The following is a 922,746-nucleotide window of genomic DNA, read 5'->3' on the forward strand; positions in this document are numbered from 1 at the left end:
AGTACTGGGCTCCGGCCGACCCGGAGACGGTATGCGGCCTGACCACGATGGGGGTAACCCGGACGCTATTCCGCGCCGATCTGCCCCTGAAGAGGATTGTTACGCGGGTCTAACCAACCCGCTACGGCCACCCAGTCAGCGGTCGTCATTTCAGAACACTCCAAGTCCCTCGGAGGCCCACTCCGCCGTTTCCGGCGATCTGCGTATCCGCAATTGCCCTGCTTCTCCCGTCGGGACCGGGAGGCCGAATTATCGGAGTCCATAGTATGTCCTTTTCAAATCGAACCTGCCGGCGCCCTCACTGATTGACGTGGGGAATCACACGGGCTGGATCGCGGTATGAGACCGATCCTGCAAACACAACACTTCCGCTGGTGCCGCGACCGCAAGATCATGCCCCCTAGTCGATAGCGGGATAAAGAGCCTGTTCCGTTCACCGAACCCGTGATGCCGCCGATACGGTTGCCCGGTCCGCCCAGCGAAACTGCCGCTGGTCTAGTGGAATGTGATACCGCCAAAATATATGGGCATGCACGGACAGATAAACCGCTGGGCGCACGAATAGTGCCCTTGGAAAGACCACCGCGGCTGCGGTTCTGCCGCCACTTCACCAACCCGATCCGGCCACTGGAATCCAGTGCGCGGAGCTAGCGCGGGCGACGCCTCTCGGCCTACCGATAGGACGCGACATGAGCTTCAACGCAGATGTTCTCTCGATTGCGCAGCCAATCGGCTATTCCCCTGTATCCGGGGCCGCGCCGCCACTTCCTGCGCCTGCAGAATTGTTCCGAGCCATCTCAGGGCGTTTCATCGGTACGGTACCGCTGGTCACATGGGCACGAGAACTGAGTGATCTTCATGCCGGGCTGGTACGGTTCCGGGAAGCCGCAACCACTATGCCGCCGCAGTTCGATGGCGAACAGGTTCGTGCTCGCATCGATTGCGTCATTGCCGAAATCGATCTATGGGCTGTACACAATGTCCCTCGCGCGCGCGGAGCCCGGAAGAACACGCACTCGTTGGGCGACGTCATAAGCCATATCGCCCGGTCCTACGCCGAGGCCTGGTGGACAGTGTTGCACTCGACGGATGCGGAGATGCGCCACCACGCCTGGGTCCACCTCGGCGAGGCGCGTGAGGGCTATGCAGAGATGGTGGCGGGCATCCAGGCCAGAACTCTGCAACTGCCCCGGGGGAGTCTGCGATGAACTGCCCGATCCGCCCTAGTGTTGAGCGTCGGAGTCGGCAGCCCGCGAGATCTAAGCCGCGCCAAGTTGGTGAGAAAATCCTGCCGACAGGATTCTGAGAATGCGCAGGCGGATTGGGACAAGTTAACCGAGAATCTACACGCCATGCGATCAGAAGAAATCGGTGGCCAAGAGCCCGTTCATCGCTGTCACGCTGTTCGAGTTCACTGCCGATGCCCAGAACGACGAACCGCTGCATCGGGAAGATGTGTCACTCGTCTACGCCGAATTCGAGGAGGAAGCCCGCGCGACCGGTTGCCCGACGAACTCGACCGTACGGCGCGGTACCTGCCCGGATCACGGATTCGGCTCTTGATTGACACCCGGGACGGCCCGGTGACAATGTGATCACTTCGAATCCGTTCCGGTCCAAGGGGGGCGCGCGATGATCACACTCTCGTCCGGAGTGTTGATCAATTGGGAAGAGCTCACCGGCCGGACCGGATTCGTGGTCGACCTGATCAGTTTCCCGGTTTTCAGTGCCGCGGCCGGTTGGCTCACGAACTGGACCGGCGTGCTCATGTTGTTCTGGCCGCTGTTGTTCCGTGGGATCCGCATCCCCGGTCTCGATGTGCTGTATCCCTATCTCCCCCGCCGCGTACAGGTACTGCCGACCTTCTCCGAAGACGGTTCCCGCCTCGGCTTCCAGGGGTTCATCCCGGCTCGGGCCGAGAAGATGGCCAGTATCTGCGTGGACAAGGCGCTGATGCGTATCGGCAGTCCCAAGAACTTCATCGACGAACTGGATCTGGCGGGTATCGCCGACCATGTCGCCGCTCTCGCCGGCAAACAGGTGAAGAGCATCGTGGACGAGGTGATGAACCGGGAGAATCCCGACCTGTGGCAGAACCTGCCGCGACCCATGCGCCAGCTCATCTACCAGCGGGTGGAGCGGGAGCTGCCCGAGCTCACCACCAGGGCGTTCACCTCACTCGGTGACAATGTGGATCAGCTCATCGATATCAAGGGTTTCGTCATCCGGTATCTGCAGGGCAATCCACATATCCTGAAAGACCTCACCACCACCGTCGCGGCCCCGGAGCTGAAGTTCATGGTGCGGGTCGGCCTGCTCGGCGCCCCGTTCGGCCTGCTGCTGGCCCTCTACCTGCGTATTCATCACGACATCCCGGTATGGGGCTGGGTACCGGCCTGGGTGATCGTGCTGCTGGTATCGGCGATCATCGGTGTGGTCGTCAACATCATCGCCATCCGGGTGGTGTTCACTCCCGGTGATCCACAACCGCGGTACAAGTACCTGTGGCGGCAGGCTCTCCTCGCGAAGCGGCAGCCACAGGCGGCGACCGATCTGGCGCATATCCTGGCCTATCAGGTGCTCACACTGCCCAATCTCTCCGACGAACTACTGAACGGGCCGAACGGCGACAAGACCCGGCGGCTGCTCGAACAACTCATCTCCGATGAGATCCATCGTCAGCTCGGGCGGACCACATCCGTGGTGCGGGCGGCCTTCGGACGGCAGCGGTTCGACAACTTGAAGATCGGCGCGGCGGGGGCGGCCGTCGGGCTGGCGCCCTCCCTGGTCGGAGATGCCGATTTCATCCGGGAGCAGGCGGAGAAGATCGACGAGTTCGCGGCCCGCAAACTGCGGCAGCTGACCCCCGGTGAGTTCATGGAGATGTTCTACGCATCGGTCGAACAGGACGCCTGGCTGCTCTATCTCCACGGGGCGGCGCTCGGGCTCCTGGTCGGCGCCACTCACCTGCTGCTCTTCGGCTGGTAGCCGCCGATAAACAAGCACACATGCTTGTATTTCTCCGGATTCGCTGGGATGCTGACAACGCACTGCCGGAGTGCGTAACGGAGATGAGGAACCGATGGCCGATCTGGAGGCGCTACTACGCGATCTAGCCGCGGAGAGCACCGATCTGGAAGATATGGTCGCCGATCTCCCCTCCGGGGATTGGGCGCGCCCCACGCCGGCACCCGGCTGGACCATCGCCCACCAGATCGGTCACCTCGCCTGGACCGACGAGATCGCCGCCCGCGCGGCAGCCGACGCGCGTACCGGCGGAACCGAGTTCGCCGGACTGCTCGCCGAGGCCGCGGACCGGGTCGCCACCTTCGTCGACGACGCCGCGGCCGAAGCCGTCGGCACACCGGTACCGGAACTCCTGACACGGTGGCGGCGCGGACGCGCCACACTCGCCGAGGCTCTGCGCACCGTTCCCCCCGATGCCAAGCTGCCGTGGTTCGGCCCACCGATGCGCCCGGGGTCGATGGCCACCGCGCGGCTCATGGAGACCTGGGCGCACGGCCAGGATATCGCCGATGCGCTCGGTGTCCGTCGCGCACCGACCGACAGATTGCGCTCCATAGCCCATATCGGCGTGCGAACCAGGGATTTCGCCTACACCGTGCGCGGTCTGCCGACCCCCGGTGAGGAGTTCCGGGTGGAACTCACCGCCCCGTCCGGCGGAATCTGGTCCTGGGGGCCGGTGGAAGCGTCACAGCGGGTCACCGGGCCGGCGGTAGATTTCTGCCTGCTCGTCACGCAGCGGCGCCACCGAAAAGATCTGGCGCTACAGGCGGTCGGCGATCGCGCCACCGAATGGCTCACCATCGCACAGGCATTCGCGGGACCGCCGGGCAACGGCCGCGAGCCCGGGCAATTCGGCTGAATCCGGGCCGGCGAGCGTCACACCGGGTTCCCGCGACAAGCCGGACGTCGTTGGCCGGGCGCTACTCACGGCAGTCGGGGCACGGCGCTCGCCGGCGGATGATAGATACCCTCGAGGCCGCCGCCGAAACCTCCGCGGCTCTGCCCCGATGGCTCTACGGGCGGTCCAGTTGTGACAGACATCTCCCGTAAAGGCGGGTGCCAACCGGCCATTCGGCCTCCACCTGCCCTGATACTCTCACGGCACGTTCCGGCATCACGTCACATGCGGTGTGCAACGGCTATCGAAATCTCCACCGGCCTTAAATAAAGCGGAAAACTATAGTATTTTTGCGAGCAGCCGTGGAGGGAGGGCCCGTGGGCTTCATCAGAAACGCAAGCGATGTGACGGCGCCGATCACCGTTGCCTTCGCCTATGCCGACGATCCGCTCACCATCCCGGGTTGGATGGCCGGAGCCGACGAGATCGTCCGGGAGGGCGATCTGGAACGCGGGCTCGGCGCCCGATACGGGATCACCTGCGCGCTAGGCCCCTGGCGGCCCGTAGTGCATTGTGAAATCACCGAACACCGTCAGGACGCGGTACTCGGCTACACCCTCAGCGGTTTGCTCTCCGCCCAGCTGACCCTGCGCTTCGATCCACTCGGTCGCGGCAGTTCGGTGCTCACCTGCGAACTCGACTACCCCGATTCCCGGGGTTTCGCCGCTGTCCTGCGCGAGCGGCCACGCGAAACCGTACTGCGCACCGCGCTACGGCACAGTGCGTCCCGCTTGCGCAGGGCCATCGAGAAATTCCACGGTACCGATCTTGTCGGCCGACTTGCGTAAGGTACTGCCATGATCATCGTGAGTACCGACGGATCGTGCCTGCGTAATCCCGGCGGAGCGATCGGCTGGGCATGGGTCGATCACGCGGGTGGCGCCGAAAGTGGCGGCGCGGCCTCGGGTACCAACCAGATCGCCGAATTGCGCGCTGTCCTCGAGGCCGTCCGGGCCCATCCCGGTTCCGACCCGCTGCTGATCGAAAGCGACTCGCTGTACGCGATCAAATGCGCGTCCGAATGGCTGCCCAACTGGCGCAACAACGGCTGGCGGACCTCCGCCGGCGCCGCGGTGAAGAATGTCGAGCTCATCCGCGAAATCGACCATGCCATCGCGGCCCGCCCCGGGCCGGTTCGGTTCCGCTGGGTGCGCGGCCATGTCGGCAACTATTTCAACGAACAAGCGGACGCCCTGGCCGGCGCCGCCGCCCGTAAAGCCGCGGCCGGCGGAGCCTCCCGGGCCGCGACCACGTACACGACATCCCCCCGAACTCCCGCAGCACCGAGGAAGGCTGCGGAACCGACGGCCGTAGCGGCCGCCGACTACGCGACAACAGCGCAGGCACTCCATCTGTTCTGATTCCGGCCCGGCCGGAATACGAGCGCCCGCGCTGTTGTCGTCGTAATCACCGGAATTTCCGATACCGCCCGAATAGCCTCCGGCGGCGGTGGCTCGACCCGCCGCCGGAGGCGCCCGGGGTCAGTTGCCGGGAGTCGGCGCGGGGGGCTGCCCCTCTTCCGGAGCCGGCGGTGTGGGAGCGGCAGGCGCCGGCGCACCCGCTTCGGCGCCCACACCGGCCAACATGGCCAGATCCCACTTGTTCACGATCCAGCGATCGCCGTCCTTCTCCAGGCCCGCGATCACCGCGATGTCCTGCCGCTTCGGTTCGGGAGTGACGGCGTTCGTCTTCATCAGGCCGATATTGACCAGAACCTTCGCGCTCTTCTCGTCACCGGACTGGAAACCACAACTCGCCTCGTCTACCCAGGACTTCACCTTCGATTCGGTGAGCAACTGGCGCAGGACCTCCCAGTTCTGCTCCAGGGAGGACACCACGTCATCGGTGGCGCCGTCCTTCATGGCGCGCAGGAAACCGTCCAGATCGCCCTGATAGTCGTAGGTATTGGTCGACCGGGCGAAATCACATGCCGCCCTGGCGGACTGATCCTGCGCGGAGAGTTCGCCTCGATTCTGTTGGAACGCACGGAAATACACCGTTCCCGCGGCCACCAGCGCCACCAGCAGCACACCCGCCACGAAGGCGGCCACCACCGGCAGCAGACCGGATTTGCCGTCGGTGCCGGGCGCCGCGGCGGTCTCGTTCTTCGCCATAGCTTCGAGTCCTAACTTCTGTTCGTCTCGCGGCCGGGATTACTGCTGCATCATGGGCGTATCGAAATTCGCGACCAACCAGGTGCCGTCGACCTTCTGCATATCGACATTGGCCGCGACCTTCACCTGTCCCGGACCCTGCTGCTGCGGGGTATCGGCCGTGGTGAACTGCTGGTCGATGACCAGCACCACCCGCGCGTTGTCCCCGGATCCGGATTCGTAACCGCACTGGACTTCGGTGGCGGTCGAGCTGACCTGGGTTTCGGCGAACCGCGTCTTCAGATCGGGGCCGATTTCGGCCACCAGTTTCTTCCACTCGCCGGTCGCCGACCGATCCAGCCGCTGCAGGTACTCGTCGGCCTCGGCACCGGTGTAGGTGGCGAAACTGTTGCCGAAATCGCAGGCGGCCTTGGTGGCCGCGGCACGCCGGTCCAGTTCCTCCTGGCGGTCCCCGGCGAGGAAGAAGAACACCCCCACCGCGGCCAGCGCCACGATCAGCAGCACAGCGGCGCCGATCGACACGGGAAGCGGGAAAAGCGACGACTTCCGCTTCGGCCCCACGTCTTTTCCGGATTCCTCCGCTCCGGCCGCGTCCGCCGAAGCGGATTTGCCCAACCGGACGGTCTCTCCGTCACCCTTCTCGCCGGCTTCCGCGTCTTTCCCGGAGTCCTCCGCGCCGGACTTGCCCAACCGGACGGTCTCCCCGTCACCCTTCTCGCCCGCGTCCGCGTCTTTCCCGGAGCCCTCCGCGCCGGATTTGCCGATCCGGACAGTCGGATCGTCCGCCGCCTCCGCGGCTGTATCCGTATCCCCGGCCGGCGCCGACTGCTCCGCTGCCGCTTTCCCGACCTTCACCGTGGCATCGTCGTCCGCGGATTCCGGGGCCCCCGCCGACTCGGCGGATTCGCCCTCGGCGGACGCCGTGGACTCCTCGTCCGCGGGCCCGGCCGCCGCGGCGGCGATGGGCTCGGTCTTTCCGCTGCTCGCCGCTGCGGATTTATCGTCCGTCCCGGAGGCGGTGTGTTCAGCCGCGGCGTCCGCTGGCACACCAGTGCCTTCCGGCTCCAGGGGGTCGGAGACGGGTTTTTCTGTGGACATCAGTACTGATCACACCTTCCCGGCACAGCTGGCCTGCGCCGTAATCTGCCGGTCAAAAGAGACCGCCGGGTGTGGCGGGCATCTCTGCGAGAGTATGCACCGTCGCACCCGGCGCCGGACGACCGGTCCTCCTACCGCACAGGCGGCAGCGTACGTTCGTTCGGATCCACCCCCGGCGGCATGGTCGCCCCGTTGTTCGGGATGTTCGGTCGCGGCGCGTTGGCGGCGCCGCGGATCTGCTGGCCGGGTCCGGGGTTATCGCAGTAGTTCCACCTCGGCAACGTGCCGTCCTGGATGACCTGGGTTTTCACCGGGGTCGACTGGTACTGGCAGTAAGGCCGGAACCAGATGTCCAAGATGGTGTGGAACTCGTTGTCGTGCGCCGGCACTCCGAGCGCCCCGCCACCCAGTTCGAGAGCCGGGAACAGCGCCGCCAGCGCGGGCGTACGCAACTGCGCTGCCCTGGTCACCGCGACGAAGTTGTTGGCCAGCGCGGTGATCGGATCGCTGGTGGTGTCCAGCGTCGAGGTCACGCTGTCGAACTGGCCCGGGGCCTGATCGAGCACCTTGATCAGTTCGGCGTTGGCCTTGTTGAACTGATCGAACAGCACCCGCGAATTCGCGGTCAGCGTACCCAGGTCCGGCTGGGCCTGGGAGGTCGTGGAAGCGATGGTGCGCAGGTTGGCGATGAGATTCGTGGTCTGCGGCAGCAGCGAATCCATACCCGCCGTGACCAGGCTGACGCCTTCTATGAGCGAACGCAGCTGATCGGGCCCACCGCTGAGCGCGGTATCGAGTTCGTTCAGGATCACCGAGAAATGATCCGGGTTCACCTGTGCGATGAGATCACTGGAATTCTCCAGCACCGCCGATACGGGAACCGGAGTGCTCACCTGTTCCGGATCGAAGGTGATCTCCGAACCGTCGGTCAGGTACGGCCCGTCGTTGCCGGCCGGCCGGAAGTCGATGTACTGCTCACCCGCCCCGGACAGCGCCTGCACCGCGACCTTGGTATCGACCGGGATGTCGAAACGGGAATCGATCTCGGCCTCGGCCTGGATACCCGCGCCGCCGTCGACCAGTTCGAGGTTGCTCACCTCACCCACCCGGTAGCCGCGCAACGTGACATCGTTGCCGGGTTGCAGGCCACCGGAGCGGTCCAGGTTCACGATAACGGTGTAGGTGTTGCGCAGCGGGTTGACGCGCATGACGTTGACCAGCAGATAGGTCCCGCCGATCAGGAGGGCCAGCACGAGTCCGATATTGGAGAGCGCGATCTTGTGCTTGTGCATCACTGGCCTCCCACGCGGTGCTGCACGACCTGGAGGATCTGGATCAGGCTGCCCGCGAAGTCCTGCAAATCGCGCGGATCGTAGAAGTGGCTGGTCCCCGGAGCGGTCAGCAGCGCGATATCGAGGTTGGTGACGTTGACCTGGGCGGCCAGGCTGCTACCGCGGAAGGTGGCCTCCACCGGGCCCCGCAGTTCGTGCAGGATGTCCAGCAGGGCGCCGAAGTTGTCGCCGGTCGCCGCCAGCGCGGCCATCAGATTGCCGAGGTTGTCGAGCGTACCGGCCAGATCACCGCCGGTGGTGGCGGCGTAGTCACCGAGCGCCGCGCTGGTGGTGGAGATCTTGCCGAGCAGATCGCCGAGCGCCCGGTTGTTCTCGGCGATCGCGCCGATCATATCCGGGAGGGTATCGGCGACCTGGCCGAGTTCGGCCCGCCGGTTGTCGAGCGTATCGGCCAGCACGCTGAACTCGCCGAGCACACTGTCCACCCGCGCCGAGTTGGCGTTGATACTGGCGACCACACCGGTGATCTCGTTGATCAGGTGTACCAACTGATCGCTGCGACCACCGACGATGGAATCCAGTTCGGTACCCAGCCGGGTGAGGTGAGCAATACCGCCACCGTTGAACAGCAGCGAAACCGACAGCAGCAGTTCTTCCACCGTGGCACCGGCCGAGGTCTGCTCGATGGTCAGCTTGTCACCGTCTTCGAGCAGCGCCGTGCCCGGCTCCGTGGGCGGTTTGGAGACCGCGACGAACACATCACCGAGCGGGGTCGCCTGGCGTAGTTCGGCCGTGGTGCCGACCGGCAACTCGATATCCTTGCGGATCTCCATATCGACGATGGCCTGGAAGTTCTTGGTCTCGATCCTGGTGACCACACCGACATCGGAACCACCGACCTTCACCTTGGCCTGATCGGGCAGGTTCAGCGCGTTCTCGAACACCGCCTGCAGGGTGAAGGTATCGCCACCGGTGCCGGGCTTCGGCAGCGGAATGTCCTCCACATTCAGCCCGCATCCGGAAGCCAGCACCACCGTGCCGGCCGCCACCAGTGCGGTCACGGTGCGGCGGGCTCGTCGGATCGTTCGCATCATTTCGTCAGTCCCAGCAGTGCGGCGGTGAGTCCGAAATCCGGTCCGAAGTCTTCGGGCCGGCCGGTGCGGCACCCATCGGACTTCATCTGTATCCGTTCACAGAACAAGCTGATGAGCTCGCCGCCGGCGAGATTGGTTCCGATCAGGGCGTGCAGCCGGACGTAACCCTGCTCGTAGTTCATCGAACGGTGGATGTTCTGCAACAGCATCGGCGCGACGTCGACCACCTCGGTGACACCGTGCGAGTTCTGCCGCAACTGGTCGATCACCGTATTCATCCTGGTCAGCGTGTCGGCCAGCTGATCCTGATGCTCGGCGAAGACCGAACTGGTGTTGTTCAGGAAGTCGTAGAGCTGCTGCAGCGTGCCCTGCAGACCCGGGGCCTGCTCGGCCAGCAGCGTGGTCATCTGCGTGGCGTAGTTGCTGAAATCACGAACCGCCTGGTCGTTCTCGGCCAGCATCGTGGTCAGTTCGTTGAGCTTGATGATGATGTTGGAGATGGCGTCCTTGTTGTCGACACCGACCTTCAGCGCGCCGGAGAGCGCGTTGAGCGTATCGCGCAGCTTCTCCCCCTGCCCGTTGAGCATCGGGTACAGCACCCGGCCCGACAGGGGACCGATCCCCTCCTGGCCTTCTTGGGGTTCGAGCGCCTCGGCGAACCTGTCGATGGTCTTGAGCATCGTGTCCAGTTCGACCGGGACATCGGTGCGCTCCAGCGGCAGGTGGTCACCATCCTCCAGCGTTTCCCCTTCGACGTAGCGGGGGGTGAGCTCGATATGCCGGTCGGTGACGATCGAGGGGGAGACCACCACGGCCATGGCGTTCTCGGGTATCTCCACATCACCGTCGATGGTCATATGGACTTCCACGAGATCGCCGTGCGGCACGATCTTGTCGACCTTGCCGACCGGGAGGCCGAGCACGGTGATCGTATTGCCCTCGAACATGCCGGCGATGTTCTCGAAATCGGCGGTGATCTTCATATCGCCACCGACCATGCTGTTCACCGTCGAGCAGCTGCCGAGCGCGAGTACCGACGCTCCGATGACAAGAGCCTGTGCGGCCTTCTTCACGAGGCCCATCTTCTTCGGATTCATCCCTGGCACCCTTCGGCGACTTGGGCGAAGCACAACCAGTTGTCCGGGAAGAGCCAGGGGATACCGACCTCGGCGTAGTTACCGTTACCCCAGGCGTTGGCCAGGTAACGCACCGAGGGCGGCATGATCGACAGCAGCCGGTCCAGGTTGTCCTTGTTCTTCTGCAGGCCGGTGGCCATGGTGTTCAGCTGGTCGAGCGTGGTGCCGAACTGATTGTTGTTCTGCGCGCCGATCGCCTGCAGCTGGGCGGTCAGTGTGGCCACGTTGTCGAGCAGGGTCCGCAGCAGCTGCTGTCGCTCCACGACCCGCGCGGCGATGGCTTCACCCTGGGTGATGATCAGCAGTGCGCTGTTGCGGTTGTCGGCCAGGATGGTGGTCACCCGATCGAGATCCTTGAGCAGCTGCGCGACATCGTCCTTGCGGTTGTCGATCACCTTGGCCAGGGCACCGATGCTGTCCAGCGACTGGGCCACCAGTTCGGGGGAGCCCTGCAGCTGTTCGTTGAACAGGTTCAGCGATTCGGCCAGTTTGCCGGGCTCGAGTTCCTGGAACTCCGGGGTGCCCTTCGAGATCACATCGGCGAGGTCGTAGGGAACCGCGGTGTTGTTCTTCGGGATGCGATCGTCCGGCAGGCCGGAGCCGTCACCCGGTTCCAGATCGACGTAACGAGCGCCCAGCAGGGTGGCCATCTTGATGGCGGCCCGAGCGTCCGGGCCGAGCTTCACGTCATTGCTGACCTGCAGGGTCACCAGGACGTGATCGCCCTCGAGTTCGGTGGCCGATACCCGGCCGACCGGCACCCCCGCGACATCGACCTTGTCACCGACGGTGATCCCCGCCGCTTGGACGAACTCGGCCTTGATCGACTGTTCGCCGATACCGAGGTTGCGGAATCCGCTCGACGCCAGCACCAGCACGCCCACCAGGGCGACACCGATGAGGCCGAGACCGAAATAACGATTGTTGTCGAACCAGGTTTTGAGTTTGGTCATCATGGCCGGCACACCGCCGATTGCGAGTTTCCACCGATCTGAGAGAACAGGCCGCGCGGGAAGAGGACTCCGTAGAGCGATACGTCCAAGCGGCAGATATAGGCGTTGGCGTACGCGCCTTCCGAGGTGAACCGGCCGGCGCCGGCGAGGATCGCGGGCAGATCGACCGCGGCCTGATCCAGTTTGGCGCCATTGGCCAGGAACAGGGTCAGAGCGTCACGTGTCGAATTCTGTACCGCTTCCAGCTTGGGCTGGATATTGCCCACCATGCCGACGAGCGCGGTGGTCGCGTTCGCGATCTGCTCGGTCGAGCCGAGCAGCGACTGCCCCTGCTCGTAGAGGCCGCCGATCAGCGCCCTCGTCTGGGTTATCAGCGTCTCCAATTCGTCCCCTCGTTTGGCGAGACCGGCCATCACCCCGCTGAGGTTGGTGATCACGTCGCTGAGAATGGCGTCACGTCGCTGGAAATCGGTCGCCATGGTGGCGGCCTGGGTGATGAACGAGCTCAGCGAGACCCGGTCACCCTGCAGCGCGAGGATGAAGGTCTCCGAGAGCCGGTTCACCTGCTCGGGTTCGAGCACCTGGAACAGCGGCTGGAATCCGTTGAGCAGCGCCGAGATATCGAAGGAGGGCTCGGTGCGGTCGACGGGGATGGTGCTGTCCTCCGGCAACGGGGACGTATCCCCACCGGAGCCCGGCGCCAGCGCCACATAGCGCTGACCGATCAGGTTCTGGTAGCGCACCAGCGCCTTGGTGTTGCCGAACAGGGTCTGATCGTCCTGGACGATGAAGGTGACCTCGGCATTGGAGTCGTCGGTCAGTTCGATCTTCTCGACCTTGCCGACGCGCACACCCGCCATCCGGACGTCGTCGCCCTCACGCAACCCGAGCACATCGGTGAATACCGCGGAATACGATTTGGTGCCGCCGTCGACCGTACGAGCCAGCGTATTCCACACCAGCACGGTGACCAGCACCGATACCACCGCGAACAGGCCGAACCCGATCAGCGGTTTCCGGACCCCCTTCACGCGGCGGCCTCCTCGGTCACTCGCAAGGTTCCGCCTTCCATGATGGAACTCAACATCAGGTACTCCACCGAGGTCGGCTGCCGGCCGAGCAGTGCCGTGACCGCCGCGTCGCCCTCGTAGGTGATCGGCCGGGCCGCGGGTGCGACACCGTTACCACCGTCCGCCGCCGGTGCCGGGGCGCCGGGTTCCGCGGGCCGAGCCGCCGGAGCCGGGGCTCCGGGCAGACCCGGAAGCTGTGGCAGTCCCTGCGGGAACAGGCCCTCGAGCGGCGTACCGGCGAACGGGTTGTTCGCCTGCGGCGCGGCCGGTGCGGGAGCGCCGACCTGGGTGGTGACGCCCGGAATCTCCGGCAGGCCGGGGATCGGCGGCATCACCGGCAGGCCGTCGGCCGCGGCGAGCCGGCCCGGCTTCAGCTGTTCGGGCAGATACCCCGGATCGGCCACCGCGGGCGCGGTGAAGCAGCTGGGGCCGGCCAGATCGCCGTAGCGCGGGCAGTCGGCGACGGTGTTGGGGTTGAAGGGGGTGAAGGTGAGACCCGCGTTCCATACCATCTGCCGCTGCGGCCCCCAGGTGAACACGGTGTTCAGCTTGCGCGACGATGTGTTCAGGTTGCTGATGGCGTTGGTGATCGACGACGGATTCGCGGCCAGTGCGCCGAAGGTCTGGTTCATACCGACGGTCAGTTCTTTGCCGAGGTTCGGGTTCCGGGCGAACAGGTCGTTCACCTCGTCGACCGTGCCGCTGGCACCGCTGATCAGGTCGATCAGCTGCTCACGGCGATCGGCGATCGTGCTCGCGGTCTGCACCGAGGAGGCCAGGACATCCATCAGTTCGGGCGCCGACTGGTTGAGCGCGGCCACCGAATGGGAGAAATCGTCGAGGAAGACCCCGAGATCCGGGATCGACTCGTCCACCGCGGTCAGCCACCGGTCGACCCGTTCGACGGTGGAGCCGGGCGCCCGCCCGCTCCCGTCGAGCGCGTAGGACAGTGTGCCCAGGACCCGGCCGAACTGGATCGGGTCGATGGCATCGAGAATGTTCTGCACCGTGGTCAGGGTGTCCTGCAGGGCGATGGTGCCGAGGCTGCGGTCCTCCTCGATCACCGCCCCCTCGGTGAGATGGTCCTGGCTGGGCCCGTTGTAGACCAACTCCACCGAGGTGACGGCGAAGAGGTTGCTCGGCACCACGCGAGCGGTGACATTGCCCGGAATACCTTCGGCGAATTCGGGCTTCAGCTCGATGTTCACCTGCTGGAGCTCACCGCGGGCGGCCACCGAGACCTCTTTGACCGCACCCACCAGCACGCCGCGGAACTTCACGTCGGCTTCTTGCGGGAGACCGTCGCCGGTGGTGGTCAGATTCGCCGTGACCTTCACCTTCTCCACGAAATAACCCTGGTAGCGGGCCATCAGGAACGCGAGTACCACCGCGAAGACGGCAAGGCCGCACACGCCCGCTATGAGCAACTGTTTCATCGTGGGCCCGCGCCCACTCGGATCGATGATCATTGCCTACCCCGAGATCCGGATGCCGGGGTTGACACCCCAGATGGCCAAGGTCATGAAGAGGTCCGCGAAGACGACCACGATGATGCACATCTTGATCGCGCGGCCGGCCGCGACGCCCACGCCTTCCGGTCCACCGGATGCGAAGAAGCCGTAGTAGCACTGGATGAATGTGGTGATGGCGACGAAGACGATTGCCTTGAGCAGCGAATACAGCACATCCGTGGGGACCAGGAACTGGTAGAAGTAGTGCTGGTAGGTACCGCTGGCGGTGCCGCCGAGCAACTGCACCGTGACGGAGCAGGAGATATAGGCCATGGCCAGGCCCAGGCAGTACAGCGGCAGAATCGTGATCATCGCGGCGATCATCCGGGTGCTCACCAGGTAGGGCAGCGGACGGATCGCCACCGACTCCAGTGCGTCGATCTCCTCGGAGATGCGCATGGCGCCGAGCTGGGCGGTGAACCGGCACCCGGCTTGGGCGGCGAAGGCCAGGGCGGCGAGCAGCGGACCGAGTTCGCGGGTTGTCGCGAAGGCCGAGATGGCACCGGTGATCGGGCTCAGGCCGAGCAGGTCCAGCGAGGTATGCCCCTGGATGCCCACCGTCATCCCACCGAAGGCGCTCAGGATGAGCACGACGCCGATGGTCCCGCCGCCTACGACGAGGTTGCCGTTACCCCAGGTGACGTCGGACAGCAGCCGCCAGACCTCTTTGGGGTACTGCTTGAAGGCCAGCGGCATGGAGCCGACCGAGCGCAGGAAGAAGAACACCTGATGCCCGAGGCGGGCCAGGAGATCGACCGGCGCGCCGGCTGCTCTGCGCAGTTGCTGCAGTGGTTTGAGCAGCGGGGGCACATAAGTTGCGGACACCGGCTCACACCACCTGTGGGGGGAACAAAGTGTTGTACACCTGGGTGAAGATCACGTTCACTCCGAACAACATCACCGCGGACATGACAACGGCGGTATTCACCGAGTTGGCGACACCGCCCGGACCACCGCGGGTGTTCAATCCGGTATCGCAGGCGATGATTGCCGCGAGCAGACCGAACAACAGCGATTTCACCAGCGCCACGAGCAGGTCGAGGGTTATCGCGAACGAGGCGAAGGTCGAGATATAGGAGCCCGGGGTACCGCCCTGGGCGAAAATATTGAAAATGTAGCCGGTCAGGAATCCGACGAAGACCACGAATCCGCAGAGCAGCACGCTGACGAGCATCGCCGCACCGAGCCGCGGTGCCACGAGCCGGCGCAGCGGGTCGACTCCCATGACCTTCATGGCGTCGATTTCCTCGCGGATGGTCCGGGAGCCGAGATCGGCGCAGATCGCCGAACCGACGGCGCCCGCGATCATCAGCACGGTGACCAGTGGGGCGCCCTGCTGGATGATGCCGAGACCGTTGGCGGCGCCGATGAACGAGGTGGCGCCGACCTGCTGCGCGACGGCTCCGACCTGGATGGATACGATGACGCCGATGGGGATGGCCACCAGCAGAGTGGGGGCGGCGGCGACACTGGCCATGAAGGCACACTGGCGGATGAACTCGTTCAGGGGGAACCGGCCGCGAAAGATGCTGACCACGAGTTCGGTGACGGCCTCGACACCCATCGTCATCTGCCGACCGAGGGTTTCCAACGAACGCCTGGGGTGATCGCGCCAGTAGTCCCGCGTCCACTCGACCGCTCCGCTCACCCGAGAACTTGTTGGTGGACTCTTGGTCGACTGCACTGACTAACCCCTCTCGACGTCGGTTACCTACCCCGACGGCTGGTTTGCTTGAGGCACCTTACTACGTAGTAGTGCGGAACACACCATAGCCGCGTGAGTGCGGTCATAGATGTTCATCACTCCGTGGCGTGACCATCGAGTTATCACACGTGCCTTGGTGTGTATCCCAACGAGACTTCCGCGATTCTGGAAGAACATACATCTGACCGGGGGTTAATGGGGTCGAAAAATTGGGGAAGGGGGGTGAATCGGGGTTTACTTGAATACAGGAAACTTTTCCTCGAAATTGACCCTTTCGCCGCAGTCCGGAGATTCGACTGTTACTCGACCCGCGCCGGGAAATCCGACTCAATTTATAGCATTCGGCTATTCTTCCGTGGGTTATCGTGGCCGGAGTTCGCGCGGTGTCCGCAGTACGCGCCGCCCCGGCCGCATGCACGACCGAGAGGCCCTATTCACCACTGGCACAACAGAACTCACAGTTGAAGGCAACTCGGGGCGCGCGTCGCGGCCATTGCTGCCACGATGAGGTGCCACACATTGATATCGTGCGGCTTCAAGGTCTGGAGGGATATGTTCAGGAAACTCGCCCAGGCGGCCAATGCCGTCTTCGCCGTGGCGCTGGGTGCGGCGCTACTCGGTTCCGGGACGGCCGCCGCCGACCCCGGCCGCCCTGTACTCGGCGGCGGGTCGGGGCTCATCATCTCCTCGGAGTCCGGCCATATGTCCGAGATGGCGATTCAGTGCACGCTCACCACGATCGGCCACGACGGCGCGGGCAGACTGGTGGGGCTCACCGCGGGCCACTGCGGAACCCCTGGGCACGAGGTGTATTCGGAACAGGATCCCGGCGCCGGCGTCCTCGGTCGCTTCGTCTACTCCAACCAGGAGCTCGACTACGCGGTTCTCCAATTCGAGCCCGGCCGGGTCACCCCGGTCAACCGAATCGGCAATGTCAGCATCACCGGTCTCGGGGGCCCGGCACAGTTCCCCGCCATCGTCTGCAAGGAAGGCCGCACCACAGGTAACACCTGTGGTATCGCCTACGGCGACGTCTTCGCGAGCAATATCGAGACCTGGTCGCAGATGTGTGTGATGGAAGGCGACTCCGGCGCGCCGGTAGTCGTCGGATCGACGCTGGTCGGCATGGTGAACGCCTACCTGGCCATCGCCTGCTTCGGGCCCGAGGTGGGAACCAACATGTCGACCATCATGGGCGACGTCAACGGTCGGGGCGGTATCGGTTCGGGCTTCCGGCCCATCTGATCCGACCCCCGGACAGCGGAAGAGCGGGCGCGCTGCGCCCGCTCTTCTCGTTTCGTCCCGAAGCCGGGAACTCAGAGTTCCTCGACGCACACCACGAAGCGGCGTTCGGAGTAGACGTACCCGCTACTACCCGCACCGCAGGAGCTCACATCGTCGGCGTTCTCCTCGATGGCGACCACTTTCACCCCGTCCACGGCACCGGTCTCGGTACATGCGATCCGCTCGGGGCCGGTGATACCGCCGCCCACGTCCATACAACCCCCGACCACCCAGTCGATATCGAGGCACAGGGCCCCCATCTCGATACCGTTGCGGCTCTCGGCGTAGTAGTTGTCGGCATCGCTGACGCATTGCGTGCTCTGCGCCGCCTTGCCGATCACCTTGTAGTTCGACTCGTTGCTGCCACAGGATGCCGCCTCGATGCTGGCGTCGGTAGTGGTCCCGCCGAGGGTTACGCAATCGCCGATCTCGGCGTCGAAGCTGATACCGCCCTCATCGGCCTCGGTGGTGGTAGGCGCGCTCGACGTCGATGTCCGCGTGCTGTCGCCGGGACCGGGGGTACCGGTCACGTCCACGGCGTCCACGGTCCCGGTCTCCATCACGGGTTGCGCCCGGCCCTCGATCGTGGAACTACAGCCGGTCACCGCCAGCGCGGCCACTGCCGCGATTCCGGCAACCGCCACGGTCACTCGAGATGAAGCCCATCCAGACACACACAGTCCTCCCGCCGTGACGCCGAACCCTGCCCCCGCATCGAACCCGAACCACAGCTTTGCCACCGATATCACGCCATGAATACACCATGGCGGCGCGAGCGTCGACTCGGTACCACCGCGACGGGGAACGGTCGCGGTGGGTACGCACGTCGCCGGTGGCCACAGCACGAGAGGAAAGTGACATATCTCATCAACGGGTTTGACGGGGAAATGCCCCTTTTATTCGACACCGGACTCGGCGGAGCAGCACATCCCGGCGAATCCCGCGTCGAACGGCCGATCGGGGCGTACACCACGCCGCAGTGGCGCGACACACTATTGATGCATAACAGCTATGTAACAAAAATGGGGGTTGGTCACAAAGACATCAACGCAGTAGGAAGGAACTCGGAGCGGAGGCGCAGCCGGCGTGGATCGGGCACGAACCTGCACAGGCGCCACGACCCGTCGGGACCGCTCCACAACTCCACGATCGACGTCGCTCCGACGATCTTTCGAGCTCGCGAGCCCACGCGGCCGTGGAGGCGCTCGACAAACTCCGCGAACACTCGCCGGGGTGCTCCGAAGGGACGTACCGGTGGCCACAGGCTCCGCGCGTCCAGAGTCGAATGGACGGACGAACACTTTTATGCATGTCACCACGAACACCGGGTCGCTGCCGACCGGCCGCCGGGGTATGAACCGGCTCCGGCAGGGTGTCCTGTTGACGGCCGCAATCGCCGCTGCCACCACGGTGGCCATCGCGCCCGCCTACGCGCTACCGGGCCTGCCGGAGCTGCCGGCCCTGCCCTCGGGTTCGGCGGCCGGCGCCGTCGAGCCCGCCCCGCCGCAGGCGAACTTCGCGCCTCCGGCGATCAACCCGTCCGAAGGCGAGGAGGTCGGCATCGCGCAGCCGATCATCATCGACTTCAAGGAGCCGGTACAGGACCGGGCCGCCGCCGAGCGCGCCATCAAGATCACCTCCTCGACCGCGGTTCCCGGCCACTTCTACTGGCGTGGTGACAAGCAGGTGCGCTGGCGGCCCGACGAGTTCTGGCCCGGCCGAACCGACGTGGTGGTGGAGGCCGGCGGCAGCCGCAGCGCCTTCCATATCGGCGACGCGGTGATCGCCACCGCCGACGACAACACCAAGACCATCACGGTCACCCGCAACGGTGAAGTCGTCCGCACCATGCCGACCTCGATGGGCAAGCCCGGGCACGAAACCCCCAACGGCACCTACATCGTGGGCGAACAGCGCCGGGAAATGGTGATGGACTCCTCGACCTACGGGGTCCCGATCGACGACCCCGAGGGCTACAAACTGGATGTGGAGTACGCGAGCCGTATCTCCTACAGCGGTATCTTCGTGCACGCGGCGCCCTGGTCGGTCGGTGCGCAGGGTGTGTCGAACACCAGCCACGGCTGCCTGAACGTGAGCACCGAAGACGCCAAATGGTTCTACGAGAACGTGAAGAAGGGCGACGCGGTCATCGTGCAGAACACCGAGGGTGGCGTCCTCAACAGCGCGGACGGCCTGGGCGACTGGAACTGAGCTGTGTTGATCGGCCCCGCCTCCGGCGGGGCGCGGTACGAGGGCTTTGCCCACCGGAATCTTCGGGTGGGCGAAGCCCTCGTCCGCACCGGTCGGTCACCAGATCTTGACGCGTTTTTCCGGCTCCAGGTAGAGGGCGTCCTCGGGAGTGAGCTCGAAGGCTTCGTGGAACGCGTCGATATTGCGGACCACCGCGTTGCAGCGGAACTCCGGCGGTGAATGCGGGTCCACCGCCAGCCGGCGCACCGCTTCCTCGGGGCGCACCTTCGTCCGCCAGACCTGCGCCCAACCGAAGAAGACCCGTTGCAGGCCGGTCAGCCCGTCGAGCACCGGCGGCTCCTGCCCGTCGAGCGAGATCCGGTACGCCTCGAGGGCGATGGAGAGACCACCGAGATCACCGATGTTCTCACCGATGGTGAACTCGCCGTTCACGGTGTGCTCGTCCGGAAGATCGGCGGGAGAGAGCAGATCGTACTGGTCGATCAGCGCCCGGGTGCGCTTACCGAACTCGGCCCGGTCCGCATCGGTCCACCAGTCGACCATATTGCCGTCACCGTCGTACTTCGCGCCCTGATCGTCGAAACCGTGCCCGATCTCATGACCGATCACGGCCCCGATACCGCCGTAGTTGGCGGCGTCGTCGGCATTCATATCGAAGAACGGCGGTTGCAGGATGGCGGCGGGGAAGACGATCTCGTTCATCCCCGGGTTGTAGTAGGCGTTCACCGTCTGCGGGGTCATGAACCATTCGTCACGATCCACCGGACCGCCGATTTTGTTCAGATCACGATCGTGTTCGGCCGCGTAACCGTGCCGGTAGTTGCCGACCAGATCGGCCGGGTCCACCGTGACCGCGGAATAGTCGCGCCAGCGGTCGGGATAGCCGATCTTGGGAGTGAACTTGTCCAGCTTCGCCAGCGCGGCCTGCCGGGTCGCCGGGCTCATCCACTCCAGCTCGGTGATATTGCGGCGGTAGGCCTCGCGCAGATTCTCCACCAAGCGCACCATCGCGGCCTTGGCTTCGGGCGGGAAGTGTTCGGCCACATAGAGTTTGCCGACTGCCTCGCCGAGCAGATCCTGTACCAGCGAAACCCCGCGCTTCCAGCGCTCCCGGTTCTCTTGGGCGCCGGTGAGGGTACGCCCGTAGAAATCGAAGCTCTCCTCGACCAAAGCCTCGGTGAGATAGGGAGCGCGGGCCCGCAGAATGCGCCACTGCGCCCACAGGCGCCAATCCGCCAAGGATTCGGATGCCCAGGCCTGAGCGAAGGTACGCAGGTAATCGGGTTGCCGGACCACCAGTTCCGCCAGCAGTTCGGCGCCACCCGCCGTAACCCCCTCGGCCAGGCCGTCGGCCCACGCCGACCAATCGAATTCCGGGTTCTCCTGGGCCAAACCGGTGAAAGTGGTGAGGTTGTAGCCGAGTTCGGCGTCGCGGCGGCGTACCACATCCCAATGTCCCGCGGCGAGTTTGCGTTCCAGTTCGAAGATCCGGTTGCCCACCGGCTGCTCGGGCAGTGATTCCGCCACCCTGGGGTCCGCGGCGGCCAGCGCGAAAATACGATCGATATGCGCGATATAGCGCTCCCGCACCTCGGCGTACTCGTCGGAGCGGTAATAGGACTCATCGGGCAGACCGATCCCGGACTGGGTCGCGTAGACCAGGTACCGCTGGGAGTTCTTGTCGTCGGTGTCGACGTACACCGCCACCGCACCGGATACGCCCGTGCGCTGCAACCGGCCGATCAGGCCCGCGAACTCGCCCCGGTCGCCGACTCCGGCCACGGCTGCCAGTTCCTCGGCGATCGGGGCCAGACCCGCCGCCTCCACCGCCGCGGTGTCCATGAACGAGGCGTAGAGGTCGGCGATCTTGCGGGCATCGCTGTCGGGTTCACCCTCGGCAGTGCGGATGATCTCCTGCACATCGAGTTCGGCCCGGTCGTAGAGCTTGCGGAAGGCACCGTCCACCGCACGGTCGGCCGGTATCTCGTACTCGGCCAACCATGCGCCGTTGACATGCGTGAACAGATCGTCCTGCACCCGGACAGCCGGGTCGAGATGGGTCAGATCGATACCGGAGGAGCTGGTCAGGTCGGAAGTCACAGAGACCAGTATGCCGGTGCCCGCGGCACCGCCGCCCGATCCACGGCCGGCCGGACCGGTCAGTTGGTGGGTGCCGGCGGGGCGATGGTGACTCCGTACTGATCCTCGAGCCGCTGGTCGAACTCATCCTGGCAGCGGGAGATCTCCGCCTGGTCGCCGGCCGCCCGGCTGACACAATCGACGAAATCCTGACCGCCCGAATCCTGCCAGACGCCCCAGCCGATCACCCCCATGACGATCACGCCGATGATGGCGAGGATGCCCAGGACCAGCCCGATCACCGCCATGATCCCGCCGCCACCGGTGCCGCGGCTCGCTTTCACCAGCGCGATCACACCCAGGATCACGGCCAAGAGACCGAAGAGGATCCCGCCGACGATCGTCCAGAAGGTGAAAACCGCGAGGATGCCCAGGACCAGGGCGGCGATGGCCATACCCTTACGCTTCGGCGATTCCTGCCAGTACTGCGGCGGGCCGCCCGCGGCGCCGGGATACGGGTCGGGCGGGGGGTAACCACCCGGGGGTGGGGGATAGGACATACGTTCCTCCTCAGCTGGGCCGGTCACGACCGTCCCGGTCGCGGCGCCCGCTCTCCATTGTCGATGTTCCCCCCGTCACGGTCGACTCAGCGCACCTAGCCGGCCCCGAGGCGGGCGTGCATCTCCCAGATCAGCACTTCCGCCGGTTCCCGCGCCGTGAGCCGCTGACCACCGGTGAAGGTCAGGCGTACCGCGTCACCCTCGTACAGCGGGCCCACCCCCTCCATATCGACCGCACCCCGCGCGACGAAGACATGGATGTAGGGGGCGTCGGGCAGCTCCGCGACGGATACCGCATCCGGTGCCAGCTTCGCCACGTGCAACGCCGAATGGCTGCTGTGGATGGCGATCGCGGTGCGATCTCGATCTCGCGACATTCCGGACGCGACGGTCACCAGGCCACCCGCGACCAGTTGATCATCGATCTCCAGTTGTTGATAACCGGGTTCGATCCCGGGCTCGTCGGGCAGCACCCACATCTGTACGAAGCGCACCGGCTCGTCGTGTTCGGACCGGCCGGAATCGATACGCCAGGAGTCGTTCTTCTCCGAATGCCGGATTCCGGTGCCGGCGCTCATCCGCTGTGCGAGACCCGGGTAGATCACCCCGCTGTGGCCGAGCGAGTCCTGATGCACCAGGGAGCCCTCCAGCACCCAGGTGACGATCTCCATATCGCGATGCGGATGTGTGTCGAAGCCCTGACCCGGCAGAACGATATCGTCGTTGTTCACCAACAGCAGGCCGTGATGGGTGTTCTCGGGATCGTAGTGTTCGCCGAAGGAGAACGAATGCTTGGAATCGAGCCAGGATATCCGTGTTTTCATACGGTCCCCCGCACGATGGACATCGATATGCGGTGTCGGCAGTGCGGCCATGGCACGCCTCCTTTCCGGCTCGGGCACGGTCACCTTTCCCGCCCGGGAGCACCTCGGTGATCCCCCGACCTCGTCGATTGTCCGTCTCGCGCATTTTACGCGAGCGACTCCGGGATGAACGGCCGGTGAGCAGCGGCAGGCGGTAATAGCGAGACGACGCGCATTCGTCGAAAATGGATGTACCGACCGGGAGGTGGAAGATGCGCCCCGAAGCACTCGCGCGAATCGAGCAACGGCTACGGGCCGGTGCCCGGCGCGACGGCGTCACCGACCTCGTGGTCGGCGTCGCGGTGTTCCGTGAGGGAAAACTGCTGGTCGTGCGCCGGGTACCGGGCGACTACCTCGGTGGAATGTACGAACTCCCGGGCGGCGGGGTGGAGCCCGGAGAATCGCTGACCCAGAGCGTGGTTCGAGAACTCTTCGAGGAAACCGGCCTGGTCGCGCGGGGTATCACCGATTTCCTCGGCTGGTTCGATTACGCCACCCGCACCAAGGCGAAGGTGCGGAAGTTCAGTTTTCTGGCCGAAGCCGAACCCGGGGAGGTAACCCTGGAGCCCGCCGAACACGATGATTACGCCTGGATAGACGCCGCCGGTCTGGGCGGGCTGCCGATGGCCCCCGATATGCGCGAAGCGGTCGACCTGCTGATCACCGAGGAAGAGCGCGGACCGGCCGGCATACACCCCGGTACGGAGGCCGGGTAGCCTCGCGCCGGTGCCCAGCTCTGCGCCCGAACCATCCGCCACGGACCGGACACCCGGTGCAGCCGGGCACAGGCGTCGCTGGTCCGCACTGCGGGCCGCGGTACAGGAGAGCCCCGGTGCTGTCCGGCTGACACTGCTGCGTTTCACCGGCCAGTTCGGTGACGGTATGTTCCAGGCCGCGCTCTCCGGCGCCATTCTCTTCAACCCGGAACGGGAAACCGATCCGGTGGCCGTCGCAGCGGGTTTCGCGGTGCTGCTGCTGCCCTACTCGGTGATCGGACCGTATGCCGGTGCCCTGCTGGACCGCTGGGACCGGCGGCAGGTGCTGTTGGTGGCCAATATGATGCGCGGCCTGCTGATCGTCGCCGTATCACTCGGCCTGCTCGCCGGCGCCGGCGCGAGTTCGCTGTTGCTGCTGGCGCTGGCGGTGGTGGGAATCAGCCGTTTCACGGCCGCCGGCGTATCGGCGGCGCTGCCCCGGGTGCTGGCCCAACACCTGCTGGTACCGGCCAACTCGGTGCTGGCCACCGCCGGTTCGGCCTGCGCGGCGGCCGGTGCGGCCACGGCGGTTGCGGTGATCGGCGCGGTCGGCGCCGGCGATACCGGCTCGGCTGTCGCGGTGGCTGTGAGCGTGGCGGGCTCGGTGGCCGCAGTGGTGCTGGCCGCCGGTTTCCGGCCTCGGGCCCTGGGGCCGGAAACCGGGAACGGCGAGGCGGTGAGCGCGGTCCGCGCCGTACTCACCGGATTGCTGGTGGGCGCTCGAGCGGTACGGCGCTCGGTCGACGTCTCCACCGCCATGATCGGTATCGGCACCCACCGCATCGTTTTCGGCGCGAACACGCTCGTGATGGTGCTGGTCCTGCGCGAGTCGCCCACCGGCGGCGCGATGGTGGACAGCGGTTTGATCGGCTTCGGTGTCGCGATCAGCGCCACGGCGGCCGGGATGCTGGTGGCCGCTCTGCTCGCCCCGCTCCTCATTCCCCGTCTCGGCCGCCCCCGGACCGTCCTGCTCGGGCTCGCCTGCGCGATAGCGGTCCAGCTCACACTGGTGCTGCCCACCGCGCTGGCCCACTCCCCCGAGGCCGTCCACCATGCCCACCGGCTGCTTCTGGCGGGTGCCTTCCTGTTCGGCCTCGCCGGGCAGACGATCAAGCTCACCGGCGATGCCGCCATGCAGATCGATATCACCGACGACCGGCGGGGCCAGGTGTTCGCCCTCCAGGACACGGTCTTCAATATCGCGTTCGTCCTGGCCGTCGCGGTGGCCGCGCTGCTCGTCCCGGCGGACGGGCGGTCGCCTGTGGTAGTGCTGGCCGGAGCCGGATGCTACGGGGCGGGGATCATCGCCCTGTTGTGGAACAACCGCCGGGTGGGCGGCCCTTCCGCCGCGGCCGGCTGATCCAGCCGGTTCGTATTTCCAGCGCAACCACCGTTTCCAGTGAATCCCCGTTATCTCCGGCCCGGATCGATGCGGTTTCCGAACAGCGGTACGTACACCGGATCCGGACAGTTGATTTCCCGGCTCGGGCGGGTCGACAACTACCGGGCCGATCCGGGATCGAATCTTTCGCTCTTCGCGCATTTACCGGAGGAAAGCGATATTCCACATATTCGGAATCGGCGAAAGAAAGTGCGTTCGATGACCCGTGGCGTCGAATTTATTTTACTTCTCGGAGGGTCGGATAAATTGATTTGTCCGCACGCTGTTCCGCTTTCGAACGAATATTCCGCGTTCCGTGACAGGACGGGCGGATGCTCCCGCGCCGGGTTCCCGAACGCCCCGGTACGACAGCGGTGACGGGCGCCGGGTGGCACCCGCCGAATCGCCCGGCTCGGGAACAATGGAGGCAGGACGGAAGGAGGCTGCCATGGGGCTGGACCTGAACAGTGACCTCGGGGAAGGGTTCGGAGCGTGGAGCATGGGGGAGGATGCCACCATGCTCGATATCGTGACCAGCGCGAATATCGCCTGCGGGTTCCATGCCGGTGATCCGTCCATCATGCGGCACACCTGCGCGCTGGCGGTGGCGAAAGGGGTGCGGATCGGAGCGCATATCGGATACCGGGATCTGGCCGGGTTCGGCCGGCGGGCGATGGCCCTCGCCCCCGGCGAACTGCGGGACGAAACCCTGTATCAGATCGGCGCCCTGGACGGTTTCGCCCGCGCCGCGGGCGACCGGGTGCGATATGTGAAACCGCACGGGGCGCTCTATCACGCCGCCGCGGGCGATGCCGCGCTCGCGGAGGCGGTGGTCACGGCCATGCGCGAGTACGACCCCGCGCTCGCCCTGCTCGGACCCGCCGGGACGTATCTGGAGAAGAGCGCGATCACCGCGGGCACCCCGTTCGTGAGCGAGGGTTTCGCCGATCGCGCCTACACCGCGACGGGCGGGCTGGCACCCCGGAATACGCCCGGCGCGGTTCTCGATCCCCAGCAGGCACTCGCCCAGGCGGTGACATTGGCGGAAACCGGTACGGCGCGGATCGCGGGCGGCGGCGGCACCGTTTCGGTGGCCCTGGACAGCCTCTGTGTGCACGGTGATACCCCGGCGGCGGTGCATATGGCTCGGCGAATACGCGCCGCGCTCGAAGACGCCGGTATCGCGGTAGCGTCGTTCACCTGAGCGAGCCGGAACGGGGTGAGATGATTTGGCGCGGACGCCACGAGATCCGGAGCCCTCCGCGCGGCGGGTGCGTGCCGCCGGAGACCGGGCTTTTCTGCTCATCCCGGCGAGCCCGGATCGGGTCACCCACTTGGCGACGGCGTTGACCGTCGGCCGCCCGGCCGGTGTCGCCGACACACTCCCCGCGGCGGAAACGGTTCTGGTGACGCTGGAACCCCGGGCCTCGGCGCCTCGGGTTCAGCGGGAGCTGGAGCGGATCGTCACCGAGGTCGACGCGGCGGTCTCCGGCGATGTTTCCCGTGCAACATTGCCGGAGACAACCGATCCCGTGCGCATTCCGGTGCACTACGACGGGCCCGATCTCGAGGCGGTGGCCGCGGAACTCGGCCTACGCCCGGAAGAGGTCGTCGCCGCGCACACCGGAGTCGTATGGCACTGTGCCTTCGTCGGATTCGCGCCCGGCTTCGGCTACTTGGTCTCGCCGGACCGGCGGCTGACGGTGCCGCGCCGCGCCGCCGCGCGCACCCGGATCCCCGCCGGATCCGTCGGACTCGCGGGCGGGTATTCGGCGGTCTATCCGCGGGAGACACCCGGCGGCTGGCAGCTCATCGGCCGCACCGAACTGGATATGTGGGACGCGGAGCGGGATCCGCCCGCCCTCGTCCGGGCCGGTGTCGGGGTCCGGTTCGTCGACGCGGAGAGCCGGACATGATCGTGATCGAACGGGCCGGCCCGCTGGCGACCGTCCAGGATCTGGGCCGTCCGGGCTGGTTCGACTCGGGAGTCGGGCCGGCGGGTGCCGCCGACCGGGGAGCACTGCGGCTGGCGAACCGGCTGGTCGGCAACCCGGAAGGATTCGCGGCCATCGAAGTCCTGCTCGGCGGGTTGGTACTGCGCGTGGAGAGTCCACTGCTGGTCGCGGTGACCGGCGCTCCCGCACCCGCCACCGTGGACGGCACTCCGGTGGGCCACGCGAGCGTACTGCATCTCGAACCCGGGCAGATACTGCGATTGGGGCTCGCGGGCACGGGTTTACGCAGCTACGTCGGAGTGCGCGGCGGTATCGAGGTGACCCCGGTCCTCGGATCCCGCAGTTACGACACACTTTCCGGCCTCGGCCCGCCGCCACTGCGGGACGGCGATATCGTTCCCATCGGTCCCCCGCCGAGCGGCTGGCCGAACGTAGCGCAGGCACCGCAGGCCGAACCGCCCCCGATAGTGCGGGTCCGCGCCCTGCTCGGACCGCGGGACGACTGGTTCACCGACCCGGCCGCGTTGTTCACGGGCCATTGGACGGTGAGCTCCGATACCGACCGGGTCGGCGCCCGGCTGGATCGTGTGGACGGGCCGCCGCTGCGGCGGGTTTCGTCCGCCGAACTCCCCACCGAGGGCATGGCGCTCGGTTCGGTGCAGGTACCGCCCAGCGGTCAACCGGTGATCTTCCTCGCCGACCATCCGATAACCGGTGGTTACCCGGTCGTCGCGGTGGTCGTGGACGCCGATATCGACCTCATGGCTCAGGCGAGACCCGGTCAGCGGATCAGGTTCCACCGGGTATCCGGGAATTGAATTCGCGACGGTCGCGCGCTCGGCCTCCGCGGTACGAGATGAGCTAGGACACGTTCGTCAGAGCCTCCGGACCAACGGTTCGTATTCCGAGATACTCGACGATGCCCGGCGCGGGATCCGGGAGGCCGTCCACCCGTAGATACCGCAGCGCCGCCGCCTGCCTGATATGAGCCGTGGCGTCGACCAGTGGCGGGTCCGGCTGTCCGTCGACGATACGTATCCCGGTTCCGGGCACGTGCTCGATATTGAAGACATGTGAATCGCCGCGGTCCAGCCGCGCGGCCCCGGGCCGCCAGTCCGCGATGACGATGCCCCGCGAACCAGGCTCCCGGAAAGCCTCCCGGAGTTGGCTGCGCTGGAGCACGGTTGTGAAGCGGCGCCCCCAGGCGACTTCGGTGAGGCTGTGTGGGAAACCCTCTTCGAACGGGAAAGGCAACGGTGTCCCCTGGGCGGATACGTCGTAGCCGCGGCGGCGCAGCTCGTAGGCGGTCGCCACGGCCACACAGTTGTTGCGGCGCCGCGGATCACTCGGGTCGAAATTCGGGTTGACCGCGGTCAGGGCCGCGTCGATCTCCCGGTTGACCCGGTCGGCCGACTGCCCTCGGGGCCGGAGCCAGGAGAAATCCCCGGCGTCCTGGAGGGAAGGGGGGCCGGTCGGCCGGGCGCGTGCCGCAGCCGCTATACGGTCGCCACCGCACCGGGCCTGGTCGTCCAGTACGTCCATTGCCCTGCGCAGATCTTCTCCGGCCTGCCGCATCACGCCGGCCACGGCAGGCGTCTCACCGTGAAGAGCTACCCGCGTCAGATCGTCGGCAGCCCGCCGGAAAGCCGCGATCACGCCGTTCAGCCGTACATCCACCGAAACCGTCCAACAAAGAACCAACCAGTCTCTTTATTATCAGTTTTCTGGTGCCGGCTGTTACCGGACGCGGGCGATCGGTCGCGGGGCCTCCGTCACATCTTCCTCCGCCGGCCCGTGGCGGGAACCCTTCCGGACGGACAGGCAGACCGTATCCACGGCATGCTCGCGGACGAACTCCACGACCGGGCCGGCGAGCCGGTCGGATACCGGGCCGCGCAGCGCATCGAACACCTCAGGCCGGCGGAATCAGACGGGCGTGCATGAGGTACACGTTGTAGGAATCCCACTCCGAGAGCGTGAAATACAGATCCCGCGACGTCGACCACGGATGGATGAACCCGCCGTAGGACTCGGGATAGTCGCTGGTCGACACCAGCCGCACCGGATCACTCCAGGCACCCTGCGGTTCGGCAGCCGTGCGCAGCACGATCTCACCACGCGCGGGATCCAGATAGGCCATCTGCCACTGCCCTGTGCCGGGATCGACACGCACCGAGAGTTCACTGGCCATACCCGTGACGAGAGGCGTCGCCAGATTCTCGGCCGCCGGCGCCCACCAGCCACCCACCCAATACTGGTACGCGGACTCGTTCAGCACCTCGTCCGCCGGTACACGGGCCAGACCGATGGCCCCGATCCGGCCGTTGGGTGTGCCGAACATGTACACGTAGTCGCCGTGCGGCACCATCGTCGCCACCTGGAACCGCCCCAACCCGAAAAAATTCTCCCAGCGGGCGTGCTGATCCTTGACCCAGGTGCTGCCGTTGTCGTCGGAGTAGGCGATACCGCCGTAGTTCGTCCACCACATCCCGGGGACGCGACTCCACCGGTTCACCGACATATAGCTCAGGTACTGCCGGCCACCCAGCGCGAAACCGGAGGTCGGGATGGTGGTGGTCTCCCAGTTCTTGATCTTGCGGCTGCCCAGCAGCTCGGCGGCATGGCAGCGGCTGTCCTGCACCATCGTGTCCAGCCGTAGGCCATCGGACAGATCCCGGTCGGTACTGTAGGCGAGCACATTGCTGCGCCAATCCTGATCCGCACCACCGGCCCCGCCGGGCCTCCAGCCCACACCGAAGGTGTCACCGAAAGCCACGGCGACCTCGCCCGGCCTCGTCTCCCACATCAGACCGAGATCGGTGCCGTCGACCTGCCAGCGCATATCGGTCCGGTTCGGCGAACCGTGCCCGGTGACCTGTTCGACCAACCGCACCGATTCCACCCGCGGCGGGGCGACCGGCGCGACCACCGGACCGGGTTCGACCGGGCGCGCCACATGTGGCGGCGCAGGTTGCGGTTCCGCACCGTCACCGCCGGGCACCGGAATCGGAATGGGCTCTATCTCCGGCCTCAGCTGGATGCGGGGCAGTCGCGGCTGTTCGTTCGAGCCGGAACCCGAACCGCTCCCACTCGCCGAACCGCTGTCCGGTGCGGCCGGGGGTCCGGCCGTACCGGGCGTCGGACCGGCCGGATCCGGGACTTCCGGCACGGGCGTATCGCGGATATCGGGGCACGGGTTACGGCACGGGTCGGCGGGCAGCGGCTCCGGCACTATCCGGGTGTTGTCGTGCGGCGGGTCCGGAACGGGCACCGGCGTCAACTGCGGAACCGGGATCGGGATATCGATCTGCGGTGGAACCGGCGCCTGCGGCAGCGGGGGCGCCGAGGGATCCAGGGCACGTTCGAGCGGATCGAACCCGACCTCGCCACAGCTGTTGACCGGTGGCGGCGCCCACGGATGCGGCGCGGCCGACGCGGGCACCGGCACCGCCGTACAACCGGTGAACACCAACCCGAGGAACACGGCCCCGCAGCGCCTCGGCCGCAATCCTCGCTCCTGACTCACCGCAGTTCACAGTCTCCTGTCGAATGCTGTCGCAGCGATGAACCTACCCGAATGAGAGGGCCGCACCGGGGATTACCGGCCGGGCCGCGTCTCGGATGCGGCGAGCCCGCCCGTGGGCACCCCGCTCCTGGCCACGCCCGGACAACTCCGGATAGTCCGCGCAGGGCCCGGCGCAGTACTCTCAGGAGAGATCATGGCCGCGTACTTCGATCCACGATCGGCTTCCCGGTTCCCCCTGCGGGCGGTCGGTCTCGGGAAACGACTGTTCGAGCAGCCCTGGCTGGAACAGTGGATCAGCTATACCACCGCCTGGATGGAACCGATGGCCGATCTCGGCGCCGGAACCGTCACCGCGCTCCTGCCGGACACCCTGATCACACTGCTCAGCGAAGGGATACTGAGCAGATTCGGCGGGCAGGAAATAAGCGCCACCCTGCTCGGGCATCAGCTGACCGGCACCCTGGACACCCTGAAAGCGCGCCGCCGGGGCGCCCACTTCCAGACGAAAGCGGTACTGCGGGAGCTGCGCTGGGATCAACGGCACATCCACGAGCTCACGGTGATCTCGCATGAGGTCCGGCTCGTACCCGGCGTACCGACCCGAGTCCGCGCGGGCCGGGTGGATATCGAAGGCGTGGTCGGCCTCGACGCCGTAGTGGGCTGGCTCGGCACCCGGCAGCGCGAATGGGAACTCTCGGTCGCCGGCCGAGGACTCGTCCGCGCGGTCCACCGGCGCAAAGGGATCACCGCCGAACTGGACGCGACCGTCACCGACGGCACCCTCCACCTGCATATCCACCGTGCCACCTGGTTCGGGCTACCGGTGCCCCGGCGCCGGCGCACGATGAACCCCATCCCGATAACGGGACTACCCCACGGTGCGCGGATCCGCAGCGCGGTCCGCGACGGCGAACTGGTGCGGTTCCGGATCGAGGTAGGGCCGGTCAGCGGGGCGTTCGATCTGAACCAGATCCGCTCGGCGATTGTCGCCGGCACCACCCTGATCGTGTTCTGACCACGTCACCGCTGCGTCTGCCACCATTCCTTCAACGCCGCCTCGGCCTCGTCCCGGGTGAGCGGCCCGCGATCCAGGCGCAATTCCTTCAGATAGCGCCACGCACGGCCGACATCGGGGCCGGGCCGTAGGCCCAGCAGTTCCATGATCGCGTTACCGTCCAGGTCGGGGCGCACCCGGGCCAGATCCTCCTGCTCCTGCAACCGCGCGATCCGCGCCTCCAGATCGTCGTAGGTCGCACGCAACGCGGCGGCCCGGCGCTTGTTCCGGGTGGTGCAATCGGCGCGCACCAGTTTGTGCAGACGCGGCAGCAGTTCACCGGCATCGGTGACGTAACGGCGAACCGCGGAATCGGTCCACTGGCCGCGGCCGTAACCGTGGAACCGCAGGTGCAGGAACACCAGACGGGCCACATCCTCGGTGAACTGTTTGGGATATTTGAGCGCCCGCATCCGTTTGCGCACCATCTTCGCGCCCACCACCTCGTGATGATGGAAACTGACCCCACCACCCGGCTCGTTGCGCTTGGTATCCGGTTTCCCGATATCGTGCAGCAGCGCCGCCCACCGCAACACCAGGTCCGGGTCGCCCTCTTCCTGGTCGATGGCCTGTTCCAGCACTGTCAGCGAATGCCAATAGACATCCTTGTGCTGGTGATGCTCGTCGATTTCCAGTTTCATCGCCGGTACCTCCGGCAGCACCCGCTGAGCCAAACCCGTTTCACACATCATGTCGATACCGTCGATCGGATAGGCCCCGCCGATGAGTTTGTCCAACTCCACCCGGACCCGCTCCGCGGTGATCCGGTCGATTTCCGGCGCCATCCGGGTGATGGCGGCCCGCACCCGCGGGTGCGCCTCGAAACCGAGTTGGGAAACGAAACGAGCCGCCCGCAACATCCGCAGCGGGTCGTCGTCGAACGAGTCCTCGGGAGCGGCCGGGGTGTCCAACACCCCGGCCAGCAACGCCGCCATACCGTCCAGCGGGTCCACGAATTCCAGCGCGCCGTCCGCCGCGATCTTCACCGCCATGGCGTTCACCGTGAAATCCCGGCGCACGAGATCGTCTTCCAGGGTGTCACCGAAGCTGACCTGCGGATTCCGCGAAACCCGGTCATAGGTGTCGCTGCGGAACGTGGTGATCTCCAACTGCTGGCCGTCCTTGGCCGCGCTCACCGTCCCGAACGCCAGCCCTCCGGTGTCCCACAACTGATCCGCCCAGCCACGCAACAACTCCTGCACCTGCTCCGGACGCGCGTCGGTGGTGAAATCCAAATCGGTACCGAGCCGCCCCAGCACAGCATCTCGCACACTGCCCCCCACCAGATACAACTGGTGACCACGAGCGGCGAACATTTCTCCCAGGGGAGTCAGAACATCGGAAAGCCGGCCCAGCGTGATCGCGGCCGCCGCGAGCAAACGGGTACGGCGATCCAGCACTGCGTCGTCGGACTCGGTCGAAACCACAGCAAAACCATACTGTGCTCATGGCGGCGCCTGCGGCGCCGCGGGTTCGAGCCCCTTCGACGTCGCCTTTCGGCCCTCGGGACTCGCGGCTGCGCCGCATGCGCTTCGCGGGCCGAGAGGCGCCGCGGGCTCAACCCTTCGTGGACCTCGCAAGCCTCGGCGCTGTGTGGTCGCGTCGGATGCGGATCAACCGACCCGAGACACAAGGGGCCCCGGACCCGCCCCGCCGAAGGCGGGGCAAATGAACACAGCCCGCCCCGGCCGGAGGCGGGCGGATAAACACCCCCGGCGCCGCCGAGGGACACTCCTCTAGTATTGCGTAGTGTCTCCGGCCGATCGCGCGAACAGTCGACGCCGCCAGCCCCGGCGCCGTGGTTCGGCCGGCGCTGCGGCGAAACCACGTATGCGTACGGTGCGGGAAACCTCCGCCGGTGGGTTGGTCGTCGACGGTTTGGACGGCCCACCCGACAAGCGGTGCGCGGCACTGATCGGCCGTACCGACCGCCGCGGACGGCTGCTATGGTCGCTGCCCAAAGGACATATCGAAGAGGGCGAGACCTCGGAGCAGACAGCTATCCGGGAGGTCGCCGAGGAAACCGGTATTCAGGGCGTGGTGGTCGCCGAATTGGGCAGTATCGATTACTGGTTCGTCACCGAAGGGCGGCGGGTACACAAAACCGTGCACCATTTTCTGCTGCGCTCGGTCGGTGGTGAACTTTCGGACGCGGATGTAGAGGTCACCCAGGTCGCCTGGGTGCCGCTGCGCGAATTGAACTCCAGGCTCGCCTACGCCGACGAGCGCAGGTTGGCCGAGGTGGCGAACCGCCTGATCGACCGGATGGAGACCGGTAAACGATGACGCGTGGACTGGGTCGGATCATGCTCGTGATCTTGACCATCCTCGGCTCGGTGACGGCGCTGCCCGCGCTGCTCGCATCCCCCGCTCACGCCCAGCCCTCGGAATCGGCCGAGGACAGCTCGGCCCCGCAGTTCCTGAAGTTGTCGCTGGATTCGGTGACCCCGGGGACGGTGACCACCGAGAGCGAGCCGGTCCTGACCGTTACGGGCACGGTCACCAATATCGGTGACCGTGGGGTGGACGAGGTGACGGTCCGGGTGCAGCGCGCCCGCGCGGTGGCCGATCCCAGTGAACTGCGTACGACCTTGACGCTCGATCAGGCGAATTACGATTTCCCCACACCGTTCCAGGACATAGCGGTCCGCCTGGAACCGGGGCAGCGCCAGCAGTTCACCCTGGCCGTGCCGCTGCGCGACAACTCGGGGAGATCGCTGAACATCACCGAACCGGGTGTGTATCCCCTGCTGCTGAATGTCAACGGGACCCCGGATTACGGCGGTCAGGCACGGTTGGACGATGCCCGGTTCCTGCTGCCGGTGCTGGGGCTGCCGGCCGCCGCCGACGGGAGCGGGCCGCCGCTACCCGTGCCCGCCCATCCGCCGGTGGAGACGACGCTGCTGTGGCCGCTGGCCGACCGGCCCCGGATGGTGGCCGGGCAGACCGGTGAACTGGATCGGACGGTCGAACTCACCGATGACGAGCTGGCGGCCTCACTCGGTAAGGGTGGGCGGCTGGACGAGTTGGTCGGGGCCCTGGAGTCGGTGTTCGGCGACGAGCGGGCCGCCGCGGGAGCGTCCTCGGCGGTATGTCTGGCCGTGGACCCCGATCTGCTGCTGACCGTGCAGGCGATGACCGGCGATTACCGGGTGTTGGCGAGCCCGTCCGATCCGGACGGCGCCACCCGCCCGGGTACCGGCACCGAATCCGCCAAACTCTGGCTGGACCGGCTGCGCACCCTCACCTCCTCGATGTGCACGGTGGCACTGCCCTTCGCCCAGGTCGATATCTCGGCCCTGGCGGTGGCCGATGATCCCGCGTTGACCGCCCGCGCGCTGGAGGCACCGGCCGCCATCGTCGACTCGATCCTCGATACCCGGTCGGTTCGCGGTGTGAGCCTGCCGGACGCCAGCAGCCTGGATCCCGCCGCGGCGCAACTACTGCGCACCCATGGTTTCGGCACCGCGGTGCTCGCCGGTAACGCGGTCGCCCCGGAGGGCGGGGCCGGTGATCCGTATGCCACGGTTCCCGATCTGGTGCGGTTGCCCGGTATCACGGATGCGGTCGCCGCACCGGCGCCGCGGGCCGGCGGGGAGTCTCCGGACGCGGTCACCGATACCGAGGTCTCCCCCGAGGGCGGGACCGCCACCGGCGCAGGCCCCGCCGCGCCGGTGGGGGCGGGCAGCGGCGATTCCTCCGCCGATCCCGCGCTGCGGGTGGCGACCTTCGATATCTGGCCCGCCGCGGCGCTGGCCGGGGTCGGTTCCAACCCTCCCACTCCCGCCTATGTGCCCGAACAGGCCCGGTACCCGGTAACCAACGATTCGCGTAGCGCGCGTCTGCAGGACGCGCTCGGTGCCGTGTCCTGGCGGGCGCTGCAGGCTGATCCGTCCCGGCCGCGCTCACAGCTGATCATGCCGCCGCAGCAGTGGGGGGCCAACCGGAACGAGGCCGCCGCGTTGCTGCGACAGTTCGAGTTGCTGGTGAAGAACGATCTGGTGCGGCCGCGGCCGTTCGCCGAGCTGATCGGACAGGAACCCGATCCCGCGCCGTATCAGTTGGCGCCGGTCGCCGGAGCGTCCCTCGAAGCGGTACCGCCGCATTTCGCGGTGCCCGCGCGGGACCAGTCATATCGAATGACCCAGTTGCTCCGGGCGATGGTGGAGGTGCCCGAGAACCGGCCGACACCGCGCGCCTTCCTGGACCCGTTACGTGACGATCTGGTGCGCGCGCTGTCGCTGTCGGACCGGCGCGGGGGGCCCACGGCCCAGGCCGAGGTCTTCGCTGCGCGCCGGATCGAGAAGGTCACCGCGGCGGTGGACGAGATCTACCGTTCGGTGACGGTGCTGCCGCCGGGTGGGGTGTACACACTGGCTTCGGAGTCGAGTCCGCTGCTGCTGGTGGCCCGTAACGATCTACCCGTTTCGGTTCGTATCAGGTTCCGGATCGACGCACCGCCGGAAACCAAGATCACCGATATCGGCGAGCAGCTGCTTCCGCCCCGGGGCACCCGCTCGTTCCAGATCCCCACCGAGGTCAGTGACAGCCGCAAACTCGTGGTGCCCATTTCGCTGTCCACCCCCGACGGTGTTCCGCTCGGCCACGCGACCTCGATCTCGGTGCGTTCGAACGCCTACGGACAGATCCTGGCGATAATCACCGCTTGCGCGGCGACCCTGCTGTTCCTGCTGGCCGGGCGACGGTTGTGGCGCCGGTTCCACGGCAAACGCGACCCCGCCGACAAAGGTATCGATCCGGGAATGCGGCGACGGGTCATCCGGCTGGGCCGGGCCCGGCGCCGGGAGACGGCTGCTACCACGTCCCAGGTGAGCGATGCGGCGGCGACCACCCGCCCGGCGGCCCGGCGGCGGGAACAGGTCTAGCGTCCCCGGTCCGGCTGCCGCGGACGCCACCCGGTGACCAGGGGAGAGTGACCCGTGCCCGTGTCCCGTGGAAGATAGAGAAGTGCGCGCACCGGCCATCCGGATCCGTCCGGGGGCCGGTGCGTGGTCGGGAGCGGCACGGAAAGCGGAGCGAACAGTTCCTCGTCCGGTCCGGACGGCACCGAGAGTGTTCGACTCGACACAGGGGACTACCGGCAAGCGGGGGTCCGGGCGATACAGGAGGCATGATGAGCGACGATGAATCCTCCGCTCATCGGCAACAGCAGCCCGGTCGACAGCCCGACGGTCCACGAGACCGGCGGGCCCCCAGCGCGCCCTGGGAGCGGATGTTCCCCGCTTCCGAGCCGGAGACGGAAATGAGCGCTAACTCCGGCAACATGGACCGGGGTCGCGAACCGTACCGGGAACCGCCACCGCAGCTGCGCCGGCCCGAGCGGCCCGGCGGCCCACCGGGGCGGCCTCTTCCGCCGAATCAGCGCCCGGCATTCCGGCCGGGGCCGCATCCGGGCGAAGACCGCTACGCCGCGGACCGGCAGCCGGGCCCGCAGGCGCCCGGTAACCCACCGGGCGTACGGCCCGCGAACCCGCCGTCGGGCGCGCGCCCAGCGGTTCCTCCGGACCGGCAGCGGCAGCCCGACCCGCGGATCCCCCGCAACCCGAACGGCGCACACCCCGCCAACCCCCCGTCCGGGGCACGCCCGGCAGTGCCACCGCCCGGGCGCTCCGCGCCGCCCTCCCGGCCGCAGCCGGCGGTTCCACCGCCGTCCGCTGGTAACCCGCCGCCGGTTCCCGGCCGGCCACACCCCGGGGGCCGGCCTGTACCGCCCGGCCGCCCCCCGGCGCCCGGCCCGGCCGGGGCCACCCCGCCGCAGCGGCCGCGGCCGGTGAACGACCTACCCCCGGCAGGGCCCGGATCCGAGCCTTTTCCGGCGCAGCGAATGCGCCCGGCGCAGCCACCCGCGGCCGGCCGTCCGATGGATCGTGGCGGCCCGCCCCCCGGCATCGACCGGGCCCCGCATCCGGCACAGTCCCAGCCTCGGGTCCGGCCCGACCGGCCGGCCGAGCAACCGCACGCGCCCGCACCGGCCCGGCCGAACCGGCAGGCGCCGCCCTCGCAACCGCTACGGCAGGTACCGGTGGGCCACGCGCCTCAGCGGCCCGCACCGCCCCGTGGCGGCACACCGGCGGCACCCGAACGGATACCCGCCGCCGCGGTGACGGTCGCGGAGAAACCCGCCGAACCGCAGCGGGAGGGCGAATCCACCGGTGGCCAAGCCAAGCTGCTCAAGGACTCGGGTTCGATCGCGATCGCCACTCTGATCAGCAGGGTGACCGGGTTCGGTAAGCAACTGCTGCTGCTCGCCGTTCTCGGTCCGGCGATCGCCAGTTCGTTCACCTCGGCCAGCCTCATCCCGAACTACATCGCCGAGCTCGTCCTCGGTGCGGTGCTCACCGCCATCGTCGTCCCCACTCTGGTCCGCGCGGAGCAGGAGGATCCGGACGGCGGAGCGGCGTTCATCCGACGCCTGGTCACCGCGGCCTCCGTGGTCCTGGGTACCACCGCGCTCTTGGCGACCGCGGCCGCGCCGATCCTGGCGACACACGTATTCGTCTCCTCCGACGGCAAGGTCGATACCGCGCTCACCACGGCCCTGACCTTCCTGCTGGTTCCCGCCGTCCTCTTCTACGGGCTCTCGGCGCTGTTCACCGCCATACTCAACACCAGAGGCGCGTTCAAACCGGGCGCCTGGGCGCCGGTGCTCAACAATCTGGTGGTCCTGGCCGTCCTCGCCCTCTACGCGCTCACTCCCGGGGAGATCACCCTGGACCCCGTGCGGATGAGCGATCCGAAACTGCTCGTCCTGGGCTGCGGCGTAACCCTCGGTGTGATCGTGCAGGCCGTGAGTCTGCTGCCCGCCATCCGGCGTCAGGGCATCGATCTGCGCCCCCTGTGGGGGCTGGACAGCCGGCTCAAACAGTTCGGCACCATGGCCGCCGCCATCATCCTGTACGTGCTGATCAGCCAGGCCGGCGGAATCTTCGCGAACAATATCTCCTCGCACGCCGACGAAGCCGGTCCCGCGATCTACCAGAACGCCTGGCTGCTGCTCCAGTTGCCGTACGGCGTCATCGGGGTCACCCTGCTCACCGCGATCATGCCCCGGCTGAGCCGTAACGCGGCCAACGACGACACCCCCGCGGTGGTCGACGATCTGTCCGCCGCCACCAGGCTGACCATGATCGCTCTGCTCCCCATCGTCACCTTCCTGACGCTGGCGGGTCCGCAGGTCGGCGATGCGCTGTTCGGGTACGCCCGGTTCGCCGAGGACGCCTCTCGGCTCGGCACCGCGGTCAGCTTCTCGGCGTTCACCCTGATTCCGTACTCTCTGGTACTGATCCACCTGCGGGTGTTCTACGCGCGGGAACAGGCCTGGACACCCACCTGGATCATCCTCGGTATCACCGCGGTGAAGGTGCTTTTCTCGGCGCTGGCGCCGTTCATCGCCGACAGCAGTGAACAGGTCGTCATCGTGCTCGGGGTGGCGACCGGCCTCGGCTTCACCACCGGCGCGGTGATCGGCGGCTACCTGCTGCACCGCAGCCTGGGTGATCTGCGGATGGCCAATGTCGGGCGCACCGTCAGCCGGGTGCTGTTGGCCTCGCTGGCCGGAGGCGCCGTCATGCTCATCGCCGACCGGGTCATGGGTCTGGACCGGCTGACCGAATCGCTCGGTGGGGCCGGCTCCTTCATCCGGGTCGGGATCACCGCCATCGTCATGTTCGCGGTGGCGTTCGGGCTGATGCGTCTGGCCGGTATCCCCGAGGTAGTGGCGATAACCGTCGCCATCTCCCGCCGGCTCGGCATCACCCCGCCGGCGCCGCCGGTCGACCTGGATGTTCCCGCCGAGGACGAATACGCCACCAAGGTCCTGCGCCGCCACGATCCGTACCTGGCGTACTCGGGCTTCGACTCGACCATGGACGCGCAGAGCACAATGGTGCTGCCGGTCATCCGCCCGGACTCGGTTGAGCGCACCGGTGCCGGTCACTTCCCGTACCCTGTTCGGCAGACCAGCACAAGTGGCAGATCCGCCGAAGTTGCGGCATACCAGGGCGAAGGAGGTCCGAGGGTGAGCGACGACGCGGTGGGCGACGTCCCAGCCGCCGATTCTTCCGTGAATCCGGCGAGCGGCCGCCTGTCCACCGATGTTCCCCCGGAGCAGTCGGAGCCGGGCAACCCGCGCATCCAGCGTGGGGACAGGGGACCGTCCGCGCCCGATTCGGCCTATCCGCCGGGCACCGGACCGCAGCCGGATGATCCGGAGGCCGGCTCCCGGGAGGCGCCGCCGGAGGAACCGGACGACTACGTACCGGAGGAACATCACCAGCAGACCGGCGATCCGGTCTACGACACCGGCATGATCCCGGTACCGCCGGTGGTCCAGCCGAGCCGGGCACAGCGCGGTCCCAAACTCATTCCCGGGGCGTCGGTGGCGGGTGGCCGCTACCGGCTGCTGGCCGATCACGGCGGGTCGCGGGGGCTGAAATTCTGGCAGGCGCTCGATATCAAACTCGATCGCGAAGTGGCGTTGACCTTCGTCGACGCCGATCAGAAGGCGGCCGGCAACTCCGGCCAGGACGGCCCGCAGGCCATCCTGTCGCGCACCCTGCGGCTGGGGCGGATCAACTCCCCGGGTCTGGCGCGGGTGCTGGATGTAGTGCGTGGCAGTTCCGGCGGCATCGTGGTCGCCGAATGGACCCCCGGTCGTTCGCTGCGCGAGATGGCCGAGACGGTGCCGTCTCCGATCGGCGCGGCTCGTGCCATCCGGGTACTCGCCTCCGCTACCGAGATGGCGCACCGCAGCGGCGGGGCGCTGTCCATCGACCACCCCGATCGGATCCGGATCAGCGCCTCCGGCGACGCGGTACTGGCCTTCCCCGGCACTCTGGGCGATGCCGACCCGCAGGGCGATGTGCGCGGTCTGGGCGCGATGCTGTACGCCCTGATGACGGCACGCTGGCCACTGCGGGCAGGCGGATCAGGCGGTAACACCACGGTCGGCGGCCTGCACCTGGCCGATTTCGGCCCCGACGGCACACCTGTCGAGCCACGGCAGATCAGGCCCGAGGTCCCGTTCGAGATCTCGGCTGTCGCGGTGCGCGCGCTGGAACCGAACAAAGGTGTCCGCACGGCCGCGACCATCCAGCACGTGCTGGAACAGGCGTCCGTGGTCGATCAGAAGACCGATTTCATCCCGGTCCTGCGTTTGGGCCAGCGCGCCCCGGCTCCGGCCGACGAATCGCTGGCCGATCCGGAGCTGCTCGCCGCCGAACGCGAGAAATCGCAGCGCATGATGTGGATCATGGTGGCGCTGGGCATTCTCACCGCACTGGTCGTCGGCATCGTCATCTGGTGGCTGGTGAGTGTGTTCGCACCGGGCAGTTCCAGTGAACCGCTGAACGAGCAGCGGGTCATCGGTCTCACGACCAGCCGTGCACCCGATACATCCGAGACTCCGGCTTCGGAAGCATCCACAACCGCCGCGGCGGCCGACGGGGTGCCGGTGCCTGTTACCGGAATGACCGTTTTCTCCCCGGAAGGCACCCCGGACGACCCCTCCGGCGCGGCCGCGGCCATGGACGGTGACCCGGCCACCGCATGGAGTACCGACAGCTATTTCCAGCAGTTTCCCGCATTGAAGAAGGGCGTGGGGCTACTCGCCACACTGCCCAGTCCCGCGACGCTCACCAAGATATCGATCACGTCGTCCACCCCGGGGACCTCGGTCGAGATCCGCACCTCACCCACCGAAACCCCCACCCTGGATCAAACCCAGCTGGTCGGTACGGCGGTGCTGGGTGACGGGGTCACCGAGGTGCCGATTCGAACCGATCAGGCGGCCCGTTACGTTCTCGTGTGGGTCACCGGCCTGGGCAATTCCGGCGCGCAGTTCCAGAGCTCGGTCGCCGAGCTCGCCTTCGAGGCGAAGCCCTGACGAACCGGTCCGGCCCGGTGTCAGGGCACGGGAGCGGAACGAGATCGGTTGCCGCAGAATCGATCGCCGGGATATGATCGCGATCCGCGCTCTCGATAGGGGGCCCGGCGGGCTCAGGGGTTTCATCTCGAACGCTGCCGATTCGCGGTGATCATCGGTAACCGCTACCGATAGTCGCTGCGGTTGTGGAGCGCTGTCCAAGGGGTTGGCTATTGTCGTTCGAATCGAATGCGGGGGTCCACGGCGGGGCAGCGCCGACCGGCGCTGCGATGACGAAACCATCCGAATTCGATTCGATCAGCGATACAGAACTGCTGCGGGCCCACGCCAGCGGCGTTCCACACGCCTTCGCCGCACTCGTCCGCCGACACAACAACCACCTCTGGCAGACCGCGGTACGGGTCTCCTACACCCAGGAAGACGCCGCGGATGCCCTCCAGGACGCGCTGCTGTCCGCACATCGCAACGCAGGCTCCTTCCGCGCCGAATCCGGGGTGCGCACCTGGCTGCACCGCATAGTGGTGAACGCCTGCCTGGACAGGATCCGGCGCAACCGGGCCCAGCGAGCCGTCACCCTGCCGCCGGAGGTGTGGCCCGAGATATCGGACAACTCCGACGAATACAGCCGCATCGATATTTCGATCGTGCTCGAACGCGCCTTGTTCGTGCTCCCACCGGAACAGCGGGCGGCGGTGGTCGCCGTGGATGTGGAGGGGTACAGCGTTGCCGACGCAGCGGAAATGCTCGGCGTTCCGGTAGGTACCGTCAAGAGCCGTTGCGCACGCGCCCGCCAGCGTTTGAAAGCCGAACTGGACTCCGTGTACACGGAGGGGAACCAGATGTAGCTGTCCCGCGTCAGTATCCAATGACACATTTTCCTTCTCGAAGCCTATATATCCGAGAAGGCGGAGAGAAACCACCCGGCCGCAGGAATCGGTACCCGAATCAGATGGACGCAGCATTGGAGGTGCGAAGGTCATGAGCCCCGTCCCGCAACCTCCTTTCCCCCCGGAACTGCTCGCGGATCTGCACGCCGGAAATATCGACCCCACGACGAGCACACAGCTGTGGCCCGCGGTACAGCGGGATCCGGAAGCGCGGCGTTACCTGGACTCGCTGGACGAATTGCGCTCGTCTCTGGCCGGTCTGGCGACCGCGGAGCATACGACCCGCCCCATACCCGGCGATATCGCCGCCCGGCTCGACGCGTTCGCCGAATCACTCGGCGCGCCCGCGCAGCAGCGGAGCCTATCGGGCGAAACCGCGTCCGGGGAGGCCACCGGCACACCACCACCGGTATCGCTGGACACGTACCGCCGGCGTAAACGGACAGCCGCCGGCCTCACCGCGGCGGCGGCGTTGATGATCGCGGCCGGTGCCGCGCTCTTCGTCAGCGAATCGAACGAGGTGCAGACCGCGCCCACCGCCGCCCCGCCCCTCACCGAGAGCGCCGAACCGGGCGCCGAACTCGATTCCGCGGTGGCGCTGCGCGCGCTCGGCCGCAACGATGTACGCGGCCGTCTCGCCGACCCGGCCGCGCTCACCGCCTGTGTACGGGCCGCCGGGATCGACCGCCCCGTACTCGGGTCCGCCGATATGCGATTCCGCGGCGACGACGCTGTGCTCATCCTGGTCGGCGGACGTAACGGTGCCCAGATCACCGCGCTGGTGGTGGGCGCCGGCTGCGCGCCGGGCAGACCGGAGGTACTGGCCACCACCGATATCGGCTAGCGCGGTGGCGGCACGAGCGGGAACAAAGCACGTCTACCCTGTTGTTGACCGAAACGTCCCGCAAGCATTCCGGAAGGGCCCCATGAGCACGCCAGTTCGTGACCTGATCATCGTCGGCTCCGGACCGGCCGGCTACACCGCCGCCGTGTACGCCGCCCGTGCCGAGCTCCAGCCCTTGGTGTTCGAGGGCACCCAATTCGGGGGTGCGCTGATGACGACCACCGAAGTGGAGAACTTCCCGGGTTTCCGTGACGGCATCATGGGGCCCGACCTCATGGAACAGATGCGCGAACAGGCCAAACGATTCGGCGCCGATATCCGGACCGAGGACGTGGACGCGATCGATCTGAGCGCACCGGTGAAGAAGGTCACCGTGGGCGAGGATGTCTACGAAGCGCACGCCGTGATCCTCGCCATGGGATCGGCCGCCCGATACTTGAACGTTCCCGGCGAGCAGGCTCTGCTCGGCCGCGGGGTGAGCGCCTGCGCCACCTGCGACGGCTTCTTCTTCAAGGGCCAGGACATCGTGGTGGTCGGCGGTGGCGATTCGGCCATGGAGGAAGCGATCTTCCTCACCAAGTTCGCGGCGAGCGTCACCGTGGTGCACCGCCGTGACGAGTTCCGTGCCTCGCGGATCATGCTCGAACGCGCCAAGGCCAACGAGAAGATCCGGTTCCACACCAACGCCGAGGTCGTCGAGGTGCACGGCGAGAACTCCGTCACCTCCTTGACCCTGCGCGATACCCGGACGGGGGAGACCTCCGAACTCGCCGCCACCGGCCTGTTCGTGGCCATCGGCCACGATCCGCGCAGCGAACTCGTACGCGGCCAGGTCGAACTGGACGCCGAAGGTTATGTCGTGGTGCGTGAACCTGGTACCCAGACCACCGTCGAAGGCGTTTTCGCCGCCGGTGACCTGGTCGACCACACCTACATGCAGGCCGTCACCGCCGCCGGCACCGGCTGCCGCGCCGCGATCGACGCCGAACGCTGGCTCGCCGAGAGAGGCGATATCACCAGCAATACGCTGCCGAATGCCGACCAGCCGGTCGCCGTTCCGGCGGCGAACTGACCCCGGCAGGCCGAGCCCGGAGATCAAGGAGAACAACCATGTCCAAGACCACCAACACGGTCACCGTCACCGATTCCTCCTTCGCAGACGCGGTACTGCAGAGCGAGAAGCCGGTCCTGGTCGATTTCTGGGCCACCTGGTGCGGGCCGTGCAAGATGGTCGCCCCGGTACTGGAAGAAATCGCCGGATCTCACGGTGAGAAGCTCACCGTGGCCAAGCTGGATATCGACGCCAATCCCGATACCGCCCGCGATTACCAGGTGATGAGCGTGCCGACTATGATCCTGTTTGCCGGCGGCAAGCCGGTGAAACAGATCGTCGGAGCCAAGGGTAAGGCCGCTCTCCTGCGAGAGCTCGAGGACGTTATCTGACGTCTCGAATAGGCCATCGAGCCGCCGTCACGCGACGACGCGCCGTACTATGCCCTGACCAAGATTGTCGAATTCCGGTCCGGGTCTGACAGAATCGACCACGCTCCGTCGTGCGAGGGTGTAGGCCATCGCATGAGTGGGTACCCGGGATTGACGGAAGGAAGGGCCCTCACGCATGCACCGACTTCGTCACGGCGACACCGGTCCAGCCGTAGCAGAGGTTCGGAGCACCCTGGCAAGTCTGGGGTTCCTACACGCGCACAACGGTGTGGACACCGAGGGTGCGGGCGAGTACTGGAAAGATACCGAAGCTACTTTCGATTATCAGCTCGATTCCGCGGTGCGCGCCTTCCAGCAGCACCGCGGCCTGCTGGTCGACGGAGAGGTCGGTCCGGCCACCTACCGGGCGCTCAAAGAGGCGTCGTACCGTTTGGGCGCCCGTACGCTCATCTACCAGCTCTCGGCCCCGCTCTACGGCGACGATGTGGCCACGCTCCAGCGCCGTCTCCAAGACCTCGGCTTCTATGTGCACCGGGTGGACGGTTTCTTCGGCCCGCACACCCACGAAGGTCTGACCTCGTTCCAGCGCGAGATCGGATTGTCCGCCGACGGTATCTGTGGCCCGGACACCCTGCGTTCCCTGGAACTGCTCGGCGCCCGGGTCACCGGCGGTAATCCGCACCGGATCGCCGAGGAAGAGGTCGTGCACCGGGCCGGACCGCAGCTCACCGGGAAACGCATCGTCATCGACCCCGGCCTGGGCGGACCCGACCGGGGACGCGCCGTACCGACCGAATTCGGCGAAGTATACGAATCGGAGATCCTCTGGGATCTGGCCAGCCGGCTGGAGGGCCGGATGGCGGCCACCGGTATGGAAACGTTCCTGTCCCGCCCGTGGGGGAGCAATCCCACCGACGCCGAGCGGGCGGAGACCTCCAATGCCTTCGACGCGGATCTGATGATCTCGCTGCGCTGCGCATCCAATTCCAGCCCGATGGCCAACGGGGTCGCCGGATTCTATTTCGGCAACTCGCATGGTTCGGTGTCCATGATCGGCCAGGTACTGGCCGGCTTCATCCAGCGGGAAGTGGTCGCGCGGACATCGCTGCAGGACTGCCGTACCCATCCGCGTACCTGGGATCTGCTGCGCCTCACCAAAATGCCGACCGTGCAGGTGGACATCGGGTACGTCACCAACAAGTACGACGCCTCGGTCCTGGCCGATCCGCGTATGCGCGATGTGATCGCCGAGGCGATCCTCATCTCGGTGAAACGGCTGTATCTACTCGGCCAGGACGATCAGCCCACCGGGACATACACTTTCGCCGAACTGCTGGCCGAGGAACTCGCCGCCGCCGACAGCGGATAGCGCGTTCCCTCGCCCGCGCGACTCGGGTCCCGCACTTCAGAAGGTGAGGACCCGGGTCGGTACGGTCAGGGACGCGGCGGCGAGCAGCTGATCGAGAGCATGTTCGACATCTTCTTTCCAGCCGTGGTCGGAGTCGAGTTCCAGCCGCAGCCGCGGAAAACGATGATGCGGTGCCACCACTTCGAATCCGACTTCTTCCAGGAAGTCGGCGTCGATCATGCAGTTCTCCGGGCTGCAACCCAGACTCGAGCGCCGCGGCCCCCGCTCGGGTGTGCCTATCCGTTCCATCAACCGCATGGTGCCGGACGGCCGATCGGAAAGGGCGATACTCGCCGGGGCCCCTCGCATGCCGAAGGCCTCCAGCGCGCGGACACCGCGCCGGACCAGATCGGTGACCACGGCCTGCACGAGCCGGTAGGCGATATCGCCGTCCATGTCGGGATATTCGGTGCCGAGGGTGGTGAGCAGCACCGCATCGGGACTCACCGGTGAAGTGGGGAAGAGGCCGGCACGTGGTACCACCCGTGGAGGCGCGTACAACGCGCATCCAACGGTTTTGTCCTCGATGGTGGCGAGCTGCCCGCATGAGCCCCATTCGAGCATGACCGTCGAAATCCAGGCTTCCTTCTCGAACACCGGATCGGTGAACTCACAGGAGTCCGCGGCCACCGCGGGATCGATCTCCCAGAAAACGCAGCGGCGGGCATGCGCCGGTAGTCGGCTGATGCCCTCCAGGGTTAGTCCTGTGACGCTGGTCGACACCGCTCTGCTCAGCCTCCAGCTATCCGATTCGTCTACGCTCACGCCGCATCGAGCTCTTCTTGCCAGCAAGAATATGCGATCAAGCGAATCCGCCTCATTTCGCGTCACCATGGTCTTCGGTCCAGGCCCGACGCCACGCAAAGCCATCGGTGAACTACTGTCACGGTGACGTTTCATCTCCAGGGAGAAGGTTGCGCAGTCGACAAGGCGAAATTTCAATTGTTGAGCGAGGTCTGCAGCATCAAATCGACGATCCGTTCCAGATCATCCACCGACCCGAACTCGACTACAATTTTGCCCTTTCGCTTTCCGAGACTCACCGAAACCTGAGTATCGAAAGATGACGACAAGCGATCGGCGACATCCTGTAACCCGGGGGATTGGATCGACGGTCGTTTGGGAACCGGTGGCTTGGCCGGCTCCTGTTCGAGATTCGCAAGCTTGACCGCTTCCTCTGTCGAACGCACCGAAAGCCCCTCGGCGACGATGCGCGCGGCCAGGACTTCTTGAGCGTCGGCCCCACCTTCCAGACCGAGCAGCGCCCGCGCGTGCCCCGCGGACAGCACACCGGCCGCCACCCGTCGCTGCACCGGGATCGGCAGCTTGAGCAACCGGATCATATTGGTCACCACGGGCCGGGAACGCCCGAGACGAGCCGCAAGCTCCTCCTGGGTCACCCCGAATTCTTCCAGCAGCTGCTGATAGGCGGCCGCTTCTTCGAGCGGGTTGAGCTGTACGCGGTGAATATTCTCGAGGAGCGCATCCCGGAGCAGCGCATCATCATTGGTCTCCCGGACGATGGCCGGTATGGTCTCGAGCCCCGCTTCCTGACAGGCTCGCCAGCGGCGCTCACCCATGATGAGCTGATAGCGGTCGCCACCCGGTTCCAGTTCACGGACCACGATCGGCTGCATCAAACCGAACTCGCGGATCGAATGGACGAGTTCGGACAACGCCTCGTCGTCGAAGTACTGACGCGGCTGCTTCGGATTGGGCTCGATCTTGTCCGGCGCGATCTCCCGATAGACAGCATCACCTGCCGGAGTCAGCTCCGCCGCGACTTCCTCGGGTTCGGGTACGCGGTGCAGGTACGGGGCCGCGGGCCGCGGGCCGGGATCCAGACCGATCACCGCATCGGCCGCATCGGTCCCCAGACCGGCCGCGACAGGCGCCGGCCCCGTCGGGATCAATGCCGCCAGACCGCGTCCTAGTCCACCCTTTTTCGCCTGACTCACCGGCCTACCCTTTCCCTTGCCCGCATCTACGACCACGTACGCTCACACCCGATCCATTCACTCCGCGCCGTCCGCCGCGGTCGCGTAACGTGCCGCACCGCGAGCGGCGAGTTCCCGCCCTGCGTCCAAGTAGCTCATGGCGCCGCGGGAACCCGGATCGTAATCCAGCACCGTCATCCCGTAGCCGGGTGCCTCGGAAACTTTCACGCTGCGGGGGATCACCGACCGCAGAACGACATCGCCGAAGTGGCTGCGGACCTCTTCGGCGACCTGATCGGCCAGCTTGGTACGGCCGTCGTACATGGTGAGAACCACCGTCGATACGTGCAACTCCGGATTGAGATGCGATTGCACCAGCCCGATATTCCGGATCAGCTGCCCCACGCCCTCGAGGGCGTAGTACTCACACTGGATGGGGATGAGCACCTCGCGCGCTGCCACCATCGCATTGATGGTGAGCAGACCGAGAGAGGGCGGACAGTCGATCAGGACGTAATCAATGTTGTAACCGGCGATATTGGCGTCTTGGATCGCGCCTTTGAGCCGAGCCTCCCGGGCCACCATGGAAACCAGTTCGATCTCGGCTCCGGCGAGATCGATAGTTGCCGGGATGCAGAGCAGGTTATCGCTGTGCGGGCTCTGCTGGATCGCGTCCTGGACCTTGATCTCGCCGATCAACAGCTCGTAGGTCGACGGAACACCGGAGTGGTGTTCGACGCCCAGCGCGGTGCTGGCATTTCCCTGGGGATCCAAATCGATCACGAGCACCTTCATCCCCTGGTGCGCCAGGGCCGCAGCCAGATTCACCGTAGTGGTGGTCTTACCGACTCCACCCTTCTGGTTGGCCACGGTGATGATGCGTTGCTCACGAGGTTTCGGCACTGCCACCCTTCCTGGATGCATAATCTGGCTCGCACGGTGCGCCTCGGCGGCGATCGGCGTTTCGGTAGGGGAGATATGCCCGTAGGGCGTGCTACCGAATGCTTCCGGGCCGATATTGCTGCCATCCAGCATTCCCGGTACGCGTGATGTTTCCCGTGAAACATTCGCTGAACCGCTCGACATAGACCGCTCCTAACGAGAGAACTGCAAGATCACGTGGCTCGACAGACGCCGGCGTCGTGTCGTCGAAACAATCCGTGCTGGATCGAATCATGATCCACGACCGGGACCGCGGCGTCCGGGCAGACAGGTGCTTCGCTATGCGTGGTCACGCGAAGCTACCTCCTCCGACGCTGACGCTCAGCCGCCAGTCGACCGAGCGGAGCTCCACCGCTGCCACACCAGGATTCGCCCGGCGCACCGACGCTCACGCTCGACGTTCCTTAGCTTGCCAGTCGCGAGCGCGATAAGAAAGCCGAATCGCTGTGACGCGCCCGCGACACGCGTAGTTGTCCGAATTTTCTCGACAATGCGACCTGCTCGCAGCACTGCAGTTGCACGGAGAGTCGATGTTTCACGGGAAACATCGAGGGTCGATGTTTCCCGTGAAACATCGCATCGGCCGAGAACGACCGGTTCGCGTGATTCTTCACCACCGAGAGACACGTCCCGCAGCCCACTGATCACCTCGAGGGAATCCCGCAGCCCGGCGCATCACAGCTCGCTTCACGCAGACCGGACCTCCGCCGCCCACTTCGGCCGGGCCGCCCGTCGGGTCCCCGCACGTCGCCGAAGCCGGGCAACCGAGGATTCGACGCCGCGGGCGCCGCTTGGAGTCATCGAATCTCGCAAGTCCGCGGCCGGCTCACCTCGGCGCCGCAGGAGGGCGCTCGACCGTTCACCTCGAACGGCTTTCGGGCTTCCGGGCTTCCGGGCTTCCGGGCTTCCGGGCTTCCGGGCTTCCGGGCTTCCGGGCTTCCGGGCTTCCGGGCTTCCGGGCTTCCGGGCTTCCGGGCTTCCGGGCTTCCGGGCTTCCGGGCTTCCGGGCTTCCGGGAGGATGATCGGCGACCACCTTGGTGCGAGTCGATGTTTCACGGGAAACATCGACTCACACCCTGCGCGTGTGCACGCGCAGGGTGCTCACGTCTATTTGTGCACGGCGCGGCGACCCACCCGCGCGACGCGTTTCTTCATCTTCTTCGGTGCGCGTTCCGAACGGCGTAAACGTTCGGCCGAGAGCACCACGGTCGGAGTTTCGATCACATCGACTCCGCATTCCAGCACCGCAAAGTTACCGGCGCCCGCCAGTTCGACGTCCGCGCGATCGCGCTCCAATTCCTCGGCCACACTCGCACCCTTGAGAGCGAGCATATGACCGTGATCATGGAGGAGCGGAACCGACCATTCGGCGAGCCTCGCCAACGGGGCGACAGCCCGCGAGGTCACCACATCCGCACCGCCGGCTTCCTGGATCACGCCCGGCTGCTCCGCCCGGCCGCGCACCACCGTGACCTCCAGTCCGGCGGCATCGATGAACTCCTTGAGGAAAACCGTTCGACGCAGCAACGGCTCGACGAGAACGATCCGGAGATCCGGGCGGGCGAGCGCGAGAGGGATGCCGGGTAATCCCGCACCGCTACCGATATCGACCACCGAGGCACCCTCGCCGATCAGTTCACCGACGACCGCGCAGTTCAGGATGTGCCGCTCCCAGAGTCGCGGCACTTCGCGCGGACCGATGAGCCCACGCTCCACCCCCGCGGTCGCCAGTGCGGTCCAGTAATCACGCGCCAAGTTCACGCGCTCACCGAAAACGACCTCCGCTGCCGCCGGCGGCAGCGACTCCGGCGCCGCCGCCCCCGAATCGCCGAGATCTGGTTTCACGTGAAACACCCTTCTATGAGGTCGTGGAAATAAGCGTCCAAGTCTTCTCTTCGCGGTTCGCCGTAGCCAACGCGGCAGTCCGATCGCGCCCGGCCCGGATGAAGAAAGGGCCCGGGGTCTAGGAGACCCGGGCCCTATCCAACCACTGACCACCCGCCCACCGCACGCGGTGGGCGGCCACTCACTCCGGTACGACGACCACCCGGCGGTTCGGTTCCACACCTTCGCTCTCACTGGCGACCCCATCGATCGCCGCGACCGCGTCGTGCACGATCTTCCGCTCGAAGGGGGTCATCGGAGCCAGCTGCTCGGGTGCACCGGTGTCCAGCACACGCTGAGCCGCGGCCGCGCCGAGAGCGCTCAGATCCGCCCGGCGCTTCGCGCGCCAGCCGGCCACATCCAGCATGAGCCGGCTACGAACACCCGTCGCCTGCTGTACCGCCAGCCTGGTGAGTTCCTGCAGCGCGTCGAGCACCTCACCGCTGTGGCCGACGAGCTTCGTCAGATCCTTACCGCCGTCGATGCTGACCACCGCACGGTCGCCCTCCACATCGAGATCGATATCGCCGTCGAAGTCGAGCACATCCAGAAGCTGTTCGAGATAGTCACCGGCGATCTCGCCCTCTTCGATGAGCGCTTCCTCGGCGTCGGTCACCGTGTCGTCAGAGGCTTCTTCCACCACGGTCGTGGATACGGTGGCGTCGCCGCCTTCGGTCTCGAGAGTCATATATTTCCTTTATCCGTTCGTCGGGACTCCAGCCGGTCCGCGGCCGGGATCACGATCACATGGGGATCTGGGGTGTCTCAGCGGCGGCGCTTCTGGTTGGCCCGCCCGCGGTTGCCGGGCCGTTTCTGACCACTCGACCGCCGCTGGCCCGACTGTTTACCGCCGGACTTGCCGTTCGTCTTGGCCGGAGACGTGCCGTTGGCGCCCGCCGTATCATCGGCGCCTGCCTCGACGGCAGCCGGTTCGGTGCGCGAAGGGGCCGGCTTCTTCTTGGTGTCGACCGGCTTCGCACCGGGCTTCGGCGCGTTCTGCGCCTGCTTCTCCAGTTTGGCCTGGCGCTTGGCTTCTTCTTCCTTGGCCATACGACCGAAAACGAGATGCTGCTGCCCGTAGGTCCAGATGTTGTTGGAAACCCAGTAGAGCAGGACGGCGATAGGCAGGAACGGGCCACCGATGAGCACACCGAAGGGGAAGACCCACAGCGCCAGTTTGTTCATCAGCGCGGCCTGTGGGTTGGCCGCCGCCTCCGGGCTCTGCCGGGAGACGGAGGCACGCGCGTTGAAGTGGGTGGCAACCGCGGCGATGATCATGAGCGGGATCGCGACCACGGCGATACTGACCCGGCTCGGGACGCCACCGTAATCGGCGAAGGCGAGCAGCTCGTCGGCGGGAGCGGTGATGAACGCCGATATCGGGGCGCCGAAGATACGCGCGCTGAGGAACGACTGCACATCGTCGACGTTGAAGACGTAGTTCGGCGTATGCGCATTGGTGTAGGGATCCATGCCGAGCTGGCCGAAGCCGTGACCGGTCCGGTTGAACGACCGCAGCACGTGGAACAGACCGAGGAAGACCGGCACCTGAGCCAGGATCGGCAGGCAGCCCATGAGCGGGTTGAAGCCGTGGTCCTTCTGGAGCTTCTGCATCTCCAGCGCCATCTTCTGGCGGTCGTTCTTGTACTTCTTCTGCAGCTCCTTGATCTGCGGCTGCAGCTCCTGCATCTGCTTGGTGGTGCGGACCTGTCTCACAAACGGCCGGTAGAGCACCAAACGCAGCGTGAAGACGAGGAACACCACGGACAGCGCCCAGGACACACCGTTGTCCGCTCCGAAGGCGAAGCCGAAGACCCGGTGCCAGAACCAGAGGATCCAGGACACCGGATAGTAGATGAAATCGAGCACGGCTCTATGCACTCCCGTCGGTAGTGTCACCGATCACCGCGTGCGGTGATCCCTTACAAGCTTCGGTCCGCGGATCGTCGTGGCCGACGCTCGGCCGCCGCTCCGGCACGGGATCCCATCCACCAGGGTGCCAGGGAGCACATTTCGCCAAGCGCACGAGGGTCAGGCCGGAACCGACCACCAGGCCGCGGGTGCGTAGGGCGGTCACCGCGTACTCGCTGCAGGTCGGAGTGAACCGACAGACCGGCATCCGAGTGGGAGAGACGTAGGTCCGGTAGAGCTCGATCAGGAAGATCAGTGAATTCGCGGGCCAGCGCCGGACTGCCGCGGCACGCGAAACGAGGGCGTTCATTGCGAGACGCTCCGAGGGTCGGCCGCTGCGGCCGACCGGATGCCGAGCTTACGCAGGCCGCTGTGCAGTTGGCGGCGCAGCTCGTCGCTGTCGGCGGTGGCGGCGCCGGGAAGTGCGCGAATCACGATATCCACCTCGGGGGAGAGATCCCCGGTCAACCCAGCGCAGATATGACGCAGGCGGCGGGCCACGCGGTGCCGAACGACTGCGGGGCCTACCGCCTTGCTGACGATCAAACCGAAACGCGGACCGCCGTGCCGCACCGGGACATCACGCGCCGCGGCGTCCGGGAGGTCCACCAAAGCGTGCACGACCAGATCTCGTTTTCCGGTGCGCCGACCACGGCGTACCGTCCGGGAGAAATCGGCACGCCGGTGTAGCCGGTACGGCTCAGGAAGCATCCGGGCACCCGGGAGTCGTCCGAGCCGCGTATCCGGCTCGGTTACCGGAGGCGCGGGCCACGGGGTTCGGCGGGCCGGGCATCGGACACCGAATTCGACGAGATATCAGGCGGTGAGGGAGTTGCGGCCCTTACGGCGCCGCGCGGAGACGATGGCGCGACCCGCACGGGTCCGCATCCGGAGACGGAAACCGTGGACCCGCGCCCGACGACGGTTGTTCGGCTGGAACGTCCGCTTGCCCTTGGCCACGGTCAACACTCCTCGAATTGGTGGGCACCCGGCGGCACCCGAAGCTTTCGGTGATCTGATGATGTCGGCTCGGCGCCGAGGTCCTGGGACACGGTCAGCACAGAACGGTCACCGCGCCGAGGGGTGACTGTACGAGGGTACTTACCCAGTTCTACCGGGTCAAACTCGCCCCCGGTACAACGGTGCGGGACGCCACCCGGCCGGGAAACGCGGTGGCGATCATCACCGTACTCCCGTTCGCGTCCCGAGGATCGCAGGTCGGGCGGTTACGTTGCTCCGCGGACCACCGCGCGACCAGAACGGTGATCCGCGGAGACTGTCCACATCTGTGGATAATTGTGTGCAAATACCCTGTGAATGGCATATTCGTAGGGCCTACGTGCCACGCCGCGGCCGGGAAATCGGGGATTCCGGGCAGCGTCCCCCGGGTGCCGTATCCATCGGATGGGGTCGGCTCCGGTGGTGGCGGACGTATGCGGTGTCACTGGGACGAACCAGTACAGTAGACGCACCGCGAGCCCCGGACGTCTGCGCCGAGCAACCGACTCCCGGGGAGGACACTGGATGGACGACGAGCAGAACGTACTGGCCAGAGTATGGCCGGAGGTGGTCGCGGAGTTGACCACCGGTTCGCCCGACGGCGCCATCGGCGCGGTGACCCGAGCTCAGCAGGCCTGGCTCAAGCTGGTCAAACCGTTGATGGTGGTGCAGGGCTTCGCACTGCTCTCCGTACCCTCCTCGCTCGCCCAGGAAGCAATCGAGCGCGATCTGCGCGAACCCATCCTCCGGTCGCTGGGCCGACGGCTCGGACCGCAGGTGGAGGGCCTCGGGGTCCGGATCGCGGCCCCGCTACCCGCCGGTGGTGAGAACGCAACCGCCCGGAACCCCCGGATGACCAGCCGGCCGGAGCCGGCGACCACTCGGCCGGAAGGATTCGGCGCGGGACGCCCGGTGCCGCAGGCCGCCTCCTACCCCCAGGCGGTGCAGGCGGAATCGGTCTGGCGCGCCGACGGTATCCGGGAATCCGACGGTGACGAATATCCGGCACGTGGTTATCCGCGCGAGGCCGGCTATCCGCGAGTGCCGGAAGCTCCGGTCGAGCCCCGGTTTTCCCACACGGAGTTCTCACACGAAGCCGAATTGCCGCTGACCGGCGAGCTGCCGCTCAACCCGGCCCTGCCGCGGGGCCCCGAGTCGGTGGCCGCCGATCCAGGACGACGTCCGACCCTGCCCGAACTACCGCAGAGTGCCGATTTCGTCCGCGAGACCGGGATCGCCAGGGATGCCGAGGGGCCACCCCTGGATACCTACCCGCGGCCCTATCCTCGGGATTACGTGCCCGCTGCCGAGTACGCGCGAGGCCCCGGTTACGAACGTGAACGGGAATACCCGCCATCCGACTACGCCGACAGTTACGGCCCGAGCCGGGCCGATATCGGCGACCCGGTCACCAATGGGCGCGAACGCGGCGCCCCCGCACCACGGGACCCGGGCCCCGAACCGGCTCCGCTCCTCCCACCGCGCCGTCCCGCCCGCGCCGCCCAGGAAACACTTTTCGCCCCCGACCTCCCTCCGGCCGATACGCCGAACCGGGATCCGATCCGCGATACCGACCGTGACAGCCTGCGCGAAAGCGTGCGCGACCCGGGGGTGGATCCGGCACCGGACGGTCAGCTCGAGGACGAGAAAGTAGTGAACGTCCGGGACTCCTGGCCCACGTTCTTCGCGAAAACACCGGAGAGCGGTGAAACCGCCAAATCCTCGGCGAGCCTGAACGCCAAGTACACCTTCGAAACCTTCGTCATCGGGGCGTCCAACCGGTTCGCGCATGCCGCGGCGGTTGCCATCGCGGAGGCTCCGGCACGGGCCTACAACCCGCTCTTCGTCTGGGGCGCTTCCGGGCTCGGTAAAACTCATCTGCTGCACGCGGCCGGTCACTACGCCCAGCGGCTGTTCCCGGGGATGCGGGTCAAGTACGTCTCCACCGAGGAATTCACCAACGACTTCATCAACAGCCTCCGCGACGACCGGAAGGTGGCCTTCAAACGCCGCTACCGGGAGACCGACATCCTGCTCGTCGACGATATCCAGTTCATCGAGGGCAAAGAAGGTATCCAGGAGGAGTTCTTCCATACCTTCAACACCCTGCACAACGCGAACAAGCAGATCGTGGTCTCCTCGGACCGCCCGCCGAAGCAGCTGGCCACCCTCGAAGAACGCCTGCGCACCCGGTTCGAATGGGGTTTGATCACCGACGTACAGCCCCCCGAACTGGAAACGCGGATCGCGATCCTGCGCAAGAAGGCGCGTATGGACCGCCTCGACGTCCCGCACGACGTACTGGAACTCATCGCCAGCCGGGTCGAACGCAATATCCGCGAACTGGAAGGCGCGCTGATCCGGGTGACGGCCTTCGCATCGCTGAACGGCCAGCCCCTGGACCAGTCGGTGGCCGAAGTGGTACTGCGCGACCTGATGCCGGAATCCCAGGATGTGGAGATCACCGCGTCCACGATCATGGGTGTCACCGCCGAGTACTTCAATACCTCCATGGAGGAGCTGACGGGCCCGGGTAAGGCGCGACCGCTCGCCCAGGCCCGGCAGATCGCCATGTACCTGTGCCGCGAGCTCACCGACCTGTCGCTGCCCAAGATCGGACAGGCATTCGGCCGCGACCATACGACCGTCATGTACGCGGAGAAGAAGGTCCGCAAGGAGATGTCGGAGCGCCGCCGGGTGTACGACCAGGTCCAGGAACTCACCGCCCGGATCAAACAGCGCTCCCGGTGATCGTGCGGTCCGCTGCGCAAAGCCGCGGACCGCATCGTGAGGGGGTGTGATGCCGTTCGCGGCACTGCCGGATAGCGCGGCCTGGTGCCATCGCGGCGCGCGGGTGGGTTTCGAAGTGGCCTATTTCCGGCCCGCTGACAGCGGCTACCGGATCGACGGCTGCACCACCGCGGTCGAGGACGGCCTCTCCTGGGTCGTCGAGTACGGCATCACACTGGACGCGGCAGGAGCCACCGCCGCGCCGAGGTCAGCTGCCGAACGGTGGCCGGACGGGCCGTTGTGCCCGCGGCCTATGTTCGTGCCGCCGGCCTTTCCGTCGGACGGCTCGAACAGGCATACCTGCGGGCACCCGATGAAAACGCACACCGGTGCTACGACTACAGCGCACCGGAGTTCGGCTTCTCGTGCCGGTTGGTCTATGACGTATCCGGCCTCGTCCTGAGCTATCCGGGGATCGCCGAGCGGGTCGCCTGAGTCTTCCCGGGAATCGTCCCCGTCCCCCGGGCAGCCCCGTATCTCATCACCGCCGCGTCGGACCGGCCACCACGTCGTAGAAGCGTGTGAAACGCACAGGTATGCGCTCTCGGCGTGTCGGAAGCATCCACAGGTGTGTCGCTAACAGGGTGAAACGCCTCGAGCTGGACTTTTGTGATAACCGGAGCTGTGGATTCCCCAGGTTGTCCACCGCTTTGTCCCCAGGCCACGAGCCGGTCTCGGAGCGAGTTGTCCACACGCTGTTTATCCACAGTATCCACAGGCTGATTCATCCACATCCGCTGAGCTGGGGCGATCCGGTCAGAGGCCTGGGGACAACCTGTGGATTCCTCGAGGATTCCTCGAGGAATCCACAGGTTGTCCACCGATCCGTACACAATGTGCACAACCGGCCCGAATCTGGGGAGGAATCTGGGGACGAGCTGTGTATGCGGTGTGGACAACGAAAACTGTCCACAGCCGTCGCCGATTCATCCTCGAGTTATCCCCGACTCATCCCCAGGCGGACACGCCCTACGAACTGGGAAAACAGGGGAAATCCACAGTTTCCACAGGACCTATTACTACCCCTGTTCTTCATCTAGAAAATTTCTCTTAAAAGCAGGATGTGTGGACAAGTCTCGAGGAACCGCCGGACCGATCCGGGGCCGGACAGAGACAAGGAGAAGAGCGACAGGAACGTCATCGAAGCCGAGAGCCGACGCCGGGACGACACCGCCACGCCGCGTGGTTCGGGGATCGTCGTTTCGGAGGAGCTCTACCGATGGAGCTCTCGCGCACTCCTGCCCGGTCCGTATCCCTCTTCACTCCGGCCGGCCGGACACCGCCGTACTCGGTTGTCCACAGCGATACGAGGGGACGACTGTGGACAGGGGACCGGCGGTTCCTTCGTCACCATCCACAGCTGTTCCCACGCCTCGCCGAACTCTTCCGCGGTGGTGGGATCACGAGGACGGACAGTTGTGGCCGGACTGTCGGTGCCGAGGGCGGAAGGACTATCCTGCACACGGAGGGGCAGCCGAAGCGGTAGCGCGAAACGCGGTACGGTCTAATGTCGGTCGCCTGTGCCAGACCTCCGTGGCCGGCCGGAGCTCCGGCAGCCACAGCGATCGCCGCGCCCCCGGACGGCGGAGTCGGCGCGGCGGGATACACGGGGGCAGTACGGCCGCCGATCCACACTGAACGGGAGAGGACACCTCGGGCGATGGACCTTGCAGGCATGAAGTTTCGGGTCGCGCGTGAGGATTTCGCGGAATCGGTCGCCTGGGTGGCGCGCAGTCTGCCGTCCCGCCCCCCGGTCCCGGTTCTGGGCGGAGTCCTGCTGGTCGCGGACGAGGACGGGTTGACCGTTTCCGGATTCGACTACGAGGTGTCCGCTCAGATGCGGGTCGCCGCGGAGGTCGCCGGGTCCGGCCGGGTACTGGTGTCGGGCAAGTTGTTGGCCGATATCACCAAGGCGTTGTCGAACAAACCGGTGGACGTCTCGGTGGACGGCAGCCGCGTGCTGATCCAGTGCGGCAGTGCGAAGTTCTCGCTGCCGACCATGCCGGTCGAGGATTATCCCCAACTGCCCGAGGTGCCACAGTCCAGCGGCGAGTTGCCGGTGGAGGTGTTCGGTGAGGCGGTCGGTCAGGTGGCCGTCGCGGCCGGCCGCGACGATACGCTGCCCATGCTCACCGGTATCCGGGTCGAGATCGAGGGCCCGCAGGTGGTTCTCGCGGCCACCGACCGGTTCCGGCTCGCGGTACGGCATATCCAGTGGCAGCCGGCGCGGACCGATATCGAGACCGCGGTTCTCATCCCCGCCCGTACCCTGTCCGAGGCCGCGAAGACGCTCGGTGCGGCCGACCGTCCGGTGCAGCTGTCGCTCGGCACCGGAGCCGGTGCCGATGGGCTGCTGGGGATCGTCAACGGTGGCCGCCGGACCACCACACGGTTGCTGGACGCCGAATTCCCCAAGTTCCGCCAGCTACTGCCCAAGGAACACACCTCTATCGCGACGCTCGAGGTCGCGATGCTCACCGAGGCGATCAAACGTGTGGCTCTCGTCGCCGAGCGCGGGGCGCAGGTACGGCTGGAATTCTCCGGAGAGGGCCTGCTGCTGTCGGCGGGAGGTGACGACGCAGGCCGGGCCGAGGAATGGCTGAACGCCGATTTCCGCGGTGAGCCGCTCACCATCGCCTTCAATCCCGGATACCTCATCGACGGGCTGTCCGCACTGCGTTCCGATCGCGTCACCTTCGGCTTCACCACGCCGAGCCGTCCGGCGGTGCTGCTGCCGGCCCGCGAGGAGGAACCGGAGCCGCTCGAATCCGGCGCCTACCCCGCGCTGGAGAGCGATTACATCTACCTGTTGATGCCGGTCCGACTGCCGGGCTGAGCGGGCGTGGTTTCGGAAGCGACCATCCACAGGGAACCCGTACGGCTTACCGGGCTCCTGGTCTCGACCGTGAACCCGCTCGCGTGCGGTGGCGATACTTCCGCAAACCGCCGCTCCGACCTGGGCCGCACCGAGTTATCCACAGCTGTGGATAACTCGGTGGTCGTCTTGCGAACGGTGTGAAGCAGTGCATATCAGGGCTCTGACCTTGCGCGATTTCCGATCTTGGGAGCACGCTGAGATCGAGTTATCCACAGGTCCCAGCGTTTTTCTGGGGGCGAACGGTAACGGCAAGACCAATCTGCTCGAGGCGCTCGGCTATCTGTCCACCCTCGGCTCGCATCGAGTCGCCGCCGATGCTCCGCTGATCCGCACCGGGGCCGACCGGGGCCGGATCGGCGCGAATGTGGTGCACCTGGGCCGGGAACTGCGTATCGATGTGGAGCTGAACCGAGGCGGGGCCAATCGGGCGCAGATCAACCGGTCGCCCGTGCGCCGGCCGCGTGAGATCCTGGGCATCCTGCACACGGTGTTGTTCGCGCCGGAGGATCTTGCCCTGGTGCGCGGCGATCCAGGGGAGCGGCGCCGCTTCCTGGACGACTTGTGTACTGCCCGCCGGCCCGGCCTGGCCGGGGTACGTGCCGATTACGACCGGGTCCTGCGGCAGCGGGCGGCCCTGTTGAAAACCGCCGGCCGCTCCGGCCGCGCGGAGCTCGGCACACTCGATGTGTGGGACGGGCATCTGGCCGGTCACGCCGCGGTGCTGCTCGCGGAGCGCCTGCGCTTGGTGTACGACCTGCATCCGTATCTGAACCGCGCCTATGCCGCGCTCGCTCCGGAGTCCCGCCCGGCCACCATCGGCTACCGCAGCGCGGCACTACCCGGCGAGCTCCTCGATCCGCAGCGCCCGCCCGAGCCCGGCGATACCGCGGTACTGGAGGAAACGCTGCTCCGGGCGGTCGCCGCCACACGAACCAAGGAACTCGAGCGTGGTGTCTGCCTGGTGGGGCCGCACCGGGACGATCTGGAACTGATGCTCGGTGAAACACCTGCCAAGGGTTTCGCCAGCCACGGGGAGTCCTGGTCGTTCGCGCTCGCGCTGCGGCTGGCGGCCTTCGAGCTGCTGCGGGCCGGTGGTACCGAACCGGTCCTGCTGCTCGATGATGTCTTCGCCGAACTCGATCGCCGTCGCCGCACCGCGCTGGCGCGGGTGGCCGGTGAGGCGGAGCAGGTCCTGGTCACCGCCGCCGTGCCCGAGGACGTACCCGCGGAGCTGACCGGAGCCGTGTTACGAGTGACCACGACCGGGGACCCCGAGCATCGTTGCTCCCGTCTCGAACCGGGCCCCTCCGGGACCACACCGCATCCCGCGGACACGCCACCGGAGCCGTTGTGCGGCGAATCACCGGCCCGACGGCCACGCACCGATTCCCATCTTGCGTGAGGGCCGGGGCGTTCGTAGAGTGAGCCGGTACGTCGGCCCGATATCCCATCCGACGTGCGATACAAAGTTATCCACAGCCTGTGGATAACTTGTTCCACCAGGTCGTCGGCCCGCACCCCGGGTAGCGACCGGTTTCGTTCGGCAGCAACCCGCGCAGACAATCGGAAAACGGCCTCTAGCTGGAAAGACGCTCACTGGGGTGGTTGGTTGTCCGTTTCGGGAGCTTCGGTGCCGAGGTGATGTCGTCGGATGTGCACAACCAGAGAAAAACCGGTGGGGGCTGGGGATAACTCACACCGGTGAGTGGAGCCGCGATGACCGACCAGCCCACGACGCCAGGTGGCGCACCCTCCCCGGCGGAGCCGGAGCTCCGTGGAATCGATCTGGCTCGCCGAGCATTGGAAGAGGCCCGCGCGGCGGCGCGGGCAAGCGGCAAATCCATCGGCCAGGGTCGTTCGTCGCCGCGCCGTAGCGGCAGAACCGGAGCCCGTCGCCGCACCGGATGGTCCGGTCCGCGCCCCGACGACCGTGATCCGCAGCAGCTGTCCAAACTCGCCACGTCGATCGCCCGCAGTCGCGGTTGGTCCACCAAGGTCGCGGAGGGCACGGTCTTCGGCCACTGGGCCGGGGTGGTCGGCGAGGATATCGCCGACCACGCCAAGCCGGTGAAACTCGAGAACGGTGTGCTGAGCGTCGCCGCCGAGTCCACGGCCTGGGCCACCCAGTTACGGCTGTTACAGGCGCAGCTGCTGGCGAAGATCGGCGCGGCGGTCGGGCCCGGGGTGGTTCGCTCGTTGCGTATCACGGGACCCACCGCGCCGAGCTGGCGCAAGGGCGAGCGGCATATCCGAGGTCGCGGGCCGCGGGACACCTACGGATAACACGTGGTTTCACGTGGAACGCGCCCGCGTTCGCGGGCACCGGCCCACGGAAACTCTCAGGCCGAATCTGATGGTCTGAAACGCGCGCATCGCGAGGGGACCCGTGCCGGTCCGATTTCCCCCGTCCTCGTTGCCGTCAGGGGTGTCGCAGGTGCACTGTAAGTTGGGCCGCGAAGTAGGATGGAAACGTAAGTCAGCGGCGATACCCTCGGCGCGTTGTGTGCAGCCCTCTGATCCAACCCGGGCCCACGTGCGCTGGCCCACCGCCGTCCCGGGGATCAGCAAGTAAGGAGAGCTACCGACCAGTGGCTGCCAAAGACTCCAAAGCACCAGGTTCGAACGCATCGGAAAAGCAGGACTACGGTGCCTCCTCCATCAAGGTCCTGGAAGGCCTCGAGGCGGTACGGATGCGCCCGGGCATGTACATCGGCTCCACCGGTGAGCGCGGTCTGCACCATCTGATCTGGGAGGTCGTGGACAACTCGGTCGACGAGGCGATGGCCGGCCATGCCACCAAGGTCGAGGTCACCCTCCTCGCCGATGGTGGCGTGCAGGTCGTCGACGACGGTCGTGGTATCCCCACGGGTATGCACGCCCAGGGCATTCCGACCATCGAGGTCGTCATGACCCAGCTGCACGCCGGCGGTAAGTTCGACTCCGATTCGTACGCGGTCTCCGGAGGCCTGCACGGAGTCGGTATCTCCGTGGTCAACGCGCTGTCCAGCCGGCTCGAGGCCGAGGTCGACCATGCCGGCTACCACTGGACCCAGACCTACAAGGACGCGGTTCCGGGGCAGCTGATCCAAGGTGAACCGACAAAAGCCACCGGCACCACCATCCGGTTCTGGGCGGATCCGGCGGTTTTCGAAACCACCACCTACAACTTCGAGACGGTTTCGCGCCGGTTGCAGGAGATGGCCTTCCTGAACAAGGGCCTCACCATCGTCCTCACCGACGAGCGGGTCAGCGATACCGAGGTCACCGACGAGGTGGTCAGCGATACCGCCGAGGCGCCCAAACACGGCGAGGGCGAATCCACCGCCACCGAGCACAAGGTGAAGACCCGCACCTATCACTATCCGGGTGGGCTGGAGGATTTCGTCCGGCATATCAACCGCACCAAGCAGCCGATCCACAATTCGGTGGTCTCGTTCAGCGGTAAGGGCACCGGGCACGAGCTCGAGGTCGCCATGCAGTGGAACTCCGGATACTCCGAGTCGGTGCACACCTTCGCCAACACCATCAACACCCACGAGGGCGGTACGCACGAAGAGGGTTTCCGTGCGGCGCTGACCACCGTGGTCAACCGGTACGCGAAGGACAAGAAGCTTCTCAAGGACAAGGACGGCAACCTCACCGGCGACGATATCCGCGAGGGCTTGGCCGCCATCGTGAGCGTGAAGGTGAGCGAGCCCCAGTTCGAGGGGCAGACCAAGACCAAACTCGGCAATACCGAGGTGAAATCGTTCGTGCAGCGCACCTGTAACGAACATCTGGCGCACTGGTTCGAGGCCAACCCGGCCGATGCCAAGACCATCGTCAACAAGGCGGTGTCCTCGGCGCAGGCCCGGGTCGCCGCCCGTAAGGCGCGCGAGCTGGTCCGGCGCAAGAGCGCGACCGATATCGGTGGTCTGCCCGGCAAGCTGGCCGACTGCCGGTCCAAGGATCCGAGCAAATCCGAGATCTACATCGTCGAGGGCGACTCCGCCGGTGGTTCGGCCAAGTCCGGCCGGGATTCGATGTACCAGGCGATCCTGCCGTTGCGCGGCAAGATCATCAACGTGGAGAAGGCCCGGATCGACAAGGTCCTCAAGAACGCCGAGGTCCAGTCGATCATCACCGCGTTCGGCACCGGTATCCACGACGAGTTCGACCTCAGCAAACTGCGCTACCACAAGATCGTCCTGATGGCCGATGCCGACGTGGACGGCCAGCATATTTCCACCCTGCTGCTGACCCTGCTGTTCCGGTTCATGCGCCCGCTGATCGAGCACGGCCACGTGTTCCTGGCCCAGCCACCGCTGTACAAGCTGAAGTGGCAGCGCACCGAGGCCGAGTTCGCCTATTCCGACCGGGAGCGGGACGGGCTGCTCGAGGCCGGTCTGGCGGCCGGGAAGAAGATCAACAAGGACGACGGTATCCAGCGCTACAAAGGCCTGGGTGAGATGAATCCGAAGGAACTGTGGGAGACCACCATGGACCCCTCGGTCCGCGTACTTCGGCAAGTGACGCTGGACGACGCCGCCGCAGCGGATGAACTGTTCAGCGTCCTGATGGGCGAGGATGTCGCGGCGCGTCGCAGTTTCATCACCCGTAACGCCAAGGACGTCCGCTTCCTCGACGTGTAGGAGCGGTGGTTCGCCCGCAGCGCACCGGCGCGCGGTGATCCACCGTATCCATCAGTACCTAGGAGATTCGCATGACCGATACAACTCTGCCGCCCGAGAGCGCGGGTGACCGGATCGAACCGGTCGATATCCAGCAGGAAATGCAGAACAGCTACATCGATTACGCGATGAGCGTGATCGTGGGCCGCGCGCTGCCCGAGGTCCGGGACGGCCTCAAACCGGTGCACCGCCGCATCCTGTACGCGATGCACGACAACGGGTACCGGCCCGACCGCAGCTACGTGAAGTCCGCGCGTCCGGTCTCCGACACCATGGGTAACTACCACCCGCACGGCGACTCGGCCATCTACGACACCCTGGTCCGGATGGCCCAGCCCTGGGCGATGCGGTACCCGCTGGTCGACGGCCAGGGCAACTTCGGTAGTCGCGGTAACGACGGTGCCGCCGCCATGCGCTACACCGAATGCCGGCTCACCCCGCTGGCCATGGAGCTGCTCCGCGAAATCGACCACGAGACCGTCGATTTCATCCCGAACTACGACGGCAAGACCCAGGAACCGGTGGTCCTGCCCAGCCGTGTGCCGAATATGCTGATGAACGGCAGCAACGGTATCGCGGTCGGTATGGCGACCAATATTCCGCCGCACAACCTCAACGAGCTGGCCGAGGCCATCTACTGGGCGCTGGACAACCACGACGCCGACGAGGAAACCACTCTGGCCGCCTGTATGGAGCGGGTCAAAGGACCGGACTTCCCCACCGCCGGCCTGATCGTCGGCACCCAGGGTATCCACGACGCCTACACCACCGGACGCGGTTCCATCCGGATGCGCGGTGTGGTGGAGATCGAGGAGGACAGCCGCGGCCGCACCACCATCGTCATCACCGAGCTGCCCTACCAGGTCAACACCGACAACTTCATCAACGCGATCGCCGAGCAGGTCAAGGACGGTCGGATCGCCGGTGTGGCCGATATCCACGACGAATCGTCGGACCGGGTGGGCCTGCGCATCGTGGTCACCGTCAAACGGGACGCGATCGCGAAGGTCGTGCTGAACAACCTCTACAAGCACACCCAGCTGCAGACCAGTTTCGGCGCGAATATGCTCTCCATCGTCGAGGGTGTGCCGCGTACCCTGCGGCTGGATCAGATGATCCGGCTGTATGTGAACCATCAGTTGGAAGTCATCATCCGGCGCACCCGCTACCTGCTGCGTAAGGCGGAAGAGCGGGCCCATATCCTGCGCGGCCTGGTCAAGGCGCTGGATATGCTCGACGAGGTCATCTCGCTGATCCGCCGCTCGGCCAATACCGATACCGCGCGCACCGGTCTGATGGATCTACTCGATATCGACGAAATCCAGGCGACCGCTATCCTGGATATGCAGTTGCGGCGCCTGTCCGCGCTGGAGCGGCAGAAGATCGTCGACGAACTGGCCAAGCTCGAAGCCGAAATCGCCGATCTGAAGGACATTCTGGAGAAGCCGGAACGCCAGCGCGCGATCGTCAAGGACGAGCTGGCCGAGATCGTGGAGCGCTACGGGGACGACCGCCGTACCCAGATCGTCTCCGCCGACGGTGATGTCGCCGACGAGGATCTGATCGCCCGCGAGGACGTGGTGGTCACGATTACCGAGACCGGTTATGCCAAGCGCACCAAGACCGATCTCTACCGCAGCCAGAAACGCGGTGGTAAGGGTGTGCAGGGTGCCGGGTTGAAGCAGGACGATATCGTCAAGCACTTCTTCGTGACCTCGACCCACGACTGGTTGTTGTTCTTCACCAACAAGGGTCGTGTCTACCGTGCCAAGGCATACGAATTGCCCGAGGCCAACCGCACCGCGCGCGGTCAGCACGTGGCGAATCTCCTGGCCTTCCAACCGGATGAGAAGATCGCCCAGATCATTCGGATCAAGTCGTACGAGGATGCCTCCTACCTCGTTCTGGCTACCCGGAAGGGCCTGGTCAAGAAGTCGCGCCTCGTCGACTTCGATTCCAATCGCAGCGGTGGCATCGTCGCGGTGAACCTGCGCGACAACGACGAATTGGTCGGCGCCGTACTGTGTTCCGCCGATGACGATCTGCTGCTGGTATCGGCGCAGGGTCAGTCGATCCGCTTCTCCGCCACCGACGAGGCGCTGCGCCCGATGGGTCGCGCCACCTCCGGTGTGCAGGGCATGCGGTTCAATGCCGACGATGCCCTGCTGTCGCTGAATGTGGTCCGCGATGGGACATATCTGCTGGTAGCCACCTCGGGCGGATATGCCAAGCGGACTGCCATCGAGGAATACACCGCCCAGGGGCGCGGCGGAAAAGGTGTATTGACGATCCAGTACGACACCCGGCGTGGCACCCTGGTGGGTGCGCTCATCGTCGACGACGACGACGAACTGTACGCGATCACCTCCAGTGGAGGGGTTATTCGCACCGCCGCCCGGCAGGTCCGTAAGGCCGGTAGGCAAACCAAAGGCGTGCGATTGATGAACCTCGCCGAGGGCGATACCTTGCTTGCGATCGCACGTAACGCCGACGAACCCGAGCAGATCGACGGCGGCGGTTCTCCCGACCAGTAAACCCATATCGGCGGCAAAGAACGGATCCGAGGATTCCCATTGACCACTCCGAAACAGCCGAGCGACGAGCGGCAGCAGACGAACGGTGTGACCGAGCGGGTCACCCCGTCACCGATCCCGCCGCGCCCGATCCAGCGGCCGGGTGATGCCGCGGACAACGAGCAGGCCGGTGGCGGCCAGCCGGGCGGGGCGCCCGCCGGTGGTCTGCAGCCCGAAAAACAGGAGCAGCAAGGCGAATTCACGGCCGAGTCACCCAATGCGCAGGGGGATCGCAATCCTGCGCAGCCCAGCGGCCCGCCCGGTGGCGGGCCGCAGGGTGGTGGTACCGGCGACCAGCAGGGCGGTAACGGTGGCGGCGCGGAAGGGGGCCGCTTCCAGGAGGGCTGGTCCCAGCTACCGCAGCGGGAACCCCAGTCGAATCTGCCGCAGCGGGAGCCTCAGTCGAATCTGCCGCAGCGGGAGCCTCAGTCGAATCTGCCGCAGCGGGAGCCTCAGTCGAATCTGCCGCAGCGGGAGCCTCAGTCGAATCTGTCCCGCCCGGGGCATATGCCTGTCAGCGGGGGACAGCAGCGAGTGGGGTTGAGCGGCGGGGTCACCAACGCCCGCACGACCAGTGATCTGGCGGCCAAGGCGGCGCGTAAAGAAGCGGCCATGGCCAAATCCGTTGGCCTGGACGGGCCCACCCGCAGTATCGCCCGGCCCGAACTGGTGAAGGATATGCCGGATCTGTCCGATATCCGGCATCCGCTGCCCACCGAGCAGCCTCCGCACGTACCGCACGCTCCGCATAATCCGCCGCCCGTGGCGCCGGTTCCGAAGCCGGCCGCCCGAAGCCTGCCGCAGGCGATTCTCGGCGGTGAACCGCTGCGGGCGACCGTGCAGGTTCGCCGGATCGACCCGTGGTCCACGCTGAAGATCACCCTGGTGATCAGCGTCGCCATGTTCTTCGTGTGGATGATCGCGGTCGCGCTGCTGTACATGGTGCTGGCGGGCATGGGCGTCTGGGAACGGCTCAACAGCACCTTCACCGATATGGTGTCGCCGGACAGCGGGTCGGTGGGCCTCATCGACGCCGGTACGGTATTCGGCTATGCCGGGGTGATCGGTTTGATCAATGTCGTGCTGTTCACCGCGCTGGCGACCGTCGGCACGTTCATCTACAACCAGTGCTGCGATATGGTCGGCGGTATCCAGGTCACTCTGGCCGACCCGGACTGAATCACCCGCTCCACGCGGCGGCCGGTGCCCGGTGCGGGTGCCGGCCGCCGGTGTTTTCGGTGGACTTACAGTCCCCTGACCAGCGGTTTTGGTTCTAGGCGATCTGGTCGGGTAATCTCTATCGCGGTTCGGATACGAACCCGCGGGTCTATAGCTCAGGCGGTTAGAGCGCTTCGCTGATAACGAAGAGGTCGGAGGTTCAAGTCCTCCTAGACCCACATTCTCGATATATCGCAACGACCCTCGAGCCGATATGGTTCGAGGGTCGAGTTGTTTTTCCAGCGTATTTCGTAGCATTTGCCGATTCGCTGTCCGGTGCGGGTCACGGGACCGTCCGGAGTTAGGCTTTATCCATGAAATACGTTCTCACCATCGGAATTGTCGCTGCGGTTCTCATCGGGATCAACAAACTGCGCCGGCGTGACGATGCCGATCTCTGGCACGAGGTCACCACGCGCTGATCTCGCCGCGGTCGACGTCCGACATCATTACCGGAATGCCCGGTAGGAGCCGGGTAGCTGTGTGATTCACGGCCGGGCCAGCAGTTCCACCACCGAGTACACCTGCTCGGTGGTGGGCGTCGGTAGATTGTCCCGGCCGTGGATCAGGCCGAGCCCGATGTACACCATGGCACCGGCTCGCAGGGCGGCCTGGTTCTCGTCGAAACCGAGATCGAGCATGGTGTTGCGCAGGGTTTCGAAGACCCGCTGATCGAGGGTGCGTACCGCGGCCGCCACCTTGGGATTGTTCCGCGACCATTCACGTACCGTCGTTTCCACCATCCAATGACGGTGATCGACCAGCATCGCCGCCATCTTCTCGATACGTTCCTCCAGCGGAATCGCCGCGAAGGCGCCCAATTCCCGCACCGCTTCGCTCTGTATCGCGCTCCAGCGGTCCGCCATCGCCGCCGTGAGCTGGTCGATATCGTCGAAATGCCAGTAGAAGCTGCCCTTGGTGACACCGAGTTCCTGGCACAACCGCGGAATGCGGATCGATCCGACACCCTCGCGGGCGAGGAGGCCCAGCGCACCGTCCACCCAATCGTCGTAGGACAGCCGGGTGGAGGATCGGCGGCGACGCTGCTGCGCCTGGGCCTTCTTCGATCTGGGCCTGGTGGGACGCTCGGTGGGCGGGCCGGGGAGCGAAGAGGTCGAATCCGCCGTCATCGGTCCAATGGATCAGAGCTGGGTCTCATACCCCGATGGTAGGGGAGACGGCTCGCGGCCTTGGTGTATTCGGTGTTCGAGGAGCCGGTGCGGAACGGATTCCGGCACTGTCCCGAAACGGGAGTCGCGTTTCGCTCCCATTTTCCATACTTAGCAGTACTGTATGGTCCATACTTTTCGGTATGGCGAGTGGTCGCGGCAGGGTGCCGCGCCGCCGGCATATGGCAGCAGTCGCCGACCTGGTTGTCCGGGCGGGGACCGGCGAGGAGAAATGATGTCGGTACCAACGGTGGACCCGGACGAGAACACGGAACGCGCGACGAGGGGCTGCCCGACCGCCTTCGGTTACTGGAGTGCCCGCGAGAACCCGCGGGTGCGGCGTGCCGAACGACTCGTGCGCCTGCTCACCGGATCCGAACTCTTTCCCACAGACGAACAGGCGCGGGCGCTGTGTGCGGATATGTTCTCGGGAGACCCCGTGGCCGAACGGTTCGTCGCCGAGGTGATGCGTAGCGGGCCCGGCCGCGAGGATGGACGGCAACTGCTCGAAACCGCCCTGCGTGACGGTATCGAGAGTATCCCCGAGCCCCCGGAGGCCATGCGGGCGCTGTTCGCGGAATTCGACACTGTTCCCGACTGGGTCCAGCCCGAACTCGTCGAGCGGGGCGCCGCCGTCTGGCGCCGCTGGGGCACCATGCTCTTCAATTTCGCCGGTGCGGAAACCCTGGAGATGTACACCGAGGCCGCGGTCGCTACCCCGCTGTCGCTGGCGGGTGGCTATGCCGGCGACAGCGCGTTGCGCCGCTTCCTGGAAACCTGCCGCTTCTGGATGGACGTCTCCCGGCCCGGCGCATTGCTGACGCCGGGGTCGGCGGGGCGGGCCACAGCATTGAAGGTCCGGATCATGCACGTTTCGGTGCGGTCGGGGGTGATGCGGCATCCGGAATGGGATATCGAGCGGTGGGGCCTGCCGATCAGCCAGACCTACCAACTGCTGACCCTGATCGCGGGAAGCACCATCCCGGGGCTCGGCCTGTGGGCCCTCGGCTACCAGACCACCCCCGGTGAGTTCCGGGCGCTGCTGCATTTCCAGAAGTACATGGGGTACCTGCTGGGCGTACGCCTGACCTGGCATCCGGAAACGGTGGCCGACACTCTGCGGGTCATGGCGATGACCATGGTGGCCCGGGCCCACGACTCCGGCGCGCAGGGCGCGGAGTTGATCGAGTCGTATCCCGCCGCCTTCGCGCCCCGGCCGGAGCACCGCGGTCTCGCCCGCTTGCGGGCGCACTACAACTATCGGATCAATTCCGCCTATCCGGCTCTGTACATGCTGCCCACCACCCGCCGCAACTACCGGATGCCGGCCGCTTTTCCCTGGATTCTGCTACCGATCGCCCGGATCCCGCTGGTCGCTCTCCTGGAGCTACTGCGCCGCATCCCGCCGCTCGGCCGTGTCCACGAACAGCTCATGCTGTGGCACCGGGAGAACTGGTACCGGGAACAGATGCAGGGCCGGGAGGCCGAGTTCCAGGCGGTCGGCGCACTGCGGCGGTGAGTGCGGTCGCGGTCGGCGGGTACCCTTGTTTGACGGTGTACGTGCCGGAACGCTACTGTTTCGCAGGCGACTTGCGGGCCGGTCCGCATATCCGCTCGGGGCCTTAGCTCAATTGGCAGAGCACTGCCTTTGCAAGGCAGGGGTTAGGGGTTCGATTCCCCTAGGCTCCACTTCCGATCTGCTGGGGGCGGCAGATCGCGTTCAACAGGTGGTCGCGGTGGCGATCGCCCCACTCTTCCAATGGCCGCAATGCTCGGGCCAGGTCCCGGCCGAGCGGCGTAAGCGAATATTCGACCCGAGGCGGGACCTCGGGGTACACCTCCCGGCGCACCACCCCGCTGGCCTCCAGCTGCCGCAGGTTCTCGGTGAGTACCTTCTCGCTCACCCCGTCGAGCGTGCGCCGGATCTGCCCGAACCGCTGTGGGTCCTCGCCGAGCACCCACATGAGATGCATTTTCCATTTGCCGCCGACCACATCGATGGCCAGCGACATACCGCAAATATCGTGATCCGCGTCACGGGCAACGGTCACCGTGTCCTCCTCACCTCGTTACGGACCTCGCGGTAAGCAACCCCACCCGAAAGTGCGTTCTTGTTCGACTCTACCTGCGCGTACCAGCATTGATATCGGCGCCGAACCTTCTGAACCACTACGGAAACGGAAAAGGACACCCCGATGTCTCACCAGAACACCCGGTCGGTCAGCGTTATCGGTTTGGGGCCCATGGGCCAGGCGATGGTCCGCGCTTTCCTCGCGGCCGGCGTCGAGGTCACCGTGTGGAATCGCAGCGCCGCGAAAGCGGAGGCCATGGTGCGCGAGGGTGCGAAACGGGCCCCCACCGTCGCCGAAGCGCTCGACGCCAACGAGGTGATCGTGCTGAGCCTGACCCACTATGCCGCGATGTACGACGTCCTCGGCCGAGCCACCGACCGGCTGACGGGGAAGGTGATCGCCAACCTCTCCTCCGATTCGCCCGAGAATGCCCGAAAGGCGGCGGCCTGGGCGCGTTCCCACGGGGCCCGGTTCCTTTCCGGCGGTTTCATGTCGGTGGGTGATGACATCACCCACCCGGCGTCCTACATCTTCTACAGCGGGCCGCGAGAGGTTTTCGATGCCTGTGCCGAACTACTCCGGCCGTTGAGCCCGCAGGAGTACCTGGGCGCGGACGACGGCCTGGCGCAGGTCTTCTACCAGGCGCTGCTGACCGTGTTCCATCCCTGGATGCTCGCGTACGACCAGGCGCTGGCCGTGATCGCCGGCTCGGGTAACGAGATCGGCCGGTTCCTCCCGTACGCACTGCGTTTCAGCGAGGCGTTCCCCGCCTTCATGACCCAGTACGCGGAGGCCGCCGAGAGCGGGGGATGGGGGGATCTCGCCTCCTTCCGGATGATGGACGCGGGTGCGCAGCACGTCATCGACGCGAGCGAGGAAGCCGGTGTCGATGCCACCCTCTCCCGGACCGCGCAGGGTTTGTGGCGGCGGGCGCTGTCGGCATCCGAAGCGGCCGGGCGGCCGGTGCCGATCTTCGAGCTGCTGCGGTCGGCTGCTGCCTGAGCTCCGAGAAGATGGTGTGCGGGCCCGGGTCGTTCTGCCCGGGCCCGCCCGCGGACCGCGATACCTTCGCTCATGGCGTTTTTCAGCGCGCGGCACAGCTGCCGGAGGTTGCCGGAGCTGGGTCCGGTGATCCGGCTCGGTCGAAAGCCGGGGCGCCCCCTGCGGTCCCGTTTTCTGATTCGCCCCGGGACCGGCAGGGGGTTATACGCGCGTGCCGCCGCTGTCCCCGCGGGTACCGGCCTGGCGCGTTTTCTCGGTGATCGTCGCGGCGTATTCCTGATGATCCACGCCGGGAAGTTGTTCGAGGGTCAGGCTTTCGATATCCCAGCGCGGACGAGCGTCGGCGATGAAACGGATGGCATCGCGAACGAAGCGTTCCGCGAACGGTTTTCCGATATGTGCCGACGGTGTGTAGAGCCGCAGCCAACCCAGGAGATCGGCGGCCGTACCCGCTATACCCGTGGCCGTAACGGGATCGCCGGAGTCGGTGGTGTCCGGTAGGAGCAGGCTGGTGGGAGAGACGCCGAGTGCGACCGCGAGAGCCATCAGATCATCCACGTCGACCCGGCGCTCCCCGCGCTCGATCCGCGACAATCCGAGAACCGGAATGGGCCGGCCCAACTCCTCCAGGCGCCGGGCCAGATCGGCGTAGCCGAGGTTCAGCCGAGTGCGGTATCGAAGGACATTTTCGCGCACGGTATCCCCGGTAGGGCCCAAAGGGTTCTTCTTGATCACCACCTGACCAGGGTTATCTATCGAAATGATGGAGTCAAGAATCGTTTCGATAGAGGCATCTCCGGTGCTGTGGGCGCTCGGGGACGGTCGATTCGATCAAGTTGTTGTCTATCAAAATGATGTAATCAACTATTATTTCGATAGACAACAGGCCATGGCTCACCTCGGGCGGGGTGCGTCGGAAGCCGTCTGTGGGTCCGGCGGGTCGCCGGAGATCCGAGGTTCGCCGCGAACCTCGACGGCATTCGCGTGCACATCGGAGTCGCCCGTGACGGGAGCGGCGCCGAAGCGTAGGTTTGAGGATGTCGACCCTGTTGGAACGAGTGGAGAACCTGTAATGCCCGCTGCCAACGCCGTGCCCGGGAGCGACGGATCGGATTGGAGACGGGGGAGGGTTTTCTGGTTCGACTCGGAAAAAGGGTTCGGCTACATCAAACCCGATGACGGAACCGAACAGGTCTTCGTGGAATACCGGTGCATCGAAACCGACGGCTATCGGACTCTGCACGCGGGTCAGCCGGTGCTGTTCGTCAGCACCGTCCGGCCGCGCGGCCACGAGGCGGTGACGGTGCGGCCCGACAAGGCGGGCGGACCGCACGATATCGCTGTCGGTATCGACCCGCTGTAACCGTCACGGAAGTGCTTCCCGGCTCCTCGGCCGTGGAATCACGGCTTGCGCCGGGAGCATTCGTGTTCGCACGTCGCGCGACGATACGTCGCCGGCCCCGGATCCACAGGACCCGGGGCCGGCGAGAAGTGTGAAAGCGGTATCCGGAGAGATCAGAGTGGCCGGGCGTCGATGACCTTGCGCAGCCGCGCTTTATCGCGTTCGAGCTTGCGGGCTTCGTAGGCGATCGGGAAGTAGCGCAACCGTTCCGGCAGCAGCGGCAGCAGCCGGGCGATGAACCAGCCGAGGATCCGCAGCTTGCGCTCGTCGGAATCGCTCCAGGTGAGACCCAGTTTCCGCCGTGCCGCCTCCGGGGTGGTGCCTACGGTGACGAAGTACTGCATCCGGCCCACCGGGCCGGTTACCGTCCGCCACAGCGGATGAAGGATTCGCGGCAACTGGGTCGGCGGCGCGATGGTCCGGATGACCTTCAGGTAGTCCTGCGCGGTCTGGGTGGCCTCCAGATGGTTCTCCACCTGCTCGGCGAAGAACTTCTCGAAGTCGGCGTAGGTGGCGGGGAGTTCCTTGGGCGGTACCGAGAAGTTCCGCATCAGCTGCAGGGCCTCGCTGTAGTACTCCTCTTTCTCGACCTCGGTGAGCGGCCGCTTGGCGAAGTATTTCGCGTTCTCGGCGAAGGCGAAGGTGCCGGTGTGCAGTACCCAGGCCCAGGGCCCGCTGGAGAGGGCGGTATGGCGTACGCCCTTGGCGTCGGTGGTGTTGAGGGTGGCATGCATCTTGCGCAACCGCTCGGTCTCACCGAGCGATTCCTCGCCCCCGTAGGTCCACATCATCACGGCGGACAGGCTGCGTACCGCGCGACCGACAGGGTCGGTGCGGAAGGTGGAGTGGGCATCCACCACCGCGGAGATGGTGGGCTCCATGGTCTGCAACAGGAATGCCGAGCCCGCGGTGAGGGAGAAAGTGATCAGGCCGGTTTCGTCCCAGGTCCGGGTGCCGGGGCCGAACGGGCGTCGCTCGGCCGGAGCTGGGGTGTCGCTGGCTGCGACGTCGACGGACGCGGTCATGCGGATCTCCCTTGATCTACTGCGTTGATCTGTTGAGACGATGATACTCCAAATATCTCACCATTGCGCTGGTATGCGGGCGCCGTGCGTTCCGCGGGCGCGAGCTGGTGAAGTCGATCGAATCCGAGTGACCTGTGCGACGGTACGGCCGATGGTGACCTGGGCCCGGATATGAGAGCGGGCCTCGGCGAAGGGGGGGAGTTAGCCGAGGCCCGCGTAAGGTCGGCCCGGGGGGGAGGGGCCGACGCGTTCGATCCTACGCGATATCCGTGGTTTGCGTGCACAAGGGGCTCGAGAGTTTCGAACTTTTTCTGGCGCAGGTCACAGGCTTGTGAGCATGCTTTCGTGGTGCCGTCTCCGGCTCGTGCGGATGCTTCGGAGCGGCCCTGCTGGACGCTCGAAACCCTTGCCGTCCATTGTTTTATGCCTTCGAAGAGCTGTCGGTACCGCATGGTCCGGGGCCGGTGCAACACCTGCGAGAGTCGCGACCGGCGAACCTGTCGGACCGTGCTGCCATCATGCCGCTATGCGCCGCGGCCATGAGTACCGGTACCTGCCCTCGGGCCCGCCGATCCGCGTATCGGCGTCCGCCGAGTCGAGTGCTCCGCCGCGCGCGGCTACATGGGCCGCCGGAGCGAGTTCCGGATCGGTGGCCCCGTGTACCGGCTCCCCGGGGCGCGGTCACGTCGGGCAACGGCCTTTCTCATCGCGGGCGGTCTTCGGGGAACCGGATAAATCGGATGAAAACCTCGGTCGCCGAGACGATACTGACTCGATATCGGCCGGTTGCCGAAAGCGCTCCGGGTCGGTGGCATGAGACCGCCGGCGAATACGAACTCGTCCCGACCGCTCCCCGAATCAGGAGAATCATGCCCGACGCAATAGTCGCCGAGGGTCTCGTCAAGAACTACGGCCGAAACGTACGTGCCCTCGACGGACTGGATCTCACGGTGCCTGAGGGCACCGTGACGGCCCTGCTCGGTCCCAACGGGGCCGGTAAGACCACCACCGTGCGGGTGCTGACCACCCTGCTGGTCCCCGATTCGGGCCGGGCGACCGTCGCCGGTATCGATGTGCTCGCCCACCCTCGCGCTCTTCGTTCCCGGATCGGCGCCTCGGGCCAGTACGCGGCGGTCGACGAATACCTCACCGGCTTCGAGAATCTCGAGATGGTCGGCCGGCTCTACCACATGGGCACGCGACGCAGTAAAGAGCGCGCACGGGAGCTGCTGGAGCGCTTCCGGCTCAGCGATGCCGCCGATCGCCCCGTCCGGGGCTACTCCGGCGGTATGCGTCGTCGGCTCGACCTGGCCGGAGCGCTCGTGGCCGATCCTCCCGTGCTGTTCCTGGACGAACCCACCACCGGCCTGGACCCACGCGCCCGACTGGACCTCTGGGACGTTATCGAGGAGTTGGTCGCCGGGGGGACCACCCTGTTGCTCACCACCCAATACATGGAAGAGGCCGACCGACTGGCGGATGCGATCGCCGTGATCGACCGGGGGCAGGTGATCGCTCGGGGGACCGCGGACGAACTGAAAACCCTCGTCGGCGGTGACCGGATCGAACTGACCGTGGATCACGCCGACAATCTCGCGGTGGCACAGCAGGCCCTGGCCGTACTCGCGGACGGCGATATCCATCTGGAACCCGGATTGCGCCGGATGGTGGTACCGGTACGGGACGGCTCCCAGGCATTGGTAACCGCCATCGGCCGACTGACCGACCACGGCGTGAAGATCAACGATATCGGGTTGCGGCGTCCCTCCCTCGACGACGTCTTCCTCACTCTGACCGGCCACGAGGCCGAGATCCCGGTGAACGGTGCGACGGAACCGGAGAGCCGGGATCCCGACTCGACACGGGATCCCACCGGGGCGCCGGAGCCGGCGGACCACCCCGGGCCCGATGGGGTGCGAAAGACGGAAGAACTCGAGGCAATGGAAGGAAGAGACCGATGACCGCGGTGGCAGCGGCCGAGGACATGCGGGAGAACATCGCCTTGGCCGAACGAATTTCCATGGTGGTCAGCGATAGCCTGACCGTTACCAAGCGCAATGTCATCAAGATCAAGCGGGTGCCCGATGTACTGATCTTCAGCACGCTCTCGCCGATCATGTTCGTGCTCTTGTTCGCTTATGTCTTCGGGACCGCGATCGACATACCGGGGCTCGAAGGCGGTTACCGCGAGTTCATCGTCGCGGGCATCTTCGTACAGACCGTGGTGTTCGGCTCCACATTCACCGGTCTCAGCCTCGCCGAGGATATGCAGAAGGGCATCATCGACCGGTTCCGGTCCCTGCCGATGGCCCCGTCCTCGGTACTCGTCGGGCGCACGGTCAGCGACGTGGTGATCAATGTGGTCAGCCTGGTGGTCATGTCACTGACCGGGTTGGTGGTCGGCTGGCGTATCCGGGGGTCGTTGTTCGACGCGATGCTCGCCTATGCCCTGCTGTTGCTGTTCGCCTACGCGATCTCCTGGATCATGGCGGTGGTCGGCCTGATCGTGCGCACCCCGGAGGTGTTCAACAATGCCAGTTTCATGGTGATCTTCCCGCTCACCTTCCTGGCCAACACCTTCGTGCCGATGGACGACCTGCCCACCCCGCTGCGGGTGTTCGCCGAATGGAACCCGGTATCCGCACTCACCCAGGCCACTCGCGAACTGTTCGGCAACACCGCGCCGATCGCCGACGGTTCGACGGCCTGGTCGATGCAGCACCCGGTGGCGGCCACCTTGATCTGGGTGGTGTTGATCCTGGCCGCCTTCGTACCGCTGGCGCTGCGCCAGTACCGCAGGACCGTCAGCCGCTGAGACCGCTCAGCCCTCGGCGTCGGCGGGGGTGCCGGTCTCCGGTGCCGCGCTGCTGTTCCGGGAATACCCGATCCGGGGCGGCGCGGCGGCCGGCTCGGGAGGTTGCGGACGCTTACTACGCGCCAGCCACGCCGCACCGCCCGCCGCCGCCACCCCGGCGACGGCCAGCAAGCGATAGCGGGAACGACCGGATTGACGCGGTGGCCTCGAGCTCATGGTTCAACTCTGGCACAGCGCGCCGGATAACGCAGATCGCCAGCTCAGCGCGTTCTTCCGGGCGTGGAGTGGGTCACCGGCGCGTCACGGCCGCGCGTCGCTCGTGGCACGATGGGCTGGTGAGTACGACACGCCGTACCCGGCAGGCAGCGCGCCGTGAGCTCGTCCGACCACCGACCACACGGGCCATGCGATGAACCCGCAGCAACCTTCGCCGCCGGCCCCGGTATGTGTTCGGCACACCGACCGTCCCACCGGTCTCTCCTGCACCCGGTGTGGCCGACCGGCCTGCCCGGAATGTCTGCGTCCGGCCTCGGTCGGCCAGCACTGCGTCGACTGCTTGCGTGCCGGCCAGCGCGATACCCCGAAGGTGCGGACGGTGTCGGGATCGGTGGCGGGCCGAAGCTCCGTCCCGGTCGTCACCTACACCTTGATCGTCCTCAATGTGCTGGTCTACGCCATCACCGCGGCGCAGTCGGGCAGTGTGATGGAAAACGAGCGCGCTTCCGCGTTGTTCGTCGACTGGGTGATGTATCCGCCGGCGGTCGCCGCCGGTGAGTGGTGGCGGATACTCGGATCGGGATTCCTGCACTACGGGCTGATCCATCTGCTGCTGAACATGTTCGCGCTCTACATCGTGGGCCGGGATATCGAACTGGTCCTCGGCCGGGCCCGCTACTTGGCCGTTTACCTGATCTCGCTGCTCGGTGGATCGGCGGCGGTGATGCTACTGGCCCAGAACAGCCTCACCGCCGGGGCATCGGGCGCGGTGTACGGGTTGTTCGGCGCCATCACGGTGATCCTCATCCGGTTGCGGCAGAATCCGAACAGCATGTTGATCCTGATCGGTATCAACGTCTTCATCAGCTTCTCGTTGCCCGGTATCTCACTCTGGGGGCATCTCGGCGGGCTCGCCGCCGGAACCCTGGCCACCCTCGGCATCCTGTTCCTACCGGCCTGGGCCCGGGTCCGTACGCCGGAAAAGGCGCGGCTGGTGGGTGTGGTCGCGCTCGCGGCTCTGGCCGTGGTGATAGTGGTGCTCACAGCGCTGGCGGCGGTATCGCTGCGCTGAGGAAGCGCTCAGCGAGCGGCCTCGCCGCGCAGGCGCAGTTCCTTGCGCAGGGTTTCGTAGACCTCTTCCGGGCTGGTGCCGAGATCCCAGCGGCCGAAGATGAACAGTCGTTCGTTGCCGAGGTGATCCACATCGATCTCCAACATCGGCGATTTACGTCCCAGCCGCCGGTAGCCGACCACTCGCACGCGCAGTATCCGGCTCCGGCTGTACTCGGTGACACCGGTGAGCGTGCGTAGTACCAGCAGCGGCTCGTCACCGGGTATCACCGCGAGCCTGGGTCGCTGCCGGACGCCCAGTGCGGCCAGTCCGAGCAGCACCACCGCCGCCACCGCGAGCAGGAATTTCCCGGGTGCCTCGGTGGTCGCTACGGCGGCGGCCGCGAGTACCACCCCGCCGATACCGACCGCGATCAGCGCGGGCAACGGGGTTGTCCAGGTCAGGCGTGGTTCCGTGCTTTCGTGCGGCACGCTGTGTCGTCCCCCTCTGTCCAAAGGTTATCCACAGGTTTATCCACAGGTGTGCATTAATTACACCCATGTAAGCCTCGGACCAGCGGAGCTAGCGCCACCGCATCGTCATGATCAGACCCACAACCATCAGCCCGAACCCGATGAGGAAGTTCCAGGCGTTGAGCTCACTCATCCAGCTGATCTGATCGGCCGCGAGGTAGTAGACCAGCAGCCATACCAGCCCGGCCAGCATGAAGCCCAGCATGATGGTGACGTACCACACCGGTGAGGGACCGGCTGCCTTCACCTTCACCGGTGTCCTGCTGGCGGGATTGATCGTGTAGTCGGTCTTCTTCCGGACCTTCGACTTGGGCATGGTGTCCTCGTGTTCAGCGTGCAGGTCGTATTCCCAGGCTATCCCACCAGGTAATCGTTTCGATGCCCAGCGGCCGAACCGCGGACCGGACACGACGGTACGGCCGCCGAGCACGTAATCTTTGTGCATGCGTGTTCTGGTCGTCGACAACTACGACAGCTTCGTGTTCAACCTGGTCCAGTATCTGGGCCAGCTGGGCGTCGAGGCCGTCGTCTGGCGCAACGACGATCCACAACTGGCCGATCCGGCGGCTGTGGCCGGTGAGTTCGACGGCATCCTCATCAGCCCCGGGCCCGGTACGCCGGACCGCGCGGGCGCCAGTATCGACCTCGTCCGGGCGTGTGCCGACCGCACCACCCCGCTACTGGGCGTATGCCTCGGGCATCAGGCCATCGGCGCCGCGTTCGGCGCGACGGTCACCCGGGCTCCCGAACTTCTGCACGGCAAGACCAGCTCGGTATTCCATATCGGGGCCGGGGTCCTGGCCGGGCTACCCGATCCGTTCACGGCCACCCGGTACCACTCGCTCACCGTGCTGGAAACCACGCTGCCGCCGGAGTTCGACGTCATCGGCCGCACCGAGAGCGGGATCGTCATGGCCCTGCGCCATCATGAACTCCCGATTCACGGCGTGCAGTTCCACCCCGAATCCGTACTCACCCAGGGCGGCCACCGGATGCTGGCGAACTGGCTGGAAATTTGTGGGGAACGGCCCGCGGAGGGGCTGGTGGAGATGCTGGAGGCGGAAGTCGCCGCCTTGACGCTGCAGTGACGGTGCTGCCGGGCCGGGCCCGGCAGCACCTCAGGGCGGCCCCAAGGGCAGCACGCCGGTGTTGATGGTCACCATGGTGGAGGAAGGAACCGTTGTTCCCGCGGAGGGCTGCTGGCTGAGCACCTTGCCGGCCTGATCGGAGTTCAGCGTGATCTGAGTGATCTGGCGGACCTGATTGACGCTGCCCTGCCAGCCGCTTTCGCGCAGTTTGTCCACGACCTCCCCCGGGGTGAGACCCACCAGGTTCGGCATGGCCATCCGATCGCTCTGCGCGACCTGGACCGTGATGGTGGAGCCCTTGTCGGCCATGGAGCCGCCGGGCGGGTCGGTGGCGAGCACCTCGCCGCGCGGCCGAGCCGACTGCACCTGTTCGATCACGATCTTGAACCCGGCGCCCTCCAGGTTCGGCTGCGCCACGTCGATCGACTGACCCACCACGTCCAGTACCCGCACCTGCTCCGGACCCGAACCGAGGGTGAGCGTGATCTGGCTGCCCGCGTCCATCTTGATACCGGGCGAGGGGTCCTGACCGATCACCTTGTCCTTGTCCTGAGTGCTGGACGGTTCCCGTTTGACCTCCGGATTCAGTTGCAGACCCACATCGCTGAGCTTCTGCGCGGCCTCCTGCTGACTCATACCGGTGAGCCGAGGGATCGGTACCTGCTGCGGTCCGGTGGATACCTGCAGCGTGATGGTGCTGCCCTCGTCGGCACGGGAACCACCGAGCGGCTGGGTGGCGATGACATTGCCGGCCGCTACCTTGCCGTCGGGCTTCTCCTGGATGGCCACATCGAAACCGAGGGAATCGAGTTGCTGCTCCGCCTCGCCGGCGGAGACGTCCGACAGGTCCGGCACGGCGACCTGATCCGGCCTGCTACCCGGGCCGAGCCACCAGAACAGGCCGAAGGCCACGGCGACCACCGCGACCACGGCCGCCGAGATATAGGCGAGCCGGCGGGAGCCGCCGGAGCCGTGGCCGTAGTCGTCGAGATCTTCGTCGTCGTCCATCCGGTGATAACCCTGGGCAGAGCCCTGGGCCGGGCCGAGCATGGTGGTCCGGTCCTCGTCGGTCATCACCATCGGCGCGCCGGGTTTCTGCCCGCCCAGTACCCGGATGAGATCCGCGCGCATCTCCGCCGCGCTCTGATAGCGGTTGGCGGGATTCTTGGCCATCGCCTCCAGCACGACCGAATCCAGCTCCCGCGGGACTCCTTCGTGGACGAGCGAGGGAAGCCGCGGATCCTCCCGGACGTGCTGATAGGCCACCGCGACCGGAGAGTCGCCGGTGAACGGTGGCTCCCCGGTGAGGATCTCGAACAGGACACAGCCGACGGAGTAGACATCCGAGCGCGCGTCCACTGTCTCGCCACGGGCCTGCTCGGGCGACAGATACTGGGCCGTACCGATAACGGCCGCGGTCGCGGTCATCGGGTTGGCGGCATCGGCGATCGCACGCGCGATACCGAAATCCATCACCTTCACCGCGCCCGCTCGGTTGATCATGATGTTGGCGGGCTTCATATCGCGGTGCACGATTCCGGCCTTGTGACTGAAATCGAGTGCCGCGCAGACATCGGCGACGACCTCCATCGCCCGGCGCGGTGGCAGCGGCCCCTCGTTGCGCACGATATCGCGCAGCGTATCGCCGTCCACGTACTCCATCACGATGAAGGGCAGCGGTCCGCCATCGACCTGGGCTTCACCGGTGTCGTACACCGCGACGATCGCGGGATGGTTCAGCGCCGCCGCGTTCTGCGCTTCTCGTTTGAAGCGCAGGTAGAAGGTGGGGTCGCGGGCCAGATCGGCGCGCAGCACCTTGATCGCCACATCGCGGTTCAGCCGGAGGTCACGTGCCTTGTGGACCTCCGACATTCCGCCGAACCCGATGATCTCGCCCAGCTCGTAGCGAGAGGAGAGATTCTTCGGGGTCGTCATCGCTGTCCTTGCGAATCGTCGTCCGGCCCGCCGAAGGGAGGACGGGTGCCGACGCTGGGGATCTCGGGCAACTCGGGGAATTCGACCGACGGAATCCTACGGCCGGTGGTCGTCGTCTCCTCACTGGCACTCGATTCGGTGGTGCTCGGCTGCGTGGTGGATTCCGGCGTCGTGGTCGGCGATGGCGTCGTCGTCGTGGCGGAGGGCGGCTGGGTGGTCGTGGTGGGGGCCGGTGGCTGGGTGGTGGTGTACTGCTCGGTGGTCGTCCAGACCGGAGGTTCGGTCACCTCGTAGGTGGTGGTGACCGGGGCCGGGGCCGGGCGCGTGGTCTGCACGGTCGAGGAGACCACGGGGGTGGTCCCTTCCGGGTTGGTGTCGCCGCCGAACAACAGCCAGAGCACCGCCCCACCGAGCACCAGCGCGCCGACACCCAGACCGATCATCCATTTCTGGTTCTTGTTGATACCACCGCCGGTCTCGTCGGGGTAATCGGCCGGCTCGGGTTCGCGCACACCGCGGTCCATGGCGGTGGCCGGTCCGGCCATCGCCGCGGGCGGGGTGTTGTACCGCATGGTCGCGCCCTCGTCGAAGCCCGGTTGCGGGGCCGGGATCACGCTGGTGGGCCCGGCCGCCGCCAGGTTGCGCGGGGGCGGTGGCCGGCGACCGGAGCGCACCGCGGCGACCGCGTCGGCGAACTCGCCGCCGTCCGCGTAGCGCTGCGACGGATCCTTGGCCAGGGTGATCTCAACCAGTTCACGGACGTTGGGCGGAAGGTCCGCCGGCATCGGCGGCGGGACCTCACGCACATGCTTCATCGCCACGGTGAGGGCGCCGTCACCGGTGAACGGCCGCTGGCCGGCGAGGGCCTCGTAGCCCACCACACCGAGCGAGTAGACATCACTGGCCGAAGTGGCGTCCTCGCCGACCGCCTGCTCCGGCGCGATGTACTGCGCGGTGCCCATGACCATGCCGGTTTTGGTGACGGGGGAGGCATCGACCGCCTTGGCGATACCGAAGTCGGTGATCTTCACCTGCCCGGTGGGGGTGACCAGGATGTTTCCCGGTTTCACGTCCCGATGCACCACACCCGCCACATGGGCGACCTGCAATGCCCGGCCGGTCTGCTCCAGCAGGTCCAGGCCCTGGGCCACGGACAGCCGCCCGAGCCGGTTCAGCACCGTGTTGAGCGGTTCGCCCTGGACCAGTTCCATCACCAGGTAGGCCGTCTCGCCGCCCTGCGGGTCATAGGTTTCGCCGTAGTCGTAGATACCCGCGATACCGGAGTGGTTCAGTTGCGCGGTGGTCTTGGCCTCGGTGCGGAACCGGTGCCGGAACGTCGGATCCGCCGAGAACTCGGATTTGAGTACCTTGACCGCGACCCGCCGGTCCAGCCGCGTGTCCAGGGCTTCCCAGACCTGGCCCATCCCACCGGTGGCGATAAGTCGCTGCAGCCGGTACCGGTCCGCGATCATCGCGCCGTTGTTCAGCATCGGGTTCCCCGCAGATTCACTCGCACATCCATCTCGTTCAGCGACCTCGCAGACCTGCGTCCAGTACCGCCCGGGCGACCGGCGCGGCGACCGAGCCGCCCGTTGCCGCCAGTGCCCGGTCACCGCCGTTTTCCACGATGACCGCGATAGCGATCTTCGGGTTCTCCGCGGGAGCGAACGCGATGTACCAGGCGTGCGGTGGCGTATTGCGCGGATCGGTACCGTGCTCGGCCGTACCGGTCTTGGAAGCGATCCGATAGGACGATCCGTTGCTGCCCGCGGTGTTCTCCTCGGAGGCGATCATCAGGTCGGTCAGCGTAGACGCTACCTCGGCGCTCACGGCCTGCCCGACCGAGACCGGTTCGGTGGTGGACAACTCGCTCAGATCCGGGCTCTGCAGTTGGTCGACCAGATACGGTTCCATCCGTACTCCACCGTTGGCCACGGTCGCGGCTATCACCGCGTTGTCGAGCGGAGTGAGCGCCACATCACGCTGGCCGATACTGCTCTGGGCGAGTGCGGCGTCGTCCGGGATATTGCCCACTGTGCTCTCGGCGACCGGCAGGGGGATATCCCGGTGCGGCCCGATCCCGAAGGCGGCCGCCTCGTCTTCCAGCGCCGCCGCACCCACATCCACGCCGAGCTCGACGAAGGCGGTGTTGCAGGATCGCCGGAACGCCTCGTGCAGAGTAGCGGTGGGGCCGGAGCCACAGTTGGAGCCGTTGTAGTTCTCCAGCGTCGTACTGGTGCCCGGCAGCGTGATGTTCGGTGCCGCGGTGAACTGGGTCTGCGGGGTGGCGACGCCGTTGGACAGGGCCGCAGCCGTGACGACGACCTTGAAGGTGGAGCCCGGTGGGTAGGTCTGCGAAATCGCCCGGTTGAGCATCGGCTGGCTCTCGTCGCTGCTCAGGTTCTCCCAGGCCTCGGTGCCCTGGGCGCCGTCGTGCCCGGACAGCAGGTTCGGGTCGTAACTGGGCGTGGAGACCATGGTGAGGATCTTGCCGGTACTGGGTTCGAGGGCCACCACCGAGCCGGTGTATCCCTTGCTCGTGAGCTGCTCGTAGGCGACCTGTTGCATAACCGGGTCGATGGTGGTGACGACATTGCCGCCGCGCGGGTCGCGACCGGAGATCAGGTCCACCAGCCGGCTGCCGAACAGTTGGCTGTCGGAACCGTTGAGCACCGGGTCCTCGGCACGTTCGAGTCCGGTGCTGCCGTACTGCATCGAGTAGAAGCCGGTGACCGGCGCATAGGCGGCCGGGTCGGTCGGGTAGACCCGCAGGTACTTGTAGCGGTCGTCGGTGGTGATCGAACTGGCCAGCACGGCACCACCGGCGGAGATCTGACCGCGCTGACGGGAGTATTCGTCGAGCAGCACCCGCGAGTTGCGCGGGTCGGCGCGGTAGTCGTCGGCCTTGATGACCTGGATATAGGTGGCGTTGAGCAGCAGGGCCACGATCATCACCATGACCGCCATGGCCACCCGGCGCAGCGGTGTGTTCATCGCTGACCCCCTTGCCGTCGCGACACCATCACTGTCTGTGCCTCCGCCAACGGCGCCGGTGCCGGTTCGCGGCGCCGGGCCGGGGCCGGCTCCCGGGCCGCGTCGGAAATTTTGATCAGCAGGGCGAGCAGGGCGTAGTTCGCCAACAGCGAGGAGCCGCCGTAGGAGACGAAGGGCGTGGTCAGGCCGGTGAGCGGGATCAGTTTGGTGACGCCGCCGACCACCACGAAGATCTGGATGGCGATGGTGAACGACAATCCGGCCGCGAGCAGTTTGCCGAAACTGTCGCGAATGGCCAGCGCGGTACGCATCCCGCGCAGGATCAGCATCAGGAACAGGATCAGGATCGCGGTCAGCCCGATCAGGCCGAGTTCTTCGCCGATGGTGGTGACGATGAAGTCGGTTTTGGCGAACGGTACCTGCGAGGGCCGGCCGCTGCCCAGGCCGGTGCCCGCCAGGCCCCCGGTGGCGAGGCCGAACAGCGACTGCACGATCTGGTAGCCGGTGTTGTTGTAGTCGTCGAAGGGATGCAGCCAGGTCTCGACCCGTACCCGGACATGCCCGAACAACTGGTAGGCGAATACGAAGCCGAGCGCCAGCAACCCACCGCCGATGAGCAGCCAGCCCACCCGTTCGGTGGCTATGTAGAGCATGACCAGCACGGTGCCGAAGATCAGCAGCGAGGTACCGAGATCCTTCTCGAAGACCAGCACACCGATGCATACGATCCACACCGCGAGGATCGGGCCCAGGTCCCGCGCGCGGGGGAATTCCATGCCGAGGACATGCCGCCCGGCCGCGGTGAACAGCTCCCGCTTGGACACCAGCACCGAGGCGAAGAAGATGATCAGCAGGATTTTGGCGAACTCACCGGGCTGCAGGCTGAAACCCGGCAACCGAATCCAGATCTTGGCGCCGTTGACCTCGGAGAACGCGCTGGGCAACAGGGCCGGTATCGCCAGGGCGACCAAACCGACCAGGCCGAGTGTGTAGGCGTATCGGGCCAGTGTGCGGTAGTCGCGCAGCACCAGCAGGATGGTGACGAACAGCACGATACCGAACGCCGTCCACAGGATCTGCGAGTTGGCGTCGGGGGAGGGGATCTCCCAGGAGTTGTAGGCCGCGGTCTCCTGATCGGCGAGATCGAGGCGGTGGATGAGCACCAGGCCGATCCCGTTGAGCAGGGCCACGATGGGCAGCAACAGCGGGTCGGTATAGGGCGCGAACCGCCGCACCGCCAGGTGCGCTACGGCGAACAGACCCAGGTATGCCAGACCGTACTTCGCGATATCCCAGGTCAGCGATTGTTCTTGGCTCGCTTCCACCAGGAAGAGCGCTGCCGTGGTGATGAAAGCGGCGAACCCCAGCAGCAGTAGCTCGGTATTGCGCCGCGTCGTGGGCGGCGGCGCCGCAGCGAAACCGCCCGGGGGGCTGGGAAAAGCCCCGGCGGACGGTGGTGCCGGTGCGGACATCAGTCCGTCACCCGGCAGTTCTCCCCAGCGATCTGGGGCGCGGCGGGGGTGGTCGGCGCGGGAGCGGTGGTCGTCGGCGCGGGCGGGGCAGGGGTGTCCCCGTTCGGCGCCGGCGCCGGGGCGGGGGCCTGATCGGCCGGCGCGGGCGGCGCATCGGCCGGTGCGGGCGGCGGCACCGGTGCGGGGGTGGTGGTGACCACACCCGGCTGAGCCGCGGAAGCGTTCTTCTTGCACACCGGCAGCAGCTCGCGGTCGGCCAGTACGGCCATCTGCTCCTCGGCCTTGGCGAGGGTGCCGGGTGGCAGACCGCGCTCGACCTGGTCACGTCCGGTCTGCTCGAGGTCGCTGACCTTCAGTTCCCGGCAGCCGACCGGCAGAGCCGCACCACTGTCGACCAGGCTGAGCTCACCCTTGACGGTTACGCAGCCGACCCGGTTCACCTCGTGGATGGAGTAGCCGAGGACGGATCCGGGCAATCCCTGCATGATCACGACGCTGTCGTTGTCCGCGCCCACGTAGTAGTTGGAACGGATCATCTTGTAGCCGACGACCAAACCGATCCCCGTCGCCAGCACCAGCGCCACGGCGAGCAGGACCCAGCGCAGCTTGTGGGATTTCTTCGGCGGCGGCTCGGGTTCCCCCGCCGCGCGGCGGGGGGCCGCGGCCGGCGGGCGCATGGCGGCGGCGCGGCCCGCCGCGGTATTCGGTGGCGGGTTGTCCTCGGCTTCGCCGGAGGCGGCACCCGCGACGATCGGATGGCTCTGGCCGTAATCGAGGTCGATCACATCGGCGACGACGACGGTGACATTGTCCGGGCCACCGCTGCGCAGGGCCAGCTCGATGAGCCGGTCGGCGCATTCGTCGGTGCTACCCTCACGCATGGTGTTCGCGATGGTCTCGTCGCTCACCACATCGGAAAGACCGTCCGAGCACAGCAGGTACCGGTCACCGGCGCGGGCCTCGCGCATGACCAGGGTCGGCTCGATCTCGTTACCGGTGAGCGCGCGCATGATCAGCGACCGCTGCGGGTGGCTGTGTGCCTGCTCCGGTGTGATCCGGCCCTCGTCCACCAGGGATTGGACGAATGTGTCGTCCCGGGTGATCTGCGTCAGTTCGCCGTCCCGCAGGAGGTAGGCACGGGAATCGCCGATATGGACCATGCCGAGCTTCTTGCCCGCGAACAGGATGGCGGTGAGCGTGGTGCCCATACCGTCCAGCTCGGGCTCTTCCTCGACCTGTTCGGCGATCGCGGAGTTGCCGGCGTGGGTGGCGCGGTTCAGCTTGCCCAGCAGATCTTCGCCGGGCTCGTCGTCGTCGAGATGCGCCAGAGCGGCGATCATCAGCTGTGATGCCACTTCACCGGCGGCGTGCCCGCCCATGCCGTCGGCAAGGGCCAGCAGGCGTGCGCCCGCGTAGACGGAATCTTCGTTGTTGGCGCGGACGAGGCCGCGGTCGCTGCGCGCTGCGTAGCGGAGAACAAGTGTCACGATCGGAGCTCGATCACTGTCTTGCCGACCCGGACCGGTGTGCCGAGCGGGACGCGGACTGCGGTGGTGACTTTGGCGCGATCGAGGTAGGTACCGTTCGTCGAGCCGAGGTCTTCGACGTACCAGTCGTCACCGCGTAGGGACAGCCGGGCATGCCGAGTGGAGGCGTAATCATCGGTGAGCACCAGCGTGGAATCGTCCGCACGGCCGATCAGCACCGGTTGGGTACCGAGCGTTATGCGGGTACCGGCGAGAGAACCTTGAGTCACCACAAGATATTTGGCGCCCTTCTGGCCCCGGCGTATGGACGGCAGCACCGTGGAACCACCCGGTCCGCGGTTCTGCAGCCGTATGCCGGAGGCCGCGTAGATATCACTGCGCAGTGTTCGCAGGATTGCCCACACGAACAACCACAGCAGCAGGAGGAACCCGGCACGGGTCAATTGCAGAATCAGTCCCTGCACGGTGCTCCACCTCCTCTTCGACCGTGTGTCGGTGCCGTAGGTGTGGTGCGACCCACCCCACTGCAGTGCTCGTCGCGGCGGCCCGTGGTGCGGTACCGCCCGTGTGTTGGCACATCATAGGACCGTCGGACGAGACCGATCACGATAAGACCGCCCCATTATGCGAGAGCCGCCTCGTGATCCGCACGGCGAGCCTACGGCATCAGACGATACGGATGAGGATCTCGGAGTGCCCGGCACGAATCACGTCACCGTCGGCAAGCTGCCAATCCTGCACCGGAGAGCCGTTCACGAGGGTCCCGTTGGTGGAGCCGAGATCGGAGAGCATCGCGGTCTGCCCGTCCCAGCGCACCTCGATATGGCGTCGGGAGACACCGGTATCGGGCAGCCGGAAATGCGCATCCTGGCCGCGGCCGATGATATTGCTGCCTTCCCGCAGCTGGTAGGTCCGGCCGCTGCCGTCGTCGAGGGCGAGGGTCGCGGAGAAGCCGGGACCGCCGGCGGGTGCGTACCCGGCCGGACCGTAGCCGCCCTGTGCCCCGTAGCCGGCTTGCTGCGGCTGGCCCTGCGGATAGGCCTGCCCCTGTCCCCCCTGCTGGGCATAGCCCTGCTGGTCGTAGCCGCCCTGCTGGTCATAACCCTGGTCGTAGCCGGGCTGGGCGTAGCCCTGGTCGTATCCGGGTTGGGCGTAGCCCTGCTGGTCGTAGCCCTGGTCGTAGCCGGGCTGGGCGTAACCCTGGTCGTAGCCGCCCTGCTGTCCCTGGTAGCCCTGGTCGTATCCGGGTTGGGCGTAGCCCTGCTGGTCGTAGCCCTGGTCGTAGCCGGGCTGGGCGTAACCCTGGTCGTAGCCGCCCTGCTGGGCGTAGCCCTGCTGCCCGCCGTAGCCCTGCTGGTCGTAGCTGGCGCCGCCCTGCTGGTAGTCGTAGCCGTTCTGGTAGTCCTGGCCGCCGCCGTAGGGCGCGCCGGGACCGTAGTCCTCGGGGTACGCGCCGTTCTGCGGCCCGCGTCCCACGGGTCCGGGAGCGTACCCGCGATTACGTGGATCGGACTCCGCGTGCTCACGGCTCGGGTCGTAGCCAGAGTTCTGCGTCATGGGGCCAGCTCCTGGTTGCGGGTTAGCGGGTCGTTGTAGCGGTTCGGGACGATGAGCCGGGGTGGCTCCACGGCCCGCGTCGGGATCGACACGGCCGCTCGTCCTGAACATTCCGGTGTGCAGCGTAGGTGATGCCTCGAAGACCACGTGTACTTCGCCGTACGTCTGCCACCCTTGCTCACGGATGTAATCCTGCAGATGTTTGGCGAAGGCGCGGGTCGTGAGGTCGTGATCGGCGTCGAGCTGCCGGTGGTCCGACGAGTTGATCGTGATCACATAGCTGTTGGGCGCGAGCAGATGCCCACCGCCGAGGTCCTGGACCCTGTCGGCGGCCTCACGCTGCAGCGCTGCCTCGACCTCCTGTGGAACGACGTTCCCGCCGAAGGCTCTGGCGAAGACGTCACCGACGGCGCCCTGTAGGCGGCGTTCGAATCTCGAGACGAACCCCATCCCGGGCCCTCCCTTCGGTGAGTCTCTCCTCATTCTTTACGACGACACGCCAGTACGGCGTGTCGCTCTACGAGCACGTTCTCTGCATGATATCCACGATCGGCTACACCTGTAACTACCGAAACGATGCCGGAGTTCCCGTGAAGGCCGGACGGGGCGGCGAGTCCCGGTCAGCGGGCGCCCGGTAGAGCCGCGACCATACGATTTCGCCTCTCGGTCGTGTCCGTGCTACTGTCTTTTCCGTCGCTCGGGCGAGTGGCGGAATGGCAGACGCGCTGGCTTCAGGTGCCAGTGTCCTTCGGGACGTGGGGGTTCAAGTCCCCCTTCGCCCACTGTGGAGAAGCCGTGGATCGTATTCGATCCACGGCTTCTTCTATTTCTGGAGCACTTCTACCATCCTGTTAGTAGAACGTGTTTCAGTAAGTGGGTCGAAAATCGCTGGAACCCGTTGACTCCTGATGCGAACCTGTTCTAATTCTTGCCATGCGCAGATATGAAGGCCGTCGAGTGCTGGTGACAGGTGCGGGTTCGGGTATCGGCCAGGGCGTGGCCCTGCGGCTGCTGGACGAAGGTGCCCGGCTCGTCGCCGCCGATATCAACGAGGCAGGCCTGGCCGGCACGGTGGAGAAAGCCGGCGATGTCGAGGGCCGGCTCGATACGGTGCGGGTGGACATCGCCGATATCGAATCCGTGCGCGCGGCCGCGGCGGCCGCGGTGGGAAATCTGGGCGGGCTGGATGTGCTCGTCAACTGTGCGGGCATCCTGAAACCCGCCCGCACCCACGAAATGCCTCTGGACGCCTGGAACCGCATCATCACGGTCAATCTCACCGGCACCTTCCTGATGACCCAGGCGGTACTGCCGGCGCTGCTCGAATCCGGTCGCGGAGTAGTGGTGAACCTCTCCTCGACGTCGGCTTTCCAGGCCGCTCCCTATCTCGCGGCGTACGCCGCCTCGAAGGGCGGCGTGGCGTCGTTCACCCATGCGATCGGACTGGAATACGCGAAGCAGGGATTGCGCGCGGTCAATATCGTGCCGGCGGGTATCACCAGCGGTATCACCACCGAATCCATCATGGAGCAGCCCGAGGGGGCCGACGGCAGCCTGTTCGCCCGGCTGACCGGCTGGCTCGACGGGGGCGCGCTGGGGTCTCCGGAGGATATCGCCGGGGTGGTGGCGATGGTGGCTTCCGAGGACGGCCGCTACATCACCGGTACGGAGATCCGCGTCGACGGCGGCGCGCTCATGTGACCTCCGGTTGCGGTAGGGCCGGAGTGGTGGTCGCGGTGCGACCGGTTCTCCGGCCTTTGTCATGTCCCCGGCCTGGCGTGGACGGTGGACCGGGGCGTTCGTGTGTGTGCGGCGCGTAAACCATGCGGAATGCACTCTGTATGCCTGAATGAGACCAAGGTCACACCACTGATTTTCGGTTGCGGCTGTGCTGCTGAGGGTTACCTCAGTAGGTGGCCGGGGTGACCTGTTTCACGCCTCGGTATGTGTTTGGTTAACTGTCTCCGGGTACCACCCTGCGGGGCATTCGGGGGGATGTCCCTGTTTGGAGTCGATAAACAAACTCGGGGTCTCTTTTGCTCTTGGAGCCGTTCCGTAACCTTGCTGATGGCTCGCAAATGTACTGGTCAATGCTGCCGAGGTGGAGTTCACAGCGATTCGGGTACGGGCTCGAGTGAGCGCGTTCCGATTTGCGCGTAACCATGATTACGGATATGGCCATGACCAGTAAAAACCAAATGTACTTGCAAATGAAAGCACCGCTGCAAGGCTGCGTGAGCCTGCTGAAAGTTAGCTGGAAAACCGTTCGATAGGCGATATCCGAAAGTTTGCCGGGTATCTGGTTATACCTGTGACCTCGTCCGCGGAGGGTTGCGTACGGGTAACGATTGTGTAGAGTCGACGGTAACGCTGGCCGCAGCTAGAGCGGCGACTCGCTGCGGCCAGCGGAACTCCAATCGGGGGAATCTCGCAGGTCACCGAATCCACGTTGCTACCGCCTCGCACGGCGAGGTCGATCACTGTGTGCTCGGCGTTGTCTACCGGTTCGATGGGATCCTCGTCCGCTCTCCGGTCACGGTCGCGGTGGCGCGCTCGTCCGCAGCCCGGCGGCCGGCAGTGAAGATGTAGCCGAGGAAGGCTGTCACCGCGAGCAGGCCGCCGAGAATTCGCACCGGAGTAGGTAGAGCGCTCGGTGTGACGAACCCTTCCAGCAGCCCCGCTACCAGCAGAGTCGGTACCAGGCCCAGTGCGATCACGGCCGTGGCCCGACCCTGGTGGGCCACGGCCTCGGCGCGGCTGCGCCTGCCCGGATCGACCAGGGTCCAGCCGAGTTTCAGCCCTGCGCCGCCCGCGATGAAAATGGCTGTCAGCTCCAGCATTCCGTGCGGCAGAATGAATCCGAAGAACGCGTCGAGGCGTCCGGCATCGGCCATCAAACCGGCGGTTACGCCGATATTCAGGGCATTCATGAACAAGAGGTAGAGCACCGGCAGGATGAGCACGCCGAGGAACAGGGCCAGTGCGGATACCCAGGCATTATTGGTCCATACCAATGCGGCGAACGCGTCGTTCGGATGCTCGGTGTAGTAGGTCTCGAAGGTACCGCCCGGCGCGGTCAACGCGCTGGTGTTCTCCTGCAGTCCGAGAATTTCCCGAGCGGAATCATCGGCCGAGACCCAGACGGTCAACCCCGCGGCCATGCCGAGGAAGAGCACTGCCACGGCCAGCCACCACCCGGACGCCCGGTAGACCGCCGCGGGAAAGGCATGGGTGAAGAACCGGCCGACCTCGGTCCAGGTGTTGGTAGAACTACCCACGATCCGGCCACGGGCCCGAGCCAGGGTCGCGCTGAGACCCGCCACCAGTTCCGGTTCCGGACTGTGCGTCTGCAACCGGGCCAGCTGCTGTGAGGTGCGCCGGTACAGCAGAACCAGCTCATCCGCCTCGGCGCCGGTGAGTTTGCGCTGCCGGGACAGAACATTCAACCGAGTCCAGGATTGCCGGTGCCTCGCGCTGTATGCGTCCACGTCCATGGGCTTGTCTCCCGCTCCGCCTGTTCGGGCACCGCGCCGCCGGTATATCCGTGGTACCGGTCGACGGGCTACCGCATACCTGTACCCGGTGAGCCGATCACAGCGGCCTGCCCGCGCCGTCGACTCCGGACCCGAGCCCGGCCGCCATGGAAGAATGCTAAGCGATATGGCTGAATTCACGACGGGCGAAGCAGTGGCTCTCGAGCTGCCCGTCGCCCGGATCCCGACCCGCGCCGCGGCATTCGTGCTCGACCTGATCCTGCAGGCCGTGCTCGGGGGCGGTCTGCTCATCGCGGTCCTGCTGGTGGTCCGGGGAGATGTCGGTAGTCCGTGGTTCACCACCCTCAGCTTGGTTTCGCTGGTCACCGTGCTCGTCGGGTATCCGGTCGCCTGGGAGACCCTGCTGCGCGGCGCCACCCCGGGCAAACTGGCGCTGGGGCTGCGGGTGGTCCGCGCCGACGGTGGGCCGGTGGATTTCCGGCACGCGCTCACCCGCGGGCTGGCCGGCGCCATCGTCGATTTCTGGATGCTGGGGCTCGCCGGGACGATCGCCGTGGTGACGTCGATGTGCTCGCCGAACGCCCGGCGGGTGGGTGATGTGCTGGCGGGCACCGTCGTGGTGCACATCCAGCAGCGGTTGTCGGTTCCCGCGCTGGCCGTACCCCCGGTATGGCTCACCGGCTGGTCGGCGGAGCTCGATCTGGCGGCGCTACCGGAGGATCTGGCGCTCGCGGTGCGCCGGTATCTGACCCGCGTCGGCTCGCTCACCCCGGCCGCACAGTACGAACTCGGCCATGCCCTCGTCGCGGCGGTATGCGCTCGGCTCCGGGTCGCCGCCCCCGCGGGCTATCCGCCGGTTCAGATCCTGGGCAGTGTGATCGCCGAACGCCAGCGTCGTGCGCTGCCCGCGCCCCCGCTGCCGCCGCCCGGTCTCGTCCTGCCGGCGGCGCCCGCCGTACGTCCGGCCTGAATCCGGTACCGGATCGTTCGGACCCGAATGTGCCGGAAACTTCCGATCACAGGGCGCCGGCCCGCTTGAGTTCCAGGTATTCGTCGGCCAGCGCGCCCGGGAGTTCGGCACCGGCAGCCGCGATCACCGCGACTCCCTGCCGCCGCAGCGACTCCTGGAGCACCGCCTGCTCCGCTATGCGTGACTCGGCGGCCGCTGCGCGATAGAGGGATTCCCGATCACCGCGCTCGGCGGCCGCGGCAGCGATATCCGGATCGGTGACCGAGACGATCAGCACCCGATGCCGCTGCGCCAGTACCGGCAGCACCGGTAGCAGGTTCTCGGTCACCGCGGCACCGTCTGGACCGGTGAACCAGACGATCAGGCTCCGCCGCCGGGCCCGCTGGATCGCGGCGCGGACGAAACCGTCGGCATCGGTGTCCACCAATGCCGGTGTGACCCCGGCCAGTGCGTGCATAAGTTTCGGCTGCAGAGCGCGCCCGCTCGCGCTGCGCACCTCGGCGCGCACGCGCCGGTCGTAAGCGAGCAGACCGACCGTATCGCCTCCCGCCGCGGCGAGACCGCCCAGTAGCAGCGCCGCTTCGATCGCTATATCGAGGCGGGTGCCCTCGCCCACCCGGGCCGCACTGATCCGGCCGGTGTCCAACAGCATCAGCACCTGCCGATTGCGTTCCGGCCTCCAGGTGCGAACCAGCACCTCGGTGGCGCGGGCCGTGGCGCGCCAGTCGATCGTGCGGACGTCGTCACCGGGTACGTATTCGCGAAACGAGTCGAACTCGGTGCCCTGTCCGCGTAGTTCGGCCACATTGCGCCCCTCCAGATGGTGCAGTCGCTTCACCTTCGAGGCGAGGAGGCGTTCGCTCCGGAACGGGGGTAGCGCGCGCACTCGGGCGGGTACCGCGCGGCGGAACTGATGGCCCGCCAAACCCAGCGGACCGAATAGGCGCAGGGTCACCGGGCCGGCGATACGGTCGCCGCGCCGCGCGGGCACGAGAGTGGTGCGCAGCCGGACCCGGCTTCCCGGCGCTAGCGCGATCCGGTGCTCTCGGTCGGCCACCCCGGCACTGTCGGGCCAGTCGTCCCAGAGGTAGCCGCGCAGGGCCCGCGGGCCGGTATTGGTCACCGTCAGTTCTATCTCGGTGCCGGTACCCAGCCGCACCACCGCCAGCTCCGGACGCTCCATCGACACATCCTCACCTCGGGCGGCGAGGAAGCGGTCGGCTCCGGCCAGCACGCAGATGAGCGCGGTGGCGGCACCGACTCCGGACCAGGAAGGGAACAGCGCTGTGACCGTTGTCGCCGCCACGAAGGCGACGGTCACCAGCCGACCGGTCACCACCACGGCTTACACCGGGACCGGGACGGACAGCAGCAGCGATGCCATCACCTGTTCCGCGGTGACCCCGTCCAGCTCCGCTTCGGGCCGCAACTGCAGCCGGTGCCGTAGCACGGCCACCGCAACGGTTTTCACATCGTCGGGAGTGACGAAACCGCGCCCGTTGAGCCAGGCCAGGGTGCGGGCCGCGGACAGGAGGGCGGTGGCGCCGCGGGTGGACGCCCCGTGCTGGACTGCCGCCGCCGCGCGGGTGGCCCGGCACAGATCGACGATATAGGCGAGTATCTCCGGGCGGACGGTGACTCCGGCGACAGCGGAACGGGCGGCCGCGATATGGGCGGCCCCGGCCACCGGCCGCAACCCGGCTCCGGCCAGATCGCGTGGGTCGAAACCGCCGGCGTGCCGCTGCAGGATACGGAACTCGTCGTCTCGTTCGGGCAGGTGGATATCCACTTTGAAAAGGAACCGGTCCAGTTGTGCCTCGGGCAGCGGATAGGTGCCCTCCTGTTCGATCGGGTTCTGGGTGGCGACCACGACGAACGGATCGGGCAGCGGCCGCGCGCTCCCGTCCACCGAGACCTGCCGCTCCTCCATCGATTCCAGCAGCGCCGACTGGGTCTTGGGCGGGGTGCGGTTGATCTCGTCGGCGAGCAGGAGGTTGGTGAAGACGGGGCCGTCGCGGAAGGTGAACTCGGCCGAACGCGGATCGTAGATCTGTGATCCGGTGACATCGCCCGGCATCAGATCGGGAGTGAACTGGACCCGGCTGTACTCCAGGTCGAGCGCGGTGGCCAGAGCCCGCACCAGCAGTGTCTTCGCCACGCCCGGGACGCCTTCCAGCAGGACGTGACCGCGGCACAGCAGGGCGAGTACGAGATACATGATCGCGTTGTCGTTGCCCACCACCGCTTTTCCGATCTCGGTGCGCAGCGCGGCGAACGCGGCGGCGGCCTCGGCCGGTGGAGGAGCGGCCGCCCCACCGGGACCGGCCTTACCGATGTCAATGCTGGTCATCCGACCTCCGCTTCGATCCATTCGAGTTGCGCGGCAACTAGTTCCAATGTCGCTGCGTCCGGTACCGGACCGTAGAGCGCGGCGCCGATCGTCTCCGGGGCGGCCCCGATGCGGATGGCGACCGCTGTCACCAGTGCCTCCGGCGAATCGCCGGCGCCCGGACCCGGTACCTGCCGCAGCCGGCGCAGCGTGGCCGCGCGCAGGACACCCGCTACATGGGCGTGATCCCGGGAACGCCGGTAGAGCCCGGCCTGCCCGGCCAGTAGTTCACCGGCCGCCACCTCCACCGGCCGCGGCTCTGCGACCACCGTTCCGCGCCGCCGTGCGCGCCACCAGACCAGCAGGGCCCCGGCGATGAGGAACTGCACACTGCCGAAAGCCAGCCGGGCCGGGGTGCGATCGAAGAAGGAATCGTCCCCGGTGGGCCGGGGAAGGTCGGGATCGTACTCACCGTCCGGCCGGTCGCTCGGGGGCGGATCGATATCCGGGTGGTCCGGGTGCGGCGGTGCCGAGGGCCCCGCACAGCCCTGCAGCATTCCGTACAGCACCAGCAGGACGACGGCCAGGGCGGCCAGGGCGGTCCAGAACCGTGGGTCGCGTATCAGCGCCGGCCATCGCCATGCCGTGCCTCGTGTGCGGTCCCCGCGCCGCTCGGCCTCGATATCGACCGGTTCGGTCTCCGGCGGTGGCGCCGCGGCGGAGAACTGATCGGCCAGGGTCAGGCGGCGGTATTCCGCCTCGGCGGCACGGCGTCCGCCGTAGACGACCTCGTCGAAAGCATCGGCGGCGGGCGGGAGCTCCTCGGAGAGTCCGGCCGGCAGAGCCGCGGCGGCCTCATGGGAGGTTTCGCGGGCGGTGCGGGATCGGCGGACCTCCAGCACCCGGTGCTGTTCCAGACCGCGTAGTACCGCGCGGAAACGTTCCCGTAGTGCGGTATCGAAATCACCCTGCGCGGCCGCCTTTTCGGCGGCGGCGCGATGGACGGCCGCGGCGTCGAGCCGCGGGGGGTCCGGCGCGGCTCGACGCGGCTCGGTCACCGGGGACCTCCCGCCGGTATCCGGATATCCGCCCCTTCGCGCCGGCAGCGCAGGTCGAGATAGCCGACCACTCGGGCAGCGGACTCCACGATCTCGACGAAGGCCCCGAGGAGCAGGGCGGTGGTGGTGAGGAGTACGAGGGTCGCCCAGCGGTGGGTGCCGGTGATATCACTCAGGAACAACACCGAACCCACCAGGGGGGCTACCAGAAGCGCGAAGAGCAGCTGCCGGCAGATCCAGAGGCCGGCCCGCCGCCACCGCAGGTCCCCGGTCAGCAGGCCGGATCGGGCCAGTGCCGCCCGGGCCCCCGTCCCCTCGGCGAACAGTACCGGCACGGCCGCCGACCGGCGGGCCCGTAACCACGCCAGCCAGAGCAGGCAGAAGGGATAGGAGAGCAGGAACCAGGCCAGGCCGCCCGCGAAATCCCACGGGAACAGTATGCCGCTGAGGAACAGCACGCCGGTTCCGATCGCGGTGAACCACAGCTGCGTCAGCACCAGAGGCGCCAGCCGGGTACCGGCGCGCCGGGCGGCCGCGCGCAGGCCGATGGGGGCGCACTCGGTGCGGGCCAGTCCGATGGTCACCGTGACACCACGTAAGAGGAGCCGGATCAGCCAGGCGCAGAGGAGTGCCGCCGACAGCGCGGCGAGCGCGGTTCCCGTGTCGGAGCCATCGGTGAGATGGGATACGAGCCCGACGAAAGCCGCCACCGCCGATGCACCGGTGAGCACCAGCAGCCCGGCGGCGCCCGCCAAGGCGCGGATATCGGCCTGGATCAGTGCGAAAGGCAGGTCGAGCAATTCCCGGAAACTCAGCGGGCGGAGCGGCACCGTCGCTTCCCGGGCTCGGTGTTCCGGATCTACTCCCGCCCCGACGGAACCGGCCGTATCGGCGGCAGGCTGCACGTGGCCGAGTCTAACGAATACGACCCGCACCGGCCCGTGAACGAACTGTGCGCCGGCCCGGTACGGGGCGGCCGAGCCCGACCGGGGGCGCCTGCCCGGCGACCGTTCGTAGTCCGGGAGATCGCGCCACGAAGAACTCTGTGGCGTCCGTGGCGGTCAGCTGCCCGGGGGCAGTTCTCGCGGGTGGTGCCCGTCCGGTAGCGCCGCCGCGTCGGGGCCGGAGAGCACGGCGGGCTCCGCCGGCTCCAGACGTGTGGTGGCCGAAACGATCGCATCGGCGTCGAGCGTGAGCTCGGCGGCCCCGGCCGGGCCTTCTCTCCGAGAACCGGCACGAACCGGGGGTGTGTTCCCGTCGCGGCTGTCCACCGTGACCTTGCGCGCGCGGCGGAGGGTGAAGGTGATCTCCTCGGCCTCGGTGAGTACGTGGCGGGCGATACGCAGGGGCCTGCTGGCGGTATCGACGGCGTTGTCGATGGCCGCCGTGACGAATCCCGGGACCAGCGGCCGGATCAACCGGGCCGCGGTATCGGTGAAGGGGACGGTCCCGATCAGGGGGAGCTCCAACCCCGCGGACGGGCGGGCCGAAGGGTTCTTGTCGAGCGGGACCGGGAGAGCGTCCGCCGGCTCTGCTGCTTCAGGGAGAGCGTTGGGTTCGGGGGAACCGGTGACCTCGATCTCGAGCCCGCCGAGTGCGGCGATCACCCTGGTGCGCTGTCGTTCCCTTTCGATGGCGGTATCGGCTTCGGCGGTCGAGCGGGCGATTGTCAGCTGCTGCTCCGCCTGTACGGCCGCGGTATCGACCCGGATTTCGGCCTCTTTCCGGGCGATGGCGGTCTCGGCGGCCAGCGCGGCCCGGTCCTGAACCGCCGCGGCGGCCCGCCGCCGTTCCTGTGTGGTCTCCCCGCGCCACCACCGCAGGATGAGCGGTAGTAGCGCCAGGAAGGCGAAGACCGTCCAGGTGAGCAGCCGTAGTGCGAGCGCGCCCGGCTGGGCGAGGGTGTGGTCGTGTGCGGCCGACCACCGGGCGCCGAAACCACGATCGCCCTCGGCGGTGGCGGTGGACCGGGCGACCCCCAGGGCGGTCCGGGCATCGGCGACCCGCTGGTCGAGCGGGGCGACCCGCTCCTGGGCGGCGGTGAGCGCGGCGCGCGCGTCCTCGAGCAGTTGGTTCGCGGTCTGTGCTTCCGGACCGCGACCGGGAACCCCGGTGATCTTGGTCTGGGGGCATTCCGGGGTCGGGTTGAATTCGCAACGGGCCACGATCAGGGCACTGTCCATATCGGCGGCCGCCGCGGCGATGGCCCGGCCCAGGGCCGCGCGGTCGGCGCCGGCGCGATCGAGTTCGTCCTGTGCGGTGCGTACGGCGGGTGCCGTCGCGGCGGCGGCCGCCGCGCGCTCGTCGAGAATTCGGTCCACGGTGCCGTCGAAAAGCACCGTGGTGGCGAGTTCGGCCACCACCAGCCCGGCGAGCACGGCCACACCGATGCGGGCGGCGACGGCCCGTATGTTCACCTTCCCAGCGGGCAGATCGAGCCGTGCGGTGGGTTCGGCCCCGGCGAGCGCCCGGCCGAGCAGGCCGGCGAGCAGACCGGCCACGAGCGCGGTGGGTACCACTGCCGCGAGCGGCCAGTCGGCGGCTTTCGATGCGACCGCCGTAACTGCGGCCGTGACCACGGCGAACAGCGCTACGCCCACACCGGTCATCGCATAGCCGGTGCGCTCGTAACCGTCGGCGGTTTCCGGAGGCTGTCCGCCGCCGAGCCGGATGAACATGCCGGTGACGCTCATGGGGCCCATATCCTCTACAGCCGTCGTCTCTCCGTTGTCTCAGCGTGACAGGCCGCCCGCCGGGCATCGAGCTTCGGCGAGCGGGTGTGGGCATCTTCACAGACGCCCCCCGCTGCCCCGTGGGGCGGGGCCGCTCTACGTCCGCTCGGGTCCGAAATCCACGCCGCCGCAGGAGATCCGGCATACGCCAGGAGGCTTGAAAATGTGTCGTAAACCACTCTGAAGTAGGTTTGCTGATCGTGTGCTGAAGGCTGTGAATATAAAAACAGTCCGGACGGTCGGATCATGTTCTGTGCTTGTCACGCCCCTATCACGAACATCTCACCGGCCCCTATCACAGTTAGCCGAAAATGCGTGGGTTTGCCTGTTGCCGTAGGCGGGAATTCATCTTCGATGCAGGTGAGCGCGGGTTCGGCGGATGGGGCGCGACATCGGGAAAAGGCTGCAACCGGTAGATCGCCGCTGTTCGGAGGGCTGGTCCGGCATCGATTCACCCTCGGACGCTGCTTTACACTAGAAAACGCGCATATGTGGAGGAACGAATGAAGAAGCCCAGCTAGATCCGATTCTTAGGGCAGCCTTGGTTGGTTGGGTCTCGGGCCTGGCTTATCGTTTGCTCTTACGCCGCACATACCGATGTCCGGCCGAGGGCACGTTCGGGCGAGACCGATACAAGCCAGCCTAGTGGGCGAAAACCACGCTCCGGGTTCCGAGCGCGTAAGCGTTTCGTTACCAGCGGGTACCTGCGCACAACCGCGGGTGGACAACTTCAGACGTGACTGCACGCCGAACACCATCAGCGCGGCTGGTTTCGGCGAACGTACGGACGCAGTCCTAGCAGGGAGCGTTCGACAGTACCGGCGTTCGACAGGGCGTTCTCGCAAAGGCCGCACCGCGTCGAGGTCGACTTTCTCGAAGGCAGAGGCATGACGCAACTACCTGGCCACAGGTCCCCCGGACCCATCGGGCTCTACGACCCGGCGAACGAACACGACGCCTGCGGTGTCGCGTTCGTCGGTGATATGCACGGCCGCCGCAGCCGTGACATCGTCGACAAGGCCATTACGGCTCTGTTGAATCTGGAGCACCGCGGCGCAGCGGGCGCCGAGCCGAACTCCGGCGACGGCGCGGGCATCCTCATTCAGGTCCCCGACCGCTTCTTCCGGGAAGTGGTCGATTTCGAGCTGCCACCGGAAGGCTCCTACGCCACGGGTATCGCCTTTCTTCCCCAGGCGCGGCGGGAAGCCGCCCGCGCCTGCTACGGCGTCGAGAAGATCGTCAAGGAAGAGGGCCTGACGGTACTCGGCTGGCGCGAGGTACCGATCGACGAATCATCGCTCGGCGCGCTCTCGCGCGACGCCATGCCGCTGTTCCGGCAGGTCTTCATCGGATCGCCGGCCGATTCGGCCGAGCAGCTCTCCGGTATGGACCTGGAGCGGCGCGCCTATGTGATCCGTAAACGGGTCGAGCACGAACTCGGCCGGTCCGGCGCCGGCGAGGGTGCGGTCGGCCGGGAGTCCGTCTACTTCCCCAGCTTGTCCGGGCAGACCTTCGTCTACAAGGGCATGTTCACCACGCCACAGCTGCGTGCCTTCTACCTGGACCTGCAGGACGACCGGGTGGAGAGCGCCCTGGGAATCGTGCACTCCAGGTTCTCCACCAACACTTTCCCGTCCTGGCCGCTGGCGCACCCGTTCCGGCGGGTCGCGCACAACGGTGAGATCAATACCGTCGCCGGTAACGAGAACTGGATGCGGGCCCGCGAGGCGCTGCTGCGTTCGAATATCTTCGGCAAGGATTCGGCCGGTAAGAACCGCCTGGAGAAGATCTTCCCGGTCTGTACTCCGGGTGCCAGTGATACCGCGCGCTTCGACGAGGTGCTGGAACTGCTGCATCTGGGCGGCCGCAGCCTGCCGCACGCGGTGCTGATGATGATTCCCGAAGCCTGGGAACGCAACGAGAACATGGACCCGCAGCGCCGGGCGTTCTACGAGTACCACTCCATGCTGATGGAGCCCTGGGACGGGCCCGCCTCGGTCTGCTTCACCGACGGTACGGTCATCGGCGCCGTCCTGGACCGCAACGGCCTGCGCCCCAGCCGGATCTGGGTCACCGAGGACGGCCTCGTGGTCATGGCCTCCGAGGTCGGTGTACTGGATATAGATCAGTCCAAGGTGGTCCGCAAGATCCGGCTGCAACCGGGCCGGATGTTCCTGGTCGACACCGCGCAGGGCCGGATCGTCGGCGACGAGGAGATCAAATCGCAGCTGGCCGCCGAGCACCCGTACCGGGAATGGCTCGAGGCCGGTATCAAGCACCTGTCCGATCTGCCCGACCGTCCGCATGTGCACATGTCGCACGACCGGGTGCTGATCCGCCAGCAGATCTTCGGGTACACCACCGAGGAACTGAACCTGCTCATCTCGCCGATGGCGAAAACCGGCGCCGAGGCGCTGGGCTCGATGGGTACCGATACCCCGATCGCTGTGCTCTCGGCGCGGCCGCGACTGCTGTTCGACTACTTCTCCCAGCAGTTCGCGCAGGTCACCAACCCGCCGCTGGACGCCATCCGGGAAGAGGTCGTCACCAGTCTGCGCCGTCATATCGGCCCGGAATCCGATCTGCTGAACCCGAGCCCGGAGTCGTGCCGGCAGATCGTGCTCCAGCAGCCGATCATCGACAACGACGAACTGGCCAAGCTGGTTCATATCAACGACGACGGCAGCCAGCCCGGTCTGCGATCGGTGGTCGTGCGCGGGCTGTACGAGGTCGCCGCGGGCGGCGAGGGCCTGCGCCGGGCGCTGGATGCCATCAACACCCAGGTCTCGGCCGCCATCGACGGTGGGGCCCGGATCATCGTGCTGTCCGACCGCGAATCCAACGAGAAGCTCGCGCCGATTCCGTCGCTGCTGCTCACCGCGTCGGTGCATCACCATCTCGTCCGGGAGCGCACCCGCACCATGGTCGGCCTGGTCGTCGAGGCGGGTGACGCCCGCGAAGTGCACCATATGGCGACCCTGGTCGGTTTCGGTGCCGCCGCGATCAACCCGTACATGGCGTTCGAATCGATCGAGGACATGCTCGAGCGCGGTGCGCTGTCCATTCCCGGCAGCACCGGTGATCTGGCGGCCGATTACCGCAAGGCGGTCGCGAACTACAACAAGGCCGCGAGCAAGGGCGTGCTGAAGGTGATGTCCAAGATGGGCATCTCCACGGTGGCCTCCTACAACGGCGCCCAGCTGTTCCAGGTGATCGGCCTGGGGCAGGAACTGGTGGACGAGTACTTCACCGGTCTGCGCTCTCACCTGGGTGGTATCGGCCTGGACGAGATCGCCACCGATGTGGCGGCCCGGCATTCGGTCGCCTTCCTGGAGAACCGCAACGAGCGCGCCCACCGCGAACTCGAGGTCGGTGGGGAATACCAGTGGCGGCGGGAGGGCGAATACCACCTGTTCAACCCGGACACGGTATTCAAACTGCAGCATTCCACCCGCAGCGGCCAGTACTCGATCTTCAAGGAGTACACCAAACTGGTCGACGACCAGTCCGAGCGGCTGGCATCGCTGCGTGGCCTGTTCAAGTTCAAGAAGGGTGCCCGCTCCCCGATCCCGATCGAGGAGGTCGAGCCCGCCACCGAGATCGTCAAACGCTTCTCCACCGGTGCGATGAGTTACGGCTCGATCTCGGCCGAGGCACACGAAACCCTCGCCATCGCGATGAACCGGCTGGGCGGGCGCTCCAACTCGGGCGAGGGCGGCGAATCGCCGGCCCGGTTCGAGCCGGAGGACAACGGCGACTGGCGGCGCAGCGCGATCAAGCAGGTCGCCTCGGGCCGGTTCGGGGTCACCGCGCACTATCTGACCAACTGCACCGATATCCAGATCAAGATGGCTCAGGGCGCCAAGCCCGGTGAAGGCGGTCAGCTGCCCGCGCACAAGGTGTACCCGTGGGTCGCCGAGGTGCGGCACTCCACCCCGGGCGTCGGGCTGATCTCACCTCCCCCGCACCACGACATCTATTCGATCGAGGACCTGGCGCAGCTCATCCACGATCTGAAGAACGCGAATCCGCAGGCGCGGATCCACGTGAAGCTGGTCGCCGAACCCGGCGTCGGCACGGTCGCGGCGGGCGTATCCAAGGCCCACGCCGATGTGGTGCTCATCTCCGGGCACGACGGCGGTACCGGTGCCTCGCCGCTGACCTCGCTCAAGCACGCCGGCGGTCCCTGGGAACTCGGCCTGGCCGAAACCCAGCAGACCTTGCTGCTCAACGGCCTGCGCGACCGGATCGTGGTGCAGGTCGACGGCCAGATGAAGACCGGCCGTGACGTGATGATCGCCGCGCTGCTCGGCGCCGAGGAGTACGGTTTCGCCACCGCTCCGCTGGTGGTGTCCGGCTGCATCATGATGCGCGTCTGCCATCTGGACACCTGCCCGGTGGGTGTGGCCACCCAGAATCCGGTGCTGCGTGATCGCTTCACCGGTAAGCCCGAGTTCGTGGAGAACTTCTTCCTCTTCATTGCCGAAGAGGTCCGGGAACTGCTGGCCGAGCTCGGTTTCCGGACCCTGGACGAGGCCATCGGCCGGGTCGACCTGCTCGATACCGCCAAGGCCAAACAGCATTGGAAGGCGAGCAAGCTGGATCTGTCGCCCATCCTCGACGATGTCGAGACGGCGTTCATGTTCCAGGACCGGCGCCGGACCAAGGAACAGGACCACGGCCTGGACCGGGCGCTGGACAACGAGCTCATCGCACAGAGTCGCGACGCGCTCGAGTTCGGTAAGCCGGTGAAGATCGAAACCAAGATCACGAACGTGAACCGGACGGTCGGCACCATGCTCGGCCATGAGGTGACCAAGCTCTACGGTGGCGCCGGTCTGCCCGACGACACCATCGACATCACCCTCACCGGTTCGGCCGGTAACAGTTTCGGCGCGTTCGTCCCGGCCGGTATCACTCTGCGGGTGCAGGGCGACGCGAACGATTACGTGGGCAAGGGTCTTTCGGGCGGACACCTGGTGGTGCGCCCGGCGCCCAATGCCTCGGCCGATTTCCGGGCCGAGGAGAACATCATCGCGGGCAACGTCATCCTGTTCGGCGCGACCAGCGGCCAGGTGTTCATCAACGGTGTGGTCGGTGAACGGTTCGCGGTGCGCAACTCCGGCGCCACCGCGGTGGTCGAAGGCGTCGGTGATCACGGCTGCGAGTACATGACCGGCGGCCGGGTCGTCATTCTCGGTGAGACGGGACGTAACTTCGGCGCCGGGATGTCCGGTGGTCTGGCGTTCGTCTACGACCCCGACAACACTTTCGCCGGCCGGCTCAACCCCGAGCAGGCGGATGCCATCGAACCGCTGTCAGGTGACGATTTCACCTGGCTGCGTGACATCATCGGCCAGCACCGGGACCAGACCGGTTCCGCGGTGGCCGAACGGATCCTGAGCGACTGGTCGCAGCAGGTGAACCACTTTGTGAAGGTCATGCCGCGCGAGTACAAGAAGGTGCTGCTCGCCATCTCCGAGGCCGAGAAGAGCGGTAAGGACGTCGACGAGGCGATTATGGAGGCCGCACGTGGGTGACGCCCAAGGATTTCTGAAACACACTTCCCGGGAGTTGCCCGCGCGCCGTCCGGTGCCGCTGCGCCTGATGGACTGGAAAGAGGTGTACGAACAGGGTTTCCCGCACGAGACCCTGCAGCGCCAGGCCAGCCGGTGTATGGATTGCGGTATCCCGTTCTGCCACAACGGCTGCCCACTGGGAAACCTGATTCCCGAGTGGAACGACCTGGTGTACAAGGACCGCTGGCGCGAAGGCATCGACCGGCTGCACGCCACGAACAACTTCCCGGAGTTCACCGGGCGGTTGTGCCCGGCGCCGTGTGAGGCGTCCTGTGTCCTCGGGATCAACCAGGACCCGGTGACCATCAAACAGGTCGAGGTCGAGATCATCGAGAACGCTTTCGACGAGGGCTGGGTCACCCCGGTCTATCCGACCCGGCTCACCGGCAAGAAGGTGGCCGTCGTCGGTTCCGGGCCCGCGGGCCTGGCGGCCGCGCAACAGCTCACCCGGGCCGGCCACACCGTGACCGTCTTCGAGCGTGCCGACCGCATCGGTGGTCTCCTGCGCTACGGCATCCCGGAATTCAAGATGGAGAAGCGGTTCATCGACCGCCGGCTGGCCCAGATGGAGGCCGAGGGCACCATCTTCAAGACCGGGGTCGACGTCGGTGTCGACATCACCGCCGAGGAACTGCGGGAGCAGTTCGACGCGGTGGTCCTCGCCGGTGGCGCCACCCAGGCGCGCGACCTGCCGATTCCGGGCCGTGAGCTGGACGGTATCCATCAGGCCATGGAATTCCTGCCCTGGGCCAACCGGGTGCAGCACGGCGATCCGGTGACCGACGAGAACGGCCTGCCGCCGATCCACGCGCACGGTAAGAAGGTCGTCATCATCGGCGGTGGTGATACCGGCGCCGACTGCCTGGGCACCTCGCACCGGCAGGGCGCGGCCAGCGTGCACCAGTTCGAGATCATGCCGCGGCCGCCGGAGGAACGCGCCGGCTCCACTCCGTGGCCGACCTACCCGCTCATGTACCGGGTCTCCTCGGCACATGAGGAAGGTGGCGAGCGGGTGTTCTCGGTCAACACCGAGCGGTTCGTCGGTACGGACGGTCGCGTCACCGGTCTGGAGGCGCACGAGGTCAAGATGGTCAACGGCCGGTTCGAGAAGGTCGAGGGCACCGATTTCACCCTCGAGGCCGATCTGGTACTGCTGGCCATGGGCTTCGTCGGCCCGGACAAGCCGGGGTTGCTCACCGATCTCGGTGTCGGCTACGACCAGCGCGGTAATGTCCAGCGGGACAAGAACTGGGCCACCAATATCCCCGGTGTTTTCGTCGCCGGCGATATGGGGCGCGGTCAGTCCCTGATCGTCTGGGCCATCGCCGAGGGTCGGGCCGCCGCGTCGTCGGTGGACAGGTACCTGGAGGGTGAGACGGCGCTGCCTGCGCCGATCCCGCCGACGGCGGTCGCCCAGCGCTGATCGTCGCACCGGTTCCGGCCGGTGCGGGTCCGTGATCCGGCACCGAATGTGATTCCGGTACGGAACAGAACGAACCAGCGGCGCGGTGTCTCCCGATTCCACGGGAACACCGCGCCGCTGCTGTTTTTCCGGTTACCGAATGCGGGGCGATATGTTTTCCCCCCGGTTCTGGAAGAGAGTCGCGGCGAAACGGATTCCCCCGCTCCCATCGACCCGGGACAGCCGGGGTACGGCGGAATCGGGCGCGGCCGCGGCCGATCACACCCCATCTTTCCGGCGGGACTTCACCGTTTCCGAATTCTGAAAAGCCGGCTGGCGGTGACTCCGTTGCGGCTCTATTGTTATCTCCGGTGTGTCTCGGTACGAGATCGTGATCCGATCGTGTAATTGTGACGCGGGGTTGTTGTTCACCTGTTACACATATCGGTGTCATCGGCCGGGTTCAGCATCTTGGCAACTACATCAACGAGAGCGCCCATCAGGGCCAGGGCTGACTGGAGCAGTATGCAGTTCAAGAGGGTTGCCGCGGCGTTCGGTGCTTGCGCGGCGGTCGCATCCGGATTGGTTTTCGGCGGCTCGGCGGCCCAAGCGGCACCCGGATGCCCGAGCCTCTATGTGGTGGCGATCCCGGGGACCTGGGAAACCGGGCACGAGAAGAAGCCCCAGCCGGGCATGCTGGCCCGGGTGACCAACAACCTGCCGTCCTCGGCGAAGGTCGATTACGTCACCTACGCGGCCACCGCCTTCCCCTGGGAGGGTGATGTCTACGGCGCCTCCAAGCACGAGGCCGTCACCAACGCGCGCGGCATGATCACGAATATGCTCGAGCGCTGCGGCGGCACCCGGGTCGCCCTCGTCGGTTACAGCCAGGGCGCCGACGCCGCAGGTGACCTCGCGGCCGAGATCGGCACCGGCCTCGGCCCGATCGCTCCGGACCGTATCGCGGGTGTCGGATTGATCTCCGACCCGCGCCGTTCGCCCAGCGATATCCAGGTCGGCCCGCCGGCACCCGGCGCGGGCGCCGGTGGACCCCGGGTCGGTGGGTTCGGCTGGGTCAGCGATCGCACCCGCACCATCTGCATTCCCGACGATCTCTACTGCGCCACCGCGCAGGACGATTTCATCACTCGTTTCGCCGGTTTCCTCGCTCAGAGCTCCGATGCCAATCCCGCGAACATCTGGCGGTACCAGCTGGAGGTCGCGGCGATCGTCGGCGATCTGATGTCACACGGTGGCCTGCCCACCCTGCAGGCGCAGCTCTCCGAGGGAGCGAACGAGCAGCGGGTCAAGGATCTCGAGACGTTCTACCGCTCCGAGTCGCACCATTCCTACGGCAGCTACAACGTCGGCGGTGGTCAGACCGCGCTGTCCTGGATGCACAACTGGATCGCGGGCATGGCCTGATCAGCCGGAGACATTACGCGGGAGCAACTCCCAGACGTGTCCGTTCTCGTTCACCGTGGCCGCCGTCCGGCGGCCGGTGCGCGAGAACAGGATCCGAGTGATCGAGCAGTAATCGATCGGGAAGGTCAATGGGCGCGCCAAACCCAGGATGTCCTGGAGCGTCACATTGATCACACCGCCGTGCGCGAAAACCACCACCGTATCCGGTGCGGCGGTGGTCGAAGCGATTTCGGTTATCGCATCGTGTACCCGCTGCCGGAACGCGTCGGCATCGACCTGCTGCGGAAGATGGCCGGCTTTGATCCGGTCGTAGGCGTCGCGGAATTCGGTTTTGGCATCTTCGATCGGAATATAGGACGGTAGTTCACGATCGTATTCGGCCAGGTCGTTCATGATGTCGACCTCCAGGCCCAGTTTCGCCGCCGTGGGGGCGGCGGTTTCCCGGGCCCGGCGCTGGGGGCTGCTGATCACCCGGCTGATCCGGTGCGGCTCCAGCGCCGCCGGTACCCGTTCGGCCTGCCGTATGCCGACCGGCGCGAGTCCGGGGTCCGCGGCTTGTTCCGCGTTCTCTACCCGGAGCGGCTGAGCATGGCGAACGAGTATCAATTGCACGGGTCCACTCTGCCGCATCGGTCCCGGTACCCGGTAGCCGAGGTGGACGGGCGGTGCACCGTCCGGGCCCGGAATACGAAACGGCCCGGCCCGCCGTGGGGGCGGGCCGGGCCGATGTCACGCGATCAGTTTCCGGTGGGCGGGTACGGTGGCTGACCACCCTGCGGCGGGTTCGGGTAATTCGGGTCGGACGGGTAACCGCCTTGCTGTGGGTAGCCCCCTTGCTGGGGGTAGCCGCCTTGCTGGGGGTAGCCGCCTTGCTGGGGGTAGCCGCCTTGCTGGGGGTAGCCACCTTGCTGCGGGTAGCCGCCCTGGGGTGGTTGACCCGGCTGGGGGAACTGACCCGGCGAATTGTTGTTACTGCTCTTCTTCCGCGCGAGCAGAATGACCGCGACGATGATGACAACGACGATGACACAACAGATCGCGCCTACGACGCCGAAACCACCACCCTTGCCTTTACTTTTGCGGCGAGCTTCCAAATCGGCCACGGACGCCAGCACATCGGTATCGGTCCACGCGGACAAATCCACTGTGCTCGCGTGCGCCAACAGGTCCACGTAACTCAAAGTCAAACCCCGTTCCGAGAGAAAGGCCCCTCCTCCCGGGGCCGAAAGTCACTACACCGTACTTCCCCACGCACCGGGTGCGAAACCTTTCCCCGGACGGCGCCGGTCGCACGAACCCGGCGGTGCGACGAGCGGATCCGCCGACACCGGAGATCACCGTGGTTTGACCAACGGGAACGGCTGGGTCTCCCGGATCGTACGCCCGGTCAGCAGCATGATCACCCGGTCCACCCCCAGCCCCAGCCCACCCGTGGGCGGCATGGCGTGCTCCAGCGCACGGAGGAAGTCCTCGTCGAGTTCTTTCGCTGCCGGACCACCACCTGCCGCGATCCGGGTTTGCGTGGCGAGGCGGCGCCGCTGTTCCACGGGATCGGTGAGTTCGCTGCACCCGGTACCCAGTTCGATGCCCCAGGCCACCAGTTTCCAGCGTTCCGCCAGCTCCGGATCGCGGCGGTGCGGGCGAGCCAGCGGCGACACCGAGGCGGGGAGGTCGAGGTAGAACGTGGGCTCCTGGGTGGTTTCGGCGACCAGCCGCTCGTACAACGCGTAGGCGGTGCGGCCGCGATCCCAACCGTGCTGGTAGACGATATCGGCCTTTTCGCACAGTTTCCGCAGCTCGGAAAGCTCGGTGCGGGATGTGACCTCGGTACCGGTCTCCGCGGCGAGAGCCTCGTACATCGATCGCACCCGCCACTGACCGGAAATATCGACCGTCTCGAGTGAGCCGTCCGGGGTCGGCCGCATGGCGACCATGGAACCATTGGCGGCCAGGGCCGCCTGCTGGACGAGCTGCCGGCACAGTGTCATCATCCGCCGGTGATCACTGTGTGCTTCGTAGGCCTGCAACAGTGTGAATTCCGGCAGGTACCGGGCGTCGACCCGGGTGTTGCGGAAGCCGGGGCCGAGTTCGAACACTTTCTCCACACCACCTACGCACAACCGTTTCAGTGACAGTTCCGGTGCGGATCGCAGATAGAGTTCGGTATTCGCGGCATCGAGATGGGTCCGCAGCCCGCGGCCGTCCGCCCCTCCGGCGGTGTGCTGGAGTACCGGTGTGGTGACCTCCAGGAAACCGAAGTCGTGCAGGACATCGCGCAGGGAACGCAGGACCGCGCTGCGCCGGGTCAGTAGTTCGCGGGCGTTGCGATCGGTTATCAGGTCCAGATAGCTGCGCCGCGTCCGGAGGCCGGGATCGCTGAGACCGTGCCATTTATCGGGCAGCGGATGCAGGCATTTTCCGAGCATCCGCCAATCGGCCACCAGTAGGGAGAGTTCGCCGCGCCGGCTGAAGCCGAGCCGGCCGCTGACCGAGAGCAGATCGCCGAGGTCGATGAGTTCGGTGAATTCGGCACAGCGTCGTGTGCCGAGGCGGTCCCGATCGAGCAGGAGCTGGATTTCGCCGCTCCAGTCCCGGATCACGGCGAATACCACTCCGCCGCAATCCCGTAAGCGGAGCAGGCGGCCCGAAACCCGCACCGTGGTGCCACGTGGGACCCTGCGGGCCGCCGCTACGGTATGGGTCGGTGGGAAGGGCAGAGGGTAGGGGTCGATGTTCGCGGCGGTGAGCCGGTCCAGTTTCTCGGTACGTACCCGTACCTGCTCGGGGCGGTGCGTGGGTGCCGGATCGGTCTCCGGGGTCACCTCCGCTCCGGGCTCCCCGATAGCGGGTGGCTCGGGTGCGCGGCGATGACGCCCGGTGTAGGCGAAAGCCGAGACGGCCGTCCCGGAGCCGGGGAGCAGGCCTTCGGCCCGGGCGGCGGCCGCGGCGATACGTGGGAGGTCGCGCGGGGATTCGCACAGGACGAACCTCGGCGCCCACTGTGGCTGGTACCGCGCGTTCGTGCGGTGCAGCTGGTCGAGCTGCCACCACCGCGAAAAAGCCAGCGGTGCGGTGCGCACCCCCGCGACTAGGGCGGTCGTCGCGCCCGGTACGGCGCGGAGGATGCCCGCTCCCGCGGGCGGGCCCGCATACCGGCCGGCGGCTTCGAAGACGGAGCGGAACATGGTGAAATTCAGCGAAACCCGGTGGATGCCCAGCTGTTCGGCGTGCAGGACGAACTCGGTCACGAGCAGGTCGGTGATCTCTTCGGCAGTGGCGGGCTCCCGTCGGATCATCTCCAGTGTCGCTCCGTTCCGTCCCCACGGAACCAGCGAGAGCAGAGCCCGTACCCGTCCCTGCGCGTCGACCGCCTCGGCGAGCAGGCAGTCGCCGTCCTCCCGGTCGCCCAGCCGTCCCAGGGGGAGGGGATAACCGCGTTCCGTCTCGGCGGGCCGCCACTGTTCGGCCCAGACGGCGAGCTGTGCCAATTCGGCGGTGCCGAGCTCGCGGTGCCGACGGATACGGACTGTCACACCCTGTTTGCGGAGCCGGGCGACCGCCTGCCGGACAGTTGCGAGCTCGGGCGCGGCCAGGGAGAAGGTCCGGGGATCGAGTACGGCTTCCGCGCCCGCCGGCCGGGCGGTGAGCCCGGCTCGCCGGTACACCGGGGCGCCGGCCTCACCGGCTCCGATCACCGCGACGGTCCAGCCGAAGCGGCGGGCGTGCTGTTGCCATGCGGTCACCGCCTGCGGCCAGGAATCACGTGCGCCGACAGGGTCGCCGAGGGCCAGGCAGATGCCGTGCTCCACGCGGTAGCTCACGGCTGCCCGCCCATTGGGTGCGAAGACGACCGAGCGATCACGCCGGGTCGTGAGGTAATCGATCGACCCGGCCGGGTCCGGGCCGTCCAGCAGACGCCGCAGCGCGCGGCCGTCGGACTCGGTGAGCGCGTTCTCGGCGCGCTGGGTACGGAGCAGGACGAGTACGGTCGCCGCGACCACGAGCACGCCGAAGAGACCGACCAGGAACTGGGTGAGGAACGGCGGTGCCTCGCCCGGGTCGGGAGTATCGAGAAAGAGGCCGGCGCCGAGCCGGCCGGCGACCCACAGGACTCGGCGGGGGCCTTCGGGTAACGAGCCGGGGAGCGCCTGTACTACGGCACAACCGGCCGCTCCCGCGAGGAGGAGTCCGCCGGCGAGAGTGGTGAGCGCGGGCCGTAGCGTGGCCGGGCGGATGCGGGCGCGCAACTGCGCCCGGCTCATGACGAGGAGCCCGAACAGGGACAGGTGAACGATCAGGGCCACGGCGGCATGCCGATCCTGTTCGCGCACGGCGGTGACCAGGTTCACCGGTATCCAGCCGGCCAGGTAGAGCATCAGCGCCCACCGCGCCGATCGTTTACGCCGGGCCAGTCCCAGAGCCAGCATTCCCATCAGCGCCGCCCACAGCAGGCTGGTGCCGGGCGCGTTCAGGTAGTACTCGTCGAGATGATTTCGCGGCCCGGCCAGCGCCGTGGACAGTGCCGGTACGAAACTCCAGACCAGACAGGCCGCGGCGAGCAGACCCGAAATCAGTGCGGCGAAACGAGGTACGGCCGCGAATCGGCCGGGCTCGTCCCGCCCACCGGATGTTTCGGACGCTCGCGGTTCCTGCGTGGATATCACCGTTCCAGTTTGCCGCTCGATTTCATCGACACTCTGCTGTGTCCCGGCGTGTTAGTCGGGTTGTTCGCCCGAGGTCCGCACGTATTGCTCTGCGCGTGGGCCCGGTTGGCCGATATGGGAAATCGCCACCCGGAGTGGCACGTATGTGACGGCGAGACGCCGGATAGGTGTTTCATTGTCCGGCCGGCCGAGGGTGGCAACCGGGTTTTTCCCGGGCCGGTCGGAATACGCGCCGGCCGGGGGAGTAAGCATGAAACCATGCCGGATCCAATCGATGTGCCGATCGACGATGCCGCCATACGGCTCGGCCAGTTCCTGAAACTGGCCAACCTGATCGAATCGGGGTCGGAGGCCAAAACCGTGATCGCCGCGGGACTGGTGCGGGTGAACGACGAGGTCGAGTTGCGCCGCGGGCGGCAACTCCAGGTGGGGGATGTGGTGGCGCTCGCCGGTCACCTCGCCAGGGTGAGCGCCGCGCCGTCCTGAGTTCCGGCGGTGCCCACCCGGGCGGGGCGGGTCAGGCCTCGGAACGGACCACGATGCCGTCGTGGTCGCTGTAGAGCATATCGCCGGGAGTGAACGTCACCCCGCCGAATTCGACCGCGACGTCCTTTTCGCCCGAACCCGTTTGCGTGCTTTTCCGCGGATTGGTACCCAGAGCCTTGAGCCCGATATCGAGAGTCCGCAGGATGGCCGAATCCCGGACCGCGCCGTTCACCACGACTCCCGCCCAGCCGTTCTCGACGCCGCGGCCGGCGATGATATCGCCCACCAGGGCGGTATGCACACTGGCGCCGCCGTCGACCACCAGCACCCTGCCCGCGCCGGGCTCGCCGAGTGTCTGTTTGACCAGCAGGTTGTCCTGGAAGCAGCGGATCGTGGTGATCCGGCCGGAGAACACCGAGCGGCCGCCGAACTGGATGAACTGGGTGTCGCAACTGCGGATATCGGGACCGATCTCGTCGGCGAGATCCGCGGTGGCCACCTGCTGCGCTGAATCGGTCATTGCTCCGATTGTGCCGGGTGGATCGCGGCAGCGAGCACCCACCCCCCGTTGTGGTTACCCGCGAGTATCACTGGTGGCGATAACGCAGGTTGTACAGCTCTCGATCGTGTTCGGAGCATTTCTGCCGGTCGACGAGATCCGGGTTCAGTCCGTGCTGCACGAGACGGTACCGCCGCCACACGTAGCTCAACGCGATCGTGAAGATGATCAGCGGAACGACCATCATGAGGATCAGGGCGAGTTTGAGGGTCGTGGGGCCCGGGAACAGCAGGATCAGCGCGAAGAACGGGATGATCGGCCCGATGAAGCGGATCAGGTAGCGTTCCATCGCCCCATGGCCGACGAGGTCTCGCAGGACCCATTCGTGTAGCTCCGCGGGTAGTTCGCGGCCCAGATCGTAGGCGATCCGTTGCTTGAAAGTCGGCTTTTCCATAGCTCCAGGCTATGCCTGTGTGATATGCATCACCAGGGCTGGTTTGTGGCGGGCAGCTGCCGGGCTAGACCGATACGGACAGCGATGCCGCCAGCCCGAACACCACCGCCATCGTCGCGACCTCCACGACCGCGCGCCGCAGCGACGCCTCCGCCGGCATCCGGTGCCCGGCTGCCGCCGCGACCCAGCTCCTGCGCCACCACCAGCCCAGCGCCAGCAATACCGCCAGCAGCACCGATTTCGCCACCATGATCCGGCCGTACCCGGTGGTGAAGAACGGGGTGATCCCACCCAGCCGCACCAGACCGTTGAGCAGTCCGGTCGTCGCCACCGCGGCGACCATCGGCAAAGCCACCGCCGAGTACTTCGGTAGCGCGGCGGCCCAGCCGCTCCGGCCGCGTACCACCAGCGCCAAAGCGAGCAGCAGGCCCAGCCAGGCCGCCGCGGCCAAGGCGTGGATACCGGCCAGCGCCGATCCGAACGGTTGCTGGGACATATGCCCGGTGATCGGGCGTAGCGTCACGGCGACCGCCGCGAAGACGAGCACCAGATCCGGTGTGCGCTGCTCCGGCCGCCGGAAGGCGAGCGCGGCGTACCCCGTGACAGCGGCGATACCCAACAGGATCGCCAACCCGATCTGACCGCCGCTGATACGCAGCAGATAGGTGCCGAAATCAGCGGGGCCCAAAGTGAGAACCCCCGAACCCGCCACCTCTCCCGCGGCGAAAACGAGCACACCGAATTCCAGGCAACCCCACAGCCCCGCCGTTATCGCCAGCATGCGCCAGGGCACCTCGACGCGCTCACTCAGCCGCGGCAGGGCGGCCAGTCCCAGCACGGTCGCACCCGCGATATCGGCGGCGGACCGGACCGCCGCCGATGCCGGGATATCGCTCAGCGTCCATGCGACCAGGACCCCGAGCAGACCCGCCGGTATCACCAGGCCGAGCGCGATCCGTCCGTCGGATCGGCTCGGGGCACGGCCCTTCACCGCTGGTTCTTCCCCTTGCCCAGGCCGGAACCGAACAGCGCGAACGCGAGACCGCCGCCGAACAACACGATCGCGCCGACGATGTACACCCACACCGGGATACCGCCCGATCCGTTACCCGAACCCTGCGCGTTCGCCGCCGGTCCCGGTATGCCGTTGCCCGGCGTGCTCAACGTGAAGGTGCGCTCACCGTCCACGACATGGCCGTCCGCCGAGGTGACCCGGTAGGCCATCCGGTACACGCCGGCGGGCCCGAGTTCCCCCACCTCGATACTCAGGTTCCGGCCCTCGACGAGCGGCTCTCCCTTGGACCACAGATTGCCGTCGGGCCCCACCACGGTCATGGCGGGGAAATTCGGCTGCAGCGGTTCGTTGAAGGTGATGGTGGCGCGCGCCGGTCCGGTATCGATGGTGGCGCCGTCGGCCGGATCGCTGCTCACCACCGCGGAATGGGCCGCGGCCGGGCCGGCCGCGAGACCGAGTACGAGACAGAACAGGGCGGTGACCAGCGCGAAGAGGCGTATCGGCCGGGTCGCCGGGCGGTTCATCGCCGGCTCCGGAGCACCACGCCGGCCGCGGCGCCGAGGGCGAGTGCGCCCAGTGCCACACCGATACCACCGAGCAGGCGTGCCGTCGTATCGCCACCCGAAGCGGCATCGTCCTCGGCCGCCACCGAATCGTCGCCGTGGCCGGAGTGGTGGTGTGAACTGTCGCCGTCACCGTCTCCCGTCAGTTCCAGCACCGGGGCGGGATGATCGACGGAATCGTGATCGCCGGTCTGATCCCAGCGCACGACGGTTTTGTCGCTGTAGGTCTGCTCGGCCGGGAAACCGATCGTCTCCGTTTCGGGCAGCGGACCGAGCGAAACGACGAAACGCTGGAATTCACCCGGCCGGATACCCGGGGTCCCCGGGTCGGCGGTCCAGGTGATGGAGGTGACCTCGTCCTCGGCGTTCCGCTCGATCTTCGTGGTCCAGCCGGGAACCGGTTCGGTGCGCGCCGTCGCGATCTCCGGTACGGCGATCCGCACAGCGGTGGTGGCGGCGGTATCCGATTCGGTGGGCACGCTGAAGGTGGCGACGGTGGATCGGCCGGGGGTGGGGTCCGGGGCGGAAACGGTGACGTGCGCGGCGGCCGTACCGGCTCCGGCCAGGACGAAGCCGGTGGCGACCGTGGCGGTCAGACCTCGGCGCAGGGCCGGGGGAAACCCGTGTGACATGGGCTGAAGACTTTCTCTCCGAAGGAAACCAGGGCGTCGATACCGCCGCGCACCGGTGGTGCGCGCGGTCCGCGCGTTGTCTTCGGAGCCCCGTATCGCGGCCGCGTATCGGTTGCGGCGGCATTCGCCCGGTACGCGCCGGGTAAGGGTTCCGGCGGCGTGAGCAGTGCCCGCAGGGCCGCCGACGCCACCCGGTACAGTCGTTCGGCGCCGCTGATCGCCAGTGCGCAGAGTACGACGGCGAGCAGATGGGCGGCGAACATGGCGAGCATCGCCGGTCGCCCGGCGGCGGGATCGGCAAGAGCCGCGGCGCCGGTGGTGTGATGGCCGGTGAGACCACTCAGGGCCCAGTGCCCCGCGATCTGACCGCCCGCGAGGGAGAACAGCAGGGGCCGTACCCGCCCGTGCCCGTTTCCACCGAGGAACGGGCCGGATACGAACCCCGTGACGGCCGCGGCGAGCAGCAGAAGAGCCGCTCCGGCGGAGGAGGGATATCCACCGCCGGTCGCGCCGTGCGCGGCCACGGCCAGCGCGGCGGACGTCGCACCGGCCACACAACCTCGCAGGGGTGCGGTCGCGGTGGACGGGCTGGCAGGCATCGTGTGCTTTCGGTGACGCGGTCGGAGAGCGGGCCGGGCACTGTCCATGGTCGCCGACCCGTCCGGACTCCGCGCGCCCGGCCCCCGTACCGGGGTGGGCCCGGCTTCAGGCGACCCCGAGGCGGGCGAGCACGTCCGCCTCGATGCGGGACAGTTCGGTGCCGATGGAGGCGTGTACCGAACGCCGCCGGGAGGCGGGCATCTGGTCGGCCGTGCGTACGGCCGACGCGAGGGCGTCGAGCCGGCTGTGCGCGCTCGCGACGAACTGCTGCGTGTCCTTTTGCGCGCCGGCGTTCCCATTCGCGATCTTGTCCAGGGCCGCTTCGGTATTGGCGATCCGTGCCTGCAGTTTGCCGCCGTGCCCGGCATAGTCGCCGAGGCGGTCCACCCCCACACCGAGCTGCCGGGCGCGCCGGCTGTCGAGTTCCCCGCGCAGGTAGGTCGCGCCACGATAGGCCAGCGGGGCGAGCACCGGCACCAGCACCCGGGCCACCCCGATGTACTTCTTGATCTGCCCCGGGCCGAACGGGTCCCGTGCGGCGCGGGCGGCCGTCTCGAGCGCGGCCTTCTCCTCGGCCTGCAGGGCGGCGATCTGCGCCTTGGCGACCTTGCGCTGCGAACGGACTTCCGCGCGTTGCCGTTTGCGTTCGTTCTTCGCCCCGAGCTTGGCCTCCAGGGCGGCCTTGTGCTTGAGAGCCTTGGCCTCGGCCCGCCGACTCGGCCGCCGCTTGCGCTTGGTGAACAACCCCATCGAAGGCCCTCCGTAATGCTGGTTCGCTACGGCGATACGACACGGAAAACCGCATCGTCCACCCGTGTCACACGGTCCGCCGACACCCTATCGTTTTCCGGGCGGAACCGGCGACAGACTCCACCCCGACCGCTGGTCGCGTCGATGCGGTGTATCTCTCACCGGGTGATCGGTTCGGTGGCCTGTCAGGGGCAGGGACCATACTGCATGGGTGCAACCGGATAGCGACGACCACGACGAACCCTCCGGCGCCGATCCCGGGCGGCGGGTATTTCCCGTGCTCAACGGCCGGACCACCACCGAAGGCGCCCGGCCGGCGTATCTGGACGCCCGAAGCCTGATCGGTTGCCGGCACCGGCTCGGACTGGACGCCGCCTACCCGGAGCTGCTCGCCGAAGTACGTGAGGACGCGGGGGTGCAGCAGCGGCGGGCCGCCGCGCAGGCACATCGCGAACGGGTGCGCGACACCCTCGTCGCGGCCGACCCCACCGCCTGGGTGGTCATCGATCCGGCGCTACCGGCCGGTGAGCGCGCCGCCGCCACCCTACGCGCCTGCGAAGCGGGCGTCGCCCGGATCTGGGGTGGGCTGCTGCCGCAGGAATCCGATACCGGCCGCCGCGGTGGAGCCGAGATCCTGCTGCGTGACGAACGGGGCGGTTATATCCCGGTGATCGTGGTGAATCACAAGGTAACCGACCCCCGCAGACCCGATCCGGCCGAATTCCATCCGCTGACCTCGGATCTCTACCACTGGCGACCCGAACTCGACCGTGCCCGCAAACTTCGCCAGCAACCGCGCGATCAGCAGCGCCTGGCCCATGTGTACCGGATGCTGGAGCGGCGGGGTCTGGCGCCGTCCACCTCGATCGGGGGGGTCATCGGTTTCCACTTCGACCGGATCCTGGTCCACGATCTGAGCGCCGTGCTCGCCGACTACGACCGTCGTTTCGCCGACCGGATCGCCGTGGTCCGCGGGCAGGTGGCCACCGTGCCCTCGAAGGTTCCCGAATGCCGTCAGTGCATCTGGTGGAACCGGGGCGCCGACGGCGGCTGCCAGACCTGGCTCGACGAACATCGTGATGTGAGCGTGGTGGCGCCGGGCTCCCGGGCCGAGGTGCTGCGCGGGCACGGGGTGCGGACCATCGACGAGCTGGCCGCGTGGACCGGCCCCGAACCCGAGGACTGGCAGCACGGCCCGTTCGAGGAAGCGGTGGTCACCGCGCGGGCCTGGCTGGTGGACGCTCCGCTGGTGCGCCGGTTCGACCAGGTCCGGGTGCATCGGGCCGATATCGAGGTGGATGTCGACCTGGAGAGTTATCAGGAGGACGGCGCCTACCTCTGGGGCACCTTGCTCGACGGGCGCTATCGGGCCTTCGTCACCTGGGATCCACTGCCGACCGAGGACGAGGGCAGGTCTTTCGCCGAGTTCTGGACCTGGCTGATGGAGGTGCGGGCGCGGGCGCTGGCCGCCGGTAAGACCTTTGCCGCCTACTGTTATTCGCGGTCCGCGGAGGACAAATGGCTCTACGAGTCGGCGCGCCGGTTCGCCGGTCGCCCGGGTGTCCCGACCGAGGCGCAGATCACCGCGTTCGTGGACTCCCCGCAGTGGGTGGATATGTTCCAAGCCGTCACCGATCAGTTCATCTGCCCCAGCGGGAAAGGCCTGAAGAAGATCGCGCCCGTCGCCGGTTTCTCCTGGCGCGATCCGGAGGCCGGTGGCGAGGCCTCGATGAGCTGGTATCGCCGCGCGGTCGGCTATGACGCGCCGCCCGACCTCACCCAGCGCACCCGGCTGCTCGAGTACAACGAGGACGATGTGCGCGCCACCGCGGTCCTGCGGGAATGGATGAATCCCCGGGTGCCCGGCGAGCACTGCGCCGAACGCGAGGTTCCCGCGCTCAGCGATTTCGCATACGACCCGGGCACACCGCCCGACCTGCGCACGAGCGCGGCGCAAGCTTGATTACCATGTGTGAGCGTGACTGAGCACGTCGAACAACTCGAGTTCCAGGCCGAAACTCATCAGCTGCTCGAGCTGATGATCCACTCGGTCTACTCCAACAAAGACACGTTCCTGCGGGAGCTGATCTCGAACGCTTCCGACGCGCTGGACAAGCTGCGGCTGGAGTCCTATCGGGACAAAGATCTGCACGTCGATACCGATGACCTGCACATCGAGCTGGAGGTCGACAAGGATCAGCGGATCCTCACCGTCCGGGACAACGGCATCGGTATGTCCCGTGCCGAGGTGGTGGATCTGATCGGCACCCTCGCCAAGTCCGGCACCGCCGAAGTGCGCCGGAAATTGAACGAGGCGAAATCCGAGGCCGCGGCCGGGGAACTGATCGGCCAGTTCGGTATCGGCTTCTACTCGACCTTCATGGTCGCCGACAAAGTGGTGCTCACGACCCGCCGCGCGGGGGAGACCACCGGCACCCGCTGGGAATCGACCGCCGGCTCCAGCACCTACACCATCGAAACCCTCGAAGAGGCTCCGCAGGGGACCGCCGTCACCCTGCACCTGAAGCCGGCCGACCCCGACGACCATCTCTTCGACTACACCCAGGAACACAAACTCCGCGAGATCGTCAAGAAGTACTCCGATTTCATCGCCTGGCCGATCCGGACACAGGTCGAGCGCACGGTCACCGAGGGCGAGGGTGAGGAGAAGGAGGAGAAAACCGTCGTCGAGGAGCAGACGCTCAACTCGATGAAGGCACTCTGGACCCGCCCGCGCAGCGAGGTGTCCGACGAGGAATACCAGGAGTTCTATCGGCACGTCAGCCACGCCTGGGACGAACCGCTCGAGATCATCCCGCTCAAGGCCGAGGGGACATTCGAGTATCAGGCGCTGCTGTTCCTGCCCTCGCAGGCGCCGTTCGACCTGTTCACCCGCGAGCACAAACGCGGTGTGCAGCTCTATGTGAAGCGCGTGTTCATCATGGACAACTGTGAAGAGTTGATGCCCGAGTACCTGCGCTTCGTCAAGGGCGTCGTGGACGCGCAAGATCTCTCGCTCAACGTCTCCCGGGAGATCCTGCAGCAGGACCGGCAGATCCAGATGATTCGCAAACGCCTGGTCAAGAAGGTGCTGAGCAGCGTCAAGGATCTGCAGGGCGCCGAGGACCAGACGAAATACCGCACTTTCTGGCAGGAATTCGGACGAGTGCTCAAGGAGGGTTTGCTCGCCGACTTCGACAACCGGGAAACCATCCTGGAGGTGTCGTCCTTCGCCTCCACGCACTCCGATACCGAAGCGACCACGCTGGCGCAGTACGTGGAACGGATGCCCGAGGGGCAGGACGCCATCTACTACATGACCGGTGAATCCCGGGAGCAGGTGGAGAAGTCGCCGCATCTGGAGGCGTTCCTCGCCAAGGACCGCGAGGTGCTGATCCTCACCGATCCGGTGGACGAGATGTGGGTCGGTTCGGTACCGGAATTCGACGGTAAGCCCTTCCAGTCGATCGCCAAGGGCGAGGTCGATCTGGAGACCGAGGAGGAGAAGAAGGAATCCGAGGCTCTGCGCGAACAGCAGGACAAGGATTTCGCCGAGGTGCTCACCTGGCTCGGGAAAACGCTCGAGGACCACGTCAAGGAGGTCCGGCTCAGTTCACGGCTGACCAGCTCACCGGTCTGCCTGGTGGGTGATGTGTTCGATATGACCCCGATGCTGGAACGGATGTACCGGGCGTCGGGCCAGGAGCTGCCCCAGTTCAAGCGGATCCTGGAACTCAATCCCACCCATCCGCTGGTGACCGGTCTGCGGGACGCCTACGACACCCGCAAGGACGATGCCGACGCGGGTAAGGTTCCCGAGCTCACCGAGACCGCCGAACTCCTGTACGGCACGGCTGTCCTGGCCGAAGGCGGGGAACTGAAGGATCCGGCCAAATTCGCGCAGATCCTCGCCGACCGGTTGACGCGTACCCTCTGAGGGGTGCGGCCGGGCTTCTTTCGTCCGCAGAGCGTCTACGGCAGTAGGCGAGCACGGATGGCGGGCGCCCGGCCGTACGGGCTGAGGTATCGACGAGATCGGATACGACCGTGCTCGAAAACCCACTCGCCGCCGTGGATTCGTGAGATCGAGCGCGCCGTGACAGCGGCCGGTGCGGGCAATGTGGTGGCGCGGGTCGGTGACGGACAGGAGTTGCTCTCCCACTGGATGCGGCGCGGTATCGGCGACCGGGCGAAGGCCGAACGCATCGAAGCCATGCGCTCCTACCTGACCGAGCATTACCGGCCGGGAAGTCCGCTGACCACCACGGCATATCGCGAAGTTCGGGGGCGTGCGGTTCGGGTCGGTCAGGTGGTCATCCGGAACGCCTCGGGCGCAATCGGTTTCGCAAAGGCGTGCCGACCTGCGGTTTGTAACACGTCGAGGGGTGTAGATGATGCATCATCCGGGATACGCGAATCGTGTTCCGGATAGGAGGAGATCGATCATGTCGACCAGCCGTGCGGCGCGCCGTGGATTGCGCCGCACCTCGCTTCGATTCGTGTTGTTCGGCGCGCTGATCGCCGCACCCGCGCTGGTGGTTGTACCGGCATCGGCGGTACCGGGGGCCGGCCCGACCACGACACATTTCGCTCCCGTCTCCGACGACTACGACAAAGACGGCTACGACGTGTTCGGTCGCGACCGCCACGGCTACGACAAAGACGGCTACGACGTGTTCGGTCGCGACCGCCACGGCTACGACAAGGACGGGCTCGACCGCTACGGGCGCGACCGGGCCGGGTACGACCGCCACGGCTACGACCTGTGGGGTTATGACCGCCGGGGTTTCGATCGTGAGGGATATACTCGTTCGGGCTGCCGTGTCGACGGCAACGACCGGGAGTCGGCAGACCGTGCGGTCTGCGATGCGTGGCGGGCGCGTCTGGCCGACCAGCAGCGCCTGCCGACCGGCAGCGCCGGCTGACCCGGATTCGATACGCCGCGCCCGGGGACACGAACGCCCGCCGCCCGGATTTCCGGGGCGGCGGGCGTCCTTGTACGGACCGAAGACTACCGCGGCGCCATGCGCAGCGCGCCGTCCATGCGAATGGTCTCGCCGTTGAGGTAGTCGTGCTCGACGATGTACTGCGAGAGCTGTGCATACTCGTCCGGCCGGCCCAACCGGGACGGGAACGGCACACCGGCCTCGAGGCCCTGCCGGTATTCCTCGGTGACGCCGGCCAACATCGGGGTGTCGATGATGCCGGGGGCGATGGTGTTGACCCGGATACCGAACTGCGCGAGGTCACGCGCGGCCGGCACCGTCATACCGTGCACGCCGCCCTTGGACGCCGAGTATGCGATCTGGCCGATCTGGCCCTCGAATGCCGCCACCGACGCGGTGTTGATGACGACACCGCGCTGTCCGGCCTCGTCCACGGTGTCGGTTTTGGCGATGGCGTCGGCGGCCAGGCGCATCACATTGAAGGTGCCGAGCAGGTTCACGGTGATGACCGTGCGGAACAGCTCGAGATCGTGCGGTCCGTTCTTGGACAGGATGCGCCCGGCCCAGCCGACCCCGGCGCAGTTGACGACGATACGCAGCGGCGTACCCGATTCGACCACCTTGGCGACGGCGGCACCGACTTCCTCGTGGCTGGTGACATCGGCGGCGAGCAGGGTGACCCCGTCGGGCACATTATCGCCGGCGCGCTCGATGGACTGCGGTACGTCGAGCCCGAAGACGGTGGCGCCCAGTTCGGCGAAACGCTTGGCGGTGGCGGCGCCCAGACCGGACGCGCCCCCGGTGACGATGGCGGCGGAACCCGAAATCTCCACGATGGTCCTCTCGTTCGTGACAAGCCAGTTGGCCTAACGTCAATTGCACCCTAACCCCTGGGTGCGCCGAGAGCGTGGACGGTCCCCTTGCGCTTTTCGGTGTTCGAATACTCAGTGTTGTCCGTCGGCCCGCTGGTCCCGGGCCACGACGGGAGGCGCCCAGGTCACAGCTGCTTCGCGGGCCATCCGGCGTACGTGCAGCCACCACAGGGCCACCGCGGCCGCGGTGGGCGCGAGCAGGGCGAGACCGCTCGCCGGGAGCAGGCCGAGCCCGGGGACGACCGTATCGATACCGGTGAGGGTGCCGATGAAGAGGAACAGCAGTCCGGACCCGAATCCGATGGCGCGTTCGGGTACATGTTTGCCCACCAGGATGCCCACGGCGATGGCGAGCGCGTCGGCGGCCACCATGCCGATGGTGGAGCCCAGCCAGACCGCCGCCCAATCGTTGTCGGTGGCCAGCGCGGCGGTGGCGAACATGGTGCGGTCACCGAGTTCGGCCAGGAGGAAAGCCGAGAGGACGACGAGGAAGGGCGCCGCGGTGGCGAAGCGGGGCGCCGCCGGTGCGTCGTCGCGATCATCGGTGACGAGCTCACGCAGGGTCCACAGGCCTACTGCCACGAAGGTGATCGCGGCCACCGCGGCGATAGCCGTGGTGGGGAGCGCGGCGCCGAGGAAATGACCGATCGCGACCGAGAGGACATGTACCGAGGCGGTCGCGGCGGCGATACCGCCGAGAACTACCCACCAGCGATAGCGCAGGGCGAACGTCAGGGCCATGAGCTGGGACTTATCGCCCAGTTCGGCAAGGAAAACTATGCCGATGGCGAGTCCGATGGTGGCGATCACTGAAGAGCTCCCGATCCTCCGGTTCGCCGGCCGGATTCGGGGTCGCCTCCGGCCGACAACGAAATTGCTGTCTGCCGAAGGTCTCGCCCACCGCGTGTTCCGGTTCACCCGACCGGACCCGTCCGCTGGACGGATCAGTATGTCGATCGTGTGATTGGGGGCTACTCCCCTTCGCTGCTGGCAACCCTACCGCAGCATATGGGAAGGAGCAAGAATCGAAGATCGAAATGCCTTTCGGCACAATAAGTTTGGCGTATCTACCCCGAAAGTTGGGTTACCCTCGAGATGGGGGTTGGTGGCCCTGAAGTAACTTTTGGCATCACTGCGGCAAACAGTGCGGGGGTGGGAAGACGCCTGCAGAGAGCAGGTTTCTCCGGTGGCCGAGCGATGGCCGGCCACCGTTCCGAGGCGGCCCACCTTCCGGCCGGGGCGGCGGGATGCGGAGCTGCGGTCAGCCGTTGTCACGCCGCGAAGAGGCGCCGGACTCTCCGCGGCGGCGGTGGTCACCCGGCGGGCTCGACCGTATCGATAGCGCTGTCCGGTGCCGGTACGCCGGTGTCACGCTGCTGTCAGCAGCATGGCCAGCACGGCGGTATCCGGATCGCTGATCGGGTCCAGGCCGACCCGGCTCACCAGGGAGGTGACGGTACCGTCCGCTTCGGCCTCCGCCCAGGCCGCGCGGTGCTCGAGTCCCAGGTGGGGTAGTCCCGGCAGGAGTACACACCCGGACGCGGCGCCGGTGCACTCGGGCAGGGAGGGGTTGGTCTCCGCGGGCGGATGCAGCATGAACAGCGCCGGCGGGGTGTGCTCGGCGAAACGCCCCGGCCGGACTCCGTCTTCGCCGAGTACGGGTCCCTCGGCGATCACCAGGCCCACGGTATCCGGCTCCGGATCATCGGGCAGTTCTTCGCGCACCCCGAAGACGGTCGAGGTGGCCAACAGGCCGGGCATGGAAGCGACGCGCACGGCGAGTACCAGTAGTTGTGACCATTCCTTGGTCGTATCGGGCCAGCGACCGGAGATGACGAAGCCGCGCAGCGCACCACTGGCGTGGAACGGCGTGACACCGATCGGACTGTTGCTGCGCATGATGCCTCCCGTGAGGTACCGGGGGCGGCCTTGCCCGTCCTCGAACTTTCGTGGAAGACGAGGATCGCGCAGAAAGCATCTGGCACACAAGTACCAGTGAGTGCCAACTCGGACGAAACGCATGAGACCCGCGGGCGCCGGGCCCGCGGGTCTCATGAGGGTGCCGGGGCTCAGCCGAAGATGAGGCCCTTGGCCTGGCTGGTCGCCTTGGCGAAACGATCCTGGACGTCGGCCCAGTTGACCACGTTCCAGAAGGCCTTCACATAGTCGGCCTTGACGTTCTTGTACTGCAGGTAGAAGGCATGCTCCCACATATCGACCTGCAGCAGCGGGATGATGCCCAGCGGAACGTTGGCCTGCTGGTCGTACAGCTGGAAGGTCAGCAGCTTCTGGCCCAGGGTGTCGTAGCCGAGCACCGCCCAGCCCGAGCCCTGCAGGCCGTTGGCCGCGGCGGTGAACTGCGCCCGGAACTTGTCGAAGGAGCCGAACTGGTCGTCGATGGCGGCGGCCAGCTCCCCGGTGGGCTTGTCGCCACCGTTGGGGGAGAGGTTCTTCCACCAGATGGAGTGGTTGACGTGGCCACCGAGGTGGAAGGCGAGGTTCTTCTCGTGCAAGAAGATGGCGCCGTGATCACCGGCTTCGCGCGCGGCCTCGAGCTTCTCCAGGGCGGTGTTCACCCCGGCCACGTAGGCGGCGTGATGCTTCGAGTGGTGAATCTCGTTGATCTGCCCGGAGATATGCGGCTCCAGGGCGCCGTAGTCGTAATCCAGATCTGGCAGCGTGTACTCAGCCACGAATGTCCCTTCCTTGTCGGGTCGAGCGCGTCCTGTGCGGGATGCCCCCGACCATTCGTACACCCGATCGGTCCAACTCGCCCCGATGCCCCACCATTCCACATTCGTGGGAACCGGGCCATCCTGGTGCGGCCGCGCGCTGCCGGCCGCGGCCGCCGGTGGGGCCGGTGGTTCGTCTCCACCGGCCGGGGCCGGCTAGAGCGGCGGGGCGATACTCGGATGGCTGGCGCGTGGGTCGCCTTTGGCGTGGGCCGCCCACCACCGTTCCGAGCCGGAGACCAGCTCGGGCAGCGGAATCGGGACTCCGCTGGGGCGATGGGCGGTGACCGTATCGAACCAGACCCGGATATCGAGCTCCCGGGGATCCACGCCTTCCTCCTGGGAGAACTCCAGCACATGCCGGGCGATCCGGTTGTCGATGGCGGTGTCGAAGCTCAGCAGCTCGCTCCACAAAACCCAGCTGCTGTCGTCGGGGTCGATGAACTCCCAGCCGTGTAGCCGGCTACCGCCGAAACTGGTGACCGCGGCGCTCAGCTCCGACAGCTCCAGCGGCAGGATCCGCGGCTCGAGGTCGTCCCATCGCTGCATCCGCAAGGACGCGGCAACTCGCGTTACACCGTGGAAGACGAGACGTACGCGGTGGGCGGCGACACTCGGCACCACGTCGATGGGTGACGTGCTGGAAGTTTGCTCCGCTAGGCTGAGTACCTCGAGGTCCAGTTCGAGCCGCTTGGCTTCGCTGTCCACATTCACTCCGAGGCAGCCGGCCTCCGACAGTGCCTTGTCGAGGCCGGCCGCGTTCAATTCGTCGAGTAACCCCCTGGTCGATGTCATGGGCGCCAGGTTACCGAGATAAGGGCCCGGATCAGGCTGGTTTTACCGTTTTCGACTCGCGTGGAACCGATCGTGGAATCCCCGCGTCCAATTGGATATCGGGCGTCGCGCCGACGCGGGTCCGAACCGGTGGCCGGACGGCCGCTCCGGGACTTTTTGGAGGGGAGTACCGGATCGGCCGTCCGGGTTCACTGTTATCGCAGGTCATCCCACCTACTGCCGGCTATCTGGAATATTCGTGCGCTGAATGATAGCTGGTATCAACATATTTCATTGTGTGTTATGTGCATAACTCATGAAATGTGCGTCCGGTCGCGCGCTGGGGTTCCAGGTGGCCCGGCTCGTCGGGAAAGCCGGTGAATTCATCGCAGCGTCCGGCGTGTCGGCGCCGGTCCTATCCCGCGGCCCGGCCCGCTCCGCCGAGCGGCCTCCGCCGTCCGGTCTCCCGCCGGAGCCGGGCAGCCACCCCGGTGGTTATGGCAGGATCAGAGACGTGACGAGCTTCGGAGTCCCGTCGGTATCGGTCGAGGCCGTACCCGCTGAATTCGACCAGCCGCCCGGGGAGGCGGCCGGTGCCGTCCTGCTCGATGTACGTGAAGACGACGAATGGCAGCTCGGCCACGCGCCCGGGGCTGTACACATACCGCTCTCCGATGTACCGGCGCGCTACGGCGAGCTCGACCCCGATGCCGACCTGTACGTGATCTGCCGCCAGGGCGGTCGCTCGCTCGAGGCCGTGAAGTATCTCGTGAACCTGGGTTATGAAGCGGTGAACGTGGTGGGCGGGATGGTGGCCTGGCAGCAACGGGGTCGTCCGCTGACCGCCGAGGGTGACGAGCCCGCGAAGATCTACTGACGAAGAGCGAGGTGCGCGGTGAGTACTGTGGTGCAGCCCTGTGCCCGCTGCGGTACGCGCTGGGCGGTGCAGGGTTCACCGATGCACTGGTGCCCGCGTTGCCGCGGCGTCCTGCTTTCCCCCGGGCCGATCGATGCTCCGCCGGAGCGGCGTAACTATCGCTGGGTCGCGCGCCGCCCGGGTCGGCCGAGCGGGACCGGGGGTGCCGTCGGCAGCGGCTCCCGCGTTACCGCCACCCCGCACTACGCCGAAATCCCCCGCTGGGGCCTGCGGGATCGGCCCGTATCCGCCCGGGAAGCCGAGCATCCGCGGCCGTTGAGCACGCTGACGCGGTGGGTCCACGCCGCGCTCCTCGCGACGGCCGCGCTGTTCGCCCTGGCCGCCGTGGCCGAACTCGGCCGCTATCTGATCCTGCTGCGTAACCGCACCCGGCTCATCGAACCGCCGCTGCTGTGGTTCTCCGACGCGCTGGTCAACACGGCCGCGCTGTTCGCACTGATCATGGCGCTCGTATCGGCGGTGGCCGCGCTGGGCTGGCTCATCGAGGCGCGCCGGGTGACGTTCGCCGCCGCGGGCCGCCGCGATCCCCGATCGCCACGTCTGCTCGCCCTCGGGTGCTTGATCCCGGTGGTCAACCTGGTCTGGCCCGGGGTTTTCCTCACCGAGGTCGTATCCGGCCGTGCCGATCCCCGGCCGCTGCACGCGGTGCGTATCTGGTGGGCGGTCTGGGTTTTCGGCGGGCTCTTGGCGGTGGCGGCGCTGTTCTGGCGGACCGCCGATTCGCTGCAGGCCAAAGCGGACGGCGTACTGTTCGCCGCGGTGACCGACGCTGTCGCGGCCGGTGTGGCCGTACTCACTCTCTGGGTGATACGGACCGTCGAGGGGCGGGATCTGCGCGGCCGCGAACGCCTGGCCCGCCGTTGGGTGATCGCCGTCGACCCGGCGACCCCGTTGATCGAACCGGTGCATCCGGGACCGGCCGCCGCGGGGCATACCACGGCGGAGACCGAGCCGGCCCGAGGTGGGGCCGATCGAGCACCACAGGAGGTTGGGGCCAAGTGAGCGAGGGCAGTGACCAGTCGGTCCGGGCCGGTCGCGCGCCGTTCGTGGTCGCGCACCGGGGCGCCTCCGCAGCGCGTCCGGAGCACACCCTGGCGGCCTACGAGCTGGCGCTCGAAGAAGGCGCCGACGGCGTGGAATGCGATGTCCGGCTCACACGGGACGGCCATCTGGTCTGCGTGCACGATCGCACCGTGGACCGCACGTCCACGGGCACCGGTCTGGTCAGCGAGCTCACCCTGGCCGAGCTGAAGGAGCTGGATTTCGGCGACGGCACCCCGGCCGGCGTGCTCACCCTGAGCGAACTGATCGAACTGGTTCTGGACTGGCGCAGCCGCCCGACCAAACTCTTCATCGAAACCAAGCATCCGGTGCGGTACGGGTCGCTGGTGGAAAGCAAGGTACTGGCCGAACTGCAGCGGTTCGGTATCGCTACGCCGGCCTCGGCGGCGCATTCCCGTGCCGTGGTGATGTCGTTCGCGGCCACCGCGGTATGGCGGATCCGCCGTGCCGCCCCCCTGCTGCCGACGGTGCTGCTGGGTGAGTCTTCTCGTTATCTGGGGGGAAGCGCGGCGACGACCGTCGGAGCGACAGCCGTCGGCCCCTCGGTGAAAACCTTGCGCGATCACCCGGATCTGGTGGACAAGGCCGCCGCCGCGGGGCGGGCCACGTACTGCTGGACCGTCGACGAGCCCGATGATATGCAGCTGTGCGCGGATCTCGGCGTGAGCTGGGTGGCGACGAATCATCCGGGCCGGGCGAAGGCCGTACTCGCCAATTGCTGAAATATGTGGCCTGCGGCTGATATCGCCGTATGCCGTGTAGTTTGACCTGCCGTGGGTAAGAGCAAACGCAATAGTCCGAAACCCGGTGGCAACCGGGCCCAGCGTCTGGCCGAACGGCGAGCGGCGTTGCAGGAGGCCGAGCAAGCTGTCGCCCGGCCCTTTCAGGGACTGGCCGCCGAATGCGATCTGGTCGCGCTGCGGGAGTTCGTGCCGTCGGCCACCGCTGAACTGAAGCTGGCCGGGGATATCGCCGCCGAGCGCGCGGTGGTGCTGGCCACCGTACTTCCGGGAGCCGTTTCCGCGCTGGTGCGTGCCGGCGAGACACCCACCGGATACGTCGGAATGCAGGTACAGGCGCCCAGTTCGGACCCGGCCGCCGATCTGGCGGCCTCCATCCTGTGGACACAGTCGGCCGAACCGGGGGACTCGCTGGCCGCCGCGCATGCCGCGCCGGGCGGTCCTGAGCTATCGGACGTCCTGGTGGCGGATAGCGCGCTGGAGTTGACCGTGCACCGGGATTTCGACTGGTGGGTGCCCGAAGGGGTGCAGCCGGATCCGCAGATAGCGGCCACCATCGAGCAGGCCAAACAGGCCATCATGCCATCGGAGCGGCTCGATCCGGGGCCCGAGGCGATCGGTGCCGCCTGGTGGGTCGATGCCGGTGAAAAAGCGCATCTGCGCTGGGTGCGACCGGAACCCGAGGACGAGCTGATGCTGGCGCTGGCCCGGTTGCACGCCTCCGGTGGACTGCATCTCGGCGAAGGTTCGCGCTTCGCGGGGTCGTTCCGCACCCATGGCCTGCTGGTGCCTGTCTTCGATCTCGATCCGGAACGGCATGCGAGTGAATGGAGTTCGCCCGCAGTGGAATTCGGTGAGCGTCTGCGTGAGGCGCTGGCGGTGGACACACCGTTGACCCCGGAACAGCGGCGCTCCCGGGACGGGCTCCGGTCCAGGCAGGTCACGCTGCGCTGAATAAGCCGGAATATTTTCCGCGAAACTCTTTTTTCCGACGCCGATCTGGGCTAGGTTCATTGATGTCGCCGCTTCTGGAACCCCCCGGCGACATCACGTCAGCCGACACAACGACCCGGCGCCGGCTGACGTACCGGAGCATCGGCCGCCCGACCTCGGCGCAGTAGGCCGGGACGGCCGATGCTCCCATGATCACCCGGGGGTCACCCCATCCGCCCGGCCCTGGACCGAGGTCCGGCGACGGCGACCCGAAACCGCTATCGGATATGGCCACCCGCCGCGGAAGGCGCACCGGCCGCATATGCCGGATCATCGCTCATCTCGCGCGCGATGAACTCTTCCAGATCGAACAGGTTCGACCCGGCCCGGTCGGCCACGGTCAGGAGGGTGGTCATCTTCGCGACCTCCTCCACCTGTTCCTTCAAGAACCACTGCATGAACTGCTCGCCCAGGTAATCGCCCTCCTCGCGGGCGGTACTGGCCAACTGAACCATCTGATCGGTAACCGTCTTCTCCTGCTCGAGCGCCATGGTGATCGGCTCGCGCGCGTTCTCGAAACGTGATTTCGCCGCGTCGACCCCGGCGATATCGACGCTGATATCCCGGTCCAGGAAGTACTGGACGATCATCATCGCGTGATTGCGCTCCTCGACCGCCTGCGCGTAGAAGCGCTTCGCGAGCTGCGGCAGGTCGGCGTTGTCGTACCAGACCGCGATGGCGATGTACTGGTGCTCGGCATTGAACTCGTGCCGAATCTGATCCTGCAACAGCGCATGGAATTTGCTGCGGGGGCTTTCCGGATGATTGGACATATCTCGAGATTAATGTCGGAAACGCCTTCTGTCATCCAAGTGCAGCCTTATTGAGGCTAGTATTGCCTTATTCGATTAAGGATAGTATTACCTTATCGGGTTCGCCCTGAACCGGCTGTTCTCGGCACCGAGCTGTTCGTCTGCGGAGGTTCTGGATGCAGTTCCCGGGCCACGAACTGCTCGACATCGAACCAGTCGCCACCCGAGCGATCCGCCACACTCAGCAGTGTAGACATGTCGGCAACATTCCGCTGCTGGCATTCGAGTAACCAGCTCATGAATTGCTCACCGAGGAAATCCGACCATTCCCGGGCCATTCGGACAAGCTCGGTGACCTGCTCGGTGATCCTCTGCTCGCGCGCGAGCAGAAAAGCAACTGCGGTATGCGGTGATTCGAAGGTCTGCCTGACCTCTCCCAGGCCGCCGATCGTTATCTCCAACTCGCGGTCGATCAGATATTGCACAATGCGCAACGCGTGACCGCGATGCTGTTCGGAAGTGAGATAACAATATCCCGCCAATTGCGGTAACCGCTGGATATCGAAATACACCGCGGCAGCCAAGTACTGCTGCGAAGCAGTGAGTCCGTGTCGAACCTGGGCGCGCAAGAGGGCGATAAAAGGCTGGGCCAGGTCGTCGTCTTTCATGTAATGAGTTTATGGCCGCGTCCATCGGCGCGCCCGTGGCACGCGGGGTCGAGCCCTTCCGGCGTCGCCTTTCGGCACTCGGGACTCGCGCCTGCGGTGCATGCGCTCCGAGTGCCGGAAGGCGACGCGGGCTCGGTCTTTCGACGGCCTCGCTGGGCTCGACGCAGCGAGGGCGTGGTGATCGCGCGAGCGGACGTGGGGCCGGCCGGGAGGTTGGAGTGGCGGTCCGCCGGGCGCTGCGGATGCGGTACTCATGACGGTCGCTGGTGGTGGGGAGGTCGTGCCCCGTGCGCGGAGGTAGGGCGAGCGGGCCGGGCCGGCCGCTCTACCATCGATATCGACTCGTCACAATATGGACCGCTATGTAACGGCGCTTTGTGTGGTGATCAGCCGGCGCTGCCGGTGCCCGGCAGCAGGCCCGGGAGGCCGGGCAGGGGCAGGTGCGGCAGGGGTGGCAGCAGGCCGGGCTGGGCGGCGGGGATGTGGGGGTTGGGGACGGGGAAGGCGGGCAGTCCGCCGCGGGGGGCGGGGCGGTCGTGGTTCCAGTGCGCGGGGGCGTCGTAGTCGCGGCCGCGGCCCCGGTCGTGGCGGTCGGGGTACTGGTTGTGGCCGCTGTTGAGGTGGTCGTTCCAGCCGTCGTAGTCCTGGCGGTGGTGGTCGCGGTAGCCGTAGTGGCCGTTGTCGTCCCAGCCGAAGCCGCCGTCGTTCCAGGCGTGGCCCTCGCCGTCGTTCCAGCTGCTGCTATCGCCGAAGCTGTGGCCGGAAGCGTCGGCGAGGGCGGTGCCGGCGGTGAGGGTGAGTGGCGCGAGGGCGAGGACGGTGATCGCGGCGATCCGGGCGGCGAGGCGGCGGGTGCGCTGCTGGGGGTTTCGGTTCATCGTGGGTCCTCACTCGGTCACGCACCCGGGGTGGGCGGGGTGGTCGCACTGCTTCGAGCGCCTATCGGAACACTGACTACCGTACCGCTAAACAACGGCACGTTCAATAGGTGAATAGCGAAAGTTGTGTTCACCGTCTCTGCGGCGCCGCCGGATGAGCCGGCTCATGAAGGAGATGAGCCGGTTGAGGAGGCGGGAGGGGAACTCACTTACGAGGGCGAGTAGGTGGGTCGGCCGGTGAAGGTGATGGGGGCCGGGCCGTGAAGGTGACAGGTGTACCGGTCCGTGAAGGACGACGCTGTGTTTATTGGCGGCGCCTGCGGCGCTGCGGGCTCAACCCTTCGTGGCCTCGTAAGCCTCGGTGCTGGGGTTGTGTCGGATGCGGATCACCGGTTTGGCGAGATGGGAGCTGCTGGACACCAGATCGGAGAGAGATCACCGGGCGGGGGCGTATGCGGGTGACTTTTCTGGTGAGGGTGTTTTCGCGGAGGGTGTCCTCGGTGGTTCGGGGCCCGTCTCGGGTCTGGAGCGACGAAGCGAAGGAGCGCAGCGACTGAGCGCAGGAGTGAAGACCCGAGACACAAGGGGGCCCCGAACCCCGCCCCGCCGGAGGCGGGGCAAATGAACACAGCCCGAGACACAAGGGGGCCCCGAACCCCGCCCCGCCGGAGGCGGGGCAAATGAACACAGCCCGAGACACAAGGAGGCCCCGAACCCGCGCGCCGCAGGCGCGCCGATGAACACAGCCAATAATCCCCTCATGGGCGAGAGCTATGTGGTCGAGGAGCGGATGCGGGAACAGCGGATGATCAGATGGGAGATCCTCGTCGTTCTGGGCGTCACGTTCGGACTCAGTGGACTCAACGCGGCGTTGTCATTGCTGGAGAGTGCGCTCGCCCCGGGCGGGGTCGGCGAGCAGACCGTAGCGTTGAATTCTTCGCGGACGACCCGATCCCTGCTCGACCTGCTCTTCCAGCTCCTCGGTGTGCTACGTCTGGCCGCGTGGGCGAGTCTGGCTCTTTACCTGCTCTGGCGTAGCGGTATCGCACCGCGGATGATCGGTCTGGCTCGCGTCAGGCTCCGGCCCGACGGGTGGCACGGCCTCGCCCTGGCCGCGATCATCGGGCTCCCGGGACTGCTGCTGTATCTCGTCGCTCGATCATTGGGTGTGAACGCGACCATCGTGCCCGACGCGCTGGCCGAACACTGGTGGCGGCTGCCGGTCCTGGTACTTTCGGCCTGCGCCAACTCCGCCGCCGAGGAGATCGTGGTGGTGGCGTACCTGCTCACCCGGCTGCGGGCGCTCGGATGGTCGGAGAATTCCGCTCTCGCCGCCTCGGCCCTGCTGCGCGGCAGTTACCACCTCTACCAGGGGCTCGGTGGTGGACTGGGCAACGTGGTCATGGGGGTGATCTTCGGCCGGTATTGGCAGCGTACGGGGCGTTTGTGGCCGCTGGTGATCGCGCATGCCGTGATCGACGCCGTGGCCTACATCGGTTACGGGGTATTGCGAGGACGGGTGTCATGGCTGCCCTGAACAGGGTGCCGGTGGGCCGGCTGTACCGTCGCAAGCGGCTCACCTGCCGCGGGAAACCAGAATTTTGCCGCTAACGAAAACAGCCGCGATGGATAAGTAGAGTTTGATGATGATGAACGGCGACGACCCTCGTATGCGCCGGGTGCCGCCGCGCAGCGGGGGACCCGGCGGAGCAGGCGCGCGCCGCCCCCCGCCGCCGCAAGGCGGTCGCCCGCCGGTCGAACCCCCACAGGTCATTCGCCGTAATGCCGGCCCCGCGCAGCGTGGCCGCCCCACCGAACGCTACGAACCGCCGCGTGCGTGGTCCCGGACTCCCGAAGGCCGGGAAATGCCCCCGGTCCGCCGACCCGCGCCGGACCGTGGCAGGCCGGACCCTCGAACCCACGCTCCGACGCAGCGGCCGGTGCCCTACCGTGGATCTGCTCACGCCCCCACCCAGCGCCCCGTTCCGTATCGGGACGACCGCCGGCGCCCGCCCCCGGGCGGGCAACCCCCGCGCGGGCGTGCGGCGGCGCCCCCGCCGCGCCGACGCCGTCCACGCCACATCGGCCGGTGGATCCTGGCGTTGCTGCTGGTACTGCTGGTGGCGCTCGTCTACGCGGTCGTGAAACTCGACGGCTCGCTCACCCGGATCGATGCCCTCGGCGATTACGAGGACCGGGTGGGGAACACCGCGGGCACGAATTGGCTGCTCGTGGGTTCCGACAGCCGGGCGGGCCTCTCCGAGGAACAGGAGCAGGGCCTGGCCACCGGCGGCGAGGTGGGTGACGCGCGCACCGACACGATCATGCTCGTGCACATCCCGCCCTCCGGCCGTACGACACTGGTGAGCCTGCCGCGTGACTCCTACGTCAGCATCCCCGGATACGGTCAGGACAAGCTGAACGCGTCTTTCGCCTTCGGCGGCGCCCCGCTGCTGACCCAGACTGTGGAGATCGCCACCGGACTCCGTATCGACCACTACGCCGAAATCGGTTTCTCCGGTTTCGCGAGCGTGGTGGACGCGCTGGGTGGGATCGATGTCTGCGTACCGCAAGCCATCGACGACCCGCTCGCCGGCCTCGATATCCCCGCGGGCTGCCAGGAACTGGACGGCCCGCAGGCCCTGGGTTTCGTACGCAGCCGGGCCACCGCCCTCGCCGATATCGACCGGATGAACAACCAGCGGCTGTTCCTGTCGGCCCTACTGGAGAAGGCGACCAGCCCCGCCACTCTGATCAACCCGTTCGCCCTGTGGCCGATGGCCCGGAACACAGCGGGCTCCCTCACCGTCGATTCCGGCGACCACCTCTGGGACCTCGCGCGCCTGGCCTGGGCCCTGCGTGGCGATACCCTGGCCACCTCTGTCCCGGTGGGTGGTTTCACCGATACGGCCAGCGGCAACGTGCTCCTCTGGGCGAAACCCGACGCGAGCCGTTTCTTCGAAGCCCTCGCCAACGGCGATCCGATCCCCGCCGAACTGACCGGCGAATGAGCTGGGTTATTCGGCGTCGGAGCCCCTTTGGTGGCACCTTTCCGCCCTAGAGACTCGCGGCTGCGCCGCATGCGCTCCGAGGGCTGAAGGCGCCGCGGGCTCAACCCTTCGTGGCCTCGTAAGGCTCGGTGCTGGGGTTGTGTCGGATGCGGATCACCGGTTTGGCGAGATGGGAGCTGCTGGACACCAGATCGGAGAGAGATCACCGGGTGGGGGCGTATGCGGGTGACTTTTCTGGTGAGGGTGTCTTCGTGGTGGTGTTTTCGCGGAGGGTGTCCCCGGACCCCGCCCCGCCGGAGGCGGGGCAAATGAACACAGCTCAGTTGCGGCGTAGCCCGTTGAGGAACGGGCATCCGGCCAGAGTTCTGACTGCCCGGCTGAGGGCTTCTACGTTTTCGGCGGGGGTGGCGAACGGGAGTCGGAAGTCGTGGTCGCCGTCGATACTTTCGATGCGTAACGTGAGCCCGTAGCGGTCGATCGCCAAAGGGTGGATACGGCCGTGCCGGAGATGGGCCGGGAGATGACGAGCCAGTTGTGCGACCACATCCGCGTGGTCGGCGTCGAGATGCTGTAGCCAGGCCGATTCCATGCCGCAGAACGGGTCGGGAGTCGCCAGGCGGAGTTCGTCGACGCAGACGGATTCGGCGCCGGAGGAGTCGGCCACCACGGCCGAGTCGAGTACCAGTCGCAGCAGGGTCGTCGTGTGGCCGATATCGAGCAGTGCGGGGTGGGGATGCTGCTCGGCAACCGTCGCTGCCAGGGTTCGTTGTGCCCGGGCCGGTACTCCGCGCACCCAGCCGCGGAGCCAGACCAGGGCCCGGACCGGTTCGCGCAGGGGTAGCGGGGCGTTGTCGGTGAGTTCCAGTACGGCGGGCGCGCCCGCGATCGCCGTACCGGCCGCGTGGGCCGCTGCGCTGTCGTCGGGCACCGCGATCACCACGTCTCCGCATTGCCGCAGGTAGTGCACTGCAACGGGGGTCGGGTCATTGCCGGGCAGGGCGAGGACGGCTTGTTCGGCGTGTGCGCAGGCATTGCGGACCCGTTCGGCGGTGGACGGGGCGGGGGCGGTCGGCGCCATCGGTACCTCCATTGCGGGCGTGCCCGACTTCACAAGCGGTGACTTAGGTTAACCTAAGCTAAGTTAAACTCGAAGACAAAGCAAGGGGACCAGCGTTGGTTCGGTGAAACAGCAGGTAGAACAGCCGATTTCCGGTGGCGAGCGCTCCGCTGCCGTCGGGTCCGGTGCTTGCCCCGGCGGCCCGAGGTCCGCAGCTGGAGGCCTACGATCAGGACGTGGTCGCTGGTGAATCCGAGCCGGTAATGGTCGAACTGACCGTGCCGAAACGTGCGGTCGAACGCGGTCCGGTGGACGAGCTGGTGGTGCCGATCGGGCGGTTCACCGGAAAACGCCTGGTAGATCTTTCTCTCCCCGATGACCGGATCGCCGATGTCCTGGCCCGGGTCGCGCACGAGCCGGATGGTTTCGTGGCGCGTACCGGCGACGGCGATCGTGCTCTCGCGATTCTGGCCGCCACCGCCGCGGCTCTGTGCGGGGACGATATCCGCAGCGCGTTGCGCAGCCCCGACACCGCGTTCTTGGCGGGTCTGTCCAGCGCTGCCGTGGCCGCCGTGCGGGAAGTCCTGCTGGGTATCGAAAGCGAGCGGCCCCGGGAAGTGGAGCAGGCGCTGCGAACTGCCCTCGGCGGCGGGTAGCAGCGCAAGCGCATCCCGGCGGCGCCGAATCGGTCCCGAGCCAGGTATACGACGCTGCAAGCCCTTCCGGAGGATGCACCAGTAGTCTCGTACCTGTGCCGCGTATCGCGTATTTCGGTCCGTCCGGAACCTTCACCGAGATGGCCCTCGCCGAATTCGAGAACTCGGGGTCCTTCGACGGGCCGGTCGAGCGGGTCGCCGCGCCCAGCCAGGCCGCAGCTTTGGATATGGTCCGGGCGGGAGAGGTGGTCGCGGCCGTGGTACCCATCGAGAGCTCGGTGGAGGGCTCGATCTCGGCGACGCTGGATTCGCTGGCGATCGGATCGCGGCTGCAGATCATCGCCGAGACCGAACTGGAAGTGACTTTCACCATCCTGGCTCGGGCGGGAACCGGTATCGCCGACGTGAAATCGCTGGCGGCCTACCCGGTCGCGCTCGCACAGGTACGGCAGTGGGTGGAACGCACCTGGCCCGGAATCAAGATCCACACCTCCGATTCGAACGCGGCCGCCGCGGAGGATGTGCGGGACGGCGTCGCGGATGCCGCGGTATCCACCGCCCTCGCCGGGGAACGGCTCGGGTTGAGCGTACTGGCCTCCGGCGTGGCCGACCACGAACAGGCGGTGACCCGGTTCGTGCTGGTCACCGTGCCGCGAGTGGCGCCCGCGCCCACAGGGGCGGACCGTACCTCCATCGTCCTCGAACTCCCGAATGCGCCGGGTTCGTTGATGCGCGCGTTCGCCGAATTCTCGACCCGCGGTATCGACCTCACCAGAATCGAATCCCGGCCCACTCGTACCGGTATGGGCACCTACCGCTTCTACCTCGACTGTGTCGGCCATATCGAGGATGCCGCCGTGGCCGAGGCACTCAAGGCACTGCACCGCACGGCTCGGATACGTTTCCTCGGCTCTTGGCCGGCCACCTCCGCGACCGGCACTCCGCCGCCGTCGGATGAACAAGCCGCGCTGTGGTTGACCCAGCTACGCAAAGGGGTGGCCGATCTGTGACCGCGAAACTCGTTCTGGTGCGACACGGGGAAACCGAAGGCAATGTCGCCAAGATCCTCGACACCAAACTGCCCGGGCTTCCACTCACCGAACGCGGTGTCGCCCAAGCGAAAACCTTCGGCTCCGGGCTGGTGACCCCGCCTCGGATGCTGTTCCATTCCCGGGCACTGCGGGCTCGGCAGACGGCCGGCTACATCGAGGCCGCCACCGGAGTTCGTGCCACGGCGCTCGATGGCGTCCACGAGGTGCAACTCGGTGATCTCGACGGTTCGAGCAGCGCGGAGGCCCACGAACGGTTTCTGACCACATACCGCTGGTGGCACGAGGGCCGGCTGGCCGAGCCCATCCCCGGAGGCGAATCCGGGCAGGATGTCCTGGATCGTTTCCTTCCCGCCCTCACCGGGCTACGCAGCGAATACCTCGACGGCTCTGCCGACGGAGATGTTCTGCTGGTCACCCATGGTGCCGCCATGCGTCTGGTGGGTAGGGTCCTGGCGGGAGTGGCGCCCCCGTTCACCACGAACAACCACCTGGACAATACCGAAACCATCGAACTGGTTCCGCTGCCGGACGGTGGATGGGAATGCGTGCGTTGGGGTCGTTTCATGCCGCCGTTCGGCGGAAAGGCCGAATCCGGCGCCGACGATCCGATGGGCTGAACGGTATTCCGCGCCCCCTCTCAGGCGAGGCGTGGATTACGCGGGAATTCGGAACGCATGGGCAGCGAATTGATCAGATCCTGCAACGCTGTCCGTAGCCGGGCATTGGTGCCGCTGCTCAGCGAAGACCATTTGGTGCCGTCGTCCGCCACGCTGGCGGTGGCGATGAACCGGCCTGCTCGTGTATTGAACACGGCGATATGGTTCTCCGCGATATCTCGGCTGGCATCGTTGTAGACCACGCCGACGATTTCCGCATGTGATTCGCAGTGCGCCATGGCCGAGGCGATGACCTGGGCGTCCCGGGCGGGATTACCGACCTCGGCGAGCCGGGCCGTCGTGGCGGCCGGGTCCGCGGCGTCGTCGAAGATCGGCACCAACTGTTCGGTCGGCGCGTTCATCCCGGTGAGTTCCAGGGCCTCGGCAGGGCCGAGCGCCGCGATGATCGGCCCGGGCAGATCATCGGTGGCCTCGTCGATCACATAGGAATCCGGCCCGCGCAGGGCCACGGTGACCAGTTCGTCGCCCTTCGCCAGGCACATCCGGCTGACCTGACCCGCCACTATCAGCCGGAGCGCCACCACCCAGTGCGGCCGGTACAGACCGCGCAGGCGGTCCTCCAGTTCGGGGTGGACCTGCTCGCCGTCCAGCAGGTCCCGCTCCGTGAGTGACCGAGCGGCCACCTCCATCGCCGCGTCGTGATCGACCTGATTGTCGTAGCGACCCATCGCGTTCAGTACGACGGGTACCTCGTCGATTTCCAGCTTCTCCAGGAGAAACTGCATTTCGTCGAGCGACAACACCACCGCCGCGAGCATGGAGGGCCCGCGGCCCGCGCCCAGCACCGTCACTTGCCTGCCCGTGGCGGTTCGCCGCCGATCACGCCGTCGGCCAGGTAACGGCCGTCGGTGAAGTGGTCGCCGCGCAGATAGTCGGTCGCGTCGTGTTCCTGATCGTCCTCGCCGTTCGCGCCCCGCGAGTTACCCATCAGCGGAGTGGACGAGGTACCGCTTCCGACCGGACGTACCGGCGCGGTCTCGCCGCGGCTCATCGCGACGGTTTCGGAGGCGGGTGCCGCCGCGGCGGGGGGCGCACCCCAGCCCTCGGGAACCTTGAGGCCGCCGTTGCTCAGCCCCGGTGCCGCCGTACCGGGCGCACCGCCGACGCGAGCCGCCGCGGCGGTTGTCGCCGCGATCGCCCCGGTTACCGCCGCGGGTGCCAGCGGAGCCACGGAAGCCGGCGCGGACGAGGTGGCGGCCGCGGCGAGCGCGTTGGCGCCCAGATTGCCGACGGTGGTGACACCGGTGCTCGCTACCGTGCCGGCGACATTGGCCGCCTGGGTCGCGGCGCTGGCGATGCCCGGGTTCTGTGCGAGCGCGGTCCCGGCCGCGGCCAGCATCTTCACCGGATCGCCGTTCGCTTCCTTCATGGCCTCTTCGGCCGAGGACGGATCCACCTGTCCGGCGCCGTTGGCGATCGGCGGCGGGTTGAAGAACTCACCCGGGGTGAGCACAGTGGCCGTGATGGCTGCCTCGTAGGTCTCCATGGTGAGTGCGGCCCGCAGGTCCAAGGCCGCCTTCGCGGCCTCCGCCGCCTCGGAGGTGCCGTTCAGTACACCGCCCGTGGAATGGGCCGCCACCCGCGCCGCGTTCACCGCCGCGATCTCCGGCAGGCTCGGCATCGCGATGGACGCCACCGTGTAGGCGGTGGCCTGGGACGCGGCCTTGGTGCCGAGGGTCGCGGCCATGGTGCTCTGCTGTTCGGCCCAGCCGGTGAAACCGACGAGCCGCGCCAGCGCCCCGATACCGTTGATGCTCTGCATACCCACCCCGAGCTCTGCCATGATCCGGACCGCGGTAGCGGTGGCATCCACCCACGCGCCGGTGAGCACGCCCCAGGAGGTGGCCGCCGCGGACATCGGGATGGCGTGCGAACCCGCGTTCAGCGCAATCGAATTCCCCTCGGCGAGTCTGGGCAGCCAGAACACCCCGGTGATACCTGCGGTCATGCTTGTTTCTCCCCTTGTGAACTAACTATCTGTGGTGGATCGGCGGTCGGACCGGGGCGGCGTGTTCATCGTGCGCCGGCGCCCGACCGCTCTTCCCGGTGCCATGCGCTAGACGGCGATCGAACCGAACGGTGCGCCGGTGAGCGTGAGCACACCCGCCGAGGCCACGTCCTGGGCCAGGTACTGGGCGAGCTGGGTGCGCAGGATCGCGGCGGTGTGGTGCAGTTCGAGAACGGCCTGGGCCAGCGAGGTCTGGTGGGTGGCGGCGGCCTTGTTCATATGCATCGCGCCGTGCAACGAGGCCTCGTCGGCGCCCGAAGGCGCGACATAGGTGGTGGGTACGGTGGCGGCGGCCACCCCGGCCAGCCGGTCGGCCAGCAGATCCAGCTCGACGGCGGCGGCGAGAATGAGTTCTGGTGTGACGCCGACGTTGCCAATCATGTCCTCGACTCCTTCTTCCGGCGGCTCTTGGGCGGAACCACGAGAATTCCCCCTGCGAGTAGATTGGACGCGATACCCCGCGCGAGCGGTTCCATCGAATCCGAACTTCTTTTCGGCTCGGTCCGGCTACGCGCCCGTGCATCCCCTGCCGGCGCGTTGCGTGGACCAGGCCAAGCTTAACCCCATCCCAACTGATGGAGCCGCTCTTCGTCAATCCCGAAATAGTGCGCTATTTCGTGGATCACGGTGATCCGCACTTCCTCCACGACCTGGTCCTCGTCCTCGCACACCTCCAACAGGGCATCGCGGTAGACGGTGATGGTGTCGGGAAGTGAGCCGCCGTAGTGACTGTCGCGTTCGGTCAGCGCTATGCCGTGGTACAGCCCCAGCAGATGGGGCTCGTCGGGGTTGCGTGGTTCGATCAGCACGACCACGTTGTCGATGGCCCGGGTCAGCTCCGGCGGGATGAGGTCCAGCGCGTCACCGACCAACTCCTCGAATCTGGCCTCGGACATGGAAACCGGCATCGCCGAGCCCGATTACCGTGGCGCGGGACGCGGTTCCGGCTGCGGGGGCAGCGGCGCCGCGCCGGGCAGCGGGGCAGGGGTGGAGCGGCCCGAGTTCGGCGGCGGCACCGGCTCCTGGCCGTTGATCAGCAGCCGGCCACGGGCGGGACCCACGAGTGGTGCGAAACCTTCCTGGTCGGCGCCTTTTCCGACCATGCAGTTGAGTTTCCGGCTACCGGCCAGCCAGCTGCGCGCGTCGATGTAGTCGAAGAACACCGTGAGGGTCTTGTCCCGCAGGACATGCGGGCCGCCGAGGTACTCGTTGGTGGTGCGGCCGCATTCCTCCTCCAGGAACTGGTCCTGATCGTCCTTCGCGGGAGGACCACCGGGGAACCGGGCGGACAGGTCCACGGTGGAGGCGATTTCGACCGCGTGCTCCTGAGAGCAGTCGATCGGATCGGTCGGCAGATTCTGACTGATTCCCAGGCAGACGCCGGCGTCGTAGACCTTGGACTGATCGCCCTCGGCCACCCGGCCGGTCTTGGGCATCGGATTACCGCTGAGCCCGGGAATCTGGAGCCCGCAGCGCAGAATGCGGTCGTTGGAGTTGGTCCAGCCGTCGTTACTGGGGTACATCAGCCCGACCGCGTACTTGCCGCGTGGATCGAACCGTCCGTTCAGATACCGCTGGGTGGCGGGTACACAGTGCTCCTCGCGGAGTTCGGTGAGCCGCAGCGAATCGGGCCAGGGGGCGTTCGGCCCGAACTCCGACCCCGGGTATTCGCTCAGATCGACCGTATCGGTGACCTCGAACAGATGCTCCTCGGCGCAGTCGAGCTCCACCAGATCGGAATGATCGGGCGCGGTCCAGGTGAGGCAGTCGCCGGTGGCCACGGAGGCGAAAACCTTGTCCGCCCCGGCCACCGCGCCGGCCGGGCTGCGCGCCTGCAGATTCGAGTCGTTCTCGAAACCGCTGAGCGCCATGGTGAGCAACGCCGCCACGATCGCGCCCGCGGCCACCGCGAGCAGTGCCCACCGCAGGGTCGGCGCCGTGACGCGCTCGGGGACGGCCTTACCGAGGCGGGCGGCCCGGCCCTCGCCCGGGCCGGGACCGCGGCGTTTGCCGGGCCGGGCGGCCGGACCGTGTGCCGCCGACGATGCCGGACCGGCGGACCGTGCGCGCGGGGAATCGGTCCGGCGACCGCGGCCCAGGCGGGCGGTACGCGAGCGCAACGTCTGGCCGCCACGGGAGCCGGGCCGGTTGGTGTGCTCATTTTGGGTGGACATCGCGATCCATCATGGCAGCGCGGTACCCGAATATGCCACGAACCCGGTCGATCGGTATGGCGTGCCGGTGGAAAAGGGCTGCCGAGGCAGGGTGCGGTGATACTCGGTTGAGCGCGAGAATCCGCGACCATTACGCTGATCAGCCATGATCGACCTCCGACTCCTGCGCGATGATCCCGAGCTGGTCCGCGCTTCGCAGCGAGCCCGGGGCGAGGACCCGGCACTCGTCGACGCGCTGCTCACCGCGGACAGTGCGCGCCGGTCCGCGATCGCGACCGCGGACAAGTTGCGGGCCGAGCACAAGGCCATGGGCAAGCAGGTCGGCAAGGCGAGCAAAGAGGAGCGGCCCGCTCTGCTGGCGCAGGCGCAGGAGATGTCGGTCCGGGTCAAGGAGGCCGAGGCCGCCCAGCACGCCGCCGAGGCGGAATTGCAGGAGGCGCACCGGTCCATCTCGAATATCGTGCAGGAGGGCGCGCCGGCGGGGGGCGAGGACGATTTCGTCCTGCTGGAGACCGTCGGTACCGTGCCCGAATTCGATTTCACCCCGCGTGACCACCTGGAGCTCGGTGAAGCGCTGGGCCTGATCGATATGGAACGCGGAGCCAAGGTATCGGGCTCGCGGTTCTACTTCCTCACCGGTTACGGAGCGCTGCTGCAACTGGGCCTGCTGCAGCTGGCGGCCCAGCGGGCGACGGCCAACGGTTTCACCATGATGATTCCGCCGGTTCTGGTTCGGCCCGAGATCATGGCCGGTACGGGATTCCTCGGGCAGCATTCGGCCGAGGTGTACCACCTGGAGGAGGACGATCTGTACCTGGTCGGTACCTCGGAGGTGCCGCTGGCGGGCTACCACGCCGACGAGATCCTGGATCTGGAGGCCGGGCCCAAACGGTACGCGGGCTGGTCGTCGTGTTTCCGGCGAGAGGCCGGCAGCTACGGCAAGGACACCCGCGGCATCATCCGGGTGCATCAGTTCGACAAGGTCGAGATGTTCGTCTACTGCCGCCCGGAAGACGCCGACGCCGAACATCGACGCCTGCTGGCCTGGGAGCGCGATATGCTCGCCGCCCTCGACGTCCCCTACCGGATCATCGATGTGGCCGCGGGCGATCTGGGCAGCTCGGCGGCTCGCAAATTCGACTGCGAGGCGTGGGTACCCAGCCAGGGTACTTACCGGGAACTCACCTCGACCTCCAACTGCACCACCTTCCAGGCCCGCCGGCTATCGGTTCGTTATCGCGACGAGAACGGTAAACCGCAGATCGCGGCGACTCTCAACGGAACGCTGGCGACCACCCGGTGGCTGGTCGCGCTGTTGGAGAACCATCAGCAGGCCGACGGCTCGGTCCGGGTTCCCGCCGCCCTGGTGCCCTTCGTCGGTACCGAAGTGCTCCGTCCCGTGAGCTGATACGAGGTCGGCCTCGCCCGAATCGGGTCTCGATCCCCAGGTTGGGTCGGCGGTGAGCGACCGCGTTGTTTAGGCTGTTCACCGTGCGAGGAAGCGGGTCTCGCGGCGATACCCGAACGCGGGTACGGGCCGCGTCTGGTGTGGCCACGGCCAGGGTCATGTCCCGGACCACCGGGGCCTTCTACGTCATGGGCGGTGTGCTGGGCCTGCTGGTGACCGCTATCGCACCCACCCGGGTGCTGCACCCGGGCGACGAGGGCAACCGGTTGCTGGTCGGTTCGGCCGCCGCGGTGGCCCTGTTACTGGGGATAAGCCTGCTCGGCTGGGGCCCCCGGATGCCGCATTGGCTCCACCACGGGTATGTCGCTACGGCGACCCTCCTGGTGACCGTCGCCGTCCATTCCTTCCCCAATACCGTCGCGGCGATCACCCTGGCCTCGTTCTACGTCTTCATCGCCTGCGATGCCGCGTTGTTCTTCGCGTGGACGCAGGCCGCCGCCCATATCGCCCTGTGTATGGCGTTGTGCCTGTGGGTGCTGCCCAGCCGGGCCGGGTTGCCGTGGTGGTCCGGGCTCATTCCCGCCGGAATCACCTTCGGGGTGGGCGTGGTGGTCGGCATCCTCACCCGGATGGCATCGGAGGCCGATATCGACACCCTCACCGGACTGTTGAACCGGCGGGGTTTCGACCGGGCTCTCAATACCGCCATCGAACAGGCCGACCGTTCCGGCCAGGCACTCGCGCTGGTGCTGGTGGATCTGGACCGTTTCCAGAAGGTCAACGATCATCTCGGCCATCGGGCCGGGGACGCGGTACTGCAGAAGGTCGCCGATACCTGGGCCGGGCTGCTCGGTCCGGGGCAGCGTCTGGCCCGCTACGGCGGAGATGTGTTCGCGGCGTTGCTGCCGGGGACCACCGAACAGGCCGCCATCCTGCTCACCGAGCAATTGCGGGCGGCGGTGAGTACCGGCTGTTCGGCGGGCGTCACCTCCTGGCAGCCGGGTGAATCGGCGTCGCTGCTGGTCAGCCGGGCCGATGTGGGTCTGTACCGGGCCAAACAGGCCGGTCGCAACCGGACGGTGCTGGAATCGGGTCATCGCACCCCGCTGGCGGTGGAACTGCGGGAAGCCATCGACAACGGCAGTTTGGACGTGCACTATCAGCCGATCGTCAGCCTCGGCGACGGTGGTGACAAGGCGGTCGGCGTGGAGGCGCTGGTGCGCTGGTCCTCCAGCGCACAGCCCGACGTCACCACCGAGGGGTTGATCCGGGTCGCCGAGGAATACGACCTCATCGCCGATCTGGACGAATTGGTGTTGCGCCGGGCCTGCGCCGACGCGGCCAAGCTGCAGGAGACCTTCGCGGCTCTGGAGCTGACGCTGAATGTGAACGTCAGTGGACTGGAGCTGGCCGAAGCGGGATACGCGGACAAGGTCGCGGGGATTCTGGAGAGTACGGGCTGGCCGGCGGAGCAGCTGGTGCTCGAGGTGACCGAAACCGAACTCGCGGCCGAGTCGGATACCGCCATCGCGAATCTGCACACCCTGCGTGACCGTGGTGTACGGATCGCCATCGACGATTTCGGTACCGGTTACTCCTCGCTCAGCCGGCTGGCCACCCTGCCCAGCGACATCATCAAGGTCGACCAGTCCTTCGTGGCCGCCATTCGTTCCGATTCGCCGGCCCCGCCGTTGCTCGGGGTGATAGCTGCGCTGAGTAAATCGCTGGATCTGCAGGTCATCGCCGAGGGGGTGGAAACCGAGCACCAGGCCGCCGTGCTCACCGAACTCGGTTTCGCGCTGGCCCAGGGCTATCACTACAGCGATTCGCACTCGGTGGCCGACCTCATCAACGATATGAACCGGGGGCGGCTCGGCTCCTCCGGTACCCGGGCGCTGGGTGACGCTTCGGCCGACGAGAACGGCTGGGTTCCCCTTTGAGGTGCGCGGATCCGGGACGGCATATCCCGTAACGGGAAAAAACCTTGACCCGGCCCGCCCGGCGGCGGATGCTGAGCGCTGTGCGATTGGTTCTCTACCACCGTTGAGTTGAGCGAACGGGTACCGGCCGGGAGGTGGGAATGCGCGCGCTCGCCCTGCGCGCGATACTTTTCGCCGCCACCGGTGACCTGATTCCGTACTACGCGCTGTACGCGTTGTTCTTCGCCGATCACGGCTTCGGGCCGGGGCAGATTTCGCTTCTGCTCGCGCTCTGGTCGATCACGGCGTTCGTCTGTGAGGTGCCCTCGGGCGCGTGGGCCGATACCGTATCGCGCCGCGGTCTGCTGATCCTGAACGGTGTGCTGATGGGCGCCGGTTTCGTGGCCTGGACCGCCGCCCCCTCCTACGCCGGCTTCGCTCTCGGTTTCGTGCTGTGGGGTGTGGCGAGTTCGCTGCGCTCGGGGACGTTCGAGGCCTTGCTCTACGACGAGCTCGCCGCCCGGGGGGAGGCGCGCGCCTACGCCCGCATCCTGGGTTACACCCGGTCGGCGAGCGAACTCAGCGCGGTGATCGCCATAGTGGCCGCGACTCCGCTGTACGTCTGGGGTGGATACGAGCTCGTCGGCTGGGTCAGCGTCGGGTGCGCGGCCCTGCACGCCGTGCTGGCCTGGAGCCTGCCCGCGGCACCCAGATCGGTTTCGGCCGCCGCGGTCGCCGATCTGGAGGACGATCCCGGAGGACCGGCCACATCCACTGTCGTCGCGCCCCGGCCGCGGCCGCCGGAGGTCGGGACGCCGGTCGAACCGGGAAAGCGGGACGATACCGGATCCGGTGCGTTCCGCGGGTATCTGCGGATGCTGCGCATCGGGGTCGCCGAGGCGGTCCGGGTCCGGGTGGTCCGGCGCGGCGTGGTGCTCGGTGCGCTGCTGTACGGCATCACGGCGTTCGACGAATACTTCGGGCTGGTGGCCGGGGAAGCGGGAGCTGCCACCTCGGTCGTACCCGTGCTGGTGGGGGTGACCGTGCTCGGCTCGCTACTCGGCGCCCTGCTGGCCGGACGTACGGAGACGGTCTCGGCGCGCACCATGGCCCGTGCCCTGGGTGTGGCCGGTTTCCTGTTCGGTGTGGGCGTGGTGGTCGCCGGTCTCGCCGCGCGCTGGCCGGGCGCGGTGTACGTGGCGACCGGGCTGGGATTCACCGCGATCGCCGTGTCCTACGGCATCGTCTACAACGCCGGGATAGTCGCCGAGGCGCGATTGCAGGACGCCATCACCGGGCCTGCCCGGGCCACTGTGATGTCGGTGGTGGGCGTCGGGGAGGAACTGGTCTCGCTGGCGGTTTTCGGGTTCGTCGCCCTGGTGACGCTGTGGCTCTCGATATCCTCGACCGTCGCACTGCTGGGTTTCGGCATTGTCGCCCTGGCCCTGTGCACGCCGTCCTGGCTTCCGCCGCGGCCGGGTCCGGACCCGCCCGAGCCGGAACGCGACGACCAGCGGGCGGCCGAGAGCGCGTAACCGTTCCGGCCGGAGCGGCGAGCTCGTGGCGTCCTGCCCGTATCGCTGCGCGGCCCGGCCGAAAGGGCGGACAGCGGCAGGGTCGGTAGGGTCCCGATCATGGTGTTGCGGCGGTGGGGCCTGTGCTTCGGACTGATGATCGGAGCCGGGGTCGCCGTGCAGGGGCGGATCAACGGGGAGCTGGGTGCGCGCCTGCAGGACGGTGTCGCCGCGGCGGTGGTCAGTTTCGGCAGCGGGTTCCTGCTGCTGCTCATCGCGGTGCTGCTGAGTTCCCGGCTGCGCGACGGCCTGCGGGATGTCCGCGCGGCGCTGGCGGTGGGCACCCTGCGCCGCCGGCAACTGCTGGGCGGGCTGTGCGGGGCGCTGTTCGTGGCGAGTCAATCGCTGACCGTGGCGACTCTCGGGGTCACCGCGTTCACGGTTGCCGTGGTAGCCGGCCAGCTGCTGAGCAGTCTGCTCGTGGACCGGCTCGGGATCGGCCCCGGCGGCCGCAGCCCGATCACCGCCGCCCGGACCGGAGGCGCGCTCCTGGCGGTGGTGGCGGTATTGCTGGCGGGGTCCGGGGGAGCGGCGCCGGACGCGGCGAATACGTCGAGTTGGCTCACCGGTGCCGCCGCGTCGGCGCTGGTGGTGCTACCGGCCCTGGCCGGTATCGGACTGGCCTGGCAGCAGGCATGGAACGGCAGGATCGGTGCGGTCGGTACCCCGTTCGCCGCTACGGTGATCAACTTCGCGGTCGGCCTGGTGGGGTTGGTGATCGTGGAGGCGCTGGTGCTGGCGCGGGTCGGCCCGCCCGCCGAGTTCCCGCGCGAACCCTGGCTCTACCTCGGTGGCGCGATCGGGGTCTTGTTCATCGCGGCGGGGGTATTGGTGGTCCGTTGGGTGGGTGTGCTGCTGATGGGGCTGAGCACGGTGGCGGGCCAGTTGGCGGCCTCGCTGCTCCTGGACCGGCTGCTGCCCACCGGTGCGGAGCTCTCCGTGGTCAAGGTGGTGGGGTGTGTGCTCACACTGGCCGCGGTGGTGATCGCGGCACGATCGACACCGGTGGGACGCCGGGCGGCCCAGAAGTAGCCCCGCGGGTCCGGGTGCTCGCGAATCCGGGCGCCGGATCGGTGGGATCCGGCGCCCGGAAGGTGCGGAGCGACCCCTCAGCGCGTGGGTTCGAAACCACGGAGTCGCAGACTGTTGCCCACCACGAAAACCGAGGAGAACGCCATGGCGGCACCGGCCAGCATCGGGTTGAGCAGACCGGCCATGGCCAGTGGGATCATCGCCACGTTGTAGCCGAAGGCCCAGAACAGGTTGCCCTTGATGGTGCCCAGGGTGCGCCGGGCGAGGCGGATGGCATCGGGTGCGGCGGTGAGATCGCCCCGGACCAGGGTGAGGTCGGCGGCCTCGATGGCGATATCGGTACCGGTGCCGATGGCCAGGCCCAGATCGGCCCGTGCCAGGGCGGCGGCATCGTTGACGCCGTCACCGACCATGGCCACAGTCGCGCCCTCGCGTTGTAGCCGTTCGATCACCGCGACCTTGTCCTGCGGGAGCACCTCGGCGATCACCTCGTCGATCCCCACCTGCCGGGCGATCGCGGTTGCCGCGGCGGTGTTGTCGCCGGTGAGCATGATCGGAGTGAGGCCGAGGTCGCGCAGCCGCGCAACGGCTTCGGCGGAGGTCGGCTTCACGGTGTCCGCGACCACCAGGACACCGCGTACCCGGCCGTCCCAGCCGACCGCCACCGCTGTCCGGCCCTCGGCTTCCGCGGCGCGCATCGCCGCGAGCAGCTCGGGATCCGGGTGCAGTGCGTAGTCGGCGAGCAGCCCCGTCCGGCCGACGATCACGGCGTGCCCGTCGACGATGCCTTCCACCCCGAGGCCGGCGTGGTTGCGGAAACTTTCGACCGGCAGCAGTGCGCCGAGGCGCTCCCGCGCCCCCGCGGCGACGGCCGCGGCGATCGGATGTTCCGAGGAGTCCTCCAGGGAGCCGGCCAGCCGCAGCACCTCCTCGGCGGTCTCGCCGGGCGCGGTGACCACGTCGAGCAGCGCCATCTTGCCGGTGGTCACGGTGCCGGTCTTGTCCAGCACCACGGTGTCCACCTGCCGGGTCGATTCCAATACCTCGGGGCCCTTGATGAGGATTCCGAGCTGGGCGCCGCGGCCCGTACCGACCATCAGCGCCGTCGGGGTCGCCAGGCCGAGCGCACACGGGCAGGCGATGATCAGCACCGCCACCGCGGCCGTGAACGCCGCGGCCACCGAACCTCCGGTGCCGAGCCAGAAACCGAGGGTGGCCACCGCGAGGGCGATCACGATCGGTACGAAAACTCCGGAGATCCGGTCGGCCAGCCGCTGAACCCGGGCCTTACCCGTTTGCGCGTCTTCCACCAGCTGGGCCATCCGGGCGAGCTGGGTGTCGCCGCCCACTCGGGTGGCGCGGACGGTGAGCCGGCCACCCACATTGACGGTGGCGCCGGTGACCGTATCGTCCGGTCCCACCTCCACCGGTACCGATTCGCCGGTCAGCATGGAGACGTCCACCGCCGACACACCGTCGAGTACGACGCCGTCGGTGGCGATCTTCTCACCGGGCCGCACCACGAAACGGTCACCGACGGCGAGCTGCTCGACCGGTATCCGCTGCTCGGTCCAGTCGTCCCCGCCGCCGGTCCGGCGCAGTACCGACACCTCCTTCGCACCGAGTTCGAGAAGCGCGCGCAACGCCGCCCCCGCGCGGCGCTTGGAACGCGCCTCGAAATACCGGCCGGCCAGGATGAAGGTGGTCACCCCGGCCGCGGCTTCGAGGTAGATGCTGCCGGTGCCGTCCATCCGGGCGATGGTGAACTCGAACGGGTGGGTCATCCCCGGGGTTCCGGCCGTACCCCAGAAGAGCGCGTACAGCGACCAGCCGAACGCGGCGAGCGTGCCGAGTGAGACCAATGTGTCCATGGTGGCCGTGGCGTGCCGCAGATTCGTCCACGCGGCCCGGTGGAAGGGCAGCGCCCCCCACACCACGACCGGGGCTGCCAGTGTGAGCGACAGCCACTGCCAATTGGTGAACTGCAGCGCCGGGATCATCGCCATGGCGATCACCGGCACGGTCAGCACCAGCGAGATCAGCAGCCGGGTGCGCAGCGCCGCGGCGGGGTCCGGCGGTTCGGCCTCCTCCGGTTCCGCGGCGGGCGGTTGCGGTAGCACGGCGGTGTACCCGGTCTGTTCGACCACGGTCACCAGGTCGGCCGGGGTGAGCGTGGCGGGATAGTGGACCCGCGCCTTCTCGGTCGCGTAGTTGACCGTCGCGGTGACGCCGTCCAGCCGGTTGAGTTTCCTCTCGATGCGGTTCGCGCAGGAAGCGCAGGTCATCCCGCCGATCACCAGTTCGACCTGTTCGGTCTGTGCCGGGGTCTCGGTCTGCGCGGTATCGCGCGGTGTCCGGGTGGTCATGGTTTCGCTCCGTCGGCTGGTTCTCAGTGGCCGTGTTCGGTGGACTCGGTGGGGGTTTGCGCGGGTGCGGCGATCGCGCGCACCGGCACGGTGAATTCGGCCCGGTGCACCGCCCCGTCGTGCCGGAATTCGAAGAACAGCCGGTAGTCGCCGCTGCCGGGTGCGGTCACCGCGAAGGCGACGCCCGGCCCGGCCGGGGTGGTTCCGTCGCCGGGGTGGCCGGCCGGGTGGACGTGTAGATAGCCGAGGTCGGCGGCACGCAGGGCCACGAGATGACCGTACGCCCCCAGATACGGCTGCAGATCGGTGACCGGCTCGCCCGCGCGGGAAACGGTGAACGTGAGCTCGTCCGAGCGGCCGAGTGTGCCGTTCAGTTCTACGGTGTAGGCGCCTGCGCGCGCTGTGGTGGCGGGTTCGGGCAGCGGCTTCGGGGCGTACCGGCCGGCCACCCGCAGGTCGGTACCGAGGGTATAGGGCTGTCCGTCGGCGGTGACGAAGTCGGCGAAGACCCGGTAGTCGCCGGCGCGCTCGAGGCCGGCCGGTGTGCTCCAGGTGCCGTCCGCGCCGAGCGTGGGATGCAGATGCTGGTAGGCGGCGGTATCGCGGCGCACCAGTATCAGGTGCAGGTCTTTTTCGTGGCTGGTCGTGTACCGCGTCACCGCCTGTCCCGCGGCGTCCTCGATGCGGAAGCGCAGGGTGGCGTCGGGGGCGGCGGTGGTGATCGGTTCGGCCAGAGCCAGCCGGTAGCCACCCGCGGTCTCGGTGAGGCCGGTCGGCTCCGTTTTCCGCTCGGGTTCGCCGGCCGCGGTGTCGGGTGGTGCGGGCTCGCCGTCGGAGGTGCCGACCAGCGCCCCTACGCCGAGGGCGACTCCGAACAGCGCGACGAGTCCCAGTGCGAACCCGGCGAACTTCGTCGACGTACTCATTCGATGCTCCATTCCATCGAGTCGCGGCGGTATCCGCACCGCCACTCTCGGTAGTTACCATACCCCCCTAGGGTAAGCTGTCAACAGCGCTGGTGGATATGGGTAGATGGCTATACATCGACTGCCTCGCGGCACGGAACGGTCACCCCCGGCGCACACCTTTGCCGGGGATCTCGGCCGCCCGCCGTGGCGATCTCGTCGGCTACACCCGCGCCGTCGTCCCGAGCCGGCCGACCCCCGCCGCTCGGTCGTGACCGCGGCCGTATCGGACTCCGGCACGCGAAGTGGTGAGACCACACCGGTGGGCCGTCCGGGCGGGTTACCGCCGGACCGGGACGGCCGTCGATCAGGGCCGCCGCATCCGCCGGCGCGCGTATTCCTCGGCTTCCAGGACCGCCGCCTGCTCCGGGGTGGGAGCGGAGCCGCCCAGCCGGGCCGGTACCCAGGGCCGGCCCGCGGGCATCGGGTACCCCTCCTGGGCCGCGGTCAGCAGTCCGGCCATCCGCTCGCGCAGCGCGGCGGTCACCTCCTCCGCCGAACCCGTGGTGACCAGCGGCTCGCCGATCCGGATATGCACCGGGAAGTTGTGGCGGCCCAACTGTTTCGGAAATCCCTTGGTCCAGATGCGGTGGGCTCCCCAAATGGTCATCGCAACGATCGGAACACCCGCTTCCAGCGCCATCCGGGCCGCTCCCGATTTGAATTCCTTCAATTCGAAGCTGCGGCTGATGGTGGCCTCCGGATAGACGACGACCAGTTCACCCGCCCGCAGCGCCGCCACCGCCCGGCCGAACGATTCCGCGCCCGATGCCCGATCGACACCGATGGCCCGGCAGTGTCTCATCAAGAAACCGACGATGCCGTGTTCGAGTTCGGCCTTCATCATGTATCGCACGTTCCGGCCGGATCGGCGACCCACCACCCCGACCTCCATGAAATCCAGATACGAGGTGTGGTTCACGGCGAGAACGGCGCCACCGGTGCGCGGGACATACTCCTGACCGCGGATATCCAACCGCACACCCTGGACGAAGAGCACCGCGCGCACCAGCCCGGACAGTATGTCGAAAACCGGTTCCCGCGCCATCGCGACTCCTGCTCGCTACCCGCTCCCGATACCTTCCCCGCCCGCGGTGGATCGTGCGCTACACGCCGATGTCGTCACCGGGGTCGGACCGTCTTCCCGCGGCTCGCTGCGCCGCCTCGGCGGCGTCCATGGCATCGGCTTCTTCCAGAGTAGGGGCACTACCGCCGAGGCGGGCGGGAACCCAGTAAGCGCCGGGCTCGTGTACGTAGTTCTCCTGCAACCCGTGCAGCAGCCGCTCCATGGTCGCCTTCAGCTCGGCGGTCAGATCGGCGGCGGGCTCGTACGGCTGGATCGGTTCGCCGACGGCGATGGATATCGGGGTGCCGGTCCGGCCCAGCCGTTTCGGGTGCCCCTTGGTCCATACGCGCTGCGCGCCCCAGATGACGATCGGAACGATTGGTACCCCGGCTTCGAGGGCCATCCGGGCGGCACCGGATTTCAACTCCTTGATCTCGAAACTCCGGCTGATGGTCGCCTCGGGGTAGACGCCCACGAGTTCACCGCGGCGTAGATAGTCGACCGCTGCCTGGTAGGAGTCGGCGCCGGCGGCGCGGTCGACCGGAATATGCTTGAGCGCCCGCATGATCGGGCCCGAGATCTTGTTCTCGAAGACGTCGTGTTTGGCCATGAACCGGATGTAGCGCTTGGGTGTACGCGCCGGCAGGCCCGCGTAGGTGAAGTCCATGTACCCGGTGTGATTGACCGCCAGGACCGCACCACCGGTGGGGGGGATGTTCTCGTCGCCGGTGACGGTGAATTTCAGGCCTTGGAGGAAGAAGACGGTCCGGGCCAGGCCGATGATCGTCCGGTAGACGGGTTCCACAATTCCGCTAGCGTAGTCGCTGCCATGATGATCGGCAGCGCCCGGCCCGCCGTGCGCCCGGTCTCCGGGACGGGGTTCGCCCGGCCGGTGTCGAACAGGCATGTACCGCAGGAAAGGTGATCGTCGAAGTGGAACGCGCCCGCTCCGTCCCGTTGCGCCGAACCGGCAGCGCTGCCGCATCGCGGCGGAGGCGTGAGGTTTCCGCGAACGTGCCGGGCAACGCCCGGACCGGGCGGCGGGGCCGGGTCCGGTCGGTCGCCGCCGGGCTGGCGGCGGCCGGGATGCTGCTGAGCGCGGGGTGCGATTCGGTGTCCGGGATTCCGGGTGACGATCCGGGGCCGGCGCGCTCGGCGCCGGAGCCCGGGACCACCACGGATATCGCCACCCCCGTGAGCCCGCCCGAGCCCGCGCTGCCGCCGGTGCCCGCGGACGCGCCGCCGGTCGGCGCGGTACCGGGGGTGCCCGCGGCCGTACCCGCGCTGCAACGTTTCGCCGCCGACCTGAGTACCGGTGATCTCACCGTTCTGCAGCAGAAGTGCTGGACCATCCCACCGCTCACCGTGCAGAACATGTACGCCGACCCCGATGCCGTCCTGAGCGCTCTCGCCGAGCCGGGAGCGGCCTCGGACGGGATGCTCACCTGGACGGACGGGGTGACCACTGTCACCGTCGAGGAACACCAGGTGTCCTCCGGATACGCCTGTGGCCGCGTGTACTCCGCGGGTGTGGAACCCGGCTACGACGCCGCCGACGCTCGCCACACCGTGCGCCGCTACCTCGCCCGCCTCACCGGCCGGCCTCTCGACCCCGCCGATCAGGAAGCCGATCATCCGCTGATCTGCCCGGCCGAGCCGGCCACCTGGGATCCGGAGGGCAGCGGCGCGCCCGTTTCCGCGCCGCTGGCGAACGATCCGGGTACGCTCACCGGAATCATCGGATTCACCGATCAGCAGATCAGTTCCGAGCAGCTCACGGTCGGTTATATGGCCGTGGACGTACCGGTGACGAATGCCTCCGGGGTCACACAGAACCGGACATTCCTCCTTTTCGAAGGTGACGAGGGCTACTGCATCGGGGATATTTCGGCCTGACCCACTACCCTGGAGGGCCGTAAACGGTCAGGAGGAGCGAGCTCGTGCAGATCACCAGCGTCGGACATGCGGGATTCCATATCCGGACCGCGGCCGGGACCATTCTTTGCGATCCCTGGGTGAACCCCGCGTACTTCGGATCCTGGTTTCCTTTCCCGGACAACACCCAGCTCGACTGGGAGGAACTGGGCAACTGCGATTTCCTCTACGTTTCCCACCTGCACCGCGATCATTTCGACGCCGCGCATCTGGCCGAGTACGTGAACAAGGACGCCACCGTCCTGCTGCCCGACTACCCGGTGCCGGATCTGCGGCGTGAGCTGGAGAAACTCGGTTTCCACAAATTCTTCGAAACCGAGGATTCGGTCAAACACACGGTGACCGGCGCCATGGGCACCGGCGGCGGCGATCCCGCGGCCGAACTGGAGATCATGATCGTCGCGTTGCGTGCTCCCGCGGACGGGCCCATCGGCGATTCCGGACTGGTGGTCTCCGACGGCGAAACCACCTGCTTCAATATGAACGACGCCCGGCCCGTCGATATGGATGTGCTGCACGAGGCCTTCGGCAAGATCGATATCCATCTGCTGCAGTATTCGGGTGCCATCTGGTACCCGATGGTCTATGACATCCCGGCGCGCACGAAATCGAATTTCGGCAAACAGAAGCGGCAGCGCGGAATGGACCGGGCGCGCAGTTATATCGATCAGGTGGGCGCCACCTGGGTTGTTCCCTCGGCCGGCCCGCCGGTTTTCCTCGACGACGAACTGCGCTACCTCAACGACGATCGCGGTGACGAGGGCAATATCTTCCCCGACCAGATGGTCTTCCTCGAACAGATGCGTGAGCACGGTCACGACCGCGGCCTGCTGATGGTGCCGGGGTCGGTGGCCGATGTACGCGGCGCCGAACTCGAGCTCAGCCACCCCTACGATCCGGCCACCATCTGGAGCGACAAGGCCGCCTATATCGAGAAGATGGCGCAGCGCCTGGCACCGGTACTGGTGGCGGAGAAGAAGACCTGGGCGCCCGCCGAAGGGGAGCCGCTGCTCGAACCGCTGCGTGAGCTCTTCGAACCGATCATGGCGCAGAGCGATCTGATCTGCGACGGGATCGGCTACCCGGTGGGTCTGGTCATCGGGGAGGAGACCGTGGTCCTGGACTTCCCGAAGCGGTCGGTGCGTGCCCCGCTCGCGGGTGAGGGCCGGTACCGCTACGGTTTCCGGATCGCGCCGGAACTGGTGCGCACCGTACTGCGCGACCGGGAACCGGACTGGGTGAACACCATTTTCCTGTCCACCCGTTTCCAAGCATGGCGGATCGGCGGCTACAACGAATACCTCTACACCTTCTTCAAATGCCTCACCGACGAGCGCATCGCCTACGCCGACGGCTGGTTCTCCGAGGCGCACGATGATTCGGCCTCGGTAGAGGTGGCCGGCTGGGAGATCCAGCGGCGGTGCCCGCACCTGAAGGCCGACCTGTCGAAATTCGGTGTGGTGGAAGGCAACACGCTGACCTGCAATCTGCACGGCTGGCAGTGGGATCTCGAATCGGGCCGGTGCAAAACCTCCAAGGGGCACGAACTGCGCTCCCGGAAGATCGACGAACCCGCGAGCTGATCCGGAAACCACCGCGCCGCCGAGTGCGATATTCGGCGGCGGTAGAGTCGGCGCATGGCTTCGCGCATCATCCGGGTCGTGACCCGGGCCAGCCCCATGGCAGTAGCTCAGGCCGAACGGGTAGCGGACGGTCTGGCCCGGTTCGGAGCGGAAACCGAACTGGTCAAGGTAACCGCTGCCGGTGACCGCTGGATGGGGGATCTGGCGAAGCTCGGGGGTAAAGGGGCGTTCGTCAAAGAGATCGATGACGCGCTGCTCGAGGATCGAGCCGATCTGGCGGTGCACTGCCTGAAGGACATCCCTGGAGATATCCCGATTCCCGAGGGTATCGCCTTCGCGGGCTTCCCCGCCCGCGACGATGTGCGCGACGCGATCATCACCAAGGACGGCCGGCCACTGGCCGAACAGCCACCCGGGACCGTGGTCGGTACCAGTTCGGTGCGCCGGGCCGCGCAGCTGCGTCTGCACTATCCGGGGCTGGTGATGAAACCGCTGCGCGGGAATATGAACACCCGGCTGCAACGCCTCGAAGACGGGTACTGCGATGTGCTGATCGCGGCGGTAGCCGGGATGCACCGGATCGGTTCCGAAGACCGGATCACCGAGATCCTGCCGATCGAGGTGATGTGCCCGCCGATCGGCGCCGGTGTTCTCACGCTCGCCTGCCGCGCCACCGACGACGAGGTCCGCGAACTGGCCGGGCGCCTCGACCATGCCGAGACCCGCCGGGTGGCCGACGCCGAACGCGCCATGCTGCACGCCCTCCAGGGTCACTGCAATTCGCCGATCGCCGGGGTATGCGTGACCGAACCCACCGGTCGGCTCTCGCTGCGCGGCAAGGTTTTCGACCTCGACGGCACCCGCTGGCTGGACGCCCACCACTGGGGTGTGCCGGAGGATCCGCAGGCGCTGGGGTTCTTCGTCGGCTCCGATCTGCTGCGTCAGGGTGCCCGCGCGCTCATCGACTCCATCCCGCACTGAGAATCGCTGAGATCTCCCACGGGAGACGGTTCGATAAACGGTGGCCTGGAATTCCCGGGGTGTGCGTTCCTGCCATATCGCGGTCAGCGGGGCGTTCGTCAGCTGCACCGAAGCGTTGCGCGCCACAGCGCACAGCATCCACAACCACGGAATGGATACCAGCACCAGCGTTATCCGGCCGGCCAGCGTGCCGAGCAGGACGGCCCCGCAGATCAACCACCGCCGCCGGTGAGGCCGAGGTGTAGACGAGTGCTCCCAATGCCGGGCCGGTGATGGTGGGCAGACTTTCGATGAGGGAGGTCGTACCGTTGACTCGGGTCAGGTCCGCTTCCGGCCGCATCAGGCGAACCGTTGCCGCCATGGTCACCGACAGAACGGCGTTGATGAAACCGGAGAGAGCGACGAGGGCGAGTACCAACGGCAGCCAGGCCGCGGCCCCCTGCCAGGCGACGGTGGCCCAGGCCAGCGATGCGGCGGTGCCCGCGGCGGCGATATTGCCCACGAGCAGTACCCCGCGCCGCGGAAAACGGTCCGAAATCGCTCCCGCCAGCGGGGCCAGGTAGATACCGCTCATTGCGGCGGCAGCCGTGGTCGCGGCCAGGGCCGACGTGCTCTTCGTCGCCGAATACGTGGTCATGGCCAACGCGAACGATCCGGCGCTCGAACCGGCCAGTGACAGCAATTGCCCGCCCCAGAGCGCGGCGAACGTCCGGGCGGAGGTGCCGCCGCCCTCGGTGGTCGTCGTCTCGCGATGGTCGTGCCGCATCCCTACCCCCGATACTCGGCCGATGTCGGCACCGCGAGCGCGGTGACCACTTCCGCTGACTTCGACGCCAACGGTCACGGTGCGGTTCCATCGGGCCGAAATATGCGTGGAACCGCGTACCGTCCCTTCGGATATGCGGTCAGCTCGGGTCCGACCCGCGGATCGCCGACAGCCACACCGCTACCGCCGCCGTGACGCAACAGCATCCGGTGAAAGCGGGCAGTCCGCCGCCCATCACGTACACCCACAGCAACCCGGTGAACGGTGCGGCCACCGCCGGCTGAGCGTCGAGGAGCAGGCGGCGCCGGATTCTCGCCGCCGTCCTCGCCCGTGCGCCGGCGCCGGGATCCGGGCGCGAGGAGTTGTCGAGCAGCCGCCCGGGCGGCTCGTCGCCGCACAGCCGGCCCGCGGGGAGAAGCCGCAGCTCGCGGCCCGCATCCGCCGGTTCGCCGACTGCCGAGCCGGGAGAACGCGGCGGTGAACCCGCCGCGGCGTCTTCCGCTGCGGGGCGGGACTCGCGGACCGTTATACCTCGGCGGCCGAATTCGGCCGTACCCCCGATGAATCCGACCAGTTCGGGGGTGAAGAAGACCGGTAACCAGTGCGTCCTACCGCCGTCTCGCAGTTCCAGCCAGGACCTGCTCCGCAGCCGATGTTCCTGGCGTACACGCCGCACCGCTACCGGGCGGCCGGCGGGGAGCTCGTACGCAACGGTTCCGAACGCCACCGCGAGCTGGTAACCGGTGTAGACCACGATCGCCACCCCCACGACGATCAGCGCGCTGAGCTGGTCCGGATCGGCGAACGGCGCCCACGCGAAGGTTATCGCGAGGGCGCCGGTCGTCACTGCGAGCGGATAGGCCAGGGGATGGCCCGATCCGGAGATCACTTCAGGAAGCCGACTTTCGTGTAGTCGGGCGAGGCCAGACCGAAGGCGCCCCAGTTGGCGACCTCGTCGCGCTGCGCCACCGTGCCCGGCGACTGGGTGAGGGGGAGAGAATGCACCTCTTCGAAGATCATCCGGTCGGCCTGGTTGGCGAGTTCGATCGCCTTCTGCGGATCGAGTTCCGAGATGGTCTGCTCGATCAGGGCGTTGAGTTCCGGCGAACCGATGCGGCCCTTGTTCGACAGCGGCATCTCGGGGTTGTACGCGTAGATCTGCGGCAGGGCGCTGAGCGGGAGCACGCTACCCTGCCAGCTGAACTGGGCGATATCGAAATTGCCCGGATCGATGATGTCGGTGAAGAGTCCTTGGCCGGGGTAGGTTTCGATTTCGAGCTTGACCCCGATCGCGGCCAGGTTCTGCTGCGCGATCTTGGCGGTCTGCACCCAGAGATCCTGCTGGAACATGACGTCGCGCAGAACCAGCGGGCGCCCGTCCTTCATCCGGACGTCTCCGTTCAGCTTCCAGCCGAGTTCATCGAGTTCCCGGGCGGCCTGTTCGGGGTTGTAGGCGACGACACCGGCGTTGTCCTGATACCCCTTCTGGCCCTCCATGTAGATGTGGTTGTTCAGCGGTTTCGGCTCCGCTACGACACCGAGCTGGGTGGCCGAGGCGATGGCCTGGCGATCGATCCCCTTGGCGATCGCGCGCCGCAGCGCCGGATCCTCGAGGATGGACCCCGGGGCACCGTTGAAGGTGAAATGGGAGAAGCGCGGCAGCGGTGTCCGCAGTACCTGGACCCCGGGGGTGTTCCGGGCGGTGGTCACTTCGGCGATTCCGGAGATATCCGAGGAGTCGAGTTCGTTGTTCTGCACGGCGGCGATACGCGCCGGAATATCGAGTGCGCTGTAGGTGACGGTGTCGAGTTTGGGCGTATCTCCCCACCACCGCGGGTTACGGCCGAGAGTGATCCGGTTCTGCGCCCGGTCGATATTCGTGATCAGGAAGGGACCCGCGCTCAGCGGCATACCGCTGCGGTAGAAATCGTCGAACGCCTGCGGCGTGGCGGTGGCGACCTTCGGCAGCAGCAGGCCGAACATGCCCTGCCATTCGGCATAGTGTTTGTCGAACGTGACCACGGCCTGCCGGTCGTCCACGCCCCGCTCCACTTTTTCCACCCGGTCGAAACCGGAGGTGGACGCGATCTGGAAGTTGGGGTCCTTCCCGCTCTGCGCGCGTGCCTGCGAGGCGAGGTCTTCCCAGGTGATCGGTGTCCCGTCGGACCAGACGGCCGCCGGATTGATGGTGTAGGTGACGACCTGCGGATTGGTCTCGGTCAGCTGGATGTCGGTGAAGAATGTTGTATCGACGGACAACTCACCCTTGGCATCGGACCGGAACGGGCTGGGCAGGGTCCAGGACACGACCTCGGAGGTGTCCAGATCGCTGTCTACGTGCAGGGGGTTGAAGGTTTCGGGCATCGAGGAGATCGTCAACCGCAGGTTGCCGCCATCGCGGAGTTCGCTCGGGTCGCGTGGATTGATCTGGTTCTCGGTGCCGATGGCCACGTCTCCGGCATCGGTACTGTTCGCGCTGCACCCGCTCAGCAGTAAGCCGACCGCGGCGAGCGGCACCGCGAGGCGGATACCGACCGATCGAATCCTCATGAGACTTCCTTCCTGCTGGAGTTCGCCACCGAACCCTTACCACGCTCCACGACCGGAACCGGTACCGCTTCGATCAGCGACCTGGTGTAAGCATGCCGGGGCGCGTCGAAGATCTGCTCCGCCGGACCGCATTCGACGATCCGGCCTCGGTACATGACCGCGATATCGTGGGCGAGATTGCGTACCACCGACAGATCGTGGGAGACGAACAGGTACGACAGGCCACGGTCCGCCTGGAGGTCCCGTAGCAGGTTCAGCACACCGGCCTGAATGGAAACATCCAGTGAGGAGACCGGTTCGTCCAGGACCAGCAGTTCGGGGTCCAGCGCCAGCGCCCGGGCGATGCTGATGCGCTGTTTCTGGCCCCCGGAGAAATCGGCGGGATAGCGGTCGGCGTGTTCGGGTCGCAGGCCGACCTGGGTCAGCAGTTCCGGCACCCGGCGGGCGATATCGGCTCTGGAGCGGCCGTCGATGCGCAGTGGCTCGGCAATGGCATCGAATACCGGCAGCCGGGGGTCCAACGAAGCCGTCGGATCCTGGAAAACTATCTGCATCCTGCGCCGTAGCTCACGCTTCTGCGCTTTGGTCAGCCCGCCGGTCTCACGACCGAAGATCTCGATCGTGCCCGCCTGTGGTCGCTCCAGGCCCAGGATCTGTTCCAGCGTGGTGGATTTACCGGACCCGGATTCACCGACCAAGGCCAGGGTACGTCCCGCACGGACCTCGAAACTTATCCCGTCGACGGCCCTGACCTCGCCCTTACGGCGACGGAACACCACTCCGGAGGTGATGGGGAAGGTTTTGACCAGGTCCGATACCTTCAGCACCACATCGGGTTCGGTATCCGGGGCCGCTGCGTGGTCGGGCTCGGAGATATCGCGACGGTAGGCCTCGAACAGCTCCGCGGTACCCACTTCGCCGGTACGGAGGCAGGCGGCGCGATGGCCGGCCGTGGTTTCGGTGAGTGGTGGTTCGGACCGGCGGCACAGTTCGACGGAGACGGGGCAGCGGGGAGCGAAGGAACAACCCGGCGGCAGCGCGTGCATGGCGGGCGGCGCTCCGACGATGGGGATCAGCGGTGTCCGGGCGGGGCCGTCCATCCGGGGTATGGACCCGAGCAGACCGACGGTATAGGGCATCCGGGGTGTGGTGAAGAGTTCCCTGGTGGCCGCGGTCTCCACGATCCGGCCCGCGTACATCACCGCGACCCGGTCGGCGAGGGTGGCGGCGATACCCATGTCGTGGGTGATCATGATGACCCCCGCGCCGGTGATATCGCGCGCCTTGCGCAACAGGTTCAAGATCTGTTTCTGCACCGTCACATCGAGTGCGGTGGTGGGTTCGTCGCAGATGATCAGCGCCGGATCGTTGGCGATCGCCATCGCGATCACCACCCGCTGCCGCATCCCGCCGGAGAATTCGTGCGGAAAAGCCTTCGCCCGCAGCTCGGGGTCGGCGATACCCACGAGGTCGAGTAGTTCGACCGCGCGTTTTCCGGCTTCGGCCTTGCTCATACCGCCGTGCGCCAGCAGAGCTTCGGCTATCTGATCGCCGACCCGGTACACCGGTGTCAGCGCGGACAGCGGGTCCTGGAACACCATGCTCACCGAGCTGCCCCGGAGTGCGGACAGCTGCCGGTCGTCGAGCCCGAGCAGTTCCCGCCCGCGTAACCGGATCGATCCGGTGACCCGCGCCTGATCCGGTAGCAACCCCATGACGGCCAGCGAGGAAACCGACTTACCGGAGCCGGATTCCCCGACGATCGCCAGGACCTCACCGTCGGAAACCGAATAGTCCACCCCGCGTACAGCTTCGACGCGCCCTTCCTCGCTGGGGAAGGACACGCGCAGATCGGAGACCTCGAGCAGGGGCGCGTCCGGGCCGGACACGCTGGAATCCGGACTGTTCGTGACCGGCTGGGCCATCGTCGTGTCTCCCGTCATTTCCGCCGGCCCGCCGCGGGTGCACCGAGCTGTGCCCGCTGTGCCCGCCGGGCCTTCCGGGAGGGCCGCGACCGTGCGCGCGCGGCTCCCGGATCGAAGGCGTCGCGTAATCCGTCACCCACCAGATTCGCGCACAGCACCGTGGTTATCAGCAGCCCGCCGGAGAAGAGGAAGGTCCACGGATAGGTGAGTGCGGTATCGGTGCCGGCGGCGATCAGCGAACCCAGCGAGACATCCGGCGGTTGTACGCCGAACCCCAGGAAGCTCAAACCGGTCTCGGCCATGATGGAGGCGCCGACGGTGAGGGTGGTGTCGATGATGAGAATCGAGGCGATATTCGGCACGATGTGCTGGAGGATCACGGTCGGTGTCGAGGCACCCATGTACCGGGCCGCCCGGACGAATTCGCGGTCGCGCAGGCTCAGGGTCAGGCCACGTACGATCCGCGCACTGATCATCCACCCGAATACCGCGAGCAGGATTATCAGGAGCAGGATCGAGCCGCTGCCTTTGGTGCGGGGCGCGAACAGCGCGATGATGATGAAGCTCGGAACCACCAGCAGCAGGTCGACCAGCCACATGAGGGCGCGGTCGGTCCAGCCGCCCAGCAGCCCCGCGACCGCCCCGACCAATGCGGCGATAGTGGTCGAGATGATGGCCACGCAGAAGCCGATGATCAGTGATTTCTGCAGTCCACGCAGCGTTTGCGCGAGAACATCCTGACCGATCTGGGTGGTACCGAACGGATGCTGCGGGCTGGGCGGCTGCAGCAGCGCCGTGTAGTCGAGGTCCTGATAGTCGTAGGGCAGCAGGGGCGGTAGCGCGAAACCGGCGACGAAGAGCAGGATCAGCAGTGCCGCGCCGATCACTGCCGGCTTGTTGCGCAGAAAACGTTTCCAGACGAGTTTGCGCCGCCCCGATGCCGCGACCTCCGGTGCGCCCTGAACGATTATCTCGGCTTCGGTCATCGCGCCCCCCTATCGGTATCTGTGCGCCCGGCCGGGTGCGGGCGGGTCGGATCGAATCTCATCCCACACGAACCCGAGGATCGAGAAGTGCGTAGACGATGTCGGAGAGCAATCCCGAGATCAGTACCACCAGGCCCGCGAAGACGGTGATCGTCACCACGACATACACATCCTGCGCGTTGATGGAATCCACCAGCCATTCCCCGATCCCGTGCCAGCCGAAGATCTTCTCGGTGAATGTCGCGCCGGTGATCAGTCCACCCAGGCTGTAGGCGAACAGCGTCGCCATGGGGATGAGGGCGGTGCGCAGACCATGTTTGTACAGGGCCCGGCTCCGGGTCAGCCCTTTCGCGCGGGCGGTTCGGATGAAATCGCTCTGCAGCACATCGAGCATGGCATTGCGCTGGTAGCGGCTGTATCCCGCCATTCCGCCGAGAGCCAGTGTCAGCGTCGGGAGCACGAGATGCTGTAGCCGGTCGACCAGCTGCGCGCCGAGGCCTTCGATATGCCCGGCCGAGGTTTCGCCGGTATACAGCAGCACCTGCTGCCCGGCCATCGCGTTGATCTCGAGTGCGCCGTATTTCAGCAGGGTCGCGAGCAGGAAGACCGGGGTGGACAGAACCAGCAACGAGATCACGGTTGTGAAGTAATCGCTGAATCTGTATTGCCTGATCGCGCCCGCCGCGCCGATGAGAACACCCAGGACAGTGCCCACCACCGAGCCGAGAATCAGCAGTCGCAGGCTCACCGCCACCCGCCGCGGGAGCTCCTCGCTCACCGGCTGGCCGGCCAGGGTGGTGCCGAAATCGCCGCGTACGACGCCCGACATCCAGATCAGATAGCGTTGCGGAATCGGATCGTCGAGATGGAGTTGTTCGGCCTTCGCATCGATAACCGCCTGCGGGGGTCGCGGGTTGCGCTGTTCGAGGCTGTCCAGTGGGCGGAAGGTCAGCGAGGCGACGGTGAAGGTCAGGAAGGATGCCAGCAGCAACAGCACGACGTAGTTGAGTGCGCGTCGTAGCAGAAAGCCGGCCATCGTTCCCCTCGCGATCAGGTGTAGCCCCTGATCATAGGGAGCGTTGCCCGGGCATGCGCGATGGACGGCTCGCTGCGTGTTCGCCCGACGACGGGGACGCCCCCGGCGGGCGTGAGGCCACCCAGCAGAATGGAACGGGTGACCGCAACGCTGCAGACCCGACCCAAGCTGGTGGCCTCCGATGTGGACGGCACCCTGATCGACCCCTACGAGCGGGTCACGGAGCGCACCAAGGCCGTGGTCGGGGCGCTGGTCGCCGACGGCGTGCCGTTCGTACTGGCCACCGGTCGCCCGCCGCGCTGGATCGCGCCGGTGGTCGCCGGCCTGGGTTTCGCGCCGCTGTGTGTCTGCGGGAACGGCGCCGTGCTCTACGACGCCGACACCGATCAGGTGCTCGGCACCCATGCGCTGGATGTGGCGACGCTGGGCTGGCTCGCCGATATAGCGGAGAAGGCGCTTCCGGGGTGCGGACTGGCCGCGGAGCGGGTCGGCGCCACCGCCCACGACGCGGCGACCCCGCAATTCGTCAGCTCGCCCCAGTACGAGCACGCCTGGCTGAACCCCGATGACACCGCGGTGGCCCGCGACGAGGTCATCGATTCCCCGGCGATCAAAATGCTGATCCGGCTACCGGGCGCGCGCAGTGGCGATATGGCGGCCACGCTGGCGGCCCATATCGGTGACCGAGCGGATATCACCTGGTCCACCGATCACGGCCTGGTGGAGATCTCCGCCCCCGGTGTCACCAAGGCGCTGGGGTTGCGCACCATCGGTGTCCGGCTCGGGATCGATCCGGCCGAGATGATCGCCTTCGGTGATATGCCCAACGACATTCCGATGCTGCGCATGGTGGGGCACGGGGTGGCCATGGCCCACGCCCACCCGGAGGCCCTGGCCGCGGCCGACGAGATCACCGGGACGAATTCCGAGGACGGGGTGGCGCAGGTGCTGGAACGCTGGTGGCCGCAGGAGCGGAGCGGCTCTCGGTAGTACGGCCGCCGCGAGGCCGGTTCGCCTGCGGCTGTGCGGCGGTACGGGTCGGTGTGCGGGTCCGGATACACGGACGCCCCGCTCCTTGTCGCGGTGAGCGATGTGGAGCGGGGCGTTCGCGGTGTCGTATCAGGCAGCCGGAACCGGTGGCGAGGCGGCGGCTGCTCCGGGTACGGGCGACCGGGCGGGGCCGGCGGCCGGCGGTGGCTCAGGGGCCGGAGGCGGAGGCGCGGAGTTCGGTGCGGATGGGGGCGGGTGCGGTACGGATAGGGGTGGGTGCGGTGCGGAATAGGAGATCGCCGGTCCGGGCGGGGAAGGTGCGGGGATCTCCGGAGATGGGTCCGGTGCCGCGCCCGGTACCGCCGGTGATGCCTCCGGTATCGGAGGGGATGCGTCCGGTGCCGGGGGGAAGCCGTCTGGTACGGAGTGCGGGGCGTCCGAGGCTGCTCGATCGGGTCCGGGTGCCGCCGGAGGAGGGGTCGATTCCGCGATACCGGGTCCCGGTGGGGGAGCTGTGTCGGGAGCCGGGTTCGGAGCGTTCTCCGGTGCGGCCGACATCGCCTCCGCGGGTCCCGGCGCGGGTGCCGGAGCCGCTCCGGGCAGCGGATTCGAAGCCGCTTTGCCCGGTGCCGCACCGCTCTCGAGCTGTTCCTGATGAGTGTCGTTATAGGTTTTCCAGAACGTCGTGACGATATCGGTGGTCTGGTTCAGGACCAGCGAACCGTTCTGGAAATCGGCGCGCATTCCCTCCTCCACCGGATACGGGTTGCTCAGCGGCAGACCGAGCGCGCCCGCGTCGCCGCCGAGTTGCAGGAACCGGTCCAGGATCTTGCCGACCACCTCGTAGGCCCGGCCGTCCGGTGCGGTGTAGACGTAACCGTTCACGAATTTCGCGTACTGCTGGCCCTGTGTCGCCGGCAGCGGTTCCGAGGCGGCTTGGCCGAGGGGGCCGTCGGGTCCACCTTTGGACACCCAGTATTTGGCGATCAGATTCTCGTTGACCATGCTCAGCAGTTTCGAGGTGAGATCGGCCAGTGCCGCCAGATCCGAGCGGCTCGCCTGGCTGCGCGGGGACGGGGCACCGCTCACTTCACCCGAGGCGATGGTGCGGATCCGGTCCATCTGCGCGTATGCCGCGTCGCCCGGGCAGCTGGTGTTACCGACGTCGCGGTGGGCGAAGACGATCGGCAGGTGCACCTCCTCACCCAGCGCGTAGGGCGTGTATTCGGTGCCTTCGGAATACATGGTGGTGTAGCCGAGCGGATCGAGGCCGGCGATCCGCGCACGCCAGCCCACGAATCGGCCGGTGGCCTCGATCGAGGCGTCGGTGGGCCGTTCGACCTGGTAGTCGCCCATGATCGCGACACCGGAGGTGTTCTCGTTGAAACCGCCCGCGTGGGCGCCCTGAACCGGCTGATCGAGGCCGCCGTAGCGGCCTTCGAAGATCTGCCCGTACTTGTCGACCAGCGCGTTGTAGCCCATATCGCACCAGCCGAGGGTTTGCGAATGGTAGGCGTAGATGGCGCGGACGATACCGGCCGATTCCGCCCTGCTGTAGTCGTTGCGGCCCGCGGTGTGGTGGATGGTTATGCCGCCCAGGCCGTTGTCGTAGGTCGGCTCCTGACAGCGGATCGATTCGTCGGCGCCCCACTGGTTACGGGTGATGACCCGGGGTCCGCCTCCGGGCAGGGCGGCGGCGATGTTCTCGAGCTGGTCGTCGACCGCGCCGCGGCCCGGGTCGATCAGGATGGCGGTGAGGTCGGGAGGTGGCTGTTCGCCGCCTGCCGCGGCCGGAGTGGTTTCCGGGCCTCCGCCGGGGTTGCGCCGCGGCTCCCGGGTGACCAGTACCTGCACGGCGGTGGTGTTGCCGACGTAGATCGGGTCGGTTCCCGCGGGGTTGCCGGGCGCCACCCCGTCGGCGCCGTCGATCGGGCTGGCTTCGTACCATCGACCCCAGCTGCCGTCGGACTGTTTGGCGCGGACCATCACCGTGGTGCCGGCCAGATCGGGAGCGGTCAGCGCGACCATGCTGAACGGCTGTTCCCGGCTCAGTTCCTTGACCTGGGCGCCGACCGCGTCGATGAATTCCGGGGGGATCACGCCGGGGGTGAGGGCGGGTGTATCCGCGGACGGTGTCGCGCCGCCGCCGCCGGCGATGAGTCCCGGGGCGGTCGGGAGGTCGGGCAGACCCAGGGCGCGTAGATCGGACAGCCGCAGGTCGGGGAGGTCGAGTCCGGTGAGTTCGCCCAGTGGCAGCAGGGTGTCCGGGGCGTTCCGCAGGGCCAGCTCGGTGAGCTGGGGCGGTACGGCGGTGAGTTCCACTTGCTCGGCCGACTTGTCCGGAACCGAAATTCTCGGCGCGAGGATCGGACCCGCTACCGCAACGATCGCGACAACCGGCAGGACGTAGGAACGCTTCGGTTTGCGGTAGGGCACGAGCTTCTCCAATCAGGGTTGCAACCAGTGATCGGTGAGCAAGTCACACTTGCGTACTCGAGTCTCACGGATCACACTAGCCACATTCGGCACAATCTAAACCTGAGGTTGAGGCTTACCTGATCGCTCGAATGTAACTCCCGGAGCGTGGCCGGTCGAAACGACATGCCGACGTCGTGCCGAGTCAACAACTTCCGGGCAAACGATGGGAGTGTCTGGATGCCGTACCGAAACACCGCCACTCGTTCGAGAGTTCCACTGCGACTGAGGAACCCGCTGGTAAAGCGAGTTCTTCCGCCCTCCGTGGGGGCGCGAAGAACAAGACCCGGTCCGGTGATGGCCTGCGGGGCGACCGCTCTGCTCATCGGCGCGGGACTGCTCGCGCCCCCTGCCGGTGAGGTATACCGGATGGTTGCCGAGGCCGGACCGGGCCACGGTCGGGGCCTGAGCCAGCACGGCGCCCTGCACAACGCGCGCAACGGTCAGAATGCCGACCAGATCCTCGAGTACTACTACCCCGGCGCCGAGAGGGGCACCGTCGGCCCGGCCTCGGTCTCGGTTCGTCTACAGGCTCGTGACGGTGCCGACCTGGCTGTTTACGCCGAGAGCGGGGCGCGGGTGGCCGGCCGGGTACTGCAGCCCGGTGAAGCGGCCCGGTTGACACCGCTGGCGGACGGTGGCGCGCATGTCGTGGTCACCGAAGGCTGTGACGGCGCGGTGCTCTGGGAGACCTCCGTCGCCGACCCGTGGGTCTATCCCCTCGACCCCAACCCGGCCCGCCCGGCCGATCAGCATCTCACCCTCTGTGACGGGGGCGCGTATCGCGGTTCGCTGGGGGTGGCGGCCGAGAACGGGGAAGCGCGCACGGTCAACCGGGTGGATATCCAGGACTATCTGCTCGGAGTGGTCCCGGCGGAGATGCCGGCCGGCTGGTCGGCCGCGGCGCTCGAGGCGCAGGCCGTCGCCTCCCGCTCCTATGCCCTGGCCGAGGCCCGCTGGCCCTACGCCCAGACCTGCGATACCACCGATTGCCAGGTCTACAACGGCACCGAGAAGGAGGATCCGCGCACCACCGCGGCGGTCGAGGCTACGGCGGGCCGAGTGCTGTTACGTGAGGGCCGCATCCTGCGGGCCGAATACTCCGCGGCGCCCGACGGCGGCAGTCCGGCCGATATCCAGGCCTTCGACGTAGGGCCGACGCTCGCCGAACTCACGGTGGTCACGCCCGGACCGGGCGTGCCGCCACCGCACCCGGATATCACGACCGGGCTGCCGGAAACCACGCCGGCCCCGTCCTCCCCTGGCATCCCGCTTTCTCCGGAGGGGTCGAAATCCCGCGCGCCGGAAGGTGCCGTACCCGGATTCGGCGGATCGGTACCGCGCACCCCGGAGGGCAGCCTCCCGGTTCCCGGCGTCGCCCCGGGGGAGACCCCCTCGCCCATCGACACCGCTTATGCGGAGATGGGCGGAGCGCGCAGTGTGGTGGGTCTGCCGGTCACGCCGGAGATGCCGCTGCCGGAGGACGCCGGAAGTTACCGGTTGTACGAGAACGGTGTCATCGTCTACACCCCGGAGCTGGGCACCCAAGTGGTGGATTTCACCACGCTCATGCAGATGGTGCCGGGTCTCGACGAATCCGCGCCGGGCAATGTGGACCCCGGTATGAAGGCGGACGGCGTCGGGCCTGCCGAACCGGGCAGCACGGACGGGGCCGGTGCTGCCGGGACCCCCGCTCCGATCCCGGGGCGGATGGACGCGGGACGAGCCGTGCCGTCGGGCGGGCCGCGGATACGGAACGCCGACCACCCGGCCGCCGCGCCCGGTGCCCCCAAGATTCCCATGAGGGTGGAGGTGGTCGACCTGGCCCCGGCCGGGTAGTGATCCGCCGCGCACGCCTTGACCTTTACGTAGCGTCAACTTGCACGCTGGTGGTACCGACGCGATACGGAAGAGGTGGAGGTCGTGGGCGCGGGAACCCGCAACGGTGAATGGTCCATCCAGGATCTGGCGAAGGCGGCCGGCACCACCAGTCGTACGCTGCGCCACTACGGGCAGCTGGGGCTGTTGCCGCCGAGCCGGATCGGGGCCAACGGGTACCGCTATTACGACGAACACTCGCTGGTCCGCCTGCAGCGGATTCTGCTGCTGCGCGAACTCGGCGTGGGCCTGCCGGTGATCGGCCAGATCCTGGCAGGCGAACGCGATGCGATCACCGCGCTGCGCGCACAGCTGGAACTGCTGCGACAGGAACAGGACCGGATCCACCGCCGCATCGCCTCGGTACACACCACTTTGGACAAGTTGGAAAGAGGTGAACGACTCGTGGCGGCGGAAGTTTTCGAAGAATTCGACCACACGCAGTACAAGGACGAGGTGATCGAACGCTGGGGCACGGAAGCCTACGAGCGCGGCGACCGATGGTGGAGCTCGCTGACCCCCGCGCAGAAGCAGGAATTCCAGCAGACCCAGGCCGATATCGCCGCGGATTTCGGTCGTGCTCGTGCGGCGAGGCTGACTCCCGGGAGCCGGGAGGTGCAGGAGATCACCGCACGGCACTACGAATGGATGTCCGGCGGGTGGCAGGGCCGGCGGCCGGGCGCGAAGGAATTCGCGGGGATCGGCGAAATGTATGTCGCCGACGAACGTTTCGCGGTCAACTACGATCGGCACGGTGCGGGCACAGCGGAGTTGGTCCGGGATGCAATGAAGTACTACGCCGAACACAACCTCGAATGAATACCGATCGGTGATCCGGCGTCCGCACACGAACGAGTATGCGGACGTTCGTGTTTCACAGGGGGTGGAAGTGCGCGGGGCACGACGTGCGGTCCGGAGCGCGGTAGGGTTTCCGAAAATGACGATACAGGGGGAGGTCCCGTGAGTTATCCGTATGGTCAGCCACCGCAGCAGCCGGGTTACCCGGCGCCTGCTCCGTACCCGGGCCCCGGCTATCCCGCTCCCGGCCCGGCGTATCCCGCCGCGGGCCACCCGGCGCCCGGTGGGTACGGATATCAGGCCGCGCCCGGTGGTGGTACCGGAATCACCGCCGGAATTCTCGCGTTGCTCGGTGCCGTCTCCAGCGCGGGCCTGGCCGTGTCGATGTTCTTCCTCGCGGCGGCGACCTCCGAGAGCGCGCTGACCAGCGGTGCCGCTCTCGCCACCGGCGCCCGGCGGCGCAGCAGCAGCTCCAGCAGTAGTGGTAGCGGTACCGATATCGATATCGACTTCGGCATGGAAGGAATCGGCATCGTCTGGGGTATCGTCTACGCCGTTCTGTCGCTGATGCTGCTGACGGGTGGGATCATGCTGCTGCGGCGCAGCAATACCGGGCGGATCCTGGTGATCGTCGGCTGTACCGCGTTCGTGCTCGTCTCGATTTTCGCGCTCGGCGGCAGCATGTTCCTCGGTGGCGCCTTCGCCATCTTGACTCTGGTGCTGGCCGCGATCGGATCGACGAAGCAGTGGATAGACGCGGCGCGTATGCCCGCGGTGGCCGGTGGTTACGGGGCCGCCCCCTACGGATACCGCTGACCCCACGGCAGGTACTCGATATTCTCCCGTTCGCCGGGGCCGGGGATCCTCCCCGCCCCGGCGAACGCATATCCACGGCAGGTTCGGAGCGGGGGCCGCCTCACCAGGTGATATCGCCCACTCCCCGACTCCGACTGGCGCCGGGAAACGCTTCCGATACGCTGGGCACCCGTGACCGCCGCATCGTCTCCGGGTAACTCAGACAACAACGAACAGTTCGACCTGATCGTCGTCGGCTCCGGCTTCTTCGGGCTGACCGTCGCCGAGCGCAGCGCCAATCTATTGGGCAAAAGAGTCCTCGTATTGGATCGCCGCCCGCATATCGGCGGTAACGCCTATTCGGAGCCCGAACCGGAAACCGGTATCGAGGTGCACAAATACGGTGCGCATCTGTTCCACACCTCGAACAAGCGGGTGTGGGACTATGTCACACAGTTCACCGAGTTCACCGGATACCAGCATCGCGTTTTCGCCATGCACAAAGGTCAGGCCTATCAGTTCCCGATGGGGCTGGGCCTGGTCTCGCAATTCTTCGGACGTTATTTCACCCCGGACGAGGCGCGTGCACTGATCGCCGAGCAGGCCTCGGAGATCGAAACCTCCGATGCGCAGAACCTCGAAGAAAAAGCCATCTCGCTGATCGGCCGGCCGCTGTACGAGGCATTCGTCCGCGATTACACCGCCAAGCAGTGGCAGACCGACCCCAAGGAACTGCCCGCCGGCAATATCACCCGGCTCCCGGTCCGCTACACCTTCGACAACCGCTACTTCAACGACACCTACGAGGGGCTGCCCAAGGAGGGGTACACGAAGTGGCTGGAGAACATGGCCGCCAGTGACCTGATCGAGGTCCGGGTGAACACCGACTGGTTCGACGTCCGCGACGAGCTCCGCGCGCGGAACCCCGATGCCCCGGTCGTCTACACCGGCCCGCTGGACCGCTACTTCGACTACGCCGAGGGTGAGCTGGGCTGGCGCACCATCGACTTCGAGACCGAGGTACTGCCCATCGGCGATTACCAGGGCACCTCGGTGATGAACTACAACGACGCCGACCCGCCCTACACCCGGATCATCGAACCCCGCCATTTCCATCCGGAGCGGGACTACCCGGCGGACAAGACGGTCATCATGCGCGAGTACTCGCGTTTCGCCAAGACCGGCGACGAACCGTACTATCCGATCAACACCCCCGAGGACCGAGCGAAGCTGACCGCCTATCGCGCGCTGGCCAAACAGGAGACCGCCACGGCGAAGGTCCTGTTCGGCGGCCGCCTCGGCACCTACCAGTACCTGGACATGCACATGGCCATCGCGAGCGCGCTGAACATGTTCGACAATGTGCTGCGCCCGCATCTGGAGACGGGTGCGCCGCTGGCCGAGGAGAACAACGACGTATGACCTCTGCATCACTGGCGCACAATGTGTCGGCTACCCGCGCGAAATCACTGCTGCAACGGGTGATCCTGCCCCGCCCGGGTGAGCCACTCGATGTGCGGACCCTCTACCTGGAGGAATCGGCGACCAACGCGCGGCGCGCGCATGCCACCACCCGGACCTCGCTCTCGGTGGGCGCGGAATCCGAGGTGTCGTTCTGCACCTATTTCAACGCGCTGCCGGCCAGCTACTGGCGCCGCTGGAGCGTGCTCGACTCGGTGGTGCTGCGGCTGGAACTGGCCGGGCACGGCCGGGTGGACCTGTACCGGTCCAAGGCCGACGGCTCGCGGATCCATGTACAGGGCCGGGAGTTCGCGGTGGCGCCCGGGGCCGAATCGGTTTCGGTCGAGATGGAGGCCGATTTCGCTCCGTTCGAGGACGGCGGCTGGTTGTGGTTCGACATCACCACCGATACCGCGGTCACGCTGGTCTCCGGCGGCTGGTACGCGCCGGTCGAAGCGCCCGGGCAGGGGCGGATCGCGGTCGGTATGCCGACCTTCAACCGCCCCACCGACGCGGTGAAGACGCTGCGGGCCCTCGGGGCCGATCCGCTGGTCCTGCGGCAGATCGATGCCGTGATCATTCCCGACCAGGGCACCCGCAAGGTGGTCGACGAACCCGGTTTCGACGAGGCCGCCGCGGTGCTCGGGGACCGGCTCGCCATCCACGACCAGCCGAATCTCGGCGGATCCGGCGGTTACAGCCGGGTCATGTACGAGGCGTTGAAGACCACCAGCGCCGATTTCATCGTCTACATGGACGACGATATCGAGATCGAACCCGATTCGATCCTGCGCGCGCTGGCCTTCGCCCGTTTCGCGAAATCACCGGTACTGGTGGGCGGGCAGATGCTCAACCTGCAGGAACGCTCCCATCTGCATGTGATGGGCGAGGTCGTGGACCGCAATATCTTCATGTGGTCGGCGGCGCCGAACGTGGAATACGACCACGATTTCGCCAAGTACCCGCTGCGCGACCGGGACAATTCGAAACTTCTGCACCGCCGCATCGATGTCGATTTCAACGGCTGGTGGACGTGTGTGATCCCGCGGCAGGTCGCCGAACAGCTCGGCCAGCCGTTGCCGCTGTTCCTGAAATGGGACGACGCGGAATACGGGCTGCGGGCCCGGGAGGCCGGTTATCCCACGGTCACCCTGCCCGGCGCCGCGGTCTGGCATATGGCGTGGAGCGATAAAGACGACGCCATCGACTGGCAGGCGTACTTCCATCTGCGCAACCGGCTCGTGGTGGCCGCGCTGCACCAGCCGGGCAACGGGCGCGCCATGATCGCCAATACGGTCAAGGCCACCCTCAAGCATCTGCTCTGCCTGGAATATTCGACGGTCGCGATCCAGAATCTCGCCATCCGCGATTTCCTGGCCGGCCCACAGCGGCTTTTCGAACTGCTGCCGAGCGCCCTGGGCGCGGTACACGAACTGCGCAAACAGTATCCGGACGCGGTGATCCTGCCGTCCTCGACCGAACTTCCGCTGGCCAGCGGGATCGGTGTGGGTGCGGTGGGGGAGCCGGCCAACCCGCTGGCCAAGATCGTGCGGCTGGGCAAGGGCCTGCTGCACAATCTGCGCCCGGCCCATGAGGAACACCATGAGCGGCCCCAGTTGAACGTCCCCACGCTGGACGCGCGCTGGTTCCTGCTGTCCCAGGTGGACGGGGTCACCGTCACCACCGCCGATGGACGCGGCGTGGTGTACCGCAAACGCGACCCGCGCCAGGCGTACGGCCTGCTGCGTGAGGCTCTGCGCCTGCGCAAGGAGCTCGCCGAGCGGCTGCCGGAGATGCGGCAGCGGTACCGGGCCGCGCACGCGGAACTCACCGGCACCGCCGCATGGGAGAAGGTCTTCGGTATCGACAGCAGCGAGGAGCAGCGGTGAACGCGATGAACCCGAGCCTGCGGGATCCGGGCGCCGAACGCGCACCGGCCGAGGTCAAGATCATCGAGGCGGTCCAGGGCGCTATCGCGACCCCACCGGTGATCGCCGCGGCGCGGGGTATGTCGCATTTCGGTGAGCACGCGCTCGGCTGGATGGCCGTCGCGGCAATCGGTGCTCTCGCCGACAAACCGCGCCGTCGGCAGTGGGCCGGGGTCGCCGTCGGCGCCGTCGGTGCGCACGCGGCGTCCATCGTGATCAAGCGGATCGTCCGCCGGCCGCGCCCCCATGCGCCATCTGTGCAGGTCAACGTAGGTACACCGAGCAAACTGAGCTTTCCCTCCTCGCACGCGACCTCCACAACCGCGGCGGCGGTGCTGCTCGGAAAATTGACCGGACTACCCTTGCCTGCGGTGCTCGTACCGCCGATGTTGCTGTCCAGGGTCGTTCTCGGGGTTCACTACCCCTCCGATGTGCTCGCCGGTTCCGCGCTCGGCGCCGCGTCCGCCGCCGCCCTGCTCGCCGCCGAAAAGAGACTCGACAGTGACCGCACAAGACGAAAAGGCGCTGCCTGATATGAGTGAAGAGCCCACCGGCGCTGATCTGGCCGAAGCCGAGGTGAAAGGGCCTCCCAAAACGCTGGTCGGTGGCCTGGTCAAGGCAGTCCGTCCGCGGCAGTGGGTGAAGAACGTTCTCGTGCTCGCGGCCCCCATGGCCGCGGGTTCGGTGACCGATCTCGATGTGCTCAGTAGCGTCGGTATCGCCTTCGTGGTGTTCTGTATGGCGGCCTCGGGGATCTACCTGGTCAACGACGCGATGGATGTGGAAGCGGACCGCGCCCATCCGACCAAGCGTTTCCGCCCCATCGCCGCCGGTGTGGTGCCGGTGAATCTGGCCTTCGCCCTGGCGGCGGCGCTGCTGATCGGCTCGCTGGCGCTGTCGTTCGTGGCGGCCTGGCAGCTGGCCGCGACGATGGCGGTGTACATCGGTGTACAGCTGGCGTACTGCTTCGGGCTCAAGCACCAGGTGGTCCTGGACATCTGCATCGTCTCCTCGGGCTTCCTGCTCCGCGCGATCGCCGGTGGAGTGGCCGCGGGGATCCCGCTGTCCCAGTGGTTCCTGCTGATCATGGCGTTCGGTTCGCTGTTCATGGCGGCCGGGAAGCGGTACGCCGAAATGCAATTGGCCATGGCCACCGGAGCCAAAATTCGCAAATCCCTGGAGTACTACACCCCGACCTATCTACGATTCGCCTGGAGCCTGGCCGCCACCGCGGTCGTGGTCTTCTACGGACTGTGGGCATTCGAACAGGGCGCGGCCAAGGACACCGAGTGGTTCGCTCTTTCGATGGTCCCGTTCACCATCGCGATCCTGCGCTACGCCGTGGACGTCGACGGTGGGGAGGCGGGAGAACCGGAAGAGATCGCGTTCAAGGACCGCGTCCTGCAGTTGCTCGCCATAGCGTGGATCGGAGCGGTAGGTGTCGCTGTCTATCTCTTCTGACGAGATCGCGGTAGCGGAAACCGAATACACCGACGAGCGGGCTGCCTCCGGGCAGCCCCGCTCGTCGGTGCGTTCCGCCCGGATCTCGCGTGGGGTGTTCGCCGGTGGCATCGTCGTCACCGTCGCGTTGCTGGCGTTCGGTGGCTGGGAGCGGCGCTGGATCGCCGATGACGGGCTGATCGTGCTGCGCACCGTCCGCAACCTGCTGGCCGGCAACGGACCGGTCTTCAACGCGGGCGAACGGGTGGAAACCAACACCAGTACGGCGTGGACCTACATCGTCTGGTTCTTCAGCTGGCTCACCCAGGCCCGGCTGGAATACGTCGTCTTGGGTGTGGCGCTCACCCTGTCGCTGCTCGCGGTGACATTCGCCATGCTGGGCACCGGCAAGCTGTGGGGTCCGGCGTCGTCTTCGCTGCTGCTGCCCGCCGGGGCGCTCGCCTATATCGCGGTGCCGCCCGCCCGCGACTACGTGACCTCCGGACTGGAGAACTGCCTGGTCATCTGCTGGCTGGGGCTGCTGTGGCTGCTTCTCGTACGCTGGAGCAAGACACAACGTCCACGGGTGCGCGGGTTGCTCGGGCTGGCCTTCCTGGCCGGTCTGGCCCCGCTGATCCGGCCCGAGATGACGGTGGTCGGCGGGCTGGCCCTGCTACTGATCTTCCTGGCCCCGATGCCCGAATCCCGGCTGCGGCCGTGGCTGCTGCGCGGTTTCGTGGTGGCGGTCGCCGGGTTCGTACCACTGGTTTACCAGGTGTGGCGGATGGGCTACTACGGTCTGCCGTATCCGAACACCGCGGTGGCCAAGGACGCCGGTGGGGCCAAATGGGGCCAGGGCTTCACCTATCTCTGGGATCTGGCCGGGCCGTACCACCTGTATGTGCCGCTGGCCGTGCTGCTGGTCGCCGGCCTGGCGGCGGCGCGCGCTCACCGCCTCCACGCGGTGGTCGCGGACCGGGTGACGGATCCGGACGTGAGCCGGCTGCGGCGGGTGCGTGAACGGTTGCGTACGCCCGCCGCCGTGGTCGGCCTGGTGCTGGGTGCCGCGGTGATCCTCACCGTCTACGCCCTGCGGGTCGGTGGCGATTTCATGCACGGCCGGATGCTGCTGCCACAGCTGTTCCTGTTCCTGCTGCCGGTCGCGGTGATTCCGGTACGGCTGCCGGCGCGTGGTTTCGGCGCACTGGCGCGCCGGGAAGCGGTGACCTCCGCGCTCCCGATCGTGGCGCTCGTCGCCACTGTGGTGTGGGCCCTGCTGGCTTCCGGGACCACCGCCATCAAGACCGGAACGAAGATCAACGAGTCCGGGATCGTGGACGAGCGGATCTACTACGTCCTCAATACCGGTCACGACCATCCCATTCGCGCCGAGGACTATCTCGACTACGCGCGGATGCGGCCCATGGTGGAGGCCATCGAGAACTCCCCGAACGGCGGCCTGCTGCTGAACTCTCCGTCGTTCATGTTCTGGTACGTCGCCCCGCCGCCGCAGCCCATCCCGCCGGGTGGCGCCGGGCATACGGTCTACTTCCTCAATCTCGGGATGACCAGTATGAACGTCCCGTTGGATGTCCGGGTCATCGATCCGATGGGCCTGGCCTTCCCGCTGGCGGCGCATACCGACCGGCTCACCGACGGCCGTATCGGTCACGACAAGAGCCTGTACCCCGACTGGGTGATCGTGGAAACCGGCATGGTGGACCGCAAACCGTGGCTGCCCTGGTACATGGACGAGAAATGGGTCGCCCAGGCGCATGTCGCCATGTCGTGCCCGGACACCCACGCGCTCATGCTGTCCTATAAGGACCCGCTGACTTTCGAGCGGTTCGCGCACAATCTGCTGCACGCTCTCGATTTCGCCTCGTATCGCATCGATCGGGTGCCGAAATACGAGATCCAGCGCTGTGGACTGGTGGATCCCATACCGCCGGTGCGCTGAGCGGCCTGTCCGGGTAGTCGCCCGGCGCCCGGGCGTCACCACGCCGGGTTATTGTGCTGGCGTCCGGATCCGGAGAAATTCCGGATCCGGTGTGGGTAGTCGTAATTCGCGGCCGCTGGGTCGCACGACGGAGGGCGGGAAGTAATGCGAGGCGTTATCGGCCGGGGTACCGGGCATCGGCAGCCGCGGCTGCGCGGCTGGATGAAGCGGACGGCACTGCTGTCCATGGCTGTTCTGCTACCGGTCGGCGTCTCGGTCGCCGGGCCGGATGCTCCGGCGTCGGCGGCGTTCGACCCCCGTGGCATCGATTTCTGGGTCGATTCGGAAATGGGCCCGATCAAGTCCCGCGTCTTCCGTGCCGCCGACGGCAACACCGCCCGGGTCGTGTACGCGCTGGACGGTATGCGCGCTCGCGACGACCTGAACGGCTGGGAGATCGATACCGATGTCGCCCGGGAACTGACCACATGGAATATCAACGTGGTCATGCCGGTCGGTGGGCGGTCGAGCTTCTACCGGGATTGGAACGCCCCCAGCAATTTCTTCGGGCTGGGCAGTTCCGGGAGCTCGGGAGAGCTCACCGGATCGGCGGCTGATTCGGGTTCGGGGCTGGCTTCGGGTTCGGGAGCCGGGCCCGGGCGGTCGACCACGTACAAATGGGAAACGTTCCTCACCCGTGATCTGCGCTGGGCGCTGCGGGACCGGCTCGGTTTCAACCCGAACGGCAACGGTGTGTTCGGATTGTCCATGGGTGGCAGCGCCGCGCTGGCCCTGGCCGCGTATCACCCCGATCAGTTCCGCTACGCCGCCTCCTACTCCGGGTATCTGAACGTTTCCGCGCCCGGTATGCGGGAGGCGCTGCGGGTGGCCATGCTGGACGCCGGTGGTTTCAACATCGACGCCATGGCCGCGCCGTGGAGCCCCCAGTGGTTGCGGATGGATCCGTTCGTCTTCGCGCCCCTGCTGCGCGCCCACAACACCCGGCTGTGGGTTTCGGCCGGTAGCGGGCTTCCCGAGGCCGCCGACGGCCTGGACGGGACCACCTTCAACGCCATGGCTCTCGAGGCGCTCGCGCTGGCCAATACCCGGGCATTCCAGGTGCGGATGGCGAGCCTGGGCGCGAACAATGTCACCTACGACTTCCCCGCGGTCGGCGTCCACAACTGGCGCTACTGGGCCACCGAGGTCTATCGCATGATCCCCGACCTCTCCGCCAATATCGGCTGAGACAGCCGGAACCTTCCCTGTCCACCCCGGCCCGGTCCACCTCTGTGGCCGGGCCGCAGGCAGGACGATCCGGCCCGGCCCACCTGACAAAGCACCTGGTCCCGGCACCGAAGCCCGGGCACGCTCACCCCACTCGTCGCACCCGCCCCGCCGTAGGGCGGGCAACCGAGCAATCACGCTTTGCGGGAACGTAGCCGGGAAACGGCCGCCGGGGCGCTCGGCAACGAATTCGCACCACTGGCCCTGGGATCACTGTGACCTGACGCACTATCTGGCAACATGAACTCGCGGGTGCCCGATGGATGTAGCAGGAAGGGGTATGGAGATAACGGCTCCCGTTGCGAGCGGGTGCTGTGGTCTATGTATCCGATATGGGGCCGGTAACGTAGCTCGTGGTTTGCTGTCCGGCTGCCCAGGCGAAAGGTCTAGTCGAATGCGAAGTGAGCGAAGGCCCGGATCGGTGCGACCCCTCGGGTGGGTCCGGCATGCGGCGGCGGGGCTTGCGGTCGCGCTGCTGGCCTCCCTTGCGGTGGCATTGTCCGATGCGGGCGCCCCGGTGCGGGCGGCGCCCAACCCAGCGGGATTCGATTTCGTGGTCGACTCGCCGGAGATGGGCCCGATACGGTCCCGGATCTTCCGTGCGAAGGACGGCAACACCAACCGGGTGGTCTACGCGCTGGACGGTATGCGTGCCCCCGAGACGCACAGCGGCTGGGAGTTCGACACCAATGTCGCGGATGCGCTGACCAGCTGGAACATCAACGTCGTCATGCCTGTCGGTGGAATGTCCAGTTTCTATGCCGACTGGAATGCGCCGAGTTCGTTCTTCGGCCTGCCGCCCACCGGGTCGTCCTCCGGCTCGGGTGCGCTCAACGTCATCTCCGAGGGGCCCGGCAAGAGCTACCGGTACGCCTGGGAAACGTTCATCACCCAGCATCTGCGCTGGGCGCTGCACGAGCGGCTCGGATTCAACCCGTATCGCAACGGCGTATTCGGCCTGTCCATGGGCGGCAGCGGGGCCCTCACCATGGCCGCCTATCATCCCGACCAGTTCAGTTTCGCGGGTTCCTACTCCGGTTACCTGAACATCTCCGCACCGGGTATGCGGGAGGCGCTACGGGCCGCGATGATCGACGCCGGTGGCTACAACGTGGATTCCATGGCGCCGCCGTGGGGGCCGCAGTGGCTGCGGATGGACCCGTTCGTCTTCGCGCCGCGGCTCCGTGACAACAACACCCGGCTGTGGATATCCGCCGGTAGCGCACTGCCCGCCCCGGTCGACGGCTTCAGCGGCAACACCGTCACCGGTATGGCGCTCGAAGCCCTGGCCCTGGTGAATACCCGGGCGTTCCAGGTGCGGATGATGTCGCTGGGCGCGAACAATGTCACTTACTCGTTCCCGGAGGTAGGTATTCACGCCTGGACCTACTGGGAAGCCGAAGTGCACCGGATGCTTCCGGATTTGTCGGCGAATATCGGATAACGGTGGTTCGCGGGGCCCGGATCGCCCCGCGCAACCGCAGCGGTGTGCCCACCCGGCCGAAGCGGCCGGGTGGGCACACCGCTGTCGACAGGAATTCGTTCCGGATGGGTATTCCGTTACGCAACGGCCGGTGGGAGATCACTTTCACTAACGGGGGAATATCCCGGCCCGCCGAGACATCAACGCGCCGGCAAGGTATCGTCACGGGGCGATCACAGCGTTCTCGCGGCGGATTTCGGCCATCCGATCACCACGGCCTTGCCTAGGCTCGATGAGGTCGAATAAGGTCCAGCGAGCACATCTGTGACCAGATCGTTGTAGCGCTGTCGGCCGAAGGTTGGTCGGGACCGGGTCGCCGGCGCCGCCGAGGAGAAACGGGGTGTTGTCCGCGCAGCGGTAGCGAACAACACACAACAGCAGAAAGAGAGCGGAATTCATGCGTTTCGGCAGGGCAGCCGGCCCGAAGAGAAGTGCCGGGCGGTCTCGGGCACCTCGCGGTTGGCGTAACCGGATTCTGGCTGTCGGCGCGGCAGTGCTCGCGCTACCGGTCGCTGCGGGTATCGCGGCCCCGACCGCCGCTGTGGCCTCGCCCACCGGGCCGGTGAAGCGTGGCGCCTACGAGGAACTGATGGTTCCCTCCAGCATGGGCCCCATCAAGGTCCAGGTGCAGTGGGCGGCGCGCGGTGGTAACGCCGGGCTCTATCTGCTCGACGGTCTGCGCGCGCGCGAGGACCGCAACGCCTGGTCGTTCGAGACCAACGCGATGCAGCAGTTCGCCAACGACAACATCTCGCTGATCATGCCGGTCGGCGGCCAGTCCAGCTTCTACACCGACTGGTACTCCCCCAGCAACACCAACGGGCAGAAGTTCACCTACAAGTGGGAGACCTTCCTCACCCAGGAACTGCCCGCCTTCCTCGAGGGCCACGGTGTCTCGCGTACCAACAACGCGATCGCCGGGCTGTCCATGGGTGGCAGCGCTGCCCTGGCCCTGGCCGCCTACCACCGCGACCAGTTCAAATCGGCCGCCTCCTACTCCGGCTACCTGAACATCTCCGCGCCGGGTATGCGCGAAGCCATCCGGATCGCCATGCTGGACGCGGGTAAGTTCAACGTCGACTCCATGGCCGCGCCGTGGAGCCCGCAGTGGCTGCGGATGGACCCGTTCGTGTTCGCTCCGCAGCTGCGTGGCCTGCCGATGTACATTTCGGCCGCCAGCGGCCTGCCGGGCCCGCACGACAACCCGAACTCCGCGATCGGCCTGTTCAACACCTCCAACGCCATGGCGCTGGAAGCGCTTTCGCTGGTGAACACCCGGGCCTTCCAGGCGCGGTTGCGCACCCTGGGCATCCCTGCCCACTTCGACTTCCCGAACGTGGGCACCCACTCGTGGAAGTACTGGGAGAGCCAGCTCTTCGCCTCGCGCAAGATGTTCCTGGACTCCACCGGCGGCTGGTGATCGACGGCACGCCGATCGGTTGCCGCTGAGCCGATAGTCATCGCGAACGGCGCCATCTGCTTCTCATCGAAGCAGGTGGCGCCGTTTGCTTTTCCGGACCCGCTGGTGAACAAGTGGTTTGCTGCCCCGCGCGTCCTCCCGGGCATCCCATCCTCCCAGCGGTACAAACAATGTGTGGCAGGGAACACATACGCAAGTGGCCGGAGAACCGGCAGGTTCCGTAGCCGTGCCCGGCGAAGGCTGGCGGTGTTGACGGCCGCTCTGATATTGCCGTTCGCCGCTGCCCAGATCTCGGCGCCGGCCCAGCCCGCCACTACCGCCGCGGCTTCCGCCGTGATCCGCAATGTGGTCTGGCACTCCGATCGCCATGTCGCGGTGTGGGTCGACTCACCCGCCATGGGTACACCGATTCAGGTGCGGCTGCTGCTGGCCCGGGACTGGAACGCTCAGCCCGACGCGAAGTTTCCCGTCCTCTACATGCTGGACGGTTTACGAGCTCCCGACGACGAGAGCGGCTGGATCAAAGAAGCCGGCGCTGTGGATTTCTTTGCCGACAAGAATGTCATCACGGTGTTGCCGGTCGGCGGCCAATCGAGTTTCTACTCCGATTGGCTCGAACCCGATAACGGTAAGAACTACAAATGGGAGACCTTTCTCACCAAGGAACTGCCCCCGCTGCTGGAGAGCCAGTGGCGTGCCACCTCGACCCGCGGTATCGCCGGATTGTCCATGGGCGGTACGGCGGCAATGTTCCTGGCCGCGCGTAATCCGGAGTTCGTGAAGTACGCCGCCTCGTATTCGGGCTTTCTCACCACTACGAGCACGGGTATGCCACAAGCCATCCGACTCGCCATGGCGGACGCAGGCGGCTTCGATTCGGGCGCCATGTGGGGCCCGCCCGGTAGCCCACAGTGGGAGGAACACGATCCGCTGTTACTCGCCGAACGCCTGAAAGGTAAATCCCTCTATATATCCAGCGGAACGGGGGCTTCCGGCAAACACGACGAGGGCACCGAAATACCCGGGGTGAGCACGAATATGTTCGGGATGGGCCTCGAGACGCTGGCGCTGGTGACCGCGCAGAACTTCGTGAGCAAACTCGACGAACTCGGTATTCCGGCCACAGTGCACTACCGGGCGTCGGGCACGCACACGTGGCCCTATTGGGACTTCGAGATGCGCCAGTCCTGGGCCCAGGCCGCCGAGGCGCTCGGTGTACCCGCCGCGAAACCCGAATGCCGGGTGGGCGGGGAGATCGGCGCGGCCGCCGGAGCGAACGGCTGGCTCGGGGACTGCCTCACCGGCGAATACGAAATTCCCGGCGGGCTGGCCCAGGATTTCCGGCACGGACGTGTGCTGTACTCCCCGGAGAGCGGTGCGCACCCGGTCGCCGGGCGGATCGGCGGAGGCTATCAGGCCGCGGCCGGCCCGAGCAGCGGATTGGGGCTGCCGGTCGGGGGTGAACTGGTCCTACCGGATGGACGTGGGCGCTTTCAGCCGTTCCGGCACGGGTCGATCTACTGGACCCCGGAAACCGGAGCGCAGCTGGTGCGCGGGGCGATCCTGGACGAATGGGGTCGTCAGGGGTACGAGGGCGGACCGGCGGGTTATCCGGTGGGCCCGGAGGTGCGGACCCCGAACCGGGACGGCGCGGTCCAAGCTTTCGAAGGTGGGCCGTTCTACTTCGGTCCTGCCACGGGGGCGCACCGGGTCGGGGGCATGATCCTGGGCAAATACGCGGAGCTCGGCTTCGAGAACAGCCTCCTCGGTTTCCCGGTGGCCGCCGAACTTCCGCTGCGAGACCTCGGACGATTCAGCCGCTTCGAGGGCGGCAGCATCTACTGGAGTCCCCTTTCCGGTGCCTGGGCGGTGCGTGACGGGCCCATTATGGATGCCTGGCGGGATGCCGGTTACGAGAACGGATCTCTCGGTTTTCCGCTCAGCGACGAATTCGCGGTGCCGGGCGGGGTGCAGCAGAATTTCCAGCACGGCTACATCACTGTCCGGGACAATCGAGCCGAGGTGCACGGCGTGTAGGTGGCCGGCGGCCGTGAGATCGCTCATGAGCGGCCGGGCGGTGCCGTCGTGAAGGTGGACGAGCAGCGGAAACGATCTTCCCGCGACCTGCGGCAGGGGAAGAAGCCCCGGTCAACCGCCCTGGATGGCTGCTTTGCGCCGCAGGGTGGGTTACGCGGGCGATCCGGGCCCGGCATACCGGACGATCATGCTCCGGAGGGAAAGCGGAGGAGCGGGGTATGGGGGAATCGGCGACGGCCGGGGGTCTGGTATTACCCTCGGTGGTCGCGGGCCGGGCGAACCAGCCCGGCCGGGACACAACCCGATGGCCAACCCAGCGGTTCGGCGGCCCCGATTCGAGCGGCCGGGAACCCGCGCGCACCGCGCGCCGGAGCACAGGATGGAATATATGTATCGGACCCGAGGCACGTTGCTCGGAGTGGCGGCGGCGGTTGCGGCCGCCGGTCTCCTCGCCGGCTGCGGCGACGACGAATCGACCGCGACCAGCACCCCCACGCTGTCGACTCCGGCCGCGGTGTCGTCCACCAGTCCGGCAGCGGCCCCCGCACCCGAGGGCGATGCTCCGGCGCCGGCCCCCGAGGCCGAGGGCGAGGCACCGGCCCCCGAGGAAGCACCGGCGCCCGAGGCCCCGGCCGAGGAGCCGGAGCGTCCCGCTCCGGTTCCGCCGCAGGAAACCGATACCACCGCGCTCAGTGACAAGGAGCAGACGTTCCTGGACGAACTGGGCAAACAGGGCGTCACACCCTCCAGCCCGGATATCGCGCTGAGCATCGGCAACTACGTCTGCCAGGGTGTCGCGGCCGGTACCCCGGATGCGGGCATGATCACCTTCGTGAACGCGATGGCGGGTTCGGACCCGTCGTTCGACCCGGCGAAGATGCCGGTCGAACAGGCGGGGCAGATCTACCTGAACACCGCCAAATCGTCCTACTGCTAGCGATCGACGGTGAGTAGGGGACCTACCGGCTCCCGCCGGGTCAAACCGGCGGGCTGCCTGAAATTACTGGTGGCGGCGATCTTCGGCGTCGTCCTCGTGGTGCTGCTCTGGTATCTGCTGGCCGGTTGCCTGCGGGAGCCGGAAGGTCCGCCGGGGCCCGAACCGGGGCCGGAGCCGCCCCGCAGCCAGCCCGCGAGCTGCCCGGATGTGCAGATGATCTCGGTGCCGGGAACCTGGGAGTCCAGCAGCACCGACGATCCCTACAACCCGACGGCCAATCCGGCTTCGCTCATGCTGAACGTGAGCAACCCTGTTCGGGAGCAGTTTCCGGACGCGCGGGTGGATGTCTACACCGTCCCCTACGTCGCGCAGTTCTCCAATCCGATAGCGATCCCGCCGGACGGCCAGGTGTCCTACAACGTCAGCCGTAGCGAAGGCCTGCGGCGGACCTACGATTTCCTGGCCGAGCGTCATGAGGGATGCCCGCTCACCACCTATGTCCTGGCCGGGTTCTCGCAGGGCGCGGTGATCGCCGGGGATATCGCCGAGCAGATCGGCAAGGGCAACGGCCCGGTGCCCGCCGATCGGGTACTCGGGGTCGCGCTGATCGCCGACGGCCGGCGCTCCGGCGAGACCGGGCCCGGTCAGCCGATCCAGGTCGGCACCCCGCCCCCCGGTATCGGCGCGGAGGTGGCGCTGGGTGGGCTGAACGTCCCGGGGATCACCATGACCGGCCCGCGGGAAAACGGTTTCGGGGAGATCGCCGACCGGGTGTACACGATCTGTGCCCCCGGCGACCTGATCTGCGACGCTCCGCGCAACGCCCTGAGCCCGGCCAATATCCTCGGCAGTCTCGGTACCCTCGTCCAAGCCGTGGGCAACCCGGTGCACAGCCTGTATCACGGGTACGTGGTCGATTCCGCGGGAACCACCGCCACCCAGTGGGCGGCGAACTGGGCGATCGGCCTGGTCGACAGTGCGCCGGAGCCACCGCATTCGTGACCGGCCCGGTGTGGCCGGGTCGGGGCGGTCTTGTGACAAATCACCGCACTCAGCGTATTCGCGAGGGCACGGCAGGCTGTAAAGTGCGCTGGTGATCGCGCCTCCCGGGCCCTGTCGCCCGACAGGGGCGCGCAATGACTTCCGATATCAGGAGCATGAGTTCATGACAGAAGCCGCCGCACCGGTGGATGAGTTGAGCGCGCTGGGCACGCCGCTGCGCAAGTTCCGCTTCGCCGCCGCCGGTGAAGGGAACAAGCAGGAGGGTGGCGCCCGCAAGTTCATCCAGACGGCGCAGCAGGCCGAGGAATACGGCTACGACACCTTCGTGGTGCCGGACCATCTCGGTGACCAGATCGGTCCGATCGCCGCCCTCGGTGCCCTGACCCAGGCCACCGAGAAGATTCGGCTCGGTACCTCGGTGCTGGCCAACGGATTCCGGCACCCGGTGGTGCTGGCCAAGGATCTGGCCACCATCGATGTGCTGTCGCGGGGCCGGCTCGAGGTCGGTATCGGCGCCGGCTGGAAATCCGACGAATTCGAGGCGGCCGGGATCGACTACGACCGGCCCGGTGTGCGCCTGGCCAAGCTCGACGAAACGCTCACCATCCTCGATGTGCTGCTGCGCGGGCAGGAGTGCACGTTCGAGGGCAAGTACTACCAGGTGCACGGTGTCAAGGGGACCCCACGGCCCCGGCAGGGTCCGCGGCCGCCGCTGTGTACCGGCGGCGGTGGGCCGAGGATGCTGAAGCTGGCGGCCAAACACGCCGACATCATCTCGATCGTGCCGGTCACCACCCCCAACGGTAAGGGCCTGCTCTCCGGGATCACCCTCGAGAAGACGCTCGAGAAGGTGAACCTGATCCGGGAGGCCGCCGGGGACCGGTTCGAACAGATCGAGCTGAACTGGGCGATCACCGCCATCGTCATCACCGACGACCGGGAGAAGACCGCGGAGATGGCGCTGTCGGCCATCGACCGTGGACTGCACCCCGACCTCGAAGTGGACGTGAAACTCTCCGTCGAGGAGATCCTGAATTCGCCGTACGTGGCGATCGGCACGTTCGAGGAGATCGCCGATCAGATGCGGCAGGTACGCCGGCTCACCGGTATGTCCTACGTCGGAATCTTCCCCACGCAGATGGACGCCTTCGCGCCGGTGATCCCCTTGCTCCGGGAGGAGTGAGAAGCTCGTCTCTGTAACATGTCTCTGGTTTGAGAACATCTAGCCTATAGCGGTCACCGCGCAGACCGCACCCCAAAACCCGCAGGGTCGATTCCCGAATGGAGAGCACCCGCGGCGAAAGCGAGTCGGGGCCACACAGTAATAACGGATATCGTGCCGTTGCCGCGTGCGCCTCGGAGGAGAAGGAATGGACGAGACTTTCGACGACTACCTGGACGAGAACGGGAACATCACGATTCCCGATGATCGCACCCTGGTCGACCACGTCGAGATGCACACCCGTAACGACGCGAACACTCTCGCGTACCGCTACATCGACTATTCGCGCGAGCTCGATGGTGAGGTACACGAGCTGACGTGGCAGCAATTCGGGGTCCGGCTGCGCGCGGTGGCCGCCCGACTCCAGCAGGTCACCCAACCCGGTGACCGCGTAGCGGTGCTCGCGCCGCAGGGCCTCGACTATGTGATCTCGTTCTTCGCCGCCATCTACGCGGGCACCATCGCGGTGCCGCTGTTCGATCCCGACGAGCCCGGTCACACCGATCGCCTGCACGCCGTGCTCGGCGACTGCAAGCCCTCGGCCATCCTCACCGCCACCTCGTCGGCGGCCGGGGTGCGTCAGTTCTTCCGTGGGCTGCCCGCGGCGCAGCGGCCGCGCATCATCGCCGTGGACGCCATTCCCGACAGTGTCGGCGAGAGCTGGGTACGCCCGGATATCGCGGTGGACGATATCGCCTACCTGCAGTACACCTCCGGATCCACGCGGACACCCGCCGGTGTGGAGATCACCCACCGCGGTGTCGGCACCAATCTGCTGCAGATGGTCGACGCCATCAACCTCGACTGGAACTCCCGCGGTGTCACCTGGCTGCCGCTGTTCCACGATATGGGCCTGTTGACGGTGATCCTGCCCGCGGTGGGCGGCAAGTTCATCACCATCATGTCGCCTGCTTCGTTCGTACGCCGCCCGTACCGGTGGATCAAGGAGCTGGCCGCCGCCTCCGACGGTGCCGGTACTTTCGCCGCTGCCCCGAACTTCGCGTTCGAGCACGCCGCGGTGCGCGGGTTGCCGAAGAACGGTGAATCGCTGGACCTGTCCAATGTCATCGGCCTGATCAACGGCAGCGAGCCGGTGACCACCTCGTCGATGAAGAAGTTCAACGAGGCCTTCGCGCCCTACGGCCTGCCGAAGACGGCCATCAAGCCGTGCTACGGCATGGCGGAGGCGACCCTGTTCGTCTCGGCGACGAAATCGGAGGACGAGGCCAAGGTCACCTATGTCGACCGCAAGGAGCTCAACGCCGGGCGGATGGTGCGGGTCGATCCGGGTGCCGAGAACGCGGTCGCCCAGGTGAGCTGTGGTTATGTGGCCCGCTCGCAGTGGGCGGTGATCGTGGATCCCGAATCGATCGACGGTGCGCCGCGGGAACAGCCCGATGGGCACGTCGGCGAGATCTGGCTGCACGGCAACAATATGGGCATCGGTTACTGGGGCCGTGAGGAAGAGACCCGGGCGACCTTCCGCAACAAGATCGTCGAACGGCTCCCGGAGGGCAGCCACGCCGAGGGTGCCGCCGCGGACGCCAACTGGATGCGCACCGGCGATTACGGTGTGTACTTCGACGGCGAGCTCTACATCACCGGCCGGGTGAAGGACCTGGTGATCGTGGACGGCCGCAACCACTACCCGCAGGATCTCGAGTTCTCGGCGCAGGAGGCCAGCAACGCGCTGCGTCCCGGATTCGTCGCGGCGTTCTCGGTGCCCGCCAACCAGTTGCCGGCCGAGGTGTTCGCCCAGGGCAGCCATTCGGGTCTGAAGTTCGACGCCGACGACGCCTCCGAGCAGCTGGTCGTGGTGGCCGAGCGCGGCCCGGGTGCCGGTAAGGCCGATCCGCTCCCCATCGCCGACGCGGTGCGGGCCGCGATCTCGCAGCGTCATGGTGTGACGGTGCGGGATCTGCTGCTGGTACCCGCGGGGTCCATCCCGCGCACCTCCAGTGGCAAAATCGCACGCCGCGCGTGCAAGGCCGCCTATATCGAGGGCACCCTGCGCGGCGGTTACACCCAGCAGGCGTTCCCGGACGCCCCCCAGGAGTAGACCGGCCACCAGCCGGTTCACGAGCCCGATCGGGGATACGGGAAGATAGGCGGCTGAGCACAGCGCCGGAGGAGGTAGCGCGGCGTGACCACGGAGGCGCGGCGCCCACCGAGGTACCGCGAAGCCGCCCATCCACATCCCTGCGGTGCGCGGGCTGTCGCCCCGCATCGCACAGAGACAGGTAGCTTGAGGACTGATGGCTGATAACGAGGGCACGTCGCCGGAGACGACCGACAACCTTCCCACTACGGAGGAGCGCGCCGCCGGGACCGGCGCGGCCGGGGAGATGTCGGTCGCGGAACTACGAGAGTGGTTGCGGCGCTGGGTCGCCGATGCCACCGGGCAGCCGATCGAACAGATCACCGTCGATCGGCCCATGGAGGAGTTCGGGCTGGCTTCGCGGGACGCGCTGGCACTCGGCGGTGAGATCGAGGAACTCACCGGCGTGGTGTTGAACGCCACCGTCGTCTACCAGCATCCGACCATCGCCTCGCTGGCCGATGTCATCGTCAACGGCCCGCCGGAGCTCACCGCCGAGGCGCCCGACGACCAGTTCTACACTGCCGGGTTCGCGCCCGGCGAAGCGCACGATATCGCCATCGTCGGGCTTTCGACACGGCTGCCCGGCGCCGGTGACACCCCGGAATCGACCTGGGAATTCCTGATCAACCGCGGTGATGCCATCCGGGATCTGCCCGAGGGGCGCTGGGCGGAATTCCTCTCCGAACCGGAGCTGGCGGCGGCGGTGGCCGAGGGTAATACCCGCGGTGGCTACCTGGACCAGCATGTCGTCACCGATTTCGACGCGGAATTCTTCGCCATGTCGCCGATCGAGGTCGAGCGGATCGACCCGCAGCAGCGGCTGATGATGGAACTGACCTGGGAGGCGCTCGAGCACGCCCGTATCCCGGCCAGTGATCTGCGCGGGGAATCGGTCGGTGTCTACATCGGCACCTCGACCAACGATTTCCAGCTGATCGCCGCGATGGGGCTGGGCGAGACCGACCCCAATGTGCCGGCTTCGGCCGAGGCCTACAAGATCATGGGCAGCTCCAGCAGCATCATCGCCAACCGCGTCTCGTACTTCTACGATTTCCGCGGTCCCTCGGTCGCGGTGGACACCGCCTGCTCCTCGACGCTGGTGGCCGTGCACCAGGCGGTCCAGGCGCTGCGTGCCGGTGATGCCGACGTCGCCCTGGCCGGCGGGGTGAACATGCTGCTCATCCCGATGACCACGCTCGGTTTCGACAAGAACGGCGCGGTGTCCAAGGACGGCCGGATCAAGGCGTTCTCCGCCGACGCCGACGGGATGGTCCGTTCCGAGGGGGCCGGCCTGGTGGTGCTCAAACGGCTCGCCGACGCCGAACGCGACGGCGACCGGATCCTCGCGGTGATCAAGGGTTCGGCGGTGAACAGCGACGGCCGGTCCAACGGCCTGATCGCCCCCAACCCCGATGCCCAGGCCGATGTGCTGCGCCGCGCCTACCGCGACGCCGGGATCGTCCCGTCCACCGTGGATTACATCGAGGCACACGGCACCGGCACCCTGATCGGTGACCCGATCGAGGCGGACGCGCTGGGCCGGGTGGTCGGCGCGGGCCGGGCAGCCGACGCGCCGGCGCTGCTGGGTTCGGCGAAGACCAATTTCGGGCATCTGGAATCCGGGGCCGGCGCCGCCGGCCTGGCCAAGGTGATCCTGGCGTTCCAGCACGATGTGCTGCCGCCGAACATCAATTACGCCGGTCCGAACCCGTATATCCCCTTCGAGCAGGCCCGGCTGAAGGTCGTCGACGAGCCGACCCCGTTCCCGCGCTACAGCGGTACGGCGACCGTGGGTATCTCCGGGTTCGGTTTCGGTGGCACCAACGCGCACCTGGTGGTCCAGGAGTACGTACCGCCGGCGTCGGCCACCGCGGCGGTACCGGCCGGACAACCCGGCGCCGAGACCGCCCCGCTCCCGGACGTGGCGAGCACCGATATCGTCGCCGAGGCCGAAGCCGTCACCGCGGAGGCCGCGCCGGAACCGGAGTGGTCGGCCGACCGCGCCGAACCGCTGCCGGTGATCCTGGCCGTCTCCGCCTATCTGCCCTCGCGTCGTCGCCGCGCCGCCGCGGATCTGGCCGACTGGCTGGAAACCGAAGCGGGGCAGGCGACTCCGCTCGCCGATGTGGCCCGAGCGCTGGCCAAGCGCAGCCATTGGCGTTCGCGCGGTGTGGTGCTGGCCAAGGACCACGCCGAGGCCGTGGCCGGGTTGCGGGCGATCGCGGCGGGTAAGCCCGGTGCGGGTGTGTTCACCGCCGACGCGCCGGCCGCCCACGGGCCCATGTGGGTGATGGCCGGGTTCGGCGCCCAGCACCGCAAAATGGGCAAACAGCTCTACCAGGAGAACGCGATCTTCCGGCGGGCCGTCGACGAGGTCGACGAACTCGTCCAGGACGAGGCCGGGTACTCGGTGCGCGAGATGATCCTGGACGACGCGCAGGACTACGACGTGGGCACCTCCCAGGTCGGTATCTTCACCATCCAGCTCGGTCTCGCGGCGTTGCTGCGGGCGCACGGCGCGGAACCCGCGGCGGTGGTGGGCCACTCCATGGGCGAGGTCGCGGGCGCCTACATCTCCGGCGGGCTCCCGCTGGAGGACGCGGTGCGCACCATCTGCGCGCGTTCGCGTCTGATGGGTGAGGGCGAACAGATGCTCTCCGATGCCGACGTGCGGAATATGGCGCTGGTCGAGATGAGCGCCGAGGATGTCGCCGCGCTGCTGCCGGAATTCCCCGATGTGGAGGTCGCGGTGTATGCCGCGCCGACCAATACCGTGATCGGCGGCCCGGTGGATCAGGTCGCCGCGATCGTGGGCCGGGTCGAGGCCGCCGGTAAGTTCGCCCGGGTCCTGCAGACCAAGGGCGCCGGTCACACCTCCCAGATGGATCCGCTGCTCGGCGAGCTGGCCGCGGAGCTGGCCGGTATCGAACCGGCGAAATTGAAGGTCGGCCTGTACTCCACGGTCGACAAGGACCAGTACTACCCGCCCGGCCACGACCCGGTGCACACCGAGAGCTACTGGGTGAAGAACATGCGCCACAGCGTGTACTTCACCAACGCGGTGAAACTCGCGGTCGAGTCCGGGGTGACAACGTTCCTGGAACTGGCCCCGAATTCGGTGGCGCTGATGCAGGTGCTGGGCACCACCTTCGCCGCCGGGTTGCACGATGCCCAGCTGATCCCGACGCTCAAGCGTAAGGAAGACGAATCGGCGGGAGTGATCGCGGCGCTGGCGCAGCTGTACGTGCACGGGCATACCGTGGACCTGTCCTCGCTGCTGCCGGCCGGGCCCTATGCCGATATCCCGCGCACCGCGTTCGTGCGTAAACCGTACTGGCCCAAGGTGAGTGCTTTCTCCGGCCGGGGCAACACCCGGGTTCCGGGCGCCTCGGTCGCCCTGCCGGACGGCCGGCACGTCTGGGAGGTACAGGCTGCCGCGGTCGCCGAGCTGCCCGCGCTGGTACGTGAGGCCGCGGCTCAGGTACTGACCGATGTGGCTCTCGGCGCGAGTATCGCGCACGCCCCCCTGCCGGCGACCGGCACGCTGACCACCACCCTCACCCCGCATCCGGGTGGGGCTTCGGTACAGGTGCACGCCCGCGAGGGAACGCAGTTCCGTCTGCTGTTCGACGCCGTCGTCACCTCCGGTGCGGCGCTGCCCGTTCCGTCGGAGCAGCCCGCGGCCGCCGCCGAGATCGCCGTGTCCGAAGCCGAGCCGGCGATCGATACGGCGGGATTCGGCGATCGGTGGGATCCGGACAGCGGCCAGACCGTGGAGGAGCGGCTGGCGTTGATCGTCGCCGAATCCATGGGTTACGCGGTCGAGGACCTGCCCATGGAGATCCCGCTCATGGAGCTGGGTCTGGATTCGCTGATGGCCATGCGTATCAAGAACCGGGTCGAGTACGAATTCGATATTCCGCAGCTGCAGGTGTCGGCGGTGCGTGATGCCAGCCTGCACGAGGTCGGCAAGGTGCTGCGCTACGCGATCGAACACCGCGACCAGGTTCAGGAAATGGCCGATAAGCAGGCCAGCGGGGAATCCGGTGCCCTGAGCGTGGACGACGACTTCGTGAACGCCGCCAAGGCGGCCATGGCCACGGGCGCGGATCCGGTTGCCGCTCTCGACCAGGGTTCGGGCCCCTCGGAAACCGCGTCCGCGGAGAAGGAAACCGGCGCGGCGCAGCCCGCGGCGGCCGGTGCCGCGCTCTTCGGCGGCGCGGAAGCCGCCGCGTCCGACGACAACGTCCCGCCGCGTGACGCCGCCGAACGCCTGACCTATGCCGCGTGGGCAACGGTCACCGGGGAATCGCCCGGGGGTATCTTCAACACCCTCCCGATCCTGGACGAGGACACGGCGGAGAAACTGGCGGCCCGGCTCACCGAACGGGTGGGCGCGGAGGTCACCGTCGACGATGTGCTGGATTGCGAAACCATCGAGCAGCTCGCCGATATCGTTCGTACCCTGCAGGACAGCGGTGCCGACGTGGACGGATTCGTGCGTCCGCTCCGGGCCCGGGCAGAGGGCTCGAACGAGCTGCCGGTTTTCGTTTTCCACCCCTCCGGGGGCAATACCCTGGTGTACGAACCGCTGTTGAAGCGGCTGCCCGCCGATACGCCGATGTACGGTTTCGAACGGGTCGAGGGCTCGATCGAGGAGCGCGCCCGGCAGTATCTTCCCGAGCTGCGCAAGATACAGGGAGACGGGCCGTACGTGCTGTACGGCTGGTCGCTCGGCGCGGTACTGGCGATGGCCGTGGCGCAGCAACTGCGGGCCGAGGGCGCCGATGTGCGTCTGCTCGGTTTGATCGATCTCGCCATCCCCAGCGAGCCCGAGGACAACAGCCCGGCCGAACGCGTGCGGCGGATGGAGCGCTATCAGGCTTTCGCGCAGAAGACCTACGGCGTGGACGGCGAGCTGGATGCCGACCAATTGCGTGAACTGGCGGATGCCTCGCCGGAAGAGCAGTTCAAGATGGTCTCCGACCTGATCAAGATGACCGGCGCCAAGATCCCTGGTGGTGTCCTCGAACATCAGCGGACCTCCTGGATCGAGGGCCGCGCCTTGCAGCAGGTGCGGCCGAGCCACTACGACGGCGAGGTCGTCCTCTATCTGGCCGACCGCTATCACGACGGCATCATCGAGCTGGAACCGCGCTTCGCCGATCGGCTGCCCAACGGCGGCTGGGACGAATACCTGCCCGACCTGGAGATCGTCCACATCCCCGGCGACCATCTCCAGATCATCGATGAGCCGCGGATCGGCCGGATCGGCGCCGACCTGACCGCTAAACTCACGCAGATCAGCTCGAGTTCGGCCGGGAAAGGGAGCAAGTGAGCACGACAGCCGAGAAACTCGCCGACCTGCGCAAGCGCCTGGAACTGGCGCAGGAGCCGGCGGGGGAATCCGGTGTCGCGAAACGGGCGCGTAAGGGTATTCCCAGCGCCCGTGATCGGATCAAGATGCTGCTCGACCCGGGGACCTTCGTGGAACTCGGGGCCCTGGTGCGCCGGCCCGGCGATCCGGACGCGCTGTACGGCGACGGTGTGGTGACCGGGCACGGTTTGGTCGACGGCCGGCCGGTCGCCGTGTTCTCCCACGATCAGACCGTGTACGGCGGCTCGGTCGGGGAGATGTTCGGCCGCAAGGTGGCAGCGGTGATGGAGTACGCCGCGAAGGTGGGCTGTCCGCTGGTCGGTATCAACGATTCCGGCGGCGCCCGGGTGCAGGAGGCGGTGTCCTCGCTGGCCTGGTACGCCGAACTGGCCACCCGGCAGGAACTGCTCTCCGGGATGGTGCCGACGGTTTCGCTGATCCTCGGGAAGTGCGCGGGCGGCGCGGTGTACTCGCCGATCAACACCGATGTGGTGGTGGCGACCGAGGCGGCGTACATGTTCGTCACCGGCCCCAAGGTCATTCGTGAGGTCACCGGCGAGGACGTCAGCCTCGAAGAACTCGGCGGCGCCCACAGCCAGGCCCAGTACGGCAATATCCATCATGTGGCCGAGGACGAGCCGGCCGCCTTCGCGTGGGTGCGCGAGTACCTGTCCTATATGCCGACGAGCTGCCAGGAACAGCCGCCGATCGTGAATCCCGGGTTGGAGCCGGAGATCACCGATTCGGACCGGGAGCTGAATTCGATCATCCCGGATTCCGATAACGCCGGTTACGATATGCACGAGGTGCTGCTGCGGATCTTCGACGACGGCGCCTTCCACGAATACGGCGCCGAGGCCGGTCGCAACATCATCACCGGTTTCGCCCGGGTGGACGGTCGCAGTGTGGGTGTGGTGGCCAATCAACCCATGGTGTACGCCGGGGCACTGGATGCTCGCGCCTCGGACAAGGCCTCGCATTTCGTCCGGCTCTGCGACGCCTACGAGATACCGCTGGTCTTCGTGGTCGACACCCCGGGGTTCCTACCGGGTGTGGAGCAGGAGAAGGTCGGCGTCATCAAGCGGGGCGGGCGGTTCTTGTTCGCTTATGTGGAGGCCACCGTACCGAAGGTCACCGTGGTGGTCCGCAAATCCTACGGTGGCGGCTACGCGGTGATGGGTTCCAAGCAGCTGGGCGCCGATATCAATCTGGCCTGGCCCACCGCCCGCATCGCGGTGATGGGTGCGGAGAGCGCGGTGAGCCTGATCGGTGCGGCGCAGATCGCGGCCGCGCCCGAGGATCAGAAAGCGGCCGTGCGCCAGCAGATGATCGATTTCTACAACGCGACCATGGCCACCCCCTGGGTGGCGGCCGAACGCGGGTTCATCGACGCGGTCATCGAACCGGCCCACACCCGGCTCGAGGTGCGCCGGGCGCTGCATCTGTTGCGGGACAAAACGGTGATTCGCAACCCGCGCAAGCACCACCTGCTGCCGCTCTAGTCGTATCGAGGTCCGGGTCGCCGCGATGGCTCTGCCCCGCGGCGACCCGGACCGGCCGGACCGTCTCCGCTCAGCCGGCGATCGACGCGGATTCGATCACGACGTTCTCCACCGGCACGTCCTGGTGCATGCCCTGCGACGAAGTGGAGACAGCCGCGATCTTGTCGACCACCTCGGTACCGTCGGTGACGGTACCGAATACGGCGTAGCCCCAGCCCTGTCCCGCCGGCTGGGTGTGGTTGAGGAAGTCGTTGTCGGCGACATTGATGAAGAACTGCGCGGTCGCCGAATGCGGGTCGTTGGTGCGCGCCATGGCGACCGTGTACTTGTCGTTCTTGAGGCCGTTGGCGGCCTCGTTCTGGATGGGCGCCTGGGTCGGCTTCTGCTGCATCTGGCCGTCGAAGCCGCCGCCCTGGATCATGAAGCCCGGGATCACGCGATGGAAGATCGTGCCGTTGTAGTGTCCGGACTTGACGTATTCGACGAAGTTGCGGACGGTGTCCGGCGCTTTCGCCTCGTCCAGCTGGAGGCCGATGGTTCCGTAGTTCGTCTCGAGATTCACCTTGGTCATGCCCCTACCTTTCCATTACCGCCGCGATACCCCACGCATAAGGGGGTGTTTTCCGGCCGATTGTGCCAGCCGCCCGTCTGTACCCCTTTCGCACGGTTCCTATGCATGTTCCGGTGGATTGATCCGCATTCACGTGGGTACTCGCCGGGGCACCACCGGGCCCTACCGGCCGCACCCAAGTAGCATGCCAGCGTGCCAGAAGTCGCCACCGCAGTACTGACGAAGACGCCGCCGGAGCCGCAACCGGAGGTCGCGCCGAAGGATTACCGCCGCGCGCGCCTCGTCGCGATCATCACCGGCGTACTGGGTGCGGTATTCGCGATCGCCACCCCGTTTCTTCCGGTCACCCAGACCACGGCGGTGCTGAACTGGCCGCAGAACGACAGTCTGGCCAATGTGCAGGCGCCGTTGATGTCGCAGGTGCCCATCGACTTCACCGCGAACATTCCGTGCGCGGCGGTGAACCAGTTGCCACCGCAGGGTGGCATGCTGCTGTCCACCGCGCCCCCGCAGGGCGACCGGGCGGCGCTCGAGGCACTGTTCGTCCGGGTATCGGAGACCTCGGTCGACGTGGTGGACCGCAATGCGGTGGTGGCCACCGCGGACCGCGCGCAGATGGCGAACTGCTCGGCCATCACCATTAGCTCCGACAGCGAACGCACCAGCGCCGCCTTCGTGGGCCTCACCACCGAGGACGGGACGCCGAACACCGGGCAGCTCGTCGGCGATCTGCGTCCACAGGTGGTCGGGGTGTTCACCGATATGGTCGGTGGCGTCCCGGCGGGTCTGAGCGTGGAATCGACGATCGACACCCGATTCAGTTCCAGTCCCACCTGGATCAAGCTGATCGCGATGATCGCGGCCGTGGTGTGCACCCTGCTGTCGCTGGTCGCGCTGGCCCGCCTGGACACCAGTGACGGCCGCGGTCACCGCCGGTTCCTGCCCGCGAACTGGCGGAAACCGACCATGGCCGACGGCGGCGTGATCGGCACCTTGCTCGTCTGGCATTTCCTGGGTGCCAACACCTCCGACGACGGCTACATCCTGAGCATGGTGCGGGTGGCTCCGGACGCCGGGTACATGGCCAACTATTTCCGCTGGTACGGCGTGCCCGAGGCGCCTTTCGGCTGGTACTACTACGTGATCCAGCTGTTCGCGGAGGTCTCCACCGCCAGCCCGTGGGTGCGGTTGCCGGCGCTGGCCTGCGCGATCCTGTGCTGGATGGTGATCAGCCGTGAGGTGGTGCCCCGGCTGGGTAACGGCCTGCGGGGGGCGCGGGGGCGCGCCTGGTTCGGCAGTGTGCCGCTGTGGACCGGCGGTCTGGTGTTCCTGGCGTTCTGGCTGCCCTACGACAACGGTCTGCGGTCGGAGCCCATCGTCGCGCTCGGTGCGCTGCTGACCTGGGTTTCCATCGAACGGGCCATCGCGACCGCGCGGCTGCTGCCCGCCGCGGTGGCGGTGGTGGTCGCGGCGTTCACACTGGCCGCGGCCCCGACCGGGCTGATGTGCGTGGCCGCGCTGCTCGCCGGTATCCGGCCCGTCACCCGCATCATCGTGAAACGGCATCGCGAACACGGGACGGTGGCGCTGCTGGCTCCGCTGGCGGCCGCCGGGTTCCTGGTGCTCACGGTGGTTTTCAGCGACCAGACCTTCGCCGGGATCATGGAGGCGAACCGGGTCCGGCAGCTGACCGGCCCGAACCTGGCCTGGTACGAGGACTACCTGCGCTACTACTACCTGTTCGTGGAGACGGTCGACGGTTCGCTGTCGCGCCGGTTCGCGTTCCTGGCGATGCTGCTGTGCCTGTTCACCACCATGCTGGTACTGCTGCGCCGGCGCCGGGTGCCCGGTATCGCGGCCGCCCCGACCTGGCGGTTGATGGGCGTGGTGTTCGGAACGATCTTCTTCATGATGTTCAACCCCACCAAGTGGACCCACCACTTCGGCGCGTACGCCGGTATCGCGGGTTCGCTGGCGGCGGTGACCGCGGTCGCGGTGTCGGCTTCGGCGCTGCGTGCCCGCAAGAACCGGGCGATCTTCCTGGCCGGACTGATGTTCACCCTGGCGCTGGCCTTCTCCGGGATCAACGGTTACTGGTACGTGTCCAGCTACGGCGTGCCGTGGTTCGACAAGCGGGTGGTACTGGCCGGTTTCCCCTCCAACACCGCGATGCTGATCCTGTTCGGTCTGGCGCTGCTGCTGGTGGGCTGGCACGCGCTGCGTGAGGGCTATGCCGCACCACCGAACTCGCCGCGTACGGCCCGGGGCCGGCGGCTCCGTAAATTCGCCGCTTTCCCGCTCACGGTGGTGGCCGCGGCCATGGTGCTGTTCGAGGTGCTGTCCCTGGCCAAGGGCGCGTACGCGCAGTATCCGGGGTATTCGCTGGCCCGCGGCAATCTCGACGCGCTGGCCGGGAACACCTGCGGGCTGGCCAACGACGTGCTGGTCGAGGCGAACGCCAACGCGGGCCGGCTGAATCCGATCATCGATCCGGCGAATCCGCCCACCGACCCGAACGATCCGCTGGCGGGTGTGGATCCGGTGGGCTTCGACCCCAACGGTGTGCCGGATGATCTGTCGGCCGACGCGGTCGAGGTGAAACCGGGTACCGGCAATACCTCGAACCAGTCGGTGGGCGCGGCCTTCGCCGAGGGACAGAACGCCGGTACCGGCGGCGGCCAGGGCGCCCTGGGCGTGAACGGCAGCACCGTGGCGCTGCCCTTCGGTCTGGATCCGGCCACCACCCCCATCCTGGGCAGCTATCAGGAGGGGGTGCAGCAGCCCGCGTATGTCGCGTCGAGCTGGTACGAGCTGCCGGAGCGTTCCCCGGACCATCCGTTGGTGGTGATCACCGCCGCGGGCCGCATCCTCTCCTACGACGACACGGGCGCCATGCAGTACGGCCAGTCGCTCACCGTCGACTACGGCAAGCGGCAGCCGGACGGGTCCGTCACTCCTCTCGGCACCTACCTGCCGCGCGATATCGGCCCGTTCCCGTCCTGGCGTAACCTGCGGGTGCCGCTGGACGAGATCGACCCGCAGGCCGACGCGGTCCGGATCGTCGCCAACGACCCGATCCTCATCGGCGACCAGTGGCTGGCCTTCACCCCGCCGCGGGTGCCGCGGCTGGAGACGGCCAACGAGTATCTGGGTTCGGAGCAGCCGATCCTGCTCGACTGGGCGGTCGGCCTGCAGTTCCCGTGCCAGCGCCCGTTCCGGCATCGCAACGGTGTGGCGGAGGTGCCGAAGTTCCGTGTCCTGCCGGACCGCCCGCTGGCGGTGAGCTCCACCAACACCTGGCAGGCTCAGGAGTTCGGCGGCCCGCTCGGCTTCTCCCAGATGCTGGCGAAATCCACCACCATCCCGACCTACCTGCGCGACGACTGGGCCCGGGACTGGGGCACGCTGGAACGCTACGACCAGTACTACGACGCGGTTCCGGCCCAGTTGCGGACCGGGACCGCCACCAGGTCGGGTCTGTGGGATCCGGGGATGCTGCGAGTGTTCTGAACAGGCCGGAAATGAGCGGCACCGGCGGACCCGATGTACAATTTCACTCACCTGATCGGGTGATAATGTACAGGAGGTCCGCTGTGTCGCTCACCCATATCGATATCGACGACGAGGAACTGGAGAAAGCCAAGAAGCTCGGTGGGCACAAGACGAAGACAGCCGCCGTCGCCGAAGCCTTGCGTCAGTACAATCAGCGCCTGGACCGCGCCGCCGCGGTCGACTACTACTTCGAGCTCGCGCGCAGCTGGGATATAGAGGGTGCCGAGGCCGCGCATCAGGCAGAGAAAAGAGCCTACGAACAGTGACCGGGTACCTGGTCGACTCTTCGGCCCTGTGGCGCATCCTGCGGGACCGGGCGGTACTGGACCGCTGGCGGGAAACTCTGGCAGATGGTGGCTTCTGTTCGTGCTATCCGCAGCGCAGCGAATTCCTGGCATCGGCACGAAATTTGAAGGAGTACTCGGATTACTGCCGAATGTTCGACACCCTCTACCGAGACGTGGCGGTTCCCAAGTGGGCCGGCCAGTGGATCGGCAAGATCCAGTACCACGCCGCCGAACTGGGCAATCAACGTTGCTTATCCGCAGTGGATCTCCAAGTATGCGCGACCGCAGTGCATCACGGTCTCGTCATCGTGCACGACGACTCCGATTTCGTGACCGCTTCCAGGCTCTCGGTAGAAGTCGAGCAGATCAACGTATACGAGGGCCCCATCGAGCTCGGCGGCTGACGAACACCGGCGCGACCGCCGCTCCGCCGGGACCTTGTCGTCGCGCGCGGCCGCCGGATGCCGCCTGCACTAGGCTGACCGACGCCCAGTAGGTGGATCGAAGCCGGAGGTATGGACGCCGATGACGACGAGTCGCGGCGCGCGGTTTGTGCGTCAGGTCGGGGCCGGAATCGGTGAGGCGGTACTCGCCACGGTGGTCGCCGTGGCGGTGGTCGCCATCGGGCTGACCGCTTTCTCGCTGGTCGACTGGCCCGCGTTCAACTCGTCGAATGTGGTGCGGGCGCTCACCACGGTGGGGCAGGTGGCCGCGGCGGCGCTGGTGGCGGCCTCGATCGCACTGCTGCGCCTGCGGCGGTCCCGGTGGCTCGCGAAAGCTCTTTCCTGGACGGGTATCTCGGCGTTCGTCACGGTCACCCTGGGGATGCCGCTGGCGGCGACCAAGCTGTATCTCTTCGGCGTTTCGGTGGATCAGGAGTTCCGCACCGAATACCTGACCCGGCTCACCGACAGCGCCGCGCTGCGCGATATGACCTACGCGGACCTACCGCCCTTCTACCCGGCCGGCTGGTTCTGGGTGGGCGGGCGTGTCGCGAATGTGCTCGGTATGGACGGCTGGGAGGTTTTCAAGCCGTACGCGATCGGAACCATCGCGGTGGCGGCGGTGGTGGCGCTGGTGCTGTGGACGCAGTTGATCCGCGCGGACTGGGCGGTGGGGGTGACCAGCGCGGTCACCGCCGTGGCGGTGACCTATGCCGCGCCGGAGGCGTATGGCGCGGTGATCGCCATCCTGCTCCCGCCGGTGTTCGTCATGGCCTGGGGGGCGCTGTACCGGCCCGCCGAGCTCGTCCGCGCCGGAACCCGGGCGGATACGCCGGCCGGTGGGCAGGCGGCGGGCGACCCGGATGCCGCCGCACCGGGCGCGGTCGCCGAACGCGGCGTTACGGCCGGGGGCTGGGGAGCGGTCCTGGGCACGGGGTTGTTCCTCGGTGTCGCCGCCGCCTGCTACACCCTGTATTTCGCCTTCGCGGTGTTCACCGTGGTGCTCATGGCGCTGGTCGCGGCCGGGCTGGGGGTGCGGGCACGGTACGCCGCCCGGGCCCCCCGCCGGCTCGCGGCGCATACCGGTGGCCCGCAATCGGTGACCGGTGTGCGACAGGCCGTGGTCGCGCCGCTGATACGCCTGATCGTGATGGGTGTGGTCGCGGCGGTGGTGGCGCTACCGGTTTTCGTGCCGTTCCTGCTGCGCATGCTGGACCGTCCGGCGTTCCCGTCCGGCGGCGCGTTCCACTATCTGCCCGAAGCGGGGTCCGAGCTACCGCTGCCGATGGCGCATTTCTCGCTGCTCGGTGCCCTGTGCCTGGTGGGCACCATCTGGTTGGTGATGCGGGCGAGTTCCTCGCGGCGGGCGCAGTCGCTGGGGCTGGGGGTGGTCGCGGTCTACCTGTGGTCACTGCTGTCGATGCTGGCCACCGTGGCGGGTACCACCCTGCTGTCGTTCCGGCTGGAGCCGGTGCTGCTGGTACTGCTGGCCGCGGCGGGCGGGTTCGGTTTCGTGGAGGGAGCGCGCGCCGTCTATCAGGCACTCAACGAACCGGCGCGGTTCCGCTGGGTGGCCATCGCCCTCGCGACGGTGGGCGCCCTGGCCTACTGCCAGGACATCCCGCAGGTACTGGCCCCCGAGATCACCACGGCCTACACCGATACCGACGGCGACGGAGTACGCGCCGACCGGCGTGATCCCTCGGCCGTCCGGCACTACCGGCATATCGACGACGCCCTGCGGGCACAGACCGGCCGCCCACCGTCGGAGACGGTGCTGCTCACCGGTGACACCACCTTCCTCGCCTACTACCCGTACTTCGGTTTCCAGGGCATGACCTCGCATTACGCGAACCCGCTCGCCGAATACGCCGACCGCTCCGCGGCGATCGAGCGCTGGAGTGAGCTGAGCACACCCGACGAACTCCTCGAGGCGCTGGCCGCCGCGCCCTGGCGGGCCCCGGACGCTTTCCTGTTCCGCCGCAGCGGCGACGATTACACACTGAGGTTGGCGGCAGACGTCTACCCGAACGACCCCAACGTCCGCCGGGACACCGTGTCCTTCCCCGCGGCGCTGTTCGATGACGCGCGCTTCACCATCACCGATATCGGGCCGTTCACGCTGGTCGTGGTGCAGCGCTGAGCGATTTCGCCCGCTGCGCCGAAACCCGTCGGCGGCGGGCTGGCTAGAGTCGAGCCCCGTGCGACCGGACCGATCTCCTCGAGTGTTGAACCGTATCCGCCTACTGGCCCTCGTATCCGGGTTACTCGGGTTCGTCCTGGCGATTCTGGCGCCGCTGCTGCCGGTGCGCCAGGAGCGCACCGTCCTGGAGTGGCCGCAGGCCGGGGCCGTGAGTGTGGAGGCGCCACTGGTGAGTTACCAGCCGTTGCGGCTGGATCTCACGGTGCCGTGCCCGGTGCTGGGCCCGGCCGAGGGCACCGTGGTGACGACGGTTCCGGACGAATCGGATCAGGCGTCGGCGCGCGGGCTGCGCGTCACCGTGACCGGCGACATGCTGTCGGTGATGTTGCGCGATGTGCCGCTGCTGGCAGCCGACCGCGCCGAACTGGGTGGATGCGAGGCGTTGACGCTCACCTCGACTGCCACCGCGACCACCGCCGAGCTCACCGGCGCCGCCCGCGCGGACGGAACGCCGTTGCGCGCGCAGGTGGATCGGGATATCCGCCCGCAGATGGTCGGTGTGTTCACCGATCTGGACGAGGCGCGGCTCGACGGAATCCGGTTGCACGCCGATATCGATTCCCGGTTCAGCTCCTCGCCGACGCCGCTCAAACTCGCGGTGATCGTCGCGGCGGTCGTGTTCACCGCTGTCGCCCTGTTCGCCCTGCACCTGCTCGATACCGCCGACGGCCGCCGCGCGCGCCGGTTCCTGCCCGCGCACTGGTGGCGGTTCCGGCTCGCGGACGGCGCGGTGCTGGGCGTTCTCGCCGGCTGGCACATCATCGGGGCCAACACCTCCGACGACGGCTATATCCTCACGATGGCCCGGGCCTCGGAGAAGGCCGGGTATCTGGCGAACTACTACCGGTGGTTCGGTGTGCCGGAGGCGCCGTTCGGCTGGTCCTACGAGGTGCTGGCGTGGATGGCGAACATCTCGGGATCGAGCCCGTGGATGCGCTTGCCCACGCTGTTCGCCGGTATCGTCTGCTGGCTGGTGATCAGCCGGGAGGTACTGCCCCGGCTGGGCGCCCGGGTGCGCGGGAACCGGGTCGCGCTGTGGACCGCGGGGTTGGTGTTCCTGGCGTTCTGGCTGCCCTACGACAACGGTCTGCGTCCGGAACCGCTGATCGCCGCGGGCGCGCTGCTCACCTGGTGTTCGATCGAACGCGCCATCGCCACCGCCCGGCTGCTCCCGGCCGCGGTCGCGGTACTCATCGCGGCGTTCTCGCTGGCCGCCGGTCCCACCGGCCTGATCTGCATCGCTGCCCTCATCGCCGGTTCCGGGCCCGTCCTGCGGATCATCATCAAGAGGGCCCGTGGGGCCTCGGGCGCCGGTGCGGTCTTCCGCTACGGGAGCCTGCTCGCGCCCGGTCTGGCGGCGGGCGCTCTCGTTCTGGTGGTGATCTTCGCGGATCAGACGCTGTCGACGGTGCTGGAGGCCACCCGGGTCCGTACCGCCGTGGGTCCGAATGTGGCGTGGTTCGACGAGCGCACCCGCTGGGATTCGTTGCTCATGTTGTCGCCGGACGGTTCGCTGGCCCGCCGTTTCGGTGTGCTGCTCATGCTGCTCTGCCTGCTGGTCTGTGTTCTGCAGGTGCTGAGCAAGGGCCGGATTCCGGGCACCTCACGCGGCCCGTCGGTGCGCATTCTCGGCATCGTGTTCGCCTCGCTGCTGCTGATGATGTTCACGCCCACCAAGTGGACGCACCACTTCGGCGTCTACGCCGGCCTGGCCGGGTCGCTGGCCGCGCTGGCCGCCGTCGCGGCGGGTAGCAACGGTATCCGGGCCCCGCGCAACCGGGCGCTGTTCACCGCCGCCGTCCTGTTCCTGCTGGCGATCACCTTCACCGGTTCGAACGGTTGGTGGTACGTCTCCAGCTATGGTGTCCCGTGGTGGGACAAGGCGCCCCTCATCGCGGGCAAGGGTTTGTCCACGTTGTTCCTCGGGCTGAGCGTGCTCGCCCTTCTCACCGCGCTGTGGCTGCACTACCGCGCCCCCTACATCCGTGGTTCGGGGCCGGTCTCGATTCCGGAGCGACCGAGCGGGGGAGTGAAGGACCGAGACCAAGGGGACCTCGGGCCCGCGACGCCGAAGGCCGCGCCGTATTACAGCCGCTGGGCCTCGGCGCCGCTCACCGTCGCCGCGGCACTGCTGGTTCTGTTCGAGATCGCCTCGCTGACCAAGGCCGCCGTCGGCCAGTACCCGGCGTATTCGATCGCGAAGTCCAATATTCGCGCCGTGGCGGGGCAACCGTGCGGGCTGGCCGACGATGTGCTGGTGGAGACCGATACCGCTGATTCCTTGCTGCTGCCCTACGACGGTGATCCCGCCGACGGCCTCGTCTCCACCGAACCCGATACGGAGACCACCGGTTTCACCCCCGACGGTGTCGCCGGCGATCTGACCGCCGATGCCGAGGAAACCGTTTCCGGCGGTGCGAATTCCGTCGAGTCCGATACCGAGAACAAGACCACCGACACCACCGGTGCGGGCACCGGGGGCGGTACGACGGTTCAGCCCGGGATCAACGGCTCCAGTGTGGCCCTGCCCTTCGGTCTCGACCCGGCGCGCACACCGGTACTCGGCAGTTACCGAACCGGCGATCAGGAGCAGGCGAAACTCACCTCGCAGTGGTACCGGCTGGACCTCACCGACGAGATGCGCGCGGATCCGGCCTACCGGGTGCTGGCGCTCACCGCCGCCGGGCGGATCAAATCGGTGGACGCCGACGGCGTGCTCACCTACGGCCAGGAACTCACCCTGGAATACGGCATCCGCGCCGCGGACGGTACGACACAGGTGCTCGGGTCGGTGCTGCCGCTGGATATCGGCCCCAACCCGTCGTGGCGCAATCTGCGGGTCCCGCTGGACCAATTGCCCCGCGAGGTGAACGCGGTCCGGTTGGTCGCCGTGGACAACGACATCACCAGCCGGCAGTGGCTGGCCGTCACCCCACCGCGGCTGCCCCGGCTGGCGACGCTCGATTCCGTTGTAGGACATACCGACCCGGTGTTGCTGGACTGGCATGTGGGCCTGGCCTTCGGTTGTCAGCGGGCCTTCGATCACCGCCACGGGGTGGCGGAGGTTCCGCGCTGGCGGATTCTGCCCGACCGGGTGGGTTCCGATGCCTCGAACGCGTGGCAGGACCATATCGGTGGTGGCCCGCTGGGCTGGACCGAGCTCCTGCTCGACGCGGAGTCGGTGGCGACCTACCTCGCCGATGATTGGGCGCGGGACTGGGGTTCGCTGGAGCGCTACACCCCCCATCGTCCCGACGCGCGACCGGCGGAGTTGCGGATCACCGAGCAGGTTCGCGGCGGTACGGCGGGCGACGATCCCATCAAGGTGAGCTGAACGGAACTGTCCTACATCGAAACTCGTCTATCATGTGCGCTCCCTCACATACACGTTTATTGCCAGGTGAGGGAATCCCCGAATGGATGACGAATGCCGTCGTGCGCCGTACCCTGGGTCGCATGACCTCGGCCTTCGATGATATGGAACTGCGCGATCTCGTCGGCTTGCTCACCGAAGAGGAGCAGCGAGAACTACGACCAACGGTGATGCGCGTCCTCGGGCGCCTGCCGTCTCAGGAGGTGCTGCGCCGGGAACTGGGCCAGCGGATGACACGCGTGTGACAGCGACCGCGGGCTATTGCGGCCCGTCGGCCGGACCGAATACGAGAAGGGCCGTCGTATACCGGAGCGGAATCCGGTAGCGACGGCCCTTCGGGTTCTCGCGGGCCCGTGCACGCACGGGGGACGGGCCCGCTCGTATCAGACGGGAAGCTTGCGGAAGATCGGGCGCGGAATATGGCGCAGGATCATCATCACGTACCGGAACGCTCCCGGCGCCCAGATGAGCTCCTTGCCCTTCTCCGAGGCGTCCACGGCCAGCGCGGCCACCTCTTCCTTGTCCACCGTGAAGGGGGCTTCCTTGGTGCCGGTGGCCTTCCAGTGTTCGATGGTGGTCGTGGTGCGCACCTGGCCCGGCCGGATCACCAGCACCCGCGGCCCGAACGGTCGCAGCGCTTCGCCGAGGCCGAGGTAGAAACCGTCCAGACCGGCCTTGGTGGAGCCGTAGACGAAATTGGAGCGCCGCACCCGCTCACCCGCCGCGGACGACATGGCGATGATCCGGCCGAAACCCTGAGCCTTCATCTTCTCACCGATCAGCACACCCACCGAAACCGCGGCGGTGTAGTTGATCTGCGTGATCTGTACCGCTTTGCGCTGGTCCTGCCAGAGTTCCTCGGCATTGCCCAGCAGCCCGAACGCCACGATCGCGACATCGATATCGCCCTCGGCCCAGGCCTGCTCGACCACCTTCGGGTGGCTGTCGGTATCGAGCGCGTCGAAATCGATCACCTCGACCTCGCTCGCACCGGAAGCCTTCATCTGCGCGACGGCGGTATCGCGTAGCGGGTCGCCCGGCAGGGTGGCCAGGATCACCCGGGCCGGGCCCTTCTTCAGGTACTCCGCACAGATCGCGAGGCCGATTTCCGAGGTCCCGCCGAAAAGCAGAATGGACTGCGGATTGCCTACCGCGTTGATCACTGAAGCTCCAGCCTTCTCGCCATATCGGACATGAATACGCCTGTCGGATCGACGCTGCGGCGTACCTTGATCCACTCGTCGATCCGGGGATACATCTGATGGAAGGTTTCGGCGGTGGTGCGCGAATCCTTACCGGTGTAGAGCCGCCCACCGAATTCCAGGATGCGTTTGTCCAGGTCGGTGACGAACTCGTTGAGGCCGGGTGCGATCGGGAAGTCCAGGCAGACGTTCCAACCCGGCATCGGGAAACTCAACGGAGCCTGATTGCCCTCGCCGAAGTATTTGAACACGTTGAGGAACGAATAGTGCCCACTGGCCTGGATATCGATGAGGATCTGCCGGAACTCCCCGACCGCCTCCGGCGGCACCACGAACTGGTACTGCAGGAAACCGCGAGAACCGTAGGCGCGGTTCCATTCACCCAGCATATCGAGCGGATGATAGAAGGCCGTGAGATTCTGCGGCTTCTGCCGGTAGGTGGCGCCCTTGCGGTACCAGACCTCGGTGGCCAGAGTGAACGTCTTGTTGTTCAGCAGGCCGTTCGGGAAGATATCGGGGAAGGTCAGGAAGGTTTTCCCGGTGAACCCGAGCGGATTCTTGCGCAGTTTCCTCGGCAACTGGTCCAGTTTGGCCAGCGAGCCCCGGGAGATCACCGCGCGGCCCAGTTTGGGCATCGGGCTCAGCGCGTCGAACCAGGCCGAGCTGTACTCGTAGTTGTCCTCGGAGCCGTCGCTGTGGAAGGCGATGGTTTCATCGAGCCCCGAGGTCACATCGCCGTCGGCGATGAAATACGCGGTTTCGGTCGGCGTCATCTCGATGGTCGCCCGCAGGATGATGCCGGTCAGTCCGCAGCCGCCGATGGTGGCCCAGAACAGTTTGGCGTTCTTCTTGGGGCTGATGGTCTGCACCTGGCCGTCGGCGGTGAGCAGTTGCATCGAACGCACGTGGTTGCCGAAGCTGCCCGCGCTGTGATGGTTCTTCCCGTGGATATCGGACCCGATGGCCCCGCCCACGGTGACCTGGCGGGTGCCCGGCAGTACCGGTACCCACAGGCCGAACGGCAGCGCGGCCTTCATCAGCTGGTCGAGGTTCACGCCCGCGTCGACGTCCACCATCCGGGTGTCCTGGTCGATGCGGTGGATCTTGTTCAGCGCGGTCATATCGATGACCAGGCCGCCCGCGTTCTGCGCGTTGTCACCGTAGGAACGGCCGAGTCCGCGGGCGATCACACCGCGCCGCAGATGCGCCGGTTTGCTGTCGTTGTCCTCGGCGACCGCGGCCACCGCGGCGGCGATGAGTTCGGGGTCGCTCGTCGAGAGCACCTCCGCGGAGGTAGCCGCGGTGCGAGCCCATCCGGTGAGCGTTTTGGTGCGAGTGGGTAGCGTTAACCCTCCACCGGCAGTATCGCGTTCACCGGCCGGCGGGGTGTCGGTACCGGACGCCTGGGTCGAGGTCGGAGCTTTCGTGGACATCGGCATAGAGGCTACAGGTATCGCCGGAATTCGGTTCATTTCGTTACCCCCGAAGGCGGCCGGTGCGCCGCCGGCCACCCCCGCCCCCGCGGCCCGGACCGGGCAAGTACATTTCCGTCGGTGCCCCCTGAAAGCAACGCAGTAAGCCGGAGCCCCCGGGTAGCGCCGGGCGGCACCGGGGAATTCTCTCCTCCGTCCGGGGAAACGGCAGCCGATGGGTCCGCGATCGAAAATCCTGGACAGGAGAACACCCCGATCGGTCTCGGAACACAGCTGGTGCGATTCGTGGCCACCGGGGCCCTGTCGGCGGTGGTCGATTTCGGGCTGTACTGGCTGCTGCTCGAGGTCGCCGGCCTGCCGGTGAATCCCGCCAAGGCGATCGGTTTCATCGCCGGTACCACCACCGCCTATCTGATCAACCGGCGCTGGACCTTCAACGCACCGCCCAGCCGGGCCCGCTTCATCGCTGTGGTCGTGCTGTACGCGCTGACGTTCACGGTGCAGGTCGGGATCAACTGGGTCTGCTACCAGGCGTTCGACGAGGGCCTGTGGTGGCGGGTCCCCCTGGCCTTCGTGATCGCGCAGGGTACGGCCACCGTTATCAACTTCGTGGTGCAGCGCCTGGTCATCTTCCGTATCCGCTAACCCACAGCGCGGAGCCCCGGTCGTCGGTGACGACCGGGGCTCCGCGCTGTTCGGCTACGTTCTCAGGCGACGCTGGTGAGCCGCCGCGGCCGCCGCGCCAGGGAGGCGCGTACCGCGGCGCCGAGCGCCACCACCGCCGGCACCCAGCGGGCCTCGTCCGGGGAAACTCCCCAGGTGGCCGAGCCGGCGGACAGATGGGTGGGTGGCAGCGGCACGCCCGCGCCGTCGGTGTACACGACGGCTCCGGCCTGCCGGAGGGCTTCCACGGCCCGCGCGGCCTTGCGCATGCCGGTGACCAGGTGGATCTCCCGGCGCTCGGCGCCCGGGATCTCGATGATCGGGCCGGTCAGGTTGTTCGCGCGCAGGTAGCGGCGGACCGACGCGGCCAACTCCCCGGTGACCTCGACGGCGGACAGGTCCTCATCCGTGATCAGGCACAGGCCGTTGGCCGTTTCGGCGACCCTCCAGCCACGCTGGGCGTAGTCCCGCGCCGCCGCGGTCATCTCGCCCGCCGAGACGGAAGTCGGAAACGTCGTACGCACTGTCATCTCCATTCCCCGGTATAGATAAGGTCCGGCTTTCATGGGTCGTATCGGTGCCCGGTACCCGTAGCGTTACGCCGTTACGGCGAATTTTTTCGACTGTCGGCTTCCTCTCATTTCCGGCCGCAGTCGTCGGCCAGTGGTACAGGTCGCACAGCGGACCCGCGGTCGGCTTTCCGGGGCGAAATCCGGGAAAGATTTCGATATGGCCGGTGCGTCAGCGGATGATTCCCCGCGAACCTGGTTCGGCTGGTGCCGGGCACCTGGGTCGGCGGTCCCCCCGCCTCCGGCCGGAAATGCCGGAACGCGACCACCGAAGGGGGACGATACTGCCGAATCGCTCGGGCGGCGAATCCAAAGGACGCCGTACTCGCGGGCGGTACCGCTCAGCGGTCCCGCAATCGCGGCGCCGCCGCGTCTTTGGGCGAGCGCAGATAAGTGAGCCGCCGGCCGTCCCGGCCGGTAACCGGCCAGTCGATGGCCAGATCCGGATCGAAGGCGTCCAGATCGTGGTCGTATTCGGGGCTGTACTCGAGCGAACACAGATAGGTGAGAGTGGAATCGTCTTCGAGGGAGAGCACCGCGTGCCCGAGCCCTTCGGCGAGAAAAACCGAGCGCCTGTCGCGATCGTCGAGGATCACGCTGTCCCAGTGGCCGAAGGTGGGTGAGCCGGGGCGCAGATCGACCACCACGTCCAGGAAGGCCCCGCGCACGCAGGTCACGTATTTCGCCTGCCCCGGCGGATCGTCGGTGTAGTGGATACCGCGCAGTACTCCCGCCGCGGAGACCGAGGTGTTCACCTGCAGCAGATCGAAGGGGCGTCCGGTGGCCTTCTCGAATTCCGAGGCCCGGAATGTTTCGGCGAAGGCGCCCCGGTCGTCGCCTCGGATCACCGGGGTGAACACCCAGGCCCCGGGAACCGACATCTCACTGATCCGCATCTGTCCACTCACCAACTTCGTCCGTGCTCGAGCAGATCGAGCAGGTACCTACCGTAACCGGAGCGGAGGAGGGGATCGGCGAGCAGGCGCAGCTGTTCGTCGTCGATATAGCCCATCCGCCACGCGACCTCCTCCGGGGCACCGATCTTCAGGCCCTGACGCTCTTCGACGGTGCGGACATAGTTGGCGGCGTCCAGCAGGGAATCGAAAGTGCCGGTGTCCAGCCAGGCGGTACCGCGGGCCAGTACGTCGACAGTGAGTTTGCCCGCTTCCAGATAGGCGCGGTTGATATCGCTGATCTCGTATTCGCCGCGAGCGGACGGAGTGAGATGGCGGGCGATTTCCAGCACATCGTTGTCGTAGAAGTACAGGCCCGGCACCACATAGTTCGACCGGGGGGCTTTCGGTTTCTCCTCGATGGAGATCGCTTTGCCCTCGGAGGTGAATTCGACCACACCGTAGGCGCTCGGATCCGAAACCCGGTAGGCGAAGATCGCGCCGCCGTCGATATCGGTGAAACGGTTCAGACTGGTGCCCAGTCCCGGGCCGTGGAAGATATTGTCGCCCAGCACCAGCGCGGCGGAATCGCCGCCGATATGCTCGGCGCCGAGGACGAAGGCCTGGGCCAGGCCGTCGGGGACCGGTTGCACCACATAGCTGAGGGCGATCCCGAACTGGGAGCCGTCGCCGAGCAGGCGGGTGAACGATTCGGCGTCCTCCGGGGTGGTGATGACCAGGATGTCCCGGATACCGGCCAGCATGAGGGTGGACAGCGGGTAGTAGACCATCGGCTTGTCGTAGACCGGGACCAGCTGTTTGCTCACCCCGCGCGTGATCGGATGCAAACGCGAACCGGTGCCGCCCGCCAGAATGATTCCGCGCATGTTCGGTCAGTGTGCCAGCCCCCGTTCCGAAGCCTGCGTGCGGCAGCGGTTCGAGTGCTCGTGCCCGGCGTGGTAGATGCGCCGGGCCTGCCCCTCGTAGGCGACCGGCTCAGCTCAGGTACCGGTCGGCTACCTTCACCAATTCGTCCAGGGTGCGCAGGGTTTCCGCTTCGGGCAGGGTGTCCGGACGCAGTGTCACCCGTCCGCCCCGGCTTCGGCGTAGGCGTCGAGGACCTCCGGGTCGGCGGGTGCCGGAGTGACGGTGACCGGCAGGCCGTTGCCGGAGAACTCCGCGAGCTGGGCGGTGGCCTCGGCGGCCGTGGTATTCGGCCAGTTCCTCGGCCCAGATCCGGGTGATCGCTTCCAGTTGCTCGTCCAGCAGCGCGCCCCGGGTGCGCGGGGAAGGTGTTGATTCCGATCTTCATGCCAGGACCGAACCTCGCACCGTTCACCGGTATTCGCCGCCCCACCCCGCCGCGCACACGAACGGGGCCCACATCCGTCCGGTGACCGGAAAACCAGGCGAGAACGGTGCGCCGACCCGAGTGCACCGTTCCCGCCGGCGGTTCACTTGACCGGGAACGGCTCGTTGATCGTGGTGACGTACTGGATGATCGCGCCGATGGCCACCGGGGCGGTGACCAGGAGCTGCCCGGCCACGGTACCGAGCGCGCCGACGGCGACGATGCCGCCGAGGCAGCCGATGACGGCGGCGGGTACGAACGGTCCGAACAGGCCCACGATGGTCGCCGCGGCCACGGTCGCGCCGGCGATACCGCCGAGTACACAGCCGAGCCCGGCGCCGCCCAAGCCACCGACCAGGGTGCCCAGGGCCGCCCCGGTGGCGATGGTGTCCTTGAGCCGGGTGAAGGCGGCGACCTCGCGGTCGTACGGGGTTTTCCAGGGGGCCGTGTCCTGATGGGGCAGGGCGACCGGCTTGTACACCGCCTGGGCGGGATCGAGCTGCGGGGTGAGAGTGGCGGTGTGTCCGGAGATCTCGGCGGCGATCGGGAACTCGAAATCGTCGACCCGGAACGTCAGCGGTGCGCCGGCGAGCACGGTGCCCTCCGGCGACTCGATCTTGAATACACCGTCTTCGACCACCATCGACCCGGAATCGGTGGTGATGACGGACTGATTACCGACGACTTCCGCGGTGAAGCCGACCGGCGCCGGCTGGGCCGTGGGTGCCGCGTGGGCACTACCGGATGCGATACCGAGCGCGGCGATGAGCAGCGCCGAGGTCGCGGTCAAACTCCGGACGAGCATGTGGGATCACCTCATGTGGGGAGTGCGGGAAAAGATCGCAACGAATCGAATGGCATCCGGCCCGACCAGTGGTGCAGCGACCGAATCCGAGCGTTTACTGTATCTTTACCGTTCGGAGCAGGCCGCCGTGGGGCCTGGAAAATACTCTGGCCCTTGTCCTCTCGCCGGCACCTGTGGCCGGCGTCGCCGGTGGGGCGCGCTCGCCGGACACCGAGGTCGCGCACCGCGACACCGCGGGCCGGGTCCGTGGGACACCCGCGGCGCGATCCGGGCCCGACGTAGAGTTGAACAGTGCGTCTACTCGTGACCGGCGGAGCCGGGTTCATCGGAGCCAACTTCGTCCAGCACACCGTCGCCGAACGCCCGGAGGTGACGGTCACCGTGCTGGACGCCCTCACCTACGCGGGTAACCGTGCCTCGCTGGAACCCGTGGCCGACCGGATCGACTTCGTCCACGGCGATATCGCCGATATGGACCTGGTGGACGAACTGGTCAGCGGGGTCGACGCGGTGGTTCATTTCGCCGCCGAATCACACAACGACAATTCGCTCGCCGAGCCGTGGCCGTTCGTGCAGACGAATATCGTGGGCACCTATTCGCTGCTGCAGGCGGTGCGGCGGCACGACGTGCGCTATCACCACGTCTCCACCGACGAGGTCTACGGCGATCTGACACCGGAGGCCCCCGCGTTCACCGAGAGCACCCCCTACAACCCGTCCAGCCCGTATTCGGCGACCAAGGCTGCCAGCGACATGCTGGTCCGTGCCTGGGTCCGATCCTTCGGTATCCGTGCCACGCTGTCGAACTGCTCCAACAACTACGGTCCGTACCAGCACGTCGAAAAGTTCATTCCGCGCCAGATCACCAACCTGATCGACGGGGCGCGGCCCCGGTTGTACGGGGCCGGGCACCAGATTCGCGACTGGATCCACGTCGAGGACCACAACCGCGCCGTCTGGGCGGTGCTGGAGCGGGGCCGGATGGGGCGGACGTATCTGATCGGGGCGGACGGCGAACTCGACAACCGCACGGTGGTCGAATTACTGCTCGCCGAATTCGGCCGCGACCCCGGTGATTTCGACCACGTCACCGATCGTGCCGGTCACGACCAGCGCTATGCGATCGACGCGACCCCACTGCGCACCGAACTCGGCTGGAGTCCGCGCTACGCGGACTTCCGCGCCGGTCTGGCCGCCACCGTCGCCTGGTACCGCGAGCACGAGTCCTGGTGGCGGCCGGTCAAGGCCGCCACCGAGCGTGCCTACGCCGAGGCGGGAGAGCGCACCATCTCCGTTCCGTGAGCGGCCGCGGCCGGCCGCTCACGCCCAGACGTAGATGTGGTACTTCGCCACCGCGCTGATCAACGCGATGGTCACCGCGATCACGATCGTCATCTCGGCGCCCCGGCCCGGCGCGCGGTCGCCGGGCCCACGCAGCCGCAGCGGCATCCAGCGCAGCAGTACCGCGAAGGCCACGATCGCCAGCGGAACGAAATAGCGGCCCTGGACGCCGTCGATGATGTAGTAGCCGACCGGGGTGAACGACATGTAGAGCGTCACGTAGATCATCGCGACGCTCGCGGCCATGGTCAGCGCGACGACCAGGGTGCGCCGGAAATCCGGTCGCTCGAAGCGCTCCGTGGTGCCCACGCTCACCGCCAACGCGAGCAGGCAGGCCACGATGGCGGTGGTGGGTACGTTGATGTAGGCGAAGCCGAGTTCGCCGAAGAACTCGGGGAACCATTCCTGGTCGCGACGCAGGATGCTCTCCCAGAACGTCCGCAGGAAACCGAACGGATCGGTCAGGATACCGATCAGCTGCTCACCGGTGTCGACGGTGTACCACTGGTGCGGGGGCCGCATCAGGCTGGTGCCCTCGCCGGTCGGTGCGGCGATCCTCATCCATACCGCGAATCCGGCGGCGCCCAGCGCGGCACAGGCCCACGGGAGCCACCGCCGCGGGCCGGTCAGGCCCATCCGCTCCGCCGGGATCAGCACCACCAGCATGGCCAGCAGCACGTAGGTCGGTTTGCACAGCGGCAGCAGGACGGCGGTGGCCAGGGTCGCCGCGGTCTCGGCCCGGCCGAGCCGGTCGCCGAGGAACAGGCCCTTCACCAGGAGCGCGGAGACCAGGATGGCCAGCGCGTTGGTGAGCGTATCGGCGGTGACGGTGCCCGCCTGGAATACCGCGATCGGCAGGACGGCCACTGTGAAGGCCAGCCACTGCACCCGGTGCGCACGCAGCGTCCACAGCGCGGAACCCACCACCAGCAGGTAGGCGGCCAGCCCGGAGAGACGGGTGATCCGGAGCAGGGCGCCCGTATCGGCGTCGATCAGTTCGGCGAACCGGATACCGAGGGCGTTGGGCACATACGGCACCGCCGAGTACGCCGCGGTATTGGTGAACCACACCGTTTCGCGTTCATCGGTGACCGGGGCGTCGCTCAGCCGTTCGTAGGTGCCGGGCTCGGCGACCATCGGATGCGGTTCGCCCGGGTTGTGGGTGTAGTCGTCGAGCGCGTGCGCCATGAGTGCCTCGACCGACGCCGGCACCTCACCGCCGTAGGCGACCCCGCGGTCGTCCTCGATCTCGGTGGGGGCGAAGCCGCCGTGGGCCACCTGATAGGCGCGACCGAACTGGGTGATCTCGTCGTGGCCCCAGAACGGGGGGCTCATCACCGCGAACACCAGGCCGAAGATCCCGGCCAGCAGGACGAACGCGATGGTCGCCGATCCGAAACGGCGGGTTACGGCGCGTGCGGCGCGTACGGGCCGGGACCTGCCGGAACCACCCGCCGCCTGCTCGGATCCAGCAGGGCGGGTTTCGGTGCCGGTGGTCAACGGATATCCCCGGTCACCGGGTCGGGCCGGGCTTCCCCGGACCAGCGTTCGGGCAGTGCCGCGGCGCCGGGTGCCTCGTAGCGCAGATAGATGAGGCGGGAGGCCTCGTGCCGGCCGCGCCGGATACCGTCCAGGATCAGCCCGGCGGTCCAGGCGAGGAAGCCCACGAGCAGCAGGGTGCACGCCAGGAACAGGGTCGGGAAGCGCGGCACCGTATGGGAGTCGTAGTACTCGATCACGATCGGGATGGTCAGCACCACCGAGACGAGCCAGCTCAGCGTCCCGAACAGTCCGTAGAACGCGACCGGTCGTTCGTGCCGGGCCAGACCGATGATCAGGGCCAGGATCTTGAAACCGTCGTGATAGGTGCGCAGTTTGCTCTCACTGCCCGCCGGACGGTCCCGGAAACCGACGGGAACCGCGGTCTGCGGGACGCGCAGATGCAGCGAATGCACGGTGAGTTCGGTTTCGATCTCGAATTCCCGGGAGACGGCGGGAAAACTTTTCACGAATCGGCGGGAGAACACCCGGAATCCGCTCAGCATATCCTCGACGTTTTCGCCGAAAACTTTGCCGACCACCCCGTTCAGCACTTTGTTCCCGGTCTCGTGACCGGCCCGGTAGGCCGATCCGCCCGCATCCTGTTTCCGTACTCCGAGCACATGGTCGTACGGCCCGCAGAGCAGGGTTTCGATCATCTCCGGCGCCGCGGAAGCCTCATAGGTGTCGTCGCCGTCGATCATGAGGTACACATCGGCCTCGATATCGGCGAAGGCGCGGCGCACTACATTGCCTTTGCCTTTGGCCAGTTCCTGACGGACGATCGCCCCGGCGGCGCGGGCCTTCTCGGCGGTGGCGTCGGTGCTGAGGTTGTCGTAGACATACACGACAATTCCGGGCACCGCGGCTTTGAGGTCGGTGACGACCTTGGCGACCGAGGCTTCTTCGTTGTGGCACGGGACCACTGCGGCAATTCGGAGATCGGTGGAGTCCACCTGGTCAATCCTCGAAATCGGCGGGTATGGGGAACACCGGCACAGTACCGGGTCCGTGCCGGGACGGGCGGCTCAGGTCACTGCGGTACCGTCGGCGGGTGTCATCTGGTGAGTCATCGGCCGTGGTCGACTCGGACGCACCGGCCCCTCGTTCGCTGTCCGAACGGGTACGGTCCGGGCTGCGGCAGAGTGCGGCCTTCCTGGTGGTCGGGGTGCTCGGTTTCCTGGTCGACGCCGGTACCTACAACCTGCTGGTGTTCGACCTGGGTGTCGGGGACGGCAAGGGCGTGCTGTACGACGTACCACTGCCGGCCAAGATCATCGCCATAGCGGTGGCCACCGTGGTCACCTACTTCGGTAACAAGTGGTGGACCTTCTCCCACAAGCAGTCCGGTAGCCCGGCCCGCGAGTATCTGCTGTACGCGGTGATCAATGTGATCGCGATCGGGTTGCAGTTGGGCTGCCTGGGTTTCTCCCGGTACATCCTGGACCTGTCCACCCCTCTTGCGGACAACATATCCGGAACGTTGATCGGCCAGATGGTTGCCGTGGTGTTCCGGTATTGGGCCTACGACAAGTTCGTATTCACGGGCGAATCCGAACGGGCGTCCGGCGTGCCCGATTGATATCCTCGGCCGCGCCGCGAACCGTATTCAGGGACATGTCTGTCCCGTCGGCACCAGTATGAGCGAGACAGGCCCGGAGGTGGTAGTGCGGTACCTTCACCTGCGCTTCGGTCTGCGCATCGGTATGCGGACCGATCGCGGGGCTCGCTCATGCACAAGACATTGAGGATTTCGAGGACTTCATGGACCAGTCGGCAATGCAGGCCGTTACCGAGACGAACGAACACTTCGCCGTCGCACCGGAGTCGCTGCGCGCCGAACACCATCTGGCGCCGGACCGCCTGGTGCTCGCGCGGGGCATTTTCACCGGGCCCTCGGCGAAGATCAGCGACGAGTTGTACGCGGTGGTCAAGGGCCGCTCCACTCGCGACAGACTGAGCCTGCGTCTGGAAAAGGGCTCCAGCGCACACACCAATACCTACTTCGGTCGTTTCGCCGCCAGCTACTGGCAGCGCTGGACCGTGGTCACCGAAGTGCAGGCGACGATGACCCTGCACGTCGGTAAGAAGGCGAGAGTCCGGATCGTGGCCTCCGATATCGCCGGACACCGCCGTATCGTCGGCACCGCCCACGTCACCGCCAGTGGCCCGCTGACCCTCACCGCGCCGCTGGACCAGTTCGTCGACGGCGGTGCCCTGTGGCTGGAGTTCGACGCTGTCGGCGGCGACCTCGCCGTCTCCGAGCTGACCTGGACGGCGGAAGCGCCCGAGACGGTGCGCCCGGTCGCCATCGCCATCTGCACCTTCAACCGCGCCCAGGACTGTGCCGAGACCGTCGCGGCGCTGGCCTCCGACCAGACCGTGCTCGGCGCTATCGATGCCGTGTACGTGGTGGACCAGGGCACCGACCTGGTGGAGAATCGCCCTCTGTTCCAGCAGATCCGGCCCGGCCTCGGCGATAAGCTCCGCTATATCCGCCAGCCCAATCTGGGCGGGGCGGGCGGCTTCACCCGGGGGCTGTACGAGGTGTCGGCGGCCAACGAGCACGCCGATGTCATCCTCATGGACGACGATATCCTCTGCGAACCGGAGACGGTGCTGCGCCTGCGGGCCTTCGCCAACCTCACCGTGGAACCGACGCTGGTCGGCGCCCAGATGCTGTTCCTGCTCAACCCCGACTACCTGAACGTCGGCGCCGAGGATGTGCACCTGCACAAACTGATGCACGGACAGAAGGTGCCCAAGGCGCTGCGCAACACCAGCATGCTGAAGAAGAACCAGGAGCGCCGGGTCGACGCCGGCTACAACGCCTGGTGGACCTGCCTCATCCCGGCCGAGGTCGTGAAGAAGATCGGGCTGCCGCTACCGATCTTCTTCCAGTGGGACGATGTGGAATACGGGCTGCGCGCCCGCGAACACGGGTTCGTCACGGTCACCCTGCCCAACGCGGCGGTCTGGCACGCGGACTTCTACTGGAAGGACTTCGACGACTGGGCGCGGTACTTCAGTACCCGTAACTCTCTGATCGTCAGTTCCCTGCACGCCGATCTGGATCCGAGCACCGTGACCCGGCAGCTCTTCCGGAATATCGCCGAGTACCTGGTCGGAATGCAGTACGGTCTCGCCCACACCACGCTGCAGGGCATCGAGGACTTCCTGGAGGGTCCGTCGATCCTGCACGATGGTGGCACCGAAGTACTGCGCCGCGCGCGGACCAGCCGCGCCGACTATCCGGAAACCGTCAAGCACCCCGCGGCGACCCCGCCGGTGGAATCCGCCGATATCCGGGTGCGTCGCGCCGGCGGTGAACCGAGCCGGCTGCTGGCGGTGCTGATCAAACGGGCGATCCAGCAGTGGACCGGCCGGGTCCAGCACGGTCTGGTCGGTATCACCCGCGAAGACGCGCACTGGTGGCATGTGTCGCTGTTCGACCATGTGGTCGTCACCGATGCCTCCCAGTCCGGCGTCCGGGTGCGCAAGCGGGACAAGGCGAGGGCGCGGGCCCTGCTGCTGCGCACGGTGCGTGTGCTGCGCCGCCTGTACAAGGAGCTGCCCACGCTCCAGCAGCGCTACCGCGCCGCCCATGCCGAACTCACCAGCCGGGAGAACTGGGAGCGGCTGTACGGTATCGATCCGAAGCAGGGCTGAGCGGACGCGGTGGCGCCGGCCGGTCCGGCGTCACCGCCCCGTCCCTACAGGAACAGATCCGTGGTGAGCGGCTCGTCGCCCGGGGTGACCCGGTATCTGTCCAGGTCGGTGATGCCGTGCGCGGCCAGTACCTCGTCGTCGATGAAGAAGTTGCCGGTGGTCTCGGTGGCCGGTGCGGTGAGCACCAGATAGGCCGCGTCGGCGTAGATATCCGGGGTGCGCGAGGTACGGACCATCTCCTCGCCGCCCAGCAGGTTGCGCACCGCCGCGGTGGCGATGGTGGTGCGCGGCCACAGCGAATTCACGCCGATACCGTCGGATTTCAGTTCCTCGGCCAGCCCCAGTGTGGTCAGTGACATCCCGTATTTGGCGATGGTGTAGCCCAGCGACGCACCCGCCCATTTGGGATCGAGATTCAGCGGCGGCGAAAGCGTGAGGATATGCGGGTTACGACCGGCCGCCGCGGATTCGCGCAGGGCCGGCAGGCTCAGCTTCGACAGCAGGAAACTGCCGCGGCAGTTGATGTCCTGCATCAGGTCGTACTTCTTCATCGGCAGTGCGTCGGTGGGCGAGAGGTCGATGGCGGAAGCGTTGTTGACCACGATATCGATCCCACCGAACCGCTCGGTGGTCTGCCGGACCGCTTCGGCCACCGATTCATCGATCCGGATATCGCCGACGAAGGGCAGCGCCGTGCCGCCGGCGGCCTCGATTTCGGCGGCCGCTGTGTGGATGGTGCCGGGAAGTTTGGGATGCGGTTGATCGGTTTTGGCGATCAGGGTGATGTTCGCGCCGTCCGCCGCGGCTCGTTTGGCGATCTCCAGGCCGATTCCGCGGCTGCCGCCGGACATGATCATCGTCCGGCCGCTCAGCGGTTTGTCTCCGGTGGCTGTCATGGCCCTGCCCTCCTGTCGTCGCGACCGCCGGGCGCGAGCCCACGCCCGGCGCGTGCCGATTCGAGAGTAGGCAACGGACCGCGAGTTGCCCAGAGACGCCGGGCGGTGTCCGTGAGTCCGCTGTGCCCACCGGTGACCTGCCCTCGGTGCGCTCGACGGGGGCCGGGCGGCCCTCACCGAGCGCCCCTTCTCAGGCCACCGCGACGAGCATGAGGATGATGTTCAGCAGGAAGATGAGGGCGACGAACGCCCAGATCACGTACATCACGACCATGCCCGGCGTCTTCTGCGGCACCGGGCCGATGGCGCCGTTGAGGAAGATGAGCGCGGGTGTGCGGTAGTAGTAGCGCACCGCCTGGCCCGGTTGAACCTGAACCGGGACCTCCGCCGGACCCATATCGAACAGCCACGGCGTGGTCACCCGGACCTGGTAGTTACCCGCCCCGACCGGGACATGGTTTACGCCCCAGCGGGTGTTCGGCACCTGCTGGCCGTTCACCAGGATCTTCGGTTTGGTGATGGCGAGCAGGAAAGCCATCGGGGTGTAGGAACAGTGGACCGTGAGACCCGGCGGGTCGTTCGGCGCCGGCTGACCCGGCTGACCGCCGGGGCCCGGCTGTCCGTACTGCGCCGGCGGCTGGGCGTACGGTCCGCTCGCGTACTGCGGCTGACCACCGGGCGGGCCGAATCCGCCCTGCGGCGGCTGTCCCTGCGGTGGCATGCCGTAGCCCGGCTGTCCCCCCTGCGGTCCCCCTGGATACTGCGGCTGCCCGTAACCCGGCGGCGGCGCGAACTGCGGCTGCGGTGCCGGGTACTGGCCGGGTGCGGGCTGGCCCTGTGGCGGTTGACCGCCGGGGTAACTCATCGATTTCCTCCCAGAATCATGCAGTTTGCCAGCCGAACTTACCCGCAGGGAAGCGATCGCTCGCATTCGCCGTCAACCCTGGTTGCCTCGCCGGTAACCGATCCGGGCAATCCGGGCGCCGCGTTACTCCGGCTTCTGGAACTGCTCGTTGCGGCCGAGGCTGCGCAGATGGAACCATTCGCGCAGGCCGGCCGGATCGCGCCGGGTCACCAGGAAGAACCAGGAGAAACGGATCCATTCCTGCGGCAGCAATTTTCGCATACCCGGCTGGGACATGAGGTAGCCGCGGTTGCGATAGGTGAAGTACCGCTTCACCGGATCGTCGGGGTATTGGGTGTGCATCCGCCCACCCAGGATCGGCTTGAACTCGGCCGCGCCGTTGGGGTGCAGATACGCCGTCTGCAGGCAGGTCCCGAAGGGCAGGCCCGAGCGTACGAGCCGGCGGTGCACCTCGACCTCGTCGCCGCGGACGAACAATCGCAGATCCGGTACGCCGATCACATCCACCGCCTGCGCCGAGATCAACGCGCCGTTGAACAGGGAAGCGATTCCGGGCAGGAAATCGTCGCTGCCGAGTTCGGATCGCAGCCGCCGCCACACCACGCCGCGGCGCAGTGGGAACGCCAGCCGGTCCGGTTCGTCGATATCGCAGACAACCGGTGAGACCTCCACCAGTTCGTGCCTGCGGGCGCATTCGAACAGCGTCGACAGCACGTCCGGGCCCTCGGGCCGGCCGTCGTCGTCGGCCAGCCACACCCAGTCGGCCCCGAGGCTCAGCGCGTGCAGTATCCCCAGGGCGAAACCACCGGCCCCACCGAGATTGTGCGCGGAACCGAGGTAGGTCGTCTGCAGCGGCTGGTCGGCGACCAGTTCGGCCACCTCGGTTTCGTTGCCGTTGTCCACCACGATGAGGTGATCGACCGGGCGTGACTGGGTGGCCACGGCTTTCAGCGATTCGGCGAGCAGATCACGCCGCTTGTGCGTCACCACGACGGCGACGATGGTGGCGTCCGCGTCGTACTTCGCTTCCGGTAGCACCGCGGCGGCCGCGTCGTGTTCCGGGGAAGGGTTCGCAGCCGGGTGCCCGGGTCCGCTCATACCTGATTTCTCTCCAGTTCTCGTTCGCCGGCCGGCTGCTCCGCCGGTTCGCCGGTCGTATCCGGGCGGTTCCCGGCCTTTTCGGCCTCCAGCTCCCGCAATATCGTCGCCACGTGATTACCCGCGTCGGGGCCCTCGTAGGCCCGTACCACCTCTTCGATCCCACCGTGCGACCGGATCCGGCCGTGATCGATCCACAGGGCCGTATCGCAGAGCTGCGCCAGGAACTCGTTGGAATGACTGGCGAATACCAGGATGCCCGAACGGGCCACCAACTCCTGCAACCGGACCCGGGCCTTCTTCATGAATTCCGCGTCGACGGCGCCGATTCCCTCGTCCAGCAGCAGGATCTCCGGATCGATGGAGGTGACCACACCCATCGCCAGCCGCACCCGCATCCCGGTCGAATAGGTACGCAGCGGCATCGACAGGTATTCGCCGAGTTCGGTGAAATCGGCGATCTCGTCGATCTTGGCCAGCATCTGCTTACGGGTCTGTCCGAGGAACAGCCCGCGAATGATGATGTTCTCGTACCCGGAGATCTCCGGGTCCATCCCGACGCCCAGGTCGAACACCGGCGCCACCCGGCCGCGGATCCGTGCGCTACCACGGGAGGGTTCGTAGATCCCCGACAGCAGGCGCAGCAGCGTGGATTTACCGGCACCGTTGTGGCCGACCAGCCCCACCCGGTCGCCCTCTTTCAGCGACAGGGTGATGTCGCGCAGCGCCTCCACGACCACCACATCGGACTGGTTGCGCCCGATCGAGCCCCCCGCCTTGCCGAGGAACGCCTTTTTCAGCGATCGCGATTTCGCGTCGAAAATCGGGAATTCCACCCACGCGTCGCGGGTTTCGATACTCACCTGATCGGTCATGACCGGCTGTCTCCTAGACCCAGTAGGGCACGCGCGAACGGAACTTCTTCATGGCGATCGCCGCGGCGATCCAGCCCACCACGGTGATACCGCCGACGATCGCCCAGTGGTACAGCTTCTGGTCGTCACCGAGCAGCGGCGCGCGCACGATCTCCAGGTAGTGGTAGGTGGGCACCACCTCGGCCAGCCGGGCCCGTTCGGCGACCTCGCCGCCCTGGTCCTGCAGGCTCTTGGTGTTCCACATCACCGGCGTGAGCACGAACAGCATCAGCGTCATACTGCCGAGGATCGGTGCGATATCCCGGTAGCGGGTGCTGAAGATGCCGAACAGTACCGAGACCCACATGGCGTTCAGGAACAGCAGGGCCAGCGCGGGCAGCGCGAAGATCGCGGTCCAGTGCAGATCGCGCCAGACGCCGAACAGCGCCAGTACCACCACGTAGATCAGCAGGTTGTGGGCGAAGAACAGCATCTGCCGCCAGATCAGCCGGTACACGTGCACGCTCAGCGCCGACGGTAGCTGTTTGATCAGCCCCTCGTTGGCGATGAACACATCCGCGCCCTCCAGGATCGAGGCGTTGATGACGTTCCACACGATCAGGCCGACCGCGACATAGGGCAGGTACTCGGTCAGCGGCTGGCCGAGCAGCGCCGCGTACAGGATGCCGATGGCGGTGGCCTGTACGCCGGTGGCGATGGTGATCCAGAACGGACCCAGCACCGAACGCCGGTAGCGCTGCTTGATGTCCTGCCAGCCGAGCGAAAGCCATAGTTCGCGCTGTCGGAAGCCCGCGCGGATATCGCGCCAAGCGCGGGCCCAGGACTGCGAATCGGACTCGATCGGAGCCGGGTCGGTCACCGTGGTGATATCGGTATCGGCTACCGGGGTCTGCTCGGAACTCACGGGCTTCTCATCTGCGGCGGAAGTGTCGTCGGGACGCACCGAGCTCTCGTCGGTGCTCTCCGCGGTTTCGGTTGTTACCAGGTCAGAGCGAGCGGAAGCTGCAGGCACGGTGCACGACACTACCCCGAGGGGGAGTCCCGGTACCGCCTGGCCATATACACCACCGCGTTCAGAGGTATTGTCCGGTGCCCCCGATCGACTGTCCGTGCTGGCCGCCGCGGGTCTCGGCCGTGTGGAGCGCGGGCGGCAGGGCGCCCTGGCGCATCTGCTCGAGCTGGGCCCGTGCGGCCATCTGCTGGGCGAACAGCGCGGTCTGGATACCGTGGAACAGCCCCTCCAGCCAGCCCACCAGCTGGGCCTGCGCGATACGCAGCTCCGCGTCGGAGGGAACGGCTTCCTCGCTGAACGGCAGGGCCAGGCGTTCCAGCTCCTCCCGCAGCTCCGGTGCCAGCCCCTGTTCCAGTTCCCGTACGGAGGATTTGTGGATCTCGGCCAGGCGGGTGCGGCTGGCATCGTCGAGCGGTGCCGCCCGCACCTCCTCCAGCAGCTGTTTGATCATGGTTCCGATCCGCATGACCTTGGCCGGCTGTTCGACCATATCGGCCAGCGATTCGGAGTTGTCGCGCTCCGGTGCGTCCGGTTCGGATTCCTCGCGACCCGGGTACGACGCGCCCGACGCGCCCGGGGGGAGCACCAGGGGGCGGCCCTCGGGACCGATCACGACAACGGGATCCGATGCGTCATCCGATTGCGTCATGGTCACCATCATGTCGTGTCCGCGCCGAACGCGCTAAAGCTGGTGGTGGTGATACGGGTTACCGACCGCGCAATGGGCTGGACCAGGGTTACCGGCTCGCGGCCTCTGGCTTAGAGTGACCTGCATGACTTACGACGTCGCGCGGGTCCGGGGACTCATCCCCTCCCTGGCCGACGGCTGGATCAACCTGGCTCCGCAGGCGGGCATGCTTGTTCCGGATTCGGTTTCGCGCGCGGTGTCGATCGGTTTCCGCTCGTCGTCCTCCTCCCATCTGGGCCGTCACGGCGCGGCCAAACGCAGTGCCGAGATCCTGCAGGAGGCCCGGGTGGCCGTCGCGGATCTCGTGGGCGCGGACCCCAGCGGGGTCGTCCTGGGGCCCGACCGTGCCGTACTGCTGGCCTGGCTCGCCGAATCGTTGAGTTCGCGGCTGGGGCTGGGCACCGGGATCGTGCTCTCCCGGCTGGACGACGAAGCGAATGTGGCGCCCTGGTTGCGTATCGCGAACCGGTACGGCGCGCATGTGCGCTGGGCCGAGGTGGAGATCGAGACCTGCGAGATGCCCTCCTGGCAATTCGAGGAACTCATCGGTCCCACCGCGCGCCTGGTGGCACTGACCGCGGCGTCCCCCATCGTGGGGTCGGCGCCCGCGGTGCGCGTAGCGGCGGAACGGGTCCACGAGGTCGGCGGGCTGCTGGTCGCCGACGCGGTCGGTGCCGCGCCCTACGCGCTGGTCGATATCGAGGACCTGAAGGCCGATGTGGTGGCGCTCAGCGGCCCCAGCTGGGGCGGCCCGCAGATCGGCGCCCTGGTGTTCCGCGATCCGGCCTTCCTGGACCGGATCCCGTCCATGGCGCTCAACCCGTATGCGAAGGGGCCCGAGCGGCTGGAGGTGGGCGGGCACCAGTACGCGCTGCTGGCCGGCCTCACCAACTCGATCGACTATCTGGCCGGTCTCGACGAACGGGCCGAGGGGACGCGGCGGGAGCGGTTGGAGATCTCGATCACCTCGCTGCAGGACTATCACGACCAGTTGTTCGAACATTTGATGTCCACCCTGGACAAGATCACCGGGCTCACCGTGATCGGCCGGGCGTCCACCCGTATTCCGACGGTCAGTTTCACGATCGAGGGTATGCAGGCGGAGAAGATCGCCGCCCAGTTGGCCGATAAGCGGATCAACGTGCTGGCCGGGACCCACGGTGGCAGCCGCTTGCTGGACGCGCTGGGCGTCAACGACGAGGGCGGCGCGGTGACGATCGGTCTCGCGCCGTACACCACCCGGCGCGAGATCGACCTGCTCGGCCGGGCGCTCACCGCGCTGAGCTAGCGCCGGCCGGGGCATCGCACCGGCCGGGTCAGTATTCGCCGACCCGCAGGATCACCTTGCCGAAGGTCTCGTGTTCGTCCAGCATCTCGTGGGCGCGCCCGGCCTCGCTCACCGGTACCTCGGCGTGGATCACCGGAACGATCGCGCCGGTCTCCAGCAGCGGCCACACGTCAGCGCGGACCGCGGCGATGATGTCGGCCTTGCTACCGCGCCCGGTGGCCGGGCGGTCCCGCAGTTTGATGGCGCGCACCGTTCCCCGTTTGGCCATGAGCGCGGCCAGGTCCAGTTCGGCGTTCACCCCGCCCTGCATCCCGATCACCAGTATCTGACCGTCCAGCGCCAGCGCCGCCACATTACGCCCGAGGTAGGCCGCGCCCATGTTGTCGAGGATGATGTCCGCGCCGGGGCCGCCCAGGCCCTGTTCGGCGCGGACCAGGTCCACGAAATCGTGTTCCCGGTAGTTGATCAGCACATCGGCCCCGAGTTCGGCGCAGCGCGCCAGTTTCGCCGCCGACCCCGCTGTCACCGCGACGCGGGCGCCCAGTTGCTTGGCCACCTGGATGGCGTGGGTACCGATACCGCTGCCGCCGCCGTGGACGAGCAGCAGCTGGCCGGAGTGCAGACCGGCGGTCATCACCAGGTTCGACCACACCGTCGCGGCTACCTCGGGAAGACCGGCCGCGGCGGCCAGGTCCAGGCCCTCCGGTACCGGCAGCAGCTGTCCGGCGGGCGCCACCACCTTCTCGGCGTAGCCACCGCCGGAAAGCAGGGCACACACCCGGTCGCCCACCAACCACTCGCGCACCCCTTCGCCGACGGCGGCGATCACCCCGGAGCATTCGAGGCCGGGAATGGGGGTGGTGCCCGGGGGCGGAGCGTAGTAGCCCCGCCGCTGCAGCAGATCGGCCCGGTTCACCCCGGCCGCCGCCACCTCGATCAGCACCTCACCGCGCCCCGGCACGGGGTCGGGCGCATCGGAGAACTCCATGACTTCGGGGCCGCCGAATGCCTTCAAGTTGATCGCGCGCACCGACCCATAGTGCACCACGAGGCGCCTCGGCGGCGTGACCGGAGAGATCTCGCCGATTCGGCCGTGGTCCGGTCCCGGCTTCCCCTCGATGGGAGGTTTGCCCGATTTATTTAGAGTCCTTTCGAAAGGTCCGGTGCCCAGCGCGGAAGGAGTTTCGATGGTGAACGTGAGTGGGCGCAAGCAGCGCGTTTCTCTTGTGGGGGCGGTGGTGGCCGCCCTCGCGGTCACGGGCGTATCGGTGACCGGGGCCGGCGCGGCGCATGCGGCACCGCCCGGGTTCGTGCACTGTTCGGCGGTACCGGTCGACAGCCGCGTAGAGGTGGAATGCACCAACACCGATGTGGGTGCGGCTACCGCCGGTATGGCCGGGTTGTGCACCAACCTGCGTGTCCTGTATCGGCACGCCGAGCGAATGCGTGGGGAATCCACGATCCGATGGGCCGAGGAATGCGGGCCCGGCGCGCATCCGATCCTGTGGAACGCCTGGGGCGAGACCGATTACCACAGGTCCCTGGACCGCGACTGACGCGACCGGAGCGGTCGGCCCTGCCACGGGAGGGGCCGCGGTCCCTCGAAATCGCCGAGGAGGGTGTCCCCGGCGCCGGACAGGGCTAGCGTGAGCGACTGTGAGCAGCTTCATAGACTTCCAGAACGAGATCTACCTCCAGGGAATCGGAGGTGTGGTACCCGAACTGCCGATGACAGCGGACGGTCTCGAGGAGCGTGCCGGAGAGTTGCTCGACGCCCGCGCGTTCGCCTACGTCGCGGGCAGCGCGTCCAGCGAGCGGACCGCCGTGGCCAACCGGTCCGCGTTCGACCGCTACCGGATCGTGCCCCGCATGCTCTGCGGCACCAGCGGGCCCGGTGGGCGCGATACCACGGTGGAGGTCCTCGGCACCACATTCGCCGCGCCCGTGCTGACGGCGCCCATCGGCGTGCTGGAGTTGCTGCACGAGAAGGGTGAGGTCGTGGTGGCCCGGGTGGCCCGGGAACTCGGGGTGGGCACCGTACTGTCCACCGCCTCGTCGTCCACCATCGAAGAGGTGGGCGAGGCGGCCGGAGACTGGTGGTATCAGCTGTACTGGCCCGCCGACGACGAACTCGCGCAGTCGTTCGTGCAGCGGGCGCAGCGGGCCGGCGCGAAAGCGATCGTGGTCACCGTCGACACGCCGTCCCTGGGGTGGCGTCCGCGTGATCTCGAACTCGGCCATCTGCCGTTCCTGCTGGGCAAGGGTATCGCCAACTACCTCTCCGACCCGGTCTTCCGGGCCAAGCTCTCCGCCGCGCCGGAGGAGAGCGAGGAAGCGATGCGGATGGCGATCCTCACCTGGGTGGGCCTGTTCGGCAACCACACTCTGCGCCCCGCCGACCTGGCCAAACTGCGCGAATGGACCGATCTGCCGATCGCGGTCAAAGGGATCCTGCATCCCGACGACGCCCGGCTGGTGGTCGACGCCGGGGCGGACGGTGTGCTGGTGAGCAATCACGGCGGCCGCCAGCTCGATAATTCCGTAGCCGCTCTCGACGCGCTGGGTCCGATCGTCTCGGCGGTCGGCGACCGGGCCGACGTGCTGTTCGATTCCGGTATCCGCACCGGCTCCGATGTCCTGGTGGCGCTGGCCCTCGGCGCCAAAGCGGTGTGCTACGGCCGCCCGTGGGCCTACGGGCTCGGGATCGCCGGTGGTGCGGGGGTGCGCCACGCGCTGCGCCTGCTGCTCGCCGATTTCGATTCCGCTATGGGTCTTTCCGGGTGTGCCGATCTCGCGGGGGTGAACCGTGATCTGCTCGCCGTGCCGCGCTGACCCCGGCTCCGCCGCCGCGGCCGGATTTCCGGCGCCGGTAGGGGCATCGGTTACCATCGAGGCCCTGGAGACGTGGCAGAGCGGCCGAATGCACTCGCCTTGAAAGCGAGAGTCGTGAGAGCGACCGGGGGTTCAAATCCCTCCGTCTCCGCTCCTTCCCGGCCCGGAGCACGGGGAACCACACCGCCGGACCGCGCGGCGCGACCGCCTGTATCAGCGCCCCCGGCGCCGGTGTTGCGTACGGTGGACACGTGACGCAATCGAGCGACGTGACCTCCGGACCGGGGGCGACGCCGGCAGCCGGGCGGTGGCCCGCTGTCCTCACCTGGCGCGCGCACGACGGCTCGCGGATGGAATCGGTTCGCGTAACGCTCAACGGCGACCGGATCCGCGCCAGCGGCCGCATCATCGGCTGCGGCTGTGGTGAACATCCGGCCTTCAGCGCCTCCTACGATCTGGTCACCGACGAGAACGGGGCCACCAGGCGGTTGTCGCTGAGCACCACCACCGCCGCGGGGGAACGGCACGCCTCGCTCGCCCGCGACGAGGAGAACTACTGGCTGGTCGATGCCACCGGTGCTCATATCAGGTCCACCTTCGGGGGCGCGCTGGACGCGGATGTGGTGCTCAGCCCGTTCTTCAACACCCTGCCGATCCGCCGGTTCGGCCTGCAGCACGCCATGGAGGATGTGCAGGTACCGGTGATCTACGTCGGCCTGCCCGATCTGACCGTGCAGGAGGCCGAACTCACCTACAGCAGCGCCGGCGACGGGATCAGCGTGCTCTCCCCGGTCTCCAGCGCCACGCTGACCGTGGATCCCGACGGTTTCGTACTCGACTACCCGGGCCTGGCGCAGCGGGTCTGAGACCGGGCGGTGCCCGCGGTCACAGGCGGGTGATCACTCCGCCCGCCCGTCCGGCCTCCTGCAGTTTCTCCAGCCAGCCCGCCGCGCCCGGTTCGATATCGGTGATCTCCCAGCGTGTAGCCGCTTCGTAGCGTCGGCGAGCGTTGTGCCCGGCCGTGGTCAGCCCGGCGAGTGAGGTCTCGGTGGCCAGTGCGGTGCGCGCCTCGGTCAACGCGGTGAGCGTTTCGTCCAGCACCGCCAGCAGTGCCTCGGAGTTCGGTTCACAGATCGCGCGCACCAGGTCGGGTGCGGTCGCGGCGACCCGGGTGCCGTCCCGGAAGGAGCCGGCCGCCAGGCCGAGCGCGAGATCCCCGCCTCGCGCCCCGGCCACCGCCAGCGCCTCGGCGAGTACATGCGGCAGATGCGAGATGCGGGCCACGGCGCGGTCGTGTTCCGAGGCGATCACCGGCACCACCACCGCGCCGCAGTCCACGGCCAGCCGCGCGACCCGTGTCCAGGTACGCGGATCGGTGCCGGTTTCCACGCCGACCGCCCAGGCGGCTCCCCGGAACAGGCCGGGATCGGTTGCCTGCCATCCCGATTCGGCGGTTCCCGCCATCGGGTGACCACCTACATAGCGTTCTTGCAGGCCGTAGCGCCGTACGGCCGCCGCGACAGGTGCTTTGACGCTCACCACGTCGGTAAGGGGGCACAACGGGGCGTGGGCGGCAACGGCGTCCAGCATCGGGTCGACCGCGGGCATCGGCACGGCCACCACGATCAGCGCATCGGTGTCGGCCGCGCGGCCCAGCGCGGCCGGGAGGTCGCCGGTGACATCGAAACCCGCGGTCCGGGCCGCCGCCACGCCCGGCGCCGAGCGGTTGTATCCCCATGCGGGGTAACCGGCCGCGGTCACCGCACGCAGCAGTGATCCGCCGATCAAACCCGTCCCGAGAACACAGAGCGCCTTATGGTCGTCAGCAGTCACCGGAACAGATTCGCATACGACTTCATCTAACCGCCTCGAGCCGACTACCGTTGCGCCCATGGCAGCACAGCGCTCGGGCACGAACAGGGCGGCGTCGGATGATTACGACGACGTCGAGGGGTTCGCGGTGGCCGTTGTACGAGAAGACGGTACCTGGCGGTGCAGCCCGCTGACCGCGGCCGCGCTCACCACTCTGTCCGCGGCGGAGAACGAACTCAGGGCTCTCCGCTCCTCGGGTGCGGTTTTCGGGCTCCTGGACGTCGACGACGAGTTCTTCATCGTGGTGCGGCCCGCGCCCAGCGGCACCCGGCTGCTGGTATCGGACGCCACCGCCGCGATCGATTACGACATCGCCGCCGATGTCCTGGAGGAACTGCACGTCGAGATCCCCGATATCGACCCCGACGAGCTCGACGATATCGAGCCGTGGGAAGAGGGCGATCTCGGTATCCTGGCCGATCTGGGCCTACCGGAACCCGTGCTCAGCGTGATCCTCGCGGAAACCGACCTCTACCCGGACGAGCAGCTCACGATGATCGCTCAGCGGCTCGGTTTCGCCACCGAGTTCTCAGCGGTACTCGACAAACTGCCCAAGTGAGCGGCACGCTCTCCGATACCGATATGGTGCGCGCGGCCCTCGCCGCGGCGGGTCTGGCCGATCCGCGGGATGTGCCGGTCGGGGCGGTGGTCTTCGACGGCGCGGGCCGGGAGCTGGCTCGCGCCGCCAATGCCCGTGAGGCCACCGGCGACCCCACGGCCCACGCCGAGGTCCTGGCCCTGCGACGGGCCGCGGAAGTGCACGGCGACGGCTGGCGGCTCACCGGCACCACCCTCGCGGTGACCTTGGAACCGTGCACGATGTGCGCGGGTGCCCTGGTCGCGGCGCGGGTGGAGCGGTTGCTGTTCGGTGCGTGGGAGCCCAAAACGGGGGCGGTGGGTTCGCTCTGGGATGTGGTCCGGGACCGCCGGCTCAACCATCGGCCGCAGGTGCGCGGGGGAATCCTGGAGGCGGAGTGCGCGGCGGTGCTGGACGATTTCTTCCGTTCCCAGCGCTGAGCGTATGAGCCGCCGGTGGGCCGTCTCTCCGTTCCGTGGATGGGCGAGATCCGGGTCGCGGTTCGGCCGCCACGGCGGCGTTGGCCGGAAAATCGCAGGTCCGGGCCCCGATTTAGGGATACGCGTTCGGTCCGGTATTGTTGCGGGCGGTGGCGTGTCCGAGCGGCCTAAGGAGCACGCCTCGAAAGCGTGTGAGGGGTAACCCCCCTCCGAGGGTTCAAATCCCTCCGCCACCGCTTCCGCCCTTCACCTGATATCGGGTGAAGGGCTTTTTCCTGTCAGGGGTGGTTCGATCCGGTACGACCGGTTCTTCCCGTGACCGCCGGAGACGAATGGGGACAACTCGCCGGTACCGGGCGGCGGGGGCCGGAGAAGATCAGGATGCCGACCGCAGCGAGGCGTTCGGTCTCGGATGAGCAGCGGCGGTTCGCGCCGGTTGGAAGCGCTCCATGTACAGCGAACCCGTCGGGTTGGCTTTCGGCATCGCCTGTATCGCGGCGTCCTGCATCGGCCGGGGACCGCATACGTACACGGCGGCACCGGGATTCGAATATCCGATGAGCTCTTCCATATCCGGTGTGCCGAACTCGTCGTCGGGCCGGATCCAGGCGTCGGGGACGCGGTCGAGGAACGGCATGGAATCGCGGCAGCGGCCGGTGTAGACGAGGGTGCCGCGCCGCCCCGCCGCCTGCGCCATGGGCAGGAGGGAGGTGATGCCCATTCCGCCCGCGATGAACAGGTATTCCGGCGCGTCGACGAACGGGAAGGTGTGCCGGGGGCCGTGGACCCGCAATACGTCACCGCTGCGCAGGTTTTCGTGGATTTCGATCGAGCCTCCGTTGCCGTGCGGCATGAGCCGGACGGCGATCCGGTAGGCGGACCGGTCCCGCGGCTCCCCGCACAGCGAGTACTGCCGCTGCCGCCCCGACGGCAGGAAGATATCCAGGTGAGCACCCGGGAGCCAAGCCGGTAACGGGTCCCCGTCGGGATCCACCAGTACCACCGAGACCACGCCGTCGGCTTCCCGCTGAATGGCGGCGACCACGAGGCTGCGATTGAAACCGCTGGGCCACATCGTTTTCGGGCGCGGCACGAAAGCGGGCGGACGGTGGGCGACGAATATCGACCGGCAGGCATCCACCGCCGCGCCGATCATTTGCAAACCGCGTACCGGTACCTGGGTGCCCATCAGCTGTTTCCCCATAGCCGGGCCGGACGACACACCAGAAAGTAACAAGCGGCTGCTTGGCTGGTCTGCACCATTCGGCGAATCTACACGGCAACATTATTAATAGCAATGTTGCAATATTGCGAGTGCCGCTTTGTATTCGCTCAACTGTCCGACGGTGTGTCCGGCGTGAGTGCCCGATAGGTGTTTGTGCCGAAGCGGTACTTGCTAGCGTTGACTCATGTCCGCCGCGTACCCATCGTCACCCGGACTGCAGGATGGTATCGAGGCTCGCATTCTGGACGCGGCGTTGATCAGATTCAGCGAGTTCGGCGTCAAGAAAACGACCATCGAAGACATCGCCAGGCAGGCCGGGGTCGACCGAGTCACCGTCTACCGCCGCGTCGGCTCCCGCGACGACGTGGTGCAGGCGGTGGTGAGCCGGGAGGTCGCCGCCGTCCTCACCGAGGTCGATGCCATCTCCACCCGCCACGACAACCTCGCCGACCTGATCGCCGACATTTTCGTGACCGTGATCACACGATGGCGGGATCACATCCTCGTGAAACGCATGCTCATGGTGGAACCGGAACGGATCCTGGAAAAGCTCACCGTGGAGGGCGGCCCGGTCTTCGCCATGTCGGTCGCGGCCGCCCACACCGCCCTGTGCCGCGCCGCCGACGCCGGACTCCTGGCCGAACCCGCCGACCTTTTGACCCGCGCCGAAGTGGCGTGCCGGCTGCTGCACTCCTACATCCTCTGCCCCTCGGGCCTGATCCCCCTGGACTCCGACGAACAACTCGACGAATTCGCCCGCACCTACGTGGTTCCGATCATCACCGGCTGATCACGGGCCCCCGCTCGGGAACGTAGGGAACGGGATGCGTTCGACAATGCCGGTCGAGGTCACCAGCTCGGCGAGCGCGGTAACCGCGTACCAGGACCGGTCGTCACGCACCTCCTGACACGTCATCCGGGGGAGCACCACCACATCGGCATCGTGCTCGAGCACATGCTGGACCGCGATCAGCGCCCCGAGCTTCCCGGTCGAGTCGGTGACGACGGTGTACACGACCACGAGCCTGTGGGCCTCTACCAGATGCTCGAAATCCGAACCGCGCCCACCGCTGCGGTGTATGACGATCGCCCGCCTGCCCGGCGGCGATGCGGTCACGGCCGCACCCCCGCCGCGTATTCCGCCGCCATCTCGTAGCGCGGGCAGCGATGCGGGGCATGCACGGCCATCACCTGATGCGCGTGCGCGTATCCGCGGAGGGGGTCCCGGGAACGGCAATGAGGTGTGGGATAATCGGGTATCGCACGTATTCCTGCGGCCACCCGTTTCAGGAACGAGATATCGGTGGCTTGGTGGTCGTCCTGCCAGAGGTCCCTGGCCAACGCGATGGCCTGGTTGTGGATCGACCCTCTGACGGGGAGTGGTGGTCGCTCCTCATGCATGGGTTACCTCGATGTCTCATAGGCGATTCGGTTGCTTCGACGTGCCACCCGATGCCGCCGCAAGGGATGCCGGAATCAGGTGCGTTTCGAAAAGTAAGTCCTTCCAACAAGGTTGAGGTAACACGCCTTGTGTTACTTGTTTGCAGAATTCTCGGTAGTCTCGAATGAGCAGGGGCACAGCAGAGGATGTCGGAGCTATGGACACGAGCATCGGCGCGCGAATCAAGCACTTTCGCGGCAAATCAATGACCCAAACCCAGCTGGCCGATTCGGCCGAAGTGCACCCTTCCCTGATCCGGCAGCTCGAGCAGGGCAAGCGGCAGGGCGCCAGTATCGCGAGCCTGCACAAGATCGCCAAGGCGCTCGATGTCGATATAGCCGATCTGGTGGGTAAGCGGTACGGCATCCCATCCGAAGATCCGGATGCCGGTGTTGTCGCGATCCGCCGGGCATTGAACTCGGTGGACGACCTGATGGAGGACGGCCCCGAACGAGCACCGGTCACTCTGCACGAGGCGCAGCGGGCGGTGGACTACGCGTGGGGCGCCTACTGGAACGGCCGGTACGAGACGCTGACCACGGTACTTCCGCCGGGGCTGGCACAACTGCGAGCCACCGCACATACTGCGAGCAGCGCTGATATCGCTCCCGCCCATGAACTGCTGGCCCGCATGTATTGGGTTACCGGCTGCACACTGGTGCATCTCGGGCAGGCCGATCCGGCATTCACGGCGATTCGATCCGCGTTGACTGCGGCCGAGCGCGGCAACGATCCGCTTCTCTCCGCGACATTACGTGGCTCGGTGGCATGGCAACTGCTGGTTCAGGGACGCTACGAAGAGTCACACAAAGTGGCGCTGAAGGCGGCGGCATCGGTGGAGCCGGTGGGCAACGTATCGGAGGAGCACTTGGCCGTGTACGGGTCGCTCGTACTGCAGGGCGCGACCGCCGCCGGTCGGCAGCAGCGGGCTCGGGACGCGCTGGACATCGCCGCCGCCGCGCAAGAAGTGGCGTCTCGGTTGCCCGGCGATACGAAGCATTACGAGTGCAATTTCGGACCGTCCCAAGTGGTGATGCAATCCGTCGATGTGAACGTCTCCTCGGAGCGATACCCCGAGGCGATCGAAGCGGCGAAGGCAATGCCAGGTGGCGGGGCAGGCCTTACGCGGGTGAGCCAAGCCCGCCATCTGCTCGATCAGGCAGCCGCGCTCACCCGTGTAGGGCAGCATCAGCGTGCCCTGGACCTGCTGCTCACCGCCGAGCGGATCGGCGGCCGCGATTGGGTGCGATACCAAACACTGCTGAAGCAGGTTGTCAGGGACCTACGTGAGAAGGAACGCCGGCACAGCGCGTTACGAGCCCTGGCCGAACGTGCCGGGGTGGAGTAGTCGGAATCATCCCGCCGGGTTGTGGCCGGCCTCGGCGGGAGGGGCCTCGTGGGCCCGGCGCAGTTCCGTGTTGAGCTGCTGGGCTTCGGTGAGTTGGTCTTCGAGGGTGATGATGCGGCACGCGGCGTCCAGGGCCGTGCCCTGATCGACCAGTTCCCGGACCCGGGCCGCGATACGTAGTTGGTGTCGCGAATAGCGCCGGTGCCCACCGGCGGAGCGTTGCGGGCTCAGCAACTCGGCCGCGTCGAGGGTGCGCAGAAAGGCCTGGGTGACGCCGAGCGCCGCCGCGGCGCTACCCATGCTGTAGGCGGGGTAATGCTCGTCATCGAGATTGCCGGTATGGCCGGGGGAATTGTCTGCCGATTCGGGTCGAGCCTGTTCCATGTACACCTTGTCCGGGAAACGTGAGTCGGCCCCCGGTGCTGTGCACCGGGGGCCCGAAAGGGTCTACTTCACAAGCCGTATCCGATGATCGGCTCCATGCTTTCGCGCCTCGGATAGAGCAGGGCGCGAGGATTCCTTCAGCGTGACTGTCGATCACCTCCTGTGAATCCGGTGGCAGCGACCCCGACGCCTACGAGCCGCGTCGATGCCGGGCGCCGCCGGTTACCCATTTTGTCGCCCCCTTCGGGCGCCGTACTTGCCGCGCCCGAAGGGGTGGTCATCACTGCCTCGTTCTTCCGGGAAGTTCCTCTTCTACCCGGCTACCAGGACTTTTACTCTGTTCAGCAGAAATATATAACACTCAAATGGGAATGTCTACAGTCACCGATGCAGATTTTTCCCTACGTCAGATGCAGGTCGGTGCCGGCGCGAAGAAGAGTGCATACCGGTCGGCGAAGGGGGTAGTTACTCGTCGAAGTAAGCCCTGAACAGCACCGATATCGGATTCCCGCGGGCTCCGACAGGCGTGGGACCGAGCACCTGACACGGAGGAGGCTTTCTATGGCGCTCACTATCGGTCGATCCGGCGGCGCGCTGCGCCGCCTGGCGGCGGGTACGGCACTGGCGGCGATCCTGGTCGGCGGCGGCGGTGCCTCGGCGCTCGCCCAGCCGGCGCCCAGCGATGAGGAGTCACTGGAGGCGGCGCGGCGGGTCCTGCTGGGAGCCACCGTGCAGTCCTTCGAGGTCGACACCTCGAACGGCACGCCCGAACTGGAAGTGGATGTCCGCAGCCGCGACGGTGCCGAGTACGAGGTGACGGTCGATATGAGCACCGCCACGGTGTTGTCGGTCGAGCGGGACGAAGACTGACCCCCGGCAGTCCGCTCAGGCAGCGGCTGCCATCCCGCACGAGCTCCGGGCCCCTACCGGCTGCAGCCGGTAGGGGCCCGGGAACATGCGCCCCGAAGGCGATTCGAAACGTCTTCCCGGGGATATGGTTCGACGTACATTCCCACCGTGAACTGGATGGAGTTGGTTGCGGCCGCCATGTGGCCGACCGTTGCGTTGGTGGCTGTATTCGCCTTCAGGGGGCCGGTTTCACGGATATTTCAGCGTCCGCCGTCGGAACTGGAGCTGAATGCGGGGCCTGTCGGCGGACGGGTGATATGGGATACGGCGGTCGACGAGGCGCTCGAAACGCTCGACGGCTCGGAAGAGACCGCACCTGCGCGAGTGGAAAGCGATGCCGAGGGCCGGGCGAACAATTTTCCGGAAAGCCCTCCTCCTGCGGCGTTGCCGTTACGCCTACGTGCGGCGGCACGTCTTGCGCCGGCCGGCGCCATCGCTGAGGCGTGGATGATAGTCGACTCGGAGGTGGACAAGTTCGCCGCTGAGTGGACAGCGGAATCGCTTTCGGACGAACGACGGTCTGTTCGACGGAGGATCTCGCTCGAATCGGCGATCGCCGGCAAGAAGCTCGCGGAATGGACGCCGTTGATGCTCAAGAGTCTTCGTGAGCTCAGGAACATCGCAGTTCATCAGCGATCGGTTACTTCCGACGAAGCCTTCGAGTTTCTGAGCATGGCGGATCTGGTCGTCAACGAGTTGCGCCGAGCGGCCGACCCGCAGAGCCCACGATGAGCGCGTTTCGACATCACGCGCGTGGCAGTTTGAAGCGCATAGGTCCGGCCCTGTGGAGGGCGTTCTTGCCCGGACGGAATGTCCTGTCGCCGGTCGCTCTTCTCGCGCGGCGGGCTTTCGGCCGGTGGCGGCATCGGACGCCCTTGCCGTCTCGAACAAACTTCGGGCCCTACCGGCTGCAGCCGGTAGGGCCCGAGAATGTGCGCCCGAAGGGATTCGAACCCCTAACCTTCTGATCCGTAGTCAGATGCTCTATCCGTTGAGCTACGGGCGCGTAGCTATTCAGTTGTCGCCCGGTGAACCGGGCGTGGCGGAGGCGAGAGGATTTGAACCTCCGGTCCCCGTGAAGGGACAACTCATTAGCAGTGAGTCCCATTCGGCCGCTCTGGCACGCCTCCTGGAGCCTTCTGGTCGAGGCACCGGTCCTTTCGAACCGCCGAGCAGAAAGGCTACCGGAGGTTGGGGTAGAACTGCAAAACGGCTGGTCAATCAGCGTAGATGGCTGTCGAACCAGTCGAATATCCGGGTTTGTGAGTCGATGAACTCCTCCGCTTCGTCGTCTTCGGCGCCCGGATGGTCGGCGCGGTGCAGCAGACCGGGGTAGGTCACGACGAGGCTCGCGGTGGCCGCCCGGGCGGCGGCGTCGCGGAGTTGGTCGATCTCGTCGAGGGAGATGCCGGGTTCGGCGCCGAACAGGCCCAGCCAAGGGGCCTGTAGGCGTGGGGCGGCCGAGACCAGCGCCTCGGCCTGTTCGGTGAGGGGAGCGGCGATCCCGGTGGCGGATACGCTCACCGCGGCGCCGACCGGCCGATCGGTGGCCACCAGGAAGGCCGCGGTGCCGGCGGTGTCGAAACCGAGCACGCCGATACAGTCCGGGAACACGCCGCGGCGGATGAGCCAGTCGAAGCAGGCGTCGAAATCCTCGAAGAGTTCGTCGCCGAACACTCCCATCGAGGATGCGGTGGCCCGGTGGAAGAGGTAGGGCGCCACCACCAGCCAGCCCTCGCCCGCGAGCGCGTGCATCAGTTTCAGCAACGATCCGGTGAACTCGCGGGACTCGTGCAGCAGCACGATCCCGCCGCGCGCGTAGCCGTCCGGCTCGACCACCGTTATGGGCACATGGTCGGTGGCTTCCGGGCTGGTGACAGCTCCCGCCGGGGGCTGCTCGGGTCCGTTCGCTTCCGTGTCGTGACGCCTCAGGAGCGCCTTATCGTCATAAGTGCCCGGCATGTTCCCAGCGTAGGGCGATATTCGCGGAGCCGGAAGAACCTGCAGGTGAACAGCCCGAACGTGGCGGGATCGAGATCGGAACTAAGCTCGATGCGTGACCGCGCACATCCGGCCGGACCTCGATTCCATTCCGGCGTACGTTCCCGGCCGCAGCCGTCCCGGCGCGGTCAAGCTGGCGAGCAACGAGACCACCTTCGGTCCGTTGCCGGCCGCGAGCAAGGCCATCGCCGAGGAGGTGGAACTCGCCAGCCGCTACCCCGACAACGGCTCCGGCGAACTACGAGCGGCCCTCGCGGAGTTCCTCGGGGTGACCCCGGACCGTATCGCCGTCGGCTGCGGGAGCGTGGCGCTGTGTCAGGAGCTGGTGCAGATCACCTGCTCCGCCCCTACCGACGAGGTGCTCTTCGCATGGCGGTCCTTCGAGGCGTACCCGATCATCACCCAGGTCGGTAACGCGACCGCGGTGACCGTGCCGCTGACCGATCATGTGCACGATCTGGACGCGCTCGCCGCCGCGATCACCGAGCGGACCCGGTTGGTGTTCGTCTGCAACCCGAACAATCCGACCGGTACCGCGGTCGGCCGGGCGGAGCTGGAACGTTTCCTGGACCGGATGCCCGGCGATGTCCTGGTCGCATTGGACGAGGCGTACTACGAGTATCTGCGGCTGACGCCCGAGGATCGGCCGGACGGGGTGGAGCTGGCCCGTTCCCGGCCGAACGTCGTCGTTCTGCGGACGTTCTCGAAGGCCTACGGACTGGCCGGGCTGCGGGTGGGGTACGCGGTGGGCGCGCCCGAGGTGATCGCGGCGCTGCTCAAGGTGCACATCCCGTTCAGCGTCAGCCGGGTGGCGCAGGCCGCGGCGCTCGCCTCGCTGGAAGCGCGGGACGAATTGCTGGATCGCACCGAGACGGTGATCGCCGAACGTGAACGGATGCGCTCCGCGCTGCTGGCCGCCGGGTACCGGGTGCCGCCGAGCGAAGCGAACTTCCTGTGGATAGCTCTCGGCCCGGTCACCACCGAATTCGCGGAGGCGAGCGCGGAGGCGGGCGTGCTGATCCGGCCGTTCGCGGGTGAAGGGGTGCGGGTCACCGCCGGTGACCCGCACGAGAACGATCTGTTCCTGGAATTCGCCACCGCTGCGGAAACCGCGCGTCGCTTCGCCGGGTCGTGAAACGGGTTCAGCCGATCCCGAGCCCACCGGCGATGGTGGGCCAGGAGGCCACCAGTTCGTCGGCCCAGTACGGCCACGAATGGGTGCCGGTGGGGCGGAAGTGGGCGGTGTAGGGGATACCGAGGGTGTCCAGCCGCTGGGTCAGGCGTCGGGTGCAGAAGTCGGTGGCGGCCTCCAGCGGGCCGCCGACGACGACGCTCGTCGGGGTTTCGGGGTCGCTCAGTACATCGTGGACGCCGGGATGCCCGCTACCCACCGAGAGGTACAGCGCCTTACCGCGCAGCGCCGCCGCGTGCAGGGTCACGTCGTGGGCGAGCCAGGCCGGATCGTCGGGCGGGCCGAACATGTTCTCCGGATCGCCTTTGTAGGTGGAGACGACCACCCGTGCCTGGGCCTGGCCGAGATCGGTTCCGGTGGAGAAGCAGCCGCTGTGCGCGCCCACGGCCGAATAGAGGTGAGGTTTGCGGATCGCCAGCATCATGGCCGCTTCGGCGCCCATGGAGGTGCCGACCACGGCGTTGCGGCCGTTACCGTCGAAGCGGGCATCCAGTAGCGGCGGCAGTTCCTCGGTGAGGAAGGTTTCCCATTTGTTGACGCCGAGGACCGGGTCGGGGCGCTGCCAGTCGGTGTAGAAACTGGCGGGGCCACCGACGGTGAACACCACGTTCACCGGTTTGTCGGCGTAGAACTCGGCGGCGCGGCCGCGATCCAGCCAGTTGTTGCTGTCGGGCTGGGTACTGCGCCCGTCGAGCATGTAGATGGTGGGCCGGGGTGCGCTGCGGTCCGCGGGCAGCAGTACCAGCACCTGAACGGTGCGGTGCATGGCGGGAGAATCGACGAAGACCCGGAGCAGCCGGTCGTCGACCGGCTCGACGCCGACGATCGCGGCCCGCGGCGCCGGAACCGGTTCGGCTTGTTCGACGGGGCCGGGATCCTCGGCAGAACCGGTATCGGGCCGGGCGGGCGCGGTATGCCATTTCCCCGGCGCCGCCTCGGCGACGAGGGGTAGGGCGGCACCGGATAGGACGACGGCGCCCGAGATCACCGTGGCCAGGCCGACGCGATATCTCATGGCGCCCATATTGCCAGACCGGCAGGTTTGCCCCGACAGCCGAAAACTGGCTGGGAGAAAAGCTTTGACCCGCTGCTCGATAGGGCCGGCGCCGAGCGGGTATCGGATCGCCGAGTTCGGTGCTCCCCATCGCTACGTTGTGGTACCGGTCACTTGCCGGGGCGCGGGACCGGCTACGGTGGGAATGCCGGGTGGCCGGAGGTGGCGCCGACCTCGTCGGCCCGGGAAACACGCGGGGTAACCTCCTTCTCCGGAGCCGGACCGGATGAGAGAGGACCTCGTGACGCGCGCGCGGATGGTTGGGCTTTTCGCCGGAATCGGTGGGCTGGAGCTCGGACTGTCGGAACACGGCTGGTGCACATCGCTGCTGTGCGAGATAGATCCCGGTGCGCAGGCGGTGCTGGCGGCGCATTTCCCCGAAGCCGAACTGCACGCCGATATCACCCGGCTGCGTGCGCTCCCACCGGATACCGAACTGGTCGCCGCGGGTTTCCCCTGCCAGGACCTCTCGCAGGCGGGACGTACCGCCGGGATCACCGGAAGCCGGTCGGGCCTGGTCGATCACGTGTTCCGGCTCGTCCGGCGTAAACGGGGCCCGCGCTGGCTGCTGATCGAGAACGTTCCCTTCATGTTGCAGCTGGGGCGCGGGGCGGCCATGCGGCATATCACCGCGGCGCTGGAGGAACTCGGCTACACCTGGGCCTACCGGGTGGTGGACGCCCGCGCTTTCGGTCTGCCGCAGCGGCGCAACCGGGTCCTCATGCTGGCCTCGCGCACCGAAGATCCGCGTACGGTGCTGTTCGCCGACGACGCCGGCCCCCGGCTGCTGGGTTCCCCCGACGACGACCCCTGCGGTTTCTACTGGACCGAGGGGGTGCGGGGCCTGGGCTGGGTGGTGAATGCCGTGCCCACGCTCAAAGGCGGGTCCGGAGTGGGGATCGCCAGCCCTCCGGCGGTGCGGTTGCCCTCCGGGGAGATCGTCACCCCCGGGATCACCGATGGCGAGCGGCTGCAGGGTTTCACCCCGGGCTGGACCGAACCCGCGCTCACCGCACCCGGTTTCCGGGCCGGGCAGCGCTGGAAACTCGTCGGCAACGCCGTGAGCGTGCGGATGGCGTCCTGGGTGGGATCCCGGCTCCGTAACCCGGCCGAGCCGATACCGGGGCATATCTCGTTGCCGCCCGGCAGTCCTTGGCCGGGTGCGGCCTGGGGGGCCGCCGGTCAGGTGTTCGAAGTTCCGCTCTCGCCCTGGCCCGTTCACCACCCGTACGAGGATCTGCGTTTCTTCCTCACCGACACCCGTTTGCTCTCGGCCCGTGCCACGGCGGGTTTTCTGCGCCGCACGGAGATGGGCAGACTCCGGTTCCCGGCCGGTTTCCTCGACGATGTGCAGGCACATCTGGACCGGATGGGCGGCTGGGCGGCATGAGCGGCCGCCGCCCGTCCACCGACCCCGCGACCAGTGCGCGGATGTCGCGGCAGCGGCGGGCGCATACCGCGCCGGAGCTGGCCCTGCGCCGGGAACTGCACCGGCGCGGCCTGCGGTACTTCGTGGACCGGGCACCGATCCGCGGGCAGCGCAGGCGCGCGGATCTGGTGTTCCCGCGCCGCCGGATCGCGGTATACGTCGACGGCTGCTTCTGGCATCGCTGTCCCGAGCATGCCACCGACCCGAAGAACAACGCCGGATGGTGGGCGGAGAAACTGGCGGGCAATGTCGCTCGGGACCGCGCGACCGACGCCACGCTGATCGCCGCGGGCTGGCAGGTCATCCGGATCTGGGAGCACGAGGATCCGGTAGCGGCCGCCGACCGGGTGCAGGCCGCGCTGAACCGCTGATCCGGGCCCCGGCCACTGTGCCCGGAACCGCTGGGGGAGCGCCGGTTCGCGGAAGTAGGGTCGGTCCGTGTCCAGCGAACTCATCGAACTGCTCAATGTGCGGATGCGAGCCGTCACCGACGCGACCACCGAACTGCTCGCCACCGTGGAAACCCTCGACGATGCGGCACTCGCCGCGCCGTCCGCGCTGCCGGGCTGGACCCGCGGCCATGTTCTGACGCATCTGTGCCGTAATGCCGACAGCCTGGTGAATTTGCTGCTCTGGGCGCATACCGGGGTGGAGACCCCGCAGTACGCCAGTGCGGCGTTGCGGGATTCCGATATCGAATCGGGTGCGCCGCGACCGCTCGCCGAGCAGCGTGCCGACCTCGCGGAATCCGCGAACCGGCTCACCGGGATGGCCGGGGTGCTCTCCGCCGAGCAGTGGCAGGTGGAGGTCCGGACCAGGCAGGGGACGCCGATCGAGGCGAACCGGATCCCGTGGATGCGGTTGCAGGAGGTGCTGATCCATCATGTCGATCTCGCCGCCGGCTACACCCCGGCCCGGTGGCCCGCCGGTTTCGTAGCGGAACTGCTCGGTGAGGCCGCCGCGGACCTGGGGCGTCGGCAGAAGGCGGGTTCCTTCGAAATCCGCGCCGCGGATACCGGTTTCACCGCCGTGCTCGGGCCGGGGGAACCAGATCGGGTGATCGAGGCACCGGCCGCGGCGCTGCTGGCATGGCTGCTCGGCCGCGGCGCGGACGAATCCCTGCCGGCGTCGCTGCCGGAACTCCCGGCCTGGCGCTGACCGCCGGGCCCGGAAAGCGAACCGGCCGGCGTCCCGTATGGGGACGCCGGCCGGTTCGGGATCGCGGATCGATCAGACGCCGACGGTCGCCGACTCGGCGGCCACGGATTCCTCCCGCTGCTGCGGAGTCCGCAGTTTGGTGCCCTCGACGTCGATATCCGGCAGGATGCGGTCCAGCCAGGCCGGCATCCACCAGGCCCATTTACCCAGCAGCACCAGCAGCGACGGAATCAGCACCATGCGCACCAGGAAGGCGTCGAAGAACACTCCGGCGGCCAGCGCGAAGCCCATGGACTTCGAAGTGATATCGGGCGAGAGCATGAAACCGCCGAACACCGAGATCATGATGATCGCCGCCGCGGCCACCACGCGCGCGCCGTGGTGGTAGCCGTCGACCATCGCCTGCTTCGGCTCCTTGCCGTGCACGTATTCCTCGCGCATCCGGGTCACCAGGAACACCTGGTAGTCCATGGCGAGGCCGAAGACCAGCCCGATGAGCATGATGGGCAGGAAGCTGATGATCGGGTGGGTGTCGTCGACCAGGCCGAAGGCGCCCTCCTGGAAGATCAGTACGGTGACGCCGAAGGTCGCGGCCATCGACAGCAGGAAGCCGAGCGCGGCGGTCAGCGGTACCAGGATCGACCGGAACACCAGCAGCAGCAGCACGAACGCGGCCACCGCCACGATGGCCAGGTACGGGATGATGCTGGTCAGCAGCACGCCGTTCACATCCGCGTAGATGGCGGTCTGGCCGGTGATGCCGTACTCCATACCGAAACGGTCCTGCAGCGCGGCCTCGGCATCCCGGGCCTGTGCGACCAGATCCTGGGTTTCGGCGCTGTTCGGGCCGGAATCGGGTACCACCTGGAACAGCGCGGCCTGCCCGTCCTCGCTGGGCTGCGCGACGCTCAGGTAGTCCACACCTTCGTAACCGGCCAGTTGGTCGCGCAGTGCGGTCAGGGCCGCGTCGCGCTGCTCCTGCGGGGTATCGGAGAGATCCACCGCCACCACCAGCGTGCCGTTACGGCCCTCGCCGAAGCCCTCGGTCTGCAGTTCGTAGGCCTTACGGACCGAGGAGTCCTCGGGCATGCTGTCGCCGCCGGGCAGTCCCAGGTTCAGCTGGGTGGCGGGGGCGGCGAGCGCGCCCAGTACGACGGCGCTGGCGATCAACGTCAGTACCGGTACCCGGGCGATGATCCGGGCGAAACGCATTCCGTTGGTGACCGAAGCGTCGTCCTCGGGATCGTGCCGGGCCACCAGCGGCAATTTGGGTTTGAACAGGTATTTGCCGAGCGCGCCGAGCAGCGCGGGCATCAGGGTGATGGCGGCGAGTACCGCGAATCCGGCGGCGATGGCGCCACCGATACCCATGAGGGTGAGGAAGTCGATACCCACCACGGAAAGACCGAGCAGCGCGATCACCACCGTGAGGCCCGCGAACACCACGGCCGAACCGGCGGTGCCCACCGCGATACCGGCGGCCTCCTCCGGCGAATCCTGTACCACCAGTTCGTGCTTGTACCGGGAGACGATGAACAGTGCGTAGTCGATGGACAGCGCCAGGCCGATCATCGACGCCAGAATGGGGGTGAAGGTCGGCACCTCGGTCAGCGAGGTGCCGGTCAGGATGAGCGCACCGGCGCAGGCCACGCCGACGATCCCGGTGACGATGGGGACGAACGCGGCGACGATCGCGCCGAAGGCGACGATCATGACGACCAGCGCTACTCCGATACCGATCATCTCGGCCTGCCCGGATTCGGGCTGGGTCTGGGCGATGGCGCCGGTGAGTTCGACGGTCAGGCCCGCGTTACGGCCTTCCTGCGCGATCGCCTCGGCCGCCGCCCGGTGCTCGGGGGTGATATCCGAGAACGTCGGCATCGTGAACTTCACATCGAGTACGGCGACGGTCTTCGGCCGTTCTTCGTTCAGCACATTGAGCGGTGCGCCGCCGCACAGTCCCTTGAACTCCGGCGAGCCCTGCCCGTCGAGGCAGTTCGGCTCCGGCATGGGGGGTGCCTCACCGGGTCGCAGGGCGGCCATGGCCCGGGCCTGTTCCCGGGCGGCCTCCTGGCTCGCCGGCATCATGGCGGTGGCGGTGACGGGATTGACGACCTGTTCCGTGTGATCGATGATGTCGAGCTCGTTGAGCCGCTGGACCAGCGCGTCGAGCGCGGTCGTATTGGGCTCGTCCGCCAGGGTGCCGTTCTTCGCGGCGACCACGTACTGGCCGGTGATGGCATCGATACTGAACATCGAGGCCATCTGCGGCATATGTTCCTCGAGGATGGCGGTGGCCCGTTCCGACGGTAGGCCCGGCATCTCGAAGCTGTCCTGGAAGGGTTTGGAAAGTGTCGCGGCGGCCCCGCCGAGCAGGACCAGTATCAGCGCCCAGACGGGCAGCACTATCCATTTCCGGCGGAAAGCGAACTTTCCCCATCTGTACAGGAATACGGACACGAGGGATTTCTCCTAGCGAGGCCGGGACGGCGGGGTCGTATGTGCTGTGACGAGCTGACGGCCGACGTCGCTTTGCGGGCCCGGCTGCGCGGGCGGGATAGTTCTCGGTGCCCGGAGCTGTATGGACCCTGCCTACACGGGGGACGCCATGTATCTACCGTACGGTAGGTAGGCTACCGGCAGGTTAAGTGGAGGAACAAGCTCGACTTCCGGTGTCGGCCGGATGCGATTCCGGGGGAACGAGAGGACCGAGCATGGCTGAGCAGAAAGCTGACGAGCACGTTATCGCAGGTCGCAACACCAAGCGGGCCATCCGGGACGCCGCGGTGAGCCTGTTCGTGGCCAAGGGATTCGAGCAGACCAGCCTGCGCGAGATCGCCGATGCGGTCGGAATCACAAAGCCGTCGCTCTACTATCACTACGCCTCGAAGCTCGAGCTCCTGCTCGCGATCATCAATCCTCTCCTCGACGATCTGCGCGCCCTCGCCGAAGAGATAGAGGGAATGACACCCGACGCGCAGGGGCGCCGGACGATACTGGGCAGGTACATCCGCGCCATGATCCGGCACCGGGACGCCGGAGAGATGATGGTGCGCAACGCCGTCGCGATCATCGGCGCCGTGGCCGACCAGTACCCGGTAATAGTCGACGCCAACAGAACCCTGCGTGACTGGCTCGCCGGACCCGACCCCACCCCGGCGCGCATGCTGCGGGCCTGCGCGGCCATGGAGATTCTCACTGTCGCCCTGATTTCGAACGACGTCGTACCGGACACGGGGGATGATGTGGTGGAGTCGACGCTGCTGGAGGCGGCGATCGCGGCGCTGCAACCCGATACGGACTAGATTCGTCGCCCTATCGCCCCCCGGCGCAGCGGAAAGGTCAGGTTTGTTGTGCACATCACCGCGAAGGTGGATCACGCCGTGCGGACGCTGCTCGAGATCGCGGCCTCCGATCAGACCGTCGCGGTGAAAGCGGAAGCCATCGCCGTGGCCCAGCGAATAGCGCCCAAGGTGCTCGAGAGCGTGCTCGCGGACCTGCGGCGCGCCGGTCTGGTGACGAGCCGGCGTGGTCCGGACGGCGGTTACCGGCTGGCGCGTCCCGCCGCCGGGATCTCGATCGCCGATATCATCCGCGCCGTCGAGGGCCCGCTGGCCTCGGTGCGCGGGCTACGTCCCGAGGACGTGCGTTACGAGGGCCCGGCCGAACCGCTGCAGCGGGTGTGGATCGCGCTACGGGTGAACATCCGGGCGGTATTGGAAAACGTATCCCTGGCCGATATCGCCACGAACGGACTGCCGGAGTTCGTCGCTGCCCTGACCGCCGATCCCGGCGCCTGGGTGCGCCGGGCACCAGGCACCGCGAGCCCGTCCCCCGAGCCCACCGGGGCGACGGAAATCATGGGGCGCGCCGAGGGAGCAGACGGTAGCGTGCGGTCATCATGCTGATCAGACTGCTCCGGACCTTCCTCGGCCCGTACCGGAAACAGCTGGCGGGGATCGTGGTGCTGCAGCTGATCTCGGTGATCGCCATGCTCTACCTGCCCAGCCTGAACGCCGACCTGATCGACGAAGGCGTGACGAAGGGCGATATCGGCTACATCTGGACCGCCGGACTGCGCATGCTGGCGGTGTCCGGAGTGCAGATCGTCGCCTCCGCGGCCTCGGTGCTGCTGGCCGCGCGAGCCGCCATGAGCGCGGGCCGGGACCTGCGCGGTGCGCTACTGCACCGGGTGAACACCTTCTCCGCGCGCGAGGTCGGCGTATTCGGCGCGCCGTCGCTGATCACCCGGAACACCAACGATGTGCAGCAGGTGCAGTTGCTCATCGTGATGGCTTCGACCGTGGCGGTGATGGCGCCGATCATGTGCGTCGGCGGCATCATCATGGCGCTGCGGGAAAACCTGGGCCTGTCCTGGATTCTGTTGATCGCGGTCCCGGTACTGGCCCTGAGCATGGCCTTCATCATCGCCCGGATGGTGCCCGCCTTCCGCGAGATGCAGACCCGCCTCGACGAGGTGAACCGGGTGCTGCGTGAGCAGATCACCGGGATCCGGGTGGTGCGCGCCTTCGTCCGGGAGCGGCTCGAAGTATGGCGGTTCGAGGTGGCCAACGCCGATCTCACGGCGACCGCGCTGCGGGTGGGCCGGTTGATGGCGCTGATGTTCCCCACGGTCATGCTGATCAGCAACGTGACGTCGGTGGCCGTGATCTGGTTCGGCGGCCGGGCCATCGATACCGGAGATATGCAGATCGGTTCGCTGACCGCGCTGCTCTCCTACATCATGCAGATCCTGATGGCGGTCATGATGGCGTCGTTCCTGGCCATGATGGCCCCACGCGCGGCGGTTTCGGCCGACCGGATCGCCGAGGTACTCGATACCGAACCCTCGGTACGTTCGCCCGCGCGGCCCCTGCCCTTCCGCGGCGACCCGGCCGAGGTGCGGTTACGCGGGGCCGCCTTCAGTTTCCCCGGCGCCGACAAACCGGTGCTGTCCCGGATCGATTTCCGGGTGGAGCCCGGGCAGACCACCGCGATCGTGGGGTCCACGGGCGCGGGTAAGACCACACTGCTGAACCTGATTCCGCGTCTCATGGATGTCACCGAGGGCGCGGTACTGCTCGGCGGCACCGATGTGCGCGAGCTGGAGCTGGACGAGCTGCGCTCGCGGATCGGACTCGTGCCCCAGCGGGCGTACCTGTTCTCCGGCACCGTGGCAAGCAATCTGCGCTACGGCGATCCGGAAGCGAGCGACGAGGAATTGTGGCGCTGCCTGGAGATCGCCCAGGCCGCCGATTTCGTCCGCGCCATGCCGCAGGGCCTGGACACCCCGGTCGCCCAGGGCGGGACGACGGTATCGGGCGGTCAACGGCAGCGGTTGGCGATCGCACGGGCGCTGGTGCGTAAACCGCGGGTGTATCTGTTCGACGATTCGTTCTCCGCCCTGGACGTGGCCACCGATGTCCGCCTGCGTGCGGCCTTGCGACCGGAGACCGCCGACGCCGCGGTGATCATCGTGGCCCAGCGCGTCGCCACCATCCGCGATGCCGATCAGATCGTGGTGCTCGAAGACGGCGAGATGGCGGGTATCGGAACCCACGAGCAGTTGGTACACGATTGCCCGGAGTACCAGGAGATCGTCGAATCCCAGTTGAGTGTGGAGGAAGCTCGATGAGTGACGGCCCTACGGCGCTCGCCGGCACCGGAGCCACCCCGGGCGGAGCGGCCCGATGAGGCCCGGGGCGCCGGGGCCGGGGGCTCCCGGTACCAAAGCGAAATCGTTCAAGCCCTCGCTGAAGCGGCTGGTACGGCGGCTCGCCCCGGAACGGACACTGGTCGCGATCATCGTGGGCCTGGGTGTCGTCTCGGTGGTATTGAACATCGCCGGTCCGTATCTGCTGGGCCGGGCGACGAACCTGATCTTCGACGGTGTCGTCGGGCGGCAGCTACCCGCCGGGGTCAGCAAGGACGAGGCCATCGCCGGCCTGCGGGCCCAGGGGCAGGACACCTTCGCCGACATGCTGTCGGGTATGGCCGTCGTGCCGGGGGCCGGGATCGACTTCGACGCCGTCGGCCGGGTGCTGATCGTCGTACTCGCGCTGTACACGGGCGCCGCGCTGTTCGGCTGGTTACAGGCGTATCTGCTCAACGACGTGATCAACCGCACCATCAAACGGTTACGTGCCGATGTGGAGGACAAGATCCACCGGCTGCCGCTGAGCTATTTCGATTCGGCGCCGCGCGGAGACGTACTCAGCCGGGTCACCAACGATGTGGACAATATCTCGCAGAGCCTGCAGCAGACCATGAGTCAGCTGCTGATCTCGGTGCTCAGCGTGCTCGGCATCCTGGGAATGATGTTCTGGATCTCCTGGATCCTGGCCCTGGTATCCCTGCTCACGGTGCCCGCGGTGATCGTGGTGACCGCGCAGATCGCCAAACGCTCCAAACCGCATTTTGTGGACCAGTGGAAATACACCGGCCTGGTGAACGCGCAGGTGGAAGAGGCCTATACCGGGCACGAGGTGGTCACCGCGTTCGGCCGCAGCCGCCAGGTCGGCGCCGAGTTCGACGAGCGCAACGACCACCTGTACCAGTCCAGTTTCAAGGCCCAGTTCATTTCGGGGCTGATCATGCCTTCGACGATGTTCCTCGGGAACATCAATTTCGTGCTGGTGGCTCTGATCGGCGGGTTGCGGGTGGCCTCCGGGCAGCTGTCGCTGGGGGAAGTGCAGGCGTTCATCCAGTATTCGCGCCAGTTCAGCCAGCCGCTGACCCAGATCGGCGCCATGGCCAACCTGCTGCAATCAGGGGTGGCCTCGGCGGAACGGATCTTCGAAATCCTGGACGCGCCCGAGCAGAGCCCCGACCCGGAGCATCCGATTGCCCGCCCGCCCGAACGCGGCCGGGTCGAGTTCGACTCCGTATCCTTCGGATACCAGCCCGGTGAACCGGTGATCGAGCGGTTGTCCCTGGTGGCCGAACCCGGGCACGTCGTGGCGATCGTGGGCCCGACCGGGGCGGGCAAGACCACCCTGGTGAACCTGCTGCTGCGGTTCTACGAACTGGACTCCGGCGCGATCACCGTCGACGGTGTCGACATCACCGCCATGAGCCGGGACCAGTTGCGCTCCCGGATCGGAATGGTGCTGCAGGACACCTGGTTGTTCAAGGGCACCATCCGGGAGAACATCGCCTACGGCAACCCGCGGGCGAGCGAGGACGAGATCCTGGCCGCCGCCCGGGCGGCCTATGTGGACCGTTTCGTGCACGCGCTGCCCGAGGGCTACGACACGGTGATCGATGAAGAGGGCTCCGGGGTGAGCGCCGGGGAGAAACAGCTGATCACCATCGCCCGGGCGTTCCTGGCCAAACCGGCCATCCTGGTGCTGGACGAGGCCACGAGTTCGGTGGACACCCGCACCGAACTGCTGGTGCAGCAGGCCACCGCGGAACTGCGCCGCGACCGGACCAGTTTCGTGATCGCCCACCGGCTCTCCACCATCCGCGACGCGGACCTGATCGTGGTGATGGAGGCCGGGCAGATCGTGGAGCACGGCACCCACGAGGAGCTGCTGGCGCGGCGCGGAGCGTACTACCGGCTCTACAGCGCGCAGTTCGCGGCGGCCGCGGTCGAAGCCTGAGTCCGGCCCGCGCGAGCCGGGCCCGAGACGGCAGCGGAACGCGACCACGCAGGGCCCTTGCTCAGGCCGATGAACACGGCCTGCAAGGATGTCGGGCGTGTCCGATGGCGATGGGTTCTCGTTCAGTATCGGTACTCGCCTCGAGGGGCGGCACGGCCGGACGGGGGTCATCCACACCCCGCACGGTGCGATAGCCACCCCCGCGTTCATTCCGGTGGGTACCAAGGCGACGGTGAAAGCGGTACTACCCGAGACGATGGGCGCGCTCGGCGCGCAGGCGCTGCTCGCGAACGCCTACCACCTGTATCTGCAGCCCGGTCCGGATATCGTCGACGAAGCCGGCGGCCTGGCCGCCTTCATGAACTGGCCGGGGCCCACCTTCACCGACAGCGGCGGTTTCCAGGTGATGTCGCTGGGCGTCGGGTTCAAGAAGGTGCTGGCCATGGAGACCGTCGATGTGCGCAGCGACGACGTGATCGCCAAGGGCAAGGAACGGCTGGCCACGGTCGACGACGACGGGGTGACCTTCCGATCGCATCTGAACGGGTCGAAGCACCGCTTCACCCCCGAGGTATCGATGGGTATCCAGCACCAGCTGGGCGCGGACATCATGTTCGCGTTCGACGAACTCACCACCCTGATGAACACCCGCGGCTACCAGGAACAGTCGGTGTTGCGCACTCATCGGTGGGCGCAGCGGTGCATCGACGAACACGAACGGCTCACCGCGGCCCGCGCCCACCGGCCGTACCAGGCGCTTTTCGCGGTGGTGCAGGGAGCGCAGTACGAAGACCTGCGGCGCAAGGCATCCCGGGAGCTGACCGGTATCCGCGGCGCGGCCGGTACCGAGTTCGACGGCTACGGGATCGGCGGTGCCCTGGAGAAACACAATCTCGGCACCATCGTCGGCTGGTGCTGTGACGAGCTCCCGGAGGACAAACCCCGCCATATGCTGGGGATCAGCGAACCGGAGGATATGTTCGCGGCGATCGAGGCCGGCGCGGACACCTTCGACTGCGTCAACCCGTCCCGGGTGGGGCGCAACGGTGGGATCTATGTCGATGCGGGCCGGTTCAATATCGACACCCTGCGCTTCAAACGGGATTTCACCCCGATCGACGAAACCTGCGACTGCTACACCTGCGCGCACTACACCCGCGCCTATATCCACCACCTGTTCAAAGCGAAGGAAATGCTGGCCGCGACGCTGTGCACTGTGCACAACGAGCGGTTCACCATCCGGCTGGTGGACCGGATCCGGGCCAGTATCGACGGCGGATATTTCGACGAGTTCCGGGCGGAAACGCTCGGCCGCTGGCAGGGACGGATCACCGCCCCCTGAGCGGTGGCGCCACGGCCCGTTGTTCCCGGTCGGCCTCACCGCCGCCGGGAACAACGGATCTCGGGATCAGGAGCGCAGCGGCGCGCTCTCGCTGGGCGCGTACGTCGGTTCGTGTTTCTTGAGCAGCGCTATCACGCGGTAGGTCACCGGCAGCAACACCACCTCGCACAGGGTTTTCCACAGGAACCCGACGATCACGTAGTTCACGAACTGGCCCCAGCTGTCGATACCGATGGCTGTCGCCGCGATCGCGCAGAAGATCAGGGTATCGGCGAGCTCGCCCACCACCGTAGATCCGATGAGCCGGGCCCACAGGTGTTTTTCCCGTGTCCGCTCCTTGATCAGCACCAGGGTGGCGGAGTTGAGCAGTTGCCCCACCATATAGCCGCCCAGCCCGGCCGCCACCAGCTGGGGTGTGGTGCCGATGACGGTGCGGAACGCTTCCTGGTTCTCGTAGAAAACCGCCGGCGGCAACTGGATCGCGACGGCGAAGCAGAGCACGGTGAGCAGCAGCGCGGCGAAACCGTAGAACACCGCGCGCCGGGTGGCGCGGAATCCGTAGACCTCGCTCAGCACATCACCGATGACGTAGGCGAGCGGGAACAGGAAGAACGCGGCGTCGGTGGTGATGGGCAGGATCTCCAGCGGGCCGAGAGTCAGCGAACTGCCGGAGAAGAACTGCACCCCTTTGGTCGCGCAGATATTGGAGATGATGAGCGTAGCGGTGAACAGGACGACGAGCGGTGTGTAGTACCCCCGCGCCACCTGGGCGTACGCCGCGTGAACGGGCGCGGGGCGACCAGACTTGTCCGGGACGGGGGATTTGTTCGAATCTTCCACCCGGCTATCAAATCAAACTGTCGAATAGGCTGTAGTCATGACGAACCCCGGCGAATCCGACGAGTGGTGGAAGCAGTACGGGGGGTCGGGCATCTCGTCGGACCCCGGGGCATCGGCCGCGCAGCCGCCGCCCGCCGAACCTTCCAGCTATCCGTCGGCACCTCAGTACCCTTCCACCCCGGCCGCATCTCCGGTGCCGCCCGCGACTCCGTCGTACTCCGCGCAGCCTCCGGCCGCGCCCTACCCGGCCGCCCCGTACGGCTCCACACCCGGTTACCCCGCGGGCTATCAGCCCTACGGCTATCCCGCCAACCGGGGCACCAACGGCCTGGCGATCGCCTCGTTGGTGACCTCCCTGGCGGGATTCGCGACCTGCGGGTTCACCTCGATCGTGGGGATAATCCTCGGGGTGGTGGCGCTCAACCAGATCCGTAGCACCGGCCAGGAGGGCCGAGGTCTCGCGCTCGGCGGAATCTGGGTCGGGGTCGGCCTGGTGGTGCTGCTCGTCCTGTACCTCGTGGTGCTCATCGGCGCCGGCATCGCGAGTGCGTCCTAGCGCCGACTGTCCGACCGCGGAAACCTACGCCACGAGAACGTGGGTGCCCCCGGCGAGCTTGTCGTGCCAGCCCTGCTTGTTGGGGTCCTTGTCCAGCGTGGCGCCCATGTAGATCGTCAGTGCCACACCGGCGACCCAGCCCAGGCACGGGATGATCGATACGGCCAGATAGATATTGCGCTTCAGCGCGGCGAGCGGGGGAACGGTGGGTGCGCCGTTCGGGGCCACGACCTTGAGCCCGAGAATCTTCTTGCCCAGGGTGGCGCCGGTTTTCATCTCCATCAGCACGTAGTACCCCAGGGTGGCCGCGAAGATCAGCGCGTAGCTGAGCGCGACCCCGCCGAACCCCGCCCAGTTCGGTACCAGTACGAAGTTCAGCAGAATACCCAGCGGGAGCACGATGATCAGGGTGTCGATCACCCTGGCCGCGAAGCGTGGCCACAGCTTGCCGGGGACGCCGAACGCGGGCTGGTGGTGCCCGTACTGCTGCCCCCCGTACTGCGGTTGTGGATGGATCGTCTGCTGATAGGGCGGCTGTTCCGGCGCGGCGGGGGCGGGTGGGGGCTGGTGACCGTACGGTTGTTCCGGCGCGGTGGGCGCGGGTGGAGGCTGGTGACCGTACGGCTGTGCCGGCGCGGTGGGCGCGGGTGGAGGCTGGTGACCGTACGGCTGTGCCGGCGGTGGGTACTGTCCGGGCTGTGCTTCGTACGGTCCCGGCTGGGCGGGCGGATACTGCCCGGGTGGGGGCGCGTACGGCTCCGGTGGCGGGGCGTATTGCCCGGGCTGGTTGTACTGCGGTGGCTGCCGGTACGGCTGCCCCGCCTGGGGGTGGTTGCTGGGGTCGTACCCGCCACTGGTCATCTCGCCCTGCCTGAACTCCGAAACGTAAGACCCGGTCGCAGGCCAGATTACGGACAGCGGCCCGCGGACACCAAGCTGCCGGGGTCCAGGACCCACGGCTCGTGCGGGATCCGGTCCGGATCGAATTCGGCGAGCAGTTCCTTCGCGGTGCGGCCGGAGCAGCCGAAGGAGGCACCCAGCTGTGCGATCACCTGCTCCACGGTATCGCCGTGGGCGAGCCGATCGGCCAGGGTGACCGCACCGTCGCGTTTGGCCAGCCGTTTGCCCGCCGTGTTCAGCACCAGCGGAACATGGACGTACTCCGGGACCGGTAACTCGAGCAGGGACGCGAGATAGGCCTGACGCGGTGTGGAAGGCAGCAGGTCGTCACCGCGCACCACCTGGTCCACCCCCTGCTCGGCGTCGTCGACCACGACCGTCAGGTTGTAGGCCGGGATACCGTCGCCGCGACGGAGTACCAGGTCGTCCACCGGGCCGCGGTAGCGGCCGTGCCGTCGATCGGTTATCTCGTAGTCGGCGCGGGTGCTGCGCAGCCGTAGCGCCGCGGGCCGGCCCGCGGCCCGGCGGCGATCACGTTCGGCCGGGGTGAGATCGCGGCAGGTTCCGGGGTAGGCGCCCGAGGGGCCGTGCGGCGCGGTTGCCGCCTGCTGAATCTCTTTTCTGGTGCAGAAGCATTCGTAGGTACATCCGGCGGCGATGAGCCGCTCGATGGCGGCGTCGTAGTGCGCGAGCCGGTCGGACTGGTGGAGGACCGAGCCGTCCCAGTCGATGCCGAGGGCGGCCAGATCGGTGAGCTGGCGCTGTTCGGCACCGGGGCGGACCCGGTCCAGATCGTCCACCCGCAGCACGAACCGCCGACCGGTATAGCGGGCGAACAGCCAGGCCAGTAGCGCGGTGCGCAGATTGCCCAGGTGGAGGTCGCCCGAAGGGCTCGGAGCGTACCGGCCGGCCGGGAACAGGGCGTTCGGGGTATCGGTCGGCATCTGGCTCATGGTAGGTGGCGGACCAGTCGCGGCATCAGCCCGGGGCGCTCGAGCAGCGGGGAACCGGGGCCGGGATCCGTGGCGGCTTCCGTTTCCGCGAGTTCCCGCAGCAGGGTCTCGGCATGCGCGAGCAGGCCGGGGCCGTCGAGATCGTAGGGGAGTGCGCCGGCGGGGTGACCGGCGGCGGCGGGATCGAATGCGCGGAGCCGCTCCGTCGCCCGTTGGAGCAGTGTGCGGGCGCCTTTGCGGTTGCCGCGCTGGATATGGGTGAGTCCGACGGCATACTGCGCCAGGCCTTGCCACAGCATGCGCTCGGCTACGGGGCCGTTCTTCCACACGGATTCCAGCACTTCGTGCGCGTTGAAGGCCAGCCCTTGGTCGAGGAGCTGTTGGGCGTAGACGAGAGCTTGCCGGGGTGCGAGCTCCAGGTCGTCGGGGATTCGTGGTACGCCGGGGCTTCCGGGGGGTAGCGGGCGACCCAGCCGGTCCCGGGGCCGGGCGTTGGTGGCGCGGCCCTGCTCATCGCGATCGCGTTCGGGCATATCGCCATCATCCCGCCCGGTACCGTCGGCTGTGTGACAGGGGGGATTGACGAAAGGGCGGCCGATCACATAACAATCACGTCTGCCATTAGTGGGCCTACTCGGATTTTCGAGCATAATCTTCCTTATAAGTCCGCAATTGTACAGCAATAGGAGATCTTGGCGGGATTGGCAAAAGCATTGGCGCAGTTGGCAAGAGGGCGGCAAACCGCGGATGGACCTGATACTGTTCGGGATGCGGGGCATGATCACTTGGGTTTTTCGCCACCGCGTCAGATGTCTTCGCGGAAGTGCGAGTCCGATCCTGGCAATCCGGATATTTGCTCGCTATCTGCGGTGCGTCTGAGTATTCGGTGTGATCCGCCGGATACCAGCTAGTCAGGAATCATGCAGGAATCGAATATCATTATCGACGCAGCGAAGGAGTGCAGTGCCGTGAAGGTGGATGTGACGGGTGCTGTGTGGCGAAAGAGTACATACAGCGGCCCGGACGGGAACTGCGTGGAGGTGGCATTTCTCGGAGACGGCAACGTAGCGGTCCGTGATACCAAGGATCACGGTAACGGGCCGGTGCTGGCCTTCGCGCCCGGAAAGTGGGCCGAGTTCCTGTCCGGAATTTCGGCGGAAGGCTTCCGCGGCGCCTGACGGTTGTACCGATATCGGGCAAGGTGCCCCGGGTCGGTGGGCCCGGGGCTTTTGCATGTGTCCACCCGCCCTGCTCGGCGCTAGGGTCGGCCGGTGATCTCGCTGGCTCCTCAGGACGCGACCATGTATTGGCTGTCGCGGCGCACCCGTAACGACCAATTCCTGCTCTACTGTTTCGCGGAATCCACCCGCACCGGCGCGGAATTGCGTGCCGCCGTCCTGCGCCGCTGCGCGGCCGTCCCCGACCTGCGGTTACGCCTGCGTGAGGACGCCACCGGGCTTGCCGGCCCGGCCTGGATCCCGAGTGAGCCCGATCCCGCCCAGTTCGTCGAGCACGAACTGGACCGGCCCTACTGGCCGGAGCTACAGCAGGCCGTCGGACGCCTGACCGAGACGGGGGTCGACGCGACGAAGTACCCATGGCGCCTGCACATCTTCCGCGGCATCCGGGAGAGCCCGGCGCCCGATCCACGGGTGACCATCGTGGTCCTGCAGATCTCGCACGCACTGGTCGACGGCCGGGGCGCGTCCCGTGTGGCCCGAGCGCTGTTCACCGAACCCGACGCACCCGCCGGCGCATCACCGGCCACGTCCGGCGCGATCCCGCGCCGGACGGTGTGGCCGGTCGCGCGGCGTTCGGTCTCGGCGGCGCTGACCCTGCCCGTCGCCATGGCCCGCACCGTGCGGCGCGGGATGGAGGCCGGGCGGGCGCGCACTCGGCTCGCGGAACTGACCGCGGCCGGGCGGGTACCACCGCCGGGACCCGGATACCCACCGGGGCCGCTCAACCGTCCGGCGACCGTTACCGGCCATGACGTCCGCATGCTGGTGTTGCCGGCCGGGGAGTTCGCGGCGCCCGGGTTCAGCGTGACGGTCGTGGGTCTGACAGCGGTTTCGGTGGCGCTGGAACGATACCTGCGGAAGCGCGGTACCGAGGTCACCCGGCTGGGCGCGCAGGTGCCGATAGCGATACCGGAACGACCCGGCGTGCGGAACAACTACCGCAGCGCGGGAGTGGATCTGAACATCGGGAAAAGCGAGCTACGGCAACGCGCCGAGGCGATCGCGGCGGAACTGGCGGCCCGGCGGGAACGGGCCGCGCATCCGCTGACCGGCGCGCAGGACGCGGTGACCGCGGTACTGCCTCCGCTGCTGCTGCGGCGCGATGTGCGCAACTACCCGCTGGACACGATTCCGGCGGAGATCACCGGCCACACCGTGGTCTCCAGCGTGCGCCGTGGCGCGGCCGACCTCACCTTCGGCGGTGCGCCGGTGCGCTTCACGGCGGGCTTTCCCGCGCTCGGTGCGGTGATGCATCTCACGCACGGGCTCCACGGGCTGGGCGACACCGTAACTCTTTCGGTGCACGCCGACCCCGCAACCGTGCCGGATATCGACGATTACGCCGAGCGGCTGCGGGAGGCCCTGCACGCGACCGCCCGCTGCCTGAACTGATCTCGCGGGGAGATCAGTTCGGATCGATCCGCAATTCCTCACGGGTGGCCACGATGAGATCGCGCTCGGCGACCCGCACCTCGCCCAGCAGCTGGGTCTTGTGGTCGCGGGCCGCCCGGATCTCCTCGGGCGGGGCGTCCTGCAGCTTCTTGCGTTGCAGGGTGAGAGCCGAGAGCAGGAGATCGGACAGGGTATCGGCCAGCTGCCGCCACTGCTTGTAGTGCGGGTCCGAGCCGGTAAGCCGTAGGACGTTGGCCCGGTCCGACCCCGCCTCCAGTTCGTGGATCAGGTCGCCGATGAGTTCATCGGTCCAATCCTGATCACGGCGCAGCGCCTGGCAGATCCGGCTGGACATACCCAGGGTATCGGCCACCGCCGCGGCGACGGTGTTGCGACGCCAGTGCTCGCCCACCTGGAGAAGTGCGACGGCATGCGCGGACTCCACCTGATGGTGGGCCGCGTCGATCTGCAGCCGGGTGGTGTCGGCCTGGCGCTGGGCGCTGTCGGTCTGCTGCTGGGAGGCGACGGACAGGGCGCGCTGGGCCCGCTCGTCCGCGGCGGCGATCGCGTCCCGGTTCGTCCGATTGTTGACCAATACGGCGATGACCGCCGCACCACCGAGCGCGAGCGAACCGATCAGCGGCAGCCACGACTGCCACCAGGCCGGGGAACTCTGAACGATCTCGATCACCTGGGGATCCACGGCGCCCATCATGGCACCGTCGGCGCGTCCGGGCGCGACGGCCGTCACAATTCGGTGGTCGGTGCGGTGCGGCAGAGGAAATATCGCGAGGTGGGAGTCTCGGTGTCATCTGCGCGTCGGTGCGCCCCCGCCGTGGAACGAGGGGCGGGTCCGAGGGGTATATGAGCGGGCGTTTTCACGATGCGACGGGTGGCAGGTATGCTGCTCGGCGGAGGATTCGCCTAGTGGCCTATGGCGCTCGCCTGGAACGCGGGTTGGGTTAACAGCCCTCGCGGGTTCGAATCCCGCATCCTCCGCCGTCGACTCCGCTGGTAGAGCTGGTTCTACCAGCGGAGTCTTTTTTCGGCCGGCTACCGGCGGAGCTGGTCGAGTACTTTCCGGGCCTGATCGCGGCAGATCCGATCCACGGCCGACCGGTTGATGGGGCTGTCGGAATTGATGTAGAGCGCCACCTTGACCGACACATTGCTGTCCTTGGCCGCCACCTTGTAGTCGAGGGTGTCGAACGAGGAGTAGTCGGTGAACCGGGAGGCGTAATAGGCCTCCTCGCCCAAACCGGTGAGCACGCCCGAGTCGTAGCCCGTACCGGTGGTGGCGGTATCGGACTTCTTCCAGTCGTCATAGCCGTACGTGGTGTACTTGCCCGTGAAACCCACGTCCAGGGTGAGGGTGGCACTGCCGGTATCGATGCCCTTGTTGTTGATCCGGCAATTGAGCGTTCCCCCGCCGAGGCTGCTGGTGGGAGGGCTCTCCCGGTGGGTCTTCTCGTCGAGCTTGGCCGCCCACTGATCGAGCACGGTGGCGTCGATCAGATCACAGGCATTGATGACCGATTCCATGCTGTACTCACCCTCCCACTCCTTCGGCTCGTCGGTTTCCCCGCCGGAGTTCAGCAGGACGATCCCGCCGGCGCCGCAGAGCAGAACCACCACGAGCAGGACGACGCCCACGATGATCAACGCCGTGGTGCTCTTGGACGAGCGGGCCCCGGGGTACCCGGGAGCGGCGGGGAAAGCCGGAGGCGGTCCCTGCGGTCCCGGCGGCCAGGGGTGTCCACCCTGTGGCGTGGGGGCCGGGGTGGGCCCGCCGGTGCCCGGATACTGCAGACCGCTCGGATACTGCTGCCCACTGCTCGGATACTGCTGCTGACCGCTCGGGTGCTGCACCGCGGTCGGATGTTGGTGCTGATCGCTCGGGAACGTGGGTACCGCGGCGTTCGGGTTCACCATGGTCGGGTCGCCGGGGGGCGGCCCGGTAGGCGCCGCGACCGGGTCGGCGGCGCTCGGCGTCTCCCACCACTTCGTGTATTCCCCGCGATTGTTCTCGGGCGGATTCGCGTTCGTCATCCTCGCCGTCCCCTCGTGTGGTGAGGGTGTCTCCCCTCCCGCTGGAGAGAATGTTAGCGATCACCGGGCCCGGTGATGTACGCCCCGACGGGAACAATGCCGCCCCCCGCGGCGAACAGCGGCGGGTAACGGCTACACTGGCCGACGGATCCCGCGCGGCGCGCATCCTGTGAACTCCCCCAGGGCCGGAAGGCAGCAAGGGTCAACGGGCTCTGCCGGGTGCGCGGGGTCCCCTATACCCCTTCCGCCGATTCCGGCGTACCGAGCCCGGCGCGATAGCGAGCGAACCACCCGTATCGGCACGACGGCCGAGAATCCCAACACCTCCCGGTCGTGACCATCACGCGGGTAACGTGGCCCGGGGCGGCTGGAGGCAAACAGCTGCCCGTAATCGAATCCACCTCACCAGGTAGTTGGAAAGGCTGTTCAGGATGCCCCGGCAAACGCAGATCGGTTTGATGAGTTCCGCGGAACTCGCCACTGAGCACGAGCTCCAGTCCGCGAACTACGCGGCACTGCAGGCTGCCGGGCTCGCTCTCGATCTGACCCGCGGTAAGCCGGCGCCGGAACAACTCGCCCTCTCCTCGGCTCTGCTCTCCCTGCCCGGCGACGGCGATTTCCGCGACGGCACCGGCACCGACTGCCGCAATTACGGTGGGCTGCGCGGCCTTCCGGAGTTGCGCGCCATCTTCGGCGAACTCCTCGGCATCGATGCGGAGAACCTGATCGCCGGCAACAACGCCAGCCTGGAACTGATGCACGACAGCATCGTCTTCGCCACCCTGCACGGTTTCCCCGATTCGCCGCGGCGGTGGGCCGATGAGCCCACGGTGAAGTTCCTGTGTCCCAGCCCCGGATACGACCGGCATTTCGCCATCACCGAATCGCTGGGCTTCGAGATGATCCCGGTTCCGATGCGGCAGAACGGACCGGATACCCGGATCATCGCCGAACTGCTCGCCGACGATCCCCAGATCAAGGGTCTGTGGGCGGTGCCCAACTATTCCAATCCGACCGGGGTGGTCTTCTCCGAAGAGGTCGTGCGCGAACTGGTTTCACTGCCCGCCGCCGCACCCGACTTCCGCTTGTTCTGGGACAACGCCTATGCGGTACATCCGCTGACCGATACCGCGGCTCCCGTGCTGGATGTGCTGTCGCTCGCCGCCGAGGCGGGGAATCCGCACCGGCCCTTGGTTTTCGCCTCCACCTCGAAGATCACCTTCGCGGGAGCAGGTGTGAGCTTTCTCGGCGCGTCGACCGAGAACCTCGACTGGTATCTGGGCCATGCCGGGAAGAAGAGCATCGGACCGGACAAGATCAACCAGCTGCGTCATCTGCGGTTTTTCACCGATGCCGCCGGGGTACGGGCGCATATGCAGAAGCATCGCGCGATCCTGGAACCGAAATTCGCGTTGGTGCTGCGGGTACTCGAGGAGCGGCTGGGCCCGTCGAAGGTCGCGTCCTGGACCGAGCCGAAGGGTGGCTATTTCGTCAGCCTCGATGTCCTCGAGGGTACGGCGACCCGGGTGATCGAACTGGCGAAGAACGCCGGTATCGCCCTGACCGCCGCCGGATCGGCTTTCCCGTACAAACGCGACCCGGAGGACAAGAACATCCGGATCGCGCCCAGTTTCCCGGCGCTGCCCGAGCTGGAGCAGGCGATGGACGGTCTGGCCACCTGCGTCCTGCTGGCAGCGACCGAGAAACTGCTGAAGTAGGTATCAGGCCGGTTTGCGGGCGTGGACGGCGAACATGGTGACCGAGAGGTGGATATCCCCGGCCGCCGCGCCCGCCGCCAGTTCGGCCAGGAGCGCCTCGCGCTCGGCCTCGGTGATCGCCCGGCGGGCCACCGCCATGGCGGAGATCCGGCTGACCAGCGCGCCCGCGCCCACCGACCGGTCCTGGACCAGCGCGTGGGAGCCCGTGCTCACCACCTCCAATCCGGCTTTGGTCAGCAGGCCCTGCAACCGCCGGCCGGAGTAGGGGTTGGTCGTCGCCGAGATGAGGGTGTCGATCACCTCGCGGACGACCCGGTGATCCCCGGGGTGCACGATCGCCGAACCCCAATCGGCGTCCATCACCACGGTCCGGCCGCCGGGGCGCAGCACCCGGGCGATCTCCCGCGCGGCCCGCATCGGGGCGGTGAGATGCTGGAAAACACGTTCGCACAGCACGGCGTCGAAAGTCGCGTCGCCGAAGGGCACGCCGTAGGCGTCACCGGAATGGAAGGTGGCCGACGAATGCGCCTCCGCGGCACGGTGCTCGGCGGCGGCCAGCAGATGCGGATCGGGCTCCACCCCGGCCGCGAGTCCGGTGGGGCCCACCGCCTCGGCGAAGGTGATCACTTCCGAACCGGTGCCGGAACCGATATCGACGGCACTTTCGCCCGGTCGCAGTGCCAGCGCCTGATGCGCCCAGTCCCGCAGTCTGTCGAGTCCGGGAAGGGTGGCTTGTAGATCGCGGATATCGACCAGCTGGTCCTGGCCCGCGGCATCGAAACGGTCGGGGCGTAACCCGAAACTGTTCATGGGTCCGTATCCATCCAGTGTGGTGGGTGGGTAGATCGCCGTGTCTGGCATGGGGGCGAGCCTAGCGGAGAGGTGCCGCGCCGCCATGGGATCATCGCTGGTAGTCCAGAGTGAGGAGCAGGGTATGGCGGAGTTGTGTCTGGCGCAGGAACCCGCGGCGGACGCGTTGCTCTCGGAGAATCCGCTGGCATTGCTGATCGGGATGCTCCTGGATCAGCAGTATCCGCTCGAACACGCCTTTCGCGGTCCGAAGAAGATCTTCGACCGGATGGGCGGCCTGGATATTCGGGCCATCGCTTCGGCGGAGCCGGCGGAGTTCGAGGAAATGGCCGCGACACCACCCGCCATCCATCGGTACGGGCGGTCCATGGCCCGGCGGATCCAGGAACTGGCCCGCTATGTGATCGAGCACTACGACGGTGATGTGGCGGCGATCTGGACTGCCGGCGACCCCGACGGGAAAGAGGTGTTGAAGCGGCTGAAGGCGCTGCCCGGTTACGGCGACCAGAAGGCGCGGATCTTCCTGGCCCTGCTCGGTAAACAACTCGGGGTGTGCCCGCCGGGATGGGAGGCTGCCGCCGGGGACTACGCCGAACCGGGTTCGCGGCGCTCGGCGGCCGATATCGTGGACGGTGCGACCCTGCTCGAGGTCCGGGCGTTCAAAAAGCAGCTGAAGGCGGCCGCGAAGCAGAAGTGAGCCGGCGGTGCCGCCGCTCGACAGGTCCTACGGTCAGCGGATACGCGCGATACGGGTGAGTTCGGTGGCCAGGCCGGCCCCATCGATCGGGGTGAGCGAGAGGTGACTTCCGGCGGTCAGCAGATAGCGGCCGTCATCGGTGAAATCCAGCCAGGTGCGATGTATCGGGGGTGGTGACATCGGGTCTTCGGGGGCGATGGCGACGGTGAGGAAACCGCGGGCGTCGATCGGCCGGTGCAGGATCTTGCGCAGCCGCTCGGCCCGGCCGGCGGCGTCTCCGGTCTCCCACGGACCCGGATCCGGGCACAGCACGGCCGCCCGCGGTTCCCGCATGGCGGGCAGTGTGCCGGGGCGCACGGACCCCAGCGCGCGGACGAGGTGTTTCCCGACGCCACGGGCGTGGCAGGCAGCCACGATGATCTCGCGCGAATGCGCGCGGATCACCGCCCCCCAGTTCCCGAAAGCCACCCCGACCGCGAGAATCGGGTCCGGGCGCCGCTGTTCCCCGTCGAACTCGTCACCGAATACGGTGATGCGCGTGACATCGGTACGGGCCAGGAAACGCAGCGTGCCGGTGAGATCGGGATCGCCGTTGGCAGGCAACCGCCGCTCCAGATCGAGGGCGCTGCGGGCGCTCTCGGTGGCGGCGGTACCGGCCGGGGCGAGGTCGATCGGGTGGGGGCGCCGGTCGAGTCCGGTCTCGACCTGCCAGACGTGGCCGAACTCGTCCGGGGTGAACACCCACTCCATCAAGCCTTTTCACCACCCGGCTCGGTAGCGTCCCGTTGTTCCGCATCCGGATACTCGCCGAGCACCGGCGGGGCGTGGGAAGGGATCTCGGTGAGGTCGTGGTTCGGGGCGTGCAGGTAATCCGGGCTCGATCGTTCACGGCCGGGATCGCGTGCGGCCGGTGCGCCGGACGAGGCGGCCAGCGGTACACCCGCCGGCAGCAGCCGCGGCGGTCGTGGTGCGGGCTGCTCGGCGGGTGCTGCCGCCTCCGGGGGGACGGTTCCGGCGGTGCCGGACAGTTCTCGCGGTGGGGCGGGAACCGGGTGGCCCCCGACGGTGCCCGCGGAGCCGAGCAGTTCGCTGGATGCCTCCGGCACGGTACCGGCGACCGCGAGCTGTTCGTGTGGTGCTCCGGAGGCCGGGGCAGGTAGCGCCCGGGCGGTGCCGGGGCTGTTTCCCGGGACGCGAGAAACGGCGGGTTCCGCGTCGGTTCGTGTTACCGCGGGTGGACTCGCGGCGGATACCGGTTGCGGCGCGACCGCTGGGTACCCGGTCGCGGCTCCGGAGGGCCCGAGGGCCACACCCGGGGCGGGGCGCGGTATCGAAGCACCGGGAACCGGGCCGCAACGTTCCGGGACGGACGCGGAAGCGGGGGTGGCCGTGGCCGATCCACCGGTCGCGGGTGTCGTGGCCGGTGGATCGGCGGCGTGCGCTCCGGTGGCGGCGGTGCCGGTGGCCGCGCTCGGGGAGGACGTGCCGGTCCGGCCCGGTTCCACGCTCCCCGCGATCTCGGGGGCGCGTGGTGTTTCCGGTGTGGCCGACGCCGGGAATCCCGCGGGGTGCGGAGACGGCGAAGCGTCGGAGGGGTCCGCGCCGTCCGGTCCGAGGTGATGGCCGGCGGGCTGTGCGGCCGGTCCGGACAGCGGCTGCGAATCGGCGCCCCGCACCTCGGGTTCGGTGTTCGCCCGGCCCGGTACGTCGTCGCCCGGGGCGGCTTCCGCGGCATCGGGCGCCGTAGCTCCGGGTTGTCCGGGTGGCGGCTGCCGCTCGTCCCGGTCCGGTGCGCCGGGACCGTCCGGCTTCTTCGGAAGATCTGTTACAGCCGAAGTTCCGGTGGCCTCCAGGGATGCCGCCGTGGGGAACCGGGGCACGTTGTCTCCGCTCACCGGAATGGCCGGGTTGTAGCGGAAGGTCATGGCGTCCCGGGCGTCGGCGGCGAGAGTGGCGGCGGTGGTGTTGTAGGTCGTGCGGCGTCCGGCGCCGGTGGCGGCTTCCACAGCCGGGTCCGGGTCCGGCAGATACGGCGGGAGCGGTGGTGGAATGGCGGCGCGAACGGCCTCGGCGGCGCGGGAATCGGCGACCACGAGCTGTTCGACGACCCGGCACACGGCCACCGAATCGTCACCGGCCCGCACCAGTGCCGCGGCCGCCCGGGCGGCGGTGGCGGCCGCCAGCCCGGACCAGTCACCGGAGTGCCGGGTGAGCTCACGAGCGAAATCGTCGAATGCCGCCTCCAGCGCGTTCGCGGAGCGGCCCCACGCCCCGGCCAGATCGGCGAGCTCGGCCGGGGCCAGCTTCTCGTGGACCAGATCCCAGATCTGCTGGTGGGTATAGGCGTCGAAAACCTCACGGTCGGGCACATACGCCGGATCTGTGCCGGTGCCCGGATCGGTCTGCCCCTGCTGTGCCACGGTGGGCCCCCTCAATCGTTCGGTACCGCGTGCGCCTGTGCCGAGGCAGCGGACCGTCTGGTTTCGATATTTATGCACCCCTGCGTATTTCGAACATACTGCCGTAGCTCAGGGGGTATCCGCCACCGCACCGGACAGGGCCGCACGCGCGGCCGCGTCGGCCTCTTCGAAAAGAGCCGCGGCCGCCAGATAGGCGGCCTTGTGCCGGAGCGCGGTCTGCTCGAAAGCGAGCAGGATATCGAGATACTCCTGCCCCTTCGCGGCGAATCCGCTGGTCAGTGCCCGGCCGGAAGGTAGCTCCGGAAAACCGCGAACCTCGGTGAGAACCACGGCGCCCGTGCGGACCAGCCGTACCCGCTCGATCAGCCGGTCGCACGAGGTGGCCAGGTGGCGCGCGGCTTCCTCGGTCATATGGAACTCCCCGGCCCGCGCGGCTTCGTACAGCGAGATTGCGGCCTGCTGCCCCAGATCCGGTACCGGCATCGTCCTCCCCCTTCGAACTCCCCAGCTCGCGATCGGAGCATAGCAGCGGAAAAAGCCGTGTACCAGGGGTGTTCGCGGAAATCGGCGAGCCGCGGTGTCGCGTGCGCCGAACGGGATCCGCTTTTTCCCGGTTCGGTGATCGCCGGGAGGCGGATGGGTTCACCATTTTCCCTCCGCGTCCGGAGAATATTCTCCGGTGCCGGGCGGTAAATATTTTCCGGATACGTGCGGAGAATATGCGGCTCGGCTCCTGTATTCCTGTCCGGTGGCGGAGAGCGGCAATTCGCGTCGTGCCGAATTCGATACGCGCAGGCGCGCGAGGGGGCGGCCGGAATGGTGGTTGAGCCCGTCGGTGGCCGCTGAGACGAGCCGAAAAAAGCGCTCCCAGCTGGGAGGACTCCTGAGAAGGGGTGTGAGGTTCGCGGAACCCTTGGTGCGTGACCCCGGCGGATGTTAATTTATTTGTTATGCCTACCAGCACCGTCGACCCGAAGCCGGTCACCTATGTGACCGCCGCGCTGGGTCTGCGGTTGCCCCTCACCCGCGAACTGTGTCGTCGCCGACGCCGCGGTTGAGCGATTCCGATCTCCTCACCGCCTCACAGCAGTATCTATAAGGCGCTCCCGTATTCGGGAAAATCAATCGAGGAAAACATATGGTAGTCCGCACCGCCGAACGCGCCGTGTCGCCGGTTTCCCCTGTTCGCACCCGTGTGCCCCGCCCGGTCGTAGCCCCCGACCTGCGTCTTTCGGATAATCCGGCCGCAGCGGTGCTGCGGGCGGCCACCACCGGACCGGTGTTCCGCGACAAGACCGCCCGCGCTACCGGATTGAGTATCGCCACGGTCAACCGTCAGGTGTCGTCGCTGCTCACCGCCGGTCTGCTCCGGGAACGCGCCGATCTCACCGCCTCCGGCGCGGTCGGCCGGCCCCGGGTTCCGTTCGAGGTGGACCACGACGATTTCGGTACGCTCGGTGTTCATATCGGCGCCGCCACCACCCGGATCGTCGTCTCCGATCTGCGCGGCCGCATCCTCGGCGGTCTGACCATCGCCACTCCTCGGACGGGTCAGGAGTTCGCCGTCAAAACCGTGGCACACAGTGCGAAATCCTTTCTGCAGCGGTGGTACAAGCGCACTCCGCTGTGGGTAGGGGTGGCGATCGGCGGCCGGGTGGATCCGAGTACCGGGATCGTCGAGCATCCGAAGCTGGGTTGGCAGGGTGCCCCGGTGGGCGCGGTGTTCAGCGAGGTGATCGGATTGCCGGTTTCGGTCGCTCCGCACGTGGAGGCCATGGCCGCCGCGGAACTGATGTTGCCCGCCGTGAGCCGGAATTCCGCGGACGACCTCGGTCGTGCGGGCGCTTCGCCCGGTAGCAGCCTCTATTTCTATGTCCGGGAGACCGCGGGTATCTCGGTCACGCTGGACGGCCGGGTGCACACTCCGAGCAACGGCCCGGGCTCGATCGCGCATCTGCCCACCGGTTCCACGGTCGAATGCTCGTGCGGCCGGCGCGGCTGCCTGGAGGCCACCGTGGGTGATCGCGGACTGCACGCACGGGCCGTCGGGCTCGGAATCATTCCCGCGCACAACGGGAAAGCCAGTTCGAATATCGGCGACCTCTACCGGGCCGCGGTGCGCGGCTCGGAGCCGGCCCGGGAACTGCTCGCGGAACGGGCCGCGGTACTCGGCCGGACCGTGGCCCTGGTGCGGGATATGCTCAACCCCGACCGGGTGGTGCTCGGTGGCCAGGCCTTCACCACCTACCGGCCCGGCCTCGCGCATGTGGCGCGCGCGTTCAACGAGGCCACCGTCCTGCCGCCCACCGATATCCGGGTCACCGGTTATGCCTCTAAGGTGCAGGAGTTCGCGGCGGTGGTCACCTCGTTGAGCGCCCTGTACGCCGATCCGCTCGCCGCATTGCGGCGCGTTACGGCGTGATCCGAATCTCTCGATGCCCCGCGCGGCCGTAACCGCGCGGGGCCGTTCTCATTTCGCGGGGAACAACGATTCGACCGCGGTGATGAAGTAGGGGAAATGACCGGCGAACCGGTGCAGGTCGCGGTCGCGTTCGAAACCACCGAACCAGTACAGGCCGGGCTGATCGTCGGCCGACGGATCGATATCCCGGAAAGCGCGGACCCAGTTGTCCGCCCGGCTCCAGACCACCATGTAGGGCAGACCGCGGGAGAACACGAGTTCGCGGTCCGCGTCCGGAATCCGCCCGCTGCTCACCTGTTCCAGGCCGCGCTGCAACCCCCGGACCTGACTGGTGAGCGTCCGCCCGAACGCCGTACGTACCGGTAGGAACTTCGGTGCTGCCAGGAGAGCGCCGCCGGCCATGGCGATGGCGACTCCGACCAGCGCGTGCCCGGACAGCAGGGCCGCGAGCACGGTTACCGTGATACCGAGCGCCACGAGCGCACCGCCCAGCCACAGCGGTATCCGGCGGCGGACCGGGGCGATGAACGCGCCGCGCTCGACGGCATCGGCTTCCATGGCCCGGCGCAGCGGCTCGACCGGCAGCCGCCCCGGCGCGCTCAACTCGGCCAGCGTCACCTCGTTACTGCCGATGGGCAGCAGTGTCTCGTAGACCACTCGCTCGTAGGGGCGGAGCTGATCGTCGGCGGGATTCACCCGGACCACGCGCCACTGGGCCTCACCGATCCGCCCGATCCACAGGTAGTTGCGTACCGCCAGATCCACTACGGTGGCGGCGATATCGGTCGGGTCGGCGTAGCCGTCCAGCAGTACGCCCGCCTCGCCCGGCAGGATACCCGCCGGTGAGCTGAATTCCGTCCGGCCGGCGTGGTGTACCAGCGGCTCGATCGGATCGGCGGGCACGGACTGGCGGCGCGCCCAGAAAACGTAACCGGCCCCGCCGGCCAGGGCCAGGACCAGGAGCACGAAGGCGATGACAACGGGCCCGGTGACGGCGAACGGTGAATCACCGGGGCCGGAGATATCGGCATTCGGAGGCACGGTGCCGGGCGGTACCTGCAGGGTCAGGTCGATCGATTCACCCTTGCGCAGGTCCGTCTGATCGAGATACAGCACGCCGTCCGGTTCGACCCGCACCTGCGCGCACGGCCGGGTTCTGCCGATCGGCCCCAGCAGGCATTCCACGATGCCCAGCTCGAAGCTCGGGCTGATCAACGAGGCGTGGATCTCGGCGATATCGACGTTGAGCACGCCGAACCAGCGGAACACCTGGCTGCCCTCGGCATCGCTGACGGTATTGCGGACCGAATAGCGGAAGACGGTTTCGCCGGGTCCGGCGTCGACGGTGAACAGATCGTCGGCGATCTGCGCGGTACCCGGACCGGTGGTTTCGATATCGGTGACCGCGAACCGGCGTTCGGAGTCCTCGCTGATCCGCACCCGTAGTGGTAGTGACATGGTGAACCGGGATCCGGGCGGTACCGTCACCCGCTCGGTCACCTCCAGTACGCCTTCGCGGTTCAACGTCATATCCAGATGGAGAACGGATCCGGCGGGTTCCTGGGCCCGGGCGGCCGGCGTGCTCGGGCCCAGCAGCGCGAGAATTCCGGTCAGTGCGAGCAGTAGCGCTACGGCGCCCCCCCGAATTGTGAGCATGACTCGTTACCTTAGACAGCTTGCTATTCTGCGTCAGCGGCTGTTGGTGATGCGAGAATGCGAGGGGGTCCGGGGGAGTGACACAACCACCCTACGGCCGTGGACCGGTTCCTCCCGGAAGACAGCCGAACCCGGCCGGTGGCCGGCCGCCGTACGGTCCGCCGGGGCGGCCGGTGGGGCGTCCGCCGCAACAGGGTCCGCGTCCGGGGTATCCGCCCGCGCCCGGATATTCCCCTCGACCGCCCGGCCCACCACCCCGGCCGGCTCCGCCACAGTACGGCCCGCTGCCCGGCTATCGGCCGATCGTCGCGCCGCCCATGCCGCCGCCCGTGGCCTATCGGGTGCCGAACGCGCCCCGGCCGCGTTCCCGCCGCAGTAGCGGCCGATCGTTGACGCTGATACTGGTCGCGATCTTCGTCGTGCTCATCGCGCTGGTGCGCGGCGCTCTGGACTCGGGCGGACTGCGGGTGCTCGGGCCGCAGCCGGATCACAGTTACGACACCGGTGCCACCGGCCCCGCCGAAACCGGGCGCAACCCGCTGCTCATCGATCCGGATGCCACACTGCTTCCGGCGAATTGCGAATACGCGCAGTGGTCGACCGACGAGGACGCGGCCCGTGCCTTCTTCGAAAGCGCCGAGCGGTGTCTGGAAGCGGCCTGGCGTCCGGTACTGGTGGACGCGGGATTGCCGTTCGAACCGCCCACGGTGCGTGTCTCGGCGACCACCGAGGGGATTTCGACTCCCTGCACCGGCTCCACCAGTGATTTCGCCGCCTTCTACTGTCCTGCCAACCGTACCGTCTACATGCCGATCAGCCAGTTGCAAACCGACTACTACAAGGACAACTGGGTGGTCTATCTATCGGTTTTCGCGCACGAATACGGACATCACATCCAGAACCTGTCCGGTATTCTGCTCGCCGCCAACAGCCAGCGGGTCGATGTGGGTGCTCAGAGCCCGGAAGGTCTGGAGTTGTCGCGGCGGGTCGAGTTGCAGGCCAACTGCTTCGACGGCATGTATCTGGTTTCCTCGGCCGACGGCGGTGCGCTGACCCAGCGGCAGATGACCGATGCGCGTACCGATGCCGATCACCGCGGTGATCAGCACGGCGATATGCGCGACCACGGTACCCCGGAGAACGGCGGGCGGTGGTTCGGGCTGGGAGTCGAACACAATCTGACCGCCGAATGCAATACCTTCACCGCCCCGGCCGAAGCGGTCGGCTGAATCAGCCGGTTCCGGAGCCGCGCACCCGTGCGCGCAGCGCCATCAGCCACTGGGTGGTCTCCGCCGGGGACGCCCCGGGGCCGATCAGTTCGGTGACCACATGACCGGCGCAGGCCGCGTCGAGCACCCGCTGGGCCACGGCCATCGGATCACCCCACGGCAGAAACGGTTTGGCCAGCAGCAGGGAGGCGATACCGTGCGCTGCCGCCCACAATTCCAGCACCAGTGGGGTGGGATCGCCGCGGTCGATCAGCCCCTCGGCCATGGCTTCTTCCACGGTGGCGGCGAAGTATCGGAAAGCGCCGCTGGTGAGAACGAGATCTACCGCCCCGCGAGCCGGTGTCGGGATAGTGGCCAGCCGGTACTGCTCCGGGTGGTCGAGGGCGAAACGGATATAGGCGAGACCGAGCCGGCGCAGCCGCAGCGCCGGTGGGTCGTGCGGGTCCACCGCGGCCCGCATCGCGGTGTTCAGGGCTTCGAACACTTCGGCGACGGCGGCTTCGATCAGTGCGTCCTTATCGGCGAAATGCCGGTAGATCGAGGGCGCGCTGACGCCGACGCGGTTCGCGACCGCCCGGATCGATACCGCGCCGACATCACCGGTGCGTTCGAGCAGTTCCCTGGTGGCGGAGAGGATCTCCTCGCGTAACCGGGCGCCGGATCCGCGCGGGGAACGTGGGCGCCCGGTCATACGCGAACCGGGGGTGCGGCGGCGGGCGTATCGACCGGTTCCTCGGTGAAGCCGATCCGGGTGTGCAACCGGGCCAGCGGTTTCGGCGCCCACCAGTTGAGCGGGCCCAGCAACCGCATCAGCGCGGGGACCAGCAGCGCCCGGATGATGGTGGCGTCGGCGAGAACGGTCAACGTCAAGCCCAGGCCCATCAGCTGGATGAACGAGACCGCGGAGGTGGTCAGGGCGCCGATCACGATGGCCATGAGCACCGCCGCGGCCGTGAAGATCCGGCCGGTCCGGGCCACGCCGATCGCGACGGACTGCGTATTGTCCTCGGCCGCGTATTCGTCGCCGGCGCGACCGGCCCGGCGCCGCAGCCATTCCTCCCGGATACGGGACAGCAGGAAGACCTCGTAGTCCATGGAAAGGCCGAAGGCCAGGCAGAACATCAGGATCGGCATGGTCGGCACCAGATAGCCGACAGCGGTGAACCCGAGCACTCCCTCGAGGTGGCCCTCCTGGAATATCCACACCATGGCGCCGAACGCCGCGGTCAGTGAGAGGGTGTTCAGCAGCAGGGCTTTCAGCGGCAGGAACACGCTGCCGGTGAACAGGAACAGCACCACGAACGTGGTCACGACGATGAGAAGCGCGGCGAGCGGAAGGCGTTCGGCCAGCGCGTCGAGCGAATCGTCGTTCATTGCGGCGGCGCCGCCGAACAGCGCGGGCGCGGGCGCGGGCACCGCCCGCAGAGCCGCCAACTGGTCCCCACCGGCCGGTGAGAACGGGTCGAGGGAACTGGTGACGGACAGGTAGGTGCCGGTGCTGTTCGTCATACCCGGTGGGGTGGACGCGAGCCGGTTCCCGGAGACGTAGACGCCCGCGCCGGACAGTACGGCGGTGACCTCGTCGACCTCGGACAACCGGGCCGCGTACGCGCCCACGGCGCTTTCGTCGTGGAAGCCGTCGAGCACGATCGTGGTGTTGCCGCCGGGGTCGGCGCGGGGGAACTCGGCGCGGATCTCGTCGCCCACCTGGCGGCTGGCGGCCGAGCTCGGCAGCACTCTTTCGTCGGGGTAGCCGAACTTCACGGAGAGGAACGGTGAGCCCAGGGCCAGCAGCAGCGCCACGATCACCACCGAGACCGGGACCGCGTAGCGCATGACCCGCAGCACCAGCCGGTACCAGTGGCTCTGCTCGGGCGCCAGGATACCCAGCGGGCTGGGTTCGCGGCCGAACAACCGCAGTAGCGGTGCGCGCAGATCCAGGGCGTCGATCCGGTGTCCGAGCAGTACCAGGGCCGCGGGCAGTACCACGAGTGAGGCCGCCGCAGCGGCGGTGACGACCGCCACTCCGGAGTAGGCGAACGAGCGCAGGAAGTACAGATCGAAGACGAGCATCGCCGACAGCGACAGGGCCACGGTGAGCGCGGAGAACAGCACGGTGCGGCCGGCGGTCTGCAGGGCGCGCACGGTGGCCGCACGCGGGTCGAGGCCGTTGGCGAGTTCCTCGCGGAACCGGCTCACGATGAACAGGCTGTAGTCGATGGCCAGGGCCAGCCCGAGTGCGGTGGTGAGGTTCATCGCGTAGATCGACACATCGGTGAAGAGTGTGAACAACCGCAGGATCGCCAGGGTGGCGGCAATGGCGAAGAGGCCGACCAGCAGCGGTAGCGAGGCCGCGATCAGACTGCCGAACACCAGGACGAGCACCACTAGGGTGAGCGGGATGGCGGCGGCTTCGGCCACGGCGAGATCATGGGTGATCTGCTCGTTCACCTCGTGGAAGGTGGCGGCCGCGCCGCCTGCCCGCACGGTGACCCCGTCGGCCGTACCGGTCAGTTTGGCGCTGAGCGTTCCCGCGCTCTGCTGGATCTGTGTTTCGTCGCCGTCCAGGTGCACCGCGATCAGGCCGGCTCGGCCGTCGGTACTGCGCAGAACGCTGGCCACCGCGGGCGACGGGGCGGACCAGTACGACTGGATATCGGCGGTGTTCTCATGAGCGCGGATGGTGTCGGCGATGTGCTGGGCCCGCGCCCGTACCGGGGCCGCGTCGACACCGTCGGGTGATTCGACCAGCAGGATGTAGTTGGGTACGGCGCCGTCGAAGTTGTCCGCCAGTAGTTCGGTGGCCCGGGTGGATTCGGCGTCCCAGGAGACGAAACCACCGGATTTCAGCCCGCCCGCGGCGGTGGCGCCGAAGATACCGCACAGCAGTGCGACGACCAGCGCGCCGGCGAGTATCGCGCGCGGGAATCGGGTGACGAACTGTGCGATTCGGATCAGCATCGAGAACCCCCGGCCGGTAAGTTAATGGCGTTAGCGTAACGCTGTTAACTCAATGCGGGAAGGGGTGCGCGGAAATCGGCCGTGAGCCGAGACCGGGCCCCGCGCTGTCGGGGTTCGCCGGTAGTCTCTGGCCGTGGCTCTGTACCGGAAGTACCGACCGGCAACGTTCGCTGACGTGGTGGGCCAGGAGCATGTCACCGACCCGCTGTGCACCGCGCTCGACACCGGCCGGATCAGTCATGCGTATCTGTTCTCCGGCCCGCGTGGCTGCGGTAAGACCTCCTCGGCCCGGATTCTCGCCCGTTCGCTGAACTGCGTACAGGGGCCCACCTCCACGCCGTGCGGTACCTGTGCCTCCTGCGTATCGCTGGGGCCCGGTGGTGGTGGCAACCTCGACGTGATCGAGCTGGACGCCGCCAGTCACGGTGGGGTGGACGATACCCGCGAACTCCGCGACCGGGCCTTCTACGCTCCCGCCGAATCCCGCTACCGGGTCTTCATCGTCGACGAAGCGCATATGGTCACCACCGCGGGATTCAACGCGCTGCTGAAAATCGTCGAGGAACCGCCGGCGCATCTGATCTTCGTGTTCGCCACCACCGAACCGGAGAAGGTGCTGCCCACCATTCGTTCGCGGACCCACCATTATCCGTTCCGGCTGCTCCCCCCGGCCACCATGCGAGGACTGCTGGGCGATATCTGTGAGCAGGAGCGGGTGCCCGTCGAGGAATCGGTGTACCCGCTGGTCATCAGGGCGGGCGGCGGTTCGCCACGAGACAGCCTGAGCGTGCTGGACCAGTTGCTCGCGGGAGCGGGAACCGAAGGCGTGACCTATGCGCGCGCCGTCGCGCTGCTGGGGGTGACCGATGTGGCGCTGATCGACGACGCGGTGCACGCGCTGGCCGACCACGACGGCGCGGCGTTGTTCGGCACCGTCGACCGGGTGATGGAGGCCGGCCACGATCCCCGGCGGTTCGCCGTGGACCTGCTCGAACGGCTGCGGGATCTCATTCTGGTGCAGGCGGTTCCCGACGCCACCGAACGCGGTTTGGTCGCCGCCCCCGCGGATCTGCTGGAGCGGCTGCGGGAACAGGCCGCGCGTATCGGTCCCGCGACCCTCACCCGCTACGCCGAGCTCTTGCACGCGGGGCTGGGGGAGATGCGCGGCGCCACCGCGCCCCGGTTGCTGCTGGAGGTGGTCTGCTCCCGCATGCTGCTACCCGCCGCCGACGATTCCGCGGCCGCGACGCTGCAGCGGCTCGAACAGTTGGAACGCCGGGTGGCGGCCGGAGCGACGGCGCCGGGTGAGGGCGCTACGCCCGCGCCCGGCCCGGACGGTCCGGCGCCCGTCCGGGCTCCGGACCGTCCGGCGGATCCGGCGCGCCGCCGCGGTGCCGAGGCCCTGGCCGCGCTGCGGGAATCCAAATCGTCGCGGGCTTCGGCGCAGTCCGGCGCTGATGCCGTAGCACCGGATGCGCCCGGCCCGGTACGACCGGCCGCCGGGGCGGGCGGGCCCGATGCGGAATCCTCGGCTCTACCGTCTGTTTCGGTTGATCACACGGCCGCCGGGGCGGCGGATCGGAGTCCGGCCGCCGGGCGACAACCGGAGCCCGAACCCCGTGGGGAAGCGGACAGGGCCCCCGCGGCCGGGGCGGAGCCGGAGCCGGGACGATCGCGATCCGCCGGCGCGGATACGGCGCATCGTGCGAACGCGCTCCCCGCGGCGGACCCGGCGGAGATACCGCGCGATACGGGCGCCGACCGTCCACTCGATCCGCCCGAAGGGGGCCCGGCGGCCACCGGCGGTGTTTACGATCCGGCCGAGGAGGATCCGGCGCCCACCGGACCGGAACTGCTGGCCGCGGTGGAGGCCGCCTGGCCGGAGATCAAGGTGAAGGTCCGGGAATTCGGGCCGACGATCGGCGCGATGTTCACCTCGGGGGCGACGGTGGCCGGGGTCGAGGACGGGGTGATCGTGCTCGCCCATCACGCGGCGCTGGTGCAGCGCCTGTCGCAACCACAGTCCTTGTCGGCGGTGCGGGCCGCGGTCACCGCGGTGCTCGGACGGGAGCATCCGGTGCGGTGGGTGGTGACGGGGCAGCAGGTCTCGCGTGGTCCCGGGGGACGGGAACGCGGTGGCCGACGGCCCGGTGATACCGAATCCGGTGATGCGGACGGGGGTCGTCGAGGCGCACCGCGACGCGCCGGGGCGGGCCGGCCGGGTGACGCGCCGGACGAGCCGGTCCACGGCGACAGCGCGACCGGGGCGGCGGAGAGCGCCCCCCTGGCCCGCGAGGGCGATGCCGGCCGGGCCTCCACGAGCCGGCCGGGTGGCGGCGGTGACGCCGAGCCGAATCGCGCATCCGGGCGGCGGAACACGTCGGGGCCACCGAAGTATTCCCGGCCGAGCCGGGCCCGGACCGGTGGTGCCACGCCTGCCGAGAACCCCTACGACGATATTCCGCCGCCGGACTATCCGGATCTCCCCGACGATCCCGGTCCGGCGGATTACGGTTACGGTGCGGGCGCGGTCCCACCCTCCACGCCGGAGGAAGAACAGGAGATGCTCGCCGAGTCGGCGCGGCCGGTTGCTCCCGGTGATCGTCGCGATCCGGACGAGGTCGCTCTGGAATTGCTGGCCAGTGAGCTCGGCGCCACCCCGTTGAACGGTTGACAACCACCGGTTCGGCAACGTTAAGTTAACCGGAGTTCGCATCCGGCGGTACTATGGGCGGGTGGCTGCGGACTCCGGTAGGGCGAGGTTCTATGGTTGGCCGTGACACGCGGGCCATCGGACACCGTCTGTCGGTTCGTGCCGCGGTTTGTACAGCGTATGCCCGCGCGGGCGACCGGCTCGCCGGCGCTGCTCAATTGAATACGGACGGTCGGTCGAACGGCCGGTCGGCGAGGTAACTCGCGTCTGTTCCGCCAGGTGCGGGCGGGCGTATTCCTAGGAAGGGACACTCCGATATGACCACAGAGGCCTACATTTACGAGGCCATCCGCACCCCGCGCGGCCGCAACAAAAAGGGTTCGCTGCACTCGGTCAAGCCGATCGATCTGACCACCGGGCTGGTTCAGGAGCTGCGCAACCGCTTCCCCAACCTGGACGAGGACCGGATCTCGGACCTGATCCTCGGTGTGGTCTCCCCGGTCGGTGACCAGGGCTCCGATATCGCCCGCACCACCGTGCTGACCTCCGGCCTGCCGGAAACCGTCGGCGGCGTGCAGATCAACCGCTTCTGCGCCTCCGGCCTCGAAGCCGTGAACATGGCGGCCCAGAAGGTGCGCTCCGGATTCGAGGACCTGGTGCTCGCCGGCGGCGTCGAATCCATGTCCCGGGTGCCCATGGGCTCCGACGGCGGTGCCTGGATGCTCGACCCGGCCACCAACTACGACACCTACGTCGTACCCCAGGGCATCAGCGCCGACCTGATCGCCAGCATCGAAGGCTTCTCCCGCGAGGACGTCGACGCCTACGCCGTGCGTTCGCAGGAACTGGCCGCCAAGGCGACCACCGGCGGTTACTTCGCCAAGTCCATCGTGCCGGTCAAGGACATCAACGGCCTGACCGTGCTCGATCGTGACGAGCACATGCGGCCCGGCACCACCCTGGAAGACCTGGCCAAGCTGAACCCGTCCTTCGCCGGAATCGGTGAGATGGGCGGCTTCGACGCGGTGGCGCTGCAGAAGTACCACTTCGTGGAGAAGATCGAGCACGTCCACCACGGCGGCAACAGCTCCGGCATCGTCGACGGCGCCGCGCTGGTGCTGGTGGGCACCGAAGAGGCCGGTAAGGCCTCCGGCCTGACCCCGCGCGCCCGGATCGTCGCCACTGCCACCAGCGGTGCCGACAGCACCATCATGCTCACCGGCCCCACCCCGGCCTCGCGGAAGGTGCTGGCCAAGGCCGGTCTGACCGTCGACGATATCGACCTGTTCGAGATCAACGAGGCCTTCGCCTCCGTCGTGCTGAAGTTCCAGAAGGATCTGCAGATCCCGGACGAGAAGCTCAACGTCAACGGTGGCGCCATCGCCATGGGTCACCCGCTGGGTGCGACCGGTGCCATGATCACCGGCACCATGGTCGACGAACTGGAGCGTCGTAACGCCCGGTACGCCCTGATCACCCTGTGCATCGGTGGCGGTATGGGTGTGGCCACCATCATCGAGCGCGTCTGACCCGACCGAATTCGGACTTTCCATTCACCAGGAGATAGAAAAACCGTGAGCGAAGCCAACATGATCGGTTGGGAGAAGGATTCGGACGGCATCGTCGTACTGACGATGGACGACCCGAACCAGGGCGCCAACACGATGAACGACCTCTACAAGAAGTCGATGACCGCGACGGTCGAGCGGCTCGAGGCCGAGAAGGACGACATCACCGGTGTCGTGCTGACGTCGGCGAAGAAGACCTTCTTCGCCGGTGGTGACCTCAAGAACATGATGCAGGTCGGCCCGGACGACGGCCCCGCCCTGATGGCGGAACTGACCGAGATCAAATCCGCGCTGCGCCGCCTGGAAACCCTCGGCAAGCCGGTCGTGGCCGCCATCAACGGCGCCGCCCTCGGTGGTGGCCTGGAGATCGCCCTGGCCACCCACCACCGTATCGCTGCCGATGTCCCCGGCTCCCAGATCGGCCTTCCCGAGGCCACCCTGGGCCTGTTGCCCGCCGGTGGCGGCATCATCCGCACCGTGCGCATGCTCGGCCTGCAGACCGCGCTCATGAGCGTGCTGCTGCAGGGTCAGCGCAACAAGCCGGCCAAGGCCAAGGAAATCGGTCTGGTCGACGAGCTGGTCGGCTCGGTGGAGGAACTGGTCCCCGCCGCCAAGGCGTGGATCAAGGCCAACCCCGAGGGCGGCGTCCAGCCGTGGGACAAGAAGGGCTTCAAGATCCCCGGCGGTACCCCCGCCAGCCCCTCCTTCGCGGCGACCCTGCCCGCGTTCCCGGCCAACCTGCGCAAGCAGATCAAGGGCGCCAATATGCCCGCACCGCGCGCCATCATGGCCGCGGCGGTCGAGGGTTCGCAGGTCGGCATCGACGATGCCTCGCTGATCGAATCCCGCTACTTCGTGCACCTGCTCACCGGGCCGGTCGCGAAGAACATGATCCAGGCGTTCTTCTTCGACCTGCAGACCATCAACAACGGTGGTTCGCGTCCCAAGGACGTGCCGAAGAAGGAGATCAAGAAGGTCGGCGTGCTCGGCGCGGGCATGATGGGCGCCGGTATCGCCTATGTGTCGGCCAAGGCCGGCTACGAGGTCGTGCTCAAGGACGTCACCATCGAGGCGGCCGAACGCGGCAAGGGCTACTCGGAGAAGATCGAGGCCAAGGCGCTGTCCCGGGGCAAGACCACCGAGGAGAAGTCCAAGGCGCTGCTCGACCGGATCAAGCCGACCGCCGATGTGGCCGATTTCGACGGTGTCGACTTCGTGATCGAGGCGGTCTTCGAGAGCACCGAGCTCAAGCACAAGGTGTTCCAGGAGATCGAGGACATCGTCACCCCGGATGCGCTGCTGGGCTCCAACACCTCCACCCTGCCGATCACCGGCCTGGCCAAGGGTGTGAAGCGTCAGGAAGATTTCATCGGCATCCACTTCTTCTCGCCGGTCGACAAGATGCCGCTGGTGGAGATCATCAAGGGCGAGCGGACCTCCGACGAGGCCCTGGCCCGGGTGTTCGACTACACCCTCGCCATCAAGAAGACCCCGATCGTCGTCAACGACAGCCGCGGCTTCTTCACCTCGCGCGTCATCGGCACCTTCGTCAACGAGGCGATCGCCATGCTCGGTGAGGGCATCGAGCCCGCCACCATCGAGCAGGCCGGTTCGCAGGCGGGCTACCCGGCGCCGCCGCTGCAGCTCACCGACGAGCTGAACATGAAGCTCATGCAGAAGATCGCCAAGGAGACCGAGGAAGCCCTCAAGGCCGGTGACGCCGCCATGGGCACCGACCGGCACCCCGCTCTCGACGTGATCGACTACATGATCGAGCAGGGACGTCCGGGCCGGCTGGAGAAGGCCGGTTTCTACGAGTACGACGAAAACGGCAAACGTCTCAACCTCTGGCCACAGCTGCGCGAGCACTTCAAGACCGTTCGCGATTTCAACGTGCCGCTGCAGGATCTGATCGACCGCATGCTGTTCGCCGAAGCGATCGAGACCCAGAAGTGCTTCGACGAGGGCGTGCTCGAGTCCACCGCGGATGCGAACATCGGCTCGATCTTCGGTATCGGGTTCCCGGCCTGGACCGGTGGTGTGCACCAGTTCATCGTCGGCTACCCCGGCGGCCAGGAAGGCTTCGTAGCCCGGGCCGACGAGCTGGCGGAGAAGTACGGCAAGCGCTTCGAGGTCCCGGCCTCGCTGCGTAAGTAGGTAGCGATCCGGGCGGGTCGAGTCCCGCCCGGACCGAACACCGCGCACAGCCCGCCCCACCGTGTGGGGCGGGCTGTGTTCATTTGCCCCGCCTGCGGCGGGGCGGGTTCGGGGCCCCCTTGTGTCTCGGGTCTTCACTCCCGCCGGTCGGTCGCTGCGCTCCCTCCCTCTGGTCGCTCCAGACCCGAGACGGGCCCCGAACCAGCGGGGACACCCTCCGGAACGGTACGACTACGGAAAAGCACGATCACGGAGGGTCTCCGGCCGGGGGAAGTCCTCCGTATGTGCTGCCAGGGGGCGAGCATCATGTGCTCCTCGTTGCGGAATCGTTCCGGAACCGGGACGGATGCGGCGGCTACTCGGGTCCGGCCCTCCAGCGTCGATCGCGGCTGCCGGGGTGCTCCCTTGCCGCGGCGAACGGCGGGGACACGCGAACAAAGCCAAACCGCCCATCGGAGTATCCGGCGCGCTACGTTGGAGGTGAAGACCGGAACGGCGACGCGGCGGTGTGCGGCACCGCGGCCGATTCGTTACGAGTGCGAGGTGGTGAGATGACTCCACGAACGCGTTCGGGCCCCCAGGGCCGCGAATCGGATCACGCCTACGTCGTCGAGGATTCCGGCGAGCCGGGTGACGCCGGGCCGGAGCCCACCATGGCGGTCGAAAGGCCGGAAGCGCTGGCCGCCGGCGAACCGGAGGAGGGGATCGTCGAGGAACTCGCCGCTCTCGGGTTGAGCGAGGCACAGGAGATCGGGCGCGGCGGGTTCGGCGTGGTCTACCGCTGTGTGCAGCGGGCCCTGGACCGGGTGGTCGCGGTGAAGGTGCTGCCCTCCGATCTGGATACCGAGAGCCGGGAACGGTTCCTCCGCGAAGAACATGCCATGGGCAGACTGTCCGGGCATCCGAATATCGTCGATATCCTGCAGGTCGATGTGACCGCCAGCGGTCTGCCGTTCATCGTGATGCCGTTCGCCACCCACGGGTCACTGGAGCGGCTGGTACGAGAGGTCGGCCCTCTCCATTGGGCGGATACCCTGCGGGCGGGAGTGAAACTCGCCGGTGCCATCGAGAGCGCCCATCGCGCCCGGATCCTGCACCGCGATGTGAAGCCGGCGAATGTGCTGCTCAGCTCCTACGGTGAGCCGCAGCTCACCGATTTCGGGATCGCCCGGATGCCCGGGGGGTTCCAGACCTCGAGCAGCCAGATCACCGGCTCACCGGCCTTCACCGCTCCCGAGGTGCTCAAGGGCGCCGAGCCCACGGTGCGCTCGGATGTGTACGGGCTGGGCGCTACATTGTTCGCGCTGCTCACCGGGCACGCCGCTTTCGAGAGGCAAGCAGGGGAGAAAGTGGTGGCCCAGTTCCTGCGGATCACCACGCAACCGGTACCCGACCTGCGGGAGCAGGATATTCCCGCGGATGTGGCCGAAGCCATCGAGAAGGCGATGGCGCAGGACCCACGGGACCGGCCGTCCTCCGCGTACGAGTTCGGCGAAATGCTGCGCGCGGTGCAGGCCGCGCACGGGCAGCTCCCGGACGAGATGGCATTACTGGACCCCGAGGTCACCGCGGTGGACGCGCTCCCCCCGGTGCACGACCGGCCCGCGCCGGCGGTGACCGCCCGCCGCAGCTGGCCGCTGCTGCCGCCGGCGCTGTCGGCCGGGCACGGTTCCGCAGAGCCCGGCCCCGCCTCCGGCTCGTCCGGTGCTGTTTCCCCGGACGCCGGTATCGATACCGGTTCGGGGCCGCAGGGTGGGGGCCGGGGCAGCGTCACAGGTGGCGCGCACAACCTTTCGCCAGGGACGGGGCGGGGCCGGCACACCACACGGGCGCGTCCATCCGGGGTCGAACCATCCGACAAGCCCGCCCCGGCGACGCTGCCGCCCAGCCCGGCGACCAAGTTCCGCCCGCCGACCCCGCCCCGGGAACCGGTGCGCCGCCCCCGGCTGCTCGATATTCTGCGCGCGGGCGTCGAGCGCCGGCTCACGGTGATCCATGCCCCGGCCGGTTTCGGTAAAAGCGTGCTGGCCGCGCAATGGCGCGATGAGCTGGCCCTGCTGGACCTACCCGTCGCCTGGATAGGGATCGACAGCGGCGACGATCACGAGGTCTGGTTCCTGGCCCATCTGATCGAGGCGATCAATCGGGTGCGCCCGGATATCGGTTCGGGGCTGGGGCAGATGCTCGAGGAACGGCCCGCGGATACGGTCTCCTACGCCGTATCCAGCCTGATCGACGAACTGCACACCAGCGGCGACCCGGTGGTGGTGATCATCGACGACTGGCATCGGCTCAGCGATCCGGGAGCGCTGAGGGTGCTGTCCGCTCTCCTGGACAGCGGCTGCCATCATCTCCGGTTCGTGGTGACCAGCCGAGACCTCTCCGACCTTCCGATCGGCCGGATGCGGGTGAACGACGAACTGGCGCAGATCGATTCCGCGCAGCTGCGGCTCACCCGCGCCGAGACCGGGGAGATCCTGGTGCGGCGCAACGGGTTCGACCTGAATTCCGAGCAGTTGGACCGTATTCACGAGGCCACCGACGGGTGGCCGGCCGCGATACAGCTGATCAGCCTGGCCCTGCGAGACGATCCCGCTTCCGGCCGGCTGCTGGACCGGCTTTCCGAGGGTGGGCACGGTATCCAGGAATACCTGGCCGAGAACGTGCTGGACACACTCGAACCGGAAATGCTCGGTTTCCTGTCCGCTATCGCGGTGGCCGAAAAGGTGAACGGGTCGCTGGCCATCGCACTCACCGGCAAGACCGAGGCCCCGCGGCTGCTCGAAGAGGCCGAGCGGCGCGAACTGTTCCTCCGGCGTACCGATGAGGACCCCGAATGGTTCCGGATGCAACCGCTGTTCGCCGAATATCTGCGGGCCCGTTTGGAACGGACCCGGCCGGGCCGGGTGAGAACACTGCACCGGCGTGCCGCGCGCTGGTACGCCGAGCATCAACTGCTGCGCAAATCGGTGGACCATTCGCTGGCCGGTACCGATTTCAAAGCCGCGCTCGACCTGCTGGAGAGCGGTGGAATGGATCTGATCGACGCTTCCCGCGTGGCGACGCTGCTCGGGTCGGTCTCGAAACTCCCGGTACAGCAGGTGGCTTCGCGTTCGAAACTGCTGATGGCCGTGGCCCGTGCCAATGTGAATCTGCAGCAGTCCACAGCGGCGCGTTCGGCGCTGAGCCGATTGTCCAATGTGCTGTCGCGAAGCTCCGAAGACGACAGTGAGGTGCGTAAACAGCGGTGCCAGGCCGATGTGCTCGCCGCCGCGGACGAAATCGCGCACGATCGCTGGACCGGAGTGCAGGATCTGGTGGCCGAATCGCTGCGTCACCCGGACGAACTTCCCGCCTGGACCGTGGCGACCGCCGCGAATATCCATGCCTACGTACGTCTCTGCGAATTCGATTTCGCGGCGGCGACCGAGAAGCTGGAGTGGGCGCGCCCCTATCAGGAGCGGTCCCGGGAGCCCCTCGCGGAGATCTTCGCCTGGTGTGGCCGCGGACTCCTCGCCTACGAGCAACTCGATGTGGCGGCCGCGATGCGGGCCTATCAGCGGGCCTACGAGGTGGCACGGACGCGGGCGGGGCCGCGTTCGCACGGGGTCCGGGCCGCCGCCGGGCTGCTGGGAGAACTCGAGTACCGGCGCGGTGATCTATCCGCCGCCGAGGAGCTGCTGGACGAGAGCTATCAGCTGGTGGCCCGAGTCGGTCCGATCGAATCGCTGATCGCCACCATCGTGACCGGGGCCCGGGTCAAGGCACTGCGTGGTGATCTGCCGGCGGCCGCGGTCCGGTTGTCCGAGGGCGCGCGGATCGCCGCCGACCATCAACTCACCAGGCTGGACGCGCAGATCCGCGCCGAACAGATCCGGCTCGGGCTCGTGCCGCCCGGCCGGGGCGTCCCTCCGGAGCACACCGGCAGTGCGGTGTGGAGCAGCGGAACGAACGGGGCCGCCGTACCACCCACCGCCCTGGTTTCGGAGGCCGGTGAGATCGCCGTCATCCGGGAACTATTAGCCGGGGACGACCGCTCCGCGCACGAACGAGCCGCCCGGCATGCCCGCGCACTGTACGGTCGCACAGGCGAACAGCGGCGACCACGAGCTCAGCTCGATATGTCGCTACTGCTCGCCGAATGCCTGGCGGCCGCGGGCTGGGTGGGCGAAGCGGCTGCTCTGCTGGGGCCGATCGTGTCGGCCTGCGCCGAAGCCGGCTGGTCCCGCCCGCTGCTGGACGCCGGCCCGGCGGTCCGCGAGATCCTGCGGGTGGTCCGCGACGACCTACCGACGATCGCGCCCGACGGGAAGGACGCGGTTCGCCCCCTGGGGGAGAGCCGCGTCTCCATCCGTTTTCTCGACGAGCTGCTCGGCTGAGCGGCTAGGGCTGCCACCAGGGTCGCAGTGGAACCTCCGGCAGCCCCGAGGGGCCCGGCTTCACCCCGAGTACCTGATGCAGTTGCACGACATTGCGTTCGAAACCCAATCGGCTCCCGGCCATGTACAGACCCCACACCTTGGCGGTGCCCTCACCGGCCTCGGCCACACAGGCATCCCAGTTGGCGACCAGGTTCTTGCACCATTCGGCGAGGGTCAGGGCGTAGTGCTCGCGCAGATTCTCCTCGTGCAGCACCTCGAGCCCGACGTTCTGGATCTCGCTGATGATGCGCCCGGAGCCGGTGAGTTCACCATCCGGGAACACGTAGCGGTCGATGAAATCGCCGGCCTTGGCGGTGCGGGTGTTGTCCGGGCGGGTGATGCAGTGGTTGAGGAACAGTCCACCGTCGCGGAGTTTGCTCTGGATGAACCGGAAGTAGAACGGGTAGTTGTGGACACCGATATGTTCGGTCAGACCGATCGAGGACACCGCGTCGAATCCGCTTTCGGGGATATCGCGGTAGTCCGAATGCCGTACCTCGGCGCGGTCGCCGAGCCCCTCCTCGGCGATTTTCTTCTGCGCCCAGGCGGCCTGCTCGGCCGACAGGGTGGCGCCGATGACCTGGACACCCCGTTTCGCGGCATACCGCGCCATGCCGCCCCAGCCGCAGCCGATATCCAGCAGCCGATCGCCCTCCGAGAGCCGCAATTTCTCGAAGACCAGCCGGTACTTGTTCTCCTGGGCCTGCTCGAGCGTCCAGTCCCGTTCGCCGTAGCAGGCGCAGGTGTAGGTCATGGACGGGCCGAGTACATGCTCGTAGAAGGTATTGGAGACGTCGTAGTGATGGTGGATGACCTCGGCGTCGCGCGTTTTGGAATGGCGCAACCCCTCCATGGCGATCCGGCGCCAGCGCGGCAGGGTTTCCTGTGGCGGTGGCGGCACCGGGCGCAACCGTTCCCAGCCGAGGGATCGGGCGATCGCCACCAGCGAAAGCGCCGACGGACGTTTGAATTTGAGGTCCGTCATCGCCTTCAGGATCTCGTACGGGTCGCCGGGGTGGACACCGGTGGCATCCATATCGCCGGAGATGTAGGCCCGGGCCAGCCCGAGATCGCCGGGGGCGTTGGCGAGATAGTTGATCCCGCGCGGGTTCCGGATATCGAGTGCGAACTCGGAATCCACCGGGCCGGTGGTGCTGCCGTCGTAAGCGGTCAGCTTGATGGGGACATCGCCGTCGACCAAGTTTTCGACCACTTCGGCGATACTGAGCCGGGTGCCCAGATCCGCGAAAGCATCGGTTCTGTCCTTGAATGTCGTCATCTACGTTGCACCGCCTTCGAATACAGATCCAGCAGGCGCTGGCCGGGATCGTAGCGTTGTTTCAACTCTTTGTAACTGTCACCGCCGTAGAGGGCGGAAAATTCCTCGGGCTCGTAGAAGGAATCCGAGTACAGGGATTTGTGTCCGTCGAATTCGGTGACGGTTTTCTCGATGGCGCGATTCGCCGCACCCTCTACCTGGCCGGGCGATTTCGGAACCGCCGACCAGAAGCCGATGTTCACATAGGTGTGGCCGGGCCGCAGTGGGTACAGCGGCCACGGCCTGGAGTCGGCCGGGCCGTTCTCGCGTAGGCGTAACGGGCACAGCCAGACGGGTTCGATGGGGATTTCGCGCAGGAACCATTCCACGAAATCCGCCGTGCGTTCCACCGGGACCTCGATATCCTGCACGACGCGCTCACGCGGTGGATTGCCCTTGCGCGCCTCGAGTTTGTCGCCGATGTTGTAGCGATGGTCGAGCGCGACCAGTTTCCAGTAGAAACTGCTGCGGCGGTAGCGTTTCGGCCAGAAACGGCGGATCCTGGGATTCTGGGTGCCGAAAGCCCGCGAGCACCAGAACCAGTCGGTATCCCACCGCCACAGGTAGTCGTGGATGGTGAGGCGGTCGCGTTTGGGCTCGGGACCATCGTGCTGGATGGAGCGGTAGTAGATCTCCATTCCGGTGTAATCGCTGACCGGGCCGGGTTCGTCGGTTTGCCGGCCCAGCGTCAGATAGCTTTCTTCAGCGCTGAAAACGACACCGTCGAGATAGTCGACGGTTTCGCCGTCGTGACTGCGTTCCCGCACGATCCGATCCAGGGCGGCTTCGAGCTCACGGAGATCGTGGAAACGCAGATGCCGAAGTGCCACAAAGGGCCGCACGGTTTCCAGTTCGATCTTCAGCCGGGTGGTGTAACCGAGGGTGCCGTAGGAGTTCGGGAAGCCGCGGAACAGATCTGCCGCTTCTCCGTCCGGGGTGATGGTGACGAGTTCGCCCGCCCCGGTGAGCACCTCCATCTCCAGCACCGATTCGTGGGGGAGACCGTTGCGGAACGAGGTCGACTCGATCCCGAGGCCGGTGACCGCGCCGCCCAGGGTGATCGTCTTGAGCTGCGGCACCACCAGTGGAGCCAGACCGTACGGGAGGGTCGCCGCGACCAGATCCTCGTAGGTGGTCATTCCGGCCACCTCGGCGGTCCTGGATTCGGGATCGACCTCGATCACCCGCGTCAATCCCGAGACATCCAGCCCCGGCGCCGTATTCTTCGCGCGGGCGCGGAAAAGATTCGAGGTCTTCTTCGCCAATCGCACATCGGCGTCCGCCGGGATGGCACGGTAGCTCGCGAGCAGACGCTCGACACCTGCCCGATACGCGGCGAACCCGGATTCGTATGCGGCCGGAGCGTGGCCGGCCTTCCCCAACAGACTCATTGCCACGCCTCGACGCTAGTCCTACTTGGTCTTGATCGGCCAGCATGGCGGCAACGTCGGTGGTCAAATGTCACATATCCGTTGCACCGCGTTCGGGTCCGCCGCCCGTTATCCGAGGATTGCGGTGTTTTCCGCCCGTGCCCGCGGCGGCGACGACGGACGACACAGGGCAGGATAGGGCTGTCACAAACCATCCGGATAAGGAGTAAACCGTGGGACAGGTCAAAGCCGGCAGTTCGATCCAGGTCGCGGCAGACCCGCAACGCACACTGGCGGCGATCACCGACTACACGGAGGTGCGCCCGAAAATCCACTCCGCGCACTACAGCAACTACAAGGTGGTGGAAGGCGGCCGAGGTGACGGCACCGTCGCCGAATGGACCCTGCAGGCCACCGAGAAGCGCATCCGCAATATCCGCGCCCAGGTTTCGGTCGCCGATACCGTGGTCACCGAGAAGGACGCCAATTCCTCACTCGTCAACACCTGGACCGTGACCCCGGCAGGCTCCGGCTCCACGGTCACCCTGGAAACCACGTGGCAGGGCGCCGGAGGAGTCAAGGGCATCTTCGAGGGCATTTTCGCGCCGCTGGGACTGCGCAAGATCCAGGCCGAGGTGCTGGAGAACCTGAAGCGCGAACTCGCCTGATACCGGGCGGCGGGCCGGACCACCGGCGTACCCGGTCGGACCGCCTCGGCCGACCGGGTACGCCGATCCGCCCGATCAGGGTTGGTCGGCGATATCGAAGAGATTGCCCTCCGGATCGGCGAGCGTGGTCCACGTGAACCCGGACTCGCTGAAATCGCCGATGTACTTCGCCCCCAGTGATACGGCCCGCTCCACCTCCGCGATCCGATCCGCCGCCGTCAGGTCCAGGTGGATCGAATTCTTGCCCGGCGTGCGCTGGGGAACCTTCAGGAACATCAGCGGCGGGGTCATCCCGGATTCCCGGCCCACGGAAGCGAAGAATTCGCTCCCGCCGGCGTCCACCGGATGGTCGAGCAGCCGCGCGTAGAAATCGGCCAGCGCGGCGGCGTCCGCGCAGTCGAAGGTGGTACAGGCGATGGTCGGGGCCATGGTGTGTGCTCCTGTCCTCGGGCGAGTGGGTGCCGCGGCATTCTCCAGCCGCCCACCGACAAGTTCGCCTAGGCGAGAACGAACGACAGCAGCAGTGGGGTCTGCTGCTCGCCACGCCACCAGGAATAGCCGAACCACACCCCCGGAACGACCTCGCGGATCTCGTCGTAGACCTGGGGCGTGACCGCCGGTGTGTAGTCGAGAACCCAGGTGGGCTCCCCGTCGATCCGGGACGGACCCCGGTACACGTACGCCGGCCAGCCGGGGATATCCGCGCGGGTCACCCGGTTCAGCAGCCTGCCGCCGTCCGGTCCGGTATCGAACGTTTTGCCGATCCAGAACGGCGGTGTGACCGGCTGGATGGCCGACGACTCGGTGACCCAGCCGTTCTTCGCTCCGGAGGGCACCGAGCCGGCGCGGGCCGTGGTGTAGATGACCTTGCCCTGCTCGACGGTGCACCGCCGGCGCAGGGAATCGATGGTCACCGCACGGGAGGCGGGATCGATCACACAGCCCTTGCCGTAATCGGTCGCCGCGCTGGAATCGGTCGTCGCGCCGGAATCGGTCACCGTGCGGGGGTCGGCGTGCGCCGCCGTGGCGGGAAATGCGCCGCAAGCAAGGAGCAGCGCGCCTAACAGGTATACCTTGAACACCGTTTTCTCCAGGGAGGGTTGGTGTTTCGCGTCACAGCCCGAAACACCGGTAGCGGCGATCCTAAGTGGAAGCGGGCGCGGACGGAATTCGGGAGCCGGGCGGTCTAGGCTGAAACTCGACCCGTCCGTAGGAAGGAATGCCGTGCAGCCCGATGGTCAGTTCGATATGCAGCAGTTGCTCCAGCAGGCCCAGCAGATGCAGCAGCAGGTGATGGCGGCGCAGGCCGAGATCGCCGCTGCCGAGGTGGAGGGACAGGCCGGCAACGGTCTGGTACAGGTGACCATCAAGGCCACCGGGGAGGTGCTTTCGCTGACCATCGACCCCCAGGCCGTGGACCCGGAAGATGTGGAAACCCTGCAGGACCTGGTGATCGGCGCGATCAACGACGCGATGGCCAACGCGCAGCAGCTGGCAGCCGAACGGCTGGGCCCGCTGGCCGGCGGGGCTCCCGGCCTGCCCGGTTTCTGAGGCGACCCGGAGTAGCGCGGTGTACGAGGGCCCGGTCCAGGATCTCATCGACGAACTGGGGAAACTCCCCGGCGTCGGCCCCAAGAGCGCCCAGCGGATCGCGTTCCACCTGCTGCAGGTGGAACCGCCGGAGATCGACCGGCTCCAGGCGGTGCTGCAGAAGATCCGCGACGGTGTGCGGTTCTGCGCGCAGTGCGGCACGGTCGCCGACGGCGAACTGTGCCGTATCTGCGCCGACCCGCGACGCGACCGCAGCATGATCTGTGTGGTGGAGGAGCCCAAGGACGTGCAGGCGATCGAACGCACCCGCGAGTTCAACGGCCGCTACCACGTCCTGGGGGGAGCGCTGGACCCGCTGAGCGGGGTGGGGCCGGAACAACTGCGGATCCGGGAACTACTGACCCGGATCGGTAATCAGGACGACGGTGTCGATGTCACCGAAGTGATCATCGCGACCGATCCGAACACCGAGGGCGAGGCGACCGCGACCTACCTGGTGCGGATGCTGCGCGATTTCCCCGGCCTCACCGTCACCCGCCTCGCCTCGGGCCTGCCGATGGGCGGCGACCTGGAATTCGCCGACGAACTGACCCTCGGCCGGGCATTCTCCGGGCGTCGCGCGCTCTGATCACCACGCGCCCCCCGGCGCGCCGGTACGACAACCGGTCACAGCTCCAGGCGCTGCCATGCCAGCGCGTCCAACCGGGTGCGGTCCTCACGTGCCCAATCCCAGAAGAGACCGGCCACGGTATCCGGGCCGTGTACCTGTGCCGCGAAATGCCGGTCGGGGCCACCGTCGCGGTATTCCACGGTGAAGATGTCGTCGGATTCCCGGTAGGTCTGGATATAGACCTCCGGGGCCCGTTCCACGATCAGATACGGATTCGGTGCGGTCAGTTCCCGCACCCAGATACCGGCCAACGCTTCGGTCAGATAAGGGAATTCGCCCGCACCACCGTGGGTCACCGTGACGGGGATATGGCCGGCGGGATCGATCAACCAGGTGAGCTGCGGATCGTAGACCGCGTAGTCCCGCGGTGTCGCCACCTGGAACAGCAACTCCCGGACGAAACCGATAGCGTCATAAGGGCTGGGCACCTGGAGGACGGTTCCGGTCGGCGCCTCACCCAGCGGCGACACACTCAGGAAGGTATCGGCCTCCGGGAGTTCGGCGTTGCGGTCGTTCAACTCCGCCGCCAGCGCCGCGACGTCGGCGGTCACGGGCCGCCCCTGCTGGGTCGCGAGATACGCGTCGACCTCGGCGGGGGTGGAGGCGACACCGGACGGCAGCAGCACGTGGTCGTAACTCACCCGACCAGCCTAGGCTGTGTTGATTGCGGCGCCTGCGGCGCCGCGGGTCGGGGCCCTCGGGACCCCGGGTCTTCACTCCCGCCGGTCGGTCGCTGCGCTCCCTCCCTCTGGTCGCTCCAGACCCGGGGCGGGCCCCGACTGTGTTGATTGCGGCGCCTGCGGCGCCGCGGGTCGGGGCCCTCGCGGCCCCGGGTCTTCACTCCCGCCGGTCGGTCGCTGCGCTCCCTCCCTCTGGTCGCTCCAGACCCGGGGCGGGCCCCGACCATGGGGGGATCGTCTGGGGGAGGTGGGGTGAGCTCAGGCGCGGAGGCGTTCGCGGCGGAGTTGGGCCACTTCGGGGAGGTCCAGGGGTGGGAGCGAGTCCACGCCCAGGGCACGGCACAGCAGGTGGTCGGCCAGCTCCGGGTTGCGGGCCAGGGCGGGACCGTGCATGTAGGTGCCCAGGACCGAGCCCTGTACCACTCCTTCCAGCCCGTCCCCGACACCGTTGCCGATACCTCGGGTCACCTTGGCCAGGCCCGTGGCATCCGGGCCGAGGCTGGTACCGCCGCGGTGGTTCTCGAAACCGGTGAGTGGGGCGGACAGGCCGTCGATCAGCGGTGTGGTGGTCACCTCGCCGATGGCGCGGCACTGCCGCGGGGAAGTGGTGGCGTCCAGCAGCCCGACACCCTCCACACGTTCGCCGCTGGAGGTTTCGTACCAGCGGCCCAGAACCTGGATGGCCGCGCAGATCGCCAGCACCGGGGCACCGCGTCCGGCCGCGGTCTGCAAACCCGGATAGCGCAGCAGGTGACGGGTGGCCAGCCGCTGCGCCGAATCCTCGGCGCCGCCGAGGGTGTAGACGTCCAGTGAGTCCGGCACCGGGTCGGGCAGGGTGATTTCCACGATCTCGGCGTCGATATCGCGCAGGCGCAGCCGCTGGCGCAACACCAGCGCGTTACCGCCGTCACCGTAGGTGCCCATCACATCGGGCAGGACCAGTCCGATCCGGACCGTCGATTCACTCATTTCGCCCGCTCCTGAAGGTCCCGGTTGAGATCACGGAAGGCCGTGTAGTTGGCCAGCACCTCGACCCGGCCGGCCGGGCAGGAGGCGATGGCCTGCACCGGGTCCGGCACCGTCGTATGGGCGACCCCGGCGTAGGTCAGCCGTACCGCGAGATCGGTGGCACGTTCGCCGGACGCCACCACCTGCACGTCCTCGAAATGCTCGAACCGCACATCCCACAGCCAGGACAGGTCCTCACCGTCGGGGACCTGCCCGTTCACCGCGATCACCAGGCCGGCGGCCGAGTGGTCGATCATGGACAGCGCTTCCTGCCAGCCGGCCGGGTTCTTGGCCAGTAGCAGCCGGGCGGCGTGTTCGCCGACCTCCACGGTCCGGTACCGGCCCGCGATCTCCTGCACGGTGCCCGTGGCGGCGCAGGCCTGCTCCGCGTCCGCGCCCAGGGCCACCGCGGCGGCCACGGCCTGCGCGGCGTTACCGCGGTTGGCCCGGCCGGGCAGTGCCAGCCGCAGCGGCACGCGGAACCCCTCCGGGCCGCAGAGTTTGTCACCGTCGAGCCACCAGTCCGGCTTCGGGCGGGAGAAATCGGCGCCGGTGCTGCGCCAGTGCGCACCCTCCCAGAGGATCGGTTCGCCACTGCGTGGGCAGCTGGTGGCATCCATCGCCCAGCCGCTGCCCGCCGCCACCCACACGACGTTCGGGTGGTCGTAGGCGATGGAGGTGACCAGGACGTCGTCGCAGTTGGCGATGACGACCGTATCGGGATGCCGGGCCAGGCCCGAGCGCAGCCGGCGCTCGATCATATTGATCTCGCCGACCCGGTCCAGCTGGTCGCGGCTCAGGTTCAGCAGCACCACGGCTTCGGGTTTCAGCGAATCGGTGACATGCGGCAGATGTAGTTCGTCCACCTCGATCGCGGCCAGCGGCGCGTTCCGGTGCACGTTGAGCGCGGAGACGATGCCCGCGTCCATATTCGCGCCGTCGGCCTGGGTGGCCACCTCCCCGAGGGTGCTCAACGCGGCGGTGGTCATCCGGGTGGTGGTGGATTTGCCGTTGGTCCCGGTGATCAGCACAGTGCGCCGCCCCCGTCCCAGCCGGTTCATGATCTGGGGATCGATGCGCAGCGCCAGTAAGCCGCCGATCATCGATCCGTTGCCCCGGCCGGCCCGGCGTGAGGCCCACGCCGCCGCTCCGGCCACTCCGAGAGCTATTCGCCCTCGCACCGATATATCTGCCACGCCGCGCAGTCTAGTGATCGGCCGCCACCGCGCTGACGGCACGCGCGACAGTTCACACCCCGGTGATATCCGGGCTCCGGGACGACCGCCACCGGCAGCATGTGGACCGTCCGCGGGGAACGGTTCAGAACGGGATATCGAACATGTTCGGCCGCCCGGCGGCGTAGTGGTCCGCGTCGGCGCGGCGCAACGGTTCGAGTTCGGGAGCGCGGTAGAGGGTGTATGTCCGGCAGCGCGGCGCATCCGATCCGGTGACGTCCAGCAGGGCGTTCACCGCCGCTCTGGCGGATTCGTTGGCGCCTTCCATTGTGGCGAGGTCGATATTGGTCCGTACGTAGTCACCGGCCAAGTAGAGATTCTCCACACCACCGTGCGGTTGCGGCCGGGCCTCCCACGAGCCGGCGGTATTGATCAGCAGTGGATCGGCGTTGGTGTTCTCCCCGCGGGCGCTGTCCCAGCGGATACCGGGGTCGAGGAACCACGAGTGCAGGTCCGCCTCGCGCAGTATTTCGGTGCTGTCGTTGAGATGCGCGAGGATCTGTGCCCAGGTCTCGCGGGCGATCTCCTCATGGGTGCATTCCTTGGCGGTTTTGCCGAACAGGATGCCGGGGGTGTTCCAATCCGAGATGTCCACCGATAGGCAGTCCAGGACGGTGCCGTCCCCGTATTCGGGCAGTTTGCGCGCCCACAGGGTGTTCTGCGCGATGGAGGTGAGTGACCAGGGTGAGTCGATATAGGCGGTATGACCGCCCCCGAGCTCCGGCCGGCGGCGCAGATAGAACTGGATCCCGCTCATCCAGTCCGTGTACAGCGTGCTCATCGCGGCCAGTTCCGGCCAGGCGTCGAGGATATCGGCGTTCCACAGGTCACGGGCACGTTCGGCGGGCAGTGCCACCACGAAATGATCCGCTGTCACGGTCTGTTCCCCGGCGCCGGTGACGACCCGCGCGCCGGTGATCCGCCGGTCCCGGACCTCCAGCCCCCGCACCTCCGCACCCACCTCGAACCGGACCCCGAGTTCACGCAGCCGCGCGACCCAGGGATCGATCCAGGCGGTATTGGTCGGCCCGTCGAGTACTCGGTCGAGATCGCCGTCGTTGCCTATCTGCAGCGGGTTCCCGAGGAACTGCTCGCCCATGGTCCCGATGGTTCGCACACTGGCCAATTCGTCTTTCGCCGCGACCAGCAGGCTGGTGAGCGTTCGCGACACCAGGGCACGGAACTCGTGCGACCGCTGGTGGGCGCCCACGAACTCCGCCCAGGAAGTGTGCTCCCACTGCCCGAAGCGGCGGGCGTCGCAACTGGTGTTGAACACCAGCAGCCGGTTCGCGAAGAACAGGCCCTCGGTGGCCGGCATCTTCAGGGTGGTGGAGATCATGGAGGCGAGGCTTTCGCGCATCCCCTCCGGAGTCGCGGCGGCCATATGGGTGAAGCCCAGTGGTGTCCGGATATCCTCCCCGCCGGCCCGGGAGAACCGGGCGTCGGGGACCGAGGCCAGATTGTCCCAGACCCCATTGGGGTTTTCCCCGAACGGGATTCGCCGCATGGTATCGGGGATGTGCTGGTAGAAGCCGGGAAAGAAGCGGAACCCGTGCTCGCCGGGCAGGTCGGGGCGGCCGTCGGTCCCGCTACCGGGCACCGGCATACTGCGTGCTTTGCCGCCGAGCGCCCGGCGCTCGTAGACGGTGACGGCGAAACCGCGTTCGGCGAGTTCGTGGGCCGCGGTGAGCCCGGCCACCCCACCACCCAGCACGGCGACCCGGGCCCGCGGGGTGGCGTGGGCCGTACGTCCCGGTAGTGTCCCGGCGGCCAGTGCCCCGATGCCCGCGGCCGCGGTGGCCCGCAATACGGTGCGCCGGGAAAGGGCTCCGCCCCCCACGCCGGCTCGCCGATCGGATGACGGCGCGGGCTGCCGATCTTGTGCCATATGTCTACTACTGCCTAACCCGGATCAGCTGTGTCGCTCGGGCCATACTCTAAACGGGCGCTGCGCTTCCCGGTGCATCGCCCGCCGCGGCCCGGCCGCTCAGCGTGCCACGACCGGTAGCGAAGCCGGGTGGTGCGCGCCGGCCGGTTCCGAGGTGGGTGCGCCGCCCTGTCGCGGGGTGCTCGTGGCCACGAACGCGCCGACGATCACCACCACCCCGCCGGCCAAGCTGAGCGGCGCGGGTGTTTCGCCCAGGAAGAGCCACGCCGAGGTGAAGCCGACCACCGGGACGAGTAGCGACAGCGGCGCCACGCTGCCCGCGGGGTACCGGCTCATCAGGTAGGTCCACAGCCCGGATCCGACCACCGTCGCGAGCACGACGGTGTAGGCCAGCGCCACCAGGGCCGGCCAACCGTCGGCGGTGAACGTGTCCGCCAGTGCCCGTGCGCCGGTCGCCGGGCCCTCCAGAACCAGCGAAAGCCCGAACAACGGAAGTACCGGTACAGCCGTGATCCACAGGGTCAGGTGCAGCGGGTTGCTCCCCGGTGCCTCGACGGTCGCTTGGCGGGCACCGATATTCCCCAGGGCCCAGCCGAATCCGGCCGCCAGGGTGAGCAGTACCGGTAGCAGTGCCGCGTGGGCGAACTGGTTCCAGCCGATCAGTGCCATTCCCGCGACCGCCACGCCGAGCCCGGCGAACTGCTTCGGCCGCAATCGTTCTCGCAGCAGGACAGCGCCGAGCAGCACCGTGAACGGCGCCGAGGACTGCAGCACCAGCGAGGCCAGCCCCGTCGGCATACCCACATGCATGGCGGTGAACAGGAAAGCGAACTGCAGAATGCCGAATCCGGCCCCGTAGAGCAGGATCCAGCGCGTACGGACCGCCGGTCGCGGAACGAACAGCAGCACCGGTACCGCGATCACCGCGAACCTCGCCGCCGCGAAGAAGAACGGCGGCAGGTGGTCGAGCCCCACGCGGATAGCCAGGAAATTCAGGCCCCACAGGAGGACGACGGTCGAGGCGAGCAGACGGTCACGGGAGGTCACCGACCCATCGTGGGTGGGGGCGAACTGTGAGGACAATCGAATTGTTGTGTACGGACGATTTAGTATTGCTTGATCATGAGCGGCATTACGTCACTGTCCGTGGAACGGCTGCGTATCCTGCGGGAATTCGCCGACCGCGGTACGGTCGGCGCGGTCGCCGCGGCACTGTCCCTGACGCCGTCGGCGGTATCACAACAGTTGAAGGTGCTGGCCAGGGAGGCGGGCGTCACACTCCTCGAACCCAGCGGCCGCCGTATACGGCTCACCGACGCCGGGCAGGCGCTGGTGGTCCGGGCCGACGAGGTACTCGCCGCGCTCGACCGCGCGGTCGCCGAGATGGCGCACTATCGCGGCTCCCCGCACGGACAGGTCCGGGTCGGGGTGTTCCCCTCCGGTGGTGCGCTGCTACTACCCCATGTCCTGCCCGCGATGGCGGGTAGCGGGGTGGAGATCGTGGCCGGGGACGAGGACGTACCGCCGCACGAGACACCCCGGCTGCTCGCCGACTACGATATCGTCCTGACCCATCGCGACGAACGCGCGGCGCCGGTCGCCGGTCCGCGAGTGAGCTCACGGGTGCTCATGCGAGAACCCATCGATGTGCTGGTGGCCCCGGACCATCCACTGGCCGGAAAGCCCACCGTATCGGCCGAGGAACTCGCCGAAGAGGCCTGGCTGAGTGTGCGCGGCGGCTTCCCGGTCGACGACGTACTGCGCTCGATCGCCACGATCACCGGTGTGGAGCCGCGTATCGTACAGCGCCTCAACGATTTCCGGATGATCGAAACACTGGTGGCCGCCGGGTACGGGGTGGCGCTGATGCCGCGCTATGTGGTCACCCACCCCGGACTGTGCCAGCTGAGGCTGTCCGGGGTCCGCGCGGCCCGGCTCTACGACCTGGTCACCAGGCCGCGCGCCCACAGCCGGCCCGCCATCGCCGCGGTACTGGAATCGTTCGCGGCGGCGGCCCGGCGCGTCACCGCCGAACCGCCCCCGGATCAGTAGCGGTTGCCGTACGGGTAGCCCTCGACATTGGCGAAATCGTCGGCGACCATGGCGGCCAATTCCAGCAGCGCCTGCCGGGTCGGCTTGCTCACCAGCTCCAGATCGATCTCCGCGCCCTCGGCGAGATGATCGTCGAAGGGAACCACCTGCACGGCGCGGGTGCGATCCAGGAACAGCCGGCGCAGGTGATCCAGGTTCACCGAGGTGGAGCCACGCCGCGAAGCGTTCACCACCACCACGGTCTGCTTCACCAGATGTGAATAACCGTGATAGTCCAGCCAATCCAGGGTGGCCGAGGCGCTGCGTGCACCGTCGATGGCGGGTGAGGTCACCAGCACCAGCGAACTCGCCATATCGAGCACCCCGGCCATGGCCGAATGCATCAGGCCGGTACCGCAATCGGTGAGGATGATGTTGTAGAACGACTGCAGGATCCCGATGGCCCGGCGATAATCCGCCTCGCTGAACGCCTCCGAAACCGCCGGATCCTGTTCGCTGGCCAGTACTTCCAGCCGGCTCGGCGATTGCGAGGTATGGGCCCGCACATCCGAATAGCGCGTGATGTTCTGGTCTTCCAGCAGATTACGGACCGTGGAGCGGGTCTGCCTGGGCACCCGGTGGGCCAGGGTACCCAGGTCCGGATTGGCGTCGATCGCGATGACCCGGTCGCCGCGCAGGGAGGCGAAGGTGGCGCCCAGGCCGACCGTGGTGGTGGTTTTGCCGACCCCACCCTTGAGCGAGAGGATGGCGATCCGGAAATCACCGTAGACCGGGGCGTTCACTCGGCTCACCAGATCGCGGTGCACCACATCGGCGGCCGACTCGCCGGGGTTGATGACCCCGCGCGACACCTTGTGTACCGCCCGCCGCCAACCGCCGCGCGGCGCTTTGCGCGCCCGCTTGAGCAGATTCAGATCGTTGACCGAATGCCCGAGCTGTCCGGGTTCGGGCATATGCTGCGGCTGGAACTGCTGCTGCCCCGGCTGCGCGACCTGCTGGGGCGGTTGCGCGGGTGGCTGCTGATCGGCGCCCGCGCCCCAGTTCGGTTGCTGGAACTGCCCGGTCGGCGGATTGTGCGCCGGCGCGGCCTGCTGATACGGCGGTTGCTGCACGGGCGGCGCGGCCGGTATCGGCGGCGGCGCCCAGCTGTAGATCGGACCGCCGGACGGTTCACCTGCCGGTGCGGCTCCCTGCCCGGCATCGGGCGCGCCGGGTGGTGCGTAACCACCGGGCTGCTGATCGGTGCCGGGGGGCGGAGTGAACTGGCCGGCGCCTTCCGGGCCCGGGCCACCGGGGCCGGGCGGGGCGAAGAACTGTTGTTGTGGATCAACTTGGGCCGGATAAGGATTCGCACCCGCAACCGCGGCTTGCCCGCCGTTCGCCGCCTGCGGCAGCGCGAAGGGGTCGGGCTGATCGAACTGGGCCGGTCCCGGCGCGGCGGCCTGGAACTGATTCGGATCCGGCTGAGGGTATTGCCCGCTGCCGTAGCCGGTGTTCGCGGCCTGGGCCTGGTTCGGGTCCGGCTGCTGGAACTGGCTACCGGGGTATCCGGCGCCGGAGTCCGGCTGTGGGTACTGGCCGCTGCCGTAACCGGTGTTCTGCGCCTGGAATCGGCCGGGGTCCGGCTGCTGGAACTGGCCGCTGCCGTGCGCCGGGAACTGCTCCGGCGCGGCGGGTGCGCTGAACTGCCCGACCGGCGCCGGTGGCGCGAAGCCACCGACCGGTGCGTCGCCGTACAGGGGGCCGTTGCCCGCCGGGACCTGTGCCTCCGGCGGTGGCGCGAACCCGTTCTGCCCGTCCCATGGGGCCGGTTCGGCGGCAGCGGCCGGCTGCTGCTCTTCCGGTGCGTCGTTGCCCGCTGCCGGGCCGGCGATATCGCCGGGAACGGATGCCTGCGGACCCGCGGTGTCGCCTTTTTCCGAATCGGCGACCGGAAGCTCGTTCGCACCGGGCGCGGGATCGGCGTCACCGGCGGAATCGGGTCCGCCGACCGGCTCGGGATCGGCGCTCACCGCGTCCGCGGGTTGCGCGACTTCCGTTTCGCCGCCACCGCTGGCGGTATCCGCCGGTTGACCCGGGGGCCAGGGCTTGGAAGTCGGGTCGTGTTCGTCAGTTGTCACAGTTCCCCCATCTGCTCGGGTTTTTCGAGCAGAGAGCTCGGCGGCGTGGAGTCCAGACCAACGCTAGCAGGTGCGGGAGGTATCGCATGTCGGGCGGTTTACCGCATTCGGCCGCCGTACCCACACGGGTACGGCGGCCGAATGCGATGAACCGGAGCGGCTACCGCTTCGCGGCCCGGTTCACCGCCGAGACAACCGCGCGCAGCGAAGCCGTGGTGATCGAGGTGGCGATACCGACACCCCAGACGATGCGGTCCCCGATCGCGCATTCCACATAGGCCGCGGCCTGGGCATCGTCACCGGCGGACAGCGCGTGCTCGGAATAGTCGAGCACCTCCACCTGGTAGCCGACCGCCGCGATGGCATCGACGAACGCCGCGAGCGGACCGTTACCGCTACCGGTGACCTCCTGCTCGACCCCGTTCACCTTGACCACCGCGGTGATGGAGTCGGTGCCGCCGTCGGTTTCGGCCGCGGTCACCTTCTGGCGCATCCGCTCCAGCGGCAGGAGGGGGTTCAGGTATTCGTCGGCGAAAACATCCCACATCTCTTTGGGCGTCACCTCGCCGCCCTCGCCGTCGGTGATCTGCTGGACGACCTGCGAGAACTCGATCTGCAACCGGCGCGGCAGCACCAGCCCGTGATCGGTTTTCATGATGTAGGCCACGCCGCCCTTACCGGACTGCGAGTTGACCCGGATAACGGCCTCGTAGGTCCGGCCGACATCCTTCGGGTCGATCGGCAGGTAGGGCACCTCCCAGGAGATATCGTCCACATCGGCGCCGGTCGCGTCGGCCTTCGCCTTCATCGCGTCCAAGCCCTTGTTGATCGCGTCCTGATGGCTGCCGGAGAACGCGGTGTACACCAGATCGCCGCCGTAGGGGTGCCGTTCGTGCACCGGCAGCTGGTTGCAGTACTCCACGGTGCGGCGGATCTCGTCGATATCGGAGAAGTTGATCTGCGGGTCCACGCCCTGGGAGAACAGGTTCATTCCCAGCGTCACCAGGCATACGTTGCCGGTCCGTTCGCCGTTGCCGAACAGGCAGCCCTCGATCCGGTCGGCACCGGCCTGATATCCGAGCTCCGCGGCGGCCACCGCCGTACCACGGTCGTTGTGCGGGTGCAGCGACAGGACGATCGAATCACGCCGGGCGAGGTTGCGGTGCATCCATTCGATGGAATCCGCGTAGACGTTCGGCGTCGCCATCTCCACCGTCGCGGGCAGGTTGATGATCAGTGGTTTCTCCGGCGTCGGCGCGATGATCTCGGAGACCGCGTCGCACACCTCTTTGGCATATTCCAGCTCGGTGCCGGTATAGGACTCCGGGCTGTACTCGTAACGCCAATTCGTCTCCGGATAGCGCTGCTCGATCTCCAGGCACAGCCGGGCCGCGTCGGTGGCGATCTTGCGGACCGCCGCGCGATCGGCCCGGAACACGACCTGCCGCTGCAGGATGGAAGTCGAGTTGTAGAAGTGCACGATCACGTTCGCGGCACCCGAGCAGGCCTCGAAGGTGCGCTCGATCAGTTCGGGACGGCACTGGGTGAGTACCTGAATGGTGACATCGTCGGGGATGGCCCCGTCCTCGATGATCTCCCGGACGAAGTCGTAATCGGTCTGGCTGGCCGAGGGGAAACCGACCTCGATCTCCTTGTAGCCCATCCGCACCAGCAGATCGAACATGCGTCGTTTCCGGGCGGGGCTCATCGGATCGATCAGCGCCTGGTTCCCGTCGCGCAGGTCGACAGCGCACCAGCCGGGGGCGCGATCGATGACCTTGTCGGGCCAGGTGCGATCGGGGAGCGTGACGGGTTCGATTTCTTCCGCGAACGGCTGGTAACGGAAGACCGGCAGGGACGAGTTCTTCTGCTTGTTCCACGCGGGCTGGTCGGCGGGCGCGGGCTTGGCAGGCGCGGTGATGGTGCGCGTGCCGGATACGAAGGCGTCAGCGGGTGACATGCGATTTCTCCGTGAGTGAGGTTTTTCCCGAGTTGGGTCGACCGGCGCGGCGGAACCCCGCGACGGGAGCCGGTCCGATCAGACCCCGTCGCGGCGGCTGAGAAGAAGTGCCCGCTGCATGACCTGAGTGAGTCTACCTCCTCCGTTCGGGGCGCTGCCAAGGCGGTCGGGAGCGGGCGTGTTCCCCGTTCCGGTTTCGGAGGGCACGGGCGGGACCTCGTATGAGGAGGTCTCTTGCACTTATCAACGCTGGTCACGAAGATATTCCCGGCCCCGGCCCCGGCCCCGGCCCCGGCCCCGGCCCCGGCCCCGGCCCCGGCGCGAGCCGGTCGTGGGTCCCTGTGCGGTGATGCTGCGCTACCCGCCCAGGTCCGTCGCGCAGTCCCGTCGCGGTCGCTGTGTTGTTCGTGGCGCTCGCGGGTCCCTGCGGGTGTCACGCTGCGCTACCCCCTCCGGGCCCGTCGCGACCGCCGGGGGACCGGGCGCTAGCGTCCCTGGTCAGGATTGCGAGTGACCGGACGCCGGTCCGGAAAGGTCGAGGGTTCGAGCATGACTTGGCTGGAGATGCTGGCCGTTTTCGGAGCGGGTATCGCCGCGGGCGGGATCAACACCGTCGTCGGGTCCGGGACGCTCATCACCTTCCCGGTGCTGCTGGCCATCGGGTTGCCGCCGGTCACGGCGAATGTGTCGAATACGATCGGCCTGGTCCCGGGGTCGCTGAGCGGGGCCATCGGGTACCGCCGGGAACTGGCCGGACAGCGGGCCAGGGTGCTGCGGTACAGCTCGGCTTCGCTGCTGGGTGCGGCGGTCGGCGCGGTCCTGCTGCTGACCCTGCCCGAGGGAGCGTTCACGGCCATCGTCCCGGTGCTCATCATCGCCGCCCTCGTACTGGTGGTGGCCCAACCTCGGTTGTCGGCGTGGGTCCGGCGGCGGCAGCGTGAATCGGACAGCGTTCCAGCGCACGGCGGCCCGCTCCTGCTGGCCACCATTTTCGGCACCGGTATCTACGGCGGCTATTTCGGCGCCGCCCAGGGTGTGCTGCTGCTGGCCCTGCTCGGCGTTTTCGTGCACGACGAACTCCAGCGCCTCAACGCGGTCAAGAATGTGCTCGCGCTACTGACCAACGGTTTGTCCGCGGTCATCTTCATCGTGATCGCCGAGGTGCACTGGACGGTGGTCGCGTTGATCGCGGCCGGCGCGATCATCGGGGGGCAGCTGGGCGCCAAGGTCGGCCGGCGGCTGCCGCCCACGGCTCTGCGGGCCGTGATCGTGGTCGTCGGCACTCTCGCGGTGATCCGGCTGCTCTTCGGCTGACCATTCGGAAAGCCTGCGTGACAGCTTCGTTCACCGAGACCAGAAGTGGCCGAAGACGCCGGACGCCGGTACCATCCCCTGCGCAGTATGCATTCAAGAGAGGTGTCCCGGGTGGATAGGCGTGCCCTTTTCAAGGCCGCGGGGGCGGCTGCTCTCGTCGGAGCGATAGGGGCGGCGGTACCCGCACCGAAACTTCTGGCCCCGCGCGCCACGGCCCAACCGCTCTGGCACGAATTGTTCGCCCAATGGGTCCCGGAGATCTTCGCCGAAGTTCCCGATGCCCCGGAACACACCGAGGCCATCGTCGTGGGATCCGGTTTCGGCGCGTCGGTGACGGCGCTGCGGCTGGCGCGGGCGGGGGTCGCCACCACGGTGCTCGAGCGCGGTTCCCGATGGCCCACCGATCCGTGGCGCGAGATCTTCACCGGCGACGATCTGCCCGACGGGCGCGGTTTCTGGCATGCCACGAGCTTCACCGGGGTCACCAAGGTGCCTATGCAGTTCGCCGATTTCGGCGGAGTGCTGGACTGCACGAGATACCCGGGTATCGATGTCTGGCGCGCCGCCGCGGTGGGTGGTGGTTCAGTGATCTTCACCGGGGCGATGATCGCGCCGGAGCGGCGGCTCTTCGATCACGTCTTCGGCGGAGTGGTCGACTACGGGGAACTGGAGCGGATCTACTACCCCCGGGTGCGCGCCATGCTGCGGCTGGACCCGATGCCCGCCGATATCTACCACTCCGCGCCGTTCACCCATTCCCGGGCCTGGGACGAGCAGGTACGCAAGGCCGGCTACCAACCGGTGCCGAACGATTCCATCTTCACCTGGGATGTGGTGCGCGGCGAACTCGCCGGTACCACCCGGCCTTCGGCGACGGTGGGCCGCAGCAATCTCGGCAACTCCAACGGCGCGAAATTCGACCTCAACCAGAATTATCTGAAAGAGGCCACGGCCACCGGTAAGGCGGCGATCTTCCCAGGCCATCGGGTCGACTCCATCGCCCAGGAATCCGACGGCCGCTTCGTGGTGCGGGTGAGCAAACTGCACCCCACCGGTGCGGTACTCGGCACCCGCACCCTCACCTGCGACAAGTTGTTCCTCGGTGCCGGGTCGATCGGAACCTCCGAACTGCTGGTACGGGCCCGGGAGACCGGCGCGCTGCCGAACCTGAACGAGCATATCGGCGACGGCTGGGGCACCAACGGTGATGTGGTGCTGGCCCGCGGGGCGAGCTCGATCGCCGGCAACGGTCAGGGCGTGCCGAGTGCCAGCCGGATCTTCGACGACAGCGGTGCGGCGCTCACCCTGGAGAACTGGTACATCCCGGGTATTCCGTTCGAGACGGGCGCACTGGCCTCCCTCGCCATGGTCCTCGATCCCACCCGTGCCCGGTTCGGCTACGACCCCGCCACGGGCGGGGTGGGTATCGCCTGGCCGCGGAAGGCGCAGGACGAGGTGATGGCGGCGGCTCGTGCGGTCGATCGGCGTATCGCGGAACGGGCCGGCGCGCTGGCCGAGTACGGCGCCCTGGGCTACGACGCCAACGCGCTGTTCACCGCGCATCCCCTGGGTGGCGCGGTCCTGGGGAAGGCGACAGACGCCTACGGCCGGGTGCACGGGCATCGTGGCCTCTATGTCATGGATGGCGCGGCGATCCCCGGCAGCACGGCCACGGTCAACCCGTCGCTCACCATCACGGCACTGGCCGAGCGCAATATCGAAGCGATCCTCCGCGCGGGCCGTTAGCCCGTGTGGCCGGATCTCGCCGGCGGTGGCCCGTGGCCCCGCGTGCCCGCGTATCCGGGAGGCCGGACGGGGGACGGCGAGTAATACTGGAGCGCGATCTTTCGGCGTCGAAGGGAATGCAGGTGTCAACACCGCCGTCCACGGAGCTCGGCATGCCTCCGGCACCCGGTACCGATGAACCGGAGGAGTTCCCCAGGAAACCCCCTGCTCTGTGGACCGACTTCGTGATGCTGGCCCTCGCGGTGGGCTCGGTGGTGCTGGTCTGCTGGGTCACTTTCTTCGATGTCGCACCGGATACCTACCGCTATATCGTCATCGCCGACTACGCGATCTGCGCGGTTTTCGCGGCCGAGTTCCTGTGGCGTTGGCGTCGGGCGGGCTGGCCGTGGACCTATCCGTTCGTCTACTGGTACGAGGTCCTCGGCATGATTCCGGTGACCAGTCCGTTCTTCCGGGCCTTCCGGCTACTGCGTATCGTCGTGATCCTGGTGCGGTTGGCCCGAGTGGCCGATCGGGTCTTCGGTGATCGCGTCACCGCGGCGGTCGTCAATCATTCCGTGGGCACGATCGTGGAGGTCATCAAGCGGCCGATGACCATCGCGATCATGGAGGAGGTCACCGCGGTACTGCGTACCGGCCATTACACCCGCAATATCGCGGCGGCGCTGGACGAGAATCGGGCCGAGCTCGACGAGATGATCCTCGAGATGATCAAGAACGACCCCCAGACCGGCCGGGTCCGCTACATCCCTTTCCACGACGAGATCATCCGCCTGGTGGCCGATACCGTTTTCCGCATCTTGTTCCAGGTGCTGGCCGACCCGCGCACCGACGAGCTCGTTTCGGACATGATCCGGGAGAACGTGGATCAGATCCGCGAATCGGTCCGCTCCGGGGTGAAGGTGGCGCCTTCGGCCTACGGTCCCACACCGCATCACAGCACGGCGCGCCATCTCGCCCGGAAGCGGGATGTCTGAGAGCGGAGCTCTGGCCGCTGCCCGGCGGCGCGAACCCCGGGCCGTAGCGTAGGGGGCTCAGACCAGGTCGTAGGTTTCCGACTCCGGGAACTGCTCGGCGTAGGCGACGAAGTTCTGTGCCATCGTCTCGTAGGACCTGCGTATCGCTTTTTTCAGCAGGAACCCCGGTATCGGCAGCGGCATGTACTGCTCGACGTGGAGGAGTACTTCGCTTCCGTTCTCGGTCGCGGTGACCTCGAAGGAGCCACCGCCCCGGATACCGCGGGTGCTGTCGGAGACCTCCCAGGACATCCGGCTGTCCGACCAGTCGAACTCCCACACCTGCATATCGGGAGTGTTGGTGACGGAGACCTGGATGAAGACCCGGCGCGGACGGCCTTCCTCGTCTCGGGTGGCCACCCGCGTGTCCGCGAAGTCGGGCGACCATTCGGAGAACATCTCGACCGCCAGTAACGCGTCCATAACCTGGGAGGGGTCGGCCTCGACGTCGAATCTGATATCGGTCTTCGTACGCATTGATTCCTCACGGCCCCCGGTTATTACGAATAGGACACAATTGTCCTAGAGGGTTACGTGATCGTCAACACGCTGAAGGGCCGGGCGACCCGGCGGTGGGTGGGTGCGCCACCCGCGATCGGAGCCGGCGGGTGTGCGCCGTGCGTCCGCACGGCCGAGCCGTGCGGACGGGCTCAGCTCGGGCGTTCGACCGTCGCGTCCGGTCCGGGGAAGACCAGGGATTCGTGACCGTCGTCGAAACGCACGATGTACGGCGGTGTGCCATCCGGCCCCCGTACTTCGACGATCTCCCCTTCGTGATCGCTCTGGCCGACGGTGTGCCCGTGCACGTGCAACCGATCTCCGACATTCGCCATCATGGTTCCCATTATTCGGCGGCGGTGTCAGATATCACAACCCTTGCGGCTGCGCTATTACTCGATCCACGGCCACCCGGATCAATTCCTGCTGCCGCTCGGGGGTGAAAATATCCGGCAGTGTGAGTTGTTCCACAACGAGCCAATTCAGGGCGAGGTACAGCAGTAGTACCGACTCCTCGTCGCCCGGCATTCCCGAGTCGAGGTGGTTGCGGACATTGAACTCGATATCTGCGCGGACCCGCTCGGTGAGCAGGGCTCGCAGTTCCGGCCGGCGGGTCGCCTCCAGTCGCAGTTCGAGCATGGCGAGGTAGCCGGTGCGGAATGCCCCGATCCGGGCCACGACGTCGGTCATCAGCCCGGTGATGTTCTCTTTGGTCCGGGGGCCCTCGTGAACCTGTGCCATGGTGGCCGCGCTGGGTTCCAGTCGTTCGTAGAACCGGCTGCCCACCTGGACGAGCAGGTCGTCACGGGAGTCGAAATAGTTCGACGCGGTGCCGGGGGGTACGCCCGCCGCCTTGTCCACCGCTCGGAAGGTGAGGCCGCGCGCGCCGTCGGAGGCCAGCACCTCGATCGCGGCATCGGTCAGCGCATTGCGGCGCTCGGGATTCGTCCTCATATTGACACCACTCCATCTGTAGTACTACATTCAAACCACTCTAAATATAGTACTACGAACAAGGTGGTACCTCGTGCGAAAGCTCGTCTACTACGTGGCCGTATCCCTCGACGGCTACATCGCCGGTCCGGATGGGGAAGCCGACTTCTATCCGGTGACCGAGGACATGGTGGAGTGGATCAACGCCCGCTACCCCGAATCCGTGCCGACTCATATACGCGAGCTCGTCGGCCTTCCGCTCGACACTCCCAACCAGCACTGGGACACCGTGCTGATGGGCCGCGGCACCTACGAATCGGGCCTCCGGGCAGGGGTTGCGAATCCGTACCCCCACCTGAAGCAGTACGTGGTCTCGACCACGCTGGAAAAGACCGGCGACCCCGCGGTGGAGCTGGTCCGCACCGATCCGGTCGAACTGGTGCGGCGGCTCGGGCAGGAGGAGGGCAAGGACATCTGGCTCTGCGGCGGCGGCAAGCTCGCGGGTGCGCTGATCGATGAAATCGACCAGCTGATCATCAAGAGCTATCCGGTATCGGCCGGTACCGGCGTGCCGGTGTTCAACGGCGCGTTCCGGCCCACCTCCTTCGCTCCGGTGCAACGGCGGGAGTTCGGTAACGGGGCGCAGGTCACCTGGTTCGACCGTGCCTGAGCCCGGTGTACCCGCTCGTCGCACCCCGGGCGCGACGAGTGGGTACGCGGCAGAGTAAACGTGATGTCACGCGGCTGTGGTTTATTCCACAGCCAGGGCGGATACTGCCGGAACCGGCGCGCCGGCATCGGTACGCTAGTGCACTGATCGCCTGTTCGCCGACATTGGAGGACCCCTCGTGGCACTCGTTGTCCAGAAGTATGGAGGATCCTCGGTCGCTTCGGCCGACCGGATCCGGCGCGTCGCCGAACGGATCGTCGAGACGAAGAAGCAGGGCCACGATGTGGTCGTGGTCTGCTCGGCCATGGGCGACACCACCGATGAACTGCTCGACCTGGCCGAACAGGTCTCTCCCGCGCCGCCGGCCCGGGAGATGGATATGCTGCTCACCTCCGGTGAACGTATCTCCAACGCGCTGGTGGCCATGGCCATCCACACCCTCGGCGCCGAGGCGCGGTCCTTCACCGGCTCCCAGGCCGGTGTGATCACGACCTCCGTGCACGGTAAGGCCAAGATCATCGATGTGACGCCGGGCCGGCTGCGGGAAGCCCTGGACGAAGGCACCATCGTGCTCGTCGCCGGCTTCCAGGGCGTCAGCCAGGACAGCAAGGACGTGACCACGCTGGGACGTGGTGGTTCCGATACCACCGCCGTCGCCCTGGCCGCCGCGCTGGATGCCGATGTCTGCGAGATCTACACCGACGTGGACGGAGTGTTCACCGCCGATCCGCGCATCGTGAGCGACGCGCAGAAGCTCGAACAGGTCTCCTACGAGGAGATGCTGGAGATGGCGGCCTGCGGGTCCAAAGTGCTGATGCTGCGCTGCGTCGAATACGCACGCCGCTACAACGTGCCCGTGCACGTGCGTTCGTCCTATACCGACAAGCAGGGCACCTACGTATACGGATCGATGGAGGACATCCCCTTGGAACAAGCAATCCTCACGGGCGTCGCGCACGACCGCAGCGAGGCCAAGGTGACCGTGGTCGGGCTACCGGACGAACCGGGATACGCGGCCAAGGTGTTCCGTTACGTGGCCGAGGCCGAGATCAACATCGATATGGTCCTGCAGAACATCTCCAAGGTGGAGACCGGTAAGACCGATATCACCTTCACCCTCCCCAAATCGGATGGCACGCGGGCGGTGGAGCTGCTGACCAAGCACCAGGGCGATATCGGCTTCTCCCAGGTGCTCTACGACGACCACATCGGCAAGGTATCGCTGGTCGGCGCCGGTATGAAGAGCCATCCGGGCGTCACCGCCACCTTCTGTGAGGCGTTGGCCGAGGCCGGTATCAATATCGACCTCATCTCCACCTCCGAGATCCGTATCTCGGTACTGGTCAAGGACACCGAACTCGACGACGCCGTGCAGGTCCTGCACCGTGCCTTCGATCTCGGCGGTGACGAGGTCGCCGTCGTCCACGCCGGAACGGGGCGATAACCATGGGTGTACGGGTAGGTGTGGTCGGCGCTACCGGTCAGGTGGGCGCCGTGATGCGCAAACTCCTCGAAGAACGCGATTTCCCGGCCGACGAGGTGCGGTTCTTCGCCTCGGCGCGTTCGGCCGGTAAGAAGCTGCCGTGGCGCGGCGGCGAGGTCGTGGTGGAGGACACCGAAACAGCGGACCCCACCGGACTGGATATCGCGCTGTTCTCCGCAGGCGCCACCATGTCGCGGGTGCAGGCGCCGCGGTTCGCCGCCGCCGGGGTCACGGTGATCGACAATTCCTCCGCGTGGCGCAAGGATCCGGAAGTTCCGCTGGTGGTCAGCGAGGTCAACCCGGAACAGACGCGCAACCTGGTCAAAGGCATCATCGCCAATCCCAATTGCACGACCATGGCCGCCATGCCGGTGCTCAAACCGCTGCACGACGCCGCCGGGTTGCGGCGGCTCATCGTATCCAGCTATCAGGCGGTTTCCGGCAGTGGTCTGGCCGGGGTCGAGGAACTCGCCTCACAGACCCGTGCGGTGATCGGCGATGCCGAGAAACTCACCCACGACGGCGGCGCCGTGGACTTCCCGGCCCCGAACAAATACGTGGCCCCGATCGCCTTCAATGTCCTGGCATTGGCGGGGTCGCTGGTCGACGACGGTTCCGGTGAGACCGACGAGGACCAGAAGCTGCGCAACGAGAGCCGTAAGATCCTCGGCCTGCCGGACCTGCTGGTCAGTGGTACCTGCGTCCGGGTACCGGTGTTCACCGGCCACTCGCTGTCGGTGAACGCCGAATTCGCCGATCCGCTCTCGGTGCAGCGTGCCCGGGAAATCCTGGCGAAGGCGCCCGGGGTGGAGCTGGTCGATGTGCCGACCCCGCTCGCGGCGGCCGGTAAGGACGAGTCCCTGGTCGGGCGGATCCGGCAGGATCCGGGTGTGCCCGACGGCCGCGGACTGGCGCTGTTCATCTCCGGCGACAACCTCCGTAAGGGCGCCGCCCTGAACACCATTCAGATCGCGGAGGTGCTGCTCGCCGACCGCTGACGATTCAGCGGATGCCCGGTGTGCGCGGATCCGGTCCCAGGCAGACCAGGAGCGCGCACCCGGGCGGGGCATCGGCGAACGGCGCCGCCAGGGGTTCGCCGAGGCAGGCGAAGACGGTACAGCCGGGGTAGGCCGAATCGCCGAGCCCGAAGACCGCCAGCAGGATATCGGTATCGATATAGGCGTTCGGGTCCACTTCCAGCGGCGGTTCCACATAGGGTCCCGGATCGGGGATCGGGGGTTCGCGGAAAGCGGCCATGAGCCGGCGGAAGAATTCGTGCGGCAGTTCGCCGGGGTGCGCGATGACGCCCGCCGGGCCGTACCTGCTCACATTCCCGAAGGCTCCGGTCCATACCACCACGAGGTCCAGGCTGGGAACGACGAAGACGTTCTGCAGACCCACACCGGCCATCGCGTAGGTGTCCGGCGGTAGGAACGAGGCGTTCTCGGCGCAGCCGGGCCCGGTCCAGAACAGGTACCCGTAGCAGGGATTGGTGGGGGTGGGAGTGGTCGCGCGGGACAGGTAACCCGCGGAGACGATCCGCCGGCCGTCCCACTCGCCTTCCTCGGCCAACAGCAGACCCAGTTTGGCCAGATCGTCCGGCGGGATCAGCAGATGCGCGTACCCGTAGGTGTGGCCGGAACGGTCCCGCGCCCAGTACCAGTCGCCGCGCTCGATACCCAGCGGTGTGAAGAGCTCTCGCTGGGCGAATTGCTGCAGCGGTTCCCCCACGGCCAGCTCGAGGACGTAGGAGAGCAGGTCCACCGCACGCTGGCTGTAGGTGAACACGGTGCCGGGGTCGTGATCCAGCGGTACACCCAAGGCCTGGACCGCGCTGTTGGGGTCGATGGGGACGGCTCCGGTGAGCCCCTCGGTGACCACGCCGGTGCGCATACCGGAAGTCTCGGTGAGCAGGTTCTCGACCGTGATGGCCCGCCGCTGTCCGTCACCCAGGCCCGGCGGAAGGTACCGGTCGATCGGGGCCGCGATATCCACCAGGCCGCGATCCGCCGCGATTCCGGTGAGCAGCGAGACCACGCTCTTGGTCACACTCCACACATTCCAGGCGACATGATCGGTGAGGTGGTTGTGCGGGCCTTCGCCGACGAGGCAGTTGCTCCGGAAAACTTTGATGTTGAGCCGGTTCCGTCCCGCCGCGAAGGCCAGGGCGTCGGCGAGGCGATCCGGGTCGAAACCTGCCTGTTCCGGTGTCGCCCGGGCCGGGTCCCGCCCCGAGGACACCTGGCATTCGGCTGCCGGTGCGGTGGGCGCGGCGTGCGCATGCGCCGCGAATACGTATCCCGCCATCAGTGTTATCGCCGCGACCCCCGCCAGGAGCCCACCCGAACGCGCCATGCGCTCACCTTAGTGCTCGCTTCGCCGGGGGAGCGGAATTCGGCCGTCCGAGAGTCGAGTCCGTGAACACGAAGCCCCTGCCCGATGCCGGATCGGGTCAGGGGCGGATCATCACCGGCTCCGAGGTGGTGCCGGCGTGGCAACGGCCCGGGTGCCGGTTACAGCAGGCCGAACCAATAGAACGCACAGGCCAGAGCCCAGCGGACCAACGTATCCATCGACACTCCCACTTCTGTCGTAGCGGATGACTCCATGATGCCCGAGATACCCGGGTCCGGACACGGTCGGCCGAGCTGTGCTGTGACCTTGTCCGCACCGTGACGGATCGTGCTCGCAGCGTTATAAGTTCACGTTAAGTGCGCGCCAAGTACGGGGCGGCATCGTGGTTTTCGACGCCGGGGAACACCGGAACGAAACACTGCGAACAGGAATCCGTAGATGATCAGTGAGCCGACCGCCACCCCGGCCCCGGCCGGCACCACCACCGTGGTGTTCGCCGCCGGGCCCGCCGTGGCTACCGATGGGCCGGGCGCCACCGAACGGATGTTCTGCGCACGGATCCCGACGCTTACCCGATGGTCCGGGGAAAGCAGTGGCCGGCGCCGGAGGGGGAGAACCCGGTGACGAGCGGAACCGTACGCGACCGGTCTCCTGATCGGGGAAGGTCGCACCGAGCTCGGCGCGTGTTCGATCACTGCCGGTGATCGAACCACGTCGAAGGGGGGCGAAGGGGGAGGAGGACGTCGGCCGGTACCTGGGGAGGATGCCGGCCGGCGTACCGAAGTAGGGGAGGGCCGGTGGGCCGGGCACGACGGCCCGCTGGTGGGGGGCGGTGATGCCGGTACCTGGGGAGGATGCCGGCATCACTACGGGGAGGAGGGGCCGGCGCCGGCGACCGGGTGGGTCGGTCTGTCTCGCGGGGTGACAGACCGGCTCATGGGCAGCGGCGCGGTGTGGTGGACCGGTCTCGCGGGGTGACCGGTCCACCACACGGCCATCGAACGACAGATCGGCTCTTCCGGATGCTCAGCAGCGGAATCGGCACAGTGCGTGAGTTCACGTGACCGTCCGCAGCCGCGAAAGGTAACCGCTCGAGGCTCGGCGATGGCGGCGTCGATATCCGCGGCGGCCGGGCGGAACAGGGTTCCTCACCCGGCCGGCCGCCGGATTCTCCGATGAAGGATCCGCATCCGCGGCCGAGGTGCTCATCTGGTGGCCGCGGTATGGCCGGCCGGATAGTCGGGCAGAACGTAGTTCTCGGTCTGCGAAACCATCCGGGTCATGAGTGGTTGCGCCATGCGTGAGGTCGCGACCCGCAGTAGGGCTCGGGCGGCGACGATCCCGGGCCGGGTACGCGGGGTGATGCCCTTCACCCCGCCGGGCGGTAATTGCTGAGCGGTTTCCACGAAGGGGCGCAGGAGGCGCGTATAGCGGCTGAGCGCTTCTGCCGGCCGGTCCGGGGTCCTGGCGATCTCACCGACCAGGATGTAGGCCCCCACCAGCGCCATCGCGGTGCCTTGACCACTGAGTGGGGAACCGCAGTAGCCCGCGTCGCCGACGAGCGCGATCCGTCCGGTGGTCCAGCCGGTGCTGAACTGTTCCTCCGGCCCGAACGCCAGTAGCCGGGTTGCCGAATGCAGACCGTCGGCGCCGATCACCAGGTCGTATTCCTCGGTGCGTCCGGAGGCGAGTGTCACCGAGACGCCGTTACGGTGTTCGCGCAGGTCGCGGATGTACTCCCCGTACCGGTAGTCGGCACCCGGTCCGCCGGACCGCGCGCTTTCTCCGGCTACGGCATCGAGCAGCACCTGGTTCAGGTCACCGCGGGTGATCTCGATCTCGGCCACGGCCCCGTTGCCGCCGAAGAGTTCGGCGGGTACCGGCCGCCCGCGCGTCCCGCTGTGGATGGGTGTGGAGAAACTCGGCCCGGCGGGCTGCTCGGGGTGCGCCGGGATACAACGAGAAAGACGCCCGGCTGTTGAAACAGCCGGGCGTCTGATCGTGTCTCGACCACACGAGTCGGGGTGGCGGGATTTGAACCCACGACCTCTTCGTCCCGAACGAAGCGCGCTACCAAGCTGCGCCACACCCCGTGAAGCGGACCTGAGGTAGCTTACATCAGGTCCGGTCCGTAAATGAAACCGCCTGTTCAGGGCCGGTTTCCCGGACCCTCTGTGCCGGTTACCGCGCCACCGCCTGCGAGGTCGAGACACCATGACCGGAATCGGCGGCCGGTCGTTTGGGCGGTACCGCCACCAGTGTGAGCAGGGTGGCTTCGGGGCGGCAGCAGAAACGGTACGGGGCCCAGGGGGAGGTGCCGATACCGGCCGAGACGTGCAGCCGGGTGTGGGCGCCCCACTTGGACGGACCCTTCACCCGGGAGCGGTCGATATCGCAGTTGGTGACCAGGGCGCCGTAGCCCGGCAGACAGAGCTGCCCGCCGTGGGTATGACCGGCGAGGACGAGATCGTAGCCGTCCTCGGCGAAGCGATCCAGCACCCGCGGCTCCGGCGAATGGGTCAGCCCGAGACGCAGGTCGGCCAGCGGGTTGGGGGCGCCGGCGATGGTGTCGTAGCGGTCGCGCTGTAGGTGCGGATCATCGACGCCCGCGCTGGCGATGCGGATCCCACCCACTTCGATATCGCGGCGGATGTGGGTCAGGTCGAGCCAGCCGCGTTCGGTGAACGCAGCGCGAAGATCCTTCCACGGCAGCGGAGCGCCGTGCACCCGCTTGTGGTTCTTGTCGAAGTACTTGAGCGGGTTCTTCGGCACCGGAGCGAAGTAGTCGTTGCTGCCGAAGACGAACAGGCCGGGACGCGACAGCAGACCGCCCAGCGACTGCACCACGGCGGGTACGGCCTTCTGGTGGGACAGATTGTCGCCGGTGTTGATCACCAGGTCCGGTTCCAGCCGGTCGAGTTCACGCAACCACTGCTGTTTGAGTTTCTGCCCGGGCATCATGTGCAGATCGCTGATGTGCAGCACCCGCAGCGGGGCCGACCCCGGCCGCAACACCGGCATGGTGGCTTCGCGCAGGACGAAGGCATTGCGTTCGATCAATGAGGCGTAGCCGACTCCGGCCGCCGCGGCTCCGGCGGCGCCGAGTGCGGTCCGGCGCAGGGCGGACGTCGAGATCACGGGCATTTGCCCAGCATAGGTGACCAGGACGCGGTGTGCGCAGCGTGTTGAGCCACAGTTACGGCGATATGGCGGGCGGATCACCCGGCGCGACGGCCGGTCGGGGGCCCGTGGCCTCGGAAAACGACTCGATGGCCGGAGCGAGGAACACGCCCGGGGTAAAAGGTTATCGGGTGGGCGTGGCGGACCGTACCGGCTACCGTTCTGCGCATGTCGGAACTGAAATCGAGGCTACGTGCCGATATGACCGCCGCGATGAAGGCGAAGGATTCGCTGCGACTGAACACCCTGCGGATGTTGCTGGCCGCCGTCCAGACGGCCGAGGTCGCCGGGAAGGAAGCCAGGGAGCTCACCGACGCCGAGGTCGTCGGGGTGCTGACGAAGGAAGCGAAGAAGCGCAACGAGGCCGCCGAGGTCTACACCCAGGCGGGGCGCGGTGAGCTGGCGGCCAACGAGCACGCCGAGGCCCGCATCATCGACGAGTACCTGCCCACTCAGCTGACCGACGCCGAGGTGGCCGATCTCGCCGATACCGCGATCGCTCAGGTAGCCGAGGAGTTGGGGGAGCGGCCGGGTATGCGGCAGATGGGGCAGGTCATGAAGGTCGCCACCGGGCTGGCCGCCGGTAAGGCCGACGGTTCCCGGATCTCGGCGGCGGTGAAGGCGCGGCTCTGATCCGCCGCGCCCGCACCGCCGCGGATCAGCGGGGGATCGGCACCGGAATGGGGATGGGCGGTAGGAACGGCGGCAGCGGCAGTCCCGGGACGGCCGGCGTCGTGGCGGCGGGCCGTCCGGGACGCGGTGGTTCCCGGATGGTGCCGTCGCTGAGGTAGATCGTCACCTGCGAGCCGGGGATCGCCGACCCGTTCGGTGTCGAGCCGGTGACGGTTCCTTTCGGTGCCGAACCGGGTGCGTTCACCGAGGTGACCTTGAATCCGGCGCCGGTGAGCGCGGCGGTCGCCTCACCCGCCGTCATCCCTACCACATCCGGCACCTGGGCGTTCTCCGCGCCACGTACATATTTCTCGTCGACCGGCGGCAGCGCCGGTGGCGGGAATTCGTTCGCCACGGCTTTGACGGCACCGAACCAGGTTCGCGCGGGCTCGTTACCGCCGAAGAGGCCGTTGGCGTCGCTGGCCGGGCAGTTGCGCAGCGGGAAGGAGCAGATCTCCCCGGGAGTCGGGCTGTCCCCGTAGACGTAGACGGCGCCCGCGAGCGAGTTGGTGAAGCCGAGGAAGGCCGAGGACCGGTGACTTTCGGTGGTTCCCGTCTTCGCCGCTACCGGCATGTTCCAGCCGGTGGCGGCGGCTGCCGCGGACGCGGTACCGCCGGCGCTGTGGTCCTTGCCCATGGCATTGGCGAGAGTGTTGGCCAGCCCCGGTTCGACCACCTGCTCACAGGCCTGTTCGGTGAGGGGTACGGGTTTGCCGTGGCGGTCGATGACCTCCGCGATGGGGGAGGGCGGACACCAGGTCCCGCCGGAGGCCAGGGTGGCCGCCACGTTCGAGAGCTCCAGCGGATTGATCGCCACCGGGCCGAGGGTGAACGAACCGAGATTCTGGCCCTTGATCATATCGGCCAGGCTCTGGTTGTTCTCCAAACCGGACGAGCCGGGCTCGGTGTAGGAGCGCAGACCCAGTCGGACGGCCATATCGACGGTGGGGGTCACGCCGACGGCCTGGATGAGCTTCACGAAGGCGGTGTTCGGCGAGGTGGCCAGCGCCTCGGTGACCGACATCGGCGAACGGTAGTTACCGGCGTTCTCCACGCAGTAGGTATCGGGCGGGCAGCCGGGCGCGCCGCCGTTACCCATCCCGCGGGCATCGAACCGGCCGGGCACGTCCAGCTGGGCGCTGATACCCATCCCCTTCTCCATCGCCGCGGCCGTGGTGAAGAGTTTGAACACCGAACCGGCGCCGTCGCCGACCATCGAGTACGGCTGGGCCAGCAGGGTTTCGTGGGCCTCCCGGTTCAGGCCGTAGGTGCGGCTGCTCGCCATCGCCAGCAGCGGATGTTTGTCCTTACCGGGGCCGATCAGCGACATGACCTCGGCGATATTCGGCAGATGCGGATCGGCGTTCTGGGTCACCGCTCGTTTCACCGAGTCCTGGACGGCCGGGTCGAGGGTGGTGCGGATCAGGTAGCCGCCCTTTTCGATCTGTTCTTTGCTCAGGCCGGCGTTGGCCAGATATTGCAGGGCGTAATCGCAGAAGAACCCGCGATCGCCGGCGGCGATACAGCCTCGGGGCAGGCCCTTCGGTTCGGGCAGCACTCCCAGCGGCTGGGATTTGGCGGCCCGCAGTTCCTCGGCCCGGCTCGGGATGTTCTGGATCATGGTGTCCAGCACGGTGTTGCGCCGGGCGGTGACCCCCTCGGGATTGGTGTAGGGGTTCAGTTTCGAACTGCTCTGCACCATGCCGGCCAGCATCGCCGACTGGGCGACGTTCAGATCCTTGGCGTCGATACCGAAGTAGGTCTGGGCGGCGTCCTGGATGCCGTAGGAAGAGTTGCCGAACGGAACCAGGTTCAGGTAGCGGGTGAGGATCTCGTCCTTGCTGAGTTCCTTGTCCAGGGTGAGCGCCATCCGGATCTCCCGGATCTTGCGCGCGGGGGTGGTCTCGATGGCGGCCCGGCGCTCGGCGTCGGTCTTGGCGACGACCAGCAGGTTGAAGTTCTTCACGTACTGCTGGTCGATGGTCGAGGCGCCCTGCTGGACCTCACCGCTGCTGGTATTGGTCAGGAAGGCGCGGATGGTGCCCTGCCAGTCGACGCCGTGGTGGTCGGCGAAGCGCTTGTCTTCGACGGAGACGATGGCCAGCTTCATCTCGTTGGAGATCTGGTCGCTGGGCACCTCGAACCTGCGCTGCTCGTACAACCAGGCGATCGGATTGCCGGCGGCATCGACCATGGTGGATACGGCGGGCACGGTCCCCTCGACCAGTTCCGCGGATACGTTGTCGACGGCGTCGGCGGCGCGGTTCGAGACGAATCCGAAACCTCCGGCTACGGGGAACAACAGTCCGGCAACGAGCACGGAGGCGAGTACGCAGCTGCCTGCCAGCTTGAGGAGCGCACGTGTGATCGGCACAGCACCAGCGTAGAGGGTGGCGGTTCGGTCCTCGTGAAGTGTGGACTCCGGGCGTTGTGCTCATGAATCCGGCGTATTCGTAGGGAACTCCGCCCATGGGCCCTGACGTGCGTATTCGGGCGTGGGGGCGGGGAACTCGCGCACGGGTGCAGGCACGGACGTACCAAAAAGTCATCATCCGGTCTTGCGCTTCCGGCATACCTTTACCTAGATTGAGAGCTCAGTGTGATAGAGCTAACACTCAATGTGGAATGTGGTGCGCTTCGCGGCGGGGTTCGGGTTGCTGCGAGGTGTCACGCGATTCCGGAGCGCCGTGACCCGGTGTTCGGACTGGCAAAGGGGCACACCAAATGCACATGACAACCCCCGTCGCTCGATTGAACGTAGAGCAGGCCGAAGCAAGGATTGCCTGGGTTTCCCGGGCTCGATGCAAGGAAGTGGATCCCGATCAACTGTTCGTGCGGGGGGCGGCGCAGCGTAAGGCGGCGACGATCTGCCGGCACTGCCCGGTTCTGATGGAGTGCGGGGCGGACGCCCTGGACAACCGGGTCGAATTCGGGGTGTGGGGTGGTATGACCGAACGTCAACGGCGTGCGCTGCTCAAGCAGCATCCGGAGGTGACCTCCTGGGCGGATTTCTTCCACGCCCAACGCCAGCACCAGGTAGCGATGTAGCGAACAAACCGATTGGACGACCGACCGCCGGGCACTCGAGAATCGAGTGCCCGGCGGTCGAATAGTCGGTCCGGGTGATCAGCCGGCCGTGGTGGTATCCGAGCCCGCCAACTGCGCGCCCACTGCCCGCAACGCTGTCAGATCGCTCACCTCGAACGGCAGCGCGGTCACCGAGGTCAGCGGAACCCGCGGATGAGCACCGGTGAACCGGTGCAGCAGATGCTGTTCCCGCCGGGCGAGTGCCACCCGATGGGCGTGCACCCGCAGTACCCCGGTCGTCACCGGATCGGAGTCGGCGAGTCGGTCGGCGGCGGCGAGGGCGTGGTCGGCGGGCAGCGAGCACAGCACCGGATGCGTCCGGTTGAGTATCAGCCCGGCCAGCGGCATCCGTTCGGTGGACAACCGATCCACGAAGAACGATGCCTCCCGCAATGCGTCGGGTTCCGGTGCGGCGACGACCAGGAAATGCGTTCCGGGTTCGGCCAGCATCGCGAACGTGCGGTCGGCGCGCTCCTGGAAGCCCCCGAAGAGGGATTCCAGGGACTGCAGGAAATTCGAGGCGTCCTTGAGCATCTGGCCGCCCACGATCGTCGATACACCGCGCACGGCCAGGCTCATCGCTCCGGTCACGAACCGGCCCACCCCTCGCCCGGGCGCCATGATGACCCGGATCATCCGGCCTTCCAAGAAGGTGCCGAGCCGTTTGGGCGCGTCGAGGAAATCCAGCGCGTTCCGCGACGGCGGGGTGTCCACGACGATGAGATCCCACTCCCGGCGGGCCGCGAGCTGCCCCAGCTTCTCCATCGCCATGTATTCCTGCGTGCCGCCGAAGGACGATGCCACCGCCTGATAGAAGGGGTTCGCGAAGATCTGCTCGGCCTTCTCGGGTGCGGTGTGCGTGAGCACCATCTCGTCGAAGGTGCGCCGCATGTTCAGCATCATGGCGTGCAGTTCGCCCTCGGCCTCGGGCCCCAGAGCCACCCGCTGCGGACTGTTGTCCAGATCCGCCACCCCCAGCGACTGGGCCAGCCGGCGGGCGGGGTCGATGGTGAGGACCACCACCTTGCGTCCCTGTTCGGCCGCGCGCAGGGCGATCGCCGCCGCGGTGGTGGTCTTCCCCACCCCACCGGAGCCGCAACACACCACCACCCGGGCGGAGCGGTCGGCGATGATGGCGGAGATATCCAGGGGCGCGGGTCCGGCCGGTCGAGTGCTCATCGGACTCCCTGCTCGCTCAGATAAGCGGCCAGCTCGTAGAGGCCGCCGAGGTCCATTCCGTCGGGGAGGGCGGGCAACTCCAGTCGCGCGACCTCCAGGTCCAGCAGTTCGGCCGCGCTCTCGTCCTGCGCGCTCAGGGTGGCCGCATGCTCCACGGTCTCGGTCAGCAGCCCTGCGAAATCGGCCGCGGACAAGTCGATACCGGCTTTCTCCAGGCCCGCGCGCACCGTCTCGGTATCGAGTTCACCCGCGGCGGCGGCCGCGCGGACCTCGGCGCTGAGCGGGCTGCGGGCGGCGCGGTTGACGATCACGCTGCCGATCCGCAGATCTTCCGCGGTCAGTTCGGTGATCGCGTCCAGGGTTTCCTGTACGGGCAGCGCTTCGAGCAGGGTGACCAGGTGGATCATCGTCTGATCGGAATGCAGCAGTGTGGAGACACCCTCGGCCTGCGCGGCGATCGGGCCGCCCTTGGCGAGTTCGGCCATGGCCTGGGTGACGTCCAGGAAACTGGCGATCCGGCCGGTCGGCGGGGCGTCGACCACGACCTCGTCGTAGACGGGAGCGCCCTTACTGTCGACCCGGACGACACATTCTTTGATCTTGCCGGTCAGGATGACATCCCGTAGTCCCGGCGCGATGGTGGTGACGAAATCGATGGCCCCCATACGTCGCATGGCCCGGCCGGCGAAGCCCAGGTTGTAGAACATATCGAGGTACTCGAGAAACGCGTGTTCGATATCGAGCGCCAGCGCCACCACCTCCCCGCCGCCGTCGGCGGTGGCGATCTTCGTTTCGGTGGGCGGCAGGGGCGGCAGATCGAACAGCTGGGCGATGGACTGCCGGTTCTCCACTTCGACGAGCAGCACCCGCCGCCCACCGGCCGCCAGCGCCAGCGCCAGCGCCCCGGCGACCGTGGACTTGCCGGTCCCACCCTTACCGGACACGTAGTGCAGTCGGGCGTTCACCGCGCGCTCGGGCCATCCCGTTCGCGGAGCGGGTTCGGCCGATTCCGACATCGTCGTTGGTTCTGCCACGGTCGCGAGCCTATAGCGCATATCGGGCATACGCCCGCATACTCCGGTATGTACCGATGTGGTGTACCAGACACCGCGGCGGGACCACGCGGGACGACCGGGCCGGTGTATGCGCCGCCGGCGTTCCGGCGGTACCCAGTAGGCTCCGTGCGCATGAGCGATATGACCCAGTGGGAATACGCGACCGTGCCGCTGCTGACCCATGCGACCAAACAGATCCTGGACCAGTGGGGCGCCGATGGATGGGAATTGGTGACCGTGCTGCCCGGACCGACCGGCGAGCAGCATGTCGCCTACCTGAAGCGTCCGAAGCAGTAACCGTCATGGGGGAAACCAACGTGAACCCCGCCACCGAATGGCGGGCGAACCTCGAGCGGCTGGGACTGACACTGCCCCCCGTGGTGGCCCCGGTGGCCGCCTATGTTCCGGCGGTGCGGACCGGTACCTACGTCTACACCTCCGGTCAGCTGCCCTTCGTGTCCGGCGAACTGTCGGCGGTCGGCAAGGTCGGCGCCGAGGTCTCCCTGGCGGATGCGGCGGTCGCGGCGCGGTGGTGCGCGCTGAACGCACTGGCGGCCGTGCACGACCTGGTCGGTCTGGACGAGGTGGTCCGGATCGTGAAGGTGGTCGGTTTCGTGGCGTCGGCGCCCGGTTTCACCGATCAGCCGCTGGTGGTCAACGGTGCGTCCGAATTGCTGGGCGAGGTGTTCGGTCCGGCCGGAGCGCACGCGCGTTCCGCGGTCGGTGTCTTCGAACTGCCGAAGAACACCCCTGTCGAAGTCGAACTGATCGCCGAGATCCGCTGAGCCGGGCGGTCGGCGCGGCTGCCGCGCGGCCCGTAGATTCAGATGTGCCACTTTCGAATTGGAGGTGTTGTGGTGACACTCACCCACCCGGCCTACGGAAAACTGCGTGCCGTGACCCCCTCGGCGGCGGTTCTGCTCGCGAACAACCCCGGGCCGATGACACTGGACGGCACGAACACCTGGATCCTGCGGGCGCCCGGCAGCACCGACTGTATCGTCGTCGACCCCGGACCGGATGAACCGGAACATATCGCCGCGATCGCCGAAGCGGCCGACGGGGCGGTGGCGCTCACACTCGTCACGCACCGGCATCCCGATCACACCGGCGGTATCGACGAGTTGGTTCGCCTGACCGGGACGCCGGTCCGGAGCATGGATCCGGAGTTCCTGCGCGGCGAGGTGACCCCGTTGACCGACGGCGAGATCATCGAGGCCGCCGGGCTGCGGATCACGGTGTTGCACACTCCGGGGCATACCGCCGACTCGGTGAGTTTCCTGCTCGCGGACGCGCTGCTGAGCGGCGATACCGTCCTCGGGCGGGGGACCACCGTACTGGACCGGGACGGCACGCTGTGCGATTACCTACGTTCGCTGGAGCGACTGCTGGACGCGGGCGCCGGTCGCGCCCTGCTACCGGCGCACGGGCCGGATCACCCGGACGTGGAGCCGGTGGTCCGTTACTACATCGCGCACCGGCACGAGCGGCTCGCGCAGGTACGGGCCGCGCTGGAGGAACTCGGCACGGACGCCGATGCCATGGCGGTGGTCCGCAAGGTCTACGCGGACGTGGACGAGAGCCTGTGGCCGGCGGCGCGCAGTTCGGTGGAATCACAGCTCACGTACCTGCGGTCGGAGCGGAACGCGCGGGACTGAGCCGGACTCCTACCCGGCCGCCGTTCTCCGGGGCCGGTGGGCACCGACGGCGTCGCCGCCGCGGTGTCCGCCGGCTCACGGCCGGGTTGTCAGCGGGCGCGGCGGGCCAGCCGCTCGGAGTCGGAGATCAGCACGCTCTTGCCCTCGAGACGCAGCCAGCCGCGATGGGCGAAATCGGCGAGCGCCTTGTTGACCGTTTCCCGGGAGGCGCCGACCAGCTGGGCGATCTCCTCCTGGGTGAGATCGTGGGTGACCCGCAGCGCACCGGCCTCCTGCGTACCGAAACGCTGGGCGAGCTGCAGCAGTGCCTTGGCGACCCGGCCCGGAACATCGGTGAAGATGAGGTCCGCCAGGTTGTTGTTGGTGCGCCGCAGCCGGCGGGCCAGAACCCGCAGCAGCTGCTCGGCGATCTCCGGCCGCTGGTCGATCCAGGATTTGAGCGCGTCCCGGTCCATGGTGACGGCGCGGACCTCGGTCACCGTGGTGGCGGTGGAGGTACGCGGGCCCGGATCGAAGATGGAGAGCTCACCGAACATATCCGACGGACCCATGATGGTCAGCAGGTTCTCCCGGCCGTCCGGGGAGCGCCGTCCCAGCTTCACCTTCCCGGACGTGATGATGTACAGCCGATCACCCGGTTCGCCCTCGTTGAAGATGACGTGGCCGCGAGGGAAATCCACGGGCTGCAGCTGTTTGGCGAGCGCAGCCACCGCGGTGGGCTCAACGCCTTGGAAGATGCCTGCTCTGGCGAGGGCCTCGTCCACGAATGTGCTCCTTAGGGAAACGGCTGTAGTCGTCGGCGGACCGAAGCGGTTCGGCCGACAGTGCAGTCTACGCGGCCTCGACGGCACGCAGTGACAGACACCACGTAACGAAGGTTAACCGGGCGTGGCCCGGTGCGGCGGAGCGGCCGCGCACCTCAGCTCGCACGAGCGATATCGAGGGACTCCCCGGCCTCCTCGCTGCGATTGCGCCGTCGGCGCATACGCGCGACCGCCGCCGGTAGGCCGAGCTTGGTCAGCTCGTTGACCTCGGCGTTGCTTGCCTTGTCCAGGTAGGCCTGGACTTCCTCGTCGGGCTCGAGAAGTTTGCGAAGCCGGTTCTCCACTCGCTCCATGCCGAGGGCGAACAGCATCAACACCACTGGGAAGAGCACCACAGCGAGTCCTTGCATGCCGGGTAGTAAACACGGTCGAGGTCTCAGATGGAATACGGGAGTAGAACTGACAAGGCAACGTTGTCGAACGGTTCCGTATGGTGGACGGGTGCGTATCTCCCCCTCCGAAACCGCCGGAAGCGATCTTTCCGGCCCCGCCGAGGCAGCTCCCGAGCGCCCGGTGACGGGTGGGGCCCGTAAGCGGAAAACCGGTTCCCGACCGGCGGAAACTCGTTTGGGTCTGGTGCGGCGCGCCCGCCGGATGAACCGGATTCTGGCGAAGGCATTTCCCGACGCGCATTGCGAGTTGGATTTCGGTAATCCGCTGGAACTCGCGGTGGCCACGATCCTCTCCGCGCAGTGCACGGATGTGCGAGTGAATATGACCACTCCCGCGTTGTTCGCCGCCTATCCGGACGCCCGCGCGTACGCCGAGGCCAACCGTGCGGAGCTGGAAGAACTCATCCGTCCCACGGGGTTCTACCGCAACAAGGCGAATTCCCTCATCGGCCTCGGGCGGGCACTTCTCGAGGAATACGACGGTGAATTACCTCACACAATGGCCGAGTTGGTCCGTTTGCCCGGGATCGGCCGCAAGACCGCGAATGTCATTTTGGGTAACGCGTTCGGAATTCCGGGTATCACCGTCGATACCCATTTCGGCCGGTTGGTGCGTCGGTGGGGATGGACCACCGAGGAGGATCCGGTAAAAGTCGAGCACGCAATCGGTGCGCTTATCGAGCGCAAGGAGTGGACCATGCTGTCCCACCGGGTGATCTTCCACGGTCGCCGGGTCTGTCATGCCCGGAAACCGGCGTGCGGGGTGTGCGTACTGGCCAAGGACTGCCCGTCGTTCGGCGCCGGACCCGTCGATCCGGATACGGCCGCCGCACTGGTGAAGGGCCCCGAGGCGGCGCATCTGCTCGAACTGGTGGGCCGGTGAGCCGAATACCGAATTCTTGGAAATGGGCGTTGACGGCGGTGATCGTGGCCTTGGCGGCCGCTGTCGCTCTCTGGCCGCGCGGCGGTTCCGATACCGCCGGCCCCGGGGGCGCGCCACCGGCCCGGGAGATCGCTCCCGCTCTGCGCGCGGCCTCGGGTGCGGCGGATTGCCCGGCCGGGACCGCCGCGTCCGCCGGTCCGCTGGCGGACCTGGTACTGACCTGCCTGTCGAACGGCGCACCCGCGGCACCCGGCCGGACCGGGCGGCCCACGGTGCTGAACCTGTGGGCGTACTGGTGTGAACCCTGCCGGACCGAGCTGCCGCTGTTCCAGGAATATGCCGACCGCGCCGGATCGGCGGTCCGGGTGCTCACCGTGCACAGCGACCCCGACGAGGCGAAGGCGCTCTCGTTGCTGGCGGCGCTGAACGACGATCTGCGCGCCCGGCAACGCCCGCAACTGCGGCTGCCCGGGCTACAGGACTCCGACGCCCGCGTCCGCGCGGCCGCGAACGCGCCGGCCGCCCTGCCGATCACCGTGCTGGTGCGTGCGGACGGTTCCATCGCCGACTATGTCGCCCGTCCGTTCCACGATGCCGATGAGATCGCCGCCGACGTGGCCGACGCGCTGGGAGTCCCCGTATGAGGCGGTACCTTCGCCTTCGCTCCGGTCTCCGCGGGCTGTGCGTAATCCCTCCGAGGGAGGCTCTATGAGCGAGGATCGGGTGCCGCCCTGGCTGAGCGGGGCGGCCGGGCCCGGCCGCCCCGATTTCTCCGACACCCTGGGCCGGGCCCGGGCGCTGCGCCGCACCCTGGCCGGAGAAGTGCGGCAGGCGGCTGTGCTGGTGCTGTTCGGTGGCGATCCGGACGGCGATCCGACCGCCCCGGGCGGGCTCCCCGCGGACGCGGAGGTGCTGCTGACCCAGCGCGCCTCCACCATGCGCCAGCATCGCGGACAGGTGGCCTTCCCCGGCGGCGCGGTGGACCCCGGCGACGCGGGCCCGATCGATACCGCGCTGCGGGAAGCGTGGGAAGAGACCGGACTGGACCACACCGGGGTGCAGCCGATCGCGACACTGCCCACCGTGTTCGTGCCCCCCTCGCGCTTCGATGTGACGCCGGTGGTCGCCTACTGGCGCGAACCCGGGGAGGTACGGGTGATGGACCGCGCGGAGACCGACCGCGTGGTGCGGGTGCCGATGTCGGAGCTGCTGGATCCGGCCAATCGTTTCCTGGTGCGCAGCGCTCTCGGATACCAGAGCCCGGCCTTCCAAGTGGACGGAATGTTGGTCTGGGGGCTCACCGGCGGCATACTGGCCGGGCTCGTGACTTCGCTGGGCTGGGAATCGGAATGGGACCGAACCGACGTGCGTGATCTGGAACAGGCGCTGGCCGCTGTGGGGATGGTGTTGTGAGTTCCTCGACGTGGCTGGATATCGCGGTTGTCATATTGGCGCTCCTGGCCGCCTCCTCCGGGTGGCGGCAGGGAGCGGTCGCGTCCGCGCTGGCCTTCCTCGGAGTGGTACTGGGCGCGGTGGCCGGAATCTTGATCGCCCCGCACATCCTGGTCCATATCGACGAGGGACGTAGCCGGGTTCTGGCCGGGGTGTTGCTCATCGTGCTGCTGGTCATCGTCGGCGAGGTGGCCGGTATGGTGCTCGGCCGCGCGGCCCGCAGCGGAATGCGGCATCCGTTCGCGCGCGGTGCCGACAGTGCGGTGGGCGCGGTGTTGCAGGCCGGCGCGGTACTGGTGACGGCCTGGCTGCTGGCGCTCCCGCTGGCGACCTCCACCCAGCCCGCGATCGCGGCCGCGATCAACGGGTCGCGGGTGCTCGCCGATGTCAACCGCGTGGCCCCGGACTGGTTGCGCAAACTACCCAACGAATTCTCCAGACTGCTCAACACTTCCGGGTTGCCGGATGTCATCGGGCCGTTCGGGCGCGCGCCCATCGCCGCGGTGGAACCGCCGGATCCCGGTGTGCTGGCCAGTCCGGTCGCCGGATCGCTCCAGCAGAGTGTGCTGCGTATCCGCGGGGTGGCGCCGAGCTGCCAGCGGGCGCTGGAAGGGTCCGGGTTCGTGATCGCACCGGAACGGGTGATGACCAACGCGCATGTGGTGGCCGGAACCACCAGTGTGACGGTGGATTCGGCGTTCGGGCCGCTGGATGCCACGGTGGTCGAATTCGATCCGTCGATGGATATCGCGGTGCTGGCCGTACCGGGTCTCACGGCGCCGGTGATCCCGCAGGCGCCGGAAGCGGCCACCTCGGGTGAAAGCGCCATCGTGCTCGGCTATCCCGGCGGCGGCCGGTACACCGCGAGCGCGGCCCGGGTCCGGGAGACCTTGGATCTGACCGGTCCCACCATCTACCGGGACGGGACGGTCGAACGTGAGGTGTACACGGTGCGCGGCCAGGTCCGCGCGGGCAATTCGGGCGGTCCGCTGGTCGACACCGAAGGCCAGGTCCTCGGTGTGGTGTTCGGTGCCGCGGTGACCGACGACGACACCGGTTATGTGCTCACGCTGAACGAGGTCCGGGAACGGATCGACGCCGCTGCCTCGTCCGCCGTGCCGGTCGGTACCGGTCCCTGCGTGTTGAGCTGAGGACGGTTCCGGATCCGGTCAGGCGTAGCGGTCCTGGTTCCGGCGGTCCTGCCCGGACAGGAGTTTCGCTATTTCGGCGGTGACCGCGTCCGGGTTCTCCTGATGCGCGAAATGTCCCGCGTTCCGGATGGTGACCACGCGGCGGTGCGGCGCGAGATACGGGGCGCGATGCACCGTGGCGGGCAGGATGTAGCGGTCGAATTCACCGCGCATCGAAACCACCGGAATATCGAGGGGTTTACGCATCACCGCGATGAAACGGCGGCCGTCCGGGCGCCACTGACTGCGGAACGCCCAGCGCTGGTATTCGAGACCGCAGTGGGCCGCTCCGGGAATCCGGATGGCCGAGCGCATCCGGTGTGCGGTTTCGGCGAATTCGGTCGTGTCCACCCAGGAAGGCGAACTACGCTGCCGCAATAGTTCGCTTGCGCCGGAACCGTCCTCGCGGGTGAGCAGATACTCGGGGTAGCGAGGTAATTGGGCGCGCAGGAAATTCGGCAGCCAGACCCGGCGCTGGGCGCTGTCGCGCAGTATCGAACTCTTCAACGCGGTGGGATGTGGTGAGGCGATCACCGCGATGGACCGCACCAGCCGCGGATGCAGGACCGCGGTCGCCCAGCAGGCCAGGCCGCCGTCGGCATGCCCGACCAGCGTGGCACTACTGTGGCCGAGCGCGCGGATCAGTCCGGCGATATCCCCGGCCAGAGTCCAGCCGTCGTAGCCGCGCGGCGGTTTGTCGCTGTCGCCGTAGCCGCGCAGATCCACCGCGACCGCGTGGTATCCGAGTTCGGCCAGCGCCGTGAGCTGATGCCGCCACGACCACCAGAAATCCGCGAACCCGTGCAGCAGTACCACCAGCGGCGCCGCCGGGTCGCCGGGTCCGGCGCTCGCCACATGCAGGCGTATTCCGTTGGCGTGCACATCGCGGTGAACCCAGGAACCGCCGTAGCGCACGCTGGACGGGTCCGGTGGAAAGTTCGACGCCACGCCGTCCGAGCGTAGTGAACACCGGGGCGGCGTGGTGTGCCGGACCCGTCTACCGGTGCGTGGTCTTCTCCAGCGCGCTCGGGTCGTCGTGGTTGCCGAACCCGGACGGCAGGACCGTACGGGTCTGCTTGAGCGAATCGATGGTCTTCTCGGGGGCGCGCAGACGCTTCACTTTGCGGTAGCCCAGGAACGCCAGCAGCGCGGTCACCAGAATCATGAACGCGAAGACGATCCAGAACGCGGCCCACCGGGTGAGCCAGACGTCCAGGGTTTCGGCGACGGCGAAAAAGAAGAAGAAACTGCTGAACAGCAGTACCGTCAGCGCGCCGATGAAGAAAACGCTGCCCTGCAGCCCCTTCTTGATCTCACCGGTTACTTCGGCTTTGGCCAGGGCGACTTCGGCGCGGACCAGAGTCGAGACCTGTTCGGTGGCGTCGCGGACCAGACTGCCGAAACTGGCCGATGCGTGCGGGTCGATCTCGGACAGTGGAATCGAGGTGACCATGCCGCCTCGCGCACCGTCTCCGTTACCGCCCTGTGTGACACTCACGTGGTCGACCCTCTCCCTGTCCCGATGCTGCTCGGTCTTGCTGTTCTGGTTCTAGCGCATCCGCGTCACGCCGTGCTCGGTGGACACGCCCACGCCGCAACAGTAGCGCCGAACCGGCCGGCGATGCGGCCGTGGAGGTCACCGGAACCGCGGCCCCGGCCGGTTGGGCGGAAGCGGGATGGTTCTCGCGCGCCGGTTCCGCCATGAGCAGGCTAACGGTGAACCCGATCGCGCCGAGCACCGACAGGGCGAACATATCGCGATAGTCGAGGTGCGCGGAATGTTCGGCGATTCCGGCCCGCGTCGTGAGCCGTCCGGTACGGCCCGGCCGCTCCGCCCCGGGCAGGTCCCGGCCGCGGAGCCGGTTCCGCTCAGTCCGAACGGCCGGCGCGAATGGCCTCGAAGACCTGCGGGTCCACCAGGGTGGAGGTATCGCCGAGTTCCCGGCCCTCCGCCACATCGCGCAGCAGGCGGCGCATGATCTTTCCGCTGCGGGTCTTGGGCAGTTCCGGTACCACATGGATCTCCCGCGGCCGGGCGATCGGGCTGATCTCCCGGGCCACTTCCGCCTCGAGCTCCTTCACCAGGTCCGCGCCGGTGTCGTTCGTCCCGGCGGCCAGGATGACGAATGCCACGATCCCCTGGCCGGTGGTCTCGTCGCTGGCACCGACCACCGCCGCCTCGGCTACACCGGAATGCCCGACCAGCGCCGATTCCACCTCGGCGGTGGAAATACGATGCCCGGACACGTTCATCACATCGTCCACCCGGCCCAGTACCCACAGATCGCCGTTGACGTCGAGCTTCGCCCCGTCACCGGCGAAGTACCAGCCCTGTTCGGCGAAACGCTCCCAATAGGTGGCCCGGTAGCGTTCCATATCGCCCCAGATACCACGCAGCATCGCCGGCCAGGGCTGATCCAGTACGAGGTAACCATTGGCCTCGGTCTCCCCGCGGCGCACCGGGTTGCCCTCTTCGTCCACCACAGCGGCCGAGATACCCGGCACGGGAGTCATGGCGGCACCCGGTTTCGTACTGGTGACACCGGGCAGCGGGGAGATCATGATGGCGCCGGTCTCGGTCTGCCACCAGGTGTCGACGATGGGCGCGGTGCCCGCACCGATCACCTCCCGGTACCAGCGCCAGGCCTCGGGATTGATCGGTTCGCCGACCGAGCCGAGCACCCGGATACTCGACAGGTCGTGCGCATCGGGGATCTGCCGTCCCCATTTCATGAAGGTGCGGACCAGCGTGGGCGCGGTGTAGTAGATCGTGACACCGTACTTCTCGATGATCTGCCAGTGCCGGTGCTCGTCGGGGAAGTTGGGGGTGCCCTCGTACAGCACCTGGGTGGCGCCGTTGGCCAGCGGACCGTAGACGATATAGCTGTGCCCGGTCACCCAGCCGACATCGGCGGTGCACCAGTAGACATCGGTTTCCGGTTTGTGATCGAAGACCACCCGGTGCGTGTAACTGGTCTGGGTGAGGTAGCCGCCGCTGGTGTGCAGGATGCCCTTGGGCTTACCGGTGGTGCCCGAGGTGTAGAGGATGAACAGCGGGTGCTCGGAGTCGAAGGCTTCGGCCTCGTGGACCGGATCCGCCGTCGCGACCGTTTCGTGCCACCACAGATCGCGGCCCTCGGTCCAGGGCACCTCGGTCCCGGTGCGGCGTACGACCAGCACGTGCTCCGCGCTCGAGGGCACATCGCCGTGCGCGAACAATGCCTCGTCGACGGCCTCCTTCAGGGGTGCGGCGTTACCGCGGCGCCACTGGCCGTCGGTGGTGATCACCAGCCGCGCCTGCGCATCGTCGATCCGCTGCCGCAGCGCGGTCGGTGAGAAGCCGGCGAAGACCAGGGAGTGCGGCAGGCCCAGCCGGGCGCAGGCCAGCATCGCCACGATCGTCTCCGGGATCATCGGCATATAGATGGCGACCCGGTCACCGGCCGTCAGCCCGAGCCCGGTCAGATAGTTGGCGGCCCGGCTCACCTCGGCGAGCAGATCCGCGTAGGTGATCGTGCGGGAATCGCCCGGCTCGCCCTCCCAGTGCAGCGCGACCTTGTCGCCGCGGCCTTCCAGCACATGGCGGTCCACACAGTTGTAGGCCACGTTCAGCCGGCCCCCGACGAACCATTTCGCCACCGGGGCGCCGGTCCAATCCAATACCTGGGACCAGCGCTGATGCCAGTGCAGCCGCTCGGCCTGCTCGGCCCAGAATCCCTCGCGGTCCTGCGCGGCACGCTCATAGATACCCGCATCCACATTCGCCGCGGCAGCGAACTCCGCACTCGGCGGGTAGGCGTCCGAGTGATCGGCGGTTTCGGTCATCTGTGTCACTTCCTTCGCGTTGCCTGCACCATAAGGGGCCACCTGTGACACTAATCGCTCGCCGAACGCCGCTGGGTGATCCCCGGACGAATGGCCGTCGGCGGCGGACGAACGGCCGCTGGGCGTCGGTGAACGGTCGGTCGCGGGTGGCCGGTGTTCACGAACCCGGCCGGATCTCTTCGCCGGGCCTATAGTCTGCAGACGACTTTGCGGGGTACCGGATGGGGACGAAGGCCAGGGAGCGGGGAGTGGTGTGAGGGGAACGTCATGGGCGTTACGCGCGATCGGTCTGGTGTTGATCCTCGCCGGCGCGACCGTGCTGCCCGCCTGCACGGTGACTCCGGCGCTCGGCGAATCGATCGCGGTCAACGGGACCGAACCGCAGAACCCGCTGGTGCCGTCGAACACCAACGAGAACGGCGGTGGCCGGATCGTCGATCGGCTGTTCGCGGGTCTGCGCCGGATCGGCGGGGACGGCAGTCTGCACGACGAGATGGCCGCCGCCATCGAGACCGACGATCAGCAGCACTACCGGATCAGGCTGGAACCCGGCTGGACCTTCAGTGACGGCTCGCCGGTCACCGCGCACTCGTTCGTCGACGCCTGGAACTACGGGGCCCTGGTCACCAACGCGCAGTTGCAGAGCTACGCCTACGCGCCGATCGCCGGGTTCGACGATGTCCAGGCCGACCCGCCGCGGGCGCGGACCATGTCGGGGCTGCGGGTCCTCGACGATCTCACCTTCACCGTCACCCTGAAGGCCCCCACCATCGACTTCCGGACCCGTCTCGCCTACGCCCCCTTCTATCCGCTCCCCGAGGTGGCCTTCGCGGATATGGAGGCGTTCGGGCGGCATCCGATCGGAAACGGGCCGTATCGATTCGCCGACGGCGACGCCTGGCAGCACGATGTGAAACTGGACCTGGTGCCCAACGAGCGCTACCGCGGTGGCCGCCCGGCTCGTAACAAGGGTCTGACCTTCGTGTTCTACTCCAGTTTCGATGCCGCCTACGCCGATCTGCTGGCGGGCAACCTGGATGTGCTCGATACGATCCCGTCCAGCGCCCTGACCGTGGTACACGCCGATCTGGGGGAGCGGGCGGTCGCCGCGCCCACCGCGCAGAGCCAATGGATCGGCACCCAGCCGGGGCTCCCGCATTTCGGTGGCGAGGAGGGCCGGTTGCGCCGCCACGCGATATCGATGGCGATCCACCGGCAGGCGATCGCGGACAAGATCTTTCGTGGTACGCGGGCGCCCGCCCGGGACTACACCTCCCGGGTGCTGCCCGGGTTCGACGGTGACCTGCCCGGTGCGCAGACGCTCGAGTACAACCCCGGCGAGGCGCGCCGCCTGTGGGCGAAGGCGAACGAGATCTCCCCGTGGAGCGGTCGTTTCGAGATCGCCTACAACGCCGACGGCGACCATCAGGCATGGGTGGACGCGGTGGCCAACAGCATCAAGAACACCCTCGGTATCGAAGCCGTCGGGGCCGCCTACCCGACCTTCAAACAGCTGCGCGACCAGATCACCACGCGCAGTGTCGGGAAGGCCTTCCGCTCCGGTTGGCAGGGTGACTACCCGACCATGCTGCAGTTCCTCGAACCCAGTTTCCTGGGCAACTCCGACACCAACGACTTCGACTATCACAACCCCGAATTCGACGCGCTGATCGCGGCGGCCGAAGCGGCGCCGACCGAGGCCGAATCCTGGGTGCTGGTGGGCCGGGCGCAAACCGTACTGCTGCACGATATGCCGACCATCCCCGTCTTCGACTACGTGAACTCGGCCGGGTACTCCGAACGGGTCCGCAATGTCACTTTCGGCTGGAACGGTCTCGCGGACTTCGAGAACATCGAGTTGATATGACCGCCGCCCACGAGTTTCCGCCCGAACCCGAGGAGTGCCCATGGCGTGGTACGTAGTGCGGCGACTACTGCAGATGGTCCCGGTTTTCTTCGGCGCGACCCTGCTCGTCTACTTCCTGATCTACAAGATCTCCGGCGGCTCGGTGGCCGCGCTGGCCGGTGACCGCGCCCTCACGCCGGCGCTGGAGGCGCAGCTGCGGGCGCGCTACCACCTGGACCGTTCCTTCCTGGTGCAGTACTTCTACTATTTGAAGGGCATCTTCACCTTCGACCTCGGAACCACCTTCTCGGGCCGTTCGGTGAAAGACGAACTCGGCCGCGCCTTCCCGATCACCTTCCGGCTGGCCTTCCTGGCGTTGCTGTTCGAAGCGGTACTGGGGGTGTTGTTCGGTGTGCTGGCCGGCTTGCGCAAGGGCAAACTGTTCGATTCGACCATGCTGGTACTGAGCCTGGTGGTGATCGCGGTACCGGTTTTCGTCCTCGGCTTCCTGGCTCAGTTCCTGCTGGGCGTCCGATGGGGGATCGCGCCGGTCACCGTCGGTGCCGACGCGAGCTGGAGCCGGTTGATCGTTCCGGCGCTGGTACTGGGCGCGCTGTCGTTCGCCTACGTGCTACGGCTGACCCGCAACGCCGTGGCGGAGAACCGGGACGCCGACTATGTGCGCACCGCGACGGCCAAGGGTCTGCCCCGGCACCGCGTGGTGACGGCACATATCCTGCGGAATTCGCTGATTCCCGTGGTCACCTTCCTCGGTGCCGACCTGGGAGCGCTCATGGGCGGGGCGATCGTCACGGAGGGCATCTTCAACATCCCCGGTGTCGGCGGCACCCTGTATCAGGCCGTGGTGCGGGGCGAGGCGCCGACGGTGGTTTCCTTCGTCACGGTGCTGATCGTGGTCTTCTTGCTCGCCAACCTCCTGGTGGACCTGCTGTACGCGGTACTCGACCCCCGGATTCGCTATGCCTGAACAGGAGTGCGGTCATGTCCGATGAGTTCCCGGCCGGCCCGAGCAGAGCGGGCCGGCAGCGCTGGGTGGCCCCGCCGGACGCGGTGACCGTGGAGGCCGCCGATCGGGTGCGGATCTCGGGCGCGCCGCGCGGATTCTGGGGCCAGGCCTGGCACGCGCTGCGGCGTAATCCGATATTCCTGATCGCGGTGACGCTGATAGCCCTGGTGCTGGTGGTGGCGGCCTTCCCCGCTCTGTTCACCGATCAGGATCCCCGCTACTGCGTGGTGGACAACAGTCTGCTGCCGCCGAGCTCGGCGCACTGGTTCGGCTTCGACCTGCAGGGCTGCGATATCTACGCCCGCACCATCTACGGGGCGCGCGCGTCGGTGCTCACCGGGGTCGGTGCGGCGCTGCTGTTCGTGCTCATCGGGGCGAGCCTGGGCGCGGTGGCCGGCTACTACGGCGGTCTGCTCGATTCGGTGATCTCCCGGCTCGCGGAGATCGTCTACGCCGTTCCACTCATGCTCGCCGCCATCGTGCTCATGCAGCTGTCCGAGGAACGCACCATCGGGCTGGTGATCGTCACCCTGGCGGCATTCACCTGGCCTCAGGCGGCGCGTATCGCCCGCGGCGCCGTGATCGCGGCGAAGCACAGTGAATACGTACTGGCCGCGCGGGCGTTGGGTGTTTCCCGCTTCGGCATCCTGGTGCGGCATGTGCTGCCCAACTCCCTGGGGCCGGTGATCGTGGTGACCGCCATCTGGCTGGGCGTCTTCATCGTCACCGAGGCGACATTGTCGTTCCTGGGTGTCGGCCTGCCACCCACCGAGGTGTCCTGGGGTGCGGATATCGCGACCGGACAGCAGCAGTTGCGGGGCGGCTCGCTGATCCTGTTCTATCCGGCCACCGCGCTCGCGCTCACCGTGCTCAGTTTCATCATGCTCGGCGATGCGCTGGGCGACGCCATCGACCCCAAGACCCGGAATGCGCGGTAGCCGGTGCCACCGGCCGCACGAGGTGACCAGCGCACCGCGCGAGTGCAGCTCGCGGATTCGAGACAGGAAGCGACCATGAGTGCCGATACCGCAGCCGAGCGACCGCTGCTGGAGATCCGGGATCTGCGTATCGCTTTCGGAACGGGCGGTGACCACGTGGAGGCCGTGCGTGGCGTCGATCTCACCGTCTACCGGGGTGAGACGGTGGCGATCGTCGGGGAGAGCGGTTCGGGCAAATCGACCACCGCGCACGCGATCGTCGGACTGCTGCCGGGCGGCGGCCGGATCCTCGGTGGCAGTATTCGTTTCGACGGAACCGAACTCGCCGGAATCGCCGAATCGCGGCTGGTCGCCCTGCGCGGCACCGGCATCGGTTTCGTACCGCAGGATCCGATGTCCAATCTCGACCCGGTCTACAAGATCGGGTATCAGATCCGGGAAACGCTGACCGCCAACGGTATCGCCCGCGGGCGGGAGGCCCGGGAAAAGGCGGTCGAACTGCTGCGCGCCGCCGGGATCCCCGACCCCGAGCAGCGGGCCGATCAGTACCCGCACGAACTGTCCGGTGGGTTGCGGCAGCGCGCCCTCATCGCCATGGCATTGTCCGGCCGCCCGGCGCTGCTCATCGCCGATGAGCCGACTTCGGCACTGGATGTCACGGTGCAGCGCCGGATTCTCGATCATATCGCCGACCTCACCGGGGAATTCGGTACGGCGATGTTGCTGATAACCCACGATCTCGCCTTGGCCGCCGAACGCGCCGAACATCTGGTGGTGATGTACCGGGGGCGGGTGGTGGAATCCGGCCCGGCCCTGGAACTGCTGCGCGATCCCCGCCACGAGTACACCCGCAAACTCGTCGAATCGGCGCCGTCGCTCGCGGCGAGCCGACGACCCGGGCGTGTCCGTAAGTCCGGTCGCGAGGAGGAGATCCTGGTGGCTACGGGGCTCACCAAACGCTATCGGGTGCGCGGCTCGGCGCCGTGGCGCTCCCAGGAGCGCACGGCGGCCGCGGATGTCTCCTTCGCTCTGCGGCGTGGCGGTACCACCGCGCTGGTCGGCGAGTCGGGATCGGGAAAATCCACCGTCGCGCAACTGGTACTGGGCCTGCTCGAACCGACCTCGGGATCGGTGATCTTCGACGGATCCGATATCTCCCGGCTGGGCCGGCGGGAACAGCGGGAGTTCCGCCGTCGTGTGCAGCCGGTGTTCCAGAATCCCTACGCTTCGCTGGACCCGCTGTACACGATCCATCGGTGCATCGCCGAACCCCTGCGCACCCATGGGATCGGCAGTCGTGCCGAACGCGAGGCCCGGGTCCGGGAACTACTGGATCATGTCGCGCTGCCCGCCGATGTGCTGGACCGCTACCCGAACGAACTGTCCGGCGGACAGCGGCAGCGGGTCGCGATCGCTCGGGCGCTGGCCCTGGAACCGGAGCTGCTGGTCTGCGACGAGGCGGTATCCGCGCTCGACGTACTGGTGCAGGCGAACATCCTCGATCTGCTCAACCGCCTGCAGGACGAATTGGGCCTCACCTATCTGTTCATCACCCACGATCTCGCCGTGGTGCGGCAGATAGCGGACGACGTGCTGGTCATGCAGCACGGCCGGATCGTCGAGGCGGCGCCCACCGGGGAGATCTTCGAATCCCCGCGACAGGAGTACACGCGCCGGCTGCTCGCCGCGATCCCGGGGCGGGGTCTCCCCGTCGGATGACGGTCCGCGGCCGGCCGTGGACGCCCGGGTCCGATACCCGTCGCGGGCAGCAGTAGCCTGCTGATCCGTGACCGATCCCCTCGCGCCCCTCACCGATCTGCCCGGTGTCCGTGCCGCCGCCGACAAGGCCCGTGACGCGCTGGCCGAGGTGCATCGGCACAAAGCGAACCGCCGGGGATGGCCGACCACCGCGGCCGAGGCCTCGGTGCGCGCCGCTCGTTCGTCGGCCGCACTCGAGGGCGGCAGTACGGAGTTACCCGCCGACGGTGCGATCACGGACCCGGTCCTCGCTGGGGCGTTACGGGTGGGACAGGCCCTCGACGGAGACGCCCTACGGAATCTGGTCGGTATCTGGGAACGGGCTCCGCTGCAAGCCCTGGCGCGGTTGCATCTGCTGGCCGCCGCGGACCTGGTGCCGGACGAAAGTGCCCTGGGCCGCCCCCGGCCCGACGGCGGGGTGGCCGAGCGGTTGGATGTACTCGCGCAGACTCTGCTCACGACATCGGCCCCGGCCCCGGTGACAGCGGCGGTGGTGCACGGCGAACTGCTGACGCTGAAACCGTTCGGTTCGGCAGACGGACTGGTCGCGCGGGCGGCTTCCCGGCTCGTCACCGTATCCAGCGGACTGGATCCCCGGGCGCTCGGCGTACCGGAAGTCTTCTGGTTGCGGCGCCGGCAGGCGTATCTGGACGCCGCCGCGGCTTTCGGTTCCGGTACCGCTGCCGGTGTCGGCGGATGGGTGGTCTTCTGCTGCGGAGCTTTCGAAGACGGGGCCCGGGAGGCGAAGTCGATCGCGGACGCCGCCGGGGGCTGACCGCCGGTAGCGGGTGTACACGTCAATACGGGCGGCGGGGTCGTCGACCTCACCGCCCGCGAGCACGGACTACCGGGTTACCAAGCGTGCTGAATTGGGTTGTGTTCTCCGGCCTCGGCGTTCCTCCGTGCCCGCAGCAGCTCATCCCCGCAGCTATGCGAGGCCATCGCTGGCGACGGACCGGATTTCGCAGGCCCACAACGCTTATGCCCTATCGCGGCGAGCTCCGCGTGGGTACCCGGCGTCCGTGCTGGGAAGGAAGGGTTGGGAGACTGCGTCTTCTCTTCCGGCGCCGCCTTGGCCTTCCGTCCTTCCGTGCCTCCATTTTTACCACTGTGACCGCATTCACATCAAGTGTTCGCGGAACATCGCTGAACAATTCGGATGCCCGGTCGCTGGGCGGAGCGATATGCCATAAGTCCTGGTAGAGGAGGTATAATCAGCGTCCCCGGAAGAGCCGGTAGGTTACCGCGCCGGCCGCGAGCGCGCTCAGGGCGACCGCTATTCCGGTGGCTACGGTCCTCGAAGGCGCCGGAAAACGTGACCACAGCGAAACCGGATTGGAGAACTGCAGGATGGGCCATTCCCGGGTCGTGGCCTCCCGGCGCAGGGCTCGGTCGGGGTTCACCGCGGTGGGGTGGCCGACAGCGGTGAGCATCGGTATATCGGTGATCGAATCGGAATAGGCATAGCACCGTGAGAGGTCGTAACCCTGTGTGGCGGCCAGTTTTTCGATCGCCGTGACCTTACCTTCGCCGTAGCAGTAGAAATCGATCCCGCCGGTGTACTTGCCGTCCACGACCTCCATCCGGGTCGCCGCGGTATGCGTCGCTCCCAGTGCCTCGGCGATCGGAGTCACCACCTCCTCCCCGGACGCGGAGACGATGACCACGTCGTGGCCGCGGATCCGGTGATCGGCGATCAGATCCACGGCTTCCGCGTAGATCAGCGGTTCCACCAGCTCCTGCAGGGTCTCGGCCACAATGGAACGGACCTGTGCCACGTCCCAGCCGGCGCACATACCGGCCAAGTGGGCGCGCATCCGCTCCATCTGATCGTGATCCGCGCCCGACAGCAGGAACATGAAATGCGCGTAGCCGCTCTCCAGCGCCGCTCGCCGGTTGATGAGCCCTTGGGCGAAGAACGGTTTGCTGAACACGAAAGTGCTCGATCTGGCGATCACCGTTTTGTCCAGGTCGAAGAAGGCGGCGATACGGGTGTTCTCGCGATTCCGATCGCCGGGAGGGGGTGTCGTATTGCCGGAGCCCGTCACCGCTTCAGGATAGGCATCCGCACCGGGCGTGTCGTGTTCGCGGATTCACCCGGAAAGCTCTGAACTGCGGTTTTCCTCTCGAAAAGCCGCCGCGCGTGAGCTACGGAACTTCTTTCCCGTGAGGCTTGCGTATCGGTCCGCCCTTGGGTGTAGTATTGCTGGCACCTGGACATGTTCCAGGCGCGTTCAGCCCGACCCCCCGGGGCTGAACCCGACGGCCCCAGCCTCCTCCCCCCCCGGCTGGGGCCGTCCTCTATTTACGGGCAGGCCCTTTCGAGCGTCCCGCCCGCTTCGGAAGTTCTCCACAGGCCGCGAGTTGTCCACAATCGCCGCGGGCGTGTATTCCGCGCCGGATTTCCCGGCGACGCTGGCATACATGGATCACGACGAGACCACCACGGTTCCCGAGACGCCGGCCGTTCTGGTGCTCATCGAGGACGACCGCCTGCGCGAGGAGGTCCGCCGGGTCGCCGCCGCGGCCGGTCGGCGGATCGAGGAAGGCGAACCCCCGGTCGGGCGTCATACCTGGGCGGTGGCGCCGCTCATCGTGCTCGATACCACGGCCGCCACGGCATGTGCGGTGAGCGGGCCCCCGCGCCGTGGCGGAGTGGTCACCGTCACGGCGGGTGAACCCGGACTCGCCGACTGGCGGGCGGCGGCGACGGTCGGGGCGGAGCGGGTGGTGGCACTGCCCGGTGCGGCGGTCGGGCTCATCGAGAAGTTCGCCGAATACGCCGAACCACACGCGGACGGAGGAGTGGTCGTGGCGCTCGCCGGAACGGGCGGCGGCGCCGGTGCCTCGACCCTGGCCGCCGCGACGGCCCTGCGTTCCGCCACCACCGATTTCCGGCCGCATACCGTGCTGGTGGACGGTGCGCCCTACGGCGGCGGACTGGATCTGCTGCTCGGTATCGAAGACGTACCCGGATTGCGTTGGCCGGATCTGGTGGTCGACGACGGCCGGGTCGCCGCCGCGGAACTCCACAGCGCACTACCCGGAGCCGGGACCGGACTGTCGGTCCTGTCCTGCGGCCGCGGCCCCGGCCGTACGGGACCCATCGGCGCGGCAGCGGCGCATGCGGTGATCGAAGCCTCCCGGAACGCGGGCGATCTCGTCGTCTGTGATCTCTCCGGCGAACACGGGCCCCATATCGAGCGAATGCTGGAGGCCGCCGATCTGGTGGTGCTCGTCGTACCCGCCCGGCTCCGCGCTGTGGCGGCAGCTCAGGCGGTCACCGAATGGATAGCCCGGCACAATCCGAATCAAGGGTTGATCGTGCGGGGGCCCGCCCCCGGGAGCCTACGCGGCAGAGATATCGCCGCGGTCCTGAAGCTGCCCCTGCTGGCCGCCGTCCGCGCGCAACCGGGGTTGGCGGCACGGCTCGAACGCGGTGGGCTGCGACTGCGGCGTGGGCCGCTCCGGGACGCCTGTGACGCGGTGCTCGCGGTCCTCGGCCCGGCGGAGCAGCGGAGGGCCGGATGAACCCGGTACCCCATGAGTCGGGCGTGGTCACCGCGGAGCTGCTCGAGCGGGTGCGCCGTCGGCTGGCCGGAGAATCCGCGGAGCCGGAACCGGCGCGGGTGGCCGCGGCCATCCGCGCCGAAGCGGGCGGGATGCTCGGCGATACCGATCTGCTGCGGGCCCTGCGGTTACTACAGACCGAACTCACCGGAGCCGGTGTGCTCGAACCCCTGTTGCACGATCCCTCCGTCGCCGATGTTCTGGTCACCGCACCCGATGCGGTATGGGTGGACCGCGGCCGCGGGGTCAGCAGGACCTCGGTCACCTTTCCCGACGAGGCCGCGGTGCGGCGGCTGGCACAGCGCCTGGCTCTTTCGGCCGGTCGGCGTCTCGATGACGCGCAGCCCTGGGTGGACGGGCAGCTGTCCGGCCGCGAGATGGTGCTCGGGGAGAACTTCGGGGTCCGCCTGCACGCCGTGCTGGCCCCGATCGCCCGCGGGGGCACCTGCCTTTCGTTGCGGGTACTGCGACCGGCGACCCAGGATCTCGACGCGCTCGTCCGGGCCGGGACGGTACCGCCCGACGCGGATGCCCTGCTGCGCCGGATGATCCGCGCTCGGCTGGCTTTCCTGGTGGTGGGCGGAACAGGCGCCGGGAAGACCACCTTGTTGTCCGCGTTGCTCGCCGAGGTCGACCGAGCGGAGCGCATCATCTGTGTGGAAGATGCCGCGGAGCTCGCGCCGCCGCATCCGCACGTGGTCCGGCTGGTGGCGCGTCCCCCGAATATCGAGGGCGCGGGCGAGATCACCCTGCGCGCTCTGGTGCGCCAAGCACTGCGGATGCGTCCCGACCGCATAGTGGTCGGCGAGGTGCGCGGCGCGGAAGTGGTGGATCTGCTGACCGCGCTCAACACCGGCCACGACGGCGGCGCGGGTACGGTGCACGCCAACTCCCCACGCGAAGTACCCGCCCGGCTCGAGGCCCTGGCCGGTTCGGGCGGTATGGACCGGGGCGCCCTGCACAGTCTGCTGGCCGCGGCCGTGCAGGTGGTGCTGCATGTGCAGCGGTGTGCGAACGGAGCGCGGCGTCTGCGGGAAATCGGTGTGGTACAGCGTGAGACGAGCGGGTGGGTGCGGATCCGGCCCGCTTGGCGAGCCGACGGCGATGCCCCCGCAGCGGAGATGCTCGAGGCGTTACTCGCGGAACGGTCGGGGCGATGATCGCCGTACCGATGCTCGCAGCGGTGGCCCTCACGCTGCTCTTGGTGCCCGCGCCGACGGGAAGGCGGCGCTTCGGTGTCGTCTTCGGCATCCGCGCCGCGCGCCGCTTCCGGGGGCGCTGGGTGGTCCCGTACGCAGCGGGTAGCGGGTGTGTGCTGGCATTGGCCCTCGGTAACGGCAGCCTGCCGGCCGCGCTGCTCGTCGCGGGGACGGTCACGGTGCGCGTGCGCCGGACCCGGCGGGCCCGCCGGCACCGCACCGAAAGCGGGTATCTGCTCGACGGTCTGGAGGCGATCATCGCCGAGCTGCGGGTAGGTGCGCATCCGAGTGCCGCCGCCGCGGTCGCTGCCCGGGAGACGGCCGGTATCGCGGCGGCCGCGTTCGCGGTCGGTGCGGCGCGCAGCCGCCTGGGCGGTTCCGGTGCGGGCGGCCTGCTTCGTCCCGGCACGGTGATCGAAGCGGAGCTCGGGCGCGTCGCGGATGCCTGGCAGGTGGCCGAACGATACGGTCTGGCGCTGGCCGAACTCCTAGCGGCCACCCGTGCCGATCTGGCGGCCCGGCTGGAGTTCCGGAGCCGCACCGACGCGACCCTCGCCGGCGCCCGGGCCACCGCCGCGATATTGGCGGTCCTACCGGTGCTCGGCATCGGCCTGGGACAGCTGATGGGTGCGGACCCCCTCGAAGTGCTGCTGTTCTCCTCCGCCGGTACCTATCTGCTGCCGCTCGGTACCGGTCTGGCCTGCGCGGGATTGCTCTGGGCCGACGAGATCACCCGCCGGGTGGTACCGGCGTGAGCGCCCGGATCGCCATCGTGGCCGGTAGCGGAGCGGCGCAGGCGTGCCGTACCGGGCGATATCCGCTGCCGTGGTGGGTCGCTTCCGGAACCCGTGCGAGGAGAGTGTGATGACGACCCATGCGGTGTGGTCGTGGCTTCTGCTGCTGGCGGCAGTGATGATGGTGCCGCCCCGCCGACCGGTGTTGGGACGCTTGCGCGGAGCCCCGGTGCCCTGGCCCCCGGCGGGGCGGCAGGTACCGGGTAAGGCCGATCCGGTGGCGGTTGCCACCCTGTTCGATCTTCTTGCGGCGTGCCTGCGTGCCGGGCTTCCCACGGCGGCGGCTGTGCGGGCGGTGGTGCCCGTCGCGCCGGTCTCGTTGGGGGAGCTGTTGCGGCAGGCCGCCGACCTGCTCGCGTTGGGCGCGGATCCGGCCACCGCGTGGGCCCGGCCGCATGCGGGATCCGCCGGGACACCTCCGGAGTTCGAAGCGCTCGCCCGGCTGGCCCGGCGCTCGGCGCGTTCGGGAGCATCGCTGGCGGCAGCGGTGGGTGAACTGGCCGCGGCGCATCGTGCCCGGGTGGAAGAGGCGGTGACCGCCCGGGCCGAACGGGCCGGAGTGCTGATCGGCGGCCCATTAGGTCTGTGCTTCCTTCCGGCGTTCGTCTGCCTGGGCATCGTTCCGGTGATCATCGGCCTGGCCGGCCGGGTGCTCGGCGGAGCGCTGCTGTGAAGGGCAGGCGGACCACCACCGAGATGTGCTCGCGCGCTACAGCGGCGCGGGCGGAGAAGAGAGGGGAATCGAATGCTGATCGAAGGAGCTGCGCGCTCCGCGCTGGAGCATATGCGGGCGGCGCGAGAGGAGCTGAACACCCGTCTGCTGCGTGCGGCGGTGGCCGAGGACGGGATGAGCACGGTCGAATACGCGATCGGGACCATTGCCGCGGCGGCGTTCGGTGCGGTGCTGTACACCGTGGTGACCGGAGAGAGTATTCCCGACGCGCTGACCGGAATCATCGACAAAGCGCTCAACACGAGCGTGTAGCGGGGCCACGAGGTTCGATGCGGGCGGGCCGTCTCGGCCGCGCCCACGCCGACGGCTCGGCTCGGCGATTCGGCTGGTCCTTCCCGTCCGGCGGCGACACGGGGTCCGTAACGGTCGAGGCGGCGATCGCACTCGGTGCGCTCGCCGCCGCTGCCGTCCTGTGCGTGGGGGCGGTGCTCGCGATGGTCACCCAGGTGCGGTGTGTCGATGCCGCGCGCGAGGCGGCTCGGCTCGCGGCCCGCGGTGACGGAGACGGCGCGGTATCCGCGGCCCGCCGGGTGGCTCCATCGGCAGCGGAGATCTCACTGCGCTACGAGGACGATCGGGTGATCGCCGTCGTGTCTTCGGAGACGCCGCTGCTTCCGGTACTCGAACTGCGGGCCGAGGCGGTGGCCGTACGGGAGCCGGGGGTGACGGAGTGAGATGCGAGGGCCGGAAAGGCTCGGCCGGCGCGGTGCGGGACGAGGGTTCGGTGAGCATTGCGGCGTGCCTGGCGCTGGCGGCACTGCTCATGGCAACCGTGCTCGTCATCCAGTTCGGCGCCGTGGTGGTAGCACGCCACCGCTTGCAGGCGGTGGCTGATCTCGCGGCATTGGCTGCCGCGGGTGAACTGCGGCGCGGGGTGGAGGCGGGATGTACCGCTGCCGAGGACCTCGGACTGCGAATGAAAGCGCGGATCGCTCGATGTGAAGTCGAGGGATGGGATGTGGTGATCTGGGTCGAGGGAAAAGTACCAGCGGGTCCGTTCGGGGGTCGGAGTATACGAGCGGTTGCCCGAGCCGGACCGATGGAAGAAGGGCCGTGATCGCGATTCGCCGGAACTTGTTAACGACGAATTCGGTCTCCGCCCGGGAAACGGCAATTAACAACTCGTTAATCGAATTCGTAGGCTGTTTCGGAATGGCTTTCGGCGCCACTCCGGTTGTTACTCGCGCGTCCTACGGCAACAATTCAGTTAATATGATTGCGATCCTTTTAAATCACTTGTCCAGATTTCTGCCGGCCCCCTGGATTCCTCGCAGGCCCGTGCCTCGCCCACCGTGTTCTCACGGAGCGAGGTCGTATCGGAGCCCTGCTCGGTGAGGTCGGACAGAATTGCGGTCAACAACCGGATCGCACCCTTCTTATCCAGCGGATCGTTGCCGTTGCCGCATTTGGGTGACTGGACGCACGAGGGACATCCCGCCGGGCAGCCGCACGATTCGATGGCGGCACGAGTGGCGGTGAGCCACCGATGTAGCAGCGAATACCCCCGCTCGGCGAACCCGGCGCCACCCGCCTGCCCGTCGTAGACGAACACCGTAGGCAGGCCGGTGTCGGGATGCTGGGCGGTGGACACGCCGCCGATATCCCAGCGATCGCACGTGGCGACCAGCGGCAACAGCCCGATCGCCGCATGCTCGGCGGCGTGCAGCGCTCCCGGGACATCAGCGGGGGCCATACCGGCGTCATCCAGCAGGCGTGGTGTCACGGTGTAGAGCACCGCTGTGGTGGGCAAGGTCTGCGGTGGCAGATCGAGTTCGACCATATCCAGGACTTCGCCGGTCATCAGGGTGCGCAGGTACCCGACGACCCGGCTTCGGACGGTCACCGTGGCCAATGCCGCCGTGACCTGGCCCGATACCTTGCTTTCGCGGATCGACTCGATGCTCAGGGAGGTGATCACGCGGGCACTGGTGGTCCAGCCCGGGCTCTCGGCGCGTACGAACGCGACACCCGTCTCCAGGTCCAGTTCCTCCACCACATAGCTCTCGCCCTGGTGCAGGTGAACCGCGCCTTCGTGCAGGGTGGCGAGAGCCCGCCCGGCATCGGCGGTGCCCAGTAGGCGGCCGGTCCCGCCGACCACGATCGCGATTTGGGCGCCGATACCGCCACGGACGTCGACGGAATCGTGCGGTGGTTCGGCACCGGTATAGAACCACCGGGATCCGCCGTTCGCCTTCCGCTGCCGGACCAGACCTCGAACGGCCAGCTCGGTGAGCACCCCGTGCGCCTCGAGCCGGTCTGCTTCGGATTCGGTGATCGGCAACTCCATGGCCGCGCACAACAGCTGTGGCCCGAGGACATACGGGTTGGACGGATCGATGATGGTGGTTTCCACCGGGCGCTCCAGCAAAGCGCCCGGATGATGCACCAGAAAGGTATCTAGCGGGTCGTCGCGTGCCACCAGCAGGGCCAACGCGCCCTGAGTGCGTCGTCCGGCCCGGCCGATCTGCTGCCGGAACGAGGCGACCGTACCGGGAAACCCGGCCAGGACGACAGCGTCCAGACCGGCGATATCCACCCCGAGTTCGAGAGCGTTCGTGGTCGCCGCGGCCAGCAGTGAACCGTCCGAGAGTCCTGCCTCGAGAGCTCGCCGATCCTCCGGCAGATACCCGCCGCGATACGCCGCGACGCGGGTCGCCAACTCGGGATCGAGCTCCGTCAACCGTTCCCGGGTGTGCACGGCTATCAGTTCCGCGGCCCGGCGCGACCGCGCGAAGGTCAGGGTTCGGGCACCCTCGGCCACCAGTTCGGCAGTGAGCCGCGCTGCCTCTGTGGTGGCGCCCAGCCGTACCGGTGCCCCGTTCTCGCCGGTCACCGCGGTGAGCAGGGGCGGTTCCCAGAACGCCACGGTGCGTGGTCCACGCGGGGAACCGTCCTCGGTCACCGCGGCGCAGTCCGTGCCGATCAGCCGGGAGGCGGCCGCCGCCGGGTCGGCGGCCGTCGCGGAGCAGAGCACGAAAACCGGGTCCGTGCCGTAGTGCGCGGCCAGCCTGCGTAGCCTGCGCAGCACCAGCGCCACCTGGGAACCGAATACGCCCCGGTAGGCGTGGCATTCGTCGACAACCACGTAGCGCAACCGGCGGAAGAATCGCGACCAGCGTCGATGCGAGCGCAACAGGCTCAGATGCAGCATGTCCGGATTCGTGAACACCCAGCGCGCCTCCCTGCGGACCCACTGCCGGATCTCCGTCGGTGTGTCACCGTCGTAGGCCGCCGCGACGATCCGGCGCAGCGGGTCGTGCCGGGTCAGCTCGCCGACCATCCTGAGCTGGTCGGCGCCCAGCGCCTTGGTCGGGGCGAGGTACAAGGCTGTGGCGGCGGGGTCCTCGTGCAGGGCGGTGAGGATCGGGAGCTGGTAGCCCAGGGATTTCCCGGAAGCTGTCCCGGTCGCCACGACCACGTGCTGCCCGGCCGCGGCGAGTCCGGCTGTCGCGGCCTGGTGGCTCCACGGGGCCGCCACCCCCATCGCGCGCAGTGCGTCGACGACCGCCGGAGCCACCCACGGCGGCCACTCCGTGGTGACCGCGGTTCGGGCGGGCATCTCGGCGATATGCGTCAGTCGCGAATCCGTATCCGCAGCGCCGGACAGGACACGATTCAGCAACGATCGCCCATAGCTCGTCTCCGGCTGGATCTCCGGGGTCATTCCGCCGCACCTTCCGCGTCACAGACAAGTATGAAACCTCGCCGGCGGCTCCTTCTCACCTGCGATTTCGATACCCAATAGCGATCTGGGTCACAGCCGGGTACTCGGTCCGGGAGCTGGTTATCGGAAGGCAAACATACCGGAGGTTCAGATTCCGTCGAGCTATCCCTTACTCCCGCATTCGCGAGATCATTTTTTTTGCAAATTGTCGGTAACTCCGCTGTTGAATTTCCCAAAGACATGGTTCACTGGGTCTCGGTCGCAAGCTTCTGTGTTCGAGGGACGGATGCAAAGTCCAAACCGTCAGCAGGATCGATGTTGCGAACGGCATACGTTGGCCCCCATGGGAGTCAGGGTACCGCCGGTCGGAACGGGCCCGGTGGACGAAACAGTTGTCCGCCGTTCCGAGTAAGAAAAGAGAAGGAACAGAATGGCACAGGGAACTGTGAAGTGGTTCAACGCGGAGAAGGGCTTCGGTTTCATCGCGCCCGAAGACGGCTCTGCGGATGTCTTCGTCCACTATTCCGAGATCCAGGGTTCGGGTTTCCGTACCCTCGAGGAAAACCAGAAGGTCGAGTTCGAGGTTGGCCAGGGCACCAAGGGTCCGCAGGCCACCGGAGTGCGCGCGCTCAGCTGAGCGAGTTCACCCCCAGTTCGTCCCTCGCATCCCGTAACGGGAGCGAGGGACGAACTATATGTGGAGTATGCGTACCTCCGCATTCGCTCCGGCCGTGCGCTCTGTGCGTACCTCCGCATTCGCTCCGGCCGTGCGCTCTGTGCGTACCTCCGCGTTCGCTCCGGCCGTGCGCTCTGTGCGTACCTCCGCGTTCGCTCCGGCCGTGCGCTCTGTGCGTACCTCCGCGTTCGCTCCGGCCGTGCGCTCTGTGCGTACCTCCGCGTTCGCTCCGGCCGTGCGCTCTGTGCGTACCTCCGCGTTCGCTCCGGCCGTGCGCTTCCTGCCCATCTCCGCCGCGTTCGCGGCGGATGTCCGCTCCCTGCGGGGAGCCCGGCCCGCCGCGGACGCGCGTTCTTCACGGACATATGCGTTCGCTCCACTCATGCGTTGCCTGCGCACCACCGCGGCCGCCGCCTTCCCGCCGGCACTCGTAACTGCCGCTGCCGTATCCGCTCGGCGGGTCTCCGGGTTCGATCCGGCCGTGGGATCCGAACGGTCCGCCCGGACCATTCGGTCGACGCGCTTCCCGGGTGCTCCGGACATGCGCACCCCGGAAGACTTCACAGCCGCATCGCCCGCCCGCTCCGCCGCGCTCGGGCCTCGGTGATGCGCGATCCCGAATCGAGCTCGGCGGTGAACGGGCCGCAGATCGGGCGGTACGGTGGCGGTGGGGCGGCCGGTGCGTGCTTTCCGGGGCGGTCCGGCCGAGGGCCGGTATACGCGGTGCGGTCGTATCCGCGATCCGCTTCCCCGGCCCGCCCGGTCCGACGGTCGAACCGGAGGGTACGGTATGCGTTCCGCCACGCGCGGGCCGACGGTGGATTGCCGTCCACCCGCACCGGTCACAGCCGCAGTGCGCGGGTTCGGGTCCCACCATGGGTGCCGTCCCGGTTCGTGGCACTGCATACTGAACGGCGTCGGCGCGCCACCGCCCGATGGTCGCAACATCCCGACCACGCGCAGCGCCGAGGTATAAACGTGTCTGGTGGTGAAGTACGCCGTCACCATGTGTTCATCCAGCCCGTCCTGCGCACCGAGCAGCGTTCAACGGGTCGAGAAGGGAAGGGATTCACCCGTGGCAACACGAGACCGTAGCGCAGCCGAGGCGGGTCGTCCCGTGCGTCGTCTCGTGATCGTCGAATCCCCGACCAAGGCCCGGAAAATCGCTCCCTATCTGGGGCGGAACTATACGGTCGAGGCATCGGTCGGCCATATCCGCGATCTGCCCCGTGGTGCGGCCGACGTACCGGCCAAGTACAAGGGCCAGGATTGGGCGCGCCTGGGCGTGGACGTCAACAACGATTTCGAACCCATCTATGTGGTGAGCCCGGACAAGAAGGGCAAGGTCACCGAGCTGAAGGGGTTGCTCGCCGATGCCGACGAGCTGTATCTGGCCACCGACCCCGACCGGGAGGGCGAGGCCATCGCCTGGCATCTGCTGGAAACCCTGAAGCCCAAGGTCCCGGTCCGTCGGATGGTGTTCCACGAGATCACCGAGCCCGCGATCCGGGCGGCCGCCGCCGATACCCGCGATCTGGACAACGACCTGGTCGACGCCCAGGAAACCCGGCGCATCCTGGACCGTTTGTACGGCTACGAGGTCAGCCCGGTGCTGTGGAAGAAGGTCATGCCGCGATTGTCGGCGGGCCGGGTGCAGTCCGTGGCGACACGGGTGATCGTGCAGCGTGAACGCGAGCGGATGGCATTCCGTTCGGCCGAGTACTGGGATATCGCGGCGAAACTGGATGCCGGTGGGGACGCCGATACCGACAATCCGCGGATCTTCTCCGCCCGCCTGGTCGACGTCGACGGTGCCCGGGTGGCCTCCGGCCGTGATTTCGGCTCCGACGGACGGCTCAAGGCCGATTCCCGTGCCCTGGTGCTGGACGAGGCCCGGGCGCGCCGGCTCGCCGAGGCGCTACACGGCGTGGATCTGGTGGTCACCTCCGCCGAGTCCAAGCCCTACAGCCGCAAACCGTATGCGCCGTTCATGACTTCCACCCTGCAACAGGAGGCCGGGCGCAAACTGCGTTTCACCTCCGAGCGCACCATGCGCACCGCGCAGCGGCTGTACGAGAACGGCTACATCACCTATATGCGTACGGACTCGACCACGTTGTCGGAGTCCGCGATCAACGCCGCGCGCGCCCAGGCGACCCAGCTCTACGGCGCCGAATATGTGCATCCGACCGCCCGGCAGTACACCCGCAAGGTGAAGAACGCCCAGGAAGCGCACGAGGCGATCCGTCCGGCGGGGGACACCTTCGCCACTCCCGGGCAGCTGCACTCACGGCTGGACAACGACGAGTTCCGCCTCTACGAGCTCATCTGGCAGCGCACCGTGGCCTCGCAGATGGCCGACGCCAGAGGCACCACGCTGACGCTGCGGATCACCGGCACCGCCGGTACCGGCGAGGAATGCGTGTTCTCCGCCTCCGGCCGCACCATCACCTTCCCGGGTTTCCTGAAGGCCTATGTGGAAAGCGTCGACGAGGAGGCCGGCGGCCAATCCGACGACGCGGAGACCCGGCTGCCGCAGCTCGCCGAGGGCGAGGGCGTTACCGCGGTGGAATTGAACCCCGACGGCCACAGCACCAACCCGCCTGCCCGCTATACCGAGGCGTCGCTGGTCAAAACCCTCGAGGAGCTCGGTATCGGGCGTCCGTCCACCTACTCCTCGATCATCAAAACCATCCTGGATCGTGGCTATATCTACAAACGCGGTAGCGCGCTGGTGCCGTCCTGGGTCGCTTTCTCGGTGACCGGGCTGCTGGAGGAGCATTTCGGCCGGCTGGTCGATTTCGATTTCACCGCTGCCATGGAAGATGATCTGGATGCCATCGCGGGCGGACGGGCCCGGCGCGGCCATTGGCTGTCCAGTTTCTATTTCGGCGGCGACGACGGGGCCGAGGGGTCGGTCGCGCGGTCCGGCGGGTTGAAGAAGATGGTCGGTGAGCGGCTCGACGATATCGATGCCCGGGAGATCAACTCGATCAAGCTCTTCACCGACGACGCGGGCCGCGATGTGCTGGTGCGCGTCGGCCGGTACGGGCCGTATCTGGAGCGGATGGTCGCCGACCCGGACGATCCGGAGGCCGAGCCGACTTCGCAGCGTGCCAACCTGCCCGACGATCTGCCCCCGGACGAGCTGACGCCGGAGGTGGCGGAGAAGCTTTTCGCGACCCCGCAGGAAGGCCGTGCGCTGGGCGTCGATCCCGCGAACGGTCATGAAATCGTGGTCAAGGAGGGGCGTTTCGGCCCCTATGTCACCGAGATCCTGCCGGAAACCGAGGAGGATCAGGCGGCGAAGAAGACCGCCAAGAAGAACGGTCCCAAGCCGCGCACCGGGTCGCTGTTCAAATCCATGGACCCGGCAACGGTTACCCTCGCGGACGCGCTGAAACTGCTTTCCCTGCCCCGCGTGGTGGGTACGGACCCGGCGTCCGGTGAGGAGATCACCGCCCAGAACGGCCGCTACGGCCCCTACCTGAAAAAGGGCACCGATTCCCGTTCGCTGGCCACCGAGGACCAGATTTTCACTGTCACCCTCGACGAGGCCCTGAAGTTATATGCGGAACCCAAACGCCGAGGTAGACAGGCCGCGGCCGCCGCGCCGCTGCGAGAACTCGGCAACGATGCCGCCACCGGCAAGCCGATGGTGATCAAGGACGGCCGGTTCGGCCCCTATGTCACCGACGGCGAAACCAACGCCAGTCTGCGCAAGGGCGACGAGGTGGAGACGATCACCGACGAGCGCGCCTCGGAACTGCTCGCCGACCGGCGGGCCCGGGGTCCGGTGAAGAAGGCGGCGAAGAAGACCGCCAAGAAGGCGCCCGCCAAGAAAGCCGCGGCGAAGAAGACGACGGCGAAGAAGACCACGACCGCGAAGAAGACCGCCACCAAGACGGTGGCGAAGAAGACTGCGGCGAAGAAGGCCCCCGCCGCGAAGAAGACGCCGGCGAAATCGGTTGCCGACAGCGGCAAATAATCGAACCTGTCGTACCCCGGCCCTAGCATCGCGCCCGAACACTGTCGAGTGAGAAGGAGCGTCGATGACCGGCAGCCGGGAACGCGAGGATCTCGTACAGCTGCTCGACGAGCAGCGCGAGATGTTCCGGATAACGCTGCGCGGCATCAGCGAGGAGCAGGCGCGTCGGCGCACCACCGCCAGCGCACTCACGCTGGGCGGGTTGCTGCACCATCTGATCAGGTGCGAACGGGAATGGACCAAGGTGCTCGTGGAGCGCGACGAGACCGCGGCGAAGACGATCGAGGACTACGCGGGGGAGTACGACTTCGGCGATGAGGAAACCGTCGCCGGGTTGCTCGCGGAGTGGGAGCGGGTCGCCGCGCATACCGCCGAGTTGATCCGCACCGTCGACACCCTGGACGCCCCGATCCCGACCCCCACCAATCCCTGGGTGCCCGGCCGGGTGTGGTGGTCGGCGCGTTTCCTGGTCCTGCACATCCTGCGTGAGATCGCCCACCACAGTGGGCATGCCGATATCATCCGCGAGGAACTGGACGGCGCGAACACCACCGCGCAGCGCGCCGGATGAGTGCCGCCCGTTCTCCGCTGCCCGTGATCGCCGTCGTCGTGCGCGCCCGCCCTGTCGTCGCTGGGCGCGGGTTGCCGATGGGCTCCGTCCCGGCGCGTGTATAGGGTGTGGACGTGGCGGGAGTTTTCGATCGTCTGGTGGGTCAGGACGCGGCGTCGGCCGAGTTGACCGGTGCCGCGGTCGCCGGGCGCTCCGGCGTTGCCGAAGGTGCGATGACCCATTCGTGGCTGTTCACCGGCCCACCCGGGTCCGGTCGTTCGGTCGCGGCCCTGTGCTTCGCCGCCGCCCTCCAGTGCACCGACCCCGACCGGCCCGGGTGCGGTCACTGCCATGCCTGCACCACCACTATGGCCGGCACCCACGGTGATGTCCGGCGGGTGATCCCCGAGGGGTTGAGCATCTCCACCAAAGAGATGCGCGCAATCGTGCAGATCGCCGCCCGCCGTCCCAGTACCGGCCGCTGGCAGGTGGTGGTGATCGAGGACGCCGACCGGCTCACCGAAGCCGCCGGCAACGTTCTGCTGAAGGTTGTCGAGGAACCACCCGAGCGCACCGTCTTCTTGCTCTGCGCGCCCTCGGTCGATCCGGAGGACATCTCCGTCACCCTGCGCTCCCGCTGCCGGCATATCCACCTCACCACCCCCTCCGCCCCCGCTATCGCCCGCGTTCTCCGCGAACACGACGGTTTGGATCCGGAAACCGCCGACTGGGCGGCATCGGTGGGCGGCGGCGATATCACCCGCGCCCGCCGACTGGCCACCGACGACGAGGCCCGCGCACGTCGCCGCCGCGCCCTGGACCTGGTGGCGGCGGTCACCCGCGGCACCGCCTACCTGGCGGCCGACGACCTGGTGAAAGCCGCCGACGACGAGGCCAAGCAGCTCAGCGCCGAACGCGACGAACGCGAACGTGAGGAGCTCGCCACCGCCCTCGGTGCCGGCGGCACCGGTAAGGGCGCGGCCACCGCTACTCGCGGCTCGGCCGGTGTGCTCAAGGATTTGGAACGCCGCCAGAAATCCCGCGCCACCCGTACCGGTCGCGATGCCCTGGACCGAGCCCTCCTCGATATCGCCGGGCTCTATCGCGATGCCCTGGCCGTGAGCTTCGGCGACCCGTCCGGCCTCACGATGACCCATCCCGATATGGCCGATCGCGCCCGTGACCTGGCCACCCGGATCCGTCCGGAAGGGCTGCTCCGCTCCATCGATGCCATCCTCGCCTGCCGCGAAGCCTTGGACCGAAACGTCAAACCTCGCTTCGCCCTCGCCGCCATGGCCGCCACTCTCATCGCGCAAACGTCGTGACCACCTGTTTTCGCGTTCCCGGGCGGAAGACGATAGACTCGCCACGCCGAACGGCACGCCGCCTTAGCTCAGTCGGTAGAGCGCTTCACTCGTAATGAAAAGGTCGGGGGTTCGATTCCCCCAGGCGGCTCCACACTTCTTCCATCCGAATACCGCGGTCGGCACCGGTTTTCGACACCGGTCGCACATCGGTATCACCAGACAGGCCGTCCATACCGGCGACGGTTTTCCGCTGTACCCGTTCGGTGACCTCCATGTGGGTACTCGTGATCAAGCTGTCGCCGGTCAGTGGAAACAACCATGCATCGTCGGCCGGCGTCGGCACCACGGCGATAGTCGCGGCCGAGGTCGAACAGGAAGCGACCGCGCGGCGCGCGGCCCGGCGCACCTAGGAAGCTCGCCAGGCCGGCGGCGCTGGGGCGGCCGTCCTGCTGCTGCACGACATCGACCGGCCTGAGCAATCCGCCGCACGCACTCGCTGTTGGGGCAAACGGCGGAGGCAGCCGTCCCAGCGCTCATGGCGAAACCCGGGCGCGCCTCGTGTCCATGTCCCGGGCGGGGACGCGCTACAGGCGTGCGGATCGTGGACCAACCGGAGATCTGCAGCGGTGGTCCAGGGAACCGCGGCGGTGAACTCCCGGCCATAACCTCACCCGCGCAAGTTGTCTCCGCTGCGCACTTTCTCCTGCCTGCACCGGCGACTGGCGTGCCCGCCTCGAACCGCATCCGAAACCGCTGAAGCCACCCGCTCACGTTCGAACCCCCGAACGCATGGTATCGACCCCTCCGGCGCCCACTCGGGCTACGGTCGGACCGACTCGGCCAACGCAAATTTCGGTGATATGCGTCACATTGACGCTGGATGATTCAGTGTATAACTTGAAATTACAAGTTGCATGGGGAGTGCATCTATCATCGGGGGAATTAATTGGAACAGTTTCCTGACGACGTTGCTTACGGTTTGGCCAGCGCCGACTATTATTTGCCGTTGACGGAAGCCGGTCGAAACGCAACGCGATATAACCCCAGCCGGATCATGCCGGGCTGGACCGCTTCACGGCATGATATCTGGCTCGGCTGGCGGCCACCGAATCCGGCCGGATCGATCGACTCCGGATGGAAAGTCCACATTTCCAGCACTTTCGATAATTCGCACAAGACGCTGGAAATTGTCGCAAGCGTCTGCGTAGACCTCGCGATCCCGTTCAAGCACACATATGACGAGTTCTGCTTTCTGTGGCTGCACCACAAGTACGGCCCTCGCGCGCAGAGCGGTAAGTTCGCAACGGCGTACCCGCCGGACGCGACTGCGGCAGGCGAGCTGATGGACCGGCTGTATTCCCGGCTGGCAGATGAGCCGGCACCGCATATCTTGTCGGACCGCAGGTACCGGGCCTCGCGGGCGATTCATTACCGCTATGGCGCCCACCGAGAAATCGTGCGCTTCGATCCCGCTACAGGGGAGAAGATCAGGATGTTCCGGGACGGAGGCGGCGCTCTGAAGGTGGATGAACGGAAACCGAGATTCATTCTTCCCTCCGGTATCGTGGACCCCTTCCATCAGCCGGACCGAGACATGGCACCGGAACGTCCCTCGCGGCTATTCGATATCTATTCGTTCGAGGAGGCGATTCGTCACAGCAATGGTGGTGGCGCATACAGCGCGGTAGATCGTAGGACCGGTATTCGGGTTTTCATAAAGGAAGCCCGCGCATACACAGGTCTGACATGGGACAGGCTGACCGCAAAGGACCGATTGCGTAGAGAGTTCCTGACCCTGAAGCGCTTGAGCGCCGAATTTCCAGGTCTCTCGCCCCGGCCGTTGGATTATTTCTCCGAATGGGAACACGAATACCTCGTTACGGAATGGATAGAGGGCGATACGTTGCATCGATGGGTTATGGACAACATGCCCCTCATCCGATTCGATCCAGACCCCGATCACTCCGCCGCCTACTATGCAAAATGCCGAGACATCCTGGCGCAACTATCCCGCTGTATCCAGCGGATGAGAGTTGCCGGCATGCGGTTCGGTGACCTGAACCCCAAGAACGTCATGCTCGATACGAGCGGCGTAGCGCGATTGATCGACTTCGAGGCGGCGACGGACCTGGACGAGGATCCGGCCGGAATGGGAACACCCGGCTACGTTCCTACTGGCCGTCGATCCGACGAGGGAGTCGACACCGACGAGTACGCGTTGTCGGCAGTCGCCCGATTCATGATCTTCCCCGCCTTCGATCTGATGCAGCGGAATGCCGGCTTCTGGTCGGCAGCTCGACGCGACGCCGCGCGCGTGACCTCCATCCCGGACGATATCTGGCGGGCAGCGAGAAAATACTCTGCCCCAGAGAGCTGCTCGGTATCCGAGCAAGCCGGCGATCCGGACGCCGAGGGATCCGGCAACGACTTCGCTGTCGAGGCTCGTTTGTGGGCCGAGAAACTCGCAAAGGGAATACTCGCCGCTGCGGACCCAGGATGTCCGCACTGGCTTTATCCCCCGTCCTACCAGGGGATACGGTCGAACACACTGTGCTTCGCCTACGGCACAGCGGGAGTTCTCGCCACCCTGGCACTCCAGGGACGACACGTGCCCGATGCCCTGATCGATTCGCTTGTCCAGGATTGCGAACGCCTGGCCGGGCAGTACGACAGCAGCCTGTACTTCGGGTCGGCCGGGATCGCCGCCACCCTCGCCGGTTTGGACCGACTCGAGGAAGCCGTCCAGATACTCGGGCCCGAGTCCGACGAAACGGACACTCTTCCGGGATCGCTGGCAACCGGCCGCACCGGCCGCGGCCTGGTGCACCTCGATCTCTACTGCCGTACCGGAGATCCGAAGTGGGTCGCGCACGCCGAGGCAGTGGCCGCAATGCTCACCAGAGCTGTCCGTGACGGTACCGACGTCTTACATGACAGCACTCGGCTCGGCCTGCTCTACGGGCATGCAGGAGTAGCGTTGTTCCTCCATGGGATCTGGGCGGTCACGCAGGACAAGTGCTATCTGGATGCCGGTCGGGCACTACTGCAACGCGACCTAGATCTCCGGTTCCCGATGGACGACGGTTCGATCTCGATTTCGGACAAGGTGAACGGTCACCGGGCCATGCCCTACCTCAGTGCAGGATCCGCCGGCGTCGGAACCGTAGCTCTTCGCTACAGCCGGAGTTCACCGGCGGAAAAACATTTGATGGAAACCGTCCACGGTTTCGGACGTGACGCCTACAAGCTGTTCACCTACAACGCCGGTCTGTACAGCGGGTTGGCGGGATTGGTCTACTACCAGAACGAACTCCGGTCGCAGCCGGGGTCGTCCCCGGACCGAACTGCCGCCACAGGGCGCGCGCTCGAGAAGTACCTCATTCCGAGTGGGGACGACTACCTGGTCCTGGGTGACGGCGGAACCCGGTACTCGGCGGATGTGTGGAGTGGCTCGGCAGGAATCATCCGAGCCCTCGACGCCGTGGTCCACGGGCCCGAGTACCAGTATCTCCCGCTGCTGCGTGGCGGGCTGCTGGTGCCCTGGGCCGACGCTTACCCGAACGCAGTACGAAGGAGGTGAAACACAATGGAGAATGTTCTCGAGCTTCAGGAGCTTCCCGCGCGCGAGCGGGAAGATTTCGACGGCACACACCACTACAGTTCCGGTAGCTGGCAGACCTGCCTGTAGTCGATGCACTTGTCCGGAGCGCAACCATTGCGCTCCGGACAAGTTTGTCATGAGCTGCCGTCCACCACCTCCTCGGCCGAGCCAACCAGGAAATTGAGAGCGTGACGCAATTCGCCCACCGGAATCGAAAAGACTTCGCCCTGTTCATGTCCGGGCAGGCTTCCAGTGCTTTCGGCTCAGCCCTGACTGCGGTAGTGCTCCCGGTTATCGCCGTGGAGAAGTTCCGGGCCGACGAGTGGCAGATCGGCCTGCTGCACGCCTCGTCCGCGGTGCCGGTGGTTCTGCTCGGTTTTCTGGTCGGCGTGTGGTCGGACAGGCGGCGTCGGAAACGACTGTGGTTGATCGTGGCGGATTCTGTATCGATCGTCGCCCTCGGCGCACTTTGTATGGGAATCGTCTTCGATGTGGCCGGCTTCTATTGGATCCTGTCTGTCACCCTGCTGTTCGGATTGCTGGCGCTCGTTGTCGAAGCGCTCTATTTCGCGCATCTGCAGACAGTGATCGGTAACCGGACGATTTTGCAGGCACGGTCCCGGTTGATCGTCAGCGAACGGACGGGGTCGTCGACAGGCAGCGGGTTGTCCGGTGTCCTCGTCTGGCTCGGCGGGTATGTCCTACCACTGGTAGTCGACCTGCTGACGTTCGCTGTCAACGCTCTGTGCCTGGCGTTGATCAAGAGCCCCGACGATGCTCGGGAGCAACGAGCTCGATCGACTGTCCGGCAGGACATTGCAGATGGTTTCCGGCTGCTGGCCCGTATCCCCCTGCTTCGGGCTTTCTCCACCTTCGGCCTGTTCATCTCGGTGGCAGAGGCGATGGTCATGGCGATGCTTCCGATCCTGTTGCTCAGGAATCTGAACCTTCCCCACTTCTATTACGGTCTCGTCTTCATCGCATCGAGTGCAGCCGCGATCGCCGGCGCTTCGGCATCGACACACCTCGGCGCACGCTTGGGCGTTCCGATGATGAACCGCTGTGGGCTCGTCGGGATCGTGCTCGGTACGGCGGGTATTGCCACCGGCGCCACATGGGGATCGGTTCCCGGGCTGACCTGCGCTGTGGCCGGACTCGCGGTCCTGGCCTTTGCCGGATCGGTGTGGAACGTCGGTCTGACGACATCGGTGACCGAACAAACGGATTCCGCGGCCCTCGGCCGCGTTTCGATGAATATCCGCAATCTGACTGCGCTCGCCGGTATTGCCGGAGCCGTGGCGGCCGGCTTCATCAGTGAGGCTCTGGGACTCACGAATCTGCTGTGGGTCGCCGTCGGGGTGTGTGCGATCGGGGTGATCCTGATGACGCTGTCGATATCGACGAGGCATATGACACCAGTGGAAGCAGCCGCCGAGCAGCAGCACGCCGACATCGACTGAATGCCGGCGCAGCCACATAGGGTTGCACTACAGGCGTGGAGCGTGGAGCAACCGGAAATCGTGCACGGCTCCTCCCGGGAACCCGCGGCGGTGAACTCTCGGCCGGCCACTCCCTCTGTCGGGGGCGATTCCCCCAGGCGGCTCTGCCGGTCAGCGGGCCTTCCGGGTAATTCGGTAGGGTCGTTACCGTTTCAGCCCGTATATGGTCCGCATAAGCGGATCGCACCGCTGGACACCGGCAGTTCCGGCGGCGTCGAACTGTTCCGTCGCTGCGGCCGGATCGGTCTCGAATAGCCCGATGTAGTGGTGCCTCGTGAAACGAGGGTAGGCCCCGTCGGCAGGAGCCGTGAACGCCCGATCAGCGTGCCTCGGCCCCTCGGATGCGCTGTAGAGGGCCGCTGGGACGAGTTTTATTCGATGCGTGGGAAAAACGGCAGGTAATCATGATCGGTTCGGGAAGCGGACCACGCGGCGATTCCCGAGCCGGAAAGAAACCCTTACGAGGCTGATGTCCTTCGTTCCCGCGCAGGCTCGGGCACCGATCGAACCCCAAGGCGTCGAACTCCAGCTGATCAAGCGCAGGTGACCGATACGCAGGCGACCGGCAACGACGGGATCGCCGGGGGTTCGGCCGGTCTGGGCGACCTCTCAGCTTGAGTTTTAACCTCTGAGCTGCTGTTTTGTGGACTTTCTGCGGGGTCGCGGTCCGGCTGTTCGGGAAGGTTTCTTGTTGCTGGCGGTCTTGATGTGCACGTCGTACCGTGGTGCCGGCTGCTGGTTGCGGTGCCCGGCTGGTCGGCCCGGTCCGGGGTGCGAGGGTTTCGGCGCTCTGGCCGGACATGCCGTCTTCCGGCGGAGGTGCCGAAACCCTCGACGGACACGGGCGGGTGTAAGCCGTTGCGGGGCTGACGGTTTCTCCCAGGGGCGCCGGATATCGAGGGTGAGTTCACGAGCAAGGCGTAGTTGGGTGTAAGCGGTAAGAAGCAGCCACGTCCATCGGTCTGCGGTGGTGGGGTCGCGGAATTTGGGAACGTTCCAGCCGAGGGTTTGTTTGAGCATGCGGAAGGTGTGCTCGATATCGAACCGACGCAGAAACGCCTGCCACAACACCTCGACCTCGCCGGCGTCGAGGTCGACGACCGAATGCCAAAGCCACACCGGTTTCGGGATCGCGCCGCTGGGGAGCCGGTCGACGTCGAGCCGGATCACCGTGCCTTCGATCACCGGCAGTTTCCCGGCTTGGGCGACCCACGATGACCGATGCGTGAGCCTGGGGTGCAGACGATTCCACGACCGTGCTGTGGCAGGGCCGTAGAGGCGGGTGTCGGTCGTGACGGCGGTGTCGGGTTCACCCCAGGTCTCTGGATCACCGAAGGCGAACTCGCCTCCGTGACGTGGTGGTCGGCCGGTGGTCCCGGGGTGCCATGCGGGTGCTCGGCGGCGCAGGACCCGGTCCGACCGCATCCGGCCCAGCACGGCAACGGGCAGATCGGCCAGCCCGAACGCCAGCCGGGGTGCGTCGTAGCCGGCGTCGGCGATGATCCAGATCTCCGGGTCGCCGGGGCGCCAGTGCCCGGCCTCGATCAGGTTGCCGATCACCGTCCGCTACTGCCCGGCGGTGACGGTGGCAGCATCGTCACCGGGCGCCAACCGCACTGCATCCAAAGGCGCGGTCGGAGGAACTCCGCCCCGATTCCAGGGCGGCGACCACCGAATACGGCCAGCCCGGAATCATCTGCGCGGTGTTCTTCGCCCGCCCGTAGGTGTGACACAAGATCCGCTGCGGGCAGGTATGGGCTTCGGGCCGCAACCAGGAGGTGATATCCACCGCCAGCACCAACCGGCCATCCGCGGCGCGCGGTAGCGGCACCGACACCAGCGCCCGCCGCAGGCGGGCGATATCGATCCGTCCGCGGTCCAGGCCCGCATAGACACTGCCGTGCCCTCGGCGATGCTCATCGATCAACGACAGCTCCGGCAGTGACCGCACCGGCTCGTCCGCGCACAACACTGCGTCCACCAGTTCGAACATCGCATCCGCTCGCCGGGGCAGGCACCGATACAACTCCCGCCGGAACGCCGAGAGGTCCCCGACCGTGGGAGCGGAGCCGGTGTCGTGCACACTGTTCATTGAAGCCCTTGGTTGTTGAAAGTCTTTCTGTCGCAAGAAGACATGATCAACCAAGGGTTTCACTCATGATCACCCGGGGTCGCAAAACAGCAGCTCAGAGGGTAAAACTCAAGCTCAGGTCGTGTTTCAAAAGTAGTTTCGGGTGGAGAGTTCCGGACAGCGGCGCATTCTCGAAGACACGCATGACGTGGTCCACTCGGCAACAACGCCAAATGTCAGTGAACCGCAACGTTCACCCGAGCGGGCGGGCCCGGTACCAACGCTGATCGGCGATCAGGTGCAGGGTGTCGCCTCTACCGTGTAGACCGGTGTGATGCCGCTTAAGGCGGGGAAAGGCCAGCTTGTCCTCCTGCTGGACGTGGAATCGGCCGTCATCGAGCCACCAGACCGGCCGCAGCGACCGGTCGAAACGCACCAGTCCCGCACTGCCGATCGGCTCAGGTCCCGGGCCACCCCACCCGTAGTTACCGAATACGCCTTCATCGAAGTAACCGACCCAGATATCACCGGAGCTCGACACTGCGACGTGCTCGATACCGTCGCCGAGAACACCGGTCCGTATCAGCGCCCCTTCCGGCCCGTATATGGCCGCGTTGTGCTCCGGGCCCTCCGGCGACCAACGACACCGCCTCCCGACCACCAGCACTGCACCGTCCGGAAAGGTCTGAACCGTCGGGAATGTAGACGTCAGCTCCGCGATCGGGACGACGGCACCCACGTCCGGGGCATAGGTCACCACCCGCGCCGAAACCGGCCGCGTGGCGCGACTGCGCGCGAACGACGCCCCGCCCGAATTCTTGTATCGCGCAGTGAGCACATCCGCACCCTCTGCGGTAGCCCACAATGTGATCATCGCCCCGTTGGGCCCAGCAGTCGCATCGATCAGCCGGTCGTGCTCGTCGATCGGGATCAACTCGGAATGAAACTCGAACACAAGCAACGATTCTGTTCCCGCCGACGGCAGACAGCCCCAGATTTCACCCAACGGCCGGGCCGGCCCAGCGCTGGATCGCGTGCCCTCAGCTGATGAATCGGAAGATGTTGGGTTCAGCAGGGACCACGGGACCCTGGAGGCAGGCTGACCAGAAGTCCGAACTCTATGGTCTGTACTCCCTCACCCCTCGCCGCGGCGAGGGGTGAGGCGTGTCGGCCGGAGTGTGGTCGACCCCAGCCAGTTCATCGGCCACACAGATAGAGGGTTCGGCGGCAGTGACCCGGATTATCCGGCGTCGACCGGCAATCGAGGCATCGTGCGATATCGGGGCCGAGCGATACCTGCCCTTCTACTGCCTAGCTGTCGGCGTTGTAACAGTGGCTGCGGGGGTGGGGTTTCCGGTGTCTCCGCAAGGGGTTGCGCCGCAGGTGTCGGTGCCTGGTGCGGGGGCGGGGTTTCCGGTGTCTCCGCAAGGGGTTGCGCCGCAGGTGTCGGTGCCTGGTGCGGGGGCGGGGTTTCCGGTGTCTCCGCAAGGGGTTGCGCCGCAGGTGTCGGTGCCTGGTGCGGGGGCGGGGTTTCCGGTGTCTCCGCAGGGAGTTGCGCCGCAGGTGTCGGTGCCGCCCGGCTGTTCGACCGGCTGCCCCGAGTCTGCTCCACTGTCCGAATTGCCTTCGGCCTCACTGTGGTGTCCCGATGCCGCAGTGGTGGGTGGGGTCGACGAGGAACTGATCGCGGGGGCTGTCGTGGTGACGGAGCGCGTCGTGTCGGAATCCTGCGTGTCAGCTGTGCACGCGGTCATGATGAGTGCCGGCGCCACGATGCCCAGCATCAGCCCTGTGCCGGCGCGCCATCGGCACCCCCTCCCCGATATTCGCATGATCCGCACGGTCTCTCCTTCTGCTGCCCGCTGCCGTGCTCGAAACACGCAGGCGCGCAACGATCCGGTCATTAGTTACCGAACTTAACCGTCGGACGCCCCGCCGGTGTTACCGGTTCGCTTACCGGGCCCGTTCCAGCCAGTACCGCAGGATCTCCAGTCGCTCTTCGCGATACCCGGGACGCAGGCGCCCCCCGCGTTCCAGAGTTGCCAGGCCGTGCAGCGCGCTCCACGCGGTCTCGGTGAGGGTTTCCACATCGGTGGTGCCCGCGAACGGCTCGAATACGGCAACCAATTCGGCGAAGGCGTCGCGCAGCAGTTGGGGAGCTTCGGGGCCGAAGGAGAGTTCGGTGGCCATTGCGAACATCGCGTCGTAGAGAGCTGGTTTCTCGACGGCGAATTCGCTGTAGGCGCGGGCCACGGCGGCGAAGGCGTCGGATGGTTCCCCGGCGGAGGTCCGGGCGAGGCGTAGGGCCGCGGTCAGTTCGGCGATACCTTCCTCGGCGACGGCGGTGACGATGGCTTTCTTGTTCGCGAAATGGCTGTAGAGCACGGGCTGGCTGTATTCGATCCGGTCGGCGAGGCGGCGGATCGTGACCGCGTCCCAGCCCTCGTTCTCGGCCAGCTCGCGCGCGGTATCGATGATGAGCCGGTGCCGTTCGGCGCGCTCCCGCTCTCGTCTGTTCTGGATACCCATGACTGAAATTCTAGCATTGCTAGACAGCCTATCGTCACTAGTATAGTGTTGCTCCAACATATAGCACTGCTAGATATCGGAGCGTCATGATGAACTCACGTCGTATCGCCACCGGGATGTCTCTGCTCGGGGCGGCCTTCATCCTCTACATCGGGATCAGCTATCTGGTCGTCCCCGAGAGCATCGCGACCGGATTCGGACTACCCTCCCGCCCCACGGGCGATGCCGTCGCGTTCCTGAACCTCAAAGGAATTCGCGACACCGTTGCCGGAATCGTCGTCCTGATACTGCTGGCGACCGGACAGCGGTTCGCGCTCGGCGTCACCACGCTCACCCTGGCGCTCATTCCCGTGGGGGACATGCTCACCGTTCTGCTCTACGACGGCTCCACCGCAGCGGCATTCGGGATCCACGGACTCACCGCGGTGTGGGTCGCCTGTACCGGCCTGCTGCTCCTCCGCGAATCCGGTCGGGTCACACGCTGATCGCGGTTCATCCCCTAGCGGTCGCCCGAAGGGGCACCGCGAACCCGACCTCACCAGGAGTCCATCATGTCTTTGCCGATTCAGCTTCTCGCCGCTCTGGCCGTACTCACCAACGCCGTCGTCTACGGAACCGATATCTCCGTAGCGCTGATCACGCGCTCGGTGTATGCGCGTCTGGACGATGCCACCATGACGCTCAGCGCGGGATGGGGCCACTACTACGGCGACCTCCGGATGCCGCCCATCGGCATCACCGGGCTGGTGAGCGCGCTGGCCGCCGCTATCCTCGCCGCCTTCGGCGGATTGCCGGTGCCGGCGCTGTGTGCCGGGCTCGCGGTGGCCGCTCTGATCGCCTGGCTCGTCCTCTACGCGCGGGTGGCCAAGCCGATCAACACGGCTCAGAAGGCCGCCGCCCGGGCCGGGATCACCCCGCCGGACGCGCGGGCGTTGCAGAACCGGTGGGACAGCATCCTCTACTCGAGGGTCGCGTTGCAGACACTCGCGCTGATCGCGCTGACGGCCACCCTCGCCACGGCCTGAGTAGGCCGGCCACACGGGGTGAGCGGGTGCAGCCGTCGCTTCACCCGCTCACCGGCACGACGTTCCTGCCGGCCGGTGCTCAGAGAACGATCACATTCTTTCCGCGGGTATGCCCGGTCCGGCTCGCGGCGAATGCGTCGGCGACCTCTTCCAGCGAGAAGGTGGCCGCGACCGGGACCGTCAGATCACCCTTGGCGGCCAGATCGGCCAGCCGCTGGGTCTGGGTTCCGTCGGGGCGTACCCAGATGGCGTGCCCGCCGTATTCGGTGACCGAAGTGTCGGCGATCGAGGCGTGCCGGCCGTCGGGCGCCAGGACCGCGCGGGTGGTGTCGAGCTGACCGCCTACGAAATCGGCGACGGCCTGCACACCGTCGGGGGCGAGTTCGCGGACACGATCGATGAGGCCCGCCCCGTAGTCGAGCGGTTCGGCGCCGAGCTCGCGCAGATGATCGTGATTACGCGGGGACGCGGTGCCCAGTACGCGGGCGCCGCGGGCCTTGGCGATCTGCACACCGAGACTGCCGACCCCACCGGCGGCGGCGTGGATCAGCACGGTATCCGCCGCGGTGATATCGAGAATATCGAGGGTACGCAGTGCGGTGCCGCCCGCCAGCGGCAGCGATCCGGCCTGCTCCCACGGTAGATTCGCCGGTTTCCGGGCAACGTGCGCGGCTTCTACGGCGACGAGTTCGGCGAAGGTGCCGGCGTGCAGTACATCCTTGCGGGCGTAGGCCATCACCTCGTCGCCCACCGCGAATTCGGGGGTGTCGATCCCGGTCTCGACGACGATCCCGGCGACATCCCAGCCCGGGATCACCGGGAACACAGCATCGATCAGGCCGTCCAGCCCGCCCGACATCGCCTTCCAGTCGACCGGGTTCACCCCGGCCGCGCGAACTTCGATCAGAACCGATCCGGGAAAAACCTTCGGCGTGGGCAGATCGCGAACCCGCACATCGCTGTCGTCGGTGGTGTACCGGTCATAGGTCGCTGCGCGCATGCATCAGTCCTATCGGTTGGGGTCGTCGCCTGGGTGCAGCGACGCGCCGGGGCCGATATTCCGGTTTCCGCGCGGTGCGTACGAAGGGGTCCACCGAGCCGGGCTCCGTTGACCGGACTCGGGGACTTCCGCTCAGCCCGCGGCAGCTGACCGGGGGCCGGTGCGGTTCAGGATGGAGGTGAGCTCGGCGTTGAAACGGTCCATATCCTCGATATTGCTGAGATGGCCGGTGGGCCAGACCTGATAGTCGAACTGATGGCCCGCGGCGCGCATGGTCTCGGCGATGATGCGGGACATCCGTTCGGGCAGCAGTTTGTCGTAGCTTCCGGCGATGATCGTGGTGGGGACCGTGAGGTGGGCGGCGGCGGCGCCCAATTGCAGATCGGCCAGGATCGCGGCGTGCCGGCCGCGGGCCAGCGGGCGGCAGGAGCGCACGATATTGAGTGCGAAATCGGCCGCCTCGTCGGTGGCGCCGCGCGCCATGATGCGTTCTTTCAGTATTTCGCGGACCGCCCAGCCGCCGGGCAGCGGCAGCGGAGTCGTGAGCAGCGATTCCGCCACGATCATCGGTAGCCGGACCGGCGTGCCGAGCAGCGTGAGCGGCTGATTCGCCAGCGTGAGCGGTTTGTTCAGCAGCGGCAACAGATCGGTGTCGTAGCGGATATTGCCCGAGGTGGTGTTGGCGAGGACGACCCCACGGGCGCGGTGTGCGACCTGCTCCGGATGATGGGCGGCCCACGCCTGCAGGGTTATACCACCCATACTGTGGCCCACCAGCAGGGCTTGCTGCCCGGTGGGCAGGGTGGCCTCGAGGACGGCGGCCAGATCGTCGGCGAGCGTGCGGTCGCTCAGGGGGGCGCGACCGAGCGTGCTGTCCCCGTGACCGCGCTGATCGTAGGAGATCACACGGTAGCGGTCGGCGAAAGCGTTGATCTGCGGGTGCCAGTATTCGATACAGCAGCTCCAGCCGTGGACGAGCACGATAGGCTCGCCGTCGGGCGGGCCGTAGGAGTGAACACGCAGGCGGGCACCGTCGGCCGTGGTGACGGGTATGACCTCCGGCATATCGACGGGCGCGTTGAAGCACGCGGTACGGGATCGGCGCGTACGCAACGCCGCTCGGTACGGGGCGGTCAGCGCGCCGTGGTGCGCCTGCGACAGCGCCGTGATCGACTTCACCAGCATCAGAACACTCCTTTGTGTCTGCTGACACGGTAACTCTGCAAGCTATGTGCTTACAAGAGCAAGCGCCTTGGCGGATACTTTCGCCCGGAATGGTGTTCTCATCCCGAATGTCGGTACAGCTGTGGGCACTGTTAGCGGAGGAATGCCCAATCCGGTGAGTTTTTATGCCGGAACAGTGGAAACGGAGCAAGCACCTCCGATGGTTGTGGCGTCAACCTGGGTGCCGCGACTACCGTGAGCACTGTGAAGGACTCGGACGGGACACAACCACGAGATCTGGTGAGCCCCGGATTTCCCGTCGCGGACGAACCGGGATCGTCCACAACGGACGGGCCGGGACCCGCGGGGCAGACCTCATGGCCGGCCCGCTGGGGCGGACTCGCGTTACCACTGGCGGCGGCGGGTGCGGGAGCGGCGGCACTGGTACTGCTGCATGTGCGCGACCCGCATATCGAGGGTTCGTACGGGCTGTGCCCCGTCTACGCGCTGTTCGGTGTGTACTGCCCCGGATGTGGGGGTATGCGGGCAGTACACAACCTGACAGACGGACACGTCATCGATTCCTTGCACAGCAATCTGCTGGCGTTGCCGATGCTGGTGCTGTTCGCGCTGTGGGTCGCCGATTGGGCCGTCCGGGCGTGGCGCGGCGCCGGGCCACGGCTGCCCGGGATCAGCAGTGCCACCATGTGGATGCTGCTCGGCTCGATCGCCGGATACACGATCCTGCGCAACACACCGTGGGGCACTTGGCTGACGCCGGTCTGACAGACGAGGCGGGATATGCGCGACACACTGAAGAACCGGGTACGCGAGAAACTGGTCCGGCAGCTCGCCGAGGACGGCCCGCGAGAAACCGGATCAGAGGATCCGCGACTGATCTCGGTGGTCGCCGACCTCGACGCGCTGGACAGCGTCGCCGAGGACGATCCGCTGATCGAACAGCTGGCGGGCCGTTACCTGGTGTTCTGACCCGTGCTCCCCGCGGAGCCGCCCAGCGGCGGCAACGGGGGCAGCGTTTCGGAATAGAGCCATTCCTGCCACAGCGGCTGTAACGGCGCCGTGCTGTAGTGGCCCGCGAGATCGGTGAATTCCTCGGTGGAAACCGAGGCGTGGCGGTGCCGGGCGGTCCAATCGCGGATCAGCCGGAAGAAGGCGGTATCACCCAGTTCCAGCCGGAGCGCGTGCAAAGTGAGCGCGCCGCGTTTGTACACGCGGTCGTCGAACATCAGCGTGGGCCCGGGATCGCCGACCACGATGTTCTGTGGCCGGCGGTCCAGCGTGTGCCAGGCGGCGCGGGCCATCCGATCGGCACTCGGGCCGCCGCCCGCCTCGGACCAGAGCCACTCCGCGTAACAGGCGAATCCCTCGTGCAGCCAGATATCACACCAGTGCTGGAGGGTGAGGCTGTTGCCGAACCACTGATGCGCCAGTTCGTGTGCCACCAGACGTTCGGCACCGCGCCGGCCGTCGCAGTGGTTGGCGCCGAAGATCGAGATGCCCTGCGCCTCGATGGGGATCTCCAGGTCGTCCTCGGTGACCACCACGGAATAGCTCGGGAAAGGGTAGGGCCCGAACAGGTCGCCGAACACCGCCATCATCTCGGGCTGACGCGCGAAATCGTGGTCGAACGCGGTCCGCAGAGCCGCCGGGATCACCGCGTACATGGGAACCGCGGTGTGCCGGTCGCTCAACCGGTGCTTGCGGTAGCGGCCGATCTGCACCGTGGCCAGATAACTGGCCATCGGCTCGGTCTGCTCGTAGACCCAGGTGGTGTGCCCCGCCTTGGTCTGCTTGCCGACGAGGGTGCCGTTGGCGAGCGTGTAGTACGGGGTATCGGTGGTGATGGAGATGCGATAGCTGGCTTTGGAGCTGGGATGGTCGTCGCAGGGGAACCAGGACGCGGCGCCGTTGGGCTGGCTGGCCACCAGGGACCCTTCGGTGAGTTCCTCCCAGCCCACCTCGCCCCAGGGGCCGCGCACCGGTTTCGGCGCTCCGGCGTACTGCACCACCACGTGCAGGACACCGCCGGCCGGTATCCGTTCCCGGGGGGTGATGGTCAGCTTGCCCCGCTGGTGGACGTACTTACCGGCTTTCCCGCCGTTGACCAGTACCTTCGACACCGCGAGCGCCTGCGAGAGATCGAGCGAGAACCGCGGGCGTTCGGCCGTGGTCACCGCGGTGATCACGGCGCGGCCGGCGAGCCGGTTGCTGGGGACCTTGTAGTTCAGCTCCAGCTCGTACCGCGATACCCGGTAGCCCCGGTTGCCGTTCTGCGGGAGGTAGTCATCGATGGGGGCGTCGTAGAACCGGCTCCCCATCAGCGCTCCGTCTCCTCTTCCGCCGGTGCGGCCGCCGGGCCGGACCAGGGCGCGATGGGGTTACCCCACCATCTCGTGGAGGGTGGGACGGTATCGCCGCGCATCACCAGTGAGGCCGGGCCCACGGTCGCGCCCGCGCCGACGGTGGCGGCGGGCAGCGCGACGCAGTGCGGCCCGAGGGTGGCGCCGGCTTCCAGGGTCACGGTGTCCATGGCCATGATCCGGTCGTGGAACAGATGGGTCTGCACCACGCAGCCGCGTTCCACGGTCGCACCGTCACCGAGTGTCACCAGGTCTGCCTCCGGAAGCCAGTAGGACTCGCACCATACCCCGCGGCCGATCTTCGCGCCGAGCGCGCGCAACCAGAGGTTCAGTACCGGTGTACCGGTGGCCGCGCGGGCGAACCAGGGTGCGGCGACAGTTTCCACGAAGGCGTCCGATACCTCGTTGCGCCATACGAACGAACTCCACAGCGGATGCTCCTCGGCCCGGATACGGCCCACCAGAATCCACTTCGCGGTGACAGCGCTCGCGCAGGCGAGCGCGCCCGCGACCATCAACACCACACCGGACAGCAGCGCGGCCGTGAGATATCCGAACCGCCCGGCCAGACCGGCCAGGGTCAGCAGGACTCCGAGGCCGATGGCGAAAGTCACCACTACCGCGGCGAGCCGGCAGGTTTCGAACACCGCCCGGAAAATCCGCAGGCGCAGCGGCGGGTCGAAGGTGCGGTCGGTATCGGTCGTGCCGGCCGACCGGCGCAACCGCACCGGCGGGCTACCCAGCCAGGACGATCCCGCCTTGGCCTTGGTCGGTGCCGCCGACAGTACGGCGACCAGGCCGTTCTTCGGCACCCGGCGACCCGGCGCGGCCATTCCGGAATTACCCAGGAACGCGCGTTTGCCCACCTTGGCCGCCCCGATGCGCAGCCAGCCACCGCCGAGTTCGTAACTCGCGATCATGGTGTCGTCGGCCAGGAAGGCGCCGTCGGCGACGGTGGTGAACTTGGGCAGCAACAGCACTGTCGAAGCCTCGACCCGTTTGCCGACCTTCGCCCCGAGCAGGCGCAGCCAGATCGGGGTGAGCAGGGAGGCGTACAGCGGGAACAGGAAGGTGCGGGCCGAGTCCAGCAGGCGTTCGGTCGCCCAGACCTGCCAGCCGACGCGGCTGCGCACCGGATGGTAGCCCTCGCGCAGGCCGATGCTCAGCAGCCGTACGGCCAGCACCGTGGCCGCCGCGTAGCCGGCCAGGCTGACCAGCGTGGCGACCGGCAAGAGCAGGAACGCGGGTAGTACGGCCGCACCGAAGGTTTCGCTGTCGCGCACGCCCCACCCGATCACCAGCAGACCCGCCGCCAGCCCGAGCAGCGGCAACGCCCCCAGCGCCAGCGAACCGATCCCGAAAGCGACCACCCAGCGCACCGCGCGCTCCGGGGTCCGCGCCGGCCAGCGATGCTGCGCCCGGCCGATCTTCACCGCGGGGGACCCCGCCCATTCCTGACCCGCCTTCACCTTCCCCGCCACGGCCGAACCGGCCGCGATCTCGGCGTCGCGACCGATCTTCGTCCCGGGTAGCAGTACCGAGCGAGCGCCGACCACCGCACCCTTACCCACCAGGATGGGCCCGATGTGCACGGTATCGCCGTCGATCCAGTATCCCGACAGATCGACCTCGGGCTCCACGCTGCAGCCGTCGCGCAGTTCCAGCATGCCGGTGACCGGAGGCAGCGTGTGCAGATCGACCCCCTTGCCGACTGTCGCGCCGAGCGCGCGGGCGAACGGGACCATCCAGGGCGCTCCCGAGAGGTTCTCCGCCCCGCTGGCCTCGGCCAGCCGGACCGCGGCCCACAGACGTACATGTACCGAACCGCCACGCGGATAGCTGCCCGGCCGTACCCCGGCCAGCAGTGTCCGGGCGCCGAGAACGCAGATCGCCATCCGGCCGAGCGGAGTGATGAAGACGAGGAAGAGTAGTACGGTCCACCCCCAGGACAGGCGCGGCAGCCACGGCAGCAGACCGGACCCGCCCGCGATACCGGAGACGACGGCGAGCCAGGTCACCCATTGCATACCGGTGAGCGTGGTCAAGGCGATCGTGGCGAGGACCTGGATCCCCTGGGCGGCCGATGGTGTCGGCTCGACCCGCCGGGTGGCGGTGGTGGTGGCCGGGGCGCTCTGCTCGAGGAGTTCGACCAGCGCTCCGAGCCGCGGCCGGTCGTAGATATCGGCAACCGTCACCCGGGGATAGCGTGCCCGCAGGGCGGTGACGAGCTGGGCGGCCGACAGCGAGCCGCCGCCGAGGGCGAAGAAATCGGCGTCGGCGCCGGTGATCTCGGCGCCGAGTACATCGGTCCAGAGTCCGGCGACCCAGGCGGCGGTGCCGGTGAGACCGTGGTCGGCGCCGGTATCGGCACCGGGTAGCGGCCACGGCAGGGCGTTGCGGTCGACCTTGCCCGAGGTTCGGGTGGGCAGTTCGGGCACCACCGCCAGGCGTGGGATGAGTGGGGCGGGAAGCTGCCCGGCCAGCGTGGACCGGGCCGCGGTGAGATCGTAATCGGGTGCGACGCCGGTCAGGTAGCCGATCAGCAGCGGTGCGCCGGTCGCCGTGGTACGCACCGCGGCGGCTGCCCCGCTCACACCTGGTAGATGCTGGAGCGCGTTGTCTATCTCGCCGAGTTCGATGCGGCGCCCGCCGATCTTCACCTGATCGTCCGCGCGGCCCAGGAAGATCAGCCCGGCGCTGTCGTTGCGCACCAGGTCACCGCTGCGGTAGGCGCGGTCCCAGCCGAGCGTTTCCAGCGGCGCGTACTTCTCGGCGTCCTTGGCCGGGTCGAGGTAGCGGGCCAGTCCGACCCCACCGATCACCAGTTCCCCGGCTTCCCCTTCGCCCACCGGCGTGCCGTCGGCGTCGACCACGACCAGGTCCCAGCCGTCCAGCGGCAGCCCGATCCGCACCGGGCCGGTGCCGTCCAGTCGCGCCGCGCAGGCGACCACGGTCGCTTCGGTGGGGCCGTAGGTGTTCCATACTTCCCGGTCGGCGTCGGCGAGACGTTCGGCCAGTTCCGGTGGCACCGCTTCGCCGCCGAAGATCAGCAACCGCACCGATTCCAGAGCTTCGGCGGGCCAGGTGGCGGCCAGAGTGGGGACGGTGGACACCACGGTGATGCCCTGGCGAACCAGCCACGGACCCAGATCCGCACCGGTACGGACCAGGGCCCGGGGCGCCGGGACCAGGCAGGCGCCGTGCCGCCAGGCCAGCCACATCTCCTCACAGGAGGCGTCGAAGGCCACCGACAGGCCCGCCAGCACGCGGTCACCGGGGCCCAGTGGCTCGTCCCGCAGGAAGAGCCGGGCCTCGGCGTCGACGAAGGCGGCGGCATTGCGATGGGTCACCGCGACACCTTTCGGTGTACCGGTGGACCCGGAGGTGAAGATGATCCAGGCGTCGTCGTCGAGTGCGGGATACCGGGGTGATCGCCCGGCGGTTGCCGGAGCCGATCCGCCTCGGGGGTGGGGTACCGGATGGATACCGGTTGCCGTGGCGACGGCCGTGACCCCTGCCTCGGTGAAGACCAGCCGGGCCCGCTCCTTGGGATCGTCGGCGTCCACCGGGACATACGCGGCGCCCGCGTGCAGTACCGCGAGAATGGTGAGGTACAGCTCCCAGGTGCCGGACGGCATCCGCACCCCGACACGATCGCCGGAACGGACACCGGCGGCGGCGAGAGCCTTTACCGAGTTATCGATTTCCGCGAGCAGTTCCGTATAGGACAGGGTTCGTTCCGCGGTTGCCAGCGCCGGTGCGTCGGGATGAGCGGCGGCCGTGGCGGCGAGGACGTCGACGAGCGTACGCGCGGGCGGCGCCGCCGCGGCACACCGGAGTCCGCCTTCCGCTTGCAGCTGCGACTGCATCTACCCGGCCCACCTTCCATCGCCCAGCCGACGGACTCGTTCTCTCATACCAGGGTTACCGCCCGGCGAACAGCGGTCGACCGGGGGAACAGAGTACCCGGCTCCCCGGACCTCCAGCTGACGGCTGGGATCGTCATCACACCTGGTGAAGGGGGTGATCGATACGGCGGCGGCGGTATCGTGGCCGGTCCGCCGGCGGCTAGTCCATATCGTCGGTGAGCGGGGTCGGACGGTAGTACCTGCCGTTGTAGTAGAGCAGGGGAACGGTGGACGGCTCTTCCTCGGTGTCGTCGTGCACCCGGACCACCCGGCCGACCACGAAGGTGTGATCGCCGATCGGGATGAGCCGCTCGATGGTGGTGCGCAGCCACAGCGGCGTGCCGTGCAGGACCGGCTCGCCGGTGTCCAGCGTCGACCACAGTGCCCGGTCACTGAACCGTTGCGCCGCGGATCGGGCGAACCGCTGGGCCAGATGGCGCTGGTGCTCGCCGAGGAAATGGATGACCACCGAATCGGCGGCGGTCAGGGCGGTGAGACTGGACGAGGTATCGCTGATGTTGAACGAGATGAGCGGCGGATCCAGGGAGAGCGAGGCGAACGAGGTCGCGGTGAAACCGACCGGGCCGGTGGCCGAATTCAGCGTCACGATGGTGACGCCGGACGGATAGTGCCGCATGGAAGCGCGGTATTCCTCCGCGGTGATACCGCTGAGATCGTCGGGGATCCGGATTCCGGTCTCGGGCCGTGGTGCTTCGGTCACCCAGCCGACGCTACGCCCGGAACCCGGCAATTGTCCGGTCCGGTGTCCGGAAAACCCGCTCAGTCCACGTCGAGGGAAAGACCGGCGGTGATCCGCAGCAATTCCGGATACGACGTGCGGAACACCGTGCCCGGCGAACCACCCGCGGCCCAGAGTTCGCGGAACTCGCTCAGCGCGGAATCCACCCAGGTGGGCAGATTCACCGGATGGCCGACCGGGGCGATACTGCCCGGCAGTTGTCCGGTGTAGCGGACCACCAGATGGGGCGGCGCGGGAATCAGCGCGCCGTCGAGCCGGGCGCCGGTGCGCGCCGTATCCACCCGGTGGGCGGCGGAGACCAGCAGCAGGATCGGTTCGTCACCGAGCAGAAAAACCTCCGCCTGTACGAGCGCCCCGAGGTCGGTCTCCATCACCTCGGCGGTGGCCGCGGCAGTGGTGGCCGATTCCGGCGCGGTGATGATCAACCCGTGGTGACCGCGGGCGATCAAAGTGTCTGAGACCCGGCAGGTTATCGGTGGAAGCGACCTGCGCATGGGCACAGGGTAGAGCGCTGTGCGCCGTCGTGTCCCCGAAAAGCGGACGATCCCCGCCGACGGACTCCGCGGAGATCGGCGGCCCGGCGGCCGGAGGCGACCACTAGGCTGGCCGAATGACAGATTGGCAGGCTTTCAGCGTCGAAACCGACGATCACGTCGCGCGGGTGACTCTCACCGGTCCGGGCAAGGGCAATGCGATGGGCCCGGATTTCTGGCGGGAGCTGCCGGAAATCTTCCGTGGTCTGGACGCGGATCCCGATATCCGGGCCGTTGTGCTCACCGGCTCGGGCAAAAATTTCTCCTACGGTCTGGATCTGCCCGCGATGAGCGGCACCTTCGGTCCGCTGATGGCCGACCGTGCGCTGGCTGCGCCGCGTACCGACTTCCTCGGCGAGATCCGCCGGCTGCAGGCTTCGATCACGGCGGTGGCCGAATGCCGTAAACCGGTGATCGCCGCCGTCTCCGGCTGGTGCATCGGCGGTGGCCTCGATTTGATCTCCGCCGCCGATATCCGCTATGCGAGCGCGGACGCGAAATTCAGTCTGCGCGAGGCGAAGGTCGCGATCGTGGCGGATGTGGGTTCGCTGCAGCGGCTGCCCGCGATCATCGGGGAAGGGCATCTGCGCGAACTGGCCTTCACGGCCAAGGATATCGACGCCGCACGGGCGGAGAAGATCGGCCTGGTCAACGACGTCCTGGCCGACCAGGAAGCCTGCCTCGCCGCCGCCCATGCCACCGCCCGCGAAATCGCCGCGAACCCGCCGCTGGTGATACAGGGCGTGAAAGACGTTCTGGGACAGCGGGACGCGGCAGCTGTCACAGAGGGTTTGCGTTACGTCTCGGCCTGGAACGCCGCCTTCCTGCCCTCCGAAGATCTGACCGAGGCCATCCAGGCCGTATTCGAAAAGCGAGCCCCCGAGTACAAAGGCCGGTAAGCAACCGCGGCACGACGCCCCGCACCGGGTCTCACGACAGAACCCCTCCGCCGCGTGCCGGAACATCCTTACCCAGCGGCAGGTCCTGTGTGGCAACACCCCGACCCGCAACGGCCCTCACGAGGCAACGCACCCACGCGGCGCCGAGCCTTACGCGGCCCGCAAAGGGCCGAGCCCGCGTCGTGCTTCCGCACTCGAAGCGCATGCGCCGCAGACGCGGGTCCCGAGCGCTGGAACACGACGCCGGAAGGGCTCGGCCCCCGATGCCGCATGCGCCGCCGAGAACTCGGCTCGAGCCCACGGCGCCGCAGGCGTCGCCGGAAACTCAGTGCCCCCCTTTGTCCTTCAGACGCTGGAAGGAGGCCTCGATCTCGGCCTCGGCCTCGGCGCGGCCCACCCATTCGGAACCCTTGACGTACTTGCCGGGCTCCAGATCCTTGTAGCGCTCGAAGAAGTGCTTGATCGCGGCCAGTTCGAATTCCGGGACGTCGCCGAGGTCCTGGATGTGGTCCCACCGCGGATCACCGGCGGGGACGCACAGGATCTTGTCGTCGCCGCCCGCCTCGTCGGTCATCTTGTACATGGCGACGGGCCGGGCCTCCACGATCACGCCGGGGAAAACCGAATCCGGCAGCAGGACGAGGGCGTCCAGCGGGTCGCCGTCCTCACCGAGGGTGTCCTCGATGTACCCGTAATCGGCCGGATAGGCCATCGAGGTGAACAGGAACCGGTCGAGCCGGACCCGTCCCGTCTCGTGGTCGACCTCGTACTTGTTGCGTGAACCCTTGGGGATCTCGATGGTGACGTCGAACTCCACGCCAGCTCCTTCCGCTGCTCTCACAATGCGCCATGGCGGTCGGCGACGGCCGACGCACCCGGTTGTCCGCCGAGAACGGTAGCGGAACACCGATAGGGTTGTCGGTGGCACATGGGTTCAGCGGGGCCGGTGTGATGGTCGGGCACGAGGAGACGACGGACAACGTGGTTTGGCAGGGCGGCAGCGGTATGGAAGGTTCGGCCACACGCCGGCGCCGCGGGATACGCGCATGGGTGATCACCGTGGTGGTGGCACTGGCCGGGGCGGCGGCGGTACTCGCCGCGGTGCTCCGGCCGTGGACCCCGGAATTCCGGCACGGCGGGCTCACGATCGCCGATCCGCCGGCGCCGGTGCGGGTCCTGCCCGAGGTCGCGCCGGCACCGGACGCCGCTGTCTCGCCGAGCCCGGCGGGCATCTCGGCGGCGCTCGCTCCGGTTGCCGCCAACCCCGATCTGGGGGGTTTCGCGGGGTCGGTCACCGATGCCGATAGTGGCACCGTGCTGTGGACCGCCCGCGCCGACGAACCGCGGATCCCCTCGTCCACCGCCAAGATCATGACCACCGCGGCCGCGCTGCTCACGCTGCCCGGTGATCAGCGGGTGCGGACCAGGGTGGTGGCGGGTGCGGCGCCGAACGAAATCGTGCTGGTGGCCGCCGGTGACCCCACGCTCACCGCGCAACCGGGCGGCGAGGGGTATTACCCGGGCGCCGCCCGGTTGAGCGATCTGGCCGGGCAGTTGCGGGACGCCGAGGTTCGTGCGGACACCGTTCTGGTCGATGTGTCCAGTTATTCCGGCCCGGCCATGGCCCGCGGCTGGGACCCCATCGATATCCCCGGTGGTTCCATCGCACCGATCGAACCGGTGATGCTCGACGGTGGGCGGCTCGATCCGCTGGCCGAGTATTCGCCTCGTTCGAGTACCCCCGCCCTGGATGTGGGCCGGCGGCTGGCGGTGGAGCTGGGCCTCGACCCGGCCAGGGTGCGGATCGGTACCGCGCCGCAGGGGACCAAGCGACTGGCCGAGGTGGCTTCGGCGCCGTTGCGGGACCGGCTGCGCGACATGATGGTGTATTCGGACAATGTGCTGGCCGAGACCATCGGCCGGGAGGTCGCGCAGGCCACCGGCCGGCCGATGTCGTTCGAGGGTGCGGCCGCGGCCGTGGCGGCGGTGCTGGCCGAGCACGGTTTCGATACGACCGGTGCCACCATGTTCGATACCAGCGGGCTCTCGGTGGACGACCGGGTGCCCGCACGGCTGCTCGACAAGATCCTGGCGACCGCCGCGGGTCCGGGCAGCGATACCGAGCCGACGGTCACGGTTCCGCCGCCGCTGGCCCCGCCGCTCGGTGCCGGCGCGGGCCGGCAGGCCGAGACCACCGATACGAGCGCGTCCCTGCCCGACACCCTGGTTCCGCTCCTGGACTACCTTCCGGTCGCCGGCGGTACCGGTTCGCTGAGCAGCCGGTATGTCACCCAGAACCAGGACGGTGCCGGATGGGTGCGCGCCAAGACCGGAACTCTGTCGGTGGCCAGTACGTTGGCCGGGTATGTGCTGGATCGCGACGGTCGAGTCCTCACCTTCACGCTGATGTCGAGCGACCGGCCGCCGGAGGTCAGCCGGCCCGCTCTGGACGCCGTCGCGACCGCGCTGCGCAACTGTGGATGTTCCTGAGCGGCTGGAGGGCGCATGACGATTCGAGAAGAGCCCGGCGGCCCCGCAGCCCCGGCGGCGGACGACGAACGCGACAACCGACGGCGCACGTTCTCCGGTTCGGTGGATTGGCGCTGGGCCGCCCGTACCGGTGCCGCCCTCGTCCCCGCCGGCCCCCGCACCTCTCGGTTCACCGCCGAGCAGGCGGTCGCCGAACTCGCCGAGGCGTCGGTGCGTGCCGAGGAGCCGGTGCGCTCGGTCACCGGTCTGCTCGACGACCAGCCGGTGCCCGCCGCCTGGATAGTCGACCGGCCCGGCTGGATCGGTGCGGCCGCGGATTCCATGGCGCAGCTCACCGGTACCGGGAGCGAGGAGCGTGGTGGCCCGCTGGCCGGTAAACCGGCCGGGGTCCAGGTGGGTGCCATGCTGGCGTTCCTGTCCACCGCGATCCTCGGCCAATACGATCCGTTCACCGGCCCCGACGGCACCCTGCTGCTGGTGGCGCCGAATATCGTGGGTGTGGAGCGAGCGCTGGGGGTTTCCCCGGCCGATTTCCGCCTCTGGGTCTGTCTGCACGAGGTCTGTCATCGGGTCCAGTTCTCCGCGTCGCCGTGGTTGGCGGGGTACATGCGGGAGAATGTCGAGATACTGGGCGATATCGGTGACGAGGCCGTTTCGGAGATGTTGTCCCGGCTGATCACCGAGGTCAAACTGCGCCGCAGCGGGAAGGTTCCCGATGATCCGGCCACTCGCGGTGTGGTGGGTCTGCTGCGCGCCACCCAGCCACCCGCCCAGCGGGCGGCACTGGACCGGTTGCTGCTGCTCGGCACCCTGCTGGAGGGGCATGCCGACCATGTCATGGACGCGGTGGGTCCCAGCGTGGTGCCCACCGTCGAACAGATCCGGACGGCGTTCGACAAACGTCGCACCCGCCCCACCAATCCCATCCAGCGGCTGCTGCGCGCCCTGCTCGGAATCGACGCCAAAGTGGCCCAGTACGTGCGCGGTAAGGCCTTCGTGGACGAAGTGGTGGGTACGGTCGGTATGGAGCGGTTCAACATGGTGTGGACCGATGCGCAGACCCTGCCGCGTACCGACGAGATCGACGAGCCGCGGCGCTGGATCGCCCGCGTCCTGGGCTGAGTCCGTGCCACCAGCGGAGCGGCGGGGGGTCCGGCTGCCGGAAACGCCCGCGGTGCTGGCCCTGCGGCATGCCGTCCGCGATTGGTTGTCCCGTTTCGGGACGGCGGAGCCGGGGGTGGCGGTCGCCCTTTCCGGCGGCGCGGATTCGCTCGCCCTCACCGGTGCGGCGCTCGCCGAATGCGCGGTGGTCGACGCGCTGGTGGTGGACCACCGGTTACAGCGCGGGTCGGACGAGGTCGCGGCGCGCGCCGCGGCTACCGCCCGCTCGTTGGGTTGCCGTTCCGCGCGGGTGCTGCCGGTCGAGGTGACCGGCCCGGGCGGGATGGAGGCGGCCGCCCGCACCGCGCGCTATACGGCGCTGGAAGCCGCTCGCGGCGGCCTGCCGGTACTGCTCGGCCATACGCTCGACGATCAAGCCGAAACCGTGCTGCTCGGCCTCGGCCGCGGATCGGGCGCGCGCTCGATCCAGGGTATGGCGCCTTATGACGAACCCTGGGGCCGCCCGTTACTGGGGATACGGCGGGAGACCACCCGCCGGTTCTGCGCCGACCTCGGCCTGACTCCCTACGAGGACCCGCACAACAGTTCCCCGGAATTCACCCGGGTCCGGCTGCGCACCGAGGTCCTGCCCCTGCTCGAGGATGTGCTCGGTGGGACCGCCGCCCTCGCCCTGGCGCGTACCGCCGAACAGTTGCGCGAGGACAACGCCGTATTGGACGAGCTCGCCGAGCACCTGGTGATCCGGGCGGGAGAGGGGTCTCCTACGCTGGCATGCGCCGTGCTGGCCGGCGCGGCCCCGGCGGTGCGCCGCCGGGCCGTAAGGGCCTGGCTGCTGGCGTGCGGGGTGCGGTCGGTGACCGGTTCGCATCTGCGGAGTATCGACGAGCTGGTGGTGGCCTGGCGCGGCCAGGGCGGGGTCGCGGTGGGCGGCGCCGGGCGGGGGACGAGGTTGGTCGTCGTCCGCGAGCATGGCAGGCTGACACTTGCCCACACCGCCCGGGAGACTCGAGACCGAAGGGAAACCAGTTGACGTGTACGGGGACGATATCGCTTCGGTTCTGATCACCGAAGAAGAAATCGCGGCCAAGACCAGTGAACTGGCCGAGGTGATCGCCAAGCGATACCCGGCCGACGCCCCGGAAGGGGATCTGCTGTTGGTCGGCGTGCTCAAGGGCGCCATTTTCTTCATGACGGATCTGGCCAAGGCCCTGCCCATCCCGACGCAGATGGAGTTCATGGCCGTCTCGTCCTACGGATCCTCGACGTCCTCGTCCGGTGTGGTGCGCATCATGAAGGACCTGGACAAGGACATCGCGGGCCGCAATGTGCTGATCGTCGAGGACATCATCGACTCGGGGCTGACGCTGTCGTGGTTGATGCGTAATCTCTCCACCCGCAACCCGGCTTCGCTGGAGGTGGTGACCCTGCTGCGCAAACCCGATGCGTTGCGCACGCAGGTCGAGGTCGCGAACGTCGGTTTCGATATCCCGAACGAATTCGTCGTGGGCTACGGCCTCGATTACGCCGAACGCTACCGCGATCTGCCGTATATCGGCACGCTGCATCCGCGGGTTTACGGCGGCGAGCCGGCCTGAACCGGCGGTGGGTAGGCGGGCGGTGGCCCGGCTACCCACGACCGGCGGTGGCGGGGGTCAGGCGGAGATGGCGGGCGGCGCCGCGAAGCCGCCCGCGAGGGCGCGCTGCCCGAATTCGAGGATGGTCGGGCGGGAATCATCGGCGCGCCAGGCGACCGCGAGTTCGCACGGCGGCAGGCCGGTCACCGGACGGGCGGTCAGGCCCGGCCACCGATACATCGGGACATTGTTCTCGGCGAGCAGGCAGAGCCCGAGTCCGAGCCCTACGGCCTCCAGCCGATCCTCCGGGGTGGCTGCTTCGGCACCGATGGTGGCGGGACGACCGTTGCGTGCATCGTTGCCGAGCCAGAAGTCACGGACGGCGCCGGCCTCGGCGGGGAGCGCGATGAACGGCTCGTCCGCGATATCGGCGAAATCGATCATTTCCTGGTGCGCGCGCGGGTGGTTCTCCGGGAGCAGCACCCAGCGGCGTTCGCTGCGCAGTACCTGCCAGCGGTAGCGATTGGAGTCGGGCAGGGGTAACCAGACCAGGGCCAGATCGGCTTGCCGGCCGGCGAGTCCGCTGGAGGGGTCGGTCCAGGCGGCCTGATGCAGGGCGAGCCGGTGGCCGCTGGCACTTTCCAGATCGTGTAGCAGGCCACGACCCAACGTCGACTGCAGGCCGACCCGCAGCACTTCGCCTGCTTCCTGGAGCGAGCTGTTGGTGGTCTCCCAGAGTTCCAAGATCTTCCGGGCGCCGTTGAGCAGTTCCTTGCCGGCGACCGTGAGCGCGACACTGCGCTGGTTGCGATCGAACAGGACCACATCGAGCTGACGTTCCAGCTGTCGGATTTGACGCGACAGGGTCGGTTGAGCGATGTGCAGCCGTTGGGCGGCGTTGGTGAAGTGCAGTTCCTCGGCGACGGCGACGAAATACCGCAGATCGCGCAAATGCGGGTCCATAGCACCTTGCTATCAGAATCGTTGCCGAATTTCCAGCCCTAATATGTTCGGAAGGTCCGCATACCCGGTTCGAAACAGTCGGCAGGTTTGTTAGTGACAGCTTATGGGGTGTCACCGTGATGTGCATCATTGGTTCTCCGCTCGGCGGTCCGCGCCGCTCGGCCGGGCGACGCGGAGCGGGAGGATGCGCATTTCCCGTGGTAGGGCTTTTTCGGCGAGTATGGGCACTCCACCTCGGCTGATGTGGGCGGGCCCGGGCGGGTGGCCGGTGCCCGGGCCTCGTATGTGCTGTGTCCACCCCCGTTTCGCCCGTTGGTGATATTGGTCACATTGGGGTTTCGGGGCCGTCTTTTCGGCGCGAACGCGACGCCACGGCCCGTCGGAAACGGACCGTGGCGTCGTCCATATGCTTCGGTTCAGTCCTGCCGGATGCGTTCCTCATAGGCACGGCGCTTCTCGGCGTCCACATCGTCGAGGAAGGTCCGTGCCGAGCCCATCGACCGCCCCAACGCGTCACCCACCGCCTGCGGCAACAGGTTCACGAAAACCGACATGGCGCCGGCCGCGCGCGTGACCCGAGCCTTGGCCCGGGGCTTGGCGATCAACCGGACCACCGCGGCGGCGATATCCGCCGGTTCGGCGGCCGGCAGCCCCTTCGGTGCGGCGACCCCCGATCCGAGATCGGTATTGGTGAGAGTGGGCAGTACCGAGGAGAACGCGACGCCGGTACCCCGGTACTCCTCGCGCAGAGTGTCGGTGAAACCGAGCACCGCGTGTTTGGACGCGTTATAGGTGGCCAAGCCGGGGATATGGGTCTCCCCGGCCAGGGAAGCGATATTGATGATGTGCCCGGACCCGCGTTCGAGCATCCGGGCCAGCGCGATCTTCGAGCCGAGGATCACGCCGTAGACATTGATATCCAGAATCCGGCGAGTGATCTGATCGGATTCTTCGACCAGCCGCCCGGTCGGCATGATCCCGGCATTGTTGATCAGCACGTCGACCGGACCGAGCTCGCGTTCCACATCGTCGAGGAAAGTGGTGAACGACTGGATATCGGTGACGTCCAGCCGGCCGTAGTACGCGAAATCGTGATCGGTACCCGATTCCTTGACGGTCTTCTCGTCGATATCGCCGATCGCGATCCGGGCTCCCAATTTCGCGAGGGCGAGTGCGGTGGCCAGGCCGATACCACGGGCACCCCCGGTGATCACGACAACCTTGCCACGAATGGATTCGGTCTTGCTCACCATTGTTCCTTTCGAGCGGTTTCGGACGGTCCGCGGCGACCGGGGTAAAGGCGGAGGTATCGCCTCGGGCGTCCTTCTCCGCCGTTGCCTCTGCCCTCGGTGGAGGTATCGCCCCTCATTGTTTTTCTCCCTTGAGACGGAGCAGGGCGGGAACATTGATCCGGCGCATACCGCGCGCACCGGCCGCGCGCATGGCGCCGAGGCCGATCAGGATCTTGTTGAGGTCGTAGGGCATCCAGGTGAGTTCCCGTTCCTGCGTCGGCAGCATCGGCGTGGTGACGGCCTTGGCCTTGCAGTATTTGCGCACTCCATTGGGGCCGCCCCAGCGGGCCCCGACCCCGGAATCACCCCAGCCGCCCATCGGGAGCGCGAAATTGAACAGGTTGGCGAAGACGTCGTTGATATTCACCGCGCCCGCGTTCAGGGCCCGGGCCACCCGTTCACCACGGGCCTTGTCCTCGGTCCACACCGAGGCCGAGAGCCCGAACACGGAATCGTTGGCCAGCCGGATGGCTTCCGCTTCGTCGGCCACTTTCATCACCGGCAGGGTCGGCCCGAAGGTCTCTTCGGTCATACACGACATGCTGTGGTCCACATCGACCAGCACCGTCGGCTCGAAGAAGGTGCCCTCACCGGTGCGCTTACCCCCGGTGAGCACCTTGGCCCCGGCGGCGACCGCTTCGTCGATATGCCGTGCCACGATGGCGACCTGACTTTCGTTGGCCATCGCTCCGACATCGTTGCGTGGGGTGCGGTCGTCACGACCCTGGCGCAGCGCCTCGACGTTCGCGGTCAATTTGGCGACGAATTCGTCGTATACCGGCGCCTCCACATAGACCCGCTCCACCGAGATGCAGACCTGCCCGGAGTTGAACATGCCGCCGAACGTGATTCCGTGCGCGGCGCGGTCGAGGTCGGCATCGGCCAGCACGATGGCCGGATCCTTACCCCCGAGTTCCAGGCTGTAGGGGATCATCCGAGCCGCGCAGGCGGAGGCGATCCGGCGACCGGTGGCCGTGGAGCCGGTGAACTGGATGTAGTCGGCATTGTCGACGACGGCCGCGCCTGTCGCGCCGGCTCCGGTGACGACGGAGAACACCGGAGGGGCGCCGATCTCGGTCCAGCCGCGTGCGAGTTCGAGGGCGGAAAGCGGGGTGACCTCGGAGGGCTTCAAGATCACCGCGGCACCGGCCGCCAGCGCCGGGATCACATCCAGAATGGGCATGGCCAACGGGAAGTTCCACGGGGTGATCACTCCGACCACCGGATACGGTTCGAAGATCGTGGTCAGCCGTTTCACCCGGGCCAGGGGGCTGTGCGGCGACGGGTGCTCGTCGGCCAGGAACTTGCCGGCGCGCCGCGCGTAATAGCCGATCAGATCGCTACCGAAAATCGGGTCGATAAGGGCGTCGACCCGGGGTTTGCCGGTCTCGGACTGGAGGACGTCGGCCAGGACCTCGGTGTTGTCGATGATCCAGTCCTGCAGTCTCAGGAGCCATTCCTTACGCCCGTCGGGGCCGATGGCCACCCATTCGCGCTGGTGTTCGCGCAGTTCCGCGATAGTGGCCACAACATGCTCGGCGGACATATCGGCCACCGAGCCGACCACCTCTCCGGTGGCGGGGTTCAGGACACGGATATCCGAGTCCGGGGACGCGCCCGTGGGCTCGGCCGCGGCGTCGGACTGTGCCGATTCGGTTTTGGTCACTGCTGTTCTCCCACTGCGTGCTCGTAACCGGTTGCGGCTGATCGTTGTGAATCAGCTCACGGGTTCGATCGTGACACACTGGGCGGACACCGCGCCCGGCCGCGGTACCCGAGGTTGCGGTTATCCGTTTTCGCGAGCCAGCCGGCGCAGAGGCGGTTCGGTAGCCGGGGGCATCCGGCGGTCGGGCAGTTCCGCGAGCAAGGTGGTGGTCGCCGCGGCGACCGCCGCGACCGCCTTGTCCACGGCGGGTTTGGTGGCCGAACTCAGCCCGGACAGGCCACCGACCTTGCGCACGTACTGTAGGGCGGCGGCATAGATCTCCTGCTCGGTAGCGGCGGGTTCCAGACCTCGCAAGACGGTGATGTTTCTACACATGGATGCACATTAGCCCCGGAACAGGGCCTGTGACAGGCCAAGGAACAAATGTGAAAACACATTGACCGGACCAGCCCGGGGGCCGGGTCCTAGACTCACGGTATGGCTGCTGTCGGATTGCCCACCCCGACCCCCTTCCCCTATCCGGAGCTGGACAAGCGCGAGGAAGATCATTGGTCCGGCGCGGAGATCGACGACGACCGCCTGCGCGCATTGTCGCTGGGCGCTTTCTACTCGGCCCGCTGGGACGCCTTCCACGACGCGCTGCTGCTCGGACCCGAGCGGGACCATCCGCTCGGTGACCGGCGTGAACTGGCCATCGATACGCTCACCGGCGCCTGGGGGATCACCGACGGTACCGAGGCCCGCGCCTCCATGGAACAGCTTCTCGAAGGTATGCACGCGCCCCTGTACGCCCTGGTGCACCCGCTGGTCACCGCCTCCCTGAATGCCAGCGAACGCGACCGCTTCGGGGAGCGCGCCGACCGGCACCGCGCTTTCCTGCGGCAGGTCGCCTCGTTCCGCGGTATCGACAACTCCGAGGCACTTGTTCGCGACTACGACATCTGGTCCCAAGCGATAAAGATCGGTTTCACCGACCATCTCTCCCGCCCCCTGCCCGCCGATATCCACGCCTGGGATCTGGCCCGGGTGGTCGCCGTGGCGCGTATGGCCTACACCGCCGGCTATATCGAGGCGGATGTGGCCTGGGATTATCTGGCCCGGGCGCTGCCACTGGCGCAGCGCAAATACCGCAACTGGCGCCAGTTCGGTGATGCCTACCTCACCGGCTGGACCTACTGGCAGGCCTGCGAGGACCTGGCCGAACTCAAGGACGGTGGGGTGGACCGCCGCCTGGAGCTGCTCCGGCTCTGGCTGCGCCCCACCAGTCCGTGGCGGCGTATCGAGTTGCACTAGCTCCGGAAGCATCCGCCGCCCGGTACGGGGCGACCGCGCCTAGCGCTGTCCGGCCAGCCATCGGTCGAAGGTGGTCGGTGCGATGCGCGCGTTCGCGTCGGGCAGCAGTGCGTTCCCGGCCATATCCGGACCGAACAGTGACGACCAGGTCGGCACCAGCTTTATCGACCGGCCGAGCACGTCGTTGGTGCGGCGGGCCATATCCACCAGGTCCTGGGTTTCGGGCCCGGCGATATCGCGGTAGCGGCCCCGAGGTGCGCCGGTCGCGATCTCGGCGAGGATCGCGGCCACATCGGCGGGTGCGATCGGTTGAACGAGCAGGGGCGCGATGGGGGCGACGCCGTCCTGCTCGGTCCAGCGGGTCACCATGACGGCGAAATCGTGGAACTGTGTGGCGGGGACGATCGTCCACGGAACCGGGCCCTGACTCACGCGGCGTTCCTGTTCCCGTTTGCCCGCGTAGTGGGCATTGCCCTCGACGCGGCCGACCCCGGCGATGGAGAGCAGCACGTGGTGGCGGACACCGGCCCTGTGCTCGGCTTCGAGCAGGTTCTGTGTGGTGGTGCCGAAGTGGGCGACGGATTCGGCGCGGTCGGCGGTGGTGTAATTCGTCACGTCTATCACGGCGTCCGCACCGGTCAGCGCGGAATCCAGGCCCGCACCGGTCGCGAGGTCCACACCCTGGGAGCGGCTGATGGGTACGACCTCGTGCCCGTTCGCCTCGAGCGCGGTGACGGTGAGAGCTCCGATATTTCCGGTGGCTCCGGCGACGGCGATACGCAAGCTCATGGCTTCCTCCTCGTTCGGCGGTTCTCGCTGCCCTGGCGGTGAAGACGGCCGAAGCCCACGAAGCCCGGCGCCGCAGCCCGGCCGCGATCGCCCTGGTGGATCTGGTCACCGACCTACCGGAGTGGGCCCCGCCTCGTACCCGGCAGCGCCCGACCGGGGCGTCGTAGCCGAGCCGGCGACGGTGCCGTCGACGCTCAGATACCCGGCAGGGAGCGCAGGATACCGCGGCCGTATCGCTGGAACTGCGTATCGTCGACCATGCCCAGGGAATGCCGCTCGACCAGCAGTTCCCATTCCGAGTACAGATGGGCGACGCTGGGGTCGGCCGGTCCGGTCGAACCGTCCACCGCGACCAGCCGGACCGCGAAGTTGATCGCGCAGGCCACCCGCTCGGCGTCGGCCCGGTCCAGGGCGGTGAAGTGCATCGTGGTGTTGCCGTCGTGCACTTCGATCAGGGGGCGACGGCCGGCGGCGCGCGCGTCCTCGGCCACCGACAGCGCCTCCTCGGTGGCGCGCGCGTGCATGATCACCGGGATCGGCAGTTCGTGGGCGTACGGTTCGTCGACGCCCAGCGAGGTCAGCAGCACCCGCGCGGTGGTCACCGTGAGCAGGCAGACATCGTCGCCGCCGACCGGCGGGTGTGCGACGACACGCGCGGTTTCCAGCACGTACTCGTCATCGCCGACGTATCCGTGCAGGCCGGCCACGGCGGGTTCGCCGCGTCCGTTCGCCGACATCCGGCGGACCGCCCGCTCCACATCCGCGCGGACGGGCCCGTGATCGGTCGGCTCGGTGAGGGGCGGTGTGAGATCCGGCGCCGCGATATCGACCCGCTGTGCCGCCAGGATCTGGTCGTTGATCCGCGCCACGATCCCGGCGGCCGCGGGCACATCGTGTTCGGCGATGAGCACGGGCAGCGGGGTGCGATCGGCGGGTACCCCGACCAGCACCGGAGTGGGATAGCGCAGATAGATCTCGATGACCACCGCGTCGTCGGCACGCCGGCTCAGCCGTACCTCCAGCAGATCGGTCACCGCGACGTCCAGGACTCGTTCGCCGTCGCTGTCGACATCGCCGTCGGCTTCCGGGCGAAGGACCACGAGCCGTCCTTCACCGTGCCGCACGATAGCTGTGGGTGTCCGTAACTCGACTATGTCCATACCCCCTGCGCTCGGGTCGTACGTCGATCATCATCGGTCATGCGTGCCATGATTGTGATCACTACGAGATACCACAGACCACGACCCCGGGAACCACCGTGGATTTCCGGCCGTTTAGCTGTTGAACTGCATCACACGCCGAACTCCTTGCTTGCGATAAGTCAGGAAGCGCGATGTATCGGTTAGACGGTACGCGGTAACGTGGCATGTCCGCATCCGAATCCGCCATCAGGCGGTTCCCGGAGGCGGGTTGCGCCGTCCGAGAGCGACGCATCGCTAGGCAAGAACGCGGAGACGCCTGAAAGGACTGGCCGCCCGGCCGACGCTCTATGAACCGCAAGACAGTGTTTCGCACCCTGGCGATAATCGCGGGCATTCTGCTCGTGATCTATCTGTTCAGTTACTTCGGCAACGACACCCGCGGCTGGCAGAGCGTCGACACTTCGGTGGCCCTCAACCAGCTCGGCGACAAAGAGAACGTCACCCACGTTCAGATCGATGATCGCGAACAGCAGTTGCGGATCGAGCTGAAGAGCGGCAACGAAGCGACCCAGGGCCAGAACAAGATCATCGCGAAGTACCCCGGAGGCAGCGATACCTCCGCGCAGGTCTTCCAGGCCGTACAGAATTCCGGGGCGCCGTACAACACGGTGGTCAAACAGGAGAGCTGGCTCACCCAGATCCTGCTGTTCGTCCTGCCCATGGTGATCCTGCTCGGGCTGTTCATCTTCGTGATGTCGCGGATGCAGGGCGGCGGCCGCGGCGGCATGATGGGCTTCGGTAAATCCAAGGCCAAACAGCTGTCGAAGGATATGCCCAAGACCACTTTCGCCGATGTGGCCGGCGCCGACGAAGCTGTCGAAGAGCTGTACGAGATCAAGGATTTCCTGCAGAATCCCGTGCGCTACCAGGCGCTGGGCGCCAAGATCCCCAAGGGCGTCCTCCTCTACGGTCCTCCCGGCACCGGTAAGACGTTGCTGGCGCGCGCCGTAGCGGGCGAGGCGGGTGTTCCGTTCTTCACCATCTCCGGCTCGGATTTCGTGGAGATGTTCGTCGGTGTCGGCGCGTCCCGGGTGCGCGATCTGTTCGAGCAGGCCAAACAGAACAGTCCGTGCATCATCTTCGTCGACGAGATCGACGCGGTCGGCCGGCAGCGTGGCGCCGGTCTCGGCGGCGGCCACGACGAGCGCGAACAGACACTCAACCAGCTGCTGGTGGAAATGGACGGCTTCGGTGACCGCACCGGCATCATCCTGATCGCCGCCACCAACCGCCCCGATATCCTCGATCCGGCGCTGCTGCGCCCGGGACGTTTCGACCGCCAGATCCCGGTGAGCAACCCCGACCTGGCCGGTCGGCGCGCCATCCTGCGGGTCCACTCCCAGGGCAAGCCGATCTCCCCGGAAGCCGACCTCGACGGTCTGGCCAAACGCACCGTGGGTATGTCCGGCGCCGATCTGGCCAACGTGATCAACGAGGCCGCCCTGCTCACCGCCCGGGAAAACGGCTCCACCATCACCGGCGACGCGCTCGAGGAGTCGGTGGACCGGGTGATCGGCGGTCCGCGCCGGAAGAGCCGGATCATCAGCGAGCACGAGAAGAAGATCACCGCTTACCACGAGGGCGGCCACGCCCTGGCGGCCTGGGCGATGCCCGATATCGAACCGGTGTACAAGGTGACGATCCTGGCCCGCGGCCGTACCGGCGGACACGCCATGACCGTGCCCGAGGACGACAAAGGCCTGATGACCCGTTCGGAGATGATCGCCCGGCTGGTCATGGCCATGGGCGGCCGGGCGGCCGAGGAACTGGTTTTCCACGAGCCGACCACCGGCGCGTCCTCCGATATCGACCAGGCCACCAAGATCGCCCGGGCCATGGTCACCGAGTACGGGATGAGTGCCCGGCTCGGTGCCGTCCGCTACGGCCAGGAACAGGGCGATCCGTTCCTCGGCCGGTCCATGGGCACGGCATCGGACTATTCGCACGAGGTCGCCGGGGCCATCGACGAGGAGGTCCGCAACCTCATCGAGGCCGCGCACACCGAAGCCTGGGCGATTCTCAGCGAGTACCGCGATGTGCTCGACGAGCTGGCCACCGCCCTGCTGGAACGGGAGACCCTGCACCGCAAGGATCTGGAAACACTTCTCGGCGCGGTACGCAAACGTCCCCGGATCACCGCCTTCAACGACTTCGGGGAGCGGGTCCCTTCGGATAAGCCCCCGGTCAAGACCCCGGGTGAGCTCGCCGCCGAGCGAGGCGAGCCGTGGCCGCCGCAACCGGCGGTACCCGTGGGCGCCGCACCGCACGACCCGGCCGGTGGCCTGCCGCAGCCCGCGGGATACCCAGGCGCCGCCCTCCCGCAACACGGTTACCAGCAGCCCACCGGGTACCCGGCATCCCCGCCGCAGCCCGCCCCCGCCTATCCGCGGGGCGCGACGCAGGGTTCGCGACCCGATTACGGCGCTCCCGCGGGCTGGTCGGCCCCCGGCTGGCCGCCCCGGGAAGAGCCGCAGTCACCGCCCGATCCCGGCTACACCCCGGGCGGGACGGAACAGCCCCCGACCCCTCACCCCGAACAGGGCACCGGCGGAGAGCCGGGGCACGGCGGCACACACTCGTGGGACAGCCCGAACGGCCGGCAGTAACCCGGTCCGGACTACGCTCGGACGGAATCGGCGCGCGGTGCGTACTGCCGTGCCCGAGATGTGGAGGTGTCCTCGAATGTCGGCCCATCAGCAGATCGACGGCCAAGGAGCCGGTATCCCCGCCGAGCTGGGAGAAACCGGCCCTCGGGAACCGGAACTGATCGCCCTGCACACGGGTGAACCGTTCGACCAGAAGAGAGCCGAGGCGGCGGTCCGGGAGCTGCTGATCGCGGTCGGGGAGAACCCCGACCGCCCCGGGTTGCTGGATACGCCCGCCCGGGTCGCCCGGGCCTACCGGGAGATGTTCGCCGGGCTGTACGTGGAACCGGATACGGTGCTGAACACCACCTTCGACGAGGAGCACCAGGAATTGGTGCTGGTCCGGGATATCCCGATGTACTCCACCTGCGAACATCATCTGGTGTCCTTCCACGGTGTCGCGCACGTCGGTTACATCCCCGGTACGCACGGCCGGGTGACCGGGCTGTCGAAACTGGCACGGCTGGTCGATCTGTACGCCAAACGACCCCAGGTGCAGGAGCGGCTCACCAGCCAGATCGCCGATGCCGTCATGCGGAAACTCGATCCGCGCGGCGCCATCGTGGTGATCGAGGCCGAACACCTGTGCATGGCGATGCGGGGCATCCGTAAACCCGGCGCCAGTACCACCACCTCGGCGGTACGGGGTCTGTTGCAGACCAGTTCGGCCTCCCGTGCCGAAGCTCTCGACCTGATCCTGCGCAAGTGAGCGAGCAGCGACCGGCCGCCGTCCCCACGCTGACCGGCGTGCTGCCCCGCCCGGGTGTCCAGCCGCGCCCGGGCCGCTCGTGTGTGGTGATGGGCATTGTCAATGTGACCAGTGATTCGTTCTCCGACGGCGGGCGCTATCTCGACCCGGACCGCGCGATCGAACACGGCGTCCGGCTGTACGAGATGGGTGCGGACATCGTCGACGTGGGTGGCGAATCGACCCGTCCCGGTGCCGTCCGGGTGGATCCGGAAACAGAGATCCAGCGGGTGGTGCCGGTGATCTGCGGGCTGGTCGCGGCCGGGGTGCCCACCAGCGTCGACACCATGCGGGCCGGCGTGGCCGAGGCAGCCATAGCGGCCGGAGTCTCGGTGGTCAACGACGTCTCCGGCGGGCGCGCGGATCCCGCGATGGCCGAGGTGGTCGCCGCGGCGGATATCCCGTGGATCCTCATGCACTGGCGGGCCGCGGCGGATTACCGGCACACCGGCCCGGCCGGACACTACGACGATGTGGTGGCCGAGGTGCGCGCCGAGCTCGGTGCGCAGGTACGGCACGCCGTCGACGCGGGCGTGGATCCCACCCGGCTCATTCTCGACCCGGGTCTGGGGTTCGCGAAGAGCGCGGAACACAACTGGGCGCTGCTGGCCGCGCTCGACCGGTTCGTCGCGGACGGTTTCCCGGTGCTGATCGGGGCGTCGCGCAAACGTTTCCTGGGATCGCTGCTGGCCGATACCGAGGGTCCACGCCCGCCTGCCCGCCGGGAGACCGCCACCGCCACCGTGTCCGCGCTGGCGGCCTGGCACGGTGCCTGGGGCGTCCGGGTGCACGATGTCCGGGGTTCGCAGGACGCCATCGCTGTCACCGATGCCTGGCGCGAAGCCGCACGGATGGGAGCGTCCCGGTGAGCACACGCCCGGCCGGACCGGACCGTATCGAACTACGCGGGCTGCGCGTTTTCGGCTATCACGGGGTCTACGAGCACGAACGCCGGGACGGACAGGAATTCGTGGTGGATCTGACCGTATGGACGGATATCTCCGCCGCCGCGGCCACCGACGACCTGGCTCGTACCGTGGATTACGGCGCGCTGGCCGATCTCGCCGTGCGAATCGTGCAGGGGCCGCCGCGCGACCTCATCGAGACAGTGGCCGCCGAGATCGCCGACCGGGTGCGTGCCGTACCCGGCGTCGCCGATGTCGAGGTGACGCTCCACAAACCGGCCGCGCCGATCCCGCACAGCTTCGCCGATGTGCGCGTGGTCACCGGCGGCCGCCGCGAGCAGGCGGCGCCATGACACGTGCTGTCCTCTCCATCGGTTCGAACATGGGGGACCGCCTGGAATTGTTACGGGGTGTCGTCGCAAATCTCGGTACGCGCGTCCGCGCGGTATCGCCGGTGTACACCACCGCGCCCTGGGGCGGGGTGGAACAGGACGATTTCCTCAATGCCGTGTTGGTGGCCGAGGACCCCGCCTACGACTGTTACGACTGGTTGCGCCACGGTCGGCGACTCGAACAGGCCGCCGGCCGGGAACGCACGGTGCGCTGGGGCGCCCGCACGCTCGATGTGGATATCGTGTCCTGCGCCGAAGCGACCGAGGCGGGCTGGCGTGTCTGCCGGGCCACCGATCCCCAACTCACTCTTCCACATCCGCGGGCCCACGAGCGGGCTTTCGTACTGGTGCCCTGGCTGGATGTGGAGCCCGACGCGCGCCTGGAGGTCGGCGGAACCGGGTACCGGGTCGCCGACCTGCTGGCGGAGCTGGACCCCGGCGAACGCGCGGGCGTGCGCCGTACCGGATTCACCCTCGACCCCGCCGCAGGAGACGCGCCATGACCTTCGGGGGCAGCGACAAGAACACCGGCGGCGGTCCCGGGGACAGCGGCGGGGGGATGAAACTCAAACCCACCCGTATCCGCGAGCTCCTGGCCAATGTGCTGATCGCCGCCTTGATCGCCTGGGTGGCCACCCGCCTGGCCTACGGGAGTTTCCCGCCGATCACCACTATCGCCGGGGCCTCCCTGTATCCGGTGGCGGCGCTGGAGGCCGCCCTCGGTTTCTATATCCGGTCGCGGGTCAGCAACCGGCAGATCGGCGCAGATCTGCGTCAGCTACATCCGATCACCGTTGCCCGGGCTCTCGCTCTGGCGAAGGCATCCGCTCAGGTGGGGTCGCTGGTGGCCGGGGTCTGGCTGGGATTTCTGCTGTGGATATTCCCGCAACGCGGCGATCTGCGTGCGGCGGACGCGGACTATCCCGGCGCCCTCATCGGGTGTGGCGCCGGTATCGCGCTCGCCGTCGCCGCGCTGTGGCTCGAATACTGCTGCCGTGCCCCCGACGACCCCACCGACGATCCGGCCATTCCGTAGGTGGTCTCCGTGATGGAGGCCGCCCTTCCTGACCTGGGCGCGTACGGATATCGCGGCTACCCTTGCGGTCATGGTTTCACCGTCCCGCAGTAGCACTTCCACGCGCGGCCGGGAAGACGTGGGCAGGCTCTTCCTCGGTGCCTCGGTGCTACTGGGTGTGGTGGCCAGCGTCTTCTTGGTGCTCAGTGACAGCCTGCAGTTCATCCGGGTGGGTCTGGTCATCGCGCTCTGGGCGGCGGTCCTCGGCGCCTGGGCGGTGAACCGCTATCAGGCGAAGGTGCGCGATATGCGGCGGGTGTACGAATCGGAGCTCGAGCGGGAGATCAACGCCCGGCGCGAGCACGAATTCGGTGTCGAGGCCCGGGTGCGGTCGGAGGTCGGGGCAGAGGCCACGGAGATGGCCGCCCTGCGGACCGAACTGGCAGCGCTGCGCCGCCAGTTGGAGCGGCTCTTCGACGGGGAACTGCCGGAGGAGCGCCCCGCGCTGCGTGCCTCCGCGTTCCGGGTCCAGGAACTGCCGAGCGGGCAGGAAGGGCCCGGTCTCGCCACCGGGTGGCCGGTCCCGGAGGAGGGAGACCGCGGGGCGGTCGACGCCTGGGCCAACGCGGCAGCGGGCTGGTCGCATGCCGCCGACGGCTGGGTGGATACGGACTCGGGTGCCTCCCGGCCGGGCTCGGACGGCGGGGAACGTAACGCTGTGACACCGATCTATGAGACCGACCATCCGAACCGTCCCCGGTTCGCGAGCCCCGACGACGCCCCGGTGACCGCCGAAACCGCGATCGTCCGGCTGGACGACGACCCGCCGCGCTCCCCGGTCGCGCCGCATATCACCGGCCCGACCTGGTCGGATGCCTTCACCGAGGTCCACGACGATCCGGCGGATTCCGCCGCCAGGGACGAACGGTACGGTCCGCCGCATCCCGCGGAGTTCCTCGCCGGACCGCCGCGTCCGCCGGAACAGCTCCACGGCCCGCCCGCGCCGGAGCCCACCGCCGCGACTCCGGAGCCGGGAACCGGGACGACGGAGGCGGCCCCGGCGAAATCCCGGCAATATCCGGGCGGCATTCAGGCGGCACTGCCGAGGAAACCGTCGCGGCGCCGCCGCGTCCATACCGACACCGGTGGCGCCCGGCGCCTGTCGGTGGCCGAGATCATGGCCAATCTGCGCCAGGAAGAAGAGCAGCGCAGCTCCTGAAGTGCGGTGCAGATCACCCGGGGTGCCCATGGCGTATCGGGCGATCCGGGCCCTATCCTCGACTCGTAACGTCCGGTACCCGCTCGGCGGGACTGGAACGACTTCGAGAGGACACTGGTGACCTCGCCACGCGTAACTCCTGGCAATCCGGCCGCGAGTGGTGATCCGGCGCCCGCACGACTGACGGTGGGAATCGTCTCGGCGGGACGTGTGGGATCGGCTCTCGGCGCCGCGCTCGAGCGCGCCGGACATGTGGTGTTCGGCGTGGCCGCGATCTCCGACGCCTCCGTACACCGCGCGCGGACCCGGCTGCCGGAATCGCGGATCCTTCCGGTCGAAGAGGTCGCCGCGCGCAGCGAACTGCTGATTCTCGCCGTCCCGGATGCGGAACTGGCCGGCCTGGTGCGTGGGCTGGCGGGTTCGGGCACCGTGCGGGCCGGCACGATCGTCGCGCATACCTCCGGCGCCAACGGTATCGGCGTGCTCGCTCCACTGCGCGAAGCCGGCGCATTACCGCTGGCCATCCACCCCGTCATGACCTTCACCGGTCACGACGAGGATCTTTCCCGCCTGGCCAATGCCTGTTTCGGGATCACCGCCGCCGACGAAATCGGCTACGCCATCGCACAGTCGCTGGTCATCGAAATGGGTGGGGAGCCGGTCCGGGTGACCGAGGAACAGCGCCCGCTGTATCACGCGGCGCTCGCGCACGGCAGCAACCATCTGGTCACTCTGGTTCTGGACGCGGTGGAGGCTCTGCGTGCCGCTTTGGCGGGGCCGGGCCTGCTCGGTCAGCAGACCGTCGACGATCAGCCGAACGGTCTCCCGGAACGGTTGCTCGCCCCGCTCGCCTCGGCGGCTCTCGACAATGCCCTGCGTCGCGGCCAGGCCGCGCTCACCGGTCCCGTCGCGCGTGGCGACACCGCGGCGGTGGCCGCCCATCTCGCGGCGCTCACCGCGGCCGACCCGCGGCTTGCCGCCGGATACCGGGCGATGTCGCGGCGCACCGCCGAACGGGCCCAGGCCCCCGCCGAACTGCGGGAACTGCTGGAGGACCCCCGATGATGCGATACCTCCGTCTTCGCTGTGGTCTCCGCGGACCGTGGGTAGCGGTTTCGGGGGAGGTTTCGTGATGCGGTACCTCTGTCTTCGCTGTGGTCTCCGCGGACCGTGGGTAGCGGTTTCGGGGGAGGTTTCGTGATGCGGTACCTCCGCCTTCGCTGTGGTCTCCGCGGACCGTGGGTAGCGGTTTCGGGGGAGGTTTCGTGATGCGGTACCTCTGTCTTCGCTGTGGTCTTCGCGGGCCGCGGGTAGCGGTTTCGAAGGAGGCTCTATGACCGACCCCGCTCTGCGTGGCGCGTATCGCGCCGGTGAGCTCACCGTGCAGCACGATCCCGTGGTGCTCGGCAAGGTCGTTCGCGCGCTGCGCGGCGCCGGCCGCACGATCGGATTCGTGCCCACCATGGGTGCGTTGCACGAAGGCCATCTGGAACTGGTCCGCCGCGCCAAGCGCACCAACCAGATCGTGGTCGTATCGATTTTCGTGAACCCGCTGCAGTTCGGCGCGAACGAGGATCTGGACAGCTATCCCCGTACCCTCGACGCCGATGTCGCGTTGCTGCGGGGCGAGGGGGTCGAGCTGGTCTTCGCGCCGAGCGCGGCGGATATGTACCCGGACGGGCCGCGCACCACGGTGCAGCCCGGCCCGATCGGTGCCGATCTCGAAGGCGCGTCCCGGCCGACCCATTTCGCCGGGATGCTCACCGTGGTGGCCAAACTGCTGCAGATCGTGCGCCCGCACGAGGCGTTCTTCGGGGAGAAGGACTACCAGCAGCTGGCGCTGATCCGGCAGATGGTCCGGGACCTGAACTTCGATGTGAAGATCGTCGCGGTGCCCACCGTGCGGGAGGCCGACGGCCTGGCCAAATCCTCGCGCAACCGCTACCTCGACCCCACCCAGCGTGAGCTGGCGACCACCCTGTCCGCGTCGCTGCTGGCCGGGGCGCGGGCCGGCGCCGCGGGCCCGCGAGCCGTTCTGGACGCCGCGCACGCGGTGCTGGCCGCTGCCCCGGAAATCGACCTCGACTATCTCGAACTGCGTGGTTCGGACCTGGGTCCCGCTCCCGCATCCGGTAACGGCCGCCTGCTGATCGCCGCGCGGATCGGCACCACCCGGCTGATCGACAACGCCGCTGTCCGGCTCGGCGCGCCCCTGGACGGTCACCCCGACGCCGACACCTCCGCCCCCGCACTCGCGGGGACCCCCCGTGCCGATACGGCGTCGGCTTCACCCGGAGCCGAACGACCATGAGCACTTCGTCTTCCACGGGTTGCCCGGGCCCGGTATTCCGCCCCGGTACCCGCCGGTCCAGGGCGCGTGCCGCGGGTCTTCCCCGCCCGAGCGGTACGGCGATGAGCGATGCGCCCCGCATCCGCGATCACCGAACTGTCCGGAACCCCGCAACGCCCGGCCGCGCCGCCGTGCCGGCCCCCTCCGATCCGCACCACGGAACGGAACCACGCACACTCGGGGCAGCACCCGCGCCTGTCCCCGCGAATCTCTCCCCCGGCTGCCTGCACATTTCCCGGCTCCTTCGAATGGTCCTGATCCGTGGTTCGGGGCCCGTCTCGGGTCTGGAGCGACGGAGCGAAGGAGCGCAGCGACTGAGCGTAGGAGTGAAGACCCGAGACACAAGGGGGCCCCGAACCCGCCCCGCCGGAGGCGGGGCCATAAACACAGAGAGGTGGCCGCGATGTTGCGCACCATGATGAAGTCCAAGATCCACCGGGCCACCGTGACCCATGCCGATCTGCACTATGTCGGTTCGGTGACCGTGGACCAGGATCTGCTCGACGCCGCCGATCTGCTCGAGGGTGAGCAGGTCTGCATTGTCGATATCGATAACGGCGCCCGGCTCGAGACCTACGTGATCGCGGGTGAACGCGGTTCCGGCGTGATCGGTATCAACGGGGCCGCGGCGCATCTGGTGAACCCCGGCGATCTGGTCATTCTCATCGCCTACGGCATGATGGACGAGGCCGAGCTGCGCGACTACGACCCGAAGGTGGTTTTCGTCGACGATCGCAACCGTCCGGTGGAGCTGGGGTCGGATCCGGCCCATGCGCCCGAGGGCTCGGATCTGATCAGCCCGCGTAACCTCTCTCTGGTCTGAGCGTGGCGGCGACCATATGCTGTTGACCATCGATGTCCGTACGACCAGTACCGTCATCGGGCTGATCGCCGGTGCCGGTTCGCGGGCTGAGCTGGTGCGGCACTGGCGGATCCACACCAATCCGCTGCACACCGCCGACGAATTCGCCATGAATCTGCGTGGGCTGGTGGGGGCCGAGCTCGACGAGGTTACCGGTGTGGCGGGTCTGTCCACCATGCCGCCCATGCTGCGGGAACTGCGGGTGATGCTGGATCGCTACTGGCAGCATGTTCCGCATGTGCTGGTGGAACCCGGTGTGCGAACGGGTATTCCGCTGCTGGTGGACAATCCGAAAGAGGTCGGCGCGGACCGGATAGTGAACAGTCTCGCCGCTTACCACGAGTACGGCAGCGCCGCGATCGTGGTGGATTTCGGTGTATCCGTCTGCGTGGATCTCGTATCGGCCAAGGGCGAGTTTCTGGGTGGGGTGATCGCACCCGGGGTGGAGACCGCGACCGAGGCCCTGATCGAGCGGGCCGCGCTGCGGCGGGTGGAGTTGACCCGTCCACGGTCGGTTGTGGGCAAGAACAGCGTGGAGTGCATTCAGGCCGGCGCCATTTTCGGTTTCGCCGGCCTGGTGGACGGCCTGATCGACCGGATCCGGGACGATATCGACGGTTTCGCCGGGGACGGGGTCGCGGTGGTGGCGACGGGGGCGGCGGCGCCGCTGATCATCGGGGAATCGGAAACCATCGAACATCACCAACCGCATCTCACCCTGACCGGTTTGCGGCTGGTCTACGAACGCAACCAGCGGCGTAACCGCGGCTGAACCGGGCTCACGGGGGTTGTGACGAATTCCGCTGCGCCGGCTGTGGCCTCCGGGCCCCGGGCTTGCTAAGCTCGCCCTGTGCTGAAGCGCGTGCGTACCCAGGAGTGTTGTCGAGGCTGATTCGCCTCGGCAGTTCGAGGCGTTCCCGAAGTCCTCGACCGTCATCTCTTTCCTGGAGAAGCGCTCATGCGTTCGCCTGTTCTTTCGTCTCTGGCCCGGCCCGTCGCCCGTGATCTCTCCGCTGCCGCGGCGAACCCGATACCCGATCGTCCGATCGCCCCGGCCCTGCCCACTCGGCTACGGCCGGCGGATCTGCTCCGCCTGACCGACGAAACCGGTGAGGATGTCCTCTCCGGCCGGTACGACCATCTGCTTCCGGTGAACGGCGACTGGCCGACCGTCGAACGCTGGGCCACCCGGCTGGTAGCCGACGACGAGGTCGATATCTGGCTGATCAGCTGGACACCGGACAAGTCCACCCAGCTGCACGATCACGCCGGTTCGCTGGGTGCGCTCACCGTGCTCAGCGGAGCGCTCGCCGAGTATCGATGGAATGGTTCGGAGCTGCGTCACCGGGTGCTCGGCGCCGGGGACCAGGCCGCCTTCCCGATCGGCTGGGTGCACGATGTCGTCCGCGCCCCCGACCGCCCGGCGTTGTCCGGGCCGGCTACCACCGGCCCCCTCGATCCGACGCTGAGTGTGCACGCCTATTCGCCGCCGCTCACCGCCATGTCCTATTACGAGGTGACGGGGCACGGCAGCCTCCGGCGCACCCGTACCGTCCTCACCGACCAGCCCGAAGGTGATCTCTGATGTCGCGATTGACCATCGATCAGATGCTTGCCCACGCCCGAGCGCAGTTGCGCCGGATCCATCCCGTCGAGCTGCCCGCGGCCCTCGCCCGGGGTGCGATTCTGGTGGATATCCGTCCCGAAGCGCAGCGGACCAGGGAGGGAACTCTGCCGGGTGCGCTGGTCATCGAACGGAATGTGCTGGAGTGGCGCCTGGATCCCAGTAGTTCGGCTCGGCTGGCGCTGGCCACCGACCACGACGTGGAATGGATCGTGGTGTGCTCGGAAGGCTATACCTCGAGTCTGGCCGCGGCCTCGCTGCGCCAATTGGGCCTGCACCGGGCGACCGATCTGGTGGGCGGTTATCGGGCGCTGGAGGCGGCCGGAATGCGAACCGTCGCGACCGGTGCGCCGCACTTCACCAGGGAAGTCCGTTCCCTCGCCGTTCTCTGAATTACCTCCGTTCGGCGAATACGACCGGACGGCAATACATTTGCTGAGGGCCGGGTTGCTCGGGGAATTATCGAAGCAACCATATGGTCTATTTTCGACTGTCCGGACATCCGCGCCTCTTCACCGGTCATTTCCGGTCGCGGGGAAGTAGGCGGGCGCCTCGCGAATCGATTTGCGGTGCACGCTAGGGTGGTTCGCTGTGAGCAACCCGAATACCTCGTCAACCGGCGGCTCCGCGGGAGTGGTCCCCGCGGGGCGATCTGGCCGCTCCGTGGAAGTCGAAGACCTCCCCGAGCAGATGCGGATCCGCCGGGAGAAGCGGGAACGGCTGCTCGCGGCGGGTGGCGAGGCCTATCCGGTGGAGGTGCCCCGGACCCACAGCCTGGCCGAAATTCGTGCCGCCTATCCGGATCTCGCGGCCGATACCGCTACCGGGGAGATCGTCGGTGTCGCGGGCCGCGTCATCTTCATGCGTAATACCGGGAAATTGTGCTTCGCCCAACTGCAGGAGGGTGACGGGACCACCCTGCAGGCCATGGTCAGCCTGAACGGTGTCGGAGCGGACGCGCTGGCCGCCTGGAAGGCCGATGTGGACCTCGGTGACGTCGTGTTCGTGCACGGCGAGGTCATCTCCTCCCGCACCGGCGAGCTGAGCGTCATGGCCGATTCCTGGTCGATGGCAGCCAAGGCGCTGCGGCCGCTGCCCGTCGCCCATAAGGAGATGAGCGAGGAGGCGCGGGTCCGGCAGCGTTATGTCGATCTGATCGTGCGTCCGGAGGCCCGGCAGACGGCTCGTACGCGGGTCGCGGTGGTGCGTGCCCTGCGTAACGCTCTGGAGCGGCGCGGCTTCCTCGAGGTCGAGACGCCGATGCTGCAGACCCTGCACGGCGGCGCTGCCGCGCGACCGTTCCGGACGCACTCCAATGCGCTCGATATGGATCTCTACCTGCGCATTGCTCCGGAACTGTTTCTCAAACGCTGTGTGGTCGGGGGGCTCGAGCGAGTGTTCGAGATCAATCGCAACTTCCGGAACGAAGGTGCCGATTCCACTCATTCGCCCGAGTTCGCGATGCTCGAAACTTACCAGGCGTACGGTACCTACGACGACTCCGCGCGGATGATCCGGGAATTGATCCAGGAAGTCGCGCAGGAGGCGCTGGGCACTCAGGTCGTGACACTGGCCGATGGTTCCGAATACGACCTACGCGGCGAGTGGACAACGGTCGAGATGTATCCCTCGCTATCGGAGTCGGTGGGGGTGGAGATCACCCCGGAAACAACAGTTCCGGAATTGCTGGCACTAGCCGACCGGGTCGGTCTGGAAATTCCCGAAGGCAAGGGTTACGGGCACGGCAAACTGGTGGAGGAACTCTGGGAGCACAGCTACGGTGACAAGCTGTACGTGCCGACTTTCGTCCGTGATTTCCCCGTGGAGACCTCTCCGCTCACCCGGCAGCACCGGTCCCGGGCCGGTGTCACCGAGAAGTGGGATCTATATATCCGCGGCTTCGAGTTGGCCACCGGCTATTCGGAGTTGGTGGATCCGGTGATCCAGCGTGAACGGTTCATCGATCAGGCGCGACTGGCCGCGGCCGGCGATGACGAGGCAATGGTGCTGGACGAAGACTTCCTCGCCGCGATGGAACACGGTATGCCGCCCACCACCGGAACAGGTATGGGAATCGATCGGTTGTTGATGGCTCTCACCGGATTGGGAATCCGCGAAACGATACTGTTCCCAATAGTGCGGCCGGCCGGTCGTTGAGCGAACGGTTTGCATAGCCGACCGCTCGTCTTGGAATTTTTCGAATTCGAGGTATTCTTGCCTCGGGTAATCAGGCCTGATTTTACAGGTCGCACGATTTCGAGAGGACGTTCATCTCATGGCAAAGAAGGTCACCGTTAGCCTGATCGACGATGTCGACGGTGAGTCCATCGCGGACGAGACCATCGAGTTTGCAATCGATGGTGTGTCGTACGAGATCGACCTGTCGTCATCGAATGCGGCGAAGCTTCGGGACGAGTTGGAGCAGTGGGTTTCCAGCGCGCGTCGCGTGAGTGGCCGGCGCCGGGTGAAGTCCGCCGTCGCGGCTGCCGGGGGCTCCAAGGCGCGCGCCACCATGGACCGGGAACAAAGTGCCGCAATTCGTGAGTGGGCGCGCCGGAATGGTCACAAGGTTTCCGCGCGGGGCCGTATCTCCGCGGATATCACCGACGCGTACAACAAGGCTTCGAAGGGTTAGTTCTTCTTTCAACCGTCCTGCCTGCGGTTTTTCCGGGCGGTGACCGATCTTTCTCGATAGCGATTCGGAATTACCGCTGGCCCCGGCATCGGTTGCCGGGGCCGCTGCGCCCAGCGGCTTCCATCTTGCTCGAGCGCATGATCGCCCGGCACCATAGAAGTGTTCGATCGGACCCGGTGCTCGATGTGGTGCGGGGTTCGTAGTGTTCGGCAGTTGCTGCCGGTATGGAGAGGTGAGGTATCGGCGCAGTGACCGGATCCGTCGGCTCGTTCCTACGATTCACCGATGAGCAGGGCCGCAGGTGCGAGGTGATGCTGAGTCCGGACCGGCAGCGGATCACCATCGGGCGTTCGGCCGGCGCGGACCTCTCGCTGCGCTGGGACGCCGAGGTGTCACGACTGCATGCCGCGGTGGAATATCTCGCCGCGCACTGGACCATCGTGGACGACGGCCTGTCCCGCAACGGTACGTTCGTCAACGGTGAACGGATCAACGGCCGCCGTCGGCTGATGCCCGGCGACCGCATCCGCGTCGGTACCTCCCTGGTCTCCTTCCACGATTTCAACGGGGTGGTGGACGATCAGACCCGGGCATCCGGCGCCGGCCTCCCGACCGTCCGTTCGCTGACCGAATCGCAGCGGGGCGTGCTGATCGCGCTCTGCCGTCCGTACAAGGGCGATGCCGGATTCGCGGCACCCGCCTCCAATCAGCAGATCGCGGACGAACTGTTCCTCAGTGTGGACGCCGTCAAGACCCATCTGCGTGCTCTGTTCACCAAGTTCGGGGTCGAGGATCTGCCGCAGAACCAGAAGCGGGTCCGGCTCGCGGCACTGGCCATGCGCAGCGGTCTCATCACCGATCGCGATCTGTGATCCCGGGCAACCGTGCCCGCTGTCCCGCCCGGATGGGGTTCCCGGTCCTGGGGGCCGCCGCTGTTCGCTCTCGGCAAAACCGGAATGGGAAACCAAACGGCGGGTAAGGGCGTTATGAGTGAATAACCCTGCCATCGAGCCCACATCATTAGGGTGGACCGGCGGCGGCGTAATCCCCTGCCAACTAGAGTGGGAGGCGGGGGCCGCAACCCCTGGCCTTCATGGCAGGCTGAGGCCGACGGTTGTCCACGACACACCACGGCATCAGCCGGCCATAGAGTCCGGAGCAGGAGAGTGAGGGAGCGATGTTCGAGAGGTTCACCGACCGCGCGAGGCGTGTCGTCGTCCTGGCCCAGGAAGAGGCCCGGATGCTCAACCACAACTACATCGGCACCGAGCACATCCTGCTGGGGCTGATCCACGAGGGTGAGGGTGTCGCGGCCAAGTCCCTGGAGTCGCTCGGTATCTCGTTGGAGGGCGTGCGCAGTCAGGTCGAGGAGATCATCGGTCAGGGGCAGCAGGCCCCGTCCGGCCATATTCCGTTCACCCCGCGCGCCAAGAAGGTGCTCGAGCTGAGTCTGCGCGAGGCGCTGCAGCTCGGCCACAACTACATCGGCACCGAGCACATCCTGCTCGGCCTGATCCGCGAGGGTGAGGGTGTCGCCGCGCAGGTCCTGGTGAAACTGGGTGCCGATCTCAACCGGGTCCGTCAGCAGGTCATCCAGCTGTTGTCCGGCTACCAGGGCAAGGAACCGGTGGAATCCGGTGCCCGCGGGGAAACCGGGACGCCGTCCACCTCGCTGGTGCTCGACCAGTTCGGCCGCAACCTCACCCAGGCCGCCCTGGAGGGCAAACTCGACCCGGTCATCGGTCGCTCGAAGGAGATCGAGCGGGTCATGCAGGTGCTCAGCCGCCGCACCAAGAACAATCCGGTGCTGATCGGTGAGCCCGGCGTGGGTAAGACCGCCGTCGTCGAGGGGCTCGCCCAGGCGATCGTCAACGGTGAGGTGCCGGAGACGCTCAAGGACAAGCAGCTCTATACCCTCGACCTGGGTTCGCTGGTCGCCGGCAGCCGTTACCGCGGTGATTTCGAAGAGCGTCTGAAGAAGGTGCTCAAGGAGATCAACACCCGCGGCGACATCATCCTGTTCATCGACGAGTTGCACACCCTGGTCGGTGCCGGCGCCGCCGAGGGCGCGATCGACGCGGCCTCGATCCTGAAGCCGAAGCTGGCTCGCGGCGAGCTGCAGACCATCGGTGCGACCACGCTCGACGAGTACCGCAAGTACATCGAGAAGGACGCGGCCCTCGAGCGCCGCTTCCAGCCGGTGCAGGTGGGCGAGCCGACCGTCGAGCACACCATCAATATCCTCAAGGGTCTGCGCGACCGCTACGAGGCGCACCATCGGGTCTCCATCACCGATGGCGCACTGGTGGCCGCCGCGACCCTGGCCGATCGCTACATCAACGACCGGTTCCTGCCGGACAAGGCGATCGACCTGATCGACGAGGCCGGCGCCCGGATGCGTATCCGCCGGATGACCGCCCCGCCGGACCTGCGCGAGTTCGACGACAAGATCGCCGACGCGCGCCGGGAGAAGGAATCGGCGATCGACGCCCAGGACTTCGAGAAGGCCGCGCGGTTGCGCGACAAGGAGAAGCAGCTCGTCGCCAAGCGGGCCGAGCGGGAGAAGCAGTGGCGCTCCGGCGACCTGGATGTCGTGGCCGAGGTCGACGACGAGCAGATCGCCGAGGTGCTGGCCAACTGGACCGGTATCCCCGTGTTCAAGCTCACCGAGGAGGAGACCACCCGGCTGCTCCGTATGGAGGACGAGCTGCACAAGCGGATCATCGGCCAGGAGGACGCGGTCAAGGCCGTGTCGAAGGCCATCCGCCGTACCCGCGCCGGTCTGAAGGATCCGAAGCGCCCGTCCGGTTCGTTCATCTTCGCCGGTCCGTCCGGTGTCGGTAAGACCGAGCTGTCCAAGGCGCTGGCGAACTTCCTCTTCGGCGACGACGACGCGCTCATCCAGATCGATATGGGCGAGTTCCACGACCGCTTCACCGCCTCGCGGCTGTTCGGTGCCCCTCCGGGCTACGTCGGCTACGAGGAAGGCGGCCAGCTCACCGAGAAGGTGCGCCGCAAGCCGTTCTCGGTGGTGCTGTTCGACGAGATCGAAAAGGCCCACCAGGAGATCTACAACACCCTGTTGCAGGTGCTCGAGGACGGCCGCCTCACCGACGGCCAGGGCCGGACCGTGGACTTCAAGAACACGGTGCTGATCTTCACCTCGAACCTCGGTACCTCGGATATCTCGAAGGCCGTGGGCTTGGGCTTCTCGCAGTCCAACAACGAGGGCTCGAACTACGAGCGGATGAAGCTCAAGGTCAACGACGAGCTGAAGAAGCACTTCCGGCCGGAGTTCCTCAACCGTATCGACGATGTGATCGTCTTCCACCAGCTCACCAACGAGCAGATCGTGGAGATGGTGGATCTGATGATCGCCCGCGTGGAAACGCAGCTGAAGAACAAGGACATGGCGCTGACGCTCACCGACAACGCCAAGAACCTGCTGGCCAAGCGTGGCTTCGACCCCGTGCTCGGTGCCCGGCCGCTGCGCCGCACCATTCAGCGCGAGATCGAGGACCAGCTCTCGGAGAAGATCCTGTTCGGCGAGATCGGCCCCGGCCAGACCGTCCAGGTCGATGTCGAGGGCTGGGACGGCGAAGGCTCCGGCGAGGACGCCCGGTTCACCTTCACCCCGAAGGCCAAGCTCACCAAGGACGACGGTGAGAAGAAGCCCGAGGTCGTGCTGACCGGCGCGGGCGAGGGCTCGGCCGAGGCCGCCTCGGGCGAGTAGAAGCAGCGTTACCGAAGGACCTGCCCACCGATCATCGGTGGGCAGGTCCTTCGGTGTTTCCGGACCGAGCGGCGTCCGTTCGCCGGGTGGGGTCGGTGCCCGCGCGTAAGGTGGGTTTCGTTCATTCGATTCGAACCGGGGGTGCCGATGACCGATGCGAACCTGACCCTGATCGCCGTACTGCTCGACCGTTCCGGTTCCATGCAGACCATCAAATCGGATACGGAGGGCGGCCTGGCGGCGTTCTTCGACGAACAACGCGAAGTCGACAAGACCGTACGGGTCACCCTGGCCCAGTTCGATACCGAGTACGAGTGCGTGTACTCGAATATCGCGCTCGAGGAGGTTCCGCCTCCGGTTCTGCGTCCCCGCGGCCGTACGGCGCTCTACGACGCCATCGGCAAACTGGTCACCGATATCGGCAGTGAACTCGCCGGGCGTCCCGAGGACGAGCGGCCCGGTACGGTGATCGTCGTGATCCTCACCGACGGTCACGAGAACGCGAGCCGGGAATGGACCCATGCCGCGGTGCGCTCGCTGATCGAGCAGCAGCAGAACGTGTACAACTGGGACTTCCTCTTCCTCGGCGCAAATATGGATGCCGTGGAGATCGGTAGCGGGCTGGGTTTCGCACCGCAGCAGTCCATAACCTATGGTGCGGCTCCGGCCGGCGTGGCCGGTGTCTTCCGGGCGGCCGGGGCTTATTCTCGCCGGTTGCAGGCGCCCGCCGAGGCCGCGGGTTCGGCCCGCACCGCCGGATTCACCGAGGAGGAGCGACGGGGCGCGAACCCCGGGGATATCTGATACCCGCTTACCGGCGAACCGCCCGGAATTCGGGGGGAACTACGGTACGGCGGCCTATTCGGTTGTCCGAGAGTTGTATTCGGTCTCTTCCGGCCCGGTACCCGACGTTTCGGAGCCGCCGGCCGGAACCGGCGCGGGTTCCCGCGTCTCGTTCCCGGCCGACTCCTTCCCGGTCCGCAACCGTGCGTCCGGGTCGATGGCGATCCGCAGGGGGCGGCTGGGCAGCCGGGCGGCGACCCGATAGCCGCCACTCGGTTTCGGGCCGGCGGTCAACGCCCCGCCCAGCGCATGAGTGCGTTCGCGCATGGCGATGATGCCCATACCGCGGGTGGGACCGGTGTGTTCCGGTTTACCGGAAGGCCGGGTGTTGTCGACGGTCAGGTCCACGGAATCGCTGGTATAGCGCACGGTCACCGTGGCCTCGGCGCCCGGCGCGTGGCGGATCACATTGGCCAGGGATTCCTGCACGATCTGAGTCGCCGCGTCATCGATGGCCGCGGGCAGCGAACCGGGCTCACCCAGCACCCGGGTATGGACGGTGAGGCCCGCCGAGCGGGGTTTGCGCAGCAATTCGTCGAGATCGGACATGGTGGGGTCCGGTTCGGGCGGCGGGGGCGGTGCGGGGGAGGCCACCGGCCGGGCGGCGCCGCCCGTGGGACGCTGGGGGCCCTCCGGGCGGTCCCGCCGGACGAAACCCCCACGCCGCGGGCGTTTTCCGGGGTCGCGTCGATTACCGGGCCGGGCGGCGGCGGGCCGGTCGGCCGGGGTTCGTGTGGGCGGTGGTGCCATCTCCTCCACCGACTGGATCGCGTGCCGGAGAGCCTGCACATCCTCGAGCGCGTTGCGGCTGGTGTTCTTGATCTCGGCCACGGTTCCCGCCGCCTTCGCCGATTTGTTCTCGACCTGTTGCAGCGCCATACCGGACTGCACATTGATGAGTGACAGGTTGTGTGCCACCACATCGTGCAATTCCCGGGCGATCAGGAGGCGTTCGGTGCTCACCTCGAGCTCACGCTGCCGCTGCGTGGCCGCGTGACGCTCGGTTTCCAGTTCACGCCGGGTCCCGGCCAGCACGCGGCGCTGCCGCACCACCTCGGCCAGCGCGGCGGCCAGCGCCAGCCAGCCCAGCAACCCGACGATCTGCCAGCCCGTCATCGCGCACTCTCCACCCGCATCACCCTATTCGCCCGTCGCGGTCGGTTGTCGTCGCACACCCGGATTGTCGGTGGCGCAATGATATTCCGGGGCCGGATTTCCCGTTTTCCGGTGAAACAACCGGTGACGGCCCGACGAACCGAGCAACTGCGGCGCGACCCACGGCGGCACGGGTATGGTCCAGTGATGGTCGACCAGCAAGTGCGTGTACCGGACCTGTCAGCACGGCCGTACGAGCTCACGGTGGAGCGGGTCATGCGCGCTTCACCGGAGCTCCTCTATCTGGCGTGGACCCAGGGTTTCGATATCTGGTTCGCGGATCCGGTGTCGGTGCGGATGCGGCCCGAGGTGAACGAGCCGTTCTACTTCGAAACCCGGCACGAGGGAAATCGCCGGCCGCACTACGGCCGCTTCCTCCGCTTGGAGCCGGGCCGCCTGGTCGAACTGACCTGGGTCACCGGCGCGGGCGGTACCGACGGCGCGGAAACCGTGGTGCGGGTGGAGTTCGTCAAACAACCGCGTGGGATCCGGCTGCGGTTGCGGCACACCGGATTCGCCGATGAGGCGGCCCGAGACCGGCACCGGGAGGCATGGCCCGCGATACTGGCGCGACTCGACGAGCGTACCGCTGCCGCGGGCTGACACCTGCGAGTAGGTTCGAGACGGACTCGAACGAATCGTCTTCGAAAGGAACATGATGCCCACACGTACCGCACGCACCGCATGGACCGGTGGCCTGCAGGACGGCTCTGGTCAAGTCGAGCTGGTCAGCTCGGGGGTAGGCAAATACGAGGTGTCCTTCCCCAAGCGGTCGGCCGACGAGGCCGGCGGTACGACCAGCCCGGAGGAGCTGATCGCCGGGGCGCATTCGTCTTGTTACGCCATGGCCCTGTCGAACGAGATCGCTCAGGCCGGCGGTACCCCGCAGAGCCTGGACGTATCGGCGGCGGTGACCTTGGGCCCCGACCCGGCCGGTGGTTTCCGGATCAGCCGCATCGCGCTGACCGTCCGCGGCCGGGTGACGGGTCTGGACGCCGCCGGATTCACCGCGGCGGCGGAAGCCGCCAAGGCCGGCTGCCCCGTGAGCAAGGCGTTGGCCGGGGTGGACGACATCACTCTCGACGCCGCCCTCGAATCCTGACCCGAACCCGGGCTCCTCGTACGGGGAGCCCGGGTTCCACCGGCCGGTTCCCGGTGCTTTGCGCTAGGCGGGCACGGAACCACCGGGCCGGACGGCTCAGGACGCGGCTTTACCCGCTACATCGAGCACGACCTCGAATTCCAGCAGCGAGGCGCCGGTGGCCACCGGCTTGTTCTGCTGCCCGGCGTGCGCCTCCTTGGCCGGGCCGTCGCGCCACGCGGCGAAGGACTCCTCGGAATCCCACTGGGTGACGACGAAGTACCGGTTCTCCCCGGCGGTCGGCCGCAGCAGCTGGAAGCCGAGGAAACCGGGGGAGTTCTCGACAGCGTGCGCGCGGTGGGCGAACCGCTTCTCCAATTCGGGTCCCGCGCCCTCGGGAACCTCGATCGCATTGATCTTCACAACAGCCATACCCAGAGCTTAAGGCTGTCTCCGATCGCAGCGCCTCCGGCGCCGCGGGCCGGGGCCCCGGGTGTGTTGGATCGCCCGCCTCCGGCGGGGTGGGTCGGACCCCGGCTCTTCGCTCCGGTGTTCGGTCGCTGCAGACCCGGGGCGGGCCCCGACCTGTGGATGCCGGTCATCCGGAGGAGGAAGTGCGGGGTCGTGCGCTTCGATCGGCTCGGGTGGGTCGGTGGCGCTGCCGGTGCTCGGTGGCTGTCGTTTCCGGTGGTCGCGTGCGGCCGGCTCGCGCGACCGGGGAATAAACTCGGTCCGGTGTTGCACGACGAAGGTGGGGCCGGGGTTCCGATACTGCTGCTGCACGGGCTGATGGGCAGTGCCCGGACCTGGCAGGACCAGGTCCCGTGGTTGCGCGAATACGGGCGGGTGTTCACCTTCGACGCGGCCGGGCACGGGCGTCCCGCTCCGGCCGACCTCTCCACCGAGGCCTTCGTCGACGATCTGGCCGCTGCCACCGCCGCCGTCACCGAACCCATGGTGCTCATCGGTCATTCGATGGGTGGGCTGCACGGGTGGGTATTCGCCGCCCGGTATCCGGAACGGGTACGCGGACTGGTGGTGGAGGATATGGGGGCGGATTTCACCGGGCGCACGGCCGCGCACTGGGCTGCGATGATCGAGGCCTGGCCGCAGCCCTTCGCCGACGAGAACGCCCTGCTGGAATTCTTCGGCCCGGTCGCCGGGCGTTACTTCCGGAACTCGTTCGACCGGACATCCGACGGTTACCGCCTGCACGGAGATATCGCGACCTTCCGCGATATCTCCGAGGAATGGGGCACCCGCTCGTTCTGGACGGAATGGGAACGTCTCACGGCACCCACCCTGTTGATCGAGGGCGAGCACACCATCACCGCGCCGGGCCAGATGCGCCGGATGGCCGAACTGCACCCGTGCGCCCGTCATATCGTGATCCCCGGTGCCGGACATCTCGTCCACGACGATCAGCCCGCCCGATACCGGGCGGCGGTGGCGGATTTCCTCACCCGGTTGCTGCGGCCGGCCCCGGAGTCCGCCACCGGCGGATGAGCGCTTGCGGGGAAACCGCGGCCGGTGGGCTCAGGCTTCGCCCGCCAGCGCGAAGAGCCCGTCGTCGGTCTGCTCGATCAGGCCGTCCACCAGAAGCGAGTCCAATGCGCGGTCGCGCTGTCCCGGGTCGCGGGTCCAGGCCAGGTCGAGGCGGACACGTTCCACGGGTCCGTGCGCGGCGCGTAGTACATCGAGCAAACGGCCGCGGGCCTGCCGGTCGGTGCCCTCGTACTTCTGGGTCCGGCGTGTCGATTCGGTGAGCGGGCGGCCCGCCGCCACCCACGCGCAGCGGGGCAGCGGGCAGCGGGCGCAGTCCGGTGTCCGGGCCGTGCACACGGTGGCGCCGAGTTCCATCAGGGCCGCGGAGAAGACGGCCGCACGGTCCACCCGGGCGGGCAGCAGGGCTTCGGTTTCCCGCAGATCCCGGGCCGCCGGGTTTCCGGCCGTACCGCGTCCGTGTACGGCGCGGGCGACCACCCGCCGCACATTGGTGTCGACCACCGGAACACGCTGCCCGTAGGCGAAGCAGGCGACCGCCCGGGCGGTGTACGCTCCGATTCCCGGCAGCCCGAGCAGTACCTCGACATCGTCGGGCACCTGATCGCCGTGCTCGGTGGCGAGGACCCGCGCGCATTCGTGCAACCGCAGCGCCCGGCGCGGATAGCCGAGCTTGCCCCAGGCGCGCAGCACATCACCGGCTCCGGCCGCCGCCATGGCCGAGGGGACGGGCCATCGGGCCACCCATTCACGCCAGATCGGTTCGACGCGCGCCACCGGGGTCTGCTGCAGCATGATCTCGCTCATCAGGATCTGCCAGGCATTCACCCCGGCCCGTCGCCACGGCAGATCGCGTGCGGTGCGGGTGTACCAGTCGATGAGGGCGTCGGAGTCGAGTGCGGTGGGCTCGAGCGAGGTGCTCCGACGCTCACTCCTGTCCGGTTCGCTACCACTACCGCTGTTCACCGATCCGCTCCGTTCGCCTCACCGTGCAGTGCCACCGGTTGGGCGCGATCGGACGCCACGCCGTAACCGAACTGAAGCAGTGACAACACGAAACCGTGCAGAATGGACATATGCCTCAGTCCAACCCGGTAAGTGCCTGGAAGTCGCTGCGCGAGGGAAACGAGCGCTTCGTGAACGGCACGCTGCTGCATCCTAGCCAGGGGGCCGCCGACCGAGCCAAGCTCGTCACCGGCCAGAGCCCGTCCGCGGTGCTGTTCGGCTGCGGGGATTCCCGGGTCGCGGCAGAGTTGATCTTCGATCAGGGCCTCGGTGATATGTTCGTGGTGCGCACCGCCGGCCATGTCGTCGACTCTTCGGTGCTGGGCTCCATCGAATACGGCGTGGGCGTGCTGAAAGTACCGCTGATCGTGGTGCTCGGCCACGACAGCTGCGGGGCGGTGAAAGCGACGCTGGACGCGCTGGACGGCGGCGAGGTACCCGGCGGTTTCATCCGCAGTGTTGTCGAGAAGGTCGCCCCCTCCATGCTGATCGGCCGGAGCGAGGGGCTGCGTTCGGTGGACGAACTCGAAGCCCGCCATGTGGTGGAAACCAGCCGCCTGCTCATGCAGCGGTCCATGATCGTGTCCCAGCGTGTGGCGACCGGTGAATGCGCGATCGCCTGTGTCACCTACAAGCTGGTGGACGGCCGGGTACAGCTCCATCGCGTAGTCGGCAATATCGGTGAGACCGTCTGAGCTCCGGCGGAATATCGGCATGTCCCGTCACGGCGGCGGCCGAGTCCGTCGATCGGTCTCGCCTTCGGGTGTGCCGTTGGCGGGTCTCGCCGCTCGGTGCGCTTACCGTTGACACGTGTTGGAACCGACAGGACCGTTACCGCCGGAGATCTACTGGCGGCGTCGCGTGTTTGCCATCGGGGCGCTGATCGTCTCGCTCGCGGTGGTGATCTGGCTGGTCGTCGCCGTATCACGGGGCGGGAATTCTCCCGGTGCGGCCGCGGTGACCGCCACCGAAACCGCGGAATCCGCCGCGGCTTCGGCGCCCGCGTCCACTACCCGCGAGTCCACCACCGCCTCGGTCACCCGGAGCTCGACGGCCGCGCCCGCCGCGGCGGGCCAGTGCACCGACCAGTCACTGGCGATCAAGGTGTCGGTGGGTCAGCCCACCTACCGGGTGGGGGACGAGCCGGTTTTCGGGATCGTGATCACGAACATCTCCGGTGAGCCGTGCACCCGGGATATGGGATCGGGGCTGCAACGGGTATCCGTGCACACCTTGGACGGCGGCCGCCAGCTGTGGGCCAGTACCGACTGCTACCCCGACGGTGACCCCGACGTGCGGACCCTGGATCGCGGCGAACAGGCCGCCTTCACGGTGACCTGGACGGGCGCCACTTCCCAGCCGGAATGCGCGGGGGAGCGGGTGCAGGTGCCCGTGGGCGCGTACAACGTCGTCGCTCAGTTGGGCGCGGTGCGCAGCGCGCCCGAACCCTTCAACATCGCCTGATCTCGGCGGCCCGGCTCATTTCCGCGTGAGACCGGCCAGGCGCAGGGCGCTGCGGAGGTCGGGCGCCTCGTGCAGCGTCAGCGGTGTCCTACCGGTGTCCACGCCGGGCGGTACCACCGCGGTGGTGAAACCGAGACGTTCGGCTTCGGCGAGCCGGCGGGTGGTGGAGGTGATGCGGCGGACCTCTCCGGCCAGCCCCACTTCGCCCAGGATCACCCACCCCGGTGGCAGGGCCCGGTCGCGCGCGGCGCTGGCGATGGCCAGCGCGATGGCCAGGTCCGCGGCGGGTTCGGTCAAGCGCATACCGCCGACCGTGGCCGCGTAGACATCTTGTTTGCCGACATAGAGCCCGCAACGGCTCTGCAGGACGGCCAGCACCATCGCCACCCGGTTGTAATCCAGCCCGCTGACCGCCCGCCGGGGTGCCGGCACCTGGGTTTCCACGGTGAGCCCCTGCACCTCGCCCACCAGTGGCCGTTTCCCGTCCATGGTGACGGTGACCGCCGTACCCGGCACCGAATCCGCGCGATGGTGCAGGAAGAGCCCGGAGGGGTCGGTGACGCAGGCGATTCCGTCGTCGTGCAATTCGAAACAGCCCACTTCGTCGGCGCTACCGAACCGGTTCTTGATCCCGCGCACCATGCGCAGCGTGGTGTTCTTGTCGCCCTCGAACTGCAACACCACATCGACGAGATGTTCCAGGGTGCGGGGTCCGGCCACCGCACCGTCCTTGGTGACGTGCCCGACGAGCAGTACAGCGATACCGCTGGCCTTCGCCAGTGAGGTCAGTGCCGCGGTAACCGCGCGAACCTGGGTGACACCACCGATGACCCCGTCGGTATCGGCGGCGAGCATGGTCTGTACCGAATCGACCACCAGCAGCGTGGGTTTCACCTGATCGACATGACCGAGCACCACCGAGAGATCGGATTCGGCGGCCAGGTACACCCGATCGTGCACCGCGCCGGTGCGATCGGCCCGCAGCCGTACCTGCCCCGCGGATTCCTCCGCGGTCACATAGAGGGCCCGTTCTTCTCGCTGCCGGGCCCACTGATGCGCCACCTCGAGCAGCAGCGTCGATTTGCCCACTCCGGGTTCCCCGGAGAGCAACACCACCGATCCCGCGACGATCCCGCCGCCCAGGACACGATCGAGTTCGGAGACCCCCGTCGTCCGCGCCGTTGTGGTCTGTGAGTCGATCCGCGATATCGGAGCGGCCGCGGTACTCGGCAGCATCGCCCTGCGCCCCGGCCCTGCTGCCGCGGCCGCCACCGGCAGCGCTTCGTCGACCGTGCCCCAGGCCCCGCATCCGGGGCACTTACCCACCCATTTGGCGACTTCGTGCGCGCACTCCGAACACCGGTAGACGGCCTTGTTCTTGGTCACTGCCACAGCCGCACCCTACGCATTCACACCGACACCGGCCCGAGACAGCTCCGGCGTGCCCCCGGCCCGCCGCGCGACACCGAACCGGAGCCCCGGGCCCGGAGACTCCGTGGACGTAGCCGCAGGCGCCGATATTCGCCCACCCGGCACACGAGGCTCCACCATGCCGGCCGGACTTCCGCCTCCCCGCGCCTTACGGCACCGAGTTCGGTGAGGCCTACGAAGGGTTGAGCCCGCGTCGCCTCGCGGCCCTCGAAGCGTATGCGCCGCTGGCGCGAGTCCCAGGGGCGCAAAGGCGGCGCCGAAAGGGTTCGACTCCGCGTGCGCCGACGCGCCCGACGAATACCGTGGGCGCGAGTCTCGCGGGCGGAAAGGCGACGCCCAGAGGGCTCGACCCCGCGGGCCGTAGGCGCCGCGGAAAACTCAGTGCCCCGCGGAACCGGTGGTGCTCTTGGAGAGTTCCGATTCGTGCCGCGGTGCGTCCTGCCCCGCGTCGACCGGGACCTGGACCGAAACCTCCCCGTTCTCCTTGAAGTTGAAGGAGACGTTGTAGGTCAGCCCCGGGATGATGTCCTGGGTGAGGCCGGTGATCTCGATACGCGCCGGTGTGGTTTCGCCGGCGTCGGTTTCGATGGTTTCGCCGGTGGTGCCCGTTTCCGCGCCCGCCTCCGGGGTGGATACCACGACGGTCTCGGCGGGGGAGATCTCGAGTTTGCTCCCCTCTGCCGGGGTGATCTTCACGGTGCCGAGGTCGGTGGTGACGCTGGTGAGCTCGTCGGTGACGGTTTCGCCGGTGTTCACGATCGACAGGGCCAGCGCGGCTCGGCCGCCCTTGGTGTTGTTCTGGGGGCTCTCGTCGCCGGGGTAGACGATGTGCACATTGCGCAGCGCGATGGTGCCGATCTCGGCGGCGCTGCCGTTGATCGCGGCATCCTGGTCGGCGGTCTGCGAGATCTGACCGGCGCTGCAGCCGGACAGGGCGAGCGCCGCACCGGCGGCGAGCGCGGCGACCGTCATCATGCGGCGCCGCCGAGTCGGCGCGACCGGGCTCGCGGCAGTCACAGCAGTCAGGGCAGTCACGGGTTGTCCTCCATGTCCGAGTGGGCGCACTCCAACTAGGCACTGTAGTAGTTGGCCGGGAATGCCGGATGCACCGGGAGGTGTCAGGGGGGATTGCATGCTGTTGCTGTGTGATTTCTCGCACCTCGGCGGACGATGCGATCGGGATGCGGCCGCGTTTTCCCGGTTTGTGTTCTCGCCGCGTACGCGGCGCGGGAGCCGGGCCGCGACATTCGCCGGTGACGCGCGTGACCGGTAACGATCCGGCGTATCCGAGTGGGTCGCGCACATGTGTGGACGGGGTTTTACCGCGATGGTGGGATGTGTCGTTCCGACACCCGTTCGGCGCCAACATGATGCACACCAAACTCTCCCTGTCAAGACCCAGTACCTGGTCGTTGTGGCCCTGACCTGCGCAGTTGATCGCGCCGTTATCGAGTCGCGTGTTAAACTGTGAACATCGAAAGGGGCACGGGACACATGATTTTTAAGGTCGGAGATACCGTCGTTTATCCCCATCATGGGGCGGCTTTGATCGAAGCTATCGAGACCCGCACCATCAAGGGTGAGCAGAAAGAGTATCTGGTCCTGAAGGTCGCACAGGGTGACCTCACTGTTCGGGTTCCCGCGGAAAACGCGGAATATGTCGGCGTGCGCGATGTCGTGGGCCAGGAAGGTCTGGATCGGGTCTTCCAGGTGCTGCGTGCACCGCATACGGAGGAGCCCACCAACTGGTCCCGTCGTTACAAGGCCAACTTGGAGAAGCTCGCCTCCGGCGATGTGAACAAGGTGGCCGAGGTCGTTCGCGACCTGTGGCGCCGGGAACAGGATCGCGGCCTGTCCGCGGGTGAGAAGCGGATGCTGGCCAAGGCTCGGCAGATCCTCGTCGGCGAGCTCGCGCTCGCCGAGGGCACCGATGACGGCAAGGCCGAGACGTTGCTCGACGAGGTTCTCGCCGCGGCGTCCTGACCGTGCACGAATCAGACGGTTCCGGCCGTACCGCCGGTTCTGTCACCGCGTTGGTTCCTGCCGCCGGTCGTGGCGTGCGTCTGGGCGCAACCGAGCCCAAGGCGTTCGTCCCGATCGGCGGCACACCCATGCTCGGGCTGGCGGTCGGCGGATTGATCGCCTCCGGGGTTGTCGACGAGGTCATAGTTATGGTGCCCACCGAACTCGTCGAGAACACCGCGGCTCTCCTACCGCCCGCGGCGCCTGTCCGCGTGGTGCCCGGCGGTGCCGAACGCACCGACTCGGTCCGTGCGGGGCTCGCCGCTGCCGGGGATTGCGCGTACTTCCTGGTCCACGATGCCGCGCGGGCGCTCACCCCGCCGGCCCTCATAGCTCGCGTAGTGGCCGAGCTCCGGGCGGGTCACCCTGCCGTGGTGCCCGCGCTGCCGGTGGTCGACACGATCAAAGCGGTCGACGCCGCGGGAACCGTCACGGGAACACCGGATCGGGCCGCACTGCGCGCGGTCCAGACCCCGCAGGGTTTCTCCGCGGAGGTGCTGCGCCGGGCCTATACGCGCCCGGAACTCGCCACCGATGATGCCGGCCTGGTCGAGCGGCTCGGTATCGCGGTGCGCACCGTCGCCGGTGATCCTCTCGCTTTCAAGATCACGACACCGCTGGATCTGCGGCTCGCCGAAGCCGTATTCGATGGGCGGTCGGTGGTGAGCCCGTGCTGAACCCGCGTGTGGGGATAGGCACCGATGTGCATCCCATCGAAGCCGGGCGTCCCTGCTGGATGGCCGGTCTGCTGTTCGACGGCGACGACGGCTGCGCGGGACATTCCGACGGCGATGTCGCCGTGCACGCGCTCTGCGACGCGCTGCTGTCCGCGGCCGGGCTCGGCGATGTGGGCTCGGTGTTCGGCACCGGACGTCCCGAATGGGCGGGTGTGTCCGGGGCCGCCATGCTGAAAGAAGTGCGCCGGTTACTGGACGAGGCCGGATACGCGGTGGTCAATGCCGCCGTCCAGGTCATCGGCAATCGGCCTCGGATAGGGCCGCGGCGGGCGGAGGCCCAGCGGGTGCTCGGTGACCTCCTCGACGCGCCGGTGTCGGTTTCCGGTACCACCAGCGACGGACTGGGCTTGACCGGCCGCGGGGAGGGTATCGCCGCGGTGGCCACCGCCCTGCTGCACTGTCCCGGGCGGCCGAGCGCAGAGCCCCCCGCCGGTAGCGGAGCGTGACCGGCGCATAGGGCCGGCGGAGCCGCCTATTTCAGTACAGTGGCCGAATACGGAGCCGATCGCCACGGGCTCGGTTCGGCCGCGTTTCCCGGAGGCCGGCTGCCACAGCCGACTGCTCGATCGACGAGCACTCCCGCTACCCTGCCCATATCCCCACCGCACCCTCGAGTGCGACCCATACACGAAACTAGGACCCCACTACCGTGACGCTGCGCCTGTTCGACACCGAGAAAAGGACCCTGCGTGATTTCACGCCGCTGGTACCCGGCCATGCCTCGGTGTACCTGTGTGGCGCCACCGTGCAGGGTCTACCGCATATCGGTCATGTCCGCAGTGGAGTCGCCTTCGATATCCTGCGGCGCTGGCTGACCGCCGCCAACGGGCTCGATGTGGCCTTCATCCGCAATGTCACCGATATCGAGGACAAGATCCTCGCCAAGGCGGCGGCCGCCGGACGGCCCTGGTGGGAATGGGCCGCGACCCACGAACGCGCCTTCGACGAAGCCTATCGGCAGCTCGGGGTGCTGCCCCCGTCGGCGGAACCGCGTGCCACCGGGCATATCACCCAGATGGTCGAATTGATGCAGCGGCTGATCAACCGGGGGCATGCCTATGCTTCCGCGGGCAATGTGTATTTCGATGTGCGCAGCTATCCGGACTACGGACACCTTTCCGGTCACCGGCTGGAGGATGTGCACCAGGGTGAGAGTGCCGGTCTCGGCAAACGCGACCCTCGCGATTTCACGCTGTGGAAGGCGGCGAAACCGGGTGAACCCACATGGCCCTCGCCCTGGGGGCCGGGCCGCCCGGGCTGGCATCTGGAATGCTCGGCCATGGCCGCGTTCTATCTCGGCCCGGAATTCGATATCCATTGCGGTGGTATGGATCTGGTTTTCCCGCACCACGAGAACGAAATCGCTCAATCCAAGGCGGCCGGTGACGGTTTCGCCCGGTACTGGCTGCACAACGGCTGGGTGACCATGGGCGGCGAGAAGATGTCGAAATCGCTCGGCAATGTGCTGTCCATTCCGAATGTGCTGAAATCCGTGCGGCCGGTCGAATTGCGTTTCTATCTGGGCAGCGCCCACTACCGGTCGATGCTGGAATACTCCGATAAAGCGCTCGCGGATGCCGCGCAGTCCTATCAGCGGATCGAGGCGTTCGTACACCGGGTCGCCGAACGCGGCGGAGATATCCCGATGGGCAAATGGACCGACGGCTTCGCCGCGGCGCTGGACGACGACCTCGGTGTCCCGAAAGCGCTCGCCGAAATCCATCACGGCGTGCACGAGGGCAACCGTGCCCTGGACGCGGGCGTACTCGATACCGCCCGCGCCCATGCGAGCCAGGTCCGGGCCATGCTCGACGTGCTGGGTGTGGACCCGCTCGATCCGCATTGGCGCCGCTCCACCGATCATTCGGCGGCCGACGCGGCGTTGGATGTCCTGGTCGGTGCCGAACTGGAGCGCCGGCAGCAGGCCCGGGCCGCGAAGGACTGGGCCACCGCCGACGCCGTCCGCGATCGCCTGCAGGCGGCCGGGATAGAAGTAACCGATACCCCCAACGGCGCCGAATGGTCGCTGGGCACACCTACCCCTGGAAAGGCGGGCTGATGGCCGGCAACTCACAGCGTCGCGGAGCGATCCGTAAAGGCGGCACGAAGAAGGGGGCGGTCGTCGGGTCCGGCGGCCAGCGGCGGCGCGGTCTGGAAGGTCGCGGGCCCACACCACCGGCGGAGATGCGTACGAAACATCCGGCCGCGCGCCGTGCCGCGGCGAAAGCCAAAGCCACGCAGAGCAATTCGCCGAACCGTGGCGGCCGGCCGGCCGGACGGCGCGCCGACGACGGTCCCGAGCTGGTATTGGGTCGTAACCCCGTGGTGGAATGCCTGCGTGCCGGGGTTCCGGCGACGGCGCTCTACGTCGCGGTGGGCACCGAGAACGACGAGCGGCTCACCGAAAGCGTGCGGACGGCCGCCGATACCGGGATCTCCATTCTCGAGGTGCCGCGCACCGATCTGGACCGGATGAGCAACAACGGTCTGCACCAGGGGCTGGCACTGCAGGTACCGCCCTACCGGTACGCACACCCCGACGATCTGCTCACCCGGGCCCGGGAATCGGCGGCGCCGGCGTTGCTGGTCGCGCTGGACAATATCTCCGATCCACGCAACCTGGGTGCTGTGGTGCGCTCGGTCGCCGCGTTCGGCGGCCACGGTGTGGTCATCCCGCAGCGCCGCAGCGCCAGCGTGACGGCGGTGGCCTGGCGTACGAGCGCGGGCGCGGCGGCCCGGTTGCCGGTCGCCCGGGCCACGAATCTCACCCGCACCCTGAAGGATTGGGCTGCCAAAGGCGTTCAGGTGGTAGGCCTGGACGCCGGCGGCGACACCTCCCTGGACGATTTCGACGGTACCGGGCCGACCGTGATCGTGGTCGGGTCGGAGGGCAAGGGTCTGTCGCGGCTGGTCCGCGAAACCTGCGATACCATCCTGAACATTCCCATGGCCGGTCCCGTCGAATCGTTGAATGCCTCCGTCGCGGCCGGTGTGGTGCTGGCCGAGACGGCGCGGCAACGGCGCGGCTGAGACGTCCCCACAACCCACACCACGAAAAGCCGGAGCCGCCACACAGGGCAGGGGGCGACGGCAGCCGGTCAGCGTGTCGGGCAACGGTCAGAGGCCGGTTCGGCGGTGAATCCTTTCCTGCCGGACCGCAAAACCGGCACCACACCGTAGAATTCGACATGTGGTGATACCCAACGTGCCCATCGGTAAGCCGGTCGAGCACCCGCATGCGACGGCGGTGCTCTTTCTCGGCGCGCTCAGTGTGCTGTGTTGCGGGCTGGCCGGGCCGGTGGCTTGGGCGCTGGGTAAACGCGCTCTCGATCAGATCGAGGAAGCCGGCGGCGGATACGGTGGCCGCACCCAGGTGGTGGTCGGCTACACCCTCGGCGTCATCGGCACCATCCTGATGATCCTGATGGCGCTGCTGTTCACCCTGGTGTGGTTCAGCGGCGGCTGATGAGCCCGCTCAGCCCAGGCTCTGCTGCCCGGACCATTTCGCCCGCGCCCAGTTCGGCCATTCGTCGTTGATCGAACCCGCCCAGTTCGGTTGACGGCGTTCCCGGAAAGCCGCCATCGCCTCACCCGCGTCACGGCCGTCGGCGATATGGGAGTTCAGTTCCGTCTCCAACTGCCGCACCGTACCCGGCTCCAGGCCGATACCCTCCCAGAGCAGTCGCTTCGAGAGCGCGGCGCTCAGGGGAGCGGACCCGTTGGCGATATCGTGCGCTACCGCCAGCGCTGTCGGCAGCACTTCCGCGGCCGGCAGGCAGGCATTGGCCAGCCCCATCGCTTTGGCTTCGTCGCCGTCGAACGTGCGGCCGGTGAGCAGGATATCGGCCGCGTTGGCCAGCCCGGCCAGCCGCGGCAGCGTCCAGTGCACATAGCCGTCTGCGAGAACGCCGCGGCGGACCTGGCTCAACGCATACACCGCGTCATCGGCCATATACCGCAGATCGCATTGCAACGCGAGCGCCAGCCCGGCCCCCACCGCATGCCCGTTGACCGCCGCGATAACCGGTTTACGCAGCCGGAACGGCGGCGGATCGATACTCGCGCTGACTTCCCCCACCCGGTCGGACAGATCCGCGCCCGCGCAGAACGCCGGCGGAGTGCCGGTGATCACCACGACCCGGATCGCGTCTTCGGTATCGCAGCGCCTCAACGCGGCACTCAGGGCTTCGGTCATCGCGGGATCGAAAGCGTTCTGCTTGGCCGGGCGATTCAGGGTGAGGACGGCGATGCCCGCTGAGACATCGACGAGCAGTTCCGGACTCATGACCAGGAATGGTAGCTGTGTTCATCGGCGGCGCGGGGTTGAGCCCTTTCGCAGTCGTGCTCGGGCACTCGGGACTCGCGCCTTCGGCGCATGCGCTTCGAGTGCCCGAGCACGACGCGGGCTCGACCCTTTGTGAGCCTCGTAAGACTCGGCGCTGTGTGGTTGCCTCGGATGCGGACCCCTTGTTTCCGAGTCCGGAGCTACCGAACTACGGATTAGGGGGTCCGTCCGCCCACTCACCTCGCGAGCCGGCCCACCTATGACCGGCGCGCCTGAATCACCGCAGGACTTTGCGGCTGATGGCGTACTTGTGTACCTCAGTGGGGCCGTCGTAGAGCCGGAAGGGGCGCATATCGCGGAAGATCATTTCCACGACCGTCTCGTCGCTGACGCCGATCCCGCCGAGGATCTGGACGCAGCGGTCGGCGACCTTGAACAGTTCCTCCGAGACGAACGATTTCGCCATCGAGCTCTCGTGCCGGGCTTTTTCTCCCTGGTCCATCAGCCAGCAGGCATGCCAGATCGTGAGGCGGCACTGGTGCAGGGCGATCTCGTTATCGGCGATCATGAAGGAGACGCCCTGGTGTTCGCCGATGGGTTTACCGAAGGCGGTGCGGGTTTTGGCGTGTTCCACGGCGATGCTCTGGGCGCGTTCTGCCGCACCGAGCCAGCGCATGCAGTGGGTGAGCCGGGCCGGGGCCAGGCGCAGCTGGGCGTAACGGAAGGCCTGGCCGGCTTCACCGAGTAGAGCGGAGGCGGGCAGGGTGAGGTCGTCGAAGCGGACCACGCAGTGCCCGGCCACGTAATTGCGGTCCATGGTGTTCATGGTGCGTTCGATGACGATGCCCGGCTGGTCGCCGTCGGTGAGGAACAGGGTGGGACCGGCCGGGAGGTGCGGGTTCTCGGCGAGCTGGGCCATGATGATCCAGGTTTTGGCCCCGTTTGCGCCGGTGATCAGCCATTTGCGGCCTCGGATGGTGAAGTTCTCGCCGTCGAAGGTGGCGGTGGTGGTGAGCTGGCCTGGGTCGGAGCCGGCACCGTCGGGTTCGGTCATGGCGAAGACCGAGCGCTGGTGCCCGTCGATCACCGGTCGCAGATAGCGTTCGGTCTGCTCCGGGTTCGCGATCTTGGAGAGCAGGAACATATTGCCCTCGTCCGGTGCGGCGCAGTTCATGGCGACCGGACCCAGGGTGGACCAACCGGCGGCCTCGTAGAGGACGGCCTGTTCGATATGGGTCAGGCCACGGCCGCCGAGCTCGACGGGGGCTTGGATGGTGAGCAGTTTTTCGGCACGGGCGAGTTCGACGAGCTCCTGGCGGAGCTCGTCGGTGGGACCGTGTGAGGTGAGGCGGGGGTCACGCTCGTACGGCACGATCTTCTCGGCGACGAAGCGGCGGATGCGGTCTCGTTCGGCGGCCAGGTCGGCGGGAATCGTGAAGTCGATCATGGGGTGCCCTTCGTTCCGGAAGCGTCGCGATGAGCATACGAAACCCATCCCCACAGACTGAAGGCACCTGCCCGCAAAACCTCTCCGTAGGGTCACCCCCGAACCCGCACCGCCGGGAGGCGGGGCCGGAACTACCGCACCCGGGCGAACTGCCGCTGCCGGGCGCCGACCACCCGGCAGACCAGGTAGATCACGAACGAGATCGTGGTGACGAAGGTGGAGACCGGCGCACCCGGAGCCAGTGACAGCAGGATTCCGCCCACCGCAGATATCTCCGCGAATACCACCGCGAGCACCGTGCCGCGTACCGGGTCGGCGGTCAGTTGCGCAGCGGCCGCGGCGGGAGTGATCAGCAGTGCGAGTACCAGCAGAGCGCCGACGATCTGGACGCCGAACGCCGCGGTGATACCGAGCATCACCGCGAACAGGATCGACAGGGCTCGCACCGGTACCCCGCGGGCCACCGCGACTTCGGGGTCGGTACTGGCGAAAAGCAGCGGGCGGTAGACGACGGCGAGAACCGCGAGTACCGCTGCCGTGCAGGTGGCCAGCAGGGTGAGCCCCCCGAATCCCACACTGACGACCTGACCGGTGAGCAGCGAGAATTTCGAACCGGCGCGCTCCGGCCCGAGCCACAGGAACAGTACCGAGAGACCGAGGCCGAACGAGAGCACCACCGCGATCACCGAATCGCGTTCCCTGGCCCGGGTGCCGAGTACGCCGAACAGTACGGCCGCGACCACCGATCCGGCGATGGCGCCGAGCCCGACCCCGGCACCCACCAGCAGCGCGGCGGCGGCGCCGGTCAACGAGAGCTCACTGGTGCTGTGCACCGCGAACGACATCTGCCGGCTGATGATCAGGGGCCCGATCGCGCCGGCGAGTAGGCCGAGCAGGGCCGCCGCGAGTACGGCCTGCTGGACGAAGTCGTACCCGAGCAGGTCGACGGTGGTCCGCAGATCGAACATCTCGGTCAGCACATCGGAAAGCTTGTCCATTCAGCTATGCGCCTGTTCCGTTCGCTGGGGGAGGTCCGCCGGGGTGGGAGTGTGCGGGGTGCCGGGCTCCCCGTGGCAGTGGGCGCCCGCGGCGCCGAGCGCGTCCATGGTGTCGCCGGTGCCCACCACCACCAGCCGGCCCCGCACCCGTAATACATCGACTTCGGTCCGGTACAGCTCGGACAGGACCGCCGAGGTCATCACCTCGTCCGGGGTGCCGATCCGGAATTCGCCGTTGACCAGGTACAGCACTCGGTCCACCAGCGGCAGGATCGGGTTGATCTCGTGGGTGACGAACAGCACCGCGGTCCCGTGTTCGCGGCGGCGGGCGTCGATGAGGCCGGAGACCAGATGCTGGCTGGCCAGATCCAGGCTGAGCAGGGGTTCGTCGCACAGCAGTACCGAGGGGTCGCCGACGAGTGCCTGTGCCACCCGTAACCGCTGCTGCTCACCGCCGGACATACTTTCCAGCGGTGCGTTCGCGAATGCCTGGGCGCCGACCGCCGCGACAGCGGCGGCGACTTTCCGGCGCCGTTCGGCCCGGCCGCGCAGGCCCAGCCCCCAGCGGTGTCCGTCGACACCGAGACCGACGAGGTCGGTTCCGCGTAACTGCACACCGGCGTCGATGGTGCGTTGCTGCGGTATGTAACCGATATCCGGGTGCCCGGCGCGCGGCGCCGCCCCAGCGATCCGAGCGCTGCCGGAGGTCAGGCCGAGCTGGCCGAGCAGTACCCGCAGCAGCGAGGTCTTTCCGGAACCGTTGGGGCCGAGAACGGCGATGAATTCGCCGCGGCCCACGCTCAGGTCCAGTTCCCGCCAGAGGGTGCGATCGCCGAAGGCGAGGGTCGCGGAGGTGAGCTGCACGATCGGGTCGCAGGGGCCGGTACGGGGTGCGGGATCCGGATGTTCTTGCTGTTCACGATCCTTTTCCGCCATGGGGGATGCCGGGCGGGCGTCGTTGCCGGCCGGAGCGGGAGCGTCATGGGCGCGCACGTTCGTCATCGGCGATTCGCTCCCTCCGGCCGGAGCGGTGCGTTGCCCGCCGTCGTCGCTGTGCTCATCGCATCCATCCGTTCGTCGCTGTCGGCAACCGTCAGGCGACGGCCTTTGCCAGTGCCTCGGCGTTCTGGGTCTGCCACGCTATGAAATCGAGCCCCGATGGCAAGGTTTCGGTCACCTCGACCACTGGAATATCCGCCGCCTCGGCCGCGGCGCGCAGCCCTTGGCCGACCTTGTCCTCGGTCTGGACGTTGTAGATCAGTACGCGTACCTGCTTGTTCGTGAGCAGATCGCGCGTGGCTGCCACCGCCGCGGGCGCCGGATCGGTCTCCTGCTCGATGGCCTCCTGGTAGTCGCGAGGCGTCCGGTCGACGGTACCCGCGTCTTGCAACAGGTAGTACGCCAGCGGTTCGGTTTGCAGTACCGGTACGCCGGGGTGGTCGGCGGCGATCCGGTCGATACGTGCGCTCACCTGACCGATCCGGTCGGTGAACCGGGCCGCCCGGTCGGTGTATGCGTCGGCGTGCCCGGGATCGATCTCGGCGAGTGCGGCGCCGATGCGTTCGGCGACCGCCGCCACGGTTTCCATGTCGTACCAGACGTGTTCATTGCTGTCGCCGGCGATCTCCGGGTCTCGCGCGGTGACCGCCTCGACCGTGCGTTTGTCCCGGCCCTCGATCGCCTTCGCGATGAACTCGTCGTAGTGGCCGCCGTTGTACACGACCAGATCGGCATCGCTGAGCTGTGCGGATTCCACGGCCGAGGTTTCGTGCGAATGGGGGTCCGCGGCCGGGTCGGAGATGATCGCCGAAACTTCGGCGTCGGGTCCGGCGATCGTGGCGGCGATATCGGCCCATACATTGGTGGAGGCGATCACCGAGGGCTTGCCGGAATCGGTTCCGCCACCGCCGCAGGCGGTGGCAGCCGCGGCGGTGGCCACCCCTATGGCGAGGATCAGAGCGCTACGGGCGGATTTCAATGACACGGCCAACCTACCAAAGTTAATGGAAATCGTTTCCGTTTTACTTTAGCAGGGCGAATCATCGCCTCTGGACCAACCGACCGGTACAGAAAGGGTGGACTCCGCTTCTCCCAGCGGGCCCACCCTTTCTCTCACGCTCCGAGCAACTGCGCACACCGCAGCAGGCCCAGGTGACTGTAGGCCTGCGGATGGTTGCCCAGCGACCGTTCGGCGACCGGATCGTATTCCTCGCTGAGCAGCCCCGTCGGCCCCGCCACATCCACCAGCTGAGCGAACAGCGCTTCGGCGTCCGAGCGCTTACCGATCAGCAGATACGCCTCCACCAGCCAGGCGGCGCACAGATGGAAACCACCCTCACCGCCGGGCAGGCCGTCGTCGTGGTGGTAGCGGTACACCGTGGACCCGCTGCGCAGCTCGGCTTCGGTGGCCACCACCGTGGCGGCGAACCGCGGATCGGCGGGGTCGATCAGCCCGCTGAGACCGATGTGCAGGGTGGCCGCGTCGAGATCGGTGCCGTCATAGGCGGCGGTATAGGACTGGACCTCTTCGTTCCAGCCCTTGGTCTTGACCTCTTCGGCGATGGTCTCCCGCAGCGGCGCCCAGGCGGTGTCGATCGGCCGGTCGAATTTCTCCGCCAGGGTGAGGGCCCGGTCCACCGTGAGCCAGCCCATCACCTTCGAGTACACGTGGTGACGGGGGTTGCCGCGGATCTCCCAGATACCGTGATCGGGTTCGGTCCAGCGCCGCTGTACCGCCGAGACCATGGCGTGCACGAGCTCCCAGTCGGCGTCGGGGAGCACCTTGCGCGGGTCGGTGATGCCCTGCTTCTCCCGCGCGTGGGCCAGATTGGTGATCAGATCCACGATCGGGCCGAAAACGTCCAGCTGCACCTGCATGTTCGCGGCATTGCCCACGCGGACCGGACGCGATCCGGCGTAGCCGGGCAGCTGGTCGATCACCGCCTCCGGCGGCAGGGTCTCGCCGTAGATGGTGTACAGCGGATGCAGCCGCTCGGGGCCGGGCAGGGTCTCCAGGACGCGGTGTACCCAGTCCAGATACTGTTCGGCCTCCAAGAGCGAGCCCAGCGAGACCAGGGCGCTCGCGGTGAGCGCGGCGTCACGCAGCCAGCAGTAGCGGTAATCCCAGTTGCGCACCCCGCCGATATCTTCCGGCAGCGAGGTGGTGGCCGCCGCCAGGATGGACCCCGAGGGGGCGTGCACCAGCCCGCGCAGGGTGAGCGCGGACCGTTTCATCAGATCCGGTTTGAGCGTGGGCAGGTCCAGGGTTTTCGCCCATTCCTGCCAGTACAGTTCGGCGATTCGCCGGCGTTCGGGCTCGCTGGTTTCGGAGAGGGCCAGATCATTTGTGCCGCAGCGCAATTCCAGCACCACGGGGCCCTGAGAGGGATCCACCACGGCGGTGGCCGAATCGTGTACCCCGTCGCTGTGGATCTGCCATTCGACCCCGGGAGAGCGCAGTACCACCGGGTCGTTGGTGCCCCAGACGCGCAATCCGTCGCGTTCCACCTGGATGGACACCGGAACCTGGCCGAATTCCGGCCGGGGTGCGAAGGTTACCTCGGCGGGGGCGCTTCCGGTGATCACGCGGGTGAGGTCGGTCCGGTCGGGATCCACATCATGCGGAAGGTAGTCGGTGACCTGCAGTTTCGCCCATCGGGTCTCGACTGTCATGGTGCTGTCGACATACCGCTGTGACAGCGGCAGGCCGGGACGTTGCGGGCAGATCGAGAAATGCCCGGCGCCCAGACCGCCGAGGAGGTGCGCGAAGATCGCGGCCGAATCCGGTTCGGGGTGGCAGAGCCAGGTGACGGTGGCGTCGGGGGTGACCAGTGCCACCGAGCGGGGGCTGGCGAGCATGGTCAGCCGCTCGATCCGCGGAGCGCTGGCGCCGGCCAGCCAGGTGCGTCGCTCCTCGAGCAGGAAGGCCAGCGCGTGGGATACCGCCTCGGTGCTGTCCACCCGGTATTTGGCCAGGGATTCGCCCTCGCCGACCTTGATCCCGATATCCGGGCCCGCCAGCACCCGGAACGCTTTCTCGTCGGTGACGTCGTCGCCGAAGAACACCGCCGCCGACGCGCTCTCCTGATGCCGGACGGTACTGAGGGCCGATCCCTTGTCCGTGGGTACCACGGCCAGCTCGATAACGGCTTTGCCCTCGGTGACCTGGACGCCCACCCAGCAGGCCGGGCCCTGACGGGCCTGCTGGAGCGCGCGGCGCCCGATTTCGGGGGAGGCGTTGCGCACATGCAGTGCGACGCTGGCGGGTTTGGTTTCCACCGTGACCCCGGGATGTTCCGCGGCGATCGCGTTCAGCGCCGTGACCACCTCGCGCAGCAGCTGCTTGGCGTCGTTGTCGATGGCATGTACGAAGCCGACATCGAATTCGGAACCGTGGCTGCCGATCAGCTGTACTTCGACCGGGAGGCGCGACAGCGCGGCCAGGTCACGCAGCGCGCGGCCGGAGATGACGGCCGCGGTGGTGCCGGAAAGTCCGGCAAGCGCGCGTAGCGCCCGCACGGATTCCCCGTGCGGGTACGCCTTGGCCGGATCGGCGACGATGGGCGCGATGGTCCCGTCGTAGTCCGAGGCGACCAGTAGCCGAGGCACGCGCGCAACCGTCGACAGTGCTCGGCGGAGTTCGAGTGGCAGATCCTGTGCGCTCACACATCCAACCTAATGATCGGAGTTTTCGTTAAGAGGGGGCGCGCATGACAATACTGTGTCGAGAGCCCTTGTCCGATTCGGCGGGGAGTGTGTGCGGTTACCTACTGCTCCGAGCGTTTGCCGAGTAGTAGATCAACGGTCAGTTCGAGCCGTTCGGACACATCGGTGGCGGAGGCGCGGCGAGTGAGCCAGGCCACCAGATTCGACAACCAGACGTCGCTGATGACGCGGGCGATGGCGAGCTGCCGGTCGGTGGGTTCGCCGTCGTTCATGGCCCGGGCGAAGACCCGGTCCATCACTTTTCCGACCCGGTCCACCTCGGCGGCGGCCGAGGCGTCGGCGAACATGAACGCGCGTGTCATGGCCTCGGTGAGCAAGGGGTCGCGCTGCATCATCCGGGTGATCTGGGCGAGCAGCGTATGCATCCGCTCCTCCGGTGACTGACCGGCCAGCGGTTTGCGCTTGCTCTCGAATTGCTCGAACTCCCGGGCGAGGGCGGAAACCAGGAGATGAACCTTCGAGGGGAAGTACCGGTAGAGGGTGCCCACGGCGACATCGGCGCGTTCGGCGACGGCCCGCATCTGTACCGCGTCGTAGCCGCCTTTGGAGGCCAGCGCCAGGGTGGCATCCAGGATCCGCTTGCGTCGCTCGCGCTGCGCGGCGGAGCTCAGCTCGTCCTCCCGCAGCGTGGTGACGGGGGCGGCGGTCGCCGCGCCCGAATCGCCGGGCTGGGAACGGGAGGGGCTGGCCATGGAGTGGAGTCCTTTCCGTGACATCGATCGTTTCGCGGCGCGTGCGGTAGTGGAGTAGACGCGTGTCTTGACTTCCGCCCACCGTGGATATTAGAACATGTTCTAGGTGTGGGAGTCACGCCGGAAAGGCGGTATGGACTGTGACCATCGCCACCACTGACGAGCATAAAGCCGTTCAACAGTCGATGAGCGGATGGGCAGCAGCGGCGCAACCGATTGCAACAATGCGGGCCGACGCCACCGATTTCTGGCGGACGTATTGGGCAACACTGACCGAGCTCGGAATCTTCCACGTCGCGGTCGACGAGGAAGCGGGCGGCGCGGGCGGATCGGTCGCCGATCTGGCCGTATTCATCGAACAGGCGGCGCACGACCTGGTGGGCGGCCCGGTACTGAGCACCGCGGTCGCCGCACTGGTGACCGCGGGTGCCCTACCCGAGGACCAGCCGTGCGGGGTCGCGCTGGACACCGTCGCACCGAGTGACGAACCCGCCGCCGGACCGGCCGTTCCGATACTGGAACCCGGCGACGGCACCCGATTGCTGAGCGGCAGCTGGGAATCGGTACTCGGCGCCGCGCCCGGAACATCGGTGCTGCTGCCGGTGGACACCGCCGGCGGCCGGCGCTGGTGCCTGCTCGAACCCGATGCCGCCGGACTGCACCTCGAACCACTGGACCCGCTCGACCTGACCACGCCCCTGGCCCGGGTGCGCTGCGACGGGGTCCGCGTGCCTCCGGAAGCGGTGTTCGCCCCCGGCTACGCCGTAGAAGACCTGGTGGTGGCGCTGGCCGTGGCCGAACTCGCGGGGGTGACGGGCTGGTGCCTGTCCACCGCCGTCGAGTACGCCAAAGTACGTGAGCAGTTCGGTCGCAAGATCGGAACGTTCCAGGCCGTCAAACACATCTGCGCGTGGATGCTGTGCCGCACCGAGCTGGTGCGCTCCGTGGCCGCCGATGCCGCGGCCGCCATGGATTCCGGCGGCACCGAGCTTCCCATCGCGGCGGCGATCGCCGCGGCCATCGCCCTGGACGCCGCGGTGGAAACCGCCAAGGACTGTATCCAGGTACTCGGCGGTATCGGTTTCACCTGGGAACACGATGCCCACCTCTACCTGCGCCGGGCGGTGGCCCTGAGCCGGTTGCTCGGTGGCGGCGGATACTGGCGGGCTCGGGTCACCGAGCTGACCCGAGCGGGCCGGCGCCGCACCACCGGGGCCGACCGGATACTCGCCGACGCGGCGGCCGATACCGGCGCGGTGACCGGTGAACTGGCCGCCGAGGTGGCCCGGATCGCCGCGCTGCCGGCCGGGGACCAGCGCATCGAGCTGGCCGAGGCCGGGCTGATCATGCCGCACTGGCCCGAGCCCTACGGCCGGGCCGCCGATCCGATGACCGGCCTGGTCATCTCGGAGGAACTCCGTCGTGCCGGGCTGTCCGTGCCCGATCTCACCATCGGCGGCTGGGCGGTCCCGACCCTGCTGCAGCACGGCACACCCGAACAGATCGAACGTTTCGCCTGGCCCACGCTGCGCGGCGAGGTGGTGTGGTGCCAGCTGTTCAGCGAACCGGGAGCCGGCTCGGATCTGGCGGCGCTGCGCACCACGGCCGAACGTACCGACGGTGGCTGGATCCTGCGTGGCCAGAAGGTGTGGACCTCGCTGGCCGAAGAGGCGAACTGGGCCATCTGCCTGGCCCGCACCGACCCGGCCGCACCGAAGCACAAGGGCATCAGTTATTTCCTGGTCGATATGCGCAGCGCGGGAATCGATATCCGCCCGCTGGTACAGATCACCGGTGAGGCCCGCTTCAGCGAAGTCTTCCTGGACGGGGTTTTCGTACCCGACGAATGCGTGGTGGGCGAACTGGGCAACGGCTGGAAGATCGCCCGCTCCACGCTGTCGGCCGAACGGGTCGCCATGAGCGGCAACGGGATCGGCCCGGCACTCGAGGAACTCATCGCCAAGCTGCCCGCGACCGGCCGGGGCTCGGAACTGATCAACGATCGGCTGGGCGGTTTCGTCGCCGAGGCCATCGCCGGGCTGCTGCTGGAACAGCGCGCGGCGGTGCGCATCCTCGCCGGAGCCGATCCGGGCGCGCAGAGCAGTGTGCGCAAACTCGTGGGAGTGCGGCATCGCCAGGCGGTGGCCGAGTTCGCCGTGCAGGTGGCCGGTCCCGCTGGTGCGCGGGCCACCGCCGAAACGTCGGAATTCCTGCTCACCCGCTGCCTGTCGATCGCGGGCGGAACCGAGCAGATCCTGTTGACCGTGGCCGCCGAGCGGATTCTGGGACTACCCCGCGACGCGGCCGGCTAGTTCGTGCGACGACTGGAGAACAGAACGTGGACTTCACCCGAGACGAGGCCCAGGACGCGGTGGCCGAGGTCGTCGTCGGACTACTGGAGCGAGAGTCGGCGCGCGACGCCGGACTGTGGCCGAAACTGGTCGCTTCCGGTCTGCTGTCGGTGGCGCTACCGGAGCGCTTCGGCGGCGACGATATGGGCATCGACGCGGTATCGGTGCTGCTGACCGAGCTGGCCACCGATGCCGTCGCCGCGCCCGCGCTGCCGACCCTGGGCTTCGGGGTACTGCCGCTGCTGGGGGCGCTGCCCGAGGAGGTGGCGGCGGAAGTTTTCCCGGCCGTGGCCGAGGGTGCCGTGCTCACCGCCGCGATCAGCGAAACCGGCGCTCCACTCACCACCGAACCCGCGACCACAGCGAAGGTCTCCGGCGACACCGTGCGGGTCACCGGCTACAAGGTGGCCGTACCCTGCGCCGACCGGGCGCGGTGGATACTGGTCTCCACGGACTCCGGTGTGGTGCTGGTGGATTCCTCCGCCGCGGGTCTCACGATCTCACCCTCGCCGGTGTCGGGTGAGCTACCCGAATTCTCGGTATCGCTGGACGAGGTGGCGGTACCCGCCGACCGGCTGCTCCCGGACGCTGGTCCGCGGCTGCACCGATTCGCGCTGGCCGCCATCGGGGCGGCGGCCGACGGCCTGCTCTCCGGCGCGGTGAAACTCACCGCCGCCCACGTGGGTACGCGACACCAGTTCAACCGGCCCCTCGCGGAATTCCAGGCGGTGGCCCAGCAGATCGCCGATCTCTACGTGGTGTCGCGCACCCTGCACGTCGCGGCCGTCTCGGCGAGCTGGGCACTCGGACAGGATGATTCGAGCCCGGAACGGCAGCGGCGAATCGACGAGGACCTGAACGTCCTCGCCTACACTGTGGCCGCGGAACTGCCGCGTGCCATGCAGCAATGTCACCACCTGCACGGCGGTATCGGAGTAGATGTCACCCACTCCATGCACCGCTACTACTCACAGTCCAAGGACCTCGCCCGCTGGCTGGGCGGCGCCGCGCTGCGGCTCGAACGATTGGGGGCAGGGTGTTCATAGATCTGACCAGCGAACAACGCGAACTACGCGACGACCTACGCGCCTATTTCGCCGACCTCGTGACCCCGGAGGAGTCCGCCGAGATGGCGGTCAACCGGCACGGCGACGCCTACCGGGCGGTGGTGCGCCGGATGGGCCGCGACGGCTGGCTGGGCGTCGGCTGGCCGAAGGAGTACGGGGGCCAGGGCTTCGGCCCGGTCGAACAGCAGATCTTCTACAACGAGGCCTCCCGCGCGGACGTCCCGCTGCCGCTGGTCACCCTGTTGACCGTCGGCCCGACACTGCAGCGGTTCGGTACGAGTGAGCAGAAGGAGAAATTCCTGCCCGGAATCCTCGCCGGCGATATCCACTTCGCCATCGGGTATTCCGAGCCGGAAGCCGGCACCGACCTGGCCGCACTGCGGACCAGCGCGGTCAAGGACGAGTCGGGTGACTGGATCGTCAACGGGCAGAAGATCTTCACCACCGGCGCGCACGAAGCCGACTACATCTGGCTGGCGTGCCGGACCGGCTCGGTGGAGTCTCGTCATCGTGGAATCACCATCCTGATCGCCGATACCCGGGATCCGGGTTACTCGTGGACCCCCATCATCACCGCCGACGGCGCCCACCACACCAACGCCACCTACTTCGACGGTGTCCGGGTTCCGGCGAATATGCTGGTCGGGGAGGAGAACAAGGGCTGGCGGCTGATCACCACACAGCTCAATCACGAGCGGGTGAGCCTGGGTCCCTCCGGCAAGATCGAACAGCTCTACGACCGGGTCCGGGAATGGGCCCGCCCGCGGGGCGTCCTCGACGAACCCGCCGCGCGGCAGTCGCTGGGCCGCATCTTCGCCATGACCCGGCTCAACGAACTGCTGAACTGGCAGGTGGCGGCCACCGCGGACGATCCGGATATCGATCAGTCGCAGGTCATCGCGGACGCCTCGGCCACCAAGATCTTCTCCACCGAATCACTGCAGGAGGCGGGCCGGCTGGCGGAAGAGATCGTCGGACGCTTCGGCGACCCCGCCGACCCGGCGACCGCGGAACTGCTGACCTGGCTGGACCGGCGGACCAAACAGAACGTGGTGGTGACCTTCGGTGGAGGTGTCAACGAGGTGATGCGCGAACTCGTCGCCTCCGCGGGCCTGAAGCTACCGCGGGTACCGCGTTAGTGCGGTCCTCCGCCTTCGCTCCGGCGTCCGCGTCCACAGGTGAGGTGTCCGTTCACCGGTGGCCGGTCGGTGTGGGCCTCGTGCGGTCCTTCGCCTTCGCTCCGGCGTCCGCGTTCACAGGCGAGGTGTCCGGTTGTCGGTGGGCGGTTGGTGTGGGCCTCGTGCGGTCCTCCGCCTTCGTGCATGTCGGCGGGTCGTCAACACAGTAAGGAGAAGCGCGTGCCGGATATCGGGACTCCGGAAGAGATCATCGCCGCGGCGGAGAAGATCAAGGCGGCCGGTGCCAGCGCGCCCCGACCCGGTCGTGATCCGGTGAACCAGCCGATGATCAACAACTGGGTGGAGGCGATCGGCGATACCAACCCGGTGTACGTCGACGAGGCGGCCGCCGAGGCCGCCGGGTTCGGCGGGATCGTCGCGCCCCCGGCCATGGCCCAGGTATGGACCATGCTCGGGCTGGGCGGGCGCCGCCCGGCCGACGATCCGATGGAAGCTACCAACGCCCTGCTCGATTCCGCGGGTTACACCTCGGTGGTGGGTACCAACTGCGAGCAGATCTACCACCGCTACCTGCGCCCCGGCGAAGAAGTGAGCATCACCAGCGCGCTCGACGATATCGCCGGCCCCAAACGCACCGGCTTGGGCGAGGGCTTCTTCCTGACCTACCGCACCAGCTGGTACGTGGGCGATGAGCTCGTCACCGAAATGCTCTTCCGTATCCTGAAATTCGCCCCTGGTACCGGCGCCCCGGCGAAACCTTCCGTGGCCGACCGGGTACGCCCGCTGGTGTCCCACGACACCGAGTTCTTCTGGGAGGGTACGAAAGCCGGCGAGCTGCGGATCCAGAAACTGCCCGACGGCACGCTGCGCCACCCGCCGATCCCGGCCATCTGGCAGGACAAGACCGAACCGGTCGACTATGTGGTGGCCTCGGGCGAAGGCACGGTGTTCAGCTACGTCGTGCACCACGCGCCGAAGGTGCCCGGACGGGAGCTGCCGTTCGTGGTCGCGCTGGTGGAACTGGCGGAGGGAGTGCGGATGCTGGGCGAGCTGCGCGGTATCGAACCCGAGGAGGTCGAGGTGGGACTGCCGGTCGTAGCCGGATTCGAGAAGCTGGACGACGATACGGTACTGCCGTTCTGGAAGGTGAGCGCATGACCGCCGTATTCGACCGCTCGGCGGTCCGCGTGGGGACCGAACTTCCGGAGCTGTCCATCCACGCCGACCCCACCTTCGTGATCAGCACCGCGCTGGCCACCCGGGATTTCCAGGATGTGCACCACGACCGCGACAAGGCGGTCGAGCGTGGCTCCAAGGACATCTTCGTCAATATCCTGACCGATACCGGGTTGGTGCAGCGGTTCGTCACCGACTGGTCGGGGCCGGCGACCGTGGTGAAATCCATCGCGTTGCGGCTGGGCGTACCGCTGTACGCCTACGACACCCTGACCCTCACCGGGAAGGTCACCGCGCTGGAGGGGGAGGACATCCACCTCGAGGTCGTGGGGAAGGACAGCTTGGGCGATCACATCGTCGCGAAGGTCGTCGTCGCCGTCGGGCAGCCGGGGGCCGGGGCGTGAGCACTGCAGGCGGAGCGAGGGCCGGTGTGGCCCGCGGAACGAGGTTCGTATGACTACATCCGATCACCCACTGTCCGGCCGGGCCGCCATCGCGGGTATCGGTGCCACCGATTTCTCCAAGGAGTCCGGTCGCAGTGAACTGCGCCTGGCCGCGGAAGCGGTGACCGCCGCCCTCGCCGATGCCGGGCTCACCCCGGCCGACGTCGACGGCTTGACCACCTTCACGATGGATACCAACCTGCAGGTGGCGGTGGCCCGCGCGGTCGGGATACCGCAGTTGAAGTTCTTCAGCCATATCGGGTACGGCGGTGGCGCGGCCTGCGCCACCGTGCAGCAGGCCGCGATGGCGGTGGCCACCGGGATCGCCGATGTGGTGGTGGCCTATCGGGCGTTCAACGAACGGTCGGTCTCCCGGTTCGGGCAGTTCTCCACTTCGCTGGCCGCGGCGCCCACCTCCTCCGGAATCGACGCCGGCTGGTCCTATCCACACGGTCTGGGTACCCCGGCCGCGCAGGTGGCCATGGTGGCACGCCGGTACATGCACGTCTACGGCGCGACGAGCGCGGATTTCGGCCGGGTCGCGGTGGCGGATCGCAAACACGCCGCGGTGAATCCGAACGCCTTCTTCTACAACAAGCCGATAACCCTGGAGGACCATCAGAATTCGCGCTGGATCGCCGAACCGCTGCATCTGCTGGACTGCTGCCAGGAATCCGACGGTGGGGTGGCGATCGTGGTGACCAGCGTCGAGCGGGCGCGGGACCTGCCGAACACACCGGCGGTGATCACGGCGGCGGCGCAGGGCAGCGGAGCGGATCAATACGTGATGACCAGCTACTACCGCGATGCGCTGACCGGCCTCCCGGAAATGGGACTGGTGGGTGATCAGCTGTGGTCGCAGAGCGGTTTACGCCCCGGCGATATGCAGGCGGCAATTCTCTACGATCACTTCACTCCGTTCGTGCTGATGCAACTGGAGGAACTCGGATTTTGTCCCCGCGGTGAGGCCAAGGATTTCATTGCCGACGGGGCGATAGAAATCGGTGGAAAATTACCCGTCAATACGCACGGAGGCCAATTGGGTGAGGCGTATATCCACGGTATGAACGGAATCGCCGAAGGGGTGCGCCAGTTGCGCGGAACCTCGGTGAACCAGGTCGAAAGTGTGGAAAATGTGCTGGTCACCGCGGGTACCGGGGTGCCTACCTCGGGTCTGGTCCTGAGCGTCGACCCGGCCGCCTGACCGGAACGGCCGGATATCCGGCTGTCAACGGGAATGGACGATCACCGCGCCGGGCGCGGCTCGCGCGGGCACGGCGGCGCGGTGGTTCCTGCGCTGAGCAGAGTGCCGGAGACCGGGCACTCGAATCGGTCACGGGGGTCCGCCGCGGGTTGTGACCATTCACGGTCCGGCACAGGATATAAGTGTCGTTTGCGCAATGGTCGGTAGGTTTGCCGGCGAGGGGTTGGTAAAGATGAGAAACTCCGCATTCCATATTGCCGATTCGCCACCGGACCGGCTGTCCGGCATGTAAATATGTGGGCTGGTCTTGGCAGTAGGCAGGTTCGAGGTAACGGGTTGGCCGGGTCGCGGGCGCTGATCGCGCGCATTGTGGCGGTGTTCGCGCTGCTGTTCTGCGCGGTCGTCGCGCTGCGTGGTCATATCCCGGGGCTCACCGAGACCGCCGAGGACACGGCGCACGGGGCGCCGTCGCCGCTCACCGTCGCCCTGATGCCGGTACTGCTCACCGTCTCGATCGTGGTGCTGCTGGCCGGGGTCATCGCCAGTCAGCACCGGTTACCGCTGGCCATGCCCGAGGTCGATACCGGCGAAACCGATCGCATCCGGCGCCTCGGCCGCTTCGGTGTGGTCGTCCTGTTCCTCCTGGCGGTAACCGGCGTACTGGTGGCCATCACCTTCGCGGTGTACTTCATCGGTTTCCAGCGCACCACCGAAACGGTTCCGGCGCCGGAGGGCGGTGCGCGTTCCGAGACCCGCCCCGCCGACCCGCCCGGGCTGGCGGAAGAGGAACCGGCGCTCACCGGCACCGGTCTGATCCTCGCCACAGCCGCCGCCGGCACACTCGTCGCCGTCGCGGTGACCGGTTTGGCGGTCGTCACGGTCAACACGCAGCGGCGTGAGCACGCCGAGGACACCGGCGAGGTGGCCGCCACCGCGGACGAGGCGGCGGCCACCGATACCGAATCCCTGATGAAGGCGGCGGAGATGGGTCTGGCGGCGATGAACGCGCCCGGCCAGGATCCGCGCACCGCGATCATCGCCTGCTATGTGGCGATGGAACGCGGCCTGCGCTACGCCCGCGGCGCCGCCCCACTGGCCTCCGATACCCCGATGGAAGTACTGGCCCGCGCGTTCGAACACGGCGCCCTGCACGACGCCTCGGCCCGGGAACTGGTGGCACTTTTCGAAGAGGCCCGGTTCAGCCCGCATTCCATGCTCGCATGGCAGCGGATGCGGGCCGAACAACTGCTGCGGGTGGTGCTCGCCGACCTCCAGGGCGTACCGGCTCCGGATACGGCGGTGACCGGCACCTTGGACCCCGGCTATCCGCCGCTCGGCCCGAGCGGGGGTCCGCGGTGAGCCGGCCCTGGATAGTCGCCGCCACTGTACTCGCGGTGGCGGTCTTCGAAATCGTCGCCTCTCTGCGGGCTCGTGATTTCGTGCTGGTAGCGGCCGGTTTTCCGGTCGCTGTCGCACTGGGTTGCTTCGTCTGGGTGCTCTTGCGCCCGGAGAAGAGGGAGAAGGAACCGGCCGACGATATGGAGAACGGGCCCGCCGAAATGCTGCGCCACTGGCATGCCCGTGCCGAAATGCTCGTCGACCGTGCCGACGGCAGCCGTGCCGATTGGGATCGGCATCTGCGACCGCTGCTGGCCAAGGAATTCCAATTGTCCGCCGGCCTGCGGGTCAGCAAGAACCGGCGGGCGCTGGAGAACGCCGGTATCCACCTGTTCGGCGCCGAATTGTGGCGCTGGGTGGATCCGGCCGATTCGGCGCTGCGTGACCAGGACACGCCGGCGCCGGGCCGCGCGGCTCTCGACGAGATCCTGAGCCGCCTACAGAGAATGTGAAACGGGTCGACACATTGCGAGAGATGACATGACGATGCCCTTGGACGCGACCGTCCAACGCACCGAGGCCGTGCTCCGGGAGGTTTCCCGGGTGGTGGTCGGTAAACGCGAAGAGCTGCAGCTCATCATGATCGCGATCTTGTCCGGCGGGCATGTGCTCATCGAGGATCTGCCCGGACTGGGCAAAACACTGATCGCCCGGTCGTTCGCGGCAGCGCTCGGCCTGGATTTCACCCGGGTGCAGTTCACCCCCGATCTGTTGCCCGCCGATCTGCTCGGCTCGACGATCTACGATATGACCACCGGTCGCTTCACCTTCCGCCGCGGCCCGGTGTTCACCCATATGCTGCTCGCCGACGAGGTGAACCGCACTCCGCCGAAAACCCAGGCCGCCCTGTTGGAGGCGATGGCCGAGGGGCAGGTGAGTATCGACGGGGAAACCTTCCCGCTGCCGCAGCCGTTCATCGTGCTCGCCACCGACAACCCGATCGAATACGAGGGCACCTATCCGCTGCCGGAGGCGCAGCTCGATCGCTTCGCCATCCAGTTGCGGCTCGGCTACCTCTCCGAGCAGGACGAAACCCAGATGATCCGCCGGCGGCTGGAGCGGGGCGCGGTGCCGCCGCGGGTGAACCAGGTGGTGGACGCCAAAGGGCTGCTGGAGATGCGGCACACCGTGGAGTTCGTCTCGGTACATCCCGACGTGGTCGGTTACGTGGTCGCTCTGGCGGCCGCGACCCGCGGCCACGCGCAGGTGGAGGTCGGCGCCAGCCCCCGCTCCGAACTGGACCTGGTGCAGATGGCGCGCGCCCGCGCCCTGCTGCACGGCCGCGACTACGTGGTCCCCGAGGACGTGAAAGCCCTCGCCGTCCCCGCCATGGCGCACCGGATCACGCTGCGGCCGGAGATGTGGGTACGCCGTATCCGCGGTGAGGACGTGATCGGTGAACTGCTGCGCCGCCTTCCGGTTCCGCGCGCCGCCACGCCATGAGACACCGCGACGCCAGTGCCACGGTGGAGGCGCGACTGCGCTGGCGCCCCGCCCCGCTCACCTATCTGCTCGCCATCGCCTCCGCCGTGGCGTTGCTGGCGGCGGTGGTCGCGGGAAGCTGGCAGCTGGTGGTGTTCGCGGCTCCCATGCTCGGGGTGCTGGCCGGCGCGCCCTGGCAGGTCACCCGGACCCGGATCCAGGTGGACGGCGGCGGTACCCAGCGCTGTTTCGAAGGCGAGCAGGTCACCGTGACCATCGCCGCGTTCGTCGAGCAGGGGCATGCGTTGCTGCGCTGTAAACCGGTCGCTCCCGAGGGGATGACGGTCACCGTCGAGGAAACATCGGATTCCGGTTCGGCGCCCGCGGGGCTGCGGCTCACTGTTTCCGCGCAGCGGTGGGGTCGCTACCCGATCTCCGTACGGGTGAAAGCGCTGAGCCCGGCGGGTATGGCGCTGGCCACCGCGACCCTGCCCGCCGGGGAGGTCTTCGTCTATCCGGTCACCGACCCGCAGCGGATGCCTATGCCACGCACCGAACTTCCCGAACGCCTCGGCGTGCACCTCACCCGGCGGCACGGCCCCGGGGTGGAGTACGCCGATATCCGCGCCTACGCCCCCGGCGACCAGTTGCGCATCGTGAACTGGCCGGTGAGCGCCCGCCGCGGCCGGCTGTATGTGACCGAACGCCTGACCAACCGGTCCGCTGATGTGGTGGTACTGGTGGACACCTCCCAGCAGGCTCCCGGCCCGGCCACCGACGCGCTCGAATTGTCGGTGCGCGGCGCCGCGCAGGTGGTGCAGTCCACCCTGCAGGCCGGCGACCGTACCGCCGTGGTGTGCCTCGGGCAGTCGCCGCGCTGGCTGCGCCCCGATATCGGGCGGCGCCAGTTCTACCGGATCGTCGATACCGTGCTGGACGTCGGCGACGAGCACATCCCCACCACCGGCACCCTCGCCCCGTACGCCGCCGTCCCGCTCGGTGCCATCGTCGTCGCCTTCAGCACTCTGCTGGATACGCAGTTCGCGCTCGCGCTGATCGATCTCCGTAAACGGGGGCATGTGGTGGTGGCGGTGGATGTACTGCGCGGCAGTCCGTTCGCCGGTGAGCTGGATCCGATCATGGAGCGGATGTGGCAGCTGGAGCGGATGTCGATGTACCGGGATATGAGCACGGTCGGCGTGGATATCGTGGCCTGGACCGAGGACGCCCGCCTGGACCAGACGATGCGTCTGCTGCCCCGGCATCGCCGGACCCTCCGGGTGCGCCGATGATCAAATTCCTCGCGCTCCTCTCCGGGACCCTGCTGGTACTCCTCGTGGCACTGATCCAGCCGTGGGCGGCCCCGGCCGCCATCGTCCTGGTGGTGATCGGCTGGTGGTGGCGGCTCGCGGCCTGCGGCGCCGTCCTGCTGGTGATCGGTGTGCTGGCGCTGGCGGACACCGGCCTGGTGGCGGCCGCGGCCGCGGGCCTGGTCGCCACCACCTACCTGTTGAACATCGCGACCGTCACCGCGCCGCGCGGTGTGGTCCCGACCACCCTGCCTTCGGTTGCCGGTGCGATCCTGTGGACCGCCGCGGCGGGCGGGGCGGCTCTGTTACCGATCGAACTCCCCTGGGTCCCGGTGGTGGCGCCGGTGCTGGTGATCCTGCTCTCCTCGATCCTCACCTACAGCATCACCGCCACCCGGCGCCGCCCGCCGCGAGTGTCCCCGGTGGACGCGACGGAAACGGGAACGACCTGACCGTAGAACAACTGTCCGCCAAGGTTTTCCCTCGGCGGCGGACGCATGGGACTGCTGTGAGTTTGGTTGACTCGCGGGTTTGGTCTTTCAGGCCGCGAGTGCGGGCCGGTTTATTGTCTCAAACTCGATCGGGGTGAGGCGGCCGAGTCGGCGTTGCCGACGGGTGCGGTGGTAGGTCTTCTCGATCCAGACCACGATCGCCATCCGGAGCTCGTCGCGGGTCGCCCACCGCTCCCGGTCGAGAACATTCTTCTGCAGCAACGCGAAGAACGACTCCATAGCAGCGTTGTCACCACACGCCCCGACTCTGCCCATCGAACCTCGTAATCCATTGCTCGACAATGCGTTCACGAACTTCCGAGAGCGAAATTGACTGCCCCTGTCGGAGTGGACGATCGTCGCGGTAGGCGCTCGGAGAGTGACGGCATGGTTCAGTGCCGACACCGCCAACGACGCCTTCATCCGCGAATCGATCGAATACCCGACGATCCGGTTGGAGAACACGTCCTTGACAGCGCATAAATACAGTTTTCCTTCACCGGTGCAGTGCTCGGTGATGTCTGTCAACCACACCGCGTCCGGAACGGCGGCAGTGAAGTGGCGTCCGACGAGGTCGTCGTGGACCGGCGGGCCGGCCTTGCGGTTCAGGCCGCGTTTCTTGGCGAACACACTCCAGATCCGCTGGGCTGAACACAACCGGTGGACCCTGTTCTCGCCCGCACGGATACCGCGGGCAGGCAGCTCGTCGGCGATGAATCGGTAGCCGAAAGCCGGGTCGTCGGCATGGATGTCGAGAGCGGCGTTGATCAGATGGGCGTCGTCCCAATCGCGTTGCGAGACAGGGCATCGTTTCCATTTATAGAACGCTTGGGTGGAGAAGCCGAGTACCCGGCAGGTCACCGCGACGGGGATACCGTCAGCGGCCAGGTCGAGGACCAGCGGGTAACTCATTTTGGGTTGACGTCACGCGAGAAATAGGCGACCGCGCGGCGCATGACCTCGGCTTCTTGTTCCAACTGACGGATCCGTTTACGCGCTTCGCGCAGCTCGGCCGACTCGTCACGGGTGGCGCCGGGCCGGTGGCCGTCGTCGATATCGGCTTGCTTGAGCCAGTTCTTCACACAGCTCTGCGATATTCCGAAGTCCTTCGCGATCTGGGTCAACGAGATCTCGCCCTTACGGGCGACCGCGACGATGTCACGGCGGAACTCTTCGGGATATGGCTTCGGCATGAGGGACATCCTTCCAGCGAGGAGCGATCCTCACAGGTCAGGAGTCAACCAAACCGGGGGCAGTCCCCATCTTCTTGTCGACAGCCTTCGATGACTGCCGAGGTCGATGGTGAGTATTTTGACGACGGGATGTGGGTCCCCCTGCTCACCTTCACGGGTGGAATTGCGGTATTGGTAGTCGATTCGCCCGGCGTGCACGGACTGACATGCGGCGACACGACGCCCGCCGGACGGCCGCCGAAGTGGTTTAATAACCGGCGGGTAGTGCCCGCCGGTTTCTCGGCGTACCGCCGGCGCGGTACGAAACGGTATTGCCGAATTGCTTCGGCCGATAGGTTTTCGGCCGCCCCGCGATTCGTGGCGGCGGTCGGTGTGTGAGTTCGTCTGTGAAGTCCGGGCTAGTTGATGACTCGACTGGAGCACTATGAACCGCAAGCTTCCCTATGCTTTGGCCGCGACTGCCACGGTGATATCGGTGGCCACCGGTGCTGTATACCCTGCGACCGCGGAGCCGGGGGAGGTGAACTCCGGTGGGATGCGCATGATCGCGGCCGTGAATTCCAGTAACTTCGTGCCGGCCGAGGATACAGCGCTCGGAGTGCCGTTTTCGCATGCGGCGAAGGCTTCCGGAGATTTTTCCGTCACCCTGGAGACCGCCACGCCGATACGAAACGGGAAAGTCGTCGCCGGGTATCTGGTCGGCTGTGCTGTCGATGTTTCCAACGGCATCGCGGTCGCCATCGCGCCGACCGTCGGTCTGAACACCGAGCTCGGGCCTTCGCTCGGCCAGGGCCTCGGTCTCGATCCCGGTTTGTTCATCGCCGCACCGCCCGGTGTCGGGGTCGGGACGGGAGCGCCGTCCGGTGTGGGAGCGCTGTCCGATATCAAGAGGGACGATGAGGAAGTGCCGCCCGGTACCGGTAGGGGCGATGAGGAAGTGCCGCCGGGAGGCAGGAGGGGCGGTCAGGAAGAGCCACCCACTACCAAGAGGGGCGAAAAGGAAGAGCCACCCGGTCGCAAGAGGGGTGATAAGGAAAAGCCACCCGTGGAGCTGCCACCTGTGGAGTTGCCGCCCGTGGAGTTGCCGCCCCTGGAAGAAATACCGCCCGTGGAAGTGCCGGAAGTACCGCCCGTGGAGGTGCCGGAAGTACCGCCTTTGGAAGAAGTACCGCCTTTGGAAGAAGTGCCGCCCCTGGAAGAGCCGCTCGGTGCCGGAGAGGGGACGGAATTCGGCGGTTTCGGGGTCGAAGGCGCGCTCACGGGCGAGCTCGTGGTGGAGCTGGCGCCCGGCACCGTGACGGCGGCGCCGATCGGTGAGGCGGAGCTCGACGAACAATCGACGTTCCCGTACGCCTTCGCGCACAGCAATACCCCGCTGCATGTCAACGGGTGCCTCTCACCGGCGTCCGCCATGCCCTTCATCACCGTCTACGCTTCTTCGCCCGGCGGTATCGTGCAGACGACGGGCTACGGAGACTCGTTCACATTCTGACCGGCGGACGTAATGCGCGAAGCCCGGTCCTGCGGGCCGAACGTCGGAACCGGCGACGTTCACCGTTGATCCGAGAGCTGCGGATCGGATAGGCGATATCGCTCGGCCGGTGCGGGGCCGCCGCATCCATGGAAGCGGCGGCCCCGCACCGGACGGGTCAGTCGGTGCAGGTGAGTACCACGTCGCCCAGTACCGGTGCTCCGTCCCGTTCGACGGCGGTGGCGCTGATGATCAGCTGCCCCGGTTCCCGCCAGATCCGCGACCGCAGCGTCTCCCCGGGGAACAGCACTCCGGCGAATCGTGCCCGGAATCCGGTCACCCGGGCGGCGGCCGAGTCCAGCACCGTATCGGTGGCGGTCTTGCAGATGATCCCGTAGGTGCACAGGCCGTGCAGGATCGGCGCCGGGAATCCCGCGCCCGCGGCGAATTCCGGGTCGGAGTGCAGCGGATTGCGGTCGCCGCAGAGGCGATAGAGCAGCGCCTGCTGCGGCAGTGTCGCCGTGGTGACGTCGAAATCCGGTTCCCGGTCGGGAAGTCCGGCTTTGCCGCTGGGGCCGCGTTCGCCGCCGAAACCGCCTTCCCCGCGAGCGAAGATCGAGGACCGTTCGGTCCACAGCGGTTCCCCGTCGGATCCGGTGACGGTGAATTCCTGCACGATCACCGCGTTCGCGCCCTTGTCCCAGAGTTCGCTGATCCGGCCGGTGCGGGTCGCCTTGCCCGCGGCGGGCAGCGGGCGGTGCACCTGGATCTCCTGGGAACCGTGCACCACCTTGGCCAGGTCGATATCGACGCCGGGGAATTTCACCTTCGGCGGGTCGGTATCGCGGAGGGTGTGTGCCACGGTGGCGAAGGTGGGCAGTACCTGCGGTTCCCGGTCGTGGAGGTAACGCAACTCGGCGGGGTCGGTCCAGCGGCCGCCCGCACCGATGCCCAGGTGGTAGAGCTGGACGTCGGAGGCGGTCCAGGAGAATTCCTTGCTCGGGAGTTCGGCTCCCAGCGCGATTTTCGGATCGATGGGCATACTGTCTCCTCGATCGGCTCAGGCTTCGGCCGGTGACGCCGCGGACCCGGCCTTCTTGCGGTCGATGATGTCGTGGACGGCGAGATAACCGAACGCGATGGCCGGGCCGATGGTGGCGCCGGGGCCGGCGTAGGTGTGTCCCATCACGGGGGTGGAGCAGTTGCCGGAGGCGTACAGGCCCTCGATCGGTGTGCCGTCCTCGCGCAGTACCCGGGCGGCGGTATCGGCTACCAGCCCGCCCTTGGTGCCGAGATCGCCGGGCACCATCTTGGCCGCGTAGAACGGGCCCTGCACGAGGGCGGCGAGGCAGGGATTGGGTTTGACGGTGGGGTCGCCGTAGTACCGGTCGTACCGGCTGTCGCCGCGGCCGTAGTCCTCGTCCTTGCCGGTTTCGGCAAACGAGTTGAACCGCTTTACCGTCGCGGCGAGGTTATCGGCGGGCACGCCGATCTTCTCGGCCAGTTCCGCCAGGGTGGGGGCCTTGACGATCAGGTCGTTCTCCATCCACCGGGCGGGGAATTTCAGGCCCGGCTGGAGGCTGGCGAACATGTACCGGTTCCGGTACCGCTGGTCGAACACCAGCCAGGTGGGGATGTTCTCGCCGGGGCCCTCGCCCTGCCCGTACTCGCCGCCGTACATGGTGTGCACGGCCTCCACGTAGGGGGCGGATTCGTTACCGAACCGCTCACCCTTCGGGTTGATCATGATCGAGCCGGGCAGGTTCCGTTCGGACAGGGCGAACCACGGTTTGCCACCTTTGAAGATGGTCGGACCCCACCAGGCGTCCTCCATGAACCCGATGGCCGCACCGGCGTCCATCCCCGCGACGATGCCGTCACCGGTGTTGGTGGCGGCACCGGTGGTCCATTCGGTGGTGATCGGTTCGCGCTGATATTTGGCGCGCATCTCGGCATTGTGCTCGAATCCGCCGCTGCCGAGCACCACGCCGTGGCGGGCGACGAACCGGACCGTTTCGCCCTGGTGCGTGGCCTCGACGCCGGTGACCCGGCCGTCTTCCAGCACGAGTTTGGTCATCGGGGTGTCCAGCAGCAGGGGGACGTTCGCGTCCATCAGCCCCTTGCGCATGCCGGCGATCACCGCCTGGCCCATCACCATCAGGTGTTTGCGGGTGAACTTGGCCCAGTAGGTGCGCGCCCCCACCCGCATGGCCCGCAGCATTCCTTTGGGATGGCGGCGGATCAGGTTCAGCCGGACGAAGTCGGCCTGGGTGACGGCGACGTTCAGCGGCGCCTTGGAATACGGCGGGTGGATATTGAACCGCTCCTCGCCCAGGGTCATGGCGTCGAACGGTTTCGGCTCACACGATCTGCCCGAGGCCCGGCCACCGGGAGCTTCGGGGTAGTAGTCGGAGTAACCCTTCACCCAGGTCATCTCCAACGGGGTGTGCTCGAGGACGAAATCGAGGGCCTCCGCGCCGCGGTCGATATAGGTGTCGATTCGCTCGGCGGGCACCACGTCGCCGATGATGCTGTGCAGGTAGCGGCGCGCTTCCTCGCGATCGTCGGGGCCGCCCGATTCGCGCAGTGCCTTGTTACCGGGGATCCACACCCCGCCACCCGAGCGCGCGGTCGATCCACCGTAGTACGGAGCCTTCTCGAGGATCACCACACTCAGCCCGTTGTGCGCGGCGGTGAGGGCGGCGGTCATCCCGGCGGCGCCGCTGCCGACCACCACCACATCGTATTCCCGATCGTTCATGTAGAACACGTTATAGAATGATGCCGCCGTTGGTCTATGTTGTGTGGCAGAAGAGTTGATATGTGCCGATCAGGGCAACGAAACTCGTTTCAGTTTCTGGTGGAGTTGGGTGTATGACGCAGGAATGGGACCTGACCGCGGACGTGGTCGTCGTCGGTTACGGAGCGGCGGGCGCGGCGGCGGCCCTGCAAGCCACCGAGGAGGGAGCGCAGGTACTGGTCCTGGATCGCTTCACCGGCGGTGGAGCGACCGCCCTGTCCGGCGGCATCATCTACGCCGGCGGCGGTACCTGGGTGCAGCGCGAAGGCGGGGTCGAGGACACGCCCGAACTGATGCTGGCCTATCTGGAGCGTGAGGTCGGCGACGCGGTCTCCCCGGCCACCCTGCGCCGGTTCGTCGACGGCAGCCCCGCCATGATCGACTGGCTCACCGGCCACGGGGTGCCGTTCGAGGCATCGCTGTGCCCGTACAAGACCTCCTACCCGAACAACGACTACTACCTCTACTACTCCGGTAGCGAGATCTCCGGCGCGTTCGCCGATATCACCCCCGCCCAGCGCGGCCACCGTGTCAAGGGATGGGGCACCTCCGGGAAGAAACTGTTCGAACCGCTGGCCCGCTCGGCCGCCGGCAAAGGGGTCCGGGTGGAAACGCTCACCACGGCCACCGCTCTGATCACCGACGACGCCGGCGCGGTGGTGGGCGTCGAATGCCGCACCCTGCGTACCGCCCCCTCCCGGGTGCGGGCCCGCTATGCCCGCATGGCCGCGGTCGCGGCGAAACCCGGGATCTACTATCCGCCGCTGCGCCGCGCCCTGGAGCAGCGGCTCGCCCGCCTCGACGCCCGGTACGGCACCACGATCCGGGTCCTCGCGCGGCGCGGTGTGGTGCTGACCGCGGGCGGTTTCATCGCCAACCGGGAGATGCTGCGCTCCTACGCCCCGGCCTACAAGAACGGCCTGGCGCTGGGCAGCTCCGGCGACGACGGCAGCGGTATTGAACTGGGCCGCGAAGTGGGCGCGGCCACCGACCGGATGGGCAATGTCTCGGCATGGCGGTTCCTGCTGCCACCGAGCTCCCTCGCCGGAGCCCTGCTGGTGGGCGGCAAAGGGCAGCGGGTCATCGACGAGACCCGCTACGGCGCCGCCGTCGGTGACGCCCTGATCAACCGGCACGACGGTATCGGCTGGCTGCTGGCCGACGACGATCTGATGCGCACCGCCATCTCCCAGATCGGCCCGCAGGCGGCCTGGTTCCAGCGGATGCAGTTCGAGGTGATGCGCCGAAAGGCGAAACGCGGGCGGACCCTCGACGAGGTGGCCGCGAAGGCCGGTATCGACGCATGCGGGCTGCGGGAGACGGTGGCCGCGCACAACAGTGCCTACACCACGGGTGCGCCCGACCCGGTGGGCAAACCCGCCGAATACGTCCGCCCGGTGGGGGCGGGCCCGTACTGGCTGCTGAACGTTTCGATCGAACCCAGCCTCACCAACCCGTGCCCCATGTTCACCGTCGGCGGGCTGGTGGTCGACGAGGAGACCGGCGCGGTGAAAAGCACCGACAGCGGCGAGATCCCGGGTCTCTACGCGGCGGGCCGGACGGCCGTCGGTCTCTGCGTGAACTCCTACGTCAGCGGACTTTCGCTGGCGGACTGCATCTTCTCCGGCCGACGCGCGGGCCGCAGCGTAGCGGGCCGGCGGATCGTCGCCGACAGGGTGTCCGGTACTTCTCGGTAGCAGCATCCTTCGGCTCGCGCGGCCCGGAAACGGCGGCAATCGCACCGAAACCGGGCCCTCTCGGCTGCGGTTCTGCTGTGCGGCCCGATGCCACCATTCGGCGCACCGTGGCCGGGAGGTTCCCCGGGAGCGCTCAGCCCTCGCCGTCGAGAGTCAGCACGACCAGCGGTATGGGCCGGTCGACCTTGGACTGGAAGTCCGCCAATAGGGGGTTGTGGGCCAGCACCCAGGCCGCGAACTCGTCGTAGTCCACGCCTTCGAGCACCTTGCCGGTCGCCTGGTGGGTTTTGTCCCGGAGTTCGACAGTGACCTGCGGATTCGCCTTGATGTTGTACCACCAGGCCGGGTACTTGTCCTCGATGAACGAGCTCACGTACATGATGTCGTCCCGGTACAGGGGCCCCAGCGGAGTCGTGTGCCGCTTGCCGCTCTTGGCTCCCGTGGTGGTGAGCAGGATGAGGTCTCCGCCCGCGTAGGCACCGCCCACCTTGCCCGAGTTCTCCCGGAACTCCTTGATCACATCATCGTTCCAGTTGGCGATGCCGCCCTGCTGGTCCCAATCCTGGTTCCACGGTGCGTTCGGATCGTTGTAGTCGGTGATATCGGTCTGCCCCGGCTGCCCCGCAGTCGATTCGGTTTCGCTCATGATCCGAGTGTGTCCCGGAATCAGGACAGTTACCGTCCTAATTGGCACCGTGCCCTTGTAATCCGCCACATGCCCGCCGGGTATGCCTTCGCCCGGACATAGTCGCGGGCCGCCTTCGATGCGGACTCCGGCGTCACACGGCTCTCATGCCTGCCGGAGACGACGAAGCCGCGCGGAAAAGAACCCCGCCTTCGCACGGGAGACGAAGCGGGGTTCCTTTCGCGGTCAGGGGCGATCGAACCCGCCGTCTTTGGCGCGGGTCAGGAAGGCGTCCCATTCGCCGGGAGTGAAGATCAGGGCCGGGCCGGTGGGGTTCTTGGAGTCCCGCACACCGACGAGGCCGTTACCCAGGTGGGCAGCCTCGACACAGTCGCTCCCCCCTTGGCTACGGCTGCTCTTGAACCATTCGGCCCGAGTCAGGTCGGTCATTACCTACTCCTTCGTAATCCGCAGCATCAGATCCTGGGATGCCGACGGGGACAACGCTACGTGCCGGATACGCTCCGCCTCGCTAGCGTATCTGGCGACTTCGAGGTCGCGCTCTATGTACAGGTCGCCGGTGAAACCCTCCATGAAGGCCACTGCGGGCTCCTGAAGCTTGGAAGTAGGCAGCAAGGGAAAGCTGAACAGTACGAAAGAGCGAGACATCAAGCCAACGGGTCTGGTCTCGGTATTGGGCACGATCCGGACCTCGACGCTCGGTGCATCGCACCACTTCAGTAGGTGTTTCACCTGCTCGGCCATGACGGTCGGGCTGCCAACGGTGTATCGAAGTACCGCCTCGCTCAGTAGTGCCTCGAAACGGAAATCCGGCCGGTCCAACAACTCTTGCCGTCGCTGTGCGAGGTCCAGCGTTCGATTGACCTCCTCCGGCGACCAATCCGGGTTTGTTGCCCAGGTGAGGGCCTGCCGATAGTCGCGGGTTTGCAGTACACCGGGAATCACCGTGGATTGCCAGGAGGTCACCCAGCTCGCTGCCTCCTCGAGTGCGAGATAGTGGTCGAACCCGGAGACCATGGCGTCCGCGTAAGCCCTCCACCATCCGCTACCCGAGGCTTTTGCCTCCCTGATCTCGCGGGCGAGGTCGAGGAGCAGTCGCCGCTCCTCATCCGTGGCCGCGTAGGCGTTCGCCAGGGCGTTGAGTCCGAGGTCCATGACCTTCGTCAGCCGCCCGTCCTCGAGACGGCCGTAGGACTGCGGCGATATCTCGGCCACCCGGGCCGCCGCCGACTGTGTGAAACCCGCTCTCTCGCGGAGTTTTCGCAGCTGGCGGCCCAGTGCGCGGCGGGGGAGCGTGGATCCGTGTGCCATGTAGTTACCTTTGCTTATCGGATGCGTGAAATATGGAAGCCCTCACTGTGGAGCCCTGATTCTGGAAAGCGCATCGCCGCAATGTCTTTGCAGGAAATCCAGGATTTCCCCCTGGATTCACCGGCATACGGCTTCTCGATTCCCTTGCCGCAGAGCTCTACTGAGGAGGCACCCGGTGCAGTCCACTCCCAGAGCCACCTGGGAGACACCAGTTCGACGCCAGAAGTGGCCGAGAGCTGGTGATCCGAATCAATTGAGTAAAGGGCGCACCGACACCATAGTCCCTCATCGGACCGCGCGCCGGGTGCTCACCGAAATCGAGTGCCAGGAGCGGAAATCATGTGTGTGACAGCGCTGCCGACCAGAGCCAGGGGCGAAACCGATATCCCGCACGGGGAAGTCTGGACGCCTCCGACGACCCTCGTTCAGTTGGAGCACCTGTTGAGGGTTATGCGGCGGTGGGCGGAGGTAACCGAGGAACGCCGTGCCTGACCGCCTCCCCCCGCCACCGGCGATCGCGTTGATCCGGCTGAACTTCCCGGCGCGCGATGTCGACCTGCACGAGCTCGCCGAAAGGCACGCCTACCGGTTGGTGTACACGGTCGAAACGGATACCGTCCCTCAGCTCGTCATCCACGCGCTGGTCCGGCATGCGGCCGAGGTCGGGGCCGAGGCGGTCGTGGTACCGAGCTTCGAGCACGCCGAGGGCCTCCGCCACCTCATCACCGAGAACGCCGCGCTCATCACGCCGGTGCAGATCTATCCCCGGGGGTACCGGTGGCGCGTCGCGGACCCCGAACGAGGGAGAGCCTGATGTGGGCGGATGTGACGCTGATGCTCTTGGTGGCCGGGCTCGTCGGCTTCACGGTCGCGCTGTACCGGCCGCTCGACGATCCGTAGCACGGTCTTGTGGCGAGCCGGCCGCCGACCCGCGCCGGATTCGGAAGAGGAGACGCCCACCCGGGGGCAGCGCGGGTCACGGGTCTTCCCCGGAGTGCGCATCGAGCGCTCGCCTGCTCCTGGGATCGGCTAGGATTTTCCTTAGGAGTACAGTCCTTAGGAATGTACTCCTAAGTCGTGAACAGGGGTGTTCGATGGTTACCAAACCGGAGCATCTGTTCGGCCGGGTGCCGGAGTGGGAGGGGCTGGTCGCCTTCGCGACCCGGCCGGCCCGGACCGGACAGCTCGGTATCGTCAGCGGCCGGCGGCGAATGGGAAAAACGTATCTGCTGCGAGCGCTCGTCGAGCGTCTCGGCGGGTTCTACTTCGGTGCTACGACCGCGACCGGAGCCGAATCGCTGCGGCAGTTCGGTGCCGCGCTCTCGGAGTTCACCGGGGAGAAAGCGCCGATCGCGTTCGGCAGTTGGGACCACGCCGTTACCTATCTGTTCGGGCTCGGCGCGGGCAGTCGTGCCGAGGAACCGACACTGATGGTGATCGACGAGTTTCCGTACCTCGTCAAGGCGGTGCCCGAACTGGCCTCCCTGATCCAACGGGAAATAGACCGCTACCAGCACGAACCCAGCGGTGCGCGGATGCTGCTCTGCGGATCCGCGATGTCGGTGATGGGCGGGCTGCTCGCAAGCAACGCACCGCTGCGGGGGCGGGCGCAGTTGGAATTGGTGGTCCGGCCGTTCGGGTACCGGGAGGCCGCCGACTTCTGGGAGGTGGCGCAGGATCCGGCACTGGCGGTACGGCTGCACGCGGTCTTGGGCGGAACCCCCGCGTATCGCCGGCAATTCCTGGCCGACGATATCCCTGCCTCGCCGGACGACTTCGATCCGTGGGTCTGCCGGACGGTCCTGTCTCCGCTCAGTCCGCTGTTCCGGGAAGCACGTTATCTGCTGGCGGAAGAGGCCGAGATCCGGGACACCGCGCTCTACCATTCCGTCCTGGCCGCCGTGGCCCAGGGAAACAATACGCGCGGTGGGATCGCAGGGTATATCGGCCGTAAATCCGTGGATATCTCTCATCCGCTCACCGTGCTCGAAGATTGCCACCTACTGGTCCGGGAGCCGGATGTTTTCCGGGCCGGCAAATCGGTCTACCGCATCGCCGAGCCGTTGATCACCTTCTACGAGGCCATCATGCGCCCGGCGTGGGCACGACTGGAAAGTGGTCAGGCCCGGCAAGTGTGGGCACGTTCGAAAGAACGATTCGCGGCGCAGGTCGCCGGGCCTCATTTCGAGACGATCTGCCGGCAATTCATGCTCGGCGACGGCATCGAACTGCTCGGCCCCGATGCCGCGCTCGGGGATATCGGCTCCGGAGCGGTGCTGGATCCGGCCAACCGCAGCCGGATCCAGATCGATGTGGTGGTGACCCAGCCGGGTTCCGGTGGACGGAAGGCCGCGGTATCGCTGCTCGGAGAAGCGAAATGGGGAGTGACCATGGGGATGAACCACCTGGAACGACTGGACCGGGCGCGCCGACTGCTGGCGGGTGCGGGGCTCGACGTTTCCGGATGCCGCCTCGCCTGTTTCAGCGGCACCGGATTCAGTGACGCGCTCCGGGCGAGAGCCGCGCAAGATTCTGATGTCCTGCTCATCGGCCTCGGTGACCTGTACGGGCGGACGAAGCGATAGCTTATTGCGAACGCGCGTCCCGGATCCACCGCAGCGCATCCGGAACACGGTAGGCGGGTCCGGGAATCAGGTGGTGGCCTCCGCGAGGGTCGGGTAGTCGGTGTAGCCTTCCGGACCGCCCACATACATCAGATGCGCGTCACGTATCTCGTTGAGGGGCGCGCCGATACGCAGACGGTGCACCAGGTCCGGGTTGGCGAGAAAGGCCCGGCCCAGGGCGATGACGTCGGCTCCGGCATCGAGCAGGCGCCGGGCCGCTCGTTCCACCGCGTCGGCCGTACGGGCGTCGCCCGCTGTCGCGGGATTGGCGATGAGAGTGCCGGGCCAGATATCCCGGATCCGGGTGAACAGCGGATCGTCCGGATCGGCGCGAACGATGTGCAGATAAGCCGGGCCGTGGGCGGCGAGTGCGGTGACGAGCGCGGGATAGATCTCGGCGGTATCACCTTCCTCGATGCCGTTGACGGTATTCGCGGGGGAGATGCGCACACCCACCCGCTCGGCGCCGATCGCCGCTACCACCGCCTCGACGACCTCGACTGTGAAACGGATGCGGTGCTCGACCGGGCCGCCGTAGGCGTCGGTGCGGCGGTTGGTGTTGCGGGCCAGGAACTGGTGCAGTAGATAGCCGTTGGCGCTGTGGATCTCCACCCCCGCGAAACCGGCGGACATGGCATTGCGGGCGGCGGCGACGAAATCCTGGATAGTGGAACGTATTTCGTCGACGGTGAGTTCGCGCGGGACAACGGCCTCCTGATGTCCCGAAGGGGTGTGCACGGTATCGGGCAGCGGGATCGGTGACGGCGCCACCGGTACCAGGCCACTGTTGTCGGGATGACCGACCCGGCCACCGTGCTGTAGCTGCAGGAACATATGACCTCCCGCCTCCCGTACCGCCTCGGTGACGCGGCGCCAGCCGGCGATGTGCTCGGGGCGGTGGATACCGGGGATATGGGCGTAGGTCTGGCCCACCTGATTCGGGGTGGCCGCCTCGGCGATGATCAGCCCGGCCCCGGCTCGTTGGGCATAGTAGGTCGCCATCAATTCCGACGGCGTGCCGTCGGCTTCGGCGCGGTTGCGCGTCAGCGGCGCCATCACCAGGCGATGCGGCAGGTCGAGACGGCCGATGCGGGCGGGAGCGAATAGATCACCGGTTGTCGTGGTTGTCATGTCCGGACGGTAAGACCTGACACCGATGTGAGGTTCAAGTCCGGAGCGGAATTGCGAGGTGGGAATGCGGATCGGGGAGTTGGCGCGGCGGACCGGGGTCAGTGAGCGATCGCTGCGCTACTACGAGGAGCAGCGGCTGCTGACCGCCGAGCGCACACCGGGTGGGCATCGTGACTACCCGGAGCAGGCGGTGGACCGGGTCATCCATATCCAAGAGCTTTTCGCCGCCGGACTGTGCAGCAAGAAGATCGCCCGGATACTGCCGTGCATGCGCGATACCGACGGAGGAGCCGCCGAATCGGCGACCCCCGACCTGGTGGCCGAACTGGAGGTGGAGCGCGATCGCATCAACCGGATGATCGCCGACCTGCTGCGCTCCCGCGATGTCCTCGACGAGGTGATCGAACGGGCCGGAGCGCCCTTTGCGGCGACGCGGGGCTGAGCCCGGCCGGCCCGGCGCTCGAGATCCAGCAGGAGCCTCACAGCTCGACTTCCCGGATCGAATCCGTGGGCCGTACGGGCTCGAAGTCGATGTCCTCGGTCATGGTGAAGGTGTCCGCCAGTGAGATTCCGGCTGTCGCTGTATCGGGCGCCGGTTGTACCCGTGCCGCGCCGATCCGTTCGATGCGGTCCCGCCCCCACGCGCCGAGCGGTTCGAGCGCGGTATTGAGGGTGCGGCCCAGCTCGGTGAGGCGGTACTCCACCCGGGGCGGGATCTCCGGGTAGGACTTCCGGTCGATCAGGCCGTCCTCCTCGAGCTCCCGTAACTGCTGGATCAGCATCTTCTCCGAGATGCCCGGCAGCCCACGGCGCAGCTCGCCGAACCGGCGCACACCGTAGTTGTCCAGCTCCCAGAGGATCAGTCCCTTCCATTTGCCGCTGATCACATCCATGGCGGCGTCGATCCCGCAGAAATACGGCCCGAATCTTTTTGCACCCATCTCGGCCTCACCACCTGTTCACACACCTGCTGGTAGGTACCCCACCGAATAGTAGGTACTTGCCCCGACGTCCATTGGTGGCCATCGTTGGTCACGGCGCGCCGAGCACATGACCATTCGCCTCAGCAAGGAGTCGGCAGATATGACCGCGAACGAGCAGACAGCCGTGACCGTGCTCGGTCTCGGACCGATGGGCCGGGCCATCGCCGCCGCACTGGTGAAAAGCGGCAACCCCACGACCGTGTGGAACCGGACCCCGGGGAAGGACACCGAAGTCGTGGGCCTGGGAGCCACGAGCAGCCCCGACGCCGCCTCGGCGATCGACGCCGCCGAGGTGACCATCGCGGTGCTGGGCGATCACGCCTCGGTGCACGAGGTCCTCGATCCCGTGGCCGGCCGGCTGCGCGGTAAGGCGCTGATCAATCTCACCAGCACCGCCCCGGAGGAGTCCCGGGAACTCGCCCGGTGGGCGGCCGGACACGGTATCGACTTCCTCGACGGCGGCATCATGGCGGTGCCGCCGATGATCGGGGGGCCGGGCGCCTCCATCCTCTACAGCGGTTCGGAACCGGTCTTCGAACGCTTCCGGGCCGATCTGGAAAAACTCGCCGCCGCGGACTATTTCGGCGATGACGCCGGCACCGCCGCGCTCTACGATTTCGCGCTGCTGGCCGGTATGTACGCGATGTTCACCGGCTTCTTCCACGGGGCCGCCATGGTGCGTTCGGCCGGTGTCACCGCCACCGAGTTCGCGCCCCGGGCGGCGGCGTACGTCACCGCCATGGCGGAACTGCTCCCGGCCTACGCGGCGGTGATCGACAGCGGCGACTACACCGACGACGCCCAGCCCGCGAAGTTCCACAAACCGGCCTTCGACGCGATCGTCCGCGCCAGCCGCGACGCGGGAGTGGCCCTGGATATCGTGGGCCCGATCAAGAACCTCATCGACCGTCAGATCGCCGACGGCCGGGCGGGCATGGGCCTGGAACGGATCGTGGAAGAGCTGGCGGGCTCCCGGAAATAGGGCCCGGGTCCGCGTTCAATCAGCGGTTCCGGCGGGGACGACCCACTTGGTGGGCTGTCCCGTGACCGCGGCGATCATGTCGTAGTCGCCGTCGTAGTGCAGAACGGTGGCATGGTTGCGCTCGGCTACGGCCGCGATGATCAAGTCGGCAACGGAGAGCGCGCGCCAATTGCCACGTTCCACCAGTAGGCTCTGTACCTCTGCGGCGCGGTCCCAGCATTCATCGGGGGTGGGGAACCAGTCGAATCCCCGCACTTCGTCATGAATACGCTGTGCGTCTGTTTTCGACCGGTACGGGAAGCTCGGAAGCGGACGCTGTCGGGGACGCGAACGGGAAGATTCCAAGGACCGGTACAAGCGCGACGTGACGAACCGCAAGACTTCCAAGTGGTAAGGAGGACATAGATGAGCAGCGAGCGCTCGATCTGGCAGGTGCGGGTGACTTTCCGGGGTACCGAGGAGCAAGCCGACGGTCTGGCGGCCTCGATCAGCGAAATGCTCTGCCCACACGAGGAGGAGCACCCCCTCAGCGAATGCCCGATGCCCGGGAACGTTCGTACGCTCGATGAATCGGCTCTGAGTAAGAAGGAGATCGAGATTTTCAACGCTCTGCTCGCGGAGGACTAGAGCCAGGTGTCCAGGGTCGTGGTGGTGAGGAAGTGGTCCAGATCGGCGCGCCAGGGGGCCGGGGTGGTTTTCTCCGGTTCGATGGCGGTGTACTGGCCGCGGTAGAACAGCAGGGGGCGGCCGTTTCCGGTCGCGGTGGTTTCGGCCATGGCCTGGACGCGGCCGATCACGATGAAGTGGTCGCCGCCGTCGACCACGTTGTCCACCCCGCATTCGATGGTGGCCAGCGAATTGTCGAGCCGGGGCAGGCCGAGCTCGGAAGTGTGCCAATCCGTTCCGGCGAACTTGTCCGGCTCCCGGGAACCGAATTTCGCGCACACGGCCTGCTGCTCCTCGGCCAGGACGTTCACGCAGAAGCGGCCGTTGGCCTCGATGGCGGCCCAGGAGCGGGAGCCCTTCGTCGGGCAGAACAGCACCAGCGGCGGGTCCAGGGAGAGGGCGGCGAAGGATTGGCACGCGAAACCGATCGGGTCGTTCTCGCTGGTGAAGGTGGTGATGATCGTGATACCGGTGCAGAACTGGCCGAGGATATTGCGGAACTGCCGGGGGTCGATGGCGGGCTGCTCAGCCGCCGCGTCCGCGCCGTCCGCCGGGTCCGCTGATGCCGTCACGTTCATACCGTCCTCGTCTGCTCGGGTAGCCGCCCGGACCGCCCTCCCGCCGCCCGGATCACCGGTATCGGCCGTGCCCGACGCGAGTATCGCACCGGGCACGGCCGGAGATCACTTGAAACCCACGCTGAAATCGTGCCCCCACAGGCTCACCGCCGTGGACTCCCGGGCGATCCAGCTGTGGTCGTCGACTTCCAAACCCTCGCAACCGAATTCGACATCGAATCCGCCGGGGGTCTTCATGTAGAACGACAGCATCTTGTCGTTCACGTGCCGGCCCAGGGTGGCCGACATCTTCACGTTCTTGCGCAGCGCGCGGTCCAGGCACAGGCCCACATCGTCGGCGTTGCCCACCTCCAGCATCAGGTGCACGATGCCGGTGGGGTTGGGCAGCGGCAGGAAGGCCAGCGAGTGGTGGCGCGGGTTGCAGCCGAAGAACCGCAGCCAGGCCGGTTCGCCGTCGGCGGGCCGCCCGACCGCCTGCGGCGGCAGCTTCATGGAGTCACGCAGGCGGAAGCCGAGCACATCGCGGTAGAACCGGAGCGAGGCGTTGTCGTCGTCGGTGGTGAGTACCACGTGACCCAGGCCCTGCTCCTCGGTGACGAACCGATGCCCGTACGGGCTGACCACCCGCCGATGTTCCAGCGCGACCCCGTGGAACGCCTCGAGGACATTGCCGGACGGGTCCTCGAAGGTGATGAGCTCGTACACGCGCCGGTCGGCCAGCTGTTCGGCCGTGCCCTCCTTGTAGGCGACCCCGGCGGCGTCCAAGCGGTCCCGGATGTCCTGGAGTTCCGCCGCGTTCGCGGTTTCCCAGCCGGAGACCTGGAGCCGGTCCTTTTCTCCGGGAACGATCACCAACCGGGCGGGGAACTCGTCCATCCGCAGATAGAGCGCGTCCGGGACGGAGCCCTTGCCCTCGACCATGCCCAGGACCTTCAGCCCGTATTCCCGCCAGGCCGCCATATCGGTGGCCTCGATACGCAGATAGCCCAGTGATCGGATACCCATCACTTCACCCCGTTCAGGAAGTCGGTGGCCAGCCGGTTGAACTCCGCGAACTTCTCCAGCTGGGCCCAGTGCCCGCAGCCGCCGAACACGTGCAGTTGCGCGCGTGGAATGTTCTTGAGCGCCACCAGCGCGCCGTCCAGCGGGTTCACCCTGTCCTCCCGGCCCCAGATCAGCAGTACCGGCTGGCGCAGCTTGTATGCGTCGCGCCAGAGCATGCCCTTCTCGAAATCGGCGCTGGCGAACGATTTGCCCATGGCGCGGGTGGCGGCCAGCGCCTCGGGAGTGCTCGCGGAGGCGAAGCGCTCCTCGATCAGCTCCGCGGTGACCAGGGACTGGTCGAACACCATGATCCGCAGAAACGCCTCGAGATTCTCCCGGGTGGGCTCGGCATTGAACTTGCCGAGCAGTTTGACGCCCTCGGTGGGGTCGGGTGCGAACAGGTTGGTGCTGAGCCCGCCCGGGCCCATGAGGATCAGTTTGCCGGCGCGGTCGGGATAGTCGAGCGCGAAACGCACCGCGGCGCCGCCACCGAGCGAGTTGCCGAGCAGATGGACGCGCTCGGTGATCTCGAGGGTGTCCAGCAGGTCCTTCAGTGCCGAAGCGCTGTGCACGAAGTACTGCGGGTGCTCGGTGGGCTTGTCGGACCGCCCGTACCCGGGCTGGTCCACGGCGATCACATGGAAGTCACGAGCCAGGACGGGGATATTGCGGGAGAAATTGGACCACGAGGAAGCGCCGGGCCCGCCGCCGTGCAGCAGCACGATGACGGGGCCGTTACCGGCCCCGGCCTCGTGGTAGTGCAGCTTCAGATCCGGGCGTACCTGCGCGAATCGGGAGGTGGATTCGTAGGTGAGTTCGGCGGTGGAGGTCATCTCACACCATCCCGTCGGCGACCGGCAGCCCGAACTCGTGGGTGCCGTACATGACGTAGGCGCGTTCGGGATCGTTGGAGGCGTGTACCCGGCCGGCGTGGGCGTCGCGCCAGAAACGCTGCAGCGGGGTGCCGTTGGCGAGGGCGGTGGCGCCGGAGCTCTCGAACAGTTTGTCGATGGAGGCGATCGCGCGGCCGGTCGCGCGCACCTGGTCGCGCCGGGCGCGCACCCGCAGGTCGAACGGGATCTCCTTACCTTCGAGCAGCAGCGCGTACTCCTCGGCGACATTGCCCGACAGCTGCCGCCACGCGGCGTCGATATCACTGGCCGCCTCGGCGATCCGCACCTTCGCGAACGGATCGTCCTTGGTGTTCTCGCCGGCGTAGGCCGCGCGGACCCGCTTGCCCTGGTGCTCCACGTGGGCCTCGTAGGCACCGTAGGCCATGCCGACGATCGGCGCGGAGATGGTGGTGGGGTGGATGGTGCCCCACGGCATCTTGTAGACCGGGGCGGTATTGCGCTCGAGGCCGGGGGATTTCAGATCGTTCATGGTCTTGTAGCTGAGGAACCGGTGCCGGGGCACGAAAACGTCTTCGACCACGATCGTGTTCGAGCCGGTCCCGCGTAGGCCGACCACATTCCAGACATCGTCGATCCGGTATTCCGAACGCGGGATGAGGAAGCTGCCGAAATCCACCGGTTTGCCGTTCTTGATCACCGGCCCGCCGACGAAGGTCCAGTCGGCGTGTCCGGAGCCGGACGACCAGGCCCACGAACCACTCACCCGGTAGCCGTCCTCGACCACGGTGCCGGCGCCCATGGGGGCGTAGGAGGAGGAGATCCGTACATCGGTGTTCTCGCCCCACACCTCTTCCTGGGCCTGCTGGTCGAACAGCGCCAGGTGCCAGTTGTGCACGCCGATGATGCCGGCCACCCAGCCGGTGGAACCGCAGGCGCTGGCGATTTTGCGCACGGTGTCGTAGAAGACGACCGGATCGGCGGCGTGCCCACCCCACTGCTCGGGCTGCAGCAGCCGGAAGAATCCGGCTTCCTGCAGGTCCTTGATGGTTTCCTCGGGAATCTGCCGAAGATCCTCGGCTTCCTGCGCGCGAGCGCGCAGCGTGGGCAATAGCGCTTCGACCCGCATCGTCACTTCTCGCGTCATCTCCGGCCCTGCTCCTGCCTGGTCTGTTGGTCACCGGTAGTCATCTGCTCGACGCAGATTTTACTTCTGAGACTAGAACACGTTCTTGTTCATGTCGAGAACCGGTGCTCATAGGACACCCGTATGGGACATGTGCTGGATGTGGCGCGATTCGCTGGCGATCCGGGCGCCAGTTTTGTAACGTGTTCTAGTAACGCATGAGGAGGAATCGCGATGGCAGTATCCCCGGCAGGCGGAGGTGCGAAGGTGCGGGAGCTCGACGTCGGTTCGACCCCCACCCGGTACGCGCGCGGATGGCATTGCCTGGGTCTGGCGCAGAACTTCCGGGACGGCAAACCGCATTCGGTCCAGGCGTTCGGCACCAAACTGGTGATCTGGGCCGACAGCGCCGGCGAGTTGCACGTACTCGACGCCTACTGCCGCCATATGGGCGGCGACCTGAGCATGGGCGAGATCAAGGGCGACGATATCGCCTGCCCCTTCCACGACTGGCGCTGGGGCGCGAACGGCAAATGCACATCCATCCCCTACGCCCGGCGGGTGCCGCCCCTGGCCCGGACCCGCCGCTGGACCACGCTCGAACGCAACGGCCAGTTCTTCGTCTGGCACGACCACGAGGGCAACGAACCGCCGCCCGAGGTGACCATCCCGTATATCGAGGGCCCCTACACCGATACCGACGGCAACCCGGTGGAAGAACTCGACAGCGGCTGGACCGAGTGGACCTGGAACAACCTGTTGATCGAGGGCGCGAACTGCCGCGAGATCATCGACAACGTGGTGGACATGGCCCACTTCTTCTACATCCACTACGCCTTCCCCACCTACTTCAAGAACGTCTTCGAAGGCCATGTGGCCACCCAGTTCCTGGAGACGAAGGGCCGCCCCGATGTGGGAATGGCCGCCAAATACGCCGGTGAGCAGCTGCTGAAATCGGAGGCATCCTATTTCGGCCCCTCCTACATGATCAACCCGCTGATCAACAGCTACGGCGGCTACGAGATCAAGGTCAACCTGATCAACTGCCACTACCCGGTGACGCAGGATTCGTTCATGCTGCAGTGGGGGCTGACGGTCGAAAAGCCCAAGGGGCTCGACGACGAGACCGCCCAGAACCTCGCCCGGACCATGGCCGATTTCTTCGGTGACGGTTTCCTGCAGGACGTGGAGATCTGGAAGCACAAGTCCAAGGTCGAGAATCCGCTGCTGTGCGAGGAGGACGGCCCGGTCTATCAGCTGCGGCGCTGGTACGAGCAGTTCTACGTCGACGTCGCCGAGGTGACCGAGAAAATGACCCAGCGCTTCGAGTTCGAGGTCGATACGACCAAGGCCAACGAGGCATGGGAGGCCGAGGTCGAGGAGAACCTGCGGCGTAAACGCGAAGAAGAGGCCGCCGCGGCGGACGCCGACCAGGCGGAGGCGGGAGTCTGATATGCCGAGCTGGGCGAAAGCACCCGACTTCGCCGACCAGCCCGCGCGGCGGGACGCGGTGCGGGCCCAGACGGCGGTGGACCGGGAACGGTATCTGGAGGAAGGCCTGACACCGCTGCGGTGCCAGGCCTGCCACACCGAGGTACTGGTGCGCAAGAGCAGTGCGCGCCAGACCTCGGTGCAGTGGACCGAGAACCCGGCCGCCGCCTGCCCGGTCTTCGCCGAGCTCGAGGCCAAGGGGCACGGACCCGGCCGGCCGGATACCTGCGACCGGTTGCAGAAGACCATCAAATGGGCCGTGGACGAGGGCGTTCTCGACGTGCCGAAGTAGGCGGACGCCGACCTCGCGGATGAATGCGGCCGGTTCCGGGCGCAGTCCCGGGAGTGGGCCGACGTCTCGACTGAGCAGACGTTCGCAATGGGACACGGCGGAGCAGTTCGATATACCCGAAGCGAAGACGAACCTGTCACGTACCGTCGAATGCGTGGAGCGGGGCGAGGAAACGGTGAGCAGCCGGGCCGGGCATGCTGTGGCCGAGGTTGTGCCATCGGTCAGGCGCGCCGAACGTAGCGGGCGGGGTTCCCTGCGCGGTGCATCGACCCTTGGAGCCGATTGGGATTCGGAAGAGACGAATACGGCGATTGCCGTCGACTTCGATACACCGGAATGAGCCTGCTCCGCTCGCGCGACGGCAGCTCGACGGCTGCCGTCGCACGAACACTTTCAGCGGGCTCCGGCTGAGCCTTCGTCAGCGGCGGGAGCCGCGTTCCCGGTACATCCGGCGCTGTTCTTTGCGGATACCGCGCCACGCCCGTTCGCGTTCGGCGCGCAGCCGCTTGTCCGTCCGGGCCTCCATCCAGGCGTTCTCCCGGGCGAGTTTGCGATAGTTGTCCAGCCGGCGTGCGGTGATCACACCCGCCTCGACCGCCTCGCGGACAGCGCAGCCCGGCTCGGCTTCGTGCGCGCAGTCGTCGAAACGGCACTGGGCCGCGAGTTCCGCGATATCGCTGAAGGTTTTGCCGATCCCCTCGGCGGCATCCCGGACACCGACGCCCCGGAGCCCGGGGGTATCGATGAGAGTGCCGCCGCCGGGCAGCGGTCGCAGCTCCCGGTGCACAGTGGTGTGCCGGCCCTTCCGGTCGGTGGCGCGTACCGCGTTCGTGGCGAAGATATCCGCGCCCAGCAGCGTGTTCGCCAGGGTGGACTTGCCGGCGCCGGACGGCCCGAGCAGCGCCACGGTGCCGTCCAGCACCGCGGTGAGCACCTCGAGACCGGCCCCGGTCTCGGCGCTCACCGCCAGGACGGTGGCCCCGGGCGCGACCGCGCGGACCTCCTCCAGCGGCAGCTGCGGCGCGGCGTCGGCCTTGGTGAGGACGACGACCGGCTGCGCGCCGCTCTCCCAGGCCAGGGCGAGCAGGCGTTCGATCCGTCCGAGGTCCACATCGCCGTCGGCCGGGGCGCAGATCAGCACCGTATCGACATTGGCGGCCAGGATCTGGCCTTCCGAACGCCCCGACGCCGCCGACCGGGCGACCGCCGACCGGCGGGGCAGCAGGGCGCGGACATGAGACCGGTTGTCCAGGCACACCCAGTCGCCGGTGCACAGGCCACTGATCTCGGAATCCGAACGCGGACAGACGGCCCGCGCGGGACCGGTGGGAGTTACGACATCGCATTCGCCGCGATCCATCCGCACGATACGCGCCGGAACCCATTCCGGATCCGGGAGCGGGAGGTAGTGCGCGGCTACGGCTTCGGTCCAGCCGTACGGGACGAGCAGGTCGAAATCGACCATGGTGGGAAGAATCCTTCGTCGGGCGCCGAACCCGACCGGGTTCAGCGAGGTGAGTTCGAGGGGGAGAACGATGCGGCGGCACCGACCGATCCGGTCTGCCGCGCGGTGACAATCCGTTCGACCGTCACGTTCTCCACCTCCTCACGACTCGCTGTTGCCCGGTAACTCTGGCACGCCGCCGCCGTGGCGCGCAATCCTTTTTCGTATGGAGCCTCAGGCGGTACGCGCCGGCCGCTTCGGGGTGCCGAAGAGCTGGGCGTCGCCGTGGGCGCGTTTGAAGTAGAGGTGCGCGTCGTGTTCCCAGGTGATGGCGATACCGCCGTGCAATTGAATGGTTTCCGCGGCGATGGCCGAATACGCCTCGGAGCACTGGTGGCGGGCGACCCAGACGTCCTCGGCGGCAGACGGAGCTTCCTCGGCCACGGCGAAGGCCGCGACCAAGGCCGCGGATTTAGCGGATTCGGCCAGTACGTACATATCGGCCATCCGGTGCTTGAGCGCCTGGAAGCTGCCGATCACCCGGCCGAACTGCACCCGCGACTTGGTGTACTCGACCGTTGCCTCCAGGCAGTATTCGGCCGCGCCGACCTGTTCGGCCGCCAGCGCCGCCCAGGCGATCCGGCGCAGGCGTTCGATGATCGGGCCGGGTTCGGACTCGCCGAGCCGCCGGGCCGGAGTGGCGGCGAAGGTGATCTCGGAAAGCGCGCGGGAGGGGTCCATGGGCGCCGCCCGCCGGCGCTCGACTCCGGCGGCGGACGGATCCACCTCGAACAGCCCGGCCTCCGTCACCACGATCAGGACGTCGGCGCTGGTGCCGTGGAGTACGTAATGGGCCGTGCCGTGCAGCGTTTCCCCCTCGGCCCGCACACCGAACTCGTCCCAGCCCCGCGCCGCGGCCCAGCAGAGCGCGAGGGTGCTGCTGCCCTCGGCCACCGCGGGCAGCAGCCGGGCGCAGGCATCGGTGTCACCCGACAGCAGCACCGCCTGCGCGCCCAGGACCGCGGAGCCGAGCATCGGCACATCGGCCAGTGTGCGGCCGAGCTCACCGACCACCAGCAGCGATTCCACGAGCCCGGCGCCGAAACCGCCGTACTCCTCGGGAATCGCCAGTGCGGCCACCCCGACCTGTTCACACAGCTGGGCCCACAGCCGGGTGTCGTATCCCAGGTCGGTGTCCATGGCCGCGCGGATACCCGTGCGGGCATCCCGTTTGGCCAGCAGTCCGCGGACCGCCGACACCAGCTCCTGCTGTTCCTCGCTGATCATCATCTTCTCCGTAGGTTTCCGGACGGATACGCCGGCGGGGCGTCCGGCCGGGTCGTGCGACGGCCGCTGGTTCTCCGGTCAGGTGAGCGCGCCGGACGGGTCCGCCGCGAGTCCGGCGCGCAGTGCGCCGGCGATCCGGCCGCGGTGCAGATCCGGGGTGCCCCAGGCGGTGCGCAGGGCGGTGACCCGGGTCAGCCACAGGGACAGGTCGTATTCCGCGGTGTAGCCGATGGCGCCGTGGACCTGCAGGGCCGTGCGGGCCGCCCGGTAGGCGGCGTCGGCGCAGGCCACGGCCGCCGCGGAGATATCGCGGGCCCGATGGGGGGTGCCGGTGGTCAGCGCGGCCCGGTAGAGCAGCGGTTCGGCGAGGTCGACGGCGATGAGGACATCGGCGAGTTTCTGCTTGACGGCCTGGAACTCCCCGATGGGGCGGCCGAACTGTTTGCGCTGCTTGACGTAGTCGGTGGACGCCTCGAGCAGCGCCTTACCCGCGCCGAGCAGCTGGGCCGCATTGGCCAGCGCACCGTGATCGAAACCGGCCGCGATCGCCGCGGCGACCTCCGGCCCCTCGGCGAGGAGTTCGTCCGGCTCGACCACGAACAGCCGCCGGGCCGGGTCCACCGAGCGCACCGGTTCGCCCGCGTGGCCCGTGTACAGGCGGTCGCCGTCGGCGAGCAGTACGAGGTCGACGCGGTCGGCGTCCGGTGCCAGGGCCCGGCCGGTATCTCCGCCGAAGGCGAGGGTGACGGTGAGCGTGCCCTCCGAGATACCGGGCAACCAGCGCTGGGCCGGTGCGGGGTCGGTGCCGGCCAGGGCCTGGAGCAGGGCGGGCACCGCGGCGGCCGATTCGACCAGCGGGCCGGGCGCCGCGGCGCGGCCCACTTCGAGGAACGCCACCAGCTGATCGAGGGGTTCGGCGCCGAGGCCGCCGTACTCCTCGGCGATGGTCAAACCGAACGCCCCGGCGGCGGCCAGCTGCTCGGTCAGCGCGCGGCCGGGAGCCGGGTCGCCGGCACTCCACGCCCGCACCGCCGCGGGGGTCTTCCCCGATTCGAACAGTTTGCGGATACTGGCGCCGAAGTCCAGATGTTCCGGGCTGAGCGCGAACTTCACCGGCCGCCTCCTCTCGGTAGGCCGAGGAGTCGCTCGGCGATGATATTGCGTTGGATTTCGTTGGTACCGGCGTAGATCGGGCCGGAGAGCGAGAAGAGATAGCCGTCGGTCCACCGGCTCGCCTGCTCGGCGCGCGACCCCAGCAGTTCGAGCGCGGTCTCGTGCATGGCGATATCCAGTTCGGACCAGAACACCTTGGTGATCGACGATTCCGCACCGAGTTTGCCGCCCTCGTTCAGCCGGGTGACGGTGCCGAAGGTGTGCAGGCGGTAGGCCTCGCTGCCGATCCAGGCGTCCACCACGGCGTCGCGGGCGGCGGTACCGGTATCACCGGATTCGGTCCACAGGTCGATCAAGCGCTGTGCGGTCGCGCTGAACCGGCCGGGACTGCGCAGCGAAAGGCCGCGTTCGTTGCTGGAGGTGCTCATGGCCACCCGCCAGCCCTCGTTCGGGGCGCCGATCACATCACTGTCCGGGACGAAGACATCGTCGAGGAAGATCTCCGCGAACCCGGGCTCGCCGTCGAGCTGCGGGATCGGCCGTACCGTCACGCCCTCGGCGGTGAGCGGGAACATCAGGTAGGTGAGGCCGCGGTGCCGCTCGGCCTCCGGGTCGCTGCGGAACAGGCCGAAGGCCCAGTCGGCGAAGGCCGCCCGGGAACTCCAGGTCTTCTGCCCGCTGAGGACCCAGCCGCCCTCGGTGCGCCGGGCGGTGGACCGGATACCGGCCAGATCGCTACCGGCCTCCGGCTCCGACCATGCCTGAGCCCAGATATCGTCGCCGCGCGCCATCCGCGGCATGATCCGTTCCAGCTGCTCGGGGGTGCCGTGTTCGAAAAGTGTGGGCGCCAGCAGGAAGATGCCGTTCTGGCTCACCCGGCCCGGCGCGCCCGCCGCGTAGTACTCCTGCTCGAACAGCACCCATTCCAGCAGCGAGGCATCCCGGCCACCGTATTCCTCCGGCCAGGAGACCGCCGAGAGCCGGGCGTCGGCGAGGGTGCGTTCCCAGGCGCGATGGGCTTCGAAGCCCGCCGCGGTGTCCATCGAGGGCAGCGGTTCGGCGGGCACCCGGTCGGCCAGGAATTCGCGGACCTCCCGCTGGAATTCCCGGGTGTTGTCGTCGAGATCGAGATCCATCTAGGCTTTCCCGTCCTTGGTCGTAGCGGCCGAGCTCGCCTGGGCCTTCATTGTTTTGGCGTTCATCCCGCCGAGGGAGTCGGCGCCGACCTCGGCGTTGTGCGCGTGCGCGAAATGGTGCAGGCCGAAAACCGAATCCATACCCGCGCGCATACCCATGAGGTCTTCGGCCTGGTTGACCGCCTTCTTGGTGAGTGCCAGCCCGAACTGCGGCATCCCGGCGATCTTCTCCGCCAGCGCCATGGTCTCGGTTTCCAGTTCCTCGCGCGGGACGACCCGGTTCACCATGCCCCATTCCTTGGCCTGGGCGGCGTCGAAACGGTCGCCGGTGAACAGGAATTCCTTGGCGGCCCGCGGCCCCATCACCCAGGGGTGGGCGAAGTATTCGACGCCCGGAATACCCATGCGCACCACGGGGTCGGAGAAGAACGCGTCGTCGGCGGCGATGATCAGATCACAGACCCAGGCCAGCATGAGCCCGCCCGCGATACACGCACCTTGCACCATGGCGATGGTGGGTTTGGGGATCTCCCGCCAGCGGCGGCACATCCCGAGATACACCTCCATCTCGCGGGCGAAGCGCTGGTCGCCGCCCGGCCGGCCCACATGGTCCCACCAGAGCACGGCCTTGTTCGGGTATTTCACGTGGTGGTCGCGGCCGGGGGTGCCCAGATCGTGGCCCGCGCTGAAATGTTTGCCGTTACCGGCCAGCACGATGACCTTGACCTCGGGATCCTCCACCGCGCGCTCGAACGCGGCGTCGATCGCGTAGGTCATCACCGAGTTCTGCGCGTTGCGGTAGCCGGGCCGGTTCAGGGTGACGACCGCGACCGCGCCCCGGCGTTCGTAGGTCACCACATCCGGTTCGTAGGGGATGGTTCCGCCCTCGTCCGGGGTACTCGGGGCACTGTTGTCCGACATTACGAATTCTCCTCACGTAGCTGGCGTTTGAGCACCTTGCCGGCGGCGTTGTAGGGCAGCTCGTCGCGGAACTCGACGAAACGCGGCACCTTGAAATTGGCCAGCACCTCGGTGGCATGGGAGAACACCTGGTCCTCCGTGAGTGTGGCGCCCGGTTTACGGACCACATAGGCCTTGCCCACCTCGCCCATCCGTTCGTCGGGCACGCCGATCACCGCGCAGACGGCCACGCCGTCCAATCCGGCGAGGGCCTGTTCCACTTCGGCGGGGTAGACATTGAAACCACCGCTGACGTACATGTCCTTGAGCCGGTCGGTGATCTTCAGGTATCCGCGGTCGTCGATCTCCCCGATATCACCGGTGTGCAGCCAGCCGTCGGCATCGATGGTCTTCGCGGTGCTCTCCGGGTCGTCGAGGTAACCGAGCATCACATTGGGCCCGCGCAGCAGTATCTCGCCGGCCTCGCTCAGTTTCAGCTCGAAACCGGCTATCGGGCGGCCGCTGGTAGCGGAGATGATTTCGGCGGGATCGTCGGCCCGGCACATGGTGCCGAAACCGGTGGATTCCGAGAGGCCGTAGGCGGTGAGTACCACGTCGAAATTCAGTTCCGCCCGCATCCGTTCGACCAGGGCCACCGGTACCGGTGCCGCCCCGGTCACCGCGACCCGCAGAGTGCTCAGGTCGTATCCACCGCGGTCCGGGAAGTCCAGGATGGACCGGTAGATGGTGGGCGGCCCGGGTAGGACGCTGATCTTCTCCTGGTCGATGAGCCGCATGGTGGTGGGCACGTCGAAAACGATCTGCGGCACCATGGTCGCCCCGGTGAGTACGCAGGCCAGGATTCCGGCCTTGTAGCCGAAGCTGTGGAAGAACGGGTTGACGATCAGGTAGTTGTCGTCGCTGTTCAGCGTCGCGCATTCGGTCCACCCGCGGACCGCCGACAGCGACTGCCGGTGCGCGATCAGTACGCCTTTGCTGCGCCCGGTGGTGCCGGAGGTGAACAGGATGTCGGAGAGGTCGTCGGGGCTCACCGATTCGGCCCGTTCGCGCGCCTGTTCCCGGGTGACGCTCATGCCGATCTCCGCCAGTTGCGACCAGTTCAGTGCCTCGGTCACCGGTTGTTCCGCGCCCTCGACCGGAAGTACGACCACGGTGTCGATGCGCAGATCCGGGGCGGCGGCGCGGAGTTCGGCGAGCCGGTCTCGTTTCAGGAAGGTTCCGGCGACGAACAGGGCCTTCGCGTCCACCCGCCGCAGCACATCGACCACTTCGTCGGCGACATAGCGGGTGTTGAGCGGGACCAGTGTGGCGCCGGCGTAGTGCGCGCCGAGCGCGGATATCACCCAGTGGAAGGTGTTGGGCGACCAGATCGCCACCCGGTCGCCGGTGCGTATGCCGCGGGCGAGCAGCGCGCGGGCCACGTCCTGTACCTGTTCGAGCAGTTCGGCCCAGCCGAGCCGGACGGGGCCGTCGGCCAGCGCGGGCGCCGTGCCGAAGGTGGCGGCGGCAGTGTGCAGCGCCCGGGGTGTGGTGCGGTCCGGCGGCGGTGTGTGCGCGGGGGATGTCACGGGTGTCCTCGATCTCGTGCGGCCGTGTGCGGTGCGCGGGTCTACAAAGCAAGTGCTTGGTAGGTTATCCTACCGGCGTGGGTGCTATCCAGACCTCAGAATCCGGTACCGGCCGCGACGGCGCCGGGCGATCGGCCGTTCCGGCCGCCGGGGCGCGGGTGACCGCGGAACGAACCAGCGTGGCCGCACTGACCGACGGCGAATTCGCCGCGCGGGTCCGGGACTGGCTCGACGAACAGCTCAGCGGCGAGTTCCGGCAATTGCGCGGCCTCGGCGGCCCGGGTCGCGAACACGAGGCCTTCGACGAACGCCTGGAATGGGACCGGGCCCTGGCGGCCGCGGGCTGGACCTGCCTCGGCTGGCCGGTCGAATACGGCGGACGCGAGGCGAGCGTGCGCCAGCAGATCATCTTCCACGAGGAATACGCCAGGGCGAACGCGCCGGCCCGGGTCTCCCATGTGGGCGAGGAACTGCTCGGCCCGACACTGCTGGCCTTCGGCACCGCCGCCCAGCGCGAGCGCTTCCTTCCGGGCATTCGTACGGTGACGGAACTGTGGTGCCAGGGGTACTCGGAACCGGGCGCCGGATCCGACCTCGCCGCGGTGTCCACCTCGGCCCGGCTGGACGGGGACCGGTGGACGATCAACGGCCAGAAGATCTGGACCTCCCTGGCGCATGTGGCCGACTGGTGTTTCGCGGTATGCCGGACCGAGCCGGGTTCCAAACGTCACAAAGGTCTTTCGTATCTGCTGGTGCCGATGGATCAGCCCGGTATCGAGGTCCGGCCGATCGTGCAGCTCACCGGCACCTCGGAATTCAACGAGGTGTTCTTCGACAACGCCCACACCGACGCCGGCCTGGTCGTCGGCGAACCCGGTGACGGCTGGCGGGTCGCCATGGGCACGCTGAACGTGGAACGTGGAATCTCAACCCTGGGCCAGCAGATCCGTTTCGCCCGGGAACTCGCCGCCATCGAGGAACTGGCCCGCGAGTCGGGCGCGCTCGACGATCCGCTGCTGGCGGACCGGATCGACCAGGCCTGGGTGGGGCTGCGCGTGCTGCGTGCCCACGCCATGCGCACCATGGCCGAAACCGCCGACGACGGTGGGCAGGCGTCGGTGGGCAAACTGCTCTGGGCGAATTGGCACCGGGGCCTCGGGGAACTCGCCATGGCGGTGCGTGGCGCCGCCGGGTTGGTCGCCGCCGACGGCGACCTGGACGAATGGCAGCGGCTGTATCTGTTCACCCGCGCCGACACGATCTACGGAGGTTCGAACGAAGTGCAGCGCAACATCATTTCCGAGCGGGTGCTCGGCCTGCCGCGGGAGGCCCGGCAGTGAGCGGGTCGCTATCGGTCGCGCCGCGGCAGACCCCCGGCCACGGGTTGCTCACCGGCCGCCGCGCCGTGGTGACCGCGGCCGCCGGTACCGGTATCGGTTCCGCTACGGCCCGGCGGTTACTGGCCGAGGGGGCCGATGTGGTGGTCTCGGATTGGCACGAGCGGCGCCTGGAGGCCACCCGGGCCGAGCTGGCCGCCGAGTTCGCCGAGCGCAAGGTCCATGCCGTCGCCTGTGACGTCTGCAATACCGAACAGGTGGACGAATTGGTGCGCGGGGCCGCGGCCACCCTCGGCGGGATCGATATCTTCGTCAACAATGCCGGTCTCGGCGGGGAGACTCCGGTGGTCGATATGACCGACGAACAGTGGGATCGGGTGCTGGACGTGACCCTCAACGGGACGTTCCGGTGCACTCGCGCGGCACTGAACTATTTCCGCGCCGCCGGGCACGGCGGTGTGATCGTCAACAATGCCAGTGTGCTGGGCTGGCGGGCCCAGTACGGCCAGGCGCACTATGCCGCGGCCAAGGCCGGGGTGATGGCGCTGACCAGGTGCAGTGCGGTGGAGGCGGCCGAACTGGGGGTGCGGATCAACGCGGTGTCGCCGAGTATCGCCCGGCACGCGTTCCTGGACAAGACCAGTTCCGCCGAACTGCTCGACCGGCTCTCCGAGCGGGAAGCGTTCGGCCGGGCGGCCGAACCGTGGGAGGTCGCGGCCACCATCGCCATGCTGGCCAGCGATTACACCACCTATCTCACCGGTGAAGTGGTTTCGATCTCCAGCCAGCGCGCCTGAAGTCGGACCGGTGCGTTCTGTGCGTGTCATCCGCCGGCCGCCGGAATTTCCGCGTTCCGCGGAACCGGGCCGGGTCCGCCCGCGTCGAAAAGAGCGGGAAACGTTGGAAGCCGGCGTTTCACCGTGTCGCGGGCCCGGCCGGGTCCGGCTCCGAGTGGAGGGGGGAGCCGGAACCGCCGGGTCCGCGTCGTTTCCGGGTGAGCTGTACCAAGCAAATGCTTGGTTGTATTATGGCGGGGTGACCGCACCAGACCCCGCGAAACCGACCCGGCGAACCGAACTGCTCGACTTGGCGGCCGAACTGTTCGCCGAACGGGGCGTGCGCGCCACCACGGTGCGTGATATCGCCGATGCCGCCGGCATCCTCTCCGGCAGTCTCTACCACCATTTCTCCTCCAAAGAGGGAATGGTGGACGAGATCCTGCGCGGTTTCCTCGACGAATTGTTCGGGCGTTACCGCGAAATCGTTGCCGCCGGACTGAATTCGCGCGCGACCCTGGAAGCTCTGGTGCAAGCCTCCTATGAGGCCTTCGACCGCTCCCACGCCGCCGTCGCCATCTACCAGTCCGAGGCCAAACGCCTCCGGTCCGCCGAGCGCTTCGCCTATATCGACGACTACAACCGCGAATTCCGGGAACTGTGGCGGCGCGTGCTCAGCAACGGAGTCGCCGATGGAAGTTTCCGGCCCGAACTCGATATCGACCTGGCCTACCGCTTCCTCCGGGACACGGTGTGGGTGGCCGTTCGCTGGTACCGGCCCGGCGGCGGATCACTCACCGTCGACACCCTCGCCAAGCAGTACCTCACCATCGTGCTCGACGGGCTCACCGTGCCCGGCCACACCGATTAGGAGACACCCATGGCAACAGCTGCCCGCCGCCCCTATACGCCGCTGCGCGAGGCGTATGTGATCGACGCGGTGCGCACCCCGGTCGGTAAGCGCGGCGGCGCGCTGGCCGAGGTACACCCGGCGGATCTCGGCGCGGCCGCGCTGCGGGGCCTGCTGGGGCGCAACTCCGTCGATCCGGCCCAGGTGGACGACGTGATCGTGGGCTGCGTCGACAATATCGGCCCGCAGGCGGGCAATATCGGCCGGACCGCCTGGCTGGCCGCCGGATACCCGGAAGAAGTCCCCGGGGTCACCGTCGACCGGCAGTGCGGTTCGAGCCAGCAGGCCATCAACTTCGGCGCCCAGGCCATCATGAGCGGTACGGCCGAGGTGATCGTGGCCGGCGGTGTGCAGAACATGAGCGCCATCCCGATCTCCGCGGCCATGCTGGCCGGTAAGGAGTACGGATTCGACTCCCCGTTCGTGGGCGCGAAAGGGTGGGATCACCGCTACGGCACCGCTGAGGTCTCCCAATTCCGGGGTGCCCAGATGATCGCCGAGAAGTGGGGGATCACCCGGGAGGATATGGAGCGCTGGGCGCTGCGCAGCCATGAACGCGCCCGGGCCGCCATCGGAGCGGGACGTTTCGACAAAGAGATCGTCCCGGTCGGTGACTTCTGGATCGACCAGGGCCCCCGGGAGACCAGCCTGGAGAAGATGGCCTCCCTGCCCCCACTCGAGGAAGGCAGCCCGCTCACCGCCGCCGTGGCCTCGCAGATCTCCGACGGTGCCAGCGCCACCCTGCTCGCCTCGGAATGGGCGGTCGAAGAATACGGCCTGACCCCGCGCGCCCGGATCGTTCACGTCAGCGCCCGCGGCGCCGACCCGCTGTACATGCTCACCGCCCCCATCCCCGCGACCAAATGGGCACTGGAGAAGACGGGCCTGACCATCGACGATATCGACGTGGTCGAGATCAACGAGGCCTTCGCCCCCGTGGTGCTGGCCTGGTTGAAGGAGACCGGCGCCGACCCGGAGAAGGTGAACGTCAACGGTGGCGCGATCGCGCTCGGCCATCCGCTCGGCGCGACCGGGGCCAAACTGTTCGCGACTCTGCTCAACGAACTGGAACGGATCAACGGCCGCTACGGACTGCTCACCATCTGCGAGGGCGGCGGCACGGCCAACGTGACGATCATCGAACGCTGTGCCTGATTGCGGCGCCTGCGGCGCCGCGGGGTCGAGCCCCCTTGGCGTCGCCTTTCAGCCCCCGAGACTCGCGCCTGCTGTGTTTATCGGCGCGCTGGCGCGCGCGGGGTCGAGCCCCTGAGGCGTCGCCTTTCAGCCCCCGAGACTCGCGCCTGCGGCGCATGCGCTTCGGGGGCTGAAAGGCGACGCGGGCTCGGCCCTTTGTGGGCCTCGCTGAACTCGGCGCTGTGTGGGGGTGGGGTAGGGATCGCGAGCCGCTGTGTGGGGGCGGGGTAGGGATCGCGAGCCGCTGTGTGGGGGTGGGTGGGGTAGGGGATCGCGAGCCGCTGTGTGGTGCTTCGGGTGTGTGGCGGGTATCGCACCCGGCGGCCTGGAATAGATAGTTAGCCTATGTAATTATATTGGGGGTGCGGCCGGACCCGATGACCGATGTGGACGGCACCGTTGTCGATCTGCTGGTCATCGCGGGCCGGCTCACACGCGCGGTGGGAACGCTCAGTGCCGACGACCTGCCGCGCGCCACCGTGCGCGCACTGGCAGTGCTCGAGGAACACGGTTCGCTGCGCGTCAGCGAATTCGCTCGTATCGATCGCACGTCACAACCCACGGCTACCGTGCTCATCGGCCGGCTGGTGGGGGAGGGCTACGCCTCCCGGCACCGTGATCCGGGCGATTCCCGCGCTGTCGTCGTCCAACTCACCCCGGCCGGGCATGCCCGGCTCGCCGCATCCCGCGCGGCCATGCGCGAGGCGCTGTCCGGTCCGCTACCCGGTTTCGACGCCGAACGTCTGGCCGGACTCGCCACCGATCTGCGGGAACTATTGGCGGCGATACGGCAATCGGCCGGGATCCACCCGTCACCGAGGAAACACCGATGAGCATCACGACCAGTGCGGCCGCCGCGCCGCCCAGCACATCGACCGGGCAGCCGAAGGCGGTCTGGGCCGTCGCCTTCGCCAGCGTTATCGCGTTCATGGGCATCGGCCTGGTCGATCCGATTCTCAAACCCATCGGTGAACAGTTGAACGCCACACCGGCACAGGTATCGCTGCTGTTCACCAGCTATATGCTCGTCACCGGCGTGGCCATGCTGGTCACGGGTGTGGTCTCCAGCCGTTTCGGCGCCAAACGCACCCTGCTGGCCGGGCTGGCTCTGATCATCGTGTTCGCGGCGCTGGCCGGGCTCTCGGGTACCGTCGGCCAGATCGTCGGCTTCCGGGCGGGCTGGGGTCTGGGCAACGCGCTGTTCATCGCGACCGCGCTGGCCACCATCGTCGGCGCCGCCAGCGGCGGTGTCGCGCGCGCCATCATCCTCTACGAAGCGGCGCTCGGTATCGGTATCGCCACCGGCCCCCTGCTCGGCGGCCTGCTGGGCGGAATCAGCTGGCGTGGGCCGTTCTTCGGGGTATCGGTGCTGATGGCCGCCGCGTTCGTCGCCATCGTCGTGCTGCTTCCGGAAGGGCCGCGCGCCGCGAAACCCACCTCGTTCACCGCTCCCTTCAAAGCCCTGCGCCACCGTGGGCTCCTGACAGTGAGCGTGACCGCCCTGCTGTACAACTTCGGTTTCTTCACTCTGCTCGCCTATACCCCGTTCCCGCTGGATATGGGCACCTACGCCATCGGCTTCATCTTCTGCGGCTGGGGCATCCTGCTCGCCGTGGCCTCGGTATTCCTCGCGCCGCGGCTGCAACGGTGGTTCGGCACCCTGCCGATGATCGCGCTGGCGGTCGGTCTGTTCGCCGCGGACCTGGCGGTGATGGCGCTGTTCGCCGAGCACAAACCGGTGCTGATCGCCGGAGTGGTGCTCGCGGGCCTGTTCCTCGGCGTGAACAACACCCTGATCACCGAGGCCGTGATGATCTCCGCGCCGGTGGAACGCTCCACCGCGTCCGCCGCCTACAGTTTCGTCCGGTTCGCCGGTGGCGCCGCCGCGCCGTGGCTGGCCGGCAAACTCGGCGAAACCAGTGTTGCGCTGCCCTTCTGGGTGGGAGCGGGATGCACCGCCGCGGCCGTAGTGGTCCTACTGGCCGGCCGCCGCGCTCTCGCCCATATCGACGACCACGACCCGGCCCCGCACAGTATCGAGGAAGCGCAGGCCGTCACGGTCGGTGACTGACCTCCACGAGAGGTCGTCGACAGGCCCCGCCCACCGGCGGGGCCTGTGCTTTTTCGTGCCGTGGCGTGCCCTCCCGGCGTAGGGTCGGAGGATATGACCGGAGCACAGCGAGACGGAGTCCGGATCGAAACGATTCAGAAGCGGGTGCGGGTCTACTTCGGTGGCCGGCTGGTCGCCGATACCGTCCGGCCCGTGCTGGTCTGGGAAAACCCCCACTATCCGGCCTACTACATACCGGTGGCCGATCTGCGCGCGAAACTCGAAGCCGACGGCAGCACCCGCCGTTCGCAACGGCGCGGCGAGGGAATCGGCTACGACGTCGTCGTAGACGGGGTCACGGCGCCGGGTGCCGCTCTGCGCTATCCGGACTCACCGGAGCCGGCGTTGCGTGATCTGGTGCGATTGGACTGGGACGCGATGGACGAATGGTTCGAGGAGGACGAACCGATCTACGTCCATCCGCGCAGTCCGTACTCGCGGGTCGACATCCTGGCGAGTTCCCGGCACGTACGGGTGGAACTCGACGGCGTGACCCTGGCGGATTCGCGCTCACCGCGGATTCTGTTCGAGACGGGCCTGCCCGCCCGCTTCTACCTGCCGCTCACGGATATCCGGATGGACCTGTTGCGGCCTTCGCGGACCCGCACCCGATGCCCCTACAAGGGGAACGCGGAATACTGGAACGTCCGGATCGGTGAAACGGAATACCCCGACCTGGTGTGGATCTACCGCCATCCGACACCGGAGAGCCAGAAGATCGCCGGACTGGCGTGCTTCTACAACGAGAAGGTCGATCTGTACCTCGACGGAGAACTGCAGGAGCGGCCACGCACCCCTTTCGGCGACTGATAGGCCGCATCCGGGGGCTTCTCTCCTGGAGAAGCCCCCGAAAGCCGTGGGCACGCCGTATCCGCTTCGAGGGTTGAAAGCCGGCGCGAGCCCGGGTGCCGCGGTGTCGCGACCCGGTCCCGGCCGGGCGGTTCAGGTCGCGGATTCGGCGGTACGGGGCAGCGCGGCGAGGGTGTCGATCCGATGCAGGGCATCCGTGACGATCCGGTCGATCAGCTCCTGGCAGCTCGGCAGATCGTCCAGGATGCCGGTCACCTGACCGGCGGCCAATACTCCGGCCTCGGTATTCCCCTCGACCAGGCCCGCACGCAGCAGCATGGGGGTGTTGGCCGCCATGACGACCTGCGACCAGGTGAGATCCTTGGTTTTGCGCATGGCGAGGCCGTCGCGAACCAGAGTGGACCATTTCATACCGGTCATACTCTTGAAGCGGGCGGCATTACCCACGGCGGCGGTGAGTCCGCGGATCCGGCCGGAGTTCTCCAACTTCTGCACCAATTCGGTGTTCAGCACCCGGTGCGGCATTCCGTCGACCTTGGTGGAGACCACTGTCTCGCCCAGTTGCCGGCGCAGGTACTCCTGTTTCACCGAATCGGGGACGCTGCTCTCCCGGGTGAGCAGGAAACGGGTACCCATGGCGATACCGGCGGCGCCGTAGGCCAGGGCGGCGGCCAGGCCGCGGCCGTCGAAGAAACCGCCCGCCGCCACCACCGGGATATCCACCGCGTCCAGCACCGAGGGCAGCAGCAGGGTGGTCGCCACCGGACCGGTGTGCCCGCCGCCTTCCCCGCCCTGCACCACCACCGCGTCGGCGCCCCAGGACGCGACCTTCACCGCGTGCTTGGCCGCGCCGATCGACGGGATGACCACGACGCCCGCGTCCTTGAGTTTCGCGATGAGCTCTTTCTTCGGTGCCAGCGCGAACGAGGCGACCTTCACGTTCTCGCGGATCAGCAGGTCGATCCGTTCCGAGGCGTCGGAGGCGTCGGCGCGGATGTTCACGCCGAACGGTTTGCCGGTCTGCGCCTTGGTCTTGGCAATGGCCGCTTCCAGTTCGGCGTAGGTCATGGTGGCCGAAGCCAGAATGCCCAGGCCGCCCGCGTTCGAGGTCGCGGAGACCAGGCCCGGCCCGGCCACCCAGCCCATCCCGGTCTGCACGATGGGGTGCTCGATGCCGACCAGTTCGGTCAGCGGGGTCCGTATCCGGGAGGTCATCGCGGTACCTCCTTCTCGCGAATCTTCTTCGGGTCCAGCACTTCGCGGATCAGCCGCAGTTCCTCCGCGGTCGGTAGCCGGGTGGTACCGGCCGTATCCAGCTCCGCGATCTCGAACGAGGTGTTCTCCGCGACCTCGTCGGCGGTCACCCCCGGGTGCAGGCCGAGCGCGCGCATGGTGTGTCCAGGACCGTTGAAATCGAAGACGCCCAGATTGCTGACCACTCGGTGGATGTGGTGGAAGCGGAAGGCGGGATTGCCGGGGTCGATCTTGTCGTAACCGACGCCGGCGACGATATCGACCTGCTCGCCGAACACCCGCTTGCTGTGCCGTCCCACCCAGTAGCTGGTCGGGTGGTTGATGGTGTTACCGGGTGCGCCGCGTACCCCGAACATCTGCCGGGTCGGCTGTTGCAGTGGTCCGAAGGCCGACAGGTTCTGATTGCCGAAGCGGTCGATCTGGTTGGCGCCCATGACCACATGGCGGCGACCGGAAGCCAGGACGTCGAAAACCTTGCGGAAGGGAATCCAGCCCTCGATGGGCGCTCTACCGCCCAACGGCGGGGTTTCGGCGAGGAAGAGGGCCTCGCCGTCGGAGAGCAGCAGGTCGGGCGCGAAGGTGAGTTTCGCCAGGCGCGCACCCAGCTGTGCCATGGGGGTCATAGGGCTGGCGAAGATCTCCCCGGCGTCGCGGAAGATCTCGGCGCAGGCGACCGCGCACACCTCGGCCCGGGTGATGGTTTCGGTGCTGGTCACAGCTCCTCCTTGAATCGCGCGACGGCAGCCTGGTAGTCGTCTTCCGAGCCGCTGAGGTAGGTATCGACGAAGGTCTGCCACGTTTCCGGCGCGCCGGCGGCTTCCACGTAGTGACGCTGGAATTTCTCGTCCCGGCCGTAACTTTCACCGGCGAGGGTGAAATGTGCGCCGTTCGGGGCCTCGGCCACCGCGTCGACCATCATGCGATTGAGCAGCAGAGCCTGCGGCGGAACGGATTTCACCAGTTCCTCGGTGTCCACGAGACGCTCGACCGTGAGGTAGCGCTTTTCGGCCGCCATGCAGAAGAGGTCGTCCATATAGGGGTCCACGCCCTGGTACGCGGCATTACCGTGGACGTCGCCGAGGTTCAGGTGCACCAGTGCCGCGTCGAGGTTCAGGGCCGGCATGGCGATCAGGGTTTCCGGCACACCGCCCGGGCCCGGGTACGGCGAGGTGACGGTTTTCAGTTCGCCCTCCCAGAAGTTCGGCACATCCGATCCGAGGCCCGCGCGGATCGGCAGGAACGGCAGCCGGGCGGCGGCCGCCTCCAGTCCGCATTTGAGCATGCCCTCGTCCATTTCCCGGGCGATGATCTGCCCGGAGGTGCGGGCCTTCGCGAACCAGGGATCGTAGAACGGGGCCGAATCGAGGGAGACGAAACCGTAGTAGGCCTTGCGGACCTTCCCGGCCGAGCACAGCAGACCCAGATCCGGGCCACCGTAGGTGACCACCGTGAGATCGGTGATATCCGAGCGCAGCAGCGCGCGCACCAGGGCCATGGGCTTGCGTCGCGAACCCCAGCCTCCGATACCGATCGTCATTCCGCTGCGCAGTTCGCCGACGATCTCGTCCAGCGTTTTCCGCTTGTCTCGCATGGTTTTCCGTTCCATGTCAGTTCTTGTCCTTCTGCGCCGCCAGGTCGGCGTCGAAGCGCTCCCGGATCTCGTCGGAGGCTCCGGACAGGTTCAGCTCGAAGGTGAAACCCTGCTCGAAGCGGTAGCTGCGGTGTACGTCCTGCAGATCGATTCCGTTGAGCGCGCGTTTGGCCGCGCGGATCACACGCCCGTCCTTGGCCGCGATATCCTTCGCGACCTCCAGCGCGGCGGCGTCGAGCTCCGCGCGGGGGACCACCTTCAGGACCGAGCCGTAGTGGTGCAGCTGCTGGGCGGTGGCCGTGCTCGCGGTGAAGAAGAGGGCTCGCATCAGGTGCTGTGGGACCAGCCGGGCCAGGTGGGTGGCGGCGCCGAGCGCCCCGCGGTCCACCTCGGGCAGCCCGAAGGTCGCGTCGTCGGAGGCGATGATGATGTCGGAATTGCCGACCAGGCCGATACCGCCGCCCAGGCAGAAACCCTGGACTGCCGCGATAACCGGTACCGGGCAGTCGTACACCGCGCCGAACGCCTCGAAACAGCCGTGGTTGGCATCGATCAGCGCCTGGTGCCCCGGTTTGCGCTGGATCTCCTTGATATCCACGCCCGCGTTGAAGCCGCGGTTCTCCGCGCGCAGCACCACTACCCGAGTCTGCGGGTCGCGCCCGGCGGCCCGGATCTCGTCGGCGAGGGCGAACCAGCCGTCCGACGGTATGGCGTTGACCGGCGGGTAGTCGACCGTGACCACGGCGATCCCGGCGGATTCCGAATGGCGGTTGATCCCCATCGCGTATCCCATCTCCAGCATCTTGGCTAAGCAAGCAATTGCTTGGTAGGTTAGCACGGTGGCACTAGAAATCGACCTGTCCGATCGCGTCGTTCTGGTAACCGGCGGCGTCCGCGGAGTCGGAGCCGGGATCAGCCGGGTCCTGCTGGCCGCGGGAGCGACCGTGGTGGCCTGCGCCCGCCGCCCCGCCGACGTTGCGGTCGAGGTGGACGGGCGCGGTATCGACTTCCTGCCCTGCGATGTCCGCGATCCCGCGGCGGTCGCGGCTCTGATCGAGGAAATCGTGCGGCGGCACGGCCGGCTCGACCACGCGGTCAACAACGCGGGCGGAGCCCCGTACGCGCTGGCCGCCGAAGCCAGCCCGAAATTCCACACCAAGATCATCGAGCTGAACCTGCTGTCGGCCCTGCACGTCGCGCAGGCGGCGCACGCGGTGATCAGCGCACAGGAAGACGGCGGGTCGATCGTCAACATCTCCAGCCTGAGCGGCCACCGCCCCTCGCCGGGAACCGCTGCCTACGGCGCGGCCAAGGCCGGTGTGGACGCCCTCACCGTCTCCCTCGCGGCGGAATGGGCGCCCCGGGTGCGGATCAACTCCCTGGTCGTCGGCGCGGTGGAAACCGAGTTGAGCGCTCTGCACTACGGCGACGCCGACGGTGTGGCCGCGGTGGGGCGCACCATTCCGATGGGCCGGCTGGCCCGGCCCGCGGATGTCGGGAACGCGGTGGCCTTCCTGCTGTCGCCACTGGCCGCCTATATCAGCGGCGCGACCCTGCAGGTCCACGGCGGCGGGGAGCCCCCGGCTTTTCTCTCGGTCGCCACCGCGGGCCATTCCACCGGCCCGGCGAACGCGCGACCCTAGCTCGACCAGATATCGACCACCGACGATAGGAACGGATATGGCAACCGAGGGCATCTGCGCCGGACGGATCGTGATCATCACCGGCGCCGGGCGGGGGATCGGCAGGGCGCACGCGCTCGCCTTCGCCGCGGAAGGGGCGAAGGTCGTGGTGAACGACCTCGGCTCCACCCTGAGCGGCGAGTCGACCGGGGAAACACCGGCCGAGCAGGTGGTCGCGGAAATTCGTGCCGCGGGCGGCGAAGCGGTGGTCAACGGCGACGATGTGGCGAGCTGGGAGGGCGCTCAGCGGCTGATCCAGCAGGCGGTGGACACCTTCGGCGGGCTGGACGTGCTGGTCAACAATGCCGGATTCGTACGCGACCGTATGCTGGTGAACCTCGGTGAGGACGAATGGGACGCGGTGGTCCGGGTCCATCTCAAGGGGCATTTCGCCACCATGCGGCATGCCGCGGCCTATTGGCGGGCGGAGTCGAAGGCGGGCCGTCCCGTCGATGCCCGGATCGTCAACACCAGTTCCGGCGCCGGTTTGCAGGGCAGCGTCGGGCAGGGCAACTACGGCGCCGCGAAGGCCGGTATCGCCGGGCTCACCCTCACCGCCGCAGCCGAATTCGGCCGCTACGGGGTCACGGTGAATGCCATCGCGCCGTCGGCGCGCACCCGGATGACCGAAACCGTGTTCGCCGACATGATGGCGAAACCGGAAGACGGCTTCGATGCGATGGCCCCGGAGAACATCTCCCCGATCGTGGTGTGGCTGGGCAGTACGGAATCGGCGGGTGTGACCGGGCGGATGTTCGAGGTCGAAGGCGGGCGTATCGCGTTGGCCGAAGGATGGCGGCACGGGGTCCCGGTGGACCGGGGCGCCCGCTGGAACCCGGCCGAACTCGGGCCCGTGGTGTCGGAATTGATAGCGAAGGGGCAGACGCCGGAACCGGTGTACGGGGCATAGCCCACGGCGGCCGCTGTTCCGGCGGCCTTTCCGGAGTGGGTCGGAAACACGCTCCAGCTATCGGACAGGCCTGCCGGTCATTGTGACCCGCGCCATAATCAGCCGGGTGTGGTTTGTGGAGGCACCCGCATCCGACTGCGAATAAGCCCGGACCCGGTCGTACGGGCCCGATTTCGTCATGCGCCGCAGTGTTCGCTGGTTTACCATGAGCAACCGTCTGTTCGTTCTGTCCGGAGGCCGTCACCGGCGGGGGAATCCGCACTATCGATCGAGAGGTTGGCCGGCGCATGGCCGTGAGTCGCATCAAGCGAGCACTCGCAGTAGCCGGGGCGGCCGGATGCCTGGGATTGGCCGGAGGGCCCGTGCTCGCGCGAGCGAATCCGGGGTGGGGGCCGGTCACCGAACAGGGCCCGACCGGCAGCGCCGGTTACGGCATCGCGACGCCCGGACCCGACTCGTCCGCGCCCACCGGTGGCGGGCCGCTGGCCATACCGGGTAGCGGGCCGCGGTCCGGGGGCGCCATGAGCCGGAACACTCCGGCCGAGCCGGAGGCCGGGCTCGGATCCCGGCCGGAAAACAATGCCCCGGCCCCCGCCGGCGATCCCTTTGCCGCCACGGCGACCGGTCCCGGCGGCAGCGGCCCGCGGCCCGGTGCGGGGGCGCGGTGGCAGCCCCTGAGCATTCCCGGGCGCGAAAGCGCACCGCACACCGTCGAATCGGCCGGCCCCACGGAATCCGCTACACCGGCGCCGGTTCAGGTAGCCGAACCGGCCGGACCATTCGGCCTGGGCACCGCCCTCGGCACCGTCCTCGCCACGGGCTCGGCCGCGATGGGGTCGGCTGTCGCGGCCCCCTTGGCCGTGACCGGTTCGGCCGCGCTCGGTACCGGTTCGGCCGCGGCCGGTTCGGCCGGTGTGGGAGTCGGCGTGACCGGTTCCGCCGCGCTCGGTACCGGTTCGGCGGTGCTGGGTACGGGTTCGGCCGCGGCCGGTTCGGCCGGTGTGGGAGTCGGCGTGACCGGTTCGGCCGCGCTCGGTACCGGTTCGGCCGTTACGGGGTCCGCCGGTCTCGGCGTGTCGGGTACCGGCTCGGCGGCTGCCGGTTCCGCTGCCACAGGTTCTGCTGCCACAGGTTCTGCTGCCACAGGGTCGGCCGCGACGGGTTCGGCCGCACTCGGCTCCGCCGGGGTGGGCTCGGCGGCACCTCTTCTCCTGCTGCTGCTTCCGGTGCCGTCGGTACCGGTACCCCCGGTCGGGCCACCGTTGGCGTTCCCGGCGCCCGGCACAGGCGGGGGCGTGGGCTCCGGGGCGTTCCCCGCCGGTGTCTCCGCGCCCGTGGCGGCGGACACGCCTCCCGGCGCCCCTGTTCCCGCCGGGGCCGCGCCCACCGTGCTCACCGCACCGCCGAGCCACACGGTGCGCCCGGTGAACGCGGAGGGTCTGCTGCCGGAGCCGAAACTCCTGTCGGTGCTCGGCGGGCTCGTCGCGCTGGCCATCGCCGGCGGTGGGTCGGCCGTGCTGAGTTACCGGAGCGCCGCGCAGGCGCAGGCACGGATCGATGCCGCGCGGGCCGAATTCTTCGGAACGGGCGCGTGAGCGCGATGCCCCGGAACCGGACCCGGAACGCGCGTGCCTATCGCCGGGTCGCCGCCGCGGTCGACGCCGTCTGCGCGATCGCCGCCGATGCCGATGCCGCCACTCTGGAGGAAGTGGTGCACGCGGTGGCCGCCGAACGTGGTCGTCCGATCGAAATCGCCGCTGCCGACCTCGGCCCGGGTATCTGCGGGCAACGGCGCTACTACCCGGCCAAGGACATCATCGTTCTGGCCGGCGCGCTGCCGAGCCGGGACCATACGCTGGCGCACGAGCTGGGGCATATCGTCTTCGACCACGAAGGGGCGCCCGCCACCGAGGTGACGCTCGAGGTGAGCGACGAACTCATCGCCTACATGTTGAGCATGCGCTCCCATCGCACCGCCCTCGAGGACGGTGCGGACGAGCAGGCCGAATGGGAAGCCGAAACGTTCGCGGCCATGCTGATGACGCGCCTGCGCGTACTCGACAGCCGGGGCGCGGGCGTCTCGGTCCTTCGATTCGATGAGGCTCTGGGATGACGTTCTGGCCGACCGCACTGCTGGTCTGGATCGCCGCGGGCGCCCGTGTGGGGCGCGTTCTCGTCAAACCCGCCACCACCGCCCGGGTGGCGATCGTGGTCGCCGTCGCGGCGGTCGCGCTGGCGTGCACTGTCGCGATCCCGGATGTGGCATCGGCCGTCGACAACCTTCTACCGCGCGGGCTGCCGACCGGCCGACTGTCGGAAGGAATGGTGATCGCGGGGTGGCTGTTGTTCGCCACCGCCACCTCGGTGGTCGCCTCGGCGGCCTGGCCGGTGGTGTCGCGCCGTAACCTCCGCCGGATCGCCTGGGGGATCTACGGAATCGGATTCCTGGCGGTTGCCGGGGCGCTGATGTGGTCCGCCACGATCGGATGGGCGGTCACGGCGGTGGCCGGAACCTTCGTTGTCGTCACCGGTCTGCGTAATTCGAGCTGGACCGCGCTCGGCCGCGGGATCACCCTCTACATCACGGGGACCGCGCTGGTGGTGCTCTTGGCAACCGGTCATATCCGGCGTGGGCTCACCGGCGCGCCCCGGGCCGATCCGGGACAGCCGGGCTGGGCCTGGCCGGGGTGGCAGCTCGCGGCGCTGCTGATCTCGTTCGGGGCGGTCTGGATCGTGGTCGAGATGTGGGTGCGTGCCCGATTGCTCCTGCGGCGGGTGCGAACCCTGCACGAGGTGCTGGTGCGGCGTTTCCCGGAAGTCGTACAGGAGGAAACCGGCACATCGACCCAGCTCGAGGCATCGGACCGGGTGGCGCAGATCATGGACGCGCTGTACCTGCAGTCGGGTGGCGGGGTCGAACTCGCCGCGGCCGGGGAGCCACCCGCCGGTATCGCCGCGCGAGCCGGGCGGGTGGCGGAATGGGTCCGATATCCGCTCGGGCCGGTGGTGGTGGATGCGCGGTGGATCGCCCCGCCGGAGGGCCTCAGTCCGCACGGTTGGGTTCAGGCGATTGCTAGGGCTTTCGAGGCGCAGTCGAAACCTGTTGAGCGACCGGAGACGGCGATTCGCTAGTTGCCCAGGGTATGCGGTGAATCCGTTACGTCACTGTGATTGTGCCCTGGACCGACCGTGAATCATGCCGGACGGTCGGTCCGTATTCTTGTTTCACCACAGATGTTCAGGTGGGGCGGTGGCGCCGCCGGAGGAATTCGTACCGTCGGCCAGAAGTGGGGGTCGCTATTTCCTCCGTGCGCGAGCGAGCGCGGTGCGACCCGCATGGGATCGCACCGCGCCCGCTGTCTACGACTATTCCGTCCCGTCCGGCGGGATTTCGGGCAGTCCCTCGCTCGCGCGCAGTTTCTCCGCCATGGAGGTGAGTAGATTCTGCGACTCCTCGGAGAGGTCGAAGGCCCGGCTGGAGAGCCTGCGAAGACCGTAACCCTGCAGCTGCGAGAGGAGTTCGAGATCGTGATCGATCTTCGCGGCGTAGATGTCGTTGAAGAAGTAGTCGGGCTTCACCTTGAAGAACTTCGCCAGTGCGGCGACCGTCTCATCGGAAGGATTCGTCCGCTGCCCCGACCGTAGTTGCGATAGATACGGTTTGGAGATCGGATGACCGGATGCCGTCAAAGCGGCCGCTACCTCTGCATTGGTGTGCGGCTTGCGCCCCGGGGGATGCACGGTTTCGAACAGCTTGTTCAGCCGCGCCGCGAAATCAGCCATTGTGAGCCGCCCAATTCCCTTCACTGTACTAACAGTCGTTATCTCGGATACCTATCATTGATATTAGCGGCTCAGTAACTGAAAACCTACGCCTGAATCAGGATTTCCTTGAAGCTTCTAGGTGTGTATCAGGAGAAGTGGACCGCGGTATCGCGTTTGCGGGTTGCCCGCACGGAACTTGTGTACTCCTGATACCCCCAGGTAGCCGCCCGTCCCGGGGGTCTTCCCGGGCGGTTGGCGAGTAGCCTTCGGATAGCTGGTATCCCTTCCAGGAGGCCGTGCTTGCCATTGTGTGGCGTACGACACGTCTCCTGAAATCTGAGATGAACCTTCAACTTACAGTGTGGAATTGGTGATGCGCCGGGCGGCCCGTGTCGTGACGTTGCACAACCGCTGCCGATCCGGCGCATCTCCGGAATACGGAATTCGCGACGCTACAGACGTTCGATGATCGTTCCTGTCGCGAGTGCGCCACCGGCGCACATGAGCACCATTGCGATGCTGCGGTCGGACCGCTCCAATTCGTGCAGAGCGGTGGTGATGAGACGCGATCCCGTGGATCCGACCGGATGGCCGAGCGCGATCGCGCCGCCGTTGACATTCACTCGGTCCATATCGGGTCGGTGCACACTCGCCCAGGACAGCGCCACCGATGCGAAGGCCTCGTTGATTTCGAACAGATCGATATCACCGATGCTCATACCCGAGCGCTCCAGTAGCCGGGTGCATGCCTGGACCGGGCCGTCGAGATGGAACTCGGGCTCGGCGCCGACCAGGCACTGGGTCACCACCCGGGCCCGTGGCCGCAAACCTTCACGCGCGGCGGCTTTTTCCTCCATCAGCAGTACGGCGGCCGCGCCGTCGGAGATCTGCGAAGAGGTGCCGGCGGTGTGGATGCCCCCCTCCAGTACCGGCTTCAGTTTCGCCAAATTCTCCAGCGAGGTCTCGCGCAGGCCCTGATCCCGGTTCACCTCCTGCTTCTCGCCGGTGGGGTTGCCCTCTTTGTCGACCACCGGCGCGGTGATCGAGAGCACCTCCCGGTCGAACCGCCCTTCGGCCCAGGCCTGCGCGGCGAGCCGCTGCGATCGCACGCCGAGCGCATCCACGTCCTCGCGAGTGATACCGCGCCGCTTGGCGATCCGTTCGGCGGCCTCGAACTGATTGGGCATATCGATATCCCAGGCCGCGGGCCGGCGGGGGCCGGCGTGCTCGCCGACATTGGCGCCCAGCGGTACCTGGCTCATCGCCTCGACGCCGCACGCGATCCCGATATCGATGGCGTCACCGGCGATCAGGCCGGCGATCAGATGGTTGGCCTGCTGGGCCGAACCGCACTGGCAGTCGATCGTGGTGGCGCCCACCTGCCACGGCAGGCCCGCGTTGAGCCATGCGGTGCGGGTGACGTTGTTGGACTGCGCGCCCGCCTGGGTGACGCAGCCGCCGATGACCTGCTCGACCTTGGCCGGGTCGAGGTGGGCGCGATCGAGGAGTCCGCGTTGGGCCAGACCGAGGATCTCGGCGGCGTGTAGCCCGGACAACCAGCCGTTGCGTTTGCCGATGGGGGTACGAGCTGCCTCGACGATAACGGGAGTGCCCATCATGAACCTTTCGCTTCGGACATAAAACTGTAACGTGTTCCGCGCACAGGAAACGGGGGTATCTATCCGGTTTCTTTCCTCGTTCTCCCGCCTGTGCTTCAATGATTGTAGAACGTGTTTCAGTTTGTCGAAGGAGACATCTGGTGGTGGATACGCGCATGGCCCGGCCGAACCTGCCGGAGGGGTTCGACGTCACAGACCCCGATATGTACATGCAGCGGGTGCCGGTCGAGGAGTTCGCCGAACTGCGGCGCACCGCACCGATCTGGTGGCAGAAGAAGTCCCCGGAGGTGGGGGGATTCCACGACGACGGCTTCTGGGTCGTCAGCAAACATGCCGACGTCAAGGAGGTCTCGCGACGCAGCGATGTGTTCTCGACCTACGAGAACACGGCCTTGCCGCGCTTCAACGACGATATCGAGCGTGAGCAGATCGAACTGCAGCGTTTCATCCTGCTGAACATGGACCCGCCCGAGCACACCCGGATGCGCAAGATCATTTCGCGCGGGTTCACCCCCCGTGCGATCAATTCCCTGCGGGAAGAGCTGTCGAAGCGGACCGAGGCCATCGTCAAGGCCGCCGCCGAGGCCGGGTCCGGCGACTTCGTCACCCAGATCGCCTGTGAACTGCCCCTGCAGGCGATCGCCGAACTGATCGGAGTCCCGCAGGAAGACCGGATGAAGGTGTTCACCTGGTCCAACGAGATGACCGGTTACGACGATCCGGAAATCGATGTGGACCCGGTGCAGGCGTCCACCGAGCTGCTCGGTTACGCCTACATGATGGCCGAGGCCCGCAAGGCCTGTCCGGCCGACGATATCGTCACCACCCTGGTCGAAGCCGATATCGACGGCGACAAACTCAGCCCCGAGGAATTCGGTTTCTTCGTGATGCTGCTGGCGGTCGCGGGTAACGAGACCACCCGCAATGCCATCACCCACGGCATGATCGCCTTCCTGGAGAACCCGGACCAGTGGGAGCTCTACAAGAAGGAGCGCCCGAAGACCGCGGCCGACGAGATCATCCGGTGGGCCAGCCCCATCACCACCTTCCAGCGCACCGCGCTCGAGGACACCGAACTCGGTGGAGTGCAGATCAAGAAGGGCCAGCGGGTGCTGATGCTGTACCGGTCGGCGAACTTCGACGAGGACGTCTTCGAGAATCCGATGAAGTTCGACATCATGCGCGAGAACAACCCGCACGTCGCCTTCGGTGGTACCGGTGCGCACTACTGCATCGGCGCCAACCTGGCCAAACTGGAGATCGACCTGATCTTCAACGCGATCGCCGACCATATGCCCGATATCACCAAGCTGGGCGACCCCAAGCGCCTGCGCTCGGGCTGGCTGAACGGCATCAAGGAATTCCAGGTCGACTACAAGACCTGCCCGGTCACCGGTAAGACCACCAGCTGAGCTGTGTTTATTCGGCGGCGCCTGCGGCGCCGCGGGGTCGAGCCCTCTCGGCGTCGTGCTTCAGCACTCGAGACTCGCGCCTACGGCGCATGCGCTTCGAGTGCTGAAGCACGACGCGGGCTCAACCCTTCGGGGGCCTCGCTGGACTCGGCGCCGCGGCGCGGTCCTCGGGGGATTTCTTGCCGATCCGATATAGCGGACATTCTGTTTGCCCGACGGCTCGGTGCTGGTGCGGTCGGGTGATCGGCCGCTCGTACCATAATGCGGTACCATTTGGTGGCGACGCAGGAGAGGAACCGCCGATGACCAGCATGTCCGCCAGCGAAGCGCGTGCCAGCTTGTACCCGCTCATCGAACAGGTCAATGACGACGCTGTCGCCATCCACATCACCAGCCGCAAGGGCAATGCCGTACTGATCTCCGAAGACGAGTACAACTCCCTTCGCGAGACCCTCTACCTGATGCGTTCCCCCGCCAATGCCGCACGCCTCGCCCAGGGCATCGCTCAGCTCGAAGCCGGTGAGTCCGTCGAGGTGAGCATGGAGGAGCTTTCGGACGAGCTCGAATGAAAGTCACCTTCGCAAAGGTCGCGTTCGAAGACCTCGACCACTGGATTGCGACCGATCGCAAGACGGCATTGCGCATCGTACGCCTGATCAACGATATCGGGCCGTGACCCTTTCACCGGCCTGGGCAAGCCCGAGCCGCTGAAAGGCGACAAGTCCGGATACTGGTCGCGCCGGATCAACGATGAACATCGCCTGGTCTATGCCGTCTCGGGAGACAGCATCCTCATAGCGCAGGCTCGCTACCACTACTGAGCGCAGGAGTGAAGACCCGGAACTACGCGGGGCCCGTGGCACCGGAGGCGTCGCCATCGACACGGCCGGCGGTGGCCATGGCCCGGTCCACTTCCCAGAACGCGCGTAGCGCCAGGATCTTTCCGGCCTCGTCGACCTTGTAGGTGAACACACCTTCGGCGTCGATGCTGTATCCCCCGACGATGCTGCGGATCGTGCCGGTGAAGGCCACCTCCGCACCGCAGGCGAAGGAATCGCCGAACCGGAATTCGATGGATTCGGTGCCGGCGATGGCCTTGTCCCAGAACGCGGCGATGGCCTCCGGGCCGCGGTGGCCTTTACCCTCCGGGTCGAACCCGGACGGGCCGATGGGGTCCTCCACGATGCCGTCCGCCGCGAACAAAGCGAGCCAGGCCGCTTTGTCCCGGGCCCGGACCGCGGCCTGGGAAGCCAGACCGGCCGCACGCGCGGGATGTTCGTCGCTGCTCATGGGTTCCTCTCGACGGGCCGGGCGCCGCGCGGAGGGCGGCGCCCGGACGCTCAGGTGATCGGGTTGCGGATGTTCTCCTCGGCGAACGCACGCAGCGCGTCCTTCTTCGCCTCGAGTTCGCCGTCGAATCCGATACCGGCGGCCAGCCAGGGCACCACGATCGCGTCGGTGACACCGGCGTCGTACTGCTCCTGATAGCCGTCCCGGCCGAACTTGTCGATACAGACCGCCTGGATCTCGAACGGCGCATCGGCCCGCCCGTACTCCGCCCGCAGTTCACCCAGGCGCGCGATGGTGGTCTGCAGATCGGCGAACTTCATCATGGCCGAGGTCCAGCCGTCGCCCACCTTGGCCGCCCGCCGCAGCGCCACATCGGTATGACCACCGATATAGAACGGGACCGGTTCGCTCGGCGCGGGGCTCATCTGCAGTTCGTCGAAATCGAAGAACTCGCCGTGGTATTCGACCATTCCGCCGGCCAGGACCCGCTTGATGACCTCGATCATCTCGTCGACCCGGGCGCCGCGGCGCGCATACGGCACCCCGCACCATTCGAATTCCTCCGGTGCCCAGCCGATTCCCACACCGAACCCGAACCGGTTACCGCTCAGATTGGCCACCGAACCCACCTGCCGGGCCAGCAGCAGCGGATTGCGGGAGCCGAGTTTGAGCACATTGGTGTAGAAGCGCAGCCGGGTGGTGACCGCCGCCATGGCGGTGGCGGCGATGAGCGGATCCACCCACGGGGTCTCCGGACCCCAGAACCGGCTGCCGTCCGGGGTGTAGGGATACTTCGCCGCCTGGGATTTCATGTAGAACAGCGAATCCGGTAGCGCGATGGAGGTGAATCCCACCTCCTCGGCCGTGCGGGCGAGTTCGGGCAGCTGATCCAGTGGGCTCAGCGCGATTCCCAGACTGAACTTCAGTGTCATCGGCGTTCCGATCCCACGACCCACATCGAAAAGTACTGCGAACCACCGCCGTAGGCGTGGCCCAGCGCTTTGCGCGCGTTCTCGACCTGGTAGTCGCCGGCCCGGCCCATCACCTGTTTGGCGGCCTCGGCGAACCGGATCATGCCGGAGGCGCCGATCGGGTTGGAGGAGAGCACCCCGCCCGAGGGATTCACCGGCAGCATGCCGCCGATCTCGGTTTCGCCTTTGTCGGTGAGCTTCCAGCCGTCACCGGGTGCGGCGAAGCCCAGGTTCTCCAGCCACATCGGCTCGAACCAGGAGAACGGCACGTAGATCTCGGCGGCGTCGATCTCGGCGAGCGGGTCGGTGATCCCGGCCTGCGCCCACAGGGCCGCTGCCGCTGCCTGCCCGGCCTGCGGATTCACCTGGTCACGGCCGGCGTAGGCGAGCGGCTCGGTGCGCATGGCGGTGGCGTGGATCCAGCCCACCTTCTTCCCGGACGCTTCCGCCGCGGCCGCCGATTCCTCTCCGCCGATGACCACGGCGCAGGCGCCGTCGGAAGACGGGCAGGTCTCGTCGAACCGGATCGGATCCCACAGCATCTGGGAGGCCAGCACCTCTTCGACGGTTTTATCGCCCTGTTTGAGATGCGCGTGCGGATTCTTGGCTCCGTTGCGCCGGTCCTTGGCCGCCACCATGGCGCCCACGTGCAGGGGCGCGTTCGATCGCCGTATGTAGGAGCGCACATGGGGTGCGAAATAGCCGCCCGCGCCCGCCCCGACCGGCATGGTGAACGGCACCGGGATCGACAGGGCCCACATGGCGTTCGATTCCGACTGTTTCTCCCAGGCGATGGCGAGCACCCGCTCGTGCACGCCGCCCTGCACCATATTGGCGGCCACGCAGGCGGTCGATCCGCCCACCGAGCCCGCGGTGTGCACCCGTAGCAGCGGTTTTCCGGGGGCACCCAGCGCATCGGCCAGGTACAGCTCCGGCATCATCACGCCCTCGAACATATCGGGGGCCTTGCCGATGACTATGGCGTCGATATCGGCCATCGTCAGTTCCGCATCGGCCAGGGCCCGGTCGATGGCCTCGCGGCACATCCCGGCCATCGAGACATCGCTGCGCTTCGCTACGTGATGGGTTTGTCCGGTGCCCAGCACCGCGGCGGGGAAACTCATCGGCGGGCCTCCGAATCCAGTACGGTCACAAGGTTCTGCTGCAGGGCCGGGCCGCTGGTGGCATGAGCCAGGGTGCGGTCGGCGGTGCCCGCCATGATGGGCAGGGCGGCGTAGCCGATGCGCTCCAACCCGGTGGCGAACATGGGGTTGCCGGCCAGCGCGCCGCCGGACGGGTTCACCGAGGTCTCCGGTTTCAGGCCGAGAGCTTCGGCGAGGATGAGCTGCTGGTGGCTGAACGGCGCGTGCAGTTCGGCCACATCGATACCGCTGGTATCGCCGTTGGTCACCGCCTGCCCGGCGGCCGCGGCCGAGGGCGAGGTGGTCAGATCGCGGGCACCCAGCACAGCGGAATCGATCCGGTGCGCCATCCCGGTGATCCACGCGGGACGTTCGCACAGTTCGCGGGCACGGTCACCGGTGGCCAGTACGATCGCCGCCGCGCCGTCGGTGATCGGCGCGCAATCGTGGGCCCGCAGCGGGTCCGCGACATACGGCGCGGCCAGCAGGTCGTCCACCGGAGTGCCGTCGACGGTGTGGGCGGCCGAGACGGCGGCCATATCCCGTTCGGTCCAGCGGCCCGCGTCCAGTCCGGCACGTGCTTGCAGCCCGGCGATGGACAGCGAATCGGGCCAGAGCGGAGTGACCAGGTAGGGGTCGAGCTGGGTGGACAGCACCTGGCGCAGGGTGCTCGCGGAGGACTTCCCGAAACCGTAGACCAGGGCGGTGCTCGCCTGCCCGGAACGCAGTTTCACCCAGGCCTCGTACAGCGCCCAGGCGGCGTCCATTTCCACGTGGGATTCGTTGATCGGGGGCACGGCGCCGATCGAGTCGATCGCGGAGATGAAGGAGAAGGACCGTCCGGCCAGGTAGTCGGAGGATCCGGAGCACCAGAAGCCGATATCGGATTTGCTGATGCCCAGCTGGTCGTAGAGCTGCTGGAAACAGGGCACCAGCATCTCGACCCCGTTGGTGGTGCCGTAGGTCTCCGGCACATGCGGGGCGTGCGCGAAGCCGATGACGGCGATCTCGGTGGCGTTGTCGATGGAACGCTCGGTGATGGTCACGCGGGGAGCCCTCTCACAGGTGATGCTTGTAGGTGTCGTAGTCGGCATCCGGCTCGCCGGTCGGCGCGAAGTGGTCGATATTGGCCATGGTGTAGTCCCACTCCTCGCGGGGCTTCCAGACCGCCTTGACCCGCATACCCATCCGCACCTCGCTCGCCTCGCAGCCGAGCACCAGGTGCAGGAAGGGGATATCGGCGCCGTCGAGCAGGATGTAGGCCGCCACGTACGGGGGCTTGATCCGCTGGCCGAGGAACGGCACGTTCACGATGCAGAAGGTGGTGACGATCCCGGTATCGGGCAGTTCCACCGTATCCCCGGTGGAGCGCCCGTCGACCGGGTCGGCGCCGCGCGGCGGGAAGTACACCTTGCTGTTCGCGTCCGCCCGCCCGCCGATGAGCTTGCCCTCTTTCAGGCCGCGCAGGAAAGTGCTCTCCTCGGGGGAGGCGGTGTGCTTGTAGTCCATCGCGATCGGCGTGGTGATCATGGTGACCGGTTCGGCGTCCGACGCCGGGAGGCTCGGTGCCGTCGGCTGGTCACCGGGCTCGAAGCAGGCGATGTCGTGGATGGTGCCGGTGGTCTCCGCGGCCCAGCGCGCCGTGACGCGCATCCCCGTGCTCATCTGCTCGGGGGCCTCCACGTCCACCGCGTGCAGCAGCGCCGTATCGGCGCCGTCGAGCCGGATGAGCGCGTAGGCGAACGGCCGGTCGAACGGCTGGCCCGGGAGCGGATCACGGACCCAGCTCCACGATTCGACGGTGCCCGTGGGGGCTACCTCCACGAATTCGGTCAGCGGTTCGGCGGTCACCGGGTCGTATTCGGCCGGGGGCACCAGGACCCGGCCGTCGGAGCCGCGGATCCCGAACACGCGGCGCTCGCGGAGGCCGGTAAGGAACTTGCCGATGATGGGCCCCACGGAGCGGGTGTAGTCGAACTGCATCCGCAGGGGCGCACTGAGCACATCGCTCGGTTTCAGTCCCGGCGGGCGTTCCTGCGTAATTACCGTGGGTGCAGTATTCCCCTGAGTCACGATATCGAGTAGAACAGGTTCTTATTCTGCTGGCAAGCAGTAGGCCGGAAAGGGGTCGGTTGTGAAGTTCGGATTGCAACTCGGGTACTGGAGCGCGGCGCCGCCGGAGCATGCCGCCGAGGTGGTGGTGGCGGCCGAGGAGGCGGGTTTCGACGCGGTGTTCGCCGCCGAATCGTGGGGGTCGGATGCCTTCACTCCACTGGCCTGGTGGGGGTCGGCGACCGAGCGGGTGCGGTTGGGTACCTCGGTGGTGCAGCTGTCCGCCCGGACCCCCACGGCGACCGCCATGCATGCGCTGACCCTGGATCATCTCAGCGGCGGCCGAGCGATTCTCGGCCTCGGCGTCTCCGGTCCGCAGGTGGTGGAGGGCTGGTACGGGCAACCGTTTGCCAAACCATTGCAGCGAACCCGCGAATACGTCGATATCGTGCGCAAGGTGCTGGCCCGCGAGGCGCCGGTGGTCAGCGACGGGCCGAACTACCCGCTGCCCTACACCGGTCCTGGAGCTACCGGCCTGGGTAAACCGCTCAAGCCGATAACCCACCCGTTACGTGCGGACCTGCCGATCTGGCTGGGTGCCGAAGGGCCGAAGAACGTGGCGCTCACAGCGGAGATCGCCGACGGCTGGCTCGCGATCTACTACACGCCGCGCATGGCCGGCGTCTACGACGAATGGCTCGACGAGGGGTTCGCGCGGCCGGGTGCCCGGCGTTCGCGGGAGGACTTCGAGATCGCTGCCACCGCCCAGGTGATCATCACCGACGACCCCGCCACCGAGATCGAACGGCTGCGCTGGATCACCTCCCTCTACATCGGCGGTATGGGGGCGCCGGAGCTCAACTTCCATGCCCAGGTTTACCGCCGGATGGGCTACGAGAAAGAGGTCGAGGAGATCGGCACCCTGTTCCGGGCGGGCAAGAAGGCCGAGGCCGCGGCCGCGGTACCGGACGAGCTGATACTGGAGACCGCGCTGATCGGCAACGAGGCCCAGGTGCGCGAGCAGATCGGCGTCTGGGAGGCCGCGGGTGTCACCATGCTGCTGGTCTCGGTGCCCGATGTGGAGCAACTGAAGCGTTTGGCGCCGCTGGTCGGTACTCGGTGAACTTGTTCCAGAAAATGCTTCCCTCCGATACCCGCCGGAGGCGCCCGGCGGGTATCGGGTGGCACCCGCGGCGTTGCCGCGCGGTGCGGGAGGGGCGGTGGAGACAGCACGGCAGGCGATCGCTGATTACGCTGCCGACGCGATGAATTCGACGCCCGCCCTGTGGGGACTGGCCTACCGGGTCGACAATATGGTTTCCGCTGTTCTATCGACGAAGAACGGGATGCCGGAGGTCGTGGACGATCCGCAGAGCTGGTGGGTACCCGGGGACTGGTTCGACGGTGACGGGGGAGTGGCGGCGGCGGAGCAGCGTGCCCAGCAGCATATGGCCACCACGTATGTGGACCCGGCGGTTTCCGTGGATGCCCAGGTCCCGGTGCTGCCGCAGCCACGGGACCCGGTCGCGGTGGACGACGGCGGTGGGCAAGCCATCCTCCGGCTCGGTGATTTCCACGCCGCTCACAACCGCCATCGCGCACTGCGATGGTTCGATGTCACCGGCGACGGCCGCTATGTCGAACAACGCAACCGCACCCACCTCGAGCTGCGTCCCGCGAGTACCCGGGGCTTCGGCGCCGTGTTCGCCGGGTGGATCGAACAGGCCGAACGCATGCTCCGCGAAAAAGCGGACGACGCCTACTCGTAACGGGATCACCGGTGATCCTCGACGGTGAGCAGTGACGGATACAGGCCCTTCTCGACGATCCGGATACCGGTCCAGGGGCAGGGAAGCCGGCCGTGCGGGCCGATCCGGCCGGCCCGCACCGCCACGAATTCCCGGCATCCACCGGGGCAGGCGATCGAAGCGATCGGCCCCCGGGGTGTTCTGCCGTGGTGGGTCACTATGCGCAGTTGCCGCGTGGTGATGAACGGCCCGCAACCGCACGGAGGAGCGGTGCGGCGCACCCCCACCCCGATCCACGGGCACAGGCCGGCGACATTGCGGAAGTGCGGTGCGATCCGCCCGCCGGTGACCAGTGCGCCACGCAGGCAGTACAGCGATTCGGGGCACCGGACGACGAGTTCGTCCCCGTCGTGACGGGCGATGGCGAGCGCGGCCAGCGGAACCCAGGGTTCGGTGTGCAGCTCACAGACGTCAACGGTCATGCCGCGGCTCGGGATGGGTTGCGCGGTACCGGGCGATGACTCCATCGACTTCGTGCTGGGTGCGAGGTGGGTATCCGCTCCCGGTGTCGAGGTCGCGCAGGCTTCGGGCAACTCGTTCGAGCACGCCGAGGTCGTAGCATTCGGCTGCCCGCCAGAGTCGCGCCGCCGCCTCATCGGTCCGGCGGTTGGGCATCGTTCGCCGCGGTAGCGCGGGTGCCCACGTCTCGGGCCGCTCGGTGTGGATCCCCGGCATGGTTGCCTCCGATCGTCGATCGATTCTCGTTGGGCCGTGCTTCTGCCGGGTCCCAGTAGAGCGGAGCCACCGGCGATTCCAGCCGCGCGGCGGATAATCCGATCGAATTGATCCGAAAGCCGAGAATGCGATCCGGCGCTCGTCCGGCGATCATCCAGGAATCGAAGCGGGCGCATCCAAAGAAAACGGATGCCGGTTGTGGATATCTGTTCCCTCCGGAATGGATGGATTCCCGGTAGTCCGGGCGGCCCAGCTGCGCCAGGGCGGAACTGTCGTACTCATATGGGACGCTTCTCGGCAGCGCAGTTGTCTTTTCGGCCGGGCCGGTGCGAGTATCGGCCGACCGACACCGGCACGGCGCGTGGGGATGGCCGGATCGGGCCGGCCGGAACGAATTCGAGGGTGTGATCCAGGGGAAAGTAGGTTGTCATGGCAGATATCGGCTCGACCCTCCCGCGTCGCCAAGTGGGGCGATATCTGCGGGACCTACGGCAGGGCGCGGGGCTCACGATCGCGGAACTGGCACGGCGTATCGAACGCGGCGCCACCACCGTCCAACGCCTGGAAACCGGCGCGGCGGAACGCATCCGGCTCTGGGATATCGAGGCGATCTGCCGCGTATGTGGCGCCGACGAGACGACGATCGACGCCCTGAAAGGTCTTGCCCAGCAGGGCAACAGCAAGAGCTGGTGGCATCAGTACGGCGATCTGATCCCGCTGAACTTCGATGTGTATATGGGTCTGGAAGCGGGGGCGCGGAAACTGACGTCGTTTCAGGAGCTCGTCCCCGGATTGTTGCAGACACCGGACTACGCACGGACGCTGACACGGCTCGCGCACCCGTCGGAGCCGGACAGCGAGATCGCTCGGCGAGTCGAGCTACGCGGGCGCCGCCAGATCATGTTGACGAAGAAAAACGATCCTGTTCCGTTCGATGTTCTCTTGGATGAATCGGTGCTGCACAGGGTGATCGGGAGCCGCCGAATCATGGAAGCGCAGCTCCGGTACCTGGCGGATATAGGAACCCGAGCGAACATCGGTATCCGAATCCTCCCGTTCGGCGCCGGTGTGCCCTTGGGAGACCTGACCGGGCCATTCACCATCTTGGACTTCGATGATCCTGCGGGTGCCGGTCCCATCGAGCCATCCGTGGTCTATGCGGAGGGTTACACCGGCGCTATGTACTTCGACGATCTGGAACTCATTGAGCGGTATAGGGGCGCGCATGTGGGCCTGTGGCGGGTAGCGTTGGGTGAGAAGGAAAGCAGGCAGCTGCTTCGCGAGAAGGCAAGGGAGTTCGCACGGTGAGCGTTGATCGATCCGAAACCCGCTGGTTCAAGAGCAGTTACAGCGGCGGCAGCCAGGACTGTGTTGAGGTGGCGTTCATCGAGGGCGATGTGGTGGGTGTGCGTGATTCCAAGGATCGCGGTGGCCCGGCGTTGTCCTTCACCTCCGCGGCCTGGGCCGCTTTCACCGCGAATGCCCGCTTCGGCCGGTTCGACCGGCCGTAGCTCGAAACTGCTTGGGGAAAGGGCAAAGGAGGTCTCCGGGTGAGCGTTGATCGATCCGAAACCCGCTGGTTCAAGAGCAGCTACAGCGGCGGCAGCCGGGACTGTGTCGAGGTGGCGTTCATCGAGGGCGATGTGGTGGGTGTGCGTGATTCCAAGGATCGCGACGGCCCTGCCTTGGCCTTCACCCCCGCGGCTTGGGCAGTCTTCACCGCGAGCGCCCGTTCCGGTCGGTTCGACCGAGCGTAGCCGCAAACGCGAGCTTCAACCGGTGGCCCCGGCTGCATCCGGGGCCGGTGGCAGGTAGTTATGGAGCGAGTCGCCAGAGGGCGTCCATCGGGACCGCCCGCAGCTTCGGCCCGAAGGGCAGGGTCTGTTTGCCGGTGTAGAGCACGTAGCCCGCGACGAACCTGTCGCCCAGTTTCTGCGCGAGGTTGCGCAGACCGGTGAGATCCTCGGTCCGTATCGTTGCCCCGGCCTTTACTTCCACTCCGACGATACGACCGTCGGGAGTCTCCAGCACCACGTCGACTTCCACCTTGTCTTTGGTGCGATAGTGATACATGCGTGCCCGCTGCTGCGCCCAAGTCAGTTGGCGCGCGAGCTCCATTGCCACGAAGTTTTCCAGCATCGGACCGGCGGCGCCGCCGGGCTCGTCCATATGCGCGGCGTCCTGCCCGAGGAGATGGCCGGCGATCCCGGAATCGACGAACGCCAGTTCGGGGGTTCCGATCGCCCGGAAGGTCGGTCCGGGCGACCATGCGGGAATACTCTTGATCAGGAAAACCGATTGCAGCAACTAGAGATAGCGCACCACCGTGGTCCGGGAAAGGCCCGACTGTCCGGAAGTGTCCGCAGGGCAAGGACGCGCGATGAGCCGGTCAGCAGGAATCGCCCTGGTGTGGGGTCCAGATCGACCGTCGTCTTGATCGGGCGAAGTAATTCGGGCGTGAGCTGGATCTTGTCGATGATGGTCAGCCCGCCGTCGCGATCGACGAATCCGGCCGGATCGTCTTGGGCGGCCCGTAAGGTAGCCGGGTCGTCCAACAGCCGGACGACGGTGTCCGGCCGTTTGTTGCCGGCCAGGCGAGTGAGTGTGCTCTTTCCGGCCTGGCGGGCCCCGTTCATCCTGCCATTATGCGTCCAGATAGCCATCTGGACGCAGTGTATGTGGTCATTTGGACGGATGGTTGGTGGTCATTTGGACGGTGGTTTGCTGGTCATTGGGACGGAATGGAAGTGGTCGGATAGCCGGAGCGGGTGGTTTCAGGCCGGTTCGTTCACCCGTTCTTCCGTCCATTCCGGGGGCAGGCCGAACAGCGGGAACAGGCGTTCGGTATCGAGGAAGAAGTTGAGGCCGGTGATCACGCCGTCGCGCGTCTCCAGCACCGTGATCGACCATGGTGTCCAGCGGCCCGGCTCACCGCTGGGCTTGTAGTGACCGAACGCGGGATGGCCGTTGGCGCCGGCCAGCGGGACCAGCCGTGAATCCCGGCAGGCCGCACCGGTGCCGAGCATGAATTCGGCCACGTTCTCGGGCCCGGAGATCCAGAGATCGAAGGGCGGCATAGACAGTGCCACATCGCTTTTCAACAGGGTGGTGAGCGCGTTCATATCGTAGGACTCGAACGCCGTCACGAAGTTCTCGACGAGTTCGCGCTGGTCGTCGTCGGTTTCGTCGTAGGTGTCGGTCTCGGCCGGTTTGACCTTGTTCATGGTGGCGCGTGCCCGCTGCAGGGCACTGTTCACCGAGGCGGTGCTCATGGCGAGCGCCTCGGCGGTTTCGTTGGCCGAGAAGCGCAGGACCTCGCGCATGATCAGAATGGCGCGTTGGGTGGCGGGCAGATGCTGGCAGGCGGCGACGAACGCCAGGCGCAGCGTGTCCTTGGTGGTGGCGTGCTCCGCGGGGTCGGCGCCGAAGGCGAGCGAGTTGGGGATGGGCTCGACCCAGACGTAGTCCGGCTGCGGGGGCGGCAGGGGCCGATCGGGTGTCGACGGGCTCGACAGATCCATCGGCCGGGCGCGGCGCTGCGGGCCGTCGAGCATATCCAGGCAGATATTGGTGGTGATCTTGTACAGCCAGGACCGCAGACTCGCCCGGCCCTCGAAGGAGTCGTATGACTTCCAGGCGCGGGTGAAGGCATCCTGAACCGCGTCCTCGGCCTCGAAGGACGAACCCAGCATGCGGTAGGCGTAGGCACAGAGTTCCCGTCTGTGTGCCTCGAAGGATCTCATGACATCGGCATCGATCGTGCCGGTCTGCTCGCTCATGCGTGTCACTCTGACACAGGGCACCGACATGAGGACAGAGGATGAAACGGCCAGTTTCCAGTTTTCGTCTCGGCTGTATCAGCAGGCGCGGCAGTCCCATCCGGAGTGGTCGCCGCCGTCCCGGGGCGCGATGCCGCACCATGCCCCGGCAAGCTTCGGCCGGTAGCGGGCCGGGTGGCCGAGGCCGATGAAATTCGTCCGGCGGGAGCCGATGATTTCCCGCGGCGGTCCCCGTCTCCATGTGTACAGCCGGCGAAACACCCCGACAACATCTTCGGAAGGACCGTAACCATGAGCAGCAAGATGATCTTCGTGAACCTCCCCGTCACCGACCTGGCTCGTTCGAAGAACTTCTACGAGGCGCTCGGCTGGAAGGTCAACGACGATTTCACCGACGACAACGCCGCCTGCATCGTGGTCGACGACAATATCTGCCTGATGCTGCTCACCCACGAGCACTTCCGGAACTTCAGCCGCCGGCCCATCGCCGATACCGTCGCCGCCACCGGTGCCGCCTACGCGCTGTCGCTGGGTAGCGCGGCGGAGGTGGACCGGTTGACCGAGGCCGCGGTGGCCGCGGGGGGTACCGAGGAGGTCAACGCGGACAAGCGGGCCCAGGAGGCGCAGGTCGGGATGCACGGTCGGACCTTCCTGGACCCCGACGGTCACCAGTGGGAGCCGTTCTACATGAACTACCCCGGCGCCGAATAGGACACCGGATACCGCGGCCCCGCAATGCCGGCCGGGTTGTCCGGCTGTAGCTCGAGCTACAGCCGAACAACCCGGCCGGCGCTCTGCCGGGCCGGGTGCGGTCCGGCTGGTTCATCCAGCCCTGATGACGGATACCCGAGACAGTGCGATCACGCGATCGCCCCGAGCTCCCGTAGGTTGTCCAGCGCTGTCCGGATCTCGAAGGTGACCTCGGCCTTCTCGACCGCGTCGACCACACGTGGGACGCGGACCCAGTCGGTGAGTTCGTAGTGGCCCAGGACGCTGCCCACGGTGCGCAGCACGACATCGGCTTCGTATCGCGCGAGGGGAGCGCCTACGCAGTAGTGCAGGCCCCGGCCGAATCCGAGATTGGGCGCTTTGGCCCGCCGGCCCGGCTCGAATCGGTCGGCGTCCTCGCCGAAGACTTCCGGATCACGATTGCCCGCTGCCCAATGCAGGGTGAGCAGAGAGTTCTCCTCGATCGTGCGGCCATCCAACTCGACGGGCTTCACACACACCGCGACGTTGGCGGGGAAGGGGGTGAAACGCAATGATTCGTTGATGACATTGTGCCGCCATGCGGCACCCTCGGGGCCGAGATTGCTCAGTAGGCCGGATTGCAGGCCGGCTTCGGCGATGAGGCCGAGCATCAACGCGGTCAGGGTGGCCGTGGTGTCACGGCCCGCCGACCAGCAACCGAAGATGAGGCCGTGTTTCTCGTCGCGCGAGATGAGCCCGGCGTCATGGGCCGCGGCGATCTCCGCGAGCAGCCCACCGCCACCGGCGCCACGATGCTCGGCGATGATGCGATCGAAGTACGGCCGGACTTCCGGACTCTCGGGCCGGAGCATCTCGGCGAAGCTCGTACGAGTCCGTATCTCGCCGAGGTGGGCTTTGATGAACGCCTCGTCCTCGGGGCCGTGGGGGAATCCGGCGAGCTCGGACATGGTGTGGAAGGCCAGTGTGTCGGTGAACTGGGCGAAGTCCATGGTCCCGGTACCCCGCGCGCCGTGTTTCTCCTGTTGTTCCAGGACGTGGCCGGTCAGCAGCTCCAGCGCCGTCCGCTCGATCCACGGGCCGAGTTCGCGGATGGAGCGATTGGAGAGGTATCCCTCCAGAACGCCGCGCAGGGCCGCATGTCTTCCCGGTGATCCGTCGATCTCCCGAGGCGCCGATGCCCACGGGAAATGCCATGAGACATGAACATCATCCCCGGGAAGGTCGACACCCACCGCGGCCATCGCCTGCCGATGGGCCGACAGCGCTTGGCTGAAGAAACCTTGCTTTTCGTAGTCGGTTATCGCTACCAGATCGCGATACCTGGTGATGTGGATACCGCTGTCGTCGGCGAAGGGTGCTCCGGGCACGCCGTAGGGCGCGGGCCGCATCGGTTCCGAGGGCTTCTGTCCCACGAATGACTCCTGAATCCGGTGATCCGCGCATCGGGGAGATTGCTGCTGTGCGTTGAGTCACCGGATGCGCGAGGTGAACGAGCGAGTGATTCAACCACGGGAGAGGCGCGTACGGAGACATTGATTACCGCTGCTGGTAAGTGATCGGGGAATCGGGATCGTCACTGCTGGAGCGGCAGGTTCGGTGCCCGCCGCAGCTGCCCGGTAGGTGTTCGGTGTTCCCGGCGGGGAGCGTGCCCCGGCGTATCCGGGCGTCGGGGCGCGCTCCGACCGGCGACGCGGCCGCCGGAAAGGCTTCTACTTGCCGCTGAAGTTCGGCTTGCGCTTCTCCTTGAAGGCCTTCGGCCCTTCCTTGGCGTCGGCCGACTGGAAAACGGCCATACCCAGCTTGGCGTCGATCTGGAACGCCTCTTCCTCGGGCATGCATTCGGTCTCGCGAATGGTCCGCAGGATCGCCTGCACCGCGAGCGGGCCGTTGGCCGCGATCAGATCGGCCAGTTCCAAAGCCTTGTCCAGGGCAGTGCCGTCCGGCACCACATGTCCGACCAGACCGATCTCCTTGGCCTCGGCGGCACTGAGATGACGGCCGGTCAGCAGGATATCGGCCGCCACCGTGTAGGGGACCTGACGAACCAGCCGGACCGCGGAGCCGCCCAGCGGGAACAGCCCCCAGCGGGCTTCGGAGACCCCGAACTTGGCGCTTTCGCCGGCCACCCGGATATCGGTGCCCTGCAGGATCTCCGTACCCCCGGCGATGGCCGCGCCCTCGACCGCGGCGATGAGGGGTTTGGTGAGCCGGCGACCCTTGAGCAGCGCCTCGATCTTGGACAGGTCCCAGCCGCCGCCGGCGAACGAATCACCGGGATGTTGCGAGGTCATCGCCTTGAGATCGGCGCCCGCGCAGAAGGCTCCGCCCGCGCCGGTGAGGATCGCGACCCGGATATCCGGATCGTTGTCCACCTGGTCCCAGGCGTCGCGCATGATCGCCATCATTTCGCCCGAGAGCGCGTTACGAGCCTCGGGGCGGTTCATGGTGACGATGAGGACGTGATCGCGCTTCTCGACGAGGCAGTGCGGCATCGTGATTTCTCCTGATTCTCGGACCCTTGCCAGAAACAGTAACACGTTCTATTTTTGACCTTGTGACGTACAACATAGCCGACCTTGTCGAACACACCATCGACCTTGTGCCGGACCGGGTTGCGCTGGCTGACGACCACCGCTCGGTAACCTTCGCCGAATTGGAGGACAGGGCCAACCGGCTGGCGCACCACCTGCTGGAACACGGCGTCCAGCCGGGCGACAAGGTTGGTATCTACTCGCGCAACACCATCGAGGCCGTCGAATCCATGGTGGCGGTCTTCAAGGCGCGCGCGGTGATGGTCAACGTCAACTTCCGCTATGTCGAGAACGAGTTACAGTACATTTTCGAGAACTCGGACATGGTCGCGCTCATCCACGAGCGCCGCTACACCGACAAGGTGACCAATGTCCGGGCGAAGGTGCCGCACCTGAAAACGGTGCTGGTGGTCGAGGACGGCACCGAGGCTCTCACCGCCGAAGGGTCGGTGGAGTACGAAGCGGCACTGGCCGAATCGTCCGGCGAACGCGATTTCGGCGATCGCTCGTCCGACGACATCTTCATGATCTACACCGGCGGCACCACCGGACTGCCCAAGGGGGTCATGTGGCGGCACGAGGACTGGTGGCGGGTCCTCGGCGGCGGTATCAACTTCATGACCGGCGAGTACGTCCAAGACGAATGGCAGCAGGCCAAAACCGGCGCGGCCGGCGGGCAGCTGGTGCGCTACCCGATTCCGCCACTGATCCACGGCGGTTCGCAGACCGCGGTCTTCCACGGCCTCTTCGACGGCGGTAAGACCATCATGGTGCCGGAGTTCAGCGGCCACGGGGTCTGGCAGGCGGTGGACCGGCACGGCATCAACATGATCTTCATAACCGGCGATGCCATGGCCCGTCCGATGATGGACGCGCTCAAAGAGGGCAACCCGGAAACCGGCGCCCCCTATCAGCACACCAACCTGTGGGCCATGGCCAGTAGTGCCGCACTGTTCTCGCCGACGCTCAAGGACGAGTTCATCGACCTGCTGCCCAATACGGTGATCACCGATTCCATCGGCTCCTCGGAGACCGGTTTCGGCGGTATCTCCATCGCGGCCAAGGGGTCGACGCACACCGGCGGGCCGCGCGTGAAGATCGACGCCTCCACCGCGGTACTGGACGAGGAAGGCAATCCGGTCACCCCCGGGTCCGGTCAGGTCGGCATTCTCGCGCGCAAGGGGCATATCCCGATCGGTTACTACAACGACCCGGTGAAAACCGCCGCGACCTTCAAAGAGTTCAACGGCGTCCGCTACTCCATCCCCGGTGACTACGCCCGGGTCGAAGAGGACGGCACCGTCACCATGCTCGGCCGGGGTTCGGTGAGCATCAACAGCGGCGGCGAGAAGATCTACCCGGAGGAGGTCGAGGGGGCGCTGAAATGCCACCCGGAGATCTTCGACGCGCTGGTGGTGGGCGTGCCGGACGAGCGCTGGGGTCAGCGGGTGGCGGCCGTGGTGCAGTGTCGCGGCGATAAACGCCCCACCCTGGAGGAACTGCGCCCGGTGCTCACCCAGGAGATCTCCTCCTACAAGCTGCCCCGCAGCCTGTGGTTCGTCGACGAGATCAAACGGTCGCCGGCGGGTAAGCCCGACTACAAATGGGCCAAGGCGCAGACCGAGGAGCGCGACGCCGACGAGCACGCCGAGGCGGGTAGTTCCTCGTAGGGCATCGATGCGGCACGGGGCTGTGGTCCTGACGGGCGACAGCCCCGCATACGCGCGTGATCACGCGGGTGGCCGCACCGGGATGACGCCGAGGGCCTTCTGCAATTGTTCTGCGATGTCTCCGACTTCTTCCAGCTCGCCGCTCGCGACGGCGATCATGAGGTCGTAAGCCAGGTCCTCGTCCAGGTCGTCGATATCGACGCCGTTACGTGCCAGGAAAACCACCGCCGCCGTTATCGCCAGCCGTTTGTTGCCATCGATCAGCGGATGGTTACTGGTCAGGGAGTGCAGTAGCGCAGCGGCCTTCTCCCAGAGCGAGGGGTACGCATCGCTACCGAATACGGTGGCTCTCGGCCGCGCGGCGGCCGATTCGAGAAGTCCGGGATCGCGGACGATGTACCGCCCGGCGGCTTCATCGGCGATGGCTCGCAGATCGGTCGCGGTGAGGTGGTAGACGCTGCCGCCCGTCATTCGGCCAACCGGTCCAGGAGGGGCTTGTGCCGGGCCGCGAATCGCTTCGACAGTTCGCGGACCTGGCTGTCCGCCGTCTCGGCCATCGCTTCCGGGACGACCGCGGCAACGCGGCGACCGTGCCGGGTGAGGTGGACGATTCGGCCGCTTTCGGCAGCTGCGACGACCTCGGCGAGCTTTTCGCGCGCTTCACTGACCGGTAGTTCCCATGCGTCGAATTCAGGCAGTGCGGTCATGGCAAGATCGTACGGAAATTGTCGTGTTCCGTACAGAAATATTCCTGTCGTTTGTGACAGGGAGAGAGTGCAAGACTCTCCCACCCCGCTGCGCCGGTCGAACGCACCGGGGTGGGAGAGGCGCGTGGCGCGGATCAGGCGGATTCGGGGACGAACTGCGCCAGGGGCAGCAGGTGGTCGGTGGCCCCGCCCAGGGCGAACTCGTTGCGGGTGGCCGCGGTGAAGTAGTTGTGCGCGATATGGTCGCGGTCGATGCCGACGCCGCCGTGTACGTGGACCAGGGTGTGGGCGACCTGATGGCCCGCCTCGGCGGCCCAGAACTTCGCCGTGTGCACGGCCCCGGTGGCGTCCAGGCCCTCCGCCAGCTGCCAGGCGGCCTGGGTGACCGTCAGGCGTAGGCCCTGAACGCTGATATAGCTGTCGGACAGGCGCTGGGCCACGGCCTGGAAGCTGCCGATGGCGCGGCCGAACTGCTCGCGTTCACGGGCGTAGCCGGCGACCAATTCCAGGGAGCGTTCGAGGGTACCCAGCTGCTGTGCCGCCAACCCGAGCCAGGCGCGGTCGAGCAGCCAGTCCAGGATCCGGGCGCCGTCGGCGACGGTGCCGAGCAGTTCGGCCGGCGCGTCGGCGAACTCGACGAGCGATTCGGCACTACGGTCGGTCACCTGCTGGGCGGTCACAGTGACGGAGTCGGCGGAGGGGTCGACCAGGAAGACCGCGGTGACTCCGGATACCGTCGCGGGGACCAGGATACGTGCCGCCCGATCGGCGACCGGAACCGTGGTCTTGGTGCCGGTGACGCGCCAGCCGCCGCCGGTTCCGGTGGCGGTCGTGGTGGGGCGCGTCGGTTCCCAGTTGTGTTCCTCGGCCAATGCCACGGTCAGGATCGCGGTGCCCGCACCGGCAGCGGTGGCGAGCTGCTTCTGCTCGGCGGACCCGAATTCGGCCAGGACGCCCGCACCCAGGACGACCGACCAGAGATAGGGGACCGCGGCGACGGCTTTGCCGAGTTCGCGCAGGATCGCGGTCTGTTCGAGCGGCCCGAAGCCGCTTCCGCCGACTTCCTCGGGCAGGGCGGCGGCGAGCACACCGGTCTCCGCGAGCGATTTCCACAGCGGTTCGTCGAATTTCGCGGTCCCGCCGTCCAATTCGCGCAGCCGGTCGGCGGTGACCAGTTTGTCGCAGACCTCGCCGGTGAGCCGGGCCAGATCCGACTGGGCTTCGGTGGGGGTGAAATCCATGGGGAACTCCTGAATCGGGCGGACGGTCAGCGTCCGGAGGCGGGCTGCTTCAGGGCGGTCATGGCGATGATGTCGCGCTGCACCTCGTTGGTGCCGCCGCCGAAGGTGAGGATCAGGGCGGCGCGATGCATCCGCTCGAGCCGCCCGCGCAGGACCGAACCGGGGGAGTCCTGGCGCAGCGAGGCCTGGGGCCCTAGCACCTCCATGAGCAGCCGGTAGGCCTCGGTGGACAGTTCGGTGCCGTAGACCTTGCAGGCCGAGGCGTCCCACGGGCGCGGCGCGGCGTCCCCGCCCGCGTCCACCCGGCTGGCGATCTCCCAGTTCATCAACTTCAGGTATTCGACCTTGGCGTGCACCCGGGCCAAATTGAGCCGCACCCATTCGCGGTCGAAGATCGGGGAGCCGTCCGCGGCCTTCGTCTCCTTCGCCCAGGCGGTCGTCTGGGCCAGCGCCAGCTGGAGCGCGGCGGAGGAGGTCAAGGCGACTCGCTCGTGGTTGAGCTGATTGGTGACCAGCGGCCAGCCGCCGTTCTCCGGACCGACCAGGGAGGTCACCGGCACGCGGACATCCTGGTAATAAGTGGCGCTGGTATCCGGCCCGGCCATGGTGTGCACGGGGGTCCAGGAGAAACCTTCGGCGGTGGTGGGCACGATCAGCATGCTGATGCCCTTGTGCTTCTTGGCCGCGGGATCGGTGCGTACCGCGAGCCAGACGTAGTCGGCGTAGGCGATCAGGCTGGTCCACATCTTCTGGCCGTTGATCACGTAGTCGTCGCCGTCGCGTACCGCGGTGGTGCGCAGTGCGGCCAGGTCGGTACCGGCACCGGGTTCGGAATAACCGATGGCGAAGTGCAGTTCCCCGGCGGCGATCTTGGGCAGGAAGAACTTCTTCTGCTCTTCGCTGCCGTAGTGCATGATGGTCGGCGCCACCGAGTTGATGGTCAGGAACGGTACCGGCGCACCCGCGATGGCGGCCTCGTCGGTGAAGATCAGCTGGTCCAGCATGGGGCGGTTCTGGCCGCCGTATTCCTCCGGCCAGCCCAGCGCCAGCCAGCCGTCGCGTCCCATCTCCGCGACGACCTCCCGGTAGACATTGCCGTGGCCGTACTCCCCGGTCTGGGTGCTCAGGGCCTCCCGCCGTTCGGGGGTGATCAGGCGCGCGAAGTATTCGCGCAGTTCGGCGCGTAGCTTTTCCTGTTCCGGGGTATACGCGATACGCATAGCGGTACCTCGAGCCTTCGTTCTCCGGGGTTGGTGATGGGGCGGGACGTGGGATCGCGCCGCGCTCACCCTCGTGGAGCGCGGAATGGATCTCCGATACCTGGCTCCGATCATTGCATATGCACTGAAACATGTTCCAGTATTGAAGGGTAATCAGCCCATGTAGCCCGTATCGGCCGCCGGTGCTTGTTAGGCTTCGGCCGCCGCCTGGGATAAGGAGTTCCGATGAAGGTCAGCGTTGACTTCGATCAGTGCGAAGCGAATGGAATCTGCGCGGGAATCGCTCCCGACGTCTTTGAACTCGATGACGAGGATATGCTGCACGTTGCCGAGGGGGAGGTGCCCGCCGATCAGGAGACGCAGGTGGCCGAGGCCGTGGCGCAATGCCCGAAAGCGGCGCTGCGATTGCTGTGAATCAGCTCTTGCCGTGAATAAGAACACGTTCTAGAGTCGGCCCGGTGAGCGATACAGATACCGGCCTCGCCGGGCGAGTTGCGATCGTGACCGGAGCGGGTGCGGGCCTCGGCAGGGCCGAAGCGCTCGCCCTGGCCGGAGCCGGGGCCTCGATCGTGGTCAACGATCTGGCCGACTCCGATGCCGTCGCCGAAACGCTGGAGCGGATCCGGGCCCTCGGCGCGAAGGCCGAGTTCGTGGCCGGCAGTATCGCCGAGCGGGCCACCGCGGACGCGGTGCTGGCCACCGCCACCGAATCGTTCGGGGGTCTGGACATCGTGGTCAACAACGCGGGTATCACCCGCGACAAAATGCTGTTCAACATGTCCGACGAGGACTGGGACGCGGTGCTCGCGGTACATCTGCGCGGGCACTTCCTGCTGACCCGCAATGCCGGAGCCTACTGGCGGTCGAAATCCAAAGAGGCCGGTGCTCCGGTCTACGGACGAATTGTCAATACCTCTTCCGAAGCCGGATTGCTCGGGCCGGAGGGGCAGGCCAACTACGCGGCCGCCAAGGCCGGTATCACCGCGCTCACCCTTTCGGCTTCCCGGGCGCTGAATCGTTTCGGGGTGCGGGCGAACGCCATCTGCCCGCGGGCGCGTACCGCGATGACGGAAAAGGTGTTCAGCGCGGCCCCGGAAGGGGAGGTGGACCCGCTTTCTCCCGACCATGTCGCCCGCCTGGTCGCCTACTTGTCGTCGCCGGCCGCCGACCGGGTCAACGGCCAGGTGTTCGTGGTCTACGGACCGATGGTCGCGCTGATGGCCGCCCCGGAGGTGGAGCAGCGTTTCGACGCGCCCGGCGCGCAATGGGCAGGTGACGATCTGGCCACCACGCTGACCGGTTACTTCGCCGGACGCGATGCGGGTCGTACGTTCTCTGCGACAGCGCTGCACGACCTGGGCTGAGTGATCCCGCCGGGCGGGTGCCGGGATCGGGATCGGGCGCGACTTTACCCAAGATAGTTGAACAGCCGTCCAGTTATTGGTAAACAGAGTGGGCGCGGTGTGCCCCGCCTCACATAATGATGCGCAGGACGTATGAATCCTGTTGCAATCCCGCTGTCTGGGATTGCGACAAGTTTCCAGTTCACAAGCCTCGAAATGGCCCCATTCAGGAAATGAACGTGTTCTACTTAGCTGGGCGTGTGCCGGGGAGTGTCCCGCACAGTCGCCAGCGGGACCGATAGTCAGGCAAGGAGGATCCAGGGTGAACGAGGTCCTTGCCGTCCCATTACGGGCCGTCGGTGGATTCTTCGAACTCACCGCATCGGTTGCTCGGGCGAGCCTGCGGCGGCCCTTCCAGATGCGCGAGTTCATCGACCAGTCGTGGTTCGTGGCGCGGGTGTCCATCGTGCCGACGCTGCTGGTGGCCATTCCGTTCACCGTGCTGGTGAGCTTCACGCTGAACATCCTGCTGCGTGAGATCGGCGCCGCCGACCTCAGCGGCGCCGGTGCCGCCTTCGGCGCCGTCACCCAGGTCGGGCCGATCGTCACCGTGCTCATCGTCGCCGGCGCCGGCGCCACCGCCATCTGCGCGGATCTGGGCGCCCGCACCATCCGCGAGGAAATCGACGCCATGAAGGTGCTCGGCATCGACCCGATCCACCGATTGGTCGTCCCCCGGGTACTCGCCTCGATGTTCGTCGCCCTGATGCTGAACAGCCTGGTCTGCACGATCGGCATCGTCGGTGGCTTCCTGTTCTCCGTCTATCTGCAGGACGTGAACCCGGGAGCGTTCGTCAACGGCATCACGCTGCTGACCCATCTACCCGAACTGATCATCTCCGAAGTCAAGGCCGGTCTGTTCGGTCTCATCGCGGGGCTGGTCGCCTGTTACCTGGGTCTGAATGTCAAAGGTGGTCCCAAAAGTGTCGGTGATGCGGTGAACCAGACAGTGGTTTTCGCCTTCATGGCGCTGTTCGTGGTGAACGTCGTGGTCACGGCGGTCGGTATCAAATTCGCGGTCCGGTGACACGATGTCCGCCTCGATGATCATCCAGTCCCGCTTCCCGAAGGTCACGCGGCGCGTGCGCCGGTTCTCCACCTCTCTGGACAACCTCGGGAAGCAGGCCGTTTTCTACGGCAGAGCGATCGGCTCCATGCCGCGGGCGATCACGCACTACCGCACGGAGACCATCCGCCTCATCGCCGAGATCAGCATGGGCAGTGGCGCGCTCGCGGTGATCGGCGGCACCGTGGTGATCGTCGGCTTCCTGACCCTGTTCTCCGGCGGAACCATCGCCGTCCAGGGCTACAGCTCGCTCGGCAATATCGGCGTCGAAGCCCTGACCGGCTTCTTCGCCGCCTTCATCAATGTCCGTATCGCGGCACCGGTGATCTCCGGAATCGGGCTGGCCGCCACCATCGGCGCCGGCTCGACCGCCCAGCTGGGTGCCATGCGGGTGGCCGAGGAGATCGACGCACTGGAATCCATGGCCATCCGTCCCATCCCGTACCTGGTCGGTACTCGCGTACTGGCCGGAATGATCGCGATCGTGCCGCTGTACGCGCTGGCGGTGATCGCCTCGTTCGTCGCCAGCCGGTTCGCGACCGTGGTGATCTACGGACAGTCGGCGGGTGTCTACGACCACTACTTCTCGACCTTCCTTATCCCGAGCGACATCCTGTGGTCGTTCGCCCAGGCCATATTCATGGCGTTGGCGGTGATGATGATCCATACCTACTACGGCTACAACGCGGCGGGCGGCCCGGTCGGGGTCGGCGTCGCGGTGGGCAACGCGGTCCGCACCTCGCTGGTCGCGGTGGTGACGGTAACCCTGCTGATCTCGCTGGCCGTCTACGGCACCTCCGGCAACTTCAACCTTTCCGGGTAGGCGCCATGACGGAACTGATACGAGCGGACGGTAAACAGACAGGCGGGGCGCCGGAGACGAACGGAACCGCGGGTGGGTCGTCCCGCGGTGCCATCGATCCCTGGGCCCCCGACCGGCGGGGCAGCCGCTGGGCCATACTGTGGGAGAAGGCCGGCCTCAAACTGGCCGGAATCGCCATGGTGCTGGCCGCGGTGGTCGCGGTCGTCGTTTCGCTGACCATGTTCTTCGGGGGATTCACCCCCACGGTCACGGTGACCGTGGCGGCGCCGCGCAGCGGCCTGGTACTGGACCCGGACGCCAAGGTGAAGGTGCGCGGTGTGCAGATCGGCCGCGTCGCCGGGATCGAACGCACCACCGAGGGCGCGAACCTGCGGCTGGCACTGGACCCCGAGCTGCTGCGGCTGGTTCCCGCGAACGCCACCGTCGATATTCGCTCGACCACGGTGTTCGGCGCGAAGTACATCAACTTCGTCGTCCCGCCCGAGCCGGCGACGCGATCGCTGCAGCCGGGGGCGCTACTGGCCGCCGACCAGGTAACCGTCGAATTCAACACCGTGTTCCAGCATCTCAGCGATATCTTGGCCGAGGTGGATCCGGAAAAATTGAGCGCTACCCTCACCGCCCTGGGCACCGCGCTACAGGGCCGCGGTCAGACTCTGGGCGAGTTGCTGGTGCACAGCAACACCTACCTGGCGGAGATCAACCCGATGCTGCCCACCCTCCAGCGAGACCTGAACACCACCGCCACGGTGACCGGCCTCTACGCCGATGTGTCCGGCGATCTGCTGCGCACCCTGGACGGGGCCACGACCACCAGCCGGACGATCACCGCGGCGGATTCGGAGATCGATGCGCTGCTGGCCGATATCACCGGCCTCGCCGACACCACGGGCTCGGTGCTGCGCGATAACGAAGCACAGCTGGGCACCGCCCTGGACCTGCTCCGCCCGACCACCGGCCTGCTCCACGAGTACCGGGACGCGCTGTTCTGCCTCGTCGGCGGTGTCGCCAAGGCGGTACCTCTCGCCGAAGCGGTATTCGGCGGCACCCAGGACGGGGTGGCCCTGAACGCGAGCTTCATGTACGGCGCCCCGGCCTACAGCTACCCCAACGACCTGCCGAAGGTCGCCGCGACCGGTGGCCCCCGGTGCGCCGGCCTGCTCGACCGGGTACCGGGCAGCCATGCCGACTACGTCGTCACCGACACCTCCGAAGGCCACCCCTTCATACCGTCGACGCGGGTCGCGGTGAACGCGCCCAGCGTTTTCCAGGTACTGTTCGCCGGACTCCCGGGGGTGGGCCAGCCGTGAAAAACACCGCGACAACCGTCAAACTCGCCATCTTCACCGTGGTGATGACCTTGGTCTTCGCCGGTCTGGCGGTGGTTTTCTCACAGGTTCGGTTCTCCACCGAGACCGGCTACCACGCCGTGTTCACCAGCGCCTCGGGGATGCTGCCCGGCGATAAAGTGCGTATCGCCGGGGTGCCCGTCGGATCGGTCTCCTCGGTAGAGGTCGACGACGATTACCACGCCCACGTCGAATTCGATGTCGACAGCAAATACCGCCTGCTCACCAGTACCCGGGCCACCATCCGCTACGAGAATCTGGTCGGCGACCGCTACCTGGAACTGATGGAAGGCCCGGGTGCGGCCACCACCCTGCGTGAAGGCGGCACCATCGGCCTGGACAAAACCTCCCCCGCCCTGGATCTGGACATGCTGCTGGGCGGTTTCAAACCGCTGCTGCGTGGTCTGGATCCGGCTCAGGTCAACGATCTGACCAATGCGCTGCTGCAAATTTTCCAGGGCCAGGGCGGAACGCTCGTCGAACTGCTCAACAGCGGCGGATCGTTCACCAGAACTCTCGCCGACCGCGACGCCCTGATCGGCAGCGTCATCAACAATTTGAACGCGGTGTTGAAGACCATCGACGACCGCGGCGACCAGTTCGCCACCACGATCGATGAATTACGCCGGCTGGTGAGCGGGCTGGCCGCCGACCGCGACCCGATCGGCGCCGCCCTGCCCCGGATCGCCGACGCCACCGCCGCGACCAACGACCTGCTGGTCCAGGCGCGCCCCGATCTGGCGGCGACGATCGCGCAGACCGGCCGCCTGGCCACCAATCTCGACAACGGTTCGGACACCGTGCAGTGGGTGCTGGACGAACTACCCGGGGCCTACCGGAAACTGATCCGGATCGGTTCCTACGGCTCGTTCCTGCAGCTGTACGTGTGCCGGACGAACTTCCTGGTCGACGGTCCGGACGGGAAACCGCTGCTGCTCGAACTACCCGGTGAGCAGACGACCGGAAGGTGCGTGAGCGAGTAGATGAAAGAGCAATCGCGCGCGGTGACCATCGGTGTCGTCGGGCTGGTGCTGGCCGTGGCCGTGGCGCTGTCGGCCCTGCAGTTCGAGCGGCTGCCGTTCATCCGCGGCGGTGCGATGTTCACCGCGCATTTCGCCGACGCCGGCGGGCTGGTGCCCGGCGACGATGTGGAGGTCGCGGGAGTCCGCTCGGGCCGGGTCGAGGATGTGCGCTTGGACGGCGCCCAGGTGCTGGTGCGGTTCAGCTTGAACGAATCGATCGTGCTGGGCGACAAGACCTCCGCCGCCATCAAGACCAATACGGTGCTCGGCCGGAAAGCTCTGGCGGTGAATCCGGACGGCACCGGCGCGCTGAAGGTCACCGATACGATCCCCCTCGCGCGCACCACATCGCCGTACTCGCTGAACGAGGCGCTCGGCGATCTGGCCGGAACGGTCCGGGATCTGGATCTGCAGCAGGTGAACCGGACCCTGGACGAGCTGTCGGCCGCCTTCGCCGAAACCCCCGCGCCGCTGCGCTCGGCGCTGGACGGGGTGACCGCGCTCTCACGGACCATCAATGCCCGCGATCAGGCGCTTTCGGATCTGCTCACCCGGGCCCAGAACGTCACCAAGATCCTGGCCGACCGGGCCGATGCCATCAACGCGCTACTGGTGGACGGTAATCAGCTGCTCGGCGAGCTGGACCGGCGGCGTACCGCGATCAGCCAGATGATCGTCTACGTGAACTCGCTGGCCCAGCAACTGTCCGGGCTGGTGCACGACAACGAGGCACAACTGCAACCGGCGCTGGACAAACTCAATTCGGTGCTCGAACTGCTGCAGAACAACCGCGACAACATCACCGCGGCGCTCGATGGTCTGGGCCCGTTCGCCGCGGCGCTCGGCGAACAGGTCGGCAGCGGTCCGTACTTCAACGCCTACGTCGTCAACGCCAGTAGTGAAACCCTGCATCCGCTGGTGGACGCGCTGGTATGGCCGCAGCATCTACCGGAATCGCTGCGCGCCTATCTGCTCGAACCCGGCCCCAGGCTCGGCCCGTCCGCCCAGGAGCCCCCCCGATGATGCGATACCTCCGCCTTCGCTGCGGCCTCCGCGGATCGTATGAACCTGCTTCGAGGAGGAGCCGATGAGCACTCTGACGGACAAGGTCCGGGCCGTTCCCCGGAAGTGGGTGGCGATCGTTGCCGGCGTGGTGGTGGTCGCGCTGGTCGCGGTGGGCGGCTACACGGCGTTCGAGAAGCTCACCAAGCACGAGATCACGGCGTACTTCACTTCCACCAGCGGGCTCTACGAAGGCGACGATGTACGGGTGCTGGGGGTGCCGATCGGCCGTATCGATCACATCGAACCCGGAAAAGACCAGGTGAAGGTGTCGATGACGGTCGACAGCGGTGTCGATCTGCCCGCCGACGCGCGGGCGGTGATCATCGCGCCCTCGCTGGTGTCCGCGCGTTTCATCCAGATCGCCCCCGCCTATACCGGTGGCGACAAGCTGGTCGACGGCGCGCAGATACCGATCGAGCGCACCGCTGTACCGGTGGAATGGGACGACATCAAAAACGAACTGAACAAGCTCTCCACGGCACTCGGCCCCGTCGGCGACGACCCCCAGGGTTCCTTCGGCCGGTTCGTCGATACCGCGGCGGCCAATCTGGACGGTAACGGAGAAGCTTTCCGCACCACCCTGCGGGAACTCTCGGCCACCCTGACCACGCTCTCCGACGGCCGCACCGATCTGTTCGGCACCATTCGCAATCTGCAGAAATTCGTGGACGTGCTCTCCAAGAGCAACGACCAGATCGTGGAATTCGGCGGCCGGCTGGCCTCGGTGTCGTCGGTACTGGCCGGAGTATCGCAGGATCTCGGCGCGGGCCTGGACAATCTGGATCTCGCGCTGACCGATGTGCACCGATTCCTGGAGGGCAGCGGCACCGAACTCACCGAGGGCGTGCAGCGGCTGGCCGAGGTCACCCAGATCCTGGTGGACAAACGTCCGGAATTGGAGCAGGCCCTGCATTCCGGCCCGACCGCCCTGGTGAACTTCTATCAGCTCTACAAACCCGCCCAGGGCACGCTGACCGGCGCGATCTCGCTGAACAACTTCGCCGACCCGGCGAGCTTCCTGTGCGGTTCGGTGCGGGCGCTGGAACAGAACGAGTCCGAAACCAGCGCAGATCTGTGCGTCGAGTATCTGGCCCCGGTGCTCAGCTCGCTGGCGATGAACTACCTGCCCATCATGACCAACCCCGCCACGGGCGTCACCGCGTTCCCGGATCAGCTGCAGTACACGACACCGGATCTGGCCGGGCGAGTCGATCCGCAGAAGGTGGGGCCGCCGGCCGCGCCCGAACCCGCGCCGGTCACCGTTCCGGCCGGAGTGGCCGGACTGGCCATCCCGGGTGTGCAGCTGCCCCGGATTCCCGGTTTGCCCGGAGGAGGACGATGATGCGGCGGCTGATGCTGGGTGCCCGGCGACGGGCCGCGATCCTGACGGTCGGAGTGGTGCTGGCCCTGTCCGCCACGGGATGCCAGTACGACGGTCTCAACTCGCTGCCCATGCCCGGCACCGAAGGAACCGGCGAAGGCTCCTACGAGGTACGTATCCAGATGCCGAATGTCACGACTCTGACCCGGAATTCGCCGGTCCGGGTGGACGATGTGGCGGTCGGCGCGGTGACCGATATCGAGGTCGAGGACTGGCACGCGCTGGTGACGGTATCGCTGAACCGTGATGTGGTGTTGCCGGCCAATGCGACCGCCAAGATCGGCCAGACCAGTCTGCTCGGTAGCAACCACGTGGAACTGGCACCGCCGACCGATGTTCCGCCCGAGGGGCGGCTCACCGCGGGTGCGGTGATCCCGCTGGATCGGGCCGGGGTCTTCCCGACCACCGAGCAGGTGCTGTCCTCGCTGTCGGTGGTGCTCAACGGTGGTGGTATCTCGCAGCTGGAGAACATCACCCGTGAGCTCAACGCGGCGCTGGTCGGCAACGAGACCGAGATCCGGGAACTGATCCCGCGGATGAACGAACTGATCACCAACCTGAACACCCAGCGCGACGACATCATCGCCGCCATGAGCGGATTGGACCGCCTCAGCGGTGAGTTCGTCGAGCAGACCGATGTGGTGGCCGCCGCTGTCGAGGAGATCCATCCCGCGCTGACCGTGCTGGCCGACCGCCGGCAGAACATCACCACCACCATCACCCGGCTGGGCGAGCTCAGTGATGTGGTGAACCGGCTGATCGCGGCCAGTGGCGACGATCTGAAGGCGAATCTGGCCGCCCTGGCCCCGGTGCTGCAGACGCTGGCCGATACCGGTACCGATCTCACCGAATCACTGAAAATCCTCGCCTCCTTCCCCTTCCCGCTGACAAATCTGGACAGGGCCATCAAGGGCGATTACCTGAACTTGTTCATGACCGTGGACATCACCGGTAAGCGGTTGGATTCGAACTTCCTCACCGGCACCGGTCTCGGCGGCATGTTCGGCGGGGTGGAGGTCGCGCTGGGACAAGTGGCCGGACCCGCCGGGGAACAGGGCAACCCGCTGGCCACACCGCTCGCGCCGCCGCCCGGCACGCCCAGCGATCAACCGCAACCGACAATTCCCGGGCTGCCGCCGATCCCCGGCCTGCCCGCCATTCCCGGGCTGACGGTGCCGCTGCCCGGGCAGCCGCAAGGGGGCGAGGGCCCGTGACACTCACCCGATTCGTCCGGATCCAGCTGACGATCTTCGCGATCCTCACCGTTGTCGGGCTCACGGTCATGGGCGGCACCTACGTCGGCGTGCCCGCCCTGCTCGGTATCGGCCGCTACGAGGTGACGCTGGAACTGGCCGCCACCGGTGGGATCTACCAGAACGCCAATGTGGCCTACCGCGGCACGAATGTCGGCGTGGTCCGCGAGGTACGGCTGACCAGCGAAGGCGTCGAAGCGCGATTGTCGGTGGACAGCGATTACAAGATCCCCGCCGATTCGACCGCGCTGATCCGCAGCGTCTCGGCGATCGGCGAACAATACGTCGATCTGGTGCCGCCGGAGAACCCCGGCGACGCGAACCTCTACGACGGCAGCGTGATCCCGGTGGACCGCACCGAATTACCGCAGGACGTCGGAGCTCTGCTCGACCAGGCCGACCGGCTGCTGGCAAGCGTGGCCGATACCCGCCTGCGGCAGGTCATCGACGAGGCGTTCCGGGCCTTCAACGGTGCCGGGCCCGATCTGCAGCGGTTCATCGACTCCGCGGCGCTGCTGGTGCAGGAGGCCAACGAGAATGTCGGCCCCACGAAACAGCTGATCGAACAGATCGGCCCGCTACTGGACACCCAGGTGAACTCCGACGCCGCAATCCGTTCGTGGACCCGCGATCTGGCCACGGTCACCGACCAGTTGCGCGCCCACGATCCGGCTCTGCGCAATATTCTCGCCAACGGTCCTTCCGCGCTGGACCGGGTGACCAGGCAGTTCGACGAACTGCGGCCCACCCTGCCCTTGCTGCTGAACAATCTGGTGAGCGTGGGGCAGGTCGGAGTGACCTACCACGCCGGCCTGGAACAGATCCTGGTGGTCTATCCACCGCTGGTCGCGGCATTGCTCACGGCGGTGCGCGGGCCCATGGAGTACGGCGCGCTGGTCGACTTCATGACCGTGCTCAACGATCCACCACCGTGCACCACCGGTTTCCTGCCGCCCGATCAGCGCCGCGATCCCAGCGAACTCGACACCATCGACACGCCCGAGGGGCTGTACTGCAAGGTTCCGCAGGACGACAAGACCGCGGTGCGCGGTATCCGCAACACGCCGTGTATGGAATTCCCCGGCCGGCGCGCCCCGACGCCCGAACTGTGCCGCACCGGTTACGTTCCGCTGGGCACGAACCCCCCGTTCGGACCGCCGCAACCGGTGGCCCCGGCCGAACCGCCGGCCCCCGGCGTGGCCCCCGCCGCCGCGCCCGATCCGGGCCCGGGGGTTGCGGGAGTACCCCCGGTACCTGCTAGTTTCTCGGGCGCAAGCACCCCCGCCGCCGCCCTCTCCTACGATCCGGCCACCGGGGTCTACACCAGCACCGACGGGCGCAGCTACCGTCAGGGCGATATCGCCCCCGGCGGCTCGGGCACCGTCGCCGCGGATTGGCAGGCAATGTTCGAGGAGCAGCAACGATGAGCGATACCAAGGACCCGCGCCGCAACCGCAGGCGAGCCAGCCGGACCGCGGGGCCACCGGCGGAGAGCGCGACGAACGAGCCGGCGCTCGGCGCGACCGGCACCGGGACCCCGCCTACGCCCGCGGTACCCGGCCCGGACGCTCCCGGGAGTGCGACCGGCGCTGGAACAGCAGCGGGAGCTGGCAGCGAAGCCGTCGCCGCGGCAGGGGAAACCGGCGGCGGCGATACGGGCGCTGCGAGCGCCGGCGAGAAATCCGCCGGCGCCGCGTCCGAGAGCACCGAAGCCGCGGCGCCGGATACCGTCCGCCTCGAGAAGACCGGTACCGTACGGCTGAACAAGGAGGAATCCGAGCAGGCCGGTTCCGGCGCACCCGCCGTGGCCACCGATGAGTCCGCGGAAGGTGAAGCCGCGGCAGAGCCCGCGGCGGCCACCGGCGGATCGTGGAAACGGATCCTCGCCCTCACCGCCGCGGCGGTGCTGGTGATCGGGTTGGTCGGTGCCGCCGTGGTCTCGGTATTCGCCGTGCAGTCCACTCAACAGCGCGATGAACGGCGGTCCGAATACGTGGCCACTGCGCGCCAGACGATCCTGAACCTCACCACCATTCGCGCCGATACCGCCAAAGAGGATATCGACCGCATCCTCACCCTGGCCTCCGGCGAGTTCAAAACCGAGTTCGACGGTCGCGTCGACCCGTTCACCGAAATCGTCAAACAGGCGAAGGTCGTCTCCACCGGCGAGGTGGTCGAGGCCGCGGTGGAACGCGACGACGAGGACTCCGCGGTCGTGCTGGTCGCCGCCAAGCAGACACTCACCAACGCGGGATCGGAGGAACAGCAGCAGCGTTTCTACCGTTTCCGGGTGACCGTATCGCGCGCGGACGACGGAACGTTGACCGCCTCGGACGTCGAATTCGTGGCATGACGGCCGGCCGGTCGTGCCGAGAGGACACAGTATGAGCGTGCGTACCAGGATTCTGCTCGGTCTCACCGCGCTGGTGGTGATCGCCGCCGCGGTAGTGGCCGGTATAGGGGGCTATCGGTACTGGGACTACCGGCAGTCGGAACAGTCCCGCACCGACGCCGTCGCCGCCGCCACCCGCACGGTATCGGCCATGTTCAGTTACGAACACCAGACGGTGGAACGAGAACTGCCCAAGGCGGCCGACAGCCTGGCCCCCGATTTCAAGGCCGATTACCTCGAGCTCATCGACAAGGCGATCGTGCCGGGGGCCAAGGAGAAGGAACTGACCGTCAAGGCCACCACTCAGGCCGGTGGTGTGGTCTCCGCCGACCGGGCGCACGCCGTGGTGCTGCTGTTCCTGAACCAGGTGACCACCAGCAAGGAGAGCCCGCAGGGCACCACCACGGGCAGCCGCGTCCGGGTGACCCTGGACAAATCCGACGACCAGTGGCTGGTCGCCTCGGTCACCCCCATCTGAGCATCCCCGGCCACCCGTCCGGTGGCGCGTCATCGCTCGGCGAAGCCCGCAGAGGTGCTGCGTCATGGCCCCACGGCGCTGACATCCGGATACGAAAACCGCCGGTCGGCCCGCGGAAACGCGGGCCGACCGGCGGTTTTCCGGAGCCCCCTGTCAGGATTGAACTGACGACCTTTCGCTTACAAGGCGAGTGCTCTACCACTGAGCTAAGGAGGCGTGAAGCGGAGCCATCATAACCGGACCTGCCCACTGCGCGACACCGGAATCCGATGTCGCGCAGCGGCAGTCCTGCTCACCGGGCTCGACTACTGCTGCCGGGCGGCCTCGTCGGCGGCCATGGCGTCGCGCAGGCTCTTGGGCCGCATATCGGTCCAGTTCTGCTCGACGTACTCGACACAGGCGGCGCGGCTCTCCTCACCGAAAACCACCCGCCAGCCGGCCGGTACCTCGGCGAAGGCCGGCCACAGGGAGTGCTGCTCCTCGTCGTTGACCAGAACGAAGAAGCGGCCGTCCTCGTCGTCGAACGGGTTGGTGCTCATTTCACCTCACTGGGGTGCTCTCGCGGATGGATACGGATTCGACGTGGGCCCGGACGCCTCGACCGGTCTGACTCCCGGCTGCCGCATCGCGAACCCAACGATGTGTCGACCCTAGCAAGGACTGTGTTACCAGTGGGCCCTCCCCTCAGGCGGCGAAGAATTCCAGCAAGATCTTGTTCACCGTCTCGGGCCGCTCCAGATAGCCGTAGTGACCGGCATCGGGAACTTCCTGATAACGCGCGCCGGGGATGGCTTCGGCGACCTCCCTGGACAGATACGCCGGGATCATCCGGTCGTCCGCGAAGCCCACGGCCAGGCACGGCACCCGGATCCCGCGATATGCCTGCAACCGGTCGAATTCGTGGTCCATCCGGCGCTGGGCGCGGATACCCGGCGTCACCGGCCCCCCGGTGAACTCGAACAGATCCAGCCAGTCGCGGGCGCTGTGCCGATCGGCCATGGTGGCCGGGGAGAGATTCATCACCGCGGTCAGCGCGGCCTCGTACTTCGGCGGTAGCTTCACCCCGCTCTCGTCCAGCTCGTGCTCGCCCAGCGAGAGAGTTTTCTGGAACTCGTCCATTCGGCCGTGGCCGGCCAGGAACACGGCTTTGCGCACCAGTTCCGGCCGGGCCAGCGCGAGTTCCTGGGCCACCCGAGCCCCCATGGAGGTGCCCACCACCAGCGCCGGCCCCTCGTCCAGGAATTCGATCAGCCCGGCGGTATCGGCGACCAGCTCCGCGATGGTCATCCCCTCGGCCGCCTCGTAGCTGGGGGCGATACCGCGGTTGTCGAACGTGCACACCCGGTATCCCGCCGCGAGCAGCGCCGGGACCTGATGCAGCTCCCACACCCGGCCGGGGCTGCCGGTACCCATGATCATCACCACCAGCGGCCCGCCGCCTTTGACGTCGGTGCCCTTGGAACGGTCTCCTTTGACCTGATAGTTGAGCGATATTCCGTTCACCGTGGCCAACGGCATTCTGATGGCCCCTTCCTGATCGTTTTGCTGCCCACGGTATAGCCCCGGCCGACGCCGACGTGTTACTGCGGCGGGAGCGTCGATATCCCGGGACAGATACCATTGACATTTCACATAGCAGCTCAGATAGCAGCGCACCCACAGGGAGGATCGAAATGGCCGCGAAGAGCAGCGCCAACGGTATCGCCGACGACGAACTGGAACCCCTCGCCGACGAGACCGCTCGTCAGGCGCAGCGGGTCGTGGCCGCCTACGCCGCCGACGCCGACGAATGCCGGATGCTCCTGTCGATGCTGGGCATCGGCCCCGGCGCCCGCACCGAATAAGCTGGGCTCGTATCCGCATGACCAGGCGCCCCGGCGCGGTCACGCAAGCTACCGCCTCCGGGCGCTGACCGGTCCTGCGGCTGCCGACGCCAACGGCGACGTCGGCGGATCCACACAACTACATGGCGTACAGCGCCGCGCAAAGGATGCGTGAGTGGACCAGATGACCGATCAGCCGTCCAGCGATTCCACCCCTGAGGATGAAACCGCCGTGTCCGAGAACCGGCCCGGGAAACAGAGCGACCCGGGCCGGGTAGCGGGCCCGATCGATCCCCCGGAGGCCGAGCCCGAAGCGGTGGACCCCGAGCCCCTGCGAGAACGCGGCGCCGGTTCCGGCTTCGTGGTGGTGGCCAACCGCCTGCCCGTCGACCTGGAGAAGCTGCCCGACGGCAGCACCCGGTGGAAACGCAGCCCGGGTGGGCTGGTGACGGCCCTCGAGCCCGTACTGCGCAGCAACCGGGGCGCATGGGTGGGCTGGGCAGGCGTTCCCGACGTCGAGGTGGACCCGATCGTCGAAGACGGGCTGGAACTGCATCCCGTACCACTGTCGTCCCAGGAGGTCGCCGACTACTACGAGGGGTTCTCCAACGCCACCCTGTGGCCGCTGTACCACGATGTGATCGTGCGGCCCGTGTACAACCGGACATGGTGGTCGGCGTATGTCCAGGTGAACCGGCGTTTCGCCGAGGAAACCGCCAAGGTCGCGGCCGAGGGCGCCACCGTGTGGGTGCAGGATTACCAGCTGCAGCTGGTGCCGAAGATGCTGCGCATGCTGCGACCCGACCTGACCATCGGTTTCTTCCTGCACATCCCCTTCCCACCGGTGGAACTGTTCATGCAGATGCCGTGGCGCACCGAGATCGTGGAGGGGCTGCTCGGTGCCGACCTGATCGGTTTCCACCTCCCCGGCGGCGCCCAGAACTTCCTCTACCTGGCCCGCCGCCTCGCCGGTCAACCCACTTCGCGGGGCACCGTGGGCGTGCGGTCGAAAATGGGCGTGGTGCAGGTCGGCTTCCGGACGGTCCGGGTGGGTGCCTTCCCGATTTCCATCGATTCGGCCGGGCTCGACGAACATTCCCGGCGGCGTTCCGTGCGCGAGCGCGCCGCCCGCATCCGCGCGGAACTGGGCAGCCCGAAGAACATCCTGCTCGGCGTCGACCGGCTCGACTACACCAAGGGCATAGATATCAGGCTCAACGCGCTCGAAGAGCTGCTGGAGGAAGGCCGAATCGACCCAGCGGACACCGTGATGGTGCAGCTGGCCACCCCCAGCCGGGAGCGGGTGGAGAGCTATATCCAGATGCGCGGTGATATCGAACGGCAGGTGGGCCGGATCAACGGCGAATTCGCCCGGGTCGGATATCCCGTGGTGCACTATCTGCACCGTCCGATCGCACGCGAGGAACTCATCTCGTTCTTCGTCGCCGCCGACGTCATGCTGGTCACACCGCTGCGCGACGGTATGAACCTCGTCGCCAAGGAGTACGTCGCCTGCCACAGCGGCCTCAACGGCACCTTGGTGCTCAGCGAGTTCACCGGCGCGGCCGCCGAACTACGCCAGTCCTATCTGTGCAACCCGCACGACCTGGACAGCGTGAAGGACGCCATCGTCTCGGCACTCACCGACGACCGCGAAATCCGCCGCCGCCGGATGCGGGCCCTGCGCCGGCAGGTCCTGGCCCACGACGTGGACCGGTGGGCCCGGGCCTTCCTCGACGCGCTCGCCCAAGGACAGGTAGCGGGTAAGGCACTGATGGCGGACGGGAACGGGGACGAGGAGTACTGAGTCTCTCGGCGGCGCCCGCGGCGCCCGCGGCGCCGGAGGCGCCGCCATCGAACACAGCGTGTTCACAGCGAGTGCGCAGCGGGGTGCCAGCGGCGGGGGTGAAGATGGGGGTATGAGCGGTGTGCCGGATGCAGCACCGGAGGCCCGGGTGCTGGTGGTCGACGACGAGGCGATGATCGTCGAGTTGCTGACCGTGAGTCTGCGGTTCCAGGGGTTCGAAGTGGCCTCGGCCGCCGACGGGGCGCAGGCGTTGGATATCGCGCGCGGGTTCCGGCCGGATGCGTTGATCGTCGACGTCATGATGCCCGGGATGGACGGTTTCGGGTTGCTGCGCCGGTTGCGTGCCGACGGTATCGACGCGCCGGTGCTGTTCCTGACCGCGCGCGACGATGTGCAGGACAAGGTCACCGGTTTGACTCTCGGCGCCGACGATTACGTCACCAAACCCTTCAGTTTGGAGGAGGTGGTGGCTCGGTTGCGGGTGATTCTGCGCCGCTCCGGGGCCGCCGCCCCGGCGCGGGAGCGGTCGCGGATCCGGTTCGCCGATATCGAGCTCGACGACGACACCCATGAGGTGTTCAAGGCGGGGGAGCCGGTGTCGTTGTCGCCGACGGAGTTCACGTTGCTGCGTTATTTCATGGTGAACGCGGGGACGGTGCTCAGTAAGCCGCGGATTCTGGACCATGTGTGGCGCTACGATTTCGGCGGGGAGGTCGGGGTGGTGGAGACCTATGTGTCCTATCTGCGGAAGAAGGTCGATACGGGGCCCCGGCCCCTGATCCATACCTTGCGTGGTGTCGGCTATGTCATGCGCGAGTCGCCTGCCGGCCGGTCGTGACCCCCGAGCGCGCGTCCGTCGCCGTTTCCGGGCCGGGTCGGTCGCGGAAGGGGCCGACCGGGTGGATCGCGGCGGTTCCGCTGCGGGTGACCTTGGTGCTGGCTTTGGTAGCGCTCGCCGCGGTGGGGCTGCTGGCGTCGGGGGTGGCGGTGACCTCCGCGTTGCGTACGGCGTTGATCGACCGGGTGGATCAGCAGCTCGACGAGGCGGCGCGGACCTGGGCCCGGCCCGGCGCGCCGCGGTTGCTGCCGTGGCCGGGGGAGCCCGGCCGGGAGCGTCCGCCGGTGCTGTTCTACGTGCGGGTGCAGGACACGTCCGGCCGGTTGTTCCTGCAGGCCGATACCCCGGGGTCCGGGGGGCCCGCACTGCCCGAGAATCCGCGCCCGGGGACATTCACCACCGGCTCGTCCGCCGGCGGGTCCGGGCAGTGGCGGGTGCGGTACACCGAGAATCCCGCCGGGACCAGCGTGGTCGCGCTGCGATTGGACGAGACCGAGGCGATCGTCGAACGGCTGGTGGTTCTGCAGTTCGGGATCGGGGCACTGGTCCTGGCGGCGCTGGCGGTGGCCGCGTACTTCGTGATCCGGCGCAGCCTGCGCCGGTTGACGCAGGTCGAGGAGACGGCGGCCGATATCGCGGCCGGGGATCTGCATCGCCGGGTACCGATGCGGGGAACGAACACCGAGGTCGACCGGCTGGCGCGGTCGTTGAACGCCATGCTCGCGCAGATTCAGCGTGGCTTCGCCGCGACCGCGGCCTCGGAGGAGGCCGCGCGGCGTTCGGAGGAGAAGATGCGCCGGTTCGTCGCCGACGCCAGTCACGAACTGCGTACCCCGCTGACCACGATCCAGGGTTTCGCCGAGTTGTACCGGCAGGGCGCTACCGGTGATACCGATATGCTGCTGGACCGCATCGAGCGGGAGTCGAAGCGGATGGGTCTGCTGGTGGAGGATCTGCTCATACTGGCCCGGCTCGACGCCGAGCGGCCGGTGGAGTACGCGCCGGTCGATCTGCTGGCGTCGACGAGCGACGCCGTGCACAGTGCGCGCGCGGTGGCCGCCGCGCAGGGGCGTACCGAGCCGGACCGTACGATTCGTTTCGAGGTGCGGCCCGGTAGCGGCACCACGGAGATTCCGGGGGACGCCGCCCGGCTGCGGCAGGTGCTGGCGAATCTGCTGAACAACGCGCTGGTGCATACGCCGCCGGATGCGATGGTGACCGTGCGGCTCACCCCGGACCGGGACGAGGTGCGGCTGGAGGTGGCCGATACCGGCCCGGGGATGTCGCCGGAGCAGGCCGAGCGGGTGTTCGAACGGTTCTATCGCGCCGATGTTTCCCGTAGCCGGGGCAGCGGCGGTGCCGGGCTCGGGCTGTCGATCGTGCAGGCGCTGGTCATCGCGCACGGCGGTACCGTCGAGGTGGACAGTGAACCCGGCCGGGGCACCGTCTTCACGGTGCGGTTACCGCGGGAACGCCCGGCCGGGACCGCGTGAGCGGGATCAGTCGGGGACGTTCGCCCCGTAGCCGAGATCGCGCAGGGCCTGCTTGATCCGGGACCGGGCATCGTCGAGCATCTCCGGCGCCGGGTTCGGATCCGCGCCGGAGATATCGAAATCGCCCATGGTGAAGGCCGGGAAAACATGGACGTGCAGGTGGGGTACCTCGAGCCCGGCGATGAGCAGCCCGGCGCGGGGCGCGTCCCATGCCGCGCGCACGGCCTGCCCGATCTTCTGGGCCACGCCGTTGAGGCGGGCGAAGACCTCGGGCTCCACATCCTGCCACTGGTCGATCTCTTTGCGGGGTACCACCAGGGTGTGGCCCGGGGTGACCGGCGCGATGGTGAGGAAACCGACGAATTCGTCGTCCTCCCAGACGAACCGCCCGGGTAGGTCACCGGCAATGATCGCACTGAAGACAGAAGCCATGGTGTGTTTATAGCCCGTCTCCGGCGGGGTGGTGTTCATTCGGCCCCGGCCGTGGCGACGCGAGTCGGCCCCGCGCGCCGGTGGATCCGGTTCAGACTCCCACGAAATGAGAGAGGATTCCCTGTACCTCGTAGATATCGACCTGGCGATTGAATTTCTTCTGCAGGGGGGTGTCGCTTCCGGAGATCCACAGCACCAGTTCGGCGTCGAGGTCGAAGGTGCCGGCGGTTTCCACCGCGAAATGAGTGATCGAACGGTAGGGGATGCTGTGGTAGCTGACCTTCCGCCCGGACAATCCCTGTTTGTCGACCATGATCAACCGGCGGTTGGTGAACAGCATGGCATCGCGAACCAGGATGTAGGCCGAGTAGATCTGTTCTCCGTTACCCAGCAGCCGCTGGTATTCCTGCTGGGCCGCCGCCGGATCGACCTGTCCGGCATTGCCCATGATTCCGTCCATCAGACCCATGACGTTCGTCCTCCCGAGTTGTCCACCCGTTACAGGTGTTTCACACCATCATCCACAGCGCGGCGGTATGCGGCCGTGGTCCGGGCGAATCCGCTGGTCCCGGCCGGGCGGCGGCGAACCTGGTCCGCCGGGCGCCCAGTGGGCACCTATAAGCTGTGCGGGTGCGAGTACTCGTCATCGGTTCCGGAGCCCGTGAACACGCCCTCGTCCTTGCGCTGCGCCGCGATCCCGCGGTGAGTGCCGTCGTCGCGGCACCGGGGAACGCCGGTATCGCGCAGCACGCGCAGGTGCGGCCGGTCGAGGCGAGTTCCGCCGAATCGGTGGTCGCGCTGGCCCGGGAGGTGGCCGCCGATCTGGTGGTGATCGGTCCCGAGGTGCCGCTGGTGCTGGGTGTGGCCGATGCCGTGCGCGCGGCCGGTATCCCCTGTTTCGGTCCCTCGGCCGCCGCGGCCCGGATCGAGGGTTCGAAGGCTTTCGCCAAAGACGTCATGGCCGCGGCCGGGGTACGTACCGCGCACAGCGAGGTGGTGGATACTCCCGCCGAGCTCGATGCCGCGCTGGACCGTTTCGGCCCGACCTGGGTGGTGAAGGACGACGGCCTCGCGGCGGGTAAGGGTGTGGTGGTCACGCCGGACCGGTCGGCGGCCCGTGGCCACGCCGCGGAACTGCTCGAACAAGGCCATCCGGTATTGCTGGAGTCCTTCCTGGACGGGCCGGAGGTTTCGCTGTTCTGCCTGGTCGACGGGGAGACGGTGGTTCCGCTGCTGCCCGCTCAGGATCACAAGCGGGTGGGTGACGGTGATACCGGCCCCAATACCGGCGGTATGGGCGCCTACACCCCGCTGCCGTGGCTGCCCGAGGATATGGTGGCCCGGATCGTGGACGAGGTGGTGGCTCCGGTGGCGGCGGAGTTGGTCCGGCGCGGTAACCCCTTCAGCGGTCTGCTGTACGCCGGGCTGGCGATCGGTACCGACGGGCCCGCGGTGGTGGAGTTCAACTGCCGGTTCGGTGATCCGGAGACGCAGGCGGTGCTGGCGCTGCTGGACAGCCCGCTGGGGGAATTGCTGTACGCGACGGCGACCGGGACCCTGGCCCAAGCGCCCGCCCCGCGCTGGCGTGGCGGCGCGGCGGTGACCGTGGTGCTGGCGGCCGAGAACTATCCGCAGCGTCCCCGCACCGGTGATGTGATCACCGGTGCGGGGGACGCGGCGACCGACGATGCGGCGATCGTGCTGCATGCCGGGACCACATTGCGGGCGGACGGGGCACTGGTGTCGGCGGGCGGCCGGGTGCTCAATATCGTCGGCACGGGCACGGATCTGGTGGCGGCCCGGGAGGCGGCCTACGACCGGCTGGCCGGTATCAAATTGCCCGGCAGCCACTATCGCTCGGATATCGGGCTGGGTGCGGTCGAGGGGCGTATCGGTATCTGATCGTCCGGCGTGTCGGCACCGGCGCTACGGAGCGGCAGGGTGGCCCCCGATCTCGGATCAGCCGTAGGAGAGGCCGTGTAGGGCCAGCCAGCGCTGCGGGTCGACGTGCCGGCCGTCCATGATGATCTCGAAATGCAGATGCGGGCCGGTGGAATCGCCGCGGTTGCCCATTCGGGCGATCTGCATACCGGCGGGTACGCGTTCGCCGACCGAGACGAAGAAGTCGTACATATGCCCGTAGACGGAGATGGTGCCGTCGTCGTGCCGGATGCGTACCCACAGGCCGAAACCGGCGGCGGGACCGGCATCGATCACGGTGCCGTCGGCGACGGCGTAGATGGGGGTGCCGATCGGCCCGGCGATATCGATACCGCGGTGAAAGCTGCCCCACCGGCTGCCGAAGCCGGAGGTGAAGGTTCCGGGTGCGGGTAGTACGTACCCGCTGGCGCCGGGCAGGATGGCACCGGGTGGGACGACTCCGGCTTCCGGCGCGCCGGGAGCGGTGGTGATCCAGGGCTGTTCCTGTCCGGCCACCGCCGCCGCGGCCTCCGCCTTGGCCCGTTCCAGGGTGGCGCGGGCGGCGGCGGCGACCACGGCCCGTTCCCGCAGGCGTTCGCCGTTGTCGATGGCGTCGAGGTAGCGGCGTACCGAGGGCACCGGCACCGAGAGTTGCAGCGGGTAGGCCACCGCGACCCGGTATGCCACGCCGGGAGCGGGAGGCTGCTCGGTGACCACGAGCGAGGCGGTGGCGTCGCCGGCTGCCAGGAACAGAGTGAGTACCAGCCCGCCGAGCAGGTAGCGGTGGCGCTCGGCGGTGGCGGACAGTTCCGCCGCGGACGGGCGCCGGTCGAGGAATTCGACGAGGTCGGCCCGAGTCGGGCGCCGCCGCCGGAGTTCGGTGACGTAGCACCGGGACCGGCGGTACAGCGCCGGTATCCGGTCGCCGTCCGGTCGGCGGGATGCCGAAGCCCGGGCTGCGCGTTCCCGCCAGCCCGGCGCGATCACCAGCCCCCCGCCGGTTGCCGCCGCGCGAGTCAGGACGGCTCGCCGGGTGTCCGCCGACCGGGTGGCCGGACAGGTCTCCGTGCTCGTCGGAGACACCGGGGTTCCGGGCATTCCGGACAACTCGGTATGGCCGCCTGCGGCCCCGTCCGGTGCTCGTGGATCCGGGGCGGCGCCGGCCCCTTCTCTTGCCGCTGGGGCCGGGTTTTCCGCCCGGCTCCGGAGACGGCGGAACAACCCTGGACCACGTCCGGCGGTGGTCTCGGGGTCGGATCGTGGCGGGCCGGCGGCCGGCCGGCTGGCCTTGTCGAGCATCAGAGCAGACCATAGCTGTCGAACCGCCCGAAGCGGTGTTCTACCGTCGGTCGGGTGTCCACTGAATCCCGGCGCTCGACCATTCCACCTTTCTACGTGATGGATGTCTGGAAAGCCGCCGCCGAACGCGCCCGAACGCACGGCGATGTGCTGAGCCTCGCGGCCGGACAGCCTTCGACCCCGGCCCCGGCGCCGGTGCTGCGGGCCACCAGAACCGCCATCGACGCCGAATTATTCGGCTACACCGAGACGTTCGGAATCCTCCCGCTGCGGCGCACGATCGCCGAACACCATCATCGGATGTACGGATATCCGGTGGATCCCGACGATGTCGTGATCACCACCGGATCGTCCGGCGCGTTCACGCTGATCTTCCTGGCGGCCTTCGATCCCGGCGATACCGTTGTGGTCGCGCGGCCGGGCTATCCGGCCTACCGCAATACGCTGCGGGCGCTGGGCTGCCGGGTGATCGAACTGGACTGTCGCGCCGAAACACGATTCCAGCCCACCGTCGCCATGCTCGAGAGCCTGCCGGAGCCGCCACGCGGGCTCATCGTGGCCAGCCCGGCCAATCCCACCGGCACCATGATCGACCCGGCGGAACTCGCCGCGGTGGCCCGCTGGTGCGAGTCGCACGCAACCCTGCTGATCTCCGACGAGATCTACCACGGCATCACCTACGGCGGCGAGCGCACCGCGTCCGCCTGGGAAACCTCACGCGCGGCGGTGGTGATCGGGTCGGTGTCCAAATACTTCTCGATGACCGGCTGGCGGCTGGGCTGGATGCTGGCACCGCCGTATCTGCGTCCGGCGCTGCAACGGCTGGCCTCGAATATGACCGTATGCCCCCCGGCGATCTCGCAGTACGCCGCGGTGCACGCCTTCGGCGCGGAGGCCAGGACCGAACTGGACGCCCACGTGCACCGGTACGCGATCAACCGAGCCATCCTGCTGGAGGGGCTGTCGTCGCTCGGGATCACCGATCTCGCGCCCGCCGACGGCGCGTTCTACGCCTACGCCGATATCGGACACCTCACCGATGATTCGATGGCCTGGTGTGCGGATGTGCTGGCGCATACCGGGGTGGCGCTGGCCCCGGGCCTGGATTTCGACACGGTGAACGGCCACCGGACCCTTCGCATCTCCTTCGCCGGCGCGACCGCGGAGATCGAGGCCGCACTCGTCCGCCTGCGCGATCACCTGCGCCGACGGGCTTGATACAAACACGGTGAACGGCAACAACTTTGCACAGTACGACAACATCGCGGCACGGATGCGGTAGAAACATCGATGGCTGATTTCCCCTTTCCCTCATTTCGCACGGATGTACTGATGACGACTGGCACGATGGCACGGTGATAACCGCGACGACTCCGAAAGGTGAACGGCGTCGCCAGGCGCTGGTGGCCGCCGCTGCCGAATTACTGCTCGAAGGTGGTTTCGACGCTGTGCGGCACCGCTCGGTCGCTACCCGTGCGGAACTGCCCCTGGCCTCCACGACGTACTACTTCGAATCACTCGAGGATCTGATCGCGCGGGCGGTGGAGTTCAGTGGTAACGCCGAGCTCGAGGCCATGCGAGGGCGGATCGGCGAGGTGACCCACCGCCGGCGCGGCGCGGAGGCCACGGTCGACCTCGTCCTGGATCTGCTGATCGGTACCGAGGGCGTGGACGAGGGCGCGCGGGGGCGGCTGATCGCTCGCTACGAGCGCACCGTCGCGTCGGCCCGGCACCCGGAGCTACGGGAAGTCCAGCTGCGACTACGCGGGCAGCTCGACGAGCTGCTCGCCGATGTGCTGCGCCGATCCGACCGGATCGTGCGGCCCGAACAACTTCGCAGGCTGGTCGCGGTGGTCGACGGCGCGGTGGTCGCCGCTCTGAGCGAATCCGATCCGCAACCCCGGCGTCTGGCCCGCGGAGCCCTGCTGGAGGTTATCGATATCGTCGCACCGGCGACGCACCAGCCGGGGGACCGGTACCGGTCACTAGACTGACCGGACGTGACCTCCGACCTGATCCCCAACGTTCTCGCCACCCGCTACGCCAGCCCGCAGCTGGTGCATCTGTGGTCTCCCGAGCACAAGATCGTGCTCGAACGGCGGCTGTGGCTGGAGGTGCTGCGCGCCCAGGCCGACCTCGGCGTCGAGGTGCCGGCCGGAGTGGTCGAGGACTACGAGCGCGTGGTCGAGCAGGTCGATCTGGCATCCATCTCCGAACGCGAACGGGTCACCCGCCACGATGTGAAGGCCCGGATCGAGGAGTTCAACGCACTGGCCGGGCACGAACACGTGCACAAGGGCATGACCAGCCGCGATCTCACCGAGAACGTGGAACAGCTGCAGATCCGGCTGTCCCTGGAACATATCCACGCGCACGGCGTGGCGGTGGCGGCCCGGCTGGCCGAACGGGCCGCCGAATATCAGATGTCGGTGATGGCCGGACGGTCGCACAATGTGGCCGCACAGGCGACCACGCTCGGTAAACGTTTCGCCTCGGCCGCCGACGAACTACTCATCGGCCTGACCCGGCTGCGGGAACTCATCGCCCGCTACCCGCTGCGCGGGATCAAAGGCCCGATGGGCACGGCGCAGGACATGCTGGATCTGCTGGGCGGCGACGCCGGGAAACTGGCCGTACTGGAACAGCAGGTGGCCCGCCACCTCGGCTTCACCAGTGTGTTCACCAGCGTCGGACAGGTCTATCCGCGTTCACTCGACCACGATGTGCTCTCCGCGCTGGTGCAGATCGGCGCCGCGCAATCCTCGCTTGCCCACACCATCCGGTTGATGGCCGGGCACGAGCTGGTCACCGAGGGATTCCAGCCCGGCCAGGTGGGCAGCTCGGCCATGCCGCACAAGATGAACACCCGCTCCTGCGAGCGGGTGAACGGGTTGCAGGTGGTGCTGCGCGGATACGGGTCGATGGCCGCCGAACTCGCGGGCGCGCAGTGGAACGAGGGCGATGTGTTCTGCTCGGTGGTGCGCCGGGTCGCGCTACCGGATGCGTTCTTCGCGCTCGACGGCATGATCGAGACCTTTTTGACCGTACTCACCGAATTCGGCGCCTACCCGGCGGTGATCGCCCGGGAACTGGACCGCTACCTGCCGTTCCTGGCCACCACCCGTATCCTGATGGCCGCTGTACGCGCCGGTGTCGGACGGGAAGCGGCCCATGAGGTGATCAAGGAACACGCGGTGGCGGTCGCGCTGGCCATGCGGGAACAGGGCCGGGAACCCGATCTGCTGGACCGCCTCGCGGCGGACGGCCGCCTGCCGTTGGACCGGGCCGCCCTGGACGCGGCACTGGCCGAGAAATCGGCCTTCATCGGCGCGGCGGACGCGCAGGTGGCCGAGGTGATCGCCCAGGTGGGCAAACTGACCGCCGACTACCCGGACGCGGCGCGCTACACCCCCTCCCCCATCCTCTGAGGGATTATTTTGCCACCTATGGATCCGTACACCATTTTCGCCGACATCATCGCCGGGCGTGCCCCGTCCAGCCGGGTATACGAGGATGACGATGTTCTCGCCTTCATGGATATCCGGCCGATGACTCCCGGGCATCTGCTGGTGGTGCCGAAAACTCCGGCGCGCGATCTCGCCGAACTGGATCCGGCGCTCGGGGCGAAGCTGTTCCAGGTGGGGCAGCGGCTGGCGGCGGCGCTGCGCCGGAGCGAGGTGGGCGCCGACGGGGTGAACTTCTTCCTCGCCGACGGCGTGACCGCGGGCCAGGAGGTCTTCCATGTGCATCTGCACGTCATCCCGCGCACCCCGGGTGACGGCTTCGGGTTGCGGGCGCGTCCGCGGACTCCGGCCCGGGCCGACCTCGACTATCTCGCCGCCTCCATCCGAGGGGCGCTGGACCGCGGCTAGTACGCAGCGGGTTTCCTACGCTCCGAATGGATCACGGATCGCTCCGATCCGGACCCGGGGGATCGTCTCTCGCCTATAGTCGTCTTGTTTGCTACGAGGATGCTGACGCTGGTGTCGTCGCGGGCCGGGCGGCGCGGTGGGGCGGTAGCCGATTCGGGGTGGGGCCAGGAGGTGCGGACGTGCGGTTGTTCCGGATGGCTGTTCTCGCGCTGGGGGTGATCGGCCTGACCGCCGGTCTCCCGGTTCTCCGACCCGTACCGGCCGGGGCCGCCGAGGTCGTCGGTATCGACGCGCTCGGCCCGACCCGGTCGGCGGTTTTCATCGCCTCACCCGCGATGGGCCGCACCGTCCAGGTTCAGGTGCTGCATCCGCCGGGGGGAGGTTCCCGGCCGAGCTACTACCTGCTGGACGGACTGGATCCGGGGGTCGGGCAGAGCACCTGGACCAATGCCACCGAGGCCGAGGCCTTCTTTCTCGGTAAGAACGTGAACGTTGTGCTGCCGGTCGGGGGCAAGGCCAGCTACTTCACCGACTGGCAGCGCGACGATCCGGTGTTCGGCCGCTACAAATGGGAGACCTTCCTCACCCGGGAACTGCCGCCGATCATCGACGCCGAGTTCGGTGGCAACGGGGTGAACGCCATCGGCGGGCTGTCCATGGGCGGGCACGCCGCCTATATCCTCGCCGCCCGGCATCCGGAGCTGTACACCGCGGTCGCCGGGTACAGCGCCTGCCCGGATACCGGGAGGGCCACCGGGGCCGTGCAGTTCTCGATCCTCACCCGGGGCGGTAACCCCGACAATATGTGGGGGCCCGGCGGCAGCCCGGAATGGGCGGCGCACGATCCGGCGCTCATGCTGGACCGGCTGCGCGGCAAAACCCTGTTCCTGTCCACCGGCACCGGCCTGCCAGGGCCGCACGAACTGGAATTGAAGCCGCAGCTGCCGGAGAACATCGTGCTCGGCGGGCCGATCGAATTCGCGGTCGACAATTGCGTGATCGCCTTCGAACGGCAGGCCCGGGCGGCGGGGCTGCCGGTCCACGTCGACTACAGCCCCGTGGGCACGCACTCCTGGCCGTATTGGAACGACCATCTGCAGGCGTCCTGGCCGACCATCGGTGGTGCTATCGGCGCCTGAGGGCCGCCGCGCGCACGGTCCGGTCCTTCGCGGGTGCGAGGGCCGGGCCGCTACGGTGGGGGCCATGGCTGACAGTGGTAGTCCGATAACCGGCGACGGGGCCGCCGTGATGGCACCGACTGCTAAAAAGGTGCCGTCGGAGCGGGTGCATCACGGCGACCGGTTCGTCGACGAATACGAATGGCTGCGCGACAAGGACGACCCGGAGGTCATCGCCTACCTCGAAGCCGAGAACGCCTATACCGAGGCGCGGACCGCCCATCTCGCGCCGCTGCGGGAGAAGATCTTCGACGAGATCAAATCCCGCACCCAGGAGACCGATCTGTCGGTGCCCACCAGGCTCGGCGAGCACTGGTACTACTCGCGCAGCTACGAGGGCAAACAGTACGGTGTGCACTGCCGCTGCCCGATCGATACCGCCGCCGTGGGGATCGACGCCTGGACCCCGCCGCAGCTGGAGGCCGACACCGAGATTCCCGGCGAAGAAGTGCTGCTGGACAGCAACGAACTGGCCGAGGGGCACGATTTCTTCGCCCTGGGTGCCTTCTCGATCAGTTACGACGGAAATCTGCTGGCGTTCTCGGTGGACACGGCCGGCGACGAGCGCTACACCCTGCGGTTCAAGGATCTGCGCACCGGTGAACTGCTGGGTGACGAGATCCCGCGCACCGCGCCGGGCGCCACCTGGTCGCTGGACGGCAGCCATGTCTTCTACCAGACCGTCGACGAATCCTGGCGGCCCGACACCGTATGGCGGCATCGGCTGGGTGCCGGGGAGGAGGATGTGCGTGTCTTCCACGAGCCGGACGAGCGGTATTGGGTGAGTGTCGGTGCCACCCGGTCGGAGAAGTACCTGATGATCTGGGTGGGATCCAAGATCACCACCGAGGGCTGGGTGCTGGAATCGGACGATCCCACCGGTGAGTTCCGGGTGTTGTTGCCGCGCCGTGAAGGGGTGGAGTACTCGGCGGAGCACGCCGTGGTGGCGGGAGAGGACCGGTTCCTGATCCTGCACAACGACGTGGTGGACGGGATGAAAGCGGAGAACTTCGTGCTCGCGGAGGCGCCCGCCGACGATCCGTCCCGGCTGCGCACCCTCATCGGGCACCGCGACGATGTGCGCCTCGAGGATATCGACGCGTTCGCGGGCCAACTGGTGCTCGGTTACCGGCGCGAGGCGCTGCCGCGAGTGGCGGTATGGCCGCTCGGTCCGGACGGCTACGGCGAGCTGCGCGAACTGGAGTTCGACCTGGAGCTGTACAGTGCCGGGCTCGGTTCCTGCCCGGAATGGGATCAGCCCACGCTGCGGATCGGACTCACCTCGTTCATCACCCCGACCCAGGTTTTCGACTACGTGGTGGAGACCGGGGCGCTGCTGCTGCGTAAAGAGCAGCCCGTGCTCGGCGGCTACGACGCCGGCGATTATGTGCAGCACCGGGATTGGGCGGTGGCCGAGGACGGCACCCGCATTCCGATCTCGCTCGTCGCCCGGCGTGAAACCGACGCGGTGCCCGGGCCGAAACCGTTACTGCTCTACGGATACGGCTCCTACGAGGCGAGTATCGACCCCGGTTTCTCGGTGTCCCGGCTCTCGTTGCTCGACCGGGGAATGGTTTTCGCCGTCGCGCATGTGCGGGGCGGCGGTGAAATGGGCCGCCTGTGGTACGAGAACGGCAAGACACTCACCAAGAAGAACACCTTCACCGACTTCGTCTCCTGCGCGCGACATCTGGTCGACAGTGGGGTCACCGCCGCGGATCGGATGGTCGCCGACGGTGGTAGCGCGGGAGGCCTGCTGATGGGCGCGGTGACCAATACGGCACCGGAACTCTTCGCCGGTGTCCTGGCCAATGTGCCGTTCGTCGACCCCCTCACCTCGATACTCGACCCGTCGCTGCCGCTGACCGTGATCGAATGGGACGAGTGGGGAAACCCTCTGGCGGACAAGGAAGTCTACGACTATATGAAGTCGTATTCTCCCTATGAGAACGTCACCGCCCAGGACTATCCGGCCATCCTCGCCATCACCAGTATCAACGACACTCGCGTGCTGTACGTGGAGCCCGCCAAATGGGTCGCGAAACTGCGCGCCACCAAAACCGGTGATTCGCCGGTGCTGCTCAAAACCGAGATGAGCGCCGGGCACGGCGGGGTCAGCGGACGCTACGAGAAATGGCGGGAAGTCGCGTTCGAGTACGCCTGGGTACTCGACACCGTGGGCGCCGGAGACCGGTAGCCGGACCGACGGCCACCGGACCGTGTGCGGAAGTTTCCCACCGGGAAAGATCCACTCCACGGTCCGGTCACCAGCACTGCACGCACAGGTCATCGTGACTGCACACGGTGGACATCTGTGCCTGCCACTGTGGGTATATGAACGCTGAACTGCTCGTATCGGTTTCCGGGGTCCGGGACACCACCCGGGACGCGGCGATCGGTTTCGCCGAGGAGATGGATCGGCGTGGGGTGCGGTTGTCGCTGCTGGTGGCTCCGCGGCTGAAAGGCCGGTACCGCCTGGCCGAGGACCCCACCACGCAGAACTGGCTGCGCGGGCGCCGGAGCGGGGGCGATGCCATCGTGCTCCACGGTTACGACCAGGCCGCCACCGAACGGCGCCGCGCGGAGTTCGCCACCCTGCCCCGGCACGAGGCCCTGCTGCGGCTCACGGCCGCGGACCGGGCGATGGAGCAGGTGGGCCTGCGGACCCGGTTGTTCGCGGCCCCGCGCTGGGACGCCTCGGCGGGGGCGATCGCGGCGCTACCCGAACTCGGATTCCGGCTGTCCCTCGGTTCGACCGGTATCCACGATCTGGAGCGCGACAGCATCCGCAAGGCCCGGGTCCTCGGTATGGGTGCGGGCTTCCGTGCCGAACCCTGGTGGTGCCGGGCGCTCGTGCTGGGTGCCGCCCGCACGGCACGTCGCGGTGGGGTGCTGCGGCTGGCGGTTTCCGCCGCCCAGCTCGGCCGGTCCGGGCCGCGTCAGGCGATGCTGGACGCCGTCGACCTCGCGCTCTATCACGGGGCACACAGCGAGGTGTACCGCTGGGAGGCGGGGAGCTCGGTCCGCGCCGCGTAGTCTCCGCGGGCCGCCCCGCGGGGGAATGCCCGGCCGGACCCGGCGCAGCGGCGGTCCCGGCTCACAACTCGGTGTGTTCCTCCGGCCGCAGCGTCTTGAACTCCGTTTCCGCCTTGCGCATTTCGTCCAGACGGCTGAAATACACCCCCCATGCCTGTTCGGCGATGATCCCGTAATGGATCGGAAAGGCCAGCCGCGGCGCCACCGAACGCAGGTAGTCGACCGATTCACTGATCTTCATCCAGGGGGCGGCCGCCGGTACGGCGAGCACATCGACCGGGGTGGACGGGACCCAGAGCGAATCGCCCGGATGCACGAACTGGGTCGGGTGCTCCGCGGTGCCGAGCTGGAACACCGTGTTGTCGATCACCGGGAGGTCGGGATGGATCACCGCGTGCCGGCCGCCGCCGCCGGTGATCCGCAGACCACCGAGCTCGACGATATTGCCCGCGTGGACGGCCTCCCAGGATCCGCCCTGCAACTGCGCGGTCTGCGGATCGGAGAGCAGGCGGGCACCCGGATTGGCCTCGACCAGCGCATCGATCCGCTTCGGGTCGATATGGTCGGCGTGCTGGTGGGTGACCGCGATCGCGTCCAGCCCGGTGAGACCTTCGAAACCGTGCGAGAACGCCCCGGGATCGAAGAGGACCTTCGTTCCGTGCAGCTCTACGAGTACGCAGGAATGACCGAAGTGGGCTACATGCATGTAGGCCAGGCTAGTACCGGCCGCCTCGTATCGGCCTCACCCGCCGTGACCGAACACCCACCCGGCAATTAGGCTGGTCAAGTAAATCCCCATCAGCGTTCCGGCGTCGGCGCCGGGCGCGGCTCACCCATTTCGTGAGGAGCAACCCGTGGCACGTGTCGTGGTCGAGGTGATGCCGAAGGCCGAAATCCTGGATCCGCAGGGGCAGGCCATAGTCGGCGCGCTACCGCGCCTGGGCTTCCAGGGCGTCACCGACGTCCGGCAGGGCAAACGATTCGAACTCGAGGTCGGTGACGACGTCAGCGACGACCAGCTCGCCTCGATCGCCGAATCGCTGCTGGCCAACACCGTGATCGAGGAGTGGAAGGTGGTGCGCGTCTCATGACCGCCCGGATCGGAGTCATCACCTTTCCCGGCACTCTCGACGATGTGGACGCGGTCCGCGCCGCCCGCCTGGCCGGCGCCGAGGCGGTGAATCTCTGGCACGGCGACGCCGACCTCAAAGGTGTGGACGCCGTCGTGGTACCCGGCGGATTCTCCTACGGCGACTACCTGCGCGCCGGCGCGATCGCCCGCTTCGCCCCGGTCATGGGCACCGTGATCGAAGCAGCCGGCAAGGGGATGCCGGTACTCGGCATCTGCAACGGTTTCCAGGTGCTGTGCGAGGCCGGACTGCTGCCCGGCGCGCTCACCCGCAACGAAGGACTGCACTTCATCTGCCGTGACCAATGGTTGCGGGTCGAAGCCACCGACACCGCGTGGACCTCCCGCTACGAGCCCGGTGCGCAGATCCTGGTGCCGCTGAAGTCGGGGGAGGGCCGGTATCAGGCCTCCCGCTCGGTCCTCGACGAACTCGAGGGCGAGGGCCGGGTGGTGTTCCGTTACGCGGGTGACAACCCCAACGGGTCACAGCGCTCCATCGCGGGTATCGCCTCGGCGAACAAACGGGTCGTGGGGTTGATGCCGCACCCGGAGCACGCGACCGAAGCGCTCACGGGACCCAGTGATGACGGGCTGGGGCTGTTCCTGTCGGTGCTGGATGCCCTGGTGGCCTCGTAACATGCCGGTTTCCGCTTCCGCCGCCGGACTGTGCGGCTTCATCGACGCGTCTCCTTCTCCGTTCCACGTCTGTCGGACCATTGCCGAGGAGCTGGAGGCGGACGGCTTCGTCCGGCTCGACGAGACCCAGCAGTGGCCGACGGCCGGTGGGCGGTACTACGTGGTGCGCGGCGGGTCGCTGGTGGCCTGGGCCGATCCCACGCGGACCGGGCCGTTCCGGGTGATGGGGGCACATACCGACAGCCCGAATCTGCGGGTGAAGCAACATCCCGATCTGGTGGTGGCGGGCTGGCGGCTGGTGCGGCTGGAACCGTACGGGGGTGCCTGGCTGAACTCGTGGCTGGATCGGGAGCTGGGTATTTCCGGGCGTTTGAGCGTGCGGGAGGGTTCCGGGCTGGTCGAGCGGCTGGTGCGGATCGACGAGCCGATCCTGCGGGTTCCGCAGCTGGCCATCCATCTTTCGGAGGATCGGCGCGGGGTGACCCTGGACCCGCAGCGCCATGTGAACGCGATCTGGGGAGTGGGGCACGAGCCCGCGTCGTTCCTGGATCATGTGGCCGAATCCGCGGGGGTGGATCCGGCGGCGGTACTCGGCTGGGAGCTGATGACCCACGATCTGGCACCGAGCCGGGTGGTCGGCGCCGCGGCGGATTTGATCAGCGCGCCGCGGCTGGACAACCAGGCCACCTGCTACGCGGGCTTGTGCGCCTTCCGGGCCGCGGTGGCGGAGCCGGGCGCGGCCGTACCGGTGCTGGCGGTCTTCGATCACGAGGAGGTGGGCAGTCAGTCCGATCGGGGTGCCCAATCCGAGTTGCTGCCCACGGTGCTGGAACGGATCGTGCTGGCCCGGGGTGGGGGCCGGGCCGAGTTCCTGGCCGCTGTCGCGGGTTCGGTGTGCGCGTCCGGTGATATGGCCCACGCCACTCATCCGAACTATCCGGAGCGCCACGAACCCTCCCATGGGATCGAGATCAACGGTGGCCCGGTGCTGAAGGTCAACCAGAATCTGCGCTATGCCACGGACGCGGCCGGTGCGGGGGCGTTCGCGCTGGCCTGTGCCCGCGCCGGGGTTCCGCTGCAGCGCTACGTGCACCGCGCCGATCTGCCCTGTGGTTCGACCATCGGACCGATGACGGCGGCCCGGACTGGTATGCCGACGGTCGATGTCGGCGCCCCCCAGCTGGCCATGCATTCCGCCCGTGAGCTGATGGGTGCCGCCGATATCACCGCCTACGCGGCGGCTCTGGCGGCGTTCCTCACCCCGGAGAGCTGAGTCCGGCCCCCCGGACGGTGGTATCCGCCGCGGGGCCGGGGTCGCGCCGCGCGCAGGTGAACGTAAGATTCGTGCTGGATCAATCCTGTCGGGGCCCCGCCGTCGAGGCCCCGGTTCCGGCCCGACCTCGTGTTCCGCTATCCCGCAGCGTATTCGTACCGAACGCGCACGTCGTGGAGTGTGCGGATGCGCGAGGAGGAGACCGGAGCCCGCGCGCGCCGGCGCGCCAACCTACGAAAGGATTCTGGTAATCCCGTGACTGAGCAGGTCGATACGGTCGCCACCGCCGCCGCCACTCCGGATACGCCGCAGCCGTACGCCGAGCTCGGCCTCAAGGACGACGAATACGCCCGGATCCGGGACATTCTGGGGCGCCGGCCCACCGATGCCGAGCTCGCCATGTATTCGGTGATGTGGAGCGAGCACTGTTCCTACAAGTCTTCGAAGGTGCATCTGCGCTACTTCGGGGAGACCACCACCGACGAGATGCGGGCGTCGATGCTCGCCGGTATCGGCGAGAACGCCGGTGTCGTCGATATCGGCGACGGCTGGGCGGTCACCTTCAAGGTGGAAAGTCACAACCATCCCTCGTACGTGGAGCCGTACCAGGGCGCCGCGACCGGTGTGGGCGGGATCGTCCGCGACATCATGGCCATGGGCGCGCGTCCCATCGCGGTGATGGATCAGCTACGTTTCGGAGCCGCGGATGCCCCCGACACCCGCCGGGTGCTCGACGGGGTGGTGCGCGGCATCGGCGGTTACGGCAATTCCCTCGGGCTGCCCAATATCGGCGGCGAAACCGTCTTCGATCCGTCCTACCAGGGCAATCCTCTGGTCAACGCGCTGTGCGCGGGTGTCATGCGCGTGGAGGATCTGCATCTCGCCTTCGCCTCCGGCGCAGGTAACAAGATCATCCTGTTCGGTGCGCGTACCGGCCTCGACGGGATCGGCGGCGTTTCGGTGCTCGCCTCGGACACCTTCTCCGGCGACGAGTCCGGGTCCGGACGCAAGAAACTGCCCAGTGTGCAGGTCGGTGACCCGTTCACCGAGAAGGTCCTCATCGAATGCTGCCTGGAGCTGTACCACGCCGGCCTGGTGGTGGGTATCCAGGACCTGGGCGGCGCGGGACTGTCCTGCGCCACCTCCGAACTGGCCGCGGCCGGTGACGGCGGTATGCGCATCGAATTGGACCGGGTCCCGCTGCGCGCGGCCGATATGACCCCCGCCGAGATCCTGTCGAGTGAATCGCAGGAGCGGATGTGCGCGGTGGTCACCCCGGAGAACGTGGACGCTTTCCTGGCGGTCTGCCGGAAATGGGATGTGCTGGCCACCGTGATCGGCGAGGTCACCGACGGTGACCGGCTGGAGGTCACCTGGCACGGTGAAACAGTGGTGGATGTGCCGCCGCGCACGGTGGCCCATGAGGGTCCGGTGTACGAGCGCCCGGTTCGGCGTCCCGCCGACCAGGACGCCCTCAACGCCGCCACCCCCGATACCCTGCCCCGGCCGAAGACCGCCGAGGAACTGCGCGACACCCTGCTGAAGATGGTGGCCAGCCCGCAGCTGTGCAGCCGCAAGTGGATCACCGAACAGTACGACCGCTACGTGCGCGGCAACACCGTTCTCGCCGAATACGCCGACGCGGGCATGATCCGGGTGGACGAGGAGACCGGGCGGGGTATCGCACTGGCCACCGACGCCTCCGGCCACTACACCAAACTCGACCCGTATACCGGTGCCCGCCTCGCCCTGGCCGAGGCGTACCGGAACGTCGCCAGTACGGGGGCCACCCCCAAGGCCGTCACCAACTGCCTGAACTTCGGGTCCCCGGAGGACCCCGCGGTGATGTGGCAGTTCCAGCAGGCCGTGCGTGGCCTCGCCGACGGCTGTGTGGAGCTCGGGATCCCGGTCACCGGCGGTAATGTCAGCTTCTACAACCAGACCGGAGAGAACGCCATCCTGCCCACTCCGGTGGTCGGGGTGCTCGGCGTGATCGACGACGTCCACCGTCGTATCCCCACCGGGCTGGGCCTGGAACCGGGCGAGACGCTCATCCTGCTGGGTGAGACCCGCGACGAGTTCGGTGGTTCGGTATGGGCGCAGGTCGCGCACGGTCATCTGGGCGGGCTGCCGCCGCAGGTCGACTTCGCCCGCGAAAAATTGCTGGCCGAGGTGCTCACCGCCGGTTCCCGCGACGGCATGATCAGCGCCGCACACGACCTCTCCGAAGGGGGTCTGGCCCAGGCGGTGGTGGAAGCCGCCCTCGCCGGGGAAACCGGTTGCCGAATCCTGCTGCCCGAGGACGCCGACCCGTTCGTCACCCTGTTCTCCGAATCGGCGGGCCGGGTGCTGGTCGCGGTTCCGCGTTCGGAGGAAACCCGGTTCACCCGCATGTGCACGGCCCGGGAGCTGCCCTGGGTCCGGATCGGCGTGGTGGACCAGGGCTCGGATTCGATCGAGGTGCAGGGGCAGTTCTCGGTCACGATGGCCGAGGTACGCGCCACACACGAGGGCACCCTGCCGGCTATTTTCGGCACTCACGCCTGATTCCGGTGCCGGGCCGCGCCGGAGGTGACCCGGGCCACCCTCCGGCGCCGGTCCTGCCCGCCATACTGGAGAGGTGCTGGAAACCGCCGACACCGTGACCAGATTGCGGTTGCGCTGCGTTGCGGTGATCCACCGGACCGAGCGCGTCATCGATCTGAACTATGTGGGTCTGGTGGTGGCGACGGTGTTCTTCGCCATCTCGGTATCGCCTTCGCTCCTGCCACGCGACTGGATGTTCCAGGGGCTGATCAGTGGTATCAACGCGGCGATCGGGTACGGGGTCGGTTGTCTCCTGGAATGGCTGTTCCGGTTGTGGGTCCGGCCCCGGCTCACCCGGATTCCCGCCCCGCCCATCTGGGCCCGCTACGCGCTGAAATCCGCGGTCCTGCTCACCGCGGCGTCGAGTGCCGGATACATGCTCGTGCAGTCCGCACACTGGCAGCGCGAGATCACCGCGCTGATGGGGATGGAAGGCACCACCACTCCCGCCTATCTGCGCACCGGCGGACTGAGCCTCATGGTCGGTGTGCTGGTGGTCGCCTGCTACCGCACCGTCCGCGAACTCGTCCTCGTCTTGGCCCGCCAGCTCAACCGGTGGGTGCGGGTACCGCGCGAACTGGCCCCCGCCGCGGGTGTCCTGGTTCTGGTGCTGCTGGTGGTGACCCTGTTCAACGGGGTCGCGCTCCGCGCTTTCTTCGCCGCGGCGAATTCGGCGTTCAGTGTGCGCAACGATCACACCTCCCCCTACGCCGTACGCCCCGAACTCCCCGAACGGTCGGGCAGCCCGGACTCCCTGGCGGCCTGGGACACCCTGGGTTTCGAGGGTCGCTGGTTCGTATCGCACGGGCCCGGTGCCGAACGCATCTCCTGGGTCACCGGCCGGCCCGCGCGGGAACCGATCCGGGCCTACGTCGGCCTCGAATCGGTCCGGAAAAGCCATCTCACCCAGGCGGAACTCGCGGTGGCGGAACTCGAGCGCACCGGTGCTTTCGAGCGCGCGGTACTGGTCGTGGTCACCACCACCGGCACCGGCTGGGTGAATTCCATGGCCGCCAACGCGATCGAGTACATGTACGGCGGTGATTCGGCCATCGTGGCCACCCAGTACTCGTATCTCCCCAGCGCGCTGTCCTTCCTGGCCGACCGCGGCAAAGCGGCGTCCGCGGGACGGGAACTGTTCGACGCCGTCTACGCGCGAGTCCGCACCCGGCCTGCCGGCGAACGGCCGAAACTGCTGGTGTACGGGGAAAGTCTCGGATCCCAGGGGTCGGAAGCCGCCTTCGACGGCCTCGCCGATCTGCGGGCTAAGGTGGACGGTGCCCTGTGGGTGGGTCCACCCGATTCCAATCGGCTGTGGAAGCAGTTCGTCAGCAGGCGGGATCCGGGATCGCCGGAGACGAAACCGGTCTACGCGGACGGTCTGGTGGTCCGTTTCGCCGCGACCGCGGAGGATCTCGCCCGGCCCGGACCCGAATGGCGTGCGCCGCGGATCGCCTACCTGCAGCACGCGTCCGATCCGATCGTCTGGTGGTCTCCGGATCTCGTGTTCTCGAAACCGGATTGGCTGGACGAACCACGCGGCGCGGATGTCTCGCCCCGGATGCGCTGGGCGCCGCTGGTCACCTTCTGGCAGGTCACCGCCGACCTCACGAATGCCCAGGGCGTGCGGGACGGCCACGGCCACCGCTACGGCAGCCTGGTCATGGACGGCTGGGCCGCGGTCACCCGCCCCCCGGGGTGGAATCCCGAACTGGCCGAACAGGTCAGGTTGGAGATCGAGGCGTACGAAGCGTATGAGCGGCAGGTGAAATGAGAGCGCGGGTGATCGTGGCGGTGGGAGCGCCGCTGCTGTGGAACAACGTACTGCTGCCGCGGCTGTCGCTCGGCCACCGCGGCCGCACCGCGGCCAATGCGCTCGCCGCCGGCGGCTACGCCCTGGTCTTCGGCGGCCGGCCGAACTGGGGCTCCGGGCGCGGCCTCCGTTACGGCCTCGGCTGTGCCGGGATCGTAACGGCCGGATATGCGGCGGTGCTGTTCACTCCGGCGGTGCGCCGGGTGTTCGCGGGCTCCCGGGACCGCGCGGCGGACGTGCGTACGGCGGAATGGATCGCCGTACATATCCCCGTCGGCACCGTCTACTCCGAGGAACTGATCTTCCGCGCCACCCTGGACCCGCTGCTGGACCGGGAATTCGGCCCCCGGGCCGGTGCGTTCGCGGGAGCCGCGGCCTTCGGCCTCTGGCATATCCACCCGGCCCGCGCGGCCGGCGACACCGTATTCGGCACACTCGTTTTCACCGGCGCCGCCGGTCTGCTCTTCGGAACACTGCGCCGTCATACCGACAGCGCCACCGCGCCCGCGCTGCTGCACTGGGCCGTCAACGCGGGCGGGGCGCTGCTGTCGCGGGTGGCTCTCGCGCGCGGAAATCGGAAACAACCGGGGGAGAACTGGGCGCGGCTGTCCCGAGAGTGACACACTTCGCCCGTGAGGTTGATCGACAGCGACGGATACGGTGTGGAGCTCTCCATTGCCGGATACCGGTTTCCGGACCACATCGATCCGCGAATCCGCTACAGCTGGCTGGTGATCGCGGGCACCGCGAACTGCCCCGAAGGAGCCTGGACCTTCCGCTGGCAGGCGTTGACCCTCGACGACGCGATGGAACTGGCCGACTGGCTACGCCGTATCGCGGCCGAAGCGGAGCCGCCGAGCGAGACGGTACGCGGCTCCGCCCGGCTGGACTTCACCGAACCCCATCTGAGCTTCACCGCGACCCGCGACGGCAGCGAAGTCGAATTGGGGATCGGATTGGATCTGGAGTTCTCGCCGCCGTGGAACCGGCGCGTCACCGCGGGCCGGCCGTTCGTCGTCACGGCCCGGCTCACTCCGGCCGGGATCGCGCCGGCGGCCGAGGAGTTCGGTGCCGAGGTGGACGGGTATCGCCCGCCCGCCCGCGCCCGGTGAGCATCGGCCGGTGATGGCGTGCCGGGTGCCGGATCGGGTGAGATCGCCCACGTTGCACTCGCATCGCGCCCGGTTTATGGCATGGATGCCGGAACCGGGCTCCGAGCCGGGCGCCGTGCTGGGCTCATATCTGCCTCCGGCGCCCATCGGTACGCTATTTCCCCAGGTGAAAGGCACGTTAACTGAGCGTGCCGATTTGCTGAACGGCGCGGCGACGGCGCGCCGGAGGCCCGCTTTTCCCGGCCGATGTCCCGCTCGATTCCGCTTGCCCACCGGCTGCTGATCCGCCGACGCGGAGACCGGGCCCACCCGTAGAATGTCGAGTGCCCCCACACCCGCCCTACCAGGGAGCAGACGGTGACCCACGCCGACCACCCGGCTGTCAGCAATCCCACCGCAACCGACGAAACGGAGAACCCGCCCCGCGAGGAGTGCGGAGTTTTCGGAGTCTGGGCGCCTGGGGAGGACGTGGCCAAACTCACCTATTACGGCCTCTATGCGCTGCAACACCGTGGTCAGGAAGCCGCGGGGATCGCGGTTTCCGACGGCTCGCAGGTATTGGTCTTCAAGGATCTCGGCCTGGTGAGCCAGGTATTCGATGAGCAAACTCTGGGCGCCATGCCCGGACATGTCGCGATCGGGCACTGCCGGTACTCCACCACCGGCGCCACGACCTGGGAGAACGCTCAGCCGATCTTCCGCACCACCGCGGTCGGTTCGGGCCTCGCGCTCGGTCACAACGGCAACCTGGTCAACACCGCCGAACTGGCGGACCGGGCGCGCGAACTCGGGCTCGTCGGCGGCCCCGGCCGCCCCGGCACGGTGTCGGCGACCTCGGACTCCGATGTGATGACGGCGCTGCTCGCGCACGCCGCCGCCGATACGAGCATCGAACAGGCCGCCATGGCGTTGCTGCCCACCGTGCGCGGCGCCTTCTGTCTCACCTTCATGGACGAGCACACTCTGTACGCCGCCCGCGATCCGCACGGGGTGCGGCCGCTCGTCCTGGGCCGGCTGGAGCGCGGATGGGTGGTTGCCAGCGAAACCGCCGCTCTCGATATCGTGGGCGCCTCGTTCGTCCGGGAGATCGAGCCGGGCGAACTGCTCGCCATCGACGCCGACGGCGTCCGCTCGCTGCGCTTCGCCAACCCCGAACCCAAGGGCTGTGTTTTCGAGTACGTGTATCTGGCCCGTCCGGACAGCACCATATCCGGACGTTCGGTGCACGCCACTCGTGTCGAGATCGGCCGCCGCCTCGCCGCCGAACATCCCGTGGGCGCCGATCTGGTCATTCCCGTCCCCGAATCCGGCACTCCGGCCGCGGTGGGTTACGCGCAGGGGTCCGGGGTGCCCTACGGACAAGGCCTGATGAAGAACGCCTATGTCGGCCGTACCTTCATTCAGCCCAGCCAGACCATCCGCCAACTGGGCATCCGATTGAAGCTCAACCCCTTGCGTGAGGTGATCCGCGGGAAACGGCTCATCGTTGTCGACGATTCGATCGTCCGGGGCAATACTCAGCGCGCGCTCATCCGGATGCTGCGCGAGGCCGGTGCGCTGGAAATCCATGTGCGCATCGCTTCGCCGCCGGTCAAATGGCCGTGCTTCTACGGAATCGATTTCGCCTCACGCGCGGAACTCGTCGCCAACAACGCCGGTACCGACCCCGACGGCCCCGCGGGCGCCTCCGCCGATCCGGCGGCCGTCCGCGAGATGGTGGAGGGCGTACGCCGTTCCATCGGCGCCGACACCCTCGGCTACATCTCGCTCGACGGTATGGTCGCCGCCACCGAACAACCCCGCACCCGGTTGTGCTGTGCGTGCTTCGACGGCAACTACCCGATCCCCCTGCCCGCGGAGGCAACGGTCGGGAAGAACCTGCTGGAAGATTTCTCCCCCGCCCGCATGATGACCGACAACGCGAACGCCAGCGCCCTGAGCCGACCGTAACTATTTGTGCGCTGGCGCGCGGGTTCGGAGCCGTGTTCATTTGCCCCGCCTCCGGCGCGGCGGGTTCGGGGCCCCTTGCGTCTCGGGTCTTCGTTCCGCCGCTCGGTCGCTGCGCTCCTTCGCTCGGTCGCTTCGGACCCGAGACGGCTCGAAGCGTATGCGGCGCAGCCGCGGGTCCCGAGGGTTGAAAGGCGACGCCGAAGGGGCTCGACCCCGCGGCGCCGAGGCGCCGCCGAGGAACACAACCCCCCGAACCCTGCCCCGCCGGAGGTGGGGCCATAAACTCTGAACAGGCAGTTTTTTATCCGCGGATTCGGTTTGGAGCTTTCCCCGACAATGACTGAGCAGAACGCCACCGGTGCCGGTGCCTCCTATGCCGCAGCCGGCGTGGATATCGAGGCCGGTGACCGGGCCGTCGAGATGTTCGCCCCACTCGCGCGCAAGGCCACTCGTCCCGAGGTCCAGGGTGGGCTCGGTGGCTTCGCCGGATTGTTCGCGCTGAAGAAGAACTATCGGGAGCCACTACTGGCTTCCTCCACCGACGGCGTGGGAACCAAGATCGCGGTGGCGCAGGCTTTGGACAAGCACGACACCGTGGGCTTGGATCTTGTGGCCATGGTGGTCGACGATCTGGTGGTGTGTGGCGCCGAGCCGCTGTTCCTGCAGGATTACATCGCGGTCGGCAAGGTTGTTCCGGAGCGGGTCGCCGAATTGGTGTCGGGGATCGCCGAGGGGTGTGTGCGTGCCGGTTGCGCGCTGTTGGGTGGTGAGACGGCCGAACATCCGGGCCTGATGGGCGCGCAGGACTACGATCTGTCGGCCACCGGCGTCGGCGTGGTCGAGGCCGACGAACTGCTCGGTCCCGATCGTGTACGTCCCGGTGACGTGGTCATCGCCATGGGTTCGTCCGGACTGCACTCCAATGGTTACAGCCTGGCTCGTAAGGTGCTGCTGGAGATCGATCGGATGTCCCTGACCGGGCATGTGGAGGAGTTCGGCCGCACCCTCGGCGAGGAGTTGCTGGAGCCCACCCGGATCTATGCCAAGGATTGTCTGGCGTTGATCGCCGAAACCGATGTGCGTACTTTCGCGCATATCACCGGCGGGGGGCTGGCCGCGAATCTGGCGCGGGTGCTGCCGGCCGGTCTGGTGGCCGAATTGGACCGCGGCACCTGGAATCCGGCGCCGGTGTTCAAGATGATCGCTCAGCGCGGCCGGGTGGAGCGGGCCGAGATGGAGAAGACGTTCAATATGGGCGTCGGTATGGTCGCCGTGGTCGCCCCGGAGGATGTCGACCGCGCTCTGGCGGTGCTCACCGCACGCCATATCGAGTGCTGGACGCTGGGGAGCCTGAAGAAGGCGAAGGACGTGGACGCCCCGCGTGCCGTTCTGCTGGGTGATCACCCGCGGTTCTGAACCGCGCCGTCCGGACGGGTGCTCACCGTAACGGGAGCACCCGGCGAGCCGGAACCGGGCGCCCGGTAGGGAAATACCGGTGCGCCCGGAGATCGCGGCGTGTATTCCTCACTCGCGAGCTTCCGCGCCTGCGGATCGACGATTTTCCGGGCGCAAAGCCCGGACCGGCACTCGAGACGTGACCGTGATGGTCGCCGCTCGGGCGTTTGCCGGAACCGACGCTGGAGGTGCGCTCGGGTCGATCCGCCGGTTCGCGTCGTTCACCGCTGGCAACCCCGGCGGGAAACGGCGCGAACCGGCGTCAACGACCAAAGGGGAGGCCGTTGGGCCTCCCCCGAGCGTTCGTCACCTGATCAGCGGCGCCAGTCGTCGTAGTCGTCCTCGTCCCATTTGGACAAGGAGTCGTCCGCGTCGTGCTCATCCGACAGGACGCCACTCCGCCGGGAGTTGGCGCTACCGGAAAGCTCGCGCTGAAGGCTCGCGAAGTCAGTCGTCGGCGAGCTGTACTTCAGCTCACGAGCGACCTTGGTCTGCTTTGCCTTAGCCCGGCCACGGCCCATGGCTGACCCCCTCGCGTCACAGCGGGGCGGCCTGGGGATTGGTGGCGGCCCCGTTCGAATTAATATCTTCCTGACAGACACTTTAGCGCGTGTCCGGCGGTTGCGCTTCCACGAGGCGTCTATCGGCCGGATCGGCCGACCGGTTTGCCGGTGTTTCGCCGCTCAGCTGCTAGACGAGACCGATCCGGGTATGGCGCGAATCACACCCACTCGTGCCCCACCGCCGAGTACCGGAGGCGCGGCCAGCGCCGCCAACTCGTCCGACCACGCGACTCCCATACGCTGCAGAACTGCCATGGTCAGCGGGAGACGGGCGCGGTCGGCACCATCGTCGATCTTGTAGGCGAAGGCTCTGCCATCCGGCAGCGCGCCCGCGTGCACACCGTCGGCACCGATCTTGCAGATCAATTCCGGCACCGCGCGCATGGTCAGCAGATCCGGCCCATTGGTGCCGGAAATCACCCGGGGGTGGGCGCGCAGCGCCGCGGCGACGCGATGTTCGGGGGTGCCTTCGGCGGCGCCGGCCAGGGCGGCGAAGGCCCGCGCCAGGTTGATGAGCGATACCGGCACGATGGGCAGCCCGCACCCGTCGATACCGAGATCCGTCTCCGGTTCTCCGGTCAGGTCCATCACCTGGGCCAGTACGGCCTGCTGGAGAGGGTGGGTGGTATCGGTGTAGCCCTCGGTCGGCCAGCCGTTCACCTTGCAGGTGGCCAGCATCGCGGCGTGTTTGCCGGAGCAGTTCATATACCGTTTCGCGGGTTTCTCGCCCCGGTGCAGTACACCCGCCCGGGTCTGCTCGTCCCAGGGCAGATCGGGCGGGCAGGCCAGGTCGTCCTCACCGAAACCGAACCGGTGCAGTAGGCGTTCGACCAGGTCGATGTGCTCGGGTTCACCGGTATGCGAGGCGGTGGCGATGGCCAGTTCGGCGTCGTCGACCGGGTCGAATCCGAGTTTCAGCAGGGTGAGTGCCTGCATGGGTTTGTTGGTGGAGCGCGGGTAGATCGGTACGTGCACCGAACCCGCTTCGAAAGTGGCCTCGCCATCCGGCCCGGTGATCACCACCGACCCCCGGTGCACACATTCCCGGAAACCGGAGCGCACCACTTCCACCAGGTCGACACTCATCCGATTCCCTCCGTTTCGGAAACCGGCCCGTTCACGGCGGCGGGAACGGATTCGCGCCGTTGCGCGTGGCGGGTGATCTGCGCCCGGATATCGTCGGAGATGGTGGGCTCGGCGGTGAGCAGATGTTCGAGTCGTCCGGGATCGGCGCCGGTGAAAACATCACGGACGGTGATGCCGTGCTCGGGTACGTGCACTACCTCGACCCGGTCACCGGCACCCACATCGCCTTCGGTCAGCACCCGGAAGTAGCAGCCGGTGTCCGCCCGGAGCGCGAACCGGCGGACCCACCGGGATTCACCCGACCAGTGCCCGAAGGTGGCGCACGGGACGCGGGGCGCACTCACCTCGAGGAGAGCCTCGCCGACGGTGCACCGGGCACCGAGCACGGCATCGCTGAGCGGCAGCCCGGTGATCCTCAGGTTCTCGCCGAACCAGCCGGCCGGTAGCTCCCGGCCGAGTTCGGCGGACCAGCTCGTGGCATCTTCCTCGGCGTAGCCGTAGACGGCCTGGTGCACGCCGCCGTGGTCGCGGGTATTGCACACATGATCGCCGTGCAGGCCGAGCCGTCCGACCCGCACCCGCCCGGGTACCGGGCGTTTGTCGATGGCGGTGCGCCCTACACGGCCCGGCACCGGTAGTTCGGCGTGTACCGCGCAGACGGCCAGTACCCGACCGGCGTCCCCAACCCGCATCGGCGGTCGCTCCTCTCGGCTCGTTGTACTCGGGCTCACACGGTTCAGCGACCGCGGAGCCGGTCGATCGCCAGGCGCCCGGCCTGTGGTGCGTCGTCGGAGACGACCGAATCGGGGTCTATGGCGGCGGCCATCGCGCCCACCGTGAGCTGCGTATCGGGAGGGACGGCGCGTTTGATCAGGGCGAGCGCGATCGGCCCGAGTTCGTAGTGATCGATCGAGGTGCCCAGGACACCCACCGTCCGCCCACCCGCGGTGACCGGGTCGCCCGGGACGGGGCGGTCGTCGGCGGAGCCGTCCAGGTGCAGCAGGACCAGCCGGCGCGGTGGTTTGCCGAGATTGTGTACGCGCGCCACGGTTTCCTGGCCGCGGTAGCAGCCCTTGTCCAGGTGTACGGCGCCGTACTCGGCGGGCCCGCCGATCCAGTTCACCTCGTGCGGGATGGTGCGGTCATCGGTGTCGAGGCCGATCCGCGGCCGGACAGCGGCCACCCGTAACGCCTCGTAGGCCCAGGACCCGGCCGGTTCGGCGCCCGCGGCGGTGAGTTCGTTCCAGCGGGTCATCAGCTGATCTCGGGGGATGATCAGATCGAAGGAATCCGCGGTCGGCCAGGGCATCCGGCGCAGAAAACCACCCCCCGGCAGCGCCACGGCCTCGTAGACATCCGGTAGCCGGTCCGTGCCCAGTACCGGGATGAGTGTTCCGGTGCGCGGCCCGAGCAGGCTCAGGACCGCGTGGTCCGGCTCCGGGGCCGGGCGGGCATCGGCCCAGAAAACCATTTTGGTGAGGAAGTCCAGCAGCGCCGGGCCGCGTTCGGCTTCGGTATCGATCCACACCTTCGTATCGAGCTCGGTGAGCACGAAATGGTGCAGTACCCGGCCGTTCAGGTCCAGGTCCAGGTTTTCCGCCGACCGGCCGTCGCCGAGTTCGGCGATGTGCTGACTGGTGATGGTGTGCAGCCAGGTGAGTCGTTCGGCGCCGGTGATACCGAGGACGAAGCGGTGGGAGCGGTCGACGACCGCTACGCGCTCGGTCGCGGCGCGCTGTTCACCGAGCGGGTCACCGTAGTGCCAGGGGACCGGGGCGTCGGGTGAGCCCGGCGCGGCGGCGACGGCTCCCGGTGCAGCGAGGACAGGACTGGGTGCGGTGACCACGGACACCTTCTCCACTCTAGGAGCTGATTTGCGTGGTGCGCATCAGCGGGGTATCGACCAGGCGTTTCGTCCTGTTCTCGGGCGTGGGCGATATCACTGCCGTTCGGGGCGGACCGGAACCAGCGGTAACCAGCGGGCGATTTCCGGGGCACGGCTACCGGAGGCGTCCACGGTGCCCGCCTCGACGGCTGCCGCGAAATCCTGGAGGCCGGTCGCCAGTAGCAGCCAGGTGCGCGGATCGGTTTCCACGACATTGGGCGGTGTGCCCCGGGTGTGCCGGGGACCTTCGACGCACTGCACCGCGACGAACGGCGGCACTCGCACCTCCACCGAATGTCCGGGGGCCGCGGCGGCCAGGGCGCGAGCGGTCCCGCGTACGGCGGCTGCCAGCTCGGCGCGGGCCGGCGCCGGGTGGGTTTCGTCGAGCAGCCACGCACGGACCGCTGCCACCGCCGAACGCACCGTTCCCGGGTCGATATCCGTCCGTCGTGCCATTGCCCGACTTTAACCAGCGGGAGCCGGGCCGGTCGAAATGTGCGCCGCCGGGCGGCGGCGCACCGGTGAGCCAGAAGTGCGCTCGGCCGACATTGTCGGGACAGCCTGGTTTTCTGCCCGTCATATCATCCGGTGTTGGCCTACGCTCGTGCGCATGGTGGAGCGAGTTCTTGTAACACTCGACGGTGAGGTCCGGGACGCGGACCAGCCGTTGCTGTACGCCGATGATCTCGGCGTCCTGCGCGGTGACGGAGTTTTCGAGACGGCGCTGGTCCGCGGCGGCACGGTATGCGCGCTCGATTTCCATTTGGCCAGGCTGCGGCGTTCCGCGCAGGCGCTCGATCTTCCCGAGCCCGATCTGGCCCGCTGGCGGTCGGCGATGGAAACGGCGGCCGAGAAATGGGGCAGCGAGGCCGAAGGCGTTATGCGTCTGGTGCTGACCCGCGGCCGGGAGAACGCGCTCGGCAGCCCCAAGGCGGGGCTGCGGTCCGGGGAGCTGTCCGAGGCGGTGCCGGTGCCCTCGACCTACGTCATGGTCACGCCGATGGCCGAACGGGTGGCCACGGCGCGGGCGGAAGGTGTCGCGGTGGTCACCCTCACCCGTGGTATCTCGATCGATCTCGCCCAGGCCGCGCCGTGGCAGCTGCTGGGCGCGAAGACGCTCTCCTATGCGACGAATATGGCGGCGTTGCGTTTCGCCGCTCGTATGGGCGCCGATGACGTGATCTTCACGAGTACCGAGCACCGGGTGCTGGAGGGCCCACGGTCGACGGTGGTGATCGCGCGGGGCAAGAAGCTGCTCACCCCGCCGGCGAAGAACGGTGTGCTGCCGGGAATCACCCAGCGGGCGTTGTACGCCGAGGCGGAACGCAACGGGTACGAATGCGGTTACGAACCGCTGTTCACCGCGGACCTGTTCGACTGTGACAGTATCTGGATGCTCAGCAGCGTGACCCTGGCCGCGCGGGTGAATTCACTGGACGGCGTGCGGATGTCGGCTCCGGAGTCGGCCGCGGAGATCGCCGAGATGGTCGATCGCGGAATCGAACGCACCGGGACGATCGCCGACTGGTGATACCGGGCGCACGCCGCCCGTCCCGTCGTTGTGGGTGACGCGGCACTCGTTGCCGGAAACCTCGCGTACCGGGCGGTATGTGGTGTCTGCCGACACATTGATCCGGCGGTCGCGCCGCGTAGGCTGTTACTACGACCAGTAGTAGTAACAGGAGGATCGTGTGGACGCCCTGGATGTCTCGCGATGGCAATTCGGCATCACGACCGTCTACCACTTCTTGTTCGTTCCCTTGACGATCGGCCTGGCGCCGCTGGTCGCCGGGATGCAGACCGCCTGGGTGATCACCGGTAAGGAGCACTGGTACCGGCTCACCAAATTCTTCGGGAAGCTGTTCCTGATCAACTTCGCGCTCGGTGTCGCCACCGGGATCGTGCAGGAATTCCAGTTCGGAATGAACTGGAGCGAATACTCACGGTTCGTCGGCGATGTGTTCGGCGCCCCCCTGGCCCTCGAGGGGCTGGTGGCGTTCTTCATGGAATCCACCTTCATCGGGCTGTGGATCTTCGGCTGGCAGCGGCTACCGAAACTGGTGCACCTGGGCACGATCTGGATGGTGGCCCTGGGCGTCAACGCCTCCGCCTACTTCATCGTCGCGGCCAATTCCTTCATGCAGCACCCGGTCGGTGCGCGGTACAACCCGGAAACCGGGCGTGCCGAACTCACCAGCATCGTCGAACTGCTCACCAACAACACCGCGCTGGCGGCCTTCCCGCACGTGGTGGCGGGGTCGTTCCTCACGGCCGCCACGTTCGTGGCCGGGATCGCGGGCTGGTGGATGGTGCGCAACGCGCGCAGCGGTGTCCCGGCCGAGCTCACCGAGGCGCGCACCGTGTGGCGCCCGGCAGCCCGGGTCTCACTGCTGGTGGCGGTGATCGCCGGTATCGCCCTGGTGTACACCGGCGACGTCCAGGGCAAGCTCATGTTCGATCAGCAACCGATGAAGATGGCGTCGGCGGAGTCGCTGTGCCACACCGCGACCGACCCCTATTTCTCGATCCTCACGGTGGGCACCCACAACAACTGCGACAGCGTGATCCACGTACTCGACGTACCGTTCGCGCTGCCGTACCTGGCGGAAGGCGAGTTCACCGGGGTGGAACTGGAGGGCGTCGTCGACCTCCAGCAGGCCTACAACGAGAAATTCGGTCCCGGGGACTACCGGCCCAACCTGTTCGTCACCTACTGGTCGTTCCGCGCCATGATCGGACTGGCCGCCGGTTCCGCGCTCCTGGTGTTCGCCGGGTTCTGGATGACCAGGCGCGGCCGGGTACCGGAGCAACGCTGGTTCTCCTGGCTGAGCCTGCTGGCCATACCGACCCCGTTCCTGGCCAACGCGGCCGGCTGGGTGTTCACCGAGATGGGCCGTCAGCCGTGGGTCGTCGTGCCCAACCCCACCGGCGATCCGAACCTGCGACTGACTGTTCAGGAAGGGGTGTCCGACCACGCGACCGCGACGGTGTGGATCTCGCTGATCACGTTCACGGTGGTCTACGGTCTGCTCGCCGTCGTGTGGACCTACCTGATGCGGCGCTATGTGCTCGAGGGCCCGCAGCGGCCGCACGGCACCCGGCCGGACGGCGGGGACGCTGCGAAAGAACCCGTCAGCGAACAACTCTCGTTCGCCTACTAGGAGCCCGGGATGGAATTGCAGGAATTCTGGTTCGTGCTGATCGGAGTGCTCTTCACCGGGTACTTCGTGCTGGAGGGCTTCGATTTCGGAGTCGGTATGCTGATGCCGCTCCTCGGCAAGGGCTCCGACACCCGGCGGCGGGTGGTGCTCAACACCATCGGACCGGTGTGGGACGGCAACGAGGTCTGGCTCATCACCGCGGGCGGCGCGCTGTTCGCCGCGTTCCCGGAGTGGTACGCGAGCATGTTCTCCGGCTTCTATTTCCCACTGCTCCTGTTGCTCGTGGCGTTGATCCTGCGGATCTGTGCCATCGAATACCGCGGCAAGATCGACGATCCGCGCTGGCGGGCCCGCTGCGATATCGGTATCGGTATCGGATCGTGGGTGCCCGCGCTCGCCTGGGGCTGGATCTTCGCCAATATCGTGCGTGGTGTGCCGCTGGACGCCGATAAACAGTTCGCCGGTTCGGCCGGCGCCTTCTTCAGCCCCTACGCCCTGCTGGGCGCGCTCGCCACCGGACTGCTCTTCGCGCTGCACGGTGCGGTGTTCGTGGCGCTCAAAACCGGCGGTGAGGTCCGCGGCGACGCGGTGCGCGCCGCGCGGCTGCTGTGGGCCCCCGCCGCCGCGGCGGTCGGTGGTTTCGGCCTGTGGACGCAACTCGCCTACGGCAGCGATCGGACCTGGATCCTGGTGGCGGCAGCGGTGATCGGCCTGCTCGGCGGCGCCGCCGCGCTGTTCGCCGGGCGGGACGGCTGGTCCTTCGCGGGAACCGCGCTCACCGTACTCGCCGTCTCCGCGCTGCTGTTCGGCGCGCTGTTCCCGTATGTCCTGCCGTCCACCATCGACCCGGCCTTCGCCCTGACCGTCGACAACGCTTCCTCCACGCCGTACACGCTGAAGGTGATGAGCTGGGCGGCGCTGGCGGTCACGCCGGTGGTCCTCGGGTACCAGGCCTGGACGTACTGGGTGTTCCGCAAACGGATCAGAGTCGAACACATCCCACCCGGAATCGGACTCCCGCCCCGCGTCGCAACCGAGGAGTGACCTCATGGCACGCCCGCCCGTGGACCCACGCCTGTGGCGGTACGCGCGATCGGCCCGGAGCTATCTGGCGCTGAGCGTGGGCCTGTCGTTCCTGACGACGGTGACCATCGTGTGCGCCGCCGTACTGCTGGGGCGCGTACTGGCCGGTGTCATCACCGACCCCGGCCGGCGAACGGCCGGGGCGTGGACCGCGGAGCTGCTGTTGCTCGGACTGGCTGTCTCCGGCCGGGCGCTGGCGGCCTGGTGGCAATCCCGTACAGCGCACCGGGCGGGTGCCCGGGTCGTCGCCGAACTGGAACAATCGGTGCTCACCACGGGAGCCGGTCTGCCACCGCGTGAGCTGGAAGCGCGGCGGACCGAACTCGCGGTCGTGGTGAGCAGCGGGCTCAGCGGGCTGCGTGCCTACCTGACCGGCTATGTGCCCGCACTGCTGCTGGCGGTGCTGGTTCCGCCGGTCGTGCTGGTGGTCATCGCCGCCCACGACCCCACCTCGGCGATCATCGTGATCATCACGCTACCGCTGATACCGATCTTCATGATCCTCATCGGCCTGCTCACCGAGGGGCGCGCCCGCGCCACCCTGGACGCCACCACCCGGCTGTCCGATCAGCTACTGGACCTTTTCGCCGGTATGCCGACCCTGCGTGCGCTCGGCCGGGAGAACGCGCACGGCGACGACAGCGCAGGGCGGACCATGAGCGGCCGGGTCCAGGAGCTGGGGGACGCGCTGCACCGCCGGACCATGAGCGCGCTGCGGATCGCCTTCCTCTCCTCGATGGTGCTGGAACTGCTCGCCACCCTGTCGGTGGCGCTGGTCGCGGTGGCGATCGGAATGCGATTGGTGCACGGCGATATGGACCTGTACGCGGGGATCGTCGCGTTGATCCTCGCCCCGGAGGTCTATCTGCCGCTGCGTACGGTGGGGGAGCGTTTCCACGCCGCGCAGGACGGCGCGGCCGCCGCGGACAAGGCGTTCGCGATCCTGGAACAGGCCGGTTCCGGGGAGAATTCGGCGGATCCGGCGCCGGCCGGTGGCGGTCGCATAGCGGCGGCCGGGGAGAACCGGACGGAAAAGCCGGAGACCTCCCGGTCTCGGGTCGCGCGGGTGGCCGGCCGGGCCCAGAGCGGTGCCTCCGGCGCAACGGCGGTGGTCGTGCGCAGTGGCCGGCCGGGTGCGAGTGCCGTCGAATTACGCGATCTGAGCGTCGGAACCCGGGACGGCGCGGCGCCCGGGGGATTGTCCGCGGTCCTGCGGCCGGGCCGGGTCACCGCACTCACCGGTCCCAACGGCAGCGGGAAATCGACGGCCCTGCAGGCGATCCTGGGGCTGGTGGAGCCCACCGGGGGAGCGGTACTCGCCGACGGCGTCGATATCCGGGAACTCGCGCCGGACCAGTGGTGGGGGCGCCTGGCCTGGCTTCCGCAACGACCGGTCCTGGTCCCGGGCACCCTGCGGGAGAATCTGGAACTGCTCGGCGCCACCGTGGCCGGATCATCCCGCCGCGGCGCGGCCCGCGTACTGAGCGAATTGGACGCCGCCTGTGCCGTAACCGGTTTCGACGCCGTGCTCGAAACCCTGCCGGCCGGATGGGATACCGTGGTCGGTACCGGCGGTATCGGTTTGTCCCTGGGGCAGCGGCAACGCCTTGCGCTGACCCGCGTGCTGGCCGCCGACCGCCCGATCCTGTTACTCGACGAACCGACCGCCCATCTGGACCCCGACAGCGAGGTCGCCGTGGCGGCGGCGCTCACCACCCTGGCCCGTACCGGTGCGACCGTGGTGGTGGTCGCCCACCGCCCGGCCCTGCTCGCCGCCGCCGATGAGATCATCACGGTATCCGCTACCTCTCCCGAGATTTCGCTATGAACCCCCCGACCGCAGGCGCTTCCCGCCGCCCGAGCCGGGCCGGCCCGGCCCGTGTGGCCCGGCGCTCGGCCCGGATACGACTGCTGCTCCGCGATATCCGCCAGATGTGGGGCATGCTGGAAGTGCCCCGCCGACGGCTGGCCGTGGCGGTCGGCTGGGGGGTGCTGGCGCTGGGCAGCGGTCTCGGTCTCGCGGCGCTCGCCGCCTGGTTGATCGCCCGCGCCTGGCAGATGCCGCCGGTACTGGATCTCACGGTCGCGGTGGTCGCGGTGCGGGCGTTGGGTATTTCGCGCGGTCTGTGCCGCTACCTCGAACGCCTGGCCACCCATGACGTCGCCCTGCGTTCCATGGCGGCGGCGCGTACCTCCGTGTACCGGGCGCTGGCCCGTGCTCCGCTGTGGCTGACGCGGCGGGCCGACGCGGATCTGCCCGGTGCGGCTGCCGGAGCCCCCACAGCGCCCGGCGGGCCCGGTGTGCCCGGCCGGTTGCGGCGCGGCGATGTGCTGGTACGAGTCGGCACCGATATCGACGATCTCGGTGCCGTGGTGGTACGCACCTTCGTGCCGATCGCGGTGGCCGCGGTACTGGCCCTGGCCGCGATCGGACTGCTGGCCTGCATCTCGCCCGCGGCCGCCGCCGTACTGGCCGCGGCGCTGGTTTTCTCCGGAATCGTCGCCCCCTGGCTGTCGGCGCGCGCCGCGGCCGGTGCCGAACGGGCCGCCCGTGCCGACCGCGCGGAATTCACCGCGCACGCGCTGACCGTGCTCGACCACGCCGCCGAACTGCGGGTCGCCGGGAAACTCGATACCGCGCTGGCCACGGCGTCCTCGGCCGACCGGCGTGCACTGGCCGCCGAGGACCGGGCAGCCGGGCGCACTGCCTGGGCGGCGGCCGCGACACCCCTGGCCACCGGAGTGACCGTGCTCGCGGCGCTGTTGATCGGAATCGTTCTCTACGGGCCCGACGGCGGGGCATCGACAGCGATGACCCCGATGGCGCTGACCGTGCTCGTCCTGCTGCCCCTCTCGTCCTTCGAGGCCACCACCGCGCTACCGGCCGCGGCACAAACCCTCACCGTCGCGCGGGCGGCCCTGCACCGGCTGCACGCGGTATCCCCGGCCTACCGGACGGGAGAGCCGGCGATGGGCGCCGGGCCGACCGGCGCGGCGCACCGGGCCGGTCCGGCGGCCACCCGGAAACGGTTCGGTACGGATGGTCGCCCGCATCCGTACCCCTACGCGGACAGTCGTGCCGACGGTGTGGTGATCGGCTGGGTGGGCGACGGCCGATGGCAGATCCCCGAACGACCCCGGGCCGCGCGAGTGGTGGTCGTGGGACCCAGCGGGGCCGGGAAGACGACGCTGCTGATGGCCTGGGCCGGTCTCTTCGACACCCCGGACGAGGAGATCCGGTTCTTCGCCGAGGATGCGCACCTGTTCGGTACGAGCGTGCTGGAGAACCTACGGGTGGCCCGGGGCGATCTGGACGCCGGAGAAGCCACGCGGGCGCTGCGCACAGTCGGGTTGGGGGACTGGCTGGACGCCCTTCCCCGCGGCGTGCACACCGAGCTGGTCGGCGGTGCCGCCGCCGTTTCGGGAGGCCAGCGCCGCCGTATCCTGCTCGCCCGGGCACTGGTGTCCCCCGCCCGCGCCCTGCTGCTCGACGAACCCACCGAACACCTCGATGCCGCCGCCGGAGCGGAACTGCTGCGGGCTCTCCTCGATATCGACAGCGGGCTGGTGGCACCGGACCGTGATGTGGTGGTCGTCACCCATCAACTCCCCGCCGGTCACCGGGCGGACCTGATCATCACCGTCGATGAATCCGGGCAGGTGCGGGCGTCTTTTCCCGGCGAAACGCGGACCGATTACGCCCTCGATGAAATTCCGTTGCCGACTCCCGCCGGTCGTGGCTAGATTCGACGGTACACAAGGAAGGAGGTGATCCGACGAATGGAAATTCATAGGACACGTGAGGTGGCTGTCAGCTGAACGCTGTAGCCGGCTGTGCACGGATTCCGTCGCCGCGAGCGTGAAGCGAATCCAAGACAGTCACCCGGCCCCCGAGTCCCCGGTCGTGTCCGACCGGGATCGGCCGCGGACCCCTTCGGTACTCACACCGTGGGCCGCACCGATACGGCTCGGGGGTCGTTCCCTTTTCGAAGGCTTTCCCCCCGAGCGCGAGCGGATCAGCCGATATAGCGGTGCAGGCGGGCCGAGAGCCGCGGCTGCAGCGGGCCGTCTGCCACCACGCGCTCTTCCACATAGGCCAGATCGCCGCCCTCGACGATGCCGTACAGGCGTTTGGCGCCCCCGACCACCGCGCCGGTCTGGCTACGGATGACCACATCGGTGGCCAACTCCCAGGACGCCTGGGTCAAAGCGGTGCCGTAGAACAGTTCGACGATCCCCGTGCTGTGCGTGAGCAGCAGCTCCAGCACCTCGTCGTCGCCGTCGGCCCCGACCCGCCAGAAACCGCGTTCACGCAGGTCCGGCCCACCGTAGCTGCCGTCTTCCTCCACGAACCAGGAACGCGAATCCCAGCTCAGATAATCTCCGCCGTCGTGGGAGACCACGATCTGCTGGCCGAAACGATAATCACCGCGTTCGGGATTGTTACCCTCGCCCTCACCGCGCCAGACACCGACCATCGGCAGCAGCGCCAGCATGGCCGGATTCAGGTCCGGCCCGAGTCGCAGATTCGCCGTCTCGTCGGGAAGCGGAAGGTCCGGGAGCACCGGAATATTGCGGCCGCCGGTCGCTTTGGCGCGTTCGGCCGCATCGGCCACCGCCCGGTCACCGCTGCCCGGTGACCGGCTGTCCGCGCCGCGACCGTTCGCCCCGGCCGGGTCGACGGCGGGCTTTCCGTTGGTGTTGTCGCTCGCTCGCTCGGCCGGATCGGAACCCTCGCTCGCGAGACCGCTCATGACTCGGTGAACAGCCGGTAGAAGACGTAGAGGCCGAACCACCCGATGAGGATCGATACGGCGATCAGCAGAATCTCGAAGAAGAGGACCACACCCCAAGTTTATGGCGTCGCCTCCGGCGCCGCGGGGTCGGGGGCTGTGTCTGTGGCGTCGCCTCCGGCGCCGCGGGGTCGGGGGCTGTGTCTGTGGCGTCGCCTCCGGCGCCGCGGGGTCGGGGCCCTCGGGACCCCGGTTCTTCACTCCGGCGCTCAGTCGCTGCGCTCCTTCACTCCGGCGCTCAGTCGCTGCGCTCCTTCGCTCTGTCGCTGCAGAACCGGGGCGGGCCCCGACCACGGAGGGCTACTGTCCAGGGAAGGGGTGGGGTTCCGACTTGTTCCGGCCGTCCGGGGAACCTCGGGAATCCGGAGCGGGTGGAGGACAGCGGAACGGCCCGGGCTCACCTCGTGGGGAGGTGGGCCCGGGCCGTTCTGTCGTGCCTACTTGGCGACGGTGACGTCCAGGTTGTGGATGCCGGGGCCCTCCGGCCGCAATTCGGCCGAACCGTTACCCGCGGACGAGAGCGCCCGCAGCGTCCACGTGCCCGGTGCCGCGAAGAAGCGGAAATCCCCGGTTCCCGAAGCGACGACCTCGGCGGTGAAATCACCGTTGCCGTCGAGCAGGCGCACGAACGCGCCGCCCACCGGCTCGCCGTCGGTGCCGAGGACCCGGCCGGTGATGACCGTTTCCTTCTCCACATCGACACCGGCCGGAATGGCCTGACCCTGGGTAGGTGCTGCGCACATGGTGATTACTCTCCCAACTCGATAGGTGCGCCGACCAGCGAACCGTACTCGGTCCAGCTGCCGTCGTAGTTCTTGACGTTCTGGTGGCCGAGCAGCTCCTGCAGCACGAACCAGGTGTGCGAGGAGCGCTCGCCGATACGGCAGTAGGCGATGGTCTCCTTGTTACCGTCCAGACCGGCCGCGCCGTAGAGCTCGGCGAGTTCCTCGTCCGAACGGAAGGTGCCGTCTTCGTTGGCGGCCTTGCTCCACGGCACGTTGATCGCGCCGGGGATGTGGCCGGGACGCTGGCTCTGCTCCTGCGGCAGGTGGGCGGGAGCCAGGATCTTGCCGGAGAACTCGTCGGGGGAGCGCACATCGACCAGGTTCTTGGTGCCGATGGCGGCGATGACCTCTTCGCGGAAGGCCCGGATGGAGTTGTCCGGTTCGGCGGCCTTGTACTGGGTGGCGGGGCGGGAGACCTCGTCACGCGAGAGCGGACGTCCGTCGAGCTCCCACTTCTTGCGCCCGCCGTCGAGCAGTTTGACGTTGTTGTGACCGTACAGCTTGAAGTACCAGTAGGCGTAGGCGGCGAACCAGTTGTTGTTGCCGCCGTAGAGGACGACCTCGTCGTCGTTGCTGATTCCACGCTCGGAGAGCAGCGCGGAGAACTGCTCCTGGTTCACGAAATCACGACGGACCGGATCCTGCAGGTCCTTCTTCCAGTCGAGCCGGACGGCGCCCTCGATGTGCCCGCCGTCGTAGGCGGTGGTGTCCTCGTCGACCTCGACGAAGACGACGCCGGGGGTTTTGAGGTTCTCTTCGGCCCAGTCCACGGAGACCAGGACATCGGAGCGAGCCATTTTCTTCCTTTCGGTGGTGACTTGCGGATTCGGTTCAGTTCGATACGGAGGGTTCGGACGGGGTGCGCGGCCGTAACCGGGCGATCAGCGGGTACAGCCGGCACCCGAAGCAGATGCCGAACGCGGCGTTCGAGAACGCGGCGAACAGGGCGAAGCCGGCGAAGACCGCGCCTACCGCGGACGCGCCGAGCCCGAACCCCAGCAGGCTCACGGCGGCGAATACGAAGCCCAGCAACTGGGCGAACCGCAGTGGCGGGGTGGGTTCGGTTTCGGTGACCGGGCCCAGGCGCGGCGCGACCGCGCGAGCATAGAGCAGACCGTACGGGTGTCGCCGGGGCCCCAGGGCCGCGCCGAGGGCGAATACCAGTGCCTGTACCCCGATCAATACAGCAGCGGCGGTGCCCGAGACCGCGCCCAGCAACAGCACCAGCACGAGAACGGCGGTGGTCACCCAGGCCACGAAGCGGGGACCCCGGACGTCGACTCGTTCGATGGGGGCCGTACCCACTCCGGTGGGGAAAGTAACGGTAGAAGACATGAACGAAACTCCTGCGCTCGAACTGTTCAGCGGATTTCGGCCGGTTCGCCGGGGGATGAAATCGCTCGCGCGGACGAACCGTGGTCGGCGTCAGGAAAAGACCCGACCGCTCAGCGGCACAGGCAGCAACAACCACCGAGGCGGCACAGATCGACTGTGCGGCGACGGGTGAGCATCAGCTCGCGGTGGTTTTGCACATCGGGCAGTCTACCCAATCGTGGCTTCGGCCGGGCAGGTAGGGGGTGAGCAGCAGTTCAGGGGGCTTATCAGTGGGCCGATCCGGCGGTCAGCGGGCCGAGTGCGCTGCGCAGATCGCTGGTCTTGGGTACCCCGGAGATCCGGAATCGTTCCCGGCCCTCGGCGTCGAAGACGAATGTGGTGGGCAACGACAGCACGTTGAGCGCTTTGGCCAGCGCGGGATCGGCGTCGATATCGATCTCGATATCCCGGGGCGGCCGGGGCGAATCCGCCAGGTCCCGCGTGGCATCGGCGACCACCCGGCGCACCGCCGCGCACGGTCCGCACCACTCGGCGGAGAAGTGCAGTACCGCCGGGCTCGAACCGGTGACCCCGGCCGCGACGAGCAGATCGTCACGTTCGGCGGTGTCCCGGTCCAGGGTCACCGGTGCCGTGCGGACCGTGCCTTCGCGATGCCGCAGATACAGGCCGACAGCCAGCCCGGCCAGCAGCATTACCGCCAGAATGGTGATCTCGATCATGGGCGCCGCAATCTGTTCAGGTCGATCGTCACATCTTCGCCCCGCCCTTCGACCACGATATGCCCGCCCAGGGCAGTCACCTCGGTGGGCCGGATGCCGAAGGGGAGCTCCTTGGTGTCGATGGTACGGGTGAACATCGCCAGTACCGCCGGGATGTCGACCTCGTCGACCACCGGCTTCGAGGGGACCGGCGAGATCTCCTCGGAATACAGTCCGCTGGCCACGATTCGCACCTGATCGCCGTCGAGCAGCAGATCGGCCGCCACGCTCACCCGTTCGCCGGTGAAACTCGCGCCCTGCTGACCACTCGGCGCGGCGGGCAGCGTGCCGGTCAGCACGAGCGCGCCCGCGGTGGTCATACCCGAACCACCCGAACCGCCGGTGCCGTCGGATTTGTCCGCGGGACGCGAATGCACCTCCAGATCGGGGATGCCGAACAGGCGGCCCAGCTCCGTCGGGGCGACACGCATCCGGACGTCCACCTGCTCCACCGGAACGCTGCGCACGCCGCCGTCGACCAGATCCCCCAGTGGTAGCCGCATACCCAGCAGAGTGGCCTCGAGAGCGATTTCACCGGGAATATCGGGCCGGACGCTGTCCGCTTCGATCTCGATGTTCTCGTAGCGACCGTCGAGGGCTTGGCGGAGGAACGGAAAACCGTGGAAGGTGACCTCCGGATCGGCGCTGAGATCGGCGCCCACCCGCAGCGATCGCGATACCCGGTACTCCGAATATGCGGCCGCGCCGAAATCGACGACTACTGCCAGACCCGCCAGGCACAGCAGTCCGATGATCAGCTTCCGCATGACATGCACCCTAGTGGACATACGCCGGCGCCTCCCGGGTCTGTGCGCAACAACGGTCGTGACGTGATGAAGCGAGGAGCGCGCCGACCGAGCACGTGGAGGCCGATTCATCCCCGATCATGCCGAAGGGGCGACCGTCGCTCACAGCCGCCGCAATAGATACAGCTCGACGCGCTAATCTTGCAGCGATTACTTGTGGACGAGCAACGTGGCGACGGCGACGAGGCTGGCTTTCGCGTAGCTACGAGATGGGAGGAGTGCTTGTGGAGCTGCTCCTGCTGACTTCCGACCCCGACCCCGAATCGGTTCTGCCTTCGTTGTCGCTGCTCGCACACACCGTGCGGCCCGCGCCTACCGAAGTGGCGTCGCTGCTGGAAGCGGGTACCGCGGACATCGCGCTGGTGGATGCGCGCACCGATCTGGCCGCCGCCCGCGGTCTGTGCCGGCTGCTCGGTAGCACCGGATCGTCGGTTCCGGTGGTGGCCGTGCTGACCGAGGGTGGGCTGGTCGCGGTGAACGCCGACTGGGGTCTCGACGATATCCTGCTGCCCGGTACCGGCCCCGCGGAGCTGGACGCGCGGCTGCGCTTGCTGCTCGGGCGCACCGGCGGCGCGGCCAGCCCGGAGAACACCGGCAAGATAACTCTCGGGGAGCTCGTGATCGACGAGGGCACCTACACGGCCCGGCTGCGTGGCCGTCCTCTCGACCTCACCTATAAGGAATTCGAACTGCTGAAGTACCTCGCCCAGCACGCCGGCCGGGTGTTCACCCGCGCGCAGCTGTTGCAGGAGGTCTGGGGTTACGACTTCTTCGGCGGTACCCGCACGGTCGATGTGCACGTGCGGCGGTTGCGCGCGAAGCTGGGCAGCGAATACGAATCGCTGATCGGTACCGTCCGCAATGTCGGTTACAAGGCCGTGCGGCCGGCCCGTTCGGCCGGTAAGAACGACTCCGAATCCCGTTCCGCCGGCAGCGGGCAGGGGGCTACGGAGGAGGATTCGATGGCACCGGCCAACGGAACCGGCCAGTGAGTACGGGGAATACGGCCGGGGCAGAGTTGCGCTGGGTCGAGGGCCCCCTCGACGCCCACGTCGATCAGGTCACCGAGCTGCTCGACGCCGCGGCGGCGGCCGACGGTGTCGCGCCGGTCTCCGAGCAGGGCCGGCTCGCGCTGCGGGGCGCCTCCGCGGTCCGTCATCTGCTGGCTCTCCGGGACGGTGTGGTGGCCGGGTACGCGGGTCTGGCCCCGGCGCACGGCGAGCACCCGGCGATGGTGGAGGCGGCGGTGACACCGCAGTGGCGCCGGCGCGGCATCGGCGGCGATCTGGTGGCCGCCGCGCTGGCGGCGGGCGGTCCCGGCGCCCGGATCTGGGCGCACGGGAAATTGCCCGCCGCACAGGCGGTGGCTCGGCGGCTGGGCCTGACGGCCGCGCGTGAACTGTGGCAGATGCGGCGAGCGCTGAGGAATCCGGAGCCGGCGGAAGTGGCCGTACCGGACGGGGTCGTGGTGCGTACGTACTCCGGCCCGGAGGACGATGCCGAACTGCTACGGGTCAACAACGCCGCCTTCGATTGGCATCCCGAACAGGGAGGGTGGTCGGAAAGCGAACTCGCGCAGCGCCGCGGGGAGTCCTGGTTCGATCCGGCGGGGCTGTTCCTGGCCTTCGCGTCGGACCGCCCGGATCGGCTGCTCGGTTTCCACTGGACCAAGGTCCACCGGGACGAGAATCCGCCCGTGGGTGAGGTCTACGTAGTCGGGATCGACCCGGCCGCGCAGGGGCGGGGCCTCGGCCGCTTGCTCACGCTCGTCGGCCTGCACCATTTGCGCGATATCGGACTGGACCAGGTGCTGCTGTACACCGAAGCCGACAACACCGCGGCGGTCCGTACCTATGAGCGTCTGGGTTTCGCGCCCGCGCACATCGATATCGCCTACTCGATGGCCGGGTGAGCGGGCGGGCGGGAGCCCGGATGTTCCCCGTCACGGGAAATCCGAAAAGTCGATGACGGTTGACCGAATGGTCGCCCAGGCGTGCGTAGAGTAACAACGCGGCTAACATCACACATATCGGACGGATCAACGCCGTCCTGTTCACCTCGCGTTCACTTGCCCTGGTCCGGCTGTCTACCGACGGGACCTAGTTTGATTCTGGGCGGTAGTAGGTCGCCTGGTGTGCAAGTTCCCCGCGAACGGCCCACCATCACACCCGCCCGGGCCGGTGAGGGACCGGGCGAGTAGGACGTATCCGGAGGACTGGAGTGAACTTCAAGCGCAGCAGTGCCCTCGTCGGTGCGCTCGCCGCCATGACGCTGTCGTTGGCTGCCTGTGGTAGCGACGACAACACGTCGGCGACCGGTATCGAGCCCAATCCCGAAGTCGCGTGTGGCGGCAAGGAAGCGCTCAAGGCCAGCGGTTCGTCCGCGCAGAAGAACGCTGTGGAGCGTTTCACCGCCGCCTATGAAACCAACTGCGGAGATCAGACGCTCAACTACACGTCGAGCGGCTCCGGCGCCGGAGTGAAGGAATTCATCGGCGGTCAGACCGATTTCGCCGGTACCGACTCCCCGCTCAGCGAATCGAAGGGTGAGGTCGCCGACGCCGCGAAGCGTTGCGCTTCCTCCGCGTGGAACCTGCCCACCGTTTTCGGCCCGATCGCGGTCACCTACAACATCGACGGAGTCACCGATCTCGCGCTCGACGGCCCGACCCTGGCCAAGATCTTCAACGGAACCGTCCGGACCTGGGACGCGCCCGAGATCGAGGCGCTGAACCCGGACGCGCAGCTGCCCGCCGAAACCATCAAGGTGATCTACCGCTCCGACGAGTCCGGTACCACCGACAATTTCCAGCTCTACCTGGACGCCGCCTCCGAGGGAGCGTGGGGCAAGGACACGGGCAAGGTCTTCAACGGCGGTATCGGTGAGGGCGCCAAGGGCAACGAGGGCACCTCGGCTGCGGTGAAGACCACCCCGAACTCCATCTCCTACAACGAGTGGTCGTTCGCCAAGGCGCAGAGCCTTTCCGTGGTCCGTGTCATCACCTCCGCCGGGCCCGAACCGGTGGAACTGACCTCCGAAACCGCCGGTAAGGCGATCGACGGGGTGAAGATCAAGGGCAAGGGCAACGATCTGGTACTCGATACGTCGTCCTTCTACAAGCCGACCGAGACCGGCGCGTACCCGATCATCCTGCCGACCTATGAGGTGGTGTGCTCGAAGTACACCGACGGTGCGACCGCGACCGCGGTCAAAGCGTTCCTGACCTCGGCGATCACCAACGGCCAGACCGGCCTGGAGGACAACGGTTACGTGCCGATCCCGGAACAGTTCAAGACCAAGCTGACCACGGCGATCAACGCCATTTCCTGATTGCGCAACGATGACAGTCAACCCTGAGGTAGTCTCCGCGGGTCCGTCCGGCATAACGGGCCCGCGGAAGACCGGAGACACCGCGTCCATGTCGAGCGATCCGATGAAAGCGCCGCCGCGCAGCGCAGGCGGCGGCCGGCGGGCCGAACTGGTCTTCAAATCGCTGGCGACCGCCGCCGCCGCGATAATCGTGGCGTCGATCGCGCTGATCGCGCTGTTCCTGCTCATTCGTGCGGTGCCTTCGCTTCGTGCCGACGAGGTGAACTTCTTCACCAGCACGGAGTTCAACACCGGTGATGCGGAGAACCTTCGTTTCGGTATCCGTGACCTGTTCATGGTGACGGTGGCGAGCTCCGCGTTCGCACTTCTCATCGCGGTGCCGATCGGTGTCGGTATAGCCCTGTTCCTCACGCATTACGCGCCCAAACAACTGGCGCGCCCGTTCTCCATGCTGACCGATCTCCTGGCGGCGGTGCCGTCGATCGTGTACGGCCTGTGGGGCCTGCTGGTATTGGCGGCCTATCTGAAGCCGATCCAGGAGTTCCTCAACGACAACCTCGGCTGGTTCTTCCTCTTCGGCGACGGCAATGTCTCCATCGCGGGCGGCGGCACGATCTTCACCGCGGGGGTGGTGCTGGCGGTGATGATCCTGCCGATCATCACTTCGGTCGCGCGAGAAGTGTTCGCGCTGACCCCGCGTGCGCACATCGAGGCGGCCCAGGCGCTCGGCGCCACCAAATGGGAGGTCGTCCGGATGACCGTGCTGCCCTATGGCCGCAGCGGTGTGATCGCCGGTTCCATGCTCGGCCTCGGTCGCGCGCTCGGTGAGACGATCGCGGTGCTCCTCATCCTGAAGACGTCGGCGGAGGCGGGCGGCTGGTCGCTGTTCGACGGCGGTTTCACTTTCGCCTCCAAGATCGCCTCGGCCGCCGCGGAGTTCAGCGCGCCGCTACCGACTGGTGCCTATATCGCGGCGGGCTTCGTGCTCTTCGCGCTGACCTTCGTCGTCAACGCGCTGGCCCGGCTCGCGGCGGGCGGAAAGGTGAACGGCTGATGACCAGCCCGACCAAATTCGATCAGCCGGTCAAGGCGCCCACCTTCCGGCATGTGAGCACCGCGCGCCGGGTCAAGAACAATATCGCCACCGGCCTGTTCACCCTGTGCTTTCTCATCGCGCTCATCCCCCTGGGCTGGGTGCTGGGAATGGTGTTCGTCAACGGATTCGAAGCGATCCTCTCGCTCGAATGGTGGCAGCATTCGCAGAAGGGAATCCTGCCCGACCAGACCGGCGGCGGTGTCTACCACGCGATCTACGGAACCATCGTCCAGTCGGCGGTGGCGGCGGTCATCGCGGTGCCGCTGGGCATCATGGCGGCGGTCTACCTGATCGAGTACGGTACCGGCCGTTTCGCGAAGGTGACCACCTTCATGGTCGATATCCTGGCCGGTGTTCCCTCGATCGTCGCGGCCCTGTTCATCTTCGCCCTGTGGATCGCGACCCTGGGTTTCCCGCAGAGTTCGTTCGCGGTCGCCCTGGCCCTGGTGCTGCTGATGCTCCCGGTCGTCGTGCGCAATACCGAGGAAATGCTCAAGCTCGTCCCGGACGAACTGCGCGAGGCCTCCTACGCGCTCGGTATCCCGAAGTGGAAGACCATCCTGCGCATTGTCATTCCGACCGCCTTGCCGGGCATGATCTCCGGCATCCTGCTCGCCCTGGCCAGGGTCATGGGTGAGACGGCGCCGGTGCTGGTGCTGGTCGGATACAGCAAGTCGATCAATATGAACATCTTCGACGGCAATATGGCTTCGTTGCCGCTGCTGATCTACCAGGAACTGGCCAACGCGGAGGACGCGGGCCGGCAGCGAGTGTGGGGTGCCGCGCTCACACTGATCCTGCTGATCGCGGTGCTGTACCTGGCGGCGGCGGGTGTCAACAAGTTCCTGATGCGGAACCGATAAGGCGGAACGGAAGAACTGATGGCCAAGCGCATCGACATCAAAGACCTGAACATCTTCTACGGTAAATTCCACGCCGTCGCCGATGTCACGCTCAACGTTCTGCCGCGTAGCGTGACCGCCTTCATCGGCCCCTCCGGATGCGGTAAGTCCACCGTGCTGCGCTCGCTGAACCGGATGCACGAGGTGACCCCGAACGCCAGCGTCTCGGGTGCCGTCATGCTCGACGGTGAGGACATCTACGGCTCGCAGGTGGATCCGGTGGGCGTGCGCCGCACCATCGGCATGGTGTTCCAGCGCCCGAACCCGTTCCCGACCATGTCCATTCGCGACAATGTGGTGGCCGGTCTCAAACTCCAGGGCGTGCGCAACAAGGCCGAACTGGACGAGGTCGCGGAACGCTCGCTGCGCGGTGCGAACCTGTGGAACGAGGTCAAGGACCGGCTGGACAAGCCCGGCGGCGGGCTGTCCGGCGGTCAGCAGCAGCGTCTGTGCATCGCCCGCGCCATCGCGGTGTCCCCGGACGTACTGCTGATGGACGAGCCCTGTTCGGCCCTGGACCCGATCTCCACACTGGCGATCGAGGACCTGATCACCGAATTGAAGAAGGAATACACGATCGTCATCGTCACCCACAACATGCAGCAGGCGGCGCGGGTGAGCGATAAGACCGGTTTCTTCAACCTCGAGGCCCAGGGCAAACCGGGCCGGCTGGTGGAGATCGACGATACCGAGAAGATCTTCTCCAACCCCGGTGAAAAGGCCACCGAGGACTACATCTCCGGCCGTTTCGGCTGAGCCGCCGGCGACGCGAAGCCCGCGGAACGATTCCCGCGGGCTTCTCTGGCTGCGTCGCGCAGGCCGGAATTCCTCGTATCGCCACTGAACCCGCGGCTCCCGCTGCACTGCCCACCTCGCGTGGGTCGAGTCGTTGTTTGTTCCGAAATGATTCGATAACCCGTGTGAGGCGGGGGAGAAAACGACACGACCTCCGCGCAATATGTTCGAGCGAAGGGGGATTCGTGGTCGAAATCTACGCTGTCGGCAACCGGCACCTATGATGCTCCGCCGAGGACGTATTACTGCGCGCTGACGCCCGGTGGGCAGATGGATCATCACCCGCTGGTTGCCGTAGCGGACCCGCAAAAAACTGTGGCCCGAGAAACCCTCGGGCCACAGTCCAGCGTATGTGTGCCGGGGTGGCTCAGCTCTCGGTGTCGGTGTCCGGAGGCAGTTCGCCCGTCACCAGGAAAATGACCCGGCGGCCGATCTCCACGGCGTGATCGGCGAACCGCTCGTAGTAGCGGCCGAGCAGGGTGACATCGACAGCGGGCGCCACCCCGTACTTCCATTCCCGGTCCATCAACAGGGTGAACAGGTGGCGATGCAGATCGTCCATCGCCTCGTCGTCCTGATTCAGCTGAGCCGCGCGTTCGGGGTCGCGGGATTCCAGTACTTCCTTCGCGCCCTGGCCCATACTGACCGCGATCCGGCCCATCTCGGCGAAGTACCCGTTCACCGCCTCGGGCAGCGCGTGGTTGGGATGCCGGCGGCGGGCCACCTTGGCCACGTGCAGCGCGAGCGTACCCATCCGATTGACATCGTTGACGATCTGGATCGCGCTGACCACCTGCCGGAGATCGCCGGCGACCGGGGCCTGCGTGGCGAGCAGCGCGAAGGACCTCTCCTCCGCGTCGGCGATCATCTCGGCGATCCGATCACCCTCGCTGATGACCTGCTCGGCCAGCGACAGGTCGGCCTGGAGCAGCGCCTGCGTGGCACGATCCATGGCCGAACCGGCCAGCCCGGCCATCTCGCCCAGTAGGTGGGCGAGATCGGCCATTCGCTCGTTGTAGATGACACGCATGAAACGAAGACTAGTTCGCTCTACTGTCCACGTCACCAACAAGGTGTGAACAATCCGGTGGGGAGCTGTGCCGGGGGTCACCGCACGGCGCGGGGTCGTCTCCGGAGCGGCCGGATCCGAAATTCTCGCCGGATCGATCGGCGTCGTGCTTTCCGGTGTGTCCGGAACGGCTGTCGCGAGTGAAGCGCCGGCGCTTCCCAAGACTTTCCCCAATGGGGCGCAATGTGGGCAGGCCTCGAAAAACTGGAAGCACAGGAGAATGCGCGCGGCGTGTACGGATGCTTCCCGCACAACGGTAACCCGGACGGGCCCACCACTTCGCGCCGCAGGTGACGACGCGGCTGCTCACCGCAGAAATGGGCAGCTGCAGGAAGCATGGTGGCAGGCGGTGACGGCCGTGTACCCACAACGCATTTTCGGTCAACGATCTGTTTCGTCAGGAGAATTCGGCCGGCGGGCGCCGTAGAAGCTCCTATGCGCACATATCGTCTGCGGCATTGACATGTTCGAGGTCGGACGGCAGCTCTACCGGCCCGGGACTGGTCTGGGGGATATCCGTGATCGGGTTTCCCACGGGCGTCGGTTCGTTCACCACCTGCTGATAATCCTCGCCCAGTACCAATTCGACGATACTGCTCAGCGATTCATCCAGTTCCATGCTGGCTCCGGGGACAGAACTCGCCACCGTCGCCGCTTCGGCTTCGTGGCCCGGAGAATAGCGAACTTTGGTTTCGGTGGAGTTGCCCTCCGTATAGTTGTCGGCCTTGTAGATATTGAAGCCGACATTTGCCAGTTGACTGGCCGTGGTCCTGGCCAGGCCCGCGATTCCCGAACCGTTGGACACCAGTAGCGACAGGGTGCTGGGATCCACCGCGGTCAGCGACGGCGGCACCGGAGCTTCGGAGGTCGGTGGCGGTGCCGGTGCGGTCTTCTCTCCAGGAAGCGGCTGATCGTCGCGGATCGCCTGGAAGATCGCCTGGATATCGGCGGTTCGAGGGATCTCGTTGCCGTAGGAGGTGGTACCCGCGGTGGGCACGGTCAAGAAGGTCACCGCCCCGGAATTCAGATCCTGCAGCGATTTGCCCAGCATCAGCAGGTCGTTGGGGTCGACTCCATCGACAAAGGTCGCGTCGGAGAAAGCCTTGATGAATCCGTTCAGCCGCCCGGGGTCCAACAGCATTTTGCTCGACAACGCACCACGCAACAGGGAAGCGAGGAACTTCTGCTGCCGGTTGATCCGGTCGTAGTCGCTGCGCTCTTCCCCGTAGACGTGCCGGGCCCGAACGTAGTTGAGCGCGGTTTTCCCATCGATCCGCTGGCGGCCCGCTTCCGGGAGGATCGTGCCGAGCATGCTGTCTACGAGGGGCTTGTTCACGCACACCTCGACGCCGTTGACCTTGTCCACCATCTGTTCGAAACCGGCGAAGTCGATACCGATGAAATGGTTGATCGTGCTGCCCGTCAACAGCTGGATGGTGCTCAGCAGGCAGCGGGGGCCACCGCGCGCGTAGACGGCGTTGAGCTTGTCGTTCATTGCCGAGGGGAACACATCCTCGGTGTAGCCGGGTTTCTCGTTGTCCCAGCCTTGGCATTCGGGCCGGGTGACGTCGAGGTCGCGGGGGAAGGACACGATCACCACCCGCTGCCGGTTCTGGGGAATGTGCACCAGCATCGTGGTGTCGGCGCGCGCGCCCTCGGCGTCCTCCACGGTGCCGGCGCCGACCTCGGCGTTGGCACCGGCGCGGGTATCGGTGCCGACGATCAGATAGTTCTCGTCACCGAGTTGAGCCTGCGCGTCGATGACATGGTCGTCGTTCTCGGCGAGGGCGGATACCTGAGTGAAGCTGTTGCCCGTGGCGCGCAGGTAGCTCCAGCCACCCCCGGTGATCAGGAGAGCCAGGACGGAGGAGAACGCCACGGTGGCGCGCCCGGCGAGCCGCAGCCTTCTGCTGCGGCGGGATTCGGCGGGCCGGCGCCGTTTCGGCTTGCCGATCGTTTCCGGCTCCGCGGGCTCGGCGGTGGGCCAGCCCGCCGTATCGGTTCGCCCGTTGATACGGGAACCGTCCTCGTCGACGGGCGGGAGCACATCGGTGACCTGCTCGGGAGCCTCGGCCGCTACCGGCGCCGATTTCGCGCCTTTACCGCGCCGGGGTGTGCTGCGCGATTGCCGGGAACGTTTCGGTGCGGGGTCCGCACCGGCTCGCGGGCCGCCGCGGGCGGTGTCCGGGGTCTGCGGGACAGCGGTGGTCGGCTCGGGATCTGCGGGTGCGGGCGGGGCGGCGGCCGGGCGCTGCCCCGTAGGGGGACGGTTCCCGGCGGGCTCCGGAGCGGGGCCCGCGGCGGGCGGGACGGCTGCCCGGGCATCCGTCGCCGGGCGCTGCCCGCCCGCACCGGGCGCTACCTCTCCTCCGGGCCGCGGCTGGGCGGGCTTCCGGACCGGGCCGGGCTGCTCCGGACCGGGGCCGGGAGCGCGTTGCGCCGGTCCGGGCGGAGGCTGCTTCCGGCCCGTGGGCGGCTGGGGCCGCTGTTGCGCGGGCCCGCCCGGGGGCGGTTGCCGATTCGCCGGGGGCGGTCCGGGCTGGGCGGGCGTCGCACCGGTCGAATGCTTGCCCGGTGCCGGGCCGCCGGCCGGGGGTGCGGGCGGGCGGGCCGCCCGGGAGTGGGGGGCTTCGGGACCCTGTTGGTCCGGTCGTGGCCGCTGCTCGGCGGCCGGCCTCGGCGTCGGCCCCGCCGGGCGGGCCGGCCGCTCGGCCGGCGGTTGCGCCGGGCCGGCCCCGGCGCTGTGCCGTCCGGTATCACCCGGGGTACGCCGGGCGGTTCGCTCACTGTCCACCCGTTCGACCAGATCCGCGACCGTCAGCGGGCCCTGCCCGGCCGGGGTTTCCGGCTGCCGCCGCCGGCCCCCATGAGTGCCGTCCATTTCGGGGGACTCCGCCGCGGGATACCGCTCCCACGGTGCGCGACCTCCGGGCCCTGGTGATCGCCCGTGCCGATCGTCACCCACCAATGAACCTCGCTTTTCCGCAACTCGCTGCCGCCACAGCCGTGCTCGAAAGGCTGAGCGGGATTCCGCAATGATAACGATTTCGCCATCGAGGGCCACTCGGAGATCACGAGTGGGCGAAGGGCGAAGGTAATGCTGGAAAGTTGCCTGAGCCTATGTTTTCATGCGCCCGCGCCCAGCTCCGAATAAATCGAACTCCGGCGTGTCGGGCCCGATCAGCCGCCGCTGTGCATGACGTCGGCCGCGGTGGGAACGGTCCGGTCGTCCGGGTCGTCCAGCCATCCGTGTGGCAGCGCGACCTTCCCGGGCGAGCCCTGCCGCCCCCGTGGGCCCTCGGCGTCCTTCGGGAAAGGTACAGCCGGATCCAGCTGGGCGATCAGCCCGTCGAGTTCGCTCAGGGTGGACACGGTGGCGAAGCTGCGCCGCAGCTCCGCTCCCAGCGGGAAGCCCATGAAATACCAGGCCATATGTTTACGCAGATCGCGCATACCCTTGTCTTCGCCGTGATGTTCGGCGAGCAGCCTCGCATGACGGGCCAGGATCGTCCCGACCTCGCCGAGGGTCGGCGGGAGGGGAGCGGGTTCGCCGCGCAGAGCGGCGCTGAGCTCACCGAAGAGCCAGGGCCGGCCCAGACAACCGCGACCCACCACCACGCCGTCGCACCCGGTCTGCGCCATCATCGCGACCGCGTCGTCCGCGCTGAAAATATCTCCGTTACCCAATACCGGGATGGTGGTCACCGCTTCTTTCAGGCGCGCGATCGCGGACCAATCGGCCGTTCCGGAATAGCGCTGCGCGGCGGTCCGGGCATGCAGCGCGACGGCGGCCGCACCTTCGCTTTCGGCGATCCGGCCGGTATCGAGGTAGGTCCGATGCTCGTCGTCGATGCCGATACGGAATTTCATGGTCACCGGGACGCCCGCCGGTTCGGCGGCGCGGACCATTTCCCGGACTATCGCCGCGAAGAGGTTCCGCTTGTACGGCAGCGCGGCACCGCCGCCGAGCCGGGTGACTTTGGGCACCGGGCAGCCGAGATTCATATCGATATGATCGGCCCAGCCTTCTCCGACGATGATCCGCACCGCTTCGCCGAGGGTTGCCGGGTCCACACCGTACAACTGCATGGACCGGGGGGACTCGCCCTCGTCGAAAGACATCATGTGCAGTGTCTTCTCGTTGCGTTCCACCACCGCGCGGGCGGTGATCATCTCGCAGACATAGATCGCCGACGGGCTGCCGAATTCCCGGCAGAGCTTCCGGAAGGCCAGGTTGGTGATCCCGGCCATGGGAGCGAGGACCACCGGCGGATCGACCGGGTAGGGGCCGATCCGCAAACTCGTCTCTCGCTCCAACTCTGCTTGCACGAGGATCCATTTTCCCCGCAGCTCCGGTACCGGTCACCATCGGGTGGCTCACGGGGCCCGGACTCGGGTCGCGGGGCCGCGCACACGGCATCTCCAGGACTTTTCCGTGGGCGCGGGAGTGCCGTGCTCGGGGCGACCGTTAGCCTCGGGGGCGCCGGATCGCGCCGGCCGTCCGTTTCCGCTGGATACGGCGACCGAGTCCACGCGCGAGACAGGAAAGAACCGAAAGAGGACGTATCAATCATGGCCGAGCAGAACCACGACACCGGCCGCGGCCCGGACGATACCGCGGCCGGCTCCGCCGGGACCGCCGCCTCCGGGAAGCCGGTACCGGACCGGCCGGGCACTGTGTCCATCCGGGTCTCCAGCCTGGTCGGCGGTGCGCTCATCGCCGTACTCGCCGTGGCCGCGGTGGTCTTGGGGGTGCTGTACTTCACGGCGCGCGGCGACCTGGCCGCGCGCGAGGAACGCGCGGCCGGTGATCGGCATGCCGAGCAGGTGGCGACCGAGTACGCGGTCGGGGCGGCCACGGTGAACTTCCAGGACCTCGACGCCTGGATCGGCAACCTGAAGAAGAACACCACCCCGCAGCTGTCCGGCAAGTTCGAGGAAACGGCGCCGAAACTGGAACAGATCCTGGTGCCGCTGCGGTGGACCTCGACGGCCACGCCGATCACGGCGAAGGTTATGTCGGAACAGGACGGCACCTATCAGGTGAACGTTTTCGTCAATGTGACCTCGACCAATGCGCAGAACCCGGACGGAACCCAGACGACGGTCACCTACACGGTCACGGTGGACGAGAATTCCGAATGGAAGATCGCAGACGTGGGCGGCGTGGACGGCGCACTGCCGATGAACTGAGCCAGGTCGAGCCCCGCCCTGGCGGTGGCATCCGCTGCGGGGAAGAAGGAGAGGGTGGGGCCGCTGGTTCGCTCGGGAGAGGATCGGTCCGCAGATGCGACGAGACCGCCGGGGTCCGGCGGTCTCGTTCTCCTGGTCTCGGGAGATCAGCTGCTCACGGAGGCGAAGGCCTTCTCGCGTTTGGCCGCCTCGCGGGCGAGCATCCGGTCGCGCTGCTCTTCGAACTTGACGACGTCCTTGGACAGCTTTTCCAGGAAGTTGCCGAGACGTTCCCGCGTTTCCTCTCCGCGTGCGGTGAAGTCGTTGCGCGTGAAAATGTTCCACTTCTTCAGCACCGGTTGCACCACTTCTTCGAGGTGCTGGCGCAAATCGTAGATTCCGTGCTTGGCCATGAGCACACCGTTGCGCCGGAAATTCGGCATCCCGGCGCCGGGCATCTGGAAGTTTTCCAGAATGAGGGTGATCGCATCGAGGGCCTGGTCGGGGCACAGGTCCAGGGCGGCTCCGCACATATTGCGGTAGAAGATCATGTGCAGGTTCTCGTCGGCCGCGATGCGCTGCAGCATCCGGTCGGCGATGGCGTCGTCGCACACCTTGCCGGTGTTGCGGTGCGAGACGCGGGTGGCCAGCTCCTGGAACGTCACGTACGCGACCGAATGCAGGAAGCCGGCATCGGCCTCGGCGGGCGAGGCGAAGCCGTTGGTCATATGCACCATCCGAGCCTGCTCCAGGGCTACCGGGTCGACACCGCGGGTGACCACGAGATAGTCGCGCATCACGATGCCGTGCCGGTTCTCCTCGGCGGTCCAGCGCCCGACCCAGGTGCCCCATGCGCCGTCCTGGGAGAAGTTCTCCGCGATCTCACGATGGTAGGAGGGCAGATTGTCCTCGGTGAGCAGATTGGTGATCATGGCCGCTTTGGCGACCTCGCTGAGCTTGGATTGTTCGGGGTCCCAGTCCTGCCCGCCGAGCGCGGCGAAGTTGCGCCCCTCGTCCCACGGGACGTAGTCGTGCGGATGCCACTCCTTTGCCAGCGAGAGGTGCCGGTTGACGTTCTGCTCGGCAACCGGCTCCAACTCTGTGAGGAGCTCGAGTTGAGTCAGATCCCTTGCCATGTGATCAAGCCCTTCGTATGTCGCGTTCGTGCGGGTCACCTGTTGTCGACCGCTGCCGATGCGGCCCTACCTTACGGCACCGTAGGTGTGATGCGAAACGCATCCGACCGAGAGGGAGTGCGGTTGGCACACGTGTTCCGGCACGGGCGGTCACTACGAAGTGTATGGCCCGATTCTCGGTCCTTGGGCTATCGAACGGCCTGTCCACCACGTTAGCGTGAGTGGGAAACGGCACAGCCGTGAAGCGCGGTCGGCTATCGGGCTGCGATGCCTCGATGCTGATCGTGCCCCGCTTTCTTCGCCTGCGCACGCCGTGTGCGCCGGGTGGCGGGGGAGCGAACAAGATCATATAGGTCGGCGTGGTTCACAGCAACCCGGAGATGGTGCTGGGTGGATTCACATCCCCGGCGATCCCCGGTGGGAGGCTTCGCTGTCCCGGGAAGAGAGCGGGCGCCCGGTCGTGACCGGGCGCCCGGAGGGTGCCCCCACCAGGGCTCGAACCTGGGACCTGCGGATTAAAAGTCCGTAGCTCTACCAACTGAGCTATAGGGGCGCGGGCGCAAGTGTAATGGGCGGACCGGGGAATCTCGTAATCGGGGGGTCGAGCTGGTGCTTCGTGCCACGCGCCTGCCCTTCTTCCGGCGGGGAGAGTGGGGTCTCGGGTGAGGCCGGCGGAGCCGTACGGGGCCGGGCGGCGTGAGCGCACGGACCATACCCACGGGTTCCGAAACGCGGTACCTGTGACATTGTTGATACAACGGGTGACACGATACGATCCAAATATGTTGGATACCAATGCCTTTGGATCGGTGAAGGCGGAGTTGGCGCTCGGGCCGGGCCTGCGAGGGTCGTTTGCGCAGTGTTGCCGGCCCGTTGTCGTTCCCGGGTGGGGTGATATGCGCCGAGGGGTCCTGGTGGTCGGCTGAGTCGGGCCCGGAACCCGCCCCGGTATGCGGACATTCGGTGTTTCCGTCAGGATTCGCCGCACCATTATCCGGTCGCGCGGTGTGCCTGTGTTCACAAGGCCCCGGATGCCGGAATGGTAAGCCGCCGCAGCGGTTTACCGCGTGTCGATGCGAAATTCCGAGTACCGTGACGAAACAGCGAATTCGGGGTGTCACTTGGGTCGACGCTGTGGGAGGCGGATCGGGGACGAGGAAGAGCGCGACGGAATGCCCGGATGCGCACCCCCTGCGGCGCACCCGGGCGATCAAATTATACCAGCCGGTGTGTTTCTTTTTCGGGCTGGGTTCCGTACCGAGAGTTTGAGACAGGTCAGAAAACCGACCGCAGGTCGGCATATAACAGGATACGTTCGCGACCTCGGCCCCGTAGCGGGCGTCTGATCGGTCGCGGGCATTCCGCGGATGCGAATCCAGCGGATTGCACAAGGCTTCGGAGGCATTTCGAGCATGGCACGGCAGCAAGAGCGGGCCCGCCGGACACGGGCAGCGATCATCCGGTCCGCCGCCGTTGAGTTCGGTAAGAGCGGCTACGCCGCGGCTTCGCTCAACCGCATTTTGGAAGGGTCGCGAGCGACCAAGGGCGCCATGTACTTTCATTTCGACTCGAAAGAAGATCTGGCGCGGGCCGTACTGGATTCGGCCATCGAACGATACGGCGCCACGATCGATCGCTGGCTCGTCCGCGCGGACCTCGGGCCGCTCGACACTCTGCACGGCGTCTTCGACGAGCTGGCGCTGCGGCTGGAGCACGACATCATCGTGCAGGCGGAGTTCCGCCTGGTCGTCGATCCCGGTTTCCAGCGTCAAGGTCACGGCGGCTGCCGGATGCTCGCCTCCGCCATCCGGAGGCTGACAGTGGGCGCGATCGAACAGGGGCAGTTGCGTCCGGATACCGATCCCGACCGCTTCACCCGCGCCCTCGCCGGCGCTCTCATCGGCCAGTGCTACATCGCCGAAGCGGACGGTCTCGCGCCCGACCTGCGAACCCGGTTCCGGGAGGTACTGGAGATCGTGGTGCAGGCCGCCTGCACCCGGGAATGGGTGGAGAACTTCCGGCAGCACGGATGGCGTGCCACCGCTCGGCTGGAGGAGCTGGGTTCGCCCGCTTGACCAGCGGATTTGGGAATTGAGCGCACCCTGGCATAAGCTATGCGAGCTCCCAACGGACAGCCGTTGAAAAGCCGGTCCGGAGAGATCCGGGACGAGCCCCCTTCGTCTAGCGGCCTAGGACGCCGCCCTTTCAAGGCGGTAGCGCGGGTTCGAATCCCGTAGGGGGTACGACCTACGAAAGTGGGTTGCACAGAGCAAGGCCCTGTGGCGCAGTTGGTTAGCGCGCCGCCCTGTCACGGCGGAGGTCGCGGGTTCGAGTCCCGTCAGGGTCGCCAGTGGATGCCGGAACGATCCGCCATCCATCGGATGGCATTCGTTCCGGGTGCCTGCGGCCAGGTAGCTCAGTTGGTACGAGCGTTCGCCTGAAAAGCGAAAGGTCGCCGGTTCGATCCCGGCCCTGGCCACAACGAACCCCCTGATCGACACGATCCGGGGGTTTCTGCTCGTTCGAGCCGGGTACCGATGAGATGCTGTGCGTATGGCCGAACGGTGGTATTACTGCTTGAAACATCAGCGCGCCGAGCGTGGTCGCCAGTGCTGGTTCCGTGACCGTATGGGCCCCTACCCGGACCGCTCGACCGCCGAACGCGCGCTCGAGATCGTCCGGCAGCGTAATGCGGACCAGGACGCCGCGGACCGTCGCTGGCGTGAGGGGGAGTGAGCCGGTACGGGTAACCCCTGCTGAGGCCCCTATGGCCAGTGCGCTGCACCCGTGAGCGGGCGGTTGGGCTACCGTTCACGGGTAATACGTAGCGACGCCCGCGGCCTGTGGATCGGCTGAGGGGCGAGACCAGCAGGGAGGGCGACCCTTGAGGGTTACCGTTGTTGTGCCGACCTACAACGAGCGGGACAATCTGCCGGTTGTGGTGGAGCGGCTGACGGCGCTACCGGTATCCGACCTGCACGTGCTGGTAGTGGACGACAACTCTCCGGACGGTACCGGTGAGGTGGCGGACAAACTGGCCGCCGAGCTGCCCAGCGTGGTCTCGGTGGTGCACCGCACCGAGAAGGACGGTCTCGGGCGCGCCTATATCGCCGGGATCACCCGGGCGCTGGAGGACGGGGCGGAAGTGGTGATCCAGATGGACGCCGACTTGTCCCATCCCGCCGAGGTCATCCCCGCCATGCTCGAGGAACTCGGGCGGCCCGGCACCGGCGTGGTGCTCGGCTCCCGCTACGTTCCCGGCGGTTCTACCGCGGCGGAATGGAAGTGGTACCGCAAGGCTCTCTCGGCCTGGGCCAACTTCTACGTCAACGCCATACTGCGGCTCGGGGTCAAGGACGCCACCGCCGGCTTCAAGGCCTGGAAAGCCGATACGCTGCACGCCATCGATATCGCGTCGATCCGCAGCAACGGCTATTCGTTCCAGGTCGAGATGAACTACCGGACCAAAAAGCAGGGACTCGGTATCGGCGAAGTGCCGATCCGCTTCGAGGAACGCACCGTGGGTGCCTCCAAGATGAGCTTCGCGGTTCAGCTGGAGTCCGCGCTCATGCCCTGGAAGCTGTTGTTCGGGCGTTCCCTGTAGCCTTCGTCACGCCGGCCAGTCCCGAAGCGTGTCCAGGTACAGCTGCCGGACGGCCGCCACCCCGGCGTCCATCTCCGCCGGCTCCCACTCGCCGATATCGATCGGGGGCAGGATCGCCACGTCCACCGTTCCCGGCCGGGCGATCATGGAATCGCGCCGGCCGATTTCGCCGGCATTGCGGATCACCACCGGGATCACCGGCACCCCCGCCTGTCGGGCGATATGGAACGCGCCTTTTTTGAACCGGCCCGGATGCGGGGCGTAGGAGCGCGTCCCCTCCGGAGCGATCGCGATGGACAGGCCGTCACTCAAGGTGTGGACCACCGGCGCCAGTGAGGCCCTGGCCCGATCGGTATTCGACCGGTCGATGAAGGTAACACCCACGAAGCGCATGAGCGGGCCGAAAATCGGATTCCGGATGAGCTCTTTCTTGCCCACGCCGGTGACGCCGGCACCGAGTACGGCGGGAACGATCAGCACATCGAACTGGCTCTGATGATTGAACAGGAAGACCGCCGGTCGCGGGCTCCGGGCATGTTCGGCACCGGTGACCCGGAGCTTGATTCCGCACAGGCGCAGCGGCCAGGCGGTGCCGTATTTCATGAGCGCGTCGGCCATGGTCCGCCGGTTGCGGGTGGGCGATCCACGCAGCACCCCGAACAGCGCGCCACCGAGCAGTGCGGCGAAACCGAGTACGGTCCGTAGCCGGTCGCGCGCCGTGGGGGCCGTGCGCGGCCCGAGGTACAGCGCCGGCCATCTGTACTCGGCCGCGGTGCTCGCGAGGACGGTATCGGGGGTGACCGGGACCGGCGCCGCGGCCCGGGAGAGCAGCGGCAGATCGGCGGCGCTGCCGGAATAGACATAGGAACGGCCGAGGTCGATCCCGTGGGAGGCGGCGAACTCCTGTACCGCCGCGGCTTTGTCCGGGCCGTACAGGACCGGTCCGTCGATCTGTCCGGTGAGCCGGCCGGCGGTTGCGGCGAACCGGGTGCCCAGGACGTACTCGATACCCAGCGCGGCGGCCGCGGGACGCAACTGCGCCTCGGCCGATGTTCCGACCAGTACCACGGTGTGGCCGGCGGCGATATGTTCCTGGACCAGCCGCCACAGCTGCGGGTGGAGCTGGGTGTACCAGTTCCGTTTGAACAGGCGTTCGCCCAGCGTGTTCGTTTCGTCGAGCGTCCGTCCGGACGCGACCGCGGCGGCCCGCTCGACGAGGTCCGCGGCCGCGCTCTCACCGCCGTGACGTATTTGGTCGAACAACGCGGCCGCCGGTTCGCGGTCGGAGCCGCGGAACCGCCGGGCGGGCAGGGAGTGTAGATCGGCCACCGCGGACAGGTCGAGAAACGCTCCGATCTCAGCTCCGCGTGGGCCGGAACGGATCGTCTCGACCAGAGCCTCGGTACTCGTGCCCACGCGCTCCTCGGTGGCCGGCGGGTGCGCGCCCCGGTGGCCCGGACCGGTTTCGGGGGCGCTCATCGGATACGTCCCGGTGGGAGATTGGAGGGGTCGAGGGCGGCGGCGCGGGAGATCCGGATTCCGATCGTGCGCAGCCGTTCGGCGAATTCCCGGCGGCGCCGCGCCGATTCGGCCGCCGCCTCGGATCCCGGATCGACGGGTTCGAGGAGACCCTGATTGGCGGCGAGTTTCAGCGCACTACCGAAGAGCTCGGTGGACACCGATTCCGTACTGTGCAGGCGCTGCTGCAACAGCATCTGCCGGCCCACGGAGACGCATTCGGCCATGAATTCTTTGCGGTCGATCTCGGCGGCCGGCTCCCGCGCGGCCAGTCGTTCGGCCACCACCAGCTGCGCCTCGAAGAAGGAGCGCAGCACCCGGTGGGCCATCATGAAACCGGTGCCGGTGAGCGCGGCCAGGATCTCACTGCCCAGCGTATCCCGGGCGCGAGTCCGCCAGCCGGGGTCGATCAGCAGCATTTCCGCGGTCATCCGCTCGGCGAATTCGGTGCGATCCGGGAAGAAGAATTCGAATTTCAGCAGATCGCGGAGCCGGTAGGCCTCTTCCCATCCGAGACCGAGGGCGTCGGCGTCCGGCCCGATGGCACCGCCCGACGGATCATCCGGTGCCGCCTCCACCGCGGCCAGGATCGCCAGCTCCAGAATCGCCCGGTCCACGAACCAGTGCACGGCACTGTTGCGGTAGAAGGCAGCCTCGAGATGGGCGCCGGGCTCGATCGAGTACACCGGTTCCACGCCACCGCGGTAGACGGTGACCACCTTCGCCAAGGACAACTGCTCCAGAGCCACCACCAGGCTCTGTTCGTCGCGGAGCTTCGCGATCTCGCCGCAGGGCAGAGCCCGCTGTTCGATGTAGTCGAGCACCGGGGCGAGTACCTCGTGTACTTCGGCCCGGGTGAGCGCGCGATTGTGCACGCCGAGAAGAGCCAGGGTGACCAGCGCGTTCACCGTGATCGGAGTTACCGCGTCGATCCCCACCGCCACGTCGAAAGCGAGTCGCTGGACCGCTCTGCGTTCCTGTTCCCCCATATGGTCGCCCAGCAGGACGGCATCCGGCCGGACCGGCTGGGGTCCGGCCGGACCCGTGCGGTGCAGCGGAATGGTCACCGGCGGCTCGGTGAGCGGATCGCCGTGGGCGGCGAGGCGCTCGCGAGCCGAGAGCGGTTCGCCGAACCGGACATACACACGCCCGGCCGAATGCTGCTGATTACGTACATAGCGGGCCAGCCAGGCCAGGCCCTCGGGCTTCTTGCGTCCGCCCACCTGTTCGTCGGCGATGGCGCCGAGTTCGTTGAGGCGCTCGTAGGTGATCGACACCGGAACGAGTAGCGCATCGGATACCCGGCCCCGGCGTACGGCGGCCGCGAGGTAGTTCAGCAGGCCGTAGCGCGGGGGCCGGAGTTTTCCGGTGCGGGTGCGGCCACCTTCGAAATACCACTCGAGATTGAACCGGCGGGCCAGCAGATAGCCGAAATACTCCTCGACCACCGCCTGATACACCCTGTCGTCGGCGAAACTGCGCCGGATGAAGATCGTGCCGGTGCGCCGGGCGATCGGGCCCATCGGCCAGAAACGCAGGTTCGCCCCGCCGACGACGTGGTTGGGCGGGAAATCGTTACGTGCGAGCACGTCACCGAGGACGAACGCGTCCACATAGGACCGGTGCGACGGCAGGAAGACGAGCGGATAGCGGCGGTTGAGCTCACGCAGCGCGGCGAGCCCGGATTCGTCACAGTCCACTTTCCAGGTCGAGGCGTGGACGGGGCGCATGGCCTGGGTGAAGAGATCCGAGATCGTCCGGCTCTGGGCGGCAACCAGTTCGTCGAGTGCCTTCTCGGCCCGCCGGTGCACCTCCTGAGGGTCGGCCCCGGCCTCGTCGGCGATCAGTTCGAGACGCCGCAGGAAGTCGGCGGAGTCGAGGATCTCCTCGGTGACCAGGCGGGGCACCTTGTACCGGTCGCCGATCACGGTGCGTTCCGCGCGTTCCAGCGCGACCACGCCCGCGCGTACCACGGCGCGCGCGAACGGTTCGGTGGTGCCGGCGTCGTGCAGGGCAGCGGCCTCGGGATTGTTGGCACGCAGTTCGCTGAGCCGGGCCGGGATACCGGTGAGTACCCGGTGCCGGTCGGGGGCCCGGGCGACGAGGCGCCGCTGGGCGAGCCGGTTCGGGCGGCGCGGGTTGGTGAGCAGCGCCAGATCACCGAATGTCACCCGCCGGACACCGTCGCGTTCGGGTGGCAGCCACAGCACGCGGACCGGTACCACCAGCGGGTCGTCGGTACGGCCGGTGAGGCGGTCGGCGATCGCGCCGGCATCCAGATCGAGTTGGGTGACCGGGGCGGAAACGCCCAGTTCGGCGGTTATACCGCCGTCGGTGAGCCACCGGCCGACGAGTTCGCGTTCGGTCGCCGAGGCCGAATCCACCAGGGCGACCACCGATTCCGGCGGATTGCCGCGGGCCGTGGCCGCTGTACCGCTGTGCTCGATCATGGCGTGGATCCTCTGTGTCCGATGATGATCTCCCGGTGTCGTTTACAGCCGACGGGCCGGCCGGGGCCCGCCTGTGAAATTACTCGCTGCCAACCACTATGGACGGCGTACGCGCGTGGTTGGGGTGGTTTGGCCGGTTTCCGGCCTGTTCGAGCCACCCGAAAAGAAGAGGTAATGCTAACCTTACTTTCTGATTTTGGGCCGGTTAGCCTTGGAGGATCGTTGTCGACCACGGACGAACGTTTACGCGTCGAATATGTGACCGACCCGGCGGCAGCGATGTCCCGCCTGGCCGCCGAAGAACGGTTCGGTGAGTATGTGGTCTACGAGCGGTTCGGGGAATGGGTCTTCGCTGCCGACCCGATCGGTGCGATCGAGCTCGACAGCGATGAGCTGCGGGTCTCGTGGGAGGGCCGGGTCACCGCCGGCCGCTGGACCGCAAGCCCGGCCGAGGTCGTCGACCGGGCGCTGGCCGACCTGCCGATGACCGGGCGCAATGCCTACGGGTGGATCGGATTCGAATTCTGCGCGTGGTCCCTGGGCGCCACCGAGTATCTGCGTCCGCGCACCCCACTGGCACACCTGATGGTGGCGCGGGTGGAGGTGCGCATCGACGCCACCGGTGCGGTGTGGATCACCGGCGCCGACCCGGACGAGACCGCGGCCCTGCTCGATACGGTCGCTCGCTCCCAGGAGAGCGCCCTGCCGCGGCCCTACCCGGTGGATGTGCGCGCGGATACCACGGGCTACCGGGACCGGGTCGCCCGGGCGGTTGCCGAGATCGAGGCCGGGAGTTACCAGAAGGTCATCCTCTCGCGGAAGGTGGATCTGCCCTTCGCGGTGGACGTTCCCGCGACCTATCGGCTCGGCCGAGCCCACAACACGCCCGCACGTTCGTTCCTGCTGAAGCTGGGCGGGCTGGCGGCGGCCGGTTTCAGCCCCGAACTCGTGCTCTCGGTGGACGACGATCGTATGGTCAGCACCGAACCGCTGGCCGGGACACGGGCGTTCGGCCTGGGCGCCGAAACGGACAGCGCGGCGCGCGCGGAACTGGTGAGCGACCCGAAGGAGATAGCCGAACACGCCATCTCCGTCCAGACCTGTTTCGCCGAAATCGGAGCGGTCGCCGAACCCGGTACCACCTCGGTATCGGATTTCATGGCCGTCCGGGAGCGGGGCAGTGTGCAGCACCTCGCGTCGACCGTTCGGGGGCGCCTCGCGGCCGGTCGTACGGCCTGGGACGCGCTGGACGCGCTTTTTCCCTCGGTGACGGCCTCGGGGATACCGAAACGGGCCGGCGTGGATTCGGTCTTCCGGCTCGACCTCCCGCGCGGGCTGTACTCCGGTGCGGTGCTGCGGGTCTCCCCGACCGGAGCCCTGGAGGCGGCCCTGGTGCTGCGCGCGGTGTACCAGAACGGCGACGGTGCCTGGCTGCGGGCCGGCGCGGGCGTGGTGGCCCAGTCCCAGCCGGAACGTGAATTCGAGGAGACCTGCGAAAAACTGCACAGTGTGGCGCCCTACGTGGTGAAGGCGTAGCTCGCCGTGGCCCGGAAGGTGCGCCCGGACCACGGCAGGCGCCGGCCTATTCCCGGCTCCGCAACGCTTTTTTGTCGATCTTGCCCACGGCGGTCACCGGCAGGGTGTCCGCGCGCCGGAGCACATCCGGAAGTTTGTAGGTGGCCAGACCACGGCCGGTGAGGAATTCCTTGATCTCGGCCAGGCTGGGCATCTCGTCGGTGACGACCAGTACCGCGCAAACCTTCTCGCCGAGGCCGGGATCGGGTAGGCCGACCGCCGCGGCGTGCCGGACAGCGGGATGGGCGAGCAGGTGTTCCTCGAGTTCGTCGCAGGAGATGTTCTCCCCGCCGCGGTTGATCACATCCTTGATCCGGCCGGATACCACCAGATGCCCGCTGGGCAACTGCCGCACCAGATCTCCGCTGCGGTAGTAGCCGTCGGGGGTGAAAGCGCGGGAATTGTGTTCGGGGGCGCGGTAGTAGCCACGCAGTGTGTAGGGACCGCGGGTGAGCAGTTCGCCCTCGGCGCCCGGCGCCACATCGGCGCCGGACTCGTCCACCACCCGGATCTCGTCCGCCGGGCACAGCGGCCGCCCCTGGGTGGTGCAGACGAGGTCGGGATCGTCGTCCAGCCGGGTGAAGTTGAGCAGGCCCTCGGCCATACCGAACACCTGCTGCAATGTCACGTTCAGCGCCGGTGCGATCTCCCGGGCGTTCACCTCGGCGAGTTTCGCGCCGCCGACCTGGAGCAGACGTAGCGAGGAGATATCGGCGTCCTCCCATTCCACCGCCGCGGACCACAGCTGGGCCAGTGGCGGCACCACCGCGGTGACAGTGACGCCGTACCGCTCGATCACCGCGAAAGCGCTTTCCGGACTGGGGTCGGCGACGAACACCAGCGCACCTCCGGTCGCCACGGTGCCGAGGATGCCGGGGCAGGCCAGTGGAAAGTTGTGTGCTGCGGGCAGGGTGGCCAGGTAGACATCGTTTTCGCCGAGGGCGCATACCGCGGCGCTGGCTCTCGCGTTGTAGACGTAGTCGTCATGGGTGCGCGCGATGAGCTTGGGCAGGCCGGTGGTGCCACCGGACACCAGCATGAGCGCGATATCGCTCGGGTCGGGCTCGGGCAGCGTTCCCGTATCCCGGGCGATGGACAGGAGATCGGTGAAATCGCCGGGATCGCCGAGCACCAGGACATGGCGGACGGATTCCACGGTGGCAACCAGACCGGCGGCCAGCTCCCGATAGTCGAAATCGCCTTGCCGGTCGGCGATCAGGTAGGCGACCGCCCCGGACAGGGCCGCCAGATGGGCTATTTCCGCGCGGCGGTGCGCGGGCAGGGTGAGCACCGGGATGATGCCCGCCCGTAGCAACCCGAACAGCACGATCGCGAACTCCGGTGTGTTGGGCAGTTGCACCACGACCCGGTCGCCGGGGGCGAGACCGAGCGTGAGGAACCCGTATGCCATGCGGTCGGCTTCGGCATCCAGTTCGGCATAGGTCAGTGGTCGGGGGCCGAGCAGCGCCGGGCGGTCGGGCCGCCGGCGTGCGGTGTTCCGCAGCAGTTCGCCCAGCGGGGTGCCGGTCCAGTAGCCCGCGGCGCGGTAGGAGTCGGCGAGCTCGGCCGGGAAGGGAACATATCCGTCACGATGGGTGCCGGTGCGAGAAGTCACGATATGCCTCATTGGGGAACGGGGACTCGAATGCGTGTGCGGCGCGTATCTGGTCCGGGTAATAGGTTAGGCAACCCTATATAGTTTGGGAAGGGTGGGTGACATCCGCCGGTCCAGGAGGTAGCGCTCCTTGTTCCGTGCCCCGCCGTCACGGACTCGTCGTATCCGGTGCGTCGCGCCGTGGCGGATTAAACTCGCCGCATGAGTGGTTGGGGCGTCGGGGACATCCCCGATCAGCAGGGCCGGACCGTCATCATCACCGGCGCGAACAGCGGTCTGGGCGCGGTCGCCGCCCGTGCCCTGGCCGGCGCCGGAGCTCGGGTGGTGCTGGCCTGCCGGGATATGGGCAAGGGCCGGTCGGTCGCCGAGGAGATCGGTGACCGGGCCCGGGTGCACCACCTCGACCTGGCCGATCTGGCCTCCGTCCGCGAGTTCGCGGCCGGTATCGAGAGCGCGGACGTGCTGATCAACAATGCCGGCGTGATGGCGGTTCCGCTGCGGCGCACCGCTGACGGCTTCGAAATGCAGATCGGCACCAACCATCTCGGGCATTTCGCGCTCACCGGTCTGCTGCTGGGCCGGATCAGCGAGCGAATCGTGACGGTCTCCAGTGGCTTCCACAGCTTCGGCGCCATCGACCTGAACGATCTCAACTGGGAGCGCCGCCCCTACAAACGCTGGCCGGCCTACGGACAATCGAAGCTGGCGAACCTGCTCTTCACGTTCGAACTGCAACGCCGGCTGACCGCGGCCGGGTCGGCGAAACTCGCCGTCGCGGCGCATCCGGGTTACGCGGCGACCGGTCTGCAATCGCATACCGAGACCCTGCTGGACAAAGTGATGGCCATCGGTAACAAACTGGGCGCGCAGAGCGCCGAGATGGGGGCGTTGCCGGAACTGTTCGCGGCGACCGCGCCGGTCGAACCCGGGGCCTACTACGGTCCTACCGGACTCGGCGGAATGCGGGGCCACCCCGGCCGGTCCGGCTGTTCCGAACGCGCGAAGGACCAGCTCACCGCTCGCTCGCTATGGGATCTGTCGGAACGGCTGACCGGCGTGAAATTCGACTTCGCCGCCTGATCCGCCGGTGCGTCGCCGACCGGGCCCGCACCCTGCCCGTACTCCGTGCCCGAGAAAAATTTCCCGGGATGTCACACCCGAGTTCCCTACGTCGTCCTCTCTGCAAGACAGCGACACGAAAGGAATTCGAGATGCAACCGCGTATCGACATCTTCACCAACAAGACCGCCGCCGGCTACGCCAGGCGGCTGATCGCCGCCGGAAAAGTGGTCGAGGATTCCGGTCTGCCGCCCGCCACCCACGAGCTGGTGAAGATCCGGGCGAGCCAGATCAACGGCTGCTCCTTCTGCGTGGACATGCACACCAAGGATGCCGCGCACGCCGGGGAATCCCCGGTGCGGATCAATCTGGTGGCGGCTTGGCGGGAGGCGACGGTGTACACCGAACCCGAACGCGCCGCGCTCGAACTGACCGAGGCCGCCACCCGCTTGGCCGATGGCGGTGGTATCGACGAGGAGGTCTGGCAGCGGGTGCGCAAACATTACGACGACGAGCAGATCGGTGGGCTGATGGCCGCTATCGCCACCATCAACGCCTGGAACCGCCTGAACGCCATCGCGCACACCCCCGCCGGTGGTTACGAACCGGGGCAGTTCTGAACCGCGACCCAGGGCGGATCCGTGTCGCGCATCACTTTATTTCCCGCGAAGCCGCCCTGGGTCCCCAGCTTCGGGCAACCGCCTGGTAGCCTGATCAATCGTGCAGCGCGTGTATTTCTGGTTTAGCAAGCCGGCCCGGGGCGGGTCGGTCTGCGGCTACCACGCGCGCTGACCAGTTCCCCCGAGCCGGATGATGACCGGCTCGACGGGTTTTCCTTCCGTGGGTCGGCACAGAACGAGAAGGACACCCGCGATGACAACCGCAGTCGATATCGATGCCCAGCACTCCGATCTGGACGATCAGCGCACCCTGAGCGTGAGCCCGTTGCGCTCCCCCGCGGAGGTGCGCCGGGTGCACGCCATCACCGATGACCACGCCGCCATCGTGCGGGCCGGCCGGAAGGCCACCGTCGACGTGCTGAACGGGGTGGACGACCGCCTCATGGTGATCGTCGGCCCGTGTTCGGTCCACGACCCCGCCGCCGCGCTGGACTACGCCCGCCGCTTGGCGGGCAAGGCGGCCGAACTGTCCGACCGGCTGCACCTGGTGATGCGGGTGTACTTCGAGAAGCCGCGCACCACGCTGGGGTGGAAGGGCCTGATCAACGATCCGCACCTCAACGGCAGCTTCGATGTGAACACCGGTCTGGGGATCGGCCGTCAGCTACTGCTCGACATCACCGCGATCGGCCTGCCGGTGGCCTGTGAATTCCTCGACCCGATCACCCCGCAGTACATTTCCGATCTGGTCTCCTACGGTGCGATCGGCGCCCGCACCGCGGCCAGCCAGGTGCACCGGCAGCTGAGCAGCGCACTGTCCATGCCGGTCGGTATCAAGAACGGTACCGACGGTGACGTGCAGGTGGCGGTGGACGGCGTGCGGGCGGCCGCCGCCAGCCACGTGTTCCCCGGTACCGACCTGGACGGTCGTTCCGCGCTCATCCAGACCGCCGGTAACGAGGACTGCCATGTGATCCTGCGCGGGGGGTCCAACGGAACGAACTACGACGCCGAATCGGTCGCCGATGCGTGCGCGCGGCTGGAGAAGTCGAAGCTGGCGCGGCGGGTGGTGGTCGATGCCAGCCACGGCAACAGCAACAAGGATCACCGGCGCCAGCCCGTAGTGGTGGCCGATATCGCCGATCGGGTGGCCGCCGGCGATCACAGTGTGGTCGGCGTGATGCTGGAGAGTTTCCTGGTCGAGGGCCGACAGGATCTGACGCTGGGCAAAGCCGGCGAACTCGTCTACGGCCGATCGATCACCGACGCCTGCATGGATTGGGAGACCACCGCCGCCCAGCTGGACCGGCTGGCCGACGCCATCCGGCAGCGCCGGGCGCGCTGAGCACCCGGCGCCGCGCCACGCGGGCCCGCCGGGGTCCGCGGCGCGGGCGAGGTCCGGTGCGCGCGGCCGTCAGATCCCTTCCGGCCACCCGTCCGCCGGGCCCGGCGGATCGGACCGCAACCGGGCGGCGACCCAGTGATCGCGGCGGATCCCCCGGTGCGTACTGCCCAGACGCGCCAGCCCTTCGTAGCGGAAGCCGTGCTTGCGGGCGACGGCGGCGGAGGCATGGTTGCCGGTGAACGCGCGCCAGTGGATGCGGATCAGGCCCATGCCCTCGGGGGCGAAACCGAAATCACAGACCAGGGTGACCGCCCGGGAGATCACACCTTGTTCGCGGTGTTCGGGTGCGAGCCAGAAGCCGATCTCGGCGGCGGTGTCGTCGCGGGGCCGCGTACCGAGGCTCACCGTACCGATCAGGCGGCCGTGTTCGGCGAGCCTGATCGCCCAGATGGGGCTGCGTGCCGCCCAGCCCGCCGCGACGGTGTTGCCCACGAAATCCTCCGCGTCGGCTCGGCCGTAGGGCCAGGGGATCGTCACCCCGTCTTGGATCGCCGGGTCCCGACAGCATTCGATTATCGCGTCGATATCCGCTTCCACCGGCCGGTTCAGCCAGACGGTGCCATCGGTCAGTGTGCGCTCCTCCACCCGGTTCATGGTGGCACCCGGCTCTCGTTGCGGCACCTGCTTTTCCCGGGCGGCCGCAGCCGGGCCGCCGCCCGGCGCACAGACACCCGGCCGTAGAATCCTGGCGGTGGTAGCCGCGCTTCTCGCCGACCTCTTCGAGTCCCATCGTGGGCATCTACTGGCGGTGGCCTATCGGCTCACCGGCAGCGTGGCCGATGCCGAGGACGCGGTACAGGAGAGCTGGTTGCGGCTGGCCGGAACCTCCCAGTCGGAGATCCAGGATCTACGGGCCTGGCTGACCACGGTGGTGTCACGCCTGTGCCTGGACCGGCTGCGCAGCGCGGCGGTGCGGCGGGAGAACTATGTGGGGCAGTGGCTCCCGGAACCCCTGGTCACATCGCTGGCCGGCGCCTCGGGCCCGGATCCGCTCGCCTCGGTGGTCCAGCGGCAGGAGTTCCGGCTGGCGGCCCTGGTGGTGCTGGATCAGCTCACGCCGCCGCAACGGGTGGCGTTCGTCCTGCACGAGGGCTTGGGGGTGCCCTACGGGGAGATCGGTGCGATCCTCGACGTCACCGCGGAGGCGGCCCGGCAGCTCGCGGCGCGGGCCCGCAAGGTGGTGCGCGAGCGGACCCCGGACCCCGCCGCCGACGGCGAACACGAGGCCGCGGTACAGAAATTGCTGGTGGCGCTGAACACCGGGAACGCACAGGCGGTGGCGGCGGTACTGCATCCGGAGGCGGTGATGATCGGCGATTCCGGCGGCACCACCCCGACCGCGCGCAATGTCATCGTCGGCCCGGACAAGGTGGGCCGGCTCTTCATCGGCCTCATCCACCGTTACGGGCTGGACCGCCCGGGCGAGGATTTCATGGCCACGAATGTGGAGTTCGTCCGGGTCAACGGTCAGCTCGGGGTGCTGATCCACGAGCGCGAGAGCGATGACACCTATCCCGGCTTCCCGGCCCGGGTGATGGGATTCACCGTGGTGGACGGTCTGATCCAGGGCGCCTACGACATGGTCAACCCGGCGAAGCTGAGCGGTATCCGGTTGCGTTGAGGCCGGTCGCGCGCCGGGCCGGCGCGCGACCGGGCCGCGTCACGCGGGTGTGGGGCGGGTCCGGTCGCCGAGGAGCAGCACCGCCATGGTGCCCAGAACCGAGCCCATCGCGACGCGCTGGGTGCGCAACCACAGGGGCCGGCGGGCCAGGAACCCCGCGAGCGTGCCCGCCGTGCACACGATGATCGCGTTCACCGCCAGCGCGACGGCGATCTGGACCGCGCCCAGGCACAGGCTCTGCGCCCACACCGGTCCGGCGCCGGGCGTGACGAACTGGGGGATGAGAGCCAGGTACATCACCGCGATCTTCGGATTCAGCAGATTGGTCACCAGCCCCATGGTGAACAGCCGGCGGGCCGGATCGCGGGGCAGCGGCCGCGGGGTGAACACCGAGACCCCGCCCGGCCGGACGGCCTGCCAGGCCAACCAGAGCAGATACCCCGCACCGGCGATCTTCAGCGCCGTGTACAGCTGCGGGACGAGCGCGAATACCGCGGTGATCCCGGTGGCCGCGGCGGTGAGGTAGGCGCCGAACCCGGCCGCCACCCCGGCCAGTGAGATCATGCCGGCGCGCCGGCCCTGCGCGATCGTCCGGGAAACCAGGTACATCATGTTCGGGCCGGGGGTGAGCACCAAGCCGAGCGCGGCCAGCGCCACTCCGGCCGTCGCCGAGATTCCGAGCATGGTTTTCATCCTGGCCGGGTCCGGCGACCGGTGTCTCGGGCCAGTCGGCAAGTGCTGGCCCGGTCGGTACCGTGCCGCTCGTAGCGGCGGGTGGATCGCCGGTGTTCTCCTCGTCACGCGGTGGTGTCGGTGGTATCGGGGACAATGGGGACGGAGTCGAGGCGAGGAGGTGTCCGTGGCGGACGGGCCGCTGATCGTGCAGAGCGATAAAACTGTCCTGTTGGAGGTCGATCACGAACTCGCGGATGTGGCACGCCAGGCCATCGCCCCGTTCGCCGAGCTGGAGCGTGCTCCCGAACATGTGCACACCTACCGGGTGACGCCACTGGCCCTGTGGAACGCCCGTGCCGCCGGGCACGACGCGGAGCAGGTGGTGGACGCGCTGGTCAGCCACTCCCGTTTCCCGGTCCCGCAGCCGCTGCTGGTGGATATCGTCGAGACGATGGCCCGCTACGGGCGGCTGCAGCTGGTCAAACATCCCGCCCACGGGCTCACTCTGGTGAGCCTGGACCCGGCGGTTCTCGCCGAAGTGCTGCGGCACAAGAAGATCGCGCCCATGCTCGGTGAGCGCATCGATGACGACACCGTGCTGGTGCATCCATCCGAACGCGGGCACATCAAACAGCAGCTGCTCAAGATCGGCTGGCCCGCGGAGGATCTGGCCGGTTACGTCGACGGTGAGGCCCATCCGATCGAGCTGGACTTCCACCGCGCGAACTGGCGGCTGCGCGACTACCAGGAGATGGCCGCCGATTCGTTCTGGGCCGGCGGGTCCGGAGTGGTGGTGCTGCCCTGCGGGGCGGGTAAGACGATGGTCGGCGCCGCCGCCATGGCGCGGGCCAAGGCCACCACGCTGATCCTGGTCACCAATACCGTCGCCGGCCGGCAGTGGCGGCGCGAACTGCTCGCCCGCACCTCGCTCACCGAGGACGAGATCGGCGAATACTCCGGGGAGCGCAAGGAGATCCGGCCGGTCACCATCGCCACCTATCAGGTGATCACCAGGAAATCGAAGGGCGAATACAGACATCTGGAACTCTTCGACAGCCGTGACTGGGGGCTGGTGATCTACGACGAGGTGCATCTGCTGCCCGCGCCGGTCTTCCGGATGACGGCCGATCTGCAGTCGCGTCGGCGCCTCGGCCTCACCGCGACGCTGGTGCGGGAGGACGGCCGGGAAGGCGATGTGTTCTCGCTGATCGGACCCAAACGCTACGACGCGCCGTGGAAGGATATCGAAGCCCAGGGCTGGATCGCCCCGGCCGATTGCGTCGAGGTCCGGGTGACGTTGACCGACGCCGAGCGGATGGCCTACGCCACCGCCGAACCGGAGGAACGCTACAAGCTGTGCTCCACCGCGCACACCAAGATCGCGGTGGTGAAATCGATCCTCGCCCGGCATCGCGAGGCGCCCACCCTGATCATCGGAGCCTATCTGGAGCAGCTGGACGAGCTGGGTGAAGCGCTGAACGCCCCGGTCATCCAGGGGTCGACGAAGACCAAGGAGCGCGAGGCACTCTTCGATGCCTTCCGCCGCGGGGAGATCCCGGTGCTCGTGGTCAGCAAGGTCGCCAATTTCTCCATCGATCTGCCGGAGGCCTCGGTCGCGGTGCAGGTGTCGGGTACTTTCGGTTCCCGGCAGGAAGAGGCCCAGCGGCTGGGCCGGTTGCTGCGGCCCAAACAGGACGGCGGCCGGGCCCACTTCTATTCGGTGGTGGCGCGCGACACGCTCGACGCCGATTACGCGGCGCATCGGCAACGTTTTCTCGCCGAACAGGGATATGCCTATCGGATAACCGATGCCGACGACCTGCTGGGACCCGCCCTGGGACCGACTGAGCAATAACGGCGTTTCCCACCCGGCGAATTGTGTTAGGAATGCGACGTGCGACGCTTCGAATTCGCGGTGGACCACCGCCACGCTCGAGTGGTCAACGAGGTGGTCGCCGGGCGTCGCCGGGTACGGCTGGCCGCCGTACCGGCCGCGCTGCTCGCCGCGGCCGCTACCGCCTATCTCGTACGTCTGGGACATCCGTGGTCCTACCCCTTGGCGCTGGCCGGTGCACTGGGCGCGGCCACCGCGCTCTGGGTGGCGCTCTGGACGCCGCGCCGTACCGGGATAGAGCGGCTCTATGCCGAGGGGGAGCTCGTCGCGGCGGTCGTCTCCCGGGCACATTCCCGAGGGGCGGTACTGCTCGCCCTGGTCAACGTGGCGCGTCGTGATACCGGGGAGTCCCGGTACGCGCTGGTCACCAAGAAGGTGCGGGAGCTGCCCGGACACCGGGTGGCCGAGGGGGAGCGGGTGCCGGCCATCGCGGTACGCGGCGACCGGACCACTCGTACCATCGGGCAACGGTGGCTGCCGGTGGATGCCATGCCGATCGCCTGGGGCACCCGGGATACCGCCGTGATCGAACGGGCCCGCGCCGCCATCACCGAGACCGAATGGCGGCTACTCGCAGACAATCTCGGTCTCGCCGAACAAGTACAGCGCAGCGCGGCCAAACGACTGTTGCTCGACCCGGGGCAGCTGCCCGAGGAGCTCGGCGCCTGACCGGCGCCGAGCGCGGCAGCCGGACGTGAACTCCGGAAAAGCGCCGCGCGCCGGATGTTTCGGTACGCCCATCGCGGGGTGGTTACGACTAACGTCGTCGGTCGGGGGTCCGGCGAGCAGGCCGACAACGGAAGGTGGAATCGTATGAGACTCGCCCGCTGGCTATTGGCCGGGGTACTGCTGTCGAGTGCGTCACTGGTATCGCCCGCGGCGCAGGCGCAGCCGAATTTCCTGGCCGGAGCCGATGGCCTGGGCGATCCCTACTTTCCGCAGGACGGCAACGGCGGGTACGACGTCGACCACTACGAGGTGACCCTCGGCTACGACCCGGCCGGCCATCAGCTCACCGGATCCACCCGGATAGACGCACACGCCATCCAGCCGCTCACCTCCTTCCATCTCGATTTCACCGGACCGCCGGTGCAGGCGGTGCGGGTCAACGGTCGGCCCGCCGGTTTCGAATGGCATGAGCCGCAAGAGCTGGTCGTACACACCCCACTGCCGCTGCTACCCGGTTTGCCGTTCACCGTCACCGTCGACTACGCGGGAGTCGCCCGGGACACCGAAGGCGAGGGCTGGACCTACGCCCCGTCGGGTGGCGCCTTCGCCGCGGGGCAACCGCATTCGGCCGCCACCTGGTATCCGCTCAACGACTCCCCGCGAGACAAGGCGACCTTCACCCTGCACGCGACGGTGCCCGCGGAATGGGAGGTGATGTCGGGTGGTGTGCGGGTGCGCGACGAAGTACGCGATGGTTCACGCACGGTCAGCTGGCAGCAACGCCAGCCGGTGATCGGGTATCTCACCACCGTCGCCATCGATCGGTTCGAATACCTGGAGCAGCGCCGCGCGAACGGTACCCCGCTGCTGAGCGGTTTCGCGCCCGGCGCCGAACAGTTGCGCGAATACGAACAGCGGCTGCCGGAAGTCCTCGATTTCACCGAAAGTCTCTACGGTCCCTATCCGTTCGACACCGCCGGCGGGATCTATCTCTCCGCCGATCTGCCCTTCTCCCTGGAAACCCAGACCCGGCCGATCTACGCGTCGTGGGCGGACCTGAACATCGTGGTGCACGAAGTGGCCCATCAGTGGTGGGGCAATTCGGTTTCCGTGCACAGCTGGTCCGATATCTGCGTCAACGAATGTCTCGCCAGCTACACCGCCGACTATCTGTGGCCGGAGCGTATGGAGGGCCGCGATGTGGACGCCGAGTACCGGGAGACGATCCAGAAGACGCTGGGGAAGCCGAAATTCTGGGAAGTGCCGCTGGAGGATCCGGGGCGGGAGAAAATGTTCACCTCGGTCTATTACCGGGGGCCGCTGTTCCTGCACGCCCTGCGCAAACAGCTCGGCGATACGGTCTTCTTCGACGCCTTGCGCGAATTCGTGACCGGCCGTGCCTACGGTCACGCCTCCATGCCGGAGTTCCGGGCGTTCCTCCAGTCGAAGTCGCCGGTGGATCTCACCGGCTTCTTCGACGCCTGGCTGCGCGGTACCACGCCACCGCCGGAGCATTATCTCTATCCCGGTGATCTGCGCGGCTGAACGGGCGGCACACAGCTATTCGAGCAGGGCCACCGACGAGATCCGGTGCAGCGCGAACTGCCGGACCGTCCCGGTCACCGGGTCGAGCGCTTCCAGTTGCCCGCTGCCGACCCGCACCGGTTCGACCACCCGCTGGATCGCCGTGCCCTTGGCGTCCACATAACCGATGTGCACGTGGCGGCGTACCCGCGCGGCCAGTTGCAGCAGTGCCAGGGTGGCGGCCGTACCGGTGCGGCTGCCGTCGCTGCGCACCGTTTGCCCGGCCGCGGCGGTGGCCGCCCGATCACCGGCACGGAGTTCGGTGACCAGCGATTCGAGTTGTCCGGTGGTCGGCGGGGAGGGGCGATAGGGCTGTCGGGCGAGCGGGCGCACATTGATCCGGGCGCCCCGTTGCCGCAGATCCACGATCGCTCCGGAAGCGTCTTCGCCGGCAGGTGCGAAACCGGCGGCGCGTAATTCGTCGAAGAGTTCACCCAGCGGCGCCTGCGAGATCGCCACCGTCGGCGCGATCCCGCGCAGGGCCAGGGTTTCCGCGACAGGCGAGGCGAGGACCTGGGCCAGCAGCGCCGGATCCTCGCTGCGCACGAACGATTGCGCCATTCCGGCGCGTAAGCGGCCGTGCCGCCGGGCCACATCGTCGATCAGATAGGTGAGGGTCTGCGGGATCGGTGTACGGGAGTGACGATCGAACAGGGTGTGCAGTTCCGCGGCGGTGAGCCCGGTGTCGAGCGCTCGGCGCAGCGAGGCCTCCCCGATCCGGTAGACGGTCGCGGCGCCCGCCGATTCCACATCGGCGACCTGTTCGATCCGGCGCTGCAATTCGGCGGTGAGCGGACCCGGGGCCACCACGGTCAGATCGGCCTGGACCAGCACATGATCCACGGGATGGGGAAGTGCGGCCTCCTGCTGCGCTTCGGCCCCGGCGAGGTCGCCGGTCAGCAGCGCCCGGGCGGCGGTGGTGAGCGCGCCGCGGCCGGTGAGACCGAGCGCGGCGGCCTCCTGCAGGGTGTTGTCCACGACCTGGCCGCGGTAGTGGCGGCGCCGCCGCGGTGCGCGCCAAGCCAGGAGATGGGCGATAGCGGCGGTTTCCACCGCGGTTCCCGGGGGTTGCTCGGCGAGTGCCCCGAGTATCGCGCGGCGGTCGCGCACCGCGTACGGCACCCGCAGTTCATGAGCGAGCGCCGCCATCGGTTTATCGGCCGTATCGCGCAGTCCGATCATCCACGGGTTGCGATCCAGCTCCAGCCAGGCATGGGCCAGCGGCACCCAGCGCCGCGCGGGCGGTGCCTCCAGCCAGGAGTCCGCCGCCGGTGTCGGGGCCCAGAAATCGTCGGCGTCGGTCTCGGGTGGTGGATCGGGAAAACCTTTTTCGACGAGTTTCGCCGCGGCCAGCACTTCCACCAGCAGTCCGGCGCGCATCTCCTCGATTCCGGCGGCTTTGGCGATGCGGCGCAGTTCACGTACTCCGAGGCCACCCGCCCGCAGCGCCGGTGCGGGCGCCTGCCCGAGCACTTCGAGTATCGCGGCGCAGTGCCGTAGCAGTTCGCCGACTTCTCCGGCGCCGACACCATCCACCTCGGTCACCTGGTGTGCGCGGGTCGCCGGTTCGGGTTGGGTGAGAGGGTACGGATCGGTGACGGGTTCGCCGCGCAGTACCTGGCCGACCGCGGGCGGCAGCTCCACCGTTTCGTCGTCGATCCGGCGCAGCAGTCGCAGCGCCAGCAGGCGCGGTACCGGCCGGTCCGCGGGGGTGTCCGCAGCGGCGTCGCGAGTGCGTCCGCGCGGTCCTGTGGCTGCCAGTTTGTCCAGCAGCGCGCGTTCGGTGGTGGACAGGCCCGCGAGCGCGGTGGTGATCTCCCGTTCGTCCGGAGCACCCGCCGGGTCCGCGCCGCTGCCCAACGGCCACGGCAGGGCCTCGGCTGCGGTGGGCACCAGCCGGATACGGTCGCCCTCGAACCACAGCAGCGCGCGGTCTGCGAGTCCGGTGACCACGGTATCCACCGTCGCGGCCTTGGCGCGGCCGCGCAGAGCGCGTTTCAACTCGGTGCGGGTCATCGGCTCGCCGCCCATCGCGGCATGCGTGGCCAGGGCTTCGACCACGCCGAAGGCGGCGGTGTCCAGATCGTCGGCGGCCCGGAGCACCGACGCGCGTTGTTCGGCGCGGGTCGCGAGCACCGCCATGGAGGACGGTAGGGGGACCGCCAGATCGGGGCGGTGCTCGAGCAGAGCCACCAATTGGGCATCGGAACGGGCGCCGAGCCAGGCGGTGAACGAGTCCGGTCCGGTCATCCGGTCCAGACTAGTCGCGGACCGGGTTCGGGGTGGGCGCGTGGGCCGCTCCCGGCGGACCGGGCGCCAGGAGCGCCGCCCGGCCGCCCGGGACGGGCATCCGGTGCGATCGTCCTGCCGGGTGTGGAACTCGGACATGCCAGAATGAGAGCGTGGTGAACAAATCGAAGAAACCCTATGTCGACAACGGCTGGCCCGAGGTGGCCGATGGTGACCATGCCGTCACCGAGCTGTCGTCGTCCCGCTCCGGTAACCTCTCGCCCTTCGGGGAGGACACCGAGTTCCCTTTGGCTGCCGACCAGCTGCCGTACCTGCACCCGCATACGGTGATCAACCGCTGAGCGGACAGACGAAAGAACCCCGCATCACCTGACTGGGATGCGGGGTTCTTTCGTAGCGGGGGAGCCGTTCAGGACGGCAGCAGGCCCTTGTGGGTCTCGTAGAAGTCGATAACGGCCGGGTCCAGCTGGGTGTTGTTGGCCTTGACGGCTTCGAACAGATCCAGCGCGGGCTGCGGAACCTGGATGCCCTGTGCCTGGACGGCGGCGAGCGCGCGATCCACCGCGGTGAAGACCTCTTGGCTTTCGTTCGGGGCCTGAGGCTTGGGTGCGGCGGGGGTGGTGGCGGCCGGGGCGCCGGGGGTCTCGGTTTGCACGGCCGGGGTGTCGGCCGGTACGTCGCGCGGGGTGGAGCCGCTGGTCAGACCCAGCGAGGAGGAGCAGGAGGGCCAAGCGCCCCAGCCCTGCGTGGCAAGCACTTTCTCGGCAACCGCGATCTGCTGTTCCCGGCTGGCCTGGTTGGCGGTCGGGGCGTATTCGCCGCCGCCGTGGGCCTGCCAGGTGCTCTGCGAGAACTGCAGTCCGCCGTGATAGCCGTTGCCGGTGTTGATAGCCCAGTTACCACCGGCTTCGCACTGCGCGAGTCGATCCCAGTCGGAGTCGGGTGCCGCGCTGGCGTTACCGGCGAGGGCTACACCCGCACCGCTCATCATGGCGCCGGTGACGGCGACCTTGGCGACAGTGCGGCCGGTATTGGTGGGCTTGCGATGGCGTCCACTCATTCGGGTTCGTCTTCCTCTCGTACGCACCTGCGAGGTGTTTCGCTCGGGTCCAGGCTGAGAGGGTGCCCGTCCCGCCCTCGCCCCTGTGGTTTCCGTTGGGGTCCGGTACCCGCGGGGCGAGGTTCGGTGCGGCGGGCCGGTGGGCCGGGGTGCCCCGGCTGGGATAGACGGTACGACGTTCCCGGCGAAAAATCACTATTTGGTAACCGGCGTGTGCGGAACGGTTGCGGAGAGGTCTCGGGCCCGTCTCAGCGACTCTGCGCAGCTAGTGGGGTACGTCGGCGCCGCCGCGCGTTGCCTCGCGGGGTCGTTATCATGCTGTTATGTGATAATGATCACAGTAGGCTTCGGGAATGCGCGAGTGGGGTAACAGGGGGATGTCACCTGGCTCGGCGGCCCGAGCGCAGCGCGAAGATCAGCGCCGTTACGAAGCCGAGGGGAGCCAGCATGGCGCCGAGGTACAACCACAGGCCGGGCTCGCCGTCGGAGAGGATCGGGATCAGGAAGATCGCCACGACGGCGAGCAGCCCGAGAGTGAAAAGGCCCAGCGCCACCTGCAGGAGCCAATTGCCGGAGGTACGTCCGGACGGGGCGTCGGAGGGCCGGGGATCGTCGGGGTTGGTCACCTTTCGACGGTAAAACTGATGTGCTGACGCCGTGGTCACCGGGGTAGACTCGGATGCGATCTCGCGTCCTGCATGCTTGTGGGGCGCGTTTTTCGAGTGAAGGCAGGACCTGCCACCAGCGGGTTTCAGCAGACATGTGTACCCGGGCCCGGTAGGCCGGGTGCCGAAACAGACGAACGGGTGAGCGCAGTGCCGACCGGCAAGGTGAAGTGGTACGACGTGGAAAAGGGCTTCGGTTTCCTTTCCCAGGACGAGGGTGAGGACGTGTACGTCCGCTCGTCCGCGCTGCCCCAGGGTGTCGAAACGCTCAAGCCCGGTCAGCGGGTCGAGTTCGGCATGGCGGCCGGGCGGCGCGGGCCGCAGGCGCTGAGCCTGAAACTGGTGGAGGCACCCCCGTCGGTCCGGCAGAACCAGGAGCGCAACGCGCGCAAGGAACCGCCCGCTCGTAAACACAGCCCGGACGAACTGCACGGCATGGTCGAAGACATGATCACCCTGCTGGAAGCGAAGGTGCAGCCGGATCTGCGCAAGGGCCGCTACCCCGATCGCAAGACCGCGCAGCGGATCTCGGAGGTGGTGCGCGCGGTCGCGCGCGAACTCGACCGCTGACCCGCACGAAGACCTCACCGTGGGCCGGCCCGGACGATCGGGCCGGCCCACGGTCGTTCTCAGGCCGTTTTGATCGACCAGACGGCGTGCGGGATGGGGAACTCGTTCCCGGCCTCGTCGATCGCGATGATCATCACCTGCAGCTCCACCCCGATCAGTTCGAGATCCGGCTCGGGCCGTGAATCGATGGTCAGCGCCCGGAGGCCCTCCGGGTGCTCCCGGTAGGAACTGGGCCGCTCGACCACCGTGCCGTCCGCCCGGGCGTAGAGCGGCAACAGCTCCCACGGTGTGCCGACGACCTCGTCCGGCAGGGAGATCTGCAAGGGATAGCCGGGCGGTACCTCCAGGAATGTGGTCTCACCCTGACGGCAGTCCTGCATCCGCACCGTGCAGTAGCGGAACGGCGGCACGGTGACGGTGGTGCCGTGCGAATACGCGGTGAGTTCCGGGTCGTGCGGTTCGGCGTCGCGCGCCAGCAGCCAGACCACACCGGCGGTCCCGGCCACCAGAACCAGGAACCCGGCCAGGGCCAGCGCGAGAGTCGTGCGGACTTTGTTCGTACTCACCGGACGGTGTCTCCTCGTGGGGGTTCGTAGTGGGGGAACTCCTGCTCGGCGTGCAGCGGCCGCCGCCCGCCGAGACCGGGTAGCAGGCTGGACCCGCGATAGCTCAGCACAGTCTGGACGAGCCCCGCGGCGAGCAGCGCGCTGACCACCGCGAAACCCTTCCAGTAGTCGGTCGGCAGCAGCACCCCGCCGGCGCCGCCGACCACCCAGCTCAGCTGCAGCACCGTCTCGGAGCGGCCGAACCCGGAGGCGACCGATTCGGGCGGCAGATCGTCCTGGATGGCGGCATCGAGCGAAACCTTGGCCAGTGCGCTCCCCGCCGCGGCCACCAGGGCCGCCAGCGCCGCTCCGAACAGGTTGTCCAGTACGACCGCGACGATCGCCACGACGGTGCATCCGAGAGTGCAGTTGACCACGATCAGCGACGGCCGGCCCAGCTTCAGCCGGGCGCCGGTGGCGTTGCCGGCGAAATTGCCGACGGCGGCGGCCGCGCCGACCAGGCCGAGCATGGCCGCCTGCTGCACGGGGCGGTGTTCGGTGGCCTTGGCGACGAAGGCGACGTAGAAGGTCAGGAAACCGGTGAGCACCCGAATACTGCTGTTGCCCCACAACCCGGTGATCACACCCCGCCCCAACGGCTGACGTCGTTTGCGGGCCGGCACCGAGCGGCGGTCGGGTTCGAGTACTTCGGTTTCCGGATCGTGCCGGTGATAGCCGAGAGTCGCGGGGACCTCGCCCTCGGTGATCTCCACCCAGCGCGGGATCTTCCAGCTCAGATATGCCCCGCCGACGGCGATACCGGTGGCCAGGACGAGCGCGCCGGTCGACCCGGCCACCGCGGCGACCGCCCCCGCTGTGCCGCCCGCACCCAAGGTGCCGCCGACCAGACCGAAGACGGTGAGCCGGGAATTGGTGCGGACCAGGTCGATATCCGGTGGGAGAACCCGGGGTGTCACCGCGCTCTTGAGCACCGCGAACGATTTGCTCAGCACCATCATGCACAGGGCCAGCGGATAGAGCACCCAGCTGTCGAAGCTGAAGATCAGCACCACGGCCAGTACCGCGCGGACGGCGAACGAACTCGCCAGCGCCAGCCTGCGGCCGCGTTGCAACCGATCCAGCGCGGGACCGATGAGCGGTGCGATGATCGCGAACGGGGCGATGGTGATCAGCAGGTACAGCGCGACCTTGGATTTGCTCTCCGCGGTCGCGCTGGCGAAGAACAGCGTATTGGCGAGAGCGACCGCGATCGCGGCGTCCAGGGCGAAATTCGCCATGGTGGCGTAGGTGAGGGCGGTGAGACCGGATTTATCGGCTCCGTCGGCTTCCGCCGCGCGGCGGAAGGTGGCGATACCGCGCTCGGTGAGTTCCCGGCCGCGCATCGCCGCGACCCGGGTGACGGTGAGCTTGCGGGGGATATGCCGGTCGTCGGCGTCGTGGTCCGGTTGCGCCGCCGCGGCCGGATACTCCTTCGTCGGCGGCAGATCACCCGGTCCCGGCTCGCCGGTGCGGGCGCGGAACGCCGGTCGTTCCACCGGCGCGGCCCCGCGCCCGTCCTCCGGCCGCCCGCGGCTACCGGCCCGCTCGTTGCTGTGCGGCCACCGTCCGCCGGGTTCGCGCCGATTCCGGCGGGCCGCCCCCGGACCGTCGTCCGCGATCGTGCCGGGCGGATCACCGTACCGGCGTTTCCCACGGGCGTCCGGCCGCCGGGCGTGCGCCGCGGCGTCCGGGTCTGCGAAGGCCCGCGGAGTCGTCCGGTCGCTGCCGGGGTGTGGGCGGGGCGCGTCGTAGCCGGTGCCGCCGGTTCCCACCGGGCGTCGCGGCTCGCTGCCGAAACCGGTGGGTGGCTCCGCCCGGCCCGGTGCGGCGGTTTCGCCTACCGGTGCCGCCCGCGAACCGCTCAGTGCCCCGAAGACGCGGCTGAACCGGCCGGGCCGCCCGGCCGAACCCGCGGATTCGGCCGGTCGATCCCGGTCACCGCCGCGGCCCGGTGTCGCTCGGTCGTCCGGCCGGGTGGAGTCGCCGCCGGAGCGAAGCGGCCGGGTGGGTGGCGGTGTGGAACGAGAAGGGTCGGGTTCGCGATTGCGGGATGGCACGTTCGGCGGGGGGTAGCGGTCGAAACCTGGATGCCGCTGGGGTGGCGGAAACTCGCCGGCGGGCCACCGACCACGATCGGAACCGGAGGGCTCGCGGGAAGTGGGCACATCCTCAATTCTGGCCCACGGCGGCGAGCTCGAAACCCCGCCCTGCTCAGCGTGACGAGAAAGTGAGGCATATCCCTTTCTCGGTGCGCCGGATCAAAGGGGGGTGAACCGGACCTCGAAGATCGTCGGCCAGTACTTTCCGGTGATCAGGAACCGGTCGGTACCCGGGATCTGGGCGATACCGTTGAGCACATCGGTGTTCGCGCGCTGTTCGGCGGGCAGCAGTCCGGTGGCATCGATCACTCCCAGGACAACCCCCGACTCCGGATCTATGCGCAGGATCCGCTCGGTGGGCCAGGTATTGGCGTAGACCGAACCGTCCTCGGCGCATTCGAGTTCGTTGAGGCGGCTGTCGGTATGACTCGTCAGCGTGACCGAACCGGTCGGGGCGAAGGTCACCGGGTCGCGGAAGGTGAGCGTGGAGGAGCCGTCGCTCATGACCAGTTGCCCGTTCCGGGTGCACAGCCCCCAGCCTTCGCCTGGATAGCGCGCGGTGTACTTCACCTCCAGCGATCGTGGGTCGCGGGCGAATGCCACGCCTTCTTTCCAGGTGATCTGCCACAGGATGTCTCCGGCCAGGGTCACGCCCTCACCGAAGAACGGGGGCGGCAGTTCGGCGCGGGCCAGCTCCGCGCCGGTGCCCCTGTCGGTCGTCCGGACACCGGAACGGCCGACCATTCCGGTGCTCTCGTAGAGCACCTCGCCGTCGATCTCCAGGCCCTGGGTGAACGCGGAAACATCATGGGGACGGGTATCGAGCACCTCGATTGCCAGGTGTGGTGTCGCCTCGTCACCGTTGCCGCAGGCGCCCGGGGCGAGCAGGCAGACCAGCACGGCACCGACCCAGGTTCGCCGAGTGCGCTTCATACGGCAAAATGTAGACCGTGAGCGCAGTATCTGTTTCGGACACCGATGTGCGGACGATCCTGGCCGGGGCTGTCGACCTGGCCCGTAGTGCGCTCCTGGAACTGGAACCCACCGGGGTCGGAGCGCATCTGGGGGTCCGCGCCGAGGACGCCTGCGCGGCCACGCACTGCTTCGAAGCCACACTGCCGGGCTATCACGGATGGCAATGGGCCGTGGTGGTGGCCGCCGCTCCGGACACCGACCGGGTGACCGTGAGCGAGTCCGCGCTACTTCCCGGTCCCGACGCGTTGATCGCGCCCGAATTCGTGCCGTGGGAGCAGCGGATCCGTCCCGGCGATCTGGCGCCGGGCGATCTGCTCGCGCCACCGGCCGACGATCCGCGCTTGGTTCCCGGCTATACGGCCACCGGCGATCCGGAGATCGACGAGGTCGCCTACCAGGTGGGGCTCGGCCGGAAACAGGTGCTCAGTCGCGAAGGCCGGGACGAAGCCGCGCAGCGCTGGTACGAGGAATACGGCCCGGATTCCGAGATGGCCCGAGCGGCCCCGGCCACATGTGAGAGCTGTGGTTTCTACGTACCGCTGGCCGGGGCGCTGCGCGCCTCCTTCGGCGTCTGCGCGAACGCGATGGGTGCCGACGGACACGTGGTGCACATGGGGTACGGCTGCGGTGCGCATTCGGACACCCCGATACCCACCGGAGCCGGATCGCCGGCGTACGAGGCGTACGACGACGCGGCGGTCGAGGTCTATCCGGCCGAAGCGCTGCGGGCGCGACCCGGCGAAACCGGCTCGGACCAGGGCACGGGCGATACCCCCGCCGTGGAACCGGTGGCGTCCGGTGTCCAGGGTCCGTCCGGCGAGCGAGCGGTCGAGGACGGGCCGGCGCGAACCGGTACGGCCGGCACGGAAGCGCCGGTCGTGGAGACGGCGGTATCGGCGCAGGCGAGTGAGCAGGCACCGGCCGAGGCCGCTCGGCCGGCGGACCCCACCGCTTCGGTCGCCTCGGAGCCGGAGGCCGGTTCGGGAACCCTCCCGGCGGCCGAACCGCGGGCCACCGCCGATCCGGGGGCCGCCGAAACCGAGACGGCGGCGGCCGAGGAGGGAACAGCGCAGCAGCCCACCGGGCCGGAAAGCCCGGGGCCGGCCGCCGAGGGCGACTGAACGTCGGTCGCCGGCCTGTCGTAGTTCCACGAGGCACGTGCCGGTTCGTCGCGGTCGCATCCTCTCGTGGACCGGATACTCGGCTCTCGAGCCGGATACACCCTCCACGTCCCGGCGCATCACCGCTGCGGTGGTGAACCGCCGCTGTGCGCATCCCGCCCGGCGGGCGCTGTCGGGCCCGCTCGCGGCGTCGAGCCGCGCTCCGGCGGCCGGGCACGACACGTACGCTGACTCGGGTGAGCGAGAGCGGCGCGGTGGACGGTACGTTCGAACCGGTGGAGACACCACCGGAGCGGGTGACCACGGATCCGTTCGGTACCGGTCGTTTACGCGAGGTGGTGCTGGCGGCATGGCGCGATTCGCCGACGCGGTTACGCGAGGACGCGGCCACCGAGGCCGATCTGGTGCGGGCCGGGTACCGCGACCGTCTCCTCACGGAATTGGCGCAGAACGCCGCGGACGCGGCGGTACGGGCCGGGGTGCCGGGCCGGATCGCGGTGCGCCGCAGCGGTAGCAGTGTCTCGGTGGCGAATACCGGCGCTCCGCTGAACCTTGCCGGGGTGCACGCGCTGACCGCGCTGCGGGCCTCCGGAAAATCCGGGGACGCCGGTGAGACCGGCCGGTTCGGGGTCGGCTTCACCGCGGTGCTGACAGTGAGCGACGAGATCGAATTCCGTTCGACCAGTGGATCGCTGCGTTTCTCCCGGGAGCGCACCCGCTCGGCGCTGACGGCGGCGGGGGTGCCGGTCCCGGAAACCGGGACCGGGTTCCTTCCACCGGCTCTGCGGTTGGCCTGGCCCGAATCCGTGCGACCGCGCGCCGGTGCGGATACCGAGATCGTCCTGTCGCTACGCGAGGACGTGGACCCGGTGACATTGCTGGACGCCATGCGCGCGGAAGCCGTCGATCTGCTGCTGGAGTTGCCCGCCCTGGACGAGATCCGGATCGAGGAAGAGATCTTCCGGTCCGAGACCCGGGAGACCGCCACCGCCGGGCTCGATGAACTGCGGGTCAGCGGTCCCGGTACCGAGCAGGTGTGGTGGCAGTACCGGACCGCCCGGGCCCGCTGGCTGCTGCCGGTGCGCGACGGTCTGCCGGTTCCCGTGGGCCCCGATGTGCTGCGCGCTCCGACCCGCTCGGACGAGCAACTCTCGCTACCGGCTCTGCTGATCGCCGATGTTCCGATGCAACCGGACCGCCGCCGGGTGCTGCCGGGACTGCGCCCGGCCGAACTGGTCGCCGGATACGCCGGGTTCGCTCGTTGCCTACCGCCCCGGTCCCGGCCGGTACTCGTCCCGGTACCGGGGTTCGCGCGCAGTGAGCTGGACGGGCTGCTGCGCGAGGCGATACTGCGCGAACTGCGCGAGAGTCCCTGGCTGCCGGTGGTCGCCGGGGCACCCGAGGGCCCGGCCGCCGAGACCGCGGAACGGGTCGCGATACCCGCGAGATCGAGCCTGTACCCCGATCTCACTCCGGACCTTGCCGGACTGCTCGCCGGGATGCTCGATCCGCTGGTGATTCCGGACCTTTCCGGCTCCCGGTACGCGGAGGCGCTGGCGGCGGTGGGGGTCCACCGTCTCGGGCCGGCCCGGCTGGCCGAGTTGTCCGCCGGGCTGGACCGGCCGCCGTCGTGGTGGTTCGCCCTGTACGCAGCGCTCGAACCGTTCGCCGCCGACCCGTTGACGGTGGAAGAACTCGGCGCACTGGCGGTACCGCTGGCGGACGGGCGCCTGGTCACCGGGCCGCGCACCGTGGTGCTGGACGACGAACTGGACGCGCTGCCCGCGCCGATTCCGGTGCATTGGGTGCGGCTGGTGCATCCGGAGGTCGCGCATCCTCTGTTGGCGCGGTTGGGTGCGCTGCGGGCGCGGGTGCCGGATCTGCTCGCCGATCCGGCGCTGCGGGCGGAGCTGGCCGAACACCCGGACGATCCGGACACCGTGGCAGCGGTGCTGCGCCTGGCGGCGTTGTCCGAGGCAACGGTGCTGCCGTCCTGGCTCGGCATGCTGGAACTTCCCGACAGCACGGGCGGGACGAGGCCCGCCGACGAACTCCTGCTCCCGGATGCCCCGCTGATCGAACTCCTGGTTCCCGATTCCCCGTTCGGGGTCGTCGCGGGTGAGGTGGTGGCCGAATACGGTGCCGATGCGTTGCGGGCGATCGGGGTGGGCTGGGATTTCGGGGTGGTGAGCGAAACCGATCCCACCGGGCCCGACCATCATCTCGACGACGAGGAGACCTGGTGGGCCGGGCTCGCCGACGATCCCCCGGAGATCGTCGCGGTACGCGATCTGGATCTGGTGGACGACGCGGCGTGGCCGGAGGCCCTGTGGCGGTTGCTGACCACGGAACGGACCCGCCCACTGCTCGGCGATCCTCAGGGATACACCGCCTGGTGGCTGCGCCGGTACGCGCGCATCGATGGAATCCCGCTGGGTGGTTATCGGCACCCGGCGGACAGCGTTTTCGCCGGGCTGCTGCCGGAACTTCCGATCACCGGGCTCTCCCGCGCCGATCTGGACGCGCTGAAAGGCTGCCTGGCCGATCCCGCCGCTATCGACCTCGCACTGACGGAGTCCCTGCTGGAGGCCCTGGCCGATCCCGCGAAAACCCCCGCGTCCGAGACGGTTTCACGGGTGCACGCCCTGCTGGGTTCCGGTGTGGCCCGGCTGGATCTCGCCGCGCTCGACCCGCCGGACCGGGTGCGGGCGCTCTCGGGAGCGGTGGTCGACGCCGGTGACGCGCTGGTACTGGATCTGCCCTGGTTCGGTCTGGCGGTACCGCCCGACCGGTTGGTGGTGGCGGATCCGGCGACCGCGGCGGATCTGGCCGCCCTGCTGGATCTACCGCTGGTTTCCGAACGAGTGACCGCCGAGATACTCGGCCGCGGCCGGGAAACCGGTTGGGCCGACGACCCTCTGGGAGTGGTGTTGCGCCGGCTGTTCGCGCTGCCCGCGCAGGACGGTCCGCTGGTGGTGCACGACGAATTGCGGGTCCGGCTGTCGGGCGCGGTGGTGCGCACGGTGACCGTCCCCTGGTGGCGGGACGGCGATACCACCCATGTACTACGCCCGGGGCTCGTGCACTGAGGCCCGGCGGTGCCGCTACCGGGCGTGCCCGGCCAATGCCTGCGCGAGCAGATCCAATTGCGTCCGAACGCTTTCGCTGTCGTTGTCGACCAGCCAGCGCAGTACGATGCCGTCGATCACGCTCAGGGTGAAACGGGACAGCTGGTGTACCGGCACCTGCCAGGCGCTGCCGGTGGCGTCGCGGGCGTGATCGAGGAGATCGGCGACCGTGGAATCGTTGAAGTGGTACTGCTCCCGGGCAATCGCCAGTTTCGCGGGGGTCTGTTCGCCTTCCCGCAGGGCGTAGGTGGTGGTTTCGTAGGTGAGGAGTTGACGTTCGGGGGTGGCCTCGATGTTCAACCACATGAGTTCCAGGCCCGCGCGCAGCAGATCGCGTAGCGCGGTGGTTCCGTTGCCGACCTCCTGCCAGACCGATTCGTCGGCGTCCACCGAATCGCGGAGCTCCATGGACAGCGCCTTGACCAGTTCGGTCATCAGCGCGTCCTTGTTCTCGAAGCAGTAGTGCACCACGCCTAGTGAGACCCCGGCCGCCTGGGCGACATCGCGGGTGGTGACACCCGCGACCCCCTTTTTCTCGGCAAGGCCGATCGCGGCCTCGATAAGGTGGGCCCGTCGTTCTTCGACGCTCAATCGGGAGGACACCTGAGCGAGTTTGGCCCTATGTACTCGAACAGTCAATTCCCCGAAGACGGGTCCGGGCACCGGATGTCGATGCTGGTCCGGCCTTCGCCGCCTCGGTTCGTCGCGTACGCCGCGCTCAGAGTCCGGTTTGGGCGCCCTTGTCACCCCGGCGCGCACCGCGGCGCTGGATCGCGAAGATCGTGTAACCGAGCAGGCCCACCGCGATGCCCATGAGACAGACCGGCCGGGCATCCGCCCACCGGTCGCCACCGAGCCAGACCACCGCCGTGGCAACGGCGAACAACGCGCAGCCCAGGGCCAGGACCGGACGTGGATCGGTGAGCCACGAGGGGAACTGCGGGAGCTGCGGGTCCATCCTTTCAGCGTAACCGCTGTATGCGCACCGATTCGATCTGCGTCACGTATGGTTCACTTTGTGAATACCCACTCGGATGTGCGGGCGCTCGCCAGCGACCTCTCGCTGGCCGTGGTGCGCTTGACGCGGCATCTGCGCGGGCGGCGTGCGGAATCGCAGATATCGCTGACCCAGCTCTCGGTTCTGGCCACCCTCGGCAACGAGGGCGCGATGACGCCCGGTGCGCTCGCGGCCAAGGAGCGGGTGCAGCCTCCGTCGATGACCAGGGTGATCGCCTCGCTCACCGATCTGGGTCTGGTGGCCCGTGATCCACACCCGACCGACGGCCGGCAGATCATCGTGTCCCTGTCGCCCGCGGGCCACGCACTGCTCGCCGAGGAACGCAGCGCCCGCGAGGCATGGATGAGCGAACAGCTCGCCGGCCTCGAACCCGATCAGCTCGCGGTACTGGAACAGGCGGTCGCGATCGTGAACCAGATCGTCGCCGATTCGGAGTAGCTCTCGGCCGCGCGGCTCAGCGGTAGGCGGCCGCGAACGGCTGGTCGCTGTCCACGATTTCACGCCCCAACGGGAACAGGGCGAGCGGAATCAGTTTGAGATTCGCCCAGGCGAACGGGATACCGATGATCGTGACCGCCAACGCGAGGCTGGTGGCGAGATGGCCGAGCGCCAGCCACCAGCCCGCGACCACGAACCAGATGATGTTGCCCAGCAGGGCGCCCGCCCCGGCGCCCGGTTTCTCCACGGTGGTGCGGCCGAACGGCCACAGGACGTAGGCCGCGTTGCGTAGCGCGGCGATACCGAACGGGATCGTGATGATCAGGACGAAGCAGATCAGGGCGGCGACGAAGTAGCCCAGCGCCATCCAGAACCCCGCGAAGATCAACCAGAGGATATTGAGCAGCAGCTGGATCGGCTTCATATCTCCAGCATGCCCGAGCGCGGCCGGGCCCGCACCCACGAAACAACACACCGGGCCGGGTTGGCAGGATAGGTGCCGTGGCCGTGGTTCTCGAGGTGAACAGTGTTGCCGACCCGCGGGTCGACGATTTCCGGGACCTGAAAGCCGCCGATCGCCGACCCGACCGGCCCGGAGGAAAAGGCCTGGTCATCGCGGAGGGCACGGTGGTGGTACGGCGAATGCTGGACTCCCCGTTCCGGCCGCACGCGCTGCTCGGGGTGGACAAACGCTGGCAGGAACTCGCTGCCGAACTCGCCGGCGTGGATATCCCGTTCTACCGCGCTTCGGCGGAGGTGATGGCGCGGGTGGTGGGATTCCACCTGAACCGGGGGGTGCTGGCGGTGGCGCACCGGCCGCCGGAACGCGATTTCGCCGAGGTCGTAGCCGACGCCGCCACGGTGGCGGTCCTCGAAGGGGTGAACGACCACGAGAACCTGGGCGCCCTGTTCCGCAACGCGGCCGGTCTCGGCGTGGACGCGGTGCTCTTCGGTGACCGCTGCGCCGACCCGCTGTACCGCAGGTCGGTGCGGGTTTCGATGGGGCATGCGCTGCGGGTGCCGTTCGCCCGGGTGCCGGAATGGCCGAGCGGGCTGGACGAGCTACGGCGCAGAGGGTTCCAGGTGGTGGCGCTCACTCCCGATCCGAAGGCCGCTACCCTGGCCCGGGCGCTCACCGGCCGGCGGGTGGCGCTGCTCCTCGGTGCCGAAGGACCGGGGCTCACCGAGGAGGCGATGACCGCGGCGGATGTGCGGGCGCGGATCCCCATGTCGGCAGGCACCGATTCCTTGAACGTGGCCACCGCGGCGGCCATGGCCTTCTACGAGCGGGTGCGGGCATCGTGAACACATCGCCCGGCTACACCGGTTACGGAAGCCATCCGTACCCGCCGAACGAGCCCACTCCGTGGGCGGCGGGGATCACCGTCGCGGCGCTGGTGGCGGCGCTGACCGCGGTCGGGGTGTACGCGTTCGGCGCCGCGCTGGCCCAGGTTCATCCCCTGGCGTCGGTGGCGGTGAACCTGATCGCCGTGGGCGGGGTCGCGCCCACGGTATGGCGGTGGCGGTATCGGCCGGTGACACGCTGGTTGTTGGCCGGTGCGAGTATCGGTGTCCTGCTCGCGTGGTTCGGATTGCTGGCCGGGGTCTGAACGGGCCGCATCGTCACTTCTCGACGCTCACCGCCGTATCGTGCCCGCGCAACCAGGCCAGCAGGCCCTTGCGCTCGTGCGTCACCCGATTACGCGGGGGATGCGGTGCGCTGCGGACTTCCGGTGCACCGCCCTTCGGGTACAGCCGGAAACCGCAGACCCGGATATCCGCCGGGGTGATCGATCCGTTCTCCTCGTGCGAGGTCTCCGTCCCGTTCGTACGGCGCGCGACGGTTCCGGTGTTTTCCGGAAAGTAGCGGAAACCGAGCCACTCCTGGTTGGCGGTATCCGCGAAATCGGGGGGATCGAAGGGCAGCGTCAACGGATCGGGTAATTCACCGAGTGGCCACCGGATCGGTCGCTCGCCCGCCCAGTGCGGTCGCTCCCAGATATTCGGCAGGCCCTCGTCCTGGAAGATGTTCATGCGGGTGGAACTGAATGCGCGGCGCAATTCGCCACGCTCCCAATGCGCGAACGAACCCCAGCCGTATTCGAGATCGAACGACACCAGATACATATGTTCTTCGGCCAGCGGGCGCACCAGTAGATCCGGTATCGCCGTAGGGCGAATACGCGCGGCGAACGAACTGCACAACAAATTCAATCCGGGATAGCAACCTATATAGAGGGAGTTCTCTTCGGGGCCGCCGGCGTCGGCGAGAGTGCCGGAAGCGGTCGGCTCCACCTCGAGATCGGGGTGCAACTGCCGAGCCAGCGCATAGGCCGCGTCGGGATCCGGCTCGGGACCGGCGCGCAATACCGCCAGTGGATCGGGAATATCGACGTACCACACCGATGAGACCTTGGACAGCATCCACCCACCTCCGTCAGCACGAATCGGGTCGCGGAACTCGGCGCACTGCGCCCGAATTCGTCGTGGAAATCGGAATTCGGGGCCGGCCGCCGTACAAGGGAACTTACTAGCCGATTCGAATGAATCGGTTCGTTGTCTTCGGAAACACGCCGGTTCGTGAAATCAGTGACCCGAACTACGAACGCCGAGCAGGACATCCTCCCAGGACGGCATGGGTGCCTTTCCGCGCTTGCTACGGGCCGGCGACTTCGCGGTTTTCGCGGGAGCCTTCTTGGCCGCCGGTTTCGCCGCCGCGGCGGGTTCCGGTTCCACCGGCTCGGCCGCGGGTACGGTCGCCGTGGTGGGGGTCGCCGAGGATTCGCTCTCTTCGGTGGCCGCCGCGGTATCGGCCGGATCCGCGGTGGTATCCGCTGTCACCGTCGCCGTTTCGACCGCGGCGAGCGTGGTGGTCCGGGCGGTGTCCGGCTCGGACGCCGGGGTGGGCTCCACCGCGGCGGGGGCGGATTCGGCCACCGCGACCGGTTCGGCCACCGGCTCCGCCGGCACCGGTTCCGCGGGCGCCGGTGCGGCAGGGACAGGTGCCGCGGGGCGAGCCGGTTCCGTGGGGACCACCTGCGTTTCCGCCGACGGACGGTACGTTTCGGTGGGGGCGTTGCCCGCGGGCAACGCGGTCCCGCCCGGAGCGCGGTTACCGCCGGCGGCCAGTGGTGTGGCGGGCGTGGGCAGAGTCGTCGCGCTCCCGCCCGCGGCGACCGCGCGCTGTTCGTAGTAGTCGTCCACCGCGGCCGGCCGCGCGGGCTCGCGGCGGGGCTCGACCACCGGCTCGGGAGCCGCGGGCGGATCCGGCTCCACCGGCAGGATCGAAGCGAGTCCGCGCAGCGCCCGGCCGAAATCGGGATCGATCAGATCGGTGGCCGGATCATCCAGCGGGGAAACCGTTCCGCCGTGCGCGTCCGGCTGATAGCGCCAGTGCGCGGCGATCTCCGAACGCCCGTTCTGCCACTGCAACTGGGCGACCCAGAATCCCTTCTCGTCCTTCCAGGCATCCCATTCGGCATTGTCGAGCGTATGGCCACGCGCGGTGAAAGCGGCGGTTACCACGTCGAGCAGGATTTCCACCGCCGGTCCGTCCGGCCGGATCGGATGTGCCTTCTGCGCCAGCTCGGCGGCGCGGGCCCGTTCCAGCAGTACCGGATAGGCGAAGCGCTCCACCCGGCTCAGTGGCATCCCGGATTCCTGCGTCACCTGCTCCACGGACGCGCCGGCACGGATTCGAGCCTGGATATCGCGAGGGCGCATTGTCGCTTCCATTTCGATCTCGATCTGACCGAATCGGGCAAGGTCGCCGCGGGCCGCGGCGCGGAGTTTGTCGTCGGCGGGAAGCCGGAATTTCTGGCCGGTTTCGGTGTCGACGCACACGATATGGGTGGAGTCGGGCGTCACCCCGATCACTCGAAGTTCACGCACCGTTACCTCCTTATCGCGTCGCTCGCGACACCGCCCACGTTCTGGAACAGTAGTGCACTTCTGGGATTCGTGTGGCAAGACACGCGGCACCGAAATCTACCCTGCCGCTGCCGTGTACCGCTAATCTGCTCTATTCCCTTGTGTATCAAGTCGATTCCGAAACACCTCGGCGCAACGACAGCGGGTCCGCCGCGCAACATGCGCGACGGACCCGAAATCGCAGGTTATCTCGGATCACCCCAGGTTCTCGACCACCCAGTCGATGGAGCGGATCAGCTGAGCGACGTCGTCCGGATCGACAGCGGGGAACATACCGATCCGCAGCTGGTTGCGGCCGAGTTTGCGATAGGGCTCGGTATCGACGATTCCATTGGCCCGCAGGGTTTTGGCGACCGCGGCCGCGTCCACCGAATCGGCGAAGTCGATGGTGCCGACCACCTGGGAGCGGTGCGCCGGTTCGGTGACGAACGGGGTGGCGTACTCGCTGGCCTCGGCCCACGAGTACAGGCGCGACGAGGATTCCAGCGTCCGCTTCACCGCCCAGTCCAGACCGCCGTTACGGTTCAGCCATTCGATCTGGTCGGCGAGCAGCAGCAGGGTGGCCAGCGCCGGGGTGTTGTAGGTCTGATCCTTGGCGCTGTTCTCGATGGCGATGGGCAGGGACAGGAAATCCGGGGTCCAGCGACCCGAATCCTTGATCTCCTGGACCCGGGCCAGCGCCGCCGGACTCATCAGCGCGATCCACAACCCGCCGTCGGCTGCGAAGCACTTCTGCGGAGCGAAGTAATAGATATCGGCATCGGAAATGTTCACCGGCAGGCCACCCGCGCCGGAGGTGGCGTCGATGGCGATGAGCGCGTCGTCCGAGCCGGCCGGCCGCTGCACGGGAACCGAGACACCGGTGGAGGTTTCGTTGTGGGCCCAGGCGATCAGATCGGCGGCGGGATCGGCGACCGGTGCCGGTGCGCTGCCCGGATCGGCGGAGACGACGATCGGGTCACCCAGGAACGGGTTCTTCTTGGTGACGCTCGCGAACTTCGAGCTGAACTCACCGTAGGTCAGATGCAGGGAGCGCTCGCGGACCAGGCCGAACGCGGCGGCGTCCCAGAAGGCGGTGGTGCCGCCGTTCCCGAGGACCACCTCGTAGCCGTCGGGAAGCGAGAACAGCTCCCGCAGGCCGGACCGTACCCGGGCGACCACGTCCTTGACCGGTTTCTGCCGATGACTGGTGCCGAAGACCGAAGCGCCCACTTCCACCAGGGACTGCAGCTGCTCCGGGCGAACCTTGGACGGGCCGCAGCCGAAACGACCGTCGGCGGGCTTGAGGTCTGCGGGAATGGTCGGGAACGCACTGGTCATGGCCAACAGCGTAGCCGCGCCGTTGCTGTGCCGCGTAACACACTCCGGCTAACGTGACAGGGTATGAGCATGCGGTCGTCCAGGGGCGCTGCCGGAGGTCGATCCGAGGACGGCCGCGCAGGTGACGGCGGCCGACCGCCTGCTGCCCCCGGCCCGTTCCGGCGTATCCGCGGCCTGCTGCCGCGGCGTTTCCGGCGACGCGGTGAAGCACCCACCGGCGCCGGCCGCCGCGATCTGCTGACCCACGGCACCGCCGGATCGGCGACGATACTGTCCACCAGCACCCGCCGCAGCGAACCCGGCTACACGTTCCGGGTCCGGGTCCGGCTGCCCGATACGGCACCGTACGAGGCCCAGGTGCGGCAGCGGGTCTCCGGCGCCGAACTGGACCGGATGCGCCCCGGCGATCTGGTGTGCTGCCGGGTCGACCCGGACGATCGCGACCGTATGGTGCTGTACCTACCCGGAGACGCCGATCCCGGCCGGGCGGGGCTGGCGAAGATCCTGGCCGAGGGCCGCCGTGCCGCCGCCACGGTTCTCGCCGTCACACCCGTGGCCACCGACTATTGCGGATGTGACGACCCCGTGCTGCGACTGGACCTGGAACTGGACGCCTGGGACGAACCGCATCCGTGGCGGGTCCGCGTGGTCCAGTCCGTCCCCCTGGCCGCCATCGGCCTGCTGGACCTGGGGGCGAAACTGGAAGCCGCCTTCTTCACGGTCGACACCGGTGAGTCCGTCGCCATCGATTGGGACGCCGATCCCGACCGCCTGCGGCCACCTTCCGGGTAGTAGGGGCCGGAACTCACGGCTCCGGGTTATGCGGCGGGGCCCGCCGTGGTCACCTCGCCCCACCCCGTCACATCCTGCGGTGCCCGCGGCCCCGGTCCGGTGTAGACGGCGGCCGGGCGCACGAGTTTGCCCAGTTTCTTCTGTTCCATGATGTGCGCGCACCAGCCCGCCGTACGGCCGCAGGTGAACATGGCGGGCATCATATGGGCGGGTACCTCGGCGAAGTCGAGGATGACCGCGGCCCAGAACTCGACATTGGTTTCGATGGCGCGGTCGGGGCGGCGTTCGCGGAGTTCGGCCAGTGCCGCCTGCTCCAAGGCGGCCGCTACCTCGTAACGGGGTGCGGCGAGGCGGGCGGCGGTATCGCGTAGGACCCGGGCGCGTGGATCCTCGGCCCGGTAGACCCGGTGGCCGAAGCCCATGAGCTTTTCCTTGCGGTCGAGGATTCCCTTGACCAGGGCGCGCGCGTCGCCGGTGCGTTCGACCTCTTCGATCATCGGCAGTACCCGGGCGGGGGCGCCGCCGTGCAGCGGGCCGGACATGGCGCCGATCGCGCCGGACAGGGCGGCTGCCACGTCCGCGCCGGTGGAGGCGATGACCCGGGCGGTGAAGGTGGAGGCGTTCATTCCGTGTTCGGCGGCCGACACCCAGTAGGCATCGATGGCCTCGGTATGGCGCGGGTCGGGGTCGCCCTTCCATCGGGTCATGAACCGTTCGGTCACCGTGGTGCATTCGTCGATGCGGCGCTGCGGTACGGCGGGCTGGTAGATCCCGCGGGCGGATTGCGCGACATAGGACAGCGCCATCACCGAGGCGCGGGCCAGGTTCTCCCGGGCCGTGGGTTCGTCGATATCCAGCAGGGGCCGGTATCCCCAGATGGGGGCGAGCATCGCCAGGCCGGCTTGGACGTCGACCCGGACGTCGCCGGTGTGTACCGGGAGCGGGAAGGGTTCCGCCGGGGGCAGACCGTGCCCGAATTCACCGTCGACCAGCAGGGCCCACACATCGCCGAAGGTGACCCGGTTGCGGACCAGATCCTCGATATCGACACCGCGGTAGCGCAACGCCCCGCCGTCCTTGTCGGGTTCGGCGATATCGGTGGTGAACGCGACCACTCCTTCGAGGCCGCTGACGAAATTCTCCGGGACCGCTCCGGACCCCGGGACCGCGGAATTGGTGGTCATACCGACTCTCCTTTCACCAGAACTCTAGCGCTTTGCTACTGGGGAGTAACGTCTGGCCCATGGCTGAGGTGGAGGACACCGGCACCGATCTCGCCGCGATGCGGGCCGATTACGGTGCGCGGCATTCCGGCTCGGGCGAGACCGGGCCGCTGCCCGATGTGCCCGATGTCGAGCTCGACGAGAATTCGGTGGCCGGGGGGTGGGAGCCGCTCCTGCGGCAGTGGATGGAGCAGGCCGCCGTCGCCGGTATCGCCGAACCCAATGCCATGGTGCTCGGGACACTCGCCCAGGAGGGGCCGGTGGTCCGTCCGGTGACCCGCACCGTCCTCTGTAAGGGGCTTTCGCCGGAGGGCGTCGTCTTCTACACGAACTACGACTCGGCCAAAGGGGAGCAGCTGGCGGCATCGCCGTACGCGTCGGCGACCTTCCTGTGGCCGCGACTGGCCCGGCAGGTCCATGTGCGAGGCCGGGCCGGACGTGTACCCGCCGAGGTTACCGAACTGTACTGGCGGACGCGGCCCCGGGAATCGCAACTGGGGGCGTGGGCCTCCCGGCAATCACGGCCGATCGGCTCCCGTGCGGAGCTGGACCGGCAGCTGGTCCACACCACCGCTCGGTTCGCCTCGTCGGCCGAGATCCCGGTTCCCCCGCACTGGGGCGGCTATCTGCTGCGCCCGGACGAGGTGGAGTTCTGGCAGGGGCGGCGCGGCCGGCTGCACAACCGGATCGTCGTGCGTATCGGTGATACGGAGACGACAATCCACCGTCTCCAGCCGTGAAGCCGAGTCCGGCGCGTTATGTGGGCCGGGCCCTGTATTTCGTCGCCCGGCCTTTCGGTGATATTTCGCACGGTTTCGGCTCTGGTGTTCTGGGTAAGTTTGCCTACGCGATGGAGCGGGTCCGGTTCCATGTGATCGGTGCCGGCCCGGAACAAGGGCATTCCGTATCGGTTCGCACGGTCGATCGGGCCGGTCAAAGCAGTAACCACAGATATGCGTCCACGTCGAATCTCACGCGCTCGCGAGCCGATTGTGAGATCGACGCGCGGGTACCCTCCCCTCCGGTCCCGCCGAAGCAAGGACTAGCGTCTACCGATAGCGCACCGTGTGCCGACCGCATGCGATGCCGACGGTCTAAGCCTGAGAGGGAACCTTCCGTGCCCGAGAATCACATCAATGACGCCAAACCGGTTCTCACCTATCCGGGTGGCGAATACCCCATGACGATCGCACAGGCCGCCGAAGGAAACGACGGTATCGATCTCGGCAAGCTGCTGGCGAGCACGGGGTATACGACGTATGACCCGGGGTTCGTCAACACCGCGTCGACTAAATCGGCCATCACCTATATCGACGGTGAAGAAGGTATCCTCCGCTACCGCGGTTACCCGATCGAGCAGCTGGCGGACGACTCGACTTTCATCGAGGTCAGCTATCTGCTCATCTACGGTGAGCTACCCACCCAGGATCAGCTCGAGGATTTCACCGACAAGATCCGGCGCCACACCCTCCTGCACGAGGATCTGAAGCGCTTCTTCGACGGGTTCCCCCGTAACGCGCACCCCATGCCGGTCCTCTCTTCGGCGGTCAACGCGCTGTCGGCCTACTACCAGGACTCCCTGGACCCGCGCGACCCCGAACAGGTCGAGCTCTCCACCATCCGGCTGCTGGCCAAGCTGCCCACCATCGCCGCGTACTCGTACAAGAAGTCCGTCGGCCAGCCGTTCCTCTACCCCGACAACTCGCTGTCGCTGGTGGAGAACTTCCTGCGGATGACCTTCGGTTTCCCGGCCGAGCCCTACCAGGTCGACCCGGAGATCGCCGCGGCGCTGGATATGCTGCTCATCCTGCACGCCGACCACGAGCAGAACTGCTCGACCTCCACGGTCCGGCTGGTCGGTTCCTCCGACGCCAACCTGTTCACCTCGGTCTCCGGCGGTATCAACGCGCTGTGGGGGCCGCTGCACGGTGGTGCCAACCAGGCGGTGCTGGAGATGCTGGACGGCATCAAGGAGGCCGGCGGAGACGTCAAGGAGTTCATCCGCAAGGTCAAGAACAAGGAAGACGGGGTGAAGCTGATGGGCTTCGGGCACCGCGTCTACCGCAACTACGACCCGCGGGCCGCGATCGCCAAGAAGCACGCGGACACCATCCTGAGCAAGCTCGGCAACGACCCGCTGTTCGATATCGCCCAGGCCCTGGAGGAAGCCGCGCTCACCGACGACTACTTCGTCGAGCGCAAGCTCTACCCGAACGTCGACTTCTACACCGGCGTCATCTACAAGGCCATGGGCTTTCCCACTCGCATGTTCACGGTACTGTTCGCCATGGGCCGGCTCCCCGGCTGGATCGCGCACTGGCGGGAAATGCACAGTGAGGCAATCAAGATCGGCCGTCCGCGGCAGATCTACACCGGTTACGGTGCGCGTGACTACACCGATATAGCCAACCGCTGAAACCATATTGAATCGAAGGGGATTCAAGGCATGAGCAAACCGGAGATCGAATTCCAGGCGGGCCCCCCGCCCACCGAACTGGTCATCAAGGACATCACCGTCGGTGAGGGTCCCGAAGCGGTGCCCGGCGGCACCGTCGAAGTGCACTACGTCGGTGTGGAATTCGATACCGGCGAGGAGTTCGATTCGTCGTGGAACCGCGGCGAATCGATCACCTTCCCCCTGCGTGGCCTGATCCAGGGCTGGCAGGACGGCATCCCGGGAATGAAGGTCGGCGGACGCCGCCAGCTGACCATTCCGCCGGAACTGGCGTACGGGCCGGCTGGCGGGGGGCACCGGTTGTCGGGTAAGACTCTGGTCTTCGTCATCGACCTCCTCGACGCGAAATAAGCTGTGTTCATCGGCGGCGCCTGCGGCGCCGCGGGGTTGAGCCCCCTTGGCGTCGTGCTTCAGCCCGCGAGACTCGCGCCTGCGGCGCATGCGCTTCGCGGGCTGAAGCACGACGCGGGCTCAACCCTTCGTGGGCCTCGCTGAACTCGGCGCTGAGGGGTTGCGCCGGGATGCGGACTCCCTGTTCCCGAGATGGGAGCTGTCGGGTACGAGAGCGCAGCGTGATCCCGTGCGGGGAGCGCATGCGGAGACTTCCCTGATCGGGAGGTCTCCGTTGTTGTGTTTTCGCGGAGGGTGTCCTTCGTGGTTCGGGGCCCGTCTCGGATCTGGAGCGACAGAGCGAAGGAGCGCAGCGACTGAGCGGCGGAACGAAGACCCGAGACACAAGGGGGCCCCGAACCCCGCCCCGCCGGAGGCGGGGCAAATAAACACAGCGGGGCCGGATCAGACCGGTTCTCGGTGGGGGAGAACCAGAACCAGCCGGACGCCGCCCAGGGTGCCGTCGTCGAAATAGGCCCGGCCGCCGTGTAGCTGGGCTTGTTGCGCCACCAGGGCCAAACCCAGGCCGGAACCTCCTTTGTGAGCTTGGCTGCCGCGGACGAAGCGGGCGAAGACCGATTCGCGTTCTTCGGGTGGGAGGCCGCGGCCGTTGTCGTCGACCGATACGACGATGGTGCCGTCGGAGGTGCGATGAGCCGAGAGCAGCACTTCGGTCGCTCCGCCGTGTTTCACCGAATTCTTCAGCGCGTTGTCCACGGCCAGTCGCAGGCCTGCGGGTAGGCCGCGGGTGACGAGTTCGGCATCGGTGTCGATACGGACGGTGAGTCCGGGGTAGTGGCGTATGGCGTCGTGCGCGGCCTGATCACACAGCTCCGCGATATCGGTGTCGATATGGTCGCGTTCAGAGGTCAGATCCCCCGAGGCCAGCCGTTCGAGAGCCGCCAGGGTGGTTTCCACCCGCTCCTGGCTGCGCTGCAGGTCGGCCAGGATTTCGGTGCGCTGCGATTCGTCGAGGTCGAGGGTGGCCAGGACTTCCAGATCGGTGCGCATGGCGGTCAGTGGGGTGCGGAGTTCGTGCGCGGAGACCGCGGCGAAATCGCGGGCCGTCTCCAACGCTGCCGCGGTGGCGGACTGGGCCTGGTCGACGCGGCGCAGCATCGTGTTCACGGCATCGGCCAGCTGCTCGGCCTCCAGGACACCGGAACTGTCGACGGGCGGGGGAGCGGCGTCACGATAGCCGGTCCGAGCGCCGACCTGGCGGGTCAGTACGACGATGGGCCGGACCGCGCGGCCGCCGAACAACCAGCCCAGCCCCGCGGAGGCGGCGATCGACAGCAGGCCGCCGAACAATACCCAGCGCTGCTGTTCGGCGGTGGCCTCGGCGGCCTCGGCGGCCGGGATACCCAGGGACACCGAGCGGCCTGCCGGTTGGTTCTCCGTGGTGGTGAGCACCCGATACGGGGTGCCGTCCACGTTCACCGTCCGCGATCCGGGCTCCAGTTCCGGCAGCTGGGTGGCACTGGAAGCGAGTAGCTGCCCGTCGTAGCGGACGGTGAGTGCCATATCCCGGTCCGGTCCCACCAGATTCACCACGCCGACCGCGATCATCGGGTCGATCACCACGAGCCGGGAGGCGATCCGCAGCTGCTGGTCGGTCTGCTGCAGATTGTTGCGCTCGATGGCCGGTATCGCGATCGCGCTCACCATGGCGACGATGAGTACCGATCCGGCGGCGGCCGCCCCGGCGACCCGGGTGCGCAGCGAGTAGGAACGGCGGCGTCGCCACCGGCCCCGGCCGCGTTCGCTCACTTCGTTTCCCGGAGCACGAACCCGACACCGCGAATGGTGTGCAGGAGCCGCGGCGTGCCGTCGCATTCCAGTTTGCGGCGCAGATAGCCGACGAAAACGTCCACCACATTGGTGTCGGCGGCGAAGTCGTAGCCCCACACCAGTTCCAGCAGCCGTTCCCGGCTCAGCACCACCCCGGCGTTCCGGGCCAGAGTGGACAGCAGTTCGAATTCCCGTTTGGTCAGTTCGATCTCGCTACCGTTCAGCAGCGCCCGGTATCCGGCCGTATCCACCTGCAGGGGCCCCACGGTGACGGTGTCCGGGGTACCGGCCGCCGCGGTATCGCTGCGGCGCAGCAGCGCTTTGATCCGGGCTACCAGTTCGGCCAGGACGAATGGTTTGACCAGGTAGTCGTCCGCCCCCGATTCCAGCCCCGCGATCCGGTCACCGACCGAACTCCGCGCGCTCAGCACACAGATCGGCACCTCGTTGCCCATCGCCCGTAGCGCGGTCACCACGCCGGCGCCGTCGAGCACCGGCATGTTCATATCCAGTACGACCGCGTCGGGCGCCTGCTCGGATACGGCCCGCAGCGCGGCAGCACCGTCCCGGGCGACGCTCACTCGGAACCCGGAGAGCCGTAAACCCCGCTCGACGGACGCGAGCACATCCTCGTCGTCGTCGACCACCAGAACCGCCGGATTACTGGTCCGCTCCGCCACACGGCTCAGTGTATTTACCTTCGGGCCCGCGATGCCGGTGGCGGGTGGTCCGGAGCGTGCGGCCGGCGCGGCCGGGAACTCAGTAGCTCTGGCAGGTGTCGGCCACTCGCTGCAGCGTCACCTGCAGTTGCTGGGATCGCGGGTCGTTCTGTGCCTGCTCGGCCGCCTGCGGGTTCTCTTCGATGTACCGCTGCAGCTCCGCGCGCCGCTGTTCGACCGGCTGGTCGAATTTCGCCTGCAGTTGCGCCTTCACGTCGGGGTTGTTGTCGAGCATCGCCGCCAGATCCGGGGCCTGGTCGTGCAGTGCGGCGTCCACCTGAGCGAAAGAGCATTCACTGGTCAGCAATGGTTCGGCCAGCTCCATCGGTCCGGCCGCGGCCACGGCCGGGCTCAGGAACGCGGTGGCCGCGGCGGCTACTCCGAAGGTCGCGGTGGTCAGGGCGATCTTGCCGCGCAGCCGGGTCGTGAGGTGTGCCATAGGTCTTACTGCCTCCTACTTGTGTCGAGTCGAGTCGATCCTGGACTCGTGGACAGCTTCAGACGGTATTGGGTGGGTTTGGCCGGTCTCTGAAGGTTTCTTAAGAGGAGTTTGTGCTTTGTGAGGGCGGGACGATCCGGGCGAGTTCTTCGAGGACACCGGGATCGTCGATGGTGGAAGGGATTTCGTAATCCTCGCCCGCGGCCATCTGCCGGAGCGTTTTGCGCAGGATTTTGCCGGAGCGGGTCTTGGGCAGTGCGGGGACCACCACCGCGTCGTAGAGGCCGGCGATCGCGCCGATGTGTTTCCGGACCCGTTCGGCCAATTCGTCGCATAAAGTATCGGAATCGATTACGGCATCGGCTTTCAGTACTACATAAGCGATGGGGCGTTGCCCTTTGAGTTCATCGGGCAGACCGATCACCGCGCATTCGGCCACCGCCTCGTGTCCCGCTATCGCGGCTTCGATACTGCCCGCCGAAAGACGGTGCCCGGCCATATTGATCACATCATCGCTGCGGCCCAGAACGAAAAGGTAACCCTCCTCGTCGAAATAGCCGGAGTCACCGGTGAGGAAATGACCGGGATAGACGGACAGGTACGACCGTTCGTACCGCTGTTCGTCACGCCACAAACCGGTGAGCGCGCCCGGAGGCAGTGGGAGGCCGACGACGATATTGCCCTCGGTATTGGCCGCGACGGGATTGCCCGAGGAATCCAGTACCCGCAGACGGTATCCGGGCATGGGCACCGACGCCGAACCCGGTTTGATCGGCAGACGTTGTAATCCGAGCGGATTGGCGCACATGGGCCAGCCGGTTTCGGTCTGCCACCAGTGATCGACCACCGGACAGTCGTCGCGGCCGGCCAGCAGGGTGTCCGCGGCCCAGTGATAGGTCGCCGGATCCAGGCGTTCCCCCGCGCAGAACAGCGAGCGCAGCGAGGACAGGTCATGGGCGTGGGCCAGTGTGGCCTCGGGATCGGCGCGCCGGATGGCCCGCAGTGCCGTGGGGGCGGTGAACAGCGTGTTCACCCCGTACCGGGCCACTACCCGCCAGAACGCGCCGGCGTCCGGGGTGCCGACGGGTTTGCCCTCGTAGAGAAGGGTTGTGGCGCCGACCAGCAGCGGGGCGTACACGATATAGGAGTGGCCGACCACCCAGCCCACATCGGAGGCCGTCCAGATGATCTGCCCCGGGCCGACATCGTAGATATTGCGCATGGACCAGGTCAGCGCCACGGCATGGCCACCGTTGTCACGGACCACACCCTTCGGTTTACCGGTGGTACCCGAGGTGTAGAGCACGTACAGCGGATCGGTCGCGGCGACCGAAACGGGTTCGGCGGCCTCGGCGTCGCGGACGGTGGTATCCCAATCGAGCCATCGGGCCGGTTCGGCGGCGGTGGGCGTGCCCTCCCAGCTGTGGACCGGGAATTCCGGGCGCTGTTTCACCAGGACCGTATGAGGCGTCGCGGTTTCGGTCAGTTCGAGTGCCCGGCGCACGATAGGGGGGTAATCAATGGTGCGATTGGGTTCCAATCCGCCGGAAGCGGTAATGATGAGCACCGGTTCGGCGTCATCGATCCGGGCGGCCAGTTCCGGTGCGGCGAAACCACCGAAAACCACCGAGTGCACCGCGCCGATACGGGCGCAGGCCAGCATGGCGATCACCGCCTCGGGAATCATCGGCAGATAGATCACCACCCGGTCACCGGTGGTCACGCCGAGATCGCGCAGGGCCCCGGCCACCCGGGCGACCTCGGCGAGCAGCGCCGCGTAGCTGTACACCCGGCGGGTGCCGGTCATCGCCGATTCGTAGATCAACGCGGCCTCGTCCGCGCGGCCGGCGGCCACATGCCGGTCGAGAGCGTTGTAGCAGGTGTTGAGGCGGGCTCCGGGAAACCAGCGGGCCTCCCGTCGATCGGTGTCGAGGGCCTGCTCAGGGGGTATATCCCAGTCGACGGCCGAAGCGGCCCGGGCCCAGAACTCGGCGGGATCGACCAGGCTGGTCTGATAGACCGGTCGATACTCGTTCCTCGCGTTCACCCGTGCTCCCTAGCCTCGCAGCAATCCTCGCCTCGATAGATCAGCACGATTGTGGCAGACTTCACGCGACCCCCCGTCGGGTGTCGCGACCATGGCTTATGCCTGTAACCGGCTGGTCGATGTGCGTGAACCCGGGCTGAGTACACCAAGAAGTTATTGATCCGTTAGAATCTGATGACACAAATTCGGTCCGTCGTAGACGCAATTTCTCGGCCAGCCGCGACCCACGGGCAGCTCCACCCGTCGAGCCACTATGCGAGTGTGGAGTTTCGCTGATGGTGCATGGCTGGGGCCAGGTTGGAAAGTGAGTGGGAATGCGTGACGCCGCTAGGTCCGGCACGAAGCGCTGGGCGCTGAGTAACTGGGACCTTCGCTGGAAGGTTACGGCCGTGCTGGCTGTGCCGTTGGCGGTCGCGGTCGGGCTCGGCGTGTCCAGAATTTCGGCGGAATGGAGCGAGGCGAATCGGCTCGGCGCCGCCGCCGAGAACGTCAGCCTGGTTCCGGCGGTCCTGGATCTCAGCTCGGCCACATCGACGGTCGCCGGCTCTCAGGTGATCTCGATCGCCCCGAATCGGTCGCTGGTCACCGAGGAGAATCTGACCGCCCTCGATCAGGCGATCGCCGGGGCCGAGACCGCCCTCGCCGAACTGGACGATCTCCCCGCGGCGCACGGGCCCCTGTCGGAGATGATCGATCAGGCCAAACAGGTCCGCACCCAGGGAATGGCGCCGTCGAACCGCCCGGCAGCCGAGGGTATCGCCGCCTTGGAAAGGGCCCGTAACGCCGGTGTGCGCACGGTGGAGGCCATCGTCGGCGAAATCGGCGACCCGTCCATCGACCCCGACAAACTCAAACTCGTGGACGCGCTCAACCTGCGCTCCACCATGGTCGGTGAGATCACCGCGGCGGCCGAGCTGCTGCGCAATCAGGAGGCCGGGGAGCAGGCCTACCGCACCGCGACGAATACCGAACACGCCCTGCTCAACATCCTGAGTCAGCGCTACAGCGCCGAGGACACCGATATAGCGATCCTCCGCCAGGGCATCGATACCCGTATGGCACTGCTGGAGAGCCCGGAGGCGCAGGCGGGCCGGTTGCCGCTGGGCGAAGCCCGGCAGTCGCTGCTGGACAGCACCGCGACCACCGACAAACTGATCGGTGAGGCCACCACCTCGATCGACGACGGGGTAAAGCGGATGGCCGACAAGGCGCTGTCCGATGCCGTCATCTACTCCATCGTCGTCCTGCTGACCATCCTGGCGGCGCTGCTGCTGGCCGTCTTCGTGGCTCGGTCGATGATCGTGCCGCTGCACCGGCTGCGCCTGGCCGCGCTGCGGGTCGCCGAGAGCGATCTGCCCGACGAGGTCGCCCAGCTGCGGACCGGCGCCTCCCCGGAGGAAGTGCCGCTCGAGCCGATGCCCATCCGCTCCGAGGAGGAGATCGGCCAGCTGGCCCGCGCCATCGACGATATCCACGGACAGGCGCTCCGTCTGGCCAGTGATCAGGCGCAGATGCGTTCCCAGGTCAACGATATGTTCGAGACCCTGGCCCGGCGCAGTAAATCGCTGGTCGACCATCAGCTCAGCCTGATCGAGGCGATGGAGTACGACGAGAAGGATCCGCGCCTGCTGGAGAACCTCTTCCGGCTGGACCATCTCGCCGCCCGTATGCGCCGTAACGGCGACAACCTGCTGATTCTCGCCGGTACGAAACAGCGTCGCGCCAAATCCGCGCCGGTCGAGATCGCCGACGTGCTGCGTGCCGCCATCTCCGAGGTCGAGGACTACGAGCGCGTCAAGCTGGGTGCCACTCCCCGTGGCGCGCTGATCGAGCCGGCCGCCTCCGATATGGCGCATCTGTTCGCCGAACTCCTGGACAACGCGCTGCGGGCTTCGCCGCCGGAAACGGACGTGAAGTTCACCTTCGCGCAGGCCCACGATCAGGGTCTGCTGATCGAGGTCGCCGACCGTGGTATCGGTATGCCGCCGAGCGAGATGGCCGAGATCAACCGCCGGCTGGAGAGCACCGCCGAGCCCGGTCCGGACACCGCGCGGCATATGGGTCTTTTCGTCGTGGGCCGTCTCGCCGAGCGGCACGGTCTCAACGTCCGGCTGCGGCCGACGTTCGATACCGCCCGCGATCCGGGTGTCACGGTGACCGTGCACGTGCCCATGAGCCTGATCGTCGCCGGTGAAACCCAGATCCTGCCGCTGGCGACCGGTTCCGGTCCGCAGCAGGTGGTGCCGAGCGACACGAGCCGGAAACCGAAGAAGGACGAGTCTCCGGACGAGGCCGCGGCGGCCGCGCTGCGCAACGCCGGTGGCCCGGCGATGCAGACTCGCGGTATCAGCCGCACGGCCGCGGGCAATATGGTGGTCACCGTCGACCCGGGGATGAGCGGGCCGCTCCCGGCCGTGGAACGCCCCAAACCACCGGAGCGCCCGGCGACGCCCGCCCCGCTCGGCCCCGGTGGGTTGCCGCAGCGGCAGCCGGGCAACGCCATGGCCGGGGGTTCGCGCGAGGGTGAGCAGGGGACGACCAGCCTCCGCCAGGCCAGCGCCGGTAGTACGGCCCAGCGCGGCAAACTGGCCGCGGCCAGCCTGCCCAAACGCAACCTCGGACCGGGTGGCGGGGCCACACCGACTCTCCCGCCGCGCACTCCGAGCGAACCCTCCGCCGGGGGTCCGCCCCCGCGGGAGATCAAAACCGGCCCCGGTGGGCTGCCGCAGCGGCAGCCCGGCGCTGCCGGGGCCCCGCAGCCGGGTCCCGGTGGGTTGCCGCAGCGGCAGCCCGGGGCCAACGGTGCGCCGGGGTCCGCGCGGGACGCCGCTCCCGCCCGGCCGGACGAAGACCGGCCCGCGCAGAGCGAATCGTCCGCGCCGCAGCGTGCCGCCGGTCCGCTGCCGTCGCGTCGCCCGAGCCAGCCGGGCCCGGGCGGGTTGCCGCAGCGGGAACCGGGCACGAACGGGGCGCCGCCGCGTGAGGGTGGTGCTTCGGGCCTGCCGCAGCGCGGTGCGCCCGCGGGTGGCTCCACGCACCGCGAACCGGAATTCCGGCCCGCGGCCGATACCGCCTCCGGTGGTCTGCCGACCCGGCGGGAGCCCGCCGCGAACGGTCTTCCGCAGCGGGAAACCTCGGGTGAATTGCCGGCTCAGCGGCACAGCGGCCTACCTTCCCGGGATTCCTCCGGTGAGCTGCCCGCCGCCCAGCGTCCGCCGGCGACCGGCGGTCTGCCCCCTCGGCGGGACACCCCCGGCCAGGGGTTGCCGCAGCGGTCTGCCGGTGGGAGCGCTCTGCCGCAGCGTGCCCCGGCCGAGAACGGGCTGCCGGCCCATGAGACGCCGGGCGGTCTGCCGCAGCGCGATACCCGGGCCCCGCGCCCGCAGCCGCGGCCCGCCGAAACCGGCGGCCTGCCCCGCCGGGAACCGGGGGGTTACACCGCCGAACGATTCGACAATCCGCCGGGCGTCGCGCTGCCACGCAACCCGGAACGCGCCGCGGACGATGCTCCCGCGCGGGAACCGGGCCGGCACAGCTACAAGTCCAATCCGGCCAAAACGGCGTCGTTCTTCCAGACCAGGCTGCAACCGGCCGAGGAGAACGACAGCGTGCTGGGTGGTACGCCCATCTTCGCGGAGATGATGTCGGCATGGCTGTCGGATCCGAATGCCGATCGCTCCCAGGCCGCCGCATCCTTCGAATCGCCGGGTGACGAGGGCTGGGTGGCGGCTCGGCGGGCCAGCGAGGCCCAGCCCGAGACCCGCACCGCGGCCGGTCTGCCGCAGCGTAATCCGGGCGGCCGGCTGGTGCCCGGCGCTGTCAACGGCGCCCAGGAGCGTACGCCGAGTCGCAATCCCGAATCGATCCGGTCTAGTTTGAGTCGGCACCAGCAAGGTGTTCGGGATGGCCGCGCAATGAGAGCAATGAACCTAACCGGAGACAAAGGAGACCGATGAACCCCGAACTAGGTGGTACGAACCGTCAGTTGGATTGGCTGGTTTCGAACTTCGCAGGCGAGGTTCCTGGCGTAGCCCATGCCGTCCTGGTCTCGGCCGACGGCCTGCTGATGGCGGCGAGTGCCCAGCTACCGGTCGACCGGGCCGAGCAGCTTTCGGCTGTCACCGCCGGTCTCGCCAGTCTCTCGGTGGGTGTGTCCAACCTGTTCGAGGGCGGCACCGTATTGCAGTCCGTCGTCGAAATGGAACACGGCTACCTGCTGCTGATGGCGGTGGGCGACGGGTCCTATCTCGCGGTCCTGACCAATACGTCCTGCGATATCGGACAGGTCGGCTACGAGATGGCGTTGTTGGTCGAACGCGTAGGCCAGACAGTACAGGCCACTCCACGCGTCACGATGGGTTCCTGATGGTGGGATGGACATAGAGGATCACCGCGTGGGAGGCTCCGAGCCCAGTCTCGTGCGCCCGTACTCGCTGACCGCCGGTCGCACCAGACCCAAGGTCGAGTTGGCGCTCGAGGCTCTCGTCGCGTCCCATCCCATTCCGCTCGAACGCCAGTACGAACTGAGCAATATCGAAAACTCGATTGTCGAGCTGTGCAGGGAGTCGCCGTCGGTCGCCGAACTAGCGGCTCGACTGGGTATACCGATCGGGGTGGCGCGTGTGCTTGTAGCGGACCTGATCGAAGCCGGGCATGTCCGCGTTTCGGCGACATTGAAAGACGATTCCAGCGACGATGAACGTCGCGAGCTGATCGAAAGGGTTCTCAGTGGACTCCGGCGTATTTGATTCGACGGCACAGGTCGATACCCGCCACAGCAAGCCGACCTCGGCGAAGATCGTGGTCGCGGGTGGGTTCGGCGTGGGCAAAACGACGCTGGTGGGGGCAGTTTCGGAAATCGTCCCGTTGAGAACCGAGGCTCTGGTTACCAATGCCAGTGCCGGTATCGACAGTCTCGCGGGTATCGAGAGCAAATCCACCACCACGGTGGCCATGGACTTCGGCCGGATCAGTCTGGCCGAGGATCTGGTGCTGTACCTGTTCGGCACCCCGGGCCAGTACCGCTTCTGGTTCATGTGGGACGACCTCATCCGCGGTGCGATCGGCGCGGTGGTGCTGATCGACACCCGGCGGCTGGAGGACAGTTTCGCCGCGGTCGACTACTTCGAGGCGCGCAATCTGCCGTTCCTCGTCGCGCTCAACCAGTTCGACGACGCCCCGCAGTATCCGATCGAGGACATCCGCCAGGCGCTGGCCGTTCCCGCCGATGTGCCGATCATGCCGATCGACGCGCGGCGCCGGGAGCCGGCCAAGGAGGCGTTGGTGCGACTGACCGAGTACGCGCTGCAGAAGGTCACTCGGGGCTACTGAACCGGCCGCGGTCGTACTGGTCGTCGTGCCGGTGTGGACAACTACCGTTCCGGTTGGCCGGGGAGGTGTCGGATGACGCGCGGGTCGGGACGGATCGGTGCTCGCGCGTTACTCGACGCGCTACTCGATCCCGGCTCGTTCGAGAGCTGGGATACCCCTCCGCCGGAGGTGGCGCGGACCGGTGCGTACCGGTCCGCGCTGGCCGCGGCGGCCACCGCGGCCGGGACCGACGAGGCGGTGCTCACCGGCGCGGGCCGGTTACGCGGCCGGCGCATCGCGGTGATCGCGTGCGAATTCGGCTTTCTGGCGGGGTCGATCGGGGTCGCGGCGGCCGAGCGGATAGCGACGGCGGTCGAGCGGGCCACCGCGCGGGGACTGCCGTTGGTCGCCTCACCCACCTCGGGCGGTACCAGGATGCAGGAGGGCACTCTCGCTTTCGTGCAGATGGTGAAGATCGCGGGCGCGGTCGCGGCGCACAAGGCGGCCGGTCTGCCGTATGTGGTGTACCTGCGCAATCCGACCATGGGCGGGGTTTTCGCCTCATGGGGGTCGCTCGGCCACATCACCTTCGCCGAACCGGGCGCGCTCATCGGTTTTCTCGGCCCGCGGGTGTACGAGGCGCTGTACGAGCGGCCTTTTCCCGAGGGTGTGCAGACCGCGGAGAACCTCTACCGCAATGGTGTGATCGACGGTGTGGTCGAGGTGACGGTGTTCCGGCGGATCGCGCATCGGGCGCTGAGCGTGTTCACCGGGGTGCCGAAGGCGGTGGAGGAGCCACGGTCGCGGGATACGGCGCGCCGCGGGGACGCCGGAGCGGTCACCGCGTGGGACGCGGTGCGCAGTTCGCGTCGGCCGGATCGCCCGGGGATACGTGAACTGCTTCGCCGGACCACCCAGCGCGTGCCGCTCAGCGGCACCGGCCAGGGGGAGGCCGACCGGACGGTGGTGCTCGCGCTGGCCCGGTTCGGCGGGTGGCCCTGTGTGGTGTTCGGGCACGACCGCGCCAATCAGGCCCCCGAGCGCACCATGGGCCCGGCTGCCCTGCGTGAGGCCAGGCGCAGTATGCAGCTCGCCGCCGAGCTGCGATTACCGCTGGTACTGGTGATCGATACGATCGGTGCCGCCCTGTCCAAGGAGGCCGAGGAGCGCGGGCTGGCTCCCGAAATCGCCCGGTGCCTGGCGGATCTGGTGACGTTGGAAACCCCGACGGTTTCGGTGCTGCTCGGTCAGGGCACCGGTGGCGGGGCGCTGGCCCTGTTGCCCGCGGACCGGGTGCTGGCCGCCACCCACGGCTGGCTGGCGCCGCTGCCGCCGGAGGGCGCCAGTGCCATCGTGCACCGCGATACCGGGCACGCACCGGAACTGGCTGCCGCGCAGCGTATCCGCTCGGCGGATCTGCTGGCCGACGGTATCGTCGACCGCATCGTGCCCGAATGTCCCGATGCCGCGGACGAACCGGTGGAGTTCTCCCGGCGGATGGTCGCGGCCATCGCCGCAGAGCTCGCGCTGCTGAGTGAACGACCGGCGGCGGAATTGCGGGCGGCCCGGCGGTTCCGGTACCGGCGCCTGGGTTCGCCGAGTTGACGCGGCGGGGTGTGCGGTCCCGGAATCCGGCCGGATGCCGGATTCCGGTGTGCTCCGGTGACCGGCCGGATGCCGATCAGTTCTCCGGCTCGGGATCCGGGTGGGACCAGGCCAGGATCATCGCCGGGGCGCAACCGCCGGCCAGCAGCGTGGCCAGGGCCATCACGCCGCCCGCATAGGCGGTGCGGAAGGCGTCGGCCTCGGGGAAGAGCGCGCCGCTCCAGATCAGGTACATCACGGGGGGTACGGCCAGGGCATGGGTGATGGTCAGACCCATCGACCGGGCGGTATCGCGCTGGGCGATCTCGAGTTCGTCCAGGGTTTCGGCCGGGGCGTTGTCCTGTGCCTGCGAGATGATTCGCAGCACGGTCCAGGAGGGCAGGAAGCCCAGTGCGCCGATCCCGCTGGCCAGCGCGGCCCACTGCAGGCCGAACGCGCACAGCAGACCGGCGGCGAAGACGAGGACCAGCGTGGCGATCACCGTGCACACCAGGGCGCGGCGGCGGCGTCGGGTACGCCAGCCCGGCAGCACGCCGGCGAGCTGCTTCTCGCGGGCCAGCCAGCGCCGGACCCGGTAGTTCTGGTAACGGTCGAGCAGGGTGGGTCGGGGGGTGGTGGTCATGATCGCTGTCCTTTCTCGCGGGCGTAGACCTCGGCCGACAGGGGAGTGAACTCGGTACGGGAGAACACCGCCTCCACCGGTAGCCGGAACACCTCGCAGATCCGCAGGGCCAGGTCCAGGCTCGGATAGTGGTTGCCGCGTTCGAGCGCGCCGATCGTCTGCGGGTTGACGTTCACCGCTTCGGCCAGCGCCGCGCGTGACATCCGATGTTCCGCGCGCAACACCGCGATCCTGTTGTAGATCGGTTGAGTTTCCCCGCGTCTTACTGGGCTCACCTAATGGAGTGTTGTAAAAACACAACGATCTGTCAAGTTAATCGAGCGTTGAGACGAAGTGGGACACGGAACGGCCCCTCGTTGACCTGCCGCCGAACCGCTCCTACCGTCGAAGCGGTGACCACTAGACGGCAGACCGGTGTAGTCCCCCCGATCGTGTTGAACGACGGGAGCCTGATTCCGCAGCTCGGCTTCGGGGTCTTCCAGGTTCCGCCGGACCGGGTTTTCGATACCGTCACCGCCGCGCTTCGCGCCGGGTACCGCAGTATCGATACCGCGGCGGCGTACGAGAACGAAGAAGGCACCGGACGCGCCATCCGGCAGTTCGGTTTGCCCCGCGACGAGATCTTCGTCACCACCAAACTGTGGAATTCCGAGCAGGGGTACGACTCCACTCTGCGCGCCTTCGACGCGAGTCTGGACCGGTTGGGGCTGGACTACCTGGATCTGTACCTCATCCACTGGCCGGTGCCGTCGGCGGATCGTTTCGTGGATACCTTCCGTGCGTTCCAGCGCCTGAAGGCCGACGGCCGGGTCCGCTCCATCGGCGTTTCGAACTTCCGGGTCGCCGATCTGGAGCGAGTGATCTCCGAAACCGGGGAGATTCCGTCGGTCAACCAGATCGAGCTGCACCCCAGGCTGATCCAGCGCGAGTTACGTGAATACCACGCCGAGCACGCCATCGCCACCGAGGCCTGGAGCCCGCTGGGGCAGGGCACTCTGCTCGGCGACCCGGTGATCCGGCGGATCGCCGGCGAGGTGGATCGCACACCGGCGCAGGTGATCATCCGCTGGCATCTGCAGCTGGGCAATGTGGTCATTCCGAAATCGGTCACACCCGCGCGGATCGCGGAGAATTTCGATGTCTTCGGCTTCGAACTGGCCGACGACCAGATGCGGGATATCTCCGCGCTCGACGACGGGACCCGCACCGGCGCGGACCCGGCGACCTTCGCCCTCGGTCTGGAGGGCTGACGCCTCCCTTCCCCTCGCGTACCGGGCCCGGCTGCCGCCCGGTACGAGCCCCTCGGGGCGTCCGGGCTCGCGTCGTGTTCCCGGGCCCGTTCCTTTCCTGTGGCAGAGTGGGCAGTAACGCTTGTATCGGCTGATGTCTCGGTATTCGTTCAGCGGGGAAGGACACATATGCTCGGGGTCGTCCGTGACGGTGACGTCGTCACCATCGAACTACAGCGCGAAGAGCGGCGTAACGCGCTGAATCTGGACCTGGTCGTGCGGCTGCGCGAAGCGTTGTCCCAGGCCCGCCGCGACTCCCGGGCGATTGTGATCACCGGCCGCGGACCGGTGTTCTGCGCGGGTGCCGATCTCGACGAGGTGTACTCCACCGATTTCCTGGACACCCTCCTGGAGATGCTGCACGAAGTCGAGTCGATGCCGGTACCGGTGATCGCCGCACTGAACGGCCCGGCGCTGGGTGCTGGCGTGCAGCTGGCCATGGCCGCGGATCTGCGGGTAATGGCTCCCGACTCCTATCTCGCCGTCCCGGCCGCGAAACTCGGTATCAGCGTGGACCGCTGGACCACGCGCCGGCTGGTTTCGCTGATCGGTGGCGGCCCCGCCCGTACCCTGCTGCTCGGCGCGGAGCCGATCTCGGCCGACGACGCCTACTCCTTCGGTTTCGCGAATCGGCTGGGCGCCCTCGCCGATGCGCAGAGCTGGGCGAAATCGATCGCCGAACTGGCCCCGCTGTCGCTGCGGCATCTGAAACTGGAACTGAACGACGACGGCACCCGCGAGCCGGCGACCAAGGAACAGCAGGCAGCACTGGAGGCGGCATGGAGCAGTGCGGATGCCGAAGAAGGCCGGCTGGCCCGCAAGGAGAAGCGGGCCGCGAAGTTCGTGGGCCGGTGATGCGGCCCCGTACCGTGGCCGCCGTGGCGGCGGGTCTGGCCGGGATGGGCGTGTTCGGCTGGGTGCTGCGGGCCCTGGACGGGCTACCGGCCGCGCTCGGTGCCTCCGTTTCCGCGATCGCGCCCACCGCCGCCGGCGCCCGCAGCTACCGCAATCGGCAGTTCCACAACACCGAGCCCGCCTCGCCGATCGTGATCGGCGACAACCCCGTCGGCCTGCTGTCGATCATCAGCGCGATGCGGGCGGGCCGGCCCGAGGGCACGGTTCCGCTGGCGCAGCCGGAGCAGCCGGCTGCCGCCGCGGATCTGGCCGTCACCTGGTACGGGCATGCCAGCGCGCTGGTCGAGATCGACGGCTACCGCGTGCTCACCGATCCCGTGTGGAGCGAGCGGGTCTCGCCCTCCCGGCTCGTCGGACCGAGCCGGATCCATCCGGTGCCGGTGGAGCTGGCGGATCTGCCGCGGGTGGACGCGGTGGTGATCTCACACGACCATTACGACCATTTGGACGCCGATACCGTCGCGGCCCTGGTGACCACCCAGCAGGCCGTATTCGTGGTGCCGATCGGAATCGGGGCGCATCTACGGCACTGGGGCGTGCCCGGCCATCGCATCGTGGAATTGGACTGGGGTGCGTCGTATTCGCTGTCCGCACCGGACGGCGATCGCCCCGAGCTGACGATCACCTGCGCCGAGGCACGGCATTTCTCCGGTCGCGGGCTGGTCCGCAACACCACGCTGTGGGCGGGCTGGGCGCTGCTCGGTCCGGCTCACCGGGTGTATTTCGGCGGCGATACCGGTTTCACCAAGGCGTTCGCCGCGACGGGCGAGCAGTGCGGCCCGTTCGATCTGACTCTGCTACCCATCGGGGCCTACGACCAGCACTGGGCCGATATCCACATGAACCCCGAGGAGGCTGTGCGCGCGCACGCCGATCTCTGCGGCGACCCCGGTCACGGCGTCCTGGTGCCGATCCACTGGGCGACGTTCAATCTGGCCCCGCACCCCTGGGACGAACCGGTGCGACGCCTGATGGCCGCGGCCGCGGCGGCCGGTACCGAGGTAGCGGTGCCGGTGCCCGGCCAGCGGATCGACCTCCGGGAACTCCCGCCCGCGCGTTCCTGGTGGGAAGATATGAGTTGAACACCTCCGCACGGTGAACAGGGAAGGAATCGGCAATGAGCCTGATGGACAACCTGAAGAATCTGGCCGGCAAGGGTCAGGAAGTGGCGGCGAAGAATTCGGACAAGATAAACCAGGCGGTCGACAAGGCCGGGGATTTCCTGGATCAGAAGACCAAGGGCAAGTATTCCGACAAGATCCAGAAGGGCAAGGAGGCCGCCCGCAAGGTGGTCCCCCCGGAGCAGCCCGGTGGTCCGGGCCGGACCGGTGAGCCGGGGCCGGGCCCGCGTCCGTGAGTCGTGGCGGAACGCCGGATACGGTTGTCCGCCAGCGGATGTGATCCGGTATGCACCGGAGTTTCGGTGGTGAGCCGGGGCAGCCGGATATCGACGTGCGGCTGAGCAACCTCGACAAGGTGCTCTATCCGGCGACCGGGACCACCAAGGGTGCGGTCGTCGACTACTACGCCGAGATCGCCCCGGCCATGTTGCCGCACCTGGCGGGGCGGCCGATCACTCGGAAACGCTGGCCCGACGGAGTGGGCGAACCGTCGTTCTTCGAGAAGAATCTCGCCGCCGGTACTCCCTCCTGGGTGCCGCGCGAGGCTCTGGAACACTCCGAGCGCACGGTGACCTACCCGGTCCTCTCCAGCCAGGCCGGACTGGCCTGGCTGGCTCAGCAGGCCGCGCTGGAGATCCATGTCCCGCAGTGGCGGTTCGACGGCGGCGAACGCGGCCCGGCGACCAGGCTGGTGTTCGATCTGGACCCGGGTCCCGGCGCCGGGCTCACCGAATGCGCCCGGGTGGCGCTCGGCATCCGGGATATGGTCGCCGAAATCGGGATGCGCGCCTTCCCGGTGACCAGTGGCAGCAAAGGAATTCACCTGTATGTCCCGCTGGAGCGGGCACTCGGTCCGGGTGGGGCGTCGACGGTGGCGAAACAGGTGGCCGGGAACATGGAGAAGCTGCTGCCCGATCTGGTGACGGCCACCATGGCGAAGGAGGTCCGCGCCGGGAAGGTGTTCCTGGACTGGAGTCAGAACAATCCGTCCAAGACCACCATCGCTCCCTATTCGCTGCGTGGTCGTACCGAGCCGAACGCCGCGGCGCCGCGCAGCTGGGCGGAGATCGAGGACGCGGACGGGTTGCGTCAGCTGCGCTTCGACGAGGTGCTGAGACGCTATCGCGCCGAGGGGGATCTGCTGGCCGGGCTGGACCCGCCGCTCGACGATGCTCTCACCCGATACCGTTCCAAACGGGATCCGGCGCGTACCCCGGAGCCGGTGCCCGGCGCCGCGGCGGGCACCGGGACCGGTAACCGCTATGTCATCCACGAGCACCATGCCCGCCGGTCGCACTGGGATATGCGACTGGAGCGGAACGGGGTTCTGGTGTGCTGGGCGGTGCCCAAGGGGCTGCCGGACAGTCCGCGGCAGAACCGGCTCGCCGTGCACACCGAGGACCATCCGCTGGAGTACCTGGGTTTCCACGGCACCATCCCGGCCGGCGAGTACGGGGCCGGGGAGATGTCGGTATGGGATACCGGCACCTATCGTGCGGAGAAGTGGCGGGACGACGAGGTGATCGTGGTGTTGCGCGGTGAGCGGCTCACCGCACGCTACGCGCTGATCCGTACCGAGGGCGACCAGTGGCTCGTGCATCTGATGAAGGACCAGCCGTCCGTGGGTGAGCTGCCGCGTGGTCTCTCGCCCATGCTGGCCACTCCCGGTGATGTGGCGGGGCTACCGGGTTCGGAGTGGGCGTTCGAACGGAAATGGGACGGTTACCGGCTCATTGTGGAAATCGACACGGGTGAGTTGCGGTTGCGCAGCCGGGCCGGTAACGATGTCACCGACCGCTACCCGCAGCTGGGGGTCTTGGCCGAGGAGCTCGCCGGGCACCGGGTCGTGCTGGACGGGGAGCTCATCGCCGGCGGCGCCGACGGCGCGGTGAACGTGGCGTTGTTGAAAGCGAATCCGCGCCGCGCGCGATTCGTGGCGTTCGATCTGCTCTACCTGGACGGAACCTCACTACTGCGCAAGCGCTATCGCGATCGGCGGCAGGTCCTGGAGGCGCTGGCCGCGACGGCTCCGGCGCTGCGGGTACCGCCCCGGTACACCGGGAGCGGCGCGGACGCACTGCGGTGTAGCGAGCGGGACGGCGCCGAGGGAGTGGTGGCCAAACGCCTGGATTCGGTTTATCTGCCGGGGACCCGTGGCCATGCCTGGGTGAAGCAGCGCAACTGGCGGATTCAGCAGGTGGTGGTCGGCGGTATGCGGCGCAGCAGCGCGCGACCGTTCGCCTCGCTGCTGGTCGGTATACCGGCCGAGGACGGTCTGGTGTACGCGGGGCGGGTCGGTACCGGTTTCGACGAGGCGACCATGAGTGAGCTGGCGACCCGGTTGCGGCGGCTGGAACGTAAGACCAGCCCGTTCGTCAACGAGCTGACGGCCGACGAGCGGCGGGATGCGATCTGGGTGACGCCGAAGGTCGAAGGCACGGTGCGCTATATGGATTGGACCGACAGCGGCCGCTTCTGGCACCCGGCCTGGCTGGGCGCACTGTGACGGTTGTCGCCGAGGTCGTGACCACCCGCGAGCCGGCACCGCTGGGTACTGTGATCGCGTTCAACCAGTTCGGGTGAGGAGCAGGAATGGATTTCAAGGGATTGGCCGGTAAGGCGCTGGACTTGGCGCGTAAGAACGCCGACAAGGTGGATCCCCTCATCGAGAAGGTCGGCGACGCGGTGGACGAGAAGACCGGTGGCAAGTACGCCGGGCAGGTCGACAAGGCGCAGGACGCGGCTCGTAAGGCGCTGCGCGACCAGCAGCAGAAGTAGGGCCCTCCGGGCAGCGCGCCGGACCGGCCGGACCGGCGCGCCTGCCGGTCCGGGTCGGCGCCACACCGAGTTTCGTGGCGAGCCGCCGCCCTATCTCGTGGGCGGTGCCGGTGGAGTAGCAGAGATTGCCGGCGCCGCTCTGCAGGATCGCGCGCTGGAACAGCCCCCGGGCTCGCGGCATCGTGAGCAGCGTGCCGACGGCCATCGCGCTCGCGGACTGGCCGAAGACGGTGACGCATCCGGGATCTCCGCCGAAAGCGGCGATATTGTCGTGCACCCATTCCAGGGCCGCGATCTGATCGAGCAGGGCGATATTGGCCACGTCGTCGAGGAAGAGGAATCCTTCGGCGCCCAGCCGGTAGTTGAGCGCGACGAAGACCACTCCGTCGCGGGCGAAGGCACTGCCGTCGTAGAGCATGTTGCAGCCGGTATCGAAGCCGCCCCGTAGATCCACACCAGTACCGGCAGGCCGGCCGGGCCCGGTTGCGGGGTCCAGATGTTCAGGTTGAGATAGTCCGCGCCCGAAATCGATGCCGCGCCGTATCCGACGATGGCCGCTCTCGCGCCCCTGATGGCCGACTTCGGTTCGGCGGCGGTGTTCGACCGGTTGCTCGACGCCGTGCTCACCGGAATCCGGGACCGGGCCACCCGGCCGGGCTCGCGCTGAACGCGGCCCGCACCGAGACGAGCCCTCGCACCGGTCACCGCCACTCAGATCAACAGTTCGATCACCAGCGCCCCGGCGCATACCGCCACCACCACGATCAGCGCGAAGGCATCGTTGCGCCCCGGGCGGGCGGGACGCGCGGTGAGCGCGCCGGTGCCGCCCCGGGCGGTGATCGCCTCGCCCAGTTCCCCGGCCCGCCGGGTGGACACCGCCATGGCGGCGGTGAGGATATCGATGAGCGGATCGGTGGTGCGGTGCAACAGGTCGGGTTTGGGCCGCAACCGGCGGGCGGCGCGCAGGATCCGGATCTCCTCGAACAGGAGGGGCAGCCCGCGCAGGGTCAGCGCCACCACCACCGCCAGCTCGTCCACCGGCACCCGCAGTGTGCGTAGCGGCCGTCCGAGGGTGGCCAGGGCGGGGGCGATATCACTCATCGGGGTGGTCCACGCGATCAGCATCGAGGCCGCCACCAGGATCAATCCGAACACCACCACCTGCGCGTAGCGCAGTACGGCGGTGCCGCCGACCGGCGCGGTGACCAACCCGCCCAGCACGATCAGCAACCAGAACACCCAGGGCAGCCGCGGCAGGGCGCCCAGCGGCAGGCGCGCCACGATTCCGATGGTGATCAGGAAGCCGACCATGATGCCGAGGACGGGCCAGCTGGGCAGGACCATCAGCAACAGACTGATCAGGAAAACGCCGATCATCTTGGTTCCGGCCCACAATCGGTGCACCGGACTGGCCACCGGAACCCGGCGCAGCAGTACCGTGCTCATCGGAGGCCTCCCCGGTCGATTCCGTGGGCGTCGCCACCGCGCAGTCGCCAGCCCGCGCCCGGGTTCGTATGCTGTGCCGGTCCGGGTTCGGGGGAGCGCGGCGGTGGTACGGGGGCGGTACCGGCCTCCGGGCCGGCGACCGGGAATCGCGCGGCCTCGGCCTCCAGGATGCGGCCGGCCCGCAGATGGACGGTGCGATCGCAGATGGCCGCCACATCCTCCACATCGTGGGAGATGACGATCAGCGTCAGTCCGGAATCGCGCAGGCGGGCCAGCAGGTCGACGATATCGGCGCGGCCCTCCGGGTCGAGACCGGCCAGTGGCTCGTCCAGGATCACCACCTGTGGATGCGCGGCGACGATGGCGGCCAGCACGACGCGTTTGGCCTGCCCCCCGCTCAGCTCCTCGATGGAGCGGGTGGTCAGCGTCCGGTCCAGGCCGACCGCGTCCAAAGCCTTGCCGACCGTGCCCGACCCGGTGCTCTCCCCACCCCAGTCGGCCACTTCTTCACCGACGGTGTGGCGCTGTAGCTGCAATCGGGAGTGCTGGAAAGCCAACTCGACCCGGCCGATCTGCTTGCCGACCGGTTTACCGCCGAGTTCGCACCGGCCCGTGCTGGGCGCGATGAGCCCGGCCATGATCCAGGCCAGGGTGGATTTACCGGACCCGTTGCCGCCGACGACCAGTAGTGCTTCCCCGCGCCGCACGGAGAGGTCGACCCCGTGCAGGGCGGGTGCTTCCCACGGTGTGCCGCGGTTGTAGGTGTGCCGGACCCCGCGTAGTTCCAGGATCGTCTCGCCCATGGGTCGCCGGCGCCGCACCCGGGCCGGTTTCGGCCAGGCCGGTAGCCGATCGACCATCCGGCCGGCGGCCAGGTGCACCACCCGGTCGGCCGCGCCGGCATCGGCTTCGTGGTGGGTCACCAGTACGACGGCCATATCGTGGCGTTTCGGCAACCCGGCCAGCAGGGTGACCAGTTCGCGCCGGCCGTCCGGATCGATCATGGAGGTGGCTTCGTCGGCGATCAGCAGGGCCGGGCGCCGGGCCAGGGCGGCGGCCACCGCCAAGCGCTGCTGCTGACCGCCGGAGAGGGTGGCGGTCTCCCGCTCGCCCATACCCTCCAGCCCCACCTCCCGTAGCAGGGCGTCGGTATCCACTTCCGCCGCGAGTTCGGCGGGCAGGCCCCACACCACATCGTCGGCGACCAGGACGCCCAGTGTCTGGCTTTCCGGGCGCTGGAGTACCAGCGCGGTGCCACCGAGATGGCCGAGCCCGGCCGAACCGGGGCGGTCGACGGTGCCGGTGGTCGGTGGCAGCCCGGCCAGTAGCCGGGTGAGGGTGGATTTACCCGACCCGTTGTGCCCGACCACGGCGACGAATTCGCCGATGTCGACCCGCAGGTCGATACCGGTCAGCGCATCGGCCGGGGCGCCCGGGTAGCGGTAGCCGGCCGCTCGCAGGGTTACCGGCAGCGGCGCGATCGGGCGGTCGTCGACGGGGGCGTCGAGCCGGTCGGTACCGGGCAGCCAGCTCAGGCGGTCGAGTACCGAACCCAGGACGAACCAGGACACCAGCGCGGTGACCACGGTTCCGGCCAGGACCGTTGCGCCGATGTACAGCCACCACCACGCCAGCACCACATCGGTGAGGTCCACGATGCCGCGGCCGAGTGGTGCCAGCTGTTCCGGGTGCGAGAGGAGATCCGCCAGGCCGTCGGCGGTATTGCGCAGGGTGTCGAACAGTAGTTCGCGGGTGGCGGAGAAGGCCAGCAGGAAGCCGATCGATGCCGCGGCCCAGCCGATACCGGCCAGGATCGAGAGCCCGGTGACCGCGACGATTCCGCTGTGGCGGCGTTTGACGGCTCCGACGATGCCGCCGATGGTCGCGGTGGCGACCATGGCCATGGCCGCGGTCAGCCCGGCCGCGACAAAGGTGACGAGTGCGGCCGATACCGAGGCGGTGAGTACCGTCCGGAAACGATAGCGATGTGCGAGCAGGCCCATCGGCACTGCCGCGACGAGTTGGAGCGCGGCCGCGAACGGGACCACCGCGCCCACGGTGACCAGTCCGACGGTGGCGCCGCCGAGAACCGCTCCGGTAGCGAGTTCTATCGGCCGCAGCACGGTGCCGCGAGGGTCGCCGGCGGGCTCGTCCGAATCGCTCGGACGGGTGGCTGCGGACTGGTCACTCACGCAGTCAAGTGTGCCAGCCCGTCGCCAGGGAGCGAATCGAAGGTATTGCACGCATGCGCATTGGCGCATATGTTGTTCGGGTGGGACATGATCATACGCATCACGTATCGCCCGGCAGCGCCTCCGGGAAGTATGTCGGCCGGCTGGCCCTGGCGCTGGCCCTCGGGGCCGGGTTCATGCTGGTCGAGCTGGTGGTCGCGCTGGTCACCGGCTCGCTGGCGCTGCTGTCGGATGCGGCGCACATGCTCACCGACGTGGTCGGTATCGCCATGGCGCTCTCGGCGATCCTGCTGGCCCGTAATACCCGCCCCAGCTTCACCCGCACCTTCGGCTACTACCGCGCCGAGGTGATCGCGGCACTGGCCAACGCCGTCCTGCTCTTCGCGGTGGCCGGCTACGTGCTGGTCGAGGCGATACGCCGGTTCGGTGAACCACCGGAGGTGCCGGGTACGCCCGTGCTGGTCGTCGGCGTGATCGGCCTACTGGCCAATATCGTGGCCTTCCTGCTGCTGCGCCGCGGTGCGGCGGAGAGCCTGAACGTACGCGGGGCCTACCTGGAGGTACTGGCCGATATGGTCGGCTCGATCGGGGTCCTGGTATCCGCGGCGGTGACGCTCACCACCGGGTGGCGCTACGCCGATATGGTCGTCGGTGTCGCGATCGGGGTATGGGTGCTGCCCAGAACCTATCTGCTGGCGCGGCGCTCGCTACGCATCCTGTTCCAGCACAGTCCGGAGGAACTCGATGTCGAGAAGGTGGCCGCCGAGCTGGCCGCGGTCCCCGGGGTCCGCGATGTGCACGATCTGCACGTCTGGACGCTGACCTCCGGTATGGAGGTCGCCTCGGCGCATATCACCACCACCGGCGCCGATCCCGGCGACGAGATCCTGCGGGCCGCGCAACGGCTGCTCGCCGAACGCTTCCACATCGACCACGCCACCCTGCAGATCGAGAACACGGCCACCGCGCGCCGCTGTGCCGAACTGTCCTGGTAGGCCGCGTCCCGAGTAATCGAGATATTCGGCCATAATGGCGGCATGGTGCAGCGTCCGTCGGTCCGCGACTGGGATTTCCCGCGAGGTGTCGCCAGCGTCGCGCTCATGACCGGGTACGGGGCCGAGCACGGAGTCCCGGTCCCGGCCCTGCTCCGGGGCACGGATCTCACCGAAGCCCGGCTACACGACCCCGACGCCCAGATCGACGCCCATACCGAACTGGCGGTGGTACGTAACCTGGTCCGGCAACTGGACCGCCCGGGAATGGGTATCGAAGTGGGCCGCCGATACCGCATCACCACCTTCGGGATCTTCGGTTTCGCCTGCGTCAGCAGCCCCACCCTGGCCGAAGCCATCGATTTCGCCCTGCGCTACCTGGAACTGAGCTTCACTTTCTGCCTACCGGTCACCCAATGGGAGAACGGCGAATTCATCGGCCGTATCCACGACGAATCGGTACCGGCCGATGTCCGCCAATTCCTGGTGGAACGCGATGTGACCGCCATGCACCAGGTGATGAGCGATCTGCTGGGCAGACATCTGGAACTCCTCCGAGCCGAATTCCGGTTTCCCGAACCGGCGTACGCCGACCTGCTCACCCAGGTCACCGTCGCCCGCCCGCGATTCGGGCGGCCGGACAACCTGGTCGCCATCGACCCCGCCATCCTGGACCAACCGCTACCGCAGGCGAACGAGCACACCCTCGCCATCTGCCTGGCCCAATGCCGAGACCTGGTGCACCGGCGCCGAGCCCGCACCGGGATCGCCGCGGAAGTGCGCGCGCGTTTGGTGCCGCGCGGCGGTATGGACGGCTTCACCGCGGCACCCGGTATCGATACCGTCGCCGCCGACCTGAACATGAGTACCCGCACCCTGCGCAGACACCTCGACGCGGCCGGGACCAGCTATCGCGCCCTGCTCGACGAAGTACGCCGGGCACTGGCGGAGGAAATGCTGACCGCGACACCACTGTCGGTGAGCGATGTGGCGATCCGCCTCGGCTACGCGGAGGCGTCCACCTTCATCTACGCGTTCAAACGCTGGACCGGCGGCACCCCCGCGGCCTACCGGCGGGCCCGCGCCGGACGCTACTGAGGAGCCGGCTCAAAAGGGAGTGCCGATCCAGCCACCCATCGGCACACTACGGAAATGCGTGGTCAGCCGATGGTCGTCGTCGAGCACATGCAACGCGACCGCCGGCTCCGGTGCGTAGTCCATGACCCGCTCGGGCGGCGCCAGCTCCCATTCCCCGCCCAGCACCGAAGCCGTACTCGGCCCGAGGAGCAACGGCCGACCGCCGAAGGTACTGGTTCCCGCGGTGTGCGCATGGCCGGCGAGCGTGGCGACGATCCGCTCGTCACCCGCGACCACCGCGGCGAGGCGTTCCGGTTCGACCAGGGCGATCGGATCCACGATCGGGCTGTGCAGGAGCACCGGCGGGTGGTGCAGCGCCAGCAGCACGGCGGCGTCGGCCGGAGTGGCCGCCAGGGTCGCGGCCAGCCAGTCGTAGGTCTCCTCGGCGATACGGCCGCTCGACTGCCCGGGATCACTGGAATCCAGCAGGATCAGGGTCAGATCACCGGCACGATGTACCTGGTTCACCGGTGCGTCCACCGGCGGCACACCCAGCAGCACTTCCCGGAAAGCGCTGCGTTCGTCGTGGTTTCCCGGAATGGCGTAGACCGGGATATCGGCCTGTAATGCCATCCGGGCCTCGGCGTACTGTTCGGGTTTGCCCGAATCGGTGATATCTCCGGTCACCACGATCACATCGGGCCGGCGCCGGAGGTCGGCCAGATAGGCCATCACCCGTTGCGCCCGCTCGGTGTTACGGGTACCGAGATCGAAATGCGTATCGCTGACCTGAGCCACCAGGATCATCGTCGCTCCTGTGTTCATCGGCGCGCCTGCGGCGCGCGGGGTCGAGCCCTCGGGCGTCGCCTTTCCGCCCTCGGGACTCGCGGCTTCGCCGCATGCGCTTCGAGGGCGAAAGGCGATGCGGGCTCGACCCTTCGTGGGCCTCGTAGGACTCGGCGCTGGGTGGTGGGCTGGGCGGTGGTGGGACCGGGGTGGGGCGGAGCCCCTCTGTCAGCTTAGGGCAGCGGGCCTGGGGAAACAGTGAGGGTATGAGGCAGGCCACGTGTGGATCGGGGGGTCCGCTCGTCATTTCCCGAAGGGCCGGACCACGCTGGTGGCGGGTCAGCCGGGAAGGGTTTCCGGGGGGTGGGGGAGGGGAGACCAGAAGGCGTCGTCGGGTGGGGCCTCCAGATCCAGGCGTCCCCCGGAGCGCCAGTCCGCGGTGAGGTGCAGGCGCCAGGAATGCAAGTGGGTGCGGGGCCGGGCGCCGGAGCGGTCGAACAGGGGATCGCCGACGATCGGATGGCCGATCCAGGCCAGGTGTACGCGCAACTGGTGGCGCCGGCCGGTGCGGGGATACAGGGCCACGACCGTGTACTCGGGGTGCCGGGCCACCACGGTGAATTCGGTGCGGGAGGGGTAGTTCTTCGTGTTCAGCAGGTCGGATTCGGCGACGAACCAGCTCTCACCCGCGCGCTGGATCGTTTCGCGCGGGGCCGCCACCCGGACCCGGTTCTTCCGGCCGACGCTCAACGGGAGGTCGACGACTCCGCGTTCGGGCAGCGGGTCCACGCCGGTGGCGACGACCGCCAGGTAGGCCTTGCCGGCGGTCTGCTTGTTGAACTGCCGGGTCAGCTGTCCGTGGGCGGGTAGCTGTTTGGCGAACAACACCAGCCCCGAGGTGACCTTGTCGATCCGGTGCACCGGATACAGCTTCTGGCCCACGGCCTCGGCGGCGGTCACGATATCGGTGTCGTGCCGTTCCCCGGTGACCGAGATTCCAGCAGGCTTGTTCAGGGCCAGAATCGCCTCGTCCTCGGTGATACGACGCCGGGCGCGCAGGTCGGGCCAGTCGATTTCCACCGGACGAGCCTAGGAGCCGCGTCCGCGTCCGCGCCGGGCAGGACCCGTGCGCGGTCGCGGCACGCGAAACTCCCGGGATCCGAGATGGCCGCCAACTGGGCGGGGGTGCGGGCACAATATCGACTGCACGGCTGCGAACCCGTGATCTCGCCCCTCCGGCCGCGCTGCTGCTTCCGGCGACGGAGGTACACGGCGAGGTCGCCTGTCACCGAACCCGACCGTCCACGTCGCGATGGGCAGGAGATGCGGTACCTCCGCCTTCGCTGCGGTCTCCGCGGGCCGCATGTACCTGCTTCGGAGGAGTCTCATGATGCGGTACCTCCGCCTTCGCTGCGGTCTCCGCGGATCGCATGTACCTGCTTCGGAGGAGTCTTATGAGGGATAGGGCACGTGGTTCTGGGACGGCGCGGCTGGACGACGAGCTGACCGACGCGCTGGTGAGCACCCGCCGGTACTTCACCCGGGCCCGGGTCTCCCCGGACCTGCGGTCGATGTACCAGGTCGGTGGACGTCAGGCGGATGAGTTCTACCGGGACCGCTGGAGCCACGACAAGGTGGTGCGCTCCACCCACGGGGTGAACTGCACCGGTTCGTGCTCCTGGAAGATCTATGTCAAGGACGGGATCATCACTTGGGAGGCCCAGCAGACCGACTATCCCTCGGTGGGCCCGGACAAACCCGAATACGAGCCCCGCGGCTGCCCCCGTGGCGCCGCGTTCTCCTGGTACACCTATTCGCCCACCCGGGTGCGCTACCCCTATATCCGGGGAGTGCTGCTGGAGATGTACCGGGCGGCGAAGGTGGCCACGGGCGATCCGGTCACCGCATGGGAGACGATCGTCGAGGATCCGGAATCGGCCGCCCGCTACAAATCGGCCCGGGGCAAGGGTGGTCTGGTGCGCGCCACCTGGGACGAGGCCACGGAGATGATCGCCGCCGCGCACGTCTACACCATCGCTCGGTACGGCCCGGACCGTATCGCGGGGTTCTCCCCCACCCCGGCGATGTCGATGGTCTCGCATGCCTCGGGCGCCCGGTTCGTCTCGCTGCTGGGCGGGACGATGCTGTCCTTCTACGACTGGTACGCCGATCTGCCGGTGGCCTCGCCCCAGATGTTCGGCGACCAGACCGACGTCCCGGAGTCGGGGGACTGGTGGGATGCGGGCTATCTGATCATGTGGGGGTCGAACCTTCCGGTGACCCGCACCCCGGACGCGCACTGGATGGCCGAGGCCCGCTATCGGGGCCAGAAAGTCGTCGCGGTCTCCCCGGACTACGCCGACAATGTGAAGTTCGCCGACGAATGGCTGGCCCCGCGACCCGGTACCGACGGCGCGCTGGCCATGGCGATGGGACATGTGGTGCTGCGCGAGTTCCTGGTGGACCGCCCGGTCCCGTATTTCACCAGCTATATCCGTCAGTTCACCGACCTGCCGTTCCTGGTGCGGATGGAGGAACGCGCCGGTGGGTGGGTACCGGGCAAGTTCCTGACCGCCGCCGATCTCGACGAGTACGCGGGTACGGAGAACGCCGCGTTCAAAACGGTGGTGCTGGATACCGACGGCACGGTGGTCGTACCGAACGGTTCGGTGGGGTATCGCTACGGCGAAACCGGCGTGGGCAACTGGAACCTCGATCTGGCGGGGGTCGTCCCCCGGTTGACTCTTCTCGGTGACGCGACAGTGCCCGTGTTGCTGCCGCGGTTCGACACCTCGGCCGGTGCGGCCGCGACGATGCAGCGGGGCGTGCCGGTGCGCCGGGTGGGCGGACACCTGGTGACGACCGTGTTCGATCTGCTGCTGGCCCAGTACGGGGTGCACCGCGACGGGCTGCCGGGTGTCTGGCCCGCGGACTACGACGATCCCTCCCAGCCCTACACCCCGGCCTGGCAGGAATCGGTGACCGGCGTTCCGGCCGCGGCGGCGCTGCGGATCGCGCGCGAGTTCGCCGCCAATGCCGAGGACAGTCACGGCCGGTCGATGATCGTCATGGGTGCGGGAACCAACCACTGGTTCCATTCCGACACCATCTACCGGGCCTTCCTCACGCTGACCACGCTCACCGGTTGCCAGGGAGTCAACGGTGGCGGCTGGGCGCACTATGTGGGGCAGGAGAAATGCCGGCCGCTCACCGGCTGGACGCAGCTGGCGTTCGGACTGGACTGGTCGCGTCCGCCGCGGCAGATGATCCAGACCGCCTTCTGGTACCTGCATTCCGATCAGTTCCGCTACGACTGGTTCGGTGCCGACACCCTCTCCGCCGCGCCCGGCGGCGATCCCGGTGACCCCGGTGCCGCTCGCGATGGTGGCCGGCTGACCGGTATGAGTACCGCCGATGTGATCGCGCAGGCGGCGCGGCTGGGTTGGATGCCGTCGTACCCGACTTTCGATCGCAACCCACTGGAACTGGCCGAATCGGCGGAAGCCGAGGGCACGACCGTCGGCGGTTATGTGGTCTCCGAACTGCGGGCGGGCCGAATGCGTTTCGCGTGCGAGGATCCGGATGCGCCGGAGAACTTCCCGCGCGTACTGAGTGTGTGGCGGGCCAACCTGCTGGGTTCCTCCGCCAAGGGCAACGAGTACTTCCTCGAACATCTGCTGGGTACCGAATCTTCGCTGCGCGCCTCGCCGACTCCGGCCGGGGCGCGGCCGCGCGATGTGGTGTGGCGGCCGGAGGCACCCCGCGGCAAGCTCGATCTACTGTTCACCCTGGACTTCCGGATGACCAGTACCACCCTGTTCTCCGATATCGTGCTGCCCGCCGCGACCTGGTACGAGAAGCACGATCTGAACACCACCGATATGCACCCGTTCGTGCATTCGTTCAATCCGGCCATCGCCCCGCCGTGGCAGACCCGCACCGATTGGGACGCGTTCCGGGCCATTGCCGCGAAGTTCAGTGAACTCGCCGGGCCCCGGCTCGGGGTGCGCAAGGATGCGGTCGCCGTCCCGTTACTGCACGACACCCCCGACGAACTCGCCACCCCGCACGGTCGTGTCGCGGACTGGAAATACGACGAGGTGGAGCCCATTCCCGGTGTCACCATGCCGCGATTCGTGGTGGTGGAGCGCGACTATGGCGCGATCGGGGCGAAGATGGGCGCGCTGGGGCCGCTGGCGGAGGAACTGGGGGCCACCACCAAGGGCGTCACCTTCGATCTCGGCCCCGAAGTCGATCGTCTGCGGCGCGAGAACGGTACCGTCCGCGGTGGTCCGGCGGCCGGCCGGCCGTCCCTGGAACACGGTATCCAGGCCTGTGCGGCCGTCCTCGCGCTCTCCGGTACCACCAACGGACGCTTGGCCGTCGAGGGATTCCGGAGCTTGGAACGGCGTACCGGGATGCCCCTGGCCGATCTCGCCACCGAACACGAGGGCAAGCGGATCACCTTCGCCGACACCCAGGGCGCGCCGGTACCGGTGATCACCTCGCCGGAGTGGTCGGGTTCGGCGGCGGGGGGCCGCCGGTACTCGCCGTTCACCATCAATATCGAACGCCGCAAACCGTGGCATACGCTCACCGGCCGTCAGCATTTCTATCTCGATCACGACTGGATGACCGAGCTCGGCGAGGGGCTGCCGGTGTACCGGCCCCCGTTGAACATGGCCGCGCTCTTCGGGGAGCCCGGGCTGGGCTCGGTGGGGCGGCTCGGGCTCACCGTCCGCTACCTCACCCCGCACAGCAAGTGGTCCATTCATTCCGAATACCAGGACAACCTGTTCATGCTGAGCCTTTCCCGGGGCGGGCCGACCATCTGGATGTCGCCGCAGGACGCGGCGCAGATCGAGGTCGCCGACAACGAGTGGGTGGAGGCGGTCAACCGCAACGGTGTGGTGGTGGCACGGGCCGTGGTATCGCATCGGATGCCCGCCGGCACGGTGTACATGTACCACGCGCAGGACCGGTTGATCGATGTGCCGATCAGCGAGACCTCCGGCAACCGGGGCGGTGTGCACAATTCGCTGACCCGCCTGCTCATCAAACCCAGCCACCTCATCGGTGGCTACGCCCAGCTCAGCTTCGCGTTCAACTATCTCGGCCCTACCGGTAACCAACGCGACGAGGTGACGGTGATCCGCCGGCGCCGCCAGGAGGTGAGCTACTGATGCGGGTGATGGCGCAGATGGCGATGGTGATGAATCTCGATAAATGTATCGGCTGCCATACCTGTTCGGTCACCTGCAAACAGGCGTGGACCAACCGGTCGGGTGTCGAGTACGCGTGGTTCAACAATGTGGAGACCAGGCCCGGGCAGGGCTATCCCCGTACCTACGAGGACCAGCACAAATGGCGCGGTGGCTGGGAACTGCACCGGGACAACCGCTTGAAACTCAAGAGCGGCGGCCGGTTGCGCAAATTGTTCACGATCTTCAGCAATCCCATATTGCCCGAACTCGGTGACTATTACGAGCCCTGGACCTACGATTACGCGAACCTCACCGTCGCGCCCGCCCAGCGGCACAATCCGGTCGCCCGGCCGAAATCATTGATCACCGGCGAGGATACGAAAATCGAATGGTCCGCCAACTGGGACGACGATCTCGGCGGCGCACCCGAATACGGCGATCGTGATCCGTTGTTGCGCAAACTCGCCGAGAAGGTCCGTTTCGAATTCGAGCGGACCTTCATGTTCTATCTGCCCCGTATCTGCGAGCACTGCCTCAACCCGTCGTGCGCCGCCGCCTGCCCATCCGGTGCCATCTACAAACGCACGGAGGACGGGATCGTCCTGGTCGACCAGGACCGCTGCCGCGGCTGGCGGATGTGTGTATCCGGGTGTCCTTACAAGAAGGTCTATTTCAACCATCGCACCGGGAAAGCAGAGAAGTGCACCTTCTGCTTCCCGCGCGTGGAAGTCGGCCTGCCGACCGTATGCGCGGAAACCTGCGTGGGCCGGCTGCGGTATATCGGCCTCGTGCTCTACGACGCGGACAAGGTACTGGAAGCCGCGGCCACCCCGGACGAGCACGGGCTCTACGAGGCGCAGCGCGAAGTGTTCCTCGACCCCGCCGACCCCGCGGTGCGCCGGGAGGCCGAACGCGCCGGAATTCCCCGCGATTGGGTGGAAGCCGCCGGTCGTTCTCCGATATACGCGCTGATCAACACCTACCGGGTCGCGCTCCCGTTGCATCCGGAATACCGCACCATGCCGATGGTCTGGTACATCCCACCGCTGTCGCCGGTGGTCGATATCGTCCGCGATACCGGTCACGATGCCGAGGACCACGGCAATCTGTTCGCCGCCATCGAGGCATTGCGCATACCGGTCGGCTATCTCGCGCAATTGTTCACCGCCGGGGACCCCGCACCGGTCACCGCTGTGCTGCGCCGTTTGGCCGCGATGCGCAGCTATATGCGTGATATCAATCTGGGCCGGGAACCGCGGGAACGGATCGCGAATTCGGTGGGGATGACCGGCGAGCAGATATACGAGATGTTCCGGCTGCTCGCTCTCGCCAAATACGAGGAGCGCTACGTCGTTCCGCCCGCCCATTCCGAACTGGCACACGGGCTGGAAGAACTCGCCACCGAATGCAGTCTCGACTACGAAGGCGGCCCTGGGATGACCGGTCCCGGACCGTTCGGGGAGAGCTCGGGCGGGATATCGCCCATCGCCGTGGAGAATTTCCGGATGCTGCGTAACCGGCAGATCGCCGATACCCCGACCACGGTGCGCGGCGCCAAGCGGGTGAACCTGCTCAACTGGGACGGTAAGGTCCCCGACGGACTCTTCCCGCCCACCCGGGCAGAACCGGCTGGGCAAGCGGAACAGGCTGAGCAGACAGAACAGGCCGAGCGGCCGGAGCCGGGTGAACAGGCAGAGCGGGCCGAAGAGACAGAACCGGCCGAAGTGGCAGAACCCGCCGAACTGGACGGCCGGCGATGAAAGCGCGCACGAAACTCGGCCCGGCCACCCGGACCGCCGCCTGGCAGGCGCAGTCGTTGCTGCTCGGCTACCCCGACGAAACGCTGCGGCGAAATCTGGACCTGTTGAGCGCGGTGGCCGCGACGTTGCCTCCGCAGGTCGGGGGTCCGCTCGGCCGCTTCCTCGGGCATGTCCGGACGAGTTCGCCGTTCGAACTGGCCGCCGACTATGTGGCCACTTTCGATCACCGCAAACGGTTCAGCCCCTACCTCACCTACTTCGCCTACGGTGACACCCGTAAACGCGGGGTGGCGCTGTTGCGTTTCAAACAGGCGTACCTGGCCGCCGGGTTGCGGCTGTCCGACGAGGAGCTGCCCGATCACCTGGCCGTGGTGCTCGAATTCGCCGCCTCCGGTCATGCCGAGACCGCGCTGCGCCTGCTCACCGACCATCGTGCCGGCCTGGAGGTGATGCGCCGCGGCCTCCGTGACACCGGCTCGCCGTGGGCGGATGTGCTGGATTCCGTTGTCGCGACACTGCCCGCGCTCGGCGGCAGCGAAGAGGAGGCGATCACCCGGCTCATCGCGGAAGGTCCACCCGAGGAGGCCGTCGGTCTCGCGCCGTTCGCGCCACCGCAGTATCTCCCCGATCCGTCGGCGGGGGCCGGGCCGCCGGAGCGGAGGGGCGAAGACCCGGGGGCCGGACCCGCGGCACCGTGGGAGGAGCGACCGATTACGGAGGCACGCCGATGAATGCCGCACGATTGGCCGCGAAAGCCGGGGAGGCGACCGCCTTCGACATCCTGCTGTGGGTGGTGTTGCCGTATGCCGCCCTCGCGGTTTTCCTGGTGGGCCACTACTGGCGGTACCGCTACGACAAGTTCGGTTGGACCACCCGTTCTTCTCAGCTCTACGAGAACAGGCTGCTGCGCCTGGGCAGCCCGCTGTTCCACTATGGAATCCTGTTGGTGTTCATCGGTCATATCGTCGGCCTGCTCGTGCCGGAGGGCTGGACCGAAGCAGCCGGTATCAATGATTCCGTCTATCGCGGGTTCTCCGTCGCCCTCGGCGTGGCGGCCGGTTCCGCGACTCTCGGTGGCGCCGTCATTCTCCTCTACCGCCGCCGCACCATCGGGCCGGTCTTCTCCGCCACCACCCGCAACGACAAGATCATGTACGTGCTGCTCATCGGCACCCTTGCCCTGGGCTTCGGCACCACGGTGATCAGCAACGCCGGCCACCGTCCCCACAACTATCGCGAGACGGTCTCCCCTTGGTTGCGCTCGATTCTCTCCTTCCGCCCCGATACCGACCTGATCCTCGCGGCACCCCTCGGCTTCCAGCTCCATATCATCGCCGCCTGGATCCTGTTCGCGTTCTGGCCGTTCACCCGGCTGGTCCACGTGTTCTCCCTGCCCCTCGGCTATCTGACCAGGCCGTATATCGTCTACCGAAGTCGCGATCCGAAGCGGGGTTCGCGGCGGGGGTGGGAAAGGGTTCGCTGACGATCCTGTCGCTCGCCGCCGCACGGCTGGTCGCAGAAGGCACTCGCCCGGTCCTGCCCACCGTCCCACCCCGCACGCCGCTCTGACGTAATGATTACGTCACTCCATCTTCGGTCTATGTTGTTCCCGACTCCGGTACTGACCGGCGAGGATGAAGCCGTGCTCTCCGAGGTGGAACGCGATGTGGATATCTCCGAGGAGTACCGCGCCGAGACTCTGGCCTGATCGCGCGGGAGGGACCGGCCGTTACCCGGCGGGGTGCTCGGCCGTGGCAGACCTCGTTCCACGAGCCGGAGGGTATCGCGTACGGATGCGAATCCGTGTTAACTTATTCTCGAACGGTCATTAACTTGATCGACCGTGCCGAGTGTTTCAGGAGGGGCCATGCAGTCCGCCGTCATCGTCGATGTGGTTCGTACGCCGTCCGGGAAGGGCAAGATGGGCGGCGGATTGTCCGGGGTGCATCCCGCGACCCTGCTGGCCGGGGTACTCGAGGAATTGATCCGGCGCAACGACCTCGATCCCGCGCTGGTCGACGATGTGATCGGCGGCTGTGTCACCCAGAGCGGGGAACAGGCGTTCAATATCTCCCGAACCGCCGTGCTCGCGGCCGGATTTCCCGAATCCGTACCGGCCACCACGGTGGACCGGCAGTGCGGTTCCAGCCAGCAGGCCGCGCATTTCGCCGCGCAGGGCGTGATGTCGGGCGCCTACGATATCGCCATCGCCTGCGGTGTGGAGTCGATGAGCCGGGTGCCGATGTTCTCGAACGCACAAGGGCAGGACGCCAATCGGGGGCCCATCGCGCATCGGTATCCGGAGGGGCTGGTGCAGCAGGGCATAGCCGCCGAGATCCTGGCGGCCCGCTGGAAACTCGACCGCGCCACGCTGGACGAATTCGCGGCGCGCTCGCACCGCCTGGCAGCCGAGACCGCCGCGGCCGGCGGGTTCGACCGGGAGCTGGTCGCCGCCGGTGAACTGACCGCCGACGAAACCATCCGGGCCGGCTCCACTCCCGAGAAGCTCGCGGGACTGAAGCCGGCCTTCGCCGACGAGCAGTACACGCAGCGGTTCCCGGAGATCGACTGGTCCATCACCCCGGGTAACTCCTCGCCGCTCACCGACGGCGCCTCGGCGGCGCTCATCATGAGTGAACAGATGGCCTCGAAGCTGGGTTTGCGGGCCCGCGCTCGGTTCCACTCGTTCGCGGTGGTGGGTGACGATCCACTGCTCATGCTCACCGCGGTCGTCCCGGCCTCGAAGAAGGCGCTCGACCGGGCCGCGCTGGGAATCGACGATATCGACGCCTACGAGGTGAACGAGGCGTTCGCCCCGGTACCCCTGGTCTGGCAGCGGGAATTGCAGGCCGACCCGGTGAAACTCAATCCGCGTGGCGGGGCCATCGCCCTGGGGCATCCACTGGGCGCCTCGGGTGTGCGCATCCTGGCGACCATGGTCAACCATCTGGAGCAGACCGGCGGCCGCTACGCATTGCAGACCATGTGCGAGGCCGGCGGGCTGGCCAACGCCACCATCATCGAGCGTCTCTGACTCCGGATCGGCGGTGATATCACCGATCCGGACGCCCCGGCGCGACGGTACGCCAGGCGCGCCGGGCCGGTGCCGCGGTTCCGGGATTCGGCGATATACCGGAACCGCGGCGACCCGGATCTCAGTAGCGACGCGCTCCGGTGATCGGCGAATAACCCAGCGGTGACATCTCCACCGCGACGGTGGCCGCGTGGATCACCTGACCGTCTCCGGCGTACAAGGCGGAATGTCCGCCGCCGCTGTAGGAGATCACGTCGCCGGGTTGTAGCTGGTCGAGAGGTACCGGTGTGCCGGAGGCGAGCTGCGAATAGCTCGTGCGCGGTACCTGCACCCCGGCCTGCCGGTAGGCCCACTGCACCAGGCCGGAGCAATCGAATCCGTTGGGGCCGGTGCCGCCGAAGACATACGGGGCGCCGAGTTTGCTGCGCGCCGCGGCCACCGCGAGTTCACCGGGAGCGGGTTCGAACTTCGGGGGTGGCGGCGTAGTGGCGATGCCGGGAATTCCGGCCGGTAGCGGGAGCTGATCGGGGATTTCGAAGACGCCGAGACCGGGTACTGTTACCGGTCGCGCCTCGGCCGGGGCCGTTGTGCAGAGAATCGCGCCGGCCGCGGCGGCGAAAAGGGCCGTAACGGCCCAGCGTTTTCGGACTAGCGGTACAGACTCCATAATTGCGGTCCTCCGTGCTCAGGTCGAGAGCCGGTGGAGAACAACGACTTTCACCGCTCAGCATGCGGTGAAAACATCACCGACTTCTCGAACAGCGTTGGAAATACACCACAGCTATTTGTCGGTCCTGCAAACCCGGGGAGCCATATTTCGCCGTATCTCGCGCGGATTCGGAAACGACACGGACAACGCGGATAACGAAACGTTAACTATATGTGTTTCCGCAGCGTGCGAGGGGTGCGCCGGATCACGACGGGCGATACCGGGCCTTGAGGTGGAACCGTTCGCCCTGGGGGCCGTAGATGCTCAGATATTCCACCGGATTCTCATCGACATTGCCGAACCAGTGGGGCAGGTGAGTATCGAATTCGGCGACCTCGCCCGGGGTCAGCACCATGTCCCGGTCACCCAGGATCAGGCGCAGTTTGCCGTTGAGGACGTAGAGCCAGTGGTACCCCTCGTGGGTGCGCAGATCGGGTTCGGCGGAGATGCGACCGGACAGGATCTGTTTGTAGGCCTGGAGGCCGCCCGGCTTACGGGTCAGGGGGATGAAGGTCTGGCCGTGCCGGCTCACCGGCCGGGCGTAGACTCGCGGGTCGCCGCTTTCCGGTGCGTCGACGAGTTCGTCCAGCGGCACGTGATGGGCCTTGGCCAGGGGTAACAGCAGTTCGAGGCTGGGTTTACGCTGACCGGATTCCAGCCGCGAGAGTGTGCTCACCGGGATGCCGGTGACCTCGGACAGGGCGGCGAGGGTGGTGCCGTTGCGACGGCGCAGTTCGCGCAGGCGCGGGCCGATCGCGTCGATGACATCGCCGAACTCTCGAAGCATGCCTCTATTGCAGTTATGGCAAATAAATTTGTCAAGCTGCTCATTAGCCCGGAAGCTGGTGGAAGCCGCGAGGAAAGCAGGAGAAACGCATGGACCAGCAGTTCTGGGACGATATGTACGGTGAGAGCGAACAGCGCTTCAGCGGTTTGCCGAACGACGCGCTGATCGCGGAAATGAGCGGAAGGGAGCCGGGCCGGGCTCTGGACCTCGGCTGCGGCGAAGGTGCCGATGCGTACTGGCTGGCCGAGCAGGGCTGGCAGGTCACGGCGGTCGATATCTCGCGGGTGGCGCTGGACCGCGCGGCGGCCGGGCATCCGGAGATCTCCTGGCAGCACGCGGATATCACGGTGACGCCGATGCCCGCGCGATCGTTCGATCTGGTGTCGGCGCACTATTTCCCGATCGCGCACGAGCCCGGACACACCACGCTGCGGGCTCTGCTGGAGGCGGTGGCGCCCGGCGGCACCTTCCTGTTCGTCGCCCACGACCCCACCGAATTCCCGGCACCGGAGGAGCATCCGCACGGATTCGACCCCTATGCCTACTATCAGCCGGACGAAATCGTCGCGCTGCTCGACGACCGGTGGACCGTGGAGACCGACGAACGGCGTGACCGTAACCGGCCCGCCGCCGGTCATCAGATCAAGGATCTCGTCCTACGGGTGCGGCGGATGGGCTGACCGCCCTCCGGGAGTGCGGCGCGGCCGGCCCGAGTGCGCCGCGTCGCACTCGCGTGAACATGCTCGCTGCCGGGGCCGTTGTTCCGGCGGGTCCGCGCGCGTCGATCACCTATTCGTCCAGAGCTAATTGCTATTGTCGGCGGCATCTGCGCGTGAAACGGGACCATGAGGCGGAGGGTTGTTCATGCGGCTGTACCGGGTTCACGGGCTCGCGGTCGCCTCGGCCGTCACCGTGGTCGTCCTGGCCCTGATCCTGGTGGTGGCGGTGCAGACCGGACGGCACAGGGTCCACCAGGACACCACCACCGCGGCCTCTCCGGCCGAACTCGCCGCGCGGTGGACCGAGACCCACGACGGTCCGCAGCCCTATCCCGAGGTGCACATCGATGAGAATGTGCACATCACCATGAGTGACGGCGTGGTGCTGAAGGCCGATGTGTACCGGCCCGCGAACGCCGGCGATCAGGTGGAGACCCGCCCCCTGCCCACCATCGTCACCATGACGCCGTACTCGAAGATGATGAACGGCCTCATCGAGGCGTCGCTGAACAATCCCGAAGCGCAGCGGTTCACCATGGACCTCGTGCGCCGGATCAATCTCTCCGGCACGCCGATCAGTGGTTTCGAGGATCTGCTGCACGCACTCGACGGCGGCACGGTGGCCACCATGCTCGGCCTCGACCGCAAACTCGTGCGTTCCGGTTACACCGTGGTCTCGGTGGACGTGCGGGGCACGGGCCAGTCGCAGGGGCGCTGGGACACCCTCGGCGCGCGGGAACAACTCGACACCCGCGAGGTCATCGAATGGTCGGCGGCGCAGCCCTGGTCCAACGGCCGGGTCGCCATGAGCGGCGGCTCCTACTCCGGGATCAACCAGTTGCGTGCCGCCGAGGACGCGCCGGAATCGCTGCGGGCGATCTTCCCGGTCGAACCGGGCAGCGATCTCATGCGGGATGTGGTGGCTCCGGGCGGCGGTGTCGGGGTGACCTTCCTGCCGCTGTGGCTCGCCCAGGTGAACCGGGCCAAACTCATGCCGGATATCCAGGCGCTGCTCGACGGTTCGTTCGACTGGCAGTGGCTCGCCGACCGGCTGGCCGATCCCGCGACCAATTACGATCTGCTCGCCCAGGCGCTGCTCACCCCCTCGCTGCGGCAGCTCCCGCCGGCGCTGGCCGCGGCACTGGACGAAGACAGCCCGTTCCGGCAGGGCATCATGGGGCGACCCGAGAAGATCACCGTTCCGACCTTCCTCTACGGAGGCTGGCACGATATCTTCGCCAACAGCGCCACCACCCTCTACAACGATATTCCGCTGCCACCGGGCCGTAAGCAGCTGATCGTCGGCGACACCTATCACGCCAATCCCGGCGCCGGAACCGGAAGACCGGGAGCACCACCGCGATTGGACGTACTGCAGCGCGCCTGGTTCGACTACTGGTTGAAGGATATCGATAACGGCATCACCGGCTACGGGCCGGTGATCGTCTGGGAACAGGGCGGCGGCTGGGTGGTGCTCGACCGGTTCCCGCAATCCGGGATGACGCATCGGCGGGTGTATCTGTCCGCCACGCCCAGCGGCACCACCCAGGACAGCGTGCACGATGGTTCACTGACCGGGCAGCCGGGCGATGTCGCGCGGCTCACTGTCGCCCCGGACCTGGCCGCGGCCTGCTCGCGGGATATGGCGCAGGGTTCCGCGGGGCTCGGCGCGGTATTCGACGCCTGCGCCAAGGACTCCCGGATCGCCGAACGCGGCGCGCTCACCTTCACCAGCGCGCCGGTCACCGAGCGGACGGTGTTGTCCGGGCCGGTCAATGTGCACCTGAACACCGTGCACGACGCTTCGGACGGCTATTGGAGTGTCACGGTGAACGATGTATCGCCCGACGGCACCTCGAAGGTACTGAGCACCGGGCAGCTCACCGCCTCGCTGCGGGCCATCGACGAGTCGCGCAGCACCCGCTCGCCGAACGGCGACCTCACCGCCCCGTTCAATCCGATCACTGTGGAGAGCATGCAGGAGGTGCGGCCCGGAGAGCCGGTGGAGCTGGATATCGCGGTCATCCCCACCCAGGCGGTGCTCGAACCGGGTCACCGGCTACGCCTCGATATCTTCGCCGCCAACGCGCCCAAGGCTTTGGCTTTCCGGCCCCTGCTCAATGCCACCGAGCTGGCACCACAGCATCTGGAGCTGAATCCGGACGCGCCGAGCTTCATCAACCTGCCTACCGACCGGCCACTGCCCGAGGCCGCCCGGCCGGCTCCTGCCTCACCGGTCGGGCCGGCCGAACAACCCGCTCCTGCCGAACAGGCGGCTCCTGCCGAACAGCCCGCTCCCGCTGAACAGGCGGCCCCTGCCGAACCGGTGGCCCCTGCGGAACAGGTGGTGCCGCGCGGTCAGGGGGCTCCGGCCGAGCCGGTGCCCCCGGGCGGGGAGGTCGCTCCCGACGGCCGGGTGGCGCCGCCTGGACAGATGGCTCCGGAGGGGGGAACGGCTCCGGGTGAGGAGTCGGTCCCGGAGGGGCGGGTGGTTCCGGCGGAGCAGGCGGTCCCGCACGGGGAGGTGGCCCCGGCGGAGCGGGTTGCTCCGGGCAGGGAGACGGCTCCGGCGGAACAGGTGGGCCCGCCCGGGCAGGAGGTTCCGGCCGAGTAGGTAGCCGGATGGTGCCGCTCGTGCCGCCCGGCTCCCACGACCGCGAGCGTATCGCCATGACGTAGATCACCGGCTGATTCGCCGAGTCCACCGACGAGTTCACCGCCGCGTCGTAAGGTTTCGGGCATGGTGGCGCAGGGGAGATCCGAGCTGGTGCGAGCGGCGGCCGAGGCGAGCCTGCTCGCCGGACGCCGCCGCTACAATCGCCGCGAGGTCGCCGAAAAAGCCGAAGTTGCCCCCGAAGTGGCCCGCCGCCTGTGGGTTTCCCTGGGGTTTCCGGCGAGCGAGGACGACAGCGCATCGGATTACACCGACGCCGATATCGCCGCCATCCACCGCTTCCGGGAGATCGGCACCCTGGTCGGTGCCGATCTCCGGCAGCAGGCGGCGACCACCCGCACCATCGGCCAGGCCATGGCCCGGCTGGCCGAATGGCAGGTCGATCTGGTGCTGGACGAAATCGACCGGCGCGTGGCCGCGGCGGGCCCCGACGCGGACCCGGAGGCGGTCACCCGAGCCGCTACCGCGGAAACGGTGGAACTGCTGGAGAGCCTGCTCTCCTATGCCTGGCGGCGGCATCTCGACGCGGCGGTCTCCCGTAACCTCGACGAGGCCGGGAGCACCCAGGATTCGACCAGGACCCTGGCCGTGGGGTTCGCCGATATGGTCGGCTACACCCGGCTCACCCGTCACCTGCACCCCGACGAGCTGTCCATGCTGCTGGAGGCATTCGAATCCACCACCACCGCCGCGATCACCGAGAACGGCGGCTGGGTGATCAAGAATGTCGGCGACGAAGTGATGTTCGCCGCCGAATCGCCGCTGGCGGCTGCCCGGATCGCGCTTGCCGTCCAGGAATCCACCATGACCGTGGGAACCACGCCGGAACTCCGGGTCGCCCTCGCTTACGGGCCCGTGTTGCAGCGGTTCGGCGACCTGTACGGGTCGGTGGTGAATATCGCCGCCCGCCTCACCGGTGTGGCCCGGCCCGGAACCATCCTGGTGGACGACGGCGCCGCCGCGGAACTGGAAGGGGAGACCGAGTTCACCATCCGGCATCTGCGCAGCGTCCGGGTCCGGGGATTCAACCGGCTACGCCCCCATCTGCTGCGGCGCAACGGCAAGTCCTGAAGGCCGCGCGGGTACAGGCTCCGCGAATCCCGCCGTTCCGCGCTGGTCGATGGGAGTTCCACCGACCGGGCACTCACGTAATCGTCGCTATCGATTTCAGCATATGAGATTTACCTATCAGGAAATGCTGTTTTATGTATGGTCGACGGGGAGCCGGTGACGGTTCGCGTGGGAGAAGGAGACCAGCATGCCCAAGGGCTATGTCATCGTGACCGAGGTGATCAAGGACCCGGCCGGTATGGCCGAATACGGCAAGGCGGCCGCGAAAGCGATGGGCAAGGGCGTCACCGTCCTGGCGATCGACACCAAGCCCCAGGTCCTCGAGGGGGAATGGCCCGCCACCCAGACCGTGGTGCTGGAATTCGAATCCCCGGAGGCCGCTCGGGCCTGGTACGAGTCCGAGGAGTACCAGGCGGCGATTCCGCTACGTCAGGCGGCCGCGGACTGCAATGCGGTGATCGTCAACGGCCTGTAGGGCCGGAGGCGCGGTGGCCGGGGAGGCCGAGCGCGCGGTCCAGGTCGGTGATCGTTGCCGCCGCCCAGCGCGCGACGGCATCCGGGTAGGCGGCGTCATCGTCGGCGGTCACCACATCATGGGCGGTAACCGTCCAGTGCACCGGCCAGCGCGGATCGATATGCCCCCGGTCGTCCGCGGGGGCGTCGCGCACTACTTTCCTATCGCGCACGTGCCGGGCCATATCGCGCCGGAGTTCGCGTATCGGCCGCGGTGATCGCACCATCGACGCGACTCTTTCGCGCAGGTTCGTCACCGCCGCGGCGGTCAGGCGGGACGGATGCTGGAGCTGATAGGTGCCGATCGCGAAGAAATGCGCGCGCAACGCGAGTTCGCTGTCGATACCGGCCAACGTCCGGTGCTCGATTTCGAGGAGCTGGTGGACCCGGGTCCAGCATCCGTCCGTGGGCATCTCGACGCCGCATTCCGGGCAGGGGCCCGGTACGGCCCGCTCATCGTCACGCGCAGTCACAACGGCGCCGATGCTACCGGCCTCGGCCCTGTCCGGCGATGGATTTTCCGGCCGACGGCCACGGTGCCGCTGGGCCGTAGCGCCGCGTTGTTCCGTCAGCCCACGGCGGGACCCGGTGCGACGGCCAGCACCTGCACCGTCGTACTGGGCCCGTGATGGTATTTCCCCTCGGTGATATCCCGGTCGACCTCCCGGCAGTGTTCCAGCCGCAGGCCGGTCAGGTCCCGCCGCAGTTCCTCCGGGGTCGGCAGGGCATCCGGGTCCGGCGGCCCGCCGATGCCCGGACGCTCGAGATGGCGGGGTGTATAGGCTTCGAGAACGAAAACCCCGCCGGGGCGCAGGGCCCGCGCGCAGGCGGCGTGCAGGCCCGGGCGTATCGCGGACGGCACATGTGCCCAGATGGAAACTATTCCCGCCCAGCGGGAACTGCCGAAATCGTAGGTGGCGAGATCGGCGACCACGGTTTCGATCGTGACCCGCTGCCGCGCGGCGAGATCGCGCGCCGGTTCGACCTCGCCCCGCATGTGCTCCGGCACTGGGAGTCGGTCGGGCTGATCACCCCGGCGGCCCGGGTGAGTGGTCGGCGGCGCTACACCCGGGCGCATCTGGCCCGGGTGGCGATGATCCTGCGCTGTCGAGAAGCCGGGTTGAGTCTGGCCCGGGTCCGGGAACTACTGGAGGCCGGCGACGGCGGTGGCCGCCGCCGCGTACTGCACACGCACCTGGCCGACCTCGAGGCGCAGATCGAGCGGATCCAGACCTCGAAGAACCTCATCGCTCATGTACTCACGTGCCGCTACGAGGATTTCACCGAATGCCCGCGGTTCCAGGCCGAGATCGTCGCCGCGCACGCGCGGTAGGGCTCGTTCACCGCTTCCGGGTGTCCGGAACGCCGAGCTGGGCTGCCGACGGTACCGGGCTCATCTGTCCGCCAGTACCAGGGCGAAGCGACGGGCCGGATCCACCCACGCCTGCCGCGCCAGGAATCCCGCCTCGGCCAGTTCCACGTGGAAGAGGGGTAGCCGGAACTTCGCCGAGATCGCGGTACGCAGCTCTTCACCCGCGGCGAAGTCGACGACCAGATCCGGATCGGTGAGCGTGACCCTCATCGGCCCGGTGGCCGCCAACCGCATTTCGATCCATTCGAGATCGGGATCCCACACCACGCGATGCGTGAACCCCTCCGGTTCGAAATCGGCTCCGAGGCGGTCGTTCAGCACCCGCAGCACATTGCGGTTGAATTCCGCGGTTACGCCCGCGATATCGGCGTAGGCGGAGATCATCACGGCCGGGTCGGTCACCAATCCGATACCCAGCAGCAGATGCTCGCCCGGTACGAGCGCCCGGTACGTTTCGGCGAGGAATTCCGCGCGCTCGCGAGGCGGTAGGTTGCCCAGCGTGCCGCCGAGCAGTGCGACCAGCCGCCGCCCGTCGCGGGGCGGTGCCGGCAGCATCGTGGTGAAATCGCCGACGTTACCGTGCACCGCGAGCCGGGAGAATTCCGCCGTGACCCCGGTGACCGCCTCCCGCAGTGCGGTTTCGGATATATCCAGCGGCACATAGGACCGCAGCTTTCCCCGGGCGGTGAGTGCGCCGAGCAGCAGGCGTGTGTTATCCGCCGAACCCGCGGCCAGTTCCACCAGTTCCGTGGCCCCGTCTGTGAATCGGGCGATCTGCCGGGCCGCGGCACGCAGCAACGCTCGTTCGGTGTGGGCCGGATAGTACTCCGGAAGCCCGGTGATGAGGTCGAACAGTTTGCTGCCGCGGGCGTCGTAGCACCACTTCGGCGGTAGCCATTTACGGGTGTCGCGCAGACCGAGCCGAGCGTCCGCACGCAACCGCTCCCGCAACTCGGATTCGGTGAGCTCTACGTCGTAGATCGGTGCGGTAGCCAAGAAGATCTCCTCTGTTCTGCGGCCCTGACGCCGAAGTTATGGCACTCGCGACGCCGGTACATCCGCCGAACGGATACGGAATATCCGTATCCGGGAATCGACCACGAACACGGTTCCTCCGGAGCCACCGGCTCCGGTGACCCCGGAAGGCCGATACGACACGGTTATCCGAGCATCGGGAAGCGCCCCGACCGCAGGAGTTCGGCCACGGCCGGCAGTCTGTTCTCCGGTGCCGCGTAATCCGGGTGGGCGCGGAAGATCGCGGCCGCGTCGTGCAGGCGCACCATTTGTCTTTCCGCCGCCGCCGCGTCCCGGCCTCCGTCGGTGACCGGATGTAGCGCCAGTTCCGGACGGTGCGGGTCCACCCGGCCCGCACGCACCGCGGCGGCGGTACGCCGGGAGCACCGGCACCACGCCTTGTCGTCGGTGCGTCCGCACGTCGAGGTCAGGAAGGCGCCCAAACGTTTCTTCGTGCGCTGGAGCCGTTTGCGGAACGCCTCCGGTGTGATGCCGAGTATCCATCCCGCTTCGGCGGATCCCAGTTCGAACACTTCGGCGAGGACGAATGTCACCCGTTCGGCGCGGGTGAGGCACTGCAGCATCGCCTGACTGCACTGCAGTCGCACCTCGGCCGACAGCAGATCGGCGTCGGCCCCGCGATAGTCCTCGGCGGCCAGGCCTTCGGCGAGGCCTTCACCGAAGGTGTCGAGGTCGAGCCCGGCCTGCTCCTGCGGGGAGGCGCGCCGCAGGTTCAGCAGGTGATTGACACCGATGCGGTAGGCCCATGTCAGCAGTCTCGCCTCCCCTCGCCAGGTGGCGAGATGGGTGAGGACGCGCAGCAGGATCTCCTGAGTCGCGTCCTCCGCGTCGGCGGGGCGGCCCGTCATGCGGAGCGCCAGCCGGTAGAGGGGGTCCTGCAACCGGCGGATCACGGTCGCGACGGCCTCCGGATCACCATGGACCGCCCGGGAGACCAGTGCGGCTTCCGCACCGGCCTCGTCGGCATCGTCACGGCTGTCCGGTGACACAATCGCGTCCTCCACGTGCTCATTGTCGGCTGTGTCCGGGGCGACCGCGCCCGGTGCGGGCAGCGTGTCAGCGGGTGGCGGGTTCATATGCGCCCGTCAGGCCGTGCCGCTGGACCCAGTCCGCGACCGCCCGGCCGATGGCGTCGGGCCGGTCTTCGGGGGCGTGGTGACCGGCGGTGCCCACCGAGACGACCTCGCACGACGCGAACTCCCGTGCTGCCCAGCCGATCGTCTCCGGTGACCCGAGGCCGACACCGTTGTCGAGGGCCATCAGCAGTTTCGGCACTTCCGGGGTGGTGGCCATCCAGCGGCCGTAGTTCGTCATCGTCCGCGCCACATCCGCCGGTTCTCCGTCGAAGGGGATCTCCCGAGGCCACGCCAGCAGGGGTTTGCGTGAAGCCGGGGTGGGATACGGCGCCCGGTATACATCGTGATCGCGTGGGTCCAGGTTCGCCACCTGCGCCGGCAGGTTGTATTCGATGAACATGTTCTCCTCCAGCACCAATCGCTCCCCTTCGGGTGACCGGTAGCGGCGGAACAGCTCCGCGCCTTTGGGCGGCATCTCCGCCCAGCGCAGCGGGCGCAGGAAGGTTTCGATCACCGCGATACCGCGGACCCGCCCGGGATGCCTTGCGGCCCGATCCATTCCCAGCGCGCCGCCCCAGTCGTGGCCGACGAGGACCACCTCGTCCAGGTTCATCGCGTCGAACCAGGCGTCGAGATAGCGGGCGTGGTCGGCGAAGCGGTAGCCGGTCTCGGGTTTACCGGATCCGCCCATGCCGATCAGGTCGGGGGCCAGGCAGCGGGCGCTGCCGGACACATGGGGGATCACATTGCGCCACAGGTACGAGGAGGTGGGGTTGCCGTGCAGGAAGACGACCGGGATATCGCCGGCTCCCGCCTCGGTGTAGTGCATGAACGAATCGAGAGTGGGCACGGTGTTCACGGGGGAAGATCCCTTCTCGTCGGCGGGCCGGCAGGACGTGGCGAGACCGGCGGCGAGGAATGCGCCGGCGGTGATGAGCAGGGTCCGGCGATCGAGCCGGGGCCCGGTGAGCCGCAGCGGGTTGTCCATATCGTCGCGTCCTGTCCGCTCGAACTTTCTCTTACGCTCGGTTGGACACACGGCATCACGGCCCCGTGACCGGATACCGCATGTGATGCGGGACACTTCTGGCCGGAAGGGGGTGAGCGGTCGAATTCATGAGTAGCCCCCGCGGCCCGTGCGCGGTCGGTTCATCAGCCGTTCCCACCTCGGGGAACATCCGATAATCGGCATGTGTCGACGTTGTCTGCCCGGATGAGAGCGAGGCGCCGATGAGCCCCAACGACCCCAGGCAGATGGGCGATCTCGAAGATCTTCCGCCCTGCGCGCCGGCGGGCTTGCACGGTCTGCATGCCCTGGCCGAGGTAACCATCCAGGAGCAGATCGAACTACTGGGCTCGGGCACGCCGTCCAAGGCCCCTGATCTGCGTGCGTGGCTGCGTCAGGAGGGAGTCGACAAGCCCGAGGACCGGTCGAAGATGATCGAGAAGTATTCCGATTATCAAGAGGGGGTGGAAAAAGTCAAAAAAGAAATCCAGGAACTAGACCAGGTCAACGATGCGCGGACCAATGAAATCGGTGGGGTGGTGAAAAAGGCCTACGAGGATATCGGCGCCGCGGTAGAGGAATTGAACGATGCGATCATCGACTCCCGTAAATCGACGAGGATGGTGACCGACAAGGACGGAAACCCGATCCTGGACCAGAACAGAAATCCCACGTACTACCTGCCGAACGACGTGATCGACGGCCTGATCGGGAGTATCTGGAAGGCCCTGGATACGACCTATCGCGAGGTGAAAGGCGTTTCGGACAAGGCGGCGGCCGAAGCGCTCGGAATCGCCAAGGACGAGCCGAACTTCCCCACCACCCACGGCGGTGGCGGGCTGCGGCCGGTCTCGTTCTCCGGCTCGGGCGGAGGCGGCGGTGGTGGCGGCGGGAACAACTCGTTGTCGTTCGATCCCGGGCCGAGCAACGTCCCGATAACTTCTACCGCGGAACAACGCAAACTGCGGATGGAGATGATGGAGTACCTCGTCTTCGAAAAGAAGTTCACCCCCGCGCAGGCGGCGGGAATTATCGGTAATGCCTTCCACGAGTCGAAATTCAATCTCGGTGCCTTGGGTGACGGTGGAACGGCACACGGGCTGTTCCAGTGGCGTTTCGGCCGTTATCAAGGCCTCCTGGATTTCGCGAACAAACCGGGAGAGGATATAGACGACTGGCGCACCCATATGGATTACATGACGCAGGAATTGCGGAACAACAACAGCTACCAGAAGGCCGAAGATCTCATCGATGCGAATCCCAACGATGAGCGTGCGGTGGCCGCTGCCTTCGACGAGTACTACGAGATAAGTAGCGGAGCCTCGCGGAACGATCGGAGAGATTACGCCACCGATGTCCTGAAGCAGTGGAACGACAAGCACGGCAGCGCGGCTGTCGTCTGAAGCTGCTCGAAGCCTCGACCGCTGGGTCTACCGGTCGCCCACACTCCAGGTGACCGGCAGTTCGTGGACGCCGTAGATGTTCATATCGGTCCGCAGCGGCACCTCGCCGGCGGGGACGGCCAGGCGCAGGGTCGCGAATCGCCGCAGCAGTCCCGTGAATCCGGCGCGCATCTCCACCCGGCCCAATTGCTGGCCGAGGCACTGGTGCACACCGTGCCCGAAGGATACGTGACCGCGGGCCTTGCGATGGATGTCCAGGGTGTCCGGGTCGTCGAAGCGGCGGGGGTCGCGGTTGGCGGCCAGTAGGGAGACGACGACCGTCGAACCCTTACCGATCGTTTCGCCGCCGAGTTCGAGGTCCTCGGTGGCGTAGCGGTAGAAGATATCGGCGACCGACAGATAGCGCATGAGTTCTTCCACGGCGTCGGGCATCAGGTCCGGGTTCGCGCGCAGTTCGGCCAGCTGCTCCGGATGCTCCAGGAGCGCGAAGGTGCCCAGCGCCAGCATGTTCGCGGTGGTCTCGTGACCGGCGAGCAGCAGCAAGAAGGAGATGCCGACCAACTCCTCGATGGTGAGATCGGTGTCGCGGGCCAGATCGGACAGGATGTCCTCGCCGGGTTCGGTCCGTTTGGCTGTGACCAGTCCGGCCAGGTAGGTGGTCATCGCACCGTAGGCGGCCATCTTCTCCTCCAGCGACTGGTCCCGGACCAGGAACCGGGCGGAATTCTTCTGGAAGGTGTCGCGGTCGGCGTAGGGGACACCGAGCAGTTCACAGATCACCAGTGAGGGCACCGGCAGCGCGAACTCCCGCACCAGGTCGACCGGCGGGACCAGGCGCTCCATCTCGTCGAGTTGCCGTTCGACGATATCGGCGATGTGCTCTTCGAGCTGCCGCATACGCCGGACGGTGAACGCGCCGGTGAGCTTACGCCGCAACCGGGTGTGGTCCGGCGGATCCATGGCGACGAACAGGCCCGGAATCTGTGGGGAGGGTTCGGTTTGGACGGGCATATCGGGATGCGCGTCCAGCGCGTGGACGATGCCGATGTCCTGGCGGGAGCTGAACCGGGTGTCGGCCAGGAGCGCGCGGGCCTCTTCGTAGCCGGTGACGACCCAGCCCGCGTGACCGTCGGGGAAGATCAGTGGACTGACGGGGCGGGCCGCGCGTAGCGCGGTGATCGCGCGAGGCGGGTCGAAGGGGCCGGCATCGCGGTTCATGGGCAGGCCGTGCGGGACGGAAACGGTATCGCTCATCGAACTTCCTTTTCGTGATATTTGTTCGGTATCCGGCCGAGGATGTCGATCGCGGCGGCCGGACAGCTGTGGGCGGCTTCGCGGGCGGCCGGCCGCCACACGACCGGTGGCGCCGGGTCGAGCAGCAGCACCCGCCCGTCGGCGGTGTCCTGGTCGAACACCTCTGGAGCGAGCAGCGCGCACATACCGGCGCCGACGCAGCGTTCCCGGTCGACCCCGACTGCTATCGGTGCCTCTTCCGCACGCGGTGCGGTGGGAGGTATCCCAGGGTTCTCGATTGCCGGTTCGTTCACAGGAGTACTGTCGCCGAGCCTGCTGATACCGCCCTGACACCGGCCTGATACCTCCCCTGACACGGTGTTCCACCCGACCTCGGCACGATCGCCGGCTGCGGAAAGGCGGCCGAGCACCCCTCGGGCGGCTGCGGCAGAATGAGCTGGTGCAGATCGAGTTGCTGGGACCGCTCGAGATCCGGAGAGAAGACGGCGGGTCGATCGAGGTGCCGGGTGTTCGGCTGCGGGCGTTGCTGATCGCCCTCGCGCTCGAACCCGGCCGCGTGGTCCCGAAAGCGACGCTGATCGACTGGATCTGGGGTGAGCGGCCGCCCGCCGACGCCGTGAACGCCCTGCAGGCCCTGGTCTCCCGGTTGCGGCGGCTGCTGCCCGACGGCGCGCTCGACGGACAGGCGGGCGGATACCGGCTGGTGGTGGACCCCCACGCGATCGACGCGGTGCGGTTCGAACAGCTCATCGGCCGGGCCCGTGCCGGTGACGACGTGGACCGGGCCCGGCTGTTGCGCCTAGCGCTCGACCTGTGGCGCGGTGCGCTGATGCAGGGTGCCGAGATACCCGGCGGTGCGGCGGCCGAGGCCGTGATCACCCGCTTCGAGGATTTGCGTCTCGCCGCCGCGGAGGATCTGTACGAAGCGGAGATCCGTCTCGGCCGGGGGGCGGAGCGGATCGGTGAGCTGACCGATCTGGTGGCCCGGAATCCGGTGCGGGAACGGCTGGTCGCCGCGCTGATGCGGGCGCTCGCCGCCGCGGGCCGGGGGGCCGAGGCGCTGACCGTGTACCAGCGCGCCCGGGAAGCTCTCGCCGATACCCTCGGCGTGGATCCTTCACCGGAGTTGTCCGCTCTGCATGTGGCGCTGCTGCGTGGTGAGGTAGGGCCGCGGGACAACGACCGCAGAACCAACCTGCGCGCCGAATTGACCGAATACATAGGTAAATACGCCGATATCGCGGCCGTGCGCGAACTCGTCTCCGGCCACCGGCTCACCACCTTGACCGGGCCCGGTGGTTCCGGGAAGACCAGGCTGGCTCTGGAAACCGCGCGGACCATGCTCGACGACCTTCCCGAAGGGGCGTGGCTGGTGGAGCTGGCGGCCGTGGACGCGAGTGGTGATGTGGCGCAATCGGCGATCGCCGCGCTCGGGCTGCGGGACGCTCTTCTCGGCAGTGCCCCGCACGCGGAGCCCGTGGACCGGCTCGTCGCCGCGATCCGCGACCGCGAAACACTGTTGATCCTGGACAACTGCGAGCACATGATCGAATCGGTGGCGGTGTTCGCCCATCGCGTACTCGGCGAGTGCCCCCGGCTGCGTATCCTCGCCACCAGCAGGGAACCGCTCGGTATCACCGGTGAGGCGTTGTGGCAGGTCGAGCCGCTGGCGCTGCCCACCGAGCACGCCGGACCCGACGAGATCGAGGCCTCCCCGGCCGTGCGGTTGTTGCGCGACCGTGCCCGTGCGGTGCGCAAGGATCTCACGGCCGGCCCGCACACATCGGCGACCATGGCCCGCGTCTGCCGCGCGCTCGACGGAATACCACTGGCCATCGAATTGGCCGCGGCGCGATTGCGCACCATGTCGCTCGATCAGCTCGCCGACCGGCTCGACGATCGGTTCCGCCTGCTGACCGGTGGCAGCCGCACCGCGATCCCACAGCACCGCACCTTGCGCGCGGTGGTCGACTGGAGCTGGGAGCTGCTCAGCGACGCCGAACGCGGGGTGCTGCGCCGGCTCGCGGTGTTCGCCGGCGATATGAGCCTGGCGGCGGCCGAACAGGTCTGCGCGGATACCGGAGACGGACGGGACGCGGTGGTCGAGCAGTGGGAGGTGCTCGAATTACTGACCGCGCTGACCGAGAAATCGCTGCTGCTCACCGTGCCGGGGGAAAACGAGCCGCGGTATCGGATGCTCGATACGATCCGGCAGTACGCCCGGGACCGGTTGGGGGAATCGGGGGAGGCGGAGTCGGCGCGCCGAGCGCATCTCGCGTACTTCACCGACCTCGCCGCCACGGCGGAGCCGCATCTGCGCCGCGCCGAACAACTGGAGTGGCTCGCTGTGCTCGAGGCCGAGCACGACAACATCTCGGCCGCGATGCGCGGCGCGCTCGCGGCCGGCGACGCGGCCGGCGGGCTGCGGCTCGCGGCGGCCGCCGGCTGGTACTGGTGGCTCGCCGGATACAAGGCCGAGGGCCAGGAGTTGCTCATCGCGGTCGCCGACGAACCCGCCGAGGTGGACGACGAGACCCGGGCGCTGGTGTACGGGCTGGTCGCGCATTTCCTGAGCTCGGGCCGCAATGACGCGAACCAGGTGGGGGAATGGATCCGTAAGGCGTACCGGTTCAGCGGCGGTCTCCGGTCCGGTCATCCGGCGCGGGCGTTCATCGGTGCGCTGGACAGAATGTTGCAGGGGCCGGAAGCGTTGCCGACCGCTTTCGAACCGCTGCTCACCGATGACGACCCCTGGGTGCGTGCCCTGGCCCGGCTCCAGATGGGCAAGATGCGGATCGTGCTGGGCAGGGACGGGCCCGAAGTGGATGCCTATCTCGCGGACGCACTGACCGAGTTCCGGGATCTGGGGGAGCGCTGGGGGATCTCGTTCGCGCTCACCGAACGAGCCAACCGATTCGCCACCCGCGGTGAATTCGCCGCTGCCTGCGAGCTCTTCGACCAGGCCGTCGCCGTGGTCACCGATATCGGCTCGACCGAGGATATCGTCGGACTGCTCTCGCGGCAGGCTCAGTTGTACTGGCTGGCGGGTGACCGTGTGGCGAGCGCGGCCGTGATGGCCGAGGCGCAGCGGTGCGCGGATCGGGTCGTCTGGCCGGCCGCCCTGGGCGAACTGGCGCTGGCGAGAGCGGAACTGGCCCGGTGGAGCGGTGATACCGAGCAGGCCTACGAGCAGATCGGTATCGTCTCGAAGGTTTTGGGCAGCGAAGCCGAGACGCCGCAGTTCGCCGCGGCATTGCACACTCTGCTCGGTTACCTCGCCACCGATCTCGAGGAGGCCCGGGAACACCATGGCGTGGCCTTCCGGGCGGTGGCGGAGGCAGGGCATTCGGCCCTCGTCGCCCAGGTGCTCGTCGGGATCGCGGATCTGGCGCTGCGCGCGGACCGCGATATCGAGGCGGCGCGGCTGCTCGCGGCGAGTACCGCGGTCCACGGGATGCCCGATCGTTCCCACCCGGACGCGGCCCGGGTCGAGCGTGCGGTACGACATCGCCTCGGGGAAGCGGACTTCACCGAGGCGATGCGTGAGGGCGCGGCGGCGGACTGGCGGGAACTGGCCGCCGCTACGCTCGCTTGTCGAAGGTGATCCGGGACCATACGTATCCGACGACGGCGAACCCGGCGCACCAGGCGAGCGCTGCGACGGTGTATCCGCCGGAGGGGTTGCCGGCCAGGAATCCCCGCAGCGATTCGATGATCGGCGTGAACGGCTGATACTGCGCGAACTGCCGCACGCCCTGCCCCATCTTCTCGGCCGGCACGATCGCGGTGCTCACGAATGGCAGCATGATCAGGGGTACCACCCCCATACCCGCGGATTCCGGCGTTTTCGCGGCCATACCCAGCGCTACGGTGAGCCAGGAGGCCGCGAACGAGGTCGCTGCCAGGATACCGAGCGCCCCGAGCCAGTCGAGCCCGCTCGCCGGTGGCCGGAATCCCAGTGCGAACGCCACGCCGAGGATCGCCGCGACGGCCACCACATTGGTCAGGACGGTGGCCACGACATGACCGGTGAGTACGGCGCCGCGGGAGACGTCCATGACCTTGAACCGGTTGATGATGCCTTTCGACATATCCGAGCTCACCGCTACGGCGGTGCCCGACAGCCCGTAGCTGATGGCGAGCAGCAGCATTCCCGGCGTCGCGTAGTCGATGTAGTTCCCGCCGACGTCGAAGGCGCTACCGAATACGTAGACGAAGATCAACATCATCATGACCGGCATGAAGGCCGCGTTGAACACCGTGACCGGGGTCCGGGCGATGTGCTTGAAGTTGCGGCGCAGCATGATCGACGAATCGGCCAGTGGTGCGGTGATGGTGCTCATTGTGCGGAGACCTCCGTGGTCGTGTGGCCGGTGAGGGAAAGGAAGACATCGTCGAGATCGGGGGTACGGACAGCGACCTCGGCGGCCTCGAGCGAGGCGTCGTCGAGCCGGTCCAGGACATGGCGCAGCGAAGCGGAGCCGCCGTCGCCCGGAACACGCAGGGCCAGCGCCTCGTCGTCCCGGATCGCGCCGGGCAGCACCCGCGCCGCCGCGTCCAGTTCTGTCACGTGCTCGAACCGCAATCGGATATAGCTGCCGGGCATCCGGCGCTTGAGTTCGTCGGGGGTGCCCTCGGCGACGATCCGTCCCTGGTCGAGCACCGCGATCCGGTCGGCCAACTGATCGGCTTCCTCGAGGTACTGGGTGGTGAGGAAGATCGTCACGCCGTCATCCGTCAGCTCCCGCACGATCTCCCACATGGTGCGCCGGCTGCGCGGGTCCAGCCCGGTGGTCGGCTCGTCCAGGAAAACGATGTCCGGCTTGGTGACCAGCGTCATCGCCAGATCCAGCTTCCGGCGCATACCTCCGGAGTAGGTGGCCGCCCGCTTCCCCGCCGACTCCGTCAGTTCGAACCGCTCCAGCAGTTCACCGACCACCCGCTTACGTTCACCACCCCTGAGCCGGTGGATATCCGCCATCAACTCCAGGTTCTCGGTCCCGGTCAGCAGATCGTCCACCGCCGCGAACTGGCCCGTGACGCCGATCGCCGCCCGCACCGCCTCGGTCTCGGCCGCGATATCGTGCCCGGCTACCCGCGCCGTGCCACCGTCGGCCCGCAACAGGGTGGTGAGCACGTTCACCGTGGTCGTCTTACCCGCCCCGTTGGGGCCGAGTAGGGAGAAAATCGTGCCGGCACCGATGTTCAGGTCGATCCCGTCGAGAACGGTTTTGTCCCCGTATGCCTTCCGCAGCCCCGAAGCCGCGATTGCTGAACTGGTCATGGGAAGACTGTCGGCGGACCGGCTGATATACGCCTGATGCCGGGCTGATATAGCCACTGACACGGTATTCGCGGTTCGGATCGGATACCGGGCACCGGTGCGGCCGGATCGGATCCCACCGTATGTGCCCGCGATACCACTGCTGCCGGGCGCCCGGGCCTGCCCCTCCCGCGACGCGGCCGGACCGGGCGCTCTCGGGCCGGACGGCGATCTCAGGACGAGAAGGTGACCGCCGTGCCGTAGGTGCGCGGATCGTCGACCGCGGTGAGCAGATAGTCGGCGAGGTCGGTCCGGGACGTGCGGGCGCGGACTTTCGTATCCGCGGCGAACGGGTCGTGTGGACGGCAACTCGCGGGTGCGTCGGTCAGACCGGTGGGCCGGACCGCTGTCCAGCACAGATCACTGGAAGCGAGCAGGTGTTCCATACGCGCCATATCGGCATAGGTGTGCCGCATGACCCACCGGAGAGCACCGGTGAGCAGCCGGGTGCCCCGGCCGGCGTCGCCCGGTGCGCTCAACCCCGCCGAGGAGATCACCAGAATCCGGCCGGCCGGGGGCATGGCGGCGATGATCTCGGTGGTGCCGGCGGAGTAGACGCTCGTAGGACCTCGACCGGCCGCGCCGAGCGCGGAGATCACCGCGTCCTGATCGTCGAGCAGCCCGGTCAATGCGCCAGGAATGCACGGATCGGTCGTGATCACGGTCGTTCCCGGTGGGGGAGCCCAGTGCGTGGTCTGCCGGACGATCGCGGTGACGTGGTGCCCGCGGGCCAGCGCTCGATCGACCAGTACCCGGCCGGTGCGACCGGTGGCACCGAGAATCGTGAGGGCGGCCATCAGCGTGCCCCGGGCCGGGAGGCGGGCCGGAGCAGGAAGGATATCGCCTCCAGGAGCGGTTTGCGCTGCGTTTTCTGCACCGCCGCGATGCGCCAGCGGCCGTCGGTATCCCGGATGACGGTGTAGGTGGCGAGTTTGCCCAGCTTCCGGGGGCGCCGCTTCGAGGCTTCGCCGCGGGTCACGACTACGGCGGTATCGGCTCCGTAGCGCCGGATTTCGCGGATGTCGACGGTCAGGCGGGTGCCCTTCGAGAAGCTGTCGAAGAGCACTCCGTGCGCGCGGCCGATTTCCGCGCCGCCGTGATAGACGGTGCCGGTATAGGTGATATCGGTGGCGTCGGCGGTGAAGCAGGCGCCGTATGCGGTGCCGTCGCCGTGATTCCAGGCGTTCCGGCTGCGTTCGAGGAGTGCGCGGATAGCGGAGGTGTCGGGGTCGGTGTGCACAGGGTCTCCTTCAGTGGGCCAGCAGGGCCAGGGCGGCCCGGCGGGGCAGCAGCCGCAGGGCGATGGTGAACGCCCGGTTGGTCGTGCTGGTGTGGACGAGCGGGCCGGCCGTACCGGATACCAGTGCTTTCCTGGCTCGTTCCGCGACCTGTTCGGGTGTCTGGACCAGCCGGGACGGCGTATCGGTGGCGGGCTGCGAAGCGGTGGCGGTGACACCCGGGCACAGGGCCAGCACCCGGACACCGCGGGTTTTCTGTTCGTGCCACAGTGCCGTGGAGAACGCGGTGACGAATGCCTTGGACGCGCTGTAGACCGCGAGTCCGGGGGCAGGATGCGCGCCGAGTACCGAGGACACGTTCACCAGCGCGCTGCCGGCGGTCGCGGTGCTGAGGAACGCGTGGGACAGTACGACCACCGCTCGGCAGTTCAGGTCCAGGGCGGTGAGCGCGGGGCCGGTTGGGCCCGCGCCGAAATCGCCGTGGTCGGCCGTACCGGCGTTGTTGACCAACACCGTGTAGTGGCCGTGCCGCACCTGCTCGGCGACAGCGCGCAACCCGTCTTCGGTGCCGAGGTCGGCGGCCAGATGGTCGTGGCCGGCACCGAGTTCCGCCGTCAGCGCCTCGAGTCTTCGTGCGTTACGCGCGACGGCCGTTATCGAATAACCCTCTGCCGCAAGGCTTATCGACATGGCCCGCCCGATACCCGCACTGGCGCCGGTTACCAGCGCTCTCATCGCTCGGCCTCCGGTTCGGTGGCCGGGTCGAAGAGGAACGAGATACGTTCCATGACCTTCTGCCGCTGGGTGTTGTGGAAACCGGCGATCCGCCACCGGCCGTCGGTCTCCCGCACCAGTGTGTAGGTCTGCGTCTTGGACAGCTCCGTGGGGCGTTCGCCCTCGTAGCGGTCGCCGCGGCTGGTGACAATCGCGACGTCGGTTCCGTAGAAGCGCACGCCGAGAAAGGAATCGGCGAGTTCGGTGTTCTTCAGGAACCCCGCGAACAGAGCGCGGTGTGCCTCGGTGAGATCGCGCCGACCGGTGTAATGGGTGCCCAGGAAGGTGGTGTAGGTGGCGTTTTCGGTGAAGGTCGCGCCGTAGGCGTCGGCGTCGCCGCGTCCCCAGGCGGCTGTCATGGCGCCGATGGTTTCGCATACCGCGCGCAGATCCGCGGCACTGCCGCCGTCGGGGAGCACATCCGTGCATTCGGCGACGCCCGTATTGCGGATCTCGGCGGTCCGGTCCAGCCAGATATAGCCACCGGCGGCGGCGATGCCGAGGACGAGCGCGGTGGCGCCGAGAACGCGTACCGCGGTGCGGCGCTTCGATCTCCGCGGCGTAGCCGGTGTGGCGGTGGTTGTCGTGATCATGATGCGGCTCCTCCGTGTTATCCTCTGCTTAGAAGATTCTTCTTCTTTCTAGAAGAATCTTCACAAAGGAAGAGATTAGAAGGAGGCGGCAGACTTGTCAACGGACCCGCACAGCACCGACCCCAGCCTGGTCTTCCGGCACTACCTGAGTTCGGTCGTGCTGCACGCGCAGGCCGGCGCCAAGGCGGTCGGACTCGGGGCGACGGACCTGTACGCGCTCAATATCCTGGATCTGAGCGGGGCCATGACCCCCGGCGAACTCGGCACGCGGACCGGATTGACCACCGGCCCCACCACCCGTCTCATCGATCGGCTCGAACGAGCGGGCTACGTGCGTCGCGCCCCCGACCCGGGGGATCGCCGCAAGGTCGTCGTGGAACCCGTGGACCGGCCCGCCGATCTCGACCGGGTGCTGACCCCGGCCCGGCGCAAGATCGGCGACATCATCGCGAGCTACACCCCTGAACAGCGCGAACTGCTGTTCGACTATTTCGCCCGCGCCGCCGAGGCCTACCGGCAGGCAGCGGAGGAGATCGCGGGCCCGGCAACCGGCGATTGATACGGCGGCAGGCACGGCACAGCGGTCCGCCACCCGTGGTAGCCGGCGGTATCCGGTGCGGCAGGGTCGCGCCGCACCGCGGGAAGACCGCTGTTCGTGGAACCGCGAAAGCGGTAACGCCCGCTGGGCATCACCCCACGGCGTATCCGGTGAATTCGTGCGCGGTCACCGTGACCATACGTTCTCCCATGGCTTTCACCGCCGTGCGGAGATGCTGCCTACCACTGGGCGGCAACGGCAGTGACCAAACGGTCGAACCGTTCCCGGCGTCGATCGCGTGCACGGTAGTGCCGTCGGTCAGGATGAGGTGGCGCGAATCGGTGATGCCGTCGTAGCGGGCGGTGGTGGAGAACGGTGCCGGTTGCCGCCAGACGAGGTGTCCATCGGTGAGATCCAGGCCGGTCAGCTCCGATCCGTCGAGCGATCGCACGACAACCGTACTGTCCACCACTCCCACTATCGCGGTCGCGCGTCCGGTGGGCTCGTCGATACCGAGCCGCGGATCGGTCCACAGAACTCGGCCCGTGGTCCGCTCGTAAGCGCTCTCCCCGGTGAGAATCGGTGCCGGTGTCGTGGTCGCGGTCGGATACCACTCGAATACCGTGCTCGCGTTGGTGACCTCGGTGATCGGCCGCCCGGTGCGGTCGAGCAGCGTGACCTTTCCGGCGCTCCATCCGCGTTCGATCACCTGCGCGGCGACGATGCCGCCTTCGAACGTGTAGGTGACGGGACCGGTGAACAGTGGATCACCGGTGCGCAGGTCGTAGACGCGGACAGCGCGGTCGTGCCCATCCAGGAAATAGTTCTGCGCGAGCACATCGATCCGGGGGGTCACCGGGTCGCCGGGAACAGGTGTCGGATAGCTGCGCCGCCAGGTCGCGTCGATATCGGAAACCGTGCCACGGGTGACGAACGCCGTCATCCGGTCCGCGGATCGTCCGGTCACCGATACGACGCCGTCCCGCACCGCCACGTCCATGACCTCGAAGTCGGTCGGATGATCCCCGAGTATCGCGCCCGTGGCCGCCTCGATGATCACCACCCGGTGCGTGCCGCGGCAGGCGAGCCGTCCGTCGAACACCTGCTCGCGGCAGCCGAGGAGTTCACCGGCATCGGTTGTCCACCGCACCTGCCCGGTATCCGGGTCGATCCCGTGCAACCGCACCGGTCCGACGGTCACTCCGGCGTTCTCGCCCACCCCCGGCGCGCCGGGAACCGCGGTCGCCGCGACGATCATCGTCCCGGCGTCCATCGGCGCACCGTAACCGTAGTAACTGTGCAGATTCTGCGGCGCCGCCAGCAGGACCGCGCCGGGTTCGCCGGACAGATCCGCGGCCCGCAGTGTCCACCGCGGTACCGGAGTGGAATCGAGCCGGGGCGACACCAGGAACCGGCCGTCGAACACGGCTGTCTCCGGCGCCTTATCCGGCGAACGGTTCACCCAGGCGACCACGGCGATACCCGCCACCACGGCCACGATCAGCGTCGTGATCCAGATCCGGCGCGTACCCCGAGCGGTGAGCCATTTCGCGGCTTTGTTCATTCGGCGGTCTCCTTCGTGCGGCCGACCGGTCCGGGCACGCGCCGGTCTGTGCGAACAGGCCGAGTATCGGCGATATTCACGGGTGGGAGGAGTGCGCCCCTTCGACGCACTGATTCGCTCGGCGGGCGGCCCCGGCCACCGGGGCGAGACCGTCCCGGGCCAGGGGGCCCCGGAGCGGCGGAAACGCCGGACCGGGCCGGATCCTCGCTCCTGACGGAGAGTCTGCCTGCGCCGGGCTTTCCCGTACGGCCGGCCGTGTCGGTTTCGTCCAAGACAGCGGCGGCCGGCTGGCCCTAATCTCACCACAGGCAGAAACACAGTGCCCGTACTCAGGAGGAACAGATGGCACGCGAACTCGTCTACACAGGCTTCATGTCGCTGGACGGCGTCGTGGACTCGCCCGGTGGAAAGGTCGAGGGACACCGCAGTGGTGGCTGGGTGATGGACACCGAGTTCGTGCCCGAGGCTTTCTCGCTCAAGGGCGAGGAACTCGCCGATACGACCGCGTTGATGTTCGGCCGGCGCAGTTATGCGGCGTTCGCCCCGATCTGGCGTGACTCCGACGATCATATCGCCTACAAGGACCTGCCGAAGTACGTCGTCTCGTCCGGCCTGAGCGAGGACGCGCTGATCGATGGGTGGGGTCCGATCACGATCCTGCGCACGGTGGAGGATGTCGCGAAGCTGAAGCAGACCGACGGTGGCGCGATCTACATCCACGGGAGCGCAGAACTGGCCCGGAGCCTGTCGGAGGCGGATCTGATCGACCGGTACAACCTGCTCGTGTTCCCGGTGCTGCTGGGTGCGGGCAAAAGCCTGTTCAGCCGCGCGGACCGCGATAAGCAGACGCTGCGCATGCGGGATTCGGCGACCTACTCCAACGGCGTGACCAAACTCGTCTACGACGTCGTGCACTGACCGGGATCGAGCGCGATCGCCCCGCCGGCCCGGGTACGCAGTTCCTGCGCCGTCCGCCCTACATATCGGCGCAGCGCACGAGCGAGATGGGGCTCGTCGTAGTACCCGAGCTTTGCGACGACATCTCCCGGAGTCTCACCCGAGAGCAGGAGGAGCGCGGCGGTCCGGGCCCGCCCGATCTGCCGGACGGCACCCCGGGTGAGTCCTGTCGCCGCCCGGAAGCGGCGTTCGAGTGTCCGCTCGGTGACCTCCGGCGGCGCTCCGCGCAGTGTCGCCGCGACCAGAGGATCGCGAACCACGACCCCCTCACGGACGAGCCGGTCGACGAGTGCCTCGGCGTCGTCCGGCCGTGGTGTCTCCCGCCGGGCGCCATCGAACCAGAAGGTCCGGCCGGTCACATCGGGTAGTACGACCCCACTGTCCACCAGACCCGATATCGCCGTTGTGCGCAGAGATGTCCCGACCGCGAACTGGATACCGACGAAACCCGCCCCTTCCGGCACCGCCGCGGTACCGGTGCGACTCTCCGGGCCGGTGATCGCCGCGTGCCGGCGCCCCTCCTGCTCCCAGAACACCAACCCCCAGGTCTCGGACGCGACCGAGGTCATCTCCGAGATCTGCTCGCTGCGGCAGGTCCATACGGACTCCACCCACGGTGAATCCGACGCCCGCGTCTCGAACAGCAGTCCCACATCCGGATACTAAGCCGAATCGCACGAAGCGGCGCCCGCTGCGCCACCCGATGTTCGGCCACGGATCAATCCTGCCCCGTGAAGTAATGTGTTCGCATCGGCTGCCGGCCGGGATCGCCGGTGCGGGCGAAGCACACCCGGCCCCGCGCATTCCGGCGGCGAGTGCGGCGGGTGGTTCGGTGGGGCCGAGAACACCGTGCGATCCGCGCAGGGCGGGCAGCCGCAGACGGTCGAATACGAACAGAAGCTCCACCGTGTGCGCGGCGCCGTGCAGACCGTCCATCGCCGACCGGAGTCCGCCCGCCCCGCTCCCGGATGACGTGCGCGGTACCCGGCGATACCAGTCGATAGTCGAGGGTCACCAGCTCGACCGCCGCTACGTTCACCGAGCAGTCGGCCGCAGCGCGGAAATTCTTTCCGCGCTGCCACGGGCCGGTCTGCGAGGCACTGAGGAACGAACACCTGCCGCCCGGCTCGGTGACGTTACCGCGACCGGATGAGCGCGGCCCACGTGCCCGGTCCGACGATGCCGTCGGGCACGAGCCCGACCGAACTCTGGTATTCGCGCACGATCTGTTCGGTGCCGGAACCGAAAATACCGTCCAGCGGGGTCCCATGGAAACCGTTCTGGTAGAGGATCTTCTGCACGATGTAGACGCAATCGCCGGTCGAACCGCGGGACAGCTTCGGAGACGAGGACGCACACGCATGGGCGGTGTTCTCTTCGGCGGACCTGCCGGGCGCTGTCTGCCCCTGGTTCTCTTCGGCGGATCTTCCGGGCGCGCCCTGCGCCTGGGCGAGCGCGCTCGAACCACCCGCGATACTCAGCGCGATACCCGCGACCATGATCGCTCGAAGTACGCGGCCGGTCGGGCGTATGGTGGACATCTCGGTCATTTCGGCTCCGTTTCCCTTGTGGTGGAAGCTGTCCGGGCTGCCCCCGAACAAGTGAAACGAAGTTATCCAGGGTCGCCAACGTCGCGCTCACACCGCGCCAACATGTCCGGAGGATCAACGGGCGGGGTCGGCGAGGCGCACTTTCACCACGGTGGAACCCAGGCGGATGGTGTCGCCCGGTTCGAGCGGAGTCGCTGAGCCGATGCGGCGCTCGTTCACATAGACCCCGTTGGCGGAGCCGAGATCGGTGATGTGGGTGAGTTCGCCGTCACTGTCGACACGGGCGTGCCGGCGGCTGATCTTCGGATCGGTCAGGCGCAGATCGTTTCCGGCGGCCCGGCCGATGCTCACCCCGGCTTCGGTGACGGCGATGATCCGGCCGTCGCCGGCGGCCAGCGCGATCGCCGGTGGTGATTCCCGCAGAGTCGGCCGGTCTTCTTCCGGTGCCGTGGACCGGGAAGCGGGAATCCCGGGCAATGGTTCGTGACGCAGGATTCGCTCCTGTAGCGTGCGGAGCTGCTGCGGCGCGTCCATACCCTGGTCGTGTAGCCGGCCCAGGACGACCCGGCAGGCTTCGGCGGCGGCGTCGGCGCAATCGCCGAGGTAGAGCGCGGTGATATAGCGGGTCCACGCCGCGATTCCGGTGGGCGATTCCTCGGTCATGACCCGCAGTTCCCCGATGGCCTGCCGGGCTCGGCCACACGCGATTTCCATATCGATGCGATCGATCACCGTCTGGCGCCGCTCCTCCCGCATGCGTATTCGGAAACCGTCGACGAACCGGGAGGCCGACAGCCCGTCGAGCGCGTCTCCGGACCATTCCGCCAGAGCCTGGCGGAAAAATTCCGAAGCGCCCTCGTAATCGTGCCGGTCCCGGGCTGTTACGGCTCTGGCGCGGGTTTCGGTGAAACGGTGTAGATCACAGTCGCCGGCACGGATGTCCAGGCGATAGCAGCCGGATTCGGTGCGCAGCAGATCGGTATCGGGGAGGCCGGCATCTCGGATGGCGGCCCGAATCCGCGCGATCATGTTCTGCAGGCTGCTGCGGTAGGTGGGGGGTGGCTCGTCGTCCCACACCCGTCGGCCGAGTTGTCGCGGGGACAGCGCGACCCCGCGTTCGACGCCGAGCGCGGCGAGGACCGTCAGGGTCAGGGAACCGCTCAGGCCGAGTCGGCGGCCGCCGACCAGCAAACGCACCGGCCCGAGTAACCGTATATCGATGGGTACCGCTGGTGTCAGCCGAGGCTCCGGCATTGTCCGGTGAAACCTCCGTCCGTCTCCTGGAACACCGGCCATCGCAGAACGGTGGCACGGGTTCGTGGACCGTAGATCCCGTCGGCCGCGGCACCCGCGGCCCTCTGCAGCTGTTCGATCGCGGCTTTGGTCGCGAAGTCGTAGCCACCCGATACGTCGACGGGGATGTGATGGCACAGGGCCACCGCGCGCTGCACGACCGATACGGCCTCGGTGCGGTCGCCGAGATTCAGGATGCAGTCCGGTTCGTCCCGGGAGCCGTGGCCGGTGGGCAGTTCCACGTAGGTTCGCTCGCTGTCGCGATGCCGGATGGTCCAGTGGCAGCGGGCCGTGAGCCACCTGGGGGTCGTGGCGGTCGGTCCGGGGCCCGCGGTAGGGGCCACCGGAGGATCGGATGCGGCGGCGAGTGCCCAGCCGATGATCAGTGCGAGCGACGATACCGTGAGCACAGCGGTAACCGTCCATGGTCGCCGGGGGCGAACTCGGGGGCGTGCGGCGGTGGTGTCCTGGGAGGTGATCGTTTCCGCCGCCGGATCGGTGTCGGGGCGGGCCGGCCCGGATGGTGTGGCCGCGGGCAGCGAACCGGCCGGGACGGGGTGTGCGGCCTCGGCAGCCACATCGCCCGAGAGTGCGGCGCGGGCGGCGGCGGCCAGTTCCGCGCAGCTCTGGTATCGATCGCCGGGATCTTTGGCCATGGCCTTCGCGATAACGAAGTCGAACGCCTCCGGCAGATCCGGGCGGATACGGGTGGGTATCGGAGCGGGTTCGCTACGGTGCGCGTCGATCAGTTCCCGGTCGCCGCGGTTCGGATAAGGGTAGGAACCGGTGAGCAGCCGGTGCAGTGTCGCCCCGAGCGAGTAGATATCGGAGCGATGGTCGGGCCGCGAACTGACGAAACGTTCCGGGGCCACGTAATGCGGCGAGTACTCGCGCCGGCCGATACCGGTGAGGGTGGCGTCGTCTTCGAGGCTGCGGGCGATTCCGAAATCGGCCACCAGGACCCGTTCATCGCCGCCGGCGGTGGAAACCAGCAGATTGGACGGTTTGATATCGCGATGCACCACCTTGTTGCGGTGGGCGTGGTCGATACCGGCGGCGGCATCGGAGATGAAACGGACAGCACGGCGCGGGTCGAGCCCATCCTCCGCGTCGAGTAGTACATCGGCGACGTCGGGGCCGTCGACGTATTCCATTTCGATCCAGTACAGCCCGTCGTCGGTGACACCCCGGTCGTATATCCGCACGATGTTCGGGTGCGACAGCCCGCAGACGAGTTCGGCTTCCCGCCCGAACAGGCGTAGCCCCCGGGAGCCGCCACGCGCCGGGTCGAAAACCTTGAGCGCCACTGTCTTGGACGGCAGCCGCGGGTGTGCGGCGCGGTAGACCACCCCCATCCCACCCCGGCCCAGTTCCCGCTCGATCCGGTAACCCGCGAATTCCTCACCGATGCGCAGACCCACATCCGTCCTTCGCTCCGGCCGTCACCCGCATCCCGGTCGCGGTCCTGTGGACCGTTCGCGAAATGCCGGTTCCGTTCCATGGCAACGATTTTCGTGCCGATTCCGTATGCGGAGAATATCAGTATCCGAGCCGTGCGGGGAGCCGTCGATATCCGAGAATTCCCGGCGCTGCCGCAGTATCGACCGCACCCGCCGGCGCTACCCGGGGGATCGGATTGCGGCCGGAAAAGCGCTCCGGCCGTGGAGGTGCCGGTAGTCGCCGTCGCGGGAGCGATCGTAGTCGGTCCGGGCGCTCGGAACCCGAACCGAGGCTTCAGTCGTGATCGTGTTCGCGGTCGTGTTCGCGGGCCCGCTCATAGTCGGTTTCGGCGTTCATATTCCACGAGAGCGGGTGCGCGCCGGGGCCGCAGTCCTTGCTCAACTGGATTGTCGATTCGGGGCGCATCCGTACATCCTCGACCAGCACGCGGAGGTCGCTGCACATTACCAGTACGCCGGCGGTTGCCGCGCCGACATCGGTATTCGTGCATTCGAAATCGACACGGCTGCCGACCGGAACCGCTGAGCAGAACGCCTCAGTGGGCGGCAGCGCCTGGGCAGGTCCCATGCCGACGGTCGTCGATACCGCCACGAGCGCGAGACCGGATACCACCGTTCCCGCGATCGACAGCCGCCGGGTATTTCTCTTGGGGATGGACATCGAGTTCCTTTCTTTTGTTGCGCTACACAACAACTCCCATGGATCATATGCATATCGGGATCCGCTTCTCAGCGGTGGTTCTGCAAGCTAGCCGTGGACCGTGAAACCAGTTGACCTGCGGAAAGGCTGTCCGAGTTGTGCCCTCGGTGGGACACATCGAACCTGGGAACGCAGGTGACCCTGGGAATCCGGCGTCTACGGCACGACGATAGGCGGCTCGCGTCTTCCCGTCCGGTTCCACAATCCGCACGGTCCCGTTCGATATCTTGCCCAGCCGACTGATCAGTTCCTCCGCATTCTCCGAATCGCCGGGGGAGTACCAGCCCGATGGCCGATCGTCCGGAACTTCGCTGGACCGGTCCAAGGGTGCGGATGAACTTCAGATCACCGCTTTGGTATTGGTTGATGTGCACGGTGGGAAACGGCTTGTCCCACAACACGATCGTGGTCAGGCATCCGCCCTCGTCTCCTTTGCGGGAGGACGGAATGTCCAGCTGCAGATGCGAGTACACCCGATTCCAGCGCGGATCGTCATTCGGGGCGGCCGTTGTCGTGGGGGCCGCCGCCACCGTCGTCTCCGGAAGCGCACCGGCCGACGGGATCGAGGGCACAACCGTTATCGAGGGCGGAAGCGGATTGTCGTCTTTCGCGATCTCGATCACCACTGGCACGAGGACACCCGCCACCGCGAGCTCGGTGCCGATCACCCATTCGGGCCTACGGTACCAAGGCCTACCGGACCGTCCTTCCGTGGCGCGGCGCCGTTCGCCCGTATCGGGGCGCTCATCGTCCGGCCCGGCCGTTCGCTCCTGCCGCGTGGTCACCGGATCCCCCTATTCAACCCAGAGTTCTTCGCTCAGAACAATAGCGCGAAAACGCTTTTCGATTTCCGAACCCACCGGATTCGCCGGGCGGTGCGATCGGTGGCCAGGGGCCCGCCGACTATCCGGCAGGGCCCGCCGGATAGTCTGGGGGAGCTATCCGGCGCGTGGTGGCGTCTCGGCGTTGTTCGGGATTCGCTGTATCGACGGTGCGAAAGGAAAGCGCCTCGCCGCGGTGCAGGCCAAGGCGATTGCCGAGCTTTTGGTCCGGCTCCGCGCTCATGGAGACGTTGGCGGTGTGGTCGGTGTGTCGTGCGCGCCTAGGACTCGAACCTGCGACACAACCTGCGCTACGGGCAAGTGATCGTCTTCGACTACTGCACCGAAAGTGGTGTGCCGAGCCATCTCTCGGCGCTCATCCGCACTCACTTCCCTCCGACCGGATGCCGGGGCGAATCGATGTGAGCTGGATCGTCCCCTGTCTCGTACCGGTGTCACGAGAGTTTCCGTCCCATGGCACGGAACCGCAGCGGTGCGGAACTCAGCGGCCGAGGATATCGCGGACAGCGAGGTGGCTGAACAGCATCGAGGCGCCGATGGGATTACCGCCGCCGGGGTAGACGGTACCGCTGACCGCGGCCATGGTGTTGCCTGCGGCGTACAGCCCCGGAATGGGCAGGCCGTCGCGGTCGAGTACACGGGCGCCGGTGTCGGTGCGCAGACCACCCTTGGTGCCCAGATCCGACAGGCCGAATGCCGCCGCGTGGAAAGGTGGCCGGTCGATGGGCACCAGCGGTGCCTCGCCCTGGGTGAACGCGCGATCGTATGCTTCGTCGCCGCGCCCGAAATCGGTATCGGCCCCTGCCGCGACCATGGCATTGAAGCGTTCGACAGTGGCGGTCAGATTCGCGGCCGGGACGCCGATGGCCGCGGCCAGCTCCTCGAGCGTATCGGCCGTATGCCACAGCCCGGCGGCTTCGTATTTCTCCGGTTCGACCATCGATACGTTGGTGGCCTGCACCGGCGGAGCGACACCGTCGCGGTCGTCGTAGACCATCCAGTACGGCAGGGTCAGGCTGCCCTCGCGTATCCGTTCGATCGCGGCCCGCCCGAGCCGGTCGTACGGCGCGGATTCGTTGACGAACCGTTTGCCGTCCTGGTCGACGAAGATTCCGCCGGTGAAGCACAACGCGAAAGCCGACCGGCCGTCCGGATGGGTGAGTCCCGGTGACCACCAGGCCTGATCCATGAGATCGGTATCGCCCCCGGCCGCGATACCGGCCTGGTGCGCTCGGCCCTGATTACCGGGCGGCCCCATGGTGTCGCGCGCGGTGCCCGGCACGCCGTAGCGCCGGCGCAGCTCCTCGTTTCCCTCGAACCCGCCCGCGGCCAGGATTACGCCGCGGCGGGCCCGGATCGCGACCGTCCCGGTGGGTTTCTCGATCAGCGCACCGACGACGACACCGTTGTCCACGATGAGTTCCACAAGGGCGGCGTTGCGGTGCAGGCGCACCTCAGGGTAGGTCGACAGGGCCTTCAGGAAACGGCCGATCAGCGCCCGCCCGCCGATCAGGACCTCTGGCGGCGCGGCACCCAGGCGCTCGGTGTCCAGTGTTCCGCGCAGCTGCTCGTGTAGATCGCCGAGTTCGGACGCGGGTAGCGGTGCGGGCACGATATGGCGCATCCCGTCCTGCCTGGCCTTCGGTGCCGCACCGAAATAATCCGGCCAGGGGTAGACCTGGAATTCGAAATGTTCATCGCTTTCGAGATATTCGATGAGTTCACGACCGCGCCGCACATAGGTTTCCTGGAGGTCGCGCGGTGTCCGGTCGCCGACGACCGCCCGGAAGTAGGTGAGCGCATCCTCGAGGGTGTCGTCCGTACCGGCGCGCTCCAGTACCGGATTGCAAGGGAACCAGGCGCCGCCGCCACCTGAATATGCCGTGGTACCACCGAATTTATCGGTTGCCTCCACCACCGCCACCGAGAGCCCTTCCCGAGCCGCGGTATAGGCGCCGGCCAGGCCGCCACCGGAACCTGCCACCAGCACCTCTACTTCTTCGTCGAAGTCCACCACTGCTCCACCGCCTCCTTGCGCTGATTGCTCGTGCCGAGGGCGACGGTAGAACCAGCGTCCTCGGCACGCCTATGACCTTCCCGGTGATTGGGAGACCGGTGCGTATGCCCGGTCAGCGGGAAAGATGTTGTGTGCTGGCCTGCGCCCGTTCCGAACCTCCGTTTCGGCCGGGCGGGTGATCAGAACTCGATACTCAGGTCGTCGCTGAGGGGACGGGCCTGGCAGGCCAGGATGTAGCCCTCCGCGATATCGGCTTCGTCGAGGACCGAGGTGTTGCCCATATCGACCTTGCCCGCCGTCAATGTGGCAGCGCAGGAACCGCATTCGCCCTCGCGGCAGGAGAACGGTACGTTCACTCCCTTGGACAGCAGCACATCGACCAGGGTCGCCGAACGCGGCCAGCGGAACTCGTGCCCTACTCCGTCGAGGTGCACCGAGACGGTGGCGGCGTCACCGGGGTCCGCATCGGGGTCCGGGAGTACCACATCGGCGAAAGGGTCGCCCGACAGCGAGGTGAAGGTTTCGGCGTGTACCCGGTCGCGGGGAATACCGGCGCGGGCGGCCGCCGCGTGCACGGCTTCCATGAAGGGCCCGGGCCCGCACAGGAAGACCGAATGATCCCGGTACGCACCGGCGAACATGGCCAATTGCTCGATGGTCGGCAGGCCCTGGAGGCTTTCGAGCCAGTGCGTCACCGACAGACGGCCGCCGTAGCGGGCGACCAGTTCCCGCAGTTCCGGCGCGAAGATCACCGATTTCTCGTCTCGGTTGGCGTAACCGAGGACCACCTTGCCCGAGCCCTGGCTCAGGGCCGATTTCAGGATCGAGATCACCGGTGTGATCCCACTGCCGGCGGCGAACAGGAGCAGATCGTCGTCCAAGTCCGCGGGTGTGAAGAGCCCCGACGGTGGCAGCACCTCGATCGTGTCGCCGGCAACCACGTTGTCACACAGCCAGTGCGAGGCATAGCCGTCCCGGGTCCGTTTGACGGTCACCTTCAGCGGTTCATCGGTGAAGGGTGAACTCGCCAGCGAATAGCATCTGGCCACCGAACCGGTCCGGTCGCTGGGCACCCGCAGGGTCAGGAACTGGCCGGGTTCGTAGGTGAACTCCGCGCGGCGGTCGGCCGGAATATCGAAGACCAGCGAACGCGCATCCTCGGTCTCCGATATCACCGAAGCGACGGTCACCAGTACCGAACGCGAACTGTGCGGCGTTTCGAGGGTTGTCATCGCGGCTGCTGTCCTTTCCCTTCGGTGAAGGCGGCCGTACCCCCCGAGATCACCGGCTTGCCTTCTTCGACGAGTTCGAATGCGAGATCCGGTGTTGCTCCGTACACCAGAACCCGGGGGCCCTCCCCGGGATACACGGCGGCGGCGAACCGGCCCGAGAGGGCCGTCAGATCCGCCGGGTGGGCGCCCGTCAGGCGGGCCACCTCCACCGCCGCGGCGCCCAGCGTGCACAGACCGTGCATGATCGGGCGCGGGTGACCGATCCGGGCCGCCGCCTCGGGATCGATGTGGATGTGGTGCCGGTCCCCGGTCAGCCGGTAGAGCGCTGCCTGGTTCTCGGTGGTGCGCAGGACACCGTCGATCGCCGGTTCACCGGCGGGACCGGCCGGTGCGGCGGGACCGCGGTCACCGCCGAACCCGCCCGCCCCGGGAGCGAACAACGACCAGGTCGCGACGAAATATTCGCTCCGCACGACAACCTCGAAGATCGCCGCCGACCCCTTGTCCCACACCTGGCCGACCGAGGCCGACATGGTTATTTCGCCGCTGGGGGGCAGCGGAGCCAGAACGGTGAGTTGCTGGGACCCGTGCACCGTGGTGGTGCGGTCGAATGCGCCGCGCGCGCCGAGTTCGTCGGGAGCCCACTGCGCCAGTGTCAAGGCGAAGGTGGGCAGAACCCGGAGCTGTTCCTCGAAGACCAGGTCGAGTTCGGTGGCTCGGGCACCCACCGCGAGGGCGTAGAGGATGGCGTCGCGTTCGGTATAGGACACGGTGCGGGTGCCGAGGTCTTCACCGGCCCACTGCCCCGCGGTTCGGCCGGCCGCGCCGGCGGATCGTGTGGATATCACAGACCTCTCCTTCGTGGCGTCCGCGGGTCAGCGGGTGCCGGTATCACTGCGCTTCAGAAAGGCCAGTACGGCCGACAGCCAGGCCGTGCGGGCCTCGATCATCGCCCAGTGGCCACAGCGGGGGAATACGTGGAGTTCGGCATCGGGGATGTCGCGCATCGGCAGGACGGCCAGATCGACGGGGCTGACCCGGTCGTCGCGGCCCCAGGTCAGCAGAGTCGGGGACCGGACCTTGTGCAGCTGGGCCCAGTAGGGGACCGCATCGGCGAGCGCGTTCGCCGCGATCGTGGCGGCGAACGCCTTACTGCTGTACATTCGGCGCGCGATCTCGAGCGTACTGGGCTCGGTGGCGAGTTCCCAGCGTTCGTCGATGAGTTCCGGTGTTATCAGAGCGGGGTCGTGCACCATTGACAGCAACCAGCGGATCAAGCCCTCGCGCGTGGGGTTGTCGGTGAACTCCATCAGCAATTTGATGCCTTCGCTGGGCCCCGACGAGAAGATGTTCTTGCCCATACCGCCGATGGTGACGAGTTTGCCCACGCGTTCGGGCGCGGTGATCGCGACCTTCGTCGCGACGATCCCGCCCATGGAATTGCCGATCATATCGACGGTGCCGAGCCCGAGGCCGTCGAGAAATGCACCGACGGCCGATTCTGCCAGCACCATCGGATGCCCGTCGACCGGGTCGCTGACACCGAAACCCGGGAATTCGAGCACGAGGCAGCGGAAGTGCTCGGCGAGATCGCCGAGCACCCCGCGGTAGTTGCGCCATCCCGTCACCCCGGGCCCGGACCCGTGGAGCAGCAGCAGCGGGGGCCCTTCGCCGGCCTCGTGGTAGCGCAGTACACCGAGACTCGTCTCGAGCTCGCGGCGGCTCTGCTCGAAGCTCACATCAGTGGTCATGAGCGGAGAGGTTGCCAGCAAGTACGGCCTCGCCACAGCAGTGCTTCCGTTGAACGAGACGATGACTTCCCGGCCACCCCGAGCAGGGGTTCCACTGAGCGAGAGCCTACTGGGGAACCTAGCCGGGCAGCCATACGCTCGGGGCGTCGACGCAGTCGCGACTTCGACCATGCAACGGAACGGAGGTGGGCCGGATGTCCATCGAATCGATGTCACAGGCTGAGATGCGCAGCGTACTGGGCCAGTTCGCCAGCGGGGTGACCGTGGTGACGGGGATGGACGAGGAGGGTCCGGCCGGGTTCGCGTGCCAGTCGTTCGCGTCGGTTTCCCTGGACCCACCGCTCATCCTTTTCTGTGCCGACCACCGGGGCCGCTCCTGGCCGCGGATCCGTGAGTCCCGCCGATTCACCATCAATGTGCTGCGCGAGGACCAGCGCGATCTCTGCACGCGGTTCGGGTCACGTGACGGTCGTAAGTTCGACGGACTCGAGTGGGAGACCTCGCGGTGGGGGACTCCGGCGCTGCCCGGTGTGCTCATGAGGGTGCACGCCGAGACCTACGAGGTGCATCCGGCCGGTGATCACGATGTGGTGATCGGCCGGGTGCTCGAGCTGGAATCCGTGACCCGGGAACGGCCGATGATCTTCTTCCAGGGTCGGTTCGGGATCGGTACGCCCGAAACAGCCCTGCTCAGCGCCCAGAGGTGATCGCTGTGTTCTCCCCACTGCCGCCGGGTATCCCGGCCGCCGATGCCGCGCTGGCTGTAGACGAGATCAAGCGGGTATTCGCCGCCCGCCTCCGGTACATGGACACCAGACAGTGGCATCTGTATGCCGGTCTGCACACCGAGGACGTGGTCAGTGAGACCTGGGGCGGCCTCCCCGACGACAAACAACCCCGCAGCGACGGCGCCGCGAATCGGGTTGTCGGCAATCACGTTCTGGCCGATACGATCCGTGCACTGCTCGACGGCCCGGTCCGGGTGACCACCGTGCACCACGGTCACACCCCGGAGATCGAACTGACATCGGCCACCACTGCCCGTGGTATCTGGGCGATGGAGGACATGCTCTGGCGGTCCGACGGCGACGAGGAACTGCACCTACACGGCTACGGTCATTATCACGAGGAGTACCGCAAGGTGGACGGCCAGTGGCTGATCAGCTATCGCAAGCTCACTCGCCTGCGAGTCGATGCCCCGCCGGATTTCTTCCGTTTCACGAAAGCCCTGTGATCACGATGACCGAGCATCACGCTGCTCTGTTCCAGCCGTTGACCGTCCGGTCCCTGGAACTCGAGAACCGGATCGTCATGTCGCCGATGACGCGGGCGGCGTCTCCGGAAGGCGTTCCCGGTCCCGATGTCGCCCGCTACTACCGGCGCCGGGCAGCCGGCGGGACCGGCCTGATCATCACCGAAGGCGTTGCCATCGACCATCCGGCCGCGGTCGACAATCCGCGGGTGCCCCGGATGTACGGCGCCGCCGCCCTCGCCGGGTGGAAGACCGTGGTCGACGAGGTGCATGCGGCCGGCGGCAAGATCATTCCGCAGCTCTGGCACGTCGGGCCGCTGTGGGGCGCGATGAGCAAGGTGGATCCGTCGATCACCCCGATGCGGCCGTCCGGACGGTGGGGCACCGTGGGCCTCACGTCGTATTCCGACGAATACGTTGCGCGCTCGACCCCGGCCACCCGGCCGATGACCGAGCCCGATATCGACGAGGTTCTCGCCGCCTATGTTCGCGCAGCGGTTTCCGCGGTCGAACTGGGCTTCGACGGTATCGCGCTGCACGGCGGACACGGCTATCTGCTGGATTCCTTCCTGTGGCACGACACCAACACCCGTGAAGACCGGTGGGGCGGCGACGCCGCGGCGCGTAGCCGGTTCCCCGCGGCGGTGGTCGCGGCGATACGCGGCGCCGTCGGCGGTGATCTGCCCATTTTCTTCCGCTTCTCACAGCACAAACAGCAGGACTACACCGCCCGTATCGCCGAGACACCGGACGAACTCCAGGTGATTCTCGGCGCGCTGGCCGATGCCGGGGTGGATGTTTTCGACGCCAGCATCCGGCGCTTCGACCTCCCGGCGTTCGAGGGCAGCGACCTGTCGCTGGCCGGTTGGGCCAAGAAACTCACGGGTGTGCACGCGATGGCGGTGGGCAGTGTCGGGCTCGGCAAGCCGCTGCGTGACAGTCATATCGAGGGGGCGGCGGCGGTCGTCGACAATATCGGTGAGGTCGAACGCCGGCTCGGGTCGGGCGAATTCGACCTGATCGCGATCGGGCGCCTGCATCTCGCCGACCCGTCATTGGCGACCACATTGCGCACGGGGGCCCCGCTGACACCGTTCGATCGTGCTGTGCACGAAGGACGTTTGCACTGACCGCCGACCCGGCGCCGGGGACGAATCCCGGCGCCGGGTCGGTGTGATCAGCGGCCGGTGCGGCCGAGCAGTTCGCGGGCCGCGGCGCTGCCGTCCAGTAGGCGTGCGGTCCGACGGCGGATGAGCCATGTGCCGTCGGTGCGGACGAGTTCGAAGCGGTTGGCGGTGACCCGCCACACCCGGAACGAGTCCTCATCGGGATTGCGGCGCAGCAGCATCGAATGGCACGTCGCCACAGCGGTGTCGCCGTCGACCCGGACGTGGATGGGATCGAGCAGATGTCCGCAGCCCTCGGCGATGTAATCCTGGTGCGGTGCCGTCCGCACCATCTCGGTGATTGCGTCGCGTCCTTCCATCACCCGGATATCAATGTCGTATACCGCATTCTCGACCCACAACCGGCCGACGGCTTCGGCGTCACCGGCGTCGACCGCCGGGCCGTAGGCGGTCAATACCTCCTGGATAGCGGCCTTGTCCTCGAGCGCCCGCACCCGGTCGAGCAGGGAAGCCACCAGCTCCGCGGTATCGGTCATATCACTCCTCTCCGAGGGTTCGGGCACGCGCAGAGCGGTGCCGTCGCCACTGTTCTACCGGCGCCGGGCGGGCCGAAACCCGCGAGTTTCCGCTGAACGGGAACCCGGATGTATCAGCCCCTCGGGACTGGGAACGTTGGACGCACCACACCCGCGCGGTGCGCGGAGTCGATCAGTTTCGCCGAGGGACAGCCACGCAGTCGCCGGTTTCTCGGCGGGCCGAATTCCAGAAAGAGTCACACATGGGCCAGGTATTGGACAGCATCATGCAGCACGCGGACGAGATCCGCGCCGGAGCCGCCGAAGGTGAGTCGCTCATGCGGCTCACCGATACGACCGCGAAGCATCTGCGTGATTCCCGCATCATCCGCATGTTCCAGCCGAAGGAGTACGGCGGTCTCGAAGGGCATCCCCGCGAGGCTGCCGAAACCGTGATGGCCCTCGCCGCGCTCGACGGCGCGGCGGGCTGGGTCGCCGGCATCGTCGGGGTTCACCCGTGGGAACTCGCCTTCTTCGATCCACGTGCGCAGGAGGAGATCTGGGGCGCGGACAACGATATGTGGATGGCGTCGCCGTACGCCCCGATGGGTGTCGCCGTGCCGGTCGAGGGTGGTTACGTTCTCAACGGTCGCTGGTCGTTCTCGTCCGGTACCGACCATTGTGGCTGGGTCATGATCGGTGCCGCGGTCGGTGACAAGGACGGTAACCGGACCGGCGAGGTACTGCATGTCGTGCTCCCGCGGTCGGATTACGAGATCGACCAGGACAGCTGGAACGTCATCGGCTTGCGCGGCACCGGGTCGAAGGATCTGATCGTCAAGGATGCGTTCCTGCCGCAGTACCGTACGATCGACGCCGATATCGTGCTCAGCGGTAACGGCTGGCGTCATGCGGGTCGCGACGAGACGTTGTACCGGTTCCCGTTCTCGTGCATCTTCCCGCTGGGTATCACCTCATCGCTGATCGGAATGACCGAGGGCGCGCTGGCCTGCTATATCGCGGCGCAGAAAGAACGCGTCCAGGTTACCGGGATTCCCATCAAAGAAGACCCCTATGTCCTGTTCGCGATCAGTGAGGCGGCCGCGGAGATCTCCGCCGCCCGGGTGTCGCTACTGGAGACGGTGGACCGGTTCTGGGACAAGACCGACCGGGGCGAGGAGGTCGGGTTCGAAGAACGGGCGATCGGGCGGCGCACCCAGATCGCGGCGGCGTGGCGCGCGGTGCGTGCGATGGACGAGGTTTTCGCCCGGGCCGGCGGCGCCGCGGTGCACCTGAAGACCCCGATGCAGCGGTTCTGGCGCGACGCCCATGTCGGCCTGACCCATGCCATTCATGTGCCGGGCCTGACCTACCATTCGGCGGCTCTCGCGCAACTCGGCGGTGACCCGCAGGGCCCCTACCGCTCGATGATCTGAAACAGCGACAACTTCGACGGAGAGAACAGAAGATGACAGAACTGCGTGGTCTCGGCTATCTGAGAGTCCAGACCCAGGACGTGGCGCGCTGGCGCGACCTGCTCATCGACGGCCTCGGCATGGCCGTCGGCTCCGGTCCGGAACCGGATGCACTGTATGCCCGGGTGGACGAACGCCGCGCCCGCATCGCGATACTTCCCGGTGATTCCGATAAGGCGCTGGCTGTGGGCTGGGAGGTGCGCGACGAGTTCGCGCTCCGCCGGGTGCGCGAGGTGGTGGAGAAATCCGGGCGAACCGTCGAGGTGCTGTCGCGGAAGGAAAGCGCCTATCTCGATGTGGAAGAGGCCATCGCCTTCGACGACCCCGCCGGTACCCGCCTGGAGGTGTTCCACGGTCCGGTTCTCGATCACAGCCCACTGGTGACGCCGTTCGGCGGGCGCTGGGTGACCGGTGCGCACGGCCTCGGCCATGTAGTGCTGCCGAGCGCTAGGTTCGCGGAGTCGTACGAGTTCTATACCGAGGTGCTGGGCTTCCTACCGCGCGGTTCGATCCGGCTCGACGAAGAGGGCACGAGCCGGGTGCGTTTCCTCGGTATCAATCAGCGTCACCACAGCCTCGCCCTGTGCCCGGCCCCGCCGACGCGGGAGCCCGGCCTGGTGCATCTGATGACCGAGGTGGACACTCTCGACGCGGTGGGGCAGGCCTTGGATCGCGTCAACCGGCAGAAGTTCTCGGTCTCCTCCACTCTGGGCCGGCACACCAACGACAAGATGATCTCGTTCTACGTCCGCGCACCGGGGGGCTGGGACCTCGAGTTCGGTACCGAGGGCATGCTCGTCGACGAGCGGTACTACACCTCCGAGGAGATCACCGCGGATGCCTACTGGGGCCACGATCAGTCGGGGTCCGAGCCGTTGAAGGCATTCGTCCCACCGGCCGGCTGATCCGTAGGCCGGATACCTCCTACGCCGAGAGCACCGCGATGCCCGTCGCGGTGCTCTCGGTGTCTTCTACGCAAAAAGGTGAGACCCGTCACGGTACCCGTGGCGTTCCGACTACAATCCCTCTTATTGATTGTCTGATCAATCAATAAGAGTCTCTCGTTTCGGAGTGCCCCGTGACCACTATTGATGAAGGCCGCCCCCAGACCGTGATGGGGCGGGTGCTCGTACTGCTCGAACCGTTTCGCGAAGCCGGCAGCCTCACTCTCACCGAGCTGGCCGAGCACACCGGTTTCCCTCGTTCATCGACTCATCGGATGCTGCTGCAGCTCGTGGAGGTCGGCTGGTTGCGCCGCAGTGGTACGACCTACCAGCTGGGTCCGAAGATGATGGAGCTCGGTTCGCTGGCGCAGGACCACGACCGCGTCTATCGGGCTGCCGTCTCGGCGATGTATCGGCTCCACAAGCGCACCGGAATGGTGGTGCATCTGACCGTCCTCGAGGGGGACGAACTGCTCTGTCTCGAGAAGGTCGGCGGCCGGTGGGCCGCGATGTTGCCTACCTACGTCGGGCAGCGGCGACCGGCCGGTGAAACCGTCGAGGGTGCCGCGCTGCTCGCCCTGCGTGACGGGTATGGGCCGGCCGTTCGCGAGCGGGTTGTCGAGTGTGGCGCGGGGGGACGGGTGCGTTGTCTCGCCGTCGCCTTCGATGCCGGTCGTCCCGAGATCGCCGCGCTCTCGCTGGCCGCTCCGCTGGAGTGGGCGCCGGAACGCGTCGATCGCGAACTGGTCGAGGCTGCCGGTCTGGTGGCCGCCGAACTCACCGCCTGAGGCGGTCCGGCGCCGCTGTCCGATGCCCGGCGAGTCGGGCCGTGGCGCTGTGTATCGCGGATTTGCTTTGACCTGGGTCACAGTCCTGCTATCGTCACATTGCCATTGATTGAGCGCTTGATCTATGAATCGGACGCGCGCTTCCAGGCCGTAGTCGCGGTCTGCTCACCGATGGAGGTTCCTATGAGGAATGGCGACGACTTCTCTCCTGCCGTCATCGACCGTGTCGCGGGCCTGCTCGACGAATTCCGCAACGGCGGCGAACTCACCCTGTCCCAGCTTTCCTGCCGGGCCGGACTGCCGCGATCATCCGCCCATCGCATGCTCGCCCGGCTCGTCGAGTTGGGCTGGGTCGACAGGCGTGGTCAGGGGTATGTGCTGAGTCGGAGGATGTTCGAGTGGGGGGCCCTCGCGCAGCGGCATGACAGCCTGCACCAGGCAGCGCATCCGATCCTGCACGAACTCCATGCGACCTGTGGATTGATCGTGCATCTGGCGGTTCTCGACGGTAGCGATATCCGCTACCTCGACAAGGTCGGGCGCGGGCCGATACCCCTGCCGTCCCGTATCGGGGGTCGGCAACCGGCGCTGCGCACCGCCCTGGGTAAGGCGCTCATCGCGCATTCCGGGGTGGATCCGGCCCGGTTCGGCCCGGCTGTGGCCTCTTTGTCCGCATCGGGGCCCGGCTCGCTACCACGCCATCAGATGGCTCATATCCGCCAGCAGCGGGTGGCTTACGAACGCGAAGAAGCCGTCCGGGGTGTTGCCTGTGTGGCCGCTCCGATCGGCGACGGTCGCACCTGTGTGGGGGCCATTTCGGTGGCCGGTCCCGTCGACAGCGTGGATATCGTGGCCTTGGCGGTGCCGGTCCGAGCCGCGGCTCACGCGATTTGGCAGTGCACTGCGGTGAGTCGCGCTGCCCAACGAGATCCGGTCGGGACCGGCGCCGTGCGCCGGGCCGGCTGATCGATGCGAATCAGCGAACCAGTGCCTGCCCGCCGTCCACCGGCAGCGAATGCCCGGTGATATAGCGGGCGGCATCACTGCACAGGAAGACCACCGCCGGGCCGATATCGGTCTCGGGATCTCCGAGCCGCCCCAGCGGCACGGAACGCAGGTACTCGGCGGCGGCCGCGGGTTCGTGCTGCGCCCACTGTTGCATTGTCCGCGAATCGGCGAGCGGCAGAATCGCGTTGACCCGGATTCCGTCGGCGGCCCATTCGCAGGCCGCGGTGCGCGTCAATACCCGGACCGCCTCTTTGGCGGCCGCGTAGGCGCCGGTGCCGGACGGATTCCAGCGGATACCGGCGGCGGAACCGAGGTTGACGATCGCTCCGCCGTTCCTCAGATACCGATGGCAGGCTCGCATCATCCGCCAGGTGGCGGTGGGGCCCGATTCCATGCCCGCGCGGTAGGTCGCCTCGTCGATCTCCAGCAGCGCTCCCGGTGCCGGTGTCTGGGCATTGTTCACCAGCAGGGTTATTCCACCGAACTCGGCCACGACCGCGTGTACCAGGGCATCGACCGCGCTGCCGTCGGTCACGTCGCAGACGAACGGTGTCGCGCGGCCCCCGCGGGCGGTGATCTCGTCGGACACGGCACCGATGGTCGCCGCCGTGCGACCGGCCACGGCGACCTGGGCCCCGGCTGCCGCCAAGGCGAGGGCGATCCCTCGGCCGATTCCCTGACCCGCCCCGGTGACGATGGCCGTATGGCCGGTCAGGACGGCTGCCGGATGATGGTGCTCGGCCGGTGAGTTGGTCATGCGTACTCCTGAGGGGAACGGGACTGACAGAGTTTATTGAGCGGTTGATCAATGGATATGGCACAATCGGTTTCCTGGACAAGCCGTACCCGAACCCGACAGGGGAGACCGTGGATCCGCAGGAACGCAGGAAGCTGATTCTCGACCGCTCGGCCGAGATATTCGCTCGCAAGGGAGTTGCCGCGACCACCATCCGTGAGATCGCCGACGCGGTAGGGGTGTATTCGGGCGCGCTTTACCACTATTTCCCGTCGAAGGAAGCGATCGTCACCGAGCTCATACGTGAGTACATAGAGGATCTGTCGGCGCGTTGCACAGCCGTGCTGGCACGGGAGCTGCCGCCGATCGAACGCCTCGAGGCACTCGCCGGAATCGCCCTGGCGACCAGTGAGCAGTACTACGGGGCCACGTCGATCTGGCGCCGTGAAGGCGAATACATGCGGGAGCGGGTTGTCGAAGCCGATATGACGGCCACCGCCGACATAATGGAGATGGCCTGGCGGGATGCCATCAGAGAAGGTGTCGCCGCCGGTGAGCTGCGCACCGATATCGATCCCGAGGCCTTCCGCGAGCTGCTCTACGACGCGGTATGGCATGCCACCCGCTGGTTCCGGTCGGATTCGGAAAACGCCCTCGCCGATCTCGCTCGGACCGTGATCTCGGTATTCGTCGACGGAATGCGGCCCCGGGACGCCGCCCGCCCCACCCCGATCGGGGCAGGACGGGCGGTGACATCAATCGCCGGAGGCCGATAGGTTTTCAGCGACCTCGCGGTGCCACGATTCGAGGGCGCGGCTGGTGTCGACCTCGAACTCGAAGCGCTGCGTCATCTCCGGAGTGACGTCCTCGAGATCCACGTAGAACTGGCTGTACCAGCGACGGAGCTGGTAGACAGGGCCGTCCTCTTCGGTGAGCAACGGGTTCTCGATCCGGGTCTTGTGCTTCCAGATCTCGATATCCTGCTTGAACTGCTCCTCGAGCCCGTCGGTGAACAGCGTAGCCATTTCCGCGGTCTGCTCGTCGGTCATACCGTCGATCTTCTTGACGATGGTGCCGAACTGCAGAACGAACGAGTTCGTGGTGACCGGGTAATGGCAGTTGATGAGTTTGGATTCGACGGTGGTGCCGGCGGCGACGGTGTAGATCGTATCGAGCATGAACGATGGTCCGTAATAGAACGCATCAGAGATGGTTTGTGCTTCTGGGAGATCCATCTGCACACCGGTCTTGATGTCGTCCCGCCCGTACGAGCGCATATGCTGTCCGGCGATATGGCCGTCGAAGACGTTCTTGAAATACTCCGGCATCTGATAGTGCACATAGAAGAAATGCGCCATATCGACCACATTGTCGACGATCTCACGGCAGTGTGAGCCTTCGACATGAATCGTGGTCCACGTCCAGTCGGTCCACTCTCCGTCTTCGTAGCCCTCGATCTCCGGGATCGCCTGCTCCGCCGGCGGTTCGGAGCCCTGCGGGCAGTTCCACACCAGCAGGATCCCGTTACGTTCCATGGTGGTCCAGGTCCGCGTACGGGCGACCTTGGGCGTGCGGCGGGCGTAGGGCACCGATTCACAGCGGCCCTTGCCGTTCCAGCGCCAGTCGTGGAACGGGCAGGCGATCGTATCGCCCTTGATCTCGCCGCGGGCGAGGTTGCCGCCCATATGCCGGCAGTAGGCGTCCAGCACATTGATTTTGCCGGTGGAGTCGGCGAATACGACGAGCTCGGTACCGAAGACCTTGATCTGGTGTGGCTTACCGTCGCGGAAGTTCTTCGCCAATCCGATGCAATGCCAGCCACGTGCGAAACGTGACGGATTGGTTCCGGTTTCGATGTTGCGGATCTCGATCCGCTCCTGCTCGACAGTCATGGCTTCTCCAGTGATTGTGTAGATACATGAAACGGGCTGAATACGGGCTGTGGGTCACCGGAGCGGAGTGACGGTTTCCTTCGCGGCAAGGGGGGCGACGTCCGGCTCGGACCGGGTGCTCATGGTGATCTCACCCTCCGTCACCGCCGCGTCAACCGTCCGGTCGAGCGCTTCGCAGCGCAGTAGATAGCCGCCGCCGGCAGCCTTCGCTGCGGCCATTTCCCGGCACGTCCGGGAAGCCTCCGCGGACCATTGGATGCTCGTATGTGCAGGGCTGTACTTCGCGACGGACACACATGCGTCGCAGGTATGACAGGCGAGCGGCTGCAATTTCCGGATCCCTTCCTCGGATAGAGGCGAGACTAGAAACCTCGATGTGGCGCCGACCACGGAAATTCAGCCCAGCGGGATGTCGTGTCGTCGGTTCCGGATGGCAGCGTCGTCATCGATCGGCCCGCAGGGGAGCCGGTGCCGCTACCAGCGCCCAGCGAGTGAGCTGCGGCTGTTCAGCGCACAGTGGCAAGAGGTGATGTTTCGGTGTTACGAGGCCCCGCCACGCCCCTGGGTGGCCGCGGCCCACCCGACCGAGCTGATATCGACGGTGCCGACGTAACCACCGTCTACCCACACCAGCCCCAGCAGCGGGAACCGCGCCCGGATACCGGTCAGCACCTTCCGGGCACCTACGACCACCACGCCGATTTTCCGGCCGCGCCGGCCCGGCTCGCGGTGCTGGGTCGCCGCGGGCGAGCTGGTCCGGGCCGAGGATGTCCCCCGCATGAGCTCCGCGACCCACCCGAATCGGGCGCGCATATCGGACCGTGCACAACACGGGTTCATCCCTGGCGGGTGAGGACCGCGATCCGGTGGGCAGGTTCGCTGGGACTACGGAGGCCGGTGGGCGCCGGTTTCCGGAATCCGGTGGACAGGAGTTCGCCATGACCCACGACGCCGCCAAGGGGGCAGTGATGCGTGCACACGAAAATGTTCCGGTCGATCCCGGCCTGGCCGATCTGTACAAGGACCTGCACCGTCATCCGGAACTCGGCTTCCGAGAACATCGCACCGCGGGGATCGTCGCCGACCGGCTGACCCGCCGGGGACTACAGGTGACCACTGGTATCGGGCGGACCGGGGTCGTGGGTGTGCTGGCGAACGGTGCCGGCCCCACCGCGCTGCTGCGCGCGGACATGGATGCCCTGCCGGTGGCCGAGGACACCGGGCTCGACTACGCGAGTACCGCGACAGCGGTATCGGGTGAAGGCACCGTGCCCGTGGCCCACGCCTGCGGTCACGACCTCCACGTCACCTGCTTGCTCGGCGCGATCGACGCCCTGGCCGCCCGCCCCGATAGCTGGCGCGGAACGCTGGTGGCGGTGTTCCAGCCGGCCGAAGAACTCGGTGCGGGCGCGCAGGCGCTGGTGGACGACGGTCTTTTCGACCGCATCCCGCGCCCGGATGTGGTCCTGGGCCAGCACGTCGCCCCGCTACCGGCTGGCACCGTCGCCGCCCATCCCGGCCCGGCGTATGCCGCATCCGATTCGCTGCGGGTGCGACTGATCGGCCGGGGCGCCCACGGATCCATGCCGCAATCGTCGGTGGACCCGGTGGTCATGGCCGCCGCCACGGTGCAGCGGTTACAGTCCATCGTCGCGCGCGAGATTCCCAGCACCGCGACAGCGGTACTCACGGTCGGCTCCCTGCACACCGGGGACGCGGCCAATGTCATCCCCGGTGCAGCCGAACTCCAGCTCAATATCCGTAGTTACGACGAGGGGGTGCGGAGCACCATCCTGGACGCAGTCGCACGCATCGTCCGGGGTGAGGCCGCGACCGCCGGTGCCCCCGAAGAGCCCGTCATCACCAGGACCGAGCGGTTCCCGGTCGTGGTGAACGACGCCGGGGCGCTGCGGAAAACCCTCGACGCGTTCACCCCATGGCTGGGCGCCGATCACGTTCTGGATCCCGGCGCGGGCGCCGGCAGCGAAGACGTCGGCATCCTGGCGACGAGTTCGAACGCACCACTGGCCTACTGGCTACTGGGTGGGACGGACCCGTCGCTGTTCACCACCGGCGATATGAGCGATCCGGCACTGCAGAGGGTGCCGTCCAACCACTCCCCGCACTACGCACCGGTGATCGATCCGACCCTCTCCCTCGGCGTGACCGCGCTGGTCACCGCAGCACGCACCTGGCTCCCCACCGGCTGACAGCCGGTATATCCCGCCCGGCGGAAGACGCCCGGAGTCGCCGAATCCACCATGCGGATCGAAGCGCCGGAACAGACCCGCGCCTGCTGTGGCCTGCCCGTGATCACCGGCGTCGGAAGGTTCTCGTGACCGCTGGGCAATACCGATCCGGCTCTCCAACGGGTCGCCGAATTGGCGGGTCGGCAGGTACCGGGCGTCCATCTGTCGCGCCGGAGGTTCCAGCTCGAACGAGCCACTGACCGGATACCTGAACGGCAGAAAGTCCGACGACGAGGTGGTCACCTCCACCTGCGGAGCAACGTGGCTGAATTCCGCGCGGGCCGGTTTTGCTACTGCGTACGCGCTGCGCACCGAGGGTGGTAGCGAGAGAAGGTGCAGTCGCCAATCGGGCGTTTGACCTGCAGATTTCTGTGCCCTCGGCAGGAAACGCAAAACATGGGCAACCAGAAAGCGTCTGCTTATCGTGGGTTCCTCCGGATCTGAGGAGCGTGTGATATGTGGCGCTCGCCACAAGGTTATGGTGCAGGTACCATACCCTTATGGCGTTGAAGAAGACGACGGTCATGGTCGACGAGGCCGACCTCGAGCTGGTGAAGAGGGCCGCGGCGCGGGAAGGGCGGCCGGAGTCCGAATATTTCCGTGAAGCTTTTCATCTGGCCGCGATACGCACCCGCCGATGGGATGAGGAGTGGGATATCCCTGTACTCGACTACGGGCATGCGGTGTCGGCGGATGAAATCGATAGCACTGTGCGAGAAGCGATCACCGACACCGAATCCGATACTGAATGATAGTGATCGGCGATACCTCGGGGCTGGTCGCCGCTTTCAACTCCGCGGATCCCGAGCACGTCCGCGCGCGCAGCGCTGCAGCAGGCGGCGCTGACCATCGTCTCTCCCCTCGTGTTGCTCGAAGTCGAACACATCACCACTCGAAACCTCAATCGTCGCGCCGCATATGCGGTGAATGATTGGTTATTGGCGCAAGAGCGCACCGGACGCATCGAAGTGCCCGCGGTCTCGGCGGACTTGTTGCGAGTCGCACGCAGGGTGCAGAACAAATACCTGGCCTTGCGCCTGGATCTGACAGACGCCACCAATGTTTCATTGGCGGAACGATACGAAACCGTGGCGGTATTGACACTCGACCGACGTGATTACCGCGCAATTACCCCGCTGACTGGTCATGCCGCGTTCCGCCTGTTGCCCGATGATCTCTAGTTGTTGTGGGTCGTGACGTTGGTGACGCGGGGTGTGGAGTGAGTTGAAGGGGCGGTTCCTCCAGCGGCAGGATGTGAAGCGCCCGGCCGATGCTTCGATGTATTTCCCGGTCATCGTTGCTGACCTCTGCTGTGGCTGCTTCGGTCAGGGCTCGAGCACGTAGCGACCGTGCGTCCCGCCCTCGGCCATGGCCCGGTGGGCGTCCGCGGCCCGGGCCAACGGCATGACGGCATGGACGCGAGTCGGCAACCGGCCGGACGCCGCGCGGGCCAGCAGCTGCCTCAGTCGGGGACCGTCCGATTGCGCCATCAGTGTGTTCACTGTGATCCCGCGCTCGGCCGCGGGCACGATATTGGGCCGGACGCCGACGAAGGTTCCGCCGTCACGGACCAGGGCCAGACCCCATACCTGCCGGGGCGTGGTATCGACGACCGCGTCCCAGCCCATCCCGGCACTCGTTACGAAGTCGGCGCCGAGACTCCGCACGAACTGTTCGTCCCCGGCTCGGGCCAGGCCGGTCACCCGCCAACTGCGGTCGGGTACGAGCGCGGCAACGTTGGCCCCGACCGCGCCTGCAGCGCCGGTCACCAGCAGCCGGTTGCCATCGGCGGGCGCGTCGCCGAGCAGATCGACGATCTGCGCCGCGCTCAGACCGCTGAGCGGCACCGTCGATGCCGCGACCAGGTCGATTTCGTCGGGTACAACGGCGAGATCGGCGGCGGGCACGACGAGTTGTTCGGCGTAGGTACCGAAGTCGCGGTCGAAACCGAGGACGACATCGGCGACCCGGGTGCCGGCGGCCATATCTACGCCCGGACCGGCGGCGCGCACGGTGCCGGCGAAGTCCCAGCCCAGGCCGGTGTGCGAAGGCTGGTTGATCATGCCCAGCTCGTGGAAGAACCCGCCCACGACTCCGAGGTCGGTGGGGTTGACCGGCGCGACCGCCACCGCCACCGCGACCTCACCTGGGCCGGGTTCGGGGAGCGGGACGTCGATGATCTCGATCGAGTCCGGTCCGCTCGGAGTGCGGACGACGGCGGCCCGAAAAGTAGGTGTGCTCATGTTTCGCTCCTCTATGGGTTCGGTTCCGATGAGCTCGACAATGGTCCCGGGGTTTTGGAAGGCACTTGGAGCCGACTTGGAACGCTGTAACCGGTGCGCTCCGGACACCCGCCGAACGCGGTTCAGCGTTGCCGCGGGGTCGAAACATGGTTGCCGAGAACTCGCTCGGCGTGGGCGCGGGCGTCGGCGGACCAGTGGGGGGCGTGCCACCGGTCGGCGATGGCGGCGGCCCGGGTGAAGTGGGCGACGGCCTCATCGTGGTGGCCGAGGAAGAGGGCGAGTTCGCCGAGCGTGTGGGCGACCGGGCGCAGGGCCAGTGACACGGATTCCGCACCCGCCGGGGGTCCGTCTCGGTGTGGGAGCAGGTCCGCGTAGGTCTGCTCGGCGGCGTCGCGGTCGTTCGAGGCGATAATCGCCAGGGCGCGCAAGCTGGTCAGGAAAGTGAAGAAGAAGTCGCGCCGGATGGGGGCCGGTGCCGCGCCGAAACGGTGGGCCTCGCTGCCGCGGCCGGCGGCATGGAGGGCGAGTGTGAGCAGGTCGGCGACCATGGGGTCGAGTGCCTCGTGGAAGGCATACACCTCATCCAGATGGTCGCCGAGCGTGCCGTTGCCGATCCAGGTCGCCGCCCGCGCGAGGCGGAGGAAGCCCGCGGCGTGCACCGACCCGGCGCGCTCCATATGTTCGGTGGCCTCGGCGTAGCGGCCGCTGTCGTTCCCCGCGGACTCCGATTCGGCCGCCATCACCGAGCGGTACCTCACCAGCCCCGAATTACGCTCCGATATGGAGGGTTTCGACACCACCGCGATCCTCGACGTGACAACCACCCAACTCATCCCGGCCCCCCGGGTCACCACTGCTGTAACCGCGTCGCCGTTCAGAACCTGCCGGTGCGGCGTTCGATTCGGTGCCCCAGCCGGCCCGGTTTTCGGCGATGAAACTCTGGTGAGATGTGGCCAACCGTAGAAGTGGAAAGCAAGTGCGCCCAGGGCGAAGTGATCTGCCCGTTACCAGGTGACAACCGGACTCGGCGCAGCGCAGGAGGGGTAGATACCGCGCCGGCGAAGGACGATCAATATCGTGAGGTGCGGTCATGGATGCGGCAGCATGAGCGGAGAGCTGGGGCTTACCTCATGGCGTGGATAGATCGCCTGCGCGGACGGAGCCCAGCGACACCGCCCACCCTCGGTCCGCTGCCCGCAGATGTCGGCGTGCCGGATCCCGCCGAGCCGCTGTACGCAGGGGCCCTCGTGTTCGGACCCAGCCGGGTGTCTGCAAGGGCAGGGCGCATCGCCGCGAGACCCTCGGGTTGCGTGGCCGGCGGGTGCTGGCCCCCGAAAATCACCAGCGTACGAAGTGTCGCGTTCCCGGACTTTCTGGTCGGCCCGATGAAAGAGCGTGTGGCCAGCCGAAGTGATGACGCGGAGGTTTTCACCTCGTCACAGGGTGTGGTCCTGCGAGTGCGGAACATGCGGCGGGATTGGTTCGATGCTGCCGCAAAGCCGCGGAGTTGGGTGGGCTGACTCCGCACGAGCTCCGGCACACGGCCGCCTCGCTTGCTGTGTCGCAGGGAGCCTCGGTGCTCGCGCTGCAGCGGATGCTGGGCCACGATAAGCCGAATACCACGCTGGACTTCTACGCGGCTCTGTTCGATGACGATCCGGATGACGCGGTGACGGGACCGGTTCGGCCCCCACTGAATTCGCTGCGGTCTGGCTGCGGACGGGGGAGCGGCGGGCCTGGAAGACTTCGAGAAGAATCCCGCCTGACCTGTATGGATGTTGTGCCCTCGGCGGGGCACGTCGAACATGGGAGCGGGGATGACCTGTGGTTTTCCGGTGGGCGGTTGGTGGTCGAAGCCGATTATGAGTTATAGGTGGGTGGTGCTGCTGTCTTGCTGTACCGCTTGCCATCGTGCGATCGCGTGGAAGGTGTTGGCCTGAAGTCGTGTGAGTGTCTCTGCATCGGCTCCGTCGGCGAGGATGATTTCGAAGTCTGCTTCTGGTCCGTTTGTCCGTCGAGGCCGGCGGTTGGCGAGGTGTGGCTCGACGGGTTCGGTTGCACGGGGCGGCATGCGGGGGAGTATCTCGTATCAGTTGGTTTGTGAGGAAGGACATGCTCGAACCCTCGGTAATGCCGATTGCCGGACGTTCACGGAAGCCGCTGCACGACGTGTGGGTGGCGACGGTTCGATTAGCATTGTCGATGTGTTCAAGGTGATGTCGCAGAGCGGTGCTGGTGGGGTATCTGATGCGTCGATTACGGCGTGACGACCGAGGAGGCGCCGGGTCCGTCGTTGGTGTCTCGGTTCGGATCAGGTAATCGCGCCCTGCAGGGCCATGCTCGGGCTCAGGCGGGCGGATCGGCAATAGCTCTGAAAGCTGTTGGCCTTCAAGGCGATCGTGCAACCATCTTTCGTGTGAGTAACTCGGTGTGCATCGTCTGCGGGGCGAGTGAGGGAGCGCAGGAAAGGCCCGTTCCGCTGCGGACGGTCACCTGCGATCAGTGTTGGGACGAGGCGGTGAAGTTCCCGGACCGGGAGCCGGAGAAACTCGACCTCGAGCTGACCGTCGACCAGCTACGCGTCGCACCGGTGGCCGATGCCAGAGAAGGCACACCCACGGCGTGCAAGCACTGCGAGACCGAATGCTCCTGGCATCGCACCAGAAACGGCCGTTGGCTGCTGATGGAACCGGGGTTCTATCCCACCGCGAAGATCCCGCCGGGCAAGCGTTGGCGCGTTGCGGGCGATGGCACCGCGATCAACTTGGGTGGTGCTAATCCGACTGATGAGTGCCGAATCACCCATTTCGATGTCTGTCCTGCCAGACGGGCTCCCGAGGACGGCCCGCTGCTGCTTGCCATCTGGAGGGGTAACCACCGCGAATGGAAGGCGCGACAGAACCAGTAACGACCCCGCGGGTACCTCGTAGACGAGTGTGGCCGGGGCCGCGATTCTCGATGTTGCGATCTCCACAGGCACCGACCACGCGATATCAGCCGCATCCGTGGGGCTGGGCTAGGCTCAGCGATTATGGCCGTTTACCTCGTCACCGGCGCTGCCGGGTTCATCGGCGCAAACTATGTGCACCTCCTGTCCGGCTGGGAACCGGACGCGCAGGTGGTGGCGGTGGACTATGTCGGCTTCGCGGGGAACGTGGCCAACCTGGATCCGGTGATCGACCAGGTGACCTTCGAACGGGTCGATATCGCCGACCCGGCGGCGATGGAGACGATCTATCGCCGGTACCGGCCCGACTACGTGGTGAACTTCGCCGCCGAATCACACAATGATCGCGCGATCCTCGGACCTGGCGCATTCATGCGGTCGAATGCGCTGGGTGCGCAGGTGATGGCCGAATGCAGCCGCATCGTCGGGGTGACTGCGCATGTGCACGTGTCGACGATCGAGGTGTACGGGGAGCTGGCGGCGGGCCAGCGCTGGTTCACCGAGCGCAGCCCGTTGAACGCCAAGACGCCCTACAGTGCGGCGAAGGCGGCCGGGGACCAGATCGTGCGCGCCTACATGGCGACCTACCCGGAACTCGATATCCGGATGACGCATTGCGCCAACAACTACGGTCCGTATCAGCTGCCGGAGAAGCTGATCCCCCTCGCGGTGACGAATCTGCTGCGGGGCAAGAAGGTACCGGTCTACGGCGACGGGTTGCAATCACGGGACTGGCTACACGTGGCCGACCACTGCTCTGCGGTACACCGCGTCTTGCACGCCGACCTGGAACCGATTCCGGCCGCTGCGGGCACCGACCCGGGACTGCTGCCGATCTTCGATATCTCCGCACGCTGTGAGGTCACCAACCTCGATATCGCCCGTCGTGTCGTGACCGCGCTCGACCTGGATCCGCAGGAGTGGATCGAACACATCCCCGACCGGCCGAACCACGACCGCCGCTACCTCATCGATCCCGCCAAGCTGGAGACCGATCTCCAGTGGCGACCTGAACACGAGTTCGAGGCCGGAATTGCGGAGACCGTGGCCTGGTATGTCGAGCATAGGGACTGGTGGGAGACGATTATCGCCGACAAGGGCGAGCTCGGGTTCGACTGGAGCCAGATGGGCCCGGCTCCGGCGCATTAGTCGCCGTATCGCGGTCTCGGCCGCTGTTACCACGCGACGAATTCGTTCGCTCGTCGAGGAGCGATCGCCGAACTACTACCAGGTCCGTCGCTGGGCTGGCCTGCAGGTTGTCAGGTCAGGAGTACCAGCGCGAAATCGGCCACTCGGGTGCTCTGCCTGCGGGACTCTTCCGCGAATGCCTCGTCCAACCACGGATGTTCGAACCGCATGGCATCGAGTTGAGTCAGGAAATCGAGTCCCACCGCGCGATCCCACGACTTCGCGGGTCCGCGCCCGCCTCCGCCGTGTGGGCGTTCCGAGAATGCGTCGATTCTTTGCCGGGCTGCCCCAACCCTGCGAACTAACCGCCGATCGCGGCCTCGACCGCGGTGATCACCTGTTCGATGGTTTCGTTGTCCATGCTCCGCCACAGCGGTAGACAGACGTGGCGGTCAGCGAAGTCGTCAGCGGAGGGAAATGCGTCGGTGACGTTGAAGGCGGAAAACACCGGCTGGCCGTGCAGTGGCTGCTCGTAGACTCCCCGGGCCAAGGCCACGCCGTGCTCGGCGACGGCCGCGCGGAAAGCCGTGCGGTCGATGCCCTCGCCGAGCAGAGTGACGCATTTATGGCCACTTACCTGACCTTGGGGAGCAACGGTCGGGAAGGTCAGACCCGGTGACGCCAGCTCCGCGGCGTAGCGGTCGATAACCTCTCGTCGGGCATCCACGTCGCGGGTAAGGTGCTCGAGTTGAGCGCTGCCGATCACGGCGCCGATCTCGGTCATCCGCCAGCTGTTACCGGCGAGTATGTGCCGGCCGTTGTCGTCTTTGCCCTGGTTGCGGGCTCGGCGGGCGAATGCGGCCACGTCGGGGTCGTTGGTGGTGAGCGCGCCACCCTCGCCGCCGGTGGTGATGACCTTGGTGGCGAAGAACGACCACGCCGCCACCAGCCCGAACCCGCCTGCCGGTGTACCCGCCTGGTGCGCGCCATGGGCGTGGGCGGCGTCCTCGATCAACGGCACCCCGGCGCGGGCGCAAATCCGTGCGAGTTCGGGGAGGTCTGGGCTGAGGTAGCCGCCGATATGGACTACCACCACCGCAGCAACGTCAGGGGTGAGGCGGGCGGCGATATCGTCGAGGTCTGGGTAGAGGCCGGAGTCATAGAGCTGCACTCGGGCACCGGCGTTGCCGGCGGCGGCTGCGGTTGCGTAATTGGTGTTCGTCGGCACCAGCACGGTGCGTCCGGACACCTCGAGGCTGCGGAAGATGATCTCGAGCGCGGTGGATCCGGAGTTGACCGCCACCGCATGGTGGGTGCCGGCCATCGCGGCGACTGCGGCCTCGAAGGTTTCGGTGTGGCGGCCCAGCACGAGGTTCCCGGACCGCAGGATTTCCTCGATGGCTGCGAGTGCGACGCGGACCTCGGTCTCGGGCAGAGCCGCGGCGAACGGAACGATCATTGTGCCTGTACCTCCTGGTGGACCGCCCACGGCGAGATCCCGACGAGTTCGCGGGCACCGTCGAGATCGCGAAGCGTTGTGGGCGCCAAGCCCAGAGGCTGCGTCTCACCGGTGACCGCTGCGGCCACGTCACGGGAGGCGTGCAACGCCAGGGTCATCTTTCCTGGTAGTACGGTCCACAGCCCGCCGATCTCTTCACGCCGTTGATGGTCGATGACGGTGTAGTTCGGGGAGGTACCCCACTGGTCCTGGTCGCGGATCGTGTGTTCGGTCTTCGAACACACCCACGCGACCGGCTCGGCATGGTCGATTACTCCCGGCGCAATCCACTCGGCCAGTTCCCCGTCGAGCGCGGCGGCTTCCGCAGTCGGAACGGGCCAGCGCCCGCGCCGCTCCACCGTGCGTTGTGCTCCGCCGTAACGAGAAGCCAGCACGGTGCCGACGACAGCGGCGGGCGCGAGGGCCGGCCATCCGAACTCCAAGCCGATGACCGGGCGGGTCAGGGCGCCAGAATAGGCGGTCAGCATCTCCAGCCGCGAGGCCAGCTCTGCGCCGACCACCGAGCCAGCGCGGTCGAGCAGGTCCCGGGTGCCGATACCTGCGCACACCACCACCTGCCGGGCCCGCACCACTCCGTCACCGGTGAATACGCCACGGACCCGGCCTTTGTCGATGAGGATCTGGTCGGTGGTGAGCCCCACCGACACCTCGACTCCCAGGTCCATGCATCGAGCGGCCAGCGCTGTCAGCAGCGCGCGGGTGTCGAGGACAACCTCGTCGATCGCGCAGGCCGCGATGTCGCGGGCCTCGGTTCGGAAGACCGTGCCGAGATCACGAGGATCGACTGTGTGATGGACGATATCGTGCCTGCACCACAGGTTTTGGTAGTTGTGCAGCGTGTTCACGGTCGCGAAGTACCAGCACGATTCGGCCGTGACAAGGCAGTCGGGGAACGAGGCCCGGTAGGCAACCTGTGCTTGTCGGCAGGCGGCGACGATTTCGGGATGCCACCGCGCGTATAACGCTCCGGAATGAATTAGTCCGTGGTTGCTGGTCGTCGCGCCCGACCCGAGTAGGTCGCGCTCGATAAGCCGTACCCGCCGGCCGGATTCTGCGAGCCGAGCCGCAGTCATCAGACCAGTGACCCCACCGCCGACGATCACACAATCGACTTCGGTTGTCATCCTCCACCGCCTTATCTGCCTGTGGTTGGAAGGCATCAGGTGCCCAAGGTCCCAGGTCGGCGGCCGGAATTCGGAGAACCGCTCAGCCCAGCTCCGAATCCCGACGCTCGGGCACGCTCCCGGGCACCTGATGCTGGTATCAAGCCTGCACCGAGCCAATACTGTTGGGCGAGCGCATATACCGGGCGGGCGAATGTGCAGAATATGCGGTCGACAATCACGGCTCCGGCATACAGTCTCTGCCATAGTGACGGAATCAGTGCAGGTCAAATAGGTGGTGGGGCCATGAATGACCCGGTTTTCGCGTGGGACACATCAGAATTCCGTGCTGCCCTGGCTCAGGGCCGACCCGGCCGTGCGTTCAAGCTGGTCCGTAAGGCCGCCGGGCTCACTCAGGCCGGGTTCGGTGAACTCATGCATTGGAACCGGACCCATGTGGGTCGGATCGAACGCGACGAGGTCGCCACGCTGTGCGATGTCTACCAGCTCGGACGTGCCGCCGACGCACTCGGTATCCCGCGGCTGGCATTGCTGCCGGCCTTGCTCCAAACCCCTGAGGTTGGGAACATCGAAATCACCGACTATCAAGGAGCCGATGTGGACCGTCGACAGTTCGGGCAGGTCAGCGCCCTCATCCTCGGCGCGGCCCTCACCGCCACCGCCTCACCGGCCAACGCTGCCGCACCAGCGACGCCCCGACTGGTCGGGTCCGACCATGTCCGGTATTTTGCGGCGGCTGCGGATCGGCTGTGGGCCCACGACAACGATTTCGGTAGCGGCGGCATGCTTCAAGCCGCGGTCGATCAATTCGCCACCGCGCAGCGGTTGCTCGACCACGCTGACTACGACACCACGACCGGCACCGAACTGGCCGCCGTGACCGCTGATCTCGGACTGGTGAGCGGTTGGCTGTCCTACGACAGCGGTGACCAAGCCACGGCGGCCCGCTGCTACAAAGATGCCCTGATCCTGGCCGAACGCAGTGGTGACGACTCCGTTGCCGCCGACATCATCGATGCACTACGCCAGCAGGCATGGACCGCCGGCCGAATGCGCGAAGCGTTGCAGCTGAGCCTGCGGGCCAGTGACCGCAGCCGCAGTGATCGCTCCGCCCGCTTGCAAGCCATCCTCGCCGCTCGCGAAGGCGTCGCCTACGCCGCGGTCGGAGACCGCCGCGAATGCGAACGCGCGCTCGCCGCCGCCTGGCGGCAGGTCGACCGGGGCCTGGACGACCCGGACGATCCGGTCCGGCTGCATTACATCACCGCGGATGAGATTCGCACCATCGAAGCCCACGCCCGCCGGTATCTCGGTGAATACGACACCGCCGCCGGGATCTACCACGACACCATCCATTCCGGCCGGCATCCCCTACGCGACGAGGCGTCATACCGCGCCTACTATGCCGCTTCTCTGGCCGATCTCGGCGATACCCGGGCCGCGTTGGCCGAAGGGCTCACCGCCCTCGCCCTGTTCGAAGGACCCGTGAAATCCCTGCGGCTGGTCAACGAGATGCGGCCAGTACATCACCTTGCGCTCAGCACCTCCGGCAGCGACGCCGAAGAGTTCCGGATCCGATTCCATACCCTGACCACCATCGCTGCCTGATCGAGACAGGGCCATCGGACGAAACAGAACGGAATCTAACAATTGAGTAAGAAGAAAAGGAATAAATCCGGCAAATACAAGCGGGATAAAAAGGGCTTTGACCTTCTTATGGTCGCAGCGAAAGATGCCATCGAAGCTGTCATGAGGCCTGTGCTCGGCGATATCGCTTTGGGTGATCTGGACGCCGACATCGTAAAGTCGCTGCGGGACAATATTGTGGCAGCAGGCTACTCGGACTTGTTTGCAGACCTGGTCCGTTTGATACTATGCGACATGATCGATCTCGCGGAGGTCCGTGAGGTTGTCACCAACGATGTAGCAGCTGAACTTTCGTCATCGGTCGGGGGGTTCGCGAACTTCTTTCAGAGGCTGGAGTCCGGAAACGAAACGATTGAACCGGAGTCATTCCGCGATCTCGTAGCCTACATTCTCCAGCGTTATGTTCTGCCGATTCGTGAGGGTGCGACACCCAATACGACGCTCACCGACGCATGGGTGGAAGTCGAGCGCATTGCGGGAGATACCCCCGATCTCTACATAGAATTCGCGAAGCTCGTATTCTCCGAGGCTGTCGTGGCAGCGCATCGAGACGGATACGACCCAGCTCAGCTCTTTGATGCTTCTGGCGGCACAGAAGACCCCTACCAGAACTTGGTAACCGTGCTGGAGCATCTACGTGAGTCCGATGAGGGGATGGAAAAATTTGAAGAACTGGCTTCCAGTCCCGATGGCGATGTGAGTAGCACTGTTCTAATCACGATGCTGACAAATGAGGTACTCAAACAGTTCGACCTGCAGACTATGCCGTCGCATAAGCGGTTGCACCGGGATGTGGTTGAATTTGTGGTCGGTCTTCGATGGGATGAGGTCGATCTCGACGCTAGAGAGCTTGCCATCCCGGAAGACTTGGCCGTACGGCTAGAAGCCGAGCGTGACCGAATGTGGGGGTCACAGAGCTAATTTCTTGTCGTGCAACGCTCGTTAGGTAATCGGGTCGCCGGATTCGGGGCCGACGGTGAAGTCGTGGACCGGTTCGGCCTGCTGGACCGGTTTAGTCCGTAACCGGCGTGAGCGAGCTCGACCTCGGAGTTGCGCCACGCCGTTGAGCGATCGCTGCTGCGGCAATTAGCATCGGATCTGCCTCGTCACCAACGGTGCTCCGGAATCATGCCCTCGACTACACCCGGCTACGCACAATCGTCTCCGATGCCGCCGCATGGATGGCCCGCCAGCCCGCCGGTAGCCAGGCCGTGGTGATGGTCGCAGTGCTGCTGGCCGCCGTGGGCATCGGGTTGGCCGTGCAGGCCTTGGCGGGGATGACCCGGATGATATGGCTGGGCCCTTGGCCCCGCCTGCTGGCCCCACTTCAGCGCAAGCGGGTCGAAAGCCGTCGACGCCGCTGGCACACCCGGGTGAACCACCGACGCACGCTGCAGCGGACCCATCTGCCAGCATCTCGCACCTCGGAGCAGCAACACCAGATCGACACCGCCGCCGAGCAAGTCAACCGACTAGCCCTGGCCGAGCCAGGTAGACCCACATGGATGGGCGACCGCATCCACGCCCTCGAAACTATCGCCCATAACCGCTACGGCATCGACCTGAGCTTCGCCTGGCCCCGCCTCTGGCTGGTACTTCCCGACACCGCCCGCACTGAGATCACCACCGCGAACGGAACATTCGCTGCCGCCACGGCCACCGCTACCTGGGCATGGCCCTACCTGTTCCTCGGCGCCCTGTGGTGGCCCGCGTCGCTCATCGGAATCGGCATCGGTGCGACCGGATGGGTTCAAGCACGCGCGGCCATCACCGACTTGACCACTCTGTCCGAAGCAGCCCTGGACCTGAACGGACGCAGCCTCGCCACCGCTCTCGGTGTCGCCGAACCCGAAGGCCTCGGCCCGCTCACCCCCACCGAAGGCGAACAACTCACCGCCCTCATCCGCAAGGGACGCTAATCCTCAGCCGAACCCAATCCCACACCCACCGAATAACCAAGACGCCGAGGAGCCACTAACCCCTTCCGGCCATGCCGACCTTTGCCAGAGGATGTCTGTTGCCGACAAATGGGTTGCAGCAGTGGGCTTCGATCGGCGTCGAGAACCGCCCGGATGTAACCCACGGTAATGCCGCTGAGAGAGTGATTGTGGCGGTGGAGAGTGCAGGGAAGTTGGACCGGCCGCCACTCAGGCTCGATGTGCGTTCCCATGTTCGCTGTGCCCTAGACGGCACACGGAGCAATACGCCTGACCTGCGGTTTCATGATGCAGGCTCGGCGGGATTACAGGGGCGAAGCCGTTGAACTGCGGAAACGTTGTCGCAGGTTTGTGCCCTCGGCAGGATTCGAACCTGCGACACCCGCTTTAGGAGAGCGGGAAATGTCCGTTTTGCGGGGAATGGTCGGTGTTGGCATCGTTGGCTGCGATGGCGTGACCTGGGCATTGTTCGTTGGGCTCGTTGGTGGCGGTCGGCCGTAGACGGCGGCTCTGCGGACCAGTTGCGGACCGGCGGTGGACGATGCTCCCCGCCGATTTCGCATGTCCGGGTGACTTCCCTTCCCTGTTTCGTCGTAGCCCAATGCGAGCAGCCTGACCAGATACGCTGTCCGGCAAGGCGGTGCAGTTGATCGGAGGGGACAAGCGTGACTCAGCCAGAAGGTCTCATCGGGAGTCTCACGAAGTGGCTGGAATCTCAGGGCTACCCACTTGAGATGCGTACAGCCCGGGAGTTTCACTCCAGAGACATCTTCGCAGCGCTGGTGACCTGCTCCCCGTGAATGCGACCGGCCGGAATTAGAGTCCTGTTGGCCCTGGTGAGGGCCAGAAGGGACGATAGGAACCATGGCTGGACGCAAGCGGCATTCCGCGGAGGACATCGTGCGCAAGCTGCGGCGCGCCGATGATCTGGCCGCGGAGGGCTTGACCGGCGAGCAGATCGCCGCTGACTTGGGGGTCTCGGCGGCGACACTGTATAACTGGCGCCGCCAGTACGGCGGGATGGACACCGATGCCGCCAAAGAACTCAAGGAGCTGCGGGAACAGAACGCCCGATTGAAGCGGCTGCTCGCCGACGCTGAGCTGGAGAAAGACGCCTTGCGGGAGATCAGCAAGGGAAAATTCTAGGCCCGGCGGCCAAGCGACGCGCCGTGGACATGCTCCGGGATCGGATGGGCATGTCCGAGAGGTTCGCGTGCAAAGTTGTCGGGCTCGCCCGCTCCACCTATCGACGGTTGCCGACCGCGCAGACACCGACTGATCCCGACGCCGGGGCGCGGGCCTGGCTGCGTGGTTATGCGGCCAAACACCCATGCCACGGGTTCCGCCGGGCTTGGGCAGCTCTGCGGTTCGACGAAGGCCATCGGGTGAATATCAAACGGGTGCACCGGCTCTGGCGACAAGAGAGCCTGCAGGTGCGGGCGCATCACCCGCGTAAACGTGCCGGGATCTCGTCGGTGCCGGCGGTGGATGCGGATGCGCCGAGGGTGGTGTGGGCGCTGGATTTCCAGTTCGATTCCACCGTCGACGGGCGTGCGGTGAAAATCGCGTCGATGATCGACGAGCACACCCGCGAATCACTGCTGCACCTGGTCGAACGGTCGATCACCGGCGAGCGTCTGGTGGCCGAACTGGAGCGGGTCTTCGCTGCCCGTGGGACGCCGAAGGCGCTACGTCTCGACAACGGTCCAGAGATGGTTTCTGCAGCACTGCAATCGTTTTGCGAGGATCGGGTCGGGATCTCCTATATTCCGCCGGGCACGCCCTGGAACAATGGATTCGTCGAGTCGTTCAACCGGCGCCTGCGCGTGGAGTGCCTGAACCGCAACCACTGGACCAGCCTGCTCGAAGCTCGGGTGGTGATCGCGGACTTCAAGCACGAACACAACCACCGGCACCGGCATTCGGCGCTGGGCTACCGCACACCGGCCGAGTACGCTGCGGCCTGCACCCACACCCACCACCCGGTGGACTGCCACATCAACTGAACACCGATGACAACGATCCGACTCTGAAACCGGGTGGTCGCGTTATCGGGGACTGGTCACTGGGTCACTACTACGTCGATCCTGAAACCGGTCAACAGCGCGAGACTGACATTATGGTCAGGCTGAACCAAGGCTCGGGTGACACTGGTGTGGGCGTCGTGTTGGTGATCGAATGCAAGTCGGCGCGCGACAAACCATGGGTCCTGTTTTCAGGCGATCTGAGCCAGCGCTCCTCGCGCTCGCTGTACTCAGCCTTGCAGTTCACATGCCCGAAAGGGGCCAGTGTGCGACTGCAAAGCGGTCTGAAAGAAGACGATCCGGTCCCGCTTCTTTCGGGCTGCAAGCCCTTCGGTCATTCACTCGTCCGAGCGTACGGGGGGAATGAAGATGTTGCTTTCGGCGCAATGATGTCCGCCGCGAAGGCCGCGGGAGGTGTCCGCAATGCGCTCGATGCTTTTGGCTTGGTGGAGCCTAGCGTCGTGATTCCAGTGGTGCTGATTGACGCGCCGCTCGTACAGTGCACCCTTGACAAGGCCGGTCAACCTGCGCTCACGCCAATCGACCGCGGCACGGTCCGCTGGCGCTATCAGATGAAGACATCGAGCGGTATCGGTGGGACGGACATAATCGTCGTGACATCGGCCGCATTGCCCAAGCTCGTCGACGACTTGATCACGACGGGCCGAAGCCTTGAGGCCGGACTCAAGAGAACCGTAGAGGGTAAAGCTGCGCTCGCCCGATCGGCAGACCGCGAAGCCATGCTCGAAGCAGCGGCCTCGGAGCCCGATAGCGAGTAGCTGGGACTGGAGTTGACTCTGTTCTGGGGCGGTGTACCCCGGTCACGATGGCCCTGGTCTGGCTTGGTCTGCGCATGAAGGGGGCTGGCTACCCGCCTGCCCCGTAGGGCCTGCCCTTCGTGCGCAGAGGCTCGCGGGTCAAGGGTGGCGATAGCCATCACGTAGTGACGCCGACAGGCGCCCTTGACGCGTGAGTGGCGCACGAACACAATGCAGGCCAACCCAGACCAGGGCCACGCGGCCAACGGTCGCGATAACCACCGACCTCCCCGCGGCTTTCGTTCAGCAGATCACTCGCACCTGGTGAGCGGCCAAGTGATCGGCAGAGAAGCCGAGCGTTCCGACTGACCGGACAGCACTCGGTGACCGGTACGCGGGTCCGGCAGCAGGTCTATGAGGCAAGCGAGCGGAGCTCGTGCGGCAGCACCGTATGAGAGTCGGCGTACTGGGAGCCGTCGATCGGGCAGATGCCGGCCGATTCGAGCTCGGGAATTCCGTTCAGCAATTCGGCTCGGCCCTCGTCGTGTCTCGGTCTACTGCTCGGGTCGATGCTGTCTGAGCTGCCGGGAGTGGGCCGCCTGCTGATAGCGCGTGCACGCCGCCGACGTGCCGACGCGCCGGGGCGGTGAGGTACGAGCAAGACCCGTTGCGCGTCGTCGCGCGGCGGCGGCGCGCACGCGCCGCCGCAGGCGCCTTGATCCTGTATGGCGAAATTCGGCAACACTCGTGTGTGCGGTGGAGCGAGCGGGGGAGATCAGCTATGCGCTGTGCAGGTGAGTGGACGAGTTGCGCAGGGCGGCGGTCACGTCGGTGGACTGGATGAGTTGTCTGGAGCCGATGAGGCGAGACATGAGCATGAGGGCAGACCGATGGACTTCGGCTGCGGGGTGTCTGGTGGCGTTGGAGGCGCAAGCGTCTTCGATGACCCAGGGGGTGTAGTTGCCGTCGAAGGCGTCCAGTGCTGTTTTTAGTACACACCCGTCGGTGGCGATACCGCACAGGTACAGGTCGGTGTACCCGGCCAGTAGTTCGCGGCCTTCGTCGGTCAGGGCTGTGTAGGTCCGCTTGTCCAGCACCTTTGCTGTCGGTGTCTCGGCGTAGGGCTGGAGCTCGGGCGCCAGATCTGTCTGCGGTGCGCTGCGAAGTCCGTTCCACCCTATGAGCCTCTGATACGGGGAGCCCTCGTAGTTGTGATACCGGGTGAAAAGCGCGGCGTGTCCGGCCCTGGTCCACTGCTCGACAAGGTCTCGGATGATCGGGACGACGTGGCGTGAGTGCTCGTTGACGAACCCGTTCTGCACGTCGATGACGAGAAGAGCCGACTGTGTATTCATTTCGCTCCGATATCCTTCAAGGTCTCCATGGCATTCGTCAGATGCAATGGAAGACCGCTGGTTTGGACGATGGCGTCACGCATCGAGCGGTGCGCGTCGGACTCCTGGGGACGTGGCGTCAGCAGCCGCGATCGAGAAGCGCGGATGAACGCCGAACCGTACCCGGGCTCGATCCGGGGTTCTTGACCTTGCTCGATCGAGTCTGCGATATGGGCGCAGTAACTCCAGATCGACTGAACATCCAGTTCTACGGCGACGATCTGCTCTTCGGCAAGGGCGCGGTCGTCGAAGGCGTGGTACACGACGCCGGACCACGACGCGTAGCCCAGGGAAACACCCTGCACGCCGAACGGTCTCATATCGCCGTGCTCGAAGCCTTCGGCCAGTAGTTCGCGCTCGGCACCGGCTGCGTCTCGATCGGATTCGAGGAGAACTCGCGGTGAGCAGATGATCTTCAGCGCCGAGTCGAGGATTCGGCCGGACCAGATGGGCGAGTGCACCCAATAGAAACTGAGGACGTAAGAGCCGGTAGCCGGCGCTTGCGTCAAGGCGCTGACCTGCTCCGCCGCCCACTCGAGGTTTTCGGGGTAGGACTCGTACCGCCAGAACGCCAAGCTCGTCACGTCCGGGAACTCGACATCTTCGACAAGGTGCAGGATCACCGAGCCGAACGGCCATGCGTAGAGAGTGCATTGGTCGTTGATCGGCAGTGCCGTCCTGTCGCCGTTGCTGGCTGTACAGATCCGCTTGACTGCTTCCGGATCGACCTGAACCGAGATGAATTTGTGGGAACGCACGCCGAGCCGGGCCGCGGAGTTGGGCGAGACGGAGGAAGCGGCGATAACGACATCGCCCGGCGGGGTTACGGAGGTCTCCCAGGAGGAAACCAGTCCTGCGGTGATCTCCCGGCCCACCAGTGAGGTCAAGACTCGGGCGAACTCCCGTTCGGTCAAGCCCATCGCTATTCGTGCAGCGGCTACGCGGTTACGAGCGAGGGTTCCGAAGTCGGGCCGGTACCGCGACCGAGTGCGGAGGTCGGTCACATTCGAATCCATGCCCCTACCCCGCTTGTCGGCTCTTGCCTGCGGGCTGCGCTGCGGGTGGAGCCATGCCGAGGTTGGCGTATACGTCCTGCATCTGGGCTTCCAGGCGGGCGACGCGCGCGGGTAGATCCTCTGCGTCGTCGTTCTCCGGGGGGCTCGCGACGACGAATGTTCCGATTCCGTGAAGCGTCTCGGTGAGTCCTTCGTCTCGTAGGACATCCAGAGCGCGATCGATCGTGCCGGGCGCGACCGAGTACAGCTCTCCCAGTACGGCTTTCGTGGGAATCTGCGCCTCCGGTGCATAGGTTCCAGACTTGATCTTTGCGCGGAGGTCATCGGCGATGACCTGGTATTTCGGTCGCGCACGTTCCTTGTTGTCCATGCCTCCCAGCATAGGTCTCCCTAGGTCACTCATGTAGAGGTCCCTAGATCACTGTTGCATCATCTAGACATCCATGGTCATATAGATGACATCAACCACTTCGTTCGTAAGGAGTTCTGAAATGGCTATGAAGGATCTGTGGTTCACCCCGGCGTTCGAGGATGCGTTCCCGAAGGGTCTGTTCCTGCTGGGTGATGTCGAGCCGATGTTGGAGTTCAACTCCGACCGCAACGCGCCGAAGCGTCAGCGTCAGGACCTGGACGCGGAGGGTAACGGCACCGGTAAGCGGCTGTGGAAGGCGACGGTGACCGATCCGGCGGCCCCGAATGCTCGTCAGGCGAGTTTCGATCTGGTGTTCGTCGCCGATCACATGCCGGTTCCCTCGACTCCGGAGCTTGCGCCGGGGATGCGGCCGATCGTGTTGGAGGGGTTGCAGGTCAAGCCGAAGATCGCCGGTCAGGGCGAGTTCAAGTCGATCGGTTGGAACATCCGGGCGACCGGGTTCGCCGGGGACATCTCCGGCGCCAAGCAGACTCCGGCCGATCCGGGTGCTGCTCGGCCTTCCGGTAAGGCCGCGTGATGCGGGCGGCGGATCAGTCGGCGGGGATGCGATTTGCGCGCTGGTCCGCCGCACTCATCATCCTGGGGGTGGGGGCGGCGGCGTTCCGGTTGTCGTTTTCCACCCTGGAAGACCTCGCCCGGCTGGCCCGGATGCCCGCCGAGGATGCGTGGTTGTTCCCGCTGATCGTGGACGGCACGATCCTGCTGGCCACCTTCGGGCTGCTGGTCTGCGCCCGTCACAAGTCCGAACGCCGGTTTTTCCTCGGGGTGCTGGTGGTCGGCGCCCTGGTCTCGGTGGCCGGGAACTCGGTCCACGCGGTCGCAGCCGGTCAACCACTACCCGGCTGGGCTGCCGCTCTGGTCGCGGCGGTCGCTCCGATATCGCTGCTGGTCGATACCCACGGCCTGGCCCTGTTGTTCCGGGTTGCTGCCCGCCAGCGTGCCCAAGTCCAGGCCGAGCCCGACCCGGTGGCCGAGCCCGGGCCTGCCTCGGTGGCTTTGCCGGCCGAATCTGCTCCCGAACCGGTGACCGATCCGGTTCCCGAACCCGAACCGGCCGTGCCGCCTGTGCCTGTCCTCGCGCCGGTTCCCGATCCGGCCCCGGCCCTGGCTCCTGCGGCCCCGGTCGCGCCGCTTCCTCCTGTTCGTTCCTCGCGTCCGGTGCAAACGATGCTGCCGCTCGCTGTCCCTGTTGGGGGTGCCTGATGTTCTCGAAATCCACTGTCCTGGCTGTCGCGGTCCTCGCGCCGCTGCTGGCCGTCGTCCCCGCCGCTGACGCGGTCGCGGCTCCTGCTCCTGCTCCGTGCGCGATGTTCTGTGAGGACACCCCGCCCTCGGCGAAGGACTGCGCGATGTTCTGCGCTGAGCCTCCGGTGCCGCCCGCCGACGCTCGGGGTTGCCGCCTGATGTGCGACCTGGGCAAGCCGCAGGGCCAGGGGGTGGCGTGATGCTCTCGCCTGACCTGTTCATTGTCGGTGGTTCGGCGGCGGTGACCGCGTTCACCATGTGGCGCTGGCGTCGCCTCGCCGGTGTCATCGACCGCACTGCGGCCGACCAGAACTCCGGCATTCCGGGGGAGCTTGTCCCGGCGGCCTCGATCGTCACCGATTCCGCCCAACTGGCCCTGATGTGGCCTGCCCTCGGCCTGGGTTCGTGGGAGACCGGGTACCCCAACATCACCGCGGCGACGTTGACCGCTGCCGGGATGCTGGTGGAGGTCCAGATGCTGGGCGGGCAGTCCCTCCAGTCTTGGGCCAATGACGCTACCCGCGAAGCTCTGGCGGCTTACTTCGCTGTCCCGGAGGTCCGGGTGACGAGTCCGTCTCCGGGGTTTGTGCACCTGGAATTGCGTACCGTCGACACTCTTGCCGACTCGGCGCCGGTCACGGGTCTGTTGGCCTACGGGGTGGATCTGGAAGCGGTCCCGGTCGGGGTGACCGAAGACCACGATGTGTGGCGGCTGCGGGTCATGTACTCCCACATCCTGATCGCCGGTGCCACCGGCTCGGGCAAAGGCAGCGTGTTGTGGTCGATCATCAACGGCCTCGGCCCCGCGATCAAAGCCGGACTGGTGGACGTCCTGCTGGGTGACCCGAAGGGCGGCATGGAATTCGGCGCTGGTGAAGACCGGTTGTGGACCGATTTCCAGTGGACCGCCGACGGCATCATCACCATGCTGACCACCGCTGTGGCCGAGTTGGAGGAACGCAAAGCCCGGTTCAAGGCCGCCGGTATCCGCAAGTTCACGCCCAGTGTCGACGAGCCGCTGAAGGTCATTGTCATCGACGAGTACGCGGCCCTGTCGGCGTTCGCCACCCGTGAACAGGTCAACGAGGGGTTGCGGCTGCTGGGTCTGCTTCTGACTCAGGGGCGTGCGGTCGGCTTCAGCGTGATCGTGGCGTTGCAGGACCCGTCGAAGGAGAATATGCCCAACCGGCAGCTGTTCTCGGTCCGGATCGGCCTGCGCTTCGACGAACCGACCCAGACGACCATGGTCCACGGTCAGAGCGCCAAGGATCGCGGTGCGCGCTGCCACGAGATCCCCGCCACCACACCCGGTGTCGCCTACGTCGGTCAGGACGGCTCGAACGAGTTCCGGCGGGTGCGCGCCTTCTGGGTCTCCGACGACGACATCGACCGCATCGTCGACGCCTACTCCCCGGCTCAGCCGGACCTGTCCCCGAAAGCCGACTACACCGGCTTCGATCCCGATGATCTCGGTGAGGAAACCGACGGTTCCGGGTTGGTGGCGGCATGAGCAGCGGATTCACCGTGACCGCGCCGGTGCCTGATCACGTACGCGACGGAGTCAGGGAAGCCGGGTGGCCGGGGATTGTGCTGCCGCTGACCAAGGTCAGTGACCACACGGTGTTCCCGGTCATCACCATCGACCCGGACGTGTGGTTCGACCGCATCAGCCACGGGCAGGGGCCCGAGCTCGACCGGTCCACCCTCGCTATCTGGGAGGCGTGGACCAATGACCTCGGTGCACCACCACCGCGCCCGCCGGTGTCGATCGTCGGGTTCGTCTCGACCGCCACCACACCCACTCCCGCGCTGGACGCCCTCGACGCCATCGCTGGCTACGGCGCGGGGCTCTGGGTGAGCACCGGTACCCGACGCCCGACGACATTGACACTCACCGCGTTCGATCTCGCCGACATCTGGGTCGTCCACTCACAGCCCACCGGGGCCGGTGTGCTCGTGCGCGGCCGCCGTGGACCGATCGCAGGAGCCCACCGCATGACAGCACTGCGGCACAAGGAGGAACTGCTGTTCCACCGCGCACTGACCTCCATCGTCACCCACCCCCGCCTGCCGCTCGGAACGGAGAAATAGCCATGTCCCGCAACCTGATCACCACCGCGCCCGCCGACGTGATCGACCTCGCCTCCCGCCGTCGCTGCGCTCTGGAACGCGCCGGACACGACCCGGTCTCGGTCGCGATGGGCATGTTCGCCGACACCGGACAGCTGCCCGGCTGGGACTTCACCACCTACCACGACGACGGTTCCGGGTGGGCGGCATGACCCACACCCCGCCCACCACTGACCAGCCCAGCGAGCGGCCCCGCCTCGTCGTGCAGGCCACCGACCACCCACCCCGCAAACAGTCGCGGCGGACCCGGAAGAACCTGCACGAACCCTGCCCCGACCAACTCGACCTGTTCGACCCGGAGAACCCGACATGAACACCACCACCCTGACCACCGGCGCCACCACGGCCACCGTCACCACCGGCTCCCAGCGTCGGCGGGACCCGTTCGACCTGCTCGGCCTCGCGGTCCTGAACACCGGCTGGTATGCGGTGCTCGGGGCCGGGGTCGCGGTCCACTGGGCGATCCTGTTCCCCCCGATCTCTGCCCCGATCGCCTTGGCGGTCACTGCTGGTGTGCTGGTCGGCTGGCCCTCCGGCATAGCCCTGGCAGTGGCGTTCACGGCCGTGCTGCTGCTGTGGCGCAAGGCCCGCCCGGAGATGTTTGACCGGTGGATCACCGACCGGGCCCGGACCCGGTTTCTGACCTGGTGGCGTTACCGCCGCAACTGGGCCCGGCTGATGAAGGCCTGCCGCCTCACCGTCGCGACCGAAACCCGCACCGTGACACCGAAACTGCTCGCGGTCGGTATCGGCCACGGCACCGATCGGGTGCGGCTGCGGATGCTGGAGGGCCAGTCGCCGGCCGATTTCGAGATGCGCGCCGAGACCCTCGCCCACGCCTTCAAAGCCGAACAGTGCCACGCCAGCATCATCGGCCCCGCCACCGTGGAGCTGCGGTTCCGCTTCGGTGACGCCCGCGCCGAGACGGTGGTGGTGCTGCCTCGGGTGGATCACTGGACCAAGCAGGAAGGACACACCGCCTGATGAACAGCACGGCCTCGACCGATGCCGGGGTCGCCCCGGAGGTCCGGCAGACAGCGGCGGCGCGTCGTAGCCTGCCGGACTTCCGGGATGTCGCCGAAGCACTCGCCGCCCAGGAACACATCTGTGTCCGGCCGATACCGATGCTGGCCTACAACCCGAAAACCCTCACCGAGGAGTACATAGCGGCTCCGTGCAAGTCCACCGTCGCTTCGGTGTGCCCGCCCTGCGCCGAAAAGGCGCGGTTCCTGCGGATCACCCAGTGCCGGGAGGGCTGGCACCTCGACCACGAACCCGAAACCGACAAGACCGACCCCACCGAACACCAAACCGCGCTGCTGGCCGCCCGAGCGGACTTGTTCGACACCTACCAGCAGGCCAAGGCCGACGGTGATACCGACATGATGGCCGGGGTTCGGGAAGTCGTCGCCGACCTGGACGCGGAGATGAAAGAGTCCGGGTTCCGGGGACGGCTGCCCGCCCTGGACCGGGAGCAGAAGCCGCGGCGTGCCCGCTCCACCCGGCGCCGTCAGGATGTCCCGAACCTGCCTCGCCTGAAGGTCGAGAAAACCACGGTGGGCCGCACCTACGCCGGACATCAGCCGTCGATGTTCATCACGCTCACGATGCCGTCCTATGGGGCCATCAACCGCGACGGCGCGGTCAACGACAAGGGCGAAACAGTCGGGGACGGTTCCCCGGTCAACCCGGACAACTACGACTACCAGCGTGCCGCCCGCGATGTCGTGCACTTCTCGGCGCTGTTCGATCGGTGGATGCAGAACCTGCGCCGGGCGGTCGGCTGGAACGTCCAGTACTACGGCACCGTGGAGCCCCAGAAACGCGGCGCCCCGCACCTGCACATCCTGATCCGGGGCACGGTGCCCCGCGACATCATCCGCCAGGTGACGGCCGCGACGTATCACAACGTGTGGTGGCCCCCGCACGACCGCGACAGCGAGGTCTACCCCGGCGACATCGTCCCGGTCTGGGATCCGGTCCGGCTGACCTTCGTCGACCCCGCTACTCGTTCGCCGCTACTGGCGTTCGATGACGTGCAAGATCTCCTCGACGATGTCGACGACCTGGAACCCGCGCATGTGGTGCGGTTCGGGGAGCAGATGGACCGCGCTGATATCCGTGGTCACGTCCCCGGCCGCAAAGCCGACCGCGCCATCGGGTATGTCACCAAGTACCTGACCAAGTCCATCGCCGAAGTTCTGGAGACCGACTCCGACCGCACCCGCGTCCACTACAACCGGCTCCACGCCGAGTTGCAGCACACCCCGTGCTCGAAACGGTGCCCGGTCTGGCTGCGCTACGGCATCGTCCCCCAAGGCGCCACCGAGAAGACCATCCCCGGCCGCTGCAAAGGCAAAGCGCATCGGCGGGACACCCTCGGTCTGCCCGGCCGCCGGGTCCTGGTCTCCCGACAGTGGTCGAACAAAACCCTCCCGGACCACAAGGCCGACCGCGCCGAATTCGTTCGGCAACTGCTGGCCTCGGTGGGGATCGTCAAACCCGACACCTCACACCTGAAGCTGTCCATCGTCCGGCCCGGGGACCGCTCGGCCCCGCCCCGCGATCACCTGATCCTCTCGGCCATCGCCAAACGCAAGATCTGGCGCGCCGAGTACACCCGCGCACTGCTCGCAGCGGGCCCACCAGCACAGCAAGACAGTTCGGCAATTCCGGTAGCGGCATAGGAAGGGGAACACGATGAGTGAGGAAGAGTCGTATCTGCGGGCGAAGGACTGCGAGGCGCTGACCGGGATTCCGGCGGCTACCTGGCGGTGGTGGGCACATGTCGGACAGGGCCCGGCGAGTTTCAAGCTGGGGCCCCGCCGCCGGGTGTGGCGCAAGTCCGTGGTCCTGGCCTGGATCGCTGAGCAGGAGAAGCTGACCGGCACCGGTGAGGCTGCCTGATGGCTACCCACCGTAATCGTCGCTCGGGGGTCGAAGACCGCTGGACCAGGGAGGAACGGCAGGAGGATGGCACGGTTCGGCGAGTTCCCTCGACGCGCTATGGAACAGGTAAGCGCTGGATGGCTCGGTACGTCGACGGCTCGGGGAAAGAGCACGCGAAGAGCTTCGCGCGAAAGGCGGACGCCCAGACCTGGCTGGACGGCCAGACTTCGGCAGTGGTCGTGGGATTGCACGCGCCGCCATCCGCAGGACGGGTAACCGTTGATGTGGTTGCGCAAGCGTGGCTGGCGGGGCATCCCTCCTGGGAACGTGGCACACGGTCGCGGTACGAGTCGATCGTGAAGCGGCATATTCTCCCGAAGTGGGGGAGCGTGAGGCTCGCTGACCTGGTGGATATGCACGACGAGCTTCAGACATGGGTTACTGCCCAGGTGGAAGCAGGTGCGGCCGGTGGCACCGTCCGGAAGAACCTCGGCGTGCTGTCTCAGATCTGTGACCACGCGGTCAAGACTCGCAAGATCGCGGTCAATCCGTGCCGCACCGTGGACCGGCCGAAGCAGCGACTTGCCAAACGGCGCTATCTGTCCGGCGTCGAGGTCGAGCGGCTGGCCGAGTGCGCGGGTTCCAACTGGCTCACGGTGATGGTGCTGGCCTACTGCGGTCTACGGTTCGCCGAGCTTGCGGGTATGCAGACTTCCGCAATCAGTATCGGGCGCAGAAGGATTCAGGTCGAGCGGACGATTACCGAGGTGGATGGGCATCTGGTGGCCAAGGCCCCGAAGGATCACCAGCGACGAAGTGTCGCGTTCCCGGCATTCCTGGTTGAGCCGATGAAAGAGCGTGTGGCCGGCCGAAGTGATGACGCGGAGGTTTTCACCTCGTCACAGGGTGCAGTCCTGCGGGTGCGGAACATGCGGCGGGATTGGTTCGATGCTGCCGCGAAAGCTGCGGGGTTGGGTGGACTCACTCCGCACGAGCTTCGGCACACGGCCGCTTCGCTTGCTGTGTCGCAGGGAGCCTCGGTGCTTGCCCTCCAGCGAATGCTGGGCCACGACAAGCCGAGCACCACGCTGGACTTCTACGCGGACTTGTTCGATGACGATCTCGATGACGTGGCGACGAGACTCGATACGGCCCGCACTGGATTCGCTGCGGACTGGCTGCGGACTGGGGGAGCAGGCGGACAGGAAGGCTTCGAGAAGAAGCCCGCCTGATCTGCGCAGATAGTTGTGCCCTCGGCAGGATTCGAACCTGCGACACCCGCTTTAGGAGAGCGGTGCTCTATCCCCTGAGCTACGAGGGCCGGCCGGTGGCCGGTGGGCAGGAGTCTACCGGGTCACCGGCCGGGGGACCGCATCGTGGGCAACGGTGCCGGTGACGGTCAGGCCGCGCGGGTCTGCTCGTAGTCGGCCGGGTCGAAGCGGCGGGTCTTCCAGCGGTAGAGGACCGTGGCGCCCGGCCAGTTGTTGGTGATGCGGCCCGAGGCGTTGCGGTACCAGCTGGAGCAGAAGTTCCAGGGGGTGTCCTTCAGGCGTTTCTGCAGCCAGTCGTCCCAGCGCTGTTCGATATCGGGGCGGGCGGACAGGCCGCGGCCCGGGTTGCGGCCGAGGTATTCGACGGCCTGGCGGATATAGCGGGCCTGCGATTCCAGCATGTAGACGATGGAGCCGGAGCCGACGTTGGTGTTCGGGCCGTACATCATGAACAGGTTGGGGAACTCGGGGACAGAGATGCCCAGGTAGGCGCGGGCGCCTTCGGCGGCCCAGGTATCGGCCAGTTTGCGGCCGCCGATGCCGTAGATGTTCATCGGGGCCAGGAATTCGGTGCCCTTGAAGCCGGTGCCGTAGATGATGACGTCGACTTCGTGCTCGATACCGTCGGCGGTGCGTACACCGGTGGGGGTGATCTCGGTGATCGCGTTGGTCTCCACAGTGACGTTCGGCCGGGCGAGGGCCGGGAAGTAGTCGTTGGAGAACAGGGCGCGTTTACAGCCGGGGGCGTAGTCGGGGGTGAGCTTCTCGCGCAGGATCGGGTCGGGGATCTGCCGGGAACGGTGGGCGTCGGCGACCTTCACCACGGGGGCCTGGATGCCCTGCAGGTCGGTGAGGGCCAGGGCCATCACCTCGAAGAACATCCACCAGCCGAAACGTTCGGCCCAGCGGACCGGGGGGAGGTACTTGAACACGGCGTGGTGGCGCGCGGCGTATGTGGCGTCGACCTTGGGCAGGACCCAGGCCGCGGAGCGCTGGAAGAGGGTGAGGTGTTCGGCGAGCGGCTGGATGCGGGGGATGTACTGGATGGCGCTGGCTCCGGTGCCGATACAGGCCACGCGCTTCCCGGTGAGGTCGACCGAGTGGTCCCATTCGGCGGAGTGGAAGGCGGGACCGGTGAAGGTGTCGATACCGGGGATGTTCGGCATGGCCGGCCGGGAGAGCTGGCCGACCGCGGAGATCAGGACGTCGGCGGTGAGCTGATCACCGCCGGTGGTGCGGATCTGCCATTTCGCCGTGGTTTCGTCGTATTCGGCGTCGCTGATCTCGGTGCCGAAGCGGATCTTGCGTTCGAGGTCGTATTTGGCGACCACACCGCGCATGTAGTCGTGGATATCGGCCTGTTCGGAGAAACGCCGCGGCCAGTCGGAGCGGGGTTCGTAGGACCAGGAGTACAAGGGGGACGGCACATCGCAGGCCGCGCCGGGGTAGGTGTTCTCCCGCCATACGCCGCCGAAGTCCTGGGCCTTTTCGACGATGGTGAAATCGTCTATTCCGGAGCGCAGGAGCTCGAGTCCCATACCGAGCCCACCGAACCCGGCCCCGATGATGATGATGGACGGCGTTGTCATGCTCCAAGGGTAGGCGGGCAGCGGCGGGGATCCGGAGAGAACGACGGACATGGAATCAATATTTTCGGCCACTGTCCGAGGTCTCGTGAGAGTGCGCCCGTGCATCTGCAAGCAATCTCCCACCCTTCCGTCTATTGATTCGAAAAACGAATAACAACTGTTCAGAGGCTTTGTAATGGAAGATATACATCCCACCATTGGGGCATGAACTGGGTTCGTGTCTCGTTTGGATGTCATTTCGTTACCCGGCTTGGCAACGGCCCGGATTCCGGGCTATCCAGGTTTGGTGCTCGGCGGCGATGGCGCAGTGCCGGTGGCCCGCAGGGGGCGTCGCGGGCATTGCGTCCCATCCCGCCGCCCATCGCTTCCGGGGTGTCTTCCGGGCCCGTCCCGGCTCTGTCCTGGGATTCCCTGTTTTGTTCGACCTTCCCCACACCGGACTACGCCACGGTAGGGTCGGCGAAAGTGATGTGAGTCATGTTTGGTTCTGTGTCTCACCGGACCGACCGGGCTCGTATCGCCGCCGTCCGCACCCAGATGAGTTAGGGGTAGTTTCCGATGCTGAGCACCATGATGGACGAGCAGCTGTCGCTGGCGACGCTGCTGCGCTACGCGTCCACCTTCGTCGGCGATTCCACGGTATCCACCTGGACGGGCGATGGGGTGCGAACGATGACCTATCGCGAGGTCGGCGCGGATTCCGCCCGGCTGGCCAACGCGCTGACGGATCTCGGCATCGGCACGGGCGACCGGGTCGGCACGTTCATGTGGAACAACAACGAGCATTTCCTCGCCTATATCGCGATTCCCGCCATGGGTGCGGTACTGCACGCCCTGAACATCCGGCTCTCCGCCGAACAGCTGATCTACGTGGCCGACCACGCCGAAGACCAGGTGGTGCTGGTGGACGGCAGTCTGGTGCCGATGTTCGCTCAATATCTGCCGCATCTGAAGACGGTGCGGCACGTGATCGTGGTCAACGGTGATATCGCGGCGGTGACGGCGCCCGAAGGGGTCACCGTGCACGATTACGCCGAACTCCTCGCGAAATACCCGGCCGAATACGACTTTCCGGTATTGGACGAACGGTCCGCGGCGGCCATGTGCTACACCTCCGGCACCACCGGAGACCCGAAGGGCGTGGTGTATTCACACCGGTCCAACTGGTTGCACGCCATGCAGGCGACCACCCCGTCCGCGATGGGGCTGCGCAACGACGACACCGTGCTCGCGATCGTTCCGCTCTTCCACGCCAATGCCTGGGGCCTGCCGTACGCCGCGCTGATGGCGGGCGCGAATCTGCTCATGCCCGACCGCTTCCTGCAACCGGTGCCGCTGCTGGAGATGATGGCCGCGGTGAAACCCAGCTTCGCCGCGGCGGTACCGACGATCTGGGGCGGGGTGCTCGCCGCGTTGGCCGCCGCCCCGCAGGACATCTCACACCTGCGCTCGGTGGTGGTGGGCGGTTCGGCCGCACCGCCGGCGATGATGAAGGCGTTCGAGGAGAAGCACGGGGTACGGGTGGTTCACGCGTGGGGGATGACCGAGACCTCACCGCTGGGTAGTGTGGCGCAGCCGCCGCAGGGGGTCACGGAGGAAGAGGCGTGGGCGTATCGGGTGACCCAGGGGCGGTTCCCGGCCGGTGTCCGGGCGCGACTGGTCGGCGACGACGGGAACGTGGTGCCCAACGACGGCCGGTCCCTGGGTGAGGTGGAGGTGCGTGGACCCTGGATCACCGGCTCCTACTATTCGCCCGACGGGGCGGAGGTGGACGCGGGCAAATTCGACGACGGCTGGCTGCGCACCGGTGATGTCGGCAAGATCAGCCCGGACGGCTATCTGACCCTGGTCGACCGGTCCAAGGATGTGATCAAGTCCGGTGGCGAGTGGATCTCTTCGGTGGATCTGGAGAACGCGGTGATGGGCCACCCCGCGGTGGCCGAGGCGGCGGTGATCGGTATCCCGGACGAGAAATGGGACGAACGCCCGCTGGTGGCGATCGTGCCGGCGGAGGGGGCGACGGTGGAGCCGGAGGAATTGCGCGAGTTCCTGGCCGGGCGTTTCGCCAAATGGCAGTTGCCGGAGTACTGGACCTTCATCCCGGAAGTGCCCAAGACCAGCGTCGGTAAATTCGACAAGAAGCGGTTGCGGGCCCAGCACGCGGAGGGCGAGCTGACCGTGACCACCGTCCGCTGACCTCCGGGCCGGGCGCCGTCCGTGTACGGGGGCGCCCGGGCCGGATACGGGTGCGCCGTCCCCGGCGCGGTCGCGCCGGGGACGGGACGCGATCAGCAGTTGCGCAGTTCGGGGCTCTGGTTGAGCAGCTGGTTGCGGGGGCTGATGAACCGGCTGTAGGTCTCACCGCCGACCGCGGCCAGCGGGAAGGCCGCGACGCGGTGGCAGTTCTGGAAGGCCAGTTTCACGTTGAAATGCCGTTCCAGCCCGCCGCGGATGGCATCCGAGGCCAGCGCGCGCAGCAGCTGACCACGGGCCGTTTCGTCGGGTGGGGGCACCTCGTTGTCGGCGAATTCCGCGGTGCCGGTCTTCAGTTCCTCGGCGACGCGGCTGACGACCTCCCATGCGTAGGGCAGCGAGTTGCGGACACACTCGACGAATTCGGCATCGGTGACGTCACCGCGCTCGGCGCGCTCCAGTAAGGCGGTGGGGACATCTAGGGACACGGCGACCTCCTGGGTCAACTGGTCTGCGACTGGTTTCGCGGAAATCCGCGGCAGATCTGCCGGGCCGAGTCTAATCGAAACTGGTTGTCAATAACAGTGGATTCGGGATGAAAACTGTTCGAGGGCTGTTTCTTTCGTGAATCGCGAGGTCTTCGTCCGTGGTGCCGGTGGCGGCGGTGGCGTGCGGCAGGCGAGGGGTGGTGGCGGCCTCCGGTGTCGCCTTCGGTATCCGGGAGGGTGGTTGCTGGGTATTTCCCTGCTGTGGGGCGGGAGGTGCCGCCCCGCGGGAAGATTACGGAAGAGACAATGGGTATAGCCCCTCCCGCCTCTTCTCAAACCTCGGTGACCTCGCTTTTTTCTGAAAATGTTGCGATACGGTCACGGCCCGGTAGAGTTACCGTCACAACGGATGCCGAAACGTTACGTTCGGCTGCGGCAGCAGCTGGATCCGCACGCGGCGTTCGTACCCATTTCGACCGGATAGCGAGGACGGACTTTGGCGAATCATCGATCAGGGCCCAGTTCCATCACCGTTATGAGCCTCGTCGGCGACGACGTACGGGTCCGCCCGCGGCGCCACCGCGCCGAAGTCACCGCCGTGGAAAAGGTCCGGGCGGCGGCCGGCGCCGCTGTCGCGGCCGGCGCGCTCATCGGTACCGCCTCGCAGATCGCTCCGGCCCTCGCCTACGCCTCACCGTTGCTCCCGGACAGCTCGGGCGACGAGGCGATCGAAGCCCAGCCGGTCGCTCCGGCGCCCGAAGCGGCCCGGCCCGCCGAACGGATGGCCCAGGCCGCCCCCGTGGCGGCTCCGGCGCCCGCGCCGGTTCGGGCCACCGAGGTCGCGGCGCCGGTCGCCGCGCCGTTCGGCCTGAGCAATCTGCCGCCGGAGGTCGCCGTACCGCTGGCCCAGGCCGAGCAGACCCTGAAACAGCTGAACCAGCAGTTCGCTCCCGCTCCGGCGGTCCGTCCGGTGGCCGGGGTGGTCAGTTCCGGTTACGGCAGCCGCTGGGGCGCGATGCACTACGGGGTGGATTTCGCCGACGCGCTGGGCGCGCCGATCAAATCGGTGGCCGACGGTACGGTGATCGAAGCCGGCCCCGCGTCCGGCTTCGGAATGTGGGTGCGCGTCCTGCACGACGACGGCACCACCGGCGTCTACGGCCACGTGAACGATATCTACGTCACCCAGGGGCAGCGGGTGAACGCGGGCGATGTGATCGCCACCGTGGGTAATCGTGGTCAATCCACCGGTCCGCACCTGCACCTGGAGATCTGGGACCAGGGCGGTAACAAAATCGATCCGATGAGCTGGATGGCGTCCAAGGGGGTGCCGCTGGAGTGGGGACCCTCGCACTGAGCTCGACAAGCTCGTTCGACCGGCCGATCATCACCGCTCCCGTGGGATTGCACGATGAACCGCGAACTCCTGGCGTGACCGAACTGGCCGAAATCTTCGACCCCGAATCGATTCCCGGCCGGGTGTACGCGGTACTGGTGCACCGGCCGCGCTCCGGACTCCCCGAGATCGCGCGGCATACCGGGCTGTCGGAGAAGGCCGTGGCCTCCGCCCTCGACGAACTGGGCGAATTGCGGGCGGTGGTCCGGCTCACCGACCCCGACGGTACGGCCCGCTGGGACGCGCACGCCCCGGAATCGCTGTCCGAGGCCGAGGCCAAGCGGCGCCGTCAGCAGATCAGCACCATGCACGCCGCCGCGGCCCGGCTCAGCGAAACGTTTCGCTCGGTGCGGCGCTCACAGGGCTGGAACGGCGTGATAGCGCCGGTTTTCGAACGGGCCGAGCTGCTCGCCGATTTCGAAGCGCTGCACGCGAACGCCGCGTCGACGGTGAAAATGGTGGAACGCAGCCCCCATATCAGCGACCCGGACCGCGATATCCGCATCGCCGACCTGAAGCAGGCACGCATCGCCGAGGGCGTGCGGTACCGGATCCTCTACCAGGACACCGTCTACCAGGACGCGGACCGGTTGCGGCACGCCCTGGCCACCAATGCGCGCGGCGCGCAGGCACGTACGCTGCCCGATCCGCCGTTCAAACTCATCATCGCCGATGATCAACGTGCCAGTCTGGTACTGCACACCGATGAACGCCGCTCCGACCCGATGGCCCTGCGGGTCAGCGGGTCGCCGCTGCTGGACATGCTCGTGCGCAGCTTCGATGTGCTGTGGACACTGTCCGCGCCGATCTCGGTACAGCCCGCCGCCGACGAACTCGACGAACGGGACCGGGCGATCCTCACCATGATGAGCATGGGAGCCACCGACGATACGATCGCGCGCCGGCTGGGTATGTCCCGGCGCACGGTGGTGCGCCGCACCGCGCGATTGCTGGAGCGGCTCGGGGCGAGTACCCGTTTCCAGGCCGGGGTGCAGGCGATCCGCCGCGGCTGGCTGTGAACGGTTCCGCCGACCGGGCGCGGCCCGCGGAAACGGGACCGGCTCCGTCGCCGTAGCCCCGAAACGGGGCCGGAGCAGGGCCGTCCCGAGCGGGCGGACCGGCCTTTCGCGTGCGGATTTTCCACAAGAGGCGTGCGCGCGTGATCTCGCTATGATGGCCGCACCGCGTCGGCCCGGTCGCTATGCCCCTCCGCGATATGGGGACGCAGGGGCCGGCCCGGCCCGATGCGAGAGGTGAATGCACTCGAATGGAAACTGCCCGTCGTCCTTCGCGTGGTAGCCGTCGGCGCCACCCGGGCAGCCCGCTCTTCGGTCAGCTGCTGACCGCGGCGGTGGAGTCCGCCGCCGGTGAAGTGGCGATCCGCTACAACCCGACGGGTGACCCCGCCGATCAGCGGGAAATGACCTATCAGGAGCTGGACGAGGCTTCTTCCCAGGTGGCCCGGGAACTGATCGAACGCGGCGTCGGGCCGGGCGATGTGGTGGCGATCGGGATCGCGCGCGGTATGGAGTCGGTGCTCGCGGTGTGGGCTGTCGCCAAAACCGGGGCGGCCTGCCTCCCGATCGATCCGAGCGGGCCGAGCGGCGGGATCGACCACAGGGTCACCGACTCCGCGGCCACCCTCGGCCTGACGACCTCGAAGCACCGTGCCGCACTGGGCACTTCCCTGTACTGGCTCGAACTCGACGATCCGGTGCAGGCCGGCCGGATCGCGCGCCGGCCACGGCATCCCATCACCTACGCCGACCGGGTGCGCATGCTGGACGAACAGCATCCCGCATACATCGTCTACACCACGGACTCCACCGGTGTGCCGGTCCCGCACAGTGGGCTGGGCGCGGTGGTCGCGGCGGCCGATGAGCACTACGGGATCACCGGTATCTCCCGGGTGGCCCATCTGTGCCCCCCGGACACCGATCGCGCGATTCTGGAACTACTGCTCACCTTCGGCTCGGGCGCCACCCTGGTGATCGTGCCCCCGGACGTGTCCGGGGGGAACGAGCCGGCCGACACGGTGCGCCGGGAAGCGGTGACCCATATCATCGCCACGCCGGCCGAACTGGCATCCCTGGCTGCCCCCGATCTGCCCGATCTCGGCCTGGTCGTGGTGAGCGGCAACGGGACCGGTCCCGAGCCGGCCGGACATCGGGGGCCCGAACACAGCGTCGTCCACTCCTACGGCGCCTCCGAGACCACCGTCGTCGCCATCAGCGGCCGGCCGGTGCGCGCGGGCGAGCCGGTAACCTTCGGCGACCCGCTGAACGGGTTCGGCGTTTTCGTCCTCGACGCCCGGTTGCGGCCGGTGCCCAGCGGTGCCGTGGGTGAGCTCTACTTGTCGGGCCCGGCGCTGGCGCAGGGCTACCTGAACCGGCCCGCGCTCACCGCCGGACGTTTCGTGGCCGGCCCGTTCGGTGCCGCGGCCGGCCGGCCGGGCCTCCGGATGTACCGGACGGGTGATCTGGTGCGCCGCATCGACACTCCGTACGGCACGGAGTTCGAATACCTGGGCCGTACCGGGGTGCGGGAAACGACGCCGGAACCCGAGGTGGAAGAGCACCGCACGATCGAACTCGCGAAACCGACGGTCGCCGATGAGGTCACCGGCGCAGCCCCGCCGGTGCCGGACCGGCACCCGGCCCACGGGGTCGCAGCCGAGGTGGCGGCCGAACCGGTCCGCGAAACCGAACTCGCGTACTGGCGCGATGTCCTGGCTTCCCCCGACCCGCTGCTGGGTTCCCGCGCGGTGGACCCCACCGCGGATACTCGGGCCACGGCGCGGCGGTTCGCCCTCGACGTGCCCGCCGAGATCGCGGCGAAGGTGCTCACCGAGGTCCCGGGTCTGTATCGGACCGGGCCGGGGGATCCGCTGCTGGCCGCGCTGGCGCTGGCGGTGCGGAACTGGCGTTCGCGGCGCGGGGTGGATTGCGCGATCAGCCGGATCCGGGTTGCCGGGACAGGACGGGACGGATCCGTCGTATCCGGTGCCGAACCGTCCCGTACCGCCGGTCCGGTGACCACCGCGTACCCGGTGGCCCTGGACCTTTCGGGTATCGATGCCGGCGCCGCACTCAGCGGCGGCCAGGAAACCGCCGCGCTGATGCGGTCGGTGAAGGAACAACTGGCCGCGGTTCCGTCGGGCGGCGCCGGTTTCGCCCTGCTGCGGCGAACCGAGAACGGGATCGCCGACGAATTCCGCGGTTCACCGGCGCAGATAGGGTTCGTCTATCACGATCGGCACTCCGCGCGCGATACCGCGGCCGACGGGGGGACCGGGGAACCGGGCGATATCGAGGTCGTTTCCGATCCCGCGAGGCCGGTGGACGCGGTGGTCGATATCGACGCGGCGCACCGCGCGGACGGCGGTATCACGGTGGGCTTCACCTACGCCGCCCGTATCGTCGACGAAGACCTGGTGCGCGAACTGGCCGAGGATTGGCTGGCGGCCGTGCGCGCCGTCGCACGGCACACCGAGGATCCGGCCGCGGGCGGCCTCACCCCCTCCGACCTGCCCCTGGTCCGGGTGGAGCAGGCCGAACTCGATACGTGGTGGGGGAGATACCCGGGGCTGCAGGATGTGCTGCCGCTGTCGCCCCCGGCCGCGGGGCTGTTCGTCCATTCCCAGCTCACCGCCAACGTCCCCGACGACTATGTGATGCTGTTGGCGCTGGAACTCGGCGGTGTCGTGGAGCTGGAACGGCTGCGTATCGCCGCGCAGCACCTGCTGGACCGGTATCCGGTCCTGCGTTCGGTTTTCGTGACCACCGCGGACGGCACCCCGGTCTGCCTGGTGACCGGTCCCGTCGAGGTGCCGTGGCAGGTGGTCGAAGGCGTCGGCGACTACGAGATGGCGGATCTGCTGGGGGCCGAGCGCCGCACCCGGTTCGCCGTCGATACCGCCCCGCTGCTGCGGACAACGGTGTACCGCACCGTTTCCGGGCGTACGCATTTCGTGCTGGTCGCCCACCATCTGCTGTTCGACCGCCGGTCGATACCGATCCTGTTGCGGGACCTGCTGGCTCTGTACGCCGCGCGGGGCGAGCCGGCGGCACTGCCCGCACCGCCTGCCTACCGTGAGTACTCGCAATGGCTGGCACGGCGGAACCCCGAACCCGACCGGATCCGTTGGACCGAGGCCCTGCGCGGTGCGCGGCGCACCGAACTGGCCGCGGTACTCGCCACGCCCACCGAACCGGGAACCGGTATCGGTGAACTCGACCTCGTGTTCGACGAGACCGAGACCGCCGCCCTGGCGGCGTACGCGGCCGCGGCCGGGGGCACGGTCGAAATGGTGGCGCAGGCACTGTGGGCGGTGCTGCTGGCGAGTCTGACCGGGCATACGGAGGTGGTGTTCGGTGCCGTGGTGCCGGGTCGCCCGGCCGAACTGGCCGGCGCCGGCGAGATGGTCGGCCTGTTCACCGGCACCGTGCCGGTGCGGGTCCGGTTCGAGCCCGAATGGACACTACGGGAGCTGCTCACCAGTATGCGGACCGAGCAGGCGACGCTGCTCGACCACCACTATCCCGGTCCGGCCGCTGTCTCGCCGGGCGCGGCACGGCTTTTCGACACCCTGCTGGCCTACGACCCGCATCCGGTGAACGCGGCGGCACTGCGGGCGGCGAACGGTGGCGATGACGGCTTGCAGATCGTGGAGCTGACGTCGCGGACCTTCAACCACTATCCGGTGACGCTGATGGTGGAAGCGTCCGAGCGGTTGCTGCTGCGGCTGTGGTACCGCCGCGATACCGTCGCCGAATCCGCCGCGCGGGCACTGTCCGGTCTGCTGCACACGCTCGTGAGCAAGCTGCTGGCCCTGCCCGCACCGGCGGCGGCGCTCACCTCCGGCTGGTGGCGGGTGCCCGGCGCGCTCGGTGGTCACGGCGAGCTGCCCGCCGACCGGCCGCGATCGGATACCCCCTCGGGACGTAGCGGGCGGATCACCCGGGAACTGGACGGTGAACTCCGTGACGCGCTGGATACGGTTGCCGGACAGTGGGACACCGACTCGCTCACCGTGGTGCAGGCCGCGCTGGCCGTGCTGGTGGCGCGGCTCTCGGGCGGGCGGGATATCGCGGTGGGGGCGTCGAGTACCCGCGGATCCGCTCCCGAACCGGTAGTACTGCACACCGAGATCGACCCGGCGCGCGGTTTCGGCACACTTCTCGATACCGCTCGCGAAGTCATGGTCCCCGGCGCGGTGGGGCGAGGCGGGCAACGGCTCGGTCACCTGATCGACACGGTGCGCACGACAGCCGGGCAGCCCCCCTTCCGGGTGCTGCTGGCGAGCGAACGCGAGCCCGGCGCGCTACCGGAAGACCTGGATCTGCGAGTGGATCTGGTGGACACCGATACCGGCGCGGCCCTCACCTTCACCTACGCGCGCGACCTGTTCGACACACCGACCATCGGAGATCACGCCGACCGGCTGGTGCGGATCCTGGCGGCCGTTGCCGCGGACCCCGCCGTCACCATCGGGGATATCGATCTGCTCGCCCCTGGTGAACGCGAACTGGTGCTACGGGAATGGAACAGCGCCGGCGCCTCGGTGCCCCCGGCGACACTGGTCGACCTCATCGAGGCCCGCGCCCGGCTGCGCCCGGCGGCCCCGGCCGTACGGTTCGGGGACACCACACTGAGTTTCGGCGAACTGCTCGACCGCTCCTACCGGGTGGCGCGCGGGTTGATCGCAGCCGGGGCGGGCCCGGAGAGCCTGGTGGCGGTGGCGATACCGCGCACCGAGGAACTGCCGGTCGCCTTGCTCGGTGTGTTGCTGTCCGGCGCCGCCTATCTCCCGCTGGACACCGCTCAGCCCCGGAGACGTTCGGAGTTCGTCCTCGGTGACGCCCGTCCGGCCGTCGTGCTCACTGTCGCCGCGGAACGGGACGCGGTGCCCGCGGGCGAGTCGCCGGTGGTGCTGGTGGAGGACACCGTGCGCCATTCCGCGGCGCCGGTCACCGATGTGGAACGGTACGCACCACTGCGTCCGGGCAATACGGCCTATGTCGTCTACACCTCCGGTACCACCGGTACGCCCAAAGGTGTGGCGGTGACACATCGCAATGTGGTGGAACTGTTCGCGAACACTCAGCTGCTGTTCGAATTCGACGACACCGATGTGTGGACCTTGTTCCACTCGTTCACCTTCGACTTCTCGGTATGGGAACTGTGGTGCGCGCTCGCCAGCGGGGGGTCGGTCGTGGTGGTCGACCAGCCGACCTCCCGATCGCCGGAACAATTCCGGGAGCTGCTGATCCGGGAGAAGGTCACAGTGCTCAACCAGACCCCCTCGGCGTTCTACCAGCTCGCCGAGGCCGACCGGGTCGCCGGAGACGGCGGTACACCCGCCCTGCGGTATGTGGTGCTGGGCGGTGAAGCGGTGGATCCGCGGGAGCTGCGGCGCTGGTACGAGCGTTACGGTGCGCCCGGCGGCACTTCGGTGGACGCACCGTGGCTGGTGAACATGTACGGCATCACCGAGACCACCGTGCACGTCTCGTTCCTGCCGCTGGTCGAACAGTCGCTGGACCATTCGGCCGGTGTGATCGGCCGGGCGCTGCCCGGTCTGGACGCATTCGTTCTGGACGACCGGCTGCATCCCGCGCCGGTCGGAGTGCCGGGCGAAATCTATGTGGCGGGGGCGCAACTCGCTCGCGGTTATCTCGGCCGCCCCGGCCTCACCGCCACCCGATTCGTGGCCGACCCCTTCGGCGCGCCGGGGTCGCGGATGTACCGGTCCGGCGATATCGGCCGATGGGCCGGTTTCGGCGGCCGGGCCGATCTGGAATACGGCGGTCGCCGGGACACCCAGGTGCAATTGCGCGGCTTCCGGATCGAATTGGGTGAGGTCGAGGCGGTGCTGCGGCGCTGTACCGGGGTGGGGCAGGCCGCCGCGGCGGTACGCGGCGACGGGCTCGTGGGTTATGTGGTGCCCGCCGCGGATTTCGACGGCGCACCGGACCCGGTGGTGCTGCGGGAGCAGGCCGGGGAGTTCCTGGCCGGGTATATGGTCCCCGGCACCGTCGTAGTGCTCGACGCGCTACCCCTGACGCCCAGTGGGAAACTCGACCGCGCGGCGCTGCCCGAGGCCGGCATCACCGTCCGGGCGCCCTACACGGCACCGGAGGGCCGCACGCAGACGGTGGTCGCCGAGGTATTCGCCGACGTGCTCGGCGCCGACCGGGTCGGCGCGGACGACGATTTCTTCACGCTGGGTGGTCATTCGCTGTCGGCGGTCCGGGCGGTGGCCCGCATCAACGCGGCGTTGCGGGCGGATCTCGTCGTGAGCACCCTTTTCGAAGCTCCGACCGTGGCGGGGCTGGCCGCCCGGGTGGTGCCCGGTGTGGAAGTCACCGCGCCGCGGCCTGCCCTGAACCGGGCCGAACGGCCGGACAGGATCCCGCTCTCCCTGGCCCAGCGGCATCTGTGGTACAGCGAGCGGGCGGGGTCGGCGGCAGGGAATATCTCGCTGGCCGTCGGTTTCACCGGTGCGCTGGACACTTCCGCGCTGCGGTACGCGATATTCGATGTGCTGGAACGTCACGAAGTGCTGCGTACCCGCTATCCGGCGGACTCGGACGGGCTGCCGTACCAGGAAATCCTGCCCGTTGCCCAGGTATTGCGCGGCAGCCCGGAAACCGAGGAGACCGAGGACGTACTCGGCCGGATCGGTGAACTACGTTCCGCCGGTTTCGATATCACCGCCCAGGTCCCGGTTCGCGGTCTGTTGCTCACCGCCGGCGCCGACGAGCACGTACTGGCCGTCGTCGTACACCGGATCGCCGCGGACGAGGCCTCACTGGTACCGCTGGTACGGGACCTGGCGACCGCGTATCTGGCCCGGGTGAGCGGGGAATCGCCACGCTGGCCCCCACTTCCGGTCCAGTACGCCGATTACGCGATCTGGCAACAGGCGGTGGTGGGTGTGCACACCGACGAGAACTCGATCGCGGCTAAACAACTGGACTACTGGCGGGAACAGTTGCGTGAACCCGCCGCGGCACCGGAACTGCCGCTGGACCGCCTGCGGCCGTCGGTACCGTCGCTGCGCGGCGGGACCACCGGGTGCGCGGTCGACGCCGGAACACACAGCTGCCTGGACGCGCTGGCCCGGGATCGCGGCACCACGCTCTTCACCGTGCTGCACGCGGCGGTGAGCGTCCTGCTGTACCAGCTGACCGGCGCCGGCGATATCGTGATCGCGACCCCGGTCGACGGCCGCGGAGAAGCCGTGCCGGACAACCTGATCGGCAGATTCGCGAATACGCTCGCCTTGCGGACGCGGGTGCGGTCCGGCCAGACGTTCGCCGAACTGGTGGACGCGGCGCGGGATACGGAACGCCCGGCGTTCGCTGCCGCGGATATCCCGTTCGATCAGGTCGTGTCGGTGGTGGCCCCCGACCGGGCCACCGGACTCCCTCCGCTGTCCGGTGTGGTGCTGTCGTCGCGGGACAGTGAGCAGATCGCCGTGAACCTGCCCGGGCTCACGGTGCGCGGTCTCGGCCGGGAAACTCTCGCGGCCGATTTCGAGTTGCGGATCGATATCGACCCGGACCGCGATACCGACGGCGCCCCCGGCGAACTCCGGGCCGTGCTGACCTACGCCGTCGACCTGTTCGACGAGGAGACGGTGCGGTCCTTCGGCCGCCGCCTGGAACGGATCCTCCGCACGGCCGCCGCGAACCCCTGGGTGCGGGTGGGTGCCATCGAGACCGACGACGAAGACGAGCACCGGGACGACGGAACCAGTCCGTTCCGGGAGATCCCGTTCACCGAACCGGTGGTGCCGGTCGCCACCACGGGAACCGCGCTGGCGCAGGCGCTGGGCGCTTCCGTGGAAGAAGATCCCGAGGGCCCCGCTGTCGTCCAGGACGAGGAGGCGATGACCTACCGGGAACTCGACGCGCGATCGTCGCAATTGGCGCGGACGCTGATCGGGCGGGGCTGCGGACCGGGTACCGGGGTGGTCATCGCGCTGGAACGTGGTATCGATGCCGTGGTGGCGACCTGGGCCGTGCTCAAAGCGGGTGCGACAGTGGTACCCGCCGATGCCGTGGCCGCCGCCGCGGCGGCGGAGCTGGTGGTCGAGGCCGGGGTGGCCGCGGACCGTCCGCCGACGCTGCCCGGTGTGAAATGGCTGATACTCGGCGATCCCGCCACGGCCGCCGAAACGGCCGCGCAATCACCGCGCCCGGTCACCTACGCGCACCGGATCCGGCCCCTGCGCGGTGACGATCTCGCCGTGGTGGACGCGAGCGGTCGCCGGGTCGGTTACGACCAGCTGGCGGCCGCGGTGACCCGGGTGCACGCGGCCACCGATCTCACCTACGAGGCCCGGACCTTCTGCTACGGCCGCAGCGACAGTACGGCAGCGATATTGGAGATCGTGGCCGCCGGCGCGGCGGGCGCTTCGGTGGTTCTCGTACCGGAGAACGCCGATACCGTGACCCCGGCCACCGAATGGGTCACCCATCTGTGGTCCGATCCCACGGGCCTCGCGCGGCTGGATCCGGCCGAACTGGACGATCTCACCGCGCTGATCGTGGACGGTGACTCCTCGCCCGGCGTGACTCGCGCACGGGTGGCGACAGTGCTGGACCTGCCCACGCTGCTGCGTTGAGCGCGGCCGGGCACCTCGTCCGCGCCGCGTTCCGGAATCGTTCCCGCCCCGGAGACCGGATGGTCGAACAGCGGCCGGGGCGGTAACCTGCCGGGTGCCATACCGGGCACCGGCGCATTGTGGCAGGCTGCTGACCATGCCGCGGCCCGGCCGGCGCGGCGGTGAAGTGCGATAGGCAGGCGAGGCGGACAGATGGATGCGGTAGTCGGTACGCAGTATGACCACCTCCGGAGGGCGAGGGCGGTATGACGCGGCCAGCCCGGACCCGTCCGCCGCGTACGCGGCGGCCCCGCGTGACCACCCTGCCGCAACTGATCGCCAACGCTGTCGAAACCAATCCCGACGGTGTCGCGCTCGTGCTCGCCGACGGTACCGGGCCGCTCGAGCAGGTCAGCTACGCCGACCTGGACGCTTGGTCCAGCCGGCTGGCCCGGTCTCTCATGGCCCGCGGTATCGGCCCGGAGGACCTGGTGGCCGTGGCCATACCGCGGTCGCTGGACGCGGTGCTGGCGGTCTGGGCGGTGGCCAAAACCGGTGCCGGGTTCGTACCGATCGACCCCGCCTATCCGCCGGGCTGGGTGGCCCATCTGCTGGTGGACGCCGGCGCCGTGTACGGCCTGGCGGTGTCCTGGGTGCGCAACGAGCTCCCGGACGAGATCGAATGGCTGCACGTCGACACCGTCGAGACGGCCCGCTCCCTGGAGCGGTTCTCCGCCGATCCGGTCACCTACGCCGACCGGATCCGCCCGTTGCGCGCCGAGCACCCGGCCTATGTCTGCTACGCCGCCGACGGTGACGCCGCACCGGACGGTGTGGTGGTGACCCAGGCCGGACTGTCCGGGTTATGCGCCGAACAGCAGGGCCGCTACCGGGTGGATCCCGAGGACCGCACCCTGAACTTCGCCCCGCTGCCCTCGGATTCGTCCGTGCTGGAGCTGCTGCTGGCGCTCGGCGGGGCCGCGACCATGGTGGTGGTCTCCCCGCTGGTGACCACCGCGGACGAGGTGACGGCCCTGCTGCGGCGTACCGGGGTCACCCATGCCTATCTGACGCCCGAGGCATTACAGGCGATCGACCCGGCGGGGCTGGACGAGCTGGGTGTCGTGGTGACCGGCCGTCGTCCGTGCCCGCCCGACCTGGTGCGGCAGTGGGCGATACCACTCGGCGACGGCCGGGACCGGACCCTCTACCAGGGCTACGGTCCGCCCGAGACCACGGTCATAACCACCGTCAGCACCCCGCTCTCGCCCGGAGGGCCGCCGACAATCGGCGCGCCGATTCGTGGGGTGATCGCCCATATCCTGGACGAACAACTCGCCCAGGTACCCGACGGCGCGGTGGGCGAACTGTATCTGGGCGGCCCGCAACTGGCTCGCGGCTACCATCGCCGCCCGGGCCGGACCGCGCAGCTGCTGATCGCCGACCCGTTCGCCGACGACGGTTCGCGGCTCTACCGCACCGGTGACCTGGTGCGCCGCACGGCCGCCGGCGAAATGGAGTACGTGGGCCGGATCGAGCTCCCGGTCGAGCCCGCGAGCCGGACAGCGGCCCCGGGCGGACCCACCGGTTCGCCGGACGGTCCGGACGAGGCCGGCGCGTACCCGGTCGAGCGGCGAGACGATCCACTGCCCGATTACGAGCAGAGCCTGCCCATCCGGGAAAGTTCCGCGCCGGAGGCGGATGCGCCCGCCGAGGCGGGGCCCCGGTTCTCCGAACCGGAGCCGGAACCCGCCGCGCCCACGGACGATGTGCTCACCGATGACGACGAGACCGGTAGCAGGCTCGCCTCCGAGCAGCGCGATATGGATCTTCCGGGCCGCGGCTACCTGGATATGCCGGACCGCCGGCATCCGCTGCCGGACCGTGACGACCACCTCCACGAGGCCGGGGAGCCCGCCCCGGAACCCACGGTTCCCCCGGTCGCCGGTTGGTCGCCGGATCCCGCCGACGCCTGGCTGAGCAGCGGTCACCAGTTGCCCGCTCCGGGTGAGACCCGGGCCGGAAGCGGCAATACGACGCCCGTGCCCAGCGACGCGCTCGCTTTCTACGAGAACCCCCGGGATACGGCACCGGACGTAGCGCCGAGCCGGGACAGGAGCTCACCGGTGGCCGGCGCCGCGGCGGCACCGCTGCCCGACTGGGCGGATCTGCCGCGCCCCACCGACGGAACCGTGGTGGCGAACGATCCGCTTCTCGCCCGCGGTCCGGCCGCACCGAGCCCGCTGTGGCCGGAGCCCGCCGGCAACCGGGTGAGCGAGCCGGAGCCCGAGCCGGAGCCGGTCGTCGCGGATAGCGAGCCCCCGGCCGCGGTGGAACGCCCCGCATCGATCCCGCTCTCGCCGGGACAGCTACGGCTGTGGGAGCGCAACCGTACCGGGGCCACCGGAGACATGGTGACCGCCGCGATGCGACTGACCGGAACACTGGACGCGACGGCCATGCAGGCCGCCGTCGCCGATATCGTCGACCGGCACGAAACCCTGCGCACCGTCTACCCGGAGGCCGGCGGCACGCCGCACCAGGTGGTGCTGCCCCGGGAGCTGGCGGTACCGGAGGTACTGCCCGAACCGGTACCCGCCGCCGAACTGGCGGATTGGCTGCGCGCCCTGGCACAGACCGATTTCGACACCGCCGACCCGGACCAGGTGCCGGTGCGGTTCGCGCTGGCGGAACTGGGACCTCGGGAGCATGTGGTCGCGGTGGTGGCGCATCGCATCCTCGCCGACGAGGTATCGGCCGGGTTGCTGCTGCGGGATCTGCTGCGGGCGTTCCTGGGCCGGCGCAACCGTTCGCGGCCGCTGTGGCAGCCGCTCTCGGTGCAGTACCTCGACTATTTCCTGCGCCGGCAGGCCGAACTCGGTGATATCACCGAACCGGGGTCGCTTGCCGCCGCGCGGCTCGCCTTCTGGCGGGACCGGCTGGCCGAGCTGCCGCCACCGTTGCGGATACCGGCCGACGGGCCCCACCCCGGCACCGGGCAGCACGGCGTGCACACCTTCGATATCGGCACCCGGACCCACCGCCGGATCGCCGATATCGCACGTCGTGGCGGGATCTCCGAATTCCTCGTGGTGCGCGCCGCGTTCGCGGTGCTGCTGGCCCGGTCGGCGGCGGTCACCGATATCGTGCTGGGTAGTTCGGTGCGCGGGAACGACGAGCGCGAACTCGACGACGCGATCGGGCCCTATGCCAATACGGTCGTGTTGCGCACCCGGATCGATCCGGCGGAATCGTTCCTGGATCTGGTGTACCGGGTCGCCGAATCCGATCGTGAGGCGTTCGCCAACGCCGACCTGCCCTTCGAGATATTGACCGAAACCGTGGGCACCGGCGGACCACTGTTCGATGTGGCGATCTCACTGCGGCACGACGATATTCCGCAGCTGGAGATGCCCAGCCTGTCCACCGAGCCGGTCGACGTCCCCGAGCCCGCCACCGGAATCGGGCTGCGGCTGGTGATCGACCCCCATCGCGCACCCGACGGATCCCCGAACGGCATCACCGCCGCGCTCCACTACGCTGCGGGCCGGTTCGACGCGTTCACCGCCGGTGAATTCGCGCGTCGCCTGCAGCGGGTGCTCACCGTCGCCGGGGGCGATCCGGACAGCCCCGTCGGCGATATCGATTTGCTGTCCCGCGCCGACCTCGACCGGCTGCTGGTGGTCTGGAACGACACCCGGTATCCGGTGCCCCCGGAACTGGTACTCGACGGTTACCGTCGCACGGTCGCGGCCCGGCCCGATGCGCCGGCGGTGACCGACGCCGGGACCGGAGCCGAGTTGACATACCGGGAATTCGATTCCCGGGTGAACCGGCTCGCGCGGCGCCTGATCGCGGCCGGTGTCGGCGCCGAGACGCCGGTGGCGGTGGCGGTTCGCGATTCCGCCGATCTGGTCGTGGCCGTTTTCGCGGTCCTGACCGCCGGGGGTGCTTATCTGCCGCTGGACCCGGACGACCCGGTCGAGTGGATCACCCAGCTCCTCGATATCGCCCGCCCGGTGTGTGTGCTCACCACGGGCGCGGACGAACCGCGGCTCACCCCGGCCGTCGAATCGGCGGCGCGCGGGCAGCGCACTCCGGTCCTCACGGTCGACACGGGCGATCTCGGGCAGTTGTCGTCCGATCCGGTGCGTCCCGAGGAACTGCTCCGGCCGGTGCGCCCGGGGAACGCGGCCTATCTGATGTGTGCGTCGGCATCGGCGACCGGCCCGGAACTGGTGGTGGTCTCCCATACCGCCCTCAACAACCAGATCACGCTGATGCTGGCCCAGCATCAGCTGGGACTCACCGATATCTACCTCCAGCAGAACCCCGCCACCTGCGATACCTCGCTGTGGGGTTACTTCCTTCCGTTGCGTGCCGGGGCCCGCCTCGTACTGGCGGGCACCGCGGATCCCGACCGCGTCGCGGAGCTGATCGCCACCTACGGGGTGACCGTCACCGATTTCGGTCCGGCGGAACTGGCCGCGTTCGCCGAGCGAGCCGGAAGCGTGCCGCAGCTGCGCGAAATATTCGTCACCGGCGCCCCACTCGCCCCGGAGACCGTATCCGCCGTCCGCGAACGTTGCGGTGCCCAGGTGCACCACCTGTACGGGAATTGCGAGACCGCGGTGTCGGCGACCGCCTGGCCCGCCGCGGGGTCGGCGGAGCCGTCGGTGCCGATCGGGCTGCCGCAGTGGAACACCCGGGTGTATGTGCTGGACTCCCGGCTACGGCCGGTACCGCCGGGGGTGCCCGGCGAACTGTACATAGCGGGCGACCAGCTGGCCCGCGGCTATATCGGCCGGCCGGATGTGACCGCGGACCGGTTCGTCGCCAACCCCTACGGATACGGCCAGCGGATGTATCGCACCGGTGATCTGGTGCTGTGGCGCGACTCGACCGCCACCACCCCGCAGCGGCTGGACTATCTGGGCCGTACCGACGGCCAACTCCGCGCCCGGGGGCGCCGGGTCCAGCCGCGGGCCATCGAGGCCGCGTTGCGTGACCTCCCGGAAGTGGCGGCGGCCGCGGTACTGCCGCGCACCGCCGACGCGGAAATCGCGGCGGGGAGCACGGTGTCCCGGCCCGGCGACGAACTGGCCGCCTACGTGGTACCCGAGACACCGGAGAGCCCGGACGTCACCCGGATCCGCGCGGCGCTCGCCCGGTTGCGTCCGGCGCATATGGTGCCGTCGGCGTTCCAGGTGGTCGAGCAGATCCCGGTGGACGGTAACGGCGAACCGGTTCCCGCCGAGCTGCCGGATCCCGCCCTGGTCCCGCTGCTGCCCTCCGACGCCGAGCCGACGGCGGAGGAGACGCCGCCGGTGGAGGGCCGCGCGGAACGAGAGGCGGCGGAGGTCAGCGAGGAAGAGACCCCGGCCGGGGCGCGAGCGGAATCCCCCGCCTCGGCGGGATCGGCGCTGACCGGAGCCGTCGAAGGCGATGCGGGTCCGGCGGCCGTCGTTTCCGGCGAACAGGAGATCGCCGGGGAATTTCCCCCGACCCCCACCGTGGTACGCGTGCTGGACGGTCCGGTACCGGGAATCGAGGTGCGCTCCGTCGTCCTGGACCTCCCCACCGGTCAGCCGCTCTCCCGGATCGAGGCCGCGGTGCGGGCGGTGGCCGCCCGGCATCCGATGCTCTGGGTCCGACTCGAAACCGGCGAGAGCACACCGAAACTGTGGCTTCCCCCGCGCGAACGGCGTGGCGACCACCAGTACTGGTGGCTGGGCCCCGATCCCGGCGAGAACGCGGTGGCCATCGATGATGTGGTGCAGGCGGCGGCCGATGCGCTCGATCCGGCGAACGGCCACAATATCCACTTCGTGGCCACCGGCACCGAACCGGACGGGAAACTGGTGATCGTGGCGAACGGGTTCGTCGTCGACGACCGGTCCTGGCGGATCCTCGTCGACGAACTCGCCGCCGAATGGGGCGGTGCGGAAACCGCCGCGGACCCGCCGGATTCCCGGCTCGCCCAACTCATCGGTGCGCTGGATACCCGTGCCCGTTCCCTCGAACTGCTGGACGAGGCCGGCTGGTGGCGGCAGAACCTGGCCGGGGCGCGCTCGGGGGTCGCGGTGGGCACGGCCGATCTCCGGGCCCGGCGTCGTGTTTCGCTGGCGATCACCGCCGAAGGTACGGCCGCGGTCACGGCTACCGCCGACGCCTACGACGCCACGATTCCCGAGGTGCTGCTGACCGCCGTCGCCATCGCGCTGCGCACGGGGGAGGAGGGCGCGGTTTCCGGTGCCATCGGGTCGCTCGTGCGCTGTGACGCCGACGCCCGTGTCTTCGTCGGCGGAACCTATGACCTGGTCGGTGGTTTCGCCACCGAGTTCCCGCTGTCGGTGCGGCTCACCGGTATCGACACGGCCGACGCGCTGGTCGGCGGGCCCGCTGCCGGAGCCGCGCTCGTCCAGATCCGGGATCTCTACCGCTCGGTACCCGACGGCGGCGCGGGTTATGCGCTGTTGCGTTACTCGAATCCGGAGACGGCGGCCGAATTCGCCGCGGCCGATTCCGGCCGGTTCACCCTGCGCTACCGGGATCTGCGTCCCGCGCGGGTGCACACCGACGGCCCCGCCGACGGGGTACTGCTGGCGCTGACGGTGGACGCCACCGACGACGGCCTGCTGTGCCGATTCGACTACGCGACGGACGTTTTCGTCGGTGAGGACGTGAAGGTCTTCGCCGAGCACTGGGTGCGGGCTCTCGGCGGACTGGCCGAGCACGGCCTGCGCCCGGATCTCGGTTACGCGCCTCCCGCACCGCGACCACCGGCCGAACCGGAACCGCTACCGGACGCCGAGGTCACCTCGTTGCTCCGGCCGGTGACCGGACAACCGGCGCCGGACGCGCCGCCACGGCAGGTATCGCGGGCCGCCACGGCGGTACCCGACGCCGGGCCCGCACCGGCCCCGGACGCGGCGGCACCGGGAGTCCGGCGCAATGGTGACCCGGCGCCGGGTATGCCCGCGCCATTCGAGGAGGCGGCTCCGCTACCGCGGCGCGGCACCGGTCCGGGAACGGTGGACAGTGCCGAGGAGGCCGGCCCGGGATCGGCGCCGGCGGCATCGAGTGCGCTACCGCGGCGCCGCCCGGAAGCGGACCGCGGGGACGAGAGCCCGGCTCCGGGCCCGCTACCGCGGCGTCGCCTCGGTCCGGACGCCGCTCCGGGACTCGATCTCACCGCTCCGGTGCCGGGAGCGATCTCCCCGAGTGGGCTGCCCCAGCGCCGCCCGCGCCCGGAATCGGAGGGGAACGAAGCAGGAGAGGGTGCGGGGCCGGATCGGCCGTCATCGGGAGTGTTGCCGCAGCGTTGTGCGCATCGGGAGCCGGAGTCGGGGATCGGTGCGGTCCGTCCGGAGCCGGATGCGGTGTCGCAGAGCGTGTTGCCGCAGCGTCGTGCGCATCGGGAATCGGAGTCGGGGATCGGTGCGGTCCGTCCGGATCCGGATGCGGTGTCGCAGAGCGCGTTGCCGCAGCGTCGGCCGGTCGCGGAGACGGGCGCCGGGGGAGAGGAACTCGGTGCGGGCCGACGATTGCCGGGTGCGCTGCCGCAGCGTCGCGCACGCCTGGAAACGGGACCGGGCGTCGAGGAATCCGGGCCGGATTCGGGCGCGGCTCCACCCGGCGCGCTGCCGCGGCGCCGGCCTCAGCCGGAAGCCGAGCGCGGTGACCCGGTGGACCACCTCGGTCCGCCTCCGCTGCCGCAACGCTGTCCCCGGCCGGAACCCGCTCCGGCCGCGCCTGCGGATTCCGCTCCGGCCGTGCCTGCGGATGCCGATCCGGCCGTGCCTGCGGATTCCGGCCCGATCGCGCTACCACGGCGTAACCCGCCCACCGGCCTCGTCGCCCCGGCGGAACCGGCTTCGGCTCCGCTGCCGCAGCGGTCCGAGTCCGCCGGCCCGGAAGATCCGAAGCCCCTCGCCGGCGCACCGCTGCCGCAGCGGCGGCCCCTGAGCGCGGCGGAGCCCGGTACCGGTTCACCGGCCACGGACACCGCACCGCCCCCACGGAGCGGCCTGCCGCAGCGCCGGCCGTCGCCCACCCCGGAGCCGCCGTCCGCCGGACGAGCCGAGCCGCCGCTCCCACCCGCGGGCGGGCTCACCCAGGATCCCGAACCCACCACCTTCCTGCGTCCGGTTACGGCCGAGGAAACCACCGCCTACCTGTCGCCCATCCGTGACCTCGGACTACGCGACGATACGAGCACTCTGCTGTCGCTGTTCGACGAGCAGGCGGCCCGCACACCTGCTGTTCCGGCGGTCCGGCAGGGCGCGCGGATGCTCGGTTACGCCGAACTGGACCGCAAGTCCAAGGCGCTGGCGGCGGAACTCGTCCGCTTCGGCGCCGGTGCCGGCACGCTGGTGGCGGTAGCCATGCGGCCGGGTATCGACCTGGTGGTCGCGATCTGTGCCGTCCTGCGCGCCGGTGGCGGATATCTGCCGGTCGACCCCGCCCGTCCGGCAGGGGAGATCGACGAGGTGCTGACGGCCGCGGCCCCGATCTGCGTACTGAGCACATCCGACGAGGGCGTCACCACCGGCACCGGTATCTCCGTGGTCGCGATCGATCTGCTCTACCTGGATCTGCCCACCGATCCCGCCGCTGCCCCGGTGGTCGCCGCCGACGATGTGGCCGATGTGCGCTACCCACCGGGCGGCGGGCCGGGGGTCACCAGCACCCATCGGCAACTGGTGGAACGCCTGCGGCGCGCCCAGCGCAGCCATCCGTACGACTCGTCCGATCTGGTGCTGCACGCGGCGCCGAGCGTCGGCGATATCCCGCTCTGGGAGCTGTTCCGCCCACTGCACAGCGGCGCGCAGATCCTGATGCCCGACCATCCGGGCCGAGCCGCCGACCTGTCCCGGCCCATCGCCGCGCACCGGGTCACCGTCGTGCACGTGGTACCGGGGCTGCTGGACCGCTTCCTCGATTCGGTGACCGACGGTGGCGGGCGGCCCGCGCATCCGAGCCTGCGCCGGGTCGTCGTGGACGGTGCCGCGTTGCCGACCGGTGGTGTAGAGCGTTTTCTGACGCTGCTTCCCGGCGCCGAGCTGGTCATCTGGTATGGCCACAACGAGACCGGGGTGATCACCGTGGGATCGGTCGGTGGCCGGCCGGTTACCAACGACCGGGTCTACCTGCTGGACGAGCGGCTGCGCCCGGTACCCCCGGGCAGCCCCGGCGAGATGTACATCGGCGGCCCGCCGCTGGCCTGCGGTTATTACAATGCCCCCGGGCAGACGGCGGCCCGGTTCGTCGCGACGGCCGGCGGTGGCCGGCTGTACCGCACCGGGGATATCGTCCGGCGGCGTGACGGTGTCCTGGAGTACCTGGGGCGGGTGGAAAGCGTCGGTGGGTCGCTCCTGAGCGGCTCGGCCCGGGGCGGGCACGAATGATCCCCATAGTGGTCCGCCTCACCACAGCGCAAGCCCCGCTCGCCGAATCGGCACGGTGTGCTCGGTGAAGACGAGTTGCGGGGCAACGCTACGGTAACGATGTGTTCGCACGTGACGACTACATGTGCGGAACTTCCGGGGCGGGGAGACTCCGCCCGGTTACTGTGAGGCGTTCGGGTCCGGGGCCGGTCCGTGCGGGAGGCCCGAACGAAAATTCGAGACGAAGCGAAGGTGCGAAATTGATACGTCGACTCACCCGGCGTGGCGGTAGGCGCGCCGCGGCGATGGTCGCGGCCACAGCGGTACTGACCGGAGTGATGACGGGACTGGGCGGCTCCACCGCCGCGGCCGACCCGATCATCGAGTCCAAGACCCTGCTCGCCGACCCCACCGCGCCCGACGGATCGCGCATCGTCAAGGCCGAGTACAAAGACGACCGCAGCCTGCGCTTGTACGTCTACTCCGCGGCCATGGACGAGGACATCATCGTCGATGTGCAGCGTCCGGCCGACGCCTCCGTACCGCGGCCCACCCTGTACCTGCTCAACGGAGCCGGCGGTGGCGAGGACTCGGCCTCCTGGCAGGCCCAGACCAACACTCTCGACTTCCTCGCGGACAAGAACGTCAATGTGATCCAGCCCATCGGTGGCAGCTGGAGCTACTACACCGACTGGATCAAGGACGATCCGGCGCTGGGCCGCAACAAGTGGAAGACCTTCTTCACCGAAGAACTACCGCCGCTGGTCGACGGCGCACTCGGCACCAACGGTGTCAACGCGATCGCCGGCCTGTCGACCTCCGGGACCACGGTGCTGGCGCTCCCGATCGCCAAGCCCGGCCTCTACAAGGCCGCGGCCGCCTACAGCGGTTGCGCCCAGACCAGTGACCCGGTCGGCTCGGAATTCGTGAAGCTCACGGTCGAGACATGGGGCGGTGGCGACACGGAGAACATGTGGGGCCCGCAGGGCTCCGCGGAATGGGTCGCGAACGACCCCTACGTCCACGCCGAGAAGCTGCGCGGCCTCGAACTGTACGTCTCCACCGGTAACGGCCTGCCCGGCCGCTGGGACACGTTCAACGGCCCGCACACCCTCCCCGGCTCCTATGGGCTGGCCAACCAGCTCATCATCGGCGGTGTGATCGAGGCGGGTACCAATTTCTGCACCCACAACCTCAAGACGAAGCTCGATTCGCTGGGTATCCCCGCCACCTTCAACTTCCGTGACTCCGGCACCCACTCCTGGGGCTACTGGGAAGACGAGTTCGTGGTGTCCTGGCCGGTCCTGGCCAAGGGGCTGGGGCTGTAATTCCGGCGCGCCTTCGGCGCGCGCGGGGTCGAGCCCCTCTCGGCGTCGCCTTTCCGCACTCGGGACTCGCGGCTTCGCCGCGTGCGCTTCGAGTGCGGAAAGGCGACACGGGCTCAACCCTTCGTGGGCCTCGCTGAACTCGGCGCCCGGGTAGGTCTCGTTGGTGGGGAAGTGAGTTCGGGCTCGGTGCCGGGTGTGGTTTCGGGGGAGTGAGAGTGGTTTCGCTCTCGGGCGGGCGAGCCCGGGGGCATGGGGTGAGCTCGGAGAAAAGGGCGGCGGCCCGGTCTGTGGACCGGGCCGCCGCCCTTTTGTTTCTCTATCGGTGAGTCGGCAGGGGAGCGCCGGGATACCGCTTACTCCGCGAAGACCGCTTTGCGTTTGCCCAGCATGGCGGCCGCGCCTTCGAAGAAGTCCGGCGATTGCAGCAGTTCGGTCTGGCCGGCCTTCTCCTCGGCCAGGGCGGCGTCCAGGGCGGTGAGGGTGGCGCGGTTGAGGGCCTTCTTCGTGAGTTCCAGGGCGCGGCGGGGGCCATGGGCGATCTTGTCGGCTGCCGCTTCCACCGCGGCGTCCAGTTCTTCCGTGGTGGCGAGGACGTCGGTGAACAGCCCTTCGGCGCGGGCGGCCGGGGCGGGGAGGCGTTCGCCGAGCAGGGCGAGGCGGGCGGCCAGCGGGCGACCGGCGGCCGCGGCTACGAGGGCGGCGGCTCCGCCGTCGGGCATGAGACCGATATTGATGAAGGCCAGCAGCAGGTAGGAATCGGTTTGCGCGTAGACCAGATCGGCGGCGAGGGCGATACCGACGCCGACACCGGCGGCCGCGCCGCGGATCCGGGCGATCACCGGGACCGGCAGGTCCACGATCGCGCGGACGAGCCGGTTGGCGGCGTCCATCACCATATCGGCGGTGACACCGCGGGCGCCCTCTTCGGCACTGGCGGCCAGATCGGCACCCGTGCAGAAATCCCCGCCTTCACCGGTGAGCACGACTACCCGGACGGATTTGTTCTCGGCCGCGGCGAGGAAGGTGTCGCCGAGTGCGACCATGGTGTCGTAATCTAGGGCGTTTTTGCGTTTCGGCTTGGTGAGCGTCACCCGGAGCACGCGGCCGTCCTGCACCGCGGAGAACCCCGCCGGCTGGGTGGTGGGGGAATCAGTGTTGACCATGCGCGCTCCATCGGGTGCCGTCCGGTGTCAACCAGACGCGAATGCTGGTTAACGTTGCGAATTGTGGTTAACTTAGGTTGACTTGTCGGGCGCTGTCAACACCGGCGGCGCCGCCGACGGAACGGAGAATGCATGGTCGCGGATAGCAGCCGGGTCGACCCGGTGCGTATGCGTCCGGCCGACCGTGGCAACGGGCAGGGTGGCCGGCGGCGCCCCAAGGACCGCAAGGTGCAGATCATGCGGGCGGCGGCCCGCGCATTCAGCGAACGCGGGTACTACCCCGTCGGTGTGGACGAGATCGCGGCCGAGGTCGGGATCTCGGGTCCGGCGCTGTATCGCCATTTCGCCAACAAGTACGCGCTGCTGGTCGCCGCGGCGGAAGAGGGTGCGCGGCAACTGCTCGAGGCGGCGCGCGCCGCGGACGATCCCGGAGCCGGCGCCGAGGAACGTCTGGATGCCCTTATCCGCGCGGTGTCCGAACACACCATCGAGATCCGCCGTGAGGCCGGGTTGTACCGCTGGGAGGGCCGCTATCTGGAGCAGCCGGACCGGGCCCGGATCCGTACTCTCTACGAAGAGATCAACAGCGCGTTCGCCGTTCCCATCGCCCGGTTGCGGCCGGAGGCCTCCGCCGCCGATATCGCGCTGCTCGCGGCCGCGGTACTCAGCGTGATCGGCAGTATCTCGGCTCACCGTACGGCCCTGTCCAGTGCCAAGCTGCTTCCGCTGCTGCGTGATATGGCGTGGTCGCTCGTGCGCACCGAACTACCGCCCGTCCCCGAAACCGGGGAACCGGATACTCAGCCGCGGGGCCTGCCCGTCACCTCGAAGCGGGAACAACTGCTCACCGAGGCCATTCGTATCTTCGGCCGCCGCGGCTATCACGAGGCCAGTATCGAGGAGATCGGCGCTGCCGCCGGGATCAATGCCTCGAGCGTCTACCGCTACTTCAGCAGTAAATCCGATCTGCTGGCCGCGGCCTTCCATCGCACCGGTGACCGGCTGGCCTTCGCCATCACCGAGGCGCTGGCCGAGGCGAGCGGTCGCGCCGACGCGGTGGACAAGATCGCCGACCGCTATGTGCGGCTGAGTTTCGCCATGCCGGAGATCATGCCGGTGTACTACGCGGAGTTCCCGAATCTGCCGCAGGCCGAGCAGCACAAGCTCCGGGCCATTCAGCGCCAGAACGTGCACGAGTGGGCGAATCTGCTCGACGGTGATCCCACCGAGGCCCGGTTCCGGGTGCATTCGGCGATCGGTCAGGTGATCGATGTGGGCCGGTTGATCCGTTTCGATTCGCACCCGCAGCATATGGCCCGGGTGCACGCCCTCATGATGGCTGTTCTGCTCGGGGAGAAATCCGCGTCCACGGATTGATCTCGTCACAGCGGAGGGCCGGGCGCGGGGCGGCGACACCCACCCGGGAGCGACCGGTGCCGCTCACCGGGGGGTGAATCCGCGAGCCCGTCAACCGTGCCGGAAGCGGAGCACAGCGCGCGCCAACCGCAACCGCCGCGGACTGCGGTTGAAACTGGAGAGCTCGAGCGGCTCCCCGTAACGGTTGCGGGCGATGGACAGTGTCCGGCTGAATTCACGTAGACCCAGTACGCCGTGACTGTGGCCCTGCCCGTATTCACCGATCCCACCGAACGGCAGTGCCGGAATGCCGGCGTAGGTGGTGGCGGTATTGACCGTCGCCACCCCGACCCGCAGCCGTTCGGCATACACCTCCACCTCGGCGATATCCCGGGTGAACACCGATACCGCGATGCCGCGGCCCGCGTCGTTGATCCGGGCCACGGCATCGTCGAGATCCCGGACCTTGTTCACGATGAGCACCGGGCCGATACCCTCCTCGGTGATGGCGATGCTCTCCTCGGGAACATCGGCCAGCACGATCGGCTCCACGTACGGCTCGCGGATCGAATCCAGCCCGCCGACCACGGCCCGCCCGCCCCGCGCCAAGGCGTCGCGAACCTGTTTGCGCACCACTTCGGTCTGCGATTCCATGATCATCGGACCATAGGAGGCACGCCGGTCCGCCCCGGGGCGCAGCGAGCGCGCCCGGGTGACGACGAGATCGAGGAACTGGTCGTAGACCGATGCCGCCACATAGGCCCGCTGGACGCCGGTGGCGTTCTGGCCGGCATTGGCCATCGCCCCGAATACCGCGGCATCGGCCGCATCCTCGAGTTTCGCGTCGACGTGCACGATCATGGCGCCCTTACCGGAGTTCTCCACCACGACCGGGGTCATGGTCTGCGCGCACAGGGCGATCACTTCACGGCCGCGGGCCTCCGGACCCGCGTACGCGATCTTGTCCACACCTGCCCGGCACAGGGCATCGGCGGTGGAATCGTCACCGGTGACCGCCCGCAGTACCGGTTTGTCCGGGGCGATCTCCTGCCAGGTATCGGCCAGCCACAGACCGGTCCCACTGGTCAGTTCATGCGGTTTGAAAACCACCGCGTTACCCGCCGCCATCGCGTAGGCGATCGATCCCATCGGCGTGAAAACCGGGTTCTGCCAAGGGCCGAGCACCCCCACCACCCCGAGCGGCAGATAACCCACCGAGGCCTGGTGATTGCGGGTGAGCCAGTTGGCGGCCAGGGTTCGCCGCTGTAGGGCCCGGCCGGCATTGCGGGCCGCCCAGTCGAGGTTCTCCACCGCGAGCATGACTTCGATCGCGGCATCGGCCTCGGGTTTTCCGGTTTCCTCGCGCAGGATCTCCACCAGCTGCCCGGAACGCCGCGCGATGATCCGCTTCCACTCCAGCAGCAGTCGTTTTCGAACACTGAAACCTGCTGTCGCCCAATCCTTTTCCGCCGATCTCGCGCTATCGACAGCACGGGCGAGATCGGCGGGGCCCGCTATGGGATAACTGCCCACGACCTCCCCGGTACGGGGATCGTGGGATGTGAGCACGCTCGGTCGGCCGGATCCTCCCGAACGCGCCGCCACCTCGGGCTGCGCGGTATCGGCCATGGAAGTCAGATTATGGTGGTGGTTGCCACGCCGACAAGGTACGGGCACTGCCCATCGACTGTCACTACACCGCCGACCAGGCTGGACAACCATCGGCGGTACCCCTGTGAGGAAGTGCACAGCCGGTGCCGATCGGGCGAGGCGACGGCGTGCGCTCGGGCGTGAAACCTCGGTCGGTAACATCGCGCCCGGCGCCAGGGATCATCTAGCGGGGGTACCGACGCGCCGGTCACCCCCGCATTTGTCCGGCCGATAGTGGAGAGTTGATGCCGAGTTCGAACAAAGCCGGGGCAATCGCCGGCGAGAATGTCCCGCCGCCGGAGTCCGTGCGAACCCGTGCGTCCGCCCTCGGAACCGAGGAGCCGCGTCCCGCGTCCCGTACCCGCAGCGCCGCCCCCGCCGCCACCGCAGCGGAGGACGCGGTCCGTGTGGAGTCGGTCACCAAATCGTTCGGCGCGGTGCACGCGCTGCGTGGTGTCAGCTTCACCGCCGCGCGCGGCACGGTACTGGGGATCCTGGGTCCCAACGGTGCCGGCAAGACCACCACGGTGAAAATCCTCTCCACACTGCTGCGCCCGGACACCGGCACCGCGACAGTGGCCGGCCACGATGTGCGCCGGAACCCGGCCGGAGTGCGCCGATCGATCATGATGACCGGTCAGTACGCCGCCCTGGACCTGAATCTCTCGGGCCGGGAGAACCTGGAGCTCTTCGGGCGGTTGATGGGTTTGAGCAAATCGGCGGCACGTAAACGCGCGGATACCCTGCTCGCCGAGTTCGATCTCGTCGGCTCCGGCCGGCGCCCGGTGCACCAGTACTCGGGCGGTATGCGGCGCCGGGTGGATATCGCCTGCGGGCTGGTGGTCCGGCCCGAAGTGGTGTTCCTCGACGAACCGACCACGGGTCTGGATCCGCGTAGCCGCCAGGGCGTCTGGGATCTGGTGCGGGCACTGAAAGAACAGGGCATCACCGTTCTGCTGACCACCCAGTACCTGGAAGAGGCCGATATCCTCTCGGACAACATCATCGTGATCGACAAGGGCACGGTGATCGCCGAGGGCACCGCCGACGAACTCAAGGCGAAGACCGGCGGCAGCTACTGCGAGGTGGTCCCGCTGGACCCCACCCAGCTCGGCCGGGCCGCCGAGGCTCTGGGCGATCTGGTTCCGCCCGCGGTCTCGGCCGATCTCGCGGGCGCCACGCGGCTGTCCATCCCGGCTCCGCACGGTGCCGCGACGCTGGCCGAGGCGCTGCGCCGGCTGGACGCCGCCGATATCGCGCTGGCCGATATCGCCCTGCGCCGCCCCTCTCTCGACGATGTGTTCCTGTCCCTCACCGGCCATCCGGGCCAGAGCGCGGGGGACACCACGTGAGCGCTCCCGCGGTGCCGGGCACCCGACTCTTCACCGAACTCCCGCAACCGCGGGTTTCGTCGTTCGCGCAGTGGTATGCGCTGACCGGGCGCATCGTCCGGACCATGGCCACCAAGGGCGAGCTGATCAGCGCGGTGCTCACCCCGCTGGTGTTCACCCTCGGTTTCTATCTGCCCTTGCGGTATGTGATGCAGTTCCAGGGCATCGACTACGCGCAGTTCGTCATGCCGATCGTGGTGCTGCAGACCATGGCTTTCACCATGATGTCGAACGCCCAGCTCGCGGCGTTCGAGGCGCTCACCGGGTTCAGCACCCGGTTGCAGACCATGCCGATCGGCTCGCTGGTGCCGTTGACCTCGCGAATCGCCGCCGGGCTGGTACGTTCGACCGTCTCGTTGATCGCGGCACTGGCCTACGGCCACCTCATCGGTTTCGAATTCACCTCCGGCTGGGGGCAGACGGCCGGATTCTGTGCCTTCGCGCTCGCGGTGGGTACCGTGCTGGCGATCGGCGCGGACGGGCTGGGCAGCCTGACCAAGAACCCGCAGTCACTGAGCCAGGCACTCACCCTGCCGACACTCGTCTTCGGCATGATGTCCTGTGGTTTCGTACCGGAAACCGGGTTCCCGGAATGGGCCCGGCCGTTCGTGCGCAATCAGCCCATCACCCAATTCGCCTACGCGCTGCGCGATATGGCGGGCGACGGGGTCACCTGGGAGGTACTGCGAGTGGGATTGATCTGGCTCGTCGCTCTGGCGGCGTTGTTCGTCCCGTTCGCGGTCTGGGCGAGTGCGAGGCGAGTATGAGCGTTATCGAAACATCCGCATCCCCGGAGCCGGGTACCGCCGTGGAATTCGGCGCGGCACTCGAACTGCCGCGGGTGGCGGCCCGTCCCCAGCATTCGCCGGCGCTCTGGGCGGCGCAGAGCTGGTTGCAGTGCAAACGACTGCTGACGGCCTGGGTGCGCGATCCCACCACCACCATCCAGACCGTGGTGTATCCGGCGCTGACACTGGTGATGTTCTGGATCGTGCTCGACGATTCCATCTCCACTTTCAGTGGTCGTCCGGCTCTCTACGGCACCGTCCCCATGCTCGCCCTCATCGCGGCGATGGCGGGCGCGGTGGTCAGCGCGCTGGGTTTCAAAACGGAGAAGGCGACCGGATTGCTCGGCCGGTTCTCGACCATGCCCATCCATCGCGCGGCGGGTCTGACCGGGCGCATGCTGGCCGAGGCGATCCGCGTGCTGATCACCACCCTGGTCGTGCTCACGGTGGGTTTCTGTCTGGGCTTCCGGTTCGATCAGGGGCCGTGGGCGGCGCTCGCCCTCATCGGGGTGCCCGTCCTGTTCGGGATGGGGTTCGCCGTCTTCGTCACCGCGGTGGCAACCCTCACCGAAGGCCCCCTGCTGGTACAGGTGATCGGTCTGCTCACCAATCTGCTGCTCTTCTTCAACTCGGGTTTCGTCCCGGTCTCCGCCTATCCGGAGTGGCTGCGTTCCACGGTGGAGAATCAGCCGATGAGCTGCGCCATCGAGACGATGAAGGGGCTTTCCTTCGGTGGGCCGGTGGCCGAACCGCTCATCGATACCCTGCTGTGGGTCGGCGGCGCCGTCCTGGTTTTCGGTTATCCCGCGGTACGCGGCTACCGGAAGGCGGCCGAAACCAGCGGCTGACCGGCTACCCCCGGGCCTCCGGGGCCGGCTCCCCGGAGGTCACGGCCGGGGCGAAGGGGTAGCCGGCCCACCGGTTGCGGTTCGTCCAGCCGACCAGGTCGTAACGCCAGCGGAACGGCCAGGTGTGCGCGACCGTGCCGAACAGTACGGCCCCCAGCGCCGCGTAGTCGTCGTGGGCCGAGAGCAGCGCCCGTTGACCCCGTGGCGACGCGGAGAAGAACGAATCGAACATGGCGATCGACTGTTCGGTGGTCAACCGGCCCAGCCCCCACAGACCGCGCATCCGCATCCAGTAGGTGAGGCGGGCCCGCCACGGCCACAGCGCCGCGATGGCGTCGTCTCCCCGCTGGATCGCGGTGACCGCGGTATCGGCCAGCGCGAACGAATCGGCCACGCTGTAACCGGTGCACGGGTGCATCATCCCGCCGCGCGAACCGAACGGCACCACCCGTCCGGTTCCCTTGGGCGGTGGCGCGGTGTCCAGCGGATAGTGGGCGGCCTCGCTCGGCTCCTCCCCGGTCAGCTCGATCCCGTGCGCGGCCAGACGGTTCAGGGTGCGTTTGCGCAGCTCGTGCTGCGGCATCCCACCGCGGAGCCCGAGGCTGGTCTCCTCGAAGATCACCGTGCCGTCGCCGAGCGGGACCGCGTACAGGAACGACGGGGGCTCGTCGGGTCCGGCGCCGTTCTCCGGCCGCCAATCCAACAGCAGCCCCTCCCCCTCACCCACCATGGGCGCGGCGGTCTCGGCCGCCACGAAGATCCCGTGTGCGCTGGCCGCCCGGCGGTTGCCGGGAGAAGGCATACCCCGCGAATCCACCACCACCGCCGCGCCGATGATCGTGCCGTCGGCGAGTTCGACCTCGTGCGGGTCCACCCGCGTCGCCCGGGCCGCGAACACCCGGGCGTCGTCGAGCGGCAGCGCGTCCCGCAGCAGCGGCTTCGACAACACGCAGTACGGGCGTTCGATGCGGAGCTCGGAGGTGGTCCAGACTACCGGCGCGGGGATCCGGCTCGCGATCACACTGTGCGGTAGCCACTCCGGCAGCTCGTCGATCCAGCAGGAGAAGGTCGGTGGCCACAGCCGGTCGGGCCGGGGGTCCACGGCGGCCACGCGCAAACCGGCCACGGTGGCGCGGTGGGCCAGGGCGCGGCCGGATGGGCCCAGGCCCACTACACAGATATCGAACTCGGGGACCACGCTGGCTGCCATGCACTGCATTCAACAGTGTTCACGGCACGCCGGCACCCGGGGGCTCGAGCCCGCTCGGCGGCGGGCCCGTCAACTCTTCGGGGTGACCCAGGTCGTGATCTCCGCGTGCACGACCTGGGTGCCGGTCTTGTCGTAGATCGATACCGGTACCGTCAGGTCCTGTCCCGCCGTGATCGAGGCGAAGTCCGGTATCTCGGCCAGTTCGGCGACAGCCCGCAGCCCCGTGGTCGCTTTCGTCAGGTACCGGACCTGCATCGCTTTGGGGATCCAGCGGTGCGTGGTGGGCACTGTCGCCTCGCTCAGCATGCCCATGGCGATCTCGGCCAGGTTGCACGCCGCGATCGCGTGAAAGGTGCCCAGATGGTTGTGGACTCCGAACCATTTAGGGGCTTTGACCTCGCACAATCCGGGCTCCAGGCGGACCACGCGGGGTAGTACGGTCGCGAAGTACGGGACGCGGGCCACCATCGAGAGGGAGAACAGGCCGTGGCCCAGCGGATTGTCCGGCAGCTTCCGCCAACCGCGGTAGGTGGCGGTCTCGTTCGTCATACCGCCTATCTTACTCAACGGTAAGATAGCTGCCGGGCGGACTCGCCCGGCGATGTTCCGACCACGCCCGACCCCGATTTGAATCGGCTCCCGGGGCTCGTGCATACTGTTCGGGTTGCCTTGCCCCGGGTCGCCGTCGTTTGTATGAAACGGCACGGCTGGGTGGGGTGAGCAAAACCAGCGAGTACCTCGCCCAATGCGGTGTGGGTACGTCCGGGACGCAGTTCCGAGAGCCTCGATCAGAAATTCTTCCGGGGCCGAGGAATGAGCGGAAAGGCGACACGCCCGACCGCGTGGACCGGAGAACCATGACAGATGAACAGCGGCGAGGATCGGGCGTGCCCGGTCGTGGTCTCAGTGAGACGTCATCGTGTGTTCGGGCTGTGCAAATGAAGGTGGTACGGACGCCGTAGCCGGTTTCCGGGCCACGGACGAAAGCGGAGAAAAGGACACTTAGCGTGGCGGGACAGAAGATCCGCATCAGGCTCAAGGCCTATGACCACGAGGCGATCGATGCGTCTGCGCGCAAGATCGTCGAGACGGTGACCCGCACCGGGGCCCGGGTCGTCGGGCCGGTGCCGTTGCCGACCGAGAAGAACGTGTACTGCGTCATCCGTTCGCCGCACAAGTACAAGGACTCGCGCGAGCACTTCGAGATGCGTACGCACAAGCGGCTGATCGACATCCTCGACCCGACGCCGAAGACGGTGGACGCGCTCATGCGCATCGACCTGCCGGCCAGCGTCGACGTCAATATCCAGTGACGGGGACTCTCGATATGACTGACAACAAGAGCAGGCCCGCGGCCGGCATCCTGGGCACCAAACTGGGCATGACCCAGGTGTTCGACGAGAAGAACCGGGTCGTCCCGGTCACCGTCGTCAAGGCCGGACCGAACGTGGTCACCCAGATCCGTACCGTCGAACGCGACGGCTACAGCGCCGTGCAGGTCGCCTTCGGTGCCATCGATCCCCGCAAGGTGAACAAGCCGGAGTCCGGCCAGTTCGCCAAGGCCGGTGTCACCCCGCGCCGGCACGTCGCGGAGATCCGCGTCGCGGACGCCTCCACTTTCGAGGTCGGCCAGGAGATCTCGGCCGATGTCTTCGAAGAGGGCACCTACGTCGACGTGACCGGTACCAGCAAGGGCAAGGGTTTCGCCGGCACCATGAAGCGTCACGGCTTCCGTGGTCAGGGCGCCTCCCACGGTGCGCAGGCCGTGCACCGTCGCCCGGGTTCCATCGGTGGCTGCGCCACCCCCGGCCGCGTGTTCAAGGGCATGCGCATGTCGGGCCGCATGGGTAACGACCGCGTCACCACGCAGAACCTCTCGGTTCACAAGGTGGACGCCGAGAACGGCCTGCTGCTGATCAAGGGTGCGATCCCGGGTCGCAAGGGCGGCGTCGTGATCGTCAAGAGCGCCGTGAAGGGTGGTGCGCACGCATGACCAGCTCCGCAGTAAGCACGGAGAAGAAGTCCGCGAACCTCACGCTGCCGGTCAAGGAACTGGGCGGCAAGACCAACGGCACCGTCGACCTCCCCGCGGAGATCTTCGACGTGACCGCCAATATCGCGCTGATGCACCAGGTGGTCGTGGCCCAGCAGGCCGCCGCCCGCCAGGGCACGCATTCCACCAAGACCCGCGGCGAGGTCCGCGGTGGTGGTAAGAAGCCGTACCGGCAGAAGGGCACCGGCCGCGCCCGCCAGGGATCGACGCGCGCCCCGCAGTTCGCCGGCGGTGGCACCGTGCACGGCCCCAAGCCGCGCGACTACAGCCAGCGCACCCCCAAGAAGATGATCCAGGCCGCCCTGCGTGGCGCGCTGTCGGACCGGGCGCGCAACGAGCGGATCCATGTGATCAGCGAACTCGTCGCGGGCCAGACCCCGTCGACCAAGACCGCCAAGACCTTCCTCTCCGAGCTGTCGGAGCGCAAGAAGTTCCTGCTGGTCGTCGGCCGCGAGGACGTCAACGCCTGGAAGAGTGCCCGCAACCTGGAGCACGTGCACACCATCGCACCGGACCAGCTGAACACCTACGACGTCCTGGACAGCGACGAGGTCGTGTTCAGCGTCGAGGCGCTCAACGCTTTCGTGCACGGCCCGGCCGAGGCTGCACAGGAGGAGAGCAAGTGAGCACCATCGCCGATCCGCGCGACATCCTGCTGGCGCCGGTCATCTCGGAGAAGTCCTACGGCCTGATCGAGGAGGGCACCTACACCTTCCTGGTCCACCCGGACTCCAACAAGACCCAGATCAAGATCGCGGTCGAGAAGGTCTTCGGGGTGAAGGTCACCAGCGTCAACACCGCCAACCGTCAGGGCAAGCGCAAGCGGACCCGCTTCGGTTACGGCAAGCGCAAGGACACCAAGCGCGCGCTCGTGACCATCTCGGCCGACAGCAAGCCCATCGAGATCTTCGGAGGCCCGGTCGCGTAAGCGGCGGGGAATCCAGAAAGCAGAGAAGAACTCATGGCAATCCGTAAGTACAAGCCGACAACCCCGGGCCGCCGCGGGTCGTCCGTCTCGGACTTCGCCGAGATCACCCGGTCGACCCCCGAGAAGTCGCTGGTCCGCCCGCTGACCAAGAGCGGTGGCCGCAACGGCCACGGCCGGATCACCACCCGGCACCGCGGTGGCGGTCACAAGCGCGCCTACCGGCTGATCGACTTCCGCCGGCTGGACAAGGACGGCGTGCCGGCCAAGGTCGCTCATATCGAGTACGACCCCAACCGCACCGCCAATATCGCGCTGCTGCACTACCTGGACGGCGAGAAGCGCTACATCATCGCCCCCAAGGGTGTGGTGCAGGGCACCAAGATCGAGTCCGGTCCGACCGCGGATATCAAGCCCGGCAACAACCTGCCGCTGCGCAATATCCCGACCGGTACCACCATCCACGCGGTGGAGCTGCGTCCCGGCGGCGGCGCCAAGATGGCGCGCTCGGCCGGTGCCAGCATCCAGCTGCTGGGTAAGGAAGGCCCCTACGCCACGCTGCGTATGCCTTCCGGTGAGATCCGCCGCGTCGACGTGCGCTGCCGCGCCACCGTCGGCGAGGTCGGCAATGCCGAACAGTCGAACATCAACTGGGGCAAGGCCGGTCGTATGCGCTGGAAGGGTCGCCGCCCCACGGTCCGTGGTGTGGTCATGAACCCGGTCGACCACCCGCACGGTGGTGGTGAGGGCAAGACCTCCGGTGGTCGCCACCCGGTCTCGCCCTGGGGTCAGCCGGAAGGCCGCACCCGTAAGCCCAACCGTCCGAGCGACAAGCTCATCGTCCGTCGCCGTCGCACCGGCAAGAAGCGCTAAGGAGGAGGTAAGAAATGCCACGCAGCCTCAAGAAGGGCCCGTTCGTCGACGACCACCTCCAGGCCAAGGTGGACGTGCAGAACGAGAAGGGCAGCAAGCAGGTCATCAAGACCTGGTCGCGTCGTTCGACCATCACCCCCGATTTCATCGGTCACACCTTCGCCGTCCACGACGGCCGCAAGCATGTGCCGGTGTTCGTGTCGGAGAACATGGTCGGGCACAAGCTCGGTGAGTTCGCGCCCACCCGGACGTTCCGCAGCCACGTCAAGGAAGATCGGAAGAGCAAGCGGCGATGAGCACTGAAACGCAGAATCCGACTGCGCGCGCGACCGCCAAGCACGTGCGCGTGACCCCGATGAAGGCTCGCCGGGTCGTGGATCTGGTCCGCGGCAAGCGCGTCTCCGACGCGCTCGACCTGCTGCGGTTCGCCCCGCAGGCCGCCAGCGTCCCGGTCGCCAAGGTCGTGGCCAGTGCCGCGGCGAACGCCGAGAACAACCTCGGCCTGAACCCGGACACCCTGGTCATCTCGACGGCGTATGTCGACGAGGGCGCGACCATGAAGCGGTTCCAGCCGCGCGCCCAGGGCCGGGCGTTCCGGATCCGCAAGCGCACCAGCCACATCACCATCGAGGTCGAGAGCGTCCCCACCGCCGGTGGCACTCGTGGCCGCCGGAAGGGAGCGGCAAAGTAAATGGGACAGAAAATCAACCCCCACGGCTTCCGCCTCGGTATCACCACCGAATGGAAGTCCCGTTGGTACGCCGATAAGCAGTACTCGGATTACGTCAAGGAAGACGTCGCCATCCGCAAGCTGCTGAGCACCGGTATGGAACGCGCCGGCATCTCCAAGGTGGAGATCGAGCGCACCCGCGACCGGGTTCGCGTCGATATCCACACCGCGCGTCCGGGCATCGTCATCGGCCGCCGCGGCGCCGAGGCCGACCGGATCCGCGCCGAGCTTGAGAAGCTCACCGGCAAGCAGGTCCAGCTGAACATCCTCGAGGTCAAGAACCCCGAATCCGATGCCCAGCTGGTCGCCCAGGGTGTGGCCGAACAGCTGTCCAACCGGGTGGCGTTCCGCCGCGCGATGCGCAAGGCCATCCAGTCGGCCATGCGTTCGCCGAACGTCAAGGGCATCCGTGTGCAGTGCTCGGGCCGCCTCGGTGGCGCCGAGATGTCGCGCTCGGAGTTCTACCGCGAAGGCCGCGTTCCGCTGCACACCCTGCGTGCCGATATCGATTACGGCCTGTACGAGGCCAAGACCACCTTCGGTCGTATCGGTGTCAAGGTCTGGATCTACAAGGGCGATATCGTCGGTGGCAAGCGTGAGCTGACCGCCCCGAGCGCCCCGGCCGGGGACCGCCCGCGCCGGGAGCGCCCGAACCGCCCGCGTCGTTCCGGTTCCACCGGCACCACCGCGACCAGCACCGAGGCCGGGCGGGCCGCCACCGCGGTGGCCGAGCCTCCGGCAGAGAAGCAGGAGGGCTGACCCATGCTGATGCCCCGCAAGGTCAAGTTCCGCAAGCAGCACCACCCGAGCCGCAGCGGTGTCTCCAAGGGCGGCACCGCGGTGTCGTTCGGCGACTTCGGCATCCAGGCGCTGGAGCCGGCGTACGTGACCAACCGGCAGATCGAGTCGGCGCGTATCGCGATGACCCGCCACATCAAGCGTGGCGGCAAGATCTGGATCAACATCTACCCGGATCGCCCGCTCACCAAGAAGCCGGCCGAAACCCGTATGGGTTCCGGTAAGGGTTCGCCGGAGTGGTGGGTCGCGAACGTCAAGCCCGGCCGGGTGATGTTCGAGATGAGTTACCCCAACGAGGAGATCGCTCGTGAGGCCCTGCGCCGCGCGATGCACAAGCTCCCGATGAAGTGCCGGATCGTGACGAGGGAGGAGCAGTTCTGATGGCAACCGGTACCCCGGCCGCAGAGCTCCGCGAGCTGACCGAGGAGGAGCTCGTCTCCCGCCTGCGTGAATCGAAGGAAGAGCTGTTCAACCTGCGCTTCCAGATGGCGACGGGTCAGCTGACCAACAATCGCCGGCTGCGTGTGGTGCGTCACGAGATCGCGCGTATCTACACGGTCATGCGTGAGCGTGAGCTCGGTTTGGCCACTGCACCCGCTGACAAGGGAGATGCGGCATGAGTGAGAAGGTCGAGGAGCAGCGCGGCACCCGCAAGGTCCGGGTCGGCTACGTCGTCTCCGACAAGATGAACAAGACGATCGTCGTCGAGCTCGAGGACCGTACGCGGCACAAGCTCTACGGCAAGATCATTCGCACCACCTCCAAGGTGAAGGCGCACGACGAGAACGAGATCGCCGGTGTGGGCGATCGCGTGCAGCTGATGGAGACCCGTCCGCTGTCGGCCACCAAGCGCTGGCGGCTGGTCGAGGTCCTGGAGAAGGCCAAGTAAGGTCGCTCCTCGGCTGAGAAGGTCGTAAACGTAGGGCCCGCTTCCCGTTCCGGGAAGCGGGCCTTCGTTGTATCAAGGGTCGTTGATTCTGCCGTCAGCTGAGGCTCGAGATAACGGAGGCGACTTGCAGGGCTATCGAGCATTTTCGCTCAGTTCCGGCCATGCCTCGCGCATCGTCTCGACTGCGTGAAACAGATCCTTCTCCGATATGCGCTCGAACGGTTTCCGCGGCGGCGGATAATGGTTCCGGTTCTCCTCGTACCGGTGGGGCAAATTCTGCATATCTTCTCCAAAAGGTCGGCTTGCCCGGGCGTTATACGTCGAGCGCATACGCCCGCAGCGAGCGCGGATCAGGTTTGTTGGACGCGATGCCCGAAGTCGGGTGCGTCTACGAGAGATGGGGCTGAGGATGACTGTTGCCAGCGCGCAACGACACAAGGTGATCGGGGATGTCCACCTCCTGCTCACCGACGGCCAGGGGCGTGTGCTGTTCGGCCGGCGGGCGAACACCGGATACGAGGACGGCGCCTACCACCTACCGTCTGGGCACCTGGAAGTCGGCGAATCTGTCGTGGCCGCGCTGGTGCGAGAAGCGAAAGAGGAGATCGGAGTGACGATCGACCCCGCGGCGGTGAACTTCGCTCACGTCACGCACAACTCCTCCTCGGGAGGACGGGTGGCGTTCTTCTTTCAGGTGCAGCGATGGGAGGGCGAGCCGGCGAACATGGAGCCGGACAAATACGATGACCTGGCCTGGTTCGCCCTCGATGCGCTCCCGGACCGGATGATCGGTTACTGCCGAGACGCGCTGAGCCACATCGCCGACCGGCGTCAGTTCTCCACTTTCGGCTGGTAGAAACCCACCGCGGGGTGCCTGCCGCCTCTCTCGACAGCACCCTGCGGTGGCATTTCTCGCTCCACTCACATGACGTTCCAGTAGGTGAGCGAGCTGACCAGCTCCTCGCACCGCTCGCCGGACATGAGCTTGTTCCGCGCAGCCCACGTGTACATGCCCCTACGCGCAACTACCTAGCAGGGATACTCTCTGGTCATGTCGACCGCCGCTGGTGATCCCCGGCTCGGGGAAGTGATCAAGGCGTACATGGAGATTCGGGGAATCGCGACGCATGAAGCCATGGCGCGAATCCTGGGTGTCGAGCGCAGCCTGGTGTCCAAATACGTCAACGGATCGCGATCGTGCCGGGATGTCACCCAGCTGAGGCAGTTCGCGGAGGCCATGGGGTTGTCACCGGAGATTTTCGGCCTACTCGGCCGGGCCGAGGGGGAAATCCATCACAGAGATATCGAGGGCTGGAAGCTGGTGCGACAGACACTGAATCGCAACCGGCATGTTCTCACTTCGGTCGCTGCTCGCCTGTACTGGGAGCCGAGACGTATAGAGGGTACGAACTGCCTGACCAAGCCGGGCTGGATCGCGCCGGCTCCGGTCCCGTTGGATCGTGTGCAGCTCGATCTGGTGACCGAGACCGATGAGCCGCTACTCGATGGAAGCGAGATCGAGACCGAGTCCGTGCGGCCGATGGTCTCGGGCGGAACGCGTTTCGATCGTTACAGCCAAGCTGTGCGAGCGATTGCGCAACCCGTCCTCTTCGAGAATCGGACGTCTTACCGCCTGCTCGAGGCGGAATTCGACGAGGGCGGGAGCCGGATGAGGTTCGGGCTCACCACCTACTTCGACATGATCGATATATGCGAGGCTCTCGCCCACGAGACCGCCGCTCGGTGGGTGACCCGTGATCGAGGCGAGAGAATCGAACTCCATGACCTACCTTTCCGGACGCGGGTCGGAGATCTTTTCGATACCGGTCGCCGTGTGCTGCTTCCCAGTATCAACACATTGACGATCCGGCGCGGTCCCGATGGTGACACCTTCTTCCTTCATCGGCGGGGTTCGGCATCGGTGACGCTCGCTCCTGGGCTGACACATATCGTTCCGGCGGGTGTATTCCAGCCCGCGGCCATCGGGCCGTGGAATGTTCATCGTGATTTCGACCTGTGGCGAAACATGATTCGCGAGTTCTTCGAGGAGTTGTTGAATGCCCCAGAGCATGATGGCAGTAGGGGTACGTCAGTTGACTACACCGCGGAACCCTACCGGACTCTCTCGGAGGCGCTCGAGAAAGGGAGCGTCCGAGCGTGGTGCTTCGGCCTCGGTCTGGATCCCCTGACCCCCGCGGGTGAGATTCTGACGACTGTTGTTTTCGAGGCGGATGTTTTCGATCGAGTTTTCGCGGGGCTCGTCTCCCGCAACGCGGAGGGAGAGATGTACGTGGCCGCTGATGGGACGGTGGGATCCAGCTGGACCGCGGAAAACGTGCGCCGGGTGCTCAATCACGAACCACTTGCCGCGGCGGCCGCTGCATGCCTGGCCCTCACCTGGAAGTATCGTGATCAGCTGCTGCCCTGAGGCGAGGAGGACAGTGTGCGGATTCTCGTGACCGGAGCAAACGGTTATCTCGGCCGGGCGGTTGTGGGTGCCCTGAGCAGGGCAGGACACGACCCGGTAGCAATGACACGCACAAAGCTGCCGATCGGTGGGCAAGCGATCCGGGTAGCCGACCTGCTCGACGGTGTCGAGCTCCGGAAGGCGCTCGAGGGAGTCGATGCGGTATGCCACCTTGCTGGTCTCACGCGTGCCCGGGAGTCACTGGAGCAACCGCTGCGGTACTTCCAGGTGAATACCGCGGGGACTGTCGAGCTCCTGGACGCAATGGCTGCCGTTGGGGTTCCACGAATCGTTTTCGCCTCCACGGGAGCCATATATGGCTCACCGGAACATCAGCCGATGACCGAGGACACTCCGGACGCGCCTCCCCATCCTTACGCTGCCAGCAAAATGGCCGCTGAGCTGGCGATATTCGCACAGTCAAGGACCGGTCGACTGTCAGCGACGGTACTGCGGCTGATGAATATTGCCGGTGGCGCGGACCTCGACGTCACCCGGCTGGTTCCCCGGACGATTGCCGCGGCGGTCGACGACTCGGTGTTGGAGGTCAACGGTGATGGCCGGACTGTGCGAGATTACCTGCACATTGAAGATGCCGCGGCAGCGTTCGTAGCTTGCTTCGCCCGTATGCCGCCGCTAGGGGAAGCCCGGCGCTACATCGTAGGAAGTGGGCGCGGCACCAATATCCTCGAGGTCATCGCTGCCGTCGAAGAGAGCACTGGTCGGCATATCAGACTCCTACACAAACCCCCAGCACCCGAACCCCCGATTCTGGTCAGTGACCCTGCCAAAGCGAGGGACGAATTGCTGTGGTATCCGACGTGTTCAGGGATTCAGGACATCATTCGCGATTCGTGGCCGGCGTCGCCGGATGGTTGAAGACGTCGAGTAGGGAGCTGACCGAACTGCTCGGGTGACAAAGTGTCACACCGGATCATGCGTGACAGTTGCGAACCTTTGTACATGGCTACCGCGCATTCTTCGACGAATTTCAGCACCCCACCTGTGGCGCCTCTTCCAGAGGAACTTCTGTTCCCCCGCGTTTCCGGCGGAGCGACTTCGATGGCGACTGTGCTTCTCTGCTCCAGAGAAAGCGAATGCTACGACCCTGGTGTGTTGGGGGAGGTGTTGAAGGGGCTCCGCGCCTTCGCATCGCGCGGTCAGCTATCTCACCCACAGGCGGAGGTCGATGCTGTGATCGCCCGCTGGCGTGCCTCCCATACGAGCGACCAACGCGCATGACCGATTCGCAGGAACACGGATGTGAGCTTGTACCGGCAATTGCGTATCTACGCACAGACCTCAGCGGACATGGGCAGCGGCTGGACGAGTGCCGAATGAGGCGGCTGGCCATTCGGTTCGGGTATGACGTCTGCGGTGTACTCCGTGTCGACAGGACTCGGTCGCAGCGGCTGGTGCTCCTGGAGGACCAGATCAGAGTGACCAGGGCTGAAGCGGTATTCGTCCCTACGGTTGATCATTTGGATGGACAATTGGGTCGAATTGTGGCCCAGGTCGATGTGATCGAGCAGAACGGCGAGACATACGCTCGCTGGTCTCCGGTCGCTCTGATGTTGGGTGACGTGTTGCTCATGCGGTCTGTCGAGTAGGCGACCGAATCGAGTTCTGCGCATGGAATGTTCTAGTGGTTCTCGCAGTCGTCGCGGAGACGGACACCGGCCGCTACACCCCGGCAGAATTGCTGAAATATTCGGCGGTGGACTTGACCGGCGGCGGGGTCGATGGGGCGATGTTCGAGCGTGATGAGTTCAATTTCTCGACGAACATCCAGTTCAGCGATGCACCGATCGAGGTGGTGCGGGCGAAGTTGGTCGCGCTGGCGCATGCCCAGTACGACCGTTCGCGCCGTTAAATGGAAGCGGATGCCGATGCCCAGCCGATCTCGCTGAATGCCTCTCTGTTCGCACCGTCGAGGTAGGCGCGGATGCCGGCGGCTGGGTAGGCGATGAGGTTGTCGGGGAGTTGATCGACCGGGAACCAGCGCACGTCGCTGCACTTATCGGGTTCCTGGTTGGTCGGCTCTCCTATCCACTCGGAGGCTTCGAAGAAGACGCCGAGGCGGGGTTCGGGTCCAGAGTTCGCGACGTGGGCGGCGTGGACGAACCGCAAGTGGGCGGGGTCGATGACGACGCCGATTTCCTCTCTGGCTTCGCGGGCGGCGGCGGCGGTCAACGGCTCCCCGGCATCGACTTTGCCGGAGGGCAGGTGCCATTCTCCGTCGAAGGCACCGCCGCGGCGCTGGGTGAGCAACAGCCATCGGCTGCGTACGAGCAGGACGTGAACGTCGATAACGTGGCGATCGACCACAGTTATGGTCCTTCCTGGTTGCCGTAGATCGGCGGTGACGCTATCGGGACTGCCCGGACCTCGCATCTTGGACGATATCGAGCACCCGATGTGGGTGCGGTATGGGTGGTACCATATATGGCATGATAAAGACGACCGTGTACCTCCCTGATGACCTGGAGGTCCGGCTCGATGCGGAAGCTGCGGCCACCGGTGTGAGCAAGGCGGAACTCATCCGTCGCGGTATCGCAATGCTGCTGGATGCTTCCGACCGTCCACGGGACAGTGCGCCACTCCCGGTCTTCCGTAGTGGGCGTTCACGTGACGTCGACGAGATGCGCGATGACATCTATCGCCAGATCAAGCAGCGGTCGGCCCGCCGGTGATCATCGTCGCCGATACCTCTGCTCTTTTCGCCGCATTCGACGCAGATCAGGACGAACACGAACAAGCGCTATCGGTGATGGAGCGCGAGACGCTGATAATTTCGCCGCTAGTGCTGACCGAACTGGATCACTTGACGCGTCGTGACCTCGGCTTCTCCGCGGCAATGAAAATCACCGACGCGTTGCTGGCCCGAACGATCGACGGAAGCTACCGGCTTGCCGAATTGAAGCACGCCGACCTGTCCACCGCGCAATCGGTTCGAGCCGAATATGAAGGGCTGCAACTCGACCTCGCCGACGCGGTCGGGGTCGCGCTCGCCGACAAGTACAAGACCGACCGCGTCTTCACTCTCGATCAACGCGACTTCCGCGCGATCGAGCCGCTGACCCCTGGTCTGCACTCGTTTCGCATTCTGCCCGCTGACGGGTAGTTCCTACGTCAGAGCCGAGAACGGCTCGTTCCTACGCCGCGCCGGGCACAAGGTCGTCGAGGCCGGCCGCCCCGACCGGCGGCTGCGGCGACTGAACGGCAAGTCCGGCACCCTCGACGCCGAGAACGCCGCACGCGCTGTCCTGGCCGGATTCGCCACTACCACCCCGCAACTACTCGGACCGCTTGGAATCGGCGTGGACACGGCAGCGGAGATCCTGCCACCCACTACGCTCGACAACCAGCCCAGCTGTCGGCCGGGCTGCCACACCGATAGGTCGCCGGACTCACCGGGGAGATTCATTATCTCTTCATCGGCCGCACCACGGTGTGCGGCCCTCGCGGGCCGCCGGAGCGGGAGACCATGGGCGGTCGGAAAACCTGTTGGCCGATGGCGGCGGGCATTGCTACCTTTTCGGAGGCCGTGCCAGAGAACGAGGAGGTGGTATCCGTGAACGCAGTATCGATACGGGTGCTCCCCGCTGGGGTCACGGTCGGGCGATAGGTCGTCCGGGAGCGCCGCTTCAGAGCACTCCCGAAAGGCACGACAATGCACTTCACTTCCGAACAGCGCCTCGACGACGGCGTTGTCGAACGCCGGTTCGCCCTCGGCGAGATCACCGGCATCCTGTGGACGCCCGCGTCCGTATCCGTACCCGCGCCGCTGATCCTGGTCGGCCATCCCGGTGGATTGGACATGATGTACCCGCGCCTGGCGGCCCGGGCCCGGCAGGCCGCAGTCGCGGGCTTCGCCGGGGCCACCATCGAGCTCCCCGGCGGCGGTGATCGGCCCCGCATCGCCGCCGTGGAGCAGGCCCGGGCCGAACTGCGCCGGGCAGTGGCGGCCGGTGAGTCGCCCGCCGACGAGATCGTCGACCGGCTCGTCCTCCCGCTGGTCGACCGGGCGGTGCCGGAATGGCAGGCCGCTGTGGACGACCTTCTCGAGTTACCCGAGATCGGCGGTCCGGTCGGGTATTCGGGAGGGGTGATCTCCATCGGTGTCCGGTTGGCGGTGGTCGAACCGCGTGTCGCGGCCGCCCTGCTGTTCGCCGGGAGTTATGTTCCCCGCGTCATATTCGAGGAGGCCCGGCAGGTCACCATTCCGCTGCAGGTCCTGTTGCAGTGGGACGACGAAGGAAACGACCGGCAGCAGGCGCTGGATCTGTTCGACGCTTTCGGCTCCGCGGAGAAGACGCTGCACGCCAATATGGGCGGGCATACCGGTGTCCCGCGATTCGAGGGGGATGATGCCAACAGGTTCTTCGCCAGGCATCTGAGGTGAGACGGGTCGTGATCCGGACGGCCGATAGGTAGGTCACGGCGTCTCGCGGAGACCTCGAAGGCCCTGGATGAGGTCGGTCGCCGGCCGGACCGCGGCGAAACCCGCGGTCCCGCTTTCCTGATCGGACGGCGGGACTGCGGCGCTGGGCCGGCGTCGTGGCGGTTACCCGCGTAGCGAGCCGATGGAGTACACGGTGTCGATGAGCCGGGTGAATCTGCGGGTCAGATCCGCCGCCGACTCCTCCGGATGCCGGTGAGCCCATGCCATGATCGAGTCCACGATCGCTGTCCAGACCTGTGCCAGGGCGTCCACATCACGTTCGTCGGTATCGCCCAGCGAGTGCAGGAGCCGGCGCACGCCCGATACCGCGTGTTCGGCGATCCGCTCCCGATAGTCACGGACCGGCTGTCCGGCGGCGCCGGTCTCGGGGGCGGTGGAATCGTGGATTATCCGCCACGCGGTTCGCTCGGGGCCGAGGGTGTCGAAGATTGCGCGTAATGCGTTGGCGGGCACCTCGAATGGTGCCGCGTCGCTGCTCATCTCCCGGTCCAGGCGTTCGAGTAACGGCTCGGCCACCACCGTCAGGCATTCGCGGTAGAGCTCTTCTTTCGAGACGAAGTGCTGATACACGAGTGCCTTGGAGATACCCGCACCAGCGGCGATGGACGCCACGGATACCTTCGCGAAGCCCCGCTCGGCGAACTCGCGCAGCGCGACGGTGAGGATCTCGCGGCGGCGATCGTCGGAGGGCATGCCCTTGGTGCCCAGGCCGGCTGCCGTTGACATGGACCAGAACTTACCCTATGGTCACTTCCACTGAAATGACCATAGGGTCACTTCATGTGCGTGGGAGGTACACAGGCCATGACCCTGTGGGAACAGATCAACCAACCGGTCACCTACGCCATCCCGTTCTTCGTGCTGGCGATGGTCCTCGAGATAGTGGCGCTACGCGGGCACCCGGAGGATCGGACGGGCTACGAGAAAGTCGACGCCCGCAACAGTCTGGTCATGGGCGCGGTATCGGTGTTCATCAGCGGCGCGGCCAAACTCGTCGCACTGGCGGGGTACGCCGTGCTGTACGTCCACGCTCCCTGGCAGCTGGATCCGCGCAACCCGCTGTCCTGGGTGGCGGTCATGCTGGGGGTGGACCTGCTCTGGTACCTCTACCATCGGGTATCGCACCGGGTTCGGCTGGTCTGGGCCGCGCACCAGGTGCACCACAACAGCCGGTACTTCAACTACGCCACCGCGCTGCGGCAGAAATGGAACCCCTGGTTCGAACTGCTCTTCTGGACCCCGTTGCCACTACTGGGTGTACCCCCGTGGATGGTTTTCACGGCGTGGTCCTTCAATCTCGTCTACCAGTTCTGGGTACACACCGAAACGATCGGTACCCTGCCGCGCTGGTTCGAGTTCGTCTTCAACACTCCCTCCCATCACCGGGTGCACCATGCCAGCGATCCGGAGTACCTGGATCGTAATTACGGTGGCATCCTCATCCTCTGGGATCGCCTGTTCGGCACCTTCCGGGCCGAAACATTCCGCCCCACCTACGGGCTCACCAAGAACATCGAGAGCACCGATGTCCTCGTCCTGCAGTACCACGAATTCGGCCGGCTGTGGCAAGACCTGCGCTCGACCGGCCGCTTCCGGGATCGGCTCGGCTACCTCTTCGGACCGCCCGGCTGGCAGCCGCCCGATCAGCGGGTACCGGTCACCTCCGCCGAGGGGTAGAGCGTTTCGGGATCCGCGGTGATTTCACGCCGGTACCGCTCGCCCCACGCTTCGAGCAGCCCGGCCACCGGTCGCAGGCTCGCGCCGAGCTCGGTGAGATCGTATTCCACCTTCGGCGGCACCTCGGCGTAGACCGTGCGGCGGATCAGGCCGTCGGCTTCCAGTTCGCGGAGCTGGCGGGTGAGCATGCGCTGGGTGATGGTGGGCATGGCACGGCGGAGTTCACCGAAGCGCAGCGTGCCGTCGAAGAGATGGTTGACGATCGCCATCTTCCATTTGCCGCCGACCACCTCCATCGCCGCTTCGACGGTGCAGTAATCCGGTGTATCGCCGTGCATGTGACCTCCATAGGTATACGAAATGTGCCTACCGCACAAAAAAGACCGTACTTGTACGAATAGGTGATAGCGCGGAATCTGTTCCCTATCGAGTAACCGGTGAGTGTGAGGAGTTCCCGTGACCATCCATCCCGTTCTGTCCGAGGTGCGGATCGGCGCGCTGCGGTTGCGCAACCGGGCGGTCGTGGCACCCATGTCGCGGGTCAGTACCGCGGGCGATGGCGTGCCCACGGCCGCTATGGCGGAGTACTACGCGCGGTTCGCCGCGGGCGGGTTCGGACTGATCATCACGGAGGGGACGTATACGGACGAGGAGTTCAGCCAGGCCTATCCCGACCAGCCCGGAATCGTGACCGCGGACCAGCTCGGCGCCTGGCGGGTGGTCACCGACGCGGTACACGCGGCGGGTGGGGTGATCGCGCTGCAGTTGATGCACGCCGGGGCGCTCGTCCAGGGCAATCGTCACAGTGGCCGGGGTATCGCGCCGTCCGCGGTACCACCGAAGGGTGCCAAGATGTCGGCCTACGGCGGCGAAGGCCCGTTCGCGGTACCGGAGGCGGCGACCCATGAGGACATCCACCGGATCGTGGGCGGGTTCGCCGCGTCGGCCGTACGGGCCCGGACCGCCGGATTCGACGCTGTGGAGATCCATGGTGCGAACGGGTACCTCATCGACCAGTTCCTCACCGACTACACGAATCGGCGGGACGACGAGTACGGTGGCGACCCGGCCGGACGGGTGCGGTTCGCGGTGGAGGTGGTCCGGGCGGTCCGGGCGGCGGTGGGGCCGGCGTTCCCGGTGGGGTTGCGGCTCTCCCAGACCAAGGTCAACGATTTCGGCTACCGCTGGTCCGGGGCGGCCGAAGCCGAAACGATCTTCCGCGCGGTCGGTGCGGCCGGGGTCGACTACCTGCATCTCGCGAGTGAGGGGCGGGACTGGTACGAGACCGCCGTCCTGGATACCGGAGCGACCGTCACCCGGCTGGCCAGGGCGATCACCGGGCTCCCGGTGATCGCCAACGGCGGTATGCACGTACCCGATCTCGCCCATACCGTCCTCGACGAAGGACACGCGGACCTGGTGGCGCTCGGCCGTGGTGCGCTCGCGAACCCGGACTGGCCGCAGGTGATCGCCGCGGCGGCCCGGCCGGCCGAATTCGATCGGACGATGCTCGACCCCGAGGTGACGCTCGCCGCTCAGCGATCCTGGGAGCGAGCGCGGCGCGAGCGGGTCGCCGCGGGCCGATAGCGCAGTGGCGACAACCGAGGGGCGGATACGGACGCGGCCGGTGTGCTGTTCGGCCGAAAACGGCCGATATGTGACACCGGGGCCCGAGATGTGTTCTACCCCAGTAAGGTTCGTATTGATCCGGACGGGTTGACAGGGTGGCCGGGTGACGGACATTTCCTCCACCCTGTTTCCTGTCGCGGCGTCGTTTCCGCCCCTTGAAATGTGATATAGGGGAGGGCGGTTGACGGGGTGGGGAGGGTCGGCGTTACGGTGTACGGGCTATGAGGGACGCTGCGACAACGATTTCGGGGGCCTGGCGGATCGACGACGGTACAGCGGTGACCTTCCGTGATGCCGCGGTGGCCTGGGCGATGGCCGCGCACGAGGTGCTGGCCGAGACCGCGACGGAGTACGGGTACTTCGTCACGGTCCAGGAGCTGGCCGACCGGGTGCAGGAGATGTCGGGGGTGCGCACCGACGCCCCGACCCGTACCTGGATGGACGCGATCCTGCGTAAGGTGGCCAGACGCTGCCACAACGCCGGTGAACCGCCGTTGACCGCGCTGTGCGTCAAGCGAAACCTGAAGGTGAGCGACAGCTACAAGTACGTCCTCGAATTGGCCGCGCTACCGGTGCCGGCCGATATCGAAACCCACGCCGCGTATGCCCGTTGGGCCTGCTACGCGGCCTACGGCGCCGATGTACCCGCGGATGGCGGCACCCCGCCGCCGCTGATCCCGCGCGGCGGGTCGGCCAAGCGCGGTGGCGCCACCACCCGCGCCGCCGCCCCCAAATCGGATCCGGGCGCCCGTACGGTCGTGTGCTCCAACTGCTTCATCCAGCTACCCGCGACCGGTATCTGCGAGCACTGCTGACGGCAGGTCCGCCGTGGCCTCACGCCAGGGTGGTATGCCAGACGAGGGCCGCGGCCAGCGCGCCGGCGCCGTTGACCGCCCAGTGCAGGGCGATAGGGGCCAGCAGGCTGCCACTGCGGTGGCGCAGCCAGGTGAACACGACGGCGGCGGCCGTGGTGGCGACCACGGCGAGCAGTACTCCGGCGACCCGGCCGAGCAGACCGTCTCCGACCAGGCCGGAGAGGCCGCGGTTACTTGCGGTGAGGCCGAACGACGAGGCGATATGCCAGAGTCCGAAGAGCAGCGACCCGGCCGCGAAGACACCGCGGGCACCCCACAACCGGTCCAGGGTGCCGTGCAGGACCCCGCGGAACGCGAGTTCCTCCGGAATAACGGTTTGGAGCGGGATCACGATCATCGAGGCGATCAGGGCGCCCGAGATGGTGGCGTAACGGTCGGCCAGCAAGAACGGGCGGGTCAGCGGTAACGCGGCTCCGACGGCCACCACCGCCAGTACGACGCCGACCGCGGCGAGCGCGTACTTGGTCCCGGTCCGCCAGTGCCGTGGCGACAACCCGAGCTCCGACCAGCGCAGCCCGCGGTGGCGCATGAGTCCCAGCAGCACCGCGGCGGCGACCGGCACACTCACGATATTCGCCCATACGGTGGTGAAATGGGCGATCAGATTGGTACAGGCGAGTACGACCACGACGACCGCTACATCGGCGTAGGCATGGGCTCTGGACCGCGGAGCAGCCGTTTCCTCGTACACCGGGTGGAGCATTCGGGCCAGTGTACGGGCCGGGGTGAGGCGGCCCGTGCGGGTGGAGACGTATCTTCTCTCCTCGGGCGGGCCTTCGCCGGCTCGGCTACCATGTGCCGCGCGTGATCCGATGGGCCGGTGCGCGTGCTCGGATCGATCAGGGGAAGTGGGTTGTGATGGCGACCGGCGTGTATGCCGATCGATGGACGGAGCGCGTATCGAAGCGGACCGCCCGGTGGCTGCTCACGCTGGGGCTGTTGCTGCTGGGAGCGGTGGTGCTCACCGGCGACGATACGCGGATTCCCTACTACAGCCAGGAGCTCCGCTGGGAGCCCTGCGCGACGCCGTCGGTCACCACGCCGGGTCTGGAATGTGCGAAAGTACTGGTACCGCTCGATTACCGCGATCCGGACGGCCGGGTTCTCACCGTGGCGATCTCCCGGGCGCCGGCCACCGACCCCGCCCGGCGCCGGGGCATTCTGCTGTCCAATCCGGGTGGTCCGGGTGCTTCGGGCCTGGACAGCCCGAGCCTGCTGGGCGACGTACTCGATCCGGAGGTGCGGGCACAATACGATCTGATCGGGATGGACCCGCGGGGTGTGGGCGCGTCCGACGCCCCGCCTCGCTGCGGTTGGCGGGTGGGGGAGGCGATTCGTTCGGCCGGTCCGTCGGGGGCCGGTTTCGACGAGGAGGTCGCGCTGGCGGCCGAGTCGGCCGCGGCCTGCCTGGATACCGACCCCGGGAAACTGCGGTTCCTGACCACGCGCAATACGGCTCGCGATATGGATCTCATCCGGGCGGTCCTCGGAGAGGAGAAGCTCAGTTTCTTCGGGCTGTCCTACGGCACCTATCTCGGCGCGGTATTCACCCAGATGTTCCCGGATCGCACCGATCGTATGGTGCTCGACAGCGCGATAGATCCGGACCGGTACTGGACCGGGCTGGTCCAGGATTGGGGCGCGGCCGACGAGAGCGCGTTGGACGATTGGGCGGTCTGGGCCGCGGAGCGGCACCCGACCTACCGGCTCGGGCGGACCGCGGCGGAAGTGCGGGGTACGGTCGAAGCCCTCTATCAGCATGTCGCGCGCCGTCCGGTCGTGCTCGACGGCTATCCGGTGGACGACCGAGTGTTCCCGTTCCTGCTGCACACCCTGCTGCGCAGCTTCCAGGTGAACGCGACACTCGCCGCGACCGTCCGGGATATCGCCGACGCCACCGCCGGCAAAACGCAGAGTTCGCCCGAATCCGGTCTCGCGGAGCTGCTGGAGGGGTTGTACACCGGTGAGAACTCCGCGCTGATGGTGATCGCGTGCGGAGATACCGAGGCCCCGCGCGATCCGCAGTGGTATCGGCGGCGGATCGAAGATACCGCCGCAACCCAGCCGGTGTTCGGCGCGCTGGCGGGCAATATCGGGCCGTGCGCGTTCTGGCCGCGGCCGGTGGAACCCCCGACCACGGTCCGGAACGCGGTTCCGGTGCTCATCACGCAGGCGGCCGAAGATCCGCGGACCCCGTACGCCCATGCGGTGAACCTGCACCGGTATCTCACCGCGTCGCGGTTGGTGACGTTGCGGGACACCCGGATTCATCTGACGTTCCGGCCGGGGCTGAGTGCGTGTGTCGGCGATGCCATCAACGGTTACTTCCGGGACGGACGGTTACCGCCCGCGGATATCGAATGCCGTCCGGATGGTGCGGTTCAGTGAACGGCGGTGGGCGGGGCGGCCCAGCTTTCCGGCGAATGCCAGGCCTGCAGTGTCCGGCCGCTGGCGAATCGGCGGAGTTCACCGGTCACCGGGTCCGTGAATTCGAGCCCGGCGGCGAGCAACTGCAGTGGCCGGGTGAAATCCTCGATATGTTTGTCGGTGATCGTGGGATAGAAGTCGTCGCCCAGGATCGGAATGCCCAGGGAGTTCATATGCAGCCGGAGCTGATGGGTACGCCCGGTCTCGGGTAGGAGCCGGTAGCGGGCGAGTTCGCCGCGGTGCTCGAGTAGTTCGATCCGGGTGCGCGCGTTCGGCGGGCCGGGTACCTCCTGCGCGGCCAGGATGTGTTTCTCCTTGACGATCCGGCTTTCCAGCTCGATCGGGAAGTCGAGTTCGGGCCGGTATCCGGCGACGGCTTCGTACCGTTTGCGGACCCGCTGTCGCTGGAAAAGCGTCTGATACGCGCCGCGTAGCCGAGGGTCGACCACGAACAGGACCAGTCCGGCGGTGGCGCGGTCCAGGCGGTGCGCGGGCACCAGCTCGGGCAGCTCGAGTTCGCGCCGCAGGCGCACCAGGGCGGTCTGCAGAATATGTCGCCCGCGGGGGATGGTGGCCAGGAAATGCGGTTTGTCGGCGACCAGGATGGTGTCGTCGCGGTAGACGACCGGTAGGTCGAACGGCACCGGTTTCTCATCGGGGAGGTCACGGTGGAACCAGACCGCTCCGCCGGGGACATACGGTGCGTCGAGGCCGAGGGGGCCGTCCAGATCCACGATCTCACCGGCGCGCAGCATGGCTTCGATCCGCGCGGGAGCGACCCGGGGTAGCCGATGGACCAGGTGGTCGCGCAGGGTCGCCCAGTCACCCTCTTCGGGGAGCCGCAAACGAGCCGGGTCCAGCCCGTGCCGCTTCGGCAGCGGGGGCTGCTGCCTTCTTCTCACCGGACGCAGCTTAGTCGGCGGTGTCCGGGGGCCGTCCGGCCCGGCCGGGTGGGTCTACTTCCAGTAACCCTGGGCCTTGATCTGCGACTTCGGTAGCGAATGGGTGTTGCGGAAGCTTTTCACCACGGCGCGGGTGGTGGCGGTGTCGCACGCCACCCAGGCGAAGGCGTCCGGGGCGACGGTGATCTCTTCGGCTTTTTCGCGCATACCGCGGCCGTCGTCGATGCGCTGCACCCAGTTCACCTCGTGATGCGGTTTGTTCCGCACCGGCAGGGTGGTATCCGATTCGTACTGCCATTCCAGCCAGACCTTGGCGGGGGTATCGCCGATGGATTCCAGCAGTGTGTTGATCGCGGGCAGGGAGGCGGTATCGCCGAAGATCACGTATTCGCTCGGGGTGACCGCGGGCAGCCGGAAGTTGGAGCCGAGCACCGAGGTCTCGATCACCGCGCCGGCGCGGGCGTGCCGGTCGGCCCACTGGCCGGCCGGACCGCTGTGGATGGCGAATTCGATGTGGAAGTGGTCGTTTTCCGGGTCCTGGTCGATGAGCGTGTAGGCGCGATGGTGCAGTTTGTCGGTTTCGGCGTCGGGGATCCACAGCCGGACGAACTGGGTGGGATGTACCGGATGGTCGGCCAGCAGGCCACCCGCGGTGAAGCCGATGCGGACGAACTTATCGGTGATCCGTTCGGTGGAGGTGACCGTGAGCCGGTAGTCGTCGGCCCGCCACACCTTCATGATGACGCCATTACTGCCTCTTCCCATGCAGGTTAGCTTAACCTAACTATTCGCCCGCGGTGGTGCTTGGCGATTCGTTTTGTCGAGAACCCTGAACGGGAGAAGAAACTTAGCCTTACCTATCTTTTTCGGGAGGCCTGTGTGAAGATGTGGGCCGATCAGCACGACGGCCGAAGGGCGAGAACATGACTGTGGAGGCCGCGCCGGTACCGGTGGCGGAGACGGGGAACCGGCCCCCGCGCGCACAGCAGAAAGCGCAGAAGCAGCGGGAAGCGCAGGCGCGCAAGGAAATTCTCGCGCCCGTGAACGGTGCCCTCACGATCGCGAGCGCGATCGTCGCGGTGGCCGCGGTCGGCAATGTCGTACCGTTCGTGCTCATCGTCGAGGCCTGCCGGGAAATGCTGGACGACCCCATCGATACCGGCCGGGTCTGGACGCTGCTGTGGGCCGCGGTGATCGTCCTGGTCGTGCGCGGGATACTGCAGGCGGCGGCGCTGAGCTGGTCGCACCACGTGGACGGCGGATTCCAGCTGGCCGTACGCCGCGCTCTCGCCGATAAACTCACCCGGGTTCCGCTCGGCTGGTTCAGCGAGCGCACCTCGGGCGATGTGAAGAAGTACCTGCAGGACGATGTCGAGGCACTGCACTATCTGGTCGCCCACGCCCGGCTGGATTTCGTCGGCGGCGTGGTGGTCCCGGTCGTCACCCTGGTCTATCTCTTCACCGTGGACTGGCGGCTCACCCTCGTGCTGCTGCTTCCGCTGCTGGCGTACGGAGTGCTGCTGAGCCGGATGATGGATCAGACCAGCCGCGACCGCCTCGCCGTGTACAGCCGCTGGGAACGCCGGGTGCAGGCGGCGACCATCGAATTCGTGGACGGGATCCAGGTGGTGCGGGCCTTCGGCCAGGCCGGCCGGGCCCATCACGAGTTCCAGGCCGCCGTGGACGGCCAGACCACCGCCTTCACCCGGTGGAAAACACCGATGATCCGGTTGCAGGCCTGGGCCGATATCACCGTATCGCCGGTATTCGTCATGCTGGTGGTCGTTTTCGCCGGTCTCGGTGCGGTGGCCCTGGACTGGGCGCAGCCCCTGGATCTGCTCCCATTCCTGCTGGTGGGGCTGGGTTTGGGTAGTTCACTGCTGGGCCTGGGGTACGGCGGTCAGGCCCTGCGTGAGGCAGGGGCGGCGGCGGTACGCCTGTACGAGCTGCAGCAGACACCCGAATTGCGTATCGGTGCGCCGGATGCGGCTGCCACACCACGGACCGGCGACGAACCGGGCCTGGTCCGGTTCGAAGGGGTCGGCTTCGGCTACCGCGCCGACCACCGGGTGCTGCGCGATATAGATCTCGAACTCCGTCCCGGCACGCTGACCGCGCTGGTCGGGCCGAGCGGCTCGGGTAAATCCACTCTCGCGAAGCTGCTGCCCCGGTTCTACGACGTGGACACCGGCCGGATCACCATCGGCGGTCGCGATATCCGGGATTTCCCCACCGAGGAGCTGTATCGCACGGTCGGATTCGTCTTCCAGGACGTCCGGCTGATCCGCGGCACCATCCGGGAGAATCTACGGCTGGCCCGGCCGGATGCCGACGACGCGGCACTGGAGACGGCCGCCCGGGCCGCGCAGATCCACGACCGTATCGCCGCGCTGCCGCGCGGCTACGATTCCGAGATCGGGGTGGACGCGACGCTGTCCGGCGGTGAGGCGCAGCGACTTTCGATCGCTCGTGCCCTGCTGGCCGATACACCGGTGCTGGTGCTCGACGAGGCCACCGCCTTCGCCGATCCGGAATCGGAGGCCGCGGTGCAGGACGCGCTGGCCGAACTGGTGGCGGGCCGCACGGTACTGGTGATCGCGCACCGGCTGCACACCATCACCGGTGTGGACCGGATCCTGGTGCTGGAGAACGGCACCCTGGTCGAACAGGGCGAGCACGCCCGGTTGTGCGGCGCGGGCGGTACCTATCAGCGGCTGTGGGAGATCAACGAGGCCGCGCTCGGCGTGGTCGAATCGGCTCGGAGCGGGGTTGCTCGATGATCAAGAAATTACTCGCGTTGGTTCCCGGCGAACACGCACCGCTCGCGCCGCGGTTGTTCGCCGCCATCGTCGCCCAGGCGCTGTGCCAGGCGCTGGCCTATCTGCTGCTGGTCCCGGTGCTGGAGGCCCTGTTCGCCGGTGAGCTGTCCCGGGCCTGGTCCTGGGCACTGGCGATGCTGGCGGCCGTGGCCGTCATGGCCGTATTCGGTTACCTGCAGGCCGTTTTCGGTCTGCGGATCGCCGTGGGTATGCAGCGCGGTCTGCAGACCCGCATCGGGGACCATCTCAACGCGCTGCCGCTGGGCTGGTTCGAGACCCATGGTGCGGGCCCGCTGTCGCGGCTGACGGTCGAGAACGTGCGCGAGATCCAGCAGGCCGTCGCGTATCTGCTGGCCAAGGTGCTCAACAGCATCGTGGTTCCGCTCGCGGTGGCGGTGGGCATGCTGTTCATCGACTGGCGGATCTCGCTGGCCATGCTGCTGTCCGCGCCGGTGCTGTTCCTGGTGAACACCGCCGCGGCCCGTTCGTATGCGGCCTCCGACGCGCGGGCACACGCGGCCGCGGCCGAAGCCGACGCGCGCGTGGTGGAGTTCGCGCAGGCCCAGCCCGTATTGCGGTCGCTGGGCGCGGTCGGTGCCGGTAACCGGGCGTTGGATGCCGCGCTGCGGGAGCAGAAGTCCGCGTCGACCAGGCTCGTCTTCGCCTCGGTGCCGGGCCTCATGGTTTTCGCGCTCTGTGTGCAGGCCGTATTCCTGGTCCTGGCCTACCTCGTGGTGAGCCGGGTGACCGGCGGGGCGATATCGGTGCCGGTGGCCATCGCGCTGATCGCGGTGAGCGCCCGGTTCATCGAACCGTTGAACCTGGCCGCGCAACTGGGCAACGGCCTACGGGGTGCGGCGGCCTCGGTCGAGCGGGTCACGACATTGCTGAACGAGCCGACGCTGCCGGAATCGGCGGCGCGGGTCACCCCGGGGGCGCCCGGTATCGAGTTCGAGAACGTGAGTTTCGGGTACCGTCCGGGCGAGCCGGTTCTGTCCGGTCTGACCTTCAGCGTCGCGCCCGGCACCACTACGGCGGTGGTCGGGCCGAGTGGGGCGGGTAAGACCACGCTGCTGCGGTTGGCGGCGCGTTTCTACGATGTGGACTCCGGCCGGGTGGTGGTGAGCGGTCACGATGTTCGCGAGCAGCCGTCGGAAACGCTGCTCGGCCAGTTGTCGCTGGTGTTCCAGAACGTCTACCTGTTCAACCGGTCGGTGGCCGAGAACATCCGGATCGGCCGGCTGGACGCCTCCGACGCGCAGGTGCGCGCGGCGGCGGAAGCGGCGCGGGTGGACGAGATCGCCGAACGTCTGCCCGATGGTTACGAGACCCCGGTCGGGGAGGGCGGCAGCCTGCTCTCCGGTGGGGAGCGGCAACGGGTTTCGATCGCCCGGGCGCTGCTCAAGGACGCGCCGATCGTGCTGCTCGACGAGGCGACCAGTGCGCTGGATCCGCACAGCGAAGCGGTCGTGGTACGGGGTATCCACGAGTTGACCAGGGGTAAGACCGTGGTGGTGGTGGCGCATCGGCTGGCCACCATCGCGCACGCCGATCAGATCCTGTTCCTCGACGGGGGCCGGATCGTGGAGCGGGGTACGCACGCCGAACTGCTGGAGCTCGGCGGACGTTACGCTGATTTCTGGAACGAGCGCTCGCGGGCGGGAGGCTGGCGATTGGCGCCCGTGGCGGGGTAGCGGCACCGGTAACCCTCGAAATACTTGGAAGTAGGCTAGGCTTGCCTTACTTCTACCGTAGATCGAGGATGGGGTTGGTTCATGCGTATCGTCTCGTTCGGGTTCCAGACCTGGGGGCGAAAGACTCTGCAGGCACTGATCGATTCCGAGCACGAGGTCGTGCTCGCGGTCACCCACCCCGCCAGTGAGCATTCCTACAAGGGAATCTGGTCGGATTCGGTGGAGGAGCTGGCCCGCGAGCACGGTATCCCCGTACATCTGACCGAACGAGCCGACGACGAGACCATCGATCTGGTCAAGCGGGCCGAACCGGATGTCATCGTGGTGAACAGCTGGTACACCTGGATGCCGCCGGAGCTGTACAACATGCCCACGCACGGCACGTTGAACCTGCACGATTCGCTGCTGCCGAAATTCACCGGGTTCTCGCCGGTGTTGTGGGCGTTGATCAGCGGCGCCACCGAGTTCGGTCTCACGGTGCACCGGATGGACGACCAGCTCGACACCGGCGATATCCTCGTGCAGCATTCGCTGCCGATCGGCCCCGATGCCACGGGTACGGAGCTGGTGCTCGCCGGGATGGAGCTCATCCCCGGGGCGGTCGAGGAGGCGCTTGCGGCCATCGCCTCCGGTACCGCGGTGTGGCGTCCGCAGGACAAGGCCGCTCGCACCTACTTCCACAAGCGGTCCGAGCGGGACAGCCGGATCGATTGGCACTGGGCGGCGGTGGATCTGGAGCGATTCGTCCGGGCCTTGTCGGCGCCGTATCCGCGGGCATTCTCCTTCTATCGCGGGGAGCGGATCGAGGTGCTGGAATCCGGTGTGTCGGCCGCGCGTTACGGAGGCACCCCGGGCCGGGTCATCGTGCAGGAGGGTGGCGGGGTCGTCGTCTGCGGGCCGCAGGCCTATCGCGGCGAGAATCACGGCCTGCTGATCACCCGGGTGCGTGACGCGGCCGGTGCCGAGCATTCCGGGGCCGAATTCTTCCGGCGCGGCGGTTATCTCACCGACGCGCCGGAGTGACCCCGCGGGGGCGCCGGGTCGCCGCGGTGGCCGTCCGGGTGGAGCCGGTGTCGCCGGGGCGGGGACGGGCGGGCGCGCTTCTCGGGCGGTGATCCGAAGATTCGCCATCTAAGGTTAGGCAACCCTATGTAAATGGGTTACGCTGCTAGCGCGGAACACCCGCGGAGTACGACAGGAGTGGCAGCGGTGGTTGAGTCAGGTCAGAAGACCGCGGCGGTGGACGTGAGCGAGGTACGGGCGGCGGTCGCCGAACAACTCGGTCTCCCCGCGGAAGAGGTCGCTCCCGACGCGGATCTCATCCAGCTGGGCCTGGACTCCATCCGCACCATGAAACTGGCGGGCCGATGGCGGAAGAGCGGCCACGACATCAATTTCGCGGAACTCGTCGCGGCACCGACCGTAGCGGACTGGTATCGGCTGCTCACCACCCCGCACGAGCAGCCGCCCGGTGAGGCCTCCGAACAGGCATCCGAGAGTTCGAGCCCGGCCGAAGCGGTGGTGGAGCAGTCCGACCCGGTCGCGGAATCCGAACCCTTCCCGCTGGGCCCCATGCAGCACGCCTACTGGATCGGTCGCTCCGACGAGCAGGAACTCGGCGGGGTCGCCGCCCATCTGTACGTCGAATTCGACGGGGCCGGGGTGGATCCGCAACGACTGGACCGCGCGGTGACGGGGCTGGTCGCGGCCCACCCCATGCTACGCACCCGCGTCCTGCCCGACGGGCGGCAGCAGATACTGCCCGCACCCGGACGCCCGGTGTTCACGGTGGTGGATCTGCGTGGGGAGACGGCCACCACCGCCGAGGCGGAACTGGAGCGCCTGCGAGAGCGGATGACTCACCAGCGGCTGGCGATCGAAGACGGGCAGATGCTCGATATCGTGCTCAGCCTGCGCCCGGACGGCCGAACCAGACTGCATCTGGACGTCGATATGATCGCCGGTGACGCGCTGAGCTATCGCATACTGGTCGCGGATCTGGCCGATCTCTACCACGGCCGCGAGCTACCCCCACAGACCTACAGCTACCGGCGCTATCGCACCGAACGCACCATCGATGCGGCGGCGCGGGAACGGGACCGGCAGTGGTGGCGGGATCGGCTGCCCACACTGCCCGGCGCACCGGAACTACCGGCCGCGCCCACCGGCGAGCGACCGGACGCCCGGCGCACCGTCCGCTACAACCATTGGCTGGCCCCCGAGGGCAAACAGCGGCTGCTGGCCGCGGCGCACGAACGCGGTATCACCCCCGCCATGGCCCTGGCCGCGGTATTCGCCGAAACCATCGGCGGCTGGTCGGCGCAGAGCCACTTCCTGCTCAATGTGCCGCTGTTCCACCGCGAACCCGTGCATCCCGGGGTGGAACGGGTAGTGGGCGATTTCAGTTCCTCGATAATGCTCGACGTGGACGTCACCGAGAATGTGACCGTCGCCGAGCGGGCCCGCACGCTCCAGCGGACCATGCACGAAAGCGGCGCGCACACCGCGTACTCCGGTTTGGAGGTGCTGCGGGATCTCGGCCGATATCGCGGCGAGCCGGTGCTGGCGCCGATCGTCTACACCAGTGCGCTGAATCTCGGCGAACTGTTCGCCGAGACGGTCACCGCGACCTTCGGCGAACCGGTGTGGATCATCTCCCAGGGCCCGCAGGTGCTGTTGGACGCGCAGGTCACCGAGGTCGGCGGTGGTCTGCTGCTCAACTGGGACGTACGGGAATCGGCTTTCCCGGCCGGAATGGTCGAGGTGATGTTCGCCCGGTACACCGAGGCGGTGACACGCCTGTGCGAGGGCGACGCGGGCTGGGAGGCCGAGGCGCCGGTGCGCCTGCCGGTGGCCCAGGCACAGGTGCGGGCGAAGGTGAACGCCACCGACGGTCCGGTGAGCGGCCGCTGCCTGCACGAGGGCTTTTTCGATTTCGCCACGGCGGAGCCGGATCTCGCGGCGGTGGTGTGGACCCGCGACGGCGCCGACGGTGGATTCACCTACGGTGAGCTGGCGGAACGCGCGCTGGCGGTGGCCGGTGCGCTGCGCGCGGCCGGGGTGCGGCCGGGCGCCACTGTCGCGGTACAACTGCCCAAGGGGCCCGACCAGATCGTCGCGGTACTGGGTGTGCTGGCGGCCGGGGGCGCCTATGTGCCGATCGGGTTCGACCAGCCGGCCGGGCGCCGCGCCGAAATCCTGCGCACCGGCGAGGTGACGGTGGCATTGACGGTGGACGGTGCCGATATGGGAGACGAGGCGATCCGCTGTGTGCCGATCACCGCGGCCGCCCGATATCCGCATCCCCTGCCCGCCCCGGTCGCCACCGGCCCCGACACGCTCGCCTACATCATCTTCACCTCCGGTTCCACCGGGGTCCCCAAGGGCGTGGAAGTGCCGCATCGCGCCGCGATGAACACCATCGACGCGGTCAACGACTGGTTCGGTGTCGGCCGCGCCGATCGGGTACTCGCCCTTTCCGCATTGGAATTCGACGCCTCGGTATACGACATCTTCGGCATGTTCTCCGTCGGCGGGTCGGTGGCGGCGGTGGATGCCGATCAGCGTGCCGAGGCCACCTCCTGGGTGGACCTGCTGCGGCGGCATCGCGTAACCGTCCTGAACTGTGTTCCGGCCATGCTCGACATGATCCTGGAGATCGGCGGTGACGATCTCGGTGATTCGCTGCGTGCGGTGACCCTGGGCGGTGACTGGGTGGGCGCGGATCTGGCGCGCCGGCTGGCCCGTCAGGTGCCCGGCTGCCGCTTCGCCGGTTTGGGCGGGGCCACCGAAACCGCCATCCACAACACCATCTGCGAGGTCGCCGACCCACCGGATCATTGGGTGACGGTGCCGTTCGGAGTGCCGCTGCGCAATGTGCGGTGCCGGGTGGTCTCGACCGCCGGCCGTGACTGCCCCGACTGGGTGCCCGGTGAATTCTGGGTGGGCGGGGCGAATGTGGCCTCGGGTTATCGCAACGATCCCGAGCGGACCGCGCAGCGGTTCGTCGAACACGACGGCTTGCGCTGGTACAAGACCGGTGATCTGGCGCGTTACTGGCCGGACGGCACGATCGAATTCCTCGGCCGAGCCGACCATCAGGTGCAGATCCGCGGGTACCGGGTGGAGCTCGGGGAGGTCGAGACCGCGTTGCGGACCGCGCCGGGAGTACGGCACGCCGTGGCAGCGGTGGTGGGGTCCGGTGCGCCGCAGCTCGTCGCGGCGGTGACCGGGGCCCGCGGCGATACGGCCGATATCGTCGCCGCGATTTCTGATCGACTGCCCGGCTATATGACTCCCTCGCGGATCGAGCTCCTGGACGCGATGCCGCTGACCGCCAACGGCAAACTGGATCGCCGGGCGGTGGTGGCGTTGCTGGAGTCGGATTCCGGGCCCACCGTGGACGGCGCCGCGCGTAACGATGTGGAGGCCGCGCTGCTCGATATCGTCGGCACAGTGCTGGGCGGGGCCGAAATCGGTGTGCACGACGACTTCTTCCGGCTCGGGGGAGATTCGGTCCTGGCGACCACCGTGATCGCGCGGGTCCGGGAATGGCTGGATGCCGAACACGCCCTGGTCGCCGATATCTTCGCCGCGCGTACCGTCGCGGCGCTGGCCGAACGGCTGGTCGCGAAGGATCCACAGACCGGCCATCTGGAGCAGGTGGCGCGGGTGTACCTCGAGGTGGCGGGGATGAGCGACGAAGAGGTGCTCGCGCAGACCTGAGAAGTCGCAAGCGCCGGTCGTGTCGTCGGTCCGGCGCTGTGGGAGTGGGAAGATGGGAGAACCGGTGGACAGACTTCTGGTCGTGGGCGCGGGCCCGAAAGCCATGGCGGTTGCCGCCAAAGCGCACGTACTGCGTCGGCTGGGTATGCCCGCGCCGCAGGTGATCGTGGTCGAATCGCACGCCGTGGGCGGGAATTGGCTGCCGAGCGGTGGATGGACCAACGGTCAGCACCGGCTGGGCACCAGCCCCGAGAAAGATATCGGTTTTCCGTACCATTCCGTCTGGGCGCGTAGCCGCAATCGGGAGATCGACGAGGCCATGCTGGCCTTCAGCTGGACCTCCTTCCTGGTGGAACGCGGCACCTATGCCGAATGGGTGGACCGGGGACGGCCCAGTCCACAGCATCATCTCTGGGCCCGGTATCTGCAGTGGGTGGCGGACAAGGCCGAGGTCGAGCTGGTGACGGGCGCGGTCCGCAGGATCGCGGCGGGCGCCGAGGGCTGGGTGGTATCGGTGGTGGACGCGGATGGGCTCGCCACCGAAATCGAGGCGGAACGACTCATGATCACCGGGCCGGGCAACAGCCGCCGCGCCATGGCCGATCACCCGAAGATGCTGAGTATCGCCGATTTCTGGGATCTGGTCGGACAGCGCCGGCTTCCCGTCTCGTCGCGGGCCGCGGTCATCGGTGGTGGTGAGACCGCCGCCTCGGCCATGGACGAACTGGTTCGCCACGATGTGCTGACCGTTTCGGTGATCTCCCCCGCGGCCACGATCTACACCCGTGGCGAAAGTTATTTCGAGAACTCGCTGTTCAGCGATCCGGCCAAATGGCGGGGGCTGACCATCGAGGAGCGCCGGGACGTGGTGCGGCGTACCGATCGGGGCGTGTTCTCGGTACGGGTGCAGGAGAACCTGCTGGGCGACGCCCGCGTGCACCATCTGCAGGGGCGGGTGGTGCACGTCGCGGATCAGGACGGTGGAGTCGCGCTCACCCTGCGCAACGAGAACCGCGCGGACCGGGTGCACTCCTTCGATCTGGTGGTGGATGCCACGGGCGGGCAGCCGCTGTGGTTCCTGGACATGTTCGATACCGACGCCGCCGACCTGGTGGAACTCGCTCTCGGTGGCCCGATCACTCAGCGGCGCCTGGAAGCCTCGATCGGGTACGATCTCGCGGTCTCGGGCCTGGACACCAAGCTCTACCTGCCCAATCTCGCCGGACTGGCCCAAGGCCCGGGCTTCCCGAACCTCAGCTGCCTGGGCCAGCTCTCGGATCGCATTCTGGGGCCGGAACCGGAGCGGAATCGTGCGGTTTCCGCGCGGGCACGGGGGAATTCGGCGGCGCGTTAGGCCGGTTCCGGGGCACGATATCGCTGCTGGGTGTGGTCGGTTGTTCCGGCCCCGCGGCTTCTCGGGGCATCCGGAGGCAGGCACCTCGGAGTCCTCGTGATCGCGGTGCGTTCCTCTCGGGTGGCCCCGCCGTGCCGCTGACTTTTCACGTGGTGGTCCGGGCCGGTCGCCGGCCACAGGGGCTCTCCGGTCGGACCGGGGGCCGGTGTTCCCGTCGGCTGTGAGCTCGGACGAGCCGGAGAGCGAGGGCCGGGGTCGACGTGCCGCGTCGGTGAGTTTTTGCTGGTGATCGCGTTGTCCGAGGGACTCGTACGACCGGAATCGCCGTGCCGCGCATCTGTTAGGTTACCCTATGCTAAGGTTTTGCGAATGGCCCCGGCTCGGGCCGGATGCCCGGAATCGAGCCTCGGGCGCGCGCCGTACCCCGTGACGCAGGAGTCCATGTCATGCCGAGAACGCTACTGGAACTCGATCGCTTCGGCTCGCTGGAAACTCCGCCGTCGCCCACGTATCCCGTACCGGTGCCCGAGGAGTGGACCACCGGCGTGGAGCTGGCACCGGTACCCGGAGTGGCCTATCTGATGCGTTGTGGCCGCTCGGTTCCGGAAACCCGGACCGCCCTCCGCCTCGGGGCCGAGGCCCTCACCTACGGTGAGCTGTTCGAGATGCTCGGCCGGCCGCACTACCTACCGGTGGGATCGCCGGTCGATCGGCTGGTGCGCCTGCTCGGCGGGTTGCTCGGTGACGCGGCCGGCCGCGGCGTAGCGGCGGGGCCGCAGCGGTGGTCGCCCCGGCTACCGGTAGCCGCGCTGACCGCCGCGGTCGCCGACCGGCGATCGGTCGCCGCCGAACGGAGATGCGCCCGTATCGACCGTGCGCTCGGTACCGCCGATATCCGGTTGTTCGCGGCCGAATGGAGCGATGCGGGGGTCGCCGTGGAAGCGCTGGCCGCGCTCGCCGACGGCGCGGCACTGATCGTGGCCGGTGCAGACGAGCGGACCGGACCGGATGCGCTGGTCGATCTGATCACGCGCCACGGGGTCACCCATATCACCGGCTCGCTCGAGACGATCTCCCGGATCGCGGCCGTGGCCACCGCGCTGCCCACCGTATGCCGCTGGGATATCACCGGAACCGGTACGGCCACCGATCTGCCCGCCCGGCTGCGCGAGATCGCGCCGCGATCGCTGGCGACCTTCGCCTTCACCACCCCCGGGTACGCCGGGGCGGTGACGCGGGGTTGTTTCGACGGAACGGGGCGCACCCGTCCGATTCCCGGTGCCCGCGTCCAGGTGCTCGACGAAGACCTGCGGCCCGTTCCTCCCGGCGTTCGCGGCGAGGTGTACGTGGGCGGCGCGGCGCTCGGTATCGGGGGCGGGGACGAGGCGTTCGTACCGGATCCGCTGGAACCCGGTGGCCGGCTGTATCGCACCGGTCGGCGCGGCGAGTGGACCTCGGCCGGCTGGCTGGTCTTCGCCTGATCTCTTCGCCGATCCGCGCGCGAAACCGCTGAGCCGAGCCGGATTCCGCCTCGGGAGCGGCTCGGCGAGCGGCGGCGCACCCCGCGGCCGTCCGGTAAGGGCTTTCTCGGCCGCGGGGAGGAGAGGCCGGTCAGTCCCGGATCGCGGCGAACACCCGCTGATCGAGCAGGAACATGGGGTGTTCGCGCTCGGGGAGTACCACCATGGGGGTGAACCCGGCCGTCCGGAGTTGTTCGCACCATTCGTCCTCGGTGAGGAAGATCCGTGCCCCCTGCCGGATATCCTCCTTCCCGGGGTGGGTTCCGCCGGGTGCGGCCGACATCAGGAATTTCATCGAGGTCAGCAGCGGATAGTTCGCTTTGCACGCTTCGACGAAGACCACCGCGCCCCCGGGGTTCAGCAGATTCCGCAGATCGCGCAGCATCTCTCCGATATGCAGCGCGTTGTGCAGCACATTGGCCCCGATCACGATGTCGTAGCGCTCCGTGGCGCCGCGCAGATCGGCGTTCATGTCCACGATCCCGTAGCGCATCCAGGAATGCGCGGCGAAACGGTCCCGGGCGGCATTGAGGAAGAAGGTGGACAGATCGGTGAAGTGGTAATCCACCGCTAGCCCGGTCAACCCGGCGATCACCTCGTCGGTCGTACCGCCGATTCCCGCGCCCAACTCCAGGATGCGCACCGGCGCCCGGTCACCGGCGAGCCGCGCGGTGACTCCGGCGACCACCTCGCGGGCGGCGAGATTGAGGTAGTGGCTGATGATGTTCTCCCGGTAGGCACCCTCGGCGGTGAGCATATCGCCGCCGGGGAACAGCAGCTCCTGCACCCGGACCCGGTCGCGCGCCAGATCCGGCAGATGTTCGGCGGAGCTCCGGAGGAAATCAGCGAATTCGCGGGAGTACCCGAGTTCGGCGCAGATCCGGTACAGATCGTCACTGCCGGGTTCGGGCGGCGCCGCCGCGGACCGGTAGCCGTGCGCGGGATCGAATTCCAGGCAGCCCTCGCCGGTGAGCTCGTCGAGCCAGCGGCGCAGCAGCCAATGATGCCGTTCGGCGAAATCCACCCGCGCGGCGATATCGTCCGCGGTGTGGAACCCACCGTCGCTCAGCGCCGGTGCCAGGGTGTTCAGCATGGCGTGCATACCGGCGATATCCAGATCGCGGCGCGCGGTGCGCAGTCGTCGGGGATCCAGATCGGCGGGTACGGCCTGTTCGGCGGTGCGCCGGGCGAGGGCGGCGATCTCGGCGGGTTCGGTGGGCCGCGGGGTGCGGTCCGCCGAAGGAGGCGCCGCGGCCTTCGTGGCGCGCTGCGCGGGCGCCGCCGGACCCGGTTGTGCCGGCGTGGCCCGCCGGTGTTCGGACAGGACAGCGGTGATGGTGTCCACGGTGGCGCCACCGAGCAGATCGGAGACCGGCAGATCGTAGCCGAACTCGCTTTCGATCCGCCGCCGCAGTTCGAGGGCCTGCAGGGAATCCAGGCCCAGCGCTACCAGCGGGCGGGTGATGTCGAGGGCGTCGCTGTCGTCGGCGCCCAGTACCTCGGCGAGGACTCCGACCACCCGGCCCCCGATATCCGCCGCCGGCGTCGCCGGCGAGGTTTCCGCGGCGGGTGCGGGAGCCCGCAGGTCGCGTAGCACCTGGCCGTAACCGTAGGCGTCGAGTACGGAACGGCCGCGTTCCCAGTCGAAAGCGGCGACTATCGCATTGCCACGCAACCCGCTCAGGCCGAGCGTGATGGCATCGGAGGAGGCCATGGGCAGATAGCCCACAGCGGCCAGTTGCGCGGTATCGGTAGCGTGCTGCCCCTGATAGACCGCCCACTGTCCCCACTGGACCGACACACAGTCGTGCCCCGCGGTGCGAGCCCGCCGGGCGAAGGCGTCGAGCATCCGGTTCGCCGCCGCGTAGATGATCTTGCCGCGGCCTCCGAGGGTGGCGGCCAGGGACGAGAAGAGCACGGTGCGGCAATTGCCGGCGAGCGGCAGCGCCTCCAGCAGGAGCTCGACCCCGAGAGCTTTACCGTGCAGGACCTGCCGCACCTGCTCGGGGGTGATCGCGGCCAATTCCAGCTCGGACAGTCCGGCGTAGTCGGCGGCCGCGTGCAGGAGGAGGTCCACGGGCTGCCCGCGCAGTTCCGCGGCCAGCCGCGAAACGGCGGTGGGGTCGCCGATATCGCAGGCGAGCACCCGGATCCGCGTGGCGCCCACCTGCCGGATCGGCCGCAGCGCCTCGGTGATCTCGGGGCTTTCCCCGGAGCGGCTCACCAGGGTGATGTGCGCGGTGCCGGACCGGGCGAAATGCTCGCAGATCTGCAGGCCCAGGCTTCCGGTGCCACCGGTGATGACGATATGCGCCGGATCACCGGCCGCCGGGCCGGGCTCGGCGGCGCGCAGCCGTTTCGCGTAGAGCCCGCCCTCGCGCAGCGCGAGTTCGGTTTCCCCGGCGGTGTGCAGGGCGGTCAGGATCGATGTCGCGGACGTACCGGGTGCGACGTCCAGATGCGCGAAGGTGGCCCCGGGGAACTCCATTCCCGCGCAGCGGAACCCGGCGCTGACGGCGGCGGCCACCGGATGCGGTGCGGGATCGTCGTCGCGAACCGCCTCACCGCCGGTGGTCACCAGCCAGCAGCCGGTGAGCGCGGGGTTCGTCCCGGGCCACCACGCCCGGATGCCGAAGAAATCGGCGGTCGCCTCCGCCGCGTCCGCCGCGGTCGTCTCCGGATACTCGGGCAGTAGTACGACGAAGGTATCGATATCGGCGGGTTCCGGCTCGGCCGCCGGATCGATGATCCGGGCGGTGGCCCCGTGATCCGCGGCCTCGGCGCAGAGCCGGGCGGCGAGTTCGGCCCGCGTGCCCGTATGGTCGATGACTCCCAGCCGCCGGGGTTTGCTCATGGTGCGGCGGGACAGCCGGACCCAGTGTTCCTCGATCAGCTGGGCGGCGGCGGTTTCGGGTTCGGTCCGGGATGTGATCGGAGCCGGGGCCGGTACCGGAGCCCCGGTGTACACAGGGGCACCGAAGGTGTACGGCAGCCACAACCGCACCTCGTTCATCCGGGCGTGCGGGAAATCCGGGAGCGGCAACGCGGGTGGTGTGTTCGTATCGGTCCGCAGGCTCTCCCAGCGGTAGTCCGGTTCGTCGACCGCGACAGCGGCCAGGTTACGGGTGAACTCGGCCAGGTCGGCGGCGGTGCGGTGGGAGGTCCCCACCACCCGGGCATCGGTTCCGGTGAGGTTCTCCCGGATCGCCAGCTGCAGTGCCGGATGTTCGGCGATCTCGACGAAGGTGCCGATCTCGTGGGCGGCCGCCGCCGCGACGGCCTTGTCGAAGCGCACCGGGTTGCGCAGGTTCCAGAACCAGTAGTCGGCAACGGGGAGGTCGGTGGTGATCTCCGCGCCCAGGGTGGCGCCGAAGCAGGCGATATCGCCGGGGGCGAAGTACTGGTTCCGTACCCGGCTCTGTACCGCATCCCGGATCTCGTCGCGGAACTCGGCGACCGCGCTGGTATGCGCCGGATAACGCACCCGGATAACCTTGGCGAATATGCCCTGCTCGGTGCAGTCGTCCACCACCTCCGCGACGGTCTCGCGTTCCCCCGACAGCGCGACCATGGTGGGGGAATTGATCACCGACACCTGTGCCCAGCCCGAACGGCGGGCGAGTAGATCTTCGCAGGTATCCCGGTCGGCGGCGATCACCGCCATCGCGTAGTCGTCGGAGGAGATGGTGTCCACCGCCCGGGCGCGGGTGCCCACGATCAGCGCGGCATCGGACAGGGGCAGCAGGCCCGCCACATACGCCGCCGCCAGCTCGCCCTGGCTGTGGCCGAGCACGGCCGCCGGCTCCACCCCCACCGCACGCCACATCGCGGCGATACCGGCCATCTGCACGAAGAGCGCCGGTTGCACGATATGGGCGCTGTCGTCGGCGGGAGCGTTCTCGTCCAGCAGATAGTCCAGGGGGGAGGTGCCGAACAGTTCGCGGAAAACCGCGTCACAGCGGGCGACCTCGTCCCGGTAGGCCGGAACCCGGTCGTGGAACAACCGGCCCATACCGGGACGCTGGCCACCCTGGCCGGGGAAGACGAAGGCGATTCCGCGGCCGCCCGGGGCTGCCGTGGACCGCACGAGGCGGGGATGCTCGCGGCCGGCCACGACGGCACGCAGCGTATCGATCAACTCGGCGGTTCCGTCGACCATGGCCAGTGCGCGATGCCGCCGGGCCACCCGGGTGCGGAAGATCATCTCCGCGATGCGGCCCACCGGGACGCCCGGCCGGTCTTCGAGATAGGCGAGCAGATCGCGTGCCTCATCGATCAGCAGGGCGGGTGTCTGCGCCGACAGCAGAACCGGAACGGTTCCGTCGGGGAGCTGGTACTCAGAAATGGTCGTTCTCCTCGTGCGCGGGGACGGCGATGATGGCGTGGGCGTTGGCGCCTCCCGCGCCGAACGAGGACACCGCGCCGTAGCGGATGCCGTCCTTCGGCTGCCAGGGCTGCGCGGTGGCGGCCAGGCGCAGACTCGACCGGGTCCAGTCGACCTTGGTGGTGGGCTTGTCCGCGTACAGGGTCGGCGGGATCTCCCCGTGCAGCCCTGCGAGCAGCAGTTTGCCGAGTCCGAGCATCCCGGCCGCGGCCTGCGCGTGCCCGGCATTGGATTTCACCGAGCCCAGCACCGGATCGCCGCCCGCGGCGCCGTAGGTGTTCTGCAGGGCGGTGAGTTCGGCCACGTCACCGGCGCGGGTCGCGGTGCCGTGGCCCTCGATCATGCCGATATCGGCGGGGTCCACACCGGAGAGTTCGATGGTGCGCCGGACCAGCTTCTCCTGGGCGTGCGCCCGCGGCACCAGAATGGGGCGGCCTTTGCCGTTGTGATTGGTGTAGCTGGCCAGCACGCGGCCGTAGACGCGATGTCCCAGCCGGCGTGCCCGGGATTCCGGTTCCACCAGCACCGCGACGGCGCCTTCGCCCCACAGGGTTCCGGCGGCTTCGTCGGAATACGCACGGCAGTGTCCGTCCGGGGCCAGCGCGCCGTTCTTGGCGAATTCGTAGAACGCCATGGGTGAGCTCATAACGCACACCGCCCCGGCGATCGCCCATTCGCATTCACCGTTGCGGACCGCGGAAACCGCCAGGTGCAGGGCGGACAGCGAGGACGCGCAGGCCGAATCGATGCACATCGAGGGGCCGGTGAGGCCCAGGGCATGCGATATGCGCCCGGCCACGCCCAGCTGCCCGGAGCCCACGGTCCGGAAACCGTTGTGCTCACTGAGCTCGGCGATCCGCGGGCCGTACTCCATCGGTGACGCGCCTATGTAGCAGCCGGCGTCTTCGCCGTCGAGCGCACCAGGGTTCATTCCGGCGTTCTCCAGAGCTCGCCAGGCGACGCGCAATCCGACCCGCTGTTGCGGATCGGAACCCAGGGCTTCGCGCTGGGATATTCCGAAGAAGGAGGGATCGAATTCCGCTGCGCGGTCGAGGAAACCGCCCGCGTCGCTGACATTTCCCCAGCCTTCGCGTTCACCGAGCGAGAGCAGTTCCTCGATCGGCCAGCCGCGGTCGCGCGGAAACGGGCTGATCAATTCCCGCGCCTGGGTGAGCGCCGACCAGTAGGAACTGAGGGTGTCTATTCCACCGGGGGCCTCCACGGCCATTCCGGAAATTACTATGTGCTCGCGGTCCGGCGCGGCCGTCGATGTCATCACTGGTCCTCGTTGTGGTGTGCGGACGGATCACGCGCGGGGCGCGAGTAATTCGGCTATTTCGTCGACATAGTGGTTCAGGTAGAAATGGCCGCCCTCGAATACGGTGATGTCCACTTCGTCGCTGTGCTTACGCCAGCCGTTGAGTTCGGCCAGTGTGACGATGGGATCGTTGTCGCCGCCCAGTACATGGATAGGTGTGGAAACGCGGATATCGTCGCCGCAGGAGTATTTCTCGGAGGCGAGATGATCCTGTTTGACGACGGGCAGCGTCATACGCATGAGGTCGCGGTTGGTCATCACATCTCCGGTGGTGCCCTCGAGCCGGACGAGATGATCGAGGAGGGCGTCGTCCTCTTTGGGTGTGGGTGGTTTGGTGTCCGCGAGATGCGGGGCGACCGCGGCCGAGACGTACGCGCGGTGGATCGGCGTGCCGGCGGCCTCGGCGAGCCGGAGGAATTCGAACGAGACCATGGCGCCCATGCTGTGGCCGAACGTGGTGATCGGCACACCGCCGTAGTAGGGCGAATCACGGAATTCGGCGAAGGCGCCCGCGGCGATCTCGGGCAGGGTGGCCGGCGCGGGTTCGTGGACGCGGTCCTGGCGGCCGGGGTATTGGAAGACGAGGACCTCGTAGTGCTCGCTGAAGGCCTTGGAGAACGCGCGGTAGGCCGATGCGCCGGCGCCCGCGTGCGGAAATATCAGCAGTGGGGGGCTGCCGGGGGAACCCGGTTTGTGGAACTGCCTGATCCAACGGGGTGCGGGTGGCATGGTGCTCCTCGACATCATCTGCTCGCTCGGAATCGGCGGCGGGGCAGCGAATACGGCTCATCGGTGCGGCGCGCCGGTGACTCGTCCCCGCTGTCGCGCCGATGAGTTAGGTAAGGCTACCGTAATTTATAAAGGGGTGATAGGGGGAGTCGGGTGCCCGGAAGCGATCGGGTGAGAGAACCTCTGGCACCGATGTTTTGCATAGGCTAACCTAAGTCGCTAGCGTAAGTGAGCCTGAGCGAGATCAGGTTCCCGGGAGAACGGCTGAGGAGTCGCCTTCATGACGGAGAAGACGAAAACTTCTGTGGCCGAGCAGGACGCGGTGCCCGAAATCGAAGATGTGCTCGCGCTGAGCCCCCTGCAAGAGGGCCTTTTCTCACTGGCCCGGCTGGCCGGGGAGGGCGATCTGTACACGATGCAGTTCGCGCTGCACATCACCGGTCCGGTCGACAGTGCACTGCTGCGGCGCAGTATCGAGGTCATTCTGCGCCGACACCCCAACCTCCGGGCCGCGTTCTGGGACCGTGATCTGCCCAAACCCGTACAGATCGTGCCCAGTTCGGTGGTACTGCCCTGGTCCGAGCGCACCGCGAGCCTGCCGGAATACGCCGCCCTGGCCGAATCGGAGGCACGCACCGGATTCGACCTGGCCCGGGGCCCCGCCCTGCGCGTGATGTTCGTAAGCCTCCCCGACGGCACACACCGGATGCTTCTCACCGCCCATCACCTGCTGATGGACGGCTGGTCGCTGGGCGTGTTCTTCCGCGAGATGTACGCGATCTACCAGGCCGGCGGATCGGCCGACGGGCTGCCCGCTCCGCGCCCCTATCGCGACTACATCGGCTGGCTCGCCGCCCGTGACACCGCGGCCGATCTCCGCAAATGGACCGGGTACCTGGCCGGCGTCGAACCGCTGATCCTCGGTGAGCGTGCGGATTCGGCGATCAACACGATCGTGCCCGACGTCCATGTGCTGAAGATGTCGCGGGCCGATACCGATCGGTTGCGGGCGTGGGCGGGCGCCAACGGGCTCACCTTGAATACAGCGGTGCAATACGCCTGGTCGGTGGTGCTCGGCCGGCTCACCGACCGGCAGGACGTGGTGTTCGGGACCACCGTCTCCGGCCGACCGGACGAACTGTCCGGGGTGGAGACCATGATCGGCCTGTTCATCAACACCATCCCCGTGCGGGTGCGGCTGCAACCTCCGGGTGAGGCGGCCGGTGTGGTCGAGGCGTGCCGCCGGATCCAACGGGAAGCGGTCGCCATGCGCGACGCCGGTTATCTGAGCCTGTCGGCGATCCAGCGGGCCGCCGGGCGCGGCGGGTTGTTCGACACCCTCTTCGTTTTCGAGAACGTACCGGTCGGCGATGTGCTGCGGCCGGTCACCCTGGCCGACGGCACCGAGTACACCGTGATCGAATCCCAGGGACTGACCCACTACCCCCTGGCGGTGGTCTCCTACCTGCTCGACGGTGAACTCTCGCTGGGCGTCGAGGCCGTACCCGCTCTGCTCGGCCGCCTCGTGGCACCGGACCTGCCCGAGCGGCTGGCTCGGGTGCTGCGCCAACTGCCCGAGCTCGGTACCGCCGGGCCGGATGCGCTGGACGTGTTGCTGCCCACCGAACAACCGCGGCCACCGGCCCTCCCGGCCGCCGATGTGCGCGGCACCGGCGTGGCCGAACTGTTCGCCCGGCAGGTGGCGGCGACCCCGGACGCGCTCGCACTGACCACCGCGGACCGCGCGTTCACCTACCGGGAACTGGCCACCGCCGCCCACCGGGTCGCGGCGGCATTGCTCCGGCGCGGGCTCGGCGCGGAAGACGTGGTGGCGCTGGCGCTTGCGCGGTCGGCGGAATCCGTCGTCGCCATCTTGGGAGTGCTCGCCGCCGGAGCCGCCTACGTGCCGATCGATCCCGAGCTTCCGGCCGGCCGTATCGAGACGATCCTGCGCCGGGCCCGGCCGAGCCTGATGCTGACCGCTGCCGGGACGAGCGTGCTCGACGAGCTCACCGATCACCCACCGGCTCTCGATATCGCGGAGGCCCTCGGCACCGAGCCGGACGACTCTCCGCTGCCGGTACCGGTGCATCCGCAGCAGCGCGCGTACCTGATCTTCACCTCCGGCTCCACTGGCGAACCCAAAGGCGTGGTCGGTACCCATGCGGCGCTGGCCGCCTATTTCGCCGACCACCGCGACCGCGTCTACCGTCCGGCGGTGGCTCGGCTGGGCCGGCCGCTGCGGATCGCGCACGCGTGGTCGCTGAGCTTCGACGCCTCGTGGCAGCCGCTGATCGGCCTGCTCGACGGGCACGCCGTCCACCTGTTCGGACCGCACGAGATGCGCGACGCCCGGCAACTGGTCGACGGGATCGGGCGGTACGCGCTGGACATGATCGACACCACCCCGTCGATGTTCGCGCAGCTGGCGGCGGCCGGGCTGGTCGACGAGGACGGGAACACGCCGCTGGCGGTGCTCGCCCTGGGCGGTGAGGCGATCGGAGTTCCGCTGTGGCGGCAGCTCGCCGGACTGCCGGATACGGCGGTGCACAACTGCTACGGCCCCACCGAAACCACCGTCGAGGCCGTGGTCGCCGCGGTCACCGGCGCGGACACCGAGCCGGTGATCGGTACCGCCACCGCGGGTACCGCGGCCTATGTGCTCGACTCCCGGCTCCGCGTGGTGCCCGACGGAGTGCTCGGCGAACTGTATCTGTCCGGTGCGCAGCTGGCCCGGGGCTATATCGGCCGTCCCGCCGGTACCGCGGAACGGTTCGTCGCCGACCCCCACCGGCCCGGCGCCCGGATGTACCGCACCGGCGACCTGGTACGGCGACTACCGTCCGGTGAGCTCGCCTATCTGGGGCGCGCGGACGGTCAGGTGAAGATTCGCGGCTACCGGATCGAGATCGGGGAGATCGAGACCGCGCTGGCGGCGCTGCCCGGAGTGCGGTCGGCGGCGGTACTGCCGTACCGCCGGCCCAGCGGGACGGTGCTCATCGGTTTCGTCACCGGCACCGGAACCGAGGTCCCCACCACCGATTTCCGCGGCCGGCTCGCCGGCAGCCTGCCCTCCTATATGGTTCCGCAGCGCGTACTCGCGGTGGAGAGCCTGCCGATGACCGGCAACGGCAAACTCGATACCCGCCGCCTCGAGGCGCTCGCCGCCGAAGCGCTGCGTGGCGGCGGCGATTCGGCTGCCCGCACCGAGACCGAACAGGCCATCTGCGCCGTGATCGCCGAACTGACCGGGGGCCCGCGCCCGGGTGTCCACGACGATCTCATCGAACTCGGCCTGGACAGTATCGTCGCCCTCTCCCTGGTGAACGGGCTGCGCCGGGCCGGTATCAGTACGACACCGCGCATGATCCTGAGCGTGGGCACCATCGCCGAACTGGCCGAGCGGGTGGACGCGGCCGCCGCGGCCGGGCAGCGGCAGACGCCCACCGGGTACGGCGTCGTCGGCGAAGTGCCGATTCTGTCCTGGATGTACGAGTACGGCCGGTATCGCCGGTTCTCGTTGAGCACGCTGCTCGGCTTGCCCGCCGGTATCACCGAACCGCAATTACGCGCCGTGCTCCAGGCACTGCTCGACGGGCACGATATGTTGCGCGCCCGGTTCACCGGCACCGGCACCGGGTACGAATTGTGCACGCGCGCACCGGGGGCGGTATCCGCGGCCGAGGTGCTGAGCACCGTCGCGGGCGGTACGGATCTGCCCGCCACCGTGGCCGCCCGGGCCCGGGACGATGCCGAACTGCTGGATCCGTCGGCCGGCGAACTGATACGCGCGACCAGGATCACCCGGCCGGATTCGACCGATCTACTCCTGCTCACGGTGCACCACCTCGCCGTGGATCCCGTTTCCTGGTATGTGATCAGCGCCGACCTCGCCGCGAGCTGGGCCGAGCTGAGCGCCGATCCGGCGGCCTCGGACGGGGTGCCCGTGCTGCGCCCCCCGAGTGAGCACACCGGTTACCGCGAGTACGCGGCGGCATTGCGCGCCCGTGCCGAGCTACCGGAAGTCCGGGCGCAACGCGATTATTGGCATCGGCAGGCCGCCCTGCCCGATCCGGTGCTCGGTACCCGGCGGCCCGACCCGGCCGCCGACAGCTGGGGTTCGTATCGCGCCCGCCGGGTGAGCACCCCGCCCGCGACGACCACCGCGCTGCTGGAAAGTCCGGCGGCCGTCGTCGGGGTCCGGGAATTCCTGCTCGCGACCCTGGTCGTCACCCTGACGACCTGGCGGGCCGAACGGGGGCAGGACACCTCCGGGGGCGCCTACGTGGCGATGGAGGCACACGGCCGCGAGGACGCGGTGCTGGGTCCCGATATCGACACCTCCCATACCGTCGGCTGGTTCACCAGTATGTTCGCGGCCCGATTCGGTGCCGCGGCCGAACCGGTGGACCTCGCGGTGGCTCGGCGGGATCCGGCACGGGTGCGGGCACTGCTGGACGCGGTGGCCGCCGATATGGCCGCGATCCCCCACAACGGCCTGGACTACGGGGTACTGAAGTACCTGGCGGCCGATCCGGTCCTCGCGGCCGATCCGGAACCGCAGATCCTGTTCGACTACCTGGGGCGGGTGGATCTCACCGGGTCCGCTACCGCCTGGACCCCGGTGACCGAGGGCGGACTGGTCGAGCATCTCCCGCTGGCGCCCGAACCCGAATTCGGCCTGCGCTGCGCTCTCGATGTGCTCGCCGGGATCGCCCCGACCCCGGAGGGTCCCCAGTTGGTGACTCTACTGCGCTGGAGCGAAAGCATTTTCGCCGAATCCGATATCGATCGGTTCATCCGGATCTGGCAGGAAGCGATGGCGGTTCTCGTCCGCGCGCTGAGCCCGGTGGACCTGCCGGCCGCGGATTCGGTCGGCGCCTGACCACTTGTTCAACTCACGCAGCGATTCCGAAGGAAAGCCATGGCAGACGATATTCTCGAGCGGCGCAAACGACTACTACAGCGGCGGCTCGAGGAGCAGGCGATCACCGCTTCCGAGCCGGTGGCACCGACCCGGCGCGGCGAGGATCCCAGCCCGCTGTCGGAGGCGCAGCGCCGGATGTGGTTCATCCAGCGCCTCGATCCCGAGGACACCACCCTCAACATCTGTATCGCCTACCACCTCAGCGGTGATCTGGATGCCGCCCGGTTGCGCGCGGCCTGCGCGGCCGTGGTCGCCCGGCACGAGATCCTGCGCACCACCTACCACGTCGACGAATCGGGAGAGGCGTACCAGGTCAGCGCGGCGGACCGCGAACTGTCCTGGCAGGAACACGATCTCACCGAACTACCGGAGAGCGGGCGGCAGCGACGGGTCGAGGTGCTCGCCCGCCGCGAGTTCGCCCGGCCCTTCGATCTCACCCAGGATTCGCCGCTGCGTGTGAGCCTGGTCCGTACCGGCGCCACCGATCATGTGCTGATCCTGACCGTGCACCACATCGGCTGGGACGACGATTCCTGGCCGGTGTTCTTCGCCGAGGTCAACGCCGCGTACCGGGGCGCGGAACTACCGGAGTTGAAGGTCCAGTACGTCGATGTCGACGCCGCCCGGTCGCGCGATACCGAGGCCGAAGCGGCCGATCTGGATTATTGGCGCGATGTACTGACCCCGCTGCCCGGACGGCTCGAACTGCCCGGCCGCCCGGCCGCGGCGGGCCGCGGCCGGGCGGCGGAAACCCGGGTGCGCGCGCTGCCCGACGAGTTGATGACCCGCGTCGCCGAGGTCGGCCGCCGCTACTCGGCGACCCCGTTCATGGTGCTGCTGGCCGGTTTCCAAGCCCTGATCCGGCGTTATACGGCCAGTACCGATTTCCTGGTCTCGGTGCCGGTGACCAACCGGTCCGGCCGGGGCGCGGCCGCGCTACTCGGCTATTTCGGCAACGCTGTGCTGATCCGCGCCACCTCCGAACGGGAGGCGACCTTCGAGACGCTGCTCGAATCCGCGGTCTCGACCTGCACCGCGGCGTTCGCGCATCAGGGTGCGGGTATCGATCAGGTCGTGCGCGCGGTGAGCCCCGATCGGGTGGCCGGCCGCGACGGCCTGTCCCAGCTGGTACAACTCAGCTTCGGTATGCGTGGCGCGGTGGACGGTTTCGAGCTGCCCGGGGTGCGGTCCGCGGAACTGCCGCTCGCCAGCGCGGTGGCGCAGGAAGAGCTCGGGATGATGGTGGTTGCCGGGGCGAACGGGACCCGCGTCGAGGCGACCTATCTGATCGATCAGCTGGAGCAGCGGACCGTCGATCAGCTGCTCGACCACTACATCCAGCTGCTCGACAGTGTGCTGGCGCGGCCCGAGCGCCGGTTGTCCGAAATCGATATCCTCGGTGCCGATCGCGCCGCTGTCCTCGACCTGTCGCACGGGGTGCAGGCCGAGAACGCGCCGACCACACTGGTGGCGCAGCTGGAGGCCCGGGTCGATACGACGCCCGGCCATGTCGCGGTGGTCTCCGATGAGATCGAACTGAGCTATGCCGAACTCAACACCCGCGCGAACCGGCTGGCGCACTGGTTGATCGGCAACGGTGTCGGCCCGGAGGACACCGTCGCGCTGGGGCTGGCCACCTCGGTGGAGTTCATCATCGCGACCTGGGCGATCCTCAAGGCGGGAGCGGCGTATCTGCCCATCGATCCCGGCTATCCGGCCGAACGGATCGAGTATCTGATCGACGATGCCCGGCCCCGGCTGTTGCTCACCGAGAGCGCCTACGCCGCGGCCGTTGCCGCCGCGGAAACCCTGCCGCGGACGAATCCCACCGATGCCGAGCGGGTGGCGCCGCTGCATCCGGCCAATATCGCCTACGTCATCTACACCTCCGGTTCCACCGGACGGCCGAAGGGCGTACCGGTTCCGCATGCGGCGATCGCCGACCATGTGGCCAGTTTCAGCGCGGAATGGGAACTCACCCCCGACGACCGGGTGCTGCAGTCCACCTCCGTCAGTTTCGACGCCTCCCTGCTGGATATCTTCGTGACGCTGTACGCCGGCGCGCGGGTGGTGATCCCGAAACCCAACGCCTACCGGGATATCCCCTACGTCGCCGATCTGGTCACCCGGCACGGTGTCTCGGTGCTGCACATGGTGCCCTCCATGCTGGCGACGTTCCTGATGCTGCCCGAGATCAACAACTGGACCACCCTGCGGCATCTGCCGGTGGGCGGCGAAGCGCTACCGGGTGAGGTGGCCGATCGGTTCACCGCCCGGTTCGACGCGCAGCTGCGCAACCATTACGGCCCGACCGAAGCCGTGGTGAGCTCGACACATATGCCGGTGGAGGGTCCGCAGGGCACCGGTATCGTGCCGATCGGCATCCCGAACCGCAATGTCTTGCTGTACCTGCTCGACGACGCGCTGCAACTCGTGCCCAACGGTGTCGTCGGCGAGATCTATCTGGGTGGTGACCAGCTGGCCCGCGGCTATCTGAACCGGCCCGGGCTCACCGCCGAACGTTTCGTGGCCGACCCGTTCCAGCCGGGGCAACGCCTCTACCGCACGGGCGATCTGGGCCGGCGCGGCCCCGACGGCGTGATCGAATTCATCGGCCGCACGGATGAGCAGGTGAAGGTTCGTGGCCATCGGATCGAGCTGGGCGAGGTCGAGGCCGCGATCAACGACCATCCGGATGTGGCGCATTCGGTGGTCGTGGTCACCGACCATCCGGCCCTCGGGCAGATCCTGGCCGCCTACCCGGTCCCGGTGCCCGGCGCCGAACTCGATCTGGATTCGGTGCGGCAGCGGATCGCGGCACGGCTGCCCGAGTACATGGTGCCTGCGGCCTTCACGGTGATCGACGGTATCCCGCTCACCACCCACGGCAAACTCGACCGGCGGGCGCTGCCCGTACCGGAGCTCACCCTGGCCCGGGAGTTCCGGGAGCCGCGGACACCCACCGAGCGGCGGATCGCCGAACTCTACGGCCGTTTGTTCGACCGGCAGCGGATCGGCGCCGATGATTCGTTCTTCGAGCTGGGCGGGCATTCGCTGCTCGCGGCCCGGCTCATCTCGCTGATCCGGGCGGAGTTCGGCCTGGAAATCGATATGCGGGTGCCGTTCGATACTCCGACGGTCGCCGGCCTGGCCGCCCATATCGTCGCGGAATTCCTGAACGAGTTCGGTATCGATATCGACGATATGGCCGAATTCGACGAATACGAGGCCGAACCGGCCACCACCCGGACCGTGACACGTCCCGCCCTGGTCCGCCGGGAACACCCCGAGCACATTCCGCTGAACTACTCGCAGCGCATGTACTGGCTGCAGCGGCGGATGGAAGGCGCGATCGACGGCGAAAACGTCACCTATCCGGTGCGTTTCGACGGCCCACTCGATATCGAGGCATTGCGCCTGGCGATCGCCGATGTGGCCGCGCGGCACGATTCGCTGCGCACCACCTTCCCCGAACACGAGGGCACCCCCTATCAGCACATCGCCGCGCCCGCGCCGGTGCCGATGCCGGTGATCGATCTGCGCGAGGGTGGGCAGGATCCCGCCGAAGCGCTCGAACAGGAGCTGGCCCGCGACGCCGCCTACGTTTTCGACCTGCGGACCGAGATACAGCTGCGCGTGCGGTTGCTCGTACTCGACGACCGGACCCATGTGCTGTCGATCCTGATGCACCACATCATCGCCGATCGTCAGTCCTGTGAGATCTTCGTCGACGATCTCACCCGGGCCTACCGCGCACGAGTGGACGGAAATGCCCCCGGCTGGCCGGAACTGCCCCTGCAGTTCGCCGATTTCGCCATCTGGCAGCGGGAGATCTTCGATCGTGCTCCCGGCCAGGGGTCGGTGAGCGCCTATGGTCAGGAACTGCTCGACTACTGGTGCACGGCGCTGGACGGGTTACCGGACGAGATCGCGGTCGCGCACGACCGTCCCCGCCCGGCTGTCCTCGGCCGCAGCGGCGTCAGCGCGACCCGGGTGATACCGGCCGCCACCTGGCAGGCGGCCCGGGCGCACGCGGAGGCCGCGGGAGCCACCGATTTCATGCTGGGGCAGGCGATGAGCGCGGTGACGCTGCACGTTCTCGGGGCCGGGAACGATCTGCCGATCGGCGCCGCGGTGGCCAACCGGCTCGACGAGCCGACCGACGAGATGATCGGCCTGTTCGCGAACATGGTCGTATTGCGCAACGATCTGTCCGGCGATCCGACTCCGCGCGATGTCCTGGCCCGGGTGCGGGACGCGGCGCTGGACGCGATCACCCGGCAGGGCGTGCCCTTCGAACGGCTGGTGGAGACGATCAATCCGCCGCGTACCCTGGCGCGCAACCCACTGTTCCAGGTGGTGATGCATTTCCGGCACCGCCCGGCACCGGCCGGTTTCACCGCCGACGGCACCACCACCGTGACCAGTATCGCGAAGCACTACGAAGTGTCGTTCATGGATATCCATTTCGACTACACGGTGGAGACCAACGGTGATCTCACCACCCGGGTCGTGGTGAACACCGATCTCTACGAACCCGCCACCGGGGCGATCTTCGCCGATGTGCTCGCCGGGGTGGTGCGGTGCTTCGCCGAGGATCCGGATCGCCCGGTCGGTGAGCTGAATCTGCTACCGCCGCAATGGGATACCACCAGGGTGGTGGTGCGGCACGAGGCGGTGGCCCCGGCGCCTGCCGGTGGTGACGGCGCGACCCTGCGCACCGATACCGAGCGGACCATCGCGACCCTGCTCGCCGAACTGCTCGAATTGGACGAGGTGGGCCGGGAGGACGGTTTCTTCGCCCTCGGTGGTGACAGTGTGATCGCGATCCAGCTCGCCGCCCGCGCCGGCGAAGCCGGGCTCCCGCTCGCACCGCAGCTGTTGTTCGAATATTTCACCATTGCCGACCTGGCCGCGGCGGTGGACGAGCTGATCGCGAATCCACCCGCGCCGGAGGAGGCCGACGGCGCGCCCGCGGATACCGAACAGCAGCATCTGGCCCCGATGGCGGCCTCCGGCCTGGACGCCGACGCCTTGAAGAACCTGCAGGCGGCCTGGTCCGCGCGGGACTGAGATACCGCGGTCGTCCGGTGGACGATGGGGGTCCGCCGGACGACCGCGGCCCGGCCCGGAGTACGGGCCGGGCCGCGGTATGCCGGCGGACTTCCGGTCAGCGGCGGGCGGGCGAGCCGACGATGATGCTGCCGACCCCGCACTCCTCCAGTTCGTCGACACCGGTCGCGGCCACGAAGGCGGCGGTATCGCTGAAGCCCTGTGCGCAGACACCGAGCCCCATGGCCGTACCGGCCAGGTACACCGTCTGCATCAGCACCCCCACATGTTTGAGGATGCTCGCGTAGGCGACCTGTTCGTAGGTCCACATCACCCGTCCCGCCCGGGCGGCCAGCAGCAGCACGACCTGGGGTTCCGCGCCGCCCACCAGCGTGGCGGAGGTGGACGCCACCAATCGGCGCACCTCGGGCGCGTCCGGTTCGGCGATGCGGTGCAGCGTATGCTCGAACGAATCGTAGTGGTACATACCGGCCTCCAGACCCGCGACGGTGCGCACGATCGGATAGACCTCGATCTCATAGACCCCGCCGCCCGAAGGGTAGGGACGCGAGAGCAGTTCCTCGCCGGGACCGACGGGTTTCACCTCGCGGGTCCGCGCGGTGCGGTACAGCAGTTCGGCCAGTTGTTCCCGGGTGATCGGCGCGGAGTCGTCGTACTCCCGGCAGGAGAAGCGGTCCTCGAGTACCGCGGTCAGGCTCGGATCGGCCGCGCGGAGGGCGTCGAGATCGGGGGCCGGTAGTACCACCGGCGTTCCCGGGTAGGGGGTTCGGCGGGCGGCCGGTTGCGGGAACTCGTTCGCCGCCCACTTCGTGGGACCGAAATGCTCCCAGGTCAGCGTGCGCGGGCCCAGGGTGCTGCGCCGGTGGAACCACAGATCCGGCGCGCTCCAGCTCCGCGTGGTGAACCGGTGTTCCTCCGCGGCCGGTTCGGCCGTGAACCCGCCCCAGTGCAGATCCTGGACGAGCCGGTCGGCGATCTCCACGCTCAGCCCCGCCGCGGCGGGTTCCTGCCCGCCCAGTACCGCGAGGATCCGGGGGTCGGCGATCCGCAGATCACACCAGGACAGCGGATGTTCGAGGACGAAACCGTCCGCGTCCCGGCGCATGATGGTGAACTTGGAGAGGGCGCCGGGCGCCGGGGGGGTGCCCTCGGGACGGGCCGGTGGTGTGGTGAAGGGCGCCAGGGTGTACAGCTCGTGGTCGCCGTCGAGGACGGTCACGGCGAGCCAACCCTCGGCCGCCAGTTGTTCGAGCAGTACGGCGACCTCGCTGCCGGGTTCCGGCGCCGGATCCTGTCCGCGATTGAGGTCTTTCAAAGCGTCCCGGCTCGCCGGGGACAGTCCGGTCAGCTTCTTGTTGTGGGGCGGATTCAGCAGCACGGCACCGTGCGGCAGGGTGAGACAGGTGACTCCGGTACGCAGCGCGTACCGGAGTCGCCCGTACCGGGTTACGGTGGACAAAACCGTTCTCTCCGTATCGGTTACGGCTCCGGGTTTCCGCGCGGCTAACGAGCCGCGTTGACCAGAGCGGGTCGGATCTTCTCGAGGATGTAGGGCAGCGACAGCACGGTCGGCTGGTTGATGGCACCGACATCGGCGTTGTCGAGGAAGACCACCGCGTCCTTGCGGACCGCGGGCAGATCACCGTATCCGGGCAACTGCCGGTAGGCCGTGTCCTGGCCCACCGAGTAGCCGGCGATCAGCAGGTCCGCGGACAGTTCGCCGACGCGTTCGGGGGAGAGCGCCACCCGGCCGCCGGACCCCGGCAGCTCACGGATGTGCTGCGGAATGGTCATACCGAGCCGGGAGAACAGCTGGGCGGACCCGTCCTCGGGGTCGTTCAGCACCATGAGCTGGGTCGGTCCGGCCAGCCAGGTGCTCAGGAAGGTTTTGTCCCGCAGGCCGGGGTTGGCGGTGCCGATCGCATCCACCTGCGCCCATACATCCGCGACGATCTTGTCGGCGTCGGCCTCCCGGCCGAGTACGGTGCCGAGGGTCGTCACCAGCTCGGACCAGGGCGCGCCGGCCTTGTCCGAAAGCGCGGGTAGGGTGGGCGCGATCTTGGACAGCTGGTCGTAGCGGGCCCGGTCGGCGATGAAGGGATCGGCCAGGATGAGGTCCGGCTCCAGCGCTGCCACCTGCTCGGTGATATCTCCACCGGTGTCCAGGGCCTTGGCCTGCCGCAGCGATTCCGGTTCCCAGGCCGGGGTTTTGCGGGCCAGGGTCGCGACGTTGTCGATATACCCGGCGGGCAGGATCCCGAAGGCCTGCACGGTGTCGAGCCACTGGTTGCCCAGTGCCACGATCTTGGTCGGTGTCCCCTCGACCACGGTTTCCCCGAAGGCGTGGGTAATGGTCACGCCCGTACCGGAAGTGCCCGCATCGGATCCGCCGCAACCGGCGAGTCCCAGCGTCAGTATTCCGGCGAGCGCGATGAACACAGCTCGTGTCCACCGGTGGGGGGTGCGCACCGTCTTCATCGTCGACATTCCTCCTCAGCGGGCCACTACCCGGCAATCCGGGGGGCCTGCCAAGCATAGGACAGCCTTGGCTAACTTTGGTGGGTACCGACGGCGAGTACCGAGGCTCCTCCGGCCGCGACCGGACGGGTGGAAAGTCCTGCGAGCGCCTCCGGGGGCCGCGGGGTCACAACTCGACGCGCTGGTCCGCGGGCAGGAACAGCGCATCGGATTCGACCACGCCGAAGGTCCGGTAGAACTCCGCGAGATTGCGCACCACCTGGTTCACCCGGAACTCGTCGGGGGCGTGCGTATCCCCCTGGAGCAGCCGCTCGACGACCTCGGGGGTCATCTTGGAACGCCAGATCCGGGCATAGGACAGGAACATGGTGCGGTAGTCCGGATTCGTCACTCCGGCCCGCTCCTCGGCCAGCCGGTACGCCGCCAGCGCGATCTGCAGACCACGCAGATCGGCCAGGTTCTCGCCGACGGTCAGTTCCCCGTTCACATGCTGGTCCGGGTTCAGCCCCGTGGGCACCAGCGCGTTGTACTGGTCGATGAGTTGCTTCGATTTGGCGTCGAAGGCGGCCCGGTCGGCCGGGGTCCACCAATCCCGCTGATTGCCGTCCCCGTCGAATTTCGAGCCCTGATCGTCGAACCCGTGCCCGATCTCGTGCCCGATCACCGCGCCCACAGCGCCGTAGTTGACCGCGATCCGGGCCTTCTTGTCGAAGAACGGGGGCTGCAGGAAGGCGGCGGGGAAAACGATCTCGTTGGTGGTGGGGGAGTAGAAGGCGTTCACCGTCTGCGGGGAAGCGTTCCACTCGGATTTGTCCACCGGTTCGCCCAGGCGATCGAAGGAGCGTTTCACCTCGAAATCATTGATGGCACGCAGAGATTCGATCAGCTTGCCGCGGGTCACCTTCAATCCGGAATAGTCCACCCACTTGTCGGGGTAGCCGAGTTTGAGACCCATTTTGTCGAGCTTGGCGAGCGAGGCCTGCCGGGTCTGCGGGGACATCCAGCTCGAATTGGTGAAGTTCTCCCGGTAGGCGGCCATCAAATCATCGACCATGGCCCGCACCCGCTCCTTGGCCTCGGGCGGGAAATACCTCTCCACATACAGCTTGCCCAGCTGTTCACCCAGATTGCTGTCCACCGTGCCGACCGCGGATTTCCACTGTTCGGGGCGCTGCTGCAAGCCCGACATGAGCCGGCCGTTGAAATCGAAGTTCGCATCCGACAATTCCTTGGGCAGGAACCGCGCGTAGGCCCGCAGCACCGACAATCTCAGGAACTCACGCCAGACCGAGATATCGGTCTGCGCCCAGATCTTTCCAGCCTCGGTGATGAAGGAGGGCTGGTTCACCACCAGCTTCGCGAACAGTTCCTTCGGCCGGTCGGTGATACCCGACAACCAGGAATCCCATTCGTACTCCGGAGCCAGTTTCGTGGTTTCTTCCCAGCTCAGCAGGTTGTAGGTGGCTTCGGTATCACGGTTGCGCACATTGTCCCAGTGCGCCGCCGCGATACGGGTCTCCAGCTCCAGTTGCCGGCGCGCGATACCCGCCGGGTCGGGCATACCCGCGCCTTTGGCGAGACGCTCCAGATAGGTGCGGTAGCCGTTCAGCTCCTCGGCGAACTGCGGATCCCGGTAGTACTGCTCGTCGAGCGCGATCCCGGCCTGGCCGATCGAGGCGATATGCGCCGTGGAATTCTTCCGGTCGATACCCACTCCGATACCGATCAGCCCGCCGATCGGCAGGCGCCCCATCACCGCGGCGAGTTCGCGCTTGTCCGGCGCATCGTCGATCTCGGCGAACATCGAATCCAGCGGAGTGAGGCCGAGCGCCTCGATTTCGTCGAGATCCATCCGGGCGTCGTAGAGATCGCGGATCTGCTGCGCCTCCGACCCGTCCTCCGGGTCCGTGATGCTCTCGATGATCTCCCGCAATTGCAGTTGGGTGCGTTCGGAGGCTTCGCTGAACGCGCCGTAACTGGTCTTGTCCGGCGGCAGCTGGTACTCGCGCAGCCATTTCCCGTTGACGTGCCGGTACAGATCGTCCTGTGGCCGGACCGCCGGATCGGAACCGCTCATATCGACAGACGTCAGCTCGATGGGTGCCGCCTCGGAACAGGAGGCCAGCCACGCGGCCGCGGGTGCCAGGCCCAGCGCGACGAGGAACCCACGACGATCGAGCACCAACCGACGACGATCCGATGATTTCAACGAAACCTCTCCCCGATGCAAGACCTCGCACCTCTCTTTGGCGAACCGGCCCCATGAGGCTACCGGCGCCCCATCCCGGCGTCGCGCCGGAGACACGGGCCGATCCGGCCACCGGGGTCGTGGGCAGCGACAGCCGGCTCGCGAGGTTGTGGAGCGGCCGACCGGCATCTGAAGGTTCGGCGGAGCGAAGGGGCGCAGCGCCCACGCGCCGGAGGCGCGCCAATGAACACAACCCCCGATTTCGGTCCGAGCTGCGGGTTCGTTTATCCTTGAGCGGTTGCCTGCGGGCCCGGTGCCCGCGATTCGGCCGCGAACCCCCGGTGGTTGGTCCATGTGATCAAAGAAACCGCTGGTAGGCGCGCTTTCGAATGGTGACAGACCATGCCCGTCGGGTCGGCAATCCGGCGTGCTTTACGTCCAGGTCGAGGAGGCTGAAGTGATTCAGCAGGAGTCGCGGCTGCGCGTCGCCGACAACACGGGTGCCAAGGAGATTCTCTGCATCCGCGTTCTCGGTGGCTCGTCGCGCCGCTATGCCGGTATCGGCGATGTCATCGTCGCCACTGTGAAAGACGCGATCCCCGGCGGCAACGTCAAACGAGGTGACGTGGTCAAGGCCGTCGTGGTGCGCACCGCCAAGGAACGGCGCCGTCCGGATGGTTCCTACATCCGTTTCGACGAGAACGCCGCCGTGCTCATCAAGGCGGACAACGACCCGCGCGGTACCCGCATCTTCGGCCCGGTCGGCCGCGAGCTGCGCGACAAGAAGTTCATGAAGATCGTTTCGCTGGCCCCGGAGGTGCTCTGACATGAAGGTGCACAAGGGCGATACCGTGCTCGTCGTCTCGGGTAAGGACAAGGGCGCCAAGGGCAAGGTCATCCAGGCCTACCCGCAGGAGAACCGGGTCCTGGTCGAGGGCGTGAACCGGATCAAGAAGCATGTCGCGAATTCCGCGAACCAGCGTGGCGCGTCCTCGGGCGGCATCGTGACCCAGGAAGCGCCCATCCACGTGTCCAACGTGATGGTTGTCGACTCGGACGGTAACCCGACCCGGATCGGCTACCGCACCGACGAAGAAACCGGCAAGCGGGTTCGGATCTCCCGTAAGAACGGGAAGGACATCTGATATGACCACCACCGAGAAAGTGCAGCCCCGGCTCAAGCAGCGCTACCGCGAAGAGATCAAGGACGCGCTGAACAACGAGTTCGACTACGCCAACGTCATGCAGATCCCCGGCGTGGTCAAGGTCGTGGTGAACATGGGTGTCGGTGACGCCGCCCGCGACGCGAAGCTGATCAACGGCGCGGTCGAGGACCTGGCCCTGATCACCGGCCAGAAGCCGCAGATCCGCAAGGCCACCAAATCCATCGCGCAGTTCAAACTGCGTGAGGGTATGCCGATCGGCGCCAAGGTCACCCTGCGCGGCGACCGGATGTGGGAGTTCCTGGACCGCCTGGTCTCGATCGCCCTGCCCCGTATCCGCGACTTCCGCGGCCTGTCGCCCAAGCAGTTCGACGGCAACGGCAACTACACGTTCGGCCTGAGCGAGCAGTCGATGTTCCACGAGATCGATGTGGACAAGATCGACCGTCCGCGCGGTATGGACATCACCGTTGTCACCACCGCCACCAACAACGAAGAAGGCCGTGCCCTGCTGAAGCACCTCGGCTTCCCGTTCAAGGAGAACTGAGACATGGCCAAGAAAGCACTGGTCAACAAGGCCAACCGCAAGCCGAAGTTCGCCGTTCGCGCCTACACCCGCTGCCAGCGTTGCGGCCGGCCGCACGCGGTGTACCGCAAGTTCGGCCTGTGCCGCGTGTGCCTGCGTGAAATGGCGCACCGCGGCGAGCTGCCGGGCGTGCACAAGAGCTCCTGGTGAGCTGATCCGGCGGGCATCGTCCCGCCGGGATCCACACCACAGAAAAGGACCCGAGCCACAGCTCGGGTCCTTTTCGTGCTTCCAAGGTTTGATCGTGAAATCACGATCACCATCGTTGATCGGCGTTCACCGGCGGGTCACCGACCGGGGTTCGCCCGAGGAGCTGTTCTTCGTCGCGTTCCACGGCGACTGCGAGCACGAGGTGCCGCCGGTCACCGACGGTTTCCGGATCACGCTGACCTACAACCTGGTGGCGAAGGGGCGTACCGGCCCGGCCGACGACCCCCGGCGTCGACCCTCGACGCGCTTCGCCGCGGCGTGTGCTCGCGGTCGAGGACGCGTCCCGTCCGTCCGGGCTCGACGGCGGCCAGGCCCGGGGCGGGTCGGCGGATGAGGTCGAGATCCACTACCGGGCCGGGCGTATCGCGATTTCCACCGGCTTTCCGGCCATATGCGAAATGCGGTGCGTTTGCGAGTTCCGTCTTCCGGGTGCCGCCCGCGCTAGATTCGTGATATGCCGACGTCGACGTCGAACCATCCGCTGCGCCGGGTCGTGTTGATCCTGCTCGGCCTGGTGCTCGCCGGTGGGCTGTGGGCACCGGTCGCGTTGGCGGAGCCGCCCACCCGGATGGACACCTATGTCGTCGATTCGGCAGGAGCGCTCGGCAATGGTGATGCCGAGCGGGTGGGCGCGGCCGTCGAGGCCCTCTACGCCGCGCACCGGGTGCGGCTCTGGGTGGCCTATGTGGATGATTTCGCCGGTTACAGCCCGCAGGGCTGGGCTGTGCAGACCGCGCGGCAATCCGGGTTCGGTGGCCGGGATCTACTACTGGCGGTGGCTACTCGGGATCGTGCCTACGCCTTCGAAGGCGCGCTGCCCCCCGGTATGCGCGAATCCGCGCTCGACCGGGTACTCGTCGACCGGGTCGAGCCCGCGTTACGCGACAGCCGGTGGGCCGACGCAGGCGTGGGCGCGGCCGAGGGGATCGGTTCGGCCATGAGCGGTGGCCGGGTGAGCGGCGGTCCGGCGCTGCTGATCGGCGCGCTGATCGTGCTCGCGCTGGTGGGTCTGCTGCTGTATCAGCGGTACCGGCGGAAGGTCCGCGACCGGGCCGGTCTCGCGCGGGCCCGCGCGACCGATCCCACCGACCCCGCCGCACTCGCCGCGCTGCCGCTGGAGGCGTTGCACACCCGTTCGCGGGAGGTGCTCGTCGAGCTCGACAACGCCGTCCGGACAAGTGCCGAGGAACTCGACCTGGCGGTGGGCGAGTTCGGGGAGACGGCGGTACTGCCTTTCCGTACCGCGCTGGAGAACGCGAAAAACGCCATCGCGAAAGCCTTCGCCATCCGGCAGCGTCTCGACGACGCCATCCCGGAGACACCGGACGAGCAGCGCGCGCTGCTCATCGATCTGATCACCACCGCCGGACACGCCGACCGCAAACTCGATGCCCGCGTCACCGAATTCGACGCCATGCGCGATCTGCTCATCAATGCCGCGTCCCGGCTGGATGCCCTGACCCGCGATATCGTCGAGCTCACCAACCGGGTCCCGGCCGCGGAAGCCGAACTGACCCGGTTGTCGGCCGCGCATCCGGCCGGTGCGCTCGAACCGATCCGCGACAACGTCACCATGGCCCGGGAACGTATCGCCTTCGCCGACGAATGCATCGGCAACGCTCGCCGGGAACTCACCCGGCCCGTGGGTGAGCAGGGCGGCGCGGTCGCCGGTATCCGGGCGGCCGAAGGCGCGATCGGGCAGGCGCGCACTCTGCTCGACGCCGTTGCCGACGCGGCGGCGAACATCGCGCAGGCGCGTGCCGGGCTACCCGCCGCGCTGGACGAGTTGCGCGGCGACCTCGACGCGGCTGCCGAACTCGCCGAACACGGCGGTCCCGAGCTCGCGGCGGCCGTTACCGCCGCGCGAACCGCGCTGGACAACGCGGGCGCCGCGGCCGAGACCGACCCGCTGAGCGCTTTCCACGAGGCGGTCGCCGCCGACGGCGAACTGGACCGTGCGCTGGCCGCCGCCGGCGCGCGCAAACTGGCCGCCGAGAATCTGGCGCGCCGCCTCGATCAGGCGCTCCACGATGCCGTCGGGCGGGTCCGTACGGCCACCGATTTCATCAGCACCCGGCGCGGTGCCGTGGATGCCGCACCCCGTACCCGGCTCTCGGAAGCCCAGCGCAACCTCGACGAGGCGCTGCGGCTGCGCACCACCGATCCGGCCGCCGCGCTGAACCATGCCCGCGCCGCCGCCGATCTCGGGGGCCGCGCACTCCGGGAAGCGCAGGAGGGCGTACAGACCTGGGAGGTCTACGGGCCGGTGTCGGGTTCGACGCAGGCCGGCGCGATCCTGGGCGGCATCCTGATCGACAGTATGCTGCGCGGCGGAATGGGCGGCGGCATCCATTACCGCGGCGGCGGCTACCGGGCGGGGTCCTTCGGCGGATCGGGTGGTTCCCGGCGGATCAGCCGCGGCGGACGTTTCTGAGCGGTTCCACCGAGCCCGGGGTCTTCCGGGCGGCGCTACACCCGGACCGAGGCCATGGTGAATGGCCAGCGGTTCGCCGTCGGGGGCGGTGTAGTGGGTGGGCATGCCGGCCACCATCCTGAACTGCGGGTGGCGATTCCGCGTCGGTGACCTCCTTGTCACCGCAGTGCCGAACATGCCCCGCGCAGCATGCCGCGGGGCCCGGGCAACCCATCGCGGCCACGAAGTGGTTTCGTACGGTCCGGGAGCGCTGGGCCCGGTCGGCGCGGCACGGCACCGGCCGGGCGGGAACGCACCATATGCGCCGCGGTCAGAGCTTTCCGCCGCCGCCGATCAGCCATGGGTTGAAGGTGCACCGCAGCGCCGGGAAACGCTCCGGATCCAATGCCCGCAGCGCGATCGACAGTGCCCGCGGCGAGTACATCATCGTCAAATGGTCCGACAGATCTTGATCGCATCCGTCCTGCAACGTGATGTTGCGGACGGTCGCGCCCGGTCCGGGCCGCAGGAAGGTCAGATCGTAGGGGGTGGTCACCTCGTCGTAGCGGGTGCCCACCACGGTGTAGTCCACCCCGGCGACGGTATCGCCGCCGGCGTTGAGTTCGTCGACGAAATCCGAGCCGACCGTCTGCTGGATGCCGGAATGCCCGACGAAGATCTCGATGAAGCCGAGGATATCGATGCCGAAGTTGTTGACGGCCCGGCCCAACGCCCCGATCCCGTCCAGGGTGGTGCCGTGGTGGGTGGCGCCGAAGGTGATCAGTTTGCCGACTTTGTCCGCGCCGCCTTCGAACTTGGTGTACCAGTTCGACATCGATCCGCCCTGGGAGTGGGCGATGATATCGACCTCGGTGGCCCCGGTGGCGTCGAGCACGCGGTCCACGAAGACGGCCAGCTGTTTCGCCGAATCCTGGATGTAGCCGGTGCCCATCGTCCCCGGCAGCACCGAACCCACGCCACCGCCCTGGACGAGGTTCGCCCGCCCGTAGTTGAAGGTGAAGGTGCAGAAGCCGGCGTCTTTGATCGGCCGGCCCATGAAGGCGAAACCGTTGTAGGCGTTCATCCAGGTGCCGTGGAGCAGCAGCACCGGGCGCGGATGTTCGGCGGTGGGTTCGCAGTCCCAGTCGTTGGTTCCCGGTGGCGCCGCGTCACCGTTGGCCAGCCCGTACCCGAAGGCGGCCAGCCACGAGGTCTGCGGTGGGCCGTATCCGACCGTATCGGAGGCGTATCCGCCGGAAAGCCCCGAACTGCTGCCCGAGCCGCCGTAGCAGTCGCCGGAGCCGTTGCCCGAGCCCGCACCGCTACCGGAATTACACGCCGAACCGCTGGCACTGCCCGAATCGGCGACCGGCTGCCCGGTGCGCCCGGCGGCGATATAGGCGGTCAGGTCTTGTTCGGTGGGTTGGGCCTGGGCGTTCGACGCGGCGAGCCCGCAGGTGAGCGCTGTGGCGGCCAGTAGTACGGCCAGCCGCGGCCGCGCGGAGGTTGGTTTCGTCATCAGGGGCCTTCCTGGGGAACAGCACGATCCGCTTCCCTTGCCGCGGAGCGTGTTCCGCCACGAGGAAGCTGCGCCGACAGTACGAGGCCCCATGCCGGTTTCCGGTTTTCCGCGCACAAGAACTGGAGACCTCACCAATGGCCGATAACGAGGTTTGGACCCGCTCACAGAAGGGTGCGGATATCGGTGCGGGCTGCCCGCTCTTTCCGGGAAAATAATCGGGAAGCGGCACCGTGATACGTACCGGAAGGGTGTGCGGTTTTTCGGTGAGATCCGCCGGTTGTTCACCGGGGCGTATATCGTTTCCGATCACCTACCGTTTTCGAGAACATGCCCCTGCTCTCTGTGGATGAATCCAGGGGTGGGAATATCGGGTGATTCACCCGATTCTGTGTGGAGGCGGTCGGCGCGGGGCTCGGCGAATTCGAAGCATCCGGTGCCGATTCCGGATGCTTCGAATTCGCTGGTATGTGATCGTGGCGAATACGGCGCTCACCCCAGTTCTTGGCGGGCCTGGTCGAGATATTCGGGCCAGGTGGCCCGGTCGATTTCGTGTACCGCCGTGGTTCCTTCGACGAAACCGCTGGAGACGACCACATCCGGTTGTACGCCGGCGAGGATATCGAGTGCCGCCCGCAGCCCGGCCTTGTCGCTGTAGCCCGGTATGTAGCCCGCGCGCCACACCCCGTCGGCGTAGCGGAGGAAAGTATCGCCGGTGAAGAGGTAATTGCGCCCGCCGTGTCCCGGCACCAGGTAGCACGTGCTCCCCGGAGTGTGGCCCGGGGTGGGAATGATGTCGATTCCGGCGTCGTCGACACCCCGGGCGTCGAGCGCGACGTCGATCGGTGCGAACGCTTCTATTTCATCGGCCTCGGCGGCCGGGGCGTGGAGGCGGCTGCCGAAACGTTCGGCCACGGCACGTAATACCGGACCGGCTTCGTCCTGATGGCTCAGGTACTGGCGGGCGACTCCGCCCAGTCGTTCCAAGTCCGCGAAATCACGGTCGTTGCCAGGGGCGTAGAAGAGGATGTTCTGTCCGGACGGTGGGGCCCAGAGGTAGGCGTGGGTGCGCGGGCCGCCGGGGACGGCGAACTCCCGGGTTTCCCAGAGGTCCGGGAATATTCGGCGCATCGTCGGGGTCGGCTGGTCGGGGCGCGGTATGGATTCGATGGACATACCGCGACCGTAGAAGCTGAACCATTGTTCAGGTCAAGTGGAATTGGTTGGATTGCATCATGCATGTTATGTGTATTATGCACATCGGTTGAATCCATTCTGCGAGGAGCATGCTCGTGACCAAACCCGAAGCCGCCGTCCGCCCCGCGGCGGTGCTGGCGGTGCTCGCCTTCGCCGGGATCGTGGCGTCGCTGACGCAGACCCTGGTGATGCCGTTGCTCGGGCAGCTACCGGAAATACTGAGTACCGAACCCTCCAATGCCACCTGGGTGGTCACCGCGAGCCTGCTGGCGAGCGCCGTGACGACCCCCGTGGCCGGGCGGCTGGGCGACCTCTTCGGTAAGCGTCCGGTGCTGGTGGGATCGGTGGTCCCGCTCGCCATCGGTTCCGTGCTCTGTGCCGTTTCGTCGTCCCTGTGGCCGATGCTCATCGGACGTGGTCTGCAGGGAATGGGTGTGGGCCTGATCCCGGTCGGTATCGCGGCGCTGCGCGATCTGCTGCCGCCCGCGAAACTCGGCTCGGGTATCGCATTGATCAGCTCCTCGCTCGGTGTCGGTGGTGCGCTGGGCCTGCCACTGGCGGCGGCGGTCGTCGAATACAGCAGCTGGCGCTATCTCTTCTGGGGTGTCGCGGTGCTCGCCGTCGTGGCCGGCCTGCTGATCTTCGCGGTGGTGCCCAAGGCTCCCGCCCGCACCGATCGCGGCCGTTTCGACATACTCGGCGCGGTCGGTTTGGGCGCCGCGCTGGTCTGCCTGCTGCTCGCCGTGTCCAAGGGCGCGAGCTGGGGCTGGACCAGCGCGCTCACCATCGCGCTGTTCGTCGCGTCCGTGGTGGTACTGCTGCTCTGGGCGCTGTGGGAGCTGCGGGCGCGCGATCCGCTGGTCGACCTGCGGGTGACCGCGCGGCCGCGGGTGCTGCTCACCAATGCCGCCTCGATCGTCATCGGTATGTCGATGTTCGCCCAGGCGCTGATCTTCCCGCAGCTGCTGCAGCTACCGGAAGCCACCGGATACGGGCTGGGACAGTCGATGGTGGCGATGGGTCTGTGGATGGCCCCGGGTGGCCTGATGATGATGCTGGCCTCACCGCTGAGCGCGAAGCTCTCCGCGCTGGCCGGTCCGAAGGTCACCTTGATCGTCGGTTCGCTCATCATCGCCGCCGGCTACGGCGCCACGGTGCCGCTGATGGGAGCCCCGTGGGGACTGATGGCCGGCGCGATCGTCATCAGCCTCGGCGTCGGCTTCGCCTACGGTGCCATGCCCGCGCTGATCATGAGCTCGGTGCCGATCACCGAGACATCCGCGGCCAACAGCTTCAACACGCTGATGCGATCCATCGGCACCTCGGTGGCCTCGGCCGCCATCGGCGCGGTTCTCGCCGAGATGAGCACCACCTTCGCCGGCGGTATCAGCGTGCCGACCGAGAACGGTTTCCGGGCCGGCATCCTGATCGGATGCGGTGTCGCGGCGGCGGCCGCGGTGGTCGCGCTGACCATCCCCACCGCCGGACGTGCCGCGGCGGCAGCGGTCGCGGCCCGGCCGGACGGGCCGGTGGAAACCGGGACACACGCGGTGGCCGAAGCGGTACCGGCCGCGCCCGCCGGTCTGTCGATGGAGGCCGAGCGGGTGGTGGACGAGGCCGAGGCGGCTGTTGCGGCCGGTGCCGGCGAACCGGCTCCGCGGTTCGTGGACGCGGAAACGTATATGGCGGGACATAACGGCGCGGTGCCCGCCCCGCAACCGCCCACCAGCGGTTCGGTGCTGTTCGGCCGGGTATCCGACGCGCGCGGTACGGCGGTGTCGGGAGCCACGCTCACGCTGATCTCGCCCACCGGCCGGCAGTTGGGCCGGGCGGTTTCGGGCACCGACGGGTTCTACGAACTGGCGGCGCCGGAGCCCGGCTCCTATGTCCTCATCGCTTCCGCCGAAGGGTGGCGCCCGGACGCCTCGACCGCCGTCCTCGGGAGCAATCCGGTGTCCTACGACGTCACGCTCACCACACTGGCCGGTCTCGCGGGCACCGTTTCGCGGGCCGGTGACGGTGCGCCGGTGGCGGGTGCGATGGTGACCGCCCTGGACATGCGCGGCGAAGTACTGGCGGCCGGCGAATCGGATCCGTCCGGCGGTTTCGAGCTCTCGGGTCTGCCGGAGGGCGAGTTCACGGTGGCGGTCAGCGCGTTCGGATACCACCCGAGCGCGGTGGCGGTGCACGTGACCGGCCGGGAAACGGCTCGCCTCGAAGTACTGCTGCGCCCGGGGGTGCGGGTGTCCGGCGTGGTGAGCGGCGGCGGCCGGCCGTTGGCGCAGGCCCGGGTCACACTGACCGATGCGCTGGGCAATGTGGTCGAGACACAGTCGACCGGCCCCGACGGTTCCTACGCCTTCGCGAACCTGGACGAAGGCACCTACACCGTGGTCGCCACCGGGTACGCGCCGGCCAGCGCGCAGGTGCGGGTGGGGGAGCACGATATCGACGGGTTCGATATGGAACTGACCGCCGACGGGGCCGGGGAGACCGCCGCGGTGCGGACACCGCGGCCCGAGGCGTTCGAGGAACTACCGGAGGTACACAAGAGCTCCTGGTGAGGAGTTCCGGTACGGAACCTCGAACAGGGGCCCGGGTCGCGACCCGGGCCCCTGTTGTTTCGGCACGGTGAGGTGATGCCGGCTGTGCCGCTCCGCCGGGTCGTCCATCCGTCGGCAGGCTGCGTGAGCAGGCGATTCGGGGACCTGATTTTGCCGTACCCGAGACGACTCCTACACTAGACCGGTTGCCAGGGCGCCGTTGTGCCCACGGGTGCCCGCTCGCGGGTGTCCGGGCGATACGAACTCATCCGGCGGTGACTTCCGTCCGGACCAGCCGAATTGCTGTAGGCCCACGGTCCGCGCCCGCGTGGCGCGGGTGTTGTATGGGAACCGCAGCGAGAAAGGTGTCGAGGTCGAACCATGACCATGACCGATCCGATCGCAGACTTCCTGACACGTCTGCGCAACGCCAATTCGGCGTACCACGATCAGGTGAAGGCTCCGCATTCGAAGCTCAAGGCGAATATCGCCGAGATCCTGAAGCGTGAGGGCTATATCGCCGATTACCGCACCGAGGACGCGACCGTGGGTAAGAACCTCGTCGTCGACCTCAAGTACGGCCCCAGCCGGGAGCGCAGCCTGCAGGGTCTGCGCCGGGTCTCGAAGCCGGGTCTGCGCGTGTACGCGAAATCCACCAACCTGCCCAAGGTCCTGGGCGGCCTCGGCGTGGCGATCATCTCCACGTCGACCGGCCTGCTCACCGACCGTCAGGCGGCTCAGCAGGGTGTGGGCGGGGAAGTCCTCGCCTACGTCTGGTAAGGGAGGTACGGACAATGTCGCGTATCGGTAAGCATCCCGTAGCGGTTCCCTCCGGTGTCGAGGTGACCCTGGACGGCCGGGACGTCGCGGTGAAGGGCCCCAAGGGCCAGCTGTCGCTGACCGTCGCCGAGCCCATCACCGTCACCCAGGAGGACGGCCGGCTCGTGGTCGCCCGTCCGGACGACGAACGCCGCAGCCGCTCGCTGCACGGCCTGACCCGGACCCTGATCGCCAATATGATCACCGGTGTCACCCAGGGCTACGAGAAGAAGATGGAAATCTTCGGCGTCGGCTACCGTGTGCAGCAGAAGGGCAAGGACCTCGAGTTCGCCCTCGGCTACAGCCACCCGGTGCCGATCGAGGCGCCCGAGGGCATCACTTTCGCGGTGGAATCGCCCACCAAGTTCTCCGTATCCGGGATCGACAAGCAGAAGGTCGGCCAGGTTTCGGCGGTTATCCACGGTCTGCGCAAGCCCGACCCGTACAAGGGCAAGGGCATCCGCTACGCCGGTGAGGTCGTTCGCCGCAAGGTCGGAAAGACGGGTAAGTGATCATGGCGCAAACCGAGAATCAGAAGGCCAAGCGTATTCCGCTGGGCAAGGACGTTTCCACTCGCCGGCGGCTGTCCAAGACGCGGCGTCACTTCCGCCTGCGCAAGAAGATCGAGGGCACCAGCGAGCGGCCCCGGCTGATCGTGCACCGCTCCTCGCGGCACCTGCACGTGCAGCTGATCGACGATTCGGCCGGTCGCACCCTGGCGTCGGCGTCCACCATCGAGGCCGATGTGCGGGCGCTGGAGGGCGACAAGACCGCCAAGGGCAAGAAGGTCGGCGAACTGATCGCCGCGCGGGCCAAGGCCGCCGGTGTGGAGGCCGTGGTGTTCGACCGCGGTGGCCACGACTACCACGGCCGGATCGCGGCGCTCGCCGATGCCGCTCGGGAAGGCGGGCTGAAGTTCTGATGATCAACAAGACTGCACATACCTGTGTGAACGGAAGGAACGTCTGATGCCGGGACGTCAGCGGCGTGACGGCGGAAACGGACCCGCCGGACAGAACTCGAACGCCCCCGACGGGGGTCGTGACAACCGCCGGGGCGGCGACCGCCGCGGCGGCGACCGTCGTAACGACGCGGCCGAGAAGAACCAGCTCGAGCGCGTCGTAGCGATCAACCGCGTCTCCAAGGTGGTCAAGGGTGGTCGGCGCTTCAGCTTCACCGCCCTGGTCATCGTGGGCGACGGCAACGGTCTGGTCGGCGTCGGCTATGGCAAGGCCAAGGAAGTTCCCGCGGCCATCCAGAAGGGTGTCGAGGAAGCGCGCAAGGGCTTCTTCCGCGTCCCGATGATCGGTTCCACCATCACCCACCCGGTGCAGGGCGAGGCGGCGGCCGGTGTGGTCATGCTGCGTCCGGCCTCCCCGGGTACCGGTGTGATCGCCGGTGGCGCCGCGCGTGCCGTACTGGAGTGCGCGGGTATCCACGACATCCTGGCCAAGTCGCTCGGTAGCGACAACGCGATCAACGTCGTCCACGCGACCGTCGCCGCGCTCAAGCAGCTGCAGCGGCCGGAAGAGGTCGCGGCGCGTCGCGGTCTGCCGCTCGAGGACGTCGCTCCCGCGGGCATGCTGCGTGCCCGTGCCGGACAAGGAGTCTGATATGGCAGATCTCAAGGTGACCCAGATCAAGAGCTCGATCGGCGCCAAGCAGAATCAGCGGGACAGCCTGCGGACCTTGGGTCTGCGTGGTATCCGCAAGTCGGTTATCCGGGAGGACACCCCGCAGAACCGTGGTCTGATCAATGTCGTGCGCCACCTCGTAACGGTTGAGGAGGTCTGACATGACCATCAAACTGCATCATCTGCGCCCCGCCCCGGGCGCCAAGACCGATAAGACCCGTGTGGGTCGCGGTGAAGGCTCCAAGGGTAAGACCGCCGGCCGCGGTACCAAGGGCACCAAGGCCCGCAAGAACGTGCCCGCCGCGTTCGAGGGTGGTCAGATGCCCATCCATATGCGCCTGCCGAAGCTGAAGGGCTTCACCAACCCGTTCCGGGTGGAGTACCAGGTCGTGAATGTGGGCACCATCGCCGAGCTGTTCCCCGAGGGCGGCACCATCGGCAAGGACGAACTGGTCGCCAAGGGCGCGGTTCGTAAGAACCAGCTGGTCAAGGTGCTCGGCGAGGGGGAGATCTCCGTCGCCGTGCAGGTCAGCGCGGACAAGTTCTCCGGCTCCGCCAAGGAGAAGATCGCCGCCGCCGGTGGTACCGCCACCGAACTGGGCTGACGTCCGTTATTTCGACGACAGCGGCGCCGGACGAGTGCAGGCTCGTCCGGCGCCACTGTTAGAGTTCAAGTGTTGTCTGCCAAGACCCGTCATGGGTTCGGCGATTTCCGAGACGGGACACGCTGAAATTTCCATGGCCTGACCATGTCGTTCGCCAGGAGGATCTGTGCTTTCCGCCTTCGTTACGGCCTTCCGGACCACGGACTTGCGGCGGAAGATTCTCTTCACGCTGGGGCTGGTCGCGCTGTACCGCCTCGGTGCCGCGCTACCCTCGCCGGGCGTCGACTACAGGGCGGTCCAGGAGTGTATCGATCTGGTCTCCGGTGGTGATTCCGCCGGTATCTACCAGCTGATCAACCTCTTCTCCGGTGGGGCGCTGCTCCAGCTGTCGGTGTTCGCGATCGGCATCATGCCCTACATCACCGCGAGCATCATCATTCAGCTGCTCACCGTGGTCATCCCGCGGTTCGAGGAGCTGAAGAAGGAAGGCCAGACCGGCCAGACCAAGATGACGCAGTACACCCGCTACCTGTCGATCGCGCTGGCGATCCTGCAGGCCACGGGTCTGGTGGCGCTGGCCGCCCGCGGGCAGCTGCTGCAGGGCTGCCAGCAGGATATTCTCGCCGACACCAGTATCTTCGGCATGATCATCATCGTGCTCGTGATGACCGCGGGTGCCGCCCTGGTCATGTGGTTCGGTGAGCAGATCACCGAGCGTGGGGTCGGCAACGGTATGTCGCTGCTCATCTTCGCCGGTATCGCCGCCCGTGTCATCGCCGAGGGCCGCAATATCCTGGACAGCCGCGGCGGCCTGCTCTTCGGCGTGGTGTGCGCGGCGGCCCTGGCGGTCATCGTCGCGGTGGTCTTCGTCGAGCAGGGGCAGCGCCGGATCCCGGTGCAGTACGCCAAGCGCGTGGTCGGCCGTAAGATGTACGGCGGTTCTTCGACCTACCTACCGCTCAAGGTCAACCAGGCCGGTGTGATCCCGGTGATCTTCGCGTCTTCGCTGCTGTACCTGCCGAACCTGCTCGTACAGCTGGTCGGGTCCACGAACGATACCGATCCGAGCTGGTGGCAGGAGATCATCCAGAAATACCTGGTGGACCCCACCAACCCGGTGTACATCGCGATCTACTTCGGTCTGATCGTGTTCTTCACCTACTTCTACGTGGCCATTACCTTCAATCCGGAGGAACGGGCCGACGAGATGAAGAAGTTCGGTGGTTTCATCCCGGGCTACCGGCCCGGTAAACCGACCGCCGATCATCTGAGCTACGTACTGAGCCGGATCACCCTCCCCGGCTCGATCTATCTCGGTGCGGTGGCTGTACTGCCGAGTGTGTTCCTCGGCTCCAGTGGCGGCGCGCAGAGCATGGTCTTCGGTGGCGCCGCGGTACTGATCATCGTGAGCGTCGGCCTGGACACCGTGAAGCAGATCGAAAGCCAACTCATGAATCGCAATTACGAAGGGTTCCTCAAGTGAGAGTCGTACTACTCGGGCCGCCGGGAGCGGGCAAGGGCACTCAAGCCGTGCTGCTATCGGAAAAGCTGGGGGTACCACATATCTCTACGGGTGACCTCTTCCGCGCGAACATCAGCGAGCAGACGCCGCTCGGTCTCGAGGCGAAGCGCTATATGGACGCCGGTGAGCTGGTGCCCAGCGATGTCACCAACCGTATGGTGCGGTCCCGGGTGGCCGAACCGGACGCCGCGCGCGGTTTCGTACTCGACGGCTATCCGCGCACCGTGGACCAGGCCGACGCGCTGGCCAAGATCCTCGACGAACTGGGCAGCGAGCTCGACGCCGTCCTGTGCTTCGTCGTCTCCGAGGACACCGTGGTCGAGCGGATGCTGGCTCGCGGTCGTTCCGACGACAACGAGGAGACCATCCGCACCCGGTTGCGGATCTACCGCGAGGACACCCAGCCGCTGCTGAACTACTACGACGGCCTGGTCGTCTCGGTGGACGGTATCGGTGAGGTCGAAGAGGTCAATGCGCGCGCGCTCGAGGCGTTGGGGCGTAATGCCACGACCGGGTAGTTCCGGGTCCGGCGATATTCCCATGGTGACGGAGAGCTGACCAGCGATGGTTTTCGGCCGTAAGAACAAGAAGGTGGTGCCGTTCCGCACCGCCGGTGAACTCGACGCCATGGCGGCGGCCGGCGCGATCGTCGGCCGCGCTCTGGTGGCGGTCCGGGAGGCCGCCGCCCCCGGGGTGTCCACGCTCGATCTGGACCGGATCGCCGAACAGGTGATCCGGGACGCGGGCGCGGTGCCCTCGTTCAAGGGCTATCACGGATTTCCCGGCTCGATCTGCGCCTCGGTGAACGATCGCGTGGTGCACGGTATCCCGTCCGAATCGGAGATCCTGGCCCCCGGCGATCTGGTATCGATCGATTGCGGCGCCATCCTGGACGGCTGGCACGGCGATTCGGCGTGGACGTTCGGGGTGGGCGAGCTGTCCGAGGACGATCGGCTGCTGAGCGAGGCCACCGAGAAATCGATGGTGGCCGGTATCGCGGCGATGCTCCCGGACAACCGGCTCACCGATGTCTCGCATGCGATCGAACTCGGCACCCGGGCAGCCGAAGCCGAGCACGGCCGGCCGTACGGCATCGTCGACGGCTACGGCGGGCACGGGATCGGCCGCGAGATGCATCTCGATCCGTTCCTGCCGAACGAAGGGGCCCCCGGTAAGGGGCCCCGGTTGGTGGTGGGGTCGGTGCTGGCCATCGAACCCATGCTGACTCTCGGTACCTCCGATACCAAGGTGCTCGACGACGACTGGACGGTGGTCACCACCGACGGGTCGCGGGCGGCACACTGGGAACACACCGTCGCGGTGACCGAGGACGGTCCGCGCATCCTCACGCTCCGGCCCGAATAGCTCGTGCGCCGGATCGCGGAATGCGATCGGCGCATCGGCCCGGCCGGCCCTGGGGGAGGGTGCCGGGCCGTTTTCCGTTCGCCGTGGCCGTATGGGGTCAGAGTTCCAGCATGATCGTGACCGGGCCGTCGTTGACGAGGTCCACCTGCATATGGGCACCGAAACGGCCACCGGCGACCGGGGCGCCCAGCTGTCGCAGAGTTGCGGCGACGGTATCGACCAGCGGCTCGGCCACCGGTCCGGGCGCAGCCGCGGACCAGGAGGGCCGCCGGCCCTTGCGGGTGTCGGCGTAGAGGGTGAACTGGCTGACGACCAGGATGGGGGCCGACAGGTCGGCGGCGCTGCGTTCGCCCTCGAGGATCCGCAGCCGCCAGATTTTTTCGGCCATACCGCGGGCGGTCGCCTCGGTATCGGTGTGGGTGGCTCCGACGAGTGCGAGCAGGCCGTGCCGCGTTCCGTGGGCGGACGGGTCGATCCGGCCGACCACTTCACCGTCGACGGTAACCTGAGCCGAGGTCACTCGCTGTAGCAGGACTCGCATGGGGTCGATCTTGCCGCCGTCTCCGGACCCGGTTTCCCCGGGGTCCGCGGGTGCTGCGCACCGGGGACGATATCTCACCGCGGCGGCCGCACAACCGTATCCGCAGCGGGTAGCGCGCACGCTGTTCGCCGGAGACGCCGCCGTGGATTCGCCGGCCCGGCTCCCGCGGAGTGGGAAGAGGTCGCGTGGCGCAGCGATCGGTTCACGGTTACCGTCGGCGGGGAAACGCCGGCCGAGCCGAGGTACCGGGCTTTTCCGGCGGAGCGGGACCTCGGCGCGTATATCCGTACGGCGCTCGCCGATCCCAGCGCGCGCCAGGCACTTCGGCCGGCATCACGAAATCCGTACGACGCCGGACCAGGAGGAAGAATGCGGCTCAACCATCCGACCAGGGCGGAACTGATCGAGAACTTCGAGGCGGAACTCGATTCGGTACGCAACGGCGGCGGTCTCCGCTCGGAGACGGGGCTCGATATGGAGACCGGCGAGGCGCTGTGGGCGATCGCCCGTGCCTATCCGGATATCACCGAGGAGTTGGTGCGCAACGCCCGGAAGGCGTTCGCCGGTCAGCTCGACGGCTCGAACGCCGAACGGCGCCGCGCGAAGCTGAACGCGCAGATCGACAAGTTGCGCCGGGCGCGTGACGGCGAATGATGTGCTTCTCGGAAGCCGTGGAGCGGCCGGGGCCGAAGGGGCCCGGCCGCCGGTCGGCCCCGGTCTGCCACCGTTCCCGGTGCGGGCGGCGTCCGCCCCGGGTTCACCGCGGTCCGCCGGCGGCCGGCCATTCCCGGATGGCCTGCGATATACCGTCGTCGAAGAGGATCGCCTCGGCCGGCCGGCCGTCCGGGTGCCAGCGTCGTAGGACCCCGTGCGGTTTGCCCCGGTAGTTCTCGCCCTCGGATTTCAGCCGGCCGTCGGGCCACCATTCACGGGTGCTGCCGTGCGGGAGTCCGTCGACGTAGAACTCCTGGGAGAGCAGCTGTCCCGGCACCAATTCTTCGACCACCTCGCCGGTGAACGGTTCGCCCTCGTATTCCAGGCGCAGATCCTCGCCGACCGAGGTGGGGTCCTGGTTCAGATCGATCCGCTTCATCGCGGATCTTTCAACGATGCGCACACCCTGGTCAGGGTATCGGCGTGGACTCGGGGCCGGGGGCATATCCGGTGGTCGGCGCGGCGGCGGGGCCGGTGGCACGGGGATCCGCCGCGGACGCCGTCCGGTGGCCGGTTGTCCGGTCCCCTCTCGCGTCCCACCGGGTCCGGTCGGCGTTTTCCCGTCGCTGGGAGTCAGTGGCCGATGCGGTGTCATGTCAGAATGGCGGCGAATATGGGCACAGGAGCATGGTCTGGGAAGACGCGGTGGACGATGGGACTCCCCCGTGTTCTGGTATCGGTTCTGGTGGAGACATCACACGTATGGTCAGGATCTGAGCAGTGAGCGAGCGCGACAAGGAAAACCCGGGCCCCGAAGAACAGCCCGATGTACCGGACGTGGGCTTCACCCTCGCCGCGGACGAACCCGAGGACGAGACACAGGCCGATTCCCCGGACGAGGCCGAGAGTGAATCCGCGGACGAGGACCAGGATGGATCTCCGGGTGAAAGCCGGGCCGAATCATCGGACGAGACAACCGGTTCGGTGGACGAGGCGCTCCGGGACGAGGCGGAGGTGCTGGCCCGCCGGGCAGCCGACGGCCTGGCCGAGGTGGGGCCGGAGGGGTGGCAGCAGCTGGACGCTGTCTTCGCGCTGACCACCGCGGCCGGGGTGGCGCAGGTCGTCTACACCGATGGGGAACGTTCGGTGCGGGCCGAGCCGCCGACGGCCGTGCTGGAGCTGGTGCAACAACAGCGTGCGCTGGTGGCCGAGCGGGACGGCGAACCGTGGTGGCGGCTGTTGCTGCGGTTGAGTTCGGACGGCGAATTCGATCTGGACTACGACTTCGGTGACGAACCCTTCCCGGAGGGGCAACTGTTCGAGCCCGAGGCCTACCGAGCGGATCTGGACGAGTACCCGCGTGACGACCTGCCGGTATGGCTGGCGGCTTATATCGGTCATGGGGGCCGCCAGTCGCGCACTCCCCAGCAGGCCGCCGAGTCGGCGCGCGCCGACCGGGCGGCGCAGGTGTGGCCGGTGCTGGCGGAGAACGAGTTCCCGGACTTCCCGCAGATGTGGGCGCGCTGGGCCGTGATCTCCGCCGCGTTCGTCGCCGCCGGGTCCGAGTGGGGCCCGCGGATCCTGCCGTCGATGGGCTGGTTCGAAAGCTCCCGGCGCGGCGGCTCGACCCTGTACGCCCTGCCCGACGGGCGCGCGGTGCTCTCCGGGGGCGTGTGGGAGGCACCGAATCTGGATGCCGCGTACAACGGCGGTGCCGATATGCCGGAATTCTATGCCGGTGCGCCGGATTGGGTCGCCGACCCGGTGTTGAATCCGCGCGCGACCACCGGTCTGTTGTCGTTCTGCTACTGGTGGGACGCCGGGCGCTGGTATCGGGGTGAGTCGCCGGCGGCGGAGTACTGCGCCACCGCGGTGCCCGGGGTGTGGACCGCCGAAACCGTGAGCGGCATTGTCGCTGGTCTGGCGGCCGAGCAGCCGGGTACGGTGCAGCAGGCGGCCGCGGCGGCGTTGGTATCGGCCGCCGAGGCCGGTGTGGTCACTCGCGAGACGGTGATCGACCTCTTCGGTGACGACGGCCGTTACGATATCGACGGCGCCATGTATCAGCTGTCGCTGGCGGGTGTGGTGTTGCGCTTGCCCGAGCGTATGTCGCGGGAAGAGGCGATCTTCCGGGTGCAGCAGTACATCCTCGGCCGCGAGTTGGACACCACGGGGTATCCGCTGGACGAGCTGGTGGCGGATCGATTCAGTATCGGCTGGATGGTGTACGTGCCGGTGCCGCGCGGTGAGATCGCGATCGGGCGCGCCATCTTCTACATCGCCGACGACGGTGTGCTGGAGCATTCTTCCTCGTCGGTCGCGCCGACGACCTTCGTGGAGGATTTCGAGCAGCGTTACCGGGACCGGCAGGGCGTACCGGTCTGACTGTGGATGGGACAGGTCCGGACCGGCGCGTGCCCTGATTCCCCGTCGTGGGAAAGGCCGGGTGCCGCACCGATGTCAAGATAGATTGCGACTCCGACCAGGTCCGATGCTGCTTGCGGTCCGATAGCTTGATGCGAAAGGTGAGGTGGACGAGATGGCCGACGAGAAGCTGGATTTCACGGCGGAGCAGGCGGGACGTGTCGCGAACAAGGTGGATGCCGTCGCCGGCCGGATCGCGGATGTGCTGGCCACGATGAAATCGGAGAGCGCGGCCTACTGGGGGTGCTGGGGGACCGGTGAAACCGGCGAGAGGTTCGCCCACGGGGACGGCAAAAACGGATACGTCGACAACTTGAAGCATCAGCAAAAGGTCATAGCTTCCTATCCGGAATTCCTCAGCGGAGAAAAAGGCTATTCTCCCCAGTTCCGAGAAGCCGCCAAATTGCTCATCGCAATGGAGCGTAACAACGAACTCGATATCAGGCGCTCGGGCAGGATGAAGGCATGAGCTTCGGCCGATCGAGCGTGTGGATTTTCACCGGGGGGCGCTGAGGGAACCGATATGACGGATGACGAGATGTCGATGGCTCGGCTGACGGATCTGTTCGATTCCGTGCAGGCCGGTATGAAGTCGATCGAGACCATGCAGCAGAAGTGGGCGTTGCTGACGGCGACGGGATCCGCGGCTCACAAGCGCGTCACGGTATCGATCAATGCCGAGGGTGAGGTCATCGAAACCCTCTTTTCCGGTGATATCGCCGATCTGAGCTACGACGAGATCGCGAAAGCGGTCACCGAAGCCGCCCGGGCCGCCATGGCGGAATTGCGGCGCAAAACCGACGGGCTGCGAGAGTCGTTGCAGGAGAGTACTTCTCGGATCCCCGCGCTTTCCGAGCTCGCACCCGGTGCGCTGGATGTGCTGGGGCTGGTACCCGAGCCGCCGCGGGTTTCGGCAGCGCCGCCCGGCGCGCCGGAACGGCTCGCCGCGGAGTCCGGGGCCATGGAGTTCTCCGATACCGAACAGGTCGACAGCAATGCGGCGCAGCCCGGGGTGACCGGTCCGTCTTGGTGATGCGTTCCGGGGTAAGGCTGCGTCGTGGCCTATAACGTACCCATTCCGGGGTGGCTACAGGGTATCGCCCAAGTACTGAACTTCGGCATCGAATACCCGGATGCCCGTGCGGGGGATATGGCGGAGATGGCCCAGCGTGTCCTGCTGGGACCTGCCGAGGAAATGCGGGCCATCACTCCGTTCGTCCGAGAAACCCTGGGCGATATCCAGGACATTTATTCGGGCCAAGCGACCGACGCGTTGGTGAAGCAGCTGGGGCAGCTGACGCAGGGTAAATATTCGCTGGACACCCTGGCGGATGCCATGGAGGAGTTCGGGCGGGCCGTTGACAAGAGCGCGGACGGCATCACGAAAACACAGTTGATGCTCCTGGGTTTCGCCGCCTATACGCTCTACCTGTTGTGGTCCGCGCGTGCGCTGTTGTCGACAACACCGTGGGGGCGGCTCGCCTTGCCCGCGATCGAGGCGGGGATCATCGCGACGGGCAAAGAGCTCGTAGCCGTTACGGCGGCTCGCGGCGCGGCCGGGGTGAGCGCCGAAATGGGGATGCTGGCGCTGCGGAACGCGTTGGCGCCGTTGCTCAGCAGGTTCGGGGTATTGGCACCGCTGTCCAAGATCTTCGGCAATCAGGTGGTGAAGGCGTCGGGGAAGGCGGCGCTGACGGGTGCGACGATCGACGCGGGAGCGGGGCTCGCCGCGGGAGCGGGCGTCGAATGGCAGTCCATGTTCGTATCGGGTACGGCATGGGCATTCGCACCGCTGCCGGGTGGCCTCGCGGCGATGATGATGTCGAAGATGCTGTCTTCTTGGGCGGCACCGGTACTCGCGAAGCGATTGCTGACGGGGGTGGTCGCGGGACAGGCCGGGATGGCCGGTATGTACGTCGGTGGTATCGCCGGGCAAGTGGGGGTACAGCTGATCGAAACCGGGGGAGTGGTGTGGAAGAACGTGGATACCACGTTCGACTCCCACATGTTGGTGGCCGGGGCCGGGCTGGGGCTGCTGGGTGCGGCCCGGCCGGTGCAAGCTGGTGTGGGAGAGGGGGTTTCGGGCTCGGGGCCGGGGGCGCCCCGTGCCGCCGACCTCGGGCAGCTGACCCCGCAGTCGCGGAAGGAAGGCGTTGCTCTCTACCGAGAACTTTCCAAGCAGTTGCATCCGGATGTTGTTCCGGAGGGACCTGCGCGGTCTCGAGCCGGGGATCTTCTGGACCAGGTCAACAAGGTCAGGAACGAGGCGAACGCCACCGGCCGCAACAACGAGTACTACGAGGGCCATGTAAGAAAGCTCGAGAACATCCGGCAGGAGTGGAATACGTTCCGGGAGGGACTACGCGGGACAGGCGCACCCGACGGCTCGGCCCCACATCCCAATAGCGGAGGCAAAACGGCCGGGGTGGACGGCGGGGCACGTCCGGGACCGGCTCCCGAGGCGGGTGGGCGTTCTCCCGAAGGTACCGGGCGGCCTGGGTCGAATCCGGAAAGCGGTGGCCGGGCCGGGCCCGCGGAGGGTCGTCGCGGGAACTCGCTCGCGGTACGGGGTGAGACCGGTAGGACGGTCGAGGGCCGGTCGAGCGCCGCCCCGGCGGCCAGGTCCGCGGGTGCGGGAGCCGCCGGGGGTGTGGCGGCGGGACAGCAGGCCACGGCCGCCGCGCAGGCAGGTCAGGCGGCGTCCACGGGGGATCAGGTCTCGGTGGTGGACCAGTTGTCGCAGGCGATGGAGCACCGGGGCAGGACCGCGGCCGGGATACCGATAGACGCGGATCTCATGCCGGGAGCGCCCGAATCCGTCCGCAACGACGTGGATGCCCGGGCCGCCGCCGAGGCACAGCTGACGGAGTGGGCGGACGGCGGCGGTGAGGTGCCGCAGTGGCGTGGTCCGGATCGTGGATTGGTGTATGTACCGGGCACCGCGGGGGCGCCGGTGTTCGAGCAGGGAGCGCAGCCCGGCCGGTCGGGTCTGGTCGTCGGTTTCACCTCGATGGAACAGGCCCGCAGTTTCGGTACCGGCGTGGTGGACGTGTTCGACGTACCGGGCGGTTTCGTGCAGGATTTGCCGTCCGGTGGTCAGGCCGTTGTCCTGCCGGGTGGGGTGGGACCGCAGTTCGTGGTCGGCCGGCACGAGTACACCGATGCCGGGACCGTCTACATCGGGAACCCGGGTTTCGATCCGGAGGCCCGCCCGCCCGTCCAACGCCCGAGCGGCGGTGCCACCGATCGGTTGCATACGCCGCCGCCCCGCGAATCCGCCCCTGCGAAATCCGAGCCGGCGACGAAACCCGAGGGCGGTCCCAGGACCGATCCGGAGCCGCCGTCGAGGGGACGCCCGGGTCCGCGGTCGGGCGTGCGCGACGTGACGGCGACTCCCCCACGGCCCGGGGACAGCCCATCGATGGTCGATCAACTGCTGGCGGCGGCCCGGGGGGAACCGACAGCGCAGCAGGCCGTCGAGAAGGGAATGGCAGCCACCGGGCTACCGGCCGGAGCCGACCCCATGCCCGCCGCGGTGGTGAAAGAGGGCGTCGATATGCCCGGGTTGTTCACGGGCTGGGGGAAGGCCACGGAGGGGACGGTGGCCTGGCGGGGGGAGAGCGGTACGGGGCCGGTGTACATTCCGGTACCGGAGGGGGCGAGCGGGCGTTCCCCGTTCGTGGAGGGAATCGTCTTCGAAGACGGTTCGAACGTGACCTACGGGTACGAATCGCTGGCGGACGCGCAGCGGTTCGCCGGTCTGGGGCGTATCTATGTGGTCTACGCGCCCGGGGGGTTCGCGCAGGAAGTGCCGGGCCAAGGGCGGGTGGTCATCTTCCCCGGTGGCGTGCGATCGGAGTTCGTGACCGGCCGTCATCAAACCGATCTCGAGGCGCCGGACAACTGGACATATGTCGAGAATCCGAGCTTCGGCATCCCGTATACCGAGCCGGTGGTGGTGGCGGAGCCGAGCCGTTCGCAACCCACCGCGAAGCCGGAGCCGGTCGCGGAGCCCACGGCGCCGGTCGCGGACGCCGGGCAGACGCCGCGGCCCCCGCGGCCGCGTCGTAGCGGCTGGGTCCCCTCGCCCGCGGCGGAAGCGGGCGGGCCGGTCGTGGACGCACCCGCCGCGGGGGCGGCCGCGCAGACCGGGCCGGTCACGATTCCCGGTCACGAACCCGCTGTTCCGGTGCCGGACGCGGCATCCGCCCCGGAGGGCTCGGCGAAACCGGACGTGGCATCCGCCCCGGACACCTCGGCGAAACCGGATACGACATCCGCTCCGGACACCTCGCTGAAACCGGATGCGTTGTCCACTCCGGTGCCGGAGAACGGCGCCGTCCCGGCCCGGCAGGGGGACGCGCCGCCCCCGGATACGGCGGACCGGAAGAGCCCGGAGCAGGAAGCGGGACCGCTGCCCGCGGCGATCACCACCCGGATGGCTGAACACGAAGGCACCGCGGGGAAAGTGCCGGTCACCACGAACGGTGGTGGCGAAGAGCCCTTGCTGAAGGGCCAGTGCGCGACGTATGCGACGTACGAATTCGAGCTGGCGAACTGGGAAGCCCGGGGCCGGGTCGGGCCGGCGCCGGTGAAACCCCCGCCGGGGAATCCGTTGCGCGGCGATACCGCGGTCGATGTCGCGAAGCAGGTGGGCGGGGATTATCACAAGAGCCGCAAGCACCACCGGACATTGTCCGAGTTCGTCCACAAGGTGATGACCACCCCGGGGATGGCGGCCGTCGCGGTGATCGAATACCCCGACGGTTTCGGGCATGTCGCTTTCGTGCGGCACGACCCGGAGCACGGCGTCGTCATCAAACACAGCTACAACGGCGGGCGCGAATACACCCATGTGGGCCGCGAAGAGGCTGTCGGGTTCATTCGCCTCTTCGCGAACGAGGAACACACCGTCACCTCCATCCAATCCCATGAGGGCGTGCTGGAAAGTCCGCTCGTCCCCGGGGAGGAACCCACGGCCCTGCCCGGCCTGTACATGCCCCGCGGCGAGACTCTCGTCTTCGGTGCCCCGACCGAGCCGCAACGGTTCAGCGGTAACGAGACCTATCGCCTCGATCTGGGTCCGGTCGCCGGGATCAGTCATATCGGCAGACCGGAAAAGCACCGCCACGGTAATCAGGACGCGATGCGGCTCGGCGTCTTCACGCACCGCGACAAGGACGGCGATAAGCCGATCGAGGTATTGACGATCGCCGACGGTGTATCGACTTCGGTGGGTGGCGCTGTTCTCGCGGAAAAGGCGGTAGCAGCCGGTATCGGCCATATCGAGAAAGCCATCGAGGACGCCGCGGGCGGTGCGTTCGACGCCCGGGCGGCGGCCGAAGCGGCGGTCGACGTGGTGCAGGCCGAAGCCGAAGCGCTCACCGCGCAGCGCTACCCGGATGTCCCGCAGCCGCCCGCCACCACGATCGTGATCGTGGTGATCCAGGAGGGGCTGGTGACGGTCTCCTGGGTCGGTGACAGCCGGGTGCGGGTCGGATCGAAGCTGGTGACCCGGGACCACTCGGTATTCAACTGGTTCCGGGATATGCAAGGCCTGTCCGAGGCCGAGGTGGTGGCGCGCCTCGCCGAGTACGGGATGCGTCCTGGTATGGCCGCTCTGGTCAGGGAATTGGATGGCCTGAACGAAGACGAAGCGCTGCGGCACCTGAAAGAGAACGGAGTCAAAACCGGGTCGCTGCAGCACGCCATCACGACGAAGGTCGGCCCGCCGAAGGGGCGAGCGAAGTACACCGAGGTCATCGAGGTATCCGGCGAGGTCACCGTCACGGCGTACACCGATGGTTTGAACTGCGTGCCTACGGAGGTTTTCGAGCGCCTGCTGCGGGAGCATGCGGGAAATCCGGATCAGCTGGTCGACGCCCTGATGGATTACGCCCTGCCCATCAGCGAGGACAATGTCACCGTCGGCACAGGGCAGCACCCGCCGCGACCGGCAACCCACCACCGCAAGACCGAGCTCCCGCTGGTGCAGGAGCAGGCCGTGCAGCCGCGTGCCGCCGCGACCGAGCGTCCGGTGCCGCCGCCCACCCGGACCCAGGCGGCGGAGCACCGGCAGGTGCTGAGCGGAGTTCGTTCGGCACGCAGACGCCTGGACGTCATGGCCCGCTACGGTGCTATCGATCTGAACGAAATGGGGGCACCCGCCGAGTGGGCGGCCGCTCTGCGGCGCCGGGCCGGCGATCCGCGTCTGGACTCCGCCCAGCAGCGTCACTTCGCGGAGATGGCCACCGCGGTGGACGAGTACAACGCGTTGCGCGACCGACTCGATGCGCTGGAACATACGCTGAGCTCGGGCCCGGCCGACAGTACGGTATGGTGGCGGCGGCCGCGCACTTCGTGGGCCGATCAACCCAATCAGTGTTGGCCACTGTTGCTCGACGCCCTCCGGCAGGGCTCGGAGCAGGCCGATATCCCGGTGCGCGGCGCCGACCCGCTCGCGGGGACATCGAGTGGACAGGCCGCGGCAGACCTGGCCGAAGGTCACGGTATCGAGTCGGTGCGCGGGCAGTGGCGAAGGAACTTCGGTGCCGCGTTCGACGAGTTGCGCGCCGGTACCGGTGGCGCCGAGCAGATGCTGGTGGCCTATCAGAAGGGCGCCGCGACTGGTACACACGGGCCGATGTACCACGTTGTCCGCTTGGTCCGCCGCCCCGGAAGGATCGAATACCACGATCCGGTCAACTTCGACTCGACTCCGGATTTCACCCCGCCTCGGGGCGGCGCACCGGTGCTGGTGTGGTACCTGGACGGCGAGAACAAGCCGATCCTGGTAGCCGATCCCGTCCCCATCGATCCACGGACCGTTCCGCTCGAGGTTCCGCTCGGCGCTTCCCCTGATGAGGGTGCCGATCCGCCCACGCCCCGCGACGCGGATGTGGGCGTGGCGGAGGTGGACGGTCTCGTCGATGAAGTGCTCCAGCGCAATGGTCTGGAAACGCTGGAGTCGCTGTTGACGCCCGGGTACATCGAAAGCCCGGTCCTCCGGGCGCTGCTGTACGGGCAGGTGGTCGCCGAGCTGATCTACGAGGCGACCGGGCGGGGACTGCGTGAGCAGTTGTTGACACGGCACCCGAACCTGGCCTCGGTGATCGGCGCGCTGCCCGCTCACGAGGCGGAACAGGTCGTTTCGGCGGCTCTGGAATCGGGCCGCGCCGGTCTCGACTCCAGAGCTTCGGCGCTCGTAGGAGATATCCGCGGTCTCGCCACGAACGAGGCGGACGGTGTGCCGGTGCGGTTGCTGGCGGCGGCCCATCTGCCCGATACCGGCCAGTCGAACCCGAACGGGGGGCTGGTCCAGGTACATCTGGGCCTCGGTCCGGTCGACGATGCCGCCACACTCATCTGGCATCTGGCCGACAGCGCGCCGGACGGGGAAGCGCTCACCGCGGGTATTCGTGGTGCCCTCGCCGACCTCGCGCGATATCGGGATTCGCCGGAGCCGGTGGCGATGATCGCCGTCGTGACCTACGACTACCGCTCGCCTTCGCTCGGCTGGCTACCCACGCTCGAGCACCGGACCGGCCGGGCATCCGAAATGCTGGCCGGGTGGGTCGCGAGCACCAACGCGATCCGCGAATTCCGCGACAACGGACGCAGACCGACGGTCCGGCTCGTCGGTCGCGGCGATCAGAGTGCGGTCGTGCGGGCGGCGCATACGGTGCCGCGCATGGCCGACGAGTACGACGGGGAGATCGATATCGATCCGCCCTCGGACGTACTGGCCGACGCGATGACTGTGCCGGCCGTCACCCCCGAGCAGCGAGAGCACGCCGCGCGGGCACTGCGGGACTTGGAAGCGCTCGGGCCCGAGCCGACGGTGGGCCGGGTCGCGGCCCTGTGGGCCGCGCTGGGGCCGGCGGCGACCGACCTCCTCTATGTCGCGCCGGAGAAGATCGCCGGTCTTCCCGAGGCTCCGCATCTGTCCCGGCACGTCGCCGCGCTGATGATGCTGGCGGACGCGAAATCGCGCGCCGAGGACCGGGTACGCCGCGAAGAACAGGAGCACGGCGAAGCCGGCCACGAGGCGACGCAACAGCTGCGGGAAGTCCAGACGCAGTTGGCGGCGTTCGACCGCGCCCTGCGCACCGTCCGCTACCTCCACGATCGCCCGAATATGACGGTGCTGTCGCCGGAGCAGCCGTTCGTGGAAATCGGTCGTAGCGACCGGGCGGATGTGCTCGGCATCCATATCGCCATCGGCGAAACGAATCCGGTATCGCTGGACGAGCTCCTGCAGTCCGCCGTCGACGATCATCACCGTAAAGTCGTCGGCGACCGGTCCGATATCGCGCGGGCGACGCTGGTATGGCGAGGGCACGACCCACGGCGCATGGTGCGCGAAATCAGCGCGGTCCTCGAAACGCGCGCCCGCGCCGGTGCCGAACTCGAACTGCCGCCGCGAACCTACGGCAACACCTACGGTGACAATACGAGCGACGGCGATCAGCTCGACACATGGCTGGGAGCGTTGCTCGTCAGCACCGTGGCGTCTCGGTCACGGACGACAGTGGCTCTGGCGCGCCGGCTTTCGCGCGACCCCGCCGATGTGGCGCCGCTGCTGGATCCGAATTCACCGGATCGGCGGATATGGACCGGACGCTACAACCAGCTCCGGCACCTGGTGACGATGTCGGCGCTGGTCGAGGACGCACCGCCGCTCGAGCAGGAAGTGGCGGATCTGCGGGCGAAGGACGAATGGACAGCGGAGGAACGAGAGTTCCTGGGGCTGCACGACACCCTGTCGCTGATCGAGGAACTGGAGCGATTCCACCGGCATATCGAACAGATCCTGCTGTTGCACGAAACCCTGCGCGATGCCCGGCTACGTCACGAACAGGAGTTGGACACCCGCGAGGCGTTCGACTGGTTCGCGCAGCGGGCTCGTGAGCTCAGCGATTCGGCCCGGGCTGTACTCGAAGGTACGCCGGACGCGGTTTTCGGGCAGGTGCGAGCCGGTGGCCGGGTCGTGAAAGATCTTCGCGGTCTGAACCTCGGGGCGCGATTCCAGCCGCGCGCCGCGGTCCAGCAGTTGCGAACCGACGAAGCGGCGTACCGGCTCTGGGCGGAGGTTTTCCTCGACCCGGGGATCGAGCTGGAGGAACTCACCGAGTCGGAATGGGCGGCGATCGATACCAATATCGCGCCGATGGCGCGCGAACTGCTGGAGATCCGGGCGCTGCTGGCGGAGGTCGCCCGGGTCGAGGAAAGCGCCGCGATATTCGAGCTGCGGAAGCAGTTACTGGACCGCGGGTTGGCCGATATCGCCGCGGCCGCTCACGACCGTCCGCCTGCCCCACGCGTCCGGTTGGGGCACAACCTGACGCAGCTTCGTATCGAATGTATGGCCACCGAGGCGCGACCCGACTCCACGAGAATCGAGTGGGAGACGGCGAGCGCGCTGCTCGACGGTATCCACGACGCCCAAGCCGCCCTGCTGACAACCCACAAGTTCCGCTTGTCGGCGCGGGTGCGATTCGCCGACCTGAAACGCGAACTCGGTGTGTCGGTACCGGGCCCGGAAGCGATTCAGCAGCTGCGGTTCCGGCGCGACGAGATCGCCGGAACCGATGCCCGGCTGGCGAACGGATTGACGGAGCTGATCGCGCTCGCCGAGAAACACGAGCGGCGGCAGCGGCAGTTCGGCTGGCTGGACCTGCATATGGAGCGTCTCGACGCGCTGGCAGGCGAGCTGCGCACCGCGAGGTACGAACTCGCGGATTACACGGGCCGTCTCGCCGAACTGTCGTCCGAGACGCACGGGCAGCGCCCCCGCCCGGTTTCCGGCGAGCACACAGCGGCCGCGGCAAGACGCTCGCCGGACGAAGCGCTCGACCGTGGGCCGGCCGGGCGCCGCGAACAACAGGCGTTCGTCGAATCGGTGATCGACGCCTTGTCCAGGAAAGTGCGCGATCTCGAACAACAACTGCGCGCGGGACTGACCGAAGCGTCCGAGCTCACCACCGAGTCCGGCGCCGAACGGTCGAATGCGGCCACCGGCTCCACGAACGCTATCCGGGAAGTACCACGCATCGCGCCGCCGCACCGCGATATCGCGATCGCGGACGCCGAGGGGATGAGCGGATACCAGCGGCCGCACACGCTACGGAACCTCGATGACCAGTGCGCGCGGGAGATGCTGGCCGCCAACGCCGCCCGTACCGGGCGCGACAACGAGGTGGTCGAGCCGGCTGTTCCGGACGAAGGCACGCTGACCAGCTATGTCGAGCAGCTCAGAGCCCGCCCGGGACAAAAGGTCAAAGCGCATCGGTTGCGCGATATCCGGGAAGCCTACGAGGACCTGCTGAAGCGGGTGTCGGTGGCGGAGGCTCGGCAGCAGGGCGCCGGCAACGGCCTGTCGACGTTCGTGTTCGTCGCCGGGGCCAGCGGCCTCGGACATCCTGTCGAGCTGGTGGCGGTGGTCGAGAACGGCCGGACCCGCGTCGATCGGTGGGACGCGAGCAACAACACCATCCGCGAAGATTTCGTACCCGGCGACGAGCCGGCCGGGCAGACCGTGCTCGGTCTCTGGCTGGACGCCGAGGGCTTCGCGGTCGGGCACTCGGAAGGCTTGCCGCAGCGACCGGAACGCGATATCGATATCGCCGTCGGTGCGTCCGAGCTCGGCGAGGGCGAAGAAGCGGCGAAACGCCGGCAACTGGTGACGCAGGCGCTGGCCCGCGCGGGGATCGACCACATCGAACAGATGGTGCCCCGCGCCGGCGAGCCCCTGACCCCGGAAGCCGCGCGTGAGCAGGGCCGGCGCAACGCCCAGCTGTGGGATTGGGCCAGCGATGACCAGCGGGCGGCGCTGGTGCGGGAACATCCGGCGATCCTCGGCGAGGCCGAGGGCATTCCACGCGCCAAACGCCATGAGCTGAACGCGAGCGAGTGGCATCGTGAGTTCGCGGAGCTGCGCGACCGCACAGGTGAGCTGAACGAGGTCGAAGACCGACGGCTGCTCGAACTGGAGGAGATCTGGACCTTCTGGCAGGAAGGTGCGGCCCGGGCGCAGCAGATGAAGGTTCCGTTCCATCTGCTCTCGTTCCATCGCCTGACGGGTCTCGGCGGTGCCCCGGGCCGGTTGCTGTTCGAATACGGTGACGAAACCGCGCCACAGAGCGAGATCTGGCACGCGGTGGTGCGCAGCAGTGTCGCGGACGAGCGGATCGAAGTGGTGCGCGCGGGCGCGGATTTCGCCGCGCTCGAGCACCGCCCCAGCCGCCCGGTGACCACGCTGGTGATGCACTCCTACGGGAACGCGGAGACGCGCATCGACCGAGAAATCGCGGCCGGTGAGGATCTGGCGGCGCGGGTGGCGGCCAATGCCGGAGCGCGAGAAGCGTGGGCCCCCCATGAGCAACGGCCGCGCGGCGAGCTGATCGTCCGCAGCAATACGAACCGCGGAACCCAGGTCTGGACGGCGGTCGCCGAGCGCTTGCGGGGCAACGGCGTGGACCGGGTGGAGGTCACCCGCGACGAGACCACCAACGATATCGTGCGCCGTGCCCGGCAGTGGGCGGCGGATCTGCCCGGCGCTCCCGCGTTCCAGATCCTGTCACTGCCGTCCGTGCGCGCTTTCGGCATCGGCGCCGATCCGCGCACCGCCGACCGAGTACGGGTGCTGGTGGCCGGTCGTACCGCGTCGACCGTGTTGCGTCACGGTCTACGCAGTGCGGTGGAACTCTACGCGGGGGAGCATCGCGAGGATCGGACGCTCGCGGTGTTGTTGTGGCAGGGCGATGACCCACGGCAGCTGGCCGAGGCTCTGATCCGGCTCGCCGCCGGCCGGGAAGACACCACGGCCGCGAACAGAAAGATTCAGCTGCGGTTCGTGGACCAGCCGGGCGCGGAGCTCATCCACGGCCTCCCGGCCGAAGCCCGGATGAGGCCGCATCGCGACGCGTTCGCGGGCCTGCTGTGGAGACGGACCTTGAAGCCGGGCCCCGTCACCACACCGGTGGGACGTCTCGCAGATCGGTTCGTCGCGAAAACCGCCGATTCGGCACTGGTCAAGCGGGTGCGAGAACTGCTTTACCCCAACGCTGAACCGGAGCCGTCGCCGGCCACGAAGACTGTTGTCGAACCCCACCTGGGCGACCTGGATACGCTGCGGCGCTTGTACCAACAGCAGCGAGCCGATGTGTTCGCCGAGCTGAAATGGAGCTTTGCCGACGAAGACGCAGCCGAACAGGACACGACGGTCGCGGATCTCTTGGCCCCCGATTCGGACAGCAGACATGATCTGAACGAGCAGCTGACCGACGCGCGCGAGCGCCTGATCGAGGCGATCAGGGAGCACGAGGCGCAATTGCCGCCCGACGAGAGCGCCGGGCTTCGAAGTCACGCGGAAGAAGTACTGGAGCAGGAAGACGTTCCCGAAGTTCTCCGTGAGGCGGCAGAGAGGTTCGTCTGGTACTTCGACACGGTCTTTTTCGTCGACAGCGCCGTCCTTCTCGAGTCTCGCATCCGGCAGATCGATTCGCTGGAAGCCGCGTTGTTCCACGCCCACGCGCTCAACGCGCACGGGGAACTGGAAGCCGGACAATTCCAGCGGTTGAGCGAGCAGCTGTCGCAGCTCGAAGCCAAGGCCCGCGCGATATACCGCAACGATATAAGCAGGTGGCGGCGGCAGGAGGGTATAGACACGGTTGTCGGGGTACTGACCGACTCGCATAAACAGCGTGTCGAAAACGCATTCGACACGCAGCTGAAGGCTGCGCGGAAAGCCGTTACCGAGATCAAGGCCCTCGACAACGCCGTGGCCCCGGTCGCGCTCGGGGACGCGCTCGCAGAGCTGGGCACCGCGGACATGGTGCGGCGCACCCAATTGCACAGTTCACCCAGAATGCGCGTCAGCGCCGCCGAGTCGGATGAACAGTCCGCCGCGGCCCTGACGACGCTGCGGGCACAACGAGCCGCACTGACGGCAGAGTTGGCGCCCCTGCTCGGCACGGCCCCCCGGCTCCTCACCCCGGCTCGGATACGCAGGATCGCCGAGGTATCCGCCCGCCGGCGCATCGACGATGCTCGAGGCCGCGCCGCATCGGAATGCCGGACGCTGGACCTCGAAATAGCACAGGTGGAAGAAGTGGTCCGGGTGTCCGCCCGGATGCGTGGTATCGATCGTCTGCGCGCGGCACTGCTCCAAGCGCGAACACGCCTGCCCGTCGTGACCCGTCGACTCGTCGATCTCCAGGAAAGGCACCGACAGCTTCTCGCCGACGAAGGGTTCGGCTTTTCCGCGGGCATTCTCGATCCCGAGCAGGTGCGCGCGCAACTGCGCCGGCTGGAACGACAGTGGGCCACGGATCGCAATATAAAGGCGCGTACCCTGCCCGTCCGGAACGCGCTGCAGGAGCTGCTCGATCTCGCTGGGCAACGGCAGTTGTGGAAATGGCGGCTGCAACGCCTGCAGGAGCAGGCATACCGGCTCGATACCCTCGCCGGCGAGCGGGTTCGTGTGCTGGCCCAGCGCGATGCGGTGGATGAGCGGATCGGCGAGCGAACCGTACTGGAATTCGAATGGCTGGGCACCGCTTCCGAGCGATCCGCGCAACTTCGTCGTTACCAGGCGGACGAGCGGGCGGCGTTGGCGGACCGGGTCGGCCCCGAAGCGCTGACCGAGCACGAGGTGACCGCGGCGGATCTGACCGCTGAGAAGATGACGTCGATCACTCGCTCTCGCCTGGATCTGTTCACCGACCTCCGGCTCCAGGGGCGGATCGATCGATTCCGGCGACTGGAAGAGTTGATCGCCGACACCGCCGAATACGACCGGCTCACCGGGCAGCTCGACCGCATCGATGCGGCACTGGCGAAGGGGCTCGACGCCGAAGTCGAAGCCGTGATCGGCGGCTCCGCGGTCCCGGATGTGGCCGATTACCAGGAGCCGGACACGGGGACCATCGAACACCTGGGGCAGCTGGGCGGCAACGATTGCCTGGTGCGGACGGGGCTGGCCGTATACGAGTCGGCGGGCGGCACCCCCCCACAGAGGCTGCGTACGTATGTCACCGGGACGCAGGGAGTGCCGTTCCCGGTAGCGGCCGAGCTGATGGAAGCCGATGCGCGGGAGGACGCATATACCGATATCTACGAGGCCGCACGCCATGTGGAGAAAACCGGCGACAGCGTAGCGCTGCTGATCGCGTATCGAGGTTTCACCGAGCCCTCCCAGCCAGGTTCACACGCGGTGCGCCTGTCCTGGGGCGGCAAGATGAAAAAGCGCGAGGGCCGCATGGTCCCGGACAAGTCCACCGGCGACGTGATGGTACTCGACCGTGGCAAGTCCGAACTGTTCACGAAGTGGGCCGCCCGGCAGAAGGGTATACGCAGCGCATCCGGATTCGAGATCATGCAGGGGGGTATCCCCCGCCGCCCACTCGTCGACGGAAAATCCCAGGCGATCGCCGGGCTCGACTACGAGAATGTCCTCATCGCGGGTCGGCCGGAGCGGGCGCCGGCAGCGCCGGCCGCTCCGGACCGAGCGAGGGCTGCCGGCAACCAGGGCACGAGCGCGACTCCATCCCGGAAGATATCGGGTCCCGCGTCGGCCGGCGTCCGGAAAGAGCCGGATACGCGGTTGCGGGATCTGGCGGACCAGCTGGGTATCGAACCACACAAGATCAATGCTGCTCGGCTGAAATCGGCTGTCGATATTCTGCAGGAACAGCTGCGGGGGCTGACCGATGAGGAATGGGCGAACGCGAAGCGGAACGGCCGGCCACTGGATTTCATACCGTGGCTCGGCAACCGTATAGAACTGGAATGGGCTGTCCAAGAAGAGACGGTATCGCGTGTCGACCGGTTCGTATGGGAGTCACCGGAACAGCGTGACAGGCATCTTCGCGAATTCGGTGCGCTGGTGAAGGCCGGATTCGAGAATTCGGATCGTGAGCTGGCCGATCTGCTCGCATTGCCCCGTCTGCGCAATCGGCAGCAGCCGATAGCCGGCAAACGGCCTGTCGCCGAATTATGGCTTCTGCCAAAAGATTCGGGTAACACACCGCAAGTGGTGAAGCTCCTCGGGAGCATCGAACGAATTCTCGAGGTCGACTCGCATCCGCTGTTGCTTCTCGAGGCGATCCACGAACACGATCTGCCCGAGGTACAGCGTCGGCTTACCGTGCTCACGCGAGAGGAACGTTCGGTATACGACCTGTACTTCGGCCCGGACCAGCCGACCCAGGCCGAGATCGCTGCCGAGCTCGGCCTGGGTGGGGCCACCGTACACAGCCGGCTGCACGATATCGCCTGCCGGTTGATCACGAAGGTCCCCGAGAATGCGCTGCGCCCTTACCTGAGCACGGGGCGCCTACGGCGGGCCACCGCACTGGATGTGGCCAAGATGACGGGGACGAGCCAGACAACCGTGCGGCGGGTCCTCCGCGGCGATTACACCGGTCCGGCGGCCACCGCCGACCGGGTGCGGGAAGCAGCCGGCAAGCTCGGGTTGCGGGGCCGGCGCCCCGGGGCGGTCGTGGATATGACCGGGCTCCCGGTGCACACGAATACCCCCTCCCCGGTGATACCGGTGGTGCGCCACGACCCCGGCCCCGCGACCACCGGCCGTGCGGAGAAACTTTCCCCGAATCGCGCGGCTCTCGAACTGGCCCGAGCGGTGTGGATCAACGAGCCGCAGTTGTTGGGGGCGCGAATATCCGAGCTGAATGCCTCCGACCGGGAATGCTTCGAACTCTTCGTCGAGGGATTCACCCCGGCTCGGATCGCGGAGGCGAAGAAGCTGCATCGCAGCACCGTCCACAAGGTGCTCGCGCGCGTCGCCCGAGCCCTGGTCACGGATCTTCCGCCAGGACTGCGGGACAGCTACGCCGAACGCGGTGTCTTGCGACCGGCGACCGCCGTCGACGTAGCGCAGCGAGCTCAGGTGAGTACGGAAACCGTGTATCGATGGCTGCGCGGCGACACCGGCATGATGAGCGAAAAGACGGCACGGCGGATACAGCTGGCCATCGCCGATACCGGCTTCGCTCCGACCGCGGGCCCACCGGCGCACGGTGAGACCGCGACTCCGGCGCGCCGAGCGGAGCCCCGCAGTGGTGGACGTCCGGTCGGCAAGCCCTCGGATGCGCTGCCTTTCGTCGATACAGATCGCCCCCGTAAGGGTGCTCGCCGGGGGCTACCGGACGACGGGGTGTGGTTCGCATACGGTAAGGATCTCGAAGGGCAGGCACATCAGCGCCCACGCGAGACGGCCACCCGGCAACGGGCCGCGACGCCCGAGGAAACCACGCTGATCGACCGGGCCCGCCAGCTGCACGGCCGATATGCGAAAGCGGTTCTGGAGCATGTGGTGCCCCGCGCCAGGGACGACCGGCTGTTGGTGCAGAACGTGTTGCGTGAAACGTTTCTGCGATTGGCCCGGGAAGTCGAGGCGGGCAGGAGCACCGGTCTTTCGGGACGGGTCGTCGAAATCGCCGGGGAGGTCCTCGAGTTCGAAAACTTCCGGAGCGGATTCTCCGGATTCCGCCACCGGATCACGGCAGCCGCGACCAATGACGCCGCCGCGGCCGCACTGGCGAATGCCGACCTGCAGCAGATGTGGGACGCGATAGCGGGGCTGCGCAAGACCGAACGAACAGCGGTGTTGTTGCGGTACCAGGGGATGCGCTTCCTCGCTGTTGCCGAAGTGTTGGACTGTATCCCGGCCGACGCCGAAAGTATGCTGCGCCGCGGCGTCCGGCAGATCGCGCAAACCCTGCCTCCCGCACCCGAATCGCCGTCCGTGCCGACTGCCGAAAACGAGCGGAAACCGGTGAGGACCACTTTGGCGCAAGTGGCGCGCGCGGCAGGGGTCAGCATCACCACCGCGCACCTGGCGGTCAACAACCGGCAGGTGAAGAGCGTTTCACCGGAGACCAAGCAGCGAGTACGCGAGATCGCCGCGAGTCTCGGCTATCCACTCGATCCGGAAAAAGTGGCGCGTCCCGCGGGTGCGCGCGTGCGAAAAACCCAGCTGGATCTGGCGGAAGTCACCGGACTTGGCGTGGACACGGTCAATCGCGCGCTGCACGGAAAGGCCAAGCCGTCGACCCGCCAAGAGGTGGAGGTCGCGGCAGCAGCGATCAACTACGACCTGACCAATGGCACGGCGGGAAAGAAACGCGTCACATTGGATGATGTGGCGCGCCGAGCCGGCACCAGTAGAACCATGGCCGGCCGGGTGCTTCGCAATGAACCGACCCCACCGGGTATCGCGGTCAGAGTGATGACGGCAGTCGTCGAGACCGGCTATGAGGCGAGTGTCTATATACGTCGCGCCTCTTCGGCTGCCCCCGCGCATCCGTCTCCCGGCGGTTCTCCTCGGGAAGCCGCGGCCGGTAGGCCTGCCGATGACGGGGCCGACGAGGGCCTGGTGCCGCGGCCGGCGGGAGCGGCAGCGCCGGAAAAGATCTGTGGTGTGCTGGTGGCCAGGGAAGCCGGGTACGTCCTGGGTCCGGAGATGGCGGCAGGGATCACTCCGGCGCGGATCACCCCAGAGGTGCGGCGCAAGGGCCTCGGCATGGCGCAGTTCGCAGAGCAGTTCGATGGGGACTGGCACGAGCAACCGTTCGCCACCGTTGCCGAGGCACTCGAGCACCTCGAACTGGAGCACGTCCTGCTGATCGGGTTGGCTATCGACTTCGGCAATGGGCTCGGGCACGCGGCGCTCGCTTTCGAAGTCACCCCGCACTATCAGAAGCAGCACCCGTATCTGACCGTAGGTGAGTTCGTAGTCGTCGACTTCGAAGAGGATCATCTGCTGCGAGGTGACGAGGTGAGCACCTGGCAGGCGAAGATGGCCTCCGTCGCCCGACGAGTGGAAGCGATCGTCTGGCATCGAGACGGGGCCGAACACTCTCTCGGCGGCAGGAAGCCGCTCGACCGTGGCGCGACGATGCTGGGCAGCCGAGCCGGAGGCGGTTCGTCGAGCCGCAGGCTTCGGATCGAAGAAATCACCGCGTTGGTGCGGGTGGCCCAGAGCGGTGACGCGGCGGCGTCGGCTCGTCTGCGAGAAGAGTTCACGGCGAGTGTCATCGCTCAGATGATGCGAGTGGCCGAGGGCCGGGAGAGTGTGGCCCGGAAACTGGCGGACCAGGTGTTCGACCGGTTGATCGGCGGCACCCTGCGGGCAGGCGCGGATGTGGAGCAGTGGTGGACCGCGGTGGTCAGGAACGTGGCGGCCGAGCATCATCGTCTCACGGCTTTCCGTTCCCGGTTGGCCGCCGCTTTCGAAGAGGTCGCGCCGGCAGACGAGTACCGCGCGGCGGCAGAGGCGTTGGCGCGGGTCGAGTGGCCTACGTTGCATACCGGACTGGCGGCCATGCCGCTCGAACGTCGCCAGGTGGTGACAGCGCTGCTCGACAAGGGCCTGCCGCTGGCTCGGATCGTCGAGTTGATGCCGCCCGACTACGAAATGAATACCGTGCGTCGGCTGGCCGAGGACGGTGTACGGCAATTGGTCTCGACGGTAGTGGCGGACGGCGAGAGCCGGTTCCCGGTACAGCCGAAGACCGCGCTCCCGTCCGGTTCCGCGCCGACTGCGGATCCGGTCGCCACGAAGCCGGATGAGGCAACGGGCCGGAAGAAACAGAACCGGGAAACGGCAGCAGCACCTACCCGTCCACGTAGAAGCAGCATGTTGGACCTGGTATGGGCCGCGCTGCGGGCAGACAGCGTGCGATGGTGGAATTGCGTCGCGCGACTTCCCTCACAGAACCAGAAAATGCTCGTCCGGCTGCTGATGGTGGAGCAGCTGTCGATCGACGAGATCGCGGCAGAGCTGAAGAGCAATGGGCCGGCTGTCAATGTGCTGGCGAACCGTGCGGCGCGCAATATGATCGAGTTGCTGCGGGCCGAATTCGGCGCGGAATTCGCTGATCTGGCCGGTACCCCGCGCCCCACCCACGCCGATATCGCCTCGGCGCTGGGTATGAACAGCACTACGGTCAGCGCAGTGTTCCGCCGTGATCCCGCGATACCGCCGGAGACGGCCCGCCGGGTGACGGCCGAAGCGGATCGGCGTGGGCTGCTGGTTCCGATGGCGGTTCGGGATTTCGCCGAACGGACGGTACGGCGTCGGCCCACGCAAGACGATGTCGCGCGGTTGGCCGGTGTGAGCCGCTTCACGGTCCATAACGTGCTCACAGGCATGTACCGGCGGAATCCGGAAGGTACGCCCCAGGTGAGCCCGGAACTGGTGCAGCGCGCGATCGAGGCGGAAGGTCTGCCTCGGGTGCGCCCGGAGCTGGTGCAGCGCGTGATCGAGGCGGCCGGCGAACTCGGTTACCGGCCGGGGCGCCGACATTCCGAGAAGGTACGTGACGGCCGGGACGACTACTCCCAGCCCACCCAGGGCGACCTCGCGCGCATCCTCGGGGAAGACCGAGAAGCGGTCAACCGCGTGTTCGCCCGCGACCCCAGGACGGCGCGCGAATTGCGCCGCCGAGTGGTCACGGTCGCTGACCGTGAGAGGTATCCGGTTCCTTCGGCAGTCCGCGAGTTCGCCGGTATCGAACCCATTCCGCCGCGGGCCGTCGATCCGTGGTGGAGTCCGGACTCGTGGGCAGTGCGAGGAGCGACGGTAGCGGGGGATCCGGCCGGCGTCGGAGACGTGCTGAGCGAGATCAGCGGGAGAGATGACCGGCGTGCGCCACGTATACGGTTCGGCCCGGATGTGTGGTACGCCATGGATCCGAACACCCCGGACGGTACCGCCGACAGGCCCGTCTCCGGCCACGAGGCGGCAGGCGCGCGATCGCAGGCGCAACCGGTCGGGAAGCCGGAAGCCGGGGCGTTCGAACCCGAAGCCCGTCAGGATCCGGTCGCCGCCGCTACGCAGCGCGCGCTGGACGAGGAGCTTGCCCGTAACCCGGCGGGCGAGCGGCTCACCGGCCGGGTCGCCTGGTTCCCGGAGCAGAACCTGTTGTTCGTGGTGGCGCGGCGTGATCAGCATGTGGCGGCGTTGAACGAATTGCTCCAGGCGTACCCGCAATTCGCGGATGCCCTCTGGCGGCCCGGGTTGGCGATCCGGTATGTGCGGGTCACACCGTGGCCGGGCGGGGCGGAGCTGGAGCCCATCACCCGTGACGAGGCGGAAGGACCGTATCGCCGCGCGACGTGGGAGGAAGCCTGCGCGGCCCTGGTAGAGGGGTATGTGCAGGCCCGCAAGGCGGGCACCACCGCGGACTCCCTGGAAGATTGGCTGCTGCTGCTCGGCGACGATGCCTTCTACCAGAAGAAGGACGTCCCGACCCGGTTCCGCAAGGGTGCCTACGACGTGCGGAAACCGGAATACGATGCGCTCCGCCGGGATCCGACCGCGATCAATCATACGAACGACGAGTCGACGACCGACCTTCCGGATAGAGGCGATATCAGCGTCGGCCGGCTCCGCAGCAACATCATGGGGATCGGTTACCGGATGGCGGAAGAGAACCCGATGGTGGTGCCGGGCCACCCCGCGGAGGTGTTGCAACGACTCTATCTGCGTCGGATACCACTGCCCGAAGTGACGCGGCCGGAGTTCCGGTACGACCAGGAGTGGCCGCTCGAAGTGCCTGCTCTCGGGAACCCCAGGGTCGCGGTCAGTCGGGACTACAGCGGCTCTTGGGTACGCGTTTCCAGAAACCAGAATGCTCTGTCTGCCTTCCTCTCTCGGGAAATGGATTTCACCGACTACTACCCCTGGGAGGTGATGAGCAGGATTCACGCGGCATTGGCGGGCGCCACCAAAGACCTGCCCGCGCGCCGTCGGGCAGTCGCGCCGCCACCGAGCGAAGTGCCCGCGCTGCCCGCCGCGGCCAAACCGTGGCTGCTCGCCCCCACCGAGTCGATCGGGAAGAATGCCTGCAGCCGGGTTGTCGACGAGGACATTATCCGCCGCCGCCACCGAGACGACGGGTGGCGCCTGCATCGCAAAATCAGCCACCATGTCGTGTCCTATGACGGCATCGGCCAGCTGTTCGTCGTTGCCGCCGAAAAGGGCAAACACCTGGCAGCTCTCACCGAGTTGGCCACGGAGAGCGACAGCTACCTCGACCTGCTGTGGAAACCCGGGATCCACATCCAGTACCTGGAAGTGACCACGCACCCGGACGGCCGTGTGCACAGCCTGCCGATTACCCGGGACGAGGCGGAGGGGCCGTACCGCCGTCCGACCCGGGACGAGGCCGTCGCCATGCTCATATCGCAGTACCTGACGATGTGCTGGACATTGCAGCAGCACGGTAAGACACCACCCCCGTGGAGTGAGTGGGTGGGCTTGCTCGGCACCGAGGCGTTCTACACCAAGGCGGACGAGGCGAAGCGGCGGCAGCGCAGCGAGGCGGAGTTCAATCAGAAGAAAGAGCGAAACGAGGCGGCTCGCCGCGACCCGTGGGCGCTGAATCACCGCAACGAGTCCTGGGAAACCGATCTCCCGTATTGGGACGAGGTCGTCGCGGGACAGCTGCGCGCCGACATCCTCGAACTCGGATACCAGATGGTTCGCGACAACCCTGAGCTGCGGCGGCCGGATCATCCGGCGGGCGTGCTCTACAGCATGGCGATTCGGGAACAGCCGCTACCATCCTGGATGGATCGCGCGGCCGTGCCGGACGGGGTGACCGAGTCGGGAGACAATCGATACCCGGTCACGATCTCTGCCCTGGGCGAGACGATTACGTTGGCGCTGGAGACCGATCGCGGCCGGTATCGGGTCGCGCGAGCTCAACCCTGGTCGCAGCGCGGGGCCGCGGTGTCCCACGCGCTGGCGCAATGGTTCTCCGGGATGGAGGAGTCGAAACCGCAGCGTTTGCTGCGGAGGATCGGCAAGGCACTGGAAAAGCCGCGAAAGGGCGACCTGTCCCATGAGGGATCCGGGGATATCGGTGCCGCGGAAGAGGTCGCGCGTCTGGTCGGTGTTCCCGTCACTTTCGACTATGCCGCTCTGGAGCCGCGCCGTGATGCTGTCGACCAAGAATACGAGGAGCTGGCCGCGTGGGCGGCAAACGAATGCCTCACTCCCGAAGGAGGCACAGCGCAGCTCGAGGCGTTGCTCGCACGGGCTGCGATCGAGCTGGACGCGCACCGGGTCGGCGCGGCGTTCCCGATCGAAGATATGGTCCGCACCGGGCGTCAGCTCAACGCCGTCGTACGGGAGCTGACCCGGGAACTGTGGCAGGACACCACAAGCCTGTTCCCCTTGAATGAGGTAAACCGGCAGCTTTTGGAGCTCGCGCCGAAGTTGCCCGCTGCGGCGAACGTGGTTCTGGATCTCATTGCGGCGCTGTCGGAGCAGGCGCCCGACGTGGACTTGCCGGAGTGGCCGCAACACGAGCGTCAGGGACTCCCGAAGGATCTCTCTCGGATCGCCGAGCCGGTCGCCGAGGTTCTCGCCATGGCGGATCGCACCGAAGCGGCTCTCGTATGGGAGGGCCGGCGGGGAGATGCGCGGGTCGAGGAACTGAGCGTGACGTTGGGCGCGGAGGACGGCGTCGGCCACGACTGGGCGCGGAATGCCGATGCGCAGCTGGTCGCCCATCGGGAAGCGAACAGCGCCGCCGTGGGCTTGCCATCGGCAGTCGCTGCCGAGCCCATCGAAGGGGCGGGGCACGAAGACCGCGCGGCCGTGTGGTCGGCGCCGCCGTTGCAGCTGTTCGTAACGGGGCCGGACGCGGTGGCGCAGGCGCGTGAACGTGTTCGGGAGTTGCTGTCGGGCTGGCGGTCCGAGCAGGTCGAGAATGCCGAACAGCTGGTATCGGAGCAGGGTGCCCGGCTGGTGGACGGCGGCCTCGACACGCGGATGTTGTCGGTCCACGTGACCGGCGAGCCGGGCAATCGGGTACTGCGTGCCGAGGCGACCGGCAGTGCGGTGGAAGCCGATTCGGTGATCCGCGCGGGCGAGGCGGTGCAGCTCGACTGGGCGCTCGGGCTGCTGGAAGGTCTGGCGCAGCGATCCGGTAGACACGCCGCGGGTGGTTTCGAGACGCTCTGGTTCGAACTGGACGAGGCCGCGCCTCCAGCGGAGTCGCAGCCCGAGAATCGGGAAACGCCGGCGGATCCCGTGGTGTTGTTCACCGCGGACCCGAGCCGGCCGCTTGCCGAGCGTATCGCCGACGCTCGCGCCGGGGTTCGCCGTGCACTCGAGGGTTGGCCGGTCGCGGGGCATCCGGCGGCCGCGGAGGACATGGTCGAGGCGATGCTGCGCACCGCCGAAAGCCGGGTGGTCGTCGAGTCGACGCAGGGCGGTACCGGTGCCGAGCGCTGGATGTCGGTCGCGGTGGTGGACGAGAGCCGGATCCTTCCTGCCCGCAACGAGGCCGGCGGACCCGGCGGGGTCGTCGAGCTGTGGGACAGCACCCCGCTGTCCAATGGCGGGTTCGAACTGTCGAAGAGTGGCCGGCGCAGCAGGTGGATCACCTTCTTCGCCACCGAAGGTCCCGGTGACCCGTCGCTGTCGGTGGCCGAATCCGCGTTCGAATTCCGTTTCTCGCGAGGCGATATCGAGTTCACCGATGTCTCCGGGCGAGTCCGCTCCGCCACCGAAAGCCTGTTGACCGGCGCGGGGTGGGGGCAGGACCGGATCACCGAGGTCCTGTGGCCCACCTCCGAAGTGGTCACCAACGCGGGTGTGCACACCGATGGAGACGTCGTCGTCCGCGGCTACCTCGAGGACGATCGGTTCGTTCTGACGGTGGTCGATCACTCACGGGGACTGCCCACCTGGCGGTTGGAAAGCAACGTCGACCCGGAGGAGGACACGGCCCCGCGCGCAGCGGTCGATCTGAAAGCGGTGGATCGATGGCTGGAGAATTTCGCGGCTCTGGATTCGGAGAAGCCGAGTTTTCCCGCGATCGAATTCGATTCGGGCGCGATCGAATCCGAGCGCACTTCCGCGCCGGAACGCGCCGAGGGCGACGAGAATTCGATGCGTCACCGCAAAACCGGGGAACACGGCCGCGGGGCGGTCATCATCGCCAAATACGCGAACGTGCTGCGCGTCGAGCTGGCACGTGACGCGGCCGCGGGCAAAACCGTTTCCATCACGGTCCAGCGCGAATCCACCGAGGCCGCGCAGTCCACACCCCCGGCGACCCGCGATGCGGCCGCTGCCGAAGCGCCGGTTTCACGATCTTCTCCGCTTCGCGGCGGCGGTGTGGAGCCGCGTGTGGTGGATCCCGATCGCCCGCTCGAGCGCTGGACTCTGCGGGGTGAGCAGTGGAGACGGTTCCGTGACCTCGGTGTGGAGTACGCGGACGGTGGTGGTGGAACGCCTGCGCCGAGGAAGCGAGCAGGAAAGACAGGCGGCGAGCCGGAGGTGTCGCGCCCGCCCTCCGTTTCGTCCGCCGACTCGTCGCCCGAGGTGATCGTTCCGCGGGTGAGCGAGTTCGATCCGGAGCGGTTCACGATGGCCTACGCGGAGGTTGTGTATGCCCTCAAATATGCCGTGATCCATCTGGCGCACGCCGATCACCGGATTCCGGAATTTCCGCGGCAGACCGAGCAGGACGCCGCGGCCACGACCGTACTGGAAAAATTGTTTTCCTTCTGGCCCACCGGTTCGTTCGACCTGGACGAATTGTTTGCCTCCGGACCTGCCGATTCGCCGGAGCTCGCTCTCCTCGGTTTATTCAAGGCGTTCCGGATTTTGCTGCCGTGGGGCGAACCGAACTCATCGAGGCTGTCGGTTCTGGCGCGCACCGAGGGGCCCGGCGCTGTCACGGTGAAATTGCCTTACTCCGAGTACCTTCTGTATCGGGAATTCGGAGCGCCTACTGCCGAGAGCCTGGCCCGAGTCGGGCAACGCCTGGTCCCCGAACGGCTCGAGGTCTTGGCGGAGCACGCCACTCATCCCGGTACAGCTGCCAACCTTCGCGCCGTTGCGGCGGTGTTGAGCACGCTCCGTGCTCGCTCCGTTCTACTCGCCGAGGCCTTGCGGCCGCCGGACCCCGAACAGTGGGACTGGCCGAATCCGCCCGCGTACATTCACTCCTGGGCCTACAACGTATCGCTGGCGGCTGTCGATCTGAGCCTGCCTCCCGTCCCGCCGCCCTCCGACTCATCGCCCGAGGCGATCGTTCCTCGGAGGGGCGAGTTCGATCCGGAGCGGTTCACGATGGCCTACGCGGAGGTTGTGTATGCCCTCAAATATGCCGTGATCCATCTGGCGCACGCCGATCGCCGGATTCCGGAATTTCCGCGGCGGATCGAGGGCGCCGCGGCCACGACCATACTGCACGGATTGCTTTCCTCCCGGCCCGCCGATTCACACGACCTCGCTCTCATCGCTCTATTCGAGGCGTTCCGGATTTTGCTGCCGCGGGGAGAACCGTTCTTACCGGAATCGTTGGTTCTGACGCGCACCGAGGGGCCCGTCTCTGTCACGGTGGAATTGCCCTACCCCGAGTATCTTCTGTATCGGGAGTTCGGAGCGCCTACTGCCGAGAGTCTGGTCCGAGTCGTACAACGCCTGGTGCCCGAACGACTCGAGGCCTTGGCGGAGCATGCCGCTCATCCCGCTACGGCTACTGACCTTCGCAACGCTGCGGCGGTGTTGAGCATGCTCCGTACGCGTTCCGTTCCACTCGCCGTAGCCCTGCGGCCGCCGGACCCCGAACGGTGGGACTGGCCGAACCCACCCGTGAGCGAACTCCCGTGGGTGCGCGACATATTGCTGCCGCCCATAGATCTGAGCCTCCCCTCCGTTCCGCCACACGAGAGGGAAGCGGCTGCCAGATATCGGTCGCCGGCCTCGGGTGTAGTCTTTTACGGGTTCCCCCGGGCGCGCGGTATATTGCTGACGCCCATAGATCTGAGCCTGCCCCCCCTTCCGCCACTCGAGGGGGAGACGGCTGTCGGGGATCGGGCGGCGGCCGAGGGTGGAGCCGTTATCGGCATCGTCACTGTCGGCCGCAGGCATCCCGCGCTCAACGACCCGGGTCCCGATATCACCGATCCAGGATTCGCGGATTCGCCTTCCCCGGCCGCGAACCGCTCGGTCACCGAGTCGGGTCAGGTACCCGAAACCGTCGACGGTTCGGTGCCGGCCGAGGGCGAAGCCGTTATCGGCATCGTCACTGTCGGCCGCAGGCATCCCGCGCTCAACGACCCGGGTCCCGATATCACCGATCCGGGATTCGCGGATTCGCCTTCCCCGGCCGCGAACGATCCGGCTCCGAACGGTCCGGTCACCGAGCCGGGGCAGGTATCGGAAACCGTCGACGGTTCGGCGCCGGCCCGCCGCCCCGATGAGGGACCGTGGATCGTGGAGGCGTTCGGTCCGCACAATCCGGACCCGGTACGCGGCCGTGAGAAAGCGGATTCGGCGCGGCGAACGCGGCTCGAGCAGGAGCGTGAGCAGGCGCGGGAGATACGTGACGACTTCGCCGAGGTACGGGGAGTCCGGCCCGACGAGTTGGAGCTCGATCCCGCCCGGCCCGAAAACGGCGCGCCGCGGTTGGAGGAATTACGGCAAGAGCGGGACGCGGCACGCGAGATGCTGGCCGACCTCGGAGAGGATCCGGAAGGTCTGGACGCGGATCGGCTCGAGCTCCTGACGCTCGGGTCGGATTCCGAAAAGGCCGCTCTCGCCGCCGACGTGTTGGAGCTCGACATGCTCGTGCACTACGCCGACACCGTCAACCGGTTGGACGCGGAGCTCCGCGAACTCGCCCCGCCGGTCACGGTACTGCAGGGCCGGATCGTGTCCCCTGAGAACGCGGCCGCCGCGCCGGTGGGGGCACAGGAAGCGAACCGGGCCCTCGCGTTCGAATACCGGCCGTCGATGAACGAGGAAGAGTTCGCTGCTCTCCCACTGGAGCGTAAGCACGAAGTGGCCCTCGCGGAGCTGTCGGCGTCGGCATTGATGTTCGGGAGCCGCGAAGAGGCCGTCGAGTATGCCCGGCGGTACTGGAAGGAGCCCTTCCCAGAACAGGTTCGTGAGTCCCTGGCCTGGATCAGGGGCGCGGTTTCGACGAGCCCACTGGGATATACGGCGGCCGACGACTACCTCACCGGTGCCGAGGAAGCAGGGGCCGCGCCGACAGACGTGGCACAGCATGTCCGTCGTGTCGATGAGACGATGCACCGCCGCCGCTCCGATCGTGACTTCTTCATCACGATCCCGTCCCTGCCGGACGGCGGCAGCCCAGCGGGAACCATCATCTTCAACCCCGGATACAGCGCCGCCGATATCGGCCATATCCCCTCGCAACGATTCGATTTCAGGGATCTGGGAACATTTCTGGCGCCCGGGGGCACTCGGATGTTGTGGGTCGAATCCGTCACCGGGATTCCCGGACTGGCCCTCGGCCGTGGGTTCACCCGGGTCGTCACGCGGAGCTTCACCGATGGCGAACGTAACTTCGAGTACGGCTATCTGATGCCGCAGACGGCCGGGACCATATCGCCCGATCGGCTACGGGCCGCGGAGCCGAGACCGCAGCTCGGTGGCGGACGCGGACCGGTACCAGGACCCGAGACGGGTTTCGCGGGTACGGCGGATGGTGCCCCACGTGCGGAGCTCGCGTCCCGCGCGGCCCGCCGCCGGCGGCCGGACCTGTTCTACGCTTTCGGCCCGGGCATGACGACGGCCGCGCAGGCGTTCGACCCGAGCCGGCCGCCGCCGGTCGTGCCCCAGGATCCGGCCGGTATAGCCGGTCTCGCGGACATCATCGGCGGCAAGCACCGCGATGTTCTGATTCCCCGACCGCATATGTTCGCTTCCGAGCAGGGTGTGGTGGGTAACCCCACCCTCGGTGCTGCCTCTGCCTTCCCCGCGCCGCAGCCGAAACGTCAGCAGGGTGAGAAGACGAGTCCGCGGTGGCTCACTGCGGAGCCGTCGGAGCGCAGCTGGCCTGTGATCCGTATCCGTCCGGCCGGTGGGGGTCTCGCGCCGCGTGGATCCGATGTGGTCGATGGAACTGCCCGCCGACCGGGGGTGTCGCGCGCTACCGAGGCGGGCGGCACCAACTGGCGGCAGCTGCGTACCCGGGACGAGGCAGCGCTGGTGCGGATGCTGTATCACCGTCCGGAAGTGCGGCAGGCGGCGGTCGCGATGCTGGATCGGTTGCGGGCGGTACTGACCGAGCTGCATCCGTGGGCGACACCCGAGCAGATCGACTCCGCCTTCTACGTCTACAACGTGCCCGGGGCACCGCCCACCGTGCGGAACCCGGATCTGTGGGGTGGTGCGGTATCGCGATCGGTATCGCTGGAGGAGTTGCGTCGGGACGGGAACCTGCGCGAACTGATGTCGGCGATCCTCAACGCGCTGGTTCGTAACGCCGAGGTGCAGAGTGCCGCGGGAACGACGCTGAACGAAGGTCTCGCCGCGCTCCTGAACAAATCCGAGTGGGAGGCACTCGCCTCCCGAGCGGGCCTGGATGTGGAGATGCTCCGCCGGGTACGGGCGTCGGCCACCCGCTCCAGCACCGAGATCACCGAAAAGGACCTGCGCGATATCCGGCACTTCGCGCTGCCCACCGCCGAGGCGCGGGCCGCGCTGGACGAGTACTACCGCAGCAGAGGTGACACCAGTCCCGATCGCGCTCCCGCCGCGCAGCGACGCCGAGCGTTCACCGTGCGGAACCTGGCGGACCTCGGCATGCCGCTATCGCAGAGGGAACTGGCGGCGGTACCACCGGAGAAGCTGCGGTTGCTGCGCCGAACCGTGCTCGACCCGGAATATCCGCTGCCGCGTGAGCGTGGACGCGGGCGGGTGGACGTCGCCGAGCTGGAACGGGTGTTGCTGCGCGATGCCGGGGACGACCACGGACATGTCGAGGTGCTCTACGTCTACGACTCCGCTGGTCGCCGGAGGCGCGACGAATCCGGTGCGGCTGTCGTGGACCGGGTGCTCGTCTTCCGTGATCAGGGCCCGATCGCGGCCGAGGCCGTGCCGGACACGGACTTCGCGCACTTCGATATCGCGCTACCCTGGCGCCCGGGAACAGCTCTGGTCGAATTCGACACTCGCAGCGCCTGGTTCCGGGAGACGGCGATCGCCCGCGGTATCCCGGTGACCGCTGGGATCGCGGGCAGCTCGGTCCGGTTCATGGCCCCCGCCGATCTGCTCTCGCACGGTGCGGACCGGGAAGACTTCCTCTTCGCGGTGATCGCCTTCGTCGTATTGCAACATCACTCGCTGTACGAAGTGGCGATCGCGTTGAAGATCATGGGTATCGATCTGGTCGACGCCGCCCCGGGCACGCCGAACTTCCTCTCCGCGCTGTACCGCGGCGTCGCGGCCCGGGCCCGCGCCCGCTACGGGGAAATCCCGGCCGCGGGGCGTTCGGAAAGCGCCGTCGCGACCGGACCCGTGGAGGGCGGGCCGGAAACGCGGACCAGCGGCCGCTCCCTGCCACGCGGAGGCCGTGTCGAACCGGCCGCGGTCGATATCGATCGTCCTTTCGACGACTTCTACCACTGGAAAGGCCTGCGACACGAGCAGCGGGCACTGTTCCGCGGACTCGGTACGGTTCACGCGGATGGCGGCGGAGCAGCCGCGCCGGACCCGACGCGAAAGGCGCGGACAGACGAGCCTGGGGAAGCGCACCAGCCGGCCGGTAGCGCTTCGGTCGAGGTCACCACATCACCGGATGGCGTGTCGTCGACAACAGTGACCGTGCCGCGGCACGAAATGTCGGCGAATTCCGCGGTAGAGCGGGTCGAGGCCGCGGTGTCGCAGATGCTGCGCGGCTGGCCGCAGGAGCGGGTCGATCTGACCTCGGCGGCAGCGCACGACCTGTTGCGCCGGGTGCTCGACTACCCCGGTGCCACGGCCGCTCCGGCCGCTACGCTGACCCTGACGGTGCGCGGCAACGCGGTGACGGTCGAGGTGCCGAGCGAAAACATCGATCGTCCGCTGACCTTCCATCTGAGCCGCAGCGACGAGTCGCGGGCGATGCGCGCCGAGCTGGCGGTACCACTGGTGGGCCGCCTGGAACGGCGCGGATTACGGTTCGCGGAGGTACACGCCTTGATCGGCCGGATGACGGGCCTCGCGTTCGAATCGCAGAGCGAGAAGATCCAGCGCGCGGTCGCGTACTTCGGTGAACGCAGCTTGGACAACGGATACGATCTGGACCCCTTCCGCCTGCCCTGGGTGGAGTTGACGGTCGAGGTCGGCGAATCGGGCACGCCGTCGGTGCGGCTGGTCGTGGCCAACCGGTCTCAGCACGACTCGGTGACGATCACCGATACTCCGGCCGGTACCGGCATCGTGATCTGGCGCTACCTCGACGACACCACCGAACCGCATCACCTCGACGACGCGGTGCGCTTCCTGGTAACCGGACAGTCGGGTGGGACCGAGCAGGTGGCGGCCGCGGCCAGCGATATCGCCGTGCGGGTATACGACGCCGATCGCGCCGTGCGGGAGGTGCACAGCAGCGGGAACATGGGGCTGGAGCTGCGGATCGAGCCCGAGGAGCAGAGTCTCGGAATCGCGGTCTGGCACCAGGGCAGACACGTCGAGGGATCGGTTCCGCTTCACTCGGATGATCCGTATGACGCAATCACCGATCTGGCCGGATTGGGCCACCGGGTCGTGGAGTTGGCGGACTCCTTGGGATTGCCGGTGGACTCGCAGGACTCCGATTCCGTGCGGGCCGCGCTGGCGGCCGTGCGAGCAGACGGATCGTGGCGAGTGCGGCGCTTCCGGGCTGCCGCGGAGCAGTACCTCGACGGTCTCGCCGACCCCGTGCGGTGGGAAGCGTTGCTCGCGCTGGCCACCGAATACCGGGGGGCGGAATCGCTTGTCGAATTGGGCGGCCTGGTGCGCTGGCTCAATCAGGAGTACGGCGATCCGGAGTCGTTCGTGCCCGATGCCGAGGAGTTCGGTAAGCGGCTTCGGATGGTCGTGGACTGGCCTTCGGATCTGCCGGGGGTGGGGGTGGACGTGCGGGCCGTACTGTCGGCGATCGCGCGTTATCGGGCCGAAGACGACCTCGACCGGTTCCCACCGGGTATCCGCCAGTTGCGTGAGTTCGCCGGTTGGAGCGCCGGTTTGCACCGGATCATGGATCTCACCGGTTTACCGGCGGGCACCGCCCGAACGCTCATTCCGGCACTGGATGACGTGGAGCGTTTGGCACGTGCGCGGTACGACCTGGACGAATCCGCTCCGATCGATTCGGACCTGATCCGCGAATTCGCGCATCAGATCATCGCACCCCATCGCGGTGAATCCGTTGCCGACAACTCGCGGACCGAGGTCCGGAAACTGCTGGACGCGGCACAAATAGCCCGATTCTATGGGTTCGGAAAACGTCTGGGCGCCCTGCACTCCGCGAGCCGCGGATACCTCGAACATACGGTGATGCTCGGCGAGGTCGCGCGCCTGCAGGAGCTGATCGTTGCACAGTGGCCGCACGCGGAGGAGCGGTCTTTCCGATTCTTCGAATTCGTCGCCCGGCAATATGTGGAATCGTGGGATCCGTATCACCTCGTGATGCGCTACCGACAAGTACGCGAGGAGGCGCCGGACTATCTCGTCCATTCCCTGGACGAGTTGACGGAAGTGTCCGCCGCCGACCAGACGAATCAGCAGGACGGCTTCGAAGCCGACAAAGAATGGGATCCGAGCGAATACGTTCTGCGCAACTATGTCGGGGAGTGGGTGGATGGTGTCTTCGTGCCCGCGAACCACGACCGACCGGGCATGCTCGTCCCGGCTCGGTTCCGGTACCGGATCTTCAGCCACGACCTCGCGCTGATCGATGGCATCTTCCGGTTCCTGAACGCCGAGGGATTCGGCCCCGGACAGTTCGAGAACATCGGGAATATCGGCGGGGGCAACGCGCTCGGATATACGCTGGCCCTGGATCCCTTCGTCCGGAACGGTATCGAACAGCTCATCTACGAGGGAAACGCCGACGAATGGCAGTATGCCCAGGCGATGTACGGTCCCGGGCCGGGAGTATTCAAATATATCGACGCCCAGGGCATCCCTCGAATGTTCGATACCCGCACGATCTGGCGGCAATGGGTACCCGCGAGCGCGGCGATCATGTCCCGCTACTACCCGGATCATGATCCCGGAGCACAGGATGCCGGCTCGGACGAACGATCCGACGCTGTCATATCCGAGGTGTTGAACAACTCCACGCCCACCAGGGGGAATGTCTTCACGCTGCAGGACGGGCGCTGGGCGGCGACCGAGATGACCTTCGTCCACGACTCGCTCAGCTGGGAACTCGATACCGCGCTCGGAGCATTCGAGCGGGCGCTGGCGGCGGCGACCGAATGTTCGATCGTGGCTTTTGTGATGAACGACCAGGACGAGGAGGGTCCGGCAGGTAAGGGCAAGGGTTACTACTCGGGCGAAGAACTGTTCCCGAATACGGCCTACCTGCGCCAACCGTATTTGCGGATCCTCCGCGAGGATCCGCGCGTGAAATCGTTCCGCGTGCTCGAATCCCACGACTTCCCGGGAGGAGAGGAACAGTTCTCGCCGGACGAGCACGGTCTCGCGGCCTGGGTGGTCACGTTCTACTCACCAGAGGAGATGGCGAATCCGCGGTCTCGGTCCGCGCGGCCGGCCGAGGCGTGGCATATGCCGATATCCCACGAGGTCGCCCCGGACGCGGCGGTCGCGGTGATCCGGGATCTGGTGCGCGACGTCATGATGGGCAGCTCCGCCGCCGATCTGGACGCCGCGCAGGCCGCAGCCGAGGAACTGGCCTCCGATGTGCTGCCGCGGTTGAGCGCACCGTCGGAATTCGCGATCCTCGTCGACGGCGCCGGCATTCGGTTCGAGATCGCCTACGCCGACGAGAACGTCGCGGCCGGAAGGCGACAGGCCGAGCCACTCGGCGATACGAGCAGGTACGCACCGGCGATGCGCGGCGTTTTCCGGGCGGAACCGGGCAGCGGTGGAGCCGCCGCGGCGATCGCGAGCGAACCGGCACACTCGACCGAGGCCGCCGCACCCGCACCCACGGCCTCGCCCAGCACGGCCGCACCGGCCGTGACCGATATCGATCACCCGGGCGCCGACCAGCAGCGAACGGCGCGGGTGGATGAGCCCGGTACCGGGCCGGCTGTGACGTTCGACGAGCTGTGGCAGCAGCATGCCGGCGTCGTGCGCGCGGCACTGGCGCAACGGTATTCCGATCGGGCGTTGTTGGATGCTCTGCTCGAAGAGGTCCGGGAGTTCGCCGGCAACCGGATGCCGTTGCTCGGCTCGGACACCGATCCGGTCGCGTGGCTGACCGGCCTGGCCTTGTCGGTGGCGGGCGATCCGGTGGGTTGGGCCGACCGGGCGCGCCGAGGTCTGGTGGGAGCGCTTCCGGCGACCGAGCGTGCGGTGTTGGAGCCGATCTTGCTGGATGCGGATGCGGCGGTGCTCGCGGCTGCGGTGGACGGCTTGCGTCCCGGTCGGCGCCAGGTGGTGGATCTGCTTTCCGGACAGCCGGAGACACTGCCGCAGAGCGGATTCGACGAGGAGGTGGTGCGCGACACCGTGCGGTCGGTGGCCGGTGCGGTCGCCGGGATCGAACTGAGCGGCCCGTTGTCCGTGGGTGTCGGCGGCGAGGCGAGCTCTGCCGCTCCGACGCCGGAAGAGCGTGACGCCCTGGGACGGGTGCGCCGCGGTGAGCCGATCGCCGAGTCCGAACACGCGGTGCTGGTGAGTGCTGTGGAGAAAGTGCGGGCACGTTTGCGCGACCACGCGGCGCTGCTACGGCGAGCCGAGGCCTACCTGCTGGGGCCCGCCGAACGGCTCGTGGCGGGCGAACCCGCGACCGTAGCGGTTCCGATGGATTGGCTGCCCGCCTGGTTCCCCGAATCCGGTTCCACCGGCGCGGTCGCGGATGGCCCGGACATAGCGGTGGTGTCCGCGCTGCGGTCGGTCTCGCGGAGCCTCATGGGGGAGCAGGCGGATTACCTGCGGATGCGGATCGCGGGCCTGTCCGCGCGTGAAGTCGCCGAGGTCATGGGCCTCGACGATCAGCAGGCATGGGAGCTGCACCATCTCGTGATGGCGAAGGTCGCCACGCCGTTGGTTCGCGCGGCGCTGGCAACGGATCCGGATCTGCTGCAACGCGGGGCACTGTTGTGGACATCCGAAGGGCAGAGGCTGGCGGGCCGGATCGTTTCCGGGGAGCTGCGGTTGCCCATGAAACTGGAGCGGTTCTGGAGCCAGGAGGAACCGGTCGGCGATCGCCGGTTCCAGGCTACTGTCGCCTTGTTGGGAGAAGTGTGCCTCGCCGAGTGGGCCCCGGTGGTGGCCGTGTCCGAGGATGTGCGCCCGGTGACGACCACCGCGTTGCGTGCTATGGCCGCGCGTATGGATCCCGTGCAGCTGAAGCTGCTCCGGTTGTTGCTCTGGCTGCCCGATGAGCAGTTGGCCCCGCCGGGATCGGACTCGTCGATCACCGACCTCGTCGACGCGGCGCTCACCAGCGAGCAGCAGATGGCGATCAATTCGGCGATGCGCAGCGAGTACTCGCTATGGTTGGGGCTCGGACCCGGGATATTGGAACTGCCGCGTGCCGCAGCCTTGGGGAGGTTTTCGTACAGTGCCTGGGCCTCGCACTCGCGCGGCCGGGGAGACAGCGCGATATCGATATCGGAAGTCTCGGCTGCGTCCCGCTCTGTTCTGTCCGGCACGGTGCACCGTTCCGGGCGTGACGGTGTTCCCGGGTCGGACCGGGCCGCCGCAGCGCTGCCCGACCCGCGTCCGGCCACGCCGGAGCAACACCGTTCGGCGCGGCAGGCGGAGGCTGCGCTGGCTACCGGTGCGTCGTGGGAATCGTTGTCGCGCAATGAAATAGATGCGATGGTGCGGGTGTGCCCCGAGGTCGTGTTGGCGACCGACGCGCCGTGGCCCGTGCGGCACGAGGCGTCGATGATGTTGTTGGTCCGTGACCGTATGGAGATATTGAACGGCGCGCGGACCGACATCACTGTCGAGGCCGAGCAAGAGGCCACCAGGGCGGAACTCGCTGCGCTGTATACCCGCTCGGCCCGGGTGCTGGAGACCATTGTCGCGTGGCGTGCCCTGCAAATGTGGGTTGCCGAACTCGGCGATCCGTGGCGGGCGTGGCTGGTGTCCTACGATCCGCAAACAGGTGTGGCCGTGCTGGCTGTGACGAACAGCGAGGGTGTGGCACCGGATGCGGTCATCACCGGGCACGTGATGGCCGAAGGCCTCGAGGCGCGCGATCGGTTCGCCGGCGCTGTCGACCGGATGGTCTTCGATGCCCGCAGGGCCGATGCCGACAAGCCGTTCCTCACCATGGCTTCGGTCGGTGACCGGGTCGGTGCGGACCCGTTCCGCGGGGCGCTGATCGGCGGGTCCGGCAGCGCCACCCAGGTGACTGTGCACGGTGTGCCCGAAGGCGCCGATCTGTCGTGGAGTGAGCAGGTCGTGGTTGCGCCCGCTTATCCGGACCAACTGCGAGCGGCTGTGGTCCGGCGTCGCTGGTTCGAGCTCGACAACACGCTCGAGGCGTTCTCGAACACGGTATCCGTGGTGGCCGGCTATCTGGGGCATAGCGGTTCGTCAACGTGGACGGTGTCGGGCAAGCAGGTAATGGGCTCCCGCACTCTCACCGTCCACCATGAGTCAGGTGCCGAGGTCGAGCTACTGGTTCAAAATCAGGTCGACCCCGAGCGCGGTCCGGCCGAGAACGACCCGGGGCCGAGCATCACTGTCGAGCTGCCCTCGGCCGAGGGCCGTTATTCCGATGCGGCCGCTGCGCTCTCGACGCTCGCGATCGGACAGTCGGCGAGGCTGTCGTTGCGGCAGTCGCTGACCGAGCTGTTCACCGAGCACCGGCCTGCCCACGCCCGGGCCCGGGCGTGGGTGGTGGGCAGTGAGCAGCGGGTGCGGGTTACCGCTCCTGGGGGTGCCTCGATGGTCACCGCGCCGGAACCGATCGCGGATCGCTGGGCGACGTGGCCGACTCGGCGGCTGTACCGGCTGATCGAGACATTCGCGCAGGCATCCGGGCTCTCTCCCGAATCGGTCCGCACCTACTGGCCGATACTGCCGACCCTCGAGGGCCTGGTCCGCGTCGTGTTCGGTGTTCCACAAGACGAGGCGATCACGGCGGATCAGGTCGTCGAATACGCGGCGATACTGGCCGAGCAGCACGGTGATACTCCGGCGGGGCAGCAGACCGTGCTACGTATGCTGGAGGCTGCGAAGGAAGCGACGTCGCAGGACTACGGCCTGCTGGCGCCGGGGGCCAACCGCCGGGTGGTGCACACATTCGAACTGGGTGCGGTGATGCACCTGATACAGCAGTACACCGAAGAGACCGGGGCCTTCGGCAGCCTGTGGAATCTGGTTCCCCTCGTGCCCGGTGCCAGTGACCCGCTCGAAGTGATGAAGCACTACTGGCTGGTGCACCACCAGAACAACCCCCGGCACTGGGTCGACGGCGCTACGGCCGCACTCGTGCCGGTCACCCTCGAACAGCTGTGGACCTGGGAGCCGAATCGCGAGCTCGCCGCGTTCAGCTACTGGGACACCATCGAATACATTCTGCGTAATTACGGGCGCGACGAATTCCCCGGCGTGTTCGACCGGCGTAATCGGCGCTGGACTCCGCCGCACGTCGTGGACCGGATCTACGAGGACGATGTGCGGATCCTGGACGGGATGTTCGGGCTGCTCGCGGCGATGGAAATCGAACCGGGCATCCTGGAGACCGGGATCGATCTGGGCGGCGGCTCGAGCCTGTATCCGGCGATGGCGTTGCACATCCTGGTCACGATGCTTGTCCGCCGGATGGTGTACAAGGGGAACCAGCCGGAGCTCGAATACAACCGGGCGCTGCGGCTGGATGGCGACGGCCTGCTCCGTGACAACGTCCCCACCCGCGGTGTGGAGGTGGTCGATACCTGCGCGCCGTGGTTGAAATGGCCTGCCCCTGTCGTCGCCTCGGCGAAGCGGCGCTTCCGGAATGTCACCGGGGAAGGACTGCTGCGCAAGGCGATCGACAGCAGTGTGGTGCCGGGAGATGTGTTCGAGTTCTCCCCACTCGGTGTGCTCTCCCCACTCGGCCTGCTGACCGCGCAGCGCTCCGATATCGGGACGGACTTCTTCGCCATCGACTCGGTGTTCACCAACCTGGGCGCGTACTTCGCCGCCATGCTGTGCGAGGTCGACGCCGTCAACACGGTGTTGGTATCCGGCTGGACCATCAACAACGGCGGTGGCTACGCCTCCGGTGGCAGCTGGTACGCCAACACTCGCTACAACGAGCCGGAGCGGCGATATTTCCTGCTCAACAACCCTCGTGTAGAGCGGTCCGAGACCTACGAGCACAAGGCCGAGGCCTCGTTCTCCGAGAACGACGAGGGCCTGGCCGTCAATGTCACGAAGATGCGGCCTCCCGCGGCCGAACCCGAACTCGACGAACTCGCCGCATTGCGGGGGCGCCTGGTCGAGTTGGTCGGCGAGGCGGTGCCCGAGAATCGTCGGGAACACCTCCTCGACGAATCCCGGGCGACGCAACGGATCCGGCCGCAGCTCGACCCGGAATTCAAGGTGACGCAACGGATCAGACCCCGCCTGCTGCAGTCGATCCAGCAGATACGCAATGCCGAACTCGAGCGCGCCGGCCTGCCCGTCGATTCGCTCGGCACGCTCACCGCGGAACTGCTGGAGGACACCGCGGGTGTGAGCGCCCGGCTGCGCGCCGCCGGTGTGGCCGCCGAGTCGCTCACCGAAATCGAGGAAGCGGTGCAGCGGTACCACACCGCCGCTGCCCGCGTGTTCGACCTGCGTGTAGCGCGGGCCCGGGAAGACCTCAGCGGCCGGCGCGCCAAGGTCTCCGAGCTGTTGCACGCCATGCTGCCTGCCGAGCAGGCCGCAGAGCTCACCACCGAATTGCTCGAGAACACCGACCCGGAGACACCACCGGATCCGGACCCCGTCTACGCCCGGCTGCGTGCGACCGGTGTGCCACAAGCGGCGGTCGAAGAGCTGTCCGGTGCTGTCGCCTACTATCTCGGACTCGGGTTCCTCATCTCGCTCGCCGACGGACAACGCAGCGAGTACACACGAAACGTCCAGCAGGCGAGCAATTCGACGGCAGAAGAAGGGCCGTCCGATCCGTCCTCGGTCACGCCGCCATCGGTCGCCGACCCGGATTCCGGTGACGCCGGGACGGCGCCGCAGGCCCATGATTCGCCGACGGCCGCACCGCCGGCGGAACCGCAGCGTCGTGGTGGCGCGCCACAAACGCCCCCGGAGACGCCCGGTTTCGTGCCGGGAGTGCATCCGATGGCGATGCCGCCGCGGGGACTACGCCGGAAATCCTCCGGAGCGCTGGACCCGCATATCCTGTTCGCCGACACCCCTGGTGCGGACAGGTCGTCTTCGGCTGTATCCGGGTCGAAGGGGAAACCGGCCCCGGCCGCCGATACGCCGAAGCTCGGTCCCGCCCTGACCGCGCTGCGGGAGCGGGTCGCCGCGGAGCACCGCACGATGGCCCGCGCGGCCGGCGATTCGGACGGGTGGCGGATACGCGACCGCAATCCGCTCGGGCGGGGGTGGCGTCGCCGGCTGGTGGCGCGCATGATCGGCGAGGGGCAGCCGGAGATGGCGCGGTTGCGGGAGCTCGCTCCCGACCGTCCGGCGGGTATGCGGCTCGAGTGGAGCCGGCGTGCTCTGGCCCAGCGGCTCGCCGCGGGGATCCGCGCGCTGCCGGACGCACCGCGGGCGGAAATCGGGCCGTTCTCGCCGGCCGCGCCTGTCGAACGGATACAGGCCGTTGTCGACGCGCTCGCCACGAACGAACATATCCGCACCGGGCTCGGGCGGCGGGAGCGCAGCGTCTTGGTGCGGTCGGGCCGGCGGTTGCTGCGGTTGCACACGCTGAGCGCTTACGCCGACGAATTCAACTCCGCCGTGCGTTTGCGTAACAACCTGCTCGAACTGGAGCGGTGGTACGCGGACGCCCACAGCCGACGCGACGAACCCCACCGGCGGGCGTGGTATGAAACCGTGCGCGGCTGGGTGGAAGAGCTCGAACAGTCCGCCGCCGCCCTTCACGAGTCCGGCTCGGCGGATATCCGGCAGCTGGGGGAACGACTGGAGTACCTGCTGAGGCAGGATATCGTCATCGCCGAGGCGACCGTCTTCGACGGAACCGGCGCCGTATCGTTCGCCGGTGACGTGGTGGTGCGCGACGGGCGCATCGTGGCCAGCGGCCCCGCTCTCCCCAAACGGGCCGGCGTATCCGTCGTCGACGCGCAGGGGCTGGCGCTCGCACCGGGTTTCGTCGATACACACACCCATGACGACGTAGCCGTCGCGAAGTGGGGTGTGCTGGACTTCAAGATCGGCCAGGGCGCTACGAGCGTGATCACCGGCAACTGCGGTTTCAGCATGTTCCCGACCAAGGAGGGGGATCCGGAAGCCGCGGAAAAACTCGCCGAGGATGCCGCCGCGGTGCTCGGTGTGATCGACCGGCCGTGGGACTGGCCCACCATGCGGGTCTGGCTGGACATGCTCGGCCGGAAGGCATTGGGACAGAACGTTCGTCCGCTGCTGGGCCACAATGCGGTCCGGGTCGCCGTGATGGGACACGCCGCGCGTAAGGCCACCCAGAGCGAAATCCACGCTATGGCGGAGCACGTCGAGGAGGCGATGCGGTCCGGCGCGGTCGGTCTTTCCCTGGGAATGATCTACGGCGGCGCCACGGCGACCTCGGAGGAACTGACCGCTCTCGCGGCCGTCGTCCAACGCCATGGCGGCCTGCTCGTTGCGCATATGCGCAACGAGGGCGACGGTCTGCTCAATTCCGTCGCGGAGATGTTGCAGATAGCCCGGGATACCGGAGTGGCTGTCCACCTCAGCCATCTCAAGGCCACCGGCCCCGCGAACTGGGGAACGATGACCGAGGCGCTTCGCATGATCGACGAAGCCATTACCTCCGGCCTGGACGTAACCGTCGATGTCTACCCGTACCCGAGTACCGGTCTCATCCCGATCTACCTGTTGCCGCCCAGCGCCTTGCAGGGAGGCAAGGAAATGGTCAGACTGGGCGATCCCGAGGCACGCGCCGAGATCCGCCACAAACTCGTCCACGGTGACCCCGACTATCCGGACTGGGAGAACATCCTTCAGGGAGACACCCCGGAGGCACTCGTCCTGACATTCGTTCCGGAAGAGGAACTCGCGCGCAAAGAAACCCGGAGGCACGAGAAGGAACTCGAGCGGCTACGGGAAGCGAAGGATCCGGCCGACCTCGAACTCCAGGAAAACCGCAGGCACGCCGCCGAGCTCGCGGCTCTGGAAGAAATACCCGTTCCGACCGAGGAACTCGCGCGTCTCCAAGTGCAGAGGTCCAAAGAAGAACTCACGGCCATAGAGGCCCGGAGGCACGAGAAGGAACTCGAGCGGTTGCGGGGCGCCACGGATCTGGCCGAACTCGAGCGCCAGGAAAACCACAGGCACACCGAAGAACTCGCCAGCCTGGCGGCGCTCAAACGGCTGGAAGGCCTCAATCTGGAGCAGGCGGCGGAAGCTCTCGGCGTGGAGGTCACCGAGGTGGTCTGCCATATGCTGGAGAAAACGCGGGGCGACCTGACTTTCGTCTCGCTGTGCCTGAGCCCCGAGGATATGGCTCGCGTACTCCGCAAGCCCTACAGCATGATCGGCTCGGACGGCCTGCCGACCGACGCGGAGAAGCCGCACCCCCGCCTGTACGGGACCTTCCCGAAGTATTTCGAGGAGGCGGCGCGGCTCGGAATCCCGCTCGAGGAAGCCATCCGCAAGATCACCTCATTGCCCGCCCAACGCTTCGGCCTGGTGGATCGCGGTGTTATCGAAGCCGGGAAAATCGCGGATCTCATCCTTTTCGATCCCGCCGCTTTCCGAACCGAGGTCGCCACCCTCACCGACCCGCGGCAACCGGCCGCGGGAGTCAGCGCGGTCATCGTCGGCGGTCAGCTGGTCCTGCGGGATGGGGAGCTCCGGAAAGCGCGGCCGGGAGAGCTCCTGGCATCGGCTACCGATACTCCGGATCTCACCCCCGCGGTAGCGAGCGATCCTGTGGTGTCCGCTACCTCGCAGCAGCCGAAAGCGTGGACGGAGCTCACCAGTCATCCCGAGCTCTGTGTATTCGGTTCCGCGCATCTGGTCGCGCGTCTCACCGGTGACCAGGGCATCCGGGAGCGGGCGGAGCAGCGGATCGATAAGGGGGCGCCACGAGTCCGGACGATGCAGCGCGTCTTCGGCGCGGCATTGCACCGCGGTGGCTGGGACGCGGTGAGCCGCCACGGTGTATCGAAGACGGAGCAGGAGCGGACCGTCGAGGGGTGGATGGCCGAACGTCCGGGATCGGTGGTGGCACTGGTCCTGCGACGGCCGGGCCCGGTCGGGCGCAACGAGGTGGCGAACCACCTGATGGTGTTGCACAACCGGAGCGAGCGGGTGAGCGAACCCGATGTATGGGTGTCGTTCCACACCGACGATGTGGTCCGGCTCGAGCAATGGGAGTCCCTGGCGGATTGCTCGCGGCGCCTCGGTGCCGAATACGGCCTGGAACTGGACGAGCTCGGACCGTTCGAGGGTATGGCGTTCGTCGACGGCAAGCCGGATCAACGGCTCGGCGACAGTGTGGCCGCCCGGCTCCGGGCGTGGCGGCAGGGCCGCAGAGTACCCGGCCTGATCGGCTCCACCGCAGGGTTGGGATCGCCGAATTCCTCCGGCAACGGTCCCACAGCCGGCCACGAAGGTGCGCCGGTGGCGCGGCCCGGCGCGAACAACGAGGCGGCCGATGGCCGTTCCCGGGCCGCACGGCCCGAATCGCCGTCCGTTCCGAAAGGCACGGCTGTTACCGCCGAGCAGTTGCGGGGTCGTTTCACGGCGGTGGTGGCCCGACGGGTTGCCGGGGTGGGAGATCCGAAGGTTGCCGCCGAACTGGTCACGGAGGTGTTCCGGCGGGCGGCGTTGCGGAGTGCGGAGCTCGATGAGACCCGTGATGCCCGCTGGTGGGTTCTGACGCTCACCGATGCGGTGCTGGCGGAGCGGACGGAACATATTCGGTTCCGGCACGCGGTGGCGAACACTGCCCAGGGTGTAGATCGGCGGGTGCTGGTTCGAGCCGGTGAGCGGGAATTCCGGGCCGCGGTCGTCGCGTTGCCCCCCGAGCAGCGCCGGTTGCTCATGCTGCTCTTCATGGGCAAGGGTATGCCGGTCCAGATGGCAGCCAGGGTATTGGGCCTCGACGCGAATATCGTCTCGGCAATGGTGCCGGAGGCGTTGAGCCGCTTGGTCGGCATGCTGGGCGGTGGGGCCGACGGGCAGCAGGTCGGCCGGAAAGCGGATGGGACTCCGGTGTCGGGGGAGGAGCTGACGGCGCTGCTCGCGAATGGCGGCGTGGTCGTTGCCATGTCCGAGGGATCATTGGCACCTGCGATCGCTGTGCTGCGGATGGCACGTGATGAGCACCTGCGCCAGTTGCGCGTTCTCGTCGAGCAGTTGCCTCTGACGCATCGAACTACGTTCGTCCGGTGGTTCCTGGGCCGGAGTATTGCCGATATCGCCGAGGCGGACGATCTCGGGGAGCATGTTGTCCGGAAACAGCTGAACCAGGTGATCCCCGACCTTGCCGATCAGCTTTCCAGAATGATCGAGCACACGCGCCGCGTGGCAAGGAGAACAGAGAAGTCCGCCTCGATTTCTGCTGATGCCGCATGGGAAGTGCACATTCCTTTCGTGTTGGGTGAGGCAGATCCGGCGTCCGGCGTGTTGAGCCGAGCGCTGGCAGCCGCAAGTCCATCCGCTCGACAGCACGGTTTGGCGCGGCTTTCCGGCGAAGAGCGTGCGTCGATTCTCCGATTCGCGGAGTCGACGGAGATGCCGGTGGTGACCACACGAGATCGCGTGGTCCTGCGAGTGCTGGCACTGGCGTTGGCCGTCGAGCAACAGAATCCGGCGGCGACGACTGCCGGAACAGCGCACGACGAGCTGGTCGGGCAGGCACTCGAAAAATTATCGCCTGCGCTGCGAACAGTCGGTGAGCTGTGGTTCCTCCAGGGCCGGACACTCGATGAGATTTCAGCCGAGACGGGCCGGGGCCGGAAAGCGGTGCGGCAGCTGTACCGGGTGATGGTCCGTCAGCTGATCGACCGGCTCGCCGGTACCGAACCGCTGACTTTCGCCGCGGCATTCGAAACCCTCACCCGAGCCTGGGCGGAAGACGCCACGGTTCTGCAACGCCACCGGAGCTCGTTCACGCCCCACCAGTGGGACTGCCTCATGCTGCTGGCCGGGCGGGAGAAACCCGCTTCGCTCGCCGCGATCGCCGCCGCGCTGAAGATCACGCCGCGGTCGGCTTTCAATCTGCGCCGACGCGCTGTTATGCGCGCCGCGACTGTGCTCACGGCCGAGACCGTCACGGTGGATACCTCCGAAGGGACCGCGAACCCCCCCGCCGCCGCGGGTACCGAGTTGGAGCTGGTTCGCAACACCCCTGCGCAAACCTTGCGGTTCATGATCCAGTTGTTCCCGCCACGTCAGCGGGAGTTCGTACGGTTGCGATTCCTGGTTACGCGGAAACGGACCATCCGTGAGATAGCGCGCGAGATGCGAATCTCCGAAGAGGCCGCCACGGCACTGCAGGAACGGGTGGTCCGCAAGATCGCGCAGGCGCTGACCACCGGGGAGGTACCCAGCAAAGGCGGTCAGGCACTGGAGCTCGTCAGGATCACCTGGCTGAGTCACCGCCACGCGGTGCTACGGGCGCTGCCGCGGCTCTCGGCCGATGAGCAGCAGTGCATCCGCCTGCGGATCATGCAGGACAAAACGCGGGAGGAGATGGTGGCCGCCCTGGCGGCTACGGGCCGTAAGGAAAAGGCCGTCGACCAGCTGTTCACGCGGGCCGTCCGCTGGCTGGCCGAGGAGATCACGGGGTGCAGGCCACCCACTCCCGCCGAGGCCGTCGAGCGGATCGAGGCCGCTCGACGCCACGATTCGGCGCAGTTCGTGGCGTTCGTCGGCAGGGTGGCCACCGAGGAGCATTTCACCGAGGACGAGCGGCGATATCTCCGCATGCGCTTCGTCGACGACAGTCGGCCGAAGGAGATCGCCACCGCCCTCGGTAAGAACAAGAACTCGATCAACCTGCTGGGACGCCGCACCGTCGTGAAACTGGCGGAACTGTTGGTCGCCGACCTGCTCCCGGACGAGCACGGTGATAAGTACTCGGTTCTCGGTACCGTCCGGCCGGCGACAGTCGCCGATGTCGCCTATCTCGCGGGCGTGAGTGCCGACGTGGTGGAGCGGGTCTCTCGTGGCGAAGTCGAAGCGCCGGCGGTCCGGTCCGCGATGGACCGGCTCGGTTTCGTGGTGCCGCGGGAGCAAGAGGTGCCGCCGCCGGTTACCGGTGACGGCAGCGCTCCGCGGGAAGGTCTCACATCCCCGGCGAGCCGCAACCAACGTCCCGACCTGCTCTACGCCTTCGGTCCGGGCATGACGAGGGCGGCGCAGGCATTCGCCCCTGGTCGGCCGTCACCGGTTCTGCCTCGCGATCCAGCCGGCACAGTAGACATCCTGGATGTGGTCGGCGGCAAGAGCCGGGACGTCTCGATTCCGGCCTCGCAACCGTTCGCTTTCGAGAAGAGCGTCATCGACAAGCCGCCGTCTCTGGTCCGTACCCGCCCGGCCGGCCTCGGTTCCGCGATGGGCAGGTCCGGCAGCAAGACGGGTGTACTCGATGTCGCCGCCCACGTTCCACCGCCCGATTCCACCGGTGCGCGCGAGGCAGAGCATGCCGCCAACCTCTGCGGACACCTGGTGCTGGGGTTGCTGCCCTGGGTGAAACGGGATCAGATACCCGCGGCTGAGGGCATGCGGGGTATGCAGGTGCCGAGCCTCGTGCGTATCGCGGGTGCCGAGCTCACGCATGTCCGCCGGTTCCCTGTGCGATCGGTACGTCCATATCGGGGTGTTGTGGACGCACTGGCCGCACTGCCGGAAGCGCGGCGCGAGGGCGCGTCGGCACTGGTGATCGTCGGTTCGGCCAAGGCCGATGAGCACGGTGTCGCCGGGCATGTGTTCCGGGTGGTGTACCGGAACGGTGAGTATCGCAAAGAAGACCCGGGCAAGGGCATATTCGGTCCGTTCGAAGACACGATGCGGCCATCGGACCTGGTGGATGCGAAAGGCATGTGGGTGGTCGTGTCCGACGCGGCCGGCTGCCCGATCGACCTCCCGGGAGCTCCCGCCCCCGCCTCCGATCTCCAGTTCGCGGTCGGCCTGTCACTCGACACGATCGGCGATCAAGTGTTGGCGGTGCTCGACGAGGCGGGGCCCGAGTGGAGGGCGATGCTGCCGCCAACGGTCAAGGTACGACACGTGGCGAGCCTGCCGGGCTTGTCCGGCGAGTACAGGCTGCCCGAGTTGATGAGCCGTATCTCGATGACCGGTTCGAGTCTGCTCGCTCAGGGCATCACCGCGGTCCACGAAAACGTGCACGCCCAGGACTTAGACGAACATCCTGCGCCGGACCCCGCCACGATGACGCACGGTGAGTACGTCCACGCGGTATTGCACTTCGAAGCGAGATCCTTCGCGCGAGAAGCGCTGTTCGCAGAGGCGGTGCGGGCCTGCAATTACCAGATCGAGGACCAGGATAGGCACCTCCTCTACAGGGAAGCGCACAGCAAAGCAGTCCGGGATGCCCTGAAACTCGATCCGAGCCTTACCGAGTCACAACAGCTGGCGATCGGCTATCAGGCCGGGGTTCGCGTCCTGGAGGTCTACCTTGCCTTCCCCGGCAAGGTCGCGGGATTGCTCGACACACCGGACAAGCTGGCGGAGTTCCTCGAAGCTCCGGAAAGACTGGACGAGTTCCTCACGGTGTACGGCGTGTCCATGGAGCACACGCGATCTGCCCGCGACAGATTGGCGATGTTCCTCGCGTCGCCCGAAAAGCTGACAGAGTTCCTGGCGTCGCCCGATGCGTTCGACGAGAACACCTCGTCGCCGCACCACCTCGGTGAACCCGGCTACTACGTTCGGCAAGCCCGCAAGGATTGGCTCGCCGCCCGTGCGGCGTCCGCACAGGAGAATTCGTATACGCCGAGTACTCCTGAGGCAGCGAAGGAAATCAGGCGGGCGGCAATGGCGCGGACTGCCGCCGATCGGGACCTCCGCATCCTGGATGGCGCGATCGAGCGAGAACTCGAGCGGCAGCGTCTGGCGCCGCCCGTCCCGGAATCGCCCGCCGATGCTCGCCGTCGAGCTCATGCGGAACTACTGTTCCGCGACCTCGTCGCGTGGCGCGCGGCCACGGCGCGGGATGCGGCCGCCGCTCACGCCGCGGCCGACGCGGCTGTCGCCCGTGATGTATCGGCCGCCATGTTGCAGCATGATCCCGGGATGGCACTGACCGATCATGTCGCGGTGATCGGTGGCAATTGGCCGCGTATGGTCGTCATCGCCGGTGAGTCCGATCACCACCGGCTGCGGGCCGATGCGATCGCCGACCACCCGGAAATGGTGGGGCTGGCCGAGCTGGACTGTGAATTCTGGTCCGCCTCCAGCGACTTCAACGGGAAAGTATCGCTGGAACGGGTCGCCGATCCGGAAAATCGACCGGAACCGGCCCTGCCCGACGTCCCTTGGCTGAACCTGGCCGAGCAGGCCGGTCGGCAGCGGTTCCGCCGGGCCGGGCGAATACTGCGGGAAACCGATATCGGACCCTGGGCCGACCAGGTTCTGAGCGACAACGACGTGGTCTTCCTGCTGGAAGCACATGCCGACGACCGGTTGTACCCGGCCAGGAACGTTCTGGTGTTCGACGCAGGCAGCTCCGATGCCGAACTGGCCGCAGCCATGGCCGCGGGCGCTTTCCACGTCGAGCGGGCGCGGGAGCGTACCGGTAGCGGCGGTATTCGGGAATTCTTCGGTTCGAAACGCGAAGAATACGTCGAGGCCCGGCTCGATGAGGAGGCGGAAGCGCAGGGGAGGCGTGCCGAGGTACTGCGGCAACTCCGGGAAGCCGAGCCACTCCGGCGAGCCGGTTACGATACCGAGCCGCCCGATGCGCTGGAACGTGCCTACACGGCGGCATATCGGAATGTTCTCGACGAGGTCGGGCGTAGCCGTACGCCGTCGGCACCGGACATCGCTCGCGCCCGGCAAGCCGGTGTCGCGGCGTTGCGGCCGTTGCTGGAGCGTGTCGGCCCCCGACTGTCCGCGCCGACCTACGCCGAGTTCTACGGCTGGGCCTGGGACGACGCGAGGGGGCACGAGCGCGTAGCGTCGGCTCGCCCGGAGCAGGGATCGGCCGCCGCGCGACCGGTGGAACCGGACACCACGTTCGATATCGGGGAACGGCTGGCAGTACTGGCCCGGGCGCTCGGGGAGGCCGTGGAGCGCCGCGACCTGGCACGCGGGGAACTCGACGATCTGACCGATGAAGAACTGGCCGCGCTCGGGCCGATGTCCGGCGAGCTGGAACTACTCCGCAGAGCCACGGACCCACGTAGCCGGGCTCTGGTCTCCCGGATCGACACCTACCACAGGCAGGATGGGCAGGTCGGTCTCCTCGAGGCCGCGATCGACGCCTACGAGCGAGCCTCCACGCAGGGAGTCGTGACCGAACTGCTCGCGCACGAACGTTCGCTGGATCCCACACAGTTGAATCCGGGCTCCCCGCTGCTGGAACAACTGATCCGGGAGCGTGACGAAGTACAGGACGCGCTGACGCGGTTCCTGGGCGTGGACCGAGAGCAGTTGAGCATCGATCAGGTGCACAATCTGCTGGGACAGGCGGAGCAACAGCAGCATGCGCCGCTGCCGCCCGACGATCCGAAGAGATTCCTGTTCGCCGACCGGACGGCCGAGATGTGTCAGCGGTTCCTGGTGGTGGAGCCGATCGTTCGAGCCGTCGATACCCTGGCCGAACTGCGGGCGCAAGCGAGGCAGCTCGACGACCGGGCCCGTCCCGGCGTGGTACGACCGGCAGATCCGGCAATTCGAATCAGCGAAGCACTTGCGCAGGTGTCCGGTCTCGACGACAGCAGCCGGGCGGCTGTCACCGCGACGCTCGACAAGGTTCTCGAACACACGGGTACTCGGCTGTCGCCGGTGGAGCCGCTCGGTGCGGGCCACCGAATCCAGGTTCGTGACAGGCACGAGGACAGGTTGCTCGATATCGAGGTCGCCGCAGGCACAGTATCGATGCGAATGCATCTGCGTCACGATCAGCCCGCCCGCGGCCTACTCGGCTTGCGATTGATCCCCACGTTGATGCCCGGCTGGCCGGAAAGGCAGATCAGCGAAACCTCCACCGCGGTGACGAGGCGCATGACCCGGCTGCTCACCTGGGTCGACGGCACTCTGACAATGGAACTGACCGGGGACCAGCTCGATGTCGTGGTGGAAGGCAGCAGTGGTCACCTGGCTCTGTACTTCGACAAGGAGGATGCTGCCGAAGCCACAGCGGCAGCGCCGCGGGCAAGCGGCCACGCCGGGGTCGTTCCGCCGAAGCCGCTCCCCGCAGCAGCGCGTCGGCGGGGCGTGTTGCCTTCCGCCGCGTCCCGTCCGGCGGCGCGAGGCGGTCGAGTGAACCCGACCGGGATGGCGACCTGGAACGCTTACGGTGATAACGAGCTCTCCGGGCAGGCCTTCCGGAAGCCGGGCGCCGAAAGAGGCAGCGGCGCCGAGCACGCGGTGCCTGCGCCGGCTACCGGTGGCGTCAGCGAGGGGCGCGGCGTATCGGGTGATGCGGAAAATCCGCCGACCGGCCTTTCCGATCATGCAGTGCGTTTCGTATCGCAACTCGCGGATATCGGCGACGAGCACTATGCGGAGTTGATCCGTCGTGGTTTGGAAGAGCAACGCGGAGAGATATCGGCGATCAAAGATTTGGATCCCGGATCTGCGACCTTCGAAAACGTTGTTGTCGCGTTGGAGCGCTCCGGGCGACTGCTGCGACGAGCTTATGAGGTCCTCAGGCTCAGAGTGGATGTCGACACGAATGACCGTATCAACGAGATCTACAAGGATATGGAGCCGCTGGTCCAGGCCCACCGGAATTCCATACTGCGTGATCCGGTCCTGTTCGCTCGGATCGACGAGGTGTATCGTCGGCGTGAGAATTTGGGGCTGGACGAACAAGACCGAAACTTGCTGGATCGAAAGTACGACGAGTTCGTTCGAGCGGGCGCCGGTTTGGAGGATGAGCGTAAACAGGCCCTGGCCGAATTGGATGCCGAGCTGGCAGGTATGTCGTCCGAATATGCCGAGCGTACCGCCGAGGACAAGAAGAATGCTTCGGTATACGTCGCCGACCGGAAACGGTTGAAGGGACTTCCGGAGGATATGCTTTCGGCGGCCGCGAAGGCGGCCCGTTATGCCGGCTACGATGACGGCTATCTACTCGTGCCGACATTGTCGACGGTCCCCCCGTACCTGAAGTATCTGGACGACCGTGACCTTCGTCGGGAGGTGTACCTCGAATCCTTCCACCGCGCCGGCGAGGAAACCTACGAATTGGTGCTGGATTTCGCGGTGAAACGTGCACAGTATGCCAATTATTTGGGGTACGAAAACTGTGCGGAGTACGTAACCTCTCGCCATACCACGGGCAATCCCGAGGTTGTGCGGGAAATGCTGTCGATGTTCGCGGATTTCTCGGTGAGGAAATCGCTGGACGAGGCTGCGGCCCTGCGGGACTCGATTGATTCCGGAGAATCGGGCGAGCATCCGCTCGAGCCGTGGGATCGGCCCTACTATGCAAGAAAGCAAGAGGAAAAACTTTTCGGTCTGGATCGTGAATCGATTCGTCCTTATTTCGAACTCGAGCACGTACTGCACGGAATACTTTTCCGTATGGCCCGGTACATGGGGTTGTCGTTCGAGGAGCGGGACGATATACCCCGGTACCATCCCGAGGTCCGGATATTCGAGGTGTTCGAAGAAGGCGGTTCCTCGATCGGCCTGTATGTCATGGACCTCCACAGTAGGGCCGGTAAGAACGGCTGGGCGAGGACGACGCCGCTCATGGGCCGATCGCATCTGCTCGGCAGTCGAGCGGTTGTGGTTACCGTCGCGGATGTCGAGCGTCCCGGTGACGGCGGGCTCCGGGATACTTCGTTCTCGACGTTGATGCATGAATTCTTCCATGCTCTACAGGAATTCAAGCAGGACGTTCGATACGAAAGCGCTTCGTGGTTCGAGCTGCCGAAAAACTATCTGGAATTTCCTTCCATGGTGGGCAGTCGGCTGGCGGAGTCGCCGGCGATATTGGTGAAATTCGCCAAGCACCGTGAAACGGGTTCGCCGATGCCGGTCGAGCTGGCTAATAAACTTTCCGCTGCAAAAAATTTCAACCAGGGCTATTCTTCGGTTGCCAGAGCGGAAACGGCATGGTTGGACGTATCACTGCATATGATGACGCTCGAGCGGGCGCAGCAATTGCGTGCGTCGGAAGCCGATGCGGCCGTAGTGGTGGAACGGCTGGAACAGGAGTTCCTGACCGAAGCCGGGATGGCGGTGGAATCGATCCCGCCTGCATTCCGGCTGGCCAACGCCAACCATGTCTTCGCATCGCAATGGTGGTACGCATCCAACTATTACAGCTATATAGATTCGGAAAGGTATGCCGCCGACGCGGTAGCCGCGATGGAGGCGGACGGCTTTTCTCCGGCAGCTTTCCGTCGATTCGGTGAGGTGGTACTCGCACCGGGATCCAGCCGGGACCCGATGGCTGTGTTCCTCGAATACCGGGGTCGCCCGGTACGGTTGGAACCGTTGCTCGGGCAACGTGGTCTCCTGCCGGCCGCGGCCCCCGGTGAGGCGGGCCGAGTCGGTGCCGCGGAGCCGGGTACCTTCGGAACGCCTCGTCCGGCGGCGCGAGGGGGCCGGCCGAACCCGACCGGGATGGCGACCTGGAACGCTTACGGTGATAACGAGCTCTCCGGGCAGGCCTTCCGGAAGCCGGGCGCCGAAAGAGGCAGTGGCGCCGAGCGCGGAACAGCATCCGGGGAGTCACGAGAACCATCCGATCCGCGCGTAGCGTTCTCCGCTGCCGCTGATCTGCGTGCCGCTGTCGATTCCGCGCGACTGGCCGAAGTGCGTGCGCGGATCGCCGAAGAACGCGATGTGGTTTCGGCGGAGGCCGGAGCCGGCGAGCCGGGCTCACGCGAGGCGGGGGCCGCCGATGAGCGCCTTCACCGGTTGCGTCTCATGGTGGATCGTCTCGATGAGCTGCGTGAATTGATCGACCGGCCCGAGGGCCCCGCCGCCCCGGAGCGGCTCCGATTGCTGGTGCACCACTTCCATGCCGTCGCGGAATGGTGGGACGCCCTGGTCGCTGCCGAGGCGGCGACCACGCTGGTCCGGCCGGTGTCCGGCAGTGCCGAGGATCGGGAGCGGCAGGTCCGGGAACAGGTCCAGGAGCCTGTCGCCCGGTACCTGACGGCAGATGAACGGGTCCGCGCTCTCGCGGAGGCATTGCGGGCGGAATCCGGTGGCACGTCCGTTGCCGTGACCTCGGTGCCGACCGTACGTGAGCGCTATTCGGCGATCATCGAGCACGCGGTCGCGCGGTTCCCGGCGATATTCGACGAGCCGCGGGATCCTACGGAAATTCGGGAAAAGCTCGGTGCGGAAACCCCGTTCGATATTCTTGTCGCATTGAGCACGCTCTCGCATCAGAAGAGCGGAATCGTTCCGCCGGATCGTTCTCACGAAAGCCTGCGAAGGTGCATCGATACCGTTTTCGCCGCTCGTGCATCCATCGGAACCCCACGTGATGTCTATCGGCATCAGATCGGTCTCGAAGAGTGGGAGCCGGACTCCGTCGCCGACCACCGGGCCTTCTTGACCACATTGGCGAACATCTCCGTGGACCGAACCGGCGAGGTGGGGTTCCCGGTTGCGCGAAATGCGTATTCGGAGGGCGAGCTACGGCCCGAGAATTTGCACGAGTGGCTGGGAATTTCCGACTCTGTTTTCGATATCCGGTACTACAGAGCTGGGGCGGAGCGAGGTAAGCACAAATTCCGTCTCTACGTCCACCTCCATCCCGATACGGCGGCTGTGGTGATGCGCGATATCGTGCGTGAGGTCGTCGCCGATCCCGAGCGCTACCCCGGCGTGGAAAGCGCGAAGATCTCCGGTCCAGGCCGCTGGCTCAGCGACTCTGTCGTCATCTATGTGGAAGAGCTCGCGGATGCGCACCGGATCGTTCCCTGGTTGCGCGCATATCGCGAACAGAACCCGGCCGCGTTCCTGTGGTCCGTGCCGGCCATGACGTTCCAGGTGCTGGAAGGGGTCGGCATCGGTGCCGACCCGCAACGCCGGAGCAGCTTCTCCGAGCTACGGTCCTGGCTACTGTTCGACGCACTACCCAGGACTCCCGAAGACGACAGCAAGGCCGCCTACACCGGCCGTGTGTTCAGTGGCCTGGCCGAGCACGATGTCGACCCGGAACGTCCATGGCTGCCGGTCGGTTCGCCCAGATGGCGAGACCATCACGAAGTCGATCTGCTCTCGGCCGCGGGTGTAACCGACCGGGGCGAGCAGCCCGGCCGGCAGAACGGCGTCAACGAAGACTTCCTCACGCTGACGACGGCGGATATCGGCGGTGAGGAGTGGCGGCTGGGAGTCGTCACCGACGGTTTGTCCGGCCGGAGGGGCAGCGAGGAGGCGGCGATGGTGGCCGCGAAGGCGGCCGCGGCCGTTCTGCCCCACACGGCCGCTCGCGCGCGGGCAGGCGAGCGGCCGGACGCGGCAGAGACCGCGAAGCTGGCAGCGGAAGCCGCGCAAAAGGCCGTTGTGGACCTGCTAGCGGAAAAGTACGCCGACTCCCTGATTCCCCCGGCGAGCACTATGGTGCTGGCGTTGGTCACCCCGACACAGACTTTCACCGTGGTGGTCGGAGATTCCGTCGCGTACTGGATTCCGCTCGATGGTGGGCCCGCGGTACAGCTGACCGAGGACATCTGGTATCTCCAGCGATTGGCGCGTGAACGGGGCACCACGGTGGCCGAGGTCCGCCCCCGGAATTTCGACCCGGCGGTCACCGCTCGTTATCTGGGTAAGGACATCGGAGACGAGAATGTCTTGCCCGAAATCCACACCCCGGACGGCGACGGCGTGTATCTGCTGTGCACGAAAGGTGCGGTGAGGTTCTACGCCGGGGGACCACGTGCGACCTCCCTCGAACAGCGGATGGCCGACCGCGTCCGGGAGGAACTGGCGCAGGCCTCGAACAGTCTGATCGACGCTACGCGGGGCATGGTGCGGCACGCCATCGAGGCGGGCGCACCGAACAACGTCACCGTCGCCCTGATCGACCGGCCCGCACCGCGAGTATCGAACGAGGGCCCGGCGCAGCCGGATGATTCCGCGTCGAGCCGGGGTGCGGGCCTGGTGCCCGGAGCCGTCGCATCACCGCCCGCCGCGCCCGCTGCGGGCGGGGGACCGGCCGCCGCATTGCCTCCGGGTGTAGAACTGTTCCACCACATCGACCCGAACCCGCTCGACCCCCATTTCCCGCACCGTCGCCGCGGTTCGGGCGCGCGCGCCGTACCGCCACACCTGCAGTTCCATCATCCCGAAGGGGACGGAAGCCACCTGTGGGACCGCCCCCGTCCGCGTGGGGCCGATTCGGCCTCGGATCGGCCGGCCGGCCGGCGTTCCGGGGGCGCTGCGGACACCCGAGCACCCGGGTCACCTGCTGTCGCGGGACCGCTGGAGCAGTTGCGAGCTGCGCGTGCCGGCGATGAAGAGGCGAGAAAACTGCTGTGGCAGCGCTTCTCCCGCAATATCGCCACACCGGTTTTCAGCGTGGCGATGGCCGACAGACCCGATCGGCGGGAATTGACCGGGAAGGTCGTGCGGGAGGTCTTCGCGCTTGCTTTCGATCCGGAGGGGCCGGCTGCGCCCGACCGGAATATCGAAGCATGGTTGCGCGCGATAGCTCGGGACGTAGTCGCATGCATGGTGTTCCGCCATATGTGCGAGGGTGTCGCCACGGTGTTGCGGAACAAGGGGATGGACTCGACCCCGGCTTATCACTTGCTGACGGAACCGATTCCGGCAGCTGCCGCGCAGCGGGCACTGGCAGCGCTGGCCCGTACGCCGTACGACCGGTGGTTGCGGCACAGTTTCTGGGGGGGCGGTAACCCGGCCGGAACCGCAGGGCGGCCGCTGACCAATTGGGCTGCTGTTCGACAGCTACTGCGTGTGGTGGCGGAGGCTGTCGGCGAAGACGTTCCGGCGATACCGGAAGAATCCGACGTGTCCCCGGTGGAGGCGGCATCCGATTGGGATGACGAGGCCACGCACACCTCAGAGGAAGAGCCGGTCGATCGGGGTGGGGCACTGTCGGGTCGGGTCGTGGAGGAGTCCGTTCCGGAGGAGGTGCCGGTCGATCGGGGTGGGGCACTGTCGGGTCGGGTCGTGGAGGAGTCCGTTCCGGAGGAGGTGCCGGTCGATCGGGGTGGGGCACTGTCGGGTCGGGTCGTGGAGGAGTCCGTTCCGGAGGAGGTGCCGGTCGATCGGGGTGGGGCACTGTCGGGTCGGGTCGTGGAGGAGTCCGTTCCGGAGGAGGTGCCGGTCGATCGGGGTGGGGCACTGTCGGATCGCGTCGAGGAAGAACCCGCCCCGGACACTGTGCAGCCCTCGCCGGCATTGCTGCGGGTTGCCCTGATCCGCGATCCGGATCTGGTGATACCGCGTTTCTCGGGTCTGTCCGGCCCGGAGGCCCTGTATGCGGAACTGCATTTCGGGTACGGCTGGACCGTCGATCTGATCGCGAGGAGCACCGGCGGCACCGAGGGCGCGGTTCGCGACGGGCTGGAGCGTATCGCCCAGCTTTCGGTCGGAAAGCTTCCCCCGGCGATGGTGGCGAGTTATCGGAATGCCGGGGCGGACCGCGCCTTCACAATCGATGATTTGGCGCGAGAGGTCGGGACGAGCCCTGACGAGGCCGATGGTGTGCTCAACGGTACGCACCAGATGGGGCCCGAGATGCGGCAGCGGGTGTTCGCGGCGGCTGAGCGGGCCGGGTACCGGCAGAGTGAATTCGTTCTTTTGCGCCGTGAGTTGTTGTGCGCGTTCATGTTCCATCAGCAGCGGATGTCCTGGCCACTGGATGGCCGGGTGCTGGCCGCGGCGACGATGGCCGAGCTGCAACGTGGGTTCGGCTGGCTGGGCGAGCTCGAGCTGCAGGTGGTCGTAGCGCGGTTCGGGGAGTTGCGGTCGATCGCCGAGACAGCGGAGCGGTTGGAAAAGGCGGAGGACGAGATCCGGGAGTCGGAGCGGACCGCGGTGTATGTCCTGGCCAGGGCGTTGGCCACCGTGGTGAAGTCCGCGACGGTCGTGAAGTTCGCTGCTCCCGCTACCGAACTGCGGTTCACCACGTTCGAGGCCATGGTGCGGTTGCGGCGGTTGGAACGCGACTATCCGGGGGTGCTGCGACCGTCGGAGTTCGTGGAGGCGGCACTGCCCTACTCCGCTGTTCACCTGATCAACCAGGTTCACGGCATAGTTTCGAGGAGGGGGGACTCCACCGATGCGGCGTCGCGGGCCCTGACGATCCTGCGGGTCGCCCTCCGCGACCCGGATCCCGCTATACCGCATTTCTCGGATCTGTCCGGGCCGCAGGCACGGTATGTGGAATTGTATTTCGGGTACGGCTGGTCCATCGACCAGATAGCGACGAGCGCCGGTGTCGACCGGGAATGGGTCCGCGACCAGCTGACGCGCTTCGCCCAGCGGTCTGTCGCGAAGCTTCCCCTGGAAATAGTGGTAAAGCATCGGATCGCCGGCGCGCACCGGACACTGACCACCGCGGATCTGGCGAAGAAGGTCGGGATAAGTGCCGCCGGGATCAGCAGGGCGTTCACCGGTAGCGCCGCTGTGAGCCCCGAGAAGCGGCAGCAGGTGTTCGCGGTGGCCGAACAGCTCGGCCACCAGCGCGGCGAATTCGTCCAGTCTCAACGGGAACTCTTGTGTGCGTTCATGTTCCATGCTCGCCGGGCATCTTGGGAGCTGGACGGTCGAGCGCTGGCCGTGGCGACGAAGGACCAGCGCGACGAGGCGATCGGTCGGCTGGGTGAGACCGCGCAGCGGGTGATCACCTTGCGGTTCGGGGAGTTGCGATCTGTCGCCGAGACGGCGGCGCGATTGGGCACGACGGAGTCCGTGGTCCGGGAAGCGGAGCAGGCCGCGGTGTACGACCTGGCCAGGGCGTTGGCCGCGGTAGTGGATCGCGGGGTGGCCGGGGAGTTCGCTGCTCCTGCCGCGTGGGTGCGGTTCGCCGCGTTCGAGGCCATGGTGCGGTTGCGGCGGTTGGATCGCGACTATCCGGGGGTGTTGCAGCCGTCCGAGCTCGCGGAGGCGGCACAACGACCCGAATCGGCTGTCCGCCTGATCGAACGGGTTCTCGGCTCGGCTCGCCCGTCCGTCGCTCCATCGTCCCGCGACGGGTCGGCGGCGCGGCCGCCGCAGGGTGGTGGACCGGCGGCGGGGCTGCCGCCGGAGTCCTTGTCCTTCGATGATTCGGGCGGCCCCGGCCTCGACACCGGCCGCGCCCAGAGGAGGAACCGCACGGGGTGGTGGCGCCCGGGCGGGCTCGATCCGAGCGTGCTGTACGTGGATACACCGGAGGGCGCACCCGAGGCGAGCGGGGTCCGCGAGCGTGGTACCGGCGGTCGAAACAACACCGATGACGCGTCGACCGGTGGCCACGAGGCCGGGCCGGGAGGCGCGGGTGCTCGCAGGTCCGGTGGGTCGCCACAAGCTCCGGAGACATCGAACGGGCCACGCGCGGCCGGTTCCGGACTGTCGGTGCCGGAGCAGGGCGGTGTCGCGTTGCCGTCTCGGCTGCGGGCGGTGGCGCGGGCCCAGCGGGACGCGGACTTCAGGCGTGCCGAACTGGGACGAAAGTATCGGGATGCGGTGCTCCGGCTGGGTCTGGATCCCGCGATTCCGGTCGCCGAGCACGCAGCCGAGCTCGGCGCTCCGGCGGATATCGCTGACGAACAACAGCGTGAGCTGGTGGAGACGGTGCACCGCTACCACCGCCTGCGGCAGGCATTCGAGCCGGTGGACGCGGCCGGCGCCGATCTCACCCGGGCTCTGATCGACCGAACGCACTGGGCGAGTGTGGCCGAGCGTGGCCTCGGACAGCTCGGCCTTCCCACTTCGGGTGCCGGCACGCTGCGCGAACGATTCGAGGCCGGGGTCCGGCAGTGGCATCCGGACCAGCGGGAGAGGTTCGCCGGTGAACTGGCCGAACTCACCGCGGCAGTCGACGCGGCGGCGCAGGCCGAGGAGCGGGTGAGCCGGGCACTGGCCGCCTTGGACGAGGGACTGGCGGCGGTGGCCGAGCCACCCTACGCATTCGCCGAGCACGATCCCGATGCGCCGATCTCGGATGTGGTCCGCACGATCGCCGACCTCTTCGGACCGAGCGCCGTCCTGTCCGCCGAGACCCCCGTCTCGGCCACCGAACCGGATTCGCGGCTACAGGAACGGATCGGTGGCCGGTTCGTCCAGCTGCACAGCTACGCGGATCTGGTGCGGTGGTCGGTGGAGCTGGGACCGGATTCCGCGATCGTCGTGGCCGATTACGACGCCGATCTGAATACCGCGGATGGACAGGTTTTCGCCGAGCGTTTCACGCTGGTCAACCGCGCGGGCACCGCTGTGAAGCTGGCCCCCGCCGCGGGGATCGCCGAAGTATTCGTGCCGCGCGCCGCTGCGCAACGGCGCACGATACTCGCGCTCGCGGTGCAGGCGGGCGGCGTCGCGTACCACCGAGTCGATCACGAATGGCACAGCCCCCCACCGTCCGAGGGCAGGCGGGTGCGCAGTCGCTCGTCGAAACAGGTCCGCCTACTGCACAACACGCTCGTACAGCGTCGGCCGAGCGCCGCGGATAACGCGGAGTTGCGGGCCCTCGAGCGCGCACGGTCGCAGGCCGCGCTGGTGCACTACGCGCTGCGCGCCCGGACCGCGGCCGCCGAGGCAGCGCTGGGGCGCGGCGAGCAGACAGCTGCCGCGGTGCATCGGCTGCGGGCCGCCGCGGGCCGGGCGTACGCGGAGCTCGAGCGTATCGACCGGGAGCTGGACACGACCCTGGTCCGCCTCACGAATTCCGAGCCGGTACCTCATCTGAGCCACGGGTACGGTCCGTACTCGGTCATGGCGTTCGCCACGCTGACCGGTGATCCGGATATAGAACTGCTGGAGTCGGATCCCATCGGCGGCACCACCCGGTTGGATATGTGGGCCGCGCTCGGTGCCGATACCACGCGGGTCGAGAACTACGAGAGCCTGGCGCGGCTCGTGCCCCACAACGGGTTCGCACTGGTCAGGGAGAACCACCGGGTGGGGCCGGGCCACGAGTACGTGGTGTTGTCCCTCGGCGGTCATCTACTGGTGTTCCAGGACGCCGGCGTCGAGTTGTACGAATTCCCGCCGCATCCCCGGGGCGAGCTCGTGTCGCTGGACGTATGGGTCGCCGGCGCATCGGGCCGGCCGGCTCAGCCGTTGTCGGAACGGGTACGGACGCGGCTCCGTCAGCTGGCAACGCAGCTGAGCGAGCTGCGAGCGGCGCGGCCGGAACTGTTCACCGGCAGCGATATGATCCCGGAAGCGGACTGGGATCATCGCCGGATCTTCGATATGGCGCACGCGGTGATCGCCGAAGAGCGGGCGACACGTGATCCCGCCGAACCGCAGTCCCGGACGACCGCCGACCCGGTGATACCCCAGGTGTGGGAGCAGGTCCGCAGGCTGCTGGCCGAGACCGAGAACATCCCGGCGCCGGTCGGCGGGGAGCCGCCGGCCGGCGAGCGGGTGGACCGCGAGCCCCGCCATGTCGTAGCGAACTTCCTGCACGGCGCGACCGCTGTCGATGCCGACACGCGCACTCGGACGTACGTGACAGCTGTCTACGTGCTCAACGCTATGCGGAACCCGTCCGTCCGGCCGGCCGCGACCGACACCGCGGAAACCCTGACAATCGAAGACACCGAGGGTGTCGGACTCGTATTGTCGGTGCGGCACACCGGTGAGCTCCACATCCGGCGACCCGTCGCGCAGGCCCGGAAGAGCCTCTTCGAGGCGGTCGCGGACCGATTGTTCCGGGCGGCTGCGAACTGGACAGACCACGGAAACATCAATTCCGTCGGACGGTATCTGCAGGAGCGGGCGCGAGCCCTGATGGGAGCCGGTGGCGGCGAGCTGGAGCTCACTGTGTCGGGGACCCCGGGCGCTCGCCGGATGACGTTGCTCGTTCGCGCCGACGGTGGTGCCTCCGCGGAGTTCGGCTACGACGAGGTGACCGGCGTGGTGACCCGGGACGAGGCCGCGGAGCGCAACGATCCCGGCAGCCCGCGGCCGCCGGCACCGAAACCCGCACGTCCGCAGCGGACGGTGTGGTCCGCGCTGTTGAATGCCGCGCCGGACGAGCCGCTCTCGCATATCAGTGACCTCGCTGTGGCGGACTCCGTGCGGGCGGCACGGCGCGGGAACCCAGCGGCGACCCGGTGGTTGCGCGCGCAGTTGGAGGCGCGTGCCGGTGCGGTGGGGGTGAACCCCGCGACCGTTGCCGCCTGGCTGGCCGGCGGGCGGGTCGACTCGACAGTAGCGTCTCAGCTGCGGAAAGCTGTGCAGGACATCGGTTACGGCCGAACGCCCGCTGTCCGCGACTCGGCTCCGCAAGGACGGACCGGCACCGGCGGATCCGCTGCCTGGACCCCGCCCGGGGTCGATCGTCGCCTACCGAATGAGCACGAGGTCCTCGACCGCCCGGCCAGGCGGTCCGATACCGCCGCCGGATGGATGCCGAAGCCGCCGCGGGGTGTGCCGGGGCACGTATTCGCCTGGCACCACGGCCCCGACCACGACGGTAGCGGCGAGCGCCCGCCCGTCGGGAACAGCGCCGGTGGCCCGGAAAGCGAGGAGACGGGGTCGGCCGGGCGAGGACCGCTCTCCTCGGCGGATGGTGGGCTCATCGATGAGCTGGGGTTACCCGGTGAGGTGTCGGCGGCGGAGATCGTCGGTGTGGATTCGACGGCACGGTTGTTGCCCGCGGAGCAGGTGCTGCTCGATGAGCTGGATCCGAGACCCGAGTTGGCGATTCGGCGGCGTGAGATCGTCTATGGGCGCACGGTCGCGCGACGGGCGCTGGCGCAGTTGGGTGTGCCCGAACAGCCGTTGCTGCCGCTGGGTGAAGGTGTCGCACCTCGCCGGCCGGTATGGCCGGAGGGGCTGGTCGGCAGTATCAGCCATCTCAACTGTTACGACCTCGCCGAGCCGGGCTATTACGTTGCCGTGGCGGCCGACGTGCGGTTCGTCCGCGCACTGGGTATCGATGCCGAGCGGCCGGAGCCGCTCAGCGATATCCTGCGCAACCGGATTGCCCGGCCCGAGGAGCTGGAGTGGCTCGACCGGATCGGGACGTATCGCGACATCCATTGGGATCGGGTGTTGTTCTCCGCCAAGGAGAGCGTTTACAAGGCGTGGTCGGTGCTGACGGATCGTTGGCTGGAATTCGAGGATGTCTCGGTTTCGTTCGATCCGGACGCGGGCACGTTCACCGCGCGGCTACTGGTCGAAGACCGTTCCGTGGTGGACGGTGGTCCGGAGCTGGATGAATTCCATGGTCGTTTTGCTGTCCCCGATGGTGTGGTGCTCACCGGGGTCGTGGTGCCGCAGCCGGGAGGGGGTGTAGCGGTCGGCTCCGCGTCGGCGGCGGAGCCGGTGGATACGCCGGAGACCATCCCTTCGACGCATGCGCGCGCGGTGCCGCCGCGAACCGACAGCACCGCCCCGGCGGTGCAGTCACCGCCGGTGGCAACCGGGGCGATCATCCTGCATCCGCTGGAAGATTTCGACGGTGCGGGGCGGCCGGAGGATGAGGTCGCGGGCGTGGTGATCGCTGTCGGAGCGCAGGAGCACGACTCCACGTCCGTGGTGATCGAGACGACGGCGGACGGTCGAGACGCTGCCTCCCTCGTCCTGCATGCGGTCGAGGCCCCCGCATGGCACAGCGATATGGAAGAAAGCCTCGATGTATCGTTGTTGCGTATCGTAAACAACGAATTCACAGCGGAATTCAAGATCCGATACGTCGTGTACCCCGACGAATTCGTCGATGTCTATATCAACTACACCAATCCCGAGGAGTCGAATGCCGACTTCCGGTTGGTGCGCAGGTTGATCGATGCGGCGTTCGAGGAACGATTCCCCGGGCAAAAGATAAAGATCAACGAGTTCTATGCCGAGAGCGCCGGTGAACCTCGGGAACTCGGTTCGTCCAATGGTGGTTCACCGGCTGATCCGCCGGCTGCTGATCCGCCGGCTGCCGATCCACATCAATGGCTCGCCGACGAGATCACCGGCGAACGCCAAATGGCCTGGGTCGCCGCGCGGAACAGCGAAACGATCGCGGCGTTCGCGAACTCGGCGGAGTTCGAGGCGCTGAAGCAGCGAATCCTCGAGGTCCTCGATAATCCCGACCGCATCATCGAGGCGCGGCCCAATCCGGCGAACGGTGATGTCTTCGGCAACCCCCTCCGCAGCGGAGAGTGGCTCTACGACTTCCGTTACGATGCCGCCCATCCGCGGGGGTACTGGCGCCGGATCCTGTTCGCGGATTATCGAGAAGGCGGGCAGGACTGGGAGACCCTGCTGGACTTCGCCGCCCTGTCCGAGGCGACCGACCGGTCGTGGGGCGAGCAGGACTGGGTCTTCGGACTCGCCCGGGTGTCGCACCAAGGGCCGCCGCGGGCACTGATCAGCATGTCGCCGGCCGGTGGCGACCACACGGTGGTGCGTGAATTCGATCTGGAGCGTAAACGCTTCATCGATCCGGAGGAGGGAGGTTTCGAGCTACCGTCGGCCATCAACCGGTTCGAATGGGTCGATGCCGACACCCTGCACATCGGAACGGATTTCGGGCCCGGTTCTCTCACCGAGGGTGATTACAGCCGGATCGTCAAACGCTGGCGGCGCGGTACTCCGCTGGCAGCGGCGGAAACTCTGGTGGCGGGTGACTTCCACGATGTCATCGTCCGGGTGGGTGACGATCTTCCCCCCGGTACCGAGCCGCGACAGATCCGGCACTACACCGATTTCTACGGGCACGAGACCTATGTGGTGCCCGAGCACGGCGACCCTGTCCGCCTGGACCTGCCCGCTGCTTCCAAGGCCGGCTGGGTGCACAACCGGATGGTGGTGTGGCTACAGGCCCCGTGGACCGTGGGCGGTCGCGAATATCCGCTGGGGTCGCTGCTGGCGACGGATCTGGACGGTTTCCTGACGGGGAACCGGGATTTCGAGGTGCTGTTCACCCCGGACGACCACACCACCCTGCACGGGTACATGTGGACGCGGAATCATCTGGTGCTGGTACGGCTGGCGGATGTACGCACCGAGATCGAGATCCTCACCCCGACGGATCAGGGCTGGACACGACGCCGGCTCGAAGGCCTTCCCGCCGGAGTCACCGCCAGAGTCCTCGCGGCGGATCCTGTTCTGGGTGACGACGAATTCCTGATCACCACCACGGGTTACACCACACCCCCGACGGTATACGCGGCCTCGGCGGCGACGGGTGAGCTGCGGATGGTCGAACGAGAACCCGAGTTCTTCGACGCCACGGATATGGTGACCGACCAGTTTTTCGCGATCTCGGCCGACGGCACCCGCATTCCGTACGACATCACCTACCGCCGGGGTGCGACCTGGCCGCGTCCCACCATCCTTTCGGCTTACGGCGGACACGGCCGAACGATCCTGCCGGCCTACGACGGCGTCCTCGGCCGGAGCTGGCTCGCCGACGGCGGGTTCTTCGTCGAAGGCCATATCCGCGGTGGCGGGGCGTACCCCGGATGGCAGGAGGCAGCGCAGGGCATCCGCCGCACGAAGGCACACGAGGATATGGACGCCATCGCGGCGGATCTCGTCGCCCGTGGTTTCACTACCCCGGAGATGCTGGCCCCGATGGGGGCGAGCAGCGGCGGACTCCTGATGGGCGTCATGCTCACCCGCTACCCGGAGCGGTTCGGCAGGATCGTCGGCAAAGTCCCCATCCTGGACATGAAGCAATTCCACAAGATGTCGCAGGGCGCGATCTGGAAGAGCGAGTACGGGGACCCGGACGACCCCGCCGAAGCTCCGCACATCTATTCCCCGTACCACGAGGTCGCGCCCGGCCGGCCGTATCCCCCGATACTGCTGCTCACCCGGACCAACGACGACCGGGTTCACCCCGGGCACGCCCGGAAGATGGCGGCCCGGCTGCGTGAGCTCGGATACGAGGTCTGGTTGTACGAGAGCACCGACGGCGGACATGTGAGCGTCGGGGGCAACGAGCAAGCCGCCTTCGAGCAGGCGCTGGTGTACTCGTTCCTGCGGAGGAGCTTGTTCCCGCAGGAACCGGGAGCCGATCGGGACGCTCGGACGGACGGCGAACCCCACCGCGGAGAGCAGCAGGCCCCACCGCCCGAGGGCCTCGACGCGGAAGCACACGGCGCATCGGATCCGGAGTCGCGGTCAGCGCTCCCGGACGATGCGTCGAACCCCGTGCACGCACCACGGCGAACGGTCGATTCGCAGCGGTCGCCGGGTCGTTCCGGCGCACTGGAATCCGGGGATCGCCCTCGGTCGTGGGGTCGGCGCGCCGACTTCCAGCAGGAGCTCGACAGGGTCGCGGCCCGGCTGGCGTCGCTCCTGGGAATCGAGCGGGAAGTGTTGGACCGGGAGCGCCTGGATCAGGCCCTGCGGTGGGTCCGGCAGGAGTTCGGCCGGCTGGACGACGACGGTTGGAACCGGGTGGCCGCCGGCCGGGTGCCGGGTCTGCTGCCGGGTCTGCTCGGCCGCTACTCGACGGATCTGTATCGCCTGGAATCCACTATTCCCGATACACGGCGGAGACAGTCCGAAACACGGTTGCTGAACCAGGAGTTCAAAGAGCAGCTGGCCGGTCTCATCGGCCGGCCGGGCGGCCCCTTGCTCCAGGAATCCGCCTCGGACCAGCTATCGGCCCTGGGCCGGCTGGCGGAGCGTTCCGGTGATCCGACACTCGGTGAACTGATCGAGGTGATCGCTTCCTATCAGGATCTCGCCGATCGGGTCTCGGTCACCACCAGGAGCCAGTTGCGGCGGCGGCACGGAACTGTCGTGGACGGCTACGACAAGTTGAGCGACTCGGCCACCCGGGCCATGGTCGAAACAACGCACGACCTGCTCGAACGGTTCCCGATTCGGTTGTCCCGTATTACGGTCGCGCCGCACAGTGACGAAAAATCGCCGGAACCGCAGTCCATGACTACGGTGGCCGGCGCGAATACCGCCGGTTCCAGGATCATCTCCACGCGGCTGGAGGTGACGATACCCGCCCAGGGCAGTGTGTCGGAGGACCAAGCGCGCCGGGCCGTTATCGAGGGGGTCGGTAAGGCGCTGGTGATCGCCGGCCGCTGGCGTCCCGAACTGCACGCACCGCGTGCACTGCGGGATTACTACCGTGACGTGCACGGTGGCGACCCGGAGGGCCCGGAGTTCGCGGCGTGGCTGCATCGTCAATTCCCGCAGTCGTGCTTCTCCGAGGACGGCACATTCATTCCCAACTTCGCGCTCACACACGCGTTCACCAGTGTGTATCGAGAAATGGCCGGGTACGGCACCGGCCCGGACGATGAGGTGTCCGAGGGAGCACGCGTTCTCTACGAACTTCTTGTGGATCTCGCCGAGGAAGTCGATTTCGACAGCGACTACGCCTTCCGCGCCCCGGTCACCGACCGGGAACGGGCAGACCATCGAGCGAAGCTCGAGGCACTACAGCGGCTCGAAGCGTATCTGGGTCGCCCACTGCGCTACACGGATCTCTTGATGGTCGAGATAGACCTGGAGACGGTTCTGGAACTCGTCGAGGAAACGATACGTCACTTCGACGAAGCCGGCGGCACCGATCTCGTCGAATTCCGTGTGGTGCCGGACCAATCCGCCGCCTATGCCACCGTGTCTGCCGTATCCGACGGCTTGGTACTCACATTGAGTGAGAGGTGGGCGATCAACAGGGCGAATCTCGAAATATTGCACCGAATCGCCGTTGCCGCCGGTCTCCACCCACGGACGCGCGGTTCGGCTTGGCGCGCCATTTTCGCGCACGAACTCGGACATGTGTCCCAGCGGTACTCGGCCCGAGCGCTCACATCGGGCACCACCGGTCTGGTGGGAGCCGAGGAGCGGAAGCGGCATCAAGCCGACGAGTGGAGCAAGGCGCTACCGGAACTGGTGAGGCTGTTCGCCGCGAGCAGCCTCCCCGACGATCTCGGCCAGATGCTGAGCTGGCTGCAGGTGGTGTTCTCCGGATACAGCTTGCGGGCCGACGGCAGCCCCGATTTCGGCGAAGCGTTCGCGGAAGCCCGTTCGGCCGCATTGCACGGCCTGCACCCCGAAGAGGCGGAACGGATCCTTCATGCGCAACAGGTGAGATCGGCGCGCGCGGAGACCGAACGCAGACGCCGCCGCGCAGCGCAGCAGGTGGCGAACGATCCGAACGGAGCGTCGGCGGCCTCCGGAGATCGGCCGGCCGGACGGTTCCGGACCGGGGGCACCGCTTCGGGGCCCGATCCGGTGGCCTTCCATCCTGGCGACGAAGTGACCGAGGGCGGCCCCGCGGCCCGGCGGCTACGAAACATCTTCGCCGGTGGACCCGGTTTCGCGGGACTGGGTGGCCCCGCGACCTGGTTCCACCACCCGCCGGGTGATCCGCATTCAGCGGGCCGGAGCGAGGAACCGGACGGGAGTCACGTGCCCGGCAGCGGCCGTGAGCTCACACCGGAGCCGCGCTATGGGAAGCCGAGTTCAGCTGCCGCCGCAGCCACCCGTCCGGCGCAGCCCGGCCCGATCGACCCGCCTTCTCCCGAGGACGAGGCACTGGCCCGGCAGGCGTTGGCCGAAGCGGCGCCGGATGCGTCGGCGAGCTGGTTGACCCGGAAGTCCGATACCCGTTCCGTTCCGAGTGTGCGCCTGCAGATCCAGGATTGGTGGGCGCGTCTGAGTGCGGACGAAAAAGCGGCGATAGTCCGGGTGCATCCGCGCGAAGCGGGTTCTTTCGAGGTGCTGCCGGCCCCGTATGCTTCCGCCGCGAACGAGCGAGTTCTCCGGATGCTGGTGCAGGATCTGCGTTCACGCCCGTATGAAGACCTCGACGCGGGGCAGCGGCAGCAGTTGGAGTACGCGCTGTCCCTCTGGGCGGGGCTGCGGGAAGCCGAACTCCGCGAGGGCCCGGGGGCCGAAATCCAGCTGCTCACCTTCGATCCCGACACCTTGGTGAGTCATGTGGGACGGTCGCCGGTGGTTCCGGGCGGCGCGGACAGCGAGTTCTGGTACCTGCGGGTGGGTCCGGACGACACCGCATGGGTCGACCGGTTCTTCGAACCGGGTCCTGACGATAACGCGATGATCGCGCACCCCGGCCGGCGGACCCTCCCACCGCAGTTCGATATCGCGGTGGGGCCGCGCGGGGTGGCCGGTCCCAGGCTGTCCGCCGCCGAGAAGAACGCGGCGGCAGCGTATGCGGGCAGCGATCTGGCCGATTGGATGGCCCGCAGGGCATGGCGCAGCGATCAGCAGATGGATACCGCGCGGACAGCGGTCACGGAGCTGGTCGCACGATCGCTGACCGATAGCAGCGGTCAGGTGCGGGTCGCCGCCCGGATCACAGGGAGCACGGTAGGTATTCGGCAGCTCGTCGTCGAAGTGCTCGACAACGGTCCGGGGTCGGCCGCGGCGGAGCGGCTCTCGGTGGCAGGCGTCGCCGACAGCGCCGAGTTCGTGCAGGGCGCGGACGGCCGGGAGATCAGGCTGGAGTTCGGGGAGTCCCTGATCCACCCGCTGCTGCCGGAGGGTGTGGCCGCTTATGAACTCCTAGGCGCGGCAGTGGTGCGGAACCTGGGCGCCGAGGATCCGGGGTTCCTCTGTGGTCGGATGGCATTGCATCGGCTCGGCATCTCGGTGGAGCAGGCGCCCGAATTCCAATACCGGCAGCGTCCCCCCTTCCCGCGACCGCTGCCGTGGCCGCCCGGTGTGACCGGTGCCGTCACCATGGAATTCGCGCTGGACAACTACGCGGCGGGCATCGCGGCACCCACCACCCTGTTCCGCGCTCTCGGTCTCGGCGCTATAGAGAACACGCCGTACAGTGGGGGCTTCTACGGAGTGCCGTCGTTCCTCGGCGAGGCCGAATGGGCGTGGGCACTCCAGGCCGGCGGCGAGGCGCTGGTACGCGACGGAGTGCGCCTCGTCAAGTTGCTGCGCGCGATCAAGGACGCGGTGGTCGAAGCCGCGTCGGCGCTGGTCCCGGAGCTGCCGGAGATCGACGAGAAGCTGATCCAGGTCTCGGTCGACCTACCCGGGCAGGCGTTCGAGGCCCGGCTACCGGCCGCCGATCTCACCTTCTTCGGCCCGCCGGTGGAGGTGATCCGCGGCAGCTGGCATATGCGCGACGGGGTCGTTCTCGCCGTGGCCGCCGTGCCGGAAAACCCGCAGGAAAAGCTGCCGGCCGAAGAGCAGGAAACGCGCACCCGGCAAGCGCGGACACCGGAGAGTTCGACCGAGATCGCTACCGGCGCGGGAGAACCCGCCGATGCCCAGCGGGCCACCGATGGTGTCTCCGACGATTCCCGCGGTGACACCGCTGGAAGCTCCCCGACAACCGGCCGGTTCGATGAAGCACCGGGGGCTGCGCGGCAGGAAGACGGTACCGCCCCATGGGCCGATCCGGCGCCGGCTAGAACCACACAAAGGTTCGTCGGCAGAACCACTGGCGCCGTTCCCACACCAGACGGTGCCTTCGCCCGCCCGTGGGACGACGGAATCCGGAAGCACGAACTCCGCGAGGATTTCGGCCTCCGGGCCTTTTTGAACGTGACCGGCGGCGGTGCCACCGGCGGCGGGCGACATCGACCCGAACCCGGTGCTACCCCGGCGAGCGATCGCACCCCTCGGAGGCAGAGCGGCGCGGGGTCTCGGGCGGACCGCGGTTCGCTGTCCTCACCGAAGGCGTTGGCGGTCGCTGCCCGTGACGGAGATGTCACCGTTTTCGCCGAGCTGCGCAAGCTGTACCAGGAAGCGGTGCGAAGAGTTGTCGTGACCATGGTGCACGACAGCTCCGCGACCGCCGCACTCGTCGACGAGGTCTTCGCCTACGCGCAGCGCCGGGCAGCCGAAATCTCCGTGGAAATGCCCGGCCGTTGGTTCCACGATATCGCCACTGCCCATGCCAAGAGCTATCTCCGATTCGTCCGGGTGCGGACTCGGCTCGCGGCGGAGTACGGCGATCTCGATGAGACCACCGTGTCCGACCGTGGTAGCCGCCGGATCGCCCGAGCCACCAGGCAGCAATTGTCGAATGCGTTGCGGCAAACGCACCCCGAGCAGGCACGAAGCCTGGAACTGCGCTTCTACCACGACCTCCGTAACGAGCAAGTCGCGGCCGAAATGGGTATTTCCGTCCGTAAGGTCGAAACCTTGGTGAGCGCGGGTCTGCGTATGATCGCTCGCCACCTTCCTGAGGTGCCCGACGACGAGGACAACGCCCCACTCGACACCGCACGATCCGCCGACGACCGGGAGGTGGCTCTCAACAGGGTAGCCGCTGATGCCGGGGTCGATCGCCGGCTCGTCGAAATGGTGCTCGAGGGCCGGTCCGCGGTGTCCGATGAGGCGTTCGCGAAAGTCAGCGAAGCGGCCGACCGGCTGGGGTGGCGGGAGCAGGTAACCATACCGGACGTGGCGCGTGCCGCGGGGGTCCGCAGGGGAACGGCCTACAGAGTCCTCGGTAGCAGGAAGGGCGCAGTGGCCGACGAGGTCAGGGGGTGGATTATCGGAGTGGCCGCGGAGATGGGGTATACGGGCCGGAGGGTCACCCACGCGGCCGTGGCCGACGAAGCAGGGGTCCACCTTTCGACGGTCAAGGTGATTCTGAGTCGACAACCGGTGCTCACCGCGGCAACCGCCCGCGCCATCCGTAAGGCGGCCTACCGGAACGGGCTGCTGTTGCGTCGCTCCTTCCTCCCTCCCGAGCATCTCGTCACCAGGATTCCCGGAGTACGCGTTCTCGACGATCTCAGAAGAGCGGCACGCCGGTACCGCTGGCAACCCACCCTCACCATCGGCATTCGTTGGGCGATCCGCACCCGCGAACTCGAAGTGGGCCAACAGCTCACACCGGCCGGGGTACTCGCCGATTACTTGGAAATATCGCCCCGAATCGTCGAGCGGGTGTACCGGAAGCTGGCCAACGAGGGCTATCTGGAGACCCACCACGGTGGCGGCACCACTGTGGCAAGTGATGAGAACTGGCCCGACGACTCCGGCCAACCGGCGATGCCGATCGCGTTTTCCCTCGCAGAACGAGCCGCCGAGCCCAGTACCCCGGGCAAACTCCGGTCCGCGGAGGTCGTCACCAAGCTCGCCGGTGCCCCCTCACCGGATTCCCTCCTCGATCCCTCGTCACAGGTGCACCCGTACTATGTTCTCCTCGGTGCGTTTCACCGAAAGTTTCTGGCCGGTGAATTCGAAGGCGGCCAAAGGCTTCCAGAGCCCCAGGATCTCGCCGAATACCTGTATGTCACGGACAATACCGTCGTACGGGTGTACTTCACCCTGCACATCGCCGGCTACCTGAGAGTCCGCGCCGGTCAGGGTGTCACGGTGGCGAACGATGAACAGCGGTCATCGACGTGGACCCCCCCTCCGATCGCAGCCACGCTCCTTCCTGAAGAGTTGGTTGCCGCGCTTACCGGGGATCCTTCGCCGGGTTCTCTCGGCGGGCCGGAGTCGGGCGGTGACTTGTATCGTGTGCTGATCGTCGCGCTGCATCAGGCGATACTCGACGGGAAGTTGGAGGAAAATACTCGGCTCCCGTCATCCAGGTATTTTTCCGCCTATGCCGGCGTGCCGAGGCGCGTCGTGGACCGGGTATTCCACACGCTGGCCGAAATCGGGTATCTGACGCTCGAGAATGAGGACTATATCATAGCAGGCGAGGAGCTGTGGCCGGAGAATTGGAGTATCCGGGACGCGATCGGATTCACTTCCGCAAAGTTGGTTGCCGCGCTTACCGGGGATCCTTCGCCGGGTTCTCTTGTCGATCCGGATTCGGGTGGTGACTCATATCGTGTTCTGATCGCGAGACTGCATCGGGCAATTCGCGACGGGAAACTCGAGCAGAGTGATCGGCTCCCGTCCTTTGTGGATTTCGCCACCTACATCGAAGTGCCGTGGCAAGTTGTGGAACGGGTGTACCACACGCTGACCGAGGTCGGGTATCTGACGTTCGAGAATGAGGACTATGTCGTAGCAGGCGAGGAGCTGTGGCCGGAGAACAGGAGTATCCGGGGTGCGCTCGGTTTCGCTCCCGCGGAGTTGGTTGCCGCGCTTACCGGGGATCCGTCGCCGCGTTCTCTCATCGATCCGCAGTCGGGTGAGTGGCCGTCCCGTGTTCTGATCGTCGCGCTGCATCAGGCGATTCTCGACGGGAAACTCGAACGGGGCGATCAGCTCCCTGCATTCGCGCATTTCGCAACCTATGTCGGTGTGTCGCAGCAAGTCACGGCTCGGGTGTATCGCATACTGGTCGGGATCGGGTACCTGACGTTCGAAAAGGGGCGCTATTTCGTAGCAGGGGAGGAGCTGTGGCCGGAGAACAGGAGTATCCGGGGTGCGCTCGGTTTCGCTCCCGCGGAGTTGGTTGCCGCGCTTACCGGGGATTCTTCGCCGGGTTCTCTCGTCGGTCCGGATTCGGGTGGTGACCCGTATCGTGTTCTGATCGTTGCGCTGCATCAGGCGATTCTCGACGGGAAACTCGAGCAGGGTGATCGGCTCCCGTTACGCAGGGTTTTCGCCGACTATGTCGGTGTGTCGTGGCAAGTCGTGAACAGGGTGTACCGCACGCTGGTCGAGGCCGGATACCTGGCGTCCGAGGATGAGGACTATGTCGTAGCAGGCGAGGAGCTGTGGCCGGAGAATTGGAGTATCCGGGGTGCGATCGGATTTGCTCCTGCGGAGTTGGTTGCCGCGCTTACCGGGGATTCTTCGCCGGGTTCTCTCGTCGATCCGGGCTCGGGCGACAGGCCGTATCGTGTTCTGGTCGTTGCGCTGCATCAGGCGATTCTCGACGGGAAACTCCAGCAGGGTGATCGGCTCCCGCTGCGTACGGATTTAGCCGCCTATACCGGTGTGTCGCGGTACCTCGTGTACCGGGTGTACCGCACGCTGACCGAACTCGGATACCTGATGCTCAAAGGGGTGCGTTATTTCGTTACAGGGGAGGAGCTGTGGCCGGTCAATCGGGGTATTCGGAACGTGATCGGGTTCAGTCCCGCGGAGTTGGTTGCCGCGCTTACCGGGGATTCTTCGCCGGGTTCTCTCGGCGATCGGCAGTCGGGTGAGTGGCCGTATCGTGTTCTGATCGTCGCGCTGCATCAGGCGATTCTCGACGGGAAACTCGAGCAGGGTGATCGGATTCCGTCACGCGAGGGTTTCGCCACCTATGTCGGTGTGTCGTGGCAAGTCGTGGACAGGGTGTACCGCACGCTGGTCGAGGCCGGATACCTGGCGTCCGAGGATGAGGACTATGTCGTAGCAGGCGAGGAGCTGTGGCCGGAGAATTGGAGTATCCGGGGTGCGATCGGATTTGCTCCTGCGGAGTTGGTTGCCGCGCTTACCGGGGATTCTTCGCCGGGTTCTCTCGTCGATCCGGGCTCGGGCGACAGGCCGTATCGTGGTCTGGTCGTTGCGCTGCATCAGGCGATTCTCGACGGGAAACTCCAGCAGGGTGATCGGCTCCCGCTGCGTACGGATTTAGCCGCCTATGCCGGTGTGTCGCGGTACCTCGTGCGCCGGGTGTACCGCACCCTGGTCAGGGCCGGGTACTTGGCGTCCGAACATAATAATTACTTCGTTACAGGGGAGGAGCTGTGGCCGGAGAACGGGAGTATCCGGGGTGCGCTCGGATTCGCTCCCGCGGAGTTGGTTGCCGCGCTTACCGGGGATCCGTCGCCGGGTTCTCTCGTCGACCCGGGCTCGGGCGACAGGCCGTATCGTGTTCTGGTCGTTGCGCTGCATCAGGCGATTCTCGACGGGAAACTCCAGCAGGGTGATCGGCTCCCGCTGCGTACGGATTTAGCCGCCTATGCCGGTGTGTCGCGGTACCTCGTGCGCCGGGTGTACCGCACCCTGGTCAGGGCCGGGTACTTGGCGTCCGAACATAATAATTACTTCGTTACAGGGGAGGAGCTGTGGCCGGAGAATTGGAGTATCGGGGACGCGCTCGGATTCGCTCCCGCGGAGTTGGTTGCCGAGCTCACCGGGGATCCTTCGCCGGGTTCTCTCGTCGGTCCGGATTCGGGTGGTGACCCGTATCGTGTTCTGATCGTCGCGCTGCATCAGGCGATTCTCGACGGGAAACTCCAGCAGGGTGATCGGCTCCCGTTACGCACGGTTTTCGCCGACTATGTCGGTATGTCGAGACGCGCTGTGTACCGGGTGTACCGCACGCTGGTCGAGGTCGGGTACTTGGCGTCCGAGAATGAGGACTATGTCGTAGCAGGCGAGGAGCTGTGGCCGAAGAACAGGAGTATTCGGAACCTTCTCGGGTTCAGTCCCGCGGAGTTGGTTGCCGAGCTCATCGGGGATTCTTCGCCGGGTTCTCTCATCGGTCCGGATTCGGGTGGTGACCCGTATCGTGTTCTGATCGTCGCGCTGCATCAGGCGATTCTCGACGGGAAACTCGAGCAGGGTGATCGGCTTCCGTCACGCGAGGGTTTCGCCACCTATGTCGACGTGTCGTGGCAAGTCGTGGACAGGGCGTACCGCACACTGGTCGAGGTCGGGTACCTGACGTCCGAGAATGAGGACTATGTCGTTACAGGCGAGGAGCTGTGGCCGAAGAACAGGAGTATCCGGGGTGTGATCGGATTCGCTCCCGCGGAGTTGGTTGCCGAGTTCACCGGGGATTCGTCGCCGGGTTCTCTCATCGATCCGGATTCGGGTGGTGACCCGTATCGTGTTCTGATCGTCGCGCTGCATCAGGCGATTCTCGACAGGAAACTCGAGCAGGGTGATCGGCTCCCGTCACGCATGGGTTTCGCCACCTATGCCGGTGTGCAACGGCGTGTTGTGTACCGGGTGTACCGCACACTGGTCGAGGTCGGGTACCTGACGTCCGAGAATGAGGCCCATGTCGTAGCAGGCGAGGAGCTGTGGCCGAAGAACAGGAGTATTCGGAACCTTCTCGGGTTCAGTCCCGCGGAGTTGGTTGCCGAGTTCACCGGGGATTCGTCGCCGGGTTCTCTCATCGATCCGGATTCGGGTGGTGACCCGTATCGTGTTCTGATCGTCGCGCTGTACGAGGCGATTCTCGACGGGAAACTCGAGCAGGGTGATCGGCTCCCGTCACGCATGGGTTTCGCCACCTATGCAGGCGTGAGGTGGCAGGTCGTGAACAGGGTGTACCGCGCCCTGGCCGAGGTCGGATACCTGACATTCGAAAATGAAGACTATGTCGTAACAGGCAATGAGCAATGGCCGAAGAGCTGGAGTATTCGGAACGCGATCAGACTCACTCCAGAAGAGTTCTTCATCAGACTTACCGGGGTTCCGTCACCGGAGTCTCTCATGCTTCGAGCGGACGGGACCAGTTGGCGTAATAGGCTCACCTCTGCCCTGCGTCGAGCGTTCACCGATGGAAAATTCGAAAAGGGCGAACTGTTACCACTGGCTACGGAGCTCGGAGCACGTCTCGGTATATCGAGTCAAACTGTTGGGTGGGCGTATCGCACTCTGGCCGAGGACGGCTGCCTGTCCCTATCCACCAACCATGAGACCAGAGTAACGGGTGAAAAGCCGCGGCAGCCGGAGCCGCGTCGATCGTCCCCACGAGGCGGCGTCTCTCCAGCGCTCGACAGGCGTCCGGGGAACGGGAGCCGGCACGATCCCGCGATTGATCGTGAAATTCTCGTCCTGATCGCAGGGAGTAAGACGAATGAAGAAATTGCGCAGCTGCTCGATAAGGGCGTAGGCTTCGTGCGCAGCGCCTTGTCGCGTATTCTGCGCGAATCGGGGGCGGTCGACCGAACCCACGCCGTCGTTCAAGCGCTGCGCCGAGAAACCATCCGCCTGGCTGATATACCGGAGCCTGACCCCGCGTCCACCTACTCGCTGAGCGACCGCGAGAGACGGATCCTCGGGCTACTTGCCGTATACGACAAATATAAGACGATCGCGACGGCCACCGGGCTCTCGACCAATATCGTGTCCACCAGCGTCACGAATTCGGTCCAGATCCTCGGTGCCAGCACTCCGACAGCGGCATTCGTTCGGGCGCTACAGGTCGGGGTTCTCGAACTGGACGCCCTACCGATCGCGTCCTCCGCGCCGACTCGTGAGCCCACCGAGGAGGAAATCGAACGTCTCGGCCGGTTCGCCGGAGGCCAGCCGGTAGATCGAATCATCGAAATCGCTCGCGCACTGGGTGCTCGGGGCGGAACCGAAGCGGTCGCCCGAGCTCTGCGCATGGGCTACCTCGACCTGAACGAGATTCCGCTGCCGCCGCGATCGGTCCGGATATCGCCTCGGGAAAGGGAAGTGCTTCTACTGGTCGGCGTGGGCCTGAGTAACCGCCGAATCGCGTTGCATCTGGGCCTGTCGACGGTAACAGTCAAAGAGAGACTGGCTCTTCTGCATCGTAAGTTCGGAGTCGGTGATCGTACCGCTGTCGTAGTGGAAGCGTTGCGATATGGGGTTATCGACCTGGACAGTATTCCCACGTCCCCTCCTGGAGAAGGAGAGATGGAGCCGTCCGGGCGACAGCCATTCGACGGGGATGCGTCCTACACCGCGCCCGATGCGCCGGCCGATGGACGCGAAACCATCACACCGGCCGGCGCCGACCGCCCGCCCTCGGCCGCCGGTCGGCCGGACACGGTAACCAGTGAAGGGCCGCAGCAGGCGATGCTTCGCCGGTCGGCGCCACGGCGTGGTGTCCCGCCCACGATCGACGGCACCGCGGCCCGCCCGTGGTCCGATGCGCTCCATCGGAAGGATTTGCTCGAGGATTTCGGCCTCCGCGCGGTGTTGAACGCTACCGGCGGTGGTGCCGCTCGCGGTGATCGCCCGCAACATGAGCCCCAAGAGCCCACACCTGACGGGTCCGATACCGGCGAGACCACGGTAGAGCCACATACCGAGCGCGGCGGCCGGTGGAGTGTCCTACTCGACGAGCAAGCCGCCCTGTACCAGAACAACTACGGGACCCAGCGGCTCGGCATTCATGCCGAGATCGAGGAAGGCGTCCTCTTCTGGACCGTTCGGGCCGGGCCCGGGACTCCCCGCGGCCGGGTGATGTTTCACGAGATGATGGACAGTGCTCCGCTCCCGGTCGAGGAAATCGACGGTTACTGGTACATCGACGAGGCCGAATCCGAGTCCGGGCGCGCTTTGGACAGCAATATCGTCAGCTTCAACGAGGCGCTTGTTCGTGACCCGTCGCTATCCCTCGAGGACGCGGCGCTCAACAACACTTTCACGGGAAAGATGGCGCGGGAGTACGGGTACACCCGCGTCCGGTTCTTGCAGCTCGAGGGGAGCGACAGCGAGCTCTCGGTGGCCGAACTCCGCTCCCGTGGCGCATTCACGGTGGTGAATGTCCGGTTCGCCGAGCCCGAGGAACCGACCCGGTCGGGGGCGGGCACCGCCGAGGAAACGCTGCCCGCCGAGGACCACGACCACCTCGCCCCAGCAGCGCGGGCCGATACGGAAACGCCGGAGCGGCAAGCGCGAGCATCGGCGAGCTCGGCCGAAAGCGAAACCGGCGCCGGGCAGGCGGCCGACCTCCGGCAAGCGCCCCGCGACGACGGCTCCTCGCGGACACCGACCGACCCCGTCGCCCACCTATCCGGCGAGCCGAGCACGATCGAGGCCGCGGCGGAAGGCCGGATCGCCGGCCCGTATACGGCGGACGAGCCGGATCGGCAGCTGCTGGAGACCGCGCTCACCGGCGGCCCCATCACCGATATCGATATGGCATACGCCGAGGACGCGCTGCGCGGGTTCGCGCCGGGTGCGACCGTGGCGGATCTGTTTCCCGAGGACCGGCCCGGCGGGGATGTCGTCGCACTGGCCCGTGAGCGAGCGACCGCCGTTGCCGAATGGTGGCATTCGCTCGACGGAATCCGGCGAGAAGCGCTGATACACGTCTACAACGAGATCGGCAATGTCGCCGGTATCCCGGCGGCGGCCAGAGATGCCGCCAACCGGCGGAAACTCGATCGGGACCTCGCGGACTTCATCGCCCGCAGCCCCGAGCGGCTCGGGCTCGGACAGACTGTCAATCCCGAGTTCGGGCCCGGGGAACCGCAGCGGCTACGCCGCATCCTCGATATACGTAAGGCTCTGGCGGAGGCGCATCTTCGGGCGAAGGCGATGCGTCCGAATATCGAGCCACCGCCGGTGCGGCTCCTGGCCTATCACGACACCGGATTCGAACTCGGGTTCGGCGATTTCGATACCGCGACCTCGATTTCCGAGCATGTGGTGTACGACGACGATCTATCGTACAGCGCCGACCATATGACCCGCGTAGGCGACCATTACGAGGCGACTACCAAGCGGGCCGGGGGCATCCGGACAGCTTCCAAGATCTCTCACCGGTATATCGCGTTCCGCGGCGCGGCACTCGAGAAGCAGCAGCGCGGGTGGCAGATCGTGGCAGGTATCGCGGGTTTCAACGCGGGTCGCGCATACGCGGCTCAGCTGCCGGAGGGCGCTCCGGCACCCATGATTCATATTTTCGCCTACGGCACCAGCGCGGCCATAGTGGGCGCGGCCGGCGCACAGGGAAGGTTGAGCGGCGAGGTCACCACAGTGACGTTATCCGATCCACGCGGCGATCTGCGGGTCGCGGACGCGGCGGAGTTCGGTGTCGCGGAAGTGAATATCGTGTACACGCGGGCGCGCCGGTCTTTCGTGCGGAGCACGGGCGTCCGCCGAGTTTTCCGCCGTGGTGTGGGCAAGAAATTCGGTGGACGGCAGATCAGCGTGCTCCCGGCACGCGATCCCAAGAAATCGGTGCTCGGACGTTACCTTTCCGCCGATCCGGACACCGGCGCTCCCTCACTGTCACTGATGGTGTTCGCCGGTATCTCGGCGTACGAAACCGTTCCGGTTCTCGATCCGGTCGAGCCCGTGACCGAGCAGCGCATACCGGCCCCCGTCGCTCACCCGGTCGATTCGGACCCGGCACCGCTGCCGGAGCATACCGGCGCCGATCATCCCTCGGCGGTGGCCGAAGCGGACAGCGGTCGGCGCCGGAGAAAACCGCGCCGGCACTCCTCGCGGGTAACCCAGGTGGTGACCGCGCAGGATATCGCCGCCAGCTTCGCGATGATCGACGACGGTTCCGGCAGACGAGACTTCCGTTCCGTCCCCGGGTTGCCCGGCAGCTATCGGCATCTTCACGCGGGGATCCTGCCCGGGGTATCAGAGCCGACGTATGCCGAAAAAGAGTTCGCCCGCAGTGCGTTCGGTGGCGGGAGCCCGGTACTTTCTCCGGCCGATCTGGTACACGGCGAATATACCGATGACGAGGTGCGAGAGCGGTCGGTGCAGCGAACGGAGACGAACTTCCGGTGGTGGCATCAGCTGACTCCGGAACAGGCAGAGACCGTGTGGCGGGTGGTCCCCGAGCTGGGAAACGCCGACGGTATTCCTTTCGCGGTACGGGATCGGGTCAATCGGTTGTCGATCGCCCGCGATCTGGCGGCCTACCGCGCCAGGTGCCCCGAAGGCGCCGATATCGAGCAATGGATCAAAACACAGCTCGATCCCGAGGAACGGCTGCATCTGCGCAACCTGGTCTACACTCACCACGCCTTGGGGAAAGCGGAGCTCAGAGCACGGTCGATGGAACCCGTCGTGCGCGCCCCCGCCGTACAGGTCATCGCTTATGAAGCAGCGGCATTCAGAGGATCCGGACGCGCTCTGGTCGGCTTCGGTGATGCCGATACCGCCGAGGTCACGTTATGGCAGGTTCCCGGGATCACCACCACACTGCAACGTTTGAACAGCCGGTTGACCAATTCGTGGAACCTCTACAGCGCGGCGGCGAGACTGGATCCGGATCTCGGGATCTTCTCGATGGCGTGGCTCGGCTACGACGCGCCCAGTGGCGGGAAGATGATGGTCGAAACCATCTCGCCCCGATCGGCGATCGAGGGCGGCCGGTTGCTGGTGCGAGACCTCTGGGGCCTCGATACGACTCGCCGGCTGCGCAGTGAACTCCCCGGCGGTTCTCCGGTACCGCTGAATCGGCTCTTCGCTCACAGCTACGGCTCCACCACGTCGGCATGGGCCGCATCGGACGATCGATTCGTCGATGCGGGCGGGTCGAGATCCGTGGTCCGATCGGTCACCGTTCTGGGTTCTCCCGGTGTGGGAGCGCTGCGGCACGCGGATGAGTTCCGGGTCGAGGAGGTGTACACCGCCGCGCACAACGAGGATCCGGTGACCTGGCTGGGATCGGATATACCGGGGCTGCCCGGCAGGATCGCCGGCCGCGGCCAGGGGATGGATCCGGCGGCGGAGCTCTTCGGCGCGGTCCGGATGCAGTCGCAGTTCCCGGATATGCCACGGTTCGCCACTCCGCTGCGCAGCCATCGCCAATACTTCCAGTACATCGACCCCGTTGCCGGAATCCCCACCGAGCCGCTGGGCCACTTCGCTCTGATCGCGGTGGGCCGTGGCGCCGAGGTGCCCCGCGCCCCGCACCGGCCGAGCCCTCGGAACCCGACCTGGCGGCACCGCCGGGTCGGCTCCCGGCTCACCGACCCCGAGGCCCACCGCGCCGCGGCAGCCGATGGTCCCGCCCGCTACCGGCGGCCCCTGGCCGTTCGTGATCGCCGGCCGCGCGGCGCTACCCGACGGCCGGCCAGAGGCGCCGGTGGGCCGGCACCGGGCCCGGTGACCTCGTTCGACGACCCCCGCTCCGTGGCCGATATCTTCGATCTTCCGATGCGACGCAGGCCGAGGAATCCTTCCGGTGGCAGTTCGCCCGAGCAGCAGGCAGTCTTCTTCGCCGACGACCCGGGCCTCGATCCATCAGCACAGGCCAATGCGGCCAGTGGTGGTCGTACCGCGAAGAGCGAGCGGGCTGCGTCCGGAGACGATAGTAGGGCGGATCGACCCGACACCCCGATCACCTCCGCGAAACCCGGCCCGCTGCCCGATGCTTTGTTCGCGGAGGTGGTCGAGCGCGTACGGGTGACTGTGGGCCGGCTGGTGGAACGTGGTGTCGTCGCGCTCGACACGGCCGAGCAGCGCCGGCTGGTGCGCGAAATCGTCGACGATATCGTCACCGCCGCCGCGCCGCTGCTGATCGATACTTCCGCCGCCGGTTTCGGTCAGAAGCTGGCCAATATCACCGGAAAAACTATTCAGCACCATGTCGATATCGAGCGGTATCGCCGACGTATGCTCGATGCCCTTCCCGACCATCTTCGTAGTGAAGCACCCGGACAAGTGCTGCAACGCCTTCCGCGAGGCGAATTATGGCAACGCATCCGTGACCTTGCTACCGAGTATCCCTCCCGGTACCGCAGTCTCTTCGACTCCACTGACCCACTGGCAGCGCAGCGCCGATATCGAGCCGCGCTCA

The 922,746-nt window shown here is 67.5% G+C and carries 749 protein-coding genes, 17 tRNA genes, 1 other RNA gene and 5 pseudogenes (1 of these 772 cut by a window edge); 440 read left to right on the forward strand and 332 right to left on the reverse strand.

Annotation, left to right across the window (positions count from 1 at the left end; genetic code table 11):
* The first annotated feature begins 689 nt into the window (after positions 1–689).
* From ACYR7D_RS06085 to ACYR7D_RS06110, 6 genes are all read left to right on the forward strand, one after another.
* Positions 690–1,208: a hypothetical protein gene (locus tag ACYR7D_RS06085; protein WP_459548643.1), complete on the forward strand. Its 519-nt coding sequence runs from the start codon at positions 690–692 to the stop codon at positions 1,206–1,208.
* A 163-nt stretch (positions 1,209–1,371) separates the two neighbouring features.
* On the forward strand, positions 1,372–1,563 hold the full coding sequence (locus ACYR7D_RS06090) for a hypothetical protein (RefSeq protein WP_459548644.1): 192 nt from the start codon (positions 1,372–1,374) through the stop codon (positions 1,561–1,563).
* Between the two features lie 69 nt (positions 1,564–1,632).
* Positions 1,633–2,988 (forward strand): hypothetical protein, encoded by a 1,356-nt coding sequence (locus ACYR7D_RS06095; protein ID WP_459548645.1) that lies wholly within the window; start codon positions 1,633–1,635, stop codon positions 2,986–2,988.
* A gap of 94 nt (positions 2,989–3,082) precedes the next feature.
* On the forward strand, positions 3,083–3,886 hold the full coding sequence (locus tag ACYR7D_RS06100) for a TIGR03084 family metal-binding protein (RefSeq protein ID WP_459548646.1): 804 nt from the start codon (positions 3,083–3,085) through the stop codon (positions 3,884–3,886).
* Between the two features lie 356 nt (positions 3,887–4,242).
* A complete protein-coding gene (locus ACYR7D_RS06105; protein ID WP_459548647.1) occupies positions 4,243–4,713 on the forward strand; it encodes an SRPBCC family protein in 471 nt (156 codons plus the stop codon).
* Positions 4,714–4,722: 9 nt separating this feature from the next.
* Positions 4,723–5,286 (forward strand): ribonuclease H family protein, encoded by a 564-nt coding sequence (locus ACYR7D_RS06110; RefSeq protein ID WP_459548648.1) that lies wholly within the window; start codon positions 4,723–4,725, stop codon positions 5,284–5,286.
* 120 nt (positions 5,287–5,406) lie between these two features.
* On the opposite strand, the gene ACYR7D_RS06115 is transcribed toward ACYR7D_RS06110, so the two are convergent.
* The 10 genes from ACYR7D_RS06115 to ACYR7D_RS06160 form a co-directional block, all read right to left on the reverse strand.
* Entirely contained in the window at positions 5,407–6,039 is a 633-nt protein-coding gene (locus ACYR7D_RS06115) for a hypothetical protein (protein WP_459548649.1), read from the reverse strand.
* A gap of 39 nt (positions 6,040–6,078) precedes the next feature.
* Positions 6,079–7,137, reverse strand: coding sequence for a hypothetical protein (locus ACYR7D_RS06120; protein WP_459548650.1), 1,059 nt, complete (start codon positions 7,135–7,137; stop codon positions 6,079–6,081).
* A gap of 131 nt (positions 7,138–7,268) precedes the next feature.
* Complete coding sequence (locus ACYR7D_RS06125) at positions 7,269–8,429, reverse strand: MlaD family protein (RefSeq protein ID WP_459548651.1); 1,161 nt, start codon at positions 8,427–8,429, stop codon at positions 7,269–7,271.
* On the reverse strand, positions 8,429–9,523 hold the full coding sequence (locus ACYR7D_RS06130; protein ID WP_459548652.1) for an MCE family protein: 1,095 nt from the start codon (positions 9,521–9,523) through the stop codon (positions 8,429–8,431). The genes ACYR7D_RS06125 and ACYR7D_RS06130 overlap by 1 nt, the downstream gene beginning before the upstream one ends.
* Positions 9,520–10,620, reverse strand: coding sequence for an MCE family protein (locus tag ACYR7D_RS06135; protein WP_459548653.1), 1,101 nt, complete (start codon positions 10,618–10,620; stop codon positions 9,520–9,522). The genes ACYR7D_RS06130 and ACYR7D_RS06135 overlap by 4 nt, the downstream gene beginning before the upstream one ends.
* Positions 10,617–11,612, reverse strand: coding sequence for an MCE family protein (locus ACYR7D_RS06140; RefSeq protein WP_459550045.1), 996 nt, complete (start codon positions 11,610–11,612; stop codon positions 10,617–10,619). Before ACYR7D_RS06140 ends, ACYR7D_RS06135 begins: the two co-directional genes overlap by 4 nt.
* Positions 11,612–12,643 carry an MCE family protein gene (locus ACYR7D_RS06145; protein ID WP_459548654.1) on the reverse strand — a complete coding sequence of 344 codons (1,032 nt, stop codon included), beginning with the start codon at positions 12,641–12,643 and terminating at the stop codon, positions 11,612–11,614. The genes ACYR7D_RS06140 and ACYR7D_RS06145 overlap by 1 nt, the downstream gene beginning before the upstream one ends.
* A complete protein-coding gene (locus ACYR7D_RS06150; protein WP_459548655.1) occupies positions 12,640–14,151 on the reverse strand; it encodes an MlaD family protein in 1,512 nt (503 codons plus the stop codon). The genes ACYR7D_RS06145 and ACYR7D_RS06150 overlap by 4 nt, the downstream gene beginning before the upstream one ends.
* Positions 14,152–14,154: 3 nt before the next feature.
* The gene (locus ACYR7D_RS06155) at positions 14,155–15,018 is read right to left on the reverse strand and encodes an ABC transporter permease (protein ID WP_459548656.1); all 864 of its coding nucleotides are present in this window, start codon (positions 15,016–15,018) and stop codon (positions 14,155–14,157) included.
* A gap of 4 nt (positions 15,019–15,022) precedes the next feature.
* A complete protein-coding gene (locus ACYR7D_RS06160) occupies positions 15,023–15,841 on the reverse strand; it encodes an MlaE family ABC transporter permease (RefSeq protein ID WP_459548657.1) in 819 nt (272 codons plus the stop codon).
* A 609-nt stretch (positions 15,842–16,450) separates the two neighbouring features.
* Here ACYR7D_RS06160 and ACYR7D_RS06165 point away from each other — a divergent pair.
* Complete coding sequence (locus ACYR7D_RS06165) at positions 16,451–17,143, forward strand: chymotrypsin family serine protease (protein ID WP_459548658.1); 693 nt, start codon at positions 16,451–16,453, stop codon at positions 17,141–17,143.
* A 71-nt stretch (positions 17,144–17,214) separates the two neighbouring features.
* On the opposite strand, the gene lppU is transcribed toward ACYR7D_RS06165, so the two are convergent.
* A complete protein-coding gene (gene lppU, locus ACYR7D_RS06170) occupies positions 17,215–17,832 on the reverse strand; it encodes an LppU family putative lipoprotein (protein ID WP_459548659.1) in 618 nt (205 codons plus the stop codon).
* Positions 17,833–18,487: 655 nt separating this feature from the next.
* Between lppU and ACYR7D_RS06175 the strand changes: the two genes are divergently transcribed.
* Positions 18,488–19,393 (forward strand): L,D-transpeptidase, encoded by a 906-nt coding sequence (locus ACYR7D_RS06175; protein WP_459548660.1) that lies wholly within the window; start codon positions 18,488–18,490, stop codon positions 19,391–19,393.
* A 96-nt stretch (positions 19,394–19,489) separates the two neighbouring features.
* On the opposite strand, the gene ACYR7D_RS06180 is transcribed toward ACYR7D_RS06175, so the two are convergent.
* The 3 genes from ACYR7D_RS06180 to ACYR7D_RS06190 all read right to left on the reverse strand — a co-directional run bounded on the left by ACYR7D_RS06180 (position 19,490) and on the right by ACYR7D_RS06190 (position 22,907).
* The gene (locus ACYR7D_RS06180; RefSeq protein WP_459548661.1) at positions 19,490–21,493 is read right to left on the reverse strand and encodes a M13 family metallopeptidase; all 2,004 of its coding nucleotides are present in this window, start codon (positions 21,491–21,493) and stop codon (positions 19,490–19,492) included.
* 59 nt (positions 21,494–21,552) lie between these two features.
* Entirely contained in the window at positions 21,553–22,032 is a 480-nt protein-coding gene (locus ACYR7D_RS06185) for a DUF4190 domain-containing protein (RefSeq protein ID WP_459548662.1), read from the reverse strand.
* Between the two features lie 95 nt (positions 22,033–22,127).
* Complete coding sequence (locus tag ACYR7D_RS06190) at positions 22,128–22,907, reverse strand: pirin family protein (RefSeq protein WP_459548663.1); 780 nt, start codon at positions 22,905–22,907, stop codon at positions 22,128–22,130.
* Positions 22,908–23,107: 200 nt separating this feature from the next.
* Between ACYR7D_RS06190 and ACYR7D_RS06195 the strand changes: the two genes are divergently transcribed.
* From ACYR7D_RS06195 to ACYR7D_RS06215, 5 genes are all read left to right on the forward strand, one after another.
* Complete coding sequence (locus ACYR7D_RS06195) at positions 23,108–23,611, forward strand: NUDIX domain-containing protein (RefSeq protein WP_459548664.1); 504 nt, start codon at positions 23,108–23,110, stop codon at positions 23,609–23,611.
* Positions 23,612–23,621: 10 nt separating this feature from the next.
* Positions 23,622–25,010, forward strand: a complete 1,389-nt coding sequence (locus ACYR7D_RS06200) for an MFS transporter (RefSeq protein WP_459548665.1) — start codon at positions 23,622–23,624, stop codon at positions 25,008–25,010.
* Positions 25,011–25,479: 469 nt separating this feature from the next.
* Positions 25,480–26,235 (forward strand): LamB/YcsF family protein, encoded by a 756-nt coding sequence (locus tag ACYR7D_RS06205; protein ID WP_459548666.1) that lies wholly within the window; start codon positions 25,480–25,482, stop codon positions 26,233–26,235.
* Positions 26,236–26,302: 67 nt separating this feature from the next.
* A complete protein-coding gene (locus ACYR7D_RS06210; RefSeq protein ID WP_459548667.1) occupies positions 26,303–26,947 on the forward strand; it encodes a 5-oxoprolinase subunit B family protein in 645 nt (214 codons plus the stop codon).
* Positions 26,944–27,804 (forward strand): 5-oxoprolinase subunit C family protein, encoded by an 861-nt coding sequence (locus tag ACYR7D_RS06215; RefSeq protein WP_459548668.1) that lies wholly within the window; start codon positions 26,944–26,946, stop codon positions 27,802–27,804. The genes ACYR7D_RS06210 and ACYR7D_RS06215 overlap by 4 nt, the downstream gene beginning before the upstream one ends.
* A 43-nt stretch (positions 27,805–27,847) precedes the next feature.
* Here ACYR7D_RS06215 and ACYR7D_RS06220 read toward each other — a convergent pair whose 3' ends face one another.
* On the reverse strand, positions 27,848–28,663 hold the full coding sequence (locus tag ACYR7D_RS06220; RefSeq protein WP_459548669.1) for a toxin glutamine deamidase domain-containing protein: 816 nt from the start codon (positions 28,661–28,663) through the stop codon (positions 27,848–27,850).
* A gap of 235 nt (positions 28,664–28,898) precedes the next feature.
* A complete protein-coding gene (locus ACYR7D_RS06225; protein ID WP_459550046.1) occupies positions 28,899–30,470 on the reverse strand; it encodes a DUF4185 domain-containing protein in 1,572 nt (523 codons plus the stop codon).
* 235 nt (positions 30,471–30,705) lie between these two features.
* Between ACYR7D_RS06225 and ACYR7D_RS06230 the strand changes: the two genes are divergently transcribed.
* Positions 30,706–31,527, forward strand: a complete 822-nt coding sequence (locus ACYR7D_RS06230) for a hypothetical protein (protein ID WP_459548670.1) — start codon at positions 30,706–30,708, stop codon at positions 31,525–31,527.
* A gap of 5 nt (positions 31,528–31,532) precedes the next feature.
* On the opposite strand, the gene ACYR7D_RS06235 is transcribed toward ACYR7D_RS06230, so the two are convergent.
* Positions 31,533–32,993 carry a CCA tRNA nucleotidyltransferase gene (locus ACYR7D_RS06235; RefSeq protein WP_459548671.1) on the reverse strand — a complete coding sequence of 487 codons (1,461 nt, stop codon included), beginning with the start codon at positions 32,991–32,993 and terminating at the stop codon, positions 31,533–31,535.
* A gap of 322 nt (positions 32,994–33,315) precedes the next feature.
* Here ACYR7D_RS06235 and ACYR7D_RS06240 point away from each other — a divergent pair, with 322 nt between their 5' ends.
* The 8 genes from ACYR7D_RS06240 (at position 33,316) to ACYR7D_RS06275 (ending at position 46,013) form a co-directional block, all read left to right on the forward strand.
* Entirely contained in the window at positions 33,316–33,852 is a 537-nt protein-coding gene (locus ACYR7D_RS06240) for an NUDIX hydrolase (RefSeq protein WP_459548672.1), read from the forward strand.
* Positions 33,849–36,452 (forward strand): DUF6049 family protein, encoded by a 2,604-nt coding sequence (locus ACYR7D_RS06245; protein ID WP_459548673.1) that lies wholly within the window; start codon positions 33,849–33,851, stop codon positions 36,450–36,452. The genes ACYR7D_RS06240 and ACYR7D_RS06245 overlap by 4 nt, the downstream gene beginning before the upstream one ends.
* A 1,220-nt stretch (positions 36,453–37,672) precedes the next feature.
* Positions 37,673–41,470 carry a murein biosynthesis integral membrane protein MurJ gene (locus tag ACYR7D_RS06250; RefSeq protein WP_459550047.1) on the forward strand — a complete coding sequence of 1,266 codons (3,798 nt, stop codon included), beginning with the start codon at positions 37,673–37,675 and terminating at the stop codon, positions 41,468–41,470.
* A gap of 269 nt (positions 41,471–41,739) precedes the next feature.
* The gene (sigM, locus tag ACYR7D_RS06255) at positions 41,740–42,315 is read left to right on the forward strand and encodes an RNA polymerase sigma factor SigM (protein ID WP_459548674.1); all 576 of its coding nucleotides are present in this window, start codon (positions 41,740–41,742) and stop codon (positions 42,313–42,315) included.
* 133 nt (positions 42,316–42,448) lie between these two features.
* Positions 42,449–43,201, forward strand: a complete 753-nt coding sequence (locus ACYR7D_RS06260; protein ID WP_459548675.1) for a hypothetical protein — start codon at positions 42,449–42,451, stop codon at positions 43,199–43,201.
* 82 nt (positions 43,202–43,283) lie between these two features.
* The gene (gene trxB / locus ACYR7D_RS06265) at positions 43,284–44,273 is read left to right on the forward strand and encodes a thioredoxin-disulfide reductase (RefSeq protein WP_459548676.1); all 990 of its coding nucleotides are present in this window, start codon (positions 43,284–43,286) and stop codon (positions 44,271–44,273) included.
* Positions 44,270–44,644, forward strand: coding sequence for a thioredoxin (gene trxA, locus ACYR7D_RS06270; RefSeq protein ID WP_459550048.1), 375 nt, complete (start codon positions 44,270–44,272; stop codon positions 44,642–44,644). Before trxB ends, trxA begins: the two co-directional genes overlap by 4 nt.
* Before the next feature lie 175 nt (positions 44,645–44,819).
* Positions 44,820–46,013 carry an N-acetylmuramoyl-L-alanine amidase gene (locus tag ACYR7D_RS06275; protein ID WP_459548677.1) on the forward strand — a complete coding sequence of 398 codons (1,194 nt, stop codon included), beginning with the start codon at positions 44,820–44,822 and terminating at the stop codon, positions 46,011–46,013.
* Positions 46,014–46,049: 36 nt separating this feature from the next.
* On the opposite strand, the gene ACYR7D_RS06280 is transcribed toward ACYR7D_RS06275, so the two are convergent.
* From ACYR7D_RS06280 to rpmH, 9 genes are all read right to left on the reverse strand, one after another.
* On the reverse strand, positions 46,050–46,775 hold the full coding sequence (locus ACYR7D_RS06280) for a GNAT family N-acetyltransferase (protein WP_459548678.1): 726 nt from the start codon (positions 46,773–46,775) through the stop codon (positions 46,050–46,052).
* A gap of 215 nt (positions 46,776–46,990) precedes the next feature.
* Positions 46,991–48,010 (reverse strand): ParB/RepB/Spo0J family partition protein, encoded by a 1,020-nt coding sequence (locus tag ACYR7D_RS06285; RefSeq protein WP_459548679.1) that lies wholly within the window; start codon positions 48,008–48,010, stop codon positions 46,991–46,993.
* Positions 48,011–48,067: 57 nt separating this feature from the next.
* The gene (locus ACYR7D_RS06290) at positions 48,068–49,024 is read right to left on the reverse strand and encodes a ParA family protein (protein WP_459550049.1); all 957 of its coding nucleotides are present in this window, start codon (positions 49,022–49,024) and stop codon (positions 48,068–48,070) included.
* A 1,015-nt stretch (positions 49,025–50,039) separates the two neighbouring features.
* Positions 50,040–50,786, reverse strand: a complete 747-nt coding sequence (rsmG, locus tag ACYR7D_RS06295; RefSeq protein WP_459548680.1) for a 16S rRNA (guanine(527)-N(7))-methyltransferase RsmG — start codon at positions 50,784–50,786, stop codon at positions 50,040–50,042.
* Between the two features lie 172 nt (positions 50,787–50,958).
* Positions 50,959–51,504, reverse strand: a complete 546-nt coding sequence (locus ACYR7D_RS06300) for a Jag family protein (protein WP_459548681.1) — start codon at positions 51,502–51,504, stop codon at positions 50,959–50,961.
* A 77-nt stretch (positions 51,505–51,581) separates the two neighbouring features.
* The gene (gene yidC, locus ACYR7D_RS06305) at positions 51,582–52,685 is read right to left on the reverse strand and encodes a membrane protein insertase YidC (RefSeq protein ID WP_459548682.1); all 1,104 of its coding nucleotides are present in this window, start codon (positions 52,683–52,685) and stop codon (positions 51,582–51,584) included.
* 4 nt (positions 52,686–52,689) lie between these two features.
* Complete coding sequence (yidD, locus tag ACYR7D_RS06310; RefSeq protein ID WP_459548683.1) at positions 52,690–53,037, reverse strand: membrane protein insertion efficiency factor YidD; 348 nt, start codon at positions 53,035–53,037, stop codon at positions 52,690–52,692.
* Positions 53,034–53,438 carry a ribonuclease P protein component gene (rnpA, locus tag ACYR7D_RS06315; protein ID WP_459548684.1) on the reverse strand — a complete coding sequence of 135 codons (405 nt, stop codon included), beginning with the start codon at positions 53,436–53,438 and terminating at the stop codon, positions 53,034–53,036. The genes yidD and rnpA overlap by 4 nt, the downstream gene beginning before the upstream one ends.
* A 105-nt stretch (positions 53,439–53,543) precedes the next feature.
* Complete coding sequence (rpmH, locus tag ACYR7D_RS06320) at positions 53,544–53,687, reverse strand: 50S ribosomal protein L34 (RefSeq protein ID WP_459548685.1); 144 nt, start codon at positions 53,685–53,687, stop codon at positions 53,544–53,546.
* A gap of 564 nt (positions 53,688–54,251) precedes the next feature.
* Here rpmH and dnaA point away from each other — a divergent pair.
* From dnaA to ACYR7D_RS06370, 10 genes are all read left to right on the forward strand, one after another.
* On the forward strand, positions 54,252–56,477 hold the full coding sequence (gene dnaA / locus ACYR7D_RS06325) for a chromosomal replication initiator protein DnaA (RefSeq protein ID WP_459548686.1): 2,226 nt from the start codon (positions 54,252–54,254) through the stop codon (positions 56,475–56,477).
* 261 nt (positions 56,478–56,738) lie between these two features.
* Positions 56,739–56,951 (forward strand): putative glycolipid-binding domain-containing protein, encoded by a 213-nt coding sequence (locus ACYR7D_RS06330; RefSeq protein ID WP_459548687.1) that lies wholly within the window; start codon positions 56,739–56,741, stop codon positions 56,949–56,951.
* 1,225 nt (positions 56,952–58,176) lie between these two features.
* Entirely contained in the window at positions 58,177–59,352 is a 1,176-nt protein-coding gene (gene dnaN, locus ACYR7D_RS06335; RefSeq protein ID WP_459548688.1) for a DNA polymerase III subunit beta, read from the forward strand.
* A gap of 187 nt (positions 59,353–59,539) precedes the next feature.
* A complete protein-coding gene (recF, locus tag ACYR7D_RS06340) occupies positions 59,540–60,796 on the forward strand; it encodes a DNA replication/repair protein RecF (RefSeq protein ID WP_459548689.1) in 1,257 nt (418 codons plus the stop codon).
* A gap of 314 nt (positions 60,797–61,110) precedes the next feature.
* On the forward strand, positions 61,111–61,677 hold the full coding sequence (locus ACYR7D_RS06345) for a DUF721 family protein (RefSeq protein WP_459548690.1): 567 nt from the start codon (positions 61,111–61,113) through the stop codon (positions 61,675–61,677).
* A 305-nt stretch (positions 61,678–61,982) separates the two neighbouring features.
* Complete coding sequence (gene gyrB, locus ACYR7D_RS06350) at positions 61,983–64,025, forward strand: DNA topoisomerase (ATP-hydrolyzing) subunit B (protein WP_459548691.1); 2,043 nt, start codon at positions 61,983–61,985, stop codon at positions 64,023–64,025.
* 71 nt (positions 64,026–64,096) lie between these two features.
* Positions 64,097–66,598: a DNA gyrase subunit A gene (gyrA, locus tag ACYR7D_RS06355; protein WP_459548692.1), complete on the forward strand. Its 2,502-nt coding sequence runs from the start codon at positions 64,097–64,099 to the stop codon at positions 66,596–66,598.
* 39 nt (positions 66,599–66,637) lie between these two features.
* Positions 66,638–67,816, forward strand: a complete 1,179-nt coding sequence (locus ACYR7D_RS06360; RefSeq protein WP_459548693.1) for a DUF3566 domain-containing protein — start codon at positions 66,638–66,640, stop codon at positions 67,814–67,816.
* A gap of 144 nt (positions 67,817–67,960) precedes the next feature.
* Positions 67,961–68,034: transfer RNA gene (locus ACYR7D_RS06365), tRNA-Ile, on the forward strand.
* A 135-nt stretch (positions 68,035–68,169) separates the two neighbouring features.
* The gene (locus ACYR7D_RS06370; RefSeq protein ID WP_459548694.1) at positions 68,170–68,277 is read left to right on the forward strand and encodes a DLW-39 family protein; all 108 of its coding nucleotides are present in this window, start codon (positions 68,170–68,172) and stop codon (positions 68,275–68,277) included.
* A gap of 66 nt (positions 68,278–68,343) precedes the next feature.
* Here ACYR7D_RS06370 and ACYR7D_RS06375 read toward each other — a convergent pair whose 3' ends face one another.
* Complete coding sequence (locus ACYR7D_RS06375) at positions 68,344–68,985, reverse strand: TetR/AcrR family transcriptional regulator (protein WP_459548695.1); 642 nt, start codon at positions 68,983–68,985, stop codon at positions 68,344–68,346.
* 271 nt (positions 68,986–69,256) lie between these two features.
* On the opposite strand from ACYR7D_RS06375, the gene ACYR7D_RS06380 reads away from it, so the two are divergent.
* A complete protein-coding gene (locus ACYR7D_RS06380; protein ID WP_459548696.1) occupies positions 69,257–70,543 on the forward strand; it encodes an oxygenase MpaB family protein in 1,287 nt (428 codons plus the stop codon).
* A gap of 97 nt (positions 70,544–70,640) precedes the next feature.
* Positions 70,641–70,713: transfer RNA gene (locus ACYR7D_RS06385), tRNA-Ala, on the forward strand.
* On the opposite strand, the gene ACYR7D_RS06390 is transcribed toward ACYR7D_RS06385, so the two are convergent.
* Positions 70,704–71,036 carry a winged helix-turn-helix transcriptional regulator gene (locus tag ACYR7D_RS06390; protein ID WP_459550050.1) on the reverse strand — a complete coding sequence of 111 codons (333 nt, stop codon included), beginning with the start codon at positions 71,034–71,036 and terminating at the stop codon, positions 70,704–70,706. The two genes, ACYR7D_RS06385 and ACYR7D_RS06390, sit on opposite strands and share 10 nt — an antisense overlap.
* A gap of 183 nt (positions 71,037–71,219) precedes the next feature.
* Between ACYR7D_RS06390 and ACYR7D_RS06395 the strand changes: the two genes are divergently transcribed.
* A complete protein-coding gene (locus tag ACYR7D_RS06395) occupies positions 71,220–72,098 on the forward strand; it encodes an NAD(P)-dependent oxidoreductase (RefSeq protein WP_459548697.1) in 879 nt (292 codons plus the stop codon).
* Between the two features lie 201 nt (positions 72,099–72,299).
* On the opposite strand, the gene ACYR7D_RS06400 is transcribed toward ACYR7D_RS06395, so the two are convergent.
* Positions 72,300–72,836: a helix-turn-helix domain-containing protein gene (locus ACYR7D_RS06400; RefSeq protein WP_459548698.1), complete on the reverse strand. Its 537-nt coding sequence runs from the start codon at positions 72,834–72,836 to the stop codon at positions 72,300–72,302.
* A gap of 334 nt (positions 72,837–73,170) precedes the next feature.
* Between ACYR7D_RS06400 and ACYR7D_RS06405 the strand changes: the two genes are divergently transcribed.
* Positions 73,171–73,461, forward strand: coding sequence for a cold-shock protein (locus ACYR7D_RS06405; protein ID WP_459548699.1), 291 nt, complete (start codon positions 73,171–73,173; stop codon positions 73,459–73,461).
* 152 nt (positions 73,462–73,613) lie between these two features.
* Here the strand turns inward: ACYR7D_RS06405 and ACYR7D_RS06410 are convergent, their stop codons facing one another.
* Positions 73,614–74,525, reverse strand: a complete 912-nt coding sequence (locus ACYR7D_RS06410) for an oxygenase MpaB family protein (RefSeq protein ID WP_459548700.1) — start codon at positions 74,523–74,525, stop codon at positions 73,614–73,616.
* An 869-nt stretch (positions 74,526–75,394) separates the two neighbouring features.
* Between ACYR7D_RS06410 and ACYR7D_RS06415 the strand changes: the two genes are divergently transcribed.
* Both ACYR7D_RS06415 and ACYR7D_RS06420 read left to right on the forward strand, forming a co-directional pair.
* Positions 75,395–76,486 (forward strand): ATP-binding cassette domain-containing protein, encoded by a 1,092-nt coding sequence (locus tag ACYR7D_RS06415; protein ID WP_459548701.1) that lies wholly within the window; start codon positions 75,395–75,397, stop codon positions 76,484–76,486.
* A gap of 23 nt (positions 76,487–76,509) precedes the next feature.
* Positions 76,510–77,340 (forward strand): ABC transporter permease, encoded by an 831-nt coding sequence (locus ACYR7D_RS06420; protein ID WP_459550051.1) that lies wholly within the window; start codon positions 76,510–76,512, stop codon positions 77,338–77,340.
* Between the two features lie 6 nt (positions 77,341–77,346).
* Here ACYR7D_RS06420 and ACYR7D_RS06425 read toward each other — a convergent pair whose 3' ends face one another.
* The gene (locus tag ACYR7D_RS06425) at positions 77,347–77,556 is read right to left on the reverse strand and encodes a hypothetical protein (protein WP_459548702.1); all 210 of its coding nucleotides are present in this window, start codon (positions 77,554–77,556) and stop codon (positions 77,347–77,349) included.
* Between the two features lie 193 nt (positions 77,557–77,749).
* On the opposite strand from ACYR7D_RS06425, the gene ACYR7D_RS06430 reads away from it, so the two are divergent.
* Positions 77,750–78,628, forward strand: a complete 879-nt coding sequence (locus ACYR7D_RS06430; protein WP_459548703.1) for a rhomboid family intramembrane serine protease — start codon at positions 77,750–77,752, stop codon at positions 78,626–78,628.
* Positions 78,629–78,636: 8 nt separating this feature from the next.
* Here ACYR7D_RS06430 and ACYR7D_RS06435 read toward each other — a convergent pair whose 3' ends face one another.
* Together ACYR7D_RS06435 and crgA are read right to left on the reverse strand one after the other, a co-directional pair.
* Positions 78,637–79,098, reverse strand: coding sequence for a PH domain-containing protein (locus ACYR7D_RS06435; protein WP_459548704.1), 462 nt, complete (start codon positions 79,096–79,098; stop codon positions 78,637–78,639).
* A gap of 91 nt (positions 79,099–79,189) precedes the next feature.
* Positions 79,190–79,456 (reverse strand): cell division protein CrgA, encoded by a 267-nt coding sequence (gene crgA / locus ACYR7D_RS06440; protein WP_459550052.1) that lies wholly within the window; start codon positions 79,454–79,456, stop codon positions 79,190–79,192.
* Positions 79,457–79,583: 127 nt separating this feature from the next.
* Here crgA and ACYR7D_RS06445 point away from each other — a divergent pair, with 127 nt between their 5' ends.
* Positions 79,584–80,228, forward strand: coding sequence for an aminodeoxychorismate/anthranilate synthase component II (locus ACYR7D_RS06445; protein WP_459548705.1), 645 nt, complete (start codon positions 79,584–79,586; stop codon positions 80,226–80,228).
* Positions 80,229–80,258: 30 nt separating this feature from the next.
* Here the strand turns inward: ACYR7D_RS06445 and pknB are convergent, their stop codons facing one another.
* The 7 genes from pknB to ACYR7D_RS06480 form a co-directional block, all read right to left on the reverse strand.
* The gene (gene pknB, locus ACYR7D_RS06450; protein WP_459548706.1) at positions 80,259–82,163 is read right to left on the reverse strand and encodes a Stk1 family PASTA domain-containing Ser/Thr kinase; all 1,905 of its coding nucleotides are present in this window, start codon (positions 82,161–82,163) and stop codon (positions 80,259–80,261) included.
* Positions 82,160–83,653: a protein kinase domain-containing protein gene (locus tag ACYR7D_RS06455; RefSeq protein ID WP_459548707.1), complete on the reverse strand. Its 1,494-nt coding sequence runs from the start codon at positions 83,651–83,653 to the stop codon at positions 82,160–82,162. The genes pknB and ACYR7D_RS06455 overlap by 4 nt, the downstream gene beginning before the upstream one ends.
* Positions 83,654–83,690: 37 nt before the next feature.
* Positions 83,691–85,157: a peptidoglycan D,D-transpeptidase FtsI family protein gene (locus tag ACYR7D_RS06460; RefSeq protein ID WP_459548708.1), complete on the reverse strand. Its 1,467-nt coding sequence runs from the start codon at positions 85,155–85,157 to the stop codon at positions 83,691–83,693.
* The gene (locus ACYR7D_RS06465; protein ID WP_459548709.1) at positions 85,154–86,629 is read right to left on the reverse strand and encodes an FtsW/RodA/SpoVE family cell cycle protein; all 1,476 of its coding nucleotides are present in this window, start codon (positions 86,627–86,629) and stop codon (positions 85,154–85,156) included. Before ACYR7D_RS06465 ends, ACYR7D_RS06460 begins: the two co-directional genes overlap by 4 nt.
* Positions 86,629–88,116 carry a PP2C family protein-serine/threonine phosphatase gene (locus ACYR7D_RS06470; RefSeq protein WP_459548710.1) on the reverse strand — a complete coding sequence of 496 codons (1,488 nt, stop codon included), beginning with the start codon at positions 88,114–88,116 and terminating at the stop codon, positions 86,629–86,631. The genes ACYR7D_RS06465 and ACYR7D_RS06470 overlap by 1 nt, the downstream gene beginning before the upstream one ends.
* A complete protein-coding gene (locus tag ACYR7D_RS06475) occupies positions 88,113–88,580 on the reverse strand; it encodes an FHA domain-containing protein FhaB/FipA (RefSeq protein WP_459548711.1) in 468 nt (155 codons plus the stop codon). The genes ACYR7D_RS06470 and ACYR7D_RS06475 overlap by 4 nt, the downstream gene beginning before the upstream one ends.
* 202 nt (positions 88,581–88,782) lie before the next feature.
* Positions 88,783–90,123, reverse strand: coding sequence for a DUF3662 and FHA domain-containing protein (locus tag ACYR7D_RS06480; protein ID WP_459548712.1), 1,341 nt, complete (start codon positions 90,121–90,123; stop codon positions 88,783–88,785).
* A 249-nt stretch (positions 90,124–90,372) separates the two neighbouring features.
* Between ACYR7D_RS06480 and ACYR7D_RS06485 the strand changes: the two genes are divergently transcribed.
* A tRNA-Leu gene (locus ACYR7D_RS06485) sits at positions 90,373–90,455 on the forward strand.
* 151 nt (positions 90,456–90,606) lie between these two features.
* Positions 90,607–91,374: an SDR family NAD(P)-dependent oxidoreductase gene (locus ACYR7D_RS06490; protein WP_459548713.1), complete on the forward strand. Its 768-nt coding sequence runs from the start codon at positions 90,607–90,609 to the stop codon at positions 91,372–91,374.
* Positions 91,375–92,171: 797 nt separating this feature from the next.
* Here ACYR7D_RS06490 and ACYR7D_RS06495 read toward each other — a convergent pair.
* A complete protein-coding gene (locus tag ACYR7D_RS06495; RefSeq protein ID WP_459548714.1) occupies positions 92,172–93,167 on the reverse strand; it encodes a stage II sporulation protein M in 996 nt (331 codons plus the stop codon).
* A 166-nt stretch (positions 93,168–93,333) separates the two neighbouring features.
* Between ACYR7D_RS06495 and ACYR7D_RS06500 the strand changes: the two genes are divergently transcribed.
* Entirely contained in the window at positions 93,334–94,137 is an 804-nt protein-coding gene (locus tag ACYR7D_RS06500; protein WP_459548715.1) for an RDD family protein, read from the forward strand.
* 46 nt (positions 94,138–94,183) lie between these two features.
* Here the strand turns inward: ACYR7D_RS06500 and ACYR7D_RS06505 are convergent, their stop codons facing one another.
* The 5 genes from ACYR7D_RS06505 to ACYR7D_RS06525 form a co-directional block, all read right to left on the reverse strand.
* On the reverse strand, positions 94,184–95,479 hold the full coding sequence (locus ACYR7D_RS06505; protein ID WP_459548716.1) for a DUF58 domain-containing protein: 1,296 nt from the start codon (positions 95,477–95,479) through the stop codon (positions 94,184–94,186).
* A gap of 3 nt (positions 95,480–95,482) precedes the next feature.
* On the reverse strand, positions 95,483–96,487 hold the full coding sequence (locus ACYR7D_RS06510; protein WP_459548717.1) for an AAA family ATPase: 1,005 nt from the start codon (positions 96,485–96,487) through the stop codon (positions 95,483–95,485).
* Complete coding sequence (locus ACYR7D_RS06515) at positions 96,484–97,524, reverse strand: DUF4129 domain-containing protein (RefSeq protein ID WP_459548718.1); 1,041 nt, start codon at positions 97,522–97,524, stop codon at positions 96,484–96,486. The genes ACYR7D_RS06510 and ACYR7D_RS06515 overlap by 4 nt, the downstream gene beginning before the upstream one ends.
* Positions 97,521–98,429, reverse strand: coding sequence for a hypothetical protein (locus ACYR7D_RS06520; protein ID WP_459548719.1), 909 nt, complete (start codon positions 98,427–98,429; stop codon positions 97,521–97,523). The genes ACYR7D_RS06515 and ACYR7D_RS06520 overlap by 4 nt, the downstream gene beginning before the upstream one ends.
* 156 nt (positions 98,430–98,585) lie before the next feature.
* A complete protein-coding gene (locus ACYR7D_RS06525) occupies positions 98,586–100,217 on the reverse strand; it encodes a DUF4407 domain-containing protein (RefSeq protein ID WP_459548720.1) in 1,632 nt (543 codons plus the stop codon).
* Between the two features lie 926 nt (positions 100,218–101,143).
* Between ACYR7D_RS06525 and gltB the strand changes: the two genes are divergently transcribed.
* The 3 genes from gltB (at position 101,144) to ACYR7D_RS06540 (ending at position 108,662) form a co-directional block, all read left to right on the forward strand.
* The gene (gene gltB / locus ACYR7D_RS06530; RefSeq protein WP_459548721.1) at positions 101,144–105,796 is read left to right on the forward strand and encodes a glutamate synthase large subunit; all 4,653 of its coding nucleotides are present in this window, start codon (positions 101,144–101,146) and stop codon (positions 105,794–105,796) included.
* The gene (locus tag ACYR7D_RS06535) at positions 105,789–107,258 is read left to right on the forward strand and encodes a glutamate synthase subunit beta (RefSeq protein WP_459548722.1); all 1,470 of its coding nucleotides are present in this window, start codon (positions 105,789–105,791) and stop codon (positions 107,256–107,258) included. Before gltB ends, ACYR7D_RS06535 begins: the two co-directional genes overlap by 8 nt.
* Before the next feature lie 504 nt (positions 107,259–107,762).
* The gene (locus ACYR7D_RS06540; RefSeq protein WP_459548723.1) at positions 107,763–108,662 is read left to right on the forward strand and encodes a cutinase family protein; all 900 of its coding nucleotides are present in this window, start codon (positions 107,763–107,765) and stop codon (positions 108,660–108,662) included.
* Here ACYR7D_RS06540 and ACYR7D_RS06545 read toward each other — a convergent pair whose 3' ends face one another.
* The 3 genes from ACYR7D_RS06545 to lysX all read right to left on the reverse strand — a co-directional run bounded on the left by ACYR7D_RS06545 (position 108,663) and on the right by lysX (position 113,326).
* Positions 108,663–109,274 carry a histidine phosphatase family protein gene (locus ACYR7D_RS06545; protein WP_459548724.1) on the reverse strand — a complete coding sequence of 204 codons (612 nt, stop codon included), beginning with the start codon at positions 109,272–109,274 and terminating at the stop codon, positions 108,663–108,665. It lies immediately after the preceding gene.
* A gap of 125 nt (positions 109,275–109,399) precedes the next feature.
* Positions 109,400–109,843, reverse strand: coding sequence for a hypothetical protein (locus ACYR7D_RS06550; protein ID WP_459548725.1), 444 nt, complete (start codon positions 109,841–109,843; stop codon positions 109,400–109,402).
* A 153-nt stretch (positions 109,844–109,996) separates the two neighbouring features.
* A complete protein-coding gene (gene lysX, locus ACYR7D_RS06555; protein WP_459548726.1) occupies positions 109,997–113,326 on the reverse strand; it encodes a bifunctional lysylphosphatidylglycerol synthetase/lysine--tRNA ligase LysX in 3,330 nt (1,109 codons plus the stop codon).
* A 258-nt stretch (positions 113,327–113,584) separates the two neighbouring features.
* Between lysX and ACYR7D_RS06560 the strand changes: the two genes are divergently transcribed.
* Positions 113,585–113,812, forward strand: coding sequence for an RNA-binding S4 domain-containing protein (locus ACYR7D_RS06560; protein WP_459548727.1), 228 nt, complete (start codon positions 113,585–113,587; stop codon positions 113,810–113,812).
* Positions 113,813–113,843: 31 nt separating this feature from the next.
* Here ACYR7D_RS06560 and rraA read toward each other — a convergent pair whose 3' ends face one another.
* The 7 genes from rraA to ACYR7D_RS06595 form a co-directional block, all read right to left on the reverse strand.
* The gene (gene rraA / locus ACYR7D_RS06565; protein WP_459548728.1) at positions 113,844–114,332 is read right to left on the reverse strand and encodes a ribonuclease E activity regulator RraA; all 489 of its coding nucleotides are present in this window, start codon (positions 114,330–114,332) and stop codon (positions 113,844–113,846) included.
* A 67-nt stretch (positions 114,333–114,399) separates the two neighbouring features.
* On the reverse strand, positions 114,400–114,765 hold the full coding sequence (locus ACYR7D_RS06570; protein WP_459548729.1) for a DUF5313 family protein: 366 nt from the start codon (positions 114,763–114,765) through the stop codon (positions 114,400–114,402).
* A gap of 64 nt (positions 114,766–114,829) precedes the next feature.
* Positions 114,830–115,756 carry a CopD family protein gene (locus ACYR7D_RS06575; RefSeq protein ID WP_459548730.1) on the reverse strand — a complete coding sequence of 309 codons (927 nt, stop codon included), beginning with the start codon at positions 115,754–115,756 and terminating at the stop codon, positions 114,830–114,832.
* Positions 115,753–116,304, reverse strand: a complete 552-nt coding sequence (locus ACYR7D_RS06580) for a copper resistance CopC family protein (protein ID WP_459548731.1) — start codon at positions 116,302–116,304, stop codon at positions 115,753–115,755. The genes ACYR7D_RS06575 and ACYR7D_RS06580 overlap by 4 nt, the downstream gene beginning before the upstream one ends.
* Entirely contained in the window at positions 116,301–116,975 is a 675-nt protein-coding gene (locus tag ACYR7D_RS06585) for a YcnI family copper-binding membrane protein (protein ID WP_459548732.1), read from the reverse strand. Before ACYR7D_RS06585 ends, ACYR7D_RS06580 begins: the two co-directional genes overlap by 4 nt.
* On the reverse strand, positions 116,936–117,529 hold the full coding sequence (locus ACYR7D_RS06590) for a hypothetical protein (RefSeq protein WP_459548733.1): 594 nt from the start codon (positions 117,527–117,529) through the stop codon (positions 116,936–116,938). The genes ACYR7D_RS06585 and ACYR7D_RS06590 overlap by 40 nt, the downstream gene beginning before the upstream one ends.
* A gap of 151 nt (positions 117,530–117,680) precedes the next feature.
* The gene (locus ACYR7D_RS06595) at positions 117,681–118,325 is read right to left on the reverse strand and encodes a DUF6474 family protein (RefSeq protein WP_459548734.1); all 645 of its coding nucleotides are present in this window, start codon (positions 118,323–118,325) and stop codon (positions 117,681–117,683) included.
* Positions 118,326–118,602: 277 nt separating this feature from the next.
* On the opposite strand from ACYR7D_RS06595, the gene ACYR7D_RS06600 reads away from it, so the two are divergent.
* The 3 genes from ACYR7D_RS06600 (at position 118,603) to ACYR7D_RS06610 (ending at position 123,250) form a co-directional block, all read left to right on the forward strand.
* Entirely contained in the window at positions 118,603–120,288 is a 1,686-nt protein-coding gene (locus ACYR7D_RS06600) for a TM0106 family RecB-like putative nuclease (RefSeq protein ID WP_459550053.1), read from the forward strand.
* Positions 120,289–120,303: 15 nt separating this feature from the next.
* Complete coding sequence (gene htpG, locus ACYR7D_RS06605) at positions 120,304–122,262, forward strand: molecular chaperone HtpG (protein ID WP_459548735.1); 1,959 nt, start codon at positions 120,304–120,306, stop codon at positions 122,260–122,262.
* A gap of 508 nt (positions 122,263–122,770) precedes the next feature.
* Positions 122,771–123,250 carry a hypothetical protein gene (locus ACYR7D_RS06610; RefSeq protein WP_459548736.1) on the forward strand — a complete coding sequence of 160 codons (480 nt, stop codon included), beginning with the start codon at positions 122,771–122,773 and terminating at the stop codon, positions 123,248–123,250.
* Between the two features lie 86 nt (positions 123,251–123,336).
* Here ACYR7D_RS06610 and ACYR7D_RS06615 read toward each other — a convergent pair whose 3' ends face one another.
* The 5 genes from ACYR7D_RS06615 to ACYR7D_RS06635 all read right to left on the reverse strand — a co-directional run bounded on the left by ACYR7D_RS06615 (position 123,337) and on the right by ACYR7D_RS06635 (position 127,670).
* Positions 123,337–124,104: an SDR family NAD(P)-dependent oxidoreductase gene (locus ACYR7D_RS06615; RefSeq protein ID WP_459548737.1), complete on the reverse strand. Its 768-nt coding sequence runs from the start codon at positions 124,102–124,104 to the stop codon at positions 123,337–123,339.
* Between the two features lie 111 nt (positions 124,105–124,215).
* Positions 124,216–124,953, reverse strand: a complete 738-nt coding sequence (locus ACYR7D_RS06620) for a TMEM165/GDT1 family protein (protein ID WP_459548738.1) — start codon at positions 124,951–124,953, stop codon at positions 124,216–124,218.
* A gap of 558 nt (positions 124,954–125,511) precedes the next feature.
* Complete coding sequence (locus ACYR7D_RS06625; protein ID WP_459548739.1) at positions 125,512–126,042, reverse strand: peptidase; 531 nt, start codon at positions 126,040–126,042, stop codon at positions 125,512–125,514.
* Between the two features lie 170 nt (positions 126,043–126,212).
* Positions 126,213–126,836: a superoxide dismutase gene (locus ACYR7D_RS06630; RefSeq protein WP_459548740.1), complete on the reverse strand. Its 624-nt coding sequence runs from the start codon at positions 126,834–126,836 to the stop codon at positions 126,213–126,215.
* Between the two features lie 195 nt (positions 126,837–127,031).
* Positions 127,032–127,670, reverse strand: a complete 639-nt coding sequence (locus ACYR7D_RS06635) for a hypothetical protein (protein WP_459548741.1) — start codon at positions 127,668–127,670, stop codon at positions 127,032–127,034.
* Positions 127,671–128,163: 493 nt separating this feature from the next.
* Here ACYR7D_RS06635 and ACYR7D_RS06640 point away from each other — a divergent pair, with 493 nt between their 5' ends.
* From ACYR7D_RS06640 to ACYR7D_RS06655, 4 genes are read left to right on the forward strand one after another with little or no spacing between them, the layout of a single operon-like run.
* Positions 128,164–128,526, forward strand: coding sequence for a rhodanese-like domain-containing protein (locus tag ACYR7D_RS06640; RefSeq protein WP_459548742.1), 363 nt, complete (start codon positions 128,164–128,166; stop codon positions 128,524–128,526).
* Positions 128,527–128,544: 18 nt separating this feature from the next.
* Positions 128,545–129,588: a DUF4328 domain-containing protein gene (locus tag ACYR7D_RS06645; protein ID WP_459548743.1), complete on the forward strand. Its 1,044-nt coding sequence runs from the start codon at positions 128,545–128,547 to the stop codon at positions 129,586–129,588.
* Positions 129,585–130,370 (forward strand): glycerophosphodiester phosphodiesterase, encoded by a 786-nt coding sequence (locus tag ACYR7D_RS06650; RefSeq protein ID WP_459548744.1) that lies wholly within the window; start codon positions 129,585–129,587, stop codon positions 130,368–130,370. Before ACYR7D_RS06645 ends, ACYR7D_RS06650 begins: the two co-directional genes overlap by 4 nt.
* A 51-nt stretch (positions 130,371–130,421) precedes the next feature.
* Positions 130,422–131,342, forward strand: a complete 921-nt coding sequence (locus ACYR7D_RS06655; protein ID WP_459548745.1) for a DUF5926 family protein — start codon at positions 130,422–130,424, stop codon at positions 131,340–131,342.
* A 257-nt stretch (positions 131,343–131,599) separates the two neighbouring features.
* Here ACYR7D_RS06655 and ACYR7D_RS06660 read toward each other — a convergent pair whose 3' ends face one another.
* The 3 genes from ACYR7D_RS06660 to ACYR7D_RS06670 form a co-directional block, all read right to left on the reverse strand.
* Positions 131,600–132,154, reverse strand: a complete 555-nt coding sequence (locus ACYR7D_RS06660) for a ferritin (protein WP_459548746.1) — start codon at positions 132,152–132,154, stop codon at positions 131,600–131,602.
* Between the two features lie 92 nt (positions 132,155–132,246).
* Complete coding sequence (locus ACYR7D_RS06665) at positions 132,247–132,801, reverse strand: ferritin (RefSeq protein ID WP_459548747.1); 555 nt, start codon at positions 132,799–132,801, stop codon at positions 132,247–132,249.
* Positions 132,802–133,187: 386 nt separating this feature from the next.
* On the reverse strand, positions 133,188–133,679 hold the full coding sequence (locus tag ACYR7D_RS06670) for a hypothetical protein (protein WP_459548748.1): 492 nt from the start codon (positions 133,677–133,679) through the stop codon (positions 133,188–133,190).
* Between the two features lie 736 nt (positions 133,680–134,415).
* Between ACYR7D_RS06670 and ACYR7D_RS06675 the strand changes: the two genes are divergently transcribed.
* A complete protein-coding gene (locus ACYR7D_RS06675) occupies positions 134,416–135,216 on the forward strand; it encodes a CPBP family intramembrane glutamic endopeptidase (protein WP_459548749.1) in 801 nt (266 codons plus the stop codon).
* A gap of 112 nt (positions 135,217–135,328) precedes the next feature.
* The gene (locus ACYR7D_RS06680) at positions 135,329–136,690 is read left to right on the forward strand and encodes an LCP family protein (protein ID WP_459550054.1); all 1,362 of its coding nucleotides are present in this window, start codon (positions 135,329–135,331) and stop codon (positions 136,688–136,690) included.
* Between the two features lie 319 nt (positions 136,691–137,009).
* On the opposite strand, the gene ACYR7D_RS06685 is transcribed toward ACYR7D_RS06680, so the two are convergent.
* Positions 137,010–137,768 (reverse strand): DUF2470 domain-containing protein, encoded by a 759-nt coding sequence (locus tag ACYR7D_RS06685; protein ID WP_459548750.1) that lies wholly within the window; start codon positions 137,766–137,768, stop codon positions 137,010–137,012.
* A 215-nt stretch (positions 137,769–137,983) separates the two neighbouring features.
* On the opposite strand from ACYR7D_RS06685, the gene ACYR7D_RS06690 reads away from it, so the two are divergent.
* The 3 genes from ACYR7D_RS06690 (at position 137,984) to ACYR7D_RS06700 (ending at position 140,072) form a co-directional block, all read left to right on the forward strand.
* Positions 137,984–138,403 carry a hypothetical protein gene (locus ACYR7D_RS06690; RefSeq protein WP_459548751.1) on the forward strand — a complete coding sequence of 140 codons (420 nt, stop codon included), beginning with the start codon at positions 137,984–137,986 and terminating at the stop codon, positions 138,401–138,403.
* A gap of 95 nt (positions 138,404–138,498) precedes the next feature.
* Positions 138,499–139,413: a prephenate dehydratase gene (gene pheA, locus ACYR7D_RS06695; RefSeq protein ID WP_459548752.1), complete on the forward strand. Its 915-nt coding sequence runs from the start codon at positions 138,499–138,501 to the stop codon at positions 139,411–139,413.
* The gene (locus tag ACYR7D_RS06700; protein ID WP_459548753.1) at positions 139,410–140,072 is read left to right on the forward strand and encodes a histidine phosphatase family protein; all 663 of its coding nucleotides are present in this window, start codon (positions 139,410–139,412) and stop codon (positions 140,070–140,072) included. Before pheA ends, ACYR7D_RS06700 begins: the two co-directional genes overlap by 4 nt.
* Positions 140,073–140,092: 20 nt before the next feature.
* On the opposite strand, the gene ACYR7D_RS06705 is transcribed toward ACYR7D_RS06700, so the two are convergent.
* The 5 genes from ACYR7D_RS06705 to ACYR7D_RS06725 form a co-directional block, all read right to left on the reverse strand.
* Entirely contained in the window at positions 140,093–140,923 is an 831-nt protein-coding gene (locus ACYR7D_RS06705) for an ESX secretion-associated protein EspG (protein WP_459548754.1), read from the reverse strand.
* Positions 140,920–142,080 carry a PPE domain-containing protein gene (locus tag ACYR7D_RS06710; RefSeq protein ID WP_459548755.1) on the reverse strand — a complete coding sequence of 387 codons (1,161 nt, stop codon included), beginning with the start codon at positions 142,078–142,080 and terminating at the stop codon, positions 140,920–140,922. Before ACYR7D_RS06710 ends, ACYR7D_RS06705 begins: the two co-directional genes overlap by 4 nt.
* Positions 142,081–142,188: 108 nt before the next feature.
* Positions 142,189–142,521: a PE family protein gene (locus tag ACYR7D_RS06715; RefSeq protein WP_459548756.1), complete on the reverse strand. Its 333-nt coding sequence runs from the start codon at positions 142,519–142,521 to the stop codon at positions 142,189–142,191.
* Between the two features lie 176 nt (positions 142,522–142,697).
* Complete coding sequence (locus ACYR7D_RS06720) at positions 142,698–143,048, reverse strand: metallopeptidase family protein (RefSeq protein WP_459548757.1); 351 nt, start codon at positions 143,046–143,048, stop codon at positions 142,698–142,700.
* Between the two features lie 12 nt (positions 143,049–143,060).
* Positions 143,061–144,314: a septum formation family protein gene (locus ACYR7D_RS06725; protein WP_459548758.1), complete on the reverse strand. Its 1,254-nt coding sequence runs from the start codon at positions 144,312–144,314 to the stop codon at positions 143,061–143,063.
* Positions 144,315–144,459: 145 nt separating this feature from the next.
* Between ACYR7D_RS06725 and serS the strand changes: the two genes are divergently transcribed.
* From serS to ACYR7D_RS06745, 4 genes are all read left to right on the forward strand, one after another.
* Positions 144,460–145,722, forward strand: coding sequence for a serine--tRNA ligase (serS, locus tag ACYR7D_RS06730; protein ID WP_459548759.1), 1,263 nt, complete (start codon positions 144,460–144,462; stop codon positions 145,720–145,722).
* Positions 145,723–145,880: 158 nt separating this feature from the next.
* Positions 145,881–147,662 (forward strand): putative bifunctional diguanylate cyclase/phosphodiesterase, encoded by a 1,782-nt coding sequence (locus tag ACYR7D_RS06735; protein WP_459548760.1) that lies wholly within the window; start codon positions 145,881–145,883, stop codon positions 147,660–147,662.
* 140 nt (positions 147,663–147,802) lie between these two features.
* Positions 147,803–149,176 (forward strand): MFS transporter, encoded by a 1,374-nt coding sequence (locus ACYR7D_RS06740; RefSeq protein ID WP_459548761.1) that lies wholly within the window; start codon positions 147,803–147,805, stop codon positions 149,174–149,176.
* 99 nt (positions 149,177–149,275) lie between these two features.
* Entirely contained in the window at positions 149,276–150,247 is a 972-nt protein-coding gene (locus ACYR7D_RS06745; protein WP_459548762.1) for a DMT family transporter, read from the forward strand.
* A 77-nt stretch (positions 150,248–150,324) separates the two neighbouring features.
* On the opposite strand, the gene ACYR7D_RS06750 is transcribed toward ACYR7D_RS06745, so the two are convergent.
* The 4 genes from ACYR7D_RS06750 to ACYR7D_RS06765 form a co-directional block, all read right to left on the reverse strand.
* Positions 150,325–152,613: a heavy metal translocating P-type ATPase gene (locus ACYR7D_RS06750; RefSeq protein ID WP_459548763.1), complete on the reverse strand. Its 2,289-nt coding sequence runs from the start codon at positions 152,611–152,613 to the stop codon at positions 150,325–150,327.
* 23 nt (positions 152,614–152,636) lie between these two features.
* Positions 152,637–153,539: a hypothetical protein gene (locus tag ACYR7D_RS06755; RefSeq protein ID WP_459548764.1), complete on the reverse strand. Its 903-nt coding sequence runs from the start codon at positions 153,537–153,539 to the stop codon at positions 152,637–152,639.
* 346 nt (positions 153,540–153,885) lie between these two features.
* On the reverse strand, positions 153,886–154,626 hold the full coding sequence (locus ACYR7D_RS06760) for a lysophospholipid acyltransferase family protein (protein ID WP_459548765.1): 741 nt from the start codon (positions 154,624–154,626) through the stop codon (positions 153,886–153,888).
* Between the two features lie 58 nt (positions 154,627–154,684).
* The gene (locus tag ACYR7D_RS06765; protein ID WP_459548766.1) at positions 154,685–155,449 is read right to left on the reverse strand and encodes a lysophospholipid acyltransferase family protein; all 765 of its coding nucleotides are present in this window, start codon (positions 155,447–155,449) and stop codon (positions 154,685–154,687) included.
* A 116-nt stretch (positions 155,450–155,565) separates the two neighbouring features.
* On the opposite strand from ACYR7D_RS06765, the gene ACYR7D_RS06770 reads away from it, so the two are divergent.
* From ACYR7D_RS06770 to hemC, 3 genes are read left to right on the forward strand one after another with little or no spacing between them, the layout of a single operon-like run.
* Positions 155,566–156,540 (forward strand): hypothetical protein, encoded by a 975-nt coding sequence (locus tag ACYR7D_RS06770; protein ID WP_459548767.1) that lies wholly within the window; start codon positions 155,566–155,568, stop codon positions 156,538–156,540.
* 44 nt (positions 156,541–156,584) lie between these two features.
* Entirely contained in the window at positions 156,585–158,162 is a 1,578-nt protein-coding gene (locus ACYR7D_RS06775; protein WP_459548768.1) for a Rieske 2Fe-2S domain-containing protein, read from the forward strand.
* A gap of 54 nt (positions 158,163–158,216) precedes the next feature.
* Positions 158,217–159,143 (forward strand): hydroxymethylbilane synthase, encoded by a 927-nt coding sequence (gene hemC, locus ACYR7D_RS06780; RefSeq protein WP_459548769.1) that lies wholly within the window; start codon positions 158,217–158,219, stop codon positions 159,141–159,143.
* On the opposite strand, the gene ACYR7D_RS06785 is transcribed toward hemC, so the two are convergent.
* The 6 genes from ACYR7D_RS06785 to ACYR7D_RS06810 form a co-directional block, all read right to left on the reverse strand.
* Positions 159,121–159,987, reverse strand: coding sequence for an MFS transporter (locus ACYR7D_RS06785; RefSeq protein WP_459548770.1), 867 nt, complete (start codon positions 159,985–159,987; stop codon positions 159,121–159,123). The two genes, hemC and ACYR7D_RS06785, sit on opposite strands and share 23 nt — an antisense overlap.
* Positions 159,988–160,048: 61 nt before the next feature.
* Positions 160,049–160,798, reverse strand: a complete 750-nt coding sequence (locus tag ACYR7D_RS06790) for a hypothetical protein (RefSeq protein ID WP_459548771.1) — start codon at positions 160,796–160,798, stop codon at positions 160,049–160,051.
* Positions 160,795–162,459, reverse strand: a complete 1,665-nt coding sequence (locus ACYR7D_RS06795; RefSeq protein WP_459548772.1) for an ABC transporter family substrate-binding protein — start codon at positions 162,457–162,459, stop codon at positions 160,795–160,797. The genes ACYR7D_RS06790 and ACYR7D_RS06795 overlap by 4 nt, the downstream gene beginning before the upstream one ends.
* Complete coding sequence (locus tag ACYR7D_RS06800; RefSeq protein WP_459548773.1) at positions 162,456–164,384, reverse strand: ABC transporter ATP-binding protein; 1,929 nt, start codon at positions 164,382–164,384, stop codon at positions 162,456–162,458. Before ACYR7D_RS06800 ends, ACYR7D_RS06795 begins: the two co-directional genes overlap by 4 nt.
* Positions 164,385–164,398: 14 nt before the next feature.
* Positions 164,399–165,370, reverse strand: a complete 972-nt coding sequence (locus ACYR7D_RS06805) for an ABC transporter permease (protein WP_459548774.1) — start codon at positions 165,368–165,370, stop codon at positions 164,399–164,401.
* A gap of 58 nt (positions 165,371–165,428) precedes the next feature.
* Complete coding sequence (locus tag ACYR7D_RS06810; protein ID WP_459548775.1) at positions 165,429–166,406, reverse strand: ABC transporter permease; 978 nt, start codon at positions 166,404–166,406, stop codon at positions 165,429–165,431.
* A gap of 129 nt (positions 166,407–166,535) precedes the next feature.
* Here ACYR7D_RS06810 and ACYR7D_RS06815 point away from each other — a divergent pair, with 129 nt between their 5' ends.
* Positions 166,536–167,396 (forward strand): HAD family hydrolase, encoded by an 861-nt coding sequence (locus tag ACYR7D_RS06815; RefSeq protein ID WP_459548776.1) that lies wholly within the window; start codon positions 166,536–166,538, stop codon positions 167,394–167,396.
* Positions 167,397–167,525: 129 nt separating this feature from the next.
* Here the strand turns inward: ACYR7D_RS06815 and ACYR7D_RS06820 are convergent, their stop codons facing one another.
* Positions 167,526–169,832, reverse strand: coding sequence for an N-acetylmuramoyl-L-alanine amidase (locus ACYR7D_RS06820; RefSeq protein ID WP_459548777.1), 2,307 nt, complete (start codon positions 169,830–169,832; stop codon positions 167,526–167,528).
* 336 nt (positions 169,833–170,168) lie between these two features.
* Here ACYR7D_RS06820 and ACYR7D_RS06825 point away from each other — a divergent pair, with 336 nt between their 5' ends.
* The 18 genes from ACYR7D_RS06825 to ACYR7D_RS06910 all read left to right on the forward strand — a co-directional run bounded on the left by ACYR7D_RS06825 (position 170,169) and on the right by ACYR7D_RS06910 (position 198,478).
* Positions 170,169–171,710, forward strand: coding sequence for an LGFP repeat-containing protein (locus ACYR7D_RS06825; protein WP_459550055.1), 1,542 nt, complete (start codon positions 170,169–170,171; stop codon positions 171,708–171,710).
* Positions 171,711–171,794: 84 nt separating this feature from the next.
* Positions 171,795–172,568: a MerR family transcriptional regulator gene (locus tag ACYR7D_RS06830; protein WP_459548778.1), complete on the forward strand. Its 774-nt coding sequence runs from the start codon at positions 171,795–171,797 to the stop codon at positions 172,566–172,568.
* Positions 172,569–172,709: 141 nt separating this feature from the next.
* Positions 172,710–173,363, forward strand: a complete 654-nt coding sequence (locus ACYR7D_RS06835) for a hypothetical protein (RefSeq protein ID WP_459548779.1) — start codon at positions 172,710–172,712, stop codon at positions 173,361–173,363.
* A gap of 171 nt (positions 173,364–173,534) precedes the next feature.
* Positions 173,535–174,764: a UDP-galactopyranose mutase gene (gene glf / locus ACYR7D_RS06840; protein ID WP_459548780.1), complete on the forward strand. Its 1,230-nt coding sequence runs from the start codon at positions 173,535–173,537 to the stop codon at positions 174,762–174,764.
* Positions 174,761–176,692, forward strand: coding sequence for a glycosyltransferase (locus tag ACYR7D_RS06845; protein WP_459548781.1), 1,932 nt, complete (start codon positions 174,761–174,763; stop codon positions 176,690–176,692). The genes glf and ACYR7D_RS06845 overlap by 4 nt, the downstream gene beginning before the upstream one ends.
* A 5-nt stretch (positions 176,693–176,697) precedes the next feature.
* The gene (locus tag ACYR7D_RS06850) at positions 176,698–177,264 is read left to right on the forward strand and encodes a phosphatase PAP2 family protein (protein WP_459550056.1); all 567 of its coding nucleotides are present in this window, start codon (positions 176,698–176,700) and stop codon (positions 177,262–177,264) included.
* A gap of 1 nt (position 177,265) precedes the next feature.
* Positions 177,266–178,192, forward strand: a complete 927-nt coding sequence (locus ACYR7D_RS06855) for a decaprenyl-phosphate phosphoribosyltransferase (RefSeq protein ID WP_459548782.1) — start codon at positions 177,266–177,268, stop codon at positions 178,190–178,192.
* Positions 178,170–180,131, forward strand: coding sequence for a flagellar motor control protein ZomB (gene zomB, locus ACYR7D_RS06860; RefSeq protein WP_459548783.1), 1,962 nt, complete (start codon positions 178,170–178,172; stop codon positions 180,129–180,131). The genes ACYR7D_RS06855 and zomB overlap by 23 nt, the downstream gene beginning before the upstream one ends.
* A 144-nt stretch (positions 180,132–180,275) precedes the next feature.
* Positions 180,276–181,358, forward strand: coding sequence for an alpha/beta hydrolase (locus tag ACYR7D_RS06865; RefSeq protein WP_459548784.1), 1,083 nt, complete (start codon positions 180,276–180,278; stop codon positions 181,356–181,358).
* Positions 181,359–181,791: 433 nt separating this feature from the next.
* Positions 181,792–182,841 carry an alpha/beta hydrolase gene (locus ACYR7D_RS06870; protein WP_459548785.1) on the forward strand — a complete coding sequence of 350 codons (1,050 nt, stop codon included), beginning with the start codon at positions 181,792–181,794 and terminating at the stop codon, positions 182,839–182,841.
* A gap of 436 nt (positions 182,842–183,277) precedes the next feature.
* Positions 183,278–184,300, forward strand: coding sequence for an alpha/beta hydrolase (locus ACYR7D_RS06875; protein WP_459548786.1), 1,023 nt, complete (start codon positions 183,278–183,280; stop codon positions 184,298–184,300).
* Positions 184,301–184,540: 240 nt separating this feature from the next.
* Positions 184,541–186,337 (forward strand): alpha/beta hydrolase-fold protein, encoded by a 1,797-nt coding sequence (locus tag ACYR7D_RS06880; RefSeq protein WP_459550057.1) that lies wholly within the window; start codon positions 184,541–184,543, stop codon positions 186,335–186,337.
* A gap of 388 nt (positions 186,338–186,725) precedes the next feature.
* Positions 186,726–187,274: a DUF732 domain-containing protein gene (locus tag ACYR7D_RS06885; protein ID WP_459548787.1), complete on the forward strand. Its 549-nt coding sequence runs from the start codon at positions 186,726–186,728 to the stop codon at positions 187,272–187,274.
* Positions 187,275–187,283: 9 nt separating this feature from the next.
* Positions 187,284–188,276: a cutinase family protein gene (locus ACYR7D_RS06890; RefSeq protein ID WP_459548788.1), complete on the forward strand. Its 993-nt coding sequence runs from the start codon at positions 187,284–187,286 to the stop codon at positions 188,274–188,276.
* A 163-nt stretch (positions 188,277–188,439) separates the two neighbouring features.
* Positions 188,440–189,459 carry an LLM class F420-dependent oxidoreductase gene (locus tag ACYR7D_RS06895; RefSeq protein WP_459548789.1) on the forward strand — a complete coding sequence of 340 codons (1,020 nt, stop codon included), beginning with the start codon at positions 188,440–188,442 and terminating at the stop codon, positions 189,457–189,459.
* A gap of 187 nt (positions 189,460–189,646) precedes the next feature.
* Positions 189,647–191,557 (forward strand): long-chain-fatty-acid--AMP ligase FadD32, encoded by a 1,911-nt coding sequence (gene fadD32 / locus ACYR7D_RS06900; protein ID WP_459548790.1) that lies wholly within the window; start codon positions 189,647–189,649, stop codon positions 191,555–191,557.
* A gap of 196 nt (positions 191,558–191,753) precedes the next feature.
* Positions 191,754–196,937, forward strand: coding sequence for a polyketide synthase Pks13 (pks13, locus tag ACYR7D_RS06905; RefSeq protein ID WP_459548791.1), 5,184 nt, complete (start codon positions 191,754–191,756; stop codon positions 196,935–196,937).
* A complete protein-coding gene (locus ACYR7D_RS06910) occupies positions 196,934–198,478 on the forward strand; it encodes an acyl-CoA carboxylase subunit beta (protein ID WP_459548792.1) in 1,545 nt (514 codons plus the stop codon). Before pks13 ends, ACYR7D_RS06910 begins: the two co-directional genes overlap by 4 nt.
* A 70-nt stretch (positions 198,479–198,548) precedes the next feature.
* Here the strand turns inward: ACYR7D_RS06910 and ACYR7D_RS06915 are convergent, their stop codons facing one another.
* Positions 198,549–199,049: a peptidylprolyl isomerase gene (locus ACYR7D_RS06915; protein WP_459548793.1), complete on the reverse strand. Its 501-nt coding sequence runs from the start codon at positions 199,047–199,049 to the stop codon at positions 198,549–198,551.
* Between the two features lie 192 nt (positions 199,050–199,241).
* Here ACYR7D_RS06915 and ACYR7D_RS06920 point away from each other — a divergent pair, with 192 nt between their 5' ends.
* From ACYR7D_RS06920 to ACYR7D_RS06945, 6 genes are all read left to right on the forward strand, one after another.
* Positions 199,242–202,559 (forward strand): arabinosyltransferase domain-containing protein, encoded by a 3,318-nt coding sequence (locus ACYR7D_RS06920; protein WP_459548794.1) that lies wholly within the window; start codon positions 199,242–199,244, stop codon positions 202,557–202,559.
* A gap of 83 nt (positions 202,560–202,642) precedes the next feature.
* Positions 202,643–202,867 carry a type II toxin-antitoxin system VapB family antitoxin gene (locus ACYR7D_RS06925; RefSeq protein ID WP_459548795.1) on the forward strand — a complete coding sequence of 75 codons (225 nt, stop codon included), beginning with the start codon at positions 202,643–202,645 and terminating at the stop codon, positions 202,865–202,867.
* A complete protein-coding gene (locus ACYR7D_RS06930) occupies positions 202,864–203,292 on the forward strand; it encodes a PIN domain-containing protein (RefSeq protein ID WP_459548796.1) in 429 nt (142 codons plus the stop codon). The genes ACYR7D_RS06925 and ACYR7D_RS06930 overlap by 4 nt, the downstream gene beginning before the upstream one ends.
* A 121-nt stretch (positions 203,293–203,413) precedes the next feature.
* Positions 203,414–205,474 (forward strand): arabinofuranosyltransferase, encoded by a 2,061-nt coding sequence (locus tag ACYR7D_RS06935; RefSeq protein WP_459548797.1) that lies wholly within the window; start codon positions 203,414–203,416, stop codon positions 205,472–205,474.
* An 82-nt stretch (positions 205,475–205,556) separates the two neighbouring features.
* Positions 205,557–208,868 carry an arabinosyltransferase domain-containing protein gene (locus ACYR7D_RS06940; protein WP_459548798.1) on the forward strand — a complete coding sequence of 1,104 codons (3,312 nt, stop codon included), beginning with the start codon at positions 205,557–205,559 and terminating at the stop codon, positions 208,866–208,868.
* A gap of 86 nt (positions 208,869–208,954) precedes the next feature.
* On the forward strand, positions 208,955–209,152 hold the full coding sequence (locus tag ACYR7D_RS06945; RefSeq protein ID WP_459548799.1) for a hypothetical protein: 198 nt from the start codon (positions 208,955–208,957) through the stop codon (positions 209,150–209,152).
* 138 nt (positions 209,153–209,290) lie between these two features.
* Here ACYR7D_RS06945 and ACYR7D_RS06950 read toward each other — a convergent pair whose 3' ends face one another.
* Together ACYR7D_RS06950 and ACYR7D_RS06955 are read right to left on the reverse strand one after the other, a co-directional pair.
* A complete protein-coding gene (locus tag ACYR7D_RS06950) occupies positions 209,291–210,070 on the reverse strand; it encodes a decaprenylphospho-beta-D-erythro-pentofuranosid-2-ulose 2-reductase (protein ID WP_459548800.1) in 780 nt (259 codons plus the stop codon).
* Positions 210,067–211,548, reverse strand: a complete 1,482-nt coding sequence (locus ACYR7D_RS06955; protein WP_459548801.1) for an FAD-binding oxidoreductase — start codon at positions 211,546–211,548, stop codon at positions 210,067–210,069. Before ACYR7D_RS06955 ends, ACYR7D_RS06950 begins: the two co-directional genes overlap by 4 nt.
* A 219-nt stretch (positions 211,549–211,767) precedes the next feature.
* Between ACYR7D_RS06955 and ACYR7D_RS06960 the strand changes: the two genes are divergently transcribed.
* The gene (locus ACYR7D_RS06960) at positions 211,768–212,187 is read left to right on the forward strand and encodes a GtrA family protein (protein ID WP_459550058.1); all 420 of its coding nucleotides are present in this window, start codon (positions 211,768–211,770) and stop codon (positions 212,185–212,187) included.
* 62 nt (positions 212,188–212,249) lie between these two features.
* Here the strand turns inward: ACYR7D_RS06960 and ACYR7D_RS06965 are convergent, their stop codons facing one another.
* From ACYR7D_RS06965 to rfbA, 3 genes are all read right to left on the reverse strand, one after another.
* The gene (locus ACYR7D_RS06965; RefSeq protein WP_459548802.1) at positions 212,250–212,741 is read right to left on the reverse strand and encodes a hypothetical protein; all 492 of its coding nucleotides are present in this window, start codon (positions 212,739–212,741) and stop codon (positions 212,250–212,252) included.
* 374 nt (positions 212,742–213,115) lie between these two features.
* The gene (locus tag ACYR7D_RS06970) at positions 213,116–213,670 is read right to left on the reverse strand and encodes a dTDP-4-dehydrorhamnose 3,5-epimerase family protein (protein ID WP_459550059.1); all 555 of its coding nucleotides are present in this window, start codon (positions 213,668–213,670) and stop codon (positions 213,116–213,118) included.
* An 8-nt stretch (positions 213,671–213,678) separates the two neighbouring features.
* The gene (rfbA, locus tag ACYR7D_RS06975; RefSeq protein WP_459548803.1) at positions 213,679–214,554 is read right to left on the reverse strand and encodes a glucose-1-phosphate thymidylyltransferase RfbA; all 876 of its coding nucleotides are present in this window, start codon (positions 214,552–214,554) and stop codon (positions 213,679–213,681) included.
* Between the two features lie 262 nt (positions 214,555–214,816).
* On the opposite strand from rfbA, the gene ACYR7D_RS06980 reads away from it, so the two are divergent.
* Positions 214,817–214,966, forward strand: coding sequence for a hypothetical protein (locus tag ACYR7D_RS06980; RefSeq protein WP_459548804.1), 150 nt, complete (start codon positions 214,817–214,819; stop codon positions 214,964–214,966).
* A 155-nt stretch (positions 214,967–215,121) separates the two neighbouring features.
* Here the strand turns inward: ACYR7D_RS06980 and ACYR7D_RS06985 are convergent, their stop codons facing one another.
* Positions 215,122–215,823 carry a hypothetical protein gene (locus ACYR7D_RS06985; RefSeq protein ID WP_459548805.1) on the reverse strand — a complete coding sequence of 234 codons (702 nt, stop codon included), beginning with the start codon at positions 215,821–215,823 and terminating at the stop codon, positions 215,122–215,124.
* Between the two features lie 291 nt (positions 215,824–216,114).
* Here ACYR7D_RS06985 and rfbB point away from each other — a divergent pair, with 291 nt between their 5' ends.
* Positions 216,115–217,125: a dTDP-glucose 4,6-dehydratase gene (gene rfbB / locus ACYR7D_RS06990; RefSeq protein WP_459548806.1), complete on the forward strand. Its 1,011-nt coding sequence runs from the start codon at positions 216,115–216,117 to the stop codon at positions 217,123–217,125.
* An 18-nt stretch (positions 217,126–217,143) separates the two neighbouring features.
* Here rfbB and ACYR7D_RS06995 read toward each other — a convergent pair whose 3' ends face one another.
* Together ACYR7D_RS06995 and ACYR7D_RS07000 are read right to left on the reverse strand one after the other, a co-directional pair.
* On the reverse strand, positions 217,144–218,664 hold the full coding sequence (locus tag ACYR7D_RS06995; protein ID WP_459548807.1) for a DUF2142 domain-containing protein: 1,521 nt from the start codon (positions 218,662–218,664) through the stop codon (positions 217,144–217,146).
* A complete protein-coding gene (locus ACYR7D_RS07000; RefSeq protein ID WP_459548808.1) occupies positions 218,661–219,659 on the reverse strand; it encodes a glycosyltransferase in 999 nt (332 codons plus the stop codon). The genes ACYR7D_RS06995 and ACYR7D_RS07000 overlap by 4 nt, the downstream gene beginning before the upstream one ends.
* Before the next feature lie 98 nt (positions 219,660–219,757).
* On the opposite strand from ACYR7D_RS07000, the gene ACYR7D_RS07005 reads away from it, so the two are divergent.
* A complete protein-coding gene (locus tag ACYR7D_RS07005) occupies positions 219,758–220,285 on the forward strand; it encodes a GtrA family protein (RefSeq protein WP_459548809.1) in 528 nt (175 codons plus the stop codon).
* Positions 220,286–220,467: 182 nt separating this feature from the next.
* Entirely contained in the window at positions 220,468–222,372 is a 1,905-nt protein-coding gene (locus ACYR7D_RS07010; protein ID WP_459548810.1) for a glycosyltransferase, read from the forward strand.
* A gap of 44 nt (positions 222,373–222,416) precedes the next feature.
* Here the strand turns inward: ACYR7D_RS07010 and ACYR7D_RS07015 are convergent, their stop codons facing one another.
* From ACYR7D_RS07015 to ACYR7D_RS07040, 6 genes are all read right to left on the reverse strand, one after another.
* A complete protein-coding gene (locus tag ACYR7D_RS07015; protein WP_459548811.1) occupies positions 222,417–223,268 on the reverse strand; it encodes an SDR family oxidoreductase in 852 nt (283 codons plus the stop codon).
* Between the two features lie 190 nt (positions 223,269–223,458).
* Positions 223,459–224,133, reverse strand: a complete 675-nt coding sequence (locus ACYR7D_RS07020) for a hypothetical protein (protein WP_459548812.1) — start codon at positions 224,131–224,133, stop codon at positions 223,459–223,461.
* A gap of 123 nt (positions 224,134–224,256) precedes the next feature.
* A complete protein-coding gene (gene glfT1, locus ACYR7D_RS07025; protein ID WP_459548813.1) occupies positions 224,257–225,231 on the reverse strand; it encodes a galactofuranosyltransferase GlfT1 in 975 nt (324 codons plus the stop codon).
* Complete coding sequence (wzt, locus tag ACYR7D_RS07030; RefSeq protein ID WP_459548814.1) at positions 225,228–226,106, reverse strand: galactan export ABC transporter ATP-binding subunit Wzt/RfbE; 879 nt, start codon at positions 226,104–226,106, stop codon at positions 225,228–225,230. The genes glfT1 and wzt overlap by 4 nt, the downstream gene beginning before the upstream one ends.
* Before the next feature lie 13 nt (positions 226,107–226,119).
* Positions 226,120–226,974, reverse strand: a complete 855-nt coding sequence (gene wzm, locus ACYR7D_RS07035; RefSeq protein ID WP_459550060.1) for a galactan export ABC transporter permease subunit Wzm/RfbD — start codon at positions 226,972–226,974, stop codon at positions 226,120–226,122.
* 205 nt (positions 226,975–227,179) lie between these two features.
* On the reverse strand, positions 227,180–227,767 hold the full coding sequence (locus tag ACYR7D_RS07040; RefSeq protein WP_459548815.1) for a bacterial proteasome activator family protein: 588 nt from the start codon (positions 227,765–227,767) through the stop codon (positions 227,180–227,182).
* A 124-nt stretch (positions 227,768–227,891) separates the two neighbouring features.
* Here ACYR7D_RS07040 and ACYR7D_RS07045 point away from each other — a divergent pair, with 124 nt between their 5' ends.
* The gene (locus ACYR7D_RS07045; protein WP_459548816.1) at positions 227,892–229,094 is read left to right on the forward strand and encodes a cysteine desulfurase-like protein; all 1,203 of its coding nucleotides are present in this window, start codon (positions 227,892–227,894) and stop codon (positions 229,092–229,094) included.
* Positions 229,095–229,122: 28 nt separating this feature from the next.
* On the opposite strand, the gene ACYR7D_RS07050 is transcribed toward ACYR7D_RS07045, so the two are convergent.
* Positions 229,123–230,124 carry an NAD(P)H-quinone oxidoreductase gene (locus ACYR7D_RS07050; RefSeq protein ID WP_459548817.1) on the reverse strand — a complete coding sequence of 334 codons (1,002 nt, stop codon included), beginning with the start codon at positions 230,122–230,124 and terminating at the stop codon, positions 229,123–229,125.
* 157 nt (positions 230,125–230,281) lie between these two features.
* Between ACYR7D_RS07050 and ACYR7D_RS07055 the strand changes: the two genes are divergently transcribed.
* From ACYR7D_RS07055 to ACYR7D_RS07070, 4 genes are all read left to right on the forward strand, one after another.
* A complete protein-coding gene (locus ACYR7D_RS07055; protein ID WP_459548818.1) occupies positions 230,282–230,650 on the forward strand; it encodes a hypothetical protein in 369 nt (122 codons plus the stop codon).
* Positions 230,651–230,750: 100 nt separating this feature from the next.
* Positions 230,751–231,926: a lactate 2-monooxygenase gene (locus tag ACYR7D_RS07060; protein WP_459548819.1), complete on the forward strand. Its 1,176-nt coding sequence runs from the start codon at positions 230,751–230,753 to the stop codon at positions 231,924–231,926.
* Positions 231,927–231,992: 66 nt separating this feature from the next.
* A tRNA-Ser gene (locus tag ACYR7D_RS07065) sits at positions 231,993–232,077 on the forward strand.
* Between the two features lie 100 nt (positions 232,078–232,177).
* Entirely contained in the window at positions 232,178–232,792 is a 615-nt protein-coding gene (locus tag ACYR7D_RS07070) for a putative glycolipid-binding domain-containing protein (RefSeq protein ID WP_459548820.1), read from the forward strand.
* Between the two features lie 19 nt (positions 232,793–232,811).
* On the opposite strand, the gene ACYR7D_RS07075 is transcribed toward ACYR7D_RS07070, so the two are convergent.
* Positions 232,812–233,759 carry a prephenate dehydrogenase gene (locus ACYR7D_RS07075; RefSeq protein ID WP_459548821.1) on the reverse strand — a complete coding sequence of 316 codons (948 nt, stop codon included), beginning with the start codon at positions 233,757–233,759 and terminating at the stop codon, positions 232,812–232,814.
* 58 nt (positions 233,760–233,817) lie between these two features.
* On the opposite strand from ACYR7D_RS07075, the gene ACYR7D_RS07080 reads away from it, so the two are divergent.
* The 3 genes from ACYR7D_RS07080 (at position 233,818) to ACYR7D_RS07090 (ending at position 235,051) form a co-directional block, all read left to right on the forward strand.
* Positions 233,818–234,357, forward strand: a complete 540-nt coding sequence (locus tag ACYR7D_RS07080; RefSeq protein WP_459548822.1) for a tRNA adenosine deaminase-associated protein — start codon at positions 233,818–233,820, stop codon at positions 234,355–234,357.
* A 23-nt stretch (positions 234,358–234,380) separates the two neighbouring features.
* Positions 234,381–234,815: a nucleoside deaminase gene (locus ACYR7D_RS07085; protein WP_459550061.1), complete on the forward strand. Its 435-nt coding sequence runs from the start codon at positions 234,381–234,383 to the stop codon at positions 234,813–234,815.
* 148 nt (positions 234,816–234,963) lie between these two features.
* Positions 234,964–235,051: transfer RNA gene (locus ACYR7D_RS07090), tRNA-Ser, on the forward strand.
* A 140-nt stretch (positions 235,052–235,191) separates the two neighbouring features.
* On the opposite strand, the gene ACYR7D_RS07095 is transcribed toward ACYR7D_RS07090, so the two are convergent.
* The gene (locus ACYR7D_RS07095) at positions 235,192–236,004 is read right to left on the reverse strand and encodes a ferredoxin reductase (RefSeq protein ID WP_459548823.1); all 813 of its coding nucleotides are present in this window, start codon (positions 236,002–236,004) and stop codon (positions 235,192–235,194) included.
* Positions 236,005–236,224: 220 nt separating this feature from the next.
* On the opposite strand from ACYR7D_RS07095, the gene ACYR7D_RS07100 reads away from it, so the two are divergent.
* Entirely contained in the window at positions 236,225–236,830 is a 606-nt protein-coding gene (locus ACYR7D_RS07100) for a TetR/AcrR family transcriptional regulator (protein ID WP_459548824.1), read from the forward strand.
* Here ACYR7D_RS07100 and ACYR7D_RS07105 read toward each other — a convergent pair whose 3' ends face one another.
* Both ACYR7D_RS07105 and ACYR7D_RS07110 read right to left on the reverse strand, forming a co-directional pair.
* Entirely contained in the window at positions 236,831–237,157 is a 327-nt protein-coding gene (locus ACYR7D_RS07105) for a hypothetical protein (RefSeq protein ID WP_459548825.1), read from the reverse strand.
* A complete protein-coding gene (locus ACYR7D_RS07110; RefSeq protein ID WP_459548826.1) occupies positions 237,154–237,441 on the reverse strand; it encodes a hypothetical protein in 288 nt (95 codons plus the stop codon). The genes ACYR7D_RS07105 and ACYR7D_RS07110 overlap by 4 nt, the downstream gene beginning before the upstream one ends.
* 245 nt (positions 237,442–237,686) lie before the next feature.
* Between ACYR7D_RS07110 and ACYR7D_RS07115 the strand changes: the two genes are divergently transcribed.
* Positions 237,687–238,829, forward strand: coding sequence for a helix-turn-helix domain-containing protein (locus ACYR7D_RS07115; protein ID WP_459548827.1), 1,143 nt, complete (start codon positions 237,687–237,689; stop codon positions 238,827–238,829).
* 6 nt (positions 238,830–238,835) lie between these two features.
* Here the strand turns inward: ACYR7D_RS07115 and ACYR7D_RS07120 are convergent, their stop codons facing one another.
* Entirely contained in the window at positions 238,836–239,213 is a 378-nt protein-coding gene (locus tag ACYR7D_RS07120) for a helix-turn-helix domain-containing protein (protein ID WP_459548828.1), read from the reverse strand.
* Positions 239,214–239,774: 561 nt separating this feature from the next.
* On the opposite strand from ACYR7D_RS07120, the gene ACYR7D_RS07125 reads away from it, so the two are divergent.
* Both ACYR7D_RS07125 and ACYR7D_RS07130 read left to right on the forward strand, forming a co-directional pair.
* Entirely contained in the window at positions 239,775–240,083 is a 309-nt protein-coding gene (locus ACYR7D_RS07125) for a PepSY domain-containing protein (protein ID WP_459548829.1), read from the forward strand.
* Between the two features lie 147 nt (positions 240,084–240,230).
* Complete coding sequence (locus ACYR7D_RS07130) at positions 240,231–240,854, forward strand: hypothetical protein (protein WP_459548830.1); 624 nt, start codon at positions 240,231–240,233, stop codon at positions 240,852–240,854.
* Positions 240,855–241,055: 201 nt separating this feature from the next.
* On the opposite strand, the gene ACYR7D_RS07135 is transcribed toward ACYR7D_RS07130, so the two are convergent.
* The 3 genes from ACYR7D_RS07135 to ACYR7D_RS07145 all read right to left on the reverse strand — a co-directional run bounded on the left by ACYR7D_RS07135 (position 241,056) and on the right by ACYR7D_RS07145 (position 242,084).
* Positions 241,056–241,128 (reverse strand) — tRNA-Arg (locus tag ACYR7D_RS07135).
* A 34-nt stretch (positions 241,129–241,162) separates the two neighbouring features.
* A tRNA-Ser gene (locus ACYR7D_RS07140) sits at positions 241,163–241,252 on the reverse strand.
* Between the two features lie 91 nt (positions 241,253–241,343).
* A complete protein-coding gene (locus ACYR7D_RS07145) occupies positions 241,344–242,084 on the reverse strand; it encodes a dienelactone hydrolase family protein (protein WP_459548831.1) in 741 nt (246 codons plus the stop codon).
* A 94-nt stretch (positions 242,085–242,178) separates the two neighbouring features.
* On the opposite strand from ACYR7D_RS07145, the gene hisC reads away from it, so the two are divergent.
* Positions 242,179–243,258, forward strand: a complete 1,080-nt coding sequence (hisC, locus tag ACYR7D_RS07150; protein ID WP_459548832.1) for a histidinol-phosphate transaminase — start codon at positions 242,179–242,181, stop codon at positions 243,256–243,258.
* 7 nt (positions 243,259–243,265) lie between these two features.
* On the opposite strand, the gene ACYR7D_RS07155 is transcribed toward hisC, so the two are convergent.
* The gene (locus tag ACYR7D_RS07155; RefSeq protein ID WP_459548833.1) at positions 243,266–244,330 is read right to left on the reverse strand and encodes an alpha/beta hydrolase; all 1,065 of its coding nucleotides are present in this window, start codon (positions 244,328–244,330) and stop codon (positions 243,266–243,268) included.
* Between the two features lie 295 nt (positions 244,331–244,625).
* Between ACYR7D_RS07155 and ACYR7D_RS07160 the strand changes: the two genes are divergently transcribed.
* The 3 genes from ACYR7D_RS07160 (at position 244,626) to ACYR7D_RS07170 (ending at position 246,956) form a co-directional block, all read left to right on the forward strand.
* On the forward strand, positions 244,626–245,759 hold the full coding sequence (locus ACYR7D_RS07160; RefSeq protein ID WP_459550062.1) for a DNA cytosine methyltransferase: 1,134 nt from the start codon (positions 244,626–244,628) through the stop codon (positions 245,757–245,759).
* Positions 245,756–246,169, forward strand: a complete 414-nt coding sequence (locus tag ACYR7D_RS07165; RefSeq protein WP_459548834.1) for a very short patch repair endonuclease — start codon at positions 245,756–245,758, stop codon at positions 246,167–246,169. Before ACYR7D_RS07160 ends, ACYR7D_RS07165 begins: the two co-directional genes overlap by 4 nt.
* Before the next feature lie 67 nt (positions 246,170–246,236).
* Entirely contained in the window at positions 246,237–246,956 is a 720-nt protein-coding gene (locus ACYR7D_RS07170; RefSeq protein WP_459548835.1) for a maleylpyruvate isomerase family mycothiol-dependent enzyme, read from the forward strand.
* Positions 246,957–247,028: 72 nt separating this feature from the next.
* On the opposite strand, the gene ACYR7D_RS07175 is transcribed toward ACYR7D_RS07170, so the two are convergent.
* Entirely contained in the window at positions 247,029–249,416 is a 2,388-nt protein-coding gene (locus tag ACYR7D_RS07175) for an MMPL family transporter (protein ID WP_459548836.1), read from the reverse strand.
* A gap of 254 nt (positions 249,417–249,670) precedes the next feature.
* Between ACYR7D_RS07175 and ACYR7D_RS07180 the strand changes: the two genes are divergently transcribed.
* From ACYR7D_RS07180 to tgt, 5 genes are all read left to right on the forward strand, one after another.
* Positions 249,671–250,261: a TetR/AcrR family transcriptional regulator gene (locus ACYR7D_RS07180; RefSeq protein WP_459548837.1), complete on the forward strand. Its 591-nt coding sequence runs from the start codon at positions 249,671–249,673 to the stop codon at positions 250,259–250,261.
* Between the two features lie 48 nt (positions 250,262–250,309).
* The gene (locus ACYR7D_RS07185; protein WP_459548838.1) at positions 250,310–250,864 is read left to right on the forward strand and encodes an RrF2 family transcriptional regulator; all 555 of its coding nucleotides are present in this window, start codon (positions 250,310–250,312) and stop codon (positions 250,862–250,864) included.
* On the forward strand, positions 250,858–252,591 hold the full coding sequence (locus ACYR7D_RS07190; RefSeq protein WP_459548839.1) for an ABC transporter ATP-binding protein: 1,734 nt from the start codon (positions 250,858–250,860) through the stop codon (positions 252,589–252,591). The genes ACYR7D_RS07185 and ACYR7D_RS07190 overlap by 7 nt, the downstream gene beginning before the upstream one ends.
* A gap of 55 nt (positions 252,592–252,646) precedes the next feature.
* A complete protein-coding gene (locus ACYR7D_RS07195) occupies positions 252,647–254,560 on the forward strand; it encodes an ABC transporter ATP-binding protein (protein WP_459548840.1) in 1,914 nt (637 codons plus the stop codon).
* A gap of 88 nt (positions 254,561–254,648) precedes the next feature.
* Positions 254,649–255,902, forward strand: a complete 1,254-nt coding sequence (gene tgt, locus ACYR7D_RS07200) for a tRNA guanosine(34) transglycosylase Tgt (RefSeq protein ID WP_459548841.1) — start codon at positions 254,649–254,651, stop codon at positions 255,900–255,902.
* Positions 255,903–255,968: 66 nt separating this feature from the next.
* Here tgt and ACYR7D_RS07205 read toward each other — a convergent pair whose 3' ends face one another.
* Positions 255,969–256,742 (reverse strand): queuosine precursor transporter, encoded by a 774-nt coding sequence (locus ACYR7D_RS07205; protein WP_459548842.1) that lies wholly within the window; start codon positions 256,740–256,742, stop codon positions 255,969–255,971.
* A 37-nt stretch (positions 256,743–256,779) separates the two neighbouring features.
* Here ACYR7D_RS07205 and ACYR7D_RS07210 point away from each other — a divergent pair, with 37 nt between their 5' ends.
* Positions 256,780–257,298 (forward strand): DUF4190 domain-containing protein, encoded by a 519-nt coding sequence (locus tag ACYR7D_RS07210; RefSeq protein WP_459548843.1) that lies wholly within the window; start codon positions 256,780–256,782, stop codon positions 257,296–257,298.
* A 24-nt stretch (positions 257,299–257,322) separates the two neighbouring features.
* On the opposite strand, the gene ACYR7D_RS07215 is transcribed toward ACYR7D_RS07210, so the two are convergent.
* Genes ACYR7D_RS07215 through ACYR7D_RS07225 form a run of 3 tightly spaced genes read right to left on the reverse strand, consistent with a single transcriptional unit; the run spans position 257,323 to position 259,684 of the window.
* Positions 257,323–258,159 (reverse strand): RDD family protein, encoded by an 837-nt coding sequence (locus tag ACYR7D_RS07215; protein ID WP_459548844.1) that lies wholly within the window; start codon positions 258,157–258,159, stop codon positions 257,323–257,325.
* 47 nt (positions 258,160–258,206) lie between these two features.
* A complete protein-coding gene (gene gluQRS / locus ACYR7D_RS07220; protein WP_459548845.1) occupies positions 258,207–259,151 on the reverse strand; it encodes a tRNA glutamyl-Q(34) synthetase GluQRS in 945 nt (314 codons plus the stop codon).
* The gene (locus ACYR7D_RS07225) at positions 259,148–259,684 is read right to left on the reverse strand and encodes a DUF309 domain-containing protein (protein WP_459548846.1); all 537 of its coding nucleotides are present in this window, start codon (positions 259,682–259,684) and stop codon (positions 259,148–259,150) included. Before ACYR7D_RS07225 ends, gluQRS begins: the two co-directional genes overlap by 4 nt.
* 387 nt (positions 259,685–260,071) lie before the next feature.
* Here ACYR7D_RS07225 and ACYR7D_RS07230 point away from each other — a divergent pair, with 387 nt between their 5' ends.
* A complete protein-coding gene (locus tag ACYR7D_RS07230) occupies positions 260,072–260,329 on the forward strand; it encodes a DUF397 domain-containing protein (protein WP_459548847.1) in 258 nt (85 codons plus the stop codon).
* A 93-nt stretch (positions 260,330–260,422) separates the two neighbouring features.
* Complete coding sequence (locus ACYR7D_RS07235) at positions 260,423–261,784, forward strand: wax ester/triacylglycerol synthase domain-containing protein (RefSeq protein WP_459548848.1); 1,362 nt, start codon at positions 260,423–260,425, stop codon at positions 261,782–261,784.
* Between the two features lie 13 nt (positions 261,785–261,797).
* Here the strand turns inward: ACYR7D_RS07235 and ACYR7D_RS07240 are convergent, their stop codons facing one another.
* Entirely contained in the window at positions 261,798–262,535 is a 738-nt protein-coding gene (locus ACYR7D_RS07240) for a hypothetical protein (RefSeq protein WP_459548849.1), read from the reverse strand.
* A 162-nt stretch (positions 262,536–262,697) separates the two neighbouring features.
* Here ACYR7D_RS07240 and ACYR7D_RS07245 point away from each other — a divergent pair.
* A tRNA-Ser gene (locus tag ACYR7D_RS07245) sits at positions 262,698–262,783 on the forward strand.
* A 54-nt stretch (positions 262,784–262,837) separates the two neighbouring features.
* Here the strand turns inward: ACYR7D_RS07245 and ACYR7D_RS07250 are convergent.
* Entirely contained in the window at positions 262,838–263,833 is a 996-nt protein-coding gene (locus tag ACYR7D_RS07250; protein WP_459548850.1) for a hypothetical protein, read from the reverse strand.
* A gap of 143 nt (positions 263,834–263,976) precedes the next feature.
* On the opposite strand from ACYR7D_RS07250, the gene ffs reads away from it, so the two are divergent.
* Together ffs and ACYR7D_RS07260 are read left to right on the forward strand one after the other, a co-directional pair.
* An RNA gene (gene ffs / locus ACYR7D_RS07255) (signal recognition particle sRNA small type) lies at positions 263,977–264,071 on the forward strand.
* Positions 264,072–264,264: 193 nt separating this feature from the next.
* Positions 264,265–265,551 (forward strand): aminotransferase class I/II-fold pyridoxal phosphate-dependent enzyme, encoded by a 1,287-nt coding sequence (locus ACYR7D_RS07260; protein WP_459548851.1) that lies wholly within the window; start codon positions 264,265–264,267, stop codon positions 265,549–265,551.
* A gap of 3 nt (positions 265,552–265,554) precedes the next feature.
* Here the strand turns inward: ACYR7D_RS07260 and ACYR7D_RS07265 are convergent, their stop codons facing one another.
* A complete protein-coding gene (locus ACYR7D_RS07265; protein ID WP_459550063.1) occupies positions 265,555–266,361 on the reverse strand; it encodes a methyltransferase domain-containing protein in 807 nt (268 codons plus the stop codon).
* Positions 266,362–266,485: 124 nt separating this feature from the next.
* Between ACYR7D_RS07265 and ACYR7D_RS07270 the strand changes: the two genes are divergently transcribed.
* Positions 266,486–267,058, forward strand: a complete 573-nt coding sequence (locus ACYR7D_RS07270; protein ID WP_459548852.1) for an HhH-GPD-type base excision DNA repair protein — start codon at positions 266,486–266,488, stop codon at positions 267,056–267,058.
* A gap of 33 nt (positions 267,059–267,091) precedes the next feature.
* Here the strand turns inward: ACYR7D_RS07270 and ACYR7D_RS07275 are convergent, their stop codons facing one another.
* From ACYR7D_RS07275 to ACYR7D_RS07285, 3 genes are all read right to left on the reverse strand, one after another.
* Positions 267,092–267,808 (reverse strand): ESX secretion-associated protein EspG, encoded by a 717-nt coding sequence (locus tag ACYR7D_RS07275; RefSeq protein WP_459550064.1) that lies wholly within the window; start codon positions 267,806–267,808, stop codon positions 267,092–267,094.
* Positions 267,808–269,478, reverse strand: coding sequence for a hypothetical protein (locus ACYR7D_RS07280; protein WP_459548853.1), 1,671 nt, complete (start codon positions 269,476–269,478; stop codon positions 267,808–267,810). Before ACYR7D_RS07280 ends, ACYR7D_RS07275 begins: the two co-directional genes overlap by 1 nt.
* A gap of 108 nt (positions 269,479–269,586) precedes the next feature.
* Positions 269,587–269,961 (reverse strand): hypothetical protein, encoded by a 375-nt coding sequence (locus tag ACYR7D_RS07285; protein ID WP_459548854.1) that lies wholly within the window; start codon positions 269,959–269,961, stop codon positions 269,587–269,589.
* A 655-nt stretch (positions 269,962–270,616) separates the two neighbouring features.
* On the opposite strand from ACYR7D_RS07285, the gene ACYR7D_RS07290 reads away from it, so the two are divergent.
* Positions 270,617–271,900, forward strand: coding sequence for an ROK family protein (locus tag ACYR7D_RS07290; RefSeq protein WP_459548855.1), 1,284 nt, complete (start codon positions 270,617–270,619; stop codon positions 271,898–271,900).
* Between the two features lie 48 nt (positions 271,901–271,948).
* Here the strand turns inward: ACYR7D_RS07290 and ACYR7D_RS07295 are convergent, their stop codons facing one another.
* Positions 271,949–273,556 (reverse strand): DUF2207 family protein, encoded by a 1,608-nt coding sequence (locus tag ACYR7D_RS07295; RefSeq protein ID WP_459548856.1) that lies wholly within the window; start codon positions 273,554–273,556, stop codon positions 271,949–271,951.
* A 389-nt stretch (positions 273,557–273,945) separates the two neighbouring features.
* Here ACYR7D_RS07295 and ACYR7D_RS07300 point away from each other — a divergent pair, with 389 nt between their 5' ends.
* Positions 273,946–274,785, forward strand: a complete 840-nt coding sequence (locus ACYR7D_RS07300; RefSeq protein ID WP_459548857.1) for a neutral zinc metallopeptidase — start codon at positions 273,946–273,948, stop codon at positions 274,783–274,785.
* A 1-nt stretch (position 274,786) separates the two neighbouring features.
* On the opposite strand, the gene ACYR7D_RS07305 is transcribed toward ACYR7D_RS07300, so the two are convergent.
* Entirely contained in the window at positions 274,787–275,476 is a 690-nt protein-coding gene (locus ACYR7D_RS07305) for a TetR/AcrR family transcriptional regulator (protein WP_459548858.1), read from the reverse strand.
* Complete coding sequence (locus ACYR7D_RS07310) at positions 275,473–277,746, reverse strand: MMPL family transporter (RefSeq protein ID WP_459548859.1); 2,274 nt, start codon at positions 277,744–277,746, stop codon at positions 275,473–275,475. Before ACYR7D_RS07310 ends, ACYR7D_RS07305 begins: the two co-directional genes overlap by 4 nt.
* Positions 277,747–277,879: 133 nt before the next feature.
* Here ACYR7D_RS07310 and ACYR7D_RS07315 point away from each other — a divergent pair, with 133 nt between their 5' ends.
* The 4 genes from ACYR7D_RS07315 to ACYR7D_RS07330 all read left to right on the forward strand — a co-directional run bounded on the left by ACYR7D_RS07315 (position 277,880) and on the right by ACYR7D_RS07330 (position 288,503).
* On the forward strand, positions 277,880–280,420 hold the full coding sequence (locus ACYR7D_RS07315) for a DNA polymerase III subunit gamma and tau (RefSeq protein ID WP_459548860.1): 2,541 nt from the start codon (positions 277,880–277,882) through the stop codon (positions 280,418–280,420).
* A 296-nt stretch (positions 280,421–280,716) separates the two neighbouring features.
* Entirely contained in the window at positions 280,717–281,928 is a 1,212-nt protein-coding gene (locus tag ACYR7D_RS07320) for an acetyl-CoA C-acetyltransferase (RefSeq protein WP_459548861.1), read from the forward strand.
* Positions 281,929–281,973: 45 nt separating this feature from the next.
* A complete protein-coding gene (locus ACYR7D_RS07325) occupies positions 281,974–284,124 on the forward strand; it encodes a 3-hydroxyacyl-CoA dehydrogenase NAD-binding domain-containing protein (protein WP_459548862.1) in 2,151 nt (716 codons plus the stop codon).
* 653 nt (positions 284,125–284,777) lie between these two features.
* Positions 284,778–288,503 (forward strand): protein kinase domain-containing protein, encoded by a 3,726-nt coding sequence (locus tag ACYR7D_RS07330; protein WP_459550065.1) that lies wholly within the window; start codon positions 284,778–284,780, stop codon positions 288,501–288,503.
* Positions 288,504–288,507: 4 nt separating this feature from the next.
* Here the strand turns inward: ACYR7D_RS07330 and ACYR7D_RS07335 are convergent, their stop codons facing one another.
* Together ACYR7D_RS07335 and ACYR7D_RS07340 are read right to left on the reverse strand one after the other, a co-directional pair.
* Positions 288,508–289,824, reverse strand: coding sequence for a class I SAM-dependent methyltransferase (locus ACYR7D_RS07335; RefSeq protein ID WP_459548863.1), 1,317 nt, complete (start codon positions 289,822–289,824; stop codon positions 288,508–288,510).
* Complete coding sequence (locus ACYR7D_RS07340) at positions 289,821–291,254, reverse strand: FAD-binding oxidoreductase (protein WP_459550066.1); 1,434 nt, start codon at positions 291,252–291,254, stop codon at positions 289,821–289,823. The genes ACYR7D_RS07335 and ACYR7D_RS07340 overlap by 4 nt, the downstream gene beginning before the upstream one ends.
* A 212-nt stretch (positions 291,255–291,466) precedes the next feature.
* On the opposite strand from ACYR7D_RS07340, the gene ACYR7D_RS07345 reads away from it, so the two are divergent.
* Complete coding sequence (locus ACYR7D_RS07345; protein WP_459548864.1) at positions 291,467–291,901, forward strand: SRPBCC family protein; 435 nt, start codon at positions 291,467–291,469, stop codon at positions 291,899–291,901.
* Positions 291,902–291,976: 75 nt separating this feature from the next.
* Here the strand turns inward: ACYR7D_RS07345 and ACYR7D_RS07350 are convergent, their stop codons facing one another.
* Both ACYR7D_RS07350 and ACYR7D_RS07355 read right to left on the reverse strand, forming a co-directional pair.
* Positions 291,977–292,330, reverse strand: a complete 354-nt coding sequence (locus ACYR7D_RS07350; RefSeq protein ID WP_459548865.1) for a VOC family protein — start codon at positions 292,328–292,330, stop codon at positions 291,977–291,979.
* Positions 292,331–292,398: 68 nt separating this feature from the next.
* Positions 292,399–292,983, reverse strand: coding sequence for a hypothetical protein (locus tag ACYR7D_RS07355; RefSeq protein ID WP_459548866.1), 585 nt, complete (start codon positions 292,981–292,983; stop codon positions 292,399–292,401).
* 142 nt (positions 292,984–293,125) lie between these two features.
* On the opposite strand from ACYR7D_RS07355, the gene ACYR7D_RS07360 reads away from it, so the two are divergent.
* On the forward strand, positions 293,126–293,452 hold the full coding sequence (locus tag ACYR7D_RS07360; protein ID WP_459548867.1) for a YbaB/EbfC family nucleoid-associated protein: 327 nt from the start codon (positions 293,126–293,128) through the stop codon (positions 293,450–293,452).
* Between the two features lie 19 nt (positions 293,453–293,471).
* Positions 293,472–294,080: a recombination mediator RecR gene (gene recR, locus ACYR7D_RS07365; RefSeq protein ID WP_459548868.1), complete on the forward strand. Its 609-nt coding sequence runs from the start codon at positions 293,472–293,474 to the stop codon at positions 294,078–294,080.
* Positions 294,081–294,118: 38 nt separating this feature from the next.
* Here the strand turns inward: recR and ACYR7D_RS07370 are convergent, their stop codons facing one another.
* The 5 genes from ACYR7D_RS07370 to ACYR7D_RS07390 form a co-directional block, all read right to left on the reverse strand.
* Complete coding sequence (locus tag ACYR7D_RS07370) at positions 294,119–294,763, reverse strand: hypothetical protein (RefSeq protein ID WP_459548869.1); 645 nt, start codon at positions 294,761–294,763, stop codon at positions 294,119–294,121.
* Positions 294,764–295,060: 297 nt separating this feature from the next.
* The gene (locus ACYR7D_RS07375) at positions 295,061–295,771 is read right to left on the reverse strand and encodes a type 1 glutamine amidotransferase (protein WP_459548870.1); all 711 of its coding nucleotides are present in this window, start codon (positions 295,769–295,771) and stop codon (positions 295,061–295,063) included.
* Positions 295,768–297,006: a MurT ligase domain-containing protein gene (locus ACYR7D_RS07380; RefSeq protein ID WP_459548871.1), complete on the reverse strand. Its 1,239-nt coding sequence runs from the start codon at positions 297,004–297,006 to the stop codon at positions 295,768–295,770. Before ACYR7D_RS07380 ends, ACYR7D_RS07375 begins: the two co-directional genes overlap by 4 nt.
* Positions 297,007–297,130: 124 nt before the next feature.
* Entirely contained in the window at positions 297,131–298,933 is a 1,803-nt protein-coding gene (locus tag ACYR7D_RS07385) for a hydroxysqualene dehydroxylase (protein WP_459548872.1), read from the reverse strand.
* Positions 298,934–299,032: 99 nt separating this feature from the next.
* Positions 299,033–299,980: an EamA family transporter gene (locus ACYR7D_RS07390; RefSeq protein ID WP_459548873.1), complete on the reverse strand. Its 948-nt coding sequence runs from the start codon at positions 299,978–299,980 to the stop codon at positions 299,033–299,035.
* A 93-nt stretch (positions 299,981–300,073) separates the two neighbouring features.
* Here ACYR7D_RS07390 and ACYR7D_RS07395 point away from each other — a divergent pair, with 93 nt between their 5' ends.
* Positions 300,074–300,985 carry a LysR family transcriptional regulator gene (locus ACYR7D_RS07395; protein ID WP_459550067.1) on the forward strand — a complete coding sequence of 304 codons (912 nt, stop codon included), beginning with the start codon at positions 300,074–300,076 and terminating at the stop codon, positions 300,983–300,985.
* Here ACYR7D_RS07395 and ACYR7D_RS07400 read toward each other — a convergent pair.
* Together ACYR7D_RS07400 and leuA are read right to left on the reverse strand one after the other, a co-directional pair.
* Positions 300,979–303,105, reverse strand: a complete 2,127-nt coding sequence (locus ACYR7D_RS07400) for a nucleotide-binding protein (RefSeq protein ID WP_459548874.1) — start codon at positions 303,103–303,105, stop codon at positions 300,979–300,981. The two genes, ACYR7D_RS07395 and ACYR7D_RS07400, sit on opposite strands and share 7 nt — an antisense overlap.
* Positions 303,106–303,265: 160 nt before the next feature.
* On the reverse strand, positions 303,266–305,065 hold the full coding sequence (gene leuA, locus ACYR7D_RS07405) for a 2-isopropylmalate synthase (RefSeq protein WP_459548875.1): 1,800 nt from the start codon (positions 305,063–305,065) through the stop codon (positions 303,266–303,268).
* A gap of 549 nt (positions 305,066–305,614) precedes the next feature.
* Between leuA and ACYR7D_RS07410 the strand changes: the two genes are divergently transcribed.
* From ACYR7D_RS07410 to ACYR7D_RS07420, 3 genes are all read left to right on the forward strand, one after another.
* A complete protein-coding gene (locus ACYR7D_RS07410; RefSeq protein ID WP_459548876.1) occupies positions 305,615–306,379 on the forward strand; it encodes a sulfite exporter TauE/SafE family protein in 765 nt (254 codons plus the stop codon).
* Positions 306,380–306,490: 111 nt separating this feature from the next.
* Positions 306,491–308,125, forward strand: coding sequence for a GMC oxidoreductase (locus ACYR7D_RS07415; RefSeq protein ID WP_459548877.1), 1,635 nt, complete (start codon positions 306,491–306,493; stop codon positions 308,123–308,125).
* Positions 308,126–308,277: 152 nt separating this feature from the next.
* Complete coding sequence (locus tag ACYR7D_RS07420) at positions 308,278–309,102, forward strand: ion transporter (RefSeq protein ID WP_459548878.1); 825 nt, start codon at positions 308,278–308,280, stop codon at positions 309,100–309,102.
* A gap of 57 nt (positions 309,103–309,159) precedes the next feature.
* On the opposite strand, the gene ACYR7D_RS07425 is transcribed toward ACYR7D_RS07420, so the two are convergent.
* From ACYR7D_RS07425 to ACYR7D_RS07435, 3 genes are all read right to left on the reverse strand, one after another.
* Positions 309,160–309,618 (reverse strand): SRPBCC family protein, encoded by a 459-nt coding sequence (locus ACYR7D_RS07425; RefSeq protein ID WP_459548879.1) that lies wholly within the window; start codon positions 309,616–309,618, stop codon positions 309,160–309,162.
* A 173-nt stretch (positions 309,619–309,791) separates the two neighbouring features.
* On the reverse strand, positions 309,792–309,977 hold the full coding sequence (locus tag ACYR7D_RS07430) for a DUF1918 domain-containing protein (RefSeq protein WP_459548880.1): 186 nt from the start codon (positions 309,975–309,977) through the stop codon (positions 309,792–309,794).
* Between the two features lie 31 nt (positions 309,978–310,008).
* Positions 310,009–310,593: a TetR/AcrR family transcriptional regulator gene (locus ACYR7D_RS07435; RefSeq protein WP_459548881.1), complete on the reverse strand. Its 585-nt coding sequence runs from the start codon at positions 310,591–310,593 to the stop codon at positions 310,009–310,011.
* A gap of 73 nt (positions 310,594–310,666) precedes the next feature.
* Between ACYR7D_RS07435 and ACYR7D_RS07440 the strand changes: the two genes are divergently transcribed.
* From ACYR7D_RS07440 to ACYR7D_RS07450, 3 genes are all read left to right on the forward strand, one after another.
* Complete coding sequence (locus tag ACYR7D_RS07440) at positions 310,667–311,242, forward strand: dihydrofolate reductase family protein (protein ID WP_459548882.1); 576 nt, start codon at positions 310,667–310,669, stop codon at positions 311,240–311,242.
* Positions 311,243–311,420: 178 nt separating this feature from the next.
* Positions 311,421–312,686 carry an aspartate kinase gene (locus tag ACYR7D_RS07445; RefSeq protein ID WP_459548883.1) on the forward strand — a complete coding sequence of 422 codons (1,266 nt, stop codon included), beginning with the start codon at positions 311,421–311,423 and terminating at the stop codon, positions 312,684–312,686.
* 2 nt (positions 312,687–312,688) lie between these two features.
* The gene (locus ACYR7D_RS07450) at positions 312,689–313,723 is read left to right on the forward strand and encodes an aspartate-semialdehyde dehydrogenase (protein ID WP_459548884.1); all 1,035 of its coding nucleotides are present in this window, start codon (positions 312,689–312,691) and stop codon (positions 313,721–313,723) included.
* Between the two features lie 4 nt (positions 313,724–313,727).
* Here ACYR7D_RS07450 and ACYR7D_RS07455 read toward each other — a convergent pair whose 3' ends face one another.
* The 4 genes from ACYR7D_RS07455 to ACYR7D_RS07470 all read right to left on the reverse strand — a co-directional run bounded on the left by ACYR7D_RS07455 (position 313,728) and on the right by ACYR7D_RS07470 (position 318,224).
* Positions 313,728–315,080, reverse strand: a complete 1,353-nt coding sequence (locus ACYR7D_RS07455; protein WP_459548885.1) for a serine hydrolase domain-containing protein — start codon at positions 315,078–315,080, stop codon at positions 313,728–313,730.
* A 1,205-nt stretch (positions 315,081–316,285) separates the two neighbouring features.
* Positions 316,286–316,927, reverse strand: a complete 642-nt coding sequence (locus ACYR7D_RS07460) for a Rossmann-fold NAD(P)-binding domain-containing protein (protein ID WP_459548886.1) — start codon at positions 316,925–316,927, stop codon at positions 316,286–316,288.
* Positions 316,928–317,099: 172 nt separating this feature from the next.
* Positions 317,100–317,173, reverse strand: a tRNA-Pro gene (locus ACYR7D_RS07465).
* Between the two features lie 88 nt (positions 317,174–317,261).
* Positions 317,262–318,224, reverse strand: a complete 963-nt coding sequence (locus tag ACYR7D_RS07470; RefSeq protein ID WP_459548887.1) for a metallophosphoesterase — start codon at positions 318,222–318,224, stop codon at positions 317,262–317,264.
* Positions 318,225–318,428: 204 nt separating this feature from the next.
* On the opposite strand from ACYR7D_RS07470, the gene ACYR7D_RS07475 reads away from it, so the two are divergent.
* On the forward strand, positions 318,429–318,893 hold the full coding sequence (locus ACYR7D_RS07475; RefSeq protein WP_459548888.1) for a GatB/YqeY domain-containing protein: 465 nt from the start codon (positions 318,429–318,431) through the stop codon (positions 318,891–318,893).
* A gap of 25 nt (positions 318,894–318,918) precedes the next feature.
* On the opposite strand, the gene ACYR7D_RS07480 is transcribed toward ACYR7D_RS07475, so the two are convergent.
* A complete protein-coding gene (locus ACYR7D_RS07480) occupies positions 318,919–321,306 on the reverse strand; it encodes a penicillin-binding protein (RefSeq protein ID WP_459548889.1) in 2,388 nt (795 codons plus the stop codon).
* Between the two features lie 350 nt (positions 321,307–321,656).
* On the opposite strand from ACYR7D_RS07480, the gene ACYR7D_RS07485 reads away from it, so the two are divergent.
* Complete coding sequence (locus ACYR7D_RS07485; protein ID WP_459548890.1) at positions 321,657–321,980, forward strand: WhiB family transcriptional regulator; 324 nt, start codon at positions 321,657–321,659, stop codon at positions 321,978–321,980.
* A 78-nt stretch (positions 321,981–322,058) separates the two neighbouring features.
* Here the strand turns inward: ACYR7D_RS07485 and ACYR7D_RS07490 are convergent, their stop codons facing one another.
* Positions 322,059–323,198 carry an ArsA family ATPase gene (locus tag ACYR7D_RS07490; protein WP_459548891.1) on the reverse strand — a complete coding sequence of 380 codons (1,140 nt, stop codon included), beginning with the start codon at positions 323,196–323,198 and terminating at the stop codon, positions 322,059–322,061.
* On the reverse strand, positions 323,195–324,214 hold the full coding sequence (locus ACYR7D_RS07495; RefSeq protein WP_459550068.1) for an ArsA-related P-loop ATPase: 1,020 nt from the start codon (positions 324,212–324,214) through the stop codon (positions 323,195–323,197). Before ACYR7D_RS07495 ends, ACYR7D_RS07490 begins: the two co-directional genes overlap by 4 nt.
* Before the next feature lie 171 nt (positions 324,215–324,385).
* On the opposite strand from ACYR7D_RS07495, the gene ACYR7D_RS07500 reads away from it, so the two are divergent.
* The 3 genes from ACYR7D_RS07500 to ACYR7D_RS07510 all read left to right on the forward strand — a co-directional run bounded on the left by ACYR7D_RS07500 (position 324,386) and on the right by ACYR7D_RS07510 (position 325,911).
* Positions 324,386–324,550, forward strand: a complete 165-nt coding sequence (locus ACYR7D_RS07500) for a DUF4177 domain-containing protein (RefSeq protein WP_459548892.1) — start codon at positions 324,386–324,388, stop codon at positions 324,548–324,550.
* Between the two features lie 5 nt (positions 324,551–324,555).
* A complete protein-coding gene (locus ACYR7D_RS07505; protein ID WP_459548893.1) occupies positions 324,556–325,038 on the forward strand; it encodes a RidA family protein in 483 nt (160 codons plus the stop codon).
* A gap of 72 nt (positions 325,039–325,110) precedes the next feature.
* Positions 325,111–325,911 carry an MBL fold metallo-hydrolase gene (locus ACYR7D_RS07510; protein WP_459548894.1) on the forward strand — a complete coding sequence of 267 codons (801 nt, stop codon included), beginning with the start codon at positions 325,111–325,113 and terminating at the stop codon, positions 325,909–325,911.
* Positions 325,912–326,000: 89 nt separating this feature from the next.
* Here ACYR7D_RS07510 and ACYR7D_RS07515 read toward each other — a convergent pair whose 3' ends face one another.
* Together ACYR7D_RS07515 and ACYR7D_RS07520 are read right to left on the reverse strand one after the other, a co-directional pair.
* Positions 326,001–326,675, reverse strand: coding sequence for a Crp/Fnr family transcriptional regulator (locus ACYR7D_RS07515; RefSeq protein ID WP_030524212.1), 675 nt, complete (start codon positions 326,673–326,675; stop codon positions 326,001–326,003).
* Between the two features lie 155 nt (positions 326,676–326,830).
* On the reverse strand, positions 326,831–327,085 hold the full coding sequence (locus ACYR7D_RS07520) for a hypothetical protein (protein ID WP_459548895.1): 255 nt from the start codon (positions 327,083–327,085) through the stop codon (positions 326,831–326,833).
* Between the two features lie 244 nt (positions 327,086–327,329).
* On the opposite strand from ACYR7D_RS07520, the gene nth reads away from it, so the two are divergent.
* From nth to ACYR7D_RS07540, 4 genes are all read left to right on the forward strand, one after another.
* Positions 327,330–328,010: an endonuclease III gene (gene nth / locus ACYR7D_RS07525; RefSeq protein WP_459550069.1), complete on the forward strand. Its 681-nt coding sequence runs from the start codon at positions 327,330–327,332 to the stop codon at positions 328,008–328,010.
* Positions 328,007–328,654 (forward strand): TlpA family protein disulfide reductase, encoded by a 648-nt coding sequence (locus tag ACYR7D_RS07530; protein WP_459548896.1) that lies wholly within the window; start codon positions 328,007–328,009, stop codon positions 328,652–328,654. Before nth ends, ACYR7D_RS07530 begins: the two co-directional genes overlap by 4 nt.
* A gap of 64 nt (positions 328,655–328,718) precedes the next feature.
* Positions 328,719–329,423 (forward strand): NUDIX hydrolase, encoded by a 705-nt coding sequence (locus tag ACYR7D_RS07535; RefSeq protein WP_459548897.1) that lies wholly within the window; start codon positions 328,719–328,721, stop codon positions 329,421–329,423.
* A complete protein-coding gene (locus ACYR7D_RS07540) occupies positions 329,420–330,613 on the forward strand; it encodes a MarP family serine protease (RefSeq protein ID WP_459548898.1) in 1,194 nt (397 codons plus the stop codon). The genes ACYR7D_RS07535 and ACYR7D_RS07540 overlap by 4 nt, the downstream gene beginning before the upstream one ends.
* A gap of 18 nt (positions 330,614–330,631) precedes the next feature.
* On the opposite strand, the gene ACYR7D_RS07545 is transcribed toward ACYR7D_RS07540, so the two are convergent.
* From ACYR7D_RS07545 to acs, 4 genes are read right to left on the reverse strand one after another with little or no spacing between them, the layout of a single operon-like run.
* Positions 330,632–331,600 carry an alpha/beta fold hydrolase gene (locus tag ACYR7D_RS07545; RefSeq protein ID WP_459548899.1) on the reverse strand — a complete coding sequence of 323 codons (969 nt, stop codon included), beginning with the start codon at positions 331,598–331,600 and terminating at the stop codon, positions 330,632–330,634.
* Between the two features lie 49 nt (positions 331,601–331,649).
* A complete protein-coding gene (locus tag ACYR7D_RS07550) occupies positions 331,650–332,150 on the reverse strand; it encodes a phage holin family protein (RefSeq protein WP_459548900.1) in 501 nt (166 codons plus the stop codon).
* Positions 332,128–332,610 (reverse strand): Na+/H+ antiporter NhaA, encoded by a 483-nt coding sequence (locus ACYR7D_RS07555; protein WP_459548901.1) that lies wholly within the window; start codon positions 332,608–332,610, stop codon positions 332,128–332,130. Before ACYR7D_RS07555 ends, ACYR7D_RS07550 begins: the two co-directional genes overlap by 23 nt.
* A complete protein-coding gene (gene acs, locus ACYR7D_RS07560; RefSeq protein ID WP_459548902.1) occupies positions 332,522–334,477 on the reverse strand; it encodes an acetate--CoA ligase in 1,956 nt (651 codons plus the stop codon). The genes ACYR7D_RS07555 and acs overlap by 89 nt, the downstream gene beginning before the upstream one ends.
* A gap of 253 nt (positions 334,478–334,730) precedes the next feature.
* Here acs and ACYR7D_RS07565 point away from each other — a divergent pair, with 253 nt between their 5' ends.
* The 5 genes from ACYR7D_RS07565 to ACYR7D_RS07585 all read left to right on the forward strand — a co-directional run bounded on the left by ACYR7D_RS07565 (position 334,731) and on the right by ACYR7D_RS07585 (position 340,821).
* Positions 334,731–336,344 carry a peptide ABC transporter substrate-binding protein gene (locus ACYR7D_RS07565; RefSeq protein WP_459548903.1) on the forward strand — a complete coding sequence of 538 codons (1,614 nt, stop codon included), beginning with the start codon at positions 334,731–334,733 and terminating at the stop codon, positions 336,342–336,344.
* 40 nt (positions 336,345–336,384) lie between these two features.
* The gene (locus ACYR7D_RS07570; RefSeq protein ID WP_459548904.1) at positions 336,385–337,311 is read left to right on the forward strand and encodes an ABC transporter permease; all 927 of its coding nucleotides are present in this window, start codon (positions 336,385–336,387) and stop codon (positions 337,309–337,311) included.
* Between the two features lie 14 nt (positions 337,312–337,325).
* On the forward strand, positions 337,326–338,288 hold the full coding sequence (locus ACYR7D_RS07575; RefSeq protein ID WP_459548905.1) for an ABC transporter permease: 963 nt from the start codon (positions 337,326–337,328) through the stop codon (positions 338,286–338,288).
* A 75-nt stretch (positions 338,289–338,363) separates the two neighbouring features.
* Positions 338,364–340,007 (forward strand): dipeptide ABC transporter ATP-binding protein, encoded by a 1,644-nt coding sequence (locus ACYR7D_RS07580; protein ID WP_459548906.1) that lies wholly within the window; start codon positions 338,364–338,366, stop codon positions 340,005–340,007.
* A gap of 67 nt (positions 340,008–340,074) precedes the next feature.
* Positions 340,075–340,821, forward strand: a complete 747-nt coding sequence (locus ACYR7D_RS07585; RefSeq protein WP_459548907.1) for an oxidoreductase — start codon at positions 340,075–340,077, stop codon at positions 340,819–340,821.
* Between the two features lie 439 nt (positions 340,822–341,260).
* Here ACYR7D_RS07585 and ACYR7D_RS07590 read toward each other — a convergent pair whose 3' ends face one another.
* Complete coding sequence (locus ACYR7D_RS07590) at positions 341,261–342,094, reverse strand: HAD-IB family hydrolase (protein ID WP_459548908.1); 834 nt, start codon at positions 342,092–342,094, stop codon at positions 341,261–341,263.
* A gap of 376 nt (positions 342,095–342,470) precedes the next feature.
* Here ACYR7D_RS07590 and ssd point away from each other — a divergent pair, with 376 nt between their 5' ends.
* The 7 genes from ssd to ACYR7D_RS07625 all read left to right on the forward strand — a co-directional run bounded on the left by ssd (position 342,471) and on the right by ACYR7D_RS07625 (position 347,399).
* A complete protein-coding gene (gene ssd, locus ACYR7D_RS07595) occupies positions 342,471–343,577 on the forward strand; it encodes a septum site-determining protein Ssd (protein WP_459550070.1) in 1,107 nt (368 codons plus the stop codon).
* Positions 343,574–344,776, forward strand: coding sequence for a TadA family conjugal transfer-associated ATPase (locus tag ACYR7D_RS07600; protein ID WP_459548909.1), 1,203 nt, complete (start codon positions 343,574–343,576; stop codon positions 344,774–344,776). Before ssd ends, ACYR7D_RS07600 begins: the two co-directional genes overlap by 4 nt.
* On the forward strand, positions 344,773–345,570 hold the full coding sequence (locus ACYR7D_RS07605) for a type II secretion system F family protein (RefSeq protein WP_459548910.1): 798 nt from the start codon (positions 344,773–344,775) through the stop codon (positions 345,568–345,570). The genes ACYR7D_RS07600 and ACYR7D_RS07605 overlap by 4 nt, the downstream gene beginning before the upstream one ends.
* Positions 345,571–345,679: 109 nt before the next feature.
* Positions 345,680–346,282 (forward strand): type II secretion system F family protein, encoded by a 603-nt coding sequence (locus ACYR7D_RS07610; protein WP_459548911.1) that lies wholly within the window; start codon positions 345,680–345,682, stop codon positions 346,280–346,282.
* A 111-nt stretch (positions 346,283–346,393) separates the two neighbouring features.
* On the forward strand, positions 346,394–346,594 hold the full coding sequence (locus tag ACYR7D_RS07615) for a DUF4244 domain-containing protein (RefSeq protein ID WP_459550071.1): 201 nt from the start codon (positions 346,394–346,396) through the stop codon (positions 346,592–346,594).
* A gap of 17 nt (positions 346,595–346,611) precedes the next feature.
* Entirely contained in the window at positions 346,612–347,016 is a 405-nt protein-coding gene (locus tag ACYR7D_RS07620; protein ID WP_459548912.1) for a TadE family type IV pilus minor pilin, read from the forward strand.
* Between the two features lie 50 nt (positions 347,017–347,066).
* Positions 347,067–347,399, forward strand: a complete 333-nt coding sequence (locus ACYR7D_RS07625; protein WP_459548913.1) for an Rv3654c family TadE-like protein — start codon at positions 347,067–347,069, stop codon at positions 347,397–347,399.
* Between the two features lie 150 nt (positions 347,400–347,549).
* On the opposite strand, the gene ACYR7D_RS07630 is transcribed toward ACYR7D_RS07625, so the two are convergent.
* The gene (locus ACYR7D_RS07630) at positions 347,550–350,006 is read right to left on the reverse strand and encodes a DEAD/DEAH box helicase (protein ID WP_459548914.1); all 2,457 of its coding nucleotides are present in this window, start codon (positions 350,004–350,006) and stop codon (positions 347,550–347,552) included.
* A 430-nt stretch (positions 350,007–350,436) separates the two neighbouring features.
* On the opposite strand from ACYR7D_RS07630, the gene ACYR7D_RS07635 reads away from it, so the two are divergent.
* The 8 genes from ACYR7D_RS07635 (at position 350,437) to ACYR7D_RS07670 (ending at position 361,588) form a co-directional block, all read left to right on the forward strand.
* Positions 350,437–350,643: a cold-shock protein gene (locus ACYR7D_RS07635; RefSeq protein ID WP_011206895.1), complete on the forward strand. Its 207-nt coding sequence runs from the start codon at positions 350,437–350,439 to the stop codon at positions 350,641–350,643.
* A 1,114-nt stretch (positions 350,644–351,757) separates the two neighbouring features.
* Positions 351,758–354,670 (forward strand): type I DNA topoisomerase, encoded by a 2,913-nt coding sequence (topA, locus tag ACYR7D_RS07640; RefSeq protein WP_459548915.1) that lies wholly within the window; start codon positions 351,758–351,760, stop codon positions 354,668–354,670.
* 64 nt (positions 354,671–354,734) lie between these two features.
* Positions 354,735–355,241 carry a mycothiol transferase gene (locus tag ACYR7D_RS07645; RefSeq protein ID WP_459548916.1) on the forward strand — a complete coding sequence of 169 codons (507 nt, stop codon included), beginning with the start codon at positions 354,735–354,737 and terminating at the stop codon, positions 355,239–355,241.
* A gap of 113 nt (positions 355,242–355,354) precedes the next feature.
* The gene (locus tag ACYR7D_RS07650; protein ID WP_459548917.1) at positions 355,355–356,545 is read left to right on the forward strand and encodes a DNA polymerase III subunit delta'; all 1,191 of its coding nucleotides are present in this window, start codon (positions 355,355–355,357) and stop codon (positions 356,543–356,545) included.
* 57 nt (positions 356,546–356,602) lie between these two features.
* Positions 356,603–356,678, forward strand: a tRNA-Thr gene (locus ACYR7D_RS07655).
* Positions 356,679–356,799: 121 nt separating this feature from the next.
* Positions 356,800–356,937, forward strand: coding sequence for a hypothetical protein (locus ACYR7D_RS07660; protein ID WP_459548918.1), 138 nt, complete (start codon positions 356,800–356,802; stop codon positions 356,935–356,937).
* A 569-nt stretch (positions 356,938–357,506) separates the two neighbouring features.
* Positions 357,507–360,107 carry a class III lanthionine synthetase LanKC gene (gene lanKC, locus ACYR7D_RS07665; RefSeq protein WP_459548919.1) on the forward strand — a complete coding sequence of 867 codons (2,601 nt, stop codon included), beginning with the start codon at positions 357,507–357,509 and terminating at the stop codon, positions 360,105–360,107.
* A 209-nt stretch (positions 360,108–360,316) separates the two neighbouring features.
* Complete coding sequence (locus ACYR7D_RS07670; protein ID WP_459548920.1) at positions 360,317–361,588, forward strand: MFS transporter; 1,272 nt, start codon at positions 360,317–360,319, stop codon at positions 361,586–361,588.
* Between the two features lie 660 nt (positions 361,589–362,248).
* Here the strand turns inward: ACYR7D_RS07670 and ACYR7D_RS07675 are convergent.
* The 4 genes from ACYR7D_RS07675 to ACYR7D_RS07690 all read right to left on the reverse strand — a co-directional run bounded on the left by ACYR7D_RS07675 (position 362,249) and on the right by ACYR7D_RS07690 (position 366,227).
* Positions 362,249–363,187, reverse strand: coding sequence for a transposase (locus ACYR7D_RS07675; protein ID WP_459548921.1), 939 nt, complete (start codon positions 363,185–363,187; stop codon positions 362,249–362,251).
* 37 nt (positions 363,188–363,224) lie between these two features.
* Complete coding sequence (locus ACYR7D_RS07680) at positions 363,225–363,710, reverse strand: transposase (protein ID WP_459548922.1); 486 nt, start codon at positions 363,708–363,710, stop codon at positions 363,225–363,227.
* 241 nt (positions 363,711–363,951) lie between these two features.
* A complete protein-coding gene (locus tag ACYR7D_RS07685; protein WP_459548923.1) occupies positions 363,952–364,653 on the reverse strand; it encodes a hypothetical protein in 702 nt (233 codons plus the stop codon).
* Between the two features lie 998 nt (positions 364,654–365,651).
* Positions 365,652–366,227: a TetR/AcrR family transcriptional regulator gene (locus ACYR7D_RS07690; RefSeq protein WP_459548924.1), complete on the reverse strand. Its 576-nt coding sequence runs from the start codon at positions 366,225–366,227 to the stop codon at positions 365,652–365,654.
* 86 nt (positions 366,228–366,313) lie between these two features.
* Here ACYR7D_RS07690 and ACYR7D_RS07695 point away from each other — a divergent pair, with 86 nt between their 5' ends.
* Together ACYR7D_RS07695 and ACYR7D_RS07700 are read left to right on the forward strand one after the other, a co-directional pair.
* Entirely contained in the window at positions 366,314–366,712 is a 399-nt protein-coding gene (locus ACYR7D_RS07695) for a DUF4267 domain-containing protein (RefSeq protein WP_459548925.1), read from the forward strand.
* 66 nt (positions 366,713–366,778) lie between these two features.
* Positions 366,779–367,252 carry a DUF1772 domain-containing protein gene (locus ACYR7D_RS07700; protein WP_459548926.1) on the forward strand — a complete coding sequence of 158 codons (474 nt, stop codon included), beginning with the start codon at positions 366,779–366,781 and terminating at the stop codon, positions 367,250–367,252.
* Positions 367,253–367,331: 79 nt separating this feature from the next.
* Here the strand turns inward: ACYR7D_RS07700 and ACYR7D_RS07705 are convergent, their stop codons facing one another.
* Both ACYR7D_RS07705 and ACYR7D_RS07710 read right to left on the reverse strand, forming a co-directional pair.
* On the reverse strand, positions 367,332–368,252 hold the full coding sequence (locus tag ACYR7D_RS07705; RefSeq protein WP_459548927.1) for an NADP-dependent oxidoreductase: 921 nt from the start codon (positions 368,250–368,252) through the stop codon (positions 367,332–367,334).
* A 132-nt stretch (positions 368,253–368,384) separates the two neighbouring features.
* Entirely contained in the window at positions 368,385–369,437 is a 1,053-nt protein-coding gene (locus ACYR7D_RS07710; protein WP_459548928.1) for an alpha/beta fold hydrolase, read from the reverse strand.
* Positions 369,438–369,680: 243 nt separating this feature from the next.
* Here ACYR7D_RS07710 and ACYR7D_RS07715 point away from each other — a divergent pair, with 243 nt between their 5' ends.
* The gene (locus tag ACYR7D_RS07715; protein WP_459548929.1) at positions 369,681–370,202 is read left to right on the forward strand and encodes a DUF2752 domain-containing protein; all 522 of its coding nucleotides are present in this window, start codon (positions 369,681–369,683) and stop codon (positions 370,200–370,202) included.
* A 15-nt stretch (positions 370,203–370,217) separates the two neighbouring features.
* A complete protein-coding gene (locus tag ACYR7D_RS07720) occupies positions 370,218–370,406 on the forward strand; it encodes a hypothetical protein (protein WP_459548930.1) in 189 nt (62 codons plus the stop codon).
* On the opposite strand, the gene ACYR7D_RS07725 is transcribed toward ACYR7D_RS07720, so the two are convergent.
* From ACYR7D_RS07725 to ACYR7D_RS07740, 4 genes are all read right to left on the reverse strand, one after another.
* Positions 370,391–371,755, reverse strand: a complete 1,365-nt coding sequence (locus tag ACYR7D_RS07725) for a M1 family metallopeptidase (protein WP_459548931.1) — start codon at positions 371,753–371,755, stop codon at positions 370,391–370,393. The genes ACYR7D_RS07720 and ACYR7D_RS07725 overlap by 16 nt on opposite strands.
* Entirely contained in the window at positions 371,755–375,666 is a 3,912-nt protein-coding gene (locus ACYR7D_RS07730; protein WP_459548932.1) for a Pls/PosA family non-ribosomal peptide synthetase, read from the reverse strand. The genes ACYR7D_RS07725 and ACYR7D_RS07730 overlap by 1 nt, the downstream gene beginning before the upstream one ends.
* Positions 375,667–375,865: 199 nt before the next feature.
* Positions 375,866–376,426: a flavin reductase family protein gene (locus ACYR7D_RS07735; protein WP_459548933.1), complete on the reverse strand. Its 561-nt coding sequence runs from the start codon at positions 376,424–376,426 to the stop codon at positions 375,866–375,868.
* Between the two features lie 59 nt (positions 376,427–376,485).
* On the reverse strand, positions 376,486–376,959 hold the full coding sequence (locus ACYR7D_RS07740; protein WP_459548934.1) for a YbaK/EbsC family protein: 474 nt from the start codon (positions 376,957–376,959) through the stop codon (positions 376,486–376,488).
* 116 nt (positions 376,960–377,075) lie between these two features.
* On the opposite strand from ACYR7D_RS07740, the gene ACYR7D_RS07745 reads away from it, so the two are divergent.
* Positions 377,076–377,897: a crotonase/enoyl-CoA hydratase family protein gene (locus tag ACYR7D_RS07745; RefSeq protein WP_459548935.1), complete on the forward strand. Its 822-nt coding sequence runs from the start codon at positions 377,076–377,078 to the stop codon at positions 377,895–377,897.
* A gap of 325 nt (positions 377,898–378,222) precedes the next feature.
* Here the strand turns inward: ACYR7D_RS07745 and ACYR7D_RS07750 are convergent, their stop codons facing one another.
* Positions 378,223–378,714 carry an inorganic diphosphatase gene (locus ACYR7D_RS07750; RefSeq protein WP_459548936.1) on the reverse strand — a complete coding sequence of 164 codons (492 nt, stop codon included), beginning with the start codon at positions 378,712–378,714 and terminating at the stop codon, positions 378,223–378,225.
* Positions 378,715–378,902: 188 nt separating this feature from the next.
* Between ACYR7D_RS07750 and ACYR7D_RS07755 the strand changes: the two genes are divergently transcribed.
* The 4 genes from ACYR7D_RS07755 to hpt are packed head-to-tail and all read left to right on the forward strand — an operon-like array spanning position 378,903 to position 383,104.
* Complete coding sequence (locus ACYR7D_RS07755) at positions 378,903–380,387, forward strand: D-alanyl-D-alanine carboxypeptidase/D-alanyl-D-alanine-endopeptidase (protein WP_459550072.1); 1,485 nt, start codon at positions 378,903–378,905, stop codon at positions 380,385–380,387.
* Positions 380,388–380,402: 15 nt separating this feature from the next.
* A complete protein-coding gene (locus tag ACYR7D_RS07760; protein WP_459548937.1) occupies positions 380,403–381,509 on the forward strand; it encodes a zinc-dependent metalloprotease in 1,107 nt (368 codons plus the stop codon).
* A gap of 4 nt (positions 381,510–381,513) precedes the next feature.
* Positions 381,514–382,539 carry a tRNA lysidine(34) synthetase TilS gene (gene tilS / locus ACYR7D_RS07765; protein ID WP_459548938.1) on the forward strand — a complete coding sequence of 342 codons (1,026 nt, stop codon included), beginning with the start codon at positions 381,514–381,516 and terminating at the stop codon, positions 382,537–382,539.
* Position 382,540: 1 nt separating this feature from the next.
* Positions 382,541–383,104, forward strand: a complete 564-nt coding sequence (hpt, locus tag ACYR7D_RS07770; protein WP_459548939.1) for a hypoxanthine phosphoribosyltransferase — start codon at positions 382,541–382,543, stop codon at positions 383,102–383,104.
* A gap of 57 nt (positions 383,105–383,161) precedes the next feature.
* On the opposite strand, the gene ACYR7D_RS07775 is transcribed toward hpt, so the two are convergent.
* The 4 genes from ACYR7D_RS07775 to ACYR7D_RS07790 form a co-directional block, all read right to left on the reverse strand.
* Positions 383,162–384,046, reverse strand: coding sequence for a LysR family transcriptional regulator (locus ACYR7D_RS07775; protein ID WP_459548940.1), 885 nt, complete (start codon positions 384,044–384,046; stop codon positions 383,162–383,164).
* 416 nt (positions 384,047–384,462) lie between these two features.
* The gene (locus ACYR7D_RS07780) at positions 384,463–385,299 is read right to left on the reverse strand and encodes an SDR family oxidoreductase (RefSeq protein ID WP_459548941.1); all 837 of its coding nucleotides are present in this window, start codon (positions 385,297–385,299) and stop codon (positions 384,463–384,465) included.
* Positions 385,300–385,411: 112 nt separating this feature from the next.
* Complete coding sequence (locus ACYR7D_RS07785) at positions 385,412–387,004, reverse strand: aldehyde dehydrogenase family protein (protein WP_459548942.1); 1,593 nt, start codon at positions 387,002–387,004, stop codon at positions 385,412–385,414.
* Positions 387,005–387,124: 120 nt separating this feature from the next.
* Complete coding sequence (locus ACYR7D_RS07790; protein ID WP_459548943.1) at positions 387,125–387,379, reverse strand: DUF2277 domain-containing protein; 255 nt, start codon at positions 387,377–387,379, stop codon at positions 387,125–387,127.
* 102 nt (positions 387,380–387,481) lie between these two features.
* Between ACYR7D_RS07790 and ACYR7D_RS07795 the strand changes: the two genes are divergently transcribed.
* Complete coding sequence (locus ACYR7D_RS07795; RefSeq protein WP_459548944.1) at positions 387,482–388,297, forward strand: DUF1266 domain-containing protein; 816 nt, start codon at positions 387,482–387,484, stop codon at positions 388,295–388,297.
* A 39-nt stretch (positions 388,298–388,336) separates the two neighbouring features.
* On the opposite strand, the gene ACYR7D_RS07800 is transcribed toward ACYR7D_RS07795, so the two are convergent.
* The gene (locus tag ACYR7D_RS07800; RefSeq protein WP_459548945.1) at positions 388,337–389,086 is read right to left on the reverse strand and encodes an SDR family oxidoreductase; all 750 of its coding nucleotides are present in this window, start codon (positions 389,084–389,086) and stop codon (positions 388,337–388,339) included.
* Positions 389,087–389,124: 38 nt separating this feature from the next.
* Here ACYR7D_RS07800 and ACYR7D_RS07805 point away from each other — a divergent pair, with 38 nt between their 5' ends.
* Positions 389,125–389,253 carry a hypothetical protein gene (locus tag ACYR7D_RS07805; protein WP_459548946.1) on the forward strand — a complete coding sequence of 43 codons (129 nt, stop codon included), beginning with the start codon at positions 389,125–389,127 and terminating at the stop codon, positions 389,251–389,253.
* A gap of 27 nt (positions 389,254–389,280) precedes the next feature.
* Here the strand turns inward: ACYR7D_RS07805 and ACYR7D_RS07810 are convergent, their stop codons facing one another.
* Positions 389,281–390,186, reverse strand: a complete 906-nt coding sequence (locus ACYR7D_RS07810) for a hypothetical protein (protein WP_459548947.1) — start codon at positions 390,184–390,186, stop codon at positions 389,281–389,283.
* A gap of 389 nt (positions 390,187–390,575) precedes the next feature.
* Between ACYR7D_RS07810 and ftsH the strand changes: the two genes are divergently transcribed.
* The 18 genes from ftsH to ACYR7D_RS07900 all read left to right on the forward strand — a co-directional run bounded on the left by ftsH (position 390,576) and on the right by ACYR7D_RS07900 (position 409,220).
* On the forward strand, positions 390,576–392,894 hold the full coding sequence (gene ftsH / locus ACYR7D_RS07815) for an ATP-dependent zinc metalloprotease FtsH (RefSeq protein ID WP_459548948.1): 2,319 nt from the start codon (positions 390,576–390,578) through the stop codon (positions 392,892–392,894).
* A 76-nt stretch (positions 392,895–392,970) separates the two neighbouring features.
* A complete protein-coding gene (gene folE, locus ACYR7D_RS07820) occupies positions 392,971–393,642 on the forward strand; it encodes a GTP cyclohydrolase I FolE (RefSeq protein ID WP_459548949.1) in 672 nt (223 codons plus the stop codon).
* 89 nt (positions 393,643–393,731) lie between these two features.
* Positions 393,732–394,550 (forward strand): dihydropteroate synthase, encoded by an 819-nt coding sequence (gene folP / locus ACYR7D_RS07825; RefSeq protein WP_459550073.1) that lies wholly within the window; start codon positions 393,732–393,734, stop codon positions 394,548–394,550.
* Positions 394,547–394,939 carry a dihydroneopterin aldolase gene (gene folB, locus ACYR7D_RS07830; RefSeq protein WP_459548950.1) on the forward strand — a complete coding sequence of 131 codons (393 nt, stop codon included), beginning with the start codon at positions 394,547–394,549 and terminating at the stop codon, positions 394,937–394,939. Before folP ends, folB begins: the two co-directional genes overlap by 4 nt.
* On the forward strand, positions 394,936–395,481 hold the full coding sequence (gene folK, locus ACYR7D_RS07835; protein WP_459548951.1) for a 2-amino-4-hydroxy-6-hydroxymethyldihydropteridine diphosphokinase: 546 nt from the start codon (positions 394,936–394,938) through the stop codon (positions 395,479–395,481). The genes folB and folK overlap by 4 nt, the downstream gene beginning before the upstream one ends.
* 56 nt (positions 395,482–395,537) lie before the next feature.
* On the forward strand, positions 395,538–396,014 hold the full coding sequence (locus tag ACYR7D_RS07840; protein ID WP_459550074.1) for a DUF3180 domain-containing protein: 477 nt from the start codon (positions 395,538–395,540) through the stop codon (positions 396,012–396,014).
* Between the two features lie 70 nt (positions 396,015–396,084).
* Positions 396,085–397,212 carry a DUF6779 domain-containing protein gene (locus tag ACYR7D_RS07845; RefSeq protein WP_459548952.1) on the forward strand — a complete coding sequence of 376 codons (1,128 nt, stop codon included), beginning with the start codon at positions 396,085–396,087 and terminating at the stop codon, positions 397,210–397,212.
* A gap of 117 nt (positions 397,213–397,329) precedes the next feature.
* A complete protein-coding gene (locus ACYR7D_RS07850) occupies positions 397,330–398,277 on the forward strand; it encodes a Rossmann-like and DUF2520 domain-containing protein (protein WP_459548953.1) in 948 nt (315 codons plus the stop codon).
* Positions 398,278–398,545: 268 nt separating this feature from the next.
* A complete protein-coding gene (gene panC / locus ACYR7D_RS07855; RefSeq protein WP_459548954.1) occupies positions 398,546–399,523 on the forward strand; it encodes a pantoate--beta-alanine ligase in 978 nt (325 codons plus the stop codon).
* 442 nt (positions 399,524–399,965) lie between these two features.
* Entirely contained in the window at positions 399,966–400,385 is a 420-nt protein-coding gene (gene panD, locus ACYR7D_RS07860) for an aspartate 1-decarboxylase (protein WP_459548955.1), read from the forward strand.
* A gap of 16 nt (positions 400,386–400,401) precedes the next feature.
* A complete protein-coding gene (locus ACYR7D_RS07865; RefSeq protein WP_459548956.1) occupies positions 400,402–401,196 on the forward strand; it encodes a type III pantothenate kinase in 795 nt (264 codons plus the stop codon).
* A 186-nt stretch (positions 401,197–401,382) separates the two neighbouring features.
* Positions 401,383–402,009: a cysteine dioxygenase gene (locus tag ACYR7D_RS07870; protein WP_459548957.1), complete on the forward strand. Its 627-nt coding sequence runs from the start codon at positions 401,383–401,385 to the stop codon at positions 402,007–402,009.
* Positions 402,010–402,017: 8 nt separating this feature from the next.
* The gene (locus ACYR7D_RS07875; protein ID WP_459550075.1) at positions 402,018–402,440 is read left to right on the forward strand and encodes a rhodanese-like domain-containing protein; all 423 of its coding nucleotides are present in this window, start codon (positions 402,018–402,020) and stop codon (positions 402,438–402,440) included.
* Positions 402,441–402,738: 298 nt separating this feature from the next.
* On the forward strand, positions 402,739–404,205 hold the full coding sequence (gene lysS, locus ACYR7D_RS07880; RefSeq protein WP_459550076.1) for a lysine--tRNA ligase: 1,467 nt from the start codon (positions 402,739–402,741) through the stop codon (positions 404,203–404,205).
* A 118-nt stretch (positions 404,206–404,323) separates the two neighbouring features.
* Complete coding sequence (locus ACYR7D_RS07885) at positions 404,324–404,683, forward strand: histone-like nucleoid-structuring protein Lsr2 (protein WP_459548958.1); 360 nt, start codon at positions 404,324–404,326, stop codon at positions 404,681–404,683.
* Positions 404,684–404,931: 248 nt separating this feature from the next.
* Positions 404,932–405,555, forward strand: coding sequence for an FHA domain-containing protein (locus tag ACYR7D_RS07890; protein ID WP_459548959.1), 624 nt, complete (start codon positions 404,932–404,934; stop codon positions 405,553–405,555).
* 305 nt (positions 405,556–405,860) lie between these two features.
* Positions 405,861–408,416, forward strand: coding sequence for an ATP-dependent Clp protease ATP-binding subunit (locus ACYR7D_RS07895; protein WP_459548960.1), 2,556 nt, complete (start codon positions 405,861–405,863; stop codon positions 408,414–408,416).
* 147 nt (positions 408,417–408,563) lie between these two features.
* Positions 408,564–409,220 (forward strand): vWA domain-containing protein, encoded by a 657-nt coding sequence (locus tag ACYR7D_RS07900; protein WP_459548961.1) that lies wholly within the window; start codon positions 408,564–408,566, stop codon positions 409,218–409,220.
* A 54-nt stretch (positions 409,221–409,274) separates the two neighbouring features.
* Here the strand turns inward: ACYR7D_RS07900 and ACYR7D_RS07905 are convergent, their stop codons facing one another.
* Positions 409,275–410,375, reverse strand: coding sequence for a sensor histidine kinase (locus ACYR7D_RS07905; RefSeq protein WP_459548962.1), 1,101 nt, complete (start codon positions 410,373–410,375; stop codon positions 409,275–409,277).
* Between the two features lie 186 nt (positions 410,376–410,561).
* Between ACYR7D_RS07905 and ACYR7D_RS07910 the strand changes: the two genes are divergently transcribed.
* Positions 410,562–411,017, forward strand: coding sequence for an SRPBCC family protein (locus ACYR7D_RS07910; RefSeq protein WP_459548963.1), 456 nt, complete (start codon positions 410,562–410,564; stop codon positions 411,015–411,017).
* Positions 411,018–411,072: 55 nt separating this feature from the next.
* Positions 411,073–411,516 (forward strand): OsmC family peroxiredoxin, encoded by a 444-nt coding sequence (locus ACYR7D_RS07915; RefSeq protein ID WP_459550077.1) that lies wholly within the window; start codon positions 411,073–411,075, stop codon positions 411,514–411,516.
* Positions 411,517–411,612: 96 nt separating this feature from the next.
* Here the strand turns inward: ACYR7D_RS07915 and mhuD are convergent, their stop codons facing one another.
* Complete coding sequence (gene mhuD, locus ACYR7D_RS07920) at positions 411,613–411,927, reverse strand: mycobilin-forming heme oxygenase MhuD (RefSeq protein WP_459548964.1); 315 nt, start codon at positions 411,925–411,927, stop codon at positions 411,613–411,615.
* 303 nt (positions 411,928–412,230) lie between these two features.
* Here mhuD and ACYR7D_RS07925 point away from each other — a divergent pair, with 303 nt between their 5' ends.
* The gene (locus ACYR7D_RS07925) at positions 412,231–413,001 is read left to right on the forward strand and encodes an alpha/beta fold hydrolase (protein WP_459548965.1); all 771 of its coding nucleotides are present in this window, start codon (positions 412,231–412,233) and stop codon (positions 412,999–413,001) included.
* 30 nt (positions 413,002–413,031) lie between these two features.
* Here ACYR7D_RS07925 and ACYR7D_RS07930 read toward each other — a convergent pair whose 3' ends face one another.
* On the reverse strand, positions 413,032–413,877 hold the full coding sequence (locus tag ACYR7D_RS07930) for an HhH-GPD family protein (protein ID WP_459550078.1): 846 nt from the start codon (positions 413,875–413,877) through the stop codon (positions 413,032–413,034).
* Between the two features lie 197 nt (positions 413,878–414,074).
* On the opposite strand from ACYR7D_RS07930, the gene ACYR7D_RS07935 reads away from it, so the two are divergent.
* A complete protein-coding gene (locus tag ACYR7D_RS07935; protein WP_459548966.1) occupies positions 414,075–414,698 on the forward strand; it encodes a carbonic anhydrase in 624 nt (207 codons plus the stop codon).
* A gap of 115 nt (positions 414,699–414,813) precedes the next feature.
* A complete protein-coding gene (locus tag ACYR7D_RS07940) occupies positions 414,814–415,467 on the forward strand; it encodes a hypothetical protein (RefSeq protein ID WP_459548967.1) in 654 nt (217 codons plus the stop codon).
* Between the two features lie 15 nt (positions 415,468–415,482).
* On the opposite strand, the gene radA is transcribed toward ACYR7D_RS07940, so the two are convergent.
* Together radA and ACYR7D_RS07950 are read right to left on the reverse strand one after the other, a co-directional pair.
* Positions 415,483–416,853 carry a DNA repair protein RadA gene (gene radA / locus ACYR7D_RS07945; protein WP_459550079.1) on the reverse strand — a complete coding sequence of 457 codons (1,371 nt, stop codon included), beginning with the start codon at positions 416,851–416,853 and terminating at the stop codon, positions 415,483–415,485.
* Positions 416,854–417,276: 423 nt separating this feature from the next.
* A complete protein-coding gene (locus ACYR7D_RS07950; protein ID WP_459548968.1) occupies positions 417,277–417,933 on the reverse strand; it encodes a hypothetical protein in 657 nt (218 codons plus the stop codon).
* Between the two features lie 459 nt (positions 417,934–418,392).
* Here ACYR7D_RS07950 and carD point away from each other — a divergent pair, with 459 nt between their 5' ends.
* The 6 genes from carD to ACYR7D_RS07980 all read left to right on the forward strand — a co-directional run bounded on the left by carD (position 418,393) and on the right by ACYR7D_RS07980 (position 423,123).
* On the forward strand, positions 418,393–418,881 hold the full coding sequence (gene carD / locus ACYR7D_RS07955; protein WP_011206964.1) for an RNA polymerase-binding transcription factor CarD: 489 nt from the start codon (positions 418,393–418,395) through the stop codon (positions 418,879–418,881).
* Between the two features lie 2 nt (positions 418,882–418,883).
* The gene (gene ispD / locus ACYR7D_RS07960; RefSeq protein WP_459548969.1) at positions 418,884–419,597 is read left to right on the forward strand and encodes a 2-C-methyl-D-erythritol 4-phosphate cytidylyltransferase; all 714 of its coding nucleotides are present in this window, start codon (positions 418,884–418,886) and stop codon (positions 419,595–419,597) included.
* Complete coding sequence (gene ispF / locus ACYR7D_RS07965; RefSeq protein ID WP_459550080.1) at positions 419,594–420,103, forward strand: 2-C-methyl-D-erythritol 2,4-cyclodiphosphate synthase; 510 nt, start codon at positions 419,594–419,596, stop codon at positions 420,101–420,103. The genes ispD and ispF overlap by 4 nt, the downstream gene beginning before the upstream one ends.
* 203 nt (positions 420,104–420,306) lie before the next feature.
* Complete coding sequence (gene cysS, locus ACYR7D_RS07970; RefSeq protein ID WP_459548970.1) at positions 420,307–421,716, forward strand: cysteine--tRNA ligase; 1,410 nt, start codon at positions 420,307–420,309, stop codon at positions 421,714–421,716.
* A complete protein-coding gene (rlmB, locus tag ACYR7D_RS07975) occupies positions 421,716–422,687 on the forward strand; it encodes a 23S rRNA (guanosine(2251)-2'-O)-methyltransferase RlmB (RefSeq protein WP_459548971.1) in 972 nt (323 codons plus the stop codon). The genes cysS and rlmB overlap by 1 nt, the downstream gene beginning before the upstream one ends.
* Before the next feature lie 160 nt (positions 422,688–422,847).
* The gene (locus tag ACYR7D_RS07980; RefSeq protein ID WP_459548972.1) at positions 422,848–423,123 is read left to right on the forward strand and encodes a DUF4190 domain-containing protein; all 276 of its coding nucleotides are present in this window, start codon (positions 422,848–422,850) and stop codon (positions 423,121–423,123) included.
* 9 nt (positions 423,124–423,132) lie between these two features.
* On the opposite strand, the gene ACYR7D_RS07985 is transcribed toward ACYR7D_RS07980, so the two are convergent.
* The 7 genes from ACYR7D_RS07985 to kstR form a co-directional block, all read right to left on the reverse strand.
* The gene (locus ACYR7D_RS07985) at positions 423,133–423,942 is read right to left on the reverse strand and encodes an enoyl-CoA hydratase/isomerase family protein (protein ID WP_459548973.1); all 810 of its coding nucleotides are present in this window, start codon (positions 423,940–423,942) and stop codon (positions 423,133–423,135) included.
* A 277-nt stretch (positions 423,943–424,219) separates the two neighbouring features.
* Positions 424,220–425,389 carry an acyl-CoA dehydrogenase family protein gene (locus ACYR7D_RS07990; RefSeq protein ID WP_459548974.1) on the reverse strand — a complete coding sequence of 390 codons (1,170 nt, stop codon included), beginning with the start codon at positions 425,387–425,389 and terminating at the stop codon, positions 424,220–424,222.
* 131 nt (positions 425,390–425,520) lie between these two features.
* Entirely contained in the window at positions 425,521–426,387 is an 867-nt protein-coding gene (locus ACYR7D_RS07995) for a metal ABC transporter permease (RefSeq protein ID WP_459548975.1), read from the reverse strand.
* On the reverse strand, positions 426,388–427,323 hold the full coding sequence (locus tag ACYR7D_RS08000; protein WP_459550081.1) for a metal ABC transporter ATP-binding protein: 936 nt from the start codon (positions 427,321–427,323) through the stop codon (positions 426,388–426,390).
* 157 nt (positions 427,324–427,480) lie between these two features.
* A complete protein-coding gene (locus ACYR7D_RS08005) occupies positions 427,481–428,371 on the reverse strand; it encodes a metal ABC transporter solute-binding protein, Zn/Mn family (protein WP_459548976.1) in 891 nt (296 codons plus the stop codon).
* Positions 428,372–428,499: 128 nt separating this feature from the next.
* Positions 428,500–431,052 carry a trehalose-phosphatase gene (gene otsB / locus ACYR7D_RS08010; RefSeq protein WP_459548977.1) on the reverse strand — a complete coding sequence of 851 codons (2,553 nt, stop codon included), beginning with the start codon at positions 431,050–431,052 and terminating at the stop codon, positions 428,500–428,502.
* A 101-nt stretch (positions 431,053–431,153) separates the two neighbouring features.
* Positions 431,154–431,804, reverse strand: coding sequence for a cholesterol catabolism transcriptional regulator KstR (kstR, locus tag ACYR7D_RS08015; RefSeq protein ID WP_459548978.1), 651 nt, complete (start codon positions 431,802–431,804; stop codon positions 431,154–431,156).
* Positions 431,805–431,944: 140 nt separating this feature from the next.
* Between kstR and ACYR7D_RS08020 the strand changes: the two genes are divergently transcribed.
* The 11 genes from ACYR7D_RS08020 (at position 431,945) to ACYR7D_RS08070 (ending at position 443,766) form a co-directional block, all read left to right on the forward strand.
* Positions 431,945–434,116 (forward strand): acyl-CoA dehydrogenase family protein, encoded by a 2,172-nt coding sequence (locus ACYR7D_RS08020; protein WP_459548979.1) that lies wholly within the window; start codon positions 431,945–431,947, stop codon positions 434,114–434,116.
* Between the two features lie 26 nt (positions 434,117–434,142).
* Positions 434,143–435,201 carry an acyl-CoA dehydrogenase family protein gene (locus ACYR7D_RS08025; protein ID WP_459548980.1) on the forward strand — a complete coding sequence of 353 codons (1,059 nt, stop codon included), beginning with the start codon at positions 434,143–434,145 and terminating at the stop codon, positions 435,199–435,201.
* Positions 435,192–436,361, forward strand: a complete 1,170-nt coding sequence (locus ACYR7D_RS08030; RefSeq protein ID WP_459548981.1) for an acyl-CoA dehydrogenase family protein — start codon at positions 435,192–435,194, stop codon at positions 436,359–436,361. Before ACYR7D_RS08025 ends, ACYR7D_RS08030 begins: the two co-directional genes overlap by 10 nt.
* Positions 436,362–436,544: 183 nt before the next feature.
* Positions 436,545–437,519, forward strand: coding sequence for a bifunctional MaoC family dehydratase N-terminal/OB-fold nucleic acid binding domain-containing protein (locus ACYR7D_RS08035; protein WP_459548982.1), 975 nt, complete (start codon positions 436,545–436,547; stop codon positions 437,517–437,519).
* Entirely contained in the window at positions 437,516–437,941 is a 426-nt protein-coding gene (locus tag ACYR7D_RS08040; RefSeq protein WP_459548983.1) for a MaoC family dehydratase, read from the forward strand. Before ACYR7D_RS08035 ends, ACYR7D_RS08040 begins: the two co-directional genes overlap by 4 nt.
* A gap of 49 nt (positions 437,942–437,990) precedes the next feature.
* Positions 437,991–439,184 carry a lipid-transfer protein gene (locus tag ACYR7D_RS08045; protein ID WP_459548984.1) on the forward strand — a complete coding sequence of 398 codons (1,194 nt, stop codon included), beginning with the start codon at positions 437,991–437,993 and terminating at the stop codon, positions 439,182–439,184.
* Between the two features lie 336 nt (positions 439,185–439,520).
* Positions 439,521–440,543: a DUF4129 domain-containing protein gene (locus tag ACYR7D_RS08050; protein WP_459548985.1), complete on the forward strand. Its 1,023-nt coding sequence runs from the start codon at positions 439,521–439,523 to the stop codon at positions 440,541–440,543.
* Complete coding sequence (locus tag ACYR7D_RS08055; protein ID WP_459548986.1) at positions 440,540–441,034, forward strand: hypothetical protein; 495 nt, start codon at positions 440,540–440,542, stop codon at positions 441,032–441,034. The genes ACYR7D_RS08050 and ACYR7D_RS08055 overlap by 4 nt, the downstream gene beginning before the upstream one ends.
* 28 nt (positions 441,035–441,062) lie before the next feature.
* Positions 441,063–442,025, forward strand: coding sequence for an AAA family ATPase (locus ACYR7D_RS08060; protein WP_459548987.1), 963 nt, complete (start codon positions 441,063–441,065; stop codon positions 442,023–442,025).
* A complete protein-coding gene (locus tag ACYR7D_RS08065) occupies positions 442,022–443,296 on the forward strand; it encodes a DUF58 domain-containing protein (RefSeq protein ID WP_459548988.1) in 1,275 nt (424 codons plus the stop codon). The genes ACYR7D_RS08060 and ACYR7D_RS08065 overlap by 4 nt, the downstream gene beginning before the upstream one ends.
* A complete protein-coding gene (locus tag ACYR7D_RS08070) occupies positions 443,293–443,766 on the forward strand; it encodes a hypothetical protein (protein ID WP_459548989.1) in 474 nt (157 codons plus the stop codon). The genes ACYR7D_RS08065 and ACYR7D_RS08070 overlap by 4 nt, the downstream gene beginning before the upstream one ends.
* A gap of 87 nt (positions 443,767–443,853) precedes the next feature.
* On the opposite strand, the gene ACYR7D_RS08075 is transcribed toward ACYR7D_RS08070, so the two are convergent.
* Positions 443,854–444,998, reverse strand: a protein-coding gene (locus tag ACYR7D_RS08075) for an IS3 family transposase (protein ID WP_459545742.1) whose coding sequence is annotated in 2 segments (ribosomal slippage) — positions 443,854–444,719 and positions 444,719–444,998 — 1,146 coding nt in all. Because the reading frame shifts where the segments join, the coding sequence is not laid out codon by codon here.
* A gap of 535 nt (positions 444,999–445,533) precedes the next feature.
* On the opposite strand from ACYR7D_RS08075, the gene ACYR7D_RS08080 reads away from it, so the two are divergent.
* Positions 445,534–446,490: an MspA family porin gene (locus ACYR7D_RS08080; RefSeq protein WP_459548990.1), complete on the forward strand. Its 957-nt coding sequence runs from the start codon at positions 445,534–445,536 to the stop codon at positions 446,488–446,490.
* Positions 446,491–446,647: 157 nt separating this feature from the next.
* Here ACYR7D_RS08080 and ACYR7D_RS08085 read toward each other — a convergent pair whose 3' ends face one another.
* Together ACYR7D_RS08085 and kstD are read right to left on the reverse strand one after the other, a co-directional pair.
* The gene (locus ACYR7D_RS08085; protein ID WP_459548991.1) at positions 446,648–447,511 is read right to left on the reverse strand and encodes a MaoC/PaaZ C-terminal domain-containing protein; all 864 of its coding nucleotides are present in this window, start codon (positions 447,509–447,511) and stop codon (positions 446,648–446,650) included.
* Between the two features lie 18 nt (positions 447,512–447,529).
* Positions 447,530–449,230, reverse strand: a complete 1,701-nt coding sequence (gene kstD / locus ACYR7D_RS08090) for a 3-oxosteroid 1-dehydrogenase (protein ID WP_459548992.1) — start codon at positions 449,228–449,230, stop codon at positions 447,530–447,532.
* A gap of 113 nt (positions 449,231–449,343) precedes the next feature.
* On the opposite strand from kstD, the gene ACYR7D_RS08095 reads away from it, so the two are divergent.
* Positions 449,344–450,966 (forward strand): FAD-binding protein, encoded by a 1,623-nt coding sequence (locus ACYR7D_RS08095; RefSeq protein ID WP_459548993.1) that lies wholly within the window; start codon positions 449,344–449,346, stop codon positions 450,964–450,966.
* 133 nt (positions 450,967–451,099) lie between these two features.
* Here ACYR7D_RS08095 and ACYR7D_RS08100 read toward each other — a convergent pair whose 3' ends face one another.
* The 3 genes from ACYR7D_RS08100 to ACYR7D_RS08110 all read right to left on the reverse strand — a co-directional run bounded on the left by ACYR7D_RS08100 (position 451,100) and on the right by ACYR7D_RS08110 (position 452,923).
* Positions 451,100–451,612, reverse strand: a complete 513-nt coding sequence (locus tag ACYR7D_RS08100; RefSeq protein ID WP_459548994.1) for a nitroreductase/quinone reductase family protein — start codon at positions 451,610–451,612, stop codon at positions 451,100–451,102.
* A 225-nt stretch (positions 451,613–451,837) separates the two neighbouring features.
* Positions 451,838–452,041: a DUF397 domain-containing protein gene (locus tag ACYR7D_RS08105; protein WP_459548995.1), complete on the reverse strand. Its 204-nt coding sequence runs from the start codon at positions 452,039–452,041 to the stop codon at positions 451,838–451,840.
* Positions 452,042–452,044: 3 nt separating this feature from the next.
* Positions 452,045–452,923 carry a helix-turn-helix domain-containing protein gene (locus ACYR7D_RS08110; RefSeq protein WP_459548996.1) on the reverse strand — a complete coding sequence of 293 codons (879 nt, stop codon included), beginning with the start codon at positions 452,921–452,923 and terminating at the stop codon, positions 452,045–452,047.
* 484 nt (positions 452,924–453,407) lie between these two features.
* Here ACYR7D_RS08110 and ACYR7D_RS08115 point away from each other — a divergent pair, with 484 nt between their 5' ends.
* Both ACYR7D_RS08115 and ACYR7D_RS08120 read left to right on the forward strand, forming a co-directional pair.
* Positions 453,408–453,737 carry a hypothetical protein gene (locus ACYR7D_RS08115; RefSeq protein ID WP_459548997.1) on the forward strand — a complete coding sequence of 110 codons (330 nt, stop codon included), beginning with the start codon at positions 453,408–453,410 and terminating at the stop codon, positions 453,735–453,737.
* 280 nt (positions 453,738–454,017) lie between these two features.
* Entirely contained in the window at positions 454,018–455,508 is a 1,491-nt protein-coding gene (locus ACYR7D_RS08120; RefSeq protein ID WP_459548998.1) for an AAA family ATPase, read from the forward strand.
* A 66-nt stretch (positions 455,509–455,574) separates the two neighbouring features.
* Here ACYR7D_RS08120 and ACYR7D_RS08125 read toward each other — a convergent pair whose 3' ends face one another.
* Positions 455,575–456,678 (reverse strand): alkene reductase, encoded by a 1,104-nt coding sequence (locus ACYR7D_RS08125; protein ID WP_459548999.1) that lies wholly within the window; start codon positions 456,676–456,678, stop codon positions 455,575–455,577.
* A gap of 64 nt (positions 456,679–456,742) precedes the next feature.
* Between ACYR7D_RS08125 and ACYR7D_RS08130 the strand changes: the two genes are divergently transcribed.
* Positions 456,743–457,120, forward strand: coding sequence for a MerR family transcriptional regulator (locus ACYR7D_RS08130; protein WP_459550082.1), 378 nt, complete (start codon positions 456,743–456,745; stop codon positions 457,118–457,120).
* 160 nt (positions 457,121–457,280) lie between these two features.
* Here ACYR7D_RS08130 and ACYR7D_RS08135 read toward each other — a convergent pair.
* Positions 457,281–457,619: pseudogene (locus ACYR7D_RS08135) on the reverse strand (winged helix-turn-helix transcriptional regulator); the annotation flags it as partial.
* Positions 457,620–457,761: 142 nt separating this feature from the next.
* Between ACYR7D_RS08135 and ACYR7D_RS08140 the strand changes: the two are divergent.
* Positions 457,762–458,643, forward strand: a complete 882-nt coding sequence (locus ACYR7D_RS08140) for an NAD(P)-dependent oxidoreductase (protein ID WP_459549000.1) — start codon at positions 457,762–457,764, stop codon at positions 458,641–458,643.
* A gap of 15 nt (positions 458,644–458,658) precedes the next feature.
* Here the strand turns inward: ACYR7D_RS08140 and ACYR7D_RS08145 are convergent, their stop codons facing one another.
* A complete protein-coding gene (locus tag ACYR7D_RS08145; protein ID WP_459549001.1) occupies positions 458,659–458,898 on the reverse strand; it encodes a PIN domain-containing protein in 240 nt (79 codons plus the stop codon).
* Between the two features lie 150 nt (positions 458,899–459,048).
* Between ACYR7D_RS08145 and ACYR7D_RS08150 the strand changes: the two genes are divergently transcribed.
* Positions 459,049–459,270 (forward strand): hypothetical protein, encoded by a 222-nt coding sequence (locus ACYR7D_RS08150; protein WP_459549002.1) that lies wholly within the window; start codon positions 459,049–459,051, stop codon positions 459,268–459,270.
* Here ACYR7D_RS08150 and hsaB read toward each other — a convergent pair.
* From hsaB to hsaA, 4 genes are all read right to left on the reverse strand, one after another.
* Complete coding sequence (gene hsaB, locus ACYR7D_RS08155; RefSeq protein WP_459549003.1) at positions 459,267–459,881, reverse strand: 3-hydroxy-9,10-secoandrosta-1,3,5(10)-triene-9,17-dione monooxygenase reductase subunit; 615 nt, start codon at positions 459,879–459,881, stop codon at positions 459,267–459,269. The genes ACYR7D_RS08150 and hsaB overlap by 4 nt on opposite strands.
* A 111-nt stretch (positions 459,882–459,992) precedes the next feature.
* The gene (gene hsaC / locus ACYR7D_RS08160; RefSeq protein ID WP_459549004.1) at positions 459,993–460,892 is read right to left on the reverse strand and encodes an iron-dependent extradiol dioxygenase HsaC; all 900 of its coding nucleotides are present in this window, start codon (positions 460,890–460,892) and stop codon (positions 459,993–459,995) included.
* Positions 460,892–461,764, reverse strand: coding sequence for a 4,5:9,10-diseco-3-hydroxy-5,9,17-trioxoandrosta-1(10),2-diene-4-oate hydrolase (gene hsaD, locus ACYR7D_RS08165; RefSeq protein ID WP_459549005.1), 873 nt, complete (start codon positions 461,762–461,764; stop codon positions 460,892–460,894). Before hsaD ends, hsaC begins: the two co-directional genes overlap by 1 nt.
* A gap of 1 nt (position 461,765) precedes the next feature.
* Positions 461,766–462,929 carry a 3-hydroxy-9,10-secoandrosta-1,3,5(10)-triene-9,17-dione monooxygenase oxygenase subunit gene (hsaA, locus tag ACYR7D_RS08170; RefSeq protein ID WP_459549006.1) on the reverse strand — a complete coding sequence of 388 codons (1,164 nt, stop codon included), beginning with the start codon at positions 462,927–462,929 and terminating at the stop codon, positions 461,766–461,768.
* Positions 462,930–463,142: 213 nt separating this feature from the next.
* Between hsaA and ACYR7D_RS08175 the strand changes: the two genes are divergently transcribed.
* Positions 463,143–464,360, forward strand: a complete 1,218-nt coding sequence (locus ACYR7D_RS08175; RefSeq protein WP_459549007.1) for a Rieske 2Fe-2S domain-containing protein — start codon at positions 463,143–463,145, stop codon at positions 464,358–464,360.
* Between the two features lies 1 nt (position 464,361).
* Positions 464,362–464,691, forward strand: a complete 330-nt coding sequence (locus tag ACYR7D_RS08180; RefSeq protein WP_459549008.1) for a hypothetical protein — start codon at positions 464,362–464,364, stop codon at positions 464,689–464,691.
* A 418-nt stretch (positions 464,692–465,109) separates the two neighbouring features.
* Here ACYR7D_RS08180 and rsgA read toward each other — a convergent pair whose 3' ends face one another.
* The 6 genes from rsgA to ACYR7D_RS08210 form a co-directional block, all read right to left on the reverse strand.
* Entirely contained in the window at positions 465,110–466,156 is a 1,047-nt protein-coding gene (gene rsgA, locus ACYR7D_RS08185) for a ribosome small subunit-dependent GTPase A (protein ID WP_459549009.1), read from the reverse strand.
* A 213-nt stretch (positions 466,157–466,369) separates the two neighbouring features.
* Complete coding sequence (locus ACYR7D_RS08190) at positions 466,370–467,422, reverse strand: acyl-CoA dehydrogenase family protein (RefSeq protein ID WP_459550083.1); 1,053 nt, start codon at positions 467,420–467,422, stop codon at positions 466,370–466,372.
* Positions 467,423–467,500: 78 nt separating this feature from the next.
* Positions 467,501–468,535: an acyl-CoA dehydrogenase family protein gene (locus tag ACYR7D_RS08195; protein WP_459549010.1), complete on the reverse strand. Its 1,035-nt coding sequence runs from the start codon at positions 468,533–468,535 to the stop codon at positions 467,501–467,503.
* A complete protein-coding gene (locus ACYR7D_RS08200) occupies positions 468,532–469,671 on the reverse strand; it encodes an acyl-CoA dehydrogenase family protein (protein ID WP_459549011.1) in 1,140 nt (379 codons plus the stop codon). The genes ACYR7D_RS08195 and ACYR7D_RS08200 overlap by 4 nt, the downstream gene beginning before the upstream one ends.
* The gene (locus ACYR7D_RS08205) at positions 469,672–470,592 is read right to left on the reverse strand and encodes an enoyl-CoA hydratase (RefSeq protein ID WP_459549012.1); all 921 of its coding nucleotides are present in this window, start codon (positions 470,590–470,592) and stop codon (positions 469,672–469,674) included. It lies immediately after the preceding gene.
* Positions 470,592–472,160: a FadD3 family acyl-CoA ligase gene (locus ACYR7D_RS08210; RefSeq protein WP_459549013.1), complete on the reverse strand. Its 1,569-nt coding sequence runs from the start codon at positions 472,158–472,160 to the stop codon at positions 470,592–470,594. The genes ACYR7D_RS08205 and ACYR7D_RS08210 overlap by 1 nt, the downstream gene beginning before the upstream one ends.
* 77 nt (positions 472,161–472,237) lie before the next feature.
* On the opposite strand from ACYR7D_RS08210, the gene ACYR7D_RS08215 reads away from it, so the two are divergent.
* From ACYR7D_RS08215 to ACYR7D_RS08245, 7 genes are all read left to right on the forward strand, one after another.
* Positions 472,238–473,500, forward strand: coding sequence for an acyl-CoA dehydrogenase family protein (locus tag ACYR7D_RS08215; protein ID WP_459549014.1), 1,263 nt, complete (start codon positions 472,238–472,240; stop codon positions 473,498–473,500).
* Positions 473,497–474,294, forward strand: coding sequence for an SDR family oxidoreductase (locus tag ACYR7D_RS08220; RefSeq protein ID WP_459549015.1), 798 nt, complete (start codon positions 473,497–473,499; stop codon positions 474,292–474,294). Before ACYR7D_RS08215 ends, ACYR7D_RS08220 begins: the two co-directional genes overlap by 4 nt.
* 238 nt (positions 474,295–474,532) lie before the next feature.
* Positions 474,533–475,144 (forward strand): TetR/AcrR family transcriptional regulator, encoded by a 612-nt coding sequence (locus tag ACYR7D_RS08225; protein ID WP_459549016.1) that lies wholly within the window; start codon positions 474,533–474,535, stop codon positions 475,142–475,144.
* A 42-nt stretch (positions 475,145–475,186) separates the two neighbouring features.
* Positions 475,187–476,338, forward strand: a complete 1,152-nt coding sequence (locus tag ACYR7D_RS08230; protein WP_459550084.1) for an acetyl-CoA C-acetyltransferase — start codon at positions 475,187–475,189, stop codon at positions 476,336–476,338.
* Positions 476,339–476,739: 401 nt separating this feature from the next.
* Positions 476,740–477,210: a MarR family winged helix-turn-helix transcriptional regulator gene (locus ACYR7D_RS08235; RefSeq protein WP_459549017.1), complete on the forward strand. Its 471-nt coding sequence runs from the start codon at positions 476,740–476,742 to the stop codon at positions 477,208–477,210.
* Complete coding sequence (locus ACYR7D_RS08240) at positions 477,207–478,448, forward strand: MFS transporter (RefSeq protein ID WP_459549018.1); 1,242 nt, start codon at positions 477,207–477,209, stop codon at positions 478,446–478,448. Before ACYR7D_RS08235 ends, ACYR7D_RS08240 begins: the two co-directional genes overlap by 4 nt.
* A 93-nt stretch (positions 478,449–478,541) precedes the next feature.
* Positions 478,542–479,297 carry a DUF427 domain-containing protein gene (locus tag ACYR7D_RS08245; protein WP_459549019.1) on the forward strand — a complete coding sequence of 252 codons (756 nt, stop codon included), beginning with the start codon at positions 478,542–478,544 and terminating at the stop codon, positions 479,295–479,297.
* A 132-nt stretch (positions 479,298–479,429) separates the two neighbouring features.
* Here the strand turns inward: ACYR7D_RS08245 and ACYR7D_RS08250 are convergent, their stop codons facing one another.
* Genes ACYR7D_RS08250 through ACYR7D_RS08265 form a run of 4 tightly spaced genes read right to left on the reverse strand, consistent with a single transcriptional unit; the run spans position 479,430 to position 482,923 of the window.
* The gene (locus tag ACYR7D_RS08250; protein WP_459549020.1) at positions 479,430–480,512 is read right to left on the reverse strand and encodes an NAD(P)H-dependent flavin oxidoreductase; all 1,083 of its coding nucleotides are present in this window, start codon (positions 480,510–480,512) and stop codon (positions 479,430–479,432) included.
* Complete coding sequence (locus tag ACYR7D_RS08255; RefSeq protein WP_459549021.1) at positions 480,509–481,267, reverse strand: CoA-transferase subunit beta; 759 nt, start codon at positions 481,265–481,267, stop codon at positions 480,509–480,511. The genes ACYR7D_RS08250 and ACYR7D_RS08255 overlap by 4 nt, the downstream gene beginning before the upstream one ends.
* Positions 481,264–482,142 carry a cholesterol ring-cleaving hydrolase subunit IpdA gene (gene ipdA, locus ACYR7D_RS08260; RefSeq protein WP_459550085.1) on the reverse strand — a complete coding sequence of 293 codons (879 nt, stop codon included), beginning with the start codon at positions 482,140–482,142 and terminating at the stop codon, positions 481,264–481,266. The genes ACYR7D_RS08255 and ipdA overlap by 4 nt, the downstream gene beginning before the upstream one ends.
* 16 nt (positions 482,143–482,158) lie before the next feature.
* Positions 482,159–482,923: an enoyl-CoA hydratase family protein gene (locus ACYR7D_RS08265; RefSeq protein ID WP_459550086.1), complete on the reverse strand. Its 765-nt coding sequence runs from the start codon at positions 482,921–482,923 to the stop codon at positions 482,159–482,161.
* Positions 482,924–482,981: 58 nt separating this feature from the next.
* Here ACYR7D_RS08265 and ACYR7D_RS08270 point away from each other — a divergent pair, with 58 nt between their 5' ends.
* The 5 genes from ACYR7D_RS08270 (at position 482,982) to ACYR7D_RS08290 (ending at position 487,866) form a co-directional block, all read left to right on the forward strand.
* Entirely contained in the window at positions 482,982–483,785 is an 804-nt protein-coding gene (locus ACYR7D_RS08270; RefSeq protein ID WP_459549022.1) for an SDR family oxidoreductase, read from the forward strand.
* Positions 483,786–483,822: 37 nt separating this feature from the next.
* The gene (locus tag ACYR7D_RS08275; RefSeq protein ID WP_459549023.1) at positions 483,823–484,734 is read left to right on the forward strand and encodes an SDR family oxidoreductase; all 912 of its coding nucleotides are present in this window, start codon (positions 483,823–483,825) and stop codon (positions 484,732–484,734) included.
* A 362-nt stretch (positions 484,735–485,096) separates the two neighbouring features.
* A complete protein-coding gene (locus ACYR7D_RS08280; RefSeq protein WP_459549024.1) occupies positions 485,097–486,329 on the forward strand; it encodes a hypothetical protein in 1,233 nt (410 codons plus the stop codon).
* A 5-nt stretch (positions 486,330–486,334) separates the two neighbouring features.
* Positions 486,335–486,847 carry an ImmA/IrrE family metallo-endopeptidase gene (locus tag ACYR7D_RS08285; protein WP_459550087.1) on the forward strand — a complete coding sequence of 171 codons (513 nt, stop codon included), beginning with the start codon at positions 486,335–486,337 and terminating at the stop codon, positions 486,845–486,847.
* Entirely contained in the window at positions 486,844–487,866 is a 1,023-nt protein-coding gene (locus ACYR7D_RS08290) for a hypothetical protein (protein ID WP_459549025.1), read from the forward strand. Before ACYR7D_RS08285 ends, ACYR7D_RS08290 begins: the two co-directional genes overlap by 4 nt.
* Positions 487,867–488,100: 234 nt before the next feature.
* Here the strand turns inward: ACYR7D_RS08290 and ACYR7D_RS08295 are convergent, their stop codons facing one another.
* Positions 488,101–488,517 carry a helix-turn-helix domain-containing protein gene (locus tag ACYR7D_RS08295; RefSeq protein WP_011207048.1) on the reverse strand — a complete coding sequence of 139 codons (417 nt, stop codon included), beginning with the start codon at positions 488,515–488,517 and terminating at the stop codon, positions 488,101–488,103.
* 434 nt (positions 488,518–488,951) lie between these two features.
* The gene (locus tag ACYR7D_RS08300; protein WP_459550088.1) at positions 488,952–490,115 is read right to left on the reverse strand and encodes a steroid 3-ketoacyl-CoA thiolase; all 1,164 of its coding nucleotides are present in this window, start codon (positions 490,113–490,115) and stop codon (positions 488,952–488,954) included.
* 158 nt (positions 490,116–490,273) lie between these two features.
* Between ACYR7D_RS08300 and ACYR7D_RS08305 the strand changes: the two genes are divergently transcribed.
* The 3 genes and pseudogenes from ACYR7D_RS08305 to ACYR7D_RS08315 all read left to right on the forward strand — a co-directional run bounded on the left by ACYR7D_RS08305 (position 490,274) and on the right by ACYR7D_RS08315 (position 492,351).
* Positions 490,274–491,530 carry a cytochrome P450 gene (locus ACYR7D_RS08305; RefSeq protein ID WP_459550089.1) on the forward strand — a complete coding sequence of 419 codons (1,257 nt, stop codon included), beginning with the start codon at positions 490,274–490,276 and terminating at the stop codon, positions 491,528–491,530.
* A gap of 302 nt (positions 491,531–491,832) precedes the next feature.
* Entirely contained in the window at positions 491,833–492,099 is a 267-nt protein-coding gene (locus tag ACYR7D_RS08310) for a type II toxin-antitoxin system Phd/YefM family antitoxin (RefSeq protein ID WP_459549026.1), read from the forward strand.
* Positions 492,096–492,351: pseudogene (locus ACYR7D_RS08315) on the forward strand (Txe/YoeB family addiction module toxin). Before ACYR7D_RS08310 ends, ACYR7D_RS08315 begins: the two are co-directional and overlap by 4 nt.
* Before the next feature lie 22 nt (positions 492,352–492,373).
* Here ACYR7D_RS08315 and ACYR7D_RS08320 read toward each other — a convergent pair.
* The 5 genes from ACYR7D_RS08320 to ACYR7D_RS08340 are packed head-to-tail and all read right to left on the reverse strand — an operon-like array spanning position 492,374 to position 497,006.
* On the reverse strand, positions 492,374–492,820 hold the full coding sequence (locus tag ACYR7D_RS08320) for a nuclear transport factor 2 family protein (protein WP_459549027.1): 447 nt from the start codon (positions 492,818–492,820) through the stop codon (positions 492,374–492,376).
* Positions 492,821–492,870: 50 nt separating this feature from the next.
* On the reverse strand, positions 492,871–493,746 hold the full coding sequence (locus ACYR7D_RS08325; RefSeq protein WP_459550090.1) for a TIGR03619 family F420-dependent LLM class oxidoreductase: 876 nt from the start codon (positions 493,744–493,746) through the stop codon (positions 492,871–492,873).
* A gap of 2 nt (positions 493,747–493,748) precedes the next feature.
* Positions 493,749–494,915 carry a thiolase domain-containing protein gene (locus ACYR7D_RS08330; RefSeq protein WP_459549028.1) on the reverse strand — a complete coding sequence of 389 codons (1,167 nt, stop codon included), beginning with the start codon at positions 494,913–494,915 and terminating at the stop codon, positions 493,749–493,751.
* On the reverse strand, positions 494,912–495,979 hold the full coding sequence (locus tag ACYR7D_RS08335) for a thiolase domain-containing protein (RefSeq protein WP_459549029.1): 1,068 nt from the start codon (positions 495,977–495,979) through the stop codon (positions 494,912–494,914). Before ACYR7D_RS08335 ends, ACYR7D_RS08330 begins: the two co-directional genes overlap by 4 nt.
* 13 nt (positions 495,980–495,992) lie before the next feature.
* On the reverse strand, positions 495,993–497,006 hold the full coding sequence (locus ACYR7D_RS08340) for a Zn-ribbon domain-containing OB-fold protein (RefSeq protein ID WP_459549030.1): 1,014 nt from the start codon (positions 497,004–497,006) through the stop codon (positions 495,993–495,995).
* Positions 497,007–497,067: 61 nt separating this feature from the next.
* On the opposite strand from ACYR7D_RS08340, the gene ACYR7D_RS08345 reads away from it, so the two are divergent.
* A complete protein-coding gene (locus ACYR7D_RS08345; RefSeq protein WP_459549031.1) occupies positions 497,068–498,108 on the forward strand; it encodes an LLM class F420-dependent oxidoreductase in 1,041 nt (346 codons plus the stop codon).
* Positions 498,109–498,205: 97 nt separating this feature from the next.
* Complete coding sequence (locus tag ACYR7D_RS08350) at positions 498,206–498,754, forward strand: hypothetical protein (RefSeq protein WP_459549032.1); 549 nt, start codon at positions 498,206–498,208, stop codon at positions 498,752–498,754.
* 5 nt (positions 498,755–498,759) lie between these two features.
* On the opposite strand, the gene ACYR7D_RS08355 is transcribed toward ACYR7D_RS08350, so the two are convergent.
* On the reverse strand, positions 498,760–499,215 hold the full coding sequence (locus tag ACYR7D_RS08355) for a hypothetical protein (RefSeq protein ID WP_459549033.1): 456 nt from the start codon (positions 499,213–499,215) through the stop codon (positions 498,760–498,762).
* Between the two features lie 682 nt (positions 499,216–499,897).
* Here ACYR7D_RS08355 and ACYR7D_RS08360 point away from each other — a divergent pair.
* From ACYR7D_RS08360 to ACYR7D_RS08370, 3 genes are read left to right on the forward strand one after another with little or no spacing between them, the layout of a single operon-like run.
* Complete coding sequence (locus tag ACYR7D_RS08360) at positions 499,898–500,776, forward strand: helix-turn-helix domain-containing protein (protein ID WP_459549034.1); 879 nt, start codon at positions 499,898–499,900, stop codon at positions 500,774–500,776.
* Entirely contained in the window at positions 500,773–500,979 is a 207-nt protein-coding gene (locus tag ACYR7D_RS08365; protein ID WP_459549035.1) for a DUF397 domain-containing protein, read from the forward strand. Before ACYR7D_RS08360 ends, ACYR7D_RS08365 begins: the two co-directional genes overlap by 4 nt.
* A gap of 39 nt (positions 500,980–501,018) precedes the next feature.
* Positions 501,019–501,225 carry a DUF397 domain-containing protein gene (locus ACYR7D_RS08370; RefSeq protein ID WP_459549036.1) on the forward strand — a complete coding sequence of 69 codons (207 nt, stop codon included), beginning with the start codon at positions 501,019–501,021 and terminating at the stop codon, positions 501,223–501,225.
* 58 nt (positions 501,226–501,283) lie between these two features.
* On the opposite strand, the gene ACYR7D_RS08375 is transcribed toward ACYR7D_RS08370, so the two are convergent.
* The 3 genes from ACYR7D_RS08375 to ACYR7D_RS08385 all read right to left on the reverse strand — a co-directional run bounded on the left by ACYR7D_RS08375 (position 501,284) and on the right by ACYR7D_RS08385 (position 503,247).
* Positions 501,284–501,775 carry a DUF4143 domain-containing protein gene (locus tag ACYR7D_RS08375; RefSeq protein WP_459549037.1) on the reverse strand — a complete coding sequence of 164 codons (492 nt, stop codon included), beginning with the start codon at positions 501,773–501,775 and terminating at the stop codon, positions 501,284–501,286.
* Complete coding sequence (locus tag ACYR7D_RS08380) at positions 501,754–502,131, reverse strand: AAA family ATPase (protein WP_459549038.1); 378 nt, start codon at positions 502,129–502,131, stop codon at positions 501,754–501,756. The genes ACYR7D_RS08375 and ACYR7D_RS08380 overlap by 22 nt, the downstream gene beginning before the upstream one ends.
* A gap of 111 nt (positions 502,132–502,242) precedes the next feature.
* Positions 502,243–503,247 carry a sigma-70 family RNA polymerase sigma factor gene (locus ACYR7D_RS08385; protein ID WP_459549039.1) on the reverse strand — a complete coding sequence of 335 codons (1,005 nt, stop codon included), beginning with the start codon at positions 503,245–503,247 and terminating at the stop codon, positions 502,243–502,245.
* Between the two features lie 291 nt (positions 503,248–503,538).
* On the opposite strand from ACYR7D_RS08385, the gene ACYR7D_RS08390 reads away from it, so the two are divergent.
* On the forward strand, positions 503,539–503,958 hold the full coding sequence (locus tag ACYR7D_RS08390) for a VOC family protein (RefSeq protein WP_459549040.1): 420 nt from the start codon (positions 503,539–503,541) through the stop codon (positions 503,956–503,958).
* 149 nt (positions 503,959–504,107) lie between these two features.
* On the opposite strand, the gene ACYR7D_RS08395 is transcribed toward ACYR7D_RS08390, so the two are convergent.
* Complete coding sequence (locus ACYR7D_RS08395; RefSeq protein ID WP_459549041.1) at positions 504,108–505,370, reverse strand: cytochrome P450; 1,263 nt, start codon at positions 505,368–505,370, stop codon at positions 504,108–504,110.
* Positions 505,371–505,667: 297 nt separating this feature from the next.
* A complete protein-coding gene (locus ACYR7D_RS08400) occupies positions 505,668–506,450 on the reverse strand; it encodes a crotonase/enoyl-CoA hydratase family protein (protein ID WP_459549042.1) in 783 nt (260 codons plus the stop codon).
* Between the two features lie 62 nt (positions 506,451–506,512).
* Between ACYR7D_RS08400 and ACYR7D_RS08405 the strand changes: the two genes are divergently transcribed.
* Positions 506,513–508,159, forward strand: a complete 1,647-nt coding sequence (locus tag ACYR7D_RS08405; RefSeq protein ID WP_459549043.1) for an acyl-CoA synthetase — start codon at positions 506,513–506,515, stop codon at positions 508,157–508,159.
* A 60-nt stretch (positions 508,160–508,219) separates the two neighbouring features.
* On the opposite strand, the gene ACYR7D_RS08410 is transcribed toward ACYR7D_RS08405, so the two are convergent.
* From ACYR7D_RS08410 to ACYR7D_RS08425, 4 genes are all read right to left on the reverse strand, one after another.
* Complete coding sequence (locus ACYR7D_RS08410; RefSeq protein ID WP_459549044.1) at positions 508,220–508,630, reverse strand: type II toxin-antitoxin system death-on-curing family toxin; 411 nt, start codon at positions 508,628–508,630, stop codon at positions 508,220–508,222.
* Positions 508,627–508,866 (reverse strand): type II toxin-antitoxin system Phd/YefM family antitoxin, encoded by a 240-nt coding sequence (locus tag ACYR7D_RS08415; RefSeq protein ID WP_459549045.1) that lies wholly within the window; start codon positions 508,864–508,866, stop codon positions 508,627–508,629. The genes ACYR7D_RS08410 and ACYR7D_RS08415 overlap by 4 nt, the downstream gene beginning before the upstream one ends.
* Before the next feature lie 134 nt (positions 508,867–509,000).
* The gene (locus tag ACYR7D_RS08420; RefSeq protein WP_459549046.1) at positions 509,001–510,107 is read right to left on the reverse strand and encodes an acyl-CoA dehydrogenase family protein; all 1,107 of its coding nucleotides are present in this window, start codon (positions 510,105–510,107) and stop codon (positions 509,001–509,003) included.
* Between the two features lie 26 nt (positions 510,108–510,133).
* Positions 510,134–511,327: an acyl-CoA dehydrogenase family protein gene (locus tag ACYR7D_RS08425; RefSeq protein ID WP_459549047.1), complete on the reverse strand. Its 1,194-nt coding sequence runs from the start codon at positions 511,325–511,327 to the stop codon at positions 510,134–510,136.
* A 225-nt stretch (positions 511,328–511,552) separates the two neighbouring features.
* Here ACYR7D_RS08425 and ACYR7D_RS08430 point away from each other — a divergent pair, with 225 nt between their 5' ends.
* The 12 genes from ACYR7D_RS08430 to ACYR7D_RS08485 all read left to right on the forward strand — a co-directional run bounded on the left by ACYR7D_RS08430 (position 511,553) and on the right by ACYR7D_RS08485 (position 523,559).
* Positions 511,553–511,741, forward strand: coding sequence for a ferredoxin (locus ACYR7D_RS08430; protein WP_459549048.1), 189 nt, complete (start codon positions 511,553–511,555; stop codon positions 511,739–511,741).
* Positions 511,742–511,785: 44 nt separating this feature from the next.
* On the forward strand, positions 511,786–512,691 hold the full coding sequence (locus tag ACYR7D_RS08435; RefSeq protein ID WP_459549049.1) for a 3-oxoacyl-ACP reductase: 906 nt from the start codon (positions 511,786–511,788) through the stop codon (positions 512,689–512,691).
* Between the two features lie 301 nt (positions 512,692–512,992).
* Positions 512,993–513,757, forward strand: coding sequence for an MlaE family ABC transporter permease (locus ACYR7D_RS08440; protein WP_459549050.1), 765 nt, complete (start codon positions 512,993–512,995; stop codon positions 513,755–513,757).
* A gap of 4 nt (positions 513,758–513,761) precedes the next feature.
* Positions 513,762–514,619: an MlaE family ABC transporter permease gene (locus ACYR7D_RS08445; protein WP_459549051.1), complete on the forward strand. Its 858-nt coding sequence runs from the start codon at positions 513,762–513,764 to the stop codon at positions 514,617–514,619.
* 5 nt (positions 514,620–514,624) lie between these two features.
* Positions 514,625–515,929, forward strand: a complete 1,305-nt coding sequence (locus ACYR7D_RS08450; RefSeq protein ID WP_459549052.1) for an MCE family protein — start codon at positions 514,625–514,627, stop codon at positions 515,927–515,929.
* Positions 515,926–516,951, forward strand: a complete 1,026-nt coding sequence (locus ACYR7D_RS08455; RefSeq protein ID WP_459549053.1) for an MCE family protein — start codon at positions 515,926–515,928, stop codon at positions 516,949–516,951. The genes ACYR7D_RS08450 and ACYR7D_RS08455 overlap by 4 nt, the downstream gene beginning before the upstream one ends.
* The gene (locus tag ACYR7D_RS08460; protein ID WP_459549054.1) at positions 516,952–518,013 is read left to right on the forward strand and encodes an MCE family protein; all 1,062 of its coding nucleotides are present in this window, start codon (positions 516,952–516,954) and stop codon (positions 518,011–518,013) included.
* Positions 518,014–518,077: 64 nt separating this feature from the next.
* Positions 518,078–519,397: an MCE family protein gene (locus tag ACYR7D_RS08465; protein ID WP_459549055.1), complete on the forward strand. Its 1,320-nt coding sequence runs from the start codon at positions 518,078–518,080 to the stop codon at positions 519,395–519,397.
* Positions 519,394–520,650 carry an MCE family protein gene (locus ACYR7D_RS08470; protein WP_459549056.1) on the forward strand — a complete coding sequence of 419 codons (1,257 nt, stop codon included), beginning with the start codon at positions 519,394–519,396 and terminating at the stop codon, positions 520,648–520,650. Before ACYR7D_RS08465 ends, ACYR7D_RS08470 begins: the two co-directional genes overlap by 4 nt.
* On the forward strand, positions 520,647–522,116 hold the full coding sequence (locus ACYR7D_RS08475) for an MCE family protein (protein ID WP_459549057.1): 1,470 nt from the start codon (positions 520,647–520,649) through the stop codon (positions 522,114–522,116). The genes ACYR7D_RS08470 and ACYR7D_RS08475 overlap by 4 nt, the downstream gene beginning before the upstream one ends.
* Positions 522,113–523,042: a hypothetical protein gene (locus ACYR7D_RS08480; RefSeq protein ID WP_459549058.1), complete on the forward strand. Its 930-nt coding sequence runs from the start codon at positions 522,113–522,115 to the stop codon at positions 523,040–523,042. The genes ACYR7D_RS08475 and ACYR7D_RS08480 overlap by 4 nt, the downstream gene beginning before the upstream one ends.
* A gap of 31 nt (positions 523,043–523,073) precedes the next feature.
* Positions 523,074–523,559, forward strand: coding sequence for a h domain protein (locus ACYR7D_RS08485; protein ID WP_459549059.1), 486 nt, complete (start codon positions 523,074–523,076; stop codon positions 523,557–523,559).
* Positions 523,560–523,703: 144 nt separating this feature from the next.
* Here the strand turns inward: ACYR7D_RS08485 and ACYR7D_RS08490 are convergent.
* The 3 genes from ACYR7D_RS08490 to ACYR7D_RS08500 form a co-directional block, all read right to left on the reverse strand.
* Positions 523,704–523,775 (reverse strand) — tRNA-Thr (locus ACYR7D_RS08490).
* Positions 523,776–523,864: 89 nt separating this feature from the next.
* On the reverse strand, positions 523,865–524,098 hold the full coding sequence (locus tag ACYR7D_RS08495; RefSeq protein WP_459549060.1) for an MbtH family protein: 234 nt from the start codon (positions 524,096–524,098) through the stop codon (positions 523,865–523,867).
* A gap of 145 nt (positions 524,099–524,243) precedes the next feature.
* On the reverse strand, positions 524,244–525,077 hold the full coding sequence (locus ACYR7D_RS08500; RefSeq protein WP_459549061.1) for an alpha/beta fold hydrolase: 834 nt from the start codon (positions 525,075–525,077) through the stop codon (positions 524,244–524,246).
* A 155-nt stretch (positions 525,078–525,232) separates the two neighbouring features.
* On the opposite strand from ACYR7D_RS08500, the gene ACYR7D_RS08505 reads away from it, so the two are divergent.
* The 4 genes from ACYR7D_RS08505 to ACYR7D_RS08520 all read left to right on the forward strand — a co-directional run bounded on the left by ACYR7D_RS08505 (position 525,233) and on the right by ACYR7D_RS08520 (position 529,520).
* Complete coding sequence (locus ACYR7D_RS08505; protein WP_168433875.1) at positions 525,233–525,403, forward strand: hypothetical protein; 171 nt, start codon at positions 525,233–525,235, stop codon at positions 525,401–525,403.
* A 163-nt stretch (positions 525,404–525,566) separates the two neighbouring features.
* Entirely contained in the window at positions 525,567–527,189 is a 1,623-nt protein-coding gene (locus tag ACYR7D_RS08510) for an alpha,alpha-trehalose-phosphate synthase (UDP-forming) (protein WP_459550091.1), read from the forward strand.
* Positions 527,190–527,301: 112 nt separating this feature from the next.
* Positions 527,302–528,027: a response regulator transcription factor gene (locus tag ACYR7D_RS08515; protein ID WP_459549062.1), complete on the forward strand. Its 726-nt coding sequence runs from the start codon at positions 527,302–527,304 to the stop codon at positions 528,025–528,027.
* Between the two features lie 95 nt (positions 528,028–528,122).
* Complete coding sequence (locus tag ACYR7D_RS08520; protein WP_459549063.1) at positions 528,123–529,520, forward strand: sensor histidine kinase; 1,398 nt, start codon at positions 528,123–528,125, stop codon at positions 529,518–529,520.
* A 6-nt stretch (positions 529,521–529,526) separates the two neighbouring features.
* On the opposite strand, the gene ACYR7D_RS08525 is transcribed toward ACYR7D_RS08520, so the two are convergent.
* Positions 529,527–529,952, reverse strand: coding sequence for an HIT family protein (locus ACYR7D_RS08525; protein WP_459549064.1), 426 nt, complete (start codon positions 529,950–529,952; stop codon positions 529,527–529,529).
* 91 nt (positions 529,953–530,043) lie between these two features.
* A complete protein-coding gene (locus ACYR7D_RS08530) occupies positions 530,044–530,421 on the reverse strand; it encodes a PH domain-containing protein (protein WP_459549065.1) in 378 nt (125 codons plus the stop codon).
* Between the two features lie 161 nt (positions 530,422–530,582).
* On the opposite strand from ACYR7D_RS08530, the gene purD reads away from it, so the two are divergent.
* A complete protein-coding gene (gene purD, locus ACYR7D_RS08535; protein ID WP_459549066.1) occupies positions 530,583–531,854 on the forward strand; it encodes a phosphoribosylamine--glycine ligase in 1,272 nt (423 codons plus the stop codon).
* 57 nt (positions 531,855–531,911) lie between these two features.
* Here purD and ACYR7D_RS08540 read toward each other — a convergent pair whose 3' ends face one another.
* On the reverse strand, positions 531,912–532,955 hold the full coding sequence (locus ACYR7D_RS08540; RefSeq protein WP_459549067.1) for a M23 family metallopeptidase: 1,044 nt from the start codon (positions 532,953–532,955) through the stop codon (positions 531,912–531,914).
* Between the two features lie 270 nt (positions 532,956–533,225).
* On the opposite strand from ACYR7D_RS08540, the gene ACYR7D_RS08545 reads away from it, so the two are divergent.
* The 7 genes from ACYR7D_RS08545 to ACYR7D_RS08575 all read left to right on the forward strand — a co-directional run bounded on the left by ACYR7D_RS08545 (position 533,226) and on the right by ACYR7D_RS08575 (position 541,257).
* A complete protein-coding gene (locus ACYR7D_RS08545) occupies positions 533,226–534,389 on the forward strand; it encodes a pyridoxal phosphate-dependent aminotransferase (protein WP_459549068.1) in 1,164 nt (387 codons plus the stop codon).
* Between the two features lie 137 nt (positions 534,390–534,526).
* Entirely contained in the window at positions 534,527–535,165 is a 639-nt protein-coding gene (locus ACYR7D_RS08550) for a TetR/AcrR family transcriptional regulator (RefSeq protein ID WP_459549069.1), read from the forward strand.
* Positions 535,166–535,171: 6 nt separating this feature from the next.
* Positions 535,172–536,599 (forward strand): adenylosuccinate lyase, encoded by a 1,428-nt coding sequence (gene purB / locus ACYR7D_RS08555; protein WP_459549070.1) that lies wholly within the window; start codon positions 535,172–535,174, stop codon positions 536,597–536,599.
* A gap of 18 nt (positions 536,600–536,617) precedes the next feature.
* On the forward strand, positions 536,618–537,043 hold the full coding sequence (locus ACYR7D_RS08560; RefSeq protein WP_459549071.1) for an HIT family protein: 426 nt from the start codon (positions 536,618–536,620) through the stop codon (positions 537,041–537,043).
* 194 nt (positions 537,044–537,237) lie between these two features.
* Positions 537,238–538,182: an alpha/beta hydrolase gene (locus ACYR7D_RS08565; RefSeq protein WP_459550092.1), complete on the forward strand. Its 945-nt coding sequence runs from the start codon at positions 537,238–537,240 to the stop codon at positions 538,180–538,182.
* A 64-nt stretch (positions 538,183–538,246) separates the two neighbouring features.
* Positions 538,247–540,418 (forward strand): S9 family peptidase, encoded by a 2,172-nt coding sequence (locus ACYR7D_RS08570; RefSeq protein WP_459549072.1) that lies wholly within the window; start codon positions 538,247–538,249, stop codon positions 540,416–540,418.
* Positions 540,419–540,555: 137 nt separating this feature from the next.
* Positions 540,556–541,257 (forward strand): DUF2334 domain-containing protein, encoded by a 702-nt coding sequence (locus ACYR7D_RS08575; protein WP_459549073.1) that lies wholly within the window; start codon positions 540,556–540,558, stop codon positions 541,255–541,257.
* 61 nt (positions 541,258–541,318) lie between these two features.
* Here the strand turns inward: ACYR7D_RS08575 and ACYR7D_RS08580 are convergent, their stop codons facing one another.
* Positions 541,319–541,963, reverse strand: a complete 645-nt coding sequence (locus tag ACYR7D_RS08580; RefSeq protein ID WP_459549074.1) for an MBL fold metallo-hydrolase — start codon at positions 541,961–541,963, stop codon at positions 541,319–541,321.
* Between the two features lie 148 nt (positions 541,964–542,111).
* Here ACYR7D_RS08580 and purS point away from each other — a divergent pair, with 148 nt between their 5' ends.
* From purS to purM, 9 genes are all read left to right on the forward strand, one after another.
* Positions 542,112–542,348, forward strand: a complete 237-nt coding sequence (gene purS, locus ACYR7D_RS08585) for a phosphoribosylformylglycinamidine synthase subunit PurS (RefSeq protein WP_459549075.1) — start codon at positions 542,112–542,114, stop codon at positions 542,346–542,348.
* Complete coding sequence (gene purQ, locus ACYR7D_RS08590) at positions 542,345–543,022, forward strand: phosphoribosylformylglycinamidine synthase subunit PurQ (protein WP_459549076.1); 678 nt, start codon at positions 542,345–542,347, stop codon at positions 543,020–543,022. The genes purS and purQ overlap by 4 nt, the downstream gene beginning before the upstream one ends.
* 1 nt (position 543,023) lies before the next feature.
* Entirely contained in the window at positions 543,024–544,295 is a 1,272-nt protein-coding gene (locus ACYR7D_RS08595) for a M18 family aminopeptidase (protein ID WP_459549077.1), read from the forward strand.
* Positions 544,296–544,550: 255 nt separating this feature from the next.
* Positions 544,551–546,842, forward strand: coding sequence for a phosphoribosylformylglycinamidine synthase subunit PurL (gene purL / locus ACYR7D_RS08600; RefSeq protein ID WP_459549078.1), 2,292 nt, complete (start codon positions 544,551–544,553; stop codon positions 546,840–546,842).
* 73 nt (positions 546,843–546,915) lie between these two features.
* Positions 546,916–548,655, forward strand: a complete 1,740-nt coding sequence (locus tag ACYR7D_RS08605; RefSeq protein ID WP_459549079.1) for an alpha/beta hydrolase — start codon at positions 546,916–546,918, stop codon at positions 548,653–548,655.
* Entirely contained in the window at positions 548,652–549,314 is a 663-nt protein-coding gene (locus ACYR7D_RS08610) for a CPBP family glutamic-type intramembrane protease (protein ID WP_459549080.1), read from the forward strand. Before ACYR7D_RS08605 ends, ACYR7D_RS08610 begins: the two co-directional genes overlap by 4 nt.
* A 12-nt stretch (positions 549,315–549,326) precedes the next feature.
* On the forward strand, positions 549,327–549,806 hold the full coding sequence (locus tag ACYR7D_RS08615) for a WapI family immunity protein (protein WP_459549081.1): 480 nt from the start codon (positions 549,327–549,329) through the stop codon (positions 549,804–549,806).
* A 357-nt stretch (positions 549,807–550,163) separates the two neighbouring features.
* Positions 550,164–551,756: an amidophosphoribosyltransferase gene (gene purF, locus ACYR7D_RS08620; RefSeq protein ID WP_459549082.1), complete on the forward strand. Its 1,593-nt coding sequence runs from the start codon at positions 550,164–550,166 to the stop codon at positions 551,754–551,756.
* Positions 551,757–552,092: 336 nt separating this feature from the next.
* Entirely contained in the window at positions 552,093–553,172 is a 1,080-nt protein-coding gene (purM, locus tag ACYR7D_RS08625) for a phosphoribosylformylglycinamidine cyclo-ligase (RefSeq protein ID WP_459549083.1), read from the forward strand.
* A gap of 353 nt (positions 553,173–553,525) precedes the next feature.
* On the opposite strand, the gene ACYR7D_RS08630 is transcribed toward purM, so the two are convergent.
* From ACYR7D_RS08630 to ACYR7D_RS08650, 5 genes are all read right to left on the reverse strand, one after another.
* On the reverse strand, positions 553,526–553,732 hold the full coding sequence (locus ACYR7D_RS08630; protein ID WP_459549084.1) for a DUF3073 domain-containing protein: 207 nt from the start codon (positions 553,730–553,732) through the stop codon (positions 553,526–553,528).
* Positions 553,733–553,894: 162 nt separating this feature from the next.
* Positions 553,895–554,860, reverse strand: coding sequence for an asparaginase (locus ACYR7D_RS08635; RefSeq protein WP_459549085.1), 966 nt, complete (start codon positions 554,858–554,860; stop codon positions 553,895–553,897).
* The gene (locus ACYR7D_RS08640; RefSeq protein WP_459549086.1) at positions 554,857–555,552 is read right to left on the reverse strand and encodes an MOSC domain-containing protein; all 696 of its coding nucleotides are present in this window, start codon (positions 555,550–555,552) and stop codon (positions 554,857–554,859) included. The genes ACYR7D_RS08635 and ACYR7D_RS08640 overlap by 4 nt, the downstream gene beginning before the upstream one ends.
* A 44-nt stretch (positions 555,553–555,596) precedes the next feature.
* A complete protein-coding gene (gene ygfZ / locus ACYR7D_RS08645; protein WP_459549087.1) occupies positions 555,597–556,712 on the reverse strand; it encodes a CAF17-like 4Fe-4S cluster assembly/insertion protein YgfZ in 1,116 nt (371 codons plus the stop codon).
* 87 nt (positions 556,713–556,799) lie between these two features.
* Complete coding sequence (locus ACYR7D_RS08650; protein ID WP_459549088.1) at positions 556,800–557,201, reverse strand: sterol carrier family protein; 402 nt, start codon at positions 557,199–557,201, stop codon at positions 556,800–556,802.
* A gap of 154 nt (positions 557,202–557,355) precedes the next feature.
* Here ACYR7D_RS08650 and ACYR7D_RS08655 point away from each other — a divergent pair, with 154 nt between their 5' ends.
* The 5 genes from ACYR7D_RS08655 to cydC all read left to right on the forward strand — a co-directional run bounded on the left by ACYR7D_RS08655 (position 557,356) and on the right by cydC (position 564,733).
* Entirely contained in the window at positions 557,356–558,276 is a 921-nt protein-coding gene (locus ACYR7D_RS08655) for an aminodeoxychorismate lyase (protein ID WP_459549089.1), read from the forward strand.
* Positions 558,277–558,436: 160 nt separating this feature from the next.
* Positions 558,437–559,906 carry a cytochrome ubiquinol oxidase subunit I gene (locus ACYR7D_RS08660; protein ID WP_459549090.1) on the forward strand — a complete coding sequence of 490 codons (1,470 nt, stop codon included), beginning with the start codon at positions 558,437–558,439 and terminating at the stop codon, positions 559,904–559,906.
* Between the two features lie 9 nt (positions 559,907–559,915).
* A complete protein-coding gene (cydB, locus tag ACYR7D_RS08665) occupies positions 559,916–560,950 on the forward strand; it encodes a cytochrome d ubiquinol oxidase subunit II (RefSeq protein WP_459549091.1) in 1,035 nt (344 codons plus the stop codon).
* A gap of 4 nt (positions 560,951–560,954) precedes the next feature.
* Entirely contained in the window at positions 560,955–562,817 is a 1,863-nt protein-coding gene (gene cydD, locus ACYR7D_RS08670) for a thiol reductant ABC exporter subunit CydD (RefSeq protein WP_459549092.1), read from the forward strand.
* 104 nt (positions 562,818–562,921) lie between these two features.
* Entirely contained in the window at positions 562,922–564,733 is a 1,812-nt protein-coding gene (gene cydC, locus ACYR7D_RS08675) for a thiol reductant ABC exporter subunit CydC (RefSeq protein WP_459550093.1), read from the forward strand.
* 272 nt (positions 564,734–565,005) lie between these two features.
* Here cydC and ACYR7D_RS08680 read toward each other — a convergent pair whose 3' ends face one another.
* The 6 genes from ACYR7D_RS08680 to ACYR7D_RS08705 form a co-directional block, all read right to left on the reverse strand.
* Positions 565,006–565,743, reverse strand: a complete 738-nt coding sequence (locus ACYR7D_RS08680) for a heme-binding beta-barrel domain-containing protein (protein WP_459549093.1) — start codon at positions 565,741–565,743, stop codon at positions 565,006–565,008.
* Positions 565,744–566,219: 476 nt separating this feature from the next.
* On the reverse strand, positions 566,220–566,525 hold the full coding sequence (locus ACYR7D_RS08685) for a DUF1416 domain-containing protein (RefSeq protein ID WP_459549094.1): 306 nt from the start codon (positions 566,523–566,525) through the stop codon (positions 566,220–566,222).
* 5 nt (positions 566,526–566,530) lie between these two features.
* The gene (locus tag ACYR7D_RS08690) at positions 566,531–567,364 is read right to left on the reverse strand and encodes a sulfurtransferase (RefSeq protein ID WP_459549095.1); all 834 of its coding nucleotides are present in this window, start codon (positions 567,362–567,364) and stop codon (positions 566,531–566,533) included.
* A 34-nt stretch (positions 567,365–567,398) separates the two neighbouring features.
* Complete coding sequence (locus tag ACYR7D_RS08695; RefSeq protein ID WP_459549096.1) at positions 567,399–567,902, reverse strand: DUF4395 domain-containing protein; 504 nt, start codon at positions 567,900–567,902, stop codon at positions 567,399–567,401.
* Positions 567,903–568,168: 266 nt separating this feature from the next.
* On the reverse strand, positions 568,169–568,621 hold the full coding sequence (locus ACYR7D_RS08700; RefSeq protein ID WP_459549097.1) for a thioredoxin family protein: 453 nt from the start codon (positions 568,619–568,621) through the stop codon (positions 568,169–568,171).
* Positions 568,618–569,427, reverse strand: a complete 810-nt coding sequence (locus ACYR7D_RS08705) for an LmeA family phospholipid-binding protein (RefSeq protein WP_459549098.1) — start codon at positions 569,425–569,427, stop codon at positions 568,618–568,620. The genes ACYR7D_RS08700 and ACYR7D_RS08705 overlap by 4 nt, the downstream gene beginning before the upstream one ends.
* Before the next feature lie 263 nt (positions 569,428–569,690).
* On the opposite strand from ACYR7D_RS08705, the gene ACYR7D_RS08710 reads away from it, so the two are divergent.
* The 6 genes from ACYR7D_RS08710 (at position 569,691) to pstB (ending at position 575,550) form a co-directional block, all read left to right on the forward strand.
* Positions 569,691–570,458 (forward strand): winged helix-turn-helix transcriptional regulator, encoded by a 768-nt coding sequence (locus tag ACYR7D_RS08710; RefSeq protein WP_459549099.1) that lies wholly within the window; start codon positions 569,691–569,693, stop codon positions 570,456–570,458.
* Between the two features lie 26 nt (positions 570,459–570,484).
* Positions 570,485–571,378, forward strand: coding sequence for a mycothiol synthase (gene mshD / locus ACYR7D_RS08715; protein ID WP_459550094.1), 894 nt, complete (start codon positions 570,485–570,487; stop codon positions 571,376–571,378).
* Positions 571,379–571,686: 308 nt separating this feature from the next.
* Positions 571,687–572,796 (forward strand): phosphate ABC transporter substrate-binding protein PstS, encoded by a 1,110-nt coding sequence (pstS, locus tag ACYR7D_RS08720; RefSeq protein ID WP_459549100.1) that lies wholly within the window; start codon positions 571,687–571,689, stop codon positions 572,794–572,796.
* An 88-nt stretch (positions 572,797–572,884) separates the two neighbouring features.
* Entirely contained in the window at positions 572,885–573,850 is a 966-nt protein-coding gene (pstC, locus tag ACYR7D_RS08725) for a phosphate ABC transporter permease subunit PstC (protein WP_459549101.1), read from the forward strand.
* Positions 573,850–574,755, forward strand: coding sequence for a phosphate ABC transporter permease PstA (pstA, locus tag ACYR7D_RS08730; RefSeq protein WP_459549102.1), 906 nt, complete (start codon positions 573,850–573,852; stop codon positions 574,753–574,755). Before pstC ends, pstA begins: the two co-directional genes overlap by 1 nt.
* An 18-nt stretch (positions 574,756–574,773) precedes the next feature.
* Positions 574,774–575,550, forward strand: a complete 777-nt coding sequence (gene pstB, locus ACYR7D_RS08735) for a phosphate ABC transporter ATP-binding protein PstB (RefSeq protein ID WP_459549103.1) — start codon at positions 574,774–574,776, stop codon at positions 575,548–575,550.
* Positions 575,551–575,956: 406 nt separating this feature from the next.
* Here pstB and phoU read toward each other — a convergent pair whose 3' ends face one another.
* The 3 genes from phoU to dusB form a co-directional block, all read right to left on the reverse strand.
* Positions 575,957–576,619 (reverse strand): phosphate signaling complex protein PhoU, encoded by a 663-nt coding sequence (phoU, locus tag ACYR7D_RS08740; protein WP_459549104.1) that lies wholly within the window; start codon positions 576,617–576,619, stop codon positions 575,957–575,959.
* A 472-nt stretch (positions 576,620–577,091) separates the two neighbouring features.
* Positions 577,092–579,539, reverse strand: coding sequence for an LCP family protein (locus tag ACYR7D_RS08745; RefSeq protein WP_459549105.1), 2,448 nt, complete (start codon positions 579,537–579,539; stop codon positions 577,092–577,094).
* A gap of 299 nt (positions 579,540–579,838) precedes the next feature.
* Positions 579,839–580,987: a tRNA dihydrouridine synthase DusB gene (gene dusB / locus ACYR7D_RS08750; protein WP_459549106.1), complete on the reverse strand. Its 1,149-nt coding sequence runs from the start codon at positions 580,985–580,987 to the stop codon at positions 579,839–579,841.
* A 243-nt stretch (positions 580,988–581,230) separates the two neighbouring features.
* Here dusB and ACYR7D_RS08755 point away from each other — a divergent pair, with 243 nt between their 5' ends.
* Positions 581,231–581,851 (forward strand): hypothetical protein, encoded by a 621-nt coding sequence (locus tag ACYR7D_RS08755; RefSeq protein WP_459549107.1) that lies wholly within the window; start codon positions 581,231–581,233, stop codon positions 581,849–581,851.
* Positions 581,852–581,997: 146 nt separating this feature from the next.
* Here the strand turns inward: ACYR7D_RS08755 and ACYR7D_RS08760 are convergent, their stop codons facing one another.
* Entirely contained in the window at positions 581,998–582,966 is a 969-nt protein-coding gene (locus ACYR7D_RS08760) for an acyl-ACP desaturase (protein WP_459549108.1), read from the reverse strand.
* Positions 582,967–583,446: 480 nt separating this feature from the next.
* Positions 583,447–583,519 (reverse strand) — tRNA-Lys (locus ACYR7D_RS08765).
* 859 nt (positions 583,520–584,378) lie between these two features.
* Between ACYR7D_RS08765 and ACYR7D_RS08770 the strand changes: the two genes are divergently transcribed.
* The 6 genes from ACYR7D_RS08770 (at position 584,379) to ACYR7D_RS08795 (ending at position 586,570) form a co-directional block, all read left to right on the forward strand.
* Positions 584,379–585,041 carry a TetR family transcriptional regulator gene (locus ACYR7D_RS08770; protein WP_459549109.1) on the forward strand — a complete coding sequence of 221 codons (663 nt, stop codon included), beginning with the start codon at positions 584,379–584,381 and terminating at the stop codon, positions 585,039–585,041.
* A gap of 95 nt (positions 585,042–585,136) precedes the next feature.
* Positions 585,137–585,209: transfer RNA gene (locus ACYR7D_RS08775), tRNA-Glu, on the forward strand.
* Between the two features lie 30 nt (positions 585,210–585,239).
* Positions 585,240–585,316, forward strand: a tRNA-Asp gene (locus ACYR7D_RS08780).
* 55 nt (positions 585,317–585,371) lie between these two features.
* Positions 585,372–585,445: transfer RNA gene (locus tag ACYR7D_RS08785), tRNA-Phe, on the forward strand.
* 74 nt (positions 585,446–585,519) lie between these two features.
* The gene (locus tag ACYR7D_RS08790; protein WP_459549110.1) at positions 585,520–585,702 is read left to right on the forward strand and encodes a hypothetical protein; all 183 of its coding nucleotides are present in this window, start codon (positions 585,520–585,522) and stop codon (positions 585,700–585,702) included.
* Positions 585,703–585,850: 148 nt separating this feature from the next.
* Positions 585,851–586,570, forward strand: a complete 720-nt coding sequence (locus ACYR7D_RS08795) for a polyprenol monophosphomannose synthase (RefSeq protein ID WP_459549111.1) — start codon at positions 585,851–585,853, stop codon at positions 586,568–586,570.
* Positions 586,571–586,576: 6 nt separating this feature from the next.
* Here the strand turns inward: ACYR7D_RS08795 and ACYR7D_RS08800 are convergent, their stop codons facing one another.
* Positions 586,577–588,049: an HAD-IB family hydrolase gene (locus ACYR7D_RS08800; protein WP_459549112.1), complete on the reverse strand. Its 1,473-nt coding sequence runs from the start codon at positions 588,047–588,049 to the stop codon at positions 586,577–586,579.
* The gene (locus tag ACYR7D_RS08805; protein WP_459549113.1) at positions 588,046–590,538 is read right to left on the reverse strand and encodes a glycerol-3-phosphate 1-O-acyltransferase; all 2,493 of its coding nucleotides are present in this window, start codon (positions 590,536–590,538) and stop codon (positions 588,046–588,048) included. Before ACYR7D_RS08805 ends, ACYR7D_RS08800 begins: the two co-directional genes overlap by 4 nt.
* Positions 590,539–590,760: 222 nt before the next feature.
* Here ACYR7D_RS08805 and ACYR7D_RS08810 point away from each other — a divergent pair, with 222 nt between their 5' ends.
* Complete coding sequence (locus ACYR7D_RS08810) at positions 590,761–592,074, forward strand: salicylate synthase (protein ID WP_459549114.1); 1,314 nt, start codon at positions 590,761–590,763, stop codon at positions 592,072–592,074.
* A gap of 46 nt (positions 592,075–592,120) precedes the next feature.
* Here the strand turns inward: ACYR7D_RS08810 and ACYR7D_RS08815 are convergent, their stop codons facing one another.
* Entirely contained in the window at positions 592,121–593,740 is a 1,620-nt protein-coding gene (locus ACYR7D_RS08815; protein ID WP_459549115.1) for a (2,3-dihydroxybenzoyl)adenylate synthase, read from the reverse strand.
* A 189-nt stretch (positions 593,741–593,929) separates the two neighbouring features.
* On the opposite strand from ACYR7D_RS08815, the gene ACYR7D_RS08820 reads away from it, so the two are divergent.
* The 3 genes from ACYR7D_RS08820 (at position 593,930) to ACYR7D_RS08830 (ending at position 596,752) form a co-directional block, all read left to right on the forward strand.
* The gene (locus ACYR7D_RS08820) at positions 593,930–594,808 is read left to right on the forward strand and encodes an oxidoreductase (RefSeq protein ID WP_459549116.1); all 879 of its coding nucleotides are present in this window, start codon (positions 593,930–593,932) and stop codon (positions 594,806–594,808) included.
* Positions 594,809–594,939: 131 nt separating this feature from the next.
* Positions 594,940–595,407 carry a carboxymuconolactone decarboxylase family protein gene (locus tag ACYR7D_RS08825; RefSeq protein WP_459549117.1) on the forward strand — a complete coding sequence of 156 codons (468 nt, stop codon included), beginning with the start codon at positions 594,940–594,942 and terminating at the stop codon, positions 595,405–595,407.
* A 253-nt stretch (positions 595,408–595,660) separates the two neighbouring features.
* A complete protein-coding gene (locus tag ACYR7D_RS08830) occupies positions 595,661–596,752 on the forward strand; it encodes a 3-deoxy-7-phosphoheptulonate synthase (RefSeq protein ID WP_459549118.1) in 1,092 nt (363 codons plus the stop codon).
* A gap of 69 nt (positions 596,753–596,821) precedes the next feature.
* On the opposite strand, the gene ACYR7D_RS08835 is transcribed toward ACYR7D_RS08830, so the two are convergent.
* Positions 596,822–597,433: a GNAT family N-acetyltransferase gene (locus ACYR7D_RS08835; RefSeq protein WP_459549119.1), complete on the reverse strand. Its 612-nt coding sequence runs from the start codon at positions 597,431–597,433 to the stop codon at positions 596,822–596,824.
* Positions 597,434–597,503: 70 nt separating this feature from the next.
* Between ACYR7D_RS08835 and sigJ the strand changes: the two genes are divergently transcribed.
* Positions 597,504–598,433 carry an RNA polymerase sigma factor SigJ gene (sigJ, locus tag ACYR7D_RS08840; protein ID WP_459549120.1) on the forward strand — a complete coding sequence of 310 codons (930 nt, stop codon included), beginning with the start codon at positions 597,504–597,506 and terminating at the stop codon, positions 598,431–598,433.
* A 39-nt stretch (positions 598,434–598,472) separates the two neighbouring features.
* Here the strand turns inward: sigJ and ACYR7D_RS08845 are convergent, their stop codons facing one another.
* On the reverse strand, positions 598,473–599,117 hold the full coding sequence (locus ACYR7D_RS08845) for a LysE family translocator (RefSeq protein ID WP_459549121.1): 645 nt from the start codon (positions 599,115–599,117) through the stop codon (positions 598,473–598,475).
* 175 nt (positions 599,118–599,292) lie between these two features.
* On the opposite strand from ACYR7D_RS08845, the gene ACYR7D_RS08850 reads away from it, so the two are divergent.
* The 3 genes from ACYR7D_RS08850 (at position 599,293) to ACYR7D_RS08860 (ending at position 603,216) form a co-directional block, all read left to right on the forward strand.
* Complete coding sequence (locus ACYR7D_RS08850; protein WP_459549122.1) at positions 599,293–600,963, forward strand: DNA repair helicase XPB; 1,671 nt, start codon at positions 599,293–599,295, stop codon at positions 600,961–600,963.
* Positions 600,964–601,002: 39 nt separating this feature from the next.
* Complete coding sequence (locus ACYR7D_RS08855; protein ID WP_459549123.1) at positions 601,003–601,671, forward strand: DUF3239 domain-containing protein; 669 nt, start codon at positions 601,003–601,005, stop codon at positions 601,669–601,671.
* Between the two features lie 144 nt (positions 601,672–601,815).
* Complete coding sequence (locus ACYR7D_RS08860) at positions 601,816–603,216, forward strand: M1 family metallopeptidase (protein ID WP_459549124.1); 1,401 nt, start codon at positions 601,816–601,818, stop codon at positions 603,214–603,216.
* A gap of 15 nt (positions 603,217–603,231) precedes the next feature.
* Here ACYR7D_RS08860 and ACYR7D_RS08865 read toward each other — a convergent pair whose 3' ends face one another.
* Complete coding sequence (locus ACYR7D_RS08865; protein ID WP_459549125.1) at positions 603,232–605,505, reverse strand: helicase-associated domain-containing protein; 2,274 nt, start codon at positions 605,503–605,505, stop codon at positions 603,232–603,234.
* 152 nt (positions 605,506–605,657) lie between these two features.
* Here ACYR7D_RS08865 and ACYR7D_RS08870 point away from each other — a divergent pair, with 152 nt between their 5' ends.
* Complete coding sequence (locus ACYR7D_RS08870) at positions 605,658–605,846, forward strand: hypothetical protein (protein ID WP_459549126.1); 189 nt, start codon at positions 605,658–605,660, stop codon at positions 605,844–605,846.
* Positions 605,847–605,914: 68 nt separating this feature from the next.
* On the opposite strand, the gene ACYR7D_RS08875 is transcribed toward ACYR7D_RS08870, so the two are convergent.
* Entirely contained in the window at positions 605,915–606,565 is a 651-nt protein-coding gene (locus tag ACYR7D_RS08875) for a transglycosylase family protein (RefSeq protein ID WP_459549127.1), read from the reverse strand.
* A 380-nt stretch (positions 606,566–606,945) separates the two neighbouring features.
* Positions 606,946–607,191: a hypothetical protein gene (locus ACYR7D_RS08880; RefSeq protein ID WP_459549128.1), complete on the reverse strand. Its 246-nt coding sequence runs from the start codon at positions 607,189–607,191 to the stop codon at positions 606,946–606,948.
* Between the two features lie 189 nt (positions 607,192–607,380).
* Between ACYR7D_RS08880 and ACYR7D_RS08885 the strand changes: the two genes are divergently transcribed.
* The gene (locus tag ACYR7D_RS08885; RefSeq protein ID WP_459549129.1) at positions 607,381–607,800 is read left to right on the forward strand and encodes a cold-shock protein; all 420 of its coding nucleotides are present in this window, start codon (positions 607,381–607,383) and stop codon (positions 607,798–607,800) included.
* A gap of 59 nt (positions 607,801–607,859) precedes the next feature.
* Here ACYR7D_RS08885 and ACYR7D_RS08890 read toward each other — a convergent pair whose 3' ends face one another.
* The 3 genes from ACYR7D_RS08890 to ACYR7D_RS08900 all read right to left on the reverse strand — a co-directional run bounded on the left by ACYR7D_RS08890 (position 607,860) and on the right by ACYR7D_RS08900 (position 611,437).
* On the reverse strand, positions 607,860–608,366 hold the full coding sequence (locus tag ACYR7D_RS08890) for a DUF2771 domain-containing protein (protein ID WP_459549130.1): 507 nt from the start codon (positions 608,364–608,366) through the stop codon (positions 607,860–607,862).
* Positions 608,363–610,024 carry an MFS transporter gene (locus ACYR7D_RS08895; protein ID WP_459550095.1) on the reverse strand — a complete coding sequence of 554 codons (1,662 nt, stop codon included), beginning with the start codon at positions 610,022–610,024 and terminating at the stop codon, positions 608,363–608,365. Before ACYR7D_RS08895 ends, ACYR7D_RS08890 begins: the two co-directional genes overlap by 4 nt.
* Before the next feature lie 639 nt (positions 610,025–610,663).
* On the reverse strand, positions 610,664–611,437 hold the full coding sequence (locus ACYR7D_RS08900; RefSeq protein ID WP_459549131.1) for a glutaminyl-peptide cyclotransferase: 774 nt from the start codon (positions 611,435–611,437) through the stop codon (positions 610,664–610,666).
* A gap of 17 nt (positions 611,438–611,454) precedes the next feature.
* On the opposite strand from ACYR7D_RS08900, the gene ACYR7D_RS08905 reads away from it, so the two are divergent.
* Together ACYR7D_RS08905 and ACYR7D_RS08910 are read left to right on the forward strand one after the other, a co-directional pair.
* Positions 611,455–612,600: a DUF3027 domain-containing protein gene (locus ACYR7D_RS08905; protein WP_459549132.1), complete on the forward strand. Its 1,146-nt coding sequence runs from the start codon at positions 611,455–611,457 to the stop codon at positions 612,598–612,600.
* 338 nt (positions 612,601–612,938) lie between these two features.
* A complete protein-coding gene (locus tag ACYR7D_RS08910; protein WP_459550096.1) occupies positions 612,939–615,689 on the forward strand; it encodes a sacsin N-terminal ATP-binding-like domain-containing protein in 2,751 nt (916 codons plus the stop codon).
* A gap of 15 nt (positions 615,690–615,704) precedes the next feature.
* Here ACYR7D_RS08910 and ACYR7D_RS08915 read toward each other — a convergent pair whose 3' ends face one another.
* Together ACYR7D_RS08915 and ACYR7D_RS08920 are read right to left on the reverse strand one after the other, a co-directional pair.
* Positions 615,705–616,331: a TetR/AcrR family transcriptional regulator gene (locus ACYR7D_RS08915; RefSeq protein ID WP_459549133.1), complete on the reverse strand. Its 627-nt coding sequence runs from the start codon at positions 616,329–616,331 to the stop codon at positions 615,705–615,707.
* A 115-nt stretch (positions 616,332–616,446) separates the two neighbouring features.
* Positions 616,447–616,686, reverse strand: coding sequence for a DUF2530 domain-containing protein (locus tag ACYR7D_RS08920; RefSeq protein WP_459549134.1), 240 nt, complete (start codon positions 616,684–616,686; stop codon positions 616,447–616,449).
* Positions 616,687–616,734: 48 nt separating this feature from the next.
* Here ACYR7D_RS08920 and ACYR7D_RS08925 point away from each other — a divergent pair, with 48 nt between their 5' ends.
* On the forward strand, positions 616,735–617,184 hold the full coding sequence (locus ACYR7D_RS08925; RefSeq protein WP_459549135.1) for a MarR family winged helix-turn-helix transcriptional regulator: 450 nt from the start codon (positions 616,735–616,737) through the stop codon (positions 617,182–617,184).
* Positions 617,185–617,200: 16 nt separating this feature from the next.
* On the opposite strand, the gene ACYR7D_RS08930 is transcribed toward ACYR7D_RS08925, so the two are convergent.
* The gene (locus ACYR7D_RS08930; RefSeq protein WP_459549136.1) at positions 617,201–617,608 is read right to left on the reverse strand and encodes a YccF domain-containing protein; all 408 of its coding nucleotides are present in this window, start codon (positions 617,606–617,608) and stop codon (positions 617,201–617,203) included.
* Positions 617,609–617,685: 77 nt separating this feature from the next.
* On the opposite strand from ACYR7D_RS08930, the gene ACYR7D_RS08935 reads away from it, so the two are divergent.
* Complete coding sequence (locus ACYR7D_RS08935) at positions 617,686–618,489, forward strand: TrmH family RNA methyltransferase (RefSeq protein ID WP_459549137.1); 804 nt, start codon at positions 617,686–617,688, stop codon at positions 618,487–618,489.
* Positions 618,486–618,794, forward strand: coding sequence for a DUF2537 domain-containing protein (locus ACYR7D_RS08940; protein ID WP_459549138.1), 309 nt, complete (start codon positions 618,486–618,488; stop codon positions 618,792–618,794). The genes ACYR7D_RS08935 and ACYR7D_RS08940 overlap by 4 nt, the downstream gene beginning before the upstream one ends.
* Positions 618,795–618,807: 13 nt before the next feature.
* On the opposite strand, the gene ACYR7D_RS08945 is transcribed toward ACYR7D_RS08940, so the two are convergent.
* From ACYR7D_RS08945 to serC, 3 genes are all read right to left on the reverse strand, one after another.
* The gene (locus tag ACYR7D_RS08945) at positions 618,808–619,608 is read right to left on the reverse strand and encodes a DUF6928 family protein (protein WP_459549139.1); all 801 of its coding nucleotides are present in this window, start codon (positions 619,606–619,608) and stop codon (positions 618,808–618,810) included.
* A 162-nt stretch (positions 619,609–619,770) separates the two neighbouring features.
* Positions 619,771–621,075 carry a septation protein SepH gene (sepH, locus tag ACYR7D_RS08950; protein WP_459549140.1) on the reverse strand — a complete coding sequence of 435 codons (1,305 nt, stop codon included), beginning with the start codon at positions 621,073–621,075 and terminating at the stop codon, positions 619,771–619,773.
* Positions 621,076–621,309: 234 nt separating this feature from the next.
* Positions 621,310–622,434, reverse strand: coding sequence for a phosphoserine transaminase (serC, locus tag ACYR7D_RS08955; protein WP_459549141.1), 1,125 nt, complete (start codon positions 622,432–622,434; stop codon positions 621,310–621,312).
* A gap of 63 nt (positions 622,435–622,497) precedes the next feature.
* Here serC and ACYR7D_RS08960 point away from each other — a divergent pair, with 63 nt between their 5' ends.
* Positions 622,498–623,226, forward strand: coding sequence for a hypothetical protein (locus tag ACYR7D_RS08960; RefSeq protein ID WP_459549142.1), 729 nt, complete (start codon positions 622,498–622,500; stop codon positions 623,224–623,226).
* 26 nt (positions 623,227–623,252) lie between these two features.
* On the opposite strand, the gene ACYR7D_RS08965 is transcribed toward ACYR7D_RS08960, so the two are convergent.
* Positions 623,253–624,410, reverse strand: coding sequence for a citrate synthase 2 (locus tag ACYR7D_RS08965; RefSeq protein ID WP_459549143.1), 1,158 nt, complete (start codon positions 624,408–624,410; stop codon positions 623,253–623,255).
* A 59-nt stretch (positions 624,411–624,469) separates the two neighbouring features.
* Here ACYR7D_RS08965 and pdxH point away from each other — a divergent pair, with 59 nt between their 5' ends.
* The 3 genes from pdxH (at position 624,470) to ACYR7D_RS08980 (ending at position 627,255) form a co-directional block, all read left to right on the forward strand.
* Positions 624,470–625,189: a pyridoxamine 5'-phosphate oxidase gene (pdxH, locus tag ACYR7D_RS08970; protein ID WP_459549144.1), complete on the forward strand. Its 720-nt coding sequence runs from the start codon at positions 624,470–624,472 to the stop codon at positions 625,187–625,189.
* 338 nt (positions 625,190–625,527) lie between these two features.
* Positions 625,528–626,865, forward strand: coding sequence for a citrate synthase (locus tag ACYR7D_RS08975; RefSeq protein ID WP_459549145.1), 1,338 nt, complete (start codon positions 625,528–625,530; stop codon positions 626,863–626,865).
* 30 nt (positions 626,866–626,895) lie between these two features.
* The gene (locus ACYR7D_RS08980; RefSeq protein WP_459549146.1) at positions 626,896–627,255 is read left to right on the forward strand and encodes an FKBP-type peptidyl-prolyl cis-trans isomerase; all 360 of its coding nucleotides are present in this window, start codon (positions 626,896–626,898) and stop codon (positions 627,253–627,255) included.
* A 444-nt stretch (positions 627,256–627,699) separates the two neighbouring features.
* Here the strand turns inward: ACYR7D_RS08980 and ACYR7D_RS08985 are convergent, their stop codons facing one another.
* The 4 genes from ACYR7D_RS08985 to ACYR7D_RS09000 form a co-directional block, all read right to left on the reverse strand.
* On the reverse strand, positions 627,700–629,064 hold the full coding sequence (locus tag ACYR7D_RS08985; protein WP_459549147.1) for a sensor histidine kinase: 1,365 nt from the start codon (positions 629,062–629,064) through the stop codon (positions 627,700–627,702).
* A complete protein-coding gene (locus ACYR7D_RS08990; protein ID WP_459549148.1) occupies positions 629,061–629,765 on the reverse strand; it encodes a response regulator transcription factor in 705 nt (234 codons plus the stop codon). The genes ACYR7D_RS08985 and ACYR7D_RS08990 overlap by 4 nt, the downstream gene beginning before the upstream one ends.
* 79 nt (positions 629,766–629,844) lie before the next feature.
* On the reverse strand, positions 629,845–630,243 hold the full coding sequence (locus tag ACYR7D_RS08995) for a hemophore-related protein (RefSeq protein ID WP_459549149.1): 399 nt from the start codon (positions 630,241–630,243) through the stop codon (positions 629,845–629,847).
* A gap of 100 nt (positions 630,244–630,343) precedes the next feature.
* Positions 630,344–632,290, reverse strand: a complete 1,947-nt coding sequence (locus tag ACYR7D_RS09000; RefSeq protein WP_459549150.1) for an AMP-binding protein — start codon at positions 632,288–632,290, stop codon at positions 630,344–630,346.
* Positions 632,291–632,604: 314 nt separating this feature from the next.
* On the opposite strand from ACYR7D_RS09000, the gene ACYR7D_RS09005 reads away from it, so the two are divergent.
* The 5 genes from ACYR7D_RS09005 to ACYR7D_RS09025 all read left to right on the forward strand — a co-directional run bounded on the left by ACYR7D_RS09005 (position 632,605) and on the right by ACYR7D_RS09025 (position 639,205).
* Positions 632,605–636,246 (forward strand): sensor histidine kinase, encoded by a 3,642-nt coding sequence (locus tag ACYR7D_RS09005; RefSeq protein ID WP_459549151.1) that lies wholly within the window; start codon positions 632,605–632,607, stop codon positions 636,244–636,246.
* The gene (locus tag ACYR7D_RS09010) at positions 636,243–636,656 is read left to right on the forward strand and encodes a roadblock/LC7 domain-containing protein (protein WP_030522784.1); all 414 of its coding nucleotides are present in this window, start codon (positions 636,243–636,245) and stop codon (positions 636,654–636,656) included. The genes ACYR7D_RS09005 and ACYR7D_RS09010 overlap by 4 nt, the downstream gene beginning before the upstream one ends.
* A gap of 7 nt (positions 636,657–636,663) precedes the next feature.
* The gene (locus tag ACYR7D_RS09015; RefSeq protein WP_033244145.1) at positions 636,664–637,038 is read left to right on the forward strand and encodes a DUF742 domain-containing protein; all 375 of its coding nucleotides are present in this window, start codon (positions 636,664–636,666) and stop codon (positions 637,036–637,038) included.
* Positions 637,019–637,621, forward strand: coding sequence for a GTP-binding protein (locus tag ACYR7D_RS09020; RefSeq protein WP_459549152.1), 603 nt, complete (start codon positions 637,019–637,021; stop codon positions 637,619–637,621). Before ACYR7D_RS09015 ends, ACYR7D_RS09020 begins: the two co-directional genes overlap by 20 nt.
* A 72-nt stretch (positions 637,622–637,693) precedes the next feature.
* Positions 637,694–639,205 (forward strand): carboxyl transferase domain-containing protein, encoded by a 1,512-nt coding sequence (locus tag ACYR7D_RS09025; RefSeq protein ID WP_459549153.1) that lies wholly within the window; start codon positions 637,694–637,696, stop codon positions 639,203–639,205.
* A 76-nt stretch (positions 639,206–639,281) separates the two neighbouring features.
* Here the strand turns inward: ACYR7D_RS09025 and ACYR7D_RS09030 are convergent, their stop codons facing one another.
* Positions 639,282–639,827: a hypothetical protein gene (locus ACYR7D_RS09030; RefSeq protein WP_459549154.1), complete on the reverse strand. Its 546-nt coding sequence runs from the start codon at positions 639,825–639,827 to the stop codon at positions 639,282–639,284.
* On the reverse strand, positions 639,824–640,102 hold the full coding sequence (locus tag ACYR7D_RS09035) for a helix-turn-helix transcriptional regulator (protein ID WP_459549155.1): 279 nt from the start codon (positions 640,100–640,102) through the stop codon (positions 639,824–639,826). The genes ACYR7D_RS09030 and ACYR7D_RS09035 overlap by 4 nt, the downstream gene beginning before the upstream one ends.
* A 117-nt stretch (positions 640,103–640,219) precedes the next feature.
* Here ACYR7D_RS09035 and ACYR7D_RS09040 point away from each other — a divergent pair, with 117 nt between their 5' ends.
* From ACYR7D_RS09040 to ACYR7D_RS09065, 6 genes are all read left to right on the forward strand, one after another.
* The gene (locus ACYR7D_RS09040) at positions 640,220–641,077 is read left to right on the forward strand and encodes an aldo/keto reductase (RefSeq protein WP_459549156.1); all 858 of its coding nucleotides are present in this window, start codon (positions 640,220–640,222) and stop codon (positions 641,075–641,077) included.
* Between the two features lie 168 nt (positions 641,078–641,245).
* Complete coding sequence (locus ACYR7D_RS09045) at positions 641,246–641,971, forward strand: enoyl-CoA hydratase (protein WP_459549157.1); 726 nt, start codon at positions 641,246–641,248, stop codon at positions 641,969–641,971.
* Positions 641,971–643,113, forward strand: coding sequence for an MBL fold metallo-hydrolase (locus tag ACYR7D_RS09050; protein ID WP_459550097.1), 1,143 nt, complete (start codon positions 641,971–641,973; stop codon positions 643,111–643,113). The genes ACYR7D_RS09045 and ACYR7D_RS09050 overlap by 1 nt, the downstream gene beginning before the upstream one ends.
* 35 nt (positions 643,114–643,148) lie before the next feature.
* Entirely contained in the window at positions 643,149–643,388 is a 240-nt protein-coding gene (locus ACYR7D_RS09055; protein WP_459549158.1) for an antitoxin, read from the forward strand.
* Positions 643,389–643,438: 50 nt separating this feature from the next.
* Positions 643,439–645,658, forward strand: a complete 2,220-nt coding sequence (locus ACYR7D_RS09060) for an ATP-dependent DNA ligase (RefSeq protein ID WP_459549159.1) — start codon at positions 643,439–643,441, stop codon at positions 645,656–645,658.
* An 86-nt stretch (positions 645,659–645,744) separates the two neighbouring features.
* A complete protein-coding gene (locus ACYR7D_RS09065; RefSeq protein ID WP_459549160.1) occupies positions 645,745–645,930 on the forward strand; it encodes an antitoxin in 186 nt (61 codons plus the stop codon).
* Between the two features lie 118 nt (positions 645,931–646,048).
* Here the strand turns inward: ACYR7D_RS09065 and ACYR7D_RS09070 are convergent.
* The 3 genes and pseudogenes from ACYR7D_RS09070 to ACYR7D_RS09080 form a co-directional block, all read right to left on the reverse strand.
* Positions 646,049–646,348, reverse strand: a pseudogene (locus tag ACYR7D_RS09070) (carboxylesterase family protein); the annotation flags it as partial.
* Positions 646,349–646,641: 293 nt separating this feature from the next.
* Positions 646,642–647,376 carry an energy-coupling factor transporter transmembrane component T family protein gene (locus ACYR7D_RS09075; protein ID WP_459549161.1) on the reverse strand — a complete coding sequence of 245 codons (735 nt, stop codon included), beginning with the start codon at positions 647,374–647,376 and terminating at the stop codon, positions 646,642–646,644.
* Positions 647,373–649,568 carry an ABC transporter ATP-binding protein gene (locus ACYR7D_RS09080; RefSeq protein ID WP_459549162.1) on the reverse strand — a complete coding sequence of 732 codons (2,196 nt, stop codon included), beginning with the start codon at positions 649,566–649,568 and terminating at the stop codon, positions 647,373–647,375. The genes ACYR7D_RS09075 and ACYR7D_RS09080 overlap by 4 nt, the downstream gene beginning before the upstream one ends.
* An 80-nt stretch (positions 649,569–649,648) precedes the next feature.
* Here ACYR7D_RS09080 and ACYR7D_RS09085 point away from each other — a divergent pair, with 80 nt between their 5' ends.
* Positions 649,649–650,563 carry a cation diffusion facilitator family transporter gene (locus tag ACYR7D_RS09085; protein WP_459549163.1) on the forward strand — a complete coding sequence of 305 codons (915 nt, stop codon included), beginning with the start codon at positions 649,649–649,651 and terminating at the stop codon, positions 650,561–650,563.
* 42 nt (positions 650,564–650,605) lie between these two features.
* Positions 650,606–651,658, forward strand: a complete 1,053-nt coding sequence (locus ACYR7D_RS09090; RefSeq protein WP_459549164.1) for an AraC family transcriptional regulator — start codon at positions 650,606–650,608, stop codon at positions 651,656–651,658.
* A gap of 9 nt (positions 651,659–651,667) precedes the next feature.
* On the opposite strand, the gene ACYR7D_RS09095 is transcribed toward ACYR7D_RS09090, so the two are convergent.
* On the reverse strand, positions 651,668–652,462 hold the full coding sequence (locus ACYR7D_RS09095) for a metallophosphoesterase (protein WP_459549165.1): 795 nt from the start codon (positions 652,460–652,462) through the stop codon (positions 651,668–651,670).
* Between the two features lie 300 nt (positions 652,463–652,762).
* The gene (locus ACYR7D_RS09100; RefSeq protein ID WP_459549166.1) at positions 652,763–653,503 is read right to left on the reverse strand and encodes an RluA family pseudouridine synthase; all 741 of its coding nucleotides are present in this window, start codon (positions 653,501–653,503) and stop codon (positions 652,763–652,765) included.
* A gap of 374 nt (positions 653,504–653,877) precedes the next feature.
* On the opposite strand from ACYR7D_RS09100, the gene ACYR7D_RS09105 reads away from it, so the two are divergent.
* The 5 genes from ACYR7D_RS09105 (at position 653,878) to ACYR7D_RS09125 (ending at position 662,421) form a co-directional block, all read left to right on the forward strand.
* On the forward strand, positions 653,878–657,606 hold the full coding sequence (locus ACYR7D_RS09105) for a nitrate reductase subunit alpha (protein WP_459549167.1): 3,729 nt from the start codon (positions 653,878–653,880) through the stop codon (positions 657,604–657,606).
* Entirely contained in the window at positions 657,606–659,387 is a 1,782-nt protein-coding gene (gene narH, locus ACYR7D_RS09110) for a nitrate reductase subunit beta (protein WP_459549168.1), read from the forward strand. The genes ACYR7D_RS09105 and narH overlap by 1 nt, the downstream gene beginning before the upstream one ends.
* Positions 659,384–660,118 (forward strand): nitrate reductase molybdenum cofactor assembly chaperone, encoded by a 735-nt coding sequence (gene narJ, locus ACYR7D_RS09115; protein ID WP_459549169.1) that lies wholly within the window; start codon positions 659,384–659,386, stop codon positions 660,116–660,118. The genes narH and narJ overlap by 4 nt, the downstream gene beginning before the upstream one ends.
* Positions 660,115–660,870: a respiratory nitrate reductase subunit gamma gene (narI, locus tag ACYR7D_RS09120; RefSeq protein WP_459549170.1), complete on the forward strand. Its 756-nt coding sequence runs from the start codon at positions 660,115–660,117 to the stop codon at positions 660,868–660,870. Before narJ ends, narI begins: the two co-directional genes overlap by 4 nt.
* Positions 660,871–661,254: 384 nt before the next feature.
* A complete protein-coding gene (locus ACYR7D_RS09125; RefSeq protein ID WP_459549171.1) occupies positions 661,255–662,421 on the forward strand; it encodes a thiolase family protein in 1,167 nt (388 codons plus the stop codon).
* 121 nt (positions 662,422–662,542) lie between these two features.
* Here ACYR7D_RS09125 and ACYR7D_RS09130 read toward each other — a convergent pair whose 3' ends face one another.
* Together ACYR7D_RS09130 and ACYR7D_RS09135 are read right to left on the reverse strand one after the other, a co-directional pair.
* Entirely contained in the window at positions 662,543–663,088 is a 546-nt protein-coding gene (locus tag ACYR7D_RS09130) for a C40 family peptidase (RefSeq protein ID WP_459549172.1), read from the reverse strand.
* A 247-nt stretch (positions 663,089–663,335) separates the two neighbouring features.
* Positions 663,336–663,917: a helix-turn-helix domain-containing protein gene (locus tag ACYR7D_RS09135; protein ID WP_459549173.1), complete on the reverse strand. Its 582-nt coding sequence runs from the start codon at positions 663,915–663,917 to the stop codon at positions 663,336–663,338.
* An 89-nt stretch (positions 663,918–664,006) separates the two neighbouring features.
* On the opposite strand from ACYR7D_RS09135, the gene ACYR7D_RS09140 reads away from it, so the two are divergent.
* The 4 genes from ACYR7D_RS09140 (at position 664,007) to ACYR7D_RS09155 (ending at position 668,856) form a co-directional block, all read left to right on the forward strand.
* Positions 664,007–664,597, forward strand: a complete 591-nt coding sequence (locus tag ACYR7D_RS09140; RefSeq protein WP_459549174.1) for a class I SAM-dependent methyltransferase — start codon at positions 664,007–664,009, stop codon at positions 664,595–664,597.
* A gap of 184 nt (positions 664,598–664,781) precedes the next feature.
* Entirely contained in the window at positions 664,782–667,250 is a 2,469-nt protein-coding gene (locus ACYR7D_RS09145; RefSeq protein WP_459549175.1) for a CocE/NonD family hydrolase, read from the forward strand.
* A 126-nt stretch (positions 667,251–667,376) separates the two neighbouring features.
* Complete coding sequence (locus ACYR7D_RS09150) at positions 667,377–668,381, forward strand: adenylate/guanylate cyclase domain-containing protein (protein WP_459549176.1); 1,005 nt, start codon at positions 667,377–667,379, stop codon at positions 668,379–668,381.
* Positions 668,382–668,568: 187 nt separating this feature from the next.
* On the forward strand, positions 668,569–668,856 hold the full coding sequence (locus ACYR7D_RS09155) for a DUF1330 domain-containing protein (protein ID WP_459549177.1): 288 nt from the start codon (positions 668,569–668,571) through the stop codon (positions 668,854–668,856).
* Here ACYR7D_RS09155 and ACYR7D_RS09160 read toward each other — a convergent pair.
* Both ACYR7D_RS09160 and ACYR7D_RS09165 read right to left on the reverse strand, forming a co-directional pair.
* Positions 668,843–669,367, reverse strand: coding sequence for a DUF5946 family protein (locus ACYR7D_RS09160; RefSeq protein ID WP_459549178.1), 525 nt, complete (start codon positions 669,365–669,367; stop codon positions 668,843–668,845). The two genes, ACYR7D_RS09155 and ACYR7D_RS09160, sit on opposite strands and share 14 nt — an antisense overlap.
* Positions 669,368–669,462: 95 nt before the next feature.
* On the reverse strand, positions 669,463–669,891 hold the full coding sequence (locus ACYR7D_RS09165; protein ID WP_459549179.1) for a class I SAM-dependent methyltransferase: 429 nt from the start codon (positions 669,889–669,891) through the stop codon (positions 669,463–669,465).
* On the opposite strand from ACYR7D_RS09165, the gene ACYR7D_RS09170 reads away from it, so the two are divergent.
* The gene (locus ACYR7D_RS09170) at positions 669,892–670,227 is read left to right on the forward strand and encodes a MerR family transcriptional regulator (protein ID WP_459549180.1); all 336 of its coding nucleotides are present in this window, start codon (positions 669,892–669,894) and stop codon (positions 670,225–670,227) included. It begins immediately after the preceding gene.
* 60 nt (positions 670,228–670,287) lie between these two features.
* Here ACYR7D_RS09170 and egtD read toward each other — a convergent pair whose 3' ends face one another.
* From egtD to ACYR7D_RS09185, 3 genes are all read right to left on the reverse strand, one after another.
* Positions 670,288–671,262 carry an L-histidine N(alpha)-methyltransferase gene (gene egtD, locus ACYR7D_RS09175; protein ID WP_459549181.1) on the reverse strand — a complete coding sequence of 325 codons (975 nt, stop codon included), beginning with the start codon at positions 671,260–671,262 and terminating at the stop codon, positions 670,288–670,290.
* A gap of 164 nt (positions 671,263–671,426) precedes the next feature.
* Positions 671,427–672,305, reverse strand: coding sequence for an RNA polymerase sigma factor (locus ACYR7D_RS09180; protein ID WP_459549182.1), 879 nt, complete (start codon positions 672,303–672,305; stop codon positions 671,427–671,429).
* Positions 672,306–672,357: 52 nt separating this feature from the next.
* Positions 672,358–673,365, reverse strand: a complete 1,008-nt coding sequence (locus ACYR7D_RS09185) for a haloalkane dehalogenase (protein ID WP_459549183.1) — start codon at positions 673,363–673,365, stop codon at positions 672,358–672,360.
* 242 nt (positions 673,366–673,607) lie between these two features.
* On the opposite strand from ACYR7D_RS09185, the gene ACYR7D_RS09190 reads away from it, so the two are divergent.
* Positions 673,608–674,786, forward strand: a complete 1,179-nt coding sequence (locus tag ACYR7D_RS09190) for a phage tail tip lysozyme (protein ID WP_459549184.1) — start codon at positions 673,608–673,610, stop codon at positions 674,784–674,786.
* Positions 674,787–674,813: 27 nt separating this feature from the next.
* Here ACYR7D_RS09190 and ACYR7D_RS09195 read toward each other — a convergent pair whose 3' ends face one another.
* Both ACYR7D_RS09195 and ACYR7D_RS09200 read right to left on the reverse strand, forming a co-directional pair.
* On the reverse strand, positions 674,814–676,040 hold the full coding sequence (locus tag ACYR7D_RS09195) for a cytochrome P450 (RefSeq protein ID WP_459549185.1): 1,227 nt from the start codon (positions 676,038–676,040) through the stop codon (positions 674,814–674,816).
* Positions 676,037–676,333: a ferredoxin gene (locus tag ACYR7D_RS09200; protein ID WP_459549186.1), complete on the reverse strand. Its 297-nt coding sequence runs from the start codon at positions 676,331–676,333 to the stop codon at positions 676,037–676,039. Before ACYR7D_RS09200 ends, ACYR7D_RS09195 begins: the two co-directional genes overlap by 4 nt.
* 146 nt (positions 676,334–676,479) lie before the next feature.
* On the opposite strand from ACYR7D_RS09200, the gene ACYR7D_RS09205 reads away from it, so the two are divergent.
* Positions 676,480–679,644, forward strand: coding sequence for a BTAD domain-containing putative transcriptional regulator (locus ACYR7D_RS09205; protein WP_459549187.1), 3,165 nt, complete (start codon positions 676,480–676,482; stop codon positions 679,642–679,644).
* Here the strand turns inward: ACYR7D_RS09205 and ACYR7D_RS09210 are convergent.
* From ACYR7D_RS09210 to ACYR7D_RS09235, 6 genes are all read right to left on the reverse strand, one after another.
* Positions 679,622–680,383, reverse strand: a complete 762-nt coding sequence (locus ACYR7D_RS09210; protein WP_459549188.1) for an ABC transporter permease — start codon at positions 680,381–680,383, stop codon at positions 679,622–679,624. The two genes, ACYR7D_RS09205 and ACYR7D_RS09210, sit on opposite strands and share 23 nt — an antisense overlap.
* A complete protein-coding gene (locus tag ACYR7D_RS09215; RefSeq protein WP_459549189.1) occupies positions 680,380–681,324 on the reverse strand; it encodes an ATP-binding cassette domain-containing protein in 945 nt (314 codons plus the stop codon). Before ACYR7D_RS09215 ends, ACYR7D_RS09210 begins: the two co-directional genes overlap by 4 nt.
* A gap of 212 nt (positions 681,325–681,536) precedes the next feature.
* A complete protein-coding gene (locus ACYR7D_RS09220) occupies positions 681,537–682,160 on the reverse strand; it encodes an NAD(P)-dependent oxidoreductase (protein ID WP_459549190.1) in 624 nt (207 codons plus the stop codon).
* Complete coding sequence (locus ACYR7D_RS09225) at positions 682,160–682,603, reverse strand: SgcJ/EcaC family oxidoreductase (RefSeq protein WP_459549191.1); 444 nt, start codon at positions 682,601–682,603, stop codon at positions 682,160–682,162. The genes ACYR7D_RS09220 and ACYR7D_RS09225 overlap by 1 nt, the downstream gene beginning before the upstream one ends.
* Positions 682,604–682,613: 10 nt before the next feature.
* Positions 682,614–683,336: an SDR family NAD(P)-dependent oxidoreductase gene (locus ACYR7D_RS09230; RefSeq protein WP_459549192.1), complete on the reverse strand. Its 723-nt coding sequence runs from the start codon at positions 683,334–683,336 to the stop codon at positions 682,614–682,616.
* Positions 683,333–683,968 (reverse strand): SgcJ/EcaC family oxidoreductase, encoded by a 636-nt coding sequence (locus tag ACYR7D_RS09235; RefSeq protein WP_459549193.1) that lies wholly within the window; start codon positions 683,966–683,968, stop codon positions 683,333–683,335. The genes ACYR7D_RS09230 and ACYR7D_RS09235 overlap by 4 nt, the downstream gene beginning before the upstream one ends.
* A 94-nt stretch (positions 683,969–684,062) precedes the next feature.
* Here ACYR7D_RS09235 and ACYR7D_RS09240 point away from each other — a divergent pair, with 94 nt between their 5' ends.
* A complete protein-coding gene (locus ACYR7D_RS09240) occupies positions 684,063–684,527 on the forward strand; it encodes a MarR family winged helix-turn-helix transcriptional regulator (protein WP_459549194.1) in 465 nt (154 codons plus the stop codon).
* Between the two features lie 130 nt (positions 684,528–684,657).
* Here ACYR7D_RS09240 and ACYR7D_RS09245 read toward each other — a convergent pair whose 3' ends face one another.
* Positions 684,658–686,070: an outer membrane protein assembly factor BamB family protein gene (locus ACYR7D_RS09245; protein WP_459549195.1), complete on the reverse strand. Its 1,413-nt coding sequence runs from the start codon at positions 686,068–686,070 to the stop codon at positions 684,658–684,660.
* A 342-nt stretch (positions 686,071–686,412) separates the two neighbouring features.
* Here ACYR7D_RS09245 and ACYR7D_RS09250 point away from each other — a divergent pair, with 342 nt between their 5' ends.
* Entirely contained in the window at positions 686,413–686,988 is a 576-nt protein-coding gene (locus ACYR7D_RS09250) for a dihydrofolate reductase family protein (RefSeq protein ID WP_459549196.1), read from the forward strand.
* Here ACYR7D_RS09250 and ACYR7D_RS09255 read toward each other — a convergent pair.
* From ACYR7D_RS09255 to ACYR7D_RS09295, 9 genes are all read right to left on the reverse strand, one after another.
* Positions 686,970–687,680: a helix-turn-helix domain-containing protein gene (locus ACYR7D_RS09255; RefSeq protein ID WP_459549197.1), complete on the reverse strand. Its 711-nt coding sequence runs from the start codon at positions 687,678–687,680 to the stop codon at positions 686,970–686,972. The genes ACYR7D_RS09250 and ACYR7D_RS09255 overlap by 19 nt on opposite strands.
* A gap of 483 nt (positions 687,681–688,163) precedes the next feature.
* On the reverse strand, positions 688,164–688,577 hold the full coding sequence (locus ACYR7D_RS09260) for a peptidoglycan-binding domain-containing protein (protein ID WP_459549198.1): 414 nt from the start codon (positions 688,575–688,577) through the stop codon (positions 688,164–688,166).
* A 114-nt stretch (positions 688,578–688,691) separates the two neighbouring features.
* Positions 688,692–689,774: a BTAD domain-containing putative transcriptional regulator gene (locus ACYR7D_RS09265; RefSeq protein ID WP_459549199.1), complete on the reverse strand. Its 1,083-nt coding sequence runs from the start codon at positions 689,772–689,774 to the stop codon at positions 688,692–688,694.
* A 38-nt stretch (positions 689,775–689,812) separates the two neighbouring features.
* A complete protein-coding gene (locus ACYR7D_RS09270; RefSeq protein ID WP_459549200.1) occupies positions 689,813–691,291 on the reverse strand; it encodes a protein kinase domain-containing protein in 1,479 nt (492 codons plus the stop codon).
* Between the two features lie 313 nt (positions 691,292–691,604).
* Positions 691,605–691,991: a hypothetical protein gene (locus ACYR7D_RS09275; protein ID WP_459549201.1), complete on the reverse strand. Its 387-nt coding sequence runs from the start codon at positions 691,989–691,991 to the stop codon at positions 691,605–691,607.
* Positions 691,992–693,353: 1,362 nt separating this feature from the next.
* Positions 693,354–694,889, reverse strand: a complete 1,536-nt coding sequence (locus ACYR7D_RS09280; protein WP_459549202.1) for an FAD-binding protein — start codon at positions 694,887–694,889, stop codon at positions 693,354–693,356.
* Positions 694,890–695,068: 179 nt separating this feature from the next.
* Positions 695,069–696,121, reverse strand: coding sequence for a 2Fe-2S iron-sulfur cluster-binding protein (locus ACYR7D_RS09285; protein ID WP_459549203.1), 1,053 nt, complete (start codon positions 696,119–696,121; stop codon positions 695,069–695,071).
* Positions 696,118–696,966, reverse strand: coding sequence for a MaoC/PaaZ C-terminal domain-containing protein (locus ACYR7D_RS09290; protein WP_459550098.1), 849 nt, complete (start codon positions 696,964–696,966; stop codon positions 696,118–696,120). The genes ACYR7D_RS09285 and ACYR7D_RS09290 overlap by 4 nt, the downstream gene beginning before the upstream one ends.
* A 30-nt stretch (positions 696,967–696,996) precedes the next feature.
* The gene (locus tag ACYR7D_RS09295) at positions 696,997–697,872 is read right to left on the reverse strand and encodes an alpha/beta fold hydrolase (RefSeq protein WP_459549204.1); all 876 of its coding nucleotides are present in this window, start codon (positions 697,870–697,872) and stop codon (positions 696,997–696,999) included.
* A 194-nt stretch (positions 697,873–698,066) separates the two neighbouring features.
* Here ACYR7D_RS09295 and ACYR7D_RS09300 point away from each other — a divergent pair, with 194 nt between their 5' ends.
* The 3 genes from ACYR7D_RS09300 to ACYR7D_RS09310 are packed head-to-tail and all read left to right on the forward strand — an operon-like array spanning position 698,067 to position 700,254.
* Positions 698,067–698,579, forward strand: a complete 513-nt coding sequence (locus ACYR7D_RS09300) for a flavin reductase family protein (protein ID WP_459549205.1) — start codon at positions 698,067–698,069, stop codon at positions 698,577–698,579.
* Positions 698,580–698,584: 5 nt separating this feature from the next.
* Positions 698,585–699,106, forward strand: a complete 522-nt coding sequence (locus ACYR7D_RS09305; RefSeq protein WP_459549206.1) for a nuclear transport factor 2 family protein — start codon at positions 698,585–698,587, stop codon at positions 699,104–699,106.
* 5 nt (positions 699,107–699,111) lie between these two features.
* Complete coding sequence (locus tag ACYR7D_RS09310; RefSeq protein WP_459549207.1) at positions 699,112–700,254, forward strand: NADH:flavin oxidoreductase; 1,143 nt, start codon at positions 699,112–699,114, stop codon at positions 700,252–700,254.
* A 47-nt stretch (positions 700,255–700,301) separates the two neighbouring features.
* On the opposite strand, the gene ACYR7D_RS09315 is transcribed toward ACYR7D_RS09310, so the two are convergent.
* Entirely contained in the window at positions 700,302–700,787 is a 486-nt protein-coding gene (locus tag ACYR7D_RS09315; RefSeq protein WP_459549208.1) for a nuclear transport factor 2 family protein, read from the reverse strand.
* Between the two features lie 242 nt (positions 700,788–701,029).
* On the opposite strand from ACYR7D_RS09315, the gene ACYR7D_RS09320 reads away from it, so the two are divergent.
* The 4 genes from ACYR7D_RS09320 (at position 701,030) to ACYR7D_RS09335 (ending at position 704,939) form a co-directional block, all read left to right on the forward strand.
* Positions 701,030–702,202, forward strand: a complete 1,173-nt coding sequence (locus ACYR7D_RS09320) for an acyl-CoA dehydrogenase family protein (RefSeq protein WP_459549209.1) — start codon at positions 701,030–701,032, stop codon at positions 702,200–702,202.
* A gap of 32 nt (positions 702,203–702,234) precedes the next feature.
* Positions 702,235–703,146 (forward strand): biphenyl-2,3-diol 1,2-dioxygenase, encoded by a 912-nt coding sequence (bphC, locus tag ACYR7D_RS09325; protein ID WP_459549210.1) that lies wholly within the window; start codon positions 702,235–702,237, stop codon positions 703,144–703,146.
* Positions 703,147–703,319: 173 nt separating this feature from the next.
* On the forward strand, positions 703,320–703,973 hold the full coding sequence (locus ACYR7D_RS09330) for an IclR family transcriptional regulator (RefSeq protein WP_459549211.1): 654 nt from the start codon (positions 703,320–703,322) through the stop codon (positions 703,971–703,973).
* A gap of 183 nt (positions 703,974–704,156) precedes the next feature.
* Positions 704,157–704,939, forward strand: coding sequence for an IclR family transcriptional regulator (locus tag ACYR7D_RS09335; protein WP_459549212.1), 783 nt, complete (start codon positions 704,157–704,159; stop codon positions 704,937–704,939).
* Positions 704,940–704,949: 10 nt separating this feature from the next.
* Here ACYR7D_RS09335 and ACYR7D_RS09340 read toward each other — a convergent pair whose 3' ends face one another.
* Complete coding sequence (locus tag ACYR7D_RS09340) at positions 704,950–705,738, reverse strand: SDR family NAD(P)-dependent oxidoreductase (RefSeq protein WP_459549213.1); 789 nt, start codon at positions 705,736–705,738, stop codon at positions 704,950–704,952.
* A gap of 110 nt (positions 705,739–705,848) precedes the next feature.
* Between ACYR7D_RS09340 and ACYR7D_RS09345 the strand changes: the two genes are divergently transcribed.
* Entirely contained in the window at positions 705,849–706,493 is a 645-nt protein-coding gene (locus ACYR7D_RS09345; protein WP_459550099.1) for a TetR/AcrR family transcriptional regulator, read from the forward strand.
* Here the strand turns inward: ACYR7D_RS09345 and ACYR7D_RS09350 are convergent.
* The 3 genes from ACYR7D_RS09350 to ACYR7D_RS09360 all read right to left on the reverse strand — a co-directional run bounded on the left by ACYR7D_RS09350 (position 706,473) and on the right by ACYR7D_RS09360 (position 708,422).
* Positions 706,473–707,609 (reverse strand): Rieske 2Fe-2S domain-containing protein, encoded by a 1,137-nt coding sequence (locus ACYR7D_RS09350; RefSeq protein ID WP_459549214.1) that lies wholly within the window; start codon positions 707,607–707,609, stop codon positions 706,473–706,475. The two genes, ACYR7D_RS09345 and ACYR7D_RS09350, sit on opposite strands and share 21 nt — an antisense overlap.
* 54 nt (positions 707,610–707,663) lie before the next feature.
* Positions 707,664–707,828, reverse strand: coding sequence for a hypothetical protein (locus ACYR7D_RS09355; RefSeq protein ID WP_459549215.1), 165 nt, complete (start codon positions 707,826–707,828; stop codon positions 707,664–707,666).
* A gap of 321 nt (positions 707,829–708,149) precedes the next feature.
* Positions 708,150–708,422: a hypothetical protein gene (locus tag ACYR7D_RS09360; protein ID WP_459549216.1), complete on the reverse strand. Its 273-nt coding sequence runs from the start codon at positions 708,420–708,422 to the stop codon at positions 708,150–708,152.
* A 125-nt stretch (positions 708,423–708,547) separates the two neighbouring features.
* Here ACYR7D_RS09360 and ACYR7D_RS09365 point away from each other — a divergent pair, with 125 nt between their 5' ends.
* The 3 genes from ACYR7D_RS09365 to ACYR7D_RS09375 all read left to right on the forward strand — a co-directional run bounded on the left by ACYR7D_RS09365 (position 708,548) and on the right by ACYR7D_RS09375 (position 711,039).
* Positions 708,548–709,819, forward strand: a complete 1,272-nt coding sequence (locus ACYR7D_RS09365; RefSeq protein ID WP_459549217.1) for an amidohydrolase — start codon at positions 708,548–708,550, stop codon at positions 709,817–709,819.
* A 539-nt stretch (positions 709,820–710,358) separates the two neighbouring features.
* Positions 710,359–710,610, forward strand: coding sequence for a ribbon-helix-helix protein, CopG family (locus tag ACYR7D_RS09370; RefSeq protein ID WP_459549218.1), 252 nt, complete (start codon positions 710,359–710,361; stop codon positions 710,608–710,610).
* Positions 710,611–710,721: 111 nt separating this feature from the next.
* On the forward strand, positions 710,722–711,039 hold the full coding sequence (locus ACYR7D_RS09375) for a VapC toxin family PIN domain ribonuclease (protein WP_459549219.1): 318 nt from the start codon (positions 710,722–710,724) through the stop codon (positions 711,037–711,039).
* A 144-nt stretch (positions 711,040–711,183) separates the two neighbouring features.
* On the opposite strand, the gene ACYR7D_RS09380 is transcribed toward ACYR7D_RS09375, so the two are convergent.
* A complete protein-coding gene (locus ACYR7D_RS09380; protein ID WP_459549220.1) occupies positions 711,184–712,101 on the reverse strand; it encodes a zinc-binding dehydrogenase in 918 nt (305 codons plus the stop codon).
* Positions 712,102–712,223: 122 nt separating this feature from the next.
* Complete coding sequence (locus ACYR7D_RS09385; protein ID WP_459549221.1) at positions 712,224–712,898, reverse strand: hypothetical protein; 675 nt, start codon at positions 712,896–712,898, stop codon at positions 712,224–712,226.
* Between the two features lie 671 nt (positions 712,899–713,569).
* Here ACYR7D_RS09385 and ACYR7D_RS09390 point away from each other — a divergent pair.
* The 3 genes and pseudogenes from ACYR7D_RS09390 to ACYR7D_RS09400 form a co-directional block, all read left to right on the forward strand.
* Positions 713,570–713,974 (forward strand): annotated as a pseudogene (locus ACYR7D_RS09390) (tyrosine-type recombinase/integrase); the annotation flags it as partial.
* 543 nt (positions 713,975–714,517) lie between these two features.
* The gene (locus tag ACYR7D_RS09395; RefSeq protein WP_459549222.1) at positions 714,518–715,009 is read left to right on the forward strand and encodes a DUF6083 domain-containing protein; all 492 of its coding nucleotides are present in this window, start codon (positions 714,518–714,520) and stop codon (positions 715,007–715,009) included.
* Between the two features lie 123 nt (positions 715,010–715,132).
* Complete coding sequence (locus tag ACYR7D_RS09400) at positions 715,133–716,197, forward strand: dTDP-glucose 4,6-dehydratase (RefSeq protein ID WP_459549223.1); 1,065 nt, start codon at positions 715,133–715,135, stop codon at positions 716,195–716,197.
* Between the two features lie 110 nt (positions 716,198–716,307).
* Here the strand turns inward: ACYR7D_RS09400 and ACYR7D_RS09405 are convergent, their stop codons facing one another.
* The 3 genes from ACYR7D_RS09405 to ACYR7D_RS09415 form a co-directional block, all read right to left on the reverse strand.
* Positions 716,308–716,439, reverse strand: coding sequence for a hypothetical protein (locus tag ACYR7D_RS09405; protein ID WP_459549224.1), 132 nt, complete (start codon positions 716,437–716,439; stop codon positions 716,308–716,310).
* Between the two features lie 98 nt (positions 716,440–716,537).
* Positions 716,538–717,635: a DegT/DnrJ/EryC1/StrS family aminotransferase gene (locus tag ACYR7D_RS09410; protein ID WP_459549225.1), complete on the reverse strand. Its 1,098-nt coding sequence runs from the start codon at positions 717,633–717,635 to the stop codon at positions 716,538–716,540.
* Positions 717,632–718,819, reverse strand: a complete 1,188-nt coding sequence (locus tag ACYR7D_RS09415) for an NAD(P)/FAD-dependent oxidoreductase (protein WP_459549226.1) — start codon at positions 718,817–718,819, stop codon at positions 717,632–717,634. The genes ACYR7D_RS09410 and ACYR7D_RS09415 overlap by 4 nt, the downstream gene beginning before the upstream one ends.
* Before the next feature lie 285 nt (positions 718,820–719,104).
* On the opposite strand from ACYR7D_RS09415, the gene ACYR7D_RS09420 reads away from it, so the two are divergent.
* The 3 genes from ACYR7D_RS09420 to ACYR7D_RS09430 all read left to right on the forward strand — a co-directional run bounded on the left by ACYR7D_RS09420 (position 719,105) and on the right by ACYR7D_RS09430 (position 722,385).
* Complete coding sequence (locus ACYR7D_RS09420) at positions 719,105–720,427, forward strand: hypothetical protein (RefSeq protein ID WP_459549227.1); 1,323 nt, start codon at positions 719,105–719,107, stop codon at positions 720,425–720,427.
* 42 nt (positions 720,428–720,469) lie between these two features.
* Positions 720,470–721,387, forward strand: coding sequence for a hypothetical protein (locus ACYR7D_RS09425; protein ID WP_459549228.1), 918 nt, complete (start codon positions 720,470–720,472; stop codon positions 721,385–721,387).
* A 194-nt stretch (positions 721,388–721,581) separates the two neighbouring features.
* Entirely contained in the window at positions 721,582–722,385 is an 804-nt protein-coding gene (locus ACYR7D_RS09430) for a hypothetical protein (RefSeq protein WP_459549229.1), read from the forward strand.
* A 370-nt stretch (positions 722,386–722,755) separates the two neighbouring features.
* Here ACYR7D_RS09430 and ACYR7D_RS09435 read toward each other — a convergent pair.
* Positions 722,756–722,818 (reverse strand) — tRNA-Ser (locus tag ACYR7D_RS09435).
* A 449-nt stretch (positions 722,819–723,267) separates the two neighbouring features.
* Here ACYR7D_RS09435 and ACYR7D_RS09440 point away from each other — a divergent pair.
* Together ACYR7D_RS09440 and ACYR7D_RS09445 are read left to right on the forward strand one after the other, a co-directional pair.
* A protein-coding gene (locus ACYR7D_RS09440; RefSeq protein ID WP_459545806.1) for an IS3 family transposase occupies positions 723,268–724,409 on the forward strand; the annotation gives its coding sequence in 2 pieces (ribosomal slippage) (positions 723,268–723,532 and positions 723,532–724,409; 1,143 coding nt in all).
* 113 nt (positions 724,410–724,522) lie between these two features.
* Complete coding sequence (locus ACYR7D_RS09445; protein WP_459549230.1) at positions 724,523–725,206, forward strand: hypothetical protein; 684 nt, start codon at positions 724,523–724,525, stop codon at positions 725,204–725,206.
* A 758-nt stretch (positions 725,207–725,964) separates the two neighbouring features.
* On the opposite strand, the gene ACYR7D_RS09450 is transcribed toward ACYR7D_RS09445, so the two are convergent.
* The 3 genes from ACYR7D_RS09450 to ACYR7D_RS09460 all read right to left on the reverse strand — a co-directional run bounded on the left by ACYR7D_RS09450 (position 725,965) and on the right by ACYR7D_RS09460 (position 727,965).
* Entirely contained in the window at positions 725,965–726,540 is a 576-nt protein-coding gene (locus tag ACYR7D_RS09450) for a cysteine hydrolase family protein (RefSeq protein WP_459549231.1), read from the reverse strand.
* Complete coding sequence (locus tag ACYR7D_RS09455) at positions 726,537–727,466, reverse strand: hypothetical protein (RefSeq protein ID WP_459549232.1); 930 nt, start codon at positions 727,464–727,466, stop codon at positions 726,537–726,539. The genes ACYR7D_RS09450 and ACYR7D_RS09455 overlap by 4 nt, the downstream gene beginning before the upstream one ends.
* Before the next feature lie 133 nt (positions 727,467–727,599).
* Entirely contained in the window at positions 727,600–727,965 is a 366-nt protein-coding gene (locus ACYR7D_RS09460) for a GntR family transcriptional regulator (RefSeq protein ID WP_459549233.1), read from the reverse strand.
* 121 nt (positions 727,966–728,086) lie between these two features.
* Here ACYR7D_RS09460 and ACYR7D_RS09465 point away from each other — a divergent pair, with 121 nt between their 5' ends.
* From ACYR7D_RS09465 to ACYR7D_RS09515, 11 genes are all read left to right on the forward strand, one after another.
* Positions 728,087–728,545, forward strand: a complete 459-nt coding sequence (locus tag ACYR7D_RS09465; RefSeq protein ID WP_459549234.1) for a hypothetical protein — start codon at positions 728,087–728,089, stop codon at positions 728,543–728,545.
* Positions 728,545–729,231: a DUF2637 domain-containing protein gene (locus tag ACYR7D_RS09470; protein WP_459549235.1), complete on the forward strand. Its 687-nt coding sequence runs from the start codon at positions 728,545–728,547 to the stop codon at positions 729,229–729,231. The genes ACYR7D_RS09465 and ACYR7D_RS09470 overlap by 1 nt, the downstream gene beginning before the upstream one ends.
* Positions 729,231–729,473 carry a hypothetical protein gene (locus ACYR7D_RS09475; RefSeq protein ID WP_459549236.1) on the forward strand — a complete coding sequence of 81 codons (243 nt, stop codon included), beginning with the start codon at positions 729,231–729,233 and terminating at the stop codon, positions 729,471–729,473. The genes ACYR7D_RS09470 and ACYR7D_RS09475 overlap by 1 nt, the downstream gene beginning before the upstream one ends.
* A complete protein-coding gene (locus ACYR7D_RS09480) occupies positions 729,473–730,783 on the forward strand; it encodes an FtsK/SpoIIIE domain-containing protein (RefSeq protein WP_459549237.1) in 1,311 nt (436 codons plus the stop codon). The genes ACYR7D_RS09475 and ACYR7D_RS09480 overlap by 1 nt, the downstream gene beginning before the upstream one ends.
* Positions 730,780–731,364: a hypothetical protein gene (locus tag ACYR7D_RS09485; RefSeq protein WP_459549238.1), complete on the forward strand. Its 585-nt coding sequence runs from the start codon at positions 730,780–730,782 to the stop codon at positions 731,362–731,364. Before ACYR7D_RS09480 ends, ACYR7D_RS09485 begins: the two co-directional genes overlap by 4 nt.
* 2 nt (positions 731,365–731,366) lie before the next feature.
* Positions 731,367–731,555 (forward strand): hypothetical protein, encoded by a 189-nt coding sequence (locus ACYR7D_RS09490; RefSeq protein WP_459549239.1) that lies wholly within the window; start codon positions 731,367–731,369, stop codon positions 731,553–731,555.
* Complete coding sequence (locus ACYR7D_RS09495; protein ID WP_459549240.1) at positions 731,552–731,716, forward strand: hypothetical protein; 165 nt, start codon at positions 731,552–731,554, stop codon at positions 731,714–731,716. Before ACYR7D_RS09490 ends, ACYR7D_RS09495 begins: the two co-directional genes overlap by 4 nt.
* Positions 731,713–732,387 (forward strand): hypothetical protein, encoded by a 675-nt coding sequence (locus tag ACYR7D_RS09500; protein ID WP_459549241.1) that lies wholly within the window; start codon positions 731,713–731,715, stop codon positions 732,385–732,387. Before ACYR7D_RS09495 ends, ACYR7D_RS09500 begins: the two co-directional genes overlap by 4 nt.
* Complete coding sequence (locus tag ACYR7D_RS09505) at positions 732,387–734,090, forward strand: replication initiator (protein WP_459549242.1); 1,704 nt, start codon at positions 732,387–732,389, stop codon at positions 734,088–734,090. Before ACYR7D_RS09500 ends, ACYR7D_RS09505 begins: the two co-directional genes overlap by 1 nt.
* Before the next feature lie 13 nt (positions 734,091–734,103).
* On the forward strand, positions 734,104–734,310 hold the full coding sequence (locus ACYR7D_RS09510; protein WP_459549243.1) for a helix-turn-helix transcriptional regulator: 207 nt from the start codon (positions 734,104–734,106) through the stop codon (positions 734,308–734,310).
* Positions 734,311–734,429: 119 nt separating this feature from the next.
* Complete coding sequence (locus ACYR7D_RS09515; protein WP_459549244.1) at positions 734,430–735,524, forward strand: tyrosine-type recombinase/integrase; 1,095 nt, start codon at positions 734,430–734,432, stop codon at positions 735,522–735,524.
* Between the two features lie 16 nt (positions 735,525–735,540).
* Here ACYR7D_RS09515 and ACYR7D_RS09520 read toward each other — a convergent pair.
* Together ACYR7D_RS09520 and ACYR7D_RS09525 are read right to left on the reverse strand one after the other, a co-directional pair.
* Positions 735,541–735,613: transfer RNA gene (locus ACYR7D_RS09520), tRNA-Arg, on the reverse strand.
* A 78-nt stretch (positions 735,614–735,691) separates the two neighbouring features.
* Positions 735,692–737,152 carry a flavin-containing monooxygenase gene (locus tag ACYR7D_RS09525; RefSeq protein ID WP_459549245.1) on the reverse strand — a complete coding sequence of 487 codons (1,461 nt, stop codon included), beginning with the start codon at positions 737,150–737,152 and terminating at the stop codon, positions 735,692–735,694.
* A gap of 558 nt (positions 737,153–737,710) precedes the next feature.
* Between ACYR7D_RS09525 and ACYR7D_RS09530 the strand changes: the two genes are divergently transcribed.
* Complete coding sequence (locus tag ACYR7D_RS09530) at positions 737,711–739,348, forward strand: long-chain fatty acid--CoA ligase (protein ID WP_459549246.1); 1,638 nt, start codon at positions 737,711–737,713, stop codon at positions 739,346–739,348.
* Between the two features lie 92 nt (positions 739,349–739,440).
* Here ACYR7D_RS09530 and ACYR7D_RS09535 read toward each other — a convergent pair whose 3' ends face one another.
* Entirely contained in the window at positions 739,441–739,833 is a 393-nt protein-coding gene (locus tag ACYR7D_RS09535) for an SCO5389 family protein (RefSeq protein ID WP_459549247.1), read from the reverse strand.
* A 535-nt stretch (positions 739,834–740,368) separates the two neighbouring features.
* Here ACYR7D_RS09535 and ACYR7D_RS09540 point away from each other — a divergent pair.
* From ACYR7D_RS09540 to ACYR7D_RS09560, 5 genes are all read left to right on the forward strand, one after another.
* Complete coding sequence (locus ACYR7D_RS09540) at positions 740,369–741,190, forward strand: M23 family metallopeptidase (RefSeq protein WP_459549248.1); 822 nt, start codon at positions 740,369–740,371, stop codon at positions 741,188–741,190.
* Positions 741,191–741,264: 74 nt separating this feature from the next.
* On the forward strand, positions 741,265–742,248 hold the full coding sequence (locus ACYR7D_RS09545) for a LuxR C-terminal-related transcriptional regulator (RefSeq protein WP_459549249.1): 984 nt from the start codon (positions 741,265–741,267) through the stop codon (positions 742,246–742,248).
* A gap of 248 nt (positions 742,249–742,496) precedes the next feature.
* Positions 742,497–750,863, forward strand: coding sequence for an amino acid adenylation domain-containing protein (locus ACYR7D_RS09550; protein ID WP_459549250.1), 8,367 nt, complete (start codon positions 742,497–742,499; stop codon positions 750,861–750,863).
* 245 nt (positions 750,864–751,108) lie between these two features.
* Positions 751,109–760,252: an AMP-binding protein gene (locus ACYR7D_RS09555; RefSeq protein WP_459549251.1), complete on the forward strand. Its 9,144-nt coding sequence runs from the start codon at positions 751,109–751,111 to the stop codon at positions 760,250–760,252.
* A gap of 284 nt (positions 760,253–760,536) precedes the next feature.
* Entirely contained in the window at positions 760,537–761,559 is a 1,023-nt protein-coding gene (locus ACYR7D_RS09560) for an alpha/beta hydrolase (RefSeq protein WP_459550100.1), read from the forward strand.
* Between the two features lie 353 nt (positions 761,560–761,912).
* Here ACYR7D_RS09560 and ACYR7D_RS09565 read toward each other — a convergent pair whose 3' ends face one another.
* Positions 761,913–762,722 carry an enoyl-CoA hydratase-related protein gene (locus ACYR7D_RS09565; protein WP_459549252.1) on the reverse strand — a complete coding sequence of 270 codons (810 nt, stop codon included), beginning with the start codon at positions 762,720–762,722 and terminating at the stop codon, positions 761,913–761,915.
* 132 nt (positions 762,723–762,854) lie between these two features.
* On the opposite strand from ACYR7D_RS09565, the gene ACYR7D_RS09570 reads away from it, so the two are divergent.
* Positions 762,855–764,099: a TetR/AcrR family transcriptional regulator gene (locus ACYR7D_RS09570; protein WP_459549253.1), complete on the forward strand. Its 1,245-nt coding sequence runs from the start codon at positions 762,855–762,857 to the stop codon at positions 764,097–764,099.
* Between the two features lie 90 nt (positions 764,100–764,189).
* On the opposite strand, the gene ACYR7D_RS09575 is transcribed toward ACYR7D_RS09570, so the two are convergent.
* On the reverse strand, positions 764,190–765,707 hold the full coding sequence (locus ACYR7D_RS09575) for an aldehyde dehydrogenase family protein (protein ID WP_459549254.1): 1,518 nt from the start codon (positions 765,705–765,707) through the stop codon (positions 764,190–764,192).
* Positions 765,708–766,135: 428 nt separating this feature from the next.
* Here ACYR7D_RS09575 and ACYR7D_RS09580 point away from each other — a divergent pair, with 428 nt between their 5' ends.
* Genes ACYR7D_RS09580 through ACYR7D_RS09590 form a run of 3 tightly spaced genes read left to right on the forward strand, consistent with a single transcriptional unit; the run spans position 766,136 to position 768,755 of the window.
* Positions 766,136–767,080: an ATP-binding cassette domain-containing protein gene (locus tag ACYR7D_RS09580; RefSeq protein WP_459550101.1), complete on the forward strand. Its 945-nt coding sequence runs from the start codon at positions 766,136–766,138 to the stop codon at positions 767,078–767,080.
* Positions 767,077–767,886 (forward strand): ABC transporter permease, encoded by an 810-nt coding sequence (locus tag ACYR7D_RS09585; protein ID WP_459549255.1) that lies wholly within the window; start codon positions 767,077–767,079, stop codon positions 767,884–767,886. The genes ACYR7D_RS09580 and ACYR7D_RS09585 overlap by 4 nt, the downstream gene beginning before the upstream one ends.
* Positions 767,883–768,755 carry an ABC transporter permease gene (locus ACYR7D_RS09590; protein WP_459549256.1) on the forward strand — a complete coding sequence of 291 codons (873 nt, stop codon included), beginning with the start codon at positions 767,883–767,885 and terminating at the stop codon, positions 768,753–768,755. The genes ACYR7D_RS09585 and ACYR7D_RS09590 overlap by 4 nt, the downstream gene beginning before the upstream one ends.
* 4 nt (positions 768,756–768,759) lie before the next feature.
* Here the strand turns inward: ACYR7D_RS09590 and ACYR7D_RS09595 are convergent, their stop codons facing one another.
* Both ACYR7D_RS09595 and ACYR7D_RS09600 read right to left on the reverse strand, forming a co-directional pair.
* Positions 768,760–769,965, reverse strand: a complete 1,206-nt coding sequence (locus tag ACYR7D_RS09595; protein ID WP_459549257.1) for a lycopene cyclase family protein — start codon at positions 769,963–769,965, stop codon at positions 768,760–768,762.
* 69 nt (positions 769,966–770,034) lie between these two features.
* Positions 770,035–770,514, reverse strand: coding sequence for a hotdog fold domain-containing protein (locus ACYR7D_RS09600; protein ID WP_459549258.1), 480 nt, complete (start codon positions 770,512–770,514; stop codon positions 770,035–770,037).
* A gap of 458 nt (positions 770,515–770,972) precedes the next feature.
* Here ACYR7D_RS09600 and rpsJ point away from each other — a divergent pair, with 458 nt between their 5' ends.
* From rpsJ to ACYR7D_RS09675, 15 genes are all read left to right on the forward strand, one after another.
* Positions 770,973–771,278 (forward strand): 30S ribosomal protein S10, encoded by a 306-nt coding sequence (gene rpsJ, locus ACYR7D_RS09605; RefSeq protein ID WP_003938093.1) that lies wholly within the window; start codon positions 770,973–770,975, stop codon positions 771,276–771,278.
* A 14-nt stretch (positions 771,279–771,292) separates the two neighbouring features.
* Positions 771,293–771,958: a 50S ribosomal protein L3 gene (rplC, locus tag ACYR7D_RS09610; protein WP_459549259.1), complete on the forward strand. Its 666-nt coding sequence runs from the start codon at positions 771,293–771,295 to the stop codon at positions 771,956–771,958.
* Positions 771,955–772,644 carry a 50S ribosomal protein L4 gene (gene rplD, locus ACYR7D_RS09615; RefSeq protein ID WP_459549260.1) on the forward strand — a complete coding sequence of 230 codons (690 nt, stop codon included), beginning with the start codon at positions 771,955–771,957 and terminating at the stop codon, positions 772,642–772,644. The genes rplC and rplD overlap by 4 nt, the downstream gene beginning before the upstream one ends.
* Positions 772,641–772,946, forward strand: a complete 306-nt coding sequence (rplW, locus tag ACYR7D_RS09620; RefSeq protein ID WP_019045018.1) for a 50S ribosomal protein L23 — start codon at positions 772,641–772,643, stop codon at positions 772,944–772,946. The genes rplD and rplW overlap by 4 nt, the downstream gene beginning before the upstream one ends.
* A 33-nt stretch (positions 772,947–772,979) precedes the next feature.
* The gene (gene rplB, locus ACYR7D_RS09625) at positions 772,980–773,816 is read left to right on the forward strand and encodes a 50S ribosomal protein L2 (RefSeq protein ID WP_280397801.1); all 837 of its coding nucleotides are present in this window, start codon (positions 772,980–772,982) and stop codon (positions 773,814–773,816) included.
* A gap of 14 nt (positions 773,817–773,830) precedes the next feature.
* Positions 773,831–774,112, forward strand: a complete 282-nt coding sequence (rpsS, locus tag ACYR7D_RS09630; protein WP_062999056.1) for a 30S ribosomal protein S19 — start codon at positions 773,831–773,833, stop codon at positions 774,110–774,112.
* Positions 774,109–774,507: a 50S ribosomal protein L22 gene (gene rplV / locus ACYR7D_RS09635; RefSeq protein ID WP_416564697.1), complete on the forward strand. Its 399-nt coding sequence runs from the start codon at positions 774,109–774,111 to the stop codon at positions 774,505–774,507. The genes rpsS and rplV overlap by 4 nt, the downstream gene beginning before the upstream one ends.
* Positions 774,508–775,305, forward strand: a complete 798-nt coding sequence (rpsC, locus tag ACYR7D_RS09640) for a 30S ribosomal protein S3 (RefSeq protein ID WP_459549261.1) — start codon at positions 774,508–774,510, stop codon at positions 775,303–775,305.
* A gap of 3 nt (positions 775,306–775,308) precedes the next feature.
* Positions 775,309–775,725 (forward strand): 50S ribosomal protein L16, encoded by a 417-nt coding sequence (gene rplP, locus ACYR7D_RS09645; RefSeq protein WP_459549262.1) that lies wholly within the window; start codon positions 775,309–775,311, stop codon positions 775,723–775,725.
* Positions 775,725–775,964, forward strand: coding sequence for a 50S ribosomal protein L29 (rpmC, locus tag ACYR7D_RS09650; RefSeq protein WP_030522691.1), 240 nt, complete (start codon positions 775,725–775,727; stop codon positions 775,962–775,964). Before rplP ends, rpmC begins: the two co-directional genes overlap by 1 nt.
* Positions 775,961–776,233 (forward strand): 30S ribosomal protein S17, encoded by a 273-nt coding sequence (gene rpsQ, locus ACYR7D_RS09655; protein WP_459549263.1) that lies wholly within the window; start codon positions 775,961–775,963, stop codon positions 776,231–776,233. The genes rpmC and rpsQ overlap by 4 nt, the downstream gene beginning before the upstream one ends.
* Positions 776,234–776,642: 409 nt before the next feature.
* A complete protein-coding gene (locus ACYR7D_RS09660) occupies positions 776,643–777,089 on the forward strand; it encodes an NUDIX hydrolase (RefSeq protein ID WP_459549264.1) in 447 nt (148 codons plus the stop codon).
* Between the two features lie 195 nt (positions 777,090–777,284).
* On the forward strand, positions 777,285–778,661 hold the full coding sequence (locus ACYR7D_RS09665; RefSeq protein WP_459549265.1) for a helix-turn-helix domain-containing protein: 1,377 nt from the start codon (positions 777,285–777,287) through the stop codon (positions 778,659–778,661).
* A gap of 15 nt (positions 778,662–778,676) precedes the next feature.
* Complete coding sequence (locus tag ACYR7D_RS09670; RefSeq protein WP_459549266.1) at positions 778,677–779,579, forward strand: NAD-dependent epimerase/dehydratase family protein; 903 nt, start codon at positions 778,677–778,679, stop codon at positions 779,577–779,579.
* A 766-nt stretch (positions 779,580–780,345) separates the two neighbouring features.
* Positions 780,346–780,573 (forward strand): hypothetical protein, encoded by a 228-nt coding sequence (locus ACYR7D_RS09675; RefSeq protein ID WP_459549267.1) that lies wholly within the window; start codon positions 780,346–780,348, stop codon positions 780,571–780,573.
* Here ACYR7D_RS09675 and ACYR7D_RS09680 read toward each other — a convergent pair.
* Positions 780,570–781,028, reverse strand: a complete 459-nt coding sequence (locus tag ACYR7D_RS09680; protein ID WP_459549268.1) for an NUDIX hydrolase — start codon at positions 781,026–781,028, stop codon at positions 780,570–780,572. The two genes, ACYR7D_RS09675 and ACYR7D_RS09680, sit on opposite strands and share 4 nt — an antisense overlap.
* A 122-nt stretch (positions 781,029–781,150) precedes the next feature.
* Here ACYR7D_RS09680 and ACYR7D_RS09685 point away from each other — a divergent pair, with 122 nt between their 5' ends.
* From ACYR7D_RS09685 to ACYR7D_RS09695, 3 genes are all read left to right on the forward strand, one after another.
* Positions 781,151–781,393, forward strand: a complete 243-nt coding sequence (locus ACYR7D_RS09685; protein WP_459549269.1) for a ribbon-helix-helix protein, CopG family — start codon at positions 781,151–781,153, stop codon at positions 781,391–781,393.
* Positions 781,390–781,824 (forward strand): type II toxin-antitoxin system VapC family toxin, encoded by a 435-nt coding sequence (locus tag ACYR7D_RS09690; protein WP_459549270.1) that lies wholly within the window; start codon positions 781,390–781,392, stop codon positions 781,822–781,824. Before ACYR7D_RS09685 ends, ACYR7D_RS09690 begins: the two co-directional genes overlap by 4 nt.
* 549 nt (positions 781,825–782,373) lie before the next feature.
* Complete coding sequence (locus tag ACYR7D_RS09695) at positions 782,374–783,105, forward strand: dienelactone hydrolase family protein (protein WP_459549271.1); 732 nt, start codon at positions 782,374–782,376, stop codon at positions 783,103–783,105.
* 162 nt (positions 783,106–783,267) lie between these two features.
* Here ACYR7D_RS09695 and ACYR7D_RS09700 read toward each other — a convergent pair whose 3' ends face one another.
* Positions 783,268–783,891 (reverse strand): TetR/AcrR family transcriptional regulator, encoded by a 624-nt coding sequence (locus ACYR7D_RS09700; RefSeq protein WP_459549272.1) that lies wholly within the window; start codon positions 783,889–783,891, stop codon positions 783,268–783,270.
* A 54-nt stretch (positions 783,892–783,945) separates the two neighbouring features.
* Here ACYR7D_RS09700 and ACYR7D_RS09705 point away from each other — a divergent pair, with 54 nt between their 5' ends.
* Positions 783,946–784,842 carry a sterol desaturase family protein gene (locus tag ACYR7D_RS09705; RefSeq protein ID WP_459549273.1) on the forward strand — a complete coding sequence of 299 codons (897 nt, stop codon included), beginning with the start codon at positions 783,946–783,948 and terminating at the stop codon, positions 784,840–784,842.
* Here ACYR7D_RS09705 and ACYR7D_RS09710 read toward each other — a convergent pair.
* Positions 784,809–785,180, reverse strand: coding sequence for a winged helix-turn-helix transcriptional regulator (locus ACYR7D_RS09710; protein ID WP_459549274.1), 372 nt, complete (start codon positions 785,178–785,180; stop codon positions 784,809–784,811). The genes ACYR7D_RS09705 and ACYR7D_RS09710 overlap by 34 nt on opposite strands.
* Positions 785,181–785,298: 118 nt before the next feature.
* Here ACYR7D_RS09710 and ACYR7D_RS09715 point away from each other — a divergent pair, with 118 nt between their 5' ends.
* Positions 785,299–786,429, forward strand: a complete 1,131-nt coding sequence (locus tag ACYR7D_RS09715) for an oxidoreductase (protein WP_459549275.1) — start codon at positions 785,299–785,301, stop codon at positions 786,427–786,429.
* Positions 786,430–786,692: 263 nt separating this feature from the next.
* A complete protein-coding gene (locus ACYR7D_RS09720; protein WP_459549276.1) occupies positions 786,693–787,286 on the forward strand; it encodes a hypothetical protein in 594 nt (197 codons plus the stop codon).
* Positions 787,287–787,305: 19 nt separating this feature from the next.
* Here the strand turns inward: ACYR7D_RS09720 and ACYR7D_RS09725 are convergent, their stop codons facing one another.
* The gene (locus ACYR7D_RS09725; protein WP_459549277.1) at positions 787,306–788,049 is read right to left on the reverse strand and encodes a CPBP family intramembrane glutamic endopeptidase; all 744 of its coding nucleotides are present in this window, start codon (positions 788,047–788,049) and stop codon (positions 787,306–787,308) included.
* Positions 788,050–788,204: 155 nt separating this feature from the next.
* Between ACYR7D_RS09725 and ACYR7D_RS09730 the strand changes: the two genes are divergently transcribed.
* On the forward strand, positions 788,205–789,734 hold the full coding sequence (locus ACYR7D_RS09730; protein WP_459549278.1) for an alpha/beta fold hydrolase: 1,530 nt from the start codon (positions 788,205–788,207) through the stop codon (positions 789,732–789,734).
* Here the strand turns inward: ACYR7D_RS09730 and ACYR7D_RS09735 are convergent.
* Both ACYR7D_RS09735 and ACYR7D_RS09740 read right to left on the reverse strand, forming a co-directional pair.
* Positions 789,728–790,675: an RluA family pseudouridine synthase gene (locus ACYR7D_RS09735; RefSeq protein WP_459549279.1), complete on the reverse strand. Its 948-nt coding sequence runs from the start codon at positions 790,673–790,675 to the stop codon at positions 789,728–789,730. The two genes, ACYR7D_RS09730 and ACYR7D_RS09735, sit on opposite strands and share 7 nt — an antisense overlap.
* A 54-nt stretch (positions 790,676–790,729) precedes the next feature.
* A complete protein-coding gene (locus ACYR7D_RS09740) occupies positions 790,730–791,440 on the reverse strand; it encodes a siderophore-interacting protein (protein ID WP_459549280.1) in 711 nt (236 codons plus the stop codon).
* A gap of 158 nt (positions 791,441–791,598) precedes the next feature.
* Between ACYR7D_RS09740 and ACYR7D_RS09745 the strand changes: the two genes are divergently transcribed.
* The 6 genes from ACYR7D_RS09745 (at position 791,599) to ACYR7D_RS09770 (ending at position 802,748) form a co-directional block, all read left to right on the forward strand.
* Positions 791,599–793,455: an ABC transporter ATP-binding protein gene (locus ACYR7D_RS09745; RefSeq protein WP_459549281.1), complete on the forward strand. Its 1,857-nt coding sequence runs from the start codon at positions 791,599–791,601 to the stop codon at positions 793,453–793,455.
* The gene (locus tag ACYR7D_RS09750) at positions 793,452–795,188 is read left to right on the forward strand and encodes an ABC transporter ATP-binding protein (RefSeq protein WP_459549282.1); all 1,737 of its coding nucleotides are present in this window, start codon (positions 793,452–793,454) and stop codon (positions 795,186–795,188) included. The genes ACYR7D_RS09745 and ACYR7D_RS09750 overlap by 4 nt, the downstream gene beginning before the upstream one ends.
* Positions 795,189–795,269: 81 nt before the next feature.
* On the forward strand, positions 795,270–796,211 hold the full coding sequence (locus tag ACYR7D_RS09755) for a methionyl-tRNA formyltransferase (protein WP_459549283.1): 942 nt from the start codon (positions 795,270–795,272) through the stop codon (positions 796,209–796,211).
* Positions 796,212–796,397: 186 nt separating this feature from the next.
* Positions 796,398–799,913, forward strand: coding sequence for a non-ribosomal peptide synthetase (locus tag ACYR7D_RS09760; RefSeq protein WP_459549284.1), 3,516 nt, complete (start codon positions 796,398–796,400; stop codon positions 799,911–799,913).
* Between the two features lie 52 nt (positions 799,914–799,965).
* Complete coding sequence (locus ACYR7D_RS09765) at positions 799,966–801,267, forward strand: SidA/IucD/PvdA family monooxygenase (protein ID WP_459549285.1); 1,302 nt, start codon at positions 799,966–799,968, stop codon at positions 801,265–801,267.
* Between the two features lie 446 nt (positions 801,268–801,713).
* On the forward strand, positions 801,714–802,748 hold the full coding sequence (locus ACYR7D_RS09770; protein WP_459549286.1) for an AMP-binding protein: 1,035 nt from the start codon (positions 801,714–801,716) through the stop codon (positions 802,746–802,748).
* 130 nt (positions 802,749–802,878) lie between these two features.
* On the opposite strand, the gene nbtC is transcribed toward ACYR7D_RS09770, so the two are convergent.
* From nbtC to ACYR7D_RS09785, 3 genes are read right to left on the reverse strand one after another with little or no spacing between them, the layout of a single operon-like run.
* Positions 802,879–807,069 (reverse strand): nocobactin polyketide synthase NbtC, encoded by a 4,191-nt coding sequence (gene nbtC, locus ACYR7D_RS09775; protein WP_459550102.1) that lies wholly within the window; start codon positions 807,067–807,069, stop codon positions 802,879–802,881.
* Positions 807,070–807,124: 55 nt separating this feature from the next.
* Positions 807,125–808,447 (reverse strand): beta-ketoacyl [acyl carrier protein] synthase domain-containing protein, encoded by a 1,323-nt coding sequence (locus tag ACYR7D_RS09780; RefSeq protein WP_459549287.1) that lies wholly within the window; start codon positions 808,445–808,447, stop codon positions 807,125–807,127.
* 30 nt (positions 808,448–808,477) lie between these two features.
* Complete coding sequence (locus tag ACYR7D_RS09785; RefSeq protein ID WP_459549288.1) at positions 808,478–809,218, reverse strand: thioesterase II family protein; 741 nt, start codon at positions 809,216–809,218, stop codon at positions 808,478–808,480.
* Between the two features lie 304 nt (positions 809,219–809,522).
* Between ACYR7D_RS09785 and ACYR7D_RS09790 the strand changes: the two genes are divergently transcribed.
* Positions 809,523–814,103 (forward strand): amino acid adenylation domain-containing protein, encoded by a 4,581-nt coding sequence (locus tag ACYR7D_RS09790; protein ID WP_459550103.1) that lies wholly within the window; start codon positions 809,523–809,525, stop codon positions 814,101–814,103.
* A gap of 39 nt (positions 814,104–814,142) precedes the next feature.
* Positions 814,143–819,218 (forward strand): amino acid adenylation domain-containing protein, encoded by a 5,076-nt coding sequence (locus ACYR7D_RS09795; protein WP_459549289.1) that lies wholly within the window; start codon positions 814,143–814,145, stop codon positions 819,216–819,218.
* A 97-nt stretch (positions 819,219–819,315) separates the two neighbouring features.
* On the opposite strand, the gene ACYR7D_RS09800 is transcribed toward ACYR7D_RS09795, so the two are convergent.
* From ACYR7D_RS09800 to ACYR7D_RS09810, 3 genes are all read right to left on the reverse strand, one after another.
* A complete protein-coding gene (locus tag ACYR7D_RS09800; RefSeq protein ID WP_459549290.1) occupies positions 819,316–820,677 on the reverse strand; it encodes a SagB family peptide dehydrogenase in 1,362 nt (453 codons plus the stop codon).
* A 44-nt stretch (positions 820,678–820,721) separates the two neighbouring features.
* On the reverse strand, positions 820,722–821,705 hold the full coding sequence (locus tag ACYR7D_RS09805) for an ABC transporter substrate-binding protein (protein ID WP_459549291.1): 984 nt from the start codon (positions 821,703–821,705) through the stop codon (positions 820,722–820,724).
* A gap of 157 nt (positions 821,706–821,862) precedes the next feature.
* Positions 821,863–823,905: a M13 family metallopeptidase gene (locus ACYR7D_RS09810; RefSeq protein ID WP_459549292.1), complete on the reverse strand. Its 2,043-nt coding sequence runs from the start codon at positions 823,903–823,905 to the stop codon at positions 821,863–821,865.
* A gap of 436 nt (positions 823,906–824,341) precedes the next feature.
* Here ACYR7D_RS09810 and rplN point away from each other — a divergent pair, with 436 nt between their 5' ends.
* The 6 genes from rplN to ACYR7D_RS09840 all read left to right on the forward strand — a co-directional run bounded on the left by rplN (position 824,342) and on the right by ACYR7D_RS09840 (position 828,277).
* Complete coding sequence (rplN, locus tag ACYR7D_RS09815; RefSeq protein ID WP_459550104.1) at positions 824,342–824,710, forward strand: 50S ribosomal protein L14; 369 nt, start codon at positions 824,342–824,344, stop codon at positions 824,708–824,710.
* A gap of 1 nt (position 824,711) precedes the next feature.
* A complete protein-coding gene (gene rplX / locus ACYR7D_RS09820) occupies positions 824,712–825,029 on the forward strand; it encodes a 50S ribosomal protein L24 (RefSeq protein ID WP_459549293.1) in 318 nt (105 codons plus the stop codon).
* Between the two features lies 1 nt (position 825,030).
* Positions 825,031–825,594, forward strand: a complete 564-nt coding sequence (gene rplE / locus ACYR7D_RS09825; protein ID WP_459549294.1) for a 50S ribosomal protein L5 — start codon at positions 825,031–825,033, stop codon at positions 825,592–825,594.
* Between the two features lie 3 nt (positions 825,595–825,597).
* Complete coding sequence (locus ACYR7D_RS09830) at positions 825,598–825,783, forward strand: type Z 30S ribosomal protein S14 (protein WP_014349101.1); 186 nt, start codon at positions 825,598–825,600, stop codon at positions 825,781–825,783.
* Between the two features lie 94 nt (positions 825,784–825,877).
* Entirely contained in the window at positions 825,878–826,177 is a 300-nt protein-coding gene (locus ACYR7D_RS09835) for a hypothetical protein (RefSeq protein WP_459549295.1), read from the forward strand.
* Between the two features lie 120 nt (positions 826,178–826,297).
* Positions 826,298–828,277 carry a TPM domain-containing protein gene (locus tag ACYR7D_RS09840; protein WP_459549296.1) on the forward strand — a complete coding sequence of 660 codons (1,980 nt, stop codon included), beginning with the start codon at positions 826,298–826,300 and terminating at the stop codon, positions 828,275–828,277.
* Positions 828,278–828,587: 310 nt separating this feature from the next.
* On the opposite strand, the gene ACYR7D_RS09845 is transcribed toward ACYR7D_RS09840, so the two are convergent.
* The gene (locus ACYR7D_RS09845) at positions 828,588–829,775 is read right to left on the reverse strand and encodes an esterase/lipase family protein (protein ID WP_459549297.1); all 1,188 of its coding nucleotides are present in this window, start codon (positions 829,773–829,775) and stop codon (positions 828,588–828,590) included.
* Positions 829,776–830,267: 492 nt separating this feature from the next.
* Entirely contained in the window at positions 830,268–830,906 is a 639-nt protein-coding gene (locus ACYR7D_RS09850) for an MBL fold metallo-hydrolase (RefSeq protein WP_459550105.1), read from the reverse strand.
* Positions 830,907–831,061: 155 nt separating this feature from the next.
* On the opposite strand from ACYR7D_RS09850, the pseudogene ACYR7D_RS09855 reads away from it, so the two are divergent.
* The 11 genes and pseudogenes from ACYR7D_RS09855 to map form a co-directional block, all read left to right on the forward strand.
* Positions 831,062–832,495 (forward strand): annotated as a pseudogene (locus ACYR7D_RS09855) (MFS transporter); the annotation flags it as partial.
* Positions 832,496–832,654: 159 nt separating this feature from the next.
* The gene (locus ACYR7D_RS09860; RefSeq protein WP_459550106.1) at positions 832,655–833,536 is read left to right on the forward strand and encodes an MSCRAMM family protein; all 882 of its coding nucleotides are present in this window, start codon (positions 832,655–832,657) and stop codon (positions 833,534–833,536) included.
* Between the two features lie 360 nt (positions 833,537–833,896).
* Positions 833,897–834,295, forward strand: a complete 399-nt coding sequence (rpsH, locus tag ACYR7D_RS09865) for a 30S ribosomal protein S8 (protein WP_459549298.1) — start codon at positions 833,897–833,899, stop codon at positions 834,293–834,295.
* Between the two features lie 14 nt (positions 834,296–834,309).
* Positions 834,310–834,846, forward strand: coding sequence for a 50S ribosomal protein L6 (rplF, locus tag ACYR7D_RS09870; RefSeq protein ID WP_459549299.1), 537 nt, complete (start codon positions 834,310–834,312; stop codon positions 834,844–834,846).
* Between the two features lie 2 nt (positions 834,847–834,848).
* Entirely contained in the window at positions 834,849–835,256 is a 408-nt protein-coding gene (gene rplR, locus ACYR7D_RS09875; protein ID WP_459549300.1) for a 50S ribosomal protein L18, read from the forward strand.
* A 46-nt stretch (positions 835,257–835,302) separates the two neighbouring features.
* The gene (gene rpsE / locus ACYR7D_RS09880) at positions 835,303–835,947 is read left to right on the forward strand and encodes a 30S ribosomal protein S5 (protein WP_459549301.1); all 645 of its coding nucleotides are present in this window, start codon (positions 835,303–835,305) and stop codon (positions 835,945–835,947) included.
* Between the two features lies 1 nt (position 835,948).
* Entirely contained in the window at positions 835,949–836,128 is a 180-nt protein-coding gene (rpmD, locus tag ACYR7D_RS09885; protein ID WP_459549302.1) for a 50S ribosomal protein L30, read from the forward strand.
* Between the two features lies 1 nt (position 836,129).
* Positions 836,130–836,573: a 50S ribosomal protein L15 gene (rplO, locus tag ACYR7D_RS09890; protein ID WP_195055354.1), complete on the forward strand. Its 444-nt coding sequence runs from the start codon at positions 836,130–836,132 to the stop codon at positions 836,571–836,573.
* A gap of 166 nt (positions 836,574–836,739) precedes the next feature.
* Positions 836,740–838,056 carry a preprotein translocase subunit SecY gene (gene secY / locus ACYR7D_RS09895; RefSeq protein WP_459549303.1) on the forward strand — a complete coding sequence of 439 codons (1,317 nt, stop codon included), beginning with the start codon at positions 836,740–836,742 and terminating at the stop codon, positions 838,054–838,056.
* On the forward strand, positions 838,053–838,613 hold the full coding sequence (locus ACYR7D_RS09900; RefSeq protein ID WP_459549304.1) for an adenylate kinase: 561 nt from the start codon (positions 838,053–838,055) through the stop codon (positions 838,611–838,613). The genes secY and ACYR7D_RS09900 overlap by 4 nt, the downstream gene beginning before the upstream one ends.
* 46 nt (positions 838,614–838,659) lie before the next feature.
* A complete protein-coding gene (gene map, locus ACYR7D_RS09905) occupies positions 838,660–839,460 on the forward strand; it encodes a type I methionyl aminopeptidase (protein WP_459549305.1) in 801 nt (266 codons plus the stop codon).
* Between the two features lie 97 nt (positions 839,461–839,557).
* Here the strand turns inward: map and dtd are convergent, their stop codons facing one another.
* A complete protein-coding gene (gene dtd, locus ACYR7D_RS09910; protein ID WP_459549306.1) occupies positions 839,558–840,001 on the reverse strand; it encodes a D-aminoacyl-tRNA deacylase in 444 nt (147 codons plus the stop codon).
* Between the two features lie 369 nt (positions 840,002–840,370).
* Here dtd and ACYR7D_RS09915 point away from each other — a divergent pair, with 369 nt between their 5' ends.
* A complete protein-coding gene (locus ACYR7D_RS09915) occupies positions 840,371–840,655 on the forward strand; it encodes a hypothetical protein (RefSeq protein ID WP_459549307.1) in 285 nt (94 codons plus the stop codon).
* 103 nt (positions 840,656–840,758) lie between these two features.
* On the opposite strand, the gene ACYR7D_RS09920 is transcribed toward ACYR7D_RS09915, so the two are convergent.
* Positions 840,759–841,118, reverse strand: coding sequence for a toxin-antitoxin system YwqK family antitoxin (locus ACYR7D_RS09920; RefSeq protein ID WP_459549308.1), 360 nt, complete (start codon positions 841,116–841,118; stop codon positions 840,759–840,761).
* Between the two features lie 317 nt (positions 841,119–841,435).
* Between ACYR7D_RS09920 and ACYR7D_RS09925 the strand changes: the two genes are divergently transcribed.
* The 4 genes from ACYR7D_RS09925 to ACYR7D_RS09940 all read left to right on the forward strand — a co-directional run.
* Complete coding sequence (locus tag ACYR7D_RS09925) at positions 841,436–843,040, forward strand: hypothetical protein (RefSeq protein ID WP_459549309.1); 1,605 nt, start codon at positions 841,436–841,438, stop codon at positions 843,038–843,040.
* A gap of 154 nt (positions 843,041–843,194) precedes the next feature.
* A complete protein-coding gene (locus ACYR7D_RS09930) occupies positions 843,195–843,548 on the forward strand; it encodes a hypothetical protein (RefSeq protein ID WP_459549310.1) in 354 nt (117 codons plus the stop codon).
* Between the two features lie 54 nt (positions 843,549–843,602).
* Entirely contained in the window at positions 843,603–844,112 is a 510-nt protein-coding gene (locus ACYR7D_RS09935; RefSeq protein WP_459549311.1) for a YbaB/EbfC family nucleoid-associated protein, read from the forward strand.
* Between the two features lie 24 nt (positions 844,113–844,136).
* A protein-coding gene (locus ACYR7D_RS09940) for a GntR family transcriptional regulator (RefSeq protein ID WP_459549312.1) crosses the window boundary here: on the forward strand, positions 844,137–922,746 show its 5' portion. 10,763 nt of this gene lie beyond the right edge of the window; the window shows 78,610 of its 89,373 coding nt (coding positions 1–78,610); it begins with the start codon at positions 844,137–844,139; its stop codon lies beyond the right edge, outside the window.

The organism is Nocardia sp. X0981, from assembly GCF_977089955.1.

Coding starts and splice junctions, on each gene's coding strand:
- ACYR7D_RS06085 (WP_459548643.1), top strand. CDS start 690: ATGAGCTTCAACGCAGATGTTCTCTCGATTGCGCAGCCAATCGGCTAT.
- ACYR7D_RS06095 (WP_459548645.1), top strand. CDS start 1,633: ATGATCACACTCTCGTCCGGAGTGTTGATCAATTGGGAAGAGCTCACC.
- ACYR7D_RS06100 (WP_459548646.1), top strand. CDS start 3,083: ATGGCCGATCTGGAGGCGCTACTACGCGATCTAGCCGCGGAGAGCACC.
- ACYR7D_RS06110 (WP_459548648.1), top strand. CDS start 4,723: ATGATCATCGTGAGTACCGACGGATCGTGCCTGCGTAATCCCGGCGGA.
- ACYR7D_RS06115 (WP_459548649.1), bottom strand. CDS start 6,039: ATGGCGAAGAACGAGACCGCCGCGGCGCCCGGCACCGACGGCAAATCC.
- ACYR7D_RS06120 (WP_459548650.1), bottom strand. CDS start 7,137: ATGTCCACAGAAAAACCCGTCTCCGACCCCCTGGAGCCGGAAGGCACT.
- ACYR7D_RS06125 (WP_459548651.1), bottom strand. CDS start 8,429: ATGCACAAGCACAAGATCGCGCTCTCCAATATCGGACTCGTGCTGGCC.
- ACYR7D_RS06130 (WP_459548652.1), bottom strand. CDS start 9,523: ATGATGCGAACGATCCGACGAGCCCGCCGCACCGTGACCGCACTGGTG.
- ACYR7D_RS06135 (WP_459548653.1), bottom strand. CDS start 10,620: ATGAATCCGAAGAAGATGGGCCTCGTGAAGAAGGCCGCACAGGCTCTT.
- ACYR7D_RS06140 (WP_459550045.1), bottom strand. CDS start 11,612: ATGACCAAACTCAAAACCTGGTTCGACAACAATCGTTATTTCGGTCTC.
- ACYR7D_RS06150 (WP_459548655.1), bottom strand. CDS start 14,151: ATGATCATCGATCCGAGTGGGCGCGGGCCCACGATGAAACAGTTGCTC.
- ACYR7D_RS06165 (WP_459548658.1), top strand. CDS start 16,451: ATGTTCAGGAAACTCGCCCAGGCGGCCAATGCCGTCTTCGCCGTGGCG.
- ACYR7D_RS06175 (WP_459548660.1), top strand. CDS start 18,488: ATGCATGTCACCACGAACACCGGGTCGCTGCCGACCGGCCGCCGGGGT.
- ACYR7D_RS06185 (WP_459548662.1), bottom strand. CDS start 22,032: ATGTCCTATCCCCCACCCCCGGGTGGTTACCCCCCGCCCGACCCGTAT.
- ACYR7D_RS06190 (WP_459548663.1), bottom strand. CDS start 22,907: ATGGCCGCACTGCCGACACCGCATATCGATGTCCATCGTGCGGGGGAC.
- ACYR7D_RS06195 (WP_459548664.1), top strand. CDS start 23,108: ATGCGCCCCGAAGCACTCGCGCGAATCGAGCAACGGCTACGGGCCGGT.
- ACYR7D_RS06205 (WP_459548666.1), top strand. CDS start 25,480: ATGGGGCTGGACCTGAACAGTGACCTCGGGGAAGGGTTCGGAGCGTGG.
- ACYR7D_RS06215 (WP_459548668.1), top strand. CDS start 26,944: ATGATCGTGATCGAACGGGCCGGCCCGCTGGCGACCGTCCAGGATCTG.
- ACYR7D_RS06230 (WP_459548670.1), top strand. CDS start 30,706: ATGGCCGCGTACTTCGATCCACGATCGGCTTCCCGGTTCCCCCTGCGG.
- ACYR7D_RS06245 (WP_459548673.1), top strand. CDS start 33,849: ATGACGCGTGGACTGGGTCGGATCATGCTCGTGATCTTGACCATCCTC.
- sigM (WP_459548674.1), top strand. CDS start 41,740: ATGACGAAACCATCCGAATTCGATTCGATCAGCGATACAGAACTGCTG.
- ACYR7D_RS06260 (WP_459548675.1), top strand. CDS start 42,449: ATGAGCCCCGTCCCGCAACCTCCTTTCCCCCCGGAACTGCTCGCGGAT.
- trxB (WP_459548676.1), top strand. CDS start 43,284: ATGAGCACGCCAGTTCGTGACCTGATCATCGTCGGCTCCGGACCGGCC.
- ACYR7D_RS06275 (WP_459548677.1), top strand. CDS start 44,820: ATGCACCGACTTCGTCACGGCGACACCGGTCCAGCCGTAGCAGAGGTT.
- ACYR7D_RS06290 (WP_459550049.1), bottom strand. CDS start 49,024: ATGCTGGATGGCAGCAATATCGGCCCGGAAGCATTCGGTAGCACGCCC.
- ACYR7D_RS06300 (WP_459548681.1), bottom strand. CDS start 51,504: ATGACTCTCGAGACCGAAGGCGGCGACGCCACCGTATCCACGACCGTG.
- yidD (WP_459548683.1), bottom strand. CDS start 53,037: ATGAACGCCCTCGTTTCGCGTGCCGCGGCAGTCCGGCGCTGGCCCGCG.
- rnpA (WP_459548684.1), bottom strand. CDS start 53,438: ATGCTTCCTGAGCCGTACCGGCTACACCGGCGTGCCGATTTCTCCCGG.
- dnaA (WP_459548686.1), top strand. CDS start 54,252: ATGGACGACGAGCAGAACGTACTGGCCAGAGTATGGCCGGAGGTGGTC.
- dnaN (WP_459548688.1), top strand. CDS start 58,177: ATGGACCTTGCAGGCATGAAGTTTCGGGTCGCGCGTGAGGATTTCGCG.
- ACYR7D_RS06345 (WP_459548690.1), top strand. CDS start 61,111: ATGACCGACCAGCCCACGACGCCAGGTGGCGCACCCTCCCCGGCGGAG.
- gyrA (WP_459548692.1), top strand. CDS start 64,097: ATGACCGATACAACTCTGCCGCCCGAGAGCGCGGGTGACCGGATCGAA.
- ACYR7D_RS06370 (WP_459548694.1), top strand. CDS start 68,170: ATGAAATACGTTCTCACCATCGGAATTGTCGCTGCGGTTCTCATCGGG.
- ACYR7D_RS06375 (WP_459548695.1), bottom strand. CDS start 68,985: ATGACGGCGGATTCGACCTCTTCGCTCCCCGGCCCGCCCACCGAGCGT.
- ACYR7D_RS06380 (WP_459548696.1), top strand. CDS start 69,257: ATGATGTCGGTACCAACGGTGGACCCGGACGAGAACACGGAACGCGCG.
- ACYR7D_RS06390 (WP_459550050.1), bottom strand. CDS start 71,036: ATGTCGCTGGCCATCGATGTGGTCGGCGGCAAATGGAAAATGCATCTC.
- ACYR7D_RS06395 (WP_459548697.1), top strand. CDS start 71,220: ATGTCTCACCAGAACACCCGGTCGGTCAGCGTTATCGGTTTGGGGCCC.
- ACYR7D_RS06405 (WP_459548699.1), top strand. CDS start 73,171: ATGCCCGCTGCCAACGCCGTGCCCGGGAGCGACGGATCGGATTGGAGA.
- ACYR7D_RS06410 (WP_459548700.1), bottom strand. CDS start 74,525: ATGACCGCGTCCGTCGACGTCGCAGCCAGCGACACCCCAGCTCCGGCC.
- ACYR7D_RS06415 (WP_459548701.1), top strand. CDS start 75,395: ATGCCCGACGCAATAGTCGCCGAGGGTCTCGTCAAGAACTACGGCCGA.
- ACYR7D_RS06420 (WP_459550051.1), top strand. CDS start 76,510: ATGCGGGAGAACATCGCCTTGGCCGAACGAATTTCCATGGTGGTCAGC.
- ACYR7D_RS06425 (WP_459548702.1), bottom strand. CDS start 77,556: ATGAGCTCGAGGCCACCGCGTCAATCCGGTCGTTCCCGCTATCGCTTG.
- ACYR7D_RS06430 (WP_459548703.1), top strand. CDS start 77,750: ATGAACCCGCAGCAACCTTCGCCGCCGGCCCCGGTATGTGTTCGGCAC.
- crgA (WP_459550052.1), bottom strand. CDS start 79,456: ATGCCCAAGTCGAAGGTCCGGAAGAAGACCGACTACACGATCAATCCC.
- ACYR7D_RS06445 (WP_459548705.1), top strand. CDS start 79,584: ATGCGTGTTCTGGTCGTCGACAACTACGACAGCTTCGTGTTCAACCTG.
- pknB (WP_459548706.1), bottom strand. CDS start 82,163: ATGACGACCCCGAAGAATCTCTCCTCTCGCTACGAGCTGGGCGAGATC.
- ACYR7D_RS06455 (WP_459548707.1), bottom strand. CDS start 83,653: ATGCTGAACAACGGCGCGATGATCGCGGACCGGTACCGGCTGCAGCGA.
- ACYR7D_RS06460 (WP_459548708.1), bottom strand. CDS start 85,157: ATGAACACACCGCTGCGCCGGGTGGCCATGGCGGTCATGGTGATGATC.
- ACYR7D_RS06465 (WP_459548709.1), bottom strand. CDS start 86,629: ATGTCCGCACCGGCACCACCGTCCGCCGGGGCTTTTCCCAGCCCCCCG.
- ACYR7D_RS06480 (WP_459548712.1), bottom strand. CDS start 90,123: ATGGGGTTCGTCTCGAGATTCGAACGCCGCCTACAGGGCGCCGTCGGT.
- ACYR7D_RS06490 (WP_459548713.1), top strand. CDS start 90,607: ATGCGCAGATATGAAGGCCGTCGAGTGCTGGTGACAGGTGCGGGTTCG.
- ACYR7D_RS06495 (WP_459548714.1), bottom strand. CDS start 93,167: ATGGACGTGGACGCATACAGCGCGAGGCACCGGCAATCCTGGACTCGG.
- ACYR7D_RS06500 (WP_459548715.1), top strand. CDS start 93,334: ATGGCTGAATTCACGACGGGCGAAGCAGTGGCTCTCGAGCTGCCCGTC.
- ACYR7D_RS06510 (WP_459548717.1), bottom strand. CDS start 96,487: ATGACCAGCATTGACATCGGTAAGGCCGGTCCCGGTGGGGCGGCCGCT.
- ACYR7D_RS06525 (WP_459548720.1), bottom strand. CDS start 100,217: ATGAGCGTCACCGGCATGTTCATCCGGCTCGGCGGCGGACAGCCTCCG.
- gltB (WP_459548721.1), top strand. CDS start 101,144: ATGACGCAACTACCTGGCCACAGGTCCCCCGGACCCATCGGGCTCTAC.
- ACYR7D_RS06540 (WP_459548723.1), top strand. CDS start 107,763: ATGCAGTTCAAGAGGGTTGCCGCGGCGTTCGGTGCTTGCGCGGCGGTC.
- ACYR7D_RS06560 (WP_459548727.1), top strand. CDS start 113,585: ATGCCGGATCCAATCGATGTGCCGATCGACGATGCCGCCATACGGCTC.
- rraA (WP_459548728.1), bottom strand. CDS start 114,332: ATGACCGATTCAGCGCAGCAGGTGGCCACCGCGGATCTCGCCGACGAG.
- ACYR7D_RS06570 (WP_459548729.1), bottom strand. CDS start 114,765: ATGGAAAAGCCGACTTTCAAGCAACGGATCGCCTACGATCTGGGCCGC.
- ACYR7D_RS06580 (WP_459548731.1), bottom strand. CDS start 116,304: ATGAACCGCCCGGCGACCCGGCCGATACGCCTCTTCGCGCTGGTCACC.
- ACYR7D_RS06585 (WP_459548732.1), bottom strand. CDS start 116,975: ATGTCACACGGGTTTCCCCCGGCCCTGCGCCGAGGTCTGACCGCCACG.
- ACYR7D_RS06595 (WP_459548734.1), bottom strand. CDS start 118,325: ATGGGGTTGTTCACCAAGCGCAAGCGGCGGCCGAGTCGGCGGGCCGAG.
- ACYR7D_RS06610 (WP_459548736.1), top strand. CDS start 122,771: ATGTCGACCAGCCGTGCGGCGCGCCGTGGATTGCGCCGCACCTCGCTT.
- ACYR7D_RS06625 (WP_459548739.1), bottom strand. CDS start 126,042: ATGCGCAGCAACAGTCCGATCGGTGTCACGCCGTTCCACGCCAGTGGT.
- ACYR7D_RS06635 (WP_459548741.1), bottom strand. CDS start 127,670: ATGACATCGACCAGGGGGTTACTCGACGAATTGAACGCGGCCGGCCTC.
- ACYR7D_RS06660 (WP_459548746.1), bottom strand. CDS start 132,154: ATGTCCAATCATCCGGAAAGCCCCCGCAGCAAATTCCATGCGCTGTTG.
- ACYR7D_RS06665 (WP_459548747.1), bottom strand. CDS start 132,801: ATGAAAGACGACGACCTGGCCCAGCCTTTTATCGCCCTCTTGCGCGCC.
- ACYR7D_RS06670 (WP_459548748.1), bottom strand. CDS start 133,679: ATGAACCGAAACCCCCAGCAGCGCACCCGCCGCCTCGCCGCCCGGATC.
- ACYR7D_RS06675 (WP_459548749.1), top strand. CDS start 134,416: ATGAACACAGCCAATAATCCCCTCATGGGCGAGAGCTATGTGGTCGAG.
- ACYR7D_RS06680 (WP_459550054.1), top strand. CDS start 135,329: ATGAACGGCGACGACCCTCGTATGCGCCGGGTGCCGCCGCGCAGCGGG.
- ACYR7D_RS06685 (WP_459548750.1), bottom strand. CDS start 137,768: ATGGCGCCGACCGCCCCCGCCCCGTCCACCGCCGAACGGGTCCGCAAT.
- ACYR7D_RS06710 (WP_459548755.1), bottom strand. CDS start 142,080: ATGACCGCAGGTATCACCGGGGTGTTCTGGCTGCCCAGACTCGCCGAG.
- ACYR7D_RS06715 (WP_459548756.1), bottom strand. CDS start 142,521: ATGATTGGCAACGTCGGCGTCACACCAGAACTCATTCTCGCCGCCGCC.
- ACYR7D_RS06720 (WP_459548757.1), bottom strand. CDS start 143,048: ATGCCGGTTTCCATGTCCGAGGCCAGATTCGAGGAGTTGGTCGGTGAC.
- ACYR7D_RS06725 (WP_459548758.1), bottom strand. CDS start 144,314: ATGTCCACCCAAAATGAGCACACCAACCGGCCCGGCTCCCGTGGCGGC.
- serS (WP_459548759.1), top strand. CDS start 144,460: ATGATCGACCTCCGACTCCTGCGCGATGATCCCGAGCTGGTCCGCGCT.
- ACYR7D_RS06735 (WP_459548760.1), top strand. CDS start 145,881: ATGTCCCGGACCACCGGGGCCTTCTACGTCATGGGCGGTGTGCTGGGC.
- ACYR7D_RS06740 (WP_459548761.1), top strand. CDS start 147,803: ATGCGCGCGCTCGCCCTGCGCGCGATACTTTTCGCCGCCACCGGTGAC.
- ACYR7D_RS06745 (WP_459548762.1), top strand. CDS start 149,276: ATGGTGTTGCGGCGGTGGGGCCTGTGCTTCGGACTGATGATCGGAGCC.
- ACYR7D_RS06750 (WP_459548763.1), bottom strand. CDS start 152,613: ATGACCACCCGGACACCGCGCGATACCGCGCAGACCGAGACCCCGGCA.
- ACYR7D_RS06755 (WP_459548764.1), bottom strand. CDS start 153,539: ATGAGTACGTCGACGAAGTTCGCCGGGTTCGCACTGGGACTCGTCGCG.
- ACYR7D_RS06760 (WP_459548765.1), bottom strand. CDS start 154,626: ATGGCGCGGGAACCGGTTTTCGACATACTGTCCGGGCTGGTGCGCGCG.
- hemC (WP_459548769.1), top strand. CDS start 158,217: ATGGCTTCGCGCATCATCCGGGTCGTGACCCGGGCCAGCCCCATGGCA.
- ACYR7D_RS06795 (WP_459548772.1), bottom strand. CDS start 162,459: ATGAGGATTCGATCGGTCGGTATCCGCCTCGCGGTGCCGCTCGCCGCG.
- ACYR7D_RS06800 (WP_459548773.1), bottom strand. CDS start 164,384: ATGGCCCAGCCGGTCACGAACAGTCCGGATTCCAGCGTGTCCGGCCCG.
- ACYR7D_RS06805 (WP_459548774.1), bottom strand. CDS start 165,370: ATGACCGAAGCCGAGATAATCGTTCAGGGCGCACCGGAGGTCGCGGCA.
- ACYR7D_RS06810 (WP_459548775.1), bottom strand. CDS start 166,406: ATGGCCGGCTTTCTGCTACGACGCGCACTCAACTACGTCGTGCTGTTG.
- ACYR7D_RS06815 (WP_459548776.1), top strand. CDS start 166,536: ATGGAACGGGTGACCGCAACGCTGCAGACCCGACCCAAGCTGGTGGCC.
- ACYR7D_RS06825 (WP_459550055.1), top strand. CDS start 170,169: ATGGCCTGCGGGGCGACCGCTCTGCTCATCGGCGCGGGACTGCTCGCG.
- ACYR7D_RS06845 (WP_459548781.1), top strand. CDS start 174,761: ATGACCTCTGCATCACTGGCGCACAATGTGTCGGCTACCCGCGCGAAA.
- ACYR7D_RS06850 (WP_459550056.1), top strand. CDS start 176,698: ATGAACCCGAGCCTGCGGGATCCGGGCGCCGAACGCGCACCGGCCGAG.
- ACYR7D_RS06855 (WP_459548782.1), top strand. CDS start 177,266: ATGAGTGAAGAGCCCACCGGCGCTGATCTGGCCGAAGCCGAGGTGAAA.
- ACYR7D_RS06865 (WP_459548784.1), top strand. CDS start 180,276: ATGCGAGGCGTTATCGGCCGGGGTACCGGGCATCGGCAGCCGCGGCTG.
- ACYR7D_RS06870 (WP_459548785.1), top strand. CDS start 181,792: ATGCGAAGTGAGCGAAGGCCCGGATCGGTGCGACCCCTCGGGTGGGTC.
- ACYR7D_RS06875 (WP_459548786.1), top strand. CDS start 183,278: ATGCGTTTCGGCAGGGCAGCCGGCCCGAAGAGAAGTGCCGGGCGGTCT.
- ACYR7D_RS06885 (WP_459548787.1), top strand. CDS start 186,726: ATGTATCGGACCCGAGGCACGTTGCTCGGAGTGGCGGCGGCGGTTGCG.
- ACYR7D_RS06895 (WP_459548789.1), top strand. CDS start 188,440: ATGACAGAAGCCGCCGCACCGGTGGATGAGTTGAGCGCGCTGGGCACG.
- fadD32 (WP_459548790.1), top strand. CDS start 189,647: ATGGACGAGACTTTCGACGACTACCTGGACGAGAACGGGAACATCACG.
- pks13 (WP_459548791.1), top strand. CDS start 191,754: ATGGCTGATAACGAGGGCACGTCGCCGGAGACGACCGACAACCTTCCC.
- ACYR7D_RS06915 (WP_459548793.1), bottom strand. CDS start 199,049: ATGACCAAGGTGAATCTCGAGACGAACTACGGAACCATCGGCCTCCAG.
- ACYR7D_RS06935 (WP_459548797.1), top strand. CDS start 203,414: ATGACGACGAGTCGCGGCGCGCGGTTTGTGCGTCAGGTCGGGGCCGGA.
- ACYR7D_RS06945 (WP_459548799.1), top strand. CDS start 208,955: ATGACGAATGCCGTCGTGCGCCGTACCCTGGGTCGCATGACCTCGGCC.
- ACYR7D_RS06955 (WP_459548801.1), bottom strand. CDS start 211,548: ATGCCGATGTCCACGAAAGCTCCGACCTCGACCCAGGCGTCCGGTACC.
- ACYR7D_RS06965 (WP_459548802.1), bottom strand. CDS start 212,741: ATGGAGATGACAGTGCGTACGACGTTTCCGACTTCCGTCTCGGCGGGC.
- ACYR7D_RS06970 (WP_459550059.1), bottom strand. CDS start 213,670: ATGCGGATCAGTGAGATGTCGGTTCCCGGGGCCTGGGTGTTCACCCCG.
- rfbA (WP_459548803.1), bottom strand. CDS start 214,554: ATGCGCGGAATCATTCTGGCGGGCGGCACCGGTTCGCGTTTGCATCCG.
- ACYR7D_RS06985 (WP_459548805.1), bottom strand. CDS start 215,823: ATGCTCGTCCGGAGTTTGACCGCGACCTCGGCGCTGCTCATCGCCGCG.
- ACYR7D_RS07010 (WP_459548810.1), top strand. CDS start 220,468: ATGGACCAGTCGGCAATGCAGGCCGTTACCGAGACGAACGAACACTTC.
- ACYR7D_RS07015 (WP_459548811.1), bottom strand. CDS start 223,268: ATGACAGCCACCGGAGACAAACCGCTGAGCGGCCGGACGATGATCATG.
- ACYR7D_RS07020 (WP_459548812.1), bottom strand. CDS start 224,133: ATGAGTTACCCCGGCGGTCAACCGCCACAGGGCCAGCCCGCACCCGGC.
- glfT1 (WP_459548813.1), bottom strand. CDS start 225,231: ATGAGCGGACCCGGGCACCCGGCTGCGAACCCTTCCCCGGAACACGAC.
- wzt (WP_459548814.1), bottom strand. CDS start 226,106: ATGACCGATCAGGTGAGTATCGAAACCCGCGACGCGTGGGTGGAATTC.
- ACYR7D_RS07040 (WP_459548815.1), bottom strand. CDS start 227,767: ATGACGCAATCGGATGACGCATCGGATCCCGTTGTCGTGATCGGTCCC.
- ACYR7D_RS07045 (WP_459548816.1), top strand. CDS start 227,892: ATGACTTACGACGTCGCGCGGGTCCGGGGACTCATCCCCTCCCTGGCC.
- ACYR7D_RS07055 (WP_459548818.1), top strand. CDS start 230,282: ATGGTGAACGTGAGTGGGCGCAAGCAGCGCGTTTCTCTTGTGGGGGCG.
- ACYR7D_RS07080 (WP_459548822.1), top strand. CDS start 233,818: ATGGCAGCACAGCGCTCGGGCACGAACAGGGCGGCGTCGGATGATTAC.
- ACYR7D_RS07085 (WP_459550061.1), top strand. CDS start 234,381: ATGGTGCGCGCGGCCCTCGCCGCGGCGGGTCTGGCCGATCCGCGGGAT.
- ACYR7D_RS07095 (WP_459548823.1), bottom strand. CDS start 236,004: ATGGGCACCCAGGTACCGGTACGCGGTTTGCAAATGATCGGCGCGGCG.
- ACYR7D_RS07100 (WP_459548824.1), top strand. CDS start 236,225: ATGTCCGCCGCGTACCCATCGTCACCCGGACTGCAGGATGGTATCGAG.
- ACYR7D_RS07110 (WP_459548826.1), bottom strand. CDS start 237,441: ATGCATGAGGAGCGACCACCACTCCCCGTCAGAGGGTCGATCCACAAC.
- ACYR7D_RS07115 (WP_459548827.1), top strand. CDS start 237,687: ATGACCCAAACCCAGCTGGCCGATTCGGCCGAAGTGCACCCTTCCCTG.
- ACYR7D_RS07120 (WP_459548828.1), bottom strand. CDS start 239,213: ATGGAACAGGCTCGACCCGAATCGGCAGACAATTCCCCCGGCCATACC.
- ACYR7D_RS07125 (WP_459548829.1), top strand. CDS start 239,775: ATGGCGCTCACTATCGGTCGATCCGGCGGCGCGCTGCGCCGCCTGGCG.
- ACYR7D_RS07145 (WP_459548831.1), bottom strand. CDS start 242,084: ATGCCGGGCACTTATGACGATAAGGCGCTCCTGAGGCGTCACGACACG.
- ACYR7D_RS07155 (WP_459548833.1), bottom strand. CDS start 244,330: ATGAGATATCGCGTCGGCCTGGCCACGGTGATCTCGGGCGCCGTCGTC.
- ACYR7D_RS07160 (WP_459550062.1), top strand. CDS start 244,626: ATGGTTGGGCTTTTCGCCGGAATCGGTGGGCTGGAGCTCGGACTGTCG.
- ACYR7D_RS07165 (WP_459548834.1), top strand. CDS start 245,756: ATGAGCGGCCGCCGCCCGTCCACCGACCCCGCGACCAGTGCGCGGATG.
- ACYR7D_RS07180 (WP_459548837.1), top strand. CDS start 249,671: ATGGCTGAGCAGAAAGCTGACGAGCACGTTATCGCAGGTCGCAACACC.
- ACYR7D_RS07190 (WP_459548839.1), top strand. CDS start 250,858: ATGCTGATCAGACTGCTCCGGACCTTCCTCGGCCCGTACCGGAAACAG.
- ACYR7D_RS07195 (WP_459548840.1), top strand. CDS start 252,647: ATGAGGCCCGGGGCGCCGGGGCCGGGGGCTCCCGGTACCAAAGCGAAA.
- tgt (WP_459548841.1), top strand. CDS start 254,649: ATGTCGGGCGTGTCCGATGGCGATGGGTTCTCGTTCAGTATCGGTACT.
- ACYR7D_RS07210 (WP_459548843.1), top strand. CDS start 256,780: ATGACGAACCCCGGCGAATCCGACGAGTGGTGGAAGCAGTACGGGGGG.
- ACYR7D_RS07215 (WP_459548844.1), bottom strand. CDS start 258,159: ATGACCAGTGGCGGGTACGACCCCAGCAACCACCCCCAGGCGGGGCAG.
- gluQRS (WP_459548845.1), bottom strand. CDS start 259,151: ATGAGCCAGATGCCGACCGATACCCCGAACGCCCTGTTCCCGGCCGGC.
- ACYR7D_RS07225 (WP_459548846.1), bottom strand. CDS start 259,684: ATGCCCGAACGCGATCGCGATGAGCAGGGCCGCGCCACCAACGCCCGG.
- ACYR7D_RS07230 (WP_459548847.1), top strand. CDS start 260,072: ATGCAGGAATCGAATATCATTATCGACGCAGCGAAGGAGTGCAGTGCC.
- ACYR7D_RS07250 (WP_459548850.1), bottom strand. CDS start 263,833: ATGACGAACGCGAATCCGCCCGAGAACAATCGCGGGGAATACACGAAG.
- ACYR7D_RS07260 (WP_459548851.1), top strand. CDS start 264,265: ATGCCCCGGCAAACGCAGATCGGTTTGATGAGTTCCGCGGAACTCGCC.
- ACYR7D_RS07265 (WP_459550063.1), bottom strand. CDS start 266,361: ATGAACAGTTTCGGGTTACGCCCCGACCGTTTCGATGCCGCGGGCCAG.
- ACYR7D_RS07270 (WP_459548852.1), top strand. CDS start 266,486: ATGGCGGAGTTGTGTCTGGCGCAGGAACCCGCGGCGGACGCGTTGCTC.
- ACYR7D_RS07275 (WP_459550064.1), bottom strand. CDS start 267,808: ATGGAGTGGGTGTTCACCCCGGACGAGTTCGGCCACGTCTGGCAGGTC.
- ACYR7D_RS07285 (WP_459548854.1), bottom strand. CDS start 269,961: ATGCCGGTACCGGATCTGGGGCAGCAGGCCGCAATCTCGCTGTACGAA.
- ACYR7D_RS07290 (WP_459548855.1), top strand. CDS start 270,617: ATGGTAGTCCGCACCGCCGAACGCGCCGTGTCGCCGGTTTCCCCTGTT.
- ACYR7D_RS07295 (WP_459548856.1), bottom strand. CDS start 273,556: ATGCTCACAATTCGGGGGGGCGCCGTAGCGCTACTGCTCGCACTGACC.
- ACYR7D_RS07305 (WP_459548858.1), bottom strand. CDS start 275,476: ATGACCGGGCGCCCACGTTCCCCGCGCGGATCCGGCGCCCGGTTACGC.
- ACYR7D_RS07310 (WP_459548859.1), bottom strand. CDS start 277,746: ATGCTGATCCGAATCGCACAGTTCGTCACCCGATTCCCGCGCGCGATA.
- ACYR7D_RS07320 (WP_459548861.1), top strand. CDS start 280,717: ATGACCACAGAGGCCTACATTTACGAGGCCATCCGCACCCCGCGCGGC.
- ACYR7D_RS07330 (WP_459550065.1), top strand. CDS start 284,778: ATGGCGGTCGAAAGGCCGGAAGCGCTGGCCGCCGGCGAACCGGAGGAG.
- ACYR7D_RS07335 (WP_459548863.1), bottom strand. CDS start 289,824: ATGACGACATTCAAGGACAGAACCGATGCTTTCGCGGATCTGGGCACC.
- ACYR7D_RS07340 (WP_459550066.1), bottom strand. CDS start 291,254: ATGAGTCTGTTGGGGAAGGCCGGCCACGCTCCGGCCGCATACGAATCC.
- ACYR7D_RS07350 (WP_459548865.1), bottom strand. CDS start 292,330: ATGGCCCCGACCATCGCCTGTACCACCTTCGACTGCGCGGACGCCGCC.
- ACYR7D_RS07375 (WP_459548870.1), bottom strand. CDS start 295,771: ATGAGTGAATCGACGGTCCGGATCGGACTGGTCCTGCCCGATGTGATG.
- ACYR7D_RS07385 (WP_459548872.1), bottom strand. CDS start 298,933: ATGGCACAAGATCGGCAGCCCGCGCCGTCATCCGATCGGCGAGCCGGC.
- leuA (WP_459548875.1), bottom strand. CDS start 305,065: ATGTCACCCGCTGACGCCTTCGTATCCGGCACGCGCACCATCACCGCG.
- ACYR7D_RS07410 (WP_459548876.1), top strand. CDS start 305,615: ATGACTTGGCTGGAGATGCTGGCCGTTTTCGGAGCGGGTATCGCCGCG.
- ACYR7D_RS07420 (WP_459548878.1), top strand. CDS start 308,278: ATGCCTCCGGCACCCGGTACCGATGAACCGGAGGAGTTCCCCAGGAAA.
- ACYR7D_RS07425 (WP_459548879.1), bottom strand. CDS start 309,618: ATGCGTACGAAGACCGATATCAGATTCGACGTCGAGGCCGACCCCTCC.
- ACYR7D_RS07430 (WP_459548880.1), bottom strand. CDS start 309,977: ATGATGGCGAATGTCGGAGATCGGTTGCACGTGCACGGGCACACCGTC.
- ACYR7D_RS07435 (WP_459548881.1), bottom strand. CDS start 310,593: ATGAGGACGAATCCCGAGCGCCGCAATGCGCTGACCGATGCCGCGATC.
- ACYR7D_RS07450 (WP_459548884.1), top strand. CDS start 312,689: ATGGGTGTACGGGTAGGTGTGGTCGGCGCTACCGGTCAGGTGGGCGCC.
- ACYR7D_RS07455 (WP_459548885.1), bottom strand. CDS start 315,080: ATGGCGCGTTCGGGTGGGCTCCTGGCGGGGGTCGCGGCGATAACACTG.
- ACYR7D_RS07470 (WP_459548887.1), bottom strand. CDS start 318,224: ATGCCCGTGATCTCGACGTCCGCCCTGCGCCGGACCGCACTCGGCGCC.
- ACYR7D_RS07475 (WP_459548888.1), top strand. CDS start 318,429: ATGTCGGAACTGAAATCGAGGCTACGTGCCGATATGACCGCCGCGATG.
- ACYR7D_RS07485 (WP_459548890.1), top strand. CDS start 321,657: ATGCACATGACAACCCCCGTCGCTCGATTGAACGTAGAGCAGGCCGAA.
- ACYR7D_RS07490 (WP_459548891.1), bottom strand. CDS start 323,198: ATGAGCACTCGACCGGCCGGACCCGCGCCCCTGGATATCTCCGCCATC.
- ACYR7D_RS07495 (WP_459550068.1), bottom strand. CDS start 324,214: ATGTCGGAATCGGCCGAACCCGCTCCGCGAACGGGATGGCCCGAGCGC.
- ACYR7D_RS07500 (WP_459548892.1), top strand. CDS start 324,386: ATGAGCGATATGACCCAGTGGGAATACGCGACCGTGCCGCTGCTGACC.
- ACYR7D_RS07505 (WP_459548893.1), top strand. CDS start 324,556: ATGGGGGAAACCAACGTGAACCCCGCCACCGAATGGCGGGCGAACCTC.
- ACYR7D_RS07520 (WP_459548895.1), bottom strand. CDS start 327,085: ATGCAAGGACTCGCTGTGGTGCTCTTCCCAGTGGTGTTGATGCTGTTC.
- nth (WP_459550069.1), top strand. CDS start 327,330: ATGAACCGGATTCTGGCGAAGGCATTTCCCGACGCGCATTGCGAGTTG.
- ACYR7D_RS07535 (WP_459548897.1), top strand. CDS start 328,719: ATGAGCGAGGATCGGGTGCCGCCCTGGCTGAGCGGGGCGGCCGGGCCC.
- ACYR7D_RS07555 (WP_459548901.1), bottom strand. CDS start 332,610: ATGTGGCGGAGGGCCGGGAACTCGGCGATACCTCCACCCTGGTGGACC.
- acs (WP_459548902.1), bottom strand. CDS start 334,477: ATGACCGAAACCGCCGATCACTCGGACGCCTACCCGCCGAGTGCGGAG.
- ACYR7D_RS07570 (WP_459548904.1), top strand. CDS start 336,385: ATGGCGTGGTACGTAGTGCGGCGACTACTGCAGATGGTCCCGGTTTTC.
- ACYR7D_RS07575 (WP_459548905.1), top strand. CDS start 337,326: ATGTCCGATGAGTTCCCGGCCGGCCCGAGCAGAGCGGGCCGGCAGCGC.
- ACYR7D_RS07580 (WP_459548906.1), top strand. CDS start 338,364: ATGAGTGCCGATACCGCAGCCGAGCGACCGCTGCTGGAGATCCGGGAT.
- ssd (WP_459550070.1), top strand. CDS start 342,471: ATGGATCACGACGAGACCACCACGGTTCCCGAGACGCCGGCCGTTCTG.
- ACYR7D_RS07600 (WP_459548909.1), top strand. CDS start 343,574: ATGAACCCGGTACCCCATGAGTCGGGCGTGGTCACCGCGGAGCTGCTC.
- ACYR7D_RS07605 (WP_459548910.1), top strand. CDS start 344,773: ATGATCGCCGTACCGATGCTCGCAGCGGTGGCCCTCACGCTGCTCTTG.
- ACYR7D_RS07610 (WP_459548911.1), top strand. CDS start 345,680: ATGACGACCCATGCGGTGTGGTCGTGGCTTCTGCTGCTGGCGGCAGTG.
- ACYR7D_RS07615 (WP_459550071.1), top strand. CDS start 346,394: ATGCGGGCGGCGCGAGAGGAGCTGAACACCCGTCTGCTGCGTGCGGCG.
- ACYR7D_RS07620 (WP_459548912.1), top strand. CDS start 346,612: ATGCGGGCGGGCCGTCTCGGCCGCGCCCACGCCGACGGCTCGGCTCGG.
- ACYR7D_RS07630 (WP_459548914.1), bottom strand. CDS start 350,006: ATGACCCCGGAGATCCAGCCGGAGACGAGCTATGGGCGATCGTTGCTG.
- ACYR7D_RS07635 (WP_011206895.1), top strand. CDS start 350,437: ATGGCACAGGGAACTGTGAAGTGGTTCAACGCGGAGAAGGGCTTCGGT.
- ACYR7D_RS07645 (WP_459548916.1), top strand. CDS start 354,735: ATGACCGGCAGCCGGGAACGCGAGGATCTCGTACAGCTGCTCGACGAG.
- ACYR7D_RS07660 (WP_459548918.1), top strand. CDS start 356,800: ATGTGGGTACTCGTGATCAAGCTGTCGCCGGTCAGTGGAAACAACCAT.
- ACYR7D_RS07690 (WP_459548924.1), bottom strand. CDS start 366,227: ATGGGTATCCAGAACAGACGAGAGCGGGAGCGCGCCGAACGGCACCGG.
- ACYR7D_RS07695 (WP_459548925.1), top strand. CDS start 366,314: ATGATGAACTCACGTCGTATCGCCACCGGGATGTCTCTGCTCGGGGCG.
- ACYR7D_RS07700 (WP_459548926.1), top strand. CDS start 366,779: ATGTCTTTGCCGATTCAGCTTCTCGCCGCTCTGGCCGTACTCACCAAC.
- ACYR7D_RS07705 (WP_459548927.1), bottom strand. CDS start 368,252: ATGCGCGCAGCGACCTATGACCGGTACACCACCGACGACAGCGATGTG.
- ACYR7D_RS07710 (WP_459548928.1), bottom strand. CDS start 369,437: ATGCTGGTGAAGTCGATCACGGCGCTGTCGCAGGCGCACCACGGCGCG.
- ACYR7D_RS07720 (WP_459548930.1), top strand. CDS start 370,218: ATGCGCGACACACTGAAGAACCGGGTACGCGAGAAACTGGTCCGGCAG.
- ACYR7D_RS07725 (WP_459548931.1), bottom strand. CDS start 371,755: ATGGGGAGCCGGTTCTACGACGCCCCCATCGATGACTACCTCCCGCAG.
- ACYR7D_RS07730 (WP_459548932.1), bottom strand. CDS start 375,666: ATGCAGTCGCAGCTGCAAGCGGAAGGCGGACTCCGGTGTGCCGCGGCG.
- ACYR7D_RS07740 (WP_459548934.1), bottom strand. CDS start 376,959: ATGCGCAGGTCGCTTCCACCGATAACCTGCCGGGTCTCAGACACTTTG.
- ACYR7D_RS07745 (WP_459548935.1), top strand. CDS start 377,076: ATGACAGATTGGCAGGCTTTCAGCGTCGAAACCGACGATCACGTCGCG.
- ACYR7D_RS07755 (WP_459550072.1), top strand. CDS start 378,903: ATGGAAGGTTCGGCCACACGCCGGCGCCGCGGGATACGCGCATGGGTG.
- ACYR7D_RS07760 (WP_459548937.1), top strand. CDS start 380,403: ATGACGATTCGAGAAGAGCCCGGCGGCCCCGCAGCCCCGGCGGCGGAC.
- ACYR7D_RS07775 (WP_459548940.1), bottom strand. CDS start 384,046: ATGGACCCGCATTTGCGCGATCTGCGGTATTTCGTCGCCGTCGCCGAG.
- ACYR7D_RS07780 (WP_459548941.1), bottom strand. CDS start 385,299: ATGGTGAGCAAGACCGAATCCATTCGTGGCAAGGTTGTCGTGATCACC.
- ACYR7D_RS07790 (WP_459548943.1), bottom strand. CDS start 387,379: ATGTGTAGAAACATCACCGTCTTGCGAGGTCTGGAACCCGCCGCTACC.
- ACYR7D_RS07795 (WP_459548944.1), top strand. CDS start 387,482: ATGGCTGCTGTCGGATTGCCCACCCCGACCCCCTTCCCCTATCCGGAG.
- ACYR7D_RS07800 (WP_459548945.1), bottom strand. CDS start 389,086: ATGAGCTTGCGTATCGCCGTCGCCGGAGCCACCGGAAATATCGGAGCT.
- ftsH (WP_459548948.1), top strand. CDS start 390,576: ATGAACCGCAAGACAGTGTTTCGCACCCTGGCGATAATCGCGGGCATT.
- folE (WP_459548949.1), top strand. CDS start 392,971: ATGTCGGCCCATCAGCAGATCGACGGCCAAGGAGCCGGTATCCCCGCC.
- folP (WP_459550073.1), top strand. CDS start 393,732: ATGGGCATTGTCAATGTGACCAGTGATTCGTTCTCCGACGGCGGGCGC.
- folK (WP_459548951.1), top strand. CDS start 394,936: ATGACACGTGCTGTCCTCTCCATCGGTTCGAACATGGGGGACCGCCTG.
- ACYR7D_RS07840 (WP_459550074.1), top strand. CDS start 395,538: ATGAAACTCAAACCCACCCGTATCCGCGAGCTCCTGGCCAATGTGCTG.
- ACYR7D_RS07845 (WP_459548952.1), top strand. CDS start 396,085: ATGGTTTCACCGTCCCGCAGTAGCACTTCCACGCGCGGCCGGGAAGAC.
- panC (WP_459548954.1), top strand. CDS start 398,546: ATGACCGACCCCGCTCTGCGTGGCGCGTATCGCGCCGGTGAGCTCACC.
- panD (WP_459548955.1), top strand. CDS start 399,966: ATGTTGCGCACCATGATGAAGTCCAAGATCCACCGGGCCACCGTGACC.
- ACYR7D_RS07865 (WP_459548956.1), top strand. CDS start 400,402: ATGCTGTTGACCATCGATGTCCGTACGACCAGTACCGTCATCGGGCTG.
- ACYR7D_RS07870 (WP_459548957.1), top strand. CDS start 401,383: ATGCGTTCGCCTGTTCTTTCGTCTCTGGCCCGGCCCGTCGCCCGTGAT.
- lysS (WP_459550076.1), top strand. CDS start 402,739: ATGCGGATCCGCCGGGAGAAGCGGGAACGGCTGCTCGCGGCGGGTGGC.
- ACYR7D_RS07885 (WP_459548958.1), top strand. CDS start 404,324: ATGGCAAAGAAGGTCACCGTTAGCCTGATCGACGATGTCGACGGTGAG.
- ACYR7D_RS07895 (WP_459548960.1), top strand. CDS start 405,861: ATGTTCGAGAGGTTCACCGACCGCGCGAGGCGTGTCGTCGTCCTGGCC.
- ACYR7D_RS07900 (WP_459548961.1), top strand. CDS start 408,564: ATGACCGATGCGAACCTGACCCTGATCGCCGTACTGCTCGACCGTTCC.
- ACYR7D_RS07905 (WP_459548962.1), bottom strand. CDS start 410,375: ATGACGGGCTGGCAGATCGTCGGGTTGCTGGGCTGGCTGGCGCTGGCC.
- ACYR7D_RS07910 (WP_459548963.1), top strand. CDS start 410,562: ATGGTCGACCAGCAAGTGCGTGTACCGGACCTGTCAGCACGGCCGTAC.
- ACYR7D_RS07915 (WP_459550077.1), top strand. CDS start 411,073: ATGCCCACACGTACCGCACGCACCGCATGGACCGGTGGCCTGCAGGAC.
- mhuD (WP_459548964.1), bottom strand. CDS start 411,927: ATGGCTGTTGTGAAGATCAATGCGATCGAGGTTCCCGAGGGCGCGGGA.
- ACYR7D_RS07935 (WP_459548966.1), top strand. CDS start 414,075: ATGCCTCAGTCCAACCCGGTAAGTGCCTGGAAGTCGCTGCGCGAGGGA.
- carD (WP_011206964.1), top strand. CDS start 418,393: ATGATTTTTAAGGTCGGAGATACCGTCGTTTATCCCCATCATGGGGCG.
- rlmB (WP_459548971.1), top strand. CDS start 421,716: ATGGCCGGCAACTCACAGCGTCGCGGAGCGATCCGTAAAGGCGGCACG.
- ACYR7D_RS07985 (WP_459548973.1), bottom strand. CDS start 423,942: ATGAGTCCGGAACTGCTCGTCGATGTCTCAGCGGGCATCGCCGTCCTC.
- ACYR7D_RS07990 (WP_459548974.1), bottom strand. CDS start 425,389: ATGATCGACTTCACGATTCCCGCCGACCTGGCCGCCGAACGAGACCGC.
- ACYR7D_RS07995 (WP_459548975.1), bottom strand. CDS start 426,387: ATGGACAAGCTTTCCGATGTGCTGACCGAGATGTTCGATCTGCGGACC.
- ACYR7D_RS08000 (WP_459550081.1), bottom strand. CDS start 427,323: ATGGCGGAAAAGGATCGTGAACAGCAAGAACATCCGGATCCCGCACCC.
- kstR (WP_459548978.1), bottom strand. CDS start 431,804: ATGGCCAGCCCCTCCCGTTCCCAGCCCGGCGATTCGGGCGCGGCGACC.
- ACYR7D_RS08035 (WP_459548982.1), top strand. CDS start 436,545: ATGTCGGCGGGTCGTCAACACAGTAAGGAGAAGCGCGTGCCGGATATC.
- ACYR7D_RS08040 (WP_459548983.1), top strand. CDS start 437,516: ATGACCGCCGTATTCGACCGCTCGGCGGTCCGCGTGGGGACCGAACTT.
- ACYR7D_RS08045 (WP_459548984.1), top strand. CDS start 437,991: ATGACTACATCCGATCACCCACTGTCCGGCCGGGCCGCCATCGCGGGT.
- ACYR7D_RS08060 (WP_459548987.1), top strand. CDS start 441,063: ATGACGATGCCCTTGGACGCGACCGTCCAACGCACCGAGGCCGTGCTC.
- ACYR7D_RS08065 (WP_459548988.1), top strand. CDS start 442,022: ATGAGACACCGCGACGCCAGTGCCACGGTGGAGGCGCGACTGCGCTGG.
- ACYR7D_RS08070 (WP_459548989.1), top strand. CDS start 443,293: ATGATCAAATTCCTCGCGCTCCTCTCCGGGACCCTGCTGGTACTCCTC.
- ACYR7D_RS08080 (WP_459548990.1), top strand. CDS start 445,534: ATGCGCATGATCGCGGCCGTGAATTCCAGTAACTTCGTGCCGGCCGAG.
- ACYR7D_RS08085 (WP_459548991.1), bottom strand. CDS start 447,511: ATGCCCATCGATCCGAAAATCGCGCTGGGAGCCGAACTCCCGAGCAAG.
- kstD (WP_459548992.1), bottom strand. CDS start 449,230: ATGAACGATCGGGAATACGATGTGGTGGTGGTCGGCAGCGGCGCCGCC.
- ACYR7D_RS08095 (WP_459548993.1), top strand. CDS start 449,344: ATGACGCAGGAATGGGACCTGACCGCGGACGTGGTCGTCGTCGGTTAC.
- ACYR7D_RS08100 (WP_459548994.1), bottom strand. CDS start 451,612: ATGAGCGAAACCGAATCGACTGCGGGGCAGCCGGGGCAGACCGATATC.
- ACYR7D_RS08105 (WP_459548995.1), bottom strand. CDS start 452,041: ATGACCGACCTGACTCGGGCCGAATGGTTCAAGAGCAGCCGTAGCCAA.
- ACYR7D_RS08110 (WP_459548996.1), bottom strand. CDS start 452,923: ATGGCACACGGATCCACGCTCCCCCGCCGCGCACTGGGCCGCCAGCTG.
- ACYR7D_RS08120 (WP_459548998.1), top strand. CDS start 454,018: ATGGTTACCAAACCGGAGCATCTGTTCGGCCGGGTGCCGGAGTGGGAG.
- ACYR7D_RS08125 (WP_459548999.1), bottom strand. CDS start 456,678: ATGACAACCACGACAACCGGTGATCTATTCGCTCCCGCCCGCATCGGC.
- ACYR7D_RS08130 (WP_459550082.1), top strand. CDS start 456,743: ATGCGGATCGGGGAGTTGGCGCGGCGGACCGGGGTCAGTGAGCGATCG.
- ACYR7D_RS08140 (WP_459549000.1), top strand. CDS start 457,762: ATGACCGCGAACGAGCAGACAGCCGTGACCGTGCTCGGTCTCGGACCG.
- ACYR7D_RS08150 (WP_459549002.1), top strand. CDS start 459,049: ATGAGCAGCGAGCGCTCGATCTGGCAGGTGCGGGTGACTTTCCGGGGT.
- hsaC (WP_459549004.1), bottom strand. CDS start 460,892: ATGGGTATCCGATCACTGGGCTATCTGCGTATCGAGGCCACCGATATG.
- hsaD (WP_459549005.1), bottom strand. CDS start 461,764: ATGACCTCCACCGCCGAACTCACCTACGAATCCACCTCCCGATTCGCG.
- hsaA (WP_459549006.1), bottom strand. CDS start 462,929: ATGACGCGAGAAGTGACGATGCGGGTCGAAGCGCTATTGCCCACGCTG.
- ACYR7D_RS08175 (WP_459549007.1), top strand. CDS start 463,143: ATGGCAGTATCCCCGGCAGGCGGAGGTGCGAAGGTGCGGGAGCTCGAC.
- ACYR7D_RS08180 (WP_459549008.1), top strand. CDS start 464,362: ATGCCGAGCTGGGCGAAAGCACCCGACTTCGCCGACCAGCCCGCGCGG.
- rsgA (WP_459549009.1), bottom strand. CDS start 466,156: ATGGTCGATTTCGACCTGCTCGTCCCGTACGGCTGGACCGAAGCCGTA.
- ACYR7D_RS08190 (WP_459550083.1), bottom strand. CDS start 467,422: ATGATCAGCGAGGAACAGCAGGAGCTGGTGTCGGCGGTCCGCGGACTG.
- ACYR7D_RS08200 (WP_459549011.1), bottom strand. CDS start 469,671: ATGGATCTCGATCTCGACGACAACACCCGGGAATTCCAGCGGGAGGTC.
- ACYR7D_RS08205 (WP_459549012.1), bottom strand. CDS start 470,592: ATGTCGGACAACAGTGCCCCGAGTACCCCGGACGAGGGCGGAACCATC.
- ACYR7D_RS08240 (WP_459549018.1), top strand. CDS start 477,207: ATGAGCATCACGACCAGTGCGGCCGCCGCGCCGCCCAGCACATCGACC.
- ACYR7D_RS08245 (WP_459549019.1), top strand. CDS start 478,542: ATGACCGGAGCACAGCGAGACGGAGTCCGGATCGAAACGATTCAGAAG.
- ACYR7D_RS08250 (WP_459549020.1), bottom strand. CDS start 480,512: ATGACCTCCCGGATACGGACCCCGCTGACCGAACTGGTCGGCATCGAG.
- ipdA (WP_459550085.1), bottom strand. CDS start 482,142: ATGCGAGACAAGCGGAAAACGCTGGACGAGATCGTCGGCGAACTGCGC.
- ACYR7D_RS08265 (WP_459550086.1), bottom strand. CDS start 482,923: ATGGGGATCAACCGCCATTCGGAATCCGCCGGGATCGCCGTGGTCACG.
- ACYR7D_RS08275 (WP_459549023.1), top strand. CDS start 483,823: ATGGCAACCGAGGGCATCTGCGCCGGACGGATCGTGATCATCACCGGC.
- ACYR7D_RS08285 (WP_459550087.1), top strand. CDS start 486,335: ATGCCCCGGAACCGGACCCGGAACGCGCGTGCCTATCGCCGGGTCGCC.
- ACYR7D_RS08290 (WP_459549025.1), top strand. CDS start 486,844: ATGACGTTCTGGCCGACCGCACTGCTGGTCTGGATCGCCGCGGGCGCC.
- ACYR7D_RS08295 (WP_011207048.1), bottom strand. CDS start 488,517: ATGGCTGATTTCGCGGCGCGGCTGAACAAGCTGTTCGAAACCGTGCAT.
- ACYR7D_RS08300 (WP_459550088.1), bottom strand. CDS start 490,115: ATGGGCACTCCCGTTATCGTCGAGGCAGCTCGTACCCCCATCGGCAAA.
- ACYR7D_RS08305 (WP_459550089.1), top strand. CDS start 490,274: ATGGCCCGGCCGAACCTGCCGGAGGGGTTCGACGTCACAGACCCCGAT.
- ACYR7D_RS08310 (WP_459549026.1), top strand. CDS start 491,833: ATGACCAGCATGTCCGCCAGCGAAGCGCGTGCCAGCTTGTACCCGCTC.
- ACYR7D_RS08320 (WP_459549027.1), bottom strand. CDS start 492,820: ATGAGCAGCGACGAACATCCCGCGCGTGCGGCCGGTCTGGCTTCCCAG.
- ACYR7D_RS08330 (WP_459549028.1), bottom strand. CDS start 494,915: ATGAGTTTCCCCGCCGCGGTGCTGGGCACCGGACAAACCCATCACGTA.
- ACYR7D_RS08355 (WP_459549033.1), bottom strand. CDS start 499,215: ATGACCGTTGACGTCTGTGAGCTGCACACCGAACCCTGGGTTCCGCTG.
- ACYR7D_RS08360 (WP_459549034.1), top strand. CDS start 499,898: ATGGCAGATATCGGCTCGACCCTCCCGCGTCGCCAAGTGGGGCGATAT.
- ACYR7D_RS08380 (WP_459549038.1), bottom strand. CDS start 502,131: ATGGCTATCTGGACGCATAATGGCAGGATGAACGGGGCCCGCCAGGCC.
- ACYR7D_RS08385 (WP_459549039.1), bottom strand. CDS start 503,247: ATGAGCGAGCAGACCGGCACGATCGATGCCGATGTCATGAGATCCTTC.
- ACYR7D_RS08390 (WP_459549040.1), top strand. CDS start 503,539: ATGAGCAGCAAGATGATCTTCGTGAACCTCCCCGTCACCGACCTGGCT.
- ACYR7D_RS08400 (WP_459549042.1), bottom strand. CDS start 506,450: ATGCCGCACTGCCTCGTCGAGAAGCGCGATCACGTCCTCATCGTCACC.
- ACYR7D_RS08410 (WP_459549044.1), bottom strand. CDS start 508,630: ATGACGGGCGGCAGCGTCTACCACCTCACCGCGACCGATCTGCGAGCC.
- ACYR7D_RS08415 (WP_459549045.1), bottom strand. CDS start 508,866: ATGACCGCACTGCCTGAATTCGACGCATGGGAACTACCGGTCAGTGAA.
- ACYR7D_RS08420 (WP_459549046.1), bottom strand. CDS start 510,107: ATGGATTTCACCCCCACCGAAGCCCAGTCGGATCTGGCCCGGCTCACC.
- ACYR7D_RS08425 (WP_459549047.1), bottom strand. CDS start 511,327: ATGCGTATCGCGTATACCCCGGAACAGGAAAAGCTACGCGCCGAACTG.
- ACYR7D_RS08430 (WP_459549048.1), top strand. CDS start 511,553: ATGAAGGTCAGCGTTGACTTCGATCAGTGCGAAGCGAATGGAATCTGC.
- ACYR7D_RS08445 (WP_459549051.1), top strand. CDS start 513,762: ATGTCCGCCTCGATGATCATCCAGTCCCGCTTCCCGAAGGTCACGCGG.
- ACYR7D_RS08450 (WP_459549052.1), top strand. CDS start 514,625: ATGACGGAACTGATACGAGCGGACGGTAAACAGACAGGCGGGGCGCCG.
- ACYR7D_RS08460 (WP_459549054.1), top strand. CDS start 516,952: ATGAAAGAGCAATCGCGCGCGGTGACCATCGGTGTCGTCGGGCTGGTG.
- ACYR7D_RS08465 (WP_459549055.1), top strand. CDS start 518,078: ATGAGCACTCTGACGGACAAGGTCCGGGCCGTTCCCCGGAAGTGGGTG.
- ACYR7D_RS08470 (WP_459549056.1), top strand. CDS start 519,394: ATGATGCGGCGGCTGATGCTGGGTGCCCGGCGACGGGCCGCGATCCTG.
- ACYR7D_RS08480 (WP_459549058.1), top strand. CDS start 522,113: ATGAGCGATACCAAGGACCCGCGCCGCAACCGCAGGCGAGCCAGCCGG.
- ACYR7D_RS08485 (WP_459549059.1), top strand. CDS start 523,074: ATGAGCGTGCGTACCAGGATTCTGCTCGGTCTCACCGCGCTGGTGGTG.
- ACYR7D_RS08495 (WP_459549060.1), bottom strand. CDS start 524,098: ATGAGCACCAACCCGTTCGACGACGAGGACGGCCGCTTCTTCGTTCTG.
- ACYR7D_RS08500 (WP_459549061.1), bottom strand. CDS start 525,077: ATGCCGTTGGCCACGGTGAACGGAATATCGCTCAACTATCAGGTCAAA.
- ACYR7D_RS08505 (WP_168433875.1), top strand. CDS start 525,233: ATGGCCGCGAAGAGCAGCGCCAACGGTATCGCCGACGACGAACTGGAA.
- ACYR7D_RS08510 (WP_459550091.1), top strand. CDS start 525,567: ATGACCGATCAGCCGTCCAGCGATTCCACCCCTGAGGATGAAACCGCC.
- ACYR7D_RS08515 (WP_459549062.1), top strand. CDS start 527,302: ATGAGCGGTGTGCCGGATGCAGCACCGGAGGCCCGGGTGCTGGTGGTC.
- ACYR7D_RS08525 (WP_459549064.1), bottom strand. CDS start 529,952: ATGGCTTCTGTCTTCAGTGCGATCATTGCCGGTGACCTACCCGGGCGG.
- ACYR7D_RS08530 (WP_459549065.1), bottom strand. CDS start 530,421: ATGGGTCTGATGGACGGAATCATGGGCAATGCCGGACAGGTCGATCCG.
- ACYR7D_RS08560 (WP_459549071.1), top strand. CDS start 536,618: ATGGATCCGTACACCATTTTCGCCGACATCATCGCCGGGCGTGCCCCG.
- ACYR7D_RS08565 (WP_459550092.1), top strand. CDS start 537,238: ATGGCTGTTCTCGCGCTGGGGGTGATCGGCCTGACCGCCGGTCTCCCG.
- ACYR7D_RS08570 (WP_459549072.1), top strand. CDS start 538,247: ATGGCTGACAGTGGTAGTCCGATAACCGGCGACGGGGCCGCCGTGATG.
- ACYR7D_RS08575 (WP_459549073.1), top strand. CDS start 540,556: ATGAACGCTGAACTGCTCGTATCGGTTTCCGGGGTCCGGGACACCACC.
- ACYR7D_RS08580 (WP_459549074.1), bottom strand. CDS start 541,963: ATGCATGTAGCCCACTTCGGTCATTCCTGCGTACTCGTAGAGCTGCAC.
- purQ (WP_459549076.1), top strand. CDS start 542,345: ATGACCGCCCGGATCGGAGTCATCACCTTTCCCGGCACTCTCGACGAT.
- ACYR7D_RS08595 (WP_459549077.1), top strand. CDS start 543,024: ATGCCGGTTTCCGCTTCCGCCGCCGGACTGTGCGGCTTCATCGACGCG.
- ACYR7D_RS08610 (WP_459549080.1), top strand. CDS start 548,652: ATGAGAGCGCGGGTGATCGTGGCGGTGGGAGCGCCGCTGCTGTGGAAC.
- purM (WP_459549083.1), top strand. CDS start 552,093: ATGACTGAGCAGAACGCCACCGGTGCCGGTGCCTCCTATGCCGCAGCC.
- ACYR7D_RS08630 (WP_459549084.1), bottom strand. CDS start 553,732: ATGGGCCGTGGCCGGGCTAAGGCAAAGCAGACCAAGGTCGCTCGTGAG.
- ACYR7D_RS08635 (WP_459549085.1), bottom strand. CDS start 554,860: ATGAGTGTCGACCTGGTGGAAGTGGTGCGCTCCGGTTTCCGGGAATGT.
- ACYR7D_RS08640 (WP_459549086.1), bottom strand. CDS start 555,552: ATGCGGGTTGGGGACGCCGGTCGGGTACTGGCCGTCTGCGCGGTACAC.
- ACYR7D_RS08650 (WP_459549088.1), bottom strand. CDS start 557,201: ATGGCACGACGGACGGATATCGACCCGGGAACGGTGCGTTCGGCGGTG.
- ACYR7D_RS08655 (WP_459549089.1), top strand. CDS start 557,356: ATGGTGGAGCGAGTTCTTGTAACACTCGACGGTGAGGTCCGGGACGCG.
- cydB (WP_459549091.1), top strand. CDS start 559,916: ATGGAATTGCAGGAATTCTGGTTCGTGCTGATCGGAGTGCTCTTCACC.
- cydD (WP_459549092.1), top strand. CDS start 560,955: ATGGCACGCCCGCCCGTGGACCCACGCCTGTGGCGGTACGCGCGATCG.
- cydC (WP_459550093.1), top strand. CDS start 562,922: ATGTGGGGCATGCTGGAAGTGCCCCGCCGACGGCTGGCCGTGGCGGTC.
- ACYR7D_RS08680 (WP_459549093.1), bottom strand. CDS start 565,743: ATGAGCGGTCTCGCGAGCGAGGGTTCCGATCCGGCCGAGCGAGCGAGC.
- ACYR7D_RS08685 (WP_459549094.1), bottom strand. CDS start 566,525: ATGTGCGCAGCACCTACCCAGGGTCAGGCCATTCCGGCCGGTGTCGAT.
- ACYR7D_RS08690 (WP_459549095.1), bottom strand. CDS start 567,364: ATGGCTCGCTCCGATGTCCTGGTCTCCGTGGACTGGGCCGAAGAGAAC.
- ACYR7D_RS08695 (WP_459549096.1), bottom strand. CDS start 567,902: ATGTCTTCTACCGTTACTTTCCCCACCGGAGTGGGTACGGCCCCCATC.
- ACYR7D_RS08700 (WP_459549097.1), bottom strand. CDS start 568,621: ATGATCGAGATCACCATTCTGGCGGTAATGCTGCTGGCCGGGCTGGCT.
- ACYR7D_RS08705 (WP_459549098.1), bottom strand. CDS start 569,427: ATGCGGAAGCTGATCATCGGACTGCTGTGCCTGGCGGGTCTGGCAGTA.
- pstC (WP_459549101.1), top strand. CDS start 572,885: ATGTCGAGCGATCCGATGAAAGCGCCGCCGCGCAGCGCAGGCGGCGGC.
- pstA (WP_459549102.1), top strand. CDS start 573,850: ATGACCAGCCCGACCAAATTCGATCAGCCGGTCAAGGCGCCCACCTTC.
- pstB (WP_459549103.1), top strand. CDS start 574,774: ATGGCCAAGCGCATCGACATCAAAGACCTGAACATCTTCTACGGTAAA.
- phoU (WP_459549104.1), bottom strand. CDS start 576,619: ATGCGTGTCATCTACAACGAGCGAATGGCCGATCTCGCCCACCTACTG.
- ACYR7D_RS08745 (WP_459549105.1), bottom strand. CDS start 579,539: ATGGACGGCACTCATGGGGGCCGGCGGCGGCAGCCGGAAACCCCGGCC.
- ACYR7D_RS08755 (WP_459549107.1), top strand. CDS start 581,231: ATGGCCGAGCAGAACCACGACACCGGCCGCGGCCCGGACGATACCGCG.
- ACYR7D_RS08760 (WP_459549108.1), bottom strand. CDS start 582,966: ATGGCAAGGGATCTGACTCAACTCGAGCTCCTCACAGAGTTGGAGCCG.
- ACYR7D_RS08770 (WP_459549109.1), top strand. CDS start 584,379: ATGGCACGGCAGCAAGAGCGGGCCCGCCGGACACGGGCAGCGATCATC.
- ACYR7D_RS08790 (WP_459549110.1), top strand. CDS start 585,520: ATGGCCGAACGGTGGTATTACTGCTTGAAACATCAGCGCGCCGAGCGT.
- ACYR7D_RS08800 (WP_459549112.1), bottom strand. CDS start 588,049: ATGAGCGCCCCCGAAACCGGTCCGGGCCACCGGGGCGCGCACCCGCCG.
- ACYR7D_RS08805 (WP_459549113.1), bottom strand. CDS start 590,538: ATGATCGAGCACAGCGGTACAGCGGCCACGGCCCGCGGCAATCCGCCG.
- ACYR7D_RS08815 (WP_459549115.1), bottom strand. CDS start 593,740: ATGAGGCATATCGTGACTTCTCGCACCGGCACCCATCGTGACGGATAT.
- ACYR7D_RS08820 (WP_459549116.1), top strand. CDS start 593,930: ATGAGTGGTTGGGGCGTCGGGGACATCCCCGATCAGCAGGGCCGGACC.
- ACYR7D_RS08825 (WP_459549117.1), top strand. CDS start 594,940: ATGCAACCGCGTATCGACATCTTCACCAACAAGACCGCCGCCGGCTAC.
- ACYR7D_RS08830 (WP_459549118.1), top strand. CDS start 595,661: ATGACAACCGCAGTCGATATCGATGCCCAGCACTCCGATCTGGACGAT.
- ACYR7D_RS08845 (WP_459549121.1), bottom strand. CDS start 599,117: ATGCTCGGAATCTCGGCGACGGCCGGAGTGGCGCTGGCCGCGCTCGGC.
- ACYR7D_RS08860 (WP_459549124.1), top strand. CDS start 601,816: ATGAGACTCGCCCGCTGGCTATTGGCCGGGGTACTGCTGTCGAGTGCG.
- ACYR7D_RS08865 (WP_459549125.1), bottom strand. CDS start 605,505: ATGACCGGACCGGACTCGTTCACCGCCTGGCTCGGCGCCCGTTCCGAT.
- ACYR7D_RS08875 (WP_459549127.1), bottom strand. CDS start 606,565: ATGAGTGGACGCCATCGCAAGCCCACCAATACCGGCCGCACTGTCGCC.
- ACYR7D_RS08900 (WP_459549131.1), bottom strand. CDS start 611,437: ATGAAGCGCACTCGGCGAACCTGGGTCGGTGCCGTGCTGGTCTGCCTG.
- ACYR7D_RS08920 (WP_459549134.1), bottom strand. CDS start 616,686: ATGGACCCGCAGCTCCCGCAGTTCCCCTCGTGGCTCACCGATCCACGT.
- ACYR7D_RS08925 (WP_459549135.1), top strand. CDS start 616,735: ATGGTTCACTTTGTGAATACCCACTCGGATGTGCGGGCGCTCGCCAGC.
- ACYR7D_RS08930 (WP_459549136.1), bottom strand. CDS start 617,608: ATGAAGCCGATCCAGCTGCTGCTCAATATCCTCTGGTTGATCTTCGCG.
- ACYR7D_RS08945 (WP_459549139.1), bottom strand. CDS start 619,608: ATGCTGTCCAAGGTCTCATCGGTGTGGTACGTCGATATTCCCGATCCA.
- serC (WP_459549141.1), bottom strand. CDS start 622,434: ATGACCAGTGCGTTCCCGACCATTCCCGCAGACCTCAAGCCCGCCGAC.
- ACYR7D_RS08960 (WP_459549142.1), top strand. CDS start 622,498: ATGAGCATGCGGTCGTCCAGGGGCGCTGCCGGAGGTCGATCCGAGGAC.
- ACYR7D_RS08965 (WP_459549143.1), bottom strand. CDS start 624,410: ATGACCACCAATTCCGCGGTCCCGGGGTCCGGAGCGGTCCCGGAGAAT.
- pdxH (WP_459549144.1), top strand. CDS start 624,470: ATGGCTGAGGTGGAGGACACCGGCACCGATCTCGCCGCGATGCGGGCC.
- ACYR7D_RS08975 (WP_459549145.1), top strand. CDS start 625,528: ATGCGATGCCGACGGTCTAAGCCTGAGAGGGAACCTTCCGTGCCCGAG.
- ACYR7D_RS08980 (WP_459549146.1), top strand. CDS start 626,896: ATGAGCAAACCGGAGATCGAATTCCAGGCGGGCCCCCCGCCCACCGAA.
- ACYR7D_RS08995 (WP_459549149.1), bottom strand. CDS start 630,243: ATGGCACACCTCACGACCCGGCTGCGCGGCAAGATCGCCCTGACCACC.
- ACYR7D_RS09005 (WP_459549151.1), top strand. CDS start 632,605: ATGCGTGACGCCGCTAGGTCCGGCACGAAGCGCTGGGCGCTGAGTAAC.
- ACYR7D_RS09010 (WP_030522784.1), top strand. CDS start 636,243: ATGAACCCCGAACTAGGTGGTACGAACCGTCAGTTGGATTGGCTGGTT.
- ACYR7D_RS09015 (WP_033244145.1), top strand. CDS start 636,664: ATGGACATAGAGGATCACCGCGTGGGAGGCTCCGAGCCCAGTCTCGTG.
- ACYR7D_RS09025 (WP_459549153.1), top strand. CDS start 637,694: ATGACGCGCGGGTCGGGACGGATCGGTGCTCGCGCGTTACTCGACGCG.
- ACYR7D_RS09030 (WP_459549154.1), bottom strand. CDS start 639,827: ATGACCACCACCCCCCGACCCACCCTGCTCGACCGTTACCAGAACTAC.
- ACYR7D_RS09045 (WP_459549157.1), top strand. CDS start 641,246: ATGCTCGGGGTCGTCCGTGACGGTGACGTCGTCACCATCGAACTACAG.
- ACYR7D_RS09050 (WP_459550097.1), top strand. CDS start 641,971: ATGCGGCCCCGTACCGTGGCCGCCGTGGCGGCGGGTCTGGCCGGGATG.
- ACYR7D_RS09055 (WP_459549158.1), top strand. CDS start 643,149: ATGAGCCTGATGGACAACCTGAAGAATCTGGCCGGCAAGGGTCAGGAA.
- ACYR7D_RS09060 (WP_459549159.1), top strand. CDS start 643,439: ATGCACCGGAGTTTCGGTGGTGAGCCGGGGCAGCCGGATATCGACGTG.
- ACYR7D_RS09065 (WP_459549160.1), top strand. CDS start 645,745: ATGGATTTCAAGGGATTGGCCGGTAAGGCGCTGGACTTGGCGCGTAAG.
- ACYR7D_RS09075 (WP_459549161.1), bottom strand. CDS start 647,376: ATGAGCACGGTACTGCTGCGCCGGGTTCCGGTGGCCAGTCCGGTGCAC.
- ACYR7D_RS09090 (WP_459549164.1), top strand. CDS start 650,606: ATGGTGCAGCGTCCGTCGGTCCGCGACTGGGATTTCCCGCGAGGTGTC.
- ACYR7D_RS09095 (WP_459549165.1), bottom strand. CDS start 652,462: ATGAACACAGGAGCGACGATGATCCTGGTGGCTCAGGTCAGCGATACG.
- ACYR7D_RS09105 (WP_459549167.1), top strand. CDS start 653,878: ATGAGGGATAGGGCACGTGGTTCTGGGACGGCGCGGCTGGACGACGAG.
- narH (WP_459549168.1), top strand. CDS start 657,606: ATGCGGGTGATGGCGCAGATGGCGATGGTGATGAATCTCGATAAATGT.
- narJ (WP_459549169.1), top strand. CDS start 659,384: ATGAAAGCGCGCACGAAACTCGGCCCGGCCACCCGGACCGCCGCCTGG.
- narI (WP_459549170.1), top strand. CDS start 660,115: ATGAATGCCGCACGATTGGCCGCGAAAGCCGGGGAGGCGACCGCCTTC.
- ACYR7D_RS09125 (WP_459549171.1), top strand. CDS start 661,255: ATGCAGTCCGCCGTCATCGTCGATGTGGTTCGTACGCCGTCCGGGAAG.
- ACYR7D_RS09130 (WP_459549172.1), bottom strand. CDS start 663,088: ATGGAGTCTGTACCGCTAGTCCGAAAACGCTGGGCCGTTACGGCCCTT.
- ACYR7D_RS09135 (WP_459549173.1), bottom strand. CDS start 663,917: ATGCTTCGAGAGTTCGGCGATGTCATCGACGCGATCGGCCCGCGCCTG.
- ACYR7D_RS09140 (WP_459549174.1), top strand. CDS start 664,007: ATGGACCAGCAGTTCTGGGACGATATGTACGGTGAGAGCGAACAGCGC.
- ACYR7D_RS09145 (WP_459549175.1), top strand. CDS start 664,782: ATGCGGCTGTACCGGGTTCACGGGCTCGCGGTCGCCTCGGCCGTCACC.
- ACYR7D_RS09150 (WP_459549176.1), top strand. CDS start 667,377: ATGGTGGCGCAGGGGAGATCCGAGCTGGTGCGAGCGGCGGCCGAGGCG.
- ACYR7D_RS09155 (WP_459549177.1), top strand. CDS start 668,569: ATGCCCAAGGGCTATGTCATCGTGACCGAGGTGATCAAGGACCCGGCC.
- ACYR7D_RS09165 (WP_459549179.1), bottom strand. CDS start 669,891: ATGCGGGGCGAGGTCGAACCGGCGCGCGATCTCGCCGCGCGGCAGCGG.
- ACYR7D_RS09185 (WP_459549183.1), bottom strand. CDS start 673,365: ATGGACAACCCGCTGCGGCTCACCGGGCCCCGGCTCGATCGCCGGACC.
- ACYR7D_RS09190 (WP_459549184.1), top strand. CDS start 673,608: ATGAGCCCCAACGACCCCAGGCAGATGGGCGATCTCGAAGATCTTCCG.
- ACYR7D_RS09195 (WP_459549185.1), bottom strand. CDS start 676,040: ATGAGCGATACCGTTTCCGTCCCGCACGGCCTGCCCATGAACCGCGAT.
- ACYR7D_RS09210 (WP_459549188.1), bottom strand. CDS start 680,383: ATGAGCACCATCACCGCACCACTGGCCGATTCGTCGATCATGCTGCGC.
- ACYR7D_RS09215 (WP_459549189.1), bottom strand. CDS start 681,324: ATGACCAGTTCAGCAATCGCGGCTTCGGGGCTGCGGAAGGCATACGGG.
- ACYR7D_RS09220 (WP_459549190.1), bottom strand. CDS start 682,160: ATGGCCGCCCTCACGATTCTCGGTGCCACCGGTCGCACCGGCCGGGTA.
- ACYR7D_RS09230 (WP_459549192.1), bottom strand. CDS start 683,336: ATGAGAGCGCTGGTAACCGGCGCCAGTGCGGGTATCGGGCGGGCCATG.
- ACYR7D_RS09235 (WP_459549193.1), bottom strand. CDS start 683,968: ATGATCACGACAACCACCGCCACACCGGCTACGCCGCGGAGATCGAAG.
- ACYR7D_RS09245 (WP_459549195.1), bottom strand. CDS start 686,070: ATGAACAAAGCCGCGAAATGGCTCACCGCTCGGGGTACGCGCCGGATC.
- ACYR7D_RS09250 (WP_459549196.1), top strand. CDS start 686,413: ATGGCACGCGAACTCGTCTACACAGGCTTCATGTCGCTGGACGGCGTC.
- ACYR7D_RS09260 (WP_459549198.1), bottom strand. CDS start 688,577: ATGACCGAGATGTCCACCATACGCCCGACCGGCCGCGTACTTCGAGCG.
- ACYR7D_RS09275 (WP_459549201.1), bottom strand. CDS start 691,991: ATGTCCATCCCCAAGAGAAATACCCGGCGGCTGTCGATCGCGGGAACG.
- ACYR7D_RS09285 (WP_459549203.1), bottom strand. CDS start 696,121: ATGACAACCCTCGAAACGCCGCACAGTTCGCGTTCGGTACTGGTGACC.
- ACYR7D_RS09295 (WP_459549204.1), bottom strand. CDS start 697,872: ATGACCACTGATGTGAGCTTCGAGCAGAGCCGCCGCGAGCTCGAGACG.
- ACYR7D_RS09300 (WP_459549205.1), top strand. CDS start 698,067: ATGTCCATCGAATCGATGTCACAGGCTGAGATGCGCAGCGTACTGGGC.
- ACYR7D_RS09310 (WP_459549207.1), top strand. CDS start 699,112: ATGACCGAGCATCACGCTGCTCTGTTCCAGCCGTTGACCGTCCGGTCC.
- ACYR7D_RS09315 (WP_459549208.1), bottom strand. CDS start 700,787: ATGACCGATACCGCGGAGCTGGTGGCTTCCCTGCTCGACCGGGTGCGG.
- ACYR7D_RS09320 (WP_459549209.1), top strand. CDS start 701,030: ATGGGCCAGGTATTGGACAGCATCATGCAGCACGCGGACGAGATCCGC.
- bphC (WP_459549210.1), top strand. CDS start 702,235: ATGACAGAACTGCGTGGTCTCGGCTATCTGAGAGTCCAGACCCAGGAC.
- ACYR7D_RS09335 (WP_459549212.1), top strand. CDS start 704,157: ATGAGGAATGGCGACGACTTCTCTCCTGCCGTCATCGACCGTGTCGCG.
- ACYR7D_RS09340 (WP_459549213.1), bottom strand. CDS start 705,738: ATGACCAACTCACCGGCCGAGCACCATCATCCGGCAGCCGTCCTGACC.
- ACYR7D_RS09350 (WP_459549214.1), bottom strand. CDS start 707,609: ATGACTGTCGAGCAGGAGCGGATCGAGATCCGCAACATCGAAACCGGA.
- ACYR7D_RS09355 (WP_459549215.1), bottom strand. CDS start 707,828: ATGGCCGCAGCGAAGGCTGCCGGCGGCGGCTATCTACTGCGCTGCGAA.
- ACYR7D_RS09360 (WP_459549216.1), bottom strand. CDS start 708,422: ATGCGCGCCCGATTCGGGTGGGTCGCGGAGCTCATGCGGGGGACATCC.
- ACYR7D_RS09365 (WP_459549217.1), top strand. CDS start 708,548: ATGACCCACGACGCCGCCAAGGGGGCAGTGATGCGTGCACACGAAAAT.
- ACYR7D_RS09370 (WP_459549218.1), top strand. CDS start 710,359: ATGGCGTTGAAGAAGACGACGGTCATGGTCGACGAGGCCGACCTCGAG.
- ACYR7D_RS09380 (WP_459549220.1), bottom strand. CDS start 712,101: ATGAGCACACCTACTTTTCGGGCCGCCGTCGTCCGCACTCCGAGCGGA.
- ACYR7D_RS09400 (WP_459549223.1), top strand. CDS start 715,133: ATGGCCGTTTACCTCGTCACCGGCGCTGCCGGGTTCATCGGCGCAAAC.
- ACYR7D_RS09410 (WP_459549225.1), bottom strand. CDS start 717,635: ATGATCGTTCCGTTCGCCGCGGCTCTGCCCGAGACCGAGGTCCGCGTC.
- ACYR7D_RS09415 (WP_459549226.1), bottom strand. CDS start 718,819: ATGACAACCGAAGTCGATTGTGTGATCGTCGGCGGTGGGGTCACTGGT.
- ACYR7D_RS09420 (WP_459549227.1), top strand. CDS start 719,105: ATGAATGACCCGGTTTTCGCGTGGGACACATCAGAATTCCGTGCTGCC.
- ACYR7D_RS09445 (WP_459549230.1), top strand. CDS start 724,523: ATGGTCAGGCTGAACCAAGGCTCGGGTGACACTGGTGTGGGCGTCGTG.
- ACYR7D_RS09450 (WP_459549231.1), bottom strand. CDS start 726,540: ATGAATACACAGTCGGCTCTTCTCGTCATCGACGTGCAGAACGGGTTC.
- ACYR7D_RS09460 (WP_459549233.1), bottom strand. CDS start 727,965: ATGGACAACAAGGAACGTGCGCGACCGAAATACCAGGTCATCGCCGAT.
- ACYR7D_RS09465 (WP_459549234.1), top strand. CDS start 728,087: ATGGCTATGAAGGATCTGTGGTTCACCCCGGCGTTCGAGGATGCGTTC.
- ACYR7D_RS09470 (WP_459549235.1), top strand. CDS start 728,545: ATGCGGGCGGCGGATCAGTCGGCGGGGATGCGATTTGCGCGCTGGTCC.
- ACYR7D_RS09475 (WP_459549236.1), top strand. CDS start 729,231: ATGTTCTCGAAATCCACTGTCCTGGCTGTCGCGGTCCTCGCGCCGCTG.
- ACYR7D_RS09480 (WP_459549237.1), top strand. CDS start 729,473: ATGCTCTCGCCTGACCTGTTCATTGTCGGTGGTTCGGCGGCGGTGACC.
- ACYR7D_RS09485 (WP_459549238.1), top strand. CDS start 730,780: ATGAGCAGCGGATTCACCGTGACCGCGCCGGTGCCTGATCACGTACGC.
- ACYR7D_RS09490 (WP_459549239.1), top strand. CDS start 731,367: ATGTCCCGCAACCTGATCACCACCGCGCCCGCCGACGTGATCGACCTC.
- ACYR7D_RS09495 (WP_459549240.1), top strand. CDS start 731,552: ATGACCCACACCCCGCCCACCACTGACCAGCCCAGCGAGCGGCCCCGC.
- ACYR7D_RS09500 (WP_459549241.1), top strand. CDS start 731,713: ATGAACACCACCACCCTGACCACCGGCGCCACCACGGCCACCGTCACC.
- ACYR7D_RS09505 (WP_459549242.1), top strand. CDS start 732,387: ATGAACAGCACGGCCTCGACCGATGCCGGGGTCGCCCCGGAGGTCCGG.
- ACYR7D_RS09510 (WP_459549243.1), top strand. CDS start 734,104: ATGAGTGAGGAAGAGTCGTATCTGCGGGCGAAGGACTGCGAGGCGCTG.
- ACYR7D_RS09515 (WP_459549244.1), top strand. CDS start 734,430: ATGGCTCGGTACGTCGACGGCTCGGGGAAAGAGCACGCGAAGAGCTTC.
- ACYR7D_RS09525 (WP_459549245.1), bottom strand. CDS start 737,152: ATGACAACGCCGTCCATCATCATCATCGGGGCCGGGTTCGGTGGGCTC.
- ACYR7D_RS09530 (WP_459549246.1), top strand. CDS start 737,711: ATGCTGAGCACCATGATGGACGAGCAGCTGTCGCTGGCGACGCTGCTG.
- ACYR7D_RS09540 (WP_459549248.1), top strand. CDS start 740,369: ATGAGCCTCGTCGGCGACGACGTACGGGTCCGCCCGCGGCGCCACCGC.
- ACYR7D_RS09550 (WP_459549250.1), top strand. CDS start 742,497: ATGGAAACTGCCCGTCGTCCTTCGCGTGGTAGCCGTCGGCGCCACCCG.
- ACYR7D_RS09555 (WP_459549251.1), top strand. CDS start 751,109: ATGACGCGGCCAGCCCGGACCCGTCCGCCGCGTACGCGGCGGCCCCGC.
- ACYR7D_RS09560 (WP_459550100.1), top strand. CDS start 760,537: ATGGTCGCGGCCACAGCGGTACTGACCGGAGTGATGACGGGACTGGGC.
- ACYR7D_RS09565 (WP_459549252.1), bottom strand. CDS start 762,722: ATGGTCAACACTGATTCCCCCACCACCCAGCCGGCGGGGTTCTCCGCG.
- ACYR7D_RS09570 (WP_459549253.1), top strand. CDS start 762,855: ATGGTCGCGGATAGCAGCCGGGTCGACCCGGTGCGTATGCGTCCGGCC.
- ACYR7D_RS09575 (WP_459549254.1), bottom strand. CDS start 765,707: ATGGCCGATACCGCGCAGCCCGAGGTGGCGGCGCGTTCGGGAGGATCC.
- ACYR7D_RS09590 (WP_459549256.1), top strand. CDS start 767,883: ATGAGCGTTATCGAAACATCCGCATCCCCGGAGCCGGGTACCGCCGTG.
- ACYR7D_RS09595 (WP_459549257.1), bottom strand. CDS start 769,965: ATGGCAGCCAGCGTGGTCCCCGAGTTCGATATCTGTGTAGTGGGCCTG.
- ACYR7D_RS09600 (WP_459549258.1), bottom strand. CDS start 770,514: ATGACGAACGAGACCGCCACCTACCGCGGTTGGCGGAAGCTGCCGGAC.
- rplC (WP_459549259.1), top strand. CDS start 771,293: ATGACTGACAACAAGAGCAGGCCCGCGGCCGGCATCCTGGGCACCAAA.
- rplD (WP_459549260.1), top strand. CDS start 771,955: ATGACCAGCTCCGCAGTAAGCACGGAGAAGAAGTCCGCGAACCTCACG.
- rplB (WP_280397801.1), top strand. CDS start 772,980: ATGGCAATCCGTAAGTACAAGCCGACAACCCCGGGCCGCCGCGGGTCG.
- rpsS (WP_062999056.1), top strand. CDS start 773,831: ATGCCACGCAGCCTCAAGAAGGGCCCGTTCGTCGACGACCACCTCCAG.
- rplV (WP_416564697.1), top strand. CDS start 774,109: ATGAGCACTGAAACGCAGAATCCGACTGCGCGCGCGACCGCCAAGCAC.
- rpsC (WP_459549261.1), top strand. CDS start 774,508: ATGGGACAGAAAATCAACCCCCACGGCTTCCGCCTCGGTATCACCACC.
- rplP (WP_459549262.1), top strand. CDS start 775,309: ATGCTGATGCCCCGCAAGGTCAAGTTCCGCAAGCAGCACCACCCGAGC.
- rpmC (WP_030522691.1), top strand. CDS start 775,725: ATGGCAACCGGTACCCCGGCCGCAGAGCTCCGCGAGCTGACCGAGGAG.
- rpsQ (WP_459549263.1), top strand. CDS start 775,961: ATGAGTGAGAAGGTCGAGGAGCAGCGCGGCACCCGCAAGGTCCGGGTC.
- ACYR7D_RS09660 (WP_459549264.1), top strand. CDS start 776,643: ATGACTGTTGCCAGCGCGCAACGACACAAGGTGATCGGGGATGTCCAC.
- ACYR7D_RS09665 (WP_459549265.1), top strand. CDS start 777,285: ATGTCGACCGCCGCTGGTGATCCCCGGCTCGGGGAAGTGATCAAGGCG.
- ACYR7D_RS09685 (WP_459549269.1), top strand. CDS start 781,151: ATGATAAAGACGACCGTGTACCTCCCTGATGACCTGGAGGTCCGGCTC.
- ACYR7D_RS09695 (WP_459549271.1), top strand. CDS start 782,374: ATGCACTTCACTTCCGAACAGCGCCTCGACGACGGCGTTGTCGAACGC.
- ACYR7D_RS09700 (WP_459549272.1), bottom strand. CDS start 783,891: ATGTCAACGGCAGCCGGCCTGGGCACCAAGGGCATGCCCTCCGACGAT.
- ACYR7D_RS09705 (WP_459549273.1), top strand. CDS start 783,946: ATGTGCGTGGGAGGTACACAGGCCATGACCCTGTGGGAACAGATCAAC.
- ACYR7D_RS09710 (WP_459549274.1), bottom strand. CDS start 785,180: ATGCACGGCGATACACCGGATTACTGCACCGTCGAAGCGGCGATGGAG.
- ACYR7D_RS09720 (WP_459549276.1), top strand. CDS start 786,693: ATGAGGGACGCTGCGACAACGATTTCGGGGGCCTGGCGGATCGACGAC.
- ACYR7D_RS09725 (WP_459549277.1), bottom strand. CDS start 788,049: ATGCTCCACCCGGTGTACGAGGAAACGGCTGCTCCGCGGTCCAGAGCC.
- ACYR7D_RS09730 (WP_459549278.1), top strand. CDS start 788,205: ATGGCGACCGGCGTGTATGCCGATCGATGGACGGAGCGCGTATCGAAG.
- ACYR7D_RS09740 (WP_459549280.1), bottom strand. CDS start 791,440: ATGGGAAGAGGCAGTAATGGCGTCATCATGAAGGTGTGGCGGGCCGAC.
- ACYR7D_RS09745 (WP_459549281.1), top strand. CDS start 791,599: ATGACTGTGGAGGCCGCGCCGGTACCGGTGGCGGAGACGGGGAACCGG.
- ACYR7D_RS09750 (WP_459549282.1), top strand. CDS start 793,452: ATGATCAAGAAATTACTCGCGTTGGTTCCCGGCGAACACGCACCGCTC.
- ACYR7D_RS09755 (WP_459549283.1), top strand. CDS start 795,270: ATGCGTATCGTCTCGTTCGGGTTCCAGACCTGGGGGCGAAAGACTCTG.
- ACYR7D_RS09765 (WP_459549285.1), top strand. CDS start 799,966: ATGGGAGAACCGGTGGACAGACTTCTGGTCGTGGGCGCGGGCCCGAAA.
- ACYR7D_RS09770 (WP_459549286.1), top strand. CDS start 801,714: ATGCCGAGAACGCTACTGGAACTCGATCGCTTCGGCTCGCTGGAAACT.
- ACYR7D_RS09780 (WP_459549287.1), bottom strand. CDS start 808,447: ATGACATCGACGGCCGCGCCGGACCGCGAGCACATAGTAATTTCCGGA.
- ACYR7D_RS09785 (WP_459549288.1), bottom strand. CDS start 809,218: ATGCCACCCGCACCCCGTTGGATCAGGCAGTTCCACAAACCGGGTTCC.
- ACYR7D_RS09795 (WP_459549289.1), top strand. CDS start 814,143: ATGGCAGACGATATTCTCGAGCGGCGCAAACGACTACTACAGCGGCGG.
- ACYR7D_RS09805 (WP_459549291.1), bottom strand. CDS start 821,705: ATGTCGACGATGAAGACGGTGCGCACCCCCCACCGGTGGACACGAGCT.
- rplX (WP_459549293.1), top strand. CDS start 824,712: ATGAAGGTGCACAAGGGCGATACCGTGCTCGTCGTCTCGGGTAAGGAC.
- rplE (WP_459549294.1), top strand. CDS start 825,031: ATGACCACCACCGAGAAAGTGCAGCCCCGGCTCAAGCAGCGCTACCGC.
- ACYR7D_RS09830 (WP_014349101.1), top strand. CDS start 825,598: ATGGCCAAGAAAGCACTGGTCAACAAGGCCAACCGCAAGCCGAAGTTC.
- ACYR7D_RS09840 (WP_459549296.1), top strand. CDS start 826,298: ATGCCGACGTCGACGTCGAACCATCCGCTGCGCCGGGTCGTGTTGATC.
- ACYR7D_RS09845 (WP_459549297.1), bottom strand. CDS start 829,775: ATGACGAAACCAACCTCCGCGCGGCCGCGGCTGGCCGTACTACTGGCC.
- ACYR7D_RS09850 (WP_459550105.1), bottom strand. CDS start 830,906: ATGCGCCGAATATTCCCGGACCTCTGGGAAACCCGGGAGTTCGCCGTC.
- ACYR7D_RS09860 (WP_459550106.1), top strand. CDS start 832,655: ATGGCGGGACATAACGGCGCGGTGCCCGCCCCGCAACCGCCCACCAGC.
- rpsH (WP_459549298.1), top strand. CDS start 833,897: ATGACCATGACCGATCCGATCGCAGACTTCCTGACACGTCTGCGCAAC.
- rplF (WP_459549299.1), top strand. CDS start 834,310: ATGTCGCGTATCGGTAAGCATCCCGTAGCGGTTCCCTCCGGTGTCGAG.
- rplR (WP_459549300.1), top strand. CDS start 834,849: ATGGCGCAAACCGAGAATCAGAAGGCCAAGCGTATTCCGCTGGGCAAG.
- rpsE (WP_459549301.1), top strand. CDS start 835,303: ATGCCGGGACGTCAGCGGCGTGACGGCGGAAACGGACCCGCCGGACAG.
- rpmD (WP_459549302.1), top strand. CDS start 835,949: ATGGCAGATCTCAAGGTGACCCAGATCAAGAGCTCGATCGGCGCCAAG.
- rplO (WP_195055354.1), top strand. CDS start 836,130: ATGACCATCAAACTGCATCATCTGCGCCCCGCCCCGGGCGCCAAGACC.
- map (WP_459549305.1), top strand. CDS start 838,660: ATGGTTTTCGGCCGTAAGAACAAGAAGGTGGTGCCGTTCCGCACCGCC.
- dtd (WP_459549306.1), bottom strand. CDS start 840,001: ATGCGAGTCCTGCTACAGCGAGTGACCTCGGCTCAGGTTACCGTCGAC.
- ACYR7D_RS09915 (WP_459549307.1), top strand. CDS start 840,371: ATGCGGCTCAACCATCCGACCAGGGCGGAACTGATCGAGAACTTCGAG.
- ACYR7D_RS09930 (WP_459549310.1), top strand. CDS start 843,195: ATGGCCGACGAGAAGCTGGATTTCACGGCGGAGCAGGCGGGACGTGTC.
- ACYR7D_RS09935 (WP_459549311.1), top strand. CDS start 843,603: ATGACGGATGACGAGATGTCGATGGCTCGGCTGACGGATCTGTTCGAT.